The sequence below is a fragment of the Bacteroides sp. MSK.18.37 genome (assembly GCF_019129155.2).
Classification (GTDB): Bacteria; Bacteroidota; Bacteroidia; order Bacteroidales; family Bacteroidaceae; genus Bacteroides; species Bacteroides ovatus.
In genome coordinates this window covers 288,357-1,211,102 of sequence record NZ_JAHOIB020000001.1, presented here as the reverse complement: position 1 = coordinate 1,211,102, position 922,746 = coordinate 288,357, and the positions used below count along the sequence as shown (strand labels likewise).

Sequence of the window (922,746 nt, the reverse complement as noted above, 5' to 3'; positions counted from 1 at the left end):
CACGTGATTTCCTGACAAATGCATATCATGGCTATTATTTGCGGATAGACCAGCGGTTCAGTCCGGCTTTTCTCGGCAATAAATATGCGTTTAGCAGTACAGAACTGACTACCAGTTATTATCAGCCGGTATGGAAAGGTGGAGTGCTGGCAGGGCAATTCCACACATTGCTTACCTATGGCGATACCCCTTGGGGATTGATGGCAACGTTGGGAAGTTCTTACTCCATGCGCGGATATTACGAAGGACGCTATCGGGACAAGGGAGCAATGGACGCGCAAATAGAACTCCGGCAACACGTCTGGAAACGGAATGGAGTAGCTGTATGGGTAGGAGCGGGAACGATTTTTCCACGACTTTCCGAGTTCACCCCGAAACACATTCTGCCTAATTATGGCTTCGGGTATCGTTGGGAATTTAAGAAGAGAGTAAATGTACGTTTGGATTTAGGGTTTGGCAAACACCAGACCGGATTTATTTTTAACATCAATGAAGCTTTTTAAAAATATAAAGAATTGGTTGGAAAATCAGGAACATCTGTTTTATCTGTTCCTGTTTATCTTGATAGTACCTAATATGGTACTCTGTTTTACAGAACCTTTACCATTTATGGCAAAAGTCGCCAATGTGTTGTTACCTTTCGGTTGCTATTACCTGTTGATGACTTTGTCGAGGAATTGCGGCAAGATGCTGTGGATTTTATTCCTGTTCCTGTTCTTCGGAGCCTTTCAGATCGTGTTGCTTTATTTATTCGGCCAGTCCATTATCGCTGTCGATATGTTTCTGAATCTGGTCACCACCAATTCGAGTGAGGCATTGGAACTGCTCGATAATCTCACACCTGCCATTATTGCTGTAATCATACTCTATGTACCTGCCCTGATATTAGGGACGATTTCAATTATACGTAAACGGAAACTTACGGTAGAGTTCATTCGCAGGGAACGGAAGAGAGCCTTCCTGGTCTTTGGAATCTCCCTCCTTAGTCTTGTCGGAGCCTATGTGCAGGATTCGGGATATGAGTTGAAATCTGATTTATACCCGCTAAACGTATGCTACAACGTAGGTCTTGCCTTTCAAAGAACAGCTCTGACACAGGATTACCACCGTACATCCAAAGACTTTACTTTCCATGCCCGGCCTACTCATCCGGAGGGAAAACGGGAAGTATATGTAATGGTCATAGGAGAAACCTCTCGTGCCCTAAACTGGCAATTGTATGGTTACGAACGTGAAACGACCCCGCTCTTATCCCGGCAAACGGGTCTGATTGCTTTCCCAAAAGTGTTGACAGAGTCGAATACGACACATAAAAGTGTCCCCATGCTGATGTCGGATGCTACTGCCTGCAACTACGACTCTATCTACCATCAAAAAGGAATCATCACCGCTTTCAAAGAGGCAGGATTCCGGACGGCTTTTTTCTCCAACCAACGTTACAACCATTCATTTATCGACTTCTTCGGAATGGAAGCCGATACGTATGATTTTATAAAAGAAGATTCGGTCAGTTCTACCTATAATCCTTCTGACGACGAACTTCTGAAATTGGTGGAGGAGGAACTGGCGAAAGGTGCAACGAAACAATTCATCGTACTTCACACCTACGGTTCCCACTTTAACTATCGCGAACGTTACCCGTCGGAAGATGCTTTCTTTACGCCCGATTATCCGATGGAAGCAGAGAGAAAATACCGGGATAACCTGGTGAATGCCTATGACAACTCTATTCGTTACACGGATGATTTTCTGTCACGACTTATCCGTATGTTGGAAAAACAGCAGGTAGATGCCGCCATGCTCTACACTTCCGATCATGGAGAGGACATTTTCGACGATTCCCGTCATCTGTTCCTCCACGCTTCTCCCGTACCTTCTTATTATCAGCTTCATGTGCCATTCCTGATTTGGATGTCCGATGACTACCGCGAAACGTATCCCGAACGTTGGAATACCGCTATTGAAAATAAGGATAAGAATGTTTCTTCCAGCAGCTCTTTCTTCCCGACCATGCTGTCTTTAGGCGGAATAGAAACTCCTTACCGGGATGATTCGCAGGCTGTGACGGCTTCGCACTACGTCCTGAAACCGAGGGTTTATCTGAACGATCACAATGATCCCCGTCCGTTGGATGATTTGGGCATGAAGAAGCAAGACTTCCAGATGCTGGAAAAGAGGAATATCAAGTATTAAGTATTAGGTATTAATCCTTGTTAATTTTTGCATCCAAAAATGGGATTGGCGTGTTATTTGCCGTATGATGTATGAACGATTAAATTCATAAAACATGGCCTATATAGATTATTACAAGATTCTTGGAGTAGACAAAAGTGCTTCTCAGGATGATATCAAAAAGGCTTTTCGTAAGTTGGCCCGGAAATATCACCCTGACTTGAATCCTAATGACCCTAGTGCAAAGGATAAATTTCAGGAAATCAACGAAGCCAATGAAGTACTGAGTGACCCCGAGAAACGTAAAAAGTATGATGAGTACGGAGAACATTGGAAGCATGCCGATGAATTCGAAGCGCAGAAACGTGCACAGCAACAAGCCGGAGGCTTTGGCGGTGCAGGAGGTTTCGGCGGATTCGGCGGTGCGGGTCAGGGTTTCTCCGACGGTAACGGAACCTATTGGTATAGTTCCGATGGAGAAGGATTTTCCGGTGGCAACGCTAGTGGATTTTCCGATTTCTTCGAATCAATGTTCGGACATCGGGGAGGAAGAGGACAAGGTTCTGCGGGATTCCGCGGACAGGACTTTAATGCCGAACTTCATCTTTCCCTTCGTGATGCTGCTCAAACGCATAAGCAGATATTGACTGTAAATGGTAAACAGGTACGTATCACTATCCCTGCCGGTGTAGCCGACGGACAGGTTATTAAACTGAAAGGCTACGGAGCCGAAGGTGTCAACGGAGGACCTGCGGGCGACTTGTACATTACGTTCGTTATAGCCGAAGACCCGGTGTTCAAACGCCTGGGCGACGATCTGTACGTAGATGTGGAGGTAGATCTTTACTCTGCCGTATTGGGAGGCGAGAAAGTAGTCGACACGCTGGACGGTAAAGTGAAACTGAAGATAAAACCGGAAACGCAGAACGGTACGAAAGTCCGTCTGAAAGGTAAAGGATTCCCGGTTTATAAGAAGGAAGGACAATTCGGTGACTTGATTGTGACCTATTCTGTCAAGATTCCTACGAACTTGACCGACAAACAGAAAGAGTTGTTCCGTCAATTACAGAGTATGAACTAAAATGAATGAGTACTATGCAGACCGAATTAATAATTGTCAGTGAATACTGTCACAAATGTCATATTGAGCCTTCATTCATCGAAATGTTGGAAGAGGGCGGTTTGATTAACGTGCATACCGAAGGCGGTGAACATTATCTGCTTTTGTCGGAACTCCCGAACGTGGAACGTTATAGCAGAATGTACTATGACTTATCCATCAACATGGAAGGTATCGATGCCATTCATCATTTGCTGGAAAGGATGGAAGATATGAGGCACGAAATGCGTTCGCTTCGCAAACAACTTTTGCTGTACCGGGAACGGGAAATAGAAGATATGGACTGGTAAAAAAATAGAGCCTCTGTTTGATTCGAACAGAGGCTCTATTTATAGTAAACGGAGGCTCTGATTCATTCAATCAGAGCCTCCGTTTTTTCAGGATGTTTATGCCGTTATTTTATAATACAATATACGTGCAAATCTCTTCCAGATAGCGTGCGTCGATAGTGTCGAAGCTATCCAATGTATCACTGTCGATATCCAGCACCCCGGCAACTTTCCCCTGCTTGAGGATTGGTACTACTATTTCCGATTTCGAGTCCGAACTACAGGCTATGTGTCCGGGAAACTGCTCTACATCAGGAACAATCAGTGTACGGGCTTCTTTCCAAGCGGTTCCGCAAACTCCTCTGCCAAAGCGGATGCGAGTGCAGGCAATGGGGCCTTGAAACGGACCCAGTACGAGTTCTTCCTCTTTCACAAGGTAAAAGCCTACCCAGAAGAAACCGAAAGTCTGCTTTAAGGCTGCTGCCATGTTGGCAAGATTGGCAATGAGATCTGCTTCCGTACTTACTAAAGCATGCAGTTGCGGAAGTAACTCCCGATACTTTTCTTCCTTGCTTCCTGTGTGGATGATTAAATTTTCTGCCATCTCTTTACTATTTGATTTGGTTCAGGATGCTCGGATCTTTTATCTTATCGTCTTCTGCAAAGAAGATAATCTTAGTCAGTATCTCGGCAGTCTTCGGATCTTCATCTACGAAAGGCAGGAACAGGCGTCCGCGATTTTGCGAATGTACCGGAAGAACAGCTATCTGTGCACCACCTTCCTGATGGATCACACCGCTGCCCAGATGAATATTGTACTTACCCAGTTTACCTTCGATGTGAGCAAAACTTCCTTTTATTGTCACGTTCTTGAAATGAAACAACGGCATCGTCAGTTCCACCAGCACGCTGCGCATCTCGATGGTAGAGTGGCTGGTTTCCGGGTCAACGCTTCCGGCATGGGCTACGCTTACTGCCAGGTCTACGTCTCTCATTACTTCGGAGAAGATGACAGGAGGAATCTCCGAGATTTTCATCAACTTGTAGTCTTTGCGGCTATGGAAGCAGACATATTCCAATGTCGGAGCTTCGATATCGGCAGGAGAGAACCAGTCTGCCATGGCATAGATGGTGGCGATGATATTCTCTTTGTAATATATCTTTTGAAGGCCGTCTTCATAATCGGCTACCCAACGGCGCCCTTTCAGTACGGCAACCGTTTTCTGCGGTTGGATCTGGTTGCCGGCATAGCGGCGGGATTGAGTGGCTTCTATTTCTTCCGGAGTCGGAACGTAAAGTTCGCGGAATACCTGTTTGAAAGGTTGGCGGATTGATTTATCGAACAGGAATTTTTGATAAGCATGCCAGTCTCCGCTTGTATACAGGTCTGTGGGGTGCGCGATGCGTAACTCGTCTTTCGGTTTTAACGGGAGGCAAACGGCATTTACTGTAATCAGCAATCCATCGGTGTAGAAGCCCGTCTGTCCGTTGCAGATGAAGACGAGATGTTTCAGTAATGGCCAGATAACAGGATTCTGCATCAGCTTGCGCAATTCGTTTTCTTCAAAATGAGTGCAGTCTTCCATCGCCTGTTCCAGCATGATGCGCGAACGGGTGTACTGGTCTTTCAGCTTTTTGTGTACTGCTTTCAGTTCTTCTATATACGGATGCTTTTTCAGCTTGGCAGGCATGCTGTTGAGCTCTTTGCCGTCTTTGATTTGCTTAATCTCCGATTTACCTTCCTCGTTGATTTGTACATACACTTCTACGCCGTCTATCTCTTTGGGGGACAGGTAGGGAAGAAGTTCTTTAATCAGTTCGGTTTCCATGCTCCAGGTCAGGCGGGTAACGTCTCCGTAACCGGAGTTGCGTGCCAGGTTTTGCAGAGCGATGTTTACCGCTTTCTTTTCGCTTTCCTGTCTTTGAGCACCGAATTCCTTGCTCTCTTTCAGGAACTTTTGCAGGTATTGATAACGATCCAGCAGTTCTTTATCCGGCTTCCGTCCCAATGGGATGAGGCCGTAGCTCATCAATAAGTCTTTGTTGCGCTTGGCTATTATTTCTTTCTTTATATCTGCCGCCTTCACTGCACCGTTGGTAGCATCGGCAAACTTACGGGCACGGGTATGGCTGTTGCTGCATGAAATATATTTGGCGGCATTGTAGACCACTTCGAAGCGTTGCTTGCCAATTGTCTTAAATGCATCTTTGAACCAGTCGATGTCAAAAGCACCTTCCCGCAGGTCATCTACGTCGATGGGGGTGTAGCGGGCGATAATCGCTTTCTTCTTGTCGTCACACGTTTCATTGGTGTGGGCGTGGAAATAATAGGCTGCACTTGTCAGTCCTTTCCAGCCTATTGCCTTTTCAGTCAGTTCAATCCATTGTGGGGCGAACATGGCGGCTTCTACCAGTCGCTCGTCGCTGATTTCGGCTTGTTTCGCCAGTTTCTTCAGATTCTCGCTGGTGTCCGTAGGCAGGGGATGGCAAGCATGGAGCAGACTGCTCAATACACCCCGTTTGGTGCTGCCCCAGTTGTAACTGTCACGTATGAAAGTATCTTTGCCAAATGCTTGCAGAATACGGATAAATGTTTCGGCTCCATAGACGTAGCTTAGTTCTTCTGCAAGGGAGGTGACTTGTGTCTCGGAGTCTCCACGTTTTAATTCAATTTCAAGAATCCGGTCTACCACCTTTTGGGCGAGGGAACGGAAGAGGGAGAAGTCGATGTTTTTGATATCGGCGTATCTTTCTTTTTCCTTGTTGAAACGAACGTTGTCGTTCAATACCATGGTGATTGCTTTGATCTGGCTGGGAGAGCTGATGCGTCCCATCATTTCACGGTATACTTCCTCTGTCGGGATGATTCCCAGCATCCAGGCACGGGCGAAGTCTGTGGCATGAAGATAAGAGTCTGTTTCCTCTAGTTCGGGGGTGTGCTCCATGTAGTTGGTGAGCTTATAAAGCTGATAGCGCACTGTGAAGTAACGGATAAATAGATCATCATTCATGGGCTTTTGAGGCATTTCGAGCCAGAAGTTCACGAATTTGTTGTTATGTATCGGATAAACGACCTGTTTTTCTCCGTATTCCAGTTTGTCCCGAAGCCATGCATGCTTACTGGTGTACTGGCGGAAGATGTTTTTGGTATTTAGCAAAGGCAATAGTTGGAGCAGCATATTGACGGCCAGTCGTTGATAGACGGCTTCATCTTTGTATTCGTATGCCAGTGCTTCGATGATGTCACTCATCTGTTCATAGTACGGCATCTTGCGGAGGTCTTTCTGCAATCCGCGGTAAGTGATGCCGGCATACATCCGGTTGACAAGCGGCTCAAAAGTATTACTTGATTTCTGGTCTGCCTTGATGTCTTCTTCATCTTCCTCGTCGGAGTCGTCTTCGTCTTTAGCGGTACCTGTCGATGCAAGCATGAAACTCATCATCAGCAATTTGTCGTAGCTTCCTATTTCTTCTTCGTAGAAGGCTTTCCACAATTCCGGGAATCCGAGTCCGCTCAATCCTCCGTAGTTGCTCCAGTTTATCAGGACACTGTTACCTACCAGACGTGCTTCTCCGTAACCATTTTTGAATTCTTCATTCTTGTAGGTTTCGATGTATTTGCTTAGTTTTTTGAAAACGAGTTTGGCCCTTCCAAAGCAGATGAATTCGAATGCTTTTTTAACGTTGAATCCTTTGTCCTGGGTAATTTCCGGCAGACTGACTTCAAGAGACGGATCGTACAGACCGAAACCGTTATCTTTGGTATAATGTTGTGTGACGCTCTCTTCTGTTCCATCGCCAATCAGAGATTCTATCAATACTTTTTCTTTCGGGTTCGGCTTCTGAATCTCTTTAACTGTCGGGATCAATTCCTGATAGATATCTTGCAGGAATTCTACATTGTGTATGGTCTTCATCATGTCCAATCCTGCCAGGCGGCGTTCGGCAACCTTGTCTGTTAGCAAGCGGCGGATGCTGTCGGCTAGCTGTTCTTTGGGCTGTTTCATCAGCAGATTGATAGCATGGATACGCATTTCGCTGTATTTGAAGCGCAGTAACTCTTCTACTTTCTGGTTTTGTTCGGGCGATAAGGTCATCTCGGACAATGCTTTATATGCTTCTTCACGCACATCTTGCGAACGGTCTCCCAGTGATTGCAGTACATATTCTTCCTGTAGCGGACTGGTCGGTGGAGCTAATACAACACCGATATAGCCTGCCCGCATATAAGTATCCAGAGAGGGCAGATAGCTGCAAAGATCGTCTTTCAATGCAGAATTATTAGTCATCCAGGTGATATATGCCATTTTGAGAACGATTTCCGAACGGGTGAGTTCTGTGCTTTCCCAAGGGAATACATAAGGAGAATAAATCTCTTTGGCAGAGATGGACTGATAGATTTGCTTCAGATATTCATAATGGCGGACCGCCTCTTCTTTGCTATCAAAATAGTCGTGGAGTGACGGGGCGTCTTTGTGCCCTCCGTACCGGCTAAGATAGAGACCGGACAGATACAACGGTAAGATAGCCGCCACCACCGACGGTTCCTTATACCATCTTTCAAAGGCATTTTTACTGATGCGGTGGTTCATGCCGGAGTATTGCGTACAGCGTAAGAAATAAAGTAATGTCTGTACCTGGTATTTAGCACCTTTCTTGATAATTTCCGGTACGAGCGTCTGAATCTCTTCCGTATTATAGAATCCGATGCTCCATAAAGCCAGATAGAGTTCGACTGTATCTTTGCTTTGAAGAGCACTGTGTGCTTGTTTCCGGTCGTTCAGAAAACGATGGATCAGTTCTACATATTTATTGGTGATACGTTCGCTGCTGTCTTGTTCTCCGATACCCGTACTGACTGCAATACCGCGTTTCACGGAAGCAAATCGTTGCAGGCCGTTGTCGCAGATGACCGAGAAAAGATGGAGATAACTTTCGGGACAACCTTCGTCCATCGTTTCCACGATAGCTTGGCGGAGACCCTCCTGTAACTTGGCTGCCAGAAGTAACTTCCCTTCCAGTTCCAGCAAGGGGCGGTATCCACTTACTGCGATAGCCTGGAGATGTCCCTGGTTGAGGCGGTTGGCGTTATTCTCACTGGTCAGCACATTGTTGAGGTATTCAATGACAGTCTGGTTGCCTTCTGCTATTTGGGCGGCCATCCAGTTTTGGCAGTTCATCGAATCCTTGTATGCTTCTATTTCTTCCGGAGTGTTTCCTCCGTTCAGTATGGCTTGAACCGTAAATCCGGTGGCGCGCAGTTTCAGAAACTGGGTCAGTGCATCTATAACGTGGCCGATATGCAGAAGAGGATTTGCCGACCGTTGTGACCGGCGCGAGTATCCGTGAGTGTACGGGCACCGTGCTTTGAGCTTCAGATAGGTGTGGAACAGGTGGGCGTACTCGTCTCCCAATAGATAGCGGAGTAGCTTGTTCAATTTACCATCGAAAAGATTGGCAACGCTTTTAATCTTCTCTTCTTGGATAATATAGATGATGCAAGGCTCTAATTTATCGCTGTATGCACCATACCGGGTATCCATGTTGAAGTATTGCATAAATACATCCAACAGTGCCATTGTCTCTTTGTCTAAACTGGTTCTCTTTTTCGTTAACCTTTCCAGGTACGGAGCAATCCGTTTATTTAATGCGTCATTGTAAATCAGTCTCATGATTCTTTTCGTTTTAAATGTGTTTTATAGGATAATGATTACCATAATCTTCCCGACAGCATAGCGAGCCGGATGAAGGTTAAGGTAGATTCTTCTTTAAGTTGGATGGGAGAGGATAGGTCTCCGGTTTCCGTATCATCCATGAAGATACGGAAAATTCCGTCCTCATAGGATTGCAAAGCATTGGTGATGGCTTCGACTTCTGCGGCAGGTTTGCCATTATAGTTTACTGCAAACCCTACTTTGCCGGAAGCTGTTTTATTTTCCACTTCTTCCTGTGTGAGGTATTTCAGCACTTCGCTCTGTTGCAAGCGTTCATTGTATTCGCAGACTTGCCAACTGACGATGGCTTCGATCAACCCCTGTACATTGACAGGCGGAACAGGAAAATCGATAGGAATCTTTTCGATACTGCACTTTCGCTTTCCTAACTGTTTGATTTGGATATATGCTCTCATATTCTCTTTATTGGGTGATCTGGATACTTGATGTAATGGCATTCAGATCGGTTTCAGCTTCTTCGTCATAGACAAGCATGACAATAGCAAAAGATCGTTTCTTGCTCTCTTGAAAGTAATGCAACGCTATTTGTTTTACATCCTCTCCCGGTTCATCAGGAGCCCCGATGTGCAGGGGATTCGTGATCTTTGTCATGGGGAGTCCGTTGATGTTGACATTGCTTAGTTGGTAATCTTCTGACGGTTCCCCTTGTGCATTTCTTGGGAGAGTGAGTGATAACTCTTTCATGTGTTCAAACTCCTTCTGCGTGTCGTAGGTGAGGGCGGTAATCGTTAATTGATTCCCTCCGTTGACCAGCATGAGTAATGGAGGTTCCGCACCATCAATAATTCCTTTTGCTCCTGCTATTTTTATCCAGTTGGTAGGATACTGGCAACTGAATTTGGTGGCTGCATCATAATAAGATAGCCACGTATCGTCATTGCCGACAGGCGTATATGCCGGAACTTTCCTACTGGAAAGATTGTCCGTAGCATTCACAGCGGAATGATTACTGTTCTCGTTTTCCTCTTCCAGTTCACCATTCAGATAGGCTTCCACAATGCCGCTTTCCCATTCATTGCGTATCTCCGGGTAAAGAGGAGGAACGTTTTTGCACAGGATCATGAAGCTGAACAGGAATATACAGAATATACCAAGCTCCCCGATGATGGAGACAGTCCGCTGTGCATCGGGTTTCTCGAACTTGTAGCCGACCACGTATATAATTCCCAGAACAAACCCGCTTAACAACCCGCCAATATGGGCGGCATTATCAATGCCGGCTTTCATCCCGTAAACCAGATTATACCCCACAAAAATGAGGATGCTGGTTAACAATGCCTTTCGTTGTTCTTTGGCGATGCGATGAAAGAGGAGGAATGCAAGGAATATACCGTAAAGTCCGAAGATAGATCCGGAAGCTCCGGCGCTGATTGTCTCACCGTGCATATACAGGCTGAATGCAGCCGAACATAATCCGGTTAGCAGGTATGAAACGAACATACGGCGTCCTCCTATCAGTTCTTCCAACAGAAGTCCTACATACATGAAAGCATACATGTTCATCAGGAGATGGAAAGCTCCGATATGTATGAAGTTGCAAGTCACTGTGCGCCACCAGTCACCGGTCAGAGTCAGCGGTCCGAAGTCGGCTCCCCATTTCAGTAGTGACAGAGTGGAAGGAGACATAATACCCACTCCGGAAGCAATCATTACAATGAATACAAGAATATTGATGTCTATCAGGATGGGAGTTGCTATAAATCCTTTGCGGGGAATGAAGAAAGACAGGAAAGAGTTCCTCTTCTTTTCTTCCTCTATGTAGGCTTTTTCTTCTTCTGTGAGCGGGCGGTTGAACTCTTCTTCGAAATCTTTGGCCCTTTGGGCTAGTTCTTCCGGAGTGAGTGAGGCTTTTATTTCTTCCATTGTTTCCCGTAACTTCTGGATATTTTTTCTGTTCTTTCCATAATCAACAAATTGTACGGAAGAAGACTGACTGCGAACGGATACTTCCCCGTCACTTCCCTTTTCTATGGTAAAGGTTATTGCCTCTCCATGGGAGTGTATACTGAACGGGACTTCAAACCGGATTCCTTCCGGAGTTACTTCCTCGATATTCCACTCAAGTTTTTGAGAGGCTTCGAGAGCCAATATAAGGATTTCCGTGTTTGATAAACCTGGCAAATACAGTTTGTCATTATATGAAGGTTTGAGTGCCATATTTCTATCTCTATCTACATTCATCAATTAAAAAATTACTTATCTCACTGACAAATGTATAGAATAATAATGGAAAATAATAGAATATGACAAATAAAAAAAGCATCCATTTCGTAAGAAAGGATGCTTTTATCAGATTTAGTCGATTATTTGTTACTTTTTGTAGAAAGCCAAATCTTCTTTGTCGAAGTTTTCGATGAAATTTGTATGCTTTTCTACTTCCGCTTCTGCATAGTTCAAATATACGTGTGCAGATTTGGAGAACAGTTCAGAAGACTTGCTGGCATCTTGAATCAGTAAGTGACACATGATAATATCAGCAGCCATTTCCACCAGTTTGCGAGCGGTGAAGTCAAGCAATTCCTGATCCTGTACTTCTTTCACAGCGTTGGTACTTGCTTCAAATTTGTCAGCCATCTTCTTCAGGCGAGACATCAGCGGTTCCATTTCCGGTGAACAAGGAATGGCCTCAAACTCGCGGATAGTAGCGATGTAAGAACCATTAGTCACGTAACGGATAGCGGCTACAGTCTGCAACTGGGTAGTTCCTTCGTAGATGCTGGTGATACGTGCGTCGCGATAGATGCGTTGGCAAGCATATTCCATCATGAATCCTGAACCACCGTGAATCTGGATACAGTCATAAGCGTTCTGGTTAGCATATTCAGAGTTCATACCCTTAGCCAGCGGAGTAAAGCTGTCTGCTAGTTTGGCGTATTTTTTCTGTTCCTGACGTTCTTCCGGAGTCAGTTTACGTTCGCGGGAAATATCATCCAATGCTTTGTAGATGTCTACGTAGCGAGCTGTTTGATACAGCAAAGCACGTCCGGCATCCAACTTACCTTTCATGATAGCCAGCATATCGTATACTGCCGGGAATTCGATGATTGCTTTACCGAATTGCTTACGGTCTTTAGCATAAGCCAACCCCTCATTATAAGCAGCCTGGCTCAATCCTACGGATTGTGCAGCAATACCCAGACGGGCACCGTTCATTAAAGCCATAACGTATTTAATCAAACCGAGTTTGCGGTCACCGCAAAGTTCAGCTTTAGCATTCTTGTACACCAGTTCGCAAGTAGGAGAACCGTGGATACCGAGTTTGTTTTCGATACGACGTACGTTCACACCACCCTCATTCTTGTCATAGATGAACATAGAAAGACCACGACCGTCTCTTGTACCTTCTTCCGAACGAGCCAATACCAAGTGAAGATTAGCATCACCGTTTGTAATAAAACGTTTTACACCGTTCAGCAACCAGCAACCGTCTTTTTCGCTATAAGTTGCTTTCAGCATAACTGCCTGTAAGTCGGAACCTGCATCCGGTTCGGTCAAGTCCATAGACATCGTTTCACCTTGGCATACGCGAGGAATGAAACGGCTGTGTTGGTCAGCGTTACCGAATTCATACAGTGTTTCAATACAGTCCTGCAAAGACCAGATATTTCCGAAACCGGCGTCGGCAGCAGCCACGATTTCTGCACACATGGTGTACGGAGTGATCGGGAAGTTCAAACCGCCGAATCTGCGTGGCATGGTCATACCGTTCAGGCCGGCTTTCACCATAGCGTCTAGGTTCTGTTTGGTTCCGGAAGCATATTCTACGCGACCGTTAGCACAGTGAGGACCTTCTTCGTCTACACCTTCTGCGTTAGCAGCAATGATTTCTCCTGTGATTTCTCCTGTAATCTCCAATACTTTGTCGTAAGAGTCTACAGCATCTTCGAAGTCTAGCGGAGCGTAGTCGAATTCATCTTTATCTCTGTAATTGCGTTCTTTGAGTTCGCAAATACGTTTCATCATCGGATTGTTCAAGTGAAACTTGAGTTCCGGTATGTCTGTATAATAATTAGCCATCTTTCCTTACTTGCTATTTTGTTTATAATACTTAATCATCTTCGGCACAACTTCTTCGATAGTTCCGTTGATTACGTAATCGGCAATCGTGTTGATCGGAGCATCCGGGTCGTTGTTGATGGAGATGATGATACCACTTTCCTGCATACCGGCGATATGCTGAATCTGTCCGGAGATACCGCAAGCGATGTAGAGTTTCGGACGAACCGTAACACCTGTCTGACCGATCTGGCGGTCGTGATCTGCGAAACCTGCGTCAACAGCAGCACGGCTGGCACCTACTTCTGCATGAAGTTCTTTAGCGAGGTCGAACAACAGGTCGAAGTTTTCTTTCGAACCTACACCGTATCCACCGGCTACGATAATCGGAGAACCTTTCAGGTTGTTCTTAGCCTTTTCTACGTGGCGTTCGATTACTTTCACTACATAGTCCGTATCAGCTACGTACTTTTTCACATCGTGACGGATCACTTCTCCCTGATAAGTCGGAGAGAGGATTTCCTTCTTCATCACACCTTCGCGAACGGTTGCCATCTGCGGGCGGTGTTCCGGGTTCACAATCGTAGCAACGATGTTACCGCCGAAAGCCGGACGGATCTGATACAACAGGTTCTTGTAAGTCTTGCCTTCTTTCTTGTCTTCGTGGTCACCGATTTCAAGTGAAGTACAGTCGGCAGTCAATCCGCTGGTTAAAGCAGAAGAAACGCGCGGACCGAGGTCACGACCGATCACAGTAGCGCCCATCAGACAGATTTGCGGCTGTTCCTCTTTGAAAAGGTTCACCAGGATAGCTGTGTGAGGAAGTGAAGTATAAGGGTAAAGTCCTTCGCCGTCGAAAACGTGAAGTTTGTCTACTCCGTAAGGAAGGATTTGTTTTTCAATATCTTTGAGGCCGGTTCCGGCAACCACTGCTTCGAGCTGACAGTTCAACTGGTTGGCTAACGAACGACCTTTGGTCAGAAGTTCGAGGCTAACGTCTAAAACGTTACCTTCTTCTATTTCGCAATATACAAATAAGTTATTCATGATTATCCGATGGTGTGGTTAGCTAATAGTTCAACAATCAGGTCTTCCACGTCACGGTCGCTACCGCTGATGGTTTTGCTCTCTTTAGCCTGGAACACGATGTTCTGGATGGCTTTCACTTTTGTCGGCGAACCGGACAGACCGCATTGTGCAAGGTCACCGTTTACGTCGGCTACACTCCATTCTACCAGATTCAAATAATCACGCTTGTCATACAAATCGGTATAATCAAGGTTACCTTGTTGTTTTTCGGTAACTGTTTTGGCGTGTTTGTATTTCTGAACCAGTTTCGCATTGCGCGGACGGCAAGGAGCGGCAGAACCGTTTACGGTAATCACGATAGGCAGCGGACCCTCTACAGTTTCTACACCACCGTCGATATGACGTTTCACCTTGATTTTACCATCGCCCACTTCCAGAATTTCTTCTGCGTATGTGATCTGCGTCAATCCCAGTTTCTCTGCTACCTGCGGACCTACTTGCGCCGTATCACCGTCGATAGCCTGACGACCGCCGATAATAATGTCGCAATCACCGATTTTGCGGATGGCAGTAGCCAGTGCGTAAGACGTAGCCAGTGTGTCTGCACCAGCGAAAGCACGGTCGGTCAGCAAGTAACCGTTATCTGCACCACGGAAAAGTCCTTCACGAATAATGTCGGCTGCCCGTCCCGGTCCCATTGTCAGGATAGTTACGGTAGAGCCTGGATGAGCATCTTTCAGTCGAAGAGCTTGCTCGAGGGCATTCAGGTCTTCGGGGTTGAAGATAGCGGGAAGTGCCGCGCGGTTAATTGTCCCGTCGGCTTTCATGGCATCTTTCCCGACGTTACGTGTGTCGGGAACTTGTTTTGCCAATACAACAATTTTCAAACTCATGCTATAAATTTTAGTATTAGTATTTCTACAAGTTAGCAGCCAGTAGTCAAGTAGTAATCTCTTGCTATCTAAACTATCCGGTTAACTATCAGCTTGCAAATTTACTCAAACACTTGGTTCTGACAAGAAATCCGAGTAAAAAATGCACAGGTTTAAGATTTTTGAGCAAAAGAGGAAGGTTTTTATAGATTTCATTCAGGGTTGGCAAGGTGTTTATGGGCAGTCTGCCGGATTGTCCGGCAGACTGTTGATGAATTCCGGATTATTTGATAAGTTCGTAATAATGTGCATTCGTGAAATTATCATTCTTGAAAATAGCCTTTTGCATAATTCCTACTTTCGTGAATCCCACTTTCTCTAATACCCGCATGGATGGGGAGTTATGCTCAAATACGACTGCGAATACACGTACCTTATCAGTGTGTTCGAAATAATAGTTGATGGCTTCTTTCAGGGCGTCAGTAACGATTCCCTGGTTCCAGAAAGGTTCTCCAATCCAGTAGCCTACTTCTGTACTAAAACGTTCTACATCCGTAGCGGGTACAAAACCGATACTTCCGACTGCTTCTCCGTTTACCTCAATGCAGAAATCTTGAATGTTTTCTTTCGCTTGTACCATAGAGAGAAAAACGTTAGCATCCTCCTGGCTATAAGGATAGGGGAGACCGTCACGACAGTTATCCCAAATATTCTTGTTATTGAGATATTTGGCTAATGATGCTGCATCTTCGGTTTGCCAGGTACGGAGAGTATAGTTTTTCTTCTGCACGATAATTCCTGTTTTCTGTACCATATCATCTATTATTTTATCCCAATTTCAGCTAACCCCATCGGTTCACCGTCATGTATCATCCGTGTTGCTTTCAACTGAATATAGCGAGCCTTGACCGGAGTAAAGTAAACCGATTGCATAATCGGATTGCTCTTTATATTGGAAAATTCATCTTTGGCTACTACCTGGTTGACCGCATTACTGTCCGTACCTACAGATATTTCGTAGGCTGCGATCAACCCTTTATTATATTCACTTTGGTCGGGGAGATAGTGGAATGAGGTAATCGTGCGTTCTTCTCCCAAGTCAATCAATAGTGTATTTCCATTGATGAAACAGGTGGTCTGGTCGTTTTTATCCATGCCTTTCTGTGCTTCCTCTACATCTACTCCAACAAGAGTGAACGGGTAACTTTTCAGTTCTGCAGCTTTCGCTGTGTATGTATCCGAAGTCTCTCCTGCATAATATGCTTCAATGTTATTAATACAGAGACAAGCCCGTGAATCCGTGAAGCGGACACGAATCTTATCCGTAGTGATTGTTTCGAAACGAAGGAGCCGTTTATATCCGATAGTGGTAGTCTCCTCATTGAGCTTTACTGGGAGCCATTCGCCTGCCTGGTTATATTCTACAACGAATGATTTGACACGTTGTCCGAGAGGAATATATTCCTGCAACATCATACGGTTGATCTTTTCTGCCTGAGGTAAATCGAATTCGATAGTGGCTGAAGTGACATCATCATTGGTAGCCCAATAAGTATCATAATCACCGTCGGTCACAGCTTTGGCGGAGAATGTTCTTCCACGTTCGTCCGATGCTTTGGGAGAGAGTCCCGCCAGCAGATTGTGTGCCAGTTGTTTTTGTACATTCTGGTGGAAGTTTACGGCATTGGCAGAGTCAGTAGGGTGAATCAATCCGTCACGGTCTACCGGGAAGTTTAATAATAGCGTTGCGTTATGTCCTACGCTGCGGTAATATAAATCAGTCAGTTCGTCTACTGTTTTCACACGGTCGTCTTCTTCCGGATGATAAAACCATCCCGGACGGATGGAAACATCACACTCGGCAGCTACCCATAGGTTACCATCGGCATGACCATATTGCAGTTCACGATACTTGGGATAGCCCGGATAAACTTCTCCTGCACGAAGAAAAGACCAGTTAGTAGCTCCGGCAAATCCGTGTTCGTTGCCTACCCAACGACAGCCCGGACCTCCATCCGAGAAGATAACAGCTTGTGGCTGTAACTCATCAATCATCTTGTAAGCTCGCGGATAGTTATAATAAGTTTTGCGGTCGATCGTACGGCTGTCTTTTGCTCCGCCATACCAGCCGTCTCCACCGTTGGCACCATCAAACCAGATTTCAAATACGTCACCGTAGTTGCTCAGCAGTTCGTTGAGTTGTTTATAGAAGTATTCTACATATTCGGGAGAACCATAATTGGCCTGATGCCTGTCCCAGGGCGAGAGATAGACTGCGAATTTAATGCCATACTTTTTGCAGGCATCCGACAGTTCGCGGACAATGTCTCCTTTTCCGTCTTTGTACGGAGTGTTGCGGATACAGTACTCTGTCAGTTGCGTAGGCCACAGACAGAATCCATCGTGATGTTTCGCTGTCAGGATCACTCCTTTCATGCCGGATTTGACAAATGTCTGTACCCATTGCTCACAGTCCAGACGGGTAGGGTTGAATGTTTTAGGATCGGAGTCTCCATATCCCCATTCACGGTCGTTGAATGTGTTAAGTCCGAAGTGTACAAATGCATACGTTTCCATTTTTTGCCATTCCACCTGTTTGGCTTCGGGAATGGGTAAGATAGCTTCCGGTGCTTTTACCGAATTACAGGCACTTAGTAGAAAAAGACCTGTTGCGAAGATAAGAAAGTGTTTTTTCATGGGGGTGTTTATTAGTTAATAATTGAATGTAAGAATCATCTACAATGTAATTCCAACTACAAAATAAAGTTGCTCTTCATAAGGGTTGGCTATTAGCTTTCCGAAGATGGGTAAAGAGAAGTTGGACGTTATTTTGATATCTTTTGTTGCAGATAATCCGATATTGACTACATTGAATTTGTCGGAGTACATACTTTCCCAAGGAGTGAAACCAGCTTCGATATTCATATTTACATCCTTCACGCTGAACGGGTAACTCAACTCGCAGTAACTGGACCAGGCACGTTTCCCGTTTTCCCGGTAATCGTTTCCGGCAAAGGTAGTGTACCAGCTTACTGACAATGGGAACTTTTCGCTAAGCATATAGCCGGCTCCTGCCTCGAAAGTGTGTCCGGTAGAGTGCGAACTGTAATTGAAGTATTTGAAAGGTTCTTCTTCTGTCTGGGTAAAATAGTTATTGGCGTAAAGAGTCAGGTTTTTGTATTCGTACTCTAGTGATAAATCTATTTCATTGTTCTTTTCGCGAAATTCGGTAGAGCCCCATGCGTAAACAGTCAGTCCTTTCCAGTTGAGGCCGAGTGAAGGCTGCACACTTGCATTACCGCTATCTATACCGCGCCAGATATAACTGCTTACAAAATCAGCAGTTACAAAAACTTCTTGTGCCTGTGCAAAGGCTGTACAAAACAGGATGACAATAAGTAGGATTCGTTTTTTCATTTTATCGGTTATTTCTTCTTGTTTTCGGGGGATAAAGATACACAATATATAGATAAATGATGACAGATGAGGAGAAAAAAGAAAACGGCTGTATTGAGCAGCCGTTTCTTAAGTAATTGTGAATCTTGAAAGTTAGTTAGAAAGTGACGTCCATTTTCAGCACGAAAGTACGTGGGGCGGCAACTGCCATTGGGCGGTAGCTGTATTCTTTATTCAACAGGTTGTTCACCATAAACTGGAAAGCTACTTCTTTTGTGGCTTTTACTCCGAAGCGTACGTCGACAGTAGCATAGTCTGTATTATGTTTTTTCCAGTAAGTAGCCAGTGTTTCTCCTTTTGAATAACCGAAAAGGATGCCACGTACATAATCCATCAGGTCTTTCTGCTGTTTCTCGCGTTCGTCCAACATCAGATAGTCAACTGCCAGAATTTTGCTCTTCCATGCTACATTGGCACCGACATTGATACGTTTCCACTGGAAATCTACTGTAGCTTTAAAGCTGTGCTTCGGGCGATATTTAAGATACTTACCTGTGTTCGATTTCTCTTTCATCTGAAGAGGATCGGTATAAAGCCCCTCTACTGCATTACGTTCCTGATAGTCAGCATCGCGTGGCTCCGTGTATACATATCCTAAGTTATAGAACAACTTCGTATTCTTATTGAAATTATACACGCCGTTCGTTGAAATTTCTACTCCGTAAATCTGGGCTTTCGATACATTGTGGAACTGGGCTCCGATGCCGAAACCTTTGCCATCTGTCAGCATCTGAAATGCATCGCCTATGCTATTAATCATTGTGTAATTGGCATTGTTGAACAGTCCGAACTGGAATTCAATCATGTCTTTATACTGTGTATAGAATCCTGCAACATCCACAAAACCCTGGAAATTGCCGACCTTATATCCTTGCTTAATTCCTAATTCCGCATTAAATCCTTTCTCCGGTTTGATGTCCAGATTAGGATAGACGCCAACCCCACCAATATCCTTGCGCAGGTATTTTTCATTGATAGACGGATTACGGTAACCCTGTCCGAAGCTGGCACGGATAAAACTGTAATCAGCCAGCTGATAATTTAACCCTGCACGGAAGACCGGACGGAACGGAACCTTGGTTCCGAAAATTTTGGTTTCGGCTTCACGGTGATGATTATTCACCCGATAATATTCGGCACGTACACCGGCAGACACACTCAAACGATCCCAAAAGCGCTGATCGTACTGAAGGAAAGCAGCTACATTATCACTTTTGTATACCTCATCCATTACAGCGGAGTCATAGCGGATATGTTCCAGGGTTACTCCGGTAGTGATTTGTGCACCACCTTCCCATTTCTTATTGAACTGGTAGTCGAGATAGTAATCGAAGTTCTTATCAGTCTGTGTTTTGGGAGTGTTTCGTGACGGATTGATAACATTTGATAACCACGGAATCAGATCACTCGGTAACTGTCCGTTCGCAAGTCCTCCCAAGTCACTCGGCACTCCGTTGTCCATTACCCAGGAGATCAGATCGCAATAATCGGCAGTCGTCGCATTCGGGAAAATATTGCCTAATGAGGTGAACACTCCGTTCATGGCATCTTCCAGATTACCGTTGACAAGTCCGGAACCGATACCTACCAATGCAGGATAGAGTGAACTGTAATCGCCACCGGCTATATTCTGTATCGTTTTGGCATCAGTTCCCATATTTCCCAGAATATCAGTGATGGAAGTACCTTGGGTAGGGCGTACGATATTATCGGCACTGTAATAGAAACGTCCTTTAATCTTATGTGACGTACCGTTTTCCGGATTCACATAGTTGATGAACGGATCGATATGGAAATTATTCTCTTCACGTCCCATGTTGGTGAAAGGAGACGGTTTGTACACTTCCGTTGGTGAACGCCAGATAAAGAAGTCACCATATTGATTGGAAAGGAAATCGACATTGAAACCATAGTTCAACAGTTTCATTCCCATATCGGGCTGATGATAAGTGAGGCTCCCTCCCATACGGAAACGTTTGTTGTATCCCTGTTGGCGGTATCCTTCGTCAGTGAAAAGATTGATTCCTCCACTGACATCGAAATTGCCGATACGACGGGAGTGGGAGAGGTCGAATCCTTCGTAAATAGGATTCCGTATACCGCTAAGAAGACTTCCGCGCAAGATCGGTTTAACAGAATATTTATCATCTTTCCAGAAACTCTTGTCGCTCCATTGGTATTCGTCGTTTTCCGCATCACCATATACTCCCACATAAGCACTGAAACGTGTTTTAGGAGTCAGTCCCGGACGTGCAGTACGGATGTTGATAATGCCGTTCAAGGCTGATGACCCGTACAACACGGAAGAAGCTCCTTTAATAACTTCCACCTGTTCTACATTTTCCAAAGGTATGGTGTTCCAATTGATTTCACCGGTTTTTGGATTCAGGGTACTCATGCCGTCTATCAGAATCTGGCTGCGTGCACCTACACCGTAAGTCCATCCGCTGCCACCGCGCATAGAGGGCTGTTTGTCTACAATGTCTACACCGGGCAATGTACGGAGTGTGGAAGAAATATCTGTCGGTGCCTGACGGGCAATATCTCCGGCTTTCACCACATCCATGGAAACAGTAACGTCACTCAACTTCTGTTCGAAGCGTCCGGCACTAACCACCACTTCTTCCAGTAGCTTTGTGCTTTCTTTCATATAAACGTCTTTCGTGATGACTTCACGCTTATTGATAACAATTGGCATCAATACATCTTCATAGCCTACATAACTGAATACAAGATCGACTCCTCCCTCGGGCAGTTTGATTTCATATTCTCCATTGATGTTGGACACTGCTCCCTGATTGCCATGGAGTTTGTATGTGACGGCTGCGCCTACCAATGGCTCATTGGTTCTGGCGTCGTATATATGTCCTTTCAAGGTTTGGGCAAAGCTGCTTCCGAAACCGGTTAGGGATAAAAGGATTATCAGAGTATATAATTTCTTCATTGTTCTTATTCTTTAATAGTATATTAATTTTGAGGTACGAGATCGAGTCCCAAGTCAAAACTTTGAACTTGCAATGCACATTCCGGCCAAGTGATAAATAGCATATCTATTAGCGGTTCGAGAAATCCGGCAAGTCCGGCCATTTCCGGTGGTAATAAACTTGGCAGCATTTTTAATACTATGGGATGAAAATCTCCAAGAAGCTTTAATATCGGAGCTATTCCTTCTTTATCAAGGTAAATGTATGAGTGACCATTTTGTATCTTGATGTGCATAGGTATTCCGTTTGATAACCAATCAAAGAACGTTGCAAAAGATTGATCGTTCATGCTAACGATAAAACCTAGAATCTCATTTTGCAATTGACCGTTTACTGTTTTCAGAAGACTCTTAAGTTTTAAGGCATCCATGCTGAAGATGGCATCCGAGATGGAGCTTATGATGTTTTTGTCGATCACTTTTCCACTGCCGGAAGCAACCTGTGAAATGATTGCCGGCAGATCGAGCTTTATAACAATCTTGCCATCCCTTTGAAACCAGTATGCCAATCCTTTGGGAGAAGTCGTATATTGATAATCTTTAATGGCATCCGTAATCATATCCTGATCCTCTATATCCATATTTAAAAAGGCAGTCAGAACATTACCGATAAATAAATCCTTGTTTTCCTCGTTAAAAGCATCTCCCGAATAATTGGCAATGATATTTCCATCCGGTTCCAATGTTATATCTTTCAGGATGCAAGGCAACAAGTATCCTAATAATCCCTGCAGAACACTTCCCATGTTTTGACCGTTGTAGCTGGTTTCTGTGGCTTCTTCTGTTTCCGGAAATCTGAAGTAAATGGCACATGAAGTCATCTTGTCATCTTTTTCCTCCCATTGATATCCATTTCCCTCATCTGCAATAACCTTTCCTGTTTCATGCTCTACATCTGCGAAACGATAGTTCTTAGCCCATAAATTAGCATTTGCCATCGTTACGTCAGCCAGATTTAATATAAGTCTGCCTTTCACTACGCGTCCCTCATAATTAAAGGTGCTTTGGGTGGTAGTACCGATGCCTTTGCCTTGAAAAGAGTATCCCTCTGCATCTCCTGTGAGAGGTATATGAGTCAGCTTTAATGCCTTTTCTCCCGGAAGAATATCATAAAAAGTAAGATTAGCAGTCTCACCCTTTACTGTGCTGAAATCCACCGATTTCCCAGTCATATTTTCGCCGTTGTATACCAAAGTCAAGGTAGGATTCGGATTCGAAAATTTATTGGAATAATTGGCCGTTACGTCTACAGGATCGGGGCCTGGATAATCTTCACTACAAGAAGTCAGTATTCCTGTTACACTCGTGAATATAAGCGATATTATAAGTGAAATCTTTTTCATTATCATTCTCTTTTATAGTGATTGGTAATTATTTGGTCGATGGAACTAAGTCCAATCCTAAATTGAATAATTGCATGAGTTTCCATTGTTCAGCAATCATAGCCAAATCCAATGAAAGTCCTCCTAAATCGACTTTAATTCCGGATAGTATGTTGATGACAGGAGTTAATGTCTGATAGTCCAGGTATAGATAGGTATGTCCATCTTTGGTATGGGTTATATTCATGGGAATACCATTTTTGATGCAATTGAATAAAGCGGTAAAAGAGGCATCGTCCACCATTACCAAGTAACCTAATATATCATTATTCACAATTGCATTAAGAGTGGAAAGCAGACTTTTGAGGCGAATGGGGTCCGTTTTGAGAATGGCTTCAGTAATCCCGTTGATAAGCTCACCATCTATCTGTTGCTGGCTATTCTTAATGATTTCTGTAATGATTGCGGGAATATTTAGTTTTAATATTAACTTGTTATTGGCTTGTCCCCAATAAGCTAGTCCATTAGGAGATTTCTCATAAGTACGGTTTTCTATAACGGTTTGAATTTGTTTTTGAACAACTTCTGCTTCATCGCCATTCAAAGGTAAGAACAGTAACTCTTCATTTATTGGATCTGAAGAGTAATATGCTGTAATAGTACCATCCTTTTCCAGTTTGATATCTTTTATTAATTGAGGTATGAGCGTCTGAAGAATACCCGGGGCAAGGTTACCTAAGAGATACATTAATGAAGCTTCGTCAGTTCCTATCCCTTCTTTAGGTTTCATATCGAAATAACAGGCACCTTTGTACTGTACAGGATGAAATTCATTCGTAAGATCCTGAACCATTTCATAAAGAGCGAAGTCGTATTTGTTAACCAGCTTTTGGGGATCAGCCATTACCACATTCAAATCCAGCTTCATCGTTTTCGGAGTAATGCTACCGCTGTATTTCACCGTAGCTCCTCCCATCGTGATATTTGTTCCGCTGAAAGTGTAATACCCTTTCTCTTCATTCTCATACAGTTGGATATGACTGATAGGAGTTTCCTTTTCTCCGGGAATCACATCATTCAGTGTCAGTGTTCCCGTTTCACTATCTCCTGTCTTGAAACTGACAGTTTTTCCAACGAGTTTCTCTCCACTGTAGGTTAGGTCTAGCGTATATGGTTTAATATACGAGCCATATTCCTGACTAATTTCTCCCGGCCAAAATAGCTTGTCATTGTAAGTCTCTTCGCATGATGTAAAGAAAAATACCGCGCAAGCTACATAAAATAGTTTTCGTAGGTTTCTCATTTTGCTTTTTGTTTTTATTGCGTATTTAATAAAACTTTGCAAAGTTCGACTAACAATTCTTTATTGTCAAGGTCTGTTTTTTATTTTAATGTTCTATTTTTAATTGTGTATGGCGAAAGTGCTTAAAATGAGAAAATAAATGTGTTCTATTTTTAATATTGATTGTTCTTCTTTTAAGAATGGCTGTAAAAAGAGAATGAAGAGAGCTCTAAAAAAGCAAACGGTTTCCCACCTGTTTTTCACAGGTGAGAAACCGTTCGTTTTTTTCTTCTCTATTTCCGACTCTTGCGGAAAGTTTAGAATGTAATATCCATCTTTACAACAAAAGTACGTGGAGCGGCAACTGCCATCGGGCGATAGCTATATTCCTTATTCAGCAAGTTGTTTACCATAAACTGGAAAGCAACCTCTTTCGTGGCTTTTACTCCAAGACGCATGTCAACGGTGGCATAGTCCGTATTGTGCTTTTTCCAGTAGCTCGCCAGACTTTCTCCTTTGGAATAGCCGAAAGCAACGCCACGAACATAATCCATCAGGTCAAGTTGTGTTTTCGGACGTTCATCCATCATCAGGTAGTCCACAGCGAGGATTTTGCTCTTCCAGGCAACGTTGGCACCCAGATTGATACGTTTCCACTGGAAATCTACCGTGGCTTTGAAGCTATGCTTCGGACGATATTTGAGATACTTACCTGTGTTCGATTTCTCTTTCATCTGAAGAGGATCGGTATAAAGTCCTTCTACCGCATTGCGCTCCTGATAATCAGCATCGCGTGGTTCAGTATATACATATCCTAAATTATAGAACAACTTCGTGTTCTTATTAAAGTTATAAACACCGTTTGTCGAGATTTCCACTCCGTAGATCTGGGCTTTCGATACGTTATGGAACTGTGCTCCAATACCGAAACCTTGACCGTCAGTTAACATTCGGACAGCATCGCCGATACTGTTAATCATCGTATAATCGGCATTATTGAAGAGGCCGAACTGGAATTCAACCATATCTTTATACTGTGTATAGAATCCGGCAACATCTACAAATCCCTGGAAATTACCGATTTTGTATCCTTGCTTAATCCCCAATTCCGCGTTAAATCCTTTTTCCGGCTTAATGTCCAGATTCGGATAAACACCGACTCCACCGATATCCTTGCGCAGGTATTTTTCATTGATGGACGGATTACGGTAACCTTGACCGAAGCTGGCACGGATAAAGCTGTAATCGGCCAACTGATAATTTAATCCTGCACGGAACACCGGACGGAACGGAACCTTGGTTCCGAAGATCTTTGTTTCCGCTTCACGATGATGATTGTTCACCCGATAATATTCGGCACGTACACCGGCAGATACACTCAAGCGATCCCAGAAACGCTGGTCATACTGGAAGAAAGCGGCTATGTTATCGCTTTTATAGACCTCGTCCATGATGGCGGAATCATAACGTACATGCTCATAAGTGGCTCCCGTAGTGATTTGCGCACCACTGTCCCATTTCTTGTTGAATTGATAGTCGAGATAGTAGTTCGTACTTTTGTCAGTCTGCGTTTTCGGAGTGTTTCGTGTTGGGTTGAGCATACCGGATACCCAGGGGATCAGATCACTCGGTAACTGTCCGTTCGCAAGTCCGCCCAAATCACCGGGTACCCCGTTGTCCATCACCCAGGAGATCAGATCGCAATAATCGGCAGTTGTTGCATTCGGGAAAATATTGCCCAATGAGGTAAATACTCCATTCATGGCATCTTCCAGATTTCCGTTGATAAGTCCCGAACCGATACCGACCAAGGCCGGATAGAGCGAACTGTAATCACCGCCTGCAATATTCTGAATAGTCTGGGCATCTGTTCCCATATTTCCCAGAATATCACCGATGGATGCTCCCTGGCTGGGGCGCACGATATTGTCGGCACTATAATAGAAACGGCCTTTAATCTTATGTGACGTACCATTCTCCGGATTTACGTAGTTGATAAACGGATCGATATGGAAGTTGTTGTCCTCCCGTCCCATATTGGTAAAAGGAGAGGGCTTGTACACTTCTGTCGGCGAACGCCAGATAAAGAAGTCTCCATATTGATTGGAAAGGAAATCAATATTGAAACCATAGTTCAACAGTTTCATTCCCATGTCCGGTTGATGATAGGTAAGGTTACCTCCCATACGGAAACGCTTGTTGTATCCCTGCTGACGGTATCCTTCATCGGTGAAAAGATTCATGCTCCCGCTGACATCAAAATTACCTATACGACGGGAGTGGGAGAGATCGAATCCTTCGTAAATTGGGTTTCGGACACCACTAAGAAGACTTCCGCGTAAAATAGGTTTGACCGAATATTTATCCTCTTTCCAGAAACTCTTGTCACTCCATTGGTATTCGTCATTTTCCGCATCACCATAGATACCTACGTATGCGCTGAAACGTGTTTTCGGAGTCAATCCCGGACGTGCGGTACGGATATTGATAATACCGTTCAGAGCCGACGAACCGTACAGTACGGAGGAAGCTCCTTTGATAACTTCAATCTGCTCGATATTCTCCAAAGGCACGGTGTTCCAGTTGATTTCTCCTGTTTTGGGATTTAGCGTACTCATTCCATCCACCAGAATCTGGCTGCGTGCACCCACTCCGTAAGTCCATCCGCTGCCGCCACGTATAGACGGTTGTTTGTCTACGATGTCTACGCCGGGCAATGTACGGAGCGTGGAAGAAATGTCCGTTGGTGCCTGACGGGCAATATCACCGGCTTTCACTACATCCATAGAAACGGTAACGTTACTGAGTTTCTGTTCAAAACGTCCGGCACTGACCACTACTTCTTCCAGTAGTTTGGTGCTTTCTCTCATGTAAACGTCTTTGGTCACTACTTCACGTCTGTCGATCACAATAGGCATCAGCACATCTTCGTAGCCCACATAACTGAAGACCAGATCGACTCCGCCCTCGGGCAGTTTGATTTCATAAGCCCCGTTGATGTCCGACACGACTCCCTGATTACCTTGTAATTTGTACGTAACGGCTGCTCCTACTAATGGCTCATTGGTTTTAGCGTCATATATATGTCCTTTCAGCGTTTGAGCAAAACTGTTCCCAAAGCTGATGAAGCATAGTAGCAAAGTTAGAATATATATTTTCTTCATTGTTCTTGTATTTTCTTGTTTATAGAAAGGTGCTTCTTATTAGTTGTTGACTGTAAGGTCTATACCTATATGCAGTTTGGTGATGGTAGACCAACCCTTATAAAGCGGCATGATATAACTGTCGAACAGCATCGGACCAAAATTGGGAATACCTGCCATCAAAGGTTCCAGACTGGGGAGGAAAGGAATGAACGGAGTCAATGCATCTTTGGTTACGTACAGATAAGTGTGTCCGTCTTTCTTCTCCATTTGCATGGGGATTCCCTCTTTTATCCAGCCGAACAGCATTTGGAAAGTGGCGTTATCCAGACCTGCCAGCATGGATAATATGGAATTATCCAGTTGACCGCTGATAGTACTTAATATATTCTTGAGTTGAACCGGATCTGAATTCAGGATAGCGTCTGTCAATAAAGCCATCAGATTCTGATCGATACTTTTCCCCTGCGATTTCATGACTTGAATGATAATTGCCGGAAGATCCAGTTTCAGATAGAAATGATCGTTCTTCATATACCAGTAGGCCAGTCCTTTGGGAGATGGAGCATAAATCCGGTTTACCCCCTCCGTGGCATTGATAATATCCTGTTGCTGGAAACCTCCCATCGGATAAGGTAAGAATAACTTATACATAACGAATGTAGCGACTTTATTCATAGATTCGGGATCTTCCATGTTTATTTCACTGAACTTCTGCTCTCCCAGCATCATTTCATCCGTTGTATAATTGGCTGTGATGTATCCGTTAGGTTGTAAGGTGACGTTATCGAGAAGCTGTGCCAGAAGATAACCACCCATTCCTTTCACCAGCCCTGTCATGACCGCATAAAGGAAACTGCCATCACTGCTTAGTTCAATATCCATGTCTACATAAAGAGGTGCGGCAATCATTTTACCATCGGATTCCCCCCATTCGTACAGGCCGGTATCCGAATTGCGGATCATATCCTTTCCTCTGCCGTATATGATGTCGCTAAGTGCATAAGTGTTGGCCATTTGTGCGCTGTTCACCATCTTTATATTGGTCAGGTTCACTGTCAACTGGCCGTTTTCTACACGTCCGCTATAATTAAAGGTACTGCCGGTTAAATTTCCCGTGCCGTTGCCGGAAAAAGAGTAACCGTTAGCATCTCCGGAAATAGGTATATCAGTCAGTTTGAGTGTTTCTTCTCCGGGAAATACATTATAAAAAGTAACATTAGCCGTTTCTCCTTTCACTGTACTGAAGTCGACTGCTTTGCCAGTCATTTCATCCCCATCATAAGTTAATGTCAGGTTGGATTTGCTCAAGTATTTATTCGAGTAATTCGCTGTTACGTCCACCGGGTCCGGTCCTGGATAGTCTTCACTACATGAAGTCATCAAACCTGCCGTTCCGATGAGGCTGCTTATAAATAGTATAGATAATTTCTTCATATTCTTTATTTCTTTCATATTCATGGTTGATGTTTATTTCGGGGGTAAAAGGCCTAGTCCCAAATCAATCGTATTGGCAGAATTCCATAGGTAAGGCAATCCATTCTCGTCATTTGCCATGAGGTATCCGAGTAGATTCTTGAAGGTCGCATTGCTCGCCATGCTTTCCGGAAGCAATCCTTCCACTATCGGCTGCAATCCGGGTAATAACTGAATGAAAGCCGTGGTCGATTCTTTGGCCAGATAAAGATTGGTATGCCCGTTCTCTTCTTCCATTATGTTAAAGACAATGCCCTCGGTCAGCAAGTAGAATACTTGCCGGAAACTAGCATCATCCATATTAGCAATGATGCCGAGGAACTGATTGTCGAGTATGGCATTTAAAGTTCCAAGCAACTTTTTCAATTGAATAGGGTTCGACTTGGCAAGAGCTTCCGTAATGCCTGAAATCAGTCCCGGATCTATGGGAGTCTCACCGTCCTGGGTAGTCAGACCGATGATGGCCGGCAGATTGAGGTTCATCTTAATCTGTCCGTTGTTTGCTGCCCAGGTAATCAGATTGATGGGGGAAGCCGCCCATGTGCGATCTGCCAGCACACTGGTAATGTCGCTCTCTTTTAATGTACCAAGCATGAACTTGATGACAAATAGGGCAATCGTCCCCGTATCTTTATCGGGATCTATGTTACTGATAGGGATACTGCCAATATATACCGGACTGGTAGTGTAATTGGCGATCACGTTACCGTCGGGTTGCAAGGTGACTGATTGAAGAAGTTGCGGGATGAAATAGCAAAGCGCATTCTGAACCAGTTTCATTCTCATGAACAGTGTGCTGCCCGATTTGGTTAATTCTACATCGTCCAGATGGACATAGAATGCTCCGGTCAATATTTCACTCGATGATTCTTTCCATACGTATTGTCCTCCACTGGTTCCGACAATCATTTTCTTGCCTTTCGTAAAGCCGGATAAACCGTAACTTTTTCTCCATTTACTTTGTGGCATTGCTACATTCAAATCCAGTTTCATCGTTTTCGGAGTGAGGGTTCCGCTGTATGTCACCGTTGCCCCTTTCATTGTGATATTCTTTCCACTAAATGTATAGGAATCTCCCTGTTCACATAAATCGATTTGGATAGGAGTTGTTTTTTCTCCCGGAATAATGTCGTTCAGTGTGATGGTTCCTTTTTCACTGTCGTCTGTTTTGAAATCGACAGTTTTTCCAACAAGTTTTTCTCCGCTGTAGGTCAGGTCTAAAGTGGCTGGTTTGATGTATGAGCCATACTTCTGGTTGAGCTCTCCCGGCCAGAATAGCTTGTCATTATAGGTTTCCTCGCAAGATGTAAGGAGGGAAGCTGTACAAGCTACATAAAGAAGTTTTTTCAAAGTTCTCATTCTCTTTTAGGTTTTATTTTAATGTATTATTTAAAACAGTGCAAAGTACGGTGAATAGGTGACTGCCGTCAAGCTCCATTCTTGGGATTCAATGTTCTATCTTTGTTATTTTCTAAAGAACACTCCTAATAAAGAAGAAAACAATGTTCTGTTTGTAAGATATAAGATACCATTTTTGAACTCTTTGTTTGGAATTCGGATGGAATGGATATTTTTGATAAACTAAAAAACTAGACGATGATAATAAACGACTCCTTTCCCAAATTTGACCTTCCGATTGATTTTATAGCAGATGATAGTATCACTGGGGATATTTTAAACTATTACAGTAATTTCCCATGCAAAATAAAAGCCGGTGTCTTTGTACTCTGTACCGAAGGGATGGTGAAAGCTACCATTAATTTGTTGGAGGTTGTCATTCGTAAGAATGATTTTGTAATTGTCCTTCCTAATTCGTTTATTCAGATACACGAAGTTTCGTCTGATACCCGCATTTCTTTTGCCGGTTTTTCATCCGATTTTATGCTTTCCGGCAACTATGTGGAAATCCTGCTAGACTCTATGCCTATGATCTTAAATAGCCCTGTCATTTCTCTGCAAGACGATATTGCCGGCTTGTATCGAAATGTATATCTTTTGCTGATTCGTGCTTATACACTTCCACATTCATTGGAAAATAAAGACATAATACGCTCCATACTGGCTATTTTCTTACAGGGAACGAAAGAACTGTATAAACGCTATGGCAGGAAGCTTGACGAACCTTTGAGAAGAGAGCAGGAGTTGTACAGGCAGTTTATACAGCTGCTGATGGCTCATTATACCAGTGAGCATGAAGTGGCATTTTATGCAGAAAAGTGTGGAGTTACTGCAGCGCATTTCTCTAGTGCAATTCGGAGAGCAAGCGGATACAGTCCGTTGGCAATCATCACGGAGATTATTATCATGAACGCGAAAGCACAACTGAAAACCACCCGGTTGCCGGTAAAAGAAATAGCATTCTCTTTGGGCTTTAACAATCATTCCTTTTTCAATAAATACTTCCGTAAACAGGTGAAGATGACTCCGCTGGAATATCGCGAGAAATAAATCTTTGTTTGCTTAAAATTGGGCTATACATAAAAACAGGATGTTTTATACATTTTCCCTGCTTTAATTAGAACCGGTGTGAGGGCAGCAATTCAAAAGGAGCTTAAATGTTTGTTTGAAGAATGTGAAAAGGTAGCACTTTGCTGATAAATCATTCTTTTTGCACTAATCTTACGTCAGAATCGGAATAAATGAATCTCTCTTTTTCTGATGTATAGCTATTTGCCAGATCAGCAATCAGCGAAGTTAGAAGTGAAATAGCTTGGAAACGACTCTTATTTCAATCTACAAATCCTTGCTCACCGATGAACGGTAGCTTGGTCGGTGAGCAAGGAGGCGTTCCTCACCGACCAAGGATACCTTTCATTAAAAGAACGGACGTTTTCATACAATGAAAAACGGTCTGTTTATCCTTTATTTATACATAATAAGGGGTGTGATATGCATATTCTTGCACTAAATTAGGCATTTTATTTTCTATTTGATTCGATTCATGACCATTGCTGAATAATAGAATCTTAAAAATAGAACAGAACTGTTTATTGCTGTAATACAGTCGATTCACCGATAAGAATCCCCCGTTCATTGATTTTTTTTCCTTTTTCTGCTTCTCTGTCATACATTTGTTACAGTATTGTAACATTTGCTACTCTAATCCCCTATGAATATGAACGAGACATGTAATGTGACCACCGCACTTTCCGCTTTCTCCTCCATTTCTTTGGAAGAGATGAGTACCATCCGTTTGATGAACCGTACCGACACAAAGTATATCGTTTCACTCTCTGCCCTGATGGACGTATTGCAACGGGCAAGTAACTGTTATCGTGTGCAGGAGGTGCAGGGAGAACGGAATATAGTTTATCACACTACCTATCTCGACACTCCCGATTACGCCATGTATCTGGCTCATCAAAACGGAAGAGTGATCCGTGAGAAAATCCGTGTAAGGACGTATGTCTCTTCCGGTCTGACTTTCCTGGAAGTGAAAAATAAGAATAATAAAGGGAGGACAGATAAAAAGCGGATCCGGGTGCAAGGAGTAAACTCTTTGCGTCAGGATGGAGGAGAAGAGTTTCTTCGCAATTATGCCTGGTATGAGTTGTCTACCTTGAAACTTCTACTGGAAAATCATTTTCATCGTATTACATTGGTGAATAAGGCAATGACAGAACGGCTGACCATCGATACCGGTGTGCATTTCCATCATCTCATAACCGGAACAGAAGCAAGATTGGAAAATCTTGCCATCATAGAACTGAAGCGCGACGGGAGAACTTATTCACCCATCGGTGAAATACTGCGCGAACTGCATGTGCGGCCTTCGGGAATTAGTAAATATTGTGTGGGAACCGTACTCACAGCCGGGAACTTAAAATATAATCGGTTTAAACCCAAGTTGAGAATGGCACAGAAGATAGCAAAGAAGCAACTAATGAATATTTAATATAAAACCTGAATAATATGTTTGATGAACTAAGTGATATTACATTAATAGAAACACCATTGATGGATAGCGCAGGTTTCCTGGAATTGTTGTTGCGATTCTGCTTCAATTTACTGGTGGTATCCTGCATTATTCATCTGTTTTATTACCCCAAGAGCAAACGGCGTGATTATTATTTCACCTTTACGCTGATAAGCATCAGCATTTTCCTGATGATTTTCTTATTGGGAAGTGTCAAACTGAAAATAGGTTTTGCGCTCGGTTTATTTGCCATTTTCGGTATCATTCGCTATCGGACCGAGTCAATGCCCGTGCGTGAGATGACTTATCTTTTTGTTATCATTGCCATTTCGGTAATCAATGCTCTTGCCGTGGAAATCAGTTATGCCGAACTGGTATGTACCAACTTGCTTTTCATTGTCAGTATATGGCTTTGCGAAAGCAATCGCTGGCTGAAACATATCTCCTGTAAATTGATTCAATATGACAGGATAGAACTGATAAAACCCGAAAGAGAATTGGACTTATTGCGCGATCTCCGCGAACGGACAGGACTTGACATTGTTCGTGTGGAAGTGGGACATATCGATTTTTTACGGGATACAGCCATGCTGAAAATCTACTATGAACCGCTGAAAGATGAGATAAATACGATTGATACGTTGACCCGCTTACCTAAAGAAAATGAATAAGGAAATGGAAGATAAGTCAGGCAGAGAAAGTAAGAAGAGACTCTGGGATACAGGCAGATACCTGGTTGGTTGCCTGTTATTGTTGTGTATGGCAGGGAAGAGTTATGCACAGGGAGATGATTTCGGCGTGTGGACCAGTGCGGAAGTGAAGAAAAAGATATTCTCCGGTTTCGATGCTTCTCTGGAAGGTGAATTCCGTACAAGAGACGGATTGCAGACGGTGGAACGCTGGTCGGGTTCGGCAGGTGTTTCCTATAAGATGTTTCGTTGGCTGAAAGCATCCGCAGGATATACGTTTATTCATTATTACCATCCGATGGAAGTCACTAAAAAAGGAAACTATATCCCCGAATATTGGCAGCCGAAACATCGTGTAAACTTGTCATTAACAGGAAAGGTGGACTGGCGCCGCTTCACGTTTTCCCTTCGTGAACGGTGGCAATATACTTATCGTCCCAGTCAGTCGGTCCCCAAATTCGATGGTGATGACGGGAGTGTGAAGAATGATGAATATATCAGTGGAAAAGGAAAAAATGTGCTTCGTTCCCGTCTTCAGGTGGAATATAATATACGTAAATGTGCTTTTACGCCTTATACTTCATGTGAACTTTCATATTCGTTGAATGAGATCGGTGCTTTTGAAAAGTTGCGATGGACATTGGGGACGGAATGGAAACTAAGTAAGAAACATGCTCTCGATTTTTATTATCTGTATCAGAATAAGGCAGACGACGATGAGGCAAACGGGCATGTGATCGGTGCAGGATATTCATTTAAGTTTTAATATATAAAACGGGAAATTATGAAAAGAATAGTGTTGTTTTGGATACCGCTTTTATTGCTGTTGTTGGTGAATTGTACGACGGAATCATTCGATTTCGGCGATCAGGAAGGAATATTGGTCGAAGGTTCGGGAGGTGGAGGAAGCAGTCAGCCCAACCCGACGATTCCCGAGGGATCGGAAGACTTATTGGGATTTACAATCGCTTTTGATGAAAGTGATAGGACGACGTATGGAAGCATGTCGGAAACGGTCACTTCCGATGATGATTTTATAGAGAACTCCCAATTTGCCTCCGTGGTGACGATTACCTATAATGGAACGACTGCCACGGTAGGTAATGGAGTTTCCGGAGTGGAAGTATCTTCCAATGGGGCGCATATTGTGGTCAATTCTACGGTCAGCGGAGTAGAGTATGTGTTGAACGGGACTACTACGAACGGCTCGTTCAAGGTATACAGCGAAAAGAAATTCAAATTATCACTGGCGGGGGTGTCTATACTCAATCCGGTAGGTGCTGCCATTAATATCCAGTCTTCCAAACGTGTGTTTGTGGTATGCGCGGATGAAACAACGAATGTGTTGACAGATGGGTCTTCTTATACGGCAACTACTGATGGAGAGGATATGAAAGCCTGTCTGTTCAGTGAGGGGCAGCTCATTTTCAGTGGAGGCGGTTCACTCACAGTTACCGGAAATTATAAACATGCCATCACAAGCGATGATTATGTGCGTTTCCGTAGCGGGTGTAATATTACGGTAGTTTCGGCCAAAAAAGATGGAATCCATACCAATGAATCTGTGATTATCGGCGGCGGAATACTGAATATATCTTCAGACGGCGATGCTATTCAGTGTGAAGAGGGAGGAATTACGATGACCGGAGGCTTTGCAAAACTCTCTACAACGGATAATAAAGCGCATGGGTTGAAATCCTGTCTGGATGTGGTAATCAGTGGCGGTGCTATTCAGGCACAAGTGGCGGGAGCAGCCTCCAAAGGAATATCCTGTGATGGTAACCTGACCATCTCCGGAGGAAAGCTGACTGCATTCACTTCTCAAACCGCTCTTTATGAAGATAATGATTTAAGTTCGTGTGCAGGAATTAAATGTGACGGAAATATCCTGATTACAGGAGGCGAAATCGCTATTCAGAGTACAGGTGGAGCCGGTAAAGGTATCAACTGTGACGGTTCGATTACCATCAATGACGGCACGGTGAAAGTGATAACTACCGGTACGCAGTGTGTATATGGCAAGCTCGACTCGTCGGCAAAAGGAATCAAAGCGGACGGTGCGTTGACAATCAATGGAGGAACGGTGCTTGTGAAGGCTACCGGTGGGGAAGGTAGTGAGGGTATCGAGAGTAAAAGTGTGTTGACTGTCAATGAGGGTACAGTTGCCGCGCTTTGTTACGATGACTGTATGAATGCAAGTAACAGCATTGTTCTTAATGGTGGCAATATTTATTGTTATAGTTCCGGAAATGACGGCATTGACTCTAATGGTACGTTGACCATTACGGGGGGAGTGATCGTATCGTCGGGTACTACTTCTCCCGAAGACGGATTCGATTGCGATCAGAATACCTTTAAGATTACCGGGGGGATTGTTCTGGGTATTGGAGGAGGAACAAGTACACCTACATCAAGTGTATGTACGCAACGCACTGTGATCTATGGCGGTTCGGGAAGTAACGGAGAAATACTGAATATCCAGTCGGCCGACGGAACCAGCATACTGACCTATCAGATTCCCCGTGCTTATTCTCAAATGACGGTATTGTTCAGTAGTCCGAATCTGACCTCGGGCGGTAGTTATACTATCTCAAAAGGAGGAACGGTTTCCGGTGGTTCCGAGTTCTTCGGGTTATATTCGGGAGGCACTTATTCCGGTGGCACACAGGCGGCAACATTTACTGCCACTTCGATGGTGACACAAGTCGGCAGCACTTCCGGCGGTGGCCAGCCCGGTGGTGGAGGCAGCGGACATGGACCTGGACCTGGTGGATGGGGATGGTAAACAGCAGTTTACCGTCGAAATCCGTTCTTTGGTCGATTCTATTTGTGATAAAACAGGTTCGGTTTTATCTTTGTTTCGATAATCAGAAGCAATGAGGCATGAAAAGACTGCGTAAACAACACGTGCTGGAGCAGAGTATTTACGGAGCTATCTGGATCGTAATATTTCTTCTTCCGCTGATAGGCGGATACTTTGCCATGAGTGGAGGACTTGAACGGGAGGAAACCCGTATGGTGATCCGCGAATCATGGTTGAGTATCCTTCCTTTTTTCGTGCTTTTCCTGTTGAATAATTATGGGCTGGTTCCCTATTTCCTTTTTAAGAAAAGGTACTGGCAATATACTGTTTCGTTGATTTTTGTAATAGGAATGATTTGTTGGCTTTCTCCGTTTCCTTCTGCCAATCATTTCCCCAAAGATTTCAAGCGAGGAGAGTTGCCTCTTCGTATGAAGGAGAACCGGAGGGACCAGATTATTAAGACGAGAGAAAAGGCGAGGGAGGAAGGGGATGTGCATTGGCATGAATCCAATCCCGAACAACGTCCTAGGGGAATGGGAGATCCAAATGGTCCCGGAAGATTTCCAAAACCGACTCCTTTTCCTTATCCTCCTTTTGTGCTCCGCTATCTTATTCATTTCATCATTGCCTTTTTGATGGTAGGGTTCAATATCGCCATCAAACTTTTCTTTAAATCTTTCCGTGATGAAGAAATGCTGAAGGAACTGGAACATCAACGTTTGCAGTCGGAACTGCAGTATTTGAAATATCAGATTAATCCTCATTTCTTCATGAATACGCTCAATAATATTCATGCGTTGGTGGATATTGATACGGGGAAAGCGAAAAGTACGATTGTGGAACTCTCTAAACTGATGCGTTATGTGCTTTATGAAGCGAGTAATAAAACGATTTTGTTTTCACGTGAGGTTCAGTTTCTTAAAAATTACATTGCCCTGATGAGTTTGCGCTATACCAACAAAGTATCTATTAAGATGGATTTTCCGGCCGAAGTGCCCGAAGTGCAGATTCCTCCTTTGCTTTTTGTCTCTTTTGTGGAAAATGCTTTTAAGCATGGAGTCAGTTATCGGAGCGAGTCTTTTATTCATGTCTTGATGCAGTTGGATGAGGGCAACCGGCTTTCATTCCGTTGTTCCAACAGCAATAATGGTTCGGCTGACGAACAGCATCATGGCATCGGACTCGAGAATATCCGTAAGCGGTTGAGGCTTTTATTTGGCAATGATTATACGCTTTCCATTACCGAAGAGGAACATAAATTTGATGTCTTACTTATTATACCTTTATTAGAATGAAATGTATAGCAATAGACGATGAGCCGTTAGCATTGACGCAGTTGTCGGATTATATATCCCAGGTACCTTTTTTGTCTTTGGTAAAGTCATGCCAGGATGCGTTCGAGGCAATGAAGATATTGTCCGAAGAGGAGGTTGATTTGATCTTTGTGGATATTAATATGCCCGATTTGAACGGATTGGATTTCATACGTTCTTTGGTGAACCGTCCGTTGGTGATTTTCACTACTGCTTATTCTGAATATGCGGTAGAGGGTTTCAAACTGGATGCCGTAGATTATCTGCTGAAACCGTTTGAATTCCAGGATTTATTGAAAGCGGCGGATAAAGCCCGCAGGCAATTTGAATATCGTTTGTTGGAACAACAGGGTGAAATTGGAAATGCTTCGCAGATAAAAGGAGATTCATTATTCGTGAAGAGCGATTACAGAGTGGTTCGCATCGATGTGAAGAATATCCGCTATATTGAGGGGATGAGTGAGTATGTGCGTATCTTTGTGGAAGGAGAGGACAAGCCTGTAATAACGCTTGCCAGCCTACAGAAAATGGAAGAACGGCTTCCCACGCATTTCATGCGGGTCCACCGTTCTTATATTGTCAATCTTCGCAAGATTACCGAAGTTTCCCGTCTTCGTATTATCTTTGATAAGAATACTTATATTCCTGTCGGTGATAATTATAAGGAGAAATTTACTGAATACATTGGGAAATTAAGCCTTTCTTAAATAATTATTTAATTCCCAGTTTTTTGGCAATTTCTTTAGGAAGTGCATCTTTATGCACCAGGATATTCATTGTCTTGTAGGCAACGAATGCTTTGGAAGCATACCAGATACCATTGTATTTGCCAGATTTACCCCAAGAGTTCTTCACCATGAAGTATTCTTTTCCGTTCTGGTCTTTAGCGATACCGTAGATTACCATTCCGTGGTCGTCTGTTGTTTCCCAGTTGTCGAAAGCAACTTGACGCATTTCTTGAGTGACGTCGATTTCCGGGTATGGTTTAGTGGTCATCATTTGACGTTTGTTGGCAGCAGTTAGACCGGTCCAGCGAGCCATATCCGAGCCGGAAAGTTCGGATTCTTTGTTTACATCCGGCATAACGGCGATACCGTCACGTGTGAATCCCTGTTCGCTGACATCGCTACCCCATGCAAAGGTATAGCCTTTTTTTACAGCATTGTCCATTACAGCCATCAGTTCTTCGATAGGCAGGTTGTAAGACAAACCATTGCGCCAGTTATCCTGAATTTCGATGGCGAATTGAGAATAGAATGGATGGTGAGTATAAGAAGTCAGTGATACATAGTCGTTATAGTTCAATCCCAGTGATTCTGCAAAAGTCTTCGGAGTATATTCTTTGCCTTTGTAGGTGAATTTCTCCGGGCATGCCCCAAGGTAAGTATCATAAATAGCACTTAGTCCGTTTTTCCATACCGGAGTCAGTTTGCTCAACTTACCTTTGGCGATAGCATTGATGTAACCGGAAGCAACAGCATCCAGCTCATTATGTACCGGCAACGTGTCACCGTACATAATACCCGGCATCACTTCTTGCGGAACGATACCATAATTCTTGATGCAGTACATTACATCATAAAAACTTCCACCTGGGGAGAAAGAACTGTCGCCATGATAACGTACGTAGTTTACTCCGCGATCCTGCATCGTTTTGTGTACAACAAACATTTCAGACAGGTCGTACTCGCCTTTGCCTAAACGAAGTAGCTCTGATTCAACGAATCCAAGAGTGGAGAAACTCCAGCAAGTACTCGAACGATTTTGATTTTTGATAGAAGTAATCGGGTTTTCTTTTACCGTCGTGAAAACGAAACCTTCTTCGGGTTTTGCATCTTGTGCCATTATGCTTAGGCTGAACAAGCCTAAAGCAGCAATAAGGATTGTCTTTTTCATTCCTATGAAATTAATATTAAATTGTTTTGGCTACAAATATAGGAAAGTTTCACCACAGAGTAACACAGAGTTTCACAAAGTTTTCTCTTTTTTCAAATGGACAGCTATCTTAATGACTTCCGTTTTATGACATTTTATTGTATCTTGGCGCGGTAAGTTCGCTCGGAGAAAGTAATATTCAGGAACAGGGAAAGGCTGTTTTCTTTTTGCATACCGTTAGGAATTTTCATCTGGCCTTTATATTTCAATCCGATAGAAAGGACGTTGTTATTGCGCAATCCGAAGTTAAGTCCGGTACTGACGTAATATTCGGTTGCCTTTTTCTTTTGAATGACGATATAGGAATTATTAATACCTGTTCCCAATAGGATGCTGACCGGATTACGATAGACATTGCCCAATGTATATCTTCCACCGACTGATAACCGGTGTTGATTCTCAAAACTGACATTGGATTGGGAAGATTGCATCCGGCTCCAGTCCACATATTTGTAGTCGATGGTTGCCATCCAACGTAGAGTGTTGTAGGAAGCTCCGATCCCAAAGAATTGAGGAAGACATTGACGATAGCGTTTCAGGCTTTTTTCAATATCATCTCCTCCTGAACTACTGCTGACGTATAAATTATTGTCTTGCTTAAAATCCTGTGAGTAACCATATACAGCACCGGCTACAAAGGAACGTTCGCGGTCTATAGCCCATTTGTACTGTACGCCGAAATCGGCATAAAAAGTATGTTTGTAAGAACTGGTTTCTTCTGTGGCAGTACCTTGCGTCTCCGTTTGTGTGATGGTCCCCGTCACATAAGAAAGATTGGTGCCGACAGAAAATCTTTTTCCGAAAAGGTAAGCCGTGCTGATACCCATCTTGGAAAGTCCTCCTTCACCCTGAAAGAGAGAAGAGATAGTACCTCCATTGGTGCCTGCCACTTCTTCATCCAGCGTGATGGCATATCCCACACTGCTGACGGGAGCCATGAAAATTGCTCCATACCAGCGTGGCATAATCCGGCAGCCGATACTTAGGTTATTCAGATTTCCGGTGACGGAACGGTTACTTGCTCCTCGTTGCGAATAAATCTGGTATGCTCCCATGATACCGGCATCGATCTGGAAGCGTTGTTCGGTCAACTCTGTGAGTGAAGCCGGATTGGCATTGTTAAGGAAATTATTTCCTCGCAATGCAATGCCTGTGCCGCCCAGTCCGGCATATTGCCCGCCTTCCCCGGTAGAAAGTTCTCCCAGTCCGAACATGGAAGTAGGGGAGTTCGTTGTATTTTGTGCAATAACTATAGAGACAGGAGTATAGAATGCCAGAAGGCAAAACAAAATCTTTTTCATTGTTGATAAGTTTTGTAAAGTATGATAAGTTTGGTATTCTTTTTATTGGCGGTATGTTCTCCGTCGCCGAAAATAACGCCTTGAAGTGTGGTATAGAACAAGTTGTCCGGAAGAAATAATTGTAGTTTCTGACGATCATATCCGGTAGTTCCCAGGTTTGTTTGCAGGAAAGAGGTGATGTCAAAAGAGTAATAAGTCTCCTCATAAGACATCTCGTCGACTACTAGATTTCCGCTTTGTACGGAACTCCCGGTGAGGTCGGTGATTACACTTTGCGTCACATTTTCATTGTTGGCGGTGTAGAGAGCCAGGCTTTTGGGCAACGGGTACATGCCGTCATAAGTTCCTTTTACCGGATATAACTGTAACGTTGCGCTCTCGATAGTCACAAGCTCTCCTTTTTCGCAGAGATTATTTAAATGTGGGAAGTCGATGGTGACATACATACCTGTCATTCCCTGCAGGTAGACCTGATGCTCGCTTTTTCCGGAAGAGTATTCATTGCCGTCCCCACTTTGCAGGTTGGCTATCGGGGTGTTTGAGCGGTCTTGTTCTATTTTGTTGTAAGTCAGCGTGCTGCTTGTATTGAAAACCAGTGTTTTTTCGTTCAGTGTTTCCGTAATCTGGTGATAGTAGACCGTGATGCACATACTGGAGTCGTTGACTTGAAATCCGCTGATACAAGCGTCATTTGCATCGGGTATAAAAGCAATTCCCTTGAAATAATCATGGAAGAAATCCTGGGATTGTACCCATCGGCCATCATTCAGCATCAAGTTGAACCATTCTTCTCCCCATGCATCCGGCAATCGTATTTCCAGTTCTTCGCTCGGTGAGCCCGGAGTAGGACGAAAGTCGAAAGATGCCAGTGGAGTTTCGTTGTAATAGGCAGTAGTAGTGTTGTATAGGTACCCTCTATCGTCCAGTTCTATATTCTTTGTCAGTTCATGCAGATGAATGCGTTGGGTTTTTAGTGTATCTCCCAGGTAATTGCCCGAAGAATACAGGCGTATGGTGATCGAGTCGAACTCATATTGGATGTTTTCATCAAACGAATAGGAAGGTACTTCATACTCTGCGTAAAAAGAAGCGGTAATTTTCCCCCATAAGTTGTCGTCACGGTATCCTATCTGACAAACCGTATCTCCCGAAGTGGCTATGGAGTCGCTTAATACTGTACTAAGTAATACCGTACAAGTGTCCATCTGTTCGTTGAGGAATGAACTTTGTACCCATTTCGCTCCTATGGACGATGAATCGTCTACACAAGCGAAAAAAGAAAGAGATATAAAGAATGAAAAAAGTAGTATGATTGACTTCATGTAGTAAAATGAAATTGGTTTTGTACCGGCAAAAGAAGAGGTTTTAAATAGTCCTCCAAAAAACTATCGACTAAATCTCTGTATTTGTCGACCTGAATTTTGTTGGTAGATAGAATGTCTTTATTTGTCGATAGTTTTTTTATGCGTGCCCGTTGCCGCCTACATTTGCGGTTGTAATCAACGACATATTTATGAATACGAAAATGAATAAATTACTTTGCATGATGGTGGTGCTGCTTTCATTGGCGGCATGTACGGATGATACTGAATATACGGCAGGTGTGTGGTATCGCCGTTCTGATTTTGATGGTGTGGCGCGTACGGACGCAGCTGGTTTTACGATTGGTAACGTAGGGTACCTCTGCACCGGATACCGGGGGAGTACCAAAGACCGTTTGAAAGATTGCTGGGCGTATGACATCGAGGCTAATTCGTGGACACAGTGTACATCAATGCCCGATGCGGCTCCTGCCCGGAATGCGGCTACAGGTTTTGCAGTAGGTACCAAAGGATATATTGCTACTGGTTACGATGCGACAAAAAAGGATTATCTGAATGATTGCTGGCAGTATGATCCTGCCACGAATTCCTGGAAGGAGATGGCTTCTATTCCGGATGGAACTGATGGGACTAATATCTATGGTAAACGGTATTATGCGCTTTCTTTCGGCATTGGTCAGTATGGGTATCTGGGTACAGGTTACAACGATAATTATCAAAAGGATTTCTGGAAGTTCGACCCGTCGGTGGGAGATAAAGGAGAATGGACAGCCATGAGTGGATTTGGCGGACAGAAGAGAATGGGCGGTATGGCCTTCGTCATAGATGATATAGCTTATATCTGCGGCGGTGAAAATAACGGTTCGGATGTGACGGATTTCTGGTGTTTTAATCCGGCAACGGGTACTTGGAAAGAATTGCGTGAACTTTACGATAAGAGTGATGATGATTATGACGACGATTACACTTCTATCGTCCGTTCTTATGCTTGTGCTTTCGTGATCGACGGTAAAGGATACATTGCTGCGGGGCAGACTGCTGGTGGTAGTTATCGTTCCAATTATTGGATTTACGACCCTCTGACAGACCTCTGGGATGGGGAAGATTTGACAGATTTCGAAGGAAGTACACGCTCGAAAGCAGTATGCTTTTCTACTGGAAAACGGGGAATTATAGCTACGGGAGGAGCTTCTACTTATTATTACGATGATACTTGGGAGTTGAAGCCTTATGAATATGAAGAGAAATAAAAAAATAATAGGTATTAGTTGCTTTGTCTTGCTGCTTTTAGTGGGAATCATATATGGGTATATGCATTCGATAAACATATATCGGCTGGAAGTAACCCAGATTGAAGGTAGTGGATACGGTTATAAGATTTATGAGAGAGAGAGTTTGATAATCGTTCAGCCTTTTATCCCGGTTGTATCCGGGAAAAGACCTTTTCAATCGGTGCAAGATGCCCAATGTATCGGAAATTTAGTGCTGGAACGAATTAAAGCTGGAAATGAATTTGCCATATCAAAGGCTGACCTGGATAACTTGGGAGTAGTGTATTAATGCCACCATGTTGGCACAGTCATGCCACCTCATTGGCACGATAGTGTCAACATGGTGGCACTGTTGTGTCAATACGATGGCACAAACTAAAGCATTAAGTACAGATTATTTCTTCTCTTCTTCTTTGGGTGCAACTACATAATCTTCTTTGATAAACTCATCATACACCCGCTTGGGATGATCGAATGGTGCGGTTCCATTCTTCTGCTCATTGAAGTTTTCCCGGCGGAATTGTTTCAGTTTCAAATTATCTTCTGCATACTCCCTCAATTTCTTATGCTCATTTCCATAAAGCGAACTTTCAGTTACGTCAGAATTGAGCAGGTTTTCTTTAGGAGTGATAGTAGGTAGGAGCACTTGTTCCAACAGACCACGATAGGCACCGTTATATTCGCACCATACGATATCGTTGGCTACAAATATACGATAGGAGTACTTAGACCAGGCAGTTTTGATTTCAATAGATGTAGCATAAATTTCAATGGTAGCTTCTGAACCATACGCTTGGTCACGGATCACAACGGTCGTCCGACCGCTAAGTTCTTCCTTCACGGAAGTTTGCCACTTATCAGAGTGTAAGATCTCTTCGATAATTTCCGGCAAATTTTCTTTAATCTCAAACTGTATTCTCATGGTGCTTGCCTGCGGGCAGGACTTTTTAATTTTTTTCCTCCTTAAACAATTAAGTTAGCCTAAAGTTACATAGATTGAAGCAAAAAAACAAGATTTTGTTGAAATATTTACTATTTTTGCTGAATGAACTACCTTTTCCGTTTGTTTTTGTTATAAATATGCATGAATAGTAAATACAGAGAGAGCATGTATAAAAGAGAATGGAAATTAGAAGATAGGAGAAAAAATGAAGAACTTACAGATAGATGGATCTACCGGTTTAGTGTTGGAAGGCGGGGGAATGCGTGGAGTATTCACCTGCGGCGTACTTGATTATTTTATGGATCATGATATCCGGTTTCCCTATGCGATAGGAGTGTCTGCCGGTGCGTGCAACGGATTGTCGTATGCATCACGGCAACGGGGACGTGCCAAGTACAGCAATATCGACTTGTTGGAGAAGTACAATTATATCGGTCTGAAATATTTGCTCAAAAAGCGTAATATTTTGGATTTCGATCTATTGTTCAATGAGTTCCCCGAACACATTCTTCCTTATGATTATGAAACATATTTTGCTTCACCGGAACGTTTCGTGATGGTGACTACTAATTGCATTACGGGAGAAGCCAATTATTTCGAAGAGAAAAAAGACAGGCGCAGGGTGATCGATATTGTCCGTGCATCCAGCAGTCTCCCTTTTGTGTGTCCTATCACTTATGTGGATGAGATTCCTATGCTTGATGGGGGAATCGTAGATTCCATACCTCTGCAAAGAGCTATTGCGGATGGCTGTACGAGAAATGTCGTGATACTTACCCGTAACCGGGGATATCGGAAAGATTCGAAAGATATTCGTATCCCTTCGTTTGTATACCGGAAATATCCGAAGTTGCGTGAAGCGTTAAGTTGCCGGTGTGCTGTTTATAATGAACAGCTGGAAATGGTGGAACGCATGGAGGATGAGGGAAAGATTGTCGTTATCCGTCCTTTGAAACCTGTAGCTGTAGACCGTATAGAGAAAGATGTGCAAAAGCTGACAGAGCTTTATAAGGAAGGGTACGAATGTGCGAAAGCTTTATTTTCATTTTGACTTTGTATATTGCTTGGCAGCCTTTTCCAATTTCCGACTCATTAATTCTACCAATGTCTTGGGATAAAGAATTTCTATTCCGTCGACATATCCGAAGAATACCCGTTCTAACTCATGGTTGATTACGACTTCAATTTCCAGTATGACGCTTCCGTCGGGTAGCCTTTCCACCAGTTGTTGACTGCGATGTATAGGCTTGGTTATGATGTAAGGTGCTTCGGCTGCCGCTACTTTGAAACCAACTTTCTCTGCTACGCTTCCGGAGTTTTTGGTGACACCTACCAAGTCGTCGAAGAACGTATTCGGATCGAAGAATGTATTTTTGATATAGTGTTCTTGTGGCAGAACTTCCAATGATTGTATTCTGTCCAAAGCTAAATTTTGCAATATTCGTCCGTTTCCTCTGACTCCATAAACGAACCATCGGTTGCGATATTCTTTTAATAGATAAGGATAAAAAATAAAGCTGTTGGCCGAACGTGCCTTGAACGAACGATATTTGAGCTGTATCGGATGCTCGTTTACAATCGCGTGATAGATCGTATCCAGATAATCCAGTCCTTTCAATGATTCATTCTTTTCAAAGTCAATGACAGGAGTGGTTTTCATCCGGGCAGAAGCGACATGGTCTTCCAGGCGGTTGATAATATCGCTCATTTCTGTGAAATAGGAGAAACCCTTAAACTGCCGTAACACTTCCACTGCTTCCGACATCGTTTTCAGGTCTTGTTCATTCAGCGGGGTTTGTGTAATGCTGTATTCCGGATCTTCGTATTTATAGTATTTATTTTCGTACACCACAATCGGAGCGTTATAACCCAGCTTCTCGCTACGCATCATCTGTATATCCATTTGTACCGTACGTTTGCTTATGCCTTTATCAATGCCTTCGTATTCATAAAGCGCATCCGAGCAAGCATCTACCAAATCTTCCAACGTCCAGCGTCGATAAGGATTACGTAGACAGTTATCAATTGTTTTATAACGGATTAAGGCATTTCTATTTGCTGGCATAAGTAGAAGAATAAAGATTTGCTTCAAAAGTAGAAAAATAAATTCAGGAAAACAAAGAGGTTATCGGTCTTTATTCGACTCTTCTTGCCTGATAGAAAGAATATTTTTAAGATTTGTATCAAATTTGATACCCTATGAAACAATGTTTATAGACGCTAGTGAAGATACGCCTTATCTTTGCCAACATCTTTTTAATTAAATGCTTATATAAACTAGGAATACTTTATTGCTATGAAAACAACCCCTTGGATGAAACTATGTAGAGGTGCAGTACTTGCTTTAGCAGTCTCTTATGGACTGACTTATTGCCATACAACTAAAAGCAAATTGACCTTGGAACAGCAAGGTGATAGCTTGACTGTCATCCATATCACCAATCCGACTAATTATATATTGCTTCCTATAGAAGAGGAAACACCGGAAAGTCAGGTTCTCCTCAATACAGGAGAAGCTGCCGATACTGATATGGATATTCGTCTGGCACAGAACCAAGTGGACTATTTCGTTCCATTTGCTTTACCTGTTGGAGCGAAGACTGCAACCGTACGTGTTCGTAATAAATCAAAGGATGCACTTTGCTGGAAAGAAATTAAGTTATCCGATACGTTTGATACAACCAATACGGAAAAGTTTCGTCCTGTTTATCATCATACTCCCCTTTATGGCTGGATGAATGATGCTAACGGGTTGGGGTATAAAGATGGAGAATATCATTTGTATTATCAATATAATCCTTATGGCTCCAAATGGGGAAATATGCATTGGGGACATTCTGTCAGTAAAGACCTGATGCATTGGGAACATCTGGAACCAGCTATTGCCCGCGATACATTGGGGCATATCTTTTCCGGAAGTTCTATTGTCGACCAAGAGAATACGGCCGGTTATGGAGAAGGCTCTATCCTGGCTTTTTACACTTCTGCCAGTGATAAGAATGGGCAGATTCAATGTCTGGCCTACAGTAATGACAACGGTCGCACCTTTACGAAATATGAGAATAATCCTGTCCTGCGCCCTTCTGGTGGTTTGAAAGATTTCCGTGACCCGAAAGTTTTCCGATATGAACCGGAAGATAAATGGGTGATGATTGTTTCTGCTGATAAAGAAATGCGTTTCTATGATTCTAAGAATTTGAAAGACTGGAATTATATGAGCAGTTTCGGAGAAGGGTACGGAGTTCAACCTTGTCAGTTTGAATGTCCGGATATGGTGGAACTTCCGGTAAATGGAGATACGAACCACAAGAAATGGGCGTTGATAGTGAATGTAAATCCGGGGTGCTATTTTGGTGGTAGCGCAACTCAATATTTTGTAGGAGACTTTGATGGAACGGAATTTATTTGTGACAATCAGCCAAATATCACGAAATGGTTGGATTGGGGCAAAGATCACTATGCCACCGTTTGTTTCTCGAATACCGGTGACCGTGTGATTGCTGTACCTTGGATGAGTAACTGGCAATATTGCAATATCGTTCCGACAAAACAGTTCCGTAGTGCCAATGCGTTGCCACGTGAATTGGGGCTTTATACACAAGACGGTGAAGTTTATCTTTCGGCAGCTCCGGTAACAGAGATAAAAGCTTTACGAAAAGAAAGTAAAGAGATTACTGCATTTACGGTTGTGAATGATTATCATATTGATTCTTTATTGGCTGATAATGACGGAGCTTATGAATTAGCATTGGAGATTACTACCGGCGAAGCAGAAATTATGGGATTCAGTCTCTTTAATGATAAAGGTGAAAAGGTGGACATCTATTTCAATCTTCCGGAAAAGAAACTGGTAATGGACCGAACGAAAAGCGGTATCGTAGACTTCGGAAAGAACAGCGTACCTCATGAAATAGAAGCACATGACCGCAGAAAGACGACTTCCATCAATTATATCGATGATTTCGCATTAGCTACCTGGGCACCGATAAAGAAAGAAAATAAATATGCTTTGGATATTTTTGTTGATAAATGTTCTGTAGAAATATTCCTGAACGGAGGAAAGATAGCAATGACCAATCTCATTTTTCCGTCGGAACCATACAACCGTATGTGGTTTTATAGCAAGGGAGGTACGTTTAATGTCAATTCATTCAATGTGTATCGGTTAGGTTTATAAGTTAGGTTTTTGTAGATTAGAATTAGGTGTTGGTAGCTGTCAGATGTGAAATCTGGCAGCTACTTTTATTGATTACTCATTAATTTCAATCGTGTATCCTCCTTGGAATATCTCACTTGGTTGCAAATGTTGCATCCAGTCCTTATCTTTATATTCACCAGTATAGTGTGCACGGTCGCAACGTCCATACCAAGGCTCGATGCAGACAAAAGGAGCATTTTTTGCAGGTGGCGACCAAAGGCCGACTACCGGAGCATTAAAGTGTAAACTTAAATAAGCCCGTTTCTCCTTATTATATAAGGTAACTTTGCGAACCTGTTCATTTTCCAAGATCAAAGCATCTTTATCAAAAGTATGAGTATCCAATGGTAACAATCCGTCTGTCAACTCTAAGGAATACTCAACAGAAGGATCAGCGCATCCCTTTTCAGAAATAAGAATATACTTCAAACCGTCTTTCCTGTCGAATCCGAAGAACCCTCTTTCTAAACTGTTCGCATCAAACTCCGGCCAGTAGAAAGCAGGATGTGCTCCAATCTGAAAATGCATTTCTTTGTCGCCGGTATTCTTTACTTTCCATATCACCTCAATCTGCTTTCCTTGAATGCGATAACCTATTTCCAGACAGAATGGAAACGGATATTTCTGCAAAGTCTCTCCATTACTGATAAGGCGGTAATGTATTTCATCTTTTTTTTCAGAAACAAGCGTAAATTCCATGTCGCGGGCAAATCCATGTTGGGTAAGCGTATAAGGAATCTCTTCATTGCGATATTCATTTTCCCATACACTTCCGACAATAGGGAATAGGACAGGAGAGTGACGTTTCCAAAAAGCAGGATCCGCTTGCCACAGATATTCTTTTCCATTGGCAAAGATACTGCAAAGTTCAGCTCCATGAGGAGATACTTGAATGGTAAGTTGTTCGTTGGAGATTGTTTTCATATCGTTCAATTTTCAGTTGGTTACAATCGGTAACTGACTTTTTTTATTAATCGTTTTAATAATAACTACTTTTTAAAAGCTTCTATTACTACGCAAAGGTAATATTTTCCGCACTGACTAGAGAATATCTTCTTCATAATTCTTGTGATGAGAAAAATAATGTATAAAACCCTATAAAATAGCGTTCTATGCAACAAATGTTACAGCCTTTGAAACATTTCTTTCAGTCGATTGATATAAATCAACCGTAATTTGCATCATCGATAAAGATAAAATTCGTACTTTTAATTTAATAACATCAAACTAATGCTTAGTATTATGAAGAACAAAAAACTTCTTTGCAGCGTTTGTTTCCTGTTTACTTTCATGTCAGTCCTTTGGGGACAAAACATAACGGTGAAGGGAAACGTTACTTCAAAGACTGATGGGCAACCGATTATTGGTGCTTCCGTAGTGCAAAATGATTCTAAATCAACTGGAACTATTACCGATTTAGATGGAAACTTTACTCTTAGTGTACCGGCAAATGCATCATTGGCTATTTCTTATATAGGATATAAGGAAGTGATTATTGCCGCTAAACCTTCCTTGAAGATAGTGATGGAAGAAGATGCTAAGATGATTGATGAGGTGGTTGTGACAGGTTATATGGCTGAAAAGAAAGCCAGTCTGACAGGTTCGGTAGCCGTAGTGAAGATGAAAGAGGTAGCGGATATACCTACCGGTAATGTGATGTCAGGTTTGCAGGGGCGTGTAGCCGGTATGAACGTGACAACTGATGGTAAACCCGGCGGTGGAAACACGGATACTAAATTACGTGGTATTACTACCATTAACAATTCTTCCCCTCTTTATGTGATAGATGGTGTTCAGACACATGACAATGTAGCTTCTATCATCTCTTCCAATGATGTCGAATCCATTCAGGTGTTGAAAGATGCAGCATCTGCTGCGATTTATGGTGCTCAGGCTGCCAACGGGGTCATTATCATTACCACAAAACGTGCTAAGGAAGGTGATGTAAAGGTAAGTTTTGATATGTCGCTCACTGCCCAGACTTTTGCCGGTGGTATTGATATGCTTGACGCTTACCAATGGGGTGATGTTTATTGGCAAGCCTATAAAAATACTTTTGGAACCTATCCAAACAGTGTTGTCTATGGAAATGGAGAGAAAGCCCAACTGCAAGAATATTATTTCGACCAGAATGGAGTGAAGATAAAGTCGGGCAATACTGATTGGGCAAAGGAGATATTTGGTACAGCTTTGATGCAGAATTATAATCTTTCCTTCTCTAAAGGATTTAAGGATGGTAATGTGGCTCTTACCTTAAACTATATGAATCAAGATGGTCTTTGCCGTAATACAGACTACGAACGCTTTAATTCGCGTTTAGCTTCTAATTTCCGCTTTGTGGATGGTAAAGTACGTGTGGGAGAAAGCATCTCGGTGAACCATTGGTTGGAACATCTTAATCCTGCCGGTATAGAAGAATTGGTTATTGCGCAGCATCCGGCCATTCCTGTGTATGATGAAAACGGAAGGTACGCCGGTGGTTATGTGGATATATTGGGAGATAAACCGAATCCCATTCGTTTGACGGACAACGAAGCCAATAATCGTCATAAAAGCTGGCGTATCTTTGGTAATGTTTATTTGGAAGTAGAGCCTATTAAAAATTTGGTATTGAAGAGCCAATTTGGCTTGAATTATACTACCGGTTTCAACTCAACCTTTGTCCCAAAATGGAGCGAAGCCGATCGGAAGGTAGATGTAAATGAACTGACCGTACGACAGGATAATAGTGTACAATGGGTATGGTCGAACACGGCTAATTATAGTATAGATTTCGGGAAGAATAATATCAGTGCTGTGATAGGAACCGAAGCTAAGAAAGAAAATGGTGAGCATTTGCAGGGGTATGGTCGCGGATTGGTGATAGAAGACCTTGACTATCGCTATCTGGACACCGTGACCGAAGGAAAAAGCGTGGGTAACAATGCTTCTACTTATGCTATGGTTTCTTACTTTGGTAAGGTAAACTATGCGTTCGATGATAAGTACCTCATATCAGGAACGGTGCGTCGTGATGCTTCTTCACGTTTTGGTAAAGGGAATAATTCAGCCGTCTTCCCTTCTGTATCAGCTGGTTGGAGAATGTCACGCGAAAAATTTATGGAACGTACGCAAAACTGGCTTTCAGACCTTAAATTACGTGCATCATGGGGAATTAATGGTAATGACCAGATTGACAACAATGCTACTTACAACCTTTATTACACTAACATGTCCAATGGTTCATACAACTTCAATGGTGATGGTGCAACAGTCGTGCCCGGTGTACAGAAAGATCGTTCGGGTAACAACGACTTGAAGTGGGAAGAGACCAAGCAACTGAACTTTGGTATTGATGCCGCTTTCTTCGATAACCGTTTGGGCTTGACTCTGGACTATTTTCAAAAGAAGACCACTGGTATGTTAATTCAAAAACCCTATATAGGTGTGATTGGCGAAGGTGGATATAAATGGTATAATGCTGCCAGTATGGATAATAGCGGTGTGGAAGCAACCTTTACTTGGCGAGATGAAATAAAGGATTTCAAGTATGATATTTCGTTCAACATCTCTTATTATAAGAATGAAATTACCGAACTTCCGGATGTTATCAAATATACTTGGGGAGGTGGCAACGGTGTGGACAAAACCATTGTGGGACAACCTTATGGTTCATGGATGTCATATAAAGCCGATGGTGTATTCAAAACAAAGCAAGAGGTATATGAATATCTAAGCAAATATGATGTACAGATTGGAGCTCCTGGTGTGGGACGTATTCGCTACAAAGACCTTAACGGTGACAACGTCATCAATACTGCCGATATGGATTGGCAAGGTAGCGATCAACCTAAATTTATCGGTGGTTTAAATATCGGTGCATCTTACAAAGGATTTGATTTTTCTGCATTCTTCAATGGTATGATTCGCGATGCATGGAATAACTCTAAGTTTTATACCGACCTATTCCAAGGCTGGACAGGTAATCATTCTGTACGTCTGATGGATGCAATGCATGCTTGGAATGATTATGAGCAAACCGGAGTTTATAATTGTGATATTCCTGCACTGACTGTGGTGGATAATAATGTAGAAACACGCAGTTCTACTTTCTTTATCGAGGATGGTTCTTACGTGAAGCTGAAGACTTTAACGTTGGGTTACACTTTCCCGGATAAGTGGATTAAGAAAGCACGTCTTTCCAATTTGCGTGTGTATCTGCAAGCACAGAATGTTTTCACACTGACTAATTATACGGGTGCCGACCCTGAAGGACTGGGCTATCCATATCCTCAGCCCCGCACTTATACATTCGGTCTATCACTTGGTTTTTAATTTTTATCCTAAATACAGAACATTATGAAATTGAAATATATCTTTGCAGCAGGTGTTATGGCACTATTGGCAAGTTGCAATGAGAGCCGTTTTCTTGATATTAAACCGCAAGGTACACTCAATGACGATTTGTTGGCATCGGCCGACGGTGTAGAACTCTTGGTTACTTCAGCTTACGCCGGATTGAAAGGTCCCAATCGTGAGATGCATTGGGTACCAATGACGAATTGGACGTATGGCGAAGTACGTTCGGACAATGCTTACAAAGGCGGTGGCGGTGTAAATGACGGTGACTTTTGCACGCTGCTTGAAACCTTTAAAATAGATGCTACATGGAGTAATGCCGATGAAAAATGGTTTCAACTCTATTGCTGTTTACAACGCTGTAACAGCGCATTGAGAGTAATGAACACGCTTGACGAGAACTCTTTGTCGATACTTAAAAGTCGCAAAGCCGAAATGAAGGTGATTCGTGCACACTTCTTCTTCGAACTGGTTCGTCTTTTCAAGCAAGTGCCTTATTTTGATGAAAATGTGGAAAATGATGATTATAAGTACATCCCCAACAACCAATATACCCGTGAAGAACTTTTGGGTAAAATAGCACAGGAATTTCTCGATGCTGCCGACGATTTGCCTGATACTCAACCTCAAGTAGGTCGTATCACAAAGAATATAGCCTATGCCTATGCCGCTAAAGCCATACTCTATCAGGCCTATCAACAAGATGACAATAACCAAGTAGTTGCTATTGACAAGCAGTTGCTGGCTGAAGTGGTGACTCTTTGTGACAAGGTGGGCGCACAAGGAAAGACGTACGATCTTTTGAATGATTTTCAGAAACTCGATCAATTGGAATATGAAAATGGGGTAGAGTCAGTGTTTGCCGTGCAATATTCGATGAATGATGAAACCGATGGTGCCGGAAACATAAACTGGAGTAATTTGCTCAACGCCCCTAAAGGCCCTTATGGTGGTGACGGATTTTTCTTGCCCAGCCAAAACTTAATCAATGCCTATAAGACAGATACATATGGATTGCCTTTGTTTGATACCTTCAACACCGATGACTATGGAATATACGAAGGAAGTGAACTCACTAATGTTGACGCAACTGTAGATCCTCGTTTGGATTTCGTAACCGGTCGTCCGGGTATTACTTGGAAAACATATACTGCCGAGCCTTGTAAAGCAAATTGGGTGCGTAACAGTGGCGAATATGGTTTCAACTGTACCAAACGCTTCTATATTTCTCCGGAGAGTGACGAGATGTTCCAAGGTTGGCCTTGGGGGGCTTCCCATCTCAATTGGCAGATTATCCGTTATGCCGACGTGTTGTTGTGGAAGGCTGAAGCGCTGATAGAAATAGGTGAAGCTGCCGGACTGGAAGAAGCCCGCAAAATCATTAACCGTATTCGTCTGCGTGCCAAGAATAGCCCTTATGTAAAAGACTTTGAGGATTCAGAACAGAATGCGGCTAATTATCTGATCGGTGAATACCCTTCTGAAGGCTGGAATCAAGAATTAGCCCGCAAAGCACTACGTTGGGAACGTCGCATGGAGTTTGCTATGGAAGGAGACCGTTTCTTCGATCTGGTACGTTGGGGTGTTGCTGCGGAAACTATGAACAGTTACATTGGTGTGGAGCAAAACAAACGCGTTTATTATCGTGGTGCTCGCTTCGTCCGTGGCAGAGATGAATATTTGCCTATCCCCAATGCGCAATATAATTTCTCTGAAGGTAATTATGTGCAGAACCCTGGATATGGTAAGTTTAACTAATATGAATTCCTTAAATATAGATATGATGAAACTAAAGAGATATTTAATTAGCACTTTCTGTCTGTGCTTGTTCACAGCTTGCGACGGTGATGATAACCTATTATGTTATGGCACTCATACTGAAATCGAAGGTGATGTTACCACATTCGGAGCTATTGGTGATGGAAAGACAGATTGTTCGAAAGCCATTAATAGTGCAATTGCCTCCTTACCTTCCGAAGGGGGAGTGGTGGTTATTCCCGAAGGTGATTTTGTACTTGATGCTCCCATTGTGATTAATAAGCACAATGTGACGATTAAGGGATTAAATCCCGGTATGCGCAGCAATATTGACGTGAATGGAATCAACGATCTGCTGGGACCTGGTGGTGGAAGCAAACTAGTGGCCCGCAATGCCGAAGCAGCTATAAAAGTAGAAACAGACGTGAAGGGGTTAAAGATTATGAATCTGATGGTGTCGGGGGGGACGGAAGCCAAGAACATCGGTATACATTTTACAGGCACGAGCGATAATGGAATACTTTCTAATATTATTGGCATAAATCTGCATACCGGCATCAAGATAGAACAGGCAAAGAATATGCAGATAGTCAACTGTTGGGTATGTGAACTTCCTAATAGTATCGAACTGATTGGTGGTGAGAATATGATTATAAAGAATTGCCAATTAGGTGCACAGCCCACTGGCATAACCTGTAAAGCGCAGGGAGTGAACAAACTGTCATTCCTTAATAATCAGGTCTACCCTGATGGACGTGAAAATTTAGTGCTTGATGATTGCAATAATAGTGTTATTGAAGGTAATAATTTCAAAAGCTACTATAATGGTATTCTTGTGTTGAGTGGCGATAACAATCGGGTAAATAAGAACATCTTTTGGCTTACAGGAGCAGTTCAGAATCAAATGCTCGACCATGGCGATGATTTTGGTATAATCAATGTAAAAGGTAACAACAATACGTTTGTGTCCAACAGTTTATCATGTGAATGGGCTTATGCTGATGCTGTAGCTGTAAATGCCACTCAAGGAACAGGCAACGTGTTCAAAAACTGCTTTATAGATAATTTGGAGAGCTATCGGGTATTCTTGGTGAACGCAGAAACTGAAGTCTCTAATTGTGTATCATCTGATAAGGTGAGCATAATAGAATAATTTCCTCATCCTATACCATTATTAATATAGTAACACCATGAAAATAAATAAATTCTTGATAAGCGGATTGTTCCTGATGTTGGGCACATCTTGCAGTAATGACGATACTTATGCGCTTTGCGATGAATGTAAAGGTCAGAAGATAATAGATATAACGCAATTCGGGCTTCCGACTGACGGATCTACCGATTGTGCAGATCTTATAAATGCTATTATAGCCGATCTCCCACCCGAGGGAGGAACGATACTTATTCCCGAAGGAACTTTTCGCCTGGATAGCCCCATTCAGCTTACACGCAATTTCGTAACACTGAAAGGTGTGAATGATGAAACGGTTGTTCCTGTTGCTGACGCTAAAGGCAGTCGTTTGATACTTGGAAATGCTGAATATGCATTACATGTCGCTCCTGTTGCCGATATAGGCGGACATAAAAATCGTATTAGCGGGGTGGAGGTAAGCGGACTTACCCTTGTGGGGAAAGCCGACCACCAAGGAACCGGAATCTATGTAGAGCATGACAATGACCGCCTGCATTTCTTCAATATTAAGATGGAAAATATGTATCAGGGCGTTAAACTCCAAGGATGTGATGCCATTACATTAGCCCGGATAGATGCAACCGATGTTGTGAATGGCATTGAAATGAATGGTGGCATACAAAATATGGTGACCAATTCTGCTTTCGGTTCATCGCAAGGCGGTGTGGCTGCACGTATTTCGGGAGAAAGTAATCTGATTTTCTCTCACAACAAACTAACGGCGAATGACGATTGGTGTGCCAACTTTACTGGCTGTAGCCGAGTGAATATTTCGGATAATGAATTTACCGGAAACAAAATGACTTTCTTTGAATTAAGCGGGCAAAACAACTTGTTAAGTGATAACTTGTTCACGGTAAATCAGAGCGATAATCAACTCAATGGCAAAGAAGCCGACTATGGGGTAATTCATGTGAAAGGTGAATACAATCATTTCACGTCAAACACCATAAATGTATCTTGGAGTGAAGGTATAGAAAATCCCACTACAGTGAATGCTGCGGAAGGAGAAAATAATCGTTTTGCAGATTGTACGATAGAAGATAAAAACAGTAATCAAGTATTTTATATCAGCGAATTATCCGAAGTGATAGATTGCGGAGTAACGGAAGAAAATATTAAGGTGAAACCGTCCGGGCTTGATTTGACAAATGCAGCTTATGTGATAACGTATAATAGTCCCGAAGAGATAGAAGATGATGATGAAAAAGCCTCTTATGCATGGTTCAAGAAACAGTTTGTGAATGGTAAAGTTGTCACTCCTGCCATGTTGACTAGTGAAGATCTTTCTGTTTACGATGTTATTTGGGTGCATATAGACCGTGTAGGCATTGGAGCCGGATGGGATAAGTTACCTTTGTCTACTGATGCGATCGCTGCCTTGACTACGTATTATAAGAATGGAGGGAATCTGTTCTTGAGTAATCATGCGACTCAGTTGGTTGTGCCATTGGGGCGTACCGAACGGGCTCCAGGGATATTTGCAGATGGTGAAGGAGGAGATGGCGTGGACGTTTGGACGATTAATGCCAACATCGGAATGGAGTATGATCATCGGAGTCATCCAGTGTTTGCCGGTATGGTTACTTCCGACCAATTCTCTCATGAAACGTTCCCGCTGATCGGTCCCGGACGACGTGAAGACCATAATTGTATGTGGGACTTGAATTCTTATGGTTTCCCCAGTCTTTATCCCAATGCAGGGAATATAGTAAAGGCATTTGAAGAAGAAAACAATGCTACCGTTTTAGCAACGTGGGGACACGTGACGGATTATTGTTGTGCCGGAATGGTGGAATTTGCTTCGACAGCGGAATATCAAGGTACATGTATAGCCCTTGGGCTCGCTGCTTATGAATGGAATCAGAATAGTAATCTTAACGTTTATCAAGATAATATTGTGCTCATGACGAAAAATATATTGCATTATCTAAGCGCTAAGAAATAGATAGGTAACATTTTTTCTATCTTCTGAAACAAAAGTGATAGGTGTAACTATCCGTTACGCCTATCTTTGCATGGTAACAAATAGAAGACAATGAATATTAATAATTAACTCTAATACCATCTGACATGAATGTATTATTCTCGTTTAAACAAGTACAGACCTTTTTGACAATTCTGGTTATGATGATTTTCTCATTTTCGGATGCTTCAGCCGATACTTCTTCTTTATTAATAAAAGATTTGGGTGAAGGACATTGCCTGGTATATATAAATACAAATCAACGTTATTTGCTTTTACCCGTAGAGGAGGTGATGCCTGATGTACGTGTCAGCATGATCGTTAATAATAAAGAGGTGAACGTTGCGGATGTTCGCCTGGCAGTGAACAGAGTGGACTATTTTGTTCCACTGGATCTTTCGGACTATGCAGGTAAAAACATATTATTGAAATTTAAATTAGGTTCGAATGATCCGATACGGGGTAAACTTTCCGCTGTTTGCTGCAAAGAAATGAAATTGTCCGACACGTTCGATACGGGCAATCGTGAAAAGTTCCGTCCTACTTATCACTTCTCACCTCTTTATGGATGGATGAACGATCCCAATGGGATGGTATATAAAGATGGTGAATATCACCTTTTCTACCAGCACAACCCTTATGGCTCCAAATGGGGCAATATGCATTGGGGACATGCAATCAGTAAAGACCTGATAAATTGGGAACATCGTCCCGATGCTATTACCCCTGATGCGCTTGGTACAATTTTCAGCGGTTCGGCCGTAGTAGATACTGATAATACTGCCGGATTCGGTGCGGGTGCTATTGTTGCAATTTATACGCAGAATAGTGATCGACAAGTACAAAGTATTGCGTATAGCACAGATAATGGACGTTCTTTTACAAAATATGAAAATAATCCGGTATTGACGTCTGATGCCCGTGATTTTCGCGATCCGAAAGTATTCTGGCATAAAGAGACTCAACGTTGGATTATGTTGTTGGCAGTAGGACAGGAAATGCAAATTTTCTCTTCTTCCAATCTGAAAGACTGGGCCTTTGAAAGTAGTTTCGGTGAAGGACAAGGTGCACATGGCGGTGTTTGGGAATGTCCTGATTTATTTGAACTTCCAGTAGACGGCACGAACGAAAAGAAATGGGTATTGCTTTGTAATTTGAATCCCGGAGGTCCTTTCGGAGGAAGTGCCACTCAATACTTTGTCGGAACGTTCAACGGAAAAGAATTTGTAAATGAATCACCCTCCCAAACCAAATGGATGGACTGGGGAAAAGACCATTACGCCACTGTAACTTGGAGTGATGCTCCCGACAACCGTCGCATCGCTATCGCTTGGATGAGCAACTGGCAATATGCAAACGATGTTCCTACCTCCCAATACCGTAGTCCGAACTCCGTTCCCCGCGACTTGAGCCTGTTTACCGTAGATGGTGAGACTTACCTCCAATCAGCTCCCTCTCCCGAACTGCTGGCTTTGCGTGATGTTTCCAAGAAACGTTCGTTCAAAGTAAACGGAACACGCACAATCAAAGAAATGATTCCCGGCAATGGCGGTGCATACGAAATAGAACTGACGATTGAAAATCAACATGCAGACGTAATCGGCTTCCGTCTCTACAATGACAAAGGCGAAGAAGTGGATATGCAATATGACATGAAAGAAAAGAAATTCTCGATGGACCGCCGCAAGAGCGGAGATGTAGGTTTCAATGAGAACTTCCCAATGTTGACCTGGACGGCCATTGAAAGTGGAAAAGACGAATTGAAACTCCGTCTGTTTGTTGACAAATCCAGTGTGGAAGCCTTTGGTGATGGCGGACGTTTTGTGATGACTAATCAAGTATTCCCGTCGGAACCTTACACTCATATCGACTTTTACAGTAAAGGAGGAGCGTATAAAGTGGATTCGTTTGTGATCTACAAGTTGAAGAAATAAGCTCATTCTCCTAACTCCATGCGCTCTTTCCCTGTTTCTTTAGAGTAAAAACTTCTTTCCCTATAGACTAATACGTCTTTCCTTATGGAAGAGTACGTCTGTCCTAGTGGAAGAGTTCTACTAAAGTGCGGAGACACTTTCTTCAAAGCCACGGTTCTGTTGGTTCGCCACGGCCGTGACGAGATCCTCCCACGGCCGTGGTGAGAACTCTTCACAGCCGTGGGAAGAAGCTACCACGGCCGTGGTAACCCAACAATACCGTAGCTTTAAAGTAACAAGGAACGGGAGATACACCAACTATATAAAGGACTGATGCATACATTGCCGTAGGGTTATGTGCTCCGCCCTATGGAAACAGAATTCATCATATAAAAGATAAAATAATGGAAAACAGTAAAAACTCTTCCCTCTCCAAACTAATCCCGGTGATGCTTTGCTTCTTCGCCATGGGATTCGTTGACCTGGTAGGCATTGCCTCCAATTACGTAAAGGCAGACCTTGGGCTGTCGGACTCACAGGCGAATATCTTTCCGTCACTGGTATTCTTCTGGTTCCTGATTTTCTCCGTACCCACCGGCATGCTGATGAGCCGCATTGGTCAGAAGAAAACCGTATTGCTTAGTTTGACTGTGACTTTCGCTTCTCTGTTGCTACCCGTTTTCGGCGACAGCTATATGCTGATGTTGATTTCCTTCTCCCTCCTGGGCATTGGAAATGCGTTGATGCAGACTTCTCTGAATCCGTTACTTTCCAATATCGTGCGTGGCGACCGCTTGGCGAGTAGCCTGACTTTCGGCCAGTTTGTGAAAGCCATTGCTTCTTTCCTGGCACCTTATATCGCCATGTGGGGAGCGACACAGGCCATTCCGACTTTCGATTTAGGCTGGCGCATCCTGTTCCCTATTTATATGATTGTGGCCGTCATCGCTATTCTTCTGCTCAATGTCACACAGATTGAAGAGGAGAAAGAAGATGGCAAACCGTCTACTTTCGGACAATGCATCGCCCTGCTTGGTAAACCGTTTATCCTGCTTTGTTTTATTGGTATCATGTGTCATGTCGGCATTGACGTAGGTACGAACACTACCGCCCCGAAGATTCTGATGGAGCGCATCGGTATGGGATTGGATGATGCTGCTTTTGCAACCAGTCTTTATTTTATTTTCCGTACGGCGGGCTGTTTTCTGGGTTCTTTCATCTTGCGTAAGATGTCTCCGAAATCTTTCTTCGGCATTAGTGTGGTGCTGATGTTGATTGCCATGATCGGTTTGTTTATCTTCCATGAAAAGGCAATTATCTATGCCTGCATCGCCTTAATTGGTTTCGGTAACTCCAATGTGTTTTCCGTTATCTTCTCGCAGGCATTGCTTTATCTGCCGGGTAAGAAAAACGAAGTTTCCGGCTTGATGATTATGGGACTTTTCGGCGGGACGGTGTTTCCGTTGGCAATGGGAGTAGCTTCGGATACTTCCATGGGACAGAATGGTGCTATCGCCGTAATGACGGTGGGCGTGCTTTATCTCTTGTATTATACGTTCCGTATCAGAAAATAATTTTATAACTTTGGAAACAATAAAACCCGTATATCATGAATAATATAATTGTAGGAATGGGCGAAGCACTTTGGGATGTGTTGCCCGAAGGAAAGAAAATCGGTGGTGCTCCGGCAAACTTTGCCTATCATGTATCACAGTTTGGTTTTGACAGTCGTGTAGTGAGTGCCGTAGGCAGGGATGAACTGGGAGAAGAAATTCTGAAAGTATTCAACGAGAAGAAGTTGAAGATGCAGATTGAACAGGTCGATTATCCTACCGGTACGGTGCAGGTGACGCTCGATGACGAGGGCGTGCCTTGTTACGAAATCAAAGAGGGCGTGGCGTGGGACAACATTCCCTTTACGGATGAGCTGAAACGTCTGGCCTTGAGCACACGTGCTGTTTGCTTCGGTTCGCTGGCTCAACGTAATGAAGTGAGCCGTGCCACTATCAATCGCTTTCTGGATACGATGCCCGATATAGACGGACAGCTCAAGATATTTGATATCAATCTCCGCCAGGATTTCTACTCTAAAGAGGTACTGCGCGAATCGTTCCACCGTTGCAACGTCCTGAAGATAAACGACGAAGAGCTGGTGACTATCAGCCGTATGTTTGGTTATCCCGGCATTGATTTGCAGGATAAATGCTGGATTCTGTTGGCAAAATACAACCTGAAGATGTTGATTCTCACTTGCGGCATCAATGGCAGCTATGTGTTCACACCGGGCGTTGTCTCTTTCCTGGAGACGCCCAAAGTACCGGTTGCCGACACAGTGGGCGCAGGCGATTCTTTTACAGCTGCTTTCTGTGCCTCCATTCTCAATGGAAAACCGGTGCCCGAAGCGCATAAACTGGCTGTTGAGGTTTCTGCTTATGTCTGCACACAGAGAGGTGCGATGCCCGAACTTCCGCAGGTTTTGAAAGATAGACTGATGTAATTCTTTTATTGATAGTAAGCATAGAGGTATATTTCATTTCGTGGGGTGTACCTCTTGTTTTTTGTACGTACGAAACGTACAGGCATAAAAAAAGGAGCAACGCCTTGCTCCAACCTTTGTTAACCTTAAATCTAATACTATGAAAAACACATTGCAAAGATACGGACTTCTGTCAACTTTGCAAATAATCCAAATAAAAAGAGATGTTTTATAACATCAATTAAGTGTTCGTATTACCCTTTATACGTTTGTTAATGGTTCCCGCGTAAATATGGGGGACCATTTTTACTTTTTTTCAAGGGATAAGATTGCGAATAATCGAGTGATTTATAGCATACTCACAGTTTTATTTTCTATTTTTGTTCTCAATCAATCTATCGAATACTATGAACACAATGCTATGCCAGCTAAAGAGCCTGTTGTTATTGGGAGTCCTGCTTTTTGCCAATGGAGCATTCGGACAACCGATGATCTGGGATGATACCTCTCCCGAAACGATCGTTTTCGAACTGACTAACAAAGAGGCTTTGAAACTTCTCAAAGGCAAACTCCGACAGAAACAATGGGATAAAATACAGCAGACTCCTTTTGCCCGTTTCACGGATGCTTGGAGCAATCCTCCGGTCAAAGGGCATTTTCTGCTGGCTGATGTAGAGCGGAACGAAGTTCATTACCGTTATGCTCCGGTGATTCCTTTTCATGTTTTCCTTTTCAAGGAGTATGGTGTACTCACCTTGCAGGTGGTTGATGCCGGGGGAACTATCAGGAAAGATGCCAAAGTGCGGGTAGGCAGCAAGGCTGTTTATTACGATGAAGACAGTCAGACGTATACTGACGATAACTGGTCGCAGAAAGAACAGCATATCCTGACAGTTGAAGTGGATAAGTTTCGTGCGGTATTCGATTTGAGGAAACACCTTGTACCACCCTGGTATAAAAATGATTATGGGCGGCAAGATGCACCGGAGTTTTATAGTTACCTGATTACTGACAAGAATAAATACAGACCGGGCGAAACTGTCCGTTTCAAGTCTTATGCTCTCTCCGAACATAAACGTCCTCTGAAACAGGAACTTTCATTGTGGATGCGTGTCGGTTCTTCCTGGCGTGACTATAAGAAGATAATGTCCGTCGTCCCTTACCATCCGGGAGGCTTCGCCGGAGAATTCCTGTTGGCGGATTCATTGAACCTGAAGCTCGATCAGAGATATACTGTACAGCTTCGTGATAAGCGGGGACGCATCGTAGCCTCCACCAATTTCAAATATGAAGACTACGAACTGAACGGAAACAAGTTGTTGGTGAAGCTGGCTTCGAATGTGCAATATGCATCGCAGAGTAACCGCATGGATATCAGTGCAACGGATGCCAACGGACTTCCTTTGCGGGAGGTGAATGTAGAAGTGACTGTCGGCAGACAGCAGGTACTGAAGTCGTATGTGCAGATACTTTCTTTGCCCGATACACTGATGTCCGTGCAGGCGGAACTGGATGCTTCCGGGAAAGCTTCGGTAGATATTCCTGCTCGGATATTCGGAGCTTCCGATTGCTTCTATACGGTGAATGTAGTTTTGCTTACGGCAGACAATAACCGTTTGGAGCAGCAGAGCAAAGCGACTTTCTACTATTCGTGCTATGATATGCAGTGCACTACGCAGGCGGATACTATTTGCTTTTCATTCTTCGACCTGGGAGTGGAGCGTCCTGTGGCGGCCGAACTGACCTATGGTGAAAAGAAAGAAGTGAAGAAAGTGCGTTTGCCCTATCGCGAACCGTTCAATCAGGCGGTGACGGACTATCGTTTCAAAATACCGGAAACAGGATATGAAACGACGATTGCTTCCGCCGCACTTGACTCCAAACTGGAACTGAATGGCGGCATAGAAAAAGATTCGTTCTGTGTCTCCCTTTCCAATCCTTTGCAGCTGGAACTTTCCTGGTATGTGTATCAAGGCAACCGCCTGTTGCAGAAAGGTTCGGGAAAAGAGATGGAACACAAATCCGGAGAGATCGATCCCTCTTCCGTCTATTACGTAGAAGTATTTTATTTCATGGGGGATAAGGAATGTATGTTGAAACGCTCGTACACTTCACCTTCCGAACGGCTGGTGATTGAATCTGATTTGCCGGAACGAGTGTATCCCGGTCAGAAAGTGAAAACAAAATTGAACGTGACCAATATACAAGGGCGTCCGGTATCCAACGTCGATCTGACAGCTTTTGCGGTCAACACGCAGCTGGATTATCACGTACCCGATTTACCCTATTACGGGAGTGCACCCCGTCCGCGCGAGCAACGTGCTTCCTACTCAATGAAGCAAAAAGAGTATCTACATACCGGCACATTGGATTATCAGCATTGGAACCAGTTGCTTCATTTGGATAAGTTGCCTTATTATCAGTTTGCTTATCCTTCGGGAAATCTGTTCCGTCAGACGGTTGATACACCGGATGGAACCACCCAGTTTGCTCCTTATGTGATGCTGAACGGGCGGGCGGTGAATATCTATGTGATTGAGCAGAACGATGTTCCCTGCTATTTTTCGTGGACGGAACAGCCTAAGCAGTATTCTTTTCCTGTATTGCATCCGTCGGGAAAGCAGAAGATAATGTTGCGAATGCACGACAGGGCTTTCATCATTGATTCTCTGGCTTTCGACCGGGGCAAGAAAACGATTTTAAGTTTCGATATGAATCAGTTGCCGCAAGGAGTGGAAGTAGTCTGGTTGCGGCAGAGGAAAGGGAAATATGATGAGTATAAGTTTACTTCGGAAGAGAAGAAGCGTTATGAACGGTATCTTTGTCGTCTTCCGGTGATGGATGGGGCGGTATATACTTCGCTCAAACATAATGGAAAGCTGTTTCCGGTTTCACTCATGGAGCTGTCGCGCTACAAGAAAAAGATATTGGCAGGTCCTGTGGAGCCGGGACCTTGGAAATATATGAATGGTGTGTTGTATCGGCACGAGGGAGGTTTCTCTTATGAATTCGAGGGCAATGTGGTTTATAAATATAAGGATGAGGAACTGTGCCCGGCTTATCTGAATTTTTCGTCTGTGGCAAAGATTCCGACTTTGAATGATTACCATTTATCACCGGAAAGATTCCGTAGTCTGGTGGCCGAACTTCGCAAGGGAAAGAGTTGGCATCCCACCCGGATTTATTTCTCCCTGCCGGATAAGACGTTGAATTTCCGGCTTCCGGAAGAAAAAGATTCTACCGGAGTGGCTAACTTGCTCTTTAAAGACTGCACTACCGGAGAACTGGTTTATCCGGATACCTTGGTGCAAATGAATAGAATATATTCCAAGTTTCCTGCCGGAACGTATGATGCGATTTTGCTTTATAACAATGGAAAGTATCTGAAACAGGATGCTCTGACGATACAATCATATACCTATCTGGATGTAGATATGGAATCTCTGCCTCTACACGAACGCGATTCGTTGTCAGCAGGGTGGCTCTTGCTGGGAAGAGGAATTGGCAGGATCGGTACAAACTTTCCTGGTCACAGGGAAATGAGGATCAGGCAGTATGTACGCAATTACGGCGGTAAAGTCTCCGGTTATGTAACGGATGCTACCGGAGAGCCTTTAATCGGGTGCAGCGTGGTGGTGAAAGGAACGACGGAGGGAACGATCACTGACATGGACGGATATTTCGAAATGGATTGTGACAGGGGAGGGGATCAGCTTTTGTTTAGTTATGTCGGCTTTAAACAGCAGGAGATGAGAGCAACTCCCGGAGCCAATCTGTTGGTTACTTTGGAAGAAGATAGTCAGGCGCTGGAGGAAGTGGTCGTTGTAGGATACGGCATGCGTTCAAGATCTTCGTTGACGGGGTCTGTTGCCGGATTAATGGTAGGTTCTTCTTCTGCTGCTGCAACCGCACCTTTGGAGAAACTGGAAGAGCAAGATCAGAAAGCGAAAGAAGAAGCGGATAACGAACAGTTGTATAATGAACTGATGCAATTGAATGGCTTACGTAGGAATTTTTCGGATGTGGCTTTCTGGCAGCCTCGTTTGTTTACGGATAAAACCGGAACGGTACAGTTTGAAACAACTTTCCCCGATAATGTGACGAAATGGGAAACTGTCGTTTATGGCATGAACCGTCGTTTGCAGACGGGTACTTTCCGACGTTTCGTCCGCTCTTACAAACCGTTGATGGCGGAGTTGAAAACTCCCCGCTTCTTGGTGGAGGGGGATCAGAGTACGGTGGTCGGGACTATCCGCAATTATCTGGATGGGCAGCACATAGCCGGAAAGACACAGTTCTGCGTCGGAACGGATACGTTGAAACGGCAGGAAGTGAGTTTCATGGAGGGATTTCATGAAACAGTGCCGATGCAGGCAGTTCATGCCGATAGCGTGACCATCAGCTATCTTTTCACTCGCGACGATGGCTATCAGGATGGAGAGGAATATACGATTCCGATACTGCCACAGGGAACTGAATTGGCGGAGGGCACATTGGGTATTCTGTCCGATGCAAAGACGGTCAAAGTGCAATCCGGCGAGGATGAAGAAGTGATGGTGAGTATCACTGACAATCAGTTGGACATCTATAAAGAATCAGTGAATTACTTGACAGGATACAAATATTTGTGCAATGAGCAGCTGGCATCCAAGTTAATCGGTTTGTTGGCTTACCAACAGTATATGCAGAGTAAGGGTGAAAAGGTGAAAGTAGATAAAGCAATTCGACCTATCATCCATCGACTGACGAATCATCAGAACAAACATCAGTTATGGTCGTGGTGGGGGAACTCTGAAAATACTTCTTTCTGGATGTCTGCGCATATTCTGCGGGCTTTGAAGATGGCGCAAGATGCAGGTTATCCTGTGGAGTTGAATCTGAATGGTTTGAAAGTGGAGTATGCTCATACGCGTCCTTATCGAGGAATGAAACTGGAAGATATAGAAATACTTCATGCTCTGCATGAGTGGAAAGTAGAGGCGGATTATTCTTCGGCAGTCAGATTATTGGAACCTTTCGTCCGGCAATTGGAACAGAAAGAAGACTCGTTGGCAAATAGAAACAAGTATTATCGTCCTCTTTCATACTTGAAAGAGAAGCTGCTTCTCTGGGAAATCAAGCAACAGGTGGATTCGGTGAATGTGGGTGATAGCGTACGTCCTTATCTGAAAAAGGATATGCTGGAAGGTGTTTACTGTGACGACGGACGGCGTACTTATTATTGGGAGGGAAATCAGATGATAAATACATTGATAGCCTACCGGATTATTAAAAATGACCCTTCCCTGTGTAAGTTGAAAGAAAATATGCAATTGTATATTTTGCGGACTAAGGAGCGCGGATGGAATACGTATCAGGCTTCTTCGGCTGTGGCAACTGTTCTGACCGATTTGCTGGCAGGTTCCGGAGGGATGTCAGGAACGTCGGTGTCTGTGAGCGGTAAGGATCATCAACGAATTACGGAATTTCCTTATCATGCCCGGCTGACAGCAGGCGACAGTCTGCTTATTTCAAAAACGGGAAAAGAGCCTTTATTGTATAGTGTCTATTCAATGAAGCGTGTGATGAATGCTCGTCAGAGTGATGCTTTCAAGGTGGAGGTGACTTTGGAAAAAGACTCTTTGGTGGCGGGTGTACCTGTTACATTGACAGTTACCTTGCAGGTGAAACAGGAGGGTGCGCAATATGTGATGCTCGAAGTTCCTGTTCCGGCAGGTTGTAGTTATGCCTCAAAACCTGTTAATTTCTCCCGTTCTGAAGTATATCGTGAGTATTTTAAAGAGAAAACTGTTATCTTTAGCGAAAAATTACCGGTAGGTACTTATCAGTTTACGGTTCCTTTGCTTCCACGCTTTACTGGAAAATATACGCTGAACCCTGTGAAAGTGGAACTGATGTATTTCCCGGTGGTGAATGCAAATAATGCGGGGAGAGAAATTTGGATTACAGAAAGAAATACAAAAGATATACGAAAGAAAGGGAATGATTGAAGCGATGAAATATACGAAGTGGATAACAGTCTTGTTTTGTCTTTTGGGCTTGGCGGCCTGTCGGCAGGATGCGCCTCGTTTCCGTATTGGGGTGGCCCAATGTAGCGATGACTCTTGGAGGCACAAGATGAATGATGAGATTCTTCGCGAAGCGATGTTTTATGATGGAGTGTCGGTTGAAATCCGCTCGGCGGCGGATGATAACCGTAAGCAGGCGGAAGATGTTCATTATTTTATAGATAAAGGAGTTGATTTACTGATAATTTCCGCCAATGAAGCGGCTCCCATGACTCCAATTGTGGAGGAGGCCTATCAGAAAGGAATACCTGTCATTCTTGTAGACCGGAAGATACTTTCTGATAAATATACTGCCTATATCGGTGCCGATAATTATGAAATAGGTCGTGCGGTAGGAAATTATATCGCATCAAGTCTGAAAGGGAAAGGGAATGTAGTGGAGCTTACCGGACTGGGTGGTTCCACCCCTGCCATGGAACGCCATCAGGGATTTATGGCTGCTATCAGCAATTATCCGGATATCAAACTGATTGATAAAGCGGATGCTGCCTGGGAACGTGAACCGGCAGAAGTGGAAATGGATAGTATGCTTCGCCGTCATCCGAAGATTGATGCGGTATATGCACATAACGACCGTATCGCTCCGGGAGCCTATCAAGCTGCGAAGAAAGCCGGACGTGAAAAGGAAATGATTTTTGTTGGCATTGATGCCCTGCCCGGCAAAGGAAACGGGCTTGAATTGGTGCTTGACAATGTGCTGGATGCAACTTTTATTTATCCGACTAATGGGGACAAAGTGATGCAACTGGCCATGAATATTCTTGAGAAGAAGTCTTATCCTCGCGAAACGGTCATGAATACTGCCGTTGTAGACCGCACGAACGCGCACGTTATGCAACTTCAGACTACCCATATCTCGGAACTGGATCAGAAGATTGAAACATTGAACGGACGTATCGGTGGGTATCTGTCGCGTGTAGCTACGCAGCAGGTCGTGATGTATGGCGGCTTGGTTATTCTTTTATTAGTAGCGGGATTGTTGTTGGTAGTCTATAAATCCCTCCGTTCCAAGAATCGCCTGAATAAAGAGTTGTCCGAACAGAAGAAACAAGTAGAGCAACAGCGCGATAAACTCGAAGAGCAACGGGATATTCTTGAAGAACAGCGTGACAAACTCGAAGAACAGCGGGATCAGCTTATCCAGCTTTCTCATCAACTGGAAGAAGCGACTCATGCCAAGCTGGTTTTCTTCACAAATATATCTCACGATTTTCGTACTCCACTGACATTAGTTGCCGACCCGGTAGAGCATTTACTGGCTGATTCGTCTTTGAGTGAAGATCAGCGCCGAATGTTATTGTTAGTTCAGCGAAACGTGAATATCCTTTTGCGTCTTGTCAATCAGATTCTGGATTTTCGTAAATACGAGAATGGAAAAATGGAATATACTCCTATTTCGTTAGACATTCTTTCTTCTTTTGAAGGATGGAACGAATCTTTCATGGCAGTAGCCCGGAAGAAGCATATTCATTTCTCATTCGATTATATGCCGGATACGGATTACCGCACATTGGCAGATGTAGAAAAGTTGGAACGCATCTATTTCAACCTCCTTTCCAACGCTTTCAAATTTACTCCGGAAAACGGAAAAGTAACTGTACGCTTGTCTTCCCTGACTAAAGACGATCATTGCTGGATTCGCTTTACCGTTGCCAATACCGGTTCAATGATTTCTGCGGAGCATATCCGGAATATTTTCGACCGTTTCTATAAGATAGATATGCACCATGCCGGTTCGGGTATTGGACTGGCATTGGTAAAGGCTTTTGTGGAATTGCATAAAGGTACCATCACGGTGGAAAGTGATGAAAAGCAAGGAACTATCTTTACCGTTGATTTGCCTGTGCAGACTTGCGAGACTGTTGTTTCTGAAAACTCTCCGGCATTCTCTGTGTCTGCTACTTCTGTAACCTCCACCGATGCTACAACCTCTGCCGTTGCTGGGGTTCCGGCAACTCCTGCAACTTCCGGTTATTCCGGTTCTTCGAGCTTGAATGATGCTTTAACTTACGAAGAAGAGGAATTGGAAAAAAGTTACGACTCTTCCAAACCTTGCGTTCTGATTATTGATGATAACGCTGATATTCGCTTATATGTGCATGGATTGCTTCATACTGATTATACTGTTATAGAAGCTGCAGACGGCTCGGAAGGTATTCGTAAAGCTATGAAATATGTCCCGGACTTGATTATCTCCGATGTAATGATGCCCGGAATGGATGGAATTGAATGTTGTCGTCGCTTGAAAAGCGAATTACAAACCTGTCATATTCCTGTTATCCTATTGACAGCTTGTTCTTTGGATGAACAACGAATTCAAGGGTATGATGGTGGTGCAGATTCTTATATCTCCAAGCCTTTCAGTTCGCAATTACTATTGGCACGCGTTCGTAATCTGATAGATTCACACCGCCGCCTGAAACAGTTTTTTGGTGACGGACAAACGTTGGCGAAAGAGGATGTCTGTGATATGGATAAAGACTTTGTGGAAAAATTCAAAGCTTTGATTGAGGCAAAGATGGGAGATTCAAATTTGAATGTGGAAGACTTGGGTAAAGATATGGGATTAAGCCGTGTGCAACTCTATCGCAAAATCAAATCCCTAACTAATTATTCCCCGAATGAACTGCTTCGTATAGCTCGTTTGAAGAAAGCTGCTTCCCTGCTTGCTTCGTCGGATATGACAGTGGCAGAGATAGGTTATGAAGTTGGTTTTAGTTCTCCTTCTTATTTTACTAAATGTTATAGAGAACAGTTTGGAGAGAGTCCGACAGATTTGTTGAAGAGGAAAGGATAGGATAGAATCTGCAAAATTTGGTGGTGAGCATTTATCTGTTTATACTTCTATGGAATTCATATGATAAAAATAAGAGGTAAGGAAATCTATTGACATACCTTACCTCTTATTTAATTCAGTATATGATTTACTGTATATTTATTAATTCATAATCAACTTATTCGTTTTTGGCTTATTCCACCATCTTTGGTTCTCTTGACTTCCCGATGTTACCCATTGTTCAAAGTCTGGATATGCTTCCAAGAAGTTTACTTCTTCTCTGGCATGATGTAAAGATGCAGGTACTTTTAATCCCCATATAAAGTTGTCTTCATTTACATAACTTTCGTTGCTGTTATAATAAACCGGGCTATAACCTTTTAAGTGGATTTCTTGTCCTTTATTAGTTTTTGCAATATAAAAGTCCATTTTACTGTCTTGTAGGCTTTTAACGTTAACAGGTGAGTTGAACACCAAGTAAATGGCCATCATTTTTTTAGGCTTTGTTTTTTCATTTACCTCCGTATTATAATACTTGTATCCGTTAGGAATGGCCGGTTTCTTTAGTGAAATAATCAATTCCCCTTTTGGGCCTTTTAGGATTTTGATATTTTCAGCCTCTTCAGGATTGTTACGCTCAAGATACATTTGAGTTTCTTCTAAATCAAGTTCATTATATTGTACTTCTGCCAAGCGGATATAAGGATTGTAGTCATATATACCTCCTATAGCTCTGATTTGGAATCCTATCATTAAGTATTCTGCATAACATTGATTGTGACTCCAATAAAAACCGTCAATTTGGAAATTATACCATGCAACAAAATCATTAAAATCATAATCGCCTAAAGCTGGATACATATCTTCGAACATAATAGTTCCGTTGCCATATCCCGGATAATTGAAGATGTTGTTCGTTTCAACTTCTTTATTAGCTCTTGTGGTAACTCTGGATAATGCCGTAGCGTTAGCAGGTACTACTATAGAAATAGTACCATTACTTTCAACAGGAACAGTTTGTATTTCAGAGCCATTACCATATTTTACATACACATTTTTTATATATGCAGGAATTTCAATTGGGAGTTCCAATTTTGATGTGTTGGCATCGACATCCATTCGAAGCATCAAAGCCTCTTCATTGCAATTTTCTTCTAGAAATACAGAAATAGTAGCAGTTGATTGACTGGCAATTTTCACTTTGGTATTTTGAGAACCTTTCCAGTCGAAATCGGCAGGTACTTCCAAGTCAGTCATTTTCTTTTCTTTCTCGGGTTGTTTACTTTCATCATAAAGGTTCTTCTCACAGGAGCTGAAAGCCAGTGCTCCCAATAAACAAGAAGCGAACAGGATAGTTTTCTTTTTCATAACAGCAGTGCTTGTTTTGTTAATAATAGGGTTGCTTTTAATGGGTACAAAGGTCGGGATTATTTGTAAATAAAGCAAATAAAGTTGCATATTTTATTTGAAATGCTTTTATTATTTGCAAATTCTTTTCTTTTTATCTAGTTTTGGAACTGAAATAAAGTAATGTTTGAGTGATGAAAGATTATAAAGTAGATAAGGCGAGCCTTTCCGCATCCTTTTGTCAAGAGGTGTATCAGGTTGTCCGAGAAATTCCGGTAGGTAAAGTTTCTACCTATGGGGGAATTGCCGCATTATTGGGAATGTCTCAATGTTCCCGTATGGTGGGGCGTGCTTTGAAACAGATTCCGGATGATTTATCTGCGCCTTGTCATCGGGTTGTCAATGCGTCGGGACGGCTTGTTCCGGGTTGGACAGAGCAGAAACAACTCTTGTTGGAAGAAGGGATCTCTTTCAAACAAAATGGATGCGTAGACTTGAAAAAGCATCTTTGGAATTACTCCGTACCTGAATGAAATTTGCATATTTAATCTATTTTCCTTACCTTTGTGCCAACAATATGCAAGAACAGACTGTTATTTATTTATGAAAATACTGTTTTCTACTGTTCATTAAGAGGATAATCTTATCAAATTCTATTCCTTTTAAACTACTCTGTCTGTTTTTTTTAAACCATTTAAAAAACGTCGGACCGTCATGTTATCATGTGACATGACTGAACCATGCGAACATTCAACTTGTTTATCGTAAGTGAGAATAAGGAATGCGGCAGTTGAAAACAAAACAAATATTATAATCTAAACCAATATATTATATGAGTAAAATAGAAATAAAGGATTTGTACCTAATCTTTGGTAACGAGAAGCAGAAAGCCCTCAAGATGTTGAAAAAAGATAAGAGTAAAGAGGAAATTCTGAAAGATACCGGTTGTACGGTAGGAGTGAAAGATGCCAATCTTTCAATTAATGAAGGAGAGTTTTTCGTGATAATGGGACTCTCGGGAAGTGGAAAATCGACATTACTGCGTTGTATCAATCGTCTGATACGTCCTACTGCCGGACAAGTGCTTGTAAACGGAGTAGATATATCTAAAATATCCGAAAAAGAGTTATTGCAAGTTCGCCGGAAAGAGTTGGCGATGGTTTTCCAGAATTTCGGTCTGTTGCCTCACCGTTCCGTATTGAGCAATATCGCGTTCGGTCTCGAACTTCAGGGAGTGAAGAAAGAGGAACGTGAGAAGAAAGCGATGGAAAGTATGAAGCTTGTCGGATTGAAAGGATATGAAAATCAGATGGTAGGCGAGCTTTCCGGTGGAATGCAACAGCGTGTCGGATTGGCCCGCGCCCTGGCTAATAATCCTGAAGTACTTCTAATGGATGAGGCTTTCTCTGCGCTCGATCCTCTGATTCGTGTGCAAATGCAGGATGAACTGTTGGCTTTGCAATCGAAGATGAAAAAAACAATTGTCTTTATTACCCATGACTTGAGTGAAGCGATTAAACTGGGCGACCGTATTGCTATTATGAAAGACGGAGAGGTGGTGCAGGTAGGTACTTCAGAAGAAATACTGACCGAACCGGCTAACGATTATGTAGCCCGTTTTGTTGAAAACGTGGACAGGAGTAAAATTATCACCGCTTCTTCTTTAATGATTGACAAACCACTGGTGGCCCGTTTGAAGAAAGAGGGACCTGAAGTATTGATTCGTAAGATGCGTGCGAAGAATATCACCGTATTACCTGTCATAGACGCCGATGATAAACTGGTCGGAGAAGTACGTCTGAACGACCTGCTTAAGTTACGTAGCAGACAGGAAAAATCCATTGAAACGATTGTGCGTACAGAAGTACATTCTGTATTGGAGGATACAGTGTTGGAGGATATACTTCCTTTAATGACAAAGAGCAATTCGCCGGTATGGGTGATTGATGAGACGCATGAGTTTTTAGGAACAATCCCGCTTTCCTCCTTAATCATCGAAGTGACGGGGAAAGATAAAGAAGAAATAAACGAAATAATTCAAAACGCAATAGATTTATGATAAATATAGGACAATATATAGAGATGGCCATCAATTGGATGATGGTACATTTTTCCACTTTCTTTGATGCCATAAATGCAGGCATCGGTAGTTTTATTATAGGATTCCAACACGTACTTTTTGGAATACCTTTTTATATAACCATCCTGGTACTTGCTGCACTCGCATGGATGAAGGCAGGACGTGGTACGGCGATTTTCACCGCATTAGGATTATTACTGATTTATGGAATGGGATTTTGGGAGGCTACCATGCAAACCCTGGCTCTCGTTTTTTCATCTACCTGTCTGGCTCTGATTGTTGGTGTACCTTTAGGAGTGTGGACGGCAAACAGTCCGCGTGCAGAGAAAATACTCCGTCCTGTTCTCGACTTGATGCAGACGATGCCTGCTTTTGTTTATCTGATTCCTGCCGTTTTGTTTTTCGGATTGGGAGCAGTGCCGGGAGTGTTTGCCACCATTATCTTTGCTATGCCTCCTGTAGTCCGCCTTACCGGATTGGGAATTCGGCAAGTTCCTAAAAATGTAGTGGAAGCTTCCCGTTCGTTCGGGGCTACCCGTTGGCAGTTATTGTATAAAGTGCAGCTTCCTTTGGCGTTGCCAACCATCCTGACAGGTGTCAATCAGACAATAATGATGTCGCTTTCTATGGTTGTCATTGCTGCCATGATTGCTGCCGGTGGTCTGGGAGAAATTGTATTGAAAGGTATTACCCAAATGAAAATCGGACTTGGGTTTGAAGGTGGTATCGCAGTTGTTATTTTAGCTATCATCTTAGACCGTATCACACAAGGAATGGCAGGACGAAAAAATAAGAACTAAACGGAAAGGATAAAATACGTATGAGAATATATAAAATAGTAGGAATAGTATTGTCAGCTATACTTTTGCTGGCTTCCTGTACTAATTCAGACTTAGAGAAAAAGAAAGTAAAAATAGCCTATGCCAATTGGCTGGAAGGTATTGCTATGAGTCATTTGGCTAAGGTGGTATTGGAAGAACATGGATATGAGGTTGAACTGCAAAATGCTGACCTTGCCCCCATCTTTGTATCTATGTCAGGAAAGAAATCTGATGTCTTTCTGGATGCCTGGTTACCAATAACGATGAAAGATTATATGGATCAGTATGGAGACAGCATCGAATTTCTGGGTGAGGTATATGGAGAAGCCCGTGTAGGACTGGTTGTTCCTCAATATGTTACGATCCAGTCTATTAATGAGCTGGAAGCTAATAAAGACCGTTTTTCTTCTGAAATAGTAGGAATTGATGCGGGAGCAGGGATAATGAAGACGACCGATAAGGCCATTGCTGCTTACGGACTTGATGGGTATACCCTCATGACTTCAAGTAGTTCCACCATGCTGGCTTCTTTGAAAAAAGCGATGGACAAAGGAGAATGGATTGTCATCACGGGGTGGACACCGCATTGGATGTTCGACCAGTTTGACTTGAAATTCTTGGATGATCCGAAGAAAGTATATGGAGACTTGGAAGAAATACATGCTATTGCATGGAAAGGATTCAGTGAGAAAGATCCGTTTGCTGCCGAATTCTTTGGTAACATCAAACTAACGACAGAAGAACTTAGCTCTTTTATGACAGCTATGAAGGATGCCCGGATGGATGAAGAAGAAATAGCCCGTAAATGGAGGGATGAACATCGGCAGTTGGTGGATAGTTGGATTCCGAAGTCAGAGAATAAATAGATTGGAGCATTGTTATTTTTAATTTTAAATATAAAATAGACATGAACTCTAGTGGGAAAAAGGGAGTATTGTTTATGTTAGACAGAGTTCATACAATAAAAAAACGGTAATCTTCTACAAGATTACCGTTTTATATTTATAGGGTATTACTATTATTCAGCACCCCAGTTTTCTCTAGCCAAACGTTTGTAGCTGTTGTAACGCCATTTAGCGTTTTCTTCAGCAGCTTTAAACAGTTCTTCAGCTTCAGCAGGATATTGTTTCATTACAGAAGCGTAACGAACTTCACCCTTCAAGAAACCTTGGAAATCTTCCCAGTTCGGTTCTTTGCTATCCAATTGGAATGGGTTCTTGCCTTCTTCTTCCAAAGCCGGGTTGTAACGCCACAAGTGCCAGTAACCGCACTTAACAGCTTTTTCTTCTTCTTCCTGGCTCTTACCCATACCTGCTTTCAGACCGTGGTTGATACATGGAGCGTAAGCGATAATCAAAGATGGTCCCGGATATGCTTCAGCTTCACGGATAGCTTTCAGAGTTTGAGCTTGGTCAGCACCCATAGCGATCTGTGCAACATATACATAACCGTAAGTAGTAGCCATCAGACCGAGGTCTTTCTTACGTACGCGCTTACCAGCAGCAGCGAACTTAGCGATAGCACCTACCGGAGTAGCTTTAGAAGACTGACCACCTGTGTTAGAGTAAACTTCAGTATCCAGAACGAGGATGTTAACGTCCTTACCGGAAGCGATTACATGGTCAAGACCACCGTAACCGATATCGTAAGAAGCACCGTCACCACCAATGATCCACTGGCTGCGTTTTACAAGATATTGTTGCAGTTCAGCGATTTGTTTGCAGTGGTTACATTTATCCTTGTTAGCTTCAACAACCGGAATGATCTTAGCAGCCAATTCCTTAGTCTTGTCCGCATCCAGCATATTGTTGATCCATTCAGCGAACAGTTCTTTTACTTCAGCAGGAGTGCAATCAGCAGCAATAGCCTCGTTCATCACTTTCACGAGACGAGCACGCATCTTTTCGTTAGCCAGTTCCATACCCAAACCGAATTCACAGAAGTCTTCGAACAGTGAGTTAGCCCAAGCAGGACCGTGTCCGTTTTCGTTTGTAGTATACGGAGTAGAAGGAACAGAACCAGAGTAGATAGAAGAACATCCGGTAGCGTTAGCAACCATTTCACGGTCACCGAACAATTGAGAAATCAATTTCACGTACGGAGTTTCACCACAACCAGAGCAAGCGCCGGAGAACTCAAACAACGGAGTAGCGAACTGTGAGTTCTTCACGTTAGCCTTGATATCAACAAGATGTTGTTTAGTCTTCACGTTTTCAGCACAGTAAGTCCAGTTTTCAGCTTGAGCCAATTGGCTTTCGAGGTGTTTCATTGTCAATGCTTTGCCACCCTTCTTCGGATTACCCGGACAGATGTCGGCACAGTTACCGCAACCCAGACAGTCGAGAACGTCCACCTGGATACGGAATGTCATACCGTCGAATGCTTTACCTACAGCTTTCAGTTGTTCGAACTTAGCACCCTTCTGCTCTTCAGCGTCGAGTACGAACGGACGGATAGAAGCGTGAGGACAAACGTATGCACACTTGTTACACTGGATACAGTTTTCCGGATTCCATTCAGGAACGAATGCAGCCACACCACGTTTTTCGTATTTAGCAGTACCTTGATACCAAGTACCGTCTTCGATACCCTTGAATGCAGATACTGGCAACAAGTCACCGTCTTGTGCATTGATCGGACGAACTACTTTGTTGATGAATGCAGGATCGTTGTTTTCAGCTTTTGCGTCATCCGGAAGGTTAGCCCAAGCAGGGTCAACAGCCAAAGTCTTGTATTCACCACCACGGTCAACGGCAGCATAGTTCTTGTTAACAACGTCTTCACCCTTCTTGCCGTAAGACTTAACGATGAATTTCTTCATCTGCTCAACAGCTTGTTCTACAGGAATAACGCCTGTGATACGGAAGAATGCAGATTGAAGGATTGTGTTGGTACGGTTACCCAAACCAATTTCCAGTGCAATTTGTGTTGCGTTGATATAGTATACAGAAATGTTGTTCTGTGCAAAATATTTCTTAACCTTGTTAGGCAGGTTCTTAGCCAGTTCTTCACCTTCCCAGATTGTGTTCAGCAAGAAAGAACCGTTCTTACGCAAACCACGAGTTACATCGTACATGTGCAGGTAAGCCTGAACGTGACAAGCAACGAAGTTCGGAGTATTTACCAGATAAGTAGAACGGATTGGATTGTCACCGAAACGCAAGTGAGAACAAGTGAAACCACCCGACTTCTTAGAGTCATAAGAGAAGTAAGCCTGGCAGTGTTTGTCAGTGTTGTCACCGATAATCTTTACAGAGTTCTTGTTAGCACCTACTGTACCGTCAGCACCCAAACCGTAGAATTTAGCTTCGAACATACCTTCGCCGCCTAAAGCGATTTCTTCTTTTTGAGGAAGAGAAGTGAAAGTAACGTCGTCTACGATACCGATAGTGAAGTGGTTCTTCGGCATTGGCATAGCCAAGTTTTCGAATACTGAAAGGATTTGAGCAGGAGTAGTATCTTTTGAACCCAAACCGTAGCGACCGCCAACGATAACCGGAGCATTTTCTGCACCGTAGAAGCAGTCTTTAACGTCAAGGTAAAGAGGTTCGCCGTTAGCACCCGGTTCTTTAGTACGGTCAAGAACTGCGATAGTCTTAGCAGTCTTAGGTACAGCAGCCAGGAAGTGTTTAGCAGAGAACGGACGATACAGGTGTACGGCAACCATACCCACTTTTTCGCCGTTTGCTACCAGGTAGTCGATAGCTTCGCGGGCAGCTTCTGTTACAGAACCCATAGCGATAATTACGCGTTCTGCATCTTCTGCACCATAGTAATCGAACAAACCGTATTTACGACCTGTGATCTTAGAAATTTCATTCATGTATTCTTCTACGATAGCAGGAACTGCTTCATAGTAGTTGTTGCATGATTCACGATGTTGGAAGAAATGGTCAGGATTTTCAGCCATACCACGAGCTACCGGTTTCATCGGGTTCAGTGCGCGGGCACGGAATTCAGCCAAAGCTTCCTGGTCGATCAGCGGAGCAAGATCATCATTTTCCAACATTTCAATCTTTTGGATTTCGTGAGATGTACGGAAACCATCGAAGAAGTTCATGAACGGAACACGAGATTTGATGGTAGCCAAGTGAGCAACACCAGCCAAATCCATAACTTCCTGTACAGAGCCTTCAGCCAACATAGCAAAGCCAGTCTGACGAGCTGACATTACGTCTTGGTGGTCACCGAAGATACACAATGCGTGAGAAGCCAATGTACGAGCAGACACATGGAATACGCAAGGCAAGAACTCACCGGCAATTTTGTACATGTTAGGGATCATCAGGAGAAGACCCTGGGAAGCAGTGTAAGTAGTAGTCAACGCACCAGCCTGAAGAGAACCGTGAACTGCACCGGCAGCACCACCTTCAGATTGCATTTCCTGTACCAATACTGTTTCGCCGAAGATGTTCTTACGTCCTGCGGCAGCCCATTCGTCTACGTACTCAGCCATAGTCGAAGAAGGAGTGATGGGGTAGATAGCTGCTACTTCAGAGAACATATACGAGATATGCGCTGCAGCCTGGTTACCATCACAAGTGATGAATTTCTTCTGTTTAGTCATAACTAAATTAAATATTTAAGTAAATAAATCTTTTAATATAAAAAGCCGAACATCCAGAGAGGTATCTGGTTGCCCCGACCTATTTCAGCCTTATGCAACGCGTACGTTACATTCGGATTGTTCTTGATCTTTGCGCCTTCCTGGCAAATTTTGAACGGCATTACTTCGTCCACCATAAAAGAGACGTTTTTATCTCCTTTATGTACCTTATGGTCTTTCCATAAAGAATTTGCAAAGAATGTGTCAAGCACATCCTGCTCTTCCACTTTCACCGGATAGATGGAATACATCAGGTTGGAGTTGTGCATCATTATCTTTGAAGGTTTTTTAGGGAATTCTTCCCCTTTCGGATAAACCAGATTAATGAGTCGCGCATCTGCCAGATACTTGATATAGTTCATCACCGTGGCGCGAGATGTCTGTATGTCGCTTGCCAGTTGGCTCACATTTGGAGCCTTCGGCCCGTCGACAGCGAGCAAATATAGTAATTTTTTTATCTTTGAAAGATATTTCAGTTCAATTTGTTTGATGAGAAGTATATCTACTTCCACCATCATGTTCATCGTTTTCAGCAGATTCTCCGAAAAGTTACGCTTTTCGAGGAAGAACGGATAGAAGCCGTGGTGCAGGTAATCCTGGAAATAATCCAACGGACGAACTTTGGAGAGTACTCCTTTGGCAATCTGTTCGTGAGTGCTAAGAATTTCTTCGAGGCTATATGCCCTGAATTTCATGCCTGTTTGCAAGTTTAGGAATTCACGGAAAGAGAATCCACGCAGGTTATAGCTCTTGGCGATATCACGTAATTCAAGATTTTCTTCTTTCAGTCGCATCACGGACGAGCCGGTGAAGACAATTTTCAGGTTAGGAAAACGGTCGTAACACATGCGTAACTCTTTGCTCCATTCCGGATGTTTGAACACCTGGTCGATCAACAACACTTTTCCGCCACGTTTTTGAAATTCGTTGGCGAAGTCTACAATGCTGTGGCCCGAGAAATAGAAGTTGTTCATGTTGATGAACAGACAGGAACGGTCGTTCCCGAATTTCTCTTTGGCGTATTGGAGAAGGAAAGTGGTTTTTCCTACGCCACGTGTCCCTTTGATACCAATCAGGCGGTCGCTCCAGTCGATCTCGTCCATAAGATCGCGGCGAACGGGGGCATTGGTGTGCTCAACGAGGTAGGCGTGTGTGCGGTAGAATGATTCCATTTCAGTTCTTTGTTTTTCGGGTGGCAAATATACTGCTTTTTTTAGGATTTGCAAAGTAGAGATGGCAAAATTGTGTGTTTAATTCCAACTTTCTGTTTATTGTAGTCATTCCTGACTATTTCCTGTATATATTTGCAGAATAAAGTTTTGAATTCATTTGAAATGACAAAAAAGGCTCTTTATATATTCAATCCGGAACATGACTTGGCGTTGGCTAGCGGTGAAACAAATTATATGGCTCCGGCTTCTGCCAGACGTATGGCTTCCGAGTTGGCTTTGCTTCCGATGTGGTATGCAGAGGAGGGGAGTGCTGTATTAGCTCCTTCCGCTTATAATCTCGGCTATGTGAAGAAGATACAGGAATTATTAGGACTTTCGGTTGATTTGATGACAGAGCCGGAACTTGCTATTGAACCGAATTTGGATATTCGTCCTTGGGGATGGGATGTAGCTTTGCGGAAACGGCTTTCAGGGCTGGGCATGGATGAAGCCCTGCTTCCTTCTATGGAGCAATTAGACGGTTTGCGGGAATACTCCCATCGTTCTAAAGCCGTCTCATTGCTTCCGGAATTACAACTGAATGAATATTTCTGCGGAGAATCTTATTATTTGAAGACACAAGAAGAATGGAAAACCTTTGTGGAAGAACGGGAATGCTGCCTGTTGAAAGCTCCGCTTTCGGGAAGCGGTAAAGGCTTGAACTGGTGTAAAGGCATATTTACTCCTTTTATATCCGGTTGGTGTACGCGTGTGGCTGCTTCGCAGGGTGGAATCATTGCGGAACCTATATATAATAAGGTAGAGGACTTTGCCATGGAGTTTTATTCCGATGGTACAGGTGAAGTGACATTTATGGGATATTCCCTCTTCCATACCGGAAAGAGTGGAATGTATGAAGGGAATCGTTTGCTTTCTAATGAGGCAATCTGGAAACAACTTTCGCAATATGTCCCTTCAAAGGTTCTGACGGATTTGGAAAACTGTTTGAAATACAGACTTTCTGCGTTGGTAGGAACCGTTTATAAAGGTTATCTTGGAGTTGATATGATGATTTGTCGGTTTCCGGAAAATGAAAAGCCGTTTTTTCGGATTCATCCCTGTGTGGAAATTAATCTGCGCATGAATATGGGAGTTGTTGCGCGTTTTTTATATGACCGTTATGTACGTTCTGATTCAACAGGGCGTTTTGTGATTGATTATCATCCTTCGGAAGGTGAAGCCTTGCAGGAACATGAACGAATGTCCGCAACTTATCCGTTGGAAATCAGGGAAGGTAGAGTGTACTCCGGTTATTTACCTTTGGTTCATGTTCATAGGAGAAGTTGTTATCGGGCGTGGATATGGGTAACTCCTGATAATATTTAACTTTATCTGTTCACACCAGCCAGCGACTGATATTGCGTTTTTCCGCACTGAACTCTACCCCGATCTTTATCACTTCACGTCCGTCTGCCTGATACGGTATCAGATAGCCTTTATCGTCGATCTGCTTCAATGCCGCTTCTGCTGTGTCATGCAGCTTGAATTCGAAGACATAGATATATTTAGGTGTTTTCACTACGGCATCTGCACGACCGCGGGCGCTGCGTACTTCGGCATCGGTGAACTGTCCCATAAGTTTGAAAACAATATAGAAAACTACTTGGTAGTGACGCTCTGTCTGCTCGTTCAATTCGTAGTTGAAATCGGCAAAGAAGGCTTGCAGACGGGTAAGAAAGGCATCGTAGTCTCCACTCTCCAATTCATTGACGAACTTGCCGATGTAAAACCCTTGATCATTATTCTTCACTCCAGTATAGAACGGTACCAGGAAATCCATGAAACCGTAACGCACCTCATCGTTGGGAAATTCCAACAGGTAGTTGCGGAAACGTTCATCATAAGCTTTTATCGTCAGATATCCACTTTGGTAAATCAACGGAATCGGGTTATTGGAATCTACACGATATTCGGAGAACATGGAAGACGGTGCTTCGATCCCGTCAAGCAAAGTACGCAGGTCGTATTCGGTTTCTTGCAGCATCTCGACGAGGAAAGTCGGTGTGCCGGTCTGGAACCAGTAATTGTCGAACACTTTTGATTTCAGGACATTCAGTACACTGAACGGGTTGAAGATACCTACTGAATTAATGCAAAAATGATAGCCATCGTAGAGACGTGTCATTCGTTGTACCGCGTCATCATAAGAAATGGAATTATTGGCTGCCAGTATCTTGATTTCCGGCTGGAAGGTATCCAATAATTCTTGAAGAGTGATGCCGCAAAGGGTTCCGTAATCGGGCCATAAAGTGATGTCCTGCAATTGGTTGAGGTCACTGAATACACTTACTTGTGAGAATTTCGTTACTCCTGTGAGGAAGACGAAACGTAGGTAGCGGTCGGCACTTTTCAATACTCCGTAAAAGGCTTTCAGAGTTTTACGGTATTCATCCAGTAAGACATCATTGCCTAAAGCTTGCAATAGAGGTTTGTCGTATTCGTCTACCAGAACTACAACGCTGCTACCGGTTTGTTCGTAGGCGCGACGGATGACGCCGGAGAAACGACCGGAAAGAGTGTTCTCGTCTATTCCTTTGCCATATTGGATTTCCCATAAGGTGAGTTGACGGCTGAGGATATCATAAAGTCTTTCTGGGGAATCGTACTTCTCGGCATTTAAATCCAGATGCAGCACAGGATGCTTTTCCCATTTCGTTTCCAGTTTTTCAATGGCAAGCCCTTCGAAGAGTTCTTTCTTTCCTTCAAAGTAGGCTTCAAAGGTAGAGAGAAGAAGACTTTTACCAAAACGGCGTGGACGGCTCAGGAAGTATGGAGTAGATGTATAAGCTATTTTCCATACAAGCTCTGTTTTATCTACATATAGATAATCGCCCTTACGAAGTTTCTCAAAGGTCTGTATCCCGATAGGGAGTTTACGAAGCAGGTCATTCATTGTTATTTTCCTTTTAGTGGTTCAAAGATAATCATTATTTTCGTAATATTTCGTTTTCAATATCTCAAAGAACGAGCGTTATAATTTTGTTTAACTGGAAAATTATTATTTAGCTCATTCTTGCACTGTTTTGAATAGATATTAGATGCATCGGAATTTTATTTACTCTAGTAACAAAGAAAAAACGCTTAGTAGTAGAGTTCTATCTGACACCCGGGTCTCAATGGTACTGACACCCGGGTGTTGGCATACCTGAGACCCGGGTGTCATAGATGCTGAGACCCGGGTCTCAGATAGATTGTTTATACAGTGGAGAAAAATCTAAACTATATTATTTAATTTCTTTCCGTGCGGATCAGTTCGTTTCTGCACCATTATGAATATCTGAAAGCAGACAACTTTTGTACAAAATCAAACATTACTAATATGGAAACGGACATAAAAAAAGAGTTTTGTAAAACCGATGTCTGTAAGTTAGTCTACCTTTGTTGCTAATATATGGAGAAGTAATAACAGAAATAGATTGAAACAATGAATAGCAAACTTCTAATGGTGGCAACAGGAATTATTTTTCTGGCTGCTTGTAATGTTCCGAAAGAAAATGAGATGAAATGGTTTGACCGTGCGGTGAGTACATCCGGACATCAATTGCTCTATATGGCAGAAAAGTTGAAAAACGAATCGGATACCCTTTGTTTTCCACGTTCCTTGAAAGATGGAAAATATCGCTTGGAAAAACCTTCGGATTGGACTTCCGGTTTTTTCCCGGGCTCCTTGTGGCTGGCGTATGAACTTACAGCTAAGGAAGAATTGGCAAAACAGGCACGTTTGTACACTGACCGTCTGGAAGCGATGCAGTATTATACGAAAAATCACGATTTGGGGTTTATGATGTTTTGTAGTTACGGTCAGGGCATCCGTCTAAAACCGGAACCAGCGGACAGCCTGATTCTCGTTCGCGCTGCCGAAAGCCTTTGTACGCGCTTTGAACCGAAAGTCGGATTGATTCGTTCCTGGGACTTTGGCAATTGGAGTTATCCTGTCATTATTGATAACATGATGAATCTGGAGATGCTTTTCTGGGCATCGGAACAGACCGGTAATCCGAAGTATCGGGAAATTGCCATAGCACATGCCGACAAAACACTGAAGAATCATTTTCGGGAAGATATGACATCTTATCATGTAGTCAGTTATTTGCCGGAAGATGGTACAGTCGAGTCGAAAGGTACTTACCAGGGATATGATGATGAATCGTCTTGGGCACGTGGTCAGGCTTGGGCCGTATATGGATATACCATGTGTTATCGTTTCACCAAACAACAAACTTATCTGAAAGCGGCTTATAAGATCGCTGAATTTATAATGAGCCATTGCTCGTCCGAAAAAGACTTTATTCCTTATTGGGATTATAATGCTCCGAACATTCCCAATGAACCTCGCGATGCTTCGGCGGCTGCCGTCACAGCTTCCGCCTTGTTGGAATTAAGCGGTTATGGGGACAAAAAACAAGGGCGGAAATACTTCCGTTATGCAGAGCGAATCTTGAAGCAACTTTCCTCGGAAACATACCTGGCAAGGGAAAGAGAAAATCACGGGTTTATTCTCATGCATTCGGTGGGTAGCTTTCCGCATAATAGTGAAGTCGACACCCCGTTGATTTATGCCGATTATTATTATCTGGAGGCTTTGAAACGATATAAAGAAATTAAAGCTAACGGATATATGTGATAAAAGTGGCTGGAAATACATATCTTTCCTCTAAAGAAAAAAATGATTTCTTTATTATGCCGGTGTAAAAAGCTCATGCTTTTTATGTACTTTTGTTTGAGTTAAAATGTTCTTGAACCGTGATTACTTATGAAAGACCGATATATACAAATTTGTTATTTGATTGTTTTATCTATTTGTTTCCAATTTATTCCGATATCTACTTTATTGGCAGATGAGGCTCCGGTTCGTTTTAAACGTTTGTCTGTAGATGATGGATTGTCGTACAATACAGTGCTTGCTTTAACCCAGGACCATAACAATAAGATATGGGTGGGCACTACTGAAGGATTGAACTGGCATGACGGTTTCCGCTTTGCGTCCTTTTATAAATCTTTGGTCGATACCGCCAGTTTGGGAAATAACTACATCTATTCTCTTTATACTGACCGAAAGGGAACGGTGTGGGCAGGGACAATGGTCGGACTTTCCCGGTATAATATTATAGGTAATGATTTTACAAATTACTCATTACCGGGCAATCAGTCGGTTCAGGTGTTTGCGATGGAAGAGCCGGCAGACAGGGAACAGTTGTTGTTAGGAACCAATCGGGGATTGGTTCTTTTTGAGAAAACGGATGGCAAGATGAAAATGCTCCCCCAGTTAGAAGGGAAGAATGTTTATTCCGTTCGTGCTATAGGAGACGGGGCATTACTTGGAACTTCAAAAGGTATTTATTTCTATTATTTCCGTAATGGTAATATTGTTCAATTGCTTCCTGAATTGAAAAATGAAGTAATCTCCAGTATCATTTATGATGATAAGACCCGGAATTGCTGGTTGGCGTCATTGACGAACGGAGTATATTTGATAGATGACAAATTTCAGGTTCGAGAACATTATAACCGGAAAAATTATCCGAAACAGTTTATTTCGGATGCTGTCCGGGCTTTGCAGCTGGATGACCGGGGAAGATTATGGATTGGAACGGTAGAAGGACTGCTGATTCTCCAACCGGATACAAAAAGTATTTCGCAATATCGCTTTTCCTATGAAGACCCTTCTTCTTTGGGACATAATTCTGTACGTTCTCTTCTAAGGGATCATCAGGGAGGAATGTGGGTAGGCACTTACCACGGAGGGCTTAATTATTATCATGTATTAGCACCTGATTTTCGTGTCCTGCAACATTCTGTCTACCGTAATTCATTGAGTGACAATACTGTCAGTTGCATAGCGGAAGACCCTTTCAATAATAATCTTTGGATTGGTACCAATGACGGAGGATTGAATCATTATGACAGGACAACCGGGCATTTCACTTGTTATTCCGATGAAGGCAACAAAGCCGGCTCCTTACGTTCGAATAACATTAAATGTGTGTTTCCCGAGAAAAATGGTTCTGTTTATATCGGTATGCATAGCGGCGGGTTGAGTCATTTGAACGTCAAGACCGGACATCTAAGTAATTATGATATTCCCGGTGCCGCATCCTTGGAAAATAGTTGCTATTCACTGTTGGATGGAGACGATGGTACACTTTGGATTGGTTCGATGGCTGGTTTGTATCGTTTTGATTATCAAACAAGGCAAATCTCCTTGCATCCTTTGGCAGTCAGATATCCTCAATTGAAAGATGTGCTTGTCTCTACCTTGTTCCGTGATTCAAGACGGCGTGTCTGGATTGGTACGGAAGAAAGCTTGTACATGTGTGCTGACGGAGAAATGCGAGTGATGGCTGATTCGGCAGGGGCTTATTCTCTTGGCCTGATACAGGCGTTGTGTGTATATGAAGACAGTAGCCATGCCATTTGGGTAGGCACTTCTTCCGGATTGTACCGCTATAAAGAAGGAACCTCTCTTTCATGGGAGCGTTATTCTATGAGCGACGGTTTGCCCGATGACTGTATCAGCGGTATTTTGGAAGATAAAAAAGGGCGGTTGTGGCTCACAACGAGCAGGGGACTTTCCTGTTTTGATTTGCATAAAAAGAATTTCTGCAACTATATCAAACAAGATGGTTTGCCGAACAATCAGTTTATGCAGTCGGCTGTATGCAGTTCAAAAGACGGCACTTTCTTTTTAGGAACTTTGAATGGGGTCGTCTTTTTTAATCCCGAACACTTCTCCGGCACTCCTTTTACGCCTAACGCAGTGATAACCGGATTGTCCATACAGAATCTTCCCATAAGGCAAGCTAAAGACGGAGATGTCGATTTTTATCAGGCTGACAACGGGAAGTTGCTGGGAGTCTCTTTTCCTTCGGAACTCAAAATGTTCAGAATCACTTTTTCTGTAATCAACTACCTGTCAAACAGCCGTAACAGGTTTGCCTATAAGCTGGAAGGTTACGATTCGGATTGGATTTATGCTACTTGGGCAGGAAGTCGTGGAGTGAACTATTGGAATTTGTCTCCGGGTAGATATGTTTTTAAAGTAAAGGCATGCAGTGACAGTGGACAATGGTCAGAAACCCCTGCAGAATTTTTTATTGATATTATTCCGATGTGGTATCAGACGTGGTGGGCAAAAACGTTGTTTTTCCTCTTTATCATCGGTATTTTAGCTTTTGTATTTTATTTCTTTATTGTTCGTGCCAAGATGAGGATGCAGGTACAGATTGAGCATATCGAACGGAATAAGATAGAAGAAATCAGTCAGGAGAAAGTCCGTTTTTATATTAATATGTCTCATGAATTGCGCACACCTTTAAGTCTGATATTAGCTCCGTTAGAGGAATTGTTGGGCGAAAAGAACTCTTTCGATCCCGCTGTGCAACAAAAATTGTCTTATGTCTATAAGAATGGGCAGAAGTTACTGCATATTGTCAATCAGCTACTTGACTTCAGGAAGGCAGAGTCGGGAACATTACCTATCAATATCGTTTCAGGGTCGGTTGAGAGCATGGCAATGAATGTATTCAATTTATTTATAGAGAATGCACGGAAACGAAATATTAATTTCCATTTCCGTTCGGATTTGACAGATGAATTATTTCCTGTCGACAGGATGTATTTGGAAACGATATTGATGAATTTGCTTTCCAATGCGTTTAAGTTTACTCCTGACGGTGGAGAAATTTCATTATCATTGTGGAAGAAGGAGTCTGTTTACGGATTTACGATACGTGATAACGGCATAGGTATTCCGGAAGAGAAACTTTCCCGCATTTTCGAACGCTTTTACCAAGTGGACGATAATCAGAAAGGTTCCGGCATTGGCTTGTCTTTGGTGAAATTGTTGATAGACAAGCATAGAGGCAGGATAGAGGTCGCTAGTGAAACCGGGAAATTTACAGAATTCAGGGTGATTTTGCCGGCAGACATCCACATATTTCCGGCTGAAGAACAAAAACAGGACGCGGAAGCGGCCTTCACTTTATCAGAACCTATGTATTCTCCTATGGATGTTTCCTACATGGAAGAGGTTGCAGTTACTACCACTGACATAGAGAAGCCGGATGGTAGGGAAGAAGAGGGGAGAGCGACTATCCTGCTGGTGGATGATAATAAGGAAATGGTCGATTATTTGAAGGATAATTTTAAATCGGAGTATATCACGTTGATAGCCGGGAACGGGGAAGAAGCACTGGAAATGATGAAGGAACAGAAAGTGGATTTAATTCTTTCTGATGTGATGATGCCGGGAATAGACGGTATTAAGTTATGTGAGATTGTGAAGAAGAACATGCAAACTTGCCATATTCCGGTTATTTTGTTGTCGGCGAAAGGCAGTCTCGAGGCGCAGACTGCGGGTATTCAAGCCGGTGCAGACGATTATATCCCCAAACCATTTTCTATTAATCTTCTGAAAGGGAAGATTAATAATATCCTGAAAGCCAGGCAGCGTTTGAGATACTATTATTCCAGTACGATTGATATTGATGCGGCAAAAATGACTTCGAATAAGCTGGACGAAGAGTTTATCACCAAAGCCATTCAGACTGTGGAAGAAAACATCTCTGATGAAGACTTTACAGCCGATGACCTTGCGGAGAAGCTTTTTATGAGTCGCTCGTCATTATACTACAAAATGAATTCCATATCGGGTGAACCGCCGGCAAATTTTATTCGGCGGATACGTTTCAATATGGCGTGCAAATTACTGTTGGACGGACGTTACTCCATATCTGAAGTGAGTGCCATGGTAGGTTTTGCATCCCGCTCTTATTTCTCTACCAGTTTTAAAAAGTATATGGGTTGCATGCCTTCTGATTATGTGAAAAAACAGAGAAAATAGTGCCTGGGAAGCTCTTTTGAATAAAATCTAAAAAGTTTTGATAGTTTTTAGTCCTGCTGTGGCAGTTATCGGACAAACTAAAAATAATAGAAAACACCCTTTCATTTCAATCCTCATATCTTAGCGGTGAAATTTAAAACCTCTAAAACAACGGTAAGTATGAGAAAAATGAAAAGCATGAAAGTGGTACTGGCTGCTTTGTTCGGACTCTCTTTTTCTTGGAATGTATGTGCACAGCAAAGTGATATTAAAGATCAAGGGTATGTGCACAAATCATCCACCTCTTATGAGTATCCGACAGATCCGGCAGTACTGCAGAAATTAGACCAATGGCGAGACTTGAAATTCGGTGTACTGTTCCACTGGGGACTTTATTCCGTACCGGGTACTTTCGAGTCGTGGCTGTTGTGTTCGGAAGAAAAATTTATTCCGCGCCGAACTAAAATCTTCGGTGATATGCCTTACGATGATTTCAAGAAATGGTATTGGGGATTAAGCGAGTCTTTCAATCCAACGAAGTTTGCTCCGGAAGTATGGGCGGACATTATGAAAGATGCCGGTATGAAATATATGATTTTCACTACCAAACATCACGACGGTTTTTGTATGTTTGATACGAAGGAAACTGACTTCTCGATAGCTAAAGGACCTTTTAAAAACAATCCTTTAAAAGATGTGACCTATCAAGTGTTTGATGCTTTCCGTCAGAAAGACTTTATGATAGGTGCTTACTTCTCCAAGCCCGACTGGCATTGCAATGATTACTGGAGTAGAGACAGGGCAACGCCTACCCGGAATGTGAATTATGATATCAAGCTGAATCCGGATAAATGGAAACGTTTTCAAGAATATACGGCTAATCAGATCAATGAACTCATGACGCGTTATGGTCGGGTAGACCTTTTTTGGCTGGACGGAGGCTGGGTAAGAGCTCCCAAGGAAGACATCAAAATGGATCAAATCATAGATAAGGCACGCGAATATCAACCCGGATTGATAGCCGTAGACCGGACTGTGCCCGGACGGAACGAAAATTACCAAACACCGGAACTGACTATTCCCAAGCAGCAACTTGATCATCCTTGGGAAAGTTGCATCACACTGACCAATCATTGGGGATGGTGGAAAGACGCTCCTTACAAGTCGGCAGCTCAAGTAATCAATATTCTCACGGAGATTGTAGCCAAAGGCGGTTCTTTGGTTTTGGGCGTGGGACCTACACCGGAAGGTACTATCGAGGAAGAGGGAATACAGCGTTTGAAAGAGATAGGGCAATGGCTGAAAATAAATGGTGAAGCAATTTACAACACACGCACTACTCCTGTCTATCAAAGTGAGAATATCTGGTTCACGGCTAACAAAGATGGAAAGACGCTGTATGCTATCTATGCACTGCCGGACAATGTGGAATTGCCGCAGGAAATTGTATGGGAAGGAAATGAACCTGCCGGCAAGATGGTATTGCTTCAAAACGGTCGTAGCGTGAAGTATCGGACGAAAGACGGCAAAGTGACAGTAACTCTGCCGAAAGGATTGAAGAATGAATCGCTGGTTTTCAAATTTAAGCAGAAATTATAATGATGCTTTTTGTTTAACTATTTAACATTATCAAAGTATGAAAAACATCTTAACAGGTCGCATGCGGAAGGTTTTATTTATCGCCGTATGTATCAGGTCGTCTTTGTGGGGCGAGATTTGTTATTCCGCAGAGACGGGTAGGATTTTGTCGGGCAGTGACACCGGCAAAGAGTGGGTAAGTTCCGCTTTGCAACAGAACAAAAGTATAATAGTTACAGGGGTTGTTACGAGTGAGGGTGGCGAACCTATTATTGGTGCTACTGTACAAGTGAAAGGGACTTCCACAGGAGTTATCACAGATATTGACGGCCGTTATACAATTACGGTACCTGATGGAAATTCTGTTTTATCGGTTTCATTTATTGGTTACCAGTCACAAGAAATAAAAGTAAACTCCCGAAGGGGGATTAACGTACGTTTACAGGAAAATGTACAAAGTCTGGACGAAGTAATGGTTGTGGCATACGGTGTGCAGAAAAAGGCGACATTGACCGGTGCTATATCAAGTGTCGGTACGGAGGCTTTACTGAAATCCCCTAGTGCCAGTGTCACCAATTCGTTGGCAGGGCAGTTGCCGGGAGTTTCTTCCATGCAGGCAAGTGGACAACCGGGAGCTGACAATGCGAAAATATTTGTACGTGGTGTAGGTTCATTGACGGAAGGGGGAGCTGCTCCGCTTATTCTTGTGGATGGCGTGGAGCGTTCTTTCTATCAAATGGATCCTAACGAGATAGAATCTATTAATGTATTAAAAGATGCTTCGGCTACGGCTGTATTCGGAGTGCGCGGTGCAAACGGAGTCATATTGGTCACTACTCGCCGGGGAGAAGAAGGAAAGGCCAAAATATCGATTAACTCGAATGTCGGCATTCAGATGCCTACCCGTATATTGGATGTGGCAGACAGCTATACAACGGCTTCTTTATTCAGAGAAGCTCAACGTAACGACGGAGCGGCAGATGACTTGCTGGCTTTCTCGGACTATGATATGGAACGTTTTCGTTTGGGGGATTCTCCTATTCTGTATCCCAATGTGAACTGGTATGATTATTTGATGAATAAGGCTGCTGTTCAAACCCAACATAATGTAAGTATTTCCGGAGGAACAAAAGATATCCGTTATTTTGTATCGTTAGGTTTTTTGTTTCAGAATGGTTTGTTTAAACAACTGGACGGGCTTGATTATGATAACAATTACAGCTATACCCGTTATAACTATCGTGCCAATCTTGATGTAAACCTCACACGCACCACTACGTTAAAGTTCGGCATGGGCGGAATTGTAGGCAACCAGCGTGACCCGGGAGGCAGTGGTAATGTATGGAAACAGCTTACGTGGTCGTTGCCATTCTCATCTCCGGGAATTATCGACGGAAAAAAAGTGGTGACACAGAGTACACGTTTTCCCGGAGTTAAAATGGAGAATCAAGTAATTAATGGATTTTATGGCTATGGTTATGACCGTAAAGTATCGAATAATATGACATTCGATTTGAACTTGTCTCAAAATCTGGATTTTATAACCAAGGGGCTTTCTATTGAAGCGAAAGGGGCATATAATACGGATTACTCTTACATCAAAACCGTACGGGGACATGTGGAAACATATATTCCTTTTTATAAATCCGAAATAGACGGATCGGGACTTGATGTTGAAGACCCTGATTTTGATAAGAGCCTTGTGTATCGGATAACGGGGGAAAATATGATGAAAACTTATGGAACCGGAGATAAAAAACGTGCCCGTGACTGGTATGTGGAAGGAAGCATTCGTTATAATCGCAAATTCGGAGAACATAATGTAGGTGCCTTATTGCTGTACAACCAAAGTAAAAAGTATTATCCTAATTATCCTAACAAGTTTTGGGATGTCCCGACTGCTTATGTTGGCTTGGTAGGCCGTTTGACTTATGATTATAAGTCGAAATATATAGCAGAATTTAATATTGGCTATAATGGTTCCGAGAACTTTGCGCCGGACAAACGTTTTGGTACATTCCCTGCAGGTTCTATCGGCTATGTGATTACAGAAGAGAAATTCATTCCTAAAAATGACTTCTTAACCTATCTGAAAGTGCGTGCTTCTGTTGGATTGGTCGGTAATGACAACATGTCCAGTAATCGCTTCCTTTATTTGCCGGACTCTTATTCAATAAATAATTCCGACTGGCTGCAGAAAGCCTATCAGGATAAGAACGGGTATATTTTCGGATTGACAAATACGGTCTATCAGACAGCAGCGAAAGAACTTATGCTGGGAAATTCGAATGTAACCTGGGAAACTGCCTTAAAGCAGAATTACGGTATAGATGCTTATTTCTTCAGTGACCGTTTGAAGTTGACAGTCGATTATTTCCGGGAAAATCGTCGTGATATTCTGATACAACGCAGCACCGTTCCTTCCTTGATTGCAATGAATGGCATATTGCCTGTGGTTAACATGGGTAAAGTAAATAATCAAGGATATGAAGTTGATTTAAAATGGAATGATCGTATTAAGGACTTTTCATATTATATAAATGCAAATGTCTCTTATTCTAAAAATAAAATTATTTATCAAGATGAAGTAGAACCGAACGAACCTTATATGTGGCGTACCGGACATGAGGTGGGAGCCCGTTTCGGATATCTGGCACAAGGGTTCTATAATGAGAATGACTTTGATGCGGATGGTAATGTTCGTGGGGATTTGCCGCAACCGCAAGGGAAAAAATATCCCGGTGATATTAAGTTTGCAGATTTGAACGGTGATAATATCATTGATAATGACGACCAGACCAAAATAGGAAACCCTAAACGCCCGGCTTATACGTTCGGTTTAAATTTGGGTGGAGAATATAAAGGCTTTTTTGCTTCCATGAACTGGACGGGAGTAGCACAGTGTGATATTGAGATGGCAAATGCTTATAAACGTCCTTTTTATGAGGGGCAGGTGCTTTATCAATATATGGCTGACGGGCGTTGGACACCTGAAACAGCAGCAACGGCTGTGTATCCCCGTTTGTCCATTGCAAGTTCAACTAACCAAGAGACATCGAGCGTATGGTTGAAAGATGCTTCATACATCAAATTGAAAAATCTGACGATTGGATATAATATTACTCAACAGAAGATTTTAAAAGCAATTGGTGCCTCTAAGTTGACGGTTCAATTTACCGGCTATAATCTCTTGACATTTGACAAATTGAAAGTTTTTGATCCCGAAGGAGAATTGACACGTGATACGAATACGTATCCTATTATGAAAATCTTTAGCTTGGGAGTGAATGTAACTTTTTAAAATGATTATTATGAAAAACAAAAGTTTAATTATTCTATGCGGACTTCTGGCTAGCTTATTCATCGGATGTGAAGACCTGAAGTTCGGTGATAATTTTTTGGAGAAGCCCAATAGTGACGATGTATCTATTGATACGGTGTTTTCTTCTAAAAAGTATGCAGATCAGGCCCTAAACCAGTTTTATAAGAGTTTGTGGGATTTTATGCCTACCTTGAGAGGATGCCATCCGGAGGGGCTTATTTTGGATGGATATACTGATATAGGATATGCACAACCAATCTCATGGACACGTGGAGACTTTAATTCTTCTTCCAGTTGTATTAACTTTCCCTATTTCCCTTTTCATTCACAGATTACTGAAGTGACGGGAAATCCTTCTTTTGGTATAAGGAAGGCTTATATTTATATTGAAAATGTAGATAAAGTTCCCGATATGACTGATGACGAAAAGCGTATTCGAAAAGCGGAAGCTAAGGTAGTCATTGCTTTTCACTATACTCAAATGATTCGTTTCTATGGTGGCATGCCTTGGATAGACCACGCGTATGCGGCAGATGAGATTTTCCAGTTTCCTCGTCTGACGTTGGAGGAAACAGTCAATAAAACAGTTGCGTTATTGGATGAGGCGGCAACCGATTTGCCTTGGTCTACCACCGCTGAAGAATATGGACATATGACAGCAGCCGCTGCTAAAGCGTTGAAGTTCCGTTTACTCTTATTTGTTGCCAGTCCATTATTTAATAATAAAGTACCCTATTATGACGGACAGGCGGCTACTGAACTTCTGACTTGGTATGGAAATCAGCAGGATAGCCGTTGGGAGGCTGCTTTGGAGGCAGGAAGAGAGTTCTTGCGCCTGAACATGCAGAATGGTGATTATTATCGGATTGAAAATACAGGGAATCCCAGAGAGGACTATGTAAACGGCTATTTTACGAAAGGCAATCAGGAGGTTGTGATGGCTTCTTTCCGTTGGGGAACTTATGATGGCGTAGATAAACCGTTCCGTATGTATGAATCCGGTTATGGTATCCCGCGTGGAAATTATGCGGATATGTTCCAATGGAAGGATGGTTCTACATTCGATTGGAATAATCAGACACACCGTGCGCATCCGTTTTTTGATGAAAAAGGACAGCCGAACCGTGATGTGCGTTTATATGAGAACTTGCTTGTAAATGGTGATAAATGGCAGGGACGGACAGCAGAAGTTTATAAAGGTGGACGCGAAGGATATGGTTCGGGAAGTTCTGTGCAGAAGAAAACTCAATTTGGCTATGGATTCCGCAAGTTTATTCGTGATAAGAAGAATGAGATGAAAGGCAAGCCTTATTCTTGTCCCATGATTCGTATGCCAGAGATTTATTTAAGTATAGCCGAAGCTATGAACCAATTGGGGAAGGCTAACGTGCCCGATGAATTTGAGAAGACCGCTTATGATTATCTGAACCTCGTGCACGAACGTGCAGGGTTGCCGGGAGTAACTTCCGCTAAGGTGCCGCAAGGTGATGCATTGTTGAACTACTTATTGGATGAACGTGCCCGTGAATTCGGACAGGAAGATGTTCGCTACTTTGATATGATGCGTCATAAAAAGGGAGCGGAATGGGCTATACGTCCCATGGAAATGCTGGAAACGACGAAGGTCGGAAGTGGCTTCGAGTATGCAGTGAGTACGCGTGACGATATTAAATATTATTGGAATGAATATTGGTATTTACTGCCATTTCCTGTAAGCGAAATCAATAAGAAATATGGATTGATTCAAAATCCCGGCTGGTAATAAGGTTAATTAAACGATTTGATTATGAATAAATTATTATTTACGATAGGCATGTTATTCATCTCTTCGGTAAGTCTGGTGGCGCAAGAGATGATGAATGGCATTGTGAAAGATGGCTCCGGTAAACCTCTTTCGGGTGTAAAGGTATCAAAGGTAGGAGAATTCAAAAATAACAATGTCACTGATGAAGACGGTTTGTTTTCACTCCTGTTGAAGAAAGGTGATTATATAGAACTGAATTATGCAGATGTAGCAACCAAGCGGATTAAAATCACAGGGGATACCCTGAATTTGGTGTTTGATATCAAGAAAGACGCGGTTGTTGATTTGGGATTTCTAAAGCGGACAGAAGACACCCAAACCCAGTCTGTGACTGCTATTTATGCTGACTTGCTGGAAAAGAACGCAACTTCTCCCGACCGGGTGAATAACGCGCTTTTTGGATTGATATCAGGGCTTCATCTCAGTCAAACGGTTGGTTGGGATGCTAATGCCGGCATGAATATACGTGGTCGTGGTGGTTTGGGTAGCGGAGCTCCCTTGGTTTTGGTGGATGGATTTGAACGGGGACTGACGAATATGACAATAGAAGAAATAGAGTCCGTTCAAGTCTTGAAAGATGGTGCTGCTACGGCTTTGATGGGTGCCAGAGGGGCTAACGGAGTCATTTTGGTGAATACCAAAAGAGGTATTTATAATTCGTTTGATGTGGATGTGAATTATCGTCATGGTTTCGATTTTCCTGTCAACCGGCCGGAAATGGCGGATGCTTATACGTATGCTATGGCGCAGAACGAAGCGCTGTATTATGATGGTTTGCCGTTACAATACACGAAAAGGGACTTGGAACGGTTTAAGGATGGTACGAATCCGAATTATTATCCGAACGTCAACTGGTATAAAGAGGGTACAAGGAATTTCAGCGAAAACAATCAGTTTAATGTAATGATGCGTGGTGGCGGAAAAAGAGTACGGTATATGGCGTTGTTGGATTATAAGAATAAGTTTGGTTTGTTGAATGAAGATTATACTCACTATTCGGATCGTTATAATTCTCAGATACGGACTTATGAGTTAGGACTGCGTATGAATTTGGATGTGGATATCACTTCCAGCACCCGAATGAAGTTTGGCTTATATGGCATTATTGGAGAAGATAAGCGACCGAATACGGATATTAATACCATCTTCCAGAATTTTTATAAAGTACCTGCCGCTGCATTTCCGGTGAAGACGCTGAATAATAATTGGGGGAGTAATACGCTTTTTAAGATGAATCCGATTGCGGCTATTGCAGATGTGGGATATGTACAGGAAAATCGTCGTATGTTGGAAACAGATATGCGGATTACTCAGGATTTCTCTATGTTCCTGAAGGGGTTGAGTGCGGAAGTGGCTGTCGCTTATGATAATACTGCCACTTTTCAGGATATAGGTAGTAAGACCTATAAGTATGAAGTCGGTTATCTGTCGGAAGAGGGACTCCCGGTAAGTGAAACTTATGGTACGGATAGCAAGGTGCAGATAACCAAGTCTGTATTGTCTGCCCAATTGATACGTGCCAGTGTTGAGGCTAAATTGAATTATGACTATACATCCGGTAAGCATCAATTGTCGGCTTCGGCTGTCTATCGGCAGGATATGAAAGAACCGTTAGAAAATAACGCCTCTTATTATCGGCAGAATATCATGGGATTTGTCGGTTATAATTATGGCAACCGTTATATGGTAGATGTTGTCGGCAACTATTATGGTACAAGTGTTCTGTTGAAAGGTGATAAGTTTCGTTTCTATCCGGCTGTTTCTGCTGGTTGGAATTTGGCTAACGAAGATTTCCTGAAAGGGGCTTCTAACCTGGACTTGTTGAAACTTCGGGCTTCTTGGGGACGTTCTGCGGTAGATGAACTTGATTATGGATTGGGGAATTATTTCTGGACAGGGGGGACAGGATATCCTTTTGGAGATGGTATGACAGTAGTCAATGGTTTGAAAGAACAAAGGTTACCTGTATATGGCTTGAATCTGGAGACTGCAGACAAATATAATGTGGGGGTAGACCTGCGTTTATGGAAGAACTTCACGGCAACGGCAGAGGTGTACTATGACCATCGTACTAATATTTTAGTTGCTAATAATAATGTGTCCGGCATACTAGGCATCGACCCGCCGAAAGCCTGCATAGGTGAAGTAAAGAGCCGTGGTGTAGAATTGAGTTTGGGATGGAGTGGACAACATAAGGATTTCAATTATTTTGTAAATGCGAATTGGGCATTGAATGATAGTGAGATTGTTGAAAACGGACAAGCCTATCAGCCTTACGACTATTTATATACACGTGGACATAAAGTCGGGCAACTGTTTGGATTGGAAGCCGTCGGTTATTTCCGTGATGAAGAGGATATTGCCAAGAGCCCGGAACAAACATTTTCGGTGGTTCGTCCGGGAGATGTGAAATATAAAGACCAGAATGGAGATGGAAGGATAGATAGTGAGGATAGGATAGCAATCGGCAAGTCTACAACGGTGCCCGAAATGGTGTTCGGATTGAATTTGGGTTTTGAATATAAGGGCTTTGGAATAGATATGGTCTTTAATGGAGTGAGTGGGTTGACCAAACAATTGAATGTGGCAAATGTACATCAGCCCTTACGTAATGGCAATACCAATATCGCGACTTGGTATTTGAAAGATAAGATTCGTTGGACAGAAGCTATGAAAGATGTCGCCAATGTACCCCGTCTTTCTACATTGTCGAATGAAAATAATTATCAGACTAGTACACAATGGATTGAAGATGGTTCATTCTTGAAATTACGTAATCTGAATGTCTATTATAATCTGCCGCAGAAATGGGTGAAAAAGATAAAATTGGATAAACTTCAGATTTACGCTAAGGCACAGAATGTATTTTCTATAGATAAGATTGATTATTTCAATTGTGAAGATCTGACATTGGGGTATCCGGATTTATTCTCTGTATGTCTAGGACTGAATATTAACTTTTAAATAAAGATAGTTATGCGAAATATAAAGAACTATGTAGTAGCGGCTTTCGCTCTGTTTTTATTGGACGGATGTGATTTTCTCGATTACGATGAAACTAGCGGAAAAACCAAGGAAGAAGCCTACAGCTATTTTAATAATATGAACTCATCGGTAGCTTATATATATGGTTTCTTGCCGACTGATTTTGGGAGGGTGAGTGATGCGATGATGGAATCTGCTACCGATAATTCTGTCTATACTTGGGAGAATAATAGTATCTATTATATAACCAATGGTATTTGGAGCCCGCTAAAGCGTGTCGATGATGGCTGGGGCTTCTGGAACGGAGTTCGTAGTGCCAATTTATTCCTTGAAAATTTTGATCCGAAAGTGCTTGAACGTTTTCAGTACAATGAAGATTATGATGAAATGATAGAAAAAGCTTCCAAGTTTTCTTTGGAAGTCCGCTTCTTGCGTGCGTTTTATTTATTCGAACTGGCTAAACGCTATGGGGATATTCCTTTGATAACACGTACTTATACGCAGGAAGAGATTAATTCTGTACGAAAGACTTCATTTGCGGATGTGATAGATTTCATAGCAAAGGAATGTACGGAGATAACCCGGGAAGGAGGACTGCCGGAAGATGGTGTCAGAGGCGAGACAGGCAGGGTGACCAAAGGTGCGGCACTGGCTTTAAAATCAAGGGCTTTACTGTATGCGGCAAGTGATTTGCATAATCCCGGTCGTGACTTGACAAAGTGGGAAGCGGCAGCTAAAGCAGCTTATGAGGTTATAAAAATGAATAAATATCAATTGCCTAACGTTTCTACTGACCCGTTGTATTCGGATTTGGGTGGTAATGAGGTCTTGAAGTCCAAACAGTTGATTTTAGAGCGTCGTGCCATTGCAACTACCAGTGATTTTGAATCACGCAATGAACCGATGGGATATGAAGGTGCGGAAGGAGGAAATACGCCTACACAGAATTTGGTAGATGCTTATGAAATGAAGGACGGGACTCCTTTTGACTGGAATAATCCTACTCATGTGGCAAATATGTATTATGATGCTTCCAATAAGGAAACACGTGATCCGCGTTTATACAAAAATGTACTGACCAATGGTTCTATATGGCAGAAACAAAAGGTGGAGACTTTCGAAGGTGGCAAAAACAAGATCTTGGATGGTTCAACGAAAACAGGATATTATCTGCGTAAATATATGAATCCGTCCGTATCACTCGACCCGGACAAACCGAATAAACTGTATCATCACTATGTCTTGTTCCGTTATGCCGAGATATTGTTGAATTATGCGGAGGCTATGAATGAGTGGAAAGGTCCGGATGCTACGGCAGAAGGATGTCCATTGACGGCACGTGCAGCCTTGAATCAGGTTCGTGACTGCGCTGATATGAAACATGTGACTGAAAATGGAGCGGACTTTACAGCAAAGGTTCGCAACGAACGCCGTATTGAGCTGGCTTTTGAAGGACATCGCTTCTATGATATTCGCCGTTGGAGGATAGCAGGGTTGGATGAAGTCAGAAATCTTTATGGAGTAAAGATAACAAAGAGCGGCACTTCCCTCTCTTATGAAAAGGTGTTGTTACAGCAAATGTACTGGAATGATAAGATGTATTTATTCCCTTATCCCCAGAATGAAATTTATATGAATCCGGATTTGGGGCAAAACCCCGGATGGAGTAATGGTAATTAATTAAATTTGAAACAATATGAATTCAAAAATATTTAGTTTGCTTTTTTTGCTGGCTCTGTTCATGACTGCCTGCAATGATGATAAGATTATTTTCTTTGAGAATCATGTCAAGGAAGAGGATAATGGTGGAAGTGAAACAACAGTTCCGAGACTTTTTGAAGTAATCAATCTTGATTATCCCGGTTTGGAAAAAGTGAAAGCATATTATGATAAGAAAGATTACGTCTCGGCTACTTCCGAATTGTTGGAATACTACCGGAATAGAGAGGATGTTACCAATCCTAATATAAATCTGGGTCAGACCTCTATTGGCGATTTCAATAAAAATATTGCTGACCAAGCTTTAGAATATCGTTTTTATATAAAAGATAAATATGAGTCTAAAGATGCATCTGGGAAAGAAACGTATGTCCTGTTTAAACAAGATGATGAAATAAACTGGAATTATGTCCCTGACAAGTATAAGGGAGATGCGGAATTTGTTTATCAGTTGCATCGCCATCAGTGGATGATATACCAGGCTAATGCATATACGGTTACTCATGATGAAAAATATGTCAAATCATGGATAGAGGTTTATGGCGATTGGCTGAAAACGTTTCCTTGCCCTGAAGGGAAAGTCGATAAAAACAAAAATGTGGAATGGTATGGACTTCAACCTGCTCATCGAGTACAGGCACAACTTGATATAATGTCTTATTTTATTCAATCGGAGAACTTTACTCCTGAATGGCTTTCTACATTTCTCGTTGCCCTGTCGGATGGAGTGGAATGTATCCGTAAGAATTATTATAAAGAGACTAATATTCTTATTACTCAAGTGGAGAGTGTTGTTTCTGCCGGAATATTAATGCCGGAATTTAAGAAAGCAGGAGAATGGTTGAATGAAGGTACAGCAAAAATCACTGAACAGGTGGAAGCACAATTCTTAGGTGATGGGGTACATGTAGAACTGACTCCCGGTTATCATATAGAAGCTGTTTATGCTTGCAATAAGCTCTATAATATGGCACAAGTCAACAATAAAGTCGGATACTTCCCGACCAATTATGTCGGATTATTGAAGAAAGCTGCCCGTTTCGTAATGGATATTACGTATCCCGATTATTCTTTTGATAATTTTAATGATACAGGTGCTAGTTCATGGACTAAAAGTGTACTGTTAGGTAATTTCCGTCGATATATGGCCATGTTCCCTGATGATAAAGAAATCGCATGGATGGCAACCGAAGGGAAACAAGGTAAGACTCCTGAAGATTTAATCCAGCTCTATAAGGATGGCGGTTATTATATGTTGCGCAGCAAGTGGGCATCAGATGCAATAATGATGGTAGTGAAAAATAACAATAATCCCAAGAATTATGTGCACTGCCAGCCAGATAATGGAACTTTCAGTTTATATCGTGACGGACGTAATTTCTTACCGGATGCAGGTTTCTTTACTTATGGAGGAGATAAAGAAAGTGATAATCTGCGCAAATCATATCGGGCAACCACCATGCACAATACAATGACCAAGAACTCTGCCACTATAGCAGATGGTTATATGAATGGAAAATTCTTGTTGCAAGAAAGCAAAGGCAATATCGATGTGCTTGTAACGGAAAATAAGTCCTATGGTGACTTGACACATCGTCGTGCCATATTTTTTGTGAACAAGACATTCTTTGTTTTGGTGGACGAGGGCTATGATGCCGGTAAAACTACCCCGGTGGTGGATGTGACTTTCAATTTGGGTAATGCGCCTAAGGTTGTTGTTGATGAAGCTGATAAGGAGAACTTTCAGTATGGTGCTTACACAAAATTTGACGATAATAATAACATGCAGTTTAAGACATTTGTTGAAACTAATTCCGGATATGTAGCTAAATGGAGTACTAATTGGTCCTCTAGTAAGCAGAATGAGAAAACACTTCAACGCAAATGGTATCGAGTGAGTATAACCAAACCGATGGGAGGTGCGGCACGTTTTATTACGGTAATCCACCCGTTTACGAATGAGGCTGATCGTGCAAAATTGAATATTAGTGCTAAATTTACAGATAATACAGGTGCGACTCCTGGCACATTCCATGCCGATGGTGCTTCTGTAGAAGTTTCCGTAGGTGGTACAAAATACGATTTATCTTATAAATTAAAATAGATTTTTTTTATTTTGATATTTGTATCATAGGTAAAAGTTTTGATATAGAGATGAATTTGTAATTTGGCTCTTTTTTCAGGTAACTGAAATGGTATGGGATTGATTGTTTTTTGATGTAACTCCCATACCATTTCTTTTATGGTACGTAAAGTTATTAAAATTTTATTTTTTGTTAATTAAGTATTTTATTTAGTCTATCTTTGCTTATACATATAGCCCAAATAATCATATCATTATGAAAACACGAAGAATAAAAACAATCCTTCTTTTTTTATCAACAATGCCATTTATAGGCATTTATGCCCAATCGATATATTACGTTTCTCCTCATGCATCATCCGGTGGAGATGGCGGTCCGGCAACTCCTTTTCATATCATTCATGAAGCAGTGGAAAAAGCTCGAAAGGATAAGAACTGTACTACAATTTATTTGAGGGAAGGGGAATATTTTTTAGATACCCCCTTGGTGCTGACCTCTGCTGATGGAAATGATTCGAAAGAATTAATAATAAGGAATTATCCAGGTGAGAAAGCTATAATATCGAGCGGAATTACCTTGGACTTGAAATGGGAAAAGTACAAGAATGGTATCATGCGGGCTGCTGTGAAAGGGAATCCGGTTATGGATATGCTTATTGTAAACGGAGATTTGAGGTCTATGGCACGTTATCCTGATTATGATAAAACAGCTGTTCGTTTTAATGGTACATCTGCTTTGGCAACAGCCCCGGAACGAGTGAAAAAATGGAAGAATCCGGAAGGTGGTTACCTTCATGCCATGCATAGTCATGATTGGGGTGATTTTCATTATCGTATTACAGGCAAGAATGAAAAGGGAGAGTTACAACTGGAAGGTGGCTGGCAGAATAATCGTCCAATGGGAATCCATCCTGAAAACAGGATGGTAGAGAATATCTTTGAAGAACTGGATGCTCCGGGAGAATGGTACTATGATAAACAAGAAGGCTGGTTGTATTATTATCCTTTGTCCGATGAAAATATAAACGAGCTGGTGTTTGAAACTCCGCAACTTAAAAACTTGATTGAAATTGCAGGAACTTCATCCCATCCGGTGAAAAACATAACTATTGAAGGAATAGAACTGACGCAAACGATACGGACATTTATGGAACATTATGAGCCTTTGCTCCGTTCGGACTGGACGATATACCGGGGAGGAGCCGTTATTTTCAGGGGAACGGAAAAATGTACCCTGCGTGATTGCTATATCCATCATGTAGGTGGAAACGGTGTCTTTTTTGATAAATATAATCGCAATTCTGCGGTGACCGGTTCTTACCTGACTTCTATTGGAGCCAGTGCCATCTGCTTTGTCGGAGATGTGGCGGGAGTACGTTCACCGAGTTTTAGGTACGGGGAATTTGTTCCTTTGGATAAAATGGATACTGCTAAAGGTTCGCAGAATGACAATCATCCAGCTTATTGTGAAGTCTACGATAATTTAATCTGTACTATCGGTTTGTTTGAAAAGCAGATTACAGGAGTGGAACTTTCCATGTGCCGTAACATTACAGTAAGTCATAACAGTATTTACGATACTCCCCGTGCCGGAATTAATATCAGTGAAGGTACTTGGGGAGGACATATTATCGAATACAACGATATTTTTAACACCGTGAAAGAAACAGGCGACCATGGAACTATCAACTCTTGGGGACGTGACCGTTTTTGGCATCCGAATTATAATGTAATGACACAAATTACGGATGAAAACCCTGCGTTGATTCTAGCAGATGTAGTTGAACCTATTATTATCCGTCATAATCGGTTGCGTTGTGATAGAGGATGGGATATTGATTTGGACGATGGTTCCAGTAATTATCAAATCTACAATAATCTTTGTTTGAATGGCGGCATAAAATTACGTGAAGGCTTTTATCGGACTGTTGAAAATAATATCATTGTCAATAACACGCTCCATCCGCATTTATGGTTTAAAAACAGCGGAGATGTTTTTTCACGTAATATTGTAATGACCAAATATAAACCTATAAGAGTGTATGGCTGGGGCAGGGAAGTAGACTATAATATCTTTACAGACAGTTTATCGTATCTTGCAGCTCGCCAACTTGGTGGAGATGCTCATTCTATAGTAGCTGCGATCAGGTTTATAGATGCTGCGAAAGGTGATTTTAATGTAGCGGACGATTCTGAAGCGATAATTAAAGGAGGTTTTCGTAATTTTCCGATGAATAATTTCGGAGTGTTGTCTTTTCATTTGAAACAGTTGGCTGAAAGTCCTGTTATGCCCGTTCCGCTTGTGGCAGGTCATGTTACGGATACCAAGACGATGCTTTGGAAAGGAGTGACGTTTAAGAATCTGGACACATTGGAAGAACGCTCCGCTACCGGTATGGATATGGAACGGGGAGTTTATGTTGTTTCAGTAGATGCCCTAGGCAGTCCTGTCAGAGATTTTATTGCTCCGAATGATGTTGTGCTTGGAATAAATAGAAAATCTGTCAATAAATTAAGTGATATGAAAGAGGCATTGAAACGCGCGGATACACAAAAAGAAGTCGAGTTCATTATTTTTAGAAACCAGAAGGAGCATAAAGTTGTTATTCCTCTTTGATTTTTATCTATGTCTCTCACTTGATACTGCTATCAACATTACATAATGAAATAAATATCTATCATTGATAAAACAGTCGAATAAAGGTTGCATGGGTGTGAGATGGCTTGTTTTTGTTGCAATGAACCCGTATGAATCCGACTATCATAGCTTAATAATCCGACTTGAATGGCGCTAATTTTATAGCCCACACATGTGTGCCGTACAGCCTACGTATGTGGGCTGTACGGTTTGCATACGTGGGCTGTACAGCCTGCCTATGTGGGCTATAAAAAGACTGATATTCTAACTGGATTATTAAGTTGCCAAATACGGATTATCATCCTGTAAAGTGTGCATTCTTATGCCTTTAAATGGGCATTTTACCTATATGCTACGCCCAAATAGACAAAGTATAGGAATGATAGATGCCCATTTTTTGCAATAAAAGTATGATAGATACCTTGAAAGAAAGGTATCTATCATACTTATTCCACTGACAATTAGGATGATATGGGAATTGATGATAGTATGATAGATGTTTTTTTCTCTATGTAGTATTTAGTTCGGTTTTACTCCTTGGGAATGAAATTATTCTTGTATCGCTACGCTTTCATTTCCGTAACGGTCTACGGCCGTAACAGCGAAATGCTTTTTAGCATTCCAAGGCAGGATAGGGGCATAGATATAACTTGTCTCCCTGATATTCTGCGCTACGATATTTACCGGTCGGCTGGTGTCTACCGGATACTCATTGGAAGCATAAATAACATACATAGGTTTGTTACGTTCGTCATTATCCGTAGCAGCCTGCCATTTTAGTTCCGTATATCCATTCTCGATATTTGTTATTTTCAACTCCGACGGAGCCGTAGGCGGAACATTGTCCAGCCAAGGCATCGGGGGCTGTAAAGCTGGATATGCGTAGAAGTTTTCGGCTAGCTCATCATAAATGCCTTGTGTGTTCTCCATGAGATATTTCACCCGATAGTGCCCTTCACCTGCCATATCATGATTGCGGATGAAGTTTATTTGGCGGTCTATCTCGTCGCGTGTCCATTTGCCTTCATCGGGATGGAGAAAATAAATGCCGAGTCCCGGAATCACCTGCCGTCCGTTGCTCTGTTCCTGCCAGTCGAGGGCAAAAGGGTAGAAATTGTTTCCCTGGAAATACATCATCGGATAAATTTGATCCATAATACCTTCTCCCATCCAACCTTGCGGGTCCTGATAAACGGTAAAGAAAGCATTCCATCCCCGGGAGGGGTAACGAGAAGTATCACGGTATTTACCTACCGGGCAGGTACTAACTTTCACCCAAGGTTTCATAGCTTTTACACCTTTATATATATAACGTACAATTTCGGAGATATTATCCCGGCGCCACTGATCCAGTGTGCGTCCTTTATTGTATCGTCGGAAATCATATTTATCAGGAAAAAGAGGAGCATTCTCCGGATAACGCAGATAGTCGAAATGCACTCCGTCCACATCATAACCGCTAACGACTTCCCGCACCAGTTTCATCAAGTACTCCTTCGTTGCCGGATGTCCCGGGTTGAGGAAATATTCGCGCTTGTAAGGAACGCATATTTCTTTCATCCGCTTGGTGACAGACTGACTGCCGAGCGAAGCAACATGCTTCTTATTCCCTAGTGGGATAGTTACCATCCAGGCATGACATTCCATCCCTCGCTTATGACATTCTTCAATGGCAAAAGCCAGTGGATCATATCCTGGATTTCCTCCTGTTTTTCCGGTCAGGATCGAATTGAAAGGTTCGATTGCTGAAGGATATAATACATCTCCACGAGTACGGGTTTGAAATAGGACAGTGTTGAAGTTGGCAGCCTTTAACTTATCAAGAATATCTATTAACTCTTCTTTCTGCTTGCGGATTGTTTGAGGGGTTGTTGCACGTGTGCGAGGCCAATCCAGTCCGTACACCGCTGTCACCCATGCGGCACGAACTTCGTACTTGGGTTGCGCAACAATTGAGAGAAAAGGAAACAAAAGTGAAAGAATGAAAATAGTATAGCGCATATCCTTTATTTTTTGTTTTAAATCCCTGCAAAGTTAGTAAAAGTGTCGGTATTGTTGGGCTGTTTCGTGAGATTATGTTACATTTGCCAAGTTAAAAAAACGACACGCTATGATTACATTTACTCTATGCCTGCTGGCGTTGATAGTAGGCTATTTTACGTATGGACGCCTGATGGAACGCGTCTTTGGTCCTGACGACCGTAAAACACCGGCTCTTACCAAGGCGGATGGAGTGGATTATATTCCATTGCCCACCTGGAAGATTTTCATGATTCAATTTCTCAATATTGCCGGATTAGGTCCTATTTTCGGAGCAATCATGGGAGCGAAATTTGGTAGCTCTTCATACTTGTGGATTGTGCTGGGAAGTATTTTTGCGGGGGCAGTGCATGATTATTTTGCCGGAATGCTTTCTTTGCGTAATGGAGGTGAAAGCCTGCCGGAAATAATAGGTCGTTATTTGGGACTGACTACCAAGCAGGTGATGAGAGGATTCACTGTCATTTTAATGATTCTGGTGGGGTCGGTTTTCGTTGCGGGGCCTGCCGGATTGTTGGCAAAACTCACTCCGGAAAGTTTGGATGCTACGTTTTGGATTATCGTTGTATTTGCATATTATATTCTGGCTACTTTGTTGCCTGTTGATAAAATAATAGGTAAAATCTACCCATTGTTTGCGGTTGCCTTGTTGTTTATGGCAGTAGGCATTCTGGTGATGCTCTACGTTAACCATCCGGCTTTGCCGGAGTTATGGGACGGATTGCAAAATACTAACCCGGAAGCGAGCGAACTTCCTATCTTCCCGATTATGTTTGTGAGTATTGCTTGTGGTGCCATTTCAGGTTTTCATGCTACGCAAAGCCCATTGATGGCCCGTTGTATGACTTCGGAACGGCATGGACGTCCGGTGTTTTACGGTGCAATGATTACCGAGGGCATTGTTGCTCTTATTTGGGCTGCTGCCGCTACTTATTTTTTCCATGAGAACGGAATGGAAGAAAGCAATGCTTCTGTTATTGTTGATGCTATTACAAAAGAATGGTTGGGAGCAATCGGCGGAGTACTTGCCATTTTGGGAGTGATTGCCGCTCCGATTACTTCGGGAGATACGGCCTTCCGTTCTGCCCGTCTGATTGTGGCAGATTTCTTGGGGATGGAGCAAAAAAGTATGCGCCGTCGTTTGTACATTTGTATTCCGATGTTTGTAGTAGCTATTGGTTTGCTTTTGTATAGTTTGCGTGATGCAAACGGGTTTAATATGATATGGCGTTATTTTGCCTGGGCAAATCAGACATTGGCTGTGTTTACCTTGTGGGCTATAACAGTTTTTCTGGCGGTATCCAAGAAACCTTATATCATTACTTTGGTACCGGCACTGTTTATGACATGTGTATGTTCTACTTATATATGTATTGCTCCTGAAGGATTAGGACTCTCGCATACAGTCTCCTATGGCGTTGGTATAGCGTGTGTAATGGTTGCGACTGTTTGGTTCTATATCTGGATAAATAAGCAAAAAACAAGAAAATTATCAGAATGAAGAAAATAAGAAAATCAACAGGAGTGGCGCTTGCATTCCTTATTTATGTATCTGTAACAGCGGCTTATTTGTTGCCTCGTAATACGGAAGTCAGCCTGACAGAGAAAATAATTACGGTGGCAGTTTCTTATGTCATCGTCCTCCTTCTTTGGCTGGTGCTTCGGAAAAAGGAACAAATGCGCGAACGCCGCAAAAAAGACGAACAATCTATTCACTTAAAAAAGTAAGTTTATGAAGAAATTAGCTTTGGCTCTTTGCTTATTGGCAGTCTCTTTTACTGCACAGGCGCAATTTGAGAAAGGAACTACGATTATTAATCCTTCATTGTCGGGGTTGGACTTTTCGTATAGTAAAAACGATAAAGCAAAGTTTGGAGTTGGTGCACAGGTCGGTACATTCTTTGCCGATGGTATTGCCTTGATGGTAAATGCCGGAGCCGACTGGTCGAAACCGGTAGATGAGTATACACTGGGTACCGGAGTACGCTTCTATTTCAATAAAACCGGTATCTATCTGGGTGGCGGACTCGACTGGAACCGCTTCCGTTGGAGTGGTGGAAAACATCAGACAGACTGGGGACTGGGCATCGAAGCCGGATACGCTTACTTCCTTTCGCGTACGGTGACCATTGAACCTGCCGTTTATTATAAATGGCGTTTCAATGATGGAGATATGTCGCGTTTCGGTGTGAAGATTGGATTCGGTTTCTACTTGTAAGAGAGATTGATTTTTTTCATATATTAAGCCCTGCAGATATAGAACTTCTGCAAGGGCTTAATTACATAGATGTATTATTATAGTTTTGACGATTGCTTATCCTAGTTTTTCTTTCAGAAACTGCCCTGTATAGCTTGCTCCGCAGGCAGCAACTTCTTCCGGGGTACCCACTGCTACGATATTTCCACCCTTATCTCCACCTTCCGGTCCGAGATCGATTACATAATCGGCACATTTGATGACGTCCATGTTATGCTCGATGATAACGATGCTGTGTCCCCGGCGAATCAATGCGTCGAAAGCATCCAGCAGTTTGCGGATATCATGAAAGTGTAATCCTGTAGTCGGTTCGTCAAAGATAAACATCGTTGGGTCAGCTTTCTCCTGACTTAAATAAAATGCGAGTTTGACACGTTGGTTTTCACCACCGGAAAGGGTAGAAGAAGCCTGTCCTAATTTGATATATCCCAGTCCTACGTCCTGCAAAGGAAGTAACTTCTTCACAATTTTCTTCTGTCCATGTTCGTTGAAGAACTCAATCGCTTGGTTGACGGTCATCTCCAATACATCGTAGATGCTTTTATCGTTGAATTTCACTTCCAGCGTGTCGGATTTGAAACGTTTTCCGTGACAAGATTCACACTCCAACACCAAGTCTGCCATAAATTGCATTTCTACAGTAATGGTTCCTTCTCCTTTACACTCTTCGCAACGTCCGCCTTCGCTATTGAAACTGAAGAATCCGGGGGTATATCCCATTTGTTTCGCCAAAGGCTGTTCGGACCATAGTTTGCGGATTTCGTCGTAAGCCTTGATGTAAGTCACCGGATTTGAGCGCGATGATTTGCCAATCGGGTTCTGGTCTACAAATTCTACATTCCGCAGGTCACGCAAACTTCCTCCGATTGAAGTGAATTCTCCCGGTCGGTCACTACATTCGTCTAATTCACGTTTCAATGCCCGGAAGAAAATATCTCTTACCAATGTACTCTTCCCGGAACCGGAAACACCCGTAACAACTGTCATTACATTGAGAGGGATACGTACGTTTACTCCTTTCAGATTATTCTCACGTGCGCCTTTCAATTCTATATAGTTATTCCATGGCCGGCGATGCTTCGGAACGGGTATTTCATCTTCTCCTAAAAGATAACGTACCGTATAACTGTTGCTTCCCTTCTTTAAATCCTTCATATCTCCCTGGTAGACAACTTCTCCACCTAGGCGTCCGGCATTGGGACCTATGTCGATAATGTAATCGGCTGCACGGATAATTTCTTCATCGTGCTCTACCACCACTACCGTATTTCCTAATTGTTGCAGTTGACGCAACACATGGAGCAGACGGTCTGTGTCACGGCTATGCAGTCCGATACTTGGTTCATCGAGAATATAAAGACTACCTACAAGGCTACTTCCCAGCGAGGTTGCCAGATTGATACGCTGGCTCTCTCCACCCGATAAGGAATTACTAAGCCGGTTCAAAGTCAGATAGCCCAAACCTACATCAATTAGAAAACGAATCCGGCTATTTATTTCAACCAGGATACGTCGGGATACGTTGTTGTCGTGTTCGTCCAGTTCCAAATGATCGAAGAATTCCTTCAGCTCTGTGATAGGCAAATCTACCAGTTCGGAAATGTTTTTTCCACCCACTCGTACATATCCGGCTTCCGGTTTCAGGCGGGTGCCGTGGCATTTCGGGCAAAGCGTCTTTCCCCGGTAACGCGCCAGCATCACCCGGTATTGTATCTTATATTGATTCTCTTCCAGCATCTTGAAAAAATCATTGATGCCGTGGAAATATTGGTTGCCCTCCCAAAGTAACCTGCGTTGCGCGTCTGTCAACTCATAATAAGGAGTGAAAATGGGGAAGTCGAATTTCTCCGCATTATGAATTAATTCTTCTTTCCATTCACCCATCTTTTCGCCACGCCAGCATACGATAGCTCCTTCATGCACCGATAATGAACGATCCGGAACGACTAAGTGCTCGTCGATGCCGATTACTTTGCCGAATCCTTCGCACGCCGGACAAGCGCCGATAGGCGAGTTGAATGAAAACATCTGGTCGTTCGGTTCTTCAAAGATGATGCCGTCCGCTTCGAATTTAGTGCTGAAAGTATGAAGTTTCGTAGTTCCATCCGATAGAAAAAAACGCAGCATACAGGTTCCGTCGCCTTCATACATGGCTGTTTCGGCAGAATCAGTCAGCCGGCTGATGGCGTCTTTGCTGTTGGCAACAGCCATACGGTCCACCAGTAGATATACTTCATCACCTGCCACAGGCGTATATTCATCAATACGCTTCATCTCACCGTTCACTTCGATACGGTTGAACCCTTGTTTCAGGTCTATCTCCAGTTGCTGTTGCAAGGTGCGGTCTTCACGCAGGCGGATGGGTGTCAGTACCGTATATCTTGTACCTTCCGGGTATGAGAGCATGCAGTTGACAATGTCTTCTGTAGAGTGCTTCTTTACTTCTTGTCCGCTGATGGGGCTATACGTTTTCCCTACCCGTGAATATAACAGGCGTAGATATTCGTAAATTTCAGTCGAGGTGCCCACAGTAGAACGGGGATTGCGGCTGTTCACTTTTTGTTCGATAGCAATGGCGGGAGGAATCCCTTTGATAAAGTCACATTCCGGTTTGCTCATTCGCCCCAGGAACTGGCGCGCATAGCTGCTTAAACTTTCCACGTAGCGGCGTTGTCCTTCTGCGTAGAGCGTATCAAAAGCAAGAGATGATTTTCCCGAACCCGATAATCCGGTGATGACAACAAGCTTGTTGCGGGGAATATCTACATCGATGTTTTTTAGGTTGTTGACGCGTGCGCCTTTGATCGAAATATAGTTGTTTTCTGACATAAAATACTCCTTTTTTATGGTAGTCGGCAAAGTTAGCGAATTTATCGGGAGTTTGTATTATCTTTGCGTCACATTATTACGATTTAAGAATATTATGAAGCTGAAAAACTATCTTTTACTTTTAGCTCTTCTTCTGGTGGTAGGAGTGAGGGCACAGGTGCCATCAGGCAATAAATATCCTAAACGTGAATTCCGTGGAGCGTGGATACAAGCTGTTAACGGTCAGTTTCGTGGCATTCCCACAGAGAGGCTGAAACAAATATTGATTAGTCAGTTGAACTCTCTTCAGGAAGCTGGTATTAACGCAATCATCTTTCAGGTACGCCCTGAAGCGGATGCATTATATGCTTCCCAGCATGAACCGTGGAGTCGTTTTCTGACAGGAACGCAAGGTCAGATGCCTTCTCCTATGTGGGATCCGATGCAGTTTATGATTGAAGAATGTCAGAAACGGAATATGGAGTTTCATGCCTGGATCAATCCTTACCGTGTGAAGACCTCATTAAAAAATAAGTTGGCGCCGGAGCATATTTATCACCAGCATCCGGAATGGTTTGTTACTTATGGCGATCAGCTATATTTCGATCCGGCACTTCCCGAAAGCCGGGAGCATATCTGTAAAATTGTGACCGATATTGTGTCTCGTTATGATGTAGATGCTATTCACATGGATGATTATTTCTATCCTTATCCGGTTAATGGATTGGATTTTCCGGATGATGCAAGTTTCGCCCGTTATGGTGGAGGTTTCACCAATAAGGCAGATTGGCGTCGTAGTAATGTGAATGTGTTGATAAAGAAGCTTCACGAAACGATTCGTGGCATCAAGCCTTGGGTGAAGTTTGGTATCAGTCCGTTCGGTATTTATCGTAATCAGAAGAGCGATCCATTGGGAAGCAACACCAATGGTTTGCAGAACTATGATGATCTTTATGCCGATGTACTCCTTTGGGCACGTGAAGGATGGATTGATTATAATATTCCGCAAATTTACTGGGAGATTGGCCACAAAGCTGCCGACTATGAGACACTGGTGAAATGGTGGGCTACTCATTCGGAAAACCGGCCGTTGTTCATTGGTCAGTCGGTGCCAAAGACAGTTCAGTTTGCCGATCCGCAGAATTCTTCTATCAATCAGCTTCCCCGCAAGATGGCTTTGCAACGTGCTTACCAAACAATCGGAGGTAGCTGTCAATGGTATGCAGCAGCTGTTGTTGAGAACCAGGGTAGATATCGCGATGCTTTAATCAGTGAATATCATAAATATCCTGCTTTGATTCCAGTCTTTGATTTTATGGATGATAAAGCTCCGGGCAAGGTACGTAAAATGAAAAAGGTATGGACGGAAGATGGCTATATCCTTTTTTGGACAGCTCCGAAAGCTGATACAGAGATGGATAAGGCAGTTCAATATGTAGTCTATCGTTTTGACAGTAAAGAAAAGGTGAATTTGGACGATCCTTCTCATATTGTAGCTATCACGCGCAATCCATTCTATAGACTTCCTTATGAAACAGGAAAAACAAAATGCCGTTATGTAGTGACAGCTTTAGATCGTTTACATAATGAATCGAAATCCGTAAGTAAGAAGTTAAAACTGTAAAGGTATAGAATAAACAACGATAAAACGGTGAACACTCTGCTGAATGATAACGCAGTTTATTCACCGTTTTTTTGTTTACTGTTTTTTTGTTTACTGTTCAGCCGCTCGTTATTAATAGAGCAGCAAACCTGCAATACCACAGGCGATAATCATTAATATCGGATTGGCTTTATATTTTCTTGTTCCGATGAATGCAATCAGAAAGATAATGATACTGATAACGAATGAATAAGTATCTTCCGTAGGCGAACCGAAGTTTTCTGCGTTCATTAATACCAACGCGGCGGAGGCGAGTAATCCGACTACTGCCGGGCGTAATCCATTAAAAATAGATTCTACTATCGGATGTTTCTGGTATTTTAGGAAGAATTTACTGATGGTCAACATCAAGATGAAAGAGGGAAGGACTACGGCAAAGGTAGCAATGATGGAACCCCATACGCTACCCGTAGAAGTAAACCCTACATAAGTAGCTGCGTTGATACCAATAGGTCCTGGAGTCATTTGGCTGATTGCGACAATATCCGTGAACTCCTGCGAACTCACCCATCCATAGCGGGTTACCACTTCGCCTTGAATCATGGAAAGCATGGCATAACCGCCACCGAAGCCAAAGAGCCCGATCTTGAAAAATGTATAGAATAACTGTAGGTAAATCATGTGATTAATAATTTATTATATAATAATTTTAGGCATGGATTACACGGATTTCCCGGCTTTTAGAATTATGAATCTGTAAAACAACAGCGTTAATCCGCGCCTTCTCAACTCTCCATTCTCAACTCTCAACTTTTCTAAATTTCCCCCACAGGAAACCTCCTACACCGGCCGCAATAATAATCCAGATAGGGGAGAAGCCCAACAGCCAGATTAATATTGCCGAGACAACAGGAATCCACAGATTGTAGCGGTTGATTTTTGCGGATCGTCCCATGGTAAAGGTCGGCGCCGCGATGAGTGCCACCACTGCCGGGCGAATTCCTTTAAAAATACGTTCCACTATCGGATTGTCTTTGAAACTATGAAAGAACAGGGCGATAGCCAATATAATAATGAAAGACGGCAAAATTGTTCCCAATGCTGTGATAATACTTCCCCGGATTCCACGCAGCTTATATCCTATAAAGATAGAAATATTGACTGCCAAAATTCCCGGTGCGGATTGGGAGATAGCCAGCAGATCGATAAAATCTTCCTGCGCAATCCATTTCCGTTTGGTGACAATTTCATTTTCAATCAGTGGCACCATTGCATATCCTCCTCCAATAGTAAAGGCGCCTATTTTAAAAAAGATTCCAAATGCTTCGAGATAAATGTTCATTCTTTCTTTTCTCCTCCTTCCTTACTAACTGCTTTTTTCTCTTTGCCATATTGACTGGGACTTACATTATAATGCTTCTTAAATACTTCGCGGAAGTACTTGGCGTCACTGAATCCCGTCATTTCTGCAATTTCTGTTATGCTATGTGTGTCTTCTTTTAGTAATTGTACGGCACGTTTCAGACGAATCAGCCGGATATAATCTCCCGGTGCCTGATCGGTTAATGCCCTTAATTTATTGTAAAAACTTGTGCGACTCATTCCCATCAGGCTGCATAATACATCTACCGTGAGAGCAGGATTGTCAATGTTATCTTCCACGTTCTTTTTGACGTTTGCTATGAATTTCCAGTCAATGTCTTGCGAACAGTTGATGCAGTCTTCATCATTTTCCTCATCATTCAGATCTAAATTTGCGAATTTGCTGCGCAATAGTGCACGGTTAGCCAGCAGATTGGCAACATTAGCTTTCAATATACCAATATTGAATGGCTTCACAACGTATTCATCCGCACCAATCTGAAGTCCCGAGAGAATATCTTTCTCATTATTCAAAGCAGTCAGCAGGATAACAGGAATGTGGGAGGTTTCGATATTATTCTTGATAGCTTGGCATAATTCATCCCCCCGCATTTCAGGCATCATAATGTCTGAAATAACCAGCTCTGGTTTGTACTCGGGAATAATCGTCAATGCTTCTTTTCCATTGGAGCAAACCTGTACGAAATACTCCTCGGATAACGTTTGCGACAGATAGTTGCGCAACTCATCATTATCTTCCACAATCAAGATGCGACGATGATTAATGTTCTCTTTCTTTTGTGCATTTTCGTAAATTTCAGGTGATGGAGGCGGAACGTTATCAATCGTATTTTCTATACGCTGTTTGCTCGGAGTTGCCAGATGTGCTTTCCGGAAGCGCTTGCTGTCTTTAGGGAATGTTATTTTGATAACCGATCCCTGGTTTTCGATGCTTGACAGATTAATCTTTCCTTTATGCAGGCGGACTAGCTTCCATACAAGCATCAGTCCGATACCACTTCCTGTTACTTTGGAATTAATAGCATTGCTGCCACGGAAATGAAGTTTGAACAATTTCTTTTGTTCATTGGCCGGGATGCCGATTCCTGTGTCTCTGACTTCCACGCTCCATGAGTCAGATGTTTCTGAAACGAAAACCTGTACATTTCCATTTTCCGGAGTATATTTCAGTGCGTTCGAAATGATGTTCTTAAAGATAGATTCCATCTTTTCTTTATCAAACCATACGTTCATATACCTGAAATTACTTTCATAAGTGAAGTTGATATGTTTGATGTTGGCGTACTGCTGGAACGCGTTGAATATTTCATTCATAAACGTGTTTAGCTCATGCTCTGAAATATATAATTCGGAAGAATATACGTCCGCTCTTTCAAAGTTGATAAGATTGGTGGTAAGACGTAATAGGGCATTTACGTTTCGTAATGCCGTATTCATGTTCGAAATACCTTCTTTACTCAACTCCTCTTTCTCGCGTAGTTCTTCCAAAGGTGCTTTGATAAGCGTCAATGGGGTACGGATATCATGTGCCGTATTGATAAAGAAGTGTATTTTCTCATCGGAGACTTTGCGTTGCTTCCTCAAAATCAGTATACGCAATAGGACGATGGCAATGAGACAAAGGATAGCTGTATAAACCAGCATGGCCCAGAATGTCAGCCAGAAAGGTTGGGCTATGATAATATCCATACTTCTTTCTTCAAGCATGATGCGTTTGTCTTCATTGGAGATGGCACGTACCCTTAGCGTATATTTGCCCGGGGCAAGATTGGTGTAACGAATCGTGTTCTCTGTTCCGGGTTTGCTCCATTTATCATAGAAACCTTCTAGCCTCCAAGAGTAAAGAATATTGGAAGGATAGTCATAGTTGATGGAAGAAACCTGCAAAGAGAATCTGTTTTGATTGTATTTTAACTTTAGTACCTTTGTATCATTGATGCTTGCTTTCAACGGAGAATCCTCATCACCCGGATAGATTGTTTGATAAAAAAGCTTGAAATCGCTGAAAATCATTTTAGAAGAATAACTTCTGGGCAATTTCATATCCTTGTCAAATTCCACTGCTCCGTCAGAACTGCCTAAAATGAATTTATTGTTTTTCCGTAACGTACCTGATAGCGCATTGAAATGGGTGGTCATCAATCCCATATCTTTGGTCCAGTTATAGAATTTTTTCTCATTGGGATAAAAACTTGTCAATCCGCTTTCTGTACTCATGATTATATCTTTGTCCGCATCCGATAATATGGTATAGATATTATTGGATATCAAAGCACAGTTTTCCGTGTGGTAATGAGTGAACAGTTTTTTATTAATATCGTAAATCAATAGTCCCGACCCGCTGGTACCTATATACAATGAACCGTTTTTTGCTTGGTACAGGGAATAGATATAGTTCGACTCTACCGGAAGTTTTATGCGCTCGAATTTTCCGGATTCTTTATCTAAAAGACATAGGCCGGTGGCACTACCGATCCACATACTTTTTTCATCTTTCTCAACGATGGCGGTAATGGAATTTAATCCATCATAAAACCGTACTTCCTGCGTCTTCAGATTAATACGCTTGAGGTTGTAGAATCCTCCCGACCAGATATAACCCTGCATATCTGTACGAATATCACGTATATATTTATCCGGTCGCTTGTTTGTATGAGTGTACAAAGGCGGCATGAAATAGCTGACACTGAACGTTTTCTTATCTATCTGGTAAGCACCGGAAGAGTACCCGCCTGCCCAGATAATTCCGGGAGCCACTTCGCATATAGTAAGAAAGATATGGCTTTTATTACCTTGCGACTCTTCAAAAGCACTAAGCACCGATCGCCATTGTCCGGTCTTTGAATTAAAAAAACTGATGCCATTGTTCGTTGCAAACCATAAATCTCCCTCTCTGTCTTCAATAATGGCATTTACTTGATCGTTGATTAAAGACTGTTTGTTACCGATGGAGTGCTTAATCCATTTGTAGCTCGTATAACGGTTGTTTTGTATCGTGATTCCGATGGGATAATTAGCCAGCCATATCCGTTCTTCATCATCCACAAAAATGTCATTGATACTGTTACCGTTCATGCCACAATTACTGTTATAATCAGCCACAATTTCGGGTACTATTTGATAAGTATCCATATTTATTTTGTGTACTCCTCCGCCATCGGTAGCTATTAATAACTCTTTGTCATTTAGCGGCTTGAACCGTGTGATACTGATATCTTTCAGGTTATAATCCGGTCGTATGACGGATTTGGTATTCATATCATAAACCATAATTCCCCGCAAGAAAGTGCCGATGAATAGTTTCCGAATCTTTTTGTCGAAGTGTAAATCGCTTACTTGGGCTTTCACGCTCTCCAACTTATCGCAATTGATAAGTTTCAATGCGTTGTTTTCTAATTGGGCATAATGAATCCCCATTTCCGTACCGATGAAGAAATGCGATTCGTCTATTTGTTCAATATCAGTGATTTCTTCACTTATATCATTCTTTATATGGGTGACTTGTTTGGTGTCCGTATTATAGAGAAAGATAGTATCTTTATTGCATAGCCAGATGTGTTTGTTCTGGTCGAGCCAGGCATAAGTGACCGGGTCCGGCTGTTCGCTGAAACTTTCCATCGGTAATTTATATACAAGACTGAAGCAGTCGTGAATCTGGTCATACCGGAATACTTTTCCTTTTTTCCCGATTTCCCATAAGACTCCTTCCTGATCAATATAAAGCCAGTTTAGATTTAACAGAGAGTTCACTTCTGCGTCACCATCCATTAACTTATATCGTTTAAACTCTTTTCCATTGTATCGATCAATACCTTCGTGCGTGAGGAACCACATGTATCCGGTTTTATCTTTTTGAATGCAGTAAACCCGCCGGTTACTTAACCCATCCTCCACTCCGAGATATCGATACGTCTGCGCGACACAAATTAGAGGAAACAATAAGATTAGAAAAAGCCATTTTTTCATACAAATAGGACTTTTAAGGGTTATTGAATCTTTTATGAGGGGGAAAGTTTGACAAAATTAAGAAGATTTTTTGATATTACAAAATTTTGATGAAAGATAACAGCGCTCCAAAAATGAAGAAAATAGACTATTTTATAACTATTTGTATATACTGTTTGTTTTCGGTATTTTGGTATCTATCAGAAGTCTTCCGGTAGAATGGAAAGTTCCGTAAAATAAGAGGCTGGCACTATTTAAAGTACCAGCCTCTGTAAAATATGGAAATGATTTATTTCATTTTCGCTTCCACCCACTTGCGGGCATTGACAAACGCTTCTATCCATGGAGTAACCTGATCGCTGTTCTTGCGGTCGGCCGGATAGCAACCGTTCTGCCATGGGAAGATGGAACGTTCCAAGTGAGGCATGATAGCCAAGTGGCGTCCGTCTGCGCTGGCCAGTGCTGCGATAGAATAATCGGAACCGTTCGGATTGCCCGGATATTCATCATAGCTATACTTCGCTACTACATTATATTTATCTTCGTCATATGGCAAAGAGAATTTTCCTTCTCCGTGAGCTACCCAGATACCCAGTTTGCTTCCACTTAAAGAGCCGAACATCACACTGCGGTTAGTCGGGATAGTAAGACCAAGGAAGCGTGATTCGAATTTGTGTGAATTGTTATGTAGCATTTTTCCTTTCTTCTTCAGTTCCGGGTTGATAAGATTGAGTTCCATCATCAGCTGGCAACCGTTGCAGACACCCAATGACAATGTATCTTCGCGTGCATAAAATTTATCCAATGCTTCTTTAGCTTTCGGGTTGAACAGGAATGCGCCTGCCCATCCTTTAGCAGAACCCAGTACATCGGAGTTAGAGAAACCACCGCAGTAAACGATCATGTTTACGTCTTCCAGTGTTTCGCGTCCGCTGATGAGGTCGGTCATTGTAACGTCTTTTACGTCGAAACCTGCCAAATAGAGTGAGTAAGCCATTTCGCGCTCACCGTTTGTACCCTTCTCACGGATGATAGCCGCACGGATACCGCTTGGGGTACGACGATCCGGAGTGATACCGTATTGAGAAAGCTTACCTTTGAATTCCGGCATGAAAGCGAATTCAACAGGTTGCATCTTATAGTTTTCAAAACGTGCTTTTGCGCAACCGTTCATAGATTGTTTGCGGTCGAGCAGGTAAGAAGAAGAATACCATACGTCACGCATATAATCGATACCAAACTGGTAAGTAGCACCGTCTTTAGATACCAAAATGTGGCGTTCGTCAGTCGGTTTACCCAGCTTTATATAGCCTACGCCTGCATCTTCCAGAATCTTCTTCACTTCATCCTTATGCTTGTCGCTGATCTGGATAACAATACCCGGGTTTTCTGCAAACAGAATCTTGACGATATCTTCTTCCTTCATCTTGTCGAGGCTGATTTCCAAACCGCCTTCTACATTAGAGAAGCACATTTCGAGCAATGTAGTGATTAAACCACCGGCAGATATATCGTGTCCTGCAAGGATCAATCCTTTGTTTACAAGTTCTTGTACGGCAAGGAAAGCGTCACGGAAATATTCGGCATCCTGTACGCAAGGTACTTCGTCGCCCACTTTACCCAAAGATTGTGCGAAAGCCGAACCACCTAATTTCAGTTCGTCGAAGCTGAAGTCAATATGATAAAGCGTAGTCTTTTCATTGTTAACCAATACTGGAGATACTACTTTCTTCACGTCGGAAACTTCACCGCCGGCAGAAACAATCACAGTTCCCGGAGAAATCACTTTTTCACCGTTCGGATACTTTTGTGTCATAGACAAAGAGTCTTTTCCGGTAGGCACATTGATTTGCAATGCGCAGCAGAAATCACTCAATGCTTTTACAGCCGTGTACAGACGGGCATCTTCACCTTCTTGAGAACGGCAAGGCCACATCCAGTTGGCAGACAGAGAAATGCTGTCCATACCTTCTGCCATCGGAGCCCAAACAAGATTGGTTAGTGCTTCAGATACGGAAAGGATAGAGCCGGCAGCCGGATCAGCCAATGCTGCTTGCGGAGCATGTCCGATAGAAGTGGCGATCCCTTTTTCGCCACGGTAGTCAAGTGCAACGACACCGCAGTCACTCAACGGTAACTGAAGTTCACCCTGGCATTGCTGACGAGCCACTTTACCTGTTACTGAACGGTCTACCTTATTCGTCAACCAGTCTTTGCAGGCTACAGCTTCAAGCTGCAATACATTCGTCAGATATTCATGTAATTTAGACAATTCGTATTTCGGCATTTCGTAATGACGTTCCACGGTTTTGTCTACCATATATGTCTTGGGAGAAGAACCGAACATCTGCTCTACAGCAAGATCAAACGGACGTACACCGTCAGCCTGTTGGAAGGCGAAACGATGATCGCCGGTTGTTTCACCGACTACGTACATCGGAGCGCGTTCGCGTTCGGCAATCTTACGTACATGTTCGATGGCTTCTTCTTTAATCAATAGCCCCATACGTTCCTGGCTTTCGTTGGCAATGATTTCTTTTGCCGACAAAGTCTTGTCGCCGATAGGCAATTTGCTCATATCGATTAAACCACCACATTCTTCCACTAGTTCGGACAGACAGTTTACGTGTCCGGCAGAGCCGTGGTCGTGGATAGAAACCACCGGATTCACCTCTTCTTCACAAAGAGCACGTACTACGTTGTTGGCACGTTTCTGCATTTCAGCATTAGCACGTTGCACAGCATTCAACTCGATACCACTGCTGTAACGACCGGTATCTACAGAAGATACGGAACCGCCACCTAGTCCGATACGATAGTTGTCACCACCGATTACCACCACTTTGTTTCCTGCTTCCGGTGTGCCTTTCAGACAGTCACGTTGTGTGCCGTAACCCACACCGCCGGCAAGCATGATTACTTTGTCGTAACCATAAACTTCTTTGTTTTCTGTATGTTCGAAAGTCAGTACCGAACCGCAGATCAGCGGCTGGCCGAACTTGTTACCGAAGTCGGAAGCACCGTTGGATGCTTTGATAAGAATCTGTTCCGGAGTCTGGTACAACCATTTGCGTACCGGAAGAATTTCTTCCCATTCACGTCCTTCATCGGTGCGCGGATAAGAAGTCATGTAGACAGCAGTACCTGCAATCGGCCATGAGCCTTTACCACCACCCATACGGTCGCGGATTTCACCACCGGTACCGGTAGAAGCACCGTTGAACGGTTCTACAGTAGTAGGGAAATTATGTGTTTCCGCTTTCAGTGAGATTACACTCTTGATGTCCTTTACCTGGAAGAAATCAGGTTTTGAATGATCTGCCGGAGCAAACTGTTCAACAACCGGACCTTCGGCAAAGGCTACATTATCTTTATAAGCAGAGATGATTTTATTCGGATTTTCCTGTGTCGTCTTTTTAATCATCTGAAACAGAGAAGACTCCTGTTCTACACCGTCGATGATGAACGTTCCGCCGAAGATTTTGTGGCGGCAGTGTTCGGAGTTGATCTGTGCGAAACCAAATACTTCGGAGTCAGTCAGTTTTCGTCCGAGATCATTTTCTACTTTCTTCAGATAGTCCATTTCTTCTTTAGAAAGAGCCAGACCTTCTTGTTCGTTGTACACTTCGAGGTCTTCGATGTAGATGATTGGTTCCGGCTGACGGTTTGTCGTGAATACGTTTTGGTCGAGTCCTTTGTACATGCGTTGGAGCATCGGGTCGTAGTCTGCGTTTTCGTCCTTAACAGGGAAGTACTCCTCGATGCGGCTGATGCCTTCGAGCCCCATGTTTTGGGTGATTTCTACTGCGTTTGTACTCCAGGGAGTGATCATCTCGCGGCGTGGGCCGACGAAACAGCCTTTCAGGTTTTCTTCACTTTCCATCACGGCTTCGCCAAAAAGCCAGCAGAGTTTATTACTTTCGTCAGGGGTGAGCTGATGGTTGCTCTCTACGGCAATCACGCTCTTGGAAGGGGTTCTGAAAAAAAGAATCATGTTGTATATTTACGATTTTACGATTTACGATTTTACGATTGAAGTTCCTGCAGGAGAAACTCTTCTCTTTTTCTGTGGCGCAAAGATAATCAATTTCGTTGGTGGTAGGAAAAAAATAGAGAATAAATTCCTATACCTTATTTAATATGTTTATTTTTGATGTACGTTTTACTTATTATCGCTATATATAGTGATTCTTGTGTGGAAAAAACGTTAATATACTATCCCCATATCACAAAAAAGTGCGATATTTGCGACATGATTCAGATAGAGACCATATTCGATATATTAGTGAAAGGCTTTATTATTGGCGTTGTTGTGTCCGCACCCCTCGGTCCGGTGGGCGTATTATGCATCCAGAGGACTCTGAATAAAGGGCGTTGGTACGGATTCGTAACGGGGCTGGGAGCCTCGTTGAGCGATATAGCATACGCTTTGCTCACCGGTTATGGGATGAGTTTTGTGTTCGATTATATCAATAAGAATATTTTCTATCTGCAGTTATTGGGGAGTGTCATGCTACTCCTTTTTGGTATATATACCTTTCGTAGCAATCCGGTGCAATCCATTCGTCCGGCTTCGTCCAGCAAAGGCTCTTATTTCCATAATTTTATTACCGCCTTTTTCGTCACTCTATCCAACCCCTTGATAATCTTCCTGTTTATCGGACTTTTTGCCCGTTTTGCCTTTGTGCAGCCGGGAGTGCTGGTCTTTGAAGAGATCACGGGATATCTTGCAATTGCTATAGGAGCATTGACCTGGTGGTTGGGTATCACTTATTTTGTGAATAAGGTGCGCACTAAATTCAATTTACGTGGTATCTGGATACTGAATCGTGTTGTAGGAAGTATCGTAATGCTGGTATCTGTTGCCGGATTGATTTATACTTTGTTGGGAGAGTCACTTTATTAAGAGATAACATAATGAATCAGATAGCACAACAACTGAAAGAGAAGAATATTGCCGAATACCTTATATATATGTGGCAAGAGGAAGACTTGATCCGTGCCAATCATTGTGAACCGGAAGAGATGGAGGCAAATGTAATTGCCCGCTATCCGGAAGAACAGCGGCCTGCCATGCGAGAATGGTATACCAACCTGATTACGATGATGGGCGAGGAAGGAGTACGGGAAAAGGGTCATCTGCAGATTAATAAAAACGTGATTATCAATCTGACAGAGTTACACAACGCATTGGCCTCTTCTCCTAAATTTCCTTTTTACAGTGCTGCTTATTTCAAGGCATTACCGTTTATCGTAGAATTACGGAATAAAAACGGCAAGAAAGATGAACCCGAACTGGAAACCTGTTTTGAAGCGTTGTATGGAGTACTCCTGCTTCGTCTTCAAAAGAAGTCTATCAGCGAAGGAACTGCCAAGGCAGTGGAAGCTATCACTAGTTTCCTTTCTATGTTGGCAAATTATTATGATAAAGACCGTAAAGGTGAATTAAAACTGGATGAATAAATGAGAATTTTAGTAACGGGTGCCAACGGTCAGCTTGGCAATGAGATGCAGGTGCTTGCGAAAGAGAACCCGCAACATACGTATTATTTCACAGATGTGCAGGAACTCGACATCTGCGACAAGCAAGCTGTGTGGACTTATATGGCAGAGAAGCAGATTGAGCTTGTTGTTAATTGTGCTGCTTATACAGCTGTAGATAAAGCAGAAGATAATCAAGAATTAGCATACAAATTGAATTGTGAAGCACCGAAACAACTGGCAAGTGCGGCCCAAGCCAATGGTGCTGCCATGATACAAGTATCTACTGACTATGTATTTGACGGTACTGCGCATATTCCATACACGGAAGACTGCGATCCTTGCCCGGATTCTGTATACGGCACCACTAAACTGGAAGGAGAAAAGGAGGTAATGAATCACTGCGAGCAAGCAGTCGTTATCCGTACCGCATGGCTCTATTCTACTTTTGGCAATAATTTCGTAAAGACGATGATTCGTCTCGGAAAAGAGCGTGACAGCCTGGGAGTTGTTTTCGACCAGATCGGAACTCCGACGTATGCCAATGACCTGGCACGGGCCATCTATGCTATTATTAATAAAGGTATTGTTCGCGGTATCTACCATTTCAGCAATGAGGGAGTTTGTTCCTGGTATGATTTCACAGTAGCTATTCATCGTCTGGCAGGAATAACTACCTGCAAAGTGAAACCTTTGCATACAGCCGAATATCCTGCGAAAGCAAACCGCCCGGCATATTCCGTGCTTGATAAAACAAAAATAAAAACAACGTTCGATATAGAGATTCCTCATTGGGAGGAGAGCCTCAAACAATGCATTGATAAAATTATGAAAGATGAATAATGAATCTAGGCTATGTTACTCCAGCATAGCTTATTCATATTTTATAATTCATAATTCTAACTAAAAAACTATGGCAGATAATACAGAAATTTTGAGACGGCGGACGTTCGCCATTATTGCGCATCCGGATGCTGGTAAGACATCTTTGACGGAAAAGCTATTGCTTTTCGGAGGTCAGATACAGGTGGCAGGTGCGGTAAAGAGTAATAAGATTAAAAAGACAGCTACGTCCGACTGGATGGAAATCGAGAAACAACGTGGTATTTCGGTAACGACTTCCGTGATGGAATTCGACTATCGGGACTATAAGATTAACATTCTCGATACTCCCGGTCACCAGGACTTTGCCGAAGATACATACCGCACACTGACAGCTGTAGACAGTGTTATCATCGTTGTAGACGGTGCGAAAGGTGTGGAAACGCAGACACGTAAACTGATGGAGGTGTGCCGTATGAGAAAGACTCCGGTAATAATCTTCGTCAACAAAATGGACCGTGAAGGAAAAGATCCGTTCGATTTGCTTGATGAACTTGAAGAAGAACTGATGATTCAGGTTCGTCCCTTGTCCTGGCCGATAGAGCAGGGAGCACGTTTTAAAGGGGTATACAATATCTATGAACAGAAACTGGACTTGTATCAGCCATCCAAACAGATGGTAACAGAGAAAGTGGCAGTCGATATTCATTCGGAAGAACTGGATCAGCAGATTGGCAAGTCGTTGGCAGACAAACTGCGTGGCGATTTGGAACTGATTGAGGGTGTTTATCCGGAATTTGATTCTGAATCCTATTTGGCAGGAGACTGTGCGCCTGTATTCTTTGGATCAGCGCTGAACAACTTCGGTGTGCAAGAGTTGCTGAACTGTTTCGTAGAGATAGCTCCCAGCCCTCGTCCTGTACAGGCAGAAGAGCGTGAAGTGAAACCTGACGAACCGAAATTTACCGGATTCATCTTTAAGATAACCGCCAACATTGATCCCAACCATCGTTCTTGTGTGGCATTCTGTAAGATTTGTTCCGGTAAGTTTGTTCGCAATGCTCCATATACACACGTCCGTCATGGAAAGACCATGCGTTTTTCGTCGCCTACCCAGTTTATGGCACAGCGTAAAACAACGATTGATGAAGCTTATGCAGGAGATATTATTGGTTTACCGGATAATGGTACTTTTAAGATTGGCGATACGCTGACAGAAGGTGAAATGCTCCATTTCCGTGGATTGCCGAGTTTCTCACCGGAGATGTTCAAGTATATTGAGAATGCCGACCCGATGAAACAGAAACAGTTGGCAAAAGGCATTGACCAGTTGATGGATGAAGGTGTGGCACAGCTGTTTGTCAATCAGTTCAATGGTCGTAAGATTATCGGTACGGTGGGGCAGTTGCAATTTGAGGTCATTCAGTATCGTTTGTTGAATGAATACAATGCGTCCTGTCGTTGGGAACCAGTAAGCCTTTATAAGGCTTGTTGGGTAGAAAGCGATGATCCCGCAGAACTGGAAGCTTTCAAGAAACGTAAATACCAGTATATGGCGAAGGATAGAGAAGGGCGCGATGTGTTCCTGGCAGACTCCGGTTATGTACTTCAGATGGCGCAGATGGACTTTAAACACATCAAATTCCACTTTACAAGTGAGTTTTAAAACATATTCCGTTGATTTTAACTAAAAAATCAGGTAAAAAAAGGAAAAACATATCTCATATAAATGAGTGAATATAAATGAAGACACTATCCTGGGATAAAATTCAGCAAGGGGATGAAGAGGCATTCCGGCAGCTTTATGAGCAATATGCAGATTTACTGTATGGATATGGCATGAAGATAGCCGGTGATGAGACTTTGGTAACCGAGGCGGTACAGTCGTTGTTTGTTTACATCTTTGAGAAAAGAGAAACTTGCACGGCCCCTCAATCCATACCCGCTTACTTATGTGTTTCGTTGAGACACATGATAGTGAACGAACTGAAAAAAGAGAATAGTGGCTCATTAAAATCACTGGATGAAGTAGGCACAAGCGAATATCAGTTTGATTTGGAGATCGATATTGAAACTGCTATTATCCGTTCAGAGTTAGAAAAAGAACAGCTGGAAGTTTTACAGAAAGAGCTGAACAATTTGACAAAGCAACAGCGGGAGGTATTGTATCTTAAGTACTATAAGAAGATGAGTCCGGAAGAAATAGCCCAGGTGATGGGACTCACTTCACGTACGGTTTACAATACTACTCATATGGCTATCTCCAGTTTGCGGGAGCGTATGAGCAAATCTTTCTTGTTGTTGGTAGCAGCTAATTTGTGGATTTTTAATTGAGGTGTGAGATATGGAAAAGTGGACAGAATCTTTAGATAAATACTTAGAAGAAGGAAAACTTCCTCTGGTTGGCGAAATCTTTTCTCGTAAAAAAGAAATAGGTGATAAGCTGAAGTTGCAACGTGAGGAGAGCCATAAGATCGCCTTAAGCCGGAGAAGAAAGCAAGGTGCGGGGAGAAGTTTCTCTTTCTCATGGGGAGTGGCAGCGGCAGTTGTCCTTCTTTTGGGGATAGGCGGTTACTTCCTGGCAGAAGAAAAGGTGGTGACTGATAACACTGCTATGAACTATGAATTGCCGGATGGCAGTACTGTGCAGGTGATGGAAAATTCCCGCCTGACTTACAATCATATCACATGGCTTTGGGAGCGCAAATTGCAACTATTGGGTAAAGCCTCTTTTAACGTAACCAAAGGCAAGACATTCACGGTCCGTACAGAAGCCGGCGACGTAACCGTACTGGGAACGAAATTCCTCATCGATCAGCAAGGAAAGAAGATGACCGTCAACTGTGAGGAAGGAAGTGTGCAAGTCGAGACTGCTGTAGGTAAGCGTACATTGCTTGCCGGGGAAAGCGTTCATTGCGATGAGAACAAGATTGTGCCGGTAGAGAAAAAGGCAGAAGAATCGGAGTTCCCCGAGGTGTTGGGGTATGAAGACGATCCGCTAATAAATGTAGTGGCAGATATTGAGCATATATTTGAAGTAACAGTCGTCGGACATGAGAAATGCGAGGGGCTGACCTACAACGGGACGGTCTTAACAAAAGACCTGAACGCCACACTGGAAAAAGTCTTTGGATCGTGTGGAATCAGTTATCAAATTCGAGGGAAAGAAATTATTTTAAAATAAAAAAAAAAGCCTCTTCTGACTATCCAGAAGAGGCTTTTTTGTTTTTCTTCAAATTTTCTTCATTTTTTCTTGGTAAAAAAACAACGGATGCTTCTCTTTCTAATAGATGAGCTATTTAATGATATTTGAAGAAAACGGTAGAATTGATTAGAAGATTAAATGTTGTAGAAGAAATTAGAAATTATCCGGCAGAAATAAGGCCGGGATTCAGAACAAACAATAGATGTTTTATAGAGAATTACAAGCTAAACTCAAAACAAACAATAGATGCTTTTTATAAAATTTAAATTTAACCCAAAACAAACAATGTTTTAAAAGAAATGCAAACTAGGGCTCAAAGCAAACAATAGACAGCGGCAGATGAATTATTCCTGCCACAAACGTAAGCCGGAAAGATTCCCTCATCGGAAGTGATATGAGCTTTAGAGGCTTGTTTTTTCCGATTAAACAGACTTAGTTGGCTTAAAAAAAAGGGTTTTTCAACTAGACTGCTACGCTAATTAAAAGAATGAAAGCCGTGATGGCCCATGAGAGGTTTAACAAGACCGGTTTTTTATCTGGTAGTTTAATAGTAGGTTAAGAGGGTATGAAACCAGAAAAGGGCTGAACCGGTCTATCATTGAGTATTTTTATTTAATAATTGTTTTATCAGAATGTGAGAGAAAGTTGAGGGGCTTTCTCTCACATTTTTTTGTAGGAACGATAGATAGGACGATTTACTATTGGACTATTTACCATTTACTATTTGGGTTGTGCAATAGAAGCAGATAGTAAATAAGATAAATGGGAATTTAGTTTAGATGTGGATGGCACGCTAAATCATAAATCATAAATTATAAATCATAAATCATAAACTTCCCCAGTTTTCCAATCAGAGAGATGACGTTTTTATACATTATATTCCTTTCTTAATTTATTTTATAATAAAAATTTGGTATTTTCGAACGCTTTTTAGACGAACAACTTAAAATACTAATAGTTTATTATATGGAAAATATCGAAACAGCGATCCTGCTGATGGTGGTCGGAATGGCTACCGTGTTTGTTATTCTGCTGATTGTGATTTATTTAGGTAAGTTGTTGATTACATTAGTCAACAAGTATGCTCCTGAAGAAGTGGTTCCTGTGAAGCGGGAAGCATCGCAAGGTCCTGCCCCTGTTCCGGGAAACATCTTAGCCGCCATTACAGCTGCTGTAAATGTGGTGACACAAGGTAAAGGAAAAATCACTAAAGTAGAAAAATTATAAATCTATAAAGAATATCACTGAAAGACATGAAAAGAGAAGTAAAGTTTAGTTTGGTTTTCCGAGATATGTGGCAATCTGCCGGAAAATACGTACCTCGTGTAGACCAACTCGTAAAGGTAGCTCCTGCCATCATTGAAATGGGCTGTTTTGCCCGCGTAGAAACAAACGGCGGAGGTTTTGAACAGGTAAATTTATTGTTTGGTGAAAACCCGAATAAAGCGGTACGCGAATGGACAAAACCGTTCCACGAAGCCGGTATTCAAACCCACATGCTCGACCGCGCACTGAACGGACTCCGTATGAGCCCCGTTCCGGCAGACGTCCGCAAATTATTCTACAAAGTAAAGAAAGCACAAGGAACAGACATTACCCGTACGTTCTGCGGATTGAACGACGTGCGTAACATTGCTCCTTCCATCACATACGCAAAGGAAGCAGGCATGATTTCGCAATGCTCGCTTTGCATCACTCATTCGCCTATCCATACCGTAGAGTATTACACCAATATGGCGCTGGAACTCATCAAACTGGGAGCAGACGAAATCTGTATCAAAGACATGGCAGGTATCGGTCGTCCCGTATCGTTAGGTAAGATCGTAGCAAATATCAAGGCGGCACATCCCGAAATCCCTGTTCAGTATCACAGTCATGCAGGTCCCGGATTCAATATGGCAAGCATCCTCGAAGTATGCGAAGCCGGTTGCGACTACATCGACGTAGGCATGGAACCACTATCGTGGGGAACAGGCCATGCTGACTTGCTTAGCGTGCAGGCAATGCTGAAAGACGCCGGATATCAAGTGCCCGAAATCAATATGGAAGCCTACATGAAAGTGCGCGGCATGATTCAGGAATTTATGGACGACTTCCTCGGCTTGTATATCAGCCCGAAAAACCGCCTGATGAACTCCTTGCTGATTGCTCCCGGACTTCCTGGCGGTATGATGGGTAGTTTGATGGCCGATCTCGAATCCAATCTGGAATCAATCAATAAATATAAGGCAAAACACAATCTGCCGTTTATGACGCAAGACCAGTTGCTCATCAAGCTCTTTGATGAAGTAGCTTACGTATGGCCTCGTGTCGGTTATCCTCCATTGGTGACTCCGTTCAGCCAATACGTGAAGAACCTTGCCATGATGAATGTGATGGCTATGGAAAAAGGAAAAGAACGTTGGGGAATGATTGCCGATGATATCTGGGATATGATTCTGGGTAAAGCCGGACGTCTGCCGGGCAAACTTGCTCCCGAAATCATTGAAAAGGCAGAACGTGAAGGCCGTAAGTTCTTTGAAGGTGATCCGCAGAATAACTATCCCGATGCCCTCGACAAATATCGCAAACTGATGAAAGAGAACAAATGGGAAGTGGGACAGGACGACGAAGAACTCTTCGAATATGCTATGCACCCGGCTCAATATGAGGCTTACAAGAGTGGCAAAGCAAAAGAAGACTTCCTGGAAGATGTAGCCAAACGTCGTGCCGAAAAAGATAAATCTCCGGAAGAAGATGCCAAACCGAAGACGCTGACTGTACAAGTGGACGGACAGGCCTATCGTGTGACGGTAGCATACGGTGATACCGAACTACCTGCTGCTCCTGCGGGTGCTGCCGCTGCTCCGGCAGGAGAGGGAAAAGAAGTACTTTCTCCGTTGGAAGGCAAGTTCTTCTTAGTGAAAGGTGCGCAGGAAACTCCTTTGCAAGTAGGTGACACTGTGAAAGAAGGTGATGTAATCTGCTATGTAGAAGCGATGAAGACCTACAATGCCATCCGTGCAGAGTTTGGCGGTACAGTGACTGCTATCTGTGTCAACCCGGGAGATGCTGTTTCAGAAGATGACGTATTAATGAAGATAGGATAATGAACGAAATATTTGAGAACTTATATGACATGACTGCGTTCAGCAATATCATTGCCGAACCGCAGTTCCTGATAATGTATGCCATCGCGTTCGTTCTGCTCTATTTGGGTATTAAGAAACAGTACGAGCCGTTGCTGCTTGTCCCCATCGCTTTCGGTGTGTTGCTAGCCAACTTCCCCGGAGGAGATATGGGCGTGATTCAGGCCGACGAAAATGGTATGGTGATGGTAAACGGAGTGTTGAAGAACATCTGGGAAATGCCTTTGCATGACATCGCCCACGAACTGGGAATCATGAACTTCATCTACTATATGTTGATTAAAACAGGTTTCCTGCCTCCGATCATCTTTATGGGTGTCGGTGCGCTGACGGACTTCGGGCCGATGTTGCGTAACCTGCATCTTTCTATATTCGGTGCAGCTGCACAGTTGGGTATCTTTACCGTGTTGCTGGTAGCCATCCTGATGGGATTCACTCCACAGGAAGCCGCTTCTCTGGGCATTATCGGTGGCGCGGATGGTCCGACAGCCATCTTTACTACCATCAAACTGGCGCCGCATTTGCTGGGCCCGATTGCCATTGCCGCTTATTCGTACATGGCACTCGTTCCGGTGATTATTCCGCTGGTGGTGAAGCTGCTTTGTTCTAAGAAAGAGTTGAGCATCAACATGAAAGAACAGGAAAAGAAGTACCCTTCGAAGACTGAAATCAAGAACCTGCGTGTGTTGAAGATTATCTTCCCGATCGTGGTAACTACTATTGTTGCCCTCTTCGTGCCAAGTGCAGTGCCTTTGGTGGGTATGTTGATGTTTGGTAATCTGGTGAAAGAAATCGGAACCAACACATTCCGCTTGTTCGATGCCGCTTCCAATAGCATCATGAATGCTGCCACCATCTTCCTCGGACTGTCCGTAGGAGCAACGATGACAGCCGAAGCATTCCTCAATTGGACAACAATCGGTATTGTGATCGGTGGATTCCTTGCATTTGCACTTTCTATAACCGGTGGTATTTTCTTTGTGAAACTGGTAAATCTCTTCTCGAAGAAGAAAATCAATCCGCTTATCGGCGCCACTGGTTTGAGTGCCGTTCCGATGGCGAGCCGTGTAGCCAATGAGATTGCTTTGAAATACGATCCGAAGAATCACGTATTGCAGTATTGCATGGCAAGCAACATCTCCGGAGTAATCGGTTCTGCCGTAGCTGCGGGTGTGTTGATCTCCTTCCTTGCGTAAGGTAATTCCTGCCTGAAAAAGACTTTTTATACATTCACACTTGGAAGATTCGTTTAATAGCGTTATCTTTGTGTGAATGTATAACAGTAAAAATAGCAAGCGTATGAGTGCAATGTCATTGGAAGCCGAAAAGAACGAACTGATTCGGCGGATTCTGGATGTGGATGATGTCGCTATTCTGCGGAGAGTGAAATCGATGTTGAGTTGTGAAGAAGAGCAAACGAATGTTGTCGCAGAGGAAGCAGCTCCCTACCAGACAAAGGCGGAGATTCTGGCAAGCTTAGATCAGGCGTGTAAGGAACTGAAACTGAATCTGGAGGGTAAGTTGGAGTTTAAGTCATTAGATGATGCCCTTAATGAAATATAGAATAAGCGTTACCCTCGAATTTTTAAGGGAAATGAAGCATTTGTCAAAACGGTATAAATCGTTGAAAGAAGATCTTAGGAATTTTGGAAATGATTTGTTATTAAATCCTGAACAAGGAGTCAGTTTGGGCAATAATCTTCGTAAAATACGTATAGCGATAACTTCGAAAAATAAAGGTAAAAGTGGAGGTGCACGGGTGATAACCTATACGATAATCTGGACAGAAATAGATTCGGAAATAAAGTTGCTTACTATCTATGACAAGTCCGAATGTGAAAGTTTGACAGATAAGGAAATAGAAGATATCCTGAAGCAAAACGGTATTTTGTAATCCTTATGATATAAAAAGAAATCGTCCTGTTTCACGGTTACGTGATAACAGGACGATTTCTTTTATAAGACTAAGACTTTGTGAACAAGTTTCTTTTGTTTCTAAATTTATTCACTGATAACCTTTCTGTATTCCGCTACCGCCATCTTTTCCGACAGATATGCATTAATCAGATTGGTGTGCGCCTGCGTCCATGACAATTGTGCGGAGAGTACATCCACCATATTTGCCTTTCCCTCATTATACGAGAAAGAAACCAAATCAAGATTTTCATTAGCCAGACTCATAGTCTCTTTGGCGGTTTTCACTTGATATTCCGTTTCCGTCAGTTTGGTTAGGGCGGCAGAAAGTTCCTCGTTGATATTATCCGTCACATAACTTTGTTGCAGTTTTTGTATGCCGATATACGCTTTCTGCTGACGGTTTGTTTTAAACCGGGCTCCCCAACGGAAGATCGGTATATTCAGGTTAATGCCGACGATGGGATTGAAAGAAACATCATAACCGAGGTTAGGTGTAGCTGTAGCCCATCCACCGCTGAAATACATATTCAATTGCGGGTTGAACTGGCTAAGAGCCGCTTTGCGTTGCGCCTGACTTTTCATGATATTCACCTCCGTACTTTCGTAATCCGCGCGACGTTGCAGTACATTCTCCAGAGAAAGGATCTGCACCGGAGCGGAAACCGTGTCAATCGTGTACAGACTGTCTACGGGATTGTTCGGCTCTTCTCCCATCAGGATATTCAGCTTTTGCAGCGCCAGGGTATAATTCTGACGCGCCTTGATATATTGCAATTCCGCTTCTTTCAACCGGGTGGAAATCATTAATAAGTCCGTGCGACTAATCATCCCGTCGTTAAAACGATCCTGAATGATGTCATACTGTTGCTTCACAATACTTTGATACTTGTCCGCCGCCTGCAACATAGCCTGTGAAGCAGAAGCATTCCAATAAACTGCATCGCTCTGATAATGAATCTGGTCGATGGTGAGCTCCTCATTTAGTTGATTCAGCTTTTCGTCCGCTTTGGCAATCTTGTGCTGGGCGTTGAGTGCCCCGCCCGTGTACAACGGTTGCGAGACGATAAATACACCTTGATAGGTGTGGTTGCGGTATTCGCCTACCGGTTCGTTCCAGGCATTAAGGTCGCTCATGTTGAGAGTCCCGTCCGCATTGACATCAATTTTTGGCAAGAATCCCGTGTGAGCAATCTTCCGTGCTTCCGTACTTGCCATCGTCTTTAGTTTCTGTTGCTTCAGAATTTGACTGTAAGCTTCCACTTTATCCCGGTAAGCTTCCCGGCTAAGATAAGGCTGCTGTGCCCCGGCTGTGAGGCCGAGGAGCAGCAGAGACAGAGTTATAAGTTGAGTTTTCATTTTATTCAATCTAAACAATAAATTCAAGTTTCATATAAGAGAAGGCAATTAGCCTTTGATTCTCTGAATGGCGCAATAAGCTACCGGAAGAACAAACAATGTCAGTGCCGAAGCCACTAACAAACCTCCCATAATCGTAGCCGCCATGCCGCCGAACATCGCGTCGAACAACAATGGCAACATACCCAGAATGGTAGTGCCGGACGCCATTGCTACGGGGACAATACGACTCGTTGTAGCACTGACAACAGCATCCAACGGCTTTTTGCCCGTTTTAGCCTCCAGATCAATCTGTTCCACCAGTACAATCGCATTTTTGATATTCATCCCAATCAGTCCGAGCAAACCAAGGATGGAGAAGAAGTCGAACGACTTGCCTAGCAACACCAATCCCAAAACGATACCGATAAAAATAAGCGGTAACATTAACAAGATCACTGTCGGCTTACGATACGTCCTGAACAGGAACAACAGCGTGACGAACATCAGGAAGAACGTCAACGGTAAATTCTTGGCCAACGCCTCGTTAGACTCCACCTGACTTTCCTGTTCCCCGAAATACTTCATCGTATACCCCTCCGGCACTTTAATCTCTTTCTGCACCAGCGGCCAAACCTCATTGAAAGCAGCAATCGCATTCACTCCGCGACGCGGATCGCATTGCGCCATCATCACCATTTGCCGGTTGTAATCCTTCACATTCGAGAAACGATATTGGAAATCAAATTCCGATACCACCTGTTCCAGACTGGTCGTTTCATTCCCCGTGCCGAACACGGGCAACGTGCGCAGGTCGTTGATGCGGAACGAATCCACCGTGTTATCCTTCAATAAGATAGGAAGCACCTGATCGCCCTGCCGGTACTCTCCAAGCGTCATACCTGTGGTTCCGATCTGGATACTTTGTGCCATTCCCTGACGCGATACCCCTAACGGTTGCGCCCGTTCGGGACTATATACAGGCTTCCATACAGGAACTTTATTTCCCCACGAATTGCGCACATTGATTAAATCCGGATTCCGGTGCATAATCTCCAAAGCCTGGTTGGTGAGCGCCACAAGCGTGTCCACATTCGGACCGATAAATCCGATTTCGATAGCGGCATCCACCGCAGGCGACAGTTTGAACAGACTGGTACGGGTAATCGCATTCGGATAATTCGCCTTCATGTACGCGTCGAAATCTTCTTCATACTCTTTCGTATATTTACTGTCCGTCAATTCAACTAATACATTGGCAAAATTCGGTTTCGGCCCCACCGAAGTAGAAGCCAGGTAATACCTTAACGGCGTGCTACCGAAGGTGATCGACACTTTCTTCACTTCCGGCTGCTTTGCCAGATGCTCTTCCACGGATTTCATCTCTTTCACTACGTCATTGATGCTATACCCGTCGGGATAAAACACGTCCGCCCGGAAATAAGGCTTATCGAGAGAAGGGAAGAAGTTTTGCGGCATCATTCCCATGATAACCAGCGAAGCAACAAAGAGCACTACCATCGAACCCAGTGTCAATGTTTTCCTGCGAATCAGCGTGCGGAGGATGGAGGCGAATTTGTGATAGAACGGTTTGTCATACGGGTCTTTCGTGCCGTCCTTTGCTTTCGCTTTCAGGATGAAATTACCGAAAACAGTGGTCTGCGTCAGCGCGAGCACCCAGCTCAATCCCAGCGAGATGGCAAGCACCACAAAAAGCGGTTTCACGATTTCCGCCACGGCAGAAGGAGCAAGGTAGAGTGGGAGGAACGAACAGATAGCGATGAACGTAGCCCCAAGCAATCCCCATTGCGGACCGGTTGCGCCGTCTATCAGCGCTTTCCGCCGGTCTACTCCGCGGGCGATGGCAATCTGTGCGTTGTCCGTTACCACGATGGCGTTATCCACCAGCATCCCCATGGCGATGATAAATCCCGCCAATGATGTACGGTTCAGTCCGACACCGAAGAAAGACATGATAAGTAATGTGCCGCCAATAGAGAAAATCAGTGACGAGCCGATCAGCACACCTGCGCGCAAACCCATCACCAACATGATAATCACAATTACAATCAGAATCGATTCGATCAGATTGATGATAAATCCGTTGTTGGCTTCGTTGGCAATTTCGTTCTCCAGATACAGGCTTTGCAGTTCCAGTCCCACAGGCATCAGTGGCAACAATTCGTCCAGTTTGGCTTTCACGTTCTTGCCCGTCTGCACCACGTCCCGTTGCGGGTCGGTGGAGACGCCGATGCCGATGGCACGTTTGCCGTTCACGTGCATGATGTTGGATGGAGGGTTCATGTACCCTTTTTCGATGACGGCGATATCGCCCAGTTTCACTTGTCCGGCTTTGGTGGTAATCACCTGGTTGCGGATATCGTCTACGGTGGTATACATACCGTTGGCAGTCACCCGGAGCTGTTGCTCGCCGGCACGGATTTCTCCGGTATTGATAATCTGGTTCTGCGATTGCAACAGACTGGCAAGCTGTTTCGGGTCGATGCCCATACCTACGAGCTTATTGGTGGAAATAAAAATATTGACCACCTCCGTCTGCGTCCCGAACAGGGCGACTTTCATCACCCCGTCCGCCGTCACTACCTGCGTCTTGATCCGTTCCGCCCAGTTGCGCATCTCTTCGTATGTGTAACCGTCGTCCGCCGTCAGACCGTAATAGATACCGAACACGTCGCCGAAATCATCGGAAACCGTCGGTGCGGAAGCACCGCTCGGCAACTGTGGCTGTATATTAAGCACCTTCCGTCGCAACTCATCCCACTTCTGCGGAATGGAGCTTGCCGACAAGGAAGGTTGCAACTCGAATGTGATTTTTGAGAGCCCGTACATCGATTCTGATTTTATCTTGTACACACCGCTCATACTTTGAATTTCACGAGAGATAGGCTCGGTAATCAACCGCTCCACTTCTGCCGGTTCGGCACCCGGATAGCGGGTCATAATAACCGCCGACTTTATGACGAAAGGAGCATCCTCTTTCTTACCCAGCTTGCCGAAGGAAGTGATTCCCCCAATCAGCAATACAGCAAGAAAGAAATAGATGATTTTCGTATTATCTAATGAATATTTGGCTAAACTCATAATAAATGATCGTTGATAATTGATGAATGACAGCGGATAAATGATTACATAATCATTTACCAACTATCACCTGTCAACAGTTGTGATAGATTCTCCTTCTACTAGTTGGTATACGCCTGCTATGACGATTTTTTCACCGGGTTTCAAACCTTCCGAGATGAGCGCCTGTGCTTCTCCGGTCGGGGCGTTGACGGTCACTTCCCGTTTGTGGACTTTGTTGTCTTCTACCACCCAGACATACATTTTATTCCCTTCGCTTTCGCCGAATACGGCACTAAGCGGTACGATCGTCCAGCTATCCTGCACCAACGGACCTACATCTGCCGTGAAACGGATGCTGCACGTGAAACCGGGTTTCACAGCATACAGATCGCGGTCGAATGACGGATCGTCAATCGTGATGCTGACCGGAATTCCTGTGCCATCCGTAGAAATATCAAGATATTCTTCCAGTTTCGCTTGAAACACGTGTCCTTTAAATGTGTCGAACTCTACGAGGAAACGCGGGTCTTTGGCGCGTAACAAATAAAGATACGCATCCGGAATGGTGAATTTGATACGCAGATTGTGTGTATTGACAAGCTGCACGATACCCTCACCGGAGTTGACACGCTGATAGTTTTCCACCAGTCGTTTTTCGATAGAACCGTCGAAAGGAGCTGTCAGCTTGGTGTCGCGCATATTGTTGGCAGACAGTTCGTATTCAGACTTCGCCTTCTGGAAGTTGGCGAGGCTGATTTCATATTCCTGTACGGAGATCGCTTGCCGGGAGAGGAGCCGTTTGTTACGTTCCACTTGTGCCGAAGCCGTTTCGTATGCCGATTTCGTAGCGGCATATTGCAACGCAATGTCTCTGGGGTCGATAGCTGCGATGAGTTGTCCTTTTTTCACTTTCTGTCCTTCGATGACAGGAAGCTGGATGATTTGTCCGTTGACCCGGAAAGCCAGCTTCACATATTCCACCGCTTCCACGATTCCCGAGAAATCTTTTCTGATAATCGATCTTGACTCGACAATCGTAGTCTTTACGGGACGTGCAGTTGTCGTTGTCGTTTCTTTTTTCTGTCCGCAGCCAGCCAGCAAGATTGCAGCCGCCAGGACGAATCCAAATTCCTTTTTCATATACCACGTTGATGTTTAGAGGTTTTGCGTTGATAAATAGCGAATAATATACTAAAACAACTCCTGTTTATTTATGTTCAATATTCCTGTCTTTTCATATCCTGCCTCTTAACCTTTATATGGAACACAAAAAAAACGGGAACTTTACCGTTTCTAAGGTAAAATTCCCGTCCAACTCTTTTGTTTCATTTTACATCATCAGGTTCTGACCTCCAATGACGCCTGCAATAGCAGTAGCAACCGCAATGACGACTTTTAAAATCGTATTCCAAATGGATTTCTTCATAATTCAACACCTCCTTTCCATACCACACTATCCTCTATCACCTATTCTATCACGCTGCCGGATCGGGCGCTTCCTGACCACCGCCACCCGGTTTGTCATCACCCGAACCTCCGGTGTTGCCACCGCCTCCCGCTCCCAGTGCTTTCGTCAACTGGTTGACGTGGATATATGACGCTCCCTGAATCAGCGCACGGGTGATATTTCCACCGGCATCCCGCGTATATTCCGGGGTAAACTGGCAACGCAATCCCGTGATTTGTGCCGGACTAACATCGGCTTCCGCATCTACCCCCTTGCAGCGTGACTGGCACACCATGGTAAATGTTCCCAATCCTTCGAGTTTCACTGTCCTGCTGTTGAGCAACTGCTCGCGCATCACTGCCATCAGGTTTCGGATCACGTTGTGCACGTCACCGGCCGTCAGTGATGACCGTTCGGCAATCGTTTCGCCAATCATTTGCGTATCCACTACGTTTCCCATTTTAATCAGGCAGGGATGCCATTTCTTCTTTTTGTCCTTCGATGCGATATTGGACTGAACCGCTTTGTAAATCAACATACTGATTTCCTCCTTTTTAAGTGAATAAATAAGATTTTATTGAGTCAGTAAACGAACGTTTTCTGTCTCTTTTACAGTAGCAAAGATACCCCAACCGGCAGGGGAGGAAACATGAAACGGTATCTGCCGGTAAGTGAAGGCAAACGCTTGAATATCTGTGTATTTGCTTGCATTTCTACGCAAAAAACAGTATCTTTACATGACGTAAATAATAAATTAAAAGAAGAAAATCTATGAAGAAAACGGAATTGGCATTACTCTATATGCCGTATGCAAGTGCCGATGTGGCAAGAAGACATTTAAATAAATGCATCCGCCGAAACCGGGAGCTGCTGGAGGCTCTCGAAGCTACCGGCTGGGCGTTTTGGATACATTGGCTCACACCGTTGCAGGTAGAGCTGATTGAGAAGTATTTGGGAGAGCCTTAATCCCTAAATCCATCCCTCTGACGAGAATAAGTCTTTGGCTCCCTTCCACGGTTGCACCTGCATGCCCGGTTCGGGTGGCGGCGTACAAGGGGAATATCTTCCGTTGGTCACATCGTAGCAGAACGCTGCGTTTCCCTTTGTTCCGAAATTACGGAAACGGGTTTTCTCGACATGTATATACACGATCCCCATTTCATCCTGACGGTCTACCACTATTCCGTAGTCCGTCATGTTGAAAAAGTTGGCCGAGCCGTTGATGTCATACATGGTGGGAACTTCCGTTTTCTGCGTGCCGTATTGCTTGTTCATCTTTCTCGGATGCGCCACCAGAATGACGAGGCAGGAGTTGAGCCGGGCAAAACGTGCCAGACTATTCATGAATGAACCGATATACCCTGTCTCCGTCATGCCTGCCGGGATCTGATGGTTGATGTAATTGTACGGGTCGATGACAAACACACGGATGCCGTGACGGTGTACCAGTTCGCGTGCCTTCGACAAGACGTTGCCCAGTGTGAAATCCCCGTCCGGGAGAATGTGCCAGACGCGTTGCGAAAGATAATCCACTACGCGGGCGAATTCCTCCTCCGTAGAGAAATCTTTGCGGAAACGGTGTCCCAGCAGTTTCTCCGCCAGTTTGGCATGATGATACTCGATTGGCGTGTTCTCCGGACTGAAATATCCCGCTCGCCAATCTTGGCGGGTGCAGAGCCGGAGCACTATCTCATCCACAAAGTCCGATTTGCCATGTCCGGGAATACCGGTGACGGTGAGCACCCGCCCCGTTTCCAGCCTCATGATTTCGTCCAGATTCGGTATTCCCAATTCCACGCCCGAAGTATACCCCTCTTCAAACAGTTGGTGCAACCCCTCCCGTAAGTCTTCTGCCGTAAACGTACCTTCCAGGCGGGGGATGGGCGCGTCCTCCAGTGCCTTCAGTAGTGCGTCCGGGCCTTCCGCCACGAGCAGTTCGTTGGCGTCCTTGTATGCTTCGCCGTAGGTGACGATACGGCAGCGGTCTACCCCCAGCCGTCGGGAGAGTTCCCGGCACAGTTCCCGTCCCTTGCGGTCGGTGTCCACCGACAGATAAATCACTTGTTTCTGCTCGAAATGAGATTCCGACAATTCGTCCAGCCAGTCCAGTTGACTGTTGGCACCGTTCGGCACGGAAATGACATCCGTCCGGCCGACAGCCATGTAGGAGAGGGCATCAAATTCCCCTTCCACGAGGATGCACTCCGGCGTGTCGCGGATGGCGTCGATGTTGTAAGGGATGGTGCGCGCTCCTTGCAGTAATTTGAAATGCTTTTGTGAGTCGCGGAACTTCGTGTTCACCAATTCCCCGTTTTCGAAAAAGTTGAAGCAGAGACAGTCCCTCTTTTCCCAGCCTTTCTCCTTTCCGGATATAGGCATCGAGATGGAGGCGAAAGCCACGCCAGCTTCCACCAATACTTCCGGCGGAATGTGGCGGACGTCACGACACCATTCAATTTGCTTCTGTGTGAGTGCCCCTTGCTCTGGGTCGCCGTGCGGCTTTTCAGTGGGCGGACAACTGGAGTTGCTACCTGTTGCCGTTGGAAATTTGACCAACGGATCACCCAGCTTTCTGCCTTTTCCGGCATATATGGCTGCCGAACCGTGTGCGCCGCAGTAGTGGCACAAATACAGTTTGGTATCGAGGTTGACACTTAGTGATTTATCACGCTTATCCGTCCGTTGGGCATGACACCAGGGACATTTTGTTTTCATTTTGCCGCTTGTGCGACCGTGGGTATCAATACCCAGTTCTTTGAATCTATCCATATTTAGTAAATGATTGAGAGATAATATGCTATCGTGTCCATTCGTTCGTCACCGGATTCCAGATATGTGCCGCCGAAGGTCGCGGCTTGGCATAAGCGGGGATGGGATGCCCGTCGTAGGTACGTATTCCGTTGGTGATGGTTTCGTAGGGCGAACATTGCTGTTGCTCTTGCCGGTTTTTGAGAAACCTCTTCAGTGCCACCTGCGTTGTGGATGACACATGGCTTCCCTGCCGGGTGAGATTGGCGAAATAGTTTTTTATTTCGTGCAGGCTGTTCATCGAGCTTTCATTCCCCCGTAAGATGATTTGCTCCCGTAAATAGTTGAAGAACCATTCTTTTTCTTCCATCATCAGCCGGGGGATGCCCGACTGAATGGCTACGACTTCATACCAGGATGTGTCGTTCATTGCCTCCTGTAGATTTTCTTCCCATGCGTTGGGGCGCATATCGGGTGTCACAGCGTTCAAGTCCGTCACCTTCAAACCATTTTCTTCTTCTTTTTCTTTTCCGTTTTCTTCAGAAGAAGAATTTTTTTTGTTTATTTCTTTATTTATAATGGGGGATGGATTTTTCTGTATATTTGACGTTTTTTTCATTTCCCGAGTGTTAAAATCCTCTGCATTTCCGTTGGCTTTCAGAGAGTTATTGACGTGCGGTTTCGTGTTGCGCTTTTTTTCATCTTCCATGTTGTCAAGTGCTTCCCTATAATCGTCTATTGCTTTAGAATGGAGGTTCATTTTCTCATCCAGATAAAAGAGTCCGTAATTGTATAATACACTTTCCATCAGTTCGTCGCTCACATCATAAAGGTTCTGGATGAAGGAAGCAGTTTGCGGTGCCAGAAAATGTTGTGGCTGTTGATAGAGCTTTTCCATCACAAGCCAATATAGTCCGTAGGCTTTTAGTCCGTCTTGCATAATCATCCGCAGCAGTTCGTTGTCGGTGTATGCCAGTAGGGGGTGCGGGAAATAACTTCTGATGGCAGATTCTTCGCAAAAGTCGGCATAGAGTATATGCGAGTTGTATCCTTTGCCGGGACGCCGGAAATAATGGTGGTAGAGGAGCTCAAGATGTTCGGGTTGGGCATGGAATATATTGGCGATGATTTCCATTGTCTGGATATTGACGCAGCATTTAAGCTGTGCATGAGCTTCTTCGAGCATCACCCAGTATAGTCCGTATATTTCCAGTCCTTGTTCCCGTATCAAAATACTCATGGGTATATTGCTGGAAGAAGAAGTGGGATGATTGAAGTAACCGTTATGAATCGGTTTTCTCTTTTGTGATGCGTTGTTCGATTGTTTGGTATTTGCTGAATTAGATGTTGTCATAATAAAATATATTAGTTTCTGTTTTAAATTCTATTTTTCTGAAAATACAGATACGAAGAATCCGGCCACTTCTTTGGAAAGTAGCAAATATCGTACTCATTCTTCATGATGGAATCGGAGTATTCTCTTCGTGTATGTAATCTGTAATATAGGGAATTTTCGGAGCAGGGGAGATTTAATTCCGAAGTTCTGAAAAAGCAATGCTGGAAAAACAGATAACTGCCTCTGTCAAAAAACAAGGAAGCAGCATTGACATGATTTTTTCTCTTACTTGCGGTTGCAAAGTAACTACTTTATTTCGTATATGTCCTACAACTTTCCTTATTTAATCCATGAAATTAATTTTTTTTCACAGAAGAGCCGAATACAATCCCTGCCACTCGACACGTAAGCCATTTTCTACAATGCACGTCATAGTATGGGAGAAACCTGTTGGAGGGGTTTTCGTAGTAGGGGCGGCCGAAATAGTGTTCATATTCTGTCAGTGTCCCTGTAATGGAAAGGCAGGTTCCGTCTGTTCGTTGCAGGCAGAAATCGGCGTTGTCCCATCTCATCCGGTCTATCAGTTCTTCTACTTGGTATGCACGGCGCATAGATTCTCCCAGTGTCAACAGTGTGCCGTAATTCTCTTCCGCATCTTGGCGGATAATAGCTGCCCGACGGGAAACCGTCAGGCAACTGTCATTCTTCATCGTTTTTTTCATACAGATTTCTTTGTGCTGAAATGCTCACATTTCAGTTCTTGTTAGTGGTATAAATGTAGTGAATTTACTTGACTTTACAAAGGATAAAATTACTTATATAATGGATGATTAGTTAAATAAATGGAATAAAATATTTTGTATTTTTCATTGTTTGAATATAGGCTTTAAAGAGCTTATGGAGGAGTTTAAAGAAAGCTGTGGAGGGAATGGGAATAGGCTGCAAAGGGCAAAGGACGGCCCTCTTTCACCATTGAAACCTTTTGCGCAGCCTTTTTATCCAACTGTCACTACGTATAACGTTGTTATTCTCTCCAATCGCTTTTTTCAAATCCCGGATCCGTTCATTTTGTCTCTTCATTGCTGCCTGTATTTCGTTTATCAACGTCTTTATTTCCTTCTGCAGCTGAATTTCCTTTTCTTTCAATTGAATAATGTGGGCGTATTTCTCGCAGACCATTGTTTTGTCTATGCACAGTTGTTCCAGCGTATCAATATATTCTGCTGTAATGCCGGCTTTACTTCGGCGAAAGAGTTCCAGAATACATTCTTCGTCAACGTTCGGAACATTGTCTATGTATAACATAGGGAATTGTCCCATTTCCACCCAAAGCAGGATTGCTTCTTTTTCGATGTGATACTTAATCACTGCTTTTTCTACACTAATCCATTTTGGCATATTGCTTTTGTTTTAATGTGTTATAAAAAAAAGAGTAAATAACGTATTGTCCGGAGAGGTGCAACGAACACCCACGATTTTTATGATTTCGGTCGGCTGGGGAATTGGTTGGGGTATAAGGATTGTTGAAACCGACCGGATACAATAAAAGCGTGAGTGCTGTTGTACCATTATCTAAACTTAAGGCTTAGCAACACCCTTCACCAGATAATGATAAACAACAGACACCCACGCCAAACGTTTATATATAACAAATCTCTAATCGATATGTTGATATACGACTATCTACGTGGAGTATCTGTTGTATCATCTCTCGGTGTGAAAAAACTGCTAATTTTTAAGTTTGAGAGACAATACGTTATTTACTCCATTAAGGAATAAAAAAACGCTTTTGCCTGTTTCATCACGCTGATGGGCAGAAAGCGTGTGACAAAGATATATGTTTTTTTCGGAATAGGATGGAAAAGAGGAAATAAATGCAGGAAATATGGTATGAGAATAGAGAGTATGGTATAAAGATGGTAAATATGCTATACGGGTGGCAAATATAATGTGATGATAAAAAGGAGGGAGCCAAAAGTAAAACCATCTATTAGATTGATATTATTTAGGTACGGATTACACGGATTTCGCGGTTTTAGTCTAATGGAACCGTGAAACCCGTGTAATCCCTGCCTAAATGAAAGCCATAAAAGTCTTTTGACCTCGTATTGTCTTTCCGTGCAATTCTTTTTTTAGCTGCGATTTCTTTTGGGCTTTCCGGAGAAGATAGTCAGTTCAAGAATTGCAAAGATGATTTCCGTTGTGGTATATCCGGTAAATGAATATTCTAAATTTTCATTTTCGGAGAAGTATTTGAGATAAACGGTTGGAGTGCCATTGTGGAAGTCGAGAAAAAGATAAGAAGTATAATCATAGATGCCAAGATCGGCAAACTCGTTCAGAATCGCTGTGTTGAAAATCGTGCATTGGCCTGTCTTTGATTCATTTCCGGACATTTCGAATCTGCGATGTTCTTTTGCGAGATCGTCTTTATTCACATGCCTGAATTGTTCTTGCAGTTCTTTACTGAAAGAAAGGCGTTGTCTGATGAAATTAAAAACTTCTTCCTTTGTCATTTGTTTTAAATCGGTTATTTCCATTTTTTATTAATTAGTCGGGTAAAGGTACTTTCTTTATTTGGTAATAAATCGGATTTAGTCATATTTCTTTTATTTATTTTTCGGCTTATAACCCTAAAAGAATCTGAATTTATGGATTTATTTAGGGTTATAACCCTAAAAACTTTCCGAAAATAGTATATCTTTGTGCTTATAACCCTAAAAACTTTTGAATATGATTAATCGTGAACAGTATATGGAACAAATTGTTCCTTTTATAGATAAGCCGTTTGTAAAAGTGATAACGGGTATTCGTCGCAGTGGAAAGTCGGTAGTGCTGCGTCTGATTCGTGACGAACTGTTGAGGAGGGGAGTTCGTGAAGAACGTATCATCTATCTGAATTTTGAAAGTTTTCAGTGGATAGATCTGAAAGAGGCGAAGGCTTTGTATGCTTATATTCGGGGGCAGGCAGGAGATGCGGGTAAATATTATATTCTCTTGGATGAAATTCAGGAAGTGGACGGTTGGGAAAAAGTGGTCAACTCACTTCTGGTAGATTTGGATACGGATATTTATGTGACCGGCTCCAACTCACGTATGTTATCGTCCGAACTGGCAACTTATTTAACGGGACGGTATGTCGCTTTCCATGTCATGACCTTGTCTTTTAGAGAATATCTGACTTTCCATGACTTGCAGGCCAATGATCCGACACTCAACCGGAAGGAGGAATTTCAGAAATATCTCCGTATGGGAGGATTTCCGGCCATACATACTGCCGATTATGGATATGAGGCTATCTATAAAATTGTCTACGACATCTATTCTTCTGTCATTCTTCGTGACACGGTGCAGCGTCACAATATCCGGAATGTGGAACTGCTCGAACGGGTAGTGAAGTTTGTTTTCGATAATATAGGCAATAAGCTGAATGCTAAAAATATAGCTGATTACTTCAAAAGTCAGCAACGGAGGGTGGATATGAATACCATCTATAATTATCTGAATGCATTGGAAAGTGCTTTTATCATTCAACGTATTCCCCGATATGATATTAAAGGAAAGGAAATTCTGCAGACGAATGAGAAGTATTTTGTAAGTGACCTTTCTTTGATTTATTCCGTGATGGGCTATCGTGACCGGTTGATTGCAGGTATGTTGGAGAATCTGGTCTGTCTGGAGTTGAAAAGAAGGGGTTATGAAGTGTATGTAGGCAAACAGGATGATAAAGAAGTGGATTTTGTAGCCATCCGTCGGGAAGAAAAGATTTATGTGCAAGTAACATATCAGTTAGCTTCACAGGCCACTGTTGAGAGGGAGTTTGCTCCTTTGCTCGCCATTAACGACCATTATCCTAAATATGTAGTTAGCATGGACAGCTTGTGGCAGGATAATGTGGAGGGTGTCAGGCATCGTCATATAGCCGATTTCTTGTTGGATGATGCTTGATGTTAAGGAATATAGAAAACGAAAAAGAGGAAATTCTCTGCGAGAATCTCCTCTTTTTTCATCTTTCACGAAAGATCGAATTATTTCTTCTTACGGTCACCGTAACGGCTCATGAACTTATCAACACGACCTGCAGTATCTACCAATGTAGATTTACCTGTATAGAACGGGTGAGAAGTGTTTGAGATTTCAATCTTCAGCAACGGATAAGTTTCACCTTCGAATTCGATGGTTTCTTTAGTTGCTACAGTTGATCTAGACAAAAACATGTCACCATTTGACATATCTTTAAATACTACCGGACGGTATGATTCTGGATGAAGGCCTTTTTTCATTTCAGTATCTGTTTTTTTAATTTATATTCTGTTACTATTTTGGTAAGAAATAGTGTAATGGTCATTTTCAGAGCGCAAAGATAATGCTTTTCTGTGAAATAGAAAAAGGTTTTATGGAAAAAACTTCGATAAAGGTAATCTGTTTTATAAAATAAGTATGTCATCATCATTGGTTTATACAACTATATAAGGCACAGACTACCTATATATCCTGCATATAACAGGATTTTTCTCTTAATTCATATATAAATGACTGCGTGGATACAAGCAATACGCGTTACTGTCTTTTATCCGTTTATTTGCAAGGTAGACATTACAATCTAATGTCACACTCATATTCCTGCAGAAAAATGGTGTCTGATTTAAACCTTTTTCTACTATATTTTTCTTTCCGATGTTCGTTATTCGATGGATAATGCTTACTTTTGCGTAGAATTTTTATTCACTAACAATAAACTTTAAACAAAATGGTAAATTACAAAGATTTAGGATTGGTAAACACAAGAGAAATGTTTGCTAAGGCTATCAAAGGTGGATATGCTATCCCAGCATTCAACTTCAACAATATGGAACAAATGCAGGCTATCATCAAGGCTGCTGTTGAAACTAAATCTCCTGTGATTCTTCAGGTTTCTAAAGGTGCTCGTCAGTATGCTAACGCTACTTTGTTGCGTTACATGGCACAGGGTGCTGTAGAATATGCTAAAGAATTAGGCTGCGCACATCCGGAAATCGTTCTTCATCTTGACCACGGAGATACATTCGAAACTTGCAAATCTTGTATCGATTCAGGTTTCTCTTCAGTGATGATTGACGGTTCTCATCTTCCTTACGAAGAAAACGTAGCATTGACTAAGAAAGTTGTTGAATACGCTCACCAGTTCGACGTAACTGTAGAAGGTGAACTTGGCGTATTGGCTGGTGTAGAAGATGAAGTTTCTGCTGACCACCACACATATACTGACCCTGAAGAAGTAATCGACTTCGCTACTCGCACTGGTTGCGACTCTTTGGCTATCTCAATCGGTACTTCTCACGGTGCTTACAAGTTTACTCCGGAACAATGCCACATCGACCCGAAGACTGGCCGTATGGTTCCTCCTCCATTGGCTTTCGAAGTATTGGACGCTGTAATGGAAAAACTTCCGGGATTCCCTATCGTTCTTCACGGATCATCTTCAGTTCCGGAAGAAGAAGTGGAAACTATCAACAAATATGGTGGTGCACTGAAAGCTGCTATCGGCATTCCGGAAGAAGAATTGCGTAAAGCTGCTAAGTCTGCTGTTTGCAAAATCAACATCGACTCTGACTCACGTCTGGCTATGACTGCTGCTATACGTAAGGTATTCGCTGAAAAACCGGCTGAATTCGACCCACGTAAGTATCTTGGCCCGGCTCGTGACAATATGGAAAAACTGTACAAGCACAAAATTCTGAATGTGCTCGGTTCTGACAACAAATTGGCACAGTAATAATCTCCGGATTATTCCATAAATAAAAGAAAGGCTGCTACCGATAAACCGGTAGCAGCCTTTTAGTTGCTTTATAGTTCTTATCTATTTATCTTTCTTTGGGAGAGGAAGTTGTGGAGAGGAATTTTGAAAGAAGTCTTCTATCTTTTGTTTACTTTGAATATCTTTCAGCCACTTGGCGGCGGCATTGTAATAATTGGATTTTCCTAAAACAAGTTCGCCTCTCTCGTTCATCTCCGCTTCTTCTTTAGTGTCTTTAGGACGTGTTTTTAGGAATGCTTCCAAATAGCGTTCCGCATTTTTCTTATCTTTCAAGTCATAGAAGTATATATAGGCCATGTCATACAATAGTTTGTGGTTTTGTTTGTCATACCGCTGGTAGCGTTCTTTGATGGATGCAATCTGTTCTTTGTACATTTGTGCCATCTTGTAACAGTCGGTCATCCCGATGTAAAGTCGAGTCATACTGCTATCTTTGGGAATGGATAGATCAATGGCTTTTTCCAGATAGTCTACGCCCTCTTTTTTCCAGGAAGTTTTGGAACAGGCGCGACCGAGGTAATAAAGGAGATTGATATTGTTGGGATCATATTTACGGGCGACTTCCAAAAAATCATGAGCTTCGTAGTACTTCTCTGCTGCATAGTAACTGATGCCTAAATAATAACAAGTATGAAAAGAACTGTCTCCTTGGCTGACAAGATATTCATAACGTTGGATGGCAGTGGGGTAGTCTTGTTTCAAGCAGTATGCTAAAGCGTTCTGCCGGTTGACGGAAATGTTGGTACTGTCAATTTGCCGATATTTTTCTGTAGCTTCGATGGCTTCGTCGAAATAGGAACCGGATATATTTAGAGCGCCTAGTTTGCTGGCAGCCAGATAATCGTCGGGATATTTAGCCTGGATATTGTAATAGCAACCTGCAGCGGGAAGAAGTTCGCCCATTCCTTCAAAGCTTTGAGCTTGTAGATGCAGGACAATGGCGGAACTGTCTTTTTCTGTCATCAGACTACTTTCACCAAGCGCCTCGCTAAACTTCTGTTGGGAGAGAAGCAAGCTGATATATTGAATACGTACATATTTGTTTTCCGGATTCAGATCAAGTGCATGTTCATAATATTTTAGTGCTTGATTGTATTTAGCTAGTGCTCGGCAACATTCGGCCGCTTCAATGAAAGCACGAGTATTTGTAGTATCATTACAGATAATTTCTTGATAGGTAGCAAGTGCCTCTGTGGTGAGTCCTAGTCCACGCAACGCTTTGCCTTTCTGTAATAGCAGGGGAGAGGTAGTCTTTTTTTGAGCTATAAGAGAAAGAGCCGTCTCATAATCGTAGTTTGCCATAGCTTCTTGAATAGGGTCTGTGTGTTGCGCTATTAGAGGAATGGTACAACAAAGAAAGAACAGAATGATAATCCGTTTCATAATATTTTATTTTAGTTGTTTGACTTATCTGCTGCAAGTTACTAAAAATATTATATTTACGAATTATTCGTAGATTATTTTGGATAGATTAACGGAATGATAAGAGAAGGTAACACAACAGTGCGCAATACAATACATGGGGCATGGTAGCTACAGTCTTTTTTACAGCAAGTCCTTATAATGAAAAATCACCTTTACTACTATAATGTAGCAAAGGTGATTTTTATAAATTCAAGGCTTTTAGGATAGTCTTATTTTTTATTTTAAGAACTGTTCAAACAGCCTCCTTATATCTTACATCAAGAATCCGAGCAGGATACCGGCAGCAACAGCTGAACCGATCACTCCGGCAACGTTCGGACCCATAGCGTGCATCAACAAATAGTTGGTCGAATCGTATTCCAAACCAATCACTTGTGAGATACGTGCAGAGTCGGGGACAGCAGAAACCCCTGCATTACCGATCAATGGATTGATCTTGTTGCCCTTCTTCAAGAAGATATTGAATATCTTAACGAAGATTACACCGGATGCAGTTGCAATGATGAATGACAATGCACCGAGGGCGAAAATCTTGATAGAATCGAGCGTCAGGAATTCGGAAGCTTGCGTAGAAGCACCTACTGTCAGACCCAACAGGATAGTGATAGTATCAATCAACGGACCGCTAGCTGTATTGGCAAGACGACGGGTTACACCACTTTCTTTCAACAGGTTACCGAAGAACAGCATACCCAACAAAGGTAGACCGGAAGGAACCAGGAAGCAGGTCAGCAACAAGCCGATAATCGGGAAAATAACCTTCTCCGTGTGAGAAACGGCACGCGGCGGTTTCATGCGGATGACACGTTCGTTCTTGGTGGTGAGCAGACGCATGATAGGCGGCTGTATCACCGGAACCAACGCCATATAGGAGTAGGCGGACACTGCAATGGCTCCCATCAGGTTAGGTGCTAGCTTGGAGGAAAGGAAGATGGCCGTCGGGCCGTCTGCTCCACCAATGATACCGATAGCGCCGGCTTGCATCGGGTCGAAGCCCATTTCCAATGCGATCATGTAAGCACCGAAGATACCGAATTGTGCAGCAGCACCGATCAACATCAATTTCGGATTAGAGATAAGTGCCGAGAAGTCCGTCATGGCGCCGATGCCCAAAAAGATGAGCGGCGGATACCAGCCGGAAGTTACTCCCTGATACAATATATTCAATACGGAACCTTCTTCATAAATACCGACTTTCAGTCCGGCATCCATATTAAAAGGTATATTACCGATCAGCATACCGAAGCCGATAGGAATCAGCAGCATCGGTTCGAACTCTTTGGCTACCGCCAAATAGATGAACCCCAAACCCACAAGAATCATAACGACATGCCCTACAGTAGCATTTGCAAAGCCCGTGTATGTCCAGAAGTCGGCGAGGTTATTTCCTAAAAAGTTTATAAAATCTCCCATATTATTCAATAATTACGAGGTCATTACCTTCAAGAACAGAGTCTCCCTTGTTGACGTTGATGGCAGTAATCTTACCGTCCTTATCCGCATTGATATTGTTTTCCATCTTCATGGCTTCCAATATGATAATGGTCTGTCCTTTCTTTACAGTATCGCCTACATTCACTTTGATGTCGAGGATAACACCCGGCAGCGGAGATTTCACTCCTGATTTTCCGGTAGACGGAGCAGTCGGTTTCACTACCTGAGTAGGAGCAGTAGGAGCATTAGGCATAGGACGTACTGTTACAGGTTTGGCAGCAGGCTTCGGCTGTTTCTCCATTTCCACTTTATAGTGTGTACCGTTCACTTCTACATGAGCGATATTATCTTCAATATCTCCGATGGTTACTTTATATGAGTTACCGTTGATTTTATATTTATATTCTTTCATCGTTTTAACTTTTTAAAAGGTGACTTACTTTCTGGGAGGAGTTTCACGCAAAGTGTAAATCTTCGAACTCCATGGTGAGTAACTGCGTTTTACGCGAGTGATGGTCAGTACCGTTTCTTCTACGTCGTGCACTTCATCCTGCATTTCGTGCAATGCCATAGAAATCGCAGCGTAAACTTCGCCCGGAGCCTGTGACAGTTCCTTAGCTTCATGCTTGTCAATGCCTTTAGATTTCATAGCATTGCGCTTGCTCAAATTTACAGCTACTTTTCCTACAATCTTGAAGGCAATAAAGAGAAGAATCAATCCGCAGAATACTACACTCATGGCAGAGATAGACATGCCGACACCGTCAGCATCATGCTCTTCGAATTTTTCCATCTTGGCATTGCTGTCAAGAGTTTTGTTGTTCGTACTCGGGGTCACGTATTTGTCACCACTTCCACCTTTTACCTCCCACTCCGCTGCTCCGTCGCTGACACGAGCGTATGACTGGTTGGGACCAAGAACACCTGCGGGCACTACAATCTGGTCGAGCAGCTTTCTACCGGAGTCAAACAGACCGATCCAGTTGGCCGTTTCCGGATTCAGCTTGAAGCTGGTGTGGAAAGTACCGCGGTTAGGTTCGCCATCTGCCCAGAATAGTGCATGTTGACGTGGCTTCACTAATGTAAGTATATCACCTTTCGGGATAAAGTAAGTAACTGTATCGCCCGGTTGGCTGCTTACTTTCAACAAGCAAGCTGCCAGGTCGGCGCTACCGAATGATTTATTGAATATTTCAATCCATGCGCTGTGCAATCCGTAGTCATCTTGAAAATTATTCTGATTGTCTATCAGGATTTCGTTCAGTACCAGCTTGTTGTTCGACTTTTGCTCTCCACAAGAAGTCAGCCCAATCAGCAACAGCAAAGAAAGGAATATTCCGATTTTGGTTTTGTTCATAATCGTTCTTGTTTTAATGTGAAAAGTAGGATTACAACGGAATATTACCATGCTTCTTAGCCGGATTACTCAATTTCTTAGTCTGCAACTGCTGCAAAGCACGGATTACGCGGAAACGTGTGTTGCGTGGTTCAATCACATCGTCGATGTAGCCGTATTTGGCTGCATTGTAAGGATTGGCAAACAGTTTCGTGTATTCTGCTTCTTTTTCAGCAAGGAATTGAGCGGGATTTTCCTGATCTTTGGCTTCGCGTGCGTACAATACTTCTACTGCTCCTGCTCCACCCATTACTGCGATTTCAGCAGTCGGCCATGCGTAGTTCATGTCACCGCGAAGTTGCTTACAGCTCATTACGATGTGAGAACCACCGTAAGATTTACGCAATGTGATAGTAACCTTAGGCACAGTAGCTTCACCGTAAGCATACAATAGCTTAGCACCATGAAGGATAACGCCGTTGTATTCCTGACCTGTTCCCGGAAGGAATCCCGGTACGTCTACTAACGATACGATAGGAATATTGAATGCATCGCAGAAACGCACGAAACGTGCACCCTTGCGAGATGCGTTGCTGTCGAGCACACCAGCCAGATACTTAGGCTGATTAGCAACGATACCTACCGATTGTCCGTTGAAACGGGCGAAACCGATGATGATATTCTTTGCATAATCTTTCTGGATTTCAAGGAATTCACCGTTGTCCACAATAGCGCCGATCACTTCGTACATGTCATACGGTTTAGTAGGGCTGTCGGGGATAATATCGTTCAAAGAATCTTCCAGACGGTCGATTGGGTCTGTGCAATCTACATAAGGAGCTTCTTCGAGGTTGTTTTGAGGAATATAACTCAACAGTTTACGAATCAGCTCGAAACCTTCTTCTTCTGTTTTAGCGGTGAAATGAGTCACACCTGATTTAGTGGAGTGAACGCTTGCGCCACCGAGGTTTTCCTGGCTAACGTCTTCACCTGTTACGGTCTTCACAACTTTTGGTCCGGTAAGGAACATATAAGAAGTACCTTCCATCATTAGCGTGAAGTCGGTCAGAGCCGGAGAATAAACAGCACCGCCGGCACAAGGACCGAAGATACCTGAAATCTGTGGGATAACACCGGAAGCAAGGATATTGCGTTGGAAGATTTCTGCATAACCTGCCAAAGCGTTGATACCTTCCTGAATACGTGCACCACCCGAGTCGTTGATACCGATACAGGGAGCGCCCATCTTCATAGCTTGATCCATGATTTTACAAATTTTCAATGACATCGTTTCTGACAGTGAACCGGCAGAAACAGTGAAGTCCTGTGCGAACACATATACCAGACGTCCTTCGATCGTACCGCAGCCGGTTACTACACCGTCTCCCGGGTAATGTTTTTTCTCCATGCCGAAGTTCGTGCATCTGTGCTCAACGAACATGTCCATTTCTTCGAAGCTACCCTCGTCAAGCAGCATAGCCAGACGCTCGCGTGCTGTGTATTTCCCTTTTTCGTGTTGCTTCGCAATTGCTTTTTCACCGCCTCCGATACGTGCTACGGCACGGCGTTCAATAAGCTCTTTAATTTTTTCAAGTTGATTACTCATGAGTTCTTGTTGGTTTTAGAGTTTATGATTAATGTTCGCAGAGTTCTGTTAACACACCCAAAGTTGATTTCGGGTGAAGGAAAGCGATATTCAAACCTTCAGCACCTTTGCGGGGAGCTTTGTCGATAAGGCGGATTTCTTTGCCTTCTGCCTCTGCCAGCGCATTGGCTACGCCATCTTCTACAGCAAATGCGACGTGGTGAACGCCTGCACCTTTGTTTTCAATGAATTTGGCAATAGTACTCTCCGGGCAAGTAGGCTCCAACAGTTCAATTTTTGTTTCGCCCACTTTTAAAAAAGCAGTTCTTACTTTCTGATCTTCCACTGTTTCAATGTTGTAACACTTCAGACCTAATACATTTTCGTAGTAAGGAAGGGCTTCTTCGATGCTTTTTACAGCAATGCCCAGATGTTCAATGTGTGAAATCTTCATAACTATACTTTTTTTATTTGGTTTTAAATCTGTGCTTATAAGGCATAAAACAGCACAAAGAAAGACATTTCTTATCTAATAAAGAAATATTTCTGCATTTAATTATTGGATTATTAAACAGAAAAAATGGTGGGAAAGGAGCATAAAACATTGTTTTGTAATCTTGAGATTACATTTAGACATAAAACTTGACTAAGAGTTTGTTCAGCCAACTCCAATTGACGCGGAACCAACGGCGGGTACTGCTTTGTTTTCCTCCGAAGCGAAGAACGAAATCACGATAACCGTGTTTACGGAACGGAAGTCCTACATCCATAAATTCCATGTGGCGGAATCCCCGTTGGTGTGCGTCTTCCAATGCTTTCCAAACGGCTAGCACACCCGGATATTGAAGTGCGTATGTCTTTCTCATTCCTCCCGAAAACCAAAGGTATGCGTCGTCTCCCGAATAGATACAGACAGAACCGCCAATGATTTTCTCTTTGTATTTCACAACGAATATTTTTGCCTGTTGTCCTTTGATTAACATATTGTTCATGTGGCGGAAAAAATCGTTGGCCGGGAAATATCTGCGTATGCGGGAGGAATAAATCTTGTGCAGCATCCGTGAGAAATCGTGTATCTCTTCCACGGTATGTGCTTCCTCTACTCTGGCTCCATTCTTGAGTCCTTTTTTTATCTGACGCATACGCGACGGACTGAACCGGTCTTCTGTCTTTTCCATACTGTGCAGCGAATTGCGTACCCGCAACCAGTTGACTGGGAAATAATCGTTGGTACGGAAAACCCGATAACCGAACATCGAATTGTTCAGGTTCCGGAATTCGATCAGGACACAGCTGCGCGATGCTTCTTGTGTGAGATGTTCGAGCATATCGCCGAAGACTTCTTCTGCCTTTTCTTTGTTGGTCGAAAGAGACTCGTCCAGAAATTCGCCTTCACTATATACTACACAATGTCTCACTAAAGAAGAAGGGAGCCACTTCTTTGCTTTGCGGATGGCAGCAAGCAGGCGTGCCACCGGTCTGCCGTCTTCTGTTGCCACTATTAATAAAGGAGTATACCCAGGAGTTGCTTCATAAATCAGAAATAACTCTTTGGAATGGAAGGTATTTTTTCCCGGCAATTCAGGAATATCCTTCCCATGATAATATGTTGTTAGTTTCAGTGGCATCTAGGTACAAATTTACACTTTTTATTCTTTATTCAACAACAAAATAAAGAATTTGTTGGAGCTGCTTGAAGTAAAGTATAATATATAGTTGCGTATTTAATGGAGAAAATATATTTTATAGGAGAAATATGGTATGAAAAGTGAGTACGTATTAAAATTAGATTCGTCTTTAATTAAGATTATAATCGAATAGTTTTTGCAAAACAACGAGAATTAATATTAACTTTAAATTAGAACGAATGAGATGTAATGCATTTGTTGAAGCATGGAAGAATCATCATAGACGCGCTTCCATGATTTTAGGGCTGTCTTTATTGTCTGCCCCTCTGTCATATTCTGTGTATGCAGAAGATGGAGTTTCTAATACTATGGTGCAAGTTGTCACACAAACGAAAACTGTGAAAGGAACTATCATTGATGAAAGCGGGGAGCCGTTGATTGGGGTTTCTATCGTTGTGAAAGGAACAAGTACAGGTACGATTACCGATTTTAACGGTAACTTCTCTATCAATCTTCCGGCGGGAAGAAAAGAACTGGTCATTTCTTATATCGGTTACAAAGAACAAACGGTGACTGTGACGGGTAACGGACCGGTCAATGTGAAAATGATTTCGGATACGCAGGCATTGGATGAAGTGGTGGTCATTGGCTACGGTGCAGTGAAGAAACGTGATTTAACAGGGGCGGTTGCTTCAGTGAAATCGGAAGACATTACGATGAATCCGGGCACAAACCCGATGGAAGCGTTGCAGGGTAAAGTAGCGGGATTGGATATTACGAGAGAATCGGGTCAAGCGGGTTCAGGAGTGAAAATGCAATTGCGCGGTAACCGTTCATTGACAGCAAGTGGTAATCCTATGTTTATTATTGACGGGATGCCGGGTGACTATGCGACACTGAATCCGAATGATATTGAATCTATTGAAGTGTTGAAAGATGCTTCTTCTACGGCTGTTTATGGTTCTTCCGGTGCCAATGGTGTTGTAATCATTACTACCAAAGGCGGAAAAGAAGGAAAATTGACTGCTAATTTTAATGCTTTTTTTGGTATAAACAGCTGGTCTACAATGCCGGAAGTCCGCCAAGGAGAAACCTACATGGAGGGCTTGCGTACAGCTCACAAAAATGCGGGTACTTATGTGGATGATGCCAATATGTTTACTAACCCTGCTTATTATGAAGCTTATCAAAACGGGAAATACATTGACTGGGTAGATGAATTGCTGCATACGGGGACTGTTCAGAATTATAGTTTGTCGGTTTCAGGAGGTACAAAAAATACAAAGGCCTATATGTCTATGAATTTCTCCGATGAAAACGGACAATACAACGATGATAATTATAAATTGTATTCAACAAATATTCGCATCGATCACACAATCAATAAATGGTTTACTACAGGAATTAGTATTCAGGCATCTTATGTGCATCAGAATAAGCCTTTTGCAAAGATTCAAGATGGTATGACGGCTATTCCTTATGGTGAAATCTATGACGAGAATGGCAATGTTAATCCTTATCCGATTGAAGGGGATGCCGGCTATTTGAATCTTTTGATGAATAATAAAAGTAATTGGAGAAACCAATCCCAGAATACAAAACTGTATGTGAATCCTTATATTAAAATAACTCCGATTAAAGGATTGACATGGGAGTCACGCGTGAATGGGACGTTGACTTATTCCCGTTCGAATAGTTTCCAGGGAGATGGCTCGTACAACTTTTATAAAGCGGGAGGAAATGTAGAGACAGATACAAATGCCAAGATTACTCAAAACAGATCATATAATTATAAGTGGGAAAATATCGTAACTTACAACTTTAATATTGCTAAGATACATGAATTTACGCTTACTGGTGTGTCTACCTGGAATCATAACCAGACGGATAACACGGAAATGACAGGAACAGGTATTGCTAACAATAAATATTTGTGGGAAGGATTGGAAAAAGCTGCCGTTCAGAAAAATTCATCCAGTTATACCATGTCTAAAGGAGTCGGATTAGTAGGACGTATCAACTACTCTTTATTGGGTAGGTATTTGCTTTCTGCTTCTATTCGTCGGGATGGTTCTTCACGTTTGGCTAAAGATCATAAATGGTCTAATTTCCCGGCTGTTTCATTGGGATGGCGTATTTCTGACGAGAAGTTTATGGAAAGTACAAGAAACTGGTTGGATAATTTAAAAATTCGTGTGGGTTACGGTATTTCTGGTACGGCCAGTATTGATCCTTATTCTTCCTCTTCTTCTCTGGAGTCCGGATGGTTGACATTAGGTGGTGAAAAAACGCAGATTTATAATCTCACTAAAATAATAGCTAATCCGGAACTGACATGGGAACGTTCAAAGAACACCAATATCGGTATTGATGCTTCTTTCCTGAATAATCGTATCAATGTAACATTGGATATGTATAAGACTAAGACGGAAGGTGTGATATGGAAAAAATCATTACCTGTAGTGAACGGTTCCTATAGTTCTAAAGAGCAATATCTGACCAATATAAACTTGTGTGAAACTAAAAATAAAGGTCTTGAGCTTGCTTTGAATACCCGCAACATTGAAACTAAAAATTTTCAATGGACATCGGCTCTGACTTTTGCATATAATAAGGAAGAGATTACGAAACTGACCGGAACTGCTAATGATAAAGTAATCAATGGCGATTATACGTATGCGGTAGGTAGTGCAATCAACTCTTTTTATCACTACAAATTGGATGGTATCTGGCAGAAAGGTGAAGAAGCTGATGCTGCTGTGTTTGGACTGAAGCCGGGATCTATAAAGATTAATGTGCCTGATATGGTGCGGCATACGGATACGGACGGTAGTGTCTACTATACGAAGGTGAATGCTGACGGACAGGAAATCCGTTATGATGCTTCTAATACATATTCTGTGTCTGCTGATGATTATCAAGTATTGGGACATAACTCTCCGGATTGGACAATGGGTTTCCAGAATACTTTGACATATAAAGATTTTGATTTAAGTATTTATATGTATATGCGTTGGGGACAGATGATTAAATATTCTGTATTGACGGATTATGACCCGACAGGGTTGAACAACTATCCTACTTATTTCAATGTATGGTCTGAAACAAATCCTTCGAACGATTTTCCAGCCATGGATGCTTCTATCAAGGATAAGTTGAGCTATTATCCAGGCTTTGCAGCGTTGTCGTATGTAGATGGATCATTCTTTAAAATAAAGAATATAACATTGGGATATACTATGCCTGATAAATTGGCTAAAAAATTGGGATTGGGCAAGCTCCGTGTGTATGGAACGATTACTAATCCATTCGTTATTGCAAAAAGTCATTTGTTGAAGGATTATGATCCGGAAATGAATGGTGGTTTGAACTATCCATTGACAAAACAGTTAGTCTTTGGTCTTAATCTTTCATTTTAATTCTCTAAACTGATAAATAATGAAGAAATTAGTATATAATGTGGCCTTAGCATTGTGTGCGATGGTTACTATCAATTCATGTTCATTGGATGAATATAATCCAATGGAAGTTACCGGCGAAGAAACGTTGGCTACGTTTGACGGGTGGTACGGAATGCAAACCCAGTGTTATAACCCTATTTATAGTCAACTGTATACTGTGACAGACTTTTTATCTGTTGCAGAGGTTGGTACGGATACGTGGTTGACGGCAAATAATAATGATAACTCGAAAGAACTCTTTTATTATGAATCTCTGACGCCGAGTAAAGATAAGGCATGGGATAAATTATTTATGCAGGCGTATACTGCTTTGGGGATATGTAATACCGTTATAAACCGTGCGGAAAGTGTAGAAGGAAATGCGGATGATATTCGTGTGTTAACAGCCGAAGCACGTTGTTTGCGTGGTTTTTATCATTTGATATTGACTACATATTTTGGTCCGATCACTCTTTGTATGAATGAAGCGGGAAATAATATTGTGTTGGAACCTAAACGTAATACGTTATCTGAAATTTATTCATACATCATTGATGATTTGAAATATGCTGCAGATAATCTGAATACAACTCCTTACGGTAATAATCGTGCCCGTGTTTCAAAAAAATCGGCTATGGGACTTTTGGCTCGTGCCTACATACAAGGAGCCGGCCAGGGGTTGAGTGAGAATGGTGTTTCTTACTGGCAAAGAGCGGCAGATGTTGCAGAAAGCTTTATTGCGGATACAGAAGCTGGCGGAGGTACTTATGGAGGTTATCTTTATAAAGATATATCGGATATGTGGGCTGATGGCAATAACCGTACTAATAAAGAAGCGCTTTTTGTTGCAGCAGGTTGTGATGCCGGTGATGATGACGCATGGGATTATTCGAATGCGGGATATAATAAATTGTTTACGTATACTTACTGGAATCAGACGAACCTGTCGGATATTAGTAAGATTACATCTGACAAACAGAACTATTTTTATGGACGTACCAACAATGGCAACTGCGCACCATCTAAATATTTGCTGGACTGCTTTGAACCAACTTGGGATAAACGTTGGGAGAATTCATTCCAGACTGCTTTCGGGGCATTTTCTATGGAAAAAGTGGCATGGATTCCGTATACTAAGAATATAGTGACTTTGACTAGCGATTTATGTCAGAAGTATGGTATTGATGCTTCTCATGTAGGTGAAAAAATTTATCCGTATGTTGATTGTGATGGCAAAACGATGTCTCATGGAGGAAATCAGTATACAGCGTCTGTGTGGCCCAAAGGGGTAACTACAGGAGATATATCAACATTGACGACTCCTAAAAAAGTATATGTAATAGATTATCCATTGCCTGCGGATGATAATCGTTTCTTCCTCTATTTATCCAAAGAACCTTTGTCGGCGGAAGACAAGAAAGACCGTGTTTATGCATGTGTGAATATAGATGATTTGTTTGATGCAAATGGCAATTACGTGAAAACACAGAATGATATGCCTGGCAGTTATGATCGTACTTCAAAAGTATATGCAACATACCCATGTTTGAATAAGTTTATCTGGAGTTATGAAGGAGTATATTATGGAAGTAACTTGCAAATCCGTAATGGTGATATTTTTGTGATGCGTATGGCAGAAGTTTATTTGATTGCTGCCGAGGCTGAACAACATTTGGGTAATGGAACAAAAGCTGCAGGATATTTGAACACGCTTCGTGCCCGTGCGGCTCGTTCCGGAGTTTTGGAGTCGTCTTATAAGCTGACTACTGTCACCGAAGAAGATATCTACGATGAATATGCACGTGAACTTTGTGGAGAACATTCACGTTGGGCATTGTTGCAGCGTCATCAAGCATTCTCAACTCGTTTGGCGAAATATAACAAACGTGCTGCTTCCAGTTTTAAATCTTATAATATATGGCGTCCTATATCACAAACATTCCTTCAACAGATTGATAATGCTGAAGAATATGGAGACAATGGATATGGTACAACAGCTAAGTCTGGTCTGGACGGATTTTTACAATAACAATATAGATTAAATTTTAAATTAAGAGGGGATATGTCGTGATGATATGTCCCTTTTTTCTATATCTTTGTGTAATCGAACAGAACTTTTAAAAAGCGGAACTATGTTAGAAGAAATTTTAGCTTACAACAAGCAATTTGTTGAGAACAAGGGATACGAATCGTATATTACCAATAAATATCCCGATAAGAAAATAGCTATTCTTTCCTGTATGGATACCCGACTGACTGCTTTGCTGCCAGCAGCATTAGGAATTAAGAATGGCGATGTGAAAATGATAAAAAATGCAGGTGGCGTTATTTCCCATCCTTTCGGTAGCGTGATACGTAGTTTGCTTGTTGCTATTTTTGAGTTGGGGGTAGAGGAAATAATGGTGATTGCTCATTCTGATTGTGGAGCTTGCCATATGCATAGTGAAGAAATGCTCGAAAAAATGAAAGCACGCGGAATCAATCCGGATTATATTGACATGATGCGTTTCTGCGGAGTTGACTTTCATTCGTGGCTGGATGGTTTCGAAGATACGGAAAAGTCGGTGAGAGGAACAGTCGATTTTATTGTACGCCATCCTTTGATCCCTTCAGATGTGACAGTCTACGGATTTATTATTGATTCTACGACCGGGGAATTAACGCGGATTGTATAGATAATTAGATAGATAGGTAAATAGATAAACAGCTTTTTTAATCCCCTAAATATAGTGACGCTATCCTATCATGATAGTGACGCCATTCTTATTGTATAGTGTCGCTATGTCTGGAGGATAGTGACGTTATTTTGAAGACAAAAAAATAAGGCAGCTTTTTGTCGGCTGCCTTTATCTTTCTGCGGTTATATACTTTCTTTGACTGGTGCACTCGTTTGTGACAAATAGGGTGTCCGTACATCTCAATTTCTGCCTCACGGCTAGCTTTACGATTCGCTTTAACGTAATCGTCTTGTGTAATTCGCTTTTTCATAATGAAATTATTTCTCTGTGCAAAGATACAATATATTCTTCATTTAGTATAAACTTTTATTTCCTATTACGCTCGGTTTGCATTATCTTTGCATACATTAATCAAATGAAACCGGAAATAATATGGAAAATTTCAGTGAATTAATAAAGAACCGTCGTAGTATGCGGAAGTTCACCGATGAAGAATTGACACAAGATCAGGTCGTTACGTTGATGAAAGCTGCTTTGATGTCTCCTTCTTCCAAACGTAGTAATAGTTGGCAGTTTGTAGTGATTGATGATAAAGAGGTATTGAAAGAATTGTCTCATTGCAAGGAACAGGCTTCTTCATTCATTGCCGACGCAGCTTTGGCAATTGTGGTAATGGCCGATCCGTTGGCCAGTGATGTTTGGATTGAAGACGCTTCCATTGCTTCTATCATGATACAGTTGCAGGCTGAAGATCTTGGCTTGGGAAGTTGTTGGGTGCAGGTTCGCGAACGTTTCACTGCCACCGGAATGCCTTCCGATGAATTTGTCCATGGAATTTTGGATATTCCCTTGCAACTTCAGATTCTTTCTGTCATTGCTATCGGACATAAAGGGATGGAACGTAAACCTTTCAATGAAGAACATCTTCAATGGGAGAAAATTCATATTAACAAGTTCGGAGGAAAATAAGTATGGGAGCTGCTAAAGCGAATAATAGTAAAGATACCTATCTGGCTACTGCTGTTACCTTTATTGTAATCGGAGCACTTTTTCTGATCGATAAGCTGATTCATTTTTCTTCCATTGGGCTACCCTGGGTGATGAATAAGGACAATATGCTATTGTACGCCTCGATCTGTTTCCTTATTTTCAAACGCGATAAATCAATTGGTTTTGTGTTGCTTGGGCTTTGGTTAGTGATGAATATCGGTTTGGTCATGTCCTTATTGGGTTCGTTATCCGGATATCTGTTGCCATTGACACTGCTCATCATCGGAATCGTTTTATTCTGGTTTGCAAAACGATAAGAGAATAATGAAAAGAAGTATAGAAGATACACCGATCGTGTTTATCGGTGCAGGTAACTTGGCTACTAATCTGGCGAAAGCTCTTTATCGTAAAGGTTTCCGCATTGTACAGGTATATAGCCGGACTATGGAATCTGCCCGTACCTTAGCCGAGAAAGTAGAAGCTGAATATACAACAGATTTACAGGCAGTCTCCAAAGATGCAAAATTGTATATCGTATCGTTGAAAGATGATGCTTTAGTAGATTTGTTACCGCAGATAACAGAAGGAAAGCAAGCGTCTTTGTTGGTGCATACGGCAGGAAGCATTCCGATGAGCGTTTGGGAAGGGCATGCAGAACGTTACGGAGTATTTTATCCGATGCAGACATTCAGCAAACAACGTGAAGTTAAATTTCAGGAAGTGCCTTTCTTTGTTGAAGCGAAAAGGCCGGAAGACGTGGAATTGTTGAAGGCTGTTGCCGCCACACTTTCGGAAAAGGTCTACGAGGCTTCTTCCGAGCAACGTAAGAGCCTTCATTTGGCTGCTGTTTTTATCTGTAACTTCACCAATCACATGTATGCATTAGCAGCTGATTTGCTTGAAAAATACAACTTGCCTTTCGATGTCATGCTTCCGCTGATAGATGAAACAGCACGTAAAGTCCACGAATTGGCGCCACGTGATGCACAGACCGGACCCGCTGTTCGTTACGATGAGAATGTGATGAGTAATCATCTTGCCATGTTGGTAGATTCTCCGGCATTGCAGGAAATATATAAACTAATGAGCAAAAGTATCCATGAGCACCATCAATTATGATTTATCCCGTATCAAAGCTTTAGCTTTTGATGTGGACGGAGTATTGAGTTCGACAACCGTACCTTTGCATCCTTCCGGAGAACCGATGCGCACGGTGAATATCAAAGATGGGTACGCCATCCAGTTGGCTGTGAAAAAAGGACTTCACATAGCTATCATCACCGGTGGCCGGACAGAAGCGGTACGTATCCGTTTTGAGGGACTGGGAGTGAAGGATTTATACATGGGTTCTGCTGTGAAGATACATGATTATCGTGCTTTTCGTGATAAGTACGGATTGACCGATGATGAAATTCTATATATGGGTGATGACGTGCCGGATATTGAAGTGATGTGTGAGTGCGGACTGCCATGCTGCCCGAAAGATGCCGTGCCGGAAGTGAAATCCGTTGCAAAGTATATTTCTTATGCAGACGGTGGTCGTGGATGCGGACGTGATGTAGTGGAGCAGGTGCTGAAAGCTCACGGTCTATGGATGGTGGAAGACGCCTTCGGTTGGTAACTTAATCATAAATAATCGTTGTTTAATAACGAATAAAACCATGCTTGATAACTTAAATAAATATCAGATTATATTAGCTTCCAATTCTCCCCGTCGGAAAGAACTGATGTCGGGACTAGGAGTAGACTATGTAGTCAGAACATTGCCGGATGTAGACGAGTCATACCCGGATACATTGGTAGGTGCTGAAATACCTGAATATATTGCCCGTGAAAAGGCGGATGCCTACCGTACCATGATGAAGCCGGGAGAATTATTGATTACGGCAGATACCATAGTCTGGTTAGATGGGAAAGTACTTGGGAAACCGGAGGGTAGGGAAGGAGCCATTGAAATGCTTCGCGCTCTCTCGGGAAAATCTCATCAGGTTTTCACAGGGGTTTGCCTGACTACTACTGAGTGGCAAAAAAGCTTTACCGCTTCCTCCGAAGTATTGTTTGATGTCTTGTCGGAAGATGAAATCCTGTATTACGTAGATCGTTATCAGCCAATGGATAAGGCAGGAGCTTATGGCGTTCAGGAGTGGATCGGGTATATCGGGGTTAAATCAATTTCCGGTAGTTTCTATAATATTATGGGGCTTCCCATACAGAAACTGTACGGAGAGTTGAAAAAGCTGTAGTAAGTATCTTGAATATATCTGAATATATTAGTATCAGTGTAATAAACTTATTGATTACATGAAATACATAAGATATACTTAGTCCAATAATGCACAAAGGCTACCTCAAAATAGAAAATGAGGCAGCCTTTTTCTGTATTTTTAAGCAGGAACATTTACTGAATATCCCAAACTGAAAGATGTGGAAGACTATAATAAATCCAACATCAGAGGAATATCTTCTTCCCGAATTCCTTGTGTGAGAAGAGCTTCTTCATCTTTATGGAACATTTCCAGGAATCGTTCCCGGTTTCCACTAGCCGTAATGGCTTTTCCATAGAAAACGGAAGCTTTCTGAATATCTCCCATCACCCAGGCGACATGTCCTGCATTCATATAGTCAATAGCCAGAGGCTTTTGTTCTATTATTTTTTCATAATACTTCATCGCCTGTTCATGTTTCTGGCTGATAAATGAACACCATCCGATACCACGCCATGCCTTAATACAGTTGTTCTCGATGAAATCCAGTTTGAAGAAATAATTCAGTGCTTCTTCATATTGCCCCAATTCGGCCAGACAGCTACCGATATGGAAAGTCACATTGGTATCTTCCGGAGCAGCTTCTTCTACCTTCTTATAATAGGTGATTGCTACCTGGTAATTTCTGTTCAACCGATAACAAATAGCCAGATGGCGATTGTTCCAGATATTATCCGGTTTCAACGTGTCTGCTTTCAGGTAAGCCTGGATAGCTTCTGCATATTTCTTTCTTTTCTGCAATGCATAGCCAAACTTCTGGTAATATTCAGCACTCTCTCCTTCGAATCCGCCAATCGTTTCCAACTCTTCATAAATTTCAATAGCCTCGTCCCAACGTTCCTTTGACAGGTAGAAATCGGCAATGGGGAATAATACATCTTCCCAGTGCAATATATTGTCGAGTGCAGGGACATGATGAAGATCGAGCTTCTCTTTAAAAATATCTCTGAATTCACTCTTGCGCACACTAAGTTTGAAGAAACGATACAAATCGTGCAGGTACTGGTTGCTGACCGTTCCCGGACGTTCATTAAATTTCTTCATCGTCTCAACATTCGATTTCTCCGCCAATTCTGCGACCTGTTGTTCGTTTAATTGGCTCAACATCATATCTTGTTGTGATTGTGGCAATTGATGGATCGTGAAAAAGAGAGAGTACTTATCACTGTTACTGAAGAATCCCGATTGAAGAATTAAATCCAGTAGACTGCCTCCCTGATTTCCTGCCTGCTTCATTGCCTTGAGCACATTAGACTGTTGCTTGCTGAATGGATAAAACCAGTTATGCACCTCGCGGAAGAACGGATAGTTTTTCAAAGCCGCAAAAGTACTCATATATACATCTGCACCCTCCAACTGCAATTCGTTCATTTCACGCAATTTATCCCCCAGTCCGGATTTCTCGAATGCATCTTCCCAATCCGGATTCATGTCGTTGTTCTCTTCATCGCTTTCTTCAAAGCCGAACCGCATATTTTTCATGGAGGAAACATTCTTCAGCATTTCGGGAATAATCTCCTCCCTCATTTTTTTGTCAATCTTTTCCGTTTCCTGACATAATAGCATTTGGCGGTAAATGCGAGCGACATCTTCTCTGAATGAAGGAATTTCTTCCATGAGATCCACCCTTTTTATCAGTTCCGGATAGAAAGTAAGTCGGCTTCTGTAAATGTGGAAAATAATCATCGCACCAACCAATGCCCGTTGGCTGACGTTGACGTTGGGATGCTCGTAAGCATCAAGCAACCACATTATTTTTCGTAAGTCGAAACATTCCATCAAGCTCAATGTGAGGGCACTGACAAATAAGCATAAGTCGTCTCCCGGAAGTAATTCCGAGGCAAGCATGGCTTTTGCATCTTCCTCGTCTTCGGGAGTCCAGGCACTGTTTGTCCATGTTCTGATAAACATAAACTTGAGCGTGTCCTCATGCCGCTTTAATACTTCATCCATCTTTTCGTCAGACAGTAATCCACTGACTGCCAAGTCGTCATTAAAAGACTCCAGTATGTGTAATATGGTTTTAAGACCATAGTTTGACAAATCTGGCGATTTGGGAGTACGTCGTACTTCATGATAGTATCTTGATGAAGCGTTATCCAATATGAGCAAACGTGATTGGTCGGCAATTCCCCACGTGTCTGATACCATTTTCTGATACAGATTCCATCGTTCAGGGTCATTTGCTCCCTGTTTCATGTATTCCAGCATATATTTGTAGGAAGTCTGCAATTGTTCCAGGCGAGTGCGTAGATCCCAGTCAGGACACTGCCACAGCAGAGATTCCAACTGCATCAGAGCTTCCTTGAGCCTTTTCTCTTCAAGTAAGGTACGTATATATGCGTATTGTTCATTAATCGTTTTTTCGTTCATCATTATTTAATTATTTATTTTTTCCAATCCAGGTCAAACGTTTCCAGAGACCCTCAAAAGGACCATGTTTATGGTGTCGGAGCCACCACGAACAGAATACCATTTGTAATAGAACAAAAAGGATGCCAAAAAGGAAGCTATATGTGATTCCTAAATATCGTCCCAATTCGAATCCCCAATGATAGAACAAAAGAGAACCGAAAATGGATTGCCCGAGATAATTCGTTAAACTCATTTTACCATAAGATGTGAAACGCATAAAAAAACTGCGGTCTTTCACACGGTAGAAAGTCAACAGTAATCCTGTCACCAGTAATACCATGAAACTAAGGCTGCTGAATGAACTTAATATCAACTGTAGAGGAACAAGGACGGCACTCCGTTCGATGAATTCCGGCAACATATTGTTCAATCCGTAGATGGGGAAGAAGCAGAGAAGCGAAATGGCTAATGCTTTTAACCACAAGCGTTCGTTCTGTTCGCTATACAGGAAATATTTGCGGCGGCCAACCAGCATTCCGAATAGGAATAATCCCGGTGTTTGTAAGATACGTCCATGTTCCAAAGCCCAGGTCATGTTAGCCATTTGTCCTTCCCACATATTCATGCGGACTGTTTCAAGGAAGTTGCCATGTTTTTGTACGTCGAAAGCGATGCTGAAATAATAACCTGCCAAACTTTTACCTGCCACATAGTCAGGATTGCACAAGGCATAGATCAGTTTTGCCCAGTCGATAGGTTGAAGGATTAATAAAGTAGCAAAGATGGCAACTGTACGGTCACTCATCCGGCAGAATATCGGCAGGATAATTCCTAAAATCGCATACATGGTTAATATTTCGCCGGTAAAGAAAGCGGCATTGAATTGTCCTATAATGAATAGGATGAATAATCTCCATAAAAAACGCAGGCGGAAATCTTTCCCTCTCCGTTGTTGGTTATTGTCCTGAATATAGAAACTGAAACCGAAGAGCAAAGCAAATACAGCGTATGCTTTATTACTGAATGTGAAGAATAATCCTCTCCAGATAGCCTGATCGGTAAATTTCATCCATTCAAAAGGGACTTCTTCCGGGAAAGAATAGAAATTAAAGTGTTCGATGCTGTGCAAGAGGATGATCCCCATTACTGCCAATCCTCTTAATACGTCGGCCACGTCTATTCGGGCGTTGGTTTCGGCGATTTTGTGTTCCATGATTTTTGTTCTGTTATTAATAAGGTTTATATTTTATAATTATTTGATTCGGCTGCTTCAACTCTACTGCTTTAATCCTATTGTTAAGGTACTACTTACTATAGCCTTGCTACTTTACCTTGGAACTTAACCCTGATGCTTCGGCTCTAATACTTGATACCTAATACTTAAATTTAGTCCTTGAATTTAAAACCTCACTTGTACCTGTGCCTGTATCAGGTTGGAATCTTTTTGTCCGTCTCCTTTCTTATTACAAAAGGTGTATTGTGCCTGTAACCGGCATCTGGGATAAAACCAGTATTGTACGCCTGCAATATAGTTATTTTGTTTGAAATCTGCAGCTTTGTTCGGGTTGAAATAATCGAACGAAGCGATGAAATCGAAATTCCGGGCAAAACGCACGCTTCCTGTTGCATAGAAACCTTCACTTTTCACATTCCTGTCTTTTCCGGCAAGATATTCCGTACGCAGATTAAAAGTGGAAGTGGTGACAACCCCTCCTGCACTCCAGCGTCTCTTAGCGTAATTTTCTCCTGCTTTGATTCCGGTATATTCAGAGTCAGCTATGGCGTGTCCTGTTCCGCGGATAAACGAACCACCTACGGACAACCATTTCAGCGGATTAACCATCAGATTACCGACCACATCTTTTTGACTGTTTTTGTCTTTGGTATTCAGTCCCTGTCCGTTCATTACAGCTACTTTATATTGTAGGAAGTCACGAAATAATTTCCCGTGAAGCATCATACCTATATCCCGTCCGGAAGTCATTCCGTAACATTTATCGCTGCCGCTTACTCCTGCCAGATAGCAGACAGATTGTGAATAGCAATTGATAAGTTCTACTGTAGTAGGAGACAATTCGTTTTCTATGGTATAAGGAACCTTGAATTCACCGATACGTGCCGTAAGTCCGGGGAGAAACTGATAATCGGTATACACTTCGAGTAACATGCCCCCGTTGTAGAAGTCGTACATAAAATCACAAGTCCACCGTTTGGTGATCTTTCCGTGTGCCATGAAAATGATTCGTTTGATGTCGAATGTGTTATCCGGATTCGCTGCATCGTCATAAGTGTATCCCAGTTGGGCATATCCGGAGAGACTAATCCGTTCTTTCAGTGTGTTGACAACTTGATTTAATGGTGTCTGCTCCTGTGCCAGGAGAGGATTTTGCATACTTGTAATGCATAATACAAAGGTTAAGAGTTGGAGTAGTGTTTTTCGCATGAGTTAGTTGTTATTTGATTTTGATTATAGTTGATACTGTGGGAATAAATGTAGTGTCAATCAGATTCTTTTCAGAGTAGGTTTGGGGTATTCGGTGGTTTTCTTTCAACCAGTGTATAGCCTTGTCTATCGCTTCAGCGGAGGGGCGTTTTGCTTTTTGATAATTGGGGAGGGCGACGAGTCCTGTCAGATTTTCGGGCACACCTATTTCTATCAATACTTGCTCCCATTCTTTCTGCGGATGCATTTTTATGTAATCTACTCCCAGGTTATATCCTGTGATGAGTAGCTCGATTTCTTCTCTCTTCTCGTTGAGCGCTTTTCGTGAAAAAGCGGTAGCGGTGAAATCGATACCCAACTCTTGCGTACTTACCAATGAACGATGTTTACTGTTCATGGCGATGGATGCGGCAGGGTCGGGTAGGAAAGAGGCATCAATTTGATTGTACTGCAACATTTGCAGACGGAGAGGAAGCTGGCCGATTTCCGGCATGTTTATTTCCGCATGCTTGATTCCGGCTTTGCTTAATAGCTGGTCGGTGGCATATTCGATAACTGTGTTGCGCGACACGGCGATATTCTTTTCCTTGAGCTGTTCCAGTTGGTTGATGTTACTTTCTTTGGAGACAATGAAGCAGAAATAACCATCATTCTTCAGGATGAATCCTAAATCAGTATGATGAATAGCTTGTAATGCTACCGCACTGGGATAGTCAGTAATCATGCCATCCATTTTCCGGGTTTGGAAAGCCGCGTCCCGGTCGTTGGCAGAGTTGAATGAAAGAATGGTCAAATCCAGTCCTAATGAGTCGTAAATGCCTTGCGTTTTGGCTATATGAAAAGGAAGTCCGTCCAGTGTAGGCATCATGCCCAGGGTAAGTGGTTGCAGTTCGGTTAGAGGTAAAAAAGAGCTGTCTCCTTTCTTACTCTGACAAGAGTAAAGGAAGAAAAGGATGAACCAAAAGAATAGTATCGGTCTTTTCATACCTCGTTTTTATAAATAAGAGGAATTCTGTTTTTATAAATAAGGGCAACTCTTTTCACAAAGAACTGCCCTTCTAATAATTAACTATGTGATTTTAACAATTATCTTATTCTTGAATAGCAGCGATACCCGGAAGAACTTTTCCTTCGATTGCTTCGAGCAATGCGCCACCACCAGTTGAAACATAAGATACACCGCTAGCCAAACCAAACTTGTTAACACAAGCTACAGAATCGCCACCACCCACAAGTGAGAATGCGCCGTTCTTAGTTGCTTCAACGATTGCTTCACCTACTGCACGTGAGCCGTGAGTGAAGTTGTCAAATTCGAATACGCCTGTAGGACCGTTCCAAAGAATAGTCTTAGATTCTTTGATAACGTTAGCGAAGATTTCCTCAGTCTTAGGACCGATATCAAGACCTTCCCATCCGTCAGGAATTTCGTCAACAGCACAGAATTTAGTATTTGCATCGTTAGAGAATGCGTCAGCAATCTTAGCGTCAACAGCCAATACCAGGTTTACACCTTTTTCTTTTGCTTTCTTCATCAAATCCAAAGCCAGGTCAAGTTTGTCGTCCTCACAGATAGAGATACCGATTTTACCACCCATTGCTTTAGTAAATGTATAAGTCATACCACCGGCGATGATCAGGTTGTCCACCTTGCTCAACAGGTTTTCGATGATTTCGATTTTAGAAGAAACTTTAGAACCACCCATGATAGCAGTGAACGGACGTTTGATATCGTTCAATACTTTATCAACAGCTTTCACTTCTTTTTCCATCAAGTAACCGAACATCTTGTTGTTTACATCGAAATATTTAGCGATCAATGCTGTAGAAGCGTGTGCACGGTGAGCAGTACCGAATGCGTCGTTTACGTAGCAGTCAGCGTAAGAAGCCAATTTCTTGGTAAATTCTTTCTGGCTTTCTTTTACTGCTTTCTTAGCAGCAGCTTTTTCTTCGTCAGTTGCATCTTCTGCCAAACCTCTTGGTTTACCTTCTTCTTCAGCGTAGAAACGAAGGTTTTCGAGCAACAGCACTTCTCCCGGTTGCAGAGCAGCAGCTTTTACAGCAGCTTCTTCGCCCATGCAGTCGTTAGCGAACTGAACTTCAACGCCCAGCAATTCAGACAGATGCTTGATGATATGTTTCAAAGAGAATTTATCGGCAACGCCTTTCGGACGGCCCAGGTGAGAGCCAATGATGATGCTTCCGCCGTCTGCCAGAATCTTCTTCAAAGTAGGAAGAGCTGCACGCATACGAGTGTCATCTGTAATGTTGAAGTTTTCGTCCAGGGGTACATTGAAGTCCACGCGAACAAATGCCTTTTTACCGGCAAAATTGAATTTGTCAATTGTCTGCATAATACTCTATTTTTATTTAAAAGTGTTTTTAAAATTCTTCTTTTAGAACGACCGCAAAGTTACTATTTATTTCGGTTCCTTGCTATTAAATCGTTATTTATTCTTGGCTTTTGGTTCCTCTTTTGTAACTTTATAGGTGTTACAGAAATATTTGCACATCATTTGCAAACCACAGGTGTCACATTTGGGAGTACGTGCCTGACAAACGTAACGGCCGTGCAGGATGAGCCAGTGATGGGCAATCGGTATGAGCTTTTCCGGAATATTCTTCACCAGTTCTTTTTCCACGCTGAACGGGGTGGTGCAACTGTCCGGCACCAGTCCGATACGGTGGCTGACACGGAACACGTGTGTATCTACCGCCATTGCCGCTTTTTTGAATACCACCGACTGGATCACATTGGCAGTCTTTCTTCCTACACCGGGCAACTTTATCAGATCTTCCAGATTATCCGGCACCTCGCTATTGAAGTCATTCACCAGCATCTTTGCCATACCGACCAGATGTTTGGCTTTGTTGTTGGGATAAGACACGCTTCGTATATATTCGAAAATCACTTCCGGCGTAGTGGCAGCCAGTGCTTCCGGAGTCGGAAAATCTTTATACAAAGGAGGAGTGATGATATTCACCCGTTTGTCCGTACATTGTGCAGAAAGAATAACAGCGATCAGCAACTCATACGGATTGTTGTAATGCAGTTCGGTTTCGGCTACAGGTATGTTGTCCTGAAACCAGGCGATTACTTTCTCATAACGTTCTTTCTTTCTCATCGTAGCTTGTTTTTATGGTAATGAGGCGTCACTTTTAGTTTGAAATAGAGGGCGGAAACTACCGTCAGGCAGGCTCCGAAAAGATAGGCCTTATCAAATGTACTTATTTCTGCGATATATCCTCCCGTCAGCATACCGATACCGATTCCTACATCCCAGGAAGTGAGGTAGGTGGAAGTCGCTGTTCCCCGCTGACTGTTGGGGGCGAGGTTGACAAACAGCGTGTTAAATGCCGGAAACATAATTCCAAACCCGACACCCATTAATAATGCGATGCCAAAAAACAGCAGGGTACAGGCTGTATCATCCCATTGAATCAGATATACACAAGTTGAAAGCAGGAAGAAGCTGAAAACAACCAGATATAATCCGGCAGCTATTACTTGCGTTATTTTTCCGCGATCCACCAGTTTTCCTGAAAAGATACGCGAGATGGCCATACCGACTGCCATAAAGGTGAAGAAGAATCCGGTTTGTGTGTTCAATCCTATTTGGCGGGCGTACATGGCGACATAGTTGGTCGTCATTCCGTAAGGGATGGAAAGTAACAGCAGACTAAGTCCGGCAGGCAGTCCTTTCATCAGGATAAAGCGGTCGAGCGAGATCGGTTCCCGTTTCACAGGAGGCTTGTAGGGCGTTTTAACCAGACTTGCGCATAGAAAACCTAAAATACAGGAACCGAATGCATAGCAGAATATCGTAGCAAAAGAAACTCCCGCATCATGCAGAAACAGTCCGAACATCGGTCCGATGGACATGGCTGTGTTGTTGGTAAGCCCGTAATAACCTAAGCCTTCCCCTCGCCGGGAAGAGGGCATAATGTCTATTACTACCGTGTTTCCGCCTACTGTGACCATTCCGAAAGAGACACCGTGAATGATTCGGAATATAATAAATAAGGTAAGGGAACCGGCAATTAAATATCCGCCGAACATCATCATAAAGATGAAGTAAGCAAACAGATAAAGAGGTTTTCGGGCAAACGTGTCGAGCAGATAACCGGAAAATGGACGGATACAGAGAGCTGCCACCGTGTAGCAGGAGAGGACAATGCCGATAGTGGAATTTCCAGCCTGGAAGAATTCGGATAAATAGAACGGCAAAACAGGAATCAGCAACCAGAAACCGAAGTATAGCAGGAAGTTGGCTGCCAAGATGAAACAATAACTGGGAGTAATGAGTCTATCCTTTGCCATAATGAATGATCGTTCAATCGACCGATTCGCATTGATTGGAAACCAACGCCGTTGGCCTGATTGGTCTGTTGATGAATATGCCAATGTCCCGATCACCGTCCGACGGTTTCATTGGGAACATTGGCATACTGGTAAATTTAGCACATTATTAATATGCCGCTTCGAATTCTTTTAGGAAGCGTGTATCGTTTTCAGAGAACATACGGAGGTCTTTCACCTGATATTTCAGGTTTGTGATACGCTCGATACCCATACCGAGGGCATAACCGCTGTATATTTTGCTGTCTATACCATTTGATTCAAGTACGTTCGGGTCTACCATACCGCAACCGAGGATTTCTACCCAGCCGGTGTGTTTACAGAACGGACATCCTTTACCGCCGCAGATATTACAGCTGATATCCATTTCCGCACTTGGTTCGGTAAACGGGAAGTAAGACGGACGCAGACGGATCTTTGTATCAGCACCGAACATTTCTTTGGCGAAGAGCAGCAATACCTGCTTCAAGTCGGTGAATGATACGTTTTTATCTACATACAGCGCTTCTACCTGATGGAAGAAACAGTGTGCGCGATAGCTGATAGCTTCGTTACGATATACACGTCCCGGACAGATGATGCGGATAGGAGGCTGTGAAGTTTCCATCACACGAGTCTGTACAGAAGAAGTATGTGTACGCAATACTACGTCCGGGTGAGCTTCGATAAAGAAAGTATCCTGCATATCGCGTGCCGGATGGTCTTCGGCAAAGTTCAGTGCCGAGAACACGTGCCAGTCATCTTCAATTTCCGGACCTTCGGCAATGCTGAATCCCAGACGGGCAAAGATATCAATGATTTCGTTCTTTACAATGGTGAGCGGGTGGCGTGTACCGAGTTCCACAGGATAAGCCGAACGCGTCAAATCCAGTCCGTCACAATCGTTGTCCTGACTTTCAAACATTTCTTTCAGCGCGTTGATTTTGTCTTGCGCTTTTGTTTTCAGTTCATTCAGTCTCATGCCGACTTCTTTTTTCTGTTCGGCAGCTACATTACGGAAATCTGCCATTAAGTCGTTAATGGCTCCCTTCTTACTTAGGTATTTGATGCGGAGAGCTTCGAGTTCTTCGGCATTGGAGGCGTGTAAGGCTTCCACCTCTTTCAGAAGTTGTTCAATCTTAGCTATCATATTTTTGATGTATTGTTATTCAGTTTCTTAGTAAAAACCGTGCAAAGATATAATTTTATCACGAACCATCGAAATAATTTGTATCTTTGTTCTCCTAAGTTACGAAAAGAGTGTAATTTATTGGAAATGAGCGTAGGTTAATTGCTCATGATAGTAATAGGTTACGATTTAGTTAGTTATCTACTGCATCATCCTTCTGCGCATTGCGTAACCTTCAAAGAACTCTTCGTATGCAAAAGTAACAATAAAACGGGAGATTTTGAAATGAATCTCCCTAATTTTTTTCTTCTCATACAAGTTTTTCCGTAAAAGCGGTTTTATCCGTCGGTACACCATCGCCCAAAAGGATTTTGAACGGACGTATGCCGACTGCCGCATAAGCGGCGAAAAGGGCTTTGCCTCACGCCTAAACAACAGTTTAGACTGATGATGCAAGGCCCATTTCTTTTGTGCTTATGCCAAAGAGGTGCTTTTACGGGTTCGCAGATGATTTCTTTTTCCGCTGTTCCTTTGAGCCGTAAGCGGAAAGCCGTGTCTGACCGCCCGATCCATAAATGGAACAAGCCGTCATGCACGGCAGGCAAACCGGGAAGAATGATTTTATCCGTCAGACCGGACACGCTCGGACAGACATATAAAATCATACTTCCTTGCCGGTGGTTTACCCGGTTCCACGCTTCCGGCTATGTCCCTTTTCCTTTTTGGCGTTTTCCCTTTTTCACGGATTTCTCTTTTGAAGTTTTCCTGTCTAATCTGCCTCCACTTCCGTTTACCTCCATTTTCGCGTCTTTCAGTGAGCCGCATCAGGCAGTCATTTCCGTTCTGGGCGCAAAGGTAATTCCGGGATTGGACGGGAATGCAAGGTCAAGCCTCCTGTTTTCGGAAAAAATCTCCAGCCCTGCGGGTAGTATTTTTCCCGAAAAACCTTGCATTCCCTAATCCCTACCTTTTCAAGCACCCGAAACGAAAACGACCGATGCGACAGAAAGACGCATAAAAAAAATGTCGGATAAACGAGAGGCAGATAAGATAGTTTGAAACTCAACTCCCTCAGCTCTTGAATCCGCATTAAAAAAATAAAAAATCAAAAACAGCGAAGATATGACGGCAACGGCAAATTTCAGACAAATGGCGCAGTACATAGGGTTTGCGATATGCGGCTTAATGGTGCGCACCGCCTTCGGGGTGTTCGGCATCCTTTGGGCATCATTAGAGAGATTGTAAACGGAGTGTTCCGAGTGGCGATAGGCGTAATCGTGGCTATCCTTTCCACTATCGCCTTCTTCGGTTTCATCCTTTGGTTATTCACCCTTTAACCCCTACCGACATGGCAAAGAGAAGCAGCAAAACGGTAGCGCAGCAATGCAGATACTACGAGGTGGACAACATCTTCGTGTACATGGTGGAAACGTACATCAACGGCAACATATCCGTGTTCCGTGAACTCTACCGAGAACTGAACAAGGACGCACGGAGGGATTTTACAGACTTCCTTCTGAGCGAGGTAGAGCCGACCTATTGGAGAGAGATACTGAAACAGACAATCTAAAAACGACAGCGATATGAAAGGAACAGAACATTTCAAGAGAACGATACAGATGTATCTGGAGCAGCGTGCAGCGGAAGATGCGCTCTTTGCGAAGAACTACCGCAACCCTGCTAAGAACATAGACGATTGCGTCACCTACATTCTCAACTACGTGCAGCGGAGCGGTTGCAACGGCTTCACGGACGGGGAGATATTCGGGCAAGCCGTCCACTACTATGACGAGAACGAGATAGAGGTAGGCAAGCCCATTCAGTGCCACGTGGCGGTGAACCATGTTGTGGAACTCACGGCGGAGGAAAAGGCGGAAGCACGGCAGAACGCAGTCCGCAGATACCAAGAAGAAGAACTCCGCAAGTTGCAGAACCGCAGCAAGCCGAGAACCGCCACCAAAGCGACCGCACAAGAAGTACAACAACCCAACCTATTCAATTTCTGATTATGAAACCGAGAACACCCATACAGCAGGAAGTCGCACGATTAAGCGAGCGACTGCCCAAATTGACCGCCACACAGAGGGCATACGCTTTCCGTCATTGCTTCAAGCATTACGCCATCAAGAGGGCGGACGGCACGAACATCTGCACCGAGTGTGGACATTCGTGGAGGAGTGAACACGACCTTGCGGACACCGTTTGCGGATGCACCTGCCCCCATTGCGGCATGAAGCTGGAAGCGTTGCGCACCCGAAAGAGCGTGTTCAGCGAGAACGAGTATTTCTGCATCATCACCACCTGCAAGCAGTACCAAGTGATACGCTTCTTCTTCGTCAAATCCCGATACAAGGCAGGGCAGGCAGCCGAGTATTCCATTTATGAAGTGGTGCAAAGGTGGATTTCGCCCAAAGGCACAACCGTCACTGTCGCCCGACTGCGAGGAATGTCCATACTTTACTACGACCTATGGGCGGAATACAGCGACATGGAGGTACGCAAGAACAACAAACTCCGTGCATACGATATAAACCCCGTCTGCACCTATCCCCGACAGCGTTTCATACCCGAACTGAAACGCAACGGCTTCAATGGCGAATACCACAACATACTGCCTTACGACCTTTTCACGGCTATCCTTTCCGACAGCCGAGCCGAAACGCTGTTGAAGGCAGGGCAATATCCCATGTTGCGCCACTACATCCGCAGTTCCTTTGACATAGAGAGGTATTGGGCATCCATAAAGATATGTATCCGTAACGGTTACACCATTTCGGACGGCTCCATGTGGCGTGACACCATAGACCTCCTGCGTCATTTCGGCAAGGACACGAACAGCCCGAAGTACGTCTGTCCCTCCGACCTCAAAGCCGAACACGACAGACTTATGCACAAGCGCAACAAGGAGATAGAGCGCAAGAAGTTGGAGGAACGCATCCGCCAAGCGAAGAAACACGAGAAGGCATACCGCAAACTCAAAGGCATATTCTTCGGCATTGCCTTTACGGACGGCACTTTGCAGGTGCGTGTGTTGGAGAGCGTGGCGGAGTTTGCAGCGGAAGGGACGGAACTGCACCATTGCGTGTTTTCCAACTCCTATTTCCTTGAAAAGAACTCCCTTATCCTATCCGCCACCATTGACGGCAAGCGCATAGAAACGGTGGAGGTTTCCTTGAAGACATTGGAGGTGGTGCAAAGTCGTGGCTTGCACAATTCCAATACCGAGTACCACGACCGCATTGTAAACCTTGTGAACAGCAACGTGAACCTTATCCGCCAGCGGATGGAAGCGGCATAGTATCAACCTATAATACCCAATAGTATGGAAGTAAGAATTGAAAGCATGATTTGTCTGTGGGACGATAAAATCCCCACGATGTTCCTTGAATTTGTAAACCTCCTCACTCTTGCAACGAGTGAGGAGCAGTTAAGACGGAGTGTAAAGGACTTTGCCGAGAAGCACGAACTTGACAGGTTTTTCCTTTACGGCTTCGGCTCCCACCATTTCTACCTGCACCAACGCTATACGAGTGACCCCGAAATGGTGATGAAGAACAGAATTCTGTCAGTACATTTTTAACCACCCTAAAATCAACGATTATGGCAACACGAATGACCATCAACGGAATAAGCACCTGCACGGAAGCAGGTACGGAGAAATACGAGCGTTTCCAATTAGGTATCGGCAGACGCAAGCGGACACTTGTGCAGTACGACTACCGCCACCCCACAGACGGAGAGTTGTTCTCTTGTGTCAAACCCACATTGGACGAGTGCCGAGCCGCACGGGACAAGTGGCTCACGGAAAAGGAAGAAAAGGAGGACAACCGATGAAAGCAGCCTATCAAACGCTGATAGTGAAGTTCAGCCAGCCTATCAAAGTTTTGGACGGCATCTTTGACGATGCCGAAGCGTGGGGAGTTGATACCCTAAAAGGGTGGATAGACGACTACGAGAGCAGCAGGTTTACCGCCATCAACAGCCATACGGCAGTCATCACAAGCGAGTACAATATGGAGTGCCTGATGGAATGGCTGAAACGAAACACCCCCATTGCCGAGATAACAGAATGTTAAACAAGTTGGCGGTGTCCGCACCGCCAACCTAAAACCAAGAAAAGCATGATAGCAAAGACGATTTTACAGCAGATAGGCGGCAGACGCTTTGTCGCCATGACGGGAAGCAAGGATTTTACAGACATGGGCAACGGCTTACGCATGAGCCTTGCGAGGAACAAGACGAGCGCAAACCGTCTTGACATCATCTACGATGCCGGCTTAGACCTTTACAATATGCGTTTCTACCGCAAAACGTTCAGTAAAAAGACATTCGAGTGCAAGACGAAGGACATCGAAACGCACGAGGGCATATACTGCGATATGCTGGAAGAAATGTTCACGATGGTAACGGGACTCTACACCCGTTTTTAAGTGGCGGCGGCAAAAGCCGCCCTACTTTCTTTCGGTGAGCATGATGGCGGACAAAGAAAGTAGCAAAGAAACCGCTGTCCCAATCTACGATAGTATTCACAAAAACAAGTTTCAATCATGGAAGAAATCAGACAAAACGGAAAAATCATCTTGCACAGCGATGACGGAATAAGCATAAAGATGATTTTCAAAAACCTCACGGGGAAGAATTTTCAAGGTCAGAAATATGCAGAGTATATCCGGCACATCGCAATCGGGGAGATGGGATTTTCGCCCGGCATCATAGAGCATTGCAGGGACGGTGAAGTAATCGGCAAGGGAAAAATCCCGAATGTATGAAAAGCGGAAAATCCGATGAAGTTGCGGCTTCATCGGATTTTCATTTGTCAGGCATTTGCCATGTTACGGAATGTACAGCAGTGCAAACTCCGCCTTTCTCCGTTTGAGCAGCATGGCGTGCCGTTTACCCTTGTAGTTGCAGAAAGCGATATATTCCCGGTAAATGTTCCTGTCGCCCGCCTCCAATTTTCGGATCAGCGTGCTTTTGGGTATCTTTCCGCTCCCCAAAAGCCGGTATGGACCGACATTGTAGGCGAGCGTGGCAAGGAGCAGACTGTCACGCCCGAACTTGCGGAACATGGCGCAGAACTTCCGCAAGTCTTTCCGCAGGAGCGCGTCCGCCTGCCGCTTCGTCATGGTGCGTGCCGAATACCTTTCCCCCGGCTGCACCTGATGCCCCCAGCCCACGTATGGGTGGTGTTTCTCCGAATGCCAGCCCTCGAAATACTTCGTACACCGAACCGCCCGCTCGAAAGGCGGCAGGCGGTAGATTGCCGCCTGCCCGTCCGTCCCCTTCTGACGGCTGTCCCGTGCGGACACGGAACAGACCGCCAGTAGCGAACAGAGGATAGCCATGAATACACGCATCATCTTGGCAGAGGTTTGTAATTGCCGATGGGGATGACGGTCTGAATGTCGTCCTTCACGTTCCGGTTGTTGAAGTTAAATTCCAATTCGTAGGAATTTTTGAAATTGTCCTCCACCACCACGATGAAGTTGTGCGCCTCGTCGCCCTCAGCCGTATAGTACAGCCGGAACTTCTCGTTTTCGAGCAGGTAGCGGTCATTGGGCAGGAAAGTGATGCCATTGTCCATCTTCAGCGTGCCTTCCCCCTCGAACTGGAAATACCGGATGGTGTAGAGCGTGTTGGCAAATTCGCCTGTCTTTTTCAGCTCACAGCGGATTTCCACCGTCTGCCCCTTTGTCACCTTGTTGGGTACGGGCATCGTTTCCACCGTGAACGGATAGGATTGCTGGATGTCCATGTCATCGTCACACGATGCGAGCGTGAGCGACACGGCGGCGAACAGGCAGAGTGCCAACGCCTTGAAGATGGATGTTCTCTTGTTCTTGTTGTTCAGTATGTTCATTGTCCTTTGATTTTTAAGTTATTGTTCATTTCTTTTTTTGCTGTCCGTTGCAGATACTCGTTCAAGTCCTTGCAACCGTCATAGAGTGCGGAACGGTCACAGACACGTCCGCCGTAGTGTCCTTTGAGGACTTCCAGCGTCCTCCGCCCGGATTCGTCACGGTCGAGGAAGCAGTCGATGCGCCCGTACCCGTCCAAGTGTTTCACCGCCTTGCCTACGTTGGCGACGGAGTTCAGCACAAGGCTGTCGCCATTGCCGCCTATGCCGAGTGTGTCAGCGGACAGAAAGTCCATGAAACCCTCGAACACGCTGCATACGTCAGAGGCGGTATCTTCCGGTTTTATCAGTGACACATCTTTGGGTGGTATGCAACCCTTAAAATAGCGGCTCCGGATTTCGTAGCCACCAGCCACGTTCGGGAAGCCAACTGTGAAATACCGCTTTCCACGCACGCCATAGTTCAGGCGGCAGCAGTGGCGGGATGCAACGGCATAAGGGATGCCCCGTTCCGCCAGATAGTCCGTCAGTGGTGAGCGGAGCAGCGGGACGGCTTCCACTCCCTCAAAGGCAGGTTCGGACGGTTCCGGCAGGTACAACGGCTTTTTCGCTGAGACAAATGGCATACGCACAGTTTCCGCTATGAATCCCGCCTGCGCCATGAAGTCACCGCTTCGGGCAAACTCCCCGGCAAGCGTGAAGATGTCACCGCCCTTGCCCAAGCCGAAGTCGTACCAGAGCCGTTTCGCCACGTTCACGCGGAAAGAGGGCGTGCGCTCATTGCGGTATGGCGCATGATACCACAGCTCGTTTCCGCTCCTTCGGACAGGCTCATGTCCCAACCGTGCGAGAAAGTCCGCGAGGGATATTTGCCTCATAGTGTCTATATCCGTCCGTTCCATGCGGCGCATCAGTTGATGATGAACTTTATACCCATGCCCCACTGCGTATGAAATTTCTTCGTGTCGCCACCCCACAGGCAACGCTCCCGGAGGTTGGCGAGCAGGGCGATACGGTCAGCCACGTAAAACTCCACGTCCAGCGTCAGCGCACCGCCATAGACGAAGGCGTCCCGGTCATGCAGTGTCGAGCCGTCATGCAGCACCTTTTCGCCCCAATTCACCGATTCATACCCGGCGAGAGCCGAAGCCCCCGCATAGACGAACACGATTTTACGGGCATCGGAAAGTATCTTGAAATAGTAGCCGCCTTCCGCCGTGAACTGCGCCACAGGTATGGAAGTGTCCTTGTAGGGGTTGTTCTTCAGAATATACTCACCTCCGAACACCCATTTATTACCCTTCTTCGTGTAGGTGGAGAGAGCCGCCCCGAAACTGTACCCGCCGTCGTTACCGCCGGGTTTGAAGCCGTCTGCCAGATTCGCCCTGACCTCGATACCCTGCATCTTCGGCAGGCATCGCTGGGCGTGCGCCTGCCCCGTGAAGAGTGCAAGCGACGCGATGATTATTGCGATGTGCTTTCTCATGGTCAGCGCACTTGGAGTTCGTTAATCGTGTTTGCACGTACCAAATCCTCATTTTCGATCACGAAAGACTGGTGGCGACCTCCGTTCTTCTCGTTCAGCTCCACCACGAGGCACTTGCCGTCGGGGATGGTGAACTTCGCCATCGTGAAGACCGTGCGCTCGCTTTTTTTGCCCGGCACGAACGTGGCGTAGTTCTGTGCGCGGAGCGGCAGGATGACACGCTCCTGCACGGCGGTACGCTTCGCCACCTTCTTGTCCACGATTTTCCATGTGATGTAGTCCACATCGAAAGGCACGTTGCTCTGGTTCCTGATTTCCGTGTGGAAATACAGAAGCCCGTTGTGCGTGTATATGCCTTTCAGAAGGTACTGGATGCCGAAACGCTTGCAGCCGATATGCTTCACCTCACGTTTGTTCTGCTTGTGGATGGACTTCATGATAAGGCGCACCAGCATCGGGCTTTCGCTGCCCAGCTCTTTCAGGTAGATTTCCTGCGCGTTGTTCGGGCGGTTCACCGCCTCGCCGTCATGGATGAAGTCGCACATCTCCACATTGAGCAGCAGCGGCTCGGCGGCGTACTTCACGTTGAAGGTGTAGAAACTCCCGTCCTCCGTGATGACAGACATGTTGGTTTCGTTCGGGAAGTTCCTCACGGTTGCCTTCACACGGATGACGTTCTCCGCTCCGTCGGCTTTGCCCGCGATCAGGTCGGGCGAGCCTAAATCGACATAGCGCACCTCCGCCGGGAAGATGACATGCACGGTCTTGTCGTAGGTCACTTCCAAGCCGTGCGGGGGAACCATGCGGTCAAAGCCCAGCTTTCTCGTCAGACCGTGATACAGGTCGCCGTCCGCCTCCTTCTGCGGATAGACCTCCTTTGTCAAGGTCGGTTGGTCACTTCCGTTGCTTTGCCCAACGGTTACGTTTTCCTGCGCGTTGGCAGTTGCGATGCCCATAGCGAGGGCAAACATCATGATTACTTTTTTCATTTTACTTTGGATTTTTAGTGGTAAATAAAAATTTGATTATTTCCTTAATTCACTCCTTGATAGAGCATGACCCTGTACCCGGCTTTCAGATGCACTTTGACGGTGCGCATCTTCTTGGCTATATACTGGCTCGTGCCTTGTATCAGCCCCTTGCCCAAGTCGGAGGCGAGCTGCGCCCCGGCATTGGTGGAGATGTTGATGCTGCTCCCCAGCGAGCCGCCCATGTTGGCGGCAACCTCCCGGACAGCGTTCATCTCCATCGAGTTGGGGATGAATATGCCGGGCTGTCCGTCCGTGTCATAGACCTCCAACTCCACCGGGATAACCGTACCGTCGTGTTCCAGCGAGGTGATTTCGATAGCGAGCCGTTCGCCCTGAATCTTGGCTGCGCCGACCACCACCGCATTACGGGGAATGATCCGGTCTGCTACCGCCATCGGCTCCAGCAAGCGCAACCTGACCGCCTGCCCGTCCGTCACGCTCTGCGCCCCATAGACACATGCCGGTATGGTGTTCCTGTCCGATACGGTTGTAATGCCCACCGCCGTGTTGAAACTGCGGTTGCGTTCCTGCGAGAAGGAAGCGACAAATTCGGCATTGCTCACGGGCTGTCCGAGCGAGGACACCACCTGATGCGTCACCTGCCTGACGGGTTTTGCCGTATTCTTTCCGGCTTTCTGCACGGGGGACGGCTCTGTGGTCTGTCCCGCCGCCTGCGTGCCGTTCTGACCGCCCATGTACTTCGCCGCCAGCTCGTAGGATTTTTCCATGAGTGCCACCTGCTCGTCCATCGTGGAGCTTCTCTCTTTTCCGCTTTCCAGTTCGGATTCGAGCGTGGCGATGCGTTCCAGCAGTTCGTCCATCTCCGCATTGTCGTTCTTCGGCTGCTCGTAGAAGTTGCCGAGTGTGGCATTGAGGTCACGGTAGGCAGCTGCCGAGGACTGGATGGTTTTCGGCGCGGGCTTCACCGCCTCTTCCGTTCCGCCGGGATTGGCAAGGTCGAAGTCGCTGTCCCCATCCGCTGCCGCCGTTTCGCGGTCGAACAGGTCGCCCAACTGCTGCATGGCGCGGCTGCGGTTCTCCTGCCGTTCCTCCATTGCCCCCTGCTCGTAGGCTTTCGCCTTGTCACCGATAATCCGGCGGTTCTCCTTGTCCGCGTCGGGCATCTCGATGTTGTAGCCGCTTGTTCCCGGTTCCTGCTCCTTGCCGGAGGACGGGGCGAATATCAGCCACATCGCCCCGATGAATACCAGCACCATAGCGGGAAGCACTATCATTTTCTGACGTTTCAGCCGTTGGGCTTCGGTCAGCGGCTTGCGCTCCTTCTTCGGCTTGTCGTTGCCGGGAGCCGTCTTGTTTTCGGGCTTGCTCTCCGTCTTGTTCTCAATCTTCGTTTCGTTCTTTGTCTGTTCCATATAAATAAGGTATTAAGTGATTTTCCGTTTTTTGCTGTACGGACAGTTCCACCTGTCCGGCATGGTCTGTCACCATCCGGCTACCGTCATTCCTGCCGATGTCATAGACGGCTTTACCGAAAGTGTAGAGGGCAAGCGTGGCGAATGCGGCGAGCATTGCCAGCACGATGCGCCTGCGTGTCTTCGGCGGCAAACCGTCCAGATAGCCCCTGAGCCTTGCCACCAGCATTTTCTTTTTGTCATGGAGTTTCCAATATGCGCCCCAAAATGATTTCTTGATTTTCTTCATATCCGTTTACCTTTTGATGGTTTGTAAATCCTTGTTCTCGATGATGGTGAATCCCTCGATGGTGAACCCGTTGGGGTTGTCGTCCGAACGAGACGAGTTCAAGAGGCGACAAGTGGTCACGAGGCTGCGCTCTGTGACGTTGCTCTGCCGGATGATCTTCTGCGTGGCGTAGGTCACGGCACGGTAGGGATAGCCGTTGAAGTCGCACACCACACTGTCCACTTTCAGCACTTGGTTGATGTTACCGGCGATGATGCGGTTGTAGTACCCTTTCTCGGCGAAGTCCGAATAGTAGTTGTACACGCTCTTGTCCGCCAGCAGCAACGCACGCTTCACGTTGTGTTCTATCGCGCTCTTTTCGGGCGAGAGCGTGAAAAACAGCTCGTGGAAGCGGCGCACATGCTCCCTCGCTTCCGCCGGACGGTTCTGCGAGAGGTCCTGCGAGAGTGCCAGCATCAGCGACTTGCCGTTATCCAGCACATAGATCTTTTCACGCTGCCGCTCCGCGAAGCGGTAGGAACTCCACACGCTCCATACCGTTATCACGGCGCACAGCGAGAGGAAGACGATACCGAACAGGCGTATCTGCCTGAACGATGATTCGATGTTTTTGAGTGACTTGAATTCCATTTTACTTTTTCCGTTTATAATTGCACATTGATTATTTCAGCAGTTTCCCGGCACGTCCGACCATGTTGCCTGCGGTAGCACCCGCCACGCTGCCCGCCATGCTTCCGGCGCGTCCCGCCATCTGGTTCACGTTGCGCCCGTAGCCGCCCATGCCCCCGGCTTGAATGATCCAGCCCGCCACCGTCGGAATGGTGAAGTAGCCGATGATGCCGATTATCATGAACACGATATACACCCCGTCGCTGGAATCCAGCGAGAAGTTGGGGTCGGTCTGCATGCGCTCGATGTCGCTCTGGAGCATCAACACCTGAATCTTGGCGAGTATGGTGCTGAATATGTCCGACACGGGCAGCCACAGATAGACCTGAATGTAGCGGCATATCCACTGCGTGAGCGTGCTTTGGAAGCCGTCCCACACCGATATGGCGAAGGCTATCGGACCGAGTATCGCCAGCACCACGAGGAAGAACGTGCGGATGGTGTCTATCACGAGGGCGGCGGCTTGGAACATCAGTTCCAGTATCTCGCGGAAGAAGTCGCGGATGCCCTTCTTCATCTTGTACATCCCCCGGTCGATATACATCCCCGCCATCGTCACCATGTCGGAGGGCGACCAGCCCAATTCCTCCAGTTGCTTGTCAAACTCCTCGTTGGACACGAGGTAGGCGGTTTCGGGATTGCGCACCATCGCCTCGTATTCCAGCCTGTCCTTCTGCTCACGGTACTTGTTCATGTCCAAAGTCTGCGTTTCGAGCAGTTTCGCCGTACCCTGCACGACGGGCGAGAGGACGCTGTTTATCGTGCCAAGCACCACCGTAGGGAAGAACATGATGCACAGACCGACGGCAAAGGGACGGAGCATCGGGAAGACGTCTATCGGTTCGGCTCTCGCCAGCGACTGCCATACCCGGTAGGCGACATAGAAGAGCGCGCCCAGCCCGGCGATGCCTTTCGCCACGCCCGCCATGTCGGCGCACAGCGGCATCATCTGCTCGTAGAGCGAGCGGAGAATCTGGTGAAGGTTGTCGAACTCCATAGGCTACCAGTATCTTTCGTTCATACTGCCGTACAGCCCCATGATGCGGTCAAGGTCGTTTTTCTTCTTCGCACGCAGGTAGCTCACGCTGATGTTCTTGTTGGTGTAGTAGCTCACGAGGTTGCGGTAACGTTTCATCTTGGAGTGGCAGCGTTCCACCACGTCCATGCGCTCCTTGTCCGTCATGGAGAGCGTGGTGATGTTCACCACGTTCTTCAGCTCCGTCAGCACGTCGTTGGATTCCTCCAGCAGCTTCGTGTACCCGAAGGCGATGGCTCCGAGTTCCTCCACCGTGAAGTTGTCGTCGCGCAGCATCTTCTGGAAGCTGGTCACGTAGATGTCCGTGATGTCGCCCACCATCAGGATGGTCTGCTGCACCTTGCGGGCGTCCTTGACCAGATTGTTCACCGATTTGAGGGCGTCGTAATACTTCTTGCCCTGCTCGTATATTTTCACCGTTTCCTGAAAGTTGTTCACCATGTTCGTGGCGGTCTTCGAGGTGTGGATGATGTTCTTCGAGGCGTTGATGATGCCTTGCGCCAGATTGCCCGGATCGCTCACGACCCATTGGGCGGAAGCCCTGCCCGCGAAAAGCAGGCACAGGCAGATGACGAATGTTATTCTTGTTCTCATGTTTCTTTGGATTTTAGCGGTTCTTATTTTTCTGCCGGAGTTTCCGGCTGCGGCTTCACACGCACGTAGTCCCCGTTGGGTGAGAAGGTCAGCACGTCGGTGGCTTCGTTATACGCCACGTCGATGCGGAAGCCGGTGTTCATGAACAGGTTGCCGTTCTCCTCCTGCAAGAGATAGGTTTCCGGTTTCAGCCTGCGGCGGATGCCGCTCCGTTTGAATACCGTCACCTTGTAGGCTTCGCCCTCCTTGTAGATAAGCACGTCGGGCTTGCCCTCCACGCTTTCCCATTTCCCGCACAGCAAGTCGCGGCGGTTCTCCGCCACGTCGCAGGATTGCAGCACCATGACCGCCAGTCCGATTAAACACTTGCTGACTTGCAGCATTTTAATTTTTGATATGCTCATACGCTTTTCTTTTTTTGTTGATGATTGGTTTATTGATTGTTCTTGTTTCTCCGCCTTTCGGCAAGCTGCCGGATGGCGGCTTCGATGTCGCCGCCCAATTGCTCCGCCAGACGGTACACCTCCACCTTTTCCGTTTCCTCGGTGGTGTACGCCAGATATTCCTCCGCGCTCACCTCGGTGGCATAGACCGCCGACTGCGTGCCGCCCAAGCCTATCCACACCTCCTTGTAGAGCCGTGAGGGGTTGTTCGCCATGTTGATGGAGAGTATCTGCGACTTCTCCTTCTCCGTCAGTCCGAGCAACGCCTGAATCTGGTCGAACTTGTTCATGTACTTGCGCTGGTCGAGCAGGATTTTACAGTCCGAGTTGTTGATGATGCTCTCCTTGACAACGGGTGAGGAAATGATGTCGTCCACCTCCTGCGTCACCACGATTGCCTCACCGAAATACTTGCGCACCGTCTTGTACATATAGCGCAGGTAGTCAGCCATATTTGCCGAAGAGAGAGCCTTCCAAGCCTCTTCCACGATAAGCTGCTTTCTCACACCTTTCAGACGCCGCATCTTGTTGATGAAGGCTTCCATGATGATGATGGTCACTACCGGGAACAGTTCGCGGTTGTCCTTGATGGAATCAATCTCGAAGACGATGAACCGTTTGCCCAGCAGGTCGATGTTCTCCGCCGAGTTGAGCAGGAAGTCGTAGCGTCCGCCCCGGTAATACTGCCGCATGGTGGTGAGCATGTTGTCGATGTTGAAGTCCTCCTTCTCCACCTTGATGTCACGCTCCGCCAGTTCCCTGCGGTAGTCGTCGCGCATGTACTCGTAGAAAGTGTTGAACGACGGCACGATGCTCCGGTCTGCCCTGATGCGCTCGATGTAGGCACTCACGGCACTGCCCAATTCCCCGCTTTCGGTTTTCGTCACCTTGTCGTCCTCCGACTTCCAGAGCGTCAGCAGCAGCGTCTTGATGCTGTCCTTCTTCTCCACGTCAAACACGTAGTCGTCGGTGTAGAACGGGTTGAAGCTGATGGGCTTCTCCTCCGTGTAGGTGAAATACACGCCGTCCGTGCCGCCCGTCTTGCGCCGTATCATCTCGCACAATCCCTGATAGGAGTTTCCCGTGTCCACCAATACCACATGCGCGCCCTGCTCGTAATATTGGCGCACCAAATGGTTCATGAAGAACGACTTGCCGCTACCCGAAGGACCTAATACGAACTTGTTCCTGTTCGTGGTGATGCCCCGCTTCATCGGCAGGTCACTGATGTCGAGGTGCAGCGGTTTTCCCGTGAGCCTGTCCACCATCTTGATGCCGAAGGGCGAGAGCGAGCTGCGGTAGTTGGTTTCCTCCGTGAAGAGGCACACCGCCTGTTCAATGAAGGTGTGGAAACTCTCTTCCGCCGGAAAGTCCGCAGCATTGCCGGGCATCGCCGCCCAATAGAGTGTCGGGCAGTCGATGGTGTTGTGGCGCGGCACGCACTCCATGCTTGCCAGCTGGCTGCCCACGTCGTTCTTTATGTGCTTCAGCTCTTCCGCGTCGTCGCTCCACACCATGACGTTGAAGTGCGCCCGCACCGAGGTCAGACCGTAGGAGTGCGCCTCGTTCAAGTATCGGTCTATCCACTCGCGGTTGATGCTGTTGCTCCGGCTGTATCGGGATAACGACTGCATATTCCTCGCGGACTTCTCGAATTTTTGAAGGTTCTCCTCGCTGTTGTCGATAATCACGTACTGGTTGTAGATGTGGTTGCAGGAGAGCAGCAGCCCCACCGGGGATGCAAAGGAGAGGCGGCAGTCCGAGCGGTCGGTGGAGAGTTTCTCATACCGGGTGTCGGTAGCCACCGTGCCGGGCAGGTCTTCCGCGTCGGACAGGGTGTGCAGGCACAGGCGGTTGTCGCCGATGCGCATCTCCCGTGCCGAGAGGTCTATGTCCTGCAACGTGGCATCGCCTTCGGGCATGAGCGAGAAATAACGCTCTATCAGTCCGGTTTTGCCTTCCGTCCCCACAATCTCGTCGGTGGAGAGGCGGCGCAGCCTGACAAAGCCGCTGTCGTTGATGATGCGCTCGAACTGTTCCGCAGCCTCCATGAACTTCGCGGCGGTTTCCTTGTCCAGCTCCTTCGGGATGATATGCCCCCGGCACAGCGTGCTGAAATTGCTCTGCATCCGGTTACGCTCCTTCGTCGTCTTGGTTAGGTAGAGGTAGCACGTGTGCTTCAGGTACGGTCGCTCGTTGAAGTGACGCTCGAAGCTCCGTGAGAGGAAACTCATGTCCTCCTTTTGCAACTCCGGTCTGTACTTCTCCTTGATGAACCAGTCCTGCTTGTGGACAACGGAGAAGTCCGGCAGCACCTTGATCGCCTTGCACCAGCAGCCGTGTATCGCCTCGTACTCCGCGCCCGTCACGGTGTAAAGCTCCGGCAGCTCCACCTCGAAAGCCACCGTGATGTCGGCGTCTTTGGAGATGATGCAGCCTTGCTCCACCGCTAATAGCGGGAACTTGTTTTCCAGTGTTGTCATTTTGGATGTATTCCTCATGTCGTTTCTTCCTTTCGTTTCCGTTTGAATAATCGGGTGATCCGCCGCCGGTTGATAAGGTATCGGGGATGGCTCCTTGTTGCCCCTAATTTCATCAGTCCGTGTTCGCCGTACCGGGCGTTCAGTGCGAAGGTCTGCCACACGAGGACGGAAGACGATGCCACGCCGAAGCCGATACATACCCACTGGTCGATGCCGACCATGTAGAGGATGACGAACAGGACGAAGAGAGCCAGCAGACCTCCGCAGAAGATGAAGAGGTACTGAGCCTTCAAGCCCTTGAATTCTACCGGACGGCCGATACCCTTGTTTATCGGGTATTCAGCCATACATTGGTTTATTAAAGGAAGAATGAGCGCAGGATGGTGGCGGCGACAATCAGGAAGATGCACGCTCCGAACCAGCTTGCCGCTGTTTTGGAGGTATCGGGATCGCCGGACGAGAATTTCCCGTACACTTTCACGCCCCCGATAAGCCCGACTACCGCGCCGATGGCGTAGATGAGTTTCGTGCCGGGGTCGAAGTACGAACTCACCATAGAGGTGGCTTCGTTGATGCCCGCGATGCCGTTCCCCTGCGCGAAGGCGGAGGCGGTTACGGCAACCAGAAGTGCCGCTGAGAGGATAAGTTTCTGTCTGTTGTTCTTGTTCATAAACTGTTCTTGTTTTGTGCCGTCAAAAGGGTGGATGGTCCTTTGTCGGGCGGTTGATACTCGGTTACTTTTCTTTGGTTTAGTGGGTTGCCCGTTTGTTTCTACGGACTTGGGTGTGTCCGTTGCGGACCGGCTGTACCTTGTACCGCCGTGCGCGTGGGTGATGCCGTCTTACGTTTTCATTTTCATTCTTTTTTAGTCGTTATACATAGTTGCGGATGTCGAAGTCCTCAATATTGTCCGGGACGACAAAATCCTTTTTCGGTTTCTTCAGCCGGATTTCGATAAGCCCCTTGATGCGGATGCTCATTTCAGACGAGCCGGTCATCAGCTTCTCGTACAGCTCCGTCCCTTCCATGTCGGTGAAGACCTTTGCCGCCCGCTCCCGTTCCGTCGTTGTCGCTTCCGGGTTCTTGGCGGTTCTGACCGCATCGTCTATCTCGTCGAAGCTGCTTCCGGATGCCCTCGGCGCGTCGGGCGTTTCTTCCTCCGGCTCGTCCTCCCCGAACTCCAGTTCCGAAGGCGTGAGGCTCGTGAAGGTTTCGTCGAGTTTATCCTCCGGGATTTGGGCGGGACGGGACACGGTTTCCGTGTTTCCGTCGTCAAAAGTAGCCTCTTCCTCCGTCAGCTCAATGCCTTTTTCCGAAGTGGCGGCTTCTTGCGTCGGTATGGCAGCGGTTGTCCGGGTCGATGCCATCCTGAAACGGCTCTTGCCGATGATGTCCGGGGTGTCTGCGGGCGGTATTTCCCTTACCGCTTCGGGCTTTGCCGCCGTGCCGCCCAACGACCGCCACACTCCGGCTATGCTTCTGAGGAAGCGGACAAGTCTGGTTTCCATGATCCTGTCATAAAGGAGCAGGAACAGGAACCACAGGTTGCAGCCGACCGATACGGTCAGCAGAATATCAGTCATGCTTATTGTTTCACTCATGCACGTTCTCTTTTTTGAGGGTTAAAATACTGCGTCGTAATTCCGGGCGTAAAGGCTTTTTATCGCCTCCTCGCACTGGTTGAAGTGGTGCGTAAGCACATGGTCGATGTAGGCGGACAGCGACAGCCGGTCATGCCCGATCACACGGGTGATGCGCATGATGCGGTCGTGGTACTCCGGGCGCACATACGCCATCTTTCCCTCGCGTGCCTTCACTTCGGCTTCACGGATGAACAGCCGTTCATAGTCCTTCTCACCGCATTTGCCGCATAACGGCACGGGGGACAGGATTTCCACACTCGCCTGCACTTGGGCAAGCATACCGCCGCCGTCATGCTGCGGACTTCTGTTTTTCTGGTTCTTTTCCATATTCAAATCAAGTCTTCACGTTGTTTCTTGTACAGTTCGTTTATTTTCTCCTTGTGCTGTTCCAGATGTTGGCGCAGCACGGTGTCCACGTAGCCGCCTACCGAGATTTCACGCCCGGCGATGTCGTTCACGATTTTGAGAATCTTGCTGTGGACGTCGCGGCTGATATAGACGCACTGGCGCGTCTTTATCTCGTTGCGGCGGAGGAACAGCCCGGAATAGTCGTCCTCCTGCCGTTTGCGGCGGACGGTGTCCCTCTGCGGTTTTTCCTTTGCCGTGTATTGCACGGGCGGCGGTTCCGTTTCAGGGACGCTTTCTTCTTCGGGAGCAGGTGCGGGCGGCTCCTGCGCGTGGTACAGGGTCCCGTCCTGCCTGCGTCTGCCGATGGAGGCTATCAACAGTTCCTCGTCAATGCCTTCGGTGTTCACTTTCCTGCTGCCCATGATTATTGAGGTCTGATGATACGGCTTATCTCTTCCGAGAACTCACGGATGCCGCTCCCTTTCAGCAGGGACGCATCCATCGGGAAGATGGTAGAGCGGAACACGCTCTTGCGCTCTTCCGAGAGGTCGCGCCGGAACTTCTTGCTGTCGGGCAGGCGGGTGGACAGCACCGGCAGCCCCATCTCGGCTATCACATCCCCATACAGGTCGTAAAGCCCGTTCTTCTCCCTGCCGTCCACCATCGTCCAGAAGAGGTACAGCCCTTTTGTTTTCGCCTGTCCCGTCGTCATGAGGTTGTCGCGGAACATCACGGCGAATTGCAGGGTGCTTTCCACGACAAAACGGTCGGCACTCATGGGCGCGAAGATGTAGTCCATCTGCGAGAGGGTCTTGACCACGCCGTTGCTTTTCAGGGTTCCCGGCATGTCGAAGAACACGACGTCGGGTTTCACCTTTTCTTCGGCAAGCATCCTTTCGGCATCATCGAGGGCGTTAAGGGCGTCGCTTGCGATGACCGGGTAGGCGTTCTTCCTTATCTTGCGGAAGTGGTCACACGCGAGTGCCTTGAAATAGAGGCTCCCGCCGATAAGTCCCGTTTCACGCTCACGCAACCCGTGTATGCTGTGCTGCGGGGCGTCGCAGTCTATGACGGCGACATTGTGTCCTTTCACGTTGTGGAGGTAGTTGGCGGCAAGTGCCGTGACGGTGGATTTGCCGATGCCCCCTTTCTGTGTTGCGAATGCAACGAATGTTTCATTACTCATGGTTCTGTTGGTTTTAATGGTTGATGAATTGTTTTCCTGCTCCGATACGGAATCGGTGACATGTATATCCGCGTCCGCGAATCTCCGCCTGTCCGGTTCGTCACGTATCCGCTTCAACGGTGAGGCAGGGATTCGGATAACTGGTGAATGACGACATTGCGTCATGAAGTCATTGAATCCGTGAATCACCGCGTCATTGGAAAGCCGGGCATCCGAAGGTTCGGGTATCCGGTCTGGCAAATAGCCGCCGAAGCGGTTTGCCGGGTATTTGAAAGCCTCATTTTTCATATCTTCAAATCGTTCGTTTCTTGAATCATGCTGCAAATAAACAAGGATATTTTTGAATCCGCACCACTTCCCCGGCAAGTGGCGGCATGTTGCGCCGGTTGGCACTGATTGTCCGGGGCAAGCCTCTGTCCGATACCGCTTTAAGGGCGTAACTTTGCACCCGAACGGCAGGGTTCGCCGCAGGTGGCGCAGCCCGGAGTTTGAAAGGTATTCCCCCAATCCGTCCCCGACGGATTTTTATGTTCGTCTGAACATAGCAAGATGTCTTTTCAGCCGCTCAAAACGTTTTGAGCAGCCACGAAAAGCACTTGCCCTTGCAGGGGGCGGGCTTCCTCTCCGAAGTCGGGAAGCCTTTCAAACCTGCGGTGTCTGTGCCAAGAAGCGGCGGCTTATGCCGTCCATCCGCTAAATCCAAAGTTTATATGAAAGAGAAAAGAAACAAGACCGGGAGAAATCCCAAACTTGATCCGGCGGTGTTCCGCTACACCGTCCGTTTCAACGAGGAGGAACACAACCGTTTCCTCGCCATGTTCGAGAAGTCGGGCGTTTACGCCAAGTCGGTTTTCATCAAGGCGCACTTCTTCGGGCAGCCGTTCAGGGTGCTGAAAGTGGACAGGACGCTGGTGGATTACTACACCAGACTGTCCGATTTCCATGCGCAGTTCCGCGCGGTAGGCACGAACTACAACCAAGTCGTGAAGGAACTCAGGCTGCATTTTTCCGAGAAAAAGGCGATGGCGTTGCTCTACAAGCTGGAGCAACAGACCGTCGAACTCGTGAAACTGAGCCGTCAGATTGTGGAACTTTCAAGGGAAATGGAGGCGAAATGGTCGCAAAAATCAGTGTAGGAAAGTCGTTGTACGGCGCGCTTGCCTACAACGGGGAAAAGATCAACGAGGCGAAAGGGCGTCTGCTCACCACCAACCGCATCTACAATGACGGCACGGGGACGGTGGACATACGCAAGGCGATGGAGGGCTTTCTTGCCTGTATGCCGGAGCATACGAGGGTGGAGAAACCGGTACTCCATATCTCTCTCAACCCGCATCCCGACGACGTGCTGACCGACACGGAATTGCAGGACATCGCACGCGAGTATCTGGAGAAACTCGGCTACGGCAACCAGCCGTACCTTGTTGTCAAGCACGAGGACATAGACCGCCACCATCTGCATATCGTGACAATCAATGTGGATGAGAAAGGCAGGCGGCTCAATCAGGATTTCCTTTTCCGTCGCAGCGACCGCATCCGGCGGGAACTGGAACAAAAGTACGGGCTGCACCCGGCGGAACGTAAGAATCAACGGATAGAGAACCCGCTGCGCAAGGTGGACGCTTCGGCGGGCGACGTGAAGAGGCAGATCGGGAATACCGTCAAGGCTCTGAACGGACAGTACCGTTTCCAGACGATGGGTGAATACCGCGCCCTCCTTTCCTTATATAATATGACGGTGGAGGAAGCGCGGGGAAACGTGCGCGGACGCGAGTATCACGGGCTGGTCTATTCCGTCACCGATGATGCCGGGAATAAGACGGGCAACCCGTTCAAGTCCTCGCTTTTCGGGAAGTCCGCCGGCTATGAAGCCGTGCAGAAGAAGTTTGCCCGTTCCAAGCAGGAGATTAAGGACCGGAAACTCGCCGACATGACAAAACGCGCCGTCCTTTCCGTGCTTGAAGGCACGTATGACAAGGAGAAGTTCGTTTCGCGGCTCAGGGAGAAGGGTATCGACACCGTGCTGCGCTATACGGAGGAAGGACGCATCTACGGAGCCACGTTCATCGACCACCGCACGGGCTGCGTGCTGAATGGCTCGCGCATGGGCAAGGAGCTTTCCGCCAACGCCTTGCAGGAACACTTCACGCTGCCTTATGCCGGACAGCCGCCGATTCCGCTGTCCGTTCCGGTGGAAACAGGAGAGGATATGCGCAGACAGACCGCATCCGACCACGAGGACACGGTGGGCGGTGTCGGTCTGCTCACTCCCGAAGGTCCGGCAGTGGATGCCGAGGAGGAAGCCTTTATCCGGGCGATGCAGCGCAAGAAGAAAAAGAAAAGGCGCAAGGGCTTGGGAATGTAATCGAGGTATCAACAATCAAAAATTTTCAATCTATGTCACAACAAGAAGACGATTTGAGGGCATTGGCGAAAATCATGGATTTTCTGCGTGCCGTGAGTATTATTTTAGTGGTCATGAACGTGTACTGGTTCTGCTATGAAGCCATACGGCTATGGGGCGTGGACATCGGCGTGGTGGACAGAATCCTGATGAACTTCGACCGCACGGCGGGGCTGTTCCGTTCCATCCTCTACACGAAACTGTTTGCCGTTCTCCTGCTTGCCCTGTCCTGTCTGGGGACAAAGGGTGTGAAGGGAGAGAAAATCACTTGGGGAAGAATCTGGACGGCACTTGCCGCAGGGTTCGTGCTGTTCTTCCTCAATTGGTGGATACTGGCATTGCCGCTGCCGGTTGAAGCGGTGACGGGGCTTTACGTGCTGACCGTAGGCACGGGCTATGTATGCCTGCTGATGGGCGGTCTGTGGATGAGCCGCCTGTTGAAGCATAACCTCATGGATGACGTGTTCAACAACGAGAACGAGAGCTTCATGCAGGAAACACGGCTTATCGAAAGCGAGTATTCGGTCAATCTGCCCACACGCTTTTATTACAGGAAACGTTGGAACAACGGCTGGATCAATGTCGTGAATCCGTTTCGTGCGTCCATCGTGTTGGGTACGCCGGGCAGCGGAAAGTCATACGCGGTAGTAAACAATTTCATCAAGCAGCAGATTGAGAAGGGCTTCTCGATGTATGTCTATGATTTCAAATTCAGTGACTTGTCCACGATTGCCTATAATCATCTGCTCAACCACCCGGAGGGGTACAAGGTGAAGCCGAAGTTTTATGTGATAAACTTCGACGACCCGCGACGCTCGCACCGTTGCAATCCCATTCACCCGGACTTCATGGAGGACATCACGGACGCTTACGAGAGCGCGTACACCATCATGCTCAACTTAAATAAAAGTTGGGTGCAGAAGCAGGGCGACTTCTTTGTGGAATCGCCCATCATCCTTTTCGCGGCTATCATCTGGTATCTTAAAATTTTTCAGAACGGCAAGTATTGCACGTTCCCCCATGCCATCGAGTTCCTGAACCGCCGCTATGAGGATATTTTCCCGATTCTGACCTCTTATCCCGAACTGGAGAACTATCTCTCACCGTTCATGGACGCATGGCTCGGAGGGGCTGCCGAGCAGTTGATGGGGCAGATCGCATCGGCGAAAATTCCACTGTCACGCATGATTTCCCCGCAGCTCTATTGGGTGATGTCGGACAGCGAGTTCACGCTGGACATCAACAATCCCGAAGAGCCGAAAATCCTCTGTGTGGGCAACAATCCGGACCGTCAGAACATTTACGGGGCGGCTCTCGGTCTGTATAATTCCCGTATCGTGAAGCTCATCAACAAGAAAGGGATGTTGAAGTCGTCAGTTATCATCGACGAGCTTCCGACGATATATTTCAAGGGGCTGGACAACCTTATCGCCACCGCACGAAGCAACAAGGTTGCCGTATGTCTGGGATTTCAGGATTTCAGCCAGTTGGTGCGTGACTATGGCGATAAAGAAGCCAAAGTCGTGATGAATACTGTCGGAAATATCTTCTCCGGTCAGGTGGTGGGCGAAACCGCCAAGACGCTTTCGGAGCGGTTCGGAAAGGTGTTGCAAAAACGGCAGTCTATCTCTATCAACCGGCAGGACGTTTCTACATCCATCAACACGCAGATGGACGCGCTTATCCCGCCGAGCAAGATTTCCGGATTGACGCAGGGCATGTTTGTCGGTTCGGTGTCCGACAACTTCAACGAGCGTATCGAGCAGAAGATTTTCCACTGTGAGATTGTCGTGGATGCCGAGAAGGTGAAACGCGAGGAGAAAGCCTACAAGCCGATACCCATCATTACCGACTTCACGGACGAGGATGGCAAAGACTGCATGAAGGAAACAGTGCAGGCGAATTACAGGCGCATCAAGGAGGAGGTGAAACAGATTGTTCAGGAAGAGTTGGAACGCATCGCTAATGACGAAAATCTGAAACATCTGTTGCAGCAGAAATAGCCGACAGGAGGCAGTCGGTAACGGAAACGGGCGGGACAAGTTTGATACCTTGTTCTGCCCCGTTATAAGCATATTATTACCAAGTAGTTAAATATAAAGCAAAAAACAGATGATGGCAAACAATATCGCATCATCTGTTTTTGCTTAGAACAATTTATTTCTCCAACAATCGATATCGTCTGATGGAACGGCTATCCATAACATTTTTTTAGGTCGTGTACATGCAACATACACAATGCGGAGTTCTTCATTATTGTCAACAGAATACTTTGCAGGATTATTCAAAATCGTTGCATAGTTCGTGCTGACAGCTTTTTTAGATAGAAATACTAAAATAGCCTCCAATGTCATGCCTTTTACCGAATGAATTGTTTTCAGGTAAGGTCGCTCTTGCCGAAAGAGATGATTTACTGTTCTAAAAAGCGATTCAATACGGACATTCGCCTTGCCCAAATCAACAGTTAGATTTATGCCCGTTTGTTGAAGTTCCGTAATCCAATTAGACAGTGTATTATTCGTTGAAGGTAATTTTTGAATAAACTCAACCATTTCTGCTCTATGTCTTCTAAACCCTACTTCCCCTATTTCTTTTCGTATTGTACTTGCGGGAACATACCGTACTCGCTTTGTTATTTTATAGCAACCTTTTTCTATAAGAGATAGTCCGTCAGTATATTTTCCATGATCAATCAAATATTTTCCATATACAATATCTCTAACGCCGTAGTGTCCGTTTATCCACGGACTATTCTGTCTTGATGAGCTATCATTGTTTACTAATCCAAAGTTTGTTTCGCCAAACTTTTGTCCTCGAAATACAACTGCATATTCAGATTCATCCAATCCCATCTCATTGCATTTTTCGATGAAATGATTCGTAATTTGATTGACAGATTCCGGCGTGTCGAGATGCCCTTTAATACATGGCTCGTCTGTGTAATCCTTGTCACTTGCTATTGAACACATTTCATTTCCTGAGAAACGATTAGCTAATTGACATATTTTTTCGGAGCTACGTCTATTTTCCGACAAATCCAATGAATGCCAATCTGGATTATTGTATTTTTCCATAAATAAATGTGGACTGGCAGTATTCCATTCAAAAATTGCTTGGTCAGGATCCCCAATCAACATAATAGATTCCGCTCCATATTGAGATAATTTATCAATTATAGCCATTTGCAACTCTGTTGTGTCTTGAGCTTCATCAATTATCAATATAGGAAATCTACGGACAAGATTTTGTGTTATTGAAGGATATTTATCTAATATTCTGAATGTAAAATATATCGCATCTGCCTGATTGAACTTGCCTGCATTGAAATGTTTCCATTTCATCTCTTTCAATTCAGATATAATCTTTTTAGGTGAACCATCTTTCTTATTGGGATTATCCCAATCCGCTTTTCCGAAATGATATGACTGATATGGGGCTAATCGCAATAATTGGTCATTAAGCCCAAATGATATGAGATCGAAATAGTAGTTGGTATCACGAGATGTAATTATTCGTTCACCGTGCTTACCCCTAATATATCTTGTTTGGGTCGGATCATAATCAAACCATTTATTAAATGCGGTTCCTACTATTTCAGGACGACAATCACATCCCATAACTAAATGGGCATAAGGCAGAAATATGTAAGTATTTATAAAACTATCAATCGTCCCTATAAATGAAGGATAACCTATATTTCGACAACCGAATGTCTCTTTAAGTTCTTTTTGTATAACCTCACATGCAGTGTTGGTAAAAGATATGGCTGCAATTCCTCGGTGTCTCGATAAATTATTCTCTCGTAAAAGTTTTGCCATACGCGCAGCCACAGAGAAAGTCTTTCCACTTCCCGGACAGGCTTTCACGACAATTCTCGGCTCGTTGCAACCTACAACAGCTTGTTGTTGTGCTGATAATTGAATATCCATACTTTTATTCTGAAGGGGCTATGAACAAAATAGCATCCTTTATATAATCAGGTACATCGAACGCTACTTCGGTTTCTAATCTATCACAAAGTTGTAATGCAAATTCCGCTTTATCTTTATTAGATTTGAGTTTTTTCATTAAAGTAGAGACATTAAAATCACCACTTAAATCATCTGTTTGAGCATGTATTTTTCGATATACATCTCGCATTATAGCTTTGTTACGCTCAGATTGTTCGAATAAATCATGCTCAAGAGTGTGTGTAGCCAAACATACTTTCAGGTTATGTTTCTCTAAATCCTTTGCTTTTTGCGCTCTGTCAGATATATCTCCATTGTCTTTGGGATCGCTGTCTGTAATGATCGCACATTTCGACAATAGTCGCTTTCTCTCATCATCATTGTTAAATAATAACCCAAAATGATTGAATGCGACACCTCCGATATTGACTAATTCAATGCCACTTTTACACAAGTCGATTTTTTCGGTCAAGAATTTCTTTGCGAGAATGGGTATAATAATCGCTTCTGCGACACCTTCTACCAACAACACTCCGTTAGCAAAAAATAATTGAGCTTTTGTCGTGTCCAAGAATTTTCGCAAATGTCGTTTACTTTCTTTCGGATAATCATCTTCCGATAATTCATCAAATGAAAATGACTGTATAATACTTTGTTTACGTTGCAAAATGGAAATATTATTGACATCCGATTTAGCCGTAATTGTCGGTGAGTGCGATGTTACAAATACTTGAAGTCCTTTGCTTTGTAATTCATTTAGATACTCGAAGAAAGTATTCTGATACTGTGGATGCAAGTGTGCTTCGGGCTCTTCCACAAGTAAAGCGTTGTAGATTTCCAAAGCATGGTCTTCGCATCTGTTGATAAGATCTCCTAAGACAACGGATGTGAAAATAAGATTGTTTTCACCTAAACCATTTTGAGATAGGGTAAAGTATTTCTGTTCTTGTCCGGCTTCGACTGTTTTATAAACCGGACATTTTAATTCGATACCACGTACAACATCCGAGAACTCTCGGCCTACATAGCGCATTTCTATATCAGGATGTTTTAGAGTTATTCCTGTACCTTCAAGATGCTCATTAACTTTGCTCTTTCCTGTAGTTAAAATATGTTTCCAATCATAAGCATCATTCTCGAAGATTTGGTATAGATTTTTTGCAAGTGATTTTTTCTTTTCTTCATTCAGAGGTATGCTTTCGTTGCCTTTGTCATATTTTGTAAGTTGGTTGAATAACTGCGATGTTTTATTGTCATATGAATAAGGTCGCAGACAACTTACGGCATCTCTTAGTGGACTTAAATAGGTATAAAAGATTTCTTGTAAAGATTCATAAGGTACTTGCTGCCCTTCGTTGTCTCCACCCCATATTATTCGTTTGAAATATTTTTTCTTCCCATTATTTTCTTGGATGAATTTCAAATGCAACTGTATCGTTTGCTTGTCAGGATTGTCTTTATCTTGTGATATGAAATCATAGAAACATTCCCTTTCAATTGACGCATCTCCAAATTCAAATATCAAGTCAAATTGTATGACTGTGTTGATTTCTGAAGGATTTTCCGGATTAACATGTAAATCTCCGTCTTGCACATAAATAAAGTTATCTGGTTTACCGCATCCGAGACATATACGTAAGGCATCTATAATTGCGGTTTTTCCCGAATTATTTTCTCCAATCAGTATATTTATACCATTCTTGAAATACAAGGTGATATCATCGAATACTCTAAACTTACTAATATGCAACCGGCTTAAATACATACTCTTATAAATTTTTACATTACACAAATTCTAAATAATTTTCCCTGTTCACCACATGAAACTCTACGTGTGGATATGCTTCTTGAAATACTTTTGGAACAGTCGGCATCTTGTTCCCCCATTTAAATTCCAATGCGGTCAGATTATTAGGATTCTCTTCGATAAGATCAATCTCTTGTTTATCGTAAGTACGCCAAAAATAGAACTCCTTATGCAGCCCTTCGTTGAAATTCGCCTTACGACGCTCTCCGATGATATAGTTCTCCCACAATGCACCAACATCCTGCCGAATAGCCAATGGTGAAAAAGCACCTATAATAGCATTTCGAATGCCATTATCATAGAAATACCACTTCCCAGCTTTCGTCACCTCCTTGCGAAGATTGCGCGAGTAAGCCCCAAGACGATATATAACGAATACTTTCTCCAAGAGGTCAAGATATTTTTCAACTGTTGTTTTGCTCATGCTGAGCTGTTTACCTAACTCATCGTAAGAAACTTCACTGCCCAACTGAAAAGCTATCAATCGAAGCAGATCGCGCATCTTGCTCGAATTTTTTAAGCCGTCAATTGCTAAGATATCTTTAAGCAGGTATGCACCTACAATATCGCGTAAATAGTCTGTTTTACGTTCATAGTTCTCCATCATTACTACTTCAGGATATGAACCGTAAATTAAACGGGCTTCAAGATTCTGACGAGTTTCAAAAGGGGTTTCTATTTGTGCTATTTCCCGTTGCGAAAAAGGAGTAAGTAAAAATTGCGTACTGCGACCTACCAACGGTTCACCAGTCTTATTCAGTAAATCGAATGATGAAGAACCACTTGCCAAGACGCTTATTCCCGGTATTTCATCAACTATCAACTTCAGAATACTACCGATTTGTGGTATGTTCTGTGCCTCATCAATAGCCAGCAAATCAATACCATCCAGCAAATGTCGATAATTGGCAATTGAGCGATTCTCCAAAAGTGCTAATGTGTCGTAGTCTTCACCGTTGAGCATCATAGTCCTACCTGAATAGTTGTCCACAATTTTACGCATCATTACCGTTTTACCAACACGGCGGGCACCAAAAATTAATACTGCTTTATTGGGCGCGATTCGTGCAGTAATCTTCTCTTGAAGTATTCTATTTACTGTTTCCATACCTTTATGAATTATAGTGCAAAGATAATCATAATTTTTTAATTGGCGAATTTTACACAAAAAACAAACTGCAAAGTGGCGATTTTTATAGATCAATCTTAAAGTAGTTGTTTCATCGTTCGTAGTAATTATAAATGCTAATAGCACTAATTGTTCTATTATTTCCCAGACATAATGTTTTGCAGTTTATCTTTATCGGATTGAAAGGTTTCATATAGAACTAATTAGTATGTAATCAAATATAAACTAAAAAGACAGGAATACATGCATCCTGTCTTTTTATTTATAATGGATATTTTTTATCTTCTCATGCGCTCCATTTCTTCGTCGCGGAGCATTCTCTCGTTCAGTTTCTCCTGCATTCTGTTAAGGAAATAGGTGCGGCTTTCGTTCTTCCGGCGTTTGATGTCTATATAGAAGCGGTAGCAGTCCTTTGATTCAACCCCGAAAATCTTGTAGAGAAGCGGGGCCAGCTGTTTGAGCGGCATGTTGCCGTTGTTGATGCAGCCCATCTCGTTGATGCCGTAGATAAGTTCCACGAGGTCGATGGCGTTGCCCGTCCATTGCAGGGGTGAGGCGGGATTTTCGGTTGTGTTGTCGGAGGATGTACGGATGGGGATTAGTGGTGGCACTTGGGGAGCGGCAAGGAACTTCTGCATCTTCCTCACGAAAGAGAGTGCCTTGCTGATGTAGGCTGCAACCTCCCTCTTTTCTTCGGGAAGATTGCGCACGGGATGGTGCTGCAACTCGATTTCAATGTAAGCCAGCGCAATGATGGTGCGGTTGGTGTCCACATTGCCGCTGCATAGTTCGATCACTTGCGTGGCGAAAGCCGTGTATGCCGTTTCCATATTGCAGTCCCCGGCTTCGTTTATACGGCGGAAGAACTCGGTTTCCGCCAATAAGAAATAATTCATGTCCTGTCAATTTTGAAATTTTACACTCTGTTTTTCGGTATGCGCACATGAATATGATTGGCAAAAAGCGTGTACATAAAAGAAAAAATCCGGCACGCTCTCTGCAAGGTGCTGGATTTCAGTGTGATAATTTCTCAATTTATTTATCCGACAGGAATTGTATTCAGCTTAAAGTGTTCATTTACTGAACATTCGTCCACTTTCCGGACATCAAACGCACGCTTTATAGATATGGCGGACCACTCCGTTGCGGTACACCTTCTGTGAGGTCAGCGTCCATTGTCCCTGTGGCAAGGCGGACTGGAAGAAACGCTTTCCCGTTCCGGCAATGAAAGGAATCGTGTAAAGTATGATTTCATCCACCACACGCATACGCAGCAGCCCGTTGATGTAGTCCGCCTTTTCAGGAGTGACTTCTGCCAGATAGCAGATGTCTGTTGTGGATTTCCGCCATTCGTCAAGCATAGATATGGAATAATCCGGTGTGATATGATAAAGGGCGTTTTCCCTTATCTTATTGATGCCGCAATCTTCAAGGCGCAGTTCCTTATACGCTTTGCAACATAACTCGGAGCTTTGACAACCGTCCATCGTGAGGACGGCAAGAATCTGTACTTTACCCATTATCGTTTCCTTTCGTTGGGCAAGGACAAAAAAGTAGCGTGCAAATCACACTACTTTCGAGCGACGGCTCTGGTAAAGCCTTTTACGGAGAGTACGTGAATGCACGCTATGCGTAGGCATAGCATAAGCATCACGCAATCGTCTCCGTAGTGTCAATTTACCAGATTTTCGCTCGAAACGCCTTGCGGTCTTATGTTATATATAGGCGGCAAAAGGCTCTGCCAGTCGCCGTTACCTTCTAATATGTCATGCAAAGATAGCCATTTTCAGCGAATTGCGGGCTATGGTTGCTCAAATTTATACTTCAATCCATATTCTTCCAGTTTATTATAGAGTGTTGTCCTGCCTATTCCAAGCAATTCGGCAGCGACCTTCCGGTTCCCGTCAGCCTGCTTCAAAGCACGCAGAATCCGCTCTTTATCTTCCTCATCGTTGCGTAGGGAGAAGCCGGTAATAGAGGTTGTTTCGGTTATCCCAAGTTCCAGATGCTCTTTCGTGACAAGTCCCGTCTGTGCCTGCAACACCGCGCCCATGATTTTCTGCCGAAGCTCGCGCACGTTGCCCGGCCATGAATGGGTCAGCAACGCTTTCCGTGCTTCGGAGCTGAATCCGCTAACCTTGCACTCCAATTCATTATTGGCAATCTCGCGGAAAAACTCTGCCAGCGGCATGATGTCTTCCTGACAATCACGCAGCGGCGGAACGGTTATATCGAAGTCGTGCAGACGGTACAGCAAGTCCTGCCGGAAACGCTTTTCATTGACCGCCTTTTCCAGATTCTCGTTGGTGGCAGCGATAATACGGACATTGAAACTTCTATCCGTCCTGTCACCAACGGGGCGGTATCGCCGCTCCTGTATGGCACGCAGAAGCATCTGTTGGGTTTCCGGTGCGAGGTTGCCCACTTCGTCCAAAAACAGCGTGCCGCCTTCGGCTTCATGGAAATATCCTTTCTTGGCACTGTCCGCACCGGTGAATGCGCCTTTGACGTGTCCGAAAAATGCCGATGGAGCAAGCTCTTTGTTTAACGATCCGCAGTCCACAGCCACGAACGGCTTGCCGGAACGTTTGCTTTTATCATGCAGATGGTGGGCGATATGCTCCTTGCCCGTGCCGTTCTCTCCGAATATCAGTACGCTCATGTCGGTTGGTGCTACCAGCCTTATCCGGTGCATGATTTTCCGGAAGGCGGAACCGTCACGGGCAAACACGGGCATACGGCTCCGCCCGATATTCCGCTCTTTCAGTATGGTACGGAGAAGAGGCACGAGTTTGTCCTCCACGAGTTGTTTGGGTATGTAGTCCAGCGAGCCGAGTTTCATACTTTCAACCGCCGTATGCACTTCGGCATAGTCGGTCATGATGATGAACGGCTGCGTCATACCCTCTTTGCGCATCCAACGCAACAGGTCGATACCATTGCCGTCAGGTAGGCGCAGGTCTGAAACCACGATGTCCCCGTCAGCGGCTTGTTGCAGAAGTTTCCTCGCTGTCGAGAGGTGGAAAGCCTGCACGGTACGGAATCCCTCACGTGCCAGCAGGTTACAGACAAACTCGCAATACACGATGTTGTCCTCCACCACGATGATTTTTATCTTATCCATTGTTGTATTTCTTCCTTTCTTCTTTTGCCAGCCGGATTATCTCCGAACCCTTATCCAGCACAGCTCTTACGGCATTGCCTATTGCTTTGTCGTCAGGTGTGCCATTGTGATGAATCAGTTTATAAAGTTCCCTCAACGGTCTGTCGGCACGGAGTATCTCCCAAGAGCTGCGCAGGTGGTGTGTTAGGGCGTCCAGTTCCGGAAGGTCTTTCCGTTGTTCCGCATACCTGAGCGACTGCATTTCCTTTTCTGTTTCCGTTATCAATTTCTCCAGCATGACGGCTTCATTGCCGTAGGATAGCAGGGAGGTGAAACCCGGCTTTTCATTTTGTGCCGCATTCATGGCGCATTTATTTGAAATCTCCATCAGTTCAGATATGGAGAACGGCTTGAACAGGCATTCTGTGAATCCATGTTCTATAAGTTCCTCTTTGCCGCAACTGCCCGAAGCGGTTGTCACGATTACCGGGATATCCCTTGAATTGCCAACGTTGGAAGTGCGCAACAGTTCCAGCAACTCGAAACCGTTTATATCCGGCATATTCAGATCCGTCAGAAGAAGGCTGTATTCCTTTTTTCGTATCAGTTCCATCAGCTCCGCAGCATTGGTGCAGGTATCGCAGTGTATCCCTTCCTGTGCATACATTTCTTTCAGCATCAGGAGCAGCACTTCGTCATTGTCGATGGCAACCACATCGTGGAATGTATGGTTATGATGAACCTGTGTTTGATTTATCCGTTCCGGTAGTTCCTCGGCTGTCTGCATGGGGATTTCCACCGTGAAACGGCTACCTTTGCCTTTATCGCTCTCCAGACGGATTGTGCCGCCGAGCATTGTCACAATACGCTGAACAATGGAAAGACCTAATCCGAAGCCATCCTTTGCGGCAGCGTTTGACAGACGTTCAAACGCCCCGAATACCCGTTGCTGTTCCTCTTCGGTCATACCTGTACCCGTATCTTCGACGATAAGTTTCAGCAGACCGTTATCATAATCTGCCCGCAAAGAAACACTGCCGTTCTCCGTGAACTTGATAGCGTTGGACAGCAGGTTGTTCCCGATTTGCAAGATGCGTTCCTTATCTGTACATACAAAGGCATCCTTGTGGCAATGTATTGTCAGAGTCAGTCCTTTGTTTATGGCGATTGGCATAAACTCCGTTTCGAGCGTATGTGTGATTGCGGAAATCCTACATGCGGAGAAATTAGGCTGTTCCTTGCCGTTGTCCAGCCGGAAAAAATTCAGCAGGGTGTTCAGCATTTCACGCATGCGGTCAGAAGATTCCTGAATGTTTCGGATATACGTCCCGGTTTTATCCGTATTGCAGTCTTTCCGCATCAGTCCGGCATAACCCGTTATTGCCGTCAGTGGTGTACGTAATTCATGGGTAATGGTATGAACGGCTTTCTTGCGAGAGGCTATCAGTGCCTCGTTTCGCTTTGCCATTTGTTGCAGTCGCTCAATTAAATCTGCGGTTTCCTGTTTATATCGCTTGATGCGGTTGGCATTTCGGTGTATGATGATATATGATATGACCAGTAGCAGTATAACGAACCCTGTCAAGCCCCCAATCTGAATGAACGACCGTTCCCGCATGGCTGTTATCTCGGCTTCCCGCTTTTGTAGGTCAGTTTGTACTTTCCCGTCTATTTGAACAACCAGTCCTTGCAGTTGCCTGTTAAGTTCCGCATTTCGTGCGGCAAGGCTATCGGCATGAACCGATAAGCGACGGCTTTGCGCCTGTTGTTCGGTTCTCATATTCCGGTTAAAGGAACGGTGCATCGTGGTAGTCACAGTTGGTTTCGCTTCTTCCTTTTTGCCGAAGATGCCCAAGAATCCTTTTCGTTTAGGTTTCTTGGGTTGTTCTTGCACACTTTTCTGCGCGATTACGGGTACTTGACGGGGTATCTTATCGTTGATGGCTTGTTGCTGTTCAAGTATCTGCACGATTTGGCACATCTGCCGTTCCTTATCTTCGAGAAGATGGCGTACGCTGTCTATACGCTCTGCCGGATAGGTAGCTTTGAAACGGCAGAGCATACTGTCCATTGCCATACGCTGTGCATGGTAATGTTCGATATCTTTATCGTTCCATTCCAGTATTGTTTCACCAAATAGAGAGAATTTTATCATTTGAATATTGATATTGTTTATCTCTTTTCGGAACTCGTCTATTTTTTTATTGTCAAGTTCTAATGCTTCTATCTCCTGCCATTCATAGAAGCTATTATATGCTATACATCCGATAAGAACGGAGATAAGTATATACCCCAACCGTATTGTCTTATAGAAATTCCTGGATCGTTCCATTATTTTGATGATACTGATTTTTCAAACATGAATAAAAGTTTATCCTTTTCTTCCATACGGGTATTATCAGAATAACCGCCTTTTGTTATTTGATACCCACACGGCTTAACCATAAAAGTGCCTAAGCCTTTAGTGTATGAACTTACTTCTGAGGCATAGTCTTTACTTGTATTTAATGGAACTTTCCCTTCAATAAGACACCACTCATTATTACAACTGATACCTTTAATCTCAGACATCATTTTTTGCAGATCTGTAATAGCTTTGGAACTTGCTACTTGTGGTATCTGTAACTCAAAATAGAGCATCGGTTCGAGAATATCCACTCCTGATTGTTGCAAAGCCAACCTGAAGACATAAGGAGACAATTGTCTAAAATCGGCAGGGGTACTTATCGGACTATAATAAAGGGCATAAGTAAAGGTTACTTTCAAATCCGTCACTTCCCATCCATGCAATCCCGATTGGCAAGACATACGGATTCCTTCAAAAACGGCATTTTGAAAAGAATGGTTCAGATAACCAAAGGAGATTTCACTTTCGATTTGCAACCCTGACCCTATCGGTAAAGGTTCAAGAGTCAGTCCTATGGAGGCCCAGTAAGGGTTGGGAGGGACTTCGATATGGATAATCTTATTCACCTTCTTTTTAGGTCGTTCTTTGTAGATAGTCTTGATTTCATCAAAATGGGGCTTTACGGAGAATCGTTCTTCCAGCAATGTTTGTATGATTTCTTTTTGGGTTAAACCATATAACGAGATTTCCAATTCATCACTATATGAATTTATGGAAAAGGACAGAGACGGGTCTTCAATAAACAATACATTTAGAGCGGATATCAACTTGCTTCTCTCTTCGGGCTTGTCTGGTCGGACAGAAGATTTGAGGGCGGGATGCTGATGAGATAATCCTTGAATCAGACAAGGTTTAACACCTAAATAATCTCCGATTCTTAATTCTTCTATATCTTCTATAATTGCGATATCATTAGCAACCACTTCATCAACATTTATCTCTTTGCCCTGATAAATGGTTTTTAGATTTTTAATCTTGATGAATTTTTCAGAATCATTGACTTTTATAACGGTTCGAAGTCTCAGCCTTCCGTCAATAATTTTTAGAAAACTTCTTTTATGCCCTTTGGGGTCATGTTCTATTTTATAAAGATAAGCTGAAAGTCTATTGGGGACTGATGCCGGAGGAAATATAAAAGAAATGATGGCGTCTAACAACTCATTGATGCCAATATTGCACATTGCTGATCCATGCAAGACCGGATAGGCTTTGGCTTTTGCCACAAGAGCGATTATCGCATTCCAATAATCTGCCGGTAAGATTTCTTTATCCGCCAAATATAGTTCTAATATATCGTCGTCATGGTTGCATACAAATTCTTTGTGTTCTGCCCTTATATCTGTTGGGGTGCAAATCGGGTAAACGACTCCATCGACAACCGTTTGCATAAACAAGACGTCTTGCGACAGATTTGTTTTTATGTCCAGATATAAACGCTCAAGATTTACGCCGGCACGATCAATCTTATTGATAAATATAATTGTCGGGATTTGCAGTTTTTGCAAAGTCTTGAACAGCAACTTTGTTTGTGCTTGTATGCCTTCCTTTGCCGATAATATGAGGACTGCACCATCAAGCATTTTGAATGTCCGCTCCACCTCTGCAATAAAATCCATGTGTCCCGGAGTGTCAATGATATTGCATTTCACACCATTCCAAACAATAGATGTCGTAGAAGCCCGAATAGTAATTCCTCTACGTTTTTCTATATCCATAGAGTCTGTTATGGTGTCACCTTTATCAACACTGCCGCGCTTTTCCGTTGCTCCGCAGGCAAATAGCAGATTTTCGGTTACGGAAGTTTTTCCTGCATCAATGTGAGCAAGAATTCCTAAATTTATAATGTTCATTTGATTAAGCAATAATATACTACAATAGATGCATTGCCGAAACGCACCTTTTAATACCTCCTCGTAGCATGTAGAAAACTACAGGATTCTTAACTCGTATTAATATGTATATTATTACTGCCGCATAATTGAACGCAAATTTACGAAAAAAAAGTTCCCTGACAAAAGCACAAAGAACTTTTTTAATCTATACGTATTTTTATTTGGTATTATTAATTTGTTATTTGATGATGAGGGCTATTCATATAAATGTAGGTTAAATTTTTCTGACCATTTCAAACTGTTGTCCTTTTGGGGTAAGTCCTAATGATGACAAGAAACCAGTGACTGATTCACAATCGCAATCAACATTAGTAAATTTGAGTACATCGCTTTGAAAATGACTGACAGCACTTTTAAGCAAAGACTTGCCTATTCCTTTACGCCGGTAATCTTTTGCAACTGCGAGGGATGAAATATCGCCAGATGCCGGTTCAAAGATAACAAATCCGACAAGTTCTTCTCTTTCATAAGCTCCCAATATGTCCAAATTGTCGATTCCGCGTTCCAGTGAAGCCCTGTCATTTTGCCATGAAGGATGAAAATCGAACCAGGCCGTTTGGTTAAGGCAGTTTTTTAAATCCGATGGGAGTATGCGACATGCGGTATGGTTTACTTGCAATACAGGAACAATATCGCTCAGTTTGGCAGAGTAGTAGTTGAAATTTCTCTGTGTTTCAAAGCCTAATTTGCGATATATTTTTATTGCTTTGTGATTGTGTTGCAAAACTTCCAGTACATATTGCCGAACTCCTTGTTGACATATCAATTCGAGGCTGAAAGTGAATATTTTTTGGGTTAGGTGTAATCCCCGGAATGAAGGTACGGTTCCCGTCCCTGTGTCATAGGCAGTCAAGATGTTGTTGTACATGCCTGTTCCGTTAAGCACAAAAGAAATCAGCCGTCCTTCGAAAAATACTCCGAAAGATAGTTGTGGATTGTATCCTCGTCGGTCGAGCATGCGTCGCAATTCATCCGCATTCAAAGAGAAATCATAATCTTTGAATGCAGATGAGAATGCCGCATACAAATCTTTGAAAGAAACGGACTCTAAAGAATGAATGATGATTCCCATATCGGACGGTGTTATGTGTTTGGATTTTCATCACTATTCTCTACGGGTAAACCGTGCTGTTTGAGAAAGCTGAGCTTATCCCAATAACCTCTTTGGAAAACTATTTTATCGTTTTGCACATGAAAGAATCCGCATCCTCGCAACCCGAGCGGATCTTTCCATTCCATGATAGCCCATTCTCCATCCTCGAATATATGCTCAACAATACAAACCATTTTTGAGGTTGCAAATTCATTTACAAACATTTCATGGATAGCTGTTTTTCCTATAACTGGGGTGTTTGCGACTTGATGGTTTATGGCATCCTGAGCGTATAAGTTTGCCAAAGCGACTGCATCGGCGGCGTTGAAGCAGTCAATCCATTTTTGTAGTATCTCTTTTGGCGTCATATTTTTCGTATCTTTTATTCTTTAATATTTAATTGTTGCTTTTTCCTCTATAAGTTAGAATTAGACATTTTTTCTAATTCCTTTTGGAAGGATCATCAAAAACAAAATTAGTATTTTTTTCTGTTTTACTGATGATTCTGTAGAAATATTCTCGTTCATATTATTGTGTCATAAGGAATGTGTCAAATAAAGCGGTTTCCACATTACAGCTTTATGGTAAAATGAGTTTAACCAACTACATAACGCAATCTGTTGTCGGTGCTGTTATCTATTTCCCATTCGTATTCTATTTAGCCCCTTATTGTGGGTATGCAGCAAGTTATCTTATCGAATTCATTCTCTTTGGGAGTCAAATATGGTTGTGCAAATGGTGGCTGACAAAACATAAACAAGGTTAGTTGGAATGTTTTTGGTATAATGTTTATAAACATAAATCAAGAAAGAGCAAATAAATTTAATAGAGGCTGCCCAAAAAGAAAGAAAGTCTTGCAATCACTCTCCTACAGATACTTGCAGAGGGGATATGATTTACTTTTAGACCTTTTGGATAGCCCCTATTAATATTTTATATAAAATTCCTAATTTTAAATTTTTATCCCTTTCGATCGGTTTTTATTCTTTAACTGAAAACCCGGTCGTCCGATGATGACATGGTCGCCAATGATGTTGCCCGTTGGATTTCGCTCATTCACCGGGCTGCGTATCTGCGGTGCATCATCAGTTTGTTGTGGCGATATGCTCCGTACACCTTCCGAAACAGGCTTGACCTCCTGTCCATCCTTTTCTTTTTCGTCGGCTTCCTGCGTAGGCGGCGCAAGTTCCAGCTGTATCTTTCGGTCAAGTGCGGCAAGTTCGGACTTAAGCTGTTTCAGTTCGTCCTCCTTTTTCCATACCTTGCCCGCTATCTCCTGCAACTGCGGAACTTCCTTTTCCAGCACCTCGTTCTTTCCCTTGTACTGGTCGATTATGGACGGAATCCGCTCCAATGCGTTCAGGAAATTACGTGCGGCGGCTACCGAATCAGCCATCGCCAGATGCCCGTTGTTGTAGGTGTACTTGTAGTTTCCCTCCACCACGAAGCGGTTATCGGTAAACTCCAGCCCCTCTTTGAGTATCCTCTCGCTTACCACCTTTATCGGAAAGCCGTAAAGTTCCCCGACAGGCTTGTACAGCCCGCCCGTAGTGGCGTTCTTGGCTATCTCCTGCAAACGCTTTCCGATAACCTTTTCATCGGTAGAATCCACGCCGTCCACCTTGACCGCATTCAGGCGGTTGCCCTCCTTGTCCGTCTGCACAACGGAAAGAAAGCGGTTCCAATCTTCCGTCATGGCTTCGATGACAGCCGTGTTGTTACGCAGTTCCCCCGTCTTGGCTTCCAGCTTGAACTCCGAATCGCGCTTGCCCTTGTTGAACGACTTGCGTTCCCCTTCAAGCGATGCGATACGCTTCTCCAGTTTCGCCTTGTCCAAAAGGTCGGTATTGCCGGAGAGCAACGCCATGTACTCCGAGAAATTCATGCCCGATTTCTCGTCCATCGCCCCCTCGTCGATGGTACGCGCGCCCATCGCCCCGCTTTTAAGCTGCGAGATGAACGTCTGCTTGCAGTGCAGCAGGTTGAACTTGTAGCTGTCCAGCGACTTTTCCACCGCGTAGATGATGACATCCACATTGTTCCCGGCAAAATGCTTGGCAATCTCGTTGCCTGCCCTGACTCCCCGTCCGTCACGCTGTTGCAGGTCGGACGGTCGCCAAGGCGTATCCAAATGATGGATGGCGACACACCTTTTTTGCGCATTCACGCCCGTTCCGAGCATGGAGGTGGAACCGAACAGCACGCGCACCGTTCCGGCGTTCATGGCGTCTATCACCGCCTTGCGCGCCTTGTCGGTCTTGCACTCCTGAATGAAGCGCACCTCGCTTGCCGGTATGCCGTAGTCCTCCGTCAGCTTCCGCTTTATCTCACTGTACACGTTCCACCCGTCGCCCGGCTGGTACGTCCCCAGATCCGAGAACACGAACTGCGTGCCTTTCTGCGCGTCGTATTTATGGTAATACTCCGCAATCGTCTTGGCACAGTGGGAAGCCTTGTTGTCGGGGTGGTCTTCGTAGTTCGGGTCTATCATGCGCATATCGAGAGCCATCTTCCGTGCGTAATCGGTGGCGATCAGCATCTTTGCCTTCTCTTCCGTTTCCGACAGGGGCGGTCTACCGAGCAGCGTGGCGTCGCCCGTCTTGGCGAACTGCATCAGTTTTTGAATGAAGTCCTCCTGCTCCGGCGTGGGCGGTATATGGTGCAGTATCTCGTTCTTGTGCGGACGATCCACACCCACATCCTCTGCCGTGCGGTAGTCGGTTATCTCGTTGTAGAAGGCGGCAAGCTCCGGCACTTTGATGAAGTAGCGGAAACGCTCCTTCTGCACCACGTTGTTCGTCACGTTGAACTCGAAATCGGTCGTCTTCTTGGCGAAGATAGCCGCCCATGCGTCAAAGCACCGGATATCCTGCCGTTCCAGTTCCTTCGGGCGCAGGTACTTGAAGAGCAGGTACAGTTCCGTCAGCGAGTTGCTGATGGTCGTGCCGGATAGGAACGTCGCCCCCAAGTCCTTACCCGTGCGCTCTTGTATGGTGCGGATGGCAAAAAGCATATTCAGGGCTTTCTGGCTTCCTTCCGAGTTGCCCAAACCAGCCACACGGTCATGCCGCGTGTTGAAAGTCAAGTTCTTAAATTGATGCGATTCGTCAATAAAAATATGGTCGATGCCCATCTGCTTGAAGTCCACCACGTCGTCCGTGCGCGACTTGATGGCGTGTTCCACCTTCTCCAGCTTCGCTTCAAGGTTGTGCTTGCGCTTTTCCAGACCTTTCAGCATCGCCCTCGATACGTTCTTGCCCTGCTGCCGCAAGACTTCGAGGTTTTCCTCCACCGTGTCAAGCTCCGCTTGCAGGATGCGCTGCTGCAACTCCGGCGACTGCGGAATCTTGCCGAACTGGTCGTGCGACATGATGACGCAATCATAGTCGTTGTTCTTGATGTTGTTGAAGAAACGCACGCGGTTGGCGGTCGAAAAGTCCTTCTCCGAGGCATAGAGAATCCGCGCGTTCGGGTATGCCGCCTGATAGGTGGCGGCAATCTCCGCGACATTGGCTTTCAGCCCGATAATCATCGGTTTGTGCGCCAAGTTCAGACGCTTCATCTCATGCGCTGCAATGCACATTATCAGCGTCTTGCCTGTACCGACTTCGTGGTCGCAGATGCCACCGCCGTTCTGTTTGAGCATCCAGACGCAATCCATCTGCGACGGATAGACGCTCTTGATACCCCTGCTTGCCAGCCCTTTGAGGTTGAGGTCCGGAAAGGTCTGGTGTGAGCCGTCATATTTCGGGCGCACGAAACAGTTGAACTTGCGGTTGTACATCGTCGTCAGCCGTTCCTTGAACTGCGGCGACTGCTCTTCCAGCCATTCCGAGAACCCGTTACGGATTTCGTCAATCTTGGCGTTGGCGAGCTGTATGCCCTCGCTGTCGCGTACCTTGATGTCGTTTCCGTGTTCATCCTTTCCTATGGACTTCATCATATCCGGGCAGGTGTTATGCAGGGCGTGTTTCAACAGGTGCATGCCGTCATAGTTCCGGTAATAGCCCTTCACTAAAAACTCGTCCGTGATTTTCATGGTGCGGTAGCCGCACGCCACCGAAAATTCGTCCATGCTTGCGGAGTAGGCGATTTTCACGTCCGTGTCAAAAAGACGGCTCATGTAGGCGGCATATACGCCCGTCGGAATCCAGCGTTCCCCGAAATTGAAGTCGAGGTCTTCAAAAGCGATGCGCGGCGGCTCGGCTTCTTTCAGAGCCTCCAACGCCTGCTTCACTTCCGGCATACGCCCGTTTTCGGGGTTGTCGCCCATCCATGCCTCGATGCGTTCCGCCTTCTCTATCACGTTCCCGGCGATGAACCTGTCCTTTATCTCGTAACCGGTTACGAGCGGGTTGTAGAAGATGCGTCCTTTGAGGGCGTCAAGCAATCCCTCCTCCGTACTGTCGGTTATCTCCCGCATATAGTCGAGATTGACCGTGCCGAACTTGTTGAGCGATGCGGAGAGTGCCTCTTCGGGAGAGCTTACGTTGGCATGGCTCTCTACCGAGAAGGAAACGGGACGCTCGAAAATGTCCGCCTTGACGAACCTGCCGTCCTCCGCACGTTCCAGCGAAAGGATGTCGCGTCCTCCTGCATCCATCACCACCAGTTTCACGTTCTGCTTGGCGTTGAGGTTGCCGTAGCGCATGACAAACTCGTCATAGCAGGTGTTCAGATGCTCACGCCACTGCGGGTTTTCCTCGCGCCTGTTCGATTCATAACGGTACAGACGCTCGTATGCGTCACGGAGCGACACATACAGCAACGCCTTCTCTTTCTGATAGCCTGTCAGTCCAAGCGGCTGGAATGTCGCGCCGTAAGGCGTGATGTCTTTCAGATAACCGATGTTACGACGCCCACTGTCAGCCACTAACGAGCCTTCACGCAAGTGCATTTCCGGCGTGCGGTGGTAGGGACGCGGCGACAGGTCGGGAGCTTCCTCTTTCGGTTTTTCCGCTTCCATTTCGGGAAAAAGGGAGGTTGCAGCCGCTTCCGTTGCGGGAGCGACAGGAATGGCGGCAACTTCCGGCTGTGTTTCGGGTTGCCGTGTTTCCTGCTCCGGCGCGGCTTTCACGTCCGGGACATGCTGCCGTTTCTCCTGATGCTGTGCCGCCAGCCTGCGAAGTTCCTTGCGTCGCTCCGGCGTGAGGTCCATCATCATTTCATAGAAGCCGTTGATGGGCGGATTGGTGTCCCAATCCAAAGTAGCGTAAATATCATCCGGATCGGCTTTGGCTGCGACACTCACCGGCTTTGTTTCATGGCTGTCCCTGCTTTCCGTCGGCGGTGCGGCAGACGGCTGTGGCGGTGCGGTCGTAACCTTCGGCGTAACCTGCGCCTGCGGTTTGGGAGGCATGCGCCTTGCCGGGCTTTCCTTTTTCGCCGTCTTTTTCTTCTTGGCGGGTGCTTCCTGCTTGCGTACTTCCTCCGTCATGCCCCAGAGGTCGAGCAGGGAGAGCTGCACGCCCTCCGAATAATCGGGGCGGCGCGGCTCTATCTCCGACTTTTCTTCCTCCGGCTGCGGTGTTGCCGCTTCGGGCTTCACTGCCATTTCATGACGTGGCTGTATCTCAGGAGTGACAACCGGTGTGGAAATGGTTTCTGTCACCGTGCTTTTCCCCTGTGCCGGATGCAGGCTGTGCATTTCATACAGCTTTTTGTCCAACTTATACAGCTCAATATCCATATGTTCCCGCAAATCCTCCGCCATTTGCTCGATGCCGTCCCGGTGCATGACTTTATAGGCTGGTTTCCCGTAAGGGTCTGTGCCGCTTATCAGATCCGAGTGGGGAATCATGCCGATGCTGCCGACATACCCGTTCTGGAAACTACCTATCGGTGTCTTTTCCGTCTGCACGAACAACTCTTCATAATCGTACAGCTCCCGTTTCTTGCCGCTGTTCTTTTGCAGGATAATCAGGTCGCTACCCACTTCCGTACCCGCGTTGTCCGTGAAGAGGTTGTTCGGCAGGCGTGCGACTCCCACCAGATTGGCATTACGCATCATATACTCGCGTATGGGCGCGTTGGACGGTGCGTCCAGTACCCCTTGAGAGGTGATGAACGCCACGATGCCGCCCTCACGCACCGCGTCAAGGCTTTTCAGGAAGAAGTAGTTGTGTATTGCCTTCGGTGCGGAACGCCTTGCCGGGTCTTGGCTGCCCGTGAACTCCGGGTCGAACACAGCCACGTCGCCGAACGGGATGTTCGAGATAGCAAGGTCGAAATAGTCCGTGAATGGCTTCTCTATCTTCTCGAATCCCTGCACCCTTACCTTTTGGTCTGGATGCAGGTATCCCAATATTTTGCCCGTCATCAGGTCTTTCTCGAAAGCCATGATATCCGCGTCCGGCTTGTTTTCCAGCACGGCATCCACGAATGCGCCCACGCCCGCCGACGGCTCCAATACGCGATCGGGACGTATGCCGTGTTCATGCAGTACATCCGCGATAGTGCCGGTTATCTCCGGCGGGGTGTAGAAAGCGGTCAGCACGGACTGCTTCATGGCATCCACGTACCGCTTGTACTCCGTATCGTCCTTGCTGTTTTCACGCACCAGCCTGTGCAGCTCCACCGTAGGGGCAAACAGTTCGAGGTCCGATTTCGCCCAATGCACGGCATCCGTCAGTTCCTTTGCCGGGTTCAGTATGCACTTCAATCCGCCGAAACCGCAATACTTCCGAAGTATGGCTTGTTCCTCGGCGGTTGCCGTCCTCCGTTCCCTGTCAAGGATGAATGCCGTCCGTATCGCCTCGATGTTGTCCCGCAGCCGTTGTTTGCGGTTAAACGCCATACTCGTCGATATAAAGGACGGCGGCTCCCGTCAGCTCCGTGTAGAGCAGGTCGTATTCGGGCGACAGGGCGAAGTTGTCGTCCGAAAGGTCATAGGCGGAGAATACATTACCGACAGGCGGCAGCAGCTTTCGGATGAAGGCTTCGCGTTTCTTTTCCGGCACTTCGTTGGCAAACTCGTTTTCCACGACTTCGCGGAGGATGGCGTACTTGGAATAGCGAAGCCCCCGCAGGAGCGTGTCCATCGCCAACTCCTGCGCCCCTTCGGGCGGATAGCCTTCGAGCCGCACACGCTCATACGTTTCGGCGGCACGGTCGGCACGCTCCCGGATGAAGGCATCATCGGAAGCCTGTTCAAACCTGTTCGTGCGGAGGTAGTCCAGCAGGTACAGACCGTAATAGGAAAAGTCGGTCTGACCCTCGTTTTTCTTCTTGTTGTTCATTACTTTGGAATTTAGTGGATTGGTAATGACGTGGATAATCGTCTGGAAAGGAGAAAGAAAAGGCACTCGGTATCCCTCCGAGTGCCACCACTAAATCCAAAGTATGAGTGTAATCCGGTATCGAAGAACAATTCATTACTCTGAACCAGTGGCAAAGGTAATACTATTTCTTCCGTCCTGAAAATTTCCTGCTCGTTTTCCTTTCGGGGAACACGAAAGTCGTGTTATAGTCCCCGTCAAAGGCGACTATGGCATCAAAGCTCTTGCCCTGTTTGCTTTTGAAGCCTTTGAGCAGCTTCGTATGCCCGTCGGTGAGCAGCTCTTTGATCTCGTCGTCGGAAAGGGTGCGGTTCGCCTTCAGGCGGAACACGGGCAGCCCGCACTCCGCGTTGTCGCAGCGTACCACCTTGCCGTAGAACTGCATGCTGCCCGTCCCGCACTTGGGACACTTGCAGCCGGAATCCCTGCGGGAGAACAGTTTGTCGCACGAGAGCAGTTCGGAGGTGATTTCACGTGTGTACGCCTCTATCTCCCTGCGGAAGGTGTCAGCGGGCAGTTCCCCGCGCTCGATGCGTGCCAGATTCTTCTCCCATTCGCCCGTCATGGCTACGTCGGCGATGCGCATCGTCTTCACGACCGAGTAGAGGGCAAGCCCTTTTTCTGTCGGCACAAGCGATTTCTTGCAGCGTTCCATGTAGCCGCGTTTGAAGAGCGTTTCGATAATCGCCGCACGGGTGGCGGGCGTGCCGATGCCGCAGTCCTTCAACGCCTGACGCAATGCGTCGTCCTCTATGTCCTTGCCCGCCGTTTCCATTGCCGACAACAGTGTCGCTTCGGTATGCAGCGGTTTGGGTTTGGTCTTGCCCTCCGTGATGGAGCAGCCTTTCAGCGTCAGCGTGTCGCCTTCCCGCCAATCGGGGATGGCGGTTTCTTCCTTGTCCTCCCCGCCATAGACGGCACGCCATCCGGCTTGCCTGATGATGCTGCCTTTCACCGTGAACTCCACTCCGGCACATTCCGCCGTGACGGTGGCGGTGTCCTTGACGCATTTCTCGGAGAAAGCCTCAATCATGCGCCCGGCAACCATCTGATAAATGGTGCTGTCCTCTTTGGAGAGGAACAGCGGCTTCTCGCCAGTGACGAGCAGGGCGTGGTGGTCCGTCACCTTGCCGCCGTCCACACTGCGGCGTGTCGGCTGCGCTTTCGGCTGCACCTTGCCTTTCCATTCGGGCAAAGCCCCGATGAAGGCGAGCAGCTTGGGGATTTCAGCGAACATGTCTTCGGGTATGTAGCGGCTTCCGGTTCGCGGATAGGTGATGAGCTTCTTCTCATAGAGCTTCTGCGCGATTTCAAGCGTCTGTTCCGCCGTGAAGCCGTGCTTGGCGTTGGCTTCCTTCTGGAGCGTCGTCAGGTCGTACAGGAGCGGTGTTTCCTCCGTCTTCTCCTTGCGTTCGGCTTTCGTGACGGTGGCTGTGCCTGCCGACTTCACCTTATCATACAGTTCCGTCGCAGGCTCTTTCTCTTTCCACTTTTCGGAAGAGGAAAACTTCACTGTTCCTTCGTCGCAGCCGTCCGTTGCGATATGGAGCTGCCAAAAGGCTTCGGGTGTGAAGCGGCGGTTCTCCCAATAGCGTGCGCACACCATTGCCAATGTAGGTGTCTGCACCCGTCCGATGGAATATGTGCCGTGTCCGGCGGCGATGGAGAGTGCCTGCGTGCCGTTGATGCCCACGAGCCAGTCTGATTCGCTCCGCGCTTTGGCGGCAAGATAGAGATTGTCGTATTTGCCGCCCGCTTCGAGGTTGCGCAGCCCCTCGCGGATAGCCTTGTCGGTAAGCGAGCTTATCCAAAGGCGCACAAACGGGGTGGTGCATCCGATATAATGGTAGAGGTATCGGAAGATAAGCTCACCCTCACGCCCTGCATCGGTCGCCACGATGATTTGTTCGCTCCTGTTGAACAGGGTGGCGATAACCTTTATCTGCGCCGCCACACCGCTGTCAGGCTTGTAACCCTTCTCCGTCTTGGTCTGGCGGGGGACGAGCGTGAAGGTGTCGGGGATGACGGGCAGGTTGTCACGGACGAAGCCGCGTATGCCGTAGCCGTCGGGCATGGCAAGCTGCACGAGGTGTCCGAACGCCCATGTCACGGCGTAGCCGCCTCCCTCGAAATATCCTTCCTCTCTCTTTGTCGCGCCCACGATACGGGCGATCTCACGTGCCACAGACGGCTTTTCTGCAATGATTGTCTTCATATTCTTCTGTCGTTTTGAATTTTACAAATGGTACTTCGGATTTAGTGGCGGACACCGGATTACATCTTCATGCCCTTATTGTTTCTTTTCTGCGGCTTCTCCTGCTGCTGTTGCTGTGCGGTGTCCTTCGGGGCGGTCTGTCCCTTCCGCAACGGTTCTTTCAGGTTCTTGGTAGCCTCGTTGGTCTTGCCCTCGCTGTTCACCGCCACCTGCGTGCGGCTCTCGTTGGACGGGGCGACCTTCTGAGCGTTGTCGGGGTTGGTGTCGTAGCGGTACGGGCGTCCCTTCTCCGGATTGAACTTGATGTACATCGTGGCGTGGAAGCCTTGCTTGTCGGTCACGTTCTCTAATTTCACGGCTTTGCCAGCCACGTAGTCGGCTTTCTGCTGCTCGGTGAAGTCCACGCCGCTCCATTTGCTGATGGGTCGGATGCTGCCGTCGGCGTTAGTCCACGTGTTGCGGCGTTGCTCCTTCTGCGTGTTGGCGGCATTCTCCGTACCCTGCGCCTGTCCCTGTGCGGGGTTGTTCTTCGTTTCCTGCGTCTGGACGGCACGGGGCGACCTGCCGGTTCCCGGCACGAACTCCACGCCGCGCTGCTCCACGTTCACTTGCAGGGTGGTGACGAACTTCCTGCCGTCCTTGCGCTCGATGAGCTTGTCACGCACGGGCAGCCCGGCACGCAGCATGTCCTGCTCCTGCTTGGTGATTTCCGTCTTGCCGATGCGCTCCGGTATGCGCACCTTGTTTGCCGGGACATCCGTGATTTCGTTCGTCTTGCGGTCGATGCTGACGAACGAGGGGATGATCTCGCCCGTTCCCCTGTCCACGAGGTCCACGACCCTGCCGAGGTTGCCCGTTTCGCGCAGGTTCTTCCGGTCATCGTCGGAGAACTTGTGTTCCTTATACTCGTCGAGCTTCTGCTCCTTGCGGATGAAGTGCGGCACAAGGCTGACATTGCCCTCGCCGTCCTTCTTGAAGGAGAGGCGGGCGTCCAGTTCGAAAGCCTCTCCGCCGAAATTGGGCGACACCCTCACCAAGTCGGACTTGCCGTAGTTGAGCATCCTGTTAAGATCGCCCGACTTTTCAAGGTCGTCGCGCTTCACGCCCCATTTCTCCTCCAACTCCTGCCAGTTGATCTTGCTCTCGTCGATGGGCTGGTAGCCCCGGTTGCCCTGCGTCTGTTGCGGGCTTTCCTGATTCTGTTCGTTTTTCTGTTCCATTTCTTCCTGTTTTTTAGGTTCGTCATCTTGTTTCTGTTCCGGTTGTTCCTGCTTTTCGGCGGACTGCTCCTCCTGTACTTTCTTTTCGTAGCCGGAGGTGTCCACCTTGTGGGGCGCAAGCATCTCCTTGTTGCCGTCGGGGTCTTTCAGCAAGTCCTTGATAACCTCCAGCAGTTTGTCGGCTTGGTCCGCCGCGACACGGTAGAAACCGAAGCGGCTGGGTTCCTTGCACTGGCGGAAGAAGTTCTTGAAGAAGTTGTCCAGCACGTCGCCGTGCCGGTCGAATTGCAGGAAGCTCTGCGAGTTCTCCGCTTTCGCGGGGATACGCTTGGGGGAGCCGTCGGCGTTCAGCCCGGCTACCACGCTGATTTCGCCCGTCTTCTCGTCACGGACAACCAGCACGTCCTTTTCGTCTTTTTTCTTTGCCATCTGAAAAATGTTTTAATGGTTATTTTTGAAAGAAATTATGGATACGAGCCTTGTAGAAGGCTATATCTTCCTTGCGGAAGTCCTTTACATGTTCGGAGAGGAACGTCAGCACGTCCGCCTCGCTGTAATAGGTCTTTTTGCCGAGCGTCTTGTAGGGCAATGCGCCGATGCTGCGGTAGCGTTGCAGGGTGCGCTTGCTGATCTGGAGCAGCATGCACAGGTCTTGGTTGTCGAAAAGCCTGATCCCGTCCATCGGGTTCGGGGCTTTGCCGGACGGCTGCATGGAGAGCAGCATCTCGTCCTGACGGTCGAGCCGTTCCATAACTTTCTGCATCCAGTTCTCGAAATTGTTGCGGGTAAGCAGTTCCATGTCCTACGTCCTCCTTCCTTTGGGTTTGCCGCCCGTGCGCAGCGTGTGGTTGCGTTTCATCTGTTCCGGGGTCGCGGCATCACCCGTAATGGTGCTGTCTTCGAGCAGGCGGTCGATTTCCGACTGCCGGTAGCGGCACTTGCCGCGCAGCACGACATAGGCGATGCGCTGTTCGCTGCGCATGCGCTGGAGGGTGCGGCAACTCACGTTCAGCAGGTGCGCCGCCTCGCGGGTGGTGAGCAGCCTGTCGGGGGATTCTTCCTTCCTCCCGCCGGAAACGGCACGCACGTGTGCCGCTATCTCGGCTATCTGTTCCGTCAATGCGGTGAAGGCGGAACTTTCCATCGTTATCACTTTCATATTCAGTCTTTTCTTTTGGTTTCTGCGGCAAAATTCGGCAATAAACCAAAGGGGCTTTAACAGCTCACTACGTGGCTCACGTAAGATTTTTATGGATAATGGCTCCGTAACCCGGACAGACGGCGCAACAAGCTGCCTTTTAGCGGGAAACGGTGCGTGTTCATGGCGGCTTCGTTACCTTTGCGGCAAACTCTGAAATGTTTTGCTTATGGAAATAGTATCTATCGAGAAAAAGACCTTCGAGATGATGGTGGTGTCCTTCAACGCCCTCGCGGAGAAGGTAGCCACCCTTAGGCGCAGGAGCGACGGCGGGCGGATGGAAAGGTGGCTCACGGGCGAGGAGGTCTGCGGGCAGTTGAGGATCAGCCCGCGCACGTTGCAGACCTTGCGCGACAGGCGGCTTATCGGCTACTCGCAGATTAACCGCAGGTTCTATTACAAGCCGGAGGAGGTCAAAAGGCTCATTCCGCTTGTCGGCACGCTCTATCCCGGCGGAAAATGATTTTTATTATTCACAACCCACTGAATCCGAAATGATGATGAACGAGAACAATGAAGTGTTTACGATGGAGGACGAGCCGCTTGCCACCCTTGTGCAGAACATGCGCAAAGGCTCGAAATGGCTCTCCGCCTTTCTGGAAAGTTACCGCCCGCCGTTGGACGGGGAGCGTTACCTGACGGACAGGGAGGTGGCGGAACTGCTCCGTGTCAGCCGCCGCACCTTGCAGGAGTACCGCAACAACAGGGTGTTGCCCTTTATCCTTTTGGGAGGGAAGGTGCTTTACCCTGAATCGGGGTTGCGTGAATTGTTGGAGGCGAACTATCGCAAGCCGATGGAATAAGGCGGCTGCATGAAAAAAGGAAACGGACAACTCCTTCACGGGGCTGTCCGTTTCCTTTTTCTTATTTATATGCGTTATCAGCAATACCCGGCTTTTCCGTTCTGTATGAACATCACGTATGCCTGCCGCTTTTCCTTCGAGAGTGCTTTCTCTACCAGCCACGTGCGGAACACATGCGCATGGTAGGTGTTCAGCCGGAAGGCGACGGGGATGATGATTTCAAGAGAGTAAACATCCGCGTGCAGCCCGTTTTCAAGCCGCATGTAGCGGCACACTTCGTAGTCGTTCAGCACGTCCGGCTTGCGGACGGCTCTGATGGCGGCGTTCACTGCCGGGACGCCCGTGTGGAACAGTCCGGCGATTTCTGTGGCGGTCATCCATATCTCGTTACCGTTTACGCTGATCGTGTTGTCCTCTATGATGATTATATCACGTTTCATGGCTTCTCTGTTTTAGATGGTGCAACCTGCAAATTCCTCGATGCCGTTCAACCTTGCCGCAAGGTTTTCCATGTCTTGGTTGAGCTTCTCTTTGGTGATTTTCGCGTATATCTGTGTCGTCTTTATGCTCTTGTGTCCCAGCATGGAACTCACCGTTTCGATGGGTACGCCGTTGGAGAGGAACACCGTCGTGGCTGCCGTGTGGCGGCTCTGATGCCACGTGATATGCTTGGTGATGCCGCAACGCTTGGCGACGGAACGGATTCCGGCAAGGCACGTGTTGTAGTGGGGAACGGGGAAAATCCTGCCGTTCCCGCACAGACCCCGGTATTTGTCGATGATGCGCTTTGCGATGTCGAGCAGGCGGATATTGGACACCACGCCCGTCTTCTGGCGGTTGATGTTTATCCACTCGTGTTCGTCGAAGTAGGTGTGGATGTTCTCTTCCGTCAGGTTGCGCATGTCGGCGAACGACAAGCCGGTGAAGGCGCAGAACAGGTAGAGGTCGCGGTAAAGCTCCTGCTTGGCGTTTTTCAGCCTGCCCTCCATCAGCAGCCGGATTTCCTCTTTCGTCAGGAAACTGCGCACAGTTTCCTCCTTCTTGATTTCGTACTCCCGGAACGGGTCGCGTGTGAGCCACTCGTTGTTGATAGCGATGAACACCATCGTCCGCAAAGGGCAGACATACAGCCACACGGTGTTGGTGCAGCAGTGCTTGTCCGTGCGCAGGAACATCTCGAAGTCGGAGATGAAGGCGGGCGTAAGCTCTTTCAGCGCGATGTCCTTCACGCGGTAGCGGATGGAGAGGAACTCTTGCAGGTGCTTGTAAACGGTCTTGTATTTCAAGAGTGTACCTTTGGCTTTCATGCCGGCCTCCACCTGTTTCTCGTAGTCCTCGTTGTGCTGGCGGAACACCTGCATCAGCGTGTGGTAGCGGTGTTCCAGTCCGAGAAAGGCGTTCTTGACCTTCTCTGCCGTGACAAAGTTGTCACGCTCCATGATTTCCTGATAATGTCTGTTGATGCGTACACGCATCTTGTCGAGCATGCGGTTCGTTTCGAGTGCCGCCGTGCTTCTGCCCGTGACACGTCCCCCTTTGGTGTCCCACAGCTTGGGATCGACGGTCAGTTTGCAGCTGAACTGCATCTGGGTGCCGTCCACCGTGATGCGTCCCATGACGGGTACTGTCCCGTCCTTTTTCACTACCTGACGCTTGAGGTAGTAGATTACTGAAAATGTACTCTTCATCGTCCTTAATTTTTTTAGGTTCAAAATTAGTTGGTGAAGAGTCCGTTGTCGGTACGCAAAACGGGGAGGAACGGCGCAATCTTTTTCCGTAACCGGATTTGTTGCGTGGGTTGTCAGTAACTCACTAATCCTTAACGCCTTGTTTCGCTATCCGTGTCCGTTTGTCGCCCTTTCGGGCATGGTTACGGACAAGTAACGTAGCGGCGTCCTGATTTGGCTTCAGCGGTGATTGCGATGGCTTCACGAATAATCGGAAGCACGACTGAAACCCTTGTAACTCAATTCTATCACTATTTCTTTCCGCATTTCACTTTTTTGTAGTAACTTTGTGAAGTAAATATACAGGTTTATGCGAATTATACAAAGATAAATGAGATAAAATGACTACTTTTGCGCGCGAAAACCCTAAAAAAGAGGAATTAGCGTGCAAAGGTATTTTATTTATTTGGCTTACGACGGAACCAACTATCACGGTTGGCAGATTCAACCGAATGGGATTAGTGTGCAGGAATGTCTGATGAAGGCATTGTCTACCTTTCTGCGTCGCGAAATTGAAGTAATAGGAGCAGGCCGGACGGATGCGGGAGTGCATGCCTCTCTGATGGTTGCTCATTTTGATTCCGATGAACTGTTGGATACTACTTCTGTTACTGATAAATTAAATCGTCTGCTACCTCCCGATATTTCCATTTATCGTGTTTGCCGGGTTCGGCCGGATACCCATGCCCGTTTTGATGCGACTGCGCGAACTTATAAATATTATGTGACGACATCGAAATATCCTTTTAACAGGCAATATCGCTGGCGTCTTTATAACCAGTTGAATTATGAACGCATGAACGAAGCAGCGCGTATCCTTTTCGAGTACAACGATTTTACGAGTTTCAGTAAACTTCATACGGATGTAAAGACCAATATTTGTCATATCACTCATGCAGAATGGACGCAGGAAGAAGATGCTACCTGGGTGTTTACCATTCGTGCCGACCGTTTCTTGCGGAATATGGTGCGAGCCATTGTAGGCACGCTCATTGAAGTGGGACGCGGGAAACTGACTGTTGAAGGTTTCCGGCGGATTATAGAACAGCAGGACCGTTGCAAAGCCGGGACATCTGCTCCGGGGCAAGCCCTGTTTCTGGTCAACGTGGAATACCCGGAAAGTATATTTGAATGTGATGACCAGCAATCATCTATAACTGGCGAACCGTCTGTCGCTGATAACTTATAATTGGTAATTAGTAAATAATAAATATTCTCATGTGGTTATTATTAGCATTCCTCTCGGCTACTTTGCTGGGCTTTTATGATGTATTCAAGAAGAAATCGTTGAAAGATAATGCAGTACTTCCTGTTTTGTTTCTAAATACATTCTTTTCCAGTCTCATCTTTCTACCGTTTATCCTGATATCCGTTTATCAACCGGACTTGTTGGGAGGAACAATATTCAATGTTCCCGTTGCTGGTTGGGAACAGCATAAATATATTATCATCAAGTCGTTCATCGTATTGTCTTCGTGGATATTCGGATATTTCGGAATGAAACATTTGCCCATAACCATTGTAGGACCTATCAATGCCACCCGTCCGGTGATGGTGCTCGTGGGAGCTATGCTGGTATTCGGTGAACGATTGAATCTCTATCAATGGATTGGTGTGATGCTGGCCATTGCCTCTTTCTTTATGTTGAGCCGTTCGGGAAAGAAAGAAGGAATTGATTTTAAGCATAACAAATGGATCTTTTTTATTGTACTGGCTGCCATTACAGGTGCTATCAGCGGATTGTATGACAAGTATCTGATGAAGTCTCTGAATCCGATGCTGGTACAATCCTGGTATAATGTTTATCAGGTGTTTATTATGTGTCCTATTCTGTTATTGCTTTGGTGGCCTAAAAGAAAGTCTACCACCCCGTTTCGCTGGGACTGGACGATTATCCTGATCTCCATTTTCCTTTCTGCTGCCGATTTTGTTTACTTTTACGCATTAAGTTACGACGATTCGATGATTTCTATTGTTTCGATGGTTCGTCGGGGAAGTGTGGTTGTTTCTTTCACTTTCGGTGCGCTTTTCTTCCGTGAAAAGAATTTAAAAAGCAAAGCGATTGACCTTATACTGGTGTTAATCGGAATGATATTCTTATATTTGGGGTCTAAAAGTTAAAACAGTTACACAAGACTGTTTGTCATAGGTTAAATAAGATAGATATGAAAATAAATAAACTTGTTATTACTATATTCTTCTCTGCTGTCGGACTTTTTGTTTCGACTGCTCTTCAGGCACAAGAGGCCAAAACGTTGTTTGTGAATATGCCGGATTCTCTAAGTCCCTTGCTTACAAAAGTGAATCGTGAAGATTGCATAGACTTTCTGGAAAGTAAGATGAAAGCGCAAGTAGAAAACCGTTTTGGCAAGAAGTCGGAGATGACTGATCTTGGTAAAGACTATATCCGTATGCAAATGTCAGTTCAATCGACCTGGCAGATGAAAGTGTTGGCATTAAATGATTCAACGAACGTAATCTGTACAGTCTCTACTGTTTGTGCTCCTGCCTGTGATAGCAGCATCCATTTCTATACGGACGACTGGAAACCGCTTACAACATCTCTCTTTATTACCCTGCCCCTGATGGATGATTTTCTGAATGCTCCCGATTCAGCAGGAGTTTATGAGTTTGATGAAGCACGCCGTTCGGCAGATATGCTATTGATGAAAGCCGATTTTAATAAAGAAAATACGGAACTGACACTTACGTTAACAACCCCCGACTATATGTCAAAAGAAACAGCAGAGAAACTGAAACCGTTTCTCCGCCGCCCTGTAGTCTACCATTGGAAAAATGGAGCATTCTCAATTTAATAAGCATTCGTTGATGAACGCTATCATTTCCGGTGTATTTGCTTCCACACTTTGAAGTAATTTGAATTGTGCTTTGGTGCGAACGAGGTTATGTTCCGGATATTTGATTTTATAATAAGTATCTCCGTTGATATAATCTGCCAGGAACCGTACACACTGCATGTATGGGAATAAAGCCGCCGCATAAGGAAGATTCTCAATCTCGATCTGAGTCAGGAATGATTTGGCTCCTTTCAGATAGCCCTTGGTAAATGCTTTGAATATTTCCATATTGAAGTTTACACGATCAAGGTCTTTGTCGTCTTCATCACCTGTGTTGGCACCTGTACGTAAGAAGTCACCATAATCGGAGAATATAAAGCTAGGCATTACCGTATCCAGATCAATGACACAAAGCACTTTACCATCCTCGTCGAACATCATGTTATTCACTTTCGTATCGCAATGGCAAACGCGTTTGGGAAGTTTCCCTTCACGATATAAACGTTCAGCCTTACACATTTCATCTGCGCGTTTCTCTATTTCATCCAGATAGTACTTCACTTCTGCTACCCGTCCGGCAGCATCCTTCGCAACGGCTTCATGTAGTTGTTTGAGACGGAACTCCATGTTGTGGAAATCGGGTATGGTTTCACCCAATGTTTCCGGAATATCGGCCAGCATAGCCTGGAAGTTACCGAAGGCTTCTCCTGCATAATTGGAATATTCGGGATTTACCGTCTCATACGTTTTTGCACGTGGGATGAATACCATCACACGCCAATAACTGTCACCGTCAAACCAGTATGTTTTACCTTCTTCTGTTTCGAGGAAACTCAACACCTTGCGGTCTATATCCGATTCTCCGGCTTCCGTCAGTTTCTTGCGAATGTGATTGGTAACAGCGCTAATATTGGATTGAAGCATTTCTACATTCTGGAAAATGGCATGATTGATGCGTTGCAAAACATAGTCGGGAGCATCTGCTTCTTTGGTGTTTACTTTATAAGTGTCGTTGATAAGTCCTGCACCCAAAGGTTTGATTTCTTCTATCGTACCTTGGACTTTAAATTTAGCTACGATGCTAGATAAATCTTTCATGTTTTTTTTCTTTAAAAATTTATACTAAGGTTATCGATAATCATATTTAGCAGCTTCGTTGGCCTGGTTAGCCGAGCGAACGGGTACTAATGTGAAGCCCCACTGGTAATCACGGTTAGCCGGGATCTGGTGGAAAGGTTCCGGGCGAGCACCCCAACTGTCATATCCGCCTACTCCTTGTTGCTTCATATCTACACAAACCTCAACGAAATCTCTGGGAGTGATGTCGTTGACATGATGCATTCTCCGTAATACGTTGCGGGCAGCGTTCTCATCGTGATTGGCAACCTCTTCCGGGCTGAAGTTATTCCATTGGTAAGGGTGGGGCAGAGCTTCTTCAGAGTCAAAGTCTTCGATAGAGTTGCGCAAGGCATTGAAACCGATAAGACTGTCCGCTACCAACACCAGGCCGTTTCCTGTATTAGGAGATAAAGCGATCCAACGGGTATCAGTGTGATGTCCGTTTTCCTGTGGACGCACATAGTTGAAGTACATTTGATCCGCTGTTGTCTTATATACGCCAACGAGCGTTCCGTGATTGCGGTCGATATAATTCTCTTCCGGGCCACGGCCAAAGTATTGTACATTGTTCATCTGTGCCGGCAAGCGGAAACGCACACCGATACGGGGGACTTCCAGTTTGGAGGCAGCCTTACGGGCAGCATCACTTCCGGGGGTAAATGTAGCCATGCGGGTAGCTTCGGAAACTTCTGTTTCTGTAGGCTGCATATCCGTTGATGTGAATTTGGCATTTACGTTAACTATTCCGTTCGGATAGATTTTGTAAGTGACAACATACAAGTTGCCGGCAGCCAGTAAGTAGGTTACATTTAAGGAGACTGCTTTATCTTCTGCTGTCATGGTGGCATCCGTTATGCGGAAGTTTTTGCTTGATTGTTTCCATACCTGCAAACGTTTAGGAGTGCTGTTACCATAGTCATTATCATTAGGAGCACGCCAGAAGTTAGGCTGAATACCAAATCCGTCTTTGAAATATTCTGTACCATCTACTTTATACGAGGTTACTAATCCGCTATTCTTGTTGAATACAAAGTTTACTTTGGAGGAAGAAACGATTAATTCATCTCCTTGAATCGTTGTTTTCAATGCCGGACCGTTTGCTTTATATATACTCTTCTCTGCCTGGATAGGAAGTTGGAACTGGTCGTATGCAATTTCATATCCGGTTGGAATCAACGGTTCAGGCTCTGTGGTTGTTACACTGAAGTTGACAAAATATTCTGTTCCCGGTTGGGCTTTCAGACCATTTACCGGTACGGTGAATTCTTTAGAGGCTTGCGGAGCAATATCCAAAGATACTTTTCCACCTTTTATTGTCTTTCCGTTAGCAAGTACATTGTAGTGAATCTGATATTTTTTCAGGTTAGTGAAATAGAAACGGTTGGTGATTTTGAATATACCGGCTGCGGCATCTACTGCTTCAAAACCTACATTCTGATGTACATATTTCACTTCAGCCATTGCCGGATGCGGACCACGATCCGGATTGACAAGACCGTTGCAGAGGAAGTTACCATCGCTAGGTGCGTCTACGCCGAAGTCACCTCCGTAGGCCCAGTATTCTCTTCCATTCTTATCTTTTTGGAGAAGACCTTGGTCTACCCAGTCCCAGATATATCCACCTTGGAGATTCGGATATTTGTAAATTGCCTGCCATTGTCCCCACAGGTTTCCCGTGGAGTTTCCCATGGCATGTGCATACTCCGAAGGAGCTACAGGACGGTCGCTACCATTCTTTCCGATATTTTCCAGCCAGTCGGCACCCGGATATTGCGGAACATACATATCGGAGTTCCATTCCCATTGAGCACGTTCGTAGTTGACCGGACGATCCATCAGATCTTTGTCTGCCTCTTTCAACCACAAATAAGTCTGATAGAAATTATATCCGTTTCCGGCTTCATTTCCCAGCGACCAGAATGTAACGCTCGGATAATTCTTATTACGTTCAAACATATTGATGGTACGATCCATGTGCGGTTTCAGCCATTCGGGATTGTTACCCAGTGAACCGCCTTTCCGGAGATCATAATACATTCCGTGGCTTTCCACGTTGGCTTCATCATATACATAAAGTCCGTATTCATCACAAAGCTCATAGAAACGGCGGTCTTGCGGATAGTGGCAAAGGCGTACACTGTTTAAGTTATGTTGTTTCATCAGTTCGAAGTCACGGCGCATTAAATCCTCTGTAACATAATGACCTGTTGACGGATTATGTTCGTGGATATTTACCCCTTTCAGTTTCAGAGGCTGACCGTTGATGAATAAGCAGACATACGGTTTTCCGTTAGCAGCCTTCTGTTCGATAGGCTTGATCTCAATCCGGCGGAATCCTACATTGAAAGGAATGATTTCATTGATTTTGCCATTCTCTTTTACTGTCATCAACAGTTTGTATAGATTCGGATGTTCGGAGGTCCATGTGCTGACATCTGTCAGATTCTTATCGAAAGAAAGTGTACGTACTTCGTTCGATGGAATATAGGCTGTCTTCTCTTCAGTAGCTACAACTTTTCCTTGTGCATCTAATAGTTCATAAACTAATGTAAGATTAGTTGCAGCCTTTTCGTGATTTCTCAAATCGACATTTAAACCGAAGATTCCATTTTTGTAACTGTCGTCCAGCGTAGACTTAATTCGGAAATCTTTGAGAGCTGCTTTAGGCTGTGAATACAGAAAAACATCGCGTTCAATACCACTCATACGCCAGAAGTCTTGACATTCAAGATAGGAACCGGTGCTCCAACGGAGAATTTTAACTGTAAGTACGTTCTTTCCCGGCTTCACGTAATTGTTGATAAGAAATTCTGCCGGATTCTTGGAGTCTTCGCTATATCCTACTTCTTGTCCGTTGATATATACATATACGCCGGACTTAGCTCCTGCCAAATGCAAGTAGATATCCCGCCCGTCCCAGTCTGCCGGAATATCGATGTCCCGGCGATAAACTCCTACCGGATTGGCTTCGGGAAGAGTAGGAGGTTGTGGATTGCGCGGTTTGAATTCATAACCATGATTGGTGTAGATGGCTATTCCGTGTCCTTGTACTTCCCAGTTGCCGGGCACCTGAATATCATCCCACGAATCTGTATTGGTGTTCGGATCGGTAATGTTTTCGGGAAGTTTTTTATAAGAGTCTACAAAGTAGAATTTCCAGGTTCCGTTCAGCAAGCGGTAATACTTGCTTCGTTCGAACTTGCCACTCAAGGCATCAGCGCGATTGTTGTATGTCATAAAAGAAGTACGTGGATACTCTTTGTTAACTTCAACTACCTGCACGTCCTGCCAATAAGGTTTCACGGCTTTCTCAGCCATTGTACTAAGTGTTGTCAGGGAAAATATTCCCATGAAAATGCCTGTTAATAAGTTGGGGGTTGGTCGAAATTTCATGTTTCTCAATATTGGTTTTTCATTTCTTTTTTATTTTACTTTAATATGATCGAATCCTTCTCCATATACTCCAATGACAGCACTTTGCGATACAAATGCATTCGGGTCTATGTCTTTTATTAACCGGAAGATGATAGGCGATTCCCTTTTCTTGGCTAATACAAACATCATCTTAACTTCTCGTCCTGTATAAAAGCCGGTTGCATTGATAATCGTTACTCCCCGGTGTGGGTATTCGTTAATATGCCGTCCTATTTCTTCATATTTGTTGGATATGATAAAGAACTGTACGGATTGACGGGCGCTATTCACTACCTGGTCGAGAACGAAACTACAAATATAAAGAGTTACAAACCCATACACCACTTTTTCCCAGTCTTTTAAGACAAAATAACTGGAAGAAATGATAATCATATCGCAGATGAGCACGACTCTTCCTAATGTGATGTCCCGGTATTTGTTGATGATGGCTGCAATAATATCTGTACCTCCCGTACTTCCATTAGCCGAAAAAGCAACACCTATGCCGCCTCCACAGAAGGATGCTCCGATGACACATGCCATAAAGGGCTGGTCGTGGAGAAGCCCGAAACCTGCCGTCAATTTTTGAATGACGGACAGAAAGAAGGTGAGGGTAAATACACCAAAAATAGTTTTGATGCAAAACTTTAGTCCCAGCAACTTGAGGGCCAGTAGTAGCAAGAAGAAGTTGATGCTGAAGTACGTATATTGTACCGGAAAACCTGTGGCCCAATATACGATAGAAGCAATACCCGGTACTCCCCCGGTGGTGATATCGTTAGGCAACAGAAAAACGGTCCAACCGATACCATACAAAATCATGCCGATGGCAATCATTACATAATCTCTGGCTTCACGGATAATGCTTTGCTTAGAAGGCTTTGGAATAGCTGTTTTCATAAACGTGATTATGATAATCTATAAAATGTTCAAACACGAACCCATGAATAATCCGGCTTTAGAGGAGAAGCCGGATTGGTTCATTATGCTCGTGCTAAAAGGAAATATGCTGTTTTATTTTGCAAAAGCGTGACGGTAGCCTTGTACTTTATTCCATCCGCCGCGAGTGAAGTCGGGTACTTCTACCGGAGCTGAATTGTTCTCGATAGAAAGTCTGGTAAGTTCAGCCATGCAACACCATTCTGCCAGGTCATAAACGTCCATATCCAATGGCAGTCCATTCTGCAAGCAATATGCCAGACGGTAGTCCATGATAAAGTCCATACCACCATGTCCACCTACTTTCTTGGCTGTTTCTTCCAACTCTATATGAATAGGATCTTTATATTTATCCATCAAGGCTTTTTTTACGTTTTCAGGTACAGAACCATGTGCATTCAGATTCTCATGATTAGGCACATCTTTTGAATCAACTTGTGAAGGTCGCAGGCAATATTCTTCAATCGGATATTTGCTTGCGTAACCATCGGCTCCCACTATCTGATACATACGGCTGTATGGGCGTGGAGTCATTACGTTGTGCTGAATCAACATTGTTTTACCGTTCTCTGTGCGAATCAGGGTAGAAGTCTGGTCACCATTCTGGAAGTCAGTCACCTCTTCTCCTGTTTGTTTCTTAATATAAGCCGGTCCGTTGACAGCTTTCGTATCCATCGATACCAATGTTTTCATGCGGTCACCACGGTGGATATTAAGTACCTGACAAGCAGGGCCCATGCCATGGGTAGCATATACATCACCGCGGTGTAGATGATTATAATCCATTCGCCAGTTATTCCAGTATTCAGGCCAGAAATCTTCCAGATTATGGATATATGAACCTTCTACATGAAGTACTTCTCCGAATACGCCTTGTTGTGCCATATTTAAAGAAGTCAGTTCAAAGAAGTCATATACGCAGTTTTCGAGCTGCATACAATGCTTACGTGTCTTTTCGGAAGTATTGATTAGCTGCCAGATTTCATCCAGTGTCATGGCGGCAGGAACTTCGATAGCTACATGCTTACCGTGTTCCATGGCATAAACACCCATTGCTGCATGATGTTTCCAGTCGGTGGCTATGTATACCAGATCAATATCGTCCCGTTCACAAAGTTGCTTCCATGCCTCTTCCGAGCCACTGTAAGAAGCAACTTCAGGAAGTCCGGCATTCTTCAAAATTTCTTGTGATTTTTCAACACGTTCGGGAAGCAGGTCGCATAATGCTACAATCTTAGTTCCCGGGATATGGGTCCAGCGTACCACGGCACCAGGACCACGCATTCCTAATCCGATGAAACCGACACGAACGGTATCAATTTTAGGAGTAACGAGTTGGATTACATCTTCTTGTCCGGCAGGGCGGGCAGGAGTTTCTACTTTGATAGGAGTAAAGGCTTCGGGAGCCTTTGGTTGTAGAGTACAACTGGTGTGCCAAGTTAACAAAGCCAAGCCGATAGCCGTGACTGTAAATAGTTTCTTCATCATATTTTAAAGTTTTTAATAGGGGTTATTCGATGTTTTTCATTTACGTGTCAAAAATAGTAATTAATTAGCCAACTATTTATATTTATAATCGATATTTTCATCATAAAAGTTTCTATTATGAGGTAAAAGATGAGTCTGACTTTTTCTACCTGATTTTGTGTAGGCTTATGTGATGTCAAATACATATAAAAGACATGCCATAAAAAGGCTCTTCCTAAAAAGAAGTCACCTTTTTAGAATTGCTTAACGTTTACTGCTCCTGTTGGGGTAAACTACCTACTTCGTCTGTACTTCTGATAGAACCTAGTATTTGTATTTTTTCCAGGCTCCCCTGGTGAAATCCGGTATTTCTACTGCCATGCTCTTATTCAGTACAGATTTTTCACTTAGTTCTGTGATACACGACCATTCGGCTGCATCGTATACATCCATATCCAGTGGAAGCCCGTTGCGCAGACAATGAATAAGGCGGTAATCCATAACATAATTCATTTCATTGGGTAGGCCTCTGCGATGTGCTTCTTCGCCAATGGTTGCGTTAAAAGGATGTTTATAGCGTGCCATCATTTTTTCTAGCAGTTCTCCTTCAAGTGGAGTGTCTCCATTAGGATCTAGGGCGATACAGGGGACAGGGTATTTTTGGGCGAATCCCAGTGTGCCGCATACTGTTTGAAGGCGGCTGTAAGGACGTGGGGTGGATATGTCGTATTGAAGCATGATTGTCTTCCCTTTGAGCGTGTGGATAAGAGTGGTGTTTACGTCTCCCAATTGATATTTCTGGTGGGCTTCCGGTGAATATTCGCCGAATAGTCTGCGGGCATACTCGCTCATTCCTGCCTGATGAGTAGACATGGACACGAGATATTCCATTCTGTCACTGCGATGAATATCCAGTATCTGGCAGGCGGGGCCCAACCCATGAGTGGGATAAGGGTTGCCTGTATGTTCGATGCTGTATCTTTTTCCCCAATGGTTGTGATAGCCGCCTTCGCTCTCTTCGGCAAAGTACATTGAACGAAGATCGTGAATGTAGGTTCCTTCTACATGCATGATTTCTCCGAACAATCCTCGTTGGGCCATGTTGAGAGTCATTAGTGCAAAGGGATCATAACAACAATTTTCGAGCATGATGCAGTGTCGCCTGGTTTTTTCTGCAGTGTCTACCAATTGCCAACATTCTTCCACGCTCATAGCAGCCGGAACTTCAATAGCTACATGTTTATTGCATTCCATTGCGAAAGTTGCCATTGGAGTATGCATTAACCAGTCGGTGCAGATGAATATTAAATCTACTTCATCCGATTCGCACATCTTCTTCCATCCCTCCACTCCGGTATATCCGGTGGCTTCGGAACGGTCGGCTTCTTTTAATAGTTGTTGGGCCTTACTTAGATTTCCTTCTCTTATTTCACAAAGAGCTTTGATTTCTACTCCTTCAATTTGCAGATAACGTTGTAAGGTGAGCAATCCTCGATTGCCCAGTCCTATAATCCCGATGTGGACAGTGGGGATAGGGGGATGTGCTAGTCGGAGTACATGCGATTGTACCGGAGAATTTTTCATAAGCTTAGCGGTCTAAAATAAAACAAAAAAAAGAGAATCTAATTTCTCAGATTCTCTTTGGAGAGCGGAAGACGGGGCTCAAACCCGCGACCCTCAGCTTGGAAGGCTAATGCTCTATCAACTGAGCTACTTCCGCAATTTTTGTGGGCAAAGATGGATTCGAACCACCGAAGTCGAAAGACAGCAGATTTACAGTCTGCCCCATTTGGCCACTCTGGTATTTGCCCTTTTTTGCTTTTGAGGAGGTTTGTTTCTCAATTGCGGTGCAAAGATACAACTATTTATTTAAACTCCAAACAAAATCGATCATTTTTATTGCAGTAATTGCACATTCATCTCCTTTGTTACCCAGTTTGCCACCGGCACGATCCTCTGCTTGCTCCATTGTATTTGTGGTAATTAATCCGTAAATAACTGGTATATCGCCAGTTGCGTTTAATTCGGTAATTCCTTGGGTTGCTCCCATGCAAACATAATCAAAATGTGGGGTATCTCCTTTAATTACGCAACCAATTGCAATAATTGCATCAAGATCGCAATTTTCCATCATTTGGTTGGCTCCAAAAGTAAGTTCGAAACTTCCCGGTACAGTTTTCACCAGAATATTTTCGTCTTTTGCTCCATGTTTTTTTAATGTATCGACTGCGCCTTTCAGTAAAGCACCGGTAATATTGAAATTCCATTCGGATACGACGATACCAAATTTCATTGCTTCTGCATTCGGAACGGAATTGAAATCATATTCGGATAAGTTATGGTAAGCTGTTGCCATAGTTAATTAAAAGTTGAGAATTATAAAATGAAGATTTGAGAGTATGAGAGATTTAAGAAGAAAGGCACGGATTTCACGGATTCCACGGTTTTAATAGATAGTCCGCTTAATCCGGTGTAATCCGTGCCTCGATTTCCTTATATAATAGATGGTATATTATTTTTTCATCAATTTAGCTTGCTCGATATATTTGTCGATGTCCATAGCCTGATAAGATTGGAAATATTTATCCTTGATCTTAGTGTAAGCGTTTACAGCATCGTCATATTTTCCCTGTTTTACCAGGATTTCACCAGCTTGTATCAGGAAGATCGGGCTTAATGTGTTGTTGTCAGCTTTGTCTGCTGCCGACAATAAAGTAGAAGCCGCTTTGTCTAATTGGCCAAGTTGTGCGTAGCAGTTACCTGCAGCACCCAAAATTGCCGGAGCAACCATTTGGTCTTTTCCATTGAAGCTGTCCAGCATCTTCACTGCTTCTTCATATTTGCCAAGTTGTGCGTAGCAAATACCAGCATAAGCTTTTGCCAAATTGGCAGCTTTTGTTCCGCTGTAGTCATCAGCAACTTTCAGGAAACCTGTATAACCGATGCTGTCACCGTTCAAAGCCTGTTCAAAAGCATCCTGTTCAAAGTATTCCTGTCCTTTGAAAAGAGCTGCCTGTGCTTTTTCTTCACGTGGTTCAGCATAGAGGTTTTTGTACATGATAAAACCTGCTACAATAATAATCACAGCAACAACACCGCCAATAATTGCGTTTTTGTACTTGATAAGAAATGCTTCCGATTGTGTCAGTGCATCTTCTACGTTCAGATGTTCGTTCTGATTCTTTTGTTCTGCCATTTTATATGATTCTTTTTGTTATTATTCACAGTTTGATATTTCGACTCGCAAAAGTAGTTTTTTTATATCTACAAACGAAATTTAGAAGCATCTTTTTTTGTTTTACACCCGAAAACCGCGAAAATCTTGCTACTTTTGTGAACAAATTAACGTGTACACAATGATACTGAAACGAATATCCATATTAAACTATAAGAATCTGGAAGAGGTAGAGCTGGGATTCTCTGCTAAGCTGAATTGTTTTTTCGGACTGAATGGAATGGGAAAGACGAATTTGTTGGATGCGGTGTATTTTTTGTCTTTCTGTAAGAGCTCCGGAAACCCGATTGATTCTCAAAATATTCGTCATGAACAAGATTTTTTCGTGATTCAGGGCTTTTATGAAGCGGAGGACGGAACTCCTGAAGAGATTTATTGTGGGATGAAACGCCGTTCGAAGAAACAATTTAAACGGAACAAGAAAGAATATAGCCGTTTTTCGGACCACATCGGTTTTCTGCCTTTGGTGATGGTATCGCCTGCCGATTCCGAATTGATAGCCGGGGGAAGTGAGGAACGTCGTCGGTTTATGGATGTAGTGATTTCGCAGTATGATAAGGAATATCTTGAAGCGCTGATACGGTACAATAAAGCATTGGTGCAGCGTAACACATTGTTGAAGAGTGAGCTTCCGGTGGAGGAGGAGCTGTTTCTTGTATGGGAGGAGATGATGGCGCAAGCCGGTGCAATCGTATTCCAGAAACGTGAAGCGTTTATCCGGGAGTTTATTCCTATTTTCCAATCTTTCTATTCCTTTATCTCGCAGGATAAAGAGGTGGTGGGATTATCTTATGAGTCTCATGCGCGGGATGCATCTTTGTTGGAAGTGTTGAAGCAAAGCAGGGAGAGGGATAAGATAATGGGATTCTCTTTGCGCGGGATTCATAAAGATGAGTTGAATATGTTGTTGGGTGAATTCCCGATAAAGAAAGAAGGTTCGCAGGGACAGAACAAAACGTATCTGGTAGCATTGAAACTGGCGCAGTTTGATTTCTTGAAGCGTACCGGTCGGACTGTTCCTTTATTATTATTAGATGATATTTTCGATAAGTTGGATGCTTCCCGTGTAGAGCAAATAGTGAAGCTGGTGGCTGGAGATAATTTCGGGCAGATATTTATAACGGATACGAACCGGGGACATCTAGATCGTATTTTACATAAGGTAGGCAGCGATTATAAAATATTTCGTGTAGAAGAGGGTACAATTCAAGAAACGGAGGCTGATAATGAAGCGCAATGATGCCGAACAAATAGGAAAACTGATTCAACAGTTTCTTCGTCAGGAGAGTTTGGAATCTCCGCTGAACGAACAAAGACTGCTGGATGCCTGGCCTCAAATCTTGGGACCGGCGGCAGCTTATACCAGCAATCTTTATATTCGTAATCAGACATTATATGTGCATCTGACTTCCGCAGCTCTTCGTCAGGAATTGATGATGGGGCGTGAGGTATTGATACGCACGCTGAATCAGAGAGTCGGAGCTACCGTAATTACAAATATTATTTTTCGTTGAGGAAAGATATTCTGTCTATGACCTTTATGCCTAGCTTCCGGAGTGTTTCAGTTGCACGGTCGTAATAAAAAGAATTTTCCAAATATTGATTGTTATGAGCGTCTACGCCGATGATAGCGGTGCAACCTTCATGGGCGGCTATTTTCCAGAAATCCGGATGAGGAATGGTAGTAATGCCATGAATATCATTGTACTCTTCATATCCGATATTATATTCCAACGGTAAGTTTAACCGTACTGCCGTCCGGCAGATATGTCTGCTTACCAGCTTACAGTGACGATCGAACTCGGGATAAGAACGCATAAATAAATCCGGATGGGCAAGGTAGGCAAATAGTCCGCTTTCCATTCCTTCAATAGCGCTCTCTTCATAGAGTTCGAGCATGTCTACCGAATCTGTATTCCGGCCGAAGTAGGGGAACTTCTCATCTGTGTGAAAATGGTGATTTCCAAAGATGATATAGTCCAGTTTATATTCTTTGATGATTCCTTTTAACCAGTGTATGTATTCAGGAAAGTATTCGCATTCCAATCCTATTTTTATGCTGATTTGATTTTTATATTTCTCTTGCAGCGAACGGATGCTTTCCACATATCCCGGTAATTCTTCAGGAAGCATCCGGATGTCGGATATATAATCAGTGTGATATTTCCACGGAGTGTGGTCGGAAAAGCCTAATTCTTGATAGCCGCCTTTGATGGCACTTAAAACAAATTCTTCGTCACTCCCTGTCGCATGATGGCAGCGGGTGGTGTGGGTGTGATAATTCGTCTTCATTGATTGTTATGATTATATCCATGCGGATGTCGAATGATTCCGCCGGAACTTCTTTTACTAATTGAAACGGGAAACAGATTCCTGCTTTATAGGCTGATGGTATGCGTGGCAGGAGACGGTCATAATATCCTTTTCCCCGTCCCAAACGGTTACCTTTAGCATCGAAAGCTACTCCGGGGACGACGATGAAGTCTATGTCCGCATAGTCTGTGAATATTTCTCCGGTTGGTTCTGCTATACCGTAGATACCGCTGATTGACATGTCTTCCGGTCCGGTGTACATCCGTAGTTCTAAATCATCGCCTACTACTACAGGGAGTAGAATCCGCTTTTCGCTACTCCATTTTTGAATAAAGGCATGTGTATCTACTTCGTCATTCAGCGAATGGTATAGTAATACTGTATTTGCCGCCCTGAAAGCCGGATGGGCTTCAAGGGCGGCAAGTATGTTAGCTGATTGCAGCTTTCGCATAGTTGAATCCGCGTGTTGGGTCTTCAGTAATGCTATATGCTTGCGCAGTTCTTTTTTTCTTTCCATCTTTTTTATCCTTCGTCACTTCTTCCTCTTCAACGGCTACCGGAGCTTTGGGAAAAGCTTCTCCTTTTTCAAGTATCTCAATACCTTTAAGGACAGTGGCATCTGTCTTGTTGAAGTATTGGAGATAAGCTTCCAGTCCAAGCATGTTGTAGATGATATTGCCGAAGAGGTTCTTTTCCAATAGTTTATATGATTTCTGAATGAGGATATTTCTTCTTTTCACTCCTTTACTGTCGGCAAAACGGACAAACTGTTCCACCAAACCCTGATGGCGGAGATAATTCAGTAGTTCTTCCTCTGTTTCGTATTGGCTTAACTTCTTCCGATTGTTGTCGGTGTACTGGAATGCGAACTGGGCATTTACTCCCCGGCTAATAACTGTTGAAAGGTAGGAAGTGACTCCCGTTGTGTCTTGTGGTACGAATATATCCGGCATAATGCCACCACCACCATATACGGTACGTCCCAAACTTGTATTATATCGTTCGCTTTCATTTAGTTTGATGCTGTCACGGGAGAAGAATTCTCCATGTTCGTAACGGTTATATATATCTAACTCGTAGTTGCGGTCTTTACCACTTTCGTATGGGCGTTGGATACAACGTCCGGAGGGAGTGTAGTAGCGGGCGATTGTCAGACGGATAGCCGAACCATCACTGAAATCGATAGGCTGTTGCACAAGTCCCTTACCGAAAGAACGGCGTCCTACAACTGTTCCCCGGTCATTGTCCTGGATAGCTCCGGTGAAGATTTCACTGGCAGAAGCAGAACTTTCGTTTATCAATACGACAAGTGGCATTTTCTGACAACTACCTGTACCGTTAGCAAATTCTTCAGCACGTGGATATTTACGGCCTTGAGTATATACAATCAGCTTGCCTTCAGGTAGGAATTCATTTACCATGCGGATGGCAGCTTCCATATATCCTCCGGTATTATCGCGTAGGTCAATGATCAGGCCTTTACATTTCTTATGGTTGAGTTGTGCCAGTGCATTGAGCAATTCTACATGGCTGGTACGTCCGAATTTGCTGACTTTTACGTAACCGATGTCGTCATTCAACATATACGCAGCATCTACGGTATTTTGAGGAATATCTCCACGTGTGATGTTGAAGTGTAATAAGTCCTTTTCTCCTGTTCGTTTGATTCCCAATTTTACCTGTGAGCCTTTCGGACCTTTCAAGGTGCGCATAGCCCGTTCGTTCGTTACTTTCTTGCCCACAAACAAGCTGTCGTCTACAGTAACAATACGGTCGCCCGCCATTAATCCTATTTTTTCAGAAGGCCCCCCCTGAACAACTGCATTTACATGAATGGTGTCATTCTGTATGGTAAACTGGATACCAATTCCGCTAAAGCTACCTTCCAGTTCAGAGTTGACCTCTTCGAGATTTTGGGCTGGGATATAAGTAGAATGCGGATCCAGTTCGGCCAGAATTTGCGGCATGGCTTTTTCCACCAAATCCGTCATGTTTACGGTGTCGACATATTGATCGTCTACAATGCGTAACAAGGCGTTTAGCTTATTGGAGGAACCGTTGATGATACCCAAACGGTTGCCGGCAAAATGCTTGGCATAAAATGTTCCGATAAGAATCCCGACTACCACACTGATTGCTATGATGACAGGTGTAAAACGTGAAGAGTTTTTTGTACTCATGTCTATTCCTTTTTAAAACGTTCGTCTTCTTATTTATTTGGAGAGGAATTGTTATCCAACTCAGTGTAGATAACTTCGATTCCCGCCCGTTTTAATAACTCTATTCCATCTTCCAGGCGGTAATGTTCGGAATAAACTACCCGTTTGATTCCTGCCTGTATGATTAACTTTGCACATTCGATGCAAGGAGAGGCGGTGACGTACATGGTAGCACCGTCGCTACTGTTGTTTGAACGTGCTATTTTGGTAATGGCATTGGCTTCCGCATGCAGAACGTATGGTTTTGTCAGGTTGTTTTCATCTTCACATACATTCTCGAATCCGGAAGGTGTTCCATTATATCCGTCGGAGATAATCATTTTATCCTTAACAATTAAAGCTCCTACTTTACGGCGTTGACAATAGGAATTTTCAGCCCATATACTGGCCATACGTATATAACGTTTGTCAAGTTCTAATTGTTTCTTTTCAGTGTCCATGTTGTTTACTATTTACTGCTTACTACCCGGAAAACCATACGGAAAGTTTGTTTACCGGATGCCGGTTTGTATAAAAGGTATAAGTTATTACTATCTCCTTCGTAAGATGTAGCTGCATTAAGCCCCTCTATAAAATTTTTGGCGAGTTTGTCGTCGCCATAACTACCTGCAGTGGTAACTGTAGCTTTGAAGCTATTGTTTTTGGCGTTGGCATTCCATTTTCCTTCAAAAGTACTGGTTGCAATTACAGTTCCTTTTATATTTCCGTTAATAACATCTCCATCTACTGTGCCATCAAATACAATATTATATGTACCGTTTTTATTAAGCTCTTTAATACTTGCTTTCTCTTGTTCTTCATTCTCCCAAAAGCCAAACATCTCATGACCTCCATCTACTGTGATATAATTTAGTTTCCAGGTTTTTCCTGTAAAGATAGCAGCTACATCGTCCGAATCATTACATCCTGAAAATAAAGGAAGCAATAAAAGCAATCCTACTATTTGAAATATACTTCTCTTCATATTTAATATCTAATAACTTAATACTTATTTCTTTATCCCATTTCTGATTAGCAAAGCATCAATGCTCGGTTCCTGTCCGCGGAAACGTTTATAAAGTATCATCGGATGTTCCGTTCCTCCTTTCGACAGAATATTATTGCGGAATGAGTCTGCCACTTCCTGATTGAATATCCCTTTTTGCTTGAATAATGAAAATGCGTCGGCATCCAATACTTCCGCCCATTTGTAGCTATAGTATCCGGCGGCATATCCACCGGCAAAGATGTGGGAGAATTGCGTACTCATACAAGCTTCTTGTACTACCGGCAATATTTGCGCATCCTTCCAGGCTTCTTGTTCATAAGCTTTCACATCTCCTTCAAAAGGAGTGTTGTGCGTATACCATGCCATATCAAGTAAACCGAAACTTATTTGTCGTAGACAAGCATACGCAACATTGAAGTTTGATGCATCTACAAGGCGTTTTATCAATTCATCCGGCAATACTTCTCCCGTCTGATAATGGCGGGCAAAGGTATTGAGGAAATCTTTCTCTATGGCGAAATTTTCCATAATTTGCGAGGGAAGCTCCACGAAATCCCAATATACATTGGTTCCACTTAAACTCCTGTAAGTAGAATTGGCAAACATACCGTGCAGACTATGCCCGAACTCATGCAAGAATGTTTCTACTTCATTGAAAGTCAATAAAGCGGGCTTATTCTCGGTTGGCTTGGTGAAGTTCATCACAACGGATACATGAGGGCGGCTGTTTTTACCGGTCTTTTTATCTATCCATTGGTCCTTATAACTCGTCATCCAGGCTCCGGCCCGCTTTCCCGGACGCGGATGGAAATCGGTGTATAAGACGGCTAAAAATTTACCGTCTTTATCAAACACTTCAAAGGCTTCTACCTCTTTATGGTAAACCGGAATTTCTGTATTTTTCCGGAAAGTGATTCCATATAACTTTTCTGCCAAGCCAAACACCCCTTTCTTCACTTGTTCCAGTTCGAAGTAAGGGCGGAGCATTTCTTCGTTGATATTGAATTTTTTGTCCTTTAGTTTATTTGAATAATAACTCCAGTCCCAAGGCATGACAACGAAATCAGCTCCCTGTTCTTCGCGAGCCAGTTCTTGTATCTCTTTATATTCTTGTTGTGCAGTAGGAGTGTATGCTTCCAGCAGTTGGTTGAGCAGCTTGTATACCGACTTGCTGTTTTCAGCCATTCTTTTCTTTAGCGTATATTCCGCATAATCTTTGTATCCCAGTAACTGGGCTATTTTCATGCGTGTATTGGCTATCTTTTTTACGATGTCGATATTATTGAATTCGTTATCGTGTGTACATTTGGTATTATAAGCCATATAGAGTTTTTGACGTAAATCCCGATTGTCAGAATACGTCATGAAAGGAATATAGCTCGGAGCGTGAAGTGTGAATGCCCATCCTTCTTTTTCTTCGTTCTTGGCCGTTTCTGCAGCTGCTTCTATGATAATTTCAGGTAGTCCGGCGAGGCTCTCTTTTTTCGTTAACAGCATTTGATAAGCATTCGTCTCTTTCAGGTTGTTTTCACTGAAGGTAAGCGTCAATTTACTCAATTCGGTAGTCAGACGACGGTATTCTTCCCGCGCTTCTCCTTCCAAATTGGCACCATGACGAACAAAACTGTTGTATGCATTTTCCAGTAACTGTTTTTGTTCCTGTGTCAGTTGCAAAGTCTCTTTTTGGTTATACACTTCTTTCACACGTGCGAATAACTTTTCATTCAGTGTGATATTATTGCTGTGTTCACTAAGCAACGGCATAATCTTTTGAGCGAGTTCTTGCAGATCGTCATTCGTTTCTGCGCTCAACATATTGCCGAAGACGGCAACTACTTTATCCAGTAATTCCCCTGATTCTTCGAAAGCTTCTATCGTATTGCTAAAATCAGCCTTTTCCGGATTCTGTATGATAGCCTCTATTTCAGCATTTTGCAGCTTGATTCCTTCGAGGATAGCAGGCTCATAATGTTCAGTTTCAATCCGGTCGAACGGCACGGTTCCGTGCGGCGTATGGTATTGCCCGTAGAAAGGATTCTGGGCGTTTGTTATATTGCTCATAGTGCAAACTAGTATCAATGTTATTAATAATCTCTCCATAGAAGTACAAAGCTACTAAAATTGTCGCTTATTCAACGGATAACACGTTGCTTTTTAACAATATATAAAATGAAATGTATAAAAAAACCGCTACGGTTTCCCGCAGCGGTTTTCTATATGGTTCAAGCTTCTAATTAAGCGTTAACTGATGCCATGTGAGCGATCAAGTCAAGAACTTTGTTAGAGTAACCGATTTCGTTGTCATACCAAGATACAACTTTAACGAAAGTATCAGTCAAAGCGATACCTGCTTTAGCGTCGAAGATAGAAGTACGAGCGTCACCTAAGAAGTCAGAAGAAACTACTGCATCTTCAGTGTAACCCAGGATACCTTTCAATTCGCCTTCAGAAGCTTCTTTCATTGCAGCGCAGATTTCAGCGTAAGTAGCCGGTTTAGCCAAGTTAACTGTCAAGTCAACTACAGATACGTCCAAAGTCGGAACACGCATAGACATACCAGTCAATTTGCCGTTCAATGCAGGGATTACTTTACCTACAGCTTTAGCAGCACCAGTAGAAGAAGGGATGATGTTGCCAGAAGCAGCACGACCACCTCTCCAGTCTTTCATAGAAGGACCGTCAACTGTTTTCTGAGTAGCAGTTGTAGAGTGAACTGTAGTCATCAAACCGTCAAGGATACCGAACTTGTCGTTCAATACTTTAGCGATAGGAGCCAAACAGTTAGTAGTACAAGAAGCGTTAGATACAAATTGAGTACCTTTTACGTATGTCTTTTCGTTTACACCGCAAACGAACATCGGAGTGTCATCTTTAGAAGGAGCTGACATTACAACATATTTTGCACCAGCTTCGATGTGAGCCTGAGCTTTGTCTTTGCTCAAGAACAAACCTGTAGATTCAACAACGTATTCTGCACCTACTTCATTCCATTTCAAATCAGCCGGATTTCTTTCAGCTGTGATACGGATAGCTTGACCGTTAACGATCAGTTTGCTGTTTTCAACATCTGCTTCGATAGTACCGTTGAACTGTCCGTGCATTGTGTCATACTTCAGCATGTAAGCCAAGTAATCAACCGGGCAAAGGTCATTGATACCTACGATTTGAATATCGTTTCTCTCCATTGCAGCGCGGAAAACGAAACGTCCGATACGTCCGAATCCATTAATACCTACTTTAATCATTTTGTTTAAACTTTTAAGGGTTTTATAATATTTGTTCAAATATCTCTCGACCTGCGCACTTGTTTTATTTTCAAATGCGGTGCAAAATTACAAAAATGTTTTTATATTCGCATATTAAATTCACATTAAATATTGAAAAAAGATGGGAAAGAGCACATTTTTACAGGACTTTAAGGCGTTTGCTATGAAAGGTAACGTCATAGATATGGCTGTCGGTGTAGTTATTGGTGGTGCGTTTGGAAAAATCGTATCATCATTGGTTGCTAATGTTATTATGCCTCCGATTGGTTTACTGGTTGGCGGTGTGAACTTTACGGATTTGAAATGGGTGATGAAAGCGGCGGAGATCGGTGCTGACGGTAAGGAGATAGCTCCGGCTGTGACATTGGATTATGGTCAGTTTCTGCAAGCCACCTTTGATTTTCTGATTATTGCTTTTGCTATATTCTTATTTATACGGTTGATTACGAAACTGACAACTAAAAAACAGGCAGAAGTGCCAGCTACTCCTCCGGCTCCTCCTGCACCAACGAAGGAAGAAGTCTTGTTGACGGAGATACGCGATTTGCTGAAAGAAAAGAATAGTTGATTCTAATTAAAATAAAGGAGATTCCAAGTATAAACTTGTGAATCTCCTTTATTTTTCTCTTCATTATTAATATAGATTGCGTACTTTTTTCTACTTTTGCAACTCAATTTATTCAAAATCCAACCATTGATATGCAGGAAAAAATAATAATTCTTGATTTCGGTTCGCAGACAACACAGCTTATAGGCCGTCGTGTACGTGAATTGGATACGTATTGTGAAATTGTTCCTTATAACAAATTTCCTAAAGAAGACCCTACTATTAAAGGAGTCATTCTCTCCGGAAGTCCTTTCTCGGTTTACGATAAAGATGCTTTCAAAGTAGATTTGAGTGAAATTCGTGGTAAATATCCGATATTGGGTATTTGTTATGGTGCACAATTTATGTCATACACCAATGGCGGAAAAGTGGAACCAGCCGGAACACGCGAATATGGACGTGCTCACTTGACTTCTTTCTGCAAAGATAATGTGCTATTTAAAGGTGTACGTGATGGATCGCAGGTATGGATGAGTCATGGAGATACGATTACTGCTATTCCTGATAATTTCAAGAAAATAGCTTCAACAGATAAAGTCGAGATTGCTGCTTATCAGGTAGAAGGTGAGCAAGTGTGGGGTGTTCAATTCCATCCGGAAGTATTCCATAGTGAAGACGGAACTCAAATCCTGAAGAACTTTGTGGTAGATGTTTGCGGTTGCAAACAAGACTGGTCGCCGGCTTCTTTCATTGAAAGTACGGTTGCCGAGCTGAAAGCGCAGTTGGGGGATGATAAAGTCGTTCTCGGTTTGAGTGGCGGAGTTGATTCTTCAGTTGCAGCAGTGTTGTTAAACAAGGCTATCGGTAAGAACTTGACTTGTATCTTTGTAGATCACGGTATGCTACGTAAGAATGAGTTCAAGAATGTGATGAAGGATTACGAGTGTCTCGGTCTGAATGTGATTGGTGTTGATGCCAGCGCAAAGTTCTTCGCAGAACTGGCTGGTGTGGCTGAACCGGAAAGTAAGCGTAAGATTATAGGTAAGGGCTTCATCGATGTATTTGATGTGGAGGCTCACAAGATAAAAGACGTGAAATGGCTGGCGCAGGGTACCATTTATCCGGATTGTATTGAGTCATTGTCTATTACGGGTACAGTGATAAAGAGCCATCATAATGTAGGCGGTCTTCCTGAAAAGATGAATCTGAAGTTGTGTGAACCGCTTCGTTTGTTATTTAAGGATGAAGTGCGCCGGGTAGGTCGTGAGCTGGGTATGCCGGAGCATCTGATTACTCGTCATCCGTTCCCGGGACCGGGATTGGCAGTGCGTATTTTGGGAGATATTACTCCTGAAAAAGTACGTATTCTGCAGGATGCTGACGATATCTTCATCCAGGGATTGCGTGACTGGGGATTGTATGATAAAGTATGGCAGGCAGGAGTTATCTTGTTGCCGGTACAGTCTGTGGGCGTAATGGGAGATGAACGTACTTATGAAAGAGCGGTTGCTTTGCGTGCTGTGACATCTACAGATGCTATGACAGCCGACTGGGCACATTTACCTTATGAATTTATGGGTAAGGTATCGAATGATATTATTAATAAGGTGAAAGGAGTGAACCGTGTAACCTATGATATCAGTTCCAAGCCGCCAGCAACCATTGAATGGGAATAATAACATTATCCATCATAAAAGTAGCCTCAACAGGAATTTCCGTTGAGGCTATTTTTATGATGGATAGTTTTTTTTTGATTGCTCAGTCCGTATCTACTCGCTTACCAGCTTTTGTGCGTCCGGAATAAGAATCTCTTTCCGGCGTAACTCTAATAATCCTTTGTCTTGTAGCTCGTTGAGTGCTTTCGATGTATTCAACCGGGTATCATCTAAGTAGCGGGCAAGGTCGTCCATTTTTACTTTGAATATCTTTTCTCCCTGCGCCTTTTCACAATGTAACAGGAAAAAGCGAATGATTTTCTCTCTTAAATCCTGTGTCGGCTCTTCCCATAAACGTGAGTAAAGATTTTGTGCCCGGTTACTTACGATGTTCATATAGTTCAGCCGGAATATTTCATATTTGAACAGGTCGCTAAGTACGAATGCTTTGCTGATACTGACGGTATGCGCTTCCGTATGTGCCACATAAGCAGAAGTGTAATGGGTATTCATGCCAAACAACGACTGTGGTTCCAGCAGATAAGGTGCTTCCATCTGTTCGATGACGGTGTATATATTTTCTTTGGAACTTGTGACGATAGAAACCTCTCCTTTTAATAGGAAGCAGAGTTGTTTACACGGACTACCACTCTCTATGATAGTTTCTCCCACTTTATGCTTGATAAAGTGTAGCTTGACCTTATCCAGAATACTTGTGAAATCTTCATGACAAAGACCTTGAAATAAAGGCAATTGGAGCAAAGTGTCGAACATTGTTTCCATATGTTGTAATCTCTTGTTAATCGTACAAATTTACTCATAATACAATACTGCTGTCAACATCTGACCGTTCTTTTTGTTTTTTTTATTGTTTGAATGCATAAAAATAGAGTATATTTGCAGAAAAAAAGGAGGGAATTATGTTCGCAGGCTTCAATTGGCAGCAGATGATTAGTGCGTTTATCGTACTTTTTGCCGTGATAGATATTATCGGCTCTATACCTATTATAATTAACCTGAAAGAAAAAGGGAAAGATGTGAATGCAATGAAAGCTACTGTCATCTCTTTTGCTTTGCTGATCGGATTTTTCTATGCGGGAGATATGATGCTGAAACTCTTTCATGTAGATATTGAATCGTTTGCAGTAGCCGGTGCATTTGTCATTTTCCTTATGTCTTTGGAGATGATTCTGGATATTGAGATTTTCAAGAACCAGGGTCCTATCAAAGAAGCAACTTTGGTGCCGCTTGTCTTTCCTCTGTTGGCAGGTGCCGGAGCTTTCACCACTTTGCTTTCTCTTCGGGCAGAATATGCCAGTGTTAATATCATTATAGCTTTAGTCTTGAATATGATCTGGGTTTACTTTGTAGTGAGTATGACCGGTCGTGTAGAACGTTTCCTGGGAAAAGGAGGCATCTATATTATTCGTAAATTCTTTGGTATCATCTTATTAGCTATTTCTGTGAGGTTGTTTACAGCCAATATAACGTTATTGATTGAGGCGTTGCATCGGTCTTGATTTTCTTATTAAATTGAAAGCTATTGTATCGGATGTGCCATCGTGTTGGCACAACTGTGACATGTCTTTGTCGCAATCGTGCCACTTTGATGTCACAAGTGTGCCAATGTGGTGGCACGAGTTGGCATTTATAACGTTTCTTCTTCTTCTGCTGCTGTTGTTTCTTCTTCTGTATTTTCTTCCTCTTCCATTTCGTCCGCAAAAGGTTCCGGGCGTTGCGGTCCGTGATTTACGAAAACGAAAGCACAGAGTGTTCCCATAATTCCTCCGCTAAGATGTCCTTCCCACGACATATTGGTGGGGGAGAAATAAGGAAACATATGCCATATAATCCCTCCATATAAAAAGGTAACGAGTAGAGAGATGGCAATGAGTGGAACATATTTGCGGAGAATACCACTGAAAAAGAGAAAGAAGGTAAGTCCGTAAATTAATCCGCTGGCGCCAATGTGCCATCCCGGTTTTCCAATCAGGAAAGTAAGTAGTCCGCCTCCGATCCAGATTAGGATAAAAATCTTACCTGCTATCCCCCGGTAAAAGTAAAAAAGACACCATGACAAGAAAAATAAAGGAATTGTATTTGCCAGTAAATGACTAAATCCGCTGTGTATCAATGGGTGAGTTAAAATACCTACCAGCCCCCGTTTCTCCATAGGATATACCCCCAAGCGAGAGAAGTTCCAGTCCATTCCGACTTCCATAATCTTGAGTATATAGAGAATAAAAATAAGAAACAAAGGCTTTGCTGCAGCCAGCATGATACGCTGAATATCTTGCTTCATGACATTCTTTTCTTTAGATATTTTACGCAATACTACGAATATTTGCACAAAATCTGAAAATAAAAAGCCTTTTTATTTTTGTTTTTATCTATAATTTGTACATTTGGGCGTTATACCCGTTGTATATGATGCTACAACCAATATATGCGGTATGTAACAATAAATAGATATACGATATAATGACCAATAATTAACCTTTAATAATGCACAACTATGAGTTATTTACGATTTGACAAGACCCTCATGACGAATCTGGAAGAGTCTCTTCAAAGAGAAATCCTCCGGACGAACAAAGCAGGAGCTTATCATTGTACGACGATTGTTGATTGTAACACACGCAAATATCACGGCCTGTTGGTAATTCCAGTTCCCAATATCGACGATGAAAATCATGTGCTGCTATCTTCTCTTGATGAAACGGTAATTCAACACGGTGCGGAGTTTAACTTGGGATTGCACAAATATCAGGGAAACAACTTTAGTCCTAACGGACACAAGTATATCCGCGAGTTTGATTGTGAGCATATCCCGGCAACAACTTACCGTGTCGGAGGTGTTATCCTCCGCAAAGAAAAAATCTTTGTACATCATGAAAATAGAATCCTGATTCGTTATACTTTGCTGGATGCGCATTCGGCTACGACTTTGCGCTTCCGCCCGTTCCTCGCTTTCAGGAGTGTACGTGAGTACACACATGAAAATGCGCAGGCAAGCCGCGAGTATCAACTTGTGGAAAATGGTATTAAAACCTGTATGTATCCCGGATATCCGGAACTATATATGCAGTTGAATAAAAAGTGTGAGTTTCATTTCATGCCTGACTGGTATCGGGGGATTGAATACCCGAAAGAACAAGAGCGTGGGTATGACTTCAATGAAGACCTTTATGTTCCCGGTTATTTTGAGGTGGATATAAAGAAAGGGGAGAGCATCGTATTCTCTGCCGGAACTTCAGAAGTGACTCCCCGTAGATTGAAACAAACATTTGAGGCTGAAGTGCTTGATCGTACCCCTCGTGATAGCTTTTACCATTGTCTGAAGAATTCCGCTCATCAGTTCCATAACCAGCAGGAAGACGAACATTATATTCTTGCCGGTTATCCGTGGTTTAAATGTCGTGCACGTGATATGTTCATTGCCCTGCCGGGACTGACGCTTGCACTCGATGAGGTCGACCAGTTTGAGGATGTGATGAAAACGGCGGAAAAGGCGATTCGCAATTTTATAAATGAAGAACCAGTAGGCTACAAGATTTATGAAATGGAGCATCCTGACGTTTTGCTTTGGGCTGTCTGGGCTTTGCAGCAATATGCAAAAGAAACTTCCCGTGAGCAATGTCGTCAGAAATACGGAGAACTCCTGAAAGATATAATGGAGTTTATTCGTCAGCGGAAACATGAGAATCTTTTCTTGCATGATAATGGATTACTTTTTGCCAACGGTACGGATAAGGCGATTACATGGATGAATTCTACAGTGAACGGACATCCGGTGATTCCTCGTACGGGGTATATTGTTGAATTTAATGCGTTGTGGTATAATGCGTTGCGTTTTATAGCTGATTTGGTGCGCGAAGGAGGAGACGTATACTTGGCGGATGAACTCGATGCGCAGGCAGAAGTAACCGGAAAGTCTTTTGTCGAGGTATTCCGTAACGAATATGGTTATCTGCTTGATTATGTAGACGGTAATATGATGGATTGGAGTGTACGTCCTAACATGATATTTACCGTAGCGTTTGATTATTCTCCTTTGGATCGTGCACAAAAGAAACAGGTGCTTGATATTGTGACCAAAGAGCTGCTCACTCCGAAAGGAATTCGTTCGTTGAGTCCGAAGAGTGGCGGATATAATCCGAACTATGTAGGTCCGCAGATACAACGCGATTATGCTTATCATCAGGGAACGGCCTGGCCTTGGTTGATGGGATTCTATCTGGAAGCTTATCTTCGAATTTATAAGATGAGCGGATTGTCATTCGTTGAACGCCAACTGATTAGTTATGATGACGAAATGACAAGCCACTGTGTTGGTTCCATTCCCGAGCTATTCGATGGGAACCCGCCTTTCAAAGGACGCGGCGCAGTATCGTTTGCGATGAATGTAGCAGAAATACTGCGTGTCTTAAAGCTATTGTCTAAGTATTATTAAAAAAGGAGGAACGAAGATGAAAGTTTTAATGTTTGGATGGGAATTCCCTCCCAAAATATATGGTGGTCTTGCGGTTGCTTCTTATGGAATAACTAAAGGATTGAGTCTGCAAGGTGATATGGAGACGATTTTCTGTATGCCTAAACCGAGCGGTGAAGAAGAAAAGTTCTTGAAAATAATCGGTATGAATCAAGTACCCATCGTGTGGCGTGATGTCAACTACGACTACTTGAAGTCCCGCTTGTTGGAAATGACACCAGAGGAGTATTATTCTTTCCGTGATCACATCTATGCCGATTTTTCTTATATGCATGTGAATGATTTGGGATGTATGGAGTTTGCAGGTGGTTATCCCGGGAACTTACACGAAGAAATTAACAATTTCTCGATCATTGCCGGAGTAGTGGCTCGTCAGCAGGAGTTTGATATTATTCATGCTCATGACTGGCTGACTTACCCTGCCGGCGTACATGCCAAGATGGTAAGTGGAAAGCCGCTTTGTATCCATGTGCATGCTACTGATTTTGACCGTTCTCGTGGCAAAGTCAATCCTACTGTTTATTCGATTGAGAAGAATGGTATGGATCATGCTGATTGTATCATGTGCGTATCCGAGTTGACTCGCCGCACTGTTATTAACGAGTATCATCAGGACCCCAGAAAAGTATTTGCGATGCATAATGCTGTTTATCCATTGTCGCAGGAGCTGTTGGACATTCCACGTCCCGATCATTCAAAAGAAAAGGTGGTCACTTTCCTCGGACGTATTACGATGCAGAAAGGACCGGAATATTTTGTAGAAGCTGCTGCACTTGTGTTGCGTCGTACTCGTAATATTCGTTTCGTCATGGCTGGCTCGGGCGATATGTTGAATGCCATGATTAACCTGGTGGCTGAACGCGGTATTGCTGACCGGTTCCATTTCCCGGGTTTTATGAAAGGTAAGCAGGTATATGAGGTTTATAAGAACAGTGATGTATTTGTCATGCCATCTGTCTCTGAACCTTTCGGTATTGCTCCATTGGAGGCTATGCAGTGTGGAACACCTTCCATTATTTCTAAGCAGTCGGGGTGTGGCGAGATTCTTGATAAGGTGATAAAAACTGACTACTGGGATATTCATGCAATGGCTGACGCTATCCATTCTCTTTGTACTAATCCGTCTCTTTTCGAATACCTCAAGGAAGAGGGAAAGAAGGAAGTAGATGGGATTACTTGGGAGAAAGTCGGCTTGAGAATCCGTGCTCTCTATGAGGCTGTGTTAAGAAACTATGGTAAATAACAAAACAATAAATAAAAATGAGAACTATCTGTCTTTATTTTGAAATACATCAAATTATCCATTTGAAACGTTATCGTTTCTTCGATATTGGTAATGACCATTATTATTACGATGACTATGCGAATGAAACGGGTATGAATGAGGTTGCTGAACGTTCGTATATTCCTGCTCTCAATGCTTTAATTGAGATGGTGAAAAACTCGGGTGGTGCTTTTAAAGTAGCGCTTTCTATCTCGGGGGTAGCTTTGGAACAATTGGAAATTCATGCTCCGGCAGTCATTGATTTATTGCACCAGTTGAATGAAACAGGATGTTGTGAGTTTTTGTGTGAACCTTATTCACATGGTTTGTCTTCACTTGCCAACGAGGATTGCTTCCGCGAAGAAGTGCTTCGTCAACGTGATAAGATGAAACAGATGTTTGGTAAAGAACCGAAAGTATTCCGCAACTCTAGTCTGATTTATTCTGATGAAATTGGTGGCTTGGTAGCTTCTATGGGCTTCAAGGGGATGTTGACGGAAGGGGCTAAACATATCTTGGGATGGAAGAGTCCGCATTATGTTTATCACTGTAATCAAGCTCCCAGTCTTAAGCTTTTGTTGAGGGATTTCAAACTTTCTGACGACATCAGCTTGCGCTTCTCCAATTCGGATTGGGCTGAATATCCTTTGTTTGCCGATAAATATATTAATTGGATTGATGTATTGCCGCAAGAGGAACAAGTGATTAATATCTTCATGGAATTGAGCTCGCTTGGTATGGCTCAACCATTGTCTTCTAATATTCTTGAATTCTTGAAAGCGTTGCCGGAATGTGCAAAGGCTAAGGGAATCACTTTCTCTACACCGACAGAAATTGTAACGAAACTGAAATCGGTGTCACAGCTTGATGTCGCATATCCGATGTCATGGGTTGATGAGGAAAGAGATACTAGTTGTTGGCTGGGTAATGTTATGCAACGCGAGGCTTTCAATAAATTGTATAGTGTAGCTGAACGTGTTCATTTGTGTGACGACCGCCGTATCAAGCAGGATTGGGATTATTTGCAAGCTAGCAATAACTTCCGTTTCATGACGACGAAGAATAATGGTATGTGGTTGAATCGCGGAATCTATGATTCTCCTTATGATGCTTTCACCAACTATATGAATATTCTAGGTGACTTTATCAAACGGGTAGATGCACTATATCCTGCTGATGTAGACAGCGAAGAATTAAATTCTTTGTTGACTACAATTAAGAACCAGGGGGATGAGATTACCGAGTTAGAAAAAGAAGTGGCTAAATGGCAGGCAAAAGCAGAAGCGGCAAAGAAAACGACAGTCAAAAAGGCTGCTGATGCTAAAGAACCGGTAATAAAAGAAAAAGCTGTTGCTAAATCAAAACCTGCTGCAAAGAAAGCTGAAGTTAAGAAAGCAGCTGCGGAACCGAAGAAGACTACAGGTAAAGCTAAAAAGGTTGCTGCTAAATAAGGAGTATAAGATTGTTATATATGGAACCGTGGGTGAGATAAAAGGCACTCACGGTTTTTTATGATAGAGATTTTAAGGGATTTCAATGAATGTCTTTTTTTGTATAATACAAAGAGTGAAATTTACCTTGGCAGTTTTCATCTGAATATATATCTATAAAACAATAGCACAGATTACTCTAATGTAACCTGTGCTATTATTTTATAGATTATCTTACTTGTCTTTTATTTCGATTTTGTTCCGAAGTTTGTAGAGACAACTTCAAGTTTGAGTAAATACTCTGGATATGAAGGGTTGCCTTGAGCATCTTGTATACTTCCTTTGCTACCTCCTTTTAAACGTGCATAACCAGGTTTCAGGTCATGTTGTATGCTAATAACATTGCTCGAAGAACCATAATAGCTATTACTTGAAGAAGAATCTGTGGTTACAAGTACTGGAATAAGTATGAATTTGTTCCAATCACTATATTTTTCCCATTCTTCAATATTATGAACCTCTTTAGATTCTGTTTTGCCTTCGGAGTTAGTTATTTGGAGAGTTATCGTACCATTCTTGAGTTTCTTTTCTGCTTCTTCTCTTTCTCCATCTCCTAAACAATTATTTATCATTTGAGTGATATTGTTGAATGTATATTGGGTAAAGCTAGTTGTAGTAGAAGTAAATAGAGATGAAGTTATACCATCGCTAAGTTGATTACCTTTGAAGAAACTATCTTTATACTTTTTACGTATTAATAAAACGTTATTAGGAGTAGACATGCCAAACTTCTTATCACTGGTTTCATTATAGATAGGAATTCCTAATTTTACCGCATTCAAAGTGTCTCCTTGAAGCTTTTCTGCTATTTGACTAACAGGGAGAGTTAACTGAGTAAAGATTCCAGCTGGACTTTTTAAGTAAGTCCATTCAGATTTATTGATGCAATTTTGAATGGCTGCTTTATCATTCTCTAACTGGTTTGCTTGAATAACTTCACGAGTGGTAGCGAACGTACGATATCCATAGTAAGTAGAGTCTTTATATACTCCATTTTCAGCTACTTTCTTTTGCAATTTAACACCAGTAATTGTATCAACAGCATAGCATTTATATACTACGTTCATCTGAGCTTGATTTATATAAAGTACCGTACCATCACCATAATCACTCTTCACATAAATTCCCTTAAAAATCTTCCTAAACTCTTTATTGTCAAGATTGACACCTAACTCATTGGCTTTTTTTATAATCTCTTTACCAATTTCCTTGGCAGCTTCGTCTCTGAAAGAAACATGAACACTAGGGACATATGTACTAAGATTACGAATAGAGTCTTTTACTGAAAGATCGACTGCTGTATAAGCTTTCGTGCCTAATAAGCTATTAGGATCTGCGTGATCGTAGTAGTTTTCCGGATTAATATTTGTATAGTAGGCATGTTCAGTATCTAAGTTCTCGCTCAATTCATAGACACTCAAACGACAAGCTGTTAATGAATCTCCAAAGTAACTGCTATACCATAAATAAAGTTCGATAGTGTGGATGTTACCAATGATTTTATTGTTGTCATCACGTATGAATGTGACATCTTTATTATCTTCATTATCATCCCCTACCATTACGCGGGTAGCTTTCTTCTTTTCGTCCAAAGCAGTACCATCATATACTCCAGGGAATGTCATTCCTGACGGACAGTTGAGTTCTGCCAAGAAGCCTGCCTGATAAGTTCCAAATATTTCATCAGTGAACTTACCTACATACCCCACATTAGTCATTGCATAAATCTCACCGGCATGAACGGATTCGGTAGTTACATCAAATGTAGATAGCTTTCCATTGATATTTTGGTCGCTTCCCGGAAACATTCCCAATCCCAGTCCGGCAGTGTTGTCATCACAACCCCAAAAGGTGATTGCCAGTAAAGCTATTAAGGCGTATTTTGCTTTCATGATCGTCGTATCTTGATTTTTTATTCTTCTTCGTTTGCAGTGGCTTCCCATACTTGATCGTAGAACTCGTTGCAGGCATCTGCATAGTTTTCCGGGTTCTGGTAGTCAAGTACCAATTTGCCAGATTGGCGGGCATATTCAATAATAGACTCGTCTACCTTTTCACTGTTTTGTATTACTCCGTCCGAATAGTCAACAGCGAGTTTGCAAAGAGCGGCGTAGTCTACCGGTTCCTTCAAATCACCTAAATCTTTCTTAGTAATACCTTTCAGCATCAGTTTTGTTGCGAAATCGTCGCTAAGTGTACTCTTGAAATCATCTTCATAAACAGAGAATACCACTTTAGCGTCGCGGAAAGAAGGTTCGTCTTTATAGGCTTTCTTAATATAAAGAGGAGCTAAAGCTGTCATCCAGCCATGACAGTGAATGACATCAGGACACCAGCGAAGCTTTTTCACTGTTTCCAATACACCGCGTGCATAGAAAACGGCACGGCTATCGTTATCATCATATTCTATACCATTTTCATCCGTTGTCTGCATACGATTCTGGAAATAATCGTCGTTATCGATGAAATATACCTGCATGCGTGCGGATTGGATAGAAGCAACTTTTATAATCAAGGGGTGGTCAGTATCGTCGATAATCAGGTTCATACCAGAGAGGCGGATCACTTCGTGCAGTTGATTTCTGCGCTCATTGATATTTCCCCATTTGGGCATAAAGGTTCTGATTTCACGGCCTTTTTCTTGTATTGCCTGTGGAAGGTTTCTACCTATATTGGCCATTTCGGATTCTGAAACGTAAGGTGTAATCTCTTGAGTAATAAATAAAACTTTATTCGCCTTTGTCATAATAACAATAGTTCACTATAATATTCTGCAAAGATACGAAAAAAAAGACACATTAAATAAGATATTCTTTCTTTATGTGGCAAATATTAGTTTATTTTGCAGAGTTTTTGCAAACGAGTAAAACATAAACCAATTGACGAAAATGAAAGTAGTGCACACTATCAAGGACTTACAGGCAGAATTGACTGCCCTAAGAGCCCAAGGTAAAAAGGTGGGACTGGTTCCTACAATGGGTGCTTTACATGCGGGACATGCATCTCTGGTAAAGCGCAGCGTAAGTGAGAATGGTGTAACTGTTGTGAGTGTTTTTGTGAATCCCACACAGTTTAACGATAAAAATGACTTGGAGAAATATCCGCGTACATTGGATGCAGATTGCCGTTTGTTGGAAGAATGCGGGGCGGATTTCGCTTTTTCTCCTTCAGTTAGCGAAATGTATCCGGAACCGGATACCCGTCAATTTAGCTATGCACCATTGGATACGGTGATGGAAGGAGCTTTCCGTCCGGGACATTTTAACGGTGTTTGCCAAATTGTCAGCAAGCTATTTGATGCTGTACAGCCGGATCGTGCATATTTCGGAGAGAAAGACTTCCAGCAGTTAGCGATTATTCGTGAGATGGTTCGACAATTGAAATATAACCTTGAAATTGTAGGTTGTTCAATTGTACGTGAGGAAGACGGACTGGCATTGAGTAGCCGGAACAAACGTTTATCTGCAGAAGAACGTGAAAATGCTTTAAATATTTCTCGCACCTTATTTAAAAGTCGTAACTTTGCAGCCACTCATACAGTGAGCGAGACGCAAAAGATGGTTGAAGATGCGATTGAAGCCGCTCCGGGTTTGCGTATGGAGTATTTTGAGATCGTAGACGGAAACACATTGCAGAAAATTAGCAATTGGGAAGATACTTCCTATGCAGTAGGATGCATCACAGTGTTCTGTGGAGAGGTCCGGCTGATCGATAACATTAAATATAAAGAATAACTAAAAAGACGAAACCTTATGATGATTGAAGTGTTGAAGTCGAAAATTCATTGTGCACGTGTCACGGAGGCAAATCTGAACTACATGGGTAGTATCACGATTGATGAAGACCTGCTGGATGCTGCAAACATGATTCCGGGAGAGAAAGTGTATATCGCTGATAATAACAACGGTGAACGCTTTGAAACCTACATTATCAAAGGTGAACGCGGTTCGGGCAAAATTTGTCTGAATGGTGCTGCTGCCCGCAAGGTGCAACCCGATGATATTGTGATAATCATGTCCTATGCATTGATGGATTTTGAGGAAGCCAAGTCGTTTAAACCGGCTGTAATTTTCCCTGATCCTGCGACGAACAAAGTAGTAAAGTAGAAAGTATCTTTGATATTTGAAATAAGAAAAGCCCCGTTTACATTTTGTAAACGGGGCTTTTCTTATTCTACTTTTTATGCTGGGGGTGATCGATGTTCTACCCACGTGTGAGTTGGTTTTAGCCCACCTCTCGATAAACTTCCGCCCACGTGTCAGATGTAGTTATCCCACGTGTTAGGGAAGTTTAGCCCGGGTGTTAATAAGCGGCAGTTAGTTGCCGGCGTTTGTTTTCAGTTGCTCATTCATAGCAGCGGCAGCTTTACGGCCATCACCCATCGCCAGAATTACGGTAGCTCCACCGCGAACGATGTCACCACCTGCGTAAATCATTGGGATAGAAGATTCCATGTTGTCATTTACTGCGATAGTTCCTTTTCGTCCTAATTCCAGTCCTTTGATAGAGCTTGGAACAATCGGGTTGGGAGATACCCCAACGCTGACAATGGCCAGGTCTATATCGATTGTTTCTGTTGCTCCCGGGATGGCTACAGGACTACGACGTCCGGAAGCATCTGGTTCGCCTAATTCCATCTTTTGCAGAATAACCTGTTTTACGCAACCTTGTTCATCAGCAATATATTCGATAGGATTATGCAGAGTGAGGAATTCAACTCCTTCTTCTTTGGCGTGTTTTACTTCTTCGATACGTGCAGGCATTTCTTCTTCCGAACGACGATAGATAATAATAGCACGTTCAGCGCCAAGACGTTTTGCCGTACGGACAGAGTCCATAGCTGTGTTACCGCCGCCGATTACTGCCACATTCTTACCGAAAGCTACCGGAGTGTCCGAATCTTCGCTGGCGGCATCCATCAAATTGACACGGGTGAGGTATTCATTTGAAGACATGATATTGATAGAGTTCTCTCCCGGGATATTCATAAAGTTTGGCAGTCCGGCACCGGAAGCCACGAATATTCCTTTGAAACCTTCCGCTTTCAAGTCTTCTACACCGATAGTCTTTCCTACAATACAGTCTTTGATGAAGTTAACGCCCATCTTACCGAGATTGTCGATTTCTACGTCTACAATCTTGTTTGGCAAACGGAATTCGGGGATACCGTATTTCAATACACCGCCAATTTCATGCAACGCTTCGAATACAGTTACATCATATCCATATTTAGCCATATCTCCGGCAAATGCCAATCCTGCAGGTCCTGAACCGATAACAGCTATTTTGATGCCGTTTTTCTCTGCAATGACAGGTACGGAGATTTGTCCGCTTTCACGTTCATAATCAGCAGCAAAACGTTCCAAATAACCGATAGCTACCGGCTTTTCATTCATTTTCAGATGAATACATTTTGATTCGCACTGTTTTTCTTGTGGGCACACACGACCGCAAACTGCAGGGAGCGCACTTGTTTCTTTCAATGTTTTAGCAGCTTCGAGGAATTCGCCGCGTTCGATATTCTTAATGAAGCGGGGAATATCAATGCCTACCGGACAACCTTCCATACATCCCGGATTAGCACAGTCGAGACAGCGTTTCGCTTCTGTAACAGCCTGTTCCGCTGTTAATCCTTGATTAACTTCCTCTTTACGGCTGTGTGAACGGTATTCAGCATCGAGTTCATTCATCTCTACACGAGGAATAGCCGTACGTTCTTTTGGCTTCATGGATTTACGTAATTCCTGTCTCCAAGCAGCATTACGACTTTTTTCATCTATTTCTTTGGTTGCTTCACATTCCGATTCCAGCTTATGCATTTCTTCGCGTTCGATATTCTTGAACGCACCCATACGTTTCAGCATTTCGTCGAAATTCACTTGGTGACCGTCGAATTCCGGACCATCTACACAAACGAATTTAGTCTTTCCTCCTACAGTGATACGGCAAGCACCGCACATACCTGTTCCGTCCACCATGATCGTATTTAGCGAAACATCTGTCGGAATTTCATATTTTTTAGTCAGCAAGCAAACGAATTTCATCATGATGGCAGGGCCAATAGCGAAACATTTGTCTACTTTCTCACGTTTGATAACTTCTTCTACACCTTCTGTCACCAGACCTTTCCGGCCGTAAGAACCGTCATCCGTCATGATAATTACTTCGTCAGAGCTTTCACGCATTTCTTTTTCCAAGATGATAAGATCTTTATTGCGTCCAGCCAATACAGTGATAACACGGTTACCGGCAGCCTTCAAAGCCTGTACGATAGGAAGCATCGGAGCCACACCTACACCACCACCAGCGCAGATTACTGTTCCGAATTTTTCTATATGGGTAGCTTGTCCGAGTGGGCCTACTACGTCAGTGATATAATCGCCTTCATTCAGCTCGCAGAGACGGGTAGAAGAAAGCCCGACTTCCTGCACTACCAGAGTAATGGTGCCCTTTTTCAGGTCGGAACCTGCGATAGTCAATGGCATACGTTCTCCTTTTTCGCCTACACGTACGATGACGAAGTGTCCGGCCTTACGAGATTTAGCAATTAAAGGAGCTTCAATTTCAAATTTGAATACTTTCTCAGAAAAGCGTTCCTTGCTAATGATTTTGTTCATTATCTAATTAATTTGTTGTTTTTATTACGTAACTGCTATCAGAATGATATAAATTTTGGCAAAGATACAGCTTATTTGCGAAATATAAAAGAAAAGCCACTCTTTTGATGAGTGGCTCTTTATATAAGGGTGCTTTTATTAGTCTGTCAGATCAAGTCTTAGTCTATCATGTCGAAGCCGCAGTACGGAACCAATGCTTTCGGAATTCTAATGCCTTCCGGAGTCTGGTTGTTTTCGAGTAGGGCAGCAACGATACGTGGCAGTGCTAATGCTGAACCGTTCAGTGTGTGGCAGAGTTCGGTTTTCTTTTCTGCATTACGGTAACGGCATTTCAGACGATTGGCCTGATAGGTATCGAAATTGGATACGGAACTTACTTCCAACCAGCGTTTCTGTGCCTCTGAATATACTTCGAAGTCGAAACAAAGGGCAGCAGTGAAACTCATATCACCACCACAGAGGCGGAGGATACGATATGGAAGTTCCAGTTTTTGCAACAGACCTTCTACGTGGTCGAGCATTTCCTGATGAGATTGTTTGGAGTGTTCCGGTTTGTCAATGCGAACCAATTCTACTTTGGAGAATTCGTGCAGACGATTCAGTCCGCGCACATCTTTACCATAGGAACCAGCTTCACGACGGAAACATTGTGTATAGGCGCAATTCATGATTGGCAACTGTTTTTCTTCCAAAATTACATCACGGTAGATGTTGGTTACAGGTACTTCTGCTGTCGGGATCAGATATAAATCATCTACTTCGCAATGATACATTTGTCCTTCTTTGTCAGGAAGCTGTCCTGTGCCATAGCCGGAAGCAGCGTTAACTACTGTCGGTGGCATGATTTCAGTATATCCGGATTTGCGTGCTTCGTCCAGGAAGAAGTTGATAAGAGCGCGTTGAAGTTGTGCGCCTTTACCTTTATATACGGGGAAACCTGCACCTGTGATTTTTACACCCAGGTCGAAGTCTATTAAATCATATTTCTTAGCCAGTTCCCAGTGGGGGAGTGCATCTTTAGGAAGTTCAGTTTCCATACCTCCCATTTTTTCCACTACGTTATCTTCAGCGCCTACACCTTCGGGTACACTGTCGTAAGGAATGTTGGGGATGGTATAAAGTACATTCTGCATATCTGTTGCAGCCTGTGTCATAGCGGCGTCTAGTTCTTTGTTACCTTCTTTTAGTTCGGCAACGCGGGCACGTGCAGTTTCAGCTTCCTCTTTCTTGCCTTCTTTCATCAGTTGACCGATGGTGCGTGAAAGCGAGTTAACCTCTGCCAGATTCTTATCTAATTCATTTTGTGTGCTACGTCTCTTGTCGTTAAGAGCGATCACTTGGTCGATCGTTTCCTTTGCATTTTTGAAATGCTTCTTTTCCAGTCCGCGGAGTACCGCCTCTGTGTTTTCTGTAATTTGTTTAATGGTAAGCATATCTATACTTTTTATGAACTTTCTTATTTAAGGCTACAAAGATAAAGAAAAAACGAATAATCGAGCAAGTATATGTGTATTATCTGATACATATATGCATATCAAGTACACATTTTATGAGGGAAATCTTAGTTAGGTGCTGATACAATGAAGTGAATTAGACATAAAAAGAAAGGAGATGTAATCCATTGGATTACATCTCCTTCTCTTAAATATTTTCAGTTGTGCAATTATGCCTCAGTAGCAGGAACAACAGAAACATATCTTCTGTCTTCTTTGCCAACTTTGAAGCTAACTGTACCATCTACTAAAGCGAAAAGAGTGTGGTCTTTACCCATTCCGATGTTTTCACCCGGGTGGAATTCAGTACCTCTTTGACGAACGATGATGTTACCTGCTTTGCAAGCTTCGCCACCAAATATCTTAACGCCTAATCTTTTACTTTGTGATTCGCGGCCGTTCTTAGAACTACCGACACCTTTCTTATGTGCCATTTCTTCTTACTTTTTAATTGATTAAGCTACTACTTCTGTAATTGTTAATTCAGTGAACTGTTGACGGTGACCGTTCAGTTTTCTGTGTCCTTTTCTTCTTTTCTTGTGGAAAACAAGAACTTTGTCGCCTTTAACCAAGTTTGAAACAACCTGGCAAACAACTTTAGCGCCTTCTACGGTAGGAGCACCTACTGTTACGTTTCCGTCTTTGTCTACCAAAAGAACTTTTTCAAATTCTACTGTTGAACCGTTTTCTGCACCTTCGATGTGGTGAACGAACAACTTTTGACCAGCTTCTGCTTTAAATTGCTGACCGTTAATCTCTACAATTGCGTACATCTTATATATAAATGTATAAGTTAGCTCCGGCGGGTGGTCTTTAATCACTTAAAGAACTCTTTATCGAACCCGTTGCGGAATAATCGGGCACAAAAGTACTATTTTTATTCGTTCCCGACAAATATTTCTTTTATTTTTTATAGGAGATAAAATGATTACGGCAAATAAATGAGCATTTTAGCTCTCATTGTAGCCTATTGGACTAATTCTCCTAAATTCTGCATAATGATTTTGTGTGGATAAACACGAAGTTCCTCTGCCGTTGTCATTCCGTTCAGCACACCTGCAAAATCGACTCCTGCATTCTGCGCTGTTTCGGCATCTACGGTGCTATCTCCAATATACAATGTCTCTTCGGGGCTACTTCCCAGATGTTCTAATGCAAATTTAACTCCTTCCGGCGAAGGTTTCGGTGCTTTTACATCTTCTCCTCCCACTACTATATCAAGAAAATCCTTAGGCAGATATTCTTCCAGATAACTCAATATCCGGAAACGATACTTGGTAGAGATAATTCCGACGCGGGCACCCCGTTTCTTCAATTCTTTCAGCGTAGACAATGTGTCGGGAAAAAGACGGGTATTTACATTCATGTGTACATCAGCTTCCAGTCTGTACTCCTGCCGGAAGGCCTCCAGCTGTGCCGGGTCGGTAATTCCGGTAAGGATACTGAATGATTCTTCCAATGTTTTGCCGATTGTACGCTTGATAGCTTCATCAGTAACGGTTAAATACTGATGCCGGGTAAGCACAATTCTGAAACACTTAACGATACCACGCGACGAATCGGCTAGTGTGTAGTCGAAATCGAATAAATAGGTTTTGTAGTTCATTGGGGAAAACTTTTCCGCAAAAGTACTAAATACTTTTCTTATTTCACAGCTTCTACCGTGTATCCTTGTCTTTTTAGTAAGTTTAATAATCCTTTTTCTCCGGGGAGGTGCAGGGCGCCTACTGCAACAAAAGTCGGGGCAGCCTTCATGATTGCCGGTAGTTTTTCAGCCCATGCTTTATTACGGTTGTAAATCATAGCATCTTCTTCGCCGGGAAGTGCGTCACATTGATCGCCTTTACGCTCTTCGCTGATTTTAAGCATGGTGTTCAGATCTTGGTTCATGTAGGCGTTTGTGAGCTTCTTCAGGTTTTCTACTTCAGTCTCTATATGGTTAAGAGTGCACATTAATAGTTGTGCTTGCCGTTGTAGTGAACTGCCATTGAAAAGCAGGTTGAATTGGAATTCTGCAGTTTCCAGTCCGTCCACCTTTTTTCCGTTTTGGATGGCTTGGCTCTGAAAGAATGTGTCGAGTTGCTCTTGCGGGTTGAATTTCCCTATATGTTTTACGTAAGCCATTACCACTACATTATTTAATAAGAAGGCAGGTTTTAGCTTCGGAGCCATATTTAAATCTACCATCAGGTTTTCTTTGCAGAATTTATTAACAGTCTCAAAGTCTTTCGGAGAAAGGAGAGAGTTCAGCGTGGTATCACTTTCAATCATCATTGCCTTTTGCATCTTTTCCATGGTGGCAGGCGATTGCATTTCCGACATTTTCATCTCTCCATATACTTGTTGAGTTTCATTCATAGCCTTTTTAAGTCCGGCAATGCTATCCATGATGCTGAACGGTGCCAGATGGTGAGTGCCTATGATATAGGAAGGTTGGTTCAGTCCGTTGCCGGACACTTTCCATAAAAGCTGTGCATTGGCGCTGAATGCCACGCAAATAAATAGAACTGCTCCGATGAATGATTTCATAATTTTATATCATTAGAAGTTGATAATTAACGTATCCTGCCGCCGCTTATCCAGTGTTTGGTATAATAGTTCTCGTTCAAGTTGCTGACGATCACTCCTTTACTGGTGCTGGAATGAATAAACTTACCGTTTTTGAGGTAAATGCCTACATGAGCTACTTTATTTTTTGAACGACTGCTGGTGAAGAATACCAAGTCTCCTTCCCGGAGATTCCGTTTGGCGACTTTATTACTTTCTTTTTTTAGATCTTCCGTGTTACGCGGCACTTGGGTGCGGTATACCTTACGGTACACTTGATAAACTAATCCCGAACAGTCGGCTCCTCGTTTCGAATCACCTCCACCACGATAGGGAACCCCTATCCAGTCGGCTGCTTCCAGATAGAGCTTATGGTTATCCTCCATATTAATATCTACCCCCAACAATATAGAAGCTCGCGCCAATGCTTGATAATCCAGCCGGGGCGCGGAAGTGCGGCAGGAACTAAGGCTGGCAACCAGTCCTAATAAAAGGATGAATTGCAGGAAGTATCTTTTCTTTCTATCAGGTTTCTTTATACTAGACTTATGGGTATCAGACTTTTCTGTTATATATCTCATCATAATTAGTTTATGCAATAATTTTGGTAAGGATGAATACTTACCATTCATTATTTTATCATTCCCTATTTACCGTTTACTCTTCTTCTACATTAAAATAATCCTCCAGTTCTTTCTCTGCGGAGTTGTCCTCGTTGATAATATCCCGGATGATGACACCGTGTTCCAATAAAGCGATCCTCGGACATACATCTACGGTATGATTGAGGTTGTGACTGGATATAATAACTGTAGCTTGATGCTCCTCATTATATTTCTTGAGCAGATGTTTGATGATAGACTGAGAACTTGGATCGAGGAAGTTGAACGGTTCGTCCAGTATCAGTAATTGCGGGTAATGAAGCATGGCAGAAATAATTCCGATCTTTTGCTTATTACCTGCGGAGTAGTTGCGGATTAGCTTCTTGTGCCCGATCACTTCTCCACTCATAAAACGTTCGAAAGGAATCAGACGTTCGTCCACTTCTTCTTTCTTTAGTCCGTACATCTTTCCGATGAAATAGAAATATTCTTCCGGAGTGAGATAATCAATCAGAAAACCATCGTCAATGAAAGCACCGGTAATGCTTTTCCAGTCTTCGCTTTGGCTGACATCAATATCATTAATAATCACCTTACCATCATCTGCTTTTAGCAGATCCAGCATGATTCGGAAGAGAGTTGTTTTACCGGCACCATTGTTTCCCACCAATCCGAGCATATCGCCTTGATTGATTTCGTAGTGTTCTATGTCTACGGCAATCTTCTCACCGAAATTCTTTTTAAGTTTGTCAATGATAATCATGATCTTCAATGTTTATATGGTTAATGATTCATGAGCGTTTATTGGCGGCTGTCTCTGAAGCCTTCCATGTTTTCGTATCGCCGTTTCATGAAACGATGATATACATTTTTAATCCATAAAGGAGAAGTCAGGGTAAATCCGAGACCGACAACTAACAGAATTATGTAAGTGATTGTTTCACCTAAAAATGCATTTAATAGACTGTATAAGATGAGAGGCACACCGAAAGCAGCGAAATTAACCACCATCTGTATAGCGCTATTCGTTTGCCGGCTTGCCACTTTCTCGTTTAAGGGTACCGTCTGTTTGTTGTAGACAGCCAGTTGGAAAAAACAGAAATAAATAAAGCCGATGGTATAGAAAAACCAGGCAAAGGCGCCCAGTAAAGTGAGTTTATTCATGATGATGGCGGGAATCATGAGTATGAAAGGTATGATTTCGCCAATGCTGTATGTGTAATATTTGGCTTTCAGCAGACTCATAATTGATTCTTTACGAGACATCAGGCCATCAATGTAATTACCTTCGAATGACATAATCTGTGAAAGGATAATCATTCCGAATACGGCAAAGTTGTATACACAAATGAAAGAAGTCATGAAATTGCCGTCGTAAACACTGGAAAAGCTAAGTGCAACGGAGAAAGCTACCACTACAATCGCGATATTGCGCAATGCACCTTTGCAGCGGCGGTTGCGTAAAAGCATTTTCAGTTCCAGCCTCATATATTCGCCAACTTCCCCGTAGCGTTCGAAGAATTTATATTCGGAGACATGTTTAATCTGGCTATCTTCTACTTTTGCCAGCTCTGCATAGATAAGTCCGGACATGATCTTGCGGTTAATCAGCCATAAAATGGCAATCACAAGTATGGTGCCGAGAAAATAGAGAATGTTGCCCTGTATATATCCGTCTCCCAGATCCATGAAGAAATAGAAGAGAGGACTATCTTCGGGAATGAAAAGAAGGCAGCCTATTCCACCGTAGAAAGCGATAGGTAATAGAATCCACCAAATATGTTCGTTGATAAGAGTGCGGCAAAGCAAGTACCAGTAATTATTGGCAATAATCAATAGCAAGATACCGATAAGATAGGTGATGACACCGGGGATACCGAAAAACTTGGTAATAGTGATGAAGGAAAAAGGGACAAACAGAAACAACCAGAACAGGTTGAACAGGCTTAGTCCCGAGCGGATTAGTAAGAAGTCGATGACACGAACTCGTTTAACCGGCAGCAGGAGGTAAGGTTTTACCTCCTGCGTCGGTGTTTTTTGAAACGGAACACGCAACAGAAAGTCTAGTGCCAGGATAAAGATCAGAACCACTGCGTTCATCACATGATATGGTTCCCGGTTGGGAACCATATCAGAAAATCCGAACGCGAACGTCGTACCGAAGAATATCAGGTAACCGGCCCAGAATGCGCCCATGACATAACCGAGTATTTTAGCAACTTTGTTCTTTTCATACATCGGATGCCGTTTGGCGGCAAGCCTTCCATGTTTGCGTAATTCGTTGAATATCATCATTCAGTAGATATACTAGAGAATTTTTATTTGTTTTCTTCCGGCACGGTCATGATGACTTGAATTTCGTTGTTCTGTTTCAGCAATTTGGCGAGGAAGTCTTGCACTTCTTTCGCTGTGATGCTGTTGACCAACTTTTCATAGTCTTTTGTATTATCCACACCCGTGTAGAGGTATTCGTCCATATTATTAAGCCAGTAGCCGTTTTCTTTCTGGGCGTCTTTATACTTCTTCAGCATATATTCTTTGATCTTCTGCATGTGTTCGGCAGACGGACCTTCTTTTGCCATTTTGTGAAGTTGTTCTACAACAACAGCAGACAATTTATCTTTCTTGGCAGGGTCAGTTTGGAATACAATCTGAAGAACAAGTTCCTCTTTCGGGTATTTACCAAGACTTCCGTTACAGCTTACACCGTATGTACCTCCTTCTTTTTCACGGATTTCAGCAGTGTAAACCAAATCCAGAGCCTGATCTAAGAAGCTGAGCAGGACATTGTTGCGCAAGTCATATTTGCAAGTGCCGCTATAAAGGAACATGATGGTAGCCATCGGAGTTTCCTGTGCCTTTGCAAATACATTTTTGATCTCTCCCTTGCGGATATCCATCTTGTTATCTTTGAAAGTCTCTTTACGGTTGATAGATGGCAGACCTCCCAGATATTTAGCGATTAACGGTTTCATTGTAGCCAAGTCTACGTTTCCTACCAGGAAGAAAGTGAAGTCACTTGCATCTTTGTAGCGGTCTTTGTACATTTCAAGAATACGGTCATAGTCGATCTGGTCTACCATGTTTTCTTTCATTCTGATAGCACGTGGATGGTGGCCGTATAGTACGCTTGTAATAGTGTCGCTGAAAGCAGTCATCGGGTTAGCGTCCGCATTTTGAAGTTCAGCTTTCAGACGGTTCTTGTAAGATTCGAATGCTTCATTATCCTTACGCGGAGATGTGAAAGTCAGATAAGTAAGCTGCATCATTGTCTCAAAGTCTTTCGGAGCACAGCTACCGGAAACTGTTTCCGTAGTGTTGCCGATACCCGCACCTACGTTTGCACGTTTGCCGGCTAAAGCTTTACCCAGATCCACTTTGCTGAAATTACCGATTCCACCTACCAGAGCTACTCCGTTTAATTGAGAGATATTGATAATTTCTTCGTTCGGGAATACGCTGGTACCACCGAGGCTTACACCTTTCATTACAATCTGGTCAGCCTTGAAATCAGTTGGCTTCACATATACGGTTACGCCGTTGGAAAGTACCAACTTAGTCGTACCATAGATTTCACCAGCTTTTTCAGAAACAATCTTGCCACCTTTAATATCTTCAGAGATTAGCGGTTCGTTAGAAACTTTATCTTCATAAGGTTTCAGATCGAATGACTTCATTTGTTTCAATAAAGCAGCAATTTCTTCTTTAGTAGGGTATTTTGCTCCTTCTTTTTCCGGACCGGCCAGCAAAACCACCTGATTGTTGTCAGTGATTAGTTGTTGCATCACCTGATTGACAGCTTCTACAGGGATATTCGGAGCCAGTTTGTTTACCAGTGTATATTCAACTTCGATTCCCGGAATCGGTTCTTTTTCAAGGAAATTGTTAACGTATTCGTTGACGTAAGAACCACTTTTAGTCTTTTCACGTTCGTTGTAAGCAGATTCTACGGCTTGCAGATAGTTGGCGCGTGCGCGTTCATATTCTGATGCGGTAAATCCGAAGCGGCGTGCACGTTCAGCTTCTTCCAAAACTGTTTTCATTGCTAAATCGATACCGTCTATTTTGCTGCTTGCATCAAGTGCGAGGGCTTCTTTAGTCTTGGCAAGGAAATAGTTTCCATATTCTGCGCTTGCACTAGTGAAAGGAGGATTAGCAGTTTGGCGGAGTTCGTTCAAACGATTGTTCAGCATATTCATAGCCATGCTGACCATATACTGAGTAGCATAATAAGCAATGGTATTTTTCAAAGAATCCGGTGTAGCGTCTTGTTTGAAGAAGATGTTCACATAAGGATTCTTCACTTCCTTGTCTGTACCGATATAGATCAGCGGTTCCTGATTATCTGCCACTGGATAGTAGATACGTTCGGCCGGGTTTACCGGAGCTTTTACATCTGCGAATACTTTTTTCAGTTTGGCTTCAATTTCATCTACATTGATATCACCTACAATAACGATTCCTTGCAAGTCCGGGCGATACCATTTCGCATAATAATCGCGGATATCCTGATAAGGGAAGTTGTTGATAACATCAATACTTCCGATAGGCATACAGTCTGAATATTTAGAATCCGGATACAGAGTAGACTGTGCATCAGTCATGATGCGAAGCATACCACTGTTGCGGCTTCTCCATTCTTCGCGGATAACGCCACGCTCTTTGTCAATTTCCTTGTCGGCAAGGTTGATAGCGCTCGACCAGTCGTGAAGGATCAGCAGACAAGAGTCTACCACGTTTATATTTTCAGTCGGTACGTTGCTGATATTGTACACCGTCTGGTCGACACTGGTATATGCGTTCAGGTTCGTGCCGAATTTGATACCTTTTGTTTCACACCAGGGCACGATGCCAAGTCCGGTTTCATCACTTGGGAAGTGCTTTGTTCCGTTGAAAGCCATGTGCTCCAAAAAGTGAGCCAGACCACGTTGTTGCGGTTCCTCAAGAATGGAACCTACTTTCTGGGCGATGTAGAATTCAACTCGTTTTTCGGGAAGGGCGTTGTGGCGAATGTAATAAGTAAGCCCGTTGTCTAGTTTACCGATGCGAACATTTTTGTCCACAGGTAATTCTTGCATGGGTTGTGCAAGTACGAGCTGGAAATTGCAGCATATAAAAAGGACTGCAATAAATAATCCACGTAATAAATGTTTCATGTTCTATTTAGTTTAAATAAATATTTCTGTGTTATTTGTCGTTGTGCTTGGTTGTAAATCACAAATAGACAGGGAAAAGAGTTATTTTATAGCTTCCCGTATCCTGACTAGCTTAGTTAACAGTCCTTCCAGAAGGTCTAACTTTAACATATTGGCACCATCGCTTTTGGCTACGGCAGGGTTTTCATGTGTTTCGATGAATATTCCGTCGGCACCTACGGCGATACCTGCTTTGGCGACAGTCTCTATCAACTGCGGCATTCCTCCCGTTACCCCACTGGTTTGGTTGGGTTGCTGCAAGGAGTGAGTGACATCCAGAATCACCGGATAGCCAAATGACTGCATTTCGGGGATACCACGGTAGTCTACAACAAGATCTTGATAGCCGAAAGTTGTTCCACGTTCGGTAAGCATCACATTCTTGTTTCCGACTTCCACCACTTTGTCGGCAGCAAACTGCATTGCCTGCGGTGAAAGGAACTGTCCTTTCTTGATGTTAATCGTTTTTCCGGTTTTGGCTGCGGCAACCAACAAGTCGGTCTGGCGACAAAGAAAAGCTGGGATTTGAAGTATGTCCACGTATTCGGCTGCCATTGCAGCTTCATCTGCAGTATGGATATCGGTTACGGTGGGGATTCCGAAAGTCTCATGTACCTTTCTCAATACTTTGAGTGCTTTCTCATCGCCAATGCCGGTAAACGAATCCAGACGTGAGCGGTTTGCCTTACGGTAAGAACCTTTGAATACATAAGGTATTTGCAGTGCTTCGGTGATCTTTACTACTCGTTCGGCAATGCGCATTGCCATTTCTTCACCTTCTATCACACACGGACCGGCCAACAGGAAAAAGTTGCCGGCGGGGTTGTTCTTAAGTTCTATCATTTTATTATTTACCAATTACAAATTATCAATTAGATTGTGAGTATATGTTTCTCTCCTTGGGTGGAGTGATCCTGATTAGTTGGGGATGATAAGCGTTGTCTTTTCCGGGAGCACGCCTACTTCTAAAGGAAAATGTTTAGGCAACAAACGCCCGTCCAAATCCACCGCTGCATTCTGTGCCCGGAGTACCTTTACTTTTCTCGTCCGGTAGCTTTTCACCACTTTGTGATTCAGGATTCTTCCCTGAATCAGCATCCATAGCCCGGAAATAATTTGCAGGAATTCCGGGCGGTAGATTACAGATACATCCAGCCATCCGTTGTATGGAACGGCACTGGGAGTTTGTCCCCATCCCCAGGCACTTCCTATACATACGGTCATGATGCGTCCGCGGATATGTTCATCATTGATGCGGAGATGCATTCTGTAAAGTTTCCGTTCGAAGATGAGGGAGAACAGGGCGGCAACGTATGAAAGGAACTTCACACCCCAGAAACGTTTGGTCTGATCGGTGATTTTGACGATTCGTGCTCCCAGTCCGATATTAACGGCATTGAGGAAATAGCGACGCTGGTGTTCGTTTCCGTCGTAGAAGTTGCAGTAGCCTACGTCTATTTTCTTCAACCGATGATTGATGATACAGTCGACAGCCGGCTTGTATTCGGTACTAAGTCCCCAATATTTGGCGAAGTCATTTCCGATACCGTTCGGAATCATGCCGAGGGCGATGTTCTCTTTGTCTTCGGCATCGGATAGCATAATGCCATTGATGGCATCGTTCAATGCCCCATCACCTCCCACAATGACAATCGTGCGATAACCATTGTTGGCCAAGATTTTAGCGAGACGCTCTACCGAACCGAAACCTTCGGATTGTACATAGTCATAGTCTACACCTTTACTGTCCATGTACTCCTTAATTTCTTTCCAGCGCTTCTTTACCTTTCGGGTACCAGCTTTGGGGTTGTAAATCACTCCCCATTTCTTCGGTTCTACACTCATATTTGTTTATCTATCCTATTGTGTATTAAAAATCGCACTATAATAACTGCCAAAGATACTAATTCCCTTGCAGTTTCTCTTTTACAAAAGCTATCTTTTCTTCCATCGGCAGCTCTGCATTCATCCAATGGATCGTAAATCCTCTTCTTTCCATGCCGCGGAACCAGGTCATTTGTCGCTTGGCAAACTGATGGATGGCTATCTCCAAACCGTTGAGCATTTCTTCATAAGTCAGTTTGCCTATGACGTATAATGTCAGGTATTTGTATTCCAGTCCATAGTAGATGAGATCGTCCGGTGCAATTCCCAGTTCGATCAATCGTCTTACCTCGTCCACCATTCCTTCATCCAATCGTTGTTTCAATCGGCGGGTGATCTTTTCACGGCGCAGTTCCCGGTCAATGTCCACTCCGATGATGAGACTGTTCAGTTCCGGGAATTCCCTTTCGGGAACCGGATGGGCTGCATAATACTCTTCAATTTCTATCGCACGTATCGCCCGTTTCACGGTATCCACGTCGGTGGAGTTATGCAAAGCCTTGTATTGACTTAGCATTTCCGTCAACTCTTCCAGCGAATGATTTGCCAAACGGTTACGCAATTCCGGATTTTCCGGTACGGGCATCAGTTTATATCCTTTCAACACGGATTCCAGATACATACCTGTCCCTCCACATAAAACGGGAAGACAGCCTTTTTGTTTGATGCTTTCGTAAGAATTCAAGAAATCACGTTGATATTCAAACACATTGTATTTATATCCGGGGTCTGCAATGTCAATCAGATGATAGGGGATTGTACGTCCGTTTACGGTATAGTCGGCCAAATCTTTTCCTGTACCGAGATCCATTCTTCTATATATCTGACGGGAATCGGCACTGATAATTTCTGTGTTGAGTTCATAGGCCAAGGCAGCGGCAAAGGGAGTTTTACCCGAGGCTGTAGGTCCGAGTATGGCGATTAAATCATAGTCCGGCATAGCTTCATTCTTTTATATCTGCAAAATTACGAAATATTTTTAACCTGTTTGGTATTCAATCGCTTTTTTATCAAGATTAATAAGGGGATAGGGAAGGTTAATTTGCATTTTAACCTCTAATTGGTGGTATTCAATCTAATAATAATGAAGTGTATGAGAATACCGCCATCTGATATTATCTACTATAATATTTGTGTTGTTTTTATTGTCAATCTGTCAGGGTAGTGGCTAATCTTTTGATTTTTAGTGGAATATGGCTGATGATAGGAGCTGACAATAGGCTGACAATAAAGATCTTGTTTTTTATTGTCAGCTTTGTTTTTGCTGATTAAATAGTATAGCTATTTGATAAACAGTTGTTTATCTCCTTTTTTATCATGATGCTATTTTTGTGATAACTTCTGTATATCTGTATGTTTTTACGTTATATTACCACTAAGGTTGTGTTGAAAAATCAGGTGTGATAACTCTAGTATGCTGATAGAATAACACGGAGATACGGGTAAAGTAGCTTAAAGATACTGGCATTGTTCAGCTAGAGTGCCTTTATTGTTCAGCTAAAGTACCGCTCTTGTTAGTTCTCCACGGCCGTGGTGAATGAATGATATCGGTAGCTTAACAGATGTATACCTGCTTGATAGAATAAAGATAAAGGTGCCTTAATAGAGTTGTGCTTACTTGCGTAAGTCTATAAACCTGACATTCAAAATCTTTTCCACATTTATCTGTTGTTGATCGTTTGTACTATCCGGCATACCTTTCCGTTTTTATCCACGCCTTCTATGGTTATATCTTCCGGTGCAGTGCTGTCCGGAGTATAGTATTCGATGGTTGCTTTTCCATTAGCATCCAGTTGAAGGGTAGGATTCCAATAGATCGTACTTCGTAAATCCGAGCGTTGGTCATTCTTCTTTTCAGGCGTATCATAAGTAGGATGATAGAACTCGACCGAGTCGCTGTACCCCAGTGGAGTACATGTGATAATGCCCTGTGCCGGTCTTGCCGGGATATCTTTGCCGTCTTTCAGCGTAATAACGATAGCACCTGCCGAACCGCGGGAACCTAAGATCGCTGCATCGGCACCGCGAAGAAGGCTCAAGCTCGACATATCACTGGTTTGTATCATGGTCAGGATGTCGTTATCGTCTTCATACACCACGTCGTCAACAACAATGACAGGTTGCTCGGGATTGTTGCGGATATGTATTTCATTTCCATTTGTCACGCTAATGCCCGGAAGTCTGGTGACTGCATCAAAAGCTGTTTGTGCACCGAATCCTTCCAGTCTGTCCCCTTCGATCGTGTAGGTGTTGATACCTCCTGTGTAAATACTTTCTGAACTGGCCTTTTTACGACTTCCAGTGACTACCACTTCTTTCAGATTGTACACTCTCATTCCACCTTCCATGTAATATTGGTCGCGGGTGTTGAGCAAATAATCTTCCATAAACGTTGCTGTTCCATCATGGAAAGGAGACTTGTGCGAAGTTGCCGGGTATTGAGGAGTGTCAATCACGATGTCCACTCCGGCAAATCCTCTTTTGGTACGTGCCTGAACAAGGAAAGTCGTGCTATCTCTGAAAGATGTGTTCACGATAAACTCTCCTTTTTCGTCTGTGGTGGTAGTGGCGATGATGTTCTGTTTGGGAGCCAGAATACAAATAGGTCCTTTCTTAACGTTACCTCCAAAGAAACCTTTGATACGTCCGCTGATAGTTTGCCCCTTTTCCATATAGTTGGTGAGGTTCATTGAAGGTGCAGTCAGTACATTCTGGATATGGTGTCTGCGCCATCCGTGCGTCATCATCAGGAAGTCTACCGTGCGGAGAGTCCGGAGGTCTTGCTGCAAAAAATAATATCCGGGATTTTCTACATATCCTTTTAAGTCGGAGGTCAATAGAAAATTCGATACGATATTGTCAGCAAGCGAATCCGGGCGGATACTCTTTCTGTCGGTAATGCTGATGGAAAAACTACCTTCTACCGGAGTACCGTTATCGTCTTTTGCTGAAATTTGCAGGGATACCTTTTCTCTTTTTCCGTATGTCGGCTTATCTGCAAGAATTTGCCATTGATGCGGATTCCGGTCGGGTATGAAAACCAGGCGTTCGCTAAGTGCGTTGCCCTGTTGGTCGATCAGCATGAAATGGGTGATGCCTGCGTTGAATAAACTGTCGTTCATTCTTCCAAAAGTCCTGTCGATACTGACTGGCTGCAGGATGACCAGCTTTCCACGAGTGTGCGCAATCAAGAATAACTTTTGAGGCCATTCGGTAGCTTCTGTTTTCTGGATTTCGTAACGGATTTCCTTTTTATAATGTGTCATGGAAAGTGTGATTCCTTTTTCTTCTACAGCTGGGAGGTCGAATCGTTTACTGATACCGTCACCGGATTTGGCAATCACATAGTAAGACTTTCCCACAGTCGGATTCAGTGTGAAAACTCCCATGCCGTCATGCTCCGAGCGGAAAGCTGTCAATGTGTCTCCGTTGGCATCGAACAGGAATCCTTCTATTTCTGTAGAAAAGCCATCCGATCCTTGAGCCTTGAAAGCTATATTCTGATGAGCAACGGTCAGGAGAGCACCTCCTTCCGGGAAGAACTTAACATCAAAGTCTTTTGTAAACGAAGGCAGATAGAAAGTCTTTTTATAAATATATTGGGGATCATCGAACTCTACTTCAATGTGGCGTGTGGCAATAGGCTTCAAATCCGGCAGGGAAATAGAAATCAACCCATTCTCGTCTGTCTTTCTTTTACCTTTATCTTTAATCTTTCCGTTTTCAATGTAGCGGTAGCGGATGGCAGTATTTCCGAAAGCCTCTTGGGTATTGCTGGTAAATCTTACCTTGGCTGTATAATGTGATTCGTCTTCTTGCTGATACTCAATATTTGAAACAATCGTATTATCAATCGAATTACCGATTTTCAGATTGCGTGAATAAAAGAATTCCGGTTCCTGATTAAGCATCCAGTTGCTATATCCCCGCAAATAATAATCACCTGCAGGGAGAGTGGGAGGGAGGGTGAAAGCATTATGAAAACCCAATGAATCTCTGCGGATCTTTTTCCGTTCTACAATAGAGTCGGAACGGTTGACAAGCTCTGTAATGATGAAGTTGCTTTGTGTATTATCTTGATGTGTAACAGAGTTTACCAGATATCCCTTGAACCATATTTTTTCTCCTGCCCCATAAAAGGGCTTGTCCAGATGTAAGTAGAGTTTCTCCTGTGGGATTTTTTCCAGTAGATTAAAATACGCAATAATTGTATCTTGTACGTTTTGCCCTGACAATGGGGCAAAACAGAACAGTATTCCGAAAAAGAAAGCTATTAAGCCTCTATGGATAGAAAATGTAGTTTTGTTTTTCATACGTTATGTGTTTGATTCTACATCTATGATTTGTGCATCCAGATCGAAAGCACTTTCTTTTTTACTGCCAGTATGTTAATCACCGATACAACGATAAATAATAGAATACCCATACTGATTGCTGCCCATAATGATCCGGTTTCCAGCTGTGGAAATAGGATGCGGATGCTGTCTATGTAATAACTGCGCAACCAGGAGACTAATCCGATGGATAATACAAGCACAATAACGTTCAATCCTACCGTGAGCAACTGATAAGGCAATGCTACCTTGTTGGGACTGTATCCGATTAGTAATAGACTTTCCAGCTTGGTTGTATTCTTTTGTAAAAGCAGGAAGATGCTCAACATCAGTATATAGAATGAAAGGATACTGATAAATAAACCCACTCCCAATACAATACCTACGATAAGACGGAGGAAATAAGTTGTTTTTCCGGCATCCAGCTTACCATCTTCCGTTTCATATCCTTTCTTCTGAAAATAACTGGCGATGGCGGAATCTGCCGGATTGCTAACCTCGATAATCAATCGTGCCGGTTGGGCTTCTGCATTCGGTGCGAAATTCTCATTAGCCCATTTCATAAAGGACTGGGGAACAAGAATCGTATTCAGACGATTGGAAAAACCGACAATGTTTCCTTTGTACTGTTCCACCCGTCCGTTGCCACGCATCATAATATCCATTTGAATCAGACTCATTAACCCTTCCGATAGTTTGGGGAGGCTGCGGCTTTGCGCAAAACCGAAGTTATAAAGGTTCAGATAGTTGCGCGGAATGATAATGGGTATGGTATGTGTGTTTTCATCGAAATGCCATTTATCGAGTTTGATGTCGACAAACTCATCGGGAACAGACTCAAAAAACATATCTGTGGAAAGATGAATACCGGCTTCCTTCATTCCCAATCCTGCTGAAACTTTGAATTGAGAAGGAGTGAAAGCTCCTATTGTTTTGGTAAACGGTTGCTTTTTCAGATCCGCAATTTCTTCGGCAGAGAATGTATTACTCTTTCCTGCAAAAGAACCGAGAGCACTGATTTTCTTTGTAGCTATGATGAAATCCTTTTTCATAAAGCTGTCTCCTTCGGTGAATACCGGAATGACATCTTTATAAAACTGTACGCTAAGCAATACAATCATCATGCCGAATAGGTTGGCTAAAAAGAAACCGGCTAATTGACCGATACTGATATGTTGGCGGAGAAGCTTCCAGACAAGAGTTGGCATTTTATTTACGATTTTACAATTTACGATTTGAAATGATGCTGTGAAAAAGAGGTTGTTCATTACCTGCTACCTGTTATTAACCAGCTTACTACAGTTGAAGTGTATGGCTGTAAGGCAACTCGATATGTTTACCGATGGAAGTGGCGATCACTCCGGCTCCTTGTGCCTTTGCTTCAGCGATGATAAGTTCACCCATGATGCGGCTGTTATCATCGTCCAGGTGGCTGATCGGTTCATCCAGAAATAAAAAGTCGAACGGCTGGCAGAGCGCCCGGATAAAGGCGACGCGCTGTTGCTGTCCGAAAGATAGCTTGCCGGCTTTCACATTTATTTTATCTGCGATCCCCAGTTGTTCGAAGAACGATAAGATTTCTTTTTTCTTTTTGCATCCGGTGAGGTTATTCTTCAATTGCACATTTTCAAGAGCGCTAAGTTCGGTGAAGATGCGTAAATCTTGAAAAAGCATACTTAGTGAATGCTTTCGCAGGTCGACCCATTGCTTCACGGAGTATGCTTTGATATTGGTTTCATCGAAATTAATAATCCCCTGATAGTCGTTGCGGTAGCCATAGATATAGCTGCACAACGAAGATTTGCCGGTGCCGGAAGCAGCTTCAATCAGATACATTTCTCCTTTCCGGAAGAAAAGATCCTGATGCCATACGTCCGAAGTCACCGAATTACGGTCAGCAAACACTTGGGGAAGTGTTTGCTGTAAGTGAATACTATTCATACCGTTGGTTTATACATTTATTACATGCCGGCAAATTGCTTGGCAAAGTCTACAATTTGTTTGAGGGCATTTACATCTTTGTCTTTCAGGCAGAGGTCAATCTCGCTGACTTCCCCTTCTGAACTCATGGACAGGTAAGAAACCTTGTTGGCCAGTTCGATATATGTCTTAGCTTCCTGTCCTCCGAAACCTGCTACCATTTTAACAATAGGCAGATCGAGGATTGCTTCGGCATTGATTGCTATAAATAGGCTCTTTCCCTTCATATCCGATGCATAAGGAGCATCTTTGACTGATTTGTCGGCAGCTTTACCTACGTTTTTGTAGAGTAACTCATCATTGGTTGCATACATTTGTTTATCCTTGATGCCGAAGAATATATTCATGCCTCTTGTCTTGTAGACATATTCGTCTTTGCCAAGTTGCATGATATCTTCCCCTCTCTTCAATCCCAATGATTCCTTGTTCTTGTAAATCATTTCAAGAGCATTGCCGTTCTTCACGTCAGCGTACATCATGAAAGTGGGAGCACTGCTCATCGTTACGTTGATTAATCCTGCAGAAATATCACCATTGAACGAGCTGAACAACTCTTTTACTTCGTCTGCCTTAGCGATAGATACTGTGTTGCGGAATTCCTTGTTTTCGCTCAACAGGTTATACAGTTCGCCTCCTTTTACACCTACGTTGAAGAACATCAGGGTAGAAGCCGGGAAGTATTTAACGAAAGTATTATTCGCTTTTCCAACAGATTCCATTTGTTTTTTTAGGAGAGCTTTCACTGCTTCGTTTTCAGTATAGTTTTCTGTTTTGAGGGCAATCTTTCCTTTTTCAAAGTTCAGTCCTCCTATCAGAGTGATGTCTTCCGCTTTCACTTCAGTAGGTAATCCCATGGTTATCTGATCGCGGTAGGTTGAAGGAATAGCTGTCATGGAAGCAAAGAAGTTAATATCACTTTTCTGTTTCTCCATTTTCTGGAAAGCTCCTGATTTCACGATACTATTGCTTGCTGTCTGTTTCAACAAATTAGTAATGGCTTCTTTGGCTTTATCAGTTTGAGTTGTTCCGCTGACATTGACTACCAATATAGTAGAACTATTGAAAACAAGCAAACCGCTGTTCATCGTTGTAAAACTGTAACCGTCAGCTTCGCCTACCGGTTGGCAGATCTGTTCTTTTGCCATCACGTCGAGTGAAGCATGCAACTTATCTTCATTGTTCACTTTACCTACAACAGTAGGATAAGGGAAAGAAGATGAAGAGAACACATAGAATGGAGATTCAACATCGATTCCCGATTCGCCCGGATTCTTCATAACCTTTTCCAGTTGTTGGAATGTGGCCGCATTCATTCCGCTTTTCAGTGCTTCCAGTACTTTTTGTTTAGCAGCTTCATTCTCTTTATCATCCAATCCCGCTTTGCTTGCGAGGGATTTAAGGTTGATAGAGGCAACTACCGAAGCGTCAGCCGGTATCACATTTGTATATTCCGATGTTTTGGAACATGCTGCCAGAAAAACAATCAGTACTGCCAGTACCGAGAGTCGTGAAATCGTTTTCTTTGCCATACTTATGTTATTTAAAAGTTGTATAATCATTGATTCAGACATTTACTGCTGTTATTGATTTTGCAGATTCAGCGTGTGGCAGGCCACCAATGCCGCTGTTTCTGTACGGAGCCGTGATTTGCCGAGACTAATCGGAACGAATCCCCGTTCGATGGCCTTCTTCACTTCTTCTTCACTGAAATCTCCCTCGGGACCTATCAGGACAAGGGCGTCTTCTCCTGGTTTCAGAACATTCTTCAATAGAGGTTTCTCCCCTTCATAACAGTGGGCGATAAACTTCTGTCCTTTAAACTCCTGCCTGATGAACTGATCGAACTCAATCATTTCGTTCAATTTTGGCAGTCGTGCCTTGAGAGATTGTTTGATGGCTGATACCAGAATCTTTTCAATCCGTTCGGTCTTGATGACTTTACGTTCCGAGAAACGGCAGTTGAGGAAAGTCAGTTCGTTAAAACCTATTTCGGTAGCTTTCTCTGCAAACCATTCGTTGCGGTCCATATTCTTCGTTGGTGCCATGGCAATGTGTAAATGGCACGGCCATAACGGTTCCTGAAAAATGGTTTCTTTGATGTTTACGAAACAACGTTTGTTGGTTGCAACAGTAATTTCAGCTTTGTAGAAGTTACCCTTACCGTCGGTAAGCGTGATTTCGTCTCCGATACTTAGCCGCAGAACACGGATACAGTGTTGTGCTTCCTCTTCGGGAAGCTCGTTGCTTTTCTGTATATCTGGAGTATAAAATACGTGCATAATATTACTTACTGATTTTTATTTCTTGAATTGATTTGATCGCGTATCTGCGCGGCTAACTCGTAATTCTCATCTTTAATAGCCTGTTCCAGTGCTTCTTCAAGCGTTCTGGAAGTAGCACCGGGCAAATCATGTTCTTCTTCAGCCACTTCGTCGTTGTCCGTTTCTTCAGAACGGGTTCTTTCTTCTGACGACATGTGAAGACATTCCTGTTCAAGAATAGATTCATAAATAAGAATCGGGCAGTCGGCACGCACTGCCAGGGCAACTGCGTCTGAAGTCCGTGCGTCGATACGTATAATTTCTTCGTCTTTTTTGAGGTAAATATAGGAGTAGAAAATACCATCCTTTGCTTTGTAAATTAATACACGTATCAGGCTGGCTCCCAGTATAGTAAGACTTGTTATAAATAAATCATGTGTCAACGGACGGGGAGTTTTCACTCCTTTCAGATATAAAGCGGTAGCCTGGGCTTCCGCTGGACCGATGATGATAGGCAGTTGCCTTTCACCGTCCACTTCGCCCAATAGCATAGCAAACGCGCCTACTTGCGCCTGGCTGTTCGTGATATTTATAACTTGTAATTCTACCTTTTTGTCCATCGTTCTCTTTTACTTAATTTGTTTTACTCTCCTGCTGGTGTTTGTACTTGAATACCAAGGCAAACAGAATGCCGATTACCAGCGCATAAGCGGCAAAGATCAGCCAAATGTTCATCCATTCGCGACTCACCAGTCTGCCGTCGGCATATACAGAGAATGCATCAACTACCGCACCGCTGGCATATCCGCCCATGATGGCTCCCAATCCGTTAGTCATCATAAAGAACAAGCCCTGTGCACTGGCACGGATAGAAGATTTGGCTTCTTGTTCAACAAACAACGAACCGGAAATGTTGAAGAAATCAAAGGCCATACCATAAACAATCATGGAAAGGATCAGCATCCATAGTCCTGATCCCGGATCTCCAAAACCGAACAGGCCGAACCGGAACACCCAAGCGAACATACTGATTAGCATGACTTGTTTGATTCCGAAATGACGCAGGAAGAAAGGTATGGCAAGAATAAACAATGTTTCGGACATCTGTGAAATGGATAACAGGATGACTGAATGTTTCACTCCGAAAGAATCTGCATATTCAGGGATGCTGGCAAAACTGCCTAGGAAAAGGTCGCCGTAAGTATTCGTAATCTGCAATGCTGCACCTAGAAGCATGGAGAAAAGGAAGAAAATAGCCATTTTCTTTTTCTTGAATAACACCAGCGCATCCAGTCCGAAAGCGGAGAGCCATGATTTGTTTTCAGATTTAGCCGGTCGACAGGCCGGGAGCGTAAATGAATAAAGTCCGAGTAGCAATGCGGAAGCACCTCCTACATAAAGTTGTGCACTTGAATTCTTGAATCCGGTAAGGTCGACAGCCCACATGGCACAAATAAAACCGATTGTTCCCCATACGCGGATAGGAGGGAAGTCTTTAATCAGGTCACATTTGTATTGCTCCAGTGCATTGTACGATACCGTGTTGGCGAGGGATAAAGTGGGCATATATACCAACAAGTTGAGTAACATGGCCCAATACATCTGGTCGTATCCCGTTGCGGTGGAAGCGTAGAAGAGACATCCTGCTCCTGCAATATGGCAAAGTCCGTATAAACGTTCTGCATTAAACCATTTATCGGCAATAATACCGATAATACCCGGCATTACCAAAGAGGCAATCCCCATGGTGGCGAAAATGGCTCCGATTTGTCCTCCTTCAAAATGAAGTTCTCTTCCCATATAACCACCTAATGATATTAACCATGACCCCCATACAAAGAATTGCAGGAAGTTCATAATAATCAAACGAACTTTTATACTCATGACTTTTTTAATTTGTGTTTCTCTTCACATTCATAAACCTTGCAAATATAATATTTTCGTTGAATAGGTGGATAAGTAATTTGATAAAAAGGGGATAAAAATGGCATAAATGCGAAGAAAAGATGAGATTTGGGTGTGAAAAAACAAATGAAGGGGGTATAAAAAAAAGAAGGCTATCTATCCCAGACAGCCAATCTTTGTTAACCTTAAATCTAATACCATGAAAAACACAGTGCAAAGATATAGGGTTTATGTTATACAACATAATGTTTTCTCGAAAATCTTCTATTTGTTAACTCTAATTAACTTTGAATCTTCCGTTTTTCTGTTACTGCCCTCTCTAATCAGCCATACTTCCGGAGAAATGCCTGATATCCGAATGGAAACTTGGCTCCGGCACCTTGCCGGTTATTCTACGTAGAGTACCAATCCTTTCAGATATTCTCCTTCGGGATGATAGATGTTTACCGGATGGTCGGCCGGTTGAGTCAGCTGGTGTAGAATGCGTACGCTACGCCCTGACATGGCTGCTGCGGTAAACACAGCAGTACGGAAATTATCTTTGCTTACCACTTGCGAACAAGAGAAAGTAAACAGGATGCCGCCCGGTTTGATTTTCTCGAATGCTTTGGCATTCAGTTTACGGTAACCTTGCAAAGCATTCCGCAGTGCATCTTTATGTTTGGCGAATGCGGGCGGATCAAGGATGATTAAATCATACTGGTCGCCCATGCGGTCGAGATATTTGAAAGCATCCTCGGCAAACGCCTCGTGGCGGGAATCACCGGGGAAGTTTAATTCCACGTTTTTGTTAGTCAGATCAATCGCTTTGGCTGAACTGTCGACAGAGTGCACGAGTTTCGCACCTCCGCGCATGGCATAGAATGAGAATCCGCCGGTGTAGCAGAACATATTCAGTACCGAACGGTCTTTGGCGTAACGTTCCAGCAAAGAACGGTTTTCACGCTGATCTACAAAGAATCCGGTCTTCTGACCTTTCAGCCAGTCCACATGGAACTTCAAGCCATATTCTTGTGCGATATTGTCACTGCTTCCTCCTTTCAGAAAACCGTTTTCGGGGAAAAGGTCTGCCTTAAAAGGAAGAGTTGTTTCTGATTTATAATAGATATTTTCGATTTTGTCACCCATTACTTCGGATAAAGCTTCGGCAATTGTCATGCGGTCTACGTGCATTCCTGCAGAGTGTGCCTGCATAACAGCGGTTTTGGCATAAACGTCAATCACCAGTCCGGGGAGATTGTCTCCTTCACCGTGAACGAGACGGTAGGTGTTGTTGGTCGGATTAGTGGCGATGCCGATACTGCGACGCATATCGTATGCAATTTCCAGTTTGCTTTTCCAAAAATCGTGATCGATAGGTTCCTGGCGGAAAGACAGTACGCGTACAGCAATACTTCCGATCTGGAAATGTCCTTCGGCAATAAATTCTTTTTTTGAGGTGTACACTTCTACAACTTCACCTTCATCGGGCTCTCCGTCAAAACGAGCGATAGCACCGGAAAAAATCCAGGGGTGGAATCTCTTAAGAGAATCTTCTTTACCAGGTTTGAGATATACTTTATGCATAATGTAGTCTTTCCTCAACCCTCTCCCAAGGGGGAGGGCTTCAGATCGTTTTATTATTGGTTATTAATCACTTATTTTATTACTTATCACTTCTTCCGCGGGAGAGACAGTAGCTGTCAGCGGAGAAACCTCCCAATCTCCCGTCTGTTTCAGTTCTTGCAACAGATTGTAGATATTGAGGCATGCCCATGCATCGGTAGCAGCGTATTGTTTCTGTCCGTCACTTAATACATCAGCTTCCCAGTTGGACAAGCGTTGTGATTTGGATATTTTTTCTTTGAATAAGATGGCGTAAATCTTTTGCAGACTTTTGTCCTGTATTCCGAATTGACGCACATAGTCCTGTAATTCGATACAGCTTTGTTGGGTGAAAGGTGCACGTTTGTGCAGCATCATAAAGTCGTCTTTCAGTGAAAGTCCCACTTTGATTACAGCCGGATTTTCTAACAAGTCAACCAATGGCTGAGTCAATCCCGTCATATTGAGCCGGAATAAGAAACAGCATTCTTCGGAAGAAATCTGGAGAAGTGCTACTTTGTGCGATTGTCCTTTGGTAAAGGAAGGGCGAGTTTCGCTGTCGATACCTATCACTGGTCTGGATTGGAGGTAAGCTACAGCTTTTTCCGTTTCAGCTTCCGACTGGATAACATAAATACGTCCCGGAAAGACTGTTTTCGGGAGTTCTTTTAGTTCATCTTTATCTATGGTTCTTCTTACAATCATTTTTATTTTAATTCATCATCGTGGCAATGGCAACCGTCTTCGTGACAGTGGCAATCATCATCGTGGCAATGACAGCCATCTTCTTCACAACAATCGGTGTCGTCGCTTGGTTCGTAAAATCCTTCTTCATTACCTACTTCCTCTTCTTCTTCCTCCTGGTTGTATTTCACGTCATGAAGGGCGCGAAGTGTGTTTACCAGTTTCTGTCCCCACAGTGTACCGAAGTTTTCCTGGCAGATGGCCAATGAATCATTCATTGTTTCGTTCAGTCCCAGTTGGAAGACAAATATGAAATCTTTAATATCCTGATAAATGTCGGCCAGGTCTTCCGATATAGACTTCTTGATAGGTTGGTCGCTATACACCATATCTTGCACGAATACGTCCAGATAATCATCCTTGTCAGCCATCAATCCGGAAAGGTTGATACGCAGAATTTCGTAAATCTCTTCTGTGACATACGTTTCAAGTGCTTCGTCCCCGATAGTCTCACATTTGGGCAGCATAGATGCTTTGAGATAGAGTAGTGGAAGTATTTTTAATGATGTATCAACGAAAGTGCTACGCTTCATGCGTTCGGCACGTTCGAGAAATGCACAAAATTCGGCAGCTACCGTTACGAACTCAATTACGTTTTTATCAAATATCGTTTGGCTTTCTTTTTCCATGATCTATATTGATTTGAAACGCAAAGGTAAGAAAAAGGATTGAATGAGCGTAGTGCTCGTTATTTTTTTATTATTTTTGCAGCTTAGAATCTCATTCCAGTTTTATAAAAAAGAATTAAAGACTCATGGCAAAGAAGAAATTAGATAAGGAGGCGGAACGTACTCCCTCTTCCCCCAGTAAAATTGTGGCTGTATTTAAGAATGAAACCATTCATTTTGTAATCGGATTGATGCTGGTCATCTTTTCCGTTTACCTGTTGTTGGCTTTTTCTTCCTTCTTCTTCACGGGGGCTGCCGATCAAAGTATTATTGATAGTGGTAGTTCGGCAGATTTGGCAGCTGTTAATAATCAAGTGAAGAATTATGCAGGTTCACGCGGAGCGCAGTTGGCCAGTTATCTGATTAATGACTGTTTCGGCGTTTCCTCTTTCTTCATACTTGTTTTCCTGGCAGTGGCAGGATTGAAGTTAATGCGTGTACGTGTTGTACGTCTGTGGAAGTGGTTTATCGGCTGCACACTCTTGCTGGTCTGGTTCTCCGTATTCTTCGGATTTGCCTTTATGGATCATTATCAGGATTCCTTCATTTATTTGGGAGGTATGCACGGATATAATGTCAGTCGTTGGCTGATTTCGCAAGTTGGAGTACCCGGTGTGTGGATGATCCTGTTGATAACGGCTATCTGTTTCTTCATATATATAAGTGCACGTACCGTCATCTGGTTGCGTAAACTCTTCGCATTGAGTTTCTTGAAACGCGAAAAGAAAGAAGAAAAGGAGAATGTTCCGGAAGGAGATCCGGAATTTACGACTTCCCAACCGCAAGAAGTGGAGTTCAATTTGAAACGGACGTATAAACAGACACCTCCTCCGGCACCAGTGATGGATATTCAGGCTGAAGAACCTGAAGACGACTTTCCTATTAATAAACCGGAAAAGGAAGATACTTCCGTATCTGACGAAAGTGAAGGAGTGACTATGGTATTTGAACCGACTGTTTCCAATCCTGTTCCTATTGTGCAGGAAGACTCTTTGGAAGAGGCGGAACCCGGATTTGAGGTGGAACCGGCAGCTTCGGAAGAAGAATACCAAGGACCTGAACTCGAACCGTATAATCCTACTAAGGACTTGGAAAACTACCGTTTCCCGACTATCGATTTGATGAAGCATTTTGAAAATGATGATCCGACGATTGACATGGACGAGCAGAATGCAAATAAAGACCGCATCATCAATACATTGCGCAGCTTCGGAATCGAAATCAGTACGATTAAAGCAACCGTGGGACCTACGGTAACTCTATATGAAATTACTCCGGAACAGGGAGTACGTATTTCTAAAATCCGTGGTTTGGAAGATGATATCGCATTGAGCCTTTCCGCTGATGGTATCCGTATTATTGCTCCGATACCGGGTAAAGGAACTATCGGTATTGAAGTACCGAACAAGAATCCGAAGATTGTTTCCGGACAGAGTGTGATCGGAAGTAAGAAATTTCAGGAATCCAAATATGACTTGCCTATTGTATTGGGTAAGACGATCACGAACGAAGTCTTTATGTTCGACCTTTGCAAGATGCCGCACGTATTGGTGGCAGGTGCAACCGGTCAGGGTAAATCAGTCGGTTTGAATGCCATTATCACTTCCTTATTATATAAGAAGCATCCGGCAGAATTGAAGTTTGTGCTGGTCGATCCGAAGAAAGTGGAATTCAGTATCTATTCGGTGATTGAAAATCACTTCCTTGCCAAACTTCCTGATGGAGGCGAACCGATTATTACGGACGTAACGAAAGTAGTGCAAACCCTGAACTCTGTTTGTGTGGAGATGGATACCCGTTATGATCTTTTGAAGATGGCACATGTGCGTAATATCAAAGAATATAACGAGAAATTTATCAACCGCCGCCTGAATCCAGAAAAGGGACATAAGTTTATGCCGTATATCGTAGTGGTGATTGACGAGTTCGGAGATTTGATTATGACCGCCGGTAAGGAAGTGGAACTTCCGATTGCCCGTATTGCACAGTTGGCGCGTGCTGTCGGCATCCACATGATTATCGCTACACAGCGTCCGACTACTAATATTATTACAGGTACGATCAAAGCCAACTTCCCTGCACGTATCGCATTCCGTGTATCTGCCATGATGGACTCCCGTACCATTCTCGACCGTCCGGGTGCTAACCGTTTGATTGGTAAGGGTGATATGCTCTTCTTGCAGGGAGCCGATCCGGTGCGTGTGCAGTGTGCCTTTATCGATACGCCGGAAGTGGAAGAAATTACGAAGTTTATTGCCCGTCAGCAAAGTTATCCTACTCCGTTCTTCCTGCCAGAGTTCGTGAGCGAAGATGGTGGTAGTGAAGTAGGAGATATTGATATGGGACGGCTTGATCCGTTGTTCGAAGATGCAGCCCGACTGGTAGTGATCCATCAGCAAGGTTCCACTTCGTTAATTCAGCGTAAATTCGCTATCGGTTACAACCGTGCCGGACGTATTATGGACCAACTCGAAAAAGCGGGAATCGTAGGTCCTACCCAGGGAAGCAAGGCGCGCGATGTCTTGTGCATGGATGATAACGATCTTGAAATGCGATTGAACAATTTACAGTAACCGTTCGTTTATTAATCAAATGAGAAAGTACATTTTTAGTGTTTTAATAGCTTTACTGTCTTTGCCTGTGATTGCCCAACAACAGTCGCAGGCTAAAGTCATTCTTGACAAGACGGCAGAGGTGTTTCGTAAAGCAGGTGGTGTAAAGGCTGATTTTACTGTAAAGGCTGTGACGAACGGTCTGGTAGAAGGTGCAGAAAATGGAACGATTCAGTTGAAAGGAGAGAAATTCGTACTGAAAACGTCGGATATCATCACTTGGTTTGATGGAAAAACGCAGTGGAGTTATGTGACAAAGAATGATGAAGTGAACGTCAGCAATCCGACACAGGAAGAGTTGCAGCAGATTAATCCGTATACGTTTCTATATATGTATCAGAAAGGATTCTCTTATAAGTTAGGAGCAACTAAGACGTATCGTGGAAAAGCCGTTTGGGAAGTCGTTTTGACTGCCAGGGATAAGAAACAGGAGTTGGAACATATCACTCTTTTTGTGACAAAGGATACTTATGAACCTTTGTGTATTTTGCTTCAACAGCGTGGTCAGCAGACGCGTAATGAGATAACCATTACAAGTTATCAGACTAAGCAGAATTATGCGGATCAGGTTTTTACGTTTGATAAGAAACAATACCCCAATGCGGAGGTAATAGATTTGAGATAATATACGTTTATAACAAAACGATAAAGATAAATTAAAATGGCAGAAATAGAAAAAGTGAAATGCCTGATTATAGGTTCAGGACCTGCCGGATATACGGCAGCGATTTATGCAGGACGTGCAAATTTATGTCCGGTGCTTTATGAAGGATTGCAACCGGGTGGCCAGTTGACTACTACCACGGATGTGGAGAATTTCCCCGGTTATCCGGAAGGAATCAGTGGTCCGCAGTTGATGGAAGATTTGCGTGCACAGGCGAGCCGTTTCGGAACAGATGTTCGTTTCGGTATTGCTACGGCGGCCGATTTGAGCAAAGCCCCTTATAAAATAACAATCGACGGTGATAAGGTTATTGAAACAGAATCATTGATTATTGCTACCGGAGCTACTGCTAAATATCTGGGACTGGAAGATGAAAAAAAATATGCCGGAATGGGTGTAAGCGCTTGTGCCACTTGTGACGGATTTTTCTATCGTAAGAAAGTAGTTGCCGTAGTCGGTGGCGGTGATACGGCTTGTGAAGAAGCTGTTTATCTTGCCGGACTTGCATCCAAAGTATATCTGATTGTCCGTAAACCTTTCCTGCGCGCATCGAAGATTATGCAGGAACGAGTAATGAACCACGAGAAAATAGAAGTTCTTTTTGAACACAACGCAGTTGGTTTGTTTGGCGACAATGGGGTAGAAGGTGTAAACCTGGTGAAACGTTGGGGCGAACCGGATGAAGAACGTTACAGCTTGCCTATCGACGGTTTCTTCCTGGCTATCGGACATCAACCGAATACTGAAATCTTTAAAGAATACGTTGATACGGACGAAGTGGGCTATATCATCACGGAAGGTGATAGTCCCCGTACAAAAGTTCCCGGAGTTTTTGCGGCAGGAGATGTTGCCGATCCGCATTATCGTCAGGCTATTACGGCTGCGGGAAGTGGTTGTAAAGCTGCTTTGGAAGCAGAACGTTATCTTTCTGCCAAAGGACTCATTTAATCCGGTTTATATCCGACCATAGGAGGGTATTAAAACCCTTATAAATATGAAAATCACCCACGCTAGAGTTTAATCTGTAGCGTGGGTGATTTTGTTGAGAGGGGAGTCTTGCTCCCCTTTATTTTATAAACTCAAAGCTTTTCGAACAATATTTGTCGATTGTCTTTGGTTAATACGCTTCTATTTCATCTATCCATAATTCGGCAGGAATGACTTCCGGCCCGTTATTCTTTTCAAAGTTGACACCATTACGCAGTGTGCCACCATTCTTGATTTTGACTTTCAGGAATGTAGCCTGTGCCGGTTCAAACTCAATGGAATCGGTGAATGCAATTCTTCCTGTTTCCGGATAATCGTGTTTCAAAGCTTTTTCGGCTATCCGTGTGTATTGCTTGCCGTCTGCTGATACTTCTACAGCAACTCCTCCTGCAGGAAGAATTCTCATGGCAGGATTGAATAAAGAACCGAAAATAACTTTGCTGACTTGTGTCGGTTTATCCAGATGAACGATAAATTCCAAGTCCTTACCCTCCACGATGCCAAAACTACACCACGGAGTATAAGAAGCATTATTGCCTCGTTTGCCGTTGGTCAGTCCAAAGGTGGTTTTGTCAGCTCCTAATACATCGTTTTCATCGAATATATCGCCTGTCCATCCCATCGTATAATTAACCGTATAGGGCTTTCCTGTCAATAAATTGCCATACAGTGGCTTGTGAGCTACTTTGCCCAACATCTTTCCGTCTTTGAAAGCAGCGGCTTTCAGGTCGATATTACCTTCAAGAACGAAAGGCTTTTCATATAAGATGGACACTTTGGACGGTTCGCTGCCGTCCGTTGTATACCGGATTTCCGCATTCGGGTAGAAACTTTCCAGCAATACCATTAAAGGGCCGTTTTCATCTGCGTGCGTATTTATATTTACGTCATAGAAGTTGAGACAAGGTTGGGTGTTCATAACTTTCAAACGTTCAAATTCAGTCACCATCCGTTCGCAGAAATTCTTCCAGTCTTTGTTTGCGTTTTGTGTCCAGGCCGTTTCGGCGATAGCCATTGCACGTGGGAAAGCCTGGTAGTCTGTACGTTCTGAAGTCTGCATATATTCTCTCCAAATATTACCTTGTATTCCGATGATATGCTTCTTAGCAAGCTCGTCAGCGTCGTCCGGAACAGGGTTATAACTATATGTTTTCTTCAAGGTATTGTATCCGCCAATAGTAGTCGGAGCAATTTCCGGCTCTTCCTGATAGTAGTCCAGATATACATAAGGATTCGGAGTCATGATGGCATTATGTCCTGCTTTGGCTGCGTTCATACCGCCTTCTACACCGCGCCATGACATAACAGTCGCATTGGGAGCCAGACCACCTTCGAGAATTTCATCCCAGCCAATGATGTTTTTGCCTTTGCTATTCAGGTATTTCTCCATACGGGTAACGAAATAGCTCTGCAACTTATCTTCTTTGCTGTGCTTTATTCCGTCTATCTTACTGGGAGTTGTATCATCTTTCAACCCTAACTGGCGGATTAACTGCTGGCAGAAAGCACTGTTCTTCCACGCTGTCTTGGGACATTCATCGCCACCGATGTGAATGTATTCGCTGGGGAATAATTCTATAACTTCATCCATCACTCCTTCAAAGAATTTGAAAGTCGTTTCACTCGGACAGAATACCTGTTCGAATACTCCCCAGGTAGGAGATACTTTGTAAGTCTGTGTAGAGTCGCATGACAATTCCGGATAGGCGGCAAGTGCAGCCAATGCATGTCCCGGCATTTCTATTTCGGGAACAACATTGATGTATTTACTTGCAGCATAAGCCACTACATCTTTGATTTGCTCCTGTGTATAATAACCTCCATGTTCTTTTCCGTCGAATACTTGCGGATAGTTTACATAGTAATAGTCTACTAATGTCTTTTCACGCTTGGAACCGATTTCCGTCAATTTGGGATATTTCTTGATCTCGATTCTCCATCCCTGATCGTCTGTCAAATGCCAGTGGAAGACATTCATCTTGTTCATAGCCAGTAAGTCGATAAACTTGTAAATGTAGTCTATCGGTACATAATGGCGGCATACATCCAACATGAGTCCGCGATGAACAAAACGGGGTGAATCTTCGATTTCTACGGCAGGAACCGACCAGTCAGCTTTCTTATCCAACTGCTTTCCGTAAATTGCCGGAGGGAGTAACTGATAAAGAGTCTGCACTCCATAAAAGAATCCGTTTGGCTGGGAAGCGGTGAGTGTAATGAGACTGGGAGTGACCGATAATTTATAACCTTCTTTCGGCATACCTTCCTGTACAACAAAAGAGATCGCCGTTTTTCCATCTGCACTTTCAGCTTCTTTCAAGGAGATTCCTGCTGTCAGTTTTAGTTGTTCGGCCAGGCTGTCGGCAATGCTTTTTACTTCCGGAGCATCCGAGAGAACTACGAGGCAGACTTTGTTGTTTAGTTCAAAGCGTCCTTCCTGTGGAAGAATCTGGTTGGGTTTGGGAACGATGTTGTACTCGTTCGCCGCTTCTTTTGTCTTCTGGCAACTGGGGGTAATCATTAGCAAGGACAAAAGAAGAAGAGAAATACTTTTCTTCATGGTCAAAATGTGTGTTAAGTTATAAATAGATTTGACAGGGCAAATGTACTTGTTTATATGATAAGTTCCAATAATATGGAAATAAAAAAAGCCGGAATGATGTCCGGCTTTTAGCTAAAGTTTCAGATTAATGTAGTTATATAATTAAGAGAGAGTTTTTATTTCAGTAGTTGCTCTTCGATGATTTGTACGTACTTCTCCGGAGTAGCTCCGACTTCAATAATCGGTTTGCCGCCTGCAGGTATGAAGAATAAGGTAGGCAATGCCTGTACACCGAAGTGATTGCATAAATCCTTTTCTTTGTCCGCATTAACCTTGTAGAATACAACTTTACCTTTATACTTTTCAGCCAGCTTTTCCATTTCCGGAAGTAAGCGCATGCAAGGTCCACACCAAGTTGCCCAGAAATCAATTACAACCGGTTTGTCGCCATTATAAACGAAATCGTTCCCTTTTCTGTAGTCGAAGATGTGTTCGAGGAAGAATTGGCGGGTAATCGGATTCAGTTTACCGTCTTCAACTTTAGTTTCCGTTACTTTAGCTTCCGCTTCCGGTATAGGAACCATGTCAAACGGCTGGAAATAAATTTTCTGATGAATATAGTCAATGGATATGATTCCGTAGTCCAATATCTTTTTGCCTAATACGGAGCGTTTCAGGTATGGATTCTTCACTGCCATGGCATCCTCAATCTTTGTTTTTACAAACATGGTTTCAGGTAAGATGAGGCTTTCCTCTTCTTGAGTCGCTTCTTTATATCCATTGGAAACTTTTTGGTTGGTTCCTTTGGTATATTGTGTGCTCCATGTATTGAAATCTTTTTCGGTAAGATTCACTAATCCTTCGCTCCATGTATCCAGAACAAGAGAAACGGGTTTTCCCTGAATGGATATCGGACATACGATTCCTAATCCTGTAATTAGCTCAAAGTTCTCCCGGTAGTTTAATTTCATGTAAGAAGGACGATAGGGCTGCGTAATTGTGAGTTTTTTCCGCTGCATATCAATAGTCAGAACGGAAGTGCGGAAAATAGCACCGCTTAATACACCCATCACTCCCAGCTTGCGCAGATATGGTTCGTCTTCCAGAGTGAAAGCAGGCAGATCGTTGTTAAACGTGTTGTTGCCAATAGCAACTGTTGCCATTTCATATACTTTTCCAACAGGTACTTGTTTGAATACAAAATCCTGATAAGCACTAAAAGTACCGTTCTTCCCCGTGTCGATGCGTAACTTCTTGAGAGCCTCAGGAAGCAGGGCGTTATGTCCTGACAGATCGAGGACGAAGTCTGCCACTTCGCCATTAATGGCGGCTTCTACGATAATCTTTCCATCAATGGTTTTGAATGGAATGACCTCTGTCATACTGTTCTGTGTCTGTGCACTGATTCCTCCGGCAATACAAAATGCAAGTAGACAGAGATACATCTTTGTTATTATTCGCTTCATATCTTTTTTCTGTTTAAAGTTCATTTCTCTTTCCTGATTTCAATCTTTTTCTCTTGATTGTCTTTCTTGACAATAATATAACCGGTATCACCGGGGATGGCGTTCATGATATCTTCCACAGCCATTTGGCTCATGGGACAATCGTCCAAAGAAGTACCGTTGATATTAATCACCTGGTCGCCGAAAGCAACTTTATCTTTCATGCTGTCCCAGATCGTTGTAATTTCGAATCTGTCATTGCGTGGCAGAATACTCACGTTCCAGAGAGCGGGAGCACCGCCCATGTCGGTTTTTCCTTCTTCAAACGGGAAAAAGTAGAATCGTCTGCGCATATAATCGATAATTACTTTACCGTATTCCAGTAAATCCACCCCGATGATGCTTCCATTCATCACTGTGGTCGTACTACCCACGTTCGTGAATTCTTTCCCCATGATGTTGATAGGAGGAACAGTCACCTTCTTTATATCCACCGGCTTGCCTAGACCTGTTATTCCGGCAGCTACGATACCATATCCATGGTTAGTAACTTTCGAAATGTCAGACAGCCTTTCATAATCTTCTGTAGAATAAAGCAGAAAGCCTCCCGCACCTGTATCGAACAGAACCTTGAAGTCATTGTCCCCTAAGCGGACATTGACAATGGAGTGATGATCCGTCTCATCCAACAGCGGAATCCCATCCGTTACTTTTAGTCCTTCGGGACGATACGGATAATTGATAACCATTATTTTAGAACGGGAATCGAATGTGACTACCGACTGTGCGAAAGCGTCTCCTCCAAGAATACCGACAACCCCTAGTCCGGTGAAGAATGGATTCTTAGGCAGTACCATCGTCTTCAACTGCTTGATTTTATAGTTTTCCCCGATAGAAACATTCTGTACGTGCGCTTCCTGATAATTGGAGCCTTGTGCATTCACATCGGAGATACGCATATATCCTGCGGCAGTAGCTTTCATTTCCGTTGCGGCATCATACATCGTTCCGGTTCTTCCTCCCGTATCGACGATATATTTCACTTTTATACCGTTAACAGTGACGGGGATAATGATTTTCTCTTGTATAAACTCATAAGGAATGGTGTCGCAAACCTTATTCCGGATTTGCGCTGCCATTCTTTGTCCGCAGTTTAGAAATAATAGCAGCCATAAGCCGGTCAGTATTCCTATACTTTTCATATTATTCTTTTTCATAGATAATATCCTTTACTCCGGAAGCTGTCTCAATCGTCAGTTTCGTCTTCTTTTTCTCTTTTAATTCCGGTATTCCGTTCAGAATACTTTCGCAGAAGTCATATTTCTTAGCAGGTTTGCCATTGATTTTAACTACCTTGTCTCCGACTGCTATCTTACCTTTCGTACTGCTCCATACGGTAGATACAAACAAATCTCCGTCTTTGACCGTTAAGTCAAAGTTGTTACCTTGATTGTTTATTTCATTGTCCGGTTGAAATGCTTCGAAATAGAATCTTCCGCGTGGATAGTCAATGGTCACTTTACCGTATTGCAACAGTTTGACGCCCAATAATGTGTAAGGGTGATTGTTGGTGCTGGTTGTTACGTTACGGAATTTGGTGGCTCCGACTGATAGCAATGGAATACGAACCCTGTAAGAAGAAGCTTTGTCCGCCTGGCCAGATACTCCGATACTCCCTTCTCCATACCCTTCGGAAACCACTTCCATAGAGGCTTCCAGTTTGATTTTTTCAAAATCACTTTCGATAAGTGATAACAGACTGGGACTACCTGTATCGAATAATACATTTATATTGCTAACCGGAGCTATTTGTATGCTGACGATCGGCATACCGCCCCCTTTGGTGAAATTCAACATCTTTCGTAAAGACACTGTCGATGGCTTTTCAGCAGAGGTAACTATAATATTTTTGGCTTGTGAATCAATAGTGACAATGGTGTTGGCGAATAAATCACTGCCGATGATGCCATCTACTCCAAAACATTCCCAGCCTTTTACTTCATCAATGACCAGTGACGGAGCATTTTTGAAATTAATAACATGGTCGGGGGTAGTCAGGTTCTCTATCCGGGTAGTCTTGTAATAGCTTTCCACGTTATTCACATCCGTTACTTTAGCCGAGTCGGTGGCTGCCATTTGCAGTGCCTGGCAGGCTTGAGTCGTGAGTGCCGTACGTCCTCCTGTATCAAAAATGAAAGGACGTGCCGTGCCGTTCACTTTCATTTCGATAATCATCTTTTCACCTACCATCCGGTAAGGTATAGTTGCCTTATATTGTTGGGCGAATACAGGAACCGCCATGCAAAAGGCGACAACGGTTCCTATCATACGAGTCGTATACTTCATAAGCTAATTTTATTTGCTGACTTTTTCTGCTTCCAAAATTGCCTGATAAGCGTTTACAATACCTCCGGAAATACACAAATCATCGAAAAGGAACAAGTCTTGTGAAGGACTGTCGTTTACGCGGATTCCTTTTTCCACTTCCACCCCTTTGCGTGAAGTGACGCTCTTCAGTAGTATGTCACGGATTTGCGAGCCGGTTAATTTAGGGAAATATGATTTCACTAAGGCAGCTACACCGGCTACAGTAGCCGAAGCCATTCCTTCACCTGTACCTTTTTGGTACGTATCACCCATATAGGATGAATAAATATCTGTTCCCGGTGCATAAAGATCGAGAGTAGTTGCACCGTAATTGGTGTTTAGTACCGGATTTCCATTCTTATCAGAAGAAGCAACCACCATAAAATTGGTAAGTTCTCCGTCTTTTCTCATCTTCCGGTTAGGGAAGAATTCATCTTTATCCATATCTACTGACAGATCCCAAACCGGAACTATTACCAATGCTCCTTTCTTTTCAGCTTCTTTCAGCGCATCTGCTACCCATTGTCTCTGTTCTTCCGGGTATAACGAATTTTGTTCCGGCAATAAAATAATATCCGCTCCGTGGTTTACTGCATACCGGATGGCCAGTGCCATATCTTTTAAATAAGGTTCTCCTTCTCCCGGATGAATACGTAAAGTCATAATTTCTGCATTATCGGCAATACCGTTACTTCCGACACCGTTGTCGCGTTTGGCTGCGATCACTCCCGCTTTCATAACTCCTGTTGCTGCGTCAGACGTCAACAGTACATTATTGCCATATTGTGTGTCGTTAATATCCAAGGGATTATCACCTACAATTTCTTTCCGGTTATCAGTTCCGTATTTCTTTAAAGCATCTTCATAGGACGTTTTGGCTGTTGCTACACTTTTCTTTCCCATATTTTGATATACGGGTTCCCATTTATCCGTATTATAGATACTGAAATAGTAGGCAGTAAACACAAAGGCAACTTCTGAAAGACTGTCTCTTTCTGCTTTGGGATCATAACAACTTTGGAAGTCCTCAACGGTTAACTCTTTTCCGGGGAAGCGTTTTTTCATGTCCTTATCGAACTTTTCAACATATTCTTCTATTACATAAGAAAGTTGGAGACCACCATAGGTTCCTCCGATTCTTGATTCCGGCATGACTTTATAGCGATAGTAGTTATATTCTTCCATATTTTCCGGTACGGGAACTTCTTGGCGTTTTCCATTGACAATCTTATAGTACTTTTTTCCATCGAAAATATAGTCAGCATATTTATCTTTTAGGCGGAAAAATTCACGTTCTCCTTCGCGCGTCAGAGCTTCCATTACTTGACCGTCTTTACCTCCGATGAAGTTCCAGCCATTGATATCGTCAACAAGCCCGTTTTTATCATCATCTTTTTGGTTTAGTTTTTCTTTCGGGTTCATCCAGATTGCATGTTTCAGGTCTTCGTGTTCTACGTCCATTCCTGTTCCGATCAATGCAACAACCGGTCTTTTTTTAGCTTTCTTTTTGTTAGCTTTCAGATACTCGTAAGCCTTGTTTACTTCGGCACCATATACACTGTCTTTGTCGAAAGAACAGTTAAACCAGTCCAGTTCGGATTGTTTCTTTTGTGTTTCTGCTTCTTGTTTGACTAACTGAGCCGATACTGTAATGCTGATAAAACAGCATACGATAGGAAATATAAGTTTCTTCATTGTTGATGAGTTATAATTTATACAATCTAGTTATTTTCTTATTTTTAAAATGGCTTCACGCACCTGTTCACCCCGGACATTACGTGCAGCGAGTTTGCCTTCTTTGTCAATGACAACGAGGAAAGGGATGGAGTAGAAACCGTAAGCAGCCTGAATAGCGCTTGGAGTCTTGCTGTTTTTGGGAAATCCTGTTTTATCCCACAACATCACCCACGGCAGTTTTTCTTCATCCAGCATTTTTCTCCATTTTGCTTCGCTGTCATCCAACGAAACACTGATGAATTCTAAATCATCCGCTTTCAGATCATTATATATTGTCAGCATACTGCGCATCTCTTTGCGGCAAGGACCACACCAGGAAGCACAGAAATCCAGTACGACAATTTTTCCACGGAAGTCTTTTAAACTTACACTCTTTCCATTGCTGTCAATGAACGTAAAACCAGGACATTCTGCACCGATGATCTGGTGGGAGAGAACTTCTACTTTGTTGATTAACCATTTGGCAGACAAAGAATTCCTATCTTGTTCCGGTATCATATCCAATAACATTTTGTTGGATGGGTAATCATTCACATCTGCCAGATAAGCTAATGCTGACGCCATGGCAGGCGTCAGTTTTTCTTTGGCAGAAGTCGAGATTGTTGCTTTATCCGGATCTCTTTCGGCCGGCATATAGTTTTGTAAAGTCAGAAACGGATCAATGCCGGTGAATGAAAGTGAGCTTTGTTCGGGATTCTTTTCATCGAAAAAGCCATTGATACTAACAGAAGTATTTTCAAAGTAAATGTTTTGTTCCGTTTTCCCGATACATAGCGTATATACGTCGGGCTGGATCTCTTTCTTTTCTGTTTCGAATACTCCGTTCTGGCTGATGGAACAAGTCAAAACAAGGTTTCCATTCAAATCTTTTACTTGTAAGGTAGTAGGTCTAAGTATCCTTAACTTTCCCTTAAACTGCAGTCCGCCGTTGCTCCATAGGGAGGAGGTGGTGCATAAAAGCAATAGTATTAGTGAGAGTCTTTTTATTAATTCCATAATATTGAGTTTTATAATATATCGTAAAGCAACGAATAGCTTTGTCGTTATCCGTATCTATTTTAATAACTTGGTTACTACTGGATAAAGAAAAAAGTTCTACCAGTCTCCCCAAGGATCATCATCGTCATCTCCTGCATCAGCTTCTGGTAGTTCCGGATAAGGTTTGATATCCCATTCTTCCGGTCCTTGAGCGATAGCTTCCAGGTCAATATTGTATTTTTTTAGATAATTGGTTACAAACTCGAACTTACTACTCATAAATGGATAGGTTGCCGAAGGCCACATTGCTTCCCGTTCTTCCTTAGTAAGACGCATGGCTATTTGCATGTAACCGATAAATGTTTCTTTGGCTGTTGGAGGATTATCAGAATGTGGTTTACTATATTTTGCTGATAATGAATTTACATCACCGGGATAGCCTCTTCTAAGATAATAATTAGGATCAGCTTTGCTTTCAATATCTTCATTTCTGACAATCTTAGTTGAATGGTCGAATCCTGCATCAAATTCATCTTCGGGTACGATAATGTTACCTCTGGTGATGGCTGTGTTTATAACTTCATCAATTATTTTGAAGCGACGCACAGTAAAACTGTCCTTGTTGCCGGCAATAGGGGTTTTCCATCCAGAGATTGGATCATCATAGGTGCTGTGAGCTGCATCTCCCCAGAAGCAAGTTACCCAGCAGTCAGTTTGGCTTTCTTCATGTTCGGATAATGCTACATAATATTCTAACACTCCCGGTACAATGGAGGCAAATACCGAGTAATTGTATCCCACATACCAATACATGGGAAATACTCTGTCCGTAACTTCCCGATTAAGATAAGGGAATATATGATTTTTCATAAAAGTAATATAGAATGCCGCCATCTCCTCATTGAGACAATTTTCGAACACTCTTGTAGAGCCACCGATACCACCACCTGTCCAATTTTTATTGAGGTCTTTTTCTGTGATATCTTTATATATTATTTTCACTCCGAAGTCTTGGTAGATTTTCATGGCATCATTGTCCCAAGAATTATCTCCTTGGGGAAACTCAAATCCTCCGGCCTGTGCAAGTGGGTCTGGTGTCGGGATAATTGAATCATCTTCGTAGCAAGACGTGAATGTGAGACAGAACAATAATATCCATACGTTATATATTGGCTTCATAATTTTCTGTTGTTTAGGATTAACGATCATTATTTTTATAATTTATAGTTAGTTTGTTATGGAAACTCCAACCCGTTCCGGACCGAACGGATTTTGTTCCAATAGTAAGTTTCTTTGCAATACATTTGGAGGTATAGGTAATACGTATGAAGGATCATTTTTTGTTAATGTGTAAATTTTTCCTTCCCATTTGTGCTGTATGGAAGGCATGCCATATCGACGTAAGTCAAACCAGCGTTGGCCTTCGTAACAAAGTTCTTTTCTGCGTTCTTCACGTATCTTGGTAATAAGATCATCTCCACTCAATCCCGAAAAGGATGGTATGTTTCCTTCGTCATATCGTTTTTCCAGTAGTGCGTTCATAGTGGTGATAGCTTCTCCTTCTGCTTGACTCATGGCAGCAGCTTCAGCATAATTCAGATAAGCTTCTGCTACCCGGAAAGAGAGTGCGAAATAATCACTGCTTCCGGAAGTGGGGACAGAACGGAGCGTCTTATATTTGCCATAGGGAAGATACGTATTATAAAATGTACTGCTCTCTGGGACATCTTCATTATACTGTATCTCCCGAGTAATATAACGATCTTTGCGTAAGTCACCTTCCGAGAAACTGTTAATCAACTCATCTGCTGCTTTGAATTTTCTTCTGGTATCGTTATTATTCTTACCTTCCTTTTCAATATAACCTTCGTATTCACCTGTCAAATCTCTTATGGTTCCATAACTCCAGATAACTTCTGGAGAATCATAGGTGTTGAATGTATAATAAGGTTCTTTCATACCCGCTTCCGGTGCAGGGATTGTATTCAGATCGCGCAGTGAAAAGTTCCAATCTTTGATAACTTTTTCTGCATACGTTTTTGCCTCTTTCCAATTTTCCATATAGAGAGCCACACGTGATTTTAATAATTGCACCATAGGTAGGCTAACGAGGTAGTTTGGCTCATATTGTTGTGCGGCGGAGAGAGTCAAGAATAAACGTTCTGCTTCGTTTAGGTCGGCAACAATCTGTAGATATACTTCCTCTACCGTATTTCGTTTCATCAGTACCTCACCTTCATCTCTCATTTTACTGTCAATTTTTAGAGGAACTCCCAATGATTCTTTGTCGTAATTATATGGAAGTCCGTATTGATTAACCAGCATATAATAGAAGAAAGCCCTCAAAGCATAGGATTGTGCCTTGATGTAATTTTTTTCAGCTTCTGTACCGGACACTTCGTCAGTATAATCAAGTGCAGCATTGGCTCCTAAAATATATTCATAAAGGTTTCCCCATGTATTGCTCGGCTCTTGTCCTAATTTTTGTTGCATTTCGAACATATTGGGTTGCCAACTGTACAGTACCTCGAATGTTTCCATTTTTCCCTGTTCATTTTCAGGGAATTCGTAACCCTCCACTTGATTTTGATCGATATCATCTGCAAGTATTTCCAAATAGGCTAGAAATTTGGTATTCCCTTGTTGGGGATAAGCCTCTCCAATAAGCATCTCCTGTAATGCATTGGCATCCTTGGGGATGTATTTGCTTTGTGACTTGGGCTCTAAGAAATCACTGCAGGCAGTGAGACTTGTCAATGTAATTGTATAGATTAAATATTTAAGTTTCATATCTTTCTTTGTTTATAGTTTAAAATCCGATATTAAGTCCCAGTGAGAAAGATCGTGGCATGATACTGTTTTCTAATTCCGGGTCGAAGCCATTGAAACGTTTGCTGGCTATTACAAATATGTTATCCATATTAAAATTGATAGCTAGGTTTTTTGCATGGATCTTGTCACACCATTCTTTTTTCATTTGCCATGATAATCCGATGTTACGACAACGTAGGAATGAACCACTGACTACCATAGCATCTGATTTCTCCCACATTTCAATAGCTGATTCTGCACTATCTGTATTAGGCAGGGTCCACCCTATTTCTATCGGCCATGTCGGAAGTCCGGGAATATTTGTGTAGACCTCATCTCCGGGCTTTTGCCAACGGTTTAGTAAATCGCGGTTTACATTTTTGGTTGGATCCGGCATCATACTGCCGCTTCCTTGAAAATCACTGTAAGGTGACGGCAAGCGTTTTTTACTACCTAATAAAAGGGAGAAACTGGTATTTAATGACAAAGATTTGTAACGGAAACTAAAACCGAGACCTCCGGTGAAGTACGGCTCTGTTTCTCCGGAATATACCAAGTAAGTAGTCGGATCGATACTTTTGCTCTTTTCTTCATCTGGGACCTCAACGTAGTTGAACATTGGTTTACCATTACTTCCGTCAAGACCAGCAAAAGAGTATGACCAGAATGCACTCAGCGGATAACCTTCTTTTAATATCTGTGTACTACCTCCTCTCAAGTACATTGCTGTGTTTCTGTCAATTTTGGTTTCTCCACCTTTGTTCCAGTTTTTAGAGGCATTCAGGTTGATGTTCAGGCTGAAATCGCGCTTTTGGATAGGCGTGAATGATAATGTGTATTCAATTCCCCGATTGTAAATAATTCCACCGTTACGTTTCATATCATCAATTCCGTATTCGAATGGCAAATCTACGGTGATTACCGCATTGGAACGTCTGGTATAATATTCCAGATTCATATAGAACATACGGAACAGTTCCAGATCCACGCCGAAGTTCCAGTTTCTGGTACGTTCCCAGGAGAGATATGGATTAGGTATCTGGCCGATAGTGGAGAAGTAGCGATTATATCCGGGTTGTACTCCCTGTTGGCTTAAGATTAGTTCAGGACTTTCTCGTGTTAAAGCATTTCCCTGAATACCGAATGTTCCTCTGAAATTAAGTGTAGTGATCCATTTCAAATGTTTTTGAAAGAAAGCCTCTTCTGATGCTCTCCAGGAGAGACCGAATGAATAAGTCGGGTCGATACGATGGTTTATATCCTGCCCGAAAACGTTGGAGGCATCATTTCGTACATTGGCATTGACTACATAGCGATTCTTGAATGAATATGCGAAAGTAGCGAAGAATGAAAGGAAGTTGTTGGTATTGTCTGTTCTTTGCCAGCCTCTACTATAAATATCTCCTAATATTCCCCAGCCTGTTGGAGGATTGTTGGGAGTTATCACTTCACTTGGTATGGTAGGAGCAACAATACGTTCACCTCTGTCCGGCACATATCCCCAAACTTTATTGGCTGTTCCTTTCGCTGTAGATGAACGGAGTTCCATACCCAATAATGCGTTCAATCGGTTATCAGGATTGAATGCTTTACTGAATTGTAACTTGTTCTGAATATTGTAGGAATACTGGTTGTTGTCGTTTGTATACAATATACCTCCGAATGGAAGCTGCGCAGCTTTAAATTCAGCACTGGTGGGAGTAACGGAATTAAAATCGTAGCCGCGATACTCGTTGGCAATATAGTAAGTACGTTCGGTAGCCCAGCTTTCATTCGTACTATTGTTATTCGAATAACCTCCGGTGAATTGGTAGGTTACCCAATCAAGAATACGCCAGTTTACATCTAGTGAGGCGGACATGAAGTTCGAACGTGCTTTTGAACCGCTGTTGTCCCGTTCATTGATAAAATTGTATGAAAGGGTTTGTATCTTACCAGTTTTAGAGTTGTAGCCGTTCCTTTGCATATAATAAGCGTCCGGATCGATGATGCGGTTGGTGTTAGTAGCATAACTCATTGGGTTGACTTCGTTGAAAAAGCCATTTGTGGTAGAAACACTACCGTTTAAAGTCAGATTGATAGTTAGCTTTTCTATAGGGCGTAACATCAGGGCGATACGGCCTGTCATACGTTCGTTGTCGTTGCCGATTTCCTGGCCTTCACTGTTATTATATCCTATGGATGCTGAATAACTGAACTTGTTTGTTCCGCCGGAAACACTAACGTTGTGAGTATGGCTGAACGAACGACGTGTCAGGCGTTTGAACCAGTCTGTATTACGGGTTTCCATATCGTTATAAAGCTTTCTGTATTCGATGTCTGAAATATCATGTTCCTGCAGCATCCGTAATATACCTTCATAGGTGTTAAGATCCTTATAAGGTGTTTCTATATAATTAACCCCTGCATCAAACGCTTCTTGTGAGAAACGGACACGTTCTTGAGAGTTCATGAAGTTGAACATCCCATAATTAGGACGTTGTCCGATGTTAAAGTTGGCGGAGTAGTTTACGGTTAGTCGGTCAGTAGTATTTTTCTTGGTGGTGATTTCGATTACACCGTTAGAGGCTTTCGAACCATAGATGGCAGTGGCGGAAGCATCTTTCAAGATGGTGATATTTTCGATATCGGCGGGATTTAACCACGAAATCTGGTTACCGATAATGTCTTGCAAATTTTTAGTCATCAGGTCGCCACTGTCTAATGTTACCTGAAAATCTTCCTGGATAATGCCGTCTACTACCCACAATGGGTCACGGTTTCCTTGCAACGTACTGGTACCTCGAATCTGAATCTTGGGGGCAGTACCTACACGACTGCTTGTATTGGTTACAACCATACCCGCTACACGTCCTTGTAACATTTGGTCAATAGTAGTAAACGAAGGCATGATGATATCTTTTGCTTTGATGCTGGTAATAGATCCAACGATGTCACGACGTTGAATATTCTGGTATCCGGTTACCACCACCTCATCTATTTCTGTGCTGGTGGAGCTGTTCAGAGTGACATTAATGGTTTTTTTACCCGTATATTTTACCGTTTTCTTTTCCATTCCGATAAAAGAGTACGTAAGAATCAACCCTTCCTGTGCTGGAATATTAAACGTGTACTGCCCGTCCAATCCTGCAATGGCTCCATGTTTAGAACCTCGGATCGTGATAGTAGCGCCGGGCAAGGCCTCACCGTTAGTATCCCGGACCCAACCGCTGATGGTTATCTTTTGGCTTTGTCTTTTCTTTATAACAATTGCGCTACCAGAGATTTCGTAAGTCAGGTTAGTGCCTTCCAGACATTCATCCAGAATTTCAGTAATCGTTTTGTCTTTGGCTCTGATGGTGATATCAGTTACATTAGCGACATCTTCCGTTCCATACATAAAGACAAATTTCGTACGATTCTGCAGATACCAGAGCGCTGCTTCCAGCGTTTCTCCTCTCAAGTCGATGGAGATTCTCTGATTGTCCTGTGCTTGAATCATGAGTGAAGAAAGGGAGAATATCCATAAAAGACAGAACTTCACAAAGTTTCTGCTTGCATAAGATACCACCCATGGCAGGGATTTTACTCGTTTTTTCATAATGCGTTAGTTATATTATGTATTATTACTGTTTGTAGGAAATGTGCAGGATGCCCTCCCGTTGTTTGATATTGACCAGATTTAATTCTGTAATCATGTCGATAATCGGGTTCATGTTGGCGTAGCGGTTAAGGTAAGCTCCGATACGCACCTGTTTGGCTGCTTCGTCTTCAAAAGAATATTGGAATCCATACCATTTGGACAGGTATGACATCACATTCTCAAGAGGGACATTTAAAAAGATAAATGATCCGGATTCCCAAGATGTATACAAATCAGTGTTTACGTTGGCGACGGTATTTGTACCGGTATTTTTATTATATGTATAGTGCTGGTTGGGAACTAATTCGAATTCTTCATTTCCACTGTTGATTCTTACTGTTCCACTGATTAAGGTTGTACTTTCCGTATCTTCATCAGCGTAGGCTCTTACGTTGAACGACGTTCCCGTTACCCGGATAGATGTATGCGATGTTTTTACGATAAACGGATGCTCCTTGTCCGGGGCAACATCAAAATAAGCCTCCCCTTCAATTTGCACAATACGTTCTTTGCTGCTGAAACAAACCGGATAAGTCAGCCGGGTTTCCGCATTGAGATGTACCCTCGTGCCGTCGGAAAGCGTGATAAGACATTCCATCCCCTGCAATGTGCGTAGTGTGTTTTGGATTTCTTTTACTTGCGGTTTGTTGGCGGGAATCTGATAGTTGATCCCTTTAGAATCGATCACAAATGCTCTGACTGCATTCTCAGGAAGATTATTGTCGGAAAGATTGAAAGATTTGCCGTCACTCAAGATCAGTTCCCCACCAAGGGTTCCCGGAGTGATGTCGCTAATCGTTTCTTCGGATATCCAATGATAGATAAAGTAAGAAGCAGGTACTAATAACAATAAGATGAGAGCTGCATATTTCAGACTCTTTTTCCACGAAAAAACAGTACCCGATTGATTGCCTCCTAATAACGGATAGACTTTCTCCCACGCTTTTTGTGAAGAGAAGCTTTTTATTAACCGGCTGTTTTCTTCATACGTTTCCTTATTTAATATCCGGTCGGCTATCTTTTGATGTTCCGGGTTTTCATCCAACCATGCACGATAGTTCTTTTCCTCTTCGGGGGTAGACGAATGAGTGAATAGAGAAGCTAAGATTTTTGCAATTTTAAATTTTTCTTTAAATGAATTCATCGTTTTTTCGATTTGTTATATAAGTAAAACAATCCAATCGAAAAAACGGGGTAATCAAAAAGTTACTTTATTTGCATAAAAATAGTAATAAGGTGTAATTTATGCCTTTGAGACTTTCGCGAAGTTTGCGATAGGCGAATTTCTTTAACGTATGGACAGTGCCTTCTGAAATTTGCAATTTGTCAGCAATCTCATGGTTTTTTAACCCTTTCATAGAATATAAGATGATATTTCGCATTTGGGTAGGCAATTCTTCTACCGCTTTGCGAACCATGTGGAATGTTTCCTGTTCGATAATGGCAGCTTCGAAGCCACTATCGAACTCTTCCTGTCCAGAAAAATAGGGAATATCTAATTGCTCATGTTTTAAGTGATTCAGACATTTATTTCGGGTGACGGTATAAAGGAAGCTTTTTACTTTCAAAATGTCGTCAAAATCTTCTTTCCGTTCCCAATAAGCTAACAATACATCTTGTGCGATGTCTTTGCAAACTTCTTTGTCTTCAATATAGTGGGATGCGAACACGCAAAGAATAGGATAGTAGTCATCAAATAGCTTTTTGAAAGCCTGTTTGTTGCCACGTTTTATGTCTGCAATTATATTTTCTATATGTATGTTCACTATTTAGGGTGGAACGATTGGTGCAGAAACTCTCTTACCCAATCTTGCTTATTTTCTTCAGCTTTTCTTCTTCGATGATTTTGATTTTTCTTCCGTCGATAGTAATCAGTCTTTCCGTAGCGAATTGCGACAAGGTACGGATAGCGTTCGAAGTAGTCATATTGGAAAGATTTGCCAGATCTTCACGTGAAAGATAAATGCTCAACGTAGAACCGTCTTCTTCCAGTCCATAACTTTCTTTCAGGAAGATGAGTGATTCGGCCAAACGTCCGCGAATATGTTTTTGTGTCAGATTAACGGTACGTTCGTCAGAGATACCCAAGTCAATGGAAAGTTGGCGGATAAAGAACATGGCCAAGTCATTATTTTGGGCAACCAGCGTAGTGATGGCACTCATAGGAATCAGGCAAACAACGGAAGGTTCGAAAGCTGCTGCGGCAGTTACAAAATCTTGTTTGGCAAAATAAGCACGATATGCAAAGTATTCGCGTGGTTTAATCATGCGGATAATTTGACTTCTACCCCCCACACCATCTTTGAAGATTTTCACTTTTCCACTGATGAGACACATCAGATGATGTGGCGTTTCTCCTTCACAGTAGATGGTTTCATTCTTTTTGTAGGTTTGTATCGTATAATTATTCATCAGAAACTCCTTTTGCTCATTGTTTAGAGGAGCTAACATATCGGATAATGGTTCCGAAATATCGATGTCTGACATATTCATTTTTACCATGAGTGCTACAAAACTGTGTTATACAGCACAAAAGTAAAAAGAAAAAATGAGAAAATGAACGAATCTATAAAAAGATTGCACAAAAGTGGGAGCTTTCGTGCAATCTTGCAGACATTTTATTTGGTAAACAACAGTTCTCTATATTTAGGCAACGGCCATATTTCGTCATCCACTTCCATCTCCAGGTGGTCGATGTGGTCGCGGATTTGGTCAAGATACGGGCGTACTTTTTCTTCGTATGCGAATGCCCTTTCTTTGTAGTTTTCCATGTGGTTGGCTACTTTTCTTGCTTCGGTCATGTCGCGCACGAGTACTTTGATAGAAGTGACCCGGTGTGAAATCTCACGAATCAGTTCTTTACGGTCGGCACTTAATACTTCATATTCTTCAGCCGGGAATATTTCTTTCAGTCCGCGAAGATTTTCGAGCAAACGGTTCTGATAGGCAACGGCAGTTGGTACGATGTGATTGATGGCGAGGTCGCCCAATACACGGCCTTCGATTTGCACCTTCATGGTGTATTTCTCCAGTTCCACTTCCAGACGGCTGTTCAATTCGGTCTCGTTGAAGATACGTTCGCCGATAAGTACTGATTTGGATTGGTTATCAATATAGTGCATCAGGGCTTCCGGTACGTGGCAGATATTAGTCAGTCCGCGGCGTGCAGCTTCTTGTTTCCATTCTTCGGAATAACCGTCCCCTTCGAAACGAATCGGTTCGGAGGCGATAATTGTTTCTTTCAGCAGGCGGAAGATAGCTTCGTCTTTGCCAACTCCTTCTTCCATCAGCTTTTCTACCGATGCCCGGAATTCGTTCAGCTGGTTTGCCATGGCCGCATTGATTGCAATCATAGAGGCAGCACAGTTGGAAGAAGAACCTGCGGCGCGGAATTCGAAACGGTTTCCGGTGAATGCGAAAGGAGAAGTACGGTTGCGGTCGGTGGTATCCAGTAAAATTTCGGGGATACGTCCGATGCCTAACTTCAGTGTGGTTTTTTCTTCCGGCGTCATTTTCTCATTTCCTACCTGGCGGACAATTTCGTCGAGAGTAGACGAGAGTTGTGAACCCAGAAAGCAAGAGAGGATGGCGGGAGGAGCTTCATTGGCTCCCAAACGATAGCTGTTGCTGGCGCTCATGATGGAGGCACGCAATAAATCCTGGTTTTTATAAACCATCATTAAGGCGTTTACCAGAAATGTGAGGAATAGCATATTGCCTTTCGGATTCTTTCCGGGAGCGAACAGATTGATACCGGTATCTGTGCAGAGTGACCAGTTGTTGTGCTTGCCCGAACCGTTTACTCCGCTATATGGCTTTTCGTGCAGGAGTACATTAAAATGATGCTTCCTGGCGATACGCTTCATCAAATCCATGACGAGCTGGTTGTGATCGTTGGCAAGGTTACAGTTTTCGAAAATAGGGGCCAACTCAAATTGGTTGGGAGCTACTTCGTTATGACGGGTTTTGGCAGGAATACCGAGTTTGTGACACTCGATTTCGAGTTCTTTCATAAATGCAGTGACACGTGGAGGGATAGAGCCGAAATAATGATCCTCCAACTGTTGGTCTTTGGCAGAAGAGTGCCCCATCAGTGTCCGTCCTGTCAGGCAGAGGTCGGGGCGTGCATTATATAAGGAGGAGTCTACAAGGAAATATTCCTGTTCCCATCCTAAATTGGTATATACGCGTGTGATGTTCTTGTCGAATAGCTGACAGACTTCCGTTGCTGCTTTATCTACAGCGGCAAGTGCTTTCAACAATGGAGTTTTGTAATCCAACGCTTCACCTGTATAAGAAATGAAGATAGTGGGGATACAAAGAGTGGTATCTACTACGAATGCCGGTGAAGAAACATCCCAGGCTGTATATCCTCGTGCTTCGAAAGTGTTGCGGATGCCGCCGTTAGGGAAAGAAGAAGCATCCGGCTCTTGCTGGATCAGTAGTTTTCCGGAGAAGCGTTCAATCACTCCGCCATCTTCGCCGAATTCGATAAAGCCGTCATGCTTTTCGGCTGTTCCGTCTGTCAGAGGCTGGAACCAGTGTGTGTAGTGAGTGACGTTGAGTGACTTAGCCCAACTTTTCATACCGTTAGCAATTAAATCTGCTATTTCACGGCTGATAGGCGTACCTTTTTCGATAGCGTCGGTTACAGCTTTGTAAGCTTCTTTGGGAAGATACTCCTGCATCTTCTTGCGGTCGAACACGTGGCTACCATAATAATCAGAGAGTTTGTTGGAAGGGGCAATAACTTCCAGAGGTTTCCGGTTGGAAAGCTCTTGTAAGGCAAAAAAACGCATTTTTGACATAAATGGTCTATTTTTTTATCGGTTGATGGCGCAAAATTATATGTTTTTTCTGAAAGTACCCCTATTTTAGAGGGGGTATTTTGAAAAATAATGTGTTTTTCTAAAAGTACCCCCTCTGTTGATTCTCCAACTTCTATTCTTATTGTTGCTGTTCGTTGATTTCTTTAGCCATCTGTTTAACCAAACTTTCCACTTGGATATAATGGTTGTGATAGTTCTTGAATAACAGTTTGAACACTGGGCTGCTCACAGCCATTTGGGTGAGAAATTGTAGGTGTTTACCCGTAGAGGTGTTCATCTGCATACGTTTTTCTTTGCTCAAGTTGTCTTGTATGGAATAAGCACCGCATGAAATTTGGATTTCTGCAATGCCTTCATCCCAAGGATGGGTGTTGAGGTGAGTCAATGCTGCCAGGATTTTTTTTAGGTTTTTCAGCAGAATGTTTAATAGTTCGAATTCGGTACGGTTTACGGAGCAAGAATCCGGGTCCAGAAGGAAAGCGAATTTAAGGTAGAAATCCTTTAATTCTTCTTTAGGAATAACAAATGAATCTTTGGAAGCCTTTATCATGCCTCCCACCGCTGGTTGAACGGTAACTTGTTTTGTTTCCATAATATAATTATGAATAAGGTGGTAGGCGAAGATTTTCTATAAAATAAGAGCGGTTCCGCCTTTCCCGTTACTCTTCACCAACCAGGCAGTGGGTGCATTAACACTCCACACGGGGGTACGAAACCGCCATATGAAGCATCAGGACAGGCATAAAAATGCCTGCCACGAAACGAGGCAGGTTCCCTGCCTGGTTGATATGAAGAGTATCACAAAGATACGACAATTTTCTTCTTTGTCAAGAATAAAAGGAAAAATTAAAGGTAGGAGTAAGCATCTTTCTTTTTCATTTAGTATATACTAATACCTTATATTAACCGATATTGGAATTTTCTATTTTTTATGCGGAAATACATTAGACTTGTATTTGTTTAGTTTCTATTTGTATGGAAATGAATGAAACAGTGCGAAAATGAGTGAAACTGTATGGATTCGGTCATACACAATAGAAAAAACATCTATCATACTATCATTCATTTTAATAATATTCTAATTATCAAAAGAATAAGTATGATAGATAGCTCTAAAAAAATGTATCTATCATACTTTTATTAGTAAAAAGGGACATCTATCATTCCTATACTGTATCTATTTTAGTGTAGCATTAGGTGAGATAATCCATTTAAAGACATACGAATGCACACTTTATAGGATGATAACCTGTATTTGACAGCTTAATTATCTATGGGGAGCGGCAGTATTTCTATAGTTCACAAGTGTGTGCCGTACAGCCCACGCATGTAAACCATACAGCCTACATATGCGGGCTATGCAGCACACACTTGTGGGCTATAAACTTATCGCCGTTTAAGTGGGATTTTTGAGCTGCGATATTCGGATTTATATGGCTTCATTATGACAAAAACAAGCCGTCTTATGCTTATAGGATATTTATACGGCTATTTTGTAGATGATAGGTAACCCGTTTTTACTGGTAAAAGTATGATAGATACATTTTTTTAAAGCTATCTATCATAGATATTACAGTGATAATTAAAACATTACTAAAATGAATGATAGTATGATAGATAGTTTTTTCATTATGTAATGTTTAGTTCAAGCTCCTATACTATGAATTAGTTCAAATCCATACTGTTATGAATATTGAAGTTTTCTTTTATCCTATCTTTGAGGAAATTCAACAAAAAAACTCTATCTTTGTTTTATAATTGAGACACAACATAATAATGGGAAGATTTATCAATCCCTTTACCGATTTTGGCTTTAAGTTTTTATTCGGCAGAGAGGTAGAAAAGGAGTTGTTAATTGACTTCTTGAATGATTTGCTCGTAGGAGAGCATGTAATTACCGACATTCAGTTCCTTAACAACGAACAGCAGCCGGAAGTAAAAACAGAACGAGGACTTATCTATGATATATATTGCAGAACCAATACAGGGGAGCATATTATCGTAGAAATGCAGAACCGGGAGCAGCCTTACTTTAAAGACCGTGCCCTCTTCTATCTCTCTAGGGCTATAACTCAACAAGCGAGAAAGGGAATTTGGAACTTTCAATTAGATGCTGTGTATGGAGTGTTCTTCATGAACTTCGTGATGGACAAGGATATACCCTCTAAAATCAGAACGGATGTTATCCTTTCTGACAGGGATACAGGTAAGCTTTTCAACAGTAAGTTCCGGCAAATCTTTATTGAATTGCCGAACTTTAATAAAGAAGAGGATGAATGTGAAAATGATTTTGAACGCTGGATTTATATATTAAAGCACATGGATACACTTGATCGAATGCCTTTCAAGGCTCGTAAAGCCGTTTTTGAACGACTAGAAAAGTTGGCCTCCAAAGCGAATATGACCCAAGAGGAAAGAATGCAGTACGAGGAAGAATGGAAAGTTTACAACGATTATTTTAATACGTTGGATTTTGCAGAACAAAAAGGAATGCAAAAGGGTATACGAGAAACAGCCCGTAAATTGAAAGAGCTAGGAGTAGCTGATGATATTATCATAAAATCTACGGGTATTTCGAAAGAAGAAATAGAGAAATTATAATCTTTCTCCTATTATTAATCAACGACTCATGCATTCAAACATGAGTCGTTTTTGTTTATTCTTATATCTATATTAATCCAATGAAGAGGTTCCTGCCCTTGATAACTCTTTTTAGTAGCTTAATTCCATTGCTTTTCGATATTCTTTTTTATATTTGCCTGCGTTAATGAAGGAGATACGACGATTGAGAGATAAAATATTGATAGGATGCATATTGTGTCTGTTCTCTTTTATACCAAAGGGGGCAGCCAATAATTATATAATGAATCCTTATACCCATCAGGAAATCTCCGCCGACTCCATTATAGAACGTGTAATGACTTTTGCACCTTTGTATGAAACGATCGTCAGCGATTATCGTGCGAACCTATATATAAAAGGTAAGATGGACATTCAGAAGAAGAATTTTATTCTTCGTTATGTACCTTCTATGTTTCGTTTGCAAAAGGGGGTTCGCGAATATCTGCTTGAAACATATAGTGATCTTCATTATACGGCTCCCAATATTTACGATCAAAAAGTAAAAGCCTCCCAGGGAACAGTGAGGGGAAACAGGGGATTGCCGGGGTTGCTAGAATACTTTAATGTAAATATCTACTCTTCATCTCTGCTGAACGATGAACGCTTATTATCACCACTGGCTAAAAACGGACAGAAATACTATAAATACCGAATAGACAGCGTGATGGGAGACCCTAATAATCTGGATTATCGAATCCGTTTTATTCCCCGTACCAAGAGCGATCAGTTGGTGGGTGGCTATATGGTGGTCAGCAGTAACGTTTGGAGTGTTCGTGAAATTCGTTTTTCGGGAAGATCGGAGCTGATAACATTTACCTGTTGGATTCAGATGGGAGATGTAGGCAAGAAAAATGAATTCCTGCCGGTGCGTTATGACGTAGAAGCTCTTTTCAAATTTCTCGGAAATAAGGTGGATGGTAATTACACCGCTTCTTTAGATTATAAATCCATCGAACTGAAAGAAAAAAAGGTGCGCAAGAAAGAGAAGAGAAAATATAACCTTTCGGAATCTTTCTCTTTACAGTGTGACACGAACGCTTATAAGACGGACGCCTCTACCTTTGCTATCATGCGGCCGATTCCTTTGAATGAAAGTGAGAAAAAACTATATCATGACTATACGCTTAGACGTGACACGACAACGGTAGAAAAGCCGTCCAAGAGTCAGGCCTTTTGGGGAACGATGGGTGATTTGATGGTAGAAGATTATAAATTCAATTTGTCCAATATCGGAAGTGTGCGATTTTCTCCGTTTATCAATCCGCTCTTATTCAGTTATAGTGGAAGCAATGGTTTGTCTTATCGACAGGATTTTCGTTATAACCGTCTTTTCAGAGGGGATAAGTTACTTCGCATTGTGCCTAAACTCGGATACAACTTTACGCGTAAGGAATTCTACTGGTCATTGAATGCCGATTTTGAATACTGGCCGCAGAAACGGGGATTCTTCCGGTTGAATGTGGGTAACGGTAACCGTATTTATAGTAGTAAAGTGCTGGACGAACTGAAAGCTATGCCGGACAGTATCTTCAATTTCGATTTAATTCATCTCGATTATTTTAAGGACTTGTATTTCAATTTCCGTCATACCGTTGAAGTAGTCAACGGACTGGATATCGGTCTGGGTTTCTCTGCCCATAAAAGAACAGCGGTAGAGCCTTCCCGTTTTGTGATTACCGGTGATTATCCGATGCCGCCCCCGGAATTTATGGATAAATTCAAGAACACTTATATCAGTTTTGCTCCCCGCATCCGGATAGAGTGGACTCCGGGACTCTATTATTATATGAACGGAAAGCGAAAGATTAACCTCCATTCTTTATACCCGACTTTCTCGGTCGATTATGAACGAGGTATTAAAGGAGTGTTCAAGAGTACGGGTGAATATGAAAGAATAGAGTTTGACCTTCAGCATCAAATCCGGTTGGGATTGATGCGTAATATTTATTATCGTTTCGGATTCGGAGCATTCACCAATCAGGATGAGTTGTATTTTGTGGACTTTGCCAATTTCTCCCGCCATAATCTTCCCGTAGGTTGGAATGATGAAATCGGCGGAGTATTTCAGGTGCTTGACTCACGTTGGTATAACTCCTCCCGCCGTTATGTAAGGGGGCATTTCACCTACGAAGCTCCGTTCCTTATTCTCCGGCATCTGATGAAGTATACCCGTTATGTGCAGAATGAACGTATTTATATCAGTGCCCTCTCTATGCCGCACCTTCAACCTTATCTGGAAGTAGGATATGGCATCGGTACGCATATTTTCGACGTAGGAGTTTTTGTGAGTAGCGAAAACTGGAAATTTGGAGGAATAGGCTGTAAGTTCACGTTTGAGTTGTTCAACCGATAGTTTTCTTCGTTCCGGTTGTTTTATCGAAAGATTTTAGTTATCTTTGTATAAGAGAGGATGAGGGCAGAATTTAGCATCAAAGAGGTGTAGTCGCCTCATAAGCACAGGTATTTTCCTAGAAAATAAATTCTAAGGTATAAATACCTAAATTTATTTTAGTAAATAACTCATCCTCTCTTCTCTCTTTTTTATATGCATATACAAAATGGACGGAATTTTAATAACGATCATTGTTATCACCGCTTTCCTTGTTTATAAGATAATTTCTTCAAGCAGGAAACAGGAGGGGTATAAAAGATGGAAAGCAACAAGCAGTGGTAAGGAAGAAAAGACTACTAAGGTAAAATGGGAACACGGAGCCTGGCTTAGGCATGCTTTGGGGGGAACTGTTCCGAGAACGCAGTATGTTCAAAAGTTTGATGAATCGGCTGTTGTTTGGTGCGCCAACTTGTTGGGAGTGGAAACGGCACGGTTGAAGGAAATTCTACGGGATGTTTCCGAACATTACCGGGAGTTCTGGATGAGAAAAAGAAAGGGAGGTTATCGGATGATTTCTGCTCCTGACAAAGAATTACAATCTATTCAAACCACTATTAATTCTCGAATATTATCATCTGTGACAATGATTTATCCGGCGGCAGTAGGTTTCCGGAGCGGTCATTCTGTGGTTGATAATGCCAGTCCCCATCTGGGAAAACGGTATGTCTTGAAAATGGATATTCATGATTTTTTCTTTTCGATACGGAGCCGGAGGGTGAAAAAGACATTTGAGAAGATTGGTTATCCGGAAAATGTGTCTAAGGTATTGGGAGTGTTGTGCTGCTTGTACAGGCACTTGCCGCAGGGAGCGCCTACAAGTCCGGCGTTAAGCAATATCGTGGGGTATGAGATGGATAAGAAATTGGCGGCACTGGCAGCGGAATACGGACTGGCTTATACCCGTTATGCCGATGACCTGACTTTTTCGGGAGATGTGTTTCCCAAAGAACAAATCATTCCCCGGATCAAACAAATCATCCGTGATGAGAAATTCGAACCGAATCATAAGAAGACCCGTTTTATCAATGAGTATGGCAGGAAGATTATTACAGGAGTATCTGTTTCTTCCGGTGCGAAACTGACAATCCCTAAAGCCAGAAAGAGAGAGATCCGGAAGAATGTCTATTTTATCCTGACAAAAGGCTTGGCGGAACATCAGCGCCGGATTGGCTCGAGTGATCCTGTCTATCTGAAACGGCTGATTGGAGAACTTTGTTATTGGCGGTCAATAGAACCGGACAATGCGTATGTATCCGATTCTATTAACCGTTTGAAATGTTTGGAGAAAGGGTATTAATCTAATTGGCAATCGTTACCCGTTCATTTTCTATCTTGGCGTAATGTCTTTTCACTGCTTCGCGAATACCTCTTTGCATGGCAGCGTCTATGTTCGATCCCATACGGGCAAAGCCGAACTGTTGTGCGCATGCTTTTATCAAATCTGCCGCAGGCAGGCTGATGGAGTCGGTCAATAGTTGCCGGATGGCATTGGCTATCTCTTCAGGTGGTATGTCTGTCGCTTCCCGGTCGGAAACCGGGCGATAGATTGAATAGGAAGCGCATTGCTCTTTGTCGTTCCAGCAGAAGACAAGTCCTTCGTATTCTGTGCGATAGATATTCAATGTGTCGAGTGCTGTTTCTATCTGTGCCTCTACCCGTGTTCCCAAGCGGCTGATTCCCCATTCGGACAGGATTTTCTTACAGAGCAGGGATTTACTGATTGGCGCCTCGCTTTCCATAATCTTCCGTATTTGGGAGAGGAGGATAGAGTAACTGTCCGTAAAGAAAAAGTCTTCCGGTGAATAACTGTATGGGGTAATCTTTGCAAACTTGTACTTTTGTTCTATCCGGTTTTGCGTAGAAAGAACGGAAGCAGCTTGCTTTTCAGGGGCAGCAGGCGATGCCTTGAGCACGAATGAAATTTCATTGTTGGTTATCTGTGCCGTCGGTGCAGGTGCTGCCACTTCTGTCGGAGTTGAGTTAATTCCGGCTGTTGTCATAGAGCCGACCTTTGAACTCTTTTTTCGGGCGATAGCCTCTTGGATAGTTGCTATTACTTCGTCCGGCTTTTCCCACCAGTCCATTGTCCATATCCGGTAGATGTCCCATCCGAGTGCTTTCAATACATTATTCTGCACAATTTCCCGGTCACGTGCGGTCTTGGTACGTTTGTAGTTTTTGCCGTCGCAGATAATACCTAACTGATATTTAGAGGTATTTTCGGTGTCGACGATACCTATGTCTATCTTGTATCCGGAGCAACCTATGTCTGTATGCACGGTGTAACCCAATGAGCGCAGTCTGTCGGCAATGATCGTTTCGATGGAGGCTGTTGCTTCCGACAGTTGTCTTGGCACACTGCTGATGGTGCTTCGGGTTCCCTTCTCCGCATATTCGAGGAAACGTTTTAGTCCGGCTACTCCAATAGAAGAAGTCCGGTTCAGGTCGATCATCTCCGACCTTAGGGTGGAATAGATAATCATCTCATACCGGGCACGGGAAACGGCTACATTCAATCTTCTTTCGCCGCCTGCCCGGTTCAGTGGTCCGAAATTCATGCTGACGCGCCCTTCTGCATCCGGGCCATAGCCCACAGAGAAGAGAATAACATCGCGTTCGTCTCCCTGCACATTCTCCAGATTCTTGATAAATAACGGTTCGTCGCATTCCAGCGCAAGAGTTTCCAGTTCGGGGTAAAAGATAAAAAGGTCGGATAATAGGTCTTCTATCAAGGCTTGTTGGACAATGCTGAAAGTGACTACACCGATACTTTTCTTTCTTAATTCCTCGCTTCTCAATCTTCTGGCTATTTCGTCCACCACAGCTTGAGCTTCCGCCCGGTTCTGGCGCGACTTGCCTTTATCATAGTAACCGTTGATGTTGACTATCCTGACTTTCGATTCAATGTTGTCCGGTGAGGGGAAAGTCATCAGTTTGTTATCGTAATATTCGGAGTTGCTGAAAGCGATGAGGCTCTCATGTTTGCTTCGGTAGTGCCATAATAAATATTTGGAAGGGATAGACAGAGCGAGACAGTCGTCAAGGATACTCTCCAAATCTTCCATTTCAATGTTGTCTTCATCAATGGTGTTGACCGAGAAGAAACTGGTAGGAGGCATTTGTTTCGGGTCGCCTACGATAATGACGTTTTTACCCCGTGCAATGGCGCCCACCGCTTCATAAGTAGGCATCTGTGAGGCTTCATCAAAGACAATCAAATCAAATTTATCAGCGTCCGTATCGATGAATTGAGCGACGGAAAGAGGACTCATCAGCATACACGGGCACATGCGCGACAACAAAGTGGGAATTTGGTCGAATAGCTTGCGAATAGATATGCCGCGGGCATTGTTGCGGATATTCTTTTGAAGGATACCCACTTCGGAACTTTGGATGGCTTCGTGAGTGAAAGACGGAATGTTGGAGGCCAACCGGGCAAATAATTCTCTTTGGGTCGTTTCTTCGAATTTGGCGGATATTTGTTTGTATTTAGCAATGATATCATTGAATATCTTACCGTTGAATAATTCCAAAGTCGGCTCTTTGGCAATGATATACCGGATAGCCGCCTGATAGAAACTCTTGCGGAAGCTGTCTGTAAGTTGGCTGGTAGGAATATTCTTTTCTTTATATTCCGTCGCGATAAATCCTATTCCCAGACTATGCAGGGTTTGGTAGGCTTGTAGCCACTGATACCAGTCCTTGAGCTTGTCGAGGTTCTCTTTCCAGGTTCGGGCTTTTGACAAGGCAATCGTTATCCAGTCGGCTGAATCGGTATAAAGTTCTTCGATCGAGATACCCAGCATGCCGGACAATTTCTTTTCGGTGGCTGTGAGTGTATCTGCGAGCTGATACAGTTCATTGAAAGAATGAGCATGGATGTCTCTGAATGTTTGAATTCCTTCTGTGAGTTGTACGGACAAATTCTGCTTGATTTGCGAAACTTTGGCAATGTCTTTTGCGTAGTTCAACAAATGCGAATGAAGGGAAGTCATGTCGTCGATTATCTGCTCAATGGTGTTCCAATCCTCGTTCTTGCCGGGGCGTCCGAATAGGGAGGGAAGTTGCCCGATGTATTTCCGGACGGCTTCTGCTTCTTCCTGATACCGGATAATGCGGTGGAGCAGAGGTTTGATGTCTTCTGTTTCAATCGTTTTTAAAGCATATACGTTGATTGCCTTTCTGATTTTCCGTTGTCCGAAATATCTGGGAAGGAACCATTGATCGGATACCCGGTTCCATTCGGCTAACATCTGCTTTGCGTTGATGGACAGGATTTCTTGGGTGAATCCGGTTTCTATCTCTTTCCTTTGTTCATCCCGTTTCCGTCCGTGAACCACTACTTCCCGGTATTCATTCAGTGTTTCGTTGAGCAATGGCAAAGTCAGCAATCCGGGAGTCAGTTCCGGAATGTCGAGTATTCTCCGGATGATGTGGGAGATTGTCTGGAAATCCTTGCGTGTAGGGTGTATATCCGTATCTTTTAGAAGTATGGAGAATACATCCAGCTTCTGCCGGATGGTGGTCAACAGGTCGATAAATCCGGTGAGCAGTTGGGAGGATCCCTCCTTAACGGCTGATGAATATTCGGTAATCGAGATACCGGTTAATGGATGCTGGTAAGGATGTCCACACGCATTGGCCGTCCGGACTAGCAGCTCGATGGCATCTTCCCATTGGGCAAATGTGTCTTTATCTAATGTATCCAGATAAGCTTGTGGAATATCAAAACAAGATTCGACGTCCACGGATTGATAATGAATAATGGCGTCATATAATGAAACTCCGAACGGGTATTCTTTATGCAGGGCTTCGATATATTGATTCAATTCCGCCCGTAAATTCAGCAGGCGTTCCGCTTCCTTTCTGAATTCTTCGGGAGGTGTCTGCCTGATAATTTCCGTGGTTTCTTTCAGTTGAGAGATAACGGCGGATTTCTTTGTTTTGTTGGAATGAATTTCCAGACAGAACGGAGCCAGCCCGATAGCTGCCAATCTGTTTTGCACAACGGAGAGGGCAGCCATCTTTTCCGCTACAAATAAAACACGTTTTCCTTTGTAAAGCGCGTTGGCGATAATATTGGTAATCGTTTGCGATTTTCCTGTTCCCGGAGGCCCGTGCAGGATGAAAGTCTTGTCGTGTACGGCTTCGTAGATGGCTTCCAGTTGCGAAGAATCGGCGATGATGGGTAATACAATGTCTGCGGGCGACACTTGTTTGTCCATATCCGTTGCATCTATTTCCTCTGTGGCGGCTTCCCATTCTATCTTTCCGTTGATGAGGCTGGACACAATCTTGTTCTGAATCAGTTTGTTGGCATTGTTGTGAATATCATTCCACATGATGAACTTGTTGAAAGAGAAGATGCCCAGAATCGCTTGCTCTTCCACGTCCCATTTACGCTGGTTCTTAATGCTGTTGCGGATAATGGAATAGATCAGCTTGACGTTTACGCCGCTTTCGTCGGTAGGCAACGGGTCCAATCCTGATATGGTGATTCCGAAGTTTTGGCGAAGCATTTCCAATAAGGTGATGTTCATCATTGTTTCTTCTTCCCGGGAACGGATTACGTAACCTTTGGCTGCCGATTTACGGATAATTTCAACCGGTAATAGCAAGATGGGGGCATAGCGGGGACGTTCGCTGGAAGGTGTCTCGTACCATTTCAAAAGTCCGAGAGCCAGATAGAGTGTGTTGGCTCCATTCTCTTCGATAGAAGTACGCGAAGAGCGGTATAAGTGAGTCAGTGCCTTACCTAAATCGTTTTCGGGCAGATAGAAACGTAACCTTTTCTGTGAAAGTTCCGAGTTGATGAAACCAACCATGGGATCAGACTCCGGTATGGAGGAATAAATCCCGAAGTCCATCGCCGGACTTTCCCAATCGGCAGGGCGGTGGAGGATGCGGAATTCTTCTCCGTCGGCCAATGCATCTTCCAGACAGGATAGATTAGCCGGGATGAGTTGGAGCGTGTTTTTGGTAATCCGGATATTCAGCAGGTTGTTGCGCAGGCTTAAATCCAGCAACCGTCTTTCCCATAACAGTTGTTTGGTGATTACGGTCTGGGTTTCATTGCCCGATAAATCATACGGATTGATACTTTGCGGAGTGGCATGAACGGCACTTTTTTGAATGTCGGTCTCCTTTTCTTCTACTTCCCATACCTGTCCATGCAAAATGCGTTGGGGGATGGGGCGGATGCCCGAATGTCTCGCTCTTTTCACATCTATGGCAAGAATGAAACTGTTTCCATCCGTCAACTTTCCGTTCGCTTTCTTCACAGCATCGTCGAAATCGGACGAATGGCCCATGTTCATGCAGGTCGTTTCAACTAAGGTAATGTCGTAGATTCCTTCGGCTGTCCGTTTGGTTAACAGGGAAACATCGTCAATGGTAGGATCCGGAAAAGTCTCCGGCACTAGCCAGGCTCCCGCAAAAGCATGCCCTTGAGTGATGATAATGAGTGCATTCAGACCGATTGCTTCCAGGCAGGAAGCATAGAGCAAGGCCATATCCAGACAGGTTCCCAGTTTTTGTGCCATTACGGAGTCGGCTAGCCGTACACGTTGCCCATATTCCTCGAAGCTGGCGGGGATGGTGCTGTATATAATCTGTTGTTCCGTGATAGCCGTGTAGATGGCGGCCATCTGTTTCCTTACCCGGTCCGGAGTGCGGCTTTGATATTCGTCGAGGGACGGATTATCAGTCCATTGTCCCAGGATGGAAGCGGCTCTCTTAATGATCGGCACAATAGCTGTATGATTGGGGGTGATGAAAGCGGCCAGCATTTCGGGCAATACATTGAGCCCTCCCCATTGGTCGTATGCCAGAATGTCGATAGGGTAGGTTTGGCAGAATACGGATTCTACTTCGGAAGTAATTTCAATTTTCAGATTGCCGGATAAACGTTCGGTCAGCTGTGTGAAATAGTTGGCGGACAAAGTGAGATTGAATGACGACAGGCATATCGATTCATTGGGCGGAATCTGTGCCACAGCTATTGGAGCGGCGTTTCCGAAAGTCGGTTCTGTCGTGATTTGTACCTGAATGTCCTTCAGCGGGGCAGGCGTTGTATTCTCAATAGAAAGCTGATGAATGATTGATGCACCGTTTTGTTGTATCGCAAAATTAATAAGCGGTAAATAGTCGCATTGCACCTTGACTTTGTCCAATCTCTCGTCCATGGCAAAAACTGTATAAATTAAAGATTGCAATATTACAAAAAATACGGATATAATTCTCTTTTCTTCTGCCATTCTTTTGTCAATCAAGAAAATATTCCTACCTTTGCGCCCGATTTATAGATAATATAATGTCTTATTTAATTAAAGTATTAAACAATTTATTTATTAATGGAAAACTTAAAGAACGTAGCTCCTATTGAAGATTTCAACTGGGATGCTTATGAAAATGGCGAAACAGTAACCAACGTTAGCCACGATGAACTGGAAAAAGCTTACGACGGTACGCTTAACAAAGTGAACGACCGTGAGGTTGTTGACGGAACCGTAATCGCAATGAACAAGCGTGAAGTAGTTGTGAACATCGGTTACAAATCAGACGGTATCATCCCATTGAATGAGTTCCGTTACAATCCGGATCTGAAGATCGGTGATACTGTAGAAGTATACATCGAAAATCAGGAAGACAAAAAAGGACAGCTCGTTCTGTCACACAGAAAAGCTCGCGCTACTCGTTCTTGGGATCGCGTTAACGCTGCTCTGGAAAATGAAGAAATTATCAAGGGTTACATCAAGTGCCGCACTAAGGGTGGTATGATCGTAGACGTATTCGGAATCGAAGCATTCTTGCCGGGTTCTCAGATCGACGTTAAACCGATCCGCGACTATGATGTATTCGTTGGCAAAACAATGGAATTCAAAGTGGTTAAAATCAACCAGGAATTCAAAAACGTTGTTGTATCTCACAAGGCTCTTATCGAAGCTGAACTGGAACAACAGAAGAAAGAAATTATCGGTAAACTTGAAAAAGGACAAGTTCTTGAAGGAACTGTTAAAAATATCACCTCTTACGGTGTATTCATCGACCTTGGCGGCGTAGACGGTTTGATCCACATCACTGACCTTTCTTGGGGACGTGTTAGCGATCCGAAAGAAGTGGTTGAACTGGATCAGAAGCTCAACGTTGTTATCCTTGACTTCGATGATGAAAAGAAACGTATCGCTCTTGGCTTGAAACAACTGACTCCGCACCCATGGGATGCTCTTGACACTGACTTGAAGGTTGGTGACAAGGTGAAAGGTAAAGTGGTCGTTATGGCTGACTACGGTGCATTCATCGAAATCGCTCCGGGCGTAGAAGGTTTGATCCATGTTTCAGAAATGTCTTGGAGCCAACACCTGCGTTCTGCACAAGATTTCATGAAGGTAGGCGACGAAGTAGAAGCTGTTGTGCTGACACTTGATCGTGAAGAACGTAAGATGTCTTTGGGTATCAAACAACTGAAACAAGATCCATGGGAAACTATCGAAGAAAAGTATCCTGTAGGTTCTAAGCATACTGCAAAAGTTCGTAACTTCACTAACTTCGGTGTATTCGTAGAAATCGAAGAAGGTGTTGACGGCTTGATCCACATCTCTGACCTTTCTTGGACTAAGAAAGTAAAACACCCATCAGAATTTACTCAGATTGGTGCTGACATCGAAGTTCAGGTATTGGAAATCGACAAAGAAAACCGTCGTTTGAGCCTTGGCCACAAACAACTCGAAGAAAATCCTTGGGATGTATTCGAAACTGTGTTCACTGTAGGTTCTGTACACGAAGGTACAATCATCGAAATGTTGGATAAGGGTGCTGTTGTAGCTCTTCCTTACGGTGTAGAAGGTTTCGCAACTCCGAAACACCTTGTAAAAGAAGACGGTTCACAAGCACAGTTGGATGAGAAACTTGAATTCAAAGTGATCGAGTTCAACAAAGATGCTAAGAGAATCATCCTGTCTCACAGCCGTATCTTCGAAGATGTAGCTAAGGCTGAAGAAAGAGCAGAAAAGAAAGCTGCTTCTGGTGCTAAGAAGTCATCTTCTAGCAACAAGAGAGAAGATTCTCCGATGATCCAGAACCAGGCTGCTTCAACTACGCTGGGCGATATCGACGCTCTTGCTGCATTGAAAGAACAGTTGGAAGGAAAGAAATAATCTGAATAGAATATTTTCCAATGAAAGGCGCTCCCGTTTGGGGGCGCTTTTTTTATTCACCACAGATTTAAGAAATGAAGATAAGAGGGAATTTAATTCAGACATAAGAACAAAAGAATAAAAAATAAAATAGCAGTTCAATAAGCAACAGAAATAATTTTCAAAGCGCTGCCTTTATGTTCTTTTGTTCTTATGTCTAAAAATAAATTATCAAAATCTGTATAACCCTGGGGTGAAATATTTCCTTTTCCTTTGCAAGATTAAATGTGAAATGTCCTATCTTTGCATACCATGGAAAAATTTGAGTTACATATATTGGGATGCGGTTCTGCTTTGCCTACTACGCGACATTTTGCGACCTCTCAAGTCGTAAACTTGCGTGAAAAACTATTTATGATTGATTGTGGCGAGGGAGCACAGATGCAATTACGCCGCTCGCGACTGAAATTTTCCCGATTGAATCATATCTTCATCTCTCATCTACATGGTGACCATTGTTTCGGATTGTTGGGACTGATCTCTACATTCGGATTATTAGGGAGAACTGCTGATTTACATATTCATTCTCCAAGAGGACTGGAAGAGTTGTTTGCGCCGATGCTTGCTTTCTTTTGCAAGACTTTGACTTATAAGGTGTTCTTCCATGAATTCGAAACGAAAGAACCGATGCTCATTTACGATGACCGTTCGGTGACTGTAACCACAATCCCTTTAAAACATCGAATTCCCTGTTGTGGTTTCCTTTTTGAAGAGAAACAGCGTCCTAATCATATCATCAGGGACATGGTAGACTTTTATAAAGTCCCGGTCTATGAACTGAACCGCATCAAGAACGGAGCGGATTTTGTAACTCCCGATGGAGAAGTAATACCTAATTTACGTTTAACCCGCCCTTCGGCTCCGGTGCGTAAATATGCTTATTGTTCCGATACAATCTATCGTCCGTCCCTTGCTGAACAAATTAAAAATGTAGATTTGCTTTTCCATGAGGCCACCTTTGCACAGACCGAACAGGCACGCGCTAAGGAAACTTATCATACCACTGCTGCGCAAGCTGCGCAGCTTGCTTTGGATGCCAATGTGAGACAACTGGTGATCGGACATTTTTCCGCCCGTTATGAAGATGAATCTGTCTTACTTCATGAAGCGTCTGCCATTTTTCCACAAACCATTTTAGCGAAAGAAAATTTGTGTATTGACGTTGATGGAGGGACTGTCTATGAAAAGTAGTCGACTGCTCTGGGGAGTAATCATCCTGCTCTTCGGTTGCCTGGCAGCCTGTAAAAAAGAGAAACCTCAATCTCCGATACCGGATTCTTTGTCTTCCCTCCGGGAACTGTTCCATCCTGCTTATCAAATAAATGCAGACAGCATTCATCAGATGATTCGTATTGGCCTGAACGAGAATCCGGTAACTCCCTGGGATTCGGTTTTGCTGGCACATTATCAGGAAAAGGATGAATTCTTTTGGCTGAACGATTCTCTCATATCCGATAAACCTGCCGTACAGGTGGCAGACTCGATGTTATTCTGGTTAGAAAACATTTCACAACATGGAGTTAATCCGAATCTGTATCCTGTCGATAGCATCCGTGAGGAATTGCAACAGATACGAACCTTGAAGCTGCGCGAAGGGAAGACGATGAACCGCCTGCTGGCAGACGTGGAATATCAGTTGACAGCCGCCTATCTCTCGTATGTGTGTCAATTGAAGTTTGGATTCCTGCCTTCGGCGCGCAGATGGAATGATTCGATCGACCACATTCCTTTGAAACAATGTGATGTGAAATTTGCGATGGCTGCTCTCGACTCTTTGCGTGCAAATCCTAACGCCGCTTTTCGTAGGGCGCAACCCTCTTCTCCGCTTTATCATAAGATGCAGGAAGAACTGGTTCGTGTGAATGGCTGGGGAGTGACAGATACTACGGATTATTATCGCGACCGCCTATTGGTAAACATGGAGCGGGCACGTTGGCAATATGCATTGGATAAAGGACAGAAATATGTGATAGCCAATGTGGCGGCATTTATGTTGCAGGCTGTCAACGAAGAAACAGACTCTATTCTGGAGATGCGTATTTGTGTAGGGACTGTGAAGAATAAAACTCCTCTATTGTCAAGCAGGATTTATTATATGGAACTGAATCCTTACTGGAATGTGCCTCAAAGCATAATTCGGAAAGAGATCATTCCTACTTACCGCAGAGATACGACGTATTTTACCCGTAACCGCATGAAGGTATACGATAAGAATGGACTCCAGGTAGATCCCCACAGTATTAAATGGGCGAAGTATGCAGGAAGTGGCGTACCTTATACGGTGAAGCAGGACAACAAAACAGGGAATTCCTTGGGACGTATCATCTTCCGTTTTCCCAATCCTCATTCCGTATATCTGCATGACACTCCGTCACGGTGGGCTTTTACACGGAATAATCGTGCGGTGAGCCACGGTTGCGTCCGTCTTCAAAAAGCACTCGACTTCGCGTTCTTCCTGTTGAAAGAGCCGGATGAATTGTTGGAAGACCGTATTCGTATTGCAATGGATATCAAGCCGGTGAGTGAAGAGGGAAAGAAGCTGCCCATCAGTGCGGCTTATCGTGAATTGAAACATTATAGTTTGGAACAATATATACCTTTATTTATAGATTATCAGACGGTTTATCTGTCTGCCGATAATAATTTGAGGTATTGTGAGGACATTTATAAATATGATCCGTCCTTACTAGAGGCGATGAATAACCTGAATTTGAAACCATAAATAAACATACAGATACGAGAGATTATGATTCCTTATAACGAACGCGAAGTTCTGAAACTCCTTCAGGAGGAGAGTACACAGCGGAAAGGATTTGAAATGATTGTGGGGCAGTATAGCGAGCAATTGTATTGGCAAATCCGCCGGATGGTACTGTCGCATGAGGATGCGAACGATCTCCTGCAAAACACTTTCATCAAGGCATGGACGAATATCGATTATTTCCGTGCCGAGGCGAAGCTGTCGACCTGGCTCTATCGCATCGCGCTGAATGAGTGTCTTACCTTTCTGAATAAGCAGCGTGCCATGACTACCGTGGATATTGACGATCCCGAAGCAGTAGTTGTGCAAAAGCTGGAAAGTGACGCCTACTTTTCGGGCGACAAGATACAGGTGTGCTTGCAAAAAGCCCTGCAGACTTTGCCCGAAAAGCAGCGTATGGTGTTCAACCTGAAATACTATCAGGAAATGAAGTACGAAGAGATGTCGGAAATCTTCGGCACGTCGGTCGGTGCACTGAAAGCATCTTATCATCATGCGGTGAAGAAAATTGAGAAGTTTTTAGAAGAAATAGATTAAACCTTTTAAATGAGACACTGTCTAATGAAAAGAGAGGAGAAAAACGTATGAAAGAAGAAGATATTTTATTGAAGAAGCTTGGAAAGGAAAATTCCTTCAAAGTGCCCGATGGTTACTTTGAGAACCTGACTTCGGAGGTAATGAATAAACTTCCTGAAAAAGAGAAAGTTGCTTTTAAGGAAGAACCTGTCAGCACATGGACAAGACTGAAACCATTGCTCTATATGGCAGCTATGTTCGTAGGGGCGGCCTTGATTATCCGGGTAGCGTCAACAGATCATAAACCTGCTGCAGCAGATGATGTAGCGGTGACAGAAGTGGATACTGAAGTAGTCGTATCTGACGAAATGATTGATGTAGCAGTGGATCGTGCCATGCTGGATGATTATTCGTTATATGTTTATTTGAGTGACGCAAGTGTAGAATGATTTATAAAAACTGATTGAATACAGAAAATGAGAAAACTTATCGCATTGGTCGTTTTGTTATGTGGCTTTATGCCTGTTCTTTGGGCTGCTGATGGATGTGATCAGCATTTATCCCGGGAGGAGTTCAGGGCAAAACAAAAAGCTTTCATTATCGAACAGGCTGGATTGAATAAAGAAGAAGCAGCCAAGTTCTTTCCCGTTTATTTTGAACTCCAGGATAAAAAGAAGAAACTGAATGATGAGTCATGGGATTTGATGCGCAAAGGCAAGGATGATAAAACGACGGAAGCTCAATATGCAGAAATCAACGAGAAAGTGGCCAACAACCGTATTGCTGCCGACCAGCTTGATAAAACTTATTTGGGTAAGTTTAAAAAGATTCTTTCAAGCAAGAAGATTTTTCTCGTGCAACGTGCAGAGATGCGTTTTCACCGCGAAATGATAAAAGGTATGAATCGTAGCAAAGACAAGGGAGACGATTCAAAGAAGAAATAAAGAAAAACAGAGCGTCTGATTCGTATGAACAGACGCTCTGTTTGAGTAAAATGGAGGCTCTGTCCGGTGGGGATAGAGCCTCTGTTTTTTTATGCCGGTAAGGAAGTTACAGTCCTTTTTTCTTTGCTTCATTCCAAATGGCATCCATCTCTTCGAGAGACATATCTTTCAGACTTTTTCCTTCCTTGATGGTGTGCTCTTCCAGATAATTGAAGCGGCGGATAAACTTCTGGTTGGTAAGTTCCAGTGCATTATCGGGATTGATTTTATAAAGGCGTGCCGCATTGATGAGGCTGAACATTACGTCGCCGAATTCAGCTTCCGCTTTCTCTTTATCCATGTTGGCCACTTCCTCCTGAAACTCACCTATTTCTTCTTTCACTTTATCCCAAACCTGTTCCCGTTCTTCCCAGTCGAAACCTACATTGCGGGCTTTGTCCTGAATACGGTAAGCCTTGATAAGCGAGGGCAGGGCAGCGGGCACACCGCTTAATACACTCTTATTTCCATCTTTCTCTTTAAGTTTCAACTGTTCCCAGTTCTCGGAAACTTGTCCGGCTGTCTCTGCTTTCACCTCTCCGAAGACATGCGGATGGCGGAAAATCAGCTTATCGCACAGCTTGTCGCAAACATCTTTGATGTCAAAATCTCCTGTTTCCGAGCCTATCTTAGCATAGAAAGCGACGTGCAATAATACGTCTCCCAACTCTTTGCAGATTTCTTTCTTGTCATCCCTCATCAGGGCATCGCAAAGTTCGTAAGTCTCTTCTATGGTGTTGGGACGCAGACTTTCATTCGTCTGTTTACGGTCCCAGGGACATTTAACACGCAGTTCGTCGAGAATGTCCAGGAAGCGTCCAAAGGCTTCCATCTGTTCTTGTCTGGTATGTGACATAAATCTATCTATTTAATTCATTTTTTCCATTCCTGGTAAGAAATCAATAACCCTACTACTTCCGAGTAGTTCTGGCGGCCACTTTCTATCTTGTTTCCTTTCAGGTAAAGATCGTATATCCAATCCTGTACGGCTCCCACTACCGGGCTATACTTGGCAGCCCAATAGGCTTGATTATTCTTGGCTAATTCAATAATTTCCGGTCGGATGCGTTGAAAGAGTTTTGCATATTCTTCTTCTGAAAGTAATCTTTTTGCATTCCCCAGTACATGCCCCAGTACAGAGAAATATCCGGAGAAACGGATACCCATTGCCTGTGAACGGGTACAAACCTGATAGGCATAGAAATTGGCTTCCGCTTCGCTGGTGATACCTAACAAGTGGGCTAGTTCATGAGCATAAGTGGCGGGGTAGTTAGCGGGAAGCAAATCTCCGTTAAGGGTGAATTCGCAGAAGAAAGGCCCCATGCTACCGGTTACTCCTACCATGGAAATGAACGGAGTAAACAACATGGTCTTTACTCTCGGATGATCGTGCGGAGGTCGGTGCACGCCCAAGCTATCACTTAACTGATTATAGATTCGTACGGTTTCTTCCCGTATCAAATCCTGGTTGATACTATTTACAGGGGTGTACGAACGATTTAATTGGGTGATATAGTCGTCAACGAACTCCTGAAAATTTTCGGGAGTGTAGGCTGTATACGGGATTTCGGTTCGTTGGTAAAAGTTCTTTTGAGAATAATTCAGTCCCCAAGCCAGATAGAACCATACATAAATCCACAACAGATATTCGCCGTCGCGCAATAAAATTTTCTTCCAAGGCAACTTTTTACGGAGACGGGCATAAATTGGATAAATAATCACGCCCGCAATACTAAGGAAGATAAATAAGTCTCCTATCGCAAAAGGAAATAAATTGGAAAAAAACGACAAAACGTAAGAGATAAAAGGATAGATTGTTTGCGAATAGATTGTTGCCAGAGCAGGAATCCATTGCGTTAGCCACACTAGGATTAAGATTGCTCCTAAGGCTAAATATCTTACATTTGGCTTCTTTTTCATCATTTGTCTAATATCAGTCAACAAAAATATGCATTAAATAGACGTCGCGCGAAAAAATACCTCTATATTTGCAAAAAATCTGTTAACAATGGCTTTATAACTTGTATAATAGGGAAAGTCATTCAACATAAACCGGATAAGAGATGGCTACATCAGAAGAAATTGAAAAGTATTGCCGGAATTGCGTATCACGTGATTTCGTGAATGGTAAAGGTCTTGTTTGTAAGCGTACCAGAGAACTTCCTGCTTTTGAAGAAGAATGTGAAAGTTTTGAGAAAGATGAAGAGCTGGAAAGATTAGCCCCTCCCAAGCCGGAAGACTTCCCGGTATCTATGACAGAAGAAGAAATGCTTGCCGAAGAGAATCTCTCCAAAGGAGTACTGTACGCAGTCGCTGCCTGTATTGTGGGTGCGGTGGCATGGGGACTGATATCTGTTTCTACGGGTCGTCAGATTGGATTTATGCCCATTGCTATCGGGTTTATGGTTGGCTTTGCCATGCGGAAAGGGAAAGGAATACGTCCCATTTTCGGAATTATCGGTGCGGCATTATCCCTGATTAGTTGTGTCCTGGGTGATTTCTTTTCCATTATCGGATATATTTCCCAAGATTATAAAATGTCTTATTTTGACGTTCTGGTAAGCGTAGACTATGGAGAAATATTCTCTATTATGCTGGAAAATGTGATGTCAATGACTGCTTTATTCTACGGATTCGCTCTTTATGAGGGGTATAAATTCTCTTTCCGTGCACAGAAACACCCCGAGGGTGGTAAGATTTGAATTTAAATTATTAATTTTGCACCCGTTATTTTAGAATATACATTATCATATATACATAAAACAATATGGAATTAGCAAGTAAGTACAATCCCGCTGACGTGGAGGGAAAATGGTACCAGTATTGGCTGGACCATCATTTATTCAGTTCGAAACCCGATGGCCGTGAACCTTACACCATCGTCATTCCGCCCCCGAACGTCACCGGTGTGTTGCACATGGGACACATGCTTAATAATACCATTCAGGATATTTTAGTTCGTCGTGCCCGTATGGAAGGCAAGAATGCCTGCTGGGTACCGGGAACTGACCATGCTTCTATTGCTACTGAAGCTAAAGTAGTAAACAAACTTGCTGCTCAAGGCATCAAGAAAACCGACCTGACTCGTGACGAATTCCTGAAACATGCTTGGGATTGGACAGACGAACACGGAGGTATCATCCTGAAACAACTTCGTAAACTCGGTGCATCCTGCGACTGGAATCGTACTGCTTTCACTATGGACGAGAAACGCAGTGAAAGTGTACTGAAAGTTTTCGTAGACCTGTTCAATAAAGGATTGATCTACCGTGGTGTCCGTATGGTAAACTGGGACCCGAAGGCATTGACCGCTCTTTCTGACGAGGAAGTGATCTACAAAGAAGAGCACGGAAAACTATATTACCTCCGCTATAAAGTAGAAGGTGATCCGGAAGGACGCTATGCCGTAGTGGCAACTACCCGCCCTGAAACAATCATGGGTGACACAGCGATGTGTATCAACCCGAACGACCCGAAAAACGAATGGCTGAAAGGTAAGAAAGTGATCGTTCCGCTGGTAAACCGCGCCATCCCTGTGATTGAAGATGATTATGTAGACATCGAATTTGGTACAGGTTGCCTGAAAGTGACTCCTGCTCATGACGTAAACGACTATATGCTGGGTGAAAAGTACAACCTGCCTAGCATTGATATCTTCAACGATAACGGTACATTGAGCGAAGCTGCCGGTATGTATATCGGCATGGATCGTTTCGATGTTCGTATACAGATAGAGAAAGACCTCGAAGCTGCCGGACTGCTGGACAAGACAGAAGCCTATACAAATAAGGTAGGTTACTCGGAACGTACCAACGTAGTGATCGAACCGAAACTATCTATGCAATGGTTCCTCAAGATGCAGCATTTTGCAGACATGGCATTGCCTCCGGTAATGAACGATGAACTGAAGTTCTATCCTGCAAAATACAAGAATACCTACCGTCACTGGATGGAGAACATCAAAGACTGGTGTATCAGTCGTCAGTTGTGGTGGGGACATCGCATTCCTGCTTACTTCCTCCCGGAGGGCGGTTATGTGGTAGCTGCTACAGCAGAAGAAGCATTGGCAAAAGCGAAAGAGAAAACCGGCAATGCCGCCTTGACAATCGAAGATCTCCGTCAGGACGAAGATTGTCTGGATACCTGGTTCTCTTCCTGGTTGTGGCCTATCTCTTTGTTCGACGGAATCAACAATCCGGGTAACGAAGAAATCAACTATTACTATCCGACCAGCGACCTTGTGACAGGACCGGATATTATCTTCTTCTGGGTAGCCCGTATGATTATGGCAGGCTACGAGTACGAAGGACAGATGCCGTTTAAGAACGTTTACTTCACAGGGATCGTTCGTGATAAACTGGGACGTAAAATGTCCAAGTCACTCGGTAATTCTCCCGACCCGTTGGAGTTGATCGAGAAATACGGAGCCGATGGAGTACGTATGGGTATGATGCTTTCTGCTCCTGCCGGAAACGATATTCTTTTCGATGACGCACTTTGCGAACAGGGACGTAACTTCTGCAACAAGATATGGAATGCTTTCCGTCTGATTAAGGGCTGGACAAATGCCAAAGGTACTATTGAGATCCCTACCGATGCACATCTGGCAGTTCAGTGGTTTGACCAAAGACTGGATGCGGCAGCTGTTGAAGTGGCCGATCTCTTCTCCAAATATCGTTTGAGCGAAGCGTTGATGCTGGTTTACAAACTGTTCTGGGATGAATTCTCTTCTTGGCTGTTGGAAATCGTGAAACCTGCTTATGGACAGCCTGTTAATGGCTTTATTTATAGTATGGTTCTTAGCTCTTTCGAGCGTCTGCTTGAATTGCTGCATCCTTTTATGCCATTTATCACAGAAGAATTGTGGCAACAACTGCGTGAGCGTGAACCGGGTGAAAGTTTGATGGTTACTCAACTGTTTGAACCGGTCGGAGCAAATGAACAATTCCTGGCAGAGTTTGAAGTAGCTAAGGAAATCATCAGTAATGTCCGTAGCATCCGTTTGCAGAAAAACATTGCTCTGAAAGAAGAACTCGAATTGCAGGTTGTAGGCACTCATCCGGTAGAGAAATTGAATCCGGTGATTATCAAGATGTGTAACCTGTCTTCCGTAACAGTGGTAGAAAGCAAATCAGAAGGTGCTTCTTCTTTCATGATAGGAACGACCGAATTTGCCGTGCCATTGGGTAATATGATTGACGTGGAAGCCGAAATCGCCCGTATGGAAGCCGAATTGAAGCATAAAGAAGGATTCTTGCAGGGAGTGATGAAGAAACTTAGCAACGAGAAATTCGTCAATAATGCTCCGGCTGCCGTTCTTGAACTGGAACGTAAGAAGCAAGCCGATGCAGAGAGCATCATTAATTCTTTGAAAGAAAGTATTGCGGCTTTGAAGAAATCATAATCCTTTGATACTTAATTTTATATAATAAAGGGCATCTCAATTCGTTTTGGGATGCCTTTTTTTTGCACTAAAGAAATTAATACTATCTTTGCTTCCGCTATTTATAGAATACCACAAATGAAACAATCGTTACGGATCATTCCATTCCTCCTTGGATTATTCCTTTTTATTGAAGGATTCTTATCACCTGCGTCAGCCCGAACCGAAAATACAAATAAAGAAGTACTGGTTTTAAACTCGATTAATTTCAATCTGCCTTGGGCTAAAAACTTTTATTGGTGTCTTCATGATGCTCTTCAGAAACAAGGAGTTTCTGTGAAGGCGGAATCGCTTTCCGTACCTGCTCTGGTGAATGAGATGGAGGCGAATGCCGTAGTCACCCATTTGCGTCAGAAGTATCCGGAGCCTCCCACTGCTATCGTGATGATTGGAGATCCGGGATGGATTGTTTGCCGCGAATTATTTGATGATGTATGGGAAGATGTCCCGGTAGTTGTGACAAATGCCCGCGATCGTCTGCCTGCTTCTCTGGATATCCTGCTGTCTCATGCTCCACTCACAGAAAGTAACAGTGTTTCTGCGGAAGAATGGAGACGGGAATATAATATCACTTCCTTGAAGCAGCATTATTACGTCAAGGAGACCGTAGATTTAATTTATAAACTGATACCTGACATGGAACGTCTGGCTTTTATTTCAGACGATCGGTATATCAGTGAAGAAACCCGCCGAGATGTGAAAGAAGCCGTAGAGGAAAACTTTCCTGATTTGCGTCTGGAGCTTCTTTCCACCACTCAATTATCCACGGAAATGCTACTCGATACGTTGCGCAGCTATAAATCCAATACGGGGATTATCTATTATTCATGGTTTGAGTCGCATAACGAGAATGATAACAACTATCTCTTCGATCACATTCAGGAGATTATCACTAATTTTACTCCTTCGCCTCTGTTCCTGCTTTCTCACGAAGATTTATCGAACAATACTTTTGCGGGTGGATACTATGTCTCGGCAGAATCTTTCAGCGATTCTCTGCTGGAGATTCTTGATCGGATATTGAAGGGTGAACAGGCCCGGAATATTCCCGGTGGAGTGGGAGGGAAAGGAAGTGCCTATCTTTGTTATCCGGTATTGAAAGCTCATAATATACCGTCATACCGTTACCCGGCCGATGCTGTTTATGTCAATGAGCCCAAGACTTTTTTTCAGCAGTATTCTGTTGAAATTATTGTCTGTTCCATCTTCCTGTTAATTCTGATTGTTGCTATCATATATTATATCAGCATTCTTCGGAAAGCATATAGTCGTCTGCATGAAGCAATGGAAAAAGCGGAACAGGCCAATCAATTGAAATCCGCATTCCTGGCTAATATGAGTCATGAGATACGTACGCCCTTGAATGCTATTGTAGGATTCTCCAATATGCTTCCTCATGTCGAAAACCGTGAAGAAATGTCCGAATATGCAGACCTCATTGAAACAAATACGGATTTGTTGCTCCAGTTGATTAATGATATTCTGGATTTGTCGAAGATTGAAGCCGGTACATTCGATTTCTATCCTGCCTTGATTGATGTGAATCAGACGCTTGAAGAAATCGAGCAGAGTATGCAGTTACGTCTGCGACACAATAATGTGACTTTCACATTTGTGGAGAGACTGCCCGAATGTACATTATATACGGATAAGAACCGTTTGATTCAGCTACTTGCCAATTTCATTGTTAATGCCATCAAATTTACAGAAGTGGGTACCATTCGTATGGGGTATCGTCTGCTAGACTCCGAAACGATTTATTTTTATGTGTCGGATACTGGCTGTGGAATGTCTTCTGAACAGTGTATCCATGTCTTTGAACGGTTTGTGAAGTACAATTCCTTTGTGCAAGGTACCGGACTGGGACTTTCTATCTGCCATACGATTGTAGACCGCTTGGGAGGGAAAATAGGAGTGGAGTCGAAAGAAAACAAAGGATCTACTTTCTGGTTTACCTTACCTTATCGGCAGAATTAATGCTTTATTTCTCTCCAATCTATCAGTAGATAAGTTGCTATGCTCTTATTGCAAACTTCCTTTCCCTTATTGGATAAGTTGTCTTTGACTAAGAAGAAACTATAAACGCAAGTTCTGATTGTATAAACGAAACTTGCAATTATATAATCAGAACTTCCGTTTTTATAAATGAAGCTTGCAATTATAGATTTCTCTTAGCCAAAAAGAAGTTTGGCAGTAGGGGAATGTAAGTTTATCCCTAATACAACGGAAGTTATCTATTAGTACTTTAGTAAATAGAACGTAATAGATAAGAAAATAGATAGCTGGTTTATTTTAAGGAAATAGAATTGGTAGCAATAAAGGCAGATAATCCTTTAAATCTACGCGTAGTTGCTTTAATGCCTGCTGAATGCGGTAATCTACAGTTTTGGGAGATACTCCCAGAATTTCCGCTATTTCTTTATAACTCATATCCCGGAACCGATGCATCACGAAAGCTTCCCGGTAACTTTCCGGCAATGTGGCAATGGCATCCTTGATGCGTTGTGTCAACTCTTCGACTTGATAAAGATCCGTATCTTGTAGCATCTCCTGCATTTCTTCATAAAATCGAGTGTCGGCACGTTGAGTGGCGTCAATATGTGCAAGCTTGTTCAGAGCTTTGCGGTATATCATTTTAAAGAGGTACGAACTAAGCGAGGTTTCGATAAACAAATTTTCTCTGTTCTCCCAAATCCATAAAAGAGAATCCTGCACAATTTCTTCCGCATCTTCCAGATCGACGAAGCGATGGCCGTAGGCACACAGTGCCGGATAATACCTCCGAAACAGTGCATCAAATGCTTTTTGGTCGCCTCGCTGTATAGCAGATAATAGGAAATTGCTTTCTGACAGGTGAACTTCTTTCATGTATTAGTTTGATATTTCACTGCAAATATAGCTTTTTTATAAGAAAACAAAGATTTTCTGAAAAAAAATGAGATTTGGTTTAGGAATTCCACAAGTCTCTCTTGTCTTATAGTAAAAGGCAATAAAATACGAATATGGATAAGACTGATAAAAATACAATAGAAGAATTGCTTCCCCGTTATTGTGAGGGACTGGCAACGGAAGAAGAGCGTCTGCAGGTTGAGATGTGGATGGATGAGTCGGAAGAAAACCGGCGGATGGCCAAACAGATACATGCTCTTTATCTTGCTACAGATACCGTTCACATCATGACGAAAGTCGACACAGAGAAAGCATTGACAAAGGTGAAAAGTAGAATGACAGGTAACAGACAAAGGAAAACGACATGGTGGGAATGGGCGCAACGTGCGGCAGCAGTGCTGTTCATTCCACTTCTCGTTACTCTGATGGTACAACATTGGGGAGGAAGCGAACAGGAATTGGCACAAATGATGGAAGTGAAAACAAATCCCGGAATGATGACTTCTCTGACATTGCCCGATGGCACATTGGTTTTCCTGAATTCCGAATCTACCTTAAGTTATCCCTCACGCTTCGATAGCGACACGAGAAATGTAACATTGCAGGGAGAGGCTTATTTTGAAGTAGCCAAGAACCCGGAAAAGAAGTTTATAGTTTCTACTTCCCACCAATCACAGATCGAAGTACTGGGAACTCATTTTAATGTAGAGGCTTATGAAAAAGAAGACCGGATTGCAGCAACATTGGTTGAAGGAAAAATAGGTTTTATTTATTCATCTGACAATGTCTCGAAAAAGGTACTGATGGATCCCGGACAAAAACTGGTCTATGATACAAGAGACAGTAAAGTGCAGCTTTATGCCACCTCCGGTGAGTCGGAAATAGCTTGGAAAGAGGGAAAGATTATATTTAGAAATACTCCTCTCGAAGAGGGATTGCGAATGTTGGAGAAGCGGTATAATGTGGAATTCATTATTAAAAACGACCGTTTGAAAGGAGACTCATTTACTGGTACGTTTACTAATCAACGCCTTGAACGTATTTTGGAATATTTCCAGCTTTCTTCTCAAATCCGTTGGCGTTATCTTGATTCGCCGGATATAAAAGATGAAAAGAGTAAAATAGAAATATATTGATTGATTAACCTTAAAACAAAAATGCAATGAACGGCAGACCCCCTTAAACAAAAACATACGGGAGGATATTGGCGTATCTTCCCGTATGGAAATCGGTAAATCTTTTTGATGCTTGTTTGGCGACAAGCTTAGATAAACTTTTTATTAACTTTAAGTCATTACAAAATTATGCAAAATTATTTTAGCATCCAATTTTTATGGGTGGTAAAGTCACTTTGGCTAACCTCAAAAAAAATCCCATTATCTATGAGACTATTGGTTTTGTTCTTAGTATGTTCTATTGGGCTGACCTATGCAGCCGATAGTTACGCTCAAAAGGCTTTAATCAGTATTGATGTACGTAATCAGCGGGTGGAGGACGTTTTGAAAGAGATTGAAGCGCAGTCAGATTTTGACTTCTTTTTCAATAATAAACATGTCGATTTGAATCGTCGCGTATCAATTTCCGCTGATAAAAGTAATATTTTTAGTGTGCTTAAGGAAGTATTTGCCGGTACGAATGTAATATATTCAGTGCTGGACAAAAAGATTATACTATCTGTTAAGGCACAGTTACCACAACAAGACAAGAAAGTGATTGTGTCTGGTACTGTATTAGATGTACAAGGTGATCCGATTATTGGTGCTAGTGTGTCGGAGAAAGATGTGCTAGAAAACGGTACAATAACAGACATGAATGGTTTTTTCAAACTCTCCGTTTCTTCATCTAAAGCACGATTGCAAATTTCTTATCTTGGTTATCAGACGCAAATAGCACGTGTTTCTGTGGGTAAACAGATCGCTATTGTTTTGGAGGAAGATACTAAAACGTTGGATGAAGTAGTTGTTATCGGTTATGGTGCGCAGAAAAAAGTAAATCTGACAGGGTCGGTAGCGTATATTAAGTTGGATGATCAGATGAATAGCCGTCCTATTGCTAGCGTTTCTGCAGTATTGAATGGATTGAGTGCAGGTGTAGGTGTGACGCAGTCCAGTGGTCAGCCTGGAACAGGGGCTACCATTCGTATTCGTGGTACGGGTACTCTGAATAATAGTAATCCGTTAGTATTAGTGGATGGAGTAGAGTGGGATATGGATGCTGTTAATCCCAATGATATTGAAAGTATCAGTATATTGAAAGATGCTTCTTCTACCGCTATTTACGGCTCACAGGGGGCTAATGGTGTTATACTTATTACGACAAAAAAAGGTTCTGGTAAACCACGCTTTAATTATAATGGTTACGTTTCTGTTCAGAAAGCTATTAATAAATTGAAGTTGGTGTCTGATTATGCTGATTATATGGATTTGGTAAACGAGACTGCAACTAACATTGGTAATGTACCTATTTATTCTCAACCTAATATTGATTTATGGAGAGCAGCTAAACAAGATCCGATGGGATTAAATGATTACGGAGTTCCTAATTACATAGCTTATCCTAATACGGAATGGTTTGATGTGTTATTTGATACCGGACTTTCACAAAGTCATCATATTTCGATGGCAGGCTCTTCTGATAAGATGAACTATTCGCTTGCATTGGGATTTTTAGATAATCCTGGAATTATGAATCATTGGGGGATTAATTCCGGGCAGAAAAAAGTGACAATACAGTCTCGTGTGGAAGGTAAAGTCGGAAATTGGCTTACTGTAGGAGCCAATGTGTATGGTAATAAAGAAAATGTAGGTGTTGCCGGTGTTGCTGGTGCTTTTCAATATTTAACGATAAGTGTTCCAGGTATTTATCCGGGAGAACCTGGTAAATATGGTATACCGGCATCAGCGGAAGAGTCGACAACTGCAAACAATGTGTTAACTTATCTTGACCGTCGTGGTAAGGATGAAAGATTCAATGCAACATTATCTGGCTATTTTATTGCTGATGTTTTGAAAGGACTGCAAGTAGAAGGTAGATATAATTACCAGATTTATCGTCAGGACGTGCATAAATGGGGAAGTTCTTCTGGAGTGAGATGGGATTATGTAAAAGATGAGGTACGTGAAGAGGCTTCTTTGAATCGTGCGACGATTTATAATTATGCATTGAAGTCGAAACGGGTGAATATGGATTTGCTCATTCGTTATAATACAACTTTGTGGAAGTATCATGATCTTGCCCTTTTAGCAGGTTATTCTGGCTCCCTTTATGATTCGGATTCTTTTGATGCAACCAAAGAGGGGATGAGTTCATGGTATTTGATTTATATGAATTCTGCAACAAAAATGAATTCAATAAATGGTTCGGCTACTAACTGGCGTATGCAATCATATTTTGGACGTCTCAATTATGCTTATCGAGGAAAATATTTGTTCGAAGCGAATGTTCGTTATGATGGTTCTTCCCGTTTTTCTCCTGATTCACGTTGGGGAGCATTTCCTTCTTTCTCTCTTGGATGGCGTCTCTCGGAAGAATATTTTATGGCCGGAACAAAAGATTATTTGTCAAATTTAAAATTAAGGCTCTCATATGGAAAGTCTGGAAATAATCGAACTTCAGATTATGCATGGCAGGGTACTTATGGTACAGCACCTGTTGTAATTGACGGTAAACAAACCATGGGGTTAGCGGTTTCAAAAATAGGAAACAACTATCTTGAATGGGAGTCTACCAAAGCTTTGAATGTAGGATTAGACTTTGGTTTCTTTGACAACCGATTGACCGGTGAGGTGGAGTATTATAATAAAAATACGACAGGTATTTTGTTTACTCCTTCCATTTATATGACGATGGGCTTTAAAACAGCAGCTACTGAGAATATAGCGGAAGTAAATAATAAAGGATTGGAAGTATCAATAAAGTGGAATAGTCATATACATGATTTCTGTTATAGTTTGGGAGGAAACTTTTCTTACAATAAGAATAGAGTTGAGAAATACAAAGGTGCATTGCAAAAGTATTGGGGAGAAGATGGACAATATGTAAATAACTTTGCAGAAGTTTCAGAAAATGGGTTTGGTGGTAGAATTGCTGAAGGGTATATGTTAGGTGAAACTTACATATATAAAGTATACCGTGGTAACGGAAATTATGATGGCAGTGGCATTTTAGACCTTAATGCCGGTCCGAAGGATGGTGTTATACGCACAGAGCAGGATATGGCGTGGGTAAAGATGATGATGGAATCCGGATATAAGTTTGCTGGAAATACGCAAGTCGCTAAGAACCAGTTGTGGTATGGTGACTTGATCTATCAGGATACAAATGGTGATGGTAATTATGGTGATTCTAACGATCAAGATTTTTCGGGACATTCTAATATGCCCAAATATTATTTTGGCTTTAATCTTTCCTTGTCATATAAAAATTTCGATTTCTCTGCTTTATTATCTGGAGCTGCCGGCTTCCATTTGATTTGGGTCACACAACCTGCTTTTACTACAGGCTATAACTCTTATCAGTTTATTGCTGATGATCACTATTTTTACGATCCGGAAAAGCCGACAAGTCCCAAAACCAATCTTACTGCAACTTATCCTCGTTTGGGTAATAAAAATGGAGTATCCAGTGACTTTTGGGAATACAGTGGTAATTATCTAAAGTTGAAAAATATACAGATTGGATATACTTTGCCACAGTATATCACAAGGAAGGTTAAGATTGAAAAGGTACGTCTGTATGCCAGTGCAGATAATCTAAAGACATGGACGAAATTTCCCGGAATGGATCCGGAAATTGGGACTAGCATTACCTATCCTTTGATGAAACAATGTGCGTTTGGTTTACAATTAACTTTTTAATAGCTATATATGAAACAAATTATATTTATATCATTGTTGTGTGTGTGTGCAATCTCATGTATTGATTTGGATACAAAATCTACGGCAGCCATAGGTAGTGCACAAATGTGGACTACAGAGGATTTGGCAGATGCAGGAGTTGCGGGTATCTATAAGGTTTTCTACCCTAATTCGGCGGTTACCACTGTTCCGGGAAAGATAGAAGCTATAGGACGTTTTAGGGTTGAAGCTGTCTCGTTTACAAGTAATGCACAGCATGAACCCTATCTGAAAAATATGTCTCCATCGGCAAGTGATGAATTCTTTGCTAACGAATGGAAAGCTGCTTATGAAGGCATTTATCGATGTAATGATGCAATAGCTAATTTACACAAAGCAACTATGTCGGAGGCTAAATATAAGCGCTTGGTGGCAGAATGTAAATTTTTGCGTGCTTATTTTTACTATTGGTTAAATGCTCTCTTTCAGGGAGTACCAATATATCTAGAACCGTTTGTGACAACTGAATGTACGAAAACACAAAACACAGTGGATGAAGTGTGGCAGGCTGTATTAGATGACTTGGATGATTGCATTGCAGAAGAAAATTTGCCCAATAATACATTAAAAGAAAACTATGGGCGTCCTTCTAAGGGATCGGCTTATGCATTACGTGGTATTGTGTATATTTGGAAAAAAGATTACAAGAAGGCGATAGCGGATTTTGAGCAGGTAGGAAAATGTGGTTATGGATTATGGGAAGGAGAATATATAGATTTCTTTAAGAAAGAAAATGAACGTGATAAAGAAATGATATTCCCTATTCAGTTTGATGCAGTTGTAGGATATAGTGATTGTATACAGGCTATATTTGGTTGCCGTTCTACCTTACAGTCAGTGACTTTTATACAGCCGAATGCTGATTTTGTGGATTCCTATCAGAATGCCGATGGCTCTCCTTTCAAATGGACTGATATTTTCCCCGATTGGGATAAATTGACGCCTGCGCAAAGGGAGATATTTTTTGTCCGAGATGGAATGAATACAAATATGAATACTGATTTCCAAAATGCGAAAAAATCCATTATCGGACGAGTGTCGCAAGCCATTTGGGATAAATATTATTTGAATGAGGGGAATGAAGCTAGAATTCTTACGGCATACTCTACCCGTGATCCACGCTTGATGCAGACTATTTTTGCTCCTTCTACCACTACACTTTGTTATGCTAATACAGGAGGTAAACAATCTGCTAAAACAGTTCGTTGGCCTTTTCTGATTGCTGGAAATGGAGATGCTGCTGGTGACCACTGGCCTGATGCACGTTACTATTGTAATTACACTTATCGAAAGTTTGTGGTGACGGATGACAGTAACCTTAACCGTATCATTTGTGATGAAGATTGGCCTTTGATTCGTTATACGAATATCTGGTTATTATATGCGGAGGCGTTAAATGAAGACGGACGTTTAGGGGATGCAATCAGTGTAGTGAATAGAATTCGTGAACGTGCTCATATGCCGTTACTTACTAATGGTGGTAGTGGTTACAATGCAGTAATGGGGAAAGAAGATATGCGCAAGCGTATTCAGTACGAACGTCGGGTTGAGTTGTGTGCTGAAGGCATAAACTTTCTCGACGAAGTGCGGTGGGGAACTTATAAAGAGACGAAGTTTCAAGGAAAAGAATCCAACAGTTTCAAAAATATGTGGGGAACTGTTGGTCATGGTATGTGGTATTGGAATGATTATCTGTGGCCTTGGCCGGTTCCCATGGCAGAGGTGCAGCGTAATCCGAATCTTGTTCCTACTCCGGGATGGCTTTATTAAAGAATGAATAATATGAAATTTAATTAATAAAATGAAGATAATCATGCATTTAAATAATATAATTATTTTACTGTTTTGTTTGGCGATCAATTGTTTTGCTTGTTCGGATGAGGAGGTAAAGTCTATAACCTCTGATTTCCCAAATCGGGAAGAAATGCCCCATCCGTGTTTGTTGCTAAAAGAGGGGGAAGAGGAAAAGATAAAACAAAATCTACAAAATTCACTCGAATTGAAAAGAGTGAGTGAGAAAGTTTTTATTCAAGCTAATAAATGTGTAAATACTCCTCCTTCTGAATATGTATTGACGGGTACACGTTTACTTTATGTATCTCGCCAGGTATTGCAGAATCTTTATTCTTTGTCTTATGCTTATAGGATGAGTAAGATGGATCTTTATCTGAATAGAGCTATTTCAGAACTGAATGCAGTATGTGCATTCAAGGACTGGCATCCGTCGCATTATTTGGATGTAGGTGAGATGACAATGGGCGTAGCTATCGCTTATGATTGGCTTTACCAATATTTGCCGGAAGAGACTCGGTTACTTGTTGAAAAGAGTATTGAAGAAAAAGCTTTTGATACGGCTTTGGATAAAGAGTATGATAATTTTTACAATGGATCTGGTAATTGGAATCAAGTATGTAATGCCGGATTGGTATTTGGGGCACTGGCTATTTACGATAAAGCTCCTGAAAAAGCCCAAAAGATTATAGATAAATGTTATGCGACTATTCCTCGTGCTTTGGAGGCTTACAAACCTGACGGCACCTATGGAGAAGGTTTCATGTATTGGGATTATGGAACAAGTTTTCAGGCTATGCTTAATTGTGCATTAGAAACTGTCGGTATGACGACTTTTGCAGATGCGAACGCTTTTGAGAAATCAGCAGAATATTATTTCCATATGGTAGGACCTTCCAGGAAGTGTTTTAATTATTCAGACTGTTCGGAAAAGGTGAGTACCAGTACGGCTATGTTTTATTTTGCCGCTAAAAAACAGGATCCTTCTTTGCTTTATTGGGAAATGGAACATATTAAAAATAATCTGGAAACCAATCGATTGCTTCCTTCTGTCTTGGTATATACAAAGGATTTGGATATATCTTCTATCCCTATCCCTGTTAAAAAAACTTATTTTGGTGTCGGTCTGACTCCCGTATATTTGACTCGTTCGGCTTGGGGGGACAATAATGCAGCTTTTTTTGGTGTAAAAGGAGGGAAACCGGATACTAGTCATGGGCACATGGATATAGGTTCTTTTGTATACGAAGTAAATGGTGTGCGATGGAGTGTTGATCTTGGGAATGCCAATTATGAGAGTGTAGAGGCTAAAACAAAAGATTTCTGGACGATGACTCAAAATTCGAATCGTTGGAGATTGGGGCGTTATGCAACTACGAGCCATAGTACTTTCTTTATAAATAATAGTCCTCAAAAAGTGGATGGTGCTGCTGTCTTTACAGAGACATTTGATGAAAAAGGTCAGCGGGGAGCTGAATTGGATTTAAAAGACACTTATAGCTATAATGCTGTGAGCGGTAGTAAGTTTTCATTAAATAAGTTCAAACGTAGAATTTATTTGTCTGATGATCGGAGTCTGACAATTGTGGATACTTTAAGAGCTGATGAAGGGTCAGCTTCTGCACAATGGCGGATGATTACAAATGCAGCTGTTACAATGGATAAAGACAAGAAAGAGTTTCTACTGACACAGGATACTAAACAATTGCGTGTTTGGGTGGAGTATGTCGGACTAAATCCCGAAGCGAAAAGTACTACGATTAATGCTAATACTAGTTTGGGGGAAAATGCGATAACGCCTGCTGCTACTGCCATTATATATCAGATAAGTATTCCAAAGAAAGATGTAGTGCTGAAAGTACATTTAGAACCCAAACAATAGTATCATGAAACACTTGTTGATTATTTTATTATTTTTTCTGATTGCGGGAAGCTGTCAGAAACGTCAGGAAGAAGAGTCTATGAAACAATTGATAGACAGAGTTATGCCTGTTGCTGTAGAACAATACAAAGGTATGGCTCAATTACTTCCAGAGGGGCAATTTCCTCGGTCCATAAGTGAGGATGGTAGACTAAAAACATCTAATAAATATTGGTGGTGTAGTGGATTTTATCCTGGAACTCTTTGGTATTTGTATGAGTATTCCGGTGATGAGGATATTTATCATTTGGCTGAAAAGTATACAGAAATGCTAGATTCCATTAAATATGTGACGAGTGATCATGATGTAGGATTCCAGTTGTTTTGCAGTTATGGTAATGGTTATCGTATTACCCGTTGTCCGGAATATAAGGAAGTATTAGTTCAGGGAGCAAAATCTTTAGCTACTCGTTTTCATCCTGTGATTGGGTGTATACAAAGCTGGGATTTTGATGATCCGGAATGGAGATTTCCTGTTATTATAGATAATATGTTAAACTTGGAACTCTTGATATGGGTGGCTGAACAAACCAACAATGATTCATTATATCATATCGCATGTAGTCATGCCAATGTCACTAAGAATAATCATTTTAGGAAGAATTTCAGTTGTTATCATTTAGTAGATTATGATCCTGCTGATGGGAGTACCCGGAAGAAGCAGACTGTTCAGGGGGTTAGTGATGAATCTTCATGGGCGCGTGGACAAGCATGGGCACTCTATGGATATAGCATGATGTATCGTTATACAAAAGATGATAATTATTTGAATCAGGCCAGAAACATTGCAAACTTTATAATGAATCATCCTGCTATGCCTCAAGATGGTATACCATATTGGGATTTTGATTCTTCTGCAATTCCGGATGATTATCGCGATGCTTCGGCTGCTGCTATTATGGCTTCAGGATTAATAGATTTGAGTAAATATGTATCTGAAAAGGAGAAAAACAGATATATAAATTTTGCTCAGAAACAATTGAGGACACTGTCGTCTGAAGAATACTTAGCAAGAGGTGGAACCAATCATTGTTTTTTGTTAAAACATAGCGTTGGTAGTTTACCGGGAAAATCAGAGGTTGATGTTCCACAAACTTATGCTGATTATTATTTTATTGAAGCTTTATTGAAGTATAAAAAAGAAGTATTGGACGAATAAGTTATATTTATGATACATTGAAACAGTCAATCGAAAGCATATATACAATCATTAAATCAATGTAAGATACTGATACAGGCTTTTGCAGTCATAAATTCCGGTCTATTTGGAAATAGCTAGTCGTTTCTTCTTGATTAATAATGGTGTATTCCCCAACAAATATAGCCGGGTGTGAAATACAACTCGGCTATATTTGTCTTGAAACTTTTCTATAAGGAATATCTAATTTCATTGCTAATAGGAAAATTCTTATATTTGCTGCAACTAATACTTAAACACCATAGTTGCAAATGGAATTTACAGAAGAGCAAATACTGTTGAGAGCTTTGTCACGAGGAGATGAGAAAGCTTTTGAGGTTTTGTTTATGCGTTATTTCCCGAGAGTGAAACGTTTTATATCCGGTTTGCTTCAGGATGATATAACGGCAGAGGATTTTGCACAAGATATTCTCCTCAAACTATGGCAGAAGCGTGAGGAGATGGCAAAAATCGAAAATCTGAATGCCTACCTTTATCGGACTTCCCGGAATGCTGTGTATCAGCATTTACGACATATACTTTTGGTGAATGAATATGGAGAAAAGCAACAGGAGAATCTTTCCCGTCAGCAGAATGAGGGTGCGGGAAACATCGAAGAAAATATGTTTGCCGAAGAATTACTGTTGTTGATACAGCATACGGTAGAGCAAATGCCCGCCCAACGAAAAAGAATTTATGAGATGAGCCGTAAAGAAGGCAAAAACAATGATGAGATAGCGCAACTGCTTGTAATAAACAAACGGACTGTAGAAAACCATCTCACACAAGCATTGGCTGATATCCGCAAGATGCTGAAGCACTTTTATCTTTTCTAAATAAAACCACTTCCTATTGACAAAAACTCTTCTTTTATTCTCCTTTCTCAAAAAAAGTAGAAAAAATAGCTTTTAGACTGTGTGTGTATTCTATCTCGTGCATCTTATTAATAAACGGATAAAATCATGAAGAAGAAAAGCATATCAGAACTAATACATTTTTTTGTTCGCCATCCCCTGCAAAACTCCTTGCAGATGAAGTTTTGGCGTTGGCTGGTTTCTCCTGCTGATGCAGAAGATAAAGAAGAAGCTATACAGGAAGAGTGGATGAATATCATCGCTGAACCTGATGAGGTCACCCGGCGTTCATGGTATGAGGTCCGGCGTAAAGCGGGACTTGCAAATCCGATAATAAAACCGCATTGGGAAATCAAACCACTTCTTCGCATTGCTTCTATGATATTAATCCCCTTATTTTCAGTGCTATTATCGTGGTATTATATAAATGATTATACTGATTCTTGCAAATTGGTAGAATATATTGTTCCCATGGGTGAACGGGGAGAATTGACTTTGCCGGATGGGACAAAGGTACAGATCAATTCGGAGAGCAGTATCATTTACCCGAAAAGCTTTCGAGGCGATACACGTACTGTTTATCTTTCCGGAGAGGCGAATTTTGATGTCCATAAGGATAAGAAACATCCGTTTATTGTCAAGACATCTTTGTTATCAGTTCGTGCTTTAGGTACGAAGTTTAATATACAGGCATATTCGGAAGACAGGAAAACGATTACAACTCTTGAAAATGGAAAAGTGCAAATCAATAACCTGCTGGCACCAGACAGCTGTTTTATTCTTACTCCCGGTGAACAACTTGAATACAATCACCTGACTAAGAATTATGAAAAACGAAAAATAGATGTGATGATGGCTTCCGGTTGGACACGTGGTGAATTGAATTTTGTCGATTGCCATCTGGAGGATATTCTGAACACATTGGGACGACATTATAATGTAGAAATAAAGGCAGAACCGCATTTATACACAAATGATTTATATACCATTAAGCTTAGAAAGGGCGAACCTCTTCAAGCAGCAATTCATATTGTAACAATGACCGTTGGAGGTATGGAAAGCAAGGTCACAGACAATAAGGTTGTGATACTGACAGCTGCTTCACCGGCGAATAAGAGTAAGAAAGGAGGTACCCATCCATAAAAAGGTTGGACAAAACTGATCCTTTTGTCCAACCCGAAATAAATACCGTTATCATTTAAAATTTTAGGAAATAGTGAACCTTAAATGTAGTATTCATTTAATATACAAAAGTATGAATTTTAATTCTTATTTTACTATAAAACATACCAGTAATTTGCGTATTTTATTGTTAACCTTATTCTTTATAGTCCCTTTGGGTACTATCTATGGGCAGAATCAGTTGATTACTATTGCCGGAAAAAATATAACTTTGTTGAAAGCTTTTGATGCTATTGAAAGTCAGACTCAATTAAGCATTACTTATAGTCGGACTAAAATAGATGTGAATCGGACATTGAGTGTTGATTTTAAGAAACAAAAACTCTCTATTGTTTTGGATAAGTTGCTCGCGGGAACGGGGTTTACTTACAAGATAGAAAAAGGGTATATCGTTCTGGTTCCCGTACCGGTAAAACAAGAGCAAACGGAAGCAACTTCGAAAAAGATACAAGGAGTGATTGTAGATACGAATGGAGATCCGGTGATTGGTGCCAGTATTCAGGAGAAAGGAGTGGCCGGGAAAGGTACAGTGTCTGATTTGGATGGAAAATTTAACCTGTCAGTTGCGTCAAATGCTGTATTACTGATTTCATATATCGGTTTTCAGTCTCTTGAAGTAAAGGTGGGAAATCGGACAAGCTTGTCTTTGGTATTAAAAGAAGATCATCAGTTGCTGGATGAAGTAGTCGTTATCGGTTATGGAACAATGGAGAAACGTGCTGTGACCAGCTCCATTACTTCCATATCTTCAAAAGATTTAGTGACTGGATTGGGAGGCTCTACCATTGCGACTGCTCTGAAAGGAAAAATCTCCGGTATGAATGTTTCCGAAACTTCCAGTCCGAATGCCTCTGCTAGTTTCCAGCTTCGTGGGGTAGCTTCCATCAATGCTTCTTCTTCCCCTTTGATTGTGATAGACGGAATTCCTGGTGGTGATTTGCGTTCTATCAGTCAGGAAGATATTCAATCCATTGATGTTTTGAAGGATGCCTCTGCAGGTGCTATTTACGGAACAAGGGCAGCTGGTGGTGTCATTCTCGTGACTACCAAGAAAGCGAAAGAAGGTCCTATCACATTATCATATACAGGCGAGCTGTCCACCGAACAAGTTTCCAGAAGACCACAGGTCCTGGATCGCGATGCTTTCGTGAGGTTCGGTGTAGGAACAGATTTGGGAGCGTCTACCGATTGGTACGGTGAACTTTTAAATGAGGGAGCACTTTCCCAGCGCCATGTTGTCACCCTTTCGGGAGGGAGACATACAGCCAGAATATATGCCACTATTATGGCACAGGATCAGAAAGGTATTGCGATAGGCGATAATCGTAAAGACTATTCGGGGCGTATCAATGCAAACTTTAATCTTCTCAATGACTTGCTGGAAATAGGCTTACATACAGAATATCGTGAAGCACATCGGGATCAGCGGAGCAGTAGTTCCTGTTTCGACATGGCATTGAAGATGAATCCAACGGAACATGTTTATGATAGTACTAGTGAAACAGGCTATAATGTATTGGTTGGTGGTAGTGAATATTACAATCCATTAGCGGAAGTTATGCTCAAGCAGACGGATAATGTTGATAAATGGCTCAAGGCGGATGCTACGGTAAAGCTCAATCTGCCTGCCGGATTTTCGGCACAAGCCACTCTCGGCTGGGAAGATCGCCAGTATCAGCAGACGCATTATGTATCCGCATTACACAGAACGTCTTTGAATGGAAGTTATAAAGGAAAGGGATTTCACGGATATAGTAAAACAGTCAATGTTTCTTTTGAACCTACCATTAATTTCATGCGTGTTTTTGCAGATGACCATACAGTCAGTGCGGTGGCCGGATATAGCTATTGGGAAAACAATTCTGAAAATTTTGATATGTCTAACTACGATTTCCCTGTGGATGGAGTAGGAGCTTGGGATATGGGAACAGGTAGCTGGCTTTCTGACGGAAAGGCGGCTATGTCGTCCCACAAATATCCTCGTGAACGTCTTATCTCCTTCTTTGGTCGGGCGAATTATAGCTATAAAGATCGTTATATGGTTACTGGAAGTGTCCGTCATGAGGGATCTTCCAAATTTGGAAAGAATCATCGCTGGGGAACATTCTGGGCTGTATCAGGTGGATGGCGTATATCCAATGAAGCCTTTCTGCGTGATGTCAGTTTTCTTGATGACCTCAAAGTACGTGTCGGTTATGGTGTGACGGGAAATAACAATTTCTCTGCAGGAGCATCCACGGCCATGTACTCCTCCAATTCAATGTGGCCTTATAACGGTACATGGATTACTTCTTATGGACCGGCTCGTAATGTCAATAATGACTTGCATTGGGAAAAGAAAGCAGAGCTTAACATCGGTTTGGATTATGCGTTTCTGAATAACCGGCTTTTTGGAAAGTTCGATATATATAAAAGAAGAGTTTCCGGAATGTTATACAATATCAGTGTACCCAATCCTCCCGCCGTTTACGAGAAAACGACCATGAATTATGGTAATCTTGAGAATACCGGATGGGAGTTTGAGATTGGCGGAGTGCCTGTTAAAACGAAAGACTTTAACTGGACAACTACCATGCGTCTATCCCATTCTTCTTCCAAAATTACCTCTTTGTGGGGGAATAATACTTACCAGGATCGTGTAGGATTCCCGTCACCGGGAACGAACGGATCAGCCGGAAGAATTGAAGCAGGAACAAAGATCGGAAGCTATTATATCTGGAAATATGCCGGTATCACGGATAATGGAAGATGGCTTCTGTATGATAAGAACGACAATGTGATTCTTAGCGATAAGAAGACCTATGATGACAAGCGGTACATCGGTAATGCTATTCCTGCATTGATGGTATCATGGGATCATACCTTCACTTACAAGAACCTCTCTTTAGGTATCAACCTGCGTAGCTGGATCGATTTCGACGTGTTTAATACCATAAATATGTACTATGGACTTTCTGAAGTAGCAGGCCAGAACGTTCTTCGCAATGCGTACATTGACAACCGGCACATCAAAGAAGTAAAGCAGCTTTGCGATTACTGGCTTGAGGACGGCACTTTCTTAAAGATAGACGCCATTAGTCTGGGATATTCTCTTAACATGAAAAAGTGGCAGAAATATATAGATAAGATTGATCTTTACCTGACCGTCCGGAATGTGGCATGTTTCACGAAATATTCAGGACTTAATCCGGAAGTGAATGTCAACGGACTGGACCCTGGTTATGAATGGTTTAATAATATTTATCCTGAAACTCGTAGATATACCGTTGGTATGAAAATCCAATTCTAATATTAAAGTACCTATAAACTAATAAAATGATATGAGACGAAATATTTTAATCATTATCTCCTTCCTCACCCTTCTGGTGTCATCCGGTTGTACAAATCTGGATGAGAAGTGGTATTCCGAAGTCACTCCGGACACTTATTTCACGTCTAAGGAAACTGTTTATTCTTTCTTGGTACGCTCTTTCACACATTGGCGTTGGTTTCACGGATTCGACCGTGCCATTCTTCAAGAATGTACAACAGATGAGATGTGTGTCACACAAAAAGGAATACATTACAATGATGTCAGATATTCCCAACTGCAGCATCACGACTGGACACCTCTTCACCCCAACAACGAAGAAACCTGGCGTGGGGTAGGCATGGGAGTGGCAATGGCTTTAGCTTGTAAGGAAGACTTATCCGGTGTGGATTATGTATCACTGGGCATGACGGAAGAATTGAAAGCAGATCATCAGATGCAACTTCAGACATTGGTTGCCTATTTTTATCTGCGGGGACTTGATTTCTATGGGGGTATGCCTATTTACCGGCGCTCTACTACCGAGGAAGTTCCACGTTCCACTGCACGCGAAACCTTTAATTATGTGGAAGAACTGTTGCTTGCCGCTATTCCCAAATTAGAGAAAAAAAGAGCAGATATGCTGGAAGAAGGCTATTTACGTCAAGGAACTGCCGCCGCCCTTCTTGCTCAGTTATATTTTAATGCGGAAGTCTACATGGGAGAGAACCGTTTTGCTGAATGTGCGCAGGTCTGCCAGGATCTATTAGATGGCAAATACGGTTATTACGAATTGGAGGAAGACTGGTTCGGTCCTTTCACTTTCGACAATAATAAATCTAAGGAAGTAATGTGGTCTGTTCAGTCGCAATATGCAAAAGGCACTTTGTTTCAATGGCAGTTCGAACGCTATAATCATTATAATGCAAAGAACTATTTTGATCTAAGCGGCTATTCTTCTACTAATGGTATGCATCTTCAGCCGTCTCTTAAACCCAATGGCGATCCCTATACGGATAAGCTTGGGCGACCTTTTGCCAAGTTCAATAATAAAGATCTTCGTAAAAAATTGTACTTGTATAAAGGGAATGGGAAATACGAAGGAATGTTCCTTTATGGAAAATTACAGCGTACATCAAGAAGTGGCACAGAGGTGAAGTGTACGGGACTGTACGAATATCCGGGTGAGGTTCTTGAATTTGTCGATCAGGTGGCACAATTCAAGAAAGTGAAAGACGGAGAATATTCTTCAGTGAATGAGCTTCCCTCCAATATAAGTACCGGGGAAGAGAATTCCGGAATACGTTTGTGCAAACTACCGGTTCCCGACAATATCGACAAAACCATTGCTTTTAATCCGGATTATCCGGTTATTCGTTTTGCTGAAATCTATTATATGCTTGCTGAATGTAAATATAGAAGCGGCTATAAAAAAGAAGCAGCCAATCTTTTCAATGAAGTGCGTAAACGCAATTTCGAGAATAAAGCCGATCCTGATCCGGTGACCGAAACGAATATCGACAAGTACCGGATTCTTGATGAGTGGATGGTCGAGTTTCTGGGTGAACAGCGTCGTCGTACCGATCTTCGTCGTTGGGGGTTGTATACAACAGGTTCCTGGTGGGATCATAAACCTACTAACGACGATCATTATGAGCTTTTTCCTATTCCGGAAAAGTCAATTTCTGTCAGTAATGTCTTGAAGCAAAATCCGGGATACGGAGGCGGCAATGAAATGACTAAAGAAGAAGCCGGTATCTATAGTGTGAAACAAATCGATTAATCAACTATTAAAGAATAATATAATGAATAGCAAGATATTTTTTTTAGGAGCCATCATGTTGCTGCCTACATTCGCAAGTTGCCAACAAGAAAAGCCTTTTCCTGATGATGCAGTAGATAAAGTGTATGAATACCTTCCGGAGTGGCAGGCAGGTTATTTGGATATTCATCAGATTAGTACCGGAAGAGGTAATGCAGCCTATCTTATTTTTCCGGATGGGACTACCATGTTATTGGATGCAGGAGATTTAGGAGTACATTCAGGCACACAGGAAATTATGAAAGCAGTGCCTAATGATTCTAAGCGGCCTGCCGAATGGATTGCTCAATATATAAAACATTTCTCATTGCCATTAAAAAATAACGGAGCACTTGATTATGCCTTGCTCACTCACTTTGATACGGACCATATCGGACAGAATGGAAAACTGGCAATCGAAAAAGTAGGACTGGATTACAAACTTACCGGAATCACTCATGTTGGTAATCTTCTCAATATTTCCACTTTGATAGATCGTGGTTATCCTACTTATGATTATCCGACAGCAGCTAAAGTCTCTGGTGCTCATATCTCAAACTATAAATTATATGTTGCCGCTCGTGACAGGGAAGGTAAAAAGAATGAGGGATTTGTAATAGGAAGCAATAGTCAGATCAAACTCTTGAAAGATCCGGGCTCTTATCCTACATTCGAAGTACGTAATATCGTGGGTAATGGTAAAATTTGGACAGGTAGCGGAACAACAGCCAAAGAGCTTGTGCCTTCTACAGCCTCTTCAAGTGAACAGTTGAACGAAAACCGTTGCAGTTGTGGAATTCGTATCACATACGGTAATTTTGATTATTTCTCCGCAGGAGATATTCTGGGCGTAGAAAAAGCACCGGAATGGTTTGATATAGAAACGCCGGTAGCCAGATTGCTCGGTGAGACGGATGTGGTTGTTGCCAATCATCACGCTTATTCTGATGCTATGTGCGATACCTACATTTCCCAAGTGAAACCACAAGTCTATGTAATTCCCGTATGGGATTACTATCACCCTCAACCGGCAACGTTGAGCCGGATGCTGTCTCAAACTCTTTATCCTGGTGAACGGTCGGTTTTTGCTGCCGGTATGGTAGACAGTAACAGGAGCAGACTGGGTGAAGACGGCTTGAAGATAAAGCCTGCCGGACATGTTGTTACGCGTGTTTATCCGGGTGGAGAGAAGTTTCAGATCTTTGTATTAAATGATCGGAATGAAGCTTATGAGATACTATATAAAACAGGTGAGATTAAATCTAATAATTGATGAACATGAAAATTAAAGATTCAATAGTCTGGACAGCTTTTCTGGCTGTGATGGCAATCATAATGTTTCCGTCATGCTCTGACGAACATGAAGCCGTTATATTGGAAATAACAAATAATGAGATTATTCTTCAGGCGGAAGGTGATCCGGTTCAGGTGGAGGTGAAGTCCAATACCGAGTGGCGAATTGATTTTGTAGAATCAACCTGGTTCTCTACGGATATACGTGGAGCCCAGTCATCAAGAACTTATTTCACTGTGACTTATGATGAGAATATCAGTGATTCCGAACGTTTCTGTGATATTCGTGTGTTTACGAAAGATGGTAAGACTGCGGATGTAATCAAGATAAAACAATTATCCCGTTATCCATTTATTGTTCCTGCCAGTGATAAGATGGAGCTGTTTACTAAAGGAGGTGAATATGAAATGGAAATCTCTACCAATGTGCCCGAAACGGATATCGTTATTACGCCAACGGTGAACTGGGTGCAGGAGTATAGGATAAGTGATGGAAAGCTTTATTTTAATACGGAAACAAATTCGCAATCACCCCGTACAGGAAGTATTGTGTTGAGTTATGACGATCAGTACCAGCGTAAGGTCACGGCTACCATTAATCTCTCGCAAGCATATTCTGAATATGCGAATGCGGAACTTGTCAGTTATCCAACCGTACATGGTTATGCTGTCGGTGGAATTACTAACAATGTATATGTTGAAGGAACCATCGTAGCCAATGGCACTTCGAAGAACTTCCCGAGCAATCGCTATGTCATTCAGAATGAGGCAGGAGAGACAGTTGTGTTTGAGTCCGAATCTTTAATTACGTTTGCACAATTTGCCAAAGTGTCATTGTGTCTGAAAGATGGAATGATAAGAGAAGAATCAGAGGGTAGCTTTACTTATAGACTGATTAGCGGTATCACTGCTGCCCACGTAATCAGCTCGGAACTTTCTACCTTCACAATTCCTGAAAGAACGATTGCTGAACTTACGGATAATATGGTATTTAGTCTTGTGACCCTGAAAGATGTCGAGATTGCATCTCCGGTAGGTGCATTCACTAATTTCAAGACTACTGACCCGGGAGCTGCCGATCGTAAGATTAATAAAAACTATTGGGTAGAAAAGTTCCCTGCATATTACAGATACTATCCGACCTGTATAAGAGATAAAAACGGTTCTAATACATATATGCTTACTGCGTTTGAAGCTCCTTATGCTCACGAAACACTTCCTAAAGGTTCGGGAAGCATAACAGGAATGGTGGCGAAAGTGAAACTTACAAATTTCGACATCTCTGAAAGCCGGTTATGTATTCTTCCGCTTAACAGAGAAGATATTAACATCAGTGATATAAACGAGATCACTTCTGTGCTTGTAGAATGGGATTGTAATGTACCCGATTGGAAAGAAATAGGCTCTTCTACTTTTACGGATTACCATCCTACGGGTGGCGAGGCATCGCAGGCGAATGCTCTTCTTAGCAAAGACGGAAATAAATATTTCCAGCAAACCTATGCAGACTACATTCTGGGATTCCAGGATGATTTCAGAGGAGATGTTAACCTTAACACGACCGATGGATACTATGGTCGTATGCGAGGCGGTGCTTTTAATAGTAAACCGTGGTCTACAAGTTCATATTTCTACGTAGACAAAATATCGACAGTAGGTATTTCTACATCCTTGTCTCTTCAGGTTGAAATGAATGCAAGTTGGGGAGGTGGCCCTGTTGCAGTGGTTGAATATGCTTATTCGATGAATGGTGAATGGATTAAAGTAGATAATTCAGAGTTTACCATTCTGGGACAGTTTGATAGAACGGCTGCAGGTGGACAGACGGAGAAGAACATTCCTGGTTATAAAGTCTATGACTTTAAGTTGCCGGATGCCTTATTGAACCGTGATAATATTTGCATCAGATTGCGACCGGTCAGACTCCCGGCAGGGGTATCCAGCTTCATGCCGCTTAGACTTGCTAATATCTCAATCAAATACAACAAATAATCAATAGGGAATATATATAAAATAATCGGAAGCAATAAAGGACATATCCTGATTGCTTCCGATTATCTTTTTATATGTGGATCTTGAACGATCTCTATTCAAAAAGAACGATATCTTATTTCTCCAACAATTCTTCTTTATTTTTCCAACAAATCCTTTAAGAAGTCGTCCAACTCCTTATCCAACCCTTTCAGCAATTCATCATTCACCAGTATGGTATCGTCGTCAATCAACAGCAATTCTGCTACGGTTTCTTTCTCTTCATCTACCAAAACGAAAGAATAAGGTTTTAGAATAGTCACTTTGTCGAAATCTCCGGCATCCTTCATTCTGCAAAGAATGTTGCGAAGAGAAGGTTCCACGTTTTCAAGGAAATCATCCCCTTCATAAGTAGCCCATTCTTCGATCATGATGTTTGCCAGTTCTTCATCATCATCGTTGTAAATATTAAGTTGTCCCGATGCCTGATCCGGTTGGAGATGGATATCGGTTACAACTGTTTGTTCACAGCTACATACATATTTAGCGACTGCCTTTTGGATAGCCGATTCGATAATAGATAATGATTGTTGGCTCAATTTCATGGGTTCCTTCTTTTTATAAGTTCAAAGGTATAAAAAAAATAAGATTTATGACACAAAGTTACTACAAAAAAGTGAAATGCGGAAGAATATGGTAATGGATTTGATTTACAGGGGTTTCATTTACGCTGCCAATTATTCCGAGAGCCATTACAATCCACGCCGAAGCCAAATCAAGACGGAGCTACGTTACTTGTTCGTAACCACGCCCAATAGGTGACGAAATGGACACGAATAACGAAACAAGGCTTTAAGGATTAGTGAGTTACTGACAACTCACGCAAAAAATCCGGTAACGAAAAAAGATTGCGCCGTTCTTCCGCAATTTGCGTATCAGAGGAGGGCTCTTCACCAACTAATTTTGAACAAAAAAAATTAAGGACGATGAAGAGTACATTTTCAGTTATTTACTACCTCAAACGTCAGGTAGTGAAAAAAGACGGGACGGTTCCCGTCATGGGACGCATCACGGTGGACGGCAGCCAGACGCAATTCAGTTGCAAACTGACCATCGATCCCAAGTTGTGGGACACCAAAGGGGGACGTGTCACGGGCAGAAGCACGGCGGCACTCGAAACGAACCGCATGCTTGACAAGATGCGGGTGCGCATCAACAAGCACTATCAGGAAATCATGGAGCGTGACAATTTCGTCACGGCAGAGAAGGTGAAGAACGCCTTTCTCGGACTGGAACACCGCTATCACACGCTGATGCAGGTGTTCCAGCAACACAACGAGGACTATGCCAAGCAGGTGGAAGCAGGCATGAAAGCCAAAGGCACGCTTTTGAAGTACAAGACCGTTTACAAGCACCTGCAAGAGTTTCTCAACATCCGTTACCACGTGAAGGACATCGCGTTGAAAGAGCTTACCCCCGCTTTCATTTCCGACTTCGAGATGTTTCTGCGCACGGACAAACACTGCTGCACCAATACCGTGTGGCTGTATGTATGCCCACTTCGGACGATGGTGTTTATCGCCATCAACAACGAATGGCTCACACGCGACCCGTTCAGGGAGTATGAAATCAAGAAGGAGGAAACGACACGCAGTTTCCTGACCAAAGACGAAATCCGCCTGCTGATGGAAGGTAAACTGAAGAACGCCAAACAGGAACTATACCGCGACCTCTACCTGTTCTGCGCCTTCACGGGCTTGTCATTCGCCGATATGCGCAATTTGACGGAAGAGAACATCCGCACCTACTTCGATGAACACGAGTGGATAAACATCAACCGCCAGAAGACGGGCGTGGTGTCTAACATCCGCCTGCTTGACATTGCGAAACAAATCATCGACAAATACCGCGGGCTGTGCGAAAACGGCAGGATTTTCCCTGTTCCCCACTACAACACGTGCCTTGCCGGAATCCGTGCCGTCGCCAAGCGTTGCGGCATCACCAAGCATATCACGTGGCATCAGAGCCGCCATACGGCAGCCACGACGGTGTTCCTCTCCAACGGTGTACCCATCGAAACAGTCAGTTCCATGCTGGGACACAAGAGTATAAAGACAACGCAGATATACGCGAAGATAACCAAAGAGAAGCTCAACCAAGACATGGAGAACCTTGCCGCAAGATTGAACCAAATAGAGGAATTTGCAGGATGTACCATCTAAAACAGAGACGCCATGAAACGTGACATAATCATTATAGAGGACAAGACGGTCAGCGTAACCGGTAACGAGGTATGGATGACCGCCGGGGAAATCGCCGAAGAGTTCCATGCCACCGTCCCGGCAGTGAACGCCGCCATCAAAGCCGTCCGCAAGTCGGACGTGCTGAACGACTACGAGGTATGCCGCTACATACAGCTTGAAAACGGCCTGTACGCGGATGTTTACTCGCTTGAAATCATCATTCCAGTAGCCTTCCGGCTGAATACCTACTATACACACGTGTTCCGCATGTGGCTGGTGGAAAAGGCACTCTCAAAGGAAAAGAGGCAGGTATACGTGATGTTCATACAGAACGGGAAAACCGGATATTGCTGAACACGCATACAGATAACGAAAAAGGAAACGGACAACGCCATCGGGTGCCGTCCGTTTCCTTTTTTTCATGCAACCGCCTTATTCCTGCGGCTTGAGGTAATTCGCCTCCAACAGTTCACGCAGTCCCGATTCGGGATAAAGCACCTTACCTGCCAGAAGGATAAAGGGCAGCATCCTGTTGTTGCGATACTCCTGCAAGGTGCGGCGGCTTACCCGGAGCATTTCCGCCACCTCCTTGTCCGTCAGGTAATGTTCCCCGTCCAGTGGCGGACGGTAACTTTCCAAAAATGCGGAGAGCCATTTGGAGCCTTTGAGCATATTCTGTATCGCGGTGGCAACCGGCTCGTCCTCCATTGTGAAAACCTCGTTGTTCTCGTTCATCATAACATCGGATTAAGTGGTTAATAAAAACAGAGTCATTTTCCATCGGGATAGATCGTGCCGATAAGCGGAATCAGCCGCCTGACCTCCTCCGGCCTGTAATAGAACCTGCGGTTTATCTGCGAGTAGCCGATAAGCCGCCTGTCACGCAATGACTGCAACGTGCGCGGGCTGATTCTCAACTGCCCGCAGACCTCCTCGCCCGTGAGCCACCTTTCCAGCCGCCCGCCGTCGCTTTTGCGCCTGAGGGCGGCGACTTTCTCCGAGAGGGCGTTGAATGACGCCAGCATCATCTCGAAGGTCTTTTTCTCGATAGATACGATTTCCATATACCAAAACATTTAATGATTTACCGCAAAGGTAACGCAGTCGCCTTGAATGCGTGCCGTTTTCCGCTATACGGCAGCTTGTTGCGCCGGTTGTCCGGGTTACGGAGTCACTTTCAAAGAAAATCTTACGTGAGTCACGTAATGAGTTGTTAAAGCCCCTTTTGTTTATTGCCGAATTTTGCCGCAGAGAAACAAAAGAAAGGACAAAATATGAAAGTGATAACGATTGAAAGTTCCGCCTTCACCGCCCTGACGGAACAGATAGCCGAGATAGCGGTCTATGTGCGTGCCGTTTCCGGTGAAAGGAATGGAGAGTCTTCCGACATGCTGCTCACCACCCGCGAGGCGGCGCACCTGCTGAACGTGAGTACCCGTACCCTCCAACGTATGCGCAGCGAACAGCGCATCGGCTATATCGTGCTGCGCGGCAAATGCCGCTACCGCCGGTCGGAAATAGACCGCCTGCTCGCAGACTGCACCGTGGCAGAAGATGCAGCGACACTGACGGAACTGAAACGCAACCACACGCTGCGCACGGGCGGCGGCAAACCCAAAGGAAGGAGGACATAAGATATGGAACTGCTTACACGAAACAATTTTGAGGACTGGATGCAGAAGCTGATGGAACGGCTCGACCGTCAGGACGAGCTGCTGCTCTCCCTGCGACCGTCCGGCAAAGCCCCGAACCCGATGGAAAGTATCAGGATGTTCGACAACCAAGACCTCTGCATGCTGCTCCAGATAAGCAAGCGTACCCTGCAGCGCTACCGCAGCATCGGTGCATTGCCGTACAAGACGCTCGGCAAAAAGACCTATTACAGCGAGGAGGACGTACTGACATTCCTCTCCGAACACGTAAAGGATTTCCGCAAGGAAGATATAGCCTTCTACAAGGCGCGTATCCATAATTTCTTTAATAAATAACCCATTAAAACATTTTTCAAATGGCAAAGAAAACAACAGAAAAAGACGTGCTGATAGTCCGCGACGAGAAGACGGGCGAGATCAGTGTGGTAGCCGGGCTTAATGCCGACGGCTCACCCAAGCGTACCCCCGCAAAGGCGGAGAACGCACAGAGTTTCCTGCAATTCGACCGCCACGGCGACGTGCTGGACAACTTCTTCAAAAACTTCTTCCGGCAGTGCAAGGAACCCAGCCGCTTCGGTTTCTACCGTTTCGCGGCAGACCAAGCCGACAAACTGATGGAGGTGATGAAAGATCTGCTGAAAGACCCCGAAGCCAACAAAGAACTGCTTGCGCCCCACAAGGTGGACACTTCCGGCTACGAAAAGCAGGTAAAGGAAGAACAGACCGCCGGGATGCCGGAACAAAAACAGGAAGGACAACCCAAAGAAACCCAAAAACAGGAAGAAATGGAAAAGAAGCAGGAACAGAATCAGGAAAGCCCGCAACAACAGGCGCAGGGAAGACGTGGCTACCAACCCATTGACGAGAGCAAAATCAACTGGCAGGAGCTGGAAGAGAAATGGGGCGTGAAACGTGACGACCTTGAAAAGTCCGGTGATCTGAACAAGATGCTCAACTACGGCAAGTCCGATTTGGTGAAAGTGTCGCCCAAGTTCGGCGGCGAGGCTTTTGAACTGGATGCCCGCCTTTCCTTCAAGAAGGACGGTGAAGGCAATGTCAGCCTCGTGCCGCACTTCATCCGCAAGGAGCAGAAACTCGACGAGTACAAGGAACACAAGTTCTCCGACGAAGACCGTAAGAACCTGCGTGAAACGGGCAATCTCGGCAGGGTCGTGGACATCGTGGACAAGGAAACGGGTGAAATCATCCCCTCGTTCATCAGCATAGACCGCAAGACGAATGAAATCACGGACATTCCTGCAAACAAGGTGCGCATACCGGAGCGCATCGGCAAGACGGAAATCACCAAGCAGGAACAGGATATGCTGCGTGCCGGGCTGCCCGTGCGCGACAAACTTATTGAGCGCAACGACGGCAGGAAATTCGTCACCACTCTTCAAGTGAATGTAGAGCAGCGAGGCGTGGAGTTCGTACCGGGAACCGGCAGGTCGCCACGTGCCGCACAAGCACAGGAAGCCAAGAACAACCCCGCACAGGGACAGGCGCAGGGTACGGAAAATACAGCCAACACGAACAAGGAGCAACGCCGCAACACGTGGACGAACGCCGACGGCAGCATCCGCCCCATCAGCAAATGGAGCGGCGTGGACTTCACCGAGCAGCAGAAAGCCGACTACGTGGCTGGCAAAGCCGTGAAACTGGAGAACGTGACCGACAAGCAGGGCTTCCACGCCACGATGTATATCAAGTTCAACCCGGAGAAGGGTCGTCCTTATCGCTACGACACCAATCCTGACAACGCACAGAAGGTAGCCCCCTCCAACGAAAGCCGCACACAGGTGGCGGTGAACAGCGAGGGCAAGACCAACGAGGCGACCAAGAACCTGAAAGAGCCGTTGCAGAAGGGACAGACCGCTCCGAAAGACGACAAACAGCAAAAGCAGCAGGAGAAGCCTCAGAAGAGAAACAATAAGGGCATGAAGATGTAACATCCCGTGTCCGCCACTAAATCCAAAGTAATAATTCATAAAAAAGTAATTAGCATGAAGACAATCATTGCAGAAAAGCCATCCGTGGCACGTGAAATTGCCCGCATCGTGGGCGCGACAAAAAGAGAGGAAGGGTATTTCGAGGGAGGCGGCTATGCCGTGACATGGGCATTCGGGCACCTCGTCCAGCTTGCCATGCCCGACGGTTACGGCATACGCGGCTTTGTCCGTGACAACCTGCCCGTCATCCCCGACTCCTTCACGCTCATACCCCGTCAGGTAAAGGCTGAGAAGGGCTACAAACCCGACAGCGGCGTAGTGGCACAAATAAAAACCATAACCCGCCTGTTCAATGACAGTGAGCAGATCATCGTGGCGACCGATGCCGGTCGCGAGGGCGAACTTATCTTCCGATACCTCTACCATTACATAGGATGCGCCACCCCTTTCGTGCGCCTCTGGATAAGCTCGCTTACCGACAAGGCCATCCGCGATGGACTGCGCAACCTCGAAGCGGGGAGCAAGTATGACAACCTCTACCTCGCCGCCAAAGCGCGGAGCGAATCCGACTGGCTCGTGGGCATCAATGGCACGCAGGCTCTCTCCATCGCCGCCGGACACGGCACGTATTCCGTCGGGCGGGTGCAGACACCCACGTTGGCGATGGTGTGCGCACGCTATTGGGAGAACCGCCGCTTTACCCCCGAAGCCTTCTGGCAGCTCCATATCGCAACGGACGGCTGCGATGAAGGAACGGTGAAGTTTTCCTCTTCCGAAAAATGGAAAGAGAAAGAGTCCGCGACGGAACTGTATAATAAGGTGAAGTCGGCAGGCACAGCCACCGTCACGAAAGCCGAACGCAAGGAGAAGACGGAGGAAACACCGCTCCTGTACGACCTGACCACGCTCCAGAAGGAAGCCAACGCCAAGCATGGCTTCACGGCGGAACAGACGCTTGAAATCGCGCAGAAGCTCTACGAGAAGAAGCTCATCACCTATCCGCGAACCGGAAGCCGCTACATTCCCGAAGACGTGTTCGCGGAAATCCCCAAGCTGCTTGCCTTCACCGGCAGCCTGCCCGAATGGAAGGGCAAGTTGCAGCCGAAAGCCGTGCCGACACGCCGCAGCCTGGACGGCGGCAAGGTGACAGACCACCATGCCCTGCTCGTCACGGGCGAGAAGCCGCTGTTCCTCTCCAAAGAGGACAGCACCGTCTATCACATGATAGTCGGGCGCATGCTTGAGGCTTTCTCCGAAAAATGCGTCAAGGACACTGCCACCGTCACGGCAGAGTGTGCCGGAGTGGAGTTCGTGGCAAAAGGCAGCATCATCAGGCAGGCCGGATGGCGTGCCGTCTATGGCAAGGAGAATGGAGAAGAGAACAACAGCCAAGAGGAAACCGCCGCCATTCCCTGTTGGCAGGAAGGCGACACGCTGGCACTGAAAGCCGCCTCCATCACGGAGGGAAAGACCAAACCCAAGCCGCAGCATACCGAAGCCACCCTGCTGTCCGCGATGGAAACGGCTGGCAAGGAGATAGAGGACGACGCATTGCGGCAGGCTATGAAGGATTGCGGCATCGGCACGCCCGCCACCCGTGCGTCCATCATCGAAACGCTTTTCAAGCGCGGCTATATGGAACGCTGCAAGAAGTCGCTTGTCCCCACCGAAAAAGGGCTTGCCCTCTACTCGGTCGTGAAGGCGATGCGTATTGCCGATGTCGCCATGACGGGCGAATGGGAAAAGGAATTGGCACGCATCGAGCGTGGGGAACTGCCCGCCGATGACTTCCGCAGGAAGATTGAGGCATATACACGGGAAATTACCTCCGAACTGCTGTCGTGCGACAAGCTGTTCGCCCGCAGGGATTCCGGCTGCAAGTGTCCCAAGTGCGGAGCGGGGACGATGCAGTTTTACGGCAAGGTCGTCCGCTGCGACAACGCGGAGTGCGGTCTGCCCGTGTTCCGCCTGAAAGCAAACCGCACCCTCTCTGATGATGAAATCAAAAACCTGCTCACCGACGGACACACGAAACTGCTCAAAGGATTCAAGAGCAAGCAGGGCAAGAGTTTTGATGCCGTAGTCGCCTTTGACGGGGACTATAACACGGTTTTCGTGTTCCCAGAAAGGAAAAGTAAAGCGACCTCTGCGAAAAGAAGAAAATAAATGTTTAACTTTGCCACTGGTTCAGAGTAATGAATTGTTCTTCGATACCGGATTACACTCATACTTTGGATTTAGTGGTGGCACTCGGAGGGATACCGGGTGCCTTTTTCTTCTCGTTTTCCAACGATTATCCCTATCATCATTATCAATCCACTAAATTCCAAAGAAATGAACAACAAGAAGAAAAACGAGGGTCGGACCGACTTTTCCTATTACGGTCTGTACCTGCTGGACTACCTCACCACGAACAAGTTCGAACAGGCAGCCGATGAAGCCTTCATCCGAGAAAGAACCGACCGTGCCGCCGAAGCGTATGAACGGGCAAGGCTCGAAGGCTATCCTGTCGACGGGGCGCAGGAACTGGCGATGAAGGTGCTGACGGAGGGCCTTCGCTACTCCAGGCACGCCATCCTGCGCGAAGTCGTGGAGAACGAATTTGCGGGTGAAGTGCCGGAAGAAAAATGTGAAGCCTTTACCCAGAAGCTGCTGCCGCTTGTCGGAAACGTATTCTCCATCTATGACCTCTCGGACGACAATTTCGCCCTGTCGCCCGAATATGACCTGCTCTACACGGAGCTGACGGGAGCCGTCATCCTCTATATCGAAGAGTATGGCGTTTAACCGCAAACAGAGGTTGAGGGACAACATCGAGGCGATACGGACGGCATTCCTCCTTGACAGGGAACAGCGCACACCCACCGCACGCGAACGGCTCTTGTTAGAGCGTTATTGCGGGTTCGGGGGACTGAAGAGCATACTCAACCCTGCAAGGGAACTGACGGATGCCGTCCACTGGGCGAAGTCCGACCTCGAACTGTTTGCCCCTACCGTGGAACTGCACAGGTTGCTGCGGGAGAACACAAAAGACGAGACGGAGTACAAACGGTATATGGATGCCATGAAGCAGTCCGTGCTGACCGCCTTCTATACCCCGCCGGAGATAACCGGGACCATCGCGGACGTGCTGCATGAACACGGCATCCGTCCCGACCGGGTGCTGGAGCCGTCGGCAGGTGTCGGTGCATTCGTGGACGCCGTGCTGGAGAACAGACCGGACGCGGACATCATGGCTTTTGAGAAAGACCTGATGACGTGCAAGATACTGAAGCACCTGCATCCCGGACAGAAAGTAAGGGTACAGGGCTTCGAGAAGATAGAAAAGCCGTTCATGAACCATTTTGATTTGGCTGTCTCCAATATACCGTTTGGCGATGTGGCGGTGTTCGACCCGGAATTTTCGGGCAGCAAGGATCCTGCAAGGCACTCGGCGGCACGGACGATACACAATTACTTTTTCCTGAAAAGCCTTGACGCGGTGCGTGAAGGCGGAATCGTGGCGTTCATCACCTCGCAGGGGGTACTGGATGCCCCGACCAACGCGCCCATACGCGAGTATATGATGAACCATGCCAATCTGGTGGGCGTAGCCCGCCTGCCGAACAACCTCTTTACGGATAACGCGGGAACGGAGGTGGGCAGCGACCTGATTATCCTGCAAAAGAACAGCGGAAAGAACGGTGAACTGTATTACAACGAAAAACTCTTCGTGCAGACCGAACAGACCCCTATCGGCACTTCCGTAAATGGGTATGTATGGAGCATCGGCTCGCTTTCACACACGGATTTGATCAGAAGTACCGACCCGTACGGGAAACCAGCCTATAAACTCCTGCACTGTGGGGACATCGCACAACTGGCGGAAGACTTGCGGGAGCATCTGAAAATAGAACTGCAACAACTTGACAGGAAACTGTATGAGAGACACAGGCTGCATCCGATAAAGGAGGAAAGCACGGCTGCGGAAGTGCAACCTGCTCCGAAAACAGAAAAGGTATCACCTTCTGTAATAGCCCCCGTTTCTGTAATTGAGCCTGTCAAGGGAGTGGAGAAGCCGCAAGCACAGCCCATAGAGGAAAAGCCGGAGATTGAGCCGCGCCAACCCAATCATTCGTCAGCCGTGCAGCTTACCCTGCTCGACCTTTGGGGTATGCCCATAGAGGAACCGGTAAAAAAGAAAAAGGCAGCGAAAAAGGAAAGCAAGCCGAAGCCTATGCCGTCCACGCCTAAACCGCAAGTCAAAGTTACTCCACCCGTTGAAGCCGCCAAGCCGATAAACGGTAATAAGGAAGAAAAGCCGGAAAATGCCGAAAAGCCAAACGACCCGGACGACATTTACGCCACTCTGGATTGGGAAACCAATCCTCCCATCAACGGCTTCTATGAGACAATGATGAGCCTGACAGCGGAACGGCGCAAGGCCCTACGGCTTGAGGCAGAACGGCACAGGCAGGAACAACTGAAAAAGATGGGTATCAAAGACACGTTGAACCCTGCTTTTGCGCCTTCTTCGGACAATATGGATAAAAAGCCGGAACAAACGGAAGAAATAAAGCAACCTGAAACACTGGCAGAAGTTGTGCCTACTTCCGAAACGGTTGCCACTTCCCTGTTCCCGGAACTTGAAACGGAAAAGCCGAAGGAGGAAGTCATGGACCTTTCTCCCCGTCCGTTCAACGGCCTGCTGGAGCCACACCACCGTGACGGCTCGATGGTGCTGGATGCTTCACGCAATCTCGGTTACCTGAAAGACCTCACGCCTTACGGTGCGACCTTCCAACCGCTCGACCTCCGTGGCTATCAAAAAGAGAAAGCGATGCTGTATATATCGCTCCGTGACGCTTACGAACGTCTGTATAGCCACGAGAGGGAGAACCATACGGAACACAAACCGCAGCGCGGGTATCTCAACACCTACTACGATGAGTTTGTCATGCGTTACGGTAACCTCAACGCCAGACAGAACGTGAAACTGGTAATGATGGATGCCGGAGGGCGCGACATCCTTTCGCTGGAACGTGCGGAGGACGGCAAGTTTGTCAAGGCGGACATCTTCGACCGTCCCGTTTCCTTCTCGGTGGAGAGCCGTGTCAATGCAGGCTCTCCCGAAGAAGCCTTGTCCGCATCGCTCAACAAGTTCGGCACGGTCAATCTCGGCTATATGCGGGAGATAACCGACACCACGGAAGAGGAACTGCTTGGTGCCCTCAAGGGGCGCATCTTCTACAACCCGCTCGTAACCGGTTACGAAATCAAAGACCGCTTCATCGCGGGGAACGTGATAGAGAAGGCGGAACGCATAGAGGGCTGGATGGAGGACAATCCCGAAAGTGAGCGGATCCCGGAGGTGAAACAGGCGTGGGAGGCATTGAAGGAGGCCGAACCGCAGCGCATCTCCTTTGAAGACCTCGACTTCAATTTCGGGGAACGCTGGATTCCCACGGGCGTGTATGCCGCCTACATGAGCCACCTTTTCGACACGGACGTGAAAATAGCCTACTCCGCAAGCATGGACGAGTTTTCCGTGGCGTGCGGCTACCGCACCATGAAGATCACGGACGAGTTTTTAGTAAAGGGCTATTACCGGAACTATGACGGTATGCACCTGTTGAAGCACGCCCTGCACAACACCTGCCCCGACATGATGAAAAGTATCGGCAAGGACGAGAACGGCAACGACATCAAGGTACGCGACAGCGAGGGCATACAGCTCGCCAACGCGAAGATAGACGAAATCCGTAACGGGTTCTCGGAATGGCTGGAAGAACAGTCGCCGCAGTTCAAGGAACGGCTCACGACGATGTATAACCGCAAGTTCAACTGTTTCGTGCGCCCGAAGTATGACGGCTCGCACCAGACTTTTCCCGACCTCAACCTGAAAGGGCTGGCAAGCCGGGGAATCAAGAGCGTTTACCCGTCGCAGAAGGATTGCGTCTGGATGCTGAAACAGAACGGCGGCGGGATCTGCGACCACGAGGTGCTGCGCCCATAAGGGCATATAGTAAATGTAGGCTTAGCAACCTACCCGGCAAGGGTTTTCAACGCCGGTCATTAGCCAACTTATCCACTTAGCCGAAAGGCGGTGGGGAGTGTCGCATGTTGGAAACGGCATAAGTCAGCTAACTATCATGCTGCTACTGAATGTCTAAATGAAATGATAGATATGAGGATGAAGACTATACTGTTTGAACGACAGTCCGAGTTGTTAGTTGGTAAACCCCGACGGAAGATAGTTACAAACGTCGGGCTGCAATACTTCTACTTTCCTACCTCAAGTACGAGAGCCGAAAACCGATTGCAGAACAGCCGCAATAAGCGGAAAAGGACGAAAATCGCATCCGACAATCTATTGAGCTATGTTACTATATGTCTAAATGGGGATTGTCTAAGTAGGAATGCCGAAAGGCTATGGGGTTTGCCCCCTGAATATCCTATATGACAACAGAGTCTCCGTAGTAGTCCGAGCAAGGGAAAGCCTTGTACATGGCGAAGGGAGACAGTGAGTTATTATTTAATATGTTTAACGAATGATGTGTGAGACATTATGAGAGATTCAGCAAATGTATTAAACAGTCTGGCTGGGCACAGCCAAGACCCTAATTACAAGTTTGAACGGCTTTACCGACTGCTGTTCAATGAAAATCTGTACGCACTTGCCTATCAAAAGTTGTCGCAGAATGCGGGCAACTATACGAAAGGCACAGACGGGCAGACCATAGACGGAATGAGCATAAAGCACATTCACTCTATCATTGGACAGTTGAAAGACGAAAGTTACCGTCCGTGCCCTGCACGGAGAATTTACATTCCCAAAAAGAATGGCAAGCAACGTCCTTTAGGCATACCAGCCTTTAAGGACAAACTTGTACAGGAAGTTGTAAGGATGATTCTTGAATCCATCTACGAAGGTCATTTTGAAGACTGCTCGCATGGATTCAGACCACACCGTGGCTGTCATACGGCTATGGCTTCCTTACAAAAGGGAGGTACGGGAGCACGTTGGTTCATCGAGGGAGACATCAAGGGTTTCTTTGACAACATCAACCATGATGTTTTAATCGGAATCCTTGCTGAAAGAATCAATGACGAGCGTTTCCTGCGACTGATACGTAAATTCCTCAAAGCAGGCTACATGGAACAATGGGAGTACAAAAATTCCTATATCGGAACACCGCAGGGAGGCATAATAAGTCCGATTTTGGCGAATATTTATCTTGACAAACTCGATAAATTTATGCGGAACTACATAAACGTCTTCAATAAAGGTAAAGCACGTGTACGCAACCCCGAATATAAAAGGGTTGCAAATCGTAAGGACAAACGTGTAAAGAAACTGAAGAATGAAACAGACGAGCAGAAGAAAGAAGCATTGCGCAGGGAGATAGCCATTCTCCACCGTGAGATGCAACAACTTCCTGCAACTCTTGACATGGACGAAAACTTCAAACGCATGAGGTATGTACGCTATGCCGATGATTTTCTGATTTGCGTAATCGGAAGTAAAGAGGACTGTGTAAAAGCAAAGGGGGACATTAAGACCTTTCTGCAAGATACGTTGAAACTCGAACTTTCGGATGAAAAGACGTTAATCACCAACTCACACGACGCAGCCAAATTTCTCGGCTTTGATGTTACAGTCCGCAGTACGGACAAGACGAGAAAGGATTTCAGAGGAATCCCCATACGCTCACTTGACCATAAAGTGGTTCTTCTCCTGCCTTATGAGGTTATGAGAAAGAAACTGCTTGACTATAATGCGATGCGCATAATAATCAAGAATGGCAAGGAAGCATGGGAATCGACCTCACGCCCGTATCTCCGTAGTAATGATGACCTTGAAATACTCAACCGATACAATTCGGAAATTCGGGGAATCTATAACTACTACTGTATTGCAAACAATGTCAACATTCTCAATAGTTTCTATTACTACATGAAAGAGAGTATGTATAAAACATTATCATCCAAGTATGAATCAACCGTAAGGAAAATAATCCGTAAATATTGCCGGAATAAAGTCTTTACAGTAAGGTATGAAAACAACAAGGGCGAAATGTTGGAACGTACTATTTATCATGGAGGGTTCAAGCAGAGAAAAGACGCGCGTATTGACAATGCGCATATCATGCCCAGTTATCGCGGGACTGAAAGTACCAGCCTTATGGCTCGGTTGAAAGCCCGTGAATGTGAATATTGCGGAGCGGAGGACAACCTTAGAATGGTGCATGTCCGCAAGCTAAAAGACCTGAAAGGCAAACAGGAGTGGGAACGCTTCATGATTGCCAGACAGAGAAAAACAATAGCAGTATGTGAAAATTGTTATCGTAAGATTCATGAAAAGAAATAGACTGAAAATAACCATGGAGAGCCGTATACATGGAGACGTGTACGTACGGTTCGGTGGCGAGCGTTTAGAAACCTACCGTCCGAAAGGACGGCAAGGCGCTTTGCGCTTAGCCTGTGGAACCGGCAAGACGCTGATAATGTGCATAGCGGCACATGAGATGAAGCGTCTGAACTTGGCGCACAAGCCGATGATTATCGGGCTGAAAGCGAATGTGGCGGAGATTGCCGCCACCTATCAGGCGGCATATCCCAATGCGAGGATTCTCTACGCTTCTGAAAAGGATTTCTCGACCGCCAACCGCGTGCGTTTTTTCAACAACATCAAAAATAACGATTACGATTGCGTCATCATGTCGCACGACCAGTTCGGCAAGATACCGCAGTCACCGGAGTTGCAGCAGCGCATCCTGCAGGCGGAGCTTGACACGGTGGAGGAAAACCTCGAAGTCTTGCGGCAGCAGGGCAAGAACGTGTCGCGGGCGATGCTGAAAGGGCTGGAGAAGCGCAAGCATAACCTTGTGGCGAAGCTGGAGAAGGTGGAACACGCTATCAAGTCCCGCACGGATGATGTGGTGGACTTCAAGCAGATGGGCATCGACCACATCTTCATTGACGAGAGTCACCAGTTCAAGAACTTGACTTTCAACACCCGTCATGACCGTGTGGCGGGATTGGGAAACTCGGAAGGAAGCCAGAAGGCCCTGAATATGCTCTTTGCCATCCGTACCATACAGGAACGCACGGGCAAGGACTTGGGGGCTACGTTCCTTTCGGGCACGACCATTTCCAACAGTCTGACGGAACTGTACCTGCTCTTCAAATACCTGCGCCCCAACGAACTGGAACGGCAGGACATCCGCTGTTTCGATGCTTGGGCTGCCATCTTCGCCAAAAAGACGACCGATTTTGAGTTCAACGTAACGAACAATATCGTTCAGAAGGAGCGTTTTCGCTATTTCATCAAGGTGCCGGAGCTTGCCGCCTTCTACAACGAGATTACCGACTACCGCACGGCGGAGGATGTAGGTGTGGACAGACCAAACAAGAATGAGAGACTGCACCACATACCGCCCACACCGGAGCAGGAGGACTTCATACAGAAGCTGATGCAGTTTGCCAAAACCGGCGATGCCACTCTGCTTGGCAGGTTACCCCTGTCGGAAACGGAGGAAAAGGCGAAGATGCTCATCGCCACCGACTATGCGAGAAAGATGGCTCTTGATATGCGCATGATAGACCCGAACTACGAGGACCATCCCGACAACAAGGCAAGCCATTGTGCCAAGATGATTGCAGAGTATTACCACAAGTACGAGGCGCACAAGGGTACGCAGTTCGTGTTCTCCGACTTGGGGACATATCAGCCGGGGGAAGGATGGAACGTGTACAGCGAGATAAAACGCAAGTTGGTGGAGGATTACGGCATACCGGCAAGTGAGGTGCGCTTCATTCAGGAGTGTAAGACGGATAAGGCTCGTAAGGCGGTGATAGATGCCATGAACGCCGGGACGGTGCGCGTGCTGTTCGGCTCCACAAGTATGCTCGGAACGGGCGTGAATGCGCAGAAAAGATGTGTCGCCATCCATCACCTTGATACACCGTGGCGACCGTCCGACCTGCAACAGCGTGACGGACGGGGTGTTAGAGCCGGGAACGAGATTGCCAAGCATTTTGCCGAGAATAACGTGGATGTCATCATCTACGCGGTGGAAAAGTCGCTGGACAGCTACAAGTTCAATCTGCTGCACTGCAAGCAGACGTTCATATCGCAGCTCAAAAGTGGAGCGATGGGCGCACGTACCATCGACGAGGGAGCAATGGACGAAAAATCGGGTATGAACTTCTCGGAGTATATGGCGTTGCTCTCCGGCAATACCGACCTTTTGGATAAGGCGAAATTAGAGAAGCGTATCGCCTCGCTCGAAGGGGAACGCAAGTCGTTCAACAAGGGCAAGCGCGATTCGGAGTTCAAGCTGGAATCCAAGACGGGAGAACTGCGCAACAACACGGCTTTCATCGAAGCCATGACGGAAGACTGGAACCGTTTTCTTTCCGTTGTGCAGACTGATAGGGAAGGCAGTCGTCTTAATCTTGTCAAGGTGGACGGCGTGGATTCAACGGATGAGAAGGTCATCGGTAAGCGTTTGCAGGAAATCGCCAAGAACGCCATGACTGGTGGACTGTACAAGGCTGTCGGGGAACTTTACGGCTTTCCGATAAAGGTGGTCAGCGAGAGGACACTCAAAGAAGGTCTGGAGTTCACCGACAACCGCTTCGTGGTGGAGGGCAACTACAAGTACACCTACAACAACGGGCATCTGGCGATGGCAGACCCGATTGCTGCCGCACGAAACTTTCTGAACGCATTGGAGAGGATTCCGACCATCATCGACCAGTACAAGTCTAAGAACGAAGTGCTGGAAAAGGAGATTCCGCAGTTGCAGGAGATAGCGGGCAAGGTGTGGAAGAAGGAGGACGAGCTGAAACAGCTGAAGTCCGAACTCGCCGCACTGGACCGCAAGATACAGCTTGAGCTGGCTCCGGCTCAGGAAAACACGGAAGAGAACCGGCAAGGCAACGAGAAAAAACAGACGGAACAACAGCCGGAAAGCCCGCACGTGGACTTTGTACGCAGTCATTTAATTATAGGGAGACCCGGTTTATCGGAATCCAAAGGTGTAAAACTTTAATATCGAAGTCTTGACAGAAAAAGCCAGTGGTTGAATTTTTCACCACTGGCTTTAATTCTAATAATTTTTCAATCTAATATGACCGAATCTATAACGTTAAATCATAGATTATGTGTCTATTTGTGAAGAAAAAGACGTATTTTTGTATCAAAATCAAATAAGCATAACAATGGAACCATCTATATACCGTTTTTCACTTTGTGCCGCACTGCCGTTGATGTTATTCTTCGGCTTTTATTTTTTGTTTGCAAAGACTCCTGAAAAGAAAATTTTCAAGAATTATCTCCGCTCCCGACAGATTATGGGTATAGCTATGCTGCTGCTTTCGGCAAATTATTCGGTACATTTCTTCTTTGGTATCCGATTCAAAAATGCGGATTCTTCCATATTGATGAACATGTCCACATACTTCCTGTGCTATTCTCTGTTCAGTTCGGCATTGATAATGTTGCTTGATCGTTTTTACATTACCAAACGGCGTGTGTGGACACATATCATTTTATGGATTATATTCTCAACTCTTTCCGGAGTTGTGGTGTTCCTGGTGCCAAGCGGAATCATACAAAAAATCTCTTTATTTGCTTTAGCTGTCTGGTTAGTTGTTTTTGGAGTCGTTTTAGCTCGCAGAGTCATAGTTGCATATCGTAGAGCCATTCGGATTTTCAATGAAACTCAGGCGGATGATATAGGCGCATATATCGAATGGCTTTCCATATTCACTTATTGGGCTGTTATCTTCGGTGTCGGATGCGGATTGCTGACATTTCTGCCAGACAAATATGTTTTTATCTGGATTTTGTCGTCAATACCGTTCTACAGCTATCTTTTCTACAGCTATCAGAACTACCTGCTGTTCTATGAACAGGTGGAAAATGCTTTTGAGCAAGATATACAATCTGAAGAAGAACTTCTGACAAATTCGGGAACTGAACCCGAAATGGTTTCAGAAGAGGAAATTCCAGTGTCCTATACAGGAATTATAGAGAAGGTGGACAACTGGATAAAGACAGACGGCTATGTCCAGCAGGGACTTACCATAAAAGAACTGTCCGAAATACTTCATACGAACCGTACCTATCTTTCCGCTTATATCAAGACTACGTATAAAATGACATTCCGCGAATGGATAACCGGTCTCCGGTTGGAGTATGCGAAAAACATACTGAAGGAACATCCGGAAATCAATATACAGAAGCTGGCTGAGTCTTCCGGTTTTCTTTCCCGCAGTAACTTTATCAAATCATTTACAGAGAAGGAAGGATGTACGCCTGGCAAGTGGAAAAAAGCAAATCTGGAATAATTTGTGTGGTAAAAAGCCGATGAAAAAGGTCTCAGAAGCCCATTTTCAAAAAGTGCTCAAGCGACAAAAAAGTGCTAATTCGACAAAAAAAGTGCTCAAACGACAATTTGAAAAGTGCTCAAACGACAATTTTTATAAAACGCTGTATTTCAACAGAAAAAGTTTTTGTAATATTTTGGGCGCTGAATGGCATTTATTACCTTTGGAGAAGACAAAGATAATAAATTCAAGTTTATATGAGCAGAAAAATCACTTTTCTCACCCTGTTTCTGTGGCTGATGACGGTAACTTTTCCTGTCATTGCGCAGCAGAAAGCAGACACGACCTACACCTTCCGGTTCGTTCCGCAGAAGGACATGTTCTACGTGCCTTGGAATGGCAATGACACGGAACTTGCCCGTCTGTTGGAATGTATCGAAAACAACAAAGCAACAATTCTTGACGGCAAACTGCCGCTACTGGTTGACGGCTACTGTAATTCACTGGGCAGTGAAGCCGAGAACCTTGCCACGGCGAAGATCCGTGCCAATCGAGTAAAATCCGAACTAATTACACGCGCGAAAATCAAGGAAGAAAACTTCATTACCCACAATCATGCGACAGGGGGTGATTTTGTAATCGTGTGCCTAACGGTACCCACAAAGGAAACGGCCGCGATGGATGCGGAAGCAGAAGCACGACGCAAGGCGGAAGCCGAACGTCTGGTAGCCGAGAAGCGTGCCGAGCAGGAACGGCTTGCCGAAGAGCAGCGTAAAGCGGAAGAAGCCCGACTTGCCGCTGAAAAGGCAGAAGCCGAGAAAACCGCTCAACAAAATACACTTGCCGACACGCCGTCGGAAACCAAAATCACAACTGATTATCATCTCTCCCTGCGTGCCAACCTGCTGCGCTGGGCTACCTTGACACCAGATTTAGGACTTGAATGGCGCATCTGCCCATCGTGGGGCATTGCCGTAAACGGCTCGTGGACTTCTTGGAGCTGGAGTGGCAAAGACCGCCGCTATGCACTCTGGGAAGTGGCTCCGGAAGTACGTTACTATATGGGTGAGAAGAAAGCCTGGTATCTGGGTGCGATGTTCAAGACCGGACAGTTCAACTACAAGCTTTCTGAAACAGGCAAGCAGGGCGACCTGATGGGTGGCGGCATCACCGCCGGCTATCAGCTGCGGCTGAACAAGGTACTGGCTCTTGATTTCAACCTCGGTTTGGGCTACCTGAATGCCGATTTCGAAAAATATGAAGTCATCGACGATGTACGTGTACGCCGCGGCAACGAGACAAAAGATTGGTGTGGTCCCATCAATGCCGGTGTGACATTGGTATGGAAGTTATTCTAACACGGAGGAATAGAATATGAAAGCAAGACAATATATAAATATGATGGGAATGGCAGCCGCCGTGCTGCTCTCTTCCTGCGTGAAGGACACGCTTTATGACACGCCGCATCCCGACTACGGAAAGATTGCGGTGACAGCCGACTGGTCGGCCCGCGGTGAGGGTATCGACATACCTGCCACATGGACGCTCACCATGGGCAACTATACGGGTACGGAGACTTCCGCCACCCATACCCCCGACCATCTGTTTGCTCCGGGCAGCTACACCCTTGCGGTGTGGAACCCGGCTGAAGGAATCACGGTGAACGGCACCACCGCCACCGTTGCCGCAGCCACGGGAAACCGGGCAGGCGCGGATGCCTTTGTGAACAATGCTCCGGGATGGTTCTTCACCTATACGAAACAAGTGACCATCGAGAAAGACAAGGACTATCCGCTGACTGCCGCAATGAAGCAGCAGGTACGCGAACTGACGCTTGTCGTCGAACCTACTGGTGATGCCGCCGGACGCATCACGGAGATTGTTGCCCATCTGACGGGTGCCGCCGGAACACTCGACTTCGCAACCGATACCTACGGAGCCGCTTCGAACGTCGTGCTGCTCTTCACCAAGATTACCGAAGGTGACGATGCCGGCAAGTGGAAAGCCACGGTGCGGCTGCTGGGTGTGACCGGCACGGAACAACTGCTGACGGGTGAAATCCGCTATGCTGACGGCAACCCGACCCCCACCACGCTGAAAAGCGACCTCACGGAAGCCCTCAAGGAGTTCAACACCAGAAAGGGCGCATCGCTGACCCTCGGCGGAACGCTGGTTGAGACTCCCGAAGGCATGGAAGTGGACGGAGCCGAAATCAACGGCTGGGAAGAAGTGAAAGGTGATGATGTAAATGCTGATTTGTAAATAATAAAATTATAGATATAATGAAGACAAGATTTTTTACACTTGTAGCGCTCGCCCTCGCGCTGGTAGCCTGCAACAACGACAACGAGAACCTGAACGGTGACCCCGTGGCCGCCCAGTTTACCGCCAACATCGCCCCCGCCACCCGCGCCAGCGGAACCACCTGGACTGCCGGCGACCGTATCGGCATCACCGACATCGGCTACGATTCCCAGTACGGCAACGTGCCTTTCATCTTGAAAAACGGGAAATTTGAGGCAGAAGGAAAGGTTATCTATATCGAAGATACAAAGACCCATACTTTCCGCGCCTACTATCCGTACAATGCGGCGGGAGGCATCCTCACAGCCACGACCGATGCCACGGCGCAGCAGAACCAGCCTGCCATCGACTTCCTCTTTGCTTCAGGAGCCACGGGAGACAAAAACAACCCGGTAGTAAGCTTCACCGACAAAACCGCCAAAGGCGGTGAAGACAACTCCTTCCACCACCGCATGAGCCAGATAACCCTTACCTTCGAGGCGGGAGACGGCATGGATTTCAGCGTGGTCAAGCCTGAACGTTACACGCTGGACGGATTGTTACTCACCGGTACGTTCAACACGGCCGACGGTATTGCCACCGCAGACAACGGGGCACAGACCGGAGAACTGACCATGAATCTGGCAGACGGCAATCTCACGTCATCGATCATCCTCTTCCCGCAGACAGTTGCATCCCTGCCGTTGGTTGTGAATTACAAAGGTCAGGAATATCATGCCACACTCACCGTGCCCGACGGCGCACTGCTGGCGGGTAGAAACCATACCTATACCGTCAAGGTACGCAACAAAGTTCTTGAAGTCAGCGAAGCCACCATTGCAAAGTGGAACGATATAGACGGTGGAGATGTGGGTGCTGACCTGTAAGATTTTAATAATTAATCGATTAGAATGAAGAATTATGAAACATAGATTATTTATCCCCGCAGCCACCGCACTGCTGTTCGCCCTCGCCGCCTGCACGCAGGACGAACTTGCTGGCGATAACCGTCTGCCCGAAGGTGAATACCCCGTCGTCATCCGTGCCACCGGATTGTCCGTAGAAGCAACGCCGCTGGCAGCCCCTTCCACCCGTGCCGCTGTGGACGGCGACTGGCAGGGCGTCACTTCCGTGGCACTCAAGATGGGCGATGCGGTAAAGGAATACACCGTAACGGCTTCTACCGATTTCAAGAGTGCCACGCTTTCACGCGAGAACGTTCCGTACTACTGGACCAGCCGCGACCCGATTACCGTATCGGCATGGTGGCCCTTCAACAATGCCGACATCACACAGATGCCTGCCGTGAAGGTGGCAGAAGACCAAAGCAAACTGGCTGACTTCCAAAACAGCGACTTCATCTCTGCTGAGAACCGGAAGGTGGAATTTAACAACCCGACTCTTGAATTTACCCACCGCACGGCACGCGTGACAATCGAACTGAAGCCCGGCACGGGATTCACGAGCGTCGCCGGTGCCACGGTGAGCCTCGTGAGCCTGTCAGCCGATAACGGCAACCCGACTGCCATCAAGACCTACAACGCAAGCGGCAACACCTACGAGGCACTGACTGCCCCGCAGACCGTTGTGGCAGGCAAGCCGTTCGTCCGGGTGGAACTCGGCGGCGGCACCTTCTACTTCCGCCCGCAGAACAACGTCGTATTAGAGGCTGGCAACCGCTATTCTTACACCGTTAAGGTGAACGCCACCGGCCTGACGTTAGAGGGTTGCACCATCGGCAGCTGGGTTGACGGCGGCGGCGAGAGTGGTGAGGCTGAGGATTTGGGCTACAACTACGACAGCAACACCAAGACCTACACGGTCTATAACGCAGACGGCCTGATGAATGTAGCCGAATTAGTGAACGGAGGTAAGACCGACATAAACATTACCCTCGACAAAAACATTGACCTCACAGGCAAAGGCTGGACACCGATAGGCACAGACTACGACAACTCATACAAAGGCACCTTCGACGGTGGCGGCCATACCATTACGGGGCTGACCTTTACGACAAATGACGAATATGCGGGTCTGTTCGGCTGGCTCAATAGAGCTGGTACGGTGAAGAACGTGGTGATGGAGGGCGTACAGATAACAAGCAATCAAATATATGGCGGCAGTATTGGCGGCGTGGTAGGATATAGCTGGGGCACCATTGAAAACTGCTCGGTGTCGGGCAGCGTCAGCGGCACGGTGTATGTCGGCGGTGTGGTGGGTGCTCAAATAGGCGGTTCCATCACCGGATGCAGTTCCTCTGCCACAGTGAAGGGAACGGTCGATGTCGGCGGCGTGGCAGGTCAGACGAATTCGAGTGCCACCCTGACCGCTTGCTATGCCACGGGCAACGTGACCATAGAAATAAACCCCGCAAAGAATATCGCTGGCGGCAGTCTGGTGGGAATGAACGCAGGAAGCAGCCTCCTTGCCTGCTATGCCACGGGCAACGTAACCAGTACGGGTAGTAGCACTGGCAAAGTACATATCGGCGGCTTTTTGGGAAATAACTACACCACCGTGACCGCCGGCTATTGGAAGAACAATCATGAACAAGGCATCGGCTACAATAGGGAAAGCACCGGAGCCACGAAGGTGGACGGCTCTGTCGTTACCTGGCAGAAAGCCGTCGATGCCATGAACACCGCCTTGCAGAACGCAGGCTCAAGGTGGCGTTACGAACTTAAAGGAGCATTGCCTACCTTGAGGAAGCAGTAAACCGTCGGGCGGAAAAGTTACGCCCGCAACGAAAAGAACCAGAGTAATAAAATAACAGATATTATGAGGATAAGATTTTTTGCACTTGCAGCGCTCGCCCTCTTATTGGGCGCCTGCACACAGGACGAAGCGGGCTTCCTGCCGGAAGGGGCGGAAGGCACACCCATCGTCTTCACCGCCACGGGGCTGAATCCCGTCGCGACAGCCACCGCCGGCACCCGTGCCCCAGTGGACGGCAATTGGGAGGGTGTGCAGAGCGTGGCAGTCCTGATGGACGGCACGGTGAAGACGTACAACGTGACGCCCTCCACTGCCGCCCCCACCAGCGCCACGCTGACCTCCACCGACCCGTACTACTGGACCAACCATAAAGACATCACCGTCACAGCGTGGTGGCCCTACACCGCTGGCGAGACAACCCCACCTGCGGTAAAGGTAAAAGCCAACCAAAGTGCCCAGAAAGACTTTGAGGGCAGCGACCTCATCGTAGCCGACGGACAGAAGGTGACCTACGGCAGCCCCACGCTCCGCTTCACCCACCGCACGGCGCGGGTGACCATCGTTCTGACGGACTACACCGAGGGGCTGGCATCCGTACAGTTGACGGGCCTCTCCACAGAGAATGGCAACCCGGATATAATCGTCCCGTATGACAAGGGTAGCAACACCTACACCGCCATCGTCGCCCCGCAAAGTGTGGCAGCTGGCACGACCTTCATTACGTGCACCTTCACCAACGGCAAAACCTTCGTTTACAAGATGAAGAATGCTGCCGACTGGCTGGCGGGCGATGAATATACCTACACCGTCTCCCTCGCTGCGGCAAAAGACCTGGGCTATACCATAGAGAGCGACGGCAGCTACACCGTGACCTCCGCCGATGGTCTGATGAATATAGCCGAATTAGTGAACGGAGGTAAGACCGACATTAACATTACCCTCGACAAAAACATTGACTTGACGGGCAAAGGCTGGACGCCGATAGGCACAAGCTTCGATAACTCATACAAAGGCACTTTCGACGGCGGCGGCCATACCATCACGGGGCTGGCCGTTACGACAAATGACCAATTTGTGGGTCTGTTCGGCTATCTCAATAGAGCTGGTACGGTGAAGAACGTGGTGATGGAAGGCATACAGATAACAAGCAATCACATGTTTGGCTGTACTGGCGGCGTGGTAGGATATAGCTGGGGCACAATTGAAAACTGCTCGGTGTCGGGCAGCGTCAGCGGCACGGATTGTGTCGGCGGTGTGGTGGGTTCACAAAAGGCCGGTTCCATCATCGGATGCAGCTCCTCTGCCACAGTGAAGGGAACGCACTATGTCGGCGGTGTGGCAGGAGAAAAATGGGGCACCATGATCGCTTGCTATGCCACAGGCAACGTGACCTTAGAAATAGGCTCCCCAAAGAATCTCTCTGGCGGCGGTGTAGTGGGATTAAACGGAGGAAGCCGCGTCCTTGCCTGCTATGCCATTGGCAACGTAAATAGTAAGGGTAGCAGCACCGGCAATGTGCATATCGGCGGCTTGTTTGGAGATAACTACACCGTCGTGACCGCCTGCTACTGGAAGAACAATCAGGAACAAGGTATCGGCCGCAATCAGCATAACACCGCCCCCGAAGCTACGAAGGTGGACGGTACTGACGTTACCTGGCAGAAAGCCGTTGATGCCATGAACACCGCCTTGCAGAACGCAGGCTCAGGGTGGCGTTACGAACTTAACGGAGCATTGCCTACCTTGAGGAAGTTGTAAACCGTTGCGGGCGGAAAAGTTCCGCCCGCAACAAACATTAACCGAAGTATAACCCCAATAAAAAAAGGAGGACGTGATGGAACACACGGAGAATCCACCATATTGGTTTTGGCATCAAGGCATTGTCAATAATAATATAGACTCCAGTGTAAATATGGAAGCTGTAAGCCGGACATTGTCAAGATTGGTGCTCATTAAAGACAACAAATCAAGTAATTAAATAAAAAACATGGGACTTTTTCACAGAGGCAAGAAAAATAATGACGATGAGCCGGACAGTGTTCAAACCAATTCATTCTCTGATATTATGAATGGTTTGCAGTACGCCGTAAACTGTGCACAAGATACATTACAGAATCATCAGATACAAAATCTGACCAGACTTTTTGAAGGAACAAATGCAAATAACGCAAATACGTTCCAATCGAAAAAAATCATGGTTGGAGACAAGACTATTGATATTCCACTTATAGCCTTGATATCCCATCATTATCTTGCGATGGATAATGTGCAGATAAAGTTCAAGGCGAAGGTCGGAAGCGTGGAATCACAGATCCCGGAAAACAACTTGCTGTTATCCAGTCCGCACAGAGCCAATCTCCAGATGCAGATGAGCAACATAAAACCGGATGCGGATGATGTCATGGAGGTTTGCGTCAATTTTAAGGTTCAGGAGACTCCGGAGAGCATTTCCCGAATTATTGACGATTTTGTAAAAAATATCTAACAATTTTAAAATTCAAATGTTATGGCAGAAGAAATAAAGAACCAAGGGCAACAAGAAAATGCGGAAAACTTGAATGAAAATGTAAGCGGACAGGCGAAAGAAATTATCTCCGCTGCATTGGAAGAGACTCAAAACAGAGAAACTTCTCCAGTTCTTAAAGCAGATTCAAACGTGACTGACAAATTCAAGGGGCTTCCCATGCGGGAACTTATTGCAGCTCCACTTATTGCAGCAGCCGAAGCACAACAGGAATTGGCAGCGACAGCATGGAATTTCTACCAGCAAATTGCATTTGATGGTAAAAGCGGCAATAAAGCGCGTATATTGGAATTCGATGTCGAAAGACCGATACAGCAGGATGGAAAAATGACAACAATGTCACAAAGTGTCAAGGCTCCGTTTATAGGATTGGTGCCTATTCCTTCCCTGCTCATAGATCGCGTGGATGTCGATTTCCAGATGGAGGTTACCGATACATCAAACGTAAAAAGCACTACCAACGCAGAAGTAGAGGCAAAAGCTTCTGCAAAACATTGGTTTATAAATGCGGAAATCAGCGGCAAAGTCACGACCGCCCGCGAGAACACCCGCATGACCAACCAAACGGCAAAATACCAGATACATGTGACAGCCAGTCAGCAGCCGCAGACCGAAGGTCTGTCTAAACTGATGGATATAATGGCATCATGTATCGAGCCTATAACAAACGAAAGTAACAGTAAGTAAATATATGAATTTGATTCAAGCATTAAGATTGCCAAACAGTCAAGCAGTAATGACAAATATTGCACGGTTTCATTATCAAAATATTTATAATGTAGGTTTGACCCCTCCGATTTTCACGCAAAGTAATTTGACATTTCAAATAAAAGGATATACCCGTAACTATCGTTTTCTTAGATTAGACTACGCCTGTGTCATATATATTGCGGATAGAATAGCAGTCGTTGCTTCAAATGGCATAGATACTTTAAGTTCAGGTTTTTCGGGATGTTATATGGCCAGTTTTAGGCACAATGGCATTAGGTATGTTGCTCATATTCCAACGCCTAACAATAGTATTAAAACATCATGGAATCGGGCGGTTAAAAATCGAATAATAGATAATGTTGTTCTTTTTAAACCTACTGAAGGATTGGCGAGAATCCCAGGAACCATTGGTATTTGGGGAATTATAACATTTAACGATAGATGTTATCGGCTTGATGTAAATGAAAACGCTCCTCCAAGTCAAGCCATACGTGGCCAAAGAATTTTTAACTCAATCCCGAGAAATCCCATACTAACAGAAATTCCACCTATCGCCGGTGGTCAGATGCCTTAATAATTATAACAATTGTAAATAAGGGAAGAATGGTTGTTTCATTGAGGAGTAGAATTCTATTCGGATATATAATTCTGGTGGCGGTCATAGGCAGCATGGCCGCCATTCTCATCCATGAACCTGCGAAGTTCCACGACCTATATGCGTATGTTGAATAACGGTATTTACACAAACAGCAAATGAGCGAACAATTCGTTACCACTACCAAGCATTTCCGCAAGCTGCTTGCCGCAGGCTATCTGTTGATAGTCCTGCTGGTGGGCGGCATCATCTGCACGTGGCTCGGAGAATGGCGCGACTTGGAGTTGCTGGAACGGGAGAACCGTGAAATCAACCGCTTCCGCAAGGAAACACACGATGCGTATGTTGGTGTGGTGGAATTGTCACTTTTGGGCGAGTCGGTGCTGGAATGGGACGATAAGGATGTGGCGGCATACCGGCGGCAACGGATGACGGTGGATAGTATGCTTTGCCGCTTCAAGAGCCATTACGAATCGGTGCGCATAGACAGCGTGCGCCACTTGCTGGAGGACAAGGAAAAGCGGCTGTGCGCCATCATGGAGGCTCTGGAACAACAGGCGGACATCAACCGTCGGATAGCCAAGCAGGTGCCGGTGATAGTGCAAACGAGCAGGCAGGAAGAGCCGAAGAAACAGAGGAGGAAAGGTTTTCTCGGGTTGTTCGGCAAGAAACAGGAAGCACCTCCGACGACGACCACCACGATGCTCTACACACTGAACCGTGATATGATAGCGCAACAACGTGCCCAGAGCCATCGTCTGTCGGAGTATGCCGACAGCCTTGCCAGCCGCAATGCGGAACTGAACCGCCAACTGCAAACCCTTATCCAGCAGATGGACCACAAGGTGCAGGCTGACTTGCAGGAACGGGAGGCGGAAATATCCGCCATGCGCGAAAGATCGTTCTTGCAGGTAGGTATCATAACGGGTGTCATGCTGCTGTTGCTTATTATTTCATACATCATCATTCACCGCTATGCCACCCGCATCAAGCAGTACAAACATAAGACAACAGATTTAATCGGGCAACTGCAAAAGTCCGTAAAACAAAACGAATCGTTGATAGCCTCACGCAAGAAAGCGATGCACACCATCACCCACGAGCTACGCACACCACTGACTGCCATACATGGATATGCGGAACTGATGCAGGACAACGAAGAAGAAAAGATAAGCGGTTATGCGGACAATATCCTGCAAGCCTCCAAGAGAATGACCGACATGCTCAACTCCCTGCTTGACTTCTTCCGCTTGGACAGCGGCAAGGAACAGGCGAATGTCCGTCCGTTTCGTTTGGAAAACATCGCGGAGCTGTTGCAAACGGAGTTTACGCAACAAGCAGAAGCAAAAGATCTTAAACTTACCATCGAGTGCCCGGAGGGTATTATCCTGAATGGCGACAAGGAGCGCATCATACAGATATGCGACAACCTGCTGGGCAATGCCGTCAAGTTCACGAATGTCGGAAGCGTTTCACTTGTCATAAGTTATGACGGCAATAGGCTGACCCTTGTAGTAGAGGACACCGGAACCGGCATGAGTGCGGAAGAACAACAGCGAGTGTTCGGAGCGTTCGAGCGGCTTTCCAACGCCGCAACGCAAGACGGTTTCGGATTGGGGTTAAGCATTGTGAAACAGATTGTCGGTATGCTTGGCGGCACTATACGCTTGGAAAGCGAAAAAGGAGAAGGCAGTCGTTTTACTGTGGAGTTGCCAATGAACACTGCCGATATTGGTATTAAAGAACAGACAGGCGCAGAAAGTCTGGCTCATATAGAAAGACCTTACTCTGTCATCGTATTGGACGACAATCCGATGGTATTATCCATGACAAAGGAAATGTATGCTGGCATAGGTGTGCATTGCGACACGTTCACCACTATTGGCGATGCAATGGAAGCCATGCGGCAGCACACATACGACCTCATGATAACCGATATGAAGATGCCGGAGATTAACGGCTATGAGGTGTTGGAGTTGTTACGCTCGTCAAGTGTCAGCAACTCGAAAGAGATTCCCATTGTCGTGGCGACCGCCTCCGGCAGTTGCAGCGAAGAGGAGCTGTTGGAAAATGGATTTACCGCCTGCCTGTTCAAGCCATTTTCCATTTCCGAACTGGTTGCTGTATCAGACAAATGCCTTTTGACAAGTACGGACAAGGATGAACTTCCCGACTTGTCCTCTCTGCTTGCCTATGGTGACAAACGGGCGATGCTCGACCGTCTGATAACCGAAACAGAAAAGGATATGCAGGCTGTCCGGGAAATCATGGAGAGGAATGACCGCAAGGCGTTGGACGAATGGATACACCGTCAGCGAAGTTCATGGGCTGTTATCCGTGCTGACAAACCCTTGTGGAACCAGTATGAACTGCTGCATCAAGAATCTGAATGTTCCGAAATGGAATTGCGGAAATGCGTGGATGCCATGCTTCGTATGGGAACAGTTATCATAGAACTTGCGCAAAAGGAAAGGAGGTCGTCGGATGAAAGTATTTGTGATTGAGGACAACCCCGTCTATAACGATTATGTCTGCAACCTGCTGAAGAAAGACAGCTTCGATACTATGTCTGCATATAATCTTGCCACTGCCAAGAAACTATTGGCAAAGTCAGAGGTGGATGATATTGTCGTTGCCGACCTACGCCTCCCCGACGGTGAAAGCATAGAGTTGTTACGGTGGATGCGTGCCAACGACAAACAACAGGTGTTTATCGTTATGACCAATTACGGGGAGGTGCATACGGCAGTGGAAAGTATGAAGCTCGGCTCAAAGGATTACATACAGAAACAGTTGTTGGAGGATAAACTGATACCGCTTATCCGCACCCTGCAAAAAGAACATGAAAAGCGACTACAATGGAACATTCCGATATTCGTCCGGCAGGGCGAAGCCTATCAGAAAATCAAGAAACGTGTGCGCCTTGTAGCCACCACCCGGATGAGCGTGCTGATACTGGGCGAGAACGGTACGGGCAAGGAACATATCGCACAACATATACACCAACAAAGCAAACTTGCCGATAAACCTTTTGTGGCAGTAGACTGCGGAGCCTTGTCCCCGTCATTGATACAATCCGCCTTCTTCGGACACGTCAAGGGCGCGTTTACGGGTGCCGAAGCAAACAAGACGGGGTATTTTCTGGAAGCGGATGGCGGCACGCTGTTCCTTGACGAAGTGGGCAACCTAACAATGGAGATGCAACAGATGCTGCTCCGCGCCATACAGGAACGCCGTTACCGTCCCGTCGGAGCAAAGGAGGACAAAACAGCCAACGTGAGGATAGTGGCTGCAACCAACGAGGATTTGCAGAAAGCCGTAACGGAAAAGCGGTTCCGGCAGGATTTGCTCTATCGCTTGCAGGAGTATGTGATAACCATGCCGCCCTTGCGCGACTGCCCGGAAGACATCATGCCATTGGCCGAGTTCTTCCGTGAAATGGCAAACCGTGAGTTGGAACGTGAAGTAAAAGGTTTTGCCGCATCTGCCCGTAATGCCCTGCTCGCCCATGCGTGGCCGGGCAACGTGCGCGAGTTGAAACAGAAGATACAGACGGCAGTCCTGCAATCAGAAGGCGATATGATAACCGAAGCCGATTTGGAACTTGACAATGAACCGTCCGCTACTTCCGCTTGTTTTACATTGAAGAGCGGGGATGAAGAAAGAGGACGTATCCTGCGTGCTTTGAAACAAGCAGCCGGTAACAAGAAAATGGCTGCAAAGATACTGGGTATCGGCAGGACAACGCTGTATAATAAATTGGTAGAGTATGGATTGAATGAAGAAAACTGACCGGAGTATGGCTGTAAATGGCAATAATTAATTAACTTTGCAATTGTATTTCAGAAAATAGCAGGCGATTGGGTAACTTTTCGCCGATGATATAGACATAAGACCGCAAGGCGTTTCGAGCGAAAATCTGGTAAATTTAGTTATATCTCAAAATTTCACATCATAATATCTTGTAAATCAATAGTTTATATTGTGATGTGTTTTTATCAAGAAACAAATTAGGAACAGAAACACGAATTATCTTATTTTCTTGTTTTTTTGTTTGCACTACCTTTCTTTCTCTTCACTTGTTCGTACTTTGAGTATTTTTCCAAGTCTTTTCACACGATTTTCATCCTCTCGCCAAGAGTGATTGTTGCAGTCATCTATGGATGAATAACTACAGCCAAAAGAAAAAAGGACAAATCTCTGTTTCTTTCAAGGAACATTGTTTTTTGCAAAGGTAACCATTTCCCTCAAAACACCTATACAGGCAGTCCAATATATCTGCCTATATTTAGTTTACTTTAGTTTAGCATATATATAAGCTAATAGACTAAACTAAACCTTTACCGAAGTTCTCCCCCTTACTTTTATATTCACAGTCAAAAGAGAAGATAATCGCACCGATATTTTCTTTTTTCGCTGCATCCCAATTTTACGGAAGTTCCTTTTATCGTAACTTCTGCCATAGGCATTCTATCCTCGCATCCCAACTTTCGGTCTGCCTGATGAGAATTGTGTCGCAAAGGTACTTGTCATGTCTTTCTTGTATTCAAGGTCACAGCCTGACGGTTCCCGACAAAATCTCCACGCTCCGCTTTGCAGAGGTCGTATTTGGTCGTGAAACCCTGCATAAAGAGCCATAACACCTTTTGAGGCGACATAATTTTCAATCAAGCCCGAAAGTAGCTGAAATGCTAAAAGAGGGAAAATAAAAAACTTAAAACTTAGGATTATGGCAAACTATGCAACAAACATTTTCTACGCAAGGACGGAAAACAAAGCAGACCTCGACAAGATAGAGGCATTCTTGGATGACACTTTCGACGGCTTTGTCAATAGACACAGCGATAGCGTGGATGCGGAGTTTACCTCTCGTTGGGTTTATCCGGAAGAAGAAATCGACAGACTGATAGCTTCGTTGGAAGCCAAAGACAAAACTTATATCAAAATTCTGTCCTACGAATTTACAGACGAATACGTGAGCTTCAGAATCTTCTCACAGGGGAAATGGGATATCAAGTTGTAACCGTAAAATGACATGACTTATGTACGAATACGAAGAAAATAGCGAAATTATAGGTGCGCACTGCACCTTGCTTACCCCCTATAAAGGCTACTCTGAGGGAACAGTTGTCGGCGACTTCGGCAATAAAATAGTGGTGCGTCTTAGTAGTGGCAAAGAGGTGGTCGAGTATCGTGATGAAGTGATTATTTACGATTAAATACAAGAGCGATGCAGCAGATAGCAATGAAATTCGTCCAATGGGACGTACCCGAATTAGAGAAGCTGAAAGACAGCAGGGTTTACCAGTTACGGGAACAACTTGATAACGGAGACAAGTTGAGCCGTGAAGACAAGAACTGGATTACCCGAAACGTGAAAGAGTGCATCCATTTCAAAAGAGGTATCGCATTGATGGGCTACTTCTTTGATTTCTCCGATGTTCTCAAACGATATTTCGTAAAACAGCACGGACATATCGCCGAGTATTACGCCATTGACAAAACAGCGTTGCGCTCTGTCCTGTATGGTCGAATAGAAGACATAGTAGAAGTAGAATTAAAATCAAAGAAACATGAAAGCAACGATTGAGCATAGCTTTTGTCCTTATTGTGACGAGGTAACAGAACTCTACTTCCGTATCATCAACACGATTCTTTTCTCAACCGATGAAGCGGAACTGCGTACCGGCATGGAACGCCTACAAGAAAAAACACGCCTTGATGATTATTTCGTCTTCGGCTATGGCAAGCATCACCTATGGGTTTGCCAAAGACGTCCCAGTAATCAAAAAAAGATTTTCGAGCATCGGGTAATCATGGCAGAATTTTGATGATACAGGCAGGCAGGAACGGGATAATCTTCCATTCCTGCCACGCCGCATTCCCTTTTTTACATCTATCTCTCTCTTTTGGCTGCGCCATATCCTTTTGTAAAAAACAGCCATTCGTGAAAAGCTCCGTCCGCTTTTCCGAAAAGCAGGGTTCTTTCCTTTTTCCCTTTTGTCCCCTTTTCTTTCTGCCGGACGGGAACATGGCAGTACCCCGATATCCCGTTCCGCCTTTTGTCGCCACTTCGTTGATATTCCCTTCTGCGGTACCGCAACCTGTTGTCAGTTCAGTGTTCTGTTTGTAGCCACCTCAATTCAGTCCGACCGAATTACACGAAAATACCTGCCGATTCTGCGGACTTACAGCCGAAACGCGCACCATTGTGCCGGTGGACGGATTGCACTTTCACTTCCCCTGCAACTACGGTTTTCCGCTCATTTTCAGAATAGTTTTCCGCCGAAGTCATCATCATTTTCCGATGCAAAGATAGTATGCAGACGGGAACGACTTTGGAAGTCTTGACCAATGGCGCAGCCGTACAATCTTCCTTTATCGAGCCTTCCGGTTTTGCCTACGGACAAAAATAAAGAGTATTGATGCGTCCGGCCTTGGTGCATCCCCTTAACTGCACCTACTTTTTGAGGCAGCGTAAAATTGATTTAATAACTTCTAAAAACAATTCATTATGAAAAAGATTGAAAACAATTTCGTAGTAACCGGTTTCGTAGGAAAGGATGCAGAAATCCGTCAGTTCACCAACGCAAGTGTAGCACGTTTCCCTCTGGCAGTAAGCCGATTGGAGAATAATGGCGAGGAATCCAAACGCGTTTCCGCCTTTATGAATTTTGAGGCGTGGCGTAAAAACGAGAACACCGGGTCGTTCGACCAACTGACCAAGGGTACGATGCTGACCGTCGAGGGGTATTTCAAGCCCGAAGAATGGAGCGACCAAAGCGGTGTGAAACACAACCGTATCGTGATGGTCGCCGTCAAGTTCTATCCGCCCGTCGAGAAGGAGGAAACTCCTGAAAAGCCGGCCAAACCAGCGAAAAAAGGCAAGAAATAATCCTTGCCTTATCACGACAAAAGCGGCCTTCGGGTCGCTTTTGTTTTACTCATTACGGTGTTGTTGCACCATCTGTACTTTTATACTCTACTTGTTCTCTTTTACCGCATTCAGAAATGCTTTGGCAGGTTTGAATGCAGGGATATTGTGAGCGGGAATTTTAATTGTCGTATTCTTCGAAATGTTCCGGGCCGTCTTTTCAGCTCTCCGTTTGATGATAAAGCTACCGAACCCGCGCAAGAACACCTCGTTTCCCGCAACCATCGACTCTTTTACATTTTCCATGAATGATTCTATCACAGTCATCACCACCGTTTTCTCTATTCCGCTCTGCCGTGAGATCTGAGCGACAATTTCCGCTTTTGTCATATTGTTCTTGATTTTTATGAATACGGTGCAAAATTAACAAATATCTGCCAGTTACAACAATCCGGAGTTATTTGTCATCCCGAAAACTGCTTTTGCTGAATCCTCCGAACACGCCCCTCAAAAGCCTGCCCACTACCAAGAACACCAGCAATAAAATTATAATATCTCCCATAGGTCTTGTTTTTATATAGTTATATCCAACTTAAAGATACGAAAAAACGATGAATTACGCAAGCAATCTATTGATTTTCAATATCCATATTGATTTATAAGTTCTATTTCCGGATGCCCGGCACTCGTCCCGGTGTTCGGTTAAGCTGAACCTTGTATTTATTGAGAACGCTGTACACGGTGCTTTTACTTTGGACACCGCTTTCTTTCCAAATATCACGGATTGAATACCCATTGTTATACATATCCACGATTTTTTTGTCCCGTTCAGTTTTACTCATACTTTTTTTGGAAATCGGAATACTGATACTCTGCTGCAGGCGTATAATTTTATCCGACGACTTCCGCAAAACAGCCACTTCCTCCGGTAATGCCCCGAACATGGCCAATACTTCCGCCGGTGTCGTGTCCGGAAACAATTTGTTGTCGGTGTCAATTTTATCGTGAATGGAGATAATACGCACGACCTTGATGCGGCATAGCTCAATCAATGCCGATAGTTCCCGTAAACCACGAACGGCATTGCTGAATTTTGACATCACCAATTCGTCTCCTCTTTCAAGATTCGACATCAGTTGTTTCCATCTCGGCCTAAGCGTCTCGTGTCCGACCGATTCTTCAACCACCTGTACACACCCATATTGGCGCATCCATTCCTTATCCGCATCAAACGCATCGTAGGAATTAGCCTCGAATATATAACCGACTTTTGCCATATCAATATACAATATTCATGATAACAAGTGCAAATATACAAGTTTTATTCGAGTATATGAATCATACTATATTAAAAAACGAAAATCGTACATTTCCCCGTGTTTTATCTTCACTTGTTTTCATTGGTAATCATACTATTAAGTACGATATTAAAAAATGCACAAAATACGGTTTTTCGGATGCGAAGTATCAAAAATAATATATAGTTTTGCACTAAATAGTACGAAATGATATAGTATGAAAACATTAAAATCGAACTTAAAACAGCCGATAATCTTTGCCAAAATAATTGCCGTTTCGATTGCCATATTCCTATGCGCGTCATGCGACAACGGCAATGGCAAACGATTGGCGAAAGCCAAGAATGACCCTGCCGGAACATACAGGGAATACCTGTCCGACATACGCAGGCAGAAAAAACTCTCCATTAAAGAATTGGCCGGACACCTCAAGCAATGGCAAACATTGAGGGATTCCGTATTCCTGCATCTCGAATGTGATACGCTTGGCCGGCTTCATTCCACTGTAAGAGAAGAGTGTGAACAGATACATGATTCCATCCGCATGGAATTTTCACGGATGGTGCTGTCTCAAACACGCACTTATAAGGATATACTGTGGGTAAAAGAACAAATCTCACCGCATCTTGAAGACAAAGAGTTGCATCGTGCGGCTGAAACAATCCGACCGTTCTTTGCCTCATTGGATAACCGGCCCGTCAGTCAGAGAAACCGACAACACATTCTTGCCACTTATCGAACTACCCTTGCTGAAACGATTGATTACGGTATTCATTGTATGGCAGACCTGACGACCTTTATCGAAAAGGAGGATGCCGTGTACCGGGCATTCCTTTCACGTCTGCCTGATTTCGACGGCGAGAATCTTTCCGACATCACTCATGACACGGAACGATGCTGTGCACAGATATTCCTTGCCGCCGAACGGAACGACATCACCTATCGCAATGCCATGATTTATCTGGCCATGCGCACCAACCGCAGGCTGATTCAGAATATCCGAACCTGTATCGACGACATCTGCAATAAAAAAGTCAAGACACCGGCACAGGCACAAGCCTACATCTGGATGCTTCTCCAGCCTTATTCGTCGTTGGACGGTTTCTGCCTGGCGTTGCTTTCAGCCGAAGAAAGAGAGCAACTCGATATGCTTGCCTCGCAGACACCCGACGCTTTCAGGAAGTTGGGCAGGATGCTGCACCCCGGAGACAACCGCTTGGACGAGCTGCCCGGAATGCTGATGGAGGCATTCATACACACGCTGTAAAATATAACAACAGAAAAAGATATGAATATGTTACGACATTTTTATAATGACTTCATGGCATTCGTCCCCCTGCAACTTCCGCAGTTGCTCGATGTGACGACGATGGAAGAACCGCAGTTCTACGGCGACTATGTGCTGCTTACGTTTCCGTTGCGCACCCCTTACGAACTGGACGAAGTAATGGATATGTTCGAGGACGACATGGAGTTGATCACGCTCTACCACCATATTCCGATGCGGACGGAAAAATTCGGTCACAGCACTTGTGCATACTCGAATCCCGCTTTCGGACAGATGTTCAAGATGAACGCCAAGACGGATACGGAGGGCAATGTAAACAGCATCCTTGTCACCATCTATGATTCTTTGGAGCAGATGTACGGGGACTTATGCCTCGACTTGGAACTACACTCCAAAAGCGGGTTCCTGAAATACAAGAAAGACAAGTCCGACGTGCTGATGAATTTTATATGAGAAACACCTTATACCGACAGATGGTCTATTGCATCAATGCCTACCGGACGTGGATAGAGGTTGCCGATGACAATCTCTACAAGGAGCATATCATCTCAAGAACCGACCGCACCGACTACCTCGTTTCCCGTACATTGGTACTGCGTGCCTTCAAGACGAACGGCATACACGCCGAGGGTACGATATGGACTATTCCCGAACACGAACTGGACAAGGCTTTGGCCATCTACCGAAAGCAAGACAGTACATTCAAGCAGCGCATCAAGAAAGCGGCCATGTACTTTTCGCCCAAGGATGCCGAAACCCTTATCCGGCTGGCGACATACGGTATTGTCCAGTTGGAACTCATTGTGCGTCCCACTCCCATACCCGAAAAGCCCTATTACTTATGTTACTGAATATCCTGCTACTCATTTTCTGCTCGATACCTTTCGGGGTATCAATATTATTGTACAAGAACAACAAGCGGTTCATGGCAACCTTTTACGTGGCAATGGCACGAAGCGGCAACGCCCGTAAACTGTATGTGCAAGTATGGCTGATATGCCTGCTTCTTTTCCATTATGTATATGCCTGTGGACATATGGGCGAGTTTGGAATCCTACTCTCTACCGGTGTCTGTGCCGCAATGTTTTCGTTCCGACGGACGGACAACTGGTTACGCAGGTTGCTTGACCGCCCCCGTGCATTTGTCACACTCGCATCGGGCGCACTGGTCATCGGCTTTGTGCCGCATCTGTACACCTTGGCGATAACCATTGCCTATCTTCTTCTGGCAGCCCTGTTCTATCCCTCCGTTCGGGTCATGTCCGAATGCAAGGATACGGACACACTTTCCGGATGGGCAAAGCATCCCGGAATGTTGTCAGAATCCTATCACGACAATCATCACGCAAATCTGCCGCATGAAGCGGACAGCGGCAACACTGATATATCCGCACAATATGAATCATTAAAACCGAATGAAAATGAAAAATAACCAAAAGATACCTGTTTCCATATTGGCAGACAGGGAGGTATTCGACTACCTCAAGGAAAAGGGGGACGATCGCAAGACACGCACCGAAGCGTACTGTGACCTGTTGGACAAATCACTGGCAGGTTTCGTTTCTCCGTTTTTAAGAAAGAAGGACTACGTGCTGCAACCCAACCAGTGCCACCTGACCGTTTCCGACCTCGCATCGGAGTGGCATTGGCACAGGGCTACCGTCCGTTCTTTTTTGAGTGCAATGGAGGCATTCGGCTTGCTGACCCGTATCCAGCTTCCCAAAAGCGTGGTCATTACCATGACCGTACAATCCGGTCAGGCAGCACAGCCCCGCAATGCACAGGAGCAGCCGGATTTTGCCGGACAGCTCCGTGAGGTATTGTCCGATTGGGTAATCGGCAAAACGACCGCTGCCGAAACTGGCGTAATATGTGGACAACTCGTAAGTCTGGCAAAGACTGAAATTGCCGACCGTGACACCGGACTCTGTTCGGACACCCATTCCAACACGACCTCCGCACATTCCGGCACTTTGGTCACGGAACATCGTGAAACAGCCTTGTGCTGCATCGCCCACGCCGCCCTGCAAAAAATCCTGCACAAGTCGAGATTCGATGACAGTTCGCCGCTTGTGGATTTCTTCCGGTTTGACCTCGGTGAAGAATGGGCTGCTTTCATCGAGTCCGCCAAAGACCTCGCCGGGCTGATTCTCGACACCGAGGCATCAGTGACGGACTTCGACATGGACGAAGACCAAGAACGCCTCAAATCGCTTCGCAAACCTTTTTTATCGCTTCTGGCAAAGGCACAGGCGATGGTGGATTGAACCGGGAGTCGAAAACAGATTGTATAACGCGAACAATCCACCTCCATCCCTTAACGGTTATCCTGCCGGTTATAGGAGGCACACGGGCTTGCCCGTCTGCCACGAAACAAAGGGAAGGGGGAGCCTAATACCCCGACCGTCTATCGACCGTCGGGAGGCTGTCCGGGCAAGCAGCAAGCTGGGACAGGACGGATTGTCCAAACAACACGAAAAGAGTATGGCAGATCAAAAACAGGTACTTGATATTCGGGTGTCGAAAGGTATTACCACCGCGCAAAGCAACGAACATTTGCGCAATCGCAGTGAAAAGGCGGAAAAGTATGCTATGGATAAGGGGAATTACGATCCCACACGCAAACACCTGAACTTCGAGATTGCGCCCGGAGGCAAGGTGCGCCCCATTGATACAAGCCGCAGCATTCCCGAACGGATGGCGGACATATTGGAGAGGCGTGGAATCAAAGACCCCAACGAAGGACTGGCAGAACCGAAGTACCGCACGGTGGTGAACTTCATTTTCGGCGGCTCCCGTGAACGGATGCACGAACTCGCATTCGGCACGCAGAAAGTGGATTTCGAGAAAGATGCGGACAATACCCATATCAAAAGGGAAAGCGATATCGAACGATGGGCGAAGGATGTTTATTCATTTGTGAGTGGCAAATATGGTGAACAGAACATCGCCGCATTCATCGTACACCTTGACGAATTGAACCCGCACGTCCACTGTACGCTCCTGCCAATCAAAGACGGTCGCTTTGCGTACAAGGAAATATTTGCCGGTAAGGACAAGTTTGAATACAGCGCAAGGATGAAACAGCTTCATACCGACTTTTTCGCCGAAGTCAATACAAGGTGGGGAATGTCGAGGGGAACAAGCATATCCGAAACAGGAGCACGGCACAGGACGACCGAAGAATACCGCCGTATGTTGTCGGAAGAATGTACGACCATCGAGGAAAATATCAGCCGTCATCAAAAAGTTTTGGCTGACCTCCAATCGGACATCCGTCTGGCAGAGCGCAGGGTCAAGGGGCTTACGACAATGGTCGATAACCTTGAGAAGTCGAAAGCCGAAAAAGAGGTCCTACTATCGGCAGCCGAACAGGATTTGAAAGCGAACAAGGGCGATGCGGAACAATTAGCCGCACAAGTGAAAAGTCTGGAAAAAGAACTGGCCGGAATCAACAGGCAACTGGCAGATAAGCAGGAGAAGTTACAGACGGCTGACCGGCAGCTTGCCGAGCTGAAAGAGAACATGGATGCTATTGAGGAACGTACCGGGGAACTCAAGGAGGAAGCCTACAAATACTCCCATGATGTATATTCCAAAGTAGACACGTTGCTCAAGGATGTCCTGCTGGAAAATGTGGTCGGCGAGTATAGGAACGTATCGGCACAAATGGACGTGGCGGAACGGCAACTGTTCGACGGCTCGCTCGTCCAGTCCATAGCGGAACAAGGTACGGACGTGATGCACTGCGCGACGATGCTGTTTCTCGGTATGGTCGATGATGCCACCACTTTTGCCGAAACGCGTGGCGGCGGAGGTGGCGGCAGCGACCTGAAATGGGGGCGCGACGAGGACGAGGACAACCGTGCATGGGCACTCCGCTGCATGAGGATGGCGAGCCGCATGATGCGTCCGGCCATTGGCAAGAAACCTAAACGGTAAGTGGCATCGCCTTACTACAAATCAAAAAGTATAACGAATAATATCATTGGAATATGACGAAACAAATCTTTTTTATATTGGTCGTGCTTTGCACGTTGCAGGCACAGGCAAGTGTACAACCCGTACAGGTGGATACTGTACAACATACACCGTACTATAATGTCTCGGAGGAACTGCAACCGATACAGCCCGTCTATCTTGACGGAGTGGTACTTCCGGCATCCCTGACTGGCAACTGGTTTGTCAGTATTGCCGGGGGTACGTCCGCCTTTCTCGGCACACCTCTCGGCTGCGAAGACCTCTTCGGACGCTTGAAACCCTCGTACAGTTTCGCAGTCGGAAAATGGTTCACTCCGTCCGTCGGCGCACGTATCAATTACAGCGGTGTGCAGTTCAAAGATGGAACATTGTCCAATCAGGACTACCACCATATCCATGCGGATCTGCTGTGGAATGTCCTTGGCCGCAGATATGCCCGGCAAGAACAGGTACGCTGGAATCTTGCTCCCTTTGCAGGTGTCGGCCTGTTGCACAACGCCTCTAACGGGAATAACCCTTTTGCTGTTTCGTATGGCGTACAGGGAGAATATCGGATTTCCCAACGGGTAAGTGCCATATTGGAACTCTCCGGCACGACCACCTTTCAGGACTTCGATGGTTACGGACGCCCGAACCGCCTCGGCGACCACATGCTATCGTTGACCGCCGGATTCACGTTCCATTTCGGAAAGGTCGGTTGGAAACGTGCAGTGGATGCTACGCCTTACATTCGTCAGAATGAGTGGCTCGTGGATTATGCCGATGTCTTGTCCGGAGAAAACAAGCGTTATAAAGACTGGCACGACCACAACCGACGGGCGCTCGCAGAATTGAAGAAAATTCTGGAAATAGAAGGTTTGCTTGACAAGTATGGCCATCTCGTTGATGACGATGAGACCGACAGCCGCCAAGGTTATCCCATGAATAATTATAGTGGGCTGAACTCACTCCGGGCAAGATTAAGAAACCGGCACTGGGATGGAATCTCGCCGCTTGATTCGGCAAATATTGGATATGGCAACAACGGAGATGATGCTGAAAAGCCGGGTATAATCGTCTCTGAAAGGACGGAACTCATACAAGCCGGAAATTGCATCGGGTCGCCTGTCTATTTCTTTTTTAACCTCAATACGGCGCACCTGACGGATGCTTCCCAAATGCTTAACCTTGATGAACTGGCTCGCGTGGCCAAGAAATACGGATTATCCTTGAGAGTAACCGGCGCAGCCGACAGTTCGACTGGAACTCCCGTGCTTAATGGTTCATTAAGTGCATCAAGAACTGATTATATTGTTACGGAATTGGAGAAGCGTGGCATACCGATCGAACGCATCGTCAAGACAAGCAGGGGCGGCATAGCCGACCATGTGCCGGTCGAAGCCAACAGGCATACGAAAGTGGAGTTATTTTTTTAGTTTTTACATTAACTTTCATCAAGTCCCTCAATCTATAATCCGGATTGCAGGGACTTTTTTGTGAATGGCTGTCATGACGTTATCAATGAGAGTAATAAGATTATATTCCTGAATCCTGATTACGCTTCGCTGATAATATTTTCTGTCGAGTTATGAAATAATCCGCTTACAATCACAAGATATTCCGGTAGAATACCATTCTTTCCCCAAAGCAGTTCTATCCCGAAAAGTTCCGAGAGTGTTCGTGTCATATCGAACCCGAATGCTTCAAGCGAGGGACGTACTTTGTCCGGATGCAGGCAAGGACGGTTGCATTTGCGGGCGCATTCGGAATCGGGACAGTATAGGCATTTTCCTACATAGGCGAATGCCCGACCTCCGTATCTGTGCTCCATTTCCAGCAATTTCCTTTCTATCCTGAGCCGTTCCGGTTTAATCAATTCCTGCGTTCTGTCTATCGGAATATTTTTTTCGACCGGAATTATTTTCGTGGCCATCAGGTGGGCATATTCATATTGGCGCAGAAATTCTCCGGTATCGAAATCAAACGGAGGGCATCCCCAACTATTGCCGTAGTTGGGGCATTGTTTGCAAAATTCGACAAAACGTTTTTCGTCCCGGAAGCGTGAAATGTATTCGTCCACGCTGATATTTGCTGTGAAATTCTCTATGATATATTCCTTAGTCATTGTCCCACTTTAATGAATCCTGTCGCAGTATCGAACGCCACGCTATTATTTCGGAACAACCGTTCGATACAACCGCTCCGACGCATCTCTTCGGTCGGCAGGCACGACAGACGGGGTGGGTCGATAAGGGCTATCGCATCGGCAAGCGACAGAGCTATATCCAGTTCGTGCGTGGAGAACAGGATGCACTTCCCTTCGTCGTGCGCCAGCCGTGCCAGAAGCGTACACAATTCGTAGCGATTGGGCATGTCGAGAAACGAGGTGGGTTCGTCGAGCAGGATAATCGACGTATCCTGCGCCAACGCCCGTGCGATCATGATGCGCTGGCACTCGCCGTCCGACATCTTGTCCATCGTACGCTCCGCATAAGCCTCCATGCCCACCGAGGCGAGCGACCGCATGACAATCTCCTTGTCGGCCTCCTGCATCTTTCCGATCCAGTTGGTATAGGGTGCGCGGCCGATAGCCACGACATCCTTGCATTTGAGATTGGCGATGCGTGTGCGCTCGGTCGTGACGAATGCCAGCGTTTTGGCCATTTCTGCTGCTCGCATATCGGCGGCGTTATGCCCGTCGAGCAGGATTCGGCCGGTATAACGGCGGTTCAGTCCGGCGATGGCTCGAAGCAGTGTCGATTTGCCCGTGCCGTTGCGCCCGATAAGGGCAGTCAGCCTGCCCTTTTCTATGGTGGTTTCCACCTCGCAGAGCAAGGTGCGCTCGCCGTAGCCTATGGAAAAATCGTGTAACTTTATCATGCGGTGACGGATTTATTGCGCAAGACCACCCACACCACGATGGGGATTCCCAGCAATGCGGTGATGGCGTTGATCGGCAGGGTGAACATTTTAGAAACGAGGTCGCAAAGAAGCAGCACCGCCGCACCCGAAAGAACGGTTCCCGGTACGAGTACCCGATGGTCGCTGTTGCGGAACAGCATTCTCGTGACGTGGGGCATGGCCAGTCCGATGAAGCCTATCGGACCGCAAAAGGCGGTCACCGTACCAGCAAGCAGCGTCGTGGAGAGGAACAGCAGCCCGCGCGAGCGTCGGATGTTCAGCCCCATCGTCACGGCATACTCCTCGCCGAACAGCAGTAAGTTGAGCGGCTTGATCGTCACCACCGCCAACAACAGTCCGGCGATAATCGACGGGACGAGTACCGCAAGCTGGTCGAAGGTCACGTCGCCGAGCGACCCCATCGTCCAAATGACAAAGGCTTTCAGGGATTCTTCCTTGCTGAGATATTGCAATATCTGTACAATCGCGCCGACTCCCGACGAGAACATCATGCCGAGAATCAGAATCACCATGATGTCCTTGATGCGGTGGCCGACGGCGGCGATGACGACCAGCACGAGCGCCGCTCCGAGCCAAGCCGCCCCGGCAATGCCTATCGACGAACCGAAGCCTGCAAGCACGACGAGTGCCACGCCGAGGCTCGCGCCCGAACTGATGCCGAGCACGTAGGGGCCGGCAAGAGGATTGCGGAAGAGGGTTTGCATCTGAAGACCGCTGACCGACAGAGCTGCTCCGGCCAGCAACGCGACCACCGCCTTAATCAGTCGGATATTCAGTATAATTTTCGCCGTCGCCCGCGGGCAGTCGCCGCCCGTCAAAGCCGCCCATACATCGCCGAGCGGTACGGCGACTGCCCCCACCGCCAAATCCAGCAGAAACAGGAAAAGGGTGAGGGCGGCCAGCATGGCAAACAATATGGCGGAACGGGAGCGCATCTATTTCAGTTGCTTGTAATAGACGAAATCTTCCTCGACCAGTTCGGGGTGGAATATCTTCACGAGGTCTCGCAGCACGAGGTCGGGATTTACGACCGCCGACTCATAGTAGTCGTTGCCGCCAGCAGCATTGGTGCGGGCGTTGTTGTTATAGACCTGTCCACCACGGAAACAGCGGGTGTCGATGAACTTCGGGCATGCGGCTTTCAGTTCATCAAGCGTGTTCGCCATCCCCACATGCAGCCACATATCGGCTTGCGAGGCCAGCAGATACGCCTCTTCGAGGTCGATGGGCGCGGAAGCGTTTCCTGTGTTCTTCTTGTAGATGTAATCGCCTCCGGCATCTTTGATTAACCGGGCGACATAGCTTTCGGTCGAGGGCATGAACCAGCTGTCGCCGTAAGGCGTGTTGAGCATGACTGACGGAGCGTCGAGGATATTGTCCGCTACTTTCTTTTTCAGGACATTGTATCTGACGGGGATTTCCGCGAATACTTTTTCGCCCTCCGCCCGTTTTCCGATAACCTCCGAAAGTGCCACCAGCCATTCGGCTTTGCCCAGCGGAGACTCTTCGAGGTAATCGCCGACATACATGAACGGGATATCCAACTCTTTGAGCTTACCCTCCATCGAGCTTGCCCCGTTCACGCCGTAAAGCAACACGAGGTCGGGGTCAAGCGAGAGCAGCAGTTCGTAATTGATGTTCCCTTCGTAGCCCACATCTCCAACGCTGTCCCGCCGTGCCTGAATGTCGGGATTGGAGATGTAGTCGATGCCTGACACGCCGACTACGCGTCCCGTTTCGCCGATTGCGTCGAGCATGGCGATATGGGTCGAGGACATGCAGACGATGCGCTCGGCATCCCCCTTGAGCATCTGACCGGTGAAATCCGCCGGAACCTCTTCGTCATCACGGGCAATGAACAGGTTCGTAGTGATGCTGTCGGCGCCCTGCCAAGGGTTCGTGACGGTAACCAATACGCTCTTTTTGCCGTCTGCACCTTTTATGTCAAACCCCGAAGCGTATTCAGGTGTATAGACCGTTCGGTTGAAATCGGCGAGTTTTGAACTTTTATTGTGGCAGCCTGTGAATGCCAGTACAAGTAGCAACAGCAGGCTTAAATTCTTTAATGCTTTCATATCGTTACATATTTGTATTTTCGGACTTTTTCTTGTTTTTCCCGAACTTCGGGGTAATGCCGATGAAGAATTCGAAGTTGATGCCGGGCATGGGGCGCGAGAGTACCGAAAGGTAGTCCTCGTTGAAGAGGTTGTTGACGGCGAATTTCAACTGGATGTCCACCGGTTTAAAAAACAGGTTTTTCTCCAACGAGACATTGCTCATGAAATACTCGGGCAGGTGTCCTGTCAGCGTATAGTCGTTGCTCGACATGGTGTAACGTTCCGAGTAGAACGCCCATTTGTAAAGGAACGCCCAAGTCCGCCACGACAACCGTCCGGTCAGCGATGCGGAGTGCTTCGGTACGTAGGGTAACTGCTTGCCCACTGACTGGTCAGCAGGCGACATCTTCTCACCTTCATTGATGGAGGGTGTCCACGAATAGGACCCGTTCAAGTCGATGAGCCAATCTTTCGCCGGCTGCACGGCGAAGTTCGCTTTGACCTCGACGCCGTAGGCGTGGACCTTCTTTACGTTGCGGGGCGAGAAGAAGCCCTTGGTGGTGGGCAGCCAGATAATCCAGTCGTCGATGTAGGAGTCGAACCAGTTCGCACCGCCGCTCAACTTGTAAATGCCTTTCTTGCCGACATCAAAACTCACCCCGGCATCATAACTGAAACCTTGTTCGTTTTTCAGGTTGGGATTACCTCCCGGCAAAAAGTATAGGTCGTTCAGAGTTGGGAAACGGTAGTTACGCGATATGGATGCTTTCAGCATCACATTTCCTTTCGGGGAAATGATACCGTCAATGAAGAAAGCCGGAATGAGTGGAATCCAATCGGAACCATACATCTCTTCTCGCAGTACCACCGACATACCCAAGCGGTCTATCGGCTGCCACTTGGCGGATACGGAGCCGGAGAGTTCCACGCGCCCCTTGTCATAGCCCACGATGGCCTTGCCACCGTCCTGCAAGATGATGTTCTTGTCCTCGCTCCGTACCAAATGCTGGTGTGCCGATACATTGGCGGTGAAAAACCATTTTTTATCCAAAGAATACTCTCCCTCCGCCTGACCGTAAAACGTGTTTACCTTGCTGCGGGAGCGGGTCATCGACGCCCAGTTGTCAGGTGCGACCTCACGCTTGTAGTCGTAGGCCATCCATGTGTGTATGTAACCGCCTTTCACGCCGAGTTTCCAGTTGCTTTTCATGTGATCCCAGGACAAGACGCTGCGGAACGTCTGTTCTCGCTGGCGGTTCTCGAAGTCGGTGGCATCGCCGTAATCGGTGGTCAGCATCGGGAGTTCCCGATTGGAATTGATATACCAGGCGTTCAGCCCGAAACGGTCGCCTTTCCCGGTATTGTAATACACTTCCTGAAGCAAATGCAGGTCCTTGAACGCCCCGGAGCGGTTGCGCTCTTTCGGGTGATACTGTCCGACGATGTTCTTATCCTCGTCGTAGATGTTTATCTTTTTGTCGTGGTTGGTGTACTTGTAATCGTTAGGCGAGGAAGAATAGACCGCACGGGTGGAGACGTGCCACCGCTCACTTCCGTAGGTGAAGCGGGCGAACTCATCGAAGGTCTTGAACGAGCCGATGCCCTGCACGTACTGGGCGTTGAACCCTTCAGCGACTTCAGGAGCCGTGCCGAGTTTGACCAGACCGCCCAGTCCACCGCCCGTTTCGTTCACCGATGAAGTACCGTGCAGCAGCGATGCCTGGTCGATGAAGTAGGACGGAATGGTGGAGAAGTCGGTCATGCCGAGCATGGGGTTGTTGATGCGCATCCCGTTCCACGTCACCTGCGTATGGCTGGGCGACGTGCCTCGGAAGGCGACGGTCGAGAGCGTGGCGCGGCCGTAGCTCTTGACAAACACGGACGAGTTGAACGTCAGGATGTCCGCCATCGAGAGGGCGATATTTTCTTTCAGTGCGAGTGAATCGAACTTCGTCTTCTGCACGCCGATTTCCTTCATCGGCCGTTTGCCCCATACGGTCACCTCGTCTATCTGGTGAATACGCCGGGTGATTCCCTGCGCGGACAGCACGGATGGACAGACAACCAATATTGAGAAAAGTAAATATTTTGTATATGTCATTTCCTTTTGTTTTTAATATGGTTATTTACCGCAGCATATGCAGAGAATGATGCCCGCATAAAATCTTGATAGGCATTGAATCCGTTTTCTTCAAGCAGTTGGTCGTATTCGTCCTCGAATGAAAGTTCCTGATGAACCGTCTCTTGTTTCTCAATGTGGTGTTTTACCCTATTCAGATCATTGAATGACACGCTAAACGAATCAAATCCGGCTGCCCATCCTGAAAAATCCGCATATTCCGAATATTTTCGATAGACAACGCCTGTAGAACTTTTTACTTTATTGATAATCTTTGCGAAGTCCGTGGGAGATGGTATCTCTACAAGTATATGAACATGATTGAGAAAAGCATTGCAGGCATAGACATGACAGCCTTTCCTTGTGAAAATTTGTACCATCTGATCGAGAATCATTCCTTTGGTTGTCATTGGAATCGTCATCTCCTGTCTTTTCGTGATGAAAATAATATGGTATATATGCCGCAATTTATTCTTCATTTCCAACAAAATGCACCGGGGATAATCCCGACATAAAATTCATCTATCAATTTCCCTTCGGGCGAGTAGCGGTATATCATGCCCTGCTGCTGGTAGTCGATGGCATCGGCGATGTATACTTCCCCGTTGGCGGGGTTTACCGTCAGTCCGTAATAAATCGTGCCGCTGTATTCGAGGAACGGACGCACCGGCACATGGCTAGCTGTCACGTCCATACTCCAAATGGCCTTGTTGATCCAGTAGAGTTTGTCCCTGTCACCGTTGAGCTGCACCTCCGAGGGCCAGTCGCCCAACTTGAACTTGAACTGCTTCTCCACCGTGAATGTCCCGGCGTCGATGCGGTAGAGCGACGGGGCTTCGTAACCGTAGGGGCTGCCCTCATAACCGCCGTCAGTCACCGTCCACATCTTGTTGTACTTGTCCATGACCAGCGATGTCGGTTGTATGCCGACCTTCAGTTCATCGACCACTTGGTCGGTTTCGGTGTCGATTTTGATGATGCGGTTTTGGTAGCTCCAGCAGTTGCAATAGACGTATTTGCCGTATTGCACCATCTGTTCGGTGGAGCCACTCTCCATCGTCATGTCCGGCACTTGAATGTAGCCGGTAATTTCATATTTCTTCGGGTTGATGATGAAGATGCGGTTGTCCCACAGTTGGGTGACGTAGGCTTTTTCGTCGCTCAGGAAATGGATGTAGCGCGGGGAGGTCAGATTCTCGATGCGTCCTACCTCCTTGAAGGTGTTCAGGTCGATGGCGAAAATCACATGGGAGTTGTTCACCACGACCCAGCCCTTGTTGTCGTAGATGGTCATCGACTGCGCCACGTCGCCGAGCTTCATGCCGTTGGCTCGGAAGAAGACCTCGTTTTGCACTTGTTTGGTTGCCGGGTCGTAATAGGACAAGGTAGCATTGCCGTACTGGAAGTTGCCCTCGTTGGTGATGAACAGTCCGGCTCCCGTGGCATTGAAGTCTTCTACGGCATCGCCGTAGTCCCACTCCATGCAGGATGTCAAGGATAGTGTCACTCCGACAACTACGCTCCATAGCAGATATTTCAATTGGTGATAGGTCATACCGTTATTTTTATAGTTAATCCCCGGTAGTCTTACCTTACGGTAAGCATACCGAGGATTGGCAGAAAATTTATTGTTTGGTTATTTATTGCTTGTACTTCCCGTTTTTCATGTCTTGGTATGTGGGGTTATAAGCACATTCTCTGACAGACCATTGAGATTCTCCTGTTAGAACATTGTTTTCAAACAGGTATTTGAAAGAACTAAAATCGGTAACATCTCCTTGCCCGCTTATACTAATCCCTTTTACTGATTTGAGACCTGAAAAATCAATGGACAAAATACCATTAGAACCAAAATCAGAATACGGGCATGTTATTGAAAGATTTTCGGATATTGATTCTACGTTAGGATAAGATACCTGATCTGCCTCCATATCAAATATAACAGTAGATGTTGTAATATCAAACTTCCCATTTATTGTTTTTAATTTGGGACATAGAATATTAGTACCATCAATCTCAAACTTAATTTGTGCATTTGCTCCATCCGTTCCAATGCTTTCCAGATTGGTAAACTCAATATCATTCTTAAGGTGGGAAGTCGTAACTGAACATGAACCGAGAATTTTTTTCAATGACGGAAAGGTAATATTATTTGCATTCTTATTATTTTCTAATGTTAAGGTTCCTCCAATTTCCAGCAAATTAGGAAATTCGATTTCCGCCTCCGTATTAACACTTCCCGAATTCAATGCAATAGTCATATTTCCTGCCACACGAATAAATGGCATAACAAATTCTTTTACATAAAAATAATCTTTGCATTGGAAGTCTCCCTGTATATTTGAGATTCCCTCAAGAGTCAATTCTGTCAATCGACAATCTTTAGGAAGTAGAAAAAGGCTACCGTTAAATGTTTCCGATCCTACGATTTTATTTAGTTGCTTACATTGTAGGGTAAGTGTATTCCCGTTAAAATTTATCTGGGACAAATCCAGTTCTTCTATGAGCAGATTAGTTAAAGTCATATCACCGAGTACATCTTTCAAAGAAGCTATATTGAGTTTATTGACTTTATTCGCATCCACACTGGTCTCTCCGCAGGAAATAAGACCGGGAAGTTCAACAATGGAAATCTCTTTGCAATTTTTTATAGCCAGTCCTCCAACCGAATGTAATTCGGTCATTGCAAGACTTCCGATGGAGGACATATCGGAGAATGAGGCAGTACCGGCCACACTTTCCAATGCCGGTAGATAAATTCCTTGCAGTTTGGGAAAATATTGGATTGTAAGTTCATTCCCGATCTGTTTTAGTGCTGAGAAAACAATGGCTTCGGTTGTCGCTGATTCTTTTTGTGCTACCGAACCTTTGACAATTAAGGAAGCTCCGACAGATTCAACGGCATTTGCATCCAAATCAAGCAAAGCATCGGAGGTTATATACATATCCTCACCAATGAACTCGACTTTGGGTATGGATATTTTTTCAATGACAGAACTGTTAACGACAAAATCGCCGGTCACTCCAAGCAAAGAGGGCAGATTAACCGTTTTGAGCGTTATGTTTTTACTGGTAGAAGTTGTCGATCCTAATTTGAAACTTCCGAGTTGTTCCAGATTATCCAACCCCGTCAAATCCGCTCCTTTGTAAGACGGATTGATAACAAGAGAGTTACTGATTTGTTTCAGGTTGGCAAGTCCGTCCAGATTGGTGATTTCTTCTCCGTCTGCCGTTCCGATGGTCAGGCTGCCTTCGATTTTGTTTATTCCTGTCTTTGCAAAATTATCAACCTCGGCTTGCGTGGCAAGTACTACGCTGCCGCTCTGTTCGATGTCTGCATATTGATAAGTATAGGAATATACTTTGCTATCCTGCATTTTGGAGGTAACTACGAATTTCCATTCATTCTCCCAATCCTCAATGGTCGATGGATTCGGGTTAATAGAGACTCCCTCGCAAAGGGCATACTCTACGGTAGCCCCTTTCAGACTGGCATTATAAGGTATCTCAATTGTAATCTTGTCCCCGACTATCATGGCTTGATAGGTAATGCCATCTACAGTTAGAGCAAACTCGGAGATGAAGTGATCCTTGCCGTCTATTCCGCTTACTTCAGGGTCGTCATCACTACATGCAGCAAGGCAGAGCGTAGCGAAACAGAATAGGATGAAATGATATATTTTGTTCATAATGAATTTTATTTGTCGTTATTGTTGTTTTCATCACAGAACTTGAAAACTTCTGTGGAATTTTCCCCTAACCATCCAGCTTTTACATTGACACCGGTCTGCACCTTGATAAAGTCAATATGGGAAAGATTTGCAGACGTGCCGTCGATATTGAGCGCATCGGAAATCTTAAAATAGTTTCCAAGTGCTCCCGCGTTAGGATTGTCTTTATTGGGCATATCATCACCAATATTATCGGCATATCCCCACCCAAACGGATTATTGGACCACATGCCTGTCGACGGGCTTTGTTCGGTACGTGCTTTCAGGCATGTGCCGTATAACGTATAGGAATCCTCTTCAATCCACAAAGGATAATAAAACTCTTGCGGGTGATAGTTGCCGAGACGGTCAATTGCCCCTTTATTTCCCTTGTTGTCCTGCCATTGAGTATCCATGTTGGGACCGGGACGGAAATAAGTTACGGCATAGTCCTGAATGGTTTCGGGTTTTCCATATTCAGAACCCTTCAGTTCATACCATTCATCGTTGGGCAAGCCGTCTCCATTGACATCTTGCATTACCCATACAATGCCCGGTTCATTTGACGAATCAAAGGCATTTCCTTTGATGGAAAAATCATAACCGCCTTTGTTTTCGATACTGTGGTCGAATCCTACTACAATATATCCTCCCCAACCTCCGAGAGAAACATATTGTTCATTATCAAGACGTTTTTGTGCGTAAGCACAGGCTGCTTCGTGCGTGCTTTCCCCATTGAAACCTGCTGTATTCGTTTCGTTTACAAATTGTCCCGGAGCCGGAACAAATTCATATACTTTATTGCTGTAAATGGAATTTCCGGCAGCAAAAGGTCTTTTCCCGGCCGCTTCACAACATTTCACCGGAATATTGACACTGACTTCATCGACACCGGAAACAGCAATATTACGAGTGAGGATTGCTTTTGTTCTTTGATTATCGTATTTCACGGTAAAAGTAAGCGTATGCTCTCCGATTTTAGAAGGTTTGAAACCGTAAACCAAAGAATTGGCTCCTTCAATCGGTTGCCCGTCCAAACTCCATTGATAAGAAGGCTCGGCACTTATTGACACAAAGGGGCGGACAAACAAAGTACGTCCTAATTCTACGTATTTGGTATTATCCTCGGTGAAATATAAAGATGACGGAACTACGATTTCAATTGGAAGTTTATCGACAACCTCAATAGAAACTGTCTTCTCTGATTGTCCGTCTTCATTTGTTACGGTTAAGGTCAGTTCATAAGTTCCCAACTCATCTTGCTTGAATGTATAAGTATTTTCCGTTCCGACTTCGTTTCCGTTAAGAGTCCACAAATAAGTGGCTCCTTCTGCATTTTGAATGTCGGGAGTAAGGATGTATTCACGTCCTGCGACAACTTTAAGCCCTATAGAGGGGGTTACCAATGAAATGACGGGCGGAGCCAATTCATTGACATCCACACGAATTTCTTCCTCTGTGCTGGCATCCCTCGTATCCACACGCAGGGTAACGTAATACGAACCGCATTCGTTGAAAATGTATTTCAATTGAGGTTCATCGGAAATGATACGACCGTTGCATTTCCATGAATAAACGGCGTAATCGACATTCTGATAGGTCGGCTCAATAACGACCTCTTTTCCTATCTTTACAACGTAGATTCCGTCCTCGCTATCCAACTCAATGACAGGAGGCAATATCACGTCCTGCGATATTTCTTCGTCTTTGTTGCAAGCAAATAGAAATATCGTCAAGGAGAATAAAAGCAAATACTTCTTCATTATATTTATAATTTTAACGCTGAAATTCCCTTGAAGAAAGTATTTGATTTCAATCTTCATTGGGATATAATAAAAAGGGGCAAATACTTTGCACTTGCCGTTAAAAAGCATTTGCCCCAAATTCATGTTATTCGTTTACGGTTACATCAATATCGTCTATAGCAACGTAAGCAGGAGTGTTCAATCCGTATGCGCTTGAATCGCTTCCTTCGAAATTGATAGCTACAGTACATACGCTGTCACCTAAACCGCTTAAATCCACTTGATTCCATCCAGTACGGATTTTATTGGTCAAACCTGATTCTGCATCTTTACTGGAATCGAAGTTTGCCAAATAGTATTCTACTTCCTTACCTGTAGGTTTACCCGTCGCATCTAACGCAACAAATACCACCTTAAACCATCCTTTTTGTGCCGACAAAGAGCCTTGTGTAAACGAGTTGCCATCCTTCATGACTAAGTAGGTATAAGTCGTATTGCAAACCCATACGCTGTTGAATTTACCATATTTCGGTGTACCCTTGACAGGAGTGTTTGTGGTAACGACTCTGTAGCCGGTTGCATCGGTCAGGTAAATCTTCGCACATTTGTCATAGGTTGCTTGTGAATCATTGTATGAATCGCTATAACCGAAAGCTACAGCAAAATTTTTACCGCTATGACCGCCGTTGGGCCAGTACACGCTACATTGGTTTTGATAATCCCCCTGTGTCAGATTATGGAAATTAGAGATGGCAAAACCACCATTCCAAAATTCATATTCCCAAGGCTGTCCGCTTACCCATTCTTGTTCCAAATAGTTAATCGGGAACTGAATGTACGTACCGGTTTGCCCGATTTGAGTGATGTAGCCGGTCGTTACCTGCTTGCCGTTGGCCGTGGCAGAATAGAGATTGTTTCCATACTGGTCAGAAGCCATTACGCTGGAAGGTACGTTATCAAAATCGATAAGCGCATTGGTAGAACTTATCGCGCGGGTTTGAATCGCACTCTCCTCATACGGAGCAAGGAAGTCATCGTCGGATGAACATCCCGTGAACACTGCGGCGGCCATTGCTACAACAGCCATTGCCAAGAATCTAAAATTCTTTTTCATAACTTAATTATTAAAAGTTAAACAAAAAGTTTAAACACACATTCGTTTTTATTGCGACAGATTTGCAACGAATGAGAAATCGGTTATCAAAAAGAATATAGGTGCCTGTGGACGAGCCTCTGTTCATTTTAATCTAATGCCAATTATCCCGTGGTCACTAAATCTATCTCATCAAGCAGGTCTTCTGGCTCATCCCGCTTATCGCGCCTTCCCAGCTTTCACCAGTGGCAAAGAGTGCGATAAACTTTAATAGGACTTACAGCTGCGAGTACAGCTCCGGATTTTCACCGGGATTCCCTTTTAATTCCGTTCGACGCTTCGATTGGAAACTTGACTGGTGCAAAGTTAATGGTTATTTTTTAATCTTGTTTCTTTTTCTGTGATTTTTATTTCAAGAAAGGATTATTTTATGGCGCGAATTGTATTTTCATGTTAGTCAAGCATTTATAACAATCACGAATAGTCTTTTCCCCTTATGAATAATAGCGTTTCTCAATTATGGTCTCTTTTCATCTCACGTCGGCAATTCTCTTCGGAGAGATTTTATATGCAAAGGTACAGCGTGCGTCTGGTCGTCAAGTATCGCTTTCACTAACGGTTCCCGGATATTCTTCACGGCAGCCTTCCACAAATCGAAGATTGACTTTCACTCCCCACCTCGTTGCAGGGCATAGTCGGACGAGCCTGACTGTGCTCTTACATTTGGCGGTTGGGTATTCCGTTTCATCCCGTACACTGTTTACTTGCCTTATCCGTCCTTTTCCCGCTGTCAGTCCTGCATAAAAATCATTCCCCGACGAGAAGCCAAAAGAGTTTCAAGAAAAGGAAAAAAAGAAAATATTTGACAATCTAAAATTTACAATTATGCACAGCAGGATTTTTCAAATTTCAACGGAGCCGATAGACAAAGAAAACTATCTGAATGAGGACACACTCCAGCAAGGAGACGGGAGCTTCTATGACTATTGTTCAGAAATAGACGAGGAAGACCGTAAAGAGGATATTGCCAATTTGGTCAATCATGCCTTGCCCAAAGGAATGTTCGAGCTTATATCCGATGACACCATGCGCTATAATGGTGGAATAGAGCAATGGAAAGAGGAGTATGTCGCCAATATCAAAAAAAGAGCGAATGCTCTTACGGCAGATAATATGTTGGAATGGGGTTCGACCTATTATCTCAAACAGGCAGTGGAAAATCCGTTGGATGTCGCCTATCATTTCTATTTGGATGGCGATGGCTGCAGTCTTTTGCCGAACAGTCCTTTACGTTTATGGAGTTTGTTTGTAGGCTTGAACCGGGAACGATACTCTACATCGGAGGAGTTGTTGATTACCACTTCTGATGTTTGTCCGAAACATTGGCAACCACCCGCCTCAAAAGTGGGTGGTTGCTCTCTTTTTTGCACAGGCTCCCCGGTTACTTTTATAAATATGCTCTGCAGAGCTTCCGCCACCGGTTTCACAGCCGGTATATTCCTGTTTTAAGGGTATAATCCCTTCACAGCCCCGACATACGCCGCAGGTCTGTTTTCGTGTGCAAAGGTACGGTGGACGAACATTGCCCAAGTACCGCTATCGCTACCTGAAATAAAATTTGACGACAACTTTCCGTAATCGGAGATGACGGTATTTCATAAAATTTCATTGCAGGTTCCTTGCTCATCGTTCTTGCATCCCCCGTTTGTGACGCACATGAAAACAACCCCTTTGGGCGAAGTCAAAAGGCTTCAAGAAAAGGGAAATAAAAAAAACAATAAATCAAAAGACAATGAGCAAGTACGATTTCATCAAGCAAGGCAACCTCCTTTTTTGGCACACTGCCGATAATGATATAGAATGTCGAATTATCTCAACTCCCGAAAAAGTGGATAGTGACAGCATCATCTTAATCTCAACAGGCTCTTCCGAGACGGAGGTTTTGGCATCGGAGCTATTACCTATTGGCTCATCAAGAAGCCACAAAGAGGAGTTTATGCGCTGGAAGAAAGAACGTGAAGCCGAGGGCATGGAGTTTTTCAACCGTCTTTCCGAAGTCATGGAAACAGACCGCGATTTGGCCGTAGGCGATATGGTGGCGTTTACAAACGACTACGGGGTGGTATTTGGCCCCAAAGAAGTATTAGCTTTCAGAAAGCCTTGGAATGGCGGTAGATGCGTATATATCGACAGTGATGCCTATTGGTTTCCAGACCGTCCCGAACAACTCACCATACTCAGCAAAGGAGGTACAGAATGACAAACGAAGACAAAATCTTAAAACGACTTTGCGGCAATATTGCCGCAGGTCGTTTCAACTGGCGAAAATACTGCACGCCACAACTTTACTTCGGTTGGGAGATTTGTGTTACCCCTCTGCATTGCTCTTACGGACAGATAGGCTACACCGTTCATTTCCCTTATACCAATATACCGGAAGTGGAATACGATTGGGAAATGGGCAAACTGACCATTGACGGCGAGAAATGGAAAAGTTATTTGCGGAACGAATAATAATAAATATCAATATGGCACAGAATTTTTATACCAAATGGCAGGACGCTATACTTGCAGATGCAGGAGACTATGTTTCAAAAGAGTACCGCAGTTTCCAGACAACATTGGTGCGTGAGATTTCCAAATATGCCGCAGCCGTTGGTGCAAAGGTGGCTTCCAATTCAAAAGGGCATTATGACACCTCCTGCTTCATTGAGCGCAACGGCAAGTTCGTTTACATCAGCCACTCTTCCGGTCTGTCACGAATGGGCAGCGGCGTAAGAATTGAACTCGATTCGTTTCTGATACGGACAGCTCAAAATGGAAAGGACTACCGAGGGGGATGTAACCAGTATTGCGACATAGCAAATTTACAGTCCATGATGGATGATTTACTGAAAGAATAAAAAACCGAAAACAAGAAAAGATGCGGAGCCAACCGGTTCCGCATCTTTTTCTTTCCATCCTTACCGGCGCATACCGACGCTGTATTCAGCCTCTTGTAGCTCTGCCCGATACTCTTCCAGTTCGTTCAGCTTCTCGTTCACGGCTTGCAGGTTGGCATCCAACCCGATATTGTGGTCGTAAGGGAAACGATGCTGCGCGACCAGCCCGGCATTGGTGGGCTGCCCGACATCAAGCATATCGGAGTCCTTGTTATATTCGACATACAGCACGTCGCCGTTCGGCATCTCGAAGGCCGGAATCTTTTGATGCGCCAAAGCGGAGAACTGTTCCGCCGCCATCTCCCTGGCAACCTCTTTTATCGTCTCTCCGGCAATATCGACACCGTAACGCCGGATATGGTCGCGAATTTCCTGCTCCGTGAATTTCAACATCACCTCGTAGGTTCCCCCGACACTCCCGTTGTACACGACAGCGAAATTCTCATCCTCGGCAATTAGGCTGTCACCCTTGTTGTTCGTGGCTGATAAATAAGTATGCTGTTCGTTGATGCCGTTGCCGTCGTAATACTCCTTGGCAAGCGTCAGCAATCCCTCGCAATCGCCTTTCTCCCGGAGTTCGTCAAGCGGCCTCGTGTCATCCGAAAATTGGAGATACGCGACAGAGGAATAAAATGTCTTCTCCTTTGCCGCCGCTCCGTTTTCCTGCTTCTCGCCGACATTTTGTTCCAGTTCTTGCGCTATCTTATCCACCTTCTGGGTAATTATCGAGGTTGCCCTTTTCACGTCCAGGAGCGTTGTCTTGATGAATTGCGGCGATTCCTTCAGCTCATCGAGCCATCCTTTGAGGTATGCACAACTTTCTTCCTTGATATGCTTGGTCATGCCGTAACGCTGTGCGACCAGTGCGCTACCTAACTCTGCCACCAGTTCCTCACGGGCATATTCAGGAGAACCGAAGGTAGTCGGCTTGAACCGATCGAGAACACCCTCCGCACCGGTCGAGTGCGTCATCTCATGGAACAGTGTCCCGTAAAACGATTCTCCCGATCTGAACTGTTCCTTTTCCGGCACGATGATTTCATTCTTCGTGATGGAATAGTAGGCGTCATTCTGATATTTCGGCGTAATCGGACAAATCCACAGGTTATCCCTTATCATCGTATCGACTGGGGCAAAACTGTAATGCTCGCCCTCCTCGATTGCCGGACGCGAATTTTCCTGCTCCAGTTTTTGCCACAGCTCCGGTCGCGCTTCCTGCAAATTGGTCTGCGCAACATTGAAGACCCTGAAAACCTGCATCTTCGGATAAACATTGTACTGTTCCTTTTCGTCATCGGAGAGTTTCTTGTAATCGTCATACTTGATTTTCTCCTTGGTCTCCTTATGGATACAAGTGAACGTGGTGAGCATGACCGGAAAGGACTTCTCGCCACGAAGCACGGAGACACGCGGCAGTTCCTCTCCATCCTTGCCGGACTTATTGAGCTTCTGAACACAATCGAAGGTGCAGAAACGGGGAATCTTGTACCCTTCTTTCTCGCAGTGCAAAAGCAGCATAAAAGCATTCATCCCGTTGTACTCGCGCCCGTGAAGGTTGCGAGGCCACTGCAACGCACCCTCGGTAAACCAAGGCTTTTTCCAGTCCTTTTGAATGCCCTCGATTTTCTCGATCATCATTTCGGCGAACAGGTCGAGAGCCTTGTCCTCGCTGTTCGGTCCGTCGGCATTCTTCTTTCTGTAACCGGCCATATTACTTACTGATTATAGTTAGACGAATCCGCCACATATTGCGTCAGTTCCTCCACCTTGCAGGAAAGATTGATTTTCCCGTTATGTGCCGACAGGTTCATTTCACCTATGGCATCCACCTTTATACCCGGCTGTAGCCACGCATCGCGCTCCTTGCCGAAACAGAAGAAGCGCACCCACTGGTATTCGAAGCCGTCATCGACCTTCTCCGCACTGAACGCCGAGAACACCGTATAAGGCTGGTCTTTCTTATCCCTTTTCTCCTCGATATTCTGGCCGACTTTACCACGAAATGCCAGCTCACCCTTGACGCAATCCGCATCATCCGTAGCGGCATTGCAGATTTCATCGGCGAACAGGTTGAAATAGAGCTTGTCACCCCGGCGTTTGAGATACATCGTACCCCTCACTTCCACACGGGAGCCGTTCCGATAACCGGTGGCTTCTTCCTGACTGCACTCCTTGCGGACATCCACCTCGATAGTATGCCGTCCACCCGTTGCCGGAATCTGTACCCGGAGCGGAAATGCCATAAACTCCTTTTCCTCTCTGTTCTTGCGAACCGACGCATCGCGGCCGATAACGCCGCATACCGTAACATTACATTTAATCATCTGTTTTTTGTCTTTAATGATACATGGATCATCCGACAAGTGATACATGGGTTGATTGATGTTGAACTGTTGGAGGGTACGGTCAGTCAGGCGCACGTATCATCGCCCAGACCATCCATCCGGCGATGGCTAATTGCACGCCCACGACAACGAGCGTCCCGATCCACCCCAACAGCAGGTAGCAGAACCGGACGTGCAACGCAAGGATGGAGACTCCCGCCAGACATTTGCATAGCTGTATCATCACGCATTTTACCATATCGCCATGCCTTTATCTTCGCAGGTTTTCCGTCTGTCCCTGTTGCCGGGACATCTCTTGCTCGAAATTCTGTGAGGCCGCTTCCGACAGGATAACCGTATTCAGCATACCGGTTACACGCATCCGTTTGGTCTCTTCCGTGAGTGTGCCGTTGTTCAACGTGGCAGACAACCGGTTCAGCTCGGAAGCGGTCAGCTCCCGCGAGACACGCAGTTCCCCATTGTCCGCTTTCAGAATGGCCTTGCCGTTCTCGCCGATAGTCAGGTCGCAGTTCTTCATATTCGGCAACAACGGCTTCAGGTCGATGGTACGAAGATCCATCGCGGTGGATATCATCGCCTTCTGTTCCTCTTCGTTCCGGTTGTCAATCTGTGTGGCCAGCAGCATCAGGGAGGCGAAAGCGGTCATCGCCATCTCCACAATCGGGTCGTTGCATCCCGACATTCCCACACCGCTATCCTCCGACGAAAGGAGTTTTTTCATCCATCCGTCGGGCGAAAGGTTCTTTTCAGGCACGGTATCTTCCGCCGCCTTGTATTTGGCGAGCAGGTCATTCCCGTTGTGCAGCATTTGCAATTTGATATGTCCTTTCTGTGCGATTTCAGCCAGATACGCCGCAGGGTCTATATCCCGTTTCGTCCCGTCGGCATAGATATTCTTCACACCGAAATGCAGATGTTCCCCGGTCGTCCGTGTTCCCGTATTGCCCGATGTGCCGAGCCGTCCGCCGGCCTGTACCGTATCGCCGACCTTGACGGAAATCTCCTTGAGGTGCATATAGGTACATTGTACCTTGCTGCCGTCCGTCCGGGCATATTCCACCGTCAGCGACTTGCCGCCGGGCGTATTCTTGTTCTGGTTTACCGCCACGACCTTGCCGCCGTTCTCCGTAGCCAGTACCGCATCGCCTTTGCAACGTATATCCACGCCCTTGTGCATCTGTTGCTTTGTGCCGTCCAACGGGTCTTGCCGTGTTCCGAACGGAGAGGTAATGAACAGAAATTCCTCCCGTTCCACCGGGAACGAATACCCCGTTCCATGTTCCGCACCTTCGGAGGTCTGGAGCGGATTGTGTTCTACCCCGAACTGCCTGCCTTGTGCCGCCATCTCCTGCATCACCTGCCTGTCATACTTCTGCAAGCCGTTCTGCTCAATGATTTTTTGCAGGTTCTCGGCATACTTGCCGCCTGTGGCGTAACCGGCTTTCTCAATGCTTTGTGCCCAGCCCTTGTAATCGTCCGGGGAGAGTTTGAAGCAACCGGCATAGCGGCTGTTCTCCTTCAAAAAGCGGGAGTGATGCTCGTATGAATCACCCACGCTGTCATAGCTGCAGAACTTTTCATTCGGCTTATCATCGGTGTAGATTCCGTATTTGCCGCCTCCGGCAATCCACGAGGGTGTCGCCTTGATGCCGAAATGGTTGTTCTCGTTCCTCGCCAGACGGCTCTGTCCGTTGCTGCTTTCCAGTATGCCTTGCGCCAATGTGACGGAAGCCGGAATGCCATACCTGCGCATCTGTGCCATCGCATAATCCGCGTATTGCAGTGCATATTCCTGATTCTTGCTCATAATCGTCACTCCTTATCTATGAATACCCCTATGTGTTTCCTGCTCGTCCTGCCGTTTATCCTGTAGCTCTATCTCACTGATGGCGACACGCTCACCGGCACGGACAAGTTTGGGCAGATAGCTGTCCAGTTGCGTCCTTGGGAACTCTGCGAAAGTCGAAAATCCATGTTCCGGATATTCCTTGACCGTAATTCCCAGTATTTTTGCTCCCTTTGCCGCATCCTCATTATAAAGCCGGTACACTTCTCCTGCACGAATCAGATACAGGGCGTCGGGATGCTTTTCCTTGAGGTTGTCCCAAAACTGCCGTTTCGGAGACATATTTTCATCATTCGTCTCTTCCGACCGATTTTCCGGCACCGTCTCATTCTGTTGCCGTACCTGCTCTTCCGCTTTCTGTTCCCCGACGGATTGTCCCTTTTGCAGCACATCGGCAAACAGCGTGGCCGCCAAATGCCGCTTGTAGCCGTCCCGGTCTTCCGCCACCCACATCCGTTGCCACTGCTGTGGAGTGACGCTGCGGGGCTGCAGCTTTTGTCCGTCGATGGTTGCCACACACTGGATTCCATCCTGCCTGGTCTTGAAGATGGCAACACGCTGAATACGGTTCAGGTCAATCTCCGGCGTATCGCTGCCGAACAAATCCACTTTCAGGTCGGGCTTGACCTCCGCCAGTGCATAATACTTGTGCGCCAGCTCCATCCGTACCTTGTCGATGTTGTCCATCGCCTGCTTGAGCGTGGAGAAAAAACGGTTCACATCCTCCTTATCGGGATAGACGCTGTACCCCTCCTTGTTTTCCGGCTTGATATAGAGTGCCCAACGGTTCTTGTCGTCCTGAATCATCTGCACGGCATCGAACCCGACCTCATTCGCCCGTCTGACCGCCTCCGACACGTCCAGCGTGGAGAGCTTTTCCAACGTGTAGTTCCTTAACCGGGCCAGTGTCACCATTTTTTCATTGAAATAGCTGTCATCGGGTCTGTAGCCCAATGCACCGTCAGTATTATAGAAACGCACCTGCTCGATACCCTCTTTCTGCAATGCCCGTTCGATACGTCCCTTGTTCATGCCGGGAATCTCGTTGTTCGCCTCGGTCGAAGCTCCTGCCGGCAAAATGACATCTGCCGATTTTGCCTCCCGGTCTATGACGAGGACGATGCTTTTCGCCGCCTTGTCCGGGTGCTGGCGGATTTCATTCGCCACAAAGTAATGCTTGTGCATCTGTTCCTGCATGGTCGTGGTCTGCCGTCTGTTTCGCAGGGTGGCGTACTCAATTTTCTCGCCCCGTTCCGCTTTTCGGATAACATCAAGCGCATTGTTCACGTCGCTTTCGAGAGCGTCCATCATACACGGATTTTCCTTGAACTCCCGGCACCAGTAATCCACCGTCTTCAGGCTTGCATCGGACAGACGGGCGGGCAGTCCCAGTTCCAGCATTTTGATACCCGAAGCCAGTTCCACGACCAACCTTTCATATTTTACCGCATCCTCCGACGGGGCCACGCCGTTCTTCATGACCATGCCTTCACGGGCGAGCCGCTGTTGATGCCCCGTAGCACTCACGATCTGCCGCAAGGCTTCCTGCATATAATCGTGGTAATGTTCAAAATCCTTTTGACGCGGCATATAGACCGCATCTTTGTCCGTCTCGTAATGAGGAACTCCGCTACCGTCCGAGCGCACGGGAACGAGGTTGTCCCGCATCTTCAATAGAAAGTCGTTGAACCGGGTGCGCAACCTGCGGTTGTCCGCCTCGGTATATCCTCTTTCCTGAACACTGCCATCCTGCTTTACCGCATCCTCGTAAGCCGGCTTGTCAACGTAGGGCAACGTCGTCTGGTCGATATTGAAAAGCGTGCGGATCTCCCGGTTGTGGACACCCTTGAACTGTGCCTTATGCTCTTCGTCCAATTGGAGATAGGCGGTACGGTCGATGGTCTCATCCGGATTGTTCCGGTTGACATACTTGTTCCAGTTATAGAACAGGAACGGTACGCCCTGCTCATGCTCCCGCACCGCAGCACCCCGTACCTTGGTTTCACTGTAAAGCGTGAACAGGTTGGTCTTGCATCCGTTATTGTCCGAATGCAAGGCCATAAAGAGGGCATTGAACGGGCTGGCCGAGACCCCTTGCGGATAGAGCCGGGGAAATCCCTTGCCCGATACGTTGAGCCAATGGCCGCCAGCGTTCGACGCCCCGCTCAGTGCGGCAGACAGCAGTTCCGCCTGCCTTGCCTCGGCTTTCTTCTCGATTTGCGACTTTTCTTTCATATCATCATGCTTTTATTGTTCATGGAATTATTGGATGCCCCGTGTACGCACGACCGTTTCCCGCTGTCCGTCATCGTAATTCTGCGAAGCGATATGGCGCAACTGGTCGCTCTTGGCAAGCACGGCGTTCGCCAGCGTGTTCAGCGGCAATGCCCCTGCACGGTAAGCCTCCGCGACGGTCGGCGTGAGCTGGATGGTACAAGGCACACGGTCTATCGTGGCGATGAGCGTACTGCCTTGCAGTACCGGGTTCACAATACGGGGATTGAGCGGTTCATCGGGATAACGGCGGTACTGGTTCTCCGTCTGTTCGGCAGCGGACGGCATGGGTCGCCCCAAAGCCTCGTGTCCCGCCTTGTTCAGCAGGTTTGCGCCGCCCAGACCGACAAGGAGCATCTTCAGCAGCGGGTTACGCACGAACAGACCGGCCACAATACTCGCTATCGGCAGCAGGTTGTCCCCAAAGCGCAACGATTGTGTCTTGCCGGTAAAAGCCCCCAACAGGATGTCGGGCAGCATGGCCATGACATATCCGAGGTTGCCCGTGATATCGCCCAATCCCTCTAATCCCAACGTACTGAGCAATCCGCTCCATCCGTTCGTGTTGGTCTGCACAGCCTCTCTCTCTTGCTTTTCTTCCTCACGTGGAATAACCACCTGCCGTTCCTCTTTCTCCACTTTTTCCCTCTGTTCCGTCTCCGGCTGCGTTGATTCCTTTTTGGCAGTTACAGCCGTTGCATTCTTATATTTCTCCAAATGCTTCAAATAGGCTTCTTCCTGTCCGGGAGCGACGATGAGCGGCACATCCTTGTACCGTTCGGCACGTTCATTCTTCTTTTCAGGGTGTCCGGGTATTTCTGGCATTTGGAAAGGGGTAAACTTTGGTGTCTGCATCCACTTCGGGAAACTGAAATCCATCACCGGTATTTTCTTCTTCAACCGCTCGTTGGCGGCCACGATGAGCGCACTGTCACCCGTCTGTACCGTTGCAGCCTCCTTGCGGAAGTCCGTAAATACGTTCCGTTCGCTGCCGAACACCCCTTTGCTTATACACTCTTCCACAGAAAGCGTATCAGGCTTTTCAGGCTCGAAGCGTGAGGCGACTGCCGAGATAGCCACGTCCGCCCCGACAAACTTCGCCAGTGTTGCCCACGAACCCACGCCTCCCATCATCACGGTATCTGCCGTTGCGCCCAGTACCCGACCCGCGCCTTTTTCCCATCCTTTCGGACGGTAGGCGGCTTCGCCCCGTGCCTCGATTTCCACAGCAAGCGGCGAGCGGTTGAAGGTCTGCGAAAGTCCAAGCAGGCTTGATTCTGCGGCTTTGCGGATGATGTAGTCGGCTGACGATTTCGGCATACGCTCCTTGACCAGCCGGTCGATCATCAGTTCCTCCACCCGGTAGTCCATATAGGCATAGGCAAGGTCGCCGCCTAATTGTTCCGACAGTTCATCGTAACGCTTGCGCCCGATTTCCTGCACGACAGTATCGCGCCATTGCCCGGCCATGTATGCGAGGTCTTGCTGTATCTCTTTGGAGCCGGTAATCTCCGCCTTGCACATTCCGATATAGTCCTCCGTTGTCTTCGAGTTCCATTCGCCCGTGACCTTGAGTACCTGGTACGGGTCGCCCATCGGCTGTGCCGCAGACGCCATCGCGCTGAGTATGCCGCCCAAAGAGGTGGAATACTCCCTCATTTCCTCGCCCTGTTTCTTCGTGAGGTAAGCCTGTGTCTTCGACATGACGGGCGCAAGGTGGCAGTGGAAATAGTCGCTCACGAGGCGTTCCATTTCTGCGAATTGCCGGCTATGTTTGATTCCATCCATATTGTGTATTATATATTTATCTGTTTCAATAACTGTTCTTTCGTCTGCTCGATGGCGTTGTGGTAAACCTCCATCTGCCGGGGAAAGAACTCTTCCAGCCATGCGTCCTTTTCGATGTTGTCCTGCATGAACCGTATCGCCTGCTCCCGTTCGATTTCGACGGATGTCTCGCCCTCTTCCCTGTTGTTGAACCATGCCTTCGTCCACCAGCGCACACCCGCCCGGTCGGGATAGACCGTGACAAGCCTCGGTATGTCGAAACTCTGTATGTCGATGTCCAGTTCCGCCAACGGGTCTATGATGCCGCCATAGGTCAGGGCTTCGTCATGGAGTTTTTTTTTATGTCACTGCCCGCAGTGGAGAGGTACACATCATGCCGCAGGGCGAGGTAATGCAGGAAATCCGCAATCAGGAGGTTCTGCACCTTGCAGGCCAGCGGCATGGCCTTATGTCCCAGTCCGAGCGGATTGGCCATGCTCGGCATATTCTCGTAGAAATACTCCTTCATCGCACCCACCGTGAAGATGTGGCGTAGCGACTGCTCCGTATTTCGGGGCAAGGTGTATGCTCCATGCCGCAAATCCTCCATATAGTGCGGCAGGAAGCGCAGCATCAGTTCCTCTATCTCTCTCTTATCCCGGTCATAATCGGTTCCCAGTTCCATCTCTACACCGGAGGGATAGTCGGTTTCGTGTCCGCCGGCCTGACGCATTGCCTGGATATTCCCGTACAGCATTGTCAAGAATTCCAACGGATTCAGTTCCTCGCCCTTGAAGCGGACGGTCATGTGCAGTTTGTCACCGCTCAAAGCTACCGTCTGTCCGGCCTTTACACGCTGTCCGAATTGGGCGAAGACATTGGACAGGTTTCCGTATGTCACCTCATATTCCCCGTAGCGGATGGTCTGGCAGATGCCGTGTCCGGAATCGTTGCCCACGCCCGACACAATGCCGCTGGCAAGGGCGGAAAGCATATAGCACCGCACGTTGAAGTCAATGCCGTGATGAAAGAATTTCTCGCCCGTCACCGGGTCGGTCTGTTCGCCGTAGCCGAGCGACAGCTCCACGTCTTTGCCCTGCTGTTCCTCGAAAGGCATACAATAACCGCTATCGGATTGCAGGATCATTTCTTCTGTATATTTCATGCTGTTTCCATTTTGATTCGTATTCTATCTTCTCATTCCTCCGCCATGTGCCTGTTCCCCTGCCGAAAAGTCAGGTGTACGGGTACGTTGCACGTTTTCTGTCTCCGGCGTGCGGAAGACACCCGCATTGTTGCCGATGAGCATCATGCCGAGAAATGCGCCGGCAATCTTGCCCAGCCAGCCGAAGCGTCCGAATATGAGGAACGCCGCCGCAACCAGTCCGGCGATGCTCAACCCTGACACGTTGCCGCTGCCAAGGTTGCGGAAAAAGTTGCCGAACATATCAAGACCTCCGCCACCGGAGGCCTGTCGCAAAAAGTTCGACACGCCGTTCAGTTTGTTGTCGATGCCGGTTACCGCACCGCTGACCGAACTGACGGCTTCTCCGGCCTTGCCCGTTAGTTCACGCACGCCGTCCGCCGTGCCTGCAATGGTATCCGTGACGGATTCGCCCACAACGGCATCGCTCACGATACGCACCACGCTTTTGTCGGTGGTCAGCTTCTCCCAGCCCACATAACCGACCGCACCGCCGATAGTCGCTGTCTTGACTGCCTGTCCTGCACCACGCAAGGTCTGCGAAGGGTGCAGCACTGCCTTACCCATACTTTTGCCGGTAGCCGCCGTTGCCGTACCGACACCTTTTGCGGCCTTGCCGCCATATTTCAATAGTGTACTCCAAACGCCCATACATTGTCTGTTTTTTAAGGTCTTACATTTCTTCCAATCTGCCGCCAGCGTCGCTTGGCAGCTTCCACTATGTCCCGTTTGCCGGCCACCGGACGTGCTCCCTCGTCGATTTCACGCCAGATGTCGCCCATTGTCGTGTACTTCACCGCCTTGGTCAGCCGTTGCAGTTTCTTGTTCATCATCTTGAGCTTCGGACGGATGCCGAATACGATTTCCATGCGCTCTTTCTCCGTCATCTTGTTGTCCGAAAGGCACGCCATGCGGATGTCGTTCACAATCTCCACGCTGTTCATGATCAGTTCCCGGTAAATCCGGTTTCGTTGCGTGGAGAGGGCGACGGCCAACGCATGGGAGCTGTTCCGGCTCACCTGTCTGGTAAAGTCACCCATGTTATCCGTCAGCTTCGATATTTCGTGATAGAAACCGTATATCTGCGCCGCGTAGCAGACTATCGACCGGAAAGAGTCCAGATAGCTGTTGAACTCCCGTTGCAGGTCGGTCGTGGCTTTCACTTCCTCTTTCGTCCACAGGTGTCCGGTGGTCTGCATCAGCATGACTTTCTCCTGGTTCTTCAGCTCCTTTTCCGCCTTGTCGGTATAGAGCAGGATCATTCCGGCCAGTACAGGGTCGTTTTGCGCCCGTGCCTTGCCGATGCCGATGCACAACAATAAGATGCCTATCCAAATCGTCCGTTTCATTGTCAGTTCCGTTTTTATCGTGCGAGGACGGCAGCCCTGCGCCAACGGGTCATGGCCATCCGTGCCGCCTCCCCATTGTTGCGGTCGAGCATCCCGGCCGTCACATTGTTCCACATGTCATTGAGGGTATAGTATCGTATGCTCAGGTAGAGCAGGTGTAGCTTCCGGCTGAAAGCCGAAAGTTTGTCGTTCAACGCCCACAGGGTCTTGCTGCGTTCCGCTCCCGTGAGCATATTCTCTTTGCCGCCCTTGGCCACTGCGTCATTCAGGAGTGTGAAGACCGATACCAGTTCCGTTGCCGTCTCGATATAGAGGTTGTTCATGCTTATGGAGGCAATGATGCCCTGCGGGTTGTTCCTGATGGCGTTGCCCAGTTTCCCTAACGTGAGAAAGATTCTCACGCCGTCGTTGTAGAGGTGGGTGCAGGCTTTCAGCGACGAAGCGTAGCCGCTTGCCGTCTTGAGATAGCTGTTATATTGCTTCTCCCATTTGTGAATGCGGTTGAACTCGGCGGCGATGCTGTTCTGCAGCATCGCTGTCTTCGTCTGACCGTTTATCTGTTTCTCTATCTGGTCATTGATGACCTCGTTGCCCTCGGCCAACGCCATCCATTCCAACGGATTGGATGCCGTGATTTGTGCTTTCGCCCAGTGTGGCATCATGCAGACGGCAAAAATGACCAGGCTAATGATTCGTGATTTCATATATTCCCTTTTTTCGTTTGTTATACTCGACCCGTTCCCGGATAAGCGTTACCACATCGAAGTTGTGTCTGATACCTACCAAATCAAGCCGGGGCGTATTCCTGTCCATCGAGAATATGCGTACCGTCTTCAATCCGCAAAGCTGCTGCATGAGGTTTTGGTGTTCCACAAAGTCCACGATACGGTATTGTTCCATGTAGTCCGTCTTCCGGGACAGCACCCCATGCCTGCTGATAAGCTGCTCGCTACCGATGTGGTAGCGTGTCCGGCGCAGATAGATGAAACGGTACAGCAATACCAAAGCAAGCAATGCGGCAACCGATACGGCAAGAGCTGTCAGAGGCAGTCCCTCCATGCCACCATACACCCATGCTGCACAGCACAATACGATTGCGGGCAGCTCGTCGATAACGAACTGTCCGGCGTGCGGTTGCAGCACGATACTTTGGAAATGTCCTGTGGGTGCATCGGTCATCATCGGCGAAAGTGTGTTTGTTGTTCCTCTTCCGGTGACTGTTCTCTCGCCTGTGTCTCATCGACCGTCTCTTCCTGTTTCTGCTCGGCCAAAAGCTGTTCGTTCCAGTCCTTGTTGGGATAGGTAGGCTGTTCACGGACAAAAGAGGCGTCATTCGCCTTGTCCAGACCGAGGAACTCCCGCAATCCTTCACGGAACTCCTTGTAATTTCCGTTCATGATATCCGTCTGTTCCCGTATGTCGTCCGGATGGCACAGGCCGCTCGAACGCATCGACATGGCTTCTTCCCATGCGGATTCATATTTCCCGTAGCTCGACCGCAAAGCGTCGGGCAACAGGTCTATGTCACCTTCATCGAGGTTCTTGCCGTCAGTAACGGAATCCAGATAAGGCTTCCGCTCCGGTGTCTCCTCGATGGTGGAACGGACAACCCGGTACATCTCCTGTTGCAGGTTCTTGGCAAACTCGATTCCCGCAAGGTCGGTATCGAAACAGATGTGTTGCTTGGCAGGAAGCGAGAGCGTGAGGACACCCCGCATCTGTTCCACCGTCGGGTTACCGCCGGTAGATATGAAGACCGCTTTCCGCAAATCCTTGTCGTTGGCCTGATGAAGCTGGTAATAGGCCATCGCGTCGTATGCACTCTCGAACCAGTAGATATGCTTGGCTTCGGTAAGCGTAGTTTTGGCTGGGCTGGCAATCCATAACCCTTGGCTCGAATTGCTCCCTTCCGCCTTCCCTTTATAACTGCCGCTGCCATCCATGCGAGGGCGGCCTCGCTCTTCCAGACCGACAACCTGTCCCGTATCTTTCGGAACGGTCAGCGGAAAGGCGAGGTTGGTGTATTTCATGCCGTCCTCACGATGCTTCGTCGCCAGACAGAAGTTCCGATGAAAGGCATACTGCGTGTAAAGGTCGATGCCCCGATGCTTGAAGAACGGATAGAACTTCTTTTGTGTCGCCCGATCCTGCGGATTGAACTGGTGAATGTCGTAATCCGCCATGTCAAACGGCTTCACATCCCGTTTAGGCTGGATAATCCGGATGTCCCGGTCAGCGACGGGATGGTTCAGCAACCGGTTACAGACAAGGTTTACCAGTCGGTCGGGAGACACGCCTGTACGGTATTCCGCAAAAAAATGCGGATGCTCCTTGATAAAGGAAATGATGTTATACGACTTCTGCTGTTGCGGTTTGAAACAGCATTTCCCTTGCTGCGTGACAATGAACTTGTCGTTGCGGATGCGCCGCCCCTCGCTGTCCAACCGGACATACGAGGGATAGCGCAGGCCGTCGCGCCGGTTCAGGTGATAGCCCGCGTCGATAAGCACGTCCTGAATGTTCAGCCTGCGCAGAAAATCGTCATAAGTCAGTTCGCCCTCTCTCATGGTTTACCTCCCCATTCTCATATCATTGATTTCACGGTTCATCTCTGCCTCGAAACAACGGATGGCCATATCCCTCGGTGTATCGACCCCCAGCTTGATGTACGGGCGTGGCGGACCGCCGAAACACTCGCCGTAGAACTCCGGGGCATGGCAGTGATGGTGGATGCCGTGCGCGACACCCGCCGCGACTACCGTACCTGCGGTGAGGGCGGCAAAGATTTTCGTACCGAGCCCCCGTTGTGCTTCCGGGCGTGTTTTCATGTCCACTTCGCTGAAAATCTTGGAAAAGAGCTTCATCCGGTGATAATCATCCACAGCAAGGAACTTGTCGTAATCCCGTTGGGTTATCTCATGGCTGATAGCCTGACCGTCGATAACAGCGGTCATCCTGTATTTCCCCTCGGTTTGTGCCGGTTGAACGGCTATCTGGCTCACTTCAACTTCCCGCCCGTGCTTCTCTTCCCGATACCATCCCTTGTTTTCATTCAGAAACTGGAGGTCACGCCCGTCCACTGCCGCACCGACATAGCCCTGTATGGATTCCTCTTGCTGTTGCAGCGAGGTTTCCACCGGCATGAAAGCCTCCTGCTCCTGCCGTTGGCGTTGTTCCAAATCCTGCTGTACTTCGGGATGCAGGCCGATAGCGATGCGTTGATCGCTGTTGAGAGCCTCCATCGTCACTTTGTCGGAAAAGTCAGCCCCGATAATGCCGTTCAGCAGTTCCAGACGTTTTTCTACGGGTTGTTCCTCGATGGGTGCGGCAACCAGTGTCCTCACTTCCTTTTCCGTCAGGTCATAGACCATATCGGCTTGGACGCTTTCCGACTGCACAGTCAGCGTCCGCCTTTCCGCATCCACGACAAGACCGTGCGAGGCAAGGCACTCCGCCAATTTCTCGTTGGAAAAATAGACCGGAGAGGCTATAAGCTCCTTGTACGACCGTGCCGGTTCCCCGCTGCGCGGACGGCTGACCATCGGCGTGATGACCGCCTGCAAGTCCTGCAGAACGTCCCGTTGCTGTACGGGTTGCGCCTGTTGATGCCCCTTGTAATAGAATCCGTAACCGCCCGATTGCAACTCGCCGGGCTTCATGCGCCCGTCGGGACGTTCGGGTACGATGGACGGCCCCGGAAAGAACAGTTGGCCGCCGACCCTGCGCAGGTGCAAGCCCCACTGGTTGCGTGGCGTCCAGCCGAGGAACGGCGGGGGCATTCCCATCCGTCCCATGCGACCGTACTCGCCGATGCCGATGCGGTAGCCGTGCAGCCCCATAGCCACACGCCCGTTGGCATTGCGGGCATGGACGAAGTTCTTGGGCATATAGAAGTCTTTGCCCACGATGCTCGTGAGCACGTTGTAGGCTTTCTTGTTGGCCGTATTGGTTCCCCAGTCCGTGAGTGCCAACATCTGACGTTCGCTTATCGGATAGACCAGCAGCGGAGAATTATGCCCCTGCACAATCAGCCGATACCCTGAACCATCAAGCGCAACATGGGCTTGCAGGCCGTTACGCATCAGCATATTGCGCATTTCGGGCTGCAAGTCCATCTGCCGGGGATTGGTATTCGTTCGTATCGCCATAGTCGGATTGTTTTCGTTATGCGTCGCCGCGTTCCATTGCTGCCTCCAGCTGTTCGTCCTTGAAGCGGACAAACTCGGCAGCGGATTCGTTGCCGACAGCAAGCCCCTTTTCCTCGCAGTAACGGGCGTATTCCTCCTGCCAGTCGGCGGAGAAATGATTGACGTAATCGAGCCAGCCGTATTCGCCGCTCTGCATCTTCCCGACAAGTACCTCTTCGGGATAATATTCGTTTTGTGCCATAATCTACGGATTGATTGTTTTTACTTGTGGAGGGCTGCCGCACGGTTGCGTTCGCCGCTCTTCTTCTGTTCGTTCCACAACTCCTCGGTGTAGTCCTCTTCCGAAACGTAGTCAAGGTTGCCGTCATCGTCCATGATCCAGCAACCGTAGCACCCGAAGGTGTATTTGTCCCACTCGCGCTTGGGCTGGTTGCGCCATTGCTGCGCGTCGCCCGAACAGAAGCGGATGCCGGTCTTGGCATGAAGGTCTATGCCCACTGTAGCAGACTCGCCGTCCACGACGACCGTCAGCGGCTCGCCGTGCTGCATCCCGTTTACCTCCACCGCACCGAGGCGCATGACCTCGGCCAGCACTTTCAGGTTGCGTGCGATGATGGGCGTGGGGACATACATCACCTGTTTCGTCTCGGTGTCAATCTGCACGAAAGCCTTGCTGCTCCGGCCGTCCGCCATTTCCACGTCGGCGACAATCGCCTTGCCGTCGAGCAACTGTTTCTGCTGCGCTTCGTCATACCGTTCCAACGGAGAGGATTTCAGTGCCGGATAGAAGACCACATCCACCTGACCGTTGTCCATGCGGATAAAGGCAAAGCGGCTACGGCTCTCTATTTGCCCGCCATGCTCGTCCGTGACACGCACGGGAAGCACGGGAGAATGCCGACCATCGCAGATGTCGTCCAACACACGCATCGGCAAATCCTCAATCATCTCCCGTGTGAGACCGAATCGTTCCAGTGTCGGAAAAGGTAATTCATCAAATTCAATCTGAACTTTTTTCATACTATATTCATATTATAAAATTGTACTATACAAAGATAGAGACATCTTATTATGACGGACAAAAATACAGCTATATAAATGGTTATAATATGCTGTTTTTATCTTCATTAGTACGATTATTCAATTCAAATCGTACTAATAGACGCAAAATATCAAACCAATACAAGAAATGACGGCTGTTTGTTTCCGACATGAAAACTCCCGTTATAACTTTGCCGAATGAGAAAAATTTTACTGATAGCAATATCGGGTGTTTCATTCTGCACGATGCCCGCTCAGGCGCAGTTCAACACGATTGCCAAGACACCAGAAAGATACAAGGTAGAAGCCTTGCAGGAGGGTATGAAAAAGCCGGAGCCGACACCCGAAAGCATGGCTCCTGTACAGGAGACTTCGACAAAACCTGCCGATGAAAGTAAGAAGTTGTGGATTGACCGTTATCTCAGTGTGTCTTATCCATTGCAGCGCATCAGAATTACATCACCATACGGCTACCGGAAAGACCCGTTTACCGGAAAGAGGAAGTTTCACGGCGGTATCGACCTGCACGCACGGGGCGAGCAGGTATTGGCCATGATGGAGGGGGTGGTCGTCAAAGTGGGACAGGACAAGACGTCCGGCAAGTATGTGACACTGCGGCACGGAAATTACACCGTCAGCTATTGCCACCTTTCACGGGTGCTGGCCGCCAAGGGTACGGTAGTCCGTCCCCGCGATGCCGTCGGTATTACCGGCTCGACCGGACGAAGTACAGGCGAGCACTTGCACGTCACCTGCAAGCTAAATGGCAAGAATATCAATCCCTCGGTTCTCTTCGATTACATCAAATCCATGCAGCAGGAGTGTGTGTCGGCATTAGCTGGACTGTTATAGGGCTGTTAAGCCAACACCTCGTCCAGGTGACTGTAATTCAGAAGTTTGATTTCTCCAGCAGTATTTTCGAGTGTACCCGCATAGGCCACCGCCTTACCCAGTATGGTTTCTTTGACCCAGCCGTCCATCTGTTTCAACGCCTTCTCGAAGTCCGCATGGTAGGTCATCGCCGACTTGATTTCAATACCGTATAGCCCCGAATGTTTTTTCAACAGCAAATCGACCTCGTTCTGGTTCGAATCCCTGTAAAAATAGAGGTTGCTTTCCTTGCCTTGGTTATAACGCCGCTTCAAGGCTTCCGTTACGATGAAGTTCTCGAACAACGCCCCACGCATCTTGTCCCGTGCAAGCTGTTCCGGCGATTCGATGCCGAGCAGGTGACAGGCAAGCCCTGTATCCGTAAAATAGAGCTTGGGAGTTTTAGTCAGCCGTTTGCGTGTGTTCTCGAAATAGGGAGGTAGCAGGAAAACAATATAAGATGCCTGTAAGACGGACAGCCATGCCGTAACGGTATGTGAACTGACACCGATTTCGTTGGCCAGTTCAGAGGCTTTGAACAGCGATCCGATACGTCCGGCGCAAAGCCTGATGAATGTGTGGAACTGCATCATGTCCTTGATTTGTAGCAGGTCGCGCACGTCCTTGTCCAGATAGGTTTTCATGTACGCCGGATAAAGAAATTTGGGTATGTTACGGCCCGAATAAATGGCAGGGTAAAACCCGTTAAACAGCAGGTTGTCAAGAGGCGTATCGGTGACCTGCTCCCGTATTTCGGAGTATGACAGGGGGAGCAACTCGAAAACGGCGGTACGTCCTGCCAACGACTGCGTAACCTTTTTCAGCATGGCAAACTGCGAACTGCCCGAAAGGATAAACCGCCGGTCGGCATCATTGTCCACCATACCCTGAATATACGACAGCAGGTTCGGAGCGTTGTGTACCTCGTCGAGAATCATGCCCTCCGTGTGCTGGTTCAGAAAAGCGACCGGGTCGTTTTCGGCGAAACTCCGGACATCAAGATTTTCCAACGAGTAATACGGCAGGTGTGAGAACAAGTTGCGGAGCAGCGTCGTCTTTCCGGACTGGCGCGGTCCTGTTACCGTAATGACTGAAAAATAGCGGTAAGCCTCTTCTATCACGGCGGATAGCTCCCTGTGGATATATTTTGTCTCCATACTGTTTATGCAATTTTGAAATACAGCTGCAAAATTACATAAAATACAATACGCCGCAAATTTTTCAGGGTATTTTCTCACATCCCAAGCCGTTTTTTCTATCATATACGACTCTTCTTTTTTACAAAATCCTTGCTTTTACCGGCAGGTCATTCTTTACTCTTTTCGTCGGCGAATGTAGGACGAAGCGCATAATCGCCAAGCCGCATTGCATTCGGATGACGAAAACAGACTGTTACACGGTCGGTTTTCTATCCGGGTTTGGCTTATGATGCCACAGCTTCATCCTCTGGCTGCCTCAAAAAGCTGAAAACAAACCTGCACGGCAAACGAAAGCAGGGAAAAAGAAAAATCAGCATGATAGTTCAACCAATTAAAAGTAAACAAGTATGGTAGAAGAAATTAGACAAGACGACAAAGTGATATTATCGAGCGAAGACGGTTTTTCCGTCCCTATGATTTTCAACAACCTTTGTGGAAAGAATTTCATTGGCAAAGAATACAAGGACTATATCAGGCATATAGCCTTTGAGGAAATGGGACTTAAGCCGGGCATCGTGTCCCATTATCGGGACGGTGTTCTATATAAGAACGGCACAATCCCGGAACTTTGAACAGGTAAACCAAAATAGGAACAGCAAAAATCAAAATTTATACAAATATGGAAACAACAACTATTCATCCGGCAGAAGCCTATCTCCGAAACGAGCAGAATTCCACCTCTTTATATGTAAGGATTGCAGGACAACGTAGGCGATTATTCATCAACCGCAATGAAAACGTCATCGGCATTATTGCGCCAAGAAAACGAAAAAGCGGGTACATCTTCACGGATTGGGCAAGCATTGAGAAGATATACTATCCGTCATCCTCTCCCGAAGATGCAGCGGACATAGGAAAGAAACAGGTCTTGAAATACCAGAAACTTGCCCGACTTGCCACGCATACGAATGATTGGCTTCGCAAAATCGCTAATGCCGATTTGGATAAATCCCTCTACGAGAACCGCATCACGACCGGCACACGCATCGACGGCAAGTGTATCGGACTTGCCACCATCGAGAAGTATTGCAGCAGTTGGGATATGGCTCGTTTCAGAACGGCACTGAAGCAAGGCGAAAAGTTTTCCACCGGACGCTTCGACTTTTGTGGCTATGACGGTACGTTATGGTGTGAGCCACGCGAAAATGGAGATATGGCGGCTGGATTCAGCAAAGAATACAGGAATTGTGGCAACGGCTACTATTATCTGCTTATCAACGATGAATACATGATAGGCTATGACATAGACTGAGTTATATGCAAGACCGTATCGGGCAAAGTCTCGGTACGGTTTGTTGTTCCGATCGACCAACGGCCTTTTATAAAATTCCTTTCTCCCTCATATAGCCTTACATCCTGCGGCCAGTTTGCTTCAAGCAGCCTCACGCATTTTGTGTAACACGTTACATAAAGTGCGTGAAGCCCCTTTTTGCAAAAGGACGGACACGGACAGACTTGGCATTACAGGGGGCGGGATAAATCCTGCCCTCTGTAGTCCCAAGACAGTCCATCGGAAAGTCCGTCCCGGCTGGCCGCCTCACTCTTTTATTCATAAATCTTTCCTTTTCTAACGGATTCCCATTAAACCCAAGTCCGCTGCCGTGCGACCTACGGAACAGAATTTTCCGCAAAGGTAACCGGCGGCTCCAATCCTGCCAATGCCGGCATACTGCCGCAAATGACACGTAAAAATCTTCCTCTCCGCTGTCGAGCGTATTTTTCCGGATCAGCCTTGTCCGATTGTTCCCCGCCACCTTCTGAAAGCAGAAAAATCTTCCCGGCGGTCGCAAACAGACCGAACAAAGGGAAATAGTAATCTTGATTCATGAGTATTACAAAAACAATAATAAGTATGGAAATATTAAAAATAGTAATTCCCAAGTGGAATATAGCGGAAATTACTGGCTATGACCCGATGACAACCTTTTGGCAGGACTTCTCTATGGCAGACAAGTTCGGGAATGAAGCCATAGCTGACACATACAGAAAGGTTAAGGCAGAATGGAAAGATAACTACAAGCATTGGACAGAGCTGTGCCTTGTACTTAATCACAAAATTTGGCAATGGCACGAGCGGGACAACCAGAAAGCCACGCTCTATGACCGCCGAATGGCCAGACGAGCTGCAGGAGTATTACTTTCAAATAACGGATTAAAGCAATCGGTAGGACGGTGTGAAGTCTCCCCACTATAAACTCAAAACTATGACCGCTCAAGAAAAGATACAAAAAGTAACGGAAATATCCCAAAGCAAAGGCTGGAGTATAAGTGTGGATGACAAAAATAAATCAAATATTCAGTTCGACTTCCAACGCTATACCAACTATGGGCAGGATTTTAATTTCAGTGCCGAAATGAAATGTGAGGACATTGATACCCTCATTGCTGACATGGAACAATATTTCGAGGGTTTTGACACGGATTACGAAGCCTATCTATGGATTGGAAATGATGGGCACGGTAAAAATGGCGCACCTTACCACATCAAGGACATTGTATCGGATATGGAGGAAGCGGAAAAACAAATACACGACTTGTTGGAAGCACTTGAGACAGAATTTATCTAATGCGCATGATGATGATTTATAAGACTAATTCCAAAATGAGCTTATTTTGCTGTTATACAACAAATACTAAATGTAGTATATACTAAGGTTAGTAAAGTAGGATATTAGGAAATATCCCATCAGAAATGATAGAATGCACTACATTTAGTCAATCAGTATTTTAGTATAGTAGTAGATGCTATAATACTAAAATATACAAAAGTAGTAAAATAGTATACACTAATAATAGTAAATACTAAAAATAGTATTATCTTTGTATCAGATATAAAGACACGAAATTATGACAAAAATAATCGCAGTTTTGAACCACAAGGGCGGTGTCGGAAAGACAACTACCACCATCAATCTTGCTGCCGCATTGCAGCAGAAGAAAAAGCGTGTACTGCTCATCGACATGGACGGTCAGGCAAACCTCACGGAATCCTGCGGTCTCTCCATCGAAGAGGAACGGACGGTGTACGGAGCGATGAAAGGCGAATATACCTTACCGGTATTCGAGTTGGAAAACGGTCTTTCCGTTGTACCGTCCTGCCTCGATTTGTCGGCGACAGAATCCGAGCTTATCAACGAGCCGGGGCGGGAATTAATACTAAAAGGGCTGATTGCAAAATTGCTTGAAACCCGTAAATTCGACTATATCCTGATTGACTGTCCGCCCTCGCTGGGTTTGCTGACACTGAACGCCCTCACATCGGCGGATTTCCTGATTATCCCGGTACAGGCGCAGTTCCTCGCCATGCGCGGAATGGCAAAGATTACAAATGTGGTCGGGATTGTCAAGGAACGTTTGAACCCAAACCTAAATATCGGCGGCATTGTCATCACCCAGTTTGACAAGCGCAAGACGCTCAACAAAAGTGTGGCGGAACTAATCAGCGAATCGTTCTGCGACAAGGTATTCAAGACCGTCATCCGGGACAATGTATCATTGGCCGAAGCTCCGATAAAAGGCATGAATATCTTTGAGTATAACAAGAACAGCAACGGGGCAAAGGACTACATGGAGTTAGCAAAAGAAGTGTTGAAATTAAAATAAAAACGATATGGGCAAAAGTGATTCATTGAAAAACGGCATGAGAAGCGGACTGGACGGCTTGCTGTCATCCACCGGGAAGTCCACGCAAAAGAAAGAACCTGCACCGGTCAAAACGGAAAAAGAGCCTGCTGTACATTGCAACTTTGTCATAAACAAAAGTATTCATACCCGGATGAAGTACCTCGCCATCGAAAAGAATATGTCTCTACGGGACATCGTGAACGAGGCGATGAAAGAGTATTTGGAAAAGCACGAGAAATAACCGGTACGGCGGTTGTAGTCCCCATCCGATATACCTTTTATAGCATACCGCTATCTTATGGGCACGTCCACAAGGTAGCGTTTTTCCTGTTTATACCCTCCTGGGTGTTCTCCTGTTCTATTACCTCTTATAACCGCATGGTTGTATTACTTTTTTATTTATTCCACTTGCCGCTTGTCCGGCCTCGTTCCTGCCATCGCCGGTTGGTTTTCCAGACGCAAATTTGGACTGCCGCGCTTGATTTCACCGCTTTGAAGTGCATTTCTCGTAAAATTCTTCCTTCCTGCGAAAGAGTAATTTTCCGGAAAAAGCGTTGAAAATAGCTTGTTCGTCAGTCCCTTGAAGCATCTGTAAATCCCAAGCGGTTCAGGCAGAGAAAAGAACCGAAAAAAGGGAAAATAAAAAAATCAAATATCAACCAATTAAATTTTATGATTATGGCAACAACAGCAGTTCAAGCAGTAGAGAAGAACATCACATCGGTAGCATTGGCAGACATTCAGCCGAGTAACTACAACCCACGTAAGAACTTTGACGAGACAAGCCTTGCGGAACTTGCCGAGAGCATCCGTCAGCAGGGAGTGCTTCAGCCTATCGGTGTGCGCCCTATTGCGGACAACCGTTTCGAGATTGTATTCGGAGAACGCAGATACCGTGCTTCCCTCATGGCTGAATTGGCGGAAATTCCGGCTATCGTCATGGAAATTTCAGACGAGACAGCCGAGGAAATGGCGATTACCGAGAACCTGCAGCGTAAGGATGTGACCCCGATTGAGGAAGCCAACGCCTACCAAAAGCTCATAGACAGCGGTCGCCACGATGTACAGTCCTTGACCGTGCAGTTCGGCAAGACGGAGGCATATATCCGTACACGACTTAAATTCGTTTCCTTGATACCCGAAATCGCTTTGCTGTTGGAGCAGGACGAAATCACAATCAGCGTGGCAAGTGAAATCTGCCGTTATGGGGAAGAGATACAGCGTGAGGTGTACGACCAACATCTGAAAGAGGGGGTGCAGTACAATAGTTGGCGAGGCATGAAAGCTTCCGAGGTGGCACAAAGCATCGAACGGCAATACACCGCAGACCTCAATCGCTATTCATTCGACAAAACTCTTTGTCTTTCATGCCCTCACAATACCAATAATATGATGTTGTTCTGTGAGGGTGGTTGCGGAAATTGCGCCAACCGCGCTTGCTTGGTGGAAATGAACACATCGCACCTTACCGAAAAGGCTATGCGGCTCATGGAACAGCACCCTGCCGTTCCCCTCTGCCACGAAAGCTACAATTACAATGAAGCTGTCATCGACCGACTTACCGCTATGGGCTACGAAGTGGAAAGCCTTAAAACCTATGCAACGAAATACCCCGAAAGCCCCCAAGCACCTCAAAAAGAGGATTATGATACCACCGAGGAATACGAGGATGCAGAAAAGGATTACGGGCAGGAATTGAACGGTTACACCGAAAAATGCGAAGCAATCCGCACCCGAAGCGAAGCAGGAGAAATCTCCCTCTATCTCCGTATTGAGAGCAACGACATTACACTGTGCTATGTTGCAAATACCGCTACCACCGTAAACGGTACAGCAACCGAAATGCCGCTTTCACCTATCGAGAAGTTGGAAAAGCAGGACAAACGCAACAAGGAGATTGCCCTCGAAAAGACCGTTGAAGACACCAAAAAGCGGATTTTAGAGGTCGATATGTCAGAGCGCAAATTTGGACAGGACGAGGAGAAAATGGTGTATTTCTTCCTGCTCTCCTCACTCCGCAAAGAGCATTTCAATGAGGTGGGAATTGAAGATAAAGGTTCTTATTACTACCTTACGAGCGAGGACAAAATGCGCATCATCGAGAACCTTACCGCCAAGCAGAAAGCCGTTATCCGCAGGGATTATCTGATTGCCAATTTCAAGGACGCATTCGGTAACAACGCCACAGCCTCCCTGTTGCTTGGCTTCGCCCAAAAGCATATGCCCGAAGAACTTGCCAATATCCAAGACGGATATAATGAAGTGTACGAAAAGCGGCACCAACGCATTAAGGAAAAAAAAGCCGCTTTGCAGGAACAAGCCACGCAGGAAGCGGAACAACCCGATGAACCGCAACCCGAAGCGGAAGCACAGACCGAACCGCAAACGGAAGAAATAGCTGCCTGACAAATGTTGTTGTCATAACGAATAGGGGGGGAAATCCGCCCTCTATTCATTTTTGTATGCTCCGGACAAAGGACCCAAGTACCTCTTTTAACTTTCTGACGAACCCGTCACCACCCACCCTTCCTCCATTCATAGCTTTCGTTTCCTCTCTTTTTTACCATTTTCAACTTCCCTTTTATAGCGTTTCCCCAGCTTCATTCCCTGTCAGCCCCGGTTTGGTTTTATCAGATGCAAAGGTCGGCCGTCGCGCTTGATCCGGCGGCTTGAAATGTATTTCCTGCAAATTCTTCCTTCCCTCAGAAAGAGTAATTGGCAGGAAAAGCCTCCCGTATGAAGCTGTACCGACAACCGTTTACCGCATCTATAAAATCCCAAAGCGGTTCCGACAGAAAGGAATCGAACGGAGGGAATAAAAAACAAATCATTAAAATTCAAGATTATGGACAACATCAAGGAAAGCAAGGAGTACCAGCTCGCCAAAGACTGGGAAAGAGCAGTGAACGATTACGGCTTCAATCCCAAACGGTTTGCAGCCGCTATCCCCGAAATGCACCCCACGCTGCAGCAAAGCCTTTACAGGTTGGTAAAGGAGTGTATCGTGGTCATGGCAGACGAGACACGCAATTACGATGACCGCAACCGTGCATCGCACGAAGAAGCGAAGTGTATCATGGAATACCTCAAGGCAAACGGGAGACATATCCCATTAAGATAACAGGCGTATGAAAACGAAAGAACTACAATTTGACGGCAATATCTACATCTGCCGTATCGTGAAATCCAACGAAGGTGAAGAACTACTTATCGGCTCTACCGCTCTGCTCGATGCACTTCATCCGGGCAGTTTCGAGGACGAGAGCGAAGGTTTTGCAAGTAAGGAAGCCGAACAAATATATGACGAGGTTTTCTTTTTCGCCGATGCGAAGACCCTCAAATTACCGGACGATGAACTCATCACGGAATTAAAAGAGGATAACCCCGAATGGTTCAACTAACATAAATCAATAATCATATTAAAAATCAAAGTTATGGATAAAGAGTATGTAATGCACATCGCACAGACCATCAAAGAACAATTACTGTCATTTACCCCCATACCCGTCTTTATGTCGTGGGGAGTCAGCGAATTTGTCGCTACGGTATTCCAAGAATTACCGGCACTGCGGCTGAAAGTAAACGGACGGTTACACGCCGGATATGTCGTTATCGCTCTCAACGGCTCTGATTACTACGAGGTCTATCTACTGAAAGAAGATGATAGCAATGCAAAGTGTGTCAATGAAGAAGTCTGCTTCGACGAACTGGGCGATGTTATCGACCGGGCTATCGAAAGCGGTACAGACAAGGAGGAATACGATAAATTCTGCGACCGGCAACTTGCCGAACTTTTAAGCGGTACACGAGCTTAAATAAGCGAACTACCATATAAATAACACTGCCCCCATTTTCACGCGGGCAGTGTTATTTGTATGAGGTTGGATGCGTCCAAGCCGCAATATCCTATTATAAACTTACTTTTGAAATTCTTGTTCCACTTTTACCGTTACATACATCTGGTTACGGCTTGTGGGATTGTCCGGCTCCGTCATTTCCAATACCCCTGCACCAATCATCGGATTGATATAGACCTCCATAAGATTTTCCCTATCTTTCAATCCTAAATGTTGCAAAATATCAGATAGGGATTGCGGCTCAACACAGAACTCCAAGATTTGCTCTTTTCTCAAATCCTGCTTGCGAGGTTTTCTTGTCGGGTTTTCATCCCTAACTGCAAGGTCAGCACAACATAGTCCGGACGTGTTTCCTCGGCTACAGTAGGAAGCGGCCAACCCAAAGACTGCCAACCGCTCACAATCTTATCCACACCGCTACCGGCTTTCTCGGCACGCCCCAGACACATGAACATCTAAGTGAGTAGATTGGCAGCAAAGCGAGTGCAGGAAACCGGAACGCTAAAAATACCGAATAAGACCCACACGGCACTATAATATGTTGGCATTCTGCCCTGTATATCCCGTATTTTTCGTACCTTTGCGGCACAAAAACGTATGTATATGGAACAACAAGTTATCCCATCGGATTATACACAATATGCAGAGGCAGTAGAGATAATCAAACATGCCATCGAACGCTGCCGGTATAGAAGTGCGGCTGCGGTCAACAAAGAAACTCTCTCGTTGTATTTTGGAGTGGGGAAATTCGTGTCTGAAAATTCCCGCATCGGCTGTTGGGGTACTAAAGCATTGCCTACCATATCAAAGCTCCTTCAACGGGAGTTGCCCGGTCTGCACGGCTTTTCTGAATCGGGGTTGAAACGGATGCGCTCATTCTATGAGGAATGGAGGACGTTTTTAATTCGTCCAACAGTGTTGGGCGAATTGGAAAACCATTCGTCGGAAAAGGGTACGGCTTTAATTCATCCAACAGCGTTGGGCGAATTGGATATTGACGAGCATCTACTGCTGCAACTTATCGGGCAACCGGTCAATACCGAATTTACCTGGGACGATTTTGTCAAGATTAGCTTTTCACATCATATTGAAATCCTGACTCGTTCAAAAGACATCGCAGAACGATTGTTCTATATCCATTGTGCCGCTCAAAATGCGTGGTCGCTATCCTCTCTCAAAAATTACTTGAAAGAAGACATCTATTCAAATCGCGGATCTTTGCCGAGCAACTTCCTTCAAGTGCTGCCCGAAGCCATTTATGCCGTAAAAGCGACATTGGCGTTCAAGGATGAGTATATGCTCGAAATGGTTAATCTGGAGAATGTGGGAGAACGCGAACAGGACTGGAACGAAAAGGTCATCGAAAACCAAATCGTAACCAATATCAAGCAGTTCATTCTCCGTTTTGGAAACGACTTCACTTTTATCGACAGTCAGCATCGCCTGATAGTTGCCGGAGAGGAAATGTTTGCTGACCTTGTATTCTTCAACAGAGAACTGAATGCCAGCGTAATCGTGGAATTGAAACGGGGCAAGTTCCGCCCGAATTATCTCGGACAGCTTAGCGGTTATCTGACTGTATATGATATGACCGACAAGAAACCGCACGAGAACCCTTCAATCGGTATTGTCCTATGTCAGGATGCCAACCGCCAGTTTGTCGAAATCATGGTGCGCGACTATGATAAGCCTATGGGCGTGGCGACATACCGCACAGCCCAAGAAATGCCGGAAAATTTGCGCAAGACTCTACCGGACATCGACAAATTACAAAATCTGCTGTCGGAAAACGATTCCAAATCGGAAACTGTCAGATGATTCATTTATGTCCGCAAGATTTCGGGTAGCTGAATGGAAATCGAGTAGGAGGTAAACACTAATCATAGGTGTTTATCTCCTATTTTCGTGTTTACCGACCTCTCACACCACCGTACATGCGGTTCCGCATACGGCGGTTCCTATTTTGGATACCATTCGAGATACGCCTCCATTAAAGTAGCATACCCTGCGGAGCGTAGTTTATTGTTATCTATCGCCCTTTTTAGAATAGGGCTGTCAGCTATTCGCCAATAGCCCTTGCGAGTATTACCCCATTCGTATGCTTGGTATTTATTGATACCACATATGATGAGGTTTGCCACTTTTGTCTTGGCTTTCTTCCAAGCTTTCCATATACACATGCGGATTCTACGCCTTAACCATTCGTCGGTCTCAAGCAAGAGACGCTTCATATTGGCAAGGTGATAATAGCCGACCCACCCTTTTATGTATTCTTTCAGCTTTTGCTTCCTCTTGGCATATCCCCATCCGTTGCTGCGACTTGTCAGTTCTTTCAACCTTGACTTCATCTTGGCTTTGGACTTTGGGTGCACCATGAGTTGGCATCTGCCTTTCATCACATAAAAGGAATAACCCAGATATTTCACCCCACGCACATACGACACTACGGTCTTTTCCTTGTTGACTTTGAGATATAGAGTATTCTCTATAAATCGGGTTATAGACTCCTTAACTCGCATTGCAGCCCTCTTGGACTTACAGAATATCATCGAGTCATCGGCATAGCGTACAAAGGGAAGCCCTCTGCGTTCAAGTTCTTTATCCAATTCGTTGAGCATGATGTTACTCAACAACGGACTTAGCGGTCCTCCTTGGGGAGTTCCTTCATCGCTCGCTTCAAACAAGCCTTTGTTCATTACACCACTTCGTAGATATTTGTGTATAAGGCTGACCACTCTGCCATCTTTTATCGTACAGCTGAGAATTTCTATGAGTTTGCTATGGCTCACGGTATCGAAGAAGCGTTCAAGGTCAAGGTCTACTACATATATGTAGCCTTCGTTGATTATCCTTTGCGCTCCTCGTAGTGCGTCATGGCATCCTCTTCTCGGACGGAAGCCGTAGCTCGTCTTGGAGAATTGGTTCTCATAGATGGGAGTCAGTACTTGGTTGATGGCTTGTTGCACCAAACGGTCTACTACTGTAGGTATTCCCAACAGGCGCAGCTTGCCATTGTCCTTGGGTATTTCTACCCTTTTCACTGGGTTCGGACGGTAAGAACCGTCCATCAAGGAACGGATGAGTTCATCCTTATTGGTCAAAAGCCATGTGAGCAGTTGCTCACACGACATCTTGTCGATACCACCACAACCTTTGTTTCTCATCACTGCCTTGTAGGCTCGGCTGAGATTTGAAGGACTGAGGATTTGCTCGAAAAGGTGTTCCTTGTCGAATGGTACTTCCACGATGTTGTCTTCACACATCCACATGAAGGTCTGCACTCCCCCATACCATTCGGTTTCCGACCTATCTCTTTGGGGGCAGCCATTAACTTGGGATAATGTTTTCTGCATTCTTTCCTTCATGAGGTATGTTTCAATTACTATCGTTTAATTGTTAGGTTCAGCCCTTCGTGCAGCGTTATCGAGTATTGCACTACTATGGCGTCTGCTGACTTCTCACAGCAAGCTTTACTCCACTTCTTTCGTAAAAAAAAACTATTTGAAGTGTCCGTGAGACCTCCTCGGATAAGGGCATTGTCTTTCCATCTTATACCCACTTCATTTACACCGACCGTTCCGAATAGCTATAGGGCTTTGGTTTGTGTAGCAACCTTACCCACGGTCATATGCCTTGTATGAAGTTTCTGTTCGTTAGGTCAGATGTTTGCCGCCAGCTTCTTTCAGATTTCACCTCACGATGAACACCCTTGCCTTTGGCTATGTAATTCCCGCTATTAGGGCTTACTCGGGACTTCCACCCGTTAGACAATGCTCGTGCCGAGCATACTACAAAAATCCCTGCAATAACCACGTAAATTATTGCAGGGATTTTGATTTATTTCGCCCCACGCTTGTTCAGTACATCCGCTATCATGTCTTTTACATCCTGTCCGACTTGTATGAAATTTTTATACAAGATGCGTTCCCGTTCCTCCCTCGACTTGAAAGTGTAGAACTTCGGTAGCGGTACATAGGCCGCTTCCTCCGCTTTTATCTCCCTCATATCGAAATCCGTCTTGCAGAAGAACTTTGTAGTCTTGAACTCTTCCGACTCCTGAATGTTCATCGAGCCTCCCGTACCGGTTTTCGTCTTCACGAAATCACGTGCCGTCTGTCCGCAAATCCATCCCGTCGCCATATCCGAAATTTTCGAGGCGGGTACAAGACTGTCCATGTTCTCATTGAGATTGATACTCGTTTTGTCCCGGTCGATCGTCACGCCCTTTTTGACCTGTACCACCTTGCCGAAAATGTCATTCGACAACCATTCCAGTGTCTCTTTTGCGCGAGCTGAACCGCTTACCACGTTGCCCACTGTCGTGATGATTTTTTGCATTCCCACTTTTCCGTAGTCAGCCTCCAACTGCGGCAACTCCTGAAAACCCAGCGTTACGCTTACCTTGTTGCTTCTCGCCGTACCTATCAGTCGGTCTATCTTGTGGAAATACAGTGTCGGTAGCTCATCCACGATGATGCTGACCGGAATATTTTTCCCCTGCCCGGTGTTCACACGGGTAACGAGACGGTTCAATATCAGAGCGTTCAACGCTCCGATGATACTTTCCATTTCCGGATCGTTGGCTATCAGCAGATAACTGGGTGACTTGGGGTCACTAACTTTCAGGTCGAAATCGTCCCCATCCTTGTGGAATATCCAGTAAGATTCCTTTGTAGCCAAACGGCTGGTATAGACACGCAGCGTACCTATCATACCTTCCAACTGTTCCATCGCCTTGTTTTTGAAGGCCGTTTGGAACGGGCCGAGCAACGGCGCGACCTCGTTGTCCGTCTCAAGTACCTCAAAAATAGTCTGGTAGCTCTCATTGAGAAATGAAAGGATATGCGGCATATCCGAGTATTTTCCAAGCCAATAGGCAGGTTCCACGATGCTGCCACCCTCACGGTCACGAACGACACCCGTCGGCTTCCAGAACTTCGTCTGCGGATCTTGCCGTTTCTCCGCATACAGTTTCTTTCCGTTTGCATCGTAGGGTTCCCGCTCGTAGTTCACGAAAAAGTAGATACAGGCGGCAAGAAAGTTCACGGCAGAAGTCTGAAAGAACTGGTCACTGCCTCCGCCTCCCTCTTTCTTGCCTTTCTGCAGGGATTCCAACAGGGTTTCCGCCGTTTCGCTCGCCGCCGCAAGATTATTGATGTACTTTGCCTGAATGGGGTTCACCCGTTTGCTGTACTCCACATCCACGAAGTTGATGATGTTGAACTTGCATCCTTTTGGCACTTTGCCGAGCTTCTGGTTTTTCTTGTAATGATAGTAAAGTTTAGTGGCAAGTGTCGGAAATTTGTAGTCATAGACCACCATCGCGAAGCCCTTGGCACTATGTTGGCGGATGAACGGTTCTATGATACTGAACGTCTTACCGCTACCTGGAGTTCCAACCACCCATGTTCCTCTGAAACAGTTGCTTATCGACACCCATCCCTTGCGAAATTTACCTTTGTAATAGTACCGCATCGGTATATTCACGCTATACTGGTTCTCATCCTTCTCTTCGCTCTGCTCGAAACTTTCATTCTCGAAGTTAAACCGGTCTTTACCCAGTCCCTCCTTGATGAACTTCGAGATGTTATCCAATGCGATATGCACCAATATCACACCGACCAGCGTAGCCGCCATATAGAAGATGATGTTCAGCGGCAGGGTGTAGAGCCTCGTTTCCATCGTATGATGGTACAGCCACACGGAGAACACAATCAAGAACAATCCGCAGATAAGTGGATATAACACTTGCCTGCGTGCGTCAAACTCCAAGTGTTTTTTGTTGCGTGTGCCGATACAAGTGATGCAGATGAGTAGGAAGGTCGCTATCTTACTATACACGAGGTTGCCGTCGTTATAGATCATCCATCGCTTGATGCGCCCGTGTATATCAATCAATATGCCGCCCCAGTGGTCGAGCATGGCAAGGTCTATGGCATACTCGAAGAACTCCATCAGCACGGAGATATAGATGACCGCACGGAATATTTTGTAAAATCCTTGTAGTTCCTTGCTTTCTTCCATTGTCTTTGTCCTTTCCCTCTTTTCGTTCCTACCTGTTCAGTGTGATAATCGGCCGCACCTTGTGCGCCTGTGTCTTCGGGGTCTCCTGCATCGCACCGCTTCCTGTCGAGTAAAGCCACGCTTTCGCCGTTTCCTGTCCGGTTACCTCCGTCGATGTCCAGTACCAGCAGTCGTTTTCATCCAACGGCAGCGGATGGCCGCCACACCGTTCGATGACAGGATTGACGGTTTCCCGGACGGCATACAGCAGCCGCATCTGTGCCACCGACGGGATATAGGCACTCTGTCCGTACCGCCACAGGTCAAAGACCGCTTCCGCCATAGGCGAAGCCGTCTCCCGTGTGTCGTACAGCGCAAAGGTGTTCATGTTCCCGTCCAAAGCCTCGATGTCGGCCGACGTCCCTTGTGCGACACCGAGGCTGTCGGCAAAAGCTGCCGGAGCAATGTCCCACAGGTAAACCGCATAGCCGTTCCCTTCCGTACCTTCACGGTGTTCGGTATCGAAGACAACCGCTATTGCCCGTTTTCCCGACTGTTCATACTGTACGTAGGATAAAGCCGTACCGTCCTCGCAGAGAATATGTCCCGGACGTACCGCCGTATCAGGTACGTCGATATGGGCGTCACAGGCAGCGCACAATACCGCCGTCACTGCCATTGCAAACCATTGAATCTTTCGTATCATGTTATTTTCGTTTTTTGTTTTTCCTTTATTTTATCGGCAGTTTCACCCCCAGCACGATACCTGTCCGCAGCAAATCCGCCCCTTTTATCATCATGTCACTCTTTACCTGCCAGAACAGTGTGCATCCCGACCGCAGCACATAATTGTGCTCGTAACCCACATGGATTCCGGCAAGAAACTTGTTCGTGTCGCTCCCTGCCGAAGCTCCGATACGCAAGTTGCCGTAATGGTTGCGTCCACGCACCACACAAGGTTTGTACGCCACACCGAAACCGTAAGTGCGATAGTTGCGCCAGAAGGATTCCGGACAAATATGACCGCAAGATTTACATTCCGTCCATTTCAGATAGCCGTTGGCGAAAAACTCCCACGCATGGCGGTAGTTCATTTCATGTTCGTAAGCAAGCGTTACGTCCATGCCGTTCTCATACAGCAATCCCACTCCAAGCGAGAGGCGGCCGCTGTTACGCTGCGCACTTGCATTCATGAAGACGCACATGCAGGCAAGCATCAGTATTATCGTCTTTTTCATCGTCATTCCTCCTCCAATAAAGCGGTGTTAAATGAATCGGCCGACAGCACATCCTCGTAGTCAATGTTCAGGCTGATATTGCGCCCGCTGATTTGTTGTTCCGTCATTTCGATGGTCAGCAGCTTGTCGTTCGGAAAGGTCATCTTTTTCACGACAATCACGTTCCGGTAGCCGTGCTTGAACGTCTTGCCGTGTTCCAATACCAGGGCAGGCGTCAGCTCGATGGTCTGCGCGTTGGTTGCCTTCGAAAGTTTCTTGTCCGACAGTTTCACCCGTATCTCGTCGATGTCGAAACGGATGTTCGTTTTGTTCTCGATGGAAAAGTCGATGAAGAAATAGTCGCCCACCGAGTAAATATTGTTCAGGCGCATTACCATTCGGTGCGCCTTGGTCGCCACGTTGCGGATTTTCGCGGGCGAGTTCCACACCCGTCTTGCAAAACGCACCATGTCGGCTGTGGACATCGAGACCGTAGGATTGTTGTAGGCATCCCGTTCCTGTAGCTGAATTTCCTTGTCTGCCACCGCCTCGCTTATCCGCGTGGTGTAGATGAGTGCATACTGCGTGCGATAGCGTTCCGTTACGATGGTGACGATGGCCAGCACTTCACCGTCCTCGTGTCCCGTCTCTTTGGGCTTCAACCGGATGATGTTCTCAATGGGTTGGTCGCCCGCCACCTTGTCTGTGGAAATATCCACGAAGCGGACCGGTTCCGTGGCTGTGATGACGGTCGTTACCTGTTCATTGACAGTCAGCCGTTCCATCTCTTCGTATGTACGCTGAGCCTGTGCGTTCCGTGTGGCAAAAAGTCCTGCCGCCAGAAGAAATGCAGTTACAATTATTTTCTTGTTCATATCGTTTCTGTTGATATTGTTTATTTCTTTATTTCCCTTATTTCGCTTTCTTTAATCCATGACCACGTTCCAGTTCCTCCCGAATCCGTCGTCCGACAATTTCGCAATACGTCGGTTCAATCTCGAATCCGATGTAATGCCGCCCCGTGCGGATGGCGGCAATGGCGGTCGTACCCGAACCGATGCAGTTGTCCAGCACCACATCGCCCTCGTTGGTATAGGTACGTATCAGGTACTCTATCAAGGCTACCGGCTTCTGTGTCGGATGATAGAATGCTCCTGTCTTGTGTTCCTTGGGTATGGAAATGACAGAGGTCGGGTACTTGTCTTCGGCAACACGCACCGGAGCCAGTTTCATTTCACCGTAACAGCGGTTCGTGAAACCGTCCGTCTTGCGGCGTCCATGATTCCTCCGTTCCGGTGGACACGGCGTCATTTGAGGATGATATACCGGCTGACGGTCGTAGAACACGATGATGTCCTCATGCTGGCGTAGCGGCATCCGGTTGGCATTCAGGTGACCCGTTACCCGGTCTTTCCGCCACACGAGGTTATACCGCCACATCCGGGGTTGCGAGAGCATGAGTTGCGCCGAGAAAATGCCCTGCGCAAAGAGGATAACGGGGCTTCCCGGCTTGGTGATCCTGCGGTACTGTTTCCACAACGCTTCGAGCGGTATCTGCCTGTCCCAGTGTGCCGCCTTGTTGCTACGGTTCAACACGCCGTAAGGCAAATCCGCTATCACGGCATCGACACTGCCGTTCGCCATGAGCTTCATACCCTCGATACAGTCCATATTATATATGTTGTCAATCTCTATCATGGCTTCCGTTTTTACTGTTTCTCACGTCCGTTCACCAGATAGACGAAAGTGCCGTATTTCAGCTTTACCTTATTTTTTTTGATAGCTTTGCCGATGGCATTGCTCGTTTTCTGGTAGGCATTCGTAGCGGCTTGCATTCCCCATTGCGAGAGACTGTTGCCGTAACTGCCGGTATTCATGTTCAGATTCCCCGACACCGCACCGCTTGCCACATCCTTGCTCGTTTCCCGGAACTGGCTGTTCGGTACATAAAGCCCTTCCATGCCGTCCGTGTCGTAAAGGGACAGGCTGACCTTCACCAGTTCGTCCTCGATGAGAATGCTGGTGATGTTCCCCTTCACACGCCCCGACGAGAAGCCGCTCATGGTGGCATACAGATACGACCCTCGTTTGACCACGCACTCGTTGATCTCCACGTCGTCGAGCAGACGCAACCGCACACGCGAGCCGTCCACCGCCTTGATGTCCTCGTCGATAATGGCCTTTATCAGTTTCGGTTCACGGGCATTGACCGCAAGCGTATTGAAGTAATCCGAAGCCGTCTTTACCTTGCGTACCACTTCGCTGGGCGGTTCGTTCTCTGACGGGGCTTTTACCGAACGGCTCTCTTCCTCTATTTTTCCCTTGACCTCTATGGTTGCCGTCGGGGGTTGCGCCGATGCGGTACTGTCCGTATCGGTCGCCGGTAATACCTCATTGCGTCCTCTCAACCTTGCTTCGGCAAGGGCTTTCTCCAGTTCCGCGAGAGCTTCTTGCTCGCGTGTCTTGGCATCGGCAATTTGCGCTGCCGCAGCCTTTTCCTGCTGTTGCTCATCGAGCAAGGCGATGTCGTCCACCGTGTATTGCGATTCATATTCTTCCTTGTTGTCATCGGGTTCATCTCGTTCTATGTTATCCACTGCGGAGTAATCCTGTATCTTACCCCATGATTTGGCCATGTTCTCGTACTTGCTGCCTATGCCGTCACCGCCTTTAAGCCGGGCATCCGGCAAATCGGGGTTCAAAAACTCCGTTGTCTGCAGCGTCTTGTCCGGAATCTCCGCCGTTTCGGTATGAAACAGGTCGAAGATGAAGTACGATGCAACCAGAAGCGGGATATACAGGACAGCCGGAAGCATATACTTCGGCTCCCTGAAATTGATTTTATCAAATATCTTCATCATACATCTTTTAATTGAGTTGTACATACTTGCCTTCAATGCTGCAGTTTTTCAGCACTTCTGCGTTTTCCACTCCGAATGCGATCAGGATGCTGCCGCAACCGGGAGAATCGCCGCGTGTTCCGTCCGGGCGGTAAAACCGGATGCGGTGGCGCAGGAATTTCATGCCCGTCGCTTTCTCGAAAATGACGTCCTGAAACATTTTGGAATCGCAACGGTTGAACAACAGCGCGATGCCGTTGCCGTGTTCCGCCAGCTTTCGGACAAACTGTTCGATAAGGGGACGCGAGTACGGAGGATTGAGCCATACACGCCCTTCCCATTTCAGGGACAATCCGTCCATGTTCCGGTCATACATGACTTCGGCGGTCGGCCACAACGGACGGATAGGGGCGCAAGGGTCAAGGTCGAACCTGCCTAACGCTTTCAACACCTCCTTCGGGGTGTACCATTCGTCCGACGAGCGGACTGATTTTTCAAATCGTGTATTCATAAGCACTCCTTTATTGCGGTTCATATTTCTTGTTCTCGTTCCGATTTTCCCTTATTTCACCCCCTTGCAGCCTCTTGTGTCTTTCCCGTAGCACCGAATCCTGCATTTCCGTCGCCGTGCGTGTCGGCCGGCTGTTGCGGTATGCCATTGTAATGCGATAGATGTTCCAAGTGAACCCTCCGATAGCGAAACCAAAGACGATGACCAGAAAAAGTATCCGGTGTGCGTTGGCGAATCCCTGCACCTTGGCGGCAGCCTTGTCAATGCGTGTCGCTTGGGCGAACTTTCGTCCGGCGGACACCTCCCGCTCGTAACGGTCTTTGTATTTCGGATCGTTCTTGTCCGGCATCTTTTCACCGAAGAGCATCCGCCTGAATCCCTTGATATTCATAAACTCCGTTGTTTAGTAGTTGATCTTCGTTTTCTGTTCGATGTCCTTGTTCAGCAGGGTTCGCCAGTTCACGATAAGCAATCCGTGCGGGTTGTTTTCTGTTCGGGGCACACGCTTAAGTTGCCCCGCCGTGACCAGTTCCCGCATGAGGATGTTGCTCCGCCGCTCAATGCGTTGCCGTCCGTAGTAAGTGAACTCCATCTTCTCCTTGTTGAAAGCCACGCTGTCACAATAGATGGAGAACACCGAACTCGTACCCAAAATGTTGGAGTAGAAACCCTTTTCCTTGAGCGTGTTGTATTGTGCCAACCCCGTCTCATCCACCAGATACATCGCTTTTTCCATCGTATAGCGGATGTATTTGTCATCTGGCGGTAACGTGAAAAAATAATGGTGGAACATTTCCACATGGCTTTTAGCTTCCATGTCAAGCGTTTCGTCCATTGTCGTGCGGTTCACGAGGATAGGCACGTTGCCGTCCAGCACATACACCTTCTTCTGCGCATCCGAGACCATCGTCCGGGCTGTCCAGATACTTGACAAGCTGATGATGACACATCCCACGAGAAAAGCGGTACAGATGATGCCCACCAGTCTTATTTTGTTTTCCAAATTCTTGATGACCATCGGTTATTCCCTTTTACCGTTCAACATCTGTACATATTCCGTGTGCAGCATGGGTATGACCGCATCCCGAAGTTCCGTCAAAAGATTCTCGAACTCCGCCGAGAATATCTCCACGTAATAGCCCTGCATCTCCACGTGGACAAGCACCCACCAGATTCCTCTTTTGCGCTTACCTGCGTTCCGCTGCAGCAGGGCAAGACGCAGCTTGTACGTCAGGTACGTCACCAAGGGGGCGATGTACCGGTCGTCGTACTCGAAGGCTTCGTCCAGTTCTTCATACTGCGGGTCGATGCGGTGGTTTTCCGTCACCTCGCAAACCTCTTTTCTCGCTCGTTCCTGTGCAAAGGACATGAATTTCTCATCCTTGCACCAACTTTTGATTTTCTCTTGCAATTTCATGTTGTTATGATTTTTATTGGGTTTATATTATCTTTTGCGGATTATCTCATGATGCCGCCCAACCCTCCGGTTGCCGTCATCTTCGCCTGCTGTGCCACGCCCTCGCCGAAGTTTCGGGTAGAGAATGCCGTGTCGCCCTCCGGTATCATCCATGCCGCCAAGTCCGGAACAAGGTTCAGGCACTTGAGGGCTACAATCGAAGCCGCCATCAGGTAGCCTGCCGAGAAGAACGAGTTTTGCAGGTAGGCAGCCATCGTCTGCTCGCTGGCGGTTATCGCCGTCAGGTTCTCGATTTGGATGCACAATACAATGTCAAAGAGCAGCAGCACATAGAAGCCCACGAAGTAGAGCATCGCCCCGTAGAAATGCACCGTCAGATAGCGTGTCAGCCACTTCGCCCAAGCACCTTCCCATTTCGGCAGGATGCTGAACGCCCACTGTATCGGTCCGAAAATCGTCAGCATTCCCAACAGGATTTGTTGGCAGTAAATCGTTGCCCACCAACCGATTCGGAACACCACGAGGGCAATCAACATGATGATTTTGTCTATCCCCACGATGACTCCTGCCGTCAAAGACGTGAACCACAACTTCGCCGCATCCTTTTCCATGTTCGTCACTTCGTCCACGCCGGTCTGCTCCATTGTCGCCTCTATCAGGTTGGGATCGGATGTGCCCGTGTGGGCGACATCCGCCTGCGCCTGCAGGTTCGTGTACATCGTGTCACGCACATGGATGAGCTGTTGAACTTCCTCGAACCTGTCCGATATCTGTGAAGCTTCAGCTTCGTACAGGTCATGGGTGTACGACCCGATGCAATTCGGGATGTAGGACAGAAAGTCCAGAAAACACCAGTTGTTCCGGCTCCCCGCCATACCCGTGTCCGCAGGCGGATACCACCAGCAGATGATAATCGACACGGCAAGCGGCCTAAACAGCTTCATAACGTCCAACGGCTCGTGCTTTACCATCATCTTGTAGGCGATACCTGCCGCCATGACGATGGAGAACAGTGCCGCGAGTGCCATGCACATCTGCAATATCCACCAAAAAGGTCCCTGCGCACCGGTAAAAGTCGCGTCCGTCAGAAACTCGTTGGTCTGAAAGATGACATCATCTATTTCCTCCTCCAACAGGTTGATGCCGAAATCCGAAAGTATATCTCCGTTTGCCATAGCCCTGTCTTTTTATTTCCCTCTGTTTACACTCTCGTTGTCATCTTCGCCGTTTCCGTTGCCGCCCGATTGCGAGCCACGCACCGCAAGGCGTGATTCCTGCCACCGGCTCATGGCATTGCGGACAATGCCGCCCTTATGCAGGGTACGGTTGTCCGTTGCGTTCAGCAGTGTGCTTGTTGCCGTTGCGTTCTGACGCTTGGCGAGGTAGCTCACTAAAATCTCGTTCTGCCGTGCCACATCCTCGTAGATGCGCAGATACTCCTTCTTTCGCTGGGCGTTTGGCATATAGGCGTCTTTCGTGGCGTTGATGGCGCACTGATAGACGTGGTAGTATTCCGTCCACCGTTCCTTGTCGGCCGGAGTACCGCCGGACAGGAGAATACGGTCGATGTTGCGCCGGAACCGGTCCATCTGTCTGCTGACCTTATCGCCCTCGGCAAGCCACGCGATGTCCGCCTGCCGGTCGGCAACGTTCAACGCCTCGACCTTCGCCCGCTTGACCAAAGCCGAATCAATGGCTTCCGCTTCGTCCACCTGGTTGTAGAGATTGATACCGGCAAGTGTGCGGAACGAGAGCTTGTTTTTGGCCGCCGCCGACTTCTTGTATTTGTTGTGCAGCACGGAATAATAGAGGTCGGGCGAGAGTGCGCCCGTACCGGTTTCCATGACCGTTACCTGATTCTGCTTCGGCGAATCATGGTTGTACGTTACATACTGTGCGTGTACGGCTGTCGTTACGGTGACCGCCACTGCCATGAGTAATAGTTTTCTGTTCATATTCTTCTCTTTTTGTCGTTAATAATCCAGTCTTCCGGCTCCGCGCCAACGCCCGAAGGCGTCATCGAGAATCTCCCGCATGGTGCGGGAGCGATATACCTTTGCTTTCCAATAGCCGATGCGCACTTGAATGTACCGCCATGTCTCGAAATAGGCCCGGTTCAGATGCCGCTCGATGTTGTCCAATGAGCGGTTGATGGCCTCCAACACCATCAGCAGGTCGGAGGTCGAGCAGGCTGCCGCTCCGGTGGCATACAGCACGAGGTCGCTCACGGACTTGTAGAGCTGTTCCCCCTCACGGGCAATCGCCCTCAGCCCCCTCGCATTGATGGAGATAATCAGGGTATCTGCGGATTCGATGCGTCCACGTTTCAAGATCTTCGCATTGAAATCCTCCAACAACGATTTATAGTCGCCGATACGGTCGCTGACCGATGTATAGGTATTCTTGACGTTCAACACCGTGCGCAACGACTGGTACATGACGTCGATGGCATCGAACGCACGGGTGTATTTGTCAAGGTCAATATTCAACTCTTTATAGTCCCCAATTTCTTTACAGCTGTACTCGTGCAACAGCTTGTTGCTGTACTCCAAGGTGCTACGAGCCAACAGCAGGCTGCGCTGCTTCTTGTGGTCGTTGATGTAGGCTTCGACGGAGACTATATCGAAAGTCCACTGCGCCTTGGCGATACCGGGCAGCAGGGCGAACAGCACGACGGCAATCTGTATGGTACGTTTCATGGCCGTACCTCCTTTCTGCTATTCCTGCTGTTGCCGCTCCGAAGCGTCCGTGCGCTCTCCACCCAGCGGTCATGGCATTCCTCCACGAGCGTCAGCCTGCGGCCTTCGTCCGTGTCCAGTCCGGGCAACACATCCTTCATCACGTCAAGGATGCTCCGCTTGTAGTGCATCATCTTTTCCAGCGATACCAAGTCGGCGTATATCCTTGTGATTCTGCTGTCCACCTCCCTCGCGATTTCGAGGCGGTCGCTCGACCACAGCAGATGGTACACGTCGCCGGACGGAGTTTCCTCCAGCGGTGTGCTGCGGGCGTATTCCGTCGTGATTTTGCAGGACGGGTGTTCACGGGCGATTTCGGCGATGCGGTCGTTCACTAATTTGGTTTTCTCCGCATCCGAAAGCCCCGGATCGAGTGTCAGCACATCGGCGACGTGCGTGTCCGTATAGACCGAGGTCAGTTCCCATTGGATTTGGATGATGGCACGGTGTATTTTTATGCCGAGAAAATATTTCGGCTTGCGGGCAATCGAGACCGTAGCCTTGAATGTGATGATGCCGTTGATGTTCGGCATTGTCGCCTTGCGCACATACGAATAGCCGTTCCACGATCCGCCGTCCTGCCATGTCAGGCCGTAGGCAGCCTTGCAGTCTTGCATGATAGCTGGAATGCGGTAATAGTCATCCGTCGCTACGCTGTTGTCGTCTGCGGCTTCCGACTTCGCCTGAGCATAGTCGGACTGTTTCTTCTTCCACTCCGCGAGTTCGCCTTTCAGACGGTCTATCCGTGTCTTGTTTGCATTATACTGCTGTCGGTAAGCCGCCGCATCCTCAATGCTCGCCGTACTGATTTTCTTCAGCAGGACAGCGTTCTCGTTTTCCAATGTCCCGATTTGCGCTTCAAGATTGGCCGCTTGGCTGTTTGCCTCGTTCAACAGCGCATCCAGTTCCGAAAGGTCGAGGTTGTTTTCCGTCACCGAGGTCTGCATGGCGCACTCCTTGGTGTGGGCATTCAACGAGCTGCCGCATTTACGGCACTTGTATTGTGTCGAGCCTTGTCCGAGCGTAACCCCGTCGGAACAGGTCACGCTGATGGTCACGCTCTCGCATCCCTTCAATTTGGCGGCGTCCGTTGCTTGGTAATAGTTCCGCGTACCGGAAGATATATAATAGGTGTAGCCGTCCTCGTTTTCGTTGAACTCCGCAAGTCGGACATTCAGTTGCGCCCGAAACGTGTTCAAGTCCATCGAGTAGGAATCGAAGACTTCCTCATAGACGACCTCTTCTTTGTTCCAGTTTTTGCTCACATGGATTTCGTATGCGTATGCCTTTTTGGTCTGCTTGTTTTTCTTGCTGATGATATAGGCACTCATCCAATAGTTGATGCTGTAGCTGAACCCGTCGTTCTGGTTGTTCAACTGCTGCACGCGGTTTCTTGACCAACCGGCATATCCTTCCGAGTTGGCAAGTACCTGTTCCCGTTGCGAGGCATCAGGATAGAAATTCGGGTCGCTCGTGTTGAACCGCACCCATGCGCCCCCGTTCAGGATGCTGTTGTCGTCCGTCGGAGGATAGTAGTCGCACAGCGATACGCTCCCTTGGTCACGCCGGGCAATGTACCACCGCTGCGTGTAATAGTTCCCCATCGCTTCGTCCAGGTAGTCGGTCATCCATGCCGTGAGGTTGTAGTTGCTGAAGTTGAACAGACCGGCCACGTTGTCTGGACCACCCACCATGTCAATCAGCAAGCCGCTGATGTCATGTTCCGCCTGCTCGAATAGACTCCCGTAGTGTTCATACAGGTTGCCGATTTCTTCAACCTTTCCGCCCATCAGGTCATGGAACGAGCTGCTTTGCAACAGGGCGTCACCGAGATTGGCAATGCCTGCCGTTGCAAGGCCGACACCCGTGTTATAAAGGTTGTCGAGGTCGCTTTTCAGGTTCTCGTGCGTGAAGTTGCCCGGTATGTGGGCGAAGTTGTCCATCATCCGCTGCCAGTCGATGTTTCCCGTTTCGGAGAGCTTTAGCAAGGGGGCAATCTCCGGATTGATTTCGAGAAAGGCGATGTCCGAAAAGGTCAGCGTGCTGTTGGTCACCACGCTCTCGAACTGCATACACAGACTTTTGGTATCGTCGCAGACTTTCATCAGGTAACTGCCCCAATAGATAGCCGTTTGCGGCGAATGGAGCATCTGCTTCGCCACCACCCATATCTTGGGCATGATTTTCTCCGCCACCATCCGGTAGATGCGCCGGTAGTAGTAGTTCTCCGTGCGGCTGTTCCAGATGCCGAGGTCGCTCAGGGCTTTATGCTCCAAGAACTTGGCCGCGAATATCCCGGCGGTAGCGACCTCCGCTGCCGTGTAGTGCTTGAGGATGTCATCGACCTGCTCCCGGTAGTACCCTTCGGCGACCGCTTCCGTACCGAAGGCGGCCACCATCGCCGCAACGGTACGGGTGTCGTAGTTCACGCTGTAATACTGGGCGTGAACCGTCTGGCAGAGTGCGACCGAGGCGATGGTCAGGATAAGGAGTAGTCGTTTCATGGCTGCAATGCTTATTTGGATTCATACACGGGACGGAGGTTGAGCACACGCCCCGTCTCGTTTACTTTTTGTGCAAAAGGCAGGGACTTCCCGATACCGCTGGCATCCCAGTCCCGGCAATATGCCTCGATAGCTTCCTGGTGGCTGCACCGAAGTTCCTTCTTGTAAAGCTTCAGTGCCTCCTTTTCCGCCCGTTCGGTCGTGTAGGTCATGTAGCACTCGTGCGGCTCTTCCACGCCATACACGCCGCTGGTCGTCCCCCGGCGGATGAACACTTCGCGGAAGAAGCTGCGCCCATCCTTGTTCTCCAAGCGGTTGATGGTAAATATCTTCTTGCAATCCACCTCGGTCAGACCAAGAATCTTTCGGATTTCGTCAAAGCGTTCCTTGAACTTGCTTTGATCCAGCAGCATCACCACGTCCGAGTTGTTGATGATGGCCTCCTTCACGATTTCGCTGCCGATGATGTCCTGTATCTCCTGCGTCACCACGCCAACAGAAGCCCAAAATTTACGGGCGGTCTTGTACATGAACTTGATGTATTCCGCCATGAGCGGGCTGGCAATGGCCTTCCACGCTTCCTCGATGACAAGGACTTTACGGTTCTTCTTGATGCGCATTTTCTGCAGGAACACGTCCATGATAATCAGTGTGACAATGGGAAACAGTTTCTTATTTTCCTTGATTGCATCCACTTCAAAGACAATGAATGTCTCGTCAAACAGTGCCGAATCCACTGTCTCGTTGAGAATTTTCTCATACGCACCGCCCTTGTAGAACGGCTGCAGCATGGTCGAATAGGTCGAGTAGCTGATTGTCGTGATGTCGTTTTCGGTGCAGATCTGCTCCAGACGGTCGAATGAGTAGTCAAAGAATGAGTTGAAACTCAGCTCCGTCACTTTGAGGGCCGCCCGCCGTGCCTCAAGCACCTCTATCTGTTTGCGCACCATCTCATCCACCTCTCTGGGTGGTTTGTTTGGGTTCTTTCGGCTGGCCGCCGCAAACAGGTTTTTCAGCAGTACCTCCCGTTGCTCGTCGGTGTATCTTGTAAATCCGTTGAAATAGGCATCATAGTAGTCTATGATTATCTGCTCGACAATGCGGAACTCAATTTCGGGGATTTGGCTGTCCGACCCTTTCCAAATCATCAGGATAAGGTTCTTGAGGAAGTCTATCTTCTCGATGTTGTATTCCTCCCGGTTGATGCGAAACGGATTCATCGTGATAGGCCGTTCTTCGGTATAGCTGATATACTTGCCGCCCAGATACTCGCACAGTCCCTCGTATGAGTTTCCCGTATCGACCATGACCACATCCGTTCCCTGCTCATGGAGCTGGCGCACGACCGAGTTGATATGAAAGCTCTTGCCACTCCCAGAAGGCCCCAGACAAAAGAAATTCGAGTTGTCCGTCAGCTTGTTCTTTCCCTCTTTTCCCGTGATGTCAATAGCCACCGGCACACCCTGACGGTCGGTGTAGTAAATCTTCAGCGGTGTTTCCTCGCTGTGCAGCACGCGCTCCTTGTACATCAGGCACATCGCCGCATCGGAAAGGGTCAGGAAACGGTCGTATTCCTCATTGAGCGTGTAGCAGTTGCCCGGAAACGAACCGACGAACAGTTCCAGTTGGTTGTACGCCCGCTTGCTGATATGGATGCCCATGCGCCCGAATGCGTTTTCCAAGTGGTTCGTACACTTTTGCAGGTCTGCACCGGCAGATACGGCTACCACCATGTTGAAGTGCGTATATACCAGTTGCTTGCTTTCACGGGCAATGACCTCCTGCACACGCTTGATGTCCTCGACCGCCATCTGGTTGTTCGGGTTCGGAATACTCGCGTGGCGGTTCTTCTTTTTGTCGAGCATCGCCAGTTCCCGTTTTTGGTTGGGTAGGAAGATGACTTGGTTATAGACCACCGTCTCGGCGTCCGGTATGTTGTCCACCACCGAAGCCAGATCGACCGGCATTTCCGTGTTGTTCACCTCGATGTTCGTGTACGGACGTATCATCGAGGGCAGTGCGGCACAGTCCACGTCCACAAGGCTGTACACCTTGCAGCGTTTGTCGCCCATCGACACCGTTTCATCGTCCGCCTTGAAGTTCGTCATCGACACGGTGCGGTCTTTGAAGTTCATGGCGAAGTAGCGGTCGACATACTCGCTCGCCTCGGCTTTGTTCAGGAACCTGGCCTGTACGCCGCTGTCATGCAGTTGGTCATGCACCTTGCGGATTTTCACGAGGAAATCGCGCCACTTCTTGTTGTCGAACGAGAACAGGCGGCTCTTTTTCGCCTCCTGCGTGATGGTCAGGTAGCAAAGGCTGTCCGTGTAGGGACGCCCTTTGAAGTAGCGGAAATACGACGCCGACAGGAACTCCTGCCCGTCAGCCGGTTCGCTTGCAAACTGTTTCCTGACGAAGATATCCTGCTTGTGGATGGCGTACCCTTCGCCTAAGGTCTGCGCAAGGGCGGTGAACAGGTGCGTGAAGTCGTAGTAGCTATCTATGTCCGCCGAATATTTCTGTACCGGATTCTCTATCTTAAGTACGGCGGAATATTCGCCGGTCTTGGTGTACAGCACACCCACACCGTCCGTTTCCTCCGCTGAGAAATAGATGTCCTGAAAGATTCGCTTGCGCTTGCCGCCCGTACCGAACGCATAGACCGACAAGGCCATACCCGCGCACAAAGCGACAAAACATAAAATGATGTATAGGGTCATTTCGATATACGTGTAATTAAATAGGGGCAGGTTCGCCTTGCTTCAAGACAAACCCGCCCGCGTTCAACAATCAATAAAGCCATGCACATTGCCGTGATGGTTTTTCTTTCGTCAGATCTTGCGCGAGTGGGCATACACATACACACCCGGAGCGACCTTCTTGCTATGCAGTCCTTTCCGCTGTTTGAGAAGGATGAGCACGATACCGACCGATACGACGGTAGCCAGCACGACAAGCCCGGCAATGAAACCGAGCAGGCAGTAGGCGGCGACAAAGCCGACAATGGCTCCGCACGTCGTCACCGCCGCCCAATATATGTACCGGCCTTGGATGCCCAAAAACTCAAGAGGCCGTTGCAGTCCCTTGAACAGCGGATAGTCCGGATAGCGTTCGTCCTTGCTTTTCATACTTATCCTTGATGTTTAAGCGGCAATACCGAAGAACAGAGGCAACGCCTTGGCCGCCGCAATGAGGAAGATACATGCTCCCACGACCATCATAATCTTCTTCTTGACGTCCTGCTCCTCGTTGTGTGGGCTAAGCACCCAGCGCCATACCCACCTTGCGGTGGGCGGTTTCCGAGTACTCGCCCCCAAACCGTACTTACATGTCTCCATGTATACGGCTTTCCATTAGTAACATTACTCTTTACCATAGTTCTGAATCATTGAGTTGCAGTCCTCGCAGACAACAAGTGTCTTGCGATGTCTTTGGAGCATCAGTTTCTCCCACTCATTATTGCCTTTCAGCTTGGTGAGTGTCCTCACATGGTGCATGACTACTTTCCCATCCTTACCACAAAGTTCACACCGTCCATCCTTCAACCTTTCCACAAGGCTCGGATATGGCACATACATGGTCTGTGGCAGTTTGTCATAGTCAACATCGAACTGCGCATTTCTCTTTTTGAAACCCTCATTGTAGAAGACTCTGTACTTCTGCTTTCCCTTGGCATCGTTGTACGGAATGACAAAGTCCTTGTCCTTCTGATACTTCTGGCGAACTTTCCTTGCGGAAGTGTTCAGTTTCCAGCCAAGTGTCTTGAACATACTCATCTTCATAATGAAGGCGAAAGATGCACATTCTTTGGACACGTTTGCGGCAAGTGAATAGTAGTTGTAAAGTCCTCTGATTTCCGCATTGTATTGGGCAAGAATATCTTCGGGCTTCATTGGAGTCATATATCTGCGAGGCTTTGACCACCAAATGTCTTTGCCGTCAATGTTTCTGACCTCCAAAGCGTTGTATTCAGTGAGCTTCTTTTGTATCACAGCCGAGTTAAGGGTTAACACCACTGCGCCGTTGAAGTCTCTTTTGAGTACTCCGTCCCTGTTCCTTTTCACTGCATCTGACTTTCTGATGAAGATTTCATATCCAAGAAATTTCGCCTTGTCTTGTGCGTGTGTTATCAAAGTTTTCTCATCGGACAATTCAAGTTTGAGTTGTTCTCTCATGAATTGGGTGATGTCCGCTTTGATGGTCTCGCATTCAGACTTGCTTCCGATAACCGATATAAGGAAATCGTCCGCGTATCTTACATACTGCAATCTTCTAAAGTCCGCATCCATTGCATCCTTGTGAGGAGTGGACAGCATCTGTTTGCTCAGTTGGGCAATTTCATACAGATAGTTTTTCCGCATCTGCTCATCGGATGTTTTCTGCAACTTCTGTTTCAGCCTGTTCTTCTTATTGTTCAAACGCCAGTATTCGGGATTGATGCTGCGTCTGTCACCTTTGCGGAATTTGGCTGCGTACTCCTTGATATACTTGTCGAACTTGTCAAGGTAGATGTTAGCCAATATGGGGCTGATTATTCCACCTTGCGGAGTTCCTGAGTACGTCTTGTTGTACTTCCAGTCCTCCACATACCCTGCATTGAAGAATTTACGGATAAGTCTTAGGAAGCGTTCGTCTGATATGCGTTCACGAAGAATGCTAATCAGTACGTTGTGGTCTATGTTGTCAAAGAAGCCTTTGATGTCTCCCTCGATAAACCACTTTGCTCCCGCAAAAGACTTCTGTATCATACCCAATGCCGTGTGGCAGCTTCGGTGCGGTCGGAAACCATGTGAAGTGCCTTCAAAATGACCTTCATAAATGGCTTCAAGCAGCAGTCTAACTACCTCCTGCACCAATTTGTCCTCGAATGAGGGAATACCGAGCGGACGTTTCTTGCCGTTCTTCTTCGGTATGTACACTCTGCGTGCAGGGTGGGGTTGGTAACTTTCGTCCTTTAAGGACACAATCAATCTTTCAATCCTTTCAAGACTCATCTCATCGATGGTCTTGCCGTCAGTTCCGGGTGTCATGTTGCCTTGCTTCGCATAGATGCGTTGGTAGGCTACAGCGAACATCTCTTCACTGAACAGATACCGATACAGTCGCTCGTACTTATAATCCGAACTTTGACTGTGGTCACTTAGAGCTTTTAATACTCTTTCTGATTTTTCCATACGTCTTACACGTTTTCAAAATTTGTATTAAAACATTACTAACTGTTCCCCTTCGCCATGTACAAGGCATTACCTTGCTCGGACTACTATGGGAACTCCGTTACCATATTGGATATTCAAAGCCAAAGCTCATAGCCACTTTCATGGCTTTCCAACTTAGGTAATCTCCGTTTAGCTGCATGATAACTATTAGCACGACAGATTGTCGGATACGACTTCCGCCCTTTTCTCCGCTTACTGCGGTTGCGTTGTGGCTGGTTCTTTGCTATAACACCAATGACGTTGTCTAAGTGCCACAATGCGACGTTTGTAAAAGCCTTCCGTCGCAGCTACATCTTTTGTCGCTGGGCTATCGTTCAATCAGTATGGACTTTATCCTCATATCTGTCTTTCTCCCTCGCAATTCAGTCGCAGTCTGGCTTTTGACTGACTTATTGCTTTCCCAAAGTGCTATTTTCACCTTTAGGTTTCCCCTCGGGCTTATTTGGGTGGAAGTAGGTCACTTGAACCCTGACCTATCCTCTTGCTAAAGAGGTATTTATCATGCAACCATTACGGACGCACTCATGGCGATATATACCGAGATTGCACCCACGATGGCCACAACGCCGGCAATGGCGTAGCACAATTTCACCATAATAGGCACATACTTGGCAATCTCATCGGCGACAGTGGATAATGCGCTCGTACCGGCGGAATAGTCGCCTGCGGAGTTCTGCGCTTTCGCCACCATGCCGGACAGCAGCATGAAGGAGAACATCATTACTTTGGTAGGGATTCCGTTGACGAATCCGAATGCCTTGCGGCACAGCTGTTTGGTTTTCTGAAACATACGTTTACTTTTTTAGTGAATATTTTATTTGTCTGCGACCTGATACAAGTAAGGTTATATGCGGTAGCCGAAGAAAGCCGGGAAAACATAGAATGCCCCGATCAGGAACAGGCACGCGCCGACAAGCGTCATTATCGACTTGGTGATGCCGTCCTCGCCCGTGTTCATCTTGATGTATATCTGACAAACGGACACGATGACGTAAACTCCGGCGATAGCGCAACAGATATACTGGACATAGAGCATCATCGTCACCACGAAGTCGTGCATCGTGGCCAACGCGTCCGCTCCCCAGCTATAGTTCACGCTGCCGCTTTTGGCAAAAGTCGTGTAGGGGAACGGGAGGCACAGCGCACATAGAATCTTTTTAGCTTTCGACATCTCACAACCGGTCTTGAATTGGGTTCCACTTTATTTCCGGTCGGTTGTCTAACCGTCCCTTGGAAATCATAGCCTTGTACATCTCCTCCGACGTGCGTGCGTCCGACAGGTAAGGCGTGGTCTCTTCCATCTGTTCCTCCGCCTCGGCCTTCAGCCGTTCCAGTTTCTCCTGCGCCGTTCCCTGTTTGTCCTTGACGTCCTCCTCAGGGGATGTTTCGGAAGAGGTAGCCGTACTTTCCGTCTCGTAGTTCTCGCTACCGATACTGAAGCCGGTCTCGCTTTCCGTGACAGCCACACTCTCTTCCTCTTCCGGTGCGCCGAGGTCGAAAACTTCCTCGTTCGGTTTGTCCGTCCCCTTTTTCCCGTAGATGTCATGCGCTATGATGACGGCGTAGTAAATGATGTAGGCAACCGTCAGGACGATGGCAAAAATGAAATATGAGTTCATGTATTTAGTATGAATATTAAAATTTGTATTAGTATGATTTTGCAAAGAAACGCACGAAATATAAAACCATAAAATAATTGAGCATTAAACATCTATTTCGTTAATGAGATTTATGTAATTTCCAAAAATCGTACTATTAAATCGTACTATATTGCAGTCTCTATGGAGGGAAATGGAGAAATCGGGGCATAAAAAAAGCTCTCGTGGTGGAGAGCTTTAGGTGGCAAAGGAGAACACTGAATATCAGCGTTTCTTTCCGCGCAGGTAATCGTTCAGGTCTTTGTATTCCGCATAGTGGCAGGATTCATCGCTGACACGTCCATCATACATCCCGGCAATGGTCTCTGTGGTTCTCTGCCCGGCAAGGTCATTGTCGAGATAACAGTGGATGACCGAATATTCCTGTAAACGTGCCAGCGTCTTTTTCAAGTTGTTTACCGAGTTCATCACGAGGTAGTCGCATGGCATGGCAAGACAGACCGTTCGGTCGCCTGCCAGTTTCAGTGTCATATAGGAAAGGAAATCCATGAAGCCCTCGAAAACACAGACATTTTCCTGTGTCTCTTCTGTCAGATGTCTTATCAATGAGATGTCCTTGTTGTTCAGGCATCCCTTGTAATAGGCGTTGCGCACCTCGTAACCACCGGAGGTATTGCCGAATGCGAGAGCGAAATAATGACGGCCTCGCAGTTCATAATGCACCTCCTTGCAATACATACGGCCGATGTCCGCGTCGATAAGCCGGGATTGGAGGTAAGAGAACAGGGCGTGATGGCGGAGTGGAATCACGATCACGTCTTTCATTTCAGCCTCCACCGGTCGGGGTGGAGCGGTCGGCATACGGGTTCTCGGTAGTGATGCGCCATTCACAAGCCTCTCGATATACGCCAGTGCCTCGCTCACGCAGTCCGTCCGGCAAATGTATTTTGCCAGTTCCACCAGGTCGCCGCCGGTCGCCTCGCCGAAATCGTACCATTCATTGATTCGGTCATTCACCTTGAACGACGGGGTACGCTCGTTCCGTAACGGTGAGAAGTACCAGTATTGTTCCGATTTTATATGCTGTGCATGGTGGCCGAGCTGTGCCAGAAAATCCACGATGCGTACTTGTTTTGCTTCTGCTATGGTCATCTATTTTTCTTTCACTTGATTTCAAAAAAAGGTTTAGTTTAGTTTTTCCCCTATATATATAAATACTAAAGTAAACTAAATGATATAAGCCCGCGCACGACTTCATTCTTCATCAAAAAGCATGGCCTCGGTAGGCGTCATGTCGTAATAGAACAACTTGTCCCGTTTGATGATGAGCTTGAGGTTGTCTATCAGGTATTGCATCAGTTTTATCATGACACTCCGGCCGCGTTTGAATCCGATTGCCTCGTAGGAGACCATCAGGCTCTGCAGCAGGTTGTCGAATCCCCGGATAGGCTTTTCCCCGAATGCGGCAGAGAGAGCTTCGCGGTGCTGTTCGATGCTCAGTTCCGTAAACCCCGTTCTTGCCTTGGGCTTCGGGGGCTCGCCAAACGAGTGTACTTCCGCAATGACGGGCAGTCCTGTTTCATTGATGGTAAATGCAAACGGCTTGAACTCTTTTTCCCGGATATGGAGCGCATGGACTTCGCTGATGCCGGGATTCTCGTTGCTCTTGCTGATGACCAGCACGGTCTCCGCCTTGTTGCTCATCTCCGTTCCGATATGTCCGCGCACGTTGTTGTCCCCTTTGTTCAAATGAAGCACACAGTGGATGTGCAGGTCGTATCTCGAAGACCATTCCATCATCCGGTTGATGACTTCCACCGATTCACCGGCATTATTGATGTCGAGCATCAGGTCGCGAATGCCGTCGATGATGACCAGTCCGTAGCCTTTCTGTTGGCGCAGCGCATAGTCGATGACCTCGATACGCACCGACGGCGAATATTCACGCAGGCAGAAAAAATCGAGATTCTCCGGATCGGTCGTCGTGGGCAACCCGGCCAGCCGCAATATACGCTCCAATACCGAGCGGCAATGGAAACGGCTCTGTTCCGTATCGACGTACAGAATACGCTGTTTGCCTTCGGGCAGATGTGCACGGTAGTTCAATACTTGTTTCCCCGCCAATGATGCGGCGACAAGCGCAGAGACGTTGAACGTCTTTTTCGATTTCGCCTTGCCAGTCGATGCACTGAAATTGCCGAGCGTGGCAATCGTTGAGTTATCTATCCAGATGATTTGTGGAGGGGTCTCATAAATGTCCGTCGCCTTGATTTGCGAGGCATGGAGGATGTCCGACAGGCGGTGTTCATCCATCCCCATGCTGGTTGTGCGGTCAATCCTTCTTTCGTTTTCCATAGCGTCTCTTGTTAAGGAACGGTTCTGTGGCGGCGGCTTCCGTCACCCTGCGCACTGCCTCGTTCATGGTAGGTTCATAATTCTGCAACAGCCATTCGTCCAATTCCTCCTTGGCGAAATAAACCATTTTACCGCGCGGTTTGTAGTGCGGTATCTCCTTGCTCGATGTGAGCTTGTACAGCATACTTTCAGAAACCCCGATATACATGCAGGCTTCCTGAAATGTGAAAACTCTCTTGGTCGTGAAGATGGTATTTTCCAGCAGCGTAATACGCTCCAAGAGACTTTCGACCGGTTCCAATTTCTTCAGTACCGATTCGATGGCGGCGAGCCGTCCGCTCATCCGCTCCATGAATGTCATTCTATTCGGCATAATAACACAGTTTGATTTTTGACAATGGAGATGAAACCTCCGTTATGCAGCGCGCTAACGGAGGTCAAAGGTATGTCCTGTAAACGAAGATGCCGTGATTTGGGGAATGATACTATGCACGTGTCATTGTAACTCTCATGCTTTTACCTTTCACATACTTCGCTTCTTGTCACTTTCTGTCATTCTTTCAGCCGGTCAATGGTCTTTCGGATGCCGTATGCGACCGATGTCATGTTGTTCTTGATGGATGACAGCGCGGAAGACAGGGTTGACACCGAAACGGAGCGTGTCCCGTCCTTGGACTGCAGGAATGCACCCTTGCCGAGAACATTCTGCCACCGAGATTGGATGAACGAGTTTTCAAGAAGCGCATCGAACAGGATTACCACACGGCGGATATTGTTCACGCGGATGGAAAAGCCCTTCTTGCAGGCGAAGAGAGCCTCCATGTCTTCAATGCGTACAGAAACACAGAACAGATGATAAGTATTGGCGCAAGCCACTATACTTTTCATCTGTTCCGGGGTAAAATTACAACCAAAAGAAAGAGAGAGAGCCGCAGGTCGGTTGATACGGGGCGGACCAAGCGGAGACAACGATTCCGAGGTGTCATACATCCGTTTCAACTTCATGCACTCATTAAACGTGAAATCCGGTGCGGCAAAGCAGGGCTGGACGGAACTGGCGCACTCGGTCAGCAGCCCCTTGACAATGTGGATGTTCATTTCGTGGCAGTTCCGGCAGGCCGCATGGTCACAGTCTATGTACCGGTGTCCGTTTACGAAATCGTCCACATAGCGGTGGTACTGTTTACCACCCAACACAACATCGTGGAGATAAACTGTTTTTGCTTCGGTAAGCAGGGCGAAAAGTTCATTCGCCACATCCTTGTCCGCAGCGAAGTGCTGCAGGTGTTGGCTCCCTCCAAAAAGAGAGAAGGCCGTCTTCAGGTCTTTTCATGTCGATTTACCTTTTTGAGTTTATAATATGTGATGGAAGCATTAACTTCGGTTGCATTTACAACCGGAGAAATGCCGTAAATATATGTTTGTAAATTAGACATGGACCACAGAATGCCTTCAATTAGTGAAACAAACCGTTTACAAGATTCACAGCCTCGTCCTTTTTCTTATTGATAATCTTGGCATACACCTGTGTCATTTTCACATCGGCATGGCCGAGCAGCTTCGAGACGGTATATAAGTCCGCTCCGAGCGTCAGCATCATGGTGGCAAACGTATGGCGACTGGTGTGGTAGGAGAACCGCTTGGAGATTCCGGCTGCTTTCGCCCAAGGTTTGAGCTGCATTCTGATTGTATTGGCGGACGGCAGGTCGAACACATTATCTTCTGATGATTTGCCCCCACGTTCCGGCATCCACTTCAACGCTTCAGGAGAGAGGGGCAGGTAAATAGGCTCTTTGGTCTTTTTCATGGACACGGCCAAACGGTACTGTCCCCTGTCAACGAACACGTCATTCCATTTCAGCTTGATTATATCGCTGATGCGTAATCCGCAAAAGCAGGAGAACAGATATGCGCATTTTACAATCTCGTATTCCTCGTGGGGCATAGGAGTGTCAATCAACGCCTGTACCTCTTCGATGGTCATGTACGACCGCATACTCTCCGGCTTGCGGATTTTCTCCGACTTCTCAAGTTCGTTGAAAGGGTTGGCCTTCATCTTTCTCTTCCTGACGGCAGAGTTCAACGCACCGTTCAACGCACGGTAATAATTGTGAAGCGTGTAGTTCGATATGTCCTTGCCTTTCGGATGATATTCCGTCAGCAGATAAGTGATGTAGCCACGACAAAAGTCCCCGTCAATCTGATCCAGTGTGACCATTTCTCCGGCATAGTCTTTCAGTATGCGCATGGCAATCTTGATTTGACTGCCATCTTTCTTACCGGCACTCTCTTGAGCCTCCATATAAACCTGCATCCAATCCAGCAGGAAAGTCTTGTCCTTACGGAATACAATCCCGGCCTCATTACTGGTCAGTTCGATAATACGCTTCGACTTGATGGCATTGGCGGCGTCCATTGTCGTCTGATTCTGCCTGCGGGAGTTGCTATCCGTTTCCGGGATAATATACATCTTGAGGTATTCATATGTCCGCTTTCCGTCGCGGTATATATCCAGATACAGGCTCTTGCTGCCATTGCTCAGCGACTTCATCCGAAGACGAATTGGCTCTTTGACTTTTGTATGATTCTTAACTCGTGCCATAGGGATTCCTTTCTCATTTTTTCTACTGCAAATATACGAATAAGTATCGAATTTGAGAAACAAATGAGAAACAAAATTGCACCAAACAAGAGCCAATTTACTGAAAGTACTGAAAACAACCGAAAATAAAAATAAGATTATAAAACTTTGATTTACAGGATATTTATTATCAATTTATTGGATGTTGTTTTCATTCTATACATATACTGCGTAAATCTGGTAAATTGAAACTACGGAGACGATTGCGTGATGCTTATGCTATGCTTACGCATAGCGTGCATTCACGTACTCTCCGTAAAGGCTTTACCAGAGCCATCGCTTGAAAGTAGTGTGAATTGCACGCTACTTTTTTGCCTCGCCAAAAAGGAAAGAAAATACGTTATGGCGAAAATACAATTACTTGCCGTTATCTCAATAGATGGCTGTCCGATGAAACTGCATCCCCGGAAGCGGTTGCTTCAAACCGAAGATTACGGTATGGATGAAATACGTGCCAATGCCCTGTATAAGCTGACATCCGACTATTCGGTATCCGTGCTTCAAGAATGGAGGGAGGAAGGTGGAAGCATTTGCCATTTGTTGGAAGTAACTGCCGGGAATACCGAATATGCCAACGGACTGTTACGGATGAACGTGATAGATGAAATCATACTATACGTTGTTCCAACCATCGACGGAAACGGAGCGCATTTTTTCAAGTCAGCACTACCTATGAATGACTGGCGGCTTATGGAGAACAAAACTTATAGGGACGGAGTAATCCGGCTTACCTATCATAAAGAGCCACGGGCATAAAATGTTCAGATTATGAACATCTTGGCGGGATTTCCGTGCTCAGAAAGTGAACACATGTTCAGAATCTGAACACATTTCACAAGGGATGCAATCAAGGATAAAATTATTTTTGAATTTTATCTTTCTGAAAAACAATGTAGTACAATTTTCTCACAATCTTTTCTCGTGTTTAGGGCTATGATTTGCACCATATATCAGTGTGCGCACACTGATAAACAAGTGTAAACCCTCAAAACAGAAAAGATAATGAACCATCTCATACTGGCGGAAACACAGTTTTTCGCCATGATAAACGGAAAAGACAACGGTAGCACGGAAACGGCATACGGCGGATTCGTGCAGGAAGTAATAAACCTGTGCTACGGCGGCAATGATGCCAAGCATATTATTGTGGCGTTGGCTTTTGCCGAAATCGAATTACAGCACCATCCGCAGAACTTGTCGGCATCGGAGGAGAATGTCGTCACTGTGTATATCCGCAAGGCGTTATCCTTCATCCGAAAGATGCAGAAGATGGTATCCGCTTCTGCAATTACCTCCGTGCCACCACTAACATCCACATCCGAAACCAAAGCCACAGTCCCAGCCTTGCAATGGACTGGTAATGCCGTCGAGTTGGTAGAACTAATCTATGCCCTCTACGCCACCGGCTGCATCAATGGCGGCAAGGCTTCGCTGAAAGAGCTTGCTCCTGTCCTCTATTCCTTTTTCGGTGTGGAGTCCAAAGACTGCTACCGCTTCTATACGGACATCAAACGCAGGAAAAGCGACAGTCGCACCTACTTCCTTGAAAAGATGCAGGACAAACTGAACGCGAAGATGCGACATGACGATGAATTGGAGCGGATGAGGAGATAAACGAATGCCAAACAAAGGATAAGCGGCCGGATTATACGGTTTCTTATCCTTCTTCATTTACAATCACTCTATTATCTGCCGGAAAGCCGATTAAAATCATTAACTTTGCAAGTATTAATCAATGACGGATGAAAATAGATAACCTCGAAATATTGAATGGACTGATTGCCGGAGCCGAAGGCGGGACAGTTGAGTTCAAAGAAACTACCGGGCAGTTGGAGCGTGGAATGGAAACTCTTTGTGCCTTCTTGAACGGTACGGGCGGCACGGTGCTGTTCGGTGTAACCGACAAGGGAAAGATTATCGGTCAGGAAGTGAGCGACAAGACGAAGCGCGATATTGCGGAAACCATCAGACGAATCGAGCCGTTTGCGACCATTGATATATCCTATACAGACATTCCGGGAACGAACAAAAGTGTTATAGCTTTATCAGCGGAAGAACAACGATATATGCGCCCGTTCACCTATAAGGGGAGGGCTTATCAACGGATAGAGAGCGTTACATCTGCCATGCCGCAGGGTATATACAACCTGTTGGTTATGCAGCGAGGCGGAACCTATGCTTGGGATTCCATGCAAAATCCCGGCTTGAAAATATCCGACCTTGACGAAACGGCAATCTTGGGCGCAGTACGTGGAGGAATCAGAGGCGGACGTTTGCCGGAAGGTTCTATGCAGGAGGATGTCCGAACCATCCTTGAAAAATTTGACTTGTTGAATGATGGAAAGCTGAACAATGCTTCCGTTGTCCTATTCGGACGGAACTTCTACCATTATCCCCAATGTCTGCTCCGTTTAGCCCGGTTCAAAGGAACGACAAAAGATGAATTTTTAGATAATCAGCGTGTGACAGGCAATATATTCAACTTGCTGGATGCTGCAATGGCATTTTTCTTCAAGCATTTGTCCCTCTCCGGTAAAATTGAAGGTTTGTACAGAGAAGAGGAACTGAATGTGCCATATAAGGCATTGAGAGAATGTTGCATAAATGCTTTTGCACATCGTGTTTACCATCGCCCCGGCAGTTCAGTCGGGATTGCTATCTATGATGACCGCGTGGAGATTGAAAACAGCGGAACATTTCCGCCTGATATTACCATTGAGAAACTGTTGGGTGGCCACAATTCCGAACCACAAAATCTGATAGTAGCCAATGTGCTGTACAAAAGTGCAGTATTGGAGAGTTGGGGACGTGGCATAGCCCTTATGGTAAACGAATGTCGCCGTGTCGGTATTCCGGATCCGGAGTTTCATACCGACGGCAATGCTGTATGGATTGTGTTTCATTATACAAGAACTACAGTAGGACAAGACCCCACAGCACCCCCACAGCAACCCTATAGTAACCCCACAGTAACCCCACAGTTAGGAAAACTGTTGTCTGCTATTGGGAACAACACTCTCTCTGCTAAAGAAATCATGGAGAAAACGGGAATGAAAGATAAAAGGAATTTCTTAAAGAACTATATCCATCCGGCAATAAATTCCGGTTTGGTCCTTTCACTTTATCCCATAGGCTCCAAGAGTCCGCAACAGAAATACTATCTTACTGATAAAGGTAAAGGTTTCCTGCAACAATAACGGGTATGGCTAAAAAGAAGAAACATAAGAATGATGTAAAAACTGATTTACCGATAATCATGGATTATGGTATCGGCAGTATATCCGTTTATGACCCGGCAGACATAATGCCATACAACGAGCCGCCAATTAGCGAACAAATCCGCTTCAAGAAACTCGGCAAAGAGATGAAATCCGAGTTCAAGTGGCTGGTATCTTCCGTAGTGATTGAGTATTGGCAAGAAAACCGACAGATACCTTTCGGTGAAGAAATGTCGAAACTCAGAACCAGACTGTTGAGAATGTTTGCCGAAGAATACAGCATACTGCTTAAAGACGATACAGAGCTGAAAAATTATTTGCTGACGCTTGCCATTACCACCATCAACAAGCATCTCAAATCTGAGAATAAAAAGAGGGTGTCAAAACTCTCTTTTTAACAAAATTACCCTTGCTACAGATATCTGTGACAGGGGTAATTTTCATATTTTGGGTGTTTTGACACATCCCCTTTTTCACATATAAAGGAATCTGTTATTTCTGCTGCAACAGGTGTTTCAAGTTTTCATCATTTGCGATACGTTCCAGTTCCTCTTGAACAATCTGCTTCACTTCCTCCTTGATGCGCCTGTAATTCGCCTGAACCGTTTCCTTCATGCGGTCGTTGCCGTCCCCGTCCGTAAAGTCGGTAATGACGGGGATTTTCTTGTAGGCTTTCTCCTCGCGCCTCACCTTCTCGGCATCCACGACAATCTCGCAATGGAAAATCTTCTGCTCGATACGCTCGTTGAAGTTGTCGGACACCGAACCGACAAACATACCCTGCGTCAAGCCGGAAATCTTGCTCGGCGGGATGAGTGAATCCATCTGCGTGTTGATGGAGGTGGAAACATCCTGCCGGTTGATGGAAATGGACTGCCGTTTCTGCAACACCTTACCGAAGCGTTCGGAAAGCGTCTTGGCGGTTTCACCCACCACCTGACCGGAAAAGATATTGCCGACGGTGTTCATCACGACCTTCGCTTCTTTATCACCGTAGTCGCGCACCAACTGGCTAAAATCCTGAAAGCCCAGACACACGGCAACCTTGTTGCTTCGCGCGGTGGCGATAAGGTTGTCCAACCCCTTGAAATAAATCGTGGGCAGCTCGTCGATGATGACCGACGACTTCAGCATCCCTTTCTTGTTGATGAGTTTCACGATACGGGAGTTATACAGACCGAGAGCGGCCCCGTAGATATTCTGACGGTCGGGATTGTTGCCCACACAGAGTATTTTCGGTTCTTCGGGGTTGTTGATGTCCAGCGTGAACTCGCTGTCCGACATCACCCAATAGAGCTGCGGGGAAATCATCCTTGACAAAGGGATTTTCGCGCTTGCTATCTGCCCCATCAACTGCTCCGCAGCCCCTCCGAGCCATGCGTCCATGAACGGAGAAAGATAGTTTTCCAATTCCGGGTAAGAGGTCAGTATCGGGAAAATATCCTCATAGCGGCGGTTCAGGAACTCAATCGCATGGGGGAACGTGCAGTATTTGCCGCCTTGATAGATTTTGAGATACCATATAATGCTGGCAAACAAAATAATAGGTGATTCCACAAAGAAGTCGCCCTGCTTCTGCACCCACGTTTTATTGAGGTTGAGCATTATCGTATAGGCACTCTCGTAGGCATCCGTAATATCCTCCATGAAATCCGGGTGGATGGGATTACAGCGGTGCGAGCGTCGCGGGTCGTCGAAGTTTATCACATAAAACTTCGGCTTCACCTTGTAACCCTCCGGGTGGTTCAGCAGATGGTTGTAGGCGATTGTAGATAAGTCGCTGAATTTGAAGTCATATACATACATCGAAAAGCCCTTTTCAATCTGCTGCTTGATGAAACTGTTTACCACCGCGTATGACTTTCCACTACCCGGCGTACCCAACACGATGGAGGCACGAAAAGGATTCACGACATTGATCCAGCCGTTGTTCCAACGCTTTTTGTAGTAAAACCGTGTCGGAAGATTGACCGAATACTCGCTTTCGATAAGCCTTGTTTCCTGCATGAAACTCTCGTTTTCGTTATTGAACACATCGTCCATAAGGTTGTGCTTCAACAGACGGCTCATCCACAGACCGCCCATCAGCAGGCAGACATAACCTGCGCCGACGGTCAGAATATACAGTCCCGTCACCGCCTCTATCGGGAGCGGCAAAGCCAGTATCCACCAGTTGAGGAAGAACAGCACGAAGCCCACGGCAAGGGCTGTCCAGATTCTTCCCCAAGTGATTTTCTCACCCTTTACGCCCTTTGTCCCCAAACAGGACAAGGCAAGCAGTAGGACGGCAAACAGTTTTGTGTACAGGATGGAACGGAACAGCCCCGCCGTGCGGTTGAAGTTCATCAGGATTCTGTCCACCACGCCGATCTCCACTCCCCAAAGCCGGATAGCTTCATAGCAGAACCAGTACACGTTCATGACCACTAAAATAATACTCACGGCACGCAGAAAATCCATGATTTTCGCCAATGCCCTCAAATCGTCTTCTTGTTGTGACATACATTGATTTTTTTGATTGTTGATATTTTCGATTACATTCCCAAGCCCTTGCGCTTCTTCTTTTTCTTCTTGCGCTGCATCGCCCGGATGAAGGCTTCCTCCTCGGCGTCCACTACCGGACCTTCGGGGGCAAACAGGTTCATGCCACCCGAATGGCTCTCGTATTCCCCTCCGGAATATCCTTGTTTGTCCTCTTGTCCCTCCACCATAACGGAAAGCGGAATCGACGGCTGTCCAGCGTAAGGCTGCGTGAAGTGTTCCTGCAAGGCGTTGGCGGAAAGTTCCTTGCCCATGCGTGAGCCGTTCAGCACGCAGCCCGTACGGTGGTCGATGAACGTGGCTCCGTAGATGCGCCCTTCCTCCGTGTAGCGTAGTACGGTGTCGATGCCCTTTCCTTTGAGGGTGGCTACAAACTTCTCCTTGTCATACGTGCCTTCCAGCACGGAAAGGACGGTGCGTTTCGTCATGTCGGCAAGTTTCCTCTCCTTAAACTCCTGCTTGGAACGGGCAAACTTCTTCTGTACGGCTTCATAGCCGACGGACTTCCCGAACAGCGAGGACTTGAAAGGATTGCCGACCTTGTTGCCCTTGTCGTCCGTGACGGAATAGACCAGCCCGTGATACTCACGTCTGCGCACATTGCCATGTGCTTCCTCCACTGTCATATTATATAAGGAAAGGAGGGCACGGTATTCTCCCATCGTTTGGAAACGGTATTGCCCGTTCAAAGCCTTAACGATATTCCCCACCTGCTTCTTCACGTCGCCCGCAGAGGCGTCCACCTTGCGCAGCGGCGTGTCAAGACGGCGATTCTTGCGTTCCGCGTCATGCAGCCCGTACTTCCGTTCCAGTTCGCGTGTTATCTGCTTGCTCCGGTAAAAATTGTTCCGGGTGTCTATGCTCCTGCCGTTCTCGTCCACCCTGACCGTCACGATATGCAGATGGTGGCGGTCGATGTCCTCATGCTTGAAAACGAGATACGGCTGGTTGCCGAAGCCCATCTTCTCCAGATACTCCCGTGCGATGTTCTGAAGCTCCGTGTCCGTCAAAATATCGTCGGGATGCGGATTGAGCGAGATATGCACCACCGGTTTCTCCACCTTCGACCGCACGGGCATCAGAGCGAGAAAGTCCTCCATAGCCCGGTGGATGTCCATCGTTCCCGTACCGTCATTGTAGATGCGGTTGGTTGTCAGAAGCCGCCCTTTCGCCTCGTTGATCTTCTCCCCGTTGTAGGCAAGTGCGCCATACAACGAGTTTCCTACACTGATTTTTGCGACCATTTTTCCTGCATCTCCCTTGAAAGTTCCACAATCTTACGGCTCAGTTTTACGAGTTCGACGGTCTGTTGCTCCAACTTGTAAAGCAACGCCATCGCCTTTTTCTCGGAAAAATGCAACCTCAGTTCCTTCACTACTTGGTTGTAGTTCGTGCCTATTGCGCGGAATTGCGCATGAAAATCAGATAGCTTGGTGTAGTAATCCACCAGCGTTTTATCCACTTTCAGTACCTTGAACGGTTGCCCGAAGAAGTGCGCCTTCAGGAAAACCGACTTGGCGTAAACGCCCGACTTCTCGAACATGGAGAGGAAACGGTTGTGTTCCTCCTCGCTGAAACGGACGGTGTATCTGAACACCGCCGGATCGAGTTTGGGATTTCTCCCGCCTTTGTTTCTTTTTTTTTCACTCATATTACTTTGGATTTAGCGGTTTGACGGCATAAGCCGCCGCTTCATGGCACAGACACCGTAGGTTTGAGAGGCTTCCCGACTTCGGAGGGTAAGCCCGCCCCCTGCAAGGGCAAGGCGTTTTCCGGGATGCTCAAAATATTTTGAGCGGCTGAAAACATACCTTGCTATGTTCAGGTGAACATAAAAATCCGTCGGGGACGGATTGGGGGAATGCCTTTCAAACTCCGGGCTGCGCCACCTGCGGCGAACCCTGCCGTTCGGGTGCAAAGTTACGCCCTTAACGCGGTATCGGACAGAGGCTTGACCCGGACAATCAGTGCCAACCGGCGCAACGTGCTGCCACTTGCCGGAGAAGTGATACGGATTCAAAAATATCCTTGTTTATTTGCAACATGATTCAAGAAACGAATGATTTGAAGATATGGAAAAAGGAACTTTCAGATACCCGGCAAACCGCTTCGACGGATATTTGCCAAACCGAATATCCGAACCGTCGGATACCCGGTTTTCCAGTGACGCGGTGATTTACGGATTCAATGACTTCATGACGCAATGCCGTCATTCACCGGTTATCCGAATCCCGGCTTCACCATTGAAGCGGATACGTGACGGACCAATCTGTCAATGTTTCACGGACGCGGATATGTACGTCACCGCTTCCGTACAGGAATAAAAAAAGCAATTCATCAACCATTAAAACCAATAGAACCATGAGTAATGAAATCTTCGTTGCATTCGCAACACAAAAGGGAGGTATCGGCAAATCGACCGTCACGGCACTTGCCGCCAGCTACCTCCACAACGTGCAAGGTCACAATGTCGCCGTCATAGACTGCGACGCCCCGCAGCACAGCATCCACGGACTGCGTGAACGTGAAACGAAACTTATCGACGAGAGCCTCTATTTCAAGGCACTCGCGTGTGACCACTTCCGAAAGATCAGGAAGAACGCTTATCCGGTCATTGCAAGCGACGCCCTCAACGCCCTTGACGATGCCGAAAGGATGCTTGCCGAAGAAGAAGTGAAACCGGACATCGTGTTCTTCGATATGCCGGGAACGCTGAAAAGCAACGGCGTTGTAAAGACCCTCTCGCAGATGGACTACATCTTCGCGCCCATGAGTGCCGACCGCTTTGTCGTGGAAAGCACCCTGCAATTCGCCGTGATGTTCCGTGACAACCTCATGACGACCGGGCAGGCGAAAACAAAAGGGCTGTACCTGTTCTGGACGATGGTGGACGGCAGGGAGAAGAACGGGCTGTACGACCTATACGAAGATGTGATTGCCGAAATGGGGTTGTCGGTGTTATCCACCCGCCTGCCCGACAGCAAGAAGTTCCGGCGCGACCTCTCGGAAGAGCGCAAGAGCGTTTTCCGCTCGACCATCTTCCCGATGGACGCATCCCTGCTGAAAGGGAGCGGCATCCGTGAGTTCTCGGAAGAAATCAGCCGTATCATCAAACCTCAATGAACATGGGCAGCAGGAAAGTGAACACCGAAGGCATTGACGAGGATCTGTTGATAGCCTCCATCGGCAGACGCAAGCAGGACGGGACCCTGTACCGTGCGCAGGAGCCGCCCGTACCTGCCCCCGAAGAAGAGAGCGTCCCGGAAACGGAACCACCGCCCACGGCATCCCCGTCAAGGGAGAAGGTGCAGAAAGACACCGCCCGCCGCAAACGGCAGGAGGACGACTATTCAGGTCTGTTCCTCCGCCGCAACGAGATAAAGACACGCCAGTGCGTCTATATCAGCCGCGATGTACACAGCAAGATTCTTAAAATCGTGAATGACATCGCCGGACGGGAAATCTCGGTAGGCGGCTACGTGGACACCGTGTTGCGCCAACATCTGGAACAGCACAAGGAGAAAATAAACGAACTGTACAAGAAACAACGTGAAGACTTAATTTGAATATGGATATGAATCAGGAAAAGAACCAGAAAAACAGAAGTCCGCACCATGACGGCGGAGGTATGCTTGCCCAAGTGCAAGCGAGTGTGGAAATCCTGTCGCCCGTGCCGGTAAGCGGCAAATGCGGCGAAAAGGACTATGAACGGCTTTTCATCCGTGAACCCGAAGTAAAGGCACGCGAGGGGAAGATGGCATACGTGCGCCCGGAATACCACGACCGCATCATGCGCATCACCCGTGTGATCGGGCATGACAAGCTATCGCTGTCCGCCTACATCGACCATGTGCTTACACACCACTTCAACCAATGCGAAGAGGCGATAAAGAGCCTTTACGCCCGGAATTACGACGCAGTATTTTAATCATCAAAAAGAAAAAGAAATGAGAAGAAAAAAGAATGATTATCGTGCCTTCCTGAAAAAATCAGGCTTCAAGGCAAGGGAAGGGAAACAAGTATCCATCAGCAAAGAGACCCATGACAAGGTTGCCATGATTGTCCGCTGGCTGGGTGATGGTGAAGTCACAATGGCTGACTTCACTGAGAACGTGGTAAGCGAGTTTCTCCGTACACACCGTGACGAACTGAACCGTATGTTAAACGCAGTCCCCAGAATAGATTTATGAGCATGACGATGATTCTCCTGACCGTATCGGTCGGCTGTAACCTGTGGTTCCTGTTCCTGCTGCTCTACGACCGCATCATGGAAACGAGATTCGTCCGCTTCCTTAAAGGCATTGCCGGGCTATGGCGGTCATTGGGCGGCACGGAGGTGAAGCAGGAAACGGTACGGGAAACACCTCCCGCAGAAACATCGGACATCATCGGCAAGAGCCGTTTCAAAATGGCATCAACCCGGACAACCGCTGCCATACCGACGCAAGAAGCCGCCACTTCGGAAAAAGGCATTGAGCTGTCGGAGGAAGAGGCTACTTTTGACGACGGAAACACGGAAACCATGTCCCGCCCGGCACAAGTTCCGGAGGAAAAACTCGATGAAACCTTCACGAGCATCCCGCCTTCGGAACTGGAGTTCGTGGAGGATGAACCGGAGGACGGAACGCCCGACACACCAAGAGCTACGGGAAGCAGTTTTGACGAGATAGACGATGCGGTCAGGACAGCCAAGAACCCGGAAGCGACAACGGCAGAACGGGAACGTGCGGCAAAGGTCTTCTCCGATATGGAAGGAACGGAACTGTACGAGAAACTGATGTCCGGCTCGACGGAACTGAACATCCGCATCAAGGGGCTTATCGAAGTCCGGCTGAAGAAACCGAAAAAGGAATTTACCGTACCCGACAACATTGACGAGTTCAATATCCGGGACTATGTATAACAGCTAAAAAAGAGTGGAAATGAAAACGTAAGACAGCATCACACCATGCGCACGGCAGTACAAGGTACAGCCAATCCGCAACGGACACACCCAAGTCCGTAGAAACAAACGGGAAACCACTAAAACCAAAGTAAAGTAATCAAGTATCAACCGCCCGAAAAAGGACTATCCACCCTTTGGACGGCACAAAAAGAACAGTTTATGAATAAGAACATCAGACAAAAGTTCATCATCTCTGCGGCACTTATGATTGCCGCAACCGCCTCCGCATTTGCGCAGGGAAACGGTCTGGCAGGCATCAACGAAGCCACCTCTATGGTGAGTTCGTATTTCGACCCCGGTACGAAACTTATCTATGCCATCGGTGCGGTGGTCGGTCTTATCGGAGGCGTAAAAGTCTATGGCAAGTTTTCGTCCGGCGACCCGGACACCTCGAAGACCGCCGCCTCGTGGTTCGGGGCTTGTATCTTCTTGATTGTCGCCGCCACTATCCTGCGCTCATTCTTCCTTTAATAAACAATGTATGGCTGAATACCCGATAAACAAGGGTATCGGCCGTCCGGTCGAGTTCAAGGGTTTGAAGGCTCAGTACCTCTTCATCTTCTGCGGAGGTCTGCTGGCTCTCTTCGTCCTGTTCGTCATCCTCTATATGGTCGGCATCGACCAGTGGATATGTATCGGCTTCGGCGCGGCATCGTCTTCCGTCCTCGTATGGCAGACCTTCGCGCTGAACGCCCGGTACGGCGAACACGGGCTGATGAAATTGGGAGCGGCAAGGAGCCATCCCCGATACCTTATCAACCGACGGCGGATCACCCGATTATTCAAACGGCAACGAAAGGAAGAAACGACATGAGAAATACATCCAAAATGATAACACTGGAAAACAAGTTCCCCCTGCTGGCGGTGGAGCATGGCTGCATCATCTCCAAAGACGCCGACATCACGGTGGCTTTTGAGGTGGAACTGCCGGAGCTTTACACCGTGACGGGCGCAGAGTACGAGGCGATACACGGCTGCTGGTGCAAGGCTATCAAGGTGCTGCCGTACTTCTGCGTCGTGCATAAGCAGGACTGGTTCATCAAGGAACGCTACAAGCCGGAGTTACAGAAAGACGACATGAGTTTTCTGAGCCGCTCCTTTGAACGCCATTTCAACGAGCGTCCGTACCTGAAACACTCCTGCTATCTCTACTTGACCAAGACGACGAAAGAACGTAACCGTATGCAGAGCAACTTCAGTACGCTGTGCCGGGGACATATCATCCCGAAGGAACTGGGCAAGGAAACCGCCGGGAAGTTCATGGAGGCCGCCGAACAGTTCGAGCGCATCATGAACGACAGCGGCTTTGTCAGGCTGCGACGCCTCTCCACCGACGAGATTGTCGGGACGGAGAAGTCCGCCGGACTGATAGAGCGTTACTTCTCGCTCATGCCCGAAGGTGACACGACCTTGCAGGACATCGACCTCTCGGCAAAAGAAATGCGTATCGGTGACAACCGCCTGTGCCTGCACACCCTCTCCGACGCGGAGGATATGCCCGGAAAGGTGGCTACCGACATCCGCTACGAGAAACTCTCCACCGACCGCTCGGACTGTCGCCTCTCCTTCGCCTCCCCCGTGGGGCTGCTGCTTTCCTGCAACCACATCTATAACCAGTATGTGATTATCGACAACAGCGAGGAAAATTTGCAGAAGTTCGAGAAGTCCGCAAGGAATATGCAGTCGCTATCCCGATACAGCCGGAGCAACAGCATCAACCGCGAGTGGATAGACCAGTACCTGAACGAAGCCCATTCCTACGGGCTGACCTCGGTACGGGCGCACTTCAACGTCATGGCGTGGAGCGATGACGCGGAGGAACTGAAGCATATCAAGAACGATGTGGGCAGCCAGCTGGCAAGCATGGAGTGCGTGCCGCGCCACAACACCATCGACTGCCCGACACTCTACTGGGCGGCGATGCCCGGCAATGCGGCGGACTTCCCGGCGGAAGAGAGTTTCCACACCTTCATCGAGCAGGCGGTGTGCCTCTTCACGGAGGAAACCAACTACCGCAGCTCGCTCTCGCCCTTCGGCATCAAGATGGTGGACAGGCTTACGGGAAAACCGCTGCACCTCGACATCTCCGACCTGCCAATGAAGCGGGGCATCACCACCAACCGCAACAAGTTCGTGTTGGGTCCTTCGGGCAGCGGCAAATCCTTCTTTATGAACCACCTCGTGAGGCAATACTACGAGCAGGGTACGCACGTGGTACTGGTGGACACGGGAAACTCCTATCAGGGCTTGTGCGAAATGATCCGGCGCAAGACAAACGGGGCGGACGGCGTGTACTTCACCTACACGGAGGAGAAACCGATTTCGTTCAACCCGTTCTACACCGATGATTACGTGTTTGACGTGGAGAAGAAGGACAGCATCAAGACATTGCTGCTGACGCTCTGGAAGTCGGAGGACGACAAAGTGACGAAGACGGAAAGCGGTGAACTGGGCAGTGCGGTGAACGCCTATATCGAGCGTATCAGGGCTGACAGGAGCATCGTCCCCTCGTTCAACACCTTCTATGAGTATATGCGCAACGACTACCGCCGCGAACTGGCAGAACGTGAGATAAAGGTGGAGAAGTCCGACTTCAACATCGACAATATGCTCACTACCATGCGGCAGTATTACCGGGGCGGACGCTACGACTTCCTGCTCAACTCCACGGAGAACATAGACCTGCTCGGCAAGCGGTTCATCGTCTTCGAGATTGACAGTATAAAGGAGAATCGCGAGCTTTTCCCTGTGGTGACCATCATCATCATGGAAGCCTTTATTAACAAGATGCGCCGTCTGAAAGGCGTGCGCAAACAACTGATAGTGGAAGAGGCTTGGAAGGCTCTCTCTTCGGCAAACATGGCTGAGTACCTGCGCTATATGTACAAAACCGTGCGCAAGTATTACGGGGAGGCAATCGTGGTGACGCAGGAGGTGGACGACATCATTTCCTCGCCCGTCGTCAAGGAGAGCATCATCAACAACTCCGACTGCAAGATACTTCTCGACCAGCGGAAGTACATGAACAAGTTTGATGCCATACAGTCCCTGTTGGGTCTGACGGAGAAAGAGAAGTCGCAGATACTCTCCATCAACATGGCGAACAACCCGTCAAGGCTCTACAAGGAAGTGTGGATAGGACTGGGCGGCACGCAGTCGGCAGTCTATGCCACCGAAGTTAGTGCTGAAGAGTATCTGGCGTACACCACCGAAGAAACGGAAAAAGTAGAGGTGTACCGTCTGGCAGAGCAGCTGGGCGGCGACATCGAAGCCGCCATCCGGCAGCTTGCCGAAAGGCGGAGAAAGGAATAAATAGAAACAGATTCATCAACTAAAAAAGAAAATGCGTATGAGTATATCAAGAACGAAAATGCTGCAAGTCAGCAAGTGTTTAATCGGGCTGGCAGTCATGATGCTGCAATCCTGCGAAACCGTGGACAACCGCCGCGACCTGCTTTGCGGGAACTGGGAAAGCGTAGAAGGCAAGCCCGACGTACTTATCTACAAGGAGGGTGAAGCCTACAAGGTGACGGTATTCAAGCGGAGCGGCATCCGCCGCAAACTGAAGCCGGAAACCTATCTCTTGCAGGAGGAGAACGGCAACCTGTTCATGAGCACCGGCTTCCGTATCGACGTGTCCTACAACGAAGCGACGGACATCCTGACCTTCTCGCCGAACGGGGACTACGTGCGTGTGAACCCGAAACCGGACCATCCGATAAGCGAGCAATAACGATAACCACTAAAATCCAAAGTAACATGAGAACAAGAATAACATTTATTATCTGCCTGTGCCTGTTTGCAGTCGGCAGGGCAAGCGCACAGTGGGCGGTGATAGACCCGTCCAACATCGCGCAGAGCATCGTGAACACCTCGAAGAACGTGGTACACACTTCCACGACCGCCCAGAATATGATAAAGAATTTTCAAGAGACTGTGAAAATTTACGAGCAGGGCAAGAAGTATTACGACGCACTGAAATCCGTGAACAATCTGGTAAAAGACGCCCGGAAAGTGCAGCAAACCATCCTGATGGTGGGTGACATCACCGACACCTATGTGACCAGCTTCCAGAGGATGATGCATGACGACAACTTCACGGTGGAGGAACTGGGAGCCATCGCCTTCGGCTACACCAAGCTGTTGGAGGAATCCAACGATGTGCTGACGGAACTGAGGAACGTGGTGAACATCACCACGCTCTCCATGACGGATAAAGAGCGCATGGATGTGGTGGAACGCTGCTACTCCAAGATGAAGCGTTACCGCAACCTCGTGAGCTACTACACCAACAAGAACATCAGCGTGAGCTACCTGCGGGCAAAAAAGAAGAACGACCTCGACCGCATCATGGGGCTGTACGGGAACATGAACGAAAGATACTGGTAGCCTATGAATTTCGACAACCTTCACCAGATTCTGCGCTCGCTCTACGAGCAGATGATGCCGCTATGCGGGGACATGGCGGGCGTGGCGAAAGGCATCGCCGGGCTGGGCGCATTGTTCTACGTCGCCTACCGGGTGTGGCAGTCGCTGGCGAGAGCCGAACCGATAGACGTGTTCCCCATGCTGCGCCCGTTTGCGATAGGCTTATGTATCATGTTCTTCCCGACGGTGGTATTAGGTACGATAAACAGCATCATGTCGCCCGTCGTGCAAGGCACGGCAAAGATGCTGGAGGCGGAAACGCTGGACATGAACCGATACCGTGAGCAGAAGGACAAACTGGAATACGAGGCGATGATGCGCAACCCCGAAACCGCCTACCTTGTGTCGAACGAGGAGTTTGACAAACAGCTGGAGGAACTGGGCTGGTCACCCGGTGACATGGTGACGATGGCGGGAATGTATATCGAGCGTGGAATGTACAACATGAAGAAAGGCATCCGCGATTTCTTCCGCGAGATACTGGAACTGATGTTCCAAGCCGCTGCCCTCGTGATAGACACCATCCGCACCTTTTTTCTCGTGGTGCTGGCGATACTCGGTCCGATAGCCTTCGCCATATCGGTATGGGACGGTTTTCAAAGTACACTCACACAGTGGATATGCCGCTACATACAGGTTTATCTGTGGCTGCCCGTGTCGGATATGTTCAGCACCATACTGGCGAAGATTCAGGTGCTGATGCTGCAAAGCGACATCGAGCGTATGCAGGCTGACCCGAACTTCTCGCTGGATTCGAGCGACGGTGTGTATATCGTCTTCATGATCATAGGAATCATCGGCTACTTCACCATTCCAACGGTGGCAGGCTGGATTATCCAAGCCGGAGGCATGGGAAGCTACGGCCGCAACGTGAACCAGACGGCGGGACGAGCCGGAAGCATGGCGGGCAGCGTGGCGGGTGCAGCCGCAGGCAACATGGTCGGACGTGCCGGGAAACTGCTGAAATAATCAACTGACAATTAAAAACGAATAAAAAACAATGGAATTTAAGTCACTCAAAAACATCGAATCATCGTTCAGGCAGATACGCCTGTTCGGTATCGTCTTCCTCTCGTTGTGCGCCGTGATAACGGTATGGAGCGTGTGGAGTTCCTACCGCTTCGCAGAGCGGCAACGGGAAAAGATTTACGTGCTGGACAACGGCAAGTCGCTGATGCTGGCTCTCTCGCAGGACTTGTCGCAGAACCGTCCGGCGGAGGCAAGGGAACACGTGCGTCGTTTCCACGAGCTGTTCTTCACGCTCTCGCCCGAAAAGAGCGCGATAGAGCATAACGTGAAACGCGCCCTGCTATTAGCGGACAAAAGTGTGTACAACTACTATTCGGACTTCGCCGAGAAAGGGTACTACAACCGCATCATCGCCGGGAACATCAACCAAGTGCTGAAGGTGGACAGCGTGGTATGCGACTTCAACGGTTATCCCTACCGTGCCGTGACCTACGCCACACAGAAGATCATCCGGCAAAGCAACGTCACCGAGCGCAGCCTCGTGACAACGTGCCGCCTCTTGAACTCGTCCCGTTCGGACGACAATCCCAACGGTTTCACCATCGAGGGATTCACCATCATCGAGAACAAGGATTTACAAACCATCAAAAGGTAACGGACATGAAGAAAATCAGGAAATCATTTTGGCGTGCGTACTGGAAGCTCCACGACAAAAAGAAAATGCTGGTGGCAAGGCTCAAAGGCTATCTGGACGGTTTGCCCCCGAAGACACGCAAACGCATCGTGCTGGCAATGCTCGCTGCCTTCGCGGTGCTTGCCCTCTACACCTTCGGAAAAGCCGTCTATGACATCGGCAGGAATGACGGCAGCCGGATAGTAACAGACCATGCCGGACAGGTGGAACTGTCCGTAAAGCCGGACAACAATCATAATGTAATACCTTATTTATATGGAACAGACGAAGAATGAACCTAAAAATGAGAACAAGGCGGCTCCCGACAACGGGAAACCGAAGAAAGAGCGCAAGCCGCTGACCGAAGCCCAAAGGCTGAAACGTCAGAAAATGATAGTGCTGCCCGCTATGGTGCTGGTATTCATCGGGGCTATGTGGCTGATATTCGCCCCGTCTTCCGACAAGGAGCAGCAACCGGGAACGGGTGGTTACAACATCGAAATGCCCGACGCTGACAAGGCGAACCGCCAGATCATCGGCGACAAGGCGAAAGCATACGAGCAGGGGGCGATGGAGGAACGGCAGGAGAACCGCAACCGCACCATGCAGGAACTGGGCGATATGTTCGACCGAGAGGTGGCGGAAGCGGACGGCGGCAGGGACTTCGACCTTGCCAATCCCGGAAATGCGGAAGATGCAACAGCAACATCATCCGCTCCGAAAACCATCCAATCCTCCGCAGCCGCCTACCGCGACCTCAATGCCACGCTCGGCAACTTCTACGAGCAGCCGAAGAACGACAACGCGGAAATGGACGAACTGTTGGAGCGCATCGCCTCGCTGGAATCGGAATTGGAAAGCGAGAAGGGCAAGTCGTCCGCTATGGATGACCAAGTGGCACTTATGGAGAAGTCCTATGAACTGGCGGCGAAGTACATGGGCGGACAGAACGGCACACAGCCACCTGTCGGACAGGCGGCAGAGCCTTACCCTGTGCAGAAAACCGGAAAGAACACGGCTGCACCTGTCAGGCAGGTGGCGCATCAGGTTGTATCCTCGCTCTCACAGCCGATGAGCAACGCCGAGTTTGTCGCCTCTTTCTCGCAGGAGCGTAACCGCAGTTTCAATACGGCGGTGGGGGTCACGACCGTATCGGACAAAAATACCATTTCGGCGTGCATCTATGGGGCGCAGAGTGTGACGGACGGGCAAGTTGTCAAACTCCGGCTGCTGGAGCCAATGGCGGTGGCGGACAAAATTATCCCCCGTAATGCGGTGGTGGTAGGCATGGCAAAGATTCAGGGCGAACGGCTTGATATTGAAATTACTTCGCTGGAGTACGCAGGTACGATCATACCGGTGGAACTGGCGGTGTATGACACGGATGGACAACGCGGCATCTTCATTCCCAACTCGATGGAGATGAATGCCGTCAGGGAGGTTGCCGCCAACATGGGCGGCTCGCTGGGCAGCAGCATCAATATATCCACCAACGCCGGGGCGCAGCTCGCCTCCGACTTGGGCAAGGGGCTGATACAAGGCACGAGCCAGTATATCGCCAAGAAGATGCGTACCGTCAAGGTGCATCTGAAAGCCGGATACAAGGTCATGCTTTATCAGGACAGAGATTGAAAACAATAACAATCAACGACTAACAGAAACAACAACCAAATTTTATTTACCACTAAAATCCAAAGTAGAATGAAAAAAGTAATCATCATGTTTGCCCTCGCTATGGGCATCGTAACTGCCAACGCGCAGGAGAACGTAACCGTTGGAGAGAACAACGGAAGTGAACAACCGACCTTGACAAAGGAGGTCTATCCGCAGAAGGAGGCGGACGGCGACCTGTATCACGGGCTGACAAAGAAGCTGACCTTTGACCGCATGGTTCCTCCGCACGGCTTGGAAGTGACCTACGACAAGACCGTCCACGTCATTTTCCCCTCGGAGGTTCGTTACGTCGATTTAGGTTCGCCCGACCTGATTGCGGGCAAAGCCGACGGAGCGGAGAACGTCATCCGCGTGAAGGCTACCGTGAGGAACTTCCCGAACGAAACCAATATGTCCGTGATAACGGAGGACGGGAGTTTCTATACCTTCAACGTGAAATATGCCTCCGAACCGTTGCTGCTCAATGTGGAGATGTGCGACTTCATCCATGACGGCGAGAAGGTGAACCGCCCGAATAATGCGCAGGAAATCTATCTGAAGGAACTGGGCAGCGAAAGCCCGATGCTGGTGCGCCTTATCATGAAGTCCATCCTGGGGCAGAATAAGCGCGAGGTGAAGCACATCGGCTGCAAGCGATTCGGCATCCAGTATCTGCTGAAAGGTATCTACACGCATAATGGTTTGCTCTATTTCCACACGGAGATAAAGAACCAGAGCAACGTGCCTTTCGATGTGGACTACATCACATGGAAAATCGTGGACAAGAAGGTGGCGAAGCGTACCGCCGTGCAGGAGCAGATCATCCTGCCGCTCCGTGCGCAGAATTACGCCACACTCGTGCCTGGCAAGAAGAGTGAACGCACGGTATTCACGATGGCGAAATTCACCATCCCCGACGACAAGTGCCTCGTGGTGGAACTCAACGAGAAGAACGGAGGTCGTCACCAGTCTTTCGTGATTGAGAACGAGGACTTGGTACGCGCCAATACCATCAATGAGCTGTCTGTTAAATAAGTCGCTGACCATGAGAAAGTACATCGCAATAATCATAGCGTCGCTTGCCCTGTTCATGGGGCAGGCGCACGCCCAGCGATGCCTGCCGAAGATGCAGGGCATCGAGGTCAGGGCGAACATGGCGGACGGTTTCAATCCCGGCGGCAACGACGGCGGGTACAGTTTCGGGGCGGCTCTCTCCACCTACACGAAAAAGGGGAACAAATGGGTGTTCGGCGGCGAATATCTGTTGAAGAACAACCCTTACAAGGACGGAAAGATACCCGTGGCGCAGTTCACGGCGGAGGGCGGCTACTACCTCAAGATACTCTCCGATGCCCGTAAAATCGTGTTCGTCTATGCAGGTGCTTCGGCTCTTGCCGGATATGAATCGGTGAACTGGGGCGAAAAGGTGCTGTATGACGGCTCCACGCTTCATGACAGGGACGCCTTCATCTACGGCGGTGCGCTGACACTCGATGTGGAGTTTTACGTGGCTGACTGGATCGCCCTGCTCGCCAACCTCCGGGAGCGTTGCCTGTGGGGTGGCGACACGAGGAAGTTTCATACGCAGTTCGGGGTCGGTATCAAGTTCATCATCAACTGACACGGACATGGAACGGACGGAAATAGACATCATCAGACAAATGCCCATTGCGGTTTTTCTCGCACGGCTGGGGCATGAGCCTGTCAGAAGGAGCGGTAACGAGCTGTGGTATATCGCCCCATATAGGGGCGAGCGCACGCCCTCTTTCCGTGTGAACGTGGCGAAACAGCTCTGGTACGACTTCGGTCTGGGCAAAGGTGGCGACATCTTTACGCTTGCCGGAGAGTTTGCCCGAAACGGTGACTTCATGGAACAAGTGAAATTCATAGCGGGAACCGCCAATATACCTATGCCTGTTCCCGAAGTGAGCAAACCGACTTTACTGCCTAAACCGTCAGAACCTGCCTTTGAGGGAGTGGAAGCCGTCCCGCTGTTTCGTTCTCCACTGACGGACTATCTGGCGGAACGGGGCATTCCTTACGCTGTCGCATCACGTTACTGCTGCCGACTGAATTACGGAGTGCGTGGCAAACGATATTTTGCAGTCGGTTTTCCGAACGTGGCAGGCGGATATGAAATCCGCAGCCGTTTCTTCAAAGGATGCGTGCCTCCGAAAGATGTGTCGCTGGTCAAGGCGGAAGGCTCTCCGGCTGACGTGTGCAGCGTTTTTGAAGGCTTCATGGACTTTCTTTCTGCTGCCACGCTCGGATTGGAAAAGGGAGACTGCCTCGTATTGAACTCTGTTGCCAACGTGGAAAAGGCAATGAGGTATCTGGACGGCTACGGGTGCATAGACTGTTATCTCGACCATGACGCAGCCGGACGGCGCACGTTGAAAACGCTGAAAGGACATTATGGAGAACGTGTCTATGACCGTTCCGCTCTCTATGACGGTTGCAAGGACTTGAATGAGTATCTGCAACTGACAACCAAAAAAGAACAATAACTTAAAAATCAAATGACAATGAACATACTGAACAACAAAAACAAGAGAATATCAATCTTCAAGACGTTGGCACTCTGCCTATTCGCTGCCGTGTCGCTCACGCTCGTGTCGTGTGACGACGACATGGACATACAGCAATCCTATCCCTTCACGGTGGAAACCATGCCCGTGCCGAACAAGGTGACAAAGGGGCAGACAGTTGAAATCCGCTGTGAGTTGAAAAAAACGGGCGATTACGCCAACACCCTCTATACCATCCGATATTTCCAGTTCGAGGGAGAAGGCACGTTGAAAATGGACAACGGCATCACGTTTCTGCCCAACGACCGCTATCTGCTCGAAAACGAGAAGTTCCGGCTGTACTACACGGCGGAGGGTGACGAGGCGCACAACTTCATTGTAGTGGTGGAGGATAATTTCAGCAATTCCTACGAGCTGGAATTTGATTTCAACAACCGTAACGTGAAGGATGACGGGGTTATCACAGTTGTCCCCATCGGAAACTTCAAGCCCCTTACACGATGATGCGTGTATTCATGACTATCCTCTGTTCGCTTCTGGTGGTCTGTTCCGTGTCCGCACAGGACAGCCACCATGAAGGGACGGACAGGCAGGCGGCTATCTACCAGCTGCCACCATTTGAGAGGGCTATGCGCTGTACCAAATACTTTGAGGGGTGGCACTCGGAGAAACATCACCCATATGTGGGATATGGGCATAAGTTGTTACCGGGTGAAAGATATTCGGCACGCACCATGACGAAGCGGCAGGCGGACGCGCTTCTGCGAAAAGACCTGCGGAAGTTCTGCGCGATGTTTCGGCAGTTCGGGAAAGATAGTCTGCTCCTTGCCACGCTCGCCTACAATGTCGGTCCATATCGACTTTTGGGTAGCGGAAAGATTCCCAAAAGCACGCTGATCCGAAAGTTGGAGGCGGGCGACAGGAACATCTATCGGGAGTATATCGCTTTCTGCAACTACAAGGGGAAACGGCACGCCATGCTGCTCAAACGGAGAAAGGCGGAGTTTGCACTGTTGTATGTACCATGAATAATAAGTACCTGACAAAAGAAAATCCGATGAAGCCGCAACTTCATCGGATTTTCTAATATATTGCTGCTATCAGATAGTTTGAGATGGCAGTTCTTTTATATAAACTACATTATATTCTTTGCCTTTCTTTATGTCAGTTATCTCAAATTTTGTTCCTCTTTCAAATTCCACTTGATATTCAGGATAGGGACAATCCTCTCCATGATTATATATTTTATATATTTCATGAGCTTTTGTTTGACCTTCCGGTAAAGGCTCAATTATCCATTTTATAGAATGAGCATTATCAAAATCATCTATTGATGTCGTAAAAAAGCCATTTACGGTAAAAATATCTCCAATCCTATTATAACCACGCATAAAACCATCATTGGCATATAACACAGGGTGAGTATTTTTAGGAGCTTTTCTTAATGCACTATCTAAGTTTTGGATTAAAACTTCTGTTAAGGCATTCAATTTACGCCTATTATACAGAGGTTCTTGTATGAACCGAGAACTACCAAAGCCTTCAAGGATGACGATACTTAATGCTTCTAAATCAGTCAAATTATATTCTTTATAATGTATTTTATTGACCTCTTTCAGATGTTGCATCGCTTTTATATGAGAATTCAACAACTCAACATCTCCTCCTCGTTTATATGCAGATGGATTGTGCTGATATATTGTTTCTACAATTAGTTGTAAATCTTCTATATTCATATTGATATACAAAAAAATAACAATGCAAAATTAGCCTTTTCTGGCTAATTTTACATATTCAAATAAGAATTTTATCGAAGATTGGAACAAAGGTTTCTTTGCTACTTTCTTTGTCCGCCATCATGCTCACTGAAAGAAAGTAGGCGGCTTTCGCCGCCCATCGTTCAAAAACGGGTGTAAAGCCCCGTCACCATCGTGAACATTTCCTCCAGCATATCGCAATATATCCCCTCGTGCGTTTCGATGTCCTTCGTCCTGCACTCGAATGTCTTTTTGCTGAACGTCCTGCGGTAGAAACGCATATTGTAGAGGTCTGCTCCTCCGTCATAGATGATGTCAAGTCGGTTGGCACTCGTCTTGTTCCTCGCAAGGCTCATGCGTAAACCGTTACCCATGTCTATGAAGTCTTTGCTTCCTGTCATGGCGGCAAAGCGTCTGCCACCTATCTGCTCCAAAATTGTCTTTGCTATCATATTCGTTGTTTTTAGGTGTTATGGTGTGGCGGTGCGGACACCGCCACACCGTTCAAAATTCTGTTTTCTCGGTTATGGGTGTGTATCTTTCCAGCCACTCTTTCAGACATTCCATGTTATACTCGCTCGTTATGACTGCCGTATGGCTGTCAATGGCGGTAAACCTGCTGCTTTCATAATTGTCTATCCACCCCTTCAGGGTATCAACTCCCCATGCTTCGGCATCATCAAACATTCCGTCCAATGCCGTGATAGACTCGCTGAACTTGACTATCAGCGTTTGGTAGGCAACTTCGTTCATCGCTTGTCCTCCTTTCTTTCCTTTGCCGTCAGCCACTTGTCCCGTGTGGCTCGGCACTCGTCCAACGTGGGTTTCACACAAGAGAATAATTCCCCATCCGTGTGGCGGTAGTCGTATTGCACAAGTGTCCGCTTGCGTCTGCCGATACCCGTTTGGAACTTCTCGTATTTCTCTGTCCCTGCTTTCGTGCAAGTGCTTACTCCGTTGATGGTCATTCGTGGACTCATAATCGTTGCTTTTAGATGGTTAGAAATGTACTGACAAAACTCTGTTCTGCATCACCATTTCGGGGTCGCTTGTATAGCGTTGGTGCAGGTAGAAATGGTGTGAGCCGAAGCCGTAATGAAAATACTTGTCAAGTTCGTTCTTTTCGGCGAAGTCCTTGACACTTGCCCTTAACTGCTCCTCACTCATTGCAAGAGTGAGGAGGTTCATAAACTCAAGGAACATCGTGGGGATTTTATCGTCCCACAAACAAACCATGCTTTCAAATCTTACTTCCATATTATTCTGTATTATAGGTTGATATTATGCTGCGTTCATCCGCTGACGGATAAGTTCGGTATTGTCCTCCACAAGCCGGATGATGCGGTCGTGGTACTCGGTATTGGAATTGCATACCCCTCTGCTCTGTACCACTTTCAGCGTTTTCAGTGACACTTCTATCGTTTCAATCCGTTTGCCGTCAATGGTGGCGGATAGGATAAGGGAGTTTGCCTTGTTGTGATAACCACCCACGCAATGGTGCATCATCCGCCCTTCCTCCACCATTTCCTTCACGCTCTCTATGACCTTGATGCAGATAAGGCTGTCGGAGAACACAAGCCCGAAGAAAATGCCTTTGGCTTTCAGATAGTTTTTCTCGTCCTCAATCGCCTTTTGCCGTTGCTGTTCCGTCCGCTCACGCTCCCTTTGCAGGTTGCGCTTTGCCACCAACTTGTCGTGTTCCACTTTGAGGTCGGCAGGGCAGACGTATTTCGGGCTGTTCGTGTCCTTGCCGAAATGTCGCAGGAGGTCTATGGTGTCGCACCACATGGAGCCGTCCGAAATAGTGTAGCCGTTGCGGATGCAAATCTTGACGGATGCCCAATACCGTCCCATGTCAAAGGAACTGCGGATATAGTGGCGCAACATGGCGTATTGCCCTGCCTTCAAGAGTGTTTCGGCTCGGCTGTCGGAAAGGATAGCCGTGAAAAGGTCATACGGCAGTGTGTTGTGGTAGTCCCCCTTGAAGCCGTTGCGTTTCAGTTCGGGGATGAAACGCTGTCGGGGATAGGTGCATACGGGGGCAATATCGTATGCTTGGAGGTTGTTTTGCTTGCGTACCTCCATGTCGCTGTATTCAGACCATTGGTCATAATACAACATTGACATACCACGCAGTCGGGCAACGGTCGTTGTCTTTCCATCGGGTGAAATCCACCTCTGCACCACTTCATAAATGGAATACTTGGCTGCTTGCCCTGCCTTGTATCGGGACTTGACGAAGAAGAAGCGTATCACTTGGTACTGCTTGCTGGTCGTGACAATGGAGAAGTATTCGTTCTCGCTGAAAACGCTCTTTCGGGTGCGCAACGCTTCCAACTGCATACCGCAATGGGGGCAGGTACATCCGCAAAGGGTGTCCGCAAGGTCGTGGTCGCTCTTCCACGAATGTCCGCACTCGGTACAGATGTTCGTGCCGTCCGCTCTCTTGATTGCGTAATGCTTGAAGCAATGACGGAAAGCGTATGCCTTTTGCGTGGCGGTCAATCTCGATAGTCGCTTGCTCAGATGTGCGACTTCCTGCTGTATGTGTGTTCTCGGTTTCATAAGCCTAAATCAAATAATGAGGGTTGTTGTACTTCTTGGGTGGTCGCTTTGGTGGCGGTTCTCGGCTTGTTGCGGTTCTGCAACTTGCGGAGTTCCTCGTCTTGGTATTGTCGGATAGCGTTCTGCCGTGCTTCCGCCTTTTCCTCTGCGGTGAGTTCCACCACATGGTTCACGGCTATCTGACACTGGATAGGCTTGCCCACCTCTATCTCGTTCTCGTCATAGTAGTGTACGGCTTGTCCGTATATCTCCCCGTCCGTGAAGCCGTTGCAACCACTTTTCTGCACATAGTTCAGAATGTAGGTCACACAATCGTCTATGTTCTTGGCAGGGTTGCGGTAGTTCTTGGCAAAGAGCGCATCTTCCGCTGCACGTTGCTCCAAATACATCTGTATCGTTCTCTTGAAATGGTCTGTCGTTTTCATATCGCTGTCGGTAAGATTAAAGGGTGAATAACCAAAGGATGAAGCCGAAGAAGACGATTGTGGAAAGGATAGCCACTATTATGCCTATCGCCACTCGGAACACTCCGTTTACTATCTCTCTGACGATGCCCCAAAGGATGCCGAATACCCAAAGGACGGTGCGCATGATTAAGTTGCATATTGCAAGCCCTATGTATTGTACCATTTGTCTGAAGTCTGCCGTTGCTGTCATATCCTCGCTATTTTTCAAGTTCTACAATGTTGTCTATCCTGCCGTATAGGTATCTGCGAAGTCCGGTCTTGTCTGTTGCCTTGTATTCCGTCCAATGTCCGTATTGGCACACGATAAACGTGCGGAGTACATCAGAGAAGTCAAACCTCCAGCCTTGCAAGGGGACTGCGCTCTTGAAATAGGTGTTGCTGTTCACGTTGCGTGTAAGCCAATCCTTTTCCTCTCGGTTCATCTGTCCTCCGTTGTTCAGTTTTTCACGAAGAATGTAAACCTTACTGCCTTTCAGTGCTTCCAATGTCGGCACTTCCCAAGCCACGAATTTTGTTGCCATTGTTGTTCCCATATCTGTTCTGTTTTTGATTTTTTGTTTTTTAATGCGGATTCAAGAGCTGAGGGAGTTGAGTTTCAAACTATCTTATCTGCCTCTCGTTTATCCGACATTTTTTTTAATGCGTCTTTCTGTCGCATCGGTCGTTTTCGTTTCGGGTGCTTAAAAAGGTAGGGATTAGGGAATGCAAGGTTTTTTCGGAAAAATACTACCCGCAGGGCTGGAGATTTTTCCCGAAAACAGGAGGCTTGACCTTGCTTTCCCGTCAAATCCCGGAGTTACCTTTGCGCCCAGAACGAAAATGACTGCCTGATGCGGCACACTGAAAGGCGCGAAAATGGAGGTAAACGGAAGTAGAGGCAGATTAGGCAGAAAACTTCAAAAGAGAAATCCGTGAAAAAAGAAATCCCTTCCAACAAAAAGAATATAGCCGGTAGCGTGAAACCGGGCAAACCACCTGCAAGGAAGTATGGTTCTATCTGTCTGGCCAGACGTGTCGGGGCGGGCAGATAAAATCATTCTTCTCGGTTTGCCTGCTGTGGGTGACGGCTTGTTCCATTTATGGACAAGCGGTCATACACGGCTTTCCGCTTCCGGCTCAAAGGAACAGCGAAAAAGAAAAATCATCTGAAAAACCGTAAAAGCACCTCTTTGGCATAAGCATAAAAGAAATAGGCCTTGCCTCATCAGTCTAAACTGTTGTTTAGGCGTGAGGCAAAGCCCTTTTCTCCGCTTATGCAGTAGTCGGCACACGTTCGTTCAAAATCCTTTTGTACGATGGTGTGCCGACGAATAAAGCCGCTTTTACGGAAAAACTTGTATGAGATAGAAAAAATCAGGGAGATTCATATCAAAATCTCCCGTTTTATTGTTACTTTTGCATACGAAGAGTTCTTTGAAGGTTACGCAACGCGCAGAAGAATAATGCAGCAGATAACTAACTAAATCGTAACCTATTACTATTATGAGCAATTAACCTAAGCTCATTTCCAATAAATTACACTCTTTTCGTAACTTCATGACACAATTTCCTTAAAAATCATCATTAAATCGGCTCATTTGCAATTTTAACTTGGGTAATTGAGCATTTCTCTCCTTTAGTTCAGCTAAATACAAAGTAGTAAGATAATAATTCGGCACATCATCAATGGTAGCTTGAGGGCTATCTGTGATGTTCTTTTTATCTATTTTTTTAGCTAGTTGTTGTGCCTTTTCTGCCCATTCTTCTGCTTTAGCCAAACTATCTTTCATTTCGTAGTAAACAGCAATGTTGAGAGCTGCCCGCATTTTTTTCTTTTGGTTCTTGGTACCTTCGAAAGCCTGACGCCAAAGTTCGTATGCGTCGTCCCATGAATTTTCGCGTACATAAATGGCAGCGTCACGCATAGGAACCGAACCACCAGTATAAAGATACCGTGTTCCTTTTTTCCAAATAGGGACAATATTTTTCACCGGAACCGTTCCCGCGAATGCTGCCGCTTCTTCCAGCATCTGCTTGTCGGGAATCATGCGAGTGGCGGCTTCTATGGCTGTACCTCCAAACTCCTCCCAAAAAATGCTATCATTAGGATGGAGCGTAGTCATCGGTCTGCTACGTTCGGGAAGATAAACTTTCACCGTGGGATAAACTTTCACGTCTACCGCTCCTTGAAAGCAGTTGAACTCATCCAGATAACGGACAGTCTTTGTTGCTTTGAGTTGCAGGTTTTCCAGTGCAATAATAAAGTCCACTCCCAGGTTAGAAGTCAGTTGACGCACTTCCTCCTGGCTCAATGTACTTTCGCGGGCCAGTTTATCATTGGCGCGTAAGGCAGAATCACAGATAACCACCTCATCGAAGTAGTTCTGCTGTGCTATTTCTTCTGCCAGTGATTCAGTGGCTGTCTTAGGATCTCCATTGGCATAAGCTGTTGCACGACTTATCAATGGTGTACCTTCTTTAATTTTTTCAGTCTCTGTTATCAGTTTATTATCCGGGGCGTCGCTGGTGTTATTCACAATAGCTACTTTCCGGAGTTGCGGAGGAAAGCTCAAGTCGGCAGGTTGCAGATAATCAATGGGGATCTGTTCCAGACTCTGACAGCTACCCAGAGTCAGCAGGAATAAAACGATGAAAACCAGTGAATAAGATTTTGCCATAGTTTTGTTCTATTTAGTAATTTGAACAAAAGTACAACTTTGGAAGAATAAAAGAAAGTCTCAAACAGTTTTTAACCGTTTGAGACTTTCTTTTATAAGTTGAATATAGAGAGACTATGCCATAAAGCACATTACCCTACAATTTCCAACCTTTAATTTTTAATTATTAATTAATCAAAGGTTCTTTCCGTGGCAGTTTTTATACTTTTTCCCGCTTCCGCATGGACAAGGATCGTTACGACCTACTGTCTTCTCTGCACGAATCGGTTCACGTTTCTGCTGTTCACGAGTATCCTGACTTGCAGCAGCCTGCTGGTTCGGATCACTCAAATTTTCTTTGTTTTCGCGATACTTGCTCATATCCTGGCGTTGTTCAGGAGCAGCCTGACGCACTTCTACACGGCGTGCAGCTGATTCATCCGGAGCTTCCTGTACAGGAATTTGTCCACGCATCAAAATAGATATAGTCTGGTTATTGATCTTGTTCACCATAGCGTCAAACAAAGTCACAGATTCCAGTTTATAAATCAATAGCGGGTCTTTCTGCTCGTAGCTTGCATTCTGTACGGAATGTTTCAGTTCGTCCAGTTCGCGCAAGTTTTCTTTCCATGCTTCGTCGATTACGTGGAGCAAGATTGATTTCTCGAACGACTTCACCACTTCTTTAGATTCCGATTCGTAAGCCGCTTTCAGGTTACAAGAGATATTATACATCCGTTTACCGTCTGTAATAGGAATCAGGATGTTTTCGTACATGTGTCCCTGGTTTTCATATACCTGTTTGATAACCGGGTTAGCGATCTGTGCCAGACGTTCAGTTTTGCGTTTGAAGTTATCCATCGCAATGTTGAAAGTCTTTTCGGCCAACTTTTCTTTTTTCTCGTTACGGAATTCTTCTTCAGTGAACGGAGTTTCCATTGCTAATGTCTGAAGCAGTTCCATTTGGCAGCCTTCATAATCATTGTTTTCGATAGCATTGGCACAACGGTCCCAGATCATGTTCACGATGTCCATACCGATACGTTCACCCATCAAAGCGTGGCGACGTTTGGTGTAAACCACTGTACGTTGCTTGTTCATTACGTCGTCATATTCCAACAGACGTTTACGAATACCGAAGTTGTTTTCTTCCACTTTCTTCTGTGCACGTTCGATGGAGTTGGAAATCATCTTGTGTTCGATCATTTCGCCTTCCTGGAAACCGAGCTTGTCCATTACACTGGCAATACGGTCAGAAGAGAACAGACGCATCAAATCGTCTTCCAGTGATACGAAGAATACAGAAGAACCCGGGTCACCCTGACGTCCTGCACGACCACGCAACTGGCGGTCTACACGACGGGATTCGTGACGTTCCGTACCGATAATTGCCAAACCGCCCGCAGCCTTCACTTCCGGACTTAACTTGATGTCGGTACCACGACCAGCCATATTGGTAGCAATGGTTACTGTTCCGCTTAAACCGGCGGTAGCAACGATGTCCGCTTCTTTCTGGTGCAGTTTGGCGTTCAATACCTTGTGCTCAATCTTACGCATGGTAAGCATCTTGCTCAACATTTCGGAGATTTCTACCGAAGTAGTACCCACCAATACCGGACGTCCTGCTTGAACCAATTTTTCGATTTCCTCGATAACAGCTTTATACTTTTCGCGTTTCGTCTTGTAAACGCGGTCGTTCATATCCTTTCTTGCAATCGGACGGTTGGTCGGGATCACGACTACGTCCAATTTGTAGATATCCCAAAGTTCGCCTGCTTCCGTTTCAGCAGTACCGGTCATACCGGACAGTTTGTGATACATACGGAAGTAGTTTTGCAAAGTAATTGTTGCAAAGGTCTGCGTAGCAGCTTCCACTTTCACACGTTCCTTGGCTTCGATAGCCTGGTGCAATCCGTCAGAGTAGCGGCGACCTTCCATGATACGGCCTGTCTGCTCGTCTACGATCTTCACCTGTCCGTCGATCACTACATATTCATCATCTTTCTCGAACATGGTGTAAGCCTTCAACAGCTGGTTGATGGTGTGTACACGTTCCGATTTGATGGCATAGTTTGTCAGAAGTTCATCTTTCTTTTCAAGCAGTTGTTCGTTGGTCAGATTCAGGTTTTCCAATTCCGAAAGTTGTCCGGCGATGTCCGGAAGCACGAATAATGTCGGGTCTTCAGAGTTACCGGTAATCAGGTCTACACCCTTATCTGTCAGGTCTACGCTATTCAGTTTTTCGTCAATTACGAAGTACAGCGGATCAGTCACTTCATGCATACGCTTGTTGTTCTGTTCCATGTAGATCTCTTCCGTCTTGAGCATACCTGCCTTGATACCCTGTTCACTAAGGAACTTAATCAAAGCCTTGTTTTTCGGCAATGCCTTGTGGCTGCGGTATAAAGCGAGGAATCCTTCTTCCACCTCTTTCTTATCGTTGGATGCGATCAGTTTTTTTGCTTCGGAAAGATATTTGGTAGCCAGTACCTTTTGTGCCTCTACCAGACGTTCCACTAGCGGACGGAGTTGCTCGAACAACTGGTCATCGCCTTTGGGTACAGGACCGGAGATAATCAACGGAGTACGTGCGTCGTCAATTAATACCGAGTCGACCTCATCGACGATGGCATAATTGTGCTGACGTTGTACAAGGTCTTTCGGGCTGATAGCCATGTTGTCACGCAGGTAGTCGAAACCGAATTCATTGTTTGTACCAAAAGTGATATCTGCCAGATATGCCTGACGACGTGCGTCGGAGTTCGGCTGATGACGGTCGATACAATCTACGCTCAAACCGTGGAACATATAAAGAGGACCCATCCATTCGGAGTCACGTTTGGCGAGGTAATCATTCACGGTAACTACGTGTACGCCGTTTCCGGTCAATGCGTTGAGGAATACCGGGAGTGTAGCTACCAATGTTTTACCTTCACCGGTTGCCATTTCCGCAATCTTACCTTTATGCAGAACGACACCACCAAAGAGCTGTACATCGTAGTGAACCATGTTCCACAATGTGTCGTTACCACCGGCTACCCAGTGATTCTGATAGATGGCCTTGTCGCCTTCGATGCGTACGAAATCTTTTGTAGCAGCCAGTTGACGGTCGAAGTCGGTAGCCGTTACGACGATTTCTTCATTTTCTGTAAAACGTTTGGCAGTAGCCTTTACGATAGAAAAAGCAACAGGCAGTACTTCGTCCAGTGCTTTTTCATATTTTTCCAGAATTTCTTTTTCTGTCTTATCGATTTGTGCGAAGACTTCTTCGCGGTCTTCCAGTTCGAGAGTTTCAATGCTTGCCTTCAACTCTTCCACCTTCGCACGTTCAGCAGTAGCCGATTCATGGATATATTTTTTGAGTTCTTCCGTTTTGGCACGGAGGGCGTCGTTGTCTAGTTTTTCAATCTCCGGGTAAGCAGCTTTGATCTTTTCCACCCAGGGCTTGATTTCTTTCATGTCTCGTGTGGATTTGTTTCCGAAAACCGAGCTTAAAAATTCATTAAATCCCATGTTATATTATTTAGTTTATTATTTATTTCAATTTCAACGCGGATTAACGCCGATTTACACAGATTAAAGGAAAGATTAAATTGGATTTTTTTTAATCCGCGTAAATCTGCGTTAATCCGCGTTGGGGAATCTTTATATCAAGAAACCTCCGCAAAGTTACATTAAAATGCTGATTTATTTATGTTTTGCTCCCTGTTTTTGTGAGTAAATTTTTACCGCAGGTCGGTAATAGGAGCAGAAGTACAGGCGTTGGGAGCCCGGATGCGCATAAAATGTGCCAGTGTAGGCGCAATATGGTCGATGGTTACAGGTGTCTGGATAATGGCCGGTTTCACGGAATGTCCCATGAAAATCAGCGGTGAGGGAATATAGGAATGACGTACCACCTTGTTGTCGCCGCCGTTCTCGTTGACGATAGTCCATCCGGGGAGGACGTCGATTACGAGGTCACCCGAACGTTTGCGGTGGTAGCCGTTACGTATTTTGTAGATTTCCGGAGTCCATGAACCCAGCAATAGCCGGTTAGCCGAATAGGCTTCGTTCACTCCGCTGAACTGCATCAGGAATTCTGCTGACTTTTGTTGGATCTCTGCCAGATTCAGTTCTTTCTTTTCCAATAACTTATGATTCAGATAAATCTGCTGGTTATGGTGAGCTTCCACATACTTTCCTTCGCCATACGTAGCCATCAGGTACATATTCAATAGAGCCGCACAACGGTTGAGGTAAAACTCTCCGCCGGGCACTTTGTACAATCCCGAATCAGGCGATTCGCTGTCTATATATCCGGTGGAAGTGACGAAAATAAGTACATTTTGTAGTCCTACTTTCTTATCAAGAACTTCGAGCAGGTCGGCAATGCTGCGGTCAAGACGCACGTAGGTGTCTTGTATTTCCATAGCACATTCCTGTACGGATTTGTGCGCATAGTTTCCAGCATAATAAGTGAGTGCCAATAAGTCAGTAATGTCATCCATGCCGATGGAGCTTTTGTTCAATGCTTCTTCGGCAAGCGCATTCACTTCATCATTCACAAAAGGGCTGGCGATGAAGCGGCGGTATTTATTACTGCGGTCATCATCAAATTTATATTTGAAGAGCATATCCCGCCAATCTGGCAGGAAAGTGTACATGCCCCGGGGAAATATGGGTTCCCATGTCATACCGGCAATACGGAAATCGATCGCTTGACGGTCGTTATATTGGCTTGCCCACCACGGAAACTCTCCATAATAGGTGGTTCCACTCCATTTTCCGGTGTTGGGATTGAGCCAGAAAGCAGCGTTTCCGGCATGTCCGGCTGCAAAAAGTGCGGCATCGCAATCAGGTGCAATGGCATATACGAGTCCTTTGCCTTGTGTCGCTATTTTCAGCTCGTCGGCAATGGTTGAAGTCAGTAGTTTGGTGGGGGCGACAGTCTGGTCGGTGTAATACCCCATAAATGCCGTGTCGTCTGTGCTGTTGACGGGGCGAAGGGTAGAGGCATCCATCCAGCGTTGAGAAATAATTCCGTTCATGGAAGGCGTCGTACCGCTATAAATAGCCGCTATGGCAGAAGCGCGGTCTATACCGCAGAAGGTATATTCGGCGTTATGGAACACTCTTCCCTCTTTCCAAAGACGTTTGAAGCCTTTCTCGCCGTAGAGTGACGAAAATGCTTCCAGATAGTCCGTACGTAATTGGTCAATCGTCAACCCTACCACTAATTTAGGGGCGGCAGGCAGTGACTGGGCTTGTAGCCCGGTGAAAGTCAGTACGGTGATGAGGGAAGTTAGTAGTCCTTTCATTATTTCTTTTTAGATGTCACAATCAGATTGCTCGCTGAACGTATCAGCAAAACGAGTGCCAAAGGTACAACAGCAAAGTCAAATCTTTGCGGAATTACAGGAAAAAGCACTATAAAAAGTGTTAAAACTGCCAGATTCAGGGTTAAATACCAACATTTCTTCCCTTTTCGGACACAATATATAATGTATGGCAAGAAAAGAAGTTGTCCCGGATGGAATACCAATAATAGGAAATTGGAGCTGACTGCCGGGTGTTGGGAGAAGAGCGCGAGAAATGCAAGGACACATCCCACAATACCTGCTATCCCAAAAAGGAAGAGGTCGATTCCCCATAATCCGGTTCTCCGGCGGATTCCATAGATGGTGGCGGCGGTTGTCAATATAAATAAGAGTAAGGTGCATTGAAGCGGAGTAGGCATCCAGCCGCTTTCATCCGGTTCGGGAGTGGCATCGACTACCAGCTCGTTGGCCGTTATGAGTGGACGCTGGATAGAATCGCTTTTAATTTGTGCACCGTCGAAAGCATCCATCAGGTAGAAAGGGGCAAACATCATCTGACGTTGTGTGATGGGCTGGTCGGCTTCACTTCCGATACAGAGATCAATGCCGAAACGTGCCCATGGATGTCCTTTGCAATACTGATGTACAATGTCGCGGAAAGTGAGGGAGCCATCCTGTGGTTCTGCGGGATAAATCACTTTTCCTGCAATGCTTTCTTCTATCTTGTCCCGGGGGCGGGTAGCACAATTGTCGTAAAAGAAATTGTAACGGTATACCCGGTTTTCCGGACGATAATTTTCTTGTAATAACCGGATTAGTTCTGTCTTTTCTTCATCGGTCAGATTCAGCGTTTGCTGCCATACGCTGCGTCCGAAAAATGCGTATTCAGCTGCAAAACGTTCATAATCCGTTGCTCCCAGTTGGTAGTCTGTTTCTCCGAGCGAGAAGCGGAAGATGAAGTTGGGAGTGTTGAAACTGAACAGTCCGTAGTTGAATACAATGTCAATCCCTTGTGAAGGATTTTCGTAACGGATGGCAGTGTGTCCGAATAGGGAATATATTTCCTCTCCGGGGGCACAAGTCAACAGGCTCAAACGGATGGAGTCGTTGTTGTTGGCAGATGCTTGTCCGGTGGGCAGAAGCAACAGGAAGAAGGAGAGGATGATGTATGAGAAAAACCGTTTCATTAGCTGGTTCGTTTTATTTCGGTGGCAAATATAGAAAGAATAGTTGGATTCGGGAAAACGGAGCCTCTATTTTATCAGAACAGAGGCTCTAATTGGGGTAAACAGAGGCTCTGTTTAGGTGAAATAGAGCCTCTGTTCGGGCGTCAAATCTTTGCGAAATACCGGACACCCTAGTGGACACCCCTGATGGTTGTGTAATGGGCTGTTACTTATGCGGTTATAACGCCTGGAAAAAAGAGGGCGGACACCCTAACGAGCATATATAAATAATAAATATTAATAATCTATATAAATATAGTTCGCTCAACACACTTTTTCTGTGTTCTGTGAATGGAAAAATAAAGATAATTCTCTCTCGATGCTTCAATTTCTCTTTTTTTGCCTTACCTTTGCGCTCGCTAAAGATGAAAATGCATTGAATTTAATTATCGACATAGGAAATACGATGGCAAAGGTGGCTCTCTTCAATGGCGGAGAGATGGTGGAGGTATTAACCGAATCCAATCAGTCGCTGGATTGTTTGAAAGCACTTTGTTCCAAGTATCCGGTTGAGCAGGGGATTGTGGCTACTGTCATAGATTTAAGCGAACGGATACTAGCCGATTTGGCAGCTTTGCCGTTCCCATTGTTGTGGCTCAATCATCAGACTCCGCTTCCGGTTGTCAATCTGTACGAAACTCCTGAAACATTGGGGTACGATCGTATGGCTGCCGCAGTTGGTGCTAATGAGCAATTCCCTCATCGGGATGTGTTGGTTATTGATGCCGGAACTTGCATCACTTATGAATTTATCGACTCAAAAGGTCAGTATCATGGTGGTAATATTTCTCCCGGTATGCAGATGCGTTTTAAAGCACTTCATCAGTTTACGGGGCGTTTGCCTCTGGTGGACACCAATGGGCGCAAACTCCCGATGGGACGGGACACCGAAACGGCTATACGTGCCGGAGTGATGAAAGGGATGGAATACGAAATTTCAGGTTATATTGAGTCTATGAAGCATAAATATCCTGAACTTTTGGTTTTTTTAACGGGCGGAGATGAATTTTCTTTTGATAGCAGCGTAAAAAGTATCATCTTTGCAGATAGATTTTTAGTGTTGAAAGGATTAAATAGAATTTTAAACTATAATAATGGTAGGATTTAAACACACACTTTGTGCGCTTTTGCTCACGATGGTTACCGGAATGGCAATCGCTCAAAATAATACAAACTCTCCTTATACACGATATGGCTATGGCGACTTGTCCGATCAGAGTTTCGGTAACAGCAAGGCGATGGGGGGAATTGCTTTTGGACTTCGGGATGGAGCACAGATCAATCCACTGAATCCTGCTTCGTATACAGCCATTGACTCATTGACATTCCTCTTTGAAGGAGGTGTCAGTCTGCAAAATATGAATATTAGCGGTAGCGGTGTGAAACTGAACGCTAAAAACTCCAGTTTTGACTATCTGGCTATGCAATTCCGTTTGCATCCGAGGATAGCGATGAGTATCGGATTATTGCCGTTCTCCAATGTGGGATATTCAGTGTCGGATAGCAAAGTTGATAATGGAGTCAGTCAAACCCGGAGTTTTACAGGAGATGGGGGATTGCATCAACTTTATGGTGGTATTGGTGTGAAAGTACTTAAGAATCTTTCTCTGGGTGTGAATGCTTCTTATTTTTGGGGAGATATAACACGGACGCGGACTATCATTTATCCCGCGACATCGGAGTCTTACTCTTATATACAGCAGATGGGGGTATCTATTTCAGACTATAAACTGGATTTTGGTACACAATATACATTGGATTTTAATAAGAAGCATTCAATGACAATCGGGGCTGTTTTTTCTCCGAAACATAAACTGAATAATGATTATACAGTAACGACACAGGTTAGTACGACTAATAGCAATAACTTGGATGCTACGTTGGAACTTCCTAATACTTTTGGCGTCGGATTTACATATAACTATGACAAACGCCTGACAGTCGGAGCGGATTATAGTCTGCAGCAGTGGTCAAAAACCAAGTTTGGCGTAAATACATCGGATGATGCTGTACGTGAGGATTTTAATGAAACATACACGTATTGCAACCGTCATAAAGTATCAGTGGGTGCGGAATACATTCCTAATTTGATGGGACGTTCCTATTTATCCCATATTAAATACCGTCTGGGAGCTTATTATACGACTCCGTATTATAAGATCGGCGGCAAAGAGGCTACCCGTGAATATGGCGTAACTGCCGGTTTCGGTCTGCCTGTGCCTCGTTCCCGTTCCATTCTTAGCATCAGCGGACAATTTGTCCGTATCAGTGGACAGGAATCGGCTTTTGTAAATGAAAACATCTTCCGCGTGAGCATCGGATTGACGTTCAACGAACGTTGGTTCTTCAAACGCAGAGTGGAGTAATGAGATGAATGTAAGAAAGAATAGACGACTATATAATAACAACTAAAATTTAGATACAATGAAAATTAAAACGCTTGTGGCTATGTTGCTCCTTTCGGCAGGAGCAACCACTGTGGTAGCACAGGATGCGTCTAACTGTAACTCGAACAGTAGTATCTCGCATGAAGCTGTGCGTGCTGGTAATTTTAAAGATGCGTATACTCCTTGGAAAGCTGTGTTGGAAAACTGTCCGACGCTTCGTTTCTATACCTTTACTGACGGATATAAGATTCTGAAAGGCTTGATGGGACAAATCAAGGATCGGAATAATGCAGATTATCAGAAATATTTTAATGAACTGATGAATACGCATGACTTGCGTATTAAATACACAGATGAGTTTCTAGCTAAAGGTACAAAAGTGTCTTCTGCTGACGAAGCTCTGGGTATCAAAGCAGTAGATTATATCGCTTTTGCTCCGAAGATTGATGTGAACCAGGCTTATCAATGGTTGAGTCAGTCTGTAAATGCAGTGAAAGGCGAATCGGCAGGTGCGACTATCTTCTATTTCCTGCAAATGTCTTTGGATAAACTGAAAACGGATCCGAATCATAAAGAACAGTTCATTCAGGACTATCTGGCTGCTTCTGAATATGTAGACGCTGCTATTGCTGCTGAAGCCAGCGAAGCAAAGAAGAAACCTTTACTGGGTATCAAGGATAACTTAGTGGCTTTGTTTGTAAACAGTGGAACAGCTGATTGCGAATCACTGCAAAACATCTATGGACCGAAAGTAGAAGCTAACCAGACTGACTTGGCTTACTTGAAGAAAGTTATCGACATCATGAAAATGATGAAATGTACTGAAAGCGAAGCTTATTTGCAAGCATCTTACTATGCTTACAAGATGGAACCGACAGCAGAAGCTGCTACCGGATGTGCTTATCAGGCATTTAAGAAAGGTGATATTGACGGTGCTGTGAAATTCTTTGACGAAGCAGTGAACCTGGAAACAGACAATGTGAAGAAAGCTGAAAAAGCATACGCTGCCGCAGCAGTATTGGCTTCTGCCAAAAAGCTGTCTCAAGCAAGAGCATATTGCCAGAAAGCAATTGGTTTTAACGAAAACTACGGTGCTCCATACATCCTGATTGCTAATCTTTATGCAATGAGTCCCAACTGGAGCGACGAACCTGCTTTGAACAAATGTACTTACTTTGCAGTGATTGACAAACTGCAACGTGCAAAACAAGTGGATCCGAGCGTAGCTGAAGAAGCTAACAAATTGATCGGTAGATATTCTGGTCATACTCCGCAAGCTAAAGACCTATTTATGTTAGGTTACAAGCAAGGCGACCGCATCACTATCGGCGGTTGGATAGGAGAGACTACAACGATTAGATAAATGTATGTTGCGAAAACGAAGAAACCGTTTATTGCATAAAAGCATGAGCATAACAATTACCTCCGGGGTGATTGTTATGCTTCTTTTATTATCTTCCTGTGGCGGAAAGAAGAAAGCTATGGGTGAGGCTATCACGGAACGTGATTCCCTTCCGATGATGACAACATTGGGAGTCACCACCCTTATCTCCGATTCCGGAGTGACACGCTACAGAGTGAATACGGAAGAATGGTCGGTGTACGACCGTAAGAAACCATCCTATTGGGCCTTTGAGAAGGGCGTATATCTGGAACAGTTCGACTCTATCTTTCATATAGAAGCCAGTATCAAAGCGGATACTGCCTACTATTATGACAAAGAAAGGCTTTGGAAGCTGATAGGGAACGTAGATATACAGAACCGGAAAGGAGAGCGTTTTAATACGGAACTGCTGTACTGGAACGAAGCTACCCAAAAGGTATATTCCGACAAGTTTATACGTATTCAACAACCGGACAGAATTATTACAGGGCATGGATTCGACTCGAACCAGCAAATGACCATATATACCATCCATAATATCGAAGGTATTTTCTATGTGGATGAGGAAGCAGGTGGTCCGCCCCAACCGGAAACAAAAGCGCTGCCGGATTCAGTGCGAAAAGATTCTGTGAAATAAACTATGAATATTTATATCTCTCTAATTATCACCATGGTCTTCTCCGCTTTCTTTTCAGGAGTGGAGATTGCCTTTGTGTCGGTAGACAAACTGCGTTTTGAGATGGAACGCAAGGGGGGAATTACGTCCCGCATCCTTTCTATCTTCTTCAAGAACCCGAATGAATTTATCTCTACCATGCTGGTGGGGAATAATATCGCACTAGTCATCTATGGTATTCTGATGGCACAGATTATTGGCGATAATCTGCTGGCGGGATTCATTGATAATCATTTTCTGATGGTGTTGGCGCAGACCGTTATTTCTACCCTTATTATTCTGGTGACCGGAGAGTTTCTGCCGAAAACAATCTTCAAAATCAATCCCAATCTGGTCTTGAATGTTTTTGCCATTCCACTGATTATTTGTTACGTCATTCTATATCCTATTTCTAAACTGGCTTCCGGTTTGTCTTGTTTATTCCTTCGTGTCTTTGGAATGAAGATTAACAAGGATGCATCCGACAGAGCGTTTGGAAAAGTCGACTTGGACTACTTCGTGCAAAGCAGTATTGATAATGCCGAGAATGAGGAGGAACTGGATACGGAAGTGAAAATCTTTCAGAATGCTTTGGATTTCTCGAACATAAAAATCCGCGACTGTATCGTTCCGCGTACCGAAGTGGTGGCTGTTGATCTGACAACTTCGCTGGACGAGTTGAAAAGCCGCTTCATCGAATCCGGAATTTCCAAGATCATTGTGTACGATGGAAATATCGACAATGTGGTGGGTTATATTCATTCGTCGGAAATGTTTCGTGCTCCGAAAAACTGGCATGAGAATGTGAAGCAAGTGCCGATTGTGCCCGAAACCATGTCCGCCAATAAACTGATGAAGCTCTTTATGCAGCAAAAGAAAACGATTGCCGTAGTGGTGGATGAGTTTGGCGGTACGTCCGGTATTGTATCTCTGGAAGATCTGGTAGAAGAAATATTTGGAGATATAGAAGATGAGCACGATAATACTTCCTATATTAGCAAGCAGATTGATGAACGCGAGTATGTGTTGTCCGCCCGCTTGGAGATAGAAAAAGTCAATGAGACGTTCGGACTCGATTTGCCCGAATCGGACGATTATCTGACGGTAGGAGGACTGATTCTGAACCAATATCAGAGTTTTCCGAAGCTGCATGAAGTGGTGCGGGTGGGACGTTATCAATTCAAGATAATTAAGGTCACAGCGACAAAAATAGAACTCGTGCGATTAAAAGTCTTGGAATAATGACGATAATCAAGAAATTTTTAGCCAATAAATAGATGCATATTAGCATTTTTTGTATCTTCGTGCGCTAAAACGACAAAAGAAAGAAATAATAATAAACATAAATCGTATTAATCAAAATGGCAACGTTACAAAACATTAGGTCGAAAGGACCTCTATTGGTGATTGTTATCGGCTTGGCGCTGTTTGCTTTCATTGCGGGTGACGCATGGAAGGTGATGCAGCCGCATCAGGCACATGACGTAGGTGAGGTGAACGGAGACGCTCTTTCCGCTCAAGAGTATCAGAATTTGGTAGAAGAATATACCGAAGTGGTGAAACTCATGCGTGGGGTGACCGCCTTGAATGACGAACAAACCAATCAGGTGCGCGATGAAGTATGGCGTTCCTACGTAAACAATAAACTGATCGAAAAAGAAGCAAAAGCACTGGGACTGACTGTTTCTGCTGCTGAAATCCAGGACATCCTGAAAGCAGGCGTTCATCCTTTGTTGAGACAAACTCCTTTCCAGAATCCGCAAACAGGAAACTTCGACAAGGATATGTTGAACAAGTTTCTCGTGGAATATGCCAAGATGAGCGAATCACAAATGCCGGCACAGTATGCTGAACAATACAATAACATGTATAAATACTGGTCTTTCATTCAGAAAACACTGATCGAGAGCCGTCTGGCAGAAAAGTATCAGGCATTGGTATCTAAAGCTCTTCTTTCCAATCCGGTGGAAGCACAGGACGCTTTCGATGCAAGAGTGAACCAGTACAACGTGTTGATGGCTGGTATTCCTTACTCTTCTGTAGTGGACTCTACAATCGTAGTGAAAGAATCGGAACTGAAAGACTTGTATAACAAGAAGAAAGAACAATTCAAGCAATATCAGGAAACTCGTGACATCAAGTACATTGATGTACAAGTGACTGCAAGTGCTGAAGACAGAGCTGCTATCCAGAAAGAAGTGGACGAAGCTACTGAACAGTTGGCTACTACTACGGAAGATTATACTTCTTTCATCCGCTCGACTGGCTCGGAAGCTCCTTATGTAGACTTGTTCTATAACAAAACAGCTTTCCCGTCAGATGTAGTTGCCCGTTTGGACTCTGCTTCGGTAGGTACTATTTATGGTCCTTACTATAACGGTGCCGACAATACAATCAACTCTTTCAAAATTGTAGCTAAAGCTGCTGCTGCCGACTCTGTCGAATTCCGTCAGATTCAGGTATACGCAGAAGATGCTTTGAAAACAAAGACCTTGGCTGACAGTATCTACAACGCGATCAAAGGTGGTGCTAACTTTGCTGATCTGGCAAAGAAATATGGTCAGACTGGTGATGCAAACTGGCTAACTTCTGCACAGTACGAAGGTGCACAGATAGACGGTGATAACCTGAAATTCATCTCTGCTATCAACAATGCAGGTGTGAACGAACTGGTGAACTTGCCGATGGGACAAGCAAACGTAATTCTTCAGGTGACTAACAAGAAATCTGTAAAAGACAAATATAAAGTAGCTGTTATCAAACGTGAAGTAGAGTTCAGCAAAGAAACTTACAACCGTGCTTATAATGATTTCAGCCAGTTTATCGCAGCTAATCCGAGTGTAGAAAAGATGGTAGCTAACGCTGAAGAAGCCGGTTACAGACTGCTCGACAGAATGGATTTGAGTAGCTCTGAACACAATATCGGTGGTGTAAGAGGTACAAAAGAAGCGTTGAGATGGGCGTTTGATAAAGCAAAACCGGGTGATGTTTCCGGCTTGTACGAATGTGGCGAAAGCGATCACATGATGGTAGTAGGTCTGGTAGGCATTAAGCCGGAAGGATATCGTCCGTTGAAAGCAGTACAGGATCAGTTGAGAGCTGAAATCGTAAAAGATAAGAAAGCTGAAAAGATTATGGCTGACATGAAAGCTGCCAATGCAACTTCATTCAACCAGTACAAAGAGATGACTAATGCAGTCAGCGACTCTTTGAAGATGGTTACTTTTGCAGCTCCTGCATACGTATCAGCATTGCGCAGCAGCGAACCGCTGGTAGGTGCTTATGCTTCTGCAGCTGAAGTGAATCAGTTGAGCGCTCCTATCAAAGGTAATGCCGGAGTATTTGTATTGCAGGTATACGGCAAGGACAAACTGAACGAAACATTCGACGCAAAAGCAGAAGAAGCTACGCTGACTAACATGCACGCACGTTTTGCCAGCCGTCTGATGAATGATTTGTATCTGAAAGCAAACGTAAAAGATACACGCTTCTTGTTCTTCTAAACAAGTAGCAAGTAATAGATATTAGGCACGGATTACACGGATTTACGCGGTTTAAACTTTTGAGGGAACCGCGAAACCCGTGTAATCCGTGCCTTTTTTGTGCTCGTTTTTTTTGTTTATGGCCTTTGTTATCTGATTAAATTTCCATATCTTGCCAATCTTTATCAATTGGCTTTGCGAAATACTTCATTAACTAATACGAATCTATATTATGACTAAACAACTAGCCCAGTATTCAGTTCCCGCTGAAAATTCACGTGTTATCCGTGTATTCCTTTCGTCAACGTTCAGAGACATGGAAATGGAACGTTCTGCATTAGTCAAACTCTTTAAGGGTTTGCAAGTGAAGGCTGCCAGCCGTGGTGCCACCATTTCATTGGTTGATTTGCGTTGGGGAATCACAGAAGAAGATGCAAAAAGCGGCAAGGTTGTTGAAATATGCCTGAAAGAGATCGTTAACTCCCGGCCTTTCTTCATAGGTATGGTAGGCGACCGTTATGGATGGTGTCCCAGTTATGAAGATTTATCTCAAACTCTCAATGACAGCCTGGAATATCGTTGGATAGAAGATGACTTGAATCATCATTTGAGTGTGACGGAAATTGAAATGCAGTTTGGTGTACTGCGCAATCCCAATCCGTTACATGCCTATTTTTATATAAAACAGTCGGCAGATGATGAACTGTCTTGCTCTGAAGAGGAGTCTCTTAAACTGAAACGTCTGAAAGAGAGTATTTTGCAGCAGGAACGTTATCCTGTGCAAGAGTATGATTCGCCCGATCAGTTGTGTAACCTTGTGGAAGCTGCTTTTACGGAATTGCTTGAACGGGAGTTTCCGGATGTACTGACCGTTGAAGATAATCAAGCATTGCAAGAACAACTGACGCGCAATGAACTCTTATTCAACTATCACCCAATACCTGAAGCAGATCAGGCGTTTGCTGATTTTTTGGCGGCGGATGAACAACGGTGCCTGGTGGTAACGGGCGGTTGCGGTCTTGGCAAGAGCGCTTTGTTGGCTCATTGGAGCGATTTGGTGAACAATGATATGCCGATGATTCCCATCTATCATCGCTTGGATAGTACTACATTGTCTTCTTATCCGGAAACGTTGGCGAGAATGTTAGCTTCCAAATGCCAGAACGCACTCAAGCATCAATCTTTGGGTGAAGAAAATTTGTTCGCGGCGGAAGTTTCAAAAGAACTGGACTCGACCCAAAGCACTGCCAAATCCATCATGGACGCCGTGAAAAACTCGGTTTTGATGGGAGATGCTGGCTTGAACACTTTTTCAGGGAACACACTTCGAAACCTCAAGGAGATTGAAGAAGATTTGAATTCTATCCAAAAGTTCAGTCAGTTGTGGAGTGCGTTGGGTGCATCAAGATATCCTATCATTTTGCTGATTGATGACATCAGTTATCTGAATCCGACTGAAGCATCCCTGTTTTCTTTATTTGCATCTATTCCCCCGAATGTGAAAGTCGTGTTGAGCTTTTCGGCGTCATCCACTGCCTACCTGCCCTTTGTTCAGAATGGCTACGCTCATTTCCAGTTGAATGGCTTTTCACAGGCGGATGCCAAGTCGTTCTCAAAGCAATATTTGTCTACTTACTCCAAGGCTTTGTCTGCACAGCAGGAAGATATTCTTGCTTCGTGGGTGCTGGCTGAACAACCGCGCTGTTTAAGTGTATTGCTCAACGAGCTGGTTTCGTTCGGTCAGTACGATGCTCTCAATGAATATATGCGTGGATATTGCCGGCTCAATGAGGTTGGGCAATTCTATGACAGTGTGCTACGGCGTTTGTCGGCTGATTATGGTTCCGAAGAGATTGGAAGAACGCTTCTGATGCTTTCACTTACTTTAGAAGGATTTACCGAAGATGAAGTGAAGAGCATGGCAGACATTAATCAGATACTTTGGTCGCAGTTGAGAGTGGAAATGAGCAGCTGGCTCACCAACAAAGGAGGACGATATTGCATTGGTGATACACAAATGGTAGAGGCGATCGAACGCTATTTCGCTCAAGATGACGAATGTATAGATGATAGTCGCCATGAAATTATTTCCGCTCTGCTGGATGAGGAAGAAATCCTTTCCCATCCGTTGACTTTTGCCGATTATAACTATCGCATGAAACAGTTCTGCTACCATGATTCGTATCGCTATAAAGTGGAGATTACCTATCAATGCTATAAGATGCAAGAATGGGATATATTGAAGGATTGGATTTGTGATGTGGAGATTTTCGAGATTCTGTATCGCACGAATCGTTTTCTGTTGGAAGATAGCTGGAAGGCGATCATGAACGACAATCCTGAAGTTACGCCTGAAGTCTATGCCGAATTGGACTTTGATGAGATCGATTCTTTTTTAATTCCTGTCATTGCTAATGATATGGCTACTTTCTTGAGCAGTTCTTTCCATCTGACGAAGGCGGCAGCTGCTGTGAGTGAGAAGAGTATGGAAGGTGCTGCCATGCCACTCATTGCCAAGTCGGTATTGAAGATGAATGAGGGATGCCGGTATGCCCGTAATGAAGAGTACGAAACGGCATGCGACTGTTTCCTGAAAGCATTGGTGATGCAGGAAAACATTGTGCCGACTCCGGAACTGGAGATTGCCAATACCTGCCGAAATCTAGCTCTGGCATATTACTACAATGAGCAATACAATGAAGCGGCGATCTATTTGAATAGGGCGCTTGATTATCATGCGGCTTCTGCTGACGAGAAGAGTCAGGCAGAAGTCATTGAACTTTCCGAATATCTGGCTTATTGTGATTACTATAAGGATGAGGAAGAGAGTGCTGCCGAGAAATTCCGGAAAGTAGCTGAAATGCACGAGTCATTGAATGGCAGACTGTCCGGTGGAGTGGCTAAATGTTTGCGTATGCAGGGTAAATGTCTTTATTATATCAAACGATACGATGAAGCATGGATGCTGATGAATCAGGCGTTGGACATTGCTATACAGATAGATAGCAAAAAACAGATCGTCGCTTGTCATAAACAGTTGTATTATCTGTGCAGGGAATTCAAACGGATGATGAATGAACGTGGCGATGAGCAGGCGTCTACTTTATTCTTCCGTGAGTCTCTTCTGCATGAAATGTATTTCAGCGAAAAACCGCGTCTGGCGGAACTGACTGTCCGATATGAGGCATTGAGATGTGATATTATGCAGCAGTATTACATGAATAAAGACTATGATAACGTGATTCGTATTGCGACGTCTTTGGATATTCACGATGATGCTGACCCTAATGCTTCCTGTCTGGTATATTATTACAAAGCACAGGCTTATGTGAAGTTGGAGAATTATCCAATGGCGAAAGAGGCTTTCTTCAGAGAACTTGAACTGCGAAAGAAGTATTTGGGATGGGAGGAAGAAGATACGATTCTGGCTTGTCAGAACTTAGGGGTTTTGCACAGCTTTTGTAATGAACGGGAAGAGGCGCTGGCTTGTTTCCGTGAGGCGTACGGTTATGAAGTGAAAAAGAATGGCGAGGATTCTGAAATGGCGCAAAAGCTACTTCAATATATCAGCGTGGTTGAATCATAACGGAGGCATACTTCCCTTTTTTGTTAACTTTTACATTCCTGCTATACGGAAATCGACTTTATTTCCTTACATTTGCAGATATAAACTATCAACAGAAAGAAGAATGTCTAAATATCCCCTTTTAGGAATGACTCTTGTAGAGCTTCAATCATTGACAAAAAGACTGGGTATGCCCGGCTTTGCTGCCAAACAGATTGCATCCTGGCTTTACGAAAAGAAGGTAGCCTCGATTGATGATATGACTAATTTGTCATTGAAACACCGGGAGTTGCTCAAGCAGAACTATGAGGTGGGAGCGGAAGCTCCGGTAGATGAAATGCGCTCTGTAGATGGTACGGTGAAGTATCTTTATAAAGTGGGTGAGAACCATTTTGTAGAGTCGGTTTATATACCGGATGATGACCGGGCAACGTTGTGCGTGTCGTCACAAGTGGGCTGCAAGATGAACTGTAAGTTCTGTATGACCGGCAAACAGGGGTATACCGCTAACCTGACCGCCAGCCAGATCATGAACCAGATTCATTCGCTGCCGGAACGGGATAAACTGACTAATGTCGTAATGATGGGAATGGGCGAGCCGCTCGATAACCTGGATGAGGTATTGAAGGCATTGGAACTACTGACCGCTACCTACGGTTACGCATGGAGTCCGAAGCGTATCACGCTTTCTACAGTCGGGCTACGGAAAGGATTGCAGCGTTTTATCGAAGAAAATGACTGCCACCTTGCCATCAGCCTTCACTCTCCGCTGACCGTTCAGCGTGCTGAATTAATGCCGGCGGAAAAGGCGTTTTCAATCACCGAAATGGTGGAACTGTTAAAAAACTATGATTTTAGTAAACAACGTCGACTTTCGTTTGAATATATTGTTTTTAAAGGGCTCAATGATTCGCAGGTCTATGCCAAAGAGTTGCTGAAACTTCTTCGCGGGCTGGATTGCAGGGTGAATCTGATTCGTTTTCATGCCATACCGGGGGTAGACCTTGAGGGGGCGGATATGGATACGATGACCCGTTTTCGTGATTATCTGACGTCACACGGACTTTTCACCACTATCCGTTCATCCAGAGGCGAAGATATTTTTGCCGCTTGCGGTATGCTGTCGACAGCGAAACAGGAGAAAAATAATGAAAGTTAATATATAAAACCGAACATCATGAAAAAGTACTCTTTTATTTTATGCATCGCTTTGGTAGCCTTTGTCGTTGCATCTTGTGGTCTGAAAGGAAATCACACCTCTAGTGGTCGTGCTTACGAGCTTTTGGTTGTAGTAGATCACGGTGTTTGGGATCGTGCTGCCGGAAGGGCTTTACATGATGCGCTCGATGCTGATATGCCCGGTTTGCCGCAGTCGGAACCTTCTTTCCGGATTATGTATACTTCACCGAAAGATTATGATTCTACGCTGAAGTTGATACGTAACATTATTATTGTAGATATACAGGATATATATACGAAAGCCTCGTTCAAATATGCGAAGGACGTGTATGCCAATCCGCAGATGATATTGACTATCCAGGCTCCGAACGAAGAAGAGTTTGAGAAGTTTGTGGAAGAGAACAAAAAGACGATTGTCGACTTCTTTACCCGTGCGGAAATGAACCGTCAGATTACGTTCCTGGAAGGGAAACACAGTAATTTCATTTCGCAGAAAGTGGACAGTTTGTTCGGATGCGACATCTGGGTGGATGCCGAACTGGCTAATTCAAAGACCGGGGATGATTTCTTCTGGGCTTCTACCAACACAGGTACTGCCGACCGTAACTTTGTGATGTACTCTTATCCGTACACTGACAAGGATACGTTTACCAAAGAATATTTTGTGCACAAACGTGACTCCGTGATGAAAGCCAATATCCCCGGATTCAAGGAAGGCGTTTATATGTCGACCGATAGTTTGCTGACCGATGTCCGTCCGATCAATGTACAGAACAGCTACACAATGGAAGCACGTGGCCTGTGGCGTATGAAGGGCGACTTTATGGGTGGTCCGTATGTGTCTCATACTCGTCTGGACGAGAAAAACCAACGAATTATTACAGCAGAAATATTTGTTTATTCACCTGATAAAATGAAACGCAACCTGGTACGCCAGATGGAAGCATCTCTGTATACACTGAAACTTCCGAATGAAGTTCAGCAGAAGCAGATTCCATTGGGAGAAGCATCTAAGGAAGCGGAACAAACTAATAAATAAAAACATGGAAGATAACAAGATAAGGATAGGTATCACCCAAGGAGATATTAACGGGGTGGGCTATGAGGTGATTCTTAAGACATTTTCCGACCCTACGATGTTGGAACTATGTACTCCGATCATTTATGGCTCACCGAAAGTAGCGGCTTATCATCGCAAAGCGCTGGATATACAGACCAATTTCAGCATTGTCAACTCTGCTACCGAAGCGGGGTACAACCGTTTGAGCGTTGTGAACTGTACGGATGATGAGGTGAAAGTGGAATTTTCCAAACCCGATCCCGAAGCCGGTAAAGCTGCGTTGGGGGCTTTGGAACGTGCCATCGAAGAATATCGCGAAGGATTGATAGACGTTATCGTAACAGCTCCGATCAACAAACATACGATTCAGTCGGAAGAGTTCTCCTTCCCCGGACATACGGAATATATCGAAGAACGTCTGGGCAATGGTGATAAGTCATTGATGATTTTGATGAAGAATGACTTCCGGGTGGCTTTGGTGACGACACATATCCCTGTCAGAGAGATTGCGACTACGATTACCAAAGAGCTGATTCAGGAGAAACTGATGATATTCCATCGTTGTCTGAAACAGGATTTCGGTATCGGCGCTCCGCGTATTGCGGTGCTCTCTCTCAATCCTCATGCCGGAGACGGTGGTTTGTTGGGAATGGAAGAGCAGGAAGTGATTATCCCTGCCATGAAAGAAATGGAAGAGAAAGGAATCCTTTGCTACGGTCCTTATGCGGCCGACGGCTTTATGGGTTCAGGCAATTATACTCATTTTGACGGTATCCTGGCGATGTATCACGATCAGGGGCTGGCTCCGTTCAAGGCCTTGGCTATGGAAGACGGGGTGAACTATACGGCAGGACTGCCGGTAGTACGTACTTCTCCGGCTCATGGAACGGCATACGATATTGCAGGTAAGGGAGTGGCTTGTGAAGATTCTTTCCGTCAGGCAATCTATGTTGCCATCGACGTGTTCCGTAATCGTCAGCGGGAAAAAGTGGCTCGTGCCAATCCGTTGCGTAAACAGTATTACGAGAAACGTGACGATAGTGATAAACTGAAGCTGGATACAGTAGACGAAGATTAAAAACGAGTGATGACGAAAGCAGAGATACAACAAGTGAAACAGCGTTTCGGTATTATTGGAAATACTGAAGCATTGTCGCGCGCCATAGATGTTGCCATTCAGGTAGCTCCTACCGATTTGTCTGTGCTGATTACCGGAGAAAGTGGAGTCGGGAAAGAAAGTTTTCCGCAGATTATTCATCAATATAGCCGGAGGAAGCACGGGCAGTATATTGCTGTCAACTGTGGTGCTATTCCGGAGGGTACGATTGATTCCGAACTGTTCGGACATGAGAAAGGTGCGTTTACCGGTGCGATTGGCGAACGGAAAGGGTACTTTGGCGAAGCTGACGGCGGTACTATTTTTCTTGATGAAGTAGGGGAGTTGCCGATGTCTACCCAGGCACGTTTGCTCCGTGTACTGGAGAGTGGCGAGTTTATGAAAGTAGGTTCGTCCAAAGTACAAAAAACGGATGTGCGTGTGGTGGCGGCTACCAACGTCAATCTGACACAAGCGATTGCAGAAGGACGTTTCCGTGAAGATTTATATTACCGGTTGAATACGGTGCCTATCCAGATACCGCCTTTGCGTGAACGTGGTGACGATGTGCTCCTGTTGTTCCGTAAGTTTTCCGCAGACTTTGCAGAGAAATACCGGATGCCTGCTATTCAGTTGACGGAGGATGCGAAGAAAGAGTTGTTGGCTTACCCGTGGCCAGGAAACGTGCGTCAGTTGAAGAATATCACCGAGCAAATATCTATCATTGAAACCAATAGGGAGATCTCTGCTGCTATCTTGCAGAATTATCTTCCCGCACAAAATACGCAACGTCTTCCCGCGCTGATGGGAACGCGTGAGAGTAAAGGCTTTGAGAGCGAACGGGAGATTCTTTATTCTGTTCTGTTCGATATGCGCCAGGAAGTGGCGGAGCTGAAGAAGATGGTGCACAACCTGATGGCGGAACGTGCCGGACAGGTGGGGCAGGTAGGACAAATGGGAACGGTGGTTACTACTCCGGTAGTGACGGCGCATCAACCTTCGGTACCTGCTATCATTCACACCATGCAGCCCACGGTTTGCAAGGATGATGATGACATACAAGACACGGAAGAATATGTAGAAGAATCTCCTTTGTCACTGGACGAAGTGGAGAAAGAAATGATACGCAAAGCACTTGAGAGGCATCATGGAAAGCGGAAGAGTGCGGCCAAGGACTTGAATATTTCCGAGCGTACACTCTATAGAAAAATAAAAGAATATGAATTGGATTAAGAAAATAATACGCCCTTTGTTACTGTTCGGCTTGCCGTTGGTAGTCATTGCGTGCACTGTTTCCTATAAGTTTAACGGATCGTCTATCAATTATGATAAGGTAAAGACCATTTCGATAGCCGACTTCCCGATCAAGTCGGAGTATGTGTATGCTCCGTTGGCAACCAAGTTTAATGAGGACCTGAAAGATATCTTCATCCGGCAGACCCGTCTGCAACTGCTCAAGCCGAGTCAAAATGCCGACTTGCAGATTGACGGAGAAATCACAGGTTACAATCAGTACAATCAGGCTGTATCTGCCGACGGTTATTCTTCGGAGACGAAGTTGACTATCACCGTTAATGTACGTTTTGTCAACAACACCAATCATGCCGAAGACTTTGAACAACAGTTTTCTGCGTTCCGTACCTACGACTCTAGCCAGTTGCTGACTGCCGTACAGGACGGATTGATTGCTGAAATGTCTAAAGAGATCACCGACCAAATTTTTAATGCAACTGTAGCAAACTGGTAATATAAATGACTTCTGTTAACTTTCAACAATGGATTCAGCATCCCGAGACGCTGAATAGGGATACTTTGTACGAACTGCGCAATCTTCTTGCGAGGTATCCGTATTTTCAGTCACTTCGTCTGCTGTATCTGAAGAATCTGTATATTCTCCATGATATTAGTTTTGGTGGAGAACTGCGGAAAGCAGTTCTTTACATTGCAGACAGACGGCAGTTGTTCCGGTTGATTGAAGGTGACCGCTATGATGTGCAGGCACGGAAAAAGGGAGTACCTCTCACGGAGGTGCTGAAAGACGAACCGTCCGTAGACCGCACATTAGCATTGATCGACGCTTTCTTGTCCACAGTACCCGAAGAGGTGACTGCCCGCACCAGCTTCGACTATTCGATGGATTACACCTCTTATCTTTTGGAGGAGACTCCGGCCACGGAACAGCCGGCCGAAGAAACGCCCAAACTCAAAGGCTACGAACTGATTGACGACTTTATAGAAAAGAGCGAGAGCGACTCTCCCCTCTGCAAGAAACCTTTAAGAGAAGAAATGCCATCTTCGCCAACCTCTTCGGACGAACTTACCGAAGAAGAAACGATGAAGGAAGAAGAGGAAGATGACAGCTGTTTTACGGAAACTTTGGCAAAAATCTATGTTAAACAGCAACGATATTCAAAAGCTCTTGAAATAATTAAAAAATTAAGCTTGAAATATCCAAAAAAAAATGCTTACTTTGCAGACCAAATCAGATTTTTGGAGAAATTGATTATTAACGCTAATTCAAAATAACTAAAAATGTACTTATTATTCGTTATCTTAATGGTTATTGCAGCCTTGTTGATGTGTTTCATCGTGCTGATTCAGAACTCAAAAGGAGGCGGACTTGCTTCTGGTTTCTCTTCATCTAACGCCATCATGGGCGTGCGCAAGACTACAGATTTTCTGGAAAAAGCAACATGGGGCTTAGCTATCTTCATGGTGGTAATGAGCATTGCTACTGCTTATGTAGTTCCTCGCTCTGCTGTTGCTAAAGACGCAGTGTTGGAACAGGCACAGAAAGAACAACAGACTAACCCGTATAACTTACCCGCAGGTACGGCTGCGCCGCAAACTGAAGCTCCTGCTACCAATGCACCTGCTACAGAAACTCCGGCACCGGCTACTGAAACTCCTGCTCCTGCAGCAGAGTAATTCACTCCGTTGTCAGGTAAGACTTTGGGGTAAAACCATTAATGGGAAGGTGCAGACGGATGCTGCATTTCTTTGATATTTAAGTGCGGATTACGCAGATTACACGGATTTTCAATCTTCCGCGTGGTCAGTGTAATCCGCACTTAACTTTTTCTTGTAAAAACAATCTCTTTTTGATAGAAACAAACGAGATTTAACTACCTTTGTTGGTCGTATGAAGATTATTAACTACTATTTTTAAATATAACAATGACAGAACATTTGAAACAGAAATTGAATGACTCCGCCGTACTCCGATGGAGTGTTCTAGCATTGGTCGCATTTACTATGCTATGCGGCTATTTCCTCACCGACGTAATGTCTCCTCTAAAACCCATGCTTGAGAAAGAACTACTATGGGACAGTCTTGATTATGGTTTCTTCACAAGTGCTTACGGGTGGTTTAATGTATTCCTATTGATGCTGATTTTCGGTGGTATCATTTTGGATAAGATGGGAGTTCGTTTTACCGGAATGGGAGCTTGCTTATTGATGGTGTTTGGTTGTGGATTGAAATACTATGCGATTTCTACTACTTTTCCGGAAGGTGCCATGCTCTTCGGATTCAAAACACAGGTAACCCTGGCTGCATTGGGGTATGCTATCTTCGGTGTAGGTGTGGAAATTGCCGGTATCACAGTTTCCAAAATTATCGTGAAATGGTTCAAGGGTAAGGAAATGGCATTGGCTATGGGACTTGAAATGGCTACGGCACGTATCGGAACAACTCTGGCAATGGTGCTCACGGTTCCTTTGGCCGACTTTTTCGGATCTACGGATGAGAGTGGCACATTTCATACCAATATTCCTGCTCCGATTTTGTTTTGTCTGATTATGTTGTGCGTGGGTACGATTGCTTTCTTCCTTTATACTTTCTATGATAAGAAGTTGGATGCTTCTTTGGATGCAGAAGGATTGGAGCCGGAAGAGCCGTTCCGTATGAATGATATTGTGTATATCATTACCAATAAAGGATTCTGGCTGATTGCATTACTATGTGTATTGTTCTACTCGGCTGTATTCCCCTTTATCAAGTATGCTGCCGACTTGATGGTGCAGAAGTATAACGTAGATCCGAAGTTGGCGGGAACGATTCCCGGATTGTTGCCGATTGGTGCGATTATCCTGACTCCGTTGTTCGGCTCGCTTTATGACCGTATTGGTAAGGGAGCCACATTGATGATAATCGGATCAGTGATGCTTATTTTTGTGCATACGATGTTTGCTCTGCCTATACTGAATATATGGTGGTTTGCTACTATCATCATGATTATATTGGGATTTGCCTTCTCGTTGGTGCCTTCAGCTATGTGGCCGTCTGTTCCGAAGATTATTCCGGAAAAACAGTTGGGTACCGCATATGCATTGATTTTCTGGGTACAGAACTGGGGATTGATGGGTGTTCCTTTGTTGATCGGATGGGTGTTGAATACTTATTGCAAAGGTCCGGTAGTAGACGGTGCACAGACTTATGATTACACGTTGCCGATGGCTATTTTTGCTCTCTTTGGTGTGCTTGCTCTGATTGTGGCTTTGATGTTGAAGGCAGAGAACAAGAAGAAGGGATACGGTTTGGAAGAGGCGAATATCCAAAAGTAACTAGGAAATTCAATACCTAAAGTAACAAAGGAATTTTGTATCAAGGTGTAAACAGAAGAGTATCAGTATGAATACTCTGAAATAAAAAATAAGAAGTATGGCTGCCAAAGAGAAAATCAACCTGTTAGAGGTCATTCCCTGTCGCAGTGAACATATTACAGCAGAAAGGGAAGGGGAGACAATTGTGCTCTCCTTTCCCCGTTTTAAATATCCGTGGATGCAACGCTTCCTTGTGCCAAAAGGAATGTCGAAAGAACTTCATGTGAAATTGGAAGAACACGGTACAGCTGTATGGGAACTGATAGATGGAAAACGCAATGTTCGTGAGATTATAGAAAAACTCGCAGACCACTTTCAAAATGAAGAGGGCTACGAGTTGCGTGTATCGGCTTATCTTTCTCAAATGCAGAAAGATGGATTTATAAAACTGGTGATACCAGTCGTATAAATAGGAACTTATTATTATTTATTTGATAAATACAGCCCAAAGTATGACGGCAATTGCTATCAGGACTCCCATGATAATAAGCGTTCCCCAAACAAAATAATTGCTGTCTTTCTCTTTCTTTTTCTCCGAGTCGTGGATGATACGTTCCATTTCTTCGGGGGTGGTGTTGGGTAGTGGATAAGGTTCGTTTGCACGGTTTAGATGCTTCAACTTATCGTTAGCACGTTCACGACGTAGGCGGGAAGCTTCCCGTCCCTCTTTTATTCGGCGTATCATGTCGAATGCATGTCCTTCACCAACCATATTCTTTGTTTTTTAGAAGTTCACTTCCTTCGTTTTTCTATTTCCCTTCTTCTCTGTCCACTTTGAGCAATCCTCCCGTATTCGGATCAAAATAAACTTTGATGGTAGAATTCTTGTTGAACAAAACCGGAGCCAGATATTCTATCACACCAAATTGGGTAATAGGAAGCTCACCTTCGTAAAGTTTCTTTTTACCGTCGGTCAGTGTAACCATAGCTTGTCCGGGTACGTTGTAGGCGATTCCATCCAAATCTTTCTTCTTCTTACCATCTTCCTGTGGCATCTTGACCGATTTCAGGTCTTTCAGACTGATATAAAACGGAGTTCCTGCCAAATCATTGTTGGCAACTACACCTAACTTCTTCGAGAAGCGGAAAGCAACTTCATTGTTGAATTCCTTGTCAGGGGTAAGGCGGACAGTGAATGTTCTCTCTTCTTTGTTGCAGGTGCCGGAGAACATTTGCGTCATGGCTTCTTCCTGTGCATTCAGATTGTCGAGCATAATCTTAAGCTGTGCTCCGTCTGAAGGCATATTGTCAGCCTGTCCGCGCAATAAGGCATTTTTGCTTTCGCGGATGTTATAGATTTCTTTAGCCACCAGCTCGGCCATCTTGGCGGTAGAGCTAGCCATCAGAATCTCTTCGGTCAGGAATTCGCGAGGATTCGCTTTCTTTTGGAGGACTGCGGGGGCGGGAGCAGCTTTTTTGCCTACACTGCTATTGCTGTAAGGAACATTGATCGTTTTCACAATGCCATCCTCTGTCAGTTCCATAAGCGGTGCTACTGTCTTATCCTTCAATTTTACGAAATACGTAGTTTCGCTGTTGGGCACACCTACGGATTTCACTTTTACGCTAGCCAGTTCCCAGTACTCTTCAGGATCGGCGGAGACGTTGGTCAGTCGCAGGTAACGATCAGCATATTTGCTGAATTCTCCCGGAGTATAGTTGACTTTGTTGGCTTTTATTTCAAGTTCTATTTGGGTTTTGGGAAGACTGTAAACCACTCCATAGTCTTTTCCTCGGGTAACCCCTGTCAGTACTTCGGTTTGTGCATAGGCGGACGTTGTCATTAGTAGTCCTGCTGCTATAATCAACTTTTTCATATTCGGTTCTTTTTTAACTGGTTTTGAAAACAAAGTTAATGAAGTTATTGAAAAAAGGGTAAGTTCTTAACTTTTATTCGCTTACAAGTTGCCATGCTGTCGGCAGACAGGTGATAATATCGCTTGCGATCATTCCGATCATTCCTTGCTTCTTTTGAGCGACATCGCCCGCCAATCCGTGAATGTAAGTGCCGATTTTAGCGGCTTCTTCGGTTGAGTAACCTTGGGCAAGCAGTGCCAGGATTACTCCGGTCAGTACGTCACCGCTACCTCCGGTTGCCATTCCCGGATTTCCGGTTGGGTTGAAGAAACATTTACCTTCTGGGGTGATAATGGCGGAGTAGGCTCCTTTTAAAATAATGTGAACATGGGCGGCACGAGCCAATTCGCAAGCCTTCATCAGACGTTCGTAAGAGTCCTGGCATTTGCCGGTCAGACGTTCCAGTTCTTTCGGATGCGGGGTGAGGATGGAACCCTTCGGCAGGTGGGTAAGTGCATGACGGTGGTTGGCGAGGATATTAAGTGCGTCGGCATCCACCACAACAGGAGTCTGGCAATGTTCCAGTTGCTCCAATAAAGCAGCTTCCGTTTCCTCGTTTCGTCCCAGCCCTGGGCCGATGCCGACTGCTTGATAGTCGTCCGTGTCGGTAGGTACGGCAAAACAGGTTTCGTTGATGTCGGTTTCTACGATTGCTTCGGGTATGGAGGTTTGCAAGATGTCGTTGTTGCACATTGGCGCATGGACAGTCAGCAACCCTACTCCCGAACGGAGGCAGGCGCGGGCAGCGAGAACAGAGGCTCCTGCCATTCCTTTTGAACCGGCAATCAATAGTGCATGGCCGAAGTTCCCCTTGTGGGCAAACTGTTTGCGTGGCTTGATGAGTGAACGGATTTGCTCTATTTCCAACATTTCGTAGTTCGTTTCCATCTCTTCAATACCGTCTTCGCTTAATTGGATGTCCAGCACTTCCCATTCTCCGACAAATTCCGTGTTCTCTGCGAAAAGAAAGGCGAGCTTCGGCAGTTGCAGACTGAAAGTTACGTCGGCACGGATAATATTAGCTTTTACGTTGAATGTGTTTTCTTCTCCCATCAGTCCGGAAGGAATGTCGATGGCTACTACCATAGCAGGGGAGGAATTGATGTATTTCACTACGGCAGCGAATCCGCCGCTTAACGGTTTGTTCAGGCCTGAACCGAATAATCCGTCGATTACCAGATGGTCGGGCGTCAGGACGGGAGGTACGAATTGGGTACTGATTTCGTGGAATTTTACTTCTTCCATCATTTCTACCAGTTCTTTATTGGTTTGGCAGTCGGGTGAAAGTTCTCCTTTCGTGTTGAAGAGAAATACCTCGATTTTATATCCTTTTTCAGCCATCATGCGGGCTACGGCGAGAGCGTCTCCGCCATTATTCCCCGGTCCGGCAAAGATAGTGACCGGCGTTTCCGTATTCCATCTGTCTGTGATGGCTTTTGTTAATACGGTTGCTGCACGTTCCATCAGATCGATTGATGCAATAGGTTCGTTCTCAATGGTATAAGCGTCCAATTTCTTGATACTGCTGCTTGGAAATATTTTCATTGCGATGTTCTTTTAGTTTTCGGATTACAAATGTACATGATTCTTCTGACTTTTCCCGTTTGTTGTGGGAAGAAAACCATAATTGCAACTTTTAATTCATCATTAGTTCTATCTTTGGGTCAGAGAAATATCTGCTTTTGAACTATTAAGTGTTAGAATAACTCCGCCAAAAAATAATTCAATGCAGCACCATTATGAACTTACTTTTATTTCTCCTGAAAAAGATTTCTTCATTTCATTTCTCATATTCTCATTGTTTTTCGATAAACGAAAGCTAATCAAATAGATATCTTATGAGAAACACTTTTTCGAAACGGTATTTCTCATAAGTTCTCCCATATTTTGGCTCAAAAGCCACCTTATTCTCATAGTATTTCAGGGTATTTCTCATAGTCAAAAGCCATTTGTTCTTCCTTTTTTCTTTCAGCCTGCCTTATTTTTATCAGGAAATGAAGCTACTATTTAGATAAAATAGTGGCTTTTTGCTTGAAGATGCTCATTGGTCTCGATTGTCCCATATATTGTGGGAAAGTATTCTCATATATTGAAGGAAAACTTTCCCATAAAATAAGGGAATACTTTCCCAAGCCTTAGGGAATCTTTTCCCACAATATGTGGGACTAAGACACTGTGTATGGAAGCAAGCAAAAGGAATACATAGTTCTATTTATTCAATGTCAGCTTCCGGTACACTACACTATGAGAAATGAAAATGAAAAATCTTTTTCTGTAGAGGCGCGGATGAAAATTGTGTTTAGTTTATCGCCATACCTTCTTAAACAAATTTTTAATGCGGTTCCCCTTATTAAGCCTTTGATTATTTGCCGTTTCCGATAAAAATGTTATCTTTGGAGATAGATAATGTGCATCACATCATTTTCCAGTGCTCACAATGAAAATGAATTAAAATCTAAATAACGGATTGTTTAATCTTCTAAAGTTTGCATGATGGAAAAGACAAAAATTGGCTTGAATGCCGGGAAAGTATGGCGCATCTTAAATGAAAAAGGTGAACTTTCAATGTTCGATTTGTGCCGTGAATTAAGTTTGACGTTTGAAGACGTAGCTCTCGCTATTGGTTGGCTGGCCCGAGAAGACAAAATCTTTTTGAGGAAAAGAGAAGGAATGCTTTTTGCCAGTATCGAAAATGTCGAATTTACTTTTGGCTAAGGTGGTAGCTAACCTACATTTAAGATGGATCTCCACTTTATTATTTACACTGCTAAAAAAGTAATGAAGTGGATCAGTAGGATTTTTATGCTCGTTTTTACTATTCCCCCTATTATTCTGTTTGATAAGAGAAGCATCTAATCTACTTTTTCTGTACCTTTGCACCCCATAAACTACTAAACACATAAATTCATGAGTGCATTGAAAGGGCATCCGAAAGGCCTTTATCTGATTTTCGCGACAAGCACGGCAGAACGTTTCAGTTACTACGGTATGCGTGCGATCTTTATTCTTTTCCTGACGCAGGCATTATTGTTTGACAAAGAAGCGGCAGCATCCATCTACGGCAGCTATACCGGACTAGTTTATTTAACCCCGTTGATTGGCGGATACATTGCCGATAAATATTGGGGAATCCGTCGTTCCGTGTTTTGGGGAGCGGTAATGATGGCAGTCGGACAATTCCTGATGTTTATGAGTGCCTCCACTTTAGATAATACGAACCTTGCCCACTGGATGATGTATGGTGGACTCGGCTTCCTGATTCTAGGCAATGGTTGCTTCAAACCCACTGTCTCTTCTCTGGTAGGTCAGCTCTACGAACCCGGAGACAGGCGGTTGGATGCTGCATACACCATTTTTTATATGGGAGTGAATGTAGGCTCTTTTGCTGCTCCTTTGATTTGTGGTTATCTGGGTGATACCGGTGATCCGCATGACTTTAAATGGGGATTTCTTGCAGCCGGAATCATGACACTGTTCACCGTTGTTCTTTTCGAGACTCAAAAGAATAAATATCTTTTTTCTCCTTCCGGAGAACCGATTGGTATTATCCCCGATGCTAAACGTGAAAAGAAAGAAGACAAGGCCGACCATATCTCACACCCGAAGATGGACAAACGTACCAAAGTACGTAATACCCTTGTAATCACAATTCTTACCATTGCTTTAATAGCCTTCTTTAACTATGCATTTGAAGGCGATTGGGTGAGTATCGGCATTTTTACCGCCTGCATTGTTTTCCCTGTTCTGATCCTGTTAGACGGTTCATTGACAAAAATAGAACGCAGCCGTATTTTCGTTATCTATATAGTAGCCTTCTTTGTCATCTTCTTCTGGGCAGCCTACGAACAGGCGGGAGCTTCTTTAACTCTCTTCGCATCCGAACAGACGAATCGTGACATATTCGGTTGGGAAATGCCGGCTTCATGGTTTCAATCCTTCAATCCACTGTTTGTAGTTGTCCTGGCATATATCATGCCGGGTGTATGGGGGTTCCTGAACAAGCGAAAGATGGAACCTGCTTCTCCTACCAAACAAGCGATTGGTCTGTTACTCCTTTCTTTAGGTTATCTTTTCATCTGTTTCGGAGTGAAAGATGCAGTTCCCGGAGTGAAAGTGAGCATGATTTGGCTGACAGGACTTTACTTTATTCATACCATGGGTGAAATAGCTTTGTCGCCTATCGGACTTTCAATGGTAAATAAATTGAGTCCGCTGCGTTTCGCTTCCCTGATGATGGGAATCTGGTATCTGTCTACTGCCACAGCCAATAAATTTGCGGGAATGTTGAGCGGACTCTATCCGGAAGCCGGAAAAGTGAAGTCAATCTTTGGTTATCAGATTGCTACCATGTATGATTTCTTTATGGTATTCGTCGTAATGTCCGGTGTTGCTTCGTTGATTCTGTTCCTTCTCTCGAAGAAATTACAGAAGATGATGCACGGGGTAGAATAAAAAATCGTATTTTTGCAAGGTTATTTTTAAATTACCGGTTATGGATACCATTCAGATAAAAGACAAATTGTTTACCGTTTCCATTAAGGAACAAGAAATTCAGAAAGAAGTGATTCGCGTAGCGAACGAAATCAACCGCGATTTGGCAGGTAAGAATCCGCTTTTCCTTAGTGTGTTGAACGGTTCGTTCATGTTTACTGCTGATTTACTGAAGCACATCACCATCCCTTGTGAAATCTCATTTGTGAAGTTGGCGTCTTATCAGGGCATCACTTCCACCGGAGTGATTAAAGAGGTAATCGGCCTGAATGAAGACATTGCCGGACGTACCATTGTGATCGTAGAAGATATCGTAGACACAGGACTGACGATGCAGCGACTGCTCGAAACATTAGGTACACGCAATCCCGAAGCTATTCATATCGCTTCTCTGTTGGTGAAACCTGAAAAGCTCAAGGTAAACCTCAACATTGAATATGTAGCGATGGAAATCCCGAACGACTTTATCGTAGGTTACGGACTGGATTATGATGGTTTCGGACGTAATTATCCCGATATTTATACAGTAGTAGATTAATATTAAATAGGTACCAGTTTAAATGGTAAATAGTAAATCGTTAAATTGTAAATAACAAAATGTTGAACATCGTAATTTTCGGTGCTCCGGGTTCAGGAAAAGGAACACAGAGCGAACGTATCGTAGAAAAGTATGGAATCAATCACATCTCGACAGGAGATGTATTGCGTGCTGAAATCAAGAATGGCACAGAACTGGGTAAAACAGCTAAAGGTTATATCGACCAAGGTCAATTGATTCCTGATGAATTAATGATTGATATTCTGGCAAGCGTATTCGACAGCTTCAAAGATAGCAAAGGGGTAATTTTCGACGGTTTCCCAAGAACAATTGCACAAGCAGAAGCATTAAAGAAAATGTTGGCAGAAAGAGGACAGGACGTTTCTGTAATGGTTGACTTGGATGTTCCGGAAGAAGAACTGATGGTACGTCTCATTAAACGTGGCAAGGATTCCGGTCGTGCTGATGATAACGAAGAAACAATCAAGAAACGTCTGCATGTATATCATTCACAGACTGCTCCACTGATCGACTGGTACAAGAACGAAAAGAAATACCAACACATCAACGGCTTGGGTACTATGGAAGGTATCTTCGCTGAAATCTGCGAAGCAGTAGATAAATTGTAATAATACAATATTATAAATAAATAAGTCAGTAGCCGGAGTGTTCTAATTAACTGCTCTAACTACTGACTACTTTAACTCTTTAAAAAAATATGGCTGAGTCGAATTTTGTTGATTACGTAAAGATATACTGTCGCTCGGGTAAGGGCGGAAGAGGCTCTACGCACATGAGGCGCGAGAAATATTGTCCTAACGGAGGTCCCGACGGGGGCGATGGTGGAAGAGGAGGTCATATCATCTTGCGCGGTAACCGTAATTACTGGACATTGCTGCACTTGAAGTATGACCGTCATGCAATGGCCGGTCATGGTGAATCGGGGAGCAAAGGACGTAGTTTCGGAAAAGACGGTGCGGATAAAATAATAGAAGTACCCTGCGGAACGGTAGTTTATAATGCCGAGACAGGGGAGTATCTTTGTGACGTAACAGAAGACGGACAGGAAGTGGTCTTGCTCAAAGGCGGTCGCGGCGGTCAGGGTAACTGGCATTTCAAGACGGCCACCCGTCAGGCTCCGCGTTTTGCGCAGCCGGGAGAGCCGATGCAGGAAATGACCGTTATCATGGAGCTGAAACTGCTTGCCGATGTCGGTCTGGTAGGTTTCCCGAATGCGGGAAAGTCAACTTTGCTTTCTTCCATTTCGGCTGCCAAACCGAAAATTGCCGATTACCCGTTTACTACGCTCGAACCCAACTTGGGCATCGTTTCCTATCACGGTGGAAAATCCTTTGTGATGGCGGACATACCGGGTATTATCGAAGGTGCCAGCCAGGGGAAAGGTTTGGGACTGCGTTTCTTGCGTCATATCGAGCGTAATTCATTACTGCTGTTTATGGTTCCGGCAGACAGCGACGACATTCGTAAAGAATACGAAGTCTTGCTGAACGAACTGCGTACCTTCAATCCTGAAATGTTGGACAAGCAACGTGTGTTGGCTGTCACCAAGAGTGATATGCTCGATCAGGAGTTGATGGACGAGATTGAACCTACATTGCCGGAAGGCATTCCACATGTATTCATATCTTCTGTTTCCGGTTTGGGCATCTCGGTGTTGAAAGACATCCTTTGGGAAGAACTGAACAAGGAAAGCAATAAGATAGAGGACATCGTTCACCGTCCGAAAGACGTGACCCGTCTGCAACAGGAACTCAAAGACATGGGCGAAGATGAAGACATCGTTTATGAATATGAGGAAGATGTCGACGATGACGATGATATCGATTATGAATACGAAGAAGAAGATTGGGAAGAAAAATGATTTCACTTACAAAACATAACGAGTTGAAGGGATATAAGTCACTGGAGGCATATCCCGAAGTAGCTCATTTTGTAACTACGCGTCACGAAGGTATAAGCACCGGAGCTTACGGCTCTTTCAACTGTTCGCCTTATACCAACGACTCATGTATGAATGTCAATCGCAATCAGAGCTGGTTGTTTCAGTGCATGAATCATCAGATAAAGGAATTATTTATTCCTGAACAGAATCATGGCTGTGCCAGTCTGATTATCAATGAATCATTTTTTAAAGAATCATTGGAAATGAGACGGCTACTTCTGCGAGGAATGGATGCCTTGATAACTAATGTGCCGGGATATTGCGTTTGTGTCACGACGGCGGATTGTGTTCCTGTATTGCTGTACGACAAAAAACAACACGTTGTGGCTGCCGTTCATGCCGGATGGAAAGGAACAGTGAAGCATATTGTCAGTAATGTGATGGACCACTTGAATAAGATGTTCGGGACGCAAGGCGAAGATGTGATAGCTTGCATCGGGCCGAGCATTTCGCTCGAATCATTTGAAGTAGGTGATGAGGTGTATGATGCTTTTGAAGAAAGCGGCTTCGATATGTCTCTTATTTCTATGAAGAAGAAGGAGACGGGCAAATATCATATTGATTTGTGGGAAGCCAACCGGATTGAATTACTGAATCTCGGAGTGCCTGCAGAACAGATAGAAGTGGCCGGAATCTGTACCTATATTCATCATGATGAATTCTTCTCTGCACGTAGACTGGGAATAGATTCCGGTCGTACATTGTCGGGAATAATGATTAGAAAGTAATAATTAGCGTCCGTAATCGCAGGACGCTGATGATTGGTTTATGATAAGTTATGTTTGAAATAAAAGTATCTAAAGAAATAAAAGACGCATGCCCGGTTTTTGCCGGAGCCGCCGTGTATGCTGCGGTGAAGAATACTGCTTACAACGAAGGGCTTTGGCAGGAAATCGACGCTTTTACTAGGCAACTGACTTCCACAACACAGATGGAAGACATCAAACATCAACCCGTTATCTTTGCTACCCGTGAGGCTTATAAACGTTGTGGCAAAGACCCCGGACGTTACCGCCCGTCAGCCGAAGCTCTACGCCGCCGCCTGATGCGTGGAATTCCTTTATATCAGATTGATACGTTGGTAGACCTTATTAATTTAGTGTCTCTTCGCACAGGACATTCGATCGGTGGTTTTGACGCGGACAAAATACAAGGTACGCATCTTGAACTCGGTATCGGCAAAGCAGGAGAACCGTTTGAAGGTATCGGACGCGGTGTATTGAATATCGAAGGATTACCTGTATATCGTGATTCTTTCGGCGGAATCGGAACCCCGACAAGCGACCATGAACGTACGAAGATGGACCTCGAAACTACTCATATCCTAGCCATAGTCAACGGTTATAACGGAAAAGAAGGTTTGCGAGAAGCTGCTGAAATGATACAGACCTTATTAAGAAACTATACAGAATCGGATGGAGGCGAAATCGTATTCTTCGAATAATTAGAATGAGTGCTCTAAGAAAAAAGACATGAAAAACATACTTATCTTACTGACAGTTTTATTATTATTGCCACTGACTGCTGACGGGCAGGATAAACCTTCCTTCTCTGCCCGCGAAATGGCTGATGTACGGGTAGCTACTCCCGGATTATTTGCTAAAAGCAATCATATCTATCTGCATTTGGATTCTCTGAAAGACCACGAATATGCTTTTCCATTACCCGGAGGAAAAGTAATCTCTGCCTATGGAACTCGCGGAGGACATTCGGGAACAGACATTAAGACCTGTGCAAAAGATACGATTCGTGCTGCTTTTGATGGAGTGGTGCGTATGTCGAAACCCTATTATGCCTACGGAAATATCGTTGTAATCCGTCACGCTAACGGATTAGAAACATTTTATAGCCACAATTTCAAGAATCTGGTTAAAACTGGTGATGTTGTAAAAGCCGGACAACCTATCGGGCTGACAGGACGTACCGGTCGTGCCACTACCGAACATGTACACTTCGAAACCCGTATTAACGGGCAACATTTTAATCCGAATCTCATTTTTGACTTAAAAGAGAGAACATTGCGGAAAGAATGTATCAAGTGTACCAAGAACGGGAGTAAAATCGTTGTGAAGACTCAAATTCCTGACAATCGGATTGCTCAAAATAAAAAGTAAAGGGCTATCAGTAGTTGATGAATAGCCGGGAGATTATGACAAATTATGGCACAAATTTTATGCAGACCGGCTTGTCTACTTTAATATCTTGCTGTACATTTGTTAATAGTCCTGTATCTGCATCTCTTTCATAAACTTGTATCACATTGCTATCTCTGCAAGCAACCAACAAGTATTTGCCATTAGGCGTGATGATGAAATTGCGTGGATGAATCCCTGTCAGTTGGTAGCCTGCTTTTGACAACATTCCGTTATCCGGGTGGATATTGAATATGGCAATACCATCTGCTTTCAAACGATTGCTGGCATACAGGAATTTTCCATCCGGGCTGATATGAATGTCAGCACTTCCTTGTGCGTTTACCGTATCGGCAGCGATTGTCTGGATCTCTTTTAAATCTCCGTCTTTGTATTCAAAAGCGATTACTGTGCCCGATAACTCATTAATCAGATAGGCGTAATGACCGTTTGGCGAGAAAGTCAGATGGCGGGGACCCGAACCGGCTTTCATTTTAAAGGCAGCAGGCGATCCTTCTTTCAGAAATGCTTCTTTATTCTCTGCATTTGCAGCTGGGTTAATGATAAACTTATGTATTTGATCTGTACACAAGTCATTGGCAAACAAGTATTTACCATCCGGAGTGATACGGACACAATGCAGATGCGGTTTCTCTTGTCGTTCCTTGTCTACTCCCGTACCTTTGAATTGTATAATATCGGAAGTGGGTAGGAGCGAGCCATCTTTTGCGATAGGGAAAACGGAGATGCTGCCGCCACTGTAGTTGGCGGTTATCACATTATTTCCACTGGCGATGATATAGCAGGGATCTTCACCTCCCGTTTGCTGTGAATTTAATAGTTGCAAAGTACCTTTTTCTTTATTGAAGGCAAATGCATTGGCGGCAGCTTGCGTATTATTGAATTCACTGACTGCATAGACGAATTTTCCGTCGGCAGATGGAACAAGATAAGAAGGATTTTCAATTTCCGCTTCACTTAAGGGAGTGGAAGTCCCGTTTTCTTCGTTGAAGCGGTAGCTATATATCCCTTTACTGGTTCCTGATGTGTAAGTACCCACCAACATGGTTAGTTCGTTTTCCGTTGTACCGGTTGTTTCCATAGGAGTCTTTTTTTTAGAAGTACAGCCACTGATACTGATTCCGAATATGCAAACAGCGGCAAATGCTTTGAATATAGATGTTTTAGATAGATATGTCTTAATCATAAGTAGCTTATTATTGGTTGATTTTTCATGATACTTTTTCATCTTAAATATAAAATAGCTCCGTAAAGATAGTGCTTTGATATAATATTTGCTAACGTCTTCTCGTAAATTAGAAAACATTTCCTATCTTTGCACTCTTGGAAAGCGTTCTAAACAATCGCTATTCTGTACGAATAAAAATTTGGGCTTGACTGGATTTGACAGCGGGCAGAAATGGTAGGTAAGCATGCAGTGGGTCGGTAATTTCCACTTAAATATCAGTTATCAAAATTTTATCTGGCGAAACTAATTACGCTCTTGCTGCTTAATCGAATCACAGTAGATTAGCTTAATCCAGGCACTAGGTGCCAGGACGAGACATCACTCGGAAGCTGTTGCTCCGAAGCATTCCGGTTCAGTGGTGCAGTTACATCGGGGATAGTCAAAGGCGGCCTCGCACTTTTGATGAAACTTTAGAGGATAAGGCAGGAATTGATGGCTTTGGTTCTGTTCCTGCACGAAAATTTAGGCAAAGATAAGCATGTAGAAAGCTTATGATTTCCTCGTTTGGACGAGGGTTCGATTCCCTCCAGGTCCACAATAAATGCTGATTTTAAGTAATTTATGAGATTTGCACCCCGCTTTACATTATTAGAATGTAAAGCGGGGTGTTTTTGTTTTATTTAATATTTCTATTTTCTGTGATATTCATCTGTTCGTCAATGCTCGGGTCGAATCGGTCGTTGTATAGGTGGCAGACGGCTTAAATGTCAAGACTGTCCAAACGGGACTGATCGGATTACTTTTCGTCTTTCTTGTTATCGAGTAGCTGTGATAATTCTTCCTCCACTTCCTCGATACTTGGCAAGGCGGATTTCAGATTTTCGGGAATGGCTTTGCTTAGCTGGTAGTCGCTTACTCCTATGGGCTGTGCATAGCCCGTCAAGGCATATTGTGCTACTACTTCATCCTTGCCTTTGCAGAGCAACAATCCTATTGTCTTGTTGTCGTTTTCACCTCTCAACTGGTCGTCTACGATGTTAATGTAGAAATTCAATTGCCCTGCATATTCTGGCTTGAATGGAGTAGCCTTTAATTCTACGACTATATAGGCGTGGAGTTTTATGGAGTATAGGATAAGGTCTGCATAAAAATCGCTATCCCCGACTTGGAAATGTTTCTGTTTGGCTACAAAGGCGAAGCCGTTCCCCATTTCCAATAGATACCTTGTGACGTGTTCTACAAGCTGTTTTTCAATATCTCTTTCATCTGCCAGTTCTTTTGTACCTGCTACATCGAATATATACGGGTCTTTCAGCAAATAGTTGGCTAAGTCACTTTGAGGGGCGGGCAAGGTCTTTGTGAAATTGTTGACTTTCTGTGTTTCTATCTGCCGTTTGAACAGATTAGTCTCAATCTGTATCTTTAATACGTTGCTGCTCCATCCGTTTTCAACGGACTGTTTCATGTACCAATATTTGTTTCCTAAGGGTAATGAGCTATCCAATAGTATCACATGACTGGTCCAGTTTATTTTTGAAATGGGGGAACAAACAAAATCCTTTTCAATATCATCAATGGATGTTTGCAGCATTGCGGAGATTGTCTTGTCTATCTTTTGAATTTGCGCAAGAGGCTCTTGCGTAAATTCTTTTGATTGAAATATATTTGTCTGAAATTGCGCAAGAGGTTCTTGCGTAATTGGTAAACAGTTCAGTTCATCAGTCAAGGATAGCATATTGGGGATTGTTGGCGTTCCCAATACCTTGTCACAAGAAAGCATTCTTTGTAATATCTCTAGTGGGTATGTTCGGGCAAACTGACACATATAGGTAAGGCTTCTCGCTGAATATCCTTTCTTTTCGGGATAGTGCATCTTGATAGCCTTTGAAATCTGACTTATGGCTTTTGGATAGCCTCTTTTTATTATGGAGTCATAAATGAAGCACTCCCACCTCGCGAACCATTTATTTTTATATCTGTGTCAGGTAATAATCTTTTGATACGTTCTATCCCTTCTTTAGTAATCTTTCCATATAAACTCAACGATCCGATTTTTATCTTTGATATTTCGTCCGGTATATTGATTGTATCGATAAATTGGATATCCAACCTTTTTATTTCTTTGAGCTCCAACAGTACAGCCGGAAATTCTTTTACTCTGATATTGATGCCGCTTCCCCAACCATCCTTTTGAGCATCAGCACTTAATTTACTTTTTAATCCCTCCTTATTAACGTCTTTCTTCCTGACCATCCAACCAATTTGCGGTCGCAGAGCAAAAGTCTTGCTGTTTTGCTCTAATCCAATGAAACCTGCCCAAAATTCTAATGGAGTTTCTTTGATAGCGTCGCCATATACTTCCTGATACTTTACATCTACCTTCACTATCTCATCAGGGAGACAATTTTTGCCTTCCAGCTGTTTCAGATTATTTCTTTTCCCTTCCTTATCATAAGGGAAAAACTTCACGATCCATCCATCAATAATGTTTGGGGCTCCGTATCGTTTCTGTGAATGATATTTAAACATGTTGCGCCAAAAGTCCTTATTGACTTCTCCTTTAGATGCTTTGACAAATTCTTCCAAAAGAGGTTCCAGTTCTGAAATCCACCAATCGAGTTTGTATTCTTTCAACCCTCTGGCTTTGTGCAGTAGTTTTTCCCAGTCCTCCGGTGTTCCTTCGAGAGTTATTTCAGGTATTCCACAGACAATGCGTATGATGATAAACTCAAAGTAAGGTTTTACAGCTTCCATGATTGTTATTTCGGAAGCAACTTTCTCTAAAGAGGTAGTCGTTGAAAAATTGCAGGTGAGCAGTTCGGTCAGATGCTTACCGGCGTATTGGGATATTTGTTCTGTAAATTGCGGAAAGATTTTCTCCCACGAAAGAGTAGGGTCTTCCAGCTTTTTGTCTTCTCTTACAATTAAGGATAGTTTGCCGGAGAAATCAACAAGTTCATTTCTCATAGATTCCTGATTGGCATTGATATGCCGTGCAAATCCCTGGCTGATTAATAGCCAAATCATGTCCGGAGACAATACGAATGGCCTGTGATCCGCATAAGCCTGATACATACCATTGAAAAAAGAATTAGGGCCAAAAGAAACGAGACTGTCGGGAGATTCGCTCTTTGCAATGATATGATAAGGAACCTTGATATTCTTCTCTTCTATCTCATAAGGCTCTATGTCCATATCTGATAATATAAGACTTTCGTAAATTTCATTCGGGGAGTGTAGATGAAGTAATTCTTCAGGCTTTGAAAGCTTTTCGACCTTAAAAGTGATTCCATTTTGAGCGAATGTGGAAACACTGCAAAATATGAATAAGCAAAATAATGTGTTTTTCATAATCTTAAAGAGTTGTATGGTGGCACAAACTTATTAACTACCTCTATATTTTGAATAGACGATATGCAAATATAATATAATAAGAACTGTCTTTGACAAGATATTGAATGTTTTTTTGACTTATATCTATAAAAATCATAAGCATATTATTTCTTGAACCGATAAGCAGGATTTATTCGGGAATTTATAGTAAGTTTGCTCTGCTAATCCTAAACAATGACGCAGAGAAAGATTATACATATCGACATGGATGCCTTCTATGCCTCTGTAGAACAGCGTGATAATCCAGAACTTCGTGGCAAGCCTTTAGCGGTAGGTCATGCTGAAGAGAGGGGAGTTGTGGCTGCTGCCAGTTATGAAGCCCGGCGTTACGGTGTCCGTTCTGCCATGGCTTCGCAAAAGGCGAAACGTCTTTGTCCCCAACTCATTTTTGTACCTGGCAGGATGGATGTTTATAAATCCGTTTCCCGTCAGATACATGAGATTTTCCACGAATATACGGATATCATCGAACCTCTGTCTCTGGATGAAGCTTTTCTGGATGTCACAGAAAATAAAAAAGATATTTCCCTGGCTGTGGATATAGCAAAGGAAATAAAGCAGAAGATTCGGGAGCAGCTCAACCTTGTTGCGTCTGCTGGAGTTTCTTATAATAAGTTTCTGGCTAAAATAGCTTCGGACTATCGCAAACCGGATGGCTTATGTACCATTCATCCGGAACAGGCCCTTGATTTTATCGCCCGTCTTCCTATCGAATCTTTTTGGGGAGTGGGGCCGGTGACTGCAAAGAAGATGCATCTACTTGGCATCCACAATGGACTTCAACTACGGAAATGCTCTCTTGAAATGCTGACAGCCCATTTCGGGAAAGCCGGCGCACTGTATTATGAGTGCTCACGAGGAATTGACGAACGCCCTGTCGAAGCAATTCGTATCCGTAAATCCATTGGCTGCGAACGTACATTGGAACGTGATATTTCAGCCCGTTCATCGGTCATTATCGAACTATACCATGTAGCAGTAGAGCTGATTGAACGTCTTCAGCGAAAAGACTTCAAAGGTAACACGCTTACCCTGAAAATCAAGTTTCATGATTTTAGCCAGATAACCCGAAGCCTTACTCAATCGCAGGAACTCACCACCTTAGACCGGGTACTCCCACTTGCAAAAGAATTGCTTAAAAGTGTCGAATTTGAGCAACATCCAATCCGGCTCATCGGTCTTTCCGTCTCCAATCCAAAAGAGGAAGCCGATGAACAACACGGTGTTTGGGAACAGTTGAGCTTTGAATTTAGCGATTGGGATTGAAGGCGAAGAGGAAGAAATAGAGGAATGAAGAGGAAAGAATAGGGGATGAAAAAGAAGAGAATCAAAGAATGAAAAAAGAAAGAGGATTGAATATTCAAACAGATACTTTGTCTGAAGTAAAACAGATACTCTATTTGAAATAAAATAGAGCCTTTATTTGACCTAAACAGAGCCTCTGTTTGGAATAAATAGAACCTCTATTTTCTCCAAAGGAAGCCTCTGTTTTCTAAAACTGCATCTTTGTTTTTCCGAAATGAAAACCCGGTTTCCGTGTGACTTAAATTGTTTTTATAGTGACTTAAATTGTTTCTACAATGACTTAAATTGCTTTTATAATGACTTAAAAGCCTAAAATATAGCAATTAAGAGTACTATTTTTGAAGTATGTACTTTTTTGTCATCAGGTTCGTATGATTTACTCACCTCATTTTTTATCAGATACGTTATCTTTGCAATACTTAAATGAATGAAAATACCATGAATCGAATGAAACATTTATTTTGTGTTCTTTTACTAGCAGCTTTAGGAAGTTTTTCTTTCAAGGCAAACGCTTACACCGAACGCAATATGCTGCAAAAAGCGGCAGACGAAACTACGTTAAAAAACGTGTTGGTAATGAAACAAGCATGGATGCCTTATCCTGCTTATACAGATCGTGCCGCCTGGGATTCTTTGATGGGCCCCAATAAGCAACGCCTCATCGAAGCCGGTGAAAAACTCCTCGACTATAAATGGCAACTGATACCTGCCACCGCTTATCTGGAATACGAACGTAGCGGTAACCGTAAAATAATGGAAGTTCCTTATGACGCCAACCGCCAGGCACTTAACGCCTTGATGCTCGCCGAACTGGCCGAAGGGAAAGGACGTTTTATCGACCAATTACTGAACGGAGCATATATGAGCTGCGAAATGAATTCATGGGTTCTATCCGCACACTTGCCCCGCCAGAGCAGCAAACGTTCACTTCCCGACTTCCGCGAACAGATTATCGACCTCGGTTCAGGCGGATACGGAGCTTTAATGGCCTGGGTACACTATTTCTTCCGTAAACCATTTGACAAAATCAATCCTGTGGTATCCTTGCAAATGCGTAAAGCAATCAAAGAACGTATTCTCGATCCGTATATGAACGACGACGAAATGTGGTGGATGGCTTTTAACTGGAAACCGGGAGAAATCATCAATAACTGGAATCCCTGGTGTAACTCCAATGCCCTGCAATGTTTCTTACTGATGGAGAACAATAAGGATAAGTTGGCGAAAGCTGTTTATCGTTCCATGCAGTCAGTCGATAAGTTTATCAACTTCGTGAAATCCGATGGTGCCTGTGAGGAGGGAACCTCTTACTGGGGACATGCCGCCGGAAAGCTCTATGACTATTTGCAGATACTCTCTGATGGCACAGGCGGTAAACTGTCTCTGTTCAATGAACCGATGATTCGCCGGATGGGAGAATATATGTCCCGCTCATACGTGGGCAATGGCTGGGTGGTGAATTTTGCTGATGCATCGGCACAAGGCGGGGGCGATCCTTTGTTAATCTATCGCTTCGGTAAAGCTGTAAACAGCGATGAAATGATGCACTTTGCCGCATACTTGTTGAATGGAAGAAAACCGTATGCTACCATGGGCAACGATGCTTTTCGTTCGCTTCAATCTCTACTTTGCTGTAATGAGCTGGCAAAAGCAACTCCGAAACATGATATGCCGGATGTAACCTGGTATCCCGAAACGGAATTCTGTTATATGAAGAACAAGAACGGTATGTTTGTTGCCGCTAAAGGCGGATTTAATAACGAAAGCCATAACCACAACGATGTAGGAACCTTTTCTTTATACGTAAATACAATTCCTGTGATTATTGATGCCGGTGTAGGTACATATACCAAACAGACGTTCGGTAAAGACCGCTATACCATCTGGACCATGCAGAGCAACTATCATAACTTGCCGATGATTAACGGAGTACCGCAGAAATTCGGGCAGGAGTATAAAGCTACCAATACCGTTTGCAATGAGAAGAAGCGGATGTTCTCTACGGATATAGCTACTGCTTATCCGGCAGAAGCGAAAGTGAAAAGCTGGGTTCGCTCTTATGCTCTTGATGATAAAAAACTTATTATTGGTGATATTTATACGTTGGATGAGGCTATTGCTCCTAATCAAATGAACTTTTTAACTTGGGGCAATGTGACTTTCCCGTCAGCCGGAAAAATCCGCATCGAAGTAAAGGGACAAAAGGTAGAAATGAACTATCCGTCGCAGTTTAAAGCCGAACTGGAAACAATCAAACTGGATGATCCGCGCCTGTCTAACGTATGGGGCAAAGAGATTTACCGCATCACACTAAAGACTGAAGAAAAGAAAGTGACTGGTAAATATGGATTTGTTATTCAACAAGTGAAGTAGGATGAAATAGATTTTTAAAGCTAGAAAAAATAAAGTATAAACAATTAAATCACAGTAAGATGAAAAAAGTGTTATTTGCCGGCCTTTTGGTCCTAGCAGGAGTAAGCGTAAGTGCGCAGAACCTGATAAAAAACGAAAAATTCGCCACTGAAGTGAAGACTAAAGTGACTAATGCCAACAAAGCTACCGCAGGAGAGTGGTTTATCATGAATAATGAAGCTGACGGCGTAACTACTATTGCCTGGGAAGAAACAGGAGATGCCAAATATCCGAATGCAATGAAATTGGATAACTCCGGTGCCGAAAAGAATCTCTCTTGGTATAAAGCTTTCCTGGGACAACGTATTACCGATGGTTTGGACAAAGGTATCTATGTTCTTACTTTCTATGCAAAAGCTAAAGAAGCAGGAACTCCGGTCAGTGTATACATCAAGCAGACCAATGAGGAAAAGAACGATAGTGGCAAGTACAATACTACTTTCTTCATGCGTAGAGACTATGACGCGGATGCTCAACCAAATGCTTCGGGCGCACAGTACAATTTTAAAATTAAAGATGCCGGTAAATGGACTAAAGTAGTGGTTTATTATGATATGGGGCAAGTGGTAAATGCTATTAGCAGCAAGAAAGCAAATGCTAACTTGGAAGTGTCTGATACAGACGATGATGCTGCTATTCTGAAAGATTGTTATGTGGCTATTCTTTCCCAGAACAAAGGCGGCGTTGTAGAAATCAGCGACGTGACATTGAAAAAGAAATAAAGAGCAAAGGATTTAATATAGTAGGTTAACAAAAAAATAGGGCAGTGAAGTAGTGATACTTCGTTGCCCTATTTTTTTTGTTATATGAATATAATGGAGAGTTCCGAATAAATAAATGTATGAAACAGTCAATCTCCCTTCGGGGCTGATTTCATGCGATTTATTGAATACCGAGTTTCTTCTTCAGTTCCTTAGGCAGAGAATCTTTGTGTACCATCACACAGATTGTTTTAGCACGTACATAGCTTTCAGACATATTCAGATAACCTCCGGATTTGTTGCTATCCGCTCCCCAGGAATTCTTGGTGATATAATATTTAGTACCATTCTGATCTTTTACAATACCGGTGATGTGCATCAGGTGGTCGTCAGTTGTCACAAACTTCTCGTAACCATCCTGACGGATTTCCGGTGTTACGTTGATTTCCGGATAAGGATGTTCAAACTTGAACACTTCGTCCATTCGTTCGTATTTAGGCATTTTCTCAAAACGGGCACGGTCGGTAGTCGAGTAATCTTTCACATCCTCCACTTGCGGATTGATGGCGATTCCGTTCTTGAAAGAGAAACCCTGTTCGCTAACGTCACCATCCCAACATACGGTATATCCTTTGTTCAGTGCATAGTCGATAGCCTCGATCAGTTCGTCCAACGGAAGATTATACATCGGCTGGTTTTCCCAGTTGTCGGGAACTTCAGGTGAGAATGTCTCATAATAAGGCTTGTGAGTGAAACTAGTCAGTTCAACGTAATCATCCATATTCAATCCCAGACTTTCTGTGAAAGATTGAGGAGTATATTCTTTTCCTTTATAAGTGAACTTTTCGGGAACTTTACCCAGATAAATATCGAACAGATTATTAATAAGCGCATCAAATTGCGGAGTACGCTTTTTAGATTCAATATTTGCGTCTACCAATGCTTTGAGGTAGCGTGACAATGCTCCGTGATTGTGGTCTTTCTTATCGCCCGGCAATCCGGTGTACACTTCTTCCGGAACGATTCCCGCTTTCTTATAAGCGTTTTTGAAAGTGTGTGCCAAACTTCCTTCACCGATACTTCCTTTACCACGACGGAGATAATTGTCCTCCATCTGATTCATGTACTTTTGGCGGACGATAAACATTTCCGAGAGATCATATTCTCCTTTTCCCATTCGGAGCAGTTCCGACTCCATGAAAGAAGCGGTGGCAAAGCACCAACAGGTTCCTGTGGAACCCTGATCTTTGACAGGCGTTGCTTGGTGAGATACAACGGTTGTGAACTCATAACCAGGTGTTTGTGCAAAAGAGGTTACGACCAATATGAGGAGCGCAACCGACATAAATAGCTTTTTCATAATGTGTTTTATTATCTTTCTTCTGCAAATGTATAAAAAAAGCGAGGATACTCGAAAGTTCCTCGCTCTATTTATTATAATTAGTGTGTTTATTTACATGGCAACCTGCTGTGACAGCAGTTTTTGAAGTTTACCGTTTAATGTTTGGCACATGGCACCATTTCCCATTGCTTGATAGCGTTTAATACGGTACTGTAACATCATAATTTTTTCATTTGCATTCTTTTTCATAATTTGTTTCCTCTTTTTTTGCCCTCCACGTTTTGAAGAGCGGTTTTACATCTTGTTTTCTCTAATAACACTGCAAAGATACAAATTGTTTTCGAATTATATGCTGTAAAACATAAAAATCTTCTTTTTCTTTTGAATTTTCTTTTTATAAGGGTTCGAACACGGTCTATATTACAAACCTGTTACAAAATTCCCGGATTTTCCCATCAATGACAATATTATTCTTATCTATCACATTTTTATGTACTTATCTAGGTATTCAGAAAATATTCTTCTATTTTTGTCAGTCAGCAACCTTATTAATAGAATAAACCAAACACTTATATGAAAACATTCACCCATCTTTTGTGCGTCCTGATTTTGTCGATTGTACTGTTTGCTTGTAACAATGCTCACTTCCTCAAAGAAGAATCCTACCGGAATCAAGTAGCTCAAGACTTTGAGCAGAAAAAACAGGCACTTCCTCACGGAGATTTATTTGCAATCTTTGCCGATTCTATTTTGTCAGTCTACGAGCGCGAAGCATTGATGTTTCTCTACGCTTATATGCCGATAGGGGATGTGACGGACTATCCGGGAGATTATTACTTGGAGAATGTCCGGCTGTCGAAGCAGACACGTGACGAGATGCCTTGGGGCAAAGAGATTCCCGATGAAGTGTTCCGTCATTTTGTTCTGCCGATCCGGGTGAATAACGAGAATCTGGATGATTCCCGCCGTGTGTTTTATGATGAACTAAAAGACAGGGTGAAGGGACTGCCGATGAAAGACGCGATATTGGAGGTGAACCACTGGTGTCACGAGAAAGTAGTCTATCGTCCGAGTGACGCGCGTACCAGCTCACCATTGGCATCCGTCAAAACAGCGTATGGGCGTTGTGGCGAAGAGTCTACCTTTACGGTGGCTGCGCTCCGGGCGGTCGGTATTCCGGCACGGCAAGTGTATACGCCCCGCTGGGCGCATACGGATGACAATCATGCTTGGGTGGAAGCATGGGCGGATGGACATTGGTATTTCTTCGGAGCCTGTGAACCGGAACCGGTTTTGAACTTGGGATGGTTTAATTCCCCTGCTAGTCGGGGAATGTTGATGCATACCAAGGTTTTCGGACGTTACAACGGTCCGGAAGAGATCATGCTTGAGACACCGAATTATACGGAAATCAATGTAACGGAGAATTATGCTCCAATCGCAAAAGCGTTGGTAACGGTGAAAGATAGGAATGGACAACCTGTCACCGGAGCAAGAGTGGAGTTTAAAGTATATAACTATGCGGAGTTCTATACAGTGGCTACTAAATATACTGATGCCAGTGGTCAAGTGTCATTAACGGCCGGTAAGGGAGATATGTTGGTATGGGCTTCCGATAAAGGGACATTCGGCTTTTCCAAGCTATCCTTCAGCAAGCAACCGGAATTGACATTGACACTTGATAAGAAGGAAGGAGATATATTTGAAGAGGATATTGATATCGTTCCTCCTGTTGAGAATCCTATTTTACCGGAAGTAACGCCAGAGCAGCGGGCGGAGAATGACCGGAGAATGATGCAGGAGGATTCGATTCGCAATGCTTATGTCGCTACTTTCCCGACTGCGGAACAAGCTGATTCCATTATAGCCTGTTTGAAGGGAAAATCAGGTTCGTTTGTAAGGAAGGCACTGGCTTCTTTCTTAGTGGAATCAAGAGGAAATCATGATGTATTGGTTCGTTTTCTGAATGAGGCAGACCGACAGGGAAAATTAATGAAAGGAGCGGCTTTGTTGTCTGTGCTTACTAAAAAAGATCTTCGTGATGTACCTTATGAAGTATTGATTGATCATTTATTGAATACGAAAGATGTTCCTAACTATTTATATGATTGTGTTATACCCTCCTTGCGCTGTATGGATGCTTCGGTTGGAGATATTTATGACATACTTGCTCCCCGTATTTCAACGGAGGTATTGACGCCTTATAAATCGTTCTTTCAGTCTAAGTTCTCCGAAACGGAAATAGATACCTTTCGAAATCATCCGCAAGCTTTAGTTGAATGGGTAAACCGTAATATTACGATTGATGAGGAAAATAACTTTCTGCGTATTCCTATTTCTCCGGAAGGGGTTTGGCGTGCGAAGGTGGCGGATTCATTTTCACGGGATATTTTCTTTGTGGCTTTGGCGCGTAGCCTGAATATTGCTGCTGATATGAGAAAGATGGATGGACGCATAAGCTATATGGATCCTGAAAAGGATGAATGGGGGGATAATAGATATGTGGAAGTTGATTTCGATAAACAAGAAGAAGTGGAGGCATCCAGAGGCATTTATCGTTTTTATGAGGACGGTAAGGCAATTGCTCGTGATGATAAGAGAGTAAAGTATTATAATAAGTTTACCATTTCCAGGTTGCGGGAGGGCAGACCAGAATTGATTAGCTGTGACGAAGAACATCCCGAGTTGCGATATATAGGGACATTGGATACCGGATATTACTTGTTGGTTACTGGCACAAGGCTTGCTGATGGAGGTGTGTTGGCGAGAATTTCTTCTTTTGTATTACCTGCACAGAAAGACGAATTCAAACCTGTAGCGACCAAAGTACCTTATCATTTGCGTGAATCCGGAGAAAAAGTGGCTGTTATCGGTAATTTCAATTCCGAATCGCTTTTTGCACCGGTGGAGGGAATAGGAGAGAAAGTGATATCTTTGTCAAAACAGAGTATTCTGCAAACCTGTGGGCGTGGCTATTTTGTAGTAGCTGTTCTTGGGGTAGGGCAGGAGCCTACCAATCATGCACTAAGAGATATAGCCGCTTTGGGCAATGACTTCGAACAATGGGGGCGTAAGATGGTCTTTCTTTTCCCTTCGGAAGAACAATACAAAAAATTTAATGCCGACGAATTCAAAGGACTACCGTCTACCATCACTTACGGTATTGATATCGATGACAGCATCCGCAAAGAAATAGTGCAGGCTATGAATTTAAACAATTCTATTCTGCCGGTGTTTATTATTGCAGATACATTTAATAGGGTAGTTTTTGTTTCTCAAGGATATACAATCGGTTTGGGTGAGCAATTGATGAAAGTTGTACATGGGTTATAGAAAAGAGGAGGTATACAATAATCGTTAATTCTTGCCCTTAATGCGTTTTTTCGGAAAAGAATGATTACGTTTGCAGCAAATTATGACTAAGTACATTTTTTGCATATTAGCATGTGCATTTCTTGTATTGGGATTTAGTAATGTTTCCAATAAAGAATTGCAGGGATTTCAGAAAAAAACTGAAACCTCGTCTAATGACATGCGATATGAAGCAGTGTCATGCTGTTGCGTTTCTTCTGCCGGCTTCGACAAGCCAGGTAAAGATTCTCATTCGCAGTTTGTTGACGAGACATCCACTTGTAATGTTAGTGACTGCATTTTTGATAATATCTCTTTTCCGAGAAGCATTGTTCCTTTCAAGAACCTGAAGTTCAATACCAATACTGTCATTATACAGATATTGAGCTCTCTGAATGTTATGCTTCCGGAGAATCGTTTGGGGCATACCGACCTTGATGTTAATTACACTAAATATTCGTGTAAGTATTACGTTTACACATTGGCGCATATTCTTATTTAGACTATATTCTTATCTTTGGGTAAGGTGAGGTGCCTATTCAGATCCTCCATCTACCATCATTTCCTTTATTTATTATCTTAGTTTTATTCATGTTAACATGGAAAACAAAGAATGTATTTCCTATGACTTGGAACAAAGGACGGATATTGATGTGTCTGTCTTTAAGGATTAAAATATTGTGTTCCCGTTGTGAAACGGGAGTTACGTCGTATAAAAGCAAGGATATATACCGAAGTGGTTTCAGGCAAGTGTTATCCGCCGATTGCTTCTATATGGTGATGAGGAAGGCCCAATGGGATTAACTTTCATGTGTGTCTAAATTTTGTAATGGTTTTACCATTGGGCGCCTCTTCTTTTTTGAATAAGATTATACAACCTAATTTTTTATATTACTATGATTCATTTATTACTATCTACTCTTGCGATGATGGGGCTTACGTTCCTCATCGGTTTTTTTGTCGCTGCGGTCATTAAGTTGATTGCCTATGCGGCCGATTCATTTGATTTTTATAGTTCCCACCGTTTGGAGCTACTCCGTTTGCGACGCTGGCGTCAGCATCGGCAAAAGGTGGAAAGATTAGTCCGACAGATTCCCATTGCAGATGAAGATGCTTTGGGAGATTTCCGTGAAGATTACAGTAAGGGGATCGACAGAAACTTTACTGGTTATTCCGGCTATTATCATGGCGTGAGTCCGGGAGCTTCTGAAAATAATCTGATGAATTATTATTATTCACAGGATACCCGCGAATTCTTTCTTCGGGAAGAAGAGCAGGCACATGTCAATAAGAAGAACTCAAAGAAACTTACTAGCAACAAACAATAAAAGAAAACTAATTTATGGAAAATATAGATTTTGCTACCTTGTTTCAAGGTATTGGTACAATGATGGCAAGCGGATGGGTACTTGCTTCTGCAAGAGTTTTTTTAGTACTTCTCGGTTTGTTACTGATCTATTTAGGCTGGAAAGGTATACTCGAACCGATGGTAATGATTCCGATGGGATTGGGAATGGTAGCTATCAACTGCGGAACCCTCATTATGCCCGACGGTACACTGGGTAATCTCTTTCTCGATCCGATGCTTTCAGATACGGATCAATTAATGAATACTATGCAGATAGATTTCCTGCAACCTGTTTATACCCTGACGTTTAGTAACGGGCTGATAGCTTGTTTTGTCTTTATGGGTATCGGGACGCTTCTAGATGTCGGCTTCCTGCTTCAGAAACCATTTGCAAGTATATTCCTGGCTTTGTGCGCAGAGCTGGGCACTTTTCTGACAGTACCTATTGCTTCTGCTCTTGGTCTGACTCTGAAAGAAAGTGCATCTGTGGCTATGGTGGGTGGAGCCGACGGACCAATGGTGTTGTTTACTTCGTTGGCATTGGCAAAGCATCTCTTTGTTCCTATTACGGTGGTTGCCTATCTTTATTTGGGCTTAACGTATGGAGGCTATCCTTACTTGGTAAAGCTGTTGGTTCCCAAACGCTTCCGCGCTATTAAGATGGTGACAAAGAAAGCTCCGAAGAATTACGATGCTAAAGTAAAACTGGCTTTCTCTGCTGTTCTTTGTGCTATTCTCTGTTTCTTGTTCCCGGTAGCTTCTCCTTTGTTTTTCTCTTTGTTCCTGGGTGTTGCTGTTCGTGAGTCGGGTATGAAACATATCTATGATTTTGTGAGTGGTCCGTTGCTTTATGGTTCCACTTTTATGTTGGGCGTACTGCTCGGTGTACTTTGTGATGCACATCTGTTGCTCGATCCGAAGATCTTGAAACTACTAGTATTAGGTATTGTAGCATTATTACTTTCCGGTATCGGAGGAATAATCGGAGGATATATCATGTATATTATTAAACGGGGTAATTACAATCCGGTAATCGGCATTGCAGCTGTTAGCTGTGTACCCACTACCGCGAAGGTTGCACAAAAGATTGTAAGCAAAGATAATCCGGACTCATTTGTTCTGGGAGATGCCTTGGGAGCTAATATCTCGGGAGTAATTACTTCGGCTATTATTACTGGTATTTATATTACGATAATTCCATATTTATAAATAAAAGTATAGTAGTTTTTTGAGATACTGTTGGTAATGATGCAAAAAAGAAATGGTGAACAAAAGGCTTGAAGGCTGTATGTTCACCATTTCTGTCTTGTATTAGTACTATTATGAGACGATATCCCATCCCTTGCTGCCATATTTATCCATGTAAAGCGGCATCAATCGTTTCTTTTACTCTTCGTATGGAAGTTACGTTTCGTTCGTATTCGTTGATGTGTACCGTGCCTCCCATGGAGACGGCTTCATTTTTGAATATCATTTCGCTCTGAATACTTTCACGTGCCGAGAAATGAAACTCGTTGATTCCGGTTTCTGCGGCAATGCGTGCGATATTATTTTCATTTACTCCGCATCCGGCGAGTAATGTGATTTTTCCGGCAGCCTGTTTCTGTAACTCTTCTAAAAGGGGGATTCCCAGTTCAGCCGTAGGTTGCTGGCCGGAAGTCAGAATACGGTTACATCCCAGTTTGATGATTTGTTCCAAAGCTTTCTGTGGATTACGGCATACATCAAATGCCCGGTGAAAAGTCACAGATAGCCCTTGAGCTGCTTCCATTAGTTTCTGCATTACTGGCAAGTCTACTTCACCTTCTGCTGTCAGACAACCGAATACCACTCCGTCTGCCCCTAATTTTCGCGCGATTTCAATATCTTTCAGCATTGTCCGGATTTCGATATCCGAATACAGAAAATCTCCTCCACGAGGCCGGATAATAACGTGTAGTCGGGTATGAGCCAGTACTTCCCTTGCGATGGCGATCTCACCATAGGAGGGCGTTGTTCCACCTTCCGGTATTCCGGCACACAGTTCCACACGGTCTGCTCCACCTTCCTGTGCGGCCAGGCAACTTTCCACTGAATTGGTACAAATCTCAAATTGATACTTTCCCATAGTCGTGATATTAAAAAAGGGCGAATTTCTTCACCCTTATATGAATCATCTTTTGAATCGTTACGTTATTTAGCGAAACTTACCGCACGTGTTTCACGGATAACGGTAATCTTCACTTGTCCCGGATAAGTCATTTCATCTTGGATCTTCTTGGCGATTTCACCTGACAGGCTTTCTGTCTGCTTGTCGTCAATCTTATCTGCACCAACGATAACGCGGAGTTCGCGTCCTGCCTGGATAGCATACGTCTTTGTTACACCCGGATAAGCCATTGCCAGCTGTTCGAGATCGTTCAGACGCTTGATATAAGCCTCTACGATTTCGCGGCGTGCGCCCGGACGTGCACCGGAGATGGCGTCACAAACCTGTACGATAGGAGCCAGGAGACTGGTCATTTCTGTTTCGTCATGGTGAGCACCGATAGCGTTGCAGATATCCGGTTTTTCTTTGTATTTCTCGGCAAGTTTCATACCCAGCAATGCGTGTGGCAATTCTGGCTCTTCATCAGGCACTTTACCAATATCATGCAGCAAACCTGCACGTTTTGCTTTCTTCGGGTTCAGTCCCAGTTCCGATGCCATCACAGCACAAAGGTTGGCTGTTTCGCGGGCATGCTGCAACAAGTTCTGACCGTATGAAGAACGATATTTCATCTTACCGATGATACGGATCAATTCAGGATGCAGACCGTGGATACCTAAGTCGATGGTAGTACGTTTACCGGTTTCGATAATTTCTTCTTCCACCTGTTTGCGTACTTTAGCTACCACTTCCTCGATACGGGCCGGATGGATACGTCCGTCAGTCACAAGCTGATGCAGGGCCAAACGGGCAATTTCACGGCGAACCGGGTCGAAGGCAGAAAGAACGATTGCTTCTGGAGTATCGTCTACAACGATTTCAACACCGGTAGCAGCTTCCAGAGCACGGATATTACGTCCTTCACGTCCGATAATACGTCCTTTGATTTCATCCGATTCGATATGGAATACTGTAACAGAGTTTTCAATGGCAGTTTCCGTAGCCACCCGTTGGATAGACTGGATAACGATACGTTTAGCTTCTTTGCTGGCAGTTAATTTAGCATCATCCATAATGTCGTTGATGAATGATTGTGCCTGCGTTTTAGCTTCTTCCTTCAGTGATTCTACCAGGCGTTCTTTGGCCTCTTCGGCAGACAATCCGGAGATTGCTTCCAGTTTATCGATTTCCTGCTGTTGCAGTTTATCGAGTTCTTCTTTTTTCTTATCAACAATGACAAGTTGCGCTTCCAGGTTCTCTTTTACCGCTTCGGCTTCCATCTTTTTACGTTGGATTTCTTCCTGACGCTGGCTAAGTACCATTTCACGTTGCTTCAACTTGTTTTCCGCTTGCTGAATCTTCTGATTCCGCAATGCTACCTCCTTTTCAAGATCCGCTTTCTTATTCAGGAATTTCTCCTTCACTTCCAGCAGCTTGTTTTTCTTAATTACTTCCGCTTCCGTCTCCGCTTCTTTCAGGACATTGTCGTATTTGGATTTCAGTACATACCGGAATAGTATATATGAAAGGACTCCTCCTACGATGAAGCAAGCAATTGCTGTTGCTATTATTGCTATCATTCTACATTTAATTTAAGTATATAAATAAAAACGCACCGCCAAATATCAAAGCAATTATTTTTGCTTGGATATTGTGCAGTGCGTGGTTGTTTTATCTCTTATCAGCGAATAGCCGGTCGGGATTTATTCTTCCTTAAAATAATCCTCCAGCAATTCTGTCAGTTCTTTTACCTTCTCCACATAGGGGCTGGTATCATTACGTTGCATCAATTGCAGTCTCTCTAACGAGAACTGATAGGCTACCATGGCAATAATTTTTTCGGGTTCCAGATTTTTATAGACTTCCCGATACTTATTAAGCCTGATATTTACCTGCTTGGCGGCTTCCCGTACCATTTGTTCTTCCTCACGGTTGATGGTTAACGGGTAGTTTGAGTCTGCTATCTGCAGGTTTATCTTTATTTTATCGTTCATACATCTTCTTCTTATTCATTCAACAAAGCGATGCATTTATCGACTTCACGCACTAATTTTGACAATCGCAGCTTCGTCTCTTTTACGTCGCTGCCGTTAAGGCTGATTGCCGTAGCTGTTTTTAGGTTTGTATAGCTGACTTCCAATTCATCGTATTGAGCTTGTACCTTCTCGTTTTTCAGCTTTTCATTTTCGAGAAGCTTCTTCAACTCGGCATTTTCACGCTTTAGTTCATCGTGCAAATAAATCAAATGCCGTAGTTGCGTTTCAAAGGAATTCAATAACTTTTTTTCTTCTTCTGTCATCACTACACCAAAATTGTACACAAAAATACGATTAACTCTGATATTACAAAAACTTTTCGGGAGAAAATGTTCTTTTTCGTCTAAATTAGCTATGAACGGAGGGGAAAGTAGAGTATTGCATAGGAAGCAAATACAGACTGCTTATAATAATATAAGGTATATATCATATAAACTGATTATGATGACATACTTATAAAGGCATCTCGTATATGTTATTTTACAAAGGATTGTTTTTCTATTCTCTCCGTATTCTATTTTCACTTTTCTCCATATCCCGCTTCCCATTCTTCCATATTCTAGTATTTATCTCTCTATTCATCGCTCAAATTAGCTGTTTCTGCATCATATTGAACAAATTTTGTCCTTTATTGAATTGTCATTTTCCTTCTTTGCTGATAAATACCAGTATGTTTGCGTACCGAACTAACGGACTCAAATTATAAACATAAACATTTGTATTATCTAACCATGAAAAAGTATTATTTACTATCTCTTGTGACCGCTTCTTTGATAGGAGCAACCTGTATTCAATGTACTTCTCCAAAACAAAAAAGTGGAGAGAATACTCTTCCGCAGAAAAGTGAATTGTTTGCAACCCTGCCGGATTGTTGTCCGACACCGGACGGAATGGCTGTTGCTCCCAATGGAGATTTAATTCTGGCTTGTCCGAACTTTGCAGATATAGCGCAACCTGCTTGTCTGATGCGTATCACTAAAGATGGCAAGATAACGAAGTGGCTCGATGTTCCTGTATTGGAAGAAACCGGTTGGGCTTCTCCGATGGGGATTGCTTTTAATGAAGAAGGCGACTTGTTTATTTGCGATAATCAAGGTTGGAGCGGAGCAGAGAAAGCGAAGAATAAAGGACGTGTTCTTTGCCTGAAGTTTGATAACGGTCAATTGAAAGAAACAATCACTGTAGCATCCGGTATGGAACACCCAAACGGTCTTCGTATCCGTAATGGGAAATTGTATGTCACGCAAAGTTCATTATCACAAATCAAAGATCCTTCGGGATTGCTTGTCAGCGGGGTATATTGTTTTGATATGAATGACCGTGATGTGGCAGTTACGAATACATTCGAAGATAAAAATCTCATTACCACTGTTATCACGAAGAATCCTGAAGTGCAGTACGGACTGGATGGAATTGTATTTAATGAAGCGGGCGATCTCTTTGTAGGAAACTTCGGTGATGGTGCCGTTCATCGCATTAAGATGGATGCGGAAGGTAAAGTGGTAAGTAATGATGTATGGGCACAAGATACCACCCAGTTACGCACGACGGACGGAATGTGCATAGATGATAAAGGAAATATCTGGGTAGCAGACTTCTCGGCAAATGCGGTAGCACGCATTGATAAAGATGGAAAGATTCAGCGCATTGCTCAAAGTCCTGATTGTGACGGTAGCGACGGAGGTTTGGATCAGCCGGGCGAACCTATCGTGTGGAACGGACAAGTAATCGTATCTTGTTTCGACTTGGTAACCGGACCGGATAAGGTAAACACTGCGCATGACAAACCTTTTACATTGGCTAAACTGTCATTGGAAGAAAAAGAATAGGAGCCAGGCACGGATTACGCGGATTCCACGGTTTTAAATGCCGTTAGGTGACTCTTAGCCGTGTTATCCGTGTAATCCGTGTGTGAAAAACATTATTAATTAAAGAATACACCTCATTAAATAACATGAAAAAATATCTATCAACCTTTGCCGGTTCCGCTATCTGTGGTGGATTTGCATTTGGCATCTGGCCGGAACTTTGGAAGACATACGGCCTGATGGGAGGCTGGCTGGCGGCAACATTGATTATCGGCATTATGTGGTATATGAATCACTATCATGGAGCCATCCTCAATCCTCCAGGAAAAATATGGCTCGATCAGGGTTGGTGCATCGGTTCTGCCGGAATCGCCTGGGGAATTGTCCGCTTTCAGGGCGATATCACCAACTTCTTTTATGCGGTACCCACCTTAATCTGTTGTCTGATAGGAGGTGCTCTGGCAGGAATACTAGTATGGAAAATCCGTTCGTGCGATTGTGCCCGGAAGATAAATTAAGGAGGAAAGAACAATGAGCGAATGGTTACAGACTTATAATGAGTTTTTCGGTATGTATCATGCCGGAATCATCACTTCTATTTTCGGAGCTTTTGCCGTCACCTTTACAGTGCTGATGAGCTGGCCTAAATTAGTAAAGGACTTTGGTCCGATAGGTGGATTTATGGCAGCCGCCCTTATTATCGGTACTTTCTGGGTAGTCAATCACAAACTGCCCGGATTCGGTTTTTCTACCGGATTGTTGAATGACGCCGAAGGCTTGCCGATGCAATTCTGTTTGATTCATCAGGGAAATCGTGGTAGTGCTCCCTGGGTAGATATGGGATGGGCGATTGCAATGGGATTTATTTTGTCCGACGTACTTTGCGCACCGAAAGGAACACGTGGAGGACTATTGAAAGAAGCATTTCCCCGTTGGCTGGTGATTATTCTGGGGGGTATTGTCGGCGGTATTTTCGTAGGACTTACCGGATACACGAATGCGGCACTCTAACTCTATTAACTGAAAAGAAGAAAAATCATATATGTATATATTAGCACATGACTTGGGTACTAGCGGTAATAAAGCAACCTTATTCGACGAATCGGGATTGCTGATTGCTTCTCGCACGGCCGCTTACCCAACAGATTACGCTTCCGGCAACCGGGCGGAACAGAATCCGCACGATTGGTGGAAAGCCATTGTAGACACTACACAAGCACTTCTCGAACTGGTATCTCCCGCTGATATTGCCGGTGTGGCACTTAGCGGACAAATGATGGGCTGTCTTTGTGTGGATAAAAACGGTCGTCCGCTTCGTCCTCACATGCTTTATTGCGACCAGCGTTCGCAGGAAGAAGAGATGATCCTCTCTGAAAAGATAGACCCTCTTCATTTCTATGAAATCACGGGACACCGGATCAGTGCTTCCTATTCCATAGAGAAACTGATATGGGTGAAGAAACACGAGCCGGAAGTCTTTGCGCAGACAGCCAAGATGCTGAACGCAAAAGACTATATCAACTATCGCTTGTGTGGCACTCTTGCCACAGACCCTTCCGATGCTTCGGGTACTAACGCCTACGACTTGAACCGTTGGCAATGGAGTGAAGAAATCATAGAAGCGGCCGGACTTGACCTTTCTTTATTTCCGGACGTTCGTTCATCTATCGACGTTATCGGTGAAGTGACAAACGAAGCAGCCCGTGAAACGGGCCTACTGGCGGGAACTCCCGTTATTTGTGGCGGTGGCGATGGCAGCTGTGCCGGAGTAGGGGTAGGCTGTGTAGCTCCGGGTAGTGCATACAACTATCTGGGTTCTTCCTCTTGGGTAGCATTGACAGTGGAAAAGCCGATTGTAGACGAACAACGCCGTACCATGAACTGGGCGCATGTAGTGCCGGGTATGCTGCATCCGTCAGGAACGATGCAGGCGGCAGGTTCCTCCTACAACTGGATGATAAACCAACTCTGCCAGCACGAACAGGCCTTGGCAGCTCAATTAGGCCGTAGTGTGTTCGAACTGATTGACGAACAGATACTTTCTTCTCCGATAGGAGCCAACAAACTCCTGTTCCTGCCTTATATGCTTGGTGAACGTACTCCCCGTTGGAATGTAGATGCCAAAGGAGCATTCATCGGACTGACACTGGGGCATCAACATGGAGATATGTTGCGGGCCGTTATGGAAGGAATCACGCTTAATCTGGGATTTATAGTCAATATCTTCCGCCAACATGTTCCTATCGACCAAATGACAGTTATCGGCGGATGTGCGCAGAATCCCGTTTGGCGTCAGATGATGGCGGATATTTATCAGGCGGAAATTCGTGTACCTAATTATTTGGAGGAGGCTACTTCGATGGGAGCAGCCATCCTGGCAGGTATCGGTGCAGGCGTCTTTAAGGATTTCTCTGTAATAGACCGTTTTGTCCGTATCGAACAGACTGTGCAGCCGATTCCTGAAAATCGGGCGAAATACGAAGCGTGGATGCCTGTTTTTGATAAAGCCTATCATGCTTTATATGATATGTATACCGAGATTGCAAAAACTGAATTAGATTCTATATAAAACCAAAGAACAATATGAAAACAGTCATTGTGCCGGCTCCCGGCAAAATAGAAATACGACAGGTGGAAACTCCTGTCATTAATGCTTATCAGGCATTGGTGAAGACAGAAATGGTGGCTTTGTGTAATGCGACCGACAGTAAACTGGTAGCCGGAAAGTTCCCCGGAGTAGATACGTACCCGTTGGCTTTGGGACATGAGAATGCCGGAATTGTAGTAGCTGTTGGCGAGAAAGTGTGTAACTTCAAGGTGGGCGACCGGGTGATTGGCGGTCTTATTTCCGATTTTGGCGCACAGGGTATCAATAGCGGCTGGGGAGGTTTCAGCGAATATGTGGTAGTGAATGATTTTGAAGTATTGAAAGAAGAAGGATTGGCCACACCTGAACAAGGGTGCTGGGATAGTTTTGAAATACAGAACGCAGTTCCTTCGCACGTACAACCGGAAGAAGCGGTGATTTCCTGTACGTGGCGTGAGGTGCTGGGAGCTTTCAAAGATTTCAATCTGACTCCGGGTAAAAAGGTGATTGTAGTAGGCTCCGGCCCTGTTGGATTGAGCTTTGTGAAGTTGGGCAAGTTGTTCGGCTTGGGACAGATTGACATTGTCGATATGCTTCCTGCCAAGTTGGAAGTAGCCCGCCGGATGGGAGCGGATCATGGATATACTCCTGCTGAAATCAGCACTCCGGAATTTATTGCCGCTGCCAATCGTTCTTACGATGCGGTTATCGATGCGGTGGGACTGGATGCGGTTGTCAATTCCGTATTGCCATTGGTAAAGATGGGCGGAGATGTCTGCGTATATGGCGTTATGACAAAGAATCCGACGTTTGATTTATCAAAAGCTCCTTATAACTTCGACTTGCACATGCATCAATGGCCTACCCGTTCGGAAGAAAAAGCGGCGATGAACACATTGGCGCAATGGATTGGAGAAGGAAAACTGTCTGCGTCCGACTTTATCACGCATCGTTTTACAATAGAAGAAATTGAAGAAGCCTTTGCTGCCGTTAAACGGGGTGAAGTATTGAAATGCGTATTAACTTTTTAAGAAACAATAGATTTATAACAACTTATTAAACGACTCAAAATAATGGAAAAGAAGAATATAAACGAAGTGATTGCAGAATTATCAGTAGAACAGTTGGCAGGAATGATCGATCATACCTTTCTGAAACCTTTCGGTGATGCGTCTCCTATTGAAAAACTTTGTGCGGAAGCCCGTCAGTATCAGTTTGCGATGGTGGCCATCAATCCGGCAGAAGTGGAAACCTGTGTGAAGTTGCTGGAAGGTTCGGGCGTACGTGTAGGCGCGGCTATCGGTTTTCCGTTGGGACAGAATACGGTAGAGTGCAAAGCATTTGAAACCCGCGATGCCATTGCTAAAGGTGCAACCGAAATTGATACGGTCATCAATGTTCGTGCTTTGCAGAAGGGACAGACTGAAATCGTGAAGAAAGAAATAGAAGATATGGTTTCTATCTGTAAGCCTGCGGGAGTGATCTGTAAAGTCATTCTTGAAACTTGCTATCTGACGGATGAAGAGAAAGAAACAGTGTGCCGCATAGCTAAAGAGTCTGGAGTGGATTTCGTGAAAACATCTACCGGATTCGGTACGGCAGGAGCAACGGTACACGATGTGGCGTTGATGCGTCGTGTGGTAGGTCCTGCTATCGGAGTGAAGGCGGCAGGCGGTATTCGTGATCTCGATTCTGCGTTGGCATTGATTCAGGCAGGCGCTACCCGTATCGGTACATCAAGTGGTATTCAGATTGTAGAATCCTATAAGGAGCTGAAGAAAGGTTTGTAATCGTTCTTTTTTTCAAGAGGGTAATTAAGGTAAATAAGAAGATAAAATGATAAGATCGAAATTAATAAAGCTGTTGAAGTGTGGAATGGCATGTTGTGTGTTCCTCTCCGTCGTAGCGTGGCAGACGAAAGACACTTCCCTTCAGCCTACCGACACAGGAGGTTTTATCGTCGAGATTCAGAAGAAATATGTGGAAGTTCAGGCGATAAAAAAGAAAGGTAATCAGGAAGAGATAGAAAACAAGATCAAAGCCGTGCACCGGAGATTGACGCGTGCCTATCCGGTCTATTACGATTGGTGGCTACAGGATGGAACAACGGGTGATGTAGACTGGTTTAGTAAGAGTTTTAATCAGGAACTTTCCGTGCGTTTGCAGAAACTGAACATCAACACTTCCGTGACTAATACTCCGGAAAGTATCGAAACGGCTTTCCAGTCTTATCTGAAAGCGTGTGAACAAAGACGTATCAAGCGTTTGACAGCCTTCACAACCGATAAACCGGAGATTGTTTTTACAAAGTACAGAACGTTGCGTCCTTCTTTCTTTGCTTATACCGAAGGTGTTTCGGATGCCCGTGCCGAATGTAATTACATTGCGGGCGGCGCGTTGGCGAAGCTGAAGATGAATGGTATCTGGGCGGAGGTAGAAACGCTGTTGACAGATGAAGAAGGAGTGGTTCGTGATCCGAACCTCCACTTCGACGGTCAACACTTGCTTTTCTCCTGGAAGAAGTCCCGTAAGGAGGATGACTTTCATCTGTATGAAATGGATTTGAAGACACGTGAAATCAAACAGTTGACTTTTGGAAAAGGACATGCCGACATTGAAGGTATTTACTTGCCGGATGATAATATTCTTTTCAACTCTACCCGTTGTGGAAGCACGGTAGACTGTTGGTTTACGGAAGTCAGCAATATGTATCTCTGCGATAGGGAAGGACGTTATATGCGTCAGGTCGGTTTCGATCAGGTGCACACTGTTACCCCGACTCTGTTGGATGACGGCCGTGTGGTTTATACTCGTTGGGATTACAATGACCGCGGGCAGGTTTGGGCGCAACCTCTTTTCCAGATGAATCCCGATGGAACAGGACAGGCGGAATATTACGGAATGAACAGCTGGTTCCCGACAACGGTGGCACAGATTCGCCAAATCCCCGGCACTCGTAAGTTGATGGGAGTTTTTATGGGACACCATACTCCTCAACATGGCAAATTGGGTATTATAGATCCCGAAGCCGGACGTGATGAGAATGAAGGTGTCATGTTCGTAGCTCCGGTTCACAAACCGGAACCGGAACGTATTGACGGCTACGGGAAGTTTACCGATCAGTTTCAGCACCCTTTCCCGTTGAGTGAGACGGAATTTTTAATTTCCTATACTCCGTTGGGCTATTACGTCGGACATCCGATGGAATTTGGCGTTTACTGGATGAATGCGGACGGAGAACGTGAGTTGTTGGTTTCTGATACGCGTATATCCTGCAATCAACCTGTATTGGTTGCTCCTCGCAAACGTCCGTTCCGCCGTTCGTCTTCGGTAGATTATACAAAGAATGAGGGTGTATATTACATGCAGAATATCTACGAAGGTAACGGATTGAAAGGAGTGAAGCCGGGTACAATCAAACAGTTGCGTGTGGTAGAAATCCAGTTCCGTGCAGCGGGTGTAGGCGAAGTGAATGGTAATGATAAAGGGGGAGGAGCTATCATGAGCTCTCCTGTAGGAGTAGGTAATGCAGCTTGGGACGTGAAGAGAGTGTTGGGTGTGACGGAAGTACAGCCCGATGGTTCTGCTTTCTTTAAAGTGCCTGCACGCAAACCTCTATATTTTCAGGCATTGGATGAAAACGGACGTGTCGTTCAGACGATGCGTAGCTGGTCTACTTTGCAACCGAACGAGGTGCAGAGTTGCGTAGGATGTCACGAGCATAAGAATACGGTTCCCGTAGCAGGGCATCCGGTATCTATGGCCATGAACAAAGGTATCAAGGCATTGGCTCCGGAAGATGAGATGGGTGAACGCAATTTCAGTTACCTGAAAGAAATCCAGCCTATCTGGGATAGACATTGTATCTCTTGTCACGATGGAGTGAAGCAGCCAATGAGCTTGAAAGGTGAATTGAAAGTAATGGATAAACCAAGCAAAAGAAAATATACGGATTCGTATTTGAGTTTGACCCATGCTACCCAGAATAAAGATGGAGGAGCATGGCGAGGTAATGCACACCATCCGGAAGTAAACTGGATCAGTGCTTTGTCCGAACCTACATTGCTGCCCCCTTATTTTGCAGGTTCTAACACGAGTAATCTGATTAAACGTCTGGAAAGCGGACATGGAGGTACTAAGTTGACTCCGCAGGAAATACGAAAAGTGGCTCTTTGGATTGACTTGCTTGTTCCTTTTATCGGAGACTACCGCGAAGCGAACAACTGGTCGCAAAAGGATCTCGACTTCTACAACTATTATGATAAGAAGCGGGAAGCAGCCCGTGCGGAAGATCAGGAGAATATTCGTCAATACATTCAATCCCTTCAAACTAAACAAGAGAAAAAATGAAAAAGAAGATATTGATACCTGTTAGTATGGCTGCTATGTTTCTTTGTGCGTCTTGGCAAGCAGCGGAAACTACGGTTTCACCGGACCGTTTGTTTTTGGCAGACAACGAGAAATCCTTGTTTGTAACAAACAGGGCAGGTTGTGAACTCATCAAGATGTCGTCCGACGGGCAGAAAATGGAAAAGAAAGTCTCTTTCTCGTCTCCTGTCAATGCCATGACGCAGGATGCGAATGGAAAACTTTGGGTGGTATGCGACGGAAACTACGGTACGATGTACGAATTGGACGGCAAGAAACTTTCGGTGCAATCTAAAACAAAAAGCGGAGCTACTCCTTCGGACATTCTGTATAATCCGTTGTCAAAGTCTCTTTGGGTGACGCAACGATTCAATAACGAACTTTGGGAGATTGACCCGGCAACCCGTAAGGTGAAAACTAAAATCGCTGTCGGCCGTGAACCTGTGTCGATGGCTGCCTTTGCGAGTGATTCCTGCCTGTTGATTGCTAATAATCTGCCGGAAATGCCTTCTACGGCTTATCCGATTGCTGTACAGCTCGACATGGTCGATGTACTTTCGAAAAAGGTTTCGGGACGTATCATGTTGCCGAACGGCTCTACGGATGTGAAGTCGGTAGCAGTGGACAAAAATCATACTTTTGCGTATGTCACTCATTTAATCTCCCGTTATCAGTTGCCTACCAATCAGTTGGATAGAGGATGGATGGCTACCAATACATTGTCTATCATTGATTTGAAAGCAAAGAAGTGGCTGACTTCCGTTATTCTGGATACTCCGCAGAAAGGAGCGGCCAATCCGTGGTCGGTCATTGTTACTCCGGATGATAAACAAATCATTGTAGCGGCTGCCGGCAGTCAGGAATTGGTGCGCATCGATCGTATTGCTTTGCACGAACGTCTTGCCAAGGCGAAACAGGGAGAAATGGTTACTCCTTCTATGAAAGCATGGGGTAATATACCCAATGATGCGGGATTCTTGTATGGTATCCGTGACTTCATTCCTACACAGGGAAAAGGTCCGCGTTCGGTGGTTGCCACGGGAGGTAAAATTTATACAGCCAATTATTATACATCGGAACTGGTGTCTATGGATTTGAACGGCAAGAACGTGCAGAAGCAGGTTTTGGGTGCTCCGTTGGCTTTCACTAAAGTAGGTAAAGGCGATATGTATTTCCATGATGCGACCATTTGTTTCCAAAATTGGCAAAGTTGTGCAACCTGCCATCCGAATGATGCACGTATGGACGGGCTTAACTGGGATTTGCTGAATGATGGCATGGGTAATCCGAAGAATACGAAAACTCTCTTGCTTTCGCATCAGACTCCGCCTTGTATGGCAACTGGTATTCGTAAGAATGCCGAAGTTGCGGTACGTTCGGGAGTGAAATATATTCTGTTTATGGAAGGAGAGGATGAAATCTATGAATCTATCGACGAATATCTGAAGTCTCTGAAACCTCTGCCCAGTCCTTATCTTCAGAATGGCAAACTTTCTGCGAAAGCGAAAAGGGGAAAGAAGATTTTTGAGGAAAACTGTGCAAGTTGTCACTCCGGACAATATTACACGGACCAGAAACAGTATAAGGTAGATTGGACTACCGGACCCGATAAAGGTTTGCCGATGGACGTTCCGGCTTTGAATGAGTGCTGGCGTATTTGTATGACGGTCGTAGCTATTCGATGAAAGATATGCTTAAGGTACACGGACCTCACAAACCGGTTTCCGAAAAAGAACTGGAAGAGTTGGAGGAGTACGTATTGTCTCTGTAGTGAACTTCATCCGTGCCTGAAAAATCTTTTATATAAAACTAATTTTGAATTTATATTTATGACAAGAATATATATTGCGATTCTAGCTTTTCTGTTTCCGGCATTTTTGTCTGCGCAGGCAAAAACGTTTGCAGGAACGGATTATTCGCAAGGAATTGTCTTCGTGATGGAAAATAATCAAATCGTGTGGCAACACAAAGCCCCCGATTCCAATGATCTATGGGTATTGCCTAATGGCAATATCCTTTTCACCACCGGACATGGAGTACTCGAAATGACTCGTCAGAACGATACCATCTTTCATTATGAATCTAAAAGCCTGGTCTTTGCCTGCCAACGGTTGAAGAATGGAAATACGTTTGTGGGCGAATGTATCACAGGCCGTATGTTGGAAATCTCTCCTAAAGGTAAGATTGTGAAAGAAGTGTGCATCCTGCCGGAAGGTGTGAAAGAGAAAGGATTTGCTTTTATGCGTAATGCACGGCGTCTGGATAACGGCCATTTTCTGGTGGCGCATTATGGTCCGCAGTGTGTGACGGAGTATGATATGAACGGAAAAGTGGTGTGGAACCTGGATGTTCCTGGCGGACCACATTCATTGACTCGTCTGCCTAACGGACATACACTGATTGCCGTAGCAGATAAAGATCAAAATCCACGACTAATCGAAGTAACGGCAGAAGGAAAGACAGTTTGGGAACTATCGAATGCGGATATTCCCGGCAAACCGTTGAAGTTTTTGGGAGGTTTTCAGTATTTCTCCGACGGACGTTTCCTGATTACAAACTGGACGGGACATGTAAATCCGAAAGAGAAAGTACACATGTTGTTGGTCGACCGGCAAAAGAAGATACTTTATTCTTTGGAAAATACTCCGGGCTTGAAAACCATGTCTTCTGTTTATAGTATGGATATTCCGGCAGGTGTTACCTCTTATCATTAATAAAGTATAGATCATAAGAAAAAGACATTGAAATTTGCACTATGAAGTATCATCGAATAAAATGCAATTTGTATAAAGCGGAAGGAAACAGTTGGGAACAGATGGCGGAAGAATTACTTTCATCCGCCGTTCGGGAAGAGAGAGTGGTCCGTCTTGTACTCTTTACACGCTGTACGGATAATCAGGAATACAAGTTTCAACGTTCCTTTCTGGAACAATGGGTGGAGCGGCATTTCGTTTCTCCCCGTCCGGTCGTTTCGCTTGTGGCTCAAAAACCGTTGGTGGCGAACTTGGTGTTGGAGGTACATTCATTGGTGGAAGCTGCAGATGAGGCGCTCACAATAGAAGAACAGTTCACTTCTTCTTCTGTCCGCTACCTCCGGATCGCGACTTCTCACTACCGGGAAATAATAGCAGGAGGACTTTGTGCGGATGATTTGAATCTTCCTGTTCGCGAACAATCGGAACAAGCGTTCAGAAAGGTTGAAGAGATATTGAAAACGGAACAGATGAATTTCGGTGACATTGTCCGTCAGTGGAATTATCTGGAACGTATCACCGATATTACACATGGCAATCAGTGTTATCAGGATTTTAATGATGTGCGCACTCTGTTTTATGCTTCTTCGGCATGGGAATCAGGCTATCCGGCAGCAACGGGGATTGGCACACAATATGGAGGCATACTGATTGATTTCAATGCTGTCAGCGGAGAAGTGGATATCGTTCCTTTGGATAATGACTGGCAACGGGCTGCTCATGTTTATTCGGATGAGGTACTGATTAGTCATCGGGCGGATACGGAGAAAGGAACTCCGAAGTTCGAAAGAGGAAAGTCTTTGTCCGACCGTCAGCAGGAAGTAATTTATATTTCCGGCACGGCTGCTATCCGTGGCGAGGAAAGCGTAACGACCGGAGATGTACTTTCGCAAACGGAAATCACTCTTGAAAATATCCAGCATTTGATCGGACTGGAGGAGGGGAGGGAGAATCTGCCAGAACATTCCGGTAAGTTAGGACTTCTTCGTGTATATCTGAAGAATGAGAAAGATGCGCCGGCTGTGAAAGCAGACCTGGATAGACTTTGTCCGGATCTTCCTATTGCTTATCTTTATGCGGATGTATGCAGAGAGGAATTGTTGATAGAAATTGAAGGGATTGCTTATTTGTAAAAGCATTGTTTATTATAAAAGAAAAACAGATGAAACTGATTCGACTGATAGCTTCACCGGTATTGATGTACATCTTAGCGGGACTTTATGCCTTGATATTGGCAGTAGTCACTTTTGTGGAAAACTCTTATGGCCCTGCCATTGCCCGCGAGTATTTTTATTATGCTCCCTGGTTTATACTGTTGCAGTTATTGCAGGCAGTTAATCTATCGGCTATGTTCCTTCAGGGAAGCTATTTCAAGAGAATCAGTAAAGGCAGTCTGATTTTTCATGGAGCTTTTCTTTTTATTTGGTTGGGGGCTGCTGTCACTCACTATGTCGGAGTGACGGGTATCATGCATATCCGTGAGGGGGAAACGGCAAACAGCATGATGAAAGATGAGGGAGCAGGGATGGAAAAGACTTCCCTGCCTTTCTCTGTCACGCTGAATGATTTTAGGTTGGAGCGTTATCCGGGTTCTCATAGTCCGATGTCTTATGAAAGTGACTTGGTGATTAAGAGAGAGAATGAATCTCCTTTGCAGGCAACCATTCGAATGAATAAAGTGATTGATGTGGATGGTTATCGTCTGTTTCAGTCTTCGTTCGATCCCGATGAACAGGGCACTGTGTTGTCTGTGAGCTACGATCGTCCCGGTATGCAACTTACGTATACCGGATATTTCCTGTTGTTTGTTGGTTTTGTATGGACGTTGTTCAGTAAGAAATCCCGTTTCGGACGATTACGTAAAGAGTTGGGAGAAATGAAAAATAATGCTCCTTTCTGTCTGTTGTTCTTCCTGATTTTATCCGGAATATCAAGTATGCAGGTATTGAGTGCACAACAAAAATCTGTTTCTTTGCAGCAATCACCCATAGCAGCGCAACACCCTCTTGTGGTTTCTCAACTACCTTGTGTTTCTTCTTTACATGCCGAAAAGTTCGGTAGTCTGGTAGTACTTAATCCAAACGGACGTCTCGAACCCGTCAACAGTTATACATCTGCCATCTTACGCAAATTGTATGGAGCCGATCAACTGAACGGTATGGATTCGGATCAATTCTTTCTGAATCTGCTTTCTTTTCCCGATGAATGGGGAGCCTTTCCTTTTATCAAAGTCGATAATAAAGAGCTCCTTCAACGCTTCGGCAGGGATGGCAATTACATTGCCTGGCAAGATGTGTTTGATGCAGACGGCAACTATATCCTGACGAATGAAATGAACACGATTTACGCCAAACCGGCTTCGGAACGAAAACGACTGGACTCGGATTTATTGAAACTGGATGAATCGGTAAATATCGTCTATCGGATCATGCAACACCAGTTGTTACCGCTTTTCCCGGATGGAAATGATTCGCAGGGAAAATGGTATTCACCGGGTGATGATTTAAGTGCTTTTCAAGGGAAAGACTCTTTATTTGTAACCAAAATCATGGATTGGTATATCTATGAGTTAGGAAACGGAGTTCGTTCCAACAACTGGAAGGAAGCCGATAAAATCGTCGAAATGATGAATGTCTTCCAACAGGCAAAGGCTAAAGTTCCCACTATTGACAATCGGAAAGTGAAAGCCGAACTTCTCTATAATCAGCTGAATCTATTTTTCTGGTGTCGTCTGGCTTACCTGATTTTGGGCGGCATCCTACTTTTCATTGCTTGCGGAGAGATTATTGCGGACTTCAAATGGGGGAGAAAACTAAGTGGTATTCTGATTGCTCTCCTGACAATCGCTTTCCTTACGCATACGGCAGGTGTCTTGCTACGTTGGTATATTTGTGGGCACGCGCCTTGGGCGAATGCTTACGAGTCAATGATATGTACCTCTTGGTTGCTGGTAGGCAGCGGACTTCTGTTTGCCCGCCGATTCCGTATTCTTCCCGCATTAGCGGGATTATTGGGTGGAATCATGCTTTTTGTGGCAGGACTGAACCATCTGAATCCGGAAATCACTCCTTTGGTTCCGGTACTCCAGTCTTATTGGCTAATGTCTCATGTCGCTATTATCATGATCGGTTATGTATTCTTTGCGCTTTGCGCACTGACAGGACTATTTAACCTTGTATTGATGAATTTGCTTTCCGCCACCAATCGGTTGAAACTCCAGTTCCGCATCCGTGAACTGACATTACTGAATGAAATGTCAATGATCCTCGGCCTGTTCTTTATGACCGCAGGTACATTTCTAGGGGCCATCTGGGCCAACGTCTCCTGGGGTAGATATTGGGGCTGGGACCCCAAAGAAACTTGGGCATTGATTTCAATCGTTGTTTATGCATTGGTGCTTCACATCCGTTTCATTCCTCTTCTGAAAGGAAAGACCGACTGGTGTTTTAATCTGCTTTCGGTTGTAGCCATTCTTTCCGTTATCATGACTTGGTTCGGAGTGAATTACTATTTAAGCGGTCTACATTCTTATGGAAAAACCGAAGGAGGAGATTTTTTATTGTGGATATGGGGACTGGGAGTCTGTCTTGTGTTTGTGTTGGCATTGTTTGCGCGTAAACGGTTGAATAATTATTTAAAAATAAAAAATAACTCTCTATAAAAATTCCACATTTGGGAATTATTGCTACCTTTGTCTCAAATCAAAAGAGTAATGAAAATAATCGATTCTGAAAAGCTGGAAGATTTCATTAAAAAACATGCAGATGCTAATAATGCCATTGAAAAGTGGGTAGAAAAAATAGAAGCTGCAAATTGGAAAAATCATAATGAACTAAAAAAAGATTTTCTTTCAGCCGATTATGTAGGAAATAATCGCTATGTGTTTAATATTCGCGGTAATAATTATCGACTCGTTTCAGTTGTTGTTTTTTTTGCAGGTACAATGGTAATTCGTTTTATTGGCACTCATAATGATTATGATAGAATTGATGCTAAGAATATTTAAGAAGGAGGGTATTATGAAAATTAATAATGATTCCCAATACAGGGAATATAAAAGGGCAGTAGAAGTTCTGATTGAAAAAGGAACTAAACTTGGTGATATGGAGTTGCTGTCGGATTCTGATAAAGAAGAATTTGTACGTTTGACAGACGCTATTTATGAATGGGAAGCAGCATACCATCCTCTACCGGGAAAGGTTTCTACAATCATAACAGACGCTATAAAAAAACGTATGGACGCTGAAAATATAAAGCAGAAAGAAGCTGCGCAGAAACTGGGCATTTCAGAGTCTCGTATCAGTGAGCTTTTATCTGGGAAACGGGCGCTTAATTTAAATCTGGTGAAACGTTTACGAGATAATTTCGGAATTTCAGCTGATTTTATACTTGATAATATGTAAACTGATCTCTGCCACATTTTTGTCTTTCTTTTAAGTATTATACGGGGAGAAACAAAAATGTGGCAGCTCTTATACTCAATGACTTATCACTCAAAATAGCTAAAAATAAGAGAAGTTTACATGAAATGTATATAGAGTTTTTGCTTTTTTCGGAGCGAAAACTGCATTTTATTACCAATTACTTGAATTTCAATATTTTGATTGTCCTATTGTCGTGTTTCCAACCTTTTTCCACCTCGGCATATTGTTCCAGTTCCTTTGTTGTGATGCCTCGTTCTGTGTTCAGTCCCATTTTTTTATATACTTGTTTTAGCATGCTTTTCGCTTCTTGAACGGAAAGTTCGGAGTCTATGGGAAAAGTGCGCTGAATAGATATTTTCATTTGTCCCGATTGCTTAATCGTATGTTCGCTGCTTACATTCAATGCTGTCCGCAATTTATTTTCGTTATAATCGGATTCGCGAATAAAATCCCCTCCGAACCGGCAGAAACAATCGTATAGGTATCTGTCGGTGGTAGTAGTAATCAGATTTCCCAGCATGCGTTGGTAGCGTTTTTGCAATTTTTTGTCGGTAGCCCTACTCATCTTTTCCATTTCTTCCAGTTTATGAACAATAAGCTGTGCCCGTTTCTTCTTTGCCAGACGATGTTGGATGGCCATACGTTCATTGTCCGAAACCGGCATAAGACGCTCTTCATGAGAGAATGCGAAGTAATCGGTCTGCTGGTAGGCATTACAAAGCAGATCAGCGGAAGTATATAGTCGTTTCACTTGTTCTTTCTCATATAAATTGGCTATCAGAAACGGGTCGGGTTTTCCATTCGCATCCAAATAGGGGAGATATGAATTCTCTCCGATGGCTTCCTGCAACAAAGTACGTTCACCGATATTTGAGGTTCGTGCCAGTTGTTTTTTCCACCCGTTGAAAATACTGGCGGCTCCTTCTATCCAACTGTCAATTTCATTGGCAGACATACATTCCAGGTCCGGACGGATAGAAGCAATATGTGTCACGGTGTTTACTCCACCTCGAAATCGTCCGATGATTTGAATTGCTTCGGTAGCCGGATCAATAACCGATTGGGTTGCACCGTACAAATCATTGATGAGAATCACATGTGGCGGGTTTTTGCATACAATATCCACAGCAGAGTAGAAACGTGAAGTGAAGAAATTGTAACGTTCCAGTTCGGTTATCATTATGGACTTCTTGCGGCGGTTACCTTTCCACAACTTATACTGTCCGTCTTCGCTACAAAAGGTGCAAGCATTGTTCAATTCGGGAATCAATCGGTAGAAACTGTCTATTGAGTCGATACTGTTACAGAAGATACAGACTGTGCCGCGTTTGGCTTCAATTACCTCTTGCAAAGTAGCCAGTACATTGTTTGTAGTAATCAGTTTTAGTTTCTGTTGATATGCGTAGTCCGGTTGGATTAATACTCGTGTGAAACCATCGAAGCGATTATCTTTTTCGGGTACGATGGGTGTAGCTGAAATCAATGCCTTGTCCCGGAAACGGAAAAAATCATTCATCGGTTCGCGGATGGAATCACGGTAATGTACGTCCTGTACCAACTTCTCACATTCGTCAAACAAGATAAAACACTCTGCGTACATATCTATATCTACGGCCTGCATGGCTTCTTTAATTTTGGTAAAGCCTTCGGGAGTAGTCAGCAATTTGTAATGTTTGTCCTGGTTCTTCTCCAGAAAGTCGGTGACTTGCCGGATGCTAACCCCTTTGTAGATAGCCAATGAATTCTTGTGTACCTTTGCTTTAGATTCAATGACAGGCACATTGGGCTCGATAATAATAGACTTTCGGGGTGCTGTCAATTCGCAGTGTGTAGCGCCCAGTCCGGGGAGGAGTTTATTAATAATACAATTGGTCGGGATGAAGTCTTTGCCGGCACGTTTCAATGCATCCGCAAAGTATTCACCTTTTCGGATGGAGTAAATTCTGTCGTATTCCATGTTGTTTTAGTATTTTCGTTTGTTATGTTTTTCAGGATTATATTTCTCGAATCCGGCTGCTGTTATTGTCCTTTTCAGATGCTTTTCTGCTTTAAACACAACGTTCTTCACTTCTATGGATTCTGCCCGATGGTTTTCACTGGGTTCTTTGTCCTCGCAGAAACTGCCGTTAAGAGAGAAACTGCCGAAGTCATCCAGATTGAGAATGTTTCCATCCTTCAGAATGGCTTCTATTCCTTCCAGTACCATACTTAGATTTTTATATGCATCACCTTTTGTGATATTATTCCTGAACGCCAGATACTCTACAAAAGCTTTTGTATCAAGTGTATCCCATGATAGCAGTTGTACACGAATGTTTGTATCCTTATCTCCTGTAAAGGTATCTGCAAAGCGAGTTGTTTTATAAAGTATACTCATACTATAATTTCTTTTAGATGATTATTAGATGTTGCAGTTGAGTAACTTCAGAAATGGACTTGTGTAACCAGATAGTTGCACAAGTGTATCTGGATAGTTGCTCAAGTGCAACAGATTAATTCATGCGGATGAATTTGCTAAAAGATAAGGGGGAATTATTAATATATGGAGTAGAACTAATTACATCTTCCTTATGAATTGGTAAAAACATCTTGTCGATTAAGACGGTACAAAGGTAGACTATTTTTATGAAGTAGACTATTCTTATTTTATATAATAATCCAGTATGCACAAATTAATTCTCACATCAATACTTTTGTTTTCATCTGCGAAGATATATATAAAGGCTTGTCTTGATATTTCTTCCATGTTTGCATAAGTAATAGCTGTTTGTAGTGTATATATGTCCAATATATTGGCTATATATATCCAACATACTGGAGATATATACACACCATGTTTATAGTTAATAATGTATTTGAGCCTTTTGATATTTGTTTTTGAATATCTTCAGAAAAGTAGTTTGAAAAATTTGGTTGTATTCAAACTTATTTGTTTCTTTGCTAAATATAAACATAAAAAACAAACATGAAAAGTTTACTGTTCTTAATGATTACTGCACTAATGTTTGCTGGATGTAGCAAAGATGAAGATAAAGATGAGTTTTATGAAAAACAAATTACTGCGAATGAATTAGAGTCCGGTACAGGGACTTATGTAATGAACAAAGGTTCGTATACATATTACTTAGTTTTTAAAAATGGGGGATTAGGATACTATACATATAAAGGAGATAAATTTACAAGCATTCACTTTGTTGATTATTCCATAAATAAGAATAATCTCAACCTTGTTAAACATCCATACATGGAAGAAGTTTTGGGAGGTGAAAAAGAATACTATACTCTTTATATCAGTTTTGTTCATTGGGGACATGAGAAAACCACAGATAATGGAACTGGAGGTGAGCAATTATTGATTAGAGGTGATAACTATCCTTATGAATTTGCGATAGGATATTATAATAAGAGTTCTATTTCTTTAAAATAATAAATCTAAAAACTTAAAGCTATAAGAAACTGTAGAGTATGAAAAAGATAATTCTTATTATAATTTTGTTTTGTGGATTTGTTCTCACTTCTTGCGAATCGGAGCAAGTAAAAATGGGAAGAAGAGCGGTATATGATAAGATAAACTCTGATTTATCATCAGGAGAGATTGAGGGTGAGTCGCATTACGTCATTGAAAATGGAAACGTCTGTGGGGAGGTAGAGTATCATCATTTCAATAGTTAATACAAAGCTTCTTGTATGTTAACAACCTATATCTCAAGTATTAATAGTCTACACGTTGGCTATTAATACTTGAGATATAGGTTGTTTGCATTAAGAAATCCATTTATTAAAACGGTTCTATATAAAGAAGTAATTATTGAATTACCAATTATCGGATTCGTTACCAACCAGGCCGTTTTTTACAGCTTCTTCAATTTTATCCATGATAACATTTGAATATGCGTGAGCCATAACCAATGCTTTCGATGAAGTCTTTTTAGCTTTATGCGCATCTTTTTCTACGAAAGGATAGCATGTTTCAAGTGCCCATTGTTCGTTAGATAGTGTAGGTTTTGTGGAGCCATTGGAAAAAGCAGACATAACGCCACCACCAATTGATTTTTCGACATCATAGCACTGTACAGTATAGGTCACACGAATTTTTTTGTCCTTGATATCAACTTTTATAATTGGATGTATGCTGACAATATATGCGTTCATTCCGCCTGTATGACCAGCAATACCAGCAACATATCCTTTGCCAATAATAACTCCTGCTTCTTTGTCATTAAGTTGAATGACAGAGTTTGCATCATTAAAAGACTCAACAAACCAATGATTAAGAGTAACATATAATTTCTCTTTTGTTTGTTCTCCACACTCAATGACTTGTGTGTACGTCAAAGAGTTGTTTTTATCCAATGATAATTGAGAGCCTATATTGGCTGCTGCGTTTTCCCACTTATCACCAAACTTTTCTTTGGCGTACTTTTCAAGTTCTTCACTGCGCATAAGTTGTGCGCTTACACTAATTGCCATAAATCCAATTAGAATACTGAAAATAATTCTTTTCATACAAAATGTTTTTTCTTTCCCAGTCCCAAAAAGAAAGATGTTAATAATTATAATGTGTTAGGTTGGAATTGTAAAATTGTAGTTCAATCCAGAAGATTTGCTGTCATTGATATATGTGATTACATTATTATTTCTGGAATATGCTGTAATTGATACAGAAGAATCAATAGAAAAGAATACTTTTGCTTTCATAACGTTTGTTTTGCTTTTTTTATTGTGTGCAAAGTTATTGCAAAAAGAAGATAATCGCAAATTTTTGATGAGTATAATTTATGTATATAACTCTTTTTTATTATAGAGAACTAAATTTTCCGTAATACTTGTCTTCTCATATGAATACTAAATTATATAATTTCATATTGCTGTCTGAACTTACTATGATCTTTTGATAGCGGTATGGCTACAATTCTGGCTATAATTCTTTCAAATGACAAGATTGAAGAGTTTATTCAGTATTTTGGAATAGATGCATCTGAATATGTTATTTGCCATGCCATTACTACTGTGTATCTGAGTGATGAAGAACGAAAAATAGGGTTTCTATTTCTTCTGGAAAAGCTGTTTGTTGTGAATATATACGCTGCATGCAGGATATATATGCGCTACATGTTGGCTATATATGTCCAACATGCTGGAGATATATACCCAATATGTTTATAGTTAATAATGTAAGACAAGATTTACTTGATTAAAAAATGTTTTCAAAGTATTTCTGTCCTCGTTTATAGTTAAAACTCGTAGTGGTACAATGACATAGAGATTGCAAAAGAATAGAAATATGTATGGAATAAAGTTCTTAAAATGAAAGTTATGACTATTTCTAGTAGCTGAAATGATAGCTATAGCAGCACAATCTCCATTTGATTTAAGTATTATACGGGGAGAAAATCGCCTTGCTTTTATTAAGTGGGGCGATTATTCATTGGGCGTCGATGCACGCATTTTGATTTCCGCATCCAACACGATTGAATGATTGGGAGATGCCGGATCTTTGATTTTCTCTAAAATAAGTTCGGCAGCTTTTTTCCCCATCTGGTACAAAGGCGGTTCTACTGTAGTCAATTTGGGATAGACTATGTTGGAAAGTTCGGTTCCTGAAAAACTGGCTACGGCGATTTCTTCGGGTATTTTTTTCCCAAGTTCCCTCAATCTGTTCATAGCTCCAATAGCCAATGTTTCCGTAAAAGCGAAAATAGCATTAAAAGGAATATTTCTTTCCACTAATATATCCGCTGCTTTTTTCCCTTCCTCAAAAGTCATACCGGTTTTTATCAGCATATTATTCTTATCAAAAGGAATTCCGAATTTAGCCAAAGCGTCTTTGTACCCTCTGACACGTTCTATGGAGTTGTAAATATCGTCCGGTCCCTGTATATGAACAATCTGTTTGCGTCCGCTTCGGATCAGACTTTCTACGAGAAAGAATGACTTCATATAATCGTCCACTATTACCTGCGGGACTTCAAGTCCATAGGGAATACGATCATAGAACACCATAGGCATTCCCGCTTGCTGCAAACGGGAATATTCCTCCTTGTTCCTTTTATAACTGCAAAGGCAGATGATGATGCCGTCCACCATGAATCCTTCCATCAGTTGCAGGTTCTCTTTTTCTTTTTCCGGATCTCCTCCCGACTCTGCAATAATCACCTTTATATTTTTGGTGTGAAGCACTTCTTGTATTCCGTTTATTACTCGTGAAGCAAACGGCGTAACCATTTCAGGAACGATCACTCCCACGGTATTAGTATGTCCGTATTTAAGGTTGATTGCTACAGGGTTTGGTCTATATCCCAATCTTTTAGCCGCTTCTATTACCTTTTCTTTCGTTTCTTTACGGATATTCTTGTCATCCCCCAATGCACGAGATACAGTGGAGACGGATATTGATAAATGTCGAGCGATGTCTTTTATGGTTATATACTTCATGCTGAATGATGGTTTAAATCAAAGCAAAGATATTGATTTCAAACAATAAATCCTAATATTGGAGTAAAATACGAATCCCATTTGCCTTTGTGTAATGCTTTTGTAACGTTTGCAGATTTTGGGAACGTTCCCGCAATCGTTTGCAGGCAAAAGAGTTAGGAAAAAACTTTTTTTCAAGCCCTTGTTCTTTATCTTTGCTACATCAACATGATGTCGAACTAAAGAAAAAGAACTATGAAAACACACCTCTTTTCTTATAAGTGCGGTCGAAAGCACATCAAAGTTTACCATCTATTTGAATTGGTAATAATTAAAGGATAAAAAACGGTCATGGACAAGAAAGTACGAAGTATAGAAATTTCGAAACAGGTTCCAATTGTGGGCAACTATGATGTAGTTGTCTGCGGTGGCGGACCAGCTGGTTTCATTGCGGCCATTGCGGCTGCTCGCAGTGGTGCGAAAACTGCTGTTGTGGAACAATATGGGTTTTTAGGTGGAATGGCTACAATGGGGCTTGTTACTCCTTTGAGTGTTTTCACCTATAATAATGAAAAGGTGATAGGCGGTATTCCATGGGAGTTTATCGAACGGCTGGAGAAGATGGGAGGCTGTATCATTGAGAAACCTCTTGGCAATGTAGCTTTTGATCCGGAGCTTTACAAGCTTTTATGCCAGCAAATGATGCTGGAAGCCGGTGTGGATATGTATATGCACTCTTATTTAAGCGGTTGCCAGGCAAAAGACGGCAAAATATCCTGTATCCTCTTTGAGAATAAGAATGGGACAGAAGCCATCAGTGCCGATATGTATATCGACTGCACTGGGGATGGTGACCTTGCTGCTATGGCGGGTGTTCCGATGCAAACTGATGAATGTAAACCGCTGCAACCTCTTTCCACCTATTTTATATTAGGAGGTGTGGATACAGATTCGCCCATGATAATCGATGCCATGCACCATAATAAACAAGGGCAGAATTGTCATTGCATTGCAGTTCGTGAGAAACTTTTAGCAATGAAAGAGGCACTTGGCATCCCCGAATTCGGAGGTCCCTGGTTTTGCACCACTCTTCGTCCGGGCGAAGTAACGGTTAATATGACCCGTACTGCAGGAAATGCCATCGATAATAGAAATTTTACCGCAGCGGAATGTCGCTTACGGGAAGACGTATTTAAAATAGCACGAATCTTTAAAGAGAACTTTGAAGAGTTTAAAAACAGTTATGTGACGACCGTCGCCGTACATGCCGGTATTCGTGAGACACGTCGTATCAAAGGTGTACATACCATTACAGCAGAAGAATATGTGAATGCTTATAAATATCCTGATAGCATATCACGTGGCGCACATCCTATAGATATCCATGTGGCAGCAGGTGCGGAACAGAGCGTAACCTTCCTTAAAAAAGCGGCGTATGTACCTTATCGCGCTCTTATAGCTGAAGATTTTCCGAATCTGCTCGTAGCGGGACGCTGTATTAGTGCTGATAAAACTTCCTTTGCGTCACTTCGCGTTCAGGCAAGTTGTATGGGGGTAGGACAAGCCGCAGGAGTGGCAGCCGCACAATGTATAAAGGCAGGTGTGACAGTACAAAAGGCTGATATTCACAATCTCATAGAGGAATTGAAGAAACTAGGCGCAATTATATAAAGAAGAACCAGAATATGGAACAGTTAGATTATATTATTATTTTACTCTATTTTCTCGGACTGATTGCCGTGAGTGTTGTGATGTCCCGGAAAATTAAAAACTCCGAAGATATGTTTATTGCCGGGCGAAATTCTTCGTGGTGGCTATCGGGAGTCTCTTCCTACATGACTATCTTCTCGGCAAGTACCTTTGTCGTTTGGGGAGGCGTTGCTTATAAATCGGGACTTGTTGCGGTAGTCGTTGCACTTTGTCTTGGCGTAGCATCGTTTATTGTCGGTAAATGGATCTCGGGCAAATGGCGGGAGCTACGTATCAAATCTCCGGGAGAGTTCCTCACCATCCGGTTCGGACACCGCACGGTGAGTTTTTACACAATTTCAGGAATTATAGCCCGTGCGGTGCATACGGCAGTGTCTCTGTATGCGGTAGCGGTTGTGATGTGTGCATTAATCAAAGTCGATGGTGGCAGTATTTTTGCAAGTACGGGTATGATGGGCGATTCACCGATGGGTTACCTAAGTATTTGGTGGGCGCTTCTTATCCTTGGTGCCATCGCTCTTGGATACACCATTGCCGGAGGATTTCTTGCAGTACTAATGACTGATGTAATTCAGTTCGGAGTACTTCTGGCCGTGGTTGTATTTATGATACCTCTTTCATTTAACGCGGTAGGAGGCGTAAGTGCATTTATCGATAAGGCCAGTGAGATACCGGGATTCTTCTCGGGCACATCTCCGACCTATACATGGGGGTGGCTTTTACTGTGGATATTTCTCAATGTGTCCATGATTGGCGGTGACTGGCCGTTTGTACAGCGATACATAAGCGTACCTACTACAAGAGACGCGAAAAAGAGTACTTATTTAATCGGAATTCTTTATCTCGTCACTCCTCTTATCTGGTATCTTCCTACCATGATTTATCGTGTGATGGAACCCGGACTTGCGCTTGATTTGGATGCAACCACAATGACTTTCAACGGCGAACACGCTTATGTGAATATGAGCAAACTCGTGCTTATGAAAGGAATGGTCGGCATGATGTTGGCAGCGATGCTATCGGCTACATTGAGTAATGTTTCAGGCATTTTGAATGTATATGCCAATGTATATACTTATGATATTTGGGGACACAAAGAGAAAAACCGTCAGGCAGATGAGAAAAAGCGTATCAAGGTAGGACGTCTCTTCACATTTGTCTTTGGACTTGTGATTATCGCTTTGTCAATGCTCATCCCGTTTGCCGGAGGTGCCGAAAAGGTGGTAGTAACTCTTCTTACTATGGTGATGTGTCCTTTATACATTCCGTCAATATGGGGTCTGTTCTCGAAGCGGCTGACAGGCAACCAACTTATTTCTGCAATGATTCTTACCTGGCTCGTTGGTATTATGGCTCGCGTCATAATTCCCGCCTCCGTTATTAGTCCAAGCCTTATAGAGTCAGTTGCCGGTTGTGTACTTCCTGTACTTATCCTTGCAATCATGGAAGTTTGGTCGGCACGTAAAAAGTATGAAGACAAAGGTTATCAAGCCATTTGTGAATATACTGATCCTGAAGCCGATCGCGAACCGACATTAAAGGAGAAGAAAGCGGTATTAATCTATTCACATTTGGCTGTTAACTGCTTCTGTATTACCATTGGTGTCGTTGCGCTCTTACTGATAGGTCTGCTTATTGCCGGCGATCCGAAGACCCTTGCGGTCAAAGGGATTGTGATAGGAAGTATCGTACTGATGATTGCCATGATACTTGCTTATGTGATATACAGAATTATATATGCAAGACGTCTGAAAATGTCTAGCTAGTCAATTAATAATAACCCTAAATACTAATCAAATGAATCTAAAGATGTTATTGTTTGCAAGTGTGTCGCTTGTGCTTTTTGCATCTTGTCATAACTCGGATGATCCGTATATGACACTCGCGACAAAGACACTTGATGTAGAAGCAGAAGGTGGGCTTTTCACTGTTGACCTTTCATCTAATGTCTATTACAGAGTCAATAACGATTGTCAGACTGATGGAAGCGATAGCCATTGGGCAGTTGTTGATTCGCATGAGACACAAGGTGAGATTACTAAATTTACAATCAAAGTCTCTGAAAATTCGTCGACTAGTTCACGTGTCGGTGCCATTCGTTTCATTGGCGATGATGTAACTCCTCTAAAGCTGGTTATTACCCAAAAGATGATTGTCCCGAAAGGTATCAGTCCTATCACCGAATCGATTGACGCAACTACAACAGAATCCTCGTTCAAAGTCTTTGGAGATAAGGAGTGGAAGGCTGTATGTGCAGATGCGGATGTGACCGTTTCTCCTGCAAATGGGGTAGGCGAATGTGATATTAAACTTACTTTCCCGGAGAACAGGACATTTACCAAAAGGACAATTAAAGTAACGGTAACCATCCAGGATGATACAGACTATACCTATACTCTTGTACAAGATGCTTTCTCGGGCATTTTGGCTGATTGGGACTTGAATAGTTTAACTGCCAACACAAGTGGAACATTTGCTGATGACGAGGCACAATCGGTATTCCCGGGAACCAATGGCAAGTATATTGCTCCGAGTGCCGGAAGTGGTAAGATTGAGTATTGGGCATGTGACCGGACAGGTTATGTAGCGCAGAAAGTCGTATGCAGCCGTGCCGTGGGTGCTAATGGTGACCCGTATGTATCAGGAGCTATTCCGGGTGATTATTGGTATGTCTATGGGGATATGAAAGGTACGACCATTCCTGCCGGTACCAAGATACACTTCTATTTTGTGACCAAATTAGGGACGATGTGTTCCAACTACTGGATGATCGAGTTCAAGGATGGAGAAGAATGGAAACCGGCTCTTCCGACTTCGACTCTTCAGGAAAGTGCGACAGAGACACTGTCGGGTGCACCTATCAATTACTCGGCGACTATTACCTACAACTTTGCGGGAATGTTGCTCGATAGCAGTAACAATGGCGCATATATCCCTGCCGAAGGAGTATTTACCACGACTAAGGATATGGATGAGATTGTGTTAAGATTCGGACAGGCAGGTCGTTTATGTCTTAATGGCGCCAAATTCGCTGGAAAGTATATTGACTGGACACATGCAAGCGGCCAGACACGTTTTTCAGCGCAACATCCGAGTAATCCTGAAACAGGTGCGGCAATCAAAGAGTATAACCAACATGTATTGCTTGAAATCGTAGAATAAAGAGTATGAAAAAAAGTATATTAAGCCTGTTATTGGCATGTTTCCTGCAAATCAATCTGGCTTTTGCACAGAATGTAATGAAGGGTGTCGTTAGCGATGCCAATGGTCCTCTTGTCGGAGTGGTGATCCACGATAAAGACAATGCAAAAGGTACTACCTCCGATATGTCGGGAAAGTATGCGCTCAATGGCGCTGAATCAGGCCATACAATAGAATTCCGTTATCTTGGTTATGTGACCGAGACTGTGGTATGGGATGGTAAAAGTGTAGTAAATATAAAACTTAAAGAGGATGCTGTACAACTTGAAGAGACGGTTGTAATCGGCTATGGATCTGTAAAAAAGAAAGATCTTACAGGTGCGGTCGGTGTAATCAACAGTTCGCTTATCGAGAAACAGAGTACGTCTCAACTTTCACAATCTTTGCAAGGACTGATTCCGGGACTGACGGTTACCCGTTCGAGCAGTATGCCGGGAGCGAGTGCTACGGTTCAGGTGCGTGGTGTGACAACAATGTCTGATTCGAGTCCGCTTATCCTTGTCGATGGTATGATGGTCAGTAGCCTCGACAATATAGCAAGCGAAGATGTACAGCAGATTACTGTACTTAAAGATGCAGCTTCTGCATCCATCTATGGTGCCCGTGCTGCTGCCGGTGTTATCTTGATAACGACTAAGGAGGCAACCGAGGGACAGCTTTCGATCGGTTATAACGGAGAGATTTCGTTGTCTTCTCCTACCGAATTTCCGAAATTCCTGACCGACCCTTATCACTACATGACAATGTATAACGAATGGTCGTGGAACGATGCCGGTAATCCTGCGGGAGGCGAGTTTGCCAACTATTCACAGGACTACATCGACAACTATGCTACCAACAACAGGTATGATCCCATTCAATATCCTATCTATGATTGGAAAGACGCTATTCTTTCGAATACTGCTATGCGCCATAAGCACAACTTGACCATGACGTATGGCAACAAGGTAATCAAGAGCCACACTTCCGCTACCTACGAAAATGCCGACGCTATCTATAAAGGTTCAAACCACGAAAGAATCTCTATCCGTTCGCGTAATAATCTGAAGATTAGCGATAAGCTCTCCGGTTCTATCGATTTCTCGGTACGTTATGCCACGAAAAATGACCCGACTTCCGGTAGTCCGATTCGTGCAGCTTATATGTATCCTTCCATTTATTTAGGACTTTATCCGGACGGCCGTGTAGGTCCCGGTAAAGACGGCAGTCTTAGCAATACGCTTGCCGCCTTATTGGAAGGCGGAGAGAAGAAGACCGTATCCAACACAATGACCGGTAAATTCTCGTTGAGCTATAAGCCCATAAAAGATTTGACCCTTACTGCCAACCTGACTCCTACCGTCGGAACTGTTTCGATTAAGGAGATGAAGAAAGCCATACCTGTTTACGATGCATACGAAACCGATGTTATGCTGGGATATGTTTCAGGATATACTTCCAATTCGCTAAGTGAAGAACGCCGTAACATCAAATCATTGGAGAAACAATTCATCGCTACATACGACAAGACCTTCAGCAAAGTACATAACTTCAATGCCATGGTCGGTTATGAAGATTATAGTTATACGTATGAAACGATGTCGGGATCGACCAACGACATGTCTTTGTCTTCTTTCCCTTATCTTGATTTGGCGAACAAGAATGCTCTTGCCGTAGCCGGCAATTCTTATCAGAATGCATACCGTTCATTTTTTGGCCGTGTCATGTATAATTACGACAGCCGTTACTACCTCCAGCTCAATGCTCGTGAAGACGGATCTTCACGTTTTCACAAGGATCACCGTTGGGGATTCTTCCCGTCCGCATCGGTGGGTTGGGTCATCTCTAACGAGAAATTCATGCAAAACATAACCCCGATAAACTATCTGAAGTTCCGTGCCTCTATCGGTACGCTCGGTAATGAGCGGATTGGAAATTATCCTTATCAGACATACATTTCGTTCAATAATGCCATTATGTATGACAGTGCAGGTTCTACGCCCCAATCTTCGATGTCTGCCGCTCAACAGGATTATGCGTATGAGAATATCCATTGGGAGAAAACACAGAGCTGGGATATAGGTGTGGATGCCGCTTTCTTTAACAATCGTCTTGACTTTAGCGCAGACTATTATTATAAGAAGACAACAGATATGCTCTTGTCAGTGGCAATCCCGTCGTTTACAGGTTATTCGGCACCTGACAGGAACGTAGGTAAAATGCATACCCGCGGTTGGGAAGTGAAACTTGGCTGGTCTGACCGTATCGGAGATGTAAGTTATGCGGTAAGTTTTAATATCTCTGATTACAAGTCTATAATAGATAATCTTAACGGCAAGCAGCAGTTTAACAGCGATGGTACTATTATTACTGAAGGCGCAGAATATAACTCCTGGTACGGATATAAGACTGCAGGTTTGTTCCAGACCGCAGAGGAAGTCAGTGAAAGCGCTCTGCTTTCGGCTTCTACCAAACCGGGTGATGTGAAATATGTAGATGTCAGCGGTCCGGACGGCACTCCTGACGGAATTATCAATGAGACATACGACCGCGTAGTGCTTGGCAGCTCATTGCCACACTATCTATATGGAGGTTCTATTAGTTTGGGCTGGAAAGGTCTCTCTTTCTCCTTACTCTTCAATGGTGTCGGGAAACAACTTTCACGCCTCACCGAAAGTATGATTCGCCCCATGCAGGGACAATGGCTTCCGGCTCCGTCAGTCCTTCTGAACGACAATGGCAGCCGTAATTATTGGAGTGTGTACAACACTGCAGAACAGAACGCGGCAGCCAGCTATCCCCGTTTGAGTCATCAGGGCGGTGAATACAACAACTACAAAATGTCGGATTACTGGCTCAAGAGTAGTGCCTATATGCGTATAAAGAATATCAACGTTGGCTATACAGTTCCTAAAAAAATCGTCTCTAAAGTCGGAATCAAGGGACTTCGGGTGTACGTCAATATTGATGATCCATACTGCTTTGATAGTTATCTTTCGGGATGGGACCCTGAAGCAGGTGCTTCTACCTATATCACACGCACTTATACATTTGGAGTGGATATCAAATTCTAATGGAGTATGAAAAAATTACATAATATGAAAAAAATACATGTATTGATTTGCATGATAGCTCTTCTATCTGTAACTTCTTGTGTGAACCTCGATCTGAATCCTCCTTCAGCCGCATCCAGTGAAAACTGGTTCTCGTCACCGGAGGAAGTTCGAATCTCGTTGAACGATTTTTATCGCAGTACTTTCTTTGTTATAGAAGAAGGTTGGACGCTGGATCGTAATACGGATGACTGGGCACAACGAACCAACATTTATACCATTGCGGCAGGTTCACTGAATGCGTCTTCTACAAGTAATCCTAACATCAAGACTGTTTGGAGTTACACGTATAAGAACATTAGTCGTGCCAACCGGATTTTGGAGGCACTCGACAAACTTGAAGGTAAATATTCCACCACTGAACTGAATACGCTTCGTGCCGAAGCCCGTTTTTTCAGAGCGTTTGCTTATTCACGTTTGATTACTCTTTGGGGAGATGTTCCTTTCTACGTGAATTCGATTACTCCGGAGGAAGCATTTGAGATGGGGCGTACCGACAAAGCTGTCGTTCTGAAACAAATTTATGAAGATTATGACTATGCCGCAGAAAATTTGCCGGCCGCAAATAATAATAGCGGCGCCACCCGTGTAGACAAAGGAACGGCTTATGCTTACAAGGCGCGTACCGCTCTCTATCAACACGACTACGGGACTGCCGCAAAGGCTGCGCAAGATTGTATGGATCTGGAAGTATATGACTTGGCCCCTGATTATGGAGAACTTTTCCGCGACAAGACAAGAGGAAGCAAAGAAGTTATTTTCTCTGTTGCTCACTCAAGCGACCTTGAATTGGATGAAAACGGTAAACCTACTACACAGGCTATCGGTTCCTTTATTGCCCGTTCGGCAGGCGGTACACATAATGCACAACCTTCGTGGGAACTTCTTGCTGTCTACGAAATGACGAATGGCAAGACGATTGATGAACCGGGCAGCGGTTTTGATCCTCACGATCCATTTGCCAACCGCGATCCCCGTTGCCTGGAAACGTTTGCTGCTCCCGGCAGCCGTATCTATGGTATTGAGTGGAATCCTGCGCCAAACGCACTCGAAATAATGGACTATACGCAAAATCGTATGATTACAAATAAAGATTCCAAAGGCGGTTCGGATGCTTCCAACTGTGCTTACAATGGTTGTTGCCTGCGCAAAGGCGCGCAAGAATCATGGCGTACTACTTTGTATAACGACAACCCTGTTATTCTCATGCGTTATGCCGATGTCTTGTTGATGTATGCCGAAGCTAAGATTGAACTGGGGGAGATTGACGCTACTGTCCTTGCTTGCATCAACGATGTCCGTGCCCGTGCTTATGGCACCACCCGTACACAAACCAACGACTATCCGTCCATCACGACAACCGATCAGACGGCATTGCGCAAAGTGCTCCGTCGTGAGCGTCGTGTGGAGTTTGCATGGGAAAATCTGCGCTATTTCGACTTGCTTCGTTGGCATCAGTTTGAGAATGCTTTCGGACACAATATGTACGGATTTACCCGTACAGCCAACAGGGCAAAGGAATACTTTGCGGCAGGCAACTGGTTTTGGCCGGAGACTCCGACATTTGACAAAGACGGATTTCCTTCTTTTGAAGCGATGGCCGACGGAACCTATATCGTCCAGCATGGTGAACGTAAGTATGATGAGAAGATTTATTTGTGGCCATTGCCAAGTGATGATGTATTGATAATGAATGGCAAACTTGTTCAAAATCCAGGGTACTAACTTTATTAAATAAATGATATTATGAGCATTGGAGAAATTTTATTGCGCAGTCGCTATCAACCATTGAAAAGGGTGTTGAGCTATGATGTATTCAACACCGGCTTTAACGGCTGGATGACATTAATGCCTAACTTTACGGAATATCCCGATTTTGATGTTCCCAAGACATTGGTCAATAAAGACCAGTGGCCACCGGTCATGCTTAGTTCCGCTACTTTCAGGTATCCGGGCACTCACGGAGCTATGTCCGGCACTTACTCTCTTAAACTTTCGACAAGACCTGTTGCCGCTCCTTATACGGAGATTCCGGCGGAAGGTTGTCTGGGACATGCCATTAAGCGGCTTTCGTTCTCTCGTCCGGGCTGCAAATATTTGCAGATAGAATGTTGGTTTACATACACGGCGGAACAGGATGTGGTGGATGGCGGTGACCGTCCGCAACCGGGTTTGCATGAGAGTTCTATCCGCGATTTTGGTATGGGATTCGATGTACAGGAGGGTGGAAAACGTTACCATGTAGGAATTCGCTATCTCAATGCAGTAGATGGCAAATTAATGCAGAAGTGGCAGTATGAACATTCCAATGAAGACATAACCGACCGCGATTGGGCTTATGGACTTGACGGAGACTGGTGTAAGAGGGGAGTCGATCCCTGGTGGTTCGGCCGCCGTTATCCTAATGGCGACCACGATGGATTCAAGGATTTGAAAGATGGTCATCAGAAACTCATTTACAATGAGACCGACTGTAAACTCAATTGGCAATACATGCGTCTGAAACTTGACACAGAGCTTCGTGAATATGTAGAGTTCCAATGTCAGGACAAAATTTGGGATATGCGTGGCATTGCAGCTGATACCGTTGACGGATATGGACGCATCGACAATCTTATCAATCCTCTTTTCTGGGTGGGTACTGATACCAATCGTCGTGTATTCTTTTATATAGATTCTGTTGTTGTTTCACAAGAATAAAAGGAGGAATGTAATATATGAAAATGTTTAATGATTCCCATCTTGAGGTAAAGAAGTTCTTTAAAGGTACTTTCTTCACTCATCCTTACGAGGCTGGTTGGGCAGATGAGGCTATATTCTTTGTTATGGTTGAGAAAATAGAAGGAGATCCCGTATTCGAAGGTCGTGTACAACTATCGCAAGATGGTATACATTGGGCTGACGACGGTAGTGAGCCTGTAATCTTCAAAGGACTTGGCCAACATATTATAAAGGTAAATTCAAATTTTGGTAATTATATTCGTCTTGCCGTCAGCATTGAAGGCGGAGAGATGTTTTTAAATCTTCATATAGCATGCAAAGGTTAATATTTATACTTAGTCTGTTCATCCTTGCGATTGTAGGATGCAGCTCCAATGAGTCTCACTCATTTTTGATTCGTCCGGATGGAGGTGGGGAAGATGCTGCCACTGAAATAGAGGTAGGTAAGACGATTCCTGCCTGGCAGGAGGGTGTGATGGATATTCATTTCATCAATACGACTACCGGTGAAAGCATGTTTGTAATATTCCCGGATGGTACGCAAATGCTTATCGATGCCGCAAGTTCGAGTGTTACGACCAACTCTAATAGTAATACGACCAATACCGGTATCCGTAGTCGTTGGGATCCGACTCTGACTTCTACCCGTGGTTCACAGATTATAACTGATTACATTCGTAAGTGTATGGTATGGACAGGTAACAGTACGATTGATTATGCCGTACTTACCCACTTTCATAATGACCACTTCGGCGGTTATACTTCTTCCTTGCCGAAATCTTCCAACTCCGACACTTATTCGTTGATAGGTTTTGCCGAGATTTTCGACAATTTCAAGATTGGTACGCTTCTTGATCGTGGCTATCCCGATTATAACTATCCGTTTAATATGGCGACAATGGCAGACAATGCTCCAAGTTGTAATAACTATATCAATGCAGTGAAATGGCATGTCGCCAATCAAAAGTTCGATGCTGCGATATTCAAAGCAGGGGCGAATGATCAGATCGTTCAGAAGTATAATCCTGCAAAGTACCCTACTGCAAAGGTGCAAAACGTGGCAGTGAATGGAGAGATCTGGACAGGTTCGGGCACTACCACAAAGAAGACATTCCCTGAACTCTCGGAGATTACATACGAAAACAGTAAGAACATTACCTCCAGTGACAATTGTCCGCCGGAGAATATTACCAGTTGTGTGATGAAAGTTTCGTATGGTAACTTTGACTTCTTTGCCGGTGGTGACCTTCAGTATAACGGACGTTCGAGTCATGCGTGGAAAGATGCCGAACTGCCCTGTGCAAAAGCAGTAGGTCAGGTGGAACTCTTGAAAGCTAACCATCATGGTGTAACCAACACCAATCAGGTGGATGCTCTGAAAGCACTCAATCCACAAACGATTGTTATCAATTCGTGGGTAGATTGTCATCCTCGCACCGATATACTGAATTCGATGGAGACAACACTCCCTACGTGTGACATGTTTATCACTAACTTCTGGCAAGGCGATCGCCCCAGCGGAGTAGACGACCGGGTTACGGCGGAAGAGGCTGCGAGAGTAAAGGGATATGATGGACATATTGTAGTTCGTGTGACAGACGGAGGAAACAAATACAGAGTTGTGACAATCACAGATTCTGACGGGGCAATGACTGTTAAGACTATTTCCGGTCCATATACAAGCAGATAATGAATACAAAATATTATGATGTAATAGTAGCAGGTGCAGGTCCTGCCGGGATATGTGCGGCTGTAGCCGCCGCCCGGCAAGGAGCACGTGTTGCCCTTATCGAAAGATACGGAGTCATCGGAGGTAACCTGACCGCCGGGTATGTCGGCCCTATTCTCGGTAGTGTAAGCAAGAACACGATGCGCGATGAGGTTTGTGCTATTCTTGGCGTCAAAGACAATGACTGGATTGGTGAGCATGGAAATGCTCACGATTTCGAAGAGGCAAAACTTACATTGGCAGAATTTGTCGCCAGGGAAAAGAACGTCGATGTCTTTTTGCAATGTTGCGTGTCGGATGTTATTCGTGACGGAAAGGTGGTAAAAGGCATTAAGTGTGCAAGTAACGAGGGGACGCTCTGTTTTGAAGCCGCGGTTACAATTGATTGTACCGGTGATGCCATAGTATCTTTTCTTGCCGGTGCAAAAATAGAAAAAGGACGTGCTGACGGACTCATGCAGCCTGTAACCCTTGAATACACCATTGACGGCGTAGATGAATCGAAAGGAATTATCTGCATTGGAGATGTAGACAATGTTCAACTGAATGGCGAGTGTTTTCTTGATTGGTGTAAAAAGAAAGCCGATGAGGGCAAACTTCCCCGGATGCTTGCTGCCGTGCGTTTGCATCCGTCGGTCAGACCGGGTTGCCGTCAGGTAAATACGACACAAGTCAATAGAGTGGATATTACTTCGGTAAGCTCTATTTTCACCGCCGATCTTGAACTTAGGCAACAGATACGCCTCCTGACTCAATTCTTGAAAGAAAATTTGCCGGGTTACGAAAACTGTAGAGTGATCGGAAGTGGTACAACAACCGGAGTGCGCGAAAGCCGCAGGGTGATGGGCGACTATGTGATCGATGCCGATGAAATGGCGGAAGGCTGCCGTTTTGCCGATGTGGTGGTACATAAAGCATTGTTCATTGTCGATATACATAATCCTGACGGAGCCGGACAGGCGGAACCAACCATCCAATATTGCAAACCATACGATTTGCCGTATCGTTGTTTTCTCCCGTTGGGCTTGGAAGGGCTTCTGGTGGCGGGACGGTGTATATCGGGTACTCACAGAGCTCACGCTTCATATCGTGTCATGAGTATTTGCATGGCGATGGGAGAGGCAGTTGGTATTGCTGCTGCTATGAGTGCGTCGCAGCACTGTACTCCGCGGGCTCTCGATGTAGGAGAGTTGCAGAAACGGCTTGAGTCGTTAGGCGTAGAGCTGTTCGATTAACGTAGAACATAATCATACTTTAAATTTATAGAGCATACTTATGAAAAAGATCTATTTGTCTGTCGTGTGCTTACTGATCTCTATTCCCCTTATCGCCCAGTTGTATGTAGAGCCGGAGAAAGAGGTGGAGTGCTCTGTCTTCCTGGCAAAGGAAGGACGGGGGCGGGCACAGCAAGGACTTGAAATATGGGATGATTACATATTCTCGTGCGAGGATGGAGGGCACGTGAATATCTATGATTTCAAAAGTGCCGATCCGAAACCTGTGGCAGGCTTTGAGTTGGCATCCTCCCATCCGGACAACCATGTAAATAATGTATGCTTTGGCGTCGAGACAAAACGCGGAGCATCGTTTCCTCTCTTGTATATCACAAACGGGAAGGTAGGAAGCGAGTTGGAATGGTTGTGCTTTGTGGAGAGCATCACCCGTCGTGGAAAACGTTTTAGCAGCGAAATCGTACAGACAATTGAACTCGATGGCTCGAAGTGGGCGGAGAAAGGGTATGTCTCCATCTTTGGTGCGCCAAGCTGGCTGGTCGATCGGGAACGGGGATTTATATGGATATTCTCGGCGCGTAAACGTACTGTGGCGAAGGTGACAAAGCATGCATGGGAAAACCAGTATGTCGCCACCAAATTCCGCATACCGTCGTTGAGTGAGGGCGCAAAGGTGCGCCTCGACGAAAATGACATTCTCGATCAGGTGGTGTTCCCCTATGAGGTATGGTTCACACAAGCGGGCTGTATGCATGATGGTAAAATCTATTTCTGCTTCGGAGTTGGGAAACAGGATGACAGCCGTCCTTCCTGCATCCGGGTGTACGATACGGATAGGCGGACGATTACTGCCCGATACAATGTGCAGGAACAGGTTATTTACGAACCGGAAGATATTGTGGTTAAAGACGGGGTTATGTATGTCAATACCAATACGAATGCGAAAAAGACGTCTGATCTTCCTTGCATATTCAAACTCTCTCTTCCGAAAGAAAAGCCGGTGGCCGAAAATCCTCTCGACGAGATACGCAGGGATCCGGAACGTGCAGGCGGCGTGTATTATGTGACCGATCTTTCACATCCGGTTACGCCGGCGCCCAAAGGATATACGCCTTTCTATATAAACGGCTATTTTCGTCACGGAGCGCGTCAGATAGACGATGAGGTGACTTATCCTGCCATATACGGCGTATTGGAGAAAGCTCATGCCACAAACAACCTTACCGATTTTGGAAAAGCCCTGTACGAACGTCTTGAACCGTTCAAGAAGAATGTGTTTTACAAAGAAGGCGATCTGACACAAATCGGTTATCGTCAGACAAGGGAGATAGGCCGGAGGATGGTACAAAACTATCCGGAAGTATTTGAAGGCCATCCCTATTTGAAGACTAACGCAACGAATGTGCTTCGGGTGGCGGCCACCATGCAATCTGTAAATTCGGGCATTTTGTCACTGCGCCCCGGGCTTGAATGGGCGGAGATAGACAACTCCCGTTCGTTCCTTACCACACTGAATCCATACGGTAACGTATGTCCCGGCAGGAGTCCGCTTGATAAGTATATACTCGGTAAGGAAAACAGTTGGTATAAAAAATATCGTTCATATATAGATGAAAAGTTGGATGTGGATGCTTTTTTTAGAAGACTGTTTATAGATGTTACACAAGTAGAAAGTGAATATGACAAGTACGACCTGATCCATCGCTTCTGGTTAATGGCATCACTGATGCAATGCCTCGACCGCCAAGTGCCTATATGGGATATCTTTACAGAAGAGGAAATATTGGCTTGGGCGGAAATCGAGAACTATAAGTATTTTGCGCAGAAAGGTCCTGAACCGGTATCTCACGGGCGTAGTTGGGGACTTGCATCCCGCACGTTACGCCATTTGTTAGACGAATCTGCCGAAGATCTGGTGCGCAAGCGTCATGGTATCAATCTCAACTTCGGACACGATGGCGTTCTGATGGCCATCTTGACCAATTTGCAAGCCGGGACGTGGGCGCGGGAGGCTAGTAATTCCAAAGAAGCGTTACGGAGTTGGAAGTATTGGGATATTCCGATGGGTGCGAACCTTCAGATGATCTTTTACCAATCAGAAGGCAATCCGGACGTTTTAGTTAAGTTTATGCTGAATGAAAAAGACCTCCGGTTGCCGTTGGAAGCGGTTGAAGCATCTTATTACAAATGGAATGAGGTTTATAAATTCTATATAGAACATTGCGACAAGGTGGAAAAATCACTTGCCGAAACATTGAAATTATCGTATGAAGACTTTTAATTATAATCGTGCTGAAATAAAGGCCGGAATAGTACATTTCGGCGTTGGAAACTTCCATCGTGCACATCTCGAAGCTTACACAAATCTATTACTTGAAGATCCGTCACAAAGATGCTGGGGGGTATTCGGAGCCATGATTATGCCTACGGACGGGGTATTGTTCAACGCCCTCAAGAAAGACGACGGCATATATCAGTTGACGACATGCAGCCCTTCCGGCGAACAGGATAGTATGCTGATTGGTTCGCTTGTAGAACTGGCATGGGGGGAAATAGATAGTGAGCCTATCATCGCTAAAATAGCATCGGAGGAGATAAAAATCATCTCTCTCACCATTACCGAAGGGGGATATAAGGTTGATTTTAACCAATCGCGCAGTGTGTTCTGGTATGTAGCCGAAGGACTTAAACGCCGGATGGAGAAAGATTTGCCGATTACGATTCTTTCGTGTGACAACATGCAGATGAACGGCAATGCCGCCAAATACGCGTTTATGTCATACTTCGAAGCGAAATATCCCGAGGTGGCAGCGTGGGCGAAAAAGAAAGTGACGTTCCCGAATTCGATGGTGGATCGAATCACTCCCGTAACAAAACCGGGTAAGGTTACAGATGTGTGTTGTGAAGACTTTATACAATGGGTGATTGAAGATAATTTCATTGCAGGCCGTCCTGCATGGGAGAAGGTGGGAGTTACATTCACCCATGATGTGACCCCGTATGAAATCATGAAATTAAGTCTTCTCAATGCGTCACATACTCTTCTTTCTTATCCTGCCTATATGGAAGGATTCAGGAAGGTCGATGCTGTAATGGCAGACGAGAGGTATCGTGCAATGATAAAGCTGTTTATGAACAGGGATGTTACTCCTTATGTTCCGGTTCCCGAGGGCGTTGACCTTGAAGCGTATAAAGACCAGCTTATCGAACGATTTTCAAACAAGGCGATCAGCGATCAGGTATCACGGCTTTGCGGCGATGGCATTGCTAAGTTTGCGGTTTATGTGGTACCCATACTCAAACAGATGTTGCAGGATGGGAAGGATATTTCGATAGAGGCTTTCCTGATAGCTGTTTATTGCAAATACCTGATAGGTGCGCGCACCGAGTCCGGTGAAAATATAGCTATCTCCGAACCTCACATCACCCCGGCGGACAGGAAGTTGATTTCGGGAGGATCGCCGGCCGAGTTCTTGAAGATATCACCTTTTGTGTCATTGGGACTGGACAAATACCCTGTGTTTATGGAAAAGTATGAGCAGTTTTATGCTATGCAGGTAGCAGAAGGGTTGAAGGTCTTATTACAGTAAACAACTAAAAAATCCAAGGCAATGAAGAAGTTTTTCATAACGGTTGTTCTGTCGCTTTCGTGCGTATTGTCGGTTTCGGCACAAAAACAGACGGAGGCGTCAACGCTTAACCTGATAGGTAAGCCGTTTGAATCGACTCCCAATCCGTATCATAGAGTCGATACATTGGTTTATAAAGGTTTTAACAGGACGGAGAATCGACAACTCCGTTGTTCTGCCGGTATGGCTGTGTTGTTTAAAACGAACACGCGTAATATACAGATTACGACAAAGTGGGGATATGTATATTCGAGCCATTCAACCATGCCGATCTCTTATAAAGGATATGATCTTTATATCAAAAATGCAAACGGTCAATGGCAGTATGCGGCAAGCGGTTCATTGAAAGCGTATAAGGGCGAGAAAACCGAGACATTCACGCTCATTGAGAATATGGATGGTACGATGCACGAATGTATGATGTATATGCCGATGTATTCGGAGGTCATTTCTTGTAAGATAGGGATAGATGACGATGCTGTTATCGAACCGTTGAAGTCCGATTTTCGTCACAGGATAGCGGTATATGGCTCTTCGTTTACGCAGGGAGTGAGCACGGATCGATCCGGTATGAGTTATCCCATGCAATTTATGCGTAATACAGGTCTTCAAGTCGTGTCGCTCGCAACAAGCGGACGTTGCCTGATGCAACCTTACATGCTCGACGTTCTTGCGGAAGTCAAGGCTGATGCCTTTATATTCGATACTTTTTCAAATCCTGACGCAGAACTGATAAGAGAGCGCCTGATGCCGTTTATCGATCGGCTTATAGCGGCACATCCGGCTACTCCGTTGATATTTCAGCGTACGATCTATCGTGAACGACGTTCATTTGATACAGTTCTTGATGCGAAAGAACGGGCTAAGGCGGCAACCGTAGAGGGGTTGTTTGCAAAAATCCTCACGAACCCGAAATATAAAGACGTTTATCTGATTACGCCTGATGCTTCCGATGCCCATGAGACATCGGTCGACGGAACTCATCCAAGTAGTTATGGATATGCACTTTGGGCGAAGTCAATAGAGACTCCGGTAATAGAAATTTTAAGTAAATATGGTATAAAATGAGACAAGCGGTATTAGTAGAACCAAAACATATTGAATTTCGCGAGGTTGAGGCGCCTAAGGCGTCGGACCTGAAAGAACATCAGGTGCTTCTGAATATTAAGAGAATTGGTATTTGTGGAAGTGAGATACATTCTTATCACGGATGTCATCCGGCAACTTTCTATCCGGTAGTTCAGGGGCATGAATATTCGGCAGTGGTAGTCGCTACGGGGGCGGCGGTTACGATCTGCAAGGTGGGTGACGTTGTCACCGCACGTCCGCAACTTGCGTGTGGGAAGTGCAAGCCTTGTCAGCGGGGAGAGTATAATATTTGTGAGGAGCTAAGAGTGCAAGCCTTTCAGGCAAATGGAGCTGCGCAAGACTTTTTTGTGGTTGATGATGACAGGATTGCGGTGTTGCCTGAAGGTATGTCACTTGATTATGGGGCTATGATAGAACCGGTGGCAGTGGCTGCGCATGCAACCATGCGTGGCGGGGACTTGAAAGGTAAGAATGTGGTTGTATCGGGTGCCGGAACGATCGGTAACCTCGTGGCGCAGTTCGCTAAGGCAAGAGGAGCCAAACGGGTTCTTATTACCGATGTAAGTGATTTCAGACTTGAAATCGCTCGTAAATGTGGTATAGTAGATACGCTCAATGTAGCTAAGACGCCGCTCAAAGAAGGAGCGAAGAGGCTTTTCGGGGATGAAGATTTTCAAGCTGCGTTTGAGGTTGCTGGAGTTGAGTCGAGTATTCGTTCGCTTATGGAGTGTATCGAAAAAGGGAGTACCATCGTTGTAGTGGCGGTATTTGGCAAGGATCCGTCGCTTGATATGTTCTATTTGGGAGAGCACGAACTGAAGGTGAACGGAACGATGATGTATCGCCATGAAGATTATCTTACGGCTATCGATCAGGTAAGTTCGGGAGCTATCCGTCTCGAACCGCTTATTTCGAATCATTTCCCGTTCGAGCAGTATGACGAGGCATATAAATTTATAGACGAGAATAGTGCAACATCCATGAAAATTATTATTAAACTATAAAACCATGAAAATAATAGGTATAGGAGAAGTTGTTTGGGATTGCTTCCCGGAAGGTAAGAGACTTGGCGGAGCGCCTATCAATTTCTGTTTTTTTGCGAAGGAATTGGGAGCAGAATCATATCCCGTTACGGCAATAGGTGAGGACGAACTCGGCGATGAAACGTTTACAGTGCTTAAAGAGACCGGACTTGATTTAGGATATATTTCCCGTAATATTTTGCCGACAGGTAAAGTGCTTGTGTCGTTGAATGAAGCCGGTGTACCGCAATATGACATTGTTGAGAATGTTGCTTGGGATGCTATCGAGTGTAGTCCTGCGACCATGAAACTTGTCGGCGATGCAGATGCTGTTTGTTGGGGCTCTTTGGCACAGCGAAGCGAAAAGTCACGTGCTGCAATCTTAAGGCTCATAGATGCCGTGCCGGATACCTCTTTGAAGGTGTTTGATATTAATATCAGGCAACATTTTTATTCGACAGACTTGATTGTGGAATCCTTGCAAAAAGCAAATGTACTCAAATTGAATGAAGACGAATTGCCGTTATTGATTTCTCTTCTTTCTCTTTCGACTGATTTTGTGGAAGCTATCGCAGAACTCATTGCTCGTTTTTCGCTCAAATATGTTATATTCACACAGGGGGCAGTACGTAGTGGCATATATGATGTAAGTGGGGAAATTTCATCCATAGATACACCTAAAGTCGAGGTGGCCGATACTGTAGGTGCAGGCGACTCGTTTACTGCTACTTTTGTTGTGAACATACTTAGAGGGGCGTCGGTCGCTGAATCACACCGCAAAGCGGTAGATGTATCGGCATATACTTGTACACAAAGGGGGGCTATTAATCCGTTGCCGGATAGTAAAAAGTAATATTGGGTACTCCACATAAGGAAGTTTCGTACTTGGTTTGAATGATTCTTCAAACCAAGCGTGGTGGATATGCCTTGTTCTTGTTGATTGCAGTTTAATTCCGTTAGTTAACCGCAGAATTTGCGGCTTAGCATACCTCTTTTGGCCGCATTTTATAGATAACTCCAGTTAAATAGTTATTTTTGCAGAAATAACTGATGGTATGTTTATCCATGAAATAGAAAATTTGAGTTCATTCAGATGGAACATCAAAAGTTTGTCAGATGAAATAGCCTGGATAAATAGGGCTATAGTCTATCTCGTGGAGCGGTTGAGTACAATTGGATTTGAATAGTAATTTTTACGAAATAAAGGAACCCATGTTGAAAATATTAGTAACCTACGCCGTACAAGGCGAATTTGTAGAACTTAAATGGCCGGATATAGAACCTTACTACGTTCGTACAGGCATTGGTAAAGTGAAATCAGCCTTTCATTTGGCAGAGGCAATCCGTCAGGTACAACCGGACTTGGTGCTCAATATCGGAAGTGCCGGAACAGTCAACCATCAGGTAGGAGATATTTTTGTATGTCGAAAGTTTGTAGATCGTGATATGCAGAAAATGAAAGAGTTCGGATTGGAGTGTGAAATTGATTCATCAGCTTTGCTCGAAGAAAAAGGTTATTGCACGCATTGGACGGAACATGGAATCTGCAATACAGGAGATGGCTTCCTCACCGAGTTGACTCACGTTAGCGGAGATGTTGTAGATATGGAAGCATACGCACAGGCATTTGTTTGCCGTTCAAAAGAAATCCCGTTTATTTCCGTGAAGTACGTGACTGACATAATTGGCCAGAATTCCGTGAAACATTGGGAGGATAAACTTGCCGATGCACGGCAGGGACTATCGCATTACTTTAACGTCTTGAAAGAAAGAATATGATAAGTGACTCCTGCGGCTATCAATCCCAGGAGAATCTTTACCCATATAAAAGGAATCAGGAAAAAAATGCAATAAAGCATCGTTCCCCACATTAATACGAGAGAAATTATTTTGGCACGGAGAGGAATCGCCTTGTTTTCGCGGAAATTGCGGATATAAGGACCGAAGTGCCGATGATTGAGCAGCCAGTTATATAATCGGGGTGATCCTTTGAAATAAAGGGCGGCGGTGAGCAATAGAAAAGGGGTAGTGGGCAGTAGCGGCAGAAAGATGCCGAGAATACCGAGCGCAAGGGAAATACTACCTAAAACAATATATAGAGTTTTCATGCGGCAAAGATAGTGCAAAAAAAGGGAAAAAATAACACTCTTTGCTGGATGAAAACTCTATTTTATATTACCTTTGCCGTTGCATCGAGGTGACATTAGATGCGTGTAACTATTAAAATACATACACTCATGTTTACAGTAATCAAACGCATGGAGATCTCGGCTTCTCATAAGCTGGTACTCCCGTATCGCAGTAAATGCGCCAGTTTACACGGTCACAACTGGATTATCACCGTCTATTGCCGTTCCGCACGGCTCAACTCCGAAGGAATGGTGGTAGATTTCACCCGCATCAAAGAAGTGGTCACGGAGAAACTCGACCATCAAAATCTGAACGAAGTACTCCCATTTAATCCCACAGCGGAGAATATCGCCCGGTGGATATGCAAACAGATTCCTCAATGCTATAAAGTAGAAGTGCAGGAATCGGAAGGAAACATTGTCATCTACGAGAAAGATCCCGTCGGCGCAGAAGGACAAGAATAGCAAACCAAACAAATTTTGATGATGAGAAAGATTAATGAAATCTTTTACAGCTTGCAGGGCGAAGGCTACCATACCGGAACTCCGGCCATCTTCGTCCGTTTTTCCGGCTGCAACCTGAAATGTGACTTTTGCGACACACAACACGAAGAAGGGAAAATGATGACCGACGATGAAATAATCGCCGAAGTGAAAAAATATCCTGCCGTCACCGTTGTCCTTACGGGCGGCGAACCTTCCTTATGGATAGACGATGAATTGATCGACCGTTTGCATCAAGCAGGCAAATATGTGACTATCGAAACCAACGGTACACGCCCCCTGCCGGCAGCTATCGACTGGGTGACCTGCTCCCCCAAACAAGGGGTGAAACTTGCCATCGACCGGATGGATGAAGTGAAAGTGGTCTATGAAGGACAAGATATAAGTATTTTTGAACTCCTTCCGGCCGAACATTTTTTCCTTCAGCCTTGTTCTTGTAATAACACTGCTTCAACAGTGGACTGTGTAATGCGACATCCCAAATGGAGACTCAGCCTGCAAACACACAAATTAATCGACATCCGTTGAACAAAATAGACGGGTGATGCGGAAGAAGCTTAAATTATTACAAAATATAGTATGAAAGTAGGTTTGTTTATTCCTTGTTATATCAATGCTATTTACCCCAATGTGGGAGTGGCATCGTATAGACTATTGAAAAGTTTGGGAGTAGACGTCGATTATCCGTTGGATCAGACTTGTTGCGGACAACCGATGGCAAATGCCGGTTTTGAAGATGAATCGATGAAATTGGCGCTCCGTTTTGACGATCTGTTCCGGGAATACGATTACATCGTCGGCCCTTCCGCCAGTTGTGTGGCATTTGTGAAAGAGAATCATCCGGGCATCTTGGAGAAAGAAGGACATGTTTGTCAGAGTGCGGGAAAGATTTATGATATTTGTGAGTTCATTCACGATGTCTTGAAACCTTCCAAAATTCCTGCACGCTTTCCTCATAAAGTCAGTATTCATAATAGCTGTCATGGGGTGCGCGAACTGTTGATTTCCGCTCCCACCGAACTGAATATCCCTTATTACAATAAATTGCGTGACCTGCTCAATCTGGTAGAAGGCATCGAAGTATTCGAGCCCAGCCATATTGACGAGTGTTGCGGCTTTGGCGGAATGTTTGCGGTGGAAGAGCAGGCAGTCTCCGTCTGCATGGGGCGTGATAAGGTAAAAGATCATATCGCTACCGGAGCCGAGTATATTGTCGGAGCGGACAGTTCCTGCCTGATGCACATGCAAGGTGTCATCAAACGGGAGCATCTGCCTATTCAGATTATCCATATTGTAGAAATTCTAGCGTCGCAATCATGAGTACAAAACATTCAAAGGCTGCCGAAAAGTTCTTGCAGGACAGCAAGATGGCAGCATGGCATAACGAAACCCTTTGGATGGTCCGTGCCAAAAGGGACAAGATGAGCAAGGAAGTTCCCGAATGGGAAGAGTTGCGCAACAAGGCTTGCGAGTTGAAACTATACTCCAACAGCCACCTCGAAGAACTTCTGCTGGAGTTTGAGAAGAATGCTACCGCCAACGGCGCCATCGTACATTGGGCAAAAGATGCCGATGAATACTGCGCCATCGTCTACGAGATACTGAATGAGCATAACGTCCACCATTTCATCAAGAGCAAATCCATGCTCGCCGAAGAGTGTGGATTGAATCCTTTCCTGATGGAGCGGGGCATCGATGTCGTAGAGTCCGATTTGGGCGAACGCATCCTGCAACTGATGCATCTCGAACCGAGTCACATCGTACTGCCCGCCATCCATATTAAACGGGAACAGGTAGGCGAACTATTCGAAAAGGAGATGGGCACGGAAAAGGGAAACTTTGATCCTACCTACCTGACTCATGCCGCACGTAAGAACCTGCGTCATCTCTTCCTCAATGCCGAAGCCGCCATGACAGGCGCCAACTTTGCCGTCGCTTCAACCGGTGACATTGTGGTCTGCACCAATGAAGGAAATGCCGATATGGGTACTTCCTACCCGAAACTGAACATTGCCGCTTTCGGTATGGAAAAGATCGTCCCGGATCTGGACGCATTGGGTGTGTTCACCCGATTACTCGCCCGTTCGGCCACCGGACAACCGGTGACAACATATACTTCTCATTACCGCCGTCCCCGCGAAGGCGGTGAATATCATATTATCATCGTAGACAACGGCCGGAGTGCCTTACTGTCCAAGCCCGACCATATCAAGACATTGAACTGTATTCGTTGCGGTGCGTGCATGAATACCTGCCCGGTGTACCGCCGGAGTGGAGGTTACTCTTATACATACTTCATCCCCGGACCTATTGGCATCAACTTGGGTATGGCCCATGCTCCGGAGAAGTATTATGATAATCTTTCAGCCTGTTCTCTGTGTATGTCCTGTTCCGATGTCTGTCCGGTGAAAGTAGATTTGGCCGAACAGATTTACAAATGGCGTCAGGATTTGGACGGACTGGGGAAAGCCAATACTGGAAAGAAGATCATGTCCGGCGGTATGAAGTTCCTGATGGAGCGTCCGGCATTGTTCAACGCAGCCTTGTGGGCAGCCCCGGTGGTAAATAGCCTGCCTCGTTTCATGAAATACAACGATCTCGACGATTGGGGAAAGGGGCGTGAACTGCCGGAATTTGCCAGCGAGTCGTTCAATGAAATGTGGAAGAAAAACAAAGTACAGGGAAAGGAGGAATCCAAATGAGTAGTAGAGAAGAAATATTAGCCAGCATCCGCCAGCATACGCAGACGCGTTATGATAAACCGGATATTGCGGATATGAAACGATTGTCATATCCTGATAAGATAGAACAGTTTTGTGCAATCAGCCGTGCAGTGGGTGGTGCGGCAGTTGTATTGGGCGAAGGGGAAGATGTGAATGCGGTCATACGCCGGACTTATCCGGAGGCTATGCGCATTGCTTCCGTATTGCCGGATATTTCCTGTGCTACGTTCAATCCCGATAATTTGGATGATCCGAAAGAATTGGACGGCACAGATGTTGCCGTAGTGAAAGGAGAAATCGGAGTAGCCGAAAACGGAGCCATCTGGATACCGCAGACGGTGAAATATAAAGCAATCTATTTTATTTCGGAGAAGTTGGTCATTCTGCTCGACCGGAATAAAATTGTAGATACCATGTATGACGCCTACCGTGAACTGGACGGACAGGAATATCAGTTCGGAACGTTCATCTCCGGTCCGTCAAAGACTGCTGATATTGAGCAGGCTTTAGTGATGGGAGCGCATGGGGCACGAGACGTGTTAGTGATATTAACCTAATGTTTCCGTGTTGATTATTCTAAAATAAATTTGGTTTCAAAACAATGGAGTTTTATATTTGTTAGTACAAACGAAATGGAGACTCCGTTGACGCTGTAAAAACAGAGGCTCTATTGATAAGAAATAGAGCCTTTGTTTCATATAAACAGAGCTTCCGTTTGATGTAAATAGAGGCTTTGTTTGGATAAAGTCCGGCTTCCATCGGATGTAATAGAGTCTTTTGGAGAATATAGTCGAATCTCCTTTGATGTAAATAGAATATCTGTTTCTGTTTGTCCATAGTAGATAAATGAATTTGTAGGATAAGAGTAGTAAAACGTTTAATTATAAATTATATGTATGCCAATAAAGTAAAGAAAATAGCCGCCGTCCATGACCTTTCGGGAATGGGGCGCGTATCTCTGACCGTCGTCATTCCTATTCTTTCATCCATGGGGTTTCAGGTCTGTCCGCTTCCTACGGCTGTATTATCCAATCATACGCAATATCCCGGTTTCTCCTTCCTCGACCTGACGGACGAAATGCCGAAGATTATTGCCCAATGGAAGAAACTGGAGGTAGAGTTCGACGCTATCTATACCGGATACTTGGGTTCTCCGAGACAAATTCAGATTGTTTCTGATTTTATCAGGGACTTTCGTCGACCGGACAGCCTGATCGTTGCCGATCCGGTGTTGGGAGATAACGGACGGTTGTATACCAACTTTGATGGAGAGATGATAAAAGAGATGCGCCACTTAATCACGAAAGCAGATGTGATTACCCCTAATCTGACGGAACTATTTTATTTATTGGATAAACCCTATAAAGCAGATAACACGGATGAAGAGCTGAAAGAATATCTTCGTCTTTTGTCCGACAAAGGTCCGCAAGTGGTTATCATCACCAGTGTTCCTGTACATGATGAGCCTCATAAAACATCTGTCTATGCTTATAACCGTCAGGGAAACCGCTACTGGAAAGTGACCTGCCCTTATCTGCCTGCACATTATCCCGGCACGGGCGATACTTTTACCAGTGTCATCACCGGCTCTTTGATGCAGGGAGACAGTCTGCCGATGGCGTTGGACCGTGCCACACAGTTTATCCTGCAAGGTATTCGTGCCACTTTTGGGTATGAATATGACAACCGTGAGGGTATTCTATTGGAGAAAGTGCTTCATAATTTGGATATGCCAATACAGATGGCTAGTTATGAATTAATATAAAAGATAAAGAGTTTTCACGGCTAAGAAAAAAGTCACACTGTAAAGATAAAGAATAAGGGCTGACTAAAAAGGACGGAATTGGTATAACCATCCCATCTGCGAGTGTACGTAAGTAGGGATGAAAAACAATTTCCCAGTCTTTTTAGTCAGTCCTTTTTAACGTTTACAAGCTTTTGTGTTTCAAATATTTCCATTAATTTTACCGGCATTAAAAAAAGGAATAATTATATCTAACTAATGACTCAAACACTAAAAACATCCGAACGTCTTGGAGTAGTGGATGCTCTGCGCGGATTTGCCCTTTTGGCAATTGTATTATTACATAATCTGGAGCATTATAATCTGTTCTTAGTACCGGAGAATGTGCCTGCATGGTTACAGACAATTGATAAATATGCATGGGACATCCTGTTTTTCCTGTTTGCGGGAAAGGCGTATGCTACTTTCTCTTTGTTGTTTGGTTTTAGTTTTTACATTCAGTTTCACAATGCAGAGAAACGTGGTATAGACTTCCGCGGACGATTTGCCTGGCGGATGTGTTTGCTTTTCCTGTTTGCGCAGTTACATGCCTTATTCTATAACGGGGATATTCTTTTACTCTATGCGGTAGTGGGTTTTGCGTTGATACCCGTGTGCAAGCTAAAGGACAAAACGGTCTTTTGGATTGCCCTCATTCTGCTTCTTCAGCCTTATGAGTGGGGACGTGCCATTTATGCGATGATAAATCCAGACTATGTTGTATCAACCGGTCATTTTATGCCTTATGCTATGCGTGCACAGGAGGCAACTGCCAATGGTAACTTCTTCGAAGTACTCTGTTCCAACATCTCCGACGGACAATTATACAGCAATATCTGGCAAGTGGAAAATGGTCGTTTGTTTCAGACGGCTGCCCTGTTCATGTTCGGAATGTTACTGGGGCGCCGGAAATATTTAATAAAGAGCGAAGAATCCGTACGCTTTTGGAAGAAGATGTTGAAAGGTGCCGTCCTCGCATTCATTCCTCTCTATTGCCTGAAAACTTTTGTGCCGGACTTACTCACCAATCCGTCCGTACAAATTCCTTATAAGATTGCCGTTCCGTCCTATGCCAATTTTGCGTTTATGATTATCCTGGTTTCTATCTTCACCTTGCTTTGGTTTAAGAAAGAGAAAGGATATGGCTGGCAAAGTCTGCTGATTCCTTACGGTCGTATGAGTCTGACAAATTACATTTCCCAATCTATTATGGGGGTAATCATCTATTATGGATTCGGATTAGCTATGTACAAATATGCCGGAGCAACGGCAAGTCTGCTGATTGCATTGCTCATCTTTACTGTTCAGCTGATATTCAGCCGTTGGTGGCTTGCCCGTCATAAACAGGGACCACTCGAATTCTTATGGCGTAAGGGTACTTGGATTTAGTGACTTCCCACTATTCGAATTTGACAGTTACTTCTGCAAGTTTGTTGCCGTAAATCCAGTCCGGTCCCTCCTGGATCAGGCGGATTGCTTCCTTATCAGCAGACTCGCAAAGGCTCTCTTTTACTTTGATGTAGAAGGGACGCCCTTCTTTATTAACAAGGAAAGTTAATACAACTTTTCCTTTCACTTGTGCGCACTTTTCATCCGCCGGACGAACGAGATTCTCCTTCAGGTATTTCTGATAGCTACGTTTACCGATGACAGGTTGTGGAGTGATCTCTTTCTCTGCCTGTTCCTCAACCTTCACAACACTTCCGAGGGTTGTTGACTTCTTATTTTTCTTAGCGCCATATCCCACTACCACCACTTCATTGAGTGTCTGTTTGTTTTCGTTCATGGCAATGAGCATCGTCCGGCTGGTATCTACCCGGATTTCTACCGGATCATATCCGATATATTCAGCTGTCAATCGTTTCTTATCATCCTTTTTGACTAACGAAAATTCTCCATTCATATTTGTGATGGTTCCGATATTCGTTCCTTTATATGTCACACTGGCTCCGATAAGCGGTTCTCCTTTTTCGTCGGTCACTCTCCCTTTAATCATGTTATTTTGAGGAAGGATAGTCGCTACCTTAGCCATCTTCATTTTCTTATCTGATTCAGATTCGAAAGTATCTATCGTTGCTACTACTTCTTGCAATGCAGCAGTCTCTTCCGAGACTTCTTCCATCATCGGCACAGCTGCCACAGGCGCACCTTGTGGTTGCGAAGTCGTTTGGATTTTGGCAATCATATCTTTCTTATCCGCTTGTCTCGCAGTAATTTCGGAAATAGGAGTGGAATCCGTTTTTACCTTTGTAGTAGCTAATGCGATTTCCTTTTGCGGAGTTGCGGGAACTGTTGGAGTGGCAGGAATTGCCGGAGTTGGTGGAGCTGCGGGTTCAGCCAACTTTGTGGAAACACTCTCTTCCGCAATGAACACTTCATCTGTCATGCTCTTTTTCAGGAACAGGAAATAACTGCTGATACCGAATCCGATAATCAGACACGCAGCGATGCTCCAGGTGATAGCATAAGTGTTCTTTTTCTTTGCCGAATGAGCAGAAACCTGCATCCGCAGTTTCTCGATCCGTTGTTCGTGATTTCCCTCCACCTGGTTGTATCCATCCATAGCATCGGCCAGGAAAGGGTCTTGCATCGACTCTTTTTCCAGCCGGTGTGCCTCTTTTCCTTTGCGGAGTCCTCGTATGTAGTCCAATAGTTTCATAGGGCTTGTTTCTTAATACAAATTTTTAAGTTTCGCTTTCCGTTTTGGATATAGCTTTTCACATTGTTCAGAGTAAATCCGGTCTGTTCCACAATGTCGGCATACGACATTTCCTCTAAAAAGAAACGCGTAATGCTGGTCCGTTGTTCTTCGGGCAACTTTTCGAGACAGTGATGTAATGCCTTTAGTTGTTCCTCTGAACTTTCCTCCTCACTTAATAGATGCAGAAATTCGTCGGATTCCATAACATTAACGGTATAATCTAACGTAATTTCTTTATTTTCCTTTCGTAAAAGTTGCAAGCAATGATTCTTTGCCACCCGGTAGAACCATGGCTTGAACACTTTTATCTCATAATTTCCCAATTTAGGCAATAAATCTTCAAACAACTGCATGACCGCCTCCTGTGCCCGGTCTTCATCATGCAGATATTTTAGGCAAAGTCCGTATAGTAACGGGATATATCGGTTATATAATTCGCCGAAATATTCCGTATCACCGGACTTCGTGTAATGTATTAGTAATTCCTCGTCCGATAGTTTTGATATTTTTCTTTTGAAAAACAACATCTATTCCTCTTCTTCGTCAATAATGACTTGATATTTTTCTTTCATTGCTTCAAAATCACCTGTAATCTGGTCTAATATTTCATGCGTATCCGTACTCTTTACCAATGCGGGCATACCGTAATAGATAGATGCTTTATATGGCAACAATATCATTTTTCCTTTGGGCAGAGAACGTCCCATACCGGTCATGAATACGGGAATATATTTCACTTCGGGTCGCAGAGACAGGATGCGGGCTATGCCGGATTTAATTTTTCCCATCTGTTCCGGCTTTCCTCTGGTTCCTTCCGGAAAAAGAATCAGTGAATATCCGGCGTCGATGGCTTCAAGCATCTTACGGATCGGATCATGCTCCGAATCTTTTTCTCCTTTTCTTCTGATTAGCAGTGTGTTGATGAAAAAGTTGCTGATGGAAGCCTGAAAGCGGGTTTTCCCGAAATAATCTTCTGCTGCTACGGGTTTGACTTTCCATAAAAGTCCTCCGGGCAGGGAAGATAACAAGCTTAGGGTGTCCAGATGGCTGTTATGGTTGGCAAGGATGATGAATTGCTTTTCCTTTTTGAGGAACTGGCAATCGGTGAACTGAACTCCTACAACCAATTTCAGAAACCATTGGAATACACCTTTATATATAATCTGCATGGCAGCAGCTTGCATGAATCTTTTTTCCATTCCCTCCGTTTAATATGCAATGTAATAAACTAAATGAAAAAATACAGGAGCCGTGTAGGCCAGAGAATCTATCCGGTCGAATACTCCTCCATGACCGGGAATACTGTTCCCCATGTCCTTAATTCCTTTATCTCTCTTGATGGCGGAGATGACTACGTCTCCCGAGAATCCGGCAATCGCAACGAGAGCACTTACCAGGATAACGTTGGGAGCGGAGAGGGGAGTCAGGAAACCGAGGAAGTAACCAATGACGGTAGTACTGATTACACCGCCCAGAAATCCTTCCCACGTTTTGTTCGGACTTACTTTCGGGAGTATCTTATGTCGTCCGAGAAGTTTGCCCCAGATAAATTGCATAACATCGTTGATTTCCGTAAGGAATACAAGGAATAATAGCAGACCTCGTCCTCCTGCATTGAATCCCGGAAGTTCAGGAAGCGACAGGAGATAAGCGAGGTGGCTGATACCGAATACTGAAAGCATCAGAATCCACTGCAACAGAGCCATCGACTTGGTAATTCCGTGGGTGTCTCCCTTTAAAACAAGTCGTAAGGGCAATACGAGAAACATAACTACCGGAATGAAGATGATGAATGCTCCATACCAGGCAAGGTAAGCAAGGTAATATTGAATGGGAATGGCCAATATCCCCCAAAACAATGCTCCGCGATCTGCCTCTCTGAATCCCAACACCGAATACAGTTCTCTGAAAGCGATGAAAGAGAGAAAGGCAAGGAAGAAGTAAGAAATGTTATAGCTGATAAATACAGCGCCGATAAACATGCCCGCCATGATCCACCATGAACGCGTGCGGGCGGAGAGTTCGCTGATATTTGTTTTTGGAGAGATCTTCTTTACGAGAAAAAGAATAAGGCTTGCCGTAACAAGCAGTCCGATGATGAGCGAAATGACGATAATCAATTCATCGCTTAGCGTAGGAAATATGATATCCAGTAGTTCTTTCATTTTATTTCATTGTTTGTTGTGTGTGACATGAGGTACAGACGGTGTATCAGTGTTGCGACAAGGCCGACGTTGATTATTATCAGAGCTATGAGACATACCATCCGGTCGTATCCTGCGTGAATGGTGCAGGTGGCTACTACAAAGGCAAGCGTGAGCAATGCCATGCGGTGTTGCTTGGCCATCGGACCGTTAAAGAAATGCTGGTGCGTTTTGTAGGCTCCTATCCAGCGGAAATAAGCTGTCATAACGGCAAGAAGGGCCGCTAGCCATCCCAGTTCAATACCGAATCCACCTGCTATATATCCGATGGGAATGATGAACAAAGCATCAGCAAAGCGGTCGGGCATATCATTGTAGAGATCTCCGTTGGCACTTTTCTTCCCTCCTTCAATAGCTACCATCCCATCGAACAGGTTGCAGAGTAACCGCGACTGCATGCAAACGATGAACAGAATGTAGGCTACATACTTGTTAAAACCGGGATCAATGACTGTGCCGATCAACAGAAGGCACCCCACCATAGCGAAGAATACGCTCATCATGGAAATTTGATTGGGAGTGACACCCCAACGAGTTAGTTTGCGGGCAATAATAGTAGCCCAGGCTGTGTTTCGTGAGGCTATTTCCCGCCTTCCGTCGACTTCGTTTTTCATATTTATAATATGTTTATGATCGGCAAATATACACATCATCTTAAGAGTTGCAAAGGAATGAGTGAGAATTTTGAAATGACTCTTTTTTCTGCCGGATAAAAAAAAGTTCAGGCAATTTATGGAATCTGTGTGAAATGTGCATCTCTATAATAAAAGCGAACTAATAGTAACATTTTAAAATAAGAAGTTATGAAAACAAATCAATTCAGAGCGATGATGCTCGTACTGCTAATGGCGGTTATTTCTTTAGGTAGGATGAATGCGCAAGTTATTACTGTGTCGGGTACGGTGACGGATGCAAAGGATGGAAATCCGCTTGTAGGTTGTTCGGTACAGATCAAGGGTACTTCGAAGGGTGCAATAACGAATATGAAGGGCCAGTACACCATTCAGGCCAAGAAGGGGGAGACGTTGTTGTTCCAGTATATCGGGTATAAGCAAGAGAGAAGGGTGGTGAAATCGGCTACGCTGGATGTGAAGATGAAAGCTGATGATGTGGTATTGGAAGAATGTGTAGTGGTAGGATACGGGCATGAGCTAAAGGCTACTAAATCGGTGTCTGCTGCTTATATGGCGGTATGTCCGACACCGGGAATCATGTATGATGCTGTAAATGCGGAAGAATACGGGCAGATTCAGGAGAATGGATTTAAGAGTGTGTCGGATGCTCCGCTTTCTACTTTCTCTATTGATGTAGATGCTGCTTCTTATAGTAATATGCGTCGTTTTATCAATAAAGGTGAATTGCCTCCTGTAGATGCTATCCGTACGGAAGAATTAGTGAACTACTTTTCCTATGATTATCCGAAACCGACAGGAAGTGATCCTGTGAAAATCACGATGGAAGCCGGAGCATGTCCCTGGAATGCGGTTCACCGTCTTGTGCGTATTGGCTTGAAAGCTAGAGAAATTCCGACGGATAATTTGCCTGCATCTAACCTGGTGTTTCTGATTGACGTCTCCGGCTCTATGTGGGGAGCCAACCGGTTGGATTTGGTGAAATCATCTCTCAAATTGTTGGTAAACAACTTACGGGATAAAGATAAAGTAGCTATCGTGACTTATGCAGGCAGTGCCGGTGTGAAACTGGAGGCCACTCTGGGTAGTGACAAACAGAAGATTCGTGAAGCGATAGATGAATTGACGGCAGGTGGTTCTACGGCAGGTGGTGCGGGTATCCTGTTGGCGTATAAAATAGCCAAGAAGAATTTTATCTCTAATGGTAACAACCGTATCATACTTTGCTCCGACGGTGATTTTAATGTGGGTGTTTCTTCCGCCGAAGGATTGGAACAATTGATTGAAAAAGAACGTAAGAGTGGAGTGTTCCTTACCGTATTAGGTTATGGCATGGGTAATTATAAAGATAAGAAGATTCAGGTGTTGGCAGAAAAGGGAAACGGTAATCATGCTTATATAGATAACTTGCAGGAAGCCAATCGTGTTTTAGTAGGCGAATTCGGCGCTACATTGCATACAGTGGCGAAAGACGTCAAACTGCAAGTGGAATTTAATCCTTCCCAAGTGCAGGCGTATCGTTTGATTGGTTACGAAAGCCGTCTGTTGAAAGACGAAGACTTTAATAATGATGCTAAAGATGCCGGAGATATGGGTGCGGGACATACGGTAACTGCTTTTTACGAAGTGATTCCTACAGGTATAAAGAATGAATATGTGGGTAAAATAGACGATCTGAAATATCAGAAGAAAGAGAAAGTGACAGTGAAACCGACAGGCTCTAATGATCTCCTGACTGTGAAACTGCGTTATAAAGCTCCGGATAAAGATGTCAGCAAGAAAATGGAACTTCCTTTCGTTGATAATAAAGGTAATAATGTTTCTTCTGATTTCCGCTTTGCTTCTGCAGTGGCTATGTTCGGACAGTTGCTTCGGGACTCTGACTTCAAAGGAAATGCCAGTTACGATAAAGTGATTAATCTGGCCAAACAGGGACTGAATAATGATGATAAAGGATATAGAAGAGAATTCATCCGTTTGGTTGAGGCTGCCAAAGGATTGGAAAGAACGAATAAGAACTAGGAAATCGGGCGGGAGTCATTGTGAGTGTACGCTATATGACTATGCGTAAGATTCGCAGATATGAATGAACGTAGAATTCCAGATGGATAATCGTAGAAAATGATAGTGACGGTATATGTTCGGGATAGTGACGCTATCGCTGTTGTATACCGTCACTATCTTTGTCGGATAGCGTCACTATCATTTATTTCGTCCGAATTTCGTCCGACCTGAAACGAAAAATAGCCGTAAACTTATTGTTTACAGCTATTTAACTCTGCACGGGAGGAGAGGCTCGAACTCCCGACACCCGGTTTTGGAGACCGGTGCTCTACCAACTGAGCTACTCCCGTGTTTGCGGCTGCAAAGGTAGTAGAAACTTCTGAATCTCCAAACATTCGGGTAAATAAGTTTTGAATTATTTTAATTTTTCCCACTCATCGGGCTTAAAACCGACCAGAACGAAGCTGTCTGTCACTACCAATGGGCGTTTCACCAATTTACCGTTGGTTGCCAATAGTGCTATCTGTTCTTCCTCACTCATTGCAGGTAGCTTCTCGCTTAGTTTCAGCTCTTTATATACTAATCCGCTCGTGTTGAAGAATTTCTTCACCGGCAGACCGCTGCGCGGAATCCATGCCTTTAATTCTTCCACCGTAGGATTTTCTTCTACGATTAAGCGGTTGGTAAACTCAATGTTATTTTCTGTTAACCATTTCTTGGCTTTTTGGCATGTGCTGCATGCCGGGTACTGCAAAAATAATGTTGCCATATTCATTTATAATTTAATACTTGATATTTAATACTTAATACTTGAACTTCACTTCAATATCTGTAAATCCTGAAACATAATCCGGTAAGCGGCTGCTTTCTTGTCCAATGCTAATGGATACGCCCTTGATGATGAGGGCATCCGGTATAGTCGCAAGGCACGACCTTCGAAAACAAATTCGGAGTAATCACCTACTTTGGGTTCTTCTATGTCGAATTGCTGTCGGAGAGTGTCCGTTGCTTTTTGGCCCGTAGTGACGATTGCTTTGCATTCGGGAAGCTGCCGCAGTAATGCTGCAACATCGGTGGCTTCCACTACTTCAAGAAACTTGTCCGATGCATTATCCTGCAACCGACGAATGGATGAAGCGGTATCAAATAGGGCAATCCCCTTTTCGTTTAAAAAGTCTATGATTTGCTCGCGGCAGAACGATTTTAGTGTCGAATTCAGAAAGTGATTCTTATCATTAAAGAATAAGATTCCATATATACGCCACATGTCGTTGTTTAGGTTCGGGTAGTAAAACTCCATAGACCAACGTTTTTTCTGTGGCGGAAAACTTCCCAGCATAAGTAATTTTGATTTCGCTGGGAGAAACGGTTCTAACGGATGTATTTCGATTTCCATAATTTCTTTCATTTTAATTTCGTACAAAAATAGTGATAATGTTTATTTCCTTCAAAATCAATGAGAAAAAATGCTAGATTTAAAATAATTAGTTATTTTTGCGGCGTGATGAACAAACAATATTTTATTATATCATTGAAAAAAGAAGTTTTTGTGAGTTGCTTCTTAATAGGCCTGTTTTTTCTGGAGGGAGGAAATTGTTATGCTTCGGAGCAACAAGCGTTAAGAGGGACGATAGAAGTTCCTTCTGATCATAATACCGTGAGAGGGCGTGTAATTGATATCTATGGTGAACCACTGATCGGTGCTACAATACGCGAAAAGGGGGGAGCCAATGGTACTGTGACCGATATTGATGGAAAATTCTTTTTGTCTGTGCCGGATAGTGCTGTCTTACAAGTTTCTTTTGTGGGTTATAAGACTGTAGAAGTCAATGTGGCAGGTCGGAATGTGCTTGAAATACGTCTTCAGGAAGATGCGGTGATGCTTGAACATGTCATCGTAACGGCCTTGGGACTTGAAAAGGATGAAGCTACATTGGCCTATTCTGTGCAAAAAATCAAGGGAGAAGAACTGAACCGTGTCAAAGAAGTAAATATGATTGCTGCTCTGGCGGGAAAAGCTGCCGGTGTGCAAATCAACAAAAACTCTTCCGGTATGGGCGGTTCCGCAAAAGTCAGTCTCCGGGGAATCCGTTCGGTATCCGGTGATAATCAACCGCTTTATGTAATAGATGGAGTGCCGATGTCGAATACCTCTTCCGAACAGGCTTATTCGGCTATTGGTGGTACGGCGAATGCAGGGAATCGTGATGGAGGAGACGGAATCTCTAATCTGAATCCGGAAGATGTAGAAAGCATCAGTATTCTGAAAGGTGCTCCTGCTGCGGCTTTATATGGTAGCATGGCTGCTAACGGAGTGATTCTTATCACGACTAAAAAAGGCAACTCTGTCGGACAAAGGAATATTAATTTCTCTACAGGACTCACTTTCGAGAAAGCATTCAGTATGCCTAAAATGCAGAATCGTTATGGTGTCAGTGATGTGGTAGACAGCTGGGGAGAGAAAGAGAATCTGATGGCTTATGATAATCTGGATGATTTTTTCCGTACCGGATTGACATCGATGACTTCCGTATCTATCAGTTATGGAAATGAAAACCTGCAAACTTATTTCTCCTATGCCAATACTACCGGAAAGGGGATTATCGACAAGAATAAACTGAAAAAGCATAATATAAACTTGCGTGAGACGGCTACCATGTTCGACAAACGTCTGAAACTGGACGGTAGTGTGAATGTGATGAAACAGACCGTCGAGAATAAGCCGGTGTCGGGAGGTTTCTATATGAATCCGTTGGTAGGGCTCTATCGTTTTCCTCGTGGGGAGGATTTGTCTTATTATAAAGATCATTTTGAAACCTATGACGAAGAACGGAAACTGGGTGTGCAGAATTGGCATACGTTTACCGAAGACTTCGAACAGAATCCATACTGGATAACGAACCGCATACAAAGTAAAGAAACACGTACACGCATTATCCTTTCTCTTTCAGCAAACTTTAAGGTAAATGATTGGCTGACGATTCAAGCCCGTGGAAACATGGATTATTGGGCGGACAAGTTACGCCAGAAATTCTATGCGTCTACTGCCACCGCCCTGTGTGGAGCGAACGGACGATATATCGAGATGGATTATCAGGAAACCCAGATGTATGGTGATGTCATGGCGATGGTGAAGAAAACCTGGGGGGATTTTACACTGGATGCGGCGATTGGTGGTAGTATAAATGATAAAGTCGTTAATTCTACCCGATATGATTCGAAAAATGCATCTTTGAAGTTTGCTAATGTGTTTAATATTGCCAATATCGTCATGAACAGTTCTGCCAGTATTGACCAGCGAATAGATCAACGCCGTCAGTTGCAATCTATATTCGGTACGGCACAGATCGGTTATAAGGAAAAATTGTTTCTTGATTTGACGGCCCGTAATGACTGGGCGTCAACCTTGTCTTATACCAGCCATGAAAAATCCGGATTCGCTTATCCTTCTGTAGGGCTTTCCATGCTACTTGATAAATGGGTGAAGTTACCCGAATGGGTTTCTTTCGCAAAATTGCGTGGCGCTTATAGTAAAGTAGGGAATGATATTCCTCCATTTATCACTAATCCCTCTTCGCAGATCAATGCCGGTGGCGAGATACAGGCGAATGACGCCGCACCTTTCAAGGAAATGGAGCCGGAAATGACTCATGCCATCGAATTTGGAACTGAATGGCGATTCTTTCAACACCGTTTAGGGGTTAATCTGACTTATTATCGTACCAATACTTATAATCAATTCTTCAAACTTCCCGCACTTGCAGGTGATAAGTATGCTTACCGATATGTAAATGCCGGAAATATCCAGAATCGGGGATGGGAATTGACACTGAATGGAACTCCCGTATTAACTCCTGATTTCAACTGGAAAACTTCTGTAAACTTCTCTACCAATAAGAATAAGATAGTGAAGTTGCACGAAGATCTGAAAGAAATGATTTACGGGCCTACCAGTTTTTCTTCCAGCTATGCCATGAAACTTATTAAAGGCGGTTCTATCGGTGATATATATGGTAAGGCTTTTGTGCGTGATGATGCAGGCAATATCGTTTACGAAACAGAGGGTGATAATAAAGGACTTCCATTGGTGGAGGGCGATGGGAATACGGTGAAAGTAGGAAATGCCAACCCTGTCTTTATGATGGGATGGGATCATACATTCTCTTACAAAGGCTTCACCCTTTATTTTCTGCTTGATTGGCGCTACGGAGGTGAAGTCCTTTCGCAGACACAGGCGGAAATGGATCTTTATGGAGTATCTGAAATAACGGCCGATGCGCGTGACAGGGGATATGTAATGCTCGACGGTCAGCGTATAGACAATGTGAAAGGATTCTATAAAATAGTAGGCGGGCGTGCCGGGGTGACGGAATATTATATGTATGATGCTACGAATTTACGGTTGCGTGAAGTATCATTGAGCTATAATTTCTCCAAGAAGTGGATACAGAAAACGAAGGTACTGAAAGATGTTCAGCTTTCGTTTGTAGCTCGCAATCTATGTTTCTTGTATAAGAAAGCTCCTTTTGATCCGGATCTGGTACTTTCTACCGGAAATGATAATCAAGGAATTGAAGTGTTCGGAATGCCTACGACCCGTAGTCTGGGCTTTACTCTGAAATGTGAATTTTAAAGGCAGGAGAGAGAAATGAAGAGAAAATATGTATATCTATATTTGTTGGGTTTATTGCTGTTCTCTGTAGCTTGTACCGGTAATTTCCGTGATTACAATACCGATTTGTCCGGTATCACGGATGATGACTTGATTATTGATGACAATGGCTATGGAATCCGTTTGGGAATTATTCAGCAAGGTATTTATTTTAATTACGACTACGGAAAAGGAAAGAACTGGCCTTTCCAGCTGATACAGAATCTGAACGCGGACATGTTCAGTGGGTATATGCATGACGGCAAACCTCTGAACGGGGGCTCGCATAACTCCGATTATAATATGCAGGACGGCTGGAATAGCGCTATGTGGACACACATGTATTCTTATATTTTCCCACAGATATATCAGTCGGAGAATGCTACCCGAAATACACATCCTGCTCTGTTCGGGATAACGAAAATATTAAAGGTGGAAGCGATGCATCGTGTGACGGATTATTATGGTCCTATCATTTATAAGAATTTTGCTAATGCCGAAAAACATTACCGTCCGGATAAACAAGAAGATGTCTATTATGAGTTTTTCAATGAACTCGATTCTGCCGTAGTTGCCCTCATCGGGTATATAGAGGAGAAACCGGAATCCAATGGATTTGCACGTTTTGATATTTTGTTGGACGGGAAATACGCTTCCTGGGTGAAGTTTGCCAATTCGTTGCGTTTGCGGTTGGCAATGCGTATTGCCTCTGTTGCTCCCGATAAGGCTTGTGCTGAAATACAGAAAATAAAAGAAAACGATTATGGCTTCTTTGAAGCGGAAACAGGCGGAGCAATCGTTTCTACCAAATCCGGATATACCAATCCATTGGGAGAACTTAACCGTGTGTGGAATGAAACTTACATGAGTGCTAACATGGAATCAATCTTGGTCGGATATGATGATCCTCGTCTTGGAGCTTATTTCGAACACTGTACGGATGAAGCTTTGAAAGGACAATATCGTGGAATTCGTCAAGGGACATGTTTTGCTCATAGTCATTATTCCGGATTGTCGAAGCTGTTTGTCCTGCAAAGCACCGATGCGCCTCTGATGACTGCTTCGGAAGTCTGGTTTCTGCGTGCCGAAGCCGCTTTGCGCGGGTGGACCGATGAAGATGAAGAAGCTTGTTACCGGAACGGCGTAACTACCTCTTTTCATCAATGGGGAATTTATGGGGTGGAGGATTACCTGAAAAGTGAGCTGACAGCTTCCGACTTTATAGACACTTATGATGAAGAAAATAATATAGAAGCGCGTTGTAAAGTCACTCCCAAATGGAATCCGCAGGATGATAAGGAGACAAAACTGGAGAAGATTATCACGCAGAAGTGGATTGCCATGTTCCCGGAAGGTTGCGAAGCTTGGGCCGAACAAAGACGAACGGGATACCCCCGTTTATTTCCCGTTCGATTCAATCATAGTAGGAGCGGATGCATCGACACGGAGATCATGGTGCGCCGTCTTAATTTCCCAGGTACATTGCAGACAGAAGACCCGGAGCAATATTCTGCTCTTGTCGAGGCTTTAGGCGGAGATGACCATGGAGGTACAAGACTCTGGTGGGATACGGGAAATAATAACCTGGAATAAAAAAAGACAGAAGTAATGTGCTTATATGTGTAGCTTTAACTATTTTTGCATCTTCATTTAAACACATTTACTTATGAAACAGATTATCTCTGCTCTTTTCCTTTGTATGTTGCTCTCTGGCGTACCGAGATTGCAGGCGCAAAACATTCAGCTACATTATGATTTCGGACGTTCTTTGTATGATAAAGATTTGCAAGGTCGCCCGCTGTTCACCTCCACTGTGGAGAAGTTTCATCCTGATACTTGGGGAAGCACTTATTTCTTTGTTGATATGGATTACACCTCCGAGGGTGTCGCTTCCGCTTATTGGGAAATAGCACGTGAGATAAAATTCTGGAAAGGTCCTTTCTCTGCACATCTTGAATATAACGGTGGATTATCGAAAGGCATGTCTTATAAAAATGCTTATCTGGCAGGAGCTACCTACACTTTTAATAATGCTTCCTTTTCCAAAGGCTTCACGCTGACTGCTATGTATAAGTATATTCAGAAACACCAATCGCCCAACAACTTCCAGCTGACAGGTACGTGGTACGTAAATTTCTGCCGCAATCTGCTCACTTTCTCCGGCTTTGCCGACTGGTGGCGCGAAGAAACCAACTATGGAAAGACTATCTTTCTCTCCGAACCACAATTCTGGGTAAACCTAAACAAAATCAAAGGAGTAAATAAAAATTTCAATCTTAGTGTTGGCTCCGAAGTCGAATTAAGTAATGACTTCGGCGGTCGTGATGGCTTTTATGTTATCCCGACACTCGCTCTGAAATGGACGCTGAACTAAAAAACGGATTATAAGAAATAGAATTAAAAAAAGTCGGACTAAAAGAAGCCGGACTTCAGAATAATCTCTGTTTATCCCTCTGCGGAACTTAAAAAAATATATAGAAACCCTGTTAAATGAAAACTGATTTAATCTACGGCGTAGAAGACCGTCCCCCTTTTAAAGACGCCTTGTTTGCGGCTTTACAACATCTTTTGGCTATTTTCGTAGCGATCATTACACCTCCGCTTATCATCGCAAGTGCCTTGAAACTTGATGTAGAAAAGACAAGCTTTCTGGTTTCCATGTCTCTTTTTGCTTCGGGAGTATCTACCTTTATACAATGCCGCCGCTTTGGTGTGATAGGAGCAAGACTGCTCTGCATCCAGGGAACCAGTTTTTCTTTTATCGGCCCTATCATTGCCACAGGGATGGTAGGCGGATTACCGTTAATTTTCGGTTCCTGTATGGCTGCTGCGCCTATCGAAATGATTGTCAGCCGCACATTCAAATATCTGCGTAATATTATCACTCCGCTGGTTTCCGGTATTGTCGTGCTGCTTATCGGATTGAGTCTGATAAAGGTAGGTATCGTATCTTGCGGAGGCGGATATGCAGCTATGGATAATGGTACGTTTGCTACGTGGGAAAACCTGTCTATTGCAGCACTGGTACTTCTTAGCGTCTTGTTTTTCAACCGTTGCGGGAACAAATACCTGCGTATGAGTTCCATTGTACTCGGACTTTGCCTTGGCTATGGTTTGGCATTTGCTCTGGGAAAAGTGGATATGAGTGCGTTGAATGTGGAAATGCTGATGAGTTTTAATATTCCCCAGCCTTTTAAATATGGTGTTGATTTCAATGTGTCTTCTTTTATAGCCATTGGTCTGGTTTACTTGATAACTGCCATTGAAGCAACAGGTGATGTAACTGCCAACTCTATGATTTCCGGACTTCCCATTGAAGGAGATTCCTATTTGAAACGGGTTTCCGGTGGAGTAATGGCAGATGGATTCAACTCCTTTCTCGCCGGTGTATTCAACTCTTTTCCAAACTCCATCTTTGCACAAAACAACGGTATTATCCAACTGACCGGAGTAGCCAGCCGTTATGTTGGTTATTATATCGCAGCAATGCTCGTCCTTTTGGGTTTATTTCCCATCGTAGGTGCCGTATTTTCCTTAATGCCCGATCCTGTACTGGGCGGTGCAACCTTACTAATGTTCGGCACAGTAGCAGCGGCGGGAATCCGTATTGTCTCCTCACAAGAAATAGGCCGTAAAGAAACTTTGGTATTAGCAGTCAGCCTCTCCTTAGGCTTAGGGGTAGAACTAATGCCGGACGTATTACAACAAGCTCCGGAAGCAATTCGAAGTATCTTCTCTTCAGGGATTACCACCGGAGGCCTAACTGCAATTATTGCAAATATAGTAATACGGGTAAAAGAGTAGGAAACAAGTAGTAGAAACAAGTATTAAGTAATAAGTATTACCGAAGCCGCTGGTTTATACTTGATAGGCGTTGATTAATACTTGTTAGTTGATGCTTGTCGATTAATACTTAATACCTAATTCTTAATACTTAAATTACTCATTTTATCTGTTGTGCGGAAGGGGAAATCAGGATACTCGTAAAGACTGAAACGAGGTTCGGTTTCTCCTTTCGTATAATTCCATATAGAAGCATAGTCTTCCGGATCTTCTCCCATCTTGGCTAACTGGCGCAGGTAAGCAGCTAGCGATTTATTCTCTACAATATAAATCTGCCCCATCTGATCGATAATCGGGCTATGATGACGAGTACCGTCATGTTCGAAGCGTAGAATTCGTTTTCCTTCTTCAGTTAGTCCCACCAACTGGAAAGTCATGCTTTTACCGATAGCCGGTAAATTCAATACGCTGCGATCAGTGGCAAGGAAAGGTAAATGATGCTTTCTCATGAAGCGTCTTAATTGCTTGGCAACATCCTCTTTAGGCTCCTCTTCTGTTCCTACTTTCGTCTCTAATATCTTATATAACTCCTCCGCCTGTTCCGGTGTCATACGGCCATAAATCTTTTCCTCCTGTTGCTCCTGCATTGAACGACTGTTGGGTGCAAATACTGCATAATTCTCATTGAATCCCTTTACCGAGAAAGTGTAATAACATACCACCCCCAACGAATTGAGCACCTGACGAAGCCGGGTCGTATGCCCTCTACGTGAAGCAGCCACCGTATATACCAACTGATTCGTAATAATCCATCCCGCAGAAAGAATCTTCCGGATCGCTTCTTTAGCTTCAGGAGTAACCTCCAGCGGTGTCTGGAAATGAGTCTGTATAATAAACTGTTTCACACCGATAGCCGATGCTTTCTCCTTGAATTCCCGCAGAACATCAACCAGCCCGTCGTTGATACGCATCGGCAAATAAGCCAACAGACGTGACCCCAACCGTACCCGTTGCAATTCCGCATATTTCTCTCCATCCTTGCGTTCAAGATTCGCCCTTTGTTTGCGTGCCGCCATCCGATACACCGCATCCAGAATATTCTGAAGCGTTTTATTTTGACTCATCAGCGCATCGCCTCCTGTAATAAGAATATCCCGCAATTGCGTATCCTCTTCAAAATAAGCCATTAACCGACGCAACTTACGATCCCATGATTCCTTCGGGCGTAAAGACTCAAATTCGAAATTCAACCGCTCGCTCTGAAAATCATACATACGCTGACAGGAAGCACAAAGTCCTCCGCAAGCCCGTCCCATAGTGTCAGGAATGAGAATAGCCACCTCCGGATACCGCCGATGAATGTTATGCCCGTCCGGCAAAAGCCATCCCGCAGCATTAGGCTTCCCGGCTTCTACAATATCCTCTTTCTCCCACGCGCGAATATTTCCATACGTCTCCACCAAACGTGGAGAATACAGAATATAACTCCGAATAGCCTCGTCATTATACCCATATCCCGTTACATTAAGCAACGATAAATAATAAGGAGTTGCAAAGAACGGCATACCCTTCTTCCGGGCACGATAAAGCAAATACATAGTCTCTGACGAAAGTGAATTTCCCAGGAATCGATTCAACTCGCCCGGACTTTTCACAGCCATTGCCAAATGAAAGCGGAAATCGTTCCACCACTCATTGACCAACCTGTATTTTTCTTCATAACTCATTCCCTCCTCAAAGTGAAAACGCACCGAAGGCTTCGACTTCCTGTTTTCAATCTTCTGAATCAACAAGTGCAACATCCGCTCCTTATTCTCATCCCGCACTTCACGTACCTCTTCATCCAATCCCGTTTCCCACCGGTCATTCCTACTTTTGATACGCTGTGGCGATGGTAAAGGCACAACCTCTCCCTTCAACCGTTTAAACATCTGGAAAATTTCAATAAACAAATCCGTCGGTATCTCCATATTTTCCAACGTTCCCGTCAGAAACTCATAAAGCAACCGAATCGTCTGTACTGACATATCCTGTCCAGTAGACAGTTCATGGACATTCTGTCCATCATAATCGAGTAAGAGTCGAATTTGCTCCCTCGCCTCCTCCGCAGCCTCATTTTCTATCCTGCAAATTTCCAAAAAACGCAGCATCCCAGCCTTGAACTCTTCCACAGAAGAGCTCTTATCAGCTATCTCCACCACTTCCGGAATTTCTTGATTATAGATTTGTTTCAACTGTGAAAAAGTAAGCGCAAGCATTTTCTTTTGTTTCATAAGCAATCTCTCTATTTTTTAATTATTATAATATACTACCATACCGCATGGTCCTCCTCCGGCCTCGTCTGCACGGCGTCAAGCGAAGGTTTTATTACCGGCGTTAAGAAGGGCAGACTGTTTGAGCGAAGCGAGTTTCTACCCTTTAGACGGGAATGAAACCGGAGTAGCCGGGCAGGCGCAGCCTTGATTTTTTCTTTTGGGTACTTTTTCTTTTGTATCAAGACAAAAGAAAAAAGTACATAAAGATAACAAAAAAAGCGGAGGTACAAAACCCCCGCTTTTTCTATCCTATTAATCTTTACGATTTTCTAACATTTAAAGCGACTTATTTTTTCGTTTCCGTGTCGTCGTTCTTCCGTTTCGGCTCCTTCTTGGCAAGAAGAACAATATTATACACATAATCCGTCATCCACTGTTCAGAGTATCCCAAACGCTCTTTGTACTGGCGAACAGTCGCAGCCGTTTTATGCACATCATCAGCCTTCCACACTGTCTTGGTACAAACATCGTGTACCGTTTTCTGTGTCATACCATACAAAGCCTTCTTAAAGATCGACGGCATACGAAACTTCCACTGCATCAGATTTCCCATCAACATCATCAGATCATTGGAAAATCCCTGATACATGAACAAATAAGATTGAATATCATTTTGAGTGCGGCAGTTACGTTTCACGGAAGAGTCGATTTCCTTAAAGAAGTTCTCGTTCAACCCATAATCCTGCATCAGCATTTTGCGCGCAGCAGATTTTTCGGCCAATCCCAGTTTACCGTTTTGAGTAGGAACTTTAAACAAACGTTTGAAGTTAGCTACGTCCGGCAAGAAGCGGATATTAGTGATACCGAGGTTTGTGGCGATAACTGACTGGAAATACACCCGTGTCAGTGATATGAAATCTTCTACATTGCCGACTTTCGTTTCATCGGATTTTTTCTTGAATAAACCAAATAAGCCCATTGTTATCTCTACAATTTTATTATTTACAATTTACTATTTGAGCGTGTGGAAGGTATATAAAATAACTACCATCTGTCAATTTGCGTGCAAAGGTACAAAAACAGTTGGTTTTCACCAACATTCCAAGTCCTTTTCGATGTCCGGCATTGTCTCTTTCTTAAAAACAGGGCTTTGGATGCCAGCTTTCTTTTGCGCCCGGTAATCATTTAGCAGACGGATAGCATATTTTCCGAGGAAAAGGATAGCAATCAGATTACAGATAGCCATTAACGCCATCGTGACATCTGCCAGGCTCCATACCATATCCAATGTGGCAAGTGAACCGAAGAGCACCATACCACCCACCAATATCCTGTAACCATGAAGTACCCATTTCCGGTGAGTGATAAAACGGATATTAGCCTCACCATAATAATAATTCCCCAGAATACTGCTGAAAGCAAAAAAGAAAAGAGCTACGGCAACGAAGATACTGCCCGAAGAACCTATTTCGTTTGTCAACGCCTGTTGAGTCAGCTGCACTCCATTAGCCGAACCATCCAGAGGAGCCCCACTAAAGAGGATGATAAAAGCCGTACAGGTACATATCAATAATGTATCTGTAAATACCGCCAAAGTCTGTATCAACCCTTGTTTTACGGGATGGCTGACATGAGCCGTGGCAGCCGCATTCGGGGCCGAACCCATACCGGCCTCATTGCTGAAAAGTCCTCTCTTGATGCCCTGCATTAATGCCATACCAACTCCTCCTGCCAATGCCTGCTCCCAACCGAAAGCATGGCTGACAATCAGTGCGATAACACCCGGTAAATGAATGATATTGAGTGCAACAATAACCAGTGCCAGCCCTACATATCCCAAAGCCATAACAGGCACGATAATACTACTGACGCGGGCAATGCGTTGAATACCTCCAAAGATGATAAGCAATGTCAGCAAAGTCAGCACACCTCCCAATATAATATGATTGAACCCAAAAGCATGCTCTGCCGCAGCACAGATCGTATTACTCTGTACAGAATTGAAAGCAAACCCGAAAGTAATGCTTATTAATACGGCAAAAAGCATTCCCATCCACGGTTGTTTCAACCCTTTCTTCATATAATAAGCAGGTCCTCCGATGAACGAATCCTTTCCGCGTATTTTGTATAATTGTCCCAAAGTAGACTCTATGAAAGCACTCGAAGCCCCTAACAGTGCGATGACCCACATCCAGAAAATAGCCCCGGGACCTCCGATGGCAATGGCAGTAGCCACTCCCGCAAGATTCCCCGTACCCACACGGCTGGCGATAGAAATAGCGAATGCCTGAAAAGAAGATACATGTTTCTCTCCTTGTTTTCCTTTGCCGGCGGATTCGCTTAACAGCACGATCATTTCCCGGATCATGCGAAATTGTACAAAGCGTGTCCGTATGCTGAACCAGACAGCACATCCTAATAACATAATAATTAGAATATACGTCCAAAGTATGTCATTAATCTCGTTGATAAAAGTCATAGTTAAGTATTAAGTATAAAGCATTGTTTGTGGTTATTCGTCTTTTATTCGGAAGTAAAATTTATGATTTTCGAATACAGGTTCCACAATATCATAACGAACAAATTTGGCGAGCAGATGTTCAGCGGCACGTCGTGAAAGTCCGGTTTGTCGACAGTAACGGTTGAGTGAGAGTAAAGTTCCGTGCTCCAGTTGATCGAGCAGGAGCTGTTCACGTTCGGTGTAGCGGATGAGTTCTCCACGGGGGCTATCGCTCTGTTGCCATACACGGAGATGTATGGGAGTTGCCAGAATATTTTCGTCCTTGATGCGGAGATAGGCTAGGGGCTTTCCGGTTTCGTCCTTGGCGTAAACCGGTTTATGTGGAGTTTCTTCGATGGTTGCCACTAACACTTGTCGTCCTTCCACTATGTATGTTTGCAGAGAATATTCCACTTCCGGCACGCAATAAAGTTGTGCGGCGGCTTCAATCATATATTTTTCTTCTTCGGAGCGTACTCCTGCGATTTTACCATTGTCTTTAACGCCAATAAGTAATCGTCCTCCGTTCGTGTTGGCAAAAGCCGAAAGTGTTTTGGCTATTTTGCGTGCGTCGGAAATTTCGAATTTAAAGTCCTGTTGCTGGTGCTCTCCTTCAGCAATCAGTGCATGTATATAATCGGTATCTGTAAGCAGTTTCATGGCTACAAAGGTAGGTAAAAAAGGTAAAAAGCCCCTTTTTTAGATATTTTTCGAAGATTATTTCAAAAAAAATATTGATTTTATGCTTTTATTTCGGGAAACAGTGTATTTTTGCGGCACATTATTAACGAAAAAAATAAAAGGATTATGAAAGAATTGGTAGAAAAGGTAGCAGCTCTTTATGCTGACTTCTCAAAAGATGCTAACGCACAGATCGAAAACGGTAACAAAGCAGCAGGAACTCGCGCTCGTAAAGCTTCTTTGGAAATCGAAAAAGCAATGAAAGAATTCCGTAAAGCATCTTTGGAAGCTTCTAAAAAATAATTTAGAAGACTACTAGGATATTGAAAAAGAGGGCATATCGTGAAGCGATATGCCCTCTTTTTGTTTTAATGCGGAATGACTTTTTATTGTTTTAGTACGGATAGTGGCAATTATTTATAGCATAAAAAGCGGTTCGTTTGGGTGAATCGCTTTTTTAGAAAAGAGATGTCTCCCAAGATGTAAGTCCGGGCTTTTTATATTTTTGTGGTTCTTTTAAATGATTTATTTGCAATTTGTAGGGGGCAAACTTTTTTCTTCTATACGCATCTCAAATTAAATCGTATATTTGCGAAAAGAATCAAGATCGGGAATGATGAACGAAAACGTCTTAGCTAAACTGAAGATACTTGCAGAATCTGCCAAGTACGATGTTTCCTGTTCTTCCAGTGGTACGGTGCGTTCCAATAAGCCGGGAACGCTGGGAAACACTGTGGGAGGATGGGGGATATGCCACAGTTTTGCCGAGGACGGTCGATGTATCTCGCTATTGAAAATCATGCTTACCAATTATTGCATTTACGATTGTGCCTATTGCGTCAACCGTCGTAGCAACGATCTTCCCCGCGCTACCTTTTCCGTTTCGGAATTGGTGGAGCTGACGATGGAATTCTACCGTCGTAACTATATCGAAGGGCTGTTTCTTAGCTCTGGAGTGGTCCGTAATCCGGACTATACAATGGAGAGACTTGTGCGTGTAGCCAAAGATTTGCGGCAAGTGTACCGTTTTAACGGTTATATCCATCTCAAGAGTATTCCCGGAGCCAGTCGCGAATTAGTGAATGAAGCCGGATTGTATGCCGATCGTCTTAGCGTCAACGTCGAAATTCCCAAAGAAGAAAATTTGAAACTGCTTGCACCGGAAAAAGACCATAAAAGCGTATTTGCTCCGATGAAATACATTCAACAAGGCGTGTTGGAGAGTAAAGAAGAACGGCAGAAGTTTCGCCACGCACCGCGTTTCGCACCTGCGGGACAAAGTACCCAGGTGATTGTGGGAGCTACCTCCGAATCGGATAAAGATATTCTTTTTCTTTCGTCGGCACTTTATGGGCGCCCCACCATGAAACGTGTCTATTACTCGGGCTACGTTTCCGTGAATACGTATGATAAGCGCCTTCCGGCATTGAAACAGCCGCCTCTGGTACGTGAAAACCGGCTCTATCAGGCTGACTGGTTATTGCGTTTTTATCAATTCAAGGTAGATGAAATTGTGGATGATTCCTATCCGGATCTCGATCTCGAAATAGACCCGAAACTTTCGTGGGCTTTGCGCCATCCCGAACAGTTTCCTGTCGACATCAATAAGGCAGACTACGAAATGTTGCTCCGTGTGCCGGGAGTAGGGGTGAAGTCGGCGAAACTGATTGTTGCTTCCCGTCGTTTTTCGCGGCTGGGATTTTACGAACTGAAGAAGATAGGAGTGGTGATGAAGAAAGCGCAATATTTCATCACTTGCAAAGAACTGCCTCTCCAGATGCAGACAGTGAACGAACTTTCTCCGCAACGGGTGCGCAGCTTATTGTTGCCGAAACCGAAAAAGAAAGTGGATGAACGCCAGTTGTTGCTTGATTTTGGCGAATAAGAATAATTTACGATTAGACAATTTACTATTCAAAAGTGATACCAAGCGTAAATCGTCTAATAGTAAATTCAATTGTAAATTGTCTAATAGTAACTTAAATAGTAAATCGTAAATTGTCTAATAGTAAATATGTTTAGTGTTTATATTTACGATAAAACCTTTGATGGTCTGCTGACGGCTGTGTTCGACGCCTATTTCCGCAAGACTTTCCCCGATGCCTTGCTGTCGGAAGGAGATGCTTTGCCTTTATTTTGTGATGAGCTGCATACGGTAGTGACCGATGAAGAAAAGGCCGGGCGTGTGTGGCGGGGATTACAGAAGAAAGTTTCCTCTTCCGCTTTGGGTTGCCTCACACAAAGTTGGCTGTCGGAGCTTCCGGAAGTAGGGATGCTTATTTTTCGTTATATCCGTAAAGCGATCGACGCGCCCCGGTCCATTGAAACCAATTTTGGTGATCCGGATGTTTTGCAATTGGCGCAAATATGGAAGAAGGTGGATGGCGAACGTGTACACCTGATGCAGTTTGTCCGTTTCCAGAAAGCTGCCGACGGTACATTCTTTGCCGCTTTCGAACCGCAGTATAATGCGCTCCCGTTGACGGTTCACCATTTCAAAGACCGTTTTGCCGATCAGAAGTGGATTATTTACGACATGAAACGCCGTTACGGATTTTATTATGACTTGCAGGAGGTGACGACTATCTCGTTTGATGATGACAGTCGTGAATCCCATTTGATTACGGGGATGCTGGACGAAAGTCTGATGGACAAGGATGAGAAGCTTTTCCAACAACTTTGGAAGACATATTTCAAGGCCATTTGTATCAAAGAACGCATGAATCCGAGGAAGCACAGGCAGGATATGCCTGTACGTTATTGGAAGTATCTGACGGAAAAGCAAAAGTAGATTTCCATTTTGGGAGAGGAGCGAAAGTCTGACTATTCAATTCGCTGCACCGTTACATCCGGAAATTCCTGTATCAGCGAAAGCAGATGCCCTTCATCATTATTCCGTTTCGACTTGATAACCATCGTAACCTGATAATATTCTGCTTCACCCGTGTGTTGCGTTTCCATCTCGTAAGAGACTATCAGGTAGTCTTTAGAGTTGAATCTGTCCGCTATCTGTTTCAGTATGTCTTTGTTGGGAGTTGAGAAAGAAACCATCGAGCTTTTCATTCCGATGCTTTTAAATAGATAGCTAAGTAGTTCCAGTCCGACGAGGGTCAACACCGTGGCGGCAATACCGATGGTGTACATTCCTGCACCTACCGCCAGACCGATACCTGCTGTTGCCCAGATTCCTGCGGCGGTAGTCAGTCCGCGTACAATCTGTTTTTGAAAGATGATGGTTCCTGCACCGATAAATCCGATACCGCTGACAACCTGTGCCGCCACCCGACTGGGATCGAGTGTGACACTACTTTCTTTTATAATTTCCTGAAATCCGTATTGGGAAACAATCATAATCAAAGCACTACCTAGCGACACGAGAAAATGAGTGCGGTATCCGGCTTCTTTGGCACGGTATTCACGATCCAGTCCGATGATGGTTCCCAATATTCCGGCGACCAATAAACGGATTACAAAATCCATATTCAACATCATGTGTTCAATCTCCTTTCTATTTTTTTATTGTTTGTGGAAAAATGCTTAGGACTATAAATATACAATTATTTCCCCTTTTTGTATCAATCATTTAGTAATATTTGAACGTATCCAATTCATTTTATCGTATATTCGCAGATTCAAATAAATGTTTAATCCCGCGACCGAGCAAATAATGAAGAAAAGAATTTTTTATATAATCAGCTTTCTGGTGATCTTCTGTATTGAGGTGTTGATAGCTTTGTATGTGCGCGACCGTTTCATACGTCCCTATGTCGGAGATATGCTGGTTGTAGTGCTGGTATATAGCTTTGTACGTATCTTTCTACCGACGGGGATTCCGCGGATGCCGTTTTATGTCTTTCTTTTTGCCTGTTTTGTAGAAGTCTTGCAATACTTCCAGCTGGTGGAAACATTGGGTGTCACGAACCGCGTAGCCCGAATTGTGCTGGGTTCTACGTTCGATTGGGGAGATATTGCCTGCTATGCTGTGGGATGCGTTTTCATTGTCTTATTCGAGCATTTCGTCCGGCGTAGATCGTAGAGGATTTATTTCTCTTCCGCTTTGGTTTCGGATGGGTCCAGGCTGTGGCCGCAATATTTGCAAAACTCTGCATTATCTTCGTGTCCGGAGCGATGGCAGTTGGGACATTCTTTGTCTCTCCTGCGTTTATACTCTTTCATCATGGAGGCAGATACGATACCTGTGGGTACGGCAATAATCGTGTAACCGATCAGCATGACACAGGCGGAAAGGAATTTTCCGAGGCCGGTGGCGGGAGTAATATCTCCATAACCTACGGTAGTCATGGTGACGATAGCCCAATAGATGCTGTTCGGGATATTGTTGAACTGGGAGTTGGGTTGCGTTCCTTCAATCATATACATTAGCGTTCCGATGGAAGTCACCAGAATGACGACAAACAAGAAGAACACTGCAATCTTCTTACTACTTTCACGCAAGGCAGTGAGCAGCCGTTCCCCCTCATTCAGAAAGTTGAAAAGCTTGAAGACGCGGAACACACGTATCAGGCGGAAGGCACGAATGATGAGTAGATAGCGGGCGCCCGGGAAGAGCAGACCGATGTAAAGAGGCAACGTGGCCAGTAAGTCTACGATACCGAAAAAGCTGAATATGTATTTCCGGGGACGGGGTGAACAGTAGATCCTCGTCAGGTATTCGAAAGTAAAGAAGCCGGTGAAAAGGAATTCCATAATGACGAACGGAGTCGTCAGATAGGTGGGAAGTCCTTTCAGGCTTTCGATGATGACGAGCAATACGCTGACCAGAATACAGGCGATAAGAATTACGTCGAACAATTTCCCGGCAGGGGTGTCCGATTCGAAGATGATGACGTATAACTTTCGTTTCAGTTTCTCGTCATGCAAAAAACGATGGATTCTTTCTTTCAGTTTCATATCAATAGTGTTTGGTCGGAATTAAAGAAAAAGCCTTTTTAGTCGATGACCCACTGTTTATTGTAGGCAACGGTCTTTTGCGGGGTGTAATACATTCCCTCTTGTGTAGGAATATAGAGAATGTATGTCTTTCCGGTCTTGTTCTTCAATGAAGTGTCGCGCAGCCAGGGGTTGGCATCACGAAGTTGGGCATAGGTGATTCCCTGTGATTTTGCGTACTCGTTCAGATCGTCGATAGAAGTGTTGACGGTTACCTCTTTATAAGGAATAGGCGGATACAGATGTTCCCGTTTCAAGAGAAATCCGTAACGTTGCGGGTTGTTGAATATCTCTTTGGCTGCCAGCAGACGGAACATGTAGCGGGAAGTTTCCTCTACCAGCCATAAGTCCATGGCATGACTTGCCAACTGCTTTTCAAGTTGGGAGGAGATGCGTCCCTGTCCGGCGTTATAGGCGGCGGAGACAGCCATCCAGTCGCCATATTTGGCATACGCCTGTTTGAAGTATTTGCAGGCGGCAACGGTTGCTTTTTCAATATGATAGCGTTCGTCTACGTTATCGTTCACTTCCAGCCCGAATTCGCGTCCGGTGGCAGGCATAAATTGCCACAGGCCCGCTGCTCCTGCCGGAGAACGTGCGATGTTATTCAGATTGCTCTCGATGACCATCAGGTATTTGAAGTCATCAGGAATACCGTTTGCTTTCAGTATCGGTTCGATGATGGGGAAGTAACGGTTGGCACGCTTGATTAATAACATGGTGGTGGAGTGCATATAGGTGAAGGCCATCATCTCGCGGTCCATCCGTTCGCGGCGGTCATAGCGCCGGAGGTCGATCGTTTCCCCGTCGAAGGTGACCTGTGCGGGAACAGTAGGCGGAGTGACACAATAAGGCACTTCCGATTTGGCGGAATGTTGTTCGTTCACTTGGCTGCTGCCTGTCAATATTGGGATGGAAGCACCGATACAAAATACTAATATAAGTGTAAGAATATAGTTGATTTTCATTTGTCTTTTCATTTTATAACCTTTTTGGATGCTTCAATGTTTACGTCTATCTTGCAAAGATAACCTCATTTTGCTTTTTTCAAAGAACTTTTCTTGCATTTTATACGTTTTTCTAATAGAGTTAAAATAAACAACGAATCAAGATGAATATAGCAATGACCGGAGCTACCGGATATATAGGTAAACATCTTTCTAATTATCTTACAGAAAAGGGCGGACATCGGATCATTCCTCTAGGAAGGTCGATGTTTCGCGAAGGTATGTCCGGTTATTTGATTCAGACACTGACCCATTGTGATGTTGTCATCAATCTGGCAGGTGCACCTATCAATAAACGTTGGACACCGGAATATAAACAGGAGCTTTTCAACAGTCGTATTGTTGTAACCAATCGTATTATCCGCGCTTTGAACGCAGTCAAAACGAAACCGAAACTGATGATTTCGGCTTCTGCTGTAGGTTATTATCCTTCGGAAGCGGAGGTGGACGAATATACCCGTACCCGTGGAGAAGGTTTTCTGTCCGATCTTTGCTATGCGTGGGAAAAGGAAGCGAAACACTGTCCCGAACCTACAAGGCTCGTTATTACACGCTTCGGCGTAGTGCTTTCTCCGGACGGGGGAGCGATGCAGCAGATGCTTCGCCCTTTGCAAGCCACCAAGATAGCCACCGCCATCGGTCCCGGTACACAGGTTTTTCCGTGGATATCGATACGGGATCTTTGCCGTGCAATGGAGTTCTTTATCACTCACGAAGAGACACATGGGGTATATAACCTGGTTGCTCCGCAGCAGATCTCGCAATATGCTTTCACCCGTGCGATGGGAAAGGCTTATCGGGCATGGACAACGATGGTAGCTCCGCAACGAATTTTCCGTATCTTATATGGTGAAGCGGCATCTTTCCTGACTGCTGGCCAGAGAGTTCGCTCAACGCGTCTGACGGAGGCGGGATTTCATTTCTCCATTCCCAATGTCGGACGTCTTTTCAGAGGTACGGACCATAGTACGGTTACCTCTCTCGATTTGCACCGGTATATGGGACTTTGGTATGAAATAGCCCGCTACGAGAATCGTTTTGAATACGGACTTGTAGACGTCACGGCTACTTACACGCTCCGTCCCGACGGCATGATTCGTGTGGAGAACCGGGGATGCAAACGTAATTCTCCTTACGACATCTGCAAGACTGCCAACGGACACGCCAAAATACCCGATCCCACACAGCCGGGCAAACTGAAAGTGTCTTTCTTCCTTAGTTTCTATTCTGATTATTATGTCTTGGAACTGGATGAAGAGAATTATAATTATGCCCTGGTAGGCAGCAGTACTGATAAATATCTCTGGATACTAAGCCGTACACCCCAACTGCCGGAAGAAATCAAGAAGAAACTCGTCACCGCTGCCGAGCGTCGTGGATACGATACGAGCCAGTTGAAGTGGATCGAGCAACTCTGATCGCAGGCATATACATATATCAGTTTATGCAATCCGCACCTAATAAATAATATAAGATTGTTTAGCGAAAGTATTTAACGGACGATAAACCAACTTTAAAACAACAGCAATTATGAATTACGAAATTATTCATCAGCCCGAACAAAAATTGTTCAAGACAGAAGTAGACGGTCGCACCGCCTTTGTACAATATCGCCTAATAGGTGATTCTCTTGATATTATCCACACAATTGTGCCACAACCCATTGAAGGGCGGGGGATTGCCGCTGCTTTGGTAAAAGCTGCTTACGCCTATGCATTAGCTAACGGGATGAAGCCGAAAGCAACGTGCTCTTATGCAGTGAAGTGGTTGGAAAGACACCCGGAAATAAATGGTTAAATACTCGCTTTTGATTCGTCGGAAAAGGAAATAATATTATCTTTGTAATTGGAAATCAATGAAGAAAAATAGTGTTATGATAAAAGAAGGTGAAAAGGTAAAAGTGGATCCTAGATTAACGGGACTCGATGAATGGATAGAGGGTACAGTAATTGATATTGAACATAATCCGTTCAAAGGCTTAGTTATAGCGATTCGTGATAAATTTAACCGTATTTTCTTTGGTGAGCAGAAATATTTTATTCCTGTAAATGAGGATAATGTATGTATGCAATAGCCTTTGATATGGTCATTACAGACCTACGTGCCAATTATGGAGAGCCTTATAACAATGCCTATTTTGAAATAAATAAAGTGTTGCGTCAGTATGAGTTTTATAATACGCAGGGTAGTGTATATCTAACAGAGAAAACTGATATGGCAAATCTTTTTCGTGCAATTGACGCATTGAAACGTATTCCTTGGTTTCAGGCGTCAGTTCGTGATCTTCGTGCGTTTCGTGTAGAAGACTGGTCGAACTTTACGGATTTTATAAAAGAAAATAAGTAGATAAGCTTTCAGGTCTGAATATGTATTCATGCCTGAAAGCTCCTTTTATTTCTCAATTACTGTTTCCACCTCTTCAACTGTGGAAAGTACTCCTTCATCGTTTTCCGTGCTTCCTCCACTGTGTATTTCACTTCCGAGTCTTTATTGAACTCATCCAGATAATTCAGATTAAGCTCGATCATCTCGTCCATGGTACACTCTTTCGTGAAATGTCCGTCCGCATAGCAATAGTGGCAATAATCTTCGTTCTTGCTACCGTCCGTTTCTTTTCCAAAAGTTGAGTCGTCTATCGGCATACCGCAACTTTGACAAAATTTTTGTTCCATCTTTTTTTGTTAGATTATAAGTTTATGTTACAAGACAAATGTAAGTAGAAATATTGGAAAAGAAGTAATCCGGTCTTGCTATTTATTCATTTATTTCTTTCCTGGTTTGCTTTTGGTGTTAATTGGTTTTCACGGGCAGCCGTTTCCACATCCAACGGGGAATCATTTTCCAGAAAAAGACTAGTATCCGGTAGCGCCAGTCGATCACTACTATCCGTTGTTTCCGCTCCAGTGACCAGGCGATGTGACGTCCCACTTTCGCTGCATCCATTAATAGCGGATAATGTTTCCCGTCGTTGAGCAAGTCGGTGGCAACAAATCCGGGACGGATATCAGTAAAACGGATATTCAGTTTTTGTAAATATGAAAGTTGTTCGAGAGCATCTATGTAAGTGTTCTGGAAGCGTTTGGTGGCAGAGTAGGCAGGAGCCACTCCAAGTCCTTTCGTTCCCGCGATGGAACTGATGACTGCCAGGTGGCCGCCTCCGCTTTTCCTGAAATAGATGAAAGCGGTATCCACCATGCGGATAAATCCCTCTACATTCGTGTATGCTGTGTTCAGCTCCACCTCCATGTTCAGATTCGTATTCTGGAAACCGATGCCCGAGCTAAGAAGAAACAAATCCATGCCGCCCACCTTGTCGATGAGCATATTCAATTTCTCGCCTGCATCTTCCTGGGTTACGTCCAACGTTTGAATTTGAATCTGATCCGGTGCTGCCCGTTGCAGGTTTTCGAGAGCAGATTGCCGTCTGCCGGCTACTCCGATTTGCCATCCATCCAGTAACAGACATTTTGCAACTTCTTGTCCGATGCCGGAGGTAGCGCCAATGATAATGGCTTTTTTCATTACTGATTTTTTTAGTAAGTTATAGGTTCAATAAATGTCGTATGGCCTGCCAGGGTGCATAAAGCAACATCCTCGGTCCGGAGAAACGCATCACCTGTCGCATTCGTTCGCGCATGACGGGTTTGTAACAATGTACGGTGCATTCCTTGCATGCACTCTTCTTCTCTCCAAACGGACAATGGTCGAGACGTGCGTGGGCATAGCGGAGCAACTCTTCACAGTCGGCACAAAGAATTGTATTTTTTTCTTTTTTCCGGCAATAGAGGCGGATCATCAACTCTACCGTTTTCTTTTCGTGCGCAATGCGTGATGCTTTCATCTTTTTCTTTTTTACACTTTGGAATGACAAAGATAGCGAAGATTATGCAGAAATGCAGGCGTATTCTGTTAAAATACACCTTCTTCTTTTTTCTATTTTGAAAAGCACCCTTTCATTTTGGTAGGGTATTTAGAGATTACTTTTTCAAAATGAAAAAAATATAGCATTGATTACAAGCTAATTATCAGAATCCTTTTCATTTTGGCATACTCTTGGCTATGAGGGGAACATACAAAATGATTCATGAGTTATGGAAGAGTACATTTCAGATAACAGTCTGTATATTCGGAGTAAGAATAATAGCATGATTAACCGGAAGATGATAGGGCGCGTGTTGGGTATGTTGCTATTTATCGAATTGGGGATGTTCTTACTTTGTGCCGGAGTGTCGGCTGGTTACGGGGAAAGTGATTATAAATACTTTCTTTACACCTGTATCATCAATGCTGTGGTAGGCGGATTGTTACTGCTCTACGGACGGGGAGCGGAGAATAAGATGAGCCGGAGAGACGGATATTGTGTGGTCACTCTTTCATGGGTGTTTTTTACCTTTTTCGGCATGCTTCCTTTTTATTTTAGCGGAAGCATTGATACGATAACCAATGCCTTTTTCGAAACCATGTCCGGGTTTACCACTACAGGAGCTACTATTCTCGATGATATTGAATCCCTTTCCCACGGTATGCTTTTCTGGCGAAGCCTGACGCAGTGGATCGGTGGTTTGGGGATTGTGTTTTTCACGATTGCCATTCTTCCTATCTTTACCACGGGAGGAGTGCAACTCTTCTCTGCTGAATCTACGGGAGTGACGCACGACCGTACCCATCCGAAAATCAATGTCATGGCCAAGTGGTTGTGGACAATTTATCTGGTATTGACAGTTTCAGAAACTGTCTTATTGATGTTTGGGGGTATGAGCTTGTTTGATGCCATTTGCCAGTCGTTTGCCACTACTGCTACGGGCGGATATTCTACCAAGCAGAACAGTATATCTTACTGGAATTCTCCGTATATAGAATATGTGGTGGCTATCTTTATGATTGTTTCCAGTATCAACTTCTCTTTGTTTCTGATGTGTTTGAAAGGAAAAGTCGGTCGTTTATTCAAAGATGAAGAGTTACACTGGTTTCTGGCGTCAGTGGGTATCTTGACTTTTCTTATCACGTTGGCGCTCGTCTTTCAAAATCATTATGACTGGGAACTGGCTTTCCGGAAAGCATTGTTCCAGGTGTCTACGGTGCATACTTCCTGCGGTTTTGCTACGGATGATTATAATATGTGGCCTCCTTTCACGTGGTTACTGTTGTTCATTGCGATGCTTTCGGGAGGGTGTACGGGTTCTACCAGTGGAGGTATCAAGAATATGCGGTTGCTGATTGTGGCGCGTGCCATCCGGAATGAGTTCAAACATCTGCTCCACCCGAATGCCGTGCTTCCCGTACGTATCAATAAGCAGACGGTGTCTTCTTCTATCGTAACTACCGTATTGATTTTCTTTGCTTTTTATCTGGTTCTGATCCTGATTGGGTGGACGGCTCTTTTGTTTTTGGGAGTTGGCTTTTCCGAGTCCGTCAGTACGGTTATTTCGAGTATAGGCAATGTCGGTCCGGGATTGGGAACTTGCGGGCCTGCATATTCGTGGAATTCTTTACCTGATCTGGCAAAGTGGATACTTTCTTTTCTGATGCTGGTGGGACGTCTGGAATTGTTTAGTGTACTCCTGTTGTTTTATCCGGGATTCTGGAAGAATAGATAAACTGTAAATCATGAACGGGCTTCTGAAACATCGTTGGAAGAGTTTGTGGTTGACGGAAACAATCTGTATCTTTGCAGCATGAAAAAGTTATTGTGTCCGCAATGCAAGATTGCAGCTATGTATGTGAAGAATGAACAGGGTGACAGGCTGCTGGTTTATGTGCTCGAAGATGGTGAAGTCGTTCCCAAATATCCGGAAGATTCGATGGAGGGGTTCGATTTGACAGAAGTCTTCTGCCTGGGATGCTCGTGGCATGGTTCACCTAAACGGTTGGTGAAACGATAGACCGGGAGACTCATGCTCTCATACTGATTTTTTTGATTTATGTCAACTAAAAGAGGAACGCAAATCAAGAACTAATTCATTGAATTTTCCGTATCTTTGCATCCGATTTTAGAACATAGACGTATGGCAACTTCTAAAGAAATGACGGCAGGGCCGGCATTACCTCTCATTTTAAAGTTTACGCTGCCGCTTTTACTCGGCAATCTGTTGCAACAAACGTATTCGCTTGTTGATGCTGCAATTGTAGGAAAGTTTTTAGGAATTAACGCGTTAGCTTCTGTTGGAGCTAGCACATCGGTGGTGTTTCTTATTCTCGGGTTCTGCAATGGATGTTGCGGAGGTTTCGGAATACCCGTTGCGCAGAAGTTTGGGGCGCGGGATTACAGTACGATGCGCAGTTATGTGGCCGTCAGTCTGAAACTGGCTGCGGGAATGTCTGTGGTGATTGCTCTTCTCACCTGTATTTTATGTGAGGATATTCTTCGGATCATGCGTACGCCGGAGAATATTTTCGAAGGGGCGTATGCTTATTTGCTTGTCACGTTTATTGGTGTGCCGTGTACTTTCTTCTATAATCTTCTTTCGAGCATTATCCGTGCGTTGGGAGACAGTAAGACGCCTTTTTGGTTTCTGCTGTTTGCGGCTGTTCTGAATATCATTCTTGATTTGTTCTGTATTTTGGTACTTGGCTGGGGAGTGGCGGGAGCTGCTATTGCTACTGTCTTTTCGCAAGGATTGTCGGCTGTTCTTTGCTACATTTATATGTACCGGAAGTTTGAAATATTGCAAGGTACTCCGAAAGAACGCCGGTTCCAGTCGAAACTGGCTAAGACACTGCTTTACATTGGTGTGCCTATGGGATTGCAGTTTTCTATCACGGCTATCGGCAGCATCATGCTTCAGAGTGCGAATAATGCATTGGGAACAGCGTGTGTGGCAGCTTTTACGTCTGCTATGCGCATCAAGATGTTCTTTATCTGCACGTTCGAGAGTCTGGGAATTGCAATGGCTACGTATAGCGGACAGAATTATGGGGCAGGAAAACCGGAGCGTGTCTGGTTGGGAATTAAGGCGAGTGCTTTGATGATGATCGTTTATGCGGCATTTACATTCGTTCTTCTGATGGTGGGAGCCAAATATTTTGCATTGATCTTTGTAGATCCGTCGGAAACGGAAATACTGTTGGATACCGAGTTGTTCCTGCATGTCTCCTGTATGTTCTTCCCGATGCTTGGTTTGTTGTGCATCTTGCGTTATACCATTCAGGGAGTAGGATATACCAATCTTGCCATGTTCTCCGGAGTGGCGGAGATGATTGCTCGTATTCTTGTCAGTCTCTATGCCGTACCGGTATTCGGTTTTATTGCTGTCTGTTACGGTGATCCGATGGCTTGGATAGCGGCAGACTTATTCCTCGTGCCGGCCTTTATCTATGTTTATCGCAGGTTGAAGAAGCAGGTGTTTACAAATAGCCAAGTTACGCAAACGGTGGCATGATTGCCGGTTGGTGGCTTGCGTAACCCGACTTGCAGTTTGCATAACCCAGTTTGTGGCTTGCGTAATCTGGTTTGCTTTGATTTTATTTCGGATATTTTAATCTTGTACAGGGTATAGCGGGTTTCCGCTTTCGTCTACCTCTGTCCATTCTTTCACACTGACATTGGCGAATGAGATGGAGTTTTCATTGATAACTGCCCGGAAAAGGTATGAATTTCCGGCTGACAGGAGGTTGTTGGGTGGAGTGAGCGGAGTGGTGTAGGTACGTGAAAAGCTTTCTCCGTTTACCATCAGCTCCAGTGTCAAAGTCATGGGAGAGGAGCTCTTTACGGGTAACATGATATATTGTACGGTGAAGTCGTTGATTCCCATATCGGCTGCTTTGTCATAGCTGACTTCCGAAGTGATGATACCTGTTGACAAATCCATGATTGCGCCCGGTTTCGGTGGGGTGATGGTAGCGGAAAGTATCTTGTTTAAAGTGATATTTTCTCCTCCGGCGATCGCTACAACTACTTGCGTGGCTGCGTGTTGGTAGGTTATGGGGATATTTATCTGTGAACTGGCGATGTCCTGATGAACTGCGTGCCACCAAAGATAATCTACTCCGTTGGATAAAGGTTCGGATAGTCCGTTGGTGAAAGTAGGCGCCGGGCTGGTGGAATTGCATGATACGGCATAAAAGCTATAGATAGCATTGCTCAAATACATTTTATATCCTAGATTTCCTGTCAGTACACCGGGGGAGGAGGTGACATAGTTGCCTTGAGCAACGGGAGCGCCTGTGATATTGTTCGATGTGTTGGCTGTATAGGCACACAACCAGCTTTGAAGTCCTTTTCCCATGGGGGACATGGCTCGTGTGATGTTTCGTCCTTCTACGGAAGCACTGAAAGTAATCAGCGCATTCTCTTTGGTCGGATTACCGTTGTTGTCATCATTGCCGGAGCCGGATGAGCCTCCGTTGTTTTCTTCGTCAGGATAGTTGATGTAGATATTGTTTTTGGAGCAGGCTCCCAGTAGCAGCATTGCTAAAGCAGATACGGCTAAATACTTTGTAATGCGGAATTTGATGTCCATAGTCAGGTTCTTTTTGAAAATTAGTAATTACCCCTATATACATTTCAAAAAGAATTTGGTTCATGGCTTAATCATATTTTTTTATGGAAATCGGCCTCTTTCTGTATGCAGAGAATGTCTCCGTATATGGGATGGCGGAACTCTATATATTCGGCATGGAGGTATAGTCTGTCTGCTTTCTTTCCGTAGAGTTCGTCTCCAAGTATGGGGCATCCCAAGCCTTCCGGATGGGCGGCGTGTACTCTTAACTGATGTGTGCGTCCGGTCAATGGATAGAAGACAATCCGGGTGTATTTTCTTGACTCATTGATATTCCTTTCTGATTCATCAATCCTGTTTGATTCGTTGAAAGTGTTTTCAGATTCACTGGTAATTCTTTCAGACTCACTGATGATCTGATATTCTGTAATCGCTTCTTTCCCGTGTTCGCTACTAACCATTTGTCGAGGACGGTCGAGAGGATTCAGACAAAGAGGGAGTTCGATTCTTCCTGTATTTCCTGTTCTTTCTGCTTTTGCTGTTTTTTTTGTTGATACAGTTTCCTTTGCTATTAATATAGCTTTCTCTGTTATTGGCTTTGTCTCCTTCTCTGTTTTTATTATCGCCCCATCCAGCACAGCCACATAGCGTTTCTTGATACTTCTGTTTGCAAATTGTGCCTGTAAATCCTGATGTACCTCTTTTGTTTTGGCAACGAGCAATAATCCTGAAGTAGCCATATCGAGCCGGTGTACAATCATAGGACCGGTAGCTTCGGGATATTTTTTCTTCAAACGATGATAGACTGAATCTCTGTCCTCTGCTTTTCCCGGAACGGACAACATCCCTGCCGGTTTATTGACTACCAGTAACCATTCATCCTCAAACACGATTTCTAGTTCTTCCTCTTCATGAACAGGATTCAGCAGTGGATTTTCGTCTACCTCCAATCCTTGCAACATGTGTTGCAGAATCGGTTCGCACTTCCCTTTGCAGGAAGGATAATAATATCCGTGATGCCGGATTTCGTTTTTAGGAGAGTCGCCCCACCAGAATTCAGCCATAGCCAATGGCTTTAATTGATGAAGATACGCATATTGCAATAACTTAGGCAAAGCACATTCACCCGCACCGGCAGGAGGAACTTTCTGAACCGTTTGCTCGAAAATAGTATATAAGTCTTTCACCTCTCCTTGGGCATTTAGCATCCGGAATTGCTCGAATAATTTTCTTTGTAAAGCTGCTGAACGTTCTTTTCGTTCGGTTTTCAATCGCTCTATTTCAATATCGAAGTGCCTGACTTCCGTTTCGAGCTCTTCCAATCGTTTCTTCCATTCCTTTTCCAATCGTTTGTATTCCGCCTTTTGGTATTGGCTTTCCCGAATCAGGGAGGCTTGTTCTTCTTCGGAAAGCTCGGGAGATGACTGGCGGCGAATCTCTCTTGCCTCCTTTGCCATTTTAAGCTCCGCTTTTGCTTGATTCAAAACAGCTTTAGCCTGTTCTGTTTCTATCTTCCATTTCTCTTTTGAATCGAGATAAGAACTACTGTTTTCCAATTCACGAATACGGATATTAATGGCAGAAATCTGTTCTTCTTCGATTTTGAAGAATCCCTCCGGTTGTAATAGGTCATAAACAGGAGGAACGAAATAAGGATGCAGATTCTTTCCGCCCAGATTGCCGGAGAAAGCTGCAAGATAACCAATCTGATTTTCTTCGTTGTTTGTTATTCCGTTGTCCGTTTGCACAATCAACACTCCAAACATCTTTCCGGAAGCCAATTCCTCTTGCCATTCTTTCCGGCTTGCAATATATTCTTTCACTTCTTCCGCAGCCAACACACACAATGGATGAGGTGTATAATGGAAAGGATAAGTGAATTTCTCCGGCAACGCAAGGTGAGAAACGGGTTTCTTGAAAAAATGTATCATCGGTTTATATATATGAATGAATGTGATTACCTTTGCAAAAGTAACGTAAATCCGCGAATTTTATTCTATATTTGTTTGAGAGTTTGAGTGAGATAACGTGGACGTTTGAATGAAATTGTATGGATAGGATAGAAGAAAAACCAAAATTTGCCTTTCTTGGTAACAGTCACATGGCTTTTTGGGCACTAGATATCTATTTCCCACAATGGGAATGTCTGAACTATGGTGCTCCCGGTGAAGGGCTGGCCTATGTGGAGTCTTTTGCGGTAGACACTTCCGATTGCCAGGTCGTCGTTCAATTCGGAACCAATGATATTTATCAGTTGAACGATGAAAATATAGATGAATATGTAGAGCGTTATGTAAAAGCGGTTCTTGCCGTCCCTTCACTGAAAACATATCTTTTCTGTATTTTTCCGCGTAATGATTATGATGATTACAGTACGGCTGTGAATAAATTTATCCAGATCCTTAACCGGAAGATACACGAAAAATTGCAGGGAACAGATATTGTCTATCTGGACGTATTCAATCGTTTATTGCAGGATGGCAGGCTGAATCCGGAGTTGACTCTCGACGATTTACATTTGAATGGTAAGGGGTATAGTATTCTGACAGAAGCACTGAAACAGGCTTCCGGTTTGTAAAACATACCTAAATACTTCATTCCTTGCTTTTATTTATAAATTTGGTGGCATATCAGTTTATTTTTCCTATTTTTGTCCCCAGTTTAATAGTAAATAACCCCCATAAAAACGATAAGACTTATGGAAAAAGTAATTATCAATTCGTACGAAGAATTCGAAAAACTAGTAGGCCAACAGATAGGTGTTTCCGATTATGTGGAACTCTCGCAGGAACGTATTAATCTTTTTGCTGATGCAACGCTGGATCATCAATGGATTCATGTAGATACGGAACGTGCGAAAGTAGATAGCCCTTATCATAGCACGATTGCTCATGGCTACCTGACATTGTCTATGCTTCCTTATCTGTGGAATCAGATTATCCAGGTAAATAACCTGAAAATGATGATTAACTACGGTATGGACAAAATGAAATTCGGTCAGGCTGTATTGTCAGGACAGAGCATCCGTCTGGTGACTACTTTGCACTCGCTGACTAATCTGCGTGGTGTGGCAAAAGCGGAAATCAAGTTTGCTATCGAAATAAAAGACCAACCAAAGAAGGCGCTGGAAGGAATTGCTGTGTTCCTTTATTATTTCAATTAATGGCAAGCTGTTAAAGAAACAGATTTTATCCCCGGAAATGATCGAAATACGTCTTAAAAGTTAGATACAAAAACTTTTGGGATGTGCTTCAGATGGATCGTTTCCGGGGATAATTTTATCCTTTTACTCCCATAAATCTGAACGGCTGTGCCGGTTTAAACTCTTTCGTTGCATTTCCATGATAAGTTTCACCGTTTGCGATAGATAATTTGAGTACCGGAGCTCCTTCCGACAAGTCTGTTTCCCGTAAGTTTACCCAGAATGTATTAGGTGTCAGACTTGATTCGAAGAAGTAGAGCAAATTCTTACTATCCGATACCGTTCTCCATTGTGTGGTGGAAATTTCCGGAAATTCGGGAGTGGATATGCCATAAGGAACAGAAGTATTACGGATAACGCTGAATACGCTTGCTATGGCTATTCTCACATCATCTGTTTGGGGCAGGGCATTGATATAAAAACTGGCTCTTGCAAAACGGTCGGACGGACGGTTGGTTCCGGGCAGGAAGCTCAATCCTCCTATTGATTTCCAGTATTCGTTTAGTGCCAGTTGCTTGTTGTAGGTAGGGGAGTTGGTCATTACTTTGTACTCCTTGCTGTGGTAAACAGTCAGCTTTCCACCCGTATATTCGAATATCGCACAATCGCCCGTTGCGTCGGAAATAGATAAATGCAAGGTTGCCAGGCGGGAACCATCCGGCATCAGGTCCGATACCACTTGGAAAGTGTTTTCATCAATGAAAGCGACAGCCTCGTCTACGGTGGCGAAGTTATCCAGCATATATTGCACCCATGCAGTAATGGCAAGTCCCGGTTTGCTTTGATCCCTGATCGGATATTCTGCTTCGGGCAACCATAATAGATTGGCAACCAAACCTTTCTCATTCATCCCGTCTGTGCTGGCAATCTCGAAAGCCGAAGTTACCACACTGCCATACTTGGACGTCCATTTCAGGGAGTTGGCTCCCGTTTCTCCATTTCTTTCCATACCTTTGGGAAATACCCAAAGATTACTGTGCATTTCTGTTTTCCAATCCATAGACCGGCCGGTTGCCACCATTCCATTCTTTCCCGAATAAACGACTCTTGTACACATAATTTTAATTTCTAGTTAAAGGTTTATTATAAGCTGCTTTTACAGGGAATCCAACGGATGCGAATTCATTCCGCAAAAGCGTATTCTGAAAACAATAACGTTCCATTTATGTTTTAGATAAGTATCAGATATTAATAAAGTATCAAAAAACAGGAATTATGTCATTAAGCAATCTTCTCATCATATTTTCGTCATCGTTTATGGCGCTGTTTCCGGTGATAAATCCTCTGGGAAATGGTTTTGTCGTCAATGGATTCTTTACAGACCTCGATCCTCAACAACGGAAAGCAGCTATTCAGAAACTGACGTTCAATTTTATAATGATTGGTGTCGGGACGTTGGTGATAGGGCATCTGTTTCTATTGATTTTCGGTTTGGCTATTCCCGTTATTCAGTTGGGAGGCGGAATACTGATTTGTAAAACGGCAATGGAACTGTTGGGCGATTCGGGTTCGTCTGATAAAGAAGAAGCCAGTAAGAATGTAGACGGCTTCAGATGGAAAAACATCGAGCAGAAGATATTTTATCCCATCACGTTTCCTATCAGTATCGGGCCGGGCAGTATATCGGTTATCTTTACTTTGATGGCGTCTGCCAGTGTTAAAGGCAAATTGTTGCAAACTGGGATTAATTATTTGGTCATTGCACTTGTTATTATTTGTATGGCGGCCATCTTTTATGTATTCCTTTCGCAAGGGCAGAGGTTTATTCAGAGGTTGGGACCGGTGGGAAATCAAATTATTAATAAGCTCGTTGCTTTTTTCACTTTCTGCATCGGTATTCAGATTTCGGTGACGGGTATATCCCAGATATTCCATCTGAATATACTCTAATTGATACGCACATTCTTATTAACAACTAAATTGCATCTTTACTTATTTAAAATGAAGGTGATAAAAACAATCAGCTTTTCTTTGCTTTCATGGCCTTTAAAGTGTTTCTTCGTACAGAACGGATGGCAGGAACCAGCAAGTCGGGCTCCATGATTTCCAGTATGGTACGTAATTCCTGTTGCAGTTCCGGGATGGAGCGCGTCAGTTGATAAGCCAGTTTTATGCAGAGAGATTGCACACCGGGTGGCTCTTCACGGGATATCATGCGTTCCATGCAGAAATCGAGGAAATCCACTCGTGGCGGGTCGGCGGCAGGTTGCTGGCATAGCAGGTTCAGGATCATTCTCCGCTTTCCCGAATGTGGGCAGGTCATAGCGGCGTCAATCAATTCGTCTTGTCTCCGGCTTAACCATTCCACATCTGCTTTTGAGAAATGAGTACATACCCACAATGCCTGATAGGAGACAATGTGGTCTTCGTCGAATATCAGTTGGTAGATTTCTTCTCTAAAACGCTCGTCGTCCTGTATGAAATGGAGTACTTCTCTGATATCTTCAATGTGTACACGTTCGGATAATCTGGCACGTAGGTTCATGTAGCTTTGTTTTTTTGAGAGTTAATCTCTGTTACCGGGATTCGCTTCCGACAGTTGTAAATGAAGGATGGGGAAAGGTTTACCCATGCTGTCCGTTTTATCTCTGCCGATGATCCGGAATCCCAGATGGAGATAGAATTGGAGTGCCCTTTCATTCTGTTCGTTTACGTCAACTTTATCCATCTGTTTTTTGTCTTTTGCGTATTCTACTAGTCGTTTGCCATATCCTTTTCCCTGCTCGTCAGGGTGTACGAACAACATTTCGATCAGTTCATCGCTTAGTCCCATGAAGGCGACTATCTTTCCACTGGCATTGCGGATAACGAAAAGTTCAACGGCGGGTAGATAATGCTTCCGCACCAATGGTTTGTAAAACAGGATATCTTCTTCCGTCAGGAAATCATGTGTGTGACGGACGGACGTTTCCCATACATGAAGGATTTCTTCATAATCTTCCGAAGTAGGTTGGGAGATGCCGGGGAGATAATAACACTGGTGGTCGTAGATATTTCCGTTGTAAGTCAGTTCTGCCTGATGAAGTGTACCTTCGTAGATGAAACCGTTCTTTTTCAGTACTTTCTGCGAACGTTTGTTGTGCGGATAACAGGTAGCTGTGATGAGGCTAAGCCGCAATTCTTCAAAGCCATAGTTGAGGACACCCTGCACTGCTTCGGTCATGTATCCTTTGCCCCAATAAGATTCGTCGAGCCAGTAACCCAACATTCTCACTTGCGGATTTTCGCGTTTAGGGTCGGGGATGATTCCTACGGAACCGATTAGCTGTTTCGTATCTTTTAGTATCACTGCCCATATCCCCTCTTGGTTGATAAATGTGGAATGAAGTATCCGGCGGGATTCATCCAACGTACGATGGGGCGGCCATCCGGCATTGTTTCCCAAATTCGGGTTCTGGCAGCAAGCGAAAAATGTTTCTGCATCTCTTTCTTCGAAAGGGCGGAGAAATAAACGTTCTGTATGGAGCGTCACGGGGGGAATACTTTCTATTTCAGTTTCCTGTCTTGCTTTGTTTTTCGATTCGTTTGCTGTTTTCCGATATACGCACTCAATCCGGTTTCCGTCAGGATCGAGGACTACACTTTCAAAGTATCCGTCTCCCGAAGTACGCGGCTCGCCGGCGATGGTATATCCTTCCGAACGCATTTGTTCGGTGAAGCGTAATACTTCTTCCTGGCTGGGGAAGGTGAAAGCAAAGTGTGTCAGTCCAACCCTGTTTTCTTCAATGGGAGTGTTCTGTACATCTGTACGACTCATCAGTTCCAAGTCTGTTCCCTCTCCAAAAGAGATAAAATAGGACTCGAATCCTTTCTTGGGATTGATATATTTTTCGTTGCTTTTTCCTCCGAAGAAGCGGACATAGAACTCTTTTAGTTCTTCCAGACGAAAAGTCCAGATAGCGATATGATGTAGTTTCATATAAATGAATTTTCTAATTTCTATTACTTTGTTTCTATCTTCATTTGTACCGAACGTACTTTGTCTCCATCTTAATGCTGCATTATATATTCGTAAACGATACGGGAAATATTAGCGATAATCTTACTGTTCGCCTGATTATTTTCTTCAGAATCCTTCACGAAGGCAGCTATACTATAAGTACGTCCACCGGGCAAAAGAACGAAACCGATGTCATTACAACCGATTTGTTGTCCTTTCGCATTAAGATCTCCAGTTCCGGTTTTATGACCTACGGTTACTTTTTTGTCGAGCAACGGAGCAACCAGACGGTCTTGTCCGGTTTGACATTCTACCATTGTTTGAAATATGAAGTCTTTGTACACTTTGGGAAACAATGGCTTCTTACGGAATATTTCCACTAATTCGGCTACGGCTAACGGAGTAGTCCAGTTTTCATAACATAGGTTCAAGTCTTCGTGCATGGCAGTTTCCGTACCGGCAATGGCACATTCCCGAATTCCCAGTGAATGGATATACTTGTTTACGGCATCCGGACCTCCCTGATAATCAAAAAGAATATCGCAGGCATTGTTGTCACTCTGTTGGAGTGTATATTTTAGCAGGTCGGCAATACTCATTTCAATTCCGCCCTGCGGATATTTATCCCGTAGCGGACTGTAAGTATCTGGCTTTAAATCCGATTTTTTAATGGGTAACCGGGTTTCCAGCGATTGCCTCTGTTTTCCCATATAATCGGCCAATGCTAATGCTTGATGAAACTTGAATACGCTCATCAGTGGATAGTGAATATCATTATTGACAGTTATCGTATCTTTCCCATCAATGATGACGGCTATTCCTATTTCGGCCTTCTTTCCCTTGATGGCTTCTTTCAACTGTGTCTCAAGTTGAGTTTGTCGGGCAAACAGGAGGGTGGGGACTAAACAAAGAAATACTATGAATGAACGCATAATCAATTTCTCTTTTAACGGGTTACTAATTCTCTATTGAAATCATATTTTCTGTTGAAGTCACAAAGGTATAAATAGTAATTGCCTTTGCAAATTCTTACTTGAAATTTATAGTTGTATAATGAATATGTAGAGTTAGTTTCTTAATTTTTGTAGTAATAAAAATATTGATACAGAAATTAGGTTTACTATTTCATTTATGTTATTTTTGTGATATCTTATTACTGAAATATATACTATGTAAATATTTGGAAGTAGTAACACACCATTAAAAGACAAAACTAATATGAGCACTTTTCGTTCTATAGAAGAACTTGTCAAAAGTCTGGACCGGGAGAAAGAACTCTTGAAAGAAATGTTTGCTAAACGGAAATCTCTTTCGTTCCGTTATGATTATGCGCTTGAAATGACGGAGTACAAAGAAGAGCGTATCCGCTATCTGATAGACTATGGAGTCATCCGGGACACTGGCGACTTCCTTGAAATGGAGGATATTTATCTGAAATTCTTTGAAGATGTGCTCGAAGTAAATGAAGAAATCAATGTATCTTTCGTGCAGGATTACCTGACACGACTGAATGAAAACATTGACTATTACTTGAAAGAGAATAACGAACAACGTAAATACAACTACCAGCGTGAAGTGAAACGCTGCCTGAAAAACATCGCTCTGACTACAGTCCGCAATGTGATGGATCTGAAAAGAAACATGGATAATACCTATAAGAACGAACCTAATTATAAGATAAAAAAGACCAAACTTGTCCGCCTCGATGAGAAACGGAATAATATTGCTCTGCTGATTCGTAAAAGTGAGGAATTGATAGACTACGGACAGCCTGTTTTCTTCCGGGTGGCGATGGACGTACAAATGCGGAATGTAGTAAGTGACGTAAAACTTCAGCTAAATGACTCGTATCATAATCTGATTGAAATCCAGAAACAAATCATTCATTATCTGAATCTGATAGATTATCAGAACCGTATCTTTGAGAAAGTAAAGAAGTTGAAGTACTTGAAAGACCAGTTCTTGTTGGAAGAACATACAAGTATCCGTTCTGTTGCCGCACAAAAAAATCCTGTCTGGATGGAGCCGCAGGTCGGTTATCGCATCAAGCTTTCCATTGATAATCTACGGACTTCCGATGAGGCTTTTCAGATTTTGAAGAAACTTGTCGCGCGGCAGAGAAATTCTCCGAAAGGAATGAAACAACTGGCAGATGCCATTCCGGAAGGATACCTGGATGGGCAGTCGCAAATGATAGATACCGTAAACTTGCAGGAGGTGCATAATTCATTTATGGCGTCCAGCACCCATCTGTTCTCTTTTGTGATGAACTATCGCTACCGGAAAGAGGTGACACGTGGAGAGAAATTAATCTTTTTCTGCCAACTGGCGTCACAGTATGCCGACGAACTTCGCTTTACGGATACTTATGAAATCTCCGACGAAGTGGAATACCCTTTAATATATGCCAAATAATGTATGCTGAATACTAAAAACAGATGACCATGAAATACACTGAAGAGATATTTAATATACTTAGCAAAGGGGGATTTATTTCTTCCAATAGTGTCTCTACCCAAGTGAAACGCTTGTATGATGCCATTGAGGAAGATTTGCCCGATTATTATGATTACTACAAAGGCATCGGTTTTTATCTGGAAGGCGGTGACGGTTATTACTACTTTACTCGCAAGGAATCGAAAGTCGATTTGGAACGTAAACTGGAAGCAATTCAGAAGTGGATTGATTACTTGAGTTTCCTGAAAACCTATCATTCGGCATTCGGCCCGGGCTTTCTGTTTCGTGCTGCTGATATTGAGATTCAGATAGGATGCGATATCGAACTGAAAGAAAAGGCAACCAAACTGTTCTCGGATAAGAAGAAATATGATGAAGTTGTCGGCAAACTGTTGAAAGAACTGGAGAGTATAGGACTGATAGAGAAAGAAAACGAACTTGACGGGATGTATAAAGTATTGTCGGCTTTCCATTATATGGAGGACTTGGTTGATTGTATCACAATTTCAGAGGAGGTGCAAGATGAGATACCTGAATAAGATTATTTTTCTGAACAGTGCCCATATTCCGTATGCGGAAGTGAAGTTGGATGGGAACGTACATTTTATAGGTACGCAAGGTGTCGGTAAGAGTACGCTGCTCCGTGCCATCCTATTCTTTTATAATGCTGACAAACTAAGACTAGGCATTCCGAAGGAGAAGAAAAGCTTCGATGCTTTTTACTTTCCATACGCCAATTCTTACATTATCTATGAAGTGATGCGGGAGAATGGGGCGTATTGTGTGGTAGCTGCCAAATCCCAGGGACGGGTGTTTTTCCGTTTTATTGATGCGCCATTCCAACAGGACTGGTTCATTGACGAACACAATGTGGTACATTCCGAGTGGGGACGCATCCGCGAACATATCGGTTCGAAGATTCAGATTACTGCACAAGTGACTAGCTATGAAATGTATCGGGACATTATTTTCGGTAATAACCGCAAGCATGAAATGATACCTTACCGCAAGTTTGCCATTGTGGAAAGTGCAAAATATCAGAATATTCCCCGTACGATACAGAACGTCTTTTTAAATTCCAAACTGGATGCTGACTTTATAAAAGATACCATTATCCGTTCGATGAGTGATGAGGATATTTCTGTTGATTTGGACTTCTATCGTAGCCAGATAAAGGAATTCGAGCAGGAATACAGGGACGTGATGCTTTGGTTTAAGAACAAGAATGGAGAAGTGCCTGTCCGGAAGATGGCGGAGAAAGTAATGAACGCCTATCGTGACTTGATTTATACCCAAAAGCAGATTGGTGAAGGGCGTGCGGAGCTTAACTTTGCGGAGAAACAGGCTTTGCATGAGATTCCGTTAGTGAAGGAAGAACAGGCTAAAGCGGAGACGGAACGTGAACGGTTGCTGCGGCTTATGGGTGAACTGCAACAAAAGTACACCAATGAGCGTGATGGCTTGATTAGGGATATAGGTATAATAAGCGATTTGCTCAAAAAGATACGTGAGAAACGTCTGCATTACGAGCAGATGCAGATTGAAGAAATCATCAAACGGGTATCTTGCGAAGAACTACTGATTCAGGAACTTGAACAAGTCCGGAATATGAAATCGGAACTGACAAGGGCTTATGAGGATGTATTGAGTAAGTACCGATTGTTGTTTGAAAAACTGGAAGCTGATTTCCGTACTTTTGAGAATAGCCAGCAAGCACGGATAAATGCTCGGAATGCGGAGATTGCCGGCAAGCAGGAAGAATTGATGCAACAACTTCGTGTGGAAGAAGAGAAAGTAAGGGCAACGCAAGAAGAGAAAGTGCAGACTGTGGATAATCGTATCCGGCAGTTGCGCGACGAACAGGCACAGTGTAACCTGAAACTTCAAAAGGTGAAATACGAACATCCCCATCAAAAGGAAATGTCCGATTGTGAAGACGGCATCAACGAACTGCGCAAAAAGGACAAGGAACTGGAACATAGCATCCGTCAGCAACAAGGAGAAATAAAGCAGTTGAGGCAGGAGTGTGAATGGAAAGTGGAAAAATTGAAATGGGAATTTCAGGCAAAGATGGAGACCGTTCGTAAAGAACGGAGCGCGATTGAAGAACAGTTACAAACATTGGATGCCTTGATTGAGAAACGAAAAGGTTCTTTGTGTGAATGGCTGGAGAAGAACAAACCGGATTGGCAGGAGACGATAGGTAAGGTGGCGGATGAGGAACTGGTGTTGTACAACAATGAACTACAACCTCAATTAGTGAATAAGGAAGCTACTTTGTTCGGTGTTTCACTCAATCTGACAGCAATCGAGCGTTCTGTCCGCACTCCCGAGGAAATGAAGCAGGAGCGCGACAGGCAACAAGCAGCCCGGCAGCTCTGTACCGACCGTCTCACCCGATTGGCAGAAGAAGAGGGGGAAGCTGTTTCTTCTTTGGAGAAGAAGTATTCGAAGCAAATACATAGTATTTTGGAAGAACAACATCTGATGGAAGCTGAGCGAATGCAGATTCCAGCAAAATTGAAGAATTTGCAGGCCGATTACGCCTCATGGAAGACGAAGGAAGAGGAATGGAAAAGAGGATGTACAGAAGAATTGCAGGCGCAACTGAATGAAATCGGCCATCGTCTTTATGTGGCGGAAGGAGAGAAGGAGAAGCATTTGGCGGAACGGGAAAAACTGTTGAAAGCCTGCCGGAAAGTGTATAATGACGGCAGGACTGAATTCCGGAAGGAACTGGAGGAGTGTGTTGCCGGCATTCAGCAAGAGATAGAGCGGATGAAACAGCAAATTGTAGAGCGGAAAAAGGAATTGAAGCAGGCGCAGGAGAATGAATTGAATGGGAAGGGTGCTGATACGGTCACTATCCGCAAGTATGATGACAGGCTTGCCGAAATAAATAAAGAATTGGATTATATAGGTAGATCCCGCCCGCAAGTTCTTTATTATGAAAGAGACAAGGAGGAACTGTTTGATAAAGAACCTGCTACGCGAAGTCGGAAGAAAGAACAGGATGCGAAGCTAGTTGCATTGGACGAACGTTTCGCTCTGAAAAAGGAGAAGTTGCAGATTCAGAAAAAAGGGGCGGACGAGCATCTTGAGCGGATTAGCAAAGAATTGCACTTATTGGAGGACGGGTTGAATAAAGTGGATATGTTCCGGAAAGATGAAACTTTTTGTCCGCCTTCTGTGACAGAAATAGGAGAGAAGCCTACCCGGAAAAATTGCGATGTTATTGTGGAAGAGTTGAAGTCGCTCATCGTATCCACTATCAGAAAAACAGAAGAATTCAAGAAAGCGGTGACGCAGTTCAATGGAAACTTCTCGTCAAAAAACACGTTTCATTTCCGTACGGAACTGGTTGGAGAACAGGATTACTACGATTTCGCTTCCAATCTGTGCGAGTTTGTGGATAATGATAAGATTTCCGACTATCAGAAACATATCAGTGAACGGTATACAGATATAATCCGCCGAATTTCGCAGGAAGTGGGAGGACTGACCCGTAATGAAAGCGAGATACACAGAACAATAAAGGATATCAACGACGATTTTGTCAAGCGGAATTTTGCCGGAGTAATAAAGGAAATAGCTCTTCGCCCGCTTCAGAGCAGCGATAAACTGATGCAGCTATTGCTGGAGATTAAACGGTTTAGTGATGAGAACCAATATAATATGGGAAAGGTTGACTTGTTCTCGCAGGATTCCCGTGAAGATGTCAATGCGGTGGTTGTCCAGCATTTGTTGTCGTTTATGAAATTCCTGCTTGACGAGCCGGGACGCAGACGGTTGGCGCTTGCCGATACATTCAAACTGGAGTTCCGCGTGAAAGAGAATGATAACGATACGGGATGGGTGGAGAAGATTGCCAATGTAGGTTCTGACGGCACGGATATTCTGGTAAAAGCAATGGTCAATATCATGCTGATTAATGTGTTCAAAGAAAAGGCGTCACGTAAGTTTGGTGACTTTAAAATCCATTGTATGATGGATGAAATAGGCAAGTTACACCCCAACAATGTGAAAGGTATTTTGGACTTTGCCAATTGCCGGAATATTTTGTTGGTAAACAGTTCTCCCACTACTTACAATGTGGAAGACTATCGTTATACCTATTTATTGAGTAAAGACGGGCGGTCAAATACCCAGGTTGTCCCATTGTTAACCTATAATAAGATAGAAAAATGAGTGGCAGTTTATTTACATTGGCGATGGCGAGGCTGGTTCTGAAAATGCTGGGCGGCGAGCTCATACCTTACACAAAGTTTGATGGACTGATAGCAAATAGATTAATGGATGAGGGAATCATCACTATTGTTCCCCGAGGGAGTAAGCGTAGTTTTCGTATGATTGACCCGGAAGGATGCCGTATCTACATCTCCCAGAATTATACTTCCGGCATGGAGCTGGAAGATTGGATTGAGATGAAGAACTGTCCGGATGAAGTGTTACGTTCGGAGCAAGTGGCGAAGGCGGGGGACTCTAAATTGAGATATACTCGTACGTTCAAAGGTTTTCTCCTCAATTGTTATACGCCTATAGAAGCTACGTTTCATGGCGAACCATGTGTGCTTTCTCCCTTGCAAGGCACTTCTATTTTCATGCAGGATTACGAATATTTTCGTATTCCTGAAGATGTTGTAGTAGTGGGTATAGAGAATGGAGAAAATTTCCAGCATATCCGTGCCCAAAAGTACTTGTTTGAAGGAATGAAAGTTCTTTTCGTGTCCCGTTATCCGCAATCGAAGGATTTGTGTAACTGGCTAAAGATAATCCCCAATCGCTATATTCATTTCGGAGACATAGATTTGGCTGGCATTTCTATCTTTTTAAATGAATTCTATGTAAAATTGGGCAATCGTGCGGAATTTTTCATTCCTGCGGATGTGAAGAAACGCCTCAAGGACGGAAACCGGCAGCTTTATGATAATCAGTATTTGCGTTATAGGGCTATGTTGGTTTCTGACGAACGTTTAAGACCATTGGTGGCAATGATTCATAAATATGGGAAAGCGTATGAACAAGAAGGATATATAAAGTATTAAATTAGTCATATGATTACGCTGGATAATTTTGAGAACTTTGTCCCCTATAAGATATTGATGCGCGGGGAAGAGTATTATGATACAGATGCCGTTTCCGAACTGGAAGAAACCTCACCCGGTGAATGGACTGCAACCGTAGAGGGAACGGATGATTATAATGTAGAAATATCTATGAACGGAAAGGAAGTAGAATCCTGGTACTGTGATTGTCCGTATGATGGAGAAATCTGCAAGCATGTCGTGGCAGCACTTCTGGCAATTCGTGATAATAATAAACGAGTAAGTCGTAGTGCATTTTCAAAAATGAGAATAGTTACAAAGGAAGAAGAGGTTGTACAGCCCAATGTGGACATCAAACAATTGCTGTCATTCATTAGTCCGCAAGAAATTTCTACATTTATCAGTGAATATGCCTCAACGAATCCGGAATTTAAGGCAGCGTTTTTGAAGCGTTTTATATTCAAGGAATCGTCTTCGACATCAAAGGGAAAAGATTATAGAATGGAAATCCAAAAGATTTTTAATAGTTTCGGTGACAGTAAAAAGTCTCGTTATCATAATCGTTATAATGATTACAGTCGTGATTGGGAAACTGTTTTCAATCAAATGGATATTTATCTGAAGAAAGCAGACTTCTTTTTGAGTCTGGGAGATATGGATAGTACTATTGCCATAGCTCTTCAAACACTTCGTTCTATCGGTGAGAATTATGAGGATGAATTACTATATATTGACGATGATGATGACTTTGGCACTTCCCTTTATTGTGAGCATGCAGGAGGTTTACTCATGAAAGTGGTTGGACATCCTAAAACAACTCAGAAACAAAAGACGGATATTCTACAGGAATTACGTCAGATTGCTGAAATATCTACTTATCGAAATTACGGAATCTATGATATAGATGAACTTATGATGCAAATCAATCTTTCGATTCAGCCGACAGAAAAAGCCTTGGAATTGATTGATGGACTTCTTGAAACAAGAAAGGACACTCATGATTTATATCAGTTAGTTCTTCGCAAAGTCAACTTGTTATTGGAGCAGAATGAAGAGCAAAAAGCGAATGAAACGATCCGCCAATATCTTTATCTGACTGAAATACGGGAGATGGAGGTTGAAAAATTGATTGTCTGTTGCCAATACGATGAAGCCATCCGTTTGCTGGATGAAGGAATAGAGATTGCGAAAGAAGAGATATATCCCGGTACCGATAGTAAATGGTTGGAAATAAAACTGAAGATTTACGAGACGACCAACCGGACTTCCGAAGTAGTTGATACATGTCGTCTATTGTTTGTGACAGGCAGGGATAAACTGACATATTACAATAAACTCAAAACTCTGATTCCGAAAGAACAATGGAAGAATTTTCTGGATGCGATGATGAAGGAAACAGAATTTAGTAACTATTTTTCTTTCGGTGGAAGTGCTGAAGCTGATATCTATGTGAAAGAACAGGATAATGAGCGTCTGTTCACCTTGTTGTCATCAACTAGATATGATCAACTGGAAGCATTGATGCGGTATGCTCATTATTTGAAGGATACTCATTCGGAACAGCTGATTGCTATGTATACTTCTTCGTTGAATGACTATGCCGAACGGAAAATGGGACGGAGGAATTATGAATTTATCGCACAAGTGTTACCGTGCATACATAAACTAAAGGGAGGACAGGCTGCGGTGAAAAACATAGTAGCGGAATTTCGGATAAAATATAAACGTCGTCCGGCAATGATGGAAGTGTTGAAGGATTTTTGAAAAGATTTTATTATAAGTTTTTTCCATCTCTGTAGTTTAGGGATGATAAAGTTCGTACCTTTGTAAAGTTACAAATAAGAATGATAATGAAGAAGTCTATAAAACGTTTACCCAAACGTACACAGGAAGAATTGACAGTCTTGCTGGATTTAGTGTGTAAAAACATCGAGAATTGTCAGATGGTTATCCTGTTCGGGAGTTATGCAAGGGGAAACTATGTTTTATGGGACACTAATATAGAATTTGGTGTTCATACTTCCTATCAAAGCGATTATGATATTCTTCTTGTTGTGACCGGGCAGACTAAATATGTGGAAAGAAAATTGAACCGTATTACGAATAAATATCATGACTTGTTTGCAGACCGTCGTCATGCTTTTCCACAATTTGTTGTAGAACATATTAATACAGTAAACCGTAATTTGGAAATCAGCCAATATTTCTTTACAGATATAGTAAAGGAAGGAATTATGCTTTACAATAGTGGTAAATGTGAATTGGCAAAACCGCGAAAGTTGAGTTTTAGAGAGATTCGGGATATTGCGCAGAGTGAATTTGATAGGTTGTATCCTTATGCGTGTGACTTTTTGGGTGTTGTGAAGGAATATTTCATGCCTAAAGAACAATATAACTTATCAGCTTTCATGCTTCATCAGACTTGTGAAAAATTATACTATACTATCCTGATGGTTTTTACGAATTATCTTCCAAAAACTCATAAAATTAAAGAGCTTAGTGGGATGGTAAAACGTTTCTCACAGGAATTGACCACAGTCTTTCCTCAAAATACGGATGAAGAGAAAGAATGTTTTGATTTATTATGCCGTTCGTATATCGAGGCTCGTTATAACAAAGATTTCAGTATCTCACAAGAACAACTGGAATACCTTATTGCCCGCATAGATATTCTGAAAGATATTACTGAACGCTTATGTAAAGAGAAGATTGTGGAATATGATACGATGACGGAATAATTGTTCCCTGTGAAATAAGTCGGTGTCGCATTTATAACTTGAACTCAGAGGTTCAACTCTCTATGAAATGAAAAACAAAATATATCTGTCATCTGTCACAGATTATAATCTAACTTGCAGAGTATAAGTACTTAATGCTGTGACAGCACAAGGTGACAGCAGTGTGATAGCAATAATGCTGTCACCTAAAAAAACAAATACAAAATAAAAACGCTGTTCGAAAATGAATAGTATTAGCCATAAATGGATAAGTTGTTCATTTTATTACCCCCGTACTTATGAATTGTGTCCTGCCTTGAAACCAACAGTTTCAAGGTGCGAAACTGTTGGTTCTGTAGTGTACTGAATAAGTTGACACTTCTCAAATTCGAAATTCACATGGAAGAATTAAAAAAGAAGTACACTCCTTACACAGAATCTGAACGAATGTCGTATATTCGTGAGTATTTATCGACTTCCGAAACGAAGTATCAGTTTGCCAAGCGTACGGGTATTTGCCGTCGTTTGCTGATTCTTTGGCTTGATAAGTATCATATAAATGATAAAGTTATGAGTACAGAACAACCCTCTTTAAGAAAAGACTCTGATGAGTCTCTCAATGAACTGGAGAAAGAACTCGCTGCATTGCGTGCCGAAAACCGCAAGCTTCAACGTGCTCTTCAGGAAGAAAGTCTTCGTCATGAAGCTTGTGAGGAATTGATTAATCTTGCGGAGTCAACCTATCACATCAAGGTTCGAAAAAACTCCGATGCCAAGTAATCGACACCTTGTCACAGGGGAACTCTGCCCTTCATATGCGCGGCAGTCTGCAGTTCCTCTGTGATTACTTCGGCATAACCAGACAAGGTTATTATAAGCATGTCAACAGAAAAATGGAAATAGACATCCTCACATCAAGCATTGTGTTGTATTGTAATGAGTTACGTAAACTTATGCCCAAGGCTGGTATGCGTGAACTCTATGCATGCTGCCTCCGCAAGTTTGGTGTCAGGATGGTCATTGGACGTGATCAATGCTATAATATTTTTCGTGCCAATGGCCTTTGTCAACGTGTCAGACGTGTGAGGCCAAAGACAACAAATTCCAATCATAATTATTACATTTATCCAGACCTGCTGAATGTCACGCCTAAATTTGTAGCTGACACATTCGGTTCAATGGTTGTAGCGGACATAACCTATGTTGCCACGTGCCAGGGATGGGCTTACCTGTCCCTTCTTACCGATGCGGGCAGTCGGGCCATAGTCGGATATGCCCTGTGCAAAACACTCGAAGCGGAAGGTCCTTTAAAGGCACTGAGGATGGCTATGGACTTTTACAACAGATACAATGTTGATTTGAATAATCTGATACACCATTCTGACCGGGGAGTGCAATACTGCTCAAACCTGTATGTAGGTATGCTCAAGAAACATCATATTAATATCAGTATGACTCCGTGTGGGGATCCGCTACATAATGCTCTGGCTGAACGGATGAATAACACGATCAAGAATGGGTGGCTTTTTGACTGTACAGATGACAGCTTTGAACAATTGGATAAACGTATAGCCGATGCCATATATGCATACAATTATGTTAGACCGCATCAAGGCATACAAATGAGAACTCCGATGGAATATATTCGTAAATGCAGTGGAAAGGTAGCTGAAGTCCCGCTCGTCGGGACGGGTGCTCCCGCCCCTATTCTTATGGATTACGCAAGCGAATTTTGATAATTTCTCGAAAAAAAAGCATCCGTCCTAATTACAGCGAACATAATCGTAACTAATTTCGCTCTAACTGCATTCAGAACCGACATCTTATTTTTTCCCTCTTCGACCTTTCTGTCATAATATTTCTTCAATGGACTATTTTTCACTTGTGAAACAGATAGTGCCGCCATATGTAGCAAATGCTTGATGCTCTTGTCAGCCCTATTAGATACTCTATTTTTAGAACGTTGGCTACTTCCTGACACATAGACGAACGGAACAACTCCTGCATGACAGCAAAACTTCCTGGGATCAGTAAAAGAAGTGAAAGCATCTGTTTCCATGATCATCTTCAGTGCAACACGTTCCCCAACTCCATCCACAGACATGAGTAAATCCATTTGATGAGCAATGACAGGTGCCTGATTTATAAGTTCTTTTATTTCAAGGTCTATTTGTGCTATGTAATCCGTAAATGTATTGATAATCCCTTCAACTCTATTGCATTTAGCAATATATATTGAGTGTTCCATATAGTCTACCTGATCTTTTAGCTGGGATTGATATTTAGCCCTATCTGCAACAAGCATACTGCGTTCTGTTGATAAGTTTTTGAGTTTTTGTATTATAAGCTCTGATGCGGTATACGGTTGTAGGCAATCATTATATCTTTCTGCATACATTGCTATTCGGCAGGCATCTATTTTATCATTTTTGCCACGAGGTATTCCATGACAATATTTTATTTTAGCTGCATCTTCCAAACATAAGTAGACTCCTATACTTTTTGTTGCACAGACCAAAGGATAGGTATATTGCCCTGTATGTTCCGCACAGACAACCAAACTGTCCTCAGAGAGGAAAAATTTCTCAAACGTTCTTGTTAACCAAGATTTAATAGAGGATAGATCATTAGGAATAACATCATAAAGGATGTCCTTACCGTTACTCCTTAAACATAAATCCAATTTTTTCTTACTCACATCAACTCCTAAATAAAAAACTTTCATACTTTTGTTTTTGAACATTAAACAAAAAAGAAAGGACCTGAACTTGACCTAATAACCTTAAACAGGTTTACTGAAATTCTTATATGGGTTTGAGTTCAAGGAAGGAGCAAAAGGACCGAATAGGGACTTAGACTTGACTTCTATTGCCGCTGATGGTTTTCCTTTTGCTTTCCTTTCAATATCAATTCAAAGATAAATATTTTGATGCTGCAAATCTAAGGTTGCCGCTAGGGCGATCCCCGAGCGAAGAGTTTTTGTTATTTAATGAAAGTTTACAGCCCGAAGTCTTGCACTTATAAGAGAAGATACATAATTTTGCAAAATATCTAAAATGACAACTTATACAGGAATTACAAAGGGACAAGTAAACTTATTTAGGTTTTAAAAAATATTGAGTAAACGAACTTAGGTATAACAAGCGAAGTTGTCAACTAAATCCAGTACAGTACATTCTGCGGTTTGAAACTTTAGTTTCATACGCTTGAAACTCTAGTTTCAATTACTTGAAACCATTGGTTTCTCACCGATGAAACTATAGTTTCCTTTAGCTGGAACTGTAGTTTCAAGCGGAGAAAACTAATTTGCCCCGTAATAGAGTGGTGGCAATCCCGTTTCTTTCGGTTAAAGAGATGCTTGATATATCAATAATTTTCTGTATTAAAAACTTGTTTTCTTTGCCGGTTTCGGATATTATGACTAATTTAGCAGTCTCAACGATCACAAAGACGCTGACAAAACAAATTATTATCAAATTAATGAAAATTACTCAATTTCGTAAGAACGAAGATACGATAGCGCTTAGCGTAATGGATCTAGATATACTGGTAAATAAGATAAAGACAGAAATAAAATCCCGTCCTGTTTCTACATTCAGAGAGCATCTGCGATATACCCTTTCCGATGAACGGTGTATGTTTGCCGATAAACTGCCCAAGATAATTCCTGCTGCCGAATTTCGAAAAGTAAACGGTCAGAAACAGATGAAAAACTACAACGGTATTGTAGAACTGACCATCGGTCCCTTGTCCAATAAGTCGGAAATCGCTTTAGTGAAACAAAAAGCCTGTGAGCAACCACAAACCCGTTGTGTTTTTATGGGTTCAAGTGGCAAAACAGTGAAAATATGGACTACCTTTACCCGACCGGACAACTCGCTTCCCAATACACGGGAAGAAGCGGAATTATTCCACGCCCATGCTTATCGATTGGCTGTGAAATGTTATCAGCCCCAGATCCCATTCGATATACTTCCCAAAGAACCGACTTTGGAACAATATTCGCGATTATCCCACGATCCGGATATCATATATCGTCCGGATTCAGTCCAATTTTATCTCTCTCAACCATCATCAATGCCCGAAGAAACCACTTTCCGTGAAGCGGTTCAGGCGGAGAAATCCCCATTAACCCGTGCCGTACCGGGATATGATGCGGAAAATGCCTTCCTGATGCTTTTCGAAGCCGCTTTTCGGAAAGCGTATGCCGATCTCCGGGAAGCGGGACTCGAATTGAGCGAAGACACATGGCATCCTTTAGTCGTCCAACTGGCTAAAAACTGTTTTGCTTCGGGACTTCCGCAAGAAGAAGTCGTGAAACGTACCGTTTTCCACTTCTATATGTATAAACAGGAAGAACTTATCCGGCAAATGATTGGTAATATATATACCGAGTGCAAAGGTTTCGGCAAGAATATCAGCCTAAGCAAAGAGCAGCAACTCGCCTTGCAGACAGAAGAATTCATGAAACGCCGCTATGAATTCCGCCATAATACCCAAATTGGTGAGGTAGAATATCGTGAAAGGCTTTCTTTCCGTTTCCGCTTCAATCCTCTCGACAAACGTGCGTTGAACAGCATTGCTTTGGATGCACAAATGGAAGGCATCCCCTTGTGGGACAGGGATATTAGCCGTTATATTTACTCCAATCGCGTGCCTGTATTCAACCCGTTGGAAGATTTTCTCTACCGGCTTCCTGCGTGGGACGGCAAAGACCGTATTCGTGCATTGGCAGCCACCGTCCCTTGTAAGAATCCGTATTGGATGGATTTGTTCCACCGTTGGTTTCTCAATATGGTTTCTCATTGGAAAGGAAGCAATAAAAAGTATGCAAACAGTGTTTCGCCCTTACTCGTCGGACCGCAAGGGACACGTAAATCCACCTTTTGCCGGAGCATAATGCCCCCTTCCGAGCGTTCCTACTATACTGACAGCATTGATTTTTCCCGAAAGAAAGATGCCGAACTTTACCTCAATCGTTTTGCGCTTATCAATATCGATGAATTTGACCAGGTGAGTTCGACACAACAAGGCTTTCTGAAACATATTCTGCAAAAGCCTGTGCTGAATGTGAAGAAACCTCATGGCAGTGCCGTGCTTGAAATGCGCCGTTACGCCTCATTCATAGCCACAAGTAACCAAAAAGACTTGTTGACCGACCCTTCCGGCAGCCGTCGTTTTATTTGCATCGAAGTGACCGGAGTGATTGACACCAACCGTCCGATAGACTATGAGCAGCTTTACGCACAAGCTATGTACGAATTGGAACATGGCGAACGTTACTGGTTCGATCAGGAGGAAGAAAAGATCATGGTGGAAAACAACCGTGAATTTGAACAAGTCCCACCGGAAGAGCAACTTTTCTTCCGTTATTTTCGTGCCGCACAGCCTGAAGAAGGGGAGTGGTTGTCTCCAGCGGAGATTATGGAAGATATTCAAAAAGGCAGTTCAATCCCGATGTCTGTCAAGAGGGTTAATTCCTTCGGAAGAATACTGAAAAAGCAAGAAATACCTTCCAAACATACGCGTAGCGGTACACTCTATCATGTTGTAAGACTAATAACCAAGTGACGGCAAAAATGCCATCACCCTGCTGTCACCTCTTGCTGTCACAGTCTTATTGGCTCATTACTAAACAATTAATTCCTAAACTGTGACAGATGACAGCAACTCACCAAATATATTCTTCTGTGTAGCGTTGGTAAGTTGGCTCTTCTTTTATCCCTTTATTGCGGAATAGTTGTCTGATGTAGGCTTGGTCTTTAGGCATAAGCCCCCGTTCTCCACGATAGAACCGATAATATCCTGTTTTCCCATAGTGTCCCACTAATTGTATTCTGATACTGACTGCATCCTCATAGGGAATTCTGTTAAGCAACTGTTTAAGGCCCCATGCCACATGGACTTTTGCAGTAGTTTTAAAACATTCGCACTGATTCCCATCCGCAGGATAACGTGCCGGATTAACGATAGTGATATATAGGTTGTCGGCTGTATCAAGTTGTGTAGCTGTGTGGCGCAGGCATTTTGAGGCTTGTGGACATTGAACGTTGAAGCAACGGGCAAAATTGTAGGGGACAGACAGATTGTCGGGTTCTTCTTTCATCTTGTTGGGCTTATTTTATTTGTGAGATATTTAATGTTTTACAAATTTATAATCTTTACAAAGATAAAGTTTTATTTTAAGAGTAAGAAATGTATGAACAAAAAATTCCCTTTTTCCTTTAGAAAAAGGGAATTTTGAAAATATTATTTTTATTCTTTTGTTTGTATTTTCGTTCAACGAAAGTATAACTGATTTATGTTTAGCTTGATAATGACTTTTTACTAACTAAAATATATTACTACCAATTATACTTGAAAAGTCAAACATGAATATTGGTATATTTATTGGGATGTGTTTATACATAATGATTTGTATGTCAGTAAAATAAACATTACTTATACTGATTTTCCCAAGTCAAATATAGAAATTATATCTATCTCTTTGAGAATAGAATGTTTGTCTAAAATAGATTCTATGTATTCTGTTGACCATAGAGGATGTGTTATTATTCCACCAACTTCTCCTGTACTAGTAGTTGCAATGTATAAATCTTCATGTTTAGAAAATTGCAGATGTCGTTTTTCTAACAATAAACCAACATTATTTTCGATATACTCTTGCCAATACTTTGTATTGAAATCAATTTGGGCATCTGGATCAGAAGCAATTTTGGCTAAATCTAGTCCTAAACGCCAATCTAGAATCGGATGTTCTTGCTGATTGGAATAGTCACGAATGCAGTCGTAACAAGATGAGGTACAATTGCTCATGTGAGATGACGCACATAGAAGATTGTAGATAGTACCGTCTTTAATGAGGGGGGCTACTATAGCCTCTAAAGGAACATTTGCATATTTTCTTCCACTTAGATAATTACAATAACCAGAGCCATTCTCAAGTCTTTCAACAATAAATATTTCAGGCTTGTGAGTGATTGATGATATATGATAACCAATACTTAATTCAGAAGTATCTATGTCAAGATAACCGGCAACGGATCTTCTCACAAGATAGCCCCAGGATAAGAATGCAGCTTTTACTGCATAATAATTCTTATTTTCAGTCAATGGATTGAGGCATATTCCGTTTGGTTCATGTTCGAAGGCTATTGTGAGAATACCTGTTGACTTAGATAAGACGAATGCTAATTTTTTCTCATACCTCAGTTCTAATTTATTTTGCATATCTTGAGGATATGCTTTTCTTGATACCCAAATGTTATTGGGATTTAGTCCCATTGTGTAAAACTCTCCATTATTGTCATTAACTTGGTGCACTAATCCTTGTGTAGGTATCATATTATTTCGTAATTGGAGATTTTTAACAGGCGGACATGGTTGCAAATAATCTTCACAATCAAGTTTGATATCGCTATTTGGAGAGTACCAATCGTAAGAACCATTGAAGTCTTGAGGCTTTATGTTGTAATCAACGCAGAATCCTAAAGGAGAACAAACTTGAATTTTTTCCATCTCTTGTGCACAAACGGGACATTTAGCAGTTTCTGTATTTAAGGACATGGTCGAATAACCACATTGGTTACAGCGAAAGAGTGGTTTGGTATGGATATTGAGACTGCCACTTTTTACAGATACTATATGCTGTTGATTATATTCATAATCAACCACTCCTACAGCACGATAGATTTTTTTGTCTTTTACAATTTCATGTCCTGGAGCGAAAGAATTTAGTGCCATCTCCATATCTCTGTTTACAACATCTTCGGCTGGTAACTTTTGAGGTTTGCTTAAGTAGAGATTTCGTGTTCGAGTAGGGAAACCAAACATAGGTAATAAACCTGCATTAGCCAATCTTTCGCTAAGAAGAGTTTGTGTATAATCAGAACTTGTTGCTATTTTAGAAATGCGATCTACGAGTTCATTTTGTATATAGAGTAGAATAGCCTTTTTATCAGCGTCCGATATATCTGTGCATCTAGTGACAACTTCAATAATATGTTTTATTTGTTCTGTGTTGTCTTTAATCCAGTTTATAACCTTACATTTGTTCTGGTTTTCCCAAGTTGCAACTAAACCAAAGCTGCCATGTACACTTTCTGCATTTGAATCTATCGATTTTAGTGCATTATAGAGTATTTCTTTGTAGATAATTCGCTCTGCGATTTCCTTGATACGAACTTCTAGATAAGGGTCTTTAGGGGTAGCAGAAACCATTCTGTCTGGTTCAAAGTAATGAGTAATGTCATGACTTGTTCCTTTTGCAATTGTCAATGCTACAGATAAAGGATTACCACGGCGACCAGCACGACCTACACGTTGTTGGTAATTAAATCGTTGTGGAGGCACATTTCCCATCATAACTGCGGATAGAGAGCCAATATCAACACCCGCTTCCATTGTCGTAGTAACACTAAGCATATCTATACCGTTTACAGAAGGAATTTCGTTAGTTAAAAATATATCTTGAAATAAACGTTGTCGTTTCCTTGATTCTTGACGAGATGTTTGTCCTGACATTTCTTCACAATGGAGACGATAGATCTCTTCAGTAGAGTTGACCAATGAAAGATAATAATCCTCAGGATCATGTAAATCGTTTTCAGCAATATCCTTACTTTTTCCTAGTTTGCCTTGACAATTAGTACATATACCATTAGAAGGCTGAAGATGTATTGTCTTACAACGAGGACAAATCCAATATTTCATGCCTGGTGTTGCTTTGCAAAAAGCTATTTTTTCACCAGTGAGAGCAACAATCTCTCTATCAATAATACCGAGTTTTCTCATGAGTTGTTTTATCTCATTTAGCTTTTCTGTTTGTTGGGTTATATTGGTTATACCCCAAACGGCCTTAACCATTTTTCTGACAGCCCTTGGAAATGCATTTGGAATGGGATATTTAGAATCAAAACCTTTAATACGTCTTTTTTCTCCCAAAATACGTATTGTGGAATTTATAAATTGAAGCATTACAGGATCTATATTTTGAGGGGTACTACATGATATGTATCCAAGTTTCATTGATTCAAATGATTTCTTTTTATGAGCAAAAATACTCATGATTTGTTCATGTTTGTTGGCTAAACGAATTTTGTTATAGTATTCATTTGCAGCATCTCCTATATCTGTATTTACAACATATTGTTCAAAATCAAAGATTGATGACCAATCTCCCACAAGTGGATCACGTGCTATGGAAGGTTTAGGTCCTGCTGGATTGGATCCAATTTGAAGTAATCCTTTAAACACATCAGATGTTATGTTTTCAAGACTCACATTCTCTATGTTACGGAATAGATTGTTTAATTCATTTTGTTCCTCAGATGTGAGTCCCCACATTTTATTCTGTATTAGTTCGATGAGTCTCACATATAGTCCTTGATTACGTAACTCTGTCAACTTCTCATTTTCGTCACGGGAACTAATGTTTACCTCTAAAGGCTGATAGTGACGCAAAAAGTTTATGCTATCATTATCTCCTTTTAATGCTTGAAGCATCAGCCATCTTACGACATCTCTGTAATGGTCTAACTCAATGCCAGCTGAAAGTTTAGCAGCTGCCTGGCGACTGTCGGAAAAAAGTACAACTTTAGTGTTGTTTTCATGAGCATTTTTCATAGTTCTAACTAAAGAGTCTGCAAGGACTTGATTGACTTTTTGAAGTCCTGTGCTATGTCTTTTGAGAGGGGTAAAACTATTTGCGTTTTCAATGCGATACTCTATTTCACATTGTGGGCATTCTGAAGGGAAACGAGTATCTTTATCAGTCTTTTGTTCGTGTAATAGATATTCTCCGTGAGGATGTTTTTTGAATTCTCCGGTTTCGCTATTATACTGGACTTTTGTCCAACCTTTATAATCGCCTTCTGATTGCCATAAGATCGCATATTGACAGAATTGTGAACCGATTGGTTTATCTACAGATAAATATGTTCGTCCACCACGATTAATTATATATCCTCCAAGGTAGGCTTCTCCACAGTTCTCGCATATAATCAGTTCAAGAATGTTATGACCGCATGAACATATGGAACGTGGACTTTTGTAGAATTTACCCAGCAAACGGTTGTTGAACTTGTGTTTTTCGTTTAAACATTCGCAATATGGATTGGAACATGCCCATAAGCCATTAATTGCACGGAAAAAGAAGTGAACTCTTAATGGGAGTAGATATCCTTTTTGTGTTTTGCTTTGGCAGATAATTTTGAGAAATGAGGTTATGAATGGTTCTGCATTTTTATCAATGATACCCATGCGTGTAGCTATATCAATAGCATTCATGGCAACGATGTTGCCAGATTTGTCGGTCATTGCAAACTTCAGCCATTCGACTAAATGGTAGCGTTCTGATATTTGTAAATATGAGTTGCATGTTAACTGTGAAAATAAGCTTGCTTCACGTTCCTTTTCTGTTATTGAGGTATTGGCATAGTTCACAAAGGCTTCAACAGGTAGGCATGTTTCAGGTTTTGATGTAAGTGTATTTTTGTCATTAGTAAAAATAGAAAATTTGTCCTTGAAAAAATCTTTTGCTACGCCGAAGAATTCACAAAGGAAGTCAGATGTTTGTTTATTTTCTCCCATTGACGCACTTGAAGCCAAGAACTGCACTTGTGGTGAATCTGGTGTTAGTCCAAGGCGGTCTAATAGCACTCTTATAAGATATGCAACTTCTGTGCCTGCTGTACCTCGATAAGTATGTAGCTCGTCTATAACAAGATGAAATACGTGAGATTTATCTTCAGCCAACCAACGTTTGGTATCTTCAAATATCGCTGCTTCAATGTTGCGCATAAGCATGATATTAAGCATACTGTAGTTTGTTATTAATATATCTGGGGCGTTTTTCTGCATAGAAAGTCTGTCCCACATTTCTGCGCTATCCTTTTCCATACAAGGCACATGATACAGAAGTTCTCTATTTTCTTCATTTTGGGAAGCAGCTTGTTTAGCTGCCTTCCATTCCTCGACAAGTTGATTTTTTTCTATTCTTATTTTATCTTTAGCACTGTCAGCACTGCCACTAACAGGTGTGCTACCTGTATAACGTCCAAAATAAAAACGATGCCCGTTGCGATATTTATCTAACCAGTCCAATGCTCCTGAATGATTTTCTCTTCGGCTATTCAATGATTTTCGGAGTCTTATCATTTGATCTTCTGCAAGTGCGTTCAATGGATACAGAATCATTGTTCTCATAGCTCTTGGACGGTTTGTAGACCAAGAACTGGATTCAGAAATAAGATCTGCAATGATTGGTAACAAAAAACATTCAGTTTTACCTGAACCTGTACCAGTGGTAACTACAATGTGCTTTCTATTGAGATAAGATTCTTTTAAGGCATTATATTGATGCTTATATAATATACGTTTCTCAGAATTGTTATTATAAAACAAACCGGATTGGACAAATTTAGCTAGTTCGTTCGATACATTTTCGTTTTTGCAGAACTGTTCAAGTGATGCTTGCTCTTTGTATTTGGGAACTATTTCAATGATAGGAGGTTGGCATATTGTGCCATTTTCTTTCAGTAGTTCTTTTCGTTCTGCATCGTATTGTTCATTAAAGAAAGGGATGCCACTGCTGATGTACTTTAAATATGTATCTCTTAATTCATTATATATTTGGATTGGATTATTCATATTGGATTGAGTTATTTAGAATTCTATTAATTTGATTCGCGATATTAAGGTTTATATTTGGAAAAATATATAATCCTTGTTCAAAGAAGGGAGTATTGCCTTCTAGTAATGATTCTAACAATAATATTCTATAGAGCAATATGGGAAAACGATAACTTGTGATGTACATTCTCTTGTCTTTTAGGCTGTACTTTCCATTTCCTCTTCCGTCAATAGAACGACTATAGCAATACGCTACATTGATTCCGTCAGGATTTACATTCCAATAGGGAACAGCTACAACTCGCCTCGTTTCAGGATAAACGAAATAATACTTGAGATTCCAATCTTCTTTTTGCGCTACTCCGAATTTAATTTCTCTGTTGTCAAACTTGAGGGAAGAGAAATCATTGAGAGGCAGAGGCTCAAATTTACTAACAATATCCTTTACTGTAGGAAAGTGTTTAAGAATTGAAACAGCATTAAATCTATAGATTTTCTTGAAATCAATATGTGGTACCTCTTTGCTGCGAAATATAAAAGGAAATGCTGTAGATACATCTAGAGATTGATTGAATGTATTTGTATAAATACAAAAATCCCTTTTTGTAACAGCAATAGGTTCTGTTACTTTAAAACAATTATCACCACAAAAATCAATATTTCCTGCAAAAAATAGCGGCAGAAATATTTTCCATGCAGGGTGCTCCTCAATCAAAAGATTATATTGTAAATTAAGATATTCGCAATATTTTTTGATAGTATTATAATTGACTTGATTTTGAAGACTCATCCAAGTAAATAAGGCTTCCTGACATTCTTTTATATTATTCATAATCGCTTTGAATGTATGATAGATATTCATTGGAAGGAATAGGAGATATGGATCTCATATTCTTTAGCATGTCAGCTTTAAGATAACCAGTTTTGTCTGATTTTTCATTAGAATATAGATTTTCCTTTTTTTCATCAATAGTGTAGTCATCATTTTGTAAACAGCCAAAATAACGAATGCTTTGTTGGGCTAAAGGTAATCCTTCTTCTGCGGTTGATGTTAATAGCAAGCGTAAATTATCTGGAAATATAATTTCCGTATTAGGAAAATTAATACGTAATCCCATTGATATATCTACTATAGGTTGCAGATAACAAGGTAAATATGACATGTTGATATTTTCTAATATGTAATAGTGTATGATATCAGGATTGCTTATACAACTGTGGATCATGGTATTAAGACCATTGTTCCACACATTAGAGAATGAACGCCACTCGGGAGTAACATATTGAATGGAATATTTGCAGCGACCTGTAGCTTTTATAATTGAGTGGATTATACGGTTATCAGGAACTAATATTGCCTTATAATGAACCATATACTGCCCAATTTTTTTAGCTATCTCAGTTTTACGATTATTTTTAGTGAGATAGAATTCTAGTCTTGTTTTAAAAGTTTGGGGTAATTTAATCTCTTCAGATTCATCGTTCAGAGATTCTATTGTTTCTCCAAAATCAGTTGGTGCATTATTATTGGTCTTTTGAAAAGTAGGGTGTGGTAATATAGCTTGCTTTGTCTTTTGCGAAACGATTATTTGCATTACATCTTTAATAACTGCAAAATCATTAATAATGTGTTCTTTATTATCTTCTATGCTATGCAGCGTATTCTCTAATTCCTCGATAGCTGTTTTATATTCCTCAATTTTAGTAAGTTGTAATGCAATAATTTCCTCTGCAAGTTTTGTCTTTTTATTTAATTCTTCATTATTTGCATTAAACTCTGCATTTGCTTCCTCGATTTTTCTATGAATCTTGGAAATTACATCAGCAGCATTTGTATGCTCTTTCTCTATGAGAAGTCGATTCGTTTCTTTTAAATTTTCAAGCTCTTTGGCATACTTGCTTTTTGTCTTTTCAATGAATTTCTCACTATTGATTTCAATGGATTTGTCAATAGTGCGTTTTAGAGTCGGAAGGGTAAGGAAGTTAGTCATCTCTTCATAAGAAAAGACAAATAATTCGAGCATGCTAGAAAGTCTGTTGATTCTACTTTTTAACACAGGCTTGTGTAAGATTGATTTGCTAATTAATCCAATTAATCCATTTTCTATTTCATCCAGTGATTTTGAGTTAAGAGCCTGACTCCATTCTTTAACTAAAAATTCTTTTATAAGCCAATCTCGTAGTATTGAGTCTGGCATAATATCAATAGCTCTTGTGGGACCATCTAAATGGTTTCCAATGAGTACGTAATGTGTATGATCGTATGTGACAAATGATTCATGGTTGGCATTCTTTACAAAATGAAGATCCATTTCTGTAATATAATACTTTTTGATATTATCTGGATCAATAAGATATAATTTGCTGAGTATGCATAGATATGTTGGCGATGTATTATCTAGGCGCCCATTAGTTTTTAGATTCTTGTAGGTCTTATCAGGATTTTCATCTATTTCGTTAGCTAACCCATTGATGATAACAGTGCCATATTCGTCTGGCATACCATTTTCTCTGTCCCAAATAAATTTGTCCGCACCATCATTGTTGGATGGCATCATACCTGCAAATATACATTTACCTATAAGTTCCTTGTATCTGTCTTGAAATCCTGGAGCAAATACTCGTCCTCGGGAAGGAAAAACTTGTTTAGCTTCTGTTGGTGATAACGGTGTAAATTTCCAATCGCTACCTAAATATCCTACTGCATTTATAATAGCGTGCTTGGTATTAGGTTGAGCTTCAACAACACCAACAATTTTAAATTGAGTATAATCAATGTCGGTCATATTTTATAATGTTAATTATTTTGTATTTTTTAGTGTTATATTTCTTTCTTTATAAGTTGCAATAGGAGCGAAAAGTTCTTTTCTGCACCATAGTGTTAGAGGATTAATTTCTTTTGGAGCATTAGATATTAGTGAATAGGACGAAAAATCTATTCCGGTAACATTTCCTTCGGTGCTTTGAGGAGTCCAAAATGCAGATTTTCCTTGAGCTATCCTCCATTTAGAATGCTCTCCCCACATATGAATGACAGGAAATACTTTTGTTATACAGATATTTATACTTTTATAGCCTTTAATCTTGATTTGATGGCATCCCTCGTTTAAGTCAAAACTATAGACAGCTCCTTCATAAGACACTTCTTCTTTGTCATCAATCCAAAAAGTTGCAGTTTTTTTGAATTCAAGTAGGGGAGGTGCGCCCAACAAATATGTGTTCTGCGCAACTTTAAGTCCACCACGTAATGTATATGGACGTTCATTTGCGTAAAATTCTTCGTAATAAGTAGAACTATGGGAAATCTTGACTAATACAAATCCTGATGTTTTTTTTATCACATCTTTTTCGTAATATATGTAATTCCGTGAGTTTGATGAAAAGAGTGCAATGCCTTCATCCTCATAATTATCTATATAGCGGCTTTCTTCCCAATACCCGTCGTAGTCATTGCTTTTCTTGAAGAGAATAACATTGTCACGTTTATATGTATAATATTCACGAAATTCATGTTTATTTTTTAAAGAACGAAAGGGTATATTTTTAATAAGTTTTCCAGATTCATTTTCTATAATATCAATAGACCAAGTATTGGCTAATTCAAGAAGATATAACTGATTTTTTGCCTTTGTGATCTTTTTGGTGTGAAAATTATCTGTGTATTCTCCATCCCAAAATAAATAATATTGATATATCTGTTTATTTGCTAGTTCTCTATTTTCTTCAAGAATTCTTTGTGATCTATTAGAGTAATAACTGTTAAAGTGGTAACGTCCAACAATATTCCAGAAATCTTGTTCTGAGATATCTTCATTGGGATACAGTTTCTTCTCAACAAAAAATGTAGCAATTTTTTTCAGATCTTCTCTGTTGAGTACAAGCTTTGAATGTACTTTCGGATATTGCACATAACGATCCCTTCTTTGACCTTGTATTGGAGTACACTTATTGGCTATGACAAATCCATTTGTAGAACACCAATCATAATACTTTTTCCAAATCTTATCTTGATAACTTACCGCCCATTGCTGCCATTCGTTCAAATCTATATTTAATATATCAGGACTACAAATACGATCTCGGAAATTCGAAGCTGTATAGCCACTAGAATTTTCCATCTTTGAGGCTGCATATAATTGAGTGCCAATGAATCCCAGAATTTCCATAAAAAGTGAAGAATCCCTCACATTCCATATACTTTTCTGTTGAATGAAATGAGTGAAGTCCGTAATAGTGATACCATGATGAGTGCAAAAAGACTCAATGAAGTAAGTGTCAATGAGAGGAAACACTTCATCCCCTCTTTTATCATTACTAAAAAAGGATTTTTGTATATATATCCCTAGAAGTGAATATATTCTAGACGGATGAAGTACTAATTCACTATCCATAACTTATGTCACTATTGATGAATAGAAATGTTTTATATGTTGAGGCATGTGTTATTAATTTTGTTTTAAATACTCTTTGTTATTTGCAAAAGTTGAGTAATTGAAACTTAACAACATGTAAGCAATTCTGTAATCTATTTCTATTGTTTAATTAGACTATTGACTTAGGCAAGCATTATTATTATGTTGGTTTTATACTGTTGAGGTGTTTTTGTGGATTAGTAAACCATTTGCTTCTTGTTTTTTTCACTAACGCTATTTGTTGTCTATTGATGTTTTTCATAATGATTTATTTTTTATATTTGTGATTACAAATATAATTATAATAATTCAGAAAAAACACGTGTTATCTATGGAATTATGAAATATATTGAAAATATAATATTTTGTATAATATCCATTGCATATAAGTCCATAAATTTAAACGGTGTAGTTGACTATATATTTTCCAATTTATTTTTGGACAAATCATATTAGGTTGGTTATTTATAAGAAGGGGGTAAATGATATTGACTTGTTTATTCTAATTGCTTTCTGTAAACTGAATCTAATGTATTTCCATGTTTATCTTTCCATACTATCCATCCATTATTACTGCTGCCTATACAGAAATCTGCTACACTGCTGGGGCTAGAAAAGGTTTTATCTGAATTCATTATGAAACTTCCATTTTTAGTGGTAGTATATTCTTTAATTAGTTTTTCTCTTTTAGCTTTCCAGTGTAATGATGGAACTGTGTCTGGGCAATGATGCTATCTTTCAAAATTGTAAAACCTGAAGAACTGTAAATCCTTTGGCATTACACCCTCTTCCTTTTGTATAGAATAAATGCTGTTCTTTTTGGTTGGACTATTTTAAAAAATATTGCAACCAATAAATGATGAAAGGAATTTTATATCTTCAAAAAACTCATCCATGGCATCTTTTTGATATTCGGGTAGGTTAGGATCTTTAGGAATTTGTTTATTCTAGTTCAATACAAAAGTATTTGTAATAGTTCGATGTTTAAGATATTGTACATCTGCTTTTGTCATTGCTGCATCTTTAGATATGAATATTAAGCCTTTTTGCTATCATGATCTTTCACTCGTTCTTTGAAATTTTCAGTTTCTCCAATGTATGCTTTGGGTTTTGTTTTTTCATCTTCTCCCAAAAGAATATAAAAAGCTGGAGTTTGTAAATCTGTTCTTTCATTCAGAATGGAAAGACTGGAACGTGGAATTATAAACATTTGGCAAATTTTATTACTGATAAATACGTATTGAGTCCCTTGGGGATCTCCGTCAATTAAGTATGTTGTTATTGTCTTACCCATATTATAATTTTTTGTTATATCCTTCATGTATTTCGTCAGCAGCTATTGAGTAGTAGCTTTGTTGAAAGTTATACTTTTGTGTACTTTCATTGATAGAGTATTCATCAGAATCATTGTCACTCCATTGTTCACATTGATGAATAACTGTTTCCAGTGCATTTTCAGCTTCTTCTGGTGGATATTTGTATTTTTTCAGAAGTCTTTTTATCATACGACGCATCCCTGCTCTGGCGGATTCTTTCTTCTGCCAGTCGATTGTACGATTTTTGCGTAGGGCGTCTGTTAACTCCTTTGTCATCGCAACTAGTTGTTCGTTCGTATATATATCTTGTACTGCTCTCGGTTTGGTCAAAGCATCGTAAAATGATTTTTCTTCTGCAGTAAGTCCTAATTCATTGCCTTGATTTTCTGATTCCGAGATTTCTGCAGCAAGCTTTAATAACTCTTGAATGACTTCTTCATTAGTAAGTAATCCTTTCAAATAGTTAGATAATGCTCTGTTTAATAAATCAGAAAACTTTTCCGCTTGAACTAAATTAGTTTTTTGATATATGGTAACTCTTTCCGCCAAAAGTTTCTTTAATAGCTCTATTGCTATATTTTTCTCTTTCATTTTGGATATTTCTTCCAAGAATGCTGCGTCAAAAATGGAGAATTCGGCTTTTACATCCGAGAATAAATTGATTACACCTTCACTTTTTACACTTTGTTTGATAAGTTCGCCAATACGGGCGTTTATTTCTTTTTTGGAAACTTTACCTTTGCCTGTCATTCTGGATAGTAATATGCGTACTGTCTCAAAAAAAGCTGCTTCATAGCGTTGTTGCTCATTAAGCAGGCTACGGCATAATGTGATTGAACTATGTAATAAGGATGATTCCTTTTGGAATAGTTGCATTTTATCATTCTTATTACTGTCCATGAGGAAGTTGACTCCACCTTTGATAATTTGTGCACGATCGTTATCAGTGCCGGATTGGAATTTGCTATAATCAAAACCGTGGAAGATATCTTGGCAAACTTCCAATTTCTCTTGAAACTTAATAAGAGCAGTTTTTTTGATATCGGGATTGCCAAATCTTTTTTGATCTCGTACTGTATAATCGTGCATTGCTTGTTTCAATGCTTTGGCTATCCCGATATAGTCGACAACAAGACCACCAGCTTTATCATTAAAGACGCGGTTCACACGAGCTATTGCTTGCATGAGATTGTGCCCACTCATTGGCTTATAGACATACATTGTCGCCAGAGATGGTACGTCAAAGCCTGTAAGCCACATATCTACGACTATGGCTATTTTCATAGGGTCATTGTTGTCTTTGAATTTCTTGGCAAGTTCTTTCTTGTATTGTTTGTTGCCAATAATGTCATGCCACTCTTCCGGATCTTTATTGCTGCCTGTCATTACCACCTTCACTTTATCAGTCCAGTCGGGGCGAAGTTCTAAGATTCTATGATAGATACTCATTGCGATAGGGCGGGAATAAGCAACGATCATTGCTTTTCCTGTCAATTCAAATTGCCTGTTTTCTTCATAATGTTTTATAATATCCTTGCACAATGAATCTATGGTAGCAGGTGCGCCAAGTATCTCTTCAAGGTGCGACATTTGTTTTTTACTCTTTTCTATCTGTTCTTCAGTAGCACCTTCTGACGCAAGTATTTCATATTCGTCATCTATTGCTTTCAATGTATCTTTGTCAAGATTCAGGTTGATGACACGAGATTCATAGTACACAGGACAAGTTGCACCATCGGATACTGCTTGTGTCATATCGTAGATGTCGATATAGTCGCCGAACACTTCTGTTGTATCTCGATCTTTAGTAGAAATGGGTGTTCCTGTGAAACCTATAAAGGACGCATTGGGTAATGAATTATGTATAATTCTTGCAGTACCGATTGATATTTTTCCAGTTTCTTCGTTTACTTTTTCTTCAAATCCATATTGTCCTCGATGTGCTTCATCGGTCATGACTACAATATTTCGTCTTAGAGAAAGAGGTTCGTCAGATTCTTCAAACTTCTGCATTGTAGTGAATATTATTCCGTTGGCTTCTCGTCCGGCTAATAGTGATTTTAAATCTTCCCGGCTTTTAGCTTGTATGGGTATTTGGCGCAAGAATTGTTGGCATTTGGAGAATTGAGTATAGAGTTGATCGTCCAAATCATTCCGGTCGGTAATAACTACTATAGTTGGTTGACTTAATTCATCCTGAAGAAGATGAGCGTAAAATACCATTGATAGTGATTTTCCGCTTCCTTGCGTATGCCAGAAGACTCCGATTTTTCCGTCACCTTGTGTTGCCTTTTTAGTTCGTTCTACTGCTTTCTTCACAGCAAAATATTGGTGATAGGCGGCTAAAATCTTTGCAGCACCTGATTCTTCTTTAGAAAAACAAATGAAATTCTTGATAATGTCAATGAAACGTTCTTTTATGAATATTCCTTCAAAAAAGGTATCATAATCAATAAACTGGGAACTTTCATATTTCCCGTCTTTGGTTTTCCATTCCATATAACGGTCTTCATTGCTGGTGATCGTTCCCGCTTTTGAGCAAGCCATGTCACTCATTACACAAAAGGCATTATATACGAAAAGTGAGGGAATTTCTTTCATGTAATTACGTAACTGAAGATAGGCTTCAGATACATTTGTTTCTTCTCTTGATGGAGATTTTAACTCAATCACAACGAGTGGCAAACCATTGACAAATAGAATTATATCAGCACGCTTTTCTGAATTTTCAACGAACGTCCATTGATTAATAACTTTAAAGTCATTACGCTTGATGTTTTTGTCATTGTAATCTATCAGGTAGATGATATCGTTACATTGTTCTTTTCCGTCGAAAAAAGAGACCTCGATTCCATGTTGAAGATAGTCCATGAAAAGCTCATTTCTCTGTGGCAGGCTACCTATTTCGATATCTTTTAGTTTAGATATGGCTTCGTCAATTGCCGGGCGAGGTTTTCCATAATTGATAGTGGTTAAACTTTCAATTAATTGTTCTTCATAAAAAGGTACATAATAGTCCCGTTCAATATTGGGACCATATTGATGCTGATAGCCTAAGTTCTCGAAGAGAGCTATCAATGCTTTTTCATAACTACCTTCTGTAAATGACATATTTTCGTTCTTTTGCTAAGTTATCTAAATATGAAAAATATATTTCTTTGTATGCTTGATAGTCTTGTTTATATAATGCTTCGGAAGCAGATAAAATAACTCCACCTAATTCCAGAGGATTTTCTTCGTCAAACAGTTCGTTAAATTCTTGGCAGTCTTCATAATGTATGCGTGAGTCTCTTTTACTTGCATGATTTATATAATAATGTATAATAAACCCACCTAACACATCTGTTATTTTGTATGCCAGTAAGGACATTGTTGTACTCATTGAGATATGGTTAATGTCTTGACCGTGAGACGCAAATCCGGAAATATTTCTTATTTCTGCTAGTTTTTGGGAGACTGACGCTATTCTCCTGGCGAGTTCACATAAATCATCTTTATAGCATTCATTTGCATCTATCAGACAATTTATTGTTTGCTTTACCAAAGCTTGAAATTGCCCATAGTTATCGTGTTCGATATTTTGATTGGCAAGTATTGTTTTGCATATACTTTCAACTAAACTTTTACAGGTTTCTATACATAATGCAGGATTCGTTTCAACTGTTTTTTCGATGGTTGAAATATGAGTTTCAAAGTAGTTGAAACTCGGTGTTTGATTAATATATTTTCGAATCCAAAGCATAGCGAATATATTAGGCGATTAATTTAAATTATCATTTATCCGACGGTTTAGCTCGATTTTATGCATTATGGACTCGGCAAAGCCAATCAATGCTTGCTGATATTCTTTAGGCGGTAATGATATTCTTATGTTCTTTAGCCTATTTGTATCAATCTTTCCAGCTCCGATGCCTGTTGTCTCTAAGATTGCGCCAATTGAATTCTTATTTCCCATCAACCAATAGAAAAGGAACTTCGTAGAAATTAGTTCTTTGTTCTTCGATTCAAGGCACTTTACATCTTGATTATAGGCCAAATCTCTCATAACATAGCAAACTGGAATACGATTAAACAATCCGCTTCCACGGGTAAGCAACAAGATGCTTCCCTTTGGTGCTAATCTACTTCCGTTGTCTAAGCCTTCTTGAGATATTTTCAGCTCAGAAGAATACAAATAGTCATCGTACATGAATTTTGCACTTATCCAAGGAATGTCACCTCCCCAATAAGATTTATTACTCTTATCTGGAGTTCCACCAGAATTTAGTGTTATTAGTTCTCCTAATTCATATTCTTTCCACTCTTCCATAAATGAGAATTTAGCGGGTTAAATCGTTGGTTTTAATCTCCCAAAAGCCGTTTCTTTTGCCGTTTTTGCGCTCAATAATGCCTTTTTCGGACAAATTTACGGTAATGGTCTTGATTGTTCTCTCAGATTTGCCTATATGTGCAGCAATTTCTTTTTGTGTGGCTTTAGGTTGTTCTCGTAAGAAGTTAAGCACAGCTATTTCTTCCAAAGTGCAACTCAAAGTGCAAATATTACACTTTGGAGCAGTCTCATTTGATGCGCTTGCACTTTGAACGTTTTTTGTAGAAGATTCTTGCACAAGTATCATTCGGTTCTTTAGTTCGTTGTGTTCGGAAAGAATGAGATTCCGAAAGAACGCTTCGATATATTCGGTGGTGGCATAAATACCTTTACTCAGATTGTTGTAGTTGGCACGAACCAAAGCATTACGGAAATACCAAGAATGATAGGCAAACGCTTCGTTGCTGATGTCGAAGCCAAACGTGCGCAGATATTTGATTGTAAACACTGCTGTTGTACGGGTATTCCCCTCACCAAAAGCGTGAATTTGCCAAACCCCAGATATAAACTTAGCGATATGCGTGATAGCATCGTTGATGTTTAAATCTTTATAGCTAAAATTCTTCTCCTGCATGAAGTCATAATCAAGAGTTTCGCGTATGCTGTCGGCACTGGCATAAAGAACGGTTTCGCCTTTCAGCACCCACTCCTTTTTGGTGATATTGTAATCTCTGATCTTTCCTGCAAATTTATAGATACCTTGGAAAAGGCGGCGATGAATGGTGATATATTCAATAGGCGAGAATGTGAACGTTTTTTCCGATAATATCTCAGCAATACGTGCCGAAACCTTATCGGCTTCTTCCGTTCTGTCTTCTATGTCTGCCCTGACGGTCTTAGACTCATAGTAGCTATCAATAAGTTGTTTGGCTTCTTCGATAGTTATATCACCCTCAATATGCTGACGTGCCGTTTGTATCAGATATTCAGACGGTTTTAAATCATCCACCGCCTGCAAGCCGATAGCGGTTTGCCAAGCATAGCCTTTTTCTCTTTTTTGAGGCTCTCCTTGTCTTATATATTCTTCAAAGTCATTCATCGTCTAATGTTTTTAGCTGTTTAATTTATCAATTTTAATCTTTCCAGACATCAATTTGGGCAGAATTGAGTCTCGAAGATTCGTAAGTCGCAGCGATTCGGATATAATGTTCTTTTTCTTTTGTATTATAGAATTGACTATGTCAGAAAATTGATTTAATACATTGTTATCAGGAATCGCTATTGACATTCCTTTTAGATGTATTGGACCAAAGTTTGCTTGAACACTGCCAGAAGCTAACTCTATTTGTTTATTGAGGAAAAGAGAAGAACCTAAATATCCGTATAAAAAACCTAATTGTCTATTAATTCGAGGAGTAAATCGGATGACACTGGTATTCAAACATAAAGGAAGATATTCTTTAAGTACTAAAGCCTTTCTGCCCAATGTCCCTGAGCAAGATATAACAATATCATTTTCTTTGAGCATAAAATGAGCATATTTACCTTGAGCCTCCTCATCCGAAATCATATTGGCATTTTGTATATTAATGATGTCATTATTGATGCATCTAATGTTGATAAATTTAGTACCATTATTAACATATTGCCAATTTCTAATTCCTGGGCCCTCTTGAAAATTAAAGATACTAGAAATAGGTTGTATGTTCCATCCTTCAGGTATCATTCCCAATTCAGAATCTACGAACTTTCCACCTCTAAACGGTTCGAAATCCACGAACCACGACTTGAACAACGCCTGTGTCTGCTGCTCTAAATTATCATTTATCCGACGGTTTAGCTCGATTTTGGAATCGAGAGCGTACAAGATAGATACTATCTCTTTTTGAATACCTTTTGAAGGCATTTTTACCTCTAACTCCTCAATCATTTTTTTAGTAAGTGCATTTCTTGTAGCACCACCTTGTGATAAGGATAATAACTGAGGTTTAATATATTGCAGATAATACAGCAAGTATCTATAATCTACCTTATCGTTTCCTCTTATAATAGCAACGTGTTGATTTACTCTTGCCGGAAGTACATTGTTAGGTACAATACATACTCTTGCAACAGAATCTCCTGTTATATTAAGTAGTACATCCTTCTCATAAACTTCAACATTACTAAGTTTTTCAGCTTGCACTTCATTGATATAAGCCAAACCTAATTTGGAGAATGAAAAATCCAGTACATTTTGGCTTCTTATCAATGCGATGTTACCACCTAAGTAGGAATCTCGTCCTCCTTTAGGTGTTGCGCCACTACCTATTTTACTGGTTATTTCTCCTAACTTATATTTCTTCCACTCTTCCATAAATGAGAATTTAGCGGGTTAAATCGTTGGTTTCACTATCATCAGTATCTCTTAATTTAGCTTCTATCTCTTCAATGGTAGGCATAGTACCTTCCACTTTTTCGGGATAGAACTTTTCCAAATCATATTCGGATATACCCAAAGGTTGGTTGCTTGACTCCAAAGCATACTGAGCCTGTATGTGGTCTTTCTCTTTGCAAATTAGTAAGCCAATGGTTGGATTATCTCGTCCTTTTTTACGTAGTATATGATTACAAGCTACCACATAACCCCCTAATTGCCCGATGTCAGCAAACGCAAATTTGCCAATCTTTACTTCCACTACCACATAGCAAGAGAGGGAAAGATTATAAAAGAGCAAGTCAATAAAGTTTTCAGTTTCACCTATCTCCAAACGATATTCTTTGCCCACATAAGCAAACCCTGTCCCTAATTCAATAAGGAAACGGGTGATGTTATTCAATAGTGCATCTTTGAGTAACCGTTCATTGTAACGTCCTGTTATTCCGGTAAAAGCAAAGTTGTAAGGATCTTTAGTCAGTTCCTGTGCAAGGTCGCTCATCACATCGGGCAATGTTTTTGTAAAGTTAGTCAGTGCCTTGCCCTGCCGTTCATAAAGATTTGTGCTTATAAAATTGAGCAACATACTACGGCTCCAGCCATTTTCCACCGTCTGGCGAACATAGAACAGTGCCTTGTCTATGTCGTCTTTTGCTTTATCCATTATCAAGCAATGATGCCTCCAAGGGACTTCAAATATTCCACCAAGTTGGTGGAAAGTTTGAAGAGCATCTTTGTACAACAGATAAAATTTCCGACAATAGTAAATATTGCTCTTCGACAATCCTGCCGCATTGGGTATAGCTTCACGCAAATCTTTACTCAATCGTGTGATAACACTTTCTCCCCAGCGTTCTTCAACGTGCAATTCTACAATATCACGACCTAAAAGCCAGTTGAACTTCAACTGTTCCACATTTACTTTCACCGCTGCCTTTATTTGGCTTTGGCGATAGCGTCCGCAAAGGTCTTTCACCCATTGCAGATATTCCTTATCAAGTATATTTATTGATTTGCTCATTGTAATCTGGATTTTGCATTTATATTAAGTTCACCAGACATCAGCTTCGGGAGAAGTGTGTCACGAAGGTGAATAAGCCTATCATTCTCTTGTAGCACCTCTGCCATTCGCTGATAATAAGGAGCAAGAGCATCATTCATCGTTTTTGCTTCTGCCTTAGGTGGTATTTTTACCTCAAAATTTGGCAATGCCTTTTTGCTAAGGTGAAGTACGGTAGTTCCATTTACATATCCAAGACAATGACCCTTAAATATTTTATTTTTAAGCATTGCTGCAAGTAAGAATCTATATGGGAAATTATTTTTAGGCAACACTTTAACCAAATCCATAGAGAAAATTATGCCATCATATCTACCATAGGTGAGTAATAATTCTGCATTTCCTATCACGTCTGCATTTTGGGTTAAATCAGTATGTGCAACTAAAATATCGAACAGATTGGCATAATGGCATTCTTTAAGTTTTACAAACGGGGCAATGCCCTTAAAGCCATCTGCCTTAAATCCGCCATTACGTCCAAAATTCTTTATGGTAACCATGGCAATATTAGAGCTATCAGTCAATTCTTCACCTTTGTAAGAATATCCTCCGATGAAATTTGCCACTTCTGAAAATGTCGTTTCGCTCCAATTTGGCTTAGGATTATCCACGAACCACGACTTGAACAACGCCTGTGTCTGTTGCTCTAAATTATCATTTATCTGCCTGTTTTTGTAAAACAGATGATTCTTATTGTTATATGTATTGTATCTTATCCGCATTTTAATTAATGTATTTACGATGAGATAGTTTTACGTTATTTTGATTAACCATAGCATAATGCATGGTAGTATCAATTTTTACATGACCAAGTAACTTTTGTACTTGTTCTACAGGCATTCCTTTATCTATAGCCATTGTAGCAAGTGTTCGTCGGAATTTGTGAGGATGGACACGAGCTATTTTTGAAGAATGCCCAATTTTACGTAGTCGAACCTCTACACCCGATATTTGCAGTCGGTTATGTGGCTTGGCAAGAGAGACAAATAATGCTTTGTTTCTGTCTTTACGGGAGCTAAGATATTGTTGCAGATGTATTTTAGCTCTTGCATTGAAATATACTATCCGTTCTTTATTTCCTTTGCCAAAAACAATGCATTCTCGTTCGTTAAAATTGATGTCTTCTCGGTTTAGTTTTACTAATTCACCGACACGCATTCCGGTTGAGCATAAGAGATCAATCATTGCAAGGTCACGAATTTCCGTACAGTTGTCGCGAAGGTGTTCGATGTTCTCATCAGTAAGCACTTCTTTGATTTGTGTGCCGGTTTTTACTTTATGGATTCTATGTATAGGACTCTTTATAATATAATCCTCTTCTTCAAGCCATGAAAAGAAGGAAGAAAAGATTCGTCGAATATTATCTATTGTCACTTTGCTGGACTTATGCTTGCGTTGGAATACAGCCAAATATGCTCGTATATCTTCTGTAGAATAGTTTACTACTTTTTTAGGCATAGTCTTGAAAAGTTGTTTGACTGTTGAACTATAATATTTGATAGTCGGAGTAGTACAGCCTTCAACTTGCTTTGCGGACAAAAAGATTTCAAGCAGACGGTCGTTTGTAGCAGCATTTTCATGCTCTTTCTCACCGTCTTTTGTAATGGTGTATTTACTTATAACTTGAAGTAATACTCCATTAAGTTGAGCCATTTGTTCTATACTTAAAACATCTGTCATCGCATTGCTAATTTCTTGAATCAAATTTTCTTTCATATTCTTCTATTATTGAGTTAATTAATAAATCGAAGAATATAGTAATATTTATTTGATTGTGAATCCTATACTAGATAATTGTTTGCGAATTTCTTCTTCGAGGTCATGGGATTGTGCAAATAAATCAGATAATTCAGAAGTCAAACGTTCCATTTTTTCTTGAAACGGTTCTCCGTCATCTTCTGTTTCTGCAATTCCTACATACCGTCCCGGGGTGAGGATATAATCTTGTTTGGCTACATCCTCTATTGATACAACAGCACAATAACCTTTTTCATTTTCTAAAGTTCCTGAATTGAAAGCATCAAAAGTACCCGCTATTTTCATTATATCTTCTTCGGATAATTCACGGAGCTTACGGGTAATCATGCTACCCATGTTGCGGGCATCAACGAACAGTATTTTATTCGTTTGTTTTTTAGCCCGGTTGAGGAACCATAAAGAGACTGGAATACCTGTCGTATAAAAAAGTTGGGAAGGTAATGCTATGATACCTTCTATTAGATCTGCCTTTATAATATTTTCGCGGATAGTTCCTTCACCGCCTGTTTGCGAGGATAGAGAACCATTGGCAAGTACCATCCCTATACGTCCTTTGGGGGAAAGATGATGAATCATGTGTTGAAGCCAGGCAAAGTTGGCATTTCCAGCAGGAGGTATACCATATTTCCAGCGTACATCATCCTGAAGTTTGTTAGCTCCCCAATCACTTAGGTTAAACGGAGGGTTTGCCAGAATGTAATCAGCTTTTAGTGTAGGATGCTGGTCATCAAAAAATGTGTCAGCGTTGAATTTTCCAAGGTCAGGCTCAATGCCTCGAATCGCCAGATTCATTTGAGCCATTTTCCATGTAGTAGGATTGCTGTCTTGACCGAATACTGATATGTTATTGATATTTCCATGATGTCGTTCGATAAATTTGGCTGATTGTACAAACATGCCACCAGAGCCGCAAGCCGGATCGTATACGCGTCCGCTATATGGCTGAAGCACTTCAACTAATGTACGGACAATACATGATGGTGTGAAAAATTCACCGGCAAGTTTTCCTTCTGCTTCTGCAAATTTGGAGAGACAATATTCATAGGTACGCCCTAGTATGTCCTTACTGTCCCCATGTTCTTTCATTTGAACGTTTGTAAATAAATCCACAACATCCCCTAAACGGCGTTTATCTAATTCTGGTCGTGCGAAGTTTTTAGGAAGAATCCCTTTTAAACGAGGATTTTCTTTCTCTATCAGTCGCATGGCGTTGTCGATGACAGTACCAATCTCCGGAGTATGTGCTGCTTCTGCTATGACCGACCAACGAGCCTCTTTGGGAACAAAGAAAATATGCTCATAGGAATATTCATCTTTGTCTTCCTCAAAGCCTTCTCCTTCATTGATAAGAGCTTGATGTTTTGCTTCGAAACTGTCTGATATATATTTAAGGAAAATAAGTCCTAAAACGACTGATTTATATTCTGATGCATCCATGTTGCCACGTAATAAATCAGCTGCTTTCCATATTTGTTTTTCAAATCCTAATTCGGCTGTATTTGTCTTTGCCATACTATTATATTTTTGTCATTGTGATTAATGTTTATGTACTCACTTTAAGTTCACAGATACTTTTAATGAGGTTGATGCAAAAGTAGAAAATAATTTCCATAGTGCTGTCATACTTTAAATGAGAAGTAAATGTAGGCATTATTATTGATGTAATTGTTATAGTTGGAGTAAAATTTATTCTTTTGGTTGTTAGAATATGCAGAAACTCCTATTCTAACAAAAAAATATGATTTGCAATGAACATTCTAATGCAAGTTTAATACTTCGCTTAACTTATCTCCAATAATTTTCTTCTCATTACTACCGATAGTAGACAATCTCACCAACGGAATTCCGTACAACTCTAAAATACGCTCCTTTTTAATATCACGTTCTGACTGACTCGTCCCCGATTTGTGGAATGCATAACCATCCGTCTCAATAGCCAATACCGGTTGTTTACTCACACGATTATAAATTAGAAAATCAATATGAGTATTTATATTTGCAGCATATTTGCTTTCCTCTTCATTCAATAGAGAATAATCCTGAATCAACATATAGAGTGGTAAATGGCAAATGATATTCAAATGACGCATATTGATATTTTCTTTCAGGATATCTTCAAGTAATGCAAATGTAAGATTCTCGGAATCGTATTCGGATATTTTCTTGTGCTTCTTCAAATAGGCAATTCGAGCATCTGTATATTGCTCATATAGATAATCGAATATAGAATGAATCTTACTGGTGGAAACAATGCCATTGTTATATTCGATATAAGCAATCAAATCGCTGATATTGCAGTCTTTGGGTTGTTCGTTTCCCGATACGACTAAATAGAATTGTGACTTAGCCCGCGAAACAGCAACATTGAGCAGGTTGGGATCGTCGGAAAAGGAAGTGATGATATCGTCGACAGTGGTCATAATGATAGCCTCCTTTTCTCTTCCCTGAAATTTATGGACTGTTGCGACATCAATATCCTCTTCAAGTGCGGATTTTACTGCATCTACTTGTTTGTTATATGGAGCTATGACGCCAATTTCATCTGTTTCATAAGATAGATTCGGTAGTACTTCCTCTTTGATAACATCTATTTCCCGTTGATTCATGTGGCTGCGGGAGTGGTTACCTTTGGCTGTCCGTATGGCACAAATGACATCCTCTTCTCCTTTATCACGTGTCATGATGACAAGATCTCCACCATAAAATTTCTGATTACAGAAGTTGATGATTCGGGGATGGCATCGATAATGTTCCCGTAACAAGGTCTGTGGTACATTCGGAATAACTTTGCAGACGGATTGCAGAAAACTCATATTGGCACAATCATATTCCGGCTTAATCAGGCAGGCATTAGCGATAAAGTTTAGCTTTTCCTTATTTTCTTCCGTGACTACATTGGGAAGTTGCATGGTGTCACCGACAATGATTGCATTTTTAGCACATGACAAGGCTAAAGCTCCGGTTTCAACGGAAACCTGTGACGCTTCGTCCATAATGATATAATCATATACGGCATCTCGTTGCAGACTGCTTAATGATGAAAAGGTCGTACTTAATATAATAGGGTATTCTTTTTGTACCTCTCGCCAATTATTTCTTAGATCAGGGAGCGTAAAGATGGGCTTGTCATGATTATTGCCATAGGTATGAAATAACTGATTCCTTAGATATTTCATTGATGTATCGGTCATTTGTCTAGCCATTTCTGCTGCATCTTTGTTGGCAAGCTCCTTTTCTAATGTGTCTATTTCGACTTCCAGTTCTGCGTACTTTGTTTGGTAGAATAAGATTTGGAAGTCGGCGATAATCAAACTCATCTCCCGTTTATAGAAACCTTTATCAGGGATTTTACAAATCGTTTTGCTCCTGAATTTAAAGAATAACCATTTCAACCGTTGAATAAAAGCTGCTATTCCCCGAGGACTTGATGATTGTTCTTTTTCTGCAAATTGCTGACATTCATTCCATAAATTCAGAAGGTCTGCCGAACTGGAATTTTTCCGTTGTTGGAGAGTAAATTCTTTTGTTCCGAACTCTTGCAGATAATGTTGCCACTCTATTTTTAAAGCTTGTATTTCCTGTCTTGCCATGGCAAGGCGTTCCTGTTTGTAAAATATGCTTTTTAGTTCTTCTGTCTGATGATGTATCTGATTGAGAAATTGAGGTTGGTCGACATCCGTATCATGCCATGACTCAAAGTGCTCCGGATATTGTTTTTCCTCTTCTTGAGTCTCGATGAATTTCTCTTTGTTAGCTGTGCTGCCAAGCAATGCAACAATGAATCCCATATCGTATTTGGATAACTTCTCAAGTACATTGACAATGGCGGAGTTATTATTAGATACTACCTGAACAGTCTTACCACGCACAAGGATATTGGCAATGATGTTCAGAATCGTTTGGGTCTTTCCAGTTCCCGGAGGTCCTTGCACAACACTGATTTGATTCTCAAAAGCTGCCTGGACTGCTTTTTGCTGGCTTGCATTACAACCGAAAGGAAAAATCAAGGTTGAGGCAGTCCGGGTCTGCATTTTATATTTTTGAGGATTCAGATATACAGCAATAGCTCTGTTGTTTGCGATGAAATGAATCTTTTCATATTGTTTTGCCAATAGCTTCGTTCCGTCATCAGCTTTCAATTCGTTCGCATCGGCAACTTTCTTCAAATATTCGAATATACTTTTCGAACGACTCTCTCCCAAGCATGATTCGATAATTTCTAAGTCCTTTTCTCTGTAATCATACTCTTTACCATTCAGAAAACGAATGTGCCAATAGTTGTGTGATCCGGCCTTAAAAATAGATAAGGCTTTGATGTTTGATAAAGTTCTCCCTTTACTGATTATTTGATAATTATTGGGGTCCGGTTTGTCCGGATCAGTCAGCCAAAGGACATTTTCTTCTTTGTAAGTATACGCACTGGGAACATTCCGGAATACTACCTTATAGTTGCCATTATGATTTTGGCAACTTTCTATTTCAGGAGTCTTGATTTGACCTTTTATAATAATCAGATTTTCGGAAGTATCTATCATAGGCTTGTGTGTAAATATAATAAGTCATGCTGCTGTTTTTATTTATTATTTAGGATATAAAAGTAAGAATATTTTCCAGAATATCAAAGCTGAAGTAGAAAAAACAGTGAATGACTTTATTCAGCTTTGTATTGTTATAAATATAGAGTGAGATTCGGTTTGGGAGTATTGAACGTGATAAAAGAGATTTGTTTTGCCAATGAAATCATTATCTTTGCAAGGTATATATTAATGAACGAGGAGGATATTATGCTTGCATACACATATATTGAACACGGAAAGTTTGAATTGCAGGAGAAAGCAAGACCGGAAATAAAGGATTCACGGGATGCAGTCGTGCGTGTAACACTTGGTAGCATCTGCACCAGTGATCTTCATATTAAACATGGCAGTGTGCCGCGTGCTGTGCCCGGAATAACTGTCGGGCATGAGATGGTAGGTGTGGTAGAACAAGTAGGGGCTGATGTCACTTCGGTGAAGCCTGGTGACAGGGTGACTGTGAATGTCGAAACTTTCTGCGGTGAGTGTTTTTTCTGTAAGCATGGATATGTGAATAACTGTACTGATCCTAATGGCGGTTGGGCTTTGGGGTGTCGAATAGATGGCGGTCAGGCGGAATATGTCAGAGTTCCTTATGCGGATCAGGGGTTGAACCGTATTCCGGATACAGTGAGTGATGAACAAGCTTTGTTTGTCGGTGATGTGCTTGCAACAGGTTTTTGGGCAGCACGCATCTCGGAAATTACCGAGGAAGATACTGTTCTTATCATCGGTGCCGGACCTACCGGGATTTGTACTTTGTTGTGTGTGATGCTGAAGAAGCCAAAACGCATTATTATCTGTGAGAAATCTCCTGAAAGAATTCGGTTTGTTCGCGAGCATTATCCTGATGTGTTGGTGACTGAACCGGAAAACTGCAAGGAATTTGTTCTCAAGAACAGTGACCATGGTGGTGCAGATGTTGTTTTGGAAGTGGCAGGGAGTGACGATTCTTTTTATTTGGCTTGGAATTGTGCCCGTCCTAATGCTATTGTCACGATTGTAGCCCTCTATGATAAACCACAGCTTCTTCCTTTACCTGATATGTATGGCAAGAATTTGGTTTTTAAAACAGGTGGAGTGGATGGCTGCGATTGTAACGAGATTCTCATGCTGATTGAGGAAGGTAAAATTGATACTACTCCTCTTATTACACATCGATTTCCATTAAATGAGATTGAGGAAGCTTACCGTATTTTCGAGAACAAGTTGGATGGGGTTATTAAAGTAGCTATATCAGGAAATAAATAAAAATAGAATTTTTGTATGAAGAATATACTGATAGTAAGTAATAATGATATGTGCCGCAGTCGTATGGCACAGGAAATTTTGAACTCCTTCGGTAGAGGGATGAAGATTAGTACTGCCGGTATTTTGGCTGGAAATTCTGTCCCTGACGTTGTTTGCCAAGTGATGGAACAAAATGGATATGACTTTTCGCGTAGAAAGCCCTGTGACGTTGCGACGTATGCCCAACAGACGTGGGATTATGTCATTACCCTTTGTTCGGAAGCGGAGGAAGTGCAAAAGGAAATGCAGGGGGTAGTGAGAAAATACGTTTCTTTCAACTTTACAGATCCCTTTCAGGGAGGAATTCATGTAGAAGATGAGCAGGAAGAACGGGTTAGGGCACTATATGACATCATGCATAAAGAACTGTATGAGTTCTTTCGAAGTGAATTGATGGAAAAGTTGTTACCTCGCTGTTCTTGTGGCGCAAATACGTATTGTAGATGTGAGTAGGAATATAAGTAAAATCATATATGTACATCATCCGGTGATGGTGGCAGATCTGTGTCATTTTGAACGCGAAGTTGCCAGAAAGCAATAGCGGATGCGGCGGCTACATTGAGAGAATCGACACCGTTTGCCATAGGAATGCGGACTACATAGTCCGCCTCATTGATTGTTTCGTTTTGAAGACCATCCCCCTCTGTTCCCATTACGATGGCTAACTTGGGTTCGGTTGCTAAGATAGGATTATCGATAGAGATTGATTTCTCCGTGAGTGCCATAGCGACTGTACGGAAACCCTGTTTACGCAACTCATTGGGAGAACTGTCCAACCAAGTCCATGGTATCAGGAAGACAGAACCCATCGAAACCCTGACTGCACGTCGGTTTAATGGATCACAAGAATTGCGTGTTAATAATATAGCATCTATTCCCAAGGCGGCTGCGGAACGGAAGATGGCTCCGATATTAGTAGCGTCTACCACGCCCTCAATGACTACGATCCGTCGAGCTTTCCGACACACCTCCTCTGCACTTGGTAGTGCTCGACGACGCATGGCGCAGAGGACACCGCGCGTCAGTGTATATCCGGTCAATGTGGCAAGTAACTTTCTTTCACCGGTATAGACAGGTATATCACCACAACGTTCAATGATGCCAGCGGCATCACCAGTGATATGCTTCTGTTCACACAAGAGGGCTAAAGGCTCATAACCAGCATTCAGAGCTACATGGATAACTTTGGGGCTTTCTGCAATAAGCAATCCCTTATCAGGCTCGATACGATTCCGTAATTGAGCTTCGGTGAGGGTACTGAATATTTCTACTCCGGAGTCTGTTAAGGATGATATTTCTATAATGGGCATAGTGATTTCTTTAAACGATCTATTTTATTGCAGCAATGATAGTATGCGCTTCTTACTTACCGATGCAGAATGTTTATTTGCCCACGCAAACGATATTTGTATTGTGTAAATCACTGTGTATCAATGGGGAAATTTTTGAATGATATTTTCGGGGGACAAACGGGGGACAAAATTTCGCATACCAAAAGAAAGAAAAACAATAAAACCCTTTCAGAAAATGACACTGAAATGTGGGGGACACAATTTGTCCCTCGCCATCTTTCGTTTTGTCCCTTGCTGTCCCTCGTTTTCATGACTGAGTCCTGTATTATTTCTGAAAAGCCTTCATAAATAAGTTTAGTTTGGTTTTTGTATATCTAATCAAGTTCTAAACTAAACCACTTTTTCGGCATACCAAAATAAAATGGATTTTTTCTTTTCGCCAGCAATAAACTTTTTCTTAGAAGTGTACTTTACAGAACATTTTTGCGTATTTCCACAGATTTATGCCACAACGACAATGTATTGTCGCCGGACTATGTCTGATTTTCCTGTGCAAAGTTACTGCCTTCGCAAATGGCAAGAATCGTATCCTAAACAGACTGTAAATCAATAACAGCTTTCCACAAATCATAGATTTTGGTATTTCATTGATTTACAGTCTGTTTTTCTTGCATTATTGCTGCTATTTGCAGTGATGGATTGCACATAAAATCAATGAATAGTCCGGCGAAGCTAAATACTTCAAACGGAGGGAATAAAAAAACATTCAAAAACAGCAGAGTTATGGAATATACATCAGTTTCAGACATTTTAGTTAATAGAGAGGGTAACAATAGGAGTGAGGGTGTAACATTGGCAAATGATATACAAAATATCCTTTCTCATTTTTGGAACAGCATATCGTGTAATTTTGTTTTGAAGTCAGATGTTGAAGCACTTGTTCAAGATGCGGTCAATGTAATTAAGAACAAAATAGAGGATGAAAAAGAAATGCTGACTATTAGCGAAGCGGCAGAGTATCTGCAAATAAGTAAGGGCAGTGTGTATAAGATGACCTCCTCTCGTCAGATACCATTTTACAAGCCAGCCGGCAAGATGATATACATTCACCGCCAAGATTTAGTGGATTGGATAAAGAAATATCCATATAAATCCAAACAACAGATTGAAGCAGAGGCAACAGCTTTTTGCATGAGGCGTAAGCAACAATCAAATGTCGGAGATACACGTATAAGAACCACAGTTGTGGATTCAGATGTTAAAAGCCGAAACAAACAACTTGCAATGGAGATACGACAGAAGTATCAGTTAAGATGATTTTTGAATGGTTTTTACACAGTGTGTTCTCGCAATATGCTGTGTAAAGCTGTTTTGAGTGACAGCTTCCTCTTATATTTTTTAGGTTGCACGCTGCACTTCCTTTTATAATTTCCCCTTTTGTAAGAATGTATTTATGGGACTGTTATATCGTTCCAATTGAACTGTTGTAAAGAAAGTAAATTCTCTTTTCCACATCACTTTCGGGCTGGTTGAATAAGAATTGTGTCGCGAAGGTATATGTCCTGTCTTTCTTCTTCGCAAGGTCAAGCCTGTCGGTTCTTGCCAAAATCTCCACACTCGGTTTTTAACTGAGGTAGTATTTTGCCAATGAAGCCTTGCTGGAAGAGCCGGGACACCTTGCAAAGCGACATAATTTTAATCAAACCCGAAAGTAGCTGATGCTAACAGAGGGAAAAGTAATAAATCAAATCAAAAGCGATTATGGCAAATTATGCGACTAACATCTTCTACGCAAGTACGGAGAATGAGAAAGACCTTGATAAGGTGGAGAATTTTTTGGAAGACACATTTTGTGACTGTTACCTCGACAGGTCGGAAGACAGTATCGAGGGCGAGTTTTCGTCAAAATGGGACTATCCCGAAAAAGAGATAAACAAGATGATTTCTCTTTTGGAGGACAAAGACAAAATCTACATTCGAGTGCTGACACACGAACTATGTAACGAGTATGTGAACTTCCAAGTGTTCTCTAATGGAGAATGGTCATACCGATAACCCTTAAAAACTCACTGATTATGTATTACGAGGACGAACAAGATACGGACATTATCGGGTGCTTATGCACGTTACTGACTCCTTACAAGGGGCATACAGAGGGTGAAGTCATGGGAGACTACGGCAACGAGATAGTGGTAAGGCTCACCAACGGCAAGGAGGTGGTGGAATACCGGGATGAAGTGTTAATCTATGACTAATGGAGGATTGCTTTATGATGACACCGATAGCGACAAGGTTTGTGGATTGGAATATTCCCGAACTTTCAACCCTGCAAGACAGCAAGGTCTATCAGTTGAGACAACAACTAAATGATGGTGTTCCTATGTGCCGACAGCAGAAGAATTGGCTGACAAACAGCGTGAACAGCAATACCTATTTCAAAAGGTCAGTTCCACTTATGGGCTACCGCTTTGACTTTTCGGATGTGCTGAAACGTTTCTTTGTCAAGCAATATGGGCATATTGCAGAATACTATGCCGTTGATAAAACCTCATTGAGGGCATTCCTTTGTGGCAGGATTGATGAAATCATTGAAATAACCGATTAAAATAAAAATATTATGCTGTACGATTATAGACAAGAAAGTAAAACACCAATGCTTCTGACTTTGGCTAATGGCAAGACCATTGAGGGCGAATTTATAGACCTACGGATAGATACCAACACATTGCCCAAAGGTAAACTATGGTATCACATTCGGCATACGGACGATGATTGGACGGAACCTGCCTCATTGAAGAACGGTTGCGTGGTGGTCAATTTCTGCGGTACGTTCATTTGCGACCCCATCGACAATTTTCCTTGTGGACAGGAACTGGAGATAGCCGACTGGTCATATCTGGAATGATGACAGGCTTCAGGCGAATGGCAGCACGGAGAATGTTTCTCTATGTTGCCATTTCTGTTATTGACCAATATGCCATAAATGGCTATCGACTTTTATAATCCGGGCTTGTAGAAACAAGCCTGACTACCTTTTGTAAATTAGCATTATTCCGATGAAGCCGGCAATACACCTTTTATAGATACGACAGTTCATACTTCGCCAATGGCGACCAAGGCAGCTTTGTCCGGCGATAGCGGGACTTCTGCTTTTCTTTCCCTTTTGGGCATCCTTGTCTTGTCGGTCGTTGAAGTAGAAGGCGACTATTCTGATGCGGTTTTCGACTGTTCGTCAAGTCGGTCTGTTCTTCGGGGCGGCACACTCCACGGCAGAATGCTCTTGGTTGGCTTACGACATAAATGCAGGCATTGTCCAGCATCCACTTTTGGTGGCAATACTCGTTCCTCTCCGATCATACTTCTTCTTTTTCTTTTGGACTTACAGCCGGAGCGTTTATTCAAACTTGCATTTACGGACGGATGCTGTCCACTCACGAAGCCTTGCCCATTTGTTTTCATCAACCCGTTTCACAACCGCTTTTGGTCGTGTTATCATACATTTTTCCGTTGCAAAGTTAGTATGTAGCCGGGCACGGCTAAAGAGCCTTGGTCAATGGCGTAGCTTCACAAATCTTCCTTTATCGAGCCTGTGGTTTTGGCGGCTTGCGCTGACAAAAATAAAGCGTATTTGATTGCTATCCTTGTCGCAACCCTATACTGCACTCACTTATGTTGGCAGCGTAAAAATAATTTTAATAACAACTTAAAGCATTGTAATATGAAACAGATTGAGAACAATTTCGCAGTATCAGGATTCGTAGGTAAGGACGCAGAAATCCGTCAGTTTGCAAATGCAAGCGTGGCACGCTTCTCATTGGCAGTAAGTCGTCAGGAGAAGAATGGAGAGGAAACAAAGCGTGTTTCCGCTTTCATCAACGTGGAAGCCTGGCGTAACAACACCAGCACCGATTCGCTCACCCAGATAATCAAGGGCGTTCTGCTGACCGTGGAGGGCTATTTCAAACCCGAAGAGTGGACCGACAAAGACGGCGTAAAACATAATCGCATCGTCATGGTCGCCAACAAGTTCTATCCAACGCCTGACAAGGAGGAAGCTCCGGCAGAGCCTGAGAAGAAAACTAAAAAAGGCAAGAAGTAATTCCTGCCTCGCCTTAAAGAACAAAGCGGCTTCGGTCGCTTTTGTTTTTGCTTCGTAGATTTGCCTGTTATATTCTAATGGTTGCGCCCTTATACTTTTTCACCCTTCCCGTAAGCGGCTTCTTCTATTCTTTCTGAAGAGACTTGTTCGGTTGTGCAATGTTACACGTTGCTCCACTCTCGCAAGACTCTCCGACGGAAACGATCGATACAAAAAGATTTGCCAACCGCTCCAAGACTTCGTTTTATCCCGGTAGTCAAAACATTTTGTTGATTATCGGGCTTACAGAAGAAACTCGCTTACTGCCCACCCGAATATGCTTGGAAGATTTATGACAAGAGGGAAAATGTAATTGCTTATCAGTCCCCCTCTCGCTACCGACACTGTTGGACTGGCATCGGTTGAAAGCTATCCCAAAACTTACTATCTGTCTCTTCGGTAGTCGCTTTTACCCCATCCAACGAGAAGAGCCTTTACTATTTTAATGAATACCCAGAAAGCCAATAATACAATAATTGTTTCTCCCATACTGCTGTTATATTTTTGTTCTTGCTACTTGTAAAAGTACGAAAAAATCATAAGAAAAACAAATGTATTTAACTAAATATCAATGTGATAGGCTGAGTTGTTCGATCTCTTAATGCTACTATGCAATACCAAACAATTCAATCTCGAATATCAAGGTTGAACCACCCGGGATGCCTGGTTGCGAGAACTTGCCATATCCCATTTCTGCAGGAATGTATATCTCCCATTTATCTCCTATGTACATCTGTTGCATGGCCACAATCCAACCCTCAATCAGTTCGTTCAGACGGAAGGCAATCGGAGTGCCGCCCCGACTGCTGTCAAATTTCTTTCCGTTTATAGTCCACCCGATATAGTGGGCGGTGACGATACTGCGTGGTGTAGGATGCTTGTCATCGTTCTTCCCCTCACTGATGACTTTGTAATAGATACCTTTCGGGAGTGGCTTTACTCCCTCTTATTTGGCTTTCGCTTCCAGCCAATCCTTATTGGCTTGTATGTATTCTTTTTTGCTCATTTCTTTGCCAAACTCAATTGATAAATCTATAAAATTCGACTAAAGTTAATTATACATGAATTTACAAGGCATTAAAAGGTTCGTTTGATGACAGAGCTTTACTAATCAACTCTTTTATGTCTTGTTCTTCTTGTACTATTTTCGTTTCGTCCCACCGTTCTCCTTTCTTAATAGTATTCATCATAGATTTTAATTTGAGACTATAGGTCTTCATAGCTTTGGCATCACCAAAGTTTTCATATTTTGCTCCTGGAAGATTATTGGTGAATTTTGAATTCATACCCCTGCTGACAAGACACAAATTTCCAAAACTATGTAGATGGTTAAAATCCATTGGTTCTTTATCCGTTGGATGTTGTGGGTAGAAATGTTCAACAGAAGTTCTGTATGAAAACTCAAAGTCTGCATCATTAGTCTCTCTCAACAATAGGTAGTCGTAAAAGTTAAATACGAAATTCTCTACATGTTCTCCTTTTTGTGGATACTCGTCTATATTGATATTTGACCATAAAATGTCTTTGCTGTGGTTTACACTCTTTCCATTATTCTTGAATATAATAGTCTCAAATGGGACCTTTTTTTCAGGGACTGCTAAATATCTATCTAACATATATGCTTTTGACAAATTCCATAGATATTCAGCATATTCAGAAGCGTTTGTATTCCTATGATTATAGACATAGTATAAGCTGGCATTCATCCAGTGCTTATATACCTGAGTCGGTGCTGACACATGAAACATGGATAGGAGTGTAACTATATTACGGTTTTGTCCAGACCTATCATCTTCGGATTCAGTTTGTGAGAAGGTATCTTTGTAATAGTATTTATCTTTATCTGCTTTTTGTGGCGACAATTTCTTCAGACTCCATTTATCTTGTTTTCTTTTAATGATGTATCTGTCAAAGAGAAAACGTATATCAAGGAGTTTCATAATAAACTCTATGCTGAAACTAGCAGCGTCTCTTTCGCTTTTAACCACGCTTTTGAAAATCTTCGTCAATCTTTTGTCATCCAACACAACTTCTTTATTGTCTGGACGGATTATTTTTAGGGCATGGAGAAGAAAGTTGGAAAAAGTAATCAATGAATGGTAAGCTTCTGATTGGTCTTTGTCGGTGCCGTCTTCCCATGGCTTACTATAAGGTGTGTTGTTAGCAGCATCTACGAATAACCGCATTAAAGAATGATTCTTTTCATTACCAAGCACAGAATTTTTACTGTATAATGCAGCTAAATCTTTGAATGTGATTTTAATGCTTTCAGTGCCATTATTGTCAAATATTTGCTCTCTTGTGGTTTTGGAGAAATTCAGCTGAACATATCTATCCATATTTGAACAGGCTTCCCAAATCAGATTAAAAGCGGCCATAGCAGACTGATCTTCTTTAATTGGAGCCATAAGTTGTGCTTTCACAATTTCGTGTTGTTCAAGCTGCTCTCCCCTGGAGTTCATTATCTCGAAATAATGATTAAGGTTTGTGTCTTTTGGAACACTTATACGAAGAATGATTACCTTATTAAGTAGATAATCAATAAAACTTGAAACGGAAATTTCTTTGTCCTGACAAATTTTGTAAACAATGCTCCACGCTTTGTTATACACTGCCATAATATTTGCATTAACAACGCTATAATTGATAGCTTCGGGGTTACTGTGCAATGCAAATAACGTGAGGTTGGATTTTTCTCTATGGTCAAAAGAGAGATTTACCTTAGAATACCATGCTAAGTCATATTTTGAATAATTGTGTTTTAGTGCACATAAGAGTATTGTTATGGTTGTCGTTCTCTGTTGTCCATCAATTGTCTCGAAATACAAACTATTGTCCTTATGCCTTGGGAATACAATAAGGTTTCCTATGTAATAGTTATTAGCTGGTGAATCTTTCGCATAATCTGCTATATCCTGAATAAGTTGAGTTGTTTCGCCTACCCCCCAGGCATAGTTCCTTTGATAAATAGGTATGCGATATTCATTGCTGCTCAGCAATTCTTTTATGGTGAGTTCTTGTATATCGTTCATAATAATCAGAAATAGAGTTGTTTGATTTGAGAATCTGCATTTGAAGCTAATGATTCGATTTGCGGGGTCATGAGATTTATAATTTCATATGGGGATTGAGCATCACGAATAGTTTTGAACATAATGCCGTTAGTGGCACTATTGTCTATAGTTGGGAGCTGAACACTGTAGTGTATTAGGCGAATTTGATACACATATCTAAAGATTTTTCTCACTACCTTATTTATTTCAGCGAAACCAAATCTATCAACATAATAAATCAACAGGCAATTAAATAACTGCCGGACATAAATATCACCAGTACGATTCCTGTTAGAATAATTGTTTAACATTCGAACGATTTTATATGCTGATTTTTCATCTTCTGTTGAGTCATAATTTTTGTATTCATTTTCGTCTATGATTTTATTATACATGGCATCGTAGTAACGAATCATATCAAAAAACCGGCTCCCGTTAATACATATTTGATCTATCTGGAAAGGAAACTCCATTTTTGACTGGTCGATATTTCTAGATGGTTCATTGGCATAAAACGATGAGAAAAAATGACATATAATTTGCTGCATATAAAAAGGATATCGTTTATCTTCTAAAGATATACCCTTAAAAGCGTCAATATTGTCTTTTGTAAATTCCTTTCCACTGTTATTTTTGGCCCATCTTTTGACTCTATATAAAGTCAAGAACAATTCGACTAATCTTTGTGGATCAAGATCCTGCCATTTTGTGATGTTATCACTGTCTTTCTCGGAGAGTCTTTTGATTTCTCTAAGATGAAAAGCTTTCAATAGATCATGTGGCTCCAAGTCTTTTCCTCTTGCATTTTGAGAATCAAAAAATTGGAAAGCTTCAGATATTTCTGGTAGGCGAACTACAACAAACTGACATTTGCTTAAAAGAAAATCTAAAAAATTATCATCCAAATCATCCAATCTATCTTCAATAGCTATAAGGTTTTCTCTCACATGTCCAATTGAATGCTCGTTTGTAAATTCAGTACGTTTCCAAAATGTTTTAATTCTATCTTGTACTTCTTGATAAGGATTCTTGATCCTTATTTCTTTTTTGTTGAAAAGTTCGTACAAAATCAAAGAAAGAGTGACTATACGTTGTTGACCATCCACTATATTGTTCTCATGAAGAACAAGAGTACCAAGTCTATATTCTTCGCTATCCTTGAAATACAAAAGATCATTGATTAATTGATTGACATTCTTTACACCCCATTTATATGGACGTTGATATTCTGGAATTATGAAGTTATTGAAAGGTAATTCTTTAATTTTTAGAATGCCGTAAGTAAGCTTTTCTACTTGCATGCTATCGGCAGGTGGAAGAATCTCTAAATTTTCCATTTGCTGCATTATGACTTCTGCGTCTCCATGCTCTGCTGATAAAGGAGATAACACAGGGTCGAATATTTTAGATATTTTCTCAAAGCATTTGATGATATCGTCTGCAGACTGAATAGAAATATTGATTCTACACCGGCCTCTATTACGATTTCCCCATCTATGCCAACTTAGCTCTTGATGCTGATAAGATTCTTCAACTAACTCTCTCCAAATAGTATTATATTCATAACCGCTGAATTTTCCTTCGAGGTGTAATTCAACGTATCCTTGATAGTATTCGTAATGTATATCGATATCGTGGAGGATGGTCTCCAATTGGATGAAACGATTGTCGTGATAATGATTTGTTTCAGTCTTGTAGTATCTTCCAAGAAAGTAATCCTTTAGCTTGGGCTCAATTTCCTTTTTTAAGCTATCAGTAATTTTTAAATACTCCATAATTCTCATTAATATAACTTATTCCTCTTTCGGTTTACGTTTTCCAAGCGGCCCGCTGAACTTGCCTCGATTGAGTGAAACACCATATTTATTGAGAATGCGGAACACCGAACTGCGACTGTTGAATCCGCTCACTTTCCAGATGTCATCAATGGAATGCCCGTTATTGTACATCGCCACTATTGTCTTTTCACGCTCCGCCCTGCTAAGACTTTTCTCTTTGGTCGGCTGGTTGATATTCTGTTTCAGATGGATGATGTGGGCTGAAGCCTTGCGTAGCATGGCACATTCCTCCGGCAAAGAACCGAACATCTCCAGTACATCGGAGGCTTTTGTTTCCGGAAACAAATCCCCACGGCTGTCAATCTTGTCGTGAATGGAGACAATCCGAACCACCTTTACCCGGCAGAACTCGATGAATGTCGCCAGCTCACGGGAGCCACGCAGGGCATTACTGAATTTTGAGACAACCAACTCGTCCCCACGCTCCAGACTTGCCATCAGCTGTTTCCATTGAGGGCGCAGTTTCTCGTGTCCGTTCTCTTCCTCTATCACTTGTACACAGCCGTATTGCTCCATCCACTCCTTGTCAGTGTCGAAGCCGTCATAACCGGCTGCCTTGAATATGTAACCTACTTTTGCCATACTGATGTTCAATGCTAAATGATACCAACTGCAAAGGTACAAAGTTTAATCTGAATAAAATCATACTTACGAAAATAATTTGCAATAATTATACTCTGTATTTTCATTTGTTTTGCTCTTGTTTGTTTTGCCCATCATACTCGTAAGTATGAAAAGGAAAGTATATTAAAGTTTGATTATTAAGTATTATTATACAAACTTTTATACTTACCTTTGCAGCCATAAATCAATAATAATCGTATGTGCAAAGGCTTATTCAAAGTGAAATCAGAGAGAAAAATCAAAGGTGTTGATGTTATATCATACTTAAAAAAGCAATCCGTTCTTGCCAAAGGTATTGCCGTATGTTTTGCCATCTTTATATTGGCATCGTGCGGAAAAAATACGGATGACAGTATGTTTCAGACAAGTGAAAGTGCTGTCAATGCTTACAGAACCTATTTGTCCGATATGCGTAGTATGGAAACCCTTTCGACCGAACATTTGATAGAGGCTGTCAACGGTTGGCAGGCACTTCGGGATTCAGTCTTTGTCCGTATCGCCAAAGACACGGCAGACCATATCCACGCAAAGTATGAAACCACCATACAAATGTTGCACGATTCCTTACAAACGGAGTTCATACGCCTGGCTAATTCAACCCCAAAAACATTCAAGGATGTATTGCTCATCAAGGAACGGACTTCCCCATACAGGCAAGATGCGGAACTGGCACAAGCGGTTGCGACAGCAGAACCGTTCTTCGACTCGTTGAATTCGATACCGCTTTACCGAAAAACGACAAAGAATATCGTATCTGTTTATAAGACCTTTCTTGCCCAAACTCTAAAATCCGGAATAAACAGCAAAGATGAGATGCTTGACTTTATAAGAGAAGAAGACAGGCTGTTCCGTTCATTCCTTGCCCATCTTCCGGAACTTGCAGATGCCGACCTTTCTGCCATTACAGGCGACACGGAGCAATGTTGCCTTTCGGTGTTTCAGTCGGCAGAGGACGGCAAGTTCTCTTACCGGGATGCCCTGATATATTTCGCCAAACGTACCGACCGAAGAATCGTCTTCAATGCGTTGGTTTGCAGGAATGACATCAACCAAGACAAGGTCAAGACGGATGCACAGGCACGTGCGTATGTGTGGATGCTGTTGCAACCCTACATAGCATTGGACGATTTCAGTATGGCTGTGCTGTCCGATAAGGAAAGGGTGTCATTGCATGGTGTGGCAGAACAGATGCCCTCTATGATAGCCAGACTAAACAAGATTATCGGTACTGACAATGACCAATGGGAAACTTTGCCGGAATTGTTTATCAAAACCATGATCACTTCCATTTAAAAACAGAAACAAATAAAAACTACAACGATATGCTACAACTCTTTTACAATGACTTTCTCTCCTTCGTGCCGCTCCAGCTTCCGCAACTATTGGATGTTACCACGATGGAGCAACCGCAGTTCTATGACGATTATGTCCTGCTCTCTTTTCCGCTTGCGGAACAATACGATCTGGAAGAAGTAATGGATATGTTGGAAGATGACATGGAGCTGATAATCCTTTACCACCATATTCAGACAGGGGCTACCAACTTCGGCAGCAGTACTTGTGCCTACTCCAATCCTACTTTCGGGCAGATGTTCAAGATGAATGCAAGAGTAACAGATACCGGCAAGGTTGACCGCATTGATGTGACCATCTATGATTCCTTAGAGTTCATGTGTTCAGACATCTGTCTTGACCTGAAACTCCACGAACAGGGCGGTTACTTCAAATATCGCAAAAATAAGGAAGAATTGCTCGCGGAGTTTATATGAGACGGACGATATACCTGCAAATGCTTTATCTTATAGATATGCACAAGAGTTGGATTGCCTTGGATGGCAGTCGCAGTTATGCGCCACGTATCATCTTCAAGCGTAGCGGGGCACTTCTATGTACATTCCGCACCATTCGTCTTCGGGCAATCTATAAACACAATGGCTATGAGCGCGGCACGAAATGGAGCATATCCGAATACGAACTGGACAGGGCACTGGCAGTGTATCGCAAGCGGAATCCCGAAGTCAAGGCCCGCCTGAAAAAGGGAGCGTTCTATATGGAAGCCAAAGATGTCAATGCCATTGTGGAGCTTGCCACATACGGTTTGCTCAAACTGGAACTGTCAGAATTTCCATTATACAAACAACGTTGATTATACAATACCCATTTATTATGATTTGGATTATCATTGAATTTATTTTCCCGGCATTGCTCATTGCATTGCCCTTGTCATTGTACAGAAGCAACCGCCTTTTTATGGCAAAGTTCTATTTAAGGATGACGGCAAGCGGGAACGCACGCAAACTCTATGTGCGCTGTATGCTCATACTTATTCTCCTGTATCACTATATCTATGCAGGCGGACATTTCGGAGAATGGGGCATCCTGGTATCTACCATCCTGTGTGCCATTCTGTTCCCGTTCAAACGTGCGGACAAATGGTTGGCCGGACTTCACGAGGAACAGAAGCGTTTCTTTCTGGCGGCACTGCTCGCATTGGCAATTTGTGCAGTACCGCATCTGCACACCACAGCCGTTACGCTTGGCTTTCTTCTTTTGGCTGCCATGTTCTATCCCTCTTGTAACGTGCTGTCAAAATGGGAAGATGAAGAAACCAAGAAACAATGGTGTAAGAATCCCAGAACATTGTCCGAATACTACTATTGACATCATCACGCAATGCTGCCATGAATAAGTGGATAGTGGCAGTGGACTCGAATCCACAGATAGTCAAATTAAAAAACGACCGAAATGACGAAAGACAAGAATAGATGTGCCAATCAGATATTGGCGGATATGGAACTCTTCGACTTCCTCAAAGAGAAAGTCGGAGAAAGAAAGACGAAGACCGGTGCCTACCACGACCTGTTGGAAAAGTGTGTGGCAGGATTCGTAGTCCCTTTCCTCAAGAATCACGAATACGTGTTGCAGGCTGACCAATGCCATGTGACCATTTCCGACCTTGCATCGGAATGGCATTGGCACAGGGCTACCGTCAGGACATTCCTCGACAAGTTGGAGGATATGGGGCATATATATCGTACACGCTTTGCCAAGAGTGTGGTCATTACAATGGTGTTCAACAAAACCGGCATTGGCAATTCTACTACCACTTATAATGGTCAAGCGGAGATTCGACCTGCCGATGAGTTTGATGCCGCTCTATCCAAATGGATAACCGGCAATTTGACAGACTCACAGATGGGTGATATATGTGAACAATACTACGTAAGTCGGTTGAAAGAGATTGCCGACAATTCTCCTGTTGGTGGCTCTGGAAGCCAAACGTCTTCAAAGGACAAATCAGCAGATGAACTTACCCGGACATTGGTTCAGCGCATAGCCGTTGCCGGACTGAAGCGAACCATACGAAACTCACGCTTCGACAACCCGACCGCTTTTATCGATTTCTTCCACTTCGAGCTGGGGGATGACTGGTCTTCTCTTTTGGCTGCATCCAAGATGACCGCCAAGATAATCCTCGACGGTGAAAGTGAGGTAACGGGCGCAAGTTCCGATGAGATAGAGATCCTTGCCACGCTCAAAGAACCGTTCAAGGCTCTATGGGCGAAGTGCCGGGAAGACGATTCGGACCTTTTATAGGCTTTACAACAGTTGTTGTAAGTTTCTACCAGATTGTATAACCACGGACAAGCCGTGATACCCTACGCTTATAGGCTTGCCATTCCAAGCGTGCAGCAGTGCTTGCACGGTGACCAAACAGAGGGAAGTAAGGGTAGCCTAATACCCCAATAGCATAAAGCTATCGGGAGAGGTGCCCGGACAAGCAGCAAGCTGGGGCAAACAGGATGTCCGAAAAACAGAAAAGAGAATATGGCAAATGCAAAGCAGGTGATGGATTTCCGACCATCAAAAGGCATAACCACAGCACAAAGCAACGAACACCAACGCAGGTGGACGGAAAAAGGCTGGGAGCGTGCCGTGTCGGTCGGGAACTATGATCCGACAAGAGAACATTTGAATTTTGAGATAAGGGCAGGTAAGGTCTGCCCTATAGATAAGACACGGAGCATCCCGGAAAGAATGTCCGATAATTTGTTGGCGAGAGGAATCAAAGACCCAAATGCAGGTTTGGCAGAGCCACGTTTCCGCACGGTGGTCAATTTTATTTTCGGAGGTTCACGTGAACGTATGCACGAAATAGCTTTCGGCAGTCAGATTGTAAATTTTGATAAGGGAGCGGACAATTCCCATGTCGAGAGGTGCAAGGATATTGAAGAATGGGCCAAGGACGTCTATTCATTCGTTTGTGGCAAATATGGAGAGGAGAACATTGCAGCTTTTATCGTACACATGGATGAACTGAATCCCCATGCGCATTGTACCTTGTTGCCAATCCGTGACGGCAAGTTTGCATACAAGCAGATTTTTGCAGGAAAGGACAAGTACGAGTTCAGCGCACGGATGAAGCAGTTACATAGCGACTTCTCAGAAGTGAACAAGCGTTGGGGAATGTCACGTGGTAGCAGTATATCCGAGACCGGCGCAAAACACCGCACCACCGAAGAGTACCGCCGACACCTTTCGGAAGAATGTACCAATATCGAAGAACAGGTTGTCCAACATAAAAAAGCACTGTCCGACTTAAAAGTGGAAATCAGTCTGGCAGAACGCAGGGTAAAAGGCTTGACCTCAATGGTGGACAACCTCAGAAAGGCGAAAGCGGAAAAGGAATACCAGTTGTCGGCATTGGAGCGCACCCTTCAATCCCATCAGGGAGATACGGCTGCCATTATAGCAGAGAGGGATCGGTTGGAAAAGGAACTGGCTTCTATCCAAACGAAACTGGAAGACAAGCAGGATAAGCTACGGACGGCTGACCAACAACTTGAAGCCCTTAAAAGGGACATGGATGCCATTGGCGAGCGCACGGAGGAGTTGAAAGGCGAAGCCTATAAGTACATCCGTGAAATCCATTCCAACGTGGATGTGCTGCTCAAAGATGTAATGTTGGAAACATTGGTCAGGGAGCACTCGGCACGATTGGGAGAAATGGGACTTTCCGAACAGTCCCGATTTGACGGTTCATTACTGCAAAGCCTGACGGAACAAGGATCGGAAGTGATGCACTGCGCCACGCTTCTGTTTCTCGGAATGGTCAATGATGCCACTACTTTTGCCGAAACGCATGGCGGTGGTGGAAGCTCCAGTGACCTTAAATGGGGACGGGACGATGACGAGGACAACCGGGCCTGGGCAAGACGGTGTATGATGATGGCAAGCAAGATGATGTGTCCGGCTTCCGGCAAAAAGCAGAAACGATAATCGGCAGGAGGTAGTTTCCTGCATCGGATGTGAAATCTATAATAACAGAAAACGTATGAGAAATAAAATAGTATTTGTAATGGCAATGGCAGGAATGTGCTGCACACTGCAAGCGAAGGCGAATGTACAACCTGTCCCACAGGATAGTGTACACTATGAATCCTATATGGAGAAGGAACTGATGTTTCAAACCGCAGAGCCGACTTATCACAAGGGAGTGCTGGTAACTTCACCATGGAACGGCAACTGGTTTGTCAGTCTGCAAGGTGGTGCAAGTGCTTTCATCGGCAGACCGATTGGCTGTGCTGATTTGTTTGACCGGGTACAACCATCGTTATCCGCATCAGTCGGCAAATGGTTCACTCCACAGATCGGGGCAAGAATCGGGTATGGAGGTTGGCGGTTCAAGGACTGCAACCTTACTGCCAATGACTATCATCATTTCCACGCCGACCTGATGTATAATGTCCTTGGCGGACTGTATGCAAAGAAAGAAAATCCACGTTGGGGCATTGTTCCATACGTTGGCCTTGGAATGATGTATAATCCTCAGAACGGTCAGAAACCATTTGCCATTTCTTATGGCATACAAGGGCAATACCGCATCTGCAAACGGCTGGCAGCATTGCTGGAGATTGGCAATGCTTCCACTTTCCAAAACTTTGACGGATATGGGGAAGCCAACCGCTTCGGGGACAATATGCTCTCCGTTTCTGCCGGACTGTCTTTCACGATTGGAAAGGTCGGGTGGAAACGAACCGTTGATGCGACTCCTTATATTCGGCAAAACGAGTGGTTAGTGGAATATGCTTCGGAGTTGTCGGAAAGCAACCGCAGGTACATTGGTCAACACGACAGGGATATGCGTACCTTGAATGAACTGAAGAAAATTTTGGATATTGAAGGATTGCTTGAAAAGTACAGCCGGCTGTTTGAAGACCATGAAAATTTAAGCAGTGGTTATCCTAAAAATGATTACAGCGGACTGAACTCGCTCAGGGCAAGGTTGAAGAACAGGCGTTGGGATGGCAAGTCGCCTTTGTCCAATGACAGCCTTGCGGTTTGTTCCGGAATTGCCAATGTGAATGTAGATGATAGTGGAAATTCAAATGAAGTCCAATCGGACAATCTTGCCAAAGCTCAGGAATTGACAAATATGGGCGGAGACAGCATTGCCACCTATAACCACTCGGATTATCTGTCCTTTATAAACTCCGGCAACGAGTGCATCGGTTCTCCCGTTTATTTCTTCTTTGAACTCGGCACAGCGAAGTTGACAGACAAGTCACAGTCGGTCAATCTTGATGAACTGGCACGTGTCGCAAAGAAATACGGATTGTCGGTTACTGTTGTAGGTGCGGCTGATGCAGCCACAGGGGCTGCCGATGTAAACGACAGGTTAAGCATATCGAGAGCCGATTATATTACCACAGAATTGGTTAAGCGAGGACTGGCAGTTGATGTGATTACCAAGGTCGGCAAGGGAGGAATCTCAGATTACAATCCTACCGAAGCCAATCGACATACCAAAGTATTGCTTTATATGAAATAGAACACAAAAGATACTTTTTGCTTCATGATTTGAATTGGGAGAGCCTGTCCGTGATGGATCGGCTCTCCTGCATTATAAAGTGCATTATCCTAACTTTTGTATTTCACTCCAATAGAAGAACGCTTCTGCATTTGTCTTCTTAAATTTGTTCAACTTAGTTGATAATGGAGGTTGTATCGTTGTGTTGATTAATAAATTCGCTTCGGACGGATTATAATGTTTTACCTCGTGTATTCCTTTGCCGATAAGTTTAGCGAGATAGGCGGCTTTTGAAGCATTTGTGATAGCACTTTCCAAAGTATAGACTTCACTATGAATAAAGCCACGCACTTTTTTTATTCCATCTTGAATCATGTCAAACTCTTCTTGATTATCTTGTCCACGCATTACGATACATTTAGCCGTATCATAAATATCATCCAAAACTTTTTGAATTGCATCAGGACTCTCACCTCTGTATTGAAGTTCAACCATCGCAAACTTATTGAATGTCTCTGTTGTAATGGACAAGTCATTGACAATATCGAAAAGAGATGCAATGTCAAATAGTTGTTTGCATATTTCCATTGAGCAATTCTTTTCTCCTTTGAAAAAAGGAATCCCGGTCGTGTGAGGAGCAAATGCAGTTAATTTATCGCCAAGCAAATCCTCTTTACTTGGTAACTTTACAATTATGGGGTCTCCCTCTGTTTTTAACAACCGGCTTTGAATAGGAAGTTCCACTACATTTGCATAATGAATTTCCTCGAATAATACATCCAACAAAATCTTATCCTGACGTCCTCCTGCCGGATATGCCACTTGGTAAAAGAATTTGGCGTGTTGTTTCGGAATATCGGTACGAGAGATACGCTCTACCAATTTGACCTCTCCAAAGCCATATTCTTCGGAATACTTTTCAAGATAATCTTCAATTCTTGTTCCAGGAGGACATATTATATCAATATCGATAGAAAGTCGTTTGCCTGTATCAAGATGAAGCATTAAGGACGAACCTCCCTTGAACAAAAATGGGCAACCCGATCGAGCCAATGCTTCCAACAATGAGAATGCACGGATTGTTTTCTCAACGAGGGTTATATCTTTTATCTTATTGTCTTTGGCGACTTGTTCTATCCAAGACAAAGTCCTGCTATCGGGATGTATCATATATTGATTGTATTGATAATTTGTTCAACTTTTTGTTTTCGGTTGCGACGTGCCGCATATCTCAATAACCTTGTTTTTTTGATTGCATAGTCAGAGAATGCGTTTGAATATATAGTATATAATTCATTGCCTTGAAGATGTTGTAGTTCTTTGTCAGATATGGCATCAACAAGCATTTTCTCCAATGTGGGAACGGGACAGCCATTTATAACATCTAATGGAGCCTCTTTAACAAGAGGGCGGACAATAATTAAGTCTCTATTTGTAATGTATCTGTCCACATCTTCTTGGGACGGATTCAAGAAAATAGGGATTTCTGATTCGACGTTTTGTAATGACATAAAAACAGATTCCATCGCTTCCCTTTCAACATCTACTAATGTGGTTCTTACCGCAGGTACATGTAGCATCATTGATGCAAATACAGACGGTTGCCATATACAATAGTCGATGAAAGGAAATTTTTCTTTTATATGCTTGTTGAGTGAAAGCATAAATTCGTTTGGTTCATACAAAAATTCATGCTTCAAATCTTCATTTAATTTATATTTCCCGTATGAAACCCTAATGATTTTGTTTTCTGCAATCATCCTATTCAAAAGCACAACAAGAGACCCTTCTGATATGTTTTTCATACCAGATCGTACCACATTCAACAAGTCTTTTCTTGTGAATATGCCATCTTGTTTCTTAGCAATATCTATTATTTGATTTACAGCAGTCATTATTGCTTTTTTAATTATACTGCAAAGTTATAACAAATTTGGCATATAACAATGTAGTTTGCCATTTTTGTTATACTGTAGTAAGATAATGCTGTGAATGTTATAACAATTTTGGCAAATATACATCAAATTTGCCGTTTTGTTATATTTTATCCTGTTTTATAATTCCTACTACCAGACCATTATACCTGTTTCTATTATCACAATACTGTGAGCTTCTCCGGCTATTCTTGTCGGCTCCATTTTCCTTTGCAAAGGTACTGCGGCGAGGGAACGCCAAGTACCGATTCTCCGATTGGCTCCACTAATGCCTTGTGGACTTGACGACAACTTTCCACAATTTCCGGCAGGCTGAAATTGGGTATTTCATCAACTCCTCTGGCATTTACTTGTCTTATCCCTCTGTAGTCCACAGTCTCTGAATGCACGTAAAATTCAGATCCCGACAAGAAAGCGATAAAGGCTTCAAAATAAGGGAAAAGAAAAAACAAAAGTTCAACGATTAAAACAGACAGATTATGCACAGCAAGATTTTTCAAATCACAGAAGAGAGACCTCTAAAAGACAACATCCTGAACGACTGCACCCTTGAACAAGGAGACGGACACTATTATGACTATTGCTCGGAGATTGACGAGGAAGAGCGTAAATCACACATTGATAATCTGATAAACAACATTCTGCCCAAAGGGATGTTTGAGCTTGTTTCAGATGATACAATCTGTTACAATGGCGGTGCGGACAAATGGAAAGAGGAATTTGTGGCAACCTTGCAAGAAAAGGCGAAAGCCGTTACCACAGAAAACTGCACTCTTTGGATTGGCGAGGTGTACCAACTTGAAAAGTACCTCAAAAATCCGCTTGATACCGCCTATCAGTTCTATATGGACGAGCAGTGTATCAACGGAGCTGCCGAACAATCTTACGAGTTTCTGCGAGTGGTAAGCCAATTAGAGCCAGGAACATTGCTGTATATCGGTGGAGTGATTGACTATCATTTCTAATGCTATGAGAACACGAAGAATGACCAAAGAGCAGGGAGAACGCTGTAATATCAGCCGATTTCCCAACTTCCATAACACAGGCAGTGTCAAAGGAATGAAGCGATTGTATTATGGTAAACAGGCATTGTTGGTAAGGTGCGGAGCATACATCTACAATGTTTCAAGTGAGCCAAGTATTTATTATCAAGCAAAATAACAGACGATATGAAAGGAACAGAACAATTCAAGCAGACCATAAAGGCATATTTGGACGAGAGAGCCAAGACGGATGAACTCTTTGCCGTGTCGTATGCCAAAGAGAACAAGAATTTGGACGATTGCATCACATTTGTACTCAACCAAGCAATGGCTATATGCAAAGAGGGCGGTTGTGGAATGACCGACAATGAGGTTTATTCTCTCTGTACCCACTATTATGATGAAGACAATATAGAGGTGGGTAAAGCCGTCAACTGCGGTGTGATAGTCAATCATAGGGTAGAACTTACTCCCGAAGAGCAAGCCGAAGCGAGGGAAAAGGCACTCAAAGCCTATCAAGACGAGGAACTGCGGAAGATACAACAACGTAACAGCAGACCCAAGCCAACCCAGAAAGCAACGAAACAGGAAGTTACCCAACCATCACTATTTGATTTAGGACTATGAGAGCCAAGACGAGATTACAGCACAAGGTAGTAACCGCCAATGAGCGGTTACTGCCACTGACCGAGAAGCAAGAGTTATGGGCATTTCGCCATTGCTTAAATCATTATGCGTTCCGTACCAAAAGCGGTATGACCACCTGTATGGATTGCGGACACCAATGGAGCGAGACCAGAGAAAAGACCTGCCGTTGCCCTCGCTGCGATACAAAGTTGGAGATACGCAACACCTTACAGCGTAAGTATAAAGACAAATCCTATTACTCCATACTGACAACCCAAGACGGCTTACAGGTGCAGAGGGTGTTCCTTTTGACGGCTCATTATCGCAAGGGCAAGAAAGCCGATTTTTACTCAATGGAGGTAGTCCGTTATTGGATTGATGATAATGGCAAGACAGAAGTAACGGCATTAAGGCGTACACTCGGCTACTATATAGACAGCTTTGTCTTTGACAATCATATAGAACTGCGGAACGACAATAATGTTTACAGGCGGATTGCCGACTGCAAGGTTTATCCTTATTATTCTGCCACAACCAAGTTAAGACGCAACGGACTAAGAGGTTCTTTGTCGGAGATTGAGCCAACGAAGCTGATTGAAGCCTTGTTGCAGGACAGTAGAGCCGAAACGATGTTCAAGGCAGGGAGAAAGGTGGATTTGAACTATTTTCTGCAACACCCTATGTATTTTGATTTGTATTGGAACACTTATAAGATAGTGATGCGTAACAATTATCACATATCCGACATTTCCCTTTGGGTGGATTACATCCGCTTGCTTGAAAGGTGTGGCAAGGATATTCGCAATGCCCATTATGTCTGCCCATTGGATTTGAAAGCCGAGCACGACCGCTATCAAGAGAGGCTAAGGGTTATCCAAGAGCGAGAGAAACGTGAAGCCGAGCAGAAAAAGGCGCAGGAGAATGAGGAGAAGTTCAGAGAGTTGAAAGGCAAATTCTTTGGATTGTCATTCACTGACGGACTGATTGTGGTCAGCGTGTTGGAGAGCGTGGATGATTATTACAAAGAGGGAAATGCTTTACATCATTGTGTGGGACAATGCGAATACTACCTCAAACCCAAGTCTTTGGTTTTCTCTGCACGGATAAATGACAAACGCATTGAGACTGTTGAACTGTCGCTTGAAAATTTCAAAGTCCTGCAATCAAGAGGGCTTTGCAACCAAAACACAGAATACCACGACCGCATCATACAACTTGTACAGAAAAACGCACGGCAAATCCGTAAGCGTATGACTGCATAATCTGTTTTGTTCTTTTCGTCAGCCACTTGTTACGATATACAATGTAGCAGGTGGCTTTTATGTATCCGGCTACGGCTGCTCGTTGATTGCCGTAGCGATGTACTGTTTTAATTCTACCGCAAAGTGGTAGATGTAACCTGCTAAAATATAGTATGTACGCAATTCTTCCATTTATACAACCACTTGTGCCGTTTATAGCACCACTCAAAGGTCAAATCTGTTTTACCTACTAACAACCCATTATAGTTTTTTGAGTATTCTCCTTTGAGCCGACCACCACGCCGCGCGGATTGTTTTATGGTGCAAAGGTACTGCTGTGGGAGAACGCCAAGTATCGCTTCGTCTAACAAATCACCGGACTTAACGACAACTTTCCTCAATTTCCGGCAGGCAGAAATTGGGTATTTCATTAACTCCCTGTTTGTTTACTTGTCTTATCTCCCTTGTAACGCAGTCTTTAACGCACATAAAACATATCCCGGTGGCGAAGTCGGAAGGCTTCCAAGCAGAGGGAAACAAAAACAAGTCTAACAATAAAAATTTACGATTATGCCGAATTGGTGCAGCACTGCGTATGCGATAGAGGGCAACGCAACAGAATTGAAAAAACTCTATGAGTTAATGAAAGATTTAGAAAAACGACAAAAGCCGTCCGTTCAAAATGGTTTTGGAACTACGTGGTTAGGGTGTCTTGTAGAAGCCCTCGGAGAAAGTTGGGAAAAGATATATTGCCGTGGAACGTGGGATAACCTCAAATTCAACGGTGAGGTGCTTACATTCAATACAGAAACAGCGTGGTCTCCCTGCAATGAAATGTTTGATATGGTATGTGAGAAATATCCCACGCTGCGATATTTCTATCAGTCGGAAGAACCTGGTATGTGTGAGTATTGGACGAATGATGATGAGGGCAAATACTTTCCTGACAGATACTATGTTGATGTATGCACTTCGGAGGAAGAATACTATTCCGAGTATTTTCAAGACTTGGAAAGCGTATATGACTGGCTGGAGGATATTTGCGAAGTACAAGTCAAATCCCGTCAGGATGTCAATGCGATTGTCAAGCAATGGAAAGAAGAAAATGAAGACGCATACTGCTCTATTCACGAATATCAAATATCGGCATAATCGGAGAGCATAAAAGACAGGAGTATGGAAAAGAAAGGTTACGGCATAGGCAAACGTACAAAAAGAGAGATTGGGACTCCCCTGATGGTTATCAATATCAAACAAGAAATCATAGATATTCTTCAAATAGCCAACAGACGTTTTATGTACAATCCTAAAATCGGAATCCTGATTTTAGGAGACGAGATGTACGGAAAGAACATTTGCAGTTCTCATTCGCAAGAGTTCTATGTGTCAAAAGCGGACGGACATTTCGATGATTATTTGCGTGGGTGGATAGGTGTATCAAAAAGCTATCCACGTGGAGTTATTCATTTTGCCCCTGCTGTCAGCAAGGAGCAATTCGACAGAGGATTTGACTCCTTGCAGATGTTCAGCAAACTTGATGGCGTAAACGGAGATACTATCATTCGGGGCTTTTGCGGTTTGCCGGAACAGAGGATGAGTGATTTACTGCCTTCATCTTTTTAGCTCTTATCAATGAGTGTCGTGCTTACGTGGTTTCACAAAAGCACGATACCCGTTTTTATGAGTTGCCTAAACTGCGTTGGCAGCTTCCTTTTGTATCTCAACCTTTATATTTTGCCCAAGCCATCTTCCTTTTATAGGTATAACTGCCGTGGCTCATCTTCCGTCCACACCGCTCTTGGTTTTATCAGATGCAAAGGTCTGCTGTCGCGCTTGATTCTCCGGCTTGAAGTGCATTCCCTGCAAATTCTTCCTTTCCGTGAAAGAGTAATTGGCCGGGAAAGCCGTCGCATGAAGCAGTACCGACAGCCGTTTACCGCATCCATAAAATTCCAAGGCGGTTCAGACGGGAAAGAACCGACCAGAGGGAAAAGAAAAAATGTTCAACATCAAAATTCATTAGAAATGGAGTACAACAATCAATTATCAGAGAACGACAAACGCTTTGCGGACGAGTTCTCAAACTATGTAAACGGAAAAATGGCTTCACCCCGAAAGGTGGGCAAGGCATTGGCGGATGACCACCGCTATTTGGTAAACGAAAAAGCCAAGCTGATGTTCTACTTTATGGAGCAGTTGGCGGAGAACTGGCACAAGGGAAGATATGACCAGCGTAACGAATGGGCGTGCCGTCTGGCAGCGGAAGCCATAGACCATTTGGCAGAGAACGACCTCTATCATTTACCCGAAGAGTATTACGAAAACCATAAACAATAACGATTATGAAAGCACTTCAAATCGCCATCCCAAGATGGAACATAACAGAGTTGAACGGTTACGAGCCGATAACCACCTTTTGGCAGGACTTCTCCATTGCCGATAAATTCGGAGACAAAGCCATAGCCGACACATACAGGCGAGCCAAGTCCGAATGGAAAGACAACTACAAGTATTGGACGGAACTCTGCCTTGTACTTAATCACAAGATATGGCAGTGGCACGAGAGAGACAACCAAAGAGCCATTCTCTATGACAAGCTATGGAGAGAAGCGGACGAAATGACCTCTGAATGGTCGGACGAGAAGCAGGAGTATTATTTTCAAGTAACGGATTAAGCCACGTGTGGGGAAATGTAAAAAGTTTCCCCACTTCAAACCCCTCACAAGATGATTACCGAAGAACAGATACAGAGAATAACCGACATTGCCCAAGAAAAAGGCTGGAGCGTGAACGTTGAAGACAAAAACGAGACAAGAGTATTGTTTGAGTTTCAACGCTATACCAAGTACGGACAGGATTTTCTCTTCAATGCCGATATGCAGGGCGAGGATATTGATTCCCTCATAGCCAATGTAAAAGAGTATTACGAGGGTTTTGACCCCGATTATGAAGCCTATTTGTGGATAGGCGATGACGGACACGGCAAGAATGGCGCACCTTATCACATCAAGGATATTGTAGCGGATATGGAAGATGCCGAAGAACAGATATACGAATTGCTACAAGCATTTGAAATGGAATTTCTTTAATACACATAATTATGACTTTATCGAACAAATCATATTACAGAAGACTTTGCAGGAATATCCTTGCAGACCGCTTTAATTGGCGGAAATACTGCACACCGAGCCTTTATTTTGGCAGGGAAATATGTGTAACACCGCTTCATTGTTCCTACGGACAAATCGGCTACACCATCAATTTTCCCTATACCAATGCACCGGAAGTGGAGTATGATTGGGAAATGAACAAACTTACGATTGATGATGAAAATTGGAAATTGGTATGTTAGACGAAATCAGACAAAACGGAAAAACAGTGTTGTCAGGAGAGGATGGGTTTTCAATACCCATGTTTTTCAACAACTTGTGCGGTAAAAACTTTTCAGGCGAGAAGTACCGGGATTATATCAAATACATAGCCTTCGGAGAAATGGGGTTCAAGCCCGGAGGAATCATGCTTTACCGCAATGGTACACTGGTAAGGACAGGTAAAATAAACATTGAAAAATAGATACAGATATGGAAATGACAACTATTCATCCGGCGGAGAGCTATCTTCGCAACGAAACCAATCCTCCGTCTTTATACGTGCGGATTGCAGGAAAACGCAGACGCTTGTTCATCAACCGAGACAGAGGTATTATTGGCATTATCGCTCTCGGCAAGCGGACAAAAGGCTATGTGTTTACAGACTGGGCAAGCATCGAGCAAATATACTATCCCTCGCAAGAACAGGACGAGAATACGGACAGAAAACTTATTCTGAAATATCAGAAACTTGCCCGACTTGCCACACATACAAATTCCTGGCTTCGTGAAATCGCCAATGCGGATTTGGATAAAAACCTTTACGAGAACCACATCACAACAGGCACGCGCATCGACGGCAAATGTATCGGACTTGCCACCATTGAAAAATACTGTGGAACGACAGCAATGCGTCTCTTCCGTGAGGCACTGAAAAACAAAGAGAAATTTTCCACTTGCCGCTTTGATTTTTGCGGTTATGACGGAACGCTTTGGTGTGAGCCACGAGACAATGGCGATATGGCGGCAGGCTTCAGCAAGGAATATCGGAATTGTGGCAACGGCTACTACTATCTGCTTATCAATGACGATTATGTGATAGGCTATGATATTGACTGACTGTATAGCTACAACAATCCAACCGCAAGGAGAACAAACTCCCAACGGTTGGATTGAATACGCAAACGCCCCATTATAGTTATCGGTGCATACCACCGCTATATTCCACCTCTTCCTCCTGATACTGTTCCATATGACTTAATTCCGAATGGACGGATTGCAGGTTGGATTCGAGAGAATTGTCGTGGTCGTAGGGGAACTGATGGTTGGGAACAAGACCGGCATTGACCACCGTACCGACATCAAGCGTGTCGGTCTCCCTGTTATATCCGGCATAGAGAATATCTCCGCTCGGCATTTCAAAGACAGGTATTCGCTGTTTCGTTATAGCCTGGAACTGTTCTGCCACCATATCCTTTGCCACCTCTTTGATGTCATCGCTTGCCAGACGGGTTCCATATCTGGTAATATGGTCACGGATTTCCTGTTCCGAATATTTCAGCATCACCTCGTATGTGCCACCCACGCTGTTGTTATAGACCACGGCAAAATCCTTGTCTTCAATCAACAGGTCATCACCCTTGTTCTGGAGAGGAGAGGCAAAGGTATATTGCTCATTGATACCGTTTCCGTCATAATACTCTTTGGCAGCTTGGAGCAATCCTTCATAATCACCCTTGTCCCGAAATTCGTCCAGCCGGGAAGTGTCATCGGTTGATTGCAGGTAGGCAACGGAAGAATAGAAAATCTTTTCGCCGGATGCAGGTTGTTCCACTTTCATTCCCTGCTTGTTGTCCTGCTCTTCCTTTTTCCCCTTTTCCAATTCTTCCGCAATCTTATCCACGTTTTGCGTAACCAACGAAGTCGCCTTTTTCACATCCAAGAGCGTGGTCTTGATAAATTGCGGAGACTCTTTCAGTTGCTCCAGCCACGATTTCAGATAGGCGCAGCTCTCTTCTTTCAGAGCCTTGCTCATACCGTAACGCTGTGCCACCAATGCGCTGCCTAATTCAGCCACTAATTCCTCACGGGCATATTCGTCCGAACCGAAAGCGGTGGGCTTGATGCGGTCAAGCTGCCCCTCGATACCTGTGCTGTGGGTCATTTCATGCCAAAGCGTGCCGTAGTACGATTCCCCGTCCTTGAACTGTGCCTTTTCAGGAACCACAATCTCGTTTTTGGTAATGGAGAAGTAGGCTTTGTCCTGGTGCATCGGCTTGATGGGACAAATCCAACGGTTATCACGGATCATCACATCCATCGGTTCAAAAGACATCTTCTCGCTCTCGTCCAATTTTACGGCATCCCCATTCGCCAGCTTGTTCCAAAGTTCCGGACGGGCTTCCTGAAGATTGGTCTGGGACACGTTAAATACCCGAAAGACCTGCATCTTCGGATATACGTTGTACATCTTCTTCTCTTCGTCGGAGAGCCTTTTGTAATCGTCATACTTGATTTTCTCCTTGGTCTCCTTATGGATGCAGGTAAAGGTGGTAAGCATGACCGGGAACGATTTTTCACCACGGTTGACGGCAACCCTCGGCAGTTCCACACCCTCTTTAGCCTGCTTTTCAGTCGGCTTGTTCAACCGTTGCACACAGTCAAAGGTGCAGAAACGAGGAATCTTATATCCGTTCTTCTCGCAGTGGAGAAGCAACATCAGCGCGTTCATCCCATTGTACTCACGCCCGGATAAGTTCTTCGGCCACCCTAAACTTCCCTCGGTAATCCACGGCTTCGACCAGTCCTTGCTGATGGTCTCGATGCGCTCGATCATCATTTCCGCAAAAAGGTCAAGAGCCTTGTCTTCTGCGGAAGGGCCATCGTTGTTATATTTCTTGTAACCGGCCATACCTGTCAGTTATTGGGGGTATACGGAGGCTTGACATACGCCGACATCTCGGCAATCTTGCAGGAAAGGTTCAGCTTGTCGTTATAGACGGACAGCTCCATGTCGCCTTTGACCTCGATGCCTGTCTGGGGTTGCAGCCACTCTTCACGTTTGCAGTCAAAGCCAAAGAACCGTACCCACAGGTATTCGAAGCCGTCATTGACTTTCTCTGCGGAAAAGCCTGAGAACTGTAAAAATTCCTTGCCTTTCTTGTCGGTTTTCTCTTCAATGATTTTTCCAGTCTTTCCCCGGAAGTGCATTTCCCCCTTGATGGAATCTTCATTGGAAGCCGAAAGAGTGACCTCCGAAGCTGACAGATTGAAATAGAGGTTGTCCCCACGTTTCTTGAAAGTCAGCGTGCCCGACACATTTACCCGTTGTCCCAAGGCACAATTCTTCAGTTCGTTATCCTCTCCATCTTTGGCGACGGAGATTTCCACGGTCTTGTTGATACCGCTTTTGGCAGGAACCACACAATTTACGGCAAAAGCCGTGAACACTTTATTCTCGCTGTTGGTGCGGACGGTAGCCACACGGCTGATTGTACCGCACATTGTTACATTACACTTTATCATATTGCTTGTAGTTTTATTTTACCAAGACCATTTGACCGGAATATCCTGTTAAATGTGAACCACTTGCCTGTGCAACCGTCTTAGTCGGGCGCACGGATTTTAATCCAGACTATCCCGATGGCGATGACGACCTGCACCCCTATGATCACGAGTGTCGCCACCAAGCCGAACAGTTTGTAGCATACGAGGGTGTGCAGTGCTGCCATGGACAACCCGACAAACAACAATCCTATTTCCATCATCACGCGTTTCATTATCTCTTGATTTGTTCCTCCCGGCTCTGTTGTTCCGACATTCCCTGCTCGAAGTTCTGCGAAGCCTGTTGCGACAGCACCAGGGCATTGACCATCCCGGCCACACGCATACGCTTGCTTTCTTCCGAGAGTCCCGGACTGTTCAGCGTGGCAGACAGGCGGCTCAGCTCATTGGCACTCAACTCCCGTGAGAATTGGATGGAGCCGTTGTCTGCCTGCAATACGGCTTTGTTGTTCTCTCCAACCACGAGAGCGCAGGTTTTCATGTGTGGTAAAAGTGGGGTCAAATCCACTTTCCGTTCATCGGCCATTTTGGAAACGGCACTTATCTGTTCCTCTTCATCCTTGCTGTCAATGACTACTGCCAGCATCATCAGCGAAGAAAAGGCTTTGACCACCATATCCATAATCGGGTCGTTGGTTCCCGATAAGCCGACACCGCTGTCCTCCGAAGAGAGCAGCTTTTTCATCCAGTCTTCAGGACTTTGAGCCTTGCTTTCTTGTGGAGTGGCCACTGCCTCCGTCTTGTATTTTGCCAGCAGGTCATTCCCGTTATGCAGAGCTTGTAACTTGATATTGCCTTTTTCGGCAATCTCAGCCAGATAAACAGCCGGGTCCATATCCCGCTTCTGCCCATCCGCTGAAACTAATGTCACCCCGAAATGCAGGTGCTCGCCGGTAGTCCGTGTCCCGGTATTCCCTGAAACACCGACTTTCTGCCTGGCTTGGACGGTATCGCCCACCTTGACATCGACAGAAGACAGGTGCATATAGGTGTTCTGCACCTTGCTCCCGTCGCTCCTTGGGTATTCGATGGTGATGGACTTCCCTCCGGCGGTATTTGCATTTTGGTTGACGGCCACCACCTTGCCGTTGTTCTCAGTCGCCAGTACCGCATCTCCCTTGCAGCGGATGTCGATACCCTTGTGCATCTGTTGTTTGCCGGCATCCATCGGGTCGGTGCGCATACCGAATGGAGAGGTGACAAACATAAATTCCGCACGCTCCACAGGGAATGAATACGCTTCCTTGTTTGCATCGACATTCATTTCTTGTCCAATCTCTAATCTCTGCGTTTTCGTTTCCGCCATCACCATCCGGTCGTACTTCTGCAATCCGTTGACCTCGATGATTTTTTGCAGGCTTCCTGCATAATTGCTGCCGCTGGCATATCCTGCCTTGGCAAGCCCTTCCGTCCAACCCTTATAGTCATCGGGAGCCAAGGCGAAACATCTGTCATACCGCTTGTTCTCTACCAGAAATCTGGAGTGGTGTTCGTAAGAATCACCCACACTGTCATAACTGCAAAACTTTTCGTTGGGCTTGTCATCGGTGTATAATCCGTACTTGCCACCCTGCGCAATCCATCTTGGAGTGGCTTTGATGCCGAAATGGTTGTTCTCGTTCAGGGCCAGACGGCTTTGTCCGTTGCTGCTCTCCAATATGCCTTGCGCCAAGGTCACAGAGGCAGGTATGCCGTACTTGCGCATCTGCTCCATCGCAAAATCGGCATATTGTTCTGCGTATTGTTGGTTCTTGCTCATATTCCGTTTCGTTTATCGGTGCATACCTCGTGATGCCTCTTCCTGTTCCTCGACTTCCTCTTTAGGCTGTTCAGGCTTGATTTCCTCTTTCCGGCCGACTTTTGCCTCCACCTCTTCTTCCTGTTTCTCGGAAGAGGTCTGCTCCTGTGATTGGCTCTTGTTCAGCAGATCCGCAAAGAGTGTTGCAGCCAAATGCTGCTTGAAGCTGTTCCGGTCTTCGGCAAGCCACATCCGTTGCCATTGTTGTGGCGTGACACTTCGGGGCTGTGGCTTCTGATTGTCTATGGTGGGAGCGCAGAGTATCGCACCGTTCTTGGTCTTGAACACGGCCACACGCTGGATGCGGTTCAGGTCGATGCGCTCGTCCGATGTGTGGAACAGATCCACCTTCAGTTCGGGTTTGCTCTCCGCCAAGGCATAGTATTTCTTCGCCAGTTCGCCACGTACCTTGTCGATGTTATCCAACGACTGCTTGAGAGTGGTGAAGAAACGGTTCAGGTCATCCTTGTCGGGATAGATGCTGTAACCAGACTTGCCTTCGGGTTTTATATACAATGCCCAACGGTTCTTGTCGTCCTGCACCATCTGGATTTGCTCAAAGCCAAGGTCATAGGCTTGCTTTACCGCAGGATGGGCGTCGATGGTGGAGAGCGTTTCCAAAGTCCAGCTCTTCAATCTTGCCACCTCAATCTGCTTCTCGGCAAAATAGCGGTCGTCGGGACGATACCCCAATGCTCCGTCTGGATTGTAGAAGCGGACATGCTCTATGCCGCTTTTCTGCAGGGCAGACTGTATGCGCTGTTTGTTCATACCCTTTATCTCGTTGTTCACCTCCAGGGATGCGCCGGCAGGCAAGATGACATCGGCACTCTTTCCCTGTCGGTCTATGACCAACACGATGGTCTTGTTATCCTTGTCGGGGTGTTTCTTTATCTCGTCAGCCACAAAGAAATGCTTGGGCATCTGCTCCTGCATCCGCTCGGTCTGCCGGTGGTTACGAAAGGTGGCATATTCGATTTTCTCGCCTCGTTCCGCCTTGCGTATGACCTCCAAGGCATTGTTCACATCGCTCTCGATGGCATCAATCAGGTTGGGATTCTCTTTGAGTTCCCGGTTCCAGTAGTCCACCATCTTGATATTCTCATCCGACAGGCGTGCAGGCAGTCCCATTTCCAGCATCTTGATACCCGAAGCGATTTCGGAGATAAGATGTTCCTGCTTGACGGCATCCTCGGTGGGTGGCACTCCGTTTTTCATCACCATGCCTTCACGGGCAAGGCGTTGCTGGTGTCCGGTAGCCGCTATGATTTGCCGCAAGGTCTCTTGTGCATAGTCGGTATAATGTTCAAAATCCTTTTGACGGGGAATGTAAACCGCATCCTTTTGACTGTCGTAATGTGCCACGCCGCTTCCGTCCGTGCGGACGGGCACCATGTTTTTGGAAATGGCTTGCACAAAGGCATTGAAGCGGGGGCGCAATTCACGCAGCTCCTTTTCGCCGAATCCCTGCTCCACGCTGTTGCCGTGCTTCTGCACAAGGGTCTCATATACATTCTTGTCAACAAGGGGCAGCAGGGTCTGGTTTATGGTGAACAGTGTGCGAATCTCCCTGTTGTGTATGCCCTTGTACCGGTTCCTCTCTTCAGGAGGCAGTTGTTGGTAGTCGTTTCTTGAAATGATGTCGTTGGGATTGTTCCGGTTTACATACTTGTTCCAATTGTAGAACAGGAAGGGCACACCTTTCTCGTGTTCACGGACAGACTCTCCCCGTGCCTTGGCTTCGCTGTATAAGGTGAAGAGGTTGGTCTTGCTTCCGGTCTTGTCTGAATGCAATGCCATGAACAGGGCGTTGAACGGACTGACCGCAACTCCTTTCGGATAAAACTTCGGATATCCCTTGCCCGTGGCGTTGAGCCAATGACCGCCGGCACTGACCGCACCGTTCAATGCTTCGGAAAGCAATTCGACCTGCTTGTCCGCAGCGTTTTTCTCAAACTGTGATTTCTCTTTCATATATGTTTGTCTTTTATTGTATTCCTCTGGTTCTTATAATGGTCTCCCGTTCTCCATTCTCAAAGTTGCGCTCCATCATCGCCCTGGTCTGGTCGCTCTTGGCGAGAATGGCGTTGGCAAGGGTGTTGAGAGGCAAGGCTCCTGCGTGGTACGCGGCTGTTACCTTTTCGGGTAGCTGGATGGTACAGGGTACACGGTCTATTGTCGCTATCAGGTTGTTGCCTTTCAATATCGGATTGGAGATGCGCGGATTGAGCGGTTCATCCGGATAGCTTCGGTATTGTACAGGTCTGTTTTCCGATACAGGCCTGCTGTTACCCTCATTCCGTTTCCAGTCAATGGCTTCATGTCCTGCCTTGTTCAACAGGTTGGCACCGCCCAATCCAATCATCAGCATTTTTAGGACGGGGTTCTTGACAAACAAGCCGGCTAAGACGCTTGCCATAGGTACGATGTTGTCTCCTATATCCAAAGATTTCGTCCTGCCTGTAAACATCCCTACCAGGATGTCGGGCAGCATGGAGAGTACATAGCTTAAGTTTCTGCCTATATCACCCATGCCGTTCAATCCCAAGGAGGAGAACAGTCCGTTCCAGCCGTTTTCGTTGGTACGGGTGTCGGATTGTACCGTTTGTTGTCCTTGTTCTTCTTGCGTAATTGCCTCCGAATGCGATTGTCCCGACATTTCACTTTCCTCTATTTGTTGAGTAACAGCTTGCTCGGTAGTGTTTTGAACTTCCTGTTTTGCTATTTCGGTAGATGCAGATTCTTCACTTCCCTTATTTTGCTTCTGTTCTAAACTATTTAGATAGGCTTCCCGGTATTCCGGCATAATCACCAAAGGTACATTCTTATACCGTTCCTCGTTTTTCTTTTCGTCAGCCAAACTCCACATGGGTTTGCTTGTTATCGTATGCTCACTCATCCATTTCGTAAAATCAAAAGTTTCAATGGGAATCTTCTTGGCCAGTCGCTCGTTGGTAGCGATGATGTACGGATTCTCGTCCTTCTGTATGCTCCTGGCTTGTTTGCGGAAATCCGCAAAGACGTTGGCTTCGCTTCCAAACACGCCTTTACTGATACAATCCTCCACCGATTGCCCGTTTCCTTTATTGTCTTGGGAAGGTGTCAATGCGGAAAAAGCCAGATCCACTCCGACAAACTTTGCGAAGCTCGTCCAACTGCCCACACCGCCTAAAGAGAGGGCGTCAATCCCTGCACCGATGACACGGCTTGTCCCTTTTTCTAATTTGGAAGGCTTGTAGGCCGCTTCGCCACGTTGCTCGATCTCGGCGGCAAGCGGTGATTGGCCCAGTGTCGCTGACAAGCCTAACAGCGTATTCTGTGCGGCTTTGCGGATGATGTAGTCTGCCGATGACTTGGGCATACGTTCCTTGACCAACCTGTCTATCATCAGTTGTTCCATGCGGTAATCCGTGTAGGCGTAGGCAAGGTCGCATCCTAATTGTCCGGATAATGTGTCATAACGATCCCTGCCGATTTCTCCGATTACAGCGGAACGCCATTCGCCGGCCATCATCGCCAGGTCGGTCTGCATATCCTTGTTGCCGGAAATTTTGTCCTTGACCATCGCCAAATAGTCTTCCGTAGTCTTGGAGTTCCATTCGCCTGTTATTTTCAGTGTCTGGTACGGATCGATCATCGGATTGTTGGCGGCTGCCATCGAACTGAGAATACCGGCTGCACTGGTAGAGTATTCCGCCATTTCTTCCACCTGCTTGCGGTTGAGATAGCTTTGCGTGTCACGCATGACAGGGGCAAGGTGGCAATTGAAGTAGTCACCGAATATCCTTTCTATCTCTGCAAAACGCTCTGTATGTCTGATTTCGCCCATATCCTAATAATTCAATTGGTTCAAAAGCTGTTCTTTGGTCTGCTCTATGGCGTTATGGTATATCTCCATCTGTTTGGGAAAGAACTCCTCTAACCATTCATCCTTTTCTATCCTGTCCTGAATGAAACGGATGGCATTGTTCCGGTCTATCTCTACTGAAAGTTCGCCTTCCTCCCGGTTGTTGAACCAGGCCTTTGTCCACCATCGGACTCCGGCACGGTCGGGATAGACGGACACGACTCTCGGAATGTCAAAACTCTGCACATCAATCTCCAATTCTTCCAAAGGGTCAATGATTCCACTGCTCGCTATGGCCTCGGATTGAAGTTTTTTTTTAATTCTTCATCCATGGTGGAGAGATAGACATTGTGCCTGAGTGCGAGGTAATTCAGGAAATCGGCTATCAGGAGATTCTGTACCTTGCTTGCCAACGGCAGGGCACGGCTACCGATACCAAGAGGATTTGCCATGCTCGGCATAGTCTCAAAGAAATAATTTTTGGTGGCACCCACTGCAAACACGTTCCGCAGCGATTGCTCGGTGTATTCGGGTACGGTGTACGCTCCACGGAACAGGTCTTCCATATAGACCGGCAGGAAACGGATCATCAGTTCCTCGATTTCTTCCTTGTCACGGTCGTATCTTGTCTTCATCTCACCGTCAAATTGGATAAATTCGTGGGTGGCTTCGTGCCCGGCTTTGCGTAATGCCTGGATATTGCCGTAGAGCATGGTCAGGAACTCTATCGGATTCAGTTCTTCTCCGTCAAACGCCACTTCCATGTGAAGGTCGCTTCCACTGATGGCTACCGTCTGACCGGCCTTTACCTTTTGACCGAAACGTATGAATATATTGGCAAGATGTGCATAGGTCACTTCGTATTTACCGTAGCGTATGACAATATACACGCCACGTTCCTTGTCCGTACCGATGCTCGATACGACACCGCTTGCTACTGCCGCCAAAGGGCGGTGGCTGGCATTAAAGTCTATGCCGTGATTAAAGAAAGTTTCTCCGGTTACGGCATCTTTCTGTTCGCCATAGCCCTTTGACAAGGTTACTTCTTTGTTCTTATCTTCCTCGAAGGGCATACAGTAGCCGCTTGGGGAATGTAAAATCATTTCTTCCGTATATTTCATTGTTGTTGCAATATTGTTTTCGTGGATGTTATCTTCTCATTCCTCCGCTATGGGTCTGTTCTTCCTGTTGGGAGGGTGTCTGTCGGGGTGCGTTGGCGACTCTGGTTTCTTGCAGCAGGTTGGCGTGATTGCCGATGGTCATCATCATCAGGAAGGCACCGGCAATCTTGCCGAGCCATCCGAAACGGCCGAATACCAAAAACGCTCCGGCAATCAGTCCGGCAATGCTCATTCCCGATACCTTGCCGTTTGCAAGGTTGCTGAAGAAGTTACCCAACATATTGCCGCCGTTCCCATTGGAAACATTACCCAAGAAGTTGGATGCTCCGTTGAGAGTGGATGAGAGGTTGCTTGTCGCCTGGTTTACATTGGCCATGGTCTGCTCTGCCTTGTCGGTAAGCTGGCTTACTTTGTCCCCGGCTGACTTGGCTGTACCGCTGATGGCATTGGTGGCTTCCTCGCCTATGACGGCATCGCTCACGATACGCACCACGCTCTTGTCCGTGGTCAGTTTCTCCCAACCGACATAACCGACAGCACCTCCGACGGTGGCTGTCTTCAACGCACTTCCTGCTCCACGCAGTGTCTGTGAGGGGTGCAGCACAGCGTTGCCTACACTTTTCCCGGTAGCGACAGTTGCCTTGCCACCGTATGATATGGCTTTACCGCCGGTTTTTAATAATGAACTCCAAAATCCCATATTCTTATGTTTTATTCGTTATTCTAATAAGCTCCGGCTTTGCCGCTCCGTTTCCACCGTCTTATGGCAGAACGGGCGATTTCCACCTTGTTGGCTTTCGGGCGTGCCTCTTCGCTGATTTCTGCCCATATATCGCCCATGGAGGTGTACTTGACCGCAATCGACAGCCGTTGCAGTTTCTTGTTCATCAGTTGCAGCTTGGGGCGGATGCCGAACACGATTTCCATCCGTTCTTTCTCCGTCATCTTGTTGTCCGACAGGCAAACCGTCCGTATATCGTTGATTATCTCTATGGAATTGTATATCAATTCTCGGTATATTTTATTCCGGTTTGTGGACAATGCAACCGCCAAGGCGTTTGTCGGAGAGTTTTTGAGTTGCCCGGTGAACTCGCCCATATTCTCCGTCAAGTGCGTTATCTCGTGGTAGAAGCCGTATATCTGGGCGGCATAGCTGACAACCGAACGGAACGAATCCAGATAGTCGTTGAACTCCCTCTGCAAGTCGGTGACGGCTTCCACCTCTTCCTTTGTCCAGATGTGGCCGGTGGTTTGGAGCAGCATGACTTTCTCCTGGTTCTTCAAGGTCTTCTTTGCCTTTTCGGTGTATATGAGAACCATTCCGGTAAGGGTAGGGTCTAACTGTGCGTGGACTTTTATGCCCATACACATCAGGAGGATTGTTATGAAGATTGTCCGTCTCATTGTATTCTCTCTGTTTTTATCTGATTGTAGCCGCCCTGCGCCATCTTCGCATCGCTATCTGTGCGATTTCTCCGTTGTTCCGGTCCAGCATCCCTGCGGTGGCATTGTTCCATACATCGGTCATCGTGTAGGTGCGGATGCTCAGGTAGAGCAGATTGAGCTTTTTCTGAAATGCGGAAAGCTGGTCGTTCAATGCCCATAAGGTCTGGCTACGTTCCGCTCCCGTGAGCATATTCTCCTTGCCGCCCTTGGCCACGGCATCACGGAGTAGGGAGAATACGGTTACAAGTTCGGTCGCTGTCTCTATATAGAGATTGTTCATGCTAATGGAAGCCACAATGCCTTGCGGATTGTCGCTTACGGCATTCTTCAACTTGCCCAGTGTGATGAAAATCCTCACGCCGTCATTGTACAGATGGGTGCAGGCTTTGATGGAAGAGGCGAATCCGCTTGCTGTTTTGAGATAGCTGTTGTATTTCTTTTCCCACTGGCGCATCTGCTCGAACTCTGCGGCAATGGTGTTCTGCAAAAGGGCGGTCTTTTTCTGACCGTCAATCTGGTCTCTGACCTTGGCGAGAATCAGCTCGTTGCCTTCTGCCAATGCCACGTACTCCAAAGGGTTGGCAGTTACAATCTGCGCCTTTGCCGTGTGGGTCAGCAACAGGACGAGTGGCAGAACCAGTATTTTAATGATTGGTGATCTCATAGATGCCTTTTCTTTTTTTGTTAAACTCAACACGTTCCCTGATAAGTTCCACGATGGCTGTCTGTTTGGGCAAGCCAATCAGAGCCAGCTTGGGTGTGGTCCTGTCCATAGAGAGTACCGTTACCGTTTTCAGTCCGAAAATCTGTTGTAACAGGGTCTGGTGTTCGTGAAAATCCACTACTCGGTACAGTTCGATATAACCTGTGCTGCGTTGGAACACGCCATGCGCTGCCGTCAGTTGTTCGCTCCCGATGTGGTAGCGTATCCGTTTCAGATAGATGAGCTGGTAGGCCAAGTAGAGGGAAAGAAGCACGGCAAAGAGGGTGGCGATAGAGCCAAGGGGCGCGTCATCCATACCGCCATAGACCAAGCCTGTTATAGCCACAAACAACAAAGGCAGCTCATCAATGAAGAACTGCGTGGTTTTCGGACGAAGCGAAATGTCTCTGTATAGCTGTCTGTTCTGCATGGCTCTTATCTGTGGATGGTGGATTGTTCGTTTACTTCTTCTTCGCCGGCTGTGCTTCCTTTTGTACCGAGTGGCGCACTCAAAGGAATAACCGCATCTTTGATGCTGTCAAGGTATTCCTCGCTCGTCTTGCCAAGCAGGGCATCGTTCCAGTCCTTGTAACAGGGCATCAAGGGGATTTCTCTTATCTGTTCCGGATTGATGTGCATGGATTTTGCGATGAGCCGGAATTTATTTACAAACTCGCGCCCGGCACTGTCGTTGTCGAAACACAGGTAGTGGTTCACATTCGGGGTGGCGGAGAGCATTCCCCGTATCTGCATATCGGTGGGCGTGCCGCCGGTGGAGACAAACACGCTTTTCTTGGAAAGTTCGGGATTGTCACGGAAGGTGTCACGGTGCAGTTGGTGGAATGCCATCGCATCGTAGCCGCTTTCAAACCAGGCGACACCTCCGGCTTGATGCAAAGGTTCTCCGCTGAAATTGGCTATCCACAAGCCTTCGCTGCTGTTGCTGCCCTCGGCTTTGCCCTTGTAGCTGCCGCTGCCGTCCATCTTGGGACGTCCACGTTCTTCTAAACCGACAACTTTGTCTGGTTCTTTGGGCAATACCAACGGGAAGGCGAGGTTGGCGTATGACAGACCGTCTGTCCTGTGTTTGGTGGCTAAGAAAAAATGGCCGGCAAAAGCACGTTGCGTGAAGATGTCAATGCCACGGTTCTTGAAGTAGGGATAGAAACGCTTGTGGGTCTCCCGGTCGTTTACGTCAAAATGGTGTATGTCGTAATCTTGGAGACTGAACGGGCGGCTGTGCTGCTTGGGTTGGATGATACAGATTGGTCTGTTTTCGATGGGGTGGTTCAACAGTCGGTTACAGACAAGGTTGACCAACCTGTCGGGAGACACGCCGTTTCTGTGTTCCGCAAACTTTTCGGGGAACGACTTGATAAAGGAGATGATGTTGTAGAGCTTTTGCTGTGGGGGCTGGAAGCAACATTTGCCACCTCCGGTCACGATAAACTTGTCTCCACGGATGCGTGTGCCATTGCTGTCCGTGCGGATATAGGACGGATAACGCAGGCCGTCACGCTTGTTCAGGTGATAGCCTGCATCCACCAGTACGTCCTGTATGTCCAAGCGTTGCAGGAAGTCATCGTATGTCAGTTCTCCGTTTGCCATCTGTGTATCATATTAGTTAAAATCCTCTTCGTATCTCCGCTATTTCTTGGTTCATCTGTGCCTCGAAGTTCCGCGCGGCTACATCCCTCGGTGAATCCACTCCGGGCTTGAAATAGGGACGGGGCGCATGACAGAAATGCTCGCCGTATAATTCCGGGCAGGGGTGGTGGTGAATGCCGTGGACAAGGTCGGAAGCCACGACTGTTCCTGCGGCAAGGGCTGCGAATATCTTTGCACCCAAGTTACTCCGCATCTCCGGGCGTGTCTTCATATCTACCTCGTTGAACACTTTTGAGAAGAGCTTCATGCGGTGGTAGTCATCCACTGCCAGGAACTTGTCGTACTGCTTTTGGCTGATTTCTTGGGTGATGGCTTCTCCATTGATAATGGCGGTCATCCTGTATTTGCCTTCCGCTTCTGCCGACTGTACGGCAATCGCTTCCACTTCCACCTCCCGTCCGTGTTCTCCTTCCCGATACCATCCCTTGCTTTCATGGAGATACGGCAAGTCTCGTCCGTCAATCAAAGCCCCTTCCTGTGGCTCTCTGATAATGGATTCATCTTCTTGCAATATGGCCTGTTCGTTTGAATATGGTGCAAGTCCGTTATCAGCTTCCAAGGGCAGGAGTATTTCCTGTTCCTGCTGTTGGCGTGCCGCCAAATCTTGCTCTACTTCGGGATGCAAGGTGATACCGATGCGCTCGGTATGATTCAGGGAATCCATCGTGATCTTATCGGCGAAGTCTTCCTGAATAACCGTGTTCAACAGCTCCAATCGTCGCTCTATCGGGTGCTCTTCGATGGAATTGGAGGTCAGTGCGGATAATTCCGCATCTGTGATGTCATAGACCATATCAGCATGGATTTGTTCCGATTGTATGGTCAGGGTCTTTTCTTCTTTGTCTACGAGTATGCCGTGTGAGGACAGGCATTCCTGCCACTTCTCATTAGAGAAATAGACAGGGGAGGTAATCAGCTCCTTGTAGGGCTTTGCAGGTTCTTCGCTTCTGGGCTTGCCTACCATCGGGGTGATGACGGCTTGCAGCTCCTGCAACACGTCTTGGCGGACGGGTTGTGCCGGTTGTTGTGGATGGCCTTTGTAATAGAATCCGTAACCGCCCGACTGGAGTTCTCCGGGTTTCATGCGTCCGCCGGGACGTTCTGCCACCATGGGCGTTCCAGCATAGAAAAGCCGGCCGCCCACTCTGCGGAGGTGGTAACCTTCCTGCTGTCGGGGTGTCCATCCCAAGAATGGAGGCGGCATCCCATATCTGCCGACCCTGCCGTATTCCCCGATGCCGATACGGTAGCCGTGCAGTCCCATAGCCACCCTGCCGTTGGCATTACGGGCATGGACGAAGTTGCGTGGCAGGTCAAAGTCATCCTTTACTATCTCCGTAAAGGTGTTGTATGCCTTTTTGTTGGCATGGTTCGTACCCCAGTCGGTAAGAGCTGAAAACTGCTGCTTGCTGATGGGGTATCGTAAGAGCGGAGAGTCGTGCCCTTGTACTACCAACTGGTAGCCCTCTCCGGCAGGCACGATGTGGGCTTGCATACCGTTGCGCATCAACAGGTCACGCATTTCAGGTTGCAAGTCCGCTATCCTTGGATTTGTATGGGTTCGTATAGCCATAATTTCTATGCTTCACCGCTCTCCATGGCGGCTTCTAATTGTTCGCTTTTGTAATGGACGAACTGCTCGGCAGAGGCATCGTTGATTTCCAATGCGCGTTCCGTGCAGTATTCCGCCAGTTCATCCTGCCATTCGGCAGAAAAGTGGTTGACATAATCCAGCCAGCCGTATTCTCCGCTCTCCATCTTCTCGATGAGAACGTCTTCGGGGTAAAATGCGTTTTGTGCCATAATCATAAGGATTGAAGGTTATTTGTGAAGTCCTGCGCCCATATTGCGCTGGGCACTCTTTTTCTGTTCGTTCCAGAGTTCTTCCGTGTACTGTTCTTCGGGTACATAGTCAAGACATCCGTCATCGTCCATGACCCAACAGCCGTAACAGCCGAAAGTGTATTTGTCCCATTCTCTTTTGGTGTGCTCGCTCCATTTCTGGCAGTCCCCCTGGCAGAAGCGGATGCCGTTCTTCTCGTTCAGGTCTATGCCGACCGTAACCGGTTCGTCTTCCATCACGAAGGTCAAAGGTTCTCCTTGCTGCATCACCTTGATTTCGGCATTGCTGAGTTTCAGTTCCTCTGCCAATACCTGAAGGTTGCGGGCGATGACCTGTGTGGGAACGGACATGACCTGGTTGGTCTCGGTGTCGATCTGCACGAATACCTTGGTCTTGCGGCCGTCCGCCGTTACGGAGTCTGCAAGGATGGTCTTTCCGGATTGGAGCTGCTTTTTCTGCTCCTCGTTGTATTTCTCCAAAGGCGATTTCTTCAATACCGGGAAGAATATCACATCGGCTTCTCCGTTTTCCTTGCGCACGAAAGCGAAACGGCTTCGATCGGTAACGGTGTTTCCGTTCTCATCGTTTACCTTGATGGGCAGTACGGGAGAGTGTTTGCCGTGACTGATTGCCTCCAAGGTCTGCATGGGCAGGTCTTCAATCATTTCTTGGGTAAGTCCGAACTGCGACAGGGTGTCGTATGGCAGTTCCTCAAATTCAAATCGTACTTGTTTCATATTTTGATATGATATTTTAATTATACTTTGGCAAAGGTATATACTATTATTCATACTTCAATTTTTATTGCTTCAAATAGCCGGATTATTTGTGTTTATTTATGTTTTAAGTATGATTATAGTATGATAATCATACTCTGAACTTATTTAATGTTATATTTTAATCGTAAATCAAAACATCTTTTGGCGTGGACGGAAAACTGTTCCTACATTTGCATCTATGAGTAAAACACGAATCCTTATAACCCTTCTTTTGCTATTGTCCGGGAAACATATGAAAGCGCAGTTCAACACGATTTCCTGTCCGGGCAATCGCTATAAAGTCGTTGTGGAAAATCCATCTCAAACGACAAACGAAACAGAGGCGACACCCGAAAGCATCACCTCTGAAAACGAAAAGTCCGTACCCGACAAGGTTGCTTTGTCAAGTACGGACATCAAAAAGAAAGAGCAGGTAGCATGCTATCTCAGCGTATGCTATCCGCTCTCGTCTGTCAAAATCAATTCGCCCTACGGCTATCGGAAAGACCCTTTTACAGGGAAGAGGAAGTTTCACAACGGCATTGACCTCCATGCCCGGAGTTCCAAGGTATTTGCCATGATGCAGGGGAGAGTGTTGAAGGTAGGACAGGACAAAGTATCCGGAAAATATGTCACGTTGCAACACGGCAGCTTCACCGTCAGCTATTGCCACCTGTCTCAAATTTTCGTATCACAGGGGCAGGACGTTCTGTCGGGTGATGTTGTTGGAATCACCGGTAACACAGGGCGCAGCACTGGGGAGCATTTGCACATTACCATACGTCAAAAAGGAGAATATGTCAATCCCAGGATTTTCCTTGATTATATCAACTCTGTTAAAGAGTCTTGTGTGATGGAGTTTGTCAAAAATATTATTTGAAATGTGTTCGCATAGCCAACATAATAGCTTCACCAACTAAAGCTACATTAGCCAAAAGATAATGACGTTTACAATTTAGCCTAACGGTATGACCTGCAATCTCAGCTGTTGTCAAAATATCATTTCTCGTTTTTAAATCATTAAAATAGGTCGCAGCTCCAGTCATGAATGCAGTGCCTGATGGACTTAATTCAAATAAAATTGGTCCGGCATCTATATCCAACCCCAAATAGCAGGTTCTGTCATAGTATTCTTTTAGTCCGGAAATAACACCGTCTTTCCAAAACAATGATTTGAGCGTTTCATATTGTTGCTTGGCAAAAGTTTCATCTATAAAAGTCAGATAGTAGCAGTTTAAAGCTGAATATGAACCTTTAACTGGAACTTCTTCGTACTGGTTTCCATTCTCCTGAAGGAATGAAACCAACAAACCGGTTTTGTCATCAATCCATTCTTTTTGTGCTCGTTTTATCCATTTTTTGACAGTGCTACGGTATTTACCATTATTCATGTCTGCATATTGATTTAGAGCGACAATGGCAACAAGCATATCCGGAATGTAGATTGACTCTCCGGGGTAAGTGGGCAAATTCAAGGAACTTCGATTAAGAAGCCTTCTATTCATTGTACTACACAAAGAAAACAATAACTTATCGTACTTTGAATTACCTCCGATTTGTTTGTAGCCGCAAATCATCCAAGCTAAGTGACTGAGATAGGATATATGGCTTTCATCGCCGTCCAAAGATTCCAATGGATCTTCATTCCATCGCATTGTATCATAATAGCGAAGTTCGGGAGACATTACAATATTGATGAGACTGTCAATGAGTTGAATGTTCCCGGTTTTTGTCTCTGGATATAATTGGGATATGTTTACCAATGCCGCAGACAACATGGAACAAGAATACAATGCCCACTCTCCCTGAAATTGTGTTCCTATTGCAGCAGGCATTTCGTTCAGGACTACCTGTGGATTTACCATCAATTTACCCAGTAAGTAATCTTTCCTCGCCAAAATGTCTTCCTTTTCAAAAGAATTTCGTTTTGAACATTCCCATGAAACGGAGATGGATTTCAGCGCGACAAAAAACAAGAGAACTGCAGTATATGTTATTATTTTGCCAAATTTGTATTTCTTCCGAATTCTTCTAATCTGCTTTCCACAAATTTTCGCAAGAATTACACAAGTTGCGCCATATATGGGCAATAAAAAGGAATACCATACAGATACATTCCAAGTTTTAATCAAGCCACAAAACAAAATGGCTATGCCGGAATACATGAAATATGGTAAAAACAGCCAACGTAATCTTTTATCTTTCGGTACGGTTTCCCAGTATATTGCATATAAAGCTATGTAAAGTAGCATTAAACAAATTGTCTCGCCATTATAGTGGTCAGCCCACAAATATGGCATCAAGAACATGAGAATGATTTGTAAAAAGAACCATCTACAAATCCTCCATGTTATTACAATCAATTTGACTATGATATCATCCTGCATAAACAATAATACTTTTTCAAAAGAGTTCGATTTGTGTTATCTATTCGTTTCTTTATTGTCAAATTTCGATTGTATAGCAATGCGTTCTGCACACACTTTATCAAATTTCGCTATTATATCCCGGATATACTGAGGCAGAAACTCAACCGTAACATACTTAACAAGCCATGAGGGGATGCCATAATAGGCAGCGGCAATGCCGCCTGTCATGCAGGCGATTGTATCACTGTCACCACCCAAGGATACTGCAAGCCGGATAGCAGATTCGTAATCGTGACTATCCAGGAATGCAATTATCGCTTCCGGACAGGAGCCTTGACAAGTTACGTCAAACTGATATGTCGGGCGAATCTCATCGCAAGATCGATGCATATTATAGCCAAAGGTCTGTTCGATATAATCCCGAATTTCATCTTTGGATTTATGCTGGCGAGCCAAGAAGATTGCTGAAGCAATAGCCTGTGCGCCCTTGATTCCTTCAGGATGATTGTGTGTAACCTCTGCTGATTGTTTGGCAAGTTCAAGTGCTTTGTCAAGCGATGTGGCATAATATCCACAAGGACTTACACGCATACCGGCACCATTTCCAAAACTATTGTATGGTTCTTTGGTCTCACTATAAAACAACCACTCATAGAACATTCCGCCATATTCTCTGTTAGGATATTCTTTACCCCAATCGAGCATAGCTTCCCGCAATGGAACTCCACTCAAAAGCCAGTCAGCTACAGCAATGGTCATTACTGTATCGTCTGTAAACTGAGTTCCCCTCGTAAATAAAGCGATATTGGTTGACTTGTGATTGCAAAACTCATAAAATGAGCCGACAATATCTCCGATTATAGCACCAATAATTCCCCCTGAAATAAGCTGTTCGTCCTTGACTTTACTTGTTTGCAACATTTCCAATGTGCGTTCATCAGATTTACCATCGTAATACTTCTGTAAGGCATCAGAGAAAATATCGTTAGGACATATGTTATCGAAAAGCGTCATTGATGAGCGGAATTTCAAGGCATCTATTCCACCTAAAATTTCCTCGGCGGATTTTCCGTCAATGGTAAGCATTGCCATTGTGATTTCGTAGAGGTTTCTGCCTAACAGAGGATGAAGTAAAAACATAATTGCTTCATCGCGGTCTATAATACCATAATATTCAGCATTGCGACTATGCCCAAGACCTCGAAGTTGTGGAAATATATACCACATCCAATGCGATTGTTTCTTGCCAGAACGAATTTCCGTCAAGGCAGAGCCGTATATCTGGCGATGCGCATCAACGAACCGCCTTAAATTGTATTTTGAAATATATTCTTCGTATTTTGCTGAGTTCATATCGGTAGTGTATTAAATCTTTATACAAAAATAGTGATTTTTAAAATCCAAACACTTCATTCTTTGGAAGTTATTTTGGTACTAAAGTAAAATACCACCCCAAAATAGGTGGTATCTACGTTAATTACTCAGTTATCGAATGGAGTAAATCTTTTGTATCGACTTCCAAACACCTTGCGATGGCGACTAAATCATCCAAACTTGGCTGACTCTTATTAGTACACCATTTGGATATGGTGGCTTCATTCTTTCCTAATTGAGCCGCAAGCCAACGATTGGTTCGCTTTTTCTCAGCCAAAACTACTTTTAACCTATTGATTTCTCGCTTCATTTGTTTTCCTCTACTTTCTTTTTATACGTTATCTTCAACACTCTATTTGCATTATCAATCTTAATATTTCCCAAACGGTTGAGAATGGACTGCCCTAACAGAAGAGGGGCTTTCTGGTTATGCACGACTGAGGCACGGACATTATCCAAATCTAAACCACCGAAATTCACATTACGGAGATTGACAACCGTACCGGCACTTACTTCTCCGTTGGCCATCATATAATTCTGTTTGCCTATTACGTCCGTTGGTTTCAAATAGCCATTTTTCATCATGAATGTAGCCTCGACAGAGGAGAGAGATACATCTGACGCCCCTGTATCAAAAACAAAGTATAAAGACAGATTGTTTATTGCACATTTTACCTTACAGACACCGTCTTCTTTGGTAAAAGGTATTTCAACAGTCTTTTCCTCATATAGGGATGTATCTTGTGTCTTGCCTTCTATTTCTGATTCAAACCGTTTCTTATATTGCGCTATCATTTCCTTGAACTCTGGCAATTCTCTTATCGGATTTAGGTCGTCATCCATTTCAAGATGAGCAAAACGGCGATAACCTTTTTCCAATGCCGTTCGCATAAATTCAATAGCCTTTTCTAATTCGCCCATTCTTGAATGCAAACAAGCTGCATCATAATAGTTACCGGCATTATCCGAATCATTGGCAATCACCTTGTCCATAAATTCAATGGCTTTTTCTTTTTGGCCTAATCCCCAATATGCGTATTGAGCGCAAGAACTATTACTTGGAATAGTATCGAGTTCTATAACTTTTCTATAGTCTGCTTCTGCGGATTTTTTATCTCCTTTCAGGATGTACATATCACCTCGTCCCAAATATGCATATGCATAATCTGGCTGCAAAACTATAGCCATTGTATAATCCTCAATGGCTCCGTCTGTGTCGTTGCTATTGTCCTTGAACCAGCCACGACGATAGTACCCTCCAAAATAATCAGGATAATGGTTGATATATTTACCCGACTCAACGATAGCGTCTTTCGTATTCCCGGATTCATACAAAAGATCTGCTTTTTCCATCACATAATCAAAGTCTGTAGAATCCAAGGCAATCGCATTATCAATATGATCCAAGGCCAAGGAAAAGTTCCCCATTTCGCTATGGCATTGTGATATGCGATAGGCGACTACATCGGAAGCATCTTTATTATAGCAACTTGTATAATATTCAATGGCCTTTTTATAAGCATCAGTACGTTCGTGTACAATTCCCAAACAATAGAGCCAATATTCATTATTGGGATTTTTTGCGGATTGCACCTTTAATTTTGCTACTAACGGAATCATAGCGGAATCTGCGACTTGCTGCATTAAATGAAATGCTTTATTGTCACCGTCAATATCTAACGCTTTGATAACATCATCAATAGCTTTGTCGTATTGTTGTAGCCCAAAATAACTTTCAGCCCTAAAAGAATACCCTGAAGAATAGTCTGATGCCAACCGTGTCACATAATTGAATTGCTCGATTGCGTCATTATATCTTTTTTCCGCATTGGCATTTCGACCAATTCCCATGTAGCCCATTACACTACCAGGATCTATTGATATGATTTTCTGGTAATCCTTATCTGCCAAGTCATATTTATCCATATAATAATATAGATTGGCTCGCTTTTCATAGACATCAGCAGCATCAGGAGTTTCTTTTATGGCGGATGTGAAATCGACAAGTGCTTTTTCATTTTCACCAAGTCCCACATAAACTTCTGCACGAACAATATATGCAAAGGCTCTATATTGTTTGTCCTTTTTAGGAATATGCTTTATTGCCAAATCTACAGCGGTTAATGCGCGACCATACTCCTCTTGATAGTTTCGTACAGTCGCAATCCAAGCCAAAGCATATCCGTTGTTTGGATTATCTTCCAGCTCCTTGTTAAGGTATTCAAGAGCCTCTTCTGCATTGTTGTTTTGAATAGCTTCAACGCCACGATTGTAGTTGTAAGAATCCGGACGTTTGATGTTTTGGGCGGAAATCGAACAAGTCATTCCTATAACAACAAACAATGTGATAATTATTCTTTTCATACACAATAAGTGAGATAATTCTATGGGTGAATTTGAATCTCATTCACCCATAGAATTACGTATTATTTTTTTGTAAACAATCGACAAATTTCTCGAACCCAAAGAACGAGTGAAGATGCACTAACAATTATCAACAAGTCAATGGCACCTGTGGGATTGAAGTGCCAATCAAGGGTGTGAAGCATCGGTTCTACATTAAAGAATTCGTATGCAATCTCAGTGATAAATAGCTGACCAATAATGATAATTCCGACTATAGTCCAAAATCCGCGACTCATTTTTACTTTGAAAATACTTTCTCCTGTTTCAAATACACGGGCATCAAACATATACCAGAAGTGTGTCCATACAAAAATGGAGAAGAGAAGTGTAGCTTCGTATGCTGTCATCGGATTTTCACCACCTACAACTGCTGAGAACATCTGTGTAATCGAGGTTACTTCAGCATGGTTGAACAACCAGTAGAAGCCCAATGTCAAGGCAAAGAAGAACAAACCCACACCAAGTAGTTCTGTCATCATTGGACGAGTCAAGATTGAAGCCTCACGACGACGCGGTTTATCATTCATCACACTTGCAGAAGGGGGTAGCGAAGCGAGTGCCATTGCTCCGAATGTATCCATAATAAGGTTTACCCAAAGCATCTGAGTAACAGTCAATGGAGATTCGGTACCCATAAATGAGCCAAACAGTACAAGGAAGCAAGCTGCCACATTAACCGTAAGCTGGAATAATAGGAAGCGTTGAATGTTCTTATAAAGTGAACGTCCCCACATTACAGCACGGCCGATTGACGAGAAAGAGTTGTCTATAATCGTAATATCAGATGCTTCTTTAGCAACAGATGTTCCATCTCCCATAGACAAGCCCACATGAGCTGTCTTCAGAGCCGGGGCATCATTCGTTCCATCACCGGTAACAGCAACAACTTCATTGTTCGTTTGCAGTGCTTCTACAAGACGCTTCTTATCCATAGGACGGGCACGGGCTATGATTTTCAAGTCGCCTACACGATCGCGCAACTGCGCATCTGACAGTTCTGAAAACTCAACTCCAGTAATAATGTTGCGGTCTGTGTCCGTCGCATCATTCCAAAGCCCGATCTGTCTACCGATTTCCTTTGCCGTTCCAGGTGTGTCACCAGTTACGATTTTAACTTTGATTCCGGCTGCAATCACTTCATTAACGGCATCAGGTACATCTAAACGTACAGGGTCAGAGATAGCAACAATTCCGAGGAATGTGAGTTTATCGGCTACGATCTTGCCATTTTCAATAGTAGCATCCTTATCTCCAAGTTCCTGATATGCAAAACCGAGAGTACGCATCGCTTGATTTTGATATGCAAGCAGCTGAGCGTCTATCTCTTGTTTGGAAACGCCGCAAGTATTCTTACACATGGCGAAAATAATTTCCGGCGCACCTTTTATATAAAGAATGTTCTTGCCTGTCGCAGATTTCACCACGGTAGCCATATATTTACGTTCAGTAGTAAATGGCAGTTCTTCAATACGCGTGGCATTCATACGCAAAGCCTTGTAATCTGTATTGTGTTCCTTCAGCCAAAGAAGCAACGCTCCTTCGGTCGGATTGCCAAAAACCTGTGGCTTATCTCCGGTCAAATCAAGTTGAGCCGTTGAGTTTACAGCTATACCCTCATAAAGAATTTCATCTGAAGGCTCTCCAAAGAAATTAGTTTTATAGACCTGCATCTGGTTCTGCGTCAGTGTACCTGTCTTGTCTGTGCAAATTATGGTTGTAGCACCCATTGTTTCACAAGCGTGCATCTTGCGGACAAGATTGTTGGTTTTAAGCATACGGCTCATGCTATATGCAAGTGAAAGGGTTACAGCCATAGGTAATCCTTCCGGTACGGCAACCACAATTAAGGTTACAGCCACCATGAGGGTTTTAAGTGTATGAGCAAGGAGCAACGACCAAGTGGTACTATCTGCGCCAGCGTGTATCATTGAGAACGCTCCAATTACCATAGCGAAGAACAGTACGAAAAATCCGATGATAGTAAATATGCACTTAGCCTTTGACCAATCTTCAAATTTTTTGATGACAAGCCAAAAGAATAAAGCAACAGGAACAATAAGCGTCCATGCTTGCCAGTTACTCCATCCGAGGAAATGAATCAACTGACCAACAATTATCAATCCAGCAAAACCATAGCTGACATTCGTAATCCAATCTGCGAGTCCGTCAAGTTGTTCATTGAGCGGTGTCTTTACAGAATCGTCAATTTGCGCTTCCTCAAATACTTTACCCATCTCTGTTGCATCACCGACTTTCAGCACACGCATCACGCCGTGACCTTCCATTACTTTTGTACCACGCATGACATGATTGGACGGATAGGTTGCTTCTTTGTCGAAATGCGCTGGGTCGATGGTTTTGGCGCAAAGAGGCTCACCTGTAAGCGTTGACTCATCTACACTGAGAGTAACAGAATCAAGAAGTTCACCATCGGCAGGTATTTCATCACCTGTGTTAATGATGACAATATCACCTACAACTACATCTTTTCGAGGAATTGTAGTAGTCGTACCGTTTCTCATAACTTCAACCAATTCATCATCGTTGACCTGATTGAGTATTTGGAAAGCCTTGTTTGCCCTTTGTTCAAAGATGAAAGCAAGAGTTGTTGCCAATCCTATGGCAACGAAGATACCTATTGGCTCAAAAAAAACTTTCCAATTTTGCCCTAAGCCAAAGAACTCATAGAATGAAATTCCGATTGAAAGCACTCCGGCAACAAGGAGAATGATGATTAACGGGTCTGAGAATTTTTCAAGAAATTCTTTCCACCACGGATCTTTTTCTGGTGGAGTAAGAATGTTTGCTCCATACTTCTTCCGGCTTTCTAGCACTTGGGCATCAGTTAAGCCAATGTAATTTTTCTTTTGTTCCATATAATGATTCTATTTAATAATATTTTTCAAATGTGACTTATGCGTAATACTGCGATGATAACGACACTACAAATTCAACTAATCATATGTATCGCATATAGATGTTTAGACTACTATTTTGTTTTTTCTACAACCGACTTTATTTATACCGAATTGAAGACTACGACCTGTTTTTGAATTTCTGCACAATAATGACAGTATTTTGCACCCAAGATCATATGCAATGTTTGTATGTTCTTGAATTGCCTTTAGGTTTGATGGGAAATACTTCACTTTAGAACTCAACTTGCAAAGTAGCTCTTGTTCTATATGGTCAATATATTTATCCGCACCGATTTTGTCTATGAGCCAAGATACATCATCGTCAGTTATTGTGTCATGTGATTCTTCTAATAGATGGTCACAAATGGCCTGAATGAAAAAATTATCCCATTCTTTTAGATTGCCAAAATTTAGTATCTCTTTTCGTAAGTCAAATAAAAAATCAGCCTCTTCTCGGTTTACTCGACCATCTTTATATACAATCTTGCGCAAGTCTGGAATATCACTTGAAGTGATGCTTCCGTTTGCTATGATAGTTTGTTTAATCTGTTCTAAATTATACATAACGATTATTTGTAATTTGCAACAACATTATAAGCGAACCAGCTGTTAATTCCTTCAAGGAATATAGGCTTGTCATTAGCCCCATCCTTTTGCAATCCTATCCCATTTGAATATGATTCAATACTCAAAATCTTTGAGTATGGTATTTTCAGACTTTTTTCAGGAGAAGCAAAATAGATATGTTTATCGGTGAGGCAAACACTTCCAGAACCAATTTTTTGCATAACGGTTGTTTCAACAGGATGCCCCTTGAAACCACCCGTGCGATAATAAACGCCTTTCATTACTCTAACGCTAACACCTCTACTTCGTCCTACATATTCTCGTTGAATCTTTTGTTGGTAAAGTGTGATATTGCGGAATAGCCATACTAAATGCTCTGATTTGTTCAGCAGAAAAGGAAAATCACCTGCAATGGTTATTTGAGGTGTTGGAATATTTCCTGATAAAATATCACGAAGGACTTTTGACTGCAAGACCTTTTCAAGAGATTTATTGGCATTGAGGAATGATTGTGAAAGCCCGGAATATTGAATGAATCTGGCAACAGTTTTCTCTTCTGCTGAATCAACTATCCCATCATTAAGATAGCCGTCAATAGCTTCATCAAATGCAGAACAAAACATATTGTCTAAAGACGTTTTGTTGATATGCGAATCTTGAACGATTTTCCTTATTTCTGAATCTTTCAGATAAAAATCCTCCTTATGTGTAAAACAATCTATTATAATTTGTTTAATAAAAGACAAACCTTTAAGATGTTTTGCTTCGCATTCATTGTGTTTGTTACGAAAGAAACCAGCATCCTGACCGCAGTATAGACATTTTCCCATAGTATATTAGTTTCTAAGTTTTGACTGATAATTTACTCCTTGCTTTAAGTAAGTCATGAGCAACAATACAGCGATAAAGCATATGCCAACAGCGATAAATATCAATACGCTATAACCACACAACGTATCATATAGCCCATGCAACAAAGCTGGAATAGCTAATGATAGGAAGTACAATGATATACGATATTTCGGATATAAATTGGCGAAAGCAATAAAATATCCTCCGATACCGCACCATATTGCATGAAGGAACGGCAAACTGGTCAATCGTGCAATGTTCATGAAAAATGCTCCGGTATAATCAAGCTGAGTATTAACTGAAGTTTGATATCCAACTCCCTCATATACACCAAATGCAATACCAGCCATTAAACCATAAAACACTAATGTTTGTGGTATTAATGGCTCTTTTGCTCGGGCAATAAGAATATAAAGAGGTATCGCTTTTGCAAATTCTTCTGTTGTTCCAACTCCTAAAGTGTATCCGATGAAATTAAATGGGAATGGTAGATTTACAAGGTTGTAAAATGGATTAAGTTTTGTCCAACCTACGATATCCCATAGGAAGAATATACAGAGTTGCGTCATAAAAAATACAATTAATGTATATTTCAACGACACTTGCTTGGTTCTAAAAAAATAGTAAAAGAATATTCCCCATATACATGAAAAATACAGTGCAATAGCATAAAATATTCCCATTGCAGGGAAGGGTATTGCCATGAAAATGGTAGGGAATAGACCTATTAAAGCTAAAAGTAACAGCCTTTTATCTGAAAGCCATTGTTTGCTGATAATGGTGGATTTTGGTAATATTAATTCGCCACCAATCATCGCTAACTGGTGAAATAGATGTCCTTTATGAGGTACTTTGGGTTTTAATCCTGCCTTTTTCAGAAAATACTTTACCGTATTTTCTTCATTCGTTGCATCGTTTCTAGCAGAATCACTTCTGAGAATCTGTCCGGAATTGACATACGTCAAAAGGGTCGATTCATCATAGGGGCCAAACTCTTGATTATTCCTTTTTACGTATATCATATCTCAAAAACGAATAGTTCTGATAAAGTCGATAATATCTAGCGTTTCATCCTGTATTTGTATGGAATGAATGACACAAACTTTACCTGTTTTAGGACTAAACAACAAAATGAAATGCCATATAATAGGCGTTTCTGTATCGTATTTCACTGATTTTATGAAGTATGGATTACCATTAATTTCTCTTTTTTCGTTTGTGATTTCCTTATACGAATAATCCTTTAAATCATCATCCTTCCAGCCATTCCAATAAGTATTGAAATTCTGTACAGAAACGTCTGAATCATAGTCGCTAACAATGCGTAAATAGCTATATTCTGATTCTAAATCAAAAACAGTGATTTTTGGATCGTCTAATTCTTGCTTTTCGCAAGTAAAACCGTCTGGTTTAGTGAATATTATACGACCATCTGTATATTCATTGTAATCAAGATCCGTGGTTGATATAAAGTTTTGTTCCTGCTCTTCTCTTTGAGAAAATATATTTCCAACACCTATGGCAAGGCATAATATTGGAATAATGATAAATGCCGTCATCAAATAATAATCCCGGCTAAAGACCTTACGGTATGACTTGGGTATTATATCTTTTACCTGTTCAGAATAAGTCAGATATGAGAACCAGATAACACCCCAAACAAGACTTCTGACAATACGTGGCAAACTACCGAGTCCCGTTTCTTCAAACTCTCCGCTTATTAATGCTAATATATTAGTTATAAATGTTACCACAACATACATCTTCGCTAAGAATACCGCATTGGGTTTCCTCTTGCAAAAGGAATATATTGTGTAACAGGCTAAAATGAGCAACATTACTCCTAAAACCACATCTGATATGGCCAGAAAATGGTTTCCATCGTATTCTGCAATGTTATATGTGAAAATAGGGTAAAGCGCACTTATTAATCCGCCAAGTCCTATCGAGAACAAGAAGAAAGTAAGCCAGCCATGAATACTATAGTTGGGGTCTGGATATTCTATGGTAGCAGATGTCTCTTGATTTTGCTGTATAACGTTACTATCATCTGGAGTTTCATTCTTCTCAGATTTCTCCAGATTTATACGTTTAGCATATTGCTCACATGATAAACCGTTAAATTCTATATTCTCTTGACAATCGGTGTTATTCCTCTTGCATTGTTCACATTGTTCTTTTATCATAGTGACAATTAATTATTAACCAGTTGAACAATAATCAGCCGTCCGCCATCCTCTGTAGACAAGAGAATTTTTTTGCCTTCGGTTAATTCTACATATTGACCAATTTCTATTTTCTTATCTAAGTCTTTATCGTACAGACTATCCAAACGACGATTAATAAGAATCCATTTGCCATTGAAAAAATGGAAATCACCAACAGGCTTTTTATCTTCATCGCTTGTCTTTTCATTTGGAGTAACAAAACGGTTTACATGCCATTTGTATAATGTCTGTTTGTTATAGACCATAAGACGATAATTTTCAGGCTTGAATACTCCTTTTTTAGGGGAATAATACAAGTTCAGCACAGGCAGTTGACCATGATATTCCTGCCCACAAAATGGACATCTCGGTTTTGTAGAGTTATCGAACACAAACCATTTTGCTTCACAATTAGGGTTTTGACAAGGCTGCATTAAATCAGTTGTCTTAATCAATGCCTGTTCCCATTCATCAGCAGTAGGTCGTAAAGTAGGATTGTGCAGACCATCTATAAAAGCTCTATTAAACAGTTCTTTCATATATGGGCCACATATGCTATATGGAAGTTTGGTGACATCACCTTGGGGTAGTTCACTTTTTGATAACTGATCGACTTTAGGACGATTACTCTTGTCTGACGGATGTTCAATGAACAATGCCTTGGAACCCATAGACAATTCTTCGTCTTTAGCAGCATCCAGATCATTTACCTTACCTCCTCTAAGCGGGTGACGGTATAGCAAATACATGTATATGAGTACAGCTAAAGCATGTCTGTCCGTTTGAATACTTGGTAGTTTTTTATTTGGGTCTCCAATTTTCAAACTTCTTGTTTCAAGCACTTCCGGTGCGATGAAATCAGGTGTACCAACAACATCTGGTGGATATTTACCAGGGACCACTAATCCATCAATATCAATGATTGAGGCTTTACCTGTCACTGGGTCAACAAGTACATTTTTATACGACAAATCTGAATGCGCCAAACCAGCGGCATGTAATCTCTTTACGGCACGAGCTATTTGAATACACATATGATAATGTGTAAGCCAAGTTCCTTTTTCTTCTGCTGGAAGAAAACGATTTCTCAATTTAGCAGAAGCGAACCATTTTCCTTCTTTTTCTTTTCCTTTGAAATTCCCAGAGCCGAAGAAAAAGTGTTTATGATAAGTAGGGCATACGATTCCTATTTTGCCATTCCATTCAACCATTTTTGTTGGCCAGCAAAAGAGATTCTTCCAATACTCACCTCCAACTTGATTGAATATTCTCTCCCGGTATGTTCCTGTTATATTTGTTAGCCGGTCTTTAGAATTTGCATCTTGCGGTTCTCTAAAAAATCCAACAACGTAGCTCTTGTCCGGGCTGAAATACACATCTTTCATGGCTCCAGACCCAATAACATCATCTATAAATTCGACTTTCGTACCATCGGTCGCTGTCAATGTAATAGTCTTGCTCATATCTTCCCTTTTTTAATATAGAATAGCTATGGTTCTATCATCATGATTCCCCGGCGACCAGAAATCCAACCATTTCAATAATTGATATTGAGACTCTGTATTATCATCAGTTAAATCAACCTCTGAGTTAATATTGACCCACAATTCATTCCATTTTTCTACTTTGTTAAGATTGGCATCTGTTTCAAAGAATGGATCTGAAATACCATCTGTCATCAATAATAGAGCAGAAAAATCCTCCTCGATAGAATACTTCAATCGAGACATAATTGATTCCGGAGTGAAAATTTCTTTCATTGTCAGGAAGCGTGTCTGACCTGCATATTCGCCTCCGTCAGGAGTTCCCAATAATTTAATATATTGGCGTTCCTTGTCGTAAATGCACATAGCCCCATCACCAACCCAAAAAGAAGCAACAAACCAGCCGAAATCAAACTTCTTACAGATGGCAAGTAATAGCGTTGTTGAATAATCACGTGGTTGATCTTCGTTAGCACTGGCGGTTTCAAGTATGGCTCTGTGTGCTTTATGGGCTGCACCTCCTACTATGTTGTAAATGAGTGTGCTGATAGCTCTGTTTGATTGACCTTCTGTTGTGCTATTTAATGCAATGATCTCTTTTTCCAATTCAATAGGATTCTCCAATGCCGTTTTGCAGAACTCAACACAGGTTTCACAAGCCACCGCAGAGCCTTTCCGTGAATATTTAGCAGAACCGGCACCGTCTGCAACAGCTATAATGTACCAGCCATTACTATCATTATGATAGATATTAAAGTCATCATCACGTGCTTTCCCTTCATGGGCGTGTGAACGTCCACGTTTACTTGCTGCAACTATATCCTTTTGAGGACCTTTTTCATTTTCCACGACTGTTATGTATTCGTGTGAATAGTCCTCCTTGAAAAATTTGATGTTCTTGTCTGTCGGAATGTCTTTCCAAAGCGAGCGTGGGTCTGGATTTACTGCGACTTTGAATTTTCGTTCCAAAATACTATATCCTTCGCTCCAGTTCTGATATTTATATTTTAGGGTAATCTCATAATCACCAGCTTTCGTCGGGATTCCTTTAACCACGATTCCACGCTCTTTAGTACCAACAATTCTTGTGTCGGAAAGTACTTGCGCATCTGTTTTTTCTACTTCTGCTACTTCATTGAGGTTTGTAGAATCGGTGACTTCGATTGGTACATTGTCTTCATTAGACGGCATAGCTGATTCAGAAGCACAATCATTTGGAATCGTCTTTTCTTCTGCCGGATTCAAGATGATTTCCAATTCTGCTTGCAAGCCGGTATCTTCTAATCCTTCCAACCAGTATTCACAGACATCAGGATCATCTATTTTTATCAGTTGAGAGTATTCCTCTCTGACCTTAGCATTGGGTAACGTCAAATTTAAGGCATCAATCCGATTTTTTATAACCAATTCTCTATCCATATAGTACTCGTTGTATTCGTTATATATTTTTTCCAGAAAGAATTTTTGTATGTCAGAACGCTTTTCTGAAGATACTCCTTGAGGAAAGTACGTCTCAATTAATTGATCAATTATACTAGTCATATTATTATCCTCTTGCTCTGTTTACATTCATACCCTCAGCTTTCCCTTCTCCCAATGTACCTTCTAACCCACACCAAGGACATTTGTTGTATTCAGCATCACCGACGCAAAATATATTACCGCATTCACAGACTACAAATCCAAATTGATTTCCGCAGCATGGGCAGGTAGGTGCTCCAAGTAGTTCTATTGTGTTGATATTTCTTTTTGTATGCGATTTATCAGCCAGTATATTGTATGACTCTTCCTCTACAGGGAATGCCCCGACTAATTTAAAATCTGTGACGTTAAAATGCTCCAATCCTTCTACATCCAATGGTCTGATTCTTTTTGCGTATTTGATTAGGTAAGGACGTTTGGTTGTTTGGCACTTTCCCATGACAACAGCAAAATTTTCATCAATGCGACATGGTTTATTTGTATCAATCTTCTCCAGATTAATACCATCTATTGGAGCCAATTTTAGTTCATCATTAGCTGTTTCAGAAACAGATACACTTGATGTTTTGATAGATGCGGTTATCCATTTAAAGAAAGCAGTAAATGAATTTGCATCTGTGTCCTTCAATCTTAAAACATTGTCTGTAATGCTACCAAGCATTTTGGTATCAACATTATCTCCAATGGAAATAGCTATTAAGTTACAGCCTTTTCTGTATTTGGTGTTCCAACGTTGAATGGCTCTGTCTGGGTTATCGGTAGGGGTACCATCAGTGAATAGAAAGACTATCGGTTTCCAATCGCCTTTTGCCTCCAATGTTGTTTTTTGAACATCACGATCTATACTATCCATAAGATGATTCAACCCGACTCCCAATGATGTACCTCCGCCTATTGGGAACTTAGGTGGATAAAATTTGAACAACTCTGTCAATTCCGAAATTGTTTTTGCTTTTCCTGCAAAAGCAATTATGGATACATATACAGTTTCCAAAGCGTATGGGTCAAAGCGTAGCTCTTGTATGATTGTCCGTATGCCGTTTTGAACCTCTTCTATTGGTTCGCCTACCATTGATTCCGATACATCAATGAGGAAGTATATAGGTAATCGTCTCATATAATTAGTATTTTCTGATATTAATGCCTTTCTTAATCTATATGTGGGTATTACCTCGTTGTTGTTTGAGGTATGATACTACCAGGACTTAAGTGTACTTTACCGGGGCCTGTTATGCGAAGCATACTAAGTCCTTCACCCCCGAATACATTTTTTAGTGACCAAGCTGAAGAAAGTTGATGCTCTGAAATTCCTTGCATGGCAATAATGTGATCTTCATCAACTTCAATAGTTTCTCCTGCGCATAACTCCTTTGTTATAGGTTGTCCCTTGCAGTCCAGAAACACAGTCGATGTTCCTGATATTTTCTGTAAAAGTCCACCCATACCGCCAACTATACCTGCAATTGAAATTTTGGCAGATACTTGAACTAAGTTGTTGGAAGCCACATACACACCTCTATTACAAATCAGGGATTCGTTTTGTATCTTAACTGGATGCAGCCCAAAACTTCCACCGAAAGCGACTTTACGAGGTTTATTGCACTTATTAACGTAACGGACGAGGAAGATAGATTCTCCTGTAAGTTTTGCACCTAATAAATTGCCAATAGTACCAAGAGTTCCATTTCCGCCGCCATTCAGCACAACATCCTTCTCTATACCTTGTTCTAAGTATATAAGAGTGCCTTTTTGTGCATAAAATTCTTCGCCGTACATAAGCTCGGCTTCTATATGCTGTATGAAATTTCCAACTAACTTTACATTCATATTGCTGTTAGATTACGACGTTAACTTCTTCCGGTGGAGGAGGTAAGATTAAATCATCGGTAGCTCCGACACTTTTGTTGCCAACCTCAATTAAATCAGAAACCCATTTGAAAAAGGTCTTGAAGCTGGAACTATCCATTGTGTCTAAGGAATACACTTGATCCGTCAATAGTTTTAACGGTTCAATCTTTGCTTTCATTCCTGCTGCACAAGCTATGATGCTTGCAAATTTCTTTTTCTTGACCTCAGGTACAACCTTGTTATATACCATTATGTCGGATGGATGTCCGTCTGTCATAATGAACAATAATGGCATCCAGTCTCCCTTTCTCTCGGTAGTACTTAATGTTACTTCCTGTTCAACCTGATGACAAAGTTGTTCCAAGGCGGCACCAGTATGAGTCGGACCAGAATCCGGAGTTGTTATATTGGGTAACTGTAAGTCTTCCAAAGGTGTTAATGGCAGAATAACCTTAACATCTCTATCGTATGTTATAATACTAATGTTTACAGTTTCCAATGCGTATGGATCTTGACGCAATGTTGCAATCATAGATTCAATGCCAACTTTTACCGATTCAATAGGTTCTCCTTTCATTGAACCAGATGTATCTATAAGTAAGTATACAGGTAGTCGTCTCATTTTATCTAATCATTACTATTTCTTTTTATGCTGATATTGAATATTACAGAATGGGTATTTCAATAGTAAAGCGATATGCTTCACAACTGAAATACCCCATTATTATGTGAAACCGTATTACAATAGTTCCTCTAATTTAGCAGGGAAGTTTTTAGCCTGAGACTTCAGTTGCAAAAGCAATTCTCTTTCGAGAATGTCAATTTGCCCATCACCTTTGATTTTATTATACAACCAATCGGCTTCTTCGTCATCTATTTCCCCTGGAGAAAGTTTATCCTCCAATAAATAAGAAACGATTGCTCGGATAAACAATTTGTTCCATGAACAGTCATTGTCTTTGCCGGAAACAGCGTCATTAAGTTCAAAAAGGAAATCAGCTTCTTCTGAATCTATTTTCCCGTCAGTAAAAAGCAACTGTTCCAATTCTTTAACTTCATTGGCATCAATGATACCATCGGCCAAAAGTTCTGCTTTATATTCCTGTAAAGTTTTCATTTTTATCTGTTTGAGTTATACAACAATATTAACTTCTGGAGGTGGAGGTGGAAGTTCACTCAGACCACCAACTTCCTGACAAGTTTCTTCGACTTTCATACTGCCTGCACTTACTGAAGCAGAAACCCATTTGAAAAACGATTTGATTGTAGCACTATCTGCTGTATCTAGTTGCACTACACACTCTGTTATCTTTTTCAAGGTGTCTGTATTCGCACCTTGACCAGCTGCGCAGGCTACAACCATTCCAAATTTGCGTTTTTTGAATTCAGCCAGCCCTTTGTTCAAATCATCTGTTGGCTCTCCATCAGTCATAATAAAAACCAATGGTTTCCAGTCACCTTTTACTTCTGCTGTTGTTTTGGTAACTTCACTGTCAACTTTTGATGCAAGCAATGACAGTGCTTCACCCAAAGCTGTACAACCACCAGCATCGATGTTGGGTTGTTGGAAAGAAGATAGTTCTGTCAAAGGGGTTACTTGCTGCGCACTACTGTTGAATGTAATAATGCTCAAGTATGCAGTTTCCAGAGCGTATGGGTCTTGTCTCAATGTTGATACGAGTACCTGTACGCCATTTTTGACTGCTTCAATTGGTTCGCCATACATCGAACCAGAAGTATCTAACAAGAGATAAACGGGTAATCTTCTCATAAATATCGTTGTTTAACAGTTTGTAATGTACTTTCAAAATCTCTGTCCTTGGTAGGTTCTCCAATGGCATTGAACTTCCATTCTCCATTCCTCTTGTAGAAAACTCCCATTACCATTGAGACATTCCCGGCAAAAGTCGGGTCGTTTGCAATATCATAAGTTGCAAAGATTTCTTTTACTTTAGTTGGAGTACCTTCATAGATTCTAATTGAAGCAAAAGGTATCGTCTTAAAGTCATGTCCTCTAAAACTGTTTAGCACAAAAGCTATTTTTTCTGTTTTAGGATTCAATTGATTAAGATTCACTGTGATTACTTCATTATCCAATCCATCATCACCATCTGTATCTCCAGTCAAATCGTCTCCGCTATGTTTGATGGCACCATCGTTTGATTTCAGATGTCTGAACCAAACTTTGTCAATAACATTTCCATTTGCATCGAATTGAGCGCAACTTGCATCCAAATCAACGGCTTCGGTCGTAGTAAATCCAAGCCAATTTTTTTTCTTGATAGCACCCCAATTGACACCTACGCAAATGTTCTCCAATTTAGAACCATTACTTTTTTCAAGGTTGATTCTTTGTCCTTTCTCTAATCGTATTGCCATAAGTGTTATTTTTTTACGTAATCTTTAATAATGCGATGAATGGTAAATCCTAAGAATTTATCATCATAGGCATCACCGATAGCAGCAAATTTCCACTCGCCATTACGCTTGTACAATTTGCCCATTATCAATGCAGTTTTGCCTTGATATTTTGATTCGGCAGCGACATCATACTGCGCAAATACTTCCTTTACTCTTGTAGGAGTTCCCTCATACATTCTAATTGCAGCATAAGGAATTTGAGAAAAATCTTCTTGACCGCAATTATTCAAAAAGAAGTATATCTGATGTATAGATGGATTTAATCTATTCAAATCGACAGTTATGATTTCGTTGTCAAGTCCATCGTCTCCACCCTTGTCACCTTCCAAATCATCTCCGGAATGATGCAATGCTCTATCTAAAGAATCTACCTTTCCAGGAGGAAGGCCAAATTTTGAAAGCAAATCTGGTTTATATAGTGGAGAATAAATGTGATCACAGATTTCTCCTTGTTCATTGAACATTACGCAACTCAAGTCCAAATCAACATCTATAGTTTCTTTGCTTAGACCAAAAAATGTCTTTTTCTCGATTGCACCCCAGTTGCACCCTACACAAAATGAGGTCAATTTAGAGCCATTATTCTTTTCAAGATTAATGCGCTGTCCTTTCTCTAATCGTATAGCCATGATATTTTATTGGTATTTATTAAGGTATTCTTGTAAGCCACCTTTTTGTCCCATACCGATAGCTTCAAACTTCCACTGGCCGTTTCTTTTATAGATACGACCAAATTCAACGGCTGTCTCAACAGAAAAATCCTCTTCAAGCTCATATTTTAAGATTTCTTCCTGTGTATCTGTATTGAAAATACGGATGAAAGAATTGTGGACTTGACCGAAGTTTTGTTTACGTTCAGCTGCTTTGTGGATTGTAACTACAATTACAATTTCTGACGCTTTCGGTGTAATAGATGTTAAATCTATTTTGATACTTTCATCATCGCCATCTCCTTCGCCTGTGAGATTATCTCCAGTGTGTTCAACTGCGCCATCTGGAGATACGAGCTGATTATAGAAGACAAAATAGTCATCAGAAATTAATTTCTTATCCTCTCCAAGAATGAATACTGATGCGTCCAAATCGAAATCTTCGCCAGTACTTGATGAGTTGGTATCCCAACCCAAACCGATTGTGAATTTGGGCAAATCTACATTTACTCGTTGTCCTTTTTCAAGATTGATCATATTATATCGTTTTTTGTGTCATTGATGAATTTATTGTCAAAGGCATTGAAACTTTATTTTGTTTACAAACCGCATTAGTAGGCATATTTATCTACAAAGTATTGCAGTCCACCTTTATAGCCAATACCCATTGCTTCAAATTTCCACTCAGAACCACGTTTATATAAACGACCAAATTCTACTGCTGTTTCAATAGAGAAATCCTCATCTAAGTCGTAACGGGCAATATCTTCATTAGTTACTGCATTGTAAATTCGGATATATGAATTATGTACCTGTCCAAAGTTTTGTTTTCTTGCAATTGCTTCATGGATTGTTACTGTGAAGATTATTTCCTCAATACGTGGATCAACTTTGGTCAAATCTACGGTTAGAGTTTCGTCATCACCACCATCACTATTACCTCCCGTCAAATCATCGCCTGAAGATTCGACAGCTCCATCTGGTGATTTTTGATTATTATAGAAAACAAAAAACTCGTCTTGTGGAAGTTTTTTATTACTACCTAACATAAATGCTGAAGCATCTAAATCAAAATCAAATCCAGTACTCTCATTAGGATCCCATCCTAAACCAACACCGACTTTTGACAAGCCAATTTCAATGCGCTGTCCTTTTTGCAGGTTAATCATAATGCTCTAATTTATTTAATATTGATGTTTGAAACTATATTTCTGTATGTACTCTTACATAGAGTTAGTACGCATTCTCATATCACTGAATCCGTGGCATTTAAATAATATGTTTGAAGTATTTCGTCAAACATTTACCTTTTGTGATGAAACTTTTGAAAAGAAAAGCATATTATCTGCAAATAAATTTGTAACTTTGCAAATGGTTGATGTACTCTATGTAAGAGTGAGAACTTTTATCAAACAACCACATTTTACCACGAGATATTACGATACAAGTAGTTAGCATTCAATATTTTCCATATTGGATACAGTTGAAATCTACTACAACTAAATTGTTATATTATTTGTTTTTCTCCAAAAGATTCAAAATCTTATTATTAGCATTATCAATGACATTAGTCTGAATAGATGCAAGATAGATGCGTGTCGTCTCCTCATTATCATGTCCCATACCAAGACTGATGGCCTGCATAGGCACATTTTTCGATTGGGCTATACTTGCCCAAGAATGCCGGGCCACGTACATGGTTAGTGGAATAGGAATTTTCGCAAGTTCTGCAATCTTCTTTAAATACCTGTTGATTAGCATCATTTTATTCAAATACTGCTTACGTTCAGTTCCATCTTCTTTTGTGATAATAGGGAAAAGAAAAGGATTATTTGAATCAAGATGCTTATTGGCTATCGCTTCCATTTGTTTTTCCCATTTTACAACTAACTGTTGCCCTGTTTTTCGACGATTATACACGACAAATCCATTTGAAAGGTTCTTCTTTTTCAGGTATGCAATATCAATGAATGACATTCCGCGCATATAGAAAGAAAACAGAAACATATCCCTTGCAAAATCAAGGGTAGGGGTACTGCTCAAATCCAAATCTTTAATCTTTTTTATTTCTTTCAAACTAATAGCACGTTTTGAAGTCTTGTCTACTCCGGTATAAACCCGTTTGAAAGGATTGGTCTGTTCTGTAAGTCCATCATCTACCGCACGATTATAGACACTGCGGAAAACCCTTAAATAGAAAGAGGTCGTATTTCGGCATAAACCGAATATGCGCATATGACTTTCATATTGACAAATCAAAGCCTCGTCAATTATGTCAAAAAACAAATCTTCTCCATTCCTAAACTTCATAAAGCTAAGAAGCATCTGCTTGTATGTCTCACTTGTCCGTTCTTTTCCTGTACTTTTTAATTTCTCTATTTGAATTTTGAGATATTCAAAAACTGTCGTTTTATTAGAAGATTGGGCATTATATTCTCGTATGATTTCATCTACCGAAAAACATCTTCCTTTATTCTTAAATTGCTCAATGATTTTATTCAATCTGTTTTTCTCCCATGCAATTTTCTCTCGAACAGATTTGATAGCTTTCAGTCGGTTCGGAGCAATAAGCGATTGCATGACAATATCACAACGATGTTCATCCCACTCGGATTCATATATCCTATAAGATGTTCCTATTTGTTTTACCACTCTTTCGTGGATAACTTGAAAATACAAAGTGCCCTCTTTCTCTGGGAGAGAGGACACTCTAAACTTTAATTTTATTGATGCCATGTGATTACATATTTATTTGACTTTATATTTCTGAATCTCTTGTATCATTTCTTTTACATCCTCTCCAACCTGTACGAAGTTCTTGTAAAGGATGCGTTCCCGTTCATCCCTTGATTTGAAGGTATAGAACTTAGGAAGCGGTACATAGCCGGCTTCTTCCTTTTTTATCTCCTTCATGTCGAAATCCGTCTTGCAGTAGAACTTGGAGGTCTTGAACTCCTCGCTTTCCTGAATGTTCATGCTTCCACCGCTTCCTGTTTTTGTCTGCACAAAGTCACGTGCAGTCTGACCGCATATCCAGCCGGTAGGCATATCGGAGATTTTGGATGCCGGAACAAGGCTATCCATATTCTCATTGAGGTTGATGGAGGTTTTGTCCCGGTCGATAGTTACACCCTTTTTGAGTTGTACTACCTTACCGAAGATGTCGGATGATAACCATTCCAAGGTCTCTTTGGAACGGGCAGAACCGCTGACCACATTGCCGACAGTGGTGATAATCTTCTGCATACCTACCTTTCCATAGTCCGCTTCGAGCTGCGGCAACTCCTGAAATCCCAACGCTACCGACACCTTGTTGCTTCGTGCCGTACCGATAAGGCGGTCAATCTTGTGGAAATACAGAGTAGGCAACTCATCCACGATGATGCTTACCGGGATATTCTTGCCCTGTCCGGTGTTTACTCTTGTAACAAGACGATTGAGGATAAGGGCGTTCAGCGCACCGATGATGCTCTCCATTTCCGGGTCATTGGCAATAAGCAGGTATGAGGGATTCTTGGGGTCAGAAACTTTCAAGTCGAAGTCATCACCGTCCTTGTGGAATATCCAATAACTCTCTTTGGTCGCCAAACGCGAGGTATAGACACGCAACGTACCGATCATACCTTCCAACTGTTCCATTGCCTTGTTCTTCAAGGCGGTCTGGAACGGACCGAGCAACGGCGTCACCTCGTTGTCGGTCTCCAACACCTCAAAGATGGTCTGATAGCTCTCGTTAAGGAACGAAAGGATATGAGGCATATCGGAATACTTTCCGAGCCAGTAGGCCGGCTCTACTTCCTCGCTTGCGGAATTGAATACTCGCCCGGTGGGTATCATCCTCTTGGTCTGTTTGTCCTGTACTTTTTCAGCCGTGAGCATATTACCGTCCTTGTCGAAGGGCTCTTTGCCCCAATTGCAGAAGAAATAGATACAGGCTGCCAGGAAGTTGACAGCGGAGGTCTGGAAGAACTGGTCGCTGCCACCGCCTCCTTCTTTCTTGCCTTTCTGCAAGGACTCAAGCAGGGTTTCTGCGGTTTCGGATGCGGCAGCTAGGTTGTTGATGTATTTCAGCTGGATAGGATTTACCCTGCGGCTGTATTCCACATCCACGAAGTTGATGATGTTGAATTTGCACCCCTTGGGCAGTTTTCCGAGCTTCTGGTTCTTCTTGTAATGATAGTACAATTTGGTAGCCAATGTCGGAAATTTGTAGTCGTAAACTACTAAGGCAAAGCCCTTTGCAGAGTGCTGCCGGATAAACGGTTCTATGATGGAAAAAGTCTTACCACTGCCCGGTGTACCGACCACCCAAGTGCCTCGGAAAGGGTTGTTGATGTTCACCCAGCCTTTACGGAACTTGCCCTTGTAATAATAGCGCATGGGGATATTGACCGAGTATTTGTTTTCCTGTAACTCCCGGCATTGCTCGAAACTTTCATTCTCAAAGTTGAAGCGGTCTTTGAGCAAACCCTCTTTGAGGAATTTGGAGATATTGTCAAGGGCGATGTGAACCAGTATCACGCCGACCACGGAGGCAATCATATAGAGCCAGATGTTCAGGCGCAAGGAATAAAGCCTTGTTTCCATCGGATAACCGTACAGCCATACGGAAAGCACAATCAGCCCTATACCTGCTATGATAGGATAGAGGACTTGCTTGCGGCCATTGAATTCCAGTTTCTTCTTGTTCCTCGTGCCTATACAGGTGATGCAGATAAGCAGGAACGTGGCAAGTTTGCTGTACGCAAGATTTCCGTCATTGTATATCACCCACCGTTTGATGCGTCCGTGTATGTCGCAGAGGATGCCTCCCCAATGGTCAAGCATGGCAGGGTCGATGGCATACTCGAAGAACTCCATTAGGATGGAGATATAGATGACCGAGCGGAATATCTTGTAAAAGCCTTGTAATTCTTTACTTTCTTCCATAGCTGTTATTCGCTAATTCCTTTAATAATCTGGTTTTCAATCTCTCAATGTGATGATTGCCCTTGATTTATGAGCCTGTATTTTGGGCGTATCGTGAATCGTTCCGCTTCCCATAGAATAGAGCCATGCTTTGGCGGTCTGTTGTTCATTGACCTCCGTACTTGTCCAGTACCAGCAATCATCGGCTTCAACGGAAATGGTGTCTCCACCGCACATCTTGATAATAGGATTGATTTGCTCCTTGGCATGATAAAGCAAGCGCATCTGTGCCACCGATGGGACATAGGCGGATTGGCCGTATCTCCACATATCAAAAACTTTCTCTGCCAGTGGCGAGGATGTTTCTCTCGCGTCCAATAGGGCGAAAGTGTTTTCAAATCCGTCCAGTGCGGTGATGTCGGCGGAGGTGTTTTGCTTTACGCCAATGCTGTCGGCAAAAGCCAATGGCTCCAAATCCCACAGATAGACGGCATAGCCGTTACCCTCGGTGTTCTCATCGTGATTGATATGGAACACCACGGCAATGGGCTTTTTTTCGGATTTCCTGAAGTCCGATACCGACAATACTTTTCCGTCCGTGCATAGGATATGACAGGGCTTCATTGCCGTGTCCGGAAAATCCCGGTGTTCGTCACAAGCCATGAATAAAGCGGTGATGGCCAACATCCCGACCAGTCTGCTTATTTTGTTGTATATCTTCTTTTTCATCTTTCCTTTAGTTTAATGGTAATTTTACACCTAAGACAATGCCTGTGCGGAACAGGTCTTCGCCTTTTATCATCAAATCGGTCTTGACCTGGCAGAACAACTGCCAGCCACCACGCAATACATAATTGTGCTCATATCCGAGGTGGATACCTCCCAAGAAACGATGGGTATCACTTCCTGCCGACGCACCGATACGGACATTGCCGTAATGATTGCGCCCACGTACCACACAAGGCTTGTAGGCGACACCGAACCCATAGCTGTGGTAATTCTTCCAGAATGATTCGGGACAGATATGCTTGCAGGAGGCGCATTCGGCCCACTTGATGTAAGCGTTGGCGAAAAACTCCCAAGCATGGTGGTATTTGCCCTCGTGCTCGTAGGAGAGGGTAAGATCCAGACCATTTTGGTATAGGCAACCTACACCTAAAGAAAGCCGGTCGCTGTTATTTTGTGCCTTGACGGTGATGGCAAATACAACGATTGCCACCGATACCGATACAATTCTTCTCATGCTCATTCCTCCTCTAACAATACGGCATTAAACGAATCGGCTGAAAGCACATCCTCATAGTCGATATTCAGACGTATGTTCCTGCCGCTTATCTGTTTCTCTGTCATCTCAATGGTAAGCACCTTGTCGTTTGGGAAGGTCATCTTCTTGACCACAATCACATTGCGATAGCCGTGACGGAATGATTTCGCCTGCTCAAGAACCAATGCCGGAGTCAATTCTATGATTTGGGCATTTGTCGCTTTGGAAACTTTCTTGTCAGCGAGTTTTACCCGGATCTCGTCAATGTCAAAACGGATGTTTGTCTTGTTCTCAATGGAGAAGTCAATAAAAAAGTAATCTCCGACCGCATAGATGTTGTTCAGTCTCATATTCATGCGGTGTTTCCTGTTGCTCACATTCCGGTACTTTGCAGGAGAGTTCCATATTCGTCTGGCGTATCGGCTCATGTCCGACACAGACATGCTGACTGTCGGATTGTTGTAGGCATTCCGTTCCTGGAACTCTATCTCCTTGTCCGTTACGGCTTCCTGCATTCTTGTGGTATAGAGCAGCGCGTATTGGGTACGGTAACGTTCCGTGACAATGGTGACGATGGCAAGCACTTCTCCGTCTTCATGCCCGGTCTCTTTGGGCTTCAGACGAATGGTGTTGTTTATAGGCTGGTCTCCAATCACCTTGTCCGTGGAAATATCCACGAAACGTATGGGTTCGGAAGCGGTGATGACGGTCGTCACCTGCTCGTTGACGGTCAGCTGCTCCAATTCCTCGTAGGTCTGCTGGGCGAAAGTCGGCAGAATCGAGAACACTGCCGCAATTCCGGTACAGATATTTTTGATGATTTTCATATTTCTGAATCTTTGAATGGATTATTTACTCTGTATTATTTTTTCTCCTGGCTGTTGATGATATAGACAAACGTGCCGTATTTCAGATTGACCTTGTTCTTCTTGATGTTCTTGCTGATGGCGTTGCTGGTCTTCTGGTAGGCATCCTGAATAGCCTGCATACCCCATTGTGTCAGACTGTTCCCGTTACCACCGGTGTTCATGCTCATATTGCTGTTGAACGCTCCGCTGGCCACATCCTTTGCGGTTTCCCGGAAGGAACTGGACGGCACATACAATCCCTCCAGTCCGTCGGTGTCGTAAAGGGAAAGGCTGACCTTGATGATTTCATCGTTCACAAGCACACTGCTGATAGTCCCTTTTACCCTTTGCGAGGAAAAACCGCTCATAATGGCATAGAGGTAGGACCCGTTCTTGACGACCGTCTCGTTTATCTCCACATCATCCAACAGACGAAGCCTTACACGGCTGCCTTCCACGGCTTTGACATTTTCGTCAATGATTGCCTTGATAAGGTTCGGTTCGTGTTCGTTGTGGGCAATGGTGTTGAAATAATCGGAAGGTACTTTGACCTTCTTGACCATTTCACCCGGCTTCTCGGTATCGGATGGTGCACTTACGGCACGACTGTCTTCCTCGATGGTTCCGCTGACGGCAACAGGGGTGTCGGCTTGCTCTTCAAGGCTGTCTTCCATAATCGGGGCAACCTGCTCCTGCGCTTTCAGCCTTGCTTCAGCAAGGGCACGTTCCAACTCCTTGAGGGCTTCCTGTTCTCTCGTTCCGGCTTCGGCTGCTTCTGCGGCCAACGCTTTCTGCTGTTCCAGTTCGCCCAAGAGGGCGACTTCGTCCTGGCTGTACTGTGACTCGTATTTTTCTTTGTCATCATCGGGTTCTTCTCGTTCTATATTGTCAACCGCCGTGTAATCGGCTATCTTTCCCCACGATTTTGCCATGTTCTCATATTTGCTTCCGATTCCGTCTCCGCCCTTAATCGTGGCATCGGGCAGGTCGGGGTTCAGGAACTCCGTTGTCTGGAGGCTTTTGTCGGGTATCTCCGCTTTCCCCGTATTGAACAGGTCGAAAATGAAATACGAGGCGGCCAGCAACGGTATGTACAGAATGGCAGGAAGCATATACTTCGGCTGCTTGAAATTGATTTTCTCAAATATATTCTTCATCGCTGTTCTGATTGTCGGGGTTCTACTATGGGTGTTACCAAATCCTTGTGCCGTTTCCTGAGCAGGCTGTCCTGTACTTCCGTGGCACTTCTCGTTTCCTGTCCGTGGTGGTAGGCTTTTGCCAAACGGTAGATGTTGAATGTGAATGTGCCGATGACAAAGCCGAATACCATGACCAAGAACAGGATCTTGTTCCTGTTGGCAAACTCCTGTATCTTTGCCGCCATTTTGTCTATGCGTGTCGCCTTGGCGAACTTGCGCCCTGCATTCACATCGCGTTCATACCGCTCTTTATATTGAGGATCGTTCTTGTCTGGTATTTTCTCGCCGACCAGCATCCTGCGGAATCCTTTGATGTTCATAACTGTACGTTTTAATAAGTTGTTTTCGTTTTCTGTTCGATGTCTTTATTGAGAAGGGTGCGCCAGTTCACGATCAACAACCCATGCGGATTGTTCTCTGTTCGGGGCACTCGTTTGAGCTGTCCTGCCGTCACTAATTCACGCATCAGGATATTGCTCCTGCGCTCGATACGCTGACGGCCATAGTAGGTGAACTCCATTTTCCCCTTGTCAAAGGCAATGCTGTCGCAATAGATTGAAAAGACGGCACTCGTTCCTAAGATGTTGGAGTAAAAGCCTTTCTCTTTGAGCGTATTGTACTGTGCCAATCCGGTCTCATCCACTAAATACATCGCCTTGTTCATTGTGTAATGGATATATTTGTCATCGGGTGGAAGCGTAAAGAAGAAGTGGTGGAACATCTCTACATGACTCTTGGCTTCCACATCGAGGGTTTCTTCCATGGTGGTGCGGTTGACCAGTATAGGCACGTTGCCGTCCAATACATATACTTTCTGTTGTGCATCTGCAACCATCGTCCTTGCCGTCCAGATACTGCCCATGCTGATGATGATGCAGCCGGCAAGGAAGAGCGAACAGATGATGCCGACCAGTTTGATTTTATTTTCCAGATTCTTGATAACCATACCTTACTGTCTTTGTATTCTTAAACTTTGGGTATATTCACTGTGGAGTATGAGCATAATCTCTTCATTAACCATCCTGACCAGATTTTCAAACTCACAAGCGAATACTTTGGTGTAGAATCCCAGTATATGGACTTGTACATACACCCACCAAATGCCTCGTTTGCGTTTCTTGGCATTCCTGCTGCATTTGGCCAGTTGCAAACAGTAGGTCAGGTATGTCGCCAAAGGAGCTGCATAACAGTCGTAATTCTCAAAGCCCTCTTCCAACTCTTCATGTTTAGGGTCAAGAAGATGGTTTTCTGGTACGTGTAAAATCTCGTCTTTCAAACGCTTGTTGGCAAAGGTCACAAACTTTTCGTCCTCCAGCCATTTGTCAAATTTCTTTTGTAATTCCATTTCTTTATTCTGTTTAATTGTTTGTTAATCTTATCTTGTCAATGTGCCGATTGCACCTGTCGCTGTCATCTTTGCCTGCTGCGCCACACCCTCACCGAAGTTTCGGGTTGAGAATGCGGTATCGCCCTCCGGTATCATCCAGGCGGCCAAGTCCGGAACAAGGTTCAGGCATTTCAATGCCACGATACTTGCTGCCATAAGGTAGCCTGCCGAGAAAAAGGAGTTTTGCAGGTAAGCTGCCATTGTCTGCTCACTTACCGTGATTGCCGTCAGGTTCTCTACCTGTATGCAAAGCACGATGTCGAAAAGCAACAGCACATAAAACCCGACGAAGTAGAGCATCGCACCATAAAAATGTACTGTCAGATACCTTGTCAGCCACTTTGCCCAGGCTCCTTCCCACTTGGGCAATAGCGAGAACGCCCACTGTATCGGACCGAATATCGTCAGCATTCCGAGCAGGATTTGCTGGCAGTAAATTGTTGCCCACCAACCGATTCTAAAAACAATTAAGGCTATGAGCATCACGATTTTATCTATTCCTACCATGATTCCCGATGTGAGAGAGGTGAACCATAGTTTGGCTGCATCTTTCTCCATATTGGTCACTTCGTCCACACCTGTCTGTTCCATGGTGGCTTCTATCAGGTTGGGGTCGGAAGTGCCACTGTGCGCCACATCTGCCTGTGCTTGCAGACTGGTGTACATCGTGTCTCTCGCAAAAATGAGTTGTTGCACCTCCTGGAATTTATCCTCAATATGTGTGGCTTCTGCCTGATACAGGTCGTGCGTATAAGAACCGATGCAGTTCGGGATATAGGACAGAAAGTCCAACACACACCAGTTGCTGCCGCTGTTTACCATGCCTGTGTCTGCCGGTGGGTACCACCAACAGAGAATGATGGAAATCGCCAACGGCTTGAACAGCTTCATAATATCCAGCGGCTCGTTCTTGACCATCATCTTATACGCCATGCCTGCCGCCATAATAATGGCGAACAGGGCTGCGAGTGCCATACACATCTGCAATATCCACCAAAACGGCCCCTGTGAACCTGTAAACGTGGCATCCGTCAGGAACTCGTTGGTCTGAAAAATCACGTCATCTATCTCTTCTTCAAGCAGATTGATGCCGAAGTCTGAAAGTATATCTCCGCTTGCCATTTGTCTGTTTGTTTATCATACTATTATTATCTGTTTACACTCTCATTACCGTTTCCGTCATCGCTTCCGCCATCGCCTTGCGACCCTCGTACTGCCGACCGGGATTCATTCCAGCGGCTCATGGCATTGCTGATGATGCTTCTCTTGTCTATCGAGCGGTTGTTGCTTGCCGAAAGGAGATTTTTCGTGGCATTGCGGTTGCTCAACTGGACGAGGTATTTGACCAGCACATCATTCTGCTTGGAGACATCGGCATAGATTTGCAGATATTGTCGCTTTCGCTCTGCATTGGGCATATAGGCATCCTTTGTCGCTTTGATGGCGCATTGATATACCTGGTAGTAGTCGCTCCAACGTTCTTTCTCTTTTGGTAAGCCGCCTGTCAGCAATATGCGGTCTATGTTCTTCTGAAACTGCCGCATCTGGGATTCTACCTTGTCCTTTTCCGCAAGCCAGGCAAGATCCACCTGTCGGTCTGCCACATTCAAGGCTTCAATCTTGGCCCGGCTGGTCAGTGCGGAGTCAATGGCTTCTGCCTCGTCCACCTGTTGATAGGACGCCACACCTGCCGTCGTGCGGAATGCGAGCTTGTTCTTTACTGCTGCCGTTTTCTTGTATTTGTTGTGCAGCAACGTGTAATAAAGTTCAGGTTTGAGAGCACCGACTCCGGTTTCTCCCACTGTAATCTGATTCATCTTGGGAGAATCGTGGTTGTAAGTGACATATTGGGCTTTCGCTCCGATTGTCACAGCCATCATCATTACTGTTGTCAATATCCATTTCATATATTTCTCTGTTTTTTCGTTGTCAATAATCCAGTTTTCCTGATTGCCTCCACCTGCCGAAAGCATCGTCTATAAGTTCCCGTTTGCTTTTGGTGCGATAGACTTTCTCTTTCCAATAGCCGATACGGACTTGTATGTACCGCCACGTCTCGAAGTAGGCCCTGTTCAGATGTCTTTCGATAGTGTCTAAAGAATGGTTGATGCTGTTCAGCACCATCAGCAAGTCCGAAGTGGAACAGACTGCCGCTCCTGTGGCGTACAATACCAAATCGCTCACGGACTTGTAGAGGTATTCGCCTTCCTGGGCTATCATCCGTATGGCTCTGGCATTGATGGAGAGTATCAGCGTATCTGCCAACTCAATGTGCTTCCGTTTGATGACTTTTTCGTTGAAATCTTCAAGCATCGCCTTGTAGTCAGAGATTCTGTCACTGACTCCCTGATAGGTGGAATGGACATTCAACGCCGTGCGTAGCGACTGGTACATCACGTCAATCACATCGAAGGCTCTGGTGTATTTATCCAAATCCACGTTCAACTCCTTGTAACCGACAGTCTCCTTACAGCTGTATTCGTGCAGGAGTTTGTTGCTGTGTTCCAATGTGGAGCGGGCCAGCAACAGGCTGCGCTGTTGCTTATGGTCGTTGATGTAGGCTTCTACCGTTCCTACATCAAAACTCCACTGAGCCTTTGCGGACAAAGGGACAAGCAGCATGAGTATCAATCCTAATATGTATGTCTTGCCTGTGTTCATCGCTTGCCCTCCTTGATCTTTTTGTTTCTTACGATCTCCATCCACCGGTCGTGGCATTCTTCCACAAGAGACAGCCTGCGCCCCTGTTCGTCATTGATTGGTGGCAGCACATCCTTCAGCACGTCGATGATACTGCGCTTGTAGTGCATCATCTTTTCCAACGATACCAAGTCCGCATAAATCTTCGTAAGCCGGGAATCCACTTCACGGGCAATCTCAAGACGGTCGCTCGACCAAAGTAGATGGTACATGTCGTTGGTTTTCGTGTCATCCTGTGGGGCTGTCCGTGCATATTCCGTAGTTATCTTGCATTTCGGATATTCTTTCGCAATCTCGGCTATACGGTCGTTGACTAACTTCGCCTTCTCCTTTTCGTTCATGCCGGGATCGAGTGTCATTATTTCCACCACGTGGGTATCGGAATATTCCGTGGTCAAGTCCCACGAGATTTGCAGGATGGCTCTGTGTATCTTGATACCTAGAAAATATTTCGGTTTGCGTGCGATTTTCAGTGTTGCCCTTAACGTGATGATACCGTTGATATTGGATATCGTCCCTTTTCTGATAAAAGTGTAGCCGTTCCAAGAGCCGTTATCCTGCCAAGTGATGTTGTAAGCCGTCTTGCAGTCCTGCATGATTGCCGGGATGCGGTAGTAGTCATCGGTCGCCACATCATTGTCGTTTTTTGATTCTTCTTTCGCCTGTGCGATTTCAGCCTGTTTTTGCTGCCAGGTGGCAAGCTCCGGCTTCAGCCTCTCTATTTCCGCCTTGTTCTCATTGTATTTCTGACGGAGTGAGACAGCATCCTCCACACTGGCATTTGCTATCTGTTTGATAAGGGATTCATTTTCTTTCTCCAATGCCGATATTTGAGATTGGAGCGAATAGACTTTGTTGTCCGCTTCTCGTTGTAGAGCGTCCAGTTCCGACAAGTCAAGTTCTTCGCTCTCGGCTGTGGTCTTCATCGCACACTCTTTAGAATGGGCGTTAAGCGACTTTCCGCATTTACGGCACTTGTACTGGGTCGTTCCCTGCCCAAGTGTCGCTCCATCCGAACAGGTCACACTGATTGTTACCGTCTCACAGCCTTTCAGCTTCTCTTCGTTGGTTGCCTGATAATAGTTCCGGCTGTCGGACGCGATATAATAGACATACCCGTCTTCGTTCTCGTTGAACTCTGACAAAAGTGCATTTAGTTGTGCCTTGAAAGTGTTCAAGTCCATGGAGTAGGAGTCAAACAGATCCTCGTAAACGACTTCCTCGTTGTCCCAACTTTTCGTGACGTGGATTTCGTAGGCGTATGCTTTCTTGGTCTGCTTCTTTCCTTTTTTGATGACGTAACTGTGCTGATAATAATTGATGGCGTAATTGAATCCGTCATTGGCATTGTTGAGCTGTTGCACCCTGTTTCTTGACCATCCTGCATAACGCTCCGAATTGGAAAGGGCCTGTTCCCGTTGCGAGGCATTGGGATAGAAATTCGGATCGCTTGTCTTGAAGCGGGTCCATTCGCCACCTTCAAGAATGCTCTTGTCATCGGTCGGAGGCACATAGTCACAAAGCGGCACGCTGCCACGGTCACGTCTGGCGATATACCACCGCTGGGTATAATAGCTGCCCGAAGTCTCATCTAAATAATCGGTAATCCACGAAGTGAGGTTGTAATCACTGAACTTGAACAATCCTGCCACATTGTCCGGACCGCCCACGATACCAAGTATGGTCTGTCCTGCATTGTTTTCCAACTGCTCGAAGAGACCGCTGTAATGCTCGTAGATGTCAATGGCCTTGCTGACCTTGCCGTTCATCAGCTCATGGAAAGAGTTTTGCTGCAAAAGGGCGTTACCGATGTTGGTGATACCCGAAGTGGCAAGACCGGCTCCTATTTGGTAGAGTTTGTCCAAATCGGCTTTTAGGTTCTCTTTCGTGAAATTGCCCGGAACTTTGGATAGGTCGTCAAAGAGGCGTTTCCAATCCACATTGCCGATTTTCGAGAGTTTCAAAATAGCGGCTATCTCTTCGTTGAACTCCAAAAAGGCGATGTCAGAAAATGACAAGGTGCTGTTGGTGACAATGCTCTCGAACTGCATACAGAGGGCTTTGGTATCATCACACACCTTCATCAGATAGCTGCCCCAATGAAGGGCTGTCTGAGGGGAACGGAGCATCAGCTTGGCGACAATCCATGTCTTGGGGATAATCTTGTGTGCCACTAAATGATAGATTCTCCGATAGTAATAATTTTCCGTGGTGCTGCTCCAGATGCCCAAATCTGTGAGTGCTCTGCGCTCCAGGAATTTGCTTGCGAATATACCGGCTGTTGCCACTTCCGAAGCCTTATAGTGTTTCAGGATGGCTTGTACCTGCTCGTCATAATATGCCTCGGCAACAGTTCCTGTACCGTAGGCTGCAACCATTGCGGCCACGGTTTTCGCATCGAAGTTCACGCTGTAATACTGGGCGTGGGCCTGTTGGACGAAAATCGTGGCTATTGTCATTATTATGAGAGCGAACCGTTTCATTGTTGTTTTGTCTTTGGCTGATGAAGATTCAATACTTTCCCGGCAGCGTTCACTTTTTGGGCGAACGGCAGGGATTTGCCTATCCCGGAAGCATCCCAATCGGCACAATACCGCTCGATAGCTTCCTTGTGGCTGCATTGTAGCTCTGTCTTGTAGAGTTTCAACGCTTCTTTCTCCGCTCGTTCCGTGGTGTAGGTCATATAGCATTCATGCGGCTCTTCCACACCATAGACTCCGCTGGTTGTGCCACGGCGGATAAAGACCTCACGGAAGAATGAACGTCCTTCTTTATTTTCTAATCGGTTGATGGTGAATATTTTCTTGCAGTCCACATCGGTCAGTCCGAGTATCGCCTTGATGGTGTCGAAGCGTTCACGGAATTTGCTTTGGTCAAGCAGCATCACCACATCGGAGTTGTTGATGATGGCTTCCTTTACGATTTCAGAGCCGATGATATCCTGGATTTCCTGTGTCACCACACCCACGCTTGCCCAGAACTTTCGGGCGGTCTTGTACATAAACTTGATGTATTCCGCCATAAGTGGGGAAGCGATGGCTTTCCATGCCTCTTCAATGACCAAGACCTTGCGGTTCTTCTTGATGCGCATCTTCTGCAAGAACACGTCCATGATGATGAGCGTCACCAAGGGGAACAGGAGCGGGTCATCTTTTATGGAATCGATTTCGAAGACGATGAAGGTCTCGTCAAACAGCGAACTGTCCATATTCTCGTTCAGGGTCTTTTCGTGATTGCCGCCCCGGTAGAAGTCTTTCATCATATAGCGGTAGGTAGAGAAGTCTATCCCCAAAATGCTGTTCTCGTTGCAGATGTCGGGGATGCGTTGTACGGAGAACTCATAGAATGTGTTGAATGACAATGATTCCACTTTCAGTTCCTTTCTTCTTCGCTCTATCTCGTCGATAACCTTTTCTATCCGTGCGTTCAGTTCCGCTTCGTTTTCGGAACGGTTGCCGCCTTTGTTGCGCTCGTCAATCAGGAGACTTTTGCGCAAATCCTCCCTTTGGGGCGGTGTAAAGCCGTTAAACTTGTTGAAGTAGGTGTCATAATACTCTGTGATGACCTGTTCTATCAGTCTGTCTTCTGTCTTGGTGACAGTCCCTTGGCTTCCTTTCCAAATCAGCAGGACAAGGTTTTTCAGAAAACCGGTCTTCTCCACGTTCAGTTCCTGTCGGTTGATGCGGAACGGATTCATGGTAATGGGGCGTTCCTCCGTGTAGGAGATGTATTTGCCTCCCACGTATTCACACAATCCCTCGTATGAGTTACCGGTATCTACCATGACCACATCAGTCCCTTGCTCGTGAAGCTGGCGCACCACGCTGTTCATGTGGAAACTCTTGCCGCTTCCCGAAGGCCCCAAACAGAAAAAATTGCTGTTGTCGGTCAGTTTTTCCGCGCCCTCTTTTCCTGTGATGTCGATAGCCACAGGTACACCCTGCCTGTCCGTATAATAGATTTTCAAAGGTGTCTTCTCGCTATGCAGGATGCGCTCCTTGTACATCAGACAGGTGGCCGCATCTCCTAAAGTGAGGAAACGGTCATACTCCGGATTCATGCCGTAACAGTTGCCGGGAAAGGAATTGACGAACAGCTCCAACTGGTTATAGGCTCTCTTGGATATGTGGATACCCATCCTCGAAAAACTGTTCTCCAGATGGTTCGTGCATTTGTGGATGTCGGTCTTTGCGGATATGGCTACCACAAGGTTGTAGTGGGTATATACCAATTGCTTGCTCTCTCGTGCCACCACTTCCTGCACACGCTTGATGTCCTCGACTGCCATCTGGTTGCCGGGATTGGGCATACTCGCATGGCGGTTTTTCTTTTTGTCAAGCAAGGCCAACTCTCTCTTTTGGTTGGGAATGAATATCATCTGGTTATACACCACGGCTTCGGCGTTGGGTATGGATGATACCGCAGATACCAAATCCATTGGCATACTGCTGTTGTTGACTTCCACATTCATGTAAGGACGGATGACGGAAGGCAGGCTTACGCTATCCACATCCACAAGGCTATATACCTTGCAACGCCTGTCGCCCATGGAGATACATTCGTCATCCACTTTGAAATTGGTCATGGAGACTACCTTGTCTCTGAAATTCATGGCGAAGTAGCGGTCTGCATAGTCGCTGACTTCCTGTTTGCCCAGAAACTTTATCTGAACACCTGCATCACGCAACTGGTCATGCACCTTGCGTATCTTCACGAGGAAATCACGCCATTTCTTGCTGTCGTATGAAAACAGGCTGCTCTTCTTGGATTCCTGAGTGATGGTCAGATAACATTCGCTGTCGGTGTATGGTCTGCCGTTGAAGTAACGGAAATAGGATGAAGAGAGAAATTCACGTTCCTCACCGTTCATTCCCTCAAAGCTCTTTTTTACAAAAATGTCCTGCTTGTGTAGGGCGTATCCTTCTCCCAATGTCTGTGCTATGGCGGTAAAGAGTTGGGTGAACTCGTAATAGGCATCGATGTTGGCACAATACTTCTGCACCGGATTCTCCACTTTCAGCACAGCGGAATATTCGCCTGTCTTGGTATATATCACACCGATACCGTCTGCATTTTCCACGGAGAAATAGATGTCCTGGAATATCCGCTTCCGTTTGCCTCCCGTGCCAAAGGCATAGACCGAAATGGCCATGCCTGCGCAAATGGCAATAAAAATCAGGAAGATGTATGTAATCATTCGGTTATTTACAATTAAGGGCAGGCTGACCTAATCAAAGGACAAGCCTACCCACGTTCAACATTCAATATATCTATTCATGGTCAAATGGTTTTCTGTTACATTTTCTTGGAATAGGCATAGATGAACACTCCTCGTTCCTGTCGTTTGCTGTGCAGCCCCTTGCGCTGCTTGAACAGAATCAGTCCGGCACCGCTTGTTACGGTAACTGCCAGTACAATCAGTGCGAGAACGAATCCTGCCAGACAGTAGGCTATGATAAAGCCGACTATGGCAATGCCTATCGTAGCTGCCGCCCAATAGATGTATCGTCCCTGAATACCCATAAATTCAAGGGGACGTTGAAGCCCCTTGAACAATGGATAATCGGGATAGTGTTCCTCTCTGCCGTCCATACCGCCTGTGCTTTAAGAGAGACCGAAGAACAGAGGAAGTGCCTGGGCTGCCGCGATGAGGAAGATACAGGCTCCGACCACCATCATGATCTTCTTCTTGACATCCTGCTCCTCGTTGTTCATCGCGATGTAAACCGAGATTGCACCCACTACGGCAACCACACCGGCAATGGCGTAGCACAGTTTTACCACAATGGGAACATACTTGGCGATTTCCTCGCTCACTTGGGTCAATGCCGCTGTACCGGCCGAATAGTCTCCTGCGGTGGTCTGTGCCATCATTGCGGTTACACCACACACCATCATCAGGCAGGTCATCTGCGCTTTCTTGGAGGTCGCAATCTTCTTTGCGAATCGTTTTGCTTTTTCAAACATGCTTGTTTCGTTTTAATTGGACTTTAATTATTGTTTTACACTCGTGATTCTCTAAATTCGGTAGCCGAAGAATGCCGGAAATACGATGGATGCCCCGATAATGAAGAGGCAGGCTCCTACCAGCGTGAGGATATGCTTGGTGATTCCGTCTTCGCCCGTGTTCATCTTGATGTATATCTGGAATGCGGCTATGACCGCAAAACCTCCTGCAACCGCATAAATGATATACTGGACGTACATCATCATCGTTACGACAAAGTCGTGCATCGAAGCCAATGCGTCTGCGCCCCAAGAGTAATTCACGCTGCCGCTCTTTGCGAAGACCGCACAAGGCAGCAGCATGAAGATTGGAGTTATTGCTTTTTTGATGTTCCATCCTGTCATAGTTCGTCTATTGCCGGTTTTATGGTTACACCTCCGTTGGATGGGGAGTTGCCAAGACCTTTTCCCATCATCAATTTGTATAGCTCTGCGGAATTGTAAGGGTTGGAGAAAGTGGCATGTGTCTCTTCCATTTTTTCCTCAATCCTGTGGTTGATTGCTTCAACCACATCCTGCTTGTGCTTTTCGCTCTCCGGTTCTTTATCGTCCGACACAGACTGCGTTTCATCAACGTAGTGTGTCTCATACTCGTTGTCCCCGACATTGAACCCCTTGTCGTTCTCCACCACGCTGACACTTTCTTCCGCATCAAATTCGCTCACGTCGAACTCTTCTTCCTCGGATTTCTTCTTTTCACCGTTTCCGTGAAGGTCTTTGGTTATCATTACCGCATAATATACGATGTATGCTACGGTCAGCACAAGGACGAAAATGAAGTATGCTTTCATATTTTTATAGTCTGAAATTAGAATATGATTAAAATATGACTGTAAAGGAAATACAATATTTTCATACTCTGAAAAATATCTGAGAAATCAGGCAGAATCTTAAACATTTTTGGGTAAAAATCTAAAATCATACTCAAATATCATACTTTGAATGAATTTTCAGACGTTTGACGAGTGCATATAAACACGAAAAGCCCTCCTTGTTAGGGAGAGCCTTCTATGGGTTGTGATATGCTATCAGAGGGAAGACAAAGACTAACGCCTTTTTCCCCTCAGATAGTCATTCAGGTCTTTGTAGTTGTAGTAGTTTTTGGAGTGGTCGATTACCTTTATCCCGTAAAGTCCGGCAATGGTCTCGACGGTCTTTTGCCCGGCGAGGTCGTTATCCAGATAACAATGGATGAAAATATATTGCTCCAGTTCCAGAAGACACTTTTTCAAGTTGCTTATGGAGTTCATTACAAGAAAATCGGTCGGGATGTCAACACATACGTGGTAATCTCCCTTTTTATGCAACATTAGATAAGAGAGGAAATCCACAAACCCTTCAAAAACGCAGACGTGTCTTTGGATGACATCCCTGTTGTACCTGATGACGGATATGTCCTTGCCTTTGATACATCCTTTATAATAAGGATTGCGGACTTCGTAACCGCCCTTGATGTTCTCAAAGGCTATGGCAAAATAGTGCCGTTTGCGCAGTTCATAGTGTATCTCCTTACAATAGGTTCTGCCGACTTCTTCATTTATGCCTCTTGAACGCAGATAAGACAGCAGGGCGTAGTGGTTCAAATCCACCACTTCCACATTCTCCATCTCATCTTCGACAGGGCAGGGTCGGACGGTTCGGCTCTGCAACTGTTGTCCAGGCACACCAATGGCATTCTCGCTGATACGCAGCAGTACCGTACTTACATTGCTTGTTTTATAGAGGTATTTCCCAAGTTCTATGATGTCCCCACCGGCAGAAAGTCCAAAATCGTACCATTCGTTGAGATTGTCATTGACTTTGAAAGACGGGGTGCGTTCCTCCCTTAGCGGCGAGAGATACCAATACTGATACCCCCTGATATTGACTGGATGGTGGCCGGTTATCCGTAGATATTCCACAAGCCGTATCTGTTTTGCTTCGTTGATATTCATTTTAGTATGGTTTACTTATATATACCCACAAACTAAACCATACCGGTTAGAGGTGGAATGAAGGGTTATAGGAATAGGTACGGCCGTTTTTTGTAATGGCATGATGTTCCAATAGAAATTTACACAAGTTTACCAGTGTGTTTCTTCCTCGTGAATACCCAATGCTCTCGTATCCTTTTTTTAGAGCATCAAGCAGAGACTGATAGCCATATTCCGCACTTTCTGCGAAGGTTGATTCCAGGGCGGTTCGGTGTTGCTGCTCGGTCATATCCGTATAGGAAGTCAGTCTGTCCATTTTGTTCTTTTTGAATTGGTGTTCTTTTACCAAGTGCGGGAGAGAGTCTTCTCCGATTTCAAAAGCAAAAGGTGTAAATTCCCGGTCTCTTATGTGCATGGCCCTTACCTCACTGATTTTCCCATTTTCATTGTTTTTTGATATTTGCAGGATAGTCTCGGCCTTATTGTTCAGTTCTGTTCCGATATGCCCTCTGGTATTGTCATCCCCTTTGTTTAGATGTAACACGGTGTGGATGTGCAGCTCGTAATAACTTGACCATCTCATCAGTTCGTTGATTATGTCAAGAGATTCACTGGGACTGTTTATGTCATGGATCAAATCACGGATGCCGTCAATGATTACGAGTCCGATGTTTTGTTCTTCGTGGAGTGCCCATCGTATAATGTCTCTTCTTTGGTCGGGAGTGTATTCTCGCAGAACCAAAAACTGGATATTGTCGTTTTCTTGGTCGGTAGGGAGTCCTGCCAGTTTAAGGATTCGATGAAGTACTTTGTGGCAATGACACTTGCTTTGTTCTGTGTCGATGTATAGGATTCTATTCTTGCAAGATGGCAGTTCTGCTTTGTACTTTAGAATTTCCTTTCCGGAGAGAGCCGATGCGACAATGGCACTGACATTGAATGTCTTTTTGCTTTTGGGTTTACCGGTGGAAGCACTGAAATTTCCTATCGTGGCAATGGTAACGCCGTCTATTTGTACGATTTCCTGTGGAAACTCATACTTTTCGGTAACACTCAGCCTGATATATTTCAGTAAAGATTTGTATTTTGCTTCGTCAATCCGGTAATTGTTGGGTTGCATCATATCTGCTTGCATTATTTTCGGCCTCCTTTTGTTGTTTTGTTCTTATTCTTCTGATTCAAGGCATAAGCAATGATATTTGCTTGCCTTTCAATCTCGCTATTGGAGAAGGAAGGGTTGCGTTTTATCCATTGATTCAGGTCGTCTCTGAGAATGAAGATATTTTTCCCATTAGGTTTATATACGGTAAGCTCTTTTAGCATGGTCAGCTTATAAACGTACCCTTTGGACACTTGTAGATACGCTGCCACTTCGTCTATATTGAGAAAATCTTTTGCCGTATAAGCGATTTTCTCCACATTCCCAAGATGGGTTAGCAGTTCGTCCAAAGATCCGAATCGTTTCAGGAAATTTTCAACTCTCAATATTTCTTGCTGGAAGTTTTCCAAGGAATTGTCTTCAAGGAGCGATTTCAGTCCCTCCATGCGAGAGAGTAATAAATCTATTTCTTTTCTGTTCATATTTTTTCTCCTGTTATAGTGGCTGGTTGTCCGACTGTTTGTACTTGATTTCTCATTGCCCATTCGCAAAGTTCTTTTCGATTGAAATACACTAATTTGCCGTTGGGTTTGTAATGCGGTATTTGTTTGAGTGAAGTGAGCTTGTAGATATAGCTTTCGGACAAACCGAGATAAGCGGAGGCTTCAGCGGTAGTCAGCACCTCTTTGACAGCCCAAATACGTTCTTTCAACTGTATGATGTAATTTTCGATGGTTTGGATTTTATCCACTTCGTTAATCTTTTGTTCCAACGTCTGGAGCCGTTCAAAGGGTTTCTCCGATGCCATCATGGAAATCATGTTCTCCATCTTGGAGAGCATATTGTTTTCATTTGCCGTTCTTCGATGTTTCATTGATTGATGTTGTTGAATTTGACAATAGGAGGTATGCCCTCCGTGGGTAATCGATTACGGAGGGCAAAGGTAGATAAGTGTATTTGCTTGATTATTTTGAGATTATTGAGTATCAACACAACTCTCAATACGGTTCTCAACAAACCGTCATTCCTTTGTTACACTTCTCTGCTTTTGATTAGAACGATGTACTTGTCTATGGTTGCCAAAAACTGCTTGTCAGCGACATTGGGGGTCGTGTCTTTTATGCGATTGAGGGTGGACGACATATCGTGCTGGGTCAGGTGTTTCTTTCCTGAAGAACTGATGATAAGCCGTTTCCTGGCAATTACGGACTGCCAATTATAGCTTATAACATCATGTGAAGCCAGTTTGTCCAACAGCAATACCAACCTGGTATTGTTCTTAGAGGTTACGGTCGGCAAGGTGTCTTTCGAATAACGGCCGGCAACATCGTCAGCATTCAGGACCTCCTTAAACAAACAGACCTCATTGGCGAGTTGCACAATGAGGTCAAGGGTGTGTTTGTCAAGCAATGGCTCTATAGAAAAATTGGAATCACTCAATACCGAAATACCCGAACTGATTTGGTTGGGTTCAATAGGTGTAATGGCATTCTGCAGGTCAGCGGTATAAAAATCCTCAAGAAGCATCGAGACACCGATGCCATCAAATGTTTCTTGGTCAAAATACCTGCGGACAAGCTTTTCGTGGTTTTTCAAAAGATCAACTACCGTGTGATAGTTCTTTTGATGTTCATTTTTGCTCCATGCGTCTGTTGCATCATGAAACCGCTTTGAATGGATAAAGTCAAGCACATATCGCCTGTAACTTTTTTGTCGTGTTACGACTTCTTCCTTGTAAGATACTTGGGCTTGTCCAACCAACCGGAATAGCCCTTCTTTACCGGTCTGCGCTGGTGTTCCTTGAAAACCGCGCATCGCTCTTTTCAAAAAGAGAGAGGTGCAAAGATAATTTCTTTGTCATAAAATAATGTATTAAGTACTAACGCTAACCTCCATGGAGGAAGCTGTATCTTTTTCCTTGCTGCTAAGATAGTTGTCTGCAATGGTTTTTAAGCGGATGTCGTATGTTTCCAATAATCCTTTTTTTACGATAAAGCGGAAATTGCTATCCATACTCTCTCTGTTAGGTGCTTTACCGTTTTGCAAACGGAAACAATTCACGCACTTCACCCATACATCATAGGGATTGTGTGGTTTAAAGGCCAAATGAGCGAAGTACATAAGTCGAGATTGGGTCTTTATCCATACTATCGGTTGTTCAAATACTGTTTCATCAAAAATCCCTTTGAATGCGGCAAATGTCGTATCGGCAGCAATATATCCGCCATCAAGCAGTGCAGAGAACATTGAAAGTATCTCATTTTCGCTATTTGGAGTATGGAATACAACTTTACTCGTATGGATAAGCCGTTCATCTGTGGCTTCTTCATCGGGTGTATTTTCGATGTGATTGAATTTGTCGCAAATAGCTTTTAATTTGGCATCATACCGATCCAACCATCCTGCTCGCTTAATCCAACTGTAGCCCGATACGAAACATCCTTTGTGAGGGGTATGTCCTTTTATGCTGAAACAACATTCTCCCTTTACCCACAAGTCCTTCTTGTTGAATTTGTAAAAAGCCTGATATACGAAAAAAGATAACTGCCGTTGCGTTTTCATCCATTCTACAGGCTTACAGAATTTTGCCTTGTCTAAGATGCCGGCAAATGTTTCAATTTCAGTGTCTGGAGCAATGTATTTATATTTTATTAAGTCCCGGTACAGCTCTTTTATATCTTCTTCATCTTGCGGTGTATAGAAAGTTTCCGTCTTGTGTACAGGCTCAAATTCATTAAAGTCAACTTCCGGGTAAAGAACTTTTGCAGTGTCGTAAAGTTCGGTATTGTACCTTGGAACACGACAAGTGTTGAATCGCCTTCCGTTTTCCCTTTTCCATTGTTTTTCAAAATAGACGTATGTGTTGGGAAACCTGCATATAGTAGATACGGCATAGGCGATTACTTTCAGTTGTATCGGCTTTGTTTGCGGTTCCGGCTGATAGTGTTCATCCAAGAGACCAGCACGTATGGCTCTTTGTAATAATGTAGCCACCTGTTCATTGGCCAAAGGCTCTATCAAATCTTTATATTCGCCTTTCAACTCTTCTTCTTGTCTTTCGCAAAGCGACAGCAAAGATTGCATATTTTCCGCATAACAGTCCACTATCTTGACGTATGCAGAATCGATTTCCTGTCTGTGGCTTTGTACATAGTTTACCACCGGGGTAGTAAATTCGTTGTTTGCGATAAGGTCGGCCAAAAGAGGAGAGGGGGCTTGTTCCATATATTGACAAATCTCTTCCGCCCATTTCCCGATATTCATCCACGAAGAGTCAAGTGCTTCAAATTCTATTTCATCATCCAGATCCAGCTGGCTTTTCATTTCGCCTACGATTCGGGTAATCTTCGTTATCTTTATAACGGTTTCTTGTCTTGTCATAAGCACAGGATTTAATCAATGTCAGGAATCAACGATACAGCATTCTGCTTGTTTTTGTCAAGCACCTTCGCGTAAATTTGTGTTGTGGCCAGTTCTTTGTGTCCTAAAAGTTTTGATACGGTGTAGATGTCTGCACCCAAGTCAAGCATAAGCACGGCGAAGGTATGCCGCCCACAGTGGAAGGTTAAATTCTTATTGATATTGGCAGCCATACTCCAACGCTGTAATTCCAATGAAGTCCAAGCTCCGTATGTAAATCCGGTAAAGACAGGATCTTCCGGGTTACCTCTTTCGCCAAGGTATTTTTCTGCCTGTGAGGAGATGTCAAGATACTCTTGTCCGCCTGTCTTTTTCTGCTTAAATACGATTCGCGTATAGTCTCCAAATTTTTGAACTTCGCTCCATGTGAGTTTCTGAATATCGCTTTTACGAAGTCCGGTCAGGCATGAAAAGAGGAAAGCTCTTTTTAGAATAGGATAGCGGCAAGGAGTAGCAGCCAACTGTTTTACCTCTTCCAAAGTCAGATAGTCACGCTTTACTTCTGCGGCTTTGAATCCCTCGATTCCACGCAAAGGATTTACAGGAATGATTCTTTCATCGTAAGCCTGATTGATGCAGGCACGGAGCTTGTTGAAATAAGAGACCTTTGAATTTTGGGATAATCCTTGGAACACGTCTCTTTCCCTACGTGGACCGGTTCGCTTGTGAGTGTCTTTCTCCACGTTGTTCAAAAAATCCTTGAAGCCGTTTATAAACTCCGGAGTAATATCTTTGAATGTGGTTTTCTCATCACAATAGATTTCGAGATAACGCAAGCAGCTTCTCCAGTTACCCCAGTTTCCCTCAGATTCTGGATTCTTGTGTCTTTCTTCAACCATCTTCCGATAGTATTCCAAAAAAGGAGTATCTTCTTTAAATTGGCGAGTGAAAGAATACTCTCCGTTCTGCATTTCAATGAGGCGTTTGGATTTTATAGCCTGAGCGGTTGCCAATGTCTGTCTGTTCTGCTCACGCTCCAGTGGAGTAGTGGCATCGATTAGATAAAGTTTCAAATACTCTTTCTGGCGTTTCCCATTCCTGTAGATGTCGAGATACAAGCTCACGTTACCGTTTGCCAACTTCTTTTCCCGTAGCTTTACAGGTTCTTTTTGGATTGTTGTTTTTTTAGTCATAGCCTGTTCCTATTTAATGAGAAATGTGATTTATTGTCTCCGAGGGACAGAATTTTGTCCCTCGTGTCCCTTACGGGGGACAATCTGGGGACAAAAATACAAAAAAAATATGAAAACAGGCAGAAAAAACGGAGAGAAAGAGAAAATATAAATTCTCTGAAAGTTATTGATTTTACGCACTTTACAGATTTATATTTTCTCTTTTTATGCTTTTATTTTCTCTGGGTTATTTCCCGATGCAAAAATGTTGAAAGATATTTTGAAGTACCATATCATTCGTAACCTCACCCGCTATGTCCGAAATGAAGAAGATACACTCTCGTATGTCTTGCGAAAGAAAATCCCCGGAAATCTGCGAATCAAGTCCGTTTTGTACTCTATGAATAGCTTCCAAAGCTTTGTTTAAAGCTTCGTAATGTCTTACGTTTGTCACAATAATATCATTCTGTGTCACTGTAGGCAAGTGTGCGGCATCAATAAGCATTTTTTGTAGCTCACTTGTATTCTTCCGTTGTTTGGCCGAGATGAAAATAGATTCCGTAGATTCTTTGGGGAAGTCTTTTAATAAAGATAATAAATTCTCTTTCTGTTTATCTTCAATCAAATCAGCCTTATTGAATACAACAATCAAATGTTTTCCTTCGCAACGTGGAATTATTTTCTCCGATAACTGTTCTATTTGAGAAGCGGCATTCACAGCATCTACCATCCAAAGAACAATCTCCGCCTGATCCAACTTCTGAAAAGTACGTTCAATACCCAAACTTTCAATCGTGTCATTGGTTTCCCGGATTCCGGCGGTATCAATGAACCGGAAAGTGATTCCTCCGATATTGACAGTATCTTCGATTACATCACGTGTTGTCCCGTGAATATCACTGACAATGGCTTTATCTTCATTCAATAATACATTTAGTAAAGTCGATTTTCCGGCATTTGTTTCACCGATGATAGCTACGGGAACACCATTCTTAATGGCATTGCCGACACTAAATGAATGAGCCAACCGCGAAATGACCTGTTCAATTTCATCTGCCAGTTTCCTTAATGCTGAACGATCGGCAAATTCCACATCCTCTTCGCTGAAATCCAACTCCAATTCAATCATGGAAGTGAAATTCAACAACTTGTTGCGTAGATCTGTCAGCTCTTTACTGAATCCACCCCGCATCTGGCTCATTGCCAATCGGTGAGTGGCAGCAGATGAAGAAGCAATCAAGTCCGCCACAGCTTCTGCCTGACTTAAATCCATCTTTCCATTGAGGAAAGCACGTTGCGTATATTCTCCCGGCTTGGCCATGCGGCAACCGTTCTTAATAAGCAGCTGCATCACCTGTTGAAGAATATAAGTAGAACCATGACACGTGATTTCCGTGCTGTCTTCTCCCGTATATGAATGAGGAGCACGGAAAAGGCTGACGAGTACTTCATCAATCATCTCGTCTCCGTCATAAATACGCCCGAATGTCAAAGTATATGGTTTCTGTTCGCTTAATAATTTGCCAGCTTTGGCTGGCTTGAAGATGCTGCCGGTAATAGAAATAGCTTCCGGACCGGAAACGCGGATGCTTCCGATAGCACCGCCTTGAGCGGTAGCGATGGCGCAGATAGTATCTTGAATCATTCTTTTTTCTTTTTGGATGAGCAAAGATAATTGTTTCTAAGTAAAAAACAGAAAATTGAGCACAACTTGTGCTTTATTTGTTTATATTTGCTGCCATGCAGTGGTACACCAAACAAAATAAAACAATAATGCTTATGGAACCAGCGATTAATTTATATTCTTCCAATGAAAAGAGTGAACTCATACGGGAGAACTCACAAGAAATACTTTCTGTCCTTGCAGCTCATCAAATAGCTTTGTGGGAATATGATATCATTACGGGCAAATGCTCCTTTTCAAACGATTATTTTTTTACACTGGGATTAAAGGATGCCGGGATCATTTTTGAAGATATGGATGATTTCTATCGGTTTATTCATCCGGAAGATATTGAATTCTATAAACAAGCCTTTGCAGAAATGCTTTCATCAGACTCTAAGACCTCACAAATTAGAGTTCGTTGTATAAGTGAACAAGGGAAAGTAATTTGGCTGGAAGATCATTTTCTGTCTTACAAAGAGAGTTGCGAAAGTCATCCGGGTAAACTGCTGGCATATACGGTGAACGTCACTTCACAATGCGAAAAGGAGCAACATATCAAATATCTGGAAGAGTATAATCGCAAAATAATTGAAGCATTGCCGGAATTCATTTTTATTTTTGATGATAATTTCTTTATTACCGATGTCCTGATGGCACCGGGAACGATATTGCTTCACCCTGTGGAAGTGCTACGCGGAGCAGATGGACGATCTATTTATTCACCGGAGGTTAGCGACTTGTTTATTTGTAACATTAGGGAATGTTTGCGTGATGGTAAGTTGAAGGAAATAGAATATCCGCTTGAAGTGGATGGAAGTCTGCATTATTTTCAGGCACGTATCGCCCCCTTTGAAGGAAACAGGGTACTTGCGTTGATACATGACATCGGAGACCGGATTCAGCGTTCGCAGGAATTGATCGAAGCTAAACGTCGTGCGGAAGATGCTGATAAAATGAAGTCGGTCTTTTTAGCTAATATGAGCCATGAAATTCGTACTCCGTTGAATGCTATTGTTGGTTTTTCGGAGATTATCGCAGTGACAGAAAGTGAAGAAGAGAAAATGGAGTATCTGGAAATTATTCAGAAAAACAGTAACTTGTTATTACAGTTAATCAATGATATTTTAGCCCTTTCCCGTATTGAATCCGGCAAATCGGAAATGCATTTCCAGCAGGTTGAGATTGCAGGACTAGTGGAAGAAGTGGAAAAAGTGCACCAGCTGAAGATGAAGTCGAATGTAGAATTGAAAGTGATTCGTCCCGAAGGAGAATACTGGACTTCTACTGATCGTAACCGTGTGATGCAGGTATTGTTCAATTTCTTGTCGAACGCGATTAAAAATACGGAAAAGGGAAGTATAACTTTAGGCTTGAAATATGAAGGATCCTGGCTGAAACTGTATGTCAGCGATACGGGTTGCGGTATATCCAAAGAGAAACTCCCTCAAATTTTCACCCGGTTTGAGAAACTGAATGATTTTGTGCAAGGCACCGGATTAGGGCTTTCAATTTGTAAAAGCATTGTAGAACGACTGGGCGGCCGTATCGAAGTAACTTCAGAATTAGGGCAGGGGAGTGTGTTTGCACTCTATTTACCCTATCAGGAAATACCGAAGGAGGTTGTCGAAAGAAGACTTCCGCATAAGAAGAATGTCGATGAGGATAAACGTAAAAAGATATTGGTGGTAGAAGACATTGAGTCGAACTTTGCCCAACTTAATATTCTTCTGAATAAGGAATATATTATTTCATGGGTACGCAACGGACAGGAAGCCATCAATAGTTTCATCCGCGAAAAGCCGGATTTGATTCTGATGGATATTCGTATGCCGATCATGGACGGTATTCAAGCCACTGAAAAGATCCGTACTATTTCTCTGACTGTGCCTATTATTGCAGTGACCGCGTATGCTTTCTATACTGAACAGCAACAGGCTATTCAGGCAGGATGCAACGCTGTTATCTCAAAGCCCTATTCTTTGGAAAGGTTGAAAGAGACAATAGAATCTTATATCGGATAATTAATTTTCTAAAAGAGAACTAACATTCTGAATGTTGTAGTGTTATTTATTATATAGTAGTAACATTATAATATATTAGAATATGGAGAAAGTGAAAAAGATAGTCCTTATCGGGGCAAGCGGCTTTGTGGGCTCTGCCCTTCTGAATGAAGCATTGAATCGTGGTTTCGAGGTTACGGCAGTAGTTCGTCATCCGGAAAAGATAAAGATAGAGAATGAAAATCTGAAAGTGGTGAAAGCCGATGTCTCCGCGCTTGATGAAGTGACTGCCGTTTGTAAAGGTGCAGATGCGGTTATTAGTGCATTCAATCCGGGATGGAATAATCCTGATATATACGATGAAACAATCAAAGTTTATCTGACCATTATTGATGGAGTGAAGAAAGCGGGTGTTAATCGCTTTTTGATGGTGGGCGGTGCCGGTTCTTTGTTTATCGCTCCGGGCTTGCGTCTGATGGATTCCGGTGAGGTACCCGAAAATATATTGCCGGGAGTGAAAGCTCTAGGAGAGTTTTATCTGAACTTTTTAAAGAAAGAAAAGGAAATAGACTGGGTATTTTTCTCTCCGGCAGCGGATATGCGTCCGGGAGTACGTACAGGACGTTATCGGTTGGGAAAAGATGATATGATTGTAGATATTGTAGGAAACAGCCATATCTCTGTTGAAGATTATGCCGCCGCCATGATTGATGAACTGGAATATCCGAAACACCACCAGGAGAGATTTACGATTGGTTATTAATAAAAAAACAATGGCTTGAATCCACACATATTATCAGTGAAAGATTCAAGCCATTATACATTCTTTTAATTGCAATTTTATTCTTTCGATTACAATTTAATCCTCCTGAATATAGATTTATATCCTGTCAAGTACTGTCTTAATCAGCGTATCGATTGTATTCTTATATCCGGTGTTGGCCTCTTTGATAAGTCGGTTGGCTATCACCATGCAGACGGTCATTGCCTTGTGTCCCATCAACCGGCTAAGTCCTGCCAAAGCCGAACTTTCCATTTCGAAGTTGGTAATTTTGTAACCTTTATATTCGAACGCTTCAATCTTATCATTCTGTTTCGGGTCTGCTAACGGGATACGAAGTTCACGTCCTTGAGGACCGAAGAAACCTCCGGCAGCGATTGTCACTCCACGTACCATGTCGTCTTTGGCGATCCGGTCAATCAATTCTTCATTGGCATCAATGACGTAAGGAGCAGGAGCGCACATATTTCCCGACCAACCCATGTGATTGAGGAAAGCACGTTCGAAAGGCAAATCGCATACGGCATTACGTCCGGCATAGAAATTCAGTAACCCGTCGAAACCGATGGACTTTTGCGAACATACAAAAGTTCCGACAGGCGTATTGGGTTGTAGGCCGCCACATGTGCCGATACGCACTAATTCCAGTTGGCGGAACTGATCTTTTTCTTCACGGGTGACAAAGTCGATATTGGCGAGTGCATCTAATTCATTCATTACGATGTCGATGTTATCGCAACCGATTCCTGTAGAGACTACCGTAATCCGTTTACCTTTATAAGTACCCGTGATGGTTTTGAATTCGCGGCTTTCCACTTCACATTCTTTGTTTTCGAAATGAGAAGCTACGAGTGCTACACGTCCGGGGTCACCTACCAGGATTACTTTATCTGCCAACCATTCGGGTTTTACGTGAAGATGGAATACTGAACCGTCTTCATTGATTATCAATTCAGAGGATGGAAAGTACTTTTTCATGTCATTGAAAGGTTTTAGTTTTATAATAGGATTGTATCTATAAATAGAAACGCCGGAACCGGATTTAAGTTCAGAAGAAGTCTCTTTCTTTTTCCATAGAAAAGGAGAGAACGTCTTGCGACTGAAATGAAATCGGATTCCGGCGTTTGTGAACGATTATTTGCTCAATGGCTGATTGCCAGCATTGCCTGTTGTCGGCTTGGCGATATTCTCACGCATGGAAGTATCAGCTTCGATATTCTTCATGCGATAATAATCCATGATGCCTAAGTTTCCACTGCGGAAAGCTTCAGCCATTGCTTTAGGAACTTCAGCTTCTGCTTCGATCACTTTGGCACGAGCTTCCTGTGCTTTTGCTTTCATTTCCTGTTCGGAAGCTACTGCCATAGCACGGCGCTCTTCAGCTTTTGCCTGTGCAATATTCTTATCTGCATTAGCCTGATCGATTTGCAGAGCCGCACCGATGTTCTTACCTATGTCGATGTCCGCAATATCAATAGACAGAATCTCGAAAGCAGTTCCTGCGTCCAGACCTTTACGAAGTACAAGTTTAGAGATAGAATCCGGATTCTCCAATACCGATTTATGGTTTTCAGAAGAACCGATAGACGAAACGATACCTTCACCTACACGGGCAAGGATCGTATCTTCACCTGCACCACCGACCAGCTGGCGGATATTGGCACGTACTGTAACACGAGCCTTAGCTATCAACTGGATACCGTCTTTCGCAACAGCCGTTACAGGAGGAGTATCAATCACTTTCGGGTTTACAGACATCTGTACAGCTTCGAATACGTCACGTCCTGCCAGGTCGATAGCAGTAGCCATCTGGAAAGGCAATTCGATGTTGGCTTTCGATGCCGATACTAAGGCGTGAACTACCTTTTCTACGTGTCCGCCAGCCAGATAATGGGCTTCCAGTTCGTCGCGGGTGATATTTTTCAGACCGGCTTTGTGAGCTTCGATCATTCCCGGAACGATGATATACGGCGGAACGTTACGTATACGCATTAAGAATAGTTGTATCAGCGAGATGTTAACTCCCGAAACTTTAGCCGACAACCAAAGGAAGAACGGCACGTAATGGAAAAATATTATCAAGAAGATAATACCTCCGGCTATCAGAAAGATAGGCAAGTAGAAAGATGATTCCATTGATGTTTTTATTAAGTGAATATTATTCTTTGTGTTTCTCAACCATGATTGTACCGTCAGTGATCCGGCTTACGATTATCGGAGTCTTCTCATTGAGGAATCCGTCTATTGACTTTACCTCTACAATTTTTCCGTTAATCTCGGCATAACCGATTTGTGCCAGGCGGGTAGTACTGATTCCTATATCACCCACTTTGACGCTATCTTCTGCGCTACGGTCTACTTTTGAATCGATATCTTTTTTCAACGCCAGTTTGTCCAGCATTTTCGATCGCATAAACCAAATCAGTGATCCGATGCAGGCAACCGCTGATATGCCAAGAGTGACAAATCCTCCTGCCATACCTAAATTGGTGAATGCATAGTAGTTGGCATACAGGATGCAAACCAATGCAGAAATTCCGGCCAGACTAATGCCCGGGATGACGAACAGTTCTACCAGAAACAGTATGACTGCGGCAATAATGAGAACGGCGATAATGAGTATATCCATAGTTCAGAGTTATTATTTATTTTGTTTTTTCTGCATTACGTACATTCACTTCGAGAGCATCGAGTTCTTCGGACATTTGCAGTATCCGCTTTTCGAGGTCGAGAATGGCAGGAGCCATTTTGGCTTTTCCCTGTTGGTTGGCACCGGCATATTGTTGACGAAGGCCGTTCAGCTTTTCTTCTTGTTGATAATAGTCTTTTTCCATCTGCTGATAGCGTTGGAAAAGTGTCTTGGCTTTTGCGGATTTAAAGTCGCTCATCAGATAGTAAGTCGTATGGTCGTCAATGACAAACTCAAAGTCCATGGCACGGCGTTCTTTGGGCTTATGACTGATAGCAGCTTTCAATCGTTGCAGTGCTTCGGTAACCGCTTGTTTATCCGTCCAGGTTTCTTTCAGCGAATGAATCTGTGCCAGACGAATGATCTCTTGCTGCTCCATTGCTTCATAATTATAAGTCTGTTTGGAAGTGTTAGGGATGAATACATAAATACATACCTTTCCTTCCGGTTGGAAACGGTCGGAAGCAAACCATCCGAGGTTGTTGTATTCATCGATGACGTACATATAATCATTGTACGGCGAGTTGAACGGCATACCCACATTTTCCGGAACAAGATAAGTGTCGGTATTCGTGTTGTAGCGAGTGACAAAAATATCATAGCCACCCAATCCCTCGCCATCGCTGGCGTAATAAACGGTGACTCCATCCGATAGAACAAACGGATAATTCGCATTCCCGGAAGCATTGATACTACCCGGTAACGGACGTCCGTCACTCCATTCATTCAACAACTTGTTCTTTGAAAAGATATCAAGATTACCTTTCTCGCCCTTTTCGCTATAATAAATTTTATTTCCGATTTCTGTTTCATAAACAGTTCCCGGATGATCTCCTTCTGTCTTGAAGAATTCATTGAAAGTAAACAGTTTGCCCGATTCTTCGCTGATCTTGTAAGCGTTCAGGAAAGTTGCTTTGTCCACAACGAAACTGTCGATGATACATACTTCCTCAACCCCCTTCAACATACGAAGGTCAGATTTGCTTTTCTCCAGAAGTTTCTCCGCTTCTTCCGTCGGTTTCTTGCGTTTACTTAAGTCTGCGATGTATTCTTCAAAGCAGTTCACGGCATCTTCGAAGCGGTACGTCTCATTATATGCTTGTCCCAAATAGAGTTGTCCACCGGTGATACGTTTCTTTACCGCTATTTCAAGAGGTTTCACCGCCTCTTCTGCCTCTCCGGTTTTCAGGCAACATACGCCATACCAATAATTATAATTCCCGTTCGACGGTTGTGATTTAGTATACTTCTTAAAAACTGGTTTGGCTTGTTCGTACTCACCTTTGGTAAATAAGGTGCGTGCCTGTTCCAACGTTTGTGCAGAGACTTCGCAAAGGAAGAGGCTGCAAATTAAAAATAGAATATATTTTCCTTTCATCGTTTTGAGCGTTTATGAGTGACGGGTAGATTGAAAACATTGCTGCTTTCGGGCACCGGTCCATTTATCAATTGTTCAAAAGTACAAATTTATTAGAAATAAACCCTTTTTCAGTGATTCTATTATGTTAATTCTTCTTTAAATCATTCTTTTCGCTTACTTTTGCAGCCGATTTTTAAAGATATGACACAATTTACGGAAGAAGAGAAAACCATTCGCCGCATTGAACGGCGGTTTAATAAAGGAGTGGTGCAATATGGATTGATAGAAGAAGGAGACAAAATCCTTATCGGACTATCGGGAGGAAAAGATTCGTTGGCGCTTGTGGAACTGTTGGGGAGACGCGCACGTATCTATAAACCTCGCTTTTCTGTCGTTGCCGTCCATGTAGTGATGAAGAATATTCCTTATCAGAGTGATACGGAATATTTGAAAGCGCACTGTGAGACGTATGGAGTTCTCTTTGTGCAGTATGAGACAGCTTTTGATCCTGCTACCGACACACGTAAATCTCCCTGCTTCCTCTGTTCATGGAACCGTCGGAAAGCCCTGTTCACAGTTGCTAAGGAACACGGATGCAATAAAATCGCTCTCGGTCACCATATGGATGATATTTTGGAAACTTTATTGATGAATATCACTTATCAGGGAGCTTTCAGTACAATGCCGCCCCGGTTGGTGATGAAGAAGTTTGATATGACAATTATTCGTCCGATGTGTCTGGTTCATGAAGCCGATTTGGTAGAATTGGCAGCTTTGCGTCATTATCAGAAGCAAGTGAAGAATTGTCCTTATGAATCGCAGTCCAGCCGGAGTGATATGAAAGGTATTTTGAGGCAACTGGAAGCGATGAACCCGGAGGCGCGTTACAGTCTTTGGGGAAGTATGACCAATGTACAGGAAGATTTATTACCGGATAAAATAGATTAATTTGAATAGATTGTTATGAAAGGATTCTATACCATTTTGTTGCTGATCGTATCTAATGTCTTTATGACATTTGCTTGGTACGGACATTTAAAGATGAAACAGGAGTACAGTTGGTTCGCAGCTCTTCCGCTGATTGGTGTGATTGCGTTCAGCTGGGCGATCGCCTTTTTTGAATATTCCTGTCAGATACCGGCCAATCGTATTGGCTTTATAGGCAATGGAGGCCCGTTTTCATTGATGCAACTAAAAGTCATTCAAGAGGTAATAACACTTGTTATTTTTACAGTGTTCACTACCGTCTTCTTTAAAGGTGAGGCTTTACATTGGAATCATCTGGCTGCATTTATTTGTCTGATTGCAGCAGTGTATTTCGTGTTTATGAAATAACGGCATCAATATTGGCATAAAGAACACCAATGCGATCATTGAAAACAGTAGGCCTCCCATAGTGCCGATTGCAAAGGAGAACCAAAATGCTTCTGCCTGTGGACCATCAATCAAGAACGGAACTAATCCCAGTACAGTAGATAATACTGTCAGTAAGACCGCGATAATCTTATGGTTATAAGCCTTTACATAGAGTCTTACGGGAGAAATTCGTTTAGCTCGGTCGGGATGATTATTACGAATGGCGTTGTACTCGTTTATGACATAAATCGCGGCATTAACCACCAATCCACTCAATAAAACCAATGATGCAAAACCTCCTGTTCCAAAATTAATCCGGGAAAAATAGAATGTCAAAAAAGTCCCAATAAATGATATAGGAATCAGCGATATAATCACAAGTGGTTGGCGTAGCGACTCAAACAAGATCGAACAAGTGAAGAAGATAATGACAACAATTAGCAGAATCAGCCAATATTGCGTTCCCCTGTCATTATACCATCCGTAACTTGTATTGGTTGTGCGAAAACCTACCGGCAGAGTAGCATTCACTTCTTCGGTCGTTTTCTTGATGAATGAATCGGACAGTTCAGTCGGTCCCATATAATCAAATGACACATCAAGCGAGTACACTTGATTGTTTTTGGTAATTTGAATGCTGGTAGAACGCCGGCCGATCTCTCCGATATGAGAGTAGCGGATCGGGTTGTCTCCTACATTTATATAGCTGTTCATCAAATGCCATACATCAAATTTATCACGTTGTGTAGAGTGGTAATCAATGGCTATGTACTGGTCTTTATTGCGATAAGTGCCTATTGCCCCTTCGTTGAGCAGTGCAGACAGTGCAGAGTACCCTTGGTTGAGATTCAGATCATAGAGTGTGATTTTTTTCATATCATATTTGATATACATCTCATCAGCCATATTGTCCTGACTGGCCCAATCGCCGGAACCTCCTAACTCGATACCGATATTAGTAACCCTTTTATTCTTTTTGATCTTTTCGACTATCGTTTCAGCATGTTTGTAAAGTTGGTCATAGTTATAACCGCTTAGTCCGATGCGGTGTGATCCTTGTCTCTGTGTGAGTGAGTTAGAGAATCTTTTCTCACTTACCCCTGTTGTGCTCCAGTCTACACCACCTATTGATAGCGCTTTTTTTATCACTTGCGACTCCAAGTGTCGTGGGAATGCCCCATACTTGTACTCATCGGTGAACTCTACTTCAATAGTACCACTTTCTCCTTTCACTTGGGTCACAAATCGTTCGATCTCTTTATATTCTGCCAGAAAGTGATCCATTTGCCACATCTTTTGATTCAATTCTTCCGCATCGCCTTTTTCGGTCAGTTTGGCCGATATATAAAGTTTTACACCAGGGTCACTCTGCGTAAATGTGCGGGAGGATTGAGTGGATGAGAATAGATGTAGGGTTCCACCTGTTATCTTCTCAAGCGGCTGGCGCAATTTGTTTTGATAAAATTCGCTGCCGATTGTCTTATTGTATAGCACTTCGTACCATTTGAGCTCTGGCTTTCCTTTATTGCCATATAAATAATAAGGCTGATCCAATTTTTGTGGCAACAGGTTCAATGGAATGCCAAATGCCAACACCAGAATTGTGATGTAGATCCATTTCCGTTTTTGAGTAAAGGTAATATAGCCATTGTAGAATTTATTCCATTTTATGATTCTACGACAGCGACGATAGTGCTTTTTCTCTTGGCGGCGGTTCAGACCGTTGCGATCAATTATTGCCGGTACAAAAAACAAGGCTACAAACAGGGCAACACAGAGATTGATAATAATAATGGTTGCAAAATCATTCAGCGTTCCCTTTACATAGTCGGGCATAAAAAAGATAACCACTAATGATCCGATTGTGGTGAGCAGTGCCGCCAAGATAGCAATAAAGACACTTCTATTGCGGTAATAACTGTAGTGATCCACCATCACAATGGTGGTATCAATCATTATTCCGAATGATACGGCAACACCGGCTAACGAGATTAAATTCAACTCTATGTCAAACAGATAGAAGAAGATAACTGCTATCAGCACATTGGCAAAGAGTGACACAGCGATAATGGATAGATAACGACCGCTTCGGCTTGATATCCAGATGAATAGAAAAAGAAATAGTAGCGATAGGAATGTTCGCTTTATCAGTTTGTTGACCTCTTCACGCACCTCTTTAGCCTCATCATTAGTCAGAGAGACATAGAATCCATCTGAAAGATTGGCTTGTACCTCTTCCATCCGCTTACGCAGTTCGGCGGAAGCTGTGATGATATTCACATCAGCATCGGCTGATATACTTAGATTGATTGTATTCAGACCGTTGATGCGGTAAAAATTGTCTTCCCGCCGTTTCTTATAATCTAATTTAGCAATATTATCCAAATAGATGATTTTGCCATTGATGGTGGTTAGTGGCGTTTTTCCAATATCAGATCCGAGTGCTTCAGTCTCCAGAAGTAGTGTGATACGTTCTTTATTACCGTTGCGGTCGATCCGGTCAATATCTCCTACAATAGATTGTTGCCCTAAAAAGTTTTGAAGTCCTGATGTGATTATACTGGATTCTAAACCGTAATTATGTAACTCTATCGGGTCATACTCAATATCCAGATAAGTTTGAGGTGCTCCCGAAACAGTGATCTCGCGCACATAATCAATCTGTGTCAGGTAGGGCTTGATATTTCTCTCCACATAATTCTGAATATAAGCCGGATCCATATCCGCATTGATGATATAAGACAAAACTTGTCTGGAGCTCTGTTTCATGCCGCTTCCGACATCTCCTCCCGACAAAGAGGGATAGCCGGCTCCCTCAGGTAACTTTCCGGCTACTTGTTTCAACAGGGAAGATATTTCAAAACGGACGGCAGATATGTTGGCATTCTCTTTCAGTTTGATTACCACATTTCCACTTCCGTAGGAGGAGGTAGAGGACGTTTTCTCGACACCGACCACTGACGAGACCATTCCTTCTATTTTAGAGGTGATCTCCTGTTCAATCACACGAGGTGACGCCCCTGGCCAATTGAACGAGACGTTTAATTCATCCCCCTGTTTGGGAGTGGGTTTATAAGCGATCCTCAGCATCGGTATCAGGGCTGCCCCAATCACCATCAATACTGTCATAATTAGGATGAGGGAAAAGCTGGGGATTCGCTCTAAAAAACCTTTCTTTATCATATCTTTACTCATGAGCAGCAGGATTAGCGTTTACGGTAAATAATATAATAGATCAACGGTATAAAGAACAGACTGATAAGTGTTCCGACTGTCATGCCGATAATAATTGAGAGCGATAACGGATATTGCAGATCCGACCCCATATCCACCCGATTCAGGAAGGGGGCAATGGCTAATATGGTTGTTAGCGAAGTCATAATGATCGGTTTCAGGCGACTGTGTCCACCTGCAAAAACCGCTTTTAGTACCGGCATACCCTGTTTTCGCAATCGATTGATTGTATCTACTTTCAAGATCGAATCATTGATGATAATACCACTCATCACCACCAAACCGATCATTGACATGATATTCAAACTTTCACCAAAGAGCCACAAACCAAGCAACACAAAGAAGACATCAACGACAATCTCCGAAAGGATGATTAGCGGTTGAATGATACTTTCAAACTGTGCTGCCAGAATAAAATAGAGTAGCGAGATTGCTACCAATAGAATGATAATCAATTCTTTGATAGTCTCCCGGCTCGAAAAATACTCGCCGGTAAAGGTCACGAAGAAGTTCTTATCCTCCTTTACAACCTGCTCGATGGTCTTCATCACTTGTTTTACATTGCTGTCCGGCACATCAAGAGCGATAGGATGGTAGTCACCGGCACTGCCGGAATAGAGTTTCTTGAAATCTTCTCCTTTGGTTTCACGGATTACCATTGAGAGCGGTATCTCCACACCATACTTATTGCGCACCTTGCCCGATAAGATGTCGGATGCCTCGGCACGTGAATCGCCCGTTGTGACGGGCATTGAATAACCGCCTTGGTTGATGCGAAATAATGTGTTCTGGCTGATGAAATTTTTCATCTTTCCGTAGATGTCATCATACGTAATATCATATACCGCCATCGCTTCCACATCGGCTATATAGCGGATATTTTGCTCCATGACAGCTGGAGGAACAACCACATCGGGCAGTGCCTTTCGAATCTTTCCTACTAATCCTGTTACCTGTTCCACGGTCGGAGCTTCTCCTCCTTTGCTGTGCAATTGTACCACCAATGGACTTCCCTGTTCGGCAAATATCATATTAAAGATATTACCCGAAACCTGGAATGTAACTAATGCTTTCGGATGTTTTTCGGCTATATAATCTGTCAGTTTCTTCTCTATCTTAGCCAGTGTTTCCGCATCTTTCGCCTTGATATAAACAACGCTTTCGGAAGAAGTGATTTCTTTGGTATGCGACATTAAAAACTGCTGCACGCCAACCATTGAGGTGGTTTGCTCGGTCAGACTGTCAACCTGTGACAACAGACGATGTACTCGTAAGTCGTTTTCTTCGAGCGATATACCGCTATTCCAGTCGACTGTCATAATAGTGTCATCATGAGAGATATGTGGCAGACGGCTTTTTTCAACCATCTGATAGATGAAATAGGTTATCGGAATGAGTGCTATAAAGCAGATAATAGTCAATTTGCCATGTCGGAGTGTCCATTTTAGTGTTTTCTCATACGGCCGATAATAATTGAAGGTAAAGATGCGGTCTATAAAACGATTTTCGGTATATGGCGATAGCTTTTTATACATCAGATAAAAATAGACCGGAAGTACCAGCACCGCTACGAGTAAGGAAGCGAACAGTGCTATTGTCACCGCCATTGCCTGATCGTAGAACAGCGCACCGGCTGTACCACTTAAAAAAATTAGCGGTAAGAAGACTGAACAGGTGGTCAGCACACTACTTAGCATTGGAGTAAAAACCTCACTGACTGCTTCGGCGATGGAGTCGTCAAGCTTCATTCCCGATCGCCACTTTTGCGATATATTATCAATCACAATGATCGAGTTGTCAACAATCATACCCGTACCGAGAACTAATCCGGATAAAGAGATGATGTTGAGTGAGATACCCAACAGGTGGAACGCCAACAGGGTAATGACCAAAGACAGAGGGATGGTCACAACGATCAACATCGGTGAACGCAGGTCTTTCATAAACAGGAAGATGACTAGTGCCGCTAAAATACCACCTACCAACAGGTTACTGCCCAGATTGTCGATTGAGTAGGTCAACAGTTTGGTTTGATCGCGGGTCAGTTCGAACCGGATATTCGGATGTTCTTTTTCCAGATCATCTATCAGTGTAGCGATACTCTGTTGCAGATCCTCCATTTTGGCGTCGTTCTGTTTAATAATCGCCATCGAAATGGCTGGATCCCCTTTACTACGTACCAATCCGCTTCTTTTGGCGGGACGTTGCACAATCTCACATAGTTCTTTGAACTGGTAGATACGTCCGTCGTGTTTGATATATATATTTTCAATATCCTCTTTTGAAATGATGCGGGCATCAAAATGGATGCTGTAACGATACTGACCATCTTTGATGCTCAACGCTCCCAAAGAGACATTGTTGTTATTGATTGCTTGTTCAAGCAGACTGATATCTGCTCCCATAGAAGTCAATTTGGCATAATTCGGAATACAAAGTAATTCGGGCGTCACCACACCGCTGATATCGACCATCGCTGTTTGTGGCAACTGTTCGATACGTTTGGAGATAACGTCACGGGCAAACTGTCCCAGCTCGCTGAACTCAATACCGGCTTCACGAAGTTCTCCCTCTTTGCCCGGAATACCATTTTTGAGTGATAGATTAAGATAGAAAGCCGGAATATCGGTCACGCTGGCTTTGATTACCTTAGGACGCTCCACATCTTTCGGAAGTGAAGTGATTGCCCGGTCCATCTTTTCGTTGACATCAATAAAGACAATATCTATATTGCAGTCGGGCTCAAAATCCATATAAATAGTTCCGATATCGGCGCGAGCTTCTGCAGTTATATTTTTCAGTCCTGCCACCTGCGACAACTGATTCTTGAGAGGCTTTAGCAGAACGTTATCTATCTCACGCACCGACATGCCGGGAGCCGCCACCTGTACGGTGATCTGCGGTATGTTGATAGCCGGCATAAGCGATACCGGTAGATATCCCATCGCCACCAGACTCATCACCATGATAGCAATCACGCTCATTGTCACTGCTATGGGACGTGTGATTAGTTTCTTTATCATACTTTTTAGGGGTTAAAGGTTCGCCAATCAGACATTTTAATTAGGCGTCACCTCTGTTTCATCTGCCAGATTCAGATTGTTGGATACAATCACAACATCATTCTCCGAAATAGTGGTCTGTTTTTTGGCATTACCCGTAATCACATGAGAATCAATATTAGACATAACCACATCCACATACGTCCATACCGCTCTGCCATCTTTATAACGGAAAATCACTTGGAACCCGTCTCGAAGGACCACCGCATCTTTTGGAACAACAAACTGCTGCTTCACTTCACGCTCCAGCAGAATCTTTACATTCATTCCCTCTATTAAATAGTTATTATAGTTACGTACTTTCGCTCGTACTTTAATTTGTCCTTGCTCATTAATCAAGGGGTTGACTTCTGTAATCTCACCCGTAAAATGTTGATCCTCATTGATAAAAGGAGATACCGAGATTCGTAACCCTCGTGCTACTTCTTCCATTTCGGCCTCTAATACACTAAATTCCACATCAAAATAGGAGTCATCAATCAATGTGCATAGTTTGTCTGTCGAACGGCCATATACCTTGGAATCCAAATCTGCCACGCGGCCACTAAACGGTGCGGTTAAATAACAATTAGCCAACTGGCGTTCGGCTGCCTCTAATTGATCCATTGCGCTCTCATATCCCGATGACGCTTTCATATTCTGCAAAATAGCGGTTGGAACGGCTGTCGTATCAGCTGTGTATCCCTGTCCAATCAGTTTATCTACCAGGTCAATATTTGCTTTTGTCATCGCACGGCGGCTTTTCCGCAGCTCTATTTCGGCCTCTTTCGTATTAAGCACTGCCAACGTCATTCCCTTGGCAACTCTATCTCCGTTGCGTATATGAATGGCGGTAATAATCCCCGAACCATTAAATGCTAGGTCACTTTTCACTACTGCGCGCAGCTTACCGTTACATACGATTTGTTTTTGGAAGGACCGTTTGGTTAATACCATCGTATCGACAGTAATCAACTGTGTTTTCTCATCACTCTTACCGATTAAAGCTTCTTCTTTTTTCTTTCCGTCACCGCAAGCTGCCGCTCCCAACAGGCAAATAATCATCAAGAGACTTTTATATAGGAATAATTTCTTCATAACTTTTCTTTTTCAATGATTTTATCTTTCAATGATTTGATCGAATTCCGCACTAATATCTTTTTTATGAATAAAGTCATATAATGACAATTTTCTCAACTCAAAATAGGCACCCCAAAAGGTACTCAGTTGCGATATATATTGTCCGCTAGCATCATCCAACTCTTTTTGTGCCGTGTTCAGATCGGTCACGGTAATACCTCCGTTCAGGAATCTGTCTTTGGTGATATCATACCGCTGTTGCGCAACGATCAAAGCCTTTGCTGATATTTCGCACTGCCTGCCTTGTTGGTTGAACTGCATCACTTTAATTCGAATATCTTGTTGAAATTGTATGGCATCCTGTTCGTTCTGTGTGCGTGCCAATCGAGCTTTTGCTTCAGCCATCTTTACTTTTCCCCGGCTCATACCCCAGTCGTAAATAGGCATTGTCAGCGAAACTCCGACAATTTCTTGATCTTTCAATAAGCGATATGCTTCATTGAAACTATTTCCCGTTTGTGAGAAACCCAGATTTGCCTGTAGCTCCACCTGAATTCCTTTTGCTGCTTTGGCTTGTGCTACATCCTGCTGTGCTTCTATTTCTTTCAGTTGAAGTGAAAGATTTTGCGATGAGTTTTGTAAGGCTTTACCTAATACAAAGTCGTATTCCATGATAACATCCGGGGCTATTGTTGGCGGTAGTAGTTTAAAAGAAGTACTCTCCGAAATGCCCAGATAGGTCTTAAAGTTGAAAAGAGCAATTTCTAAATTTGTTCTGCTATTACTAACTGTTAGTTCTGCATTCATCAGAGCCAATTCCAACTGTAATAGTTCACTTTTTGTCACAGTACCAATCGCAGAGCGTTTGAGCGCTATATCGTACATGCTTCGGGTATCATTCAGGTTTTCTTCATTTTTCTGATGACTGGTCTGTGCCGATAAGACGGAAAAGAATTGTGAGGTAGTCTGAAGGGTTATATTCTCCATCGACTCTAAATATACCTTCTTCTCCTTTTCATAGCGTAAAGGCTCCGTCTTTTTTCTCCATTTTAATTCATTAAACGATCGTAGAGGCTGTGTGTAGTGGATTGTAAGTGGATTTGAATTGTATATCTGCGTGCCATAATTAAACTGGTCCAACCGGTCGAGCGATGTGTTAAGTGATACTTTACCGCCTGTCAGAGGGATATTTTGATCTATTGAAATAGACAAATTATTATTCAATGTATTGTTTGCCACATAGCTGATACGCCCCGTTTCTGGGTCACGCACATCTACTAGTGAGCGGTTATAGTTTCCCAAATTTCCATGCAAATTAAGCGATGGGAGAAACTGTGCCTTATAGGAACGGAAGTCCCAATACTGCGCCATAAAATTAAGTTGTGCCATCTGAACTTGTGGAGAACGGGCATGAGCAATCTCGATCGCTTGTTCGAGGGTTATATTTCTCGTGGTTAGATTTTGTCCGGTGATGGCACTACAGAGTAGCCATCCTATGGACACTAATAGTAGTCTTTTTTGCATTTGTGTTTACGTCTTTGGTTTTGTTGTCTTTTAAACTTGAAATTTTGGCTCCATTACTATATTTATACAAAAAAATAATTTGTTTATTGAATAGTATTGGTGATTTTCTCTGTGTTTTATGTGACTATTTTATGTGGATCGGAGGCTGTTCATTATTTTTGTAGTAATCATTTAGCTTTTTATAAGCAAAGATCCCGAATAACTCTCTGTGGTATGACTATTCGGGATTTTTATTGTTTTATGTAATTAAAATGGATCTTCAAATGTTATAAGGTTAGAAGGTTTTGATGGTTCACCTCGACCGATCTCATTGTTTGCAAAAACACGAAATGCTACTGGAACTGCTCCAACTCTATTGTCAACGTGGGCTTGTATTATATCATCATAGGAAAATTGATTTTCGGCGTTTCCTTGAAATATCCACCTAGCTGATTCTTTTTTTCTAAACTCAATACGATAGAATTGTATTCGTGACCCTCCATCGTTCATGGGTTTTAAAAATCTTAATTTACACCAATTGACATTTATGTCACAAGCACTAGGTCTTCCCGGAGGAGAAGGAACGTCAATTTTTCCAGCAAATGTAATTGTTGCAACTGTTAAGCCTAAACAAGCTAACAAGAAAATTCTTTTTTGAGGTGTTTTCATATTATTTTTATTTTGTTTGGTATAAAAATGCAGGTATTCTTTGCAAAGATAATAACTATTTTCGCAAATAATTATCATTAATTATTTAAAAATACACACTTATGAAAACAAATGCTCAACTTTTATTGCTTTTAATTGGCATATTTTTTTTAGTTGTAATAGCACGGTCAAAAATCAGATCATCCCTATTTCAAATATAGATACAGATTTTCCTGTTACCGAAAAATTGGAATTTAAGCCTTTTAATAAGTTTGACATTTTTGAAAGGGGCTTCTGTATGATTGATGACTCTATACTATGGTCTGTCGAAGAGAATGAGGAGAATTTTGGATTTTGCTATGATTTAAATACTGGAAAGAAATTATCTACAATAGCATCAAGAGGAAGAGCGGCCAATGAATTAACAGAATTAGAAGATTTTCAAATAATAGGTGATTCCGTTCAACTTTATGCATATCCAAATATGATAAAAACTTTCGGCAAGAGAGACATTATAGATAATGTGCCTATGGGTGAACGAAAATTTACTGTGACAATAGTTCCGGATAGTATTTGGGTACGTCGAATGGTTAAGCTTCCCAATGGTTTTGTCCTTGCAACCTTAATGCCAGCTTTTTCTGAAAGCGAAAAAGTGGAAATGAACGAATTTAATCAGAAATCGATTGCTATATTTAATAATAAGGAAGCAAAATTTTATGAAACAATAAATTATGAAAGTTTTGATATTGGAAAAGCAAAAGATATGGAACTGTCTGCAAATGATCTAATAAAATGTGCTTACGCTGATGGTTCTATTGAAGTAAAAGGAAATGATATGGCTGTTTTTTATGCAAGTAATCAGTTTATATTGTATATATTTGATGTCAAGAATGGAAAGGTAGTAGGTGAAAAAAGATACACGAAAATGCAGCGCGAAGAGGTAAGAAGTAAAACATTTGCGTCACTTAATACGATGAATGAAAAACATATAGGAATTGAATCAATGAAACTTAATGATAAATATATTCTATGTGATGTTAAAGGCTATTTTAGCGAAGAGGATAAAGATTCAAAACTAATGAAAGAAGCAATATTTGTATTTGACTGGCAGTTAAACCCAATCAAAAAGTTTGATTTGCCAGATAGAAAAAATGGTTATTATGGACTATCAAATAATGGCCGTTCAGTGTACTTTTGCGAGTTTAACGAAGACGGGCTCACATTGTATAAGGCAGATTTAAATATATAATTTACTGCTTTTTTGTATTATTGGAATAAGAAATGGAGGAAGTGACAAATCAGCCTTGTACTTGCCACTTTCTCTATTTCAAAATAAAACTAGCTATCCTTGATTATTGACATATTCTTTTTTTCACATAATACTAAGCTGATGATTCATAGATGCCTTCTGTGAATAAACTGTGGTAATTTCATTCTTCACTATCCTTCACCCTCTTCACCAAATACACATTTCCTAATCTCGTATGCTGTCGGCTGATACCTGTTGCGGTAAAAATTTGAGCCAGTTGGATAGGTGTACAACTTCGTAGTGCGGCGGGAAATCTCTTTTTTAATTCCTGATGAATAATAGCGGCGGAGAGTGACAGACAATCCGACTCATTCAATGTGGCAGGCGCGTATGTGTTGCGCACAATGTCTTCTATAGGGTTGACATGATAGTATGCCATGTTATGACATTGCAAGGCGTGTTCTTCCTCCTTGTTAAACCAGTGGCGGGCACCTGCAAGCAGTTCCTCTTTCAGTTGGGCATAGATTTGTGAATGTTCAATTCCGGTACAGTCTATATCATGTTCCGCTTCAATGCAGATGAATCTGCGGCTGCCTGTCGGATCACATAGTAAGTCAGTTCGGTTGCTCGTTCCGATGAACGAAGCGATACGAGGTAGCGACCGGAAATTTTTCTGATAGGCTTTGCAGATGTTGAGGCTGGACATTTGCATCAGATTTTTCAGTAATGGCATCTTTTGTGCTCCGAATTTGTCAAATTCGTCCATGTTTAGTAATCCCATCTCGGCAAGGAGACGTTCGAGATTGCCTTGTGCGGTTAGTTTCAGATTATCCGAATAATAACGGGCTAGTTGTGGTGGCATCAGCATACGGCAGAAAGTAGACTTGTGGCGTCCTTGTTCTTCACTGATAAGTATCGGAGCCACGCTGTTTGCTTGTGTTTGAGTTACTCCCAGCCATTGGGCGGCAAGTCCGAGCATCCAGGTATGAAAGCTTTTTATCCATAGAGGAATGTCAGATATCCGCTTCGCTAAGGGCTTTAACCGATCTGTTCCGTCCCAGGCAGGTAGTTCGTTCATATAAAGCCGGAAAGGGTGGTAACTTTCCACTTGGGTAGAATAGATATATCTTTGAAGATCCTTGTCCCAGCAGTTGATACCTTCTTTGTGAGTTTCCAGACAGAAAGTATTCAGTTCTCGCTTGTCTATGCGGCAGAAAGGAATGTCTCGTTGTCCGGATGGTCGGAATTCGGTTTCTTCAGTGAGCAGGTTGTAGCGGAAGTCATATCGCTCTTTTAAAAAGTCAATCACTTGTTGTGTTAGAAGGACGGGTTGTTTATGTACTTCTTGCTTATATGCTTCCTGTTCATCTATTTCTTGCATTTTCGGTACGTTCTTTGACGTATTCGTTGAAACGATGACGTTTGACGATTCTTTCATCAATACTCGTATTTTTTTCGCCAAACGTTTCGAGTGATATTCTAATGTCTTCATATTTTTCTTGTTTTTTAAATGAATAAATGTTGTTTTTTCGACCGGTTGATGCTGCTAAGGTATAACATGAAATATGGGGTTTGCAAGTATTTAACTAAGAAAATGTTTATTTTCTTCTGAAATGAAAAACAAGCTTTCTTATGCTGATATATCGTTACTTTGTCGTATCTTTAGTGCTCAGGGAAAACGCATTATAAATCATGTAAAATAAGTTCCCATAAGAATTCATTATCCCACCCTGCTATTAATCTTTTTCTATTGATTGGTATCTCTCTTTTGTTGTTTCTTAATGTAGCCAATGCAATTTTCGCCAGTACGGAGAAGTTTAATGCTGATATATTTCTTCTTCTGGTATTATCTTCATGGAAATTGACATCTAGCTGCCAATGTAGATTATTCTCAATTTCCCAGTGTTCTCTACTATTTTTAAGTATCTTCTGCGCATCAGGTTCCAAGGAAGATATAAAACATCTTTTTTCCACTGTAGTGCCTTTGTTTGTATTTCTGGTATTCTCTATATATCCGAAAGACTGTATATTTTTCCACTTCTTTCTAATATCTGCTCCCAGAAAACCAGGATCGTTGCAGCAATAGCAGATTCTCGACTCATTCCTGCCATGTCCTTCTTCATGCGTCTCATATTTGTCAAATCGTGCTGTTGTACCTTTTGATACAATACTTTCTGTTACTGACAGTACTATTTCCTTTAATTTCGGTTGATTATCTTTCACTATAAAAATGTAGTCACCTTCTCCCTTTATGACTTTCTCTGCAATTGTACGCTGGCATCCTAAAGCGTCAATTGTAATAATACAATCTTTTATACACAACATATCTAATAATTCAGGAATGACAACTATCTCATTTTCCTTTTCTTGTGTACATAACTGTCCAAGGGAGATTCCCAGTTCTGTTGCAAATGCACTGATGACATGCAATTTGTACTTTCCCGTATTCGAATCAGGAAGCACTCCTTGTTTACGATGACGCTTGTCCTGTTCGGATTCATAGGCTCCTCGTATGGTTTTACCATCAATGGCTATATGCCCCGAATAACATTTGAGAATGCTTTGGACCCATTGCCTATAAGATTCTTCAAATTTTAAAGGATCTAATGCCGAGAAAAAGCGATTAAATGTATCATGGGAAGGGATACCATTAAAATTGGAAAGCTTGGCTGCAAAAAAAGATTCTTTACTTTTACCAAAGTCTTCTATTGAATTCCAAGTATCAGCGCCACATATAACAGCAGAAATTGCAATAAGAACAATGGTACTGGCCTGATGTTTTTTACAACGGTCTATCCGGTTATCTATCAATATTAATGAATCAGCAAATTCATGTAGGTTGCTGATCTCAATCTTTCTTTTAGTTTCTTGCTTCATTTTAATTGTGATTTATAATCACGTAAATGTACTCAAATAATATTGTAAATGAAAGATAAATATCTTATTAATAAGATGAAAAGACAATATTGGTGTAAGATAAATGTATAAAAGATTAAGGAAAGAGTATAATGCGTTTTCCCTGTTTAGTGCTTGTTTAGGAAAAGCCGACTGGAGTTGTCCGGTTGGCTGACAATAGTTGACTGAACAGCCGATTCCAGTCGTCCGAATAGCCGATTAAAGTTGTCCTATGATGAAGTTACACATTTAAATTGATAAGAAGTAATGGCTATTGTGTTTGATTGGTATGAAAATCCTAATGATTCTTCGGAAGAAGAAGCTGCGTTGCATCCGCGTATCTTTATGAATGGAAAGGTAGATACGGATACTCTTTGTTACAAGATTCATGACTACAGTTCGTTGACTGTGGGCGATGTAAAGAATGTGCTTGATAACTTATCGAAGATTCTCGGTGAGTCGTTGCGTGAGGGAAAAGAAGTACATATCGAGGGGATCGGTTATTTTTATCCCACTTTGGAGGCTACGGGGAAAGTGACTCGCAGCACTCCGCATAAGACTAATAAGGTGGCTTTCAAAACTGTTCGATTTCGCCTTGATAGTAATCTGAAAGGATATTTTGTGGGTGTTCGTGCCAGTCAGTCCAAGTATGTCCGCCATTCGGAGAAGGTGTCAGAGGTGGAGATTGATATGCTGTTGAAAGAATATTTTTCCGAACATCAGATGATGACCCGCCGTGATTTTCAGGAAGTGTGTGGTTTGGCACGTACTACAGCTAAAATGCATTTGGTACGTTTGCGTGGAGAAGGAAAACTGGTGAATATCGGTTTGCGCAATCAGCCGATGTATGTGCCTGCTCCCGGTTATTATGGCGTATCCAGAGATGCGGCACATCCTTCACGGTAATGACTGTGAAGGATGTGAAGAAGCATATTTCTTTGAGTAATCACACGAAACGGTTGATAGCTTGAGACTTGTCCTCATGTAAAGGGAATGAAAGAAAAGAAGCGAACCTTATTTCGCTATGTATTTTTTCATTCCTTCCGTGTAGAAAGTCTTGAACTCTCCATTTTCTCCACTATAAATAAAGTAGGCGTCAATCGTTGTATCCGCTTTGCAGAAAGCTTCCGCTTCTTCCAGTCCCATCACCATGAAGGCGGTGGCAAGGGCATCGGCAGTCATACAGTCTTTGGCGATTACCGTAGAGGACAAGATATTGTGTTGTACCGGATAGCCAGTTCTAGGGTCAATCGTATGGGCGTATTTCTTCCCATCCTTATAATAATAATTACGATAGTTTCCGGAAGTTGCCAAGCCTAAATCTGTTATCTCAAGAATTGTCTGTAAGTCTTGGTTTACAGCCAGTGAATCGTCGACGGGCTTATTGATTCCAATGCGCCACAAGCCTTTGGAAGGATTTTTCCCTTTCACTACCACCTCGCCTCCTATATCTACCATATAGTTTTTTATTCCCTTACGGTCGAGCAGTTGTGCAATTACGTCTACCGAATACCCTTTGGCCACGGCACTACAACTTAACATAGTACGAGGATCCTGTTTGATAACTTTGCCGTTATCCATTTTCACTTTTTCATATCCGGTGATTTGTAACAGACTGTCTATCATTAATGAATTAGGAAAAGCACCTTTTTTGAAACCGAATCCCCAAGCATTGGCAAGAGGGGCTACTGTAATGTCGAAAGCACCCTTTGTCTCGCGGGAAATTTCCATCGAGCGATGGAAGCATTTCTGGAAAAAACTATCAGTCACCAGCTCTTCATTGCGGTTGACGCGGCTGATAACAGAACTGTCGTTGAATGGAGATAGAGATTGGTCGAAGCGTTTCAGTTCAGCTTCTATTTCCGGTTTTAAGTCACCGTCATGCTGATAAGTAATTTTATATACTGTCCCAAACACCAAACCTTTGACACTGTAATAGCCAACTTGTTGATTATGTCTGACTAATATCCAGATAGTTGCCAAAATCAGGAAAGCCAGCCAAAGGAAACTTTTTTTTGTTTTCATACGCTCTTCTATTTGATGAGAAAACTCGTTTTATTGAAGAAATAAATGTTCAATTAATATCTTTAGTCCGATAATGACTAGAATGATACCTCCCCATAACTCAGCTTTCAGTTTCCGGGCGATGCCGCAGCCACATTGGATACCAAAGATCAGACCGATGAGTGACATGACAAATGAAACAAATCCGATAATGCTGATAGGAGGGAGGATTTCGGTATAATCCTGAACTCCCAGAAAGGCAAAGGAAATGCCGATTGCCAATGCATCAATACTTGTGGCTATTGCCATGGTCAATACCACTTTCGGATTTGCCGGATTGAACAGTTTACAACATTCTTCTTCTTTGAAAGATTCTAAAATCATTCGTCCGCCTAAGAAGGCAAGGATTGCGAAAGCAATCCAATGGTCTACACTTTCTATAAGATGACTGAATGTCTTTGCACACATCCATCCGATAAATGGCATGATTGCCTGAAAAAAGCCGAAAGCAAAAGCCATGATTAGCATGGGTTTCCAACGGGTACGTTTCAAAATAATACCGCTTGCAATTGAGACAGCGAAACAATCCATCGCCAGACCTATTGCAAGCAGCCAAATCTCTAGTCCTGTCATTGTATTCTAAAGAGGCAATTTATAAATAAGGGAATAAGTGATTCCCATGTTATTTGATTTAAACTTTCCGTAACCGGGCACGTACCATGGGTCTCCATATTCTCCGGTAGATGCTTTGGTTTTGTATTTCATACGTACCGACCACCCCATGTTGAAGTTTTTGTAAATACGTACTTTGACGCCTAAAACGATTTCCAGCCATTGCACCGATCCTTTCATACCCAGATGGCTGAATGGCACACTTCCTCCCCAATAACCGTCTTCCAAACTGGGGTTACCTATTACATCTCCCCAGATAGGATCATCTGCCGGCATTGTGGAAACATCATATTTAAATGAACTGAATGCATAGCGAAGTCCTGCATACAAGTAGCTATTCTTCTCTTTTTTCTTTGCCATGGTGTTGTAGTCCACACCGATTCGGAAGAATGGGGCCATTTTGCTCTTATAGTGTATGCCTGTTTCGCTCCAGGTATCTGTTCCTCCCATACCAAACTCAATAGTAGGGATGAATTTATTCTTGAGGTTAACGGCTACGCTGACTTCAGAACTCATAAAGTCGCCTCCCAGCAGCTTGCTTCCAATGCCATATAAATCCACACCGACATACGTACCATTGTAGAGCGGAATGGTATCTATCTCGGCAACCTCTTTTTTCTTCTGATCTCTTTTGGGCGTTTGCGCCGGACGTTGCTGTTGTGCCAGCAACGGAAGCCCAATGCAAAAGAGCAGAAGCAGACTAATTAGTCGTTTCATCAGGTGTGCGTTCTGGCCGATAATTATAGAATATCTGCAAGTTCTCGATTTCATTTGTATTGGCTTCTTTATTTTTTATATGAAGAGAATCTATCTGGTCCGGCTGCCCGTTGCCATAGGGAGGAGGGTTACCCGGTCTTCCCGGTTTTCCAAATTTAGCGCTGATTATATTTTGTTTCATCATATAACCACATTCCATGGACTGGAAATAAGGAGTATTTTGTTGTACAATGTATAATGTGTCAACATCTTTTTCTCTACGTTTGGGATCGTATCTGAATATGAACACAGTAGTGTCACTTGTGTATCGTAGTGGCAACATCAGGGTATGCACATTCTTTTCATTGTTCAGAATGATAGAGTCAGTGCCCAATGCTGTGATTGTTAATGAATCAAGCGTGTCTTTTAATGCAATAGTAGGATTATCCGGATTAATGGTATATATTGTGCAGTACATCATCGGACGTCCTGCCAATGAGCAATCGTTCTCATCCGAGCAGGCACTGTGTAAGCTGACTGCACCGCCAATGATAGTCAATATGAGAAAGATACGAATTAAATTCTTCATAGTCAGTTTATTGAATGTGAATCAAATTTTCTTTTCTATCTGATAGTTATTCCGTTCCGGTGCATTGCGCGAGATGAGTTCGCCAAGGAATCCGGCTAAGAATAATTGCGTACCTATAATCATTGCCGTAAGTGACAAATAGAAATAGGGAGAGTCGGTCACCAGTCGGTAGGGGAGACCGTTGTACATGGCATATAGTTTGCTGGCACCTACGATGATGACAGAAATCATTCCGATCAGAAACATCAATGATCCCAACAGTCCGAAGAAATGCATCGGCTTGATGCCGAATCTGGAGAGGAACCAAAGAGAGAGTAAATCCAGATACCCGTTTACGAAACGGTTCAGTCCGAATTTTGTTGTGCCGTATTTACGCGCCTGGTGGTGTACCACCTTTTCACCGATTTTCTTGAATCCGGCGTTCTTTGCCAAATAAGGTATATAACGATGCATCTCACCGTACACTTCGATATGTTTTACGACCTCTTTGCGATAGGCTTTCAATCCGCAGTTGAAGTCGTGCAGGTTTTTGATGCCTGATACTTTGCGGGCAGTAGCATTAAACAACTTGGTGGGCAGTGTCTTTGAAATTGGATCATATCTCTTTTGCTTCCAGCCGGATACCAGGTCGTAGCCATCCTTTGTAATCATCCGGTAAAGTTCGGGGATTTCGTCTGGGCTATCTTGCAGGTCCGCATCCATCGTTATGACTACGTTTCCTTCCGCTTCAGCGAATCCACAGTAGAGTGCAGGTGATTTACCGTAGTTACGGCGGAATTTGATACCTTTTACATGTTCCGATTGAGCTTTAAGCTTTTCGATCACTTCCCATGAATGGTCGGTACTTCCATCGTTAACGAAAATCACTTCGAATGAGAATCCGTTGGCTTGCATTACCCGTTCTATCCAAGCATAGAGTTCGGGTAGTGACTCTTCTTCATTGAATAATGGGATTACAACTGATATATCCATTTTTTTATTACTAATTACTTACGAATTACAAATTACGATTGAGACATTCCGTCATTTTCCGGTTTGGCCTTTTTCATTACCATCAATGCGGTGGGAATGGCCAGGATACTTCCCCAAAATACATCCCATGACAATAGTTGCATGGTGATATTGATGGAAGTAAGTGAACGGGCGGTATCTATCGTTTCTTTTATAACTTCTTTGTTTTCTATCAGAGCCGGGGTGTTGGTCATCAGTTCGTCCCACAACTGGATGTAAGAGTTGATGATAAATCCATGATCGATGAATTGGAAATAGGCGTAGTGGGCCACAGCTACCAGCAGAGAAGCAAACATATACATAAATATGGTAAAGAGCATGGCATGTGAAAATTGGATACTTCCTCCGCAAATCTTATCCCGGTACATTTTCGCATAGTGATATCCGATGAAAGGTACGGATAATGTCAGGATTACAAATAAGAGCGAAAGGAAAGGTATGTGGAATCCCAGCGGAAATAATATGAACTTCAATATCCAGTAGATTCCCATATACGTGCCAAAATGCATGGCATATTTTTGTAAATAGCTTCTGTTCTCTGTCATCTTCATTTATAAATTGCGCACAAAGGTACAAATAATATCGGTTGGTAGGGGAAATCTGGTTGTTAAAGTTAATAAAGCAGAGGAAGTTGCTGTCTGAATATTTTTTTGCAATTTTAATTGCCTGAAATGTAGCCTGTTAGTCTTTTGTTAGTAAAAAAGTTGTCTGCAGCTATTGCAGAATACATAAAAATGTCTACCTTTGCAACCGCAAAACGGGTAAGTCCTATACGGCCAGCTCCCTTCGAATCCTCCAGGGCTTGATCGCAGCAAAGGTAGTTGGTTGTAGCGGCGCGATATAGATAGCTTACCCACCCGCCTCTTTAGCTCAGTTGGCCAGAGCACGTGATTTGTAATCTCGGGGTCGTTGGTTCGAATCCGACAAGAGGCTCAAAAAAGGATATATAACAAATCCAAGAAAAAAGCATTCAGGTATTAGTCTGGATGCTTTTTTTATATATTTGCATATTATCGAAATACACAGTTCTGAAATGACCAGTTCGGAACTGTGTATTTCGGAAACTGATAAAGTGTTGATAATATGAAGCTTGATAAGCTTTCTGTTCTTCTTGAAGCTTTGATGAATTTTGGTTTTTCCCTAATTGTTGTAATATTCCATTTTTAAGAAAAGCAAATATTTATAGTTTCTTTTTGATTCATTATTGTTATTCATTCTTGTATATTATGCTCAGGATAGGATCTGAGTAAAAGCATCACATTGGATAAATGGCGTTGCAATATTCCATGAAGTTGCTTGATGATATTTATATTCCCGGAGAGAAAAACGATGAATTGCAGTTGAGAGGCAATTTCTTGGTTCGTTTGTTTGCGTTCTTTACTTTCGATGTTATTTTGCATTAGATAAATGCCTAATGCTTTCTGAATATCGGCTATTCCCTTGTCCCATTCATGTTCGCCAAGTGTTTGAATGAAAGTACAATATTGCTTGAGCTTTTTGCTTAGCTTTTTTAAACTGTTGTATTCGGTGTCAATGGGAGGATTAATGTGCGCAGAGCGTATTATGTTTGACATCTGCAAATAATACGTTTTCATTCCATTTTCAGAATTGAATGTAGTCAGGATATACTGTTTCGTAGCTTCTGAAACCTCTTCCTGTAAGTCTTTTAATTGACTGTTTTCCATAATCATTAGAATTTAAAAGATGAATAATAGATTGATGGGAGAGGAAGAAGTGCTAATAAAAAAGCGGTTTCGCCTGTCCCATTGTCTAACATACCGACGGCAGGTTTAGAGGTGCATTAACACTCTCTATGGGGGTACGAAACCGCCCATATAAGAGTTCACATACGAACATAAAAATGCTCGCTGCGATAGTAGGCAGGTTTCCCCACCGTCTGTTAATATGTTAGACGTTGCAAATGTAGCCTTATTAATTCAATTCGCAAAATATTGGAGATATTTATTGATGCTTAGTGAAGCTAGTTTTCTTACAATGCAAAAAGATTTAGTGAATGGTTAATATGTAAAAATCCCCGGATAATCTAATTGTCCGGGGATGAATTATTCAAGTAAGAGAATATTGAATTATTTAATTCTCTTGTAACCATATACAGCCAAATCTCCCAGTTCCTCTTCAATGCGGAGTAACTGATTGTATTTAGCCATACGGTCTGAGCGGCTTAAAGAACCTGTCTTGATCTGTCCGCTGTTAGTAGCTACTGCGATATCGGCGATAGTAGCATCTTCTGTTTCACCCGAACGGTGAGAAGTAACAGTAGTGTATCCATGACGGTGAGCCATTTCGATAGCGTTCAGTGTTTCTGTCAGCGAACCGATTTGGTTTACTTTAATCAGGATAGAGTTGGCACAGCCTTTTTCGATACCCATTGCAAGGAAATCTACGTTGGTTACGAACAGGTCGTCACCTACCAACTGGCAACGGTTGCCGATGCGTTCGGTCAGCTTTTTCCAGCCTTCCCAGTCGTTTTCGTTCATACCGTCTTCGATAGAGTCGATAGGGAATTTGTTGATTAGTTCTTCCAGGTAGTCAACTTGTTCTGCGGAAGTACGTTTCTTACCTTTTTCACCTTCAAACTTGGTATAATCGTAAATACCATCGTGGTAGAATTCGGAAGAAGCACAGTCCATACCGATCATAACGTCTTTGCCCGGTTCGTATCCTGCTGCTTTGATAGCGGCCAGAATAGAATTCAAAGCATCTTCCGTACCTTCGAGGTTAGGTGCGAAACCACCTTCATCACCTACAGCAGTGCTAAGGCCACGGTCTTTCAAGACTTTCTTTAAAGCGTGGAATACTTCAGCACCCATGCGCAGACCTTCTCTGAAAGAAGGAGCACCTACGGGACGGATCATAAATTCCTGGAATGCGATCGGAGCATCGCTATGTGAACCACCGTTGATGATGTTCATCATCGGTACAGGCATTACATACGTATTTGTTCCACCGATATAGCGGTATAGAGGAAGATCCAGATAGTTGGCAGCAGCTTTAGCTACGGCAAGAGATACACCGAGAATAGCGTTAGCACCTAAATTCGATTTAGTCTTAGTGCCGTCCAATGCCAGCATTGTGTAGTCGATACCTCTCTGATTGAGTGAAGACATACCAATCAGTTTCGGAGCGATGATTTTATTTACATTATCAACCGCTTTTTGTACTCCTTTTCCACCATAGCGCTGTTTGTCACCATCGCGAAGTTCCAATGCTTCGTGTTCACCTGTGGAAGCACCTGACGGCACAGATGCACGTCCCATAATGCCGGATTCCAATACTACGTCAACTTCTACTGTGGGGTTACCTCTTGAATCGAGAATTTCTCGAGCTACAATTTTTTCAATTTTCATCGTTTCTATTGTTTTTGAATAAGATTTCTGCAAAAGTACGGACTTGACGGGGAGTGAGAAATCACTATAAATAGGTATTCTTTTTGTGCCTATTCCCTATATGTCGTTAGTCCGACCTTATACTATAACAACGGGACGATGCTTTTTGTTTGAGTGCGGCGGGATGAATTTGCAGGATTTTAATCTTCGATAATAACCCCTAACAGTGGAAGCAAATCCATTGCTTGCAGGGAAGTGATGACAGCCCCTTTCAGATCGCTGATGTTAAGCGTGATTCCGCTGATACGGGAAGTGCGCAAATCTATTCCGCGAAGCGGAGCGTGTGAAAAATCGGCTTCTACGAGATCGCAACTCTCAAATGCGACGGATGAAAAACGGCAGTCGTTCAGACTTCCGTTGCGGAGCTGGCTGTGTGCAAAACGTACCTGGTTCATTTTACTCATAGCCAGATTGATATAACCTGCGTTGCAGTCATGCAGCAAGACGTGATTCATTGTTGTTTCCGATAAATTGGTACCCAATAGCTTGCAGGAAATGAATTCTACCCGGTAGAGCGAACTTTCAGCGAAAGAAATGTTGGATAAGTCGCAGTTCTCGAACCTGACATCGGTCAGTTGGGAGGAACGGAATTTACATTCGCTGAATGTCTGATGCTGAAAGGTGCAGTTTTTGAAACTTTTATAAGATTTGTCGATGCCTTCTTCTTTTCCTTTGCAGAATAAAAGATGAGAGACGGTTTCTTCTCTGTCGAGCCATTCCTGTAGGGTAATAGTACTGACTTCCTGTTCTTCCATCATGGGAGGAACAACGCGGACGGGTTTGGTTGGGCTTCTTTTAATCATGGCGTAAAGGTAGGATTTATATTCGAATTATTAAATCTGTTTTCCCACATATCCGCCGGCTAACGTTGCGGCTAATCCTATTCCTATACTTAATAATGTATATAGAACAAATGCTCCGTAAAATTCTCCTTTCAGCAGACCTACGCCGTCACTGGAGAAAGTAGAGAACGTTGTGAAACCTCCACATAAACCCGTTGTCAGAAACAAACGGACCTCGAACGGAAGGTGGAATCGCTCTGAAAGGGCATAGAACAGGCCGATGAGAAAACTGCCGAGAAGATTGACCGTGAAAGTGGCCCATGGAAAATGATAAGGGACGATTCGTTCGTGCATTAACAACTGGATGAAATAACGCAGTGCACTACCGGTTCCTCCACCGATAAAGATATAGATAACTTCTTTACTCATTTGATTGAAAGATTGATATTATTTGTAGGCGGCTTCAAAATCCTTTTCGAATTGCTGGAAGCCTCCGGGATAAACAAGATTGATTTGTTCTGAAACGGTTGACGGATCATTTTTGTTTTGCAGAACGGATATGAACTTTTTGAATATCTCGCGGGGAACGCTCTCTATCCAGAAGGTGACAAGCGCATGCGAAAGGATATAAGAGTATTGCTCGTCCGTCATTTGCTGTTTCATAAATTTGCCCTGGCTGCTATTTAAAAATGTAGGAAGGTTTACTTCTCCCAGCATATACATCGTCCGAACTCTTCCTTGTTCGTATTCGGTAAATGTGTGGCGGACTGCTTTTTTGTGAATGGTGCAATGTTCGAAGTACTCCGACAGTCCTTCGTTAAGCCAGCTTGGAGGACGCTTGCCGAGAATCTGCGAAACGAAATGATGACTCAGTTCGTGATAGATAATGGCAAGACTTCTCTCCCGTCCATTCTCCCGTCCTAAGATGACTGCCTTTTGTAGCTTAGGTGAGTATGCACCACTTGCCTTGATAGGCAGAGACACATTGATACTTTCTAAGTAATCGATTGCTTCTCTTCTATTTTCAAATACATATAGTTGGAGGCTCAGCGTATCGGGCAGTCCGAATTGTGAATAGAAATCAACCTCATGTTGAAGAAACTGTTCTATCTTCTTCCGGTCTTTGTCGGGAAGCGGGTCACCGCCATATTCCACTTTTACGGTTTGGGCATGAAGCAAACCGCAGAAAAAGAAGACCGGGAAGAAAAGTAAAAATATGCGCATGATACATCTATTATTTCAGGTTGTGTAGCTTCATATATTTCTTTTTATCACGTTTACTCATGTCCTGCATGATAAGGTCATGGTCGGTCACAGCCTGATAGATGGTTTTCTCTTCCGGTTTCACATCTCCTTCAGTTGTGCGGAATACAGGAATAAAGTGGGAGTAAGGGTATCCGGATGATAATCTTCCTTTGAACTTATTTTCATCCAGAAAAAAGAAAGAGATGGCAGCACCTGTGGGGCCTGCCTTTCCTATGGCTTGTCCAACTTGTACTTCTTCGCCCGGTTCGATAAAATTCTCGTTCATCACCAGATAGGCTGCAAAAGTCTGATCGGGATGATAGATGAGCAGCTGTTGCGGGTTGGTGGTTTTACAGGCTATTCCGCTGCGGGTGGCGTAGATTGTATCACCTTGTTTGATGTGAAAATTCAAGGTCTTGAATGGTTCACGCGGATCGGTTTTCCAGGCTGTCTTTTGATTGTTCTTTACGGGTAAGGCATAAGGAGTCTGAATATTGAAATCTTTAGGAAATTTGCCCCGGTAGAACGTATAAGAAGAGGCACTTTTAAACGGATTGTCTACCTGTGCGTTCTTTTCTATTTTAAATATAGTGTTTTTTCCGTTACTTAAATTGTAGGAACGGTCGTTGGCACGATACAGATAATAGTCGCAATAGTCTTCATTGTAGTAATTGAGTTCGGTAGCTCCCTGAGCATCTTTTTCCCATTTTGACTCGATGATACCGTATGGATGTTCCAGCAGTTTACGTAAAGACTGCGCGGAAGTGTAGCTGGCGGACAATGTGAAAATCAATAGAGCGATCAATTTAAGGTGCTGTGCCATATTCTAAATAGTAAAGTGTTTATTGATATAGTTGGGATAATACGTTGCAAATATAGAAAGATTATGTAATATGCGTCTTTAATCCTTTTAATTTCTTCACCATAGACACTATATTTTTTCTAGCTTCTGGATTTGTTATCTGCTTTATATTTAAATGTTTATCCCGTTTCAACTTCTATATCCTTCTATATTTTCTTTATAAAGAAAAACACCTCTATTGTTTCCTGTCTATCTTTGCCATACGATTATTAACTAACTCATTTATATCATGAAGAACATGAAAATAGGAACTGCAATATGGGTCTGCCTGTTGCTCTCTTTTTTCTTCGGCACATCAGCAAAGGCCGAAAGTATCACTTCTCCTGACGGACAATTAAAACTTAATTTCTCTGTCAACATGCAAGGAGAACCGGTGTATGAACTCTCTTATAAAGGAAAAGAGGTGATTAAACCTTCGAAACTGGGACTGGAATTGAAAAATGATCCCGGACTGATGAATGGATTCACTCTGGCCGATATTAAAACTTCTGCTTTTGATGAAACATGGGAACCGGTGTGGGGAGAGGTGAAATCGATCCGCAACCATTATAATGAAATGGCTGTTACCCTGAATCAAAAGGCGCAAGATCGTAATCTGATTATTTGTTTTCGTCTTTATAATGATGGCTTGGGGTTCCGCTATGAGTTCCCGCAGCAAAAGAATCTGAATTACTTCGTTATAAAAGAAGAACATTCGCAGTTTGCTATGGCCGGCGATCATACGGCATTCTGGATTCCAGGCGATTATGATACGCAGGAATATGACTATACCGAATCCAAGCTTTCAGAGATTCGCGGATTGTTGCAAGGGGCAATTACTCCAAATGCTTCTCAAACTCCTTTTTCACCAACAGGTGTGCAGACATCTTTGCAAATGAAGACAGCTGACGGGTTGTATATCAATCTGCATGAAGCGGCTTTGGTTGATTATTCTTGTATGCATCTGAACCTTGACGATCAGAATCTGATTTTTGAATCATGGCTGACTCCTGATGCAAAAGGGGATAAAGGTTATATGCAAACGCCTTGCCGTTCGCCCTGGCGCACGGTGATTGTCAGTGATGATGCTCGTGATATTCTGGCTTCCAAATTGACTTTGAACTTGAATGAACCTTGTGCCTATGAAGATGTTTCCTGGATTAAGCCGGTGAAATACATCGGTGTGTGGTGGGAAATGATTACCGGAAAAAGTTCCTGGTCGTACACGGATGATGTTTATTCTGTGAAACTGGGACAGACGGATTATTCCCAAACAAAACCGAGCGGGCGTCATGCAGCCAATAATGACAAAGTGAAGCGTTACATTGACTTTGCTTCAGAGCATGGATTCGACCAGATCTTAGTGGAAGGCTGGAATGAAGGATGGGAAGACTGGTTCGGAAATTCGAAGGATTATGTCTTTGATTTCGTAACTCCGTATCCTGATTTTGACGTGAAGATGCTCAATGCGTATGCAAAGGAAAAAGGAGTGAAGCTGATGATGCATCACGAGACTTCCGCTTCTGTACGTAACTACGAGCGTCATCTTGATAAAGCCTATCAGTTTATGATAGATAACGGATACAATGCTGTGAAGAGCGGGTATGTAGGTAATATTATTCCGCGTGGAGAACATCATTACGGACAGTGGATGAACAATCATTATTTATATGCGGTGGAAAAAGCGGCCGAATATAAGATCTGTGTAAATGCTCACGAAGCAACCCGTCCGACAGGATTATGTCGCACATATCCGAATCTGATCGGTAATGAATCGGCTCGTGGCACGGAATATGAAGCCTTTGCAGGGAATAAGCCGTTCCATACCACCTTGCTTCCTTTCACCCGTCAGATTGGTGGACCGATGGATTATACACCGGGTATCTTTGATACAAAACTTTCTTTCCTGTCAGGCGACCACAGTTTTGTACGTACAACTTTGGCAAAACAGTTGGCACTTTATGTAACGATGTACAGTCCTTTGCAAATGGCAGCCGACCTTCCGGAGAGTTACGAACGTCACATGGATGCATTTCAATTTATCAAGGATGTAGCCGTTGATTGGGATGACAGCAAGTATCTGGAAGCGGAACCGGGAGATTATATTACCGTAGCACGTAAGGCAAAAGGTACTGATAACTGGTTTGTAGGTGGTATCACCGATGAGAATCCCCGTACTTCTGCTTTTACACTTGATTTTCTCGAACCGGGAAAACAATATGTAGCCACTCTTTATGCTGACGGAAAGGAGGCGGATTTTGAAAAGAATCCTACTTCTTACCAGATAAAAAAAGGACTTGTAACAAACAAGAATAAGATGTCTGTGAAGCTGGCACGTAGCGGAGGATTTGCAGTAAGTTTGATTGAAGCAACTCCCGCTGACTTGAAAACGATCAAGAAATGGAAATAAGATTCCGGTAAAAAGATTGTTTCCGGATTCCCCGCTTTTTAATAAATATTAGTTGTGCTTCGCAAAGAAAACTAAAACTTTGCGGAGCGCTTTTTTTATAGGACGAATTCTTTTTTGTACTTTTGCGCCATCTTTTTTAAAACATCATCAATAAAGAGAACAACATGGGAGGTTTTTTCGGAACAGTCTCGAAAACTAGCTGCGTGACTGATTTATTCTACGGCACAGATTATAACTCACATCTGGGTACCAAGCGAGGAGGACTCGCAACATATAGTGAGGAAAAAGGTTTTATACGCTCCATTCACAATTTGGAAAGTACTTATTTCCGAACCAAGTTTGAAGGAGAACTGGACAAATTCAAAGGAAACGCCGGCATCGGCATCATTAGCGACACAGACGCACAACCTATCATCATCAATTCTCATCTCGGGCGCTTCGCCATTGTCACAGTCGCTAAAATAGCCAATATCCAAGAATTGGAAAAGGAGCTTCTCAGTCAAAACATGCACTTCGCCGAACTTAGTTCGAGCAACACCAACCAGACGGAACTTATCGCATTACTTATTATACAAGGCAGAACTTTTGTGGAAGGTATCGAAAATGTGTTTAAGCACATTAAGGGTTCTTGTTCGATGTTGCTTCTGACGGAAGACGGAAGTGTCATCGCGGCTCGTGACCGATGGGGACGTACTCCGGTGGTGATTGGAAAGAAAGACGGTGCTTATGCTGCAACGAGCGAGTCGTCCAGTTTCCCGAATCTGGATTATGAGATTGAGAAATATTTAGGTCCCGGTGAGATTGTCCGTATGTATGACGATCATGTTGACCAGCTTCGCAAGCCCAACGAGGATATGCAGATTTGCTCGTTTTTGTGGGTGTACTACGGTTTCCCGACTTCTTGTTATGAAGGAAAGAATGTAGAGGAAGTGCGTTTCACCTGCGGATTGAAAATGGGACAGACGGATGAATCGGAAGTGGATTGTGCTTGCGGTATTCCTGATTCGGGAGTGGGTATGGCTTTAGGATATGCCGAAGGGAAGGGAGTTCCTTACCATCGTGCTATTTCAAAATATACACCGACATGGCCTCGTAGCTTCACTCCGAGCAATCAGGAGATGCGTTCGCTTGTTGCTAAGATGAAGTTGATTCCCAACCGTGCCATGCTGCAAAATAAACGTTTGTTGTTCTGTGACGATTCAATCGTGCGGGGAACTCAATTACGTGACAATGTGAAGATTCTGTATGATTACGGAGCAAAGGAGGTGCACATGCGTATCGCTTGTCCGCCATTGATTTATGCTTGTCCGTTTGTTGGTTTTTCGGCTTCTAAAAATGCATTGGAGTTGATTACCCGTCGTATTATCAAGGAACTGGAAGGGGATGAGAATAAGAACCTGGAGAAATATGCTACTACCGGTTCTCTGGAATACGATAAGATGGTTAGTATTATTGCAGAGCGTTTCGGTCTCAGTTCATTGAAGTTTAATACACTGGAAACGCTGATTGAGGCTATCGGATTACCTAAATGCAAGGTTTGTACACATTGCTTTGATGGTAGCAGCCATTTTTAAAGTAGTCAAATAGGATATTTAAGTATCCGGATAAAAGTATACAATAAAAAGAGCCGTGAATTGCTTTGTAATTCACGGCTCTTTTTTTACCTTTACGGCACTATAAACTATCAATTTGTAAATTGTATTTAGTAACTTGTAATTAAAACAATATGACTTTAGTAGACAGATTTTTAAAGTATGTAAGCTTCGATACACAATCTGATGAATCGACAGGGCTTACTCCAAGTACTCCGAAGCAGATGATTTTTGCTGAATACTTGAAAAAAGAGTTGGAATCTTTGGGATTGGAAGATATTACTTTGGATGAGCATGGCTATCTTTTTGCTACACTTCCTGCCAATATAAATAAAGAAGTACCCACTATCGGGTTTATTGCCCACATGGATACAAGTCCTGATATGACGGGTAAAGATGTCACTCCGCGCATTGTGGAAAAGTATGACGGTTCGGATATTGTGCTTTGTGCTGAAGAGAATGTAGTCCTTTCTCCATCACAATTCCCGGAATTGCTGGATCATAAGGGAGAAGACTTGATTGTGACCAATGGAAAGACGTTGCTTGGTGCTGACGATAAAGCCGGGATTGCGGAAATTGTATCTGCAATGGTGTATCTGAAGGAACATCCGGAAATCAAGCACGGAAAAATCCGTATCGGCTTCAATCCGGACGAAGAAATTGGTGAAGGTGCTCATAAATTTGATGTAGAGAAATTCGGTTGCGAATGGGGATATACGATGGATGGAGGTGAAGTAGGGGAGTTGGAGTTTGAGAACTTTAATGCTGCTGCCGCAAAAATAACCTTTAAAGGACGTAATGTGCATCCGGGATATGCCAAGGATAAGATGATTAACTCTATCTATCTTGCCAATCAGTTTATTACGATGCTTCCCTCACAGGAAAGACCGGAACATACGACCGGCTATGAAGGATTCTATCATTTGATCGGTATTCAGGGGGATGTGGAGCAAAGCACTGTGTCTTATATCATCCGCGATCATGACCGTGCAAAATTTGAGAACCGTAAAAAAGAGATAGAACGTCTGGTAGCTCAAATGAACGCTGAATATGGAGCTGGTACTGCGACACTCGAACTGCGCGATCAGTATTATAATATGCGTGAGAAAATAGAACCGGTAATGCACATCATCGATACTGCTTTTGCAGCTATGGAAGCCGTGGGTGTGAAACCGAATGTAAAACCGATTCGTGGAGGTACGGATGGTGCGCAGCTTTCTTTTAAGGGATTGCCTTGTCCGAATATCTTTGCCGGTGGTCTGAATTTCCACGGTCGTTACGAATTTGTGCCTATCCAGAATATGGAGAAAGCAATGAAAGTGATCGTAAAAATAGCAGAACTGGTGGCTTCCAAATAAAAAGACGGTAAGCTCCGGTAATACTTAATACCTGATACTTAAAACTTAATACTTTAAAATAATGAAAACCACTCCGTTTACAGAGAAACATATAGCACTTGGTGCTAAAATGCACGAGTTTGCAGGTTATAATATGCCTATTGAATACTCCGGCATCATTGATGAACACATAACTGTTTGTCAAGGTGTCGGTGTATTTGATGTATCGCACATGGGAGAATTTTGGGTGAAAGGACCGCAAGCGTTGGCCTTTCTGCAGAAAATAACATCTAACAATGTGGCGGCACTGGCTCCGGGTAAAATACAATATACTTGTTTTCCGAATGAGGATGGGGGGATTGTAGATGATTTGCTGGTTTATCAGTATGAACCGGAAAAATACATGTTGGTGGTGAATGCTTCCAATATGGAAAAAGACTGGAACTGGTGTGTTTCTCACAATACGGAGGGAGCCGAGTTGGAAAATTCGTCGGATAACATAGCTCAACTTGCTATACAGGGTCCGAAGGCTATTTCGGTTCTGCAAAAGTTGACGGATATTGATCTTGCTACTATTCCTTATTATACATTTAAGGTTGGAACGTTTGCAAGTGAAGAGAATGTGATTATCTCCAATACGGGTTATACCGGTGCGGGAGGTTTTGAGCTTTATTTCTATCCGTCTGCGGCTGATTCTATATGGAAGGCTATTTTTGAAGCTGGTGAAGAGTATGGCATTAAACCTATCGGTTTGGGTGCCCGTGATACGCTCCGGTTGGAAATGGGCTTCTGTCTGTATGGCAATGATCTGGATGATACGACTTCTCCGATAGAAGCCGGATTGGGATGGATCACTAAGTTTGTGGAGGGCAAGGATTTTGTCAACCGTCCGATGCTGGAAAAACAGAAAGCGGAAGGTGTTACCCGTAAACTGGTTGGCTTTGAAATGGTTGATCGCGGAATTCCCCGTCATGGCTATGAACTGGTGAATGATGAAGGCGAGAAAGTGGGAGTGGTGACCTCCGGTACGATGTCGCCTACCCGTAAGATTGGTATCGGTATGGGATATGTGAAACCGGAATATAGTAAGGTGGGTACGGAAATCTGTATCGATATGCGTGGTCGGAAATTGAAAGCTGTGGTAGTGAAACCGCCTTTTAGAAAGTAAAAAATAAGCTTGTTATTGTGTATAGCCCCGGATCAGTTACGACTCTATCCGGGGCTAACTTATTTTATGATGGTTATTGCAAAACATATCCGTAAATATGTTGTTTATCCCATAGAAATAATATAATTTTGTCATCAAATACGATAAAATAATGTCTCAATTACCTACTCTTATAGCTGACCTCGCACTTATATTGATTTGTGCCGGTGTTATGACTTTGTTGTTTAAGAAGTTGAAACAACCTCTGGTCTTGGGATATGTAGTTGCCGGATTTCTGGCAAGTCCGCATATGCCGTATACTCCTTCAGTGATGGATACTGCCAATATTAAGACTTGGGCGGATATTGGTGTTATTTTCTTGCTGTTTGCTCTTGGTTTGGAATTTAGTTTTAAGAAGATTGTCAAGGTGGGTGGTTCTGCCATCATTGCTGCCTGTACCATCATCTTTTGTATGATTTTGTTGGGAATAGGAGTCGGCATGGGTTTTGGTTGGCACAGGATGGACAGTCTGTTCTTGGGCGGTATGATTGCGATGTCGTCTACTACTATTATTTATAAAGCTTTTGATGATTTAGGATTAAGGAAGAAGCAGTTCACCGGACTTGTGTTGAGTATCTTGATTTTGGAAGATATTTTGGCTATTGTATTAATGGTGATGCTTTCCACTATGGCGGTAAGCCAACATTTTGAAGGTACCGAGATGTTGGAGAGTATCGGGAAATTATTGTTTTTCCTTATTCTGTGGTTTGTTGTCGGTATCTATCTGATTCCTGAATTCTTGAAACGCTGCCGGAAATTGATGGGAGAGGAGACTCTGCTTATTGTGTCGTTGGCACTTTGTTTCGGTATGGTAGTGATGGCGGCTCATACAGGATTTTCTGCTGCATTTGGTGCATTTATAATGGGATCTATTCTGGCGGAAACAATTGAGGCGGAATCTATAGACCGACTGGTGAAACCGGTAAAGGATCTTTTTGGAGCTATCTTTTTCGTATCGGTCGGTATGATGGTGGATCCTGCAATGATTGTAGAATATGCTCTACCTATTATAGTTATTACTTTGGCTGTTATCTTGGGACAGGCCGTTTTTGGTACATTCGGTGTTATTCTCTCCGGAAAGCCTTTAAAGACGGCTATGCAATGCGGCTTTAGTTTAACGCAGATCGGCGAATTTGCGTTTATTATTGCTTCTTTGGGAGTCTCTTTGCATGTAACGAGTGATTTTCTGTATCCGATAGTGGTAGCGGTTTCTGTGATTACTACTTTCCTGACTCCTTATATGATTCGTTTTGCCGAGCCGGCTTCTACTTTTGTGGATGCTCATCTTCCGGAATCATGGAAAAAAATAATGATGCGTTATTCTTCCGGTTCGCAAACAGCTCTGAATCACGAGAATTTGTGGAAGAAGCTAATCTTGTCAATGGTACGTATAACAGTTGTTTATTCAATTGTCAGTATGTCGATTATTGCACTTTCTTTTCGTTTTGTTGTGCCATTCTTTAAAGAGAATCTGCCTCATTTCTGGGCATCGTTGTTGGGAGCGGTATTTATGATTCTGTGTATTGCTCCTTTCTTGCGTGCCATTATGGTGAAGAAAAATCATTCGGTTGAGTTTATGACCTTATGGCATGATAGCCGTGCCAACCGCGCGCCGCTGGTATCGACAATCGTGATTCGTATTATGATAGCGGCACTTTTTGTCATCTTTGTTATTTCCGGATTATTTAAGGCGTCTATCGGATTGATTATTGGAGTGGCTGTACTTATTGTATTGTTGATGGTATGGTCTCGCCGTTTGAAAAAGCAATCGATATTGATTGAACGTCGTTTCTTCCAGAATCTCCGTTCCAGAGATGTACGTGCAGAGTATCTGGGAGAGAAAAAGCCGGAGTATGCCGGTCGTTTGTTGTCGCATGATTTGCATCTTGCCGATATGGAAATTCCGGGTGAATCCAGTTGGGCGGGAAAGACATTGATGGAGCTGAACTTGGGGAAGAAGTTTGGAGTTCATGTTGCTTCTATTCTTCGTGGAAAGAGGAGGATTAATATCCCCGGTGGTTCTGTTCGTCTGTTTCCAATGGATAAGATACAGGTGATAGGGACGGATGAACAATTAAGTGTGTTTAATGAGGCGATGCAAAACGGAGCGAAGATAGACTGGGAGGTTTATGAAAAGAGCGAGATGGCTTTGAAGCAGTTTATCATTGACAGTGATTCTGTTTTTCTGGGTAAAACGATTCGTGAATCGGGTATCCGCGACAAATATCATTGTATGATAGCCGGTGTTGAAAGTGAAGACGGTACACTGATGGTTCCTGATGTAAATGCTCCGCTCGAAGAAGGCGATGTTGTTTGGGTGGTAGGCGAAAAAGAGGATGTGTACCAATTAGTCGATCAAAAAAACGAAAAAGTACAAGCCGGATAAGAATGGAATACTTATTTTTGCAACGATAAAAACTTAAAATAATAATATCATGAAGAGTGATCCGAAAGAATGTCTGTATTGCCAGAACAATGAAACGCTGCATAATCTGATGATTGAGATTGCGCAATTGAGTGTGTCACGTGTGTTTTTGTTTAAGGAACAAACCTACCGTGGACGTTGTCTTGTTTCTTATAAAGACCATGTGAACGATTTGAATGAATTGAGTGATGAAGACCGTAATGCTTTTATGGCAGATGTAGCGCGTGTCACTCGTGCCATGCAAAAAGCTTTCCAGCCGGAAAAGATTAATTATGGTGCTTACTCGGATAAATTGTCTCATTTGCATTTTCATTTAGCACCTAAATATGTGGATGGACCTGATTATGGAGGTATATTCCAAATGAACCCGGGAAAGGTTTATCTGACTGACGCAGAATATCAGGAACTGATTGATGCTGTTAAAGCGAATCTGTAAAAAGAAAGGGCGAACTGCAACTCTATAAGTGGTAAGCTATACAAATCGTAAACAATGAACGGTGAGCAAGCCTGTGGATATAACGCAGTCTGTTCACCGTTCATTGTTTACGATTCATCGTTTTTCTATTTATCCTATTCTTCAAAATCGAAATCAAAGTCAAAATCATCCATAAACTCTGGAGTTGTAAATTCTTCCAGTTCCCGGCGATCTTTCTTGGTCGGGCGTCCGGTTCCACGTGCCCGGTCTACGAATCCGCTGATTTTGCTCATTTCAAGTAATTCATATTGATCGGGAGTCGTTACATTTTCCATCATTTCCGATACCAGTTTGGCTCCTACACGTTTCTCAATCGGTTGTAATACTTTGAATGAGTATGTGATAGGTGGTTTCTTCACTTGAATAACATCACCCGGTTTTATCATACGGGCAGCTTTGACCAGCGAACCGTTGATGGTAATACGTCCTTTTTTGCAGGCTTCTGCTGCAATCGTACGTGTCTTGAAGATGCGGACAGCCCACATCCATTTATCTATTCTTGCTTCAGCCATTTTAGTTAGTTATTTAGTGATAAATAATTAGTCGGTTAGTGGACGTTATCATTGATCGCTAACCGTTCATTGCTATCTTTATTTTTTATAGAACAGGTTCATCATTTCTTGTTGAACTGGTTCATTGTGATGTCGATACCGGCAAGACAGAAACTTTTGATAATTTCCCCTGCCATCTCCAGTCTTTCATCCATTGTCTTCCAGTCTTCATCAGTGAAGTGACCGAGTACGTAATCGATTTGTCCGCCACGTGGAAAATCACTCCCGATTCCAAAACGCAGACGGGCATAGTTTTGAGTGCCCAGAATGGCGGCAATATGCTTCAATCCGTTATGGCCTGCATCACTTCCTTTTCCTTTTAGGCGTAACGTTCCGAAAGGAAGAGCCAGATCATCTACTACGATCAGCACATTTTCCAATGGAATATTTTCTTTCTGCATCCAATAGCGAACGGCCAATCCACTCAGGTTCATAAAAGTCGATGGCTTGAGCAGGATCAACTGACGTCCTTTGATGGAAAAGCTGGTGGTGAATCCATAGCGTCCATCCATAAAAGGAGGAGCATTGTTAATTCTGGCCAATGCTTCTACTGTCATGAATCCGATATTATGTCGGGTTTCATGATACTCGGGACCAATGTTTCCCAGTCCGACAACTAAATATTTTATCATCGTTTTTCCGTAAAACAGTTCATTAATATAGAAAGAGAAACGCAGATTAATACAAATTAATGCAGACTGAACATCTGCTTTAATCTGCATTAATCTGCGTTTGAAGTATATCTCTTTACAGGGATAATCTCAATTACTTGCCAGCGGCTGCTGCTGCACCTCTTGCTGCACGAGTCAACTTAACAGCACATACAACGGCTTCTTTAGCACTAATCAGTTCAAGGCCTTCGAAGCTCAATTCGCCAACTTTAACAGTCTTGCCCAATCCTAGGTGAGAAACGTTAACGATCAGTTTCTCAGGAATTACATTGTACAAAGCTTTCACTTTGATCTTACGCATCTGCAGTGCAAGTTTACCACCGGCTTTCACACCTTCTGCAAGACCTTCCAACTGTACAGGTACTTCCATTACGATAGGTTTAGCTTCGTCAATCTGATAGAAGTCAACGTGCAGGATAGTATCTTTTACCGGATGGAACTGAATATCTTTCAGGATAGCGTTTACTTTTTTGCCATCGATAACCAAGTCTACAACGTAGATGTGCGGAGTATAAACTAAGTTACGAAGTCCTTCGTTAGTCACTGTGAAGTGAACTACTTCATTACCTCCGTAAAGTACACAAGGTACACCACCGTTTTTACGAATTTCTTTCAAAGCTCTAGCTTGTTCAGAAGAGCGTTCTGCAATTGTTCTTGCAGTTCCTTTTACTTCAATTGATTTCATTTCTTTAAAAATTTGTGTTACTCTAAATTAAGTTAGCTTGCTTAATTCACCATCACACGATGTGGATTATCACACGATGTTGCAAAAAAGCGGTGCAAAAGTACGTCTTTTTTTTGAAATATCAAAGAGTTACTTTCTTAAAAGTCAATATCGATCTTAATTTCGCTCTCTAACTTGTTTTCCCGGGCTTCTTCGATTGCTTTCTGTTCACTTTCTTCATCCGCTTCGGTGTTCAGGCGGGCGATGTATTCGTTCGCATCACTGCACTCAATGAAGTTGACTGCTTCTTCGAGTCCTGCCATAAACTTCTGAAAGTCCTCCCTATATAGGAAGATTTTGTGTTTTTCGAAACTAACCTGAGAATCGTCACCTTCTCCCGTTATCACTTTCTTACTCTCTGTAATAGCCAGGAACATTTCATCTTTACGATTCTTCTTTACGTCAAGGTAATAGATGCGTTTACCTGCTTTAATGGACTTGGAGAATACAATCTCCTTATCATTCATGTCTGCGCTCATTTTCTTTTTTAAATCTTCCATATCTTTCGGTCCGTTTATAATCGGCCTCAAAATTGGATATTTTTTTTAAACTGTCAAAAGAAAAAGCGCAGAGAATCAAATACTGCATTAAAAAATGTGATTTATTAGTGGAAACTCATTAAAAATATCTACTTTTGCAGTTCGATAACAACAGTATTAATTTGAATTATGATCAACAGAGTTCTTATTCGTCTTAAGATTATACAGATAGTATATGCCTATTATCAAAATGGCAGCAAAAATCTAGACTCAGCGGAGAAAGAGTTATTCTTTAGTCTTTCAAAGGCGTATGACCTTTATAATTATTTGCTAATGCTGATGATAGCATTGACAGAGTATGCACAAAAACGTATTGATGCGGCAAAAGCTAAATTGGCACCTACGAAAGAGGAGTTGTATCCCAACAGGAAGTTCGTAGATAACAAGTTTATTGCTCAATTGGAAGTCAATAAGCAATTGGTAGAGTTTATAGCCAATCAAAAAAGAACCTGGGCAAACGACCAGGACTTCATCAAGGAACTTTATGAGAAAATTGTAGAAACCGATATCTATAAAGATTATATGGCTTCTGACGACCACTCATACGAGGCCGATCGTGAATTATGGAGAAAACTCTATAAAACATACATCTTTAATAATGATTCTCTCGATCAGGTATTGGAAGATCAGAGTCTGTATTGGAATGATGACAAAGAAATTGTAGATACATTCGTCCTGAAAACGATCAAACGTTTTGATGAAAAGAAGGGTGCCAACCAGGAACTGCTTCCGGAATTTAAGGATGACGAAGATCAAGAGTTTGCACGTCGTCTGTTCCGTCGTACTATTTTGAATTCCGACTATTACCGTCATTTGGTTAGTGAGAATACAAAAAATTGGGATCTGGACCGTATTGCATTTATGGACGTTATCATTATGCAGACTGCATTAGCAGAAATTCTTAGTTTCCCGAACATTCCGGTCAGTGTTTCGTTAAATGAATATGTAGAGATAGCGAAGTTGTATAGCACAGCTAAAAGCGGTAGCTTTATCAACGGTACGCTGGATGGAATAGTTAATCAATTAAAAAAAGAAGGTAAGTTGACTAAAAACTGATACCTTTGTCCATATAGTAGAAACTAAAACAGATTATTTATGAACGTATTGACTGTATTATTGCAAGCTCCTGCCGGTGCTGCCGGAGGTGGAAGTATGATGTGGATCATGCTGATAGCTATGTTTGTTATCATGTATTTCTTTATGATCCGTCCTCAGAATAAGAAGCAAAAAGAAATAGCAAATTTCCGTAAATCTCTTCAGGTAAATCAGAATGTGATTACTGCAGGTGGTATCCACGGAACAATCAAGGAAATTACTGACGATTACATAGTACTTGAGATTGCTTCTAATGTAAAGATTAAAATAGACAAGAATTCTATTTTCGCTGATGCTTCAGCTGCTAGCAATCAATCTAAATAATAGTTGATAAATAAGTGCCTATGTTTGATCGTAGGAAAATAGAATATACATATTTAAAACTATCAAAGAAAATTAAGGATTTTCTGCTCAGTGATAAGAGCAGAGAGTTCTTAATTTTTTTATTTTTCTTCTTGATAGCCGGTGGATTTTGGCTGCTTCAGACTCTGAATAGTGACTATGAAGCCGAGTTCTCCATTCCGGTACGAATAAAAGATGTTCCCAATAATGTAGTGCTGACTTCGGAACCGCCTTCCGAACTTCGCGTCAGAGTGAAAGATAAAGGTACGGTGCTGCTCAATTATATGCTGGGGAAAAGTTTTTTCCCGGTAAATCTAGGTTTTCTTGATTATAAAGGAAAAGATAATCATGTGAAGATTTACGCATCTGATTTTGAGAAAAAGATATTGAGTCAATTGAATGTGTCTTCCAAAATTCTTTCAATCAAGCCGGATACATTAGAGTATATCTATTCTGAAGGAAAGTCTAAGTTAGTACCTGTCCGCTTTCAGGGGAAAGTGACAGCCGGACTTCAATATTATGTATCAGATACGATTTGTAATCCGGATTCTGTATTAGTTTATGCTCCGGAAGGAATTCTGGATACTATCACCACCGCATATACTCAAAAGATAAACCTGGAGAATATTTCAGATACAACCCGGCGACGAATTCCGCTGAATTCTGAAAGAGGAGTGAAGTTTGTTCCGGCTTCGGTAGAAATGATATTTCCGGTAGATATTTATACGGAGAAAACAGTAGAGGTGCCATTACACGGAGTTAATTTCCCAGCCGATAAGGCATTACGTACCTTCCCTTCCAAAGTTCAGATAACTTTCCAGGTGGGGTTAAAGCGGTTCCGCAGCATAAAAGCAAGCGATTTTATCATCAATATTTCTTACGAAGAGTTGTTGAAGCTGGGTTCTGATAAATATACGGTTAAATTGAAGTCGTTCCCAAGTGGAATCAATCAAATCCGTATTGTTCCTGAGCAAGTAGACTTCTTGATAGAACAAATTACTTCTAATGTCGATTAAGATTGGTATAACCGGTGGTATCGGTAGCGGGAAAAGTGTGGTTTCCAGATTATTTGGAATAATGGGAATTCCTGTTTATATTTCAGATATAGAAGCAAAGCGTATCACGCAGACAGATCCGGTGATTTGTCAGGAACTTTGTGCGCTGGTCGGTCAGGATGTGTTTCAAAATGGTGTGTTGAATCGTTCTTTGCTGGCATCCTATATGTTCGGTCATCCGAATCGTGTGCAGAAAGTGAATGAAATTATTCATCCACAGGTGAAAGAAGATTTTCGTCGGTGGGCTGCCCGGTTTGGTGGTGAACAATTGGTAGGTATGGAGTCTGCCATACTTGTGGAAGCCGGTTTTAGGAGTGAAGTTGATTTTCTGGTTATGGTGTATGCGCCGCTGGAAGTGAGAGTGGAGCGCGCCATAAAACGGGATTGTTCATCGAGAGAACAGGTGATGAAGCGTATTGAGGCACAAATGAGTGATGAAGTTAAGAGAAGTCATGCTGATTTCGTGATAGTCAATGATGATGAAACACCGTTAATTCCGCAGGTTTTGGAGCTTATTTCTTTGCTATCTAAAAATAATCATTACCTTTGCTCCGCAAAAAATAATTAATAAATAAAAGGATATATACTATGTTGAAGACTATCTTGTCTATCTCAGGTAAACCGGGATTATACAAACTTATTTCGCAAGGAAAAAATATGTTGATTGTTGAATCAGTCAGTGCTGAGAAGAAACGTTTCCCCGCTTATGGTAATGAAAAAATTATTTCTTTGGCCGATATAGCAATGTATACGGACGATGCAGAAGTGCCTTTGTATGATGTGCTGGAAGCTATAAAAGAGAAAGAGAAATCAGCGCAGGCTTCTATCGACCCGAAAAAGGCTACTCCTGAACAATTGCGTGAATACTTGGCTGAAGTATTACCAAACTTTGATCGTGAACGCGTATATGTAGCAGATATCAAGAAATTGGTAGCTTGGTATAACATTTTGATTTCTAATGGAATCACAGAATTTAAACCGGAAGGTGAAGTTAAGGAAGAAGCAGCTGCAGAATAATCTGTACCGTTTATTTAATCAAAAATAGAGAACATGATAAGCATTTAAAATGCTTATCATGTTTTTTCGTATAAACACTTGTATGTTCAGAAAAAAAATTAGTATTATTTGGGTAATCTTTTACTAAAATAAATATCTTCTACTTATATTGTAAATAATGATGCTTTTTTATGTATCTTTGTCGCTGTTCACTATTCTTGGGAATAGCAGTAGTGAACGGCGAATAACAATAGAGAACAAAAGCGTTATAAAGATATTATTCAAGACTTGAGATCTGGACAATATTGAACTACTTAGGAATAATGTTTAAACGCTCGTGTTCTGCCATGTATGTAAATATGTGGTTGAACATTAGTTGTTTTGCATGATTTAGCTAGTAGATGTCTAAAGCGTCAAGGGGGGATAATTGTAGTAAGTTCCCACGCTTTTTATTTTTAATAGCCTTCTAGGGGAGCAGATGGTTTTTGATGTAGGGTATGGAGACAATAACAAATAAAGAAGTAAACGTCCGTTTGGACAATGAAAAAGGGACATTATGCCTAACAGGTTTGTTGGCAGGTACAATGGTATTCCTTTACGATTCACAGGGAGAATTAAAAGGCAAACATAAATTTGCTTTGCCTTTATTGACTATGGAAATCCCTCAACAGGGTACCTATGTTTTGGTAATGAGCCATCCGAATTGCCAACCGGAAGTCCGGAGATTTACATATTCAGGGATATAAATAATACCGGTATGCTTCTTATCAAGCATACCGGTATTCTATTTAAATGGAAACTCTTAATTTCTGAATACCAATCCGTCTCCACCAGCGTCAACGGTAATTGCTTTACTGCGGTCGACTTCCTGGGAAAGTAACTTTTTGGATAGATCGTTCAATAGATAACGTTGAATAGCCCTCTTTACCGGACGAGCTCCAAATTCAGGATCATATCCCACTTGAGATAAGAAGTCCAATGCTCCTTCCGTCAGTTTCAGTTCCACTCCGTTTTCGGCAAGCATTTTCTGAACTCCCTTGATTTGTAAGAGTACGATCTGCTTGATTTCCTTTTCATTCAATGGTAAGAACATGATCGTTTCATCAATACGGTTCAGGAATTCCGGGCGAATCGTCTTTTTCAACATATTCATGACTTCCTTCTTCGTTTCTTCAATCACTTCTTCTTTATTGGAACCGTGCAACTTCTCCATCTGACTTTGTATATAAGAACTACCCATATTCGAAGTCATGATGATGATTGTATTTTTGAAGTTGACCACCCTTCCTTTATTGTCAGTCAGTCGTCCGTCATCCAATACCTGTAACAGGATATTGAAAACATCCGGATGAGCTTTTTCTATCTCGTCAAACAGGACAACAGAGTAAGGTTTCCGACGTATAGCTTCTGTCAGCTGACCGCCTTCATCATATCCTACGTATCCCGGAGGCGCTCCGACTAAACGGGAAACACTGTGCTTTTCCTGATACTCGCTCATGTCGATACGAGTCATCATCGTTTCGTCATCGAACAGGAATTCTGCCAATGCCTTCGCCAGTTCGGTCTTACCTACACCGGTGGTTCCGAGGAAAATGAACGAGCCAATCGGACGTTTCGGATCCTGTAATCCGGCACGACTACGGCGCACGGCATCTGCCACGGCTTCAATCGCTTCATCCTGACCGATTACACGTTGATGAAGTTCCTCTTCCAAGTGCAATAGTTTATCCTTTTCACTTTGCAGCATCTTGCTGACAGGAATACCTGTCCAACGGGAAACAACATCGGCAATGTCCTCAGCATCTACCTCTTCCTTAATCATGGCTTTATCGCCTTGCATATCACGTAGCTGCTTTTGAGTATCTTCTATCTCTTTGTCCAAAGCCTGAAGTTTACCGTAACGGATTTCGGCTACTTTACCATAGTCACCTTCACGTTCAGCTTTTTCTGCTTCAAATTTAAGATTCTCTATCTCAACCTTATTCTGCTGGATTTTATCCATCAGCGTTTTTTCACTCTGCCATTTGGCTTTAAAGGACTTTTCCTGTTCTTTAAGTTCGGCAAGCTCCTTACCGATGATTTCCAGTTTCGGTTTATCGTTTTCACGTTTAATAGCTTCCCGTTCGATTTCCAGCTGCTTGATTTTGCGGGAGATTTCATCCAGTTCTTCAGGAACAGAATCTACCTCCATACGCAGTTTAGCTGCAGCTTCATCCATCAGGTCAATGGCTTTATCCGGCAGGAAACGGTCGGTGATGTAACGGCTACTCAATTCGACGGCTGCAATGATGGCATCATCTTTGATACGCACATGGTGATGGTTCTCGTAACGCTCTTTCAGTCCACGAAGGATAGAAATGGTACTCAAGTTGTCCGGTTCATCCACTTGTACGATTTGGAAACGACGCTCCAAAGCTTTGTCCTTTTCGAAGTACTTTTGATATTCGTCGAGGGTTGTTGCTCCGATAGAACGTAATTCTCCACGAGCTAAGGCAGGTTTTAGAATGTTGGCGGCGTCCATGGCTCCTTCACCTTTTCCGGCACCTACCAGCGTGTGAATCTCATCAATGAACAGAATAATATCACCTTCTGATTTCTTCACCTCATTGACAACCGATTTCAATCGTTCTTCAAATTCACCTTTATATTTTGCACCGGCAACCAATGCTCCCATATCCAGTGAATAGACCTGCTTGTTTTTCAGGTTTTCAGGTACATCCCCGCGAAGGATACGATGTGCCAAGCCTTCTACAATCGCTGTCTTACCAGTTCCCGGTTCACCGATCAAAATTGGGTTGTTTTTTGTACGGCGGCTCAATATCTGGAGTACCCGGCGGATTTCTTCATCACGTCCGATTACGGGATCCAGTTTTCCGCTACGGGCAGCTTCGTTCAGGTTGATAGCGTACTTTTCCAATGATTGATAAGTATCTTCACTAGATTGTGACGTTACTTTTTCTCCTTTCCTCAACTCGCTGATGGCATTGCGTAATTCTTTTTCCGTCATACCGGCATCTTTCAAGATAGTGGAGACGGTACTTTTCACAGTCAGCAATGCTAGTATGATATGCTCTAATGAAACAAACTCATCGCCCATTTCTTTAGAATACTGTGTTGCTTTCTGCAATACTTCGTTAGATTCACGACTCAGATACGGTTCTCCGCCGGATACTTTTGGCAGGGAGTCGATCTGTTTGTCGACAACAAGAGCTACCTGCTGTCCGTTCATGCCAAGTTTCTGGAAAATGAAGTTAGTGACATTTTCACCTACCTTCATTACTCCCTGCATGATGTGGACAGGTTCAATGGCTTGTTGTCCCCGGCTTTGTACCAGGTTCACGGCCTCCTGTACCGCTTCTTGAGATTTGATGGTAAAATTGTTAAAGTTCATATCTTTGTTCTCCTTTCTTATTTCACGTTTTTAATAACACCTAAGAGGGCGCAAAAGATTTGCCAAGTATAAAAATATGACAAAATAGCATGAGTATTAAGGAGTTAAAGGACAAAATGACCTTTTTTATCTGGGAGTAACTGACGAATTTGCTATAAAATATCATTTGTTACCTGATACGCTTGTTTGTGTAATTTTAGCCTGTGATGAAAGAAAATAAATATTGAAAAGTGGATAAATAAAAGTATTGTAGTATCTTTATCCGCTGTAATAATATAGATGGTATATGAGTGATAAGCCCCAAATAAAACTTGCTGAAACAGTGGTGTTGATTGACGCTGCTTTTTTGAATTTTGTAATAACGGATATAAAAGGATATTTTGAAGAAACTTTGCATCGTTCTTTACAAGAGATAGACCTTTCGATGTTGACCACCTATATAACCTTGGATGCAGGGATTACAGAAGGGAAGAACGAGGTGCAATTTCTTTTTGTGTATGATAAAGAATCCAGTCGATTGCAATATTGCCAACCTTCCGATTTGCAGGAAGAATTGAATGGAGTTGCGTTTCAGAGCCCTTATGGTGAATATTCTTTTGCCAGCGTTCCGTCGGAAGGAATGGTGTCAAGAGAAGATTTGTTTTTGGATTTACTCTCTATCCTTTCCGATTCGGCAGACGTGAAAAGGATGATCGTTATTTCTTTCAATGAGGAGTATGGAAAGAAAGTGACTGATGCTTTGCATGAAGTGAAAGGCAAAGAGGTCATTCAATTCCGTATGAATGAGCCCGAACTTCCGGTGGATTATAAATGGGATATGCTGGCTTTCCCTGTCATGCAGGCGTTGGGGATAAAAGCGGAAGAATTGCAATAACTATTGTGCTTTTATTCTTTCTGTAATTCATTATTCGTCATTGATTTCTTAACTGTTAATCATAATTGCCGTGTCCGATTTTCGTTTAAAAGTATTTCAGAGCGTAGCGAAGAATCTAAGCTTTACGAAGGCTTCGCAAGAATTGTTTGTCAGTCAACCTGCTATCACCAAACATATTCAGGAGCTGGAGACTTACTATCAAGCTCGTTTGTTCGACCGTCAAGGGAGCAAAATCTCACTGACTAAGGCCGGAGAATTGCTGTTGAAACATAGTGAGAAAATCCTGGACGATTATAAACAATTAGAATATGAGATGCATCTGTTGCATAATGAATATATCGGCGAACTGAAATTGGGGGCCAGTACTACGATTGCGCAATATGTACTTCCTCCTCTGTTAGCGAACTTTATAGCCAAGTTTCCGCAAATCAATCTTTCTTTGATTAATGGAAATTCCCGGGGAGTGGAAGCTGCCTTGCAAGAGCATCGGATTGATTTGGGACTGGTCGAAGGGATCTTCCGCTTACCTAATCTGAAATATACTCCATTTTTGCAAGACGAACTGGTTGCCGTGGTGCATACACAGAGTAAATTAGCTCTCACGGATGAGATTACTCCGGAAGATTTGCTGAATATTCCTTTGGTTTTGCGGGAGAGGGGCTCCGGTACATTAGATGTGTTTGAACGCGCCTTATTGCAACATAATCTCAAACTTTCTTCTTTAAATGTATTGATGTATCTCGGTAGTACAGAGAGTATCAAGCTTTTTTTGGAACATACGGACTGTATGGGAATTGTTTCTATCCGTTCGGTGCATAAAGAGCTTGTAGCTGGCAATCTCCGTGTAGTCGAAATAAAAGGAATGCCAATGCTGCGCGAATTTAACTTTGTACAGCTGCAAGGGCAGGAGGGAGGATTGTCACAGGTATTTATGCGTTTCGCCGGACATCATAGTAAGAGCCTGTAAGCTTGTCTTTTTCTCTCGTGCAATCGCTTCTCCAGAATAAGAAAAATGATTTTCATTTCTCATATTCTCATAATTATTTTATAATAATCTTATAACCAGATAATTACTGAATGAGAAACGTTTTGAGAAAGCCTATTTCTCATAGTTTCTTTAGTGAAATAGGCCTCAAAACAGTTAGGGATATTCAGTAAATGTTCCTCTTTCTAAAAAATCAAGAGAAAAGCTTTGCTTTACGTGAGCTTTTCTCTTGATTTTTTCGTTCAACTCTCCCAGTCTTCTATCTTTTTTGTACAATATTGTTTACATATTCTTGTTTTTTCCTTCCCACCCTTGCATTATGTACATGTCTTTTTTAGGGGAAGTTAAAACCTCTCCTGTTTTTCCTGTTATTTTAGTCAGATTATGCTGCCTTTCTTTTTTTCTTTTCGACCTTTTCTATCATACATACCGCATTGGCTGTATGTATCCCAAAGAAAATCCAAAGTACTTCCGTTTTCCTGTTTCTAGCTTTTATCCTGGCCAGTGAGTAATGTTGTTTCTGCGTTCCAAAACTTCCTTCCAGGCGGGTAGCTCTTTCACGGCTGAGTTCCGACCGTAAGATTTTCCGAAGCGGCTCATCTTTGGCAGCTCTGCCCTTACGCTTAAAGGAAGTACTTATATGATATTTTGTACAAAATTTCCGGTTGGCATTATTGGCATAGATTGAATCCGCCGCAAGCGCCTTAACCCTGACCCCGGTCAGTTGTTGTTGCAGATGAATACAGTCTTTCAAACGTACTCCTTCGTTAAAAGCCTTAAAGGAGATATGTTCTATAAAGGAGATTCCGTCTATCTGTATATTGTTGACTTTGGCTCCGAATTCAACGGATTTGGTTTCCTTGCCTCTGATAATGGGACGAAGGTAATGCCGGTCGATACTCACGATACGGTTGGACACTTTTTTGCCTGCAAATAAATTTTTCCCTTGCTCAAGGACTGTCTGTATGACCGAGAAACGTCTTTGGTAATCAGAGGATAGTGTAAGCCTGTTCCTGTAGGATGAATGAAGCTGCTCCAGCTGGTCAAGTAACTTTTCCAATAACTGAAGTAACCTTCGTGTAATCATACGAGTCTGTGATTTCTTGCGTTTACGCAGTTTGCTATAAGCAAGATAGGCACGGCGTACATCAAGATACTTGTTACGGGGACGTTGTATGTGCAAGGTCTGGCAATGTTTGCACAGATGACGATGAAGCCATACAATACCTTCCCATAAGAGTTTGGTATCAGTAGGAAAGCGCAGATGACTTTCATAACAGGTGGCATCGGTCATACAGACATGAAGGTTCTCAAGATAAGGTTTCCAATGCTCGGCAAGAATGAGCTGGAGGGACTCAATATCAAGGCGATCCGCTAGTTCCTGACGAATTGCACTGACGATTTTAGGATTGGTCAGTGGATGAAGCGGATCAATCTGAATACCACAAAATAACTGGTAATGAATATTACCGTTTAAATGCTCAATCAGTTGTGCATCGGAAAAGTTGGTATAGGACTTCAAGACCATCAAGGCTATTTTACCTTCGGGAGAAAAATAACTTTTACGCCCCAAAGGAGAGGACTTCAAATGCATTTGTCGGGCCAGTTCCGAGAAAGGGAACAGAGAATGGAGTCGACCTAATTCACTCGTTGCAAAACTTTGACGATATTTTTTAAGCATATCGAACTCGGTAAAACCTAAACAAGGTTCGATTTCTGAGATTTTTTGTATCTTTACCATGTGTTTTTATTTTTAATTCCCCCCGTTTTGGCCGTCAAACCGTTTTTGGGGGGGAATGCTTAAAGATACAAAAAAGGCAACTAACTCGCAATGAATTAGTTGCCTTAAATTTTATTATTTTAGGAATATCCCCAGTTATTTCTCATCTATTTTCGGGGTATTTCTCATACTGTTATCCTCTTCGTTCGACTATTTTTTCTTTATATATACCCTGTGTGCTCCTCTTCCTGTGATTTCTATTCCAGAATCCGGTTGATGTCCCCACTGTCTTAGTTCGTTGGTTGCTGCTGTTTGCAACAATCCTGTTAGTTTGCGATATTCCCAAACGGTCAGGAAGGGATGTTCATCCAGATACTTTAGAGCTAATGCCAGTCGTTGTTCCGATGTGAATTTATTAGAGGATCGTTGCTTTTTCCAGGGTGCTCTTTCCAGTTGGCATCTTTCGCTGATATTTCTCACCATTTCTCGGTCTACCCGGAAATTTACACCTCCTATAAAAATACTTTGTGCGTTGCGATGACTCCCCCCTTCTTCTGGATCTTCCCGCTCCTTGTCTCTGCCTAAAGTAAGAGAGGGAGTAAACGTTCCTATTCCGTCTATCTTTACCGAGCGTCCTTCTGCCATCAAATGCGCCATTTCAATGGCGGTCTGAAGTAGTACGCCTTCTATGTCTCCTGCACTGAATCCACTGACGTCGCCAACTCGTTGCGCTAACTCTTTTATGCTTGTATTATCTATCCGCGCAAATTTAGGATAAGTAATTCTTTTGCCTGTTTTCTGAAGATCGGGCATCTCCTCTATGATATATCTTGCCATATCATCTATTGTTTAAAGTATTAATAGATAAGTTCTTTTGTATTAGAGGCAAACTTCCTTTCTTCTAATAGTAAAGTTCCTTTTGATTAATTATAAACTATAAATGCAACTTTTGTTTTTATAATTGAAGCTTGCGTTTATAAAAACAAAGCTTTCATTTTTATAATCAAAGCTTGCATTTATAGTTTACTCTTATACAAAGATAAGTTTTCTATTTGACAAAAAGAAGTTTATCCTTAATAAAGAAGAAGTTTTCTATTAATAGTTTGGGAGGGAATGAAGATGATGAAAGAGAAAGGATATAACGGGATTTTATGCTTAATATATTATTTCCTAAAAAGTGGATGCAATGCTTCTGTTAGTTTTTAGAAAAGTGTATATTTGTAATATTATGAGTCATACTAATATCATGCAAGCTGAAGAAAATGATTTGGTAAACATTTTATCTTTGCAAAAGAAATCTTTTATGGTGGTGGCCGAGCGAATGAATAAATTCGATCTTCCCCCTTTGTTGCAAAATCAGGATGAGATTTGTGATGAGTATCAGACAGGCATTATTCTAAAATACGTATCAGATGATGAACAGATTGTAGGTTCTGTCAGGGGACGTATGGATGAAAATAGAGTATGTCATATTGGTAAATTGATAGTGCATCCCGATTTTCAGAATAAAGGTATAGGTAGAGAACTTATGACTGAAATAGAACGATTATTTCCCCACTGTCATAAGTTTTCTCTTTTTACGGGTGAAGAGACACCCAATACTTTGCATCTATATAGCAAAGTCGGTTATAATATTGTATGTAGAAAAGAAATGGAGGGTATCAGCATGATTATTATGGAAAAAGAAAAACTTACTTATAGAGATTTTACGTTTGACGATTTAGAAACTGTTTGTAAATTACCTCGAAACAAGCAGGAACTGTTTTTTATGTTTCCTAAAGCTGATTTTCCTTTAACAATCAATCAATTAAAGAATACAATAAAAGATAGATTTGATTCGACTGTTGTTTTATTTAATAATGAAGTAGTAGGGTTTGCAAATTTCTATGAGGTAAGAGAATCTCAATATTGTGCTATTGGAAATGTAATAGTAAGTCCTTGTTTTCGTAATCGTGGCGTTGGCACATTTCTGATAAATGCTATGGAAGATATTGGGAAAAAGAAATATAATGTATCGGAGCTTCATTTGTCTTGTTTTGATGCTAATACGAGTGGGCTTCTGTTATATACTAAATTAGGATATAAACCCTATGAAATAGAGAAGTACATTAATAAGGAAAACGAAGTCTCGGCTTTAATAGAATTGAAAAAAGTGCTGTGATTCGAAATAAATCACTTATTTGATTCTGTTATCTCCTGAAAGTATGATAACTTAAAAAAATGCGAGAAGTATCTATGACTGACTATAACTTACAACGATTTTTAGATGCCCAGCGAGGTGATTATGAACAAGCCCTTGCAGAAGTTAGAAACGGGCGGAAATATTCCCATTGGATTTGGTATATATTTCCTCAACTGAAAGGATTGGGCATGAGTTATAATTCACAGTATTATGGTCTTAGCGGCAAAGAAGAGGCTGAAGCATATCTTGCCCATCCAATTTTGGGAGAAAGACTTCGTGAAATAACGTCTGCTTTTCTTCAATTGAAGAATAAAACGGCGCAGGAAGTTTTCGGTTCGTTAGATGCGATGAAAGTATTGTCATGCATGACGCTTTTTAATGAAGTTGCTTCGGATGATTTGTTTCAGCAAGTGATCGACCATTATTATCAGGGTAAAGTGGATGAGACAACAAAAAGAAAATTGGAATAATAACTAATACTATTTTATATGGGCTGTTTAATGAATCTATTGTGGCTGCTGCTTGGTGGTATCTTTACTGCTGTCGAATACCTCATTTCGAGTTTATTGATGATGCTGACCATTATCGGCATTCCTTTTGGAATGCAAACATTGAAGTTGGCCGGACTTGCTTTATGGCCTTTCGGTAAAGAAGTCAGAAGTGGGAACCGTTCCGGTGGCTGCTTCTATATATTGATGAATATCCTGTGGATATTTCTGGGTGGCATTTGGATCTGTCTGTCACATTTGGTTTTCGGGGCTATATTGTGCATTACCATTATCGGAATCCCTTTTGGATTACAACACTTCAAGTTGGCAGCTTTGGCATTATCGCCTTTTGGGAAAGACATTGTAACAGTGTAAGAGTAGTTGGGGGAGAGTATGTTTATAATTAAAAGTTATAATGCATAATTAGAAACTATTGGTGGGTCTTGATTGTTTACCGTACCTTTGCACCCGGAAAACAATTAAAGACAAAAAGATATGATTTCAACAGCTACAAAAACTTTGCAGGCAAATAATAAGATGATTTATGTTGCGCTGCTTTCCACTCTGACTTTCTTCCTGTTTTTAGACTATATTCCGGGATTGGAAGCATGGTCGGCTTGGGTAACTCCTCCCGTTGCTTTGTTCCTCGGACTTATTTTTGCATTAACTTGCGGACAAGCACATCCAAAGTTTAATAAGAAAACATCGAAATATCTGTTACAATATTCAGTAGTAGGACTGGGATTCGGTATGAACCTTCATTCTGCTTTAGCTTCCGGTAAGGAAGGTATGGAATTTACGGTCATTTCAGTAATCGGAACATTGGTGATTGGCTGGTTCATCGGACGTAAATTGTTTAAAATAGACCGGAATACAGCTTATCTTATCAGTTCGGGAACCGCTATCTGTGGTGGTAGTGCTATCGCAGCAGTGGGACCGGTGTTGAAAGCGAAGGACAGTGAAATGTCTGTGGCATTAGGTACAATCTTTATCTTGAATGCTATTGCACTTTTCATTTTCCCTGCCATTGGTCATGCATTGAATATGGATCAACAACAGTTCGGAACATGGGCAGCTATTGCCATTCATGATACCAGTTCTGTAGTAGGCGCGGGAGCTGCTTATGGAGAAGAAGCATTGAAGGTGGCTACTACTATCAAATTAACTCGTGCTCTTTGGATTATCCCGATGGCTTTTGCTACTTCATTTATATTCAAGAGCAAAGGACAAAAGATCAGTATTCCATGGTTCATCCTCTTCTTTGTATTGGCATTGGTGGTAAATACTTATTTACTGGATGGAGTGCCACAATTAGGAGCAGCTATCAACGGTATTGCCCGTAAGACTTTGACGATAACTATGTTCTTTATCGGTGCTTCTCTTTCTATTGATGTTCTGAAAGCCGTTGGAATTAAACCTCTGATTCAAGGAATATTGCTTTGGATAATTATCAGCTTGAGTACATTAGCATATATTTATTTTGTATAAGAGATAAAAGAGAGAATGATATAAAAGAGAAAAAGGTGGGAGAATGATCGTATACGACTTTCTCCCACCTTTATTTATTTAGCTTTCAGCCTACGGATAAGCAGATCTAAAGCTATTTATTTCTTCTTCAATTCTTCAAAAATCAGTCCTTCCAGTTCTTCTGCCAGTTCAGGATTATCCATAATGCATTGTTTAGCAGCATCACGTCCTTGTCCTAACTTAGTGTCGTTGTAGCTATACCATGAACCACTCTTCTTGATGATTCCCAGTTCAGCACCCAAGTCGATAATTTCTCCGGAGTGGGAGATACCTTCACCGAACATGATGTCAAATTCAGCTCTGCGGAAAGGAGGCGCTACTTTGTTCTTCACTACTTTCACTTTGGTCAGTTTACCAAGGATCTCTTCACCATCTTTGATAGGTTGGCTACCACGGATATCCAAACGTACGGAAGCATAGAACTTCAAAGCGTTACCACCAGTCGTTGTTTCCGGGTTACCGAACATAACACCGATCTTCTCACGCAACTGGTTAATGAAAATACAAGTTGTACGTGTCTTGCTCACTGCAGCTGTCAACTTACGGAGAGCCTGAGACATCAAACGTGCCTGAAGACCTACCTTATTGTCACCCATGTCACCTTCGATTTCCGCTTTAGGAGTCAGTGCGGCTACAGAGTCGATAACGATGATGTCGATAGCAGAAGAACGGATCAGTTGTTCTGCAATTTCCAAAGCCTGTTCTCCATTGTCCGGTTGAGAGATATAAAGATCATCAATGTTTACTCCCAGCTTAGATGCATAGAAACGGTCGAAAGCATGCTCGGCATCAATAAAAGCAGCGATACCGCCAGCTTTTTGCGCTTCAGCAATGGCATGAATAGCCAATGTTGTTTTACCGGATGATTCCGGGCCATAGATTTCGATGATTCTACCTCTAGGGTAACCTCCAACACCAAGTGCCACGTTCAAGGCAATAGAGCCTGTCGGGATCACTTCTACTTGTTCAACACTATCATCTCCCATTTTCATGATAGAACCTTTACCGAAGCTCTTTTCTATCTTTTCCATGGCAGCCTGTAAGGCTTTTAGTTTTTCGCTTGATGCCATTTTATTATCTGTTTCAAAATTAAGTTCATCTTTCTTTGCCATACCTTATTCTTATATAATTAATGGAGTTATTGATTTAAAATCTGTGAGGCATGTTCCTTGGTCTTCACTTCTTTAGGAGTGATAATCCGTTCTACGATTCCCTCTTCATTAATCAGGAAAGTAGTGCGGAAAGTACCCATGTAAGCACGTCCGTACAGTTTCTTTTCTCCCCATACTCCAAACTCTTCCACTAACTTTTTGTCAGTGTCGGCAATCAGGGTAAAAGGAAGATTGTTCTTTTCGATAAATTTCTGGTGCGACTTTTCATTGTCTACGCTGACACCGATTACTTCATAGCCGGCTTTACGTAGTTCGGAATAGTTGTCGCGCAGATTACACGCTTGTGCGGTGCAACCCGATGTACTGTCCTTCGGGTAGAAGTACAACACAATCTTTTTTCCTTTATAAGCACTTAAACGGATTTCTTCGCCTTTTTCATTGATGCCTAAGATTTCCGGTGCTTTATCTCCTACGTTTATCATAACTATCTTTTTAATGAACAGGTCTACTCTTATAATTCCAGATTTTTGTCGAACTCTTCATGCCAGGGAAGACCTTGCTTGTTGAGTTGTTCCATAAACGGATCCGGATTGAACTCTTCTACGTTGTTTACACCCGGACGTTTCCATTCACCTTTGAAGAACATCATCGCTCCGATCATTGCCGGAACTCCGGTGGTGTAGCTCACTCCTTGCATACCAGTTTCCCGGTAAGCTTCCTGATGGCTGCAGTTGTTGTATACATAATAAGTACGTTCCTTGCCATCTTTCAAACCGCGGATACGACAACCGATAGAGGTTTCTCCTTCGTAGTTTTCTCCTAAATCCTGTGGGTTAGGCAATACAGCTTTCAAGAATTGTAGCGGCACAATCTTCACTCCGTTGTAATCAACTTCGTCGATTCGTGCCATACCGATGTTTTGGATAACGCGTAAGTGAGTTAAATACTCTTGTCCGAAAGTCATCCAGAAACGTGCACGTTTGATCGTCGGGTAATGTTTCACCAATGACTCCAGTTCTTCGTGATAAAGGAGATAAGAATCACGGGGACCGATGTTCGGATATGTCAGGTCTTTATGAATTTCCAGCGGACCGGTAGTTACCCATTTGCCATTTTCATAATAGCGTCCGTTCTGTGTAATTTCACGGATGTTGATTTCCGGATTGAAGTTCGTAGCAAATGCTTTATGATGGTTACCCGCATTACAGTCTACAATGTCCAGATATTGAATCTCATCAAAATAATGTTTAGCTGCATAAGCGGTATAGATGCCACTTACTCCCGGGTCGAATCCGCAACCGAGAATAGCTGTCAGACCTGCTTCTTTGAAGCGATCGTGGTAAGCCCACTGCCAACTGTATTCAAAGTGAGCTTCATCCTTCGGCTCGTAGTTAGCGGTGTCCAGATAGTTCACTCCAGCTTTCAGACAAGCTTCCATAATAGTCAGATCCTGATAAGGGAGAGCCACATTAATCACCATTTCCGGTTTGAAATCGTTGAATAAGGCTACCAGCTCATCTACATTGTCTGCATCAACTTTAGCTGTTTTTATATTGGGGTTACCTATTGCCTCGACGATTTTATCGCATTTTTCTTTCGTACGGCTGGCAATCATGATATCTGTAAATACATCGGCATTTTGTGCCACTTTGTGCGCAACGACAGTGCCAACACCGCCCGCACCAATAATAAGAACTCTACCCATTTCGTTAATTGCGAATTAAAATATTAAGAATATTGGAATTGTTAGCTTTGCAAATATACGTGATTATTTTCAGATAATCATTCGCAGCTACCCCTTTTTATTTGTAACGCTGCAAGGTTCCATTTTCAAATTCCAGTGTTTTGCCATTGTAGAACCAAGTTTCGAAACGATTGTCTTTTTTCAGCTCGATTTCTATCGGATCACCAATGGATAAACGACATTCCACTGTACTCATGCCCGTCTCCAGATCTCCCCGGGAGATAATCTGCCAACGATTTTCTGTGATACCCGGATATTTTTTATGTATATCTTCGAATCCGAAAAAGTCTTCGATATAATTTTCATTTCTGACGATAACATCATATTTCAGATCGGTTTCCAATTCATAGATTGCTCCGTCCTTGTCTTCTAATGAGAGAACAGCCAGACTGCCGGGAGGAGATAATCTAATATCTTTGATTTGCAGAACTGTATATCGGGGCAGGTGAACGCGTGATTCGGTCTGCTTGTCTTCAAAAGATATAATTCTTTTGGCTGGCAGCACCTTTTTAGGATAAACTGTCATTCCCATATATTTATTTTTCAGGCTTTCGATAGTGCCCAGACTCTTATTGGTGAAACTGAATGCATTTGAGAAATATTTCATTCTCTTTTCTCCTTGAAAATCATTCAGGTCCATGCCGGAGTTTGTTCGTGAAAGGGCAACTTCCAGATAATAAGAATGTCCCTGTGTATCTTTGAATACGATTTTTGCCGGATATGCCTGACTGCCGACCCCAATAGCGGTAATCGTTGCTTCCGTATTGACGGGAATGGCTATATCCCGGTAGCCGGAATAATTGTTGGCATCGTCTATCCGGACGCTTTCTGCTTGTATATAGACAGTTTTTCCTACCAACAGTTCTTTTGCAGTATCCACATCTTTCAGATAAACCAATCCGTTGATGCCGGCACGGGGAGCCTTTTCGGAGATCTCCTCCAGCCGCATATTCTTTATCTCATAATAATATTTTCCTCCCTCACATTCGAAGATGAAGCGAGTGGAGTAGTTAGTCCCGTTGGGGATATTCTGAGCTTTCTCTTCAGTTCCCGTGAAAGTGAGTATTTTATGTTTCAGCAGGCTGTTGTCTACCCCTTTCTCGGTCTCGTAGCTGGAAAGGGTGGGAAGGAACATGCTCCGTGGAGATGGAACGAACATAAATTTCATCCCGGGTGTCCATTTGCCCAGCGGTAGCAACGGAAAGTTACTTTTGATAAACTGTTCTTCTTGGCCTACAGGGATTTCCTGTGCAGAAGGAGTAGTGACGATGTAATCACTTTGGGCTATGATAGGAGACGTACCACAGCAGAATAGAATCAAAGACAGGACAATTATTCTCATATTTGTTTACTTTAAGTGAACTATGTAAATTGTTCGTTTGTTGTACATTTACTGGCAAATGTATATATTTTATGTTGCATTGGATGTTATTTCCCAATCTTTTTGATATCTTTGCCCTCGATTTTAACTTAAACGTTATAACAATATGAAGAAAGTATTTGTTTCAATTTGCATTGCTGGTGCAGCACTTGCAATGTCTTCGTGCCGTTCGGTTGAGAAGGCAATTCCCCTGTCATCTATCAATGGTGAATGGAATATCATAGAAGTCAATGGCTCGAAAATCACTCCGGGCGAAAGTAAATCCCTTCCTTTTATCGCTTTTGATACAGCAACCGGTCGTGTGTCCGGCAATAGCGGCTGTAATCGGATGATGGGTAGCTTCGATGTAAATGCGAAGCCGGGAAGTCTTGAACTTACAGGAATGGCTAGTACTCGGATGATGTGTCCGGATATGACTACTGAAAATAATGTATTGAATGCTTTTGCGCAAGTAAAAGGGTATAAAAAGGCAGGTAAGGACAAAGTGTATCTTTGCAATTCGTCCAACCGTCCGGTTGTCGTTCTACAAAAGAAGGAGGCTGATGTGAAACTTTCGGTTTTGAATGGAGAATGGAAAATAAAAGAAGTGAATGGTGAAGCAATTCCTTCCGGAATGGAAAAACAACCTTTCATTGCTTTTGATGTGAAGAAAAAGACAATTCATGGCAATGCCGGATGTAATTTGATTAATGGTGGTTTTGAAACCAGTACCAGTAATGCCAAATCAATTTCTTTCCCGGGAGTAGCAAGTACAATGATGACTTGTCCGGACATGGAAACAGAAGGTAAGGTGCTGAAAGCTATCAATGAGGTGAAGTCATTCGATGTGTTGTCCGGTGGCGGCATTGGCTTGTATGATGCAAATGGTGCATTGGTTATCGTGCTGGAAAAGTAATAAATAGATCGATCTATATAATAGGATATGCCTGTGTCTCACATGACGACACAGGCATATTTTTTTCCTTTCATCGAACCAGAGCCGTCTGCATTTGTTTAAAGAAACAGTTGCTGACTGGCTTTGAATATGACTATGTCAGCAGTGTTTATTTATTAAAACTGTCTTTTTGGCAGATATTATGTCATGCATTCGTATAATTTCTTTTTGGCACACGGTTTGCTTTTTAGTAAGCGTCCGTTCGCGACGAGGCTCCTTGATAAGAGCCGGAGAAACAACCGGACAAAAAGAAATCAATGAATAAATAATAAATAAAAAAATAACGATCATGGGAAAAATTATTGGTATTGACTTAGGAACTACAAACTCTTGTGTTGCCGTATTCGAAGGTAACGAACCTGTAGTAATTGCAAACAGTGAAGGTAAACGTACGACTCCTTCTGTTGTCGCTTTCGTAGATGGCGGTGAACGTAAGGTGGGTGATCCTGCAAAACGTCAGGCTATTACGAACCCTACACGTACAATCTTCTCTATCAAACGTTTCATGGGTGAAACTTGGGATCAGGTACAGAAGGAGGTGACTCGTGTTCCTTATAAAGTAGTGAAAGGTGACAATAACACTCCGCGTGTTGACATCGACGGACGTCTGTACACTCCGCAGGAAATCTCTGCTATGATTCTTCAGAAAATGAAGAAAACTGCCGAAGACTATCTCGGTCAGGAAGTAACAGAAGCAGTAATCACCGTTCCTGCATATTTTTCCGACTCTCAACGTCAGGCTACTAAGGAAGCCGGACAGATTGCCGGTCTGGAAGTAAAACGTATTGTAAACGAACCGACAGCCGCAGCTCTTGCTTACGGTCTGGATAAGGCTCACAAAGATATGAAGATTGCTGTATTCGACCTTGGTGGTGGTACATTCGATATCTCTATCCTCGAATTTGGTGGTGGTGTGTTTGAAGTACTTTCTACAAATGGTGACACTCACCTGGGTGGTGATGACTTCGACCAGGTAATCATCAATTGGTTGGTACAGGAATTCAAGAACGACGAAGGTGCTGACTTGACTCAGGATCCGATGGCTTTGCAACGTCTGAAAGAAGCTGCTGAAAAAGCTAAGATTGAGCTTTCCTCTTCTACAAGTACAGAAATCAACTTGCCGTATATCATGCCGGTGGGTGGTGTGCCTAAGCACTTGGTGAAGACTTTGACTCGTGCAAAATTCGAATCTTTGGCTCACGAATTGATTCAGGCTTGTCTTGAACCATGTAAGAAGGCAATGAGTGATGCAGGTTTGAACAATGCTGATATTGATGAAGTAATCCTTGTTGGTGGTTCTTCACGTATTCCGGCTGTTCAGAAATTGGTAGAGGATTTCTTCGGCAAGGCTCCTTCTAAAGGTGTGAATCCGGATGAAGTGGTAGCAATTGGTGCTGCTGTACAAGGTGCTGTTTTGACAGACGAAATCAAAGGTGTGGTATTGTTGGATGTTACTCCGTTGTCAATGGGTATCGAAACACTGGGTGGTGTAATGACTAAGTTGATCGATGCTAACACTACCATCCCGGCTCGTAAGAGTGAAACATTCTCTACTGCTGCCGATAACCAGACGGAAGTTACTATCCACGTATTACAGGGAGAACGTCCGATGGCTGCACAGAACAAATCAATCGGTCAGTTCAACTTGACAGGTATTGCTCCGGCTCGTCGTGGTGTTCCTCAAATTGAGGTTACATTTGATATCGATGCCAACGGTATCTTGAAAGTATCTGCAAAAGATAAGGCTACCGGTAAAGAACAGGCTATCCGTATTGAAGCATCCAGCGGTTTGAGCAAGGAAGAAATCGAAAAGATGAAGGCTGAAGCTGAAGCTAATGCTGAAGCAGATAAGAAAGAACGTGAAAAGATCGACAAGCTGAACCAGGCTGACAGCGTAATCTTCTCTACTGAAAATCAGTTGAAAGAATTAGGTGATAAGTTGCCTGCTGATAAGAAAGCTCCGATTGAAGCTGCTTTGCAGAAATTGAAAGATGCTCACAAGGCACAAGATTTGGCTGCTATTGATACTGCTATGGCAGAAATCAATACTGCTTTCCAGGCTGCAAGTGCTGAAATGTATGCACAGAGCGGTGCGCAAGGTGGAGCACAGGCTGGTCCTGATATGAATGGTGGTGCTGGCCAGCAAGATAACAGCAAGCACGGAGATAACGTTCAGGATGCTGACTTCGAGGAAGTGAAGTAAGCTCCTATAGAAATAAGAATACATTATCATAAGGAAAGCGTGTAGCTCAATGAGTTACACGCTTTTCTTGTTTTTGGCCGTACACAATAATATTGCTATCTTTGCGTTATTATTATAAACATCTGTACCTCATTTGTATCTCGAAACTATAGTAGATAATGTGCGAAACTATGGGGCGCAAGATAATTAGTAACAATAACATAGAGATATTAGTATGCCTGGATCAAAGTATAAGATAGTGCGGAAGTGTCCTGTATGCGGAGAAGAATTCTTCGCACGGACTTTGGAGTCTTGGTATTGCTCGCCAAAATGTTCCAAAGTAGCTTGGAAACGCAAGCATGATGAAGAAAAGCGTCAGTTGGAATTAGACAGCATAGCCAAGAGTATTCCCAATTATAGGGATTATATCACAATAACAGAAGCGTATGCTTTGTTTGGTATTAGCCGAGATTCCATTTATCGGCTAATAAAACTGAACCGAATCTCATCTATTAAGCGTAAAGGAGCCAAAATCAAGGTCAGCAAAACGGAATTGATGAAGTTATACCCACTTCGGCAATCTCCGCTTGACACCAACCCAAGGAAACCAGTTACCATGTACCGCATGGAACCAGAGGATTGCTATACAATAGGTGAGATTTCCAAGAAATTTCATCTGGATGACAGCACCGTGTATGCTCATATACGAAAATACTCAATACCGACCCGGCAAATCGGTAATTATGTGTATGCTCACAAGGAATCAATAGACAAACTTTATAAAGATATAAAACCATTATGAAAAGATTAGATTATACTAAAGTCTCCGTCAAATTAAAGAAAAGTGAGTGGAGAGATGAGTGGTTCATCTATCTTGAAGCTTATCCTGTTTATGAGACGGGAAGTGACAAACCCAAACGGGTGCGTGAATATCTCAGGAGGTCTATTACTACTCCGATATGGGATAAAAGACGTAGTGAGCGAGCCGTTGCTGGTAGAATAAAGTACAAGCCCAAGCGAGATGACAATGGCGTTATTCAGTGTAAATCCAAGCAAGATATGGAAACTTGCCTTTATGCGGATGGCGTTCGAGTCCTGCGTCAAAAAGAATACGACAATATGGCTCTCTTTACTGAGCAGCAAATGGAAATGGCAGAACAAAGCGAACGCTCAAAATGCAATGTTCTGGAGTATATTGAGAAGCTAATCAAAGAAAGAGAGGAAACTGCGTCAGAATCGATAGTTGTCAACTGGCGCAGATTGCACACACTGTTGTCAATGTTTGCCAAGTGTGACTACATACAGTTCTCGCAGATTGACATGAAGTATATTGAGGCATTCCGTTCCTTCTTGATAAAGGCACCGCAGGGTGGTTCTAAGAAAGGAACTATTTCAAGGAATACGGCATCGACGTACTTCTCTATCTTCAAGGCGGCACTCAAACAAGCTTTCGTGGATGGCTATCTGAATTGTGATATTGCTGCCAAGGCTAAGAATATCATGTTTCAGAGTGCTCGAAGAGAGTATCTGTCACTCGAAGAACTTAATATATTGGCAAAGACTCCGTGTGATGATATACTAAAACGGGCAGCCTTGTTCTCTGCACTGACAGGAATGCGACATAGCGATATTCAAAAGCTTAAATGGTCAGAGGTGGAAGAATACAATGGTGGGTACCGTCTCAATTTCACTCAGCAGAAGACTAAGGGCGTTGAATACATGCCTATATCGCCACAGGCATACAAGCTTTGCGGTGAGCGCAAGAAAGACGGAGAACTGTTGGTGTTTGCCGGACTGCCTGACCCTTCATGGATATCAAAGCCTTTGGAACGGTGGGTAAAAGCATCAGGGATTACCAAGCACATCACCTTTCATTGCTTCCGCCACACCTATGCAACATTACAATTGGCTAACGGTACAGACATATATACAGTAAGCAAAATGTTAGGGCATACCAATGTAAAAACTACGCAAATCTACGCAAAAGTAATTGACAAGAAGAAAGATGAAGCTACAGAAGCTTTTAAGTTGGACATAGATGAATAGTGATTATCATTTGTAAGCACTTAGTATAGAAGACCACTTGTATCAATAAGTCCTTTATTGTACAGGTGGTTTTTAGTGCCTTTCATTTTCATCATTCTATGTAATGATGCTATTGTTTTGGCACTTTAACCTTTCGTGGAAACCAAACATTTATAACAATAAACAGATAAAAATGAAAAAAGACAGCCTTTTTTGGCTTCTCTCTTTTTGAAGAGAGCAAGCGTGTCCACAAACATGTGGAGTGTACAGAAGACTTCTACAGAGAACTGTATGAGTTGTTTGAGATCGCAAGAAGTTGGTATCTTCAAGCTGAAAAGAATCATATGAAGACAGAGTACTTCATAGAACTATTTGAGCGCAGTCACCAATATATTGACTGTGATTGTGCACGTTGTAAGAACTCGCGACAGATGGCAATTGGCATTATTGGTACTTTGTTTAGAGACTCTAAGTGTGTGTCAATAATCAAGAAAAAAGAAGATTATTCCAAGCAGGAACTTATTGAGTTGTTTCTTCAACATGTGGGTACTGGTCTGCCAATCCTTACCCGAAAGAAATCGTCCATCCTCACTTTTGGATGCCAATTGTCAGACAGACAGATGGATTTGTTGGTAGAACTTGTCCAAAGTCACGACATATTTGATTTTGCCGACAACAGTGATGTGCGTAGCGAGTTGTGTCGCCTATTCAAGTGCGACTTGGACGCATCTATCCGTGTAAAAAATGTACGTAATGTAGCCATACTGTTTGACGCTATGGCTCAATACCATTTGATAAACAATAATTGGCAATATGTCATGGGAGAAGGTCGCTTCTTAACCAGTATCAAAAAGGACGGAACAGAGAAATTCATAACTTCGAGTTGTCTTTCCTCTTCTCTTTCAAGGATAAGAAGAAACGTTTCCATGACAGCAAGTCAATATGCCATCTGCAAATCCATCGAACAGATATTAAGAGAGGAATAAATCACAATAATTCTGCTAAATGCAAGTAAAAACGTGATAGTTTGGTTGATACTGCCTTACTATCACGTTACTTTTTCTATTTAGTGACAGTCTCCCCATAACTTTGCATCAAAAATCATAAAAAATAATTAGCATGGAAGAAAATAGTATAAGATTTGAAGATATTCCCAACGCTATAACGGGGGTACTGAAAAAGCTGTCATCATTAGAAGACAAGATTGATGGTATATATGAACTTGTTCAATCAGAAAAAGAAGAAACATGGTTTACGGTTGCTGAATTATGTGCTTATCTCCCAACACATCCGGTAGAGCATACCATATATTGCTGGACAAGCAATCGGGAAATACCGTTTCACAAGAGAGGCAAACGCATCATGTTCCTCAAATCTGAGATAGATGAATGGCTTCAAGGAACCAAGGGCAAATCGAAGAACGAGATTCAAAGAGAAGCAGAGGAATATGTACTATCTACACAAAGAAAGAATAGACGGCTAATATAACCGTGCTACTGTCTGTAAACAATTTAATTAAGGTACGTGACACATGAATGAAAGACATTTTAGACTCTATGAGCGAATTGTCGCAATAGAAGACAGTTTGGAGGCTTTGGGACCTATTGACAAACTAATAGAGCGAATCGAGGAATTGGAGAAGATGGTCAAGCAGACCAAAACCGTCTTGGGGTTTGACGAAGCATGTAAGTATATTGGTGTTTCTGAAAGCCTGCTATACAAACTTACAGCCGCAAAAGAAGTTCCACACTATAAGCCAAGGGGAAAAATGCTGTATTTTAATAGAGAAGAAATCGACAAGTGGCTGCTCCAAAACAAACAAGAGATTATTGGAATGGTAACGAAAACAGAAATTAATAATCCGAAAGAATGAAAATGGAAGAAAATAACAAACATGTACAGCCTAACTCAAAAGAGGAAGGAGTACAGCGTCTCAATCGCATATTGAGCGAATCGTTGATAAAGGCAACAGATACTTATAAAACACCTCCTCAGATTATATGGGTTGATAATTCCAGCATAGCCACATTGGGCAACTTCAGTGCTTCTACGGGTAAGGCAAAGGCGAAAAAGACCTTCAACGTGTCTGCCTTGGTGGCTGCATCACTCTCCAACGGTAAGGTTCTTAACTATCGAGCCAGTCTGCCAGAGGGAAAGCGCAAGATACTGTATGTAGATACCGAGCAGAGCCGCTATCATTGTCATAACGTGCTGGAGCGCATCCTGAAGCTCGCCGGTCTGCCTACAAGCATCGACAACGAGAATCTGGACTTTATCTGTCTGAGGGAGTACACACCCTCCGTCAGGATAGAGGTCATAAACTATGCGCTTGCCCAAGACCAAAGCTATGGACTGGTCATCATCGACGGAATCAGGGACCTGCTTCTCGACATCAACAATGCGGGAGAATCGGTCGAGGTCATCAACAAGATGATGGAATGGTCATCAAAGTATGACCTGCACATCCATTGCGTATTGCATCAGAACAAGGGCGACAATAACGTGCGCGGGCATATCGGTACGGAGATGAACAACAAGGCAGAGACGGTGCTTGTCATCACCAAGAGCACCACCAATCCCGATATCAGCGAGGTGAAGGCTATGCACATCCGTGAGAAGGAATTCAAGCCGTTTGCCTTTACCGTCAATGAAGAAGGGTTGCCAGAGATTGTCGAGCACACGCCGGAGAAGGAAGAAGGTGACAAGCAACCGTCAAGGTTTACTTACCAAGACTTGACATCCGAACAGCATAACGAGGCACTGACGGCTGCATTCAAGGAGAAACCTATCAAAGGATTCGATCGCATGGTGGAGGAATTGACGCAAGCCTATGCAGACATCGGCTTCAAGCGTGGCAGAAGCGTTATCATCAAAATGCTGAAATATCTGATGAACGAGCAAAAGCTCATAGTGAAGCGGGATAATCACTACTATTTCGGATATACTCTTGCGGAGATTGACCTGTTCCATGAAGAGGAATAAAAACAGTTCAGAAACCAGTTTAGTTTACGTCCGTGCCTATATATAAGAAATAAGGCCAAAGTAAACCGAAATCGGAGGCTGAATTGGGAAGCGGAAAAGTAGTTTAGCAAATGGTTTAGTTTACGGGGGTGCCTATATAGGAGAAAGGGTAAAGTAAACTGTTCCATGGACAAAGTGAAACCGAACAAATGAAATGCAATGAATATTGAACAATCGAAGAAACTGAGCATTATAGACTTCTTGGACAAGGAGAATGTAACGCTGAAAAAGAAGAAGGGCAATGCCTACTGGTATCTGTCACCCTTCAGGGACGAGAAGACCGCATCGTTCAAGGTCAGCAAGAAGGAGAACCTGTGGTACGACTACGCCATTAAGGAGGGTGGCGACCTTGTGGAGTTGGTAAAGCGCATGTATAACAAACACTCCGTTTCCGATGCCCTTGCCTACCTTGCGTCCAAGAATATCACCACTGTGGATAAGGCGATAGAGACCGCCATCGCAGCCAAGGAATACACGACAACCAAAATGAACGATGTGAAGCTGCTTCCTCTGAGCAACCATTCTCTGCTGTCCTATTTCAGTAGCCGACGGATAGACATCACCATCGGCAGGATGTATTGCAGGGAGATACACTACAAGGTTGAGCAGAAGCATTACTATGGCATTGCCTTTGGCAACCTAAGCGAAGGACATGAGGTGCGCAATCCCTATTTCAAGGGCTGCATCGGGCATAAGGATATCACCCTGCTTGCCCATACATTCAATGAGTGGCAAAGCGGTTGTCTGGTTTTTGAGGGCTTCATGGATTTCCTTGCGTATATGACCCTCGTCAAACAGCAAGATAGATGGTTTGTCGTTGAAAGCCCTTGCGACTATATGATACTGAACTCAGTCGCCAACATCAAACGAGCATTGCAGTACCTTGACCGTTACACCCACATCCATTGCTTCCTCGACAACGACCAGGCAGGACGCAAGACGGTTGAGAGTATCAGCAATGTATTCGAGTACAGGGTGACGGACGAGTCCTTCAGGTATGCCGACTACAAGGATGTCAACGACTATCTTATGAGGAAAAGATAACCTGTCAATGAATAAATTGTTTGGATTCCGACTCAAAAAAGCTCTTAAAACCGCTTTTCATGTTAATTTATCACAAATATGTGCGATTTTGAAGAGAAATATCGATAAAGTTCCCTTTTAATGGGAATTATTTATTATCTTTGCACCAAAAATAAATGCTGAATGCATGATTAAAGTTGAAATACAAGACGATGACCTGCGTGAACTCATACTATATGGAATGAATGCAGGAAAATATAAAAGAATCGCTCGCGACAAGAAATTTGTGAAGAAGCTGACTGATATATACAACCTGATGAAATCAGTGGAGCATGTCTCCAAATTGAGGGATTACAGTTTCCTTCACTACGAGCAACTGAGACATATATCCTTAAGCTCTGTCAGGATATTCAACAATAGAGTTGAGCGGCTGCTGTTCCGGGAAACAGAGACAGGATTGGAAATAACGTTAATAGAATTAAATGATGACCACTATGGCAACAAGAAATGAAAGCAAGACCCCTTGGACGGCAACCCATCCGGGTACCATTCTGAGGTATGAATTGGAAGACAGAGAAATCTCCCAAAAGGACTTTGCAGTCATGATTGGTATGCAAAAGTCACATCTGAATGAGCTGATAAAAGGCAAGAGACCCATAACAAAGCCCATTGCAGACAAGATAGAAGAGGTTCTCGGCATCTCTGCAGTATCGTTGGTAAACATGCAGACCCAATATGAATATGACATGAAGGTGATAGAGCAGAGAGGCGTTGAAGAGTTTGAAGCGCAAAACGCCCTCAGTCTTTATAATGAAATCTTTGATGTCAAAACCTTGTTCAAGCGAATCGGCAAAGAACTGACTACAGCGGTTCAACAGATGCAGTATATTTCCGAAACCCTTTGTCTGCCCCAGCCTGCCGAGCTGAAACTGGAGACATCCGGCATGTTCAGAAAATCGGCAAAGACAGGTCAAGACCCTCGTATGCTGATGACATGGAAGCTTTTGGCAGAATCAAAAGCCAAGAGACAAAAGGTTTCACAACCATTCAACCAGGAAAGAAGAAATGAGGTGGTTGCAGCATTGGTAAGAGCCTTGCATGACAATCGCTCCACGGAGAATACTGTAAAAGAGATATTGGCTGCCGAGGGAATAGCCTTCTGCATCGAAGAAAAGGTGGATAAAGCCTCTGTGGATGGTTATTCTTACATAGAAGACGGCATACCTTATATAATATTGACAAGGAGATACGACCGCATAGACAATTTCGCTTTCGCACTGATGCACGAGGTCGGGCACATCTATCTGCATTATCTCGATGGCCGCCGAAGCGATTGTAAACTCAGCATCCCAGATTATGACAACGAGAGTGCAGAGGAAAAAGAAGCCAATGCCTTTGCTGCCAATGCCCTCATACCAAACGAAGAATGGAAAAATGCCCCGAAGGTAAGGTTAAATCCTGCGATGATACAGCGCAAATATACCCAATGGGCTAATGAGAAAGGCCTGAACAAGTGGATTGTGTTAGGCAGAATATCATACGAGACAGGAATGTACAAGTTCCGCTCTGACGAAAGCAGAAGAATCGGTTAATCGGAATATTGGCATCAGCCAAACCAATAGAATAAGCTCTTCCCTATCGGAAGGGCTTTTTTATGCCCTTTGAGTTTGATTGATGAGAATTGGCTATCTAATGAGAAAGAAACGAACGGCATCGGAATGACATTATCAAGACGAAAACATTATCATTTGGTGCAGAAACGGCTCAAATGCATTGAAATTACATATCAAATCTGCACTTTTTCGCCAAAATATGCCTGATTCTCAATTATTATCCTTATTTTTGCATCGTTTTAATGTATCATTAAAATGTAGCAGAATGGAATTGAAAAAAGAAATAAGGATATTGGGCAGACGCATTGAGGTGGAACCTCGTGCCAAGGAAAGCTTGAAAGGTATCACTGTCGGAGAGAAACTCTCATACAGTTTCTATGACGGCACATACCAAGGCATGTCCCTGCTGTTCGTTAAACCTAAGAAAGAAGTCAATCCCTCTCCACGGGCTTGCGCCATCACGGGCAAGCGATTGACTGAAGCCTTGGGACTGCCCGCAGTATTCATCCTTGCGCCCGGACCCACCTACGAGCGGCACAGGCTGGCGGACAAGGGAGTCTTCTTTGTCATGTCCGAGGAGTATGCCCACTTGCCTGGCATCATTGCATTGGAGAAGACAAGCAACAGGAAGATAGCTGAGGTACTGACTCCTGTGGCACAATACATGCTGCTCTACCACCTACAGGTCGGCAGTCTCGAAGGAATGTCGCCAAGAGACATTGCGCCCTTGCTTCCCTATTCCTATGAAAGCGTCACGTTGGGTGTCACCTGCCTTGAAGACGTAGGGCTGTGTCAAAAGATTCAGAACGGACAGCGCAGTAAGGTGGTACACTTCGAGCTGAAGGGCAAGGAACTGTGGGACAAGGCACAGAACGTCTTGCTGTCACCCGTAGAGAACCTTATCTATTGCGATGACATACGCTTGGATGCGGAATATCCCGTATGTGGCATCAATGCCTTGGCGCATTACACCATGCTCAACCCCGACAGGGAACAGATGATGATGATGACAAGCAAGGAGTACCGTGCCGTCAAGTCGGCTGATGTCATGGAAAATCCCAACATCTATGACGGCAACTATATCATAGAGGTATGGAAATACCCTGTCGTCAGCAAGATTGGCGACAAGAACCAGTGGGTTGACCGCCTTTCCCTTGTCCTTTCATTGAGGGAGGACAATGATCCGAGAGTGGAAAAAGAAGTAGAACGAATAATCAGTGAACAGAAATGGACGGATTAGATAAGTTCCGCGAGGCTTTTGCGGAATACTCAGACAACTATGTAGTGATAGGCGGTGCAGCCTGTGACATCACCATGACCAATACCGTGGTGCGCCCCCGCGCCACACACGACATCGATATGATAGTCATCGTAGAGAACATGACCGAGGCATTCGCCAACCGCTTCTGGCAGTTTGTACGTGAGGCAGGCTATCGACCTGAAAAGAGGAAACAGGAGGCTGGTGAACCACCAAGATATGAAATGTACCGCTTCCTTGATGGCAAAGATGGTTATCCCGAGATGATAGAACTGCTGTCACGCCACCCCGATGTGCTTGGAGAGCCAAAGGGATTTGTCATAGAACCTATCCCGACCGATGAAGATGTGTCGAGTCTCAGTGCCATCATCATGGACGATGACTACTATCACTTCACTATCGCACACAGCCAACTGACTGATGGCATACGCCATGCCAATTCCGCTGCCTTGATAGCGCTGAAGGCAAGAGCCTACCTCAATCTCATGGCAGACAAGAGGGACGGCAAGCATGTGAACACCAAGGACATCAAGAAGCATCGTTCTGACATTCTGAAGAATGTGGTCATAATGGCCGAGGACAACATTGAGGCACCTGCTTCCATAGTGGCATGTATAAGGGAGTTTGTCGCCTCCATCAGAGCCGACTGGTCAATTCTCGCAGAACCATTGTCAAATTCGCTCGGTCAAGACGAGGCATTTGTGACTGGACTGTTGGACCAACTGGATGAATTGTTTATGGAAGCATGAACAATATGAAGATACAATACGCATCCGACCTGCACCTAGAGTTTGCCGACAACTGGCGGTATCTGAAAGCCCACCCCTTGGAGGTGACGGGCGACATACTGCTGCTTGCCGGTGACATCGGCTATCTCGGTGATGATAACTACTCCAAGCATCCCTTTTGGGACTGGGCATCGGAGAATTACAAGGAGGTGCATTGCTGCATGGGCAACCATGAGTTCTACAAATACTATGATGTGGCGACATTGCCCGACGGCTATCTCTTGGAGATACGTCCCAATGTATTCAGCCACTACAATGGTGTTGTGAGGATTGGCGACACCGACATCATCCTCTCCACCCTTTGGTCGAGGATTCCTTTGGAAGACGCTTACTTCACCGAGCAAGTGATAAGTGACTTCCGCCGTATATTATATAAAGGTGAACTGATGACCCATGCCCAATTCAATGCCGAGCATAAGCGTTGCCTCACGTTCATCAAGGACGCTGTGGCACATTCGCAAGCAGTCCATAAGATTGTTGTCACCCATCATGTGCCGTCGTTCCGTATGCTCCACCCGAAGTTTCAGGGCAGCAAGGCAAACGGGGCTTTCACTGTAGAACTGGAGGACTATATCACCGATAGCGGCATTGACTATTGGATATACGGACACTCGCACACCAACATCAATGCCAGGATAGGCAACACCCAATGCCTGTCCAACCAGTTGGGCTATGTATTCTCCAACGAGCATCAAGACTTCTCCCACGACAAGCATCTGACCATATAGCCATCCACATTTTCTCATCCACCCTCTTTACAGGCTCTTCCATATCGGAAGGGCTTTTTTTGTGCCTTTCGAGTTTGATTTTTGAGTATGATTGTGAGTGTAATCAAAATTAGAGTTAAGATTTGGCTCTGCGGAAAGGCATTTCGGTTTAAGATTGAAGAAAAGGTAGTTCCTTTGCACTGGCAATAAGCCAAATCATAGTAAAATCAAACTTGAAAATATGAAGTCATTTGTAATATTCGCCATTGTCGTGACCGTAATCTATGTCATCTACTATACGGTCATCATCGTGCAGGATCTGTACGGAAAGCCCAAGGACGAGAAGTCACAGGGCGAGTCGTTTGATGTCAGTGACATGACCGATGAAGAAGAGTCGATAGCGGTCAGCGAGAGCGACGGCGGCTTCAGCGTAGGCGATAACCAGTATGAGACAGCCTACGAGGAGAAGCAGCTTGCAGAGCCTACAGAGGAGGCAGCCGCCACTGCGGAAGAGAGCAAGCCTCATGTGCTTGAAAAAATACAAAGCGCAATCGAGAAGAAGATGGAGGAAGTGAATACCACCTATTCCGACCCCATGTTTTCGGAAGAATTGATAAACACCATCATCGCCCGTGGCCTCCGTCACAATGGTCGTGAAATGGTCAAGGTGGAATCACTCAATAATGAGATATGATGTCAAAAACAAGAAGTGCATTTCTATCATTATATGCCGCTTTAACCCCAGTTCTGGCCAGTGCTAAGTGTGGCAACGTGGACTACAGCTGGGGAGCGGACGCACTTGCGAGTGCCCACGACTATGCCGTGACGATGATGCTCTATATCGTCTATATGTGCTATGCAGTGGCGGGCATCGTGGTCATTATCAGTGCCTTGCAGATATATATAAAGATGAATACGGGCGAAGAGGGAGTGAAGAAGAACATCATGATGCTGGTGGGAGCCTGCCTGTTCCTCATAGGAGCGACCATCGTCTTCCCCGCCTTCTTCGGCTATCAGATTTGAGATACAGGTGATACGAGATAAGATAACTCAAAGTGTAACAAATTAAAAGGTAAAAAGAATGTTTGAAAGGATTAACAAGAAGGTGAAGGGACTCTTCTCTTCACAGCGCATGAAAACGCTCGCCCTGATGCTGCTTGTCGGCACCACCGCAGCAATGGCACAGAACGCAGCCGGCGACTACTCAGCAGGCACGACCGCGCTTACCACAGTGACGGAGGAAATTGCCAAGTATGTGCCTATCGTGGTGAAGCTCTGCTACGCCATAGCCGGTGTCGTTGCCATAGTCGGTGCGATCTCAGTTTACATCGCCATGAACAACGAGGAACAGGACGTGAAAAAGAAGATCATGATGGTCGTCGGCGCATGTATTTTCCTCATTGCAGCAGCCCAGGCACTGCCTCTGTTCTTCGGCATTGGAGGTTAAACGCAGCGTGAGATTGTGAGTATGTAGAACGTTAAAACACTGACAGTTATGGCAGAGGCAAAGCAGGAGCGATTTCCTGACTATCCCATTTTCAAGGGACTGCAACGTCCATTAGAGTTTTTCGGGTTGCAGGGACGCTACATCTACTGGGCGGCAGCCACCGCAGGAGGAGCCGTTGCGGGCTTCATCCTCGGCTACTGCATCTTCGGTTTCGTGGCAGGACTCGTGCTGCTTGTCCTCGCCGTGGCTGTCGGTGGCGTTCTCATCGTCATGAAGCAGCGCAAAGGCTTGCATAGCAAAAAGAGTGACAACGGAATATTCATCTATGCCTATTCAAAGAAAGTGTAAAACAAAAAAAAGAGAATCCATTATGTCCAAGTGGAATGCTATCAATGATTGTAAGTGAATGAAGGTGGGGGCATCACGTATGAGGGTGCGCCCGCCTTTTTGTGATTAAAAAAGAAAAGAACAATGACCCTATACATCATACTCATATTCTCAGCCATCTGCGTGGGCATGGCCATCAGTGTCAAGGCATTCGGCACGGGAGGCAAGCGCAAGCGCATCTTCCAGGACATCTACTTCTCCATCGAGGAAGTAGATGGCATCGGTGTGCTCTATACCAAGACGGGCGAATACTCCGCCGTGCTGAAAATGGAGAACCCCGTACAGAAATATTCCGCCAATATCGAGGCCTACTATGAGTTCACCCACCTCTTCGCCGCCCTTGCCCAGACCTTGGGTGAAGGCTATGCCATGCACAAGCAGGACGTGTTTGTGAGGAAGGCGTTCAAGGAAGAGAATGCGACTAATCATGAGTTTCTGAGCGAGAGCTACTTCCGCTATTTCAACGGCAGACCATTTACCGACAGCGTCTGCTACCTGACCATCACACAGGAGAACAAGAAGAGCCGCCTGATGTCGTTCGACAACAAAAAATGGCGCGACTTCTTGGTGAAGATACGCAAGGTGCACGACCAACTGAGGGATGCTGGTGTAAAGTCCCGCTTCCTCGGCAAGACGGAAGCCAGCGAGTATGTTGACCGCTTCTTCTCCATGAACTTCCGTGACAAGGTGGTGTCGATGACCAACTTCAAGGTCGATGACGAGACCATCGGCATGGGCGACCGCCGCTGCAAGGTGTATAGCCTTGTGGATGTGGATTGTGCCAACCTGCCGTCGGTTATCCGTCCCTACGCCAATATCGAGGTGAACAACACCAGTATGCCCGTTGACCTCGTGAGCATCGTCGATAGCGTGCCCGGTGCCGACTGCGTGGTGTTCAACCAGATGGTGTTCGTGCCCAACCAGAAGCGCGAGCTTGCCTTGCTCGACAAGAAGAAAAATCGCCATGCCTCCATGCCCAATCCCAGCAACCTGATGGCTGTGGAGGACATCAAGCGAGTGCAGGAGGTGATAGCGAGGGAAAGCAAGCAGCTCGTCTATACCCACTACAACCTCGTGGTGGCAGTGAGCGGCGACACCGACATACAGAAATGCACCAACCATCTCGAAAACTCCTTTTCGCGCATGGGCATCCATATCAGCAAGCGCGCCTACAACCAGTTGGAGCTGTTCGTCAACTCCTTCCCCGGCAACTGCTATGGCATGAATGCCGACTACGACCGTTTCCTCACCCTCGGCGATGCCGCCACCTGCCTGATGTACAAGGAGCGCATCGTGCACAATGAGGACACCCCGCTGAAGATATACTATACCGACCGCCAGGGCGTGCCCGTAGCCATCGACATCACAGGAAAGGAGGGAAAGGAGAAGCTGACCGACAACTCGAACTTTTTTTGTTTGGGTCCTTCGGGCAGCGGCAAATCGTTCCACATGAACAGCGTGGTGCGCCAGTTGTGGGAGCAGAACACCGACATCGTCATGGTCGATACGGGTAACTCGTATGAGGGACTCTGCGAGTATGTGGGCGGCAAGTACATCGCCTATACGGAGGACAAGCCCATCACCATGAACCCCTTCAACATCAGCAAGCGGGAGCTGAACATCGAGAAGATCGACTTCCTGAAGAACCTGATTCTGCTGATATGGAAAGGCTCGGAGGTGCAGATACCCGAACTGGAGTTCCGTGTGGTGGAGCAGTTGGTGACGGAATATTACGACTTCTACTTCAACGGCGTTCAGCCCTATCCTTCCTCACAGAAGGAGACACTGAGAAAAAACCTCTCCACCATGGAGAAGCGGCGCGGCACGGAGCTGACTCAGATACACGACAAGGTGGAGAAACTCATCCACGGACTGGAGGAGCGGCGCATGGCATTGGCAGTGAAGACGCTGTCCTTCGACTCGTTCTATGAGTTTGCCTGTGAGCGTCTCGACCAGATATGCATCGAGAACAACATCACCACCATCGACTGCGACAACTTCGCCTACATGCTCCAGAACTTCTACCGTGGCGGCAAGTACGACAAGATTCTCAACGAGAACGTCGATAGCACCCTGTTCGACGAGACCTTCATCGTCTTCGAGGTGGATGCCATCAAGGAGAACAAGCAGCTCTTCCCCATCGTGACGCTCATCATCATGGACGTGTTCTTGCAGAAGATGCGCCTGAAGAAGAACCGCAAGTGCTTAGTCATCGAGGAGGCATGGAAAGCCATCGCCTCGCCGTTGATGGCCGAGTACATCAAGTACCTCTACAAGACCGCCCGAAAGTTCTGGGCGAGCGTGGGCGTGGTGACACAGGAGATACAGGACATCATCGGCAGTCCCATCGTGAAGGAAGCCATCATCAACAATTCCGACGTGGTGATGCTGCTCGATCAGAGCAAGTTCCGTGAGCGTTTCGACGAGATCAAGGCGATACTGGGCTTGACCGATGTGGATTGCAAGAAGATTTTCACGGTCAACCGATTAGAGAACAAGGAAGGACGCAGTTTCTTCCGTGAGGTGTTTATCCGACGTGGCTCGACGAGCGGAGTCTATGGTGTGGAGGAACCGCACGAGTGCTATATGACCTACACCACCGAGCGAGCTGAGAAGGAGGCATTGAAATTGTATAAGCGAGAACTGAAGTGCAGCCATCAGGAGGCTATTGAGCGGTATTGCTGGGACTGGGATGCCAGTGGCATCGGGAAGTCGTTGGCATTTGCGCAGAAGGTGAATGAGGCGGGAAAGGTGCTCAATCTGAGGGACAACAGCCCGATGACAAAATCATCGGGAACGGACGGAGTAGCGAGAGGAGAGTCCCAAACTCGTTTGGGCTATCCCGAGTCACGTCGGACGAAGACGAAGTCAACGGTGGCTGGGTAGTAGATACTATCAGTAGTGAATACTACCAATAGTAAATACTACAAGTAGTAAAGTAGTGGAATAGTAGAAACTGAAAGTAGTAGAAACGTAAAGTAGTGAAGCAATGAGACGTATACACCTTATTATAATATATATGTGTCTGACGCTTGTCGTGGGAAAGGTTCATGCGCAGTATTACAGCGTGAACTATGACAAGCAGACCGTTGCCGCCATGGCTGCCGCATTCGGTGCTGGAGCTATGGCTGAGAGCTATTATAACGAGCAGGCGGGCGAAATCTTGAAGCACTACAATGCCGCAGAGGTTGCCACTGCCGGTATCTTCGCCGCCAAGTTCTTGGAGCGCAAGGCATTCACCGACCTCGGCATCTGGAGCAGCAGTACGGAGAACTACTATTACCGCCGCATCCACAATATGGTGGCAAACAAGATTATGCCCAAGATCTGGACGGTGGCAGGCATGATGCTGAAGAGTCCGCAGACCGCCCTCTATTGGGGCAGTTACCTGATGAAGATATGTGCCGACACCAAGTCGCTGTGTATGCAGTTTGAAAGCGTGGTGACCAACAGCAGCCTGACCTTTGCCGACATCCAGTTTTTGGAAATCAACCAGGAGATAGCCGCCATCCTCAAGCTCTCGGAGATAGGCAATGTGGATTGGCAGCAGCTGTTGGACGACATCGCCAGTGTGCCTGGCAACTTCACCGTGGAGAACCTCACCGCAGACATCGAAACCCTTTACAACATGGGAGCATCGTTGGCTACGGCAGGCATCAACGGGGCATCGGACGCACTCTTGCAGAAGAGTGCCTTCAATGAGTTGTTCAATGGCAAGGTGAGCAAGATACTGGACATCTATGACAACTACCATGACCTCTATGAACAGGCAGAGAACGGCATCGGCAGCACCCTCCTCAGTCTGGTGGGTGGCGAGGACAACGTGGCAGCCCTCTTTGACCTCTCCAACTACAACATCACCTCGTGGATGACAGACTATCTGAGCGAGACGCAGGGCAACTACTACACGCAGCGTTGGTACATCGCCCGACGAGACCAAGGCAGCGTGAGCCTCTGTGACTACTATCCTCCGACCGATGACAACAGCATTCTGAACGGTGACCATTGGTATCGCATCAATACTTCCGACCCCAACTTCTACCCTAACAGCACGCAGCGAGAGCAGATATTGACAAACTCGGAAAACCATGCCGGATGGAGTCGCAGCCGTGTGCAGCAGCTCAATGCACAGAACGACGGCTTCACCTATACGATGAACTACTGGATGTCCGCGTACATCATCAGCCGTGGCGGCAAGCAGACCAAGAAAGCCTATGCCTACGAGATACACGTCTCCAAGAGTTGGAACAACGTAGAAGAGGTGTATGAGGATGTCTTCGACTCCTACAGTATGGACTTGAATACCTTCAAACGCCAGTTGCAGGCACGTCTCTCGGAGTACAACGACAACGAAGAGGGCTATGTCTATTACATCGGCAGTGATGCACGCCGCTACTACCAAGCCACCGATGCCGCCAAGCTGAAGGGCGTGGAGAGCGTGACCATCAGTGTCACCTGTTCGGACGGTGTCACCCTCGGACAAGGCAGCACGCGGTACAAGTGCCGTGAGTGCGGCGGTTCGCTCAATGCCCACAGCAAGGAGTGCGCCATGAGGACAACCGTCACGGAGAACAATCTTGACCTCTCGGAACTGGACGAGAAGGAACGTGAGGCAAGCAACAAGATAGCCCTGTTGGAGGCGCAGATAAGCCAGTTGGAGACAGAGAACAAGAACCTGCTCACGCAAATAGCCAATGCTTCCGTAGAGGAAGCCCCTGCCTTGCGACAGCAATACAATGCCAACAAGACGAAGATAGACAACCTGAAAAGGGAGTTGGCGACATGGCAGCAGCAGTTGGCAGACATACAGGATGCCAAGAGCGAGGCGGCTAACGACAATGCCACAGCCACCGATGACTACTACCGCATTCCTGCTATCATGCAGGATGTGAAGTCAGCCTACAACCTCACGTGGCAAGGAGCCGGTTCGTGGAACGGCTATACCTACGTGCGCACAGCCACCATGCCTAACATCAACGGCATCATCACCTTCAAGGCAACACTCTCCATAGCGAGGAAGCCCAAGTACTTCCTTGGCATCAAGATACACCGTGCGATACTGCAAATTTCGTGGGAACTGACCTCGGAATACACCGACACACAGGTAGTGGATGTGCTGACCCTTGACCCGAATGCCTCTGATGAGGAAAAGACGCGGCAGGTGAACAGCCGTATCTCAGAGATAGCCCAGGAGTTCCCGACGTGCAGCATCACTACGGAGTATGCCAAGAGCGAGGCGACACAGACTGCTGACAATGACGATGTGATACACCTGCTCTGGTCGAGCGACCGCCTGGAGATAGCCCGTGAAGTAGATAGCCGTATCACCAATATATACGCCGACTTGGTATCATTAGAAAAAATGATGCACTACAAGCGTAGCATTATCGACGTGCTGAAGGACATTCTTCCCTCGATAGATGCTGACCAAGGTCGCAGAAGGACACTCATTGAAGAGTGCTACGAGCGATGGAGAGAGAATGCAGACCCGAACAGAGGGGATGGTGACGAAAACGAGAACGAGAATGAAAATGAAAATTGAGGGAGGAACAAAGAATGAGACATACCATCATCATAGCTCTCCTACTGATAACTCTCTTCCCCAAGACAGCCTTGGCGCAATGGGGCTTTGATGCGGTGTCGGTAGAAGCATACATCAACGACCACAAGATGCAGCGAAGCCTCTTGTTGGCACGAAGTACCTTGGAATACAGCAACCAACTGCTGCATGAATACAGTAGCGAGGAGGTGGGCAAGTACAAGGAACTGAACGTGGATTTGGACAAATACACCCGTGCCTTTGACATCATCGATGTGATGTACCAGTCATTGCGCACGGTGCTGAATGTGAAGAGCACCTATCAGACGGTGAGCGACCGCATCAGTGACTACAAGAACCTCTTGGAGGACTTTAATGATAAGGTCATCAAGCGGAAGCACATCGAACTGGCAGACACGATGCTCATCAGCATCAACAAGAAAGCCATCGACAACATATACAACGAGGGAAGTCAGCTCTATCATAGTGTCAACGACCTCGTGTTGTATGCCACGGGAGCGGCAGCCTGTTCCACCTCTGACCTGCTGATGGTGTTGGACAATATCAACAACTCGTTGGACCTGATAGAGAAACATCTGAACCAAGCATACTTCCAGACATGGCGGTATGTACAGCTGCGCATGGGCTACTGGAAAGAGAAAGTGTATCGCACCCGGACGAAGGAAGAGATACTCGAAGATGCCTTCAGCCGATGGAAAGTGGCAGGAAAACTTGACTATTGACGGATTGCAAACAAAAGAAGAATGAATATGAAGAAGACAATGATACTCATCATGGCGGCTGTAGCCACCATCACAGCCACAGCCCAAAGCGTAACCTACAACCACGACTCATCGAAGCAGAACCAGATAACGGTGATGGAGACGGGTGGCGGTTCTCTCACCCCTGAGTTCTATTATTGGCTGTTGCACAACAGCTACAAGAAGACGGCGGCAGAGAAGAACAAGTTGGGCTTCCGCACCCTTGCCGGCATCAACCTCTACAACCAAGTGGATGATGCGGAAAAGATAGACTCTGCCCTGACCAAGCGTGCGGAGGTGGAAGCCCTGAACGTCGCCGACCGTGAGATAGACCTTGCCTGGCTTGCCGAGAGCAGCAAAATCAACGGTCAGTTGGACAAGATGAAGGCGAACATCGACCACATCATCCCCACAGGCGGCACCATCAACGACAAACGCCGTTGGGAGGAACTGTACAATATGTACCAGTGTGCGGTGAAGTCCACTAAGGATGCCTATATGCCCAATGCGCAGAGGAAACGACAGTATCTGAGCATTTATGCCGACCTGACGGCACAGAACGAGACATTGCTCAAATATATCGTTCAGCTCAACACCCAAAGACAGACCACCGTCCTCTTGGCAGCCACCAACGACCGTGTGGTGCAGAAAGGCAGCATCATCAGCGATGCCAAGAGCCGTTGGCAGGAGAACATGAAGGGTGTGAGGAGCACGACAGGCACTGACGGCGATGATTCCAGCGGCGGCGATGGTGAAGAAAGTGTAAACAGATAAATCAGAACAGAGATGGATAACAACATTCAAATTTTCAAAAACCCAGAGTTTGGACAGATACGAACACTGGAAATGCCCGACGGTCAAGTTGGCTTCATGGGAAAGGACGTTGCTGAAGTTCTTGGGTACAAGAATCCCTCCAATGCCATTGTGAATCACGTAGATGAAGAGGACAAAACCTCATACCTAATTCAGGTATCAGGTTCCAACTACAAGGCTAACACCGTCTTTATCAACGAGTCAGGACTCTACGCGCTCATACTGTCATCCAAGATGCCCAAGGCACGTGAGTTCAAGCATTGGGTGACATCGGAGGTGCTCCCCACTATCCGCAAGCATGGTGCCTACATGACACAACAGACCATCGAGAAGGCATTGACAGAGCCAGACTTCCTGATACAGTTAGCTGTCAATCTGAAGGAAGAGCGACAGAAGCGTCTGCTTGCCGAACAGGAGTGTGAACACCAAAGGACACGCATCGTTGAGTTGGGTTCCAAGGTGGATGACCTGCAGCAGGAAGTGACGGAGATGAAGGACAAGGTGAGTTACCTTGACATCATCCTTGCCACGAAGAGCAGCGTCTTGGTCACACAGATAGCACAGGACTATGGCGAGTCGTCCATCCGCTTCAACCGACGGCTTAAGGACATGAATATCCAGTACCAGCGCGGCAAGCAGTGGATTCTCTATGCCGACTACAAGGACTGCGGTTATGTGACCAGCGAGACCTACCTCATTAAACACAAGGACGGCTCGGAAGATGTGCGCATGAACACCAAGTGGACACAGAAAGGCCGCCGCTTCCTCTATGAGAAACTGAAGAGCGTGGGAGTCATTCCTGTTATCGAAAGAACATAAAACAAAAAGAAGTAGCTATGGAATCAATATCAAAAATACAGTTGCGCCTCTATGCCGCCAAGAGAAAAAACGGCAAGTGGCAGTTGGAGATGTCGAGGATGCCGAAGCGAATCAGCGTCATCGGCAGGACACCCATCGTTGATGAGCATTATATGCCATCTGATTTACAGGTAGTTTCAATGTCAAAGCTTCACAAACATGTCGGAAGTTACTACGGCAAGATTGTGAAGACGCTCAAAGAGGAAGGAATCATCACCAAGGAATATGGGATGTGGAAACTGCGTGAAGACCTTCAGGACAAGGGCATTGCGGTTTATGTCACAGGCAGGATGCGCTGCTTCTACCACTTCTATCTGTCGTGGACACCGGAAGGCGTAGAGTTTATCAAAGAGATTATCAACCATAGAACCCAGCACTGATGGCAGACAACATACTCAGCGATTTCGGCATCAACATCCTCGAAGAGGAGATTGACGATGTGATATTCCAGACCAACGAGTTCCTGACCGATGCCACCTTCACAGGCTCACAGGGGCCATTCTGGTGGATTCTCCAAATGTGTATGGCATTGGCGGCACTATTCTCCATCATCGTGGCGGCAAGTATGGCTTACAAGATGATGGTGAAGAACGAACCATTGGACGTGATGAAACTGTTCAAGCCACTGGTGGTGAGCATCATCCTCTGTTGGTGGTACCCACCTGCTGACACAGGCATGACCAATAGCGGCAGTAGCTGGTGCGTATTAGACTTCCTATCCTATATCCCGAACTGCATCGGCAGTTACACCCACGACCTCTATGAGGCAGAGGCGACGCAAATCTCCGACAAGTTTGAGGAGGTACAGCAGTTGGTATATGTCAGGGACTCGATGTACACCGACCTCCAGGCACAGGCAGACGTGGCGCATAAGGGCACGTCAGACCCCAACCTGATAGAGGCGACGATGGAGCAGACGGGCGTGGACGAAGTGACCAACATGGAGAAGGATGCCAGCAAACTGTGGTTCACCTCACTGACGGCAGGGGCTGTGGTGGGCATCGACAAGATAGTGATGCTGATAGCCCTAATCGTGTTCCGTATCGGTTGGTGGGCAACGATATACTGTCAGCAGATATTGCTCGGTATGCTCACAATATTCGGTCCGATACAATGGGCATTTTCATTGCTGCCCAAGTGGGAAGGAGCGTGGGCGAAATGGCTGATACGCTATCTGACAGTACATTTCTACGGAGCCATGCTCTACTTCGTCGGCTTCTACGTCCTGTTGCTCTTTGACATAGTGCTCTGCATACAGGTAGAGAACCTGACGGTGATAACAGCCAGTGAGCAGACGATGGCAGCCTATCTGCAAAACTCGTTCTTCTCGGCAGGCTATCTGATGGCGGCGAGCATCGTGGCGTTGAAATGTCTGAACCTCGTGCCCGACCTTGCGGCATGGATGATACCAGAGGGCGACACTGCCTTCTCAACGAGAAACTTCGGTGAGGGCGTGGCACAACAAGCCAAAATGACGGCTACGGGAGCCATGGCGACAGTGATGAGATAACAAGTGAGTGTGCGGTGAGACACCGCACCTCCTATTGAAACAATAAAAAGTATAAATTATGGTAATCAAGAACTTAGAAAACAAAATCAAGCTGGTGGGCATTATCTGCACCGCCTTTCTGATTGGCTGCATCATCATCTCGGTGTCGAGTATCTGGACGGCACGCTGCATGGTGACGGATGCACAGCAGAAGGTGTATGTGCTGGACGGCAACGTGCCTATACTGGTGAACCGCACCACGATGGAAGAGACGCTGGATGTGGAGGCAAAGAGCCATATCGAGATGTTCCACCATTACTTCTTCACGCTTGCTCCCGATGACAAGTATATCCGTTATTCGATGGAGAAGGCGATGTATCTGGTCGATGAAACTGGTTTAGCGCAGTACAATACGCTGAAGGAGAAGGGCTTTTATAACAACATCATGGGTACGAGTGCCGTGTTCAGCATCTATTGTGACAGCATCAAGTTCAACAAGGAGAAGATGGAGTTCACCTACTACGGAAGGCAGAGGATTGAGCGAAGGAGCAACATCCTGATGCGTGAACTGGTGACGGCGGGACAGGTGAAGCGTGTGCCAAGGACGGAGAACAATCCCCACGGACTGCTCATCACGAACTGGAGAACCTTGCTCAACAAGGACATTGAGCAGAAGTCGAAGTCAAACTTCTAATATCGCAGCGGTATGAGTGTGAAAGGAATCAGACGGATGCTTGTGGGCGAAGAGATGCCCGACAAGAACGACCCCAAGTACAAGGAGCGATATGAGAAGGAGGTGGCGGCAGGGCGCAAGTTTGCCAAGACTACGAGGATAGACCGTGCGGCGGCTAAGGTGCAAGGCTTCGCCAATGCACACAAGACGCTGTTTCTCGTCGTCGTCTTTGGCTTTGTTGCCACCTGTTTCGGCATCAATATCTACAGGATGGTGCAGTACTACGGTCATCGAACGGAGGCGACAAGTGCCATTGAGCGGCAGGAAGGGCGCATACGGCAGGTGATGGATGCCGCCCATTGCACACTTCCTCCCGTGAAACATCAAGTTGGTGATGGAATCCACAAGAAGTCAAACGAATCAAAATCAGACAGCGATGAAAATAACAGATAAGATAAACTTCCGTCAGCCGAAGTACATGCTGCCAGCCATCGTGTACATCCCATTGCTTGCCACAGGCTATTTTGTCTTTGACATGTTCGATACGGAGGTGGCGAAGAAGCAGGACAAGAACCTGCAGACCACCGAGTTTCTGAACCCCAACCTGCCAAGTGCAAAGATCAGGAAGGGCGACGGCATCGGCGGCAAGTATGAGAACATGGCGAAGTCGTATGGTCGCATAGCCGACTATTCGGCTGTGGATAACATTGAGCGTGACAACGAAGAAGAGAAAGAAACGTATGAATCCAAGTACACAGAAGAAGACCTTGCGGAACTCGTCCGTCAGGCAGAAGAGAAGGACGATGCAGCCGAAGTGGCCGATGCCAAGGCGCGAGAAGCGGAAGCACTCGAAGCACTCAACAAGGCACTCGCCGAAGCGAGGCTGAGAGGACAGGCTGCTGTTGCCCCCATGGTACAGGACACCACACAGGCTGAACCTCCCAAGGAGCCGATTGAGGTGAAAGGTCAGATTGCCGAGGACAGCAAGGCGTTGGATGAGGAGGATAAGGCACAGGAGGTGGTGAAGAAGGTGAAGGTGACTTCCGACTATTTCAACACCCTGACGCAGAACGAGCATGAGCCGAAGCTCATCAAGGCCATCATTGACGAGGATGTGAAAGCTACGGACGGATCGAGAGTGCGGCTGAGATTGTTGGACGACATAGAGATTGGTGAGACCATGGTGAAGAAAGGGTCGTATCTCTATGCCACCATGAGCGGTTTCGGTTCTCAGCGAGTGAAGGGCAGCATCAACTCTATCTTGGTGGATGACGAGCTGATAAAGGTGTCGCTTTCGCTCTATGATACGGACGGACTGGAGGGCTTGTATGTCCCCGGTAGCCAGTTCCGTGAAACAACCAAGGATGTGGCGAGCGGTGCGATGCAGAGCAACATGAACATCGACCAGAGTGGAGCGAACAACAGTTTCTCGCAATGGGGAATGCAAGCCGTGACCAATGCCTACCAGAAGACGAGCAACGCCATCAGCAAGGCTATCAAGAAGAACAAGGTGAAGCTGAAGTATGGGACGTTTGTGTATCTGGTCAATGGGAAAGAGAAGAGGAAATAGACACTGCCCGATGACAAAATCATCGGGAACGGTGGCTCATCAAGTATAAACATCAATAATATCAACAATTATGAATATCATTCAGAAGATTAACGTCTGTGCATTGTTGTCGCTGAGCGTGCTTTCAGCCAAGGCGCAGACTACCTACATGGAGATGGAGCAGCTGACTGTCAACGACCAAGTGACCACCGTCATCACCGCCTCCGAACCCATCCGCTTTGTCGATATATCCACCGACAAGGTGGTGGGCGACCAACCCATCAACAACATCATCCGCCTGAAGCCCAAGGACAACGTGTATGCCGACGGCGAGGTGCTGGCGATAGTGACCATTGTGACGGAACGCTACCGCACGCAGTATGCACTGCTCTACACCACGAGGATGCAGGAGGCTGTAACCGACAAGGAGATAGAATGCTCGGAGCGCAATGCCTACAATAACCCGGCTGTGAGCCTCTCCACTGCCGACATGACCAAGTATGCGCGTCAGATATGGTCATCGGCTGCCAAGTATCGCAATGTGGCGACGAAGATGCACCGCATGGTGATGCGTCTGAACAATATCTACAGCGTGGGCGAATATTTCTTCATCGACTTCTCCGTGGAGAACAAGACCAACATCCGCTTCGACATTGACGAGATGCGCATCAAACTGTCGGACAAAAAGCAGAGCAAGGCTACCAATGCGCAGATAGTGGAGTTGACCCCAGCCCTTGTGTTGGACGATGCGAGGACCTTCAAGTACGGTTATCGCAACGTGATTGTGGTGAAGAAGATGACCTTCCCCAACGACAAGGTGCTGACCATAGAACTGTCGGAGAAGCAGATAAGCGGACGTACCATCTCGCTCAGCATCGACTATGAGGATGTGCTGTCAGCCGATTCGTTTAACCATATACTGTTGGAGGAAGAATGATGAAAATGAAGAGTGAAGAATGTAGAATGAAGAAACAACGTTCGGCGGCCAAAGGGAAAGCCAATAGGCTTGCGCATACATTATTGCTGATAGCCATCTATTTTATGGCAAGCATGACTCCGGCAATAGCGCAGCAGAATAGCGACCGCATATCCTTGGGGTTCGGCTGCCTGTATGAGCGAGGACTGGACGTGACGCTGTCTTACGAGCATGAGACGAAGTACCACAATGCGTGGGAGTATTTTGCCAATGGCTACATCAAGTGGGACGAATGCGCCTCGTGCGGTCATGTGTGTCCTGAGAGCTTCTGGAACAACTACCGCAGTTATGGTTTCGGCTTTGCCTATAAACCCTGTGTGGTGAGAGGACGCAACCACCATGGCAACATGCGCATCGGAGCATCTGCTGGTAGCGATACCGACAGGTTCTTGGGCGGCATCCACCTCGGCTATGAACATAACTACACCTTGCGCCATGGTTGGAAACTGTTTTGGCAGGTGAAGACCGACGTGATGATTAAGGGCGAAGACCTGTTTAGAACGGGTATTGTCCTGGGTGTGAAACTTCCTGTAAAATGACTATGCGTATGAAGAAGCTATTATCAATACTTGCAGTTGCGGCAACGGTGTTGCTGACTGCCTGTGACGAGCATCAGGACTTTCCCGATACTGCCATGAAGGTTACCCATATCTTGACCACTGACGGCAAGGTGATGCCCTACGAAACCTATGAGCAATCGGGCAAGCAAGCCATTGCCGTGGTGTTCAACATCAACCAGAGGGAAGAAATGGAGGGTAACGGATATGCCGTCTATCTGTGGGACATCGTTCCCGAAGCCTTTGCCGACAGCATCGGTGTAGAGCAGGACACATCCTGTGACCTCACCGCCTACGATGGTAATGCCAACACCTTTGCCCTCTATGGCACGGCCGATGTGAAGTCGCCCTTGGCAGAACGTGTCTTCGACATGTGGCGTTACGGTCAGAGTGCCTATATACCGAGCGTGGCGCAGATGCGTCTGCTCTATCATGCCAAGGACATCATCAACCCCTACATCTTGAAATGCGGCGGAACACCCATCCCCGATGAGGATGATGACTGTTGGTATTGGACTTCAACGGAGGTAGAAGGACAGGCGACCGCCAAGGCATGGCTCTACTCCCTTGGCAGCGGTGCCATACAGGAGACTCCCAAGTGGCAGCCGCATAAGGCGAGACCCATCATCACGATTATGGATTAGTCCATATACAGACATCGAGAATCACCCGTATCATCATCAAAGTACAACAATTAAAAAAGAAAAAGCATGAAAAAGAATTTGTTTCTAATGTTGGGACTTGGAGCCGTGCTCCTCACGTCCTGTGACCAAGACATCGTCAATGAGATTTACCTGCCTGGTGGCGGCGGTTCTGTGGTCGTGACCGACAGCACATCAACCAAGCAGCTTCAGGTGTTTACCAATCTGGAGATGCTGCAACCTACCGTTTCCACACGAGCCGTTGACAATCAGTGGGAACTCAATGATATGATTGGTATTTCTTCCACAGGGATGATCAACAACATGAAGTTCACCCGAAGCGGCGGCACCAATCAGTTTGTGTCAGCCGACAAGGTGTTTTTCACGGACACAGACACCCACACCTTCAATGCCTACTATCCCTATACGGCAAATCCTACCAACGATCTCATAGAGTTCCAAGTGCCGGAGGCAGCTGTACAGAGTGAGCAGAAGGTCAATGATTTCCTGTTTGCCAGTGGAACGGCATCATACGCCAATCCGAGTCTCACATTGAACTTCACCCATCAGATGGTGCGTGTCATCATCAAGGTCTATACCTCGCCCGAATACGGTTTCACTACCAACGATTTTGCAGGAAGCCTACTCACGTTCATCGGTTATTTTGACAGCGGCACTTTCAACATCAAGACCGGAAAAGTGGAATGTAGTGACGAGTCGGTGACAACCTATTATTTCGGCGACCCACAAAGTGACCACATGGAATATACGCTTTATGTTCCTGCACAGGTTATGCCAGACATGACATTGCAACTGAGTAATGGGGAGAACTTTGTATTCCTCACAAACGACACTTGGAAAGCAGGTCATTCCTACAGCTATTCATTGAAGCCTGTGCGTAACACCTTGGAGGTCATATCTGCAACTATCTCTCCGTGGACAGTAGAGTCTGAGAAGACCATCAACGGCTACGAATAAAACTCAAAAGAGGACAGAAGGGTGTCCACCGTGGCATCCTTCTTCCTTTTCTCATTATCACCCAAAATCATTGTAAAGTAAATGGAAGAAAGCAAAGAGTTACAGGGTTTTTACAAGATATTCAGGGCGGTGATTTACGTCTCCATCCTGATGGAGTTCTTCGCCTACGCACTGGAGCCGGAACAGTTGGACTTCTTGGGCGGCGTGGTGACGGACATCCACGGGCGCATCAAGCGGTGGATGATATACCATGACGGCAACCTCGTGTATAGCAAGGTGGCTACGTTCCTGCTGATATGTATCACCTGTGTAGGAACGCGCAACAAGAAACATCTGGAGTTTGACGCTCGTAGGCAGGTGCTTTATCCGCTGCTGTCGGGAGTACTGCTGATTGTGCTGTCCGTATGGCTGTTCGGTCATTCGATAATGCTCCGTTTCTATACTCTCCGTTTGAACACTTGGCTCTATATGCTCACTTCCATCGTCGGTGTTGTGTTGGTGCATATTGCCCTCGACAATATCTCCAAGTTCCTGAAGGAGGGCTTGCTGAAAGACCGCTTCAACTTCGAGAACGAGAGCTTCGAGCAATGCAGGGAATTGCAGGAGAACAAGTACAGCGTGAACATACCGATGCGCTATTACTACAAGGGTAAGTTCCGCAAGGGATGGGTGAACATCGTCAATCCGTTCCGAGGCACATGGGTTGTGGGTACTCCTGGTTCTGGTAAGACTTTTTCGATTATTGAGCCTTTCATCAGGCAGCATAGCGAGAAGGGCTTTGCCATGGTGGTGTACGACTATAAGTTTCCCACCCTCGCCACCAAACTCTACTATCATTACTTGAAGAACAAGAATGCCAAGGACAGTAAGATGCCCAATGGCATGAAGTTCAACATCATAAACTTTGTGGATGTGGAGTATTCTCGCCGTGTGAACCCTATTCAGTTGAAGTACATCAACAACCTTGCCGCAGCGAGCGAGACCGCCGAGACTCTGCTTGAATCCCTGCAAAAGGGAAAGAAGGAAGGCGGCGGTGGCAGCGACCAGTTCTTCCAGACCTCTGCCGTCAACTTCCTTGCCGCCTGCATCTATTTCTTCTGCAACTATGGCAAAGAGCCCTACGACAAGGACGGGAAGATGCTGATAGCCGAACGACGTGAAGACCCGAAGACCAAGCGGCTGATACCCACAGGACGGGTGTTCGATCATTCTGGCATGGAGGTGCAGCCCGCCTATTGGTTGGGCAAATACTCTGATATGCCGCATATTCTGTCGTTCCTCAATGAGAGTTATCAGACCATCTTCGAGGTGTTGCAGACTGACAATGAGGTAGCCCCGCTGCTTGGTCCGTTCCAAACCGCCTTTGCCAACAAAGCCATGGAGCAGTTGGAGGGAATGATAGGCACGTTGCGTGTCTATACCTCCCGCCTTGCCACCAAGGAGAGTTATTGGATATTCCATAAGGACGGCGATGACTTCGACCTGAAGGTCAGCGACCCGAAGAATCCGAGCTATCTGCTCATTGCCAACGACCCCGAGATGGAGAGCATCATTGGTGCGCTGAATGCCTTGATTCTCAACCGCCTTGTGACAAGAGTGAATACAGGACAAGGCAAGAACGTTCCTGTGAGCATCATCGTCGATGAGTTGCCGACCTTGTATTTCCACAAGATAGACCGACTGATAGGCACAGCCCGAAGCAACAAGGTAAGCGTAGCCTTGGGCTTTCAGGAACTGCCGCAGTTGGAAGCCGACTATGGCAAGGTAGGAATGCAGAAAATCATCACCACGGTAGGTAATGTGGTGAGCGGTTCGGCTCGTGCCAAGGAAACCCTCGAATGGCTGTCGAGTGACATCTTCGGCAAGGTGGTGCAGCTCAAAAAGGGAGTGACCATCGACCGTGACAAGACCTCCATCAACCTCAATGAGAACATGGACAGCCTTGTGCCTGCAAGCAAAATCTCCGATATGCCCACTGGATGGATTTGCGGACAAACCGCCCGTGACTTCGTAGCCACCAAGACCGGCATGAACGGCTCGATGAACATTCAGGAAAGCGAGGAGTTCAAGACTTCCAAGTTCTACTGCAAGACCGACTTCGACATGGCGGAAATCAAGAAAGAGGAATCGGAGTATGTCCCTCTCCCTAAGTTCTATAAGTTCAAGTCGAAGGAAGAGCGAGAACGCATCCTCTACAAGAACTTCGTTCAGGTTGGTGAGGACGTGAAAGCCATGATCAAGGAGATACAATTATTCAAGTCAATGTAGTATTCAACAAAACCAAGAGAATGAACATAAGAACAACAGCATGATACGACCTATCACAATAATTCTGTTGAGCATATTATCCACTTGCCCTGTACCCTGTCACAGTCAGCAACCAGATAGGGTACTTTTTGAACGTCTTGTCACCTCGACAAAATATTTTGAGGGATGGCATACGCAAAGCAAAACGCCTGGGCATGTCGGATATGGTCACAAGATTCAACAAGGAGAACATTTCCGCAATTCACTGACTCGCCGACAGGCGGATTCCCTGTTAAGAAGTGACCTTATACAGCACTATCGTCTATATTCGCGATATGGTAAGGATGCCTATCTTCTCGCAGCTCTTTCATACCAAATAGGTCCTGCAAAGTTGTTGGGCAATACGAGATATCCAAAGTCAACCTTGCTCATCCGTTTGGAGAAAGGTGAAAGGCAAATTCTGCCTCTCTATTTGAAGTTTTGCAAGTGGAAAGGGAAAGCCATACCTTCTATCCGAAGAAGACGATTGGTAGAGTATAATTTGCTCTTCTCTCCATAGTTCTTTATTTTGTCCTCACTTTATATATTGATCAGAGTGGCACATGCCTGTATGTGCAGATACTTGGGCTTAGATGTGCACATACTTTGCCATTTATGTGCACATACTTTATGATGGCATAATAAGTGTTTTTTTTGACAATATGGCTTTTTGACGGATTAAGTGGCTCAAATTTGATGTTATTAAGCACCTTTTCTTATACAAAAATTCGGAATACGGTAATTTTTATAGTTAATTCGTGTTAATTTTAAGATTTGTACAAAAATTTCTTTTCGGTTGTTATCATCTAATTCAAAAATTATGCGTACCTTTGCACTTGGACTATTAGCCTTTCGCTCTATCTGTCGCAGTTAGACGTGTTCTTACATGGCATTAGCGAGGCAGCCTACGCCGTGCTGAGTATGGCGGAGTCACATGATGACAAAGCAATACAAAGCGGGCATTGGGTGGGAAAGATAGTCCAGACATAATGAAGGCGTTTACTTGACGCTGTGTTTGAGACGGTCTGTAATCTAGCAAGTCACAGAAATGTTTGGTCTTGAACGTAGCAACGGTAGATGTCCCGGGTGTGATTATATCACTCCTGCGGAGACCTTGTAAGCACGAATTGTACCTTTTCGGGTGCAATAAAATTGTTTATATAGGTCTCCCAAAAGTAGCGCAAACCGAAAGCGGAACCGCCAAGCTGGCTTGAGCGTTTTGCTGAGTTGTCGCCTACTTTATGCAATGGAGCGATTACTCATATCGGCGTGGGCTCTGACGTTGTCTGTTCAACCAAAATAGGCAATTGCTAGAGCCTCAGACCGTGGGACGGACAACAGGACGATCTCCGTATTCTATGCTCAAGACTAATAACCTTGTTCGTAAAATGCACGCTTGTGAGACTATGGGTGCAACAACAGTTATCTGCACTGATAAAACAGGCACTCTTACACAGAACAAAATGCAGGTTAAGGAGTGTACTTTTGGGAAATTAACTCCAGAATTGGCAGAAGGAATTGCTGTAAACTCTACTGCATCACTCGATTTCTCAGAAAGCCAACCAAGACCTATTGGTAATCCTACGGAAGGCGCATTACTCTTGTGGTTGCATACCAACAAATATGATTATCGTCGTCTTAAAGAAGCATCTAACACAAAGAATGAAATTCCATTCTCTACTGAAAGAAAATACATGTCAACCACAGTTTTTTCAGCAGTAACTAATAGGGAAGTTACATATACTAAGGGTGCTCCTGAGATAGTCTTTGGCATGTGTGATTCTTCCGATATTGACGAGGTCACTCTGAAGGAATCACTTCAGAAATATCAAGATAGTGCTTATCGTACACTTGGTTTTGCCATAGACAAGCACTTCGTAGGTGTAGTTGCTATTGAAGATCCTGTCAGAGAAGATGTTCCTGATGCAGTTAAAGAATGTATGAATGCTGGTATAATGGTCAAGATAGTAACTGGTGATACTCCTGGAACTGCAAAGCAAATTGGTCGTGAAATTGGCTTATGGGCCGATGCCGACACCGATCGTAACATAATAACAGGTACAGAACTTGCAGAACTTTCTGATGAGAAGTTGCAAGAGTGTGTACTTGATTTGAAGATTATTGCTCGTGCACGTCCAATGGACAAAAAACGTCTTGTTGAAGCACTACAAGCACGCAATCAAGTAGTCGCAGTTACCGGTGATGGTACAAATGATGCTCCAGCACTGCATCAGGCAAATGTTGGTCTGTCGATGGGTGCAGGAACTGCTGTTGCAAAAGAAGCATCTGATATTACAATCATCGATAACTCATTCTCTAGCATTGGCAAGGCTGTAATGTGGGGGCGTTCTCTATACAAGAATATCCAGCGTTTCTTGCTTTTCCAGCTCACAGTGAACGTAACAGCTTGCTGTATTGTTTTTGTGGGTGCATTGGTCGGAAAGGATTCTCCTTTGACCGTAACTCAGATGCTCTGGATCAACCTCATTATGGACACATTCGGTGCGATGGCATTGGCATCATTGCCTCCTTCAAAGGATGTAATGAAAGACAAACCTCGTAAGCGCGGAAGTGAACATGTAAATAAAATTGGAAACTGGGCATATTTTAAGGAGCAGTGGAAGCTTGGTGCATTTATCATCAACAAGCCTATGCTTGGCGAGATTCTTAGTGTTGGCATATTCTTCTTTGTATTGTTGTTTGCCTTCTTGCTTATATTCCAGCACGCTGACATCAATAGCATGACTGACTTTTTGAATATTCATTTCTCAGGCAATGGCGAAGTTTCTCATTACGAACAAACGTTGCTATTCTCAATCTTTGTATGGACTCACTTCTTCTATCTGTTTAATGCACGTGCTTTTGAAACAGGTGAAAGCGTCCTTTTGAATTTGTTCAGCAAAAAGTTCTGGAGCAAGGGCTTCTGGACTATCGTATGTGTAATTGTCTTCGGTCAGTTACTCATTACTGAAGTGATGTTTAAGTTCTTCAATGTTGAGCCAATGCTGCATAATGCAGAGCATCCTAATGGTTGGTTAGATCTGCTAATTATCATTGGTTTCTCATCTCTTGTTCTTTGGATAAGAGAAATCTGGCAATTGTTTAAGAAATAGTTCATCTGGTTAAGGAGGCAGAGCTATAAACTCTGCCTCTTTTTTCAATATGGTTATAGAATAGAAAATGAGTAATAACATTAATCATCCATTAGGTGATGCACCATGGTTTCACGTTATATTATCAACAGGATTTGGTGCAGGCTTTGTCCCGATTGCCCCAGGAACAGCAGGAGCATTAGTTGCACTTGCTTTATGGTGGGCAGGGTACAAGTTTTTACCTGTAGATGTTTTATTTTGGGTTACACTGATAACAACAATCGCTGTAACTGTTGTTGGGGCTTGGACTTCTAATATTATGGAAAAATATTGGGGGGAAGATCCAAGAACTGTAGTTATTGATGAATTTATAGGTATCTGGATTCCTGCTCTTGTTGCTCCTTGTGGAGAAAACACATGGTTATTGGCGATATTGGGATTTGTTGCTTTTAGAATCATTGACATCTTCAAGCCATTAGGATGTCGATGGGTTGATCAGAATGTGAAAGGCGGTTGGGGCGTAATGTTAGATGATGCTCTCGCAGGTTTTTACTCTCTGATAATTTGTCTCATTGTCAAACAGTTTTTGTAAATGAAATCTTATAAATATCATATAGGTAAGTAACTGTTCAAAATTAATTTTATACGTATGAATAATTCACAAATAAGTTCGTACCTACAGATGCGAGAGCTCTGTTCGTACAATAGAAGAGCGAGTCCTTAGTATTGTAATCAGCAGGTCTTATCCATTTGCCTTTCAATATGCGCCACAGAGTTTCGGCTGGATTAAGTTCCGGAGAGTATGGTGGAAGATAGAAAAGGAATAATCCTCTGTCCTCCCATATTTTTCTCATTTCCTTTATCTTCCGATTTCTATGGACAGAAGCATTGTCAAGAACAACTACCGTTTTCTTCTCAACCTTAAAAGAGAACCTGTCAAGGTAATCCACAATCCTGTCTGCATTGATGGATTCCTGTGTCGTAAAGCCTTTATACTGATTTCTTCGGGTAATCATACCAAAGATATTAAGTCTTGCGGCTTTCTCGGATGGAATATAGACATACTCATCTTTGAACTGCCATCCGTAAGGTACATAACCATCGGTACATACATGACTTTCATCAGCATAATAAAGTTCTATTTTACCTTTGGAATCAAGGCTTTCAAGTTCTTGCAACTTCTCTTTCTTGTATGAGTAGAGTTGCGGTGAGGGGGTACCCCTTGGGCGTTTCCTTATTCGCTTATATCTTGCACCAATGCTCCTAAAAAACGTTTGAAGGTAATGTCGCTGGCTTTTTTGCCGGAAGCTTTTTCCCAGGCTTCACGTGCTTTTGATACACTCTGACGGTCTTCCTCTATAGCCTTACGGACTAATTCCTCATCAGAACAATCCATTATTGGTTTACGACCTTGACCGGGACGTGTTTCCAAGCCTTTGATACCATTTTCTTTATAACGTTTTATCCATGCGTATACTGTTGGTATTGTCACATCGAATATTTCAGCTATTTCTGAAGCTGATTTTCCTGACGACTTCAACAATATGGATTTGCATCTGATACGATAGTTATGAGTAGGCTCATTATGATAGCCTTTCTCTAATTTGAGGCGATCAGCCTCACTTAATTCGAGCACTTTAATATGTTTCATGATTTACATGTTGCAATAACATGATACAATATTAATATTTTGTGCTGAATATAAAAATATTTTAGATCACTTACTTATATTAATACTAATAATACTTCTTGTTTTAACGATACCTTATGCATGGAAGTTAGTACAGATATTATTCTTTCCTAAGCATGTTAAGATATGGCAGCAACTATCCTTGTTCCAATGGGTTGCTATAGGATTCGTTGGGTATTCTTTCATGAGACGATTTCTAAATAAGAATGCCTTATGGCTTGAGACTTTCACGCATGAACTGACACATATTGTTGTGGCAATGCTATTCCTTCGTAAGGTGCATTCTTTTCATGCAGAAGAAGGTTCTGGTGTAGTATATACGAGCGGACAATCAAATAACATGATTCCACCAATGGCATTGGCTCCATATTGCTTACCGATATACACTTTCCTGTTATTATCTGTACGATGTCTAATGAACTTTCACGGAATGTGGATATTTGATATAATAATAGGTGTAAGCCTGTCTTTTCATGTAAATTGCTTTATTCATCAAACTGGTAAATATCAAACCGATATAAATCATCACCCTTTGTTGTTTTCATATCTGTTTATATACGTTGCTCGACTAATTAACTGCTGTATTATACTTGTGGCATTCTTCCCTCATTACAATGTGTTTACGTCATTCTGGAGATTGTTGAATGCTCAGTATGACAACATTATATATTTCTGGTCGCTTCTTTTTTGATTTATATGGCAAAAAAATATCGGAGAAAGTCAAGAAAAAAAGAAAATAAAGGGTTATTTTATTGCATTAAAAGGAGATATATAAAATTCCTACACCGTATTCGACCATTGTCTATATGTACATTGTGTGTCACCATATTTTGTGCTATATGGCATCTTTATAATAATATAAAAATTGCTTATCCACAGAAAGAACGTACAACAATTTTTTCAGACGACTATAATGGTATAGATGTCTCTAAGTATCAAGGAAAAATAGATTGGGAAAAAGTCGCTTCTGACCCCAAAATACAATTTGTATATATAAAGGCAACTGAAGGTGCGAGGCAAGTAGATAATAAGTATCATGATTATGTGGATGATGCAAGAAAAGAAGGCCTCAAGATAGGTAGCTATCATTATTTCATCGGCAGAAAACCTGCGAAAGACCAGTTCCGCAATTTTAAGAAGCATATAGACAAACACACGCAGGATTTGATTCCAATGGTTGATGTTGAAGAAGCAGGAAATAGCTCTATTTCTAGAGACGAACTCCAACGTAAGTTGAATGAATTCATGCAACTTGTTAAATCAGAGTATGGCAAATATCCTCTACTGTACAGTCAATATGGTTTTTACAAGGAAAAATTGTCTCCTGAATTTGATAAATATTTCCTCTTTATTGCTAGATATGGGAAGAATCCACCGACTCTTAACAGCTTTGGAAGACACAATATTTGGCAATACACAGAGAAAGACGAAATCCATGGTGTCAAGGGATATGTGGATCTTGACAGATTCTGTAATGGAACCACGCTTTCTGATATAGAATTATAAAGCTGGATGTAATTGTTTGTTCATATTGCGAAAACATCCTAATCAACTTTGAACGCAGTGGAGACTGAGACTTATGACAAATGGAAATGTCAGAATTTTGGACTGTAGTATTTTTTTGCTGCGGTATAATGTATATACCTCTTTGGGGCGATTGGTGACTTCTGTATGGAAGAATGGAACTTGTGTTATTGAATATTTATCTGAGATTTTGAGACATTCATTGTGTATGATGGCTAATCCCAAATACAAACGCTTGAATGGTTTTAAGGATTAGAGAATAACACCAACAATTTCAAAAATGAAAAGAACAAAACGGCATGAAAAAGAACATTATGTTTGCGATAATTCTTATACTTTGTGCATGTAAAAGCAATAAGACTGGCGGAGATGCTTTGGTTGAACAAGACTCTATCTCTACTGAATTAAATGATGATAAAATATCTGCACTAACAAATAGGAACATAGATGATGTGGAGATTACGGGTGAAGTTCTTCATACAAGAATGACCTATTTTAATTTTGATAGTGTCAAAAATCTTGTTTCTTTTTTTGAAGAGATTGAATTAAAGCATGAAAAAATAGTCTTTTGTGAAGAAGATAAATCAACAGTTGATAGGTGTATATTACAAATAGATAAATACCGAAAAGGGTTATGCAAATTCTATCCTGACACCTTGGTTTATAAATCTTTATCATACTTAGGACATGGTGCAGCATATATTGACAACCATAGGCCAGGTGTAGATCTTACTTATGCGGAGTGGTTTATGATGTTAGTTGCTTATTACAGTCCAGACATCACCTGCTTAGTTAACATGCAAAGTCCAGATCATATAGTTGGTGTGCGTAATTTTGGCCATGAATACAATCACAATCCTTGGTGGTCATATTTATTTGTAAAACGCACCAAAGGGTATGAAGTCAGAGCCATTGGGGAGGACTGTTCACTAATAACTAAACTATATCAATTGGAAGATAGAAATCATCGAAAATATTATCTTTGTTCAAACAATGATTATGAATTATCTTTCATGCATTACCTTTATACGTTTGACGTAAATGGAAAATTGATTGAGGTGAAACCAGAATGTAAAATAAGATTCCCGAATGTACAATATGATGAGATTTACTTCAGCCCCGAACATTTGGAATGGTCTTTGTGTAAACTCAATAAGAAAACAGGCAAATTGGTTCCTGTAACAGAAAAACCATTAATGAAGTTAGAACTCAAAGGAGAAGAATCTTTTTTTTCGTCTTCCTTTAGATAAACCATCTGAACAGGGATTACTTCTTTGAGTTTTTACATCAAGTTTATAAAGAAATGTAATACTTAATGGCTATTCGAATACTGTTCATTTTGCTTCTGCTCGTTGTGTCGTCCACATCACATGCTCAGACACGGCGAGCTATTGTCATTGGCATTGGCAAACATGAGGATAAGACATGGGGAAAGATAAATGGTGATAAGGATGTGCCCTATGTGGAGGAGATGCTGGTAAATGCGAAGTTCAAGGCGGGTAATGTCAAGAAACTCGTGAATCAGCAGGCGACGAAGGCAGCTATTGTGAGTGCCTTCAAGTCTTTAGCATCGCAGTCAAAGCGTGGGGATATGGTGTATGTACATTTCTCAGGGCATGGTCAACAGATGAAAGATGTGCATAATGACGAGAAGGACGGACTGGATGAGTGCTGGATTCCATACGATGCCTACAGAAAGCCATGCGAGAAAGACAAAGGTGAGAAACACCTCACGGATGACGAAGTGAACTATTATCTGAATGCCATCAGAGACAAAATTGGAGATTCGGGCAAGATGCTGGTGGTGATAGATGCTTGTCATAGCGGTGATGCAACACGTGGTGATGAGGATGAAGTGGTGCGTGGCGTGGAAGACATATTCGAAGCTATCAAAACCTTTATCTGGGGAGCTTCTACTGATAAAGGCAAGACGGATGTAAATCCAAATGCCCAGGTGAATAAGGAAAGGTGGATTACCATCAGTGCTTGCAAAAGCGACCAAGTGAACATTGAAATGAAAAGTCCGGCTGTGGGTAAACTTACCTATGCAATATATAATAAGGTAAAGGAAAGCACAGGAAATGACAACGATGATTTCTTTCGAAGAATAAGAATGTTTGTCAATTCCAATACGGGCAGCAGACCTCAATATCCAGTAATGACTGGCGAGACCGATAGATTTAGAATAACAGACATCATACAGTAATGGCAAAAACAATACAATTCAGAGCCCCCATACAAGAGAACGAAGCACGACTTGTAGCGGGTATAGCAGACAAAGGTCGGCGCACTCAGTACGAGCTGTACGCATACTGCTCCGATTACTTTTGGGACAACTATAGGGGTGTGTTCTTCGCTGACGATAATGCGGCGGCAGAGATTCTACAGAACACCTTTATTGCGTTCTGGGAGAACATAGAAAGAAGAAAAATTTATGTGGAGGATGGAATCGTGATGGGAAAAGACAACAAGCCCCTGAACGGCAGCATCCTCACCTACTTTATGAGCATAGCCCGAAACAAGTATTTAGAATACGGACGCGAGCATCCTGTATATGCTGACCCCGAAACAGAATTAGGACGGTTGCTAAGGGCTGAAGGCTTCGACCCCAACGATTATATAGATATGCTCTATGATTCGGGCGAGAACTTGATGCTTGACATTATAGCGGATGTCATATCACACATGTCACCAAGGTGCAGTCAGATACTCACCAAATTCTATTACGAGGAGAAGAAACTGGAGACTATCCTGAAGGAAATGCCGACAATAGAGTCATACAATGCCTTAAAGACGAAGAAGAACAAGTGCATGAACTCTTTGCGAAAATCGGCGAGGGAAATCTATAAGAGAAAGTTGAACTCATAAAGAATTACAGATATGGACGAAAAGTTTCAAGACAGAATAGACAACTACCTGCTTAACCGCATGGATGATGCCGAAAAGACGGAGTTCTTGCGTGAGATAGAACAAGATAAAGAGAAGAAGGAACAACTGGAGTTTACACAGGACGTGAAAGACTGCATCCGAAGTCGTGAGGAGAAACTAAAGGCACTAAAACAGTTCCAACGACAGTATGAACAAGAACGAAAAACTGCTGCTTATCGTGCTACAGGTACTAAACAAGCAGCATGTTATTGTCCTGCTCCAGAGGTTGCAGCAACAGAGCCAGTGCGGTCAAAGAAGAAGATATGGCTGTGGATTTCTGGTGTGGCAGCTGTGCTTGTTGTAGGTTTCTTTGCCATCAAGCCAATGTTTGATTATGAGTCATCTCCTAACTATAACGGGGCACCTATGGAGCAGATGCGTGGAGGGGATGAAGTGTTCAGCCCTGCCCCGGCAGACAGTACGGACAACGATACCATAAAGTATAATATCGAGAAGAAAGTAAATCCAGATGAATAGAATCATAGTATTCGCATTGATGTTTTTCTGCATGACAATGCAGATAGAAGCCCAGACCCTGTCAGAGGAAGAAGTGACTGCTAAAATGTATCAGGCATTTGAACTGAACAAAGCCGCCAAGAAGGCAGAAGCACTTGAGTTGTTTCTTATTGTTGGAGAGAATACCAAGCAGCAACGCAACGAAGGCGAGCGGCAAGTGTACGTTTGTAGTCAGACAATGGCATGTCAGTGTTATGAATTGCTTGGCAGGTATAAAGAAGGGTATCTTTTAGGAAAGAGTTTGCTTCAAGGTAAGTTGAATGATACAGAAAGAAAAGACGTCGGCCATCTCTATGCTATGAATGGCTATATGTATGCTTGCGAATTTATCCAGCGTGATGAAAAAGGACGTGCCGATTATAAGCGTGGAAGGGAACTCATATCAGAAATACTTCCCTATTCTGACGGTCAGGTAAAAGAATACGCGGAGACAAAGATTCCTCTATCATGGTATTTTGAGGGAGCGCAATATGCGATGACACAGAGTTATGACGAGGCGCTTTCTTCGTATGAAGAAGCCTTGAATGGATTCAGGGATTTGGGTAGGGTGTCTGAAGAAGTAGATGTACTCTCCGGCATAGCATCGGTAAAAGCACACCTTTGCAAGTTTGACGAAGCAAAGCGAGTTTACTATCAGGCATTTGTCTTGGCACATCAAAATGGCAAGGTGAACAAGCAGATGGATGTGTTGAGGGAGTTGTGGTCGCTGGGCAATTCCACTGGTGACATGAAACTGATACGCTCCGCTTCGGCTTCCATGGATTCGTTAGTGGAAAAGGCAGGAGATGTGAAAATGAAATTTGCATACTACCATCAAAAAGGTGACGAGGCGAAATCCAAAGGTCAGTATAATTTAGCCGAGAAGTGGTATATAAAGGGCAAGGAACTGGCTGAAGGGGACAACAAAGACCCTGCGGCAAGTAAACATCTGGCATATAACAAGCTGAGAAATCTATACATTGCCACGGGGCAATATGACGATGCCATCGCATACGGTCGCAAAGTGTTGGAAGAATACCAGAAGCAGATGAATCCAGAGGAAGATGCGTATTATCTTCCGTATAGCCTGGTGGCAGACATCTACAGACTGAAAGGAGACAAGGAGAATTGCTTTGCATGTATAGACTCTCTCTTTAAGAGTGAAAGCAGGATGAAAGAGCCAAGGGAACTATGTCAAATGTATATGGTTCGGGCACGCTGCCATAATGGCTTCAAAGAATACTCCGCAGCTCTCGCAGACTATAAGAAAGCAGATGAAATACTTGCATCGAAATATCCCCAAACGGAAGAGAATAGGATAATGCTCCTTGCATCCATGGGAGGAACGGAACATCGCCTTGACATGTATGATGAGTCTGAAAAGCATTATCAACTCTATGCGGATTACACAAAGCAACTTTATGGCGAAAAGAGCATGGAGTATATCAATGCGCTAATGATGCTCGCCAATGCAGAGGGATTCTCCAAACATCTTGATGCTGGTTGCACACACTATACGGATGCCGCTTTCAGGTTGAAAGAGTTGATGAAGGAGCGTATTCCGATGATGAGTGTCGAGGAACGTGAGAGTTTGTGGTCGCCAGTGTCTTCACTGTTTACGATGATGACACCATACGCCATTGAAGCCAACAGATACCAGGATGAGTTTACCGCAAGCTGCTACGATGCGCTTGTCATGTCGAAGTCTTTTCTGCTGGAGTCTGAACGCTCGTTGTTTGACGTGGTAAAGAAAGAAGGTACTGATGATGATATGAAGGACTATATGCTGCTTACCTTGATGAAGAACCAAATAAAGGAGTGGGAGAAGGAACAAGCACATTATGCCGATAGCATATTAAGTATGTCACAACGGGCTGATCAATTGGCGGCACGTCTGACCGAAAGATGCCGCAGTTTCGACAATATCACACGTTTCATGGATATAGACTATGCGACAGTTAAGAGTGCTCTGAAGCCCAATGAAGTCCTTTTGGACTTTACTGATTACGTTTCAGAGACCATGGGGCGCAAATATGCAGCCTATATCATCAACAAGAGCGATGAATACCCATTGGTGAAATACCTGTTCGCCGAAAGACAGATTGATTCGTTGGGCATCACCCGACCTGATATGTATTATAATCAGGACTATGCCCCAGAGGTACTGAAACTGTTATGGGAGCCATTAAGAGCATACATAGCTGAAGGTTCGACTGTTTATTATGTTCCATCACAACTGCTGTTCCAAGTGTCATTAGAGTCATTGCCTCTGGCTGACGGTTCGTTATTGGGAAACCATTACAACTTCGTAAGGTTGTCTTCCGCAAGGGAACTGGTAAAGGCACAGTCGCCAGTCTTGGCATTTGCACCGCATTCTGCGGTGTTATATGGTGGACTGCAATATGACATTCAACCGACAGCAATGATTGAGGAGGCGAAGAAATATGACTTGACAGATTTGTTGGTGATGCGTGGCGACATGGTTCGTGGGGATTCTGTCTTCTGTGAACTTCCTGGCTCCAAGCAGGAGATTATGCAGATTGAGTCTCTGCTGAAAGCCAGCAAGTGGCAGGTAACACCCCGAATGGGAATGGAGGGAACTGAGGAGTCGTTCCTCAGTATGCACGGAAATGCTCCTCAGTTGTTGCAGATAGCCACTCACGGATTTTATTATACTCCTGAACGTGCCGCTCATGTAGATTATCTGAAAGGTTATTCTGATGCCATGATGCTCTCTGGCATTGTACTATCAGGAGGCAATGCGGCATGGAGAGGCAAGGAATTGCCTGATGGAGTGTTAGGCGGTATTCTTACAGCCAACAACATCGCTCGCCTCGACCTAAGTGGCACGGAGATGGTTGTGCTCTCAGCTTGTCAGTCGGGACAAGGCAAGGCTACTTCCGAAGGTCTTTACGGCTTGCAGCGTGCCTTCAAGAAAGCCGGTGTTGGCACTATGGTCATGGCTCTATGGAGTGTCAGCGACAAGGTGGCTACAGAGTTTATGACTGCATTCTATGAGCAACTGGCATCCAAACAATGCAAGTGGAACAAACGTAAGGCATTTGAAAACGCAAAGTCCATCATTCGGGAGAAATATCCCGACCCATACTATTGGGCGGCATTTGTGATGCTGGATTGAGACATACAACACACGAGTTAGAAACTGCACCATTCAACAAGTTTGATTTGGTGCAGTTTTTTTTATTGATAGATATGGTTACTAATCACGCTCATATACCATAAAGAGTATAACAAATATAATTGAATATGAGACAAGAAGAAATAGTGAATGAAATTAGGAAGAAATGTGGGCATGTGGAAATGTTGCCGTCAATGGGTTGGCATTTTATCTACCACGACAGGCATTTCTTTTATATGACTGGGAGAAATGAGGATATGATACGTTTCTGTGTCCCTCATTTAGTAAAGGCAAACGAGTACAACACTGAATTATTGTCGGATGCTATCAATGAGACAAACAGGAACGTGAAATTTATCAAAGCAGTCAAACTGGACTGTGGCAGTGTTTCATTGGATTATGACCACAAAACGACATCAGATGAATCGGCAGATACGATTGTCCCTCATATCATCAATGCCTTGGATTTCGCCTCGACCTATTTACTCAACAAACTGAAAAGGACATGAAAAAGTTAATCTCAATTATAATCATAACGCTCGGCTTTCTGCCCCTTATGGCGCAAAATGACTACTATATCAAGCAAGCCCAATCATATCAGCGTGAGGCGGAATACTACACGAAGCAGGCATTGGGCTATGAGCAAGAAGTCGATTACTATAACCGACAAGCACAAGGTTATCTCAGAGAGGCTGAATACTACTCGAAGCGGAAGAACTACGATAGTGTGAAGACATATCAGCAACGGGCAAAGAATGCCACGGACAAGGCAGAAGATTACGCACGAAAAGCAAAGAATGCCCGAGAACGTGCTCAGGACTATATGAGAAAGGCAGAGTATGCGCTGAAGAGAGCAAAATAATAACACCACAGATAAAACAAACCATCAAATACAACAACAATGAAAACATTTACTACACATCTGCAGACCATGATTCTAATGGTTCTGTTCGCATTTGCAACAGTTCAAAAGGCGAATGCTTCGGCAAAAGCCGGAGAAGCATCAGTCTATGAAGGAAGTACCGTAACCATAGCGTTGGCTGACACTTACAAACGTACACTTATGCAGTCAACGGGTGTTACCTATCAGTGGTATTCCGAGAACAATTCGTATGCCACCGTGACCAGTTCCACTCGCTATAATGCCACTGTCAAGGGAATCAAGGCAACATCTTCGTGCAAAGTATATTTTAAATGTAGCTATTTCATTGATGGCTTCTATCGCACTATGGACTTTTACTATACGATCACCGTAAAATCGACAAGTGTCAGTGTGACAAGTGTAACACTGAGCCAATCGTCCATCAGTATGAAAGAAGGAAATACCTACCAACTGTCAGCCTCTGTCTATCCTACAAATGCAACGAACAAGAATGTAAACTGGTCAAGCAACAATACATCTGTGGCTATGGTGAACAACGGACTTGTGTCGGCAAAGTCTGCGGGAACTGCTACTATTACATGCCGTGCTGCGGATGGCAGTGGGAAATATGCTACTTGCAAGGTTTCCGTAGAGTCTGCAACGGTATATGTTACAAGTATAACACTGAATAAGACTTCTGCTTCTCTGTATGTTGGAGAAACCACACAACTTAATGCAGCTGTTAGCCCAAGTTCGGCGACCAACAAAAGTGTTAGTTGGACATCCGATGACACGTCTGTAGCCACGGTGTCATCCACTGGACTTGTCACTGCAAAATCTGCTGGCACTGCCACTATTACATGTAAGGCAAAAGACGGAAGCGGGAAACAAGCAACGTGCAACATATCGGTAAAAGAGAATGTAAAGCCGACATCTATAACGCTCAGCGCATCCAAGGCTTCACTCACCGAAGGAGAAACATTACAATTGACAGCCACGGTAAGTCCATCTGATGCTGTCGATAAAACCGTGACATGGATGAGCGACAATACAACCGTCGCAACCGTGGACAACACTGGTCTTGTCACCGCAAAGAGTGCCGGCACAGCCAACATCATTGCTACAACTTCCAACAATCTTGCCGCTGTCTGTGCTATAACCGTGAATGAGGAAGTCATAGGAGAAACAACAGTATGGTCAGGGAATTATAGGGTCGCATCCAGTCATGTGGAGAACAATCCCACGAGGGAGTATAAAGATGGATTCGAAATGACTATTACTGAGAAGAATGGATCGTATTATATCACTTCCATGTTTGGTGATGACCTTACGGAATACAATGACGGAGGATTCAAGTTGTATGACAATGGAGATGGTACTGCAAAGATTGATGTATCATACTACAATATCCTGAAATATACCGATAATGACAGTCCGTTATATGCAATATATGTGTTTGATGAGACAACGGATGATTGGGCAGACACATGGACACTGAAAATGAATGAAGACGGAACGATAACTGTAGGGGACTTCTATGTAGCAGCCTTTTCATGGGTGGAAGATGAGGAGAAATGGAAAAATGGACAGTTGGAGGCATTGTATTACAGCATGACGGCCAAGATAGAAGATGTCACAGGTCTTTCTGAGACAATAGCCGAATCGCCTGTTATTCATATAGAGGACGGAACCGTTTGGCTGGATGAAGCGTCATACATTACGGTGTACAAAGACAATGGAACCAAAGTCTATTCTGGAAAGACCAACCGCATCGAGAACCTGTCCAGAGGGTTGTATATTATCAAGATAGGCAGTCAAAGCAAGAAAATCCTGATAAAATAATGCTCCAAGGGGTTACTATGCCTAACTACCCTTCATAAACAGACAAAGGAACAATAATAACAAACTTAGAAGTTGCGCCCGATGACGTATTAGGGTATAAGACAATGAAGAAGATTTTTGCAGTTGCATTTGCTCTCATCGCTTTAGTAGGTGCCAATGCACTTTACATAAATGCGAAAACTACCAATGCTGAAGTTGCGCCTGTTACATCGGATGTCACTGTGCATGTAGCAGGGAATGATGACGGACACTGTCATTATTGCGGTCCCAACAAATGCCCGTATTTTAGAGCGAAGAGCGGTGCCGACCCTACGACATGTAAGTGTGGTCATTCCAAGCGTTCTCATATTGACAAGTATTGAGTAAATATTATCACCTAATTTTAGAAGTTGGGCGCGTCACAAATCAAGCGTATATAGAAATGAAACATTTTGGAATTATGCTATCAATGATGTTTATGTGCTTAATAGCAAGCGCACAGATGGTTGGGGGCTTCCAGCAAGGTAACGATGGACATATCTATTTTGTTGCGAATAATCAAACAGGTGCAACATTCAATATACAGATTGTCGCAGCCTCTACGGACAGGAATAACTCTGAAACTAAGACAATGACACCTAACGGAGGCTTCTATCTTGGGCCTACAACCCCATGGAGATGGTATTGGAAGAGAGGAGATAAAATTTCAGTTGTCTATGCCAATGGACAGTCTCAGACGTGGGTCTGCCCTCAAAGCGACAGCGCTTACAATCGTTCTAATGTTACATTTCGAGGGAAACATTGTACAGGAACGGTAGGTTGTAGTTGTTCGGGATTCTCTCCCATCACCAATGGAGATGTATGGCAACAAGCATACTGCAAGCATTGTGGACACAAAAAGAGTTGTCATAAATAGAAGGGTATTATAAGGCTATGACATAAAGAGGTGGGGGCTTGATGTTCCTGCCTCTCGTCATAAGAATTATTCATCATATTAAAACGAACGATTATGAAGCGGTTTAAGAACAATGAGACCATTGAGGTCTTGGGAGCATCTTTCAATGGTGTGAAAGAAATGATAGAACACGCAAGGAAGCGAATGCCAAAGGATGGTGTGTATGTGGGCGAAGACTCACAACTCTATCCTTGCTTTGACAGCGAGGACTATATGTATGAGAATCGTTATTTTACCAATCTGGTTTTCGCTAAAAGCCTAGAGGAGATAGACGAGAAACTACGCATACTGAATCAGGTGGAAAGACATGGTAACTACAATAAGCTGAATTGCGAACTTCATCCAATGGCTTATTGGCAGGGCGATATATGTCATGATGTGCTGTTGACAGAAATGGGAGATGAGCGATGACGACAATTTGTATAATTGAATAATATGAAGATACATTACGCTACAATCAGTGAAACGGGAAAGCGTCAGAACAATGAAGACGCTTTCCGTATCGTAAATGGTGAGGACGGTAACCGTTGGTTGGCAGTGGTCTGCGATGGCATGGGAGGTCACGCCATGGGAGAAGTGGCAAGCGAGACCGTTTCAGATGCCATTGTGGATTACTGGAAAAAACATACGGACGAGCCTGACAGTAAGACAAAGGTGGAAAAGGCCTGCGCCCATGCCATGAGGGCACTTGACAAGAAAGCCAACTCGTTAAACCATTGCCAAATGGGAACGACGATGGTGATGGCAAGCATTGAGGGCGACACCGTGACCATTACCCATGTGGGTGACAGCAGATGCTATTTGCAGCGTCCTAATGAAGGGCTGCTCTACCAGACGAAGGACCATGTGCGTTTGGATTATGGCTGGGAGGTCATTGACCGTTGCTTTTTCTCCTATCATCATGAGGCAGATGTCCCGGACATAGTACAGTTCAAATTGAAGGCAGGCGACAGAATGTTGCTTTGCTCCGATGGCTTGTACAAAAGCATGGCTCCAGACATTCTGTTGGCAAGGATGATGGATGAAAAGCCGCTTGCCGACATTCTTGATGTTTATGATTTCATGTGCGAAAAGCAGGGCGATGACAACTATACGGCAGTCTTGATTGAGGTAAAAGAATAAGATAGGACAGATAGTATGAAATGGTTTGGTATTATTGCCATGACATTGTTGATGACAATGACTGGCTGCAAGAAAGAAATGGGAACGCAGTATCGTGGATGCTTTGAGAATGACGATGCCGTCAGTCTTAAAGACATAATCGATATTTATGACAAATACGCAAGTGCGAAGGAAGACAGCACGGACTTTGACCTCTTTGCTGCCTTCTATGGACAGGATGCGGCAGACAATGTTCTCGAATACGAGATTGTGAGTGATACGGCATTCGCCCTGCAATTGCCGGAATATGCCGCAAGCAAACAACCGTTTCTTTCCAATGCAGAGGTGTTCTACAACTCTTGCCTGTTGGCTTTCAACGTGTGGAGCAATCACGAGTTGTGGCTGAGAGGATGTGATGGTTTTGAACTTGCTGAAGAAAAAGACGTTGTTGCCGGCATCAAGGCTATTAGCGAAGATTGCATCAGGGACAAAGAACTCCGTAAGGCTGCCAAGATTTACAAGGACAGCATCGTCATTATGATGAAGCGTTCTCCAGAAGAATGGGGCGAAGACGAACATTCCATGGATCTGTTGATTGCCTTTGGCAACAAGATTGAAGCCAAGTCCTATCAGTATTTCACTGATGAGGGGAAGTTTGTCGATTCCTTGAATGCCATGACCAAGGAACTGACTGATGCGACAAAGCCAACTCTTGAACTATACAAGCAGGTTGAGGCAGACAAAAGAGTGGAAATGATGCTGACTAGCTTGAATGACTGTTCCACTTTTGACGAGCAATGCTCCCTGTTCCTAAATTGGGCAGACAGTCCGGAAGCAGATCTTGAAGACGAGTGGATTGTGGCTGTGGCGGAGAAGCTAATGGACAGCGGCAAATACAACCCTTGTCTTAACAACATTTGGATTATATGGCGATGTCTGTATCAATATTGCTATGGCGGAATATCCCGTGATTCATCCATTCCCAACAGCATCTATAACGATATGCGCAAGAAATGCTATCAGACCTGTCTGAAGAGGATTGAGAAAAATCCTAATGATGTTTTTGCCATGAACTGTGCGGCAGCAATTGGGGGCAGGGTGAACATCAACCGCTTCGGACAGAATATGTTTGGCAATGAAGCTGTGATAGAGAAGCACACCTACTTATCCGGTCGTGACGATAAGGAGGATAAAGAAAGTGAAGAAGCTGAAGATTAAAGAAAGATAATGATTATGAGACAGAGTAAACGAATGACAATGGTTTTGGCATTGCTCCTCTCGGTGATTGGAGCTGATGTCTTTGCACAGAAGGGGGCGGATTCGGTCTGGGTAGATTCCGTTGAAGTGGATTCCGTGGCACTTGCCGAAGAGTTTAAATCGGATTATGACTTGGAAGAAGACAAGGCGAGGATGGACAGTTTGATCCAGTCACGTTACGTCATCGTCTCCATGAATGGGAAGTATGGTATCTATGACCGTGAGAAGAACGACAGTGTCACGGCTGTGGATATGGAATACATCGAGTATTCCCACTATTTCCAACCAGAAGACGGTATGTGCTTCTGCTATTTCTACTATGAGAAAGGGCTGCAATGCGGAAAAATCGGCATCAATATGAATGACAACACGAAAATGGAAGCGTTTGCCGACAATCCAAGACTCGTGGGGAAAGTGGAAGACTTTCCTGCCATAGACTCATTGATTTCGGCGAGGAGTTATGACGTGCTGAGTGAATGCATGGCGGCTATTGATGGAATCCAAGGACAGGTGTCGGTCATTGACGTAAGGACAGGTGATGTCTTGACATGGGGAGCATTGGAGAATGTAGAGGGTGACATTGTGTATGCTCCTCTTCTTAAAAGGTTTTGCAGTTCGGAAACATATATGCCTTTCGTGGCTGCCGACTGCCTCGCCCAGTCAAAAACATCTTTGGAGGACAGCGTCGATACAGGACAAGGTATTTTTGTGTTGAACGACAGCGTGCGGATAAGAGACCATAATTGGCGCAGAGGTGGTTACGGAATGTTGACATACAGACAGGTTCTGCTCAACAAGTCGAGAATTGGAATGTATCACGCCATGATGACCTTGCCTGACGGCATGGATTATTGGAAGTACGCTACTGACCAGACAAAGAACACCAATGCGTTGGAACTGGCTACGGTGTTCAACAATATCTTCCATTTGGATTCCGTGAACGTCTCTGCGGAAAGACGCGGCAATATCCGTGCAATTGCCATCGGAATGTTCAAGGAAGAAGGCATACAACATAAGCGTGCACCGAAGGACTTGGAACTTGGAGGAGTATATAATGTGGCTGATGACGGAACGGAGCAGACATTCACGTTTGTAGGCTGCTTCCCTGCCAACAAGCCGAAGTATGCTGTCAGCATGGTCGTGCAGAGAAAGCATAAGCTGCCGGCATCGCCTGCAATGGTGTCAGACAAAGCGAATGAATTGATTGAGTGGTTAAACAAAAAGTAAATACGAATATAATGAAGCAAAAAGTATTTTGGCTTGATTTGGCCGTCTGTTCTTTATGGCTGTTTGTTGCATTGGCAAACTGTAGTTGGTGGTCATTACCAACTCATTTTCTTATGGTAGTCACAGTCGTGATGAGAATCATTCTCTCCTTCACCCTTTATCGTGGGGAGAAACGAAGTTGGATTCCATTGACAGTTTTCTCGGCTCTGTTTGCCTTGCTGTCTGTTGAGGGACCGGTTATGAGGACAACGGGTGATTTCGCTGATTTGCCGTTTGTCGTTATGGGTATAAACAATGACCACTTGACCCATAACATTATAAAATGCATATTGTTGGCATGGCTATTCTTGGGACCGATAGCTGTATATATTGTTGGACTTATCAGGAAAACAATGAAGTCATCTACCTTGACTTGGAAGGATGCTTTGGGAGCGATTCTCTGGAAGGACAAAGGGACAAAGGCCTATTGCCAACTGATGTTGATTGCCATCTGTGCGTTATATGCAGGGCTTGCCATGGACATGAGAATGTGTCGTTTCGCTTGTGTCGTCCTGCCGCCTCTCAGTCTATATCTGATTGCCAGATATATGACTTCCTGTAAAGATACAACAGAGAAGAATCCTGTTGTCGGCAAACTTTGGATGATGGTAGCTGCTATGGTACTATTCTTCTATGCCCAACGCTATGCCGGGATGTGGCGCGTGTGGATGCTCGTTGCCAGTATAGCAATGGTTGCTTACGTATGTTGGCGCACTTTTGGTAAGCTAGGATTGGCAGGAATAAGCATATTGGCTACCGTATATTTGGGAATACTCCTCCCAACCTTGGCAATTGGTTATAATCAATACGCCTGTATAGAATATGGTCGCCGAGGGTTATATACGTTGGAACCATTGAGAGGCATTTTCTATATCAAGGACACTAATACGGACAAGGTCGGCTTGCGGGACAGATACGGCATACTTGTCGAACCTATATATGACAACATTGTTCATAATTCACGCAATCGCCCATTGGGAATCTATGAACTAAGAAATAACGGATGCTATACTTTGTATAATGTATATCAAAACAAAATGATGACATCAAATATCAGCGACCCGAATCTACAGGACAGTATCTGTCAAATACTTGATAAATATTGTGACAGGAATGCTTATGGTCACAGAGACAGGTTGGAAATACGTGTTACCAATAAGTTCAAGGCGGAGATTCCTCTTTCTCACGTCAAGATGACGAGAAACGGAATTAACTCATACTATGATTACTCAGACCAACCGTATATATCGGAAGACTCGGTGACTCTTCGTTCCGGGGAGTTTGCAACCGACTCTGTTGTGCGCTATGGTGACACTTTTCATGTACTCCATTACTCCTATGACGTGAAGCGTGACAGCACGGTATTATACAATATTGACCTGAAGACCGCAAGACAAAGTACACCACAACATGAGGAGTTGAATGAGTTGGCAAAGAGCATAGAAACACTATTGAAGCAATGAGTTAAACCGAAGCAAGATGAAGAACCTGATAATGCTTTTCATTGCTTTCATCACCCTTATAGGTTGTGGGGGCGGCCACCAGCAGGAAGAGAATACTTCTGAATGGGGTGACAGTATAGCCACGATAAACAACACGGCTTACTATTGGCTGCAATTAGCAGACGACTCTGCACGGATTTCAGCAGTCAGAGACAACCAGTTGGTAACTGAGTGTGTCGTTAGAGGACCAGTATATGGCGCAAGGCAATATGATGACGGAGAAATATACATCCTCTGCGGTCAAAACCAAATCACTTGGTTTGATGTCAGAAACATCCCAAGCGAAATAGATTTGATGACCGATGAGGATTTGGATAACTATGATCAGTCGCAAGAAAATGCTGATGCAATAATCGATATAGGCATGTGATATGAACGCAAGCATCCGACTGTTTCTAACTTATAGAAAACGTCGGTCTATTGTGATAGAAAACAGGTTACTACAGCATCTTTTACTACTCCAAGAAGTAATGTGACTGAAAAATCGAATTGAAAAATGGAAGAAAATTATATGGCTACCACACGGAATGGACACGAACTGAAGGATATGTACAATCCAGAAACTAACACGCTGGATATACGTTCCAATGGTTTGTACCCATCCAATGTGCTCAGCAATTTGTGCAGCAACGGTTTCCGCCTCGACGGAATGGTGTGCAGCAGTATGGAGGGTTTCTTGCAATCTCTGAAGAGGAAGGAACTCGACAAGCAGCGGCAGATATGCAGCATGAAGGGCGGCAATGCTCGGAAAATGAGCGTCACATCGTGGCAGACTGACCAGATTGTGTGGTGGAAGGGGCAGGCAATAGACCGCCAAAGCGAAGAGTATCAGCGAATCATACGCCGTGCCTATCAGGCGATGTTTGAACAGAGTGAACGGTTTCGTGCCGCACTGATGCAGACTCGTGGCATCAAACTCGTTCATACAAGCGGTGAGCCGAGTTCCTATAAAACGATACTTACTCCTGCTGAATTCTGCGACATCTTGATGAACATGCGCGACAGCTATGACCTTCGGGATAAGACAAAGGAACTGGAGGAGAAGTCTATCCGAAGGAAGAAACTCATGTATCTTCATGGTTTCGGCTCGTCGGCTGCCAGCGGAACGGTAAAGACTCTACGAGAGCTGTTGTCAGACTTTGATGTCGTTGCTCCCGACATACCCGTTGACCCTGCCGAGGCTCTGCCCTTCTTGCGAGGGCTGTGTATGAACGAAGTGCCGGATGTCGTCGTAGGCACCAGCATGGGAGGCATGTATGCACAGCAGATGCGTGGATATAACCGCATCTGTGTGAATCCCGCTTTCGAGATGTCGAAGAAGAGCAAGATGCTCACGGTTGGCACACATGAATACTTCAAGCCGAGAAAGGATGGTACTACTCATTTTGAGATTACCCCAGAAATCATCCACAACCATGCGGAGATGGAAGAGCATCAGTTTGAAGGGATTACCGAGGCCGACCGCAAGCAGGTATGGGGGATGTTTGCCGACAACGACCAGCAGGTGAATGGAGAATCTTTGTTCCTGCAATACTATAATCAAGTAATCCACTTCAGTGGCGAGCACCGTATGGATGACAGGGTAATAGAGGACGTTCTTGTACCGCTGATTTATAGATGTGTCGCAAAATGAACAACAGAATATTTGACATCATATTGCTGTGTGCGCTATCCCTGATATTGGGAAGCTGCAAGAAGAGTACCCCTGTATCTACATCAACAACAGAGCAGAAATCTGTTGTGCCTGTTGTTTGTGTATATACGTTGGGCGCAGTCAATGTAGATTTACAGCGTGCCATGATGGATTCTTTAAGAGTTCATTATCCCAAATGCAGAATGGCCGGTAATATTCACTTGCCCGACTCTGCCCTTACCACTAAAAGGAATGACCACAAACGATATAGGGCTGATGTACTGAACAAGGTGCTATGTCATTATAAGTCTGATTCAACTATTGTCGTTGGACTTACGCAGGCGGATATCGGACTTGATAATTTCAGAGGTCGTGCCCATAGCGGAATTATGGGACTTGCCAGCGGTATAGGGACAGGTGTGGCGGTATTCTCGTCCTATCGTCCTCATGGCAACGGGCAGTTGTTTAGCGTAATGCTCCACGAATTAGGTCATGCCCAAGGCTTGCGGCATTGTCCTGATATAAAATGTATGATGCAGAATGCCAAAGGTGGTAATCCTTTCCGCAAAACAAACGTATTCTGCGACAAATGTAAGAAATATATGGAATCCAAACACTGGAAGCTATAATACCTTTTATAGGAGAAATAATAAGTAGAACATATGTTAGTGATACATCCAAAAGACAAAACCACGGCGATGCTTTCAGCCCTATATGATGGGCTGGAAGCACAAGTCGTTGCCGACTACCGCACAACCAAGGAGATGGGGCGTTTGTTGCATCATGTCTCTACACAGGAGCGCATCATGTTGCTGGGGCATGGCTCAGACAAAGGACTGTTCTTTCGTGCGGATGACAGCAAGGACGAGTTCGACAAGATAATCGTGAGCCATTCCCACGCTTATCATCTGCGCAAGCATGGAGGCAACATTGTGGCTGTGTGGTGCAATGCCGACCAGTTTGCCCGTGCAGAAGGCTTGCATGGTTTGTTTACGGGGATGATAGTTTCAGAGTTAAATGAGGCTCTTTTATATCAGGTAAAGACGACGCAAGAGGAACTTAATCGTGAGAATGTGAAGTTGGCCCGTAGGCTGAGAGCATTGATTGATGAAAGAATCCCCCTGAGCGAGATACCTAAACGTATGCTGGCAATGGATGATGTCCACTCACCCTTGACCACATTCAATTACAAGAATTTCTACTATTTATGAGGATTAATGAGATGAAGATCAAGAATCTATTTTTTGCCATATATGACCAGTTGACTCGCAAAGGTGCTTGGAGAAACATCTTCGTGACGCACAACGCCTTCGGCATTTTCAGCCGATATAGCCATACGGCACGAGGAAGCGGCAAGCAAAAGATGTCTTACCCTACGAAAGCTGTTGCTTTGAGGGCTGCCAAGGCAATGAGCGAGAAGCATGGTGTGCATTTCTCCGTCTATAAATGCGCGTGGTGCGATGGGTGGCATGTGGGAAAGAATGCCCAAAACAAGGTCGTCCATGAGAACAAATCTGAGGCGAACAACCTTTCAGTTGTCAACAAGCCCAATGCTCTGTATGAGGCATTGATGCGATACCCCATTGTTGACCTTGCCCCTGTCTATGACAAAGGAGTGAGAGGCAGGACTATGTCGGGACGTGGCAGCAACTGGTTGTTGGCAAAGGTGCGTGATGCCGGTGTAAAGGTCATCATTGACCTCCGCACGGCTGACCATACCGACCGCTACGACCGCAATGTGGTAGAGGCTGGCCTGGAATACCACAGTCTGCCCATTGACAGCAGGAACACGGACGTGCATCAGATTATTAGCTCGCTTCCGCTGCTGTTCGAGTTGATGGACAAGGGTGGCTTCTATATTGCCTGTGCTATGGGCAGACACCGCACGGACATTGCCATTGCGCTTTACTATGTGATGCACCCTTCCGTTCCGTTTGAAGAGGTGCCGGAGATGAGAGGGCATCGCTATGTGGAGAAAAAGGAGTTCCGCTGTGATGACATTGCCGCAAGGCTCAACAGCATTATCAAGGCAATCACTCCCGACGAGCTTGCCATGCTAGGGTTGCCCGCAGACTATGAGGCAGAGTTTCTGAGACGTAAAAAGCATTTGTTTGATGTAAACCGTATTTTTGAATGAACATGAACTACAAGATTTGCTTTGTATGCACAGGCAATGCCTGTCGGTCACCATTCGCAGAATGTGTGACGAAGAAACTCTTGGCAGACGCAGGAATGAATGGCATCGAAGTATTCTCACTTGGTACATTGGACTGTGGAGAGTATCCTCGTGATGCTGCCATGGTGGATGTGGCGAAGGAATTGGGATATGATTTAAGTGGTACGACCACGGTTATGACACGTGAGAAACTGATGGCAGCTGATGCGGTCATTGTGTTTGACGAGCGTCACCGTGATGCCATAACACGAGTATTGGACTATAGCTATTGGAACAAAATCGTTCTGTTCAACAAGATGGCATTTGATGAAGACGGCAATGTGGAAGACCCTCATTACCAGACTGCAGCTGTATATCATCGTGTGGCTAAACACATTGAAAACGGTTGTAAACGATTGGTAGAGCAGTGGAAACTACAGCCACCAAAGCCTAAAGATTGAAGATTGCATGAATGCAATGATAATATCCCTTTGGCTAATGTGGCAAACAGGCACAATAGACCAAAGGGATATTTTTTTTCAGCAGAAAGTAGGGATAGATGATAGAGAATGGTTACAAATGCCACTCTCTTATCATAGAAGTAAAACAAAACAGTGGAGGATAGAAAGATGCATACGTCAGAAGCCGAGAAAGATTGGTTGCGCCGCATCTGCGGAGGACAGCCGGTGACAGAACAGCAGACAGCCCCTGCAAAGGAGGCTGAGCACAAGCCTGTAGCAGAGAAGAAAGCCAATGGTCATGGATTTGGAGACATTGCCGGCATGAACGAGCTGAAGGAGTTTGTGACCGAGGGATTTATCAACGTACTGAAGAACCGCAAGTGTGCCGAGGTATATGGCATCAAGCCTCCCTCCATGCTCTTTTATGGTCCTGCAGGTTGCGGCAAGACGTTCTTTGCCGAGAAGATGGCCGAGGAGATAGGCATCAACTTCATGAAGATCGTGCCTGATGACCTCGCCTGTACATGGGTACATGGAACACAACAGAAGATAGGCGAAGTATTCAAGGATGCGGAGAAGAAAGCACCCACACTGCTGTTCTTCGACGAGTTTGATGCCATGGTGCCCAAACGCTCCGGTGACGAGGCAAACCAACACTATGACAGTGAGGTCAACGAGTTTCTCTGTATGCTCAACAATGCCTCCGAACGTGGTGTATATGTCCTTGCCGCGACCAACCATCCTGAACGCATCGACAAGGCTGTGCTACGGACAGGACGTATCGACGAGATGGTGTATATAGACATGCCCGACAAGGAAGCCCGCAAGAGTCTGTTCACGTTGGCACTCTCCAAACTTCCCTCGGATGAGGGGATAGACATCAACAGACTGGCAGAGCTGAGCGAAGGTTATAACTGCAGCGACATCAGTTACATAGTGAGGTCGGCGGCAAGAAAGATGTTCAATGCCACTATCAAGGGCTGCACAGACGAGTACCAGCCTATCAGCCAGGCTCTGCTCGAAGAAGTCATTTCCAAGAAGCGTCCTTCTGTCAGTGGCAGAGACCTGCGGGAATTCGAGCGAGTGAGGAGTGAGTTCTCTCCAAAGGATGAGGGCTGTCGCCACGCCACTATAGGTTTTAGATGAATAATAATCAAATTTTTGTCATGTACTTAAAAGTTGTTTGTAAAATGTTGTAAATGTTAATATTTTGATTGTTTATTACGAAAACTTGCGCAAATAATAAAATAGGAATATATTTGCATACGACATCAGACAACATATAAAGAATTAATGTTTAATTTTAAAATATAATATTTATGAGTGAATTAGGTTTGGTATTGCTCTTGTTGGCAGGTTTTGCTCAAGGGTCTTTTGGCTTAGGTATGAAGAAACAGTCTCCATTGTCATGGGAGTCGTTCTGGTTGATTTATTCATTGTTTGCTATGCTTGTCGTTCCTTTTGTATGGGGATACGCAGGTTTTGATTCCTTCATGGAGTCAATATTAATGACAGATTCGAAAGTAATTATGACATCACTGCTTTTAGGCTTTTTGTGGGGTATTGGTGGAATTTTATTTGGAATGAGTGTCTCTTATGTTGGAATATCTATAACCAATGGGGTAGTAATGGGATTGGCCGGAGGTCTTGGAGCCATAATTCCTTTGTTTGGCATAGAAGGGGCTACTCATCAGCCGTCGTTTATTTATGTGATATTAGGAGTGGCTATAATGTTGGTTGGCGTGGCTCTTTCGGCATATTCCGGAATTCTTCGTGAAAAAGAACAGAATGTAGGTTCCTCAAAGGTGAATAACAGTCAGAAATCATCTTTGGTAAAGGGACTCGTAATTGTTGTATCGTCAGGTATTCTTTCTTCTCTTCTTAATGTAGGTTTCGAAGCTGCGATACCGATTATTGACAATGCGAAATCTTTGGGTGCTACGTATTCGGCTTCTTCTATACCGGCAAGGGCTGTGGTTGTTTTTGGAGGATTATTGATGAATGCGGGTTATGCCATCTTTCTGTTATGTAAGAATAAGACTTGGGGTGATTTTAGTTTTAAACAACAAGGAAGTATCACGGCTTCAGTATGGGCTGTAATTACAGGCTTTTTGTGGTTCTTGCCTTTAGGTTTAAGTGGAATTGTCTCGGTTTCTATAGGTGAACTTGGAAATGTTATAACATGGCCGGTAATGTTGTCGTTATCATTAATATTTGGTAATATATGGGGGTATCTGACAGGTGAATGGAAAAACACCAAACACTCGTTTCTATTGATGATAGTTGCTTCTGTCATATTGATTGCAGCTTGTATGATATTGACTTTTAAAGATAGTTTTATAAATTAATAAATTCCAAAGTTATGAAAATAAAAGATATAGAAGTCTTTTTGTTGTCCGACCAATTGGATGAGGCTTTTTATTTCTCGCAGTTTAGTTATTCTTCACGTTTGATTTGTATTGTAAAGGTTACAACCGAAAGTGGTTTAGTAGGATGGGGCGAGGGATACGGCCCGGCAAATATAATCAAGAGTGGAATAGAATTTTTAAAACCTTTGGTGGTTGGAAAATCTCCATTGGATAGCGATATAATTTGGTCTGATATGTTCAGACGTTCTATAGATTATGCAAGGAAAGGAATTTTGCTTTCTGCCATAAGTGCTATTGACGTTGCAATTTGGGATTTGAAAGGAAAAATTTTAAAGCAGCCTGTTTCTACTTTGTTAGGTGGAAGATATAGAGAGAAGGTCCAGGTTTATGCAACAGGTTTGTATTTCACGGAAAGTATGAAAGACCGAATGTGTGAAGCATTGGCTGAAGAAGCTTTGATGTACAAAGAGCAAGGTTATTCAGCCGTCAAAATGAAAGTCGGACTTGGAATAGAAAAAGATATCCAGAATGTGTTGGCTGTTAAAAAGGCAATAGGAGATGATGTTAAACTGGCAATTGATGCCAATCATGCATATAATTTCCGTGAAGCGCTTCGCCTGTCGAAAGCTCTTGAACCGTATGATATAATGTGGTTTGAAGAACCTGTCTCTCCTGATGATTATATGGGATTCAAAGAGTTACACCGAAGAACTACTATTCCGTTGGCTGCCGGTGAATGTGAATTCAGGGCTGATGGATTTAAAACATTGTTGGATAATATGTGTGTAGATTATATACAACCTGAAACAGGAACTACGGGTGGTATTACTGAGGCAAAACGCATATCTGTTATTGCCGATACGCATCACGTAGAGATGACACCACATAATTGGGGTACAGGTATCATTATAGCTGCAAATCTCCACATTTCGTCAAATCTTAAATATGCACCGGGTCGTATGTTCGACAAAGAGCCGCTTTTGGAATTTGATCGCAGTCCTAACAGAATCCGTGAGGAATTGATTACTAAACCTCATGTGGCAGTGAATGGATATATAGATGTGCCGACAGGCTATGGATTGGGAATAGAAGTGGATGAAGATAAATTGAATTACTTTAAGTTGAATGATTAATTTAACCTTTATATAGTTATCATGAAAAAAAGATTATTATTATTAGCAATGTTGGCCCATACTTTGGGTTCTACAGTCTCTGCACAGCAGAATGCATATGTGGCAGCAACAGAGAATGCATATGTTAAAGCTCGTGGAGCCGATATGGGAGAAGTAAAATGGACAAAAGGTTTTTGGAAAGACCGTTTTGATATGGTAATGCCGAATCTTATTCCTGCCCAATACAAATATTTCATGGAATTTTCCGAATATAACTTCAAGATTTTGGCTGATGGAGCAGATGGCTCTAAAGGATTTAAAGGTACATATTGGCAGGATGGCGACTACTTTAAATGGCTTGAAGCGCAAATCGCTGTTTATGCAGTGACAAAAGACCCTGAACTATTGAAAGTTATTCAGGAAAAGGCTTCCCGTCTGGCACGTAGTGTGGCCGAGGATGGATATTTTACTACACATACTCAGATAGGTTTCGGTGTTACAGGTTCAGAACGTGCATGGAATAAGCCATTTAAGAATACTCAGAGATTTAAGGGACCAGGATTTCATGAAACATATAATATGGGTCATTTCCTGACATTGGCCTGTGTGCACTATCGTGTTACAAAAGATCGCACTTTGCTGGATGCAGCTATCAAAGTTGGTGATTTCCTGGATAAATATTTTGCAAAAATAACTCCTGAACTTGCTGACGTTGATTTCAACCCAACCCAAATTATGGGACTTATGGAATTATATCGTAGCACAGGCGAAAAACGATATTTGGATTGTGCAAACCGATTCATAACCGGTAGAGGAAATAAAAATGGTAAAACACAAAACCAGAACGATACAAAGCTTAGAAAAGAGCATCGTGCTGTAGGACATGCCGTTTTAGGTCCGGTATTGTATATAGGTGCCGCCGACTATGTAGCTGAAATAAATGACAAGGAACTACTTGTTGCCCTTGAAACAATCTGGAATGATATGTACAATAGAAAGGCTTCTTTTACGGGAGGCTTGGGTAATGTGCATAGAGGTGGTTCGGAAACTCCGCGAAATGCTACTGAATGTGTGCATGAAGCATTTGGTTTTCCATATCAGTTGCAAAATTCTACGGCATATAATGAAACATGTGCGACTTTTTATGGGGCATATTATAGTTGGCGTTTGTTTATGTTGACTGGAAATCCTATGTACTTGGATGTTATGGAGAAAGCGTTCTATAACAACTTGTCGTCCATGGGGCTTGACGGAAAGAGTTATTTCTATACGAACGTGTTGCGTTGGTATGGTAAGCAGCATCCGCTATTGTCGTTGGATTTTCATCAGAGATGGACTGAAGAATGCACTTGCGTTTGTTGTCCTACAAGCTTGGTGCGTTTCTTGGCTGAAACAAAAGATTATGCTTATGCGAAAGATGAAAATTCTCTTTTTGTGACTCTTTATGGAAGTAACGAAATAGACACAAAAATCAATGGCAAAAATGTCAGGTTTGAACAAGTTACAAATTATCCTTGGGATGATAAAATAGAAATGAATTACAAGGGTGACAAGAATGCTGAATTCTCATTGAAATTGCGTATTCCGGCATGGGCTATAGGAGCAACTCTTAAGGTAAATGGTATAGATATGCCTATCAATACTGGAGTATTTGCTGTGGTTAATCGTAAATGGAAGTCTGGTGACAAGGTAGAACTTGTATTGCCAATGAAACCTATATTGAACGAGGGTAATCCAAAAGTAGAAGAAGTACGCAATCAGCTTGCTGTCTCTTATGGACCTTTGACATATTGCGTGGAAGGAATAGATTTGCCTAATAAAGTCAAGATTGAAGATATTCTTCTGCCTGTAGATGCTAAATTTGACGTTAAATATGAAAAAGACCTTCTTGGCGGAGTAAAGACTCTTACCACAGATGCTTACGTACGTACAAAGAGATTTGATGAAAACAAGTTGTATGCTCCTTTGCAAACTGGATATAAGCCATTCAAATTGAAATTGATTCCTTATTATACATGGAGTAACCGTGGCGAACATGAAATGAGTGTATTTATACCTGCTAAATGGTAATATATAGTCCAGGTCGAAAGGAATATCCTTTTGACCTGGTTGGAAATAATATTTAACAAGATGATACAAATGAAAAATTCATATATTCTTTCTGCCATTTCTTTGATGTCTATACCTGCAATAACAACATATGCGGCAGAAAAAAAAGTTTTAGATCCTAAGCATCCGGAAAAGAAAAACGTAATTTTAATTCTTACCGATGATATGCGTTTTGATATGTTAAATTATGCAGGTGGCAAGGCTAAAACTCCCAATCTGGACGAATTGCGTAATTCGGGTACAGACTTTTCTAATGCTTGTACCGTGACAGGCCTGTCGTCGCCTTCAAGAGCTGCTTTGTTTACAGGACGCTTGGCTCATCGTACCGGTTTGAATGATAATCTTCACCTTTGGCATTGTAAGGATATGACTTTGCCCATTGAGCAGAGTACTATCTATGAATGGGCAAAGGATAAGAATTATAATGTGGGTTATTTCGGTAAATGGCATGTGGGCTATGTTACTCCTGATGTCCGTGGTGTCGACCAGTATGTAGGAAGTGCAAATGAATGTTTAAGGGTCAAGCCAAAACGGCCAAGTTTCGAGGCTATAGAAAGGTATTATGACAAAAAGGTCTTCAAGGATAAAGCAGATAGTCCTGAAAAACCGGATTATTACTGCACATTAAAGACTACATACGAAAAGAGTGAACCTAAGAAACAAGTTGATTTAGGTATTAAATTTTTGAACGAAGCCGTAAATGATGAGCGCCCGTTCTTTCTTACTGTAAGTTTCCATTATCCACATCCGCCATACAGGGTGCCGTCGCCATGGAATAAAATGTATGATTACAGGGATGTACAGCTTCCTCCTTCATACAGGAAAGATATGAAGAAAGGCCTTGAATATCAGTATTCCGTAATGTGGCCATGGATGGATTTAGGACATATGACAGAAAATGATTGGAAAAAGACCATAGCTTATTCCATGGGAATGGTAACGATGTTGGATCAAGCTTTGGGAGAACTATTCCAGACCATAAAAGATAAAGGCTTATGGGATAATACAATGATAGTTTTTGCATCCGATCAAGGCAGTATGCTGGCCGAACATGGATTGTATGATAAAGGTCCGTATGCCTATGATGGATTAATGAGAATCCCATTGCTTATGAAGGTGCCTGGGGCGAAACCAGAAGTGGTAAAACACCAAGTGTCTCTTATTGATATAAATCAAACGTTGGTAGAATATATGGGACTTCAGCCACGCCAGTCGAATCAAGATAGCCGTTCTTTGTTACCTTTGGTATACGATGGTGACGAGGCATGGAAGAATGTTCCGGATGAATCTTTCTTTTTCTACGAATATTATAACGGTCATTGGTTTGGCGAAAGGGCTATTCGTACCCCGGAATATAAATACTGTTTCAATCCGTGTGGCGATGATGAGCTTTATGATTTGAAAAACGACCCGCATGAAATGGTTAATCTTATAAATAAACCAGAATTGAAAAATGTTATTAAGGATTTGCGGGTTCGTCTTTACAAGCATTTAGTTAAGACGGAAGACGATCATGCTATTAAGCTTTTCCGCGATTATACAGGAATCGGCAGGGAAGATGAGTAATTTTAAAGATTATTTATATGAAAAATATAATTAGCAATACTACGTTAGGGATAGCGGCTTTTTTAGGAGTTTCCAATAATGTAATGGCTGCATCCAAATCGGTAAAATCATCGGCAGAAAGTAAAAGAATGAATATTGTAATGATGTTTGTTGATGACCTGGGATGGGCAGACCTTGGTTTACGTAATCCTCATTACAACACTCCGAATGTAGATCGCTTATTTGCTGATGGAATGAATTTCGAACGTGCATATGTCACACAGCCGGCATCCAGTCCAAGTAGAGCGTCGCTTATGACTGGTAAACAGCCGGTAAGATTCCAATTGGTGAGACATATTGACAATAAAGTGGCAGGTACCACCGAACCATATTCTTATTGGCCTGAAAACTCTCCGGAATTAAACGAGTATATGCCTTCGCGTAACTGGCTTCCTATGGAAGAAACAATTTTTCCTCAACTTATGAAAGAATGCGGATATTATAATATGTTTGTGGGAAAATGGCATTTGGGAGGACCTGAAGTATGGCCTGACAAGCGTGGGTATGACGAAGTTTATGGATTGTCCGATTTTGGAAATGTTTCAAATTATTATGCTCCATTTTTCCGTATGCGTGGTGCTGACACAACGAAAAAAATAGCCAAAAATGGAGACTATATTACAGATTTTCTAACAGATAAGGCTGTCAGCATGATAGAAAATTACGACCGCGACCAACCGTTCATGCTTTCAATGCATTATTATAATGTTCACAGTCCTAATATCGGAAGAAAAGATCTGTTCGATAAATATAAAGCGAAAGGAATGACAGACATTCAAGCAAACTATGCAGCGCAGATTGAGGCAGTTGATGAGTCTGTAGGCAGGATAAGGAAGGCGATTAAGGACCGTGGAATAGAAGATAATACTATAGTTATATATTTCTCTGATCAAGGAGGACTATATTCGAATTATCCTCTTCGCGGATGTAAATTGATAGATGATACAATGGCAGAAGGAGGAATCAGGGTGCCTCTTGCCATTTATTATCCGGGAGTTACTAAAAAAGGTAGTGTTTGCCAAACCCCAGTGCAGGCTTTGGATTTCTTCCCTACATTCATGGAAATAGCCACAGGAAAGAAATATAAGAACAAGGAGCTTGACGGCGAAAGCATTATGCCTCTTTTGAAAGGAAAAAAGATGAAAGAACGTAATCTTTATTTTTTCCGTGCATATAATACAGACCAGTATGCTGCTATTATCAACGGTGATTGGAAACTGATAAAATATCATTCAGGTAAATATCAGTTATATAATCTTCGTGACGATATAAGTGAGACTACAGATTTGCAGAATGTTTATCCCGAACGTTTCGAAAAAATGAAAAAAGATTTAAGAAACTGGGAGACTAATGTTGTTCCCGAATATGAAAATGATTATAGAAAACGTATAAATTATTGATTATGGATTTTGGTGTAAAAAAAATGTATATAGGCGGACGCTTGTGTGAGAGCGTTGCCGGAACGCAGAAGGAGATTATTAGCCCTGCAACAGGCGAATGTATTGCAAAACTTTGTGTAGCGTCAAAGGAAGATACCGAATTGGCTTTGCAGGAAGCACAGAAAGGTTTTGAATATTGGTCAAAATTGTCTTTGTCCGAAAGAAACGAGTGGATTGCCAAATTGCGTAATGCCGTTATCGCACATAAAGACGAACTTCATTATGCTGTGATGTATGAAATGGGAAAGACATGGGAATCGGCAGACGAAGATATTGACATGATAGTTGATGCACTTGAATATTATCCCAACGAGATGTTAAGAATGCGTTCGCAGGTATTGCCCGATTTGCAGGGGTCGCATACCAATATCCTTGTTCACGAACCAAGAGGTGTGGTTTGTGCCATGTTGGCATGGAACTTCCCGATTTTGAATGTGGCATATAAAGTGGCACCGGCAATAGCGGCAGGATGTTCCATAATAATCCGTCCGTCTATTGATTCTCCTGTTTCAGCCTACTTGTTTGGGGAGATTTGTGCTGAAATAAATTTCCCGGCAGGTGTCATTAACGTTCTTACAGGTTCAAGTAAGGATACAAGCATTCCTATGTCAGAGAGCCTTATCCCAAGAGTTCTTACCATGATTGGTTCGAGTGCCACAGGAAAGAAACTTGTAGCGCAGTCTGCAACATCTATCAAAAAATTAGGCCTCGAACTCGGCGGAAATGCTCCTGCATTGATTTTCGATGATTGTGACATGGATAAAGCAGTAAATACAATGGTTGGACTAAAATTCAACAACAGTGGCCAGGTTTGTGTTACGCCTAATCGTATTTTTGTGCAGTCATCTATTTATGACGAATTTATGTCGCGTTTCACGGAAAAAACTAAAGCTATCAAGGTCGGCTTTGGTAAAGATAAAGGTATAAATATGGGACCTGTCATCAATGTTAAGGCTCGTGAACGCATAATGGAATTGATAGACGATGCTGTAAGCAAGGGAGCCAAAAAGTCTCTTGGAGGAATACCGGAAGGTATGCCTGAAAGAACAAGCTATCTGAATCCTACGATTCTTGAAAATGTAACTCCTGATATGCGTTGTTTCAACGAAGAGATGTTTGGTCCTGTTGCTACCATCATCAAGTTCAATACGGAAGAAGATCTTGACCCTATGGTGAATGTTCCAGATGCAGGTCTCGCTTCGTATGTGTTTACAAACAGTCTTGAAAGGGTACAGAAATATTCTAAATTTATAGAATGTGGTGAAGTTCAGGTCAATGGTGTCAAGTATGGTATAAATTTACCACATGGAGGTATGAAAGACAGTGGATTGGGACATGATTGCTCGCATCTTGCACTTGAAGATTATCTGTACATTAAACGTATTTCAATAGCACTTTAATTATAATTTATGAGAAAGTTACACCATTTTGGCATACCGGTAACAAATCCGGTAGATGGTGAAACTCACAATGATGAGCTTCATCTTTTCTGTACTGATGTGGCAGCGAGTCCAAATAAGATTGAATTTTTACGTTTTGAAAAGGGGTGTCCGTTTCCCGAACTTGTTCAGACAATGCCGCATATCGCATACGAAGTAGAGTCCATGGACGAAGAACTTAAGGATGCTAAACTTATTTATGGTCCTTTTATTCCTGTTCCTGGGATGACTGTTGCTTTTATCGAGGAAGAAGGGATACCTGTAAAATTAGATTATTTTTCATGAATAGATTAATATAAAGACACTATGACTGTAAATTATATAAAACAAAAAATGAATGATGGCCACGCAGTATTGGGCCCATTCTTGAAAATGAATGATCCTGCTCTTATTGAACAGGCGGCTTTGGCAGGTTTTGATTTTTGTATTATAGATATGGAGCATGGACCAATCAGTTTTGAGTCTGCCCAGAATCTTATCCGTGCTGCAGAGCTTCATGGAATGAGTCCGATAATTCGTACCACCGATACAAGTGATGAGAATATCCTTCGTGCGCTCGATTTGGGAGCGCATGGCGTGGAAGTTCCACAAGTAAACAGCAAAGAGTCGGCTCAAGCCGTAGTTAGTGCATCTAAATATTTTCCGGAAGGGACAAGAGGGGTGTGCCGTTATACACGTGCTGCCGAATATACTCATGTAGAAAAAAGTAAACATTTCAAGTTGTCTAATGAACGTACCATGGTATTGGTACATATTGAAGGACTGGAAGGAATCAATAATCTGGATGAAATCCTTGATGTGAAAGGCCTTGATGTAATATTCCTCGGCCCTTACGATTTGTCCCAGTCTTGCGGAGTTCCGGGCGATGTCACAAACCCTATAGTAGTAGAAAAAATGAAGGAAGCTGTAAAGAAAGCTGCTGCCAAGGGGGTTAAAGTAGGTACATTTGTAGAGTCGGCTGAGAATGCAAAATTTTGGCGTAATCAGGGTGTGTTGTATATAGCCTATTCTGTAGATTGCGGAATTTATTTCAATGCTTGTAAGAATATTGTTGATAGTGTAAACAAATAGTATCATGAAAGACAAAATATTTCCATTCCTTTCATTGGTTGTTTCGTGTGCATATGCATCAGAAAAACCAAATCTTATTGTCATACAAACCGATGAACATACCATCAATACATTGGGATGTTACAGGAGATTGGTTGGCGATATAAACGATTCTCCATGGGGTAAGAATGTTGTTCAGACACCTAATATAGACAGGCTGGCAAAAGAAGGAGCCATCTGTACCAGGTATTATGCTTCATCTCCTGTTTCTACTCCTTCAAGAGCATCTTTCCAGACAGGACTTTATCCTGTATCTACAGGATGTCCGATTAACGATATGCCTATGAATCCAAATTTGATTACATATGCTGAAATGTTGAAACGTGACGGCTATCAGACTTCATACGTTGGAAAATGGCATTTGGGCGGTGTTCCCAATATTGGTCGTCCATATTTTGAACCAGGATACAACTTCGGATATATGGATCGTACTTATATGTTCAATGATGGTCACTGGAAATATTTTGAAATTGTAAAACAACCCAATAAAATCCGTTCGTATTGGTCGGGCCCGGTTAAACCTGGATTTATCCATGTTACGGAGTATCTCACCGACAGGTGTCTTGAATTGCTTGAACGCGACAAGAATAAACCTTTCTATATGATGTTATCCATTCCGGATCCTCATTCTCCAGATATAGCGAGCGAGGAATATCTTCAGAAATATATCAATCTTGATTATGAAGCTCCGGAAACGATGGTCACAAATGATACTGACCAACGTCCGCGTTGGGCCAGGGGTGGACAATACAATGTAAACAAGGATAAGTTTGACAAGAAAGCGTTGGCAAACTATTTTGCCATGGTGGAATGTGTAGACGATAACGTTGGCCGTATTTTGGATTTTCTTGATAAAAATAATCTGACTGACAATACTATAGTTGTTTTTACTGCCGATCATGGGGATATGCTTTATGAGCATAGCCGAGTAAACAAAGGACTTCCTTATGAATCGTCTGCCAGAATTCCGTTTGTTATACGCTATCCTGAAAAGATAATTCCTGGCAAGATTGTCAATACTGTATATACATGTGTAGATTTTGCTCCAACCATTCTTGGATTGATGGGAGTGAAACAGATTCCTGGTTTGCAAGAGGGTATCAATGATGCCCAGGCATTTACAAACAAGGAAAAGAATGTCAAACAAGACAGAATAGTTTATACTACAGCCTCTCCGTTTAACGATTGGACGATGGCTACGGACGGACGGTATAAATTAGTCCTTTCTTGCAGGGAAACTCCTTGGTTGTTCGATCTTGAGGTCGACCCGGATGAGATGAAAAATTTCTATAATAATCCTAAATACAAGGAGATAGCTGACAGAATGCAAAAAGAACTTATCAGACAGATGAAATTATACAAAGAACCAGCTTTGTCAATCGGTTTACCATATCTTTATAAATCTACTGATAAGGTAAATTATAATCCTGCTAAATATAAGTCTAAAGTACAGCCCAATGCATTGCTGCCTATGATACATACGATTGAGAAAGTGTGTATGCGTCCATTGAAATAAAATTCTATTATTTAAACTTTGCAAGTCTAACTTATACTTTGCAAGTTGACAAGAAGACAAGTTGACAAGGTTTCATTTCATCAAAATATACAGATGGGAAAGCTATTTTTGCAATATGTAAAAATAGTATCTGTATGGGAAACCTTGTTGGCTTGTCAATCAACTATTAAGTGCCCCACTTGCAAAATCTTGATTATATTATAAAAAGATAATTACCATGAAAAGACATTTATTTTCAGGCCTTTTCCTTTTGTTTTCGTTTGGGATGGGAGCATATGCATCCCAAGAAAAATATGTGAGTTTCAATGATAATTGGTTATTTACTTTGTCGGATTCTCATGATTATTCATTGACTACATACAATCCTGAAGGTTGGAGGCAGTTGGATCTCCCTCATGACTGGACAATAGAAAAACCATTTGACAAGAATCTCGAAGGATGTACGGCATTTACTCCCGGTGGTATAGGATGGTATTCTAAGATTTTCAAAACTGAAATCAGTGAAAACCAGAAATGTTATATCATCTTCGATGGCGTGTATAACAATGCGGATTTTTGGATAAACGGTATGCGTTTGGGAAACCATCCTTATGGATATGCCCCCATTTGGTATGATTTGACGGATTTTATTGAACCGGAAAATGGAATTAACAGATTGTCGGTAAGGGTAGACCATAGTAGATATGCCGATTCCAGATGGTATACCGGTTCTGGTATTTACCGTAATGTGAAAATGTTGATTACGGATAAATTGCATATTCCTGTTTGGGGAACATTCATTACGACTCCCGTAATTAATAAAGAATCAGCTTCTGTTAATATTCGTGTAGATGTGGAAAATGATTATTCTGAAGCTAAATCGGGTAGAGTATATACTGACATTTATGATGCGGATAATAAAAAAGTAGCCACAGTGAGCACAGCTTTTAATCTTGCTTCAGGCGAAAAGGTTACCCTCAATCAGGACGTAGAACTATTCGATCCCAAACTTTGGGATATAGATTCTCCATATCTCTATATCGCTAAAACATATATAGTTAGTGGCAATGAAACGATAGGAAATCGCGAGACCAGATTTGGAGTAAGGACTATACATTTTGATAAGGACAAAGGTTTTTTCCTTAATGGAAAGAATATGAAAGTAAAAGGTGTATGTTTGCATCATGATGCTGGTATCGTAGGAACTGCCGTTCCGAAAGATGTATGGAAACGTCGTCTTGCCATACTTAAAGCTGGAGGTTGTAATGCTATCAGGACAGCTCACAATCCTGCTTCGGATGAATTCCTCGATTTGTGCGACGAAATGGGCTTTCTTGTTCAAAATGAGTTTTACGATGAATGGGATTTGCCAAAAGATAAAAGATATAATATGCACGATAAAGAAGTAGATTATATTACCAGAGGACATTCTGAACATTTCCAGCAATGGGCAGAGATTGATTTAAAGAACGTAATGCGTTCTTCGCGCAATCATCCTTGCATATTCCAGTGGAGTATTGGAAACGAGATTGAATGGACATATCCAGGTAATAGATCTGCAACAGGATTGTTTGGCAATACGGATAGGAACGATAAGATGGACTGGACTTTATGGCGTACTCCCGTACCACCAAATTCTCCGGAAGTTGTACGTGAGTTTTGGCGTAATTATCCACGTCAGACTTTCAGTATAGGAAAAACGGCTGCAAAATTAGCCAAATGGTCACGCGAGATGGATACCACACGTTATGTAATAGCCAATCTTATTCTTCCTACTTCAAGTTTTGAAACAGGATATACCGATGTATTGGATATTGCAGGTTTCAGTTACAAACCAGCGCAATATGACTATTTGCGAGAAAAATATCCAAATAAAATTATGATGGGTACCGAGAATGTCCCTAGATGGTACGAATGGAAAGCTTGTATCGAAAGAGATTATATAGCAGGAGTTTTCTTATGGACAGGTGTCGATTATTTGGGTGAACGCCGTGCACAGCAATGGCCTCAGAAAGCTACGCCTGAAGGACCTTTGGACTTGGCAGGATTTCCGCGTGGATCGTATTATCAGTTTAAGTCGTTTTGGACTGATGAACCGGTTATTGCGATATATACTCAAACAGCTAAACTTTCAATTTTTAAGAAAGATGCAGATGGCAATGTTGTTGAGAAGAAAAAAGATTACTGGAAATTGGCTCCAAGAGTATGGCAAAATGTTAATCCGCACTGGAATTACAGCGAAGGCGAGAAAATCATAGTGGAGATTTACTCTAATTGCGATGAAATTGAACTTTTCCAAAATGGAAAGTCATTGGGAAAACAAAGTTTGAAAGATCAGGAAGACAGAATCTTCAAATGGGCAACAGATTATTCAAAAGGTAAACTCACGGCAGTAGGTACTTATAAAGGAAAGAAAGTAAAAGAAACTCTTGAAACCGTTGATGAGGCGTATTCTATTAAACTCGTTCCAGACCGAAAGATGATGACGGCCAATAATACAGATGTGCTCCATGTTGTGGCTCAGCTTGTAGACAAGAAAGGTAGAGAGGTCAAGAATGTAGACGACGAGATAAAGTTCACTATTTCAGGTGATTATCGATTCCTTGGAACAGACTGTGGAAAGACAGAGAAAATGGATTCATTTAAGAAAAAAATGGTAAAAACGGAATTTGGACGTTGTCTTTTGATGATACAGTCCACCAAGACTCCTTCTGACATAACTATAACAGCTACAAATGAGTCTGGTAGTTTAAAGTCTAAACCATTGGTTATACCGGTAAAAGAATTTAATTGATTTTTATGATATTTGCCTTAAGAAATAATTATGTTAACATTCAAGTTTGCGGTTTTATTTATTCTTTTGGAAGTTTAAACTAAGGCATAATAAATAAAAACAGTTTCTAATCGTTTTCTGCTTCTAAGTATTTGTAAGTTGCGGTAAAAACAGAAGATTTGAGTATGACATGATATCTTTATAGATGGTCGGTTAGTGATACTTGAGATAAATAATGTTTAAATGATCACTGTATAACAGAGAATGTGAATTCCCGTCAGGAGATGAGCATTCTCTGTTATTATTTTATTATTTAACTATTCCAATAATAAATGTTAATAATTTATTTTTCATCTATTAATACTTTGTATGTAATGTAATTATTTATACTTTTGCATTGTCATCAGACAACACATGATATATTCTTTAGGTAAAAAGTGAATTGAAATAATATAGGGACAAACGATATACAAATTGATTGAGTCATAAAATTATAATTGGATAAAATTTCAGGATAGAATTAATAATGCATTCATGCTTTATAGAAAGTTTATTTTTTACAGAATTCTAATATTAAGTATTTTGAGGTAGAAAGAGAGTTTTCAGGTAACTTTTGTGTGTTTGTAGTCTATATTTGAATATTCTTGTGAGAGTGTGCAATAAGGTAAGGTCATAATATTGGATACACTTACATAGTAACTTAAATATTTAATTAATCATGAAAAAAAAAAACAGTTTCTCTTTATTTTTTTTATTGATTCCTGCGTTAATAATGGCATCGGAGTCTGTAGAAAATGCAGAAAAGAAAATTTCTAAATTAAATTCATTGATAATTGAGGCTAAAAGCAAAGGGCTTGATGTACAGCGTGAAGAACTTGCAGTATGGATGTCCAAGACATTTCTTGGCTATGCAGCTTGGGATGAGAAAA

804 protein-coding genes, 4 tRNA genes, 1 other RNA gene, 10 pseudogenes and 1 riboswitch (2 of these 820 running past the window's edge) are annotated in these 922,746 nt (G+C 44.0%); of the genes and pseudogenes, 415 read left to right on the top strand and 404 right to left on the bottom strand.

Annotated features, from left to right (window positions below):
* The 4 genes from KSX81_RS05160 to KSX81_RS05145 form a co-directional block, all read left to right on the top strand.
* On the top strand, nucleotides 1–503 hold the 3' end of the coding sequence (locus tag KSX81_RS05160; protein ID WP_004301038.1) for a BamA/TamA family outer membrane protein. Its footprint begins 697 nt before the window's first position; the window shows 503 of its 1,200 coding nt (coding positions 698–1,200); its start codon lies beyond the left edge, outside the window; the stop codon is at nucleotides 501–503.
* Nucleotides 490–2,193 carry a phosphoethanolamine transferase gene (locus KSX81_RS05155; protein WP_118418142.1) on the top strand — a complete coding sequence of 568 codons (1,704 nt, stop codon included), beginning with the start codon at nucleotides 490–492 and terminating at the stop codon, nucleotides 2,191–2,193. The genes KSX81_RS05160 and KSX81_RS05155 overlap by 14 nt, the downstream gene beginning before the upstream one ends.
* Nucleotides 2,194–2,287: 94 nt before the next feature.
* Nucleotides 2,288–3,253 carry a DnaJ C-terminal domain-containing protein gene (locus tag KSX81_RS05150; RefSeq protein WP_004327076.1) on the top strand — a complete coding sequence of 322 codons (966 nt, stop codon included), beginning with the start codon at nucleotides 2,288–2,290 and terminating at the stop codon, nucleotides 3,251–3,253.
* Between the two features lie 14 nt (nucleotides 3,254–3,267).
* Complete coding sequence (locus KSX81_RS05145) at nucleotides 3,268–3,582, top strand: chaperone modulator CbpM (protein WP_004307142.1); 315 nt, start codon at nucleotides 3,268–3,270, stop codon at nucleotides 3,580–3,582.
* A gap of 109 nt (nucleotides 3,583–3,691) precedes the next feature.
* Here KSX81_RS05145 and KSX81_RS05140 read toward each other — a convergent pair whose 3' ends face one another.
* From KSX81_RS05140 to KSX81_RS05065, 16 genes are all read right to left on the bottom strand, one after another.
* Nucleotides 3,692–4,165, bottom strand: coding sequence for a GAF domain-containing protein (locus KSX81_RS05140; RefSeq protein ID WP_004307141.1), 474 nt, complete (start codon nucleotides 4,163–4,165; stop codon nucleotides 3,692–3,694).
* A 7-nt stretch (nucleotides 4,166–4,172) separates the two neighbouring features.
* Complete coding sequence (locus KSX81_RS05135) at nucleotides 4,173–9,233, bottom strand: DUF4132 domain-containing protein (RefSeq protein ID WP_118418143.1); 5,061 nt, start codon at nucleotides 9,231–9,233, stop codon at nucleotides 4,173–4,175.
* Nucleotides 9,234–9,271: 38 nt separating this feature from the next.
* Nucleotides 9,272–9,691: a hypothetical protein gene (locus KSX81_RS05130; protein ID WP_217725470.1), complete on the bottom strand. Its 420-nt coding sequence runs from the start codon at nucleotides 9,689–9,691 to the stop codon at nucleotides 9,272–9,274.
* Between the two features lie 7 nt (nucleotides 9,692–9,698).
* Entirely contained in the window at nucleotides 9,699–11,453 is a 1,755-nt protein-coding gene (locus KSX81_RS05125) for a rhomboid family intramembrane serine protease (protein WP_032849089.1), read from the bottom strand.
* 153 nt (nucleotides 11,454–11,606) lie between these two features.
* Complete coding sequence (locus KSX81_RS05120; protein WP_004301030.1) at nucleotides 11,607–13,313, bottom strand: acyl-CoA dehydrogenase family protein; 1,707 nt, start codon at nucleotides 13,311–13,313, stop codon at nucleotides 11,607–11,609.
* Between the two features lie 6 nt (nucleotides 13,314–13,319).
* A complete protein-coding gene (locus KSX81_RS05115) occupies nucleotides 13,320–14,339 on the bottom strand; it encodes an electron transfer flavoprotein subunit alpha/FixB family protein (RefSeq protein ID WP_055278939.1) in 1,020 nt (339 codons plus the stop codon).
* Nucleotides 14,340–14,341: 2 nt separating this feature from the next.
* Nucleotides 14,342–15,214 (bottom strand): electron transfer flavoprotein subunit beta/FixA family protein, encoded by an 873-nt coding sequence (locus KSX81_RS05110; protein ID WP_004301028.1) that lies wholly within the window; start codon nucleotides 15,212–15,214, stop codon nucleotides 14,342–14,344.
* Nucleotides 15,215–15,476: 262 nt separating this feature from the next.
* Nucleotides 15,477–16,007, bottom strand: coding sequence for a GNAT family N-acetyltransferase (locus KSX81_RS05105; RefSeq protein WP_055235589.1), 531 nt, complete (start codon nucleotides 16,005–16,007; stop codon nucleotides 15,477–15,479).
* 8 nt (nucleotides 16,008–16,015) lie between these two features.
* The gene (locus KSX81_RS05100) at nucleotides 16,016–17,890 is read right to left on the bottom strand and encodes an alpha-L-fucosidase (RefSeq protein WP_217725471.1); all 1,875 of its coding nucleotides are present in this window, start codon (nucleotides 17,888–17,890) and stop codon (nucleotides 16,016–16,018) included.
* A gap of 39 nt (nucleotides 17,891–17,929) precedes the next feature.
* A complete protein-coding gene (locus KSX81_RS05095) occupies nucleotides 17,930–18,610 on the bottom strand; it encodes a hypothetical protein (RefSeq protein ID WP_008651952.1) in 681 nt (226 codons plus the stop codon).
* A gap of 136 nt (nucleotides 18,611–18,746) precedes the next feature.
* Nucleotides 18,747–21,593 (bottom strand): TonB-dependent receptor, encoded by a 2,847-nt coding sequence (locus KSX81_RS05090; protein WP_217725472.1) that lies wholly within the window; start codon nucleotides 21,591–21,593, stop codon nucleotides 18,747–18,749.
* 23 nt (nucleotides 21,594–21,616) lie between these two features.
* On the bottom strand, nucleotides 21,617–22,975 hold the full coding sequence (locus tag KSX81_RS05085) for a DUF4925 domain-containing protein (RefSeq protein ID WP_217725473.1): 1,359 nt from the start codon (nucleotides 22,973–22,975) through the stop codon (nucleotides 21,617–21,619).
* 28 nt (nucleotides 22,976–23,003) lie between these two features.
* Complete coding sequence (locus KSX81_RS05080) at nucleotides 23,004–24,257, bottom strand: DUF4925 domain-containing protein (protein WP_004307134.1); 1,254 nt, start codon at nucleotides 24,255–24,257, stop codon at nucleotides 23,004–23,006.
* Nucleotides 24,258–24,553: 296 nt separating this feature from the next.
* Entirely contained in the window at nucleotides 24,554–27,400 is a 2,847-nt protein-coding gene (locus KSX81_RS05075; RefSeq protein WP_004321615.1) for a TonB-dependent receptor, read from the bottom strand.
* Nucleotides 27,401–27,439: 39 nt separating this feature from the next.
* Complete coding sequence (locus KSX81_RS05070) at nucleotides 27,440–28,816, bottom strand: DUF4925 domain-containing protein (protein ID WP_224440854.1); 1,377 nt, start codon at nucleotides 28,814–28,816, stop codon at nucleotides 27,440–27,442.
* Between the two features lie 33 nt (nucleotides 28,817–28,849).
* On the bottom strand, nucleotides 28,850–30,214 hold the full coding sequence (locus KSX81_RS05065) for a DUF4925 domain-containing protein (RefSeq protein WP_004321614.1): 1,365 nt from the start codon (nucleotides 30,212–30,214) through the stop codon (nucleotides 28,850–28,852).
* Nucleotides 30,215–30,451: 237 nt separating this feature from the next.
* Between KSX81_RS05065 and KSX81_RS05060 the strand changes: the two genes are divergently transcribed.
* From KSX81_RS05060 to KSX81_RS05030, 7 genes are all read left to right on the top strand, one after another.
* The gene (locus KSX81_RS05060) at nucleotides 30,452–31,303 is read left to right on the top strand and encodes a helix-turn-helix domain-containing protein (RefSeq protein WP_004301017.1); all 852 of its coding nucleotides are present in this window, start codon (nucleotides 30,452–30,454) and stop codon (nucleotides 31,301–31,303) included.
* Nucleotides 31,304–31,970: 667 nt separating this feature from the next.
* Nucleotides 31,971–32,750 (top strand): polyphosphate polymerase domain-containing protein, encoded by a 780-nt coding sequence (locus tag KSX81_RS05055; RefSeq protein WP_004307130.1) that lies wholly within the window; start codon nucleotides 31,971–31,973, stop codon nucleotides 32,748–32,750.
* A 17-nt stretch (nucleotides 32,751–32,767) separates the two neighbouring features.
* On the top strand, nucleotides 32,768–33,442 hold the full coding sequence (locus KSX81_RS05050; protein ID WP_004301013.1) for a DUF4956 domain-containing protein: 675 nt from the start codon (nucleotides 32,768–32,770) through the stop codon (nucleotides 33,440–33,442).
* 4 nt (nucleotides 33,443–33,446) lie between these two features.
* Nucleotides 33,447–34,226, top strand: a complete 780-nt coding sequence (locus KSX81_RS05045; protein WP_004307129.1) for a DUF2490 domain-containing protein — start codon at nucleotides 33,447–33,449, stop codon at nucleotides 34,224–34,226.
* 18 nt (nucleotides 34,227–34,244) lie between these two features.
* On the top strand, nucleotides 34,245–36,245 hold the full coding sequence (locus KSX81_RS05040) for a carbohydrate-binding domain-containing protein (protein WP_115485156.1): 2,001 nt from the start codon (nucleotides 34,245–34,247) through the stop codon (nucleotides 36,243–36,245).
* 98 nt (nucleotides 36,246–36,343) lie between these two features.
* Nucleotides 36,344–37,558, top strand: a complete 1,215-nt coding sequence (locus KSX81_RS05035) for a sensor histidine kinase (protein ID WP_217725474.1) — start codon at nucleotides 36,344–36,346, stop codon at nucleotides 37,556–37,558.
* Nucleotides 37,555–38,283 (top strand): LytR/AlgR family response regulator transcription factor, encoded by a 729-nt coding sequence (locus tag KSX81_RS05030; protein WP_004301008.1) that lies wholly within the window; start codon nucleotides 37,555–37,557, stop codon nucleotides 38,281–38,283. The genes KSX81_RS05035 and KSX81_RS05030 overlap by 4 nt, the downstream gene beginning before the upstream one ends.
* 4 nt (nucleotides 38,284–38,287) lie before the next feature.
* Here KSX81_RS05030 and KSX81_RS05025 read toward each other — a convergent pair whose 3' ends face one another.
* The 3 genes from KSX81_RS05025 to KSX81_RS05015 form a co-directional block, all read right to left on the bottom strand.
* Complete coding sequence (locus KSX81_RS05025) at nucleotides 38,288–39,472, bottom strand: aminopeptidase C (RefSeq protein ID WP_118418153.1); 1,185 nt, start codon at nucleotides 39,470–39,472, stop codon at nucleotides 38,288–38,290.
* A gap of 134 nt (nucleotides 39,473–39,606) precedes the next feature.
* Entirely contained in the window at nucleotides 39,607–40,812 is a 1,206-nt protein-coding gene (locus tag KSX81_RS05020) for a hypothetical protein (protein ID WP_217725475.1), read from the bottom strand.
* Nucleotides 40,809–42,134 carry a DUF4270 family protein gene (locus tag KSX81_RS05015; RefSeq protein ID WP_022199807.1) on the bottom strand — a complete coding sequence of 442 codons (1,326 nt, stop codon included), beginning with the start codon at nucleotides 42,132–42,134 and terminating at the stop codon, nucleotides 40,809–40,811. Before KSX81_RS05015 ends, KSX81_RS05020 begins: the two co-directional genes overlap by 4 nt.
* Nucleotides 42,135–42,325: 191 nt before the next feature.
* Here KSX81_RS05015 and KSX81_RS05010 point away from each other — a divergent pair, with 191 nt between their 5' ends.
* Nucleotides 42,326–43,384 carry a Kelch repeat-containing protein gene (locus KSX81_RS05010; protein WP_004301004.1) on the top strand — a complete coding sequence of 353 codons (1,059 nt, stop codon included), beginning with the start codon at nucleotides 42,326–42,328 and terminating at the stop codon, nucleotides 43,382–43,384.
* On the top strand, nucleotides 43,365–43,694 hold the full coding sequence (locus KSX81_RS05005; RefSeq protein ID WP_217725476.1) for a DUF4907 domain-containing protein: 330 nt from the start codon (nucleotides 43,365–43,367) through the stop codon (nucleotides 43,692–43,694). The genes KSX81_RS05010 and KSX81_RS05005 overlap by 20 nt, the downstream gene beginning before the upstream one ends.
* A 105-nt stretch (nucleotides 43,695–43,799) precedes the next feature.
* Here KSX81_RS05005 and KSX81_RS05000 read toward each other — a convergent pair whose 3' ends face one another.
* Entirely contained in the window at nucleotides 43,800–44,327 is a 528-nt protein-coding gene (locus KSX81_RS05000) for a hypothetical protein (protein ID WP_004307123.1), read from the bottom strand.
* A 226-nt stretch (nucleotides 44,328–44,553) separates the two neighbouring features.
* Here KSX81_RS05000 and KSX81_RS04995 point away from each other — a divergent pair, with 226 nt between their 5' ends.
* Nucleotides 44,554–45,399 carry a patatin family protein gene (locus KSX81_RS04995; protein ID WP_004307122.1) on the top strand — a complete coding sequence of 282 codons (846 nt, stop codon included), beginning with the start codon at nucleotides 44,554–44,556 and terminating at the stop codon, nucleotides 45,397–45,399.
* Here KSX81_RS04995 and KSX81_RS04990 read toward each other — a convergent pair.
* A complete protein-coding gene (locus tag KSX81_RS04990) occupies nucleotides 45,391–46,413 on the bottom strand; it encodes a helix-turn-helix transcriptional regulator (RefSeq protein WP_008999746.1) in 1,023 nt (340 codons plus the stop codon). The genes KSX81_RS04995 and KSX81_RS04990 overlap by 9 nt on opposite strands.
* Before the next feature lie 231 nt (nucleotides 46,414–46,644).
* On the opposite strand from KSX81_RS04990, the gene KSX81_RS04985 reads away from it, so the two are divergent.
* Nucleotides 46,645–48,525 (top strand): DUF4980 domain-containing protein, encoded by a 1,881-nt coding sequence (locus KSX81_RS04985; RefSeq protein ID WP_217725477.1) that lies wholly within the window; start codon nucleotides 46,645–46,647, stop codon nucleotides 48,523–48,525.
* A gap of 72 nt (nucleotides 48,526–48,597) precedes the next feature.
* On the opposite strand, the gene KSX81_RS04980 is transcribed toward KSX81_RS04985, so the two are convergent.
* Nucleotides 48,598–49,470: an aldose 1-epimerase family protein gene (locus KSX81_RS04980; RefSeq protein WP_217725478.1), complete on the bottom strand. Its 873-nt coding sequence runs from the start codon at nucleotides 49,468–49,470 to the stop codon at nucleotides 48,598–48,600.
* A 306-nt stretch (nucleotides 49,471–49,776) separates the two neighbouring features.
* Here KSX81_RS04980 and KSX81_RS04975 point away from each other — a divergent pair, with 306 nt between their 5' ends.
* The 9 genes from KSX81_RS04975 (at nucleotide 49,777) to KSX81_RS04935 (ending at nucleotide 71,054) form a co-directional block, all read left to right on the top strand.
* Nucleotides 49,777–52,860 (top strand): SusC/RagA family TonB-linked outer membrane protein, encoded by a 3,084-nt coding sequence (locus KSX81_RS04975; RefSeq protein ID WP_217725479.1) that lies wholly within the window; start codon nucleotides 49,777–49,779, stop codon nucleotides 52,858–52,860.
* Nucleotides 52,861–52,884: 24 nt separating this feature from the next.
* Nucleotides 52,885–54,642, top strand: coding sequence for a RagB/SusD family nutrient uptake outer membrane protein (locus KSX81_RS04970; protein ID WP_149951878.1), 1,758 nt, complete (start codon nucleotides 52,885–52,887; stop codon nucleotides 54,640–54,642).
* A 22-nt stretch (nucleotides 54,643–54,664) separates the two neighbouring features.
* Entirely contained in the window at nucleotides 54,665–55,795 is a 1,131-nt protein-coding gene (locus tag KSX81_RS04965; RefSeq protein WP_032849301.1) for a glycosyl hydrolase family 28-related protein, read from the top strand.
* A gap of 37 nt (nucleotides 55,796–55,832) precedes the next feature.
* Complete coding sequence (locus KSX81_RS04960; RefSeq protein ID WP_217725480.1) at nucleotides 55,833–57,782, top strand: DUF4960 domain-containing protein; 1,950 nt, start codon at nucleotides 55,833–55,835, stop codon at nucleotides 57,780–57,782.
* 125 nt (nucleotides 57,783–57,907) lie between these two features.
* Nucleotides 57,908–59,734, top strand: coding sequence for a DUF4980 domain-containing protein (locus KSX81_RS04955; protein WP_217725481.1), 1,827 nt, complete (start codon nucleotides 57,908–57,910; stop codon nucleotides 59,732–59,734).
* Nucleotides 59,735–60,117: 383 nt separating this feature from the next.
* A complete protein-coding gene (locus KSX81_RS04950) occupies nucleotides 60,118–61,287 on the top strand; it encodes an MFS transporter (protein WP_217725482.1) in 1,170 nt (389 codons plus the stop codon).
* 35 nt (nucleotides 61,288–61,322) lie between these two features.
* Nucleotides 61,323–62,210, top strand: coding sequence for a carbohydrate kinase family protein (locus KSX81_RS04945; protein WP_217725483.1), 888 nt, complete (start codon nucleotides 61,323–61,325; stop codon nucleotides 62,208–62,210).
* 386 nt (nucleotides 62,211–62,596) lie between these two features.
* Nucleotides 62,597–68,179 carry a carboxypeptidase-like regulatory domain-containing protein gene (locus KSX81_RS04940; RefSeq protein ID WP_217725484.1) on the top strand — a complete coding sequence of 1,861 codons (5,583 nt, stop codon included), beginning with the start codon at nucleotides 62,597–62,599 and terminating at the stop codon, nucleotides 68,177–68,179.
* A gap of 4 nt (nucleotides 68,180–68,183) precedes the next feature.
* Nucleotides 68,184–71,054 carry a substrate-binding domain-containing protein gene (locus KSX81_RS04935; protein ID WP_316931800.1) on the top strand — a complete coding sequence of 957 codons (2,871 nt, stop codon included), beginning with the start codon at nucleotides 68,184–68,186 and terminating at the stop codon, nucleotides 71,052–71,054.
* 141 nt (nucleotides 71,055–71,195) lie between these two features.
* On the opposite strand, the gene KSX81_RS04930 is transcribed toward KSX81_RS04935, so the two are convergent.
* Nucleotides 71,196–72,401: an LruC domain-containing protein gene (locus KSX81_RS04930; RefSeq protein WP_254884172.1), complete on the bottom strand. Its 1,206-nt coding sequence runs from the start codon at nucleotides 72,399–72,401 to the stop codon at nucleotides 71,196–71,198.
* Nucleotides 72,402–72,574: 173 nt separating this feature from the next.
* Between KSX81_RS04930 and KSX81_RS04925 the strand changes: the two genes are divergently transcribed.
* The 4 genes from KSX81_RS04925 to KSX81_RS04910 all read left to right on the top strand — a co-directional run bounded on the left by KSX81_RS04925 (nucleotide 72,575) and on the right by KSX81_RS04910 (nucleotide 76,147).
* Nucleotides 72,575–72,913, top strand: coding sequence for an MGMT family protein (locus KSX81_RS04925; RefSeq protein ID WP_004307078.1), 339 nt, complete (start codon nucleotides 72,575–72,577; stop codon nucleotides 72,911–72,913).
* Between the two features lie 299 nt (nucleotides 72,914–73,212).
* Nucleotides 73,213–74,439: a glycine betaine/L-proline ABC transporter ATP-binding protein gene (locus tag KSX81_RS04920; protein WP_004321560.1), complete on the top strand. Its 1,227-nt coding sequence runs from the start codon at nucleotides 73,213–73,215 to the stop codon at nucleotides 74,437–74,439.
* Complete coding sequence (locus KSX81_RS04915; protein WP_008025959.1) at nucleotides 74,436–75,260, top strand: ABC transporter permease; 825 nt, start codon at nucleotides 74,436–74,438, stop codon at nucleotides 75,258–75,260. Before KSX81_RS04920 ends, KSX81_RS04915 begins: the two co-directional genes overlap by 4 nt.
* A 20-nt stretch (nucleotides 75,261–75,280) precedes the next feature.
* A complete protein-coding gene (locus KSX81_RS04910; protein WP_217725486.1) occupies nucleotides 75,281–76,147 on the top strand; it encodes a glycine betaine ABC transporter substrate-binding protein in 867 nt (288 codons plus the stop codon).
* A gap of 152 nt (nucleotides 76,148–76,299) precedes the next feature.
* On the opposite strand, the gene nifJ is transcribed toward KSX81_RS04910, so the two are convergent.
* Entirely contained in the window at nucleotides 76,300–79,848 is a 3,549-nt protein-coding gene (gene nifJ, locus KSX81_RS04905) for a pyruvate:ferredoxin (flavodoxin) oxidoreductase (protein ID WP_217725487.1), read from the bottom strand.
* Between the two features lie 32 nt (nucleotides 79,849–79,880).
* Nucleotides 79,881–81,059, bottom strand: coding sequence for an ATP-binding protein (locus KSX81_RS04900; protein ID WP_004311727.1), 1,179 nt, complete (start codon nucleotides 81,057–81,059; stop codon nucleotides 79,881–79,883).
* 162 nt (nucleotides 81,060–81,221) lie between these two features.
* Between KSX81_RS04900 and KSX81_RS04895 the strand changes: the two genes are divergently transcribed.
* On the top strand, nucleotides 81,222–82,424 hold the full coding sequence (locus KSX81_RS04895; protein WP_004311726.1) for a hypothetical protein: 1,203 nt from the start codon (nucleotides 81,222–81,224) through the stop codon (nucleotides 82,422–82,424).
* 10 nt (nucleotides 82,425–82,434) lie between these two features.
* Here the strand turns inward: KSX81_RS04895 and KSX81_RS04890 are convergent, their stop codons facing one another.
* A complete protein-coding gene (locus tag KSX81_RS04890) occupies nucleotides 82,435–83,991 on the bottom strand; it encodes an ATP-binding protein (protein ID WP_004311725.1) in 1,557 nt (518 codons plus the stop codon).
* A gap of 531 nt (nucleotides 83,992–84,522) precedes the next feature.
* Here KSX81_RS04890 and KSX81_RS04885 point away from each other — a divergent pair.
* The 9 genes from KSX81_RS04885 (at nucleotide 84,523) to KSX81_RS04845 (ending at nucleotide 106,027) form a co-directional block, all read left to right on the top strand.
* A complete protein-coding gene (locus KSX81_RS04885; protein ID WP_217725488.1) occupies nucleotides 84,523–85,722 on the top strand; it encodes a glycoside hydrolase family 88 protein in 1,200 nt (399 codons plus the stop codon).
* A gap of 129 nt (nucleotides 85,723–85,851) precedes the next feature.
* Nucleotides 85,852–89,940: a hybrid sensor histidine kinase/response regulator transcription factor gene (locus KSX81_RS04880; protein WP_217725489.1), complete on the top strand. Its 4,089-nt coding sequence runs from the start codon at nucleotides 85,852–85,854 to the stop codon at nucleotides 89,938–89,940.
* Nucleotides 89,941–90,099: 159 nt separating this feature from the next.
* Nucleotides 90,100–91,518 (top strand): alpha-L-fucosidase, encoded by a 1,419-nt coding sequence (locus KSX81_RS04875; RefSeq protein ID WP_410492455.1) that lies wholly within the window; start codon nucleotides 90,100–90,102, stop codon nucleotides 91,516–91,518.
* Between the two features lie 37 nt (nucleotides 91,519–91,555).
* The gene (locus KSX81_RS04870; RefSeq protein WP_217725490.1) at nucleotides 91,556–94,798 is read left to right on the top strand and encodes a SusC/RagA family TonB-linked outer membrane protein; all 3,243 of its coding nucleotides are present in this window, start codon (nucleotides 91,556–91,558) and stop codon (nucleotides 94,796–94,798) included.
* A 10-nt stretch (nucleotides 94,799–94,808) separates the two neighbouring features.
* On the top strand, nucleotides 94,809–96,581 hold the full coding sequence (locus KSX81_RS04865; protein WP_073342770.1) for a RagB/SusD family nutrient uptake outer membrane protein: 1,773 nt from the start codon (nucleotides 94,809–94,811) through the stop codon (nucleotides 96,579–96,581).
* 24 nt (nucleotides 96,582–96,605) lie between these two features.
* On the top strand, nucleotides 96,606–99,587 hold the full coding sequence (locus KSX81_RS04860; RefSeq protein ID WP_118418165.1) for a SusC/RagA family TonB-linked outer membrane protein: 2,982 nt from the start codon (nucleotides 96,606–96,608) through the stop codon (nucleotides 99,585–99,587).
* A gap of 12 nt (nucleotides 99,588–99,599) precedes the next feature.
* On the top strand, nucleotides 99,600–101,288 hold the full coding sequence (locus KSX81_RS04855; protein WP_217725491.1) for a RagB/SusD family nutrient uptake outer membrane protein: 1,689 nt from the start codon (nucleotides 99,600–99,602) through the stop codon (nucleotides 101,286–101,288).
* Between the two features lie 16 nt (nucleotides 101,289–101,304).
* Nucleotides 101,305–103,431: a heparin-sulfate lyase HepC gene (gene hepC, locus KSX81_RS04850; RefSeq protein ID WP_195401560.1), complete on the top strand. Its 2,127-nt coding sequence runs from the start codon at nucleotides 101,305–101,307 to the stop codon at nucleotides 103,429–103,431.
* 235 nt (nucleotides 103,432–103,666) lie between these two features.
* Nucleotides 103,667–106,027, top strand: coding sequence for a right-handed parallel beta-helix repeat-containing protein (locus KSX81_RS04845; RefSeq protein ID WP_217725492.1), 2,361 nt, complete (start codon nucleotides 103,667–103,669; stop codon nucleotides 106,025–106,027).
* A 570-nt stretch (nucleotides 106,028–106,597) separates the two neighbouring features.
* Here the strand turns inward: KSX81_RS04845 and KSX81_RS04840 are convergent.
* Nucleotides 106,598–108,049 carry a glycoside hydrolase family 10 protein gene (locus KSX81_RS04840; RefSeq protein WP_118418166.1) on the bottom strand — a complete coding sequence of 484 codons (1,452 nt, stop codon included), beginning with the start codon at nucleotides 108,047–108,049 and terminating at the stop codon, nucleotides 106,598–106,600.
* Between the two features lie 109 nt (nucleotides 108,050–108,158).
* Between KSX81_RS04840 and KSX81_RS04835 the strand changes: the two genes are divergently transcribed.
* Genes KSX81_RS04835 through KSX81_RS04825 form a run of 3 tightly spaced genes read left to right on the top strand, consistent with a single transcriptional unit; the run spans nucleotide 108,159 to nucleotide 110,306 of the window.
* Nucleotides 108,159–109,589 carry a carbon starvation protein A gene (locus KSX81_RS04835; RefSeq protein WP_118419573.1) on the top strand — a complete coding sequence of 477 codons (1,431 nt, stop codon included), beginning with the start codon at nucleotides 108,159–108,161 and terminating at the stop codon, nucleotides 109,587–109,589.
* Complete coding sequence (locus KSX81_RS04830) at nucleotides 109,586–109,816, top strand: hypothetical protein (protein ID WP_004300962.1); 231 nt, start codon at nucleotides 109,586–109,588, stop codon at nucleotides 109,814–109,816. Before KSX81_RS04835 ends, KSX81_RS04830 begins: the two co-directional genes overlap by 4 nt.
* Before the next feature lie 4 nt (nucleotides 109,817–109,820).
* Nucleotides 109,821–110,306, top strand: a complete 486-nt coding sequence (locus KSX81_RS04825; protein WP_217725493.1) for an outer membrane beta-barrel protein — start codon at nucleotides 109,821–109,823, stop codon at nucleotides 110,304–110,306.
* 96 nt (nucleotides 110,307–110,402) lie between these two features.
* Here the strand turns inward: KSX81_RS04825 and uvrA are convergent, their stop codons facing one another.
* Nucleotides 110,403–113,174, bottom strand: coding sequence for an excinuclease ABC subunit UvrA (gene uvrA, locus KSX81_RS04820; protein WP_004310291.1), 2,772 nt, complete (start codon nucleotides 113,172–113,174; stop codon nucleotides 110,403–110,405).
* Nucleotides 113,175–113,190: 16 nt separating this feature from the next.
* Here uvrA and KSX81_RS04815 point away from each other — a divergent pair, with 16 nt between their 5' ends.
* The gene (locus KSX81_RS04815; protein WP_171035994.1) at nucleotides 113,191–114,777 is read left to right on the top strand and encodes a glycoside hydrolase family 10 protein; all 1,587 of its coding nucleotides are present in this window, start codon (nucleotides 113,191–113,193) and stop codon (nucleotides 114,775–114,777) included.
* Nucleotides 114,778–114,888: 111 nt separating this feature from the next.
* Here the strand turns inward: KSX81_RS04815 and KSX81_RS04810 are convergent, their stop codons facing one another.
* The 4 genes from KSX81_RS04810 to purL all read right to left on the bottom strand — a co-directional run bounded on the left by KSX81_RS04810 (nucleotide 114,889) and on the right by purL (nucleotide 124,078).
* Entirely contained in the window at nucleotides 114,889–115,437 is a 549-nt protein-coding gene (locus KSX81_RS04810; protein WP_004300958.1) for a chromate transporter, read from the bottom strand.
* Between the two features lie 118 nt (nucleotides 115,438–115,555).
* Nucleotides 115,556–116,098, bottom strand: coding sequence for a chromate transporter (locus KSX81_RS04805; protein ID WP_004300957.1), 543 nt, complete (start codon nucleotides 116,096–116,098; stop codon nucleotides 115,556–115,558).
* Nucleotides 116,095–120,105, bottom strand: a complete 4,011-nt coding sequence (locus KSX81_RS04800; protein ID WP_008644839.1) for a two-component regulator propeller domain-containing protein — start codon at nucleotides 120,103–120,105, stop codon at nucleotides 116,095–116,097. The genes KSX81_RS04805 and KSX81_RS04800 overlap by 4 nt, the downstream gene beginning before the upstream one ends.
* A gap of 268 nt (nucleotides 120,106–120,373) precedes the next feature.
* A complete protein-coding gene (purL, locus tag KSX81_RS04795) occupies nucleotides 120,374–124,078 on the bottom strand; it encodes a phosphoribosylformylglycinamidine synthase (protein ID WP_217725494.1) in 3,705 nt (1,234 codons plus the stop codon).
* 258 nt (nucleotides 124,079–124,336) lie between these two features.
* On the opposite strand from purL, the gene KSX81_RS04790 reads away from it, so the two are divergent.
* The 11 genes from KSX81_RS04790 (at nucleotide 124,337) to KSX81_RS04740 (ending at nucleotide 134,614) form a co-directional block, all read left to right on the top strand.
* Entirely contained in the window at nucleotides 124,337–124,990 is a 654-nt protein-coding gene (locus KSX81_RS04790) for a LysE family translocator (RefSeq protein WP_004314184.1), read from the top strand.
* 11 nt (nucleotides 124,991–125,001) lie between these two features.
* Nucleotides 125,002–125,547 (top strand): DUF4924 family protein, encoded by a 546-nt coding sequence (locus tag KSX81_RS04785; RefSeq protein ID WP_004327026.1) that lies wholly within the window; start codon nucleotides 125,002–125,004, stop codon nucleotides 125,545–125,547.
* Nucleotides 125,548–126,408 (top strand): dTDP-4-dehydrorhamnose reductase, encoded by an 861-nt coding sequence (rfbD, locus tag KSX81_RS04780; RefSeq protein WP_004327025.1) that lies wholly within the window; start codon nucleotides 125,548–125,550, stop codon nucleotides 126,406–126,408.
* 70 nt (nucleotides 126,409–126,478) lie between these two features.
* Nucleotides 126,479–128,053, top strand: a complete 1,575-nt coding sequence (locus KSX81_RS04775) for a peptide chain release factor 3 (protein ID WP_004304425.1) — start codon at nucleotides 126,479–126,481, stop codon at nucleotides 128,051–128,053.
* A 77-nt stretch (nucleotides 128,054–128,130) separates the two neighbouring features.
* Complete coding sequence (locus tag KSX81_RS04770; protein WP_004327024.1) at nucleotides 128,131–128,721, top strand: RNA polymerase sigma factor; 591 nt, start codon at nucleotides 128,131–128,133, stop codon at nucleotides 128,719–128,721.
* Nucleotides 128,722–128,731: 10 nt separating this feature from the next.
* Nucleotides 128,732–129,571: a FecR family protein gene (locus tag KSX81_RS04765; protein WP_004327023.1), complete on the top strand. Its 840-nt coding sequence runs from the start codon at nucleotides 128,732–128,734 to the stop codon at nucleotides 129,569–129,571.
* A gap of 987 nt (nucleotides 129,572–130,558) precedes the next feature.
* The gene (locus tag KSX81_RS04760) at nucleotides 130,559–130,819 is read left to right on the top strand and encodes an OadG family protein (RefSeq protein WP_004300941.1); all 261 of its coding nucleotides are present in this window, start codon (nucleotides 130,559–130,561) and stop codon (nucleotides 130,817–130,819) included.
* A 26-nt stretch (nucleotides 130,820–130,845) separates the two neighbouring features.
* On the top strand, nucleotides 130,846–132,681 hold the full coding sequence (locus KSX81_RS04755) for a biotin/lipoyl-containing protein (protein WP_004314195.1): 1,836 nt from the start codon (nucleotides 130,846–130,848) through the stop codon (nucleotides 132,679–132,681).
* Nucleotides 132,681–133,916 (top strand): sodium ion-translocating decarboxylase subunit beta, encoded by a 1,236-nt coding sequence (locus KSX81_RS04750; protein WP_008644857.1) that lies wholly within the window; start codon nucleotides 132,681–132,683, stop codon nucleotides 133,914–133,916. The genes KSX81_RS04755 and KSX81_RS04750 overlap by 1 nt, the downstream gene beginning before the upstream one ends.
* Nucleotides 133,917–134,019: 103 nt before the next feature.
* The gene (locus tag KSX81_RS04745) at nucleotides 134,020–134,283 is read left to right on the top strand and encodes a hypothetical protein (RefSeq protein WP_004304421.1); all 264 of its coding nucleotides are present in this window, start codon (nucleotides 134,020–134,022) and stop codon (nucleotides 134,281–134,283) included.
* On the top strand, nucleotides 134,273–134,614 hold the full coding sequence (locus KSX81_RS04740) for an addiction module toxin RelE (protein WP_217725495.1): 342 nt from the start codon (nucleotides 134,273–134,275) through the stop codon (nucleotides 134,612–134,614). The genes KSX81_RS04745 and KSX81_RS04740 overlap by 11 nt, the downstream gene beginning before the upstream one ends.
* A 107-nt stretch (nucleotides 134,615–134,721) precedes the next feature.
* Here the strand turns inward: KSX81_RS04740 and KSX81_RS04735 are convergent, their stop codons facing one another.
* The 6 genes from KSX81_RS04735 to KSX81_RS04710 form a co-directional block, all read right to left on the bottom strand.
* Nucleotides 134,722–135,993 (bottom strand): TolC family protein, encoded by a 1,272-nt coding sequence (locus KSX81_RS04735; protein WP_195442855.1) that lies wholly within the window; start codon nucleotides 135,991–135,993, stop codon nucleotides 134,722–134,724.
* Between the two features lie 48 nt (nucleotides 135,994–136,041).
* Nucleotides 136,042–139,074, bottom strand: a complete 3,033-nt coding sequence (locus tag KSX81_RS04730) for an efflux RND transporter permease subunit (protein ID WP_055235609.1) — start codon at nucleotides 139,072–139,074, stop codon at nucleotides 136,042–136,044.
* Nucleotides 139,075–139,140: 66 nt separating this feature from the next.
* Complete coding sequence (locus KSX81_RS04725) at nucleotides 139,141–140,196, bottom strand: efflux RND transporter periplasmic adaptor subunit (protein ID WP_004300926.1); 1,056 nt, start codon at nucleotides 140,194–140,196, stop codon at nucleotides 139,141–139,143.
* A 190-nt stretch (nucleotides 140,197–140,386) separates the two neighbouring features.
* Nucleotides 140,387–140,482 carry a smalltalk protein gene (locus KSX81_RS04720; RefSeq protein ID WP_149939068.1) on the bottom strand — a complete coding sequence of 32 codons (96 nt, stop codon included), beginning with the start codon at nucleotides 140,480–140,482 and terminating at the stop codon, nucleotides 140,387–140,389.
* 49 nt (nucleotides 140,483–140,531) lie between these two features.
* Nucleotides 140,532–141,041 carry an HU family DNA-binding protein gene (locus KSX81_RS04715; RefSeq protein ID WP_004327018.1) on the bottom strand — a complete coding sequence of 170 codons (510 nt, stop codon included), beginning with the start codon at nucleotides 141,039–141,041 and terminating at the stop codon, nucleotides 140,532–140,534.
* A gap of 36 nt (nucleotides 141,042–141,077) precedes the next feature.
* Nucleotides 141,078–141,224, bottom strand: a complete 147-nt coding sequence (locus KSX81_RS04710) for a hypothetical protein (RefSeq protein ID WP_008771318.1) — start codon at nucleotides 141,222–141,224, stop codon at nucleotides 141,078–141,080.
* A gap of 50 nt (nucleotides 141,225–141,274) precedes the next feature.
* Here KSX81_RS04710 and KSX81_RS04705 point away from each other — a divergent pair, with 50 nt between their 5' ends.
* On the top strand, nucleotides 141,275–141,469 hold the full coding sequence (locus KSX81_RS04705) for a DUF4248 domain-containing protein (RefSeq protein ID WP_004304415.1): 195 nt from the start codon (nucleotides 141,275–141,277) through the stop codon (nucleotides 141,467–141,469).
* A 3-nt stretch (nucleotides 141,470–141,472) separates the two neighbouring features.
* Here the strand turns inward: KSX81_RS04705 and KSX81_RS04700 are convergent, their stop codons facing one another.
* The 5 genes from KSX81_RS04700 to KSX81_RS04680 form a co-directional block, all read right to left on the bottom strand.
* Complete coding sequence (locus tag KSX81_RS04700; protein ID WP_004314206.1) at nucleotides 141,473–143,272, bottom strand: toprim domain-containing protein; 1,800 nt, start codon at nucleotides 143,270–143,272, stop codon at nucleotides 141,473–141,475.
* A 28-nt stretch (nucleotides 143,273–143,300) separates the two neighbouring features.
* Nucleotides 143,301–144,605 carry a Lin1244/Lin1753 domain-containing protein gene (locus KSX81_RS04695; RefSeq protein WP_008644867.1) on the bottom strand — a complete coding sequence of 435 codons (1,305 nt, stop codon included), beginning with the start codon at nucleotides 144,603–144,605 and terminating at the stop codon, nucleotides 143,301–143,303.
* A gap of 338 nt (nucleotides 144,606–144,943) precedes the next feature.
* Nucleotides 144,944–145,309, bottom strand: a complete 366-nt coding sequence (locus KSX81_RS04690) for an SH3 beta-barrel fold-containing protein (RefSeq protein WP_004311392.1) — start codon at nucleotides 145,307–145,309, stop codon at nucleotides 144,944–144,946.
* A gap of 244 nt (nucleotides 145,310–145,553) precedes the next feature.
* A complete protein-coding gene (locus KSX81_RS04685) occupies nucleotides 145,554–145,985 on the bottom strand; it encodes a hypothetical protein (RefSeq protein WP_004311393.1) in 432 nt (143 codons plus the stop codon).
* Between the two features lie 734 nt (nucleotides 145,986–146,719).
* Nucleotides 146,720–147,127: a hypothetical protein gene (locus KSX81_RS04680; protein ID WP_004300910.1), complete on the bottom strand. Its 408-nt coding sequence runs from the start codon at nucleotides 147,125–147,127 to the stop codon at nucleotides 146,720–146,722.
* 193 nt (nucleotides 147,128–147,320) lie between these two features.
* Between KSX81_RS04680 and KSX81_RS04675 the strand changes: the two genes are divergently transcribed.
* Nucleotides 147,321–148,535, top strand: a complete 1,215-nt coding sequence (locus KSX81_RS04675) for an ATP-binding protein (RefSeq protein ID WP_004321523.1) — start codon at nucleotides 147,321–147,323, stop codon at nucleotides 148,533–148,535.
* An 80-nt stretch (nucleotides 148,536–148,615) separates the two neighbouring features.
* Here KSX81_RS04675 and KSX81_RS04670 read toward each other — a convergent pair whose 3' ends face one another.
* Nucleotides 148,616–148,870, bottom strand: coding sequence for a type B 50S ribosomal protein L31 (locus KSX81_RS04670; RefSeq protein ID WP_004300906.1), 255 nt, complete (start codon nucleotides 148,868–148,870; stop codon nucleotides 148,616–148,618).
* Between the two features lie 467 nt (nucleotides 148,871–149,337).
* Between KSX81_RS04670 and KSX81_RS04665 the strand changes: the two genes are divergently transcribed.
* A complete protein-coding gene (locus KSX81_RS04665) occupies nucleotides 149,338–150,342 on the top strand; it encodes a class II fructose-bisphosphate aldolase (protein WP_128857856.1) in 1,005 nt (334 codons plus the stop codon).
* 84 nt (nucleotides 150,343–150,426) lie between these two features.
* On the opposite strand, the gene KSX81_RS04660 is transcribed toward KSX81_RS04665, so the two are convergent.
* The 7 genes from KSX81_RS04660 to KSX81_RS04630 form a co-directional block, all read right to left on the bottom strand.
* Nucleotides 150,427–151,767 (bottom strand): tetratricopeptide repeat protein, encoded by a 1,341-nt coding sequence (locus KSX81_RS04660; RefSeq protein ID WP_217725496.1) that lies wholly within the window; start codon nucleotides 151,765–151,767, stop codon nucleotides 150,427–150,429.
* A 294-nt stretch (nucleotides 151,768–152,061) separates the two neighbouring features.
* Nucleotides 152,062–153,222 (bottom strand): sodium ion-translocating decarboxylase subunit beta, encoded by a 1,161-nt coding sequence (locus KSX81_RS04655; protein WP_004304407.1) that lies wholly within the window; start codon nucleotides 153,220–153,222, stop codon nucleotides 152,062–152,064.
* A gap of 1 nt (nucleotide 153,223) precedes the next feature.
* Complete coding sequence (locus tag KSX81_RS04650) at nucleotides 153,224–153,655, bottom strand: acetyl-CoA carboxylase biotin carboxyl carrier protein (protein WP_004304406.1); 432 nt, start codon at nucleotides 153,653–153,655, stop codon at nucleotides 153,224–153,226.
* Between the two features lie 24 nt (nucleotides 153,656–153,679).
* Nucleotides 153,680–154,600: an OadG family transporter subunit gene (locus tag KSX81_RS04645; protein ID WP_004304405.1), complete on the bottom strand. Its 921-nt coding sequence runs from the start codon at nucleotides 154,598–154,600 to the stop codon at nucleotides 153,680–153,682.
* Nucleotides 154,601–154,631: 31 nt separating this feature from the next.
* A complete protein-coding gene (locus tag KSX81_RS04640) occupies nucleotides 154,632–156,185 on the bottom strand; it encodes an acyl-CoA carboxylase subunit beta (protein ID WP_004327014.1) in 1,554 nt (517 codons plus the stop codon).
* Between the two features lie 28 nt (nucleotides 156,186–156,213).
* Nucleotides 156,214–156,618, bottom strand: a complete 405-nt coding sequence (mce, locus tag KSX81_RS04635) for a methylmalonyl-CoA epimerase (protein ID WP_004311398.1) — start codon at nucleotides 156,616–156,618, stop codon at nucleotides 156,214–156,216.
* A 175-nt stretch (nucleotides 156,619–156,793) separates the two neighbouring features.
* Entirely contained in the window at nucleotides 156,794–157,792 is a 999-nt protein-coding gene (locus KSX81_RS04630; protein ID WP_217725497.1) for a GNAT family N-acetyltransferase, read from the bottom strand.
* Nucleotides 157,793–158,031: 239 nt separating this feature from the next.
* Here KSX81_RS04630 and KSX81_RS04625 point away from each other — a divergent pair, with 239 nt between their 5' ends.
* The 3 genes from KSX81_RS04625 (at nucleotide 158,032) to KSX81_RS04615 (ending at nucleotide 163,907) form a co-directional block, all read left to right on the top strand.
* Complete coding sequence (locus KSX81_RS04625) at nucleotides 158,032–161,211, top strand: SusC/RagA family TonB-linked outer membrane protein (RefSeq protein WP_004321519.1); 3,180 nt, start codon at nucleotides 158,032–158,034, stop codon at nucleotides 161,209–161,211.
* Between the two features lie 19 nt (nucleotides 161,212–161,230).
* Complete coding sequence (locus KSX81_RS04620; RefSeq protein ID WP_074638607.1) at nucleotides 161,231–163,261, top strand: RagB/SusD family nutrient uptake outer membrane protein; 2,031 nt, start codon at nucleotides 161,231–161,233, stop codon at nucleotides 163,259–163,261.
* A gap of 103 nt (nucleotides 163,262–163,364) precedes the next feature.
* The gene (locus KSX81_RS04615; RefSeq protein WP_004321516.1) at nucleotides 163,365–163,907 is read left to right on the top strand and encodes a beta-class carbonic anhydrase; all 543 of its coding nucleotides are present in this window, start codon (nucleotides 163,365–163,367) and stop codon (nucleotides 163,905–163,907) included.
* A gap of 88 nt (nucleotides 163,908–163,995) precedes the next feature.
* Here the strand turns inward: KSX81_RS04615 and KSX81_RS04610 are convergent, their stop codons facing one another.
* On the bottom strand, nucleotides 163,996–164,220 hold the full coding sequence (locus KSX81_RS04610) for a hypothetical protein (RefSeq protein ID WP_004321514.1): 225 nt from the start codon (nucleotides 164,218–164,220) through the stop codon (nucleotides 163,996–163,998).
* A gap of 122 nt (nucleotides 164,221–164,342) precedes the next feature.
* Between KSX81_RS04610 and KSX81_RS04605 the strand changes: the two genes are divergently transcribed.
* The 5 genes from KSX81_RS04605 to KSX81_RS04585 are packed head-to-tail and all read left to right on the top strand — an operon-like array spanning nucleotide 164,343 to nucleotide 167,143.
* Nucleotides 164,343–164,879 (top strand): nitroreductase family protein, encoded by a 537-nt coding sequence (locus tag KSX81_RS04605; protein WP_004321512.1) that lies wholly within the window; start codon nucleotides 164,343–164,345, stop codon nucleotides 164,877–164,879.
* Nucleotides 164,880–164,881: 2 nt separating this feature from the next.
* Nucleotides 164,882–165,217 (top strand): hypothetical protein, encoded by a 336-nt coding sequence (locus KSX81_RS04600; protein WP_004300874.1) that lies wholly within the window; start codon nucleotides 164,882–164,884, stop codon nucleotides 165,215–165,217.
* A 7-nt stretch (nucleotides 165,218–165,224) separates the two neighbouring features.
* The gene (locus tag KSX81_RS04595) at nucleotides 165,225–166,019 is read left to right on the top strand and encodes a Rossmann-like and DUF2520 domain-containing protein (RefSeq protein WP_004311403.1); all 795 of its coding nucleotides are present in this window, start codon (nucleotides 165,225–165,227) and stop codon (nucleotides 166,017–166,019) included.
* Complete coding sequence (locus KSX81_RS04590; protein WP_004300872.1) at nucleotides 166,000–166,521, top strand: KdsC family phosphatase; 522 nt, start codon at nucleotides 166,000–166,002, stop codon at nucleotides 166,519–166,521. The genes KSX81_RS04595 and KSX81_RS04590 overlap by 20 nt, the downstream gene beginning before the upstream one ends.
* Nucleotides 166,522–166,561: 40 nt before the next feature.
* Nucleotides 166,562–167,143 carry a Maf-like protein gene (locus tag KSX81_RS04585; RefSeq protein ID WP_004300871.1) on the top strand — a complete coding sequence of 194 codons (582 nt, stop codon included), beginning with the start codon at nucleotides 166,562–166,564 and terminating at the stop codon, nucleotides 167,141–167,143.
* Nucleotides 167,144–167,332: 189 nt separating this feature from the next.
* Here the strand turns inward: KSX81_RS04585 and KSX81_RS04580 are convergent, their stop codons facing one another.
* From KSX81_RS04580 to pheS, 8 genes are all read right to left on the bottom strand, one after another.
* Nucleotides 167,333–169,540, bottom strand: coding sequence for a tetratricopeptide repeat protein (locus KSX81_RS04580; RefSeq protein WP_004300870.1), 2,208 nt, complete (start codon nucleotides 169,538–169,540; stop codon nucleotides 167,333–167,335).
* Between the two features lie 7 nt (nucleotides 169,541–169,547).
* Nucleotides 169,548–170,732 carry a DUF418 domain-containing protein gene (locus tag KSX81_RS04575; RefSeq protein ID WP_004304398.1) on the bottom strand — a complete coding sequence of 395 codons (1,185 nt, stop codon included), beginning with the start codon at nucleotides 170,730–170,732 and terminating at the stop codon, nucleotides 169,548–169,550.
* Between the two features lie 186 nt (nucleotides 170,733–170,918).
* Nucleotides 170,919–171,962, bottom strand: a complete 1,044-nt coding sequence (locus KSX81_RS04570) for a porin (protein WP_128131240.1) — start codon at nucleotides 171,960–171,962, stop codon at nucleotides 170,919–170,921.
* A gap of 10 nt (nucleotides 171,963–171,972) precedes the next feature.
* Entirely contained in the window at nucleotides 171,973–172,947 is a 975-nt protein-coding gene (locus KSX81_RS04565) for an ABC transporter substrate-binding protein (protein WP_004321507.1), read from the bottom strand.
* A gap of 106 nt (nucleotides 172,948–173,053) precedes the next feature.
* Complete coding sequence (locus tag KSX81_RS04560) at nucleotides 173,054–174,313, bottom strand: phosphoglycerate kinase (RefSeq protein ID WP_004300866.1); 1,260 nt, start codon at nucleotides 174,311–174,313, stop codon at nucleotides 173,054–173,056.
* Between the two features lie 93 nt (nucleotides 174,314–174,406).
* Nucleotides 174,407–175,084 (bottom strand): endonuclease III, encoded by a 678-nt coding sequence (gene nth / locus KSX81_RS04555; protein WP_004300865.1) that lies wholly within the window; start codon nucleotides 175,082–175,084, stop codon nucleotides 174,407–174,409.
* Complete coding sequence (locus tag KSX81_RS04550; protein ID WP_217725498.1) at nucleotides 175,081–176,280, bottom strand: MFS transporter; 1,200 nt, start codon at nucleotides 176,278–176,280, stop codon at nucleotides 175,081–175,083. The genes nth and KSX81_RS04550 overlap by 4 nt, the downstream gene beginning before the upstream one ends.
* 148 nt (nucleotides 176,281–176,428) lie before the next feature.
* The gene (gene pheS, locus KSX81_RS04545) at nucleotides 176,429–177,448 is read right to left on the bottom strand and encodes a phenylalanine--tRNA ligase subunit alpha (RefSeq protein ID WP_004300862.1); all 1,020 of its coding nucleotides are present in this window, start codon (nucleotides 177,446–177,448) and stop codon (nucleotides 176,429–176,431) included.
* A 486-nt stretch (nucleotides 177,449–177,934) separates the two neighbouring features.
* On the opposite strand from pheS, the gene KSX81_RS04540 reads away from it, so the two are divergent.
* The 10 genes and pseudogenes from KSX81_RS04540 (at nucleotide 177,935) to KSX81_RS04495 (ending at nucleotide 182,196) form a co-directional block, all read left to right on the top strand.
* Nucleotides 177,935–178,387 carry a hypothetical protein gene (locus tag KSX81_RS04540; protein WP_015532445.1) on the top strand — a complete coding sequence of 151 codons (453 nt, stop codon included), beginning with the start codon at nucleotides 177,935–177,937 and terminating at the stop codon, nucleotides 178,385–178,387.
* A gap of 162 nt (nucleotides 178,388–178,549) precedes the next feature.
* A pseudogene (locus KSX81_RS04535) lies at nucleotides 178,550–178,764 on the top strand (hypothetical protein).
* An 11-nt stretch (nucleotides 178,765–178,775) separates the two neighbouring features.
* On the top strand, nucleotides 178,776–178,997 hold the full coding sequence (locus KSX81_RS04530; protein WP_005944104.1) for a hypothetical protein: 222 nt from the start codon (nucleotides 178,776–178,778) through the stop codon (nucleotides 178,995–178,997).
* A gap of 13 nt (nucleotides 178,998–179,010) precedes the next feature.
* Nucleotides 179,011–179,433, top strand: a complete 423-nt coding sequence (locus tag KSX81_RS04525; RefSeq protein ID WP_005944107.1) for a PcfK-like family protein — start codon at nucleotides 179,011–179,013, stop codon at nucleotides 179,431–179,433.
* Between the two features lie 2 nt (nucleotides 179,434–179,435).
* Complete coding sequence (locus tag KSX81_RS04520) at nucleotides 179,436–180,725, top strand: PcfJ domain-containing protein (RefSeq protein WP_005944110.1); 1,290 nt, start codon at nucleotides 179,436–179,438, stop codon at nucleotides 180,723–180,725.
* A gap of 24 nt (nucleotides 180,726–180,749) precedes the next feature.
* Nucleotides 180,750–181,007, top strand: a complete 258-nt coding sequence (locus tag KSX81_RS04515) for a hypothetical protein (protein ID WP_005944113.1) — start codon at nucleotides 180,750–180,752, stop codon at nucleotides 181,005–181,007.
* Nucleotides 181,008–181,027: 20 nt separating this feature from the next.
* On the top strand, nucleotides 181,028–181,261 hold the full coding sequence (locus tag KSX81_RS04510) for a DUF3873 domain-containing protein (RefSeq protein WP_005944115.1): 234 nt from the start codon (nucleotides 181,028–181,030) through the stop codon (nucleotides 181,259–181,261).
* Entirely contained in the window at nucleotides 181,258–181,503 is a 246-nt protein-coding gene (locus KSX81_RS04505; RefSeq protein WP_005944117.1) for a DUF6956 domain-containing protein, read from the top strand. The genes KSX81_RS04510 and KSX81_RS04505 overlap by 4 nt, the downstream gene beginning before the upstream one ends.
* A gap of 45 nt (nucleotides 181,504–181,548) precedes the next feature.
* Entirely contained in the window at nucleotides 181,549–181,857 is a 309-nt protein-coding gene (locus tag KSX81_RS04500) for a hypothetical protein (RefSeq protein WP_005944119.1), read from the top strand.
* A gap of 117 nt (nucleotides 181,858–181,974) precedes the next feature.
* Complete coding sequence (locus tag KSX81_RS04495; RefSeq protein WP_005944120.1) at nucleotides 181,975–182,196, top strand: hypothetical protein; 222 nt, start codon at nucleotides 181,975–181,977, stop codon at nucleotides 182,194–182,196.
* A gap of 63 nt (nucleotides 182,197–182,259) precedes the next feature.
* Here KSX81_RS04495 and KSX81_RS04490 read toward each other — a convergent pair whose 3' ends face one another.
* The 18 genes from KSX81_RS04490 to KSX81_RS04405 all read right to left on the bottom strand — a co-directional run bounded on the left by KSX81_RS04490 (nucleotide 182,260) and on the right by KSX81_RS04405 (nucleotide 196,153).
* Nucleotides 182,260–182,787, bottom strand: coding sequence for a glycoside hydrolase family protein (locus KSX81_RS04490; protein ID WP_015532448.1), 528 nt, complete (start codon nucleotides 182,785–182,787; stop codon nucleotides 182,260–182,262).
* Nucleotides 182,784–183,287 carry a DUF3872 domain-containing protein gene (locus tag KSX81_RS04485; RefSeq protein WP_005944124.1) on the bottom strand — a complete coding sequence of 168 codons (504 nt, stop codon included), beginning with the start codon at nucleotides 183,285–183,287 and terminating at the stop codon, nucleotides 182,784–182,786. Before KSX81_RS04485 ends, KSX81_RS04490 begins: the two co-directional genes overlap by 4 nt.
* Nucleotides 183,284–184,186 (bottom strand): toprim domain-containing protein, encoded by a 903-nt coding sequence (locus tag KSX81_RS04480; protein WP_025066945.1) that lies wholly within the window; start codon nucleotides 184,184–184,186, stop codon nucleotides 183,284–183,286. The genes KSX81_RS04485 and KSX81_RS04480 overlap by 4 nt, the downstream gene beginning before the upstream one ends.
* Before the next feature lie 8 nt (nucleotides 184,187–184,194).
* Complete coding sequence (locus KSX81_RS04475) at nucleotides 184,195–184,770, bottom strand: conjugal transfer protein TraO (RefSeq protein ID WP_005944127.1); 576 nt, start codon at nucleotides 184,768–184,770, stop codon at nucleotides 184,195–184,197.
* A gap of 2 nt (nucleotides 184,771–184,772) precedes the next feature.
* Nucleotides 184,773–185,759: a conjugative transposon protein TraN gene (traN, locus tag KSX81_RS04470; protein WP_005944129.1), complete on the bottom strand. Its 987-nt coding sequence runs from the start codon at nucleotides 185,757–185,759 to the stop codon at nucleotides 184,773–184,775.
* 44 nt (nucleotides 185,760–185,803) lie between these two features.
* On the bottom strand, nucleotides 185,804–187,174 hold the full coding sequence (traM, locus tag KSX81_RS04465; RefSeq protein ID WP_005944132.1) for a conjugative transposon protein TraM: 1,371 nt from the start codon (nucleotides 187,172–187,174) through the stop codon (nucleotides 185,804–185,806).
* Nucleotides 187,143–187,463 (bottom strand): TraL conjugative transposon family protein, encoded by a 321-nt coding sequence (locus KSX81_RS04460; protein WP_005944136.1) that lies wholly within the window; start codon nucleotides 187,461–187,463, stop codon nucleotides 187,143–187,145. Before KSX81_RS04460 ends, traM (KSX81_RS04465) begins: the two co-directional genes overlap by 32 nt.
* 6 nt (nucleotides 187,464–187,469) lie before the next feature.
* A complete protein-coding gene (gene traK / locus KSX81_RS04455; protein ID WP_004308925.1) occupies nucleotides 187,470–188,093 on the bottom strand; it encodes a conjugative transposon protein TraK in 624 nt (207 codons plus the stop codon).
* Between the two features lie 31 nt (nucleotides 188,094–188,124).
* Entirely contained in the window at nucleotides 188,125–189,129 is a 1,005-nt protein-coding gene (gene traJ, locus KSX81_RS04450; RefSeq protein ID WP_005944138.1) for a conjugative transposon protein TraJ, read from the bottom strand.
* Nucleotides 189,130–189,132: 3 nt separating this feature from the next.
* Nucleotides 189,133–189,762 carry a DUF4141 domain-containing protein gene (locus tag KSX81_RS04445; RefSeq protein ID WP_005850484.1) on the bottom strand — a complete coding sequence of 210 codons (630 nt, stop codon included), beginning with the start codon at nucleotides 189,760–189,762 and terminating at the stop codon, nucleotides 189,133–189,135.
* A 23-nt stretch (nucleotides 189,763–189,785) separates the two neighbouring features.
* Entirely contained in the window at nucleotides 189,786–190,166 is a 381-nt protein-coding gene (locus tag KSX81_RS04440) for a DUF3876 domain-containing protein (RefSeq protein WP_005944150.1), read from the bottom strand.
* Nucleotides 190,167–190,195: 29 nt separating this feature from the next.
* Nucleotides 190,196–192,706 carry a TraG family conjugative transposon ATPase gene (locus tag KSX81_RS04435; protein WP_005944152.1) on the bottom strand — a complete coding sequence of 837 codons (2,511 nt, stop codon included), beginning with the start codon at nucleotides 192,704–192,706 and terminating at the stop codon, nucleotides 190,196–190,198.
* Entirely contained in the window at nucleotides 192,703–193,035 is a 333-nt protein-coding gene (locus tag KSX81_RS04430) for a DUF4133 domain-containing protein (RefSeq protein WP_005944155.1), read from the bottom strand. Before KSX81_RS04430 ends, KSX81_RS04435 begins: the two co-directional genes overlap by 4 nt.
* An 11-nt stretch (nucleotides 193,036–193,046) precedes the next feature.
* On the bottom strand, nucleotides 193,047–193,358 hold the full coding sequence (locus tag KSX81_RS04425) for a DUF4134 domain-containing protein (protein ID WP_005944158.1): 312 nt from the start codon (nucleotides 193,356–193,358) through the stop codon (nucleotides 193,047–193,049).
* Between the two features lie 202 nt (nucleotides 193,359–193,560).
* Nucleotides 193,561–194,289, bottom strand: a complete 729-nt coding sequence (locus KSX81_RS04420; RefSeq protein WP_005944161.1) for a hypothetical protein — start codon at nucleotides 194,287–194,289, stop codon at nucleotides 193,561–193,563.
* A 21-nt stretch (nucleotides 194,290–194,310) separates the two neighbouring features.
* Entirely contained in the window at nucleotides 194,311–194,658 is a 348-nt protein-coding gene (locus tag KSX81_RS04415) for a DUF3408 domain-containing protein (protein WP_005944164.1), read from the bottom strand.
* A gap of 2 nt (nucleotides 194,659–194,660) precedes the next feature.
* A complete protein-coding gene (locus KSX81_RS04410) occupies nucleotides 194,661–195,101 on the bottom strand; it encodes a DUF3408 domain-containing protein (protein WP_005944168.1) in 441 nt (146 codons plus the stop codon).
* A 2-nt stretch (nucleotides 195,102–195,103) separates the two neighbouring features.
* Entirely contained in the window at nucleotides 195,104–196,153 is a 1,050-nt protein-coding gene (locus KSX81_RS04405; protein ID WP_008765477.1) for a ParA family protein, read from the bottom strand.
* Nucleotides 196,154–196,575: 422 nt separating this feature from the next.
* Between KSX81_RS04405 and mobA (KSX81_RS04400) the strand changes: the two genes are divergently transcribed.
* From mobA (KSX81_RS04400) to mobC (KSX81_RS04390), 3 genes are read left to right on the top strand one after another with little or no spacing between them, the layout of a single operon-like run.
* Nucleotides 196,576–197,001, top strand: coding sequence for a conjugal transfer protein MobA (gene mobA, locus KSX81_RS04400; RefSeq protein WP_005944180.1), 426 nt, complete (start codon nucleotides 196,576–196,578; stop codon nucleotides 196,999–197,001).
* A complete protein-coding gene (mobB, locus tag KSX81_RS04395) occupies nucleotides 196,980–198,230 on the top strand; it encodes a conjugal transfer protein MobB (RefSeq protein ID WP_005944183.1) in 1,251 nt (416 codons plus the stop codon). The genes mobA (KSX81_RS04400) and mobB (KSX81_RS04395) overlap by 22 nt, the downstream gene beginning before the upstream one ends.
* Before the next feature lie 32 nt (nucleotides 198,231–198,262).
* Nucleotides 198,263–200,272: a conjugal transfer protein MobC gene (gene mobC, locus KSX81_RS04390; RefSeq protein ID WP_005944186.1), complete on the top strand. Its 2,010-nt coding sequence runs from the start codon at nucleotides 198,263–198,265 to the stop codon at nucleotides 200,270–200,272.
* A gap of 144 nt (nucleotides 200,273–200,416) precedes the next feature.
* Here the strand turns inward: mobC (KSX81_RS04390) and KSX81_RS04385 are convergent, their stop codons facing one another.
* The 10 genes from KSX81_RS04385 to KSX81_RS04340 form a co-directional block, all read right to left on the bottom strand.
* Nucleotides 200,417–202,198, bottom strand: coding sequence for a UvrD-helicase domain-containing protein (locus KSX81_RS04385; RefSeq protein WP_005944188.1), 1,782 nt, complete (start codon nucleotides 202,196–202,198; stop codon nucleotides 200,417–200,419).
* A gap of 4 nt (nucleotides 202,199–202,202) precedes the next feature.
* Entirely contained in the window at nucleotides 202,203–203,984 is a 1,782-nt protein-coding gene (locus KSX81_RS04380; RefSeq protein WP_005944191.1) for an ATP-dependent nuclease, read from the bottom strand.
* 19 nt (nucleotides 203,985–204,003) lie between these two features.
* On the bottom strand, nucleotides 204,004–205,134 hold the full coding sequence (locus KSX81_RS04375) for an ATP-binding protein (RefSeq protein WP_005944193.1): 1,131 nt from the start codon (nucleotides 205,132–205,134) through the stop codon (nucleotides 204,004–204,006).
* Nucleotides 205,135–205,433: 299 nt separating this feature from the next.
* Complete coding sequence (locus KSX81_RS04370; protein ID WP_005944195.1) at nucleotides 205,434–206,051, bottom strand: RteC domain-containing protein; 618 nt, start codon at nucleotides 206,049–206,051, stop codon at nucleotides 205,434–205,436.
* 210 nt (nucleotides 206,052–206,261) lie between these two features.
* Nucleotides 206,262–206,675, bottom strand: a complete 414-nt coding sequence (locus tag KSX81_RS04365; protein WP_005944197.1) for a dihydrofolate reductase family protein — start codon at nucleotides 206,673–206,675, stop codon at nucleotides 206,262–206,264.
* A 281-nt stretch (nucleotides 206,676–206,956) separates the two neighbouring features.
* Nucleotides 206,957–208,279, bottom strand: a complete 1,323-nt coding sequence (locus KSX81_RS04360; RefSeq protein ID WP_005944275.1) for a sigma-54-dependent transcriptional regulator — start codon at nucleotides 208,277–208,279, stop codon at nucleotides 206,957–206,959.
* Nucleotides 208,272–210,590, bottom strand: a complete 2,319-nt coding sequence (locus KSX81_RS04355; protein ID WP_005944277.1) for an ATP-binding protein — start codon at nucleotides 210,588–210,590, stop codon at nucleotides 208,272–208,274. Before KSX81_RS04355 ends, KSX81_RS04360 begins: the two co-directional genes overlap by 8 nt.
* Entirely contained in the window at nucleotides 210,590–212,515 is a 1,926-nt protein-coding gene (tet, locus tag KSX81_RS04350; protein WP_005944279.1) for a tetracycline resistance ribosomal protection protein, read from the bottom strand. Before tet ends, KSX81_RS04355 begins: the two co-directional genes overlap by 1 nt.
* A gap of 256 nt (nucleotides 212,516–212,771) precedes the next feature.
* Nucleotides 212,772–213,629 carry a GNAT family N-acetyltransferase gene (locus tag KSX81_RS04345; RefSeq protein ID WP_005944281.1) on the bottom strand — a complete coding sequence of 286 codons (858 nt, stop codon included), beginning with the start codon at nucleotides 213,627–213,629 and terminating at the stop codon, nucleotides 212,772–212,774.
* Between the two features lie 11 nt (nucleotides 213,630–213,640).
* The gene (locus KSX81_RS04340) at nucleotides 213,641–214,018 is read right to left on the bottom strand and encodes a nuclear transport factor 2 family protein (RefSeq protein ID WP_005944282.1); all 378 of its coding nucleotides are present in this window, start codon (nucleotides 214,016–214,018) and stop codon (nucleotides 213,641–213,643) included.
* Nucleotides 214,019–214,136: 118 nt separating this feature from the next.
* Between KSX81_RS04340 and KSX81_RS04335 the strand changes: the two are divergent.
* Nucleotides 214,137–214,416, top strand: a pseudogene (locus KSX81_RS04335) (DUF418 domain-containing protein); the annotation flags it as partial.
* A 186-nt stretch (nucleotides 214,417–214,602) separates the two neighbouring features.
* Here the strand turns inward: KSX81_RS04335 and KSX81_RS04330 are convergent.
* The 6 genes from KSX81_RS04330 to KSX81_RS04305 form a co-directional block, all read right to left on the bottom strand.
* Nucleotides 214,603–220,446, bottom strand: coding sequence for an N-6 DNA methylase (locus KSX81_RS04330; RefSeq protein ID WP_015532455.1), 5,844 nt, complete (start codon nucleotides 220,444–220,446; stop codon nucleotides 214,603–214,605).
* Entirely contained in the window at nucleotides 220,436–220,888 is a 453-nt protein-coding gene (locus KSX81_RS04325; RefSeq protein ID WP_005944286.1) for a DUF1896 domain-containing protein, read from the bottom strand. The genes KSX81_RS04330 and KSX81_RS04325 overlap by 11 nt, the downstream gene beginning before the upstream one ends.
* A gap of 163 nt (nucleotides 220,889–221,051) precedes the next feature.
* The gene (locus tag KSX81_RS04320; RefSeq protein ID WP_005944290.1) at nucleotides 221,052–223,142 is read right to left on the bottom strand and encodes a type IA DNA topoisomerase; all 2,091 of its coding nucleotides are present in this window, start codon (nucleotides 223,140–223,142) and stop codon (nucleotides 221,052–221,054) included.
* Nucleotides 223,143–223,201: 59 nt separating this feature from the next.
* Nucleotides 223,202–224,791: a DUF4099 domain-containing protein gene (locus KSX81_RS04315; RefSeq protein ID WP_005944293.1), complete on the bottom strand. Its 1,590-nt coding sequence runs from the start codon at nucleotides 224,789–224,791 to the stop codon at nucleotides 223,202–223,204.
* Nucleotides 224,792–224,810: 19 nt separating this feature from the next.
* Complete coding sequence (locus KSX81_RS04310; RefSeq protein ID WP_009016627.1) at nucleotides 224,811–225,161, bottom strand: helix-turn-helix domain-containing protein; 351 nt, start codon at nucleotides 225,159–225,161, stop codon at nucleotides 224,811–224,813.
* A 3-nt stretch (nucleotides 225,162–225,164) separates the two neighbouring features.
* Complete coding sequence (locus KSX81_RS04305; RefSeq protein WP_015532456.1) at nucleotides 225,165–225,521, bottom strand: helix-turn-helix domain-containing protein; 357 nt, start codon at nucleotides 225,519–225,521, stop codon at nucleotides 225,165–225,167.
* 208 nt (nucleotides 225,522–225,729) lie between these two features.
* Here KSX81_RS04305 and KSX81_RS04300 point away from each other — a divergent pair, with 208 nt between their 5' ends.
* Both KSX81_RS04300 and KSX81_RS04295 read left to right on the top strand, forming a co-directional pair.
* On the top strand, nucleotides 225,730–226,023 hold the full coding sequence (locus KSX81_RS04300; RefSeq protein WP_015532457.1) for a helix-turn-helix domain-containing protein: 294 nt from the start codon (nucleotides 225,730–225,732) through the stop codon (nucleotides 226,021–226,023).
* A 34-nt stretch (nucleotides 226,024–226,057) separates the two neighbouring features.
* Nucleotides 226,058–226,363 (top strand): helix-turn-helix domain-containing protein, encoded by a 306-nt coding sequence (locus tag KSX81_RS04295; RefSeq protein ID WP_025066921.1) that lies wholly within the window; start codon nucleotides 226,058–226,060, stop codon nucleotides 226,361–226,363.
* A gap of 77 nt (nucleotides 226,364–226,440) precedes the next feature.
* Here the strand turns inward: KSX81_RS04295 and KSX81_RS04290 are convergent, their stop codons facing one another.
* Nucleotides 226,441–226,803: a hypothetical protein gene (locus KSX81_RS04290; protein WP_005944300.1), complete on the bottom strand. Its 363-nt coding sequence runs from the start codon at nucleotides 226,801–226,803 to the stop codon at nucleotides 226,441–226,443.
* Between the two features lie 12 nt (nucleotides 226,804–226,815).
* Complete coding sequence (locus KSX81_RS04285; RefSeq protein WP_015532459.1) at nucleotides 226,816–228,051, bottom strand: site-specific integrase; 1,236 nt, start codon at nucleotides 228,049–228,051, stop codon at nucleotides 226,816–226,818.
* A gap of 424 nt (nucleotides 228,052–228,475) precedes the next feature.
* Here KSX81_RS04285 and truA point away from each other — a divergent pair, with 424 nt between their 5' ends.
* Genes truA through KSX81_RS04270 form a run of 3 tightly spaced genes read left to right on the top strand, consistent with a single transcriptional unit; the run spans nucleotide 228,476 to nucleotide 230,906 of the window.
* Complete coding sequence (gene truA, locus KSX81_RS04280) at nucleotides 228,476–229,279, top strand: tRNA pseudouridine(38-40) synthase TruA (protein ID WP_004320895.1); 804 nt, start codon at nucleotides 228,476–228,478, stop codon at nucleotides 229,277–229,279.
* Between the two features lie 29 nt (nucleotides 229,280–229,308).
* Nucleotides 229,309–230,211: a DMT family transporter gene (locus KSX81_RS04275; protein WP_004301754.1), complete on the top strand. Its 903-nt coding sequence runs from the start codon at nucleotides 229,309–229,311 to the stop codon at nucleotides 230,209–230,211.
* A gap of 44 nt (nucleotides 230,212–230,255) precedes the next feature.
* Complete coding sequence (locus KSX81_RS04270) at nucleotides 230,256–230,906, top strand: DUF3256 family protein (RefSeq protein WP_117513950.1); 651 nt, start codon at nucleotides 230,256–230,258, stop codon at nucleotides 230,904–230,906.
* Here the strand turns inward: KSX81_RS04270 and KSX81_RS04265 are convergent.
* The 9 genes from KSX81_RS04265 to KSX81_RS04225 all read right to left on the bottom strand — a co-directional run bounded on the left by KSX81_RS04265 (nucleotide 230,898) and on the right by KSX81_RS04225 (nucleotide 241,023).
* On the bottom strand, nucleotides 230,898–231,986 hold the full coding sequence (locus KSX81_RS04265; RefSeq protein ID WP_004304572.1) for a phosphotransferase enzyme family protein: 1,089 nt from the start codon (nucleotides 231,984–231,986) through the stop codon (nucleotides 230,898–230,900). The genes KSX81_RS04270 and KSX81_RS04265 overlap by 9 nt on opposite strands.
* 30 nt (nucleotides 231,987–232,016) lie before the next feature.
* Nucleotides 232,017–235,358: a glycoside hydrolase family 2 TIM barrel-domain containing protein gene (locus KSX81_RS04260; protein WP_373149848.1), complete on the bottom strand. Its 3,342-nt coding sequence runs from the start codon at nucleotides 235,356–235,358 to the stop codon at nucleotides 232,017–232,019.
* Nucleotides 235,359–235,430: 72 nt separating this feature from the next.
* Nucleotides 235,431–236,321 (bottom strand): YitT family protein, encoded by an 891-nt coding sequence (locus KSX81_RS04255; protein WP_004301761.1) that lies wholly within the window; start codon nucleotides 236,319–236,321, stop codon nucleotides 235,431–235,433.
* 114 nt (nucleotides 236,322–236,435) lie between these two features.
* Nucleotides 236,436–237,845 (bottom strand): Gfo/Idh/MocA family protein, encoded by a 1,410-nt coding sequence (locus KSX81_RS04250; protein ID WP_004320893.1) that lies wholly within the window; start codon nucleotides 237,843–237,845, stop codon nucleotides 236,436–236,438.
* 306 nt (nucleotides 237,846–238,151) lie between these two features.
* Nucleotides 238,152–239,411, bottom strand: a complete 1,260-nt coding sequence (locus KSX81_RS04245; RefSeq protein ID WP_149938963.1) for a Gfo/Idh/MocA family protein — start codon at nucleotides 239,409–239,411, stop codon at nucleotides 238,152–238,154.
* A gap of 63 nt (nucleotides 239,412–239,474) precedes the next feature.
* Nucleotides 239,475–239,547: transfer RNA gene (locus tag KSX81_RS04240), tRNA-Gly, on the bottom strand.
* Nucleotides 239,548–239,555: 8 nt separating this feature from the next.
* A tRNA-Tyr gene (locus tag KSX81_RS04235) sits at nucleotides 239,556–239,638 on the bottom strand.
* A gap of 50 nt (nucleotides 239,639–239,688) precedes the next feature.
* A complete protein-coding gene (ribH, locus tag KSX81_RS04230; protein ID WP_004301766.1) occupies nucleotides 239,689–240,183 on the bottom strand; it encodes a 6,7-dimethyl-8-ribityllumazine synthase in 495 nt (164 codons plus the stop codon).
* 156 nt (nucleotides 240,184–240,339) lie between these two features.
* Nucleotides 240,340–241,023, bottom strand: coding sequence for a tetratricopeptide repeat protein (locus KSX81_RS04225; protein WP_004301767.1), 684 nt, complete (start codon nucleotides 241,021–241,023; stop codon nucleotides 240,340–240,342).
* 160 nt (nucleotides 241,024–241,183) lie between these two features.
* Between KSX81_RS04225 and recF the strand changes: the two genes are divergently transcribed.
* A complete protein-coding gene (gene recF / locus KSX81_RS04220; RefSeq protein WP_004304578.1) occupies nucleotides 241,184–242,302 on the top strand; it encodes a DNA replication/repair protein RecF in 1,119 nt (372 codons plus the stop codon).
* The gene (locus KSX81_RS04215) at nucleotides 242,289–242,576 is read left to right on the top strand and encodes a DUF721 domain-containing protein (RefSeq protein ID WP_004304579.1); all 288 of its coding nucleotides are present in this window, start codon (nucleotides 242,289–242,291) and stop codon (nucleotides 242,574–242,576) included. Before recF ends, KSX81_RS04215 begins: the two co-directional genes overlap by 14 nt.
* Here the strand turns inward: KSX81_RS04215 and KSX81_RS04210 are convergent.
* The 7 genes from KSX81_RS04210 to gap all read right to left on the bottom strand — a co-directional run bounded on the left by KSX81_RS04210 (nucleotide 242,563) and on the right by gap (nucleotide 249,827).
* Nucleotides 242,563–243,354: a histidinol-phosphatase gene (locus tag KSX81_RS04210; protein WP_004304580.1), complete on the bottom strand. Its 792-nt coding sequence runs from the start codon at nucleotides 243,352–243,354 to the stop codon at nucleotides 242,563–242,565. The two genes, KSX81_RS04215 and KSX81_RS04210, sit on opposite strands and share 14 nt — an antisense overlap.
* Nucleotides 243,299–243,826: a 5-formyltetrahydrofolate cyclo-ligase gene (locus tag KSX81_RS04205; protein WP_229096135.1), complete on the bottom strand. Its 528-nt coding sequence runs from the start codon at nucleotides 243,824–243,826 to the stop codon at nucleotides 243,299–243,301. The genes KSX81_RS04210 and KSX81_RS04205 overlap by 56 nt, the downstream gene beginning before the upstream one ends.
* Nucleotides 243,804–245,555: a S41 family peptidase gene (locus tag KSX81_RS04200; RefSeq protein ID WP_118419005.1), complete on the bottom strand. Its 1,752-nt coding sequence runs from the start codon at nucleotides 245,553–245,555 to the stop codon at nucleotides 243,804–243,806. Before KSX81_RS04200 ends, KSX81_RS04205 begins: the two co-directional genes overlap by 23 nt.
* A gap of 29 nt (nucleotides 245,556–245,584) precedes the next feature.
* Nucleotides 245,585–246,034, bottom strand: coding sequence for a dCMP deaminase family protein (locus KSX81_RS04195; protein WP_004320886.1), 450 nt, complete (start codon nucleotides 246,032–246,034; stop codon nucleotides 245,585–245,587).
* 8 nt (nucleotides 246,035–246,042) lie between these two features.
* Nucleotides 246,043–246,558 carry a DUF4847 family protein gene (locus KSX81_RS04190; protein WP_004301774.1) on the bottom strand — a complete coding sequence of 172 codons (516 nt, stop codon included), beginning with the start codon at nucleotides 246,556–246,558 and terminating at the stop codon, nucleotides 246,043–246,045.
* 24 nt (nucleotides 246,559–246,582) lie between these two features.
* Entirely contained in the window at nucleotides 246,583–248,643 is a 2,061-nt protein-coding gene (locus tag KSX81_RS04185) for a M3 family metallopeptidase (RefSeq protein ID WP_004320885.1), read from the bottom strand.
* A 173-nt stretch (nucleotides 248,644–248,816) separates the two neighbouring features.
* Nucleotides 248,817–249,827, bottom strand: a complete 1,011-nt coding sequence (gene gap, locus KSX81_RS04180) for a type I glyceraldehyde-3-phosphate dehydrogenase (RefSeq protein ID WP_004301776.1) — start codon at nucleotides 249,825–249,827, stop codon at nucleotides 248,817–248,819.
* 142 nt (nucleotides 249,828–249,969) lie between these two features.
* Between gap and mscL the strand changes: the two genes are divergently transcribed.
* Together mscL and guaA are read left to right on the top strand one after the other, a co-directional pair.
* On the top strand, nucleotides 249,970–250,416 hold the full coding sequence (gene mscL, locus KSX81_RS04175) for a large-conductance mechanosensitive channel protein MscL (protein WP_004301777.1): 447 nt from the start codon (nucleotides 249,970–249,972) through the stop codon (nucleotides 250,414–250,416).
* Between the two features lie 131 nt (nucleotides 250,417–250,547).
* Complete coding sequence (guaA, locus tag KSX81_RS04170; protein WP_004304584.1) at nucleotides 250,548–252,071, top strand: glutamine-hydrolyzing GMP synthase; 1,524 nt, start codon at nucleotides 250,548–250,550, stop codon at nucleotides 252,069–252,071.
* A gap of 93 nt (nucleotides 252,072–252,164) precedes the next feature.
* Here guaA and KSX81_RS04165 read toward each other — a convergent pair whose 3' ends face one another.
* On the bottom strand, nucleotides 252,165–252,833 hold the full coding sequence (locus KSX81_RS04165) for a Crp/Fnr family transcriptional regulator (RefSeq protein WP_004304586.1): 669 nt from the start codon (nucleotides 252,831–252,833) through the stop codon (nucleotides 252,165–252,167).
* A 137-nt stretch (nucleotides 252,834–252,970) separates the two neighbouring features.
* On the opposite strand from KSX81_RS04165, the gene KSX81_RS04160 reads away from it, so the two are divergent.
* Entirely contained in the window at nucleotides 252,971–253,570 is a 600-nt protein-coding gene (locus KSX81_RS04160) for a MarC family protein (protein ID WP_004301781.1), read from the top strand.
* Nucleotides 253,571–253,698: 128 nt separating this feature from the next.
* Here the strand turns inward: KSX81_RS04160 and KSX81_RS04155 are convergent, their stop codons facing one another.
* Complete coding sequence (locus tag KSX81_RS04155) at nucleotides 253,699–254,352, bottom strand: rhomboid family intramembrane serine protease (protein ID WP_004320884.1); 654 nt, start codon at nucleotides 254,350–254,352, stop codon at nucleotides 253,699–253,701.
* A 213-nt stretch (nucleotides 254,353–254,565) separates the two neighbouring features.
* Here KSX81_RS04155 and KSX81_RS04150 point away from each other — a divergent pair, with 213 nt between their 5' ends.
* Genes KSX81_RS04150 through KSX81_RS04140 form a run of 3 tightly spaced genes read left to right on the top strand, consistent with a single transcriptional unit; the run spans nucleotide 254,566 to nucleotide 259,257 of the window.
* Nucleotides 254,566–256,503, top strand: coding sequence for a glycogen debranching enzyme N-terminal domain-containing protein (locus tag KSX81_RS04150; protein WP_004301783.1), 1,938 nt, complete (start codon nucleotides 254,566–254,568; stop codon nucleotides 256,501–256,503).
* Between the two features lie 16 nt (nucleotides 256,504–256,519).
* Entirely contained in the window at nucleotides 256,520–257,785 is a 1,266-nt protein-coding gene (locus KSX81_RS04145; RefSeq protein ID WP_004301784.1) for a glycosyltransferase family 4 protein, read from the top strand.
* Nucleotides 257,786–257,802: 17 nt separating this feature from the next.
* Nucleotides 257,803–259,257 carry a glycoside hydrolase family 57 protein gene (locus tag KSX81_RS04140; RefSeq protein ID WP_004301785.1) on the top strand — a complete coding sequence of 485 codons (1,455 nt, stop codon included), beginning with the start codon at nucleotides 257,803–257,805 and terminating at the stop codon, nucleotides 259,255–259,257.
* Nucleotides 259,258–259,481: 224 nt separating this feature from the next.
* On the opposite strand, the gene KSX81_RS04135 is transcribed toward KSX81_RS04140, so the two are convergent.
* Nucleotides 259,482–261,188, bottom strand: coding sequence for a DUF4270 domain-containing protein (locus tag KSX81_RS04135; RefSeq protein WP_004301786.1), 1,707 nt, complete (start codon nucleotides 261,186–261,188; stop codon nucleotides 259,482–259,484).
* 20 nt (nucleotides 261,189–261,208) lie between these two features.
* The gene (locus KSX81_RS04130; protein ID WP_004301787.1) at nucleotides 261,209–262,042 is read right to left on the bottom strand and encodes a glycogen/starch synthase; all 834 of its coding nucleotides are present in this window, start codon (nucleotides 262,040–262,042) and stop codon (nucleotides 261,209–261,211) included.
* Nucleotides 262,043–262,184: 142 nt separating this feature from the next.
* On the opposite strand from KSX81_RS04130, the gene panC reads away from it, so the two are divergent.
* Nucleotides 262,185–263,030 carry a pantoate--beta-alanine ligase gene (gene panC, locus KSX81_RS04125; RefSeq protein WP_004301788.1) on the top strand — a complete coding sequence of 282 codons (846 nt, stop codon included), beginning with the start codon at nucleotides 262,185–262,187 and terminating at the stop codon, nucleotides 263,028–263,030.
* 18 nt (nucleotides 263,031–263,048) lie between these two features.
* Nucleotides 263,049–263,402 carry an aspartate 1-decarboxylase gene (gene panD / locus KSX81_RS04120; RefSeq protein WP_004301789.1) on the top strand — a complete coding sequence of 118 codons (354 nt, stop codon included), beginning with the start codon at nucleotides 263,049–263,051 and terminating at the stop codon, nucleotides 263,400–263,402.
* A gap of 210 nt (nucleotides 263,403–263,612) precedes the next feature.
* Here the strand turns inward: panD and KSX81_RS04115 are convergent, their stop codons facing one another.
* The 23 genes from KSX81_RS04115 to KSX81_RS04005 form a co-directional block, all read right to left on the bottom strand.
* The gene (locus tag KSX81_RS04115) at nucleotides 263,613–265,913 is read right to left on the bottom strand and encodes a bifunctional dihydroorotate dehydrogenase B NAD binding subunit/NADPH-dependent glutamate synthase (protein WP_004301790.1); all 2,301 of its coding nucleotides are present in this window, start codon (nucleotides 265,911–265,913) and stop codon (nucleotides 263,613–263,615) included.
* Nucleotides 265,914–266,071: 158 nt separating this feature from the next.
* Nucleotides 266,072–267,346, bottom strand: a complete 1,275-nt coding sequence (gene serS / locus KSX81_RS04110; protein ID WP_004301791.1) for a serine--tRNA ligase — start codon at nucleotides 267,344–267,346, stop codon at nucleotides 266,072–266,074.
* A 230-nt stretch (nucleotides 267,347–267,576) separates the two neighbouring features.
* Entirely contained in the window at nucleotides 267,577–267,840 is a 264-nt protein-coding gene (gene rpmA / locus KSX81_RS04105) for a 50S ribosomal protein L27 (protein WP_004301792.1), read from the bottom strand.
* Between the two features lie 21 nt (nucleotides 267,841–267,861).
* Nucleotides 267,862–268,179 carry a 50S ribosomal protein L21 gene (rplU, locus tag KSX81_RS04100; protein ID WP_004316691.1) on the bottom strand — a complete coding sequence of 106 codons (318 nt, stop codon included), beginning with the start codon at nucleotides 268,177–268,179 and terminating at the stop codon, nucleotides 267,862–267,864.
* A gap of 194 nt (nucleotides 268,180–268,373) precedes the next feature.
* Entirely contained in the window at nucleotides 268,374–269,012 is a 639-nt protein-coding gene (locus tag KSX81_RS04095; RefSeq protein ID WP_004301795.1) for an HAD-IA family hydrolase, read from the bottom strand.
* 38 nt (nucleotides 269,013–269,050) lie between these two features.
* Nucleotides 269,051–269,935 (bottom strand): TraB/GumN family protein, encoded by an 885-nt coding sequence (locus tag KSX81_RS04090; protein ID WP_004301796.1) that lies wholly within the window; start codon nucleotides 269,933–269,935, stop codon nucleotides 269,051–269,053.
* A gap of 26 nt (nucleotides 269,936–269,961) precedes the next feature.
* The gene (locus KSX81_RS04085; RefSeq protein ID WP_004301797.1) at nucleotides 269,962–270,585 is read right to left on the bottom strand and encodes a C40 family peptidase; all 624 of its coding nucleotides are present in this window, start codon (nucleotides 270,583–270,585) and stop codon (nucleotides 269,962–269,964) included.
* Nucleotides 270,586–270,610: 25 nt separating this feature from the next.
* Nucleotides 270,611–271,318: an ABC transporter ATP-binding protein gene (locus tag KSX81_RS04080; protein WP_004301798.1), complete on the bottom strand. Its 708-nt coding sequence runs from the start codon at nucleotides 271,316–271,318 to the stop codon at nucleotides 270,611–270,613.
* Between the two features lie 38 nt (nucleotides 271,319–271,356).
* A complete protein-coding gene (locus tag KSX81_RS04075) occupies nucleotides 271,357–272,850 on the bottom strand; it encodes a DUF5687 family protein (RefSeq protein ID WP_004301799.1) in 1,494 nt (497 codons plus the stop codon).
* A gap of 23 nt (nucleotides 272,851–272,873) precedes the next feature.
* Nucleotides 272,874–275,711 (bottom strand): M16 family metallopeptidase, encoded by a 2,838-nt coding sequence (locus tag KSX81_RS04070; protein ID WP_217725752.1) that lies wholly within the window; start codon nucleotides 275,709–275,711, stop codon nucleotides 272,874–272,876.
* Between the two features lie 81 nt (nucleotides 275,712–275,792).
* Nucleotides 275,793–276,593: a 3-deoxy-8-phosphooctulonate synthase gene (gene kdsA, locus KSX81_RS04065; RefSeq protein WP_004301801.1), complete on the bottom strand. Its 801-nt coding sequence runs from the start codon at nucleotides 276,591–276,593 to the stop codon at nucleotides 275,793–275,795.
* Nucleotides 276,594–276,668: 75 nt separating this feature from the next.
* Entirely contained in the window at nucleotides 276,669–277,595 is a 927-nt protein-coding gene (locus tag KSX81_RS04060) for a diacylglycerol/lipid kinase family protein (protein ID WP_004301802.1), read from the bottom strand.
* Between the two features lie 58 nt (nucleotides 277,596–277,653).
* Complete coding sequence (gene miaA, locus KSX81_RS04055; RefSeq protein WP_004301803.1) at nucleotides 277,654–278,574, bottom strand: tRNA (adenosine(37)-N6)-dimethylallyltransferase MiaA; 921 nt, start codon at nucleotides 278,572–278,574, stop codon at nucleotides 277,654–277,656.
* Between the two features lie 721 nt (nucleotides 278,575–279,295).
* Entirely contained in the window at nucleotides 279,296–281,947 is a 2,652-nt protein-coding gene (locus tag KSX81_RS04050; RefSeq protein WP_217725753.1) for a TonB-dependent receptor plug domain-containing protein, read from the bottom strand.
* A 23-nt stretch (nucleotides 281,948–281,970) separates the two neighbouring features.
* Complete coding sequence (locus KSX81_RS04045) at nucleotides 281,971–283,176, bottom strand: hypothetical protein (protein ID WP_004320882.1); 1,206 nt, start codon at nucleotides 283,174–283,176, stop codon at nucleotides 281,971–281,973.
* 88 nt (nucleotides 283,177–283,264) lie between these two features.
* Nucleotides 283,265–283,909, bottom strand: coding sequence for an ATP-binding cassette domain-containing protein (locus tag KSX81_RS04040; RefSeq protein ID WP_004301808.1), 645 nt, complete (start codon nucleotides 283,907–283,909; stop codon nucleotides 283,265–283,267).
* Nucleotides 283,910–283,929: 20 nt separating this feature from the next.
* Nucleotides 283,930–285,477, bottom strand: a complete 1,548-nt coding sequence (locus KSX81_RS04035) for a DUF4836 family protein (RefSeq protein ID WP_004304609.1) — start codon at nucleotides 285,475–285,477, stop codon at nucleotides 283,930–283,932.
* A 51-nt stretch (nucleotides 285,478–285,528) separates the two neighbouring features.
* On the bottom strand, nucleotides 285,529–286,227 hold the full coding sequence (locus KSX81_RS04030) for a 16S rRNA (uracil(1498)-N(3))-methyltransferase (protein WP_004301810.1): 699 nt from the start codon (nucleotides 286,225–286,227) through the stop codon (nucleotides 285,529–285,531).
* 8 nt (nucleotides 286,228–286,235) lie between these two features.
* Complete coding sequence (locus KSX81_RS04025) at nucleotides 286,236–286,829, bottom strand: bifunctional nuclease family protein (protein WP_004301811.1); 594 nt, start codon at nucleotides 286,827–286,829, stop codon at nucleotides 286,236–286,238.
* 13 nt (nucleotides 286,830–286,842) lie between these two features.
* Complete coding sequence (locus tag KSX81_RS04020) at nucleotides 286,843–288,093, bottom strand: nucleoside permease (protein ID WP_004301812.1); 1,251 nt, start codon at nucleotides 288,091–288,093, stop codon at nucleotides 286,843–286,845.
* Nucleotides 288,094–288,501: 408 nt separating this feature from the next.
* Nucleotides 288,502–289,680 carry a class I SAM-dependent rRNA methyltransferase gene (locus KSX81_RS04015; RefSeq protein ID WP_004301814.1) on the bottom strand — a complete coding sequence of 393 codons (1,179 nt, stop codon included), beginning with the start codon at nucleotides 289,678–289,680 and terminating at the stop codon, nucleotides 288,502–288,504.
* Between the two features lie 63 nt (nucleotides 289,681–289,743).
* On the bottom strand, nucleotides 289,744–290,403 hold the full coding sequence (locus KSX81_RS04010) for a 3'-5' exonuclease (protein WP_004301815.1): 660 nt from the start codon (nucleotides 290,401–290,403) through the stop codon (nucleotides 289,744–289,746).
* Between the two features lie 2 nt (nucleotides 290,404–290,405).
* Nucleotides 290,406–291,071 (bottom strand): DUF5063 domain-containing protein, encoded by a 666-nt coding sequence (locus KSX81_RS04005; RefSeq protein WP_004320881.1) that lies wholly within the window; start codon nucleotides 291,069–291,071, stop codon nucleotides 290,406–290,408.
* Nucleotides 291,072–291,196: 125 nt separating this feature from the next.
* Between KSX81_RS04005 and KSX81_RS04000 the strand changes: the two genes are divergently transcribed.
* Genes KSX81_RS04000 through trxB form a run of 3 tightly spaced genes read left to right on the top strand, consistent with a single transcriptional unit; the run spans nucleotide 291,197 to nucleotide 295,334 of the window.
* Nucleotides 291,197–293,683, top strand: coding sequence for a DNA translocase FtsK (locus tag KSX81_RS04000; protein ID WP_004301818.1), 2,487 nt, complete (start codon nucleotides 291,197–291,199; stop codon nucleotides 293,681–293,683).
* 19 nt (nucleotides 293,684–293,702) lie between these two features.
* Nucleotides 293,703–294,347 (top strand): LolA-like putative outer membrane lipoprotein chaperone, encoded by a 645-nt coding sequence (locus KSX81_RS03995; protein ID WP_004301819.1) that lies wholly within the window; start codon nucleotides 293,703–293,705, stop codon nucleotides 294,345–294,347.
* Nucleotides 294,348–294,383: 36 nt separating this feature from the next.
* Nucleotides 294,384–295,334, top strand: coding sequence for a thioredoxin-disulfide reductase (gene trxB, locus KSX81_RS03990; protein ID WP_004301820.1), 951 nt, complete (start codon nucleotides 294,384–294,386; stop codon nucleotides 295,332–295,334).
* A gap of 169 nt (nucleotides 295,335–295,503) precedes the next feature.
* On the opposite strand, the gene KSX81_RS03985 is transcribed toward trxB, so the two are convergent.
* The 14 genes from KSX81_RS03985 to KSX81_RS03920 form a co-directional block, all read right to left on the bottom strand.
* Nucleotides 295,504–297,933 (bottom strand): beta-N-acetylhexosaminidase, encoded by a 2,430-nt coding sequence (locus KSX81_RS03985; RefSeq protein ID WP_004301821.1) that lies wholly within the window; start codon nucleotides 297,931–297,933, stop codon nucleotides 295,504–295,506.
* Nucleotides 297,934–298,091: 158 nt separating this feature from the next.
* A complete protein-coding gene (locus KSX81_RS03980) occupies nucleotides 298,092–299,381 on the bottom strand; it encodes a thioredoxin domain-containing protein (protein WP_004320880.1) in 1,290 nt (429 codons plus the stop codon).
* Nucleotides 299,382–299,401: 20 nt separating this feature from the next.
* Nucleotides 299,402–300,577 (bottom strand): pepsin/retropepsin-like aspartic protease family protein, encoded by a 1,176-nt coding sequence (locus KSX81_RS03975; RefSeq protein WP_004301823.1) that lies wholly within the window; start codon nucleotides 300,575–300,577, stop codon nucleotides 299,402–299,404.
* Nucleotides 300,564–301,706, bottom strand: a complete 1,143-nt coding sequence (locus KSX81_RS03970) for an aspartyl protease family protein (RefSeq protein WP_004301824.1) — start codon at nucleotides 301,704–301,706, stop codon at nucleotides 300,564–300,566. Before KSX81_RS03970 ends, KSX81_RS03975 begins: the two co-directional genes overlap by 14 nt.
* Before the next feature lie 9 nt (nucleotides 301,707–301,715).
* Complete coding sequence (locus KSX81_RS03965) at nucleotides 301,716–303,422, bottom strand: S8 family serine peptidase (RefSeq protein WP_004301825.1); 1,707 nt, start codon at nucleotides 303,420–303,422, stop codon at nucleotides 301,716–301,718.
* A 30-nt stretch (nucleotides 303,423–303,452) separates the two neighbouring features.
* Complete coding sequence (locus KSX81_RS03960) at nucleotides 303,453–304,460, bottom strand: TlpA family protein disulfide reductase (RefSeq protein ID WP_004301826.1); 1,008 nt, start codon at nucleotides 304,458–304,460, stop codon at nucleotides 303,453–303,455.
* Nucleotides 304,461–304,559: 99 nt separating this feature from the next.
* Nucleotides 304,560–305,621: a hypothetical protein gene (locus KSX81_RS03955; protein ID WP_032848711.1), complete on the bottom strand. Its 1,062-nt coding sequence runs from the start codon at nucleotides 305,619–305,621 to the stop codon at nucleotides 304,560–304,562.
* Nucleotides 305,622–305,669: 48 nt separating this feature from the next.
* Nucleotides 305,670–307,232 (bottom strand): RagB/SusD family nutrient uptake outer membrane protein, encoded by a 1,563-nt coding sequence (locus KSX81_RS03950; protein WP_004301828.1) that lies wholly within the window; start codon nucleotides 307,230–307,232, stop codon nucleotides 305,670–305,672.
* Nucleotides 307,233–307,251: 19 nt separating this feature from the next.
* On the bottom strand, nucleotides 307,252–310,833 hold the full coding sequence (locus KSX81_RS03945; RefSeq protein WP_004320878.1) for a SusC/RagA family TonB-linked outer membrane protein: 3,582 nt from the start codon (nucleotides 310,831–310,833) through the stop codon (nucleotides 307,252–307,254).
* A gap of 25 nt (nucleotides 310,834–310,858) precedes the next feature.
* A complete protein-coding gene (locus tag KSX81_RS03940; protein WP_004301830.1) occupies nucleotides 310,859–312,019 on the bottom strand; it encodes a FecR family protein in 1,161 nt (386 codons plus the stop codon).
* 67 nt (nucleotides 312,020–312,086) lie between these two features.
* Nucleotides 312,087–312,641, bottom strand: a complete 555-nt coding sequence (locus KSX81_RS03935; RefSeq protein WP_004301831.1) for an RNA polymerase sigma factor — start codon at nucleotides 312,639–312,641, stop codon at nucleotides 312,087–312,089.
* Between the two features lie 34 nt (nucleotides 312,642–312,675).
* On the bottom strand, nucleotides 312,676–313,377 hold the full coding sequence (locus KSX81_RS03930; RefSeq protein ID WP_004301832.1) for a Crp/Fnr family transcriptional regulator: 702 nt from the start codon (nucleotides 313,375–313,377) through the stop codon (nucleotides 312,676–312,678).
* Between the two features lie 116 nt (nucleotides 313,378–313,493).
* Entirely contained in the window at nucleotides 313,494–315,683 is a 2,190-nt protein-coding gene (locus KSX81_RS03925) for a glutamine synthetase III (protein ID WP_004301833.1), read from the bottom strand.
* Between the two features lie 139 nt (nucleotides 315,684–315,822).
* Entirely contained in the window at nucleotides 315,823–316,296 is a 474-nt protein-coding gene (locus KSX81_RS03920) for a hypothetical protein (RefSeq protein ID WP_004301834.1), read from the bottom strand.
* Between the two features lie 1,184 nt (nucleotides 316,297–317,480).
* Between KSX81_RS03920 and KSX81_RS03915 the strand changes: the two genes are divergently transcribed.
* The 3 genes from KSX81_RS03915 to KSX81_RS03905 all read left to right on the top strand — a co-directional run bounded on the left by KSX81_RS03915 (nucleotide 317,481) and on the right by KSX81_RS03905 (nucleotide 322,015).
* Complete coding sequence (locus tag KSX81_RS03915; RefSeq protein ID WP_004301837.1) at nucleotides 317,481–318,305, top strand: Rpn family recombination-promoting nuclease/putative transposase; 825 nt, start codon at nucleotides 317,481–317,483, stop codon at nucleotides 318,303–318,305.
* A 166-nt stretch (nucleotides 318,306–318,471) separates the two neighbouring features.
* Nucleotides 318,472–320,679 carry a DUF5686 family protein gene (locus KSX81_RS03910; RefSeq protein ID WP_004301839.1) on the top strand — a complete coding sequence of 736 codons (2,208 nt, stop codon included), beginning with the start codon at nucleotides 318,472–318,474 and terminating at the stop codon, nucleotides 320,677–320,679.
* A gap of 205 nt (nucleotides 320,680–320,884) precedes the next feature.
* Nucleotides 320,885–322,015: a reverse transcriptase family protein gene (locus KSX81_RS03905; protein ID WP_004301840.1), complete on the top strand. Its 1,131-nt coding sequence runs from the start codon at nucleotides 320,885–320,887 to the stop codon at nucleotides 322,013–322,015.
* 1 nt (nucleotide 322,016) lies between these two features.
* Here the strand turns inward: KSX81_RS03905 and KSX81_RS03900 are convergent, their stop codons facing one another.
* On the bottom strand, nucleotides 322,017–327,974 hold the full coding sequence (locus KSX81_RS03900) for a DUF3320 domain-containing protein (RefSeq protein WP_004301841.1): 5,958 nt from the start codon (nucleotides 327,972–327,974) through the stop codon (nucleotides 322,017–322,019).
* Between the two features lie 96 nt (nucleotides 327,975–328,070).
* Here KSX81_RS03900 and rpsA point away from each other — a divergent pair, with 96 nt between their 5' ends.
* The 6 genes from rpsA (at nucleotide 328,071) to KSX81_RS03870 (ending at nucleotide 334,133) form a co-directional block, all read left to right on the top strand.
* On the top strand, nucleotides 328,071–329,873 hold the full coding sequence (gene rpsA, locus KSX81_RS03895) for a 30S ribosomal protein S1 (RefSeq protein ID WP_004301842.1): 1,803 nt from the start codon (nucleotides 328,071–328,073) through the stop codon (nucleotides 329,871–329,873).
* Nucleotides 329,874–330,164: 291 nt separating this feature from the next.
* Nucleotides 330,165–331,103, top strand: a complete 939-nt coding sequence (locus KSX81_RS03890) for a ribonuclease Z (RefSeq protein ID WP_004301843.1) — start codon at nucleotides 330,165–330,167, stop codon at nucleotides 331,101–331,103.
* The gene (locus tag KSX81_RS03885) at nucleotides 331,093–332,634 is read left to right on the top strand and encodes a L,D-transpeptidase family protein (RefSeq protein WP_004301844.1); all 1,542 of its coding nucleotides are present in this window, start codon (nucleotides 331,093–331,095) and stop codon (nucleotides 332,632–332,634) included. Before KSX81_RS03890 ends, KSX81_RS03885 begins: the two co-directional genes overlap by 11 nt.
* 24 nt (nucleotides 332,635–332,658) lie before the next feature.
* Nucleotides 332,659–333,210, top strand: a complete 552-nt coding sequence (locus KSX81_RS03880; protein WP_004301845.1) for an RNA polymerase sigma factor — start codon at nucleotides 332,659–332,661, stop codon at nucleotides 333,208–333,210.
* A 47-nt stretch (nucleotides 333,211–333,257) separates the two neighbouring features.
* The gene (locus KSX81_RS03875) at nucleotides 333,258–333,638 is read left to right on the top strand and encodes a hypothetical protein (RefSeq protein ID WP_004301846.1); all 381 of its coding nucleotides are present in this window, start codon (nucleotides 333,258–333,260) and stop codon (nucleotides 333,636–333,638) included.
* Between the two features lie 27 nt (nucleotides 333,639–333,665).
* Nucleotides 333,666–334,133, top strand: a complete 468-nt coding sequence (locus KSX81_RS03870; protein WP_004301847.1) for a hypothetical protein — start codon at nucleotides 333,666–333,668, stop codon at nucleotides 334,131–334,133.
* Between the two features lie 106 nt (nucleotides 334,134–334,239).
* Here KSX81_RS03870 and mazG read toward each other — a convergent pair whose 3' ends face one another.
* Both mazG and KSX81_RS03860 read right to left on the bottom strand, forming a co-directional pair.
* Nucleotides 334,240–335,028 carry a nucleoside triphosphate pyrophosphohydrolase gene (gene mazG, locus KSX81_RS03865; RefSeq protein WP_008775510.1) on the bottom strand — a complete coding sequence of 263 codons (789 nt, stop codon included), beginning with the start codon at nucleotides 335,026–335,028 and terminating at the stop codon, nucleotides 334,240–334,242.
* A gap of 17 nt (nucleotides 335,029–335,045) precedes the next feature.
* Nucleotides 335,046–336,095, bottom strand: a complete 1,050-nt coding sequence (locus tag KSX81_RS03860) for a DUF3810 domain-containing protein (RefSeq protein ID WP_118418987.1) — start codon at nucleotides 336,093–336,095, stop codon at nucleotides 335,046–335,048.
* A gap of 140 nt (nucleotides 336,096–336,235) precedes the next feature.
* Here KSX81_RS03860 and KSX81_RS03855 point away from each other — a divergent pair, with 140 nt between their 5' ends.
* From KSX81_RS03855 to KSX81_RS03845, 3 genes are all read left to right on the top strand, one after another.
* Nucleotides 336,236–336,874 (top strand): hypothetical protein, encoded by a 639-nt coding sequence (locus tag KSX81_RS03855; protein WP_004301851.1) that lies wholly within the window; start codon nucleotides 336,236–336,238, stop codon nucleotides 336,872–336,874.
* Between the two features lie 65 nt (nucleotides 336,875–336,939).
* Nucleotides 336,940–339,576: a valine--tRNA ligase gene (locus tag KSX81_RS03850; RefSeq protein WP_004301852.1), complete on the top strand. Its 2,637-nt coding sequence runs from the start codon at nucleotides 336,940–336,942 to the stop codon at nucleotides 339,574–339,576.
* Between the two features lie 117 nt (nucleotides 339,577–339,693).
* Nucleotides 339,694–341,592, top strand: coding sequence for an ATP-binding protein (locus KSX81_RS03845; RefSeq protein WP_115484333.1), 1,899 nt, complete (start codon nucleotides 339,694–339,696; stop codon nucleotides 341,590–341,592).
* 315 nt (nucleotides 341,593–341,907) lie between these two features.
* Here KSX81_RS03845 and KSX81_RS03840 read toward each other — a convergent pair whose 3' ends face one another.
* A complete protein-coding gene (locus KSX81_RS03840; RefSeq protein ID WP_004301854.1) occupies nucleotides 341,908–342,483 on the bottom strand; it encodes an RNA polymerase sigma-70 factor in 576 nt (191 codons plus the stop codon).
* Between the two features lie 134 nt (nucleotides 342,484–342,617).
* Between KSX81_RS03840 and KSX81_RS03835 the strand changes: the two genes are divergently transcribed.
* From KSX81_RS03835 to KSX81_RS03785, 11 genes are all read left to right on the top strand, one after another.
* Nucleotides 342,618–343,640: a FecR family protein gene (locus tag KSX81_RS03835; protein ID WP_118418986.1), complete on the top strand. Its 1,023-nt coding sequence runs from the start codon at nucleotides 342,618–342,620 to the stop codon at nucleotides 343,638–343,640.
* A gap of 246 nt (nucleotides 343,641–343,886) precedes the next feature.
* Nucleotides 343,887–347,360, top strand: a complete 3,474-nt coding sequence (locus KSX81_RS03830; RefSeq protein ID WP_229070454.1) for a TonB-dependent receptor — start codon at nucleotides 343,887–343,889, stop codon at nucleotides 347,358–347,360.
* A gap of 9 nt (nucleotides 347,361–347,369) precedes the next feature.
* Nucleotides 347,370–349,169 (top strand): RagB/SusD family nutrient uptake outer membrane protein, encoded by a 1,800-nt coding sequence (locus KSX81_RS03825; protein WP_004320858.1) that lies wholly within the window; start codon nucleotides 347,370–347,372, stop codon nucleotides 349,167–349,169.
* Between the two features lie 238 nt (nucleotides 349,170–349,407).
* Complete coding sequence (locus tag KSX81_RS03820) at nucleotides 349,408–351,072, top strand: heparinase II/III family protein (RefSeq protein ID WP_236091855.1); 1,665 nt, start codon at nucleotides 349,408–349,410, stop codon at nucleotides 351,070–351,072.
* Between the two features lie 4 nt (nucleotides 351,073–351,076).
* The gene (locus KSX81_RS03815) at nucleotides 351,077–352,270 is read left to right on the top strand and encodes a glycoside hydrolase family 88 protein (RefSeq protein WP_004304645.1); all 1,194 of its coding nucleotides are present in this window, start codon (nucleotides 351,077–351,079) and stop codon (nucleotides 352,268–352,270) included.
* Between the two features lie 290 nt (nucleotides 352,271–352,560).
* A complete protein-coding gene (locus KSX81_RS03810) occupies nucleotides 352,561–353,124 on the top strand; it encodes an RNA polymerase sigma-70 factor (protein WP_004301864.1) in 564 nt (187 codons plus the stop codon).
* Between the two features lie 126 nt (nucleotides 353,125–353,250).
* A complete protein-coding gene (locus KSX81_RS03805) occupies nucleotides 353,251–354,285 on the top strand; it encodes a FecR family protein (protein ID WP_004320854.1) in 1,035 nt (344 codons plus the stop codon).
* A 112-nt stretch (nucleotides 354,286–354,397) separates the two neighbouring features.
* The gene (locus KSX81_RS03800) at nucleotides 354,398–357,613 is read left to right on the top strand and encodes a SusC/RagA family TonB-linked outer membrane protein (protein WP_004301866.1); all 3,216 of its coding nucleotides are present in this window, start codon (nucleotides 354,398–354,400) and stop codon (nucleotides 357,611–357,613) included.
* A 31-nt stretch (nucleotides 357,614–357,644) separates the two neighbouring features.
* A complete protein-coding gene (locus KSX81_RS03795; RefSeq protein WP_004301867.1) occupies nucleotides 357,645–359,396 on the top strand; it encodes a RagB/SusD family nutrient uptake outer membrane protein in 1,752 nt (583 codons plus the stop codon).
* A gap of 22 nt (nucleotides 359,397–359,418) precedes the next feature.
* Nucleotides 359,419–360,687 carry a ComEC/Rec2 family competence protein gene (locus KSX81_RS03790; protein WP_004304648.1) on the top strand — a complete coding sequence of 423 codons (1,269 nt, stop codon included), beginning with the start codon at nucleotides 359,419–359,421 and terminating at the stop codon, nucleotides 360,685–360,687.
* On the top strand, nucleotides 360,687–362,699 hold the full coding sequence (locus tag KSX81_RS03785; RefSeq protein WP_004301869.1) for a DUF5689 domain-containing protein: 2,013 nt from the start codon (nucleotides 360,687–360,689) through the stop codon (nucleotides 362,697–362,699). The genes KSX81_RS03790 and KSX81_RS03785 overlap by 1 nt, the downstream gene beginning before the upstream one ends.
* A 137-nt stretch (nucleotides 362,700–362,836) precedes the next feature.
* Here the strand turns inward: KSX81_RS03785 and KSX81_RS03780 are convergent, their stop codons facing one another.
* Nucleotides 362,837–363,283 carry a hypothetical protein gene (locus KSX81_RS03780; protein ID WP_004301870.1) on the bottom strand — a complete coding sequence of 149 codons (447 nt, stop codon included), beginning with the start codon at nucleotides 363,281–363,283 and terminating at the stop codon, nucleotides 362,837–362,839.
* A 381-nt stretch (nucleotides 363,284–363,664) separates the two neighbouring features.
* Here KSX81_RS03780 and KSX81_RS03775 point away from each other — a divergent pair, with 381 nt between their 5' ends.
* Nucleotides 363,665–364,900 (top strand): site-specific integrase, encoded by a 1,236-nt coding sequence (locus KSX81_RS03775; RefSeq protein WP_004308432.1) that lies wholly within the window; start codon nucleotides 363,665–363,667, stop codon nucleotides 364,898–364,900.
* A 12-nt stretch (nucleotides 364,901–364,912) separates the two neighbouring features.
* Nucleotides 364,913–365,275: a RhuM protein gene (locus KSX81_RS03770; protein WP_217732418.1), complete on the top strand. Its 363-nt coding sequence runs from the start codon at nucleotides 364,913–364,915 to the stop codon at nucleotides 365,273–365,275.
* 78 nt (nucleotides 365,276–365,353) lie between these two features.
* On the opposite strand, the gene KSX81_RS03765 is transcribed toward KSX81_RS03770, so the two are convergent.
* Nucleotides 365,354–365,659, bottom strand: a complete 306-nt coding sequence (locus KSX81_RS03765; protein ID WP_032567530.1) for a helix-turn-helix domain-containing protein — start codon at nucleotides 365,657–365,659, stop codon at nucleotides 365,354–365,356.
* Between the two features lie 32 nt (nucleotides 365,660–365,691).
* Nucleotides 365,692–365,985, bottom strand: coding sequence for a helix-turn-helix domain-containing protein (locus KSX81_RS03760; RefSeq protein ID WP_008645702.1), 294 nt, complete (start codon nucleotides 365,983–365,985; stop codon nucleotides 365,692–365,694).
* A gap of 210 nt (nucleotides 365,986–366,195) precedes the next feature.
* Between KSX81_RS03760 and KSX81_RS03755 the strand changes: the two genes are divergently transcribed.
* The 21 genes and pseudogenes from KSX81_RS03755 (at nucleotide 366,196) to KSX81_RS03660 (ending at nucleotide 393,460) form a co-directional block, all read left to right on the top strand.
* Nucleotides 366,196–366,555 (top strand): helix-turn-helix domain-containing protein, encoded by a 360-nt coding sequence (locus tag KSX81_RS03755; RefSeq protein ID WP_217732419.1) that lies wholly within the window; start codon nucleotides 366,196–366,198, stop codon nucleotides 366,553–366,555.
* A gap of 3 nt (nucleotides 366,556–366,558) precedes the next feature.
* Nucleotides 366,559–366,909, top strand: coding sequence for a helix-turn-helix domain-containing protein (locus tag KSX81_RS03750; RefSeq protein WP_004308425.1), 351 nt, complete (start codon nucleotides 366,559–366,561; stop codon nucleotides 366,907–366,909).
* A gap of 20 nt (nucleotides 366,910–366,929) precedes the next feature.
* Nucleotides 366,930–368,522 (top strand): DUF3945 domain-containing protein, encoded by a 1,593-nt coding sequence (locus tag KSX81_RS03745; RefSeq protein ID WP_332058274.1) that lies wholly within the window; start codon nucleotides 366,930–366,932, stop codon nucleotides 368,520–368,522.
* A 54-nt stretch (nucleotides 368,523–368,576) separates the two neighbouring features.
* Nucleotides 368,577–370,688: a DNA topoisomerase III gene (topB, locus tag KSX81_RS03740; RefSeq protein ID WP_332058273.1), complete on the top strand. Its 2,112-nt coding sequence runs from the start codon at nucleotides 368,577–368,579 to the stop codon at nucleotides 370,686–370,688.
* A 99-nt stretch (nucleotides 370,689–370,787) separates the two neighbouring features.
* Entirely contained in the window at nucleotides 370,788–371,309 is a 522-nt protein-coding gene (locus KSX81_RS03735) for a DUF1896 domain-containing protein (protein WP_008780591.1), read from the top strand.
* A pseudogene (locus KSX81_RS29090) lies at nucleotides 371,299–372,147 on the top strand (N-6 DNA methylase); the annotation flags it as partial. The gene KSX81_RS03735 and the pseudogene KSX81_RS29090, both read left to right, overlap by 11 nt.
* Before the next feature lie 699 nt (nucleotides 372,148–372,846).
* Nucleotides 372,847–374,505: pseudogene (locus KSX81_RS29085) on the top strand (DNA methylase); the annotation flags it as partial.
* A gap of 564 nt (nucleotides 374,506–375,069) precedes the next feature.
* Nucleotides 375,070–376,872 (top strand): reverse transcriptase domain-containing protein, encoded by a 1,803-nt coding sequence (locus KSX81_RS03725; protein WP_008646012.1) that lies wholly within the window; start codon nucleotides 375,070–375,072, stop codon nucleotides 376,870–376,872.
* A 115-nt stretch (nucleotides 376,873–376,987) separates the two neighbouring features.
* A pseudogene (locus tag KSX81_RS03720) lies at nucleotides 376,988–379,414 on the top strand (helicase-related protein); the annotation flags it as partial.
* Nucleotides 379,415–379,778: 364 nt separating this feature from the next.
* Nucleotides 379,779–380,861 (top strand): helix-turn-helix domain-containing protein, encoded by a 1,083-nt coding sequence (locus tag KSX81_RS03715; protein ID WP_217732869.1) that lies wholly within the window; start codon nucleotides 379,779–379,781, stop codon nucleotides 380,859–380,861.
* A gap of 236 nt (nucleotides 380,862–381,097) precedes the next feature.
* Nucleotides 381,098–382,198: a DUF3575 domain-containing protein gene (locus KSX81_RS03710; RefSeq protein ID WP_217726160.1), complete on the top strand. Its 1,101-nt coding sequence runs from the start codon at nucleotides 381,098–381,100 to the stop codon at nucleotides 382,196–382,198.
* A 16-nt stretch (nucleotides 382,199–382,214) separates the two neighbouring features.
* Nucleotides 382,215–383,102, top strand: coding sequence for a FimB/Mfa2 family fimbrial subunit (locus KSX81_RS03705; RefSeq protein ID WP_217726159.1), 888 nt, complete (start codon nucleotides 382,215–382,217; stop codon nucleotides 383,100–383,102).
* 20 nt (nucleotides 383,103–383,122) lie between these two features.
* Entirely contained in the window at nucleotides 383,123–384,010 is an 888-nt protein-coding gene (locus tag KSX81_RS03700) for a fimbrillin family protein (protein WP_005643890.1), read from the top strand.
* Nucleotides 384,011–384,044: 34 nt separating this feature from the next.
* Nucleotides 384,045–385,838: a fimbrillin family protein gene (locus KSX81_RS03695; protein WP_332058272.1), complete on the top strand. Its 1,794-nt coding sequence runs from the start codon at nucleotides 384,045–384,047 to the stop codon at nucleotides 385,836–385,838.
* A 63-nt stretch (nucleotides 385,839–385,901) separates the two neighbouring features.
* Nucleotides 385,902–387,596 (top strand): fimbrillin family protein, encoded by a 1,695-nt coding sequence (locus KSX81_RS03690; protein WP_217726194.1) that lies wholly within the window; start codon nucleotides 385,902–385,904, stop codon nucleotides 387,594–387,596.
* Between the two features lie 76 nt (nucleotides 387,597–387,672).
* A complete protein-coding gene (locus tag KSX81_RS03685) occupies nucleotides 387,673–387,816 on the top strand; it encodes a hypothetical protein (RefSeq protein ID WP_008616543.1) in 144 nt (47 codons plus the stop codon).
* A 9-nt stretch (nucleotides 387,817–387,825) separates the two neighbouring features.
* Nucleotides 387,826–388,323, top strand: a complete 498-nt coding sequence (locus tag KSX81_RS03680) for a DUF2589 domain-containing protein (protein ID WP_008778190.1) — start codon at nucleotides 387,826–387,828, stop codon at nucleotides 388,321–388,323.
* A gap of 21 nt (nucleotides 388,324–388,344) precedes the next feature.
* A complete protein-coding gene (locus tag KSX81_RS03675; RefSeq protein WP_007749099.1) occupies nucleotides 388,345–389,049 on the top strand; it encodes a DUF2589 domain-containing protein in 705 nt (234 codons plus the stop codon).
* Nucleotides 389,050–389,053: 4 nt separating this feature from the next.
* A complete protein-coding gene (locus KSX81_RS03670; RefSeq protein WP_005827362.1) occupies nucleotides 389,054–389,647 on the top strand; it encodes a hypothetical protein in 594 nt (197 codons plus the stop codon).
* 179 nt (nucleotides 389,648–389,826) lie between these two features.
* Complete coding sequence (locus tag KSX81_RS03665) at nucleotides 389,827–392,172, top strand: ATP-binding protein (RefSeq protein WP_217732870.1); 2,346 nt, start codon at nucleotides 389,827–389,829, stop codon at nucleotides 392,170–392,172.
* Nucleotides 392,153–393,460, top strand: coding sequence for a sigma-54-dependent transcriptional regulator (locus tag KSX81_RS03660; RefSeq protein ID WP_008019868.1), 1,308 nt, complete (start codon nucleotides 392,153–392,155; stop codon nucleotides 393,458–393,460). The genes KSX81_RS03665 and KSX81_RS03660 overlap by 20 nt, the downstream gene beginning before the upstream one ends.
* A gap of 737 nt (nucleotides 393,461–394,197) precedes the next feature.
* On the opposite strand, the gene KSX81_RS03655 is transcribed toward KSX81_RS03660, so the two are convergent.
* Nucleotides 394,198–394,326, bottom strand: a complete 129-nt coding sequence (locus KSX81_RS03655; protein ID WP_004301204.1) for a hypothetical protein — start codon at nucleotides 394,324–394,326, stop codon at nucleotides 394,198–394,200.
* Between the two features lie 71 nt (nucleotides 394,327–394,397).
* On the opposite strand from KSX81_RS03655, the gene KSX81_RS03650 reads away from it, so the two are divergent.
* From KSX81_RS03650 to KSX81_RS03635, 4 genes are read left to right on the top strand one after another with little or no spacing between them, the layout of a single operon-like run.
* A complete protein-coding gene (locus KSX81_RS03650; RefSeq protein ID WP_005680037.1) occupies nucleotides 394,398–394,691 on the top strand; it encodes a hypothetical protein in 294 nt (97 codons plus the stop codon).
* 19 nt (nucleotides 394,692–394,710) lie between these two features.
* Nucleotides 394,711–394,887, top strand: a complete 177-nt coding sequence (locus tag KSX81_RS03645) for a hypothetical protein (RefSeq protein ID WP_005680036.1) — start codon at nucleotides 394,711–394,713, stop codon at nucleotides 394,885–394,887.
* Between the two features lie 11 nt (nucleotides 394,888–394,898).
* Nucleotides 394,899–395,258 (top strand): hypothetical protein, encoded by a 360-nt coding sequence (locus KSX81_RS03640; RefSeq protein WP_005680034.1) that lies wholly within the window; start codon nucleotides 394,899–394,901, stop codon nucleotides 395,256–395,258.
* Nucleotides 395,242–395,499, top strand: coding sequence for a hypothetical protein (locus KSX81_RS03635; RefSeq protein ID WP_005680032.1), 258 nt, complete (start codon nucleotides 395,242–395,244; stop codon nucleotides 395,497–395,499). The genes KSX81_RS03640 and KSX81_RS03635 overlap by 17 nt, the downstream gene beginning before the upstream one ends.
* Here KSX81_RS03635 and KSX81_RS03630 read toward each other — a convergent pair.
* Together KSX81_RS03630 and KSX81_RS03625 are read right to left on the bottom strand one after the other, a co-directional pair.
* Complete coding sequence (locus KSX81_RS03630; RefSeq protein ID WP_008782444.1) at nucleotides 395,483–395,740, bottom strand: hypothetical protein; 258 nt, start codon at nucleotides 395,738–395,740, stop codon at nucleotides 395,483–395,485. The two genes, KSX81_RS03635 and KSX81_RS03630, sit on opposite strands and share 17 nt — an antisense overlap.
* Nucleotides 395,741–395,825: 85 nt before the next feature.
* On the bottom strand, nucleotides 395,826–395,969 hold the full coding sequence (locus KSX81_RS03625) for a hypothetical protein (RefSeq protein WP_018452196.1): 144 nt from the start codon (nucleotides 395,967–395,969) through the stop codon (nucleotides 395,826–395,828).
* A gap of 213 nt (nucleotides 395,970–396,182) precedes the next feature.
* On the opposite strand from KSX81_RS03625, the gene KSX81_RS03620 reads away from it, so the two are divergent.
* Nucleotides 396,183–396,563, top strand: a complete 381-nt coding sequence (locus KSX81_RS03620) for a single-stranded DNA-binding protein (RefSeq protein WP_005680031.1) — start codon at nucleotides 396,183–396,185, stop codon at nucleotides 396,561–396,563.
* Nucleotides 396,564–396,650: 87 nt separating this feature from the next.
* Here KSX81_RS03620 and KSX81_RS03615 read toward each other — a convergent pair whose 3' ends face one another.
* Together KSX81_RS03615 and KSX81_RS03610 are read right to left on the bottom strand one after the other, a co-directional pair.
* Entirely contained in the window at nucleotides 396,651–396,944 is a 294-nt protein-coding gene (locus tag KSX81_RS03615; RefSeq protein WP_255204174.1) for an HU family DNA-binding protein, read from the bottom strand.
* 263 nt (nucleotides 396,945–397,207) lie between these two features.
* Nucleotides 397,208–397,819, bottom strand: coding sequence for a recombinase family protein (locus KSX81_RS03610; protein WP_138265569.1), 612 nt, complete (start codon nucleotides 397,817–397,819; stop codon nucleotides 397,208–397,210).
* A 238-nt stretch (nucleotides 397,820–398,057) separates the two neighbouring features.
* On the opposite strand from KSX81_RS03610, the gene KSX81_RS03605 reads away from it, so the two are divergent.
* The 7 genes from KSX81_RS03605 (at nucleotide 398,058) to KSX81_RS03575 (ending at nucleotide 404,524) form a co-directional block, all read left to right on the top strand.
* The gene (locus KSX81_RS03605) at nucleotides 398,058–399,107 is read left to right on the top strand and encodes a hypothetical protein (protein ID WP_138265568.1); all 1,050 of its coding nucleotides are present in this window, start codon (nucleotides 398,058–398,060) and stop codon (nucleotides 399,105–399,107) included.
* Between the two features lie 27 nt (nucleotides 399,108–399,134).
* On the top strand, nucleotides 399,135–399,581 hold the full coding sequence (locus tag KSX81_RS03600; protein ID WP_005680025.1) for a hypothetical protein: 447 nt from the start codon (nucleotides 399,135–399,137) through the stop codon (nucleotides 399,579–399,581).
* The gene (locus KSX81_RS03595; RefSeq protein ID WP_138265567.1) at nucleotides 399,578–399,979 is read left to right on the top strand and encodes a hypothetical protein; all 402 of its coding nucleotides are present in this window, start codon (nucleotides 399,578–399,580) and stop codon (nucleotides 399,977–399,979) included. Before KSX81_RS03600 ends, KSX81_RS03595 begins: the two co-directional genes overlap by 4 nt.
* Nucleotides 399,970–400,560, top strand: a complete 591-nt coding sequence (locus KSX81_RS03590; RefSeq protein ID WP_138265566.1) for a hypothetical protein — start codon at nucleotides 399,970–399,972, stop codon at nucleotides 400,558–400,560. Before KSX81_RS03595 ends, KSX81_RS03590 begins: the two co-directional genes overlap by 10 nt.
* Nucleotides 400,550–401,395 carry a hypothetical protein gene (locus tag KSX81_RS03585; protein ID WP_008782449.1) on the top strand — a complete coding sequence of 282 codons (846 nt, stop codon included), beginning with the start codon at nucleotides 400,550–400,552 and terminating at the stop codon, nucleotides 401,393–401,395. Before KSX81_RS03590 ends, KSX81_RS03585 begins: the two co-directional genes overlap by 11 nt.
* A 217-nt stretch (nucleotides 401,396–401,612) precedes the next feature.
* Nucleotides 401,613–403,070, top strand: coding sequence for a MobV family relaxase (mobV, locus tag KSX81_RS03580; protein WP_008782450.1), 1,458 nt, complete (start codon nucleotides 401,613–401,615; stop codon nucleotides 403,068–403,070).
* A gap of 53 nt (nucleotides 403,071–403,123) precedes the next feature.
* Entirely contained in the window at nucleotides 403,124–404,524 is a 1,401-nt protein-coding gene (locus tag KSX81_RS03575; protein ID WP_008782451.1) for an OmpA family protein, read from the top strand.
* 119 nt (nucleotides 404,525–404,643) lie between these two features.
* Here the strand turns inward: KSX81_RS03575 and KSX81_RS03570 are convergent, their stop codons facing one another.
* The 10 genes from KSX81_RS03570 to KSX81_RS03525 all read right to left on the bottom strand — a co-directional run bounded on the left by KSX81_RS03570 (nucleotide 404,644) and on the right by KSX81_RS03525 (nucleotide 416,755).
* Complete coding sequence (locus tag KSX81_RS03570) at nucleotides 404,644–405,213, bottom strand: DUF2284 domain-containing protein (protein ID WP_113748792.1); 570 nt, start codon at nucleotides 405,211–405,213, stop codon at nucleotides 404,644–404,646.
* Entirely contained in the window at nucleotides 405,210–405,968 is a 759-nt protein-coding gene (locus KSX81_RS03565; protein ID WP_138265565.1) for an ABC transporter ATP-binding protein, read from the bottom strand. Before KSX81_RS03565 ends, KSX81_RS03570 begins: the two co-directional genes overlap by 4 nt.
* Nucleotides 405,965–406,945 (bottom strand): FecCD family ABC transporter permease, encoded by a 981-nt coding sequence (locus KSX81_RS03560; RefSeq protein ID WP_004320577.1) that lies wholly within the window; start codon nucleotides 406,943–406,945, stop codon nucleotides 405,965–405,967. The genes KSX81_RS03565 and KSX81_RS03560 overlap by 4 nt, the downstream gene beginning before the upstream one ends.
* Nucleotides 406,946–408,085, bottom strand: a complete 1,140-nt coding sequence (locus KSX81_RS03555; protein WP_004320576.1) for an ABC transporter substrate-binding protein — start codon at nucleotides 408,083–408,085, stop codon at nucleotides 406,946–406,948.
* 4 nt (nucleotides 408,086–408,089) lie between these two features.
* Nucleotides 408,090–410,168: a TonB-dependent receptor gene (locus KSX81_RS03550; RefSeq protein WP_004320575.1), complete on the bottom strand. Its 2,079-nt coding sequence runs from the start codon at nucleotides 410,166–410,168 to the stop codon at nucleotides 408,090–408,092.
* Nucleotides 410,165–410,665 carry a transposase gene (locus KSX81_RS03545; protein WP_113748943.1) on the bottom strand — a complete coding sequence of 167 codons (501 nt, stop codon included), beginning with the start codon at nucleotides 410,663–410,665 and terminating at the stop codon, nucleotides 410,165–410,167. Before KSX81_RS03545 ends, KSX81_RS03550 begins: the two co-directional genes overlap by 4 nt.
* Nucleotides 410,662–411,741 (bottom strand): glutaminyl-peptide cyclotransferase, encoded by a 1,080-nt coding sequence (locus tag KSX81_RS03540; protein ID WP_005834100.1) that lies wholly within the window; start codon nucleotides 411,739–411,741, stop codon nucleotides 410,662–410,664. Before KSX81_RS03540 ends, KSX81_RS03545 begins: the two co-directional genes overlap by 4 nt.
* A gap of 85 nt (nucleotides 411,742–411,826) precedes the next feature.
* Complete coding sequence (locus KSX81_RS03535) at nucleotides 411,827–413,875, bottom strand: DUF4971 domain-containing protein (protein ID WP_028728117.1); 2,049 nt, start codon at nucleotides 413,873–413,875, stop codon at nucleotides 411,827–411,829.
* Between the two features lie 8 nt (nucleotides 413,876–413,883).
* A complete protein-coding gene (locus KSX81_RS03530; protein ID WP_113748786.1) occupies nucleotides 413,884–415,785 on the bottom strand; it encodes a PKD-like domain-containing protein in 1,902 nt (633 codons plus the stop codon).
* A 1-nt stretch (nucleotide 415,786) separates the two neighbouring features.
* Nucleotides 415,787–416,755, bottom strand: coding sequence for a DUF4465 domain-containing protein (locus tag KSX81_RS03525; protein ID WP_004320565.1), 969 nt, complete (start codon nucleotides 416,753–416,755; stop codon nucleotides 415,787–415,789).
* Nucleotides 416,756–416,911: 156 nt separating this feature from the next.
* Nucleotides 416,912–417,104, bottom strand: a riboswitch (cobalamin riboswitch).
* Nucleotides 417,105–417,619: 515 nt separating this feature from the next.
* Here KSX81_RS03525 and KSX81_RS03520 point away from each other — a divergent pair.
* The 4 genes and pseudogenes from KSX81_RS03520 to KSX81_RS03505 all read left to right on the top strand — a co-directional run bounded on the left by KSX81_RS03520 (nucleotide 417,620) and on the right by KSX81_RS03505 (nucleotide 419,637).
* A pseudogene (locus tag KSX81_RS03520) lies at nucleotides 417,620–418,101 on the top strand (hypothetical protein).
* Between the two features lie 425 nt (nucleotides 418,102–418,526).
* A complete protein-coding gene (locus tag KSX81_RS03515) occupies nucleotides 418,527–418,994 on the top strand; it encodes a hypothetical protein (protein WP_138265562.1) in 468 nt (155 codons plus the stop codon).
* Nucleotides 418,991–419,248, top strand: a complete 258-nt coding sequence (locus KSX81_RS03510; protein WP_004301283.1) for a hypothetical protein — start codon at nucleotides 418,991–418,993, stop codon at nucleotides 419,246–419,248. The genes KSX81_RS03515 and KSX81_RS03510 overlap by 4 nt, the downstream gene beginning before the upstream one ends.
* A 14-nt stretch (nucleotides 419,249–419,262) precedes the next feature.
* The gene (locus KSX81_RS03505; RefSeq protein WP_217718271.1) at nucleotides 419,263–419,637 is read left to right on the top strand and encodes a hypothetical protein; all 375 of its coding nucleotides are present in this window, start codon (nucleotides 419,263–419,265) and stop codon (nucleotides 419,635–419,637) included.
* Nucleotides 419,638–419,697: 60 nt separating this feature from the next.
* Here the strand turns inward: KSX81_RS03505 and KSX81_RS03500 are convergent, their stop codons facing one another.
* The 16 genes from KSX81_RS03500 to KSX81_RS03425 all read right to left on the bottom strand — a co-directional run bounded on the left by KSX81_RS03500 (nucleotide 419,698) and on the right by KSX81_RS03425 (nucleotide 435,629).
* Nucleotides 419,698–421,386 carry a zincin-like metallopeptidase domain-containing protein gene (locus tag KSX81_RS03500; protein ID WP_004301287.1) on the bottom strand — a complete coding sequence of 563 codons (1,689 nt, stop codon included), beginning with the start codon at nucleotides 421,384–421,386 and terminating at the stop codon, nucleotides 419,698–419,700.
* Between the two features lie 5 nt (nucleotides 421,387–421,391).
* The gene (locus tag KSX81_RS03495) at nucleotides 421,392–422,000 is read right to left on the bottom strand and encodes a hypothetical protein (protein ID WP_005944254.1); all 609 of its coding nucleotides are present in this window, start codon (nucleotides 421,998–422,000) and stop codon (nucleotides 421,392–421,394) included.
* An 86-nt stretch (nucleotides 422,001–422,086) separates the two neighbouring features.
* A complete protein-coding gene (locus tag KSX81_RS03490; RefSeq protein ID WP_192923087.1) occupies nucleotides 422,087–422,251 on the bottom strand; it encodes a hypothetical protein in 165 nt (54 codons plus the stop codon).
* 20 nt (nucleotides 422,252–422,271) lie between these two features.
* Nucleotides 422,272–423,828 (bottom strand): glucosaminidase domain-containing protein, encoded by a 1,557-nt coding sequence (locus KSX81_RS03485; protein ID WP_004301292.1) that lies wholly within the window; start codon nucleotides 423,826–423,828, stop codon nucleotides 422,272–422,274.
* 12 nt (nucleotides 423,829–423,840) lie between these two features.
* Nucleotides 423,841–426,102, bottom strand: a complete 2,262-nt coding sequence (locus KSX81_RS03480) for a zincin-like metallopeptidase domain-containing protein (protein WP_004301293.1) — start codon at nucleotides 426,100–426,102, stop codon at nucleotides 423,841–423,843.
* Nucleotides 426,103–426,129: 27 nt separating this feature from the next.
* Nucleotides 426,130–427,929, bottom strand: coding sequence for a hypothetical protein (locus KSX81_RS03475; protein ID WP_217718275.1), 1,800 nt, complete (start codon nucleotides 427,927–427,929; stop codon nucleotides 426,130–426,132).
* Between the two features lie 8 nt (nucleotides 427,930–427,937).
* Nucleotides 427,938–428,219, bottom strand: coding sequence for a hypothetical protein (locus tag KSX81_RS03470; RefSeq protein WP_004301295.1), 282 nt, complete (start codon nucleotides 428,217–428,219; stop codon nucleotides 427,938–427,940).
* Between the two features lie 23 nt (nucleotides 428,220–428,242).
* Entirely contained in the window at nucleotides 428,243–429,073 is an 831-nt protein-coding gene (locus KSX81_RS03465; protein ID WP_004301296.1) for a M23 family metallopeptidase, read from the bottom strand.
* A 24-nt stretch (nucleotides 429,074–429,097) separates the two neighbouring features.
* A complete protein-coding gene (locus KSX81_RS03460) occupies nucleotides 429,098–429,763 on the bottom strand; it encodes a hypothetical protein (protein WP_008759633.1) in 666 nt (221 codons plus the stop codon).
* A 14-nt stretch (nucleotides 429,764–429,777) separates the two neighbouring features.
* On the bottom strand, nucleotides 429,778–430,461 hold the full coding sequence (locus tag KSX81_RS03455) for a hypothetical protein (RefSeq protein ID WP_008759634.1): 684 nt from the start codon (nucleotides 430,459–430,461) through the stop codon (nucleotides 429,778–429,780).
* A 14-nt stretch (nucleotides 430,462–430,475) separates the two neighbouring features.
* Nucleotides 430,476–431,165 carry a hypothetical protein gene (locus KSX81_RS03450; protein WP_004301299.1) on the bottom strand — a complete coding sequence of 230 codons (690 nt, stop codon included), beginning with the start codon at nucleotides 431,163–431,165 and terminating at the stop codon, nucleotides 430,476–430,478.
* Nucleotides 431,146–431,643: a PH domain-containing protein gene (locus tag KSX81_RS03445; protein WP_004301300.1), complete on the bottom strand. Its 498-nt coding sequence runs from the start codon at nucleotides 431,641–431,643 to the stop codon at nucleotides 431,146–431,148. Before KSX81_RS03445 ends, KSX81_RS03450 begins: the two co-directional genes overlap by 20 nt.
* Nucleotides 431,640–433,028: a toprim domain-containing protein gene (locus tag KSX81_RS03440; protein WP_004301301.1), complete on the bottom strand. Its 1,389-nt coding sequence runs from the start codon at nucleotides 433,026–433,028 to the stop codon at nucleotides 431,640–431,642. The genes KSX81_RS03445 and KSX81_RS03440 overlap by 4 nt, the downstream gene beginning before the upstream one ends.
* 3 nt (nucleotides 433,029–433,031) lie before the next feature.
* The gene (locus KSX81_RS03435) at nucleotides 433,032–434,609 is read right to left on the bottom strand and encodes a hypothetical protein (RefSeq protein ID WP_004301302.1); all 1,578 of its coding nucleotides are present in this window, start codon (nucleotides 434,607–434,609) and stop codon (nucleotides 433,032–433,034) included.
* A 16-nt stretch (nucleotides 434,610–434,625) separates the two neighbouring features.
* A complete protein-coding gene (locus KSX81_RS03430) occupies nucleotides 434,626–434,850 on the bottom strand; it encodes a hypothetical protein (protein WP_004301303.1) in 225 nt (74 codons plus the stop codon).
* Between the two features lie 20 nt (nucleotides 434,851–434,870).
* Nucleotides 434,871–435,629 (bottom strand): DUF4099 domain-containing protein, encoded by a 759-nt coding sequence (locus KSX81_RS03425; RefSeq protein WP_004301304.1) that lies wholly within the window; start codon nucleotides 435,627–435,629, stop codon nucleotides 434,871–434,873.
* 219 nt (nucleotides 435,630–435,848) lie between these two features.
* Here KSX81_RS03425 and KSX81_RS03420 point away from each other — a divergent pair, with 219 nt between their 5' ends.
* Nucleotides 435,849–436,502 carry a M23 family metallopeptidase gene (locus tag KSX81_RS03420; protein WP_217718277.1) on the top strand — a complete coding sequence of 218 codons (654 nt, stop codon included), beginning with the start codon at nucleotides 435,849–435,851 and terminating at the stop codon, nucleotides 436,500–436,502.
* 5 nt (nucleotides 436,503–436,507) lie between these two features.
* On the opposite strand, the gene KSX81_RS03415 is transcribed toward KSX81_RS03420, so the two are convergent.
* A complete protein-coding gene (locus tag KSX81_RS03415) occupies nucleotides 436,508–437,782 on the bottom strand; it encodes an ATP-binding protein (protein ID WP_055236229.1) in 1,275 nt (424 codons plus the stop codon).
* Nucleotides 437,783–438,066: 284 nt separating this feature from the next.
* Between KSX81_RS03415 and KSX81_RS03410 the strand changes: the two genes are divergently transcribed.
* On the top strand, nucleotides 438,067–438,291 hold the full coding sequence (locus KSX81_RS03410; RefSeq protein WP_004320520.1) for a hypothetical protein: 225 nt from the start codon (nucleotides 438,067–438,069) through the stop codon (nucleotides 438,289–438,291).
* Nucleotides 438,292–438,338: 47 nt separating this feature from the next.
* Entirely contained in the window at nucleotides 438,339–438,971 is a 633-nt protein-coding gene (locus KSX81_RS03405; protein WP_004320516.1) for a hypothetical protein, read from the top strand.
* Nucleotides 438,972–439,327: 356 nt separating this feature from the next.
* On the opposite strand, the gene KSX81_RS03400 is transcribed toward KSX81_RS03405, so the two are convergent.
* Nucleotides 439,328–439,546, bottom strand: coding sequence for a hypothetical protein (locus tag KSX81_RS03400; protein ID WP_004320514.1), 219 nt, complete (start codon nucleotides 439,544–439,546; stop codon nucleotides 439,328–439,330).
* Between the two features lie 25 nt (nucleotides 439,547–439,571).
* On the opposite strand from KSX81_RS03400, the gene KSX81_RS03395 reads away from it, so the two are divergent.
* The 8 genes from KSX81_RS03395 (at nucleotide 439,572) to KSX81_RS03360 (ending at nucleotide 445,158) form a co-directional block, all read left to right on the top strand.
* Nucleotides 439,572–439,913 carry a hypothetical protein gene (locus KSX81_RS03395; RefSeq protein WP_004320512.1) on the top strand — a complete coding sequence of 114 codons (342 nt, stop codon included), beginning with the start codon at nucleotides 439,572–439,574 and terminating at the stop codon, nucleotides 439,911–439,913.
* A 10-nt stretch (nucleotides 439,914–439,923) separates the two neighbouring features.
* Complete coding sequence (locus tag KSX81_RS03390; RefSeq protein WP_032529814.1) at nucleotides 439,924–440,286, top strand: hypothetical protein; 363 nt, start codon at nucleotides 439,924–439,926, stop codon at nucleotides 440,284–440,286.
* A gap of 280 nt (nucleotides 440,287–440,566) precedes the next feature.
* Nucleotides 440,567–441,322 (top strand): ParA family protein, encoded by a 756-nt coding sequence (locus KSX81_RS03385; protein WP_004320508.1) that lies wholly within the window; start codon nucleotides 440,567–440,569, stop codon nucleotides 441,320–441,322.
* A gap of 7 nt (nucleotides 441,323–441,329) precedes the next feature.
* Entirely contained in the window at nucleotides 441,330–441,584 is a 255-nt protein-coding gene (locus KSX81_RS03380) for a hypothetical protein (RefSeq protein ID WP_004320506.1), read from the top strand.
* Between the two features lie 437 nt (nucleotides 441,585–442,021).
* Entirely contained in the window at nucleotides 442,022–443,749 is a 1,728-nt protein-coding gene (locus tag KSX81_RS03375; RefSeq protein WP_004320504.1) for a ParB/RepB/Spo0J family partition protein, read from the top strand.
* A 439-nt stretch (nucleotides 443,750–444,188) separates the two neighbouring features.
* Complete coding sequence (locus tag KSX81_RS03370; protein WP_004320502.1) at nucleotides 444,189–444,464, top strand: hypothetical protein; 276 nt, start codon at nucleotides 444,189–444,191, stop codon at nucleotides 444,462–444,464.
* A 7-nt stretch (nucleotides 444,465–444,471) separates the two neighbouring features.
* Complete coding sequence (locus KSX81_RS03365) at nucleotides 444,472–444,744, top strand: hypothetical protein (protein WP_004320500.1); 273 nt, start codon at nucleotides 444,472–444,474, stop codon at nucleotides 444,742–444,744.
* A 33-nt stretch (nucleotides 444,745–444,777) separates the two neighbouring features.
* Nucleotides 444,778–445,158, top strand: a complete 381-nt coding sequence (locus KSX81_RS03360) for a hypothetical protein (RefSeq protein ID WP_004320499.1) — start codon at nucleotides 444,778–444,780, stop codon at nucleotides 445,156–445,158.
* 102 nt (nucleotides 445,159–445,260) lie between these two features.
* Here KSX81_RS03360 and KSX81_RS03355 read toward each other — a convergent pair whose 3' ends face one another.
* Complete coding sequence (locus KSX81_RS03355) at nucleotides 445,261–445,383, bottom strand: Fic family protein (RefSeq protein ID WP_004320497.1); 123 nt, start codon at nucleotides 445,381–445,383, stop codon at nucleotides 445,261–445,263.
* Nucleotides 445,384–445,472: 89 nt separating this feature from the next.
* On the bottom strand, nucleotides 445,473–445,655 hold the full coding sequence (locus KSX81_RS03350) for a hypothetical protein (RefSeq protein WP_008782490.1): 183 nt from the start codon (nucleotides 445,653–445,655) through the stop codon (nucleotides 445,473–445,475).
* A 148-nt stretch (nucleotides 445,656–445,803) separates the two neighbouring features.
* Here KSX81_RS03350 and KSX81_RS03345 point away from each other — a divergent pair, with 148 nt between their 5' ends.
* Nucleotides 445,804–447,018 carry a PDDEXK nuclease domain-containing protein gene (locus KSX81_RS03345; RefSeq protein ID WP_004320495.1) on the top strand — a complete coding sequence of 405 codons (1,215 nt, stop codon included), beginning with the start codon at nucleotides 445,804–445,806 and terminating at the stop codon, nucleotides 447,016–447,018.
* A gap of 140 nt (nucleotides 447,019–447,158) precedes the next feature.
* Here KSX81_RS03345 and ltrA read toward each other — a convergent pair whose 3' ends face one another.
* The 27 genes and pseudogenes from ltrA to KSX81_RS03210 all read right to left on the bottom strand — a co-directional run bounded on the left by ltrA (nucleotide 447,159) and on the right by KSX81_RS03210 (nucleotide 474,201).
* Nucleotides 447,159–448,565 carry a group II intron reverse transcriptase/maturase gene (gene ltrA, locus KSX81_RS03340; protein ID WP_004320493.1) on the bottom strand — a complete coding sequence of 469 codons (1,407 nt, stop codon included), beginning with the start codon at nucleotides 448,563–448,565 and terminating at the stop codon, nucleotides 447,159–447,161.
* 472 nt (nucleotides 448,566–449,037) lie between these two features.
* A complete protein-coding gene (locus KSX81_RS03335) occupies nucleotides 449,038–451,224 on the bottom strand; it encodes a type IV secretory system conjugative DNA transfer family protein (RefSeq protein WP_004320491.1) in 2,187 nt (728 codons plus the stop codon).
* A 28-nt stretch (nucleotides 451,225–451,252) separates the two neighbouring features.
* Nucleotides 451,253–451,909, bottom strand: coding sequence for a hypothetical protein (locus KSX81_RS03330; protein ID WP_004320488.1), 657 nt, complete (start codon nucleotides 451,907–451,909; stop codon nucleotides 451,253–451,255).
* A gap of 25 nt (nucleotides 451,910–451,934) precedes the next feature.
* Nucleotides 451,935–452,447 carry a hypothetical protein gene (locus KSX81_RS03325; protein ID WP_004320486.1) on the bottom strand — a complete coding sequence of 171 codons (513 nt, stop codon included), beginning with the start codon at nucleotides 452,445–452,447 and terminating at the stop codon, nucleotides 451,935–451,937.
* Complete coding sequence (gene traN / locus KSX81_RS03320) at nucleotides 452,444–453,295, bottom strand: conjugative transposon protein TraN (RefSeq protein ID WP_004320485.1); 852 nt, start codon at nucleotides 453,293–453,295, stop codon at nucleotides 452,444–452,446. The genes KSX81_RS03325 and traN (KSX81_RS03320) overlap by 4 nt, the downstream gene beginning before the upstream one ends.
* Before the next feature lie 37 nt (nucleotides 453,296–453,332).
* Complete coding sequence (locus tag KSX81_RS03315; RefSeq protein ID WP_004320483.1) at nucleotides 453,333–454,118, bottom strand: DNA-methyltransferase; 786 nt, start codon at nucleotides 454,116–454,118, stop codon at nucleotides 453,333–453,335.
* A gap of 11 nt (nucleotides 454,119–454,129) precedes the next feature.
* Nucleotides 454,130–455,281 carry a conjugative transposon protein TraM gene (gene traM / locus KSX81_RS03310; protein WP_005680011.1) on the bottom strand — a complete coding sequence of 384 codons (1,152 nt, stop codon included), beginning with the start codon at nucleotides 455,279–455,281 and terminating at the stop codon, nucleotides 454,130–454,132.
* A gap of 7 nt (nucleotides 455,282–455,288) precedes the next feature.
* Complete coding sequence (locus KSX81_RS03305) at nucleotides 455,289–455,771, bottom strand: DNA N-6-adenine-methyltransferase (protein WP_004320479.1); 483 nt, start codon at nucleotides 455,769–455,771, stop codon at nucleotides 455,289–455,291.
* 10 nt (nucleotides 455,772–455,781) lie between these two features.
* Nucleotides 455,782–456,162 (bottom strand): hypothetical protein, encoded by a 381-nt coding sequence (locus KSX81_RS03300; RefSeq protein ID WP_004301338.1) that lies wholly within the window; start codon nucleotides 456,160–456,162, stop codon nucleotides 455,782–455,784.
* Between the two features lie 12 nt (nucleotides 456,163–456,174).
* A complete protein-coding gene (gene traK, locus KSX81_RS03295) occupies nucleotides 456,175–456,789 on the bottom strand; it encodes a conjugative transposon protein TraK (RefSeq protein ID WP_004320476.1) in 615 nt (204 codons plus the stop codon).
* Nucleotides 456,790–456,792: 3 nt separating this feature from the next.
* On the bottom strand, nucleotides 456,793–457,188 hold the full coding sequence (locus KSX81_RS03290; RefSeq protein WP_004320474.1) for a hypothetical protein: 396 nt from the start codon (nucleotides 457,186–457,188) through the stop codon (nucleotides 456,793–456,795).
* 41 nt (nucleotides 457,189–457,229) lie between these two features.
* Nucleotides 457,230–458,363: a hypothetical protein gene (locus KSX81_RS03285; protein WP_004301341.1), complete on the bottom strand. Its 1,134-nt coding sequence runs from the start codon at nucleotides 458,361–458,363 to the stop codon at nucleotides 457,230–457,232.
* Between the two features lie 12 nt (nucleotides 458,364–458,375).
* Nucleotides 458,376–459,143: a DUF5045 domain-containing protein gene (locus tag KSX81_RS03280; protein WP_004320453.1), complete on the bottom strand. Its 768-nt coding sequence runs from the start codon at nucleotides 459,141–459,143 to the stop codon at nucleotides 458,376–458,378.
* 18 nt (nucleotides 459,144–459,161) lie between these two features.
* On the bottom strand, nucleotides 459,162–459,887 hold the full coding sequence (locus tag KSX81_RS03275; protein ID WP_004320452.1) for a hypothetical protein: 726 nt from the start codon (nucleotides 459,885–459,887) through the stop codon (nucleotides 459,162–459,164).
* Nucleotides 459,884–462,430: a hypothetical protein gene (locus tag KSX81_RS03270; RefSeq protein ID WP_217725809.1), complete on the bottom strand. Its 2,547-nt coding sequence runs from the start codon at nucleotides 462,428–462,430 to the stop codon at nucleotides 459,884–459,886. Before KSX81_RS03270 ends, KSX81_RS03275 begins: the two co-directional genes overlap by 4 nt.
* A gap of 11 nt (nucleotides 462,431–462,441) precedes the next feature.
* A complete protein-coding gene (locus tag KSX81_RS03265; RefSeq protein ID WP_005944216.1) occupies nucleotides 462,442–465,150 on the bottom strand; it encodes a hypothetical protein in 2,709 nt (902 codons plus the stop codon).
* A gap of 111 nt (nucleotides 465,151–465,261) precedes the next feature.
* Nucleotides 465,262–465,558, bottom strand: a complete 297-nt coding sequence (locus KSX81_RS03260) for a hypothetical protein (RefSeq protein WP_005944213.1) — start codon at nucleotides 465,556–465,558, stop codon at nucleotides 465,262–465,264.
* A gap of 15 nt (nucleotides 465,559–465,573) precedes the next feature.
* Nucleotides 465,574–465,768, bottom strand: coding sequence for a DUF4134 family protein (locus KSX81_RS03255; protein WP_008782501.1), 195 nt, complete (start codon nucleotides 465,766–465,768; stop codon nucleotides 465,574–465,576).
* Nucleotides 465,769–465,792: 24 nt separating this feature from the next.
* Nucleotides 465,793–467,604 (bottom strand): reverse transcriptase domain-containing protein, encoded by a 1,812-nt coding sequence (locus KSX81_RS03250; protein ID WP_007219429.1) that lies wholly within the window; start codon nucleotides 467,602–467,604, stop codon nucleotides 465,793–465,795.
* 562 nt (nucleotides 467,605–468,166) lie between these two features.
* Nucleotides 468,167–468,436 (bottom strand): annotated as a pseudogene (locus KSX81_RS03245) (DUF4134 family protein); the annotation flags it as partial.
* A gap of 54 nt (nucleotides 468,437–468,490) precedes the next feature.
* Complete coding sequence (locus tag KSX81_RS03240) at nucleotides 468,491–468,817, bottom strand: DUF4134 domain-containing protein (protein WP_107031736.1); 327 nt, start codon at nucleotides 468,815–468,817, stop codon at nucleotides 468,491–468,493.
* 1 nt (nucleotide 468,818) lies between these two features.
* Nucleotides 468,819–469,265 carry a hypothetical protein gene (locus tag KSX81_RS03235; RefSeq protein WP_032529817.1) on the bottom strand — a complete coding sequence of 149 codons (447 nt, stop codon included), beginning with the start codon at nucleotides 469,263–469,265 and terminating at the stop codon, nucleotides 468,819–468,821.
* Nucleotides 469,266–469,508: 243 nt separating this feature from the next.
* Complete coding sequence (locus tag KSX81_RS03230; protein ID WP_004320436.1) at nucleotides 469,509–470,396, bottom strand: toprim domain-containing protein; 888 nt, start codon at nucleotides 470,394–470,396, stop codon at nucleotides 469,509–469,511.
* Between the two features lie 102 nt (nucleotides 470,397–470,498).
* A complete protein-coding gene (locus KSX81_RS03225; protein WP_007487638.1) occupies nucleotides 470,499–471,599 on the bottom strand; it encodes an AAA family ATPase in 1,101 nt (366 codons plus the stop codon).
* Complete coding sequence (locus KSX81_RS03220) at nucleotides 471,577–471,972, bottom strand: helix-turn-helix domain-containing protein (protein ID WP_004320431.1); 396 nt, start codon at nucleotides 471,970–471,972, stop codon at nucleotides 471,577–471,579. Before KSX81_RS03220 ends, KSX81_RS03225 begins: the two co-directional genes overlap by 23 nt.
* Nucleotides 471,973–472,151: 179 nt before the next feature.
* The gene (locus KSX81_RS03215) at nucleotides 472,152–472,856 is read right to left on the bottom strand and encodes a hypothetical protein (protein WP_217718348.1); all 705 of its coding nucleotides are present in this window, start codon (nucleotides 472,854–472,856) and stop codon (nucleotides 472,152–472,154) included.
* Between the two features lie 199 nt (nucleotides 472,857–473,055).
* Nucleotides 473,056–474,201 (bottom strand): site-specific integrase, encoded by a 1,146-nt coding sequence (locus tag KSX81_RS03210; protein ID WP_032529819.1) that lies wholly within the window; start codon nucleotides 474,199–474,201, stop codon nucleotides 473,056–473,058.
* A gap of 381 nt (nucleotides 474,202–474,582) precedes the next feature.
* On the opposite strand from KSX81_RS03210, the gene KSX81_RS03205 reads away from it, so the two are divergent.
* From KSX81_RS03205 to KSX81_RS03190, 4 genes are all read left to right on the top strand, one after another.
* Nucleotides 474,583–474,996 carry a hypothetical protein gene (locus tag KSX81_RS03205; RefSeq protein WP_004315319.1) on the top strand — a complete coding sequence of 138 codons (414 nt, stop codon included), beginning with the start codon at nucleotides 474,583–474,585 and terminating at the stop codon, nucleotides 474,994–474,996.
* 246 nt (nucleotides 474,997–475,242) lie between these two features.
* Nucleotides 475,243–475,854: an RteC domain-containing protein gene (locus KSX81_RS03200; protein WP_048927471.1), complete on the top strand. Its 612-nt coding sequence runs from the start codon at nucleotides 475,243–475,245 to the stop codon at nucleotides 475,852–475,854.
* A 128-nt stretch (nucleotides 475,855–475,982) separates the two neighbouring features.
* Nucleotides 475,983–477,437, top strand: a complete 1,455-nt coding sequence (locus tag KSX81_RS03195) for an ATP-binding protein (protein WP_053397347.1) — start codon at nucleotides 475,983–475,985, stop codon at nucleotides 477,435–477,437.
* A gap of 5 nt (nucleotides 477,438–477,442) precedes the next feature.
* Entirely contained in the window at nucleotides 477,443–477,856 is a 414-nt protein-coding gene (locus KSX81_RS03190; protein ID WP_048927473.1) for a hypothetical protein, read from the top strand.
* A 94-nt stretch (nucleotides 477,857–477,950) separates the two neighbouring features.
* Here the strand turns inward: KSX81_RS03190 and mobC (KSX81_RS03185) are convergent, their stop codons facing one another.
* Genes mobC (KSX81_RS03185) through mobA (KSX81_RS03175) form a run of 3 tightly spaced genes read right to left on the bottom strand, consistent with a single transcriptional unit; the run spans nucleotide 477,951 to nucleotide 481,650 of the window.
* Nucleotides 477,951–479,960, bottom strand: a complete 2,010-nt coding sequence (mobC, locus tag KSX81_RS03185; RefSeq protein WP_332058240.1) for a conjugal transfer protein MobC — start codon at nucleotides 479,958–479,960, stop codon at nucleotides 477,951–477,953.
* 32 nt (nucleotides 479,961–479,992) lie between these two features.
* A complete protein-coding gene (gene mobB, locus KSX81_RS03180; RefSeq protein ID WP_005643909.1) occupies nucleotides 479,993–481,243 on the bottom strand; it encodes a conjugal transfer protein MobB in 1,251 nt (416 codons plus the stop codon).
* Complete coding sequence (gene mobA, locus KSX81_RS03175) at nucleotides 481,222–481,650, bottom strand: conjugal transfer protein MobA (RefSeq protein ID WP_004315324.1); 429 nt, start codon at nucleotides 481,648–481,650, stop codon at nucleotides 481,222–481,224. Before mobA (KSX81_RS03175) ends, mobB (KSX81_RS03180) begins: the two co-directional genes overlap by 22 nt.
* A gap of 174 nt (nucleotides 481,651–481,824) precedes the next feature.
* Between mobA (KSX81_RS03175) and KSX81_RS03170 the strand changes: the two genes are divergently transcribed.
* The 21 genes from KSX81_RS03170 to KSX81_RS03070 all read left to right on the top strand — a co-directional run bounded on the left by KSX81_RS03170 (nucleotide 481,825) and on the right by KSX81_RS03070 (nucleotide 496,223).
* Nucleotides 481,825–482,046: a hypothetical protein gene (locus KSX81_RS03170; RefSeq protein ID WP_217726184.1), complete on the top strand. Its 222-nt coding sequence runs from the start codon at nucleotides 481,825–481,827 to the stop codon at nucleotides 482,044–482,046.
* 25 nt (nucleotides 482,047–482,071) lie between these two features.
* A complete protein-coding gene (locus KSX81_RS03165) occupies nucleotides 482,072–482,323 on the top strand; it encodes a hypothetical protein (RefSeq protein ID WP_217726183.1) in 252 nt (83 codons plus the stop codon).
* 37 nt (nucleotides 482,324–482,360) lie between these two features.
* Nucleotides 482,361–483,122 (top strand): ParA family protein, encoded by a 762-nt coding sequence (locus KSX81_RS03160; RefSeq protein WP_007656417.1) that lies wholly within the window; start codon nucleotides 482,361–482,363, stop codon nucleotides 483,120–483,122.
* Nucleotides 483,123–483,124: 2 nt separating this feature from the next.
* Nucleotides 483,125–483,565, top strand: a complete 441-nt coding sequence (locus KSX81_RS03155) for a DUF3408 domain-containing protein (protein WP_217726182.1) — start codon at nucleotides 483,125–483,127, stop codon at nucleotides 483,563–483,565.
* Nucleotides 483,566–483,573: 8 nt separating this feature from the next.
* Complete coding sequence (locus tag KSX81_RS03150) at nucleotides 483,574–483,927, top strand: DUF3408 domain-containing protein (protein ID WP_217726185.1); 354 nt, start codon at nucleotides 483,574–483,576, stop codon at nucleotides 483,925–483,927.
* A complete protein-coding gene (locus tag KSX81_RS03145) occupies nucleotides 483,908–484,189 on the top strand; it encodes a DUF3408 domain-containing protein (protein WP_272706441.1) in 282 nt (93 codons plus the stop codon). The genes KSX81_RS03150 and KSX81_RS03145 overlap by 20 nt, the downstream gene beginning before the upstream one ends.
* Nucleotides 484,186–484,902: a conjugal transfer protein TraD gene (locus tag KSX81_RS03140; RefSeq protein WP_217726181.1), complete on the top strand. Its 717-nt coding sequence runs from the start codon at nucleotides 484,186–484,188 to the stop codon at nucleotides 484,900–484,902. Before KSX81_RS03145 ends, KSX81_RS03140 begins: the two co-directional genes overlap by 4 nt.
* A 201-nt stretch (nucleotides 484,903–485,103) precedes the next feature.
* The gene (locus tag KSX81_RS03135; protein WP_007656423.1) at nucleotides 485,104–485,415 is read left to right on the top strand and encodes a DUF4134 domain-containing protein; all 312 of its coding nucleotides are present in this window, start codon (nucleotides 485,104–485,106) and stop codon (nucleotides 485,413–485,415) included.
* A 10-nt stretch (nucleotides 485,416–485,425) separates the two neighbouring features.
* Complete coding sequence (locus KSX81_RS03130) at nucleotides 485,426–485,758, top strand: DUF4133 domain-containing protein (RefSeq protein ID WP_007749041.1); 333 nt, start codon at nucleotides 485,426–485,428, stop codon at nucleotides 485,756–485,758.
* Nucleotides 485,755–488,256, top strand: a complete 2,502-nt coding sequence (locus tag KSX81_RS03125; RefSeq protein WP_332058235.1) for a TraG family conjugative transposon ATPase — start codon at nucleotides 485,755–485,757, stop codon at nucleotides 488,254–488,256. The genes KSX81_RS03130 and KSX81_RS03125 overlap by 4 nt, the downstream gene beginning before the upstream one ends.
* Nucleotides 488,257–488,293: 37 nt before the next feature.
* Entirely contained in the window at nucleotides 488,294–488,677 is a 384-nt protein-coding gene (locus KSX81_RS03120) for a DUF3876 domain-containing protein (protein WP_217726230.1), read from the top strand.
* A 26-nt stretch (nucleotides 488,678–488,703) separates the two neighbouring features.
* Nucleotides 488,704–489,333, top strand: a complete 630-nt coding sequence (locus tag KSX81_RS03115; protein WP_221661811.1) for a DUF4141 domain-containing protein — start codon at nucleotides 488,704–488,706, stop codon at nucleotides 489,331–489,333.
* Between the two features lie 3 nt (nucleotides 489,334–489,336).
* Entirely contained in the window at nucleotides 489,337–490,341 is a 1,005-nt protein-coding gene (traJ, locus tag KSX81_RS03110; protein WP_005867729.1) for a conjugative transposon protein TraJ, read from the top strand.
* A gap of 31 nt (nucleotides 490,342–490,372) precedes the next feature.
* Nucleotides 490,373–490,996, top strand: a complete 624-nt coding sequence (gene traK, locus KSX81_RS03105) for a conjugative transposon protein TraK (protein ID WP_004308925.1) — start codon at nucleotides 490,373–490,375, stop codon at nucleotides 490,994–490,996.
* A 5-nt stretch (nucleotides 490,997–491,001) separates the two neighbouring features.
* Entirely contained in the window at nucleotides 491,002–491,310 is a 309-nt protein-coding gene (locus KSX81_RS03100; protein WP_149963359.1) for a TraL conjugative transposon family protein, read from the top strand.
* On the top strand, nucleotides 491,291–492,646 hold the full coding sequence (gene traM / locus KSX81_RS03095) for a conjugative transposon protein TraM (RefSeq protein WP_332058224.1): 1,356 nt from the start codon (nucleotides 491,291–491,293) through the stop codon (nucleotides 492,644–492,646). The genes KSX81_RS03100 and traM (KSX81_RS03095) overlap by 20 nt, the downstream gene beginning before the upstream one ends.
* A gap of 69 nt (nucleotides 492,647–492,715) precedes the next feature.
* Nucleotides 492,716–493,702, top strand: a complete 987-nt coding sequence (gene traN / locus KSX81_RS03090; protein WP_217725781.1) for a conjugative transposon protein TraN — start codon at nucleotides 492,716–492,718, stop codon at nucleotides 493,700–493,702.
* A 10-nt stretch (nucleotides 493,703–493,712) separates the two neighbouring features.
* On the top strand, nucleotides 493,713–494,288 hold the full coding sequence (locus KSX81_RS03085; protein ID WP_217725780.1) for a conjugal transfer protein TraO: 576 nt from the start codon (nucleotides 493,713–493,715) through the stop codon (nucleotides 494,286–494,288).
* Nucleotides 494,289–494,295: 7 nt separating this feature from the next.
* Nucleotides 494,296–495,174 (top strand): toprim domain-containing protein, encoded by an 879-nt coding sequence (locus KSX81_RS03080; protein WP_217725779.1) that lies wholly within the window; start codon nucleotides 494,296–494,298, stop codon nucleotides 495,172–495,174.
* An 18-nt stretch (nucleotides 495,175–495,192) separates the two neighbouring features.
* The gene (locus KSX81_RS03075) at nucleotides 495,193–495,699 is read left to right on the top strand and encodes a DUF3872 domain-containing protein (RefSeq protein ID WP_217725778.1); all 507 of its coding nucleotides are present in this window, start codon (nucleotides 495,193–495,195) and stop codon (nucleotides 495,697–495,699) included.
* Nucleotides 495,696–496,223, top strand: coding sequence for a glycoside hydrolase family protein (locus KSX81_RS03070; RefSeq protein WP_122271798.1), 528 nt, complete (start codon nucleotides 495,696–495,698; stop codon nucleotides 496,221–496,223). Before KSX81_RS03075 ends, KSX81_RS03070 begins: the two co-directional genes overlap by 4 nt.
* A 72-nt stretch (nucleotides 496,224–496,295) precedes the next feature.
* On the opposite strand, the gene KSX81_RS03065 is transcribed toward KSX81_RS03070, so the two are convergent.
* The 13 genes from KSX81_RS03065 to KSX81_RS03005 form a co-directional block, all read right to left on the bottom strand.
* Nucleotides 496,296–496,931, bottom strand: coding sequence for a hypothetical protein (locus KSX81_RS03065; protein ID WP_122271815.1), 636 nt, complete (start codon nucleotides 496,929–496,931; stop codon nucleotides 496,296–496,298).
* Between the two features lie 164 nt (nucleotides 496,932–497,095).
* The gene (locus tag KSX81_RS03060; protein WP_072546548.1) at nucleotides 497,096–497,404 is read right to left on the bottom strand and encodes a hypothetical protein; all 309 of its coding nucleotides are present in this window, start codon (nucleotides 497,402–497,404) and stop codon (nucleotides 497,096–497,098) included.
* Nucleotides 497,405–497,456: 52 nt separating this feature from the next.
* Entirely contained in the window at nucleotides 497,457–497,762 is a 306-nt protein-coding gene (locus KSX81_RS03055) for a DUF6956 domain-containing protein (RefSeq protein ID WP_122271797.1), read from the bottom strand.
* Nucleotides 497,702–497,932, bottom strand: a complete 231-nt coding sequence (locus KSX81_RS03050) for a DUF3873 domain-containing protein (protein WP_122271796.1) — start codon at nucleotides 497,930–497,932, stop codon at nucleotides 497,702–497,704. Before KSX81_RS03050 ends, KSX81_RS03055 begins: the two co-directional genes overlap by 61 nt.
* Nucleotides 497,933–497,951: 19 nt before the next feature.
* Nucleotides 497,952–498,209: a hypothetical protein gene (locus tag KSX81_RS03045; protein WP_122271795.1), complete on the bottom strand. Its 258-nt coding sequence runs from the start codon at nucleotides 498,207–498,209 to the stop codon at nucleotides 497,952–497,954.
* A gap of 24 nt (nucleotides 498,210–498,233) precedes the next feature.
* Nucleotides 498,234–499,517, bottom strand: a complete 1,284-nt coding sequence (locus KSX81_RS03040; RefSeq protein ID WP_217725777.1) for a PcfJ domain-containing protein — start codon at nucleotides 499,515–499,517, stop codon at nucleotides 498,234–498,236.
* Nucleotides 499,514–499,942 carry a PcfK-like family protein gene (locus tag KSX81_RS03035; RefSeq protein WP_122271793.1) on the bottom strand — a complete coding sequence of 143 codons (429 nt, stop codon included), beginning with the start codon at nucleotides 499,940–499,942 and terminating at the stop codon, nucleotides 499,514–499,516. The genes KSX81_RS03040 and KSX81_RS03035 overlap by 4 nt, the downstream gene beginning before the upstream one ends.
* Before the next feature lie 16 nt (nucleotides 499,943–499,958).
* A complete protein-coding gene (locus KSX81_RS03030) occupies nucleotides 499,959–500,174 on the bottom strand; it encodes a hypothetical protein (protein ID WP_122271792.1) in 216 nt (71 codons plus the stop codon).
* A 7-nt stretch (nucleotides 500,175–500,181) separates the two neighbouring features.
* On the bottom strand, nucleotides 500,182–500,517 hold the full coding sequence (locus KSX81_RS03025; protein ID WP_023056827.1) for a hypothetical protein: 336 nt from the start codon (nucleotides 500,515–500,517) through the stop codon (nucleotides 500,182–500,184).
* 1,017 nt (nucleotides 500,518–501,534) lie between these two features.
* Nucleotides 501,535–502,641: a DUF6340 family protein gene (locus tag KSX81_RS03020; RefSeq protein WP_004301871.1), complete on the bottom strand. Its 1,107-nt coding sequence runs from the start codon at nucleotides 502,639–502,641 to the stop codon at nucleotides 501,535–501,537.
* Nucleotides 502,642–502,815: 174 nt separating this feature from the next.
* Nucleotides 502,816–506,133 (bottom strand): preprotein translocase subunit SecA, encoded by a 3,318-nt coding sequence (secA, locus tag KSX81_RS03015; RefSeq protein WP_004301872.1) that lies wholly within the window; start codon nucleotides 506,131–506,133, stop codon nucleotides 502,816–502,818.
* Between the two features lie 212 nt (nucleotides 506,134–506,345).
* Nucleotides 506,346–507,920, bottom strand: coding sequence for an alkaline phosphatase family protein (locus KSX81_RS03010; RefSeq protein ID WP_004301873.1), 1,575 nt, complete (start codon nucleotides 507,918–507,920; stop codon nucleotides 506,346–506,348).
* Nucleotides 507,920–509,107: a DUF4105 domain-containing protein gene (locus KSX81_RS03005; RefSeq protein ID WP_004301874.1), complete on the bottom strand. Its 1,188-nt coding sequence runs from the start codon at nucleotides 509,105–509,107 to the stop codon at nucleotides 507,920–507,922. The genes KSX81_RS03010 and KSX81_RS03005 overlap by 1 nt, the downstream gene beginning before the upstream one ends.
* Nucleotides 509,108–509,465: 358 nt before the next feature.
* Between KSX81_RS03005 and KSX81_RS03000 the strand changes: the two genes are divergently transcribed.
* From KSX81_RS03000 to KSX81_RS02925, 16 genes are all read left to right on the top strand, one after another.
* Nucleotides 509,466–510,254, top strand: a complete 789-nt coding sequence (locus KSX81_RS03000; RefSeq protein WP_004301876.1) for a type III pantothenate kinase — start codon at nucleotides 509,466–509,468, stop codon at nucleotides 510,252–510,254.
* The gene (locus KSX81_RS02995; protein ID WP_004301877.1) at nucleotides 510,241–511,512 is read left to right on the top strand and encodes an OmpP1/FadL family transporter; all 1,272 of its coding nucleotides are present in this window, start codon (nucleotides 510,241–510,243) and stop codon (nucleotides 511,510–511,512) included. Before KSX81_RS03000 ends, KSX81_RS02995 begins: the two co-directional genes overlap by 14 nt.
* 58 nt (nucleotides 511,513–511,570) lie before the next feature.
* Entirely contained in the window at nucleotides 511,571–512,896 is a 1,326-nt protein-coding gene (locus tag KSX81_RS02990; RefSeq protein WP_004301878.1) for a hypothetical protein, read from the top strand.
* 43 nt (nucleotides 512,897–512,939) lie between these two features.
* Complete coding sequence (gene lptC, locus KSX81_RS02985) at nucleotides 512,940–513,554, top strand: LPS export ABC transporter periplasmic protein LptC (RefSeq protein WP_004301879.1); 615 nt, start codon at nucleotides 512,940–512,942, stop codon at nucleotides 513,552–513,554.
* Between the two features lie 3 nt (nucleotides 513,555–513,557).
* Nucleotides 513,558–514,814 (top strand): hemolysin family protein, encoded by a 1,257-nt coding sequence (locus tag KSX81_RS02980; RefSeq protein ID WP_004301880.1) that lies wholly within the window; start codon nucleotides 513,558–513,560, stop codon nucleotides 514,812–514,814.
* Between the two features lie 119 nt (nucleotides 514,815–514,933).
* Nucleotides 514,934–517,075, top strand: a complete 2,142-nt coding sequence (locus KSX81_RS02975) for a peptidylprolyl isomerase (RefSeq protein ID WP_004309807.1) — start codon at nucleotides 514,934–514,936, stop codon at nucleotides 517,073–517,075.
* 211 nt (nucleotides 517,076–517,286) lie between these two features.
* Nucleotides 517,287–520,640, top strand: a complete 3,354-nt coding sequence (locus KSX81_RS02970) for a DUF4062 domain-containing protein (protein WP_151927020.1) — start codon at nucleotides 517,287–517,289, stop codon at nucleotides 520,638–520,640.
* A 103-nt stretch (nucleotides 520,641–520,743) separates the two neighbouring features.
* Entirely contained in the window at nucleotides 520,744–521,778 is a 1,035-nt protein-coding gene (gene rlmN, locus KSX81_RS02965) for a 23S rRNA (adenine(2503)-C(2))-methyltransferase RlmN (RefSeq protein ID WP_008017001.1), read from the top strand.
* Nucleotides 521,779–521,796: 18 nt separating this feature from the next.
* Nucleotides 521,797–522,837 (top strand): DUF4837 family protein, encoded by a 1,041-nt coding sequence (locus tag KSX81_RS02960; RefSeq protein ID WP_004309802.1) that lies wholly within the window; start codon nucleotides 521,797–521,799, stop codon nucleotides 522,835–522,837.
* 4 nt (nucleotides 522,838–522,841) lie between these two features.
* The gene (gene pdxA, locus KSX81_RS02955) at nucleotides 522,842–523,936 is read left to right on the top strand and encodes a 4-hydroxythreonine-4-phosphate dehydrogenase PdxA (protein WP_008645324.1); all 1,095 of its coding nucleotides are present in this window, start codon (nucleotides 522,842–522,844) and stop codon (nucleotides 523,934–523,936) included.
* Between the two features lie 9 nt (nucleotides 523,937–523,945).
* Nucleotides 523,946–525,187, top strand: a complete 1,242-nt coding sequence (locus KSX81_RS02950; RefSeq protein ID WP_004309800.1) for a sigma-54 interaction domain-containing protein — start codon at nucleotides 523,946–523,948, stop codon at nucleotides 525,185–525,187.
* Nucleotides 525,174–525,701, top strand: coding sequence for an LptE family protein (lptE, locus tag KSX81_RS02945; RefSeq protein WP_004315825.1), 528 nt, complete (start codon nucleotides 525,174–525,176; stop codon nucleotides 525,699–525,701). The genes KSX81_RS02950 and lptE overlap by 14 nt, the downstream gene beginning before the upstream one ends.
* 5 nt (nucleotides 525,702–525,706) lie before the next feature.
* Complete coding sequence (locus KSX81_RS02940) at nucleotides 525,707–526,480, top strand: hypothetical protein (RefSeq protein ID WP_008775527.1); 774 nt, start codon at nucleotides 525,707–525,709, stop codon at nucleotides 526,478–526,480.
* A 6-nt stretch (nucleotides 526,481–526,486) separates the two neighbouring features.
* Entirely contained in the window at nucleotides 526,487–526,882 is a 396-nt protein-coding gene (gene secG / locus KSX81_RS02935) for a preprotein translocase subunit SecG (protein ID WP_004301890.1), read from the top strand.
* Nucleotides 526,883–527,131: 249 nt separating this feature from the next.
* A complete protein-coding gene (locus KSX81_RS02930) occupies nucleotides 527,132–528,520 on the top strand; it encodes an MFS transporter (RefSeq protein WP_151928254.1) in 1,389 nt (462 codons plus the stop codon).
* Nucleotides 528,521–528,617: 97 nt separating this feature from the next.
* Nucleotides 528,618–528,968 (top strand): PqqD family protein, encoded by a 351-nt coding sequence (locus KSX81_RS02925; RefSeq protein WP_008645320.1) that lies wholly within the window; start codon nucleotides 528,618–528,620, stop codon nucleotides 528,966–528,968.
* 18 nt (nucleotides 528,969–528,986) lie between these two features.
* Here the strand turns inward: KSX81_RS02925 and KSX81_RS02920 are convergent, their stop codons facing one another.
* The 3 genes from KSX81_RS02920 to KSX81_RS02910 form a co-directional block, all read right to left on the bottom strand.
* Nucleotides 528,987–529,271: a hypothetical protein gene (locus tag KSX81_RS02920; RefSeq protein ID WP_004301893.1), complete on the bottom strand. Its 285-nt coding sequence runs from the start codon at nucleotides 529,269–529,271 to the stop codon at nucleotides 528,987–528,989.
* 37 nt (nucleotides 529,272–529,308) lie between these two features.
* A complete protein-coding gene (locus KSX81_RS02915) occupies nucleotides 529,309–530,376 on the bottom strand; it encodes a DUF4831 family protein (protein WP_004309795.1) in 1,068 nt (355 codons plus the stop codon).
* 73 nt (nucleotides 530,377–530,449) lie between these two features.
* Complete coding sequence (locus KSX81_RS02910; RefSeq protein WP_149953212.1) at nucleotides 530,450–531,961, bottom strand: NAD(P)H-hydrate dehydratase; 1,512 nt, start codon at nucleotides 531,959–531,961, stop codon at nucleotides 530,450–530,452.
* 945 nt (nucleotides 531,962–532,906) lie between these two features.
* Here KSX81_RS02910 and KSX81_RS02905 point away from each other — a divergent pair.
* The 8 genes from KSX81_RS02905 (at nucleotide 532,907) to KSX81_RS02870 (ending at nucleotide 539,522) form a co-directional block, all read left to right on the top strand.
* Nucleotides 532,907–533,131 (top strand): winged helix-turn-helix domain-containing protein, encoded by a 225-nt coding sequence (locus tag KSX81_RS02905; protein WP_004301899.1) that lies wholly within the window; start codon nucleotides 532,907–532,909, stop codon nucleotides 533,129–533,131.
* Between the two features lie 192 nt (nucleotides 533,132–533,323).
* The gene (locus tag KSX81_RS02900; protein WP_004325025.1) at nucleotides 533,324–534,868 is read left to right on the top strand and encodes a peptide MFS transporter; all 1,545 of its coding nucleotides are present in this window, start codon (nucleotides 533,324–533,326) and stop codon (nucleotides 534,866–534,868) included.
* A gap of 40 nt (nucleotides 534,869–534,908) precedes the next feature.
* Nucleotides 534,909–535,445 (top strand): hypoxanthine phosphoribosyltransferase, encoded by a 537-nt coding sequence (gene hpt / locus KSX81_RS02895; RefSeq protein WP_004308350.1) that lies wholly within the window; start codon nucleotides 534,909–534,911, stop codon nucleotides 535,443–535,445.
* A gap of 59 nt (nucleotides 535,446–535,504) precedes the next feature.
* Nucleotides 535,505–536,074 carry an adenylate kinase gene (locus KSX81_RS02890; protein WP_004301902.1) on the top strand — a complete coding sequence of 190 codons (570 nt, stop codon included), beginning with the start codon at nucleotides 535,505–535,507 and terminating at the stop codon, nucleotides 536,072–536,074.
* An 89-nt stretch (nucleotides 536,075–536,163) separates the two neighbouring features.
* Entirely contained in the window at nucleotides 536,164–537,327 is a 1,164-nt protein-coding gene (obgE, locus tag KSX81_RS02885; RefSeq protein ID WP_008021004.1) for a GTPase ObgE, read from the top strand.
* Complete coding sequence (gene pgeF, locus KSX81_RS02880; protein ID WP_004308345.1) at nucleotides 537,324–538,136, top strand: peptidoglycan editing factor PgeF; 813 nt, start codon at nucleotides 537,324–537,326, stop codon at nucleotides 538,134–538,136. Before obgE ends, pgeF begins: the two co-directional genes overlap by 4 nt.
* A gap of 50 nt (nucleotides 538,137–538,186) precedes the next feature.
* Complete coding sequence (locus KSX81_RS02875; RefSeq protein ID WP_195651246.1) at nucleotides 538,187–538,852, top strand: B3/4 domain-containing protein; 666 nt, start codon at nucleotides 538,187–538,189, stop codon at nucleotides 538,850–538,852.
* 28 nt (nucleotides 538,853–538,880) lie between these two features.
* Nucleotides 538,881–539,522 (top strand): M23 family metallopeptidase, encoded by a 642-nt coding sequence (locus tag KSX81_RS02870; protein ID WP_009039721.1) that lies wholly within the window; start codon nucleotides 538,881–538,883, stop codon nucleotides 539,520–539,522.
* A gap of 43 nt (nucleotides 539,523–539,565) precedes the next feature.
* On the opposite strand, the gene KSX81_RS02865 is transcribed toward KSX81_RS02870, so the two are convergent.
* The gene (locus KSX81_RS02865) at nucleotides 539,566–540,747 is read right to left on the bottom strand and encodes a lactonase family protein (RefSeq protein ID WP_217725776.1); all 1,182 of its coding nucleotides are present in this window, start codon (nucleotides 540,745–540,747) and stop codon (nucleotides 539,566–539,568) included.
* Nucleotides 540,748–540,930: 183 nt separating this feature from the next.
* On the opposite strand from KSX81_RS02865, the gene ssrA reads away from it, so the two are divergent.
* Nucleotides 540,931–541,327: a transfer-messenger RNA gene (ssrA, locus tag KSX81_RS02860) on the top strand.
* Nucleotides 541,328–541,525: 198 nt separating this feature from the next.
* On the opposite strand, the gene KSX81_RS02855 is transcribed toward ssrA, so the two are convergent.
* Complete coding sequence (locus KSX81_RS02855; RefSeq protein WP_162864659.1) at nucleotides 541,526–542,668, bottom strand: YhcG family protein; 1,143 nt, start codon at nucleotides 542,666–542,668, stop codon at nucleotides 541,526–541,528.
* On the bottom strand, nucleotides 542,653–544,080 hold the full coding sequence (locus KSX81_RS02850; protein ID WP_149945466.1) for a DUF4419 domain-containing protein: 1,428 nt from the start codon (nucleotides 544,078–544,080) through the stop codon (nucleotides 542,653–542,655). Before KSX81_RS02850 ends, KSX81_RS02855 begins: the two co-directional genes overlap by 16 nt.
* Nucleotides 544,081–544,296: 216 nt before the next feature.
* Here KSX81_RS02850 and dinB point away from each other — a divergent pair, with 216 nt between their 5' ends.
* The 3 genes from dinB (at nucleotide 544,297) to KSX81_RS02835 (ending at nucleotide 548,561) form a co-directional block, all read left to right on the top strand.
* Nucleotides 544,297–545,388, top strand: coding sequence for a DNA polymerase IV (gene dinB, locus KSX81_RS02845; RefSeq protein WP_004301910.1), 1,092 nt, complete (start codon nucleotides 544,297–544,299; stop codon nucleotides 545,386–545,388).
* Between the two features lie 477 nt (nucleotides 545,389–545,865).
* Nucleotides 545,866–547,800 carry a heparinase II/III family protein gene (locus tag KSX81_RS02840; protein ID WP_008645303.1) on the top strand — a complete coding sequence of 645 codons (1,935 nt, stop codon included), beginning with the start codon at nucleotides 545,866–545,868 and terminating at the stop codon, nucleotides 547,798–547,800.
* 59 nt (nucleotides 547,801–547,859) lie between these two features.
* A complete protein-coding gene (locus tag KSX81_RS02835; RefSeq protein ID WP_008645302.1) occupies nucleotides 547,860–548,561 on the top strand; it encodes a DUF4627 domain-containing protein in 702 nt (233 codons plus the stop codon).
* 160 nt (nucleotides 548,562–548,721) lie between these two features.
* On the opposite strand, the gene KSX81_RS02830 is transcribed toward KSX81_RS02835, so the two are convergent.
* Together KSX81_RS02830 and KSX81_RS02825 are read right to left on the bottom strand one after the other, a co-directional pair.
* Complete coding sequence (locus KSX81_RS02830) at nucleotides 548,722–549,900, bottom strand: aminopeptidase C (protein ID WP_032843934.1); 1,179 nt, start codon at nucleotides 549,898–549,900, stop codon at nucleotides 548,722–548,724.
* Nucleotides 549,901–549,993: 93 nt separating this feature from the next.
* A complete protein-coding gene (locus KSX81_RS02825) occupies nucleotides 549,994–550,131 on the bottom strand; it encodes a hypothetical protein (protein WP_004301914.1) in 138 nt (45 codons plus the stop codon).
* Nucleotides 550,132–550,455: 324 nt separating this feature from the next.
* On the opposite strand from KSX81_RS02825, the gene KSX81_RS02820 reads away from it, so the two are divergent.
* The 4 genes from KSX81_RS02820 (at nucleotide 550,456) to KSX81_RS02805 (ending at nucleotide 555,790) form a co-directional block, all read left to right on the top strand.
* On the top strand, nucleotides 550,456–553,215 hold the full coding sequence (locus KSX81_RS02820) for a transglutaminase domain-containing protein (RefSeq protein WP_217725775.1): 2,760 nt from the start codon (nucleotides 550,456–550,458) through the stop codon (nucleotides 553,213–553,215).
* Nucleotides 553,216–553,297: 82 nt separating this feature from the next.
* Entirely contained in the window at nucleotides 553,298–553,735 is a 438-nt protein-coding gene (locus tag KSX81_RS02815) for a hypothetical protein (protein WP_044917977.1), read from the top strand.
* A 394-nt stretch (nucleotides 553,736–554,129) separates the two neighbouring features.
* Nucleotides 554,130–554,561: a hypothetical protein gene (locus tag KSX81_RS02810; protein ID WP_004320737.1), complete on the top strand. Its 432-nt coding sequence runs from the start codon at nucleotides 554,130–554,132 to the stop codon at nucleotides 554,559–554,561.
* A gap of 14 nt (nucleotides 554,562–554,575) precedes the next feature.
* Complete coding sequence (locus KSX81_RS02805) at nucleotides 554,576–555,790, top strand: sodium ion-translocating decarboxylase subunit beta (RefSeq protein ID WP_004308326.1); 1,215 nt, start codon at nucleotides 554,576–554,578, stop codon at nucleotides 555,788–555,790.
* Between the two features lie 145 nt (nucleotides 555,791–555,935).
* Here the strand turns inward: KSX81_RS02805 and KSX81_RS02800 are convergent, their stop codons facing one another.
* From KSX81_RS02800 to KSX81_RS02785, 4 genes are all read right to left on the bottom strand, one after another.
* Complete coding sequence (locus KSX81_RS02800; RefSeq protein WP_004320735.1) at nucleotides 555,936–556,688, bottom strand: copper homeostasis protein CutC; 753 nt, start codon at nucleotides 556,686–556,688, stop codon at nucleotides 555,936–555,938.
* 65 nt (nucleotides 556,689–556,753) lie between these two features.
* The gene (gene rny, locus KSX81_RS02795) at nucleotides 556,754–558,289 is read right to left on the bottom strand and encodes a ribonuclease Y (RefSeq protein WP_004313412.1); all 1,536 of its coding nucleotides are present in this window, start codon (nucleotides 558,287–558,289) and stop codon (nucleotides 556,754–556,756) included.
* Between the two features lie 123 nt (nucleotides 558,290–558,412).
* Nucleotides 558,413–558,703, bottom strand: coding sequence for a cell division protein ZapA (locus KSX81_RS02790; protein ID WP_004304741.1), 291 nt, complete (start codon nucleotides 558,701–558,703; stop codon nucleotides 558,413–558,415).
* An 11-nt stretch (nucleotides 558,704–558,714) separates the two neighbouring features.
* On the bottom strand, nucleotides 558,715–559,029 hold the full coding sequence (locus KSX81_RS02785) for a hypothetical protein (protein WP_004304743.1): 315 nt from the start codon (nucleotides 559,027–559,029) through the stop codon (nucleotides 558,715–558,717).
* Between the two features lie 447 nt (nucleotides 559,030–559,476).
* Here KSX81_RS02785 and KSX81_RS02780 point away from each other — a divergent pair, with 447 nt between their 5' ends.
* From KSX81_RS02780 to KSX81_RS02720, 13 genes and pseudogenes are all read left to right on the top strand, one after another.
* Nucleotides 559,477–560,574, top strand: a complete 1,098-nt coding sequence (locus tag KSX81_RS02780) for an SMP-30/gluconolactonase/LRE family protein (protein ID WP_044917975.1) — start codon at nucleotides 559,477–559,479, stop codon at nucleotides 560,572–560,574.
* A gap of 125 nt (nucleotides 560,575–560,699) precedes the next feature.
* Nucleotides 560,700–561,071: a Lin0368 family putative glycerol transporter subunit gene (locus tag KSX81_RS02775; RefSeq protein ID WP_004304747.1), complete on the top strand. Its 372-nt coding sequence runs from the start codon at nucleotides 560,700–560,702 to the stop codon at nucleotides 561,069–561,071.
* 13 nt (nucleotides 561,072–561,084) lie between these two features.
* Nucleotides 561,085–561,564 (top strand): Lin0368 family putative glycerol transporter subunit, encoded by a 480-nt coding sequence (locus KSX81_RS02770; protein ID WP_004304749.1) that lies wholly within the window; start codon nucleotides 561,085–561,087, stop codon nucleotides 561,562–561,564.
* 31 nt (nucleotides 561,565–561,595) lie between these two features.
* Entirely contained in the window at nucleotides 561,596–563,122 is a 1,527-nt protein-coding gene (gene xylB, locus KSX81_RS02765) for a xylulokinase (protein ID WP_118419024.1), read from the top strand.
* A gap of 14 nt (nucleotides 563,123–563,136) precedes the next feature.
* On the top strand, nucleotides 563,137–564,171 hold the full coding sequence (locus KSX81_RS02760; protein ID WP_004320731.1) for a zinc-dependent alcohol dehydrogenase: 1,035 nt from the start codon (nucleotides 563,137–563,139) through the stop codon (nucleotides 564,169–564,171).
* A gap of 42 nt (nucleotides 564,172–564,213) precedes the next feature.
* Complete coding sequence (gene deoC / locus KSX81_RS02755; protein ID WP_004320730.1) at nucleotides 564,214–564,930, top strand: deoxyribose-phosphate aldolase; 717 nt, start codon at nucleotides 564,214–564,216, stop codon at nucleotides 564,928–564,930.
* 46 nt (nucleotides 564,931–564,976) lie between these two features.
* On the top strand, nucleotides 564,977–567,490 hold the full coding sequence (locus KSX81_RS02750) for a hypothetical protein (protein ID WP_004320729.1): 2,514 nt from the start codon (nucleotides 564,977–564,979) through the stop codon (nucleotides 567,488–567,490).
* A pseudogene (locus tag KSX81_RS02745) lies at nucleotides 567,487–569,279 on the top strand (c-type cytochrome). Before KSX81_RS02750 ends, KSX81_RS02745 begins: the two are co-directional and overlap by 4 nt.
* A 58-nt stretch (nucleotides 569,280–569,337) precedes the next feature.
* Nucleotides 569,338–570,222: an aryl-sulfate sulfotransferase gene (locus tag KSX81_RS02740; RefSeq protein WP_004320726.1), complete on the top strand. Its 885-nt coding sequence runs from the start codon at nucleotides 569,338–569,340 to the stop codon at nucleotides 570,220–570,222.
* Nucleotides 570,223–570,263: 41 nt separating this feature from the next.
* On the top strand, nucleotides 570,264–571,394 hold the full coding sequence (locus tag KSX81_RS02735; protein ID WP_118419023.1) for a PTS cellobiose transporter subunit IIC: 1,131 nt from the start codon (nucleotides 570,264–570,266) through the stop codon (nucleotides 571,392–571,394).
* A 29-nt stretch (nucleotides 571,395–571,423) separates the two neighbouring features.
* Complete coding sequence (ccsA, locus tag KSX81_RS02730; protein ID WP_118419022.1) at nucleotides 571,424–573,922, top strand: cytochrome c biogenesis protein CcsA; 2,499 nt, start codon at nucleotides 571,424–571,426, stop codon at nucleotides 573,920–573,922.
* Between the two features lie 51 nt (nucleotides 573,923–573,973).
* On the top strand, nucleotides 573,974–574,267 hold the full coding sequence (locus KSX81_RS02725) for a type II toxin-antitoxin system HigB family toxin (RefSeq protein WP_004320723.1): 294 nt from the start codon (nucleotides 573,974–573,976) through the stop codon (nucleotides 574,265–574,267).
* 13 nt (nucleotides 574,268–574,280) lie between these two features.
* Nucleotides 574,281–574,664, top strand: coding sequence for a type II toxin-antitoxin system HigA family antitoxin (locus KSX81_RS02720; RefSeq protein WP_004320722.1), 384 nt, complete (start codon nucleotides 574,281–574,283; stop codon nucleotides 574,662–574,664).
* Between the two features lie 178 nt (nucleotides 574,665–574,842).
* Here KSX81_RS02720 and KSX81_RS02715 read toward each other — a convergent pair whose 3' ends face one another.
* Together KSX81_RS02715 and KSX81_RS02710 are read right to left on the bottom strand one after the other, a co-directional pair.
* Entirely contained in the window at nucleotides 574,843–576,642 is a 1,800-nt protein-coding gene (locus KSX81_RS02715) for a hypothetical protein (protein WP_118419021.1), read from the bottom strand.
* Nucleotides 576,643–576,648: 6 nt separating this feature from the next.
* On the bottom strand, nucleotides 576,649–577,062 hold the full coding sequence (locus KSX81_RS02710; protein ID WP_004320720.1) for an HU family DNA-binding protein: 414 nt from the start codon (nucleotides 577,060–577,062) through the stop codon (nucleotides 576,649–576,651).
* A gap of 588 nt (nucleotides 577,063–577,650) precedes the next feature.
* Here KSX81_RS02710 and KSX81_RS02705 point away from each other — a divergent pair.
* Nucleotides 577,651–578,112, top strand: coding sequence for a hypothetical protein (locus tag KSX81_RS02705; protein ID WP_004320719.1), 462 nt, complete (start codon nucleotides 577,651–577,653; stop codon nucleotides 578,110–578,112).
* 38 nt (nucleotides 578,113–578,150) lie between these two features.
* A complete protein-coding gene (locus KSX81_RS02700) occupies nucleotides 578,151–578,357 on the top strand; it encodes a hypothetical protein (RefSeq protein WP_118419020.1) in 207 nt (68 codons plus the stop codon).
* Between the two features lie 141 nt (nucleotides 578,358–578,498).
* Here the strand turns inward: KSX81_RS02700 and KSX81_RS02695 are convergent, their stop codons facing one another.
* Together KSX81_RS02695 and KSX81_RS02690 are read right to left on the bottom strand one after the other, a co-directional pair.
* Nucleotides 578,499–579,191 carry a DUF4468 domain-containing protein gene (locus KSX81_RS02695; protein ID WP_044917973.1) on the bottom strand — a complete coding sequence of 231 codons (693 nt, stop codon included), beginning with the start codon at nucleotides 579,189–579,191 and terminating at the stop codon, nucleotides 578,499–578,501.
* Between the two features lie 915 nt (nucleotides 579,192–580,106).
* Entirely contained in the window at nucleotides 580,107–581,120 is a 1,014-nt protein-coding gene (locus KSX81_RS02690) for a LacI family DNA-binding transcriptional regulator (RefSeq protein ID WP_004320715.1), read from the bottom strand.
* A gap of 330 nt (nucleotides 581,121–581,450) precedes the next feature.
* Between KSX81_RS02690 and KSX81_RS02685 the strand changes: the two genes are divergently transcribed.
* From KSX81_RS02685 to KSX81_RS02615, 15 genes are all read left to right on the top strand, one after another.
* Nucleotides 581,451–582,770 carry an FAD-dependent oxidoreductase gene (locus KSX81_RS02685; RefSeq protein ID WP_149939542.1) on the top strand — a complete coding sequence of 440 codons (1,320 nt, stop codon included), beginning with the start codon at nucleotides 581,451–581,453 and terminating at the stop codon, nucleotides 582,768–582,770.
* Between the two features lie 14 nt (nucleotides 582,771–582,784).
* Nucleotides 582,785–584,575 carry a sodium:solute symporter family protein gene (locus KSX81_RS02680; RefSeq protein ID WP_004325063.1) on the top strand — a complete coding sequence of 597 codons (1,791 nt, stop codon included), beginning with the start codon at nucleotides 582,785–582,787 and terminating at the stop codon, nucleotides 584,573–584,575.
* Nucleotides 584,576–584,606: 31 nt separating this feature from the next.
* Nucleotides 584,607–585,971 (top strand): BACON domain-containing protein, encoded by a 1,365-nt coding sequence (locus KSX81_RS02675; protein ID WP_149939544.1) that lies wholly within the window; start codon nucleotides 584,607–584,609, stop codon nucleotides 585,969–585,971.
* A gap of 5 nt (nucleotides 585,972–585,976) precedes the next feature.
* A complete protein-coding gene (locus KSX81_RS02670) occupies nucleotides 585,977–589,063 on the top strand; it encodes a SusC/RagA family TonB-linked outer membrane protein (protein ID WP_004313405.1) in 3,087 nt (1,028 codons plus the stop codon).
* Nucleotides 589,064–589,087: 24 nt separating this feature from the next.
* The gene (locus KSX81_RS02665) at nucleotides 589,088–590,827 is read left to right on the top strand and encodes a RagB/SusD family nutrient uptake outer membrane protein (protein ID WP_149939546.1); all 1,740 of its coding nucleotides are present in this window, start codon (nucleotides 589,088–589,090) and stop codon (nucleotides 590,825–590,827) included.
* Nucleotides 590,828–590,848: 21 nt separating this feature from the next.
* Entirely contained in the window at nucleotides 590,849–591,802 is a 954-nt protein-coding gene (locus tag KSX81_RS02660; RefSeq protein WP_004304775.1) for a DUF6772 family protein, read from the top strand.
* Between the two features lie 17 nt (nucleotides 591,803–591,819).
* Nucleotides 591,820–592,149, top strand: coding sequence for a hypothetical protein (locus KSX81_RS02655; RefSeq protein ID WP_004304776.1), 330 nt, complete (start codon nucleotides 591,820–591,822; stop codon nucleotides 592,147–592,149).
* Complete coding sequence (locus KSX81_RS02650; protein WP_004320709.1) at nucleotides 592,137–593,513, top strand: ComEC/Rec2 family competence protein; 1,377 nt, start codon at nucleotides 592,137–592,139, stop codon at nucleotides 593,511–593,513. Before KSX81_RS02655 ends, KSX81_RS02650 begins: the two co-directional genes overlap by 13 nt.
* A complete protein-coding gene (locus KSX81_RS02645; protein ID WP_061447723.1) occupies nucleotides 593,513–594,787 on the top strand; it encodes an FAD-dependent oxidoreductase in 1,275 nt (424 codons plus the stop codon). The genes KSX81_RS02650 and KSX81_RS02645 overlap by 1 nt, the downstream gene beginning before the upstream one ends.
* Nucleotides 594,788–594,827: 40 nt before the next feature.
* A complete protein-coding gene (locus KSX81_RS02640; RefSeq protein WP_015532511.1) occupies nucleotides 594,828–597,065 on the top strand; it encodes a histidine phosphatase family protein in 2,238 nt (745 codons plus the stop codon).
* Nucleotides 597,052–598,374 carry a mannitol dehydrogenase family protein gene (locus KSX81_RS02635; protein WP_118419013.1) on the top strand — a complete coding sequence of 441 codons (1,323 nt, stop codon included), beginning with the start codon at nucleotides 597,052–597,054 and terminating at the stop codon, nucleotides 598,372–598,374. The genes KSX81_RS02640 and KSX81_RS02635 overlap by 14 nt, the downstream gene beginning before the upstream one ends.
* A gap of 21 nt (nucleotides 598,375–598,395) precedes the next feature.
* A complete protein-coding gene (locus KSX81_RS02630; RefSeq protein WP_004320706.1) occupies nucleotides 598,396–599,481 on the top strand; it encodes an SGNH/GDSL hydrolase family protein in 1,086 nt (361 codons plus the stop codon).
* Nucleotides 599,478–600,506, top strand: a complete 1,029-nt coding sequence (locus KSX81_RS02625; protein WP_004320705.1) for a zinc-dependent alcohol dehydrogenase — start codon at nucleotides 599,478–599,480, stop codon at nucleotides 600,504–600,506. Before KSX81_RS02630 ends, KSX81_RS02625 begins: the two co-directional genes overlap by 4 nt.
* Before the next feature lie 4 nt (nucleotides 600,507–600,510).
* The gene (locus tag KSX81_RS02620) at nucleotides 600,511–601,377 is read left to right on the top strand and encodes a carbohydrate kinase family protein (protein ID WP_004320704.1); all 867 of its coding nucleotides are present in this window, start codon (nucleotides 600,511–600,513) and stop codon (nucleotides 601,375–601,377) included.
* Between the two features lie 359 nt (nucleotides 601,378–601,736).
* A complete protein-coding gene (locus KSX81_RS02615; RefSeq protein WP_004316179.1) occupies nucleotides 601,737–602,303 on the top strand; it encodes an MTA/SAH nucleosidase in 567 nt (188 codons plus the stop codon).
* Here the strand turns inward: KSX81_RS02615 and KSX81_RS02610 are convergent.
* Nucleotides 602,273–602,632 (bottom strand): YbaN family protein, encoded by a 360-nt coding sequence (locus tag KSX81_RS02610; protein WP_004304786.1) that lies wholly within the window; start codon nucleotides 602,630–602,632, stop codon nucleotides 602,273–602,275. The genes KSX81_RS02615 and KSX81_RS02610 overlap by 31 nt on opposite strands.
* A gap of 129 nt (nucleotides 602,633–602,761) precedes the next feature.
* Here KSX81_RS02610 and KSX81_RS02605 point away from each other — a divergent pair, with 129 nt between their 5' ends.
* The 7 genes from KSX81_RS02605 (at nucleotide 602,762) to KSX81_RS02575 (ending at nucleotide 609,052) form a co-directional block, all read left to right on the top strand.
* A complete protein-coding gene (locus KSX81_RS02605; protein ID WP_118419010.1) occupies nucleotides 602,762–603,118 on the top strand; it encodes a 6-pyruvoyl trahydropterin synthase family protein in 357 nt (118 codons plus the stop codon).
* A gap of 21 nt (nucleotides 603,119–603,139) precedes the next feature.
* Nucleotides 603,140–603,685, top strand: a complete 546-nt coding sequence (locus tag KSX81_RS02600; protein ID WP_004304788.1) for a 7-carboxy-7-deazaguanine synthase QueE — start codon at nucleotides 603,140–603,142, stop codon at nucleotides 603,683–603,685.
* A gap of 51 nt (nucleotides 603,686–603,736) precedes the next feature.
* Complete coding sequence (locus KSX81_RS02595; RefSeq protein ID WP_004304789.1) at nucleotides 603,737–604,477, top strand: (Fe-S)-binding protein; 741 nt, start codon at nucleotides 603,737–603,739, stop codon at nucleotides 604,475–604,477.
* Complete coding sequence (locus KSX81_RS02590; RefSeq protein ID WP_004316181.1) at nucleotides 604,474–605,859, top strand: lactate utilization protein B; 1,386 nt, start codon at nucleotides 604,474–604,476, stop codon at nucleotides 605,857–605,859. The genes KSX81_RS02595 and KSX81_RS02590 overlap by 4 nt, the downstream gene beginning before the upstream one ends.
* On the top strand, nucleotides 605,856–606,437 hold the full coding sequence (locus KSX81_RS02585; RefSeq protein ID WP_004320694.1) for a lactate utilization protein C: 582 nt from the start codon (nucleotides 605,856–605,858) through the stop codon (nucleotides 606,435–606,437). Before KSX81_RS02590 ends, KSX81_RS02585 begins: the two co-directional genes overlap by 4 nt.
* 335 nt (nucleotides 606,438–606,772) lie before the next feature.
* Nucleotides 606,773–607,645, top strand: a complete 873-nt coding sequence (locus tag KSX81_RS02580; RefSeq protein ID WP_004304792.1) for a pyridoxamine kinase — start codon at nucleotides 606,773–606,775, stop codon at nucleotides 607,643–607,645.
* A 237-nt stretch (nucleotides 607,646–607,882) separates the two neighbouring features.
* Entirely contained in the window at nucleotides 607,883–609,052 is a 1,170-nt protein-coding gene (locus KSX81_RS02575; RefSeq protein ID WP_004320692.1) for a DUF418 domain-containing protein, read from the top strand.
* Nucleotides 609,053–609,062: 10 nt separating this feature from the next.
* Here the strand turns inward: KSX81_RS02575 and KSX81_RS02570 are convergent, their stop codons facing one another.
* The 5 genes from KSX81_RS02570 to KSX81_RS02550 are packed head-to-tail and all read right to left on the bottom strand — an operon-like array spanning nucleotide 609,063 to nucleotide 613,182.
* Nucleotides 609,063–610,322 (bottom strand): carboxypeptidase-like regulatory domain-containing protein, encoded by a 1,260-nt coding sequence (locus tag KSX81_RS02570; RefSeq protein ID WP_004308291.1) that lies wholly within the window; start codon nucleotides 610,320–610,322, stop codon nucleotides 609,063–609,065.
* Nucleotides 610,319–610,891 carry an RNA polymerase sigma factor gene (locus tag KSX81_RS02565; RefSeq protein ID WP_004320686.1) on the bottom strand — a complete coding sequence of 191 codons (573 nt, stop codon included), beginning with the start codon at nucleotides 610,889–610,891 and terminating at the stop codon, nucleotides 610,319–610,321. Before KSX81_RS02565 ends, KSX81_RS02570 begins: the two co-directional genes overlap by 4 nt.
* Nucleotides 610,892–611,548: a lysophospholipid acyltransferase family protein gene (locus tag KSX81_RS02560; RefSeq protein WP_004320683.1), complete on the bottom strand. Its 657-nt coding sequence runs from the start codon at nucleotides 611,546–611,548 to the stop codon at nucleotides 610,892–610,894. It abuts the gene before it with no gap.
* 24 nt (nucleotides 611,549–611,572) lie between these two features.
* Nucleotides 611,573–612,529 (bottom strand): phosphatidate cytidylyltransferase, encoded by a 957-nt coding sequence (locus KSX81_RS02555; protein WP_004301949.1) that lies wholly within the window; start codon nucleotides 612,527–612,529, stop codon nucleotides 611,573–611,575.
* Nucleotides 612,526–613,182: a CDP-alcohol phosphatidyltransferase family protein gene (locus tag KSX81_RS02550; protein ID WP_004308290.1), complete on the bottom strand. Its 657-nt coding sequence runs from the start codon at nucleotides 613,180–613,182 to the stop codon at nucleotides 612,526–612,528. The genes KSX81_RS02555 and KSX81_RS02550 overlap by 4 nt, the downstream gene beginning before the upstream one ends.
* Nucleotides 613,183–613,371: 189 nt before the next feature.
* Between KSX81_RS02550 and KSX81_RS02545 the strand changes: the two genes are divergently transcribed.
* Complete coding sequence (locus KSX81_RS02545; RefSeq protein WP_004308289.1) at nucleotides 613,372–615,222, top strand: vWA domain-containing protein; 1,851 nt, start codon at nucleotides 613,372–613,374, stop codon at nucleotides 615,220–615,222.
* A 259-nt stretch (nucleotides 615,223–615,481) separates the two neighbouring features.
* Here KSX81_RS02545 and KSX81_RS02540 read toward each other — a convergent pair.
* The 3 genes from KSX81_RS02540 to KSX81_RS02530 form a co-directional block, all read right to left on the bottom strand.
* Nucleotides 615,482–615,554, bottom strand: a tRNA-Trp gene (locus KSX81_RS02540).
* 65 nt (nucleotides 615,555–615,619) lie between these two features.
* Entirely contained in the window at nucleotides 615,620–615,973 is a 354-nt protein-coding gene (locus tag KSX81_RS02535) for an arsenate reductase family protein (protein WP_004308288.1), read from the bottom strand.
* 48 nt (nucleotides 615,974–616,021) lie between these two features.
* On the bottom strand, nucleotides 616,022–616,600 hold the full coding sequence (locus tag KSX81_RS02530) for a uracil-DNA glycosylase family protein (RefSeq protein WP_004320682.1): 579 nt from the start codon (nucleotides 616,598–616,600) through the stop codon (nucleotides 616,022–616,024).
* 108 nt (nucleotides 616,601–616,708) lie between these two features.
* Here KSX81_RS02530 and KSX81_RS02525 point away from each other — a divergent pair, with 108 nt between their 5' ends.
* The 4 genes from KSX81_RS02525 to KSX81_RS02510 all read left to right on the top strand — a co-directional run bounded on the left by KSX81_RS02525 (nucleotide 616,709) and on the right by KSX81_RS02510 (nucleotide 623,659).
* Nucleotides 616,709–619,837 (top strand): SusC/RagA family TonB-linked outer membrane protein, encoded by a 3,129-nt coding sequence (locus KSX81_RS02525; protein ID WP_032849444.1) that lies wholly within the window; start codon nucleotides 616,709–616,711, stop codon nucleotides 619,835–619,837.
* A 15-nt stretch (nucleotides 619,838–619,852) separates the two neighbouring features.
* Nucleotides 619,853–621,448, top strand: coding sequence for a SusD/RagB family nutrient-binding outer membrane lipoprotein (locus KSX81_RS02520; RefSeq protein ID WP_004320680.1), 1,596 nt, complete (start codon nucleotides 619,853–619,855; stop codon nucleotides 621,446–621,448).
* Between the two features lie 73 nt (nucleotides 621,449–621,521).
* Nucleotides 621,522–622,229 carry a DUF5020 family protein gene (locus tag KSX81_RS02515; RefSeq protein WP_004320679.1) on the top strand — a complete coding sequence of 236 codons (708 nt, stop codon included), beginning with the start codon at nucleotides 621,522–621,524 and terminating at the stop codon, nucleotides 622,227–622,229.
* A gap of 116 nt (nucleotides 622,230–622,345) precedes the next feature.
* Complete coding sequence (locus KSX81_RS02510; RefSeq protein ID WP_004304803.1) at nucleotides 622,346–623,659, top strand: nucleobase:cation symporter-2 family protein; 1,314 nt, start codon at nucleotides 622,346–622,348, stop codon at nucleotides 623,657–623,659.
* Between the two features lie 116 nt (nucleotides 623,660–623,775).
* Here KSX81_RS02510 and KSX81_RS02505 read toward each other — a convergent pair whose 3' ends face one another.
* From KSX81_RS02505 to KSX81_RS02490, 4 genes are all read right to left on the bottom strand, one after another.
* Nucleotides 623,776–625,911, bottom strand: a complete 2,136-nt coding sequence (locus KSX81_RS02505; RefSeq protein WP_004308282.1) for a KamA family radical SAM protein — start codon at nucleotides 625,909–625,911, stop codon at nucleotides 623,776–623,778.
* 328 nt (nucleotides 625,912–626,239) lie between these two features.
* Nucleotides 626,240–626,872 (bottom strand): hypothetical protein, encoded by a 633-nt coding sequence (locus KSX81_RS02500; RefSeq protein ID WP_004301962.1) that lies wholly within the window; start codon nucleotides 626,870–626,872, stop codon nucleotides 626,240–626,242.
* 111 nt (nucleotides 626,873–626,983) lie between these two features.
* On the bottom strand, nucleotides 626,984–628,372 hold the full coding sequence (locus tag KSX81_RS02495; RefSeq protein ID WP_004320678.1) for an alanine/glycine:cation symporter family protein: 1,389 nt from the start codon (nucleotides 628,370–628,372) through the stop codon (nucleotides 626,984–626,986).
* Between the two features lie 33 nt (nucleotides 628,373–628,405).
* Nucleotides 628,406–629,053 (bottom strand): helix-turn-helix domain-containing protein, encoded by a 648-nt coding sequence (locus tag KSX81_RS02490; protein ID WP_004304807.1) that lies wholly within the window; start codon nucleotides 629,051–629,053, stop codon nucleotides 628,406–628,408.
* A 147-nt stretch (nucleotides 629,054–629,200) separates the two neighbouring features.
* Between KSX81_RS02490 and KSX81_RS02485 the strand changes: the two genes are divergently transcribed.
* The 3 genes from KSX81_RS02485 to KSX81_RS02475 all read left to right on the top strand — a co-directional run bounded on the left by KSX81_RS02485 (nucleotide 629,201) and on the right by KSX81_RS02475 (nucleotide 631,865).
* Complete coding sequence (locus KSX81_RS02485; RefSeq protein WP_004301965.1) at nucleotides 629,201–629,377, top strand: histone H1; 177 nt, start codon at nucleotides 629,201–629,203, stop codon at nucleotides 629,375–629,377.
* Between the two features lie 313 nt (nucleotides 629,378–629,690).
* Nucleotides 629,691–630,959 carry a putative DNA modification/repair radical SAM protein gene (locus tag KSX81_RS02480; RefSeq protein WP_004304808.1) on the top strand — a complete coding sequence of 423 codons (1,269 nt, stop codon included), beginning with the start codon at nucleotides 629,691–629,693 and terminating at the stop codon, nucleotides 630,957–630,959.
* A gap of 129 nt (nucleotides 630,960–631,088) precedes the next feature.
* The gene (locus tag KSX81_RS02475) at nucleotides 631,089–631,865 is read left to right on the top strand and encodes a TIGR03915 family putative DNA repair protein (RefSeq protein WP_004301967.1); all 777 of its coding nucleotides are present in this window, start codon (nucleotides 631,089–631,091) and stop codon (nucleotides 631,863–631,865) included.
* A gap of 32 nt (nucleotides 631,866–631,897) precedes the next feature.
* Here the strand turns inward: KSX81_RS02475 and KSX81_RS02470 are convergent, their stop codons facing one another.
* Nucleotides 631,898–632,566, bottom strand: coding sequence for an MgtC/SapB family protein (locus KSX81_RS02470; RefSeq protein ID WP_004301968.1), 669 nt, complete (start codon nucleotides 632,564–632,566; stop codon nucleotides 631,898–631,900).
* A 175-nt stretch (nucleotides 632,567–632,741) separates the two neighbouring features.
* Here KSX81_RS02470 and KSX81_RS02465 point away from each other — a divergent pair, with 175 nt between their 5' ends.
* On the top strand, nucleotides 632,742–633,110 hold the full coding sequence (locus tag KSX81_RS02465; RefSeq protein WP_044917966.1) for a DUF2809 domain-containing protein: 369 nt from the start codon (nucleotides 632,742–632,744) through the stop codon (nucleotides 633,108–633,110).
* Nucleotides 633,111–633,115: 5 nt separating this feature from the next.
* Here the strand turns inward: KSX81_RS02465 and KSX81_RS02460 are convergent, their stop codons facing one another.
* A complete protein-coding gene (locus tag KSX81_RS02460; protein WP_004301970.1) occupies nucleotides 633,116–633,985 on the bottom strand; it encodes an ion transporter in 870 nt (289 codons plus the stop codon).
* Between the two features lie 38 nt (nucleotides 633,986–634,023).
* On the bottom strand, nucleotides 634,024–635,004 hold the full coding sequence (locus KSX81_RS02455) for a lytic transglycosylase domain-containing protein (RefSeq protein ID WP_004301971.1): 981 nt from the start codon (nucleotides 635,002–635,004) through the stop codon (nucleotides 634,024–634,026).
* Nucleotides 635,005–635,135: 131 nt separating this feature from the next.
* On the opposite strand from KSX81_RS02455, the gene KSX81_RS02450 reads away from it, so the two are divergent.
* The 4 genes from KSX81_RS02450 (at nucleotide 635,136) to KSX81_RS02435 (ending at nucleotide 637,377) form a co-directional block, all read left to right on the top strand.
* Nucleotides 635,136–636,449, top strand: coding sequence for a TIGR01777 family oxidoreductase (locus tag KSX81_RS02450; protein ID WP_004301972.1), 1,314 nt, complete (start codon nucleotides 635,136–635,138; stop codon nucleotides 636,447–636,449).
* Between the two features lie 112 nt (nucleotides 636,450–636,561).
* Nucleotides 636,562–636,828 carry a GNAT family N-acetyltransferase gene (locus KSX81_RS02445; protein ID WP_004320676.1) on the top strand — a complete coding sequence of 89 codons (267 nt, stop codon included), beginning with the start codon at nucleotides 636,562–636,564 and terminating at the stop codon, nucleotides 636,826–636,828.
* A gap of 76 nt (nucleotides 636,829–636,904) precedes the next feature.
* Nucleotides 636,905–637,105: a hypothetical protein gene (locus KSX81_RS02440; protein WP_004304814.1), complete on the top strand. Its 201-nt coding sequence runs from the start codon at nucleotides 636,905–636,907 to the stop codon at nucleotides 637,103–637,105.
* Nucleotides 637,093–637,377: a virulence protein gene (locus KSX81_RS02435; RefSeq protein WP_004301975.1), complete on the top strand. Its 285-nt coding sequence runs from the start codon at nucleotides 637,093–637,095 to the stop codon at nucleotides 637,375–637,377. The genes KSX81_RS02440 and KSX81_RS02435 overlap by 13 nt, the downstream gene beginning before the upstream one ends.
* A 56-nt stretch (nucleotides 637,378–637,433) precedes the next feature.
* Here KSX81_RS02435 and KSX81_RS02430 read toward each other — a convergent pair whose 3' ends face one another.
* From KSX81_RS02430 to KSX81_RS02420, 3 genes are all read right to left on the bottom strand, one after another.
* Entirely contained in the window at nucleotides 637,434–637,703 is a 270-nt protein-coding gene (locus KSX81_RS02430; protein ID WP_004320675.1) for a zinc ribbon domain-containing protein, read from the bottom strand.
* 118 nt (nucleotides 637,704–637,821) lie between these two features.
* On the bottom strand, nucleotides 637,822–638,553 hold the full coding sequence (locus tag KSX81_RS02425) for an SDR family NAD(P)-dependent oxidoreductase (protein ID WP_004308271.1): 732 nt from the start codon (nucleotides 638,551–638,553) through the stop codon (nucleotides 637,822–637,824).
* Between the two features lie 19 nt (nucleotides 638,554–638,572).
* On the bottom strand, nucleotides 638,573–638,872 hold the full coding sequence (locus KSX81_RS02420) for a nitrous oxide-stimulated promoter family protein (RefSeq protein WP_004304816.1): 300 nt from the start codon (nucleotides 638,870–638,872) through the stop codon (nucleotides 638,573–638,575).
* A gap of 250 nt (nucleotides 638,873–639,122) precedes the next feature.
* On the opposite strand from KSX81_RS02420, the gene KSX81_RS02415 reads away from it, so the two are divergent.
* The 3 genes from KSX81_RS02415 (at nucleotide 639,123) to KSX81_RS02405 (ending at nucleotide 642,410) form a co-directional block, all read left to right on the top strand.
* Nucleotides 639,123–640,628, top strand: a complete 1,506-nt coding sequence (locus tag KSX81_RS02415; protein WP_004301980.1) for a TrkH family potassium uptake protein — start codon at nucleotides 639,123–639,125, stop codon at nucleotides 640,626–640,628.
* 78 nt (nucleotides 640,629–640,706) lie between these two features.
* Nucleotides 640,707–640,913: a hypothetical protein gene (locus KSX81_RS02410; protein ID WP_007750505.1), complete on the top strand. Its 207-nt coding sequence runs from the start codon at nucleotides 640,707–640,709 to the stop codon at nucleotides 640,911–640,913.
* A 123-nt stretch (nucleotides 640,914–641,036) separates the two neighbouring features.
* Nucleotides 641,037–642,410, top strand: a complete 1,374-nt coding sequence (locus tag KSX81_RS02405) for an MATE family efflux transporter (RefSeq protein WP_004304817.1) — start codon at nucleotides 641,037–641,039, stop codon at nucleotides 642,408–642,410.
* A 96-nt stretch (nucleotides 642,411–642,506) separates the two neighbouring features.
* Here the strand turns inward: KSX81_RS02405 and KSX81_RS02400 are convergent, their stop codons facing one another.
* Together KSX81_RS02400 and KSX81_RS02395 are read right to left on the bottom strand one after the other, a co-directional pair.
* Nucleotides 642,507–643,490 carry a fimbrillin family protein gene (locus KSX81_RS02400; protein ID WP_004308267.1) on the bottom strand — a complete coding sequence of 328 codons (984 nt, stop codon included), beginning with the start codon at nucleotides 643,488–643,490 and terminating at the stop codon, nucleotides 642,507–642,509.
* Between the two features lie 71 nt (nucleotides 643,491–643,561).
* The gene (locus KSX81_RS02395) at nucleotides 643,562–645,400 is read right to left on the bottom strand and encodes an RluA family pseudouridine synthase (protein WP_217725787.1); all 1,839 of its coding nucleotides are present in this window, start codon (nucleotides 645,398–645,400) and stop codon (nucleotides 643,562–643,564) included.
* A 119-nt stretch (nucleotides 645,401–645,519) separates the two neighbouring features.
* Here KSX81_RS02395 and KSX81_RS02390 point away from each other — a divergent pair, with 119 nt between their 5' ends.
* Together KSX81_RS02390 and KSX81_RS02385 are read left to right on the top strand one after the other, a co-directional pair.
* Nucleotides 645,520–646,047 carry an SGNH/GDSL hydrolase family protein gene (locus KSX81_RS02390; RefSeq protein WP_008651245.1) on the top strand — a complete coding sequence of 176 codons (528 nt, stop codon included), beginning with the start codon at nucleotides 645,520–645,522 and terminating at the stop codon, nucleotides 646,045–646,047.
* Nucleotides 646,048–646,167: 120 nt separating this feature from the next.
* On the top strand, nucleotides 646,168–646,632 hold the full coding sequence (locus KSX81_RS02385) for a MaoC family dehydratase (protein ID WP_004308264.1): 465 nt from the start codon (nucleotides 646,168–646,170) through the stop codon (nucleotides 646,630–646,632).
* Nucleotides 646,633–646,747: 115 nt separating this feature from the next.
* Here the strand turns inward: KSX81_RS02385 and KSX81_RS02380 are convergent, their stop codons facing one another.
* Nucleotides 646,748–647,728, bottom strand: coding sequence for a linear amide C-N hydrolase (locus KSX81_RS02380; protein ID WP_217725788.1), 981 nt, complete (start codon nucleotides 647,726–647,728; stop codon nucleotides 646,748–646,750).
* A gap of 158 nt (nucleotides 647,729–647,886) precedes the next feature.
* Between KSX81_RS02380 and KSX81_RS02375 the strand changes: the two genes are divergently transcribed.
* A complete protein-coding gene (locus KSX81_RS02375; RefSeq protein WP_217725789.1) occupies nucleotides 647,887–648,561 on the top strand; it encodes a MarC family protein in 675 nt (224 codons plus the stop codon).
* A gap of 70 nt (nucleotides 648,562–648,631) precedes the next feature.
* On the opposite strand, the gene KSX81_RS02370 is transcribed toward KSX81_RS02375, so the two are convergent.
* The 3 genes from KSX81_RS02370 to bla form a co-directional block, all read right to left on the bottom strand.
* Entirely contained in the window at nucleotides 648,632–649,156 is a 525-nt protein-coding gene (locus KSX81_RS02370; protein WP_217724819.1) for a hypothetical protein, read from the bottom strand.
* Between the two features lie 21 nt (nucleotides 649,157–649,177).
* Nucleotides 649,178–650,590, bottom strand: coding sequence for a GNAT family N-acetyltransferase (locus KSX81_RS02365; RefSeq protein WP_217725790.1), 1,413 nt, complete (start codon nucleotides 650,588–650,590; stop codon nucleotides 649,178–649,180).
* Nucleotides 650,591–650,661: 71 nt separating this feature from the next.
* Nucleotides 650,662–651,543 carry a class A beta-lactamase, subclass A2 gene (bla, locus tag KSX81_RS02360; protein WP_217725791.1) on the bottom strand — a complete coding sequence of 294 codons (882 nt, stop codon included), beginning with the start codon at nucleotides 651,541–651,543 and terminating at the stop codon, nucleotides 650,662–650,664.
* A gap of 286 nt (nucleotides 651,544–651,829) precedes the next feature.
* On the opposite strand from bla, the gene KSX81_RS02355 reads away from it, so the two are divergent.
* From KSX81_RS02355 to KSX81_RS02320, 8 genes are all read left to right on the top strand, one after another.
* A complete protein-coding gene (locus tag KSX81_RS02355; RefSeq protein ID WP_004320669.1) occupies nucleotides 651,830–653,026 on the top strand; it encodes a hypothetical protein in 1,197 nt (398 codons plus the stop codon).
* A gap of 29 nt (nucleotides 653,027–653,055) precedes the next feature.
* On the top strand, nucleotides 653,056–653,607 hold the full coding sequence (locus KSX81_RS02350) for a condensin complex protein MksE (RefSeq protein WP_217725792.1): 552 nt from the start codon (nucleotides 653,056–653,058) through the stop codon (nucleotides 653,605–653,607).
* Complete coding sequence (locus tag KSX81_RS02345; protein ID WP_217725793.1) at nucleotides 653,591–657,256, top strand: ATP-binding protein; 3,666 nt, start codon at nucleotides 653,591–653,593, stop codon at nucleotides 657,254–657,256. Before KSX81_RS02350 ends, KSX81_RS02345 begins: the two co-directional genes overlap by 17 nt.
* Nucleotides 657,253–658,113 (top strand): hypothetical protein, encoded by an 861-nt coding sequence (locus tag KSX81_RS02340; RefSeq protein WP_195365682.1) that lies wholly within the window; start codon nucleotides 657,253–657,255, stop codon nucleotides 658,111–658,113. Before KSX81_RS02345 ends, KSX81_RS02340 begins: the two co-directional genes overlap by 4 nt.
* A gap of 9 nt (nucleotides 658,114–658,122) precedes the next feature.
* Nucleotides 658,123–659,877 (top strand): SWIM zinc finger domain-containing protein, encoded by a 1,755-nt coding sequence (locus KSX81_RS02335; protein WP_217725794.1) that lies wholly within the window; start codon nucleotides 658,123–658,125, stop codon nucleotides 659,875–659,877.
* An 86-nt stretch (nucleotides 659,878–659,963) separates the two neighbouring features.
* Nucleotides 659,964–660,851, top strand: coding sequence for a HEPN domain-containing protein (locus KSX81_RS02330; protein WP_004304835.1), 888 nt, complete (start codon nucleotides 659,964–659,966; stop codon nucleotides 660,849–660,851).
* A gap of 378 nt (nucleotides 660,852–661,229) precedes the next feature.
* Nucleotides 661,230–661,610, top strand: a complete 381-nt coding sequence (locus KSX81_RS02325) for a hypothetical protein (protein ID WP_004304438.1) — start codon at nucleotides 661,230–661,232, stop codon at nucleotides 661,608–661,610.
* A gap of 35 nt (nucleotides 661,611–661,645) precedes the next feature.
* Complete coding sequence (locus tag KSX81_RS02320) at nucleotides 661,646–662,566, top strand: IS3 family transposase (RefSeq protein WP_143722964.1); 921 nt, start codon at nucleotides 661,646–661,648, stop codon at nucleotides 662,564–662,566.
* Here the strand turns inward: KSX81_RS02320 and KSX81_RS02315 are convergent.
* Nucleotides 662,548–663,555 (bottom strand): IS110 family transposase, encoded by a 1,008-nt coding sequence (locus tag KSX81_RS02315; RefSeq protein WP_004307071.1) that lies wholly within the window; start codon nucleotides 663,553–663,555, stop codon nucleotides 662,548–662,550. The genes KSX81_RS02320 and KSX81_RS02315 overlap by 19 nt on opposite strands.
* A gap of 755 nt (nucleotides 663,556–664,310) precedes the next feature.
* Between KSX81_RS02315 and KSX81_RS02310 the strand changes: the two genes are divergently transcribed.
* Nucleotides 664,311–666,401 carry a BT4734/BF3469 family protein gene (locus tag KSX81_RS02310; RefSeq protein WP_118419261.1) on the top strand — a complete coding sequence of 697 codons (2,091 nt, stop codon included), beginning with the start codon at nucleotides 664,311–664,313 and terminating at the stop codon, nucleotides 666,399–666,401.
* A 100-nt stretch (nucleotides 666,402–666,501) separates the two neighbouring features.
* On the opposite strand, the gene KSX81_RS02305 is transcribed toward KSX81_RS02310, so the two are convergent.
* From KSX81_RS02305 to KSX81_RS02230, 16 genes and pseudogenes are all read right to left on the bottom strand, one after another.
* Nucleotides 666,502–666,936: a DUF6078 family protein gene (locus tag KSX81_RS02305; protein ID WP_004304839.1), complete on the bottom strand. Its 435-nt coding sequence runs from the start codon at nucleotides 666,934–666,936 to the stop codon at nucleotides 666,502–666,504.
* Nucleotides 666,937–667,271: 335 nt separating this feature from the next.
* Nucleotides 667,272–672,479 (bottom strand): DEAD/DEAH box helicase, encoded by a 5,208-nt coding sequence (locus KSX81_RS02300; protein ID WP_074637889.1) that lies wholly within the window; start codon nucleotides 672,477–672,479, stop codon nucleotides 667,272–667,274.
* On the bottom strand, nucleotides 672,472–673,293 hold the full coding sequence (locus KSX81_RS02295) for a hypothetical protein (protein WP_004304843.1): 822 nt from the start codon (nucleotides 673,291–673,293) through the stop codon (nucleotides 672,472–672,474). Before KSX81_RS02295 ends, KSX81_RS02300 begins: the two co-directional genes overlap by 8 nt.
* Nucleotides 673,286–675,247 carry a hypothetical protein gene (locus KSX81_RS02290; protein ID WP_004304845.1) on the bottom strand — a complete coding sequence of 654 codons (1,962 nt, stop codon included), beginning with the start codon at nucleotides 675,245–675,247 and terminating at the stop codon, nucleotides 673,286–673,288. The genes KSX81_RS02295 and KSX81_RS02290 overlap by 8 nt, the downstream gene beginning before the upstream one ends.
* A gap of 15 nt (nucleotides 675,248–675,262) precedes the next feature.
* A complete protein-coding gene (locus KSX81_RS02285) occupies nucleotides 675,263–676,852 on the bottom strand; it encodes a hypothetical protein (protein ID WP_004304847.1) in 1,590 nt (529 codons plus the stop codon).
* A gap of 518 nt (nucleotides 676,853–677,370) precedes the next feature.
* Nucleotides 677,371–678,167 (bottom strand): annotated as a pseudogene (locus KSX81_RS02280) (GIY-YIG nuclease family protein).
* Between the two features lies 1 nt (nucleotide 678,168).
* The gene (locus tag KSX81_RS02275) at nucleotides 678,169–681,300 is read right to left on the bottom strand and encodes a type I restriction endonuclease subunit R (RefSeq protein ID WP_004320348.1); all 3,132 of its coding nucleotides are present in this window, start codon (nucleotides 681,298–681,300) and stop codon (nucleotides 678,169–678,171) included.
* Entirely contained in the window at nucleotides 681,281–681,931 is a 651-nt protein-coding gene (locus KSX81_RS02270) for an abortive infection family protein (RefSeq protein WP_004304855.1), read from the bottom strand. Before KSX81_RS02270 ends, KSX81_RS02275 begins: the two co-directional genes overlap by 20 nt.
* Before the next feature lie 18 nt (nucleotides 681,932–681,949).
* Complete coding sequence (locus KSX81_RS02265) at nucleotides 681,950–682,498, bottom strand: restriction endonuclease subunit S (protein ID WP_004320345.1); 549 nt, start codon at nucleotides 682,496–682,498, stop codon at nucleotides 681,950–681,952.
* 10 nt (nucleotides 682,499–682,508) lie between these two features.
* Nucleotides 682,509–683,597: a Fic family protein gene (locus KSX81_RS02260; protein WP_004304858.1), complete on the bottom strand. Its 1,089-nt coding sequence runs from the start codon at nucleotides 683,595–683,597 to the stop codon at nucleotides 682,509–682,511.
* Nucleotides 683,598–683,609: 12 nt separating this feature from the next.
* Nucleotides 683,610–684,854 carry a restriction endonuclease subunit S gene (locus KSX81_RS02255; RefSeq protein WP_149941955.1) on the bottom strand — a complete coding sequence of 415 codons (1,245 nt, stop codon included), beginning with the start codon at nucleotides 684,852–684,854 and terminating at the stop codon, nucleotides 683,610–683,612.
* A gap of 10 nt (nucleotides 684,855–684,864) precedes the next feature.
* Entirely contained in the window at nucleotides 684,865–685,935 is a 1,071-nt protein-coding gene (locus tag KSX81_RS02250; protein ID WP_004304863.1) for a YhcG family protein, read from the bottom strand.
* Nucleotides 685,932–686,696 (bottom strand): restriction endonuclease subunit S, encoded by a 765-nt coding sequence (locus KSX81_RS02245; protein WP_004304865.1) that lies wholly within the window; start codon nucleotides 686,694–686,696, stop codon nucleotides 685,932–685,934. Before KSX81_RS02245 ends, KSX81_RS02250 begins: the two co-directional genes overlap by 4 nt.
* 1 nt (nucleotide 686,697) lies before the next feature.
* Nucleotides 686,698–687,690 (bottom strand): site-specific tyrosine recombinase/integron integrase, encoded by a 993-nt coding sequence (xerA, locus tag KSX81_RS02240; protein ID WP_004304867.1) that lies wholly within the window; start codon nucleotides 687,688–687,690, stop codon nucleotides 686,698–686,700.
* Between the two features lie 48 nt (nucleotides 687,691–687,738).
* Complete coding sequence (locus KSX81_RS02235; RefSeq protein ID WP_004304868.1) at nucleotides 687,739–689,244, bottom strand: type I restriction-modification system subunit M; 1,506 nt, start codon at nucleotides 689,242–689,244, stop codon at nucleotides 687,739–687,741.
* 245 nt (nucleotides 689,245–689,489) lie between these two features.
* Nucleotides 689,490–692,267, bottom strand: coding sequence for an AAA domain-containing protein (locus tag KSX81_RS02230; RefSeq protein WP_004320329.1), 2,778 nt, complete (start codon nucleotides 692,265–692,267; stop codon nucleotides 689,490–689,492).
* A 249-nt stretch (nucleotides 692,268–692,516) separates the two neighbouring features.
* On the opposite strand from KSX81_RS02230, the gene KSX81_RS02225 reads away from it, so the two are divergent.
* Together KSX81_RS02225 and KSX81_RS02220 are read left to right on the top strand one after the other, a co-directional pair.
* On the top strand, nucleotides 692,517–693,557 hold the full coding sequence (locus KSX81_RS02225) for an alcohol dehydrogenase (protein ID WP_229070653.1): 1,041 nt from the start codon (nucleotides 692,517–692,519) through the stop codon (nucleotides 693,555–693,557).
* A 15-nt stretch (nucleotides 693,558–693,572) separates the two neighbouring features.
* Nucleotides 693,573–694,049: a low molecular weight phosphatase family protein gene (locus KSX81_RS02220; protein ID WP_004320325.1), complete on the top strand. Its 477-nt coding sequence runs from the start codon at nucleotides 693,573–693,575 to the stop codon at nucleotides 694,047–694,049.
* Nucleotides 694,050–694,063: 14 nt separating this feature from the next.
* Here KSX81_RS02220 and KSX81_RS02215 read toward each other — a convergent pair whose 3' ends face one another.
* The gene (locus KSX81_RS02215; RefSeq protein ID WP_004320324.1) at nucleotides 694,064–694,906 is read right to left on the bottom strand and encodes a TrmH family RNA methyltransferase; all 843 of its coding nucleotides are present in this window, start codon (nucleotides 694,904–694,906) and stop codon (nucleotides 694,064–694,066) included.
* 765 nt (nucleotides 694,907–695,671) lie between these two features.
* Here KSX81_RS02215 and KSX81_RS02210 point away from each other — a divergent pair.
* From KSX81_RS02210 to KSX81_RS02190, 5 genes are all read left to right on the top strand, one after another.
* Nucleotides 695,672–696,205, top strand: a complete 534-nt coding sequence (locus KSX81_RS02210) for a helix-turn-helix domain-containing protein (RefSeq protein ID WP_007850608.1) — start codon at nucleotides 695,672–695,674, stop codon at nucleotides 696,203–696,205.
* A gap of 444 nt (nucleotides 696,206–696,649) precedes the next feature.
* The gene (locus tag KSX81_RS02205) at nucleotides 696,650–696,943 is read left to right on the top strand and encodes a hypothetical protein (RefSeq protein ID WP_008771327.1); all 294 of its coding nucleotides are present in this window, start codon (nucleotides 696,650–696,652) and stop codon (nucleotides 696,941–696,943) included.
* A 20-nt stretch (nucleotides 696,944–696,963) separates the two neighbouring features.
* Entirely contained in the window at nucleotides 696,964–697,143 is a 180-nt protein-coding gene (locus KSX81_RS02200) for a hypothetical protein (protein ID WP_007850605.1), read from the top strand.
* A gap of 17 nt (nucleotides 697,144–697,160) precedes the next feature.
* Nucleotides 697,161–697,493, top strand: coding sequence for a hypothetical protein (locus KSX81_RS02195; protein WP_032943355.1), 333 nt, complete (start codon nucleotides 697,161–697,163; stop codon nucleotides 697,491–697,493).
* A 12-nt stretch (nucleotides 697,494–697,505) separates the two neighbouring features.
* A complete protein-coding gene (locus KSX81_RS02190) occupies nucleotides 697,506–697,793 on the top strand; it encodes an LPD28 domain-containing protein (protein WP_007850601.1) in 288 nt (95 codons plus the stop codon).
* A 172-nt stretch (nucleotides 697,794–697,965) separates the two neighbouring features.
* Here the strand turns inward: KSX81_RS02190 and KSX81_RS02185 are convergent, their stop codons facing one another.
* Entirely contained in the window at nucleotides 697,966–698,208 is a 243-nt protein-coding gene (locus tag KSX81_RS02185) for a hypothetical protein (RefSeq protein WP_217725621.1), read from the bottom strand.
* 398 nt (nucleotides 698,209–698,606) lie between these two features.
* Here KSX81_RS02185 and KSX81_RS02180 point away from each other — a divergent pair, with 398 nt between their 5' ends.
* The gene (locus tag KSX81_RS02180; RefSeq protein WP_007850598.1) at nucleotides 698,607–698,987 is read left to right on the top strand and encodes a single-stranded DNA-binding protein; all 381 of its coding nucleotides are present in this window, start codon (nucleotides 698,607–698,609) and stop codon (nucleotides 698,985–698,987) included.
* Between the two features lie 646 nt (nucleotides 698,988–699,633).
* Here KSX81_RS02180 and KSX81_RS02175 read toward each other — a convergent pair.
* The 4 genes and pseudogenes from KSX81_RS02175 to KSX81_RS02160 all read right to left on the bottom strand — a co-directional run bounded on the left by KSX81_RS02175 (nucleotide 699,634) and on the right by KSX81_RS02160 (nucleotide 704,499).
* Nucleotides 699,634–700,032, bottom strand: a pseudogene (locus KSX81_RS02175) (FKBP-type peptidyl-prolyl cis-trans isomerase).
* A gap of 61 nt (nucleotides 700,033–700,093) precedes the next feature.
* Nucleotides 700,094–702,058, bottom strand: coding sequence for a DUF262 domain-containing protein (locus KSX81_RS02170; RefSeq protein ID WP_007850591.1), 1,965 nt, complete (start codon nucleotides 702,056–702,058; stop codon nucleotides 700,094–700,096).
* A gap of 5 nt (nucleotides 702,059–702,063) precedes the next feature.
* Nucleotides 702,064–703,854: a DUF262 domain-containing protein gene (locus KSX81_RS02165; RefSeq protein ID WP_250698890.1), complete on the bottom strand. Its 1,791-nt coding sequence runs from the start codon at nucleotides 703,852–703,854 to the stop codon at nucleotides 702,064–702,066.
* An 18-nt stretch (nucleotides 703,855–703,872) separates the two neighbouring features.
* Nucleotides 703,873–704,499: a recombinase family protein gene (locus KSX81_RS02160; RefSeq protein ID WP_032943352.1), complete on the bottom strand. Its 627-nt coding sequence runs from the start codon at nucleotides 704,497–704,499 to the stop codon at nucleotides 703,873–703,875.
* A 240-nt stretch (nucleotides 704,500–704,739) separates the two neighbouring features.
* Between KSX81_RS02160 and KSX81_RS02155 the strand changes: the two genes are divergently transcribed.
* The 7 genes from KSX81_RS02155 to KSX81_RS02125 all read left to right on the top strand — a co-directional run bounded on the left by KSX81_RS02155 (nucleotide 704,740) and on the right by KSX81_RS02125 (nucleotide 711,373).
* Entirely contained in the window at nucleotides 704,740–705,834 is a 1,095-nt protein-coding gene (locus KSX81_RS02155; RefSeq protein WP_007850583.1) for a hypothetical protein, read from the top strand.
* A 29-nt stretch (nucleotides 705,835–705,863) separates the two neighbouring features.
* The gene (locus KSX81_RS02150; RefSeq protein ID WP_007850582.1) at nucleotides 705,864–706,310 is read left to right on the top strand and encodes a hypothetical protein; all 447 of its coding nucleotides are present in this window, start codon (nucleotides 705,864–705,866) and stop codon (nucleotides 706,308–706,310) included.
* Nucleotides 706,307–706,687 carry a hypothetical protein gene (locus KSX81_RS02145; protein ID WP_057097646.1) on the top strand — a complete coding sequence of 127 codons (381 nt, stop codon included), beginning with the start codon at nucleotides 706,307–706,309 and terminating at the stop codon, nucleotides 706,685–706,687. Before KSX81_RS02150 ends, KSX81_RS02145 begins: the two co-directional genes overlap by 4 nt.
* Nucleotides 706,688–706,707: 20 nt before the next feature.
* The gene (locus KSX81_RS02140; protein WP_007850579.1) at nucleotides 706,708–707,202 is read left to right on the top strand and encodes a hypothetical protein; all 495 of its coding nucleotides are present in this window, start codon (nucleotides 706,708–706,710) and stop codon (nucleotides 707,200–707,202) included.
* Nucleotides 707,203–707,286: 84 nt separating this feature from the next.
* Nucleotides 707,287–708,138 carry a hypothetical protein gene (locus KSX81_RS02135; RefSeq protein ID WP_007850573.1) on the top strand — a complete coding sequence of 284 codons (852 nt, stop codon included), beginning with the start codon at nucleotides 707,287–707,289 and terminating at the stop codon, nucleotides 708,136–708,138.
* Nucleotides 708,139–708,369: 231 nt separating this feature from the next.
* The gene (gene mobV / locus KSX81_RS02130; protein WP_007850570.1) at nucleotides 708,370–709,821 is read left to right on the top strand and encodes a MobV family relaxase; all 1,452 of its coding nucleotides are present in this window, start codon (nucleotides 708,370–708,372) and stop codon (nucleotides 709,819–709,821) included.
* Between the two features lie 55 nt (nucleotides 709,822–709,876).
* The gene (locus KSX81_RS02125; RefSeq protein ID WP_032943311.1) at nucleotides 709,877–711,373 is read left to right on the top strand and encodes an OmpA family protein; all 1,497 of its coding nucleotides are present in this window, start codon (nucleotides 709,877–709,879) and stop codon (nucleotides 711,371–711,373) included.
* Between the two features lie 84 nt (nucleotides 711,374–711,457).
* Here the strand turns inward: KSX81_RS02125 and KSX81_RS02120 are convergent, their stop codons facing one another.
* Both KSX81_RS02120 and KSX81_RS02115 read right to left on the bottom strand, forming a co-directional pair.
* Nucleotides 711,458–712,522 carry a nucleotidyl transferase AbiEii/AbiGii toxin family protein gene (locus tag KSX81_RS02120; RefSeq protein ID WP_007850565.1) on the bottom strand — a complete coding sequence of 355 codons (1,065 nt, stop codon included), beginning with the start codon at nucleotides 712,520–712,522 and terminating at the stop codon, nucleotides 711,458–711,460.
* A complete protein-coding gene (locus KSX81_RS02115; RefSeq protein ID WP_007850563.1) occupies nucleotides 712,519–713,247 on the bottom strand; it encodes a type IV toxin-antitoxin system AbiEi family antitoxin domain-containing protein in 729 nt (242 codons plus the stop codon). Before KSX81_RS02115 ends, KSX81_RS02120 begins: the two co-directional genes overlap by 4 nt.
* Before the next feature lie 518 nt (nucleotides 713,248–713,765).
* Between KSX81_RS02115 and KSX81_RS02110 the strand changes: the two genes are divergently transcribed.
* Genes KSX81_RS02110 through KSX81_RS02095 form a run of 4 tightly spaced genes read left to right on the top strand, consistent with a single transcriptional unit; the run spans nucleotide 713,766 to nucleotide 716,158 of the window.
* A complete protein-coding gene (locus KSX81_RS02110; protein ID WP_027200653.1) occupies nucleotides 713,766–714,251 on the top strand; it encodes a hypothetical protein in 486 nt (161 codons plus the stop codon).
* 4 nt (nucleotides 714,252–714,255) lie between these two features.
* Entirely contained in the window at nucleotides 714,256–714,447 is a 192-nt protein-coding gene (locus KSX81_RS02105) for a hypothetical protein (protein ID WP_032943349.1), read from the top strand.
* Between the two features lie 8 nt (nucleotides 714,448–714,455).
* A complete protein-coding gene (locus KSX81_RS02100) occupies nucleotides 714,456–714,896 on the top strand; it encodes a PcfK-like family protein (protein WP_007850559.1) in 441 nt (146 codons plus the stop codon).
* Nucleotides 714,893–716,158, top strand: coding sequence for a PcfJ domain-containing protein (locus KSX81_RS02095; protein ID WP_007850556.1), 1,266 nt, complete (start codon nucleotides 714,893–714,895; stop codon nucleotides 716,156–716,158). Before KSX81_RS02100 ends, KSX81_RS02095 begins: the two co-directional genes overlap by 4 nt.
* 140 nt (nucleotides 716,159–716,298) lie before the next feature.
* Here the strand turns inward: KSX81_RS02095 and KSX81_RS02090 are convergent, their stop codons facing one another.
* Nucleotides 716,299–716,568 (bottom strand): hypothetical protein, encoded by a 270-nt coding sequence (locus KSX81_RS02090; protein WP_007850554.1) that lies wholly within the window; start codon nucleotides 716,566–716,568, stop codon nucleotides 716,299–716,301.
* 139 nt (nucleotides 716,569–716,707) lie between these two features.
* Here KSX81_RS02090 and KSX81_RS02085 point away from each other — a divergent pair, with 139 nt between their 5' ends.
* Both KSX81_RS02085 and KSX81_RS02080 read left to right on the top strand, forming a co-directional pair.
* Nucleotides 716,708–717,289 carry a hypothetical protein gene (locus tag KSX81_RS02085; protein WP_007850552.1) on the top strand — a complete coding sequence of 194 codons (582 nt, stop codon included), beginning with the start codon at nucleotides 716,708–716,710 and terminating at the stop codon, nucleotides 717,287–717,289.
* Between the two features lie 24 nt (nucleotides 717,290–717,313).
* On the top strand, nucleotides 717,314–717,760 hold the full coding sequence (locus KSX81_RS02080) for a hypothetical protein (protein WP_007850550.1): 447 nt from the start codon (nucleotides 717,314–717,316) through the stop codon (nucleotides 717,758–717,760).
* A 153-nt stretch (nucleotides 717,761–717,913) separates the two neighbouring features.
* Here the strand turns inward: KSX81_RS02080 and KSX81_RS02075 are convergent, their stop codons facing one another.
* Nucleotides 717,914–718,093: a hypothetical protein gene (locus tag KSX81_RS02075; protein ID WP_057097647.1), complete on the bottom strand. Its 180-nt coding sequence runs from the start codon at nucleotides 718,091–718,093 to the stop codon at nucleotides 717,914–717,916.
* A 69-nt stretch (nucleotides 718,094–718,162) separates the two neighbouring features.
* On the opposite strand from KSX81_RS02075, the gene KSX81_RS02070 reads away from it, so the two are divergent.
* The 6 genes from KSX81_RS02070 to KSX81_RS02045 are packed head-to-tail and all read left to right on the top strand — an operon-like array spanning nucleotide 718,163 to nucleotide 720,345.
* Entirely contained in the window at nucleotides 718,163–718,474 is a 312-nt protein-coding gene (locus tag KSX81_RS02070) for a hypothetical protein (protein ID WP_007850547.1), read from the top strand.
* 5 nt (nucleotides 718,475–718,479) lie between these two features.
* Nucleotides 718,480–718,812, top strand: a complete 333-nt coding sequence (locus KSX81_RS02065) for a hypothetical protein (protein WP_007850545.1) — start codon at nucleotides 718,480–718,482, stop codon at nucleotides 718,810–718,812.
* A 51-nt stretch (nucleotides 718,813–718,863) separates the two neighbouring features.
* Complete coding sequence (locus KSX81_RS02060; protein WP_007850542.1) at nucleotides 718,864–719,226, top strand: hypothetical protein; 363 nt, start codon at nucleotides 718,864–718,866, stop codon at nucleotides 719,224–719,226.
* A gap of 11 nt (nucleotides 719,227–719,237) precedes the next feature.
* Nucleotides 719,238–719,489, top strand: coding sequence for a hypothetical protein (locus KSX81_RS02055; protein WP_007850539.1), 252 nt, complete (start codon nucleotides 719,238–719,240; stop codon nucleotides 719,487–719,489).
* On the top strand, nucleotides 719,483–719,710 hold the full coding sequence (locus KSX81_RS02050) for a hypothetical protein (protein ID WP_007850536.1): 228 nt from the start codon (nucleotides 719,483–719,485) through the stop codon (nucleotides 719,708–719,710). Before KSX81_RS02055 ends, KSX81_RS02050 begins: the two co-directional genes overlap by 7 nt.
* 8 nt (nucleotides 719,711–719,718) lie before the next feature.
* Nucleotides 719,719–720,345 (top strand): hypothetical protein, encoded by a 627-nt coding sequence (locus KSX81_RS02045; RefSeq protein WP_007850532.1) that lies wholly within the window; start codon nucleotides 719,719–719,721, stop codon nucleotides 720,343–720,345.
* A 79-nt stretch (nucleotides 720,346–720,424) separates the two neighbouring features.
* On the opposite strand, the gene KSX81_RS02040 is transcribed toward KSX81_RS02045, so the two are convergent.
* From KSX81_RS02040 to KSX81_RS01965, 16 genes are all read right to left on the bottom strand, one after another.
* Nucleotides 720,425–722,137, bottom strand: a complete 1,713-nt coding sequence (locus tag KSX81_RS02040) for a zincin-like metallopeptidase domain-containing protein (RefSeq protein WP_007850529.1) — start codon at nucleotides 722,135–722,137, stop codon at nucleotides 720,425–720,427.
* A gap of 5 nt (nucleotides 722,138–722,142) precedes the next feature.
* Nucleotides 722,143–722,751, bottom strand: coding sequence for a hypothetical protein (locus tag KSX81_RS02035; RefSeq protein ID WP_007850519.1), 609 nt, complete (start codon nucleotides 722,749–722,751; stop codon nucleotides 722,143–722,145).
* 80 nt (nucleotides 722,752–722,831) lie between these two features.
* Nucleotides 722,832–722,993, bottom strand: a complete 162-nt coding sequence (locus tag KSX81_RS02030) for a hypothetical protein (RefSeq protein ID WP_198286905.1) — start codon at nucleotides 722,991–722,993, stop codon at nucleotides 722,832–722,834.
* An 11-nt stretch (nucleotides 722,994–723,004) separates the two neighbouring features.
* On the bottom strand, nucleotides 723,005–724,549 hold the full coding sequence (locus tag KSX81_RS02025; protein ID WP_007850515.1) for a glucosaminidase domain-containing protein: 1,545 nt from the start codon (nucleotides 724,547–724,549) through the stop codon (nucleotides 723,005–723,007).
* A gap of 12 nt (nucleotides 724,550–724,561) precedes the next feature.
* Entirely contained in the window at nucleotides 724,562–726,562 is a 2,001-nt protein-coding gene (locus KSX81_RS02020; protein ID WP_007850513.1) for an ArdC family protein, read from the bottom strand.
* A 13-nt stretch (nucleotides 726,563–726,575) separates the two neighbouring features.
* On the bottom strand, nucleotides 726,576–728,417 hold the full coding sequence (locus KSX81_RS02015; RefSeq protein WP_007850511.1) for a hypothetical protein: 1,842 nt from the start codon (nucleotides 728,415–728,417) through the stop codon (nucleotides 726,576–726,578).
* A gap of 3 nt (nucleotides 728,418–728,420) precedes the next feature.
* Nucleotides 728,421–728,702 (bottom strand): hypothetical protein, encoded by a 282-nt coding sequence (locus KSX81_RS02010; RefSeq protein WP_027200643.1) that lies wholly within the window; start codon nucleotides 728,700–728,702, stop codon nucleotides 728,421–728,423.
* A gap of 23 nt (nucleotides 728,703–728,725) precedes the next feature.
* A complete protein-coding gene (locus KSX81_RS02005) occupies nucleotides 728,726–729,556 on the bottom strand; it encodes a M23 family metallopeptidase (protein ID WP_007850510.1) in 831 nt (276 codons plus the stop codon).
* Nucleotides 729,557–729,584: 28 nt separating this feature from the next.
* Nucleotides 729,585–730,256: a hypothetical protein gene (locus KSX81_RS02000; RefSeq protein WP_007850508.1), complete on the bottom strand. Its 672-nt coding sequence runs from the start codon at nucleotides 730,254–730,256 to the stop codon at nucleotides 729,585–729,587.
* Nucleotides 730,257–730,279: 23 nt separating this feature from the next.
* Nucleotides 730,280–730,960: a hypothetical protein gene (locus tag KSX81_RS01995; protein WP_027200640.1), complete on the bottom strand. Its 681-nt coding sequence runs from the start codon at nucleotides 730,958–730,960 to the stop codon at nucleotides 730,280–730,282.
* Nucleotides 730,961–730,976: 16 nt separating this feature from the next.
* A complete protein-coding gene (locus KSX81_RS01990; RefSeq protein WP_007850501.1) occupies nucleotides 730,977–731,666 on the bottom strand; it encodes a hypothetical protein in 690 nt (229 codons plus the stop codon).
* Nucleotides 731,647–732,135, bottom strand: a complete 489-nt coding sequence (locus tag KSX81_RS01985) for a PH domain-containing protein (RefSeq protein WP_007850498.1) — start codon at nucleotides 732,133–732,135, stop codon at nucleotides 731,647–731,649. Before KSX81_RS01985 ends, KSX81_RS01990 begins: the two co-directional genes overlap by 20 nt.
* Before the next feature lie 5 nt (nucleotides 732,136–732,140).
* Nucleotides 732,141–733,313 carry a toprim domain-containing protein gene (locus KSX81_RS01980; RefSeq protein WP_007850496.1) on the bottom strand — a complete coding sequence of 391 codons (1,173 nt, stop codon included), beginning with the start codon at nucleotides 733,311–733,313 and terminating at the stop codon, nucleotides 732,141–732,143.
* A gap of 16 nt (nucleotides 733,314–733,329) precedes the next feature.
* Nucleotides 733,330–734,946, bottom strand: coding sequence for a hypothetical protein (locus tag KSX81_RS01975; protein ID WP_007850494.1), 1,617 nt, complete (start codon nucleotides 734,944–734,946; stop codon nucleotides 733,330–733,332).
* Nucleotides 734,947–734,951: 5 nt separating this feature from the next.
* Nucleotides 734,952–735,176, bottom strand: coding sequence for a hypothetical protein (locus tag KSX81_RS01970; RefSeq protein ID WP_027200635.1), 225 nt, complete (start codon nucleotides 735,174–735,176; stop codon nucleotides 734,952–734,954).
* Nucleotides 735,177–735,194: 18 nt separating this feature from the next.
* Entirely contained in the window at nucleotides 735,195–735,953 is a 759-nt protein-coding gene (locus KSX81_RS01965) for a DUF4099 domain-containing protein (RefSeq protein WP_007850486.1), read from the bottom strand.
* Nucleotides 735,954–736,227: 274 nt separating this feature from the next.
* On the opposite strand from KSX81_RS01965, the gene KSX81_RS01960 reads away from it, so the two are divergent.
* The gene (locus tag KSX81_RS01960; RefSeq protein ID WP_007850484.1) at nucleotides 736,228–736,854 is read left to right on the top strand and encodes a M23 family metallopeptidase; all 627 of its coding nucleotides are present in this window, start codon (nucleotides 736,228–736,230) and stop codon (nucleotides 736,852–736,854) included.
* Here KSX81_RS01960 and KSX81_RS01955 read toward each other — a convergent pair.
* From KSX81_RS01955 to mnmE, 46 genes are all read right to left on the bottom strand, one after another.
* Complete coding sequence (locus tag KSX81_RS01955) at nucleotides 736,847–738,361, bottom strand: hypothetical protein (RefSeq protein ID WP_217725620.1); 1,515 nt, start codon at nucleotides 738,359–738,361, stop codon at nucleotides 736,847–736,849. The two genes, KSX81_RS01960 and KSX81_RS01955, sit on opposite strands and share 8 nt — an antisense overlap.
* Before the next feature lie 36 nt (nucleotides 738,362–738,397).
* The gene (locus tag KSX81_RS01950; protein ID WP_007850479.1) at nucleotides 738,398–739,696 is read right to left on the bottom strand and encodes a DUF1810 family protein; all 1,299 of its coding nucleotides are present in this window, start codon (nucleotides 739,694–739,696) and stop codon (nucleotides 738,398–738,400) included.
* 124 nt (nucleotides 739,697–739,820) lie between these two features.
* Nucleotides 739,821–740,027: a helix-turn-helix transcriptional regulator gene (locus KSX81_RS01945; protein ID WP_007850476.1), complete on the bottom strand. Its 207-nt coding sequence runs from the start codon at nucleotides 740,025–740,027 to the stop codon at nucleotides 739,821–739,823.
* Complete coding sequence (locus KSX81_RS01940; protein ID WP_007850473.1) at nucleotides 740,024–742,081, bottom strand: tetratricopeptide repeat protein; 2,058 nt, start codon at nucleotides 742,079–742,081, stop codon at nucleotides 740,024–740,026. The genes KSX81_RS01945 and KSX81_RS01940 overlap by 4 nt, the downstream gene beginning before the upstream one ends.
* A 62-nt stretch (nucleotides 742,082–742,143) precedes the next feature.
* The gene (locus KSX81_RS01935) at nucleotides 742,144–744,999 is read right to left on the bottom strand and encodes a cation-translocating P-type ATPase (RefSeq protein WP_007850471.1); all 2,856 of its coding nucleotides are present in this window, start codon (nucleotides 744,997–744,999) and stop codon (nucleotides 742,144–742,146) included.
* 105 nt (nucleotides 745,000–745,104) lie between these two features.
* A complete protein-coding gene (locus KSX81_RS01930; RefSeq protein ID WP_217725619.1) occupies nucleotides 745,105–745,605 on the bottom strand; it encodes a hypothetical protein in 501 nt (166 codons plus the stop codon).
* Between the two features lie 5 nt (nucleotides 745,606–745,610).
* Entirely contained in the window at nucleotides 745,611–746,438 is an 828-nt protein-coding gene (locus tag KSX81_RS01925) for a hypothetical protein (protein ID WP_007850466.1), read from the bottom strand.
* Nucleotides 746,439–746,444: 6 nt separating this feature from the next.
* A complete protein-coding gene (locus KSX81_RS01920; RefSeq protein WP_007850465.1) occupies nucleotides 746,445–747,482 on the bottom strand; it encodes a PrsW family glutamic-type intramembrane protease in 1,038 nt (345 codons plus the stop codon).
* A gap of 3 nt (nucleotides 747,483–747,485) precedes the next feature.
* Nucleotides 747,486–748,646, bottom strand: coding sequence for a DUF2569 family protein (locus tag KSX81_RS01915; protein WP_007850464.1), 1,161 nt, complete (start codon nucleotides 748,644–748,646; stop codon nucleotides 747,486–747,488).
* Nucleotides 748,647–748,654: 8 nt separating this feature from the next.
* Nucleotides 748,655–750,130, bottom strand: coding sequence for a helix-hairpin-helix domain-containing protein (locus KSX81_RS01910; RefSeq protein WP_007850463.1), 1,476 nt, complete (start codon nucleotides 750,128–750,130; stop codon nucleotides 748,655–748,657).
* 12 nt (nucleotides 750,131–750,142) lie between these two features.
* Complete coding sequence (locus KSX81_RS01905; protein WP_007850462.1) at nucleotides 750,143–751,693, bottom strand: PP2C family serine/threonine-protein phosphatase; 1,551 nt, start codon at nucleotides 751,691–751,693, stop codon at nucleotides 750,143–750,145.
* 4 nt (nucleotides 751,694–751,697) lie between these two features.
* Complete coding sequence (locus KSX81_RS01900) at nucleotides 751,698–752,750, bottom strand: TerY-C metal binding domain-containing protein (RefSeq protein ID WP_007850461.1); 1,053 nt, start codon at nucleotides 752,748–752,750, stop codon at nucleotides 751,698–751,700.
* Between the two features lie 50 nt (nucleotides 752,751–752,800).
* Entirely contained in the window at nucleotides 752,801–753,460 is a 660-nt protein-coding gene (locus KSX81_RS01895; protein WP_007850460.1) for an AIM24 family protein, read from the bottom strand.
* A 7-nt stretch (nucleotides 753,461–753,467) separates the two neighbouring features.
* Nucleotides 753,468–754,103, bottom strand: coding sequence for a vWA domain-containing protein (locus KSX81_RS01890; protein ID WP_007850454.1), 636 nt, complete (start codon nucleotides 754,101–754,103; stop codon nucleotides 753,468–753,470).
* Nucleotides 754,104–754,220: 117 nt separating this feature from the next.
* Nucleotides 754,221–754,598 (bottom strand): hypothetical protein, encoded by a 378-nt coding sequence (locus KSX81_RS01885; RefSeq protein ID WP_007850452.1) that lies wholly within the window; start codon nucleotides 754,596–754,598, stop codon nucleotides 754,221–754,223.
* Between the two features lie 15 nt (nucleotides 754,599–754,613).
* The gene (locus KSX81_RS01880; RefSeq protein ID WP_007850451.1) at nucleotides 754,614–755,252 is read right to left on the bottom strand and encodes a vWA domain-containing protein; all 639 of its coding nucleotides are present in this window, start codon (nucleotides 755,250–755,252) and stop codon (nucleotides 754,614–754,616) included.
* Complete coding sequence (locus KSX81_RS01875) at nucleotides 755,249–755,860, bottom strand: TerD family protein (protein ID WP_007850449.1); 612 nt, start codon at nucleotides 755,858–755,860, stop codon at nucleotides 755,249–755,251. The genes KSX81_RS01880 and KSX81_RS01875 overlap by 4 nt, the downstream gene beginning before the upstream one ends.
* Nucleotides 755,861–755,865: 5 nt before the next feature.
* Nucleotides 755,866–756,531 (bottom strand): TerD family protein, encoded by a 666-nt coding sequence (locus KSX81_RS01870; RefSeq protein WP_007850447.1) that lies wholly within the window; start codon nucleotides 756,529–756,531, stop codon nucleotides 755,866–755,868.
* A 6-nt stretch (nucleotides 756,532–756,537) separates the two neighbouring features.
* On the bottom strand, nucleotides 756,538–757,089 hold the full coding sequence (locus KSX81_RS01865; protein ID WP_007850444.1) for a TerD family protein: 552 nt from the start codon (nucleotides 757,087–757,089) through the stop codon (nucleotides 756,538–756,540).
* 74 nt (nucleotides 757,090–757,163) lie between these two features.
* The gene (locus tag KSX81_RS01860) at nucleotides 757,164–757,721 is read right to left on the bottom strand and encodes a TerD family protein (RefSeq protein ID WP_007850441.1); all 558 of its coding nucleotides are present in this window, start codon (nucleotides 757,719–757,721) and stop codon (nucleotides 757,164–757,166) included.
* A gap of 343 nt (nucleotides 757,722–758,064) precedes the next feature.
* On the bottom strand, nucleotides 758,065–759,288 hold the full coding sequence (locus KSX81_RS01855; RefSeq protein WP_007850435.1) for a tyrosine-type recombinase/integrase: 1,224 nt from the start codon (nucleotides 759,286–759,288) through the stop codon (nucleotides 758,065–758,067).
* Nucleotides 759,289–759,300: 12 nt separating this feature from the next.
* Nucleotides 759,301–761,481: a type IV secretory system conjugative DNA transfer family protein gene (locus tag KSX81_RS01850; RefSeq protein WP_007850433.1), complete on the bottom strand. Its 2,181-nt coding sequence runs from the start codon at nucleotides 761,479–761,481 to the stop codon at nucleotides 759,301–759,303.
* Nucleotides 761,482–761,517: 36 nt separating this feature from the next.
* Nucleotides 761,518–762,189, bottom strand: coding sequence for a hypothetical protein (locus tag KSX81_RS01845; protein WP_007850432.1), 672 nt, complete (start codon nucleotides 762,187–762,189; stop codon nucleotides 761,518–761,520).
* A gap of 7 nt (nucleotides 762,190–762,196) precedes the next feature.
* Complete coding sequence (locus KSX81_RS01840) at nucleotides 762,197–762,703, bottom strand: hypothetical protein (protein ID WP_085959361.1); 507 nt, start codon at nucleotides 762,701–762,703, stop codon at nucleotides 762,197–762,199.
* Between the two features lie 2 nt (nucleotides 762,704–762,705).
* On the bottom strand, nucleotides 762,706–763,551 hold the full coding sequence (traN, locus tag KSX81_RS01835; RefSeq protein WP_007850428.1) for a conjugative transposon protein TraN: 846 nt from the start codon (nucleotides 763,549–763,551) through the stop codon (nucleotides 762,706–762,708).
* 35 nt (nucleotides 763,552–763,586) lie between these two features.
* The gene (gene traM, locus KSX81_RS01830; RefSeq protein WP_007850426.1) at nucleotides 763,587–764,729 is read right to left on the bottom strand and encodes a conjugative transposon protein TraM; all 1,143 of its coding nucleotides are present in this window, start codon (nucleotides 764,727–764,729) and stop codon (nucleotides 763,587–763,589) included.
* Complete coding sequence (locus KSX81_RS01825) at nucleotides 764,726–765,091, bottom strand: hypothetical protein (protein WP_007850421.1); 366 nt, start codon at nucleotides 765,089–765,091, stop codon at nucleotides 764,726–764,728. Before KSX81_RS01825 ends, traM (KSX81_RS01830) begins: the two co-directional genes overlap by 4 nt.
* A gap of 11 nt (nucleotides 765,092–765,102) precedes the next feature.
* A complete protein-coding gene (gene traK, locus KSX81_RS01820) occupies nucleotides 765,103–765,717 on the bottom strand; it encodes a conjugative transposon protein TraK (protein WP_007850420.1) in 615 nt (204 codons plus the stop codon).
* A 3-nt stretch (nucleotides 765,718–765,720) separates the two neighbouring features.
* Entirely contained in the window at nucleotides 765,721–766,116 is a 396-nt protein-coding gene (locus tag KSX81_RS01815) for a hypothetical protein (RefSeq protein WP_007850417.1), read from the bottom strand.
* Nucleotides 766,117–766,146: 30 nt separating this feature from the next.
* Nucleotides 766,147–767,280, bottom strand: coding sequence for a hypothetical protein (locus tag KSX81_RS01810; protein ID WP_007850414.1), 1,134 nt, complete (start codon nucleotides 767,278–767,280; stop codon nucleotides 766,147–766,149).
* Nucleotides 767,281–767,306: 26 nt separating this feature from the next.
* A complete protein-coding gene (locus tag KSX81_RS01805) occupies nucleotides 767,307–768,065 on the bottom strand; it encodes a DUF5045 domain-containing protein (RefSeq protein ID WP_057097711.1) in 759 nt (252 codons plus the stop codon).
* 22 nt (nucleotides 768,066–768,087) lie between these two features.
* Nucleotides 768,088–768,819, bottom strand: coding sequence for a hypothetical protein (locus KSX81_RS01800; protein ID WP_007850407.1), 732 nt, complete (start codon nucleotides 768,817–768,819; stop codon nucleotides 768,088–768,090).
* Complete coding sequence (locus KSX81_RS01795) at nucleotides 768,816–771,341, bottom strand: hypothetical protein (RefSeq protein ID WP_007850404.1); 2,526 nt, start codon at nucleotides 771,339–771,341, stop codon at nucleotides 768,816–768,818. Before KSX81_RS01795 ends, KSX81_RS01800 begins: the two co-directional genes overlap by 4 nt.
* A complete protein-coding gene (locus tag KSX81_RS01790; protein WP_057097649.1) occupies nucleotides 771,338–774,055 on the bottom strand; it encodes a helicase HerA domain-containing protein in 2,718 nt (905 codons plus the stop codon). Before KSX81_RS01790 ends, KSX81_RS01795 begins: the two co-directional genes overlap by 4 nt.
* Before the next feature lie 98 nt (nucleotides 774,056–774,153).
* On the bottom strand, nucleotides 774,154–774,450 hold the full coding sequence (locus KSX81_RS01785) for a DUF4133 domain-containing protein (protein WP_007850397.1): 297 nt from the start codon (nucleotides 774,448–774,450) through the stop codon (nucleotides 774,154–774,156).
* Between the two features lie 12 nt (nucleotides 774,451–774,462).
* Nucleotides 774,463–774,825 carry a DUF4134 domain-containing protein gene (locus KSX81_RS01780; protein WP_057097650.1) on the bottom strand — a complete coding sequence of 121 codons (363 nt, stop codon included), beginning with the start codon at nucleotides 774,823–774,825 and terminating at the stop codon, nucleotides 774,463–774,465.
* A gap of 51 nt (nucleotides 774,826–774,876) precedes the next feature.
* Nucleotides 774,877–775,209 carry a DUF4134 domain-containing protein gene (locus KSX81_RS01775; RefSeq protein WP_050553478.1) on the bottom strand — a complete coding sequence of 111 codons (333 nt, stop codon included), beginning with the start codon at nucleotides 775,207–775,209 and terminating at the stop codon, nucleotides 774,877–774,879.
* The gene (locus KSX81_RS01770) at nucleotides 775,206–775,655 is read right to left on the bottom strand and encodes a hypothetical protein (protein ID WP_007850388.1); all 450 of its coding nucleotides are present in this window, start codon (nucleotides 775,653–775,655) and stop codon (nucleotides 775,206–775,208) included. Before KSX81_RS01770 ends, KSX81_RS01775 begins: the two co-directional genes overlap by 4 nt.
* Before the next feature lie 255 nt (nucleotides 775,656–775,910).
* The gene (locus KSX81_RS01765; protein WP_057097651.1) at nucleotides 775,911–776,798 is read right to left on the bottom strand and encodes a toprim domain-containing protein; all 888 of its coding nucleotides are present in this window, start codon (nucleotides 776,796–776,798) and stop codon (nucleotides 775,911–775,913) included.
* A gap of 46 nt (nucleotides 776,799–776,844) precedes the next feature.
* Nucleotides 776,845–777,912, bottom strand: a complete 1,068-nt coding sequence (locus KSX81_RS01760) for an AAA family ATPase (RefSeq protein ID WP_032943295.1) — start codon at nucleotides 777,910–777,912, stop codon at nucleotides 776,845–776,847.
* Complete coding sequence (locus KSX81_RS01755) at nucleotides 777,912–778,358, bottom strand: helix-turn-helix domain-containing protein (RefSeq protein ID WP_007850377.1); 447 nt, start codon at nucleotides 778,356–778,358, stop codon at nucleotides 777,912–777,914. The genes KSX81_RS01760 and KSX81_RS01755 overlap by 1 nt, the downstream gene beginning before the upstream one ends.
* A complete protein-coding gene (locus KSX81_RS01750; protein ID WP_050553477.1) occupies nucleotides 778,355–778,750 on the bottom strand; it encodes a helix-turn-helix domain-containing protein in 396 nt (131 codons plus the stop codon). The genes KSX81_RS01755 and KSX81_RS01750 overlap by 4 nt, the downstream gene beginning before the upstream one ends.
* 158 nt (nucleotides 778,751–778,908) lie before the next feature.
* Complete coding sequence (locus KSX81_RS01745; protein ID WP_007850373.1) at nucleotides 778,909–779,691, bottom strand: hypothetical protein; 783 nt, start codon at nucleotides 779,689–779,691, stop codon at nucleotides 778,909–778,911.
* A gap of 57 nt (nucleotides 779,692–779,748) precedes the next feature.
* Entirely contained in the window at nucleotides 779,749–781,257 is a 1,509-nt protein-coding gene (locus KSX81_RS01740; protein WP_007850372.1) for a hypothetical protein, read from the bottom strand.
* Nucleotides 781,258–781,268: 11 nt separating this feature from the next.
* On the bottom strand, nucleotides 781,269–782,429 hold the full coding sequence (locus KSX81_RS01735) for a site-specific integrase (RefSeq protein WP_007850371.1): 1,161 nt from the start codon (nucleotides 782,427–782,429) through the stop codon (nucleotides 781,269–781,271).
* A gap of 226 nt (nucleotides 782,430–782,655) precedes the next feature.
* A complete protein-coding gene (gene mnmE, locus KSX81_RS01730; protein ID WP_004320322.1) occupies nucleotides 782,656–784,053 on the bottom strand; it encodes a tRNA uridine-5-carboxymethylaminomethyl(34) synthesis GTPase MnmE in 1,398 nt (465 codons plus the stop codon).
* Nucleotides 784,054–784,187: 134 nt separating this feature from the next.
* Between mnmE and KSX81_RS01725 the strand changes: the two genes are divergently transcribed.
* Both KSX81_RS01725 and KSX81_RS01720 read left to right on the top strand, forming a co-directional pair.
* Complete coding sequence (locus KSX81_RS01725; RefSeq protein WP_004320320.1) at nucleotides 784,188–786,095, top strand: ATP-binding protein; 1,908 nt, start codon at nucleotides 784,188–784,190, stop codon at nucleotides 786,093–786,095.
* A gap of 82 nt (nucleotides 786,096–786,177) precedes the next feature.
* Entirely contained in the window at nucleotides 786,178–786,837 is a 660-nt protein-coding gene (locus KSX81_RS01720) for an NAD(P)-dependent oxidoreductase (RefSeq protein ID WP_004320318.1), read from the top strand.
* A 117-nt stretch (nucleotides 786,838–786,954) separates the two neighbouring features.
* Here the strand turns inward: KSX81_RS01720 and KSX81_RS01715 are convergent, their stop codons facing one another.
* The 4 genes from KSX81_RS01715 to KSX81_RS01700 all read right to left on the bottom strand — a co-directional run bounded on the left by KSX81_RS01715 (nucleotide 786,955) and on the right by KSX81_RS01700 (nucleotide 790,922).
* Nucleotides 786,955–787,833 (bottom strand): nucleoside phosphorylase, encoded by an 879-nt coding sequence (locus KSX81_RS01715; RefSeq protein ID WP_004320316.1) that lies wholly within the window; start codon nucleotides 787,831–787,833, stop codon nucleotides 786,955–786,957.
* A 156-nt stretch (nucleotides 787,834–787,989) separates the two neighbouring features.
* Complete coding sequence (gene floA / locus KSX81_RS01710; protein WP_004304885.1) at nucleotides 787,990–788,991, bottom strand: flotillin-like protein FloA; 1,002 nt, start codon at nucleotides 788,989–788,991, stop codon at nucleotides 787,990–787,992.
* A gap of 22 nt (nucleotides 788,992–789,013) precedes the next feature.
* Nucleotides 789,014–789,484 (bottom strand): NfeD family protein, encoded by a 471-nt coding sequence (locus KSX81_RS01705; protein ID WP_004304887.1) that lies wholly within the window; start codon nucleotides 789,482–789,484, stop codon nucleotides 789,014–789,016.
* Between the two features lie 16 nt (nucleotides 789,485–789,500).
* Complete coding sequence (locus tag KSX81_RS01700; protein WP_004304888.1) at nucleotides 789,501–790,922, bottom strand: tetratricopeptide repeat protein; 1,422 nt, start codon at nucleotides 790,920–790,922, stop codon at nucleotides 789,501–789,503.
* Between the two features lie 183 nt (nucleotides 790,923–791,105).
* On the opposite strand from KSX81_RS01700, the gene KSX81_RS01695 reads away from it, so the two are divergent.
* Nucleotides 791,106–791,852, top strand: a complete 747-nt coding sequence (locus KSX81_RS01695) for an ATP-binding protein (RefSeq protein ID WP_004302023.1) — start codon at nucleotides 791,106–791,108, stop codon at nucleotides 791,850–791,852.
* A gap of 15 nt (nucleotides 791,853–791,867) precedes the next feature.
* Nucleotides 791,868–792,239, top strand: a complete 372-nt coding sequence (locus tag KSX81_RS01690) for a DMT family protein (protein WP_120470193.1) — start codon at nucleotides 791,868–791,870, stop codon at nucleotides 792,237–792,239.
* On the opposite strand, the gene KSX81_RS01685 is transcribed toward KSX81_RS01690, so the two are convergent.
* From KSX81_RS01685 to KSX81_RS01665, 5 genes are all read right to left on the bottom strand, one after another.
* The gene (locus tag KSX81_RS01685; protein WP_229070650.1) at nucleotides 792,171–795,443 is read right to left on the bottom strand and encodes an efflux RND transporter permease subunit; all 3,273 of its coding nucleotides are present in this window, start codon (nucleotides 795,441–795,443) and stop codon (nucleotides 792,171–792,173) included. The genes KSX81_RS01690 and KSX81_RS01685 overlap by 69 nt on opposite strands.
* Before the next feature lie 23 nt (nucleotides 795,444–795,466).
* The gene (locus tag KSX81_RS01680; RefSeq protein ID WP_004302026.1) at nucleotides 795,467–798,517 is read right to left on the bottom strand and encodes an efflux RND transporter permease subunit; all 3,051 of its coding nucleotides are present in this window, start codon (nucleotides 798,515–798,517) and stop codon (nucleotides 795,467–795,469) included.
* Nucleotides 798,518–798,553: 36 nt separating this feature from the next.
* The gene (locus KSX81_RS01675) at nucleotides 798,554–799,633 is read right to left on the bottom strand and encodes an efflux RND transporter periplasmic adaptor subunit (protein WP_004302027.1); all 1,080 of its coding nucleotides are present in this window, start codon (nucleotides 799,631–799,633) and stop codon (nucleotides 798,554–798,556) included.
* A 21-nt stretch (nucleotides 799,634–799,654) separates the two neighbouring features.
* On the bottom strand, nucleotides 799,655–801,139 hold the full coding sequence (locus tag KSX81_RS01670) for a TolC family protein (RefSeq protein ID WP_004302028.1): 1,485 nt from the start codon (nucleotides 801,137–801,139) through the stop codon (nucleotides 799,655–799,657).
* 246 nt (nucleotides 801,140–801,385) lie between these two features.
* Nucleotides 801,386–801,787, bottom strand: coding sequence for a fibronectin type III domain-containing protein (locus KSX81_RS01665; protein WP_044917919.1), 402 nt, complete (start codon nucleotides 801,785–801,787; stop codon nucleotides 801,386–801,388).
* 277 nt (nucleotides 801,788–802,064) lie between these two features.
* Here KSX81_RS01665 and KSX81_RS01660 point away from each other — a divergent pair, with 277 nt between their 5' ends.
* Nucleotides 802,065–803,015, top strand: a complete 951-nt coding sequence (locus KSX81_RS01660; RefSeq protein ID WP_004320308.1) for a BF3164 family lipoprotein — start codon at nucleotides 802,065–802,067, stop codon at nucleotides 803,013–803,015.
* 181 nt (nucleotides 803,016–803,196) lie between these two features.
* Here the strand turns inward: KSX81_RS01660 and KSX81_RS01655 are convergent, their stop codons facing one another.
* Nucleotides 803,197–804,507: a VapE domain-containing protein gene (locus KSX81_RS01655; RefSeq protein WP_217725618.1), complete on the bottom strand. Its 1,311-nt coding sequence runs from the start codon at nucleotides 804,505–804,507 to the stop codon at nucleotides 803,197–803,199.
* A gap of 191 nt (nucleotides 804,508–804,698) precedes the next feature.
* Nucleotides 804,699–805,892 carry an ISAs1-like element ISBaov2 family transposase gene (locus tag KSX81_RS01650; protein ID WP_004320305.1) on the bottom strand — a complete coding sequence of 398 codons (1,194 nt, stop codon included), beginning with the start codon at nucleotides 805,890–805,892 and terminating at the stop codon, nucleotides 804,699–804,701.
* A 285-nt stretch (nucleotides 805,893–806,177) separates the two neighbouring features.
* Between KSX81_RS01650 and KSX81_RS01645 the strand changes: the two genes are divergently transcribed.
* Complete coding sequence (locus tag KSX81_RS01645; protein ID WP_004302036.1) at nucleotides 806,178–806,816, top strand: HU family DNA-binding protein; 639 nt, start codon at nucleotides 806,178–806,180, stop codon at nucleotides 806,814–806,816.
* Between the two features lie 108 nt (nucleotides 806,817–806,924).
* On the opposite strand, the gene KSX81_RS01640 is transcribed toward KSX81_RS01645, so the two are convergent.
* From KSX81_RS01640 to KSX81_RS01615, 6 genes are read right to left on the bottom strand one after another with little or no spacing between them, the layout of a single operon-like run.
* Nucleotides 806,925–807,935 (bottom strand): FAD:protein FMN transferase, encoded by a 1,011-nt coding sequence (locus tag KSX81_RS01640; protein WP_004302037.1) that lies wholly within the window; start codon nucleotides 807,933–807,935, stop codon nucleotides 806,925–806,927.
* Between the two features lie 30 nt (nucleotides 807,936–807,965).
* Nucleotides 807,966–808,547: a manganese efflux pump MntP family protein gene (locus tag KSX81_RS01635; RefSeq protein ID WP_004302038.1), complete on the bottom strand. Its 582-nt coding sequence runs from the start codon at nucleotides 808,545–808,547 to the stop codon at nucleotides 807,966–807,968.
* A 6-nt stretch (nucleotides 808,548–808,553) separates the two neighbouring features.
* Complete coding sequence (locus KSX81_RS01630; RefSeq protein ID WP_004302039.1) at nucleotides 808,554–809,303, bottom strand: DUF6048 family protein; 750 nt, start codon at nucleotides 809,301–809,303, stop codon at nucleotides 808,554–808,556.
* On the bottom strand, nucleotides 809,287–809,871 hold the full coding sequence (locus tag KSX81_RS01625; protein ID WP_004302040.1) for a DUF6452 family protein: 585 nt from the start codon (nucleotides 809,869–809,871) through the stop codon (nucleotides 809,287–809,289). Before KSX81_RS01625 ends, KSX81_RS01630 begins: the two co-directional genes overlap by 17 nt.
* Nucleotides 809,872–809,892: 21 nt before the next feature.
* Entirely contained in the window at nucleotides 809,893–810,843 is a 951-nt protein-coding gene (locus KSX81_RS01620; protein ID WP_004302041.1) for a glycosyltransferase family 2 protein, read from the bottom strand.
* Between the two features lie 32 nt (nucleotides 810,844–810,875).
* Nucleotides 810,876–811,433, bottom strand: a complete 558-nt coding sequence (locus tag KSX81_RS01615) for a DUF4199 domain-containing protein (RefSeq protein WP_004302042.1) — start codon at nucleotides 811,431–811,433, stop codon at nucleotides 810,876–810,878.
* A gap of 308 nt (nucleotides 811,434–811,741) precedes the next feature.
* On the opposite strand from KSX81_RS01615, the gene KSX81_RS01610 reads away from it, so the two are divergent.
* Nucleotides 811,742–811,815, top strand: a tRNA-Thr gene (locus KSX81_RS01610).
* 278 nt (nucleotides 811,816–812,093) lie between these two features.
* Here KSX81_RS01610 and KSX81_RS01605 read toward each other — a convergent pair.
* The 6 genes from KSX81_RS01605 to KSX81_RS01580 form a co-directional block, all read right to left on the bottom strand.
* A complete protein-coding gene (locus KSX81_RS01605; RefSeq protein WP_004309775.1) occupies nucleotides 812,094–812,567 on the bottom strand; it encodes a hypothetical protein in 474 nt (157 codons plus the stop codon).
* Between the two features lie 402 nt (nucleotides 812,568–812,969).
* Nucleotides 812,970–814,250, bottom strand: a complete 1,281-nt coding sequence (gene eno / locus KSX81_RS01600; protein ID WP_004302046.1) for a phosphopyruvate hydratase — start codon at nucleotides 814,248–814,250, stop codon at nucleotides 812,970–812,972.
* A gap of 179 nt (nucleotides 814,251–814,429) precedes the next feature.
* Nucleotides 814,430–815,092 carry a pentapeptide repeat-containing protein gene (locus KSX81_RS01595; protein WP_004305617.1) on the bottom strand — a complete coding sequence of 221 codons (663 nt, stop codon included), beginning with the start codon at nucleotides 815,090–815,092 and terminating at the stop codon, nucleotides 814,430–814,432.
* Between the two features lie 30 nt (nucleotides 815,093–815,122).
* The gene (gene crcB / locus KSX81_RS01590; RefSeq protein WP_004309778.1) at nucleotides 815,123–815,500 is read right to left on the bottom strand and encodes a fluoride efflux transporter CrcB; all 378 of its coding nucleotides are present in this window, start codon (nucleotides 815,498–815,500) and stop codon (nucleotides 815,123–815,125) included.
* A gap of 18 nt (nucleotides 815,501–815,518) precedes the next feature.
* Entirely contained in the window at nucleotides 815,519–816,295 is a 777-nt protein-coding gene (locus tag KSX81_RS01585) for a hypothetical protein (protein ID WP_004302049.1), read from the bottom strand.
* A gap of 10 nt (nucleotides 816,296–816,305) precedes the next feature.
* Nucleotides 816,306–817,139, bottom strand: coding sequence for a M23 family metallopeptidase (locus tag KSX81_RS01580; protein WP_217726004.1), 834 nt, complete (start codon nucleotides 817,137–817,139; stop codon nucleotides 816,306–816,308).
* Between the two features lie 268 nt (nucleotides 817,140–817,407).
* On the opposite strand from KSX81_RS01580, the gene KSX81_RS01575 reads away from it, so the two are divergent.
* From KSX81_RS01575 to KSX81_RS01550, 6 genes are all read left to right on the top strand, one after another.
* Complete coding sequence (locus KSX81_RS01575; protein WP_004325317.1) at nucleotides 817,408–819,567, top strand: glycoside hydrolase family 97 protein; 2,160 nt, start codon at nucleotides 817,408–817,410, stop codon at nucleotides 819,565–819,567.
* Between the two features lie 164 nt (nucleotides 819,568–819,731).
* Entirely contained in the window at nucleotides 819,732–821,141 is a 1,410-nt protein-coding gene (locus tag KSX81_RS01570; protein ID WP_217726005.1) for an amidophosphoribosyltransferase, read from the top strand.
* A gap of 152 nt (nucleotides 821,142–821,293) precedes the next feature.
* Complete coding sequence (gene pepT / locus KSX81_RS01565; protein ID WP_004302053.1) at nucleotides 821,294–822,517, top strand: peptidase T; 1,224 nt, start codon at nucleotides 821,294–821,296, stop codon at nucleotides 822,515–822,517.
* Nucleotides 822,518–822,578: 61 nt separating this feature from the next.
* Nucleotides 822,579–823,664, top strand: coding sequence for a glycine cleavage system aminomethyltransferase GcvT (gcvT, locus tag KSX81_RS01560; protein WP_004302054.1), 1,086 nt, complete (start codon nucleotides 822,579–822,581; stop codon nucleotides 823,662–823,664).
* Nucleotides 823,665–823,815: 151 nt separating this feature from the next.
* A complete protein-coding gene (locus KSX81_RS01555; RefSeq protein ID WP_217726006.1) occupies nucleotides 823,816–826,089 on the top strand; it encodes a cation:proton antiporter in 2,274 nt (757 codons plus the stop codon).
* Nucleotides 826,090–826,138: 49 nt separating this feature from the next.
* Nucleotides 826,139–826,564 carry an HIT family protein gene (locus KSX81_RS01550; RefSeq protein WP_004302057.1) on the top strand — a complete coding sequence of 142 codons (426 nt, stop codon included), beginning with the start codon at nucleotides 826,139–826,141 and terminating at the stop codon, nucleotides 826,562–826,564.
* A 134-nt stretch (nucleotides 826,565–826,698) separates the two neighbouring features.
* Here the strand turns inward: KSX81_RS01550 and KSX81_RS01545 are convergent, their stop codons facing one another.
* The 4 genes from KSX81_RS01545 to KSX81_RS01530 all read right to left on the bottom strand — a co-directional run bounded on the left by KSX81_RS01545 (nucleotide 826,699) and on the right by KSX81_RS01530 (nucleotide 829,049).
* Nucleotides 826,699–827,115: an RNA-binding S4 domain-containing protein gene (locus tag KSX81_RS01545; protein ID WP_004302058.1), complete on the bottom strand. Its 417-nt coding sequence runs from the start codon at nucleotides 827,113–827,115 to the stop codon at nucleotides 826,699–826,701.
* 101 nt (nucleotides 827,116–827,216) lie between these two features.
* Nucleotides 827,217–827,783, bottom strand: coding sequence for an aminoacyl-tRNA hydrolase (pth, locus tag KSX81_RS01540; protein ID WP_032849357.1), 567 nt, complete (start codon nucleotides 827,781–827,783; stop codon nucleotides 827,217–827,219).
* Between the two features lie 136 nt (nucleotides 827,784–827,919).
* Nucleotides 827,920–828,510, bottom strand: coding sequence for a 50S ribosomal protein L25/general stress protein Ctc (locus tag KSX81_RS01535; RefSeq protein WP_004302060.1), 591 nt, complete (start codon nucleotides 828,508–828,510; stop codon nucleotides 827,920–827,922).
* 137 nt (nucleotides 828,511–828,647) lie between these two features.
* Nucleotides 828,648–829,049 (bottom strand): PUR family DNA/RNA-binding protein, encoded by a 402-nt coding sequence (locus tag KSX81_RS01530; RefSeq protein WP_004302061.1) that lies wholly within the window; start codon nucleotides 829,047–829,049, stop codon nucleotides 828,648–828,650.
* Nucleotides 829,050–829,217: 168 nt separating this feature from the next.
* On the opposite strand from KSX81_RS01530, the gene nusB reads away from it, so the two are divergent.
* The 6 genes from nusB to KSX81_RS01500 all read left to right on the top strand — a co-directional run bounded on the left by nusB (nucleotide 829,218) and on the right by KSX81_RS01500 (nucleotide 833,322).
* Nucleotides 829,218–830,144 (top strand): transcription antitermination factor NusB, encoded by a 927-nt coding sequence (nusB, locus tag KSX81_RS01525; protein ID WP_004302062.1) that lies wholly within the window; start codon nucleotides 829,218–829,220, stop codon nucleotides 830,142–830,144.
* A gap of 39 nt (nucleotides 830,145–830,183) precedes the next feature.
* Entirely contained in the window at nucleotides 830,184–830,507 is a 324-nt protein-coding gene (yajC, locus tag KSX81_RS01520) for a preprotein translocase subunit YajC (RefSeq protein WP_004302063.1), read from the top strand.
* A 20-nt stretch (nucleotides 830,508–830,527) separates the two neighbouring features.
* Nucleotides 830,528–831,541, top strand: a complete 1,014-nt coding sequence (locus KSX81_RS01515) for a CdaR family protein (RefSeq protein WP_004305632.1) — start codon at nucleotides 830,528–830,530, stop codon at nucleotides 831,539–831,541.
* Nucleotides 831,531–832,148 carry a dephospho-CoA kinase gene (gene coaE / locus KSX81_RS01510; protein WP_004302065.1) on the top strand — a complete coding sequence of 206 codons (618 nt, stop codon included), beginning with the start codon at nucleotides 831,531–831,533 and terminating at the stop codon, nucleotides 832,146–832,148. The genes KSX81_RS01515 and coaE overlap by 11 nt, the downstream gene beginning before the upstream one ends.
* Before the next feature lie 20 nt (nucleotides 832,149–832,168).
* The gene (locus tag KSX81_RS01505; RefSeq protein ID WP_217726007.1) at nucleotides 832,169–832,597 is read left to right on the top strand and encodes a DUF5606 domain-containing protein; all 429 of its coding nucleotides are present in this window, start codon (nucleotides 832,169–832,171) and stop codon (nucleotides 832,595–832,597) included.
* Between the two features lie 476 nt (nucleotides 832,598–833,073).
* Nucleotides 833,074–833,322 (top strand): hypothetical protein, encoded by a 249-nt coding sequence (locus KSX81_RS01500; protein ID WP_004302068.1) that lies wholly within the window; start codon nucleotides 833,074–833,076, stop codon nucleotides 833,320–833,322.
* A 56-nt stretch (nucleotides 833,323–833,378) separates the two neighbouring features.
* Here KSX81_RS01500 and clpB read toward each other — a convergent pair whose 3' ends face one another.
* Nucleotides 833,379–835,967, bottom strand: a complete 2,589-nt coding sequence (clpB, locus tag KSX81_RS01495; protein ID WP_004302069.1) for an ATP-dependent chaperone ClpB — start codon at nucleotides 835,965–835,967, stop codon at nucleotides 833,379–833,381.
* Between the two features lie 286 nt (nucleotides 835,968–836,253).
* Between clpB and KSX81_RS01490 the strand changes: the two genes are divergently transcribed.
* A complete protein-coding gene (locus tag KSX81_RS01490) occupies nucleotides 836,254–836,841 on the top strand; it encodes a DUF6621 family protein (RefSeq protein WP_217726008.1) in 588 nt (195 codons plus the stop codon).
* A gap of 70 nt (nucleotides 836,842–836,911) precedes the next feature.
* Entirely contained in the window at nucleotides 836,912–837,808 is an 897-nt protein-coding gene (locus KSX81_RS01485) for a LysR family transcriptional regulator (protein WP_217726009.1), read from the top strand.
* 400 nt (nucleotides 837,809–838,208) lie between these two features.
* Here KSX81_RS01485 and KSX81_RS01480 read toward each other — a convergent pair whose 3' ends face one another.
* Together KSX81_RS01480 and KSX81_RS01475 are read right to left on the bottom strand one after the other, a co-directional pair.
* On the bottom strand, nucleotides 838,209–839,567 hold the full coding sequence (locus tag KSX81_RS01480; RefSeq protein ID WP_217726205.1) for a transposase: 1,359 nt from the start codon (nucleotides 839,565–839,567) through the stop codon (nucleotides 838,209–838,211).
* Between the two features lie 189 nt (nucleotides 839,568–839,756).
* Entirely contained in the window at nucleotides 839,757–840,383 is a 627-nt protein-coding gene (locus tag KSX81_RS01475) for an HU family DNA-binding protein (protein ID WP_004302073.1), read from the bottom strand.
* A 391-nt stretch (nucleotides 840,384–840,774) separates the two neighbouring features.
* On the opposite strand from KSX81_RS01475, the gene KSX81_RS01470 reads away from it, so the two are divergent.
* The 4 genes from KSX81_RS01470 (at nucleotide 840,775) to KSX81_RS01455 (ending at nucleotide 843,704) form a co-directional block, all read left to right on the top strand.
* Complete coding sequence (locus KSX81_RS01470; RefSeq protein ID WP_229065832.1) at nucleotides 840,775–841,707, top strand: GNAT family N-acetyltransferase; 933 nt, start codon at nucleotides 840,775–840,777, stop codon at nucleotides 841,705–841,707.
* A 59-nt stretch (nucleotides 841,708–841,766) separates the two neighbouring features.
* On the top strand, nucleotides 841,767–842,198 hold the full coding sequence (locus KSX81_RS01465; RefSeq protein ID WP_211480667.1) for a DUF1810 domain-containing protein: 432 nt from the start codon (nucleotides 841,767–841,769) through the stop codon (nucleotides 842,196–842,198).
* Between the two features lie 18 nt (nucleotides 842,199–842,216).
* Nucleotides 842,217–842,591, top strand: a complete 375-nt coding sequence (locus tag KSX81_RS01460; RefSeq protein ID WP_211480666.1) for a YccF domain-containing protein — start codon at nucleotides 842,217–842,219, stop codon at nucleotides 842,589–842,591.
* Between the two features lie 120 nt (nucleotides 842,592–842,711).
* Nucleotides 842,712–843,704, top strand: coding sequence for a YeiH family protein (locus tag KSX81_RS01455; protein ID WP_004302077.1), 993 nt, complete (start codon nucleotides 842,712–842,714; stop codon nucleotides 843,702–843,704).
* 116 nt (nucleotides 843,705–843,820) lie between these two features.
* Here the strand turns inward: KSX81_RS01455 and recA are convergent, their stop codons facing one another.
* The 4 genes from recA to KSX81_RS01435 all read right to left on the bottom strand — a co-directional run bounded on the left by recA (nucleotide 843,821) and on the right by KSX81_RS01435 (nucleotide 847,941).
* Nucleotides 843,821–844,855, bottom strand: coding sequence for a recombinase RecA (gene recA, locus KSX81_RS01450; RefSeq protein ID WP_009000702.1), 1,035 nt, complete (start codon nucleotides 844,853–844,855; stop codon nucleotides 843,821–843,823).
* 26 nt (nucleotides 844,856–844,881) lie between these two features.
* Complete coding sequence (bcp, locus tag KSX81_RS01445; protein ID WP_004325328.1) at nucleotides 844,882–845,337, bottom strand: thioredoxin-dependent thiol peroxidase; 456 nt, start codon at nucleotides 845,335–845,337, stop codon at nucleotides 844,882–844,884.
* 29 nt (nucleotides 845,338–845,366) lie between these two features.
* Entirely contained in the window at nucleotides 845,367–846,560 is a 1,194-nt protein-coding gene (locus KSX81_RS01440) for a saccharopine dehydrogenase family protein (protein ID WP_004302080.1), read from the bottom strand.
* Between the two features lie 97 nt (nucleotides 846,561–846,657).
* Nucleotides 846,658–847,941, bottom strand: a complete 1,284-nt coding sequence (locus tag KSX81_RS01435; RefSeq protein WP_211480665.1) for a hypothetical protein — start codon at nucleotides 847,939–847,941, stop codon at nucleotides 846,658–846,660.
* Between the two features lie 145 nt (nucleotides 847,942–848,086).
* Here KSX81_RS01435 and KSX81_RS01430 point away from each other — a divergent pair, with 145 nt between their 5' ends.
* From KSX81_RS01430 to KSX81_RS01255, 36 genes are all read left to right on the top strand, one after another.
* Nucleotides 848,087–848,875 carry an META domain-containing protein gene (locus KSX81_RS01430; protein ID WP_211480664.1) on the top strand — a complete coding sequence of 263 codons (789 nt, stop codon included), beginning with the start codon at nucleotides 848,087–848,089 and terminating at the stop codon, nucleotides 848,873–848,875.
* 328 nt (nucleotides 848,876–849,203) lie between these two features.
* Nucleotides 849,204–851,117 carry a molecular chaperone DnaK gene (dnaK, locus tag KSX81_RS01425; protein WP_004302085.1) on the top strand — a complete coding sequence of 638 codons (1,914 nt, stop codon included), beginning with the start codon at nucleotides 849,204–849,206 and terminating at the stop codon, nucleotides 851,115–851,117.
* A gap of 214 nt (nucleotides 851,118–851,331) precedes the next feature.
* Nucleotides 851,332–851,898, top strand: coding sequence for a helix-turn-helix domain-containing protein (locus KSX81_RS01420; RefSeq protein WP_004320290.1), 567 nt, complete (start codon nucleotides 851,332–851,334; stop codon nucleotides 851,896–851,898).
* Nucleotides 851,895–853,142: a site-specific integrase gene (locus tag KSX81_RS01415; protein WP_004320288.1), complete on the top strand. Its 1,248-nt coding sequence runs from the start codon at nucleotides 851,895–851,897 to the stop codon at nucleotides 853,140–853,142. Before KSX81_RS01420 ends, KSX81_RS01415 begins: the two co-directional genes overlap by 4 nt.
* 410 nt (nucleotides 853,143–853,552) lie before the next feature.
* A complete protein-coding gene (locus tag KSX81_RS01410; RefSeq protein WP_229101816.1) occupies nucleotides 853,553–854,107 on the top strand; it encodes a hypothetical protein in 555 nt (184 codons plus the stop codon).
* A 133-nt stretch (nucleotides 854,108–854,240) separates the two neighbouring features.
* On the top strand, nucleotides 854,241–854,609 hold the full coding sequence (locus KSX81_RS01405) for a helix-turn-helix domain-containing protein (protein ID WP_004320284.1): 369 nt from the start codon (nucleotides 854,241–854,243) through the stop codon (nucleotides 854,607–854,609).
* 43 nt (nucleotides 854,610–854,652) lie between these two features.
* Nucleotides 854,653–854,994, top strand: coding sequence for a helix-turn-helix transcriptional regulator (locus KSX81_RS01400; protein WP_004320277.1), 342 nt, complete (start codon nucleotides 854,653–854,655; stop codon nucleotides 854,992–854,994).
* A 2-nt stretch (nucleotides 854,995–854,996) separates the two neighbouring features.
* Complete coding sequence (locus KSX81_RS01395) at nucleotides 854,997–856,103, top strand: AAA family ATPase (RefSeq protein WP_165601824.1); 1,107 nt, start codon at nucleotides 854,997–854,999, stop codon at nucleotides 856,101–856,103.
* 198 nt (nucleotides 856,104–856,301) lie between these two features.
* Nucleotides 856,302–857,186, top strand: coding sequence for a toprim domain-containing protein (locus tag KSX81_RS01390; protein WP_004320273.1), 885 nt, complete (start codon nucleotides 856,302–856,304; stop codon nucleotides 857,184–857,186).
* Nucleotides 857,187–857,352: 166 nt separating this feature from the next.
* A complete protein-coding gene (locus tag KSX81_RS01385) occupies nucleotides 857,353–857,676 on the top strand; it encodes a hypothetical protein (protein ID WP_004320271.1) in 324 nt (107 codons plus the stop codon).
* The gene (locus KSX81_RS01380) at nucleotides 857,660–858,757 is read left to right on the top strand and encodes an ImmA/IrrE family metallo-endopeptidase (RefSeq protein WP_004320269.1); all 1,098 of its coding nucleotides are present in this window, start codon (nucleotides 857,660–857,662) and stop codon (nucleotides 858,755–858,757) included. The genes KSX81_RS01385 and KSX81_RS01380 overlap by 17 nt, the downstream gene beginning before the upstream one ends.
* 286 nt (nucleotides 858,758–859,043) lie before the next feature.
* Nucleotides 859,044–860,018, top strand: a complete 975-nt coding sequence (locus tag KSX81_RS01375; protein WP_004320267.1) for a hypothetical protein — start codon at nucleotides 859,044–859,046, stop codon at nucleotides 860,016–860,018.
* Nucleotides 860,006–860,785: a hypothetical protein gene (locus tag KSX81_RS01370; protein WP_004320265.1), complete on the top strand. Its 780-nt coding sequence runs from the start codon at nucleotides 860,006–860,008 to the stop codon at nucleotides 860,783–860,785. Before KSX81_RS01375 ends, KSX81_RS01370 begins: the two co-directional genes overlap by 13 nt.
* 5 nt (nucleotides 860,786–860,790) lie before the next feature.
* Nucleotides 860,791–861,552 (top strand): metallophosphoesterase, encoded by a 762-nt coding sequence (locus KSX81_RS01365; protein ID WP_044917907.1) that lies wholly within the window; start codon nucleotides 860,791–860,793, stop codon nucleotides 861,550–861,552.
* Nucleotides 861,553–861,772: 220 nt separating this feature from the next.
* The gene (locus tag KSX81_RS01360; protein ID WP_004320261.1) at nucleotides 861,773–862,225 is read left to right on the top strand and encodes a hypothetical protein; all 453 of its coding nucleotides are present in this window, start codon (nucleotides 861,773–861,775) and stop codon (nucleotides 862,223–862,225) included.
* The gene (locus KSX81_RS01355; protein WP_004320258.1) at nucleotides 862,222–862,554 is read left to right on the top strand and encodes a DUF4134 domain-containing protein; all 333 of its coding nucleotides are present in this window, start codon (nucleotides 862,222–862,224) and stop codon (nucleotides 862,552–862,554) included. Before KSX81_RS01360 ends, KSX81_RS01355 begins: the two co-directional genes overlap by 4 nt.
* Before the next feature lie 58 nt (nucleotides 862,555–862,612).
* Nucleotides 862,613–862,978, top strand: a complete 366-nt coding sequence (locus KSX81_RS01350; protein ID WP_004320256.1) for a DUF4134 domain-containing protein — start codon at nucleotides 862,613–862,615, stop codon at nucleotides 862,976–862,978.
* A 48-nt stretch (nucleotides 862,979–863,026) separates the two neighbouring features.
* Complete coding sequence (locus KSX81_RS01345) at nucleotides 863,027–863,326, top strand: DUF4133 domain-containing protein (protein WP_004320254.1); 300 nt, start codon at nucleotides 863,027–863,029, stop codon at nucleotides 863,324–863,326.
* A 123-nt stretch (nucleotides 863,327–863,449) separates the two neighbouring features.
* Nucleotides 863,450–866,251 (top strand): TraG family conjugative transposon ATPase, encoded by a 2,802-nt coding sequence (locus tag KSX81_RS01340; protein WP_004320251.1) that lies wholly within the window; start codon nucleotides 863,450–863,452, stop codon nucleotides 866,249–866,251.
* Between the two features lie 103 nt (nucleotides 866,252–866,354).
* The gene (locus tag KSX81_RS01335; RefSeq protein WP_176702580.1) at nucleotides 866,355–868,907 is read left to right on the top strand and encodes a hypothetical protein; all 2,553 of its coding nucleotides are present in this window, start codon (nucleotides 866,355–866,357) and stop codon (nucleotides 868,905–868,907) included.
* A 14-nt stretch (nucleotides 868,908–868,921) separates the two neighbouring features.
* On the top strand, nucleotides 868,922–869,647 hold the full coding sequence (locus KSX81_RS01330; RefSeq protein WP_004320249.1) for a hypothetical protein: 726 nt from the start codon (nucleotides 868,922–868,924) through the stop codon (nucleotides 869,645–869,647).
* Between the two features lie 27 nt (nucleotides 869,648–869,674).
* Entirely contained in the window at nucleotides 869,675–870,439 is a 765-nt protein-coding gene (locus KSX81_RS01325; protein WP_004320248.1) for a DUF5045 domain-containing protein, read from the top strand.
* Between the two features lie 12 nt (nucleotides 870,440–870,451).
* The gene (locus tag KSX81_RS01320; protein WP_004320247.1) at nucleotides 870,452–871,297 is read left to right on the top strand and encodes a phage antirepressor; all 846 of its coding nucleotides are present in this window, start codon (nucleotides 870,452–870,454) and stop codon (nucleotides 871,295–871,297) included.
* Nucleotides 871,298–871,314: 17 nt separating this feature from the next.
* Nucleotides 871,315–871,716: a hypothetical protein gene (locus tag KSX81_RS01315; protein ID WP_004320246.1), complete on the top strand. Its 402-nt coding sequence runs from the start codon at nucleotides 871,315–871,317 to the stop codon at nucleotides 871,714–871,716.
* The gene (locus KSX81_RS01310; RefSeq protein ID WP_004320245.1) at nucleotides 871,716–872,846 is read left to right on the top strand and encodes a hypothetical protein; all 1,131 of its coding nucleotides are present in this window, start codon (nucleotides 871,716–871,718) and stop codon (nucleotides 872,844–872,846) included. The genes KSX81_RS01315 and KSX81_RS01310 overlap by 1 nt, the downstream gene beginning before the upstream one ends.
* A gap of 58 nt (nucleotides 872,847–872,904) precedes the next feature.
* Nucleotides 872,905–873,519 (top strand): conjugative transposon protein TraK, encoded by a 615-nt coding sequence (gene traK, locus KSX81_RS01305; protein WP_004320244.1) that lies wholly within the window; start codon nucleotides 872,905–872,907, stop codon nucleotides 873,517–873,519.
* A 12-nt stretch (nucleotides 873,520–873,531) separates the two neighbouring features.
* Nucleotides 873,532–873,951, top strand: a complete 420-nt coding sequence (locus KSX81_RS01300) for a hypothetical protein (protein ID WP_004320243.1) — start codon at nucleotides 873,532–873,534, stop codon at nucleotides 873,949–873,951.
* The gene (gene traM / locus KSX81_RS01295; protein ID WP_004320242.1) at nucleotides 873,935–875,068 is read left to right on the top strand and encodes a conjugative transposon protein TraM; all 1,134 of its coding nucleotides are present in this window, start codon (nucleotides 873,935–873,937) and stop codon (nucleotides 875,066–875,068) included. Before KSX81_RS01300 ends, traM (KSX81_RS01295) begins: the two co-directional genes overlap by 17 nt.
* Nucleotides 875,069–875,138: 70 nt before the next feature.
* Nucleotides 875,139–875,984, top strand: coding sequence for a conjugative transposon protein TraN (gene traN, locus KSX81_RS01290; protein ID WP_004320241.1), 846 nt, complete (start codon nucleotides 875,139–875,141; stop codon nucleotides 875,982–875,984).
* A 104-nt stretch (nucleotides 875,985–876,088) separates the two neighbouring features.
* The gene (locus KSX81_RS01285; RefSeq protein ID WP_128859686.1) at nucleotides 876,089–876,562 is read left to right on the top strand and encodes a hypothetical protein; all 474 of its coding nucleotides are present in this window, start codon (nucleotides 876,089–876,091) and stop codon (nucleotides 876,560–876,562) included.
* Nucleotides 876,563–876,570: 8 nt separating this feature from the next.
* Nucleotides 876,571–877,224 carry a hypothetical protein gene (locus KSX81_RS01280; RefSeq protein WP_004320239.1) on the top strand — a complete coding sequence of 218 codons (654 nt, stop codon included), beginning with the start codon at nucleotides 876,571–876,573 and terminating at the stop codon, nucleotides 877,222–877,224.
* A 66-nt stretch (nucleotides 877,225–877,290) separates the two neighbouring features.
* Nucleotides 877,291–878,199, top strand: coding sequence for a fimbrillin family protein (locus KSX81_RS01275; RefSeq protein WP_149923789.1), 909 nt, complete (start codon nucleotides 877,291–877,293; stop codon nucleotides 878,197–878,199).
* An 81-nt stretch (nucleotides 878,200–878,280) separates the two neighbouring features.
* A complete protein-coding gene (locus KSX81_RS01270) occupies nucleotides 878,281–880,467 on the top strand; it encodes a type IV secretory system conjugative DNA transfer family protein (protein ID WP_004320237.1) in 2,187 nt (728 codons plus the stop codon).
* A gap of 40 nt (nucleotides 880,468–880,507) precedes the next feature.
* A complete protein-coding gene (locus tag KSX81_RS01265) occupies nucleotides 880,508–881,005 on the top strand; it encodes a glycoside hydrolase family protein (protein ID WP_004320236.1) in 498 nt (165 codons plus the stop codon).
* 886 nt (nucleotides 881,006–881,891) lie between these two features.
* Complete coding sequence (locus tag KSX81_RS01260; protein ID WP_049942665.1) at nucleotides 881,892–883,598, top strand: cation-translocating P-type ATPase; 1,707 nt, start codon at nucleotides 881,892–881,894, stop codon at nucleotides 883,596–883,598.
* Nucleotides 883,599–883,665: 67 nt separating this feature from the next.
* Nucleotides 883,666–884,169, top strand: coding sequence for a phosphatidylglycerophosphatase A (locus tag KSX81_RS01255; protein WP_004320232.1), 504 nt, complete (start codon nucleotides 883,666–883,668; stop codon nucleotides 884,167–884,169).
* A 49-nt stretch (nucleotides 884,170–884,218) separates the two neighbouring features.
* On the opposite strand, the gene KSX81_RS01250 is transcribed toward KSX81_RS01255, so the two are convergent.
* Nucleotides 884,219–884,836 carry an IS630 family transposase gene (locus KSX81_RS01250; protein WP_232305451.1) on the bottom strand — a complete coding sequence of 206 codons (618 nt, stop codon included), beginning with the start codon at nucleotides 884,834–884,836 and terminating at the stop codon, nucleotides 884,219–884,221.
* Entirely contained in the window at nucleotides 884,812–885,228 is a 417-nt protein-coding gene (locus tag KSX81_RS01245; protein WP_004320228.1) for a helix-turn-helix domain-containing protein, read from the bottom strand. The genes KSX81_RS01250 and KSX81_RS01245 overlap by 25 nt, the downstream gene beginning before the upstream one ends.
* Nucleotides 885,229–885,963: 735 nt before the next feature.
* Between KSX81_RS01245 and KSX81_RS01240 the strand changes: the two genes are divergently transcribed.
* The 34 genes from KSX81_RS01240 to KSX81_RS01075 form a co-directional block, all read left to right on the top strand.
* Complete coding sequence (locus KSX81_RS01240) at nucleotides 885,964–886,773, top strand: glycoside hydrolase family 25 protein (RefSeq protein WP_004320223.1); 810 nt, start codon at nucleotides 885,964–885,966, stop codon at nucleotides 886,771–886,773.
* A gap of 317 nt (nucleotides 886,774–887,090) precedes the next feature.
* Complete coding sequence (locus KSX81_RS01235) at nucleotides 887,091–888,041, top strand: hypothetical protein (protein ID WP_044917893.1); 951 nt, start codon at nucleotides 887,091–887,093, stop codon at nucleotides 888,039–888,041.
* 65 nt (nucleotides 888,042–888,106) lie between these two features.
* The gene (locus KSX81_RS01230; RefSeq protein WP_004320219.1) at nucleotides 888,107–888,997 is read left to right on the top strand and encodes a caspase family protein; all 891 of its coding nucleotides are present in this window, start codon (nucleotides 888,107–888,109) and stop codon (nucleotides 888,995–888,997) included.
* Nucleotides 888,997–889,659 carry an RNA polymerase sigma factor gene (locus tag KSX81_RS01225; protein WP_004320217.1) on the top strand — a complete coding sequence of 221 codons (663 nt, stop codon included), beginning with the start codon at nucleotides 888,997–888,999 and terminating at the stop codon, nucleotides 889,657–889,659. The genes KSX81_RS01230 and KSX81_RS01225 overlap by 1 nt, the downstream gene beginning before the upstream one ends.
* Nucleotides 889,660–889,671: 12 nt before the next feature.
* On the top strand, nucleotides 889,672–890,196 hold the full coding sequence (locus tag KSX81_RS01220; protein ID WP_004320215.1) for a hypothetical protein: 525 nt from the start codon (nucleotides 889,672–889,674) through the stop codon (nucleotides 890,194–890,196).
* Complete coding sequence (locus KSX81_RS01215) at nucleotides 890,189–893,353, top strand: CHAT domain-containing protein (protein WP_004320213.1); 3,165 nt, start codon at nucleotides 890,189–890,191, stop codon at nucleotides 893,351–893,353. The genes KSX81_RS01220 and KSX81_RS01215 overlap by 8 nt, the downstream gene beginning before the upstream one ends.
* Before the next feature lie 128 nt (nucleotides 893,354–893,481).
* Nucleotides 893,482–893,862, top strand: coding sequence for a hypothetical protein (locus KSX81_RS01210; RefSeq protein WP_004320211.1), 381 nt, complete (start codon nucleotides 893,482–893,484; stop codon nucleotides 893,860–893,862).
* Complete coding sequence (locus KSX81_RS01205) at nucleotides 893,859–894,215, top strand: hypothetical protein (protein WP_004320208.1); 357 nt, start codon at nucleotides 893,859–893,861, stop codon at nucleotides 894,213–894,215. Before KSX81_RS01210 ends, KSX81_RS01205 begins: the two co-directional genes overlap by 4 nt.
* A gap of 39 nt (nucleotides 894,216–894,254) precedes the next feature.
* Nucleotides 894,255–896,057, top strand: a complete 1,803-nt coding sequence (locus tag KSX81_RS01200; protein ID WP_004320206.1) for an Ig domain-containing protein — start codon at nucleotides 894,255–894,257, stop codon at nucleotides 896,055–896,057.
* A gap of 104 nt (nucleotides 896,058–896,161) precedes the next feature.
* The gene (locus KSX81_RS01195) at nucleotides 896,162–896,419 is read left to right on the top strand and encodes a hypothetical protein (protein ID WP_004320203.1); all 258 of its coding nucleotides are present in this window, start codon (nucleotides 896,162–896,164) and stop codon (nucleotides 896,417–896,419) included.
* 95 nt (nucleotides 896,420–896,514) lie between these two features.
* Nucleotides 896,515–896,952 (top strand): hypothetical protein, encoded by a 438-nt coding sequence (locus tag KSX81_RS01190; RefSeq protein ID WP_131797390.1) that lies wholly within the window; start codon nucleotides 896,515–896,517, stop codon nucleotides 896,950–896,952.
* 93 nt (nucleotides 896,953–897,045) lie between these two features.
* Nucleotides 897,046–897,402: a hypothetical protein gene (locus tag KSX81_RS01185; RefSeq protein ID WP_004320199.1), complete on the top strand. Its 357-nt coding sequence runs from the start codon at nucleotides 897,046–897,048 to the stop codon at nucleotides 897,400–897,402.
* A 24-nt stretch (nucleotides 897,403–897,426) separates the two neighbouring features.
* Nucleotides 897,427–898,113: a PP2C family protein-serine/threonine phosphatase gene (locus KSX81_RS01180; RefSeq protein ID WP_004320197.1), complete on the top strand. Its 687-nt coding sequence runs from the start codon at nucleotides 897,427–897,429 to the stop codon at nucleotides 898,111–898,113.
* Between the two features lie 15 nt (nucleotides 898,114–898,128).
* Entirely contained in the window at nucleotides 898,129–899,310 is a 1,182-nt protein-coding gene (locus tag KSX81_RS01175) for a hypothetical protein (protein ID WP_004320194.1), read from the top strand.
* 15 nt (nucleotides 899,311–899,325) lie between these two features.
* Entirely contained in the window at nucleotides 899,326–900,576 is a 1,251-nt protein-coding gene (locus KSX81_RS01170) for a hypothetical protein (RefSeq protein WP_195637960.1), read from the top strand.
* Nucleotides 900,577–900,587: 11 nt separating this feature from the next.
* Nucleotides 900,588–902,078 carry a hypothetical protein gene (locus KSX81_RS01165; RefSeq protein ID WP_004320190.1) on the top strand — a complete coding sequence of 497 codons (1,491 nt, stop codon included), beginning with the start codon at nucleotides 900,588–900,590 and terminating at the stop codon, nucleotides 902,076–902,078.
* Nucleotides 902,079–902,094: 16 nt separating this feature from the next.
* Nucleotides 902,095–902,487, top strand: coding sequence for a hypothetical protein (locus tag KSX81_RS01160; RefSeq protein WP_004320187.1), 393 nt, complete (start codon nucleotides 902,095–902,097; stop codon nucleotides 902,485–902,487).
* A gap of 126 nt (nucleotides 902,488–902,613) precedes the next feature.
* A complete protein-coding gene (locus tag KSX81_RS01155; protein ID WP_004320185.1) occupies nucleotides 902,614–903,750 on the top strand; it encodes a YqiA/YcfP family alpha/beta fold hydrolase in 1,137 nt (378 codons plus the stop codon).
* Entirely contained in the window at nucleotides 903,747–904,379 is a 633-nt protein-coding gene (locus KSX81_RS01150; protein WP_004320183.1) for a matrixin family metalloprotease, read from the top strand. The genes KSX81_RS01155 and KSX81_RS01150 overlap by 4 nt, the downstream gene beginning before the upstream one ends.
* Before the next feature lie 33 nt (nucleotides 904,380–904,412).
* Nucleotides 904,413–904,961, top strand: a complete 549-nt coding sequence (locus tag KSX81_RS01145; protein WP_004320181.1) for a hypothetical protein — start codon at nucleotides 904,413–904,415, stop codon at nucleotides 904,959–904,961.
* Between the two features lie 11 nt (nucleotides 904,962–904,972).
* Nucleotides 904,973–905,887 carry a hypothetical protein gene (locus KSX81_RS01140; RefSeq protein WP_004320179.1) on the top strand — a complete coding sequence of 305 codons (915 nt, stop codon included), beginning with the start codon at nucleotides 904,973–904,975 and terminating at the stop codon, nucleotides 905,885–905,887.
* A complete protein-coding gene (locus KSX81_RS01135; RefSeq protein WP_004320177.1) occupies nucleotides 905,884–906,366 on the top strand; it encodes a hypothetical protein in 483 nt (160 codons plus the stop codon). Before KSX81_RS01140 ends, KSX81_RS01135 begins: the two co-directional genes overlap by 4 nt.
* 168 nt (nucleotides 906,367–906,534) lie before the next feature.
* A complete protein-coding gene (locus KSX81_RS01130) occupies nucleotides 906,535–907,512 on the top strand; it encodes an AAA family ATPase (protein ID WP_004320174.1) in 978 nt (325 codons plus the stop codon).
* Between the two features lie 173 nt (nucleotides 907,513–907,685).
* The gene (locus KSX81_RS01125) at nucleotides 907,686–908,714 is read left to right on the top strand and encodes an L-rhamnose/proton symporter RhaT (RefSeq protein WP_004320169.1); all 1,029 of its coding nucleotides are present in this window, start codon (nucleotides 907,686–907,688) and stop codon (nucleotides 908,712–908,714) included.
* A gap of 14 nt (nucleotides 908,715–908,728) precedes the next feature.
* Nucleotides 908,729–909,868 (top strand): mandelate racemase/muconate lactonizing enzyme family protein, encoded by a 1,140-nt coding sequence (locus KSX81_RS01120; RefSeq protein ID WP_060451231.1) that lies wholly within the window; start codon nucleotides 908,729–908,731, stop codon nucleotides 909,866–909,868.
* Nucleotides 909,869–909,889: 21 nt separating this feature from the next.
* On the top strand, nucleotides 909,890–911,917 hold the full coding sequence (locus KSX81_RS01115) for a glycoside hydrolase family 127 protein (RefSeq protein WP_044917879.1): 2,028 nt from the start codon (nucleotides 909,890–909,892) through the stop codon (nucleotides 911,915–911,917).
* A gap of 69 nt (nucleotides 911,918–911,986) precedes the next feature.
* Complete coding sequence (locus KSX81_RS01110) at nucleotides 911,987–913,522, top strand: sulfatase-like hydrolase/transferase (RefSeq protein WP_044918276.1); 1,536 nt, start codon at nucleotides 911,987–911,989, stop codon at nucleotides 913,520–913,522.
* A gap of 17 nt (nucleotides 913,523–913,539) precedes the next feature.
* Entirely contained in the window at nucleotides 913,540–914,961 is a 1,422-nt protein-coding gene (locus KSX81_RS01105; protein WP_004320160.1) for a sulfatase, read from the top strand.
* A gap of 2 nt (nucleotides 914,962–914,963) precedes the next feature.
* A complete protein-coding gene (locus KSX81_RS01100; protein WP_004320159.1) occupies nucleotides 914,964–916,400 on the top strand; it encodes an aldehyde dehydrogenase family protein in 1,437 nt (478 codons plus the stop codon).
* A 9-nt stretch (nucleotides 916,401–916,409) separates the two neighbouring features.
* Entirely contained in the window at nucleotides 916,410–916,724 is a 315-nt protein-coding gene (locus tag KSX81_RS01095; protein ID WP_004320157.1) for a hypothetical protein, read from the top strand.
* A 21-nt stretch (nucleotides 916,725–916,745) separates the two neighbouring features.
* Complete coding sequence (locus KSX81_RS01090; RefSeq protein ID WP_004320155.1) at nucleotides 916,746–917,510, top strand: HpcH/HpaI aldolase family protein; 765 nt, start codon at nucleotides 916,746–916,748, stop codon at nucleotides 917,508–917,510.
* A gap of 4 nt (nucleotides 917,511–917,514) precedes the next feature.
* Complete coding sequence (locus tag KSX81_RS01085; protein ID WP_004320154.1) at nucleotides 917,515–919,065, top strand: sulfatase-like hydrolase/transferase; 1,551 nt, start codon at nucleotides 917,515–917,517, stop codon at nucleotides 919,063–919,065.
* Nucleotides 919,066–919,282: 217 nt separating this feature from the next.
* Entirely contained in the window at nucleotides 919,283–921,838 is a 2,556-nt protein-coding gene (locus tag KSX81_RS01080; RefSeq protein WP_004320152.1) for a glycoside hydrolase family 2 TIM barrel-domain containing protein, read from the top strand.
* 697 nt (nucleotides 921,839–922,535) lie between these two features.
* A protein-coding gene (locus KSX81_RS01075; protein WP_195591091.1) for a beta-galactosidase crosses the window boundary here: on the top strand, nucleotides 922,536–922,746 show its 5' portion. 2,078 nt of this gene lie beyond the right edge of the window; the window shows 211 of its 2,289 coding nt (coding positions 1–211); the start codon lies at nucleotides 922,536–922,538; its stop codon lies beyond the right edge, outside the window.

What these genes read in the sequence shown, in the direction of transcription:
- KSX81_RS02235 (WP_004304868.1), bottom strand. Translation starts at nt 689,244, where the DNA reads ATGGCAAAGACAAATACAGCCGAATTAGGATTTGAAAAACAAATATGG.
- KSX81_RS02120 (WP_007850565.1), bottom strand. Translation starts at nt 712,522, where the DNA reads ATGATACATCCCGATAGCAGGACTTTGTCTTGGATAGAACAAGTCGCC.
- traM (WP_004320242.1), top strand. Translation starts at nt 873,935, where the DNA reads ATGAAAATAACAGATAAGATAAACTTCCGTCAGCCGAAGTACATGCTG.
- KSX81_RS05135 (WP_118418143.1), bottom strand. Translation starts at nt 9,233, where the DNA reads ATGAGACTGATTTACAATGACGCATTAAATAAACGGATTGCTCCGTAC.
- KSX81_RS04600 (WP_004300874.1), top strand. Translation starts at nt 164,882, where the DNA reads ATGGGAGCTGCTAAAGCGAATAATAGTAAAGATACCTATCTGGCTACT.
- KSX81_RS03605 (WP_138265568.1), top strand. Translation starts at nt 398,058, where the DNA reads ATGAAAACATTAAAATCGAACTTAAAACAGCCGATAATCTTTGCCAAA.
- KSX81_RS03690 (WP_217726194.1), top strand. Translation starts at nt 385,902, where the DNA reads ATGAGGATAAGATTTTTTGCACTTGCAGCGCTCGCCCTCTTATTGGGC.
- KSX81_RS05110 (WP_004301028.1), bottom strand. Translation starts at nt 15,214, where the DNA reads ATGAGTTTGAAAATTGTTGTATTGGCAAAACAAGTTCCCGACACACGT.
- KSX81_RS02705 (WP_004320719.1), top strand. Translation starts at nt 577,651, where the DNA reads ATGAAAAGTTTACTGTTCTTAATGATTACTGCACTAATGTTTGCTGGA.
- KSX81_RS04920 (WP_004321560.1), top strand. Translation starts at nt 73,213, where the DNA reads ATGAGTAAAATAGAAATAAAGGATTTGTACCTAATCTTTGGTAACGAG.
- traM (WP_005944132.1), bottom strand. Translation starts at nt 187,174, where the DNA reads ATGGAACAGACAAAGAACGAAACGAAGATTGAGAACAAGACGGAGAGC.
- KSX81_RS02535 (WP_004308288.1), bottom strand. Translation starts at nt 615,973, where the DNA reads ATGGCAACATTATTTTTGCAGTACCCGGCATGCAGCACATGCCAAAAA.
- KSX81_RS01570 (WP_217726005.1), top strand. Translation starts at nt 819,732, where the DNA reads ATGGGAGGTTTTTTCGGAACAGTCTCGAAAACTAGCTGCGTGACTGAT.
- KSX81_RS04750 (WP_008644857.1), top strand. Translation starts at nt 132,681, where the DNA reads ATGAACGAAATATTTGAGAACTTATATGACATGACTGCGTTCAGCAAT.
- KSX81_RS02990 (WP_004301878.1), top strand. Translation starts at nt 511,571, where the DNA reads ATGAAAATTAAAACGCTTGTGGCTATGTTGCTCCTTTCGGCAGGAGCA.
- KSX81_RS04585 (WP_004300871.1), top strand. Translation starts at nt 166,562, where the DNA reads ATGCTTGATAACTTAAATAAATATCAGATTATATTAGCTTCCAATTCT.
- KSX81_RS04265 (WP_004304572.1), bottom strand. Translation starts at nt 231,986, where the DNA reads ATGAAAGATTTATCTAGCATCGTAGCTAAATTTAAAGTCCAAGGTACG.
- KSX81_RS01790 (WP_057097649.1), bottom strand. Translation starts at nt 774,055, where the DNA reads ATGATTACATACATCTTCCTGATTTTTATTGCCATTTGCGCAGGCATG.
- floA (WP_004304885.1), bottom strand. Translation starts at nt 788,991, where the DNA reads ATGGAATCATCTTTCTACTTGCCTATCTTTCTGATAGCCGGAGGTATT.
- KSX81_RS04320 (WP_005944290.1), bottom strand. Translation starts at nt 223,142, where the DNA reads ATGAAGACAATCATTGCAGAAAAGCCGTCTGTGGCACGTGAGATCGCC.
- KSX81_RS01620 (WP_004302041.1), bottom strand. Translation starts at nt 810,843, where the DNA reads ATGGATATATCAGTTGTAATCCCATTATTCAATGAAGAAGAGTCACTA.
- KSX81_RS05140 (WP_004307141.1), bottom strand. Translation starts at nt 4,165, where the DNA reads ATGGCAGAAAATTTAATCATCCACACAGGAAGCAAGGAAGAAAAGTAT.
- KSX81_RS03260 (WP_005944213.1), bottom strand. Translation starts at nt 465,558, where the DNA reads ATGAAAAGCAAGGACGAACGCTATCCGGACTATCCGCTGTTCAAGGGA.
- KSX81_RS02740 (WP_004320726.1), top strand. Translation starts at nt 569,338, where the DNA reads ATGACAAGAATATATATTGCGATTCTAGCTTTTCTGTTTCCGGCATTT.
- KSX81_RS04290 (WP_005944300.1), bottom strand. Translation starts at nt 226,803, where the DNA reads ATGAAACGTGATATAATCATCATAGAGGACAACACGATCAGCGTAAAC.
- KSX81_RS02975 (WP_004309807.1), top strand. Translation starts at nt 514,934, where the DNA reads ATGGCAACGTTACAAAACATTAGGTCGAAAGGACCTCTATTGGTGATT.
- traN (WP_217725781.1), top strand. Translation starts at nt 492,716, where the DNA reads ATGAAAAAAGTAATCATCATGTTTGCCCTCGCTATGGGCATCGTAACT.
- KSX81_RS01995 (WP_027200640.1), bottom strand. Translation starts at nt 730,960, where the DNA reads ATGAGACGGACAATCTTCATAACAATCCTCCTGATGTGTATGGGCATA.
- KSX81_RS02835 (WP_008645302.1), top strand. Translation starts at nt 547,860, where the DNA reads ATGAAAAAAGTGTTATTTGCCGGCCTTTTGGTCCTAGCAGGAGTAAGC.
- KSX81_RS04760 (WP_004300941.1), top strand. Translation starts at nt 130,559, where the DNA reads ATGGAAAATATCGAAACAGCGATCCTGCTGATGGTGGTCGGAATGGCT.
- KSX81_RS04215 (WP_004304579.1), top strand. Translation starts at nt 242,289, where the DNA reads ATGAAGCGCAATGATGCCGAACAAATAGGAAAACTGATTCAACAGTTT.
- KSX81_RS01490 (WP_217726008.1), top strand. Translation starts at nt 836,254, where the DNA reads ATGAGTGATAAGCCCCAAATAAAACTTGCTGAAACAGTGGTGTTGATT.
- KSX81_RS03040 (WP_217725777.1), bottom strand. Translation starts at nt 499,517, where the DNA reads ATGAAACCGAGAACACACATACAGCAGGAAGTCGCACATCTGAGCAAG.
- KSX81_RS01365 (WP_044917907.1), top strand. Translation starts at nt 860,791, where the DNA reads ATGAAGATACAATACGCATCCGACCTGCACCTAGAGTTTGCCGACAAC.
- KSX81_RS02805 (WP_004308326.1), top strand. Translation starts at nt 554,576, where the DNA reads ATGGAAAATATAGATTTTGCTACCTTGTTTCAAGGTATTGGTACAATG.
- KSX81_RS01085 (WP_004320154.1), top strand. Translation starts at nt 917,515, where the DNA reads ATGAAAGACAAAATATTTCCATTCCTTTCATTGGTTGTTTCGTGTGCA.
- KSX81_RS03795 (WP_004301867.1), top strand. Translation starts at nt 357,645, where the DNA reads ATGAGACGAAATATTTTAATCATTATCTCCTTCCTCACCCTTCTGGTG.
- recA (WP_009000702.1), bottom strand. Translation starts at nt 844,855, where the DNA reads ATGGCAAAGAAAGATGAACTTAATTTTGAAACAGATAATAAAATGGCA.
- KSX81_RS03300 (WP_004301338.1), bottom strand. Translation starts at nt 456,162, where the DNA reads ATGAATATCAAGGGATTCAGGCGGATGCTCTTCGGTGAAAAGATGCCG.
- KSX81_RS03800 (WP_004301866.1), top strand. Translation starts at nt 354,398, where the DNA reads ATGAATTTTAATTCTTATTTTACTATAAAACATACCAGTAATTTGCGT.
- KSX81_RS02825 (WP_004301914.1), bottom strand. Translation starts at nt 550,131, where the DNA reads ATGAAAAAGAATGCAAATGAAAAAATTATGATGTTACAGTACCGTATT.
- lptE (WP_004315825.1), top strand. Translation starts at nt 525,174, where the DNA reads ATGAATTGGATTAAGAAAATAATACGCCCTTTGTTACTGTTCGGCTTG.
- KSX81_RS03135 (WP_007656423.1), top strand. Translation starts at nt 485,104, where the DNA reads ATGAATAAGAACATCAGACAAAAGTTCATCATCTCTGCGGCACTTATG.
- KSX81_RS04260 (WP_373149848.1), bottom strand. Translation starts at nt 235,358, where the DNA reads ATGGGAATATTTTCCCTGACAACACTTAGTACAATGGCTGAGAAAGCC.
- KSX81_RS02530 (WP_004320682.1), bottom strand. Translation starts at nt 616,600, where the DNA reads ATGGAAATCGAAATACATCCGTTAGAACCGTTTCTCCCAGCGAAATCA.
- KSX81_RS01920 (WP_007850465.1), bottom strand. Translation starts at nt 747,482, where the DNA reads ATGATATACGTAAAAAGGAATAATCAAGAGTTTGGCCCCTATGATGAA.
- KSX81_RS03950 (WP_004301828.1), bottom strand. Translation starts at nt 307,232, where the DNA reads ATGAAACTTAAATATTTAATCTATACAATTACATTGACAAGTCTCACT.
- bcp (WP_004325328.1), bottom strand. Translation starts at nt 845,337, where the DNA reads ATGATAAACGTAGGAGATAAAGCACCGGAAATCTTAGGCATCAATGAA.
- KSX81_RS01225 (WP_004320217.1), top strand. Translation starts at nt 888,997, where the DNA reads ATGGCAAAAACAATACAATTCAGAGCCCCCATACAAGAGAACGAAGCA.
- KSX81_RS01090 (WP_004320155.1), top strand. Translation starts at nt 916,746, where the DNA reads ATGACTGTAAATTATATAAAACAAAAAATGAATGATGGCCACGCAGTA.
- pepT (WP_004302053.1), top strand. Translation starts at nt 821,294, where the DNA reads ATGACTTTAGTAGACAGATTTTTAAAGTATGTAAGCTTCGATACACAA.
- KSX81_RS03785 (WP_004301869.1), top strand. Translation starts at nt 360,687, where the DNA reads ATGAACATGAAAATTAAAGATTCAATAGTCTGGACAGCTTTTCTGGCT.
- KSX81_RS02760 (WP_004320731.1), top strand. Translation starts at nt 563,137, where the DNA reads ATGAAAACAGTCATTGTGCCGGCTCCCGGCAAAATAGAAATACGACAG.
- KSX81_RS03920 (WP_004301834.1), bottom strand. Translation starts at nt 316,296, where the DNA reads ATGGAAACAAAACAAGTTACCGTTCAACCAGCGGTGGGAGGCATGATA.
- KSX81_RS02910 (WP_149953212.1), bottom strand. Translation starts at nt 531,961, where the DNA reads ATGAAAATATTTCCAAGCAGCAGTATCAAGAAATTGGACGCTTATACC.
- KSX81_RS02350 (WP_217725792.1), top strand. Translation starts at nt 653,056, where the DNA reads ATGAAATACACTGAAGAGATATTTAATATACTTAGCAAAGGGGGATTT.
- KSX81_RS04940 (WP_217725484.1), top strand. Translation starts at nt 62,597, where the DNA reads ATGAACACAATGCTATGCCAGCTAAAGAGCCTGTTGTTATTGGGAGTC.
- KSX81_RS04190 (WP_004301774.1), bottom strand. Translation starts at nt 246,558, where the DNA reads ATGAAGAGAAGTATATTTCAAATAGTAGGATTGCTTTTATTGCTTCCT.
- pdxA (WP_008645324.1), top strand. Translation starts at nt 522,842, where the DNA reads ATGGAAGATAACAAGATAAGGATAGGTATCACCCAAGGAGATATTAAC.
- KSX81_RS04915 (WP_008025959.1), top strand. Translation starts at nt 74,436, where the DNA reads ATGATAAATATAGGACAATATATAGAGATGGCCATCAATTGGATGATG.
- KSX81_RS03020 (WP_004301871.1), bottom strand. Translation starts at nt 502,641, where the DNA reads ATGGCAAAATCTTATTCACTGGTTTTCATCGTTTTATTCCTGCTGACT.
- KSX81_RS04270 (WP_117513950.1), top strand. Translation starts at nt 230,256, where the DNA reads ATGAAAATAAATAAACTTGTTATTACTATATTCTTCTCTGCTGTCGGA.
- KSX81_RS05090 (WP_217725472.1), bottom strand. Translation starts at nt 21,593, where the DNA reads ATGAAGAAATTATATACTCTGATAATCCTTTTATCCCTAACCGGTTTC.
- KSX81_RS04855 (WP_217725491.1), top strand. Translation starts at nt 99,600, where the DNA reads ATGCGAAATATAAAGAACTATGTAGTAGCGGCTTTCGCTCTGTTTTTA.
- KSX81_RS04665 (WP_128857856.1), top strand. Translation starts at nt 149,338, where the DNA reads ATGGTAAATTACAAAGATTTAGGATTGGTAAACACAAGAGAAATGTTT.
- panD (WP_004301789.1), top strand. Translation starts at nt 263,049, where the DNA reads ATGATGATTGAAGTGTTGAAGTCGAAAATTCATTGTGCACGTGTCACG.
- deoC (WP_004320730.1), top strand. Translation starts at nt 564,214, where the DNA reads ATGGAAAAGAAGAATATAAACGAAGTGATTGCAGAATTATCAGTAGAA.
- KSX81_RS02500 (WP_004301962.1), bottom strand. Translation starts at nt 626,872, where the DNA reads ATGGGCTTATTTGGTTTATTCAAGAAAAAATCCGATGAAACGAAAGTC.
- KSX81_RS04140 (WP_004301785.1), top strand. Translation starts at nt 257,803, where the DNA reads ATGAGAACTATCTGTCTTTATTTTGAAATACATCAAATTATCCATTTG.
- KSX81_RS03425 (WP_004301304.1), bottom strand. Translation starts at nt 435,629, where the DNA reads ATGAAAAAAGTTCAGATTGAATTTGATGAATTACCTTTTCCGACACTG.
- KSX81_RS04510 (WP_005944115.1), top strand. Translation starts at nt 181,028, where the DNA reads ATGGCAACACGAATGACCATCAACGGAATAAGCACCTGCACGGAAGCA.
- KSX81_RS03975 (WP_004301823.1), bottom strand. Translation starts at nt 300,577, where the DNA reads ATGAAAAAGAATAATATGAAAAGTATAGGAATACTGACCGGCTTATGG.
- KSX81_RS01475 (WP_004302073.1), bottom strand. Translation starts at nt 840,383, where the DNA reads ATGGCAAGATATATCATAGAGGAGATGCCCGATCTTCAGAAAACAGGC.
- KSX81_RS03905 (WP_004301840.1), top strand. Translation starts at nt 320,885, where the DNA reads ATGGACGGAATTTTAATAACGATCATTGTTATCACCGCTTTCCTTGTT.
- KSX81_RS01330 (WP_004320249.1), top strand. Translation starts at nt 868,922, where the DNA reads ATGAGACATACCATCATCATAGCTCTCCTACTGATAACTCTCTTCCCC.
- KSX81_RS04730 (WP_055235609.1), bottom strand. Translation starts at nt 139,074, where the DNA reads ATGAGTTTAGCCAAATATTCATTAGATAATACGAAAATCATCTATTTC.
- KSX81_RS01810 (WP_007850414.1), bottom strand. Translation starts at nt 767,280, where the DNA reads ATGGCAAGCGGAGATATACTTTCAGACTTCGGCATCAATCTGCTTGAA.
- KSX81_RS03625 (WP_018452196.1), bottom strand. Translation starts at nt 395,969, where the DNA reads ATGATGATGACTTCGGCGGAAAACTATTCTGAAAATGAGCGGAAAACC.
- KSX81_RS04745 (WP_004304421.1), top strand. Translation starts at nt 134,020, where the DNA reads ATGAGTGCAATGTCATTGGAAGCCGAAAAGAACGAACTGATTCGGCGG.
- KSX81_RS02610 (WP_004304786.1), bottom strand. Translation starts at nt 602,632, where the DNA reads ATGAAAACTCTATATATTGTTTTAGGTAGTATTTCCCTTGCGCTCGGT.
- KSX81_RS01235 (WP_044917893.1), top strand. Translation starts at nt 887,091, where the DNA reads ATGAAAAAGAACATTATGTTTGCGATAATTCTTATACTTTGTGCATGT.
- KSX81_RS01625 (WP_004302040.1), bottom strand. Translation starts at nt 809,871, where the DNA reads ATGAAGAATTTAATTCGTATCTTTCTCATATTGACTATCATTGGCGGT.
- KSX81_RS04945 (WP_217725483.1), top strand. Translation starts at nt 61,323, where the DNA reads ATGAATAATATAATTGTAGGAATGGGCGAAGCACTTTGGGATGTGTTG.
- KSX81_RS01385 (WP_004320271.1), top strand. Translation starts at nt 857,353, where the DNA reads ATGATTAAAGTTGAAATACAAGACGATGACCTGCGTGAACTCATACTA.
- traK (WP_004308925.1), bottom strand. Translation starts at nt 188,093, where the DNA reads ATGGAATTCAAGTCACTCAAAAACATCGAATCATCGTTCAGGCAGATA.
- KSX81_RS02480 (WP_004304808.1), top strand. Translation starts at nt 629,691, where the DNA reads ATGAACGAAAACGTCTTAGCTAAACTGAAGATACTTGCAGAATCTGCC.
- KSX81_RS01360 (WP_004320261.1), top strand. Translation starts at nt 861,773, where the DNA reads ATGAAGTCATTTGTAATATTCGCCATTGTCGTGACCGTAATCTATGTC.
- KSX81_RS01870 (WP_007850447.1), bottom strand. Translation starts at nt 756,531, where the DNA reads ATGGCTATACGATTAGAGAAAGGACAGCGCATTAATCTTGAAAAGAAT.
- KSX81_RS01745 (WP_007850373.1), bottom strand. Translation starts at nt 779,691, where the DNA reads ATGCGCGGTTTTCAAGGAACACCAGCGCAGACCGGTAAAGAAGGGCTA.
- KSX81_RS01255 (WP_004320232.1), top strand. Translation starts at nt 883,666, where the DNA reads ATGAGTAATAACATTAATCATCCATTAGGTGATGCACCATGGTTTCAC.
- KSX81_RS04370 (WP_005944195.1), bottom strand. Translation starts at nt 206,051, where the DNA reads ATGAATTATTTCTTATTGGCGGAAACCGAGTTCTTCCGCCGTATAAAC.
- KSX81_RS05015 (WP_022199807.1), bottom strand. Translation starts at nt 42,134, where the DNA reads ATGAAGTCAATCATACTACTTTTTTCATTCTTTATATCTCTTTCTTTT.
- KSX81_RS02615 (WP_004316179.1), top strand. Translation starts at nt 601,737, where the DNA reads ATGTTGAAAATATTAGTAACCTACGCCGTACAAGGCGAATTTGTAGAA.
- KSX81_RS04980 (WP_217725478.1), bottom strand. Translation starts at nt 49,470, where the DNA reads ATGAAAACAATCTCCAACGAACAACTTACCATTCAAGTATCTCCTCAT.
- KSX81_RS01215 (WP_004320213.1), top strand. Translation starts at nt 890,189, where the DNA reads ATGAATAGAATCATAGTATTCGCATTGATGTTTTTCTGCATGACAATG.
- KSX81_RS01120 (WP_060451231.1), top strand. Translation starts at nt 908,729, where the DNA reads ATGAAAATAAAAGATATAGAAGTCTTTTTGTTGTCCGACCAATTGGAT.
- KSX81_RS01210 (WP_004320211.1), top strand. Translation starts at nt 893,482, where the DNA reads ATGAGACAAGAAGAAATAGTGAATGAAATTAGGAAGAAATGTGGGCAT.
- KSX81_RS04910 (WP_217725486.1), top strand. Translation starts at nt 75,281, where the DNA reads ATGAGAATATATAAAATAGTAGGAATAGTATTGTCAGCTATACTTTTG.
- KSX81_RS03230 (WP_004320436.1), bottom strand. Translation starts at nt 470,396, where the DNA reads ATGACCATAGCAGAAGCAAAACAAGTACGCATCGTGGATTTTCTGGCA.
- KSX81_RS04875 (WP_410492455.1), top strand. Translation starts at nt 90,100, where the DNA reads ATGAGAAAAATGAAAAGCATGAAAGTGGTACTGGCTGCTTTGTTCGGA.
- KSX81_RS04480 (WP_025066945.1), bottom strand. Translation starts at nt 184,186, where the DNA reads ATGGAACGGACGGATATAGACACTATGAGGCAAATATCCCTCGCGGAC.
- KSX81_RS01950 (WP_007850479.1), bottom strand. Translation starts at nt 739,696, where the DNA reads ATGAACTCAGCAAAATACGAAGAATATATTTCAAAATACAATTTAAGG.
- KSX81_RS01895 (WP_007850460.1), bottom strand. Translation starts at nt 753,460, where the DNA reads ATGAATGTAAAGTTAGTTGGAAATTTCATACAGCATATAGAAGCCGAG.
- KSX81_RS04735 (WP_195442855.1), bottom strand. Translation starts at nt 135,993, where the DNA reads ATGAAAACTCAACTTATAACTCTGTCTCTGCTGCTCCTCGGCCTCACA.
- KSX81_RS04060 (WP_004301802.1), bottom strand. Translation starts at nt 277,595, where the DNA reads ATGAGTGTAGAACCGAAGAAATGGGGAGTGATTTACAACCCCAAAGCT.
- KSX81_RS03255 (WP_008782501.1), bottom strand. Translation starts at nt 465,768, where the DNA reads ATGGAGACATGTAAGTACGGTTTGGGGGCGAGTACTCGGAAACCGCCC.
- KSX81_RS02400 (WP_004308267.1), bottom strand. Translation starts at nt 643,490, where the DNA reads ATGGACATCAAATTCCGCATTACAAAGTATTTAGCCGTATCTGCTTTA.
- KSX81_RS03155 (WP_217726182.1), top strand. Translation starts at nt 483,125, where the DNA reads ATGGGCAGCAGGAAAGTGAACACCGAAGGCATTGACGAGGATCTGTTG.
- pheS (WP_004300862.1), bottom strand. Translation starts at nt 177,448, where the DNA reads ATGATAGCTAAGATTGAACAACTTCTGAAAGAGGTGGAAGCCTTACAC.
- mobV (WP_008782450.1), top strand. Translation starts at nt 401,613, where the DNA reads ATGGCAGATCAAAAACAGGTACTTGATATTCGGGTGTCGAAAGGTATT.
- KSX81_RS01605 (WP_004309775.1), bottom strand. Translation starts at nt 812,567, where the DNA reads ATGGAAAACAGTCAATTAAAAGACTTACAGGAAGAGGTTTCAGAAGCT.
- KSX81_RS05085 (WP_217725473.1), bottom strand. Translation starts at nt 22,975, where the DNA reads ATGAAAAAGATTTCACTTATAATATCGCTTATATTCACGAGTGTAACA.
- KSX81_RS03815 (WP_004304645.1), top strand. Translation starts at nt 351,077, where the DNA reads ATGAAACACTTGTTGATTATTTTATTATTTTTTCTGATTGCGGGAAGC.
- KSX81_RS02160 (WP_032943352.1), bottom strand. Translation starts at nt 704,499, where the DNA reads ATGGCAAAAGTAGGTTACATATTCAAGGCAGCCGGTTATGACGGCTTC.
- bla (WP_217725791.1), bottom strand. Translation starts at nt 651,543, where the DNA reads ATGCGTTCATTCATAGTATTTCTTTGTTTAGTCCCCACCCTCCTGTTT.
- KSX81_RS04345 (WP_005944281.1), bottom strand. Translation starts at nt 213,629, where the DNA reads ATGGGAATCATCATTCATTCTTTAGAGTCCGTTTCTTTCAAAGATTTG.
- KSX81_RS03160 (WP_007656417.1), top strand. Translation starts at nt 482,361, where the DNA reads ATGAGTAATGAAATCTTCGTTGCATTCGCAACACAAAAGGGAGGTATC.
- KSX81_RS04405 (WP_008765477.1), bottom strand. Translation starts at nt 196,153, where the DNA reads ATGAAAAATGAGGCTTTCAAATACCCGGCAAACCGCTTCGGCGGCTAT.
- KSX81_RS02165 (WP_250698890.1), bottom strand. Translation starts at nt 703,854, where the DNA reads ATGGAGTATTTAAAAATTACTGATAGCTTAAAAAAGGAAATTGAGCCC.
- KSX81_RS02980 (WP_004301880.1), top strand. Translation starts at nt 513,558, where the DNA reads ATGAATATTTATATCTCTCTAATTATCACCATGGTCTTCTCCGCTTTC.
- KSX81_RS02100 (WP_007850559.1), top strand. Translation starts at nt 714,456, where the DNA reads ATGAAAGGAACAGAACAATTCAAGCAGACCATAAAGGCATATTTGGAC.
- KSX81_RS04985 (WP_217725477.1), top strand. Translation starts at nt 46,645, where the DNA reads ATGAAAACAACCCCTTGGATGAAACTATGTAGAGGTGCAGTACTTGCT.
- KSX81_RS01555 (WP_217726006.1), top strand. Translation starts at nt 823,816, where the DNA reads ATGTCTCAATTACCTACTCTTATAGCTGACCTCGCACTTATATTGATT.
- KSX81_RS04275 (WP_004301754.1), top strand. Translation starts at nt 229,309, where the DNA reads ATGTGGTTATTATTAGCATTCCTCTCGGCTACTTTGCTGGGCTTTTAT.
- KSX81_RS02455 (WP_004301971.1), bottom strand. Translation starts at nt 635,004, where the DNA reads ATGAAAAGACAAATGAAAATCAACTATATTCTTACACTTATATTAGTA.
- KSX81_RS03385 (WP_004320508.1), top strand. Translation starts at nt 440,567, where the DNA reads ATGACAAAAATAATCGCAGTTTTGAACCACAAGGGCGGTGTCGGAAAG.
- KSX81_RS02475 (WP_004301967.1), top strand. Translation starts at nt 631,089, where the DNA reads ATGTTTAGTGTTTATATTTACGATAAAACCTTTGATGGTCTGCTGACG.
- KSX81_RS02030 (WP_198286905.1), bottom strand. Translation starts at nt 722,993, where the DNA reads ATGATGGAAATAGGATTGTTGTTTGTCGGGTTGTCCATGGCAGCACTG.
- KSX81_RS01985 (WP_007850498.1), bottom strand. Translation starts at nt 732,135, where the DNA reads ATGCAGAACAGACAGCTATACAGAGACATTTCGCTTCGTCCGAAAACC.
- KSX81_RS02725 (WP_004320723.1), top strand. Translation starts at nt 573,974, where the DNA reads ATGAAAATAATCGATTCTGAAAAGCTGGAAGATTTCATTAAAAAACAT.
- dnaK (WP_004302085.1), top strand. Translation starts at nt 849,204, where the DNA reads ATGGGAAAAATTATTGGTATTGACTTAGGAACTACAAACTCTTGTGTT.
- KSX81_RS01815 (WP_007850417.1), bottom strand. Translation starts at nt 766,116, where the DNA reads ATGGAATTACAAAAGAAATTTGACAAATGGCTGGAGGACGAAAAGTTT.
- KSX81_RS02040 (WP_007850529.1), bottom strand. Translation starts at nt 722,137, where the DNA reads ATGGCCGGTTACAAGAAATATAACAACGATGGCCCTTCCGCAGAAGAC.
- KSX81_RS04975 (WP_217725479.1), top strand. Translation starts at nt 49,777, where the DNA reads ATGCTTAGTATTATGAAGAACAAAAAACTTCTTTGCAGCGTTTGTTTC.
- KSX81_RS01200 (WP_004320206.1), top strand. Translation starts at nt 894,255, where the DNA reads ATGAAAACATTTACTACACATCTGCAGACCATGATTCTAATGGTTCTG.
- KSX81_RS03285 (WP_004301341.1), bottom strand. Translation starts at nt 458,363, where the DNA reads ATGGCAAACGGAGATATACTTTCGGATTTCGGCATCAACCTGTTGGAG.
- KSX81_RS04815 (WP_171035994.1), top strand. Translation starts at nt 113,191, where the DNA reads ATGGTAGTCGGCAAAGTTAGCGAATTTATCGGGAGTTTGTATTATCTT.
- KSX81_RS03045 (WP_122271795.1), bottom strand. Translation starts at nt 498,209, where the DNA reads ATGGAAGTAAGATTTGAAAGCATGGTTTGTTTGTGGGACGATAAAATC.
- KSX81_RS01760 (WP_032943295.1), bottom strand. Translation starts at nt 777,912, where the DNA reads ATGCAAGCAGATATGATGCAACCCAACAATTACCGGATTGACGAAGCA.
- KSX81_RS04935 (WP_316931800.1), top strand. Translation starts at nt 68,184, where the DNA reads ATGAAATATACGAAGTGGATAACAGTCTTGTTTTGTCTTTTGGGCTTG.
- KSX81_RS01800 (WP_007850407.1), bottom strand. Translation starts at nt 768,819, where the DNA reads ATGAACACAGGCAAGACATACATATTAGGATTGATACTCATGCTGCTT.
- KSX81_RS04835 (WP_118419573.1), top strand. Translation starts at nt 108,159, where the DNA reads ATGATTACATTTACTCTATGCCTGCTGGCGTTGATAGTAGGCTATTTT.
- KSX81_RS02180 (WP_007850598.1), top strand. Translation starts at nt 698,607, where the DNA reads ATGAAACAGATTGAGAACAATTTCGCAGTATCAGGATTCGTAGGTAAG.
- traM (WP_332058224.1), top strand. Translation starts at nt 491,291, where the DNA reads ATGGAACAGACGAAGAATGAACCTAAAAATGAGAACAAGGCGGCTCCC.
- KSX81_RS04870 (WP_217725490.1), top strand. Translation starts at nt 91,556, where the DNA reads ATGAAAAACATCTTAACAGGTCGCATGCGGAAGGTTTTATTTATCGCC.
- KSX81_RS05055 (WP_004307130.1), top strand. Translation starts at nt 31,971, where the DNA reads ATGAACGAGACATGTAATGTGACCACCGCACTTTCCGCTTTCTCCTCC.
- KSX81_RS02105 (WP_032943349.1), top strand. Translation starts at nt 714,256, where the DNA reads ATGAGAACACGAAGAATGACCAAAGAGCAGGGAGAACGCTGTAATATC.
- KSX81_RS04245 (WP_149938963.1), bottom strand. Translation starts at nt 239,411, where the DNA reads ATGAAAAATTCTCCGGTACAATCGCATGTACTCCGACTAGCACATCCC.
- KSX81_RS05130 (WP_217725470.1), bottom strand. Translation starts at nt 9,691, where the DNA reads ATGAGAGCATATATCCAAATCAAACAGTTAGGAAAGCGAAAGTGCAGT.
- KSX81_RS01170 (WP_195637960.1), top strand. Translation starts at nt 899,326, where the DNA reads ATGAGACAGAGTAAACGAATGACAATGGTTTTGGCATTGCTCCTCTCG.
- KSX81_RS03725 (WP_008646012.1), top strand. Translation starts at nt 375,070, where the DNA reads ATGAGAGATTCAGCAAATGTATTAAACAGTCTGGCTGGGCACAGCCAA.
- KSX81_RS01785 (WP_007850397.1), bottom strand. Translation starts at nt 774,450, where the DNA reads ATGGACGGCAGAGAGGAACACTATCCCGATTATCCATTGTTCAAGGGG.
- KSX81_RS02625 (WP_004320705.1), top strand. Translation starts at nt 599,478, where the DNA reads ATGAGACAAGCGGTATTAGTAGAACCAAAACATATTGAATTTCGCGAG.
- KSX81_RS02710 (WP_004320720.1), bottom strand. Translation starts at nt 577,062, where the DNA reads ATGAGTATACTTTATAAAACAACTCGCTTTGCAGATACCTTTACAGGA.
- KSX81_RS04630 (WP_217725497.1), bottom strand. Translation starts at nt 157,792, where the DNA reads ATGCCACTGAAACTAACAACATATTATCATGGGAAGGATATTCCTGAA.
- KSX81_RS04195 (WP_004320886.1), bottom strand. Translation starts at nt 246,034, where the DNA reads ATGGACACTGAAAAGAAACAATTAGAACTTGACAAACGTTATATACGT.
- KSX81_RS02580 (WP_004304792.1), top strand. Translation starts at nt 606,773, where the DNA reads ATGTATGCCAATAAAGTAAAGAAAATAGCCGCCGTCCATGACCTTTCG.
- KSX81_RS01105 (WP_004320160.1), top strand. Translation starts at nt 913,540, where the DNA reads ATGAAAAATATAATTAGCAATACTACGTTAGGGATAGCGGCTTTTTTA.
- KSX81_RS03985 (WP_004301821.1), bottom strand. Translation starts at nt 297,933, where the DNA reads ATGAAGAAAAGTATTTCTCTTCTTCTTTTGTCCTTGCTAATGATTACC.
- KSX81_RS03660 (WP_008019868.1), top strand. Translation starts at nt 392,153, where the DNA reads ATGAAAGTATTTGTGATTGAGGACAACCCCGTCTATAACGATTATGTC.
- KSX81_RS05035 (WP_217725474.1), top strand. Translation starts at nt 36,344, where the DNA reads ATGAAAAGACTGCGTAAACAACACGTGCTGGAGCAGAGTATTTACGGA.
- KSX81_RS02505 (WP_004308282.1), bottom strand. Translation starts at nt 625,911, where the DNA reads ATGAAACAAAAGAAAATGCTTGCGCTTACTTTTTCACAGTTGAAACAA.
- KSX81_RS01935 (WP_007850471.1), bottom strand. Translation starts at nt 744,999, where the DNA reads ATGGAACAAAAGAAAAATTACATTGGCTTAACTGATGCCCAAGTGCTA.
- KSX81_RS03190 (WP_048927473.1), top strand. Translation starts at nt 477,443, where the DNA reads ATGGCTAAAAAGAAGAAACATAAGAATGATGTAAAAACTGATTTACCG.
- KSX81_RS04165 (WP_004304586.1), bottom strand. Translation starts at nt 252,833, where the DNA reads ATGGAAACAATGTTCGACACTTTGCTCCAATTGCCTTTATTTCAAGGT.
- KSX81_RS04090 (WP_004301796.1), bottom strand. Translation starts at nt 269,935, where the DNA reads ATGAAATCATTCATCGGAGCAGTTCTATTTATTTGCGTGGCATTCAGC.
- KSX81_RS03535 (WP_028728117.1), bottom strand. Translation starts at nt 413,875, where the DNA reads ATGAACAAAATATATCATTTCATCCTATTCTGTTTCGCTACGCTCTGC.
- KSX81_RS03885 (WP_004301844.1), top strand. Translation starts at nt 331,093, where the DNA reads ATGAAAAGTAGTCGACTGCTCTGGGGAGTAATCATCCTGCTCTTCGGT.
- KSX81_RS01465 (WP_211480667.1), top strand. Translation starts at nt 841,767, where the DNA reads ATGCGAGAAGTATCTATGACTGACTATAACTTACAACGATTTTTAGAT.
- KSX81_RS04340 (WP_005944282.1), bottom strand. Translation starts at nt 214,018, where the DNA reads ATGACGCCAAAAGAGATACTACAAAAATGGATTGACTGCTTCAACGCC.
- KSX81_RS03275 (WP_004320452.1), bottom strand. Translation starts at nt 459,887, where the DNA reads ATGAAACGTACCATACAGATTGCCGTCGTGCTGTTCGCCCTGCTGCCC.
- KSX81_RS05005 (WP_217725476.1), top strand. Translation starts at nt 43,365, where the DNA reads ATGAATATGAAGAGAAATAAAAAAATAATAGGTATTAGTTGCTTTGTC.
- KSX81_RS04070 (WP_217725752.1), bottom strand. Translation starts at nt 275,711, where the DNA reads ATGAAACATTTATTACGTGGATTATTTATTGCAGTCCTTTTTATATGC.
- KSX81_RS03830 (WP_229070454.1), top strand. Translation starts at nt 343,887, where the DNA reads ATGAGACTATTGGTTTTGTTCTTAGTATGTTCTATTGGGCTGACCTAT.
- KSX81_RS03555 (WP_004320576.1), bottom strand. Translation starts at nt 408,085, where the DNA reads ATGAAAGCATTAAAGAATTTAAGCCTGCTGTTGCTACTTGTACTGGCA.
- crcB (WP_004309778.1), bottom strand. Translation starts at nt 815,500, where the DNA reads ATGAGTAAAGAAGTTATCTATATCTTTATCGGTGGAGGAACCGGTAGT.
- KSX81_RS03485 (WP_004301292.1), bottom strand. Translation starts at nt 423,828, where the DNA reads ATGAGCAAGAATCAGGAATATGCACTGCAATACGCGGATTATGCGATG.
- KSX81_RS01410 (WP_229101816.1), top strand. Translation starts at nt 853,553, where the DNA reads ATGGCAATTGGCATTATTGGTACTTTGTTTAGAGACTCTAAGTGTGTG.
- KSX81_RS03855 (WP_004301851.1), top strand. Translation starts at nt 336,236, where the DNA reads ATGGCTACATCAGAAGAAATTGAAAAGTATTGCCGGAATTGCGTATCA.
- KSX81_RS01775 (WP_050553478.1), bottom strand. Translation starts at nt 775,209, where the DNA reads ATGACAGGATGGAACATCAAAAAAGCAATAACTCCAATCTTCATGCTG.
- KSX81_RS02590 (WP_004316181.1), top strand. Translation starts at nt 604,474, where the DNA reads ATGAGTACAAAACATTCAAAGGCTGCCGAAAAGTTCTTGCAGGACAGC.
- KSX81_RS01965 (WP_007850486.1), bottom strand. Translation starts at nt 735,953, where the DNA reads ATGAAACAAGTACGATTTGAATTTGAGGAACTGCCATACGACACCCTG.
- KSX81_RS03655 (WP_004301204.1), bottom strand. Translation starts at nt 394,326, where the DNA reads ATGTCGCCTCAAAAGGTGTTATGGCTCTTTATGCAGGGTTTCACGACC.
- KSX81_RS03840 (WP_004301854.1), bottom strand. Translation starts at nt 342,483, where the DNA reads ATGAAAGAAGTTCACCTGTCAGAAAGCAATTTCCTATTATCTGCTATA.
- KSX81_RS01960 (WP_007850484.1), top strand. Translation starts at nt 736,228, where the DNA reads ATGAAAGCGCAGTTCAACACGATTTCCTGTCCGGGCAATCGCTATAAA.
- KSX81_RS01230 (WP_004320219.1), top strand. Translation starts at nt 888,107, where the DNA reads ATGGCTATTCGAATACTGTTCATTTTGCTTCTGCTCGTTGTGTCGTCC.
- KSX81_RS04445 (WP_005850484.1), bottom strand. Translation starts at nt 189,762, where the DNA reads ATGAGAACAAGAATAACATTCGTCATCTGCCTGTGCCTGCTTTTCGCG.
- KSX81_RS02005 (WP_007850510.1), bottom strand. Translation starts at nt 729,556, where the DNA reads ATGAAATATACGGAAGAAATGATTTTACATTCCCCAAGCGGCTACTGT.
- KSX81_RS02200 (WP_007850605.1), top strand. Translation starts at nt 696,964, where the DNA reads ATGTATTACGAGGACGAACAAGATACGGACATTATCGGGTGCTTATGC.
- KSX81_RS03405 (WP_004320516.1), top strand. Translation starts at nt 438,339, where the DNA reads ATGGAAACAACAACTATTCATCCGGCAGAAGCCTATCTCCGAAACGAG.
- coaE (WP_004302065.1), top strand. Translation starts at nt 831,531, where the DNA reads ATGTCGATTAAGATTGGTATAACCGGTGGTATCGGTAGCGGGAAAAGT.
- KSX81_RS03130 (WP_007749041.1), top strand. Translation starts at nt 485,426, where the DNA reads ATGGCTGAATACCCGATAAACAAGGGTATCGGCCGTCCGGTCGAGTTC.
- KSX81_RS04435 (WP_005944152.1), bottom strand. Translation starts at nt 192,706, where the DNA reads ATGAGGAATACATCCAAAATGACAACACTGGAAAACAAGTTCCCGCTA.
- KSX81_RS02080 (WP_007850550.1), top strand. Translation starts at nt 717,314, where the DNA reads ATGGAAAAGAAAGGTTACGGCATAGGCAAACGTACAAAAAGAGAGATT.
- KSX81_RS02735 (WP_118419023.1), top strand. Translation starts at nt 570,264, where the DNA reads ATGAAGTATCATCGAATAAAATGCAATTTGTATAAAGCGGAAGGAAAC.
- KSX81_RS02830 (WP_032843934.1), bottom strand. Translation starts at nt 549,900, where the DNA reads ATGAAAAAGCTATTTATGTCGGTTGCGCTCCTCATATTGGTCGTAACC.
- KSX81_RS01480 (WP_217726205.1), bottom strand. Translation starts at nt 839,567, where the DNA reads ATGGTAAAGATACAAAAAATCTCAGAAATCGAACCTTGTTTAGGTTTT.
- KSX81_RS02085 (WP_007850552.1), top strand. Translation starts at nt 716,708, where the DNA reads ATGCCGAATTGGTGCAGCACTGCGTATGCGATAGAGGGCAACGCAACA.
- KSX81_RS02515 (WP_004320679.1), top strand. Translation starts at nt 621,522, where the DNA reads ATGAAACAGATTATCTCTGCTCTTTTCCTTTGTATGTTGCTCTCTGGC.
- KSX81_RS01275 (WP_149923789.1), top strand. Translation starts at nt 877,291, where the DNA reads ATGAAAAAGAATTTGTTTCTAATGTTGGGACTTGGAGCCGTGCTCCTC.
- KSX81_RS02565 (WP_004320686.1), bottom strand. Translation starts at nt 610,891, where the DNA reads ATGTTGTTTTTCAAAAGAAAAATATCAAAACTATCGGACGAGGAATTA.
- uvrA (WP_004310291.1), bottom strand. Translation starts at nt 113,174, where the DNA reads ATGTCAGAAAACAACTATATTTCGATCAAAGGCGCACGCGTCAACAAC.
- KSX81_RS03200 (WP_048927471.1), top strand. Translation starts at nt 475,243, where the DNA reads ATGAACCATCTCATACTGGCGGAAACACAGTTTTTCGCCATGATAAAC.
- KSX81_RS04605 (WP_004321512.1), top strand. Translation starts at nt 164,343, where the DNA reads ATGGAAAATTTCAGTGAATTAATAAAGAACCGTCGTAGTATGCGGAAG.
- KSX81_RS03835 (WP_118418986.1), top strand. Translation starts at nt 342,618, where the DNA reads ATGGATAAGACTGATAAAAATACAATAGAAGAATTGCTTCCCCGTTAT.
- KSX81_RS01165 (WP_004320190.1), top strand. Translation starts at nt 900,588, where the DNA reads ATGAAGCAAAAAGTATTTTGGCTTGATTTGGCCGTCTGTTCTTTATGG.
- KSX81_RS02380 (WP_217725788.1), bottom strand. Translation starts at nt 647,728, where the DNA reads ATGTGTACAAGAGTCGTTTATTCGGGAAAGAATGGAATGGTGGCAACC.
- KSX81_RS04440 (WP_005944150.1), bottom strand. Translation starts at nt 190,166, where the DNA reads ATGAGCATATCAAAAATTAAAATGCTGCAAGTCAGCAAGTGTTTAATC.
- KSX81_RS04485 (WP_005944124.1), bottom strand. Translation starts at nt 183,287, where the DNA reads ATGAACATACTGAACAACAAGAACAAGAGAACATCCATCTTCAAGGCG.
- KSX81_RS02355 (WP_004320669.1), top strand. Translation starts at nt 651,830, where the DNA reads ATGAGCACTTTTCGTTCTATAGAAGAACTTGTCAAAAGTCTGGACCGG.
- KSX81_RS03550 (WP_004320575.1), bottom strand. Translation starts at nt 410,168, where the DNA reads ATGACATATACAAAATATTTACTTTTCTCAATATTGGTTGTCTGTCCA.
- KSX81_RS04640 (WP_004327014.1), bottom strand. Translation starts at nt 156,185, where the DNA reads ATGAGTAATCAACTTGAAAAAATTAAAGAGCTTATTGAACGCCGTGCC.
- KSX81_RS02000 (WP_007850508.1), bottom strand. Translation starts at nt 730,256, where the DNA reads ATGGGATTTTGGAGTTCATTATTAAAAACCGGCGGTAAAGCCATATCA.
- KSX81_RS04690 (WP_004311392.1), bottom strand. Translation starts at nt 145,309, where the DNA reads ATGAAAAAAACGATGAAGAATGACAGTTGCCTGACGGTTTCCCGTCGG.
- KSX81_RS01890 (WP_007850454.1), bottom strand. Translation starts at nt 754,103, where the DNA reads ATGAGACGACTACCTGTATACTTACTTATAGATACATCTGGTTCAATG.
- KSX81_RS02445 (WP_004320676.1), top strand. Translation starts at nt 636,562, where the DNA reads ATGAATTACGAAATTATTCATCAGCCCGAACAAAAATTGTTCAAGACA.
- eno (WP_004302046.1), bottom strand. Translation starts at nt 814,250, where the DNA reads ATGAAAATTGAAAAAATTGTAGCTCGAGAAATTCTCGATTCAAGAGGT.
- KSX81_RS03265 (WP_005944216.1), bottom strand. Translation starts at nt 465,150, where the DNA reads ATGACCCTATACATCATTTTATGTTTTGTCGCTTTGTGCGCGGGTATG.
- traJ (WP_005867729.1), top strand. Translation starts at nt 489,337, where the DNA reads ATGAATTTCGACAACCTTCACCAGATTCTGCGCTCGCTCTACGAGCAG.
- KSX81_RS04825 (WP_217725493.1), top strand. Translation starts at nt 109,821, where the DNA reads ATGAAGAAATTAGCTTTGGCTCTTTGCTTATTGGCAGTCTCTTTTACT.
- KSX81_RS01860 (WP_007850441.1), bottom strand. Translation starts at nt 757,721, where the DNA reads ATGATTAACCTGCAAAAAGGACAGCGCATTGAAATTGGCTTGTCAAAA.
- KSX81_RS03645 (WP_005680036.1), top strand. Translation starts at nt 394,711, where the DNA reads ATGTACGAATACGAAGAAAATAGCGAAATTATAGGTGCGCACTGCACC.
- KSX81_RS01615 (WP_004302042.1), bottom strand. Translation starts at nt 811,433, where the DNA reads ATGAAGATGACAGAGAACAGAAGCTATTTACAAAAATATGCCATGCAT.
- KSX81_RS01270 (WP_004320237.1), top strand. Translation starts at nt 878,281, where the DNA reads ATGGAAGAAAGCAAAGAGTTACAGGGTTTTTACAAGATATTCAGGGCG.
- KSX81_RS03270 (WP_217725809.1), bottom strand. Translation starts at nt 462,430, where the DNA reads ATGAAACGACTACTCCTTATCCTGACCATCGCCTCGGTCGCACTCTGC.
- KSX81_RS02950 (WP_004309800.1), top strand. Translation starts at nt 523,946, where the DNA reads ATGACGAAAGCAGAGATACAACAAGTGAAACAGCGTTTCGGTATTATT.
- KSX81_RS04430 (WP_005944155.1), bottom strand. Translation starts at nt 193,035, where the DNA reads ATGGCTGAATACCCGATAAACAAGGGTATCGGCCGTCCGGTAGAATTC.
- secA (WP_004301872.1), bottom strand. Translation starts at nt 506,133, where the DNA reads ATGGGATTTAATGAATTTTTAAGCTCGGTTTTCGGAAACAAATCCACA.
- traN (WP_004320485.1), bottom strand. Translation starts at nt 453,295, where the DNA reads ATGAACAAGAAAATAATTGTAACTGCATTTCTTCTGGCGGCAGGACTT.
- KSX81_RS02320 (WP_143722964.1), top strand. Translation starts at nt 661,646, where the DNA reads ATGCGCGGCAGTCTGCAGTTCCTCTGTGATTACTTCGGCATAACCAGA.
- KSX81_RS04030 (WP_004301810.1), bottom strand. Translation starts at nt 286,227, where the DNA reads ATGCACGTATTTTATACTCCAGATATACAGAAAAGCAACGAGCTTCCC.
- KSX81_RS02395 (WP_217725787.1), bottom strand. Translation starts at nt 645,400, where the DNA reads ATGATACATTTTTTCAAGAAACCCGTTTCTCACCTTGCGTTGCCGGAG.
- obgE (WP_008021004.1), top strand. Translation starts at nt 536,164, where the DNA reads ATGGCTGAGTCGAATTTTGTTGATTACGTAAAGATATACTGTCGCTCG.
- KSX81_RS02820 (WP_217725775.1), top strand. Translation starts at nt 550,456, where the DNA reads ATGAAAACATTCACCCATCTTTTGTGCGTCCTGATTTTGTCGATTGTA.
- KSX81_RS02815 (WP_044917977.1), top strand. Translation starts at nt 553,298, where the DNA reads ATGACTAAGTACATTTTTTGCATATTAGCATGTGCATTTCTTGTATTG.
- KSX81_RS04075 (WP_004301799.1), bottom strand. Translation starts at nt 272,850, where the DNA reads ATGATGATATTCAACGAATTACGCAAACATGGAAGGCTTGCCGCCAAA.
- KSX81_RS04135 (WP_004301786.1), bottom strand. Translation starts at nt 261,188, where the DNA reads ATGAAAGCAAAATACGCCTTAATAGCTTTACTGGCAATCACCTTTTGG.
- KSX81_RS01370 (WP_004320265.1), top strand. Translation starts at nt 860,006, where the DNA reads ATGGACGGATTAGATAAGTTCCGCGAGGCTTTTGCGGAATACTCAGAC.
- KSX81_RS03365 (WP_004320500.1), top strand. Translation starts at nt 444,472, where the DNA reads ATGAAAACGAAAGAACTACAATTTGACGGCAATATCTACATCTGCCGT.
- KSX81_RS04185 (WP_004320885.1), bottom strand. Translation starts at nt 248,643, where the DNA reads ATGAGCAATATAACAAACGCCCAGAATCCTTTCTACGGGCAATACCAT.
- ccsA (WP_118419022.1), top strand. Translation starts at nt 571,424, where the DNA reads ATGAAACTGATTCGACTGATAGCTTCACCGGTATTGATGTACATCTTA.
- KSX81_RS01080 (WP_004320152.1), top strand. Translation starts at nt 919,283, where the DNA reads ATGAAAAGACATTTATTTTCAGGCCTTTTCCTTTTGTTTTCGTTTGGG.
- KSX81_RS04990 (WP_008999746.1), bottom strand. Translation starts at nt 46,413, where the DNA reads ATGCCAGCAAATAGAAATGCCTTAATCCGTTATAAAACAATTGATAAC.
- mobC (WP_332058240.1), bottom strand. Translation starts at nt 479,960, where the DNA reads ATGTCACAACAAGAAGACGATTTGAGGGCATTGGCGAAAATCATGGAT.
- KSX81_RS01970 (WP_027200635.1), bottom strand. Translation starts at nt 735,176, where the DNA reads ATGGCACAAAACGCATTTTACCCCGAAGACGTTCTCATCGAGAAGATG.
- KSX81_RS02310 (WP_118419261.1), top strand. Translation starts at nt 664,311, where the DNA reads ATGAAAATTACTCAATTTCGTAAGAACGAAGATACGATAGCGCTTAGC.
- KSX81_RS04950 (WP_217725482.1), top strand. Translation starts at nt 60,118, where the DNA reads ATGGAAAACAGTAAAAACTCTTCCCTCTCCAAACTAATCCCGGTGATG.
- KSX81_RS04315 (WP_005944293.1), bottom strand. Translation starts at nt 224,791, where the DNA reads ATGGCAAAGAAAAAAGACGAAAAGGACGTGCTGGTTGTCCGTGACGAG.
- KSX81_RS02890 (WP_004301902.1), top strand. Translation starts at nt 535,505, where the DNA reads ATGTTGAACATCGTAATTTTCGGTGCTCCGGGTTCAGGAAAAGGAACA.
- KSX81_RS02900 (WP_004325025.1), top strand. Translation starts at nt 533,324, where the DNA reads ATGAGTGCATTGAAAGGGCATCCGAAAGGCCTTTATCTGATTTTCGCG.
- KSX81_RS01415 (WP_004320288.1), top strand. Translation starts at nt 851,895, where the DNA reads ATGAAAAGATTAGATTATACTAAAGTCTCCGTCAAATTAAAGAAAAGT.
- mobB (WP_005643909.1), bottom strand. Translation starts at nt 481,243, where the DNA reads ATGGTCGCAAAAATCAGTGTAGGAAACTCGTTGTATGGCGCACTTGCC.
- KSX81_RS04570 (WP_128131240.1), bottom strand. Translation starts at nt 171,962, where the DNA reads ATGCGAAAAACACTACTCCAACTCTTAACCTTTGTATTATGCATTACA.
- KSX81_RS01505 (WP_217726007.1), top strand. Translation starts at nt 832,169, where the DNA reads ATGTTGAAGACTATCTTGTCTATCTCAGGTAAACCGGGATTATACAAA.
- KSX81_RS03600 (WP_005680025.1), top strand. Translation starts at nt 399,135, where the DNA reads ATGTTACGACATTTTTATAATGACTTCATGGCATTCGTCCCCCTGCAA.
- KSX81_RS03970 (WP_004301824.1), bottom strand. Translation starts at nt 301,706, where the DNA reads ATGAAGTATACGACTCGTATGATAGGAACCGTTGTCGCCTTTTGCATG.
- KSX81_RS02260 (WP_004304858.1), bottom strand. Translation starts at nt 683,597, where the DNA reads ATGAATGACTTTGAAGAATATATAAGACAAGGAGAGCCTCAAAAAAGA.
- KSX81_RS02340 (WP_195365682.1), top strand. Translation starts at nt 657,253, where the DNA reads ATGAGTGGCAGTTTATTTACATTGGCGATGGCGAGGCTGGTTCTGAAA.
- KSX81_RS01130 (WP_004320174.1), top strand. Translation starts at nt 906,535, where the DNA reads ATGCATACGTCAGAAGCCGAGAAAGATTGGTTGCGCCGCATCTGCGGA.
- KSX81_RS04475 (WP_005944127.1), bottom strand. Translation starts at nt 184,770, where the DNA reads ATGAGAAAGCACATCGCAATAATCATCGCGTCGCTTGCACTCTTCACG.
- KSX81_RS04500 (WP_005944119.1), top strand. Translation starts at nt 181,549, where the DNA reads ATGATAGCAAAGACGATTTTACAGCAGATAGGCGGCAGACGCTTTGTC.
- KSX81_RS05145 (WP_004307142.1), top strand. Translation starts at nt 3,268, where the DNA reads ATGCAGACCGAATTAATAATTGTCAGTGAATACTGTCACAAATGTCAT.
- KSX81_RS01690 (WP_120470193.1), top strand. Translation starts at nt 791,868, where the DNA reads ATGAAAGGATTCTATACCATTTTGTTGCTGATCGTATCTAATGTCTTT.
- KSX81_RS02450 (WP_004301972.1), top strand. Translation starts at nt 635,136, where the DNA reads ATGAATATAGCAATGACCGGAGCTACCGGATATATAGGTAAACATCTT.
- KSX81_RS01135 (WP_004320177.1), top strand. Translation starts at nt 905,884, where the DNA reads ATGAACATGAACTACAAGATTTGCTTTGTATGCACAGGCAATGCCTGT.
- KSX81_RS02870 (WP_009039721.1), top strand. Translation starts at nt 538,881, where the DNA reads ATGAAAAACATACTTATCTTACTGACAGTTTTATTATTATTGCCACTG.
- traK (WP_007850420.1), bottom strand. Translation starts at nt 765,717, where the DNA reads ATGGTTATCAAGAATCTGGAAAATAAAATCAAACTGGTCGGCATCATC.
- KSX81_RS02925 (WP_008645320.1), top strand. Translation starts at nt 528,618, where the DNA reads ATGGCTGCCAAAGAGAAAATCAACCTGTTAGAGGTCATTCCCTGTCGC.
- KSX81_RS01750 (WP_050553477.1), bottom strand. Translation starts at nt 778,750, where the DNA reads ATGAAACATCGAAGAACGGCAAATGAAAACAATATGCTCTCCAAGATG.
- KSX81_RS03685 (WP_008616543.1), top strand. Translation starts at nt 387,673, where the DNA reads ATGGAACACACGGAGAATCCACCATATTGGTTTTGGCATCAAGGCATT.
- KSX81_RS02585 (WP_004320694.1), top strand. Translation starts at nt 605,856, where the DNA reads ATGAGTAGTAGAGAAGAAATATTAGCCAGCATCCGCCAGCATACGCAG.
- KSX81_RS03435 (WP_004301302.1), bottom strand. Translation starts at nt 434,609, where the DNA reads ATGGCGATACGAACGAATACCAATCCCCGGCAGATGGACTTGCAGCCC.
- trxB (WP_004301820.1), top strand. Translation starts at nt 294,384, where the DNA reads ATGGCAGAAATAGAAAAAGTGAAATGCCTGATTATAGGTTCAGGACCT.
- KSX81_RS02665 (WP_149939546.1), top strand. Translation starts at nt 589,088, where the DNA reads ATGAAAAAAATACATGTATTGATTTGCATGATAGCTCTTCTATCTGTA.
- KSX81_RS04205 (WP_229096135.1), bottom strand. Translation starts at nt 243,826, where the DNA reads ATGCGAAAGCTGCAATCAGCTAACATACTTGCCGCCCTTGAAGCCCAT.
- KSX81_RS04550 (WP_217725498.1), bottom strand. Translation starts at nt 176,280, where the DNA reads ATGGCAAAGGATAGACTCATTACTCCCAGTTATTGTTTCATCTTGGCA.
- KSX81_RS03330 (WP_004320488.1), bottom strand. Translation starts at nt 451,909, where the DNA reads ATGATACGAAAGATTCAATGGTTTGCAATGGCAGTGACGGCGGTATTG.
- traM (WP_005680011.1), bottom strand. Translation starts at nt 455,281, where the DNA reads ATGATGAAGATATTTGATAAAATCAATTTCAGGGAGCCGAAGTATATG.
- KSX81_RS01575 (WP_004325317.1), top strand. Translation starts at nt 817,408, where the DNA reads ATGAAGAACATGAAAATAGGAACTGCAATATGGGTCTGCCTGTTGCTC.
- KSX81_RS01850 (WP_007850433.1), bottom strand. Translation starts at nt 761,481, where the DNA reads ATGGAAGAAAGTAAAGAATTACAAGGCTTTTACAAGATATTCCGCTCG.
- KSX81_RS01190 (WP_131797390.1), top strand. Translation starts at nt 896,515, where the DNA reads ATGTGCTTAATAGCAAGCGCACAGATGGTTGGGGGCTTCCAGCAAGGT.
- KSX81_RS03850 (WP_004301852.1), top strand. Translation starts at nt 336,940, where the DNA reads ATGGAATTAGCAAGTAAGTACAATCCCGCTGACGTGGAGGGAAAATGG.
- KSX81_RS02425 (WP_004308271.1), bottom strand. Translation starts at nt 638,553, where the DNA reads ATGAAAAAAGCCATTATCATTGGCGCTACCTCCGGCATCGGACAAGAA.
- KSX81_RS03460 (WP_008759633.1), bottom strand. Translation starts at nt 429,763, where the DNA reads ATGGGCGTTTGGAGTACACTATTGAAATATGGCGGCAAGGCCGCAAAA.
- KSX81_RS03475 (WP_217718275.1), bottom strand. Translation starts at nt 427,929, where the DNA reads ATGGATGGAATCAAACATAGCCGGCAATTCGCAGAAATGGAACGCCTC.
- KSX81_RS02470 (WP_004301968.1), bottom strand. Translation starts at nt 632,566, where the DNA reads ATGATGTTGAATATGGATTTTGTAATCCGTTTATTGGTCGCCGGAATA.
- KSX81_RS01125 (WP_004320169.1), top strand. Translation starts at nt 907,686, where the DNA reads ATGAGTGAATTAGGTTTGGTATTGCTCTTGTTGGCAGGTTTTGCTCAA.
- KSX81_RS04045 (WP_004320882.1), bottom strand. Translation starts at nt 283,176, where the DNA reads ATGCCAACTCTTGTCTGGAAGCTTCTCCGCCAACATATCAGTATCGGT.
- KSX81_RS03955 (WP_032848711.1), bottom strand. Translation starts at nt 305,621, where the DNA reads ATGAAGCCAATATATAACGTATGGATATTATTGTTCTGTCTCACATTC.
- KSX81_RS02465 (WP_044917966.1), top strand. Translation starts at nt 632,742, where the DNA reads ATGAAGAAAAGAATTTTTTATATAATCAGCTTTCTGGTGATCTTCTGT.
- KSX81_RS04840 (WP_118418166.1), bottom strand. Translation starts at nt 108,049, where the DNA reads ATGCGCTATACTATTTTCATTCTTTCACTTTTGTTTCCTTTTCTCTCA.
- KSX81_RS03770 (WP_217732418.1), top strand. Translation starts at nt 364,913, where the DNA reads ATGAAACGTGACATAATCATTATAGAGGACAAGACGGTCAGCGTAACC.
- KSX81_RS04145 (WP_004301784.1), top strand. Translation starts at nt 256,520, where the DNA reads ATGAAAGTTTTAATGTTTGGATGGGAATTCCCTCCCAAAATATATGGT.
- rpmA (WP_004301792.1), bottom strand. Translation starts at nt 267,840, where the DNA reads ATGGCACATAAGAAAGGTGTCGGTAGTTCTAAGAACGGCCGCGAATCA.
- KSX81_RS01940 (WP_007850473.1), bottom strand. Translation starts at nt 742,081, where the DNA reads ATGAAAAGAATAATTATCACATTGTTTGTTGTTATAGGAATGACTTGT.
- KSX81_RS04580 (WP_004300870.1), bottom strand. Translation starts at nt 169,540, where the DNA reads ATGATGAACGAAAAAACGATTAATGAACAATACGCATATATACGTACC.
- KSX81_RS02970 (WP_151927020.1), top strand. Translation starts at nt 517,287, where the DNA reads ATGACTAAACAACTAGCCCAGTATTCAGTTCCCGCTGAAAATTCACGT.
- KSX81_RS02225 (WP_229070653.1), top strand. Translation starts at nt 692,517, where the DNA reads ATGCTTGCATACACATATATTGAACACGGAAAGTTTGAATTGCAGGAG.
- KSX81_RS03445 (WP_004301300.1), bottom strand. Translation starts at nt 431,643, where the DNA reads ATGATGACCGATGCACCCACAGGACATTTCCAAAGTATCGTGCTGCAA.
- KSX81_RS03150 (WP_217726185.1), top strand. Translation starts at nt 483,574, where the DNA reads ATGAATCAGGAAAAGAACCAGAAAAACAGAAGTCCGCACCATGACGGC.
- KSX81_RS02025 (WP_007850515.1), bottom strand. Translation starts at nt 724,549, where the DNA reads ATGAGCAAGAACCAACAATACGCAGAACAATATGCCGATTTTGCGATG.
- KSX81_RS03350 (WP_008782490.1), bottom strand. Translation starts at nt 445,655, where the DNA reads ATGTTCATGTGTCTGGGGCGTGCCGAGAAAGCCGGTAGCGGTGTGGAT.
- KSX81_RS03560 (WP_004320577.1), bottom strand. Translation starts at nt 406,945, where the DNA reads ATGCGCTCCCGTTCCGCCATATTGTTTGCCATGCTGGCCGCCCTCACC.
- mce (WP_004311398.1), bottom strand. Translation starts at nt 156,618, where the DNA reads ATGAAGATTTCACACATTGAACATCTGGGCATTGCTGTAAAAAGCATC.
- KSX81_RS02195 (WP_032943355.1), top strand. Translation starts at nt 697,161, where the DNA reads ATGACACCGATAGCGACAAGGTTTGTGGATTGGAATATTCCCGAACTT.
- KSX81_RS04695 (WP_008644867.1), bottom strand. Translation starts at nt 144,605, where the DNA reads ATGACAACATCTAATTCAGCAAATACCAAACAATCGAACAACGCATCA.
- KSX81_RS04930 (WP_254884172.1), bottom strand. Translation starts at nt 72,401, where the DNA reads ATGAAAAAGAAAACTATCCTGTTCGCTTCTTGTTTATTGGGAGCACTG.
- KSX81_RS04775 (WP_004304425.1), top strand. Translation starts at nt 126,479, where the DNA reads ATGGCAGATAATACAGAAATTTTGAGACGGCGGACGTTCGCCATTATT.
- KSX81_RS02050 (WP_007850536.1), top strand. Translation starts at nt 719,483, where the DNA reads ATGTTAGACGAAATCAGACAAAACGGAAAAACAGTGTTGTCAGGAGAG.
- KSX81_RS05150 (WP_004327076.1), top strand. Translation starts at nt 2,288, where the DNA reads ATGGCCTATATAGATTATTACAAGATTCTTGGAGTAGACAAAAGTGCT.
- KSX81_RS02420 (WP_004304816.1), bottom strand. Translation starts at nt 638,872, where the DNA reads ATGAAAGCATCACGCATTGCGCACGAAAAGAAAACGGTAGAGTTGATG.
- KSX81_RS02525 (WP_032849444.1), top strand. Translation starts at nt 616,709, where the DNA reads ATGAACAAACAATATTTTATTATATCATTGAAAAAAGAAGTTTTTGTG.
- KSX81_RS01640 (WP_004302037.1), bottom strand. Translation starts at nt 807,935, where the DNA reads ATGAAAACAAAAAAAAGTTTCCTTTGGCTGGCTTTCCTGATTTTGGCA.
- KSX81_RS01205 (WP_004320208.1), top strand. Translation starts at nt 893,859, where the DNA reads ATGAAAAAGTTAATCTCAATTATAATCATAACGCTCGGCTTTCTGCCC.
- KSX81_RS05120 (WP_004301030.1), bottom strand. Translation starts at nt 13,313, where the DNA reads ATGGCTAATTATTATACAGACATACCGGAACTCAAGTTTCACTTGAAC.
- KSX81_RS04415 (WP_005944164.1), bottom strand. Translation starts at nt 194,658, where the DNA reads ATGGAAAAGAACCAGAAAAACAGAAGTCCGCAGCATGACGGCGGCGGT.
- KSX81_RS04310 (WP_009016627.1), bottom strand. Translation starts at nt 225,161, where the DNA reads ATGGAACTGCTTACCCGCAACAATTTCGAGAACTGGATGCAGAAAGTT.
- KSX81_RS03760 (WP_008645702.1), bottom strand. Translation starts at nt 365,985, where the DNA reads ATGGAAATCGTATCTATCGAGAAAAAGACCTTCGAGATGATGCTGGCG.
- KSX81_RS01545 (WP_004302058.1), bottom strand. Translation starts at nt 827,115, where the DNA reads ATGGCTGAAGCAAGAATAGATAAATGGATGTGGGCTGTCCGCATCTTC.
- KSX81_RS01500 (WP_004302068.1), top strand. Translation starts at nt 833,074, where the DNA reads ATGGAGACAATAACAAATAAAGAAGTAAACGTCCGTTTGGACAATGAA.
- KSX81_RS03125 (WP_332058235.1), top strand. Translation starts at nt 485,755, where the DNA reads ATGAGAAATACATCCAAAATGATAACACTGGAAAACAAGTTCCCCCTG.
- KSX81_RS03745 (WP_332058274.1), top strand. Translation starts at nt 366,930, where the DNA reads ATGGCAAAGAAAACAACAGAAAAAGACGTGCTGATAGTCCGCGACGAG.
- KSX81_RS04360 (WP_005944275.1), bottom strand. Translation starts at nt 208,279, where the DNA reads ATGGATAAGATAAAAATCATCGTGGTGGAGGACAACATCGTGTATTGC.
- KSX81_RS01340 (WP_004320251.1), top strand. Translation starts at nt 863,450, where the DNA reads ATGACCCTATACATCATACTCATATTCTCAGCCATCTGCGTGGGCATG.
- KSX81_RS03165 (WP_217726183.1), top strand. Translation starts at nt 482,072, where the DNA reads ATGGAAAAAGGAACTTTCAGATACCCGGCAAACCGCTTCGACGGATAT.
- KSX81_RS03825 (WP_004320858.1), top strand. Translation starts at nt 347,370, where the DNA reads ATGAAACAAATTATATTTATATCATTGTTGTGTGTGTGTGCAATCTCA.
- KSX81_RS05125 (WP_032849089.1), bottom strand. Translation starts at nt 11,453, where the DNA reads ATGGCACTCAAACCTTCATATAATGACAAACTGTATTTGCCAGGTTTA.
- KSX81_RS03710 (WP_217726160.1), top strand. Translation starts at nt 381,098, where the DNA reads ATGAGCAGAAAAATCACTTTTCTCACCCTGTTTCTGTGGCTGATGACG.
- KSX81_RS02115 (WP_007850563.1), bottom strand. Translation starts at nt 713,247, where the DNA reads ATGACTGCTGTAAATCAAATAATAGATATTGCTAAGAAACAAGATGGC.
- KSX81_RS02330 (WP_004304835.1), top strand. Translation starts at nt 659,964, where the DNA reads ATGAAGAAGTCTATAAAACGTTTACCCAAACGTACACAGGAAGAATTG.
- KSX81_RS01315 (WP_004320246.1), top strand. Translation starts at nt 871,315, where the DNA reads ATGGAATCAATATCAAAAATACAGTTGCGCCTCTATGCCGCCAAGAGA.
- KSX81_RS03750 (WP_004308425.1), top strand. Translation starts at nt 366,559, where the DNA reads ATGGAACTGCTTACACGAAACAATTTTGAGGACTGGATGCAGAAGCTG.
- KSX81_RS03370 (WP_004320502.1), top strand. Translation starts at nt 444,189, where the DNA reads ATGGACAACATCAAGGAAAGCAAGGAGTACCAGCTCGCCAAAGACTGG.
- KSX81_RS01455 (WP_004302077.1), top strand. Translation starts at nt 842,712, where the DNA reads ATGATTTCAACAGCTACAAAAACTTTGCAGGCAAATAATAAGATGATT.
- KSX81_RS04035 (WP_004304609.1), bottom strand. Translation starts at nt 285,477, where the DNA reads ATGGCAAAGAAAACGATTTCACGACTCTCGGTACTGGCAGTACTGATT.
- KSX81_RS02220 (WP_004320325.1), top strand. Translation starts at nt 693,573, where the DNA reads ATGAAGAATATACTGATAGTAAGTAATAATGATATGTGCCGCAGTCGT.
- KSX81_RS01585 (WP_004302049.1), bottom strand. Translation starts at nt 816,295, where the DNA reads ATGCGCATATTTTTACTTTTCTTCCCGGTCTTCTTTTTCTGCGGTTTG.
- KSX81_RS01245 (WP_004320228.1), bottom strand. Translation starts at nt 885,228, where the DNA reads ATGAAACATATTAAAGTGCTCGAATTAAGTGAGGCTGATCGCCTCAAA.
- KSX81_RS01680 (WP_004302026.1), bottom strand. Translation starts at nt 798,517, where the DNA reads ATGATAAAGAAACTAATCACACGTCCCATAGCAGTGACAATGAGCGTG.
- KSX81_RS03670 (WP_005827362.1), top strand. Translation starts at nt 389,054, where the DNA reads ATGAATTTGATTCAAGCATTAAGATTGCCAAACAGTCAAGCAGTAATG.
- KSX81_RS01460 (WP_211480666.1), top strand. Translation starts at nt 842,217, where the DNA reads ATGGGCTGTTTAATGAATCTATTGTGGCTGCTGCTTGGTGGTATCTTT.
- KSX81_RS01345 (WP_004320254.1), top strand. Translation starts at nt 863,027, where the DNA reads ATGGCAGAGGCAAAGCAGGAGCGATTTCCTGACTATCCCATTTTCAAG.
- KSX81_RS01320 (WP_004320247.1), top strand. Translation starts at nt 870,452, where the DNA reads ATGGATAACAACATTCAAATTTTCAAAAACCCAGAGTTTGGACAGATA.
- KSX81_RS02090 (WP_007850554.1), bottom strand. Translation starts at nt 716,568, where the DNA reads ATGAAATACCCAATTTCTGCCTGCCGGAAATTGAGGAAAGTTGTCGTT.
- KSX81_RS01930 (WP_217725619.1), bottom strand. Translation starts at nt 745,605, where the DNA reads ATGTATAATTTAGAACAGATTAAACAAACTATCATAGCAAACGGAAGC.
- KSX81_RS04900 (WP_004311727.1), bottom strand. Translation starts at nt 81,059, where the DNA reads ATGGAATCATTCTACCGCACACACGCCTACCTCGTTGAGCACACCAAT.
- KSX81_RS04420 (WP_005944161.1), bottom strand. Translation starts at nt 194,289, where the DNA reads ATGAGTGAAACAATAAGCATGACTGATATTCTGCTGACCGTATCGGTC.
- traN (WP_005944129.1), bottom strand. Translation starts at nt 185,759, where the DNA reads ATGAAAAAAGTAATCATGATGTTTGCCCTCGCTATGGGCATCGCAACT.
- KSX81_RS04425 (WP_005944158.1), bottom strand. Translation starts at nt 193,358, where the DNA reads ATGAACAAGAACAACAGACAGAAACTTATCCTCTCAGCGGCACTTCTG.
- KSX81_RS02690 (WP_004320715.1), bottom strand. Translation starts at nt 581,120, where the DNA reads ATGAAGTATATAACCATAAAAGACATCGCTCGACATTTATCAATATCC.
- KSX81_RS03545 (WP_113748943.1), bottom strand. Translation starts at nt 410,665, where the DNA reads ATGAAGAATAAATTGCGGCATATATACCATATTATTTTCATCACGAAA.
- KSX81_RS03875 (WP_004301846.1), top strand. Translation starts at nt 333,258, where the DNA reads ATGAAAGAAGAAGATATTTTATTGAAGAAGCTTGGAAAGGAAAATTCC.
- KSX81_RS03965 (WP_004301825.1), bottom strand. Translation starts at nt 303,422, where the DNA reads ATGAAGAAACTTATATTTCCTATCGTATGCTGTTTTATCAGCATTACA.
- rlmN (WP_008017001.1), top strand. Translation starts at nt 520,744, where the DNA reads ATGTCTAAATATCCCCTTTTAGGAATGACTCTTGTAGAGCTTCAATCA.
- gap (WP_004301776.1), bottom strand. Translation starts at nt 249,827, where the DNA reads ATGATTAAAGTAGGTATTAATGGATTCGGACGTATCGGACGTTTCGTT.
- purL (WP_217725494.1), bottom strand. Translation starts at nt 124,078, where the DNA reads ATGATTCTTTTTTTCAGAACCCCTTCCAAGAGCGTGATTGCCGTAGAG.
- KSX81_RS03650 (WP_005680037.1), top strand. Translation starts at nt 394,398, where the DNA reads ATGGCAAACTATGCAACAAACATTTTCTACGCAAGGACGGAAAACAAA.
- KSX81_RS03305 (WP_004320479.1), bottom strand. Translation starts at nt 455,771, where the DNA reads ATGAATACACGATTTGAAAAATCAGTCCGCTCGTCGGACGAATGGTAC.
- KSX81_RS01650 (WP_004320305.1), bottom strand. Translation starts at nt 805,892, where the DNA reads ATGAAGCAAGAAACTAAAAGAAAGATTGAGATCAGCAACCTACATGAA.
- KSX81_RS03075 (WP_217725778.1), top strand. Translation starts at nt 495,193, where the DNA reads ATGAACATACTGAACAACAAAAACAAGAGAATATCAATCTTCAAGACG.
- KSX81_RS04960 (WP_217725480.1), top strand. Translation starts at nt 55,833, where the DNA reads ATGAAAATAAATAAATTCTTGATAAGCGGATTGTTCCTGATGTTGGGC.
- KSX81_RS04700 (WP_004314206.1), bottom strand. Translation starts at nt 143,272, where the DNA reads ATGGATAGATTCAAAGAACTGGGTATTGATACCCACGGTCGCACAAGC.
- KSX81_RS04250 (WP_004320893.1), bottom strand. Translation starts at nt 237,845, where the DNA reads ATGAAGAAACTATTTACAGTCACGGCTATCGGCTTGGCTTTGTTAACT.
- KSX81_RS02440 (WP_004304814.1), top strand. Translation starts at nt 636,905, where the DNA reads ATGATAAAAGAAGGTGAAAAGGTAAAAGTGGATCCTAGATTAACGGGA.
- KSX81_RS04770 (WP_004327024.1), top strand. Translation starts at nt 128,131, where the DNA reads ATGAAGACACTATCCTGGGATAAAATTCAGCAAGGGGATGAAGAGGCA.
- KSX81_RS05025 (WP_118418153.1), bottom strand. Translation starts at nt 39,472, where the DNA reads ATGAAAAAGACAATCCTTATTGCTGCTTTAGGCTTGTTCAGCCTAAGC.
- KSX81_RS03195 (WP_053397347.1), top strand. Translation starts at nt 475,983, where the DNA reads ATGAAAATAGATAACCTCGAAATATTGAATGGACTGATTGCCGGAGCC.
- KSX81_RS01880 (WP_007850451.1), bottom strand. Translation starts at nt 755,252, where the DNA reads ATGAGAAGATTACCCGTTTATCTCTTGTTAGATACTTCTGGTTCGATG.
- KSX81_RS04810 (WP_004300958.1), bottom strand. Translation starts at nt 115,437, where the DNA reads ATGATTTACCTACAGTTATTCTATACATTTTTCAAGATCGGGCTCTTT.
- KSX81_RS02520 (WP_004320680.1), top strand. Translation starts at nt 619,853, where the DNA reads ATGAAGAGAAAATATGTATATCTATATTTGTTGGGTTTATTGCTGTTC.
- KSX81_RS04495 (WP_005944120.1), top strand. Translation starts at nt 181,975, where the DNA reads ATGGAAGAAATCAGACAAAACGGAAAAATCATCTTGCACAGCGATGAC.
- KSX81_RS04790 (WP_004314184.1), top strand. Translation starts at nt 124,337, where the DNA reads ATGATTCAGATAGAGACCATATTCGATATATTAGTGAAAGGCTTTATT.
- KSX81_RS02640 (WP_015532511.1), top strand. Translation starts at nt 594,828, where the DNA reads ATGAAAAAGATCTATTTGTCTGTCGTGTGCTTACTGATCTCTATTCCC.
- KSX81_RS03945 (WP_004320878.1), bottom strand. Translation starts at nt 310,833, where the DNA reads ATGAAAAAACGAGTAAAATCCCTGCCATGGGTGGTATCTTATGCAAGC.
- KSX81_RS04670 (WP_004300906.1), bottom strand. Translation starts at nt 148,870, where the DNA reads ATGAAAAAAGGCCTTCATCCAGAATCATACCGTCCGGTAGTATTTAAA.
- KSX81_RS01240 (WP_004320223.1), top strand. Translation starts at nt 885,964, where the DNA reads ATGGCAAAAAAATATCGGAGAAAGTCAAGAAAAAAAGAAAATAAAGGG.
- traK (WP_004320244.1), top strand. Translation starts at nt 872,905, where the DNA reads ATGGTAATCAAGAACTTAGAAAACAAAATCAAGCTGGTGGGCATTATC.
- KSX81_RS05075 (WP_004321615.1), bottom strand. Translation starts at nt 27,400, where the DNA reads ATGAAGAAAATATATATTCTAACTTTGCTACTATGCTTCATCAGCTTT.
- KSX81_RS01765 (WP_057097651.1), bottom strand. Translation starts at nt 776,798, where the DNA reads ATGAATATCAACGAAGCAAAACAGATACGGCTTGTGGAATATCTACGG.
- KSX81_RS04765 (WP_004327023.1), top strand. Translation starts at nt 128,732, where the DNA reads ATGGAAAAGTGGACAGAATCTTTAGATAAATACTTAGAAGAAGGAAAA.
- KSX81_RS04890 (WP_004311725.1), bottom strand. Translation starts at nt 83,991, where the DNA reads ATGAATGACCTGCTTCGTAAACTCCCTATCGGGATACAGACCTTTGAG.
- KSX81_RS04160 (WP_004301781.1), top strand. Translation starts at nt 252,971, where the DNA reads ATGTTCGCAGGCTTCAATTGGCAGCAGATGATTAGTGCGTTTATCGTA.
- KSX81_RS03775 (WP_004308432.1), top strand. Translation starts at nt 363,665, where the DNA reads ATGAAGAGTACATTTTCAGTTATTTACTACCTCAAACGTCAGGTAGTG.
- KSX81_RS03420 (WP_217718277.1), top strand. Translation starts at nt 435,849, where the DNA reads ATGAGAAAAATTTTACTGATAGCAATATCGGGTGTTTCATTCTGCACG.
- KSX81_RS04805 (WP_004300957.1), bottom strand. Translation starts at nt 116,098, where the DNA reads ATGAACATTTATCTCGAAGCATTTGGAATCTTTTTTAAAATAGGCGCC.
- KSX81_RS02940 (WP_008775527.1), top strand. Translation starts at nt 525,707, where the DNA reads ATGACTTCTGTTAACTTTCAACAATGGATTCAGCATCCCGAGACGCTG.
- KSX81_RS01990 (WP_007850501.1), bottom strand. Translation starts at nt 731,666, where the DNA reads ATGAGATCACCAATCATTAAAATACTGGTTCTGCCACTCGTCCTGTTG.
- KSX81_RS04155 (WP_004320884.1), bottom strand. Translation starts at nt 254,352, where the DNA reads ATGAAGCAAGATATTCAGCGTATCATGCTGGCTGCAGCAAAGCCTTTG.
- KSX81_RS03500 (WP_004301287.1), bottom strand. Translation starts at nt 421,386, where the DNA reads ATGGCCGGTTACAGAAAGAAGAATGCCGACGGACCGAACAGCGAGGAC.
- KSX81_RS04530 (WP_005944104.1), top strand. Translation starts at nt 178,776, where the DNA reads ATGGCAAAGAGAAGCAGCAAAACGGTAGCGCAGCAATGCAGATACTAC.
- KSX81_RS04325 (WP_005944286.1), bottom strand. Translation starts at nt 220,888, where the DNA reads ATGAACAACAAGAAGAAAAACGAGGGTCAGACCGACTTTTCCTATTAC.
- KSX81_RS04895 (WP_004311726.1), top strand. Translation starts at nt 81,222, where the DNA reads ATGACAAAAAAGGCTCTTTATATATTCAATCCGGAACATGACTTGGCG.
- nifJ (WP_217725487.1), bottom strand. Translation starts at nt 79,848, where the DNA reads ATGACTAAACAGAAGAAATTCATCACTTGTGATGGTAACCAGGCTGCA.
- KSX81_RS01100 (WP_004320159.1), top strand. Translation starts at nt 914,964, where the DNA reads ATGGATTTTGGTGTAAAAAAAATGTATATAGGCGGACGCTTGTGTGAG.
- kdsA (WP_004301801.1), bottom strand. Translation starts at nt 276,593, where the DNA reads ATGATAGAACTTAAGAACAACCCCGCCGGCAACTTTTTCCTGTTGGCC.
- KSX81_RS02685 (WP_149939542.1), top strand. Translation starts at nt 581,451, where the DNA reads ATGGACAAGAAAGTACGAAGTATAGAAATTTCGAAACAGGTTCCAATT.
- tet (WP_005944279.1), bottom strand. Translation starts at nt 212,515, where the DNA reads ATGAACATTATAAATTTAGGAATTCTTGCTCACATTGATGCAGGAAAA.
- KSX81_RS05030 (WP_004301008.1), top strand. Translation starts at nt 37,555, where the DNA reads ATGAAATGTATAGCAATAGACGATGAGCCGTTAGCATTGACGCAGTTG.
- KSX81_RS04305 (WP_015532456.1), bottom strand. Translation starts at nt 225,521, where the DNA reads ATGAAAGTGATAACGATGGAAAGTTCCGCCTTCACCGCATTGACGGAA.
- KSX81_RS05115 (WP_055278939.1), bottom strand. Translation starts at nt 14,339, where the DNA reads ATGAATAACTTATTTGTATATTGCGAAATAGAAGAAGGTAACGTTTTA.
- KSX81_RS01705 (WP_004304887.1), bottom strand. Translation starts at nt 789,484, where the DNA reads ATGGATATACTCATTATCGCCGTTCTCATTATTGCCGCAGTCATACTG.
- KSX81_RS01400 (WP_004320277.1), top strand. Translation starts at nt 854,653, where the DNA reads ATGAATGAAAGACATTTTAGACTCTATGAGCGAATTGTCGCAATAGAA.
- KSX81_RS03915 (WP_004301837.1), top strand. Translation starts at nt 317,481, where the DNA reads ATGGGAAGATTTATCAATCCCTTTACCGATTTTGGCTTTAAGTTTTTA.
- KSX81_RS04225 (WP_004301767.1), bottom strand. Translation starts at nt 241,023, where the DNA reads ATGGCAGAACAAAAGAATCAGAACGAACATCTGAACGTAGAAGATGCA.
- KSX81_RS03675 (WP_007749099.1), top strand. Translation starts at nt 388,345, where the DNA reads ATGGCAGAAGAAATAAAGAACCAAGGGCAACAAGAAAATGCGGAAAAC.
- KSX81_RS03415 (WP_055236229.1), bottom strand. Translation starts at nt 437,782, where the DNA reads ATGATAGAAAAAACGGCTTGGGATGTGAGAAAATACCCTGAAAAATTT.
- KSX81_RS04540 (WP_015532445.1), top strand. Translation starts at nt 177,935, where the DNA reads ATGATTTCTTTTTCCGCTGTTCCTTTGAGCCGTAAGCGGAAAGCCGTG.
- KSX81_RS04560 (WP_004300866.1), bottom strand. Translation starts at nt 174,313, where the DNA reads ATGCAGACAATTGACAAATTCAATTTTGCCGGTAAAAAGGCATTTGTT.
- KSX81_RS01975 (WP_007850494.1), bottom strand. Translation starts at nt 734,946, where the DNA reads ATGGCTATACGAACCCATACAAATCCAAGGATAGCGGACTTGCAACCT.
- KSX81_RS01515 (WP_004305632.1), top strand. Translation starts at nt 830,528, where the DNA reads ATGTTTGATCGTAGGAAAATAGAATATACATATTTAAAACTATCAAAG.
- KSX81_RS03700 (WP_005643890.1), top strand. Translation starts at nt 383,123, where the DNA reads ATGAAGACAAGATTTTTTACACTTGTAGCGCTCGCCCTCGCGCTGGTA.
- KSX81_RS02670 (WP_004313405.1), top strand. Translation starts at nt 585,977, where the DNA reads ATGAAAAAAAGTATATTAAGCCTGTTATTGGCATGTTTCCTGCAAATC.
- KSX81_RS02250 (WP_004304863.1), bottom strand. Translation starts at nt 685,935, where the DNA reads ATGAGCAAATCAATAAATATACTTGATAAGGAATATCTGCAATGGGTG.
- mobV (WP_007850570.1), top strand. Translation starts at nt 708,370, where the DNA reads ATGGCAAATGCAAAGCAGGTGATGGATTTCCGACCATCAAAAGGCATA.
- KSX81_RS04505 (WP_005944117.1), top strand. Translation starts at nt 181,258, where the DNA reads ATGAAAGCAGCCTATCAAACGCTGATAGTGAAGTTCAGCCAGCCTATC.
- KSX81_RS02315 (WP_004307071.1), bottom strand. Translation starts at nt 663,555, where the DNA reads ATGAAAGTTTTTTATTTAGGAGTTGATGTGAGTAAGAAAAAATTGGAT.
- KSX81_RS01185 (WP_004320199.1), top strand. Translation starts at nt 897,046, where the DNA reads ATGAAGCGGTTTAAGAACAATGAGACCATTGAGGTCTTGGGAGCATCT.
- KSX81_RS02305 (WP_004304839.1), bottom strand. Translation starts at nt 666,936, where the DNA reads ATGAAAGAAGAACCCGACAATCTGTCTGTCCCCTACAATTTTGCCCGT.
- KSX81_RS01700 (WP_004304888.1), bottom strand. Translation starts at nt 790,922, where the DNA reads ATGAAAGGAAAATATATTCTATTTTTAATTTGCAGCCTCTTCCTTTGC.
- KSX81_RS01095 (WP_004320157.1), top strand. Translation starts at nt 916,410, where the DNA reads ATGAGAAAGTTACACCATTTTGGCATACCGGTAACAAATCCGGTAGAT.
- KSX81_RS05040 (WP_115485156.1), top strand. Translation starts at nt 34,245, where the DNA reads ATGAAAAGAATAGTGTTGTTTTGGATACCGCTTTTATTGCTGTTGTTG.
- traJ (WP_005944138.1), bottom strand. Translation starts at nt 189,129, where the DNA reads ATGGAGTTCGACAACCTTCACCAGATTCTCCGCTCGCTCTACGAGCAG.
- KSX81_RS03695 (WP_332058272.1), top strand. Translation starts at nt 384,045, where the DNA reads ATGAAACATAGATTATTTATCCCCGCAGCCACCGCACTGCTGTTCGCC.
- KSX81_RS03755 (WP_217732419.1), top strand. Translation starts at nt 366,196, where the DNA reads ATGAAAGTGATAACGATTGAAAGTTCCGCCTTCACCGCCCTGACGGAA.
- KSX81_RS02370 (WP_217724819.1), bottom strand. Translation starts at nt 649,156, where the DNA reads ATGAACCTACGTGCCAGATTATCCGAACGTGTACACATTGAAGATATC.
- KSX81_RS01405 (WP_004320284.1), top strand. Translation starts at nt 854,241, where the DNA reads ATGGAAGAAAATAGTATAAGATTTGAAGATATTCCCAACGCTATAACG.
- KSX81_RS02915 (WP_004309795.1), bottom strand. Translation starts at nt 530,376, where the DNA reads ATGAAAAAGTTGATTATAGCAGCAGGACTACTAATGACAACGTCCGCC.
- KSX81_RS02390 (WP_008651245.1), top strand. Translation starts at nt 645,520, where the DNA reads ATGGATAGGATAGAAGAAAAACCAAAATTTGCCTTTCTTGGTAACAGT.
- KSX81_RS03250 (WP_007219429.1), bottom strand. Translation starts at nt 467,604, where the DNA reads ATGGAAAAATCAGAAAGAGTATTAAAAGCTCTAAGTGACCACAGTCAA.
- KSX81_RS01380 (WP_004320269.1), top strand. Translation starts at nt 857,660, where the DNA reads ATGGCAACAAGAAATGAAAGCAAGACCCCTTGGACGGCAACCCATCCG.
- KSX81_RS04865 (WP_073342770.1), top strand. Translation starts at nt 94,809, where the DNA reads ATGAAAAACAAAAGTTTAATTATTCTATGCGGACTTCTGGCTAGCTTA.
- KSX81_RS05105 (WP_055235589.1), bottom strand. Translation starts at nt 16,007, where the DNA reads ATGGTACAGAAAACAGGAATTATCGTGCAGAAGAAAAACTATACTCTC.
- KSX81_RS01140 (WP_004320179.1), top strand. Translation starts at nt 904,973, where the DNA reads ATGAAGATCAAGAATCTATTTTTTGCCATATATGACCAGTTGACTCGC.
- KSX81_RS01780 (WP_057097650.1), bottom strand. Translation starts at nt 774,825, where the DNA reads ATGTTTGAAAAAGCAAAACGATTCGCAAAGAAGATTGCGACCTCCAAG.
- KSX81_RS01660 (WP_004320308.1), top strand. Translation starts at nt 802,065, where the DNA reads ATGATTGATGACTCTATACTATGGTCTGTCGAAGAGAATGAGGAGAAT.
- KSX81_RS04655 (WP_004304407.1), bottom strand. Translation starts at nt 153,222, where the DNA reads ATGGGAGATTTTATAAACTTTTTAGGAAATAACCTCGCCGACTTCTGG.
- KSX81_RS02850 (WP_149945466.1), bottom strand. Translation starts at nt 544,080, where the DNA reads ATGAAAAACACATTATTTTGCTTATTCATATTTTGCAGTGTTTCCACA.
- rny (WP_004313412.1), bottom strand. Translation starts at nt 558,289, where the DNA reads ATGATAGCAATAATAGCAACAGCAATTGCTTGCTTCATCGTAGGAGGA.
- KSX81_RS05045 (WP_004307129.1), top strand. Translation starts at nt 33,447, where the DNA reads ATGGAAGATAAGTCAGGCAGAGAAAGTAAGAAGAGACTCTGGGATACA.
- KSX81_RS04675 (WP_004321523.1), top strand. Translation starts at nt 147,321, where the DNA reads ATGATTAATCGTGAACAGTATATGGAACAAATTGTTCCTTTTATAGAT.
- KSX81_RS03205 (WP_004315319.1), top strand. Translation starts at nt 474,583, where the DNA reads ATGGCGAAAATACAATTACTTGCCGTTATCTCAATAGATGGCTGTCCG.
- KSX81_RS02595 (WP_004304789.1), top strand. Translation starts at nt 603,737, where the DNA reads ATGAAAGTAGGTTTGTTTATTCCTTGTTATATCAATGCTATTTACCCC.
- KSX81_RS01675 (WP_004302027.1), bottom strand. Translation starts at nt 799,633, where the DNA reads ATGAAGAAATTATTCCTATATAAAAGTCTCTTGATGATTATTTGCCTG.
- KSX81_RS04130 (WP_004301787.1), bottom strand. Translation starts at nt 262,042, where the DNA reads ATGACAAAGGCGAATAAAGTTTTATTTATTACTCAAGAGATTACACCT.
- KSX81_RS03120 (WP_217726230.1), top strand. Translation starts at nt 488,294, where the DNA reads ATGAGTATATCAAGAACGAAAATGCTGCAAGTCAGCAAGTGTTTAATC.
- KSX81_RS01325 (WP_004320248.1), top strand. Translation starts at nt 869,675, where the DNA reads ATGAAGAAGACAATGATACTCATCATGGCGGCTGTAGCCACCATCACA.
- KSX81_RS03765 (WP_032567530.1), bottom strand. Translation starts at nt 365,659, where the DNA reads ATGATGAACGAGAACAACGAGGTTTTCACAATGGAGGACGAGCCGGTT.
- KSX81_RS02410 (WP_007750505.1), top strand. Translation starts at nt 640,707, where the DNA reads ATGAAAAAGTTATTGTGTCCGCAATGCAAGATTGCAGCTATGTATGTG.
- dinB (WP_004301910.1), top strand. Translation starts at nt 544,297, where the DNA reads ATGACGCAGAGAAAGATTATACATATCGACATGGATGCCTTCTATGCC.
- KSX81_RS03900 (WP_004301841.1), bottom strand. Translation starts at nt 327,974, where the DNA reads ATGGCAGAAGAAAAGAGAATTATATCCGTATTTTTTGTAATATTGCAA.
- KSX81_RS03010 (WP_004301873.1), bottom strand. Translation starts at nt 507,920, where the DNA reads ATGAAAGGACTACTAACTTCCCTCATCACCGTACTGACTTTCACCGGG.
- mnmE (WP_004320322.1), bottom strand. Translation starts at nt 784,053, where the DNA reads ATGATTCAAGATACTATCTGCGCCATCGCTACCGCTCAAGGCGGTGCT.
- KSX81_RS04115 (WP_004301790.1), bottom strand. Translation starts at nt 265,913, where the DNA reads ATGAACAAAATCATTAGCAAGGAACGCTTTTCTGAGAAAGTATTCAAA.
- KSX81_RS03790 (WP_004304648.1), top strand. Translation starts at nt 359,419, where the DNA reads ATGAATAGCAAGATATTTTTTTTAGGAGCCATCATGTTGCTGCCTACA.
- KSX81_RS04705 (WP_004304415.1), top strand. Translation starts at nt 141,275, where the DNA reads ATGAAGAAAACGGAATTGGCATTACTCTATATGCCGTATGCAAGTGCC.
- KSX81_RS04590 (WP_004300872.1), top strand. Translation starts at nt 166,000, where the DNA reads ATGAGCACCATCAATTATGATTTATCCCGTATCAAAGCTTTAGCTTTT.
- KSX81_RS01720 (WP_004320318.1), top strand. Translation starts at nt 786,178, where the DNA reads ATGGAGAAAGTGAAAAAGATAGTCCTTATCGGGGCAAGCGGCTTTGTG.
- KSX81_RS02715 (WP_118419021.1), bottom strand. Translation starts at nt 576,642, where the DNA reads ATGGAATACGACAGAATTTACTCCATCCGAAAAGGTGAATACTTTGCG.
- KSX81_RS04995 (WP_004307122.1), top strand. Translation starts at nt 44,554, where the DNA reads ATGAAGAACTTACAGATAGATGGATCTACCGGTTTAGTGTTGGAAGGC.
- KSX81_RS02660 (WP_004304775.1), top strand. Translation starts at nt 590,849, where the DNA reads ATGAGCATTGGAGAAATTTTATTGCGCAGTCGCTATCAACCATTGAAA.
- KSX81_RS04925 (WP_004307078.1), top strand. Translation starts at nt 72,575, where the DNA reads ATGAAAGATTATAAAGTAGATAAGGCGAGCCTTTCCGCATCCTTTTGT.
- KSX81_RS04080 (WP_004301798.1), bottom strand. Translation starts at nt 271,318, where the DNA reads ATGATTATCATTGACAAACTTAAAAAGAATTTCGGTGAGAAGATTGCC.
- mobA (WP_004315324.1), bottom strand. Translation starts at nt 481,650, where the DNA reads ATGAGTGAAAAAAAAAGAAACAAAGGCGGGAGAAATCCCAAACTCGAT.
- KSX81_RS03430 (WP_004301303.1), bottom strand. Translation starts at nt 434,850, where the DNA reads ATGGCACAAAACGAATATTATCCCGAAGAGGTACTTGTCGGGAAGATG.
- KSX81_RS03480 (WP_004301293.1), bottom strand. Translation starts at nt 426,102, where the DNA reads ATGAAAGAAAAGTCGCAAATCGAGAAGAAAGCCGAGGCAAGGCAGGCG.
- KSX81_RS01310 (WP_004320245.1), top strand. Translation starts at nt 871,716, where the DNA reads ATGGCAGACAACATACTCAGCGATTTCGGCATCAACATCCTCGAAGAG.
- KSX81_RS01795 (WP_007850404.1), bottom strand. Translation starts at nt 771,341, where the DNA reads ATGAAACGGTTCGCTCTCATAATAATGACAATAGCCACGATTTTCGTC.
- KSX81_RS01580 (WP_217726004.1), bottom strand. Translation starts at nt 817,139, where the DNA reads ATGGCACAGCACCTTAAATTGATCGCTCTATTGATTTTCACATTGTCC.
- KSX81_RS04295 (WP_025066921.1), top strand. Translation starts at nt 226,058, where the DNA reads ATGATGAACGAGAACAATGAAGTGTTTACGATGGAGGACGAGCCGCTT.
- KSX81_RS01470 (WP_229065832.1), top strand. Translation starts at nt 840,775, where the DNA reads ATGAGTCATACTAATATCATGCAAGCTGAAGAAAATGATTTGGTAAAC.
- KSX81_RS03780 (WP_004301870.1), bottom strand. Translation starts at nt 363,283, where the DNA reads ATGAAATTGAGCCAACAATCATTATCTATTATCGAATCGGCTATCCAA.
- KSX81_RS03395 (WP_004320512.1), top strand. Translation starts at nt 439,572, where the DNA reads ATGGAAATATTAAAAATAGTAATTCCCAAGTGGAATATAGCGGAAATT.
- KSX81_RS02345 (WP_217725793.1), top strand. Translation starts at nt 653,591, where the DNA reads ATGAGATACCTGAATAAGATTATTTTTCTGAACAGTGCCCATATTCCG.
- KSX81_RS04525 (WP_005944107.1), top strand. Translation starts at nt 179,011, where the DNA reads ATGAAAGGAACAGAACATTTCAAGAGAACGATACAGATGTATCTGGAG.
- mobA (WP_005944180.1), top strand. Translation starts at nt 196,576, where the DNA reads ATGAAAGAGAAAAGAAACAAGACCGGGAGAAATCCCAAACTTGATCCG.
- KSX81_RS03025 (WP_023056827.1), bottom strand. Translation starts at nt 500,517, where the DNA reads ATGGGAACAACAATGGCAACAAAATTCGTGGCTTGGGAAGTGCCGACA.
- KSX81_RS04385 (WP_005944188.1), bottom strand. Translation starts at nt 202,198, where the DNA reads ATGGATATTCAATTATCAGCACAACAACAAGCTGTTGTAGGTTGCAAC.
- KSX81_RS02020 (WP_007850513.1), bottom strand. Translation starts at nt 726,562, where the DNA reads ATGAAAGAGAAATCACAGTTTGAGAAAAACGCTGCGGACAAGCAGGTC.
- traK (WP_004308925.1), top strand. Translation starts at nt 490,373, where the DNA reads ATGGAATTTAAGTCACTCAAAAACATCGAATCATCGTTCAGGCAGATA.
- KSX81_RS03680 (WP_008778190.1), top strand. Translation starts at nt 387,826, where the DNA reads ATGGGACTTTTTCACAGAGGCAAGAAAAATAATGACGATGAGCCGGAC.
- KSX81_RS04785 (WP_004327026.1), top strand. Translation starts at nt 125,002, where the DNA reads ATGAATCAGATAGCACAACAACTGAAAGAGAAGAATATTGCCGAATAC.
- KSX81_RS04650 (WP_004304406.1), bottom strand. Translation starts at nt 153,655, where the DNA reads ATGAAAGAATATAAATATAAAATCAACGGTAACTCATATAAAGTAACC.
- KSX81_RS05020 (WP_217725475.1), bottom strand. Translation starts at nt 40,812, where the DNA reads ATGAAAAAGATTTTGTTTTGCCTTCTGGCATTCTATACTCCTGTCTCT.
- KSX81_RS02325 (WP_004304438.1), top strand. Translation starts at nt 661,230, where the DNA reads ATGGAAGAATTAAAAAAGAAGTACACTCCTTACACAGAATCTGAACGA.
- KSX81_RS04845 (WP_217725492.1), top strand. Translation starts at nt 103,667, where the DNA reads ATGAAAACACGAAGAATAAAAACAATCCTTCTTTTTTTATCAACAATG.
- KSX81_RS01715 (WP_004320316.1), bottom strand. Translation starts at nt 787,833, where the DNA reads ATGAAAAAGTACTTTCCATCCTCTGAATTGATAATCAATGAAGACGGT.
- KSX81_RS01430 (WP_211480664.1), top strand. Translation starts at nt 848,087, where the DNA reads ATGAAGAAAGTATTTGTTTCAATTTGCATTGCTGGTGCAGCACTTGCA.
- KSX81_RS02255 (WP_149941955.1), bottom strand. Translation starts at nt 684,854, where the DNA reads ATGGAAGAGTGGAAGAAATATAAGTTAGGAGAAATAACCAGTAAAATA.
- KSX81_RS01355 (WP_004320258.1), top strand. Translation starts at nt 862,222, where the DNA reads ATGATGTCAAAAACAAGAAGTGCATTTCTATCATTATATGCCGCTTTA.
- KSX81_RS03345 (WP_004320495.1), top strand. Translation starts at nt 445,804, where the DNA reads ATGGAACAACAAGTTATCCCATCGGATTATACACAATATGCAGAGGCA.
- KSX81_RS04285 (WP_015532459.1), bottom strand. Translation starts at nt 228,051, where the DNA reads ATGAAGAGTACATTTTCAGTAATCTACTACCTCAAGCGTCAGGTAGTG.
- KSX81_RS01875 (WP_007850449.1), bottom strand. Translation starts at nt 755,860, where the DNA reads ATGGCAATACGATTAGAGAAAGGACAAAGAATCAACCTTGAAAAAAGT.
- KSX81_RS04970 (WP_149951878.1), top strand. Translation starts at nt 52,885, where the DNA reads ATGAAATTGAAATATATCTTTGCAGCAGGTGTTATGGCACTATTGGCA.
- KSX81_RS02365 (WP_217725790.1), bottom strand. Translation starts at nt 650,590, where the DNA reads ATGAAACTACATCATATCGCTATCTGGACTTTTCGTCTGGAAGAACTA.
- KSX81_RS02720 (WP_004320722.1), top strand. Translation starts at nt 574,281, where the DNA reads ATGAAAATTAATAATGATTCCCAATACAGGGAATATAAAAGGGCAGTA.
- KSX81_RS02495 (WP_004320678.1), bottom strand. Translation starts at nt 628,372, where the DNA reads ATGACTTTTATCAACGAGATTAATGACATACTTTGGACGTATATTCTA.
- topB (WP_332058273.1), top strand. Translation starts at nt 368,577, where the DNA reads ATGAAGACAATCATTGCAGAAAAGCCATCCGTGGCACGTGAAATTGCC.
- KSX81_RS03400 (WP_004320514.1), bottom strand. Translation starts at nt 439,546, where the DNA reads ATGAATCAAGATTACTATTTCCCTTTGTTCGGTCTGTTTGCGACCGCC.
- KSX81_RS01855 (WP_007850435.1), bottom strand. Translation starts at nt 759,288, where the DNA reads ATGGCATCAATAAAATTAAAGTTTAGAGTGTCCTCTCTCCCAGAGAAA.
- KSX81_RS02930 (WP_151928254.1), top strand. Translation starts at nt 527,132, where the DNA reads ATGACAGAACATTTGAAACAGAAATTGAATGACTCCGCCGTACTCCGA.
- KSX81_RS01805 (WP_057097711.1), bottom strand. Translation starts at nt 768,065, where the DNA reads ATGAAATGGATATTGACAACAGTAATGATGATGGCTGTGACAATCGGA.
- KSX81_RS04620 (WP_074638607.1), top strand. Translation starts at nt 161,231, where the DNA reads ATGAAGAAATTAGTATATAATGTGGCCTTAGCATTGTGTGCGATGGTT.
- KSX81_RS03590 (WP_138265566.1), top strand. Translation starts at nt 399,970, where the DNA reads ATGTTACTGAATATCCTGCTACTCATTTTCTGCTCGATACCTTTCGGG.
- KSX81_RS04885 (WP_217725488.1), top strand. Translation starts at nt 84,523, where the DNA reads ATGAATAGCAAACTTCTAATGGTGGCAACAGGAATTATTTTTCTGGCT.
- KSX81_RS01735 (WP_007850371.1), bottom strand. Translation starts at nt 782,429, where the DNA reads ATGACTAAAAAAACAACAATCCAAAAAGAACCTGTAAAGCTACGGGAA.
- KSX81_RS02015 (WP_007850511.1), bottom strand. Translation starts at nt 728,417, where the DNA reads ATGGGCGAAATCAGACATACAGAGCGTTTTGCAGAGATAGAAAGGATA.
- KSX81_RS03610 (WP_138265569.1), bottom strand. Translation starts at nt 397,819, where the DNA reads ATGGCAAAAGTCGGTTATATATTCGAGGCTAATTCCTACGATGCGTTT.
- ltrA (WP_004320493.1), bottom strand. Translation starts at nt 448,565, where the DNA reads ATGAAGGAAAGAATGCAGAAAACATTATCCCAAGTTAATGGCTGCCCC.
- KSX81_RS04965 (WP_032849301.1), top strand. Translation starts at nt 54,665, where the DNA reads ATGATGAAACTAAAGAGATATTTAATTAGCACTTTCTGTCTGTGCTTG.
- KSX81_RS02605 (WP_118419010.1), top strand. Translation starts at nt 602,762, where the DNA reads ATGTTTACAGTAATCAAACGCATGGAGATCTCGGCTTCTCATAAGCTG.
- KSX81_RS04005 (WP_004320881.1), bottom strand. Translation starts at nt 291,071, where the DNA reads ATGGAAAAAGAAAGCCAAACGATATTTGATAAAAACGTAATTGAGTTC.
- KSX81_RS02555 (WP_004301949.1), bottom strand. Translation starts at nt 612,529, where the DNA reads ATGAAAGAACTACTGGATATCATATTTCCTACGCTAAGCGATGAATTG.
- KSX81_RS01260 (WP_049942665.1), top strand. Translation starts at nt 881,892, where the DNA reads ATGGGTGCAACAACAGTTATCTGCACTGATAAAACAGGCACTCTTACA.
- KSX81_RS02295 (WP_004304843.1), bottom strand. Translation starts at nt 673,293, where the DNA reads ATGAATAATATAAAAGAATGTCAGGAAGCCTTATTTACTTGGATGAGT.
- KSX81_RS02775 (WP_004304747.1), top strand. Translation starts at nt 560,700, where the DNA reads ATGAAAAAATATCTATCAACCTTTGCCGGTTCCGCTATCTGTGGTGGA.
- KSX81_RS03910 (WP_004301839.1), top strand. Translation starts at nt 318,472, where the DNA reads ATGAAGGAGATACGACGATTGAGAGATAAAATATTGATAGGATGCATA.
- KSX81_RS01725 (WP_004320320.1), top strand. Translation starts at nt 784,188, where the DNA reads ATGGAACCAGCGATTAATTTATATTCTTCCAATGAAAAGAGTGAACTC.
- KSX81_RS02575 (WP_004320692.1), top strand. Translation starts at nt 607,883, where the DNA reads ATGACTCAAACACTAAAAACATCCGAACGTCTTGGAGTAGTGGATGCT.
- KSX81_RS02680 (WP_004325063.1), top strand. Translation starts at nt 582,785, where the DNA reads ATGGAACAGTTAGATTATATTATTATTTTACTCTATTTTCTCGGACTG.
- KSX81_RS01595 (WP_004305617.1), bottom strand. Translation starts at nt 815,092, where the DNA reads ATGATTAAAAGAAGCCCAACCAAACCCGTCCGCGTTGTTCCTCCCATG.
- KSX81_RS04375 (WP_005944193.1), bottom strand. Translation starts at nt 205,134, where the DNA reads ATGGAAACAGTAAATAGAATACTTCAAGAGAAGATTACTGCACGAATC.
- KSX81_RS03870 (WP_004301847.1), top strand. Translation starts at nt 333,666, where the DNA reads ATGAGAAAACTTATCGCATTGGTCGTTTTGTTATGTGGCTTTATGCCT.
- KSX81_RS02415 (WP_004301980.1), top strand. Translation starts at nt 639,123, where the DNA reads ATGGAAGAGTACATTTCAGATAACAGTCTGTATATTCGGAGTAAGAAT.
- KSX81_RS04755 (WP_004314195.1), top strand. Translation starts at nt 130,846, where the DNA reads ATGAAAAGAGAAGTAAAGTTTAGTTTGGTTTTCCGAGATATGTGGCAA.
- KSX81_RS02600 (WP_004304788.1), top strand. Translation starts at nt 603,140, where the DNA reads ATGAGAAAGATTAATGAAATCTTTTACAGCTTGCAGGGCGAAGGCTAC.
- KSX81_RS02645 (WP_061447723.1), top strand. Translation starts at nt 593,513, where the DNA reads ATGAATACAAAATATTATGATGTAATAGTAGCAGGTGCAGGTCCTGCC.
- KSX81_RS03280 (WP_004320453.1), bottom strand. Translation starts at nt 459,143, where the DNA reads ATGAACAGAAAACTATTACTCATGGCAGTGGCGGTCACCGTAACGACA.
- KSX81_RS03980 (WP_004320880.1), bottom strand. Translation starts at nt 299,381, where the DNA reads ATGAAGCGAATAATAACAAAGATGTATCTCTGTCTACTTGCATTTTGT.
- KSX81_RS01840 (WP_085959361.1), bottom strand. Translation starts at nt 762,703, where the DNA reads ATGAGAAGAATTGTATCGGTATCGGTGGCAATCGTTGTATTTGCCATC.
- KSX81_RS03515 (WP_138265562.1), top strand. Translation starts at nt 418,527, where the DNA reads ATGAGCAAGTACGATTTCATCAAGCAAGGCAACCTCCTTTTTTGGCAC.
- KSX81_RS03455 (WP_008759634.1), bottom strand. Translation starts at nt 430,461, where the DNA reads ATGAAACGGACGATTTGGATAGGCATCTTATTGTTGTGCATCGGCATC.
- KSX81_RS02430 (WP_004320675.1), bottom strand. Translation starts at nt 637,703, where the DNA reads ATGGAACAAAAATTTTGTCAAAGTTGCGGTATGCCGATAGACGACTCA.
- guaA (WP_004304584.1), top strand. Translation starts at nt 250,548, where the DNA reads ATGCAGGAAAAAATAATAATTCTTGATTTCGGTTCGCAGACAACACAG.
- KSX81_RS02300 (WP_074637889.1), bottom strand. Translation starts at nt 672,479, where the DNA reads ATGAATAATCCAATCCAAATATATAATGAATTAAGAGATACATATTTA.
- traN (WP_004320241.1), top strand. Translation starts at nt 875,139, where the DNA reads ATGAATATCATTCAGAAGATTAACGTCTGTGCATTGTTGTCGCTGAGC.
- KSX81_RS02185 (WP_217725621.1), bottom strand. Translation starts at nt 698,208, where the DNA reads ATGCTGGACAATGCCTGCATTTATGTCGTAAGCCAACCAAGAGCATTC.
- KSX81_RS04380 (WP_005944191.1), bottom strand. Translation starts at nt 203,984, where the DNA reads ATGTATTTAAGCCGGTTGCATATTAGTAAGTTTAGAGTATTCGATGAT.
- KSX81_RS02995 (WP_004301877.1), top strand. Translation starts at nt 510,241, where the DNA reads ATGGTAGGATTTAAACACACACTTTGTGCGCTTTTGCTCACGATGGTT.
- KSX81_RS02460 (WP_004301970.1), bottom strand. Translation starts at nt 633,985, where the DNA reads ATGAAACTGAAAGAAAGAATCCATCGTTTTTTGCATGACGAGAAACTG.
- KSX81_RS02095 (WP_007850556.1), top strand. Translation starts at nt 714,893, where the DNA reads ATGAGAGCCAAGACGAGATTACAGCACAAGGTAGTAACCGCCAATGAG.
- KSX81_RS04520 (WP_005944110.1), top strand. Translation starts at nt 179,436, where the DNA reads ATGAAACCGAGAACACCCATACAGCAGGAAGTCGCACGATTAAGCGAG.
- KSX81_RS02875 (WP_195651246.1), top strand. Translation starts at nt 538,187, where the DNA reads ATGTTTGAAATAAAAGTATCTAAAGAAATAAAAGACGCATGCCCGGTT.
- rfbD (WP_004327025.1), top strand. Translation starts at nt 125,548, where the DNA reads ATGAGAATTTTAGTAACGGGTGCCAACGGTCAGCTTGGCAATGAGATG.
- KSX81_RS01395 (WP_165601824.1), top strand. Translation starts at nt 854,997, where the DNA reads ATGGAAGAAAATAACAAACATGTACAGCCTAACTCAAAAGAGGAAGGA.
- KSX81_RS03880 (WP_004301845.1), top strand. Translation starts at nt 332,659, where the DNA reads ATGATTCCTTATAACGAACGCGAAGTTCTGAAACTCCTTCAGGAGGAG.
- KSX81_RS03890 (WP_004301843.1), top strand. Translation starts at nt 330,165, where the DNA reads ATGGAAAAATTTGAGTTACATATATTGGGATGCGGTTCTGCTTTGCCT.
- KSX81_RS01900 (WP_007850461.1), bottom strand. Translation starts at nt 752,750, where the DNA reads ATGAGACGATTACCTATATACTTCCTCATTGATGTATCGGAATCAATG.
- KSX81_RS01300 (WP_004320243.1), top strand. Translation starts at nt 873,532, where the DNA reads ATGAGTGTGAAAGGAATCAGACGGATGCTTGTGGGCGAAGAGATGCCC.
- KSX81_RS02125 (WP_032943311.1), top strand. Translation starts at nt 709,877, where the DNA reads ATGAGAAATAAAATAGTATTTGTAATGGCAATGGCAGGAATGTGCTGC.
- KSX81_RS04575 (WP_004304398.1), bottom strand. Translation starts at nt 170,732, where the DNA reads ATGGAACACAAAATCGCCGAAACCAACGCCCGAATAGACGTGGCCGAC.
- traK (WP_004320476.1), bottom strand. Translation starts at nt 456,789, where the DNA reads ATGGTCATCAAGAATTTGGAAAACAAAATAAGACTGGTGGGCATCATC.
- KSX81_RS03450 (WP_004301299.1), bottom strand. Translation starts at nt 431,165, where the DNA reads ATGAAATCACGAATCATTAGCCTGGTCATTTTTGCCGTCTGCATGATG.
- ribH (WP_004301766.1), bottom strand. Translation starts at nt 240,183, where the DNA reads ATGGCAACAGCTTACCATAACTTATCCGAATATGATTTCAATTCCGTT.
- KSX81_RS01435 (WP_211480665.1), bottom strand. Translation starts at nt 847,941, where the DNA reads ATGAGAATAATTGTCCTGTCTTTGATTCTATTCTGCTGTGGTACGTCT.
- KSX81_RS02405 (WP_004304817.1), top strand. Translation starts at nt 641,037, where the DNA reads ATGGCAACTTCTAAAGAAATGACGGCAGGGCCGGCATTACCTCTCATT.
- KSX81_RS04300 (WP_015532457.1), top strand. Translation starts at nt 225,730, where the DNA reads ATGGAAATAGTATCTATCGAGAAAAAGACCTTCGAGATGATGGTGGTG.
- KSX81_RS03570 (WP_113748792.1), bottom strand. Translation starts at nt 405,213, where the DNA reads ATGACTAAGGAATATATCATAGAGAATTTCACAGCAAATATCAGCGTG.
- nusB (WP_004302062.1), top strand. Translation starts at nt 829,218, where the DNA reads ATGATCAACAGAGTTCTTATTCGTCTTAAGATTATACAGATAGTATAT.
- KSX81_RS04955 (WP_217725481.1), top strand. Translation starts at nt 57,908, where the DNA reads ATGAATGTATTATTCTCGTTTAAACAAGTACAGACCTTTTTGACAATT.
- xerA (WP_004304867.1), bottom strand. Translation starts at nt 687,690, where the DNA reads ATGAAAGAAAATTTGATTCAAGAAATTAGCAATGCGATGACAGATGTT.
- yajC (WP_004302063.1), top strand. Translation starts at nt 830,184, where the DNA reads ATGAACGTATTGACTGTATTATTGCAAGCTCCTGCCGGTGCTGCCGGA.
- KSX81_RS02960 (WP_004309802.1), top strand. Translation starts at nt 521,797, where the DNA reads ATGAAAAAGTACTCTTTTATTTTATGCATCGCTTTGGTAGCCTTTGTC.
- KSX81_RS04800 (WP_008644839.1), bottom strand. Translation starts at nt 120,105, where the DNA reads ATGAAAAAATGGCTTTTTCTAATCTTATTGTTTCCTCTAATTTGTGTC.
- KSX81_RS03355 (WP_004320497.1), bottom strand. Translation starts at nt 445,383, where the DNA reads ATGGAGGTCTATATCAATCCGATGATTGGTGCAGGGGTATTGGAAATG.
- KSX81_RS03030 (WP_122271792.1), bottom strand. Translation starts at nt 500,174, where the DNA reads ATGACAGCAACGGCAGACTTCAGACAAATGGTACAATACATAGGGCTT.
- KSX81_RS02650 (WP_004320709.1), top strand. Translation starts at nt 592,137, where the DNA reads ATGCAAAGGTTAATATTTATACTTAGTCTGTTCATCCTTGCGATTGTA.
- KSX81_RS02695 (WP_044917973.1), bottom strand. Translation starts at nt 579,191, where the DNA reads ATGAAAAGAATTATTTTCAGTATTCTAATTGGATTTATGGCAATTAGT.
- KSX81_RS04255 (WP_004301761.1), bottom strand. Translation starts at nt 236,321, where the DNA reads ATGAAAACAGCTATTCCAAAGCCTTCTAAGCAAAGCATTATCCGTGAA.
- KSX81_RS01375 (WP_004320267.1), top strand. Translation starts at nt 859,044, where the DNA reads ATGGAATTGAAAAAAGAAATAAGGATATTGGGCAGACGCATTGAGGTG.
- KSX81_RS02635 (WP_118419013.1), top strand. Translation starts at nt 597,052, where the DNA reads ATGAAGACTTTTAATTATAATCGTGCTGAAATAAAGGCCGGAATAGTA.
- KSX81_RS01265 (WP_004320236.1), top strand. Translation starts at nt 880,508, where the DNA reads ATGATACGACCTATCACAATAATTCTGTTGAGCATATTATCCACTTGC.
- KSX81_RS05060 (WP_004301017.1), top strand. Translation starts at nt 30,452, where the DNA reads ATGATAATAAACGACTCCTTTCCCAAATTTGACCTTCCGATTGATTTT.
- KSX81_RS03035 (WP_122271793.1), bottom strand. Translation starts at nt 499,942, where the DNA reads ATGAAAACGACAGACCATTTCAAGAGAACGATACAGATGTATTTGGAG.
- clpB (WP_004302069.1), bottom strand. Translation starts at nt 835,967, where the DNA reads ATGAACTTTAACAATTTTACCATCAAATCTCAAGAAGCGGTACAGGAG.
- KSX81_RS02290 (WP_004304845.1), bottom strand. Translation starts at nt 675,247, where the DNA reads ATGACCGACATTGATTATACTCAATTTAAAATTGTTGGTGTTGTTGAA.
- KSX81_RS03085 (WP_217725780.1), top strand. Translation starts at nt 493,713, where the DNA reads ATGAGAAAGTACATCGCAATAATCATAGCGTCGCTTGCCCTGTTCATG.
- KSX81_RS03065 (WP_122271815.1), bottom strand. Translation starts at nt 496,931, where the DNA reads ATGAATATAGAAGATTTACAACTAATTGTAGAAACAATATATCAGCAC.
- KSX81_RS03705 (WP_217726159.1), top strand. Translation starts at nt 382,215, where the DNA reads ATGAAAGCAAGACAATATATAAATATGATGGGAATGGCAGCCGCCGTG.
- KSX81_RS03715 (WP_217732869.1), top strand. Translation starts at nt 379,779, where the DNA reads ATGTTATTCTTCGGCTTTTATTTTTTGTTTGCAAAGACTCCTGAAAAG.
- mobB (WP_005944183.1), top strand. Translation starts at nt 196,980, where the DNA reads ATGGTCGCAAAAATCAGTGTAGGAAAGTCGTTGTACGGCGCGCTTGCC.
- recF (WP_004304578.1), top strand. Translation starts at nt 241,184, where the DNA reads ATGATACTGAAACGAATATCCATATTAAACTATAAGAATCTGGAAGAG.
- KSX81_RS03585 (WP_008782449.1), top strand. Translation starts at nt 400,550, where the DNA reads ATGAAAAATAACCAAAAGATACCTGTTTCCATATTGGCAGACAGGGAG.
- KSX81_RS01530 (WP_004302061.1), bottom strand. Translation starts at nt 829,049, where the DNA reads ATGGAAGATTTAAAAAAGAAAATGAGCGCAGACATGAATGATAAGGAG.
- KSX81_RS02485 (WP_004301965.1), top strand. Translation starts at nt 629,201, where the DNA reads ATGAAAGAATTGGTAGAAAAGGTAGCAGCTCTTTATGCTGACTTCTCA.
- KSX81_RS04365 (WP_005944197.1), bottom strand. Translation starts at nt 206,675, where the DNA reads ATGGGTAAAGTACAGATTCTTGCCGTCCTCACGATGGACGGTTGTCAA.
- rplU (WP_004316691.1), bottom strand. Translation starts at nt 268,179, where the DNA reads ATGTACGCAATTGTAGAGATTAACGGTCAGCAATTTAAAGCAGAAGCT.
- KSX81_RS03240 (WP_107031736.1), bottom strand. Translation starts at nt 468,817, where the DNA reads ATGTCGAAAGCTAAAAAGATTCTATGTGCGCTGTGCCTCCCGTTCCCC.
- panC (WP_004301788.1), top strand. Translation starts at nt 262,185, where the DNA reads ATGAAAGTAGTGCACACTATCAAGGACTTACAGGCAGAATTGACTGCC.
- KSX81_RS03845 (WP_115484333.1), top strand. Translation starts at nt 339,694, where the DNA reads ATGAAACAATCGTTACGGATCATTCCATTCCTCCTTGGATTATTCCTT.
- KSX81_RS03995 (WP_004301819.1), top strand. Translation starts at nt 293,703, where the DNA reads ATGAGAAAGTACATTTTTAGTGTTTTAATAGCTTTACTGTCTTTGCCT.
- KSX81_RS05100 (WP_217725471.1), bottom strand. Translation starts at nt 17,890, where the DNA reads ATGAAAAAACACTTTCTTATCTTCGCAACAGGTCTTTTTCTACTAAGT.
- KSX81_RS02205 (WP_008771327.1), top strand. Translation starts at nt 696,650, where the DNA reads ATGGCAAATTATGCGACTAACATCTTCTACGCAAGTACGGAGAATGAG.
- KSX81_RS03960 (WP_004301826.1), bottom strand. Translation starts at nt 304,460, where the DNA reads ATGGAATTAATAAAAAGACTCTCACTAATACTATTGCTTTTATGCACC.
- KSX81_RS01980 (WP_007850496.1), bottom strand. Translation starts at nt 733,313, where the DNA reads ATGGCAAACGGAGAACTGACATACGATGACTTCCTGCAACGCTTGGAC.
- KSX81_RS04000 (WP_004301818.1), top strand. Translation starts at nt 291,197, where the DNA reads ATGGCAAAGAAGAAATTAGATAAGGAGGCGGAACGTACTCCCTCTTCC.
- KSX81_RS05010 (WP_004301004.1), top strand. Translation starts at nt 42,326, where the DNA reads ATGAATACGAAAATGAATAAATTACTTTGCATGATGGTGGTGCTGCTT.
- KSX81_RS04515 (WP_005944113.1), top strand. Translation starts at nt 180,750, where the DNA reads ATGGAAGTAAGAATTGAAAGCATGATTTGTCTGTGGGACGATAAAATC.
- KSX81_RS05050 (WP_004301013.1), top strand. Translation starts at nt 32,768, where the DNA reads ATGTTTGATGAACTAAGTGATATTACATTAATAGAAACACCATTGATG.
- KSX81_RS01150 (WP_004320183.1), top strand. Translation starts at nt 903,747, where the DNA reads ATGAACAACAGAATATTTGACATCATATTGCTGTGTGCGCTATCCCTG.
- KSX81_RS03495 (WP_005944254.1), bottom strand. Translation starts at nt 422,000, where the DNA reads ATGATTAAATGTAATGTTACGGTATGCGGCGTTATCGGCCGCGATGCG.
- KSX81_RS02905 (WP_004301899.1), top strand. Translation starts at nt 532,907, where the DNA reads ATGATGGAAAAGACAAAAATTGGCTTGAATGCCGGGAAAGTATGGCGC.
- KSX81_RS02655 (WP_004304776.1), top strand. Translation starts at nt 591,820, where the DNA reads ATGAAAATGTTTAATGATTCCCATCTTGAGGTAAAGAAGTTCTTTAAA.
- KSX81_RS02550 (WP_004308290.1), bottom strand. Translation starts at nt 613,182, where the DNA reads ATGAAAAACGAAGTCGACGGAAGGCGGGAAATAGCCTCACGAAACACA.
- KSX81_RS02230 (WP_004320329.1), bottom strand. Translation starts at nt 692,267, where the DNA reads ATGATAGATACTTCCGAAAATCTGATTATTATAAAAGGTCAAATCAAG.
- KSX81_RS02675 (WP_149939544.1), top strand. Translation starts at nt 584,607, where the DNA reads ATGAATCTAAAGATGTTATTGTTTGCAAGTGTGTCGCTTGTGCTTTTT.
- KSX81_RS01335 (WP_176702580.1), top strand. Translation starts at nt 866,355, where the DNA reads ATGAGACGTATACACCTTATTATAATATATATGTGTCTGACGCTTGTC.
- KSX81_RS01535 (WP_004302060.1), bottom strand. Translation starts at nt 828,510, where the DNA reads ATGAAATCAATTGAAGTAAAAGGAACTGCAAGAACAATTGCAGAACGC.
- KSX81_RS01885 (WP_007850452.1), bottom strand. Translation starts at nt 754,598, where the DNA reads ATGAAAACTTTACAGGAATATAAAGCAGAACTTTTGGCCGATGGTATC.
- KSX81_RS01550 (WP_004302057.1), top strand. Translation starts at nt 826,139, where the DNA reads ATGAAGAGTGATCCGAAAGAATGTCTGTATTGCCAGAACAATGAAACG.
- KSX81_RS03225 (WP_007487638.1), bottom strand. Translation starts at nt 471,599, where the DNA reads ATGGAAAACGAAAGAAGGATTGACCGCACAACCAGCATGGGGATGGAT.
- KSX81_RS03575 (WP_008782451.1), top strand. Translation starts at nt 403,124, where the DNA reads ATGACGAAACAAATCTTTTTTATATTGGTCGTGCTTTGCACGTTGCAG.
- KSX81_RS03465 (WP_004301296.1), bottom strand. Translation starts at nt 429,073, where the DNA reads ATGAAATATACAGAAGAAATGATCCTGCAATCCGATAGCGGTTATTGT.
- KSX81_RS03005 (WP_004301874.1), bottom strand. Translation starts at nt 509,107, where the DNA reads ATGAAACGGTTTTTCTCATACATCATCCTCTCCTTCTTCCTGTTGCTT.
- KSX81_RS04615 (WP_004321516.1), top strand. Translation starts at nt 163,365, where the DNA reads ATGTTAGAAGAAATTTTAGCTTACAACAAGCAATTTGTTGAGAACAAG.
- KSX81_RS02190 (WP_007850601.1), top strand. Translation starts at nt 697,506, where the DNA reads ATGCTGTACGATTATAGACAAGAAAGTAAAACACCAATGCTTCTGACT.
- KSX81_RS03505 (WP_217718271.1), top strand. Translation starts at nt 419,263, where the DNA reads ATGGCACAGAATTTTTATACCAAATGGCAGGACGCTATACTTGCAGAT.
- KSX81_RS04720 (WP_149939068.1), bottom strand. Translation starts at nt 140,482, where the DNA reads ATGAAGAAATCCATTTGGAATACGATTTTAAAAGTCGTCATTGCGGTT.
- KSX81_RS02840 (WP_008645303.1), top strand. Translation starts at nt 545,866, where the DNA reads ATGAATCGAATGAAACATTTATTTTGTGTTCTTTTACTAGCAGCTTTA.
- KSX81_RS02215 (WP_004320324.1), bottom strand. Translation starts at nt 694,906, where the DNA reads ATGCCCATTATAGAAATATCATCCTTAACAGACTCCGGAGTAGAAATA.
- KSX81_RS04025 (WP_004301811.1), bottom strand. Translation starts at nt 286,829, where the DNA reads ATGGACAAAAAGGTAGAATTACAAGTTATAAATATCACGAACAGCCAG.
- KSX81_RS03375 (WP_004320504.1), top strand. Translation starts at nt 442,022, where the DNA reads ATGGCAACAACAGCAGTTCAAGCAGTAGAGAAGAACATCACATCGGTA.
- KSX81_RS03235 (WP_032529817.1), bottom strand. Translation starts at nt 469,265, where the DNA reads ATGAACTCATATTTCATTTTTGCCATCGTCCTGACGGTTGCCTACATC.
- KSX81_RS03000 (WP_004301876.1), top strand. Translation starts at nt 509,466, where the DNA reads ATGCTTCAATTTCTCTTTTTTTGCCTTACCTTTGCGCTCGCTAAAGAT.
- KSX81_RS04020 (WP_004301812.1), bottom strand. Translation starts at nt 288,093, where the DNA reads ATGAGTATAAAAGTTCGTTTGATTATTATGAACTTCCTGCAATTCTTT.
- KSX81_RS03490 (WP_192923087.1), bottom strand. Translation starts at nt 422,251, where the DNA reads ATGCGTGATGATACAGCTATGCAAATGTCTGGCGGGAGTCTCCATCCT.
- KSX81_RS03360 (WP_004320499.1), top strand. Translation starts at nt 444,778, where the DNA reads ATGGATAAAGAGTATGTAATGCACATCGCACAGACCATCAAAGAACAA.
- KSX81_RS01915 (WP_007850464.1), bottom strand. Translation starts at nt 748,646, where the DNA reads ATGATAAAAGAACAATGTGAACAATGCAAGAGGAATAACACCGATTGT.
- KSX81_RS03665 (WP_217732870.1), top strand. Translation starts at nt 389,827, where the DNA reads ATGAGCGAACAATTCGTTACCACTACCAAGCATTTCCGCAAGCTGCTT.
- KSX81_RS02270 (WP_004304855.1), bottom strand. Translation starts at nt 681,931, where the DNA reads ATGCTTTGGATTCGAAAATATATTAATCAAACACCGAGTTTCAACTAC.
- KSX81_RS04460 (WP_005944136.1), bottom strand. Translation starts at nt 187,463, where the DNA reads ATGAAGAAAATCAAGAAATCATTTTGGGGCGCATATTGGAAACTCCAT.
- KSX81_RS03335 (WP_004320491.1), bottom strand. Translation starts at nt 451,224, where the DNA reads ATGGAAGAAAGCAAGGAACTACAAGGATTTTACAAAATATTCCGTGCG.
- KSX81_RS03810 (WP_004301864.1), top strand. Translation starts at nt 352,561, where the DNA reads ATGGAATTTACAGAAGAGCAAATACTGTTGAGAGCTTTGTCACGAGGA.
- KSX81_RS03115 (WP_221661811.1), top strand. Translation starts at nt 488,704, where the DNA reads ATGAGAACAAGAATAACATTTATTATCTGCCTGTGCCTGTTTGCAGTC.
- KSX81_RS03315 (WP_004320483.1), bottom strand. Translation starts at nt 454,118, where the DNA reads ATGATAGAGATTGACAACATATATAATATGGACTGTATCGAGGGTATG.
- KSX81_RS04680 (WP_004300910.1), bottom strand. Translation starts at nt 147,127, where the DNA reads ATGGAAATAACCGATTTAAAACAAATGACAAAGGAAGAAGTTTTTAAT.
- KSX81_RS04330 (WP_015532455.1), bottom strand. Translation starts at nt 220,446, where the DNA reads ATGGCGTTTAACCGCAAACAACGGCTGCGGGACAACATCGAGGCGATA.
- KSX81_RS05095 (WP_008651952.1), bottom strand. Translation starts at nt 18,610, where the DNA reads ATGAAAAAACGAATCCTACTTATTGTCATCCTGTTTTGTACAGCCTTT.
- KSX81_RS01110 (WP_044918276.1), top strand. Translation starts at nt 911,987, where the DNA reads ATGAAAAATTCATATATTCTTTCTGCCATTTCTTTGATGTCTATACCT.
- KSX81_RS05065 (WP_004321614.1), bottom strand. Translation starts at nt 30,214, where the DNA reads ATGAGAACTTTGAAAAAACTTCTTTATGTAGCTTGTACAGCTTCCCTC.
- KSX81_RS03220 (WP_004320431.1), bottom strand. Translation starts at nt 471,972, where the DNA reads ATGCCGAATAGAATGACATTCATGGAGCGGATGAGCGGACGGCTCGCC.
- KSX81_RS02920 (WP_004301893.1), bottom strand. Translation starts at nt 529,271, where the DNA reads ATGGTTGGTGAAGGACATGCATTCGACATGATACGCCGAATAAAAGAG.
- mscL (WP_004301777.1), top strand. Translation starts at nt 249,970, where the DNA reads ATGGGAAAGAGCACATTTTTACAGGACTTTAAGGCGTTTGCTATGAAA.
- KSX81_RS03410 (WP_004320520.1), top strand. Translation starts at nt 438,067, where the DNA reads ATGGTAGAAGAAATTAGACAAGACGACAAAGTGATATTATCGAGCGAA.
- KSX81_RS04830 (WP_004300962.1), top strand. Translation starts at nt 109,586, where the DNA reads ATGAAGAAAATAAGAAAATCAACAGGAGTGGCGCTTGCATTCCTTATT.
- KSX81_RS03060 (WP_072546548.1), bottom strand. Translation starts at nt 497,404, where the DNA reads ATGATAGCAAAGACAATTTTGGAGCAGATAGGTGGCAGACGCTTTGCC.
- KSX81_RS04740 (WP_217725495.1), top strand. Translation starts at nt 134,273, where the DNA reads ATGAAATATAGAATAAGCGTTACCCTCGAATTTTTAAGGGAAATGAAG.
- KSX81_RS02060 (WP_007850542.1), top strand. Translation starts at nt 718,864, where the DNA reads ATGATTACCGAAGAACAGATACAGAGAATAACCGACATTGCCCAAGAA.
- KSX81_RS02275 (WP_004320348.1), bottom strand. Translation starts at nt 681,300, where the DNA reads ATGTCATTTACAGAAGGTAGTTATGAAAAAGCATTGATAGCTCTCTTC.
- KSX81_RS01115 (WP_044917879.1), top strand. Translation starts at nt 909,890, where the DNA reads ATGAAAAAAAGATTATTATTATTAGCAATGTTGGCCCATACTTTGGGT.
- KSX81_RS02055 (WP_007850539.1), top strand. Translation starts at nt 719,238, where the DNA reads ATGACTTTATCGAACAAATCATATTACAGAAGACTTTGCAGGAATATC.
- KSX81_RS01655 (WP_217725618.1), bottom strand. Translation starts at nt 804,507, where the DNA reads ATGAAGACATTAGAATATCACTCGAAACGTTTGGCGAAAAAAATACGA.
- traM (WP_007850426.1), bottom strand. Translation starts at nt 764,729, where the DNA reads ATGAAGAATATATTTGAGAAAATCAATTTCAAGCAGCCGAAGTATATG.
- KSX81_RS01955 (WP_217725620.1), bottom strand. Translation starts at nt 738,361, where the DNA reads ATGCAGGATGATATCATAGTCAAATTGATTGTAATAACATGGAGGATT.
- KSX81_RS02210 (WP_007850608.1), top strand. Translation starts at nt 695,672, where the DNA reads ATGGAATATACATCAGTTTCAGACATTTTAGTTAATAGAGAGGGTAAC.
- KSX81_RS02780 (WP_044917975.1), top strand. Translation starts at nt 559,477, where the DNA reads ATGAAAAAGTATTATTTACTATCTCTTGTGACCGCTTCTTTGATAGGA.
- KSX81_RS04685 (WP_004311393.1), bottom strand. Translation starts at nt 145,985, where the DNA reads ATGCCAAAATGGATTAGTGTAGAAAAAGCAGTGATTAAGTATCACATC.
- lptC (WP_004301879.1), top strand. Translation starts at nt 512,940, where the DNA reads ATGAGCATAACAATTACCTCCGGGGTGATTGTTATGCTTCTTTTATTA.
- KSX81_RS02385 (WP_004308264.1), top strand. Translation starts at nt 646,168, where the DNA reads ATGGAAAAAGTAATTATCAATTCGTACGAAGAATTCGAAAAACTAGTA.
- KSX81_RS03620 (WP_005680031.1), top strand. Translation starts at nt 396,183, where the DNA reads ATGAAAAAGATTGAAAACAATTTCGTAGTAACCGGTTTCGTAGGAAAG.
- KSX81_RS04010 (WP_004301815.1), bottom strand. Translation starts at nt 290,403, where the DNA reads ATGATTGTAAGAAGAACCATAGATAAAGATGAACTAAAAGAACTCCCG.
- KSX81_RS02065 (WP_007850545.1), top strand. Translation starts at nt 718,480, where the DNA reads ATGAAAGCACTTCAAATCGCCATCCCAAGATGGAACATAACAGAGTTG.
- KSX81_RS01280 (WP_004320239.1), top strand. Translation starts at nt 876,571, where the DNA reads ATGAAGAAGCTATTATCAATACTTGCAGTTGCGGCAACGGTGTTGCTG.
- KSX81_RS02545 (WP_004308289.1), top strand. Translation starts at nt 613,372, where the DNA reads ATGAAAACAAATCAATTCAGAGCGATGATGCTCGTACTGCTAATGGCG.
- KSX81_RS03390 (WP_032529814.1), top strand. Translation starts at nt 439,924, where the DNA reads ATGACCGCTCAAGAAAAGATACAAAAAGTAACGGAAATATCCCAAAGC.
- KSX81_RS02285 (WP_004304847.1), bottom strand. Translation starts at nt 676,852, where the DNA reads ATGGATAGTGAATTAGTACTTCATCCGTCTAGAATATATTCACTTCTA.
- KSX81_RS04860 (WP_118418165.1), top strand. Translation starts at nt 96,606, where the DNA reads ATGAATAAATTATTATTTACGATAGGCATGTTATTCATCTCTTCGGTA.
- KSX81_RS01770 (WP_007850388.1), bottom strand. Translation starts at nt 775,655, where the DNA reads ATGAAAGCATACTTCATTTTCGTCCTTGTGCTGACCGTAGCATACATC.
- KSX81_RS03380 (WP_004320506.1), top strand. Translation starts at nt 441,330, where the DNA reads ATGGGCAAAAGTGATTCATTGAAAAACGGCATGAGAAGCGGACTGGAC.
- KSX81_RS02490 (WP_004304807.1), bottom strand. Translation starts at nt 629,053, where the DNA reads ATGAAACTGCTTACAGATACCGATTATATACATGCACTGATTGCTGAA.
- KSX81_RS01665 (WP_044917919.1), bottom strand. Translation starts at nt 801,787, where the DNA reads ATGAAAACACCTCAAAAAAGAATTTTCTTGTTAGCTTGTTTAGGCTTA.
- KSX81_RS04725 (WP_004300926.1), bottom strand. Translation starts at nt 140,196, where the DNA reads ATGAAAAAGGAATTTGGATTCGTCCTGGCGGCTGCAATCTTGCTGGCT.
- gcvT (WP_004302054.1), top strand. Translation starts at nt 822,579, where the DNA reads ATGAAAACCACTCCGTTTACAGAGAAACATATAGCACTTGGTGCTAAA.
- KSX81_RS01155 (WP_004320185.1), top strand. Translation starts at nt 902,614, where the DNA reads ATGGAAGAAAATTATATGGCTACCACACGGAATGGACACGAACTGAAG.
- KSX81_RS04610 (WP_004321514.1), bottom strand. Translation starts at nt 164,220, where the DNA reads ATGAAAAAGCGAATTACACAAGACGATTACGTTAAAGCGAATCGTAAA.
- KSX81_RS02435 (WP_004301975.1), top strand. Translation starts at nt 637,093, where the DNA reads ATGTATGCAATAGCCTTTGATATGGTCATTACAGACCTACGTGCCAAT.
- KSX81_RS02155 (WP_007850583.1), top strand. Translation starts at nt 704,740, where the DNA reads ATGTGCAAAGGCTTATTCAAAGTGAAATCAGAGAGAAAAATCAAAGGT.
- KSX81_RS01635 (WP_004302038.1), bottom strand. Translation starts at nt 808,547, where the DNA reads ATGACAGGACTAGAGATTTGGCTGCTTGCAATAGGTCTGGCGATGGAT.
- KSX81_RS02335 (WP_217725794.1), top strand. Translation starts at nt 658,123, where the DNA reads ATGATTACGCTGGATAATTTTGAGAACTTTGTCCCCTATAAGATATTG.
- KSX81_RS05000 (WP_004307123.1), bottom strand. Translation starts at nt 44,327, where the DNA reads ATGAGAATACAGTTTGAGATTAAAGAAAATTTGCCGGAAATTATCGAA.
- KSX81_RS03140 (WP_217726181.1), top strand. Translation starts at nt 484,186, where the DNA reads ATGAGCATGACGATGATTCTCCTGACCGTATCGGTCGGCTGTAACCTG.
- KSX81_RS02810 (WP_004320737.1), top strand. Translation starts at nt 554,130, where the DNA reads ATGATTCATTTATTACTATCTACTCTTGCGATGATGGGGCTTACGTTC.
- KSX81_RS04015 (WP_004301814.1), bottom strand. Translation starts at nt 289,680, where the DNA reads ATGCATAAAGTATATCTCAAACCTGGTAAAGAAGATTCTCTTAAGAGA.
- KSX81_RS01925 (WP_007850466.1), bottom strand. Translation starts at nt 746,438, where the DNA reads ATGGGAAAATGTCTATACTGCGGTCAGGATGCTGGTTTCTTTCGTAAC.
- KSX81_RS03635 (WP_005680032.1), top strand. Translation starts at nt 395,242, where the DNA reads ATGAAAGCAACGATTGAGCATAGCTTTTGTCCTTATTGTGACGAGGTA.
- KSX81_RS04625 (WP_004321519.1), top strand. Translation starts at nt 158,032, where the DNA reads ATGAGATGTAATGCATTTGTTGAAGCATGGAAGAATCATCATAGACGC.
- KSX81_RS04355 (WP_005944277.1), bottom strand. Translation starts at nt 210,590, where the DNA reads ATGGAACGATCCAGGAATTTCTATAAGACAATACGGTTGGGGTATATA.
- KSX81_RS01160 (WP_004320187.1), top strand. Translation starts at nt 902,095, where the DNA reads ATGAAGAACCTGATAATGCTTTTCATTGCTTTCATCACCCTTATAGGT.
- KSX81_RS01670 (WP_004302028.1), bottom strand. Translation starts at nt 801,139, where the DNA reads ATGCAAAAAAGACTACTATTAGTGTCCATAGGATGGCTACTCTGTAGT.
- serS (WP_004301791.1), bottom strand. Translation starts at nt 267,346, where the DNA reads ATGCTTACCATTAAACAAATTACAGAAAACACAGAGGCGGTACTCCGC.
- mazG (WP_008775510.1), bottom strand. Translation starts at nt 335,028, where the DNA reads ATGTCACATACCAGACAAGAACAGATGGAAGCCTTTGGACGCTTCCTG.
- KSX81_RS02245 (WP_004304865.1), bottom strand. Translation starts at nt 686,696, where the DNA reads ATGCGGATAAGATACAATACATATAACAATAAGAATCATCTGTTTTAC.
- KSX81_RS04085 (WP_004301797.1), bottom strand. Translation starts at nt 270,585, where the DNA reads ATGAATGGTAAGTATTCATCCTTACCAAAATTATTGCATAAACTAATT.
- KSX81_RS01175 (WP_004320194.1), top strand. Translation starts at nt 898,129, where the DNA reads ATGAAATGGTTTGGTATTATTGCCATGACATTGTTGATGACAATGACT.
- KSX81_RS01195 (WP_004320203.1), top strand. Translation starts at nt 896,162, where the DNA reads ATGAAGAAGATTTTTGCAGTTGCATTTGCTCTCATCGCTTTAGTAGGT.
- KSX81_RS03100 (WP_149963359.1), top strand. Translation starts at nt 491,002, where the DNA reads ATGAAGAAAATCAGGAAATCATTTTGGCGTGCGTACTGGAAGCTCCAC.
- KSX81_RS03440 (WP_004301301.1), bottom strand. Translation starts at nt 433,028, where the DNA reads ATGAGAGAGGGCGAACTGACTTATGACGATTTTCTGCGCAGGCTGAAC.
- KSX81_RS04410 (WP_005944168.1), bottom strand. Translation starts at nt 195,101, where the DNA reads ATGGGCAGCAGGAAAGTGAACACCGAAGGCATTGACGAGGAACTGTTG.
- KSX81_RS01825 (WP_007850421.1), bottom strand. Translation starts at nt 765,091, where the DNA reads ATGAACATCAAAGGATTCCGCAGGATGCTGGTCGGCGAGAAAATACCA.
- KSX81_RS02620 (WP_004320704.1), top strand. Translation starts at nt 600,511, where the DNA reads ATGAAAATAATAGGTATAGGAGAAGTTGTTTGGGATTGCTTCCCGGAA.
- KSX81_RS02035 (WP_007850519.1), bottom strand. Translation starts at nt 722,751, where the DNA reads ATGATAAAGTGTAATGTAACAATGTGCGGTACAATCAGCCGTGTGGCT.
- KSX81_RS01440 (WP_004302080.1), bottom strand. Translation starts at nt 846,560, where the DNA reads ATGGGTAGAGTTCTTATTATTGGTGCGGGCGGTGTTGGCACTGTCGTT.
- KSX81_RS01350 (WP_004320256.1), top strand. Translation starts at nt 862,613, where the DNA reads ATGTTTGAAAGGATTAACAAGAAGGTGAAGGGACTCTTCTCTTCACAG.
- KSX81_RS03940 (WP_004301830.1), bottom strand. Translation starts at nt 312,019, where the DNA reads ATGAATTCATTTAAAGAAAAATTTAAAATTGCAAAAATCTTAGCTTCT.
- KSX81_RS01645 (WP_004302036.1), top strand. Translation starts at nt 806,178, where the DNA reads ATGGCTATTGTGTTTGATTGGTATGAAAATCCTAATGATTCTTCGGAA.
- KSX81_RS01420 (WP_004320290.1), top strand. Translation starts at nt 851,332, where the DNA reads ATGCCTGGATCAAAGTATAAGATAGTGCGGAAGTGTCCTGTATGCGGA.
- KSX81_RS01865 (WP_007850444.1), bottom strand. Translation starts at nt 757,089, where the DNA reads ATGATCAATCTTGAAAAAGGACAACGAGTAAATGTAGATTTGCCCAAA.
- xylB (WP_118419024.1), top strand. Translation starts at nt 561,596, where the DNA reads ATGTATATATTAGCACATGACTTGGGTACTAGCGGTAATAAAGCAACC.
- KSX81_RS03930 (WP_004301832.1), bottom strand. Translation starts at nt 313,377, where the DNA reads ATGGTAAAAATGAATATGTCAGACATCGATATTTCGGAACCATTATCC.
- KSX81_RS01740 (WP_007850372.1), bottom strand. Translation starts at nt 781,257, where the DNA reads ATGACAAGACAAGAAACCGTTATAAAGATAACGAAGATTACCCGAATC.
- KSX81_RS01910 (WP_007850463.1), bottom strand. Translation starts at nt 750,130, where the DNA reads ATGAGCAAGACTATTACATTGACAGCGACCGATGGTACGAAAGTCGAA.
- KSX81_RS01695 (WP_004302023.1), top strand. Translation starts at nt 791,106, where the DNA reads ATGACACAATTTACGGAAGAAGAGAAAACCATTCGCCGCATTGAACGG.
- KSX81_RS04150 (WP_004301783.1), top strand. Translation starts at nt 254,566, where the DNA reads ATGAGTTATTTACGATTTGACAAGACCCTCATGACGAATCTGGAAGAG.
- pgeF (WP_004308345.1), top strand. Translation starts at nt 537,324, where the DNA reads ATGATTTCACTTACAAAACATAACGAGTTGAAGGGATATAAGTCACTG.
- KSX81_RS02045 (WP_007850532.1), top strand. Translation starts at nt 719,719, where the DNA reads ATGGAAATGACAACTATTCATCCGGCGGAGAGCTATCTTCGCAACGAA.
- KSX81_RS04050 (WP_217725753.1), bottom strand. Translation starts at nt 281,947, where the DNA reads ATGAAAAACAAAACTACATTTTCTATCCATAGAGGCTTAATAGCTTTC.
- KSX81_RS02110 (WP_027200653.1), top strand. Translation starts at nt 713,766, where the DNA reads ATGCACAGCAAGATTTTTCAAATCACAGAAGAGAGACCTCTAAAAGAC.
- KSX81_RS01945 (WP_007850476.1), bottom strand. Translation starts at nt 740,027, where the DNA reads ATGAAGCGAGAAATCAATAGGTTAAAAGTAGTTTTGGCTGAGAAAAAG.
- KSX81_RS02070 (WP_007850547.1), top strand. Translation starts at nt 718,163, where the DNA reads ATGGAGTACAACAATCAATTATCAGAGAACGACAAACGCTTTGCGGAC.
- KSX81_RS03080 (WP_217725779.1), top strand. Translation starts at nt 494,296, where the DNA reads ATGGAACGGACGGAAATAGACATCATCAGACAAATGCCCATTGCGGTT.
- KSX81_RS01755 (WP_007850377.1), bottom strand. Translation starts at nt 778,358, where the DNA reads ATGAACAGAAAAGAAATAGATTTATTACTCTCTCGCATGGAGGGACTG.
- KSX81_RS01905 (WP_007850462.1), bottom strand. Translation starts at nt 751,693, where the DNA reads ATGACTAGTATAATTGATCAATTAATTGAGACGTACTTTCCTCAAGGA.
- KSX81_RS05080 (WP_004307134.1), bottom strand. Translation starts at nt 24,257, where the DNA reads ATGAGAAACCTACGAAAACTATTTTATGTAGCTTGCGCGGTATTTTTC.
- KSX81_RS03070 (WP_122271798.1), top strand. Translation starts at nt 495,696, where the DNA reads ATGATGCGTGTATTCATGACTATCCTCTGTTCGCTTCTGGTGGTCTGT.
- mobC (WP_005944186.1), top strand. Translation starts at nt 198,263, where the DNA reads ATGTCACAACAAGAAGACGATTTGAGGGCATTGGCGAAAATCATGGAT.
- KSX81_RS04565 (WP_004321507.1), bottom strand. Translation starts at nt 172,947, where the DNA reads ATGAAAAGACCGATACTATTCTTTTGGTTCATCCTTTTCTTCCTTTAC.
- KSX81_RS01145 (WP_004320181.1), top strand. Translation starts at nt 904,413, where the DNA reads ATGTTAGTGATACATCCAAAAGACAAAACCACGGCGATGCTTTCAGCC.
- KSX81_RS01180 (WP_004320197.1), top strand. Translation starts at nt 897,427, where the DNA reads ATGAAGATACATTACGCTACAATCAGTGAAACGGGAAAGCGTCAGAAC.
- KSX81_RS01845 (WP_007850432.1), bottom strand. Translation starts at nt 762,189, where the DNA reads ATGAAAAAGAAGATATACAACAAAATAAGCAGACTGGTCGGGATGTTG.
- KSX81_RS02570 (WP_004308291.1), bottom strand. Translation starts at nt 610,322, where the DNA reads ATGAAACTATTGGACTACATACGAGGACTCCGCAAAGGAAAAGAGGCA.
- KSX81_RS01390 (WP_004320273.1), top strand. Translation starts at nt 856,302, where the DNA reads ATGAATATTGAACAATCGAAGAAACTGAGCATTATAGACTTCTTGGAC.
- KSX81_RS02510 (WP_004304803.1), top strand. Translation starts at nt 622,346, where the DNA reads ATGAAAACTGATTTAATCTACGGCGTAGAAGACCGTCCCCCTTTTAAA.
- secG (WP_004301890.1), top strand. Translation starts at nt 526,487, where the DNA reads ATGTACTTATTATTCGTTATCTTAATGGTTATTGCAGCCTTGTTGATG.
- KSX81_RS04040 (WP_004301808.1), bottom strand. Translation starts at nt 283,909, where the DNA reads ATGAATAGTATTCACTTACAGCAAACACTTCCCCAAGTGTTTGCTGAC.
- nth (WP_004300865.1), bottom strand. Translation starts at nt 175,084, where the DNA reads ATGAGAAAGAAAGAACGTTATGAGAAAGTAATCGCCTGGTTTCAGGAC.
- KSX81_RS04210 (WP_004304580.1), bottom strand. Translation starts at nt 243,354, where the DNA reads ATGAAGACGAATTATCACACCCACACCACCCGCTGCCATCATGCGACA.
- KSX81_RS03525 (WP_004320565.1), bottom strand. Translation starts at nt 416,755, where the DNA reads ATGAAAAAGAATTTTAGATTCTTGGCAATGGCTGTTGTAGCAATGGCC.
- KSX81_RS03510 (WP_004301283.1), top strand. Translation starts at nt 418,991, where the DNA reads ATGACAAACGAAGACAAAATCTTAAAACGACTTTGCGGCAATATTGCC.
- KSX81_RS04645 (WP_004304405.1), bottom strand. Translation starts at nt 154,600, where the DNA reads ATGAACAAAACCAAAATCGGAATATTCCTTTCTTTGCTGTTGCTGATT.
- KSX81_RS02750 (WP_004320729.1), top strand. Translation starts at nt 564,977, where the DNA reads ATGATAAGATCGAAATTAATAAAGCTGTTGAAGTGTGGAATGGCATGT.
- KSX81_RS01685 (WP_229070650.1), bottom strand. Translation starts at nt 795,443, where the DNA reads ATGATAAAGAAAGGTTTTTTAGAGCGAATCCCCAGCTTTTCCCTCATC.
- KSX81_RS02150 (WP_007850582.1), top strand. Translation starts at nt 705,864, where the DNA reads ATGCTACAACTCTTTTACAATGACTTTCTCTCCTTCGTGCCGCTCCAG.
- KSX81_RS02145 (WP_057097646.1), top strand. Translation starts at nt 706,307, where the DNA reads ATGAGACGGACGATATACCTGCAAATGCTTTATCTTATAGATATGCAC.
- KSX81_RS03595 (WP_138265567.1), top strand. Translation starts at nt 399,578, where the DNA reads ATGAGAAACACCTTATACCGACAGATGGTCTATTGCATCAATGCCTAC.
- KSX81_RS02375 (WP_217725789.1), top strand. Translation starts at nt 647,887, where the DNA reads ATGTCATTAAGCAATCTTCTCATCATATTTTCGTCATCGTTTATGGCG.
- KSX81_RS04200 (WP_118419005.1), bottom strand. Translation starts at nt 245,555, where the DNA reads ATGAGTACAAAAAACTCTTCACGTTTTACACCTGTCATCATAGCAATC.
- KSX81_RS02560 (WP_004320683.1), bottom strand. Translation starts at nt 611,548, where the DNA reads ATGCAAGCTGCTGCCATGCAGATTATATATAAAGGTGTATTCCAATGG.
- KSX81_RS03530 (WP_113748786.1), bottom strand. Translation starts at nt 415,785, where the DNA reads ATGAATTTGGGGCAAATGCTTTTTAACGGCAAGTGCAAAGTATTTGCC.
- KSX81_RS04490 (WP_015532448.1), bottom strand. Translation starts at nt 182,787, where the DNA reads ATGATGCGTGTATTCATGGCTATCCTCTGTTCGCTACTGGCGGTCTGT.
- KSX81_RS03640 (WP_005680034.1), top strand. Translation starts at nt 394,899, where the DNA reads ATGCAGCAGATAGCAATGAAATTCGTCCAATGGGACGTACCCGAATTA.
- KSX81_RS02865 (WP_217725776.1), bottom strand. Translation starts at nt 540,747, where the DNA reads ATGATTAAGACATATCTATCTAAAACATCTATATTCAAAGCATTTGCC.
- KSX81_RS04880 (WP_217725489.1), top strand. Translation starts at nt 85,852, where the DNA reads ATGAAAGACCGATATATACAAATTTGTTATTTGATTGTTTTATCTATT.
- KSX81_RS02170 (WP_007850591.1), bottom strand. Translation starts at nt 702,058, where the DNA reads ATGAACGATATACAAGAACTCACCATAAAAGAATTGCTGAGCAGCAAT.
- KSX81_RS04660 (WP_217725496.1), bottom strand. Translation starts at nt 151,767, where the DNA reads ATGAAACGGATTATCATTCTGTTCTTTCTTTGTTGTACCATTCCTCTA.
- KSX81_RS01630 (WP_004302039.1), bottom strand. Translation starts at nt 809,303, where the DNA reads ATGAAACGACTAATTAGTCTGCTTCTGCTCTTTTGCATTGGGCTTCCG.
- rpsA (WP_004301842.1), top strand. Translation starts at nt 328,071, where the DNA reads ATGGAAAACTTAAAGAACGTAGCTCCTATTGAAGATTTCAACTGGGAT.
- KSX81_RS03860 (WP_118418987.1), bottom strand. Translation starts at nt 336,095, where the DNA reads ATGATGAAAAAGAAGCCAAATGTAAGATATTTAGCCTTAGGAGCAATC.
- KSX81_RS02790 (WP_004304741.1), bottom strand. Translation starts at nt 558,703, where the DNA reads ATGAACGATAAAATAAAGATAAACCTGCAGATAGCAGACTCAAACTAC.
- KSX81_RS02800 (WP_004320735.1), bottom strand. Translation starts at nt 556,688, where the DNA reads ATGGGAAAGTATCAATTTGAGATTTGTACCAATTCAGTGGAAAGTTGC.
- KSX81_RS01220 (WP_004320215.1), top strand. Translation starts at nt 889,672, where the DNA reads ATGGACGAAAAGTTTCAAGACAGAATAGACAACTACCTGCTTAACCGC.
- KSX81_RS02265 (WP_004320345.1), bottom strand. Translation starts at nt 682,498, where the DNA reads ATGGAAGAGTGGAAAGAATATGAATTAGGAGAACTAATAACACTAAAT.
- KSX81_RS05070 (WP_224440854.1), bottom strand. Translation starts at nt 28,816, where the DNA reads ATGAAGAAATTATCTATACTATTTATAAGCAGCCTCATCGGAACGGCA.
- KSX81_RS03050 (WP_122271796.1), bottom strand. Translation starts at nt 497,932, where the DNA reads ATGAGTCCACGAATGACCATCAACGGAGTAAGCACTTGCACGAAAGCA.
- KSX81_RS04715 (WP_004327018.1), bottom strand. Translation starts at nt 141,041, where the DNA reads ATGTTGATTTACAAAGCGGTTCAGTCCAATATCGCATCGAAGGACAAA.
- KSX81_RS05155 (WP_118418142.1), top strand. Translation starts at nt 490, where the DNA reads ATGAAGCTTTTTAAAAATATAAAGAATTGGTTGGAAAATCAGGAACAT.
- traN (WP_007850428.1), bottom strand. Translation starts at nt 763,551, where the DNA reads ATGAAAATCATCAAAAATATCTGTACCGGAATTGCGGCAGTGTTCTCG.
- miaA (WP_004301803.1), bottom strand. Translation starts at nt 278,574, where the DNA reads ATGCCGGACTATGATTTAATCGCCATACTCGGACCTACAGCCTCGGGT.
- KSX81_RS02135 (WP_007850573.1), top strand. Translation starts at nt 707,287, where the DNA reads ATGACGAAAGACAAGAATAGATGTGCCAATCAGATATTGGCGGATATG.
- KSX81_RS01285 (WP_128859686.1), top strand. Translation starts at nt 876,089, where the DNA reads ATGGCAAGCATGACTCCGGCAATAGCGCAGCAGAATAGCGACCGCATA.
- KSX81_RS03565 (WP_138265565.1), bottom strand. Translation starts at nt 405,968, where the DNA reads ATGATAAAGTTACACGATTTTTCCATAGGCTACGGCGAGCGCACCTTG.
- hpt (WP_004308350.1), top strand. Translation starts at nt 534,909, where the DNA reads ATGGATACCATTCAGATAAAAGACAAATTGTTTACCGTTTCCATTAAG.
- KSX81_RS03325 (WP_004320486.1), bottom strand. Translation starts at nt 452,447, where the DNA reads ATGACGATGAAAAAGACGATAATACTGATGCTTGCCTGCATGTGCGTC.
- KSX81_RS03540 (WP_005834100.1), bottom strand. Translation starts at nt 411,741, where the DNA reads ATGACCTATCACCAATTGAAATATCTGCTATGGAGCGTAGTTGTCGGA.
- KSX81_RS03210 (WP_032529819.1), bottom strand. Translation starts at nt 474,201, where the DNA reads ATGGCACGAGTTAAGAATCATACAAAAGTCAAAGAGCCAATTCGTCTT.
- KSX81_RS03805 (WP_004320854.1), top strand. Translation starts at nt 353,251, where the DNA reads ATGAAGAAGAAAAGCATATCAGAACTAATACATTTTTTTGTTCGCCAT.
- KSX81_RS02140 (WP_007850579.1), top strand. Translation starts at nt 706,708, where the DNA reads ATGATTTGGATTATCATTGAATTTATTTTCCCGGCATTGCTCATTGCA.
- KSX81_RS02770 (WP_004304749.1), top strand. Translation starts at nt 561,085, where the DNA reads ATGAGCGAATGGTTACAGACTTATAATGAGTTTTTCGGTATGTATCAT.
- KSX81_RS03290 (WP_004320474.1), bottom strand. Translation starts at nt 457,188, where the DNA reads ATGAAATTGCAAGAGAAAATCAAAAGTTGGTGCAAGGATGAGAAATTC.
- hepC (WP_195401560.1), top strand. Translation starts at nt 101,305, where the DNA reads ATGAATTCAAAAATATTTAGTTTGCTTTTTTTGCTGGCTCTGTTCATG.
- KSX81_RS02630 (WP_004320706.1), top strand. Translation starts at nt 598,396, where the DNA reads ATGAAGAAGTTTTTCATAACGGTTGTTCTGTCGCTTTCGTGCGTATTG.
- KSX81_RS04595 (WP_004311403.1), top strand. Translation starts at nt 165,225, where the DNA reads ATGAAAAGAAGTATAGAAGATACACCGATCGTGTTTATCGGTGCAGGT.
- KSX81_RS02700 (WP_118419020.1), top strand. Translation starts at nt 578,151, where the DNA reads ATGAAAAAGATAATTCTTATTATAATTTTGTTTTGTGGATTTGTTCTC.
- KSX81_RS03925 (WP_004301833.1), bottom strand. Translation starts at nt 315,683, where the DNA reads ATGTCAAAAATGCGTTTTTTTGCCTTACAAGAGCTTTCCAACCGGAAA.
- KSX81_RS04095 (WP_004301795.1), bottom strand. Translation starts at nt 269,012, where the DNA reads ATGAACTACAAAACCTATTTATTCGATTTCGACTACACACTAGCCGAT.